Consider the following 922,746-nt stretch of genomic DNA (forward strand, 5'->3'; position numbering starts at 1 on the left):
GATAGCCTCTATTAGAGGGTAGGCCCGCCAGGTACCGAATTAATATCGATCCACGATCTAGCTTCCGTGCGGGTGATATCCTCTGTAAAACTGAATATTAAGGGCTCGGTTCTCTATAAAAAATTTACGTGATTAGCAGTGTTAAAATTGTGTGCCCGTTGAGCTGAACGATGCTCTTTGGCTCATAGCAAGACCGTCACTGATAGATCAAGAATCTTACTGCTGTCGCAGTCGATTGAGGGGATCTCTTCGCTCAAGATCGTCATGTTTGACGAACTCCAGCCCCATGGCTTGGTTGAGTTTATACCAGAAGTAAGCCTGTCTGGGTTGCACTCGTCGTTCAGGGGCTGGTACGAACTTTGTCTTTGCCAACTTTGATATTTACTGAATTAACCAAGTGGTTTTCCAGCTGTTTCCTTAACCATCATCAACCCTGCCAGCGTAAAGCATAGGCAAAACATCACATAGATTGCTGGCGCGTTGTTGTTTTCGGTCAATCCAATGAGCCCCGTTGCAAAAAACTGAGCAAACCCTCCGAATATCGATACCCCCAAGCAATAAACAGTTGATAGCCCGGTAGCGCGAATCGTACGCGGGAATAGTTCAGTAATCATCACAACCGTAGGCACAATGATGAATACCAACAGTATGGAACTCAGTACCGAAACTGTTAGCAGCGTCCCTAAGGTCGGATATTGGTTCATTAGCATAAAAGAAGGATAGATTAGTACCATCATCGGGATGCTGCCCAACACAATAGTGCGTCGGCGACCGATACGATCACTGAGCCGGCCGACCCAAATTGACAGGCATATCTGGACCAGCGCGCCTAGACAAGAGGCCCCGGTACCCATCGCCAGGGGTAAATGCAGCACAGTAACGGTGTAGCTGGTCATGTAATCCAGAACGGTATAGGCAGAGGCAGTGCTGCCAATCACCAGCATCACTCCGGCCAACAGCATGCGTCGATAACGGGTAAATATCAGGCGAATACCGGGTACTGCTGCGTCAGCCTGCGGCAAAGCAACAGCGGTTTCCTCAAGATGGCGACGAATATAAATCCCAACAGGTATCACTAGGATGCCAAGTAAAAATGGTAGGCGCCAACCCCAACTCTCCAGAGCTTCAACCGGCAGAAAAACGCTAAGGGCCAAAGCAACTAGGGCGCCGAGAAGGAAGCTCAAAGCTTGGCTAAATAACTGCCAGCTAGCATAAAAGCCACGATTGTGATCGTCGGCGTACTCCATCAGCATCGCCGTGGAGGCACCTACTTCGCCGCCGATAGCAAATCCCTGTATCAGTCGCGCCAGCACAATCATGATGGGAGCAGCAACACCGATTTGAGCAAAGGTGGGAGTAACAGCAAACATGAACGCTCCCAACGCCATTAGCATCAATGTTAAAATCATAGCTGGTTTTCGACCGACCCGATCAGCATAGGAGCCAAGTATCAGGCCGCCAATCGGACGCATAACAAAACCAACTCCGAAGGTGGCTAGAGCTAGCAACAATTGGCCAAGGGTATCTTCTACCGGGAAAAACTGACGACCAATTAATGTGGCAAAAAAACTGTAGACAGTGAAATCATAAAACTCAAGACCAGAGCCAATCGTGATTGCGGCAATCGCGCGCGCGCGGACCGGGTGCCGGGCACTAACATAAACAGCGGATTCAGTACCAACTGATCGGGGGATAGACACGGACATAGGATGAGCTCCTAGCAGTAGTGGGTAGAGTTAAACTTGGTGAAAATCAGACTAAGAAGCTTTCAACCAAACGTACCCAGTAGCTGGCGCCGATTCCCAGGCAGCTATCGTTAAAGTCATAGCCAGGGTTATGCACCATGCATTCACCCTGCCCATCACCATTGCCCATGAATAAGTAACTGCCAGGGCAATGTTGTAGCATCACAGCAAAGTCCTCGCTTCCTGCAATCGGCGCCATATCGGGAATTAGCCCTTCCTCCCCCAGCCAATCAACGGCCACTTGACGAGCGAAGGCCGTGCTGTCGATATCGTTGATTAGAGGCGGAAAGTGCTCGCCGTCGTGAACCTCGACACTGGCACTCGCGCCGAAACTCGCTGCTTGAGATTGCGCAACGGTGATAATACGACTGATCAATTGATCGCGTACTTCCAACTTCAGTGCACGTACGCTCAATTGCAGCACTGCATGATCGGGGATGACATTGGGCGCGTCACCTGCATGGAACGAACCAACTGTGACCACTGCGGTGTCGAGTGGATCGACATTGCGCGACACGATGCTCTGCAACGCCATCACGATGGCCGCACCGGCCAGTACCGGATCAGTTGCCTTGTGCGGAATACCACCGTGCCCCCCGACACCTTCGATGCGAATGGTCACGGTATCGCTTGACGCTAGGAACGGGCCGGCTCGGAAGCCGAACTTTCCCGCAGGCAGCCCGGGCATATTGTGCATCGCGAACAATGCATCGCAAGGAAACAGCTCCAGTAACCCGTCATTCAGCATTCGCTGGGCGCCGCCATCACCTTCTTCGGCTGGTTGAAAGATCACCACCAGCGAACCATCAAACTGTCGGCTACTAGCTAAATATTTCGCTGCTGCCAAAAGCATCGCAGTATGACCATCGTGACCACACGCATGCATCACGCCTTCGTGGCGGCTGGAATATGGCAATCCAGTCTGTTCTAAGATAGGTAGCGCATCCATATCGGCACGCAAGCCAATCATCTTACGACCTTTGCCATGACTCAAACATCCCACGACACCCGTTTCTCCAAGGCCGCGCCGCACCTCAAAGCCCCACTCATGCAGCTTACTCGCTACCAAATCAGACGTTGCAAACTCCTTGAAGCCCAACTCCGGATTGGAATGGATATGTCTGCGCAGTGCTATCATCTCGTCTTCAATCGCGCGGATTCCGGGTAGCACGGGCTGATAGGTCATCTTCTTCACCATATTATTGTCAATAGTTGCCGTAATAGGCAGTTAATGGCGTGTTGACTCGCATTCTCAGGCGGTCAAGGGCTCCTTCATGAGCGTATTCAATATGTACGCATTTCGGCAGTCTCAAAAAATGGTTGCTGAAAACCTATGGTTTACACCTAGAATACAAATTCGGAAGTAGCATACGAGCTGTTGCCTAACTTATTACGGCATAGCAGCAGCTTGCCGACAGAGGTAAAAATCGTATGACTGTAAACTCTAATTGTGGAAGCAAGGATAGGGGCGATCGATGAAACTGAATCAGTTACGCGCACTGGTGATGACCGCCGACTGTGGAAGCATCCGTGCGGCCGCGCGTAAGCTAGCGGTATCTCAGACGGCAGTGGCCAAGGCACTGCGAGAATTAGAGGAGCATTTACAACTACCGTTATTGGTTCGAAATGCCAGTGGTGTAGTGTTAACTCGTTACGGTCAATCACTACTGCAGCATGCTCGGCAGATGCTTTGTCAACTTGAGCGCGCGCGCCTAGAGCTTTCGCACCTGAGCAACAAAGCCGAAGGTCAATTGCGCCTGGGGATCTCGCCTTGGATGGGCCTGACCCTTCTTCCCGAAGTTGTCACCCTGTTCCGCGAACGGATGCCAAGAGTGCGCTTGGAAATCTTCGAGGGGTTGATGGCCGTGGCGTTGCCCCGACTGCGCGACGGTACGATGGAGTTTGCAGTTGGCTTGGTCTCTGCATCGCTACCACGTCCGGAATTTGTTAGCGACCCTTTGTTTGCCTACCAGATGAGTGTGGTCGCCCGTCACGATCATCCTCTGCGAGCCAGCCGTTCCATCCATGAACTTCTCGAGCAGGATTGGGTTGTCAACTACCCGGACGCAAGCCATGATGTTCTGATGACTGAAATATTCTGGCAACATGGCGCGCATATCGATGTTCAGCGGATTCAAAGAGTGCAATCGGTCCAACTAACGCTATCATTAGTTGCGCAGACCGATATGCTCAGCTACTTTCCACGACCAATACTCACCGTCCCGATGTTTAGCGATCGAGTTCAATGTCTGGAGTTGATCGAGACCAATGAGAAAGATATCATCGGAATCGTTACCCCACGCAACGCCCAGCTGGGTGTGGCAGCGCAGTGCTTCGTCGACTGCCTGACACAGGTGATTCGCCGGCGTGCCCGCTCGGCGAATATGGAGGATGTCCGGCTTTTTGATACGCTGGACCTATTGATCTAAGTATATGCACTGCATACCGTGATACGGTGTTCCTTTAGTTAACTGACCAGGTTTTAGATGTAACAAGTGCTACTAAATACAACCCCATCCCGAATATTCCGTGCCCCACGAACTGAATCACTCGAATATAAGTGGAGTTTGGCATGTTCGCACTTGCAACTCCCCCCCCCATTGCCGGAGACATCAAGAACCAGCCAGCCAAAATTGTGACAAAGCCGACGATAAGGGCAGGAAATAAAGTAGGACGGCGGGCCCAGTCCATACCCCAGATTGCGATCAGTATAGCTGCATAAATAATCCCAATCAGATAATGCATTGTCCAGCCAACCGCATTTTCCGCCGGCATCTCAGCCGCCGCGCTAATGTCGATATGGATGAATTGACCTTTCGTCATGTAGCTAAACCATCTGCCTGGCATAGCCCAATTTGGATTAGGTAGCGCCAAGATAAATGCAACTAGCCTTCCCCATATATCGTAAATAGCAGTGGCACCAACCCCAATTGCAATGCTACGTAACATAAACTCAATCATTTATCGCTCCCCTTTAATTTTGACTACTTCCACGCCACAAATAAATAAAACCAACTAGTACAAGTTTATCGATAGCAGTCTCCAGCAACTTAATTATGGCATGGGAGCCACGGCCAAACCTGCAATCGTCCATTCAGCCAGGTCGCTGTCTAAGCGACGTGCCCTGAATCCAAACGCCTGCAGCGCCGCCACTGCCTCAAAGGACAGGATGCAATGAGCGCCGCGGCAGTAGGCAATGATTTCTCGACCTGATTCAAACTTACCAAGATGGGTTTGAAGGTCACTCAGAGGTATGTTTATAGCTCCTGCGATGTGGCCAGTCGCATACTCGTTTTCGGGCCGTACATCTATCACGGTAACCAAGCCTTCACGCAGCCTTGCTACAAGTTCATCTCGGGAAATTGGCTCCAGGAGTTCCTGTGCACGCAAATAATCAGAACGCAGCTGACCAATAATTGACGCATGCCGCTCACGTACGGCGCGCAAGACCGTTACCAGCGCGCTGTATTCCGTAATGCTGCTGAGACTGTAAAAAATCTGCTTACCACGGCGCTCCGGATCGACGAAACCGCTGCGGCGCAGGATCTGCAAATGCCGGGATGTATTAGACATCGTTAGACCTGTTCGCCTGGCCAGCTCATCCACACTCAAAGGGCCGCCTCGCAGTAGTTCTAGCAGTTGCAATCGATGCGCATGTGCAAGCGCATTCGCGCATTCGGCCAAGGCACCTGTGTCAGAAAATGTAGAATACAATGTTAATACCCTTGATCATTTGCGCATTTGATTGATTGTATAAACATCTCTCAAGAAATACAAGGTGGGGTGCCTTCATATTGCTCCATTCGTCGATCGCGTCCGTCCGAGCGTTATTTTGACAAAGACAAACATTTCCGTCCCCCAAAAAACCGAGGTGTTATCTGTAATTGAACTTCGGACTCTTATAAAACTTGTCCTCTTCAAACCTACTCGCGCACTGTGACGTCTTGATGGCTGAGTGGTTTACAGTCACTAGAGAGAATGTTGGTATGACACCTTTTATTTGCTAATGTGCCCGAGAAGATGAGTTGGTTGCTAGAAAGTAATTAACTTAATATTTGCTCTGTGCCTGCGATTAAATAGCTGAAAAATATGCTGAAACTAACGAATTGTGAATGGCTTGCCATGTGCAACTCACCGAGCGCTATCCTATCGTGATGCGCAGAGTGTCCGTTTAAATCCAGGAGTAGCCGTTTATACTACCCAAACGAGGCCTCCCAATAAGTGTATCAACAGACCGTGATCGGCGGGAGCAGTGTGCGTCACGCATCCGAGCGTATAACACTTTCTTGGCGTACAACCTTGCCGAAATCCGTAGAGGCATTCTAGGTCTATGCAATGAAAACAGTCCATCGGCCAAATCCTTGGCGTCATCCGAGCCGTCGCCGAGCAAATCACTCTACTGGCACTGAACGCTGCGATCGAATTGGCGCGGGCGGGTGAACAAGGACATAGTTCTGCGTTAGTGGGAGAGGAAGTCCGCGGTCTGGCCCTGCGAACTCAGGCCGCCACCCTGCAATTTGAAGGTCTGATAACTGGCTTCAAAGATATAGTCCGCCACTGCACATTACGAACAAACGACTGCTGTAATGACAGCCGGCACACCGTCGAAGTGACCAGGAGGCGTTGGCGGTCTTTGCCGAAATCGCCACTGAGGTGAACACAATTAAACGGATGAGTCTAAGTATAGCGAGTGCCACTCAGGAGCAGAGTCGCCAATCGACTGATACCCGTTAGGCAAAATCCTCTATCCCTATCTACGTAAGCAAGATTTGATATGAGTTTAGATCAGCCCTCAACATCGCCCCTAAAGGTTGGGATTCGGGTGGGCTTTTTCGTTGCGATCAGAGTATGTCATTCGGCTTGCCGTGGGCCATGCCCCGTCCATCGTTTGAAAGCCCTCCGAAAATTATGGGCATCACTGAAACCTACTTCATAGGCCACTTCGTCAATAGTCATACGCGGGTTGTTTAGTAATATGAGCGCGCGATTCATGCGGATCTGATCCAGTATATTTTGGTAAGACTGCCCTTGGTCTGCCAAGCGTCGTCGTAAGGTTCTGTCACTCATGCACAACTGTGCTGCGACAGCCGCGAGGGCTGGCGTCTGGCGAAGATCACGACGGATGATTCGTTCTATAGATTCGATAAACTCATCCTCCGTCGATTGGTGGGCAATGGTCATTTGTAGAAACGCCAAGGCCTGACGATGACTGAGTGGATCGTAAGTGGCAATCCTCTTGTCAGCCCAACGTGCTTCACAGGTAAACAGGTTTTCCTTCTGCTCATAGCGTATAGGACATCTAAATACCTGATCATAATGAGCTGCGTAGGGAGGTTTCGAGTAATTTAAATTGATAGAGGTAGGGTTGAAGGTATCTCCCACCAGAGCACGCACCAAGTTCAGAAAAATACCGAAGGTTTCTTCGATCAGAAATGTTTGGATATCAGGTTCGTGGAACATACTATTTGCACGAATCGACATGTATTTTTCGCTATCGACTCGGTCAAGTTGCAGAAGAGTACCAGCATGACTCTGCATTTTTAGGCCTAGGTTAATTGCTTCATCGAGTGTCGGACTGGTAAGCATTGCGTATCCCACTAGTCCAATTGAACCGATGGTTTCATTGGTTCCTATATCAAGCCCCAATCCGCGATCTCGACCCTTGGTCAATTCCAAGGCCCGTCGAATCATTGACGCGGCTTGACGAAATGAAACGCGACAGTCTGGATTTGAAAGGTCACTGGTATCGAACCCTAACCCCATGCATAAGCGCGTCGGATCAATACCAAAATCCTTGCTCATTCCGGTAAGGCAGCGCAAAAGATAAACATGCAAATTTGCTGTTGTATAACGAGCAGAACCATCCATCAAGCTTTCCCTTTATTTTTCTGTTTCTAAAGTCTTAGCGGTGTTTTGTCCAAATATCTACGACTTTTTGCGTCGTCTTGGTCAAGCTAAAAACAACAGGTCAGCTTCCCCGGTTGCTCGTTTTTTTGACTCGCGCTGTGGCGCCTAGTGGCCATTCCAGCCCCATTTCCGTTCCTGTATACCCTCAACAGGCTTAGCGTCGTAGCCTTAGTATTGATTCACCACGTTCCATAACAGAAACCTGCTTGACAGGTCTTCTAGAGAAAATAGCCATGTAGTCAAAGACCTCTGTTTGCGTTCGTATCGCTAGTATTAGCCGGTTAACTGCCTCAGTGGGCTTGCTCTGGCCTGCGACGATGAATCCAAACCTGTTCCGTTCGATGCCAAAGCTACCAGCGTGATACCAGTGGATAAAGCTCTCGCGCAAATTTACGACAACCAGTTGCAAAGCTTGTCATGCCAATCCTGCCTCCGGTGCGCCGCTGGTAGGCGATGCCAAGGCTTGGGCGCCTAGGATGCCCAAGGTGTCGACACTCTGCTGGATCATTAAAGGCTATAAGAGCATGCCGCCGATGGGGCTTTACGTGCAGTGCTTGGAAGAATAGTTCTTGGCGCTGACTGCTTTCATGTCCAGTAAAAAATTCCAATAACACCACTGGGGGTAATTTGTATGACTATGGGTCTTTCACGACGTCAGCTGTTTCAGCGTGCTGCTGTGGCGGATGTCTTCGTAGCTGTGATCGATGCTGACCCGAAATGACTCTCGGCTGTCCGTTTGAGCGACAGGGAAGCCTTTGGTCTCGTTTTATGCTTACCGCGTAGAACTTACGTGAACAGCACAATAAGAACCGAAATGGTAAGGAGATTCAAATGGACATGCCTTCGCTGAAGGAGGAGGTAAGTGAGCAAGAGTGGCAGCTGCGATGCGATTTGGCGGCATGCTATCGATTGGTTGCTTTGTATGGTTGGACGGATCTGGTGTTCACTCACATTAGTGCTCGTGTCCCGGGGCCAGATCACCATTTCTTGATCAATCCCTATGGGCTTCTTTTTGAAGAAGTCACGGCTTCTTCCTTGGTGCTGGTAGATCAGGAGGGCAACCAGGTTCGTGAGTCTGGATTTAATGTGAATCGCGCGGGTTTTGTGATCCACAGCGCCGTTCATGCCCTGCGTACCGACGTTCAGTGCGTGCTGCATACTCACACTCGGGCAGGTGTGGCTGTCAGTGCCCAGCGGGCAGGCCTGCTGGCCGTGTCGCAGCAGGCTTCGTTCGTGCTCACCGGCCTCGGCTATCACGATTACGAAGGCGTTGCTCTGCATGACGACGAGAAGCCGCGACTTCAGGACGATCTGGGACTGCACAGTTTCCTGATGTTGCGCAACCATGGGCTGCTCACTGTCGGCCGAACCATCGCAGACGCATTTCTGGCGATGTACATGTTTGAAAGCGCGTGCCAGATCCAGGTTTCTGCCCAGGCAGGTGGCGATTTGCTCTCGATTGATCCGCAGATTCTTAAGGGCGTGGCTGACGCGGCCCGTGTGCAAACTGAGGGGTTGGGTGGCGCCTTTGTCTGGCCGGCACTGTTGCGCAAGCTTGATCGTCTGGATACCAGCTACAAGAACTAATTTGCTCTTTTGCATGAAGTGCAATTCAAACAGCCGGACTTACGTCCGGAGAATTATATCCATTCCTCCCGACCGTCCTCGGCTGGGAACATCTCATATTGGAGTTTCAAGATGGAATACCTCACTGAAGTCACCGAAAAGTTCAAATCATCTATCACCAGCGGTCCTACTCCTGGTAGCAGTCTGAAAGTCAATCTCAAGGATATAGGGTTCATTTCCGTTTCGGGTACGACCGTGACGAACGATGATATCGACGCCGACACGACCATTGTCATTTCGCGCAAGGATTTCGAAAGCTTAGTCGCTGGTAAGTTGAACGCGCCAGTGGCGTTCATGCAGGGTAAAATCAAGATCAAGGGCGATCCGGGCGCTGCATTACAATGGCTGCCGGTGTTTCAGCGAGGTTGATGGTTGATAGTTAGCCGAAGCTATGACGATTGTTATCGTCATGGCTTGCGAGCGGGTCAGCTCAGTAAAGGTGGAAAGCTGCAGCTTCAATAGTTAGCGTCATGACGATCGAGTGGATTGCATTGAGTCCTCCCTGGCTTTCGTCATATCGAGGGGGAAGTCCTTGTCAAGGGCTTCCCTTTTTGGAGTTTAAAGGGGAGCTTCTGCTCGCCTTGCCTGTAAAGCCTGCTTGCCAATTTGTTCCATGGTGTCGAACAGATTGCGCATTTTCTTCGGGTCGGTGCCCAGCATTCTAATCGCGCGGGCTTGTTCGGGTGGCATAAACACTTCTACGGCTTTTTTCTTGATGGCCTTGAACAGTGTTTCGGCGACGAACTCGGGTGTGACCGAGTCGGTAGCAAAGGCAAATGACGAGGCGTCATCTTGTGCTTCCTGTTCCAGCATCGGGGTTTCCGTTGAGGTTGGGTGAAGGATGGTGAAGTTCACAGGCCCGTGACGTTCCTCCAGAGCGAGCGCATGGTGAAAAGCTCGCAGCGCCTGTTTCGAAGCTCCATAACTGGCGATGCCGGGGAACGGCATGAATGCAGTCATGCTGCATACCGTCACGATGTGGCCGTGGCCTTGCTCGGTAAAATGCTTAAGTGTCGCCAGGGTGCCGGTGAGGGGGCCCATGAAGTTGGTGTTGAGTGTCCGCTGGTGTTGTTCCAGAGAGACGTCCCGGGCGTAACCGGGGCAAACGATGGCCGCATTGTTGATGAGAATGTCGAGCTGACCAAACTGCTTAAGGGTTGCGTCGATAGCTTGCTCCCATTGTTTAGCCGAACAGATATCCAGCCCAATGGCGCGGGCCTTTTCACCTAGAGAGGTGGCTAACGCGCTGGCCCCTTTAAGGTTGATGTCCGCCAGCATCACGCTGTAGCCCAATGAAATTGCATGTTTTGCACTTGCGGCGCCAATACCGCTGGCGGCGCCGGTCAGCAAGATAACCTGTGGTTTTTTATTCTTCATAGTGTTGTTCCTGTCGCTACCACAAGTGGATAGATCAGTTGGAGGGGAATGAAGCGGGTTGTCCGAATTTGCAGATCGGGACGCCTTGAACGTCGATGTAGCAAGAGAGCAATGTCCCTGCTTGTTCCTGGTCGTCTACTTCCACCGTGAGTGAAGTGACGAAAAGGGTACGGCCATCGATACCGCCGAAACAGGGCATGGTGGTGCCGATCACGGGCATTTGGAGGCTGCGCAGCAATTCGCCCTGAGGAGAAATCTGGTTGATCATTCCTCGGTAAATTCCCGCGCTCCAGTAGTTTCCTTCAATATCCACCGTGCCACCGTCAGGCCAACCGGTTTGCTCGTAGTCGAGTGAGATCAGCACCCGAGGATTTGAAATCTCGCCACTGACGGGGTTGAAGTCATAAGCGTTTATCGCAGCGCTGATACCGTCGGTGTGATAGAGCGTTCGGTGATCCGGGCTCCAGGCCAATCCGTTTGAGACGAACAGGTTGTCCATTACCAGAGTGGACTGGCCGTCGGGCGTCACACGGTAGAGCGCACCTGTGGTGTTGATGCTGTTCTGGTCCATGCTGCCGACCCAGAAGCAGCCGTCGGGACCAACCTTGCCATCGTTAAGGCGATTGTCCGGACGGTCGGGTTCCGGATTGACCAGGAACTGAAGCTCATGGGTCTTCGGATCGAATAGATGCACACCAGACTTGAGGCCCGCGATGATCCGGTTATCGTGGGTCAGACCGATGCAACCAATCGGAGAGGGCATATCAAAGCGCGTTAGTTCGTGGGTAATCGGATCGAAACTGAAAAGAGCCGGTGCATCGATATCGACGAACCACAGCACTTGACGTGCGACGTCCCAGAGCGGGCTTTCTCCCAATTTGAAAGGCACATCGGTGCAGACGGTAATCGAGGGTTCTATGGTGTTCACGGATCAATCTTCCTGATGGAGTAAGAGAGTGGATCAGCCGGGTATTTTTTGAGTCAGTGCGTGTGTCTCCTGGGTACTGCTGCCGCGCAGTGACAGCCAGACAAAGGGCAGCGCAAGTGCGATACCCAGGCCTAGTCCGTAGGAGAACGGGACGCCACCAAATTGAGCGAAGAGCGATCCGGCCACTGCGGTGCCGACACCGGCACCGACGAACGTCACGACAACACCCCATGCTACAAGTGAGCCATCGGGATCGACTTCGGAAAGCAGCCCCGTCATGAACGGAATGATCACGAAGAAAGAGCAGTTGAGCGCCAGCTGGCTCAGGAAATACGCCCAGCCGTCGGTGACGCGAAAGAACCAGATAATCGAACCTATCAAGCCTAGCTGTGCGAGCCAGATGATTGCCAGTCGATGCGTGTGACTGACGCGCAGTGAAGGGATGATTGCGCCGGCGAATCCCAGCAGAGAGGACACCGACAGTAGGATGCCAATCATGGAGGGCGAAAGCCCTACGTGGTTTCCAACGATGCCCGAGACCGCCCATTGGGACGCCTGAATGCCATAGACTAATCCAGTGACTGTCCATATGGTCAGCACCAGGCGAATCGGCACGCGTTTGCAAGAGCGAGATTGAACCGATTGACTGGTAAACCGGTCAATTCCTCGGATCGCAGGAGCCGCCAGCACTGCGACGCCGAGTAGAAGCAGGAACAGCCAGCGCCCCAACCAGCTCTCAGGCAGATACGAAATGGCCACCAGAATGCTGCCGTTGATAGCCCCCGCGAGCAGATTGATTTTGCCCCAGAGTTGGTCGGCCGAGACACGCTGGGAGATGCCAGCAGCGACGATGACGAACAGAATGCCTTCGCAAATACCAGTCAAACCGCGGGCAAGACCAATAGCTGTGATGGTTGTGGCCAGTGCGCTAAGAGTTTGACCGCAGATGGTCCCGACGAGGGCAATCAGAGTGTAACTGCGCGCCGCTCGGGCAATCCAGCGCGGCATAAAGGCACAACTGAGGGCCACCCCGAGTATTTCCACGCCGGCAATTTGCGTTGCGATGCTCTCGTCGAGCTGAAATTGCAACATGACAGCGGCGACCAGGAAGGGTGTTAAAACAAGCCCGCTCGTGGCCAGAGAGTAGGCGAGGGCCAGTCTTATAACCTCACTTGAACTTAGCTCAGGACGCATGGATGGCGTTGCAGCTAGAGCTGATTTCATCGATTCACCTTGCTTGTTGTAATGGGTGGACGTATTACTTTCCGAGCATCAGGCGTGTGATGAAACGGGTCATTTTTCCGTAGGGGGCCGCGATGCGGTGGGACATGTTGAAACGACTCAGTTTGAATACGCCGCGGGCATGGGACATCTGCACGAAGCCATCGTAGCCGTGATAGGCCCCTGTGCCGCTTTCGCCTACTCCCCCGAATGGCAAATCCTCCTGCGTGGCATGCAGCATCGTCCCATTGATGGTCACGCCGCCGGAACGGGTTTGGTCAAGAACCTGTTCAATAGCCTCCCCTTTATGAGAGAAGCAGTAGAGCGCTAATGGCTTGGGCCGATCGTTAATCAGTTCAATGGCCTCATCAAGAGTGTCATAACCGATAACTGGCAGGATTGGTCCGAAGATTTCCTCGCGCATGACGGTGGTTTCCAAAGAGACGTTGGTCAGGATCGTTGGCGGAATCTTTCGCTCCTGAGCCGCACCCTCATTGCTCAGTTGCCAGACCTTGGCGCCCAAAAACGAGGCTTGCTCGATCATGTCATCCAGACGCTCGTAGTGGCGTAGGGAAATGATCGAGGTGTAGTCCTTGTTGGTACTGATGCTCGGATATAGCGTTTTGGCCGCGTCGAGCAAGGCCGCTGCGAATGTCTCGGTCAGGTCGTTGGGAACCAGTACGTAGTCCGGAGCAACGCATGTTTGGCCGGCGTTGAAGAATTTGCCAATGGCGATAATCCTCGCGGCTTTCTTCAAGGAGTAATCGCGACAGAACACGACTGGCGATTTTCCCCCTAGCTCGAGAGTGACAGGGGTTAAGTTGAGTGCGGCAGCAGCCATCACCTGACGGCCGATCCTTGTCGAACCGGTGAACAGCAAATGATCGAAGGGTAAAGTGCTCAAGTGCGCGGCTACTTCTGGACCTCCCGTAACGACGGCGACCAGGTCCTCGGGAAAGCTCGCCCTTACCAGGTCTCTCAATAGGTCCGCAGTGCGGGGCGTAAGTTCAGCCGGTTTGATAATGACGCGGTTGCCTGCCGCCAACGCTTCGATTAGCGGGACCAACGTCAGCGTCAGGGGGTAGTTCCAGGGTGCCATGATGCCGACGACCCCCAGAGGCTGATAGACAACCTCGGCACTCGCAGGTTTGAAGGCGATGCCAACCTTGCGTTTGTGTGGTCGCATCCACGCTTTGAGATGAGCCCGCACATACTTGATGCTGTTCAGGATGGGCATGAGTTCGCCCAGTTCGGTTTCGCTGAACGACCGGTTGCCGAAGTCCATGGAGATCGTTTCCAGAAACCTCTGACGGTTGCTCTTGACCATCTGCTCCAATTTATTAAGCGCGTTAATACGTTGCTTGTAGGAGGGCGCGCCATTGACACGCACGGCTTCTTGCTGAGCGTTGAAGATTGACTGCAGTTCGTTGGCTGGGTCGAGTAATGTTGTAACTGAATTTGCGGGCTGGTTCATTATTATTTTCCGGTGGCGAATCGCAATCTGGATATGCGACTGGAGTTACGGGACTGGCTGCTCAGATCAGAAGAAACACTTTCTCTCGCCTCTGTAGGTGCGTACCTTGTCGATGACCTTGCCGTCTTGAATGAGCAATAGTTCATTGAAGCGCTCACAGAGTTCGCCAGCCTTGGCATGGCGAAACAGAATGGGCTCGCCAATCAAAGGCGCAGTCTCCAATGAGTGGCGCACCGGCGTCTGTACCTCGCCGGCGGATTCGTTGTCGATCAAGCTGCAACCTGCGGGTAACCACGGCAGAGGTACGCGATTTTTGCCAAACGGTCCGGAGGCGATGTAGCCACCTCCCGAACAGGTCACGACGCCGGCTTTCGGGACACGAGTGATGGGTAGGGCAAAGCCTGCGGCGGGTAGTACCTTGAACGCTTTGTAGTGGTCAAACAGCGTCGGAGCATAGAGTCCAGAGCCGGCGGCCAACTCGGTTATCGATGCGTCCTCACGGGTACTTTCGAAACTGCCGGTGCCGCCTCCGTTGACGAAACGCAGTACATGTCCGTCCTTTTTCAAGGCCGCAACAACGGCCTGGCGACGGGTATTGACTTCACGGATCGACTTGCTCTTTAGGTAGCGAATCACTGCATTCTTGATGGCTTCTCCCGGGACATCGTCCATCAGCCCTGCGATTTGTCCCTCATACCCCATGAGCCCTTCCAATACGACACCTTGGCACTTGGCTATTTCCCGAGCCACTGCGAGTGCGGTTGGTACGTCGTGAACCGGGGAGCGATGCACGCCAAAGTAGACGCCCGGAAAAGCTGAAGACATGTCCAGGTCAATGGCCAGTGGAATGACAACTTCCTCTTCCTGCGCGATATGGTTGATCTTAATCACCTGTTCGACGCTATCGACCATTAGCGTTATGGATCGACCCTCTCGTATCTGTGTAGCAGCCGCTCTAATTTCGGTCGGCTCTACACTAGGGTAGGCCACCACAATGTCGTCGAACCCCTCGCTTGCCAGCCAGGCTGCCTCTCCCACCGAATAACACAAAAGACCCTGCATGAACGGTCCTGCCGACAAGATTCGGCGAATGACTTCAACTGAGCGCACTGACTTGGTGACCAGTCGTATTGGCAGGTTGCCTGCACGTAATCGCAGTTGTTCAAGGTTGGTGGCGAAATGATCGAGATCGATAAACGCTGCCGGTAGCCGATGATGGGTCAGCGCCTCTCTGTAATAGAGGTAGTCGTGTGTTGGTGTTTCAAGGCGTGCTGTTGTTTTTGTGTCTACACGGCTCATGGGGCTTTCTCTGCATGATCATAGGATAAAGACGGGGAATACTTCGCCGTAGTGGAGGAAGGATAGAAGGGGCGGGTAACAGCCACCAAGGGTAAAGGAGGCCGTTCTAGGGGTCAGAACAGGCCAGCTAGGTCGATGTTTGGATGGCCGAAACTGACCCGAAACTGGCCTGCGGACCTATGCGAGCATTGTCGATTCTGCTCCTACACTCGAAACCGGCACAGTTCCACAACAAGAAGAAAGGTGAAGTCATGCGCTACGCGTTGATTACGGGAGCATCAGGTGGAATTGGCGCCGAGCTCGCCAAGTTGTTTGCTCGTGACGGAATTGGCTTGGTGTTATGTTCCAGTCCGCGCAGTCGTGACAAGCTCCTGGCTCTGGTTGCCGAGCTGAGGCGGCTATACCCCATTGAGGCTTATGGTTTCTGTGAGGATCTCTCCTTGCCGGGGGCTGCTGACCGCCTGATTGGGCAAGTGGAAGAGCTAGAACTGCCTATCGAGTACCTGGTCAATAACGCGGGTGCCGGCATTGTAGGACTGGCTTATCAAGACTACGATCCAAGCCAACTGACCGCGATGCTGCAACTCAATATAGTCACACTGTCGCAACTTACATTGCATTACGTGAGGCCAATGATTGAGCGAGGTCACGGTCGCATACTCAATCTTAGTTCCTCTGCCGGGTATGTGGTTCCTCATGGTTTGGAGGCTGCTTATGCGGCTTCGAAGGCCTACGTCATTAGTGTTTCCGAATCCTTGTCCCATGATCTGCGAAGTACTGGTGTTACCTGTACCCATCTCGCACCTGGGCCTACGCGAACCAACTTCTTTGCTTCCGCAGGGCTGGTAGATGAACGGCGTATGGCCAAGCTAGGCTACAGCCAGCCGGACGAAATTGCTCTGATCGGCTACCGAGCTATGCAAGCGGGCCGAACTATGGTCATGCCAGGCATCAGCAATAACATTGTGACTTGGTTGGCACGTATTTCACCGTCGAGAACAGTGACCGGGAAAATTTCCGCGTATGTGGTTTCTCGTGAGCTGGGTTAAATTGTGTAATTGTGTGGAAAATAGAATCAAAATTTTGGCAGGTTATACCTGTATGCTCATGTCGTGATTTTTATAAAGACTTTGAGATTGGTCGTATAGGCAAACCTGGAAACACTCGCACTCACCCTGAGAGATGAGGCGAATAGAAGAATAAGAAAACCTGCCGCGGAGCGATATCCGAATGAATAAAAATTATAGAAAAGCTGGTCGGATGTGTGTACAAGTAAACGTCGGTCAGGCGTTGGTTAGTTTGTTGTCGACGACGTTGATAATACCTAGCGCCGGGGCCGTAGAGTTCAGTTTTCTAGATCACGAGCTCAAAGGTACGCTGGATACGACCGTCTCTTATGGGACGTCGTGGCGAGTTCAGAGTCGGGACAAGCAAAACGACGAGTTTAACGGTAATGATGGTAATCGAAACTTTGATACCGGACTTGTCTCGGAAGTTTACAAGCTGACTTCAGAGATGGGGGCTACGTATCAAAATTATGGTGTTTTTATTCGTGGGACTGCATTTTACGATAGTCAAATTATGGATAAGCGTACCGACTACTACAATAATTCGGCCGTGGCTGAGCCTAGTCAGAACTATCCCAAGGATGACAGTTTTACTGACGAGGCTCGTCGTGATGCAGGCCGGGGTGCGCAAATTCTCGATGCCTATGTCTATGGTAAATGGGATCTCATGGATCACCCTCTCTCGGTTCGGATGGGTAAGCAAGTGTTCAACTGGGGGGAAAGTATGTTCTATCGAGGAGGGGTGAACACGACCAATCCCTTGGATGTGACAAAATTTCGATTACCTGGTTCTCAACTCAAGGAGGTTCTGGTGCCGGTGGGCGCTCTGAGTTTCAATCTGGGACTTACCGATAATTTGTCCATGGAAGCTTTCTATCAAGTGGACTGGAAGGAAAGTTCGTTGGACCCAGTGGGAACCTACTACTCCACGACAGATTTATTCGGCAAGGGGGGAAAGCAGGCCTATGTAAACGTCCCGGAACTGTCTCCTGCCTTCATCGCTTACCAAAATATTGCCGCTGCGGTTCCAGGCGCCCGTCTTGGTGTAGGTCCTTATGGTCCCAACAGCTTCATGGATCCATCGACCGGTACCTTCAAGGTGGCCAATATTGGCAAAGATGAAAAGGCCCGCGACAGCGGTCAGTTTGGAATTAACCTGCATTACATCGCGCCAGATTTGAACTACACTGATTTTGGTTTGTATTTTATTAATTACCACACTAAGGAGCCGCTTGAGTCCGTCGGGTTTGGTAACTATCAAGGGGTTGATTTATCAACGTTGTCGGCGTTGGTAGGTGGTGGCGCAGGTGCCGTGGCGACTATGGACTTGGTGGGTAATGCGGTTGTTCGTCGTGCATATGTCGAAGATGTGAGGATGTACGGTTTCAGCTTTAACACGACGTTAGGCAGTGCCTCCGTGTTTGGTGAGCTAGCCTATCGACCAAACTTACCAATCAGCATTAGCGCCACCAATGATCTGCTGGGCGACATTCTTGGCCAAGGGGTCTCTGGATCCACGAATATTTATGATGCTTCTATTGCGGGCGCTCAAGCCTGTGCTCAAGTTGCCGGTAAAGAGCTTTGTCGAAGCGGAACGTTGAAAAATTTCGAACGAGTGGAGTCTTTTAATGCTTCGTTAGGGACAATTTACAACTTTGGTCCCGCACTCGGCTTTGATTCGCTGGTTGGCATTGCGGAGCTGGCTGCTGAGAGTCTTCATGGGAGTAGTTTAACGTACACAGCGTTTACGCCAACGGCAGAAAAAAGAAAATTCGCCGGCTCGCCGGATTTGCCTAATGACCCTATTAGTCGTGATTCTTATGGTTATACGCTGGTGGCAACGGGTACTTGGAACGATGTCTATGCCGGAGTCAATCTTTCGCCGTATATTGTTTATTCAAATGATTTTAAAGGTAACTCCGATCTTACGGGAAATTTTATGGAGGGGCGGGAGGCTTATACTCTTGGTGTAAAAGCAGACTATAGAGGGAGCTTGGAAGCCGAGCTTCTATATACAGCTTTTTATGGCGCAGGCCAGAGTAATACCTTGCGCGATCGTGATAATGTGAGCTTCAACGTAAAATACTCTTTCTGAAGAATTTTCATATGCTGATTCCGGAGATTTATAATGTCTAAAGTAGCGTCCCTTCTAAGTGTGGCTATGCTGCTCGGTTTATGTTCGATTGCGGTACAAGCCAGTGTCTCTGTTCAAGAAGCCCAGGAATTAGGCACTGTTTTGACACCGCTGGGCGGGGAAAAATCCGGTAATGCTGATGGCAGCATTCCTGCCTGGACTGGCGGGCTGGTAAAACCACCGACTCCCTACAAATCGGGAGATCACTATATTGACCCCTTCCCGGAAGACAAACCACTGTTCACCATTACTGCAACAAATTTAGAACACTACAAAGATAAGCTTACAGCTGGTCAGGTTGCGTTGTTCAAGGCCTATCCCGACAGTTATCAGATGCCGGTTTATCAGACCCGACGTACGGCTGCGGCACCGCAGTGGGTTTACGATAATACGCTAAAGAATGCGACTAGCGCGAAACTGCTGGAGGGCGGGAATGGGTTTTCCGATGCGTTTGGAGGTATTCCATTCCCTATACCAAAGAGCGGCGTGGAGGCTGTCTGGAATCATCTCGCGCGCTATCGTGGAACGCATCTGGTGCAACCACTAAACGAGGCAACGGTACAGGCTGAAGGAAGCTATACAATGTACCGTTACAAACAAGAGGTAATGTTTAACTATTACGATCCCACATCCAATTTTGCGCAACTACAAAACGTTATGTTTCATTACTTCAGCGAAGCATTGAGTCCCGCGCGAATTGCGGGTGGGGTTAACCTAGTTTACGAGACCATGGATCAGGTGCGTGAGCCACGTCTAGCCTGGGCTTATGAGGCAGGTACTCGTCGAGTACGGCGTGCTCCGACATTGGCCTATGATACTCCAGGTGATACCGAAGGCGTGATGACGCTTGATAGTAAAGATATGTTCAACGGATCACCGGATCGTTATGACTGGAAATTACAAGGAAAAAAAGAAATATATATACCTTATAATAACTATAAAATTACCGCTGCTGGTGTGGCTTACAAAGAGCTGTTGGAACCTGGACATTTGAATCCGAAATTTACGCGTAACGAATTGCACCGTGTATGGAAAGTGGAGGGGACGTTGAAGTCCGGGGCGCGGCATCTATACTCCAAACGCACGCTATATTTTGATGAGGACAGCTGGCAGATTGTCCTAGCTGATCAGTACGACAGTCGTGGAGAATTGTGGAGAGTATCCATAGCTTATTTGATAAACTATTATAATCTACCCACTATCTGGTCGGCTGTTGACGTTTTTCACGATCTGCAGTCTCGTCGTTATGTTGCGCACAAGCTCGATAGTGAAGAACCTAGCGCCATTGATTTTGATCAGCCAAACCCGTCGAGTGATTACTTTAATCCTGCTGAGTTACGGCGGCGCGGCACGCGTTGACGTTGATTTGCTAAGTTGTCGGCGCCGGAAGAGCTATATTTCGTGGATCCACGGTTAGTTTTAAGTGGTAGCGAAAATGAGCGCGGATTTTTGCTGCTTATAATATTGCCGTATATCGAGAACTGATTTTTTGGCTTGGGTGAGGGTGTTGGATATAAATAATTCATACGCTTGTTGACTGATCATGCTGTTGAACGAAAATCTCCTGTTGACTACTCGGTAGGAGAGAATTTATAGCGCGTGAGCTATGGCTGCATTCACGGGAGTGCGTACTTCGAGCACTATCACAGTTTTGCCCCACAGGCTTCTATTTTGATTGAGAATGAGCTTGTTGTTACACTTTGAATTGCTTCGATAGTTAGGGTGGTTCAAGGGCTAATCTATCGAATGGCGAATTCAGCATAAGGCCCTTGTACCACTCGGCGTTCGACTATTAAAGGTGACAGAACACTGGTCGAAGAATGAACCCAAAGCGTCACCTCAAATGATGATAATAGTCCGGCTTACAAAGCGGACAGCAACAATGAGTTGTATTGTATGCCCGGCAAGACTTTGTCTATCATCATCAAACGGTCCCGTACCTGACTCAGCAGGTCCCGTATCTGTTATGCAAGTGATGCAGGCCGAGATTCACCATTCACAGTCTCAGCTATTGCCGGTTCATCCCATAGTCCAGATAATCACAGTTAGGTCGTGCCATCCCGCGCTTTTCCTTGAGCAATCGTTCGACGCTACCCATCGCTCGTTCGCCTCACGATATCTGGTACTTAGATGTTTATGTAATCGGCGTAGCGCACGAAGCTATGCCCTGCCGTGTCAGTTCTTGGTCCAGTTCGTTGAGCAGGATGTGCAACAGCAACGGTGACGGCGGACCGTCTTGCGATATCCCATCTAGTTGTAGATTAGTGTTCCCGCTCGACATCACTCCGGTCACAAAGTCGCGACGGGTCTATATGGCAGCGTTCCTTGTAAGTATGGTCGGTCGTGCCTCTATCTGTTTTCTTTTAGGCGGGCTTGCATTTAGTCCTGGGTTTCCTTAAGGTTTTCGGGCGTCCCCGAATTTCTTGTTGTAGCTAACATCTACTGTTGTCGGGTGGCGGTGGATTTTAACTCCAATATCCAGTGCGGCGACTGAAATGAACTAGTTTATGTACATCGTGCATGTTTGGTAAAAAAAACCGCTCAAGATGAGCGGCTAAAGGAGCGTTGATAACCAAAGGAGTTGTGACTATCAACGTTAAGGGCTTTCAGTTTTTTCGTAATCTTGTTCGTTAAATTGATTGCTTGAAATGAGTTTTTTGATCTGTCGTACACCCATGGAGTTGATGATCAAAGTTGAGTAATGGACGAATTTTGTATGATGAAAGCAAGTGGTTTCCTGGTTTAGGGGGGGGATGGGGCTAATATATTCGCTGGTTTTTTAAATCCGGTCGGTCGATGCAGGTTGCATAAGAAGTTGTGATAAATTTCCTGGCTGCGCAGGTATTTTGTCCAATGCTCGATGTCCATATGCCTAATGCATGCGCACCTCTTGTTTCGATTACGTCTTGTGATTCATCTTGAGATCGGGAGTTGGCTCTTTGATCCGAGCGCCATCACCAAGAATGGCTAATGTAACAAGCGTTATGATCCACAAGGCAGGAAACTCCCAGCCACCGTTTGGGTTGGTGAAAAGGAATCCGGCAGAGCCATGAACAGATATGATTGAGCCAAGTAGAGTTGCTGTGCCTGCGAGTGCCGCAACTCGGGTCCGGAAACCTACAACAAGAGCGATAGCTACAGAAAGTTCCCATGCAATTGTTAAGTAGGCAAAGGCGGGCGGCAAACCCAACGAGGTGAAAAATTGAGCTGTGCCTGCCGGCGTGAATATAAAGAGTTTGACTCCCGCGTGAGCCAGAAAGAGAGCACCTAGTGTTAGCCTTAATATAAGTGCGGCATAATTCTCGATGCGGTTATTGATCATGAGTTTGTCTCCTGGTTTTAATTGGATAAGGGGCAGGTGCCAGTGCCCAAGGCGTGTTGCGTATAGGAGAATACAGGGTGCGGACTTTCTAAGAAATTATACAATTTAGTTTGTGTTGTTCGAAAGATTAGATGGAGTTGAGGTTTCTGTTTGCTAGCCCGGTTTCGATCAGTTCTGTCAGTGACTGGGTCGTTAAGCTAAAGCTTTCAGTTAGATCGACAGCGGAGCACGGCGATTTATGCCTCCCGAGTCGAACGATGGGTGGTACTTCTCCCGTTGTGCCGAATATTCACTAGGACTAAGCTTTGTTACTAACTTAATTATTGGGTAATCTGAGTAACTATGAACGCACTTACGCTCGATCAGTTTGCGGTTTTTATCGCTGTTGTTGACGAGGGCAGCTTTGCAGCAGCCGCCCGACGGATGAATCGAGCTCAATCCGCAATCACCTATGCCATTCAAAAACTTGAGGAGCAGAGCAGTCTGCCGTTGTTTGATCGTTCAGCCTATCGGCCGACGCTAACGAAAGCAGGGCACGCTATGCTTCCAAGAGCTAGACGAATTCTGGAGGATTTAACCGATTGGCGCCTTATGGCACGTGGTATGTCTTCGGGGGTGGAGGCCAAAATAACGTTAGTTTTAGTGTCGTACACTCCTGCCTCGCTTCTCGGGCAGGTGCTCAATGACTTTAAAGCGGCGTATCCTTACGTCGAAGTCCAGCTTTTAACAGTTCCTTTCAATACAGCAACTCAATTTTTGCGAGATGGTCGGGCTGAACTCGGCTTGCTAATCGAGCATGAGCCCTTCGCTGCGGAGTTTGAGCGAGACCTATGCGGGTGGATTGATCTAGTCGCAGTTGTTGCGCCAAGCCACCCCCTGGCCTTACTTGATGACGCGTTCGACGCTTCGCTGTTTAAGGAGTACACGCAAATAGTTCTGAGTAACTTTCCGGATTCGGATATCGGTAGAGACTATGGCGTCCAAGCAGTCAATCGGTGGAGAGTCACGGATCTCCATACCAAGCGCGATTTGATTCTTGCCGGAGTGGGGTGGGGGTCGATGCCAAAATCCAGAATTGAAGATGATTTAAAGGCTGGACATCTTGTGGAGTTAAGACCTGATCGTTGGCAGGGGGCGAACAAAATGCCTGGTTTTGCTTTGGTGGTTGCTCATAAGAAAGACGCCTTTTTGGGGCCGGCTGGACGGTGGCTTTTTAATCGATTTTCTTTAGGTTGTTCTGATCCAGAATGCTCGAATTAAGATGAAATTTGTAAGCTCTGTAATGCGGTACAAATGGAGCTGGGTTCATACGGTGCGGCAATTTTAAAAAAGTTGCTGCGTTCCGTGCAGCAATGCGAATTTTGATTTCTAGTTCAATCCAGGCTCGACAATATGGTTACGCTCCGTGCTGGGCTTCGAGTTCCATTCAACCATCGCTTCGATTTTTTTTGACAGGTGTGTAGCGGCTAATACTGCTAAGTCTACATTTCATAGTACGGTCTATGATTTCGCTCAGCGGGTGTGGCAGGCCATGATACATGGCGATTGTGGTTGTACTGTGCATGATTTCTTTCGCCTAAGCTCGTGAGGCGCTCAGGATGACAAACCAAATAGATAGTATTTCGATATTCTAAGTAGTGAGTCTGAGTATGGGATGACATTACTGATCCGCGGTCGGCCCACAAGACTGTGATACTCCGTTCTTCGTTTGTTCAATAATCTTACCTCAGCCTTGTAGTTGTAATCATTCCGAATCATATCAGGACAGTAAAGCTGGCTATGTATCCTACTACCTGTATCATTGAGCAATGACATTTCGCTAGACCCTCCGAGGAAGAGCATAGACGGGGTTACATGGCAAAGCAGCATCATTTTAGTGATGCGGCTTTGGGTGTGGATTAGTAATACGGTGCGACCAGTCTCTTTCCTTTTCCACGCCAACCGTCGACATGTTTTTGAGGAATAGCAGAATAAGCGACAACCCTGGCACCGAAGGTACAAGTACTGCTAGTACATGGAAAGCACTAGGTTAACTCTATCAAATTTCATGCATAAGATAATTAATAATAAATTTTTAATTTGTGCCAGCATTTAATATGGATGCGGCTATGCGTAGACGTTTACGAAGCTCAACCATCGCTAAGTGTTTTGAAACCAACATGACCTAACTTTAGGAGGCATGAATTGCCCACCGTCCCCACAATTTATGTGGCGAGGAGGGAGGCTATTGCAATGTCGTCTTTGGATATTTCAGGTAGTTGTTTTTTTTGTTCATTTTTGTTGATAGTATGAAGTTTTTTATCTATCGAAAAGTTGGCGGCAATGTGGAGCTGGCTAGGAGGGATTCCTATTTGGTTCCTGTATCTTGCTGGAATTGTGGATGTTAAGGGTGGTATGGGAATATTACTTCCGTCGCTTACTAAAATTCAGCCTTGTCTGGTTCCTATTGCTGCACTGGGCTATGTATTGTTGCAGTTTCCGCAATAATTTTCACTTCTCACGCGGTGAGCTAAACGCTACATCATTAAACTTCGTGCTTTGGCCATGTTGATCTTTATTCTCTGGGGAACGGGGGAAAATTACCTATCCAGTCCCGAGGATAAGAAGTGATCACGCTTGGAGCTCTAAGGCCGAAAAACTATCCGACGGCACTGGTCGCGGAGTCCTTGGCAGCTGTGTTCTAATAATTTACAACATTTCACTATCTATGACGGTAGGCGCTTATGCGACACGGTCAGCATTGCCGGCTTCGGTTTCGCGTTTCAAACGTGTTGCGAACCTCCATGTCCTAAAGCTCCAAGATCGCATATCCTCTCACTAATTATCACATCACATACGCTAGTTGGGAGTCGTATGCGCTACTTTTGCACGTACAGATATATGTGAGAGAGTTGGGTGTATAACCACTCACTACGGTGCCGTCGAACTAGATGTTTCATTGAGTATTTCGGGAAAACTCTTCCTAAGGTAACTTATCCATGTTCTTATCTTTGCGTCCAAATGTTCTCGCGGTTGATAAAGCGCATAAATATTAATAGACTGTAGTTTGTATTCGCTGAGAACGCGAATTAAGGTGCCATCTTGTAGGCCTTGCTGGGCTGAATAAATTGGCAAAATACCTACCCCCATCCCGCACTGTATTGCCCTCAACATCGCATCGCCATGATTAACTGTCAATGGTGAGTTTCTTATTTCGACTGCTTCTTCACCGCTGAGTCCGGTAAAAATCCATGAGTCGAGTGTCATTACTCTGCTCAGAATTCGCAGGCATTGGTGATGCGTCAAATCTTGGAGTGATGTGGGTAGGCTATGCTCCTCTATATAAAGAGGAGAAGCGCAGAGAACTCCGTAGGTCTCCCCAATTTGCTCCCACACCATATCTGAGCTTTGTGGCTCAGTTGCTAAGACTACGGAAACATCAAAACCTTCTTCCACGAGATCAGGTACACGATTGGCCATCGTCATTTCGAAGTTGACACCGGGATATAATTTCCGGTAGCCAGCAATAGCTTTTACGATGTAATGCAGGCCGACTCCTGTCATCGAATGCACACGCAATTTACCAACGGGTTGGGCAATCATGTCACTCGCTTCTGCTGCTGCCAATTCGAGAGACAGGAAAATGTGTTCACAACGCGAAAGATATCGTTGACCCGCTTCGGTCAGGGCAATTTGCCTAGTTGTGCGGTTGAGGAGTCGTGTCTGTAAATGCGCTTCGAGGGTTGCAATGGCCCTCGACACATATGAGTTTGTGCAGCCGAGCCGTTTGGCAGCACAGCTGAAGCTGCCTGTTTCAGCCACGCAGACAAACGCGCGCATGGTTTGCAGAGTATCCATTTGGAGCCTTATCGCTTGTGGTGAGCAACGATTCTACCTGCCAAAGGAAAACGGATTATTGCAATTTAGTACGTAATGAAACCCAAGCCAGCGGTCTTATCACGAGCCACTCTGCTTGCCATGATACACAGCTCCGTTCTGGGGTTACCTCGAACACCACTATATCCTCCAGGACTTCTACCGTGTTGCGACACTTCGTTAACGGCCTGGCGTTTCTCTGTTCTGTGGCCTTTTTCACCTTGCTCACAGGTTGTATTGGATCGCATGGCATTTCCCCGCAGGAAAGACTTGTAGGTGATAGTGAGTTGATACTGGATGCAGCCATTGAATCTGCCAACAAGGACGCAGCTTGGCCGTCGGCTCAATGGTGGAGCGCCTATGCTGATCCTCAGCTCAATCATTGGGTCAGTCTAGCGCTGGAAAATAGTCCAACACTAGGTCAGGCTGCGGCTAGAGTGCGCATGGCGTTGTCTCAGGCGGGCCTGGCGGTCGCAAATGAATCTCCGCAATTGAGCGCCCATGCGTCGCTTCTTCGTCGTAAGTGGCCTACGGATAAGCACTACGGTGCTGGAGACCTTGCCGATACCACCACATGGGATAACAACACTGATCTGGGTTTTAGCTATGCCTTTGATTTCTGGGGACGTAACCGCAGTGAGTCCGAGCGGTTCACGGATCTAGCATATATGTCCGCAGCTGAGGCGCAAATGGTCCAGCTTGAGTTGGTTAGCAATATTGTCCGAGTGTACATCCAGCTATCTTTACAATACGCGGAGTTGGATATCGCTAAATCGACGCTTCAACAGCAGCAGGAAATATTATCTATCGCCAAACGTCGATTCGCTGGCGGCTTGGGCCCGAGGTTGGAAATAGTCGAAGCGCAGATGGCTTTGCCGGAAACTGAGCGAAAAATTGAAGCAATTGATCAAGGTATTGTTTTGACTCGTAATCAGATCGCAGCATTGGCCGGGAAGGGCCCCGGGGCAGGCTCGGTAATTAAGCGGCCAGCGCTGTCGTTAGGCGTTTCCACGGCATTGCCAACCGCAGTTCCCCTGGAGCTTGTAGGGCATCGACCCGATGTTGTGGCTGCACGCTGGAAAATTGCAGCACAGGCCAAGGGTATGGATGTAGCACGGGCCGACTTTTATCCCAATGTGGACTTGGTTGCGACCTTAGGATTCAGTGCCGTTGGCGGAGGGGTGCTGGAGTATCTGACTAAAAGCAAGTTCAACTACAACGCAGGGCCAGCAATTTCGTTACCAATTTTTGACGCAGGAAGACGCCGCCAGCAATACGGCTATCAAACTGCGACCTATGATGCTGCAGTGGATGAGTACAATCAGACAATTGTCAATGCATTGAAAGGCATTTCGGATCAACTTATCCGTTTTAATTCATTGAGCAATCAACATCAACATGCACTAAAGGCGGTGGAGTACGCAGAGGCAGCCTTCAGCATCTCGACGAAAGCATTTCGGGGCGGACTGACTGGCTATCTAAATGTATTAAATGCACAGAGCAAAATGTTTCAGCAGCGCATTGAGTTGCGGCGTGTGGAGGCTGGTTTATTAAAAACACAGGCTGATCTTGTCGTTGCGTTAGGGGGGGGAGTTCCGATTGATCAGTATCCGATGAACTCTCGGGTAAGGTACATTGAAACTGCGAAGCATGAGCGTAGCTATTAACATGTTTAAAAAAAATGGCACGCAAGCATCTATCGATGTTTTTTGTAGAGCATTCTTTGAATGGGCAAGAACTGATGGTGTGGTTTGGGTTTATATCGCTAAACTGTTGATTGCCGCATTTTTGACGCTGTGGTTATCCTATGTTTTCGAACTTGCGCAGCCCAGCATTGCGGTGATTACAGTTTTTATTGTAATGCAGCCACAAAGCGGGCAAGTATTTGCGAAAAGTTTTTATCGCATGCTTGGCAGTGTAATAGGGCTTGCAGTAATGCTTGTGTTAATTGCGTTGTTCTCACAGGAGAGAGTTCTATTTTTAATGGTGGTTGCGCTCTGGGTAGGCCTTTGCACTGCCGGTGCGGCGCGATATCGAGACTTCCGCTCTTATGCGTGTGTTCTTGCAGGGTATAGTGCGACTCAAATCGGCCTCCCTGCGGTGCTACAACCACAAGACGCTTTTATGTTGGCGGTCTGGCGATTGCTTGAGATTTTCTTGGCCATTGTATGCTCCGGCGTCGTTAGCGCGGTCATACTACCGCAGACATCTGCCGCCGCGATGCGTAATGCGCTTTATCTACGCTTTGGTGAGTTCACACAATTTGTTCTCGATAATCTTGGTGGAGGAGTGGAAAAGCACTTTGAGGCCGCCAATATAAACTTTGTTTCCCAGGCGATAGGTTTGGAGGCATTGCGCAGCGCCACCTGGTTCGAAGATCCACATATGCGCCTCCGCGCGGGACGTCTTGCACGCGCAAACAGTGAGTTCATGGGGGTTACGACACGTTATCACGCGTTGCATCAGGTGCTAGTCAGGTTTGGGCGTAAAGGTGAGTATGCCGCTTTGGATGCATTGACGCCGTGCCTAGAACTCCTAAAAGAGCTTCTGATGCCTTGGGCGGGTAAGCCGCTCACCGATATCGACGCGGAGGTGTTAGCGCGAGAACTGATTGCACACCAAGACGCATTGAGGGAAATAATCAGGAGTGCGCGAGTGGGACTTCAGATGAATGGTTCAAGCCGTACTATTCAGATGGATTTCGAAACAGCGGGAGAGCTGCTCTATCGGCTCGTGACTGATTTACATAACTACCTTTTGACGCATGCGTCGCTGGCGGATCACCACCATGAGCGTGAAAACTGGAGATTTGGTTTTTCATCGAAAGCCAATCTGGTCGGTGCTTTGGTAGCGGGTGCGCGCACCGCAATCATGATCCTTGTTCTAGGCACCGTTTGGATCGAGACGGCTTGGCCTAGCGGTAGTACTTTCGTTCTGGTGGCCACTGCAATTGCCGCAATGTTATCTGCCACCCCGAACCCAGCAAAGCAAGCCAGGCAGATGGCAGTTGGCACCTTTTGCGGCGCGATCTTAGGCTGTATTGAGATGTTTTTTGTTTTTCCGCATCTGGATGGCTTTCCCTTGCTGTGCTTGGCGCTCGCCCCCGTATACATCGCCGGTGGATATCTTACGGTGAAACCTCCTTATGCGGGCTATGGGATGGGGTTGCTGATTTTCTTTTCGTTCGGTGCGGTACCCGCCAACCTGACCGTTTACGATCCTAGCAATTTGATTAACCAATATATCGCGTTAGTTCTCTCGCAGACAGCCGCTGCGCTATTTGCAGCAATCCTATTACCACCAACAAGTGCCTGGCTATGGCGTCGCCTGGAGCAAGATTTGCGCATGAGAGTTACCCGAGCCATGACCAGTAAACTGGTGGGGCTTAGTGAGCGTTTTGAGAGCTCTACTCGTGACTTGATGAATCAGGCTTATGGAGTCTCAGCCACGCACCCCAAAGTGCAAAGATCCTTGTTGCGCTGGATGTTCCTGGTACTTGAGGTCGGTCATGGAATCATTGAATTGCGGGAGGAACAATCACGGCTGCCAGATCTGGCCTGTTACGCGCCAACAGCACCTTGGCGACAAGCTGTCAGGGGAATGGGTATGGCATTGGCCGAACTATTCCGCCACCCTAGTGTAGCTCTCCGCGAAAACACGCTTGAAGCAGTTGAATACGCTATTGCCACGACTGTCGAAGCCATGGGGGCGTTTGAACATCACTTTGAATATTCACCCCTTCGTCGAATCACCAGCTATTTGCATTTCATTCGAAGCAGCTTGCTTGACCCAGAGTCACCGCTCGCTGATGAAACTTTCGCAACAGTTGGGAATTAATATGATTCTTTTTGATGAGCTGCCGCGTGAACTGGCATTTCAAGGTGTATATTTTCCAACGCTTACCCTGCTCGCTGCGGTAGCAGCGGTTATATGTTGGACGTTGGACCGATTATTCGCGGCGATGGGCATATATAATTTTTCTTGGCATCCAGCTCTCTTTCGGGTCTCGTTATACGTCTGTCTGTTCGGTAGTTTGTCCCTTATGGTTTATAATTGAAGATAAAATATGAAATTAAAACCGTTACTTGGTCTGCTTGCCACGCTGGCTATTGCTTGCGCTGCCGTAATGATCGGTCGTGCTCTCTGGTTTAATTACATGGAAAAGCCTTGGACTCGTGATGGGCGAGTGCGCGCAAATATCGTGAATGTCGCAGCAGAAGTGGCCGGCGTGATTACTCGTGTTCCGATTACGGACAATCAGTTGGTAAAAAAAGGAGATGTACTCCTAGAGATAGATCCGAAACATTATGCAATTTTATTGGAACAGGCAGAGGCGTTGGCTGCTTCGCGTAGGGCCACGATGGAAATGCGCAATCTCAATGCCAAGCGCCGCGCAGCAATGGATGACGATGTGGTTTCCAGAGAAAGTCTGGATGATGCGAGGAATACAGCAGCAGCAGCTCAAGCTGCTTATCGCGAGTCATTGGCCGCGGTAGCAGCAGCGAGGCTGAATGTAGAGCGCACTCGTGTATTGGCTCCTGTAGATGGTTATGTCACCAACCTCGATGTGCACGAAGGTGACTATTCGCAGGTGGGGGTTGCTCAAGTTGCGGTGGTTGATAAAAATTCCTTCTGGGTATACGGGTATTTTGAAGAAACCAAGCTGCCGCGGATTAGCATTGGAGACGAGGCTGAAATGCAGCTAATGAGTGGGGAGCGTATGAGTGGACATGTCGTTAGCATCGCGCGGGCGATTTACGATCGTGATAATCCGCAGAGCCAGCAACTCATCGCGGACGTCAACCCGACATTCAACTGGGTGCGTCTTGCGCAGCGTGTCCCCGTACGTATTCATATTGATTTCATCCCAACAGGAATGCTTTTATCGGCGGGGACCACTACGACGGTCGTCGTCAAGCCGAAAACCAGTCTAACTGATCAAGCTCAATAAGATTCAACCACGCATGTCTGGAGAGGGAACGGGTTCTATATGTATGAGTTTTTAACAGTACCTTCACGGAGCGGATGTCATTCGAGTGATAGTTATGCGAATAATTCGGGCCGGTAACTATTAATTGTTTCTCTATGAAGGATCGGCTTTACTTAGTTTAGTGTGATGTCATGACTAATAGTATTGGCATTCGGCCAAAAAACATGGTAGTGAATGAGTCGAAAAGTTTTAAAAAATAGCTGTTCTATAAGTCGGAGCGATTCCTGGCGTCGAGCTCTTCTGAATTTTCTCAATAATAAAGTTGCTGTAGGTCAGGTTTCTACCATCGACATATAATAGTCATGGAGATAATTAAAGTCGAAGGTGTACTTCACTACGCTCGGCTAAATAAGCCCAATTTCAGTTGTTGAATATATGTCCTAATCTGGTAATTAAAAATAGTGGTATTTCAATAGATCGTTCTCCTGAGATGGTCGCTCAACGCCTAATCTCTCTATCGTAGAGTTGATTAGATAAGGACGTGCCCTGCATGACTGAGGGTTGACTAAAAACGGAGGGGATTTATCCGTAGATAAGTTGGCAGAATACAATGGGCAGACGCTAGGCGCGTCTCCTGCCTCGTTGTGTACCTAGCGGATCTCAGCACAGCTCGGATCCGTATGACCCCATTTGTTTTGTAGGTGCGTTAGTCTCAATACTATAACTCTGTTTATCGGCCAGTTTACTGCTGCGCTATAAATGTAAAAAAAACCCAGCGTGTGACGGCTGGGTAAAAAATGGAAACGTAGACCAAATCTGAGAGGAGCTAGCCTACGCAATTGATTCTATGAGACAACTGTGAAAAAAGCCACAATTAAAAAGCCCTGACTTTATATTTGCTAACGATAGAAGTAAAAAGTGGCGTGCTTTTTTATTTACTGAGCGAGTGATCAGATGAGGTTGAAAGCATAGCTTGCAAACAAGTGTTTGATTCTTATGGAAACTGACTGTAATCACCATAAAATTTACCTTCTTGCAGTTCTTTTATCATGCAATCAGTCGTCTCGGTGAGTTTCGCTTATCAGATCATTTGCATGGCTTATGAAACCGTCTGACTGTACTGCTGTAAGGTTTCACCGAGAACCGAGTATGCGCTGATTACCAAGGCCTTTGATGACGTTGATTCTGCGTGAATGATCGGTGACATCATTGGCCGCATGGACATGGCGCTCGATAACAATCTATTCGACGTGATCGACCGGACATTAGCAACAACCTTGTGGCGGTTTTAGCAAGGGCACCATTATTATCCTCTGGTGTGTTGTTCAGCGGAATATTCAGCGCCAGCATAATTCTTTAGCGGCGGCGAAGGAAGTGGGGAGTATGCATGTCAGTTATGGCGATAACGTATTCGTCTGGCTCAACGATGATTTTATGCATGGTGGCGTGTCGGTTGTTGATGTATTGAAAGTGGTGGCTTCAAATTTTATGCTAAGTCATTTCTACCAAAAACATATTAGTTGACGGATGGTAAAGTGTTCAATATTTGGGTTGGCGAAGCCCCGCCGAGCTTGATAGTCTTTGTCACGATATAGGTGAAGTAACGCTCAATCGCCAAGTCTTCCAGCAGTAACTGGTCGATAAAGCGTTGGTACTGGTCGATGTCGGCTGCGCGGATCATCGCGATATAGTCCACGCCGCCGCCGGTGGCGTAGCAGAACTCGACTTCGGGGGCGTCGCTCATGCGTTGTTCGAAGCGGCGCATGTCTTGGGCGGTGTGCCGGGCGAGGGTGATTTCCACCAGCAGTTGCTGGCTCTTGAACACCTGGTTCCAGTCGATCACGGCGCGATAGCCCTTGACCAGGCCGGCGCTTTCCAGCTTACGTACGCGCTCCCAGGCGGGGGTCACCGAGAGGTTAATGGCTTCGGCCAGGCTCGACTTGGTGATTCGCCCGTCCTCGGAGAGGATGCGCAAGATTTTCAGGTCATAACGGTCAAGCTTGTGCATCGGGAGCGGACTCGGCAGGCGGGCGGGTAAGTATCAGGCTATCAGCTTAACCAGGGGTGAGGGAGCCTTGCTCCCTCACCACATTTAAAGCATCAGCCCAACACTTCCCCGGCCACCTGGTCGATCGCGCCCTTGGTGATGTCGACAATCAGGTCTGCCTCGGCCTTGGTCAGGATCAGCGGCGGTGCAAAGCCAAGAATGTCGCCATGGGGCATGGCCCGGGCGATCATGCCGCGCTCCAGGCAGGCGGCCGACACTTTCGGGCCGACCTTCAATGCCGCATCAAACGGCGTGCGTTGCTCGCGGTCGGCCATGAATTCCACGGCGGCGAGCATGCCGTCACCGCGCACTTCGCCCACCAGCGGATGGCCTTCGAGGGTTTCCCGCAGGCGACGATTCAGGTAGCTGCCGACTTCGTCCGCGTTGGCGGTGAGGTTTTCCCGTTCCAGGATATCCAGGTTGGCCAATGCCGCCGCCGCGCAGATCGGGTGCCCGGAGTAGGTCCAGCCATGTCCCATGGCGCCTTCATGGGTCGAGGCTTTTTCAATCACGTCCCACACCTTCTCACCGATGATCACCGCCGACAGCGGTGCATACGCACTGGTCAGGCCCTTGGCGGTGGTGATCAGGTCCGGGCGCATGCCGTAGCGCTGGCTGCCCATTTTCGAACCAAGGCGGCCGAAGGCGCAGACCACTTCATCGGCGATCAACAGCACGTCGTACTTGTTGAGTACCGCCTGGATCGCCGCCCAGTAACCGGCCGGTGGCACCACGATGCCGCCGGTGCCCATCACCGGTTCGCCAATGAAGGCGGCGACGGTGTCGGGGCCTTCGGCGAGGATCATTTTTTCCAGCTCGTCGGCGCAGTAACGCACGAATGCCGCCTCGTCCATGCCCGCCGGCGCCTTGCGGTACCAGTGGGGGCAAACGGTGTGCTGGATGCCATGTTCCGGCAGGTCGAAATGCTGGTGAAACGCTGCCAGGCCCGTAAGGCTGCCGGTCATGATGCCCGAACCGTGGTAGCCGCGATCACGGGAGATGATTTTCTTCTTCTGTGGGCGGCCCAGCACGTTGTTGTAGTAACGCACCAGCTTGATCTGGGTTTCGTTGGCGTCGGAGCCGGACAGGCCGTAATAGACCTTTTTCATGCCCTCGGGCGCCCAGTCCATGATACGGCTCGACAGCTCGATGATCGCCTCGGTCGAGTGGCCGACGTAGGTGTGGTAGTAGGCCAGTTCCTTGGCTTGCTTGTAGATCGCATCGGCGACTTCGGTGCGGCCGTAGCCGATGTTCACGCAGTACAGGCCGGCAAACGCATCGATGAATTCACGGCCTTCATGGTCGCGAATACGGATGCCCGATGCGCTCTGGATGATGCGGCCCTTGAGCGCGCCGCTGGCGTGGTCATGGGCGTGGGTGGATGGGTGCATGAAGTGCGCGCGGTCTTGTTCGAACAGGCTTTCGAGTGCTTGGCTCATGGTTGCTCTCCTTGGAATTGGCCTTGGTGATGCAGGCAAAAATATTTGGTTTCGACAAAGGCTTCGAAGCCCTCGGCGCCGCCTTCACGGCCCAGGCCCGAGGCTTTCATGCCGCCGAAGGGAATCGGGTGGCCGGTGAATTTCACTCCGTTGACGGCGACCATGGCGTGGTCGAGGCGGCGGATCAGTGGGTAGATCAGGTCCAGGCGGTTGGAACAAATGTAGGCGGCCAGGCCGTATTCGGTGTCGTTGGCCATCTCGATGGCCTGTTCAATCGAGTCGAACGGCATCACCCCGGCGATCGGCGCGAAGTTTTCTTCGCGGTAGATGCGCATCTGCGGGGTCACATCGGCGAGTACCGTGGGCTGGTAAAACAGGCCGCCCAGTGCATGGGCTTCGCCGCCCACCAGACGGTTTGCGCCCAGCTCCAGGGCATCGGCCACACGCTCGGCGGTGACGTCGAAGGCGGCCTGGTGCATCAGCGGGCCGATATCGACGTTTTGCTCCTGGCCGCCGATCAACGCCGGGCCGACCCGCAGCTCCCGCACGGCGGCGGCGAAACGGCTGAGGAATTCGGGATAGACCGAGCGCTCCACCATGATCCGGTTGGCGGCGCAGCAGTCCTGGCCGGTGGTTTGGAATTTGGCCTCCACTGCGACTTTCACGGCGTGCTCAAGGTGGGCATCGGCGCAGACAATAAACGGCGCATTGCCCCCCAGTTCCAGCGAGACCTTCTTCACGTCCTGTGCCGCCGCCTGCAACACCAGCTTGCCGACCCGGGTCGAGCCGGTGAAGCTCACCGAGCGCACGCGGCTGTCCTGCACCAGGGTTTGCATGGCCATCTGCGGTTCGCCCAGCACTACGTTGAACACCCCCGGCGGGAAGCCGGCTTCCTCGGCCAGTTGCGCCAGGGCCAGGGCCGAGTAGGGGGTTTCATGGGCGGGCTTGACCACCACCGTGCAACCGGCGGCGAGGGCGGCAGCGGCCTTGCGGGTGATCATCGCCGAGGGGAAATTCCACGGGGTCAGCAGGGCGCACACGCCCACGGGTTCCTTGAGGGTGCCCAGGTGCGCACCGGGGATATGGCTGGGAATGTTCTGGCCGTACAGGCGCCGGGCTTCTTCGGCGAACCACGGAATGAAGCTTGCGGCATAGGCGATTTCGCCGCGGGCTTCGGCAAGCGGTTTGCCCTGTTCCTGGCTGAGGATGCGGGCGAGGTCTTCCTGGTGTTCGAGGATCAGGGCCGCCCAGCGCCGCAGGATCGTGGCGCGGGCATCGAGGCTCTGTTCACGCCAGGCGGGGAAGGCGCGGTGTGCGGCGTCGATGGCGGCGACAATCTGGGGTTTTTCCAGCATCGGCACATGGCCGATCAGTTGCTGGTTCGCCGGGTTGTGCACGGCCATGGTGCTGGCACTGGCGCTGTGGACCCAATGGCCGTCGACGTAGCACAGGGCCTTGAACAGCAGTGGGTGTTTGTAGGTCATCGGGTTCACTCCGGTTCGTCTGAGTGGGAGTAATGCTAGGGCAGGGGCGCGTGCGGGATTGGTGGTTTGGTGGGGGTGGGGCAGTGGGTTTTTTCTGATTGCTGGCGGCAAAACAGGTTTTTTTGCGGCGGGTGAAAATCAACTGTGGGAGCTGGCTTGCCTGCGATGGCAACGGTGAATTCAACATCGTTATCGCAGGCAAGCCAGCTCCCACATTGAATGGGTGCTACTTCGCGGTTTTTGCGGTGGTTATCCAGCCGTCAAAGGTCGCTTTGTTTTCTTTCATCCAGTCCTCCGCCAGCTTGCGAATATTGCGTTCGCTGGAGCCGTCGGCGCTGATGGTTTTTTCCCAATAACTCCAGGTCGCCTGGGAGAACGTCATCTGCTCCACCAGCTTCTTGATCGCCGGATTCGCCGCGATGAACTGCTTGTTGCCGATCGCGTACCAGTTCCACGCCGCCATCGCCATGCGGCACGGATCGGCCCCGCCGGCACACCCGGCAACCCCGGGCGTGAGTGCCGACGTGGTGCTCGGCACATTGCCCGGCAACGCATCAAACGGCGTCGGCAACCACACCACGTCCTTGCCCGGCACCATGGTGTTGGTCATCCACGACGGTGCCCACGCATAGAAAAACACCGGCTCGCCACGTTTGAGGCGGGCGACGTTTTCGAACATCAGCGCTTCGTACTTGCCGCGAACCGGATTCACCGTGTCCTTGAGGCCGAATTTGTCGAGCTGGTAATCCACCACATCACCACAGCCCCAACCCGGGTCACAACTGATCAGGTTGGCCTTGCCGTCCTTGCCGAACAGCCCGGCGATTTTCGGGTCCTTCATTTGCTCCAGGCTGGTGATGCCGTACGCATCGGCGGTTTTCTTGTCGATCATGTAGCCGTTGTAGCCGGCGCCGGTAATGAAGCCTGCGCCCACCACTTCGGTGCGGTCCTTCACCTTGTCAAAGCTGGGTTGCAGCATCGGCAAGGTCACGTCCATCGACAAATCCAGGTCGCCCTGGGCGGCGGCGGGGAAGAACAGCGTGGTGTTCACGGTGCTCAACTTGCTTGCATAGCCCAGGCGCTTGGTGGCCTCGATCGCGATTTTGGTCAGTACGTAGTTGCCGCCGGTGCTCTCCGATTGCACGAAGCGGATGGTCTTGCCGGTGCCGGGTAAATCCTCGGCCCACACCTGCGTACTTGCCAGGTACAACACTGCTGCAAATCCAAGCAAGGCTTTGAATGGATGCATCATGATTTCCTCTTTTTTTTCTCGTTATGGTCAGGGTTGGCAGTCAACAACGGGCATTCATGATTTCTTGTATTTTTATGCGTTTACCGGGTTCGGATTCAGCAGGCGCTTGAACAGCGACTTGCGTTTGCGCACCGTCGGCTGCGCCAGGTTCTGGGTGATGCGGTCGAGCATCATCGCCAGCAGCACAATGGCAATCCCACCCACCGCCGCGCGGCCCACGTCCATCCGCCCCAGGCCTTGCAGCACCACCAGGCCCAGGCCTTCGGCGCCGATCATCGCCACCACCACCGACATCACCATGGCCGTGAGCACGGTCTGGTTGAGGCCGCCGAGGATGGTCGGGATCGCCAGGGGCAGCTGGATTTCCCAGAGCAACTGGCGCTTGTCGGCACCAAAGGCATGGCCGGCTTCCACCAGTTCGGTGTCGACCATGCGGATGCCCAGGTAGGTAAAGCGAATCAGCGGCGGGCAGGCAGAGATCACCACCGCCACTTCACCCGACACGGTGCCGACGCCAAACAGCATCACCACCGGCACCAGGTACACGAAGGTCGGCGTGGTTTGCATGATGTCGAGAATCGGCCGCATCACGCCCCACACCCGCTCACTGCGGGCGCACCAGATGCCCACCGGGATGCCCACCACCATGCAGATCACAATCGCCGTGGTGATCAGCGACAAGGTGGTCATGGCCTCGTCCCACACTCCCAGCGCGGCGATCACCACCAGGGCCACGGCGCTGAACACCGCCACTCCCAGGCTCGCGGCGCGATAGGCAATCACGAACATCAGCAGCACCATGACCGGGAACGGGATCGCATGGATCACCGTGTCACTTAAGCCCAGCAAATGCTCCACCGGCCAGCGGATCGCCTGGAACATCGGCCGCAGATGAATCCCCAGCCACTCCACGCCCTGGCTGATCCATTGGTCTACGGGCAGAACCGCGAGGTCTTCTGAACTAAGCATGCTGTGCAACCTCCGCAGCGGCAGGGCGCGGGGCCGGGACGCTGGCTATGCAATCAAGAATGTGCGCGCTGTTGAGCGTGCCGACGAACAGCCCGTCGCCATCCACCACCGCCACCGGCAGGCCCGGCTTGAGCAGGCGTGCGGCTTCCACCAGCTTGGCGTTGGCCGGTACGCTGACGAACTGGCTCGACAACTGTTGCAGTGCGTCGGCGCCGCCGCCCACCGCCAGTAGCGCCGCCGAGTCCAGCACGCCGACGGCCTTGCCACTGGTGCTGAGCACAAAGGCTGCCGCGCTGTCATTGCCCACCACCCGGGTGTCGCCCTGTACCAGCAGCGTGTGTGCCTGCTCCATGATCGAGCGCGCGTCGAATAACCGCGAACGGTCCACCTCCCGGGTGAACGCCGCGACGTAATCGCTGCCCGGGTCCATCACGATTTCCTGGGGCGTGCCCTCGCGCACCACTTGGCCGTCGGCCATGATCGCGATGCGTGTGCCCAGCTTCAGGGCTTCCTGGAAGTCGTGGGTGATGAACAGGATGGTTTTTTTCAGGGTGCGTTGCAGGCGCAGCAACTCGTCCTGCATCTCGGTGCGGATCAGCGGGTCGAGGGCGCTGAAGGCTTCGTCCATGATCAGCACATCGGCGTCGGTGGCCAGTGCACGGGCCAGGCCGACGCGCTGGCGCATGCCACCGGACAGTTCGTGGGGCTGGTGATCGGCCCACTTGGCCAGGCCCACGATGGCCAGCACTTCCAGGGCGCGTTTGCGCCGCTCCGCCGCCGAGACACCCCGCAGCTTGAGGCCGAACTCGGTGTTCTCGATCACGGTCTTGTTCGGCAGCAGGGCGAAGTGCTGGAACACCATGGAGATGCGTGTGCGGCGCACTTCCCGCAACTGGTTTTCGTCGAGGGTCACCAGGTCTTCGCCGTCCAGCAGGATCTTGCCCGCGGTCGGTTCGTTGAGGCGGTTGATGCAACGCGCCAGGGTGGATTTGCCCGAGCCCGAGAGGCCCATGATCATGTAGATCGCGCCGCTTGGAATCGACAGCGATACGTTGTTGAGGCCGACCACGGTGGCGGTCTCGGCCAGGATCCGGTCTTTGCTGGCCCCGGCGGTCAAGAGCTGCATGGCTCTGTCGGGCGTGGAGGAGAAGACCTTGTAGAGGTTCTCAATCTTTAGTCGTTCGCTCACCAATTGCCTCCAATTGTTGTTTTGCTATCTGCGGAAAACTTCATCAATAGAAATTTTTGGGCTACTGGCAGTTAAAAATCTTCGAGCTATGACGACGCAAGGTGCAGTCGCAAAAATTTCTTGTTGGGGTGCCTGGGCACTTACAGCATGAGCGGTGTGGCGAGTGCAAGGGTTGGGCGTCAACCGGTCGTGGTATCCGATGGAACCATGCTTTCCCGGGCTTTGCGGGCCACGCGAAACGCCTCCACACCCGCTGGCACACCGCAGTACACCGCGATCTGCACCAGGGCGGCACGCAGTTCGTCGTCCGTCAGGCCGTTGCGAATGGCGCCGCAAAAATGCGTGCCGAATTCGTCCATGCGCCCCAGTGCCGCGAGCATGCCGAGGTTGAGCAGGCTGCGTTGCTTGAGGTCCAGGCTGTCGTCGGTCCAGACCATGCCCCAGCAGTACTCGTTGAGCACCGCCTGGAAGGGCCGGGAAAAGTCGTCGGCGCGGCCCAGGGCCTGGTCGACGTAGCGATCGCCGAGGACCTGGCGGCGAACGCTTTCGCCTTGGGCCTGCAATGATTTATCCATGATGGGTCTCCGAATCGGTTAGAAAATCGCGTATCAGGGCGGCCACCCGTTGCGGCGCCTCGATCAGAATGCAATGGCGCAGCCCCGGCAGAATCTGCAATTGCGAGCCCTCGATGCGCGCATGCATGAACGCGGCCATGCGCGGGTTGGAGCCGGCATCGTCGGCACCGGTGGCAATCAGGGTGGGGCAGTGGATCCGTGACAGTTGCTCGCCGAAATCCGACTCGGCGAGGATGCGATACGCCGCGGCATAACAGCCGGGGTCATTCTCGGCATTCAGTTGGCGCAGGCGGGTGACGGCCTCGGGATGGCGTGCCTGAAAGTCCTCGGTCAGCCAGCGCGACAACGACGCCTCGTAGTGGGCCACGGGCTCCCCGGCCTGCAAGGCGGCAAGCCGCGCCTGCACCCGCTCGCGCTCCTCGGCGTTACGCCCGGCCACGGTCGACAGCAGCACCAACCGACGCACCCGCGCCGGGTGCGTCAGGGCCATGCGCTGGGCGATCAACCCGCCCAACGAGAACCCGGCCAGGTCGAACTGCTTGAAACCCACGTGATCCGCCAGGGCCAGCGCCTCACCCACCAAGTGATCAATCTCGTAACGCCCGGGTGTACGCGACGACTGGCCGTGGCCGCGCAGGTCGAAGGTCAGCACGGTGAATTGCTCTTGCAAGCCGGCCACTGTCTCGGCCCACGCCTCAAGGCTGGAGCCCACGCCATGGATGCACACCAGCGGGCGCGGCCCATGCCCGTCCAGGCGGTAGTTGAGCGTGACGTTGGCCACGCTGAAACGTTGTGCCTGGCCCATCACGCGCTGACCTTGTCGCGTTGTTTGGCGCGTTCGCGCTCGGCGAAGAACGGCATCACTTCATCGATGAACAGGCGCAGGGTCTGCTTCTGCAGTTCGAACGGCAGGTTGAAGGTCAGGCCCAGGCAATACTGGTCGACACCGGCGGCTTCGTAGTCGAGCAGCTTTTCGATGATCTCCTCGGGGGTGCCGAACATCAGGTTGCGTCGCAGGTTTTCCGGGTTGTAGTTGTCTTTGCCGCGCACGCTTTCAAACGGCACCGGCTCCGGGAAGCCGTTGTGCACGGTGCCGATGTTCTGCATCAGGTTTTCGAAGGCGCGGCCAAAGTCCATGCTGTGCTTGACCGGCAGTTCCCAGTCGTTGGCATTGGCGTACACGCAGGTGCGGCGCTGCATCATGAAGCGCGGGCGCGGCACGTGGGGGTTGTCGGCCACGGCCTTGTTGAACTTCTCGCTGAGCACTGCGATTTCGGCCGCCGGCAGCGAGAGCGGGGTGGACAGGATGTTCGCGCCAATGCTCACCGCCCAATCGAAGGTGCCCGGGTCCCGTGCGGCCACCCAGATCGGTGGATGGCCTTTTTGCAATGGCTTGGGCACCGCAGCGGTCTGCGGGAATTTCCAGTAGTGGCCGTCGTGGGCGTAGTCGCCGGTCCAGAGCTTTTGCACCGCGGGCACCAGTTCCTTCATGTAGCCCACGCCTTCCTGCTGTTGCAGGCCGGGGGTCATGCGGTCGAATTCGTACTGGTAGGAACCGCGGGCAATCCCGAACTCCAGGCGACCTTGGGTCAGGTGATCACACAGCGCGGCTTCGCCCGCCAGGCGGATCGGATGCCAATAGGCCGCGGCGAGGGTCGCGGTGCCCAGGCGAATGCGTTCGGTGTGCTGGCCGAGCCAGGTCAGGGTCTGGAAGGGGTTGGGCGCGATGGTGCATTCCAGGGTGTGGTGCTCGGAGGTCCACAGGGTTTCAAAGCCGCCGGCATCGGCGATCTTTGCCAGCTCCAGCAGGTTGGCCATGACGGTCTGCATCGGCACGTCCGGCGAGAAGCGTTCCATGCTCAGGGATACGGCGAATTTCATAAGGTGCTCCTTGAATAATCAGCGCAGGCGAATGACGAAGGGGTCCTGCATTTCGCCGGAATAATCGATGACCACGTTCTTGGCCCGGGAAAACTCGCGCATCACGTCAAAGCCGCCGCGACGGCCATAACCGCTGTGTTTGAAACCGCCATTGGCGGACATGTAGGCCGAGCTGCGGTAGGTGTTGATCCACACCGTGCCGGCATCGATGCGGTTGGCAAAACGCAGGGCGCGATCGATGTTCTGGGTCCAGATGCCCGAGGCCAGGCCGTAGTGGGTGTCGTTGGCCAGGTTGAGCATTTGCTCTTCGGTGGTGAAGGGCATCACGCCCACTACCGGGCCGAACAGTTCATCGCGCATGAACGGCATGTCGTTGGTGGCGTCGGCCATCACCGTGGGTTCGAAGTACCAGCCTTCAGACAGATTCGCGGCGTTCGGGCGCTTGCCGCCGACCGCAATCTGCGCACCCTGTCTGGCGCCGCTGGCGATGTAGCCTTCGAGCTTTTGCAGTTGGGCTTGCAGGGCCAGCGGGCCGATGTCGGTGTGTTCTTCCATCGGGTGGCCGACGGTGATCTGTTGGGTGCGGGCCACCAGGGCCTCGACGAATTTGTCGTAGATCGGCGCCTCGACAAAGCAGCGCGAACCGGCCACGCAACTTTGCCCGGCGGCGGCGAAGATCCCGGAGACCACGCCGTTCACGGCCTTCTCGATATCGACATCGGCAAACACCACGTGGGGCGACTTGCCGCCCAATTCCATCTGGCACGGCACCAGGTTGTTGGCGGCGTTGCCGGCGATGCGTCGGCCGGTGTCGGTGCTGCCGGTGAACACGTATTTGGCGATGTCCGGGTGGCGGGTCAACGCATCGCCGGTGACGGCGCCGTTGCCGGTGACCACGTTGACCACACCCGCCGGAAAGCCGGCTTCGATGATCAATTCGGCCAGTGCAAGTGTGGAGGCGCTGGCGTGTTCCGACGGTTTGATCACCACGGTGTTGCCGATGGCCAGGCACGGCGCGAGGGTGCCGGTGAGCAGCATCAAGGGCGAGTTCCACGGGGTGATCATGCCGACCACGCCCAACGGTTCCCGGCTGCTGTAGTTGAGCTGGTTGAGCTTGTTGACCGGGATCACCTCGCCTTGCAGCTTGTCGGCCATGCCCGCGAAGTAGATGTAGGCGTCGGGCAGGGCGCTCATCTGGGCGCGCATTTCCCGCAGCAGCTTGCCGTTGTCGCGGGTTTCCAGCAGCGCCAGTTCTTCGGCGTGCTCGGCCACAAGCTGGGCCAGGCGATACAACAGTTTGCCCCGTGCGGTGGGCGTCATATTGCGCCACTGCGGGTCGTTGAAGGTCTTGTGGGCGGAAGCGACGGCGCGGGCGACGTCACCGGCATCGGCCTGGGCGAACTGGTACCAGGACCGGCCGGTGGTGGGGTCGAAACTGTCGACGTAGGTGTCGCTGACGGGCGCAACGAAGCGGCCGTCGATAAACAGGTTGAGGCGGTTGCCCTCAAGGGCGCTGACCGTGGTTTTCATGCAGGAGTCCTGTGGGTACGTGTCAAAGGGGCGCGTTTTCGAGCATCGCGATGCGGCCGCTGGCGGCGGAGCCGGTGTAGATGCCGAACTGCTGGTTCTGGCGCTCGCGGGCATAGCGGCGCACCACCGAGCGCAGTTCGTTGACCGGCATCTGTTCGATGGGCAACGCGTCCAGCGGGAAGACGCGCAGGGTGTCGGGCAGCTCGGCGTCGAACGGGCCGAGTTGGGCGCGGTAGATCAGGTAGCCGGGGTCGGTGTCGTCGACATCGAAGGCCGAGTACAGGAAGGTCGATTCCTGTTCCACCGGCAGCGAGCTGTTACCGGCGTCGATAAAACCTTTGCGTTTGCCGGCCACCGGCAGCGTCCAGCCGCCATTGCCATCGGCGCGGAACAGGATCCCGCCGTCGGCTTCGATCAGGTAGCCGATGATCATCTTGTGGGAGTCCAGCCAGCTGGCCGGCAGCGGGTCCTGGATGTTGGCGTAGCGGCCCCGGCAGAAACACAGCGGCAGCTTGGGGCTGGTGCCGAAGGCGCGCACCTGGCCGATCAGCACCAGGTGGTCGCCGGCTTCGATGCGCTGGTGCACGCTGCAGTCGAACCAGGTCAGGCTGTCGGTGAGGATCGGCGCGCCGGTGTGCACGGTGTCGTGGTTGACGGTGTGGAACTTGTCCGGCGACTTGGAGGCAAAGGTGCCGGAGACGTCGACCTGGCCTTCATGCAGCAGGTTGACGGCGAACTGTTCGGTGTTGGCGAACGCGGTGTAGCTGGCGGCGGACTTGCCCACGCACACCAGCAGCAGCGGCGGGTCGAGAGACACCGAGGTGAACGAATTGGCGGTCATGCCGCGTGGGTTGCCGTCGGCGTCATGGGTGGTGATGACGGTGACGCCGGTGACGAAGGTGCCGAAGGCCTGGCGCAAGGCGCCCGGATCGACGGCTGCAACGTTGGCGCTGATCACGGTGCTCGGCATCGGGGTACTCCTTTGTTCTTGTGGTGTTAAGCAAGCCTACGAGGAAGGGGACCCGTGGGCTTGCGTCGATTAGGAGGAACATGGATGAAAGTTTTGCTCGGATTGGCAGCGAGGCGTCAGTCCTTAGGCAGTTCCGCTTCCATCTCCGCCATATCCTGGTAGCGATCAGCAATCCGTGGGTGCGCACGGGAGCCGTCGCTGGCGCCGATAGCGATCAGCACTTCGTCGGGGCCCGGCGCATCGGCGATCTGGAAGTTGGCGGTGAGAAAGTGTGAGCGCTTGCCGGTTTCGCTCTTGTGCACCATCGGCAGCGAGAGCAGGGCGCCGGGGGCGTTACGGGTGTTGGTGAAGCTCAGGTAGGCGGTGCCTTCCACGGCTTCGCGAAACAGGTTGCCGAAGCGCAGGGTGTGGATCAGGCCCGAGGCGTGCTCGATTTCACCGTTGACCCCCACCGCCGCGGCCTTGCCGAAGGCTTCGACCTTGCCGCCGGGCATCAGGGAGATCAGGCGGCGGGTCATTTCATAACCCAGGCCCGGGGCCAGGCGCAGGATTTCCGGGCGCAGGTTTTCAACGAAGCCCTGGCCGGCCCAAGGGTTTTTCAACACCGCGGCAACCACGATCAGGGTGATGGGTTTGCCGGCGTCCTTGCCGCCTTCGATATGGGTTTCTTCGATAAAGGTGCAGTACTTCCTGACGCCCAGATTTTCCAGATTCATGATGACTCGTCGCCCTTGTGGCTGTTGGTTGTGGCCTTAGGCTAGGAGCATTGGCCAACAGCGTCTTCCGTGATTTCGGAGTGCAAATCCACTGGACATTGCTCTGAACCGGCGCAAGTATTAGGCGGGCCTGGCAGGCAACGTGGCTGCCGTGACTTCCATGTTCGGGTGAGCGCCTTGAATCGAGAAATGCAGATACTGTCGTTGCGGGATGTGGCCAGTCAGATCAACTCCGGCGGTGACTTGCAGTCGATGCTGCACCAACTGGTGTACGCCAGTTGCCGCCACACCCACTGGACCATGAGCTCGATCATGGCCATCGACATGGACGCCGGCTTCGGCCACGTCATCGCCCGCCACGACCCGACCCTGGTGCAGCGCCCGCTGGTGGATTGCTGGGAGCTGTCGTCCAGCCCGGTGATGACCGCCCTGCAACGCAACGAGGCGGTATTCATCCGCGACGTGCGCGAATGCGAGTACCCCGGCTACCGCCGCGAATCCCTGGAGCGCGATTACCGCACGGTGATGGTGATGCCGATGAACTGCACCGACTTCGATGGCCGGCCCATGGTGCTCAGCGTGATTTCCCGCACGCTGATGGACGTGTCGGAAGAAGACCGGGTGTTCCTCGGCATGATCATCCACCTGGGCGCCATCGCGGTGGAGCGCCAGCGCCAGCTGGAAGCCGAGCGCCGCGCCGCCGAGCGTATGCAGCAGGCCTTGAAGGTGCACACCACGATGCTGGAACACGTGCTGAGCGGCGGCTCGGTGGCGTCGTTATCGTTGATGGTGGGTGACCAGTTACCCAACCCGGTGATCGCCGTGGACTTCACCGCCAACCAGGTGGTGGCGGGGCGCTCGCCGGACACTGCGCTGTTTGATGACAACGCCTGGCAGGCTGCGGTCGCCGGGGTGCTCAGCGTGCAGATCACCAAGGCCGCCCAGGAAAGCTTGCGCAGTGCCCTGCGCAATACGGTCAACCTGTTCCTTGACGATGGCCAGCGCCAGTTTACGTTGCGAGCGCAGATCGAACCGTTGATGGTCGACCACGAACTGGTGGGCGCGCTGGTGTTGTTCCCGGTGGCGGCACCGGTCAACGAGCTGGATTTGCTGATGCTGGAAAGCGCCAAGTTCGCCTTGAGCGTGCAGATGATGCGCAGCTTTATCCGCTTCCGTTTTGAAACCCGCACCCAGACCGAGTTGCTGTTCGAAGTGCTCGAAGGCCGCTGGCGCGATGCCGATGACATCCAGCAACGGGCCCAACGCCTGGGCATCAGCTTCAGCACGCCACAGCAGATGATCATCATCGACTACGGCGCCAAGGCCCGGGAGGCGAAGAATCTGCACCACAACGTCGCGCGTATCCTGCAACGGGCGGGGATGCAGGCCACGGTGATCATCGTCGACAACCGCCTGGTGTGCATGGTGCCGGCGCAAGGCGAGCGCTTGAGCAAGATCAAGCGGCAGATCGCGGATGACCTGGCGCACTACCTGGGCGCCGAGCCGATCCTGCTGGCCAGCGGCGTGTGCCGGGTGCTGGCGGATTATCCGGCTGCGTGGGAACGCTGCTGCCGTCTAATCGACATAGCCCATTCCTTAGGCCGCAGCGGACCGATTTCCGACCAGGACTTCGGCCCCATTCCGATCTTCGTCGCAGCAGTGGGGGGGGAGGATATCCGCACCTTCGTCAACGAAAGCGTCGGTGCCATGTTGGAACATGATCGCAAACACCAGACACCGTATCTGGAAACCCTCACCGCGTACCTGCGTGAAAACTGCCGCAGCCAGGCGTGTGCGGACGCGATGGGCGTGCACGTGACCACGCTACGGTATCGATTGGCGCGAATTCAAGAGCTGTTTGACATCGATTTCGAGACGCCCGAGCGGCGGTTTGCAACCGAGTTGGCGATTTATTTGCAACGGGTGTTGGATAGCTAAGGACGACATAGTGCTGCCAGCAGGACTAACTGGTTGGTGATCTTAAGGCGGTTATCGATGGTCTTCTACGGATGACTTCGATATCGGATTGGGGTATACGGTGTCTAACTTGGCGCATTGAAATTTATTCCCGCTTAGACTGCGTTCGGCAAAAAACTGAATGCCCCGACTTGCCGCCGGGGTTTGCACGAACTCTACTCCATTACGAGCCCGAGAACAGCCATTGCCAGTGCGGCTGTGCTCTCGCCGGCCACAAAAGACCGCGTCTTGCTTGGTTGCGCGCTGGGGGGGGGGCAGTGCAACAATCTGGGTGAAGTTGAGTGGGCTGTCTATAGCGCTTCGCAAATCGCTCACCGTCGGTGGCAGGTTGCGGGGTCGATCAGAATCGGTCACGCGCTGTTAAATAGGAACGTTGCCTGCCAGGCGCATTATAAGCGGTTTGCACGATGACGCGAATGTTCAACATTAATGCCGTTTCGACATGAACGTTTAGACGGCACTAATGTAGCTCTGCCATATAAGCCATGAGACGCTGCAAAGATATATATTGCGGCAGGGCAGTATGGCTATTGCTAGCCAGGAGCTTACGACGATCGGATGTGAGACATCAGATCTTTGCCAATTACTGCAGACGCACACAGCACACCGCCGACAAGGGCGCCAATGACCCCATCAGTCGCTACGTCCTGTCCAGTGAGATAGAGCCCCTTGATAAGGGTGTGCGCCCGCAGCCAATGTTGTCTGAAACGCTGGGGGGACGATTCGATTCCCATGAACCCGCCATGCTCACGTTTGGCAAACGTCTCGTAACTCAATGGCGTGGATACTTCAAAGTAATCCAGTGCTTCCCGAGCCTGGGGAACGTGGCGAAAGAGTTCGGCCAGCAACCGTTTGCCGATCTGCTCTTTGAGTGCAAGGTAATCATCGCCGCGCTTCATCCAGCGGGTGTCCTCCCACTGTTTAAAATGTTTATAGTCCGTGTAAGCATACATCTCGACAGTGGCCTTGTTGGGGAACTCTTCATGCCAGGAAGCGTCCTTGGCGGACGGGAAGGTGATGAAGTACCAGGGGAAGGGGGCGTTGAAGTCTTTTCGGTGCGCTTCCAAGTTGGCCTGGAAATCGTTTGTCGCGTGTGACCAGATGTTCGCCGGCGTGAAGCCGATTTCTTCTGCTGATCGATTGAAACCGATATTGATGCCGACCACGGCATACGTCTCGATGACATTTTCCAGGAGTCGGTCAAGACCGGCATCCTGGCTGACCTGTTGTGGCAGCAGTCGAGAAAAAGTGTTCCGTACACCTGCGTTGCTGACGATCACCGGGCAGCGTATCTCGTCTCCGGAGCTGAGACGAACACCTTGGGCAATCCCATCTTCAACGAGTATTTCGGTGACCTCGGCGCCGTACAAGAGCGTCCCACCCGCGCGCTCGATGAGCGGCGCCATCAATCTGGAAAATGTCATTCCGCCCCCCACGGGATAGAAGGCGCCATTGAGATAATGTTTGGCCAGCATGCAGTGCATCGCGAACGAACTTCTGGTGGGTTCCAGACTGTAATCGCCATAGTTGGCACAGATAACCGCAATCAGCTCTGGGTCGGTAATCAGCTCGGAAAGGACGTCGAGCGTGAGGCGGTCCGAGTAGCTGTGGAAAGTGGCACACATTGCGTCGTAAACGGAGTCCGTTGCGTTGATTGACATTGCCTTCTGGGCAAAGTAGCCAGCTGAACTTTTGGCAACCTTGACGACCAGGTTTATGTATTGGTCGATGCCATCTGCTTCGTGGGGGAAATGCTCCTTGAGCAAATTGCTGTATGCCTCTGGCCCGGTGGGTATTTCATAATAGCGATCACCGATTGCCATACGGTTGAAAACGTTCGGCATGGGTTTCCATTCCAGGCCACCGCCGGTGACATAGTTAAAAAGCTTCCAGCCAGCAGACTGTTTTGAGCCCACATCCCCGATGTAGTGCATGCCTACGACGCAGCGCGGCTCCATCCCGTTTGAGCATTACCGGGCGACTTTGCAGATTATGGGCGATGACTATCAATGTGAAGTTGTCTTTACAGCCCGATACGAGCCGATCGGGGTCTCCGAAGAGCAGGCCCAACGCATGCTCAGCAAGATCTATCAGGCCCTGATCAAGGTAGCCAGAACCGATCTTTTATCGTCGTAGAGGAGTCACCCATGGCAACGCTCAATTACCTTACCCAGATTCACTTTGATCATGGCGCTATCAAGCATCTGGCCAAGGGGATGCAACGACTGCAGATGCAGCGCCCTTTGATTGTCAGTGGTCCCAACCTGGCGGTGCAAACTTTGCGTGAGCAGTTGCCAGATAACGTGCCGTTCGTGCTTTTCAGTGAGGTGCCGTCGAACCCAACCGAGTCGGCGGTGTTGCAGGCGCTGGAGGTTTATCGCGTTGCTGATTGTGACAGCATTATCTGTATCGGTGGAGGATCACCGATGGACCTGGGCAAGGCGGTCGCTTTGTTGGCGCGTCAGCCCGGCCCTCTGGCCCAATACGCTGCCACACAAGGCGGCAGGGGCAAGATTCGCGATGTAGCTCCCCTGATTGCCATCCCCACCACGGCGGGTACGGGCTCGGAGGCGAGCGTGGCCAGCGTCATCATCTGTGAGGACGGTCGCAAGCTGACCTTCGTCAGTGATTTACTCTTACCTCGCCTGGCTATCTGCGACCCACAGTTGACGCTTGGGCTTCCGGCTGGGCTGACCGCAGCCACGGGTATGGATGCCGTCACCCACTGTATCGAGGCCGTGCTCTCGCCCATCATCAATCCGCCGGCGGAAGCGGTCGGTCTTGATGGGCTGGAGCGGGCAATCGGTGAGGGGAACCTACTGCGTGCGGTGCGTGACGGTCAGGATGCAGATGCTCGCTGGCACATGATGATGGCTTCTTCCGAAGGGGCGTTGTCGTTTATCAAAGGCCTCGGCGCAGTGCACGCGATGAGTCACGCCGTTGGGCGTATTCACGAACTCAACCTGCATCACGGCACGCTGAACGCTGTGATATTGCCGGCCATTTTACGTTTCAATCATGCCCATGCAGGCGACAAGTACATGCGACTTAGGCGGGCCATGGGGCTGGCTCCCAACACCGATCTCGCAGACTTCATCAGCGATCTCAACCAAAGCCTTGGACTACCTATCAATCTCAAGCAAATGGGCGTCAGCGATGTCCACCTGGACGGTTTGACCGACCACGCCATGGCCGATCTAAACACCACGACGAACCCCAGAAAACCCGGTGTGCAAGACTACCAACAGCTGTTTCTAGAAGTGCTGGGCTGAACCTTGATCAAAGAGTTGAGCGGTAAAGGAGAGTACCAAGATGCTTGGTTTGATGATGGATAAACCCCTATTGGTCGGTAGCTTTCTTGAGCATGCCGAGCGCTTTCACCCCGAGCAGGAGGTTGTCAGTCGGTTGAGCGATGGCACACTCGTCTATCAGCGGTATAGAGAACTCGCACGACGCACCCGGAAATTGGCCAATGCGCTATGGGCGCTAGGTGTTAAACCTGGTGATCGGGTAGCGACGCTGGCTTGGAATACCCATCGCCATCTAGGGCTTTATTATGCCTGTGCGGGTAGCGGCGTCGTTTGTCACACCATCAACCCGCGTCTGCATACAGAACAGCTGACGTACATTATTGAACATGCTGAAGACTCGCTGTTGTTCTTTGATATTGACTTGGAACCCTTGGTCGAAAAGCTTGTAGGCGTGAGGGCCGGGTTGATGCACTGGGTTACTTTGGGCACCGAGACCGACCTGTCCAGGGCCATGCCCGTGGGCTGTATGTCCTATGAAGAACTGCTGGATGCCCAGAGTGATGGGCTGGTTTGGCCGGAGCTGGATGAGCGAATGGCTTGTTCGTTATGCTACACGTCGGGCACTACAGGTAATCCCAAAGGCGTGCTCTACAGTCACCGATCTAGCGTTCTGCATGCGCTCGTCGCGGCGCTTCCAGATTGCGCGGCATTGTCGGCGCGTTCCGTGGTGATCCCCATGGTGCCTATGTTCCACGTCAATGTCGGGGGGGGCCGTACGCAGCGTTGCTAACCGGTGCCAGATTGGTCATGCCAGGCAATGGTTTAGACGGTTCGAGCCTTTGCACATTGTTGGAAAAAGAGAAAGTGACGTTTGCATTTGGCGTGCCCACCATTTGGCAGAGCGTACTGAACCATCTGGACGAGCGCCAACTAAGGCTCAATGATCTGCGCGAAGTTTTCATCGGTGGATCTGCCCTGGATAAGTCGCTGCTGCAACGCTTCGAGACCGTGGGCGTCACCGTGGTACACGCCTGGGGCATGACCGAGTTGAGTCCTATCGGCGTAGTGAACAAGCCCTTGCCGGACTCAGGGAGCCAAGGTGATGAGGATTTGTTGCAGGAGAAACTCAAGCAAGGTCGAGGCATACGGGCGTGGATTGGCGTATTGTCGACGATAGCGAGCAAACGCTGCCCTGGGATGGCACCAGCGTCGGACATCTTCAGGTTCGCGGTCATTGGGCTGCCAGTCAGTATTTCAGACAGGATGAGACCGTCTGTACCACCGATGGCTGGTTTTCAACGGGGGACATTGCTCACACGGACAGGCGCGGGTTTCTAAAACTCACCGATCGTTCGAAAGATGCGATCAAGTCTGGCGGTGAGTGGATCAGTTCTCTGGAATTGGAGCTGGCGGCCCAGAGCCATGCAGCCGTAGCTCAAGCGGCCGTCATCGCCATACCCGATGTCAAATGGACTGAGCGCCCGCTGCTGATTCTGACGCTCAAGGAAGGCTGCACCATTGATCTTGATACAATTTGCAAGCACCTGCAGAGTTATGTCCCTAATTGGTGGTTGCCGGATCGTCTTGAAGTGATTGAAGAGATGCCGCTGGGAGCGACAGGCAAGATTCATAAGCAGTCCTTGCGCGAGCGATTTCTTTGAAGCAAGTGAGGGCAGGTTTCGATGATCCTCGAGACCTGAGGGATTTCTCAGTGTCTGCTTTTGGGGTTGGCGAATGGATTGGCGACAGAAGCGTAGTTACTCCGGAGTACGCTATCTCCTTGAGACGGCGAGAGAAAACGAACTGCCCATCGAGCACTGCCTTTTAGGAAGTGCAATTGAAGTGGCTGAGTTGGCCAGATCCGATGGCACTATCGAAGCCTGGCAGGAGCTTGCCGTTATTCGAAACCTGACTCAGCGGATCGGACGGCCCGGACTCGGCTTCGTCGCGGGGCGTCAGTACCATCTGACCTCGTTAGGGTTACTTGGCTTCACGATGCTTGCAAGCGAAACACTGTTGAGTGCATTGGTGGCGCTTGATCGCTTTCAATCGCTGGCCTTGACCATTTGCCCGGTCAAGACCACGCCTGACCCGCGTGGTTTATGGGTGATTTTTGATGATTTGGTATTACCCCGTGATGCCAGTTGCTTTGTCGTGGAGCGTGGCCTTAGTGCTGTTATACACATCACGTGCGAACTGATGCAGAGAGAGGTCGTGCCGTTGAGCATTCAAGTTCGCTACGACAGGCCGGGGGGAAGGCTGTCGGGTTACCAGGGGTTGCCTGTCCCGGTAACCTTCAGTAGTGACCATAACGGCGTTTTATTTACCCATGCGGACCTGAAATGTGTGCTGCCTCAGGCCAATCATGCAGCGCGCTTTCAGGGGGAAGTACTGTGTGGTCGTTTGATTGATCAGGCGGAGCTGACGCCCGAGAACCTGCCAACCACACGGCGGGTGCAGATGGTTCTAATTGAGCATGCGGCTTCACTGTTGACGGGTAAGGAGGTCGCTCGTCTTTTAGGGGTGTCCGAGAGAACTTTACATCGACGTCTGGTCGATGAGGGGCAGAGTTTCAGGTTGCTCAACGACCAAGTCAAAATGCGCATTGCTAAACGACTGTTGAGCGAATCGAAAATGGACCTTCAGCACACCGCAGAATCCATAGGTTATGCAGATGCAGCCAGTTTTTGCCGAGCATTTCAACGCTGGACGGGAAAAACCCCCGGCCGCTGGAAAAGGTCTGTATGAGGACATAGAGCCATAGGACTGTTGGGGATTCGCTGTCGCACGCGTTACTCTATCGCCCGAAGTTGTATCATCTGTTGGGGTCAGAATTGTCCAAGCACGATCAGAAAGCGTTAATTCTCAACGAAGCGCGTTCGCTGTTCCTCGAGACAGGGGAGAAAGGATTGTCGATGCGTAAACTCGCCACCTCGATTGGGGTGACGCCTGCGGCCATCTATTGGCATTTTAAAAACAAGGAGGAACTGCTCGGCGAGATATTTTTGGAGGGTGTAGAAACGTTCTCCCGATATATGAGTAAATCCCTCATGGGCGATAACCCTTTACATCGGTTACAGCTGTGTTCCGAGGCTTTTCTGGCATTCGGCATGGAGCAACCCAGCCACTACGGAATTTTTTTTCTAAGTCACAAGCCGCAGGTGAGCGAAGACATTCTGAGGCAACTTTCACAACTACGTCGAGGGACATTCCAGATTTTGCTCGATCGTGTTCGCGAGTGCCATAACGTCGGTCTGTTCAGACAAGATATCAATATTGAACGCGCTGCCATGATGCTGCTCAGCTCCTGCCAAGGTATGATGACTATGTATCGACATGGCCAGCTCGGGGGGAGTGAGGAGAATTTTGTTCAGATTTATCGAAATACCTATCAGTTGGCTGAAACTTTGCTACTTGCGCGGTGAGTCAGTAATGGGCTGCGGGATTGACTCAAATTTTTCTTTAATTGATGGAGTAGACACAGGTCCCATGTGTCCTGTGTACCAGATTTCAATTTCGCTGTTTTCGAGAACTTTCATAATGTCTCGATCATTGCTCTTCAAATCGCACATAAAAAAATGTCTGGCTGGTTTGGTTTTATTGAGCAGTTCGCCGCGAATAACGTCTCCGACAAAAGCCTTATCATTCATGAGCACCACGAGGGAGCCAGGGGTATGACTTGGCATCGACAAAATCTGCCCTTTCATGCCGATCTCAGTCAAATCGAACCCTCCCTTGACCCATATGTCGGCCGAAACCGGAGGGTATGACTCTTGCTGAATGGACGGCTTAAGAAAGTTTGCAAGCAAGTTGGTAGGACAAAGCGAAGCATTCTTCCCGGAAGCCAGCATATTTTGATCGTCCCGGCCAGCGATTAGAGTGGTGCCAAAGTGTTCCTTGAAATAGCGGGCCCCTCCTGCATGATCCGTATGTCCATGGGTAATAACCAGATAGTCAATGCTGCGCGGATCAATTCCCTCGGCCCTCATAGCCGATACGAACGTTGGTTCGTCACCGTGCTTGCCTGAGTCAATCATTAGGCGTTTACCATAAGCATCTATAATATGAATATTGGCAAGGGATACGGTAAATGTCTTCACGTCGCTTTGATCGGCCGACTTTTGAGGGGCGCTGCTACATCCTCCAAACGTCAGTGCCAGTGCCATAGCGCCCACGGGACTAATGACGCTGTATGGGAATTTAACGATTCTGTTCATGGCGTTCTCTCTAGCCTTCTAATGCGGTTTATAGATCGCCTTCGAGATTTTTTTTCAGGTTTTTCAGCGCTGTTTCAGACATCTTGTTCATGCCGCCTTTCATAGTGATGATGTATTTTTCCAGTGAGTACTCAAGGGTTCTCTGAAAAAGGGTGCCGTTTCCGGTCTTTTTCAGCCTGTAATTGATGGTTCCATCTATGAGCGGAGAGGTAAATACCGTTTTGAGTTCGTTGGGAGGTGAAGCGATCACTACCTCATAGTTCATCTCCGTTTCTTGGCCATAGATGCGGATTTTCTCTGAGAACTTATCACCTTTCATAAGTGGTTTTAGGGTTTCAGAACGAGCGCTGATGGATGCAGGATGCCATTCATGCCAACGATCCGGTTGAGCTACATAGCTATAAGCTTTTTCTATGGGGGCTTCGATGAAGATTTCATTGGAGTTTTGGTCCGCGCTGGCAGCACCGTAAAATACTTGAAAAAATGAAGCCAGGGCTGCCAGTTTTTTCAGTTTTTTGTTATTCATATCGAACCCTATTCAGCTGATTTAAATGCTCACTCCGGTGTCATATTAAATGGCTTTCTTGAGTATTTCATTGATGTGTTATGACGAATTTTGATAGTTTTTGCCACGAAAAGTGCCAGATGAGGTCTGTAGTGCCCGAGTTTTAGGCCCTCGCTATTTGATACTAAAAATCATAAGCTGGTCGAAAATCAGTTCCTTCTTGCCTTTAATTTATGGCTCTTTCATTAACAGGCCGTTGAAAAATTCAGCCCTATCTCCCCCCCAACCCGCCAAGTTTGAGATTTTTCAGCCGCTCAGACTTGGCGCTGCCCTTTATCCCGCCTCAATCAGCAGGTGTTTTTCCAGTTCCAGCGCAAATATTCGCCTTTGGGCGATTTCTAGGCGCACCTCGCCTAAACATGCGACCCACGCCACCAGCCTGACAAGCTCCCCAAACGGATCAAGTTGTACACCGAAAAGCCCAGCAGCAACTGGGCGCTGAGCTTTTCACGGCCGATCAGTTTGGTCTTGCGCAGACCGCCCACGGTCTTTAACCAACTAAATCCTTCCTCGATTCTTTTTCGTATTTTCATGCTGACGCCATAGCCCGGATGACGGGTCGTGCGTCCATCGATTGCGCTCTTGATGGCCTTCCTCGAGACATGCGGCGTCACCTTCAAATCACGTGCCATCTGGACAAAAAATTTCTGGTCGTAGCTTTTGTCCGCACCCACTGTGCTGCCAGGTTTGGCCGTGCGTTCAAGCATTTTCAAGGCGGCACCCACTTCGGCATGTCCATTGAACTCGGTGCATTCCACATCCACGATCAACCCATTGCGGTTTTCCATCAGGGTGTGGGCCATATGGGCCAGGCGACTGCCATCAGCCGGGCTCTTGCGAGCCAGCCGAGCCTGGGGATCAGTGGTCGAGTGATGAGTCGCGTTGCCGCGCTTTTCACCTTTGAAGTCCAGGTAGTTGTTACGTGGACCACTCTCTGGTGGCTCATCGTCCGGCTTCTCGCCGCCGTCCTTTTTGACGAAGGATTTATGCGAAGCCCAGGCATCGATCAGCGTGCCGTCCACACTGAAATGCTCATCGCTGGCGTACTGCGACCACTGGGCCAACGACTTGATACGCTGAAAGAACAGACGCGCAATGTCCTGGTTAAACAGGCGATCGCGGTTCTGACTGAAGGTCGAGTGATCCCACACTCGCTCGTCCATCGACAGGCCGACGAACCAGCGAAAAAGCAGATTGAAATCGAGTTGCTCGACCAGTTGCCGCTCGGAGCGCACGGTGTAAATCACCTGCAGCAACGAAGCTCGCAGCAGCCGCTCTGGTGGAATCGAGGCGCGTCCCAGCGAGGAATACAAAACCTCGAAATCAGAATCCATCGATACCAGGATCGTATCAACCAACTCGCGCAGCGGGCGTAGCGGGTGATCCTTGGGGATCCGCTGTTCCAGCGTCGTGTAGCTGAACAGGTCGTTTTGCTTGAGATCGGGTCCACGCATCGGCTCGGTCTTCCGCTGACATTGAGGAACATGGCGGGTAGTTTGCCAGAGCCCAATTCGGTCCGGTCTTTTTCAACGGCCTGTTAAGGGCGCTTAGCTCGCATACAGCTGCCTCTCGCACATACGCATCAACCGTTTTCGCACCATCTATAGATTCGACGAAGCGAAGAAGGTAGTCTGTTAAGTGATGGTTTTCGATAAGACATGAACGCGCACCTTCGTATAGCCAAACTGGTACCTGATCATGTGAAACGGTCCCGTTACGTCGGCAGGGGTGTGAGAACATCCTCAAGTAAGCATACGGATCATGCCCGTTGAGCTACGCCGATTGGACAAACTCATGATCTCCGCCGCACGTTTGCCGCGGCGTAACGACCCCCGTGAACATCCAGTTCGAGCGCCCAAGAACCCGCGGCCGGATCTGATTGTCGGGTAGCCCCGCGTCCACCCCCCTAAGAACCGGGCATGCGAGTTTCCCCGCATAAAATGTGGCTGAGCACATTTTATGCGGTAGTTCCACGTGTACGAATCTGTGTGGGGGCGGCAGGTAACTGCCGTCCCTACCGCGACGCAAAGTTGAAGTTGATGCGACTCTGGACTCGCGACCTGCGGTGGAATCTGATCGTTCTATCAGCACCATGCGTGTATATTTTGCTAGCTCGGACCGCGAAATCGGACGACTGACGCCTGTTAGCAGATGTCTTTTTCTGTTCCAATACTGCATAAGGTGTCGAGTAGATACTCACGATTAGTTAGTGGCTGTCCATTATTGCTAGAACCATCGGTATGGAATCAGTGGGCTGTGTATTCGGACGAAGCGGCTCAACAATGTGCGTAATGCGATCGTTTCGGGCACTCCCAGTTGCCGCATCATCTCCTCTTCCACTACAACGCTTTCCTTCTCCATCTGCTCGACCATGGTTCGGCCTTCTGCAGTCAGATAAATACGTGTGTGATCTCTATTGAGCAACGGGCCGGACTCTTCCAGATCTTCTTCAATTCTGATCAACGCCCTTGCTGCCAGATCATCAATGGATTCAGGGCCTACGGAGCGACCGGAGTAGGTTGCTAGCGTACTCAGTTCACGGTAAGTACGACCTTCACGGGCGCCCAGTGCACTTAGGATGAGGTGTTCGATATCGTTCAGCTCCAGCGCCCGAGCCTGCTCACGTACCTTGGCATAGAAATGTAGGTAAGCGCTGGCCAACAGATACCCCAGCGGACTCGTCTCGCTCACATTACGCGGATCTTCTCCAGGAGGTGGCAGGACTGTCTGAGCCGTGCTGGTGGCGATGGCATAGTTACCGCTTTGAAACACGAGAGGGGGCGTACCACTCTGTTCGAACTTTACGACCTCACCCACCAAAATAATGTGGTCACCCCCATCGAAGATATTGGCGGTACGGCACTCCAGTCGTGTCGTGCAGCCCGAGAGCAGCGGTGCAGCACCGTAGCCATCCTCGTAGATGACGCCGTCGAATTTTTCAGCCCCTGTGGTGCTCCGGGCAAATCTTGAAGACAGGTCCCCCTGGTCATGCGCGAGGATATGTACCGCCCAATGACTGGCCTCTTCAAAGACTGGCAAGCTTTGCGATTTACGTGCGAGACTCCACAACACCATCGGCGGGTCCAGGGATACTGAGTTGAAGCTGTTAGCGGTAACGCCGACCGGAGATCCATCGTTCCCCCGAGCTGTGACTATCGTCACCCCCGTGGTGAATGTTCCTAGAGCCTGGCGAAACCCCTTGATATCAAGAGGCGGTGAGGTGTTCGGTTGTTGGTTTAGTTCATTGCGCTGTGCATTGTCGATCATGTCTCGGTTCCTCTGGTGATAAAGCAAATTCAGTGGAATGAATTGTGTTATGCCTGAGGGCTAATCGCATGATCTGTATGGACGATAACTCGCTTTGTAAAGGCATTAACTTTGTCACTTTTGTAGTTCTTTGGGGCACTTTGAATCACATGGACGACCACGCACCGGTTGCCATTTATGTGCCATCAAGGTGGTTATTCAGATGTACACGGTTGGTATGAAAGTAGAGTCCGTTGATGCGTTATATAAGGAGAAAAAAGCCCCCGAAGTGGAGGCAGGATGACGCGGGTTACATGATGTTTTTTACTGCTCAGACAATCAGGCCTCGCTCGCGAGCCATATCCAGGGCAAGGTCTTCAATCATGTCTTCCTGGCCGCCGACGGTCTTGCGCCGACCCAGTTCGAGCAGGATTTCATAGGACGGTACGCCGTATTTGCTAGCAGCACGTTTGGCGAATAGCAGGAAGGAGGAGTAAACGCCGGCGTACCCCAGCATCAGCGAGTCACGGTCAACCCGGACAATATGCTCCATCATCGGGAATACCCGCTCCTCGGCGACATCGGCGAGTTTGAAGACATCGACCCCGGTGATGATGCCCATGCGATCGCACACAGCGTTGAAAACTTCCAGAGGTGTGTTGCCGGCACCGGCGCCGAGGCCTGCGGCAGAACCATCGATGCGACTCGCTCCTGCTTCGATCGCCGCAAGCGAGTTGGCGATGCCCATGCCCAGATTGTGATGGCCATGGAAACCCAATTCGGTTTGCGGATCGAGCGCCTGGCGGACAGCATCGATACGAACGCGAACATCCTCTGGAAGCATGTAACCGGCGGAGTCGGTTACGTACAAACAGTTAGCCCCATAGCTCTCCATCAGCTTGGCCTGTTTCACCAGGCTTTCGGCATCGAGCATATGGGCCATCATCAAAAAACCGACGGTATCCATACCCAGCTTACGGCCGTACTGAATGTGTTGCTCGGATACGTCGGCTTCGGTGCAATGCGTCGCGACTCGGATCGTGTGGACACCGCATTCATAGGCCATCTGCAGATGGTCGACAGTTCCGATGCCGGGCAACAGCAGGGCTGAGACCTTGGCTTGCCTCATCTTTGGAATCACAGCCCGAAGGTATTCCTCGTCGCTGTGCGCCGGAAAGCCGTAGTTGACAGAAGTGCCTCCCAGACCGTCGCCGTGTGTTACCTCGATCAGTTGTACACCGGCGTCATCCAAGCCTGTGGCAACGTCGATCATTTCCTTGAGCGTGATCTGGTGGCGTTTGGGGTGCATGCCGTCGCGCAATGACATGTCATGCAGTTTGATTTCCTTGCCGCGTAAGTCGGTCATGGCATTTTCTCTTCAAGAAGGGTTAAGACTTCAGCATGTGTTGGGCGAACATTTCGGCAGTGCGAGCAGCCGCAGCCGTCATAATGTCCAGGTTGCCGGCGTACTTGGGCAAGTAGTCGCCGAGGCCTTCCACCTCCATGAAGATCGAGACTCGGTTGCCATCAAACACCGGTCCATTTTTCAGGATGTAGCCGGGCACGTACTTCTGCACTTCCTTGATCATGGCGTGCACCGATCGTGTGATCGCGTCACGGTCAGGCTCGGTTTCGGTCAGGCAATGGATGGTGTCGCGCATGATCAGAGGTGGTTCGGCAGGGTTGATCACGATGATTGCCTTGCCTTCCTTCGCTCCCCCGATCTTGACCACAGCACCAGCAGTTGTACGGGTGAACTCATCGATGTTCTTGCGTGTCCCCGGGCCGACCGAGCGTGAAGAGACTGTCGCGACGATCTCGCCGTAGCTCACCGGCTGCACGCGCGACACCGCGTTGACCATGGGAATGGTTGCTTGCCCGCCACAGGTCACCATGTTGACGTTCATGATCTGCTTGCCAAGGTGTTCGGCCAGATTGACCGCCGGTACGCAGTAAGGACCGATGGCGGCGGGGGTCAGGTCAATCATCAACACGCCCAGTTCATTGAGCTTTCGCGAGTTCTCGGCGTGGACGTAGGCTGAAGTAGCGTCGAAGGCAATCTGGATGTTGTCGGCCTTGATGTGGGGTAGCAACCCATCAACGCCCTCGGCGGTGGTCTTGAGCCCCATCTCCTGAGCGCGCTTCAAACCATCGGAGTTGGGGTCGATGCCCACCATCCAGACCGGTTCCAGTACGTCGCTGCGTTGCAGCTTGTAAAGCAGGTCGGTGCCGATGTTGCCGGGACCGATCAAGGCACATCTGATTTTGCGTGTCATGGCCAGTTATCTCGCGTGATTGAAAGGCAGGTTTATTCGGTGAAGCGAATCGAGGCGCAGCCAATGCCGCTGATGCTCAGTTCAAAGTGGTCACCGGGCTGCACGGGCACCAGTGGCACCAATGATCCGGAGAGGATGATTTCACCGGCGCGCAGGGGCATGCCGAACGCTCCCAGCGTGTTGGCCAGCCAGGCAACAGCCTCCGCGGGGTGGCCCTGCACAGCAGAGCCCAGTCCGCTGGAGTGCAGTTCACCATTGCGTTTCATATCCAGGCGGACATTGGCGAGGTCGAGATCGGTAGGGTCGATCCGGTGTTGGCCCAGGACGAAGACACCGCAGGAAGCGTTGTCAGCGATGGTGTCCTGGATCGCGATCTTCCAGTCCTTGATGCGTGAGTCGACGATCTCGAAACACGCCACCACGGACTTTGTGGCGCGCAGTACATCTTCCCGGGTAATGCCTGGGCCCAGCAGTTCATCCTTGAGGATGAACGCGATCTCGCCTTCAGCACGGGGCTGGATCAGATTGGCCTGCTTGATGCTGATGCAGGCACCATCTTCGAACTGCATCCGATCGGTGAGAAAGCCGAAATCGGGTTGGTGAACACCGAGCATGTCCTGGACTGGCTTGCTGGTGACGCCAATCTTTTTACCGATCACGATCTCGCCATCGGCCTCGCGCCGTTCCAGGATCTGGAGCGAGATGCGGTAGGCGCCCTCAATGCTCAGGTCGTCACTGAAGGTCAGGGGCTCGATCGTTACCCCCTCGCGAAGTGCGCGGTACAAGCGCTCGGCGAGGGGATGCAACTCAGCGATGGATTGGGTATGGGCTACAGATTTAACTTCAGGTGGCATTCGACTGTCCTCTTGTCTGACTCAGTCGAATCATGCCGCAAGCGAGCCAAGTCGCCCTGATCAGCTTGGATTACATTTTGAGTTTTCCCTGGAAGAAAGGCACCGATTTTCAGTGCTCGCAAACCCAGGCGTCGTGCCACGGTTTTCCCTGGCCTTAATCTGTATTGACGAGGCGCGGCGCGGCGCGCGGGTTCAAGATCAGACGAAATGAATGGGGAATAGCGGGTGAACAGCCAATCCAGCGCACACAGGCCAATTGAACTGACGACGCCGCAGCGAACACGCGCGATGTGTGGGGTGTATGCCGTACTGTTCTTGCTGGGCCTTGAAACCACCATCGGTGGCAGCATCCTTCCACTGGCTGCCCATGAGCTCAATGGCCTTGAGCGCTTTCCGCTGACGGGCACCTTGCAGATGCTGGCCTCGGCCTGCGCAACGCCCATCACTGCGCGGCTGGGGGACATGTATGGTCGCAAGCGCCTGCTGCAAGGGGCGATTGCTTTGCTCTGCCTGGCGGGTGTCGGCAGTGGAATGGCCTTGACGATGGAGCACTTGCTGGCGATGCGCGTGCTCAATGGCTTCGCGCTCGGCATGATGGCCGCCACCGCCTTTGCCGTGCCTGCCGATGTTTTTCCCGATCCTGTGCAGCGTGTCCGGTGGCAAAGTGTCAGCGGTGTTATGTTTGCCTTGTCGAGCAGTATTGGTCCCTTGTTGGGCGCGATGTTCAGCGACGCGTTTGGCTGGCGCTCGGCGCTGTTCGTGGTCCCGGTAGTCGGTCTACCGGTACTGATGATCCTGGGTTTTCTTCCTGCCAACCGACCTGTGCATCTGCAGACTCAGCGGTTCGATGCGCTCGGCGGCGGCCTGTTATGTGTCTTTATCGTGTCTTCACTCATGGCCTTGCAAGAGCATCTTGCGGATGTGCAATCTATCGCATCGTTCGTCGGTTGGTGGGTGCTGTGCGGGCTTGCGCTGATGATCCTCTGGCGGCATCAGCAACGGGTGACGCAACCCATCATGGCACTTGAGATCCTGCGCAACCGGGCGGCGCGGCAAATCATTGTCTCCACGTTGCTCAGTGGTGCCGTGCTGTTCATTCTGTTTTTCTACAGCCCGACGCTGCTGCATGAAGTCGTTGGTTTGAGCCTGGTCGAAGCCGGAGTGGCGATGATTCCCATGCTGGTCGGCATGCCGGTGGGCAGCATACTCAACGGCCTGCTGTTTCGCCGCCAGCGTCGACCGCAACGGTTGATGGCAATGGGCGCGTTGTTGCTGCTTGCAGGATGTGCGCTTCTCTATCTGTTGAACCCGCAAAGCTCATCGGCCTACATCTTCACCAGCTTCGGCTTATGTGGCCTGGGGTTGGGTGTGATTAACCAGAACCAGATGTTGTTCATGCAGATGGCCGCGCCTGTGCAGCATGTCGGCGCTGCCACGGGACTGATTTCAACCGCACGCACCTATGGCGGAGCACTGGGCAGTGCGCTGCTGGGGTTGGCGCTGGGGGTGAGCAGCATGGGTCAGGCGCTCAGCGTGGGCCTGCTCTTCTCGGTCATGGCGTCGGCGTTGCTGATTGCGCTGAGCCTGAAACTGCACAAGTAGTGCTGATGTTTCGGTTCGCCACGACTCTCAGTGCCATCTGAAAATCTCGTGCAGAAACGAGTCAGACAGAGGCCGGCGTTTCGATGTCGCCTGGACCAAAGTAAGCACGCATCGATTTGATAAGCCCTTCCTCGGTAAAGGTCATGACGTCGATGACATTGACCCGCACCTCACCTTGAGGTGTCTTCATCACTGCCTGGAAGGCCATGGCGGCTGCATCGCCGTGAGAGGCGCGGATGGGGGCTGAAAGGCTCAGCACGGAACCGAAATTCATGGCGGTGCGGTAGAACGCCTCGATCTGCGTTTTTCCGGCCTTGGCGGGCGTGCCGTAAGGGTCTTCCACAGTAGCGTCGTCGCTGTACAGCGCGACAACGGCGTTCAAGTCGTTGCGGTTGAAGGCATCGATATAAGACTGCAGGGCGTTCTTCATCTGTGCTTCGGTAGGCATAAGGACTCCGTTATTAACCGGCTACTGAGGGGATAGGTTGCTGCATGTTCAGGGCGAGGTGCGCAAAGTCCGTCCCCGTGAGCCAAGCAGAGGTCTCCCAGAGCCATGTGCTCATCTCGGGAGCCAAAGCACTGGCTGCAACATGGGCCGGGCCGGGCGGACCTTTCATTTCGCCAAAACCGCGCGGACCATAGAACCCGCCCGGTTCAATGGGGTGGGCAGTGGCACCATACAACAAGGGTAGGGCGCCCTGCGCGGCGTCCTGGCCGAACAACGGCATGACGACCGACAGCGTCAGACTCACCAGATGGTCCTTCCAGTGCAGCGTGCCCTGTCGGTTACGGTTGGCGCCGATGTTGGTACGGGCCACCCCCGGGTGAACGGCCACGCTGGTCAGCGCGACGCCTGCCTGATCGGCACGACGCTGTAACTCTCGGGCGAATATCAGGTTGGCCAGTTTGGTCTGGTTATAGGCGCGCTGGGCTTCGTAATTCGATTCAAGGTGCAGGTCGTCGCGATCGAACCAACCTTGTTTGTGCATCAGGCTGGAGGTGGTGACGACGCGGGGCGCAGAGGCGGCCAGCAGCAGCGGTAACAGGCGAGCAGTCAGGGCAAAGTGGCCGAGGTGGCCGATGCCAAAGGTCAACTCATGACCGTCCGCCGTGGTGCGCCGTGTGCTCAGCGGTTGGATGCCGGCATTGTTGAGCAGGATGTCCAGGGGCAAGTCCTGTGCAAGCAACAGATCGCTGAACTGCTCGATGGCTTGCAGGTTGCCAAGGTCCAGGGAGGCGAACTCCACGTTGGCGTCTGCGCGCAGGTCTCGAATACGCTGGACTGCGGCCGTGCCGCCCGCCTGATCCCGGTCGACGATCAGCACCTGGGCGCCCGCCAATGCCAGGGCACGCGCAGCTTCGTAACCAATGCCACTGGCCGCCCCGGTGACCAGTGCGCGTTTACCCGCGAGGTTGAGAATCCTTGACTCAGCCCAGTCACTCATTTTTTGTTCTCCGTGTGGTTGGTGTGAGGCATGAAGAAAGACATCAAGCCCGCAAGGGCCAGTAACCCAGCCGTGCAGCCGAGTGCCAGAGCATAAGAACCGCGTTCAGCGATCAAGCCAATCAGGATGGGCCCAATGACCATGCCCAGGTCGGCTGACATTTGATAGCTGGCGATCACGGTGCCGCCACGGCCATCGGCGACATCACCCGCAGTCGCCGCGGCGGATGTTGCACAGAAGGCGGTGCCGAGACCCATGAAAGCCATCCCGGCGAGATAAGTCGACAACGACTCGCCGATCACAATGGTCAGAAAGCTGCACAGCACCAGCGCCAGGCCCAACATCAGGGTCGCTTTCCTGCCCCAGGTATCGACCAGTTGCCCGGACTTGGGCAAAAGCAGCGTCTGTGCCAGCGCACCGACCGTCAGGCCGATGCCAATCCACTTGGCGGGCTGTTGCAAGATCACCAGCAGAAACAGCGGCAGAATCGAAACCCTGACGCCATAGACGGCAAAGCCAATCGCGAAGTTGCTGGCGAGGGCAGCGCGGTAGGAGGGCAAACGCAGCGCCTGGGCAACACTCACCGGCGACTTGCCGGTGGTCAATTGTGCTGACCGTTGGTGACGCAGGTGTCGAAGCAGCAGCATTGCAACGACACACGCGGCACCGGCGCCCGCGCCGTAGATGAAAAACGGCAAGCGTACCGACATGCCCACGAACAGGCTGCCAATCGCCGGGCCTGTGACGGTTCCCACGTAATAGGCCCCCATGAACAGGCCCGAGGCCCGCCCTCGGTGACTGGCCTGAGTGGTGCGCAGCATCAGGTTCATGGCCGAGATGCTGTAGAAGATCGAGCCGACACCGCACAGCCCGCGAAACACCAGCAGCTCACTGGCTGAGGTGGCCATCCCAGCGCCAATACTGCTGAGTGCCAGCAGCGCCAACCCCCCGCAGAGCAGGCGATATTCGCCCAGTCGGTTCACCAGCCGTCCTCCCGGCCAAGCCATCAGAAGCCGGGCGAAGGGAAAGGACGCGATGATCATGCCAATCATCGTGCTCCCCACGCCCAATGACTGACCAAAGACCGGTATCGCGGGGGACTGGATACCAAAGCCAACGGCGGAGATGAAGCTGATGACACACAGGCAGCGCACCTCTAGGGAAATGCCACTCAACCAGCCCATGCTGGAAGGACTTGAGCGCATATCAGCGGCCATGGAAGGTAGGAGATCGCTTTTCCACGAATGCGCTGGCCGCTTCCTTGTGGTCGTTGCTGAGGAACGTTGCCGCCTCCAGGTGCAGCCCCGTCTCCATCACCAATTGGCTGCGATGGGTGAGGATTTTGTTCAGCGTACGTTTGGTGCCCTGCAAGGCAAGCGGGGGCAGGGCGGCCATGCGTTGGGCAATGGTGAAGGCCTGAGCTTGTAGTTCATCCGCCGGCACCGCACGCAGGGCCAGTCCCAGACGAGCAGCCTCGACCCCATTGAGGCGTTCGCCGGTCATCAGGTAGTACTTGGCGGCGCCCAAAGGCATCGCCAACGGCCAGGCGAGTGCGCCACCATCACCGGCCACCAGACCTATGGGAACGTGGGTGTCGGCGATCTGAGCGTCCTCGGCCATGATCACCACATCGCACATCAGCGCCAGGGTTGCACCGAGCCCCATCGCATAGCCCTGGACGGCTGCCACCATCGGCTGTGGCACTGCCACAAAGAGCTCGATGAGACGGGCGGCGCTCTCGGTGACCAGAGCGAGGTCTTCATAGGGCGTGCGTTCGACCTGTGACGAGTCGGCAAAGGCTTTGACATCCCCTCCGACGCAGAAGGCGCGCCCGGCGCCCCTGAGCACCACGGCCCGCACTTGGGTGTCGCGGCGCAGATCCGCCAGAATGGCTTCCAGCCCTTCGTGCATGTCATCGCCTATCGCATTCAGGCGATCCGGGCGGTTGAGGGTCAGGGTCAGCACACACTCCTGTTGTTCGGCGAGTATGCTGCGAAAGCGTCCGTAATCGGGCATGAGAAACTCCTTGGTCTTATTCGGTTCGAGGTTCAGCGTCGGTTGAGTTTTTCTTGCATCGCGGTGCGGGCTTGGGCGCGCTCAGGGCTGAGCAGGGCCAGGTTTTGCATCGTCACCTCGGCCTCCAGTTGCTCGGCCAGGCTGTGCCGTGTGGCGTGATTCAACAGCCGCTTGGTCAGGCCGACGGCGAGTCCGGGCTTGGCCGCCAGCTCTGCGGCTATCTGTAGGGCGCGATCGAGTAACTGTTGCGGTTCCAGAATTTCACTGACCAGCCCCCAGGCGTGCGCTTCCTCCACGCCAAGGCGACGGTTGCTGCTCAGCCAGGCGAACGCTCTGGCGTAGCCCAGCAGCCGAGTGATGTACCAACTGCCGCCGGCATCGGGCACCAGCCCGATGTCGACGAAGGCCGGCACGAATTTGGCGTGGGTCGAGGCAATACGAATATCGGCGGCACAGGCCAGCGACAGACCCGCCCCGGCGGCGGCACCGTTGACGGCGGCAATCACCGGCTTGTCCAGCGACGCCATGGCCAGCGTGTGGGCGTTGAAGGTATGGCGTAGCGTGTTGTGGCCCGCCTCTTCGGGGTTGTGCACGGTATTGAGGTCAGCCCCGGCGCAGAAGCCCCGACCATTGCCGGTGAGCACTACCGCGCGTATGTCCGCGTGGCTTGCTTCGTGCCAGGAGTCAGAGAGCTCACGGTGCAGCTCGCTGTTGAAAGCATTCAGCGAGTCCGGACGATTGAGCGTGATCACCAGCGTCGAGCCCTGTCGCTCTCGCAGTACGACACTCATAGCGTGGCCTGCGTGCCGAGAATGGCGGTGACCTGGCTGGAAAATTGACCGCCATTGCCGTGGGCCAGGGCGAGTTCAACGTTGCTCTGTTGCCTGAGTCCCGCCTCACCGCGCAGTTGGCGCACCGCTTCGATGATCGCGAAAATCCCATACATGCCAGGGTGGCAATAAGACAGGCCGCCACCGTTGGTGTTGACCGCCAGAGCTCCGCCCGGGGCGATGCGGCCATCGCTGACGAAGGCACCGCCTTCGCCCTTGGCACAGAACCCCAGGTCCTCCAGGAACATGATGGTATTGATGGTGAACGCGTCGTAGAGCTGCACGACATCAATGTCGCCCGGCTTGACGCCGGCCATCGCATAAGCGCGGGCCGAGGACTCGGTGGCGATCGTCGTGGTCAGGTCCGGCATCTGCGAGATGGCTCGGTGCGAATGGGCCTCACCGGCGCCCAGCACGTACACCGGCGGCCTGGCGAGATCCCGAGCGCGGTCGGCACGGGTCATCACCATGGCACCGCCGCCGTCGGTGACCAGACAGCAATCGCGCACACTCAAGGGGCTGCAGACCTGCTTGCTGTTCAGCACATCGTCGATGCTCAGCTCGCCCTTGTCGTGACAGAAGGCGACCGGGTTCAACAGTGCCCAGGTCCGTGCGGCCACGGCCACCTGCGCCAACTGTTCGCGTGTTGTGCCGTATTGGTGCATGTGGCGTACGGTGGCCAGCGCGTATCCGGAGACCGGATGGCGAGGCCTGTATGGCGCTTCGTAATTGGGCCTTTCTATCAGGCCACCGGGTGAGAGTTTGCGATGACCATCCGCACGCGGTGTGCTGCCGTAAACAATCAGGGCGGTATCACACAGACCCGCTTGAAGTGCGACCGCTGCGTGCAGCAGATACGACACGAACGAACTACCGCCAATATTGCCGCTATCGCTGTAGCGGGGACGAATACCCAGGTACTCGCCCAGATCAAGGTTGGGCATGAAGCGTCCGGTCACGCAGCCGAAAAGACCGTCGACATCCTGCATGCCCAGGCCCGCGTCAGACAGGGCGCGGACGGCGGCCTGGGCGGCGAGCTCGATCGAATAGCGTTCTGGCCCGACATCGCCCAGATCGGACTCGGCGATGCCAACGACAGCGGCAGCACCGCGCAAATGATGGGCACTCATGCGACGACTCCTTCGATCAGTTCGAACACTACACGAGGCTCTTGCCCCGCCAGTTTCTCGACCCGTGCCTTGACGCGCGCCCCGATGGAAGGCGCCTCGCAATTGACGACGGTGCTCATCATACGAAACCCCTCGTCCAGGTCGACCAGCACGAGGTTGTAGTTCTGCTCTTTGTCATAGATGACGCTGGACGAATAGAGCGTGCCCAGCCGCTGGCTGTCACGCAGCACCAACTGCACCGAGCCACAGGCCGGGCAGCAGGGCCGCAGGTAGAACACTGCGCGCTGGCAGCCACTGCAGTGCTGGTAAACCAGCGCGTCGCGGGCCAAACCTTCCAGGTAGCGTTGATAGGGCGCGCGCTCGTGAATATCAGTCATGAGTGATCTCCCAGGTGTCGTGATAGGTCGCCATGGCATTGGCCACCAGAACATCCTGACGTTGTCCGTTAGCCGACTCGCGCCGTACCAGCAATTGGCAGCTCACCTGCATACCTCCTGCGGTTATGGGCTCAACCGCGATGACAGATCCGCTGAGGATCAGCGTATCCCCGGGCCATACCTGGGAGACGTAGCGCACTGAGTATTTGCGCAAGGCACTCAGGCCAAGCCACGACGTTGCGTAAGCAGAGAGAATGCCGGCCGTGAGCAAGCCGTGGGCAAACACGCTGCGATAGCCAGCTTTTTGCGCAAACGTTTCGTCATGGTGGATGGGATTAAAGTCCCCTCCGGCACCGGCGTAGCGGACGATGTCGGTGCGGGTGATCGGCCCGACAATTCGTTCGGGGGCCTCGTTACCTTTTTGAAAACGCTGAGAAACACGATTGGCGATGCTATTCATGTGGGCAAGACCTCGTAATCGCTCGCTACCGGAAGAGGGGGCATTTCAATGATGGTGCTGCGGGCTATCAATGCCAGCTGCTCGTGCTCATCGAAAAAGCTCATCTCCTTCACAATCAACGTCATCAAACCCTTCTTGCCTTGTTTCTGGCTGACATCTGAAATGACTGTGCGAACAGTGAACGTTTCGCCCTCCAGCAAAGGACGCAGGTATTCCCATTCGTTCCCGCCTGCCAACACGCGTGCGAGGTTGAGATTGAGCGGATTGCCTTCTGTTTCGGGTTGCCAGTGCGCAATCACCGAACTGAATGTGGGCGCCGCAGGTAGGGCGGCGAAGCCCTGTTGCCTTGCCGCATGGCGGTCGAAGTAGCAGGGTTGCGTGCAGTGCACGGCCTTGGCGAATTCGACGAGCTTGCCTTCTTCGACCTTGAATCGAAAAGACGGGAACTGATAGCCGATAAGAGATTGGTCTGCCATTGCATGCACTTCCTTAGTGACCGGTTGCCGAGGTGTCGGCAAGAACCACCAGGGCGTCGGCAGCGAACGCAAGACCGGCATCGACCCTGATCGGGTTGACGTCGATTTCCACGACTTCCTCCAACTCCAGGGCCAGGTTGCCAATGCCCATCATGATGGCGGCGACCTGATCCTGTTCCTGATCCGACAGACCGCGACGGCCCTGGATCAAACGCCCGTCCAGCAGTTGAGCGAGCGCCGAGCGGGCGGTTTCCCGGTTGAAAGGAGGGCGCAGCAGGGCGGTTTCCGCCAATTGCTCCACCAGCACGCCGCCCAGACCGATAGCGACCATCGGGCCAAATATCGGATCGCGCTGCAGGCCACACGTCAGTTCCATGCGCGCAGGTACCATTTGCTGGACCAACACGCCGTCCAGCGTGGCGTGCGGCGCGCGCAGCCGGACCTCCGCTAGCATCTCGCGGTAACCCTCGCGTACGGCCGCATCACCCTGCAAGCCGAGGCGAATGGCGCCCACATCGGACTTGTGAGGCAACTGATAAGACATGACCTTGAGCACCACTTTACCGCCGACTTGCCGTGCTGCGGCCACTGCATCGTCCTCGCTGTGAACCCATTCTTCTCGGGTCAACGGAATGCCGTACTCCGCAAATAGACGTTTGCCTTGTGCTTCCATCAGGACCCGTTCATCGGCAGGCAGTTGCAGGTGCCGGCGAGCACGCTGTGCCCGAGCCGGGTCAATGAGACTGCTATCCGGCTCGCTCAGCGGCTTGCGCGTAGAGTGGCGATACAGCGCCGCGAGAGATCTGGCGACGCGTTGTGGATCGGTATAGGTGGGGACACCGGCCTGCTTCAACGGCTCGACCAGATCGGTGGAAAGCACAGCTAACGGCTTGTCGATGCGCTGATAGAACGCGGCGAGGTCTTCTGCGGCGCTGATGGCGCGTGCCCAGGTGACGGTGGTGATCATGTCGACCGAAGGGCTCTGGGCGATCAGGTTCTGCAACAATCCAATGGCCTCCGGGCGTACGGCGGCAGTGGTGTCAATGGGGTTCGCCACGCTGCCAAAGAACGGTGTGTGCAGGACGTTGAGCATGTCGGTCTGCTCGTTATCCGGAAAGGTCGGAACGTCCAGCCCGCTCATCCCGGCTTCGTCGGCCAATAGGACTCCGGCACCACCGGACGCCGTCACGATTGCCAGACGGTTACCCCTGGCGCGGCGGCCATCCTGGAAAATCATTCCGAGGTCGAGCATCTCCTCCATGCTATTGGCGACGATTACGCCGTACTGCTGGCAGACCGCATCGAATACATCGACGGCACCGACCACTGAAGCGGTATGACTCATTGCCGCCTTGGCGGCGGCTTCCGAACGGCCCGCTTTGAGAATCACCAGGGGTTTGTCGAGGGCATGAGCGCGACGGGCCGCCTCGATGAATATGTGTGGATCGCGCAGTGTTTCGCTGAACGCCAGCAGGACGCGAACTTCTGGGCGCTCGACCAGATAGCGCAGCACCCCGGCAATATTCACATCCAGTTCATTGCCCGTGCTGACGAACCAGCCCAGACGCAGACCGGTCAATAAACCCTTGGTCGTCAGGTAGGAACCGAAACCGCCGCTTTGTGACACCAGGGCCACGCCGCCCCCGGGTGGCAGGGGTTCATCGGGTGTCAGGGCAAAGTTCGCCATTACACCGCCGCTGATGTTCAAGTAGCCGATGCAGTTGGGGCCGATCACTCGGATACCCGCCGCCTTGGCCATGTCGGTAACCCGTTGCTGCAAGGCGATGCCCTCGGCACCGGCTTCGGCGAAGCCGGAAGAGAGCAGGACCACGCCGCCGACGCCTATGCTGGCGGCCTGCTCCATCACACCTTCAACGGCATGACTGGCCACGGCGATGACCACCAGATCGACTGTCTGCGGCATATCGTGAAGGCTGGCGTAGGCGCGGGCGCCCTGGACCTCGGTGTCCTTGGGGTGAATCGGATAGAGCGCGCCGGTAAAGCTTCGCTTGAGATTGGCAAAGACCAGCCCCCCAATGCTGTTCAAGTTGTTGGACGCTCCCACCATGGCGATCGAGCGAGGAGACAGCAAGCGATCAAGATCGGGTGTGGCCGTATCTGGTCGGTTCATTGTTATTGTCCTGTCATTTACGAATCAAAGTCGCCGGTGCTCAACGCACCATCATTGAACCGCCATCCACGGACAGCACTTGTCCCGTCATGTACGAGGACTCTTCGCTGGCCAGATAGAGGAAGGTCGGGGCGATCTCGGTCGTCTCGGCCGAGCGGCGTAGTGGATGCTGTTTGAGCGCGGCTTCTCGGGCATCAGCGAACTTGGGATCGGTCATGATCGCTTTGGTCATCTCGGTGGCCGCCGCAGGCGCGACGGCATTGACCAGAATGTTGTGCTTACCCAGTTCACGGGCGGCGGTGCGCATCATGCCGAGCATCGCCGACTTGGCGGCGGCGTAATTGATCTGGCCGATCGAGCCGTTTTGGGCGGTGGAAGAGCTGGCGAAGATGATGCGGCCCCAGCGGCGTTCGATCATGTTGTGGACGACCGCCTGCAACCAATAGAACGAGCCGTGAAGGTGAACGTCGATCACCTGCTTCCACTCGGTGTCAGTCATCTTGTGCAGCATGGCCGGGCGAGTGATGCCGGCATTGTTCACCAGAATGTCGATGGGGCCGAGGCTGGCCTTGATGGCCGCCGCTGCTGCATCGACTTCGCTGCGACTGGAAATATCGCAGCGGACAAACAAGGCGGTGCCACCTTCGGCGTTGATCTGTGCGGCCGCAGCCTCGCCGGCCGCGATATTGATATCGACGATAGCGACCTTGGCGCCTTCCTTGGCGTAGAGGTTAGCAATGGCCTGGCCGATACCTTGTGAGGCACCTGTGACAACGGCGACACGATTGTTCAAACGCATGATGATTCTCCCAAGGGGTCAGCGGGGCATGTCGAGCATGCGGGCGAGGATGTTTTTCTGGATCTGCGAGGAGCCCCCGTAGACGCTGACCGGACGCGAAGTGAAGTACTCGGCCAACCAGCCAGGGGCACTGCCTGTCAGGGCGTCGGCACCCAGTACATCCAGGGCGACGTGCATGGTGTATTGCGCCGCCCTGGACCACAGTAGCTTGCCCACTGAACCTTCCGGCCCTGGGTCTCGACCCGCCAGGCGTGACGACAATTGTTGGGCGACGTTGAGGCTCAAGGCTTCGATGTCGACATGGGCGCGGGCCAGTTTCATGCGAGTGCTGGCAGTGCTTATCAGACCCTTTTCATGAGCGATCTGCTCAAGCTCACGTAACTGGCGACGCAGTACTGAAATGGAGCCGGTGTCCGATGCGCCGCGCTCGTAAGCCACGGTGGTCATCGCGATGCGCCAGCCTGCGCCGGGGTCGCCGATGCGTTGTGTCTGCGGGATCAGTACATCGTCGAAGAACACTTCGGCGGTTTCCGGTTCGCCACTGTGCAGAACAATCGGGTTCACGGTGATGCCGGGGGCATTGAGCGGGGTGAGCAGGCAGGAGATTCCCTTGTGCTTGGCCGCGCTGCTGTCGGTTCGGGCCAGCAGCAGACACCAGTCGGCTTGCAAGGCACCACTGGTCCACATTTTTTGGCCATTGACCCGATAGGTGTCGCCGTCCAGGTCGGCGCGAGTGCGCAGGGACGCCAGATCTGAGCCGGCGCCCGGCTCGCTGAAGCCCTGGCACCACTGCACTTCACCGCTCAGGAGCGTGGGCAAAAACTGCAGCTTTTGCTCTTCGGTGCCGTAGGTGAAAATCGCTCGCCCAAGGTAATTCACCATGCCTGGCAGACGGGGTGCATCGGCACGCCCTGCCTCGTCATTGAGGATGGCATCGAAGGTGGGCGACAGGCCCTGACCGCCATACTCTTTGGGCCAGTTCAAACCGATGTAGCCGTCGGCATAGAGCGCCTTGTGCCAGCTCTTGGTCAACGCCCGCAGGCCTTGAGGGTCGGTGATTTCGCGCCAGTTGGCGGGGATGTTGTGCTTGAACCATTCGCGTAGCTCAAGACGGAATTTGGCCTCTTCGGCGCTATCTCGGTAATCCATTTACTGTGCTCCCAGGCGGGCATCGGCAATTCGCTGCAATTGATAGGATTCGTCACCCAACAGGCGGGCATTGAGCAGGGCGCGACGGGTATAGACGTGGGCGATGTGCTCCCAGGTTTGGCCTATCCCGCCGTAAACCTGCATAACGGTTTCGGTGACCGGCAGGGCGACCGACGCGGCATAGGCTTTGGCAGTACGCGCGGCGAGCAATGCCTGATCCGCATCCAGCTGATCGACTGCCCAGGCGGCATAACAGTTGATGCTGTGGGCGGCCTGCGCCTGGACCAGCATCTCGGCGCACAAGTGCTGAATGGCCTGGAACGTCCCGATCAGTGCGTCGTACTGGACACGCTCCCGGGTGTAAGCCACCGCACCGGCCTGCGCGCCACTGATGACGCCGACGATGTCGGCAGACACGGCCACCAGCGCCAACGCCAGCCAGCGCTTGAGCTGTTCTTGGCTCAGCGGTGTGCCGATGGGCTGAGGGGGGAGGGTGGTTGCGCGGCGGTGCAACAGTAGGCGGGTTAGGTCGGCCGCGTCATGGCCGGGCTCGAAGCCCTGATCCAGGCTGACGCGTACTACTTGGCCATTGATCAGCCCGAGGGCGTAATGCGCACCCTCGACATCCCACGCGACCGCGCCGGCTTCGTCGGGTGCGGCGAGGCGTTCAAGTGAGCGATCCAGCAGAAGGCCATAGCGGGTTTCGCCAGCCGCCAGCTCTTCGAGCAGTTCGTCCGGGGTGCCCGCCAGGGCCAGTAATTCGCCGGCCAGCACGGCAGACGTGAAGGGTTGTGGCGTCAGGGTTTCTCCCAGCGCCTGGGCGGCGATCATCACCTCCACACCCGACGCCAGCGCAATGCCTTCATCGCGCATGCGCAGCCCCAGCAGACCGACTTCTGCCAGCATCTTCCAGCCGAGTTCACGATCTTTTGTTTTCAGATCATGGGGGTTAGCGATGCCGATCGATTGGGCCAGGCGCTTGGCCGTGGTTTCGAACATCTGTTGTTCTTCGTTGAATAAGGCGAGCACAGGAGGCTCCTCCACTATTAAGGGGCTGGAACGATTACGGGGAAATCGTGGTATTTCGCCGGCGGCGGCCTGGTACTGGCGCCCAGTGTTCGAGCGCCAGCAGGGGCGGTTTGTCGCCTGCCGACGACACAATCAGTGTTCAGGCATGGGCTTTTTGGGCGCTCGCCGGTGTGATCTGAGGCTGGCCGTTTCGGGCGATGTGGTTGGCGGCGCGGTAGCCGAAAGTCAGGGCCGGGCCGAGTGTTCCACCGGCGCCGGGGTAAGACTGGGCCGTCACGGCGCCGGAGGCATTGCCGATGGCGTAGAGTCCGGGAATCGGGTTGCCTTCCAGATCCAGTACGTTGGCATCGCTGTCCACTTTCAAACCGCCTTTGGTGCCCAGGTCACCCAGGTCAACCCGGATGGCGTAGTAAGGCGCTTTATCAAGTGCACCCAGACTCGGGTTGGGTTGGTGGCGTGGGTCACAGTAAAAGAGGTCGAAGCTGTAGTGCCCGCGATTGAAGTCCAGGTCGATGCCCGTTTTGGCGTAGCCATTGAACGTCTGAACCGTGTCGTCCAGCACCTCAGGGGCGATGCCAATTTTGCTGGCCAGTACGCTGAGTGAATCCGCGCGGTAAAGCACGGTGTCCCACCACTCAGGCGGCAGGCTGGAGTCGGGCATGATCGAGCCGGGCATGATGCGCCCGAGGATGTTTTTCCTGCGGTAATTGGCATCGAAGACAAACCAGCAGGGGACATTGGCGCCGGTGTCGGCGTTATCCCTGAGCATCTCGTGGCCGAAGTCGTTATAGGACATGGCTTCGTTGGCAAAGCGCTTGCCGAGCCGGTTGACGCACAGACTATGGGCGTAACTGCGTTCGATGAAGAGTGCGCTGCGCATGTTTACATTAGGTGTGTCTGCTGCCGGAATGCGCACCGTCGGTGCCCACCAGGCTTCGTGCGTGAACTCGGTGTCTGCGCCAATACTTTCTCCAGCCAGGAGTGCATCACCGGTGTTGTTGTGCATGGGCGTGACACTCCACTCTGCTTGAGTTGGCGCTTTCAGGAGGCTGGTACGCAACGTCTGGTTCTGTTCAAAGCCGCCGGAAGCGACAATCACCCCGTGGCTGGCGAGAATGGAGAATTCGTTGCCGTCGCGGGAGGCAACGACGCCGGTCACGACACCGTTCTCAACGATAAAGCGCTCTAGGCGGGTGTTCAGCAGGATGGGAACCTGACGTGTTTTCAGTCCGATGCGTAAGCCTGCGATCAGGGCGTTACCCATGGTTACCCGGCGATCACGGCGTGTCTTGAGACGCCAGGCAACGTCCGACCAGTAGTTCCAGATTAGTGAAAATATTTTGCGTTTCCAGCCCTTGGCCCGAGCACCGAGCAGTTGCCCGTCGTAATAATCCAGTGCAATGCGACCAAACAGTTTTGCGCCCATGTCGGCTTCGCGCAGGGCGAAAAAATCATCGCCTAAAATGCCTGCGTCTACAGGCTCGACGAACATCGTTCGCCCCGTGTCCGACGCGCCCGGTAGTAGTTGGCAGTAGTCCGAGTAACCCTGCACCGCGTTGTATTTGACGCCTACTTGCTGGTGCATGTACTCGACCATCTCTGGTGCCGAATCGAGGTAGGCCAGCAGCTTTTCATCCGACACCAGACCGCGTGTACAGGCTTTGAAATAGGTCAGAGCTTCTTCGATCGAGTCCTGATGACGGATGTCCCTGTTGTTGGGGATCCAGATACCGCCGCCAGACAGTGCGGAGGTGCCGCCGTAGCGATCACTCTTTTCGATAACGACGACATGCATCCCCAGGTCGTGAGCCCGATTGGCTGCGAGCAAAGCGCCCGCGCCAGAGCCAACCACCAGCACGGCGCATTTTTTATTTTCGGTAAATACCTTCATGGGCACGCGATCTCCGTAATCAAGCACGGTGTTTGATGCCGTGCTTTTTCTTGTTTTCGGAAGTGAAAGGCTGAACAGGTTTCGCTGTCAGGCGCTCTTGCCATAGCTTCACCGCGAACGGGCGAGTCGAGCATGCCCAGAATTGATTAGGTGGCGATTAGTGTTGGAAACGGGGGAGAGGTCGCAGCGAGTGCTTGAAGTTGGCTAATCAATATAGGGCATGCCGGCAGGGTGCTTTGTGCTGAAACTAACCGTGACGTCGAGGAGTGGGGATCTGCCAGCCCTAGCCTGTCACCAGGACAAGCTGAACAACAATAAAACCAGACTTGGACTTGCGGAGAGCAACATGCACAAGAAGAAGAGTACTGCAGCCCATAGCGGTTACAGGTTTCTGGTACCGGTGTTATTGGCCGGTGCGATGGTGAGTCCATTGGCTCAGGCCATTTCTATCAATACCGGCAACCCTGAATTGCAAATCAACTGGACCACCGAATTCCGTTTGGGAATGGGCTGGCGTACGGAAAGTATTGCCAAGGACATTGGTAATGATCCCACTAACCATCAGTCAGACTATTTCGCCAGGAATGGCGATATGTGGAAGCGTCGTCTCGATGTGCTGACTGAGATGGACCTGATTTACAGGGACGATTATGGCGCGCGGATCAGCGCCACAGGCTGGTACGACAACGCTTACGACGATCATGACCTCAAGAGTAATCCCGATTTACGCGGCATCTCTGCCTACGCAGACGGCAAGCTGTCGCGCTCGGCCCAGCGTTATTACAACGGGCCGTCCGGCGAGATTCTCGATGCGTTTGTCTTCGGCACCTTCAATCTGGGCGATACCCCGATTTCAGCCAAGCTTGGGCAGCACTCCCTTGTCTGGGGTGTGGCTCAGATCAACTCCACGGATGCGATTTCCTGGAGCCAGCAGCCCAGCAACTTGCAAAAAGGCGCGGAAACGCCGGGTGCATCGCCCAAGGAATTGGCCATGCCTCTGCCTCAGATTTCTTTCCAGAGCCAACTGAACGATACGTTTTCCCTGGCGGGCTATTACCACTTTGACTGGAAGCCAAACCGGCCCAGTGAAGGCGGCACGTTCATGGGCGGACCTGACTTTCTCTACGCAGGCGACGGGCGAATTTTTGCAGGCGCGTTTCCAGGCCTGGGTAATTTCTACATCAACCAGGGCGAGGTCATCGAACCCCGGGACAAACAGCGTGGCAACTTCGGCGTGCAGCTCAATATGACGCCGCAGTGGTACGCCGGGACCATCGGGCTGGTGTATCGGCGCTTTGATGAAATGCAGCCCTGGCCTGTCAACTTCGCGGTTGATCCTGCCGACCCCATCACCGGGCTTCGCTTCCATCAGGTCTATAACCGTGGCGTTGATCTGTTTGGTGCCTTTACCAACTTCAACTGGCAGGAAATCAGCTGGGGCGCGGAGGTTTCCTACCGTCGCGGTACCGCGCTGGACAGCACGGGCGGCCCGATACTCAGTGGCAACCTCGACGGTGCAACCGGTAATACCGTGCATGCGCTATTGAATGCCCAGGCCGCGCTGCCGACCTTGCCGCTGTACGACACAGGCATCGTGCTGGCCGAACTCGGTTACACCTACCTGGATAAGGTCACCCATAACGAACAAGTCTTCAGCCAGTGTGAAGACGCCAAAGATGGTCCAGGTTGCGGAACCCGCAATGCCAGCAGCCTCTCGCTGGTGCTCATGCCGACATGGCTTCAGGTACTTCCCGGGGTGGATCTGACCGGGAACCTGACCGTGGCCGGTTACGGCCTGCACGGTAACTCGGCGGTCCTGATGGGTTCGGCTGAGCGTTCGTACGCCTGGTCAACGGGAGTCACGGCCGACATCAACATGAAATACAAGGTCGGCCTGCTCTACTCGGATGCTGGCGATGTTGAAGACCGCGTGGGCGCGATGGGCAGCACGGATCGCGGACGCGTCACCCTGACTTTCCAAACCAGCCTGTAAAGGTGCCCTTCAGGCTCGGCGTCTGCCGGGCCGTGGAGACGCTTGTCTGCATGCAGAGCTCTAGACGGAGATACACGATGAAAAAGACTCAATTGACACTGACATTAGCCCTGGCTTTGTCGATGTCGGCTTCTGCCTTGGCAGCGGTTTCAGCTGATGAGGCTGCACAACTGGGCGGTGACAAACTGACCGAATTCGGCGCCGAGAAGGCCGGGAACGCCGATGGCAGCATTCCGGCGTGGAAACCGGACTGGAAGGGGCCGGCCATGCCGGAAAATGGCGGGATTTACCCCGACCCGTTTCCTGACGAAAAACCGCTGTTCACCATTACTGGCGCGAACGTTGCGCAGTATGGCGACAAGGTCAGTACGGGGACCCGTGAACTGTTGAAGCGCTGGCCGGATTACAAGCTCGAAGTCTATAAAACCCACCGTGTGGTGGATTTTCCCGATTGGCTGAAGGCGGCCACGGTCAAAAATGCGACCCGCACCAAAAGCACCTTCGACGGCGAGGATCTGGAGGGGGCCATGGGGGGCTACCCGTTCCCGATCCCGAAAACCGGCAGTGAGGTGGTCTGGAACCACAACCTGCGCTACTACGGGCCGGCTTACCGTTCACGTTTCTCGGGTTACATGGTCGACTCCGCGGGCAACCGCATCGTGACCCATGACATTGATAACTACACCGACTCGCCTTACCACGACAATCCGGACGAGGAGCAGTCGTTTTACCAGCGTCGGTTCAGTACCTATGTCGGCCCGGCGCGGAGCGTGGGAGACAAGTCGCTCACCTATATGGTGATGCATGCGAAAAAAGACGGTAACAGCAAGCAGTGGCTCTATACCCAGGGGCAGCGGCGCGTCCGCCAGGTGCCCGAGTTCGGCTATGACAGCCCCATGACAACCGCCGGTGGGGTTTACTTCTTTGATGAGCTGGGGATGTGGGAAGGGCAGCTGGACCGCTACGACTTCAAGTTGGTCGGCAAGAAAGAGGTCTATATCCCCTATAACAATTACAAATTCCTGATGCATACCTCGGCTGACGACGCTTATGGCAAGCAATTCGCCAACCCTGAAAAAATGCGTTGGGAATTGCACCGCACCTGGGTGGTGGAAGCGACCCTCAAACCCGGCATGCGCCACGCGCAAAGCAAGAAAGTGTTCTATGTCGATGAGGACAGTTGGTCGATAGTGTTGTATGAGGGTTATGACCAGGCCGGCAAGTTGATGCGTACCTCTCAGGGGCTCGTAACTTACGACTGGAACACCAAGTCCGTGCCCAATACGCCGATGGTCATTTATGACCTGGTGAAGGGGCAGTACGCCACCTCCATGCATATGGCCGGTGGTACTGGCTACGTACGTGTACCCCGTTGGCCCAACGGTAAGCTGACCCCGGATTCCATGGCCGGTAGCGGCATACGTTAACGCAGCTGTTGCCTGATAGAACGAGAACCCGGCGGTGCCTGCACCGTCGGGTTCTCCTTCGTCTGAAGAGGAAGTAAGAGGCTGCCCACGCTGCGCGGGCCGTCGGCACTTCTGGGATCAGGTGCAAGGCCTGTCTCATAACCTTTTGGCCGTTGTGTGCCGATCTAATCAAGATTAGGCATGCCGAGAATCAACGAGCAGCGGACACTGAGTTGGCGACCTCAGCCTGAACGCCATCATGGCCCGGCGCGTAACTGCAACCCTCTGAAAAACAACAACAGCAGACTCGATCTTGCGGAGAGAAAAAGTGCAAAGGGAGCCTTCATGCCTAGCCTGATGTTTATGAAAAAGTCACGTGCATTGCTGTTCGCAGGTGCCTTGTTGGCGACTCCTGCCGCCGTCAACGCCAATTCCTTTGTCGATCCGCTCGACTTGCCTGTCGCCGGTGTACACCAGGCTGATCACAAACCCATGCGAGATATCGCCAAGGCCGGCAAGCGCCTGGTGGCGGCAGGGGACAACGGGGTCATCATTTTCTCTGATGATCAGGGGGCGACCTGGGCCCAGGCCAAAGTGCCTGTCAGCGTCGATTTGAATGCGGTGTATTTCGCTGACGATCAACGCGGCTGGGCTGTCGGGCACGGCGCCGTCATTTTGCGCAGCCTGGATGCGGGGACGACCTGGACAAAGCAGCTGGACGGACGTGGCCTGGAAGCGATTGTTGTCGATTACTTCAAAAGCAAATCCGGACTTGATGAGCAAAGTGCCGAAAATTATCTGACAGCCATTCTCAACATGACGCGCCCGGGCCCCGGGCAGTTTTTCATGGGCGTCTGGTTCGATACCCGGGGCAATGGTTTTGCAGTGGGCCCCTTTGGTTTGATCATGGCCAGCCACGACAGCGGTGAATCCTGGCAGCCCTGGAACACGCAAATCGACAACAACGATCTGTTTCACCTGACGTCAATTCGCGGAGTGGATGGGGCGCTTTTCATCACCGGTGAACGTGGTCGGGTATGGCGCCAGGACCCGTTAACCCAAAGCTTTGTGGCGAGTGAGACGGGCTATCAAGGCACGCTGTTTGGCCTGGCCGGTGACAAGGGAAATCTACTGGCTTACGGCTTGAAGGGGCATGTGTTTCGCAGTGTTGACGGTGCACAGACCTGGACGGCGGTGGGCAGTGACTTTAAAGGCAGTGTGACCGCAGGGGCTGCGCTGGAGGGGCGCGGTTTTGTACTGGTGAGCCAGTCCGCTCAGGCCGCGATCAGCCATAACGGGGGCGCAACCTTCACGCCACTCGAGGTCAAGCAACCGACCTTGTTCACCGGCGTGGTGGGTTTGTCGGCCGAGCGACTGGCGTTGGTTGGATTGAACGGCGTGACGATTATGGAGACCCCATAGCGCTTTGGTTGTACTGGTTGAGCACTACTGAGCCTGGGTGAGAGGAATAATAAGATGACCACCTCCGTGGAAAACAATGCAACACCTGTTCTTGAAGATCGGCAGCAGTTTGATGTCCGCTCTGGCAACTTCATTGAGCGTCTGATTTTCAATAACCGGCTTCTCTTTATTCTGTTGAGTACGGTCTTGACCGTGTTTTTGGGATACAAGGCGACGCAGCTACACGTCAACGCAAGCTTTGAACGGATGATGCCGAACTCTCACGAGTTCATTCGCAACTATCTGGACAATAAGGCAGACCTGGTCGCGCTGGGCAACTCCGTGCGGATCATGGTGGAAAATCCTCATGGCACTATCTATGACCCCGCCTATTTACAGGCGCTTCAGGAGATCAATGACAAGGTCAACCTGGCCCCAGGCGTTGATCGGGCCTGGATGCGGTCGCTGTGGATGCCGGGGGTACGCTGGAGTGAAATCAGTGAAGCCGGGATGGAGGGCGGTTCGGTCATGCCCAACGGCTACGACGGTTCACCGGCAAAACTCCAGGAGCTGCAGCTCAATGTCATGCGGGCGAACCTGGTCGGCGATCTGGTTTCCCTGGACATGCGCTCTTCGGTGATCCTGGTGCCGCTGATGGATAAGGACCCGGTCACCGGCGCACCCCTGAATTACCAGGAGTTCGCAGACTTTCTGGAACAGGACATTCGTGGCCAGTACGAAGTGCCCGGGCCTGACGGCCAGATAAAGGTGCGCGTGCACATCATCGGGTTCGCCAAGCTGATCGGCGACCTGATTTCCGGCTTGACCCAGGTGATGGGCTTCTTTGCCATCTCGGCTGCCATCGCTGCCGTCATTATCTTTGGCTACACGCGTTGCATTCGCAGCACCTTGCTGCTGCTAGTCGCTTCGCTGAGCAGTGTGGTCTGGTTGCTCGGCCTGATGCAGATGCTGGGCTACGAAATCGATCCCTACTCGATTCTGGTGCCGTTTCTCATCTTCGCGATTGGCATGTCCCATGGCGCGCAAAAGATGAACGGCATCATGCAGGACATCGGTCGAGGTACTCACAAATACGTGGCGGCCCGGTACACGTTTCGTCGCCTGTTTGTCGCCGGGCTCTCGGCCCTGCTGGCCAATGTGTTCGGCTTTGCGGTGCTGATGATCATTGATATTCCGGTTATCCGCGATCTGGCGATCACCACCAGCATTGGTGTCTGCGTCCTGATTTTCACCCAGTTGATCATGGTTCCGGTGATGCTCTCTTACCTGGGTGTCAGCCGATCGGCCGCGCGCCGCAGCGTTCGCAACGAAGCCGAGTTGGCGGCAGGCAGTCAACACAATTCGTTCTTCAAGGCGGTCGGTACGCTGCTGGTCAAGTGCACAAGCCCTTCGTATGCCCGCGTGTTGGTGGTGTTGGCACTGGCGGTGGGCGTGGGGGCCTTTATGGTGCGCAGTGACTTGCAGATCGGTGATCTGGATGCCGGCGCCCCGGAGCTTCGCCCAGGCTCCCGGTATAACCAGGACGTGATGTTTTTCAATCAGAGCTTCGGCCGTTCGACCGATCAGTTCGCCGTCATCGTCAAGACCAAACCGGGTGCCTGCTCCACCTTTGAAACCTTGACCGAGATTGATCGCTTGACCGAGATGCTTCGTGATGTGCCGGGTGTGCAGTCCGTTGCCAGCCTGTCCAGTTCGGTGCGGTTCATCAACTCCAGCTACGGCGAGGCAAATCCGAAGTGGATGAGCATCCCGCGTCAGGATGAAGTGTCCGCACAGGCTTCCCAGTACGCGGCCTTGCAATCACCTGAACTGAGTAATTTCAGTTGCTCCATTTCCCCCGTGATCGCTTACCTGGCCGACCACCGCGCCGATACGCTCAATGGGGTGGTCAGTGCTGTTCAAGCGTTTGCGGCACAACATGACAACGAAGACCGGCAGTTTCTTCTGGCGGCAGGCCCGGCAGGGATTGAGGCCGCGACCAACCTGGTGGTGGCCGACGCTAACCTGACCGTCCTGCTGTTGCTCTACGCCTCGGTCGTGGTGCTGTGCCTGATTTCTTTCCGCAGCTGGAGGGCCGTGGTGGTGGCCCTGGTGCCGCTGGTCATTACCTCGCTGCTCTGCGAAGCCTTGATGGTGTACATGGGCATCGGGGTCAAAGTCGCCACGCTGCCGGTTATTGCATTGGGTGTGGGGGCGGGTGTCGACTACGCGCTGTACTTGCTGAGTGTTCAACTGACCCTGCAACGCCGTGGCGCCAGCCTGGAAGAGGCTTACAGCGGAGCCTTGATGTTTACCGGCAAAGTCGTCGCGCTGGTTGGCCTGACGCTCGCCACCGGGGTGTTGACCTGGGTGTTCTCGCCTATCAAGTTCCAGGCCGACATGGGGATTCTGCTCACGTTCATGTTCCTCTGGAACATGATTGGCTCGCTGGTCTTGATCCCGGCGCTGTCCCACTTCTTGTTACGCGGGGAGACGCGTCCCCACACCGCGACGGATGACTCGACCGTGGTGACGGGCAGCGATGATCAGATCAGGGGCTTAAGCCCATCGTCCAAACGCAGTGATCTGGCGGCAACCGCCGGGAGTGTTTAAATACTCGGAGTGCGGGGAGGGGAGAGCAGGCTGATTTTTGCTTTCACTCCAGCTTTGCGAGGCGCCTGATAATGATTCAATTCTAATAATAAGGATTTAAACCATGACCTTTGCAGCTCGTTTTCAGAATAAAAAGATCATCGTCACCGGCGGTGCGTCCGGTATTGGGCAGGCGGCGGTTATTCGCCTGGTGGCTGAAGGCGGAACCGTGCTCGCTCTCGACCGCAACGCCGAAGGACTGGCGCAAACTCTGGAGCTGGCCAATGCAGCGGCAGACTACGGTGGGCTTGCGTTGTCGAAGCAGGTTTCGGTCACCCATGAGCAAGAAGTGCGAGAAGCCCTGCACCATTTTGTGCAAGAGCAGGGGCAGTTGGACGTGCTGATTAATATGGCCGGCATCCTGCGCTCCAGCCATACCACCGACACGTCATTCGACGCGTTCATGGAGCTGGTCCAGATCAACCTGGGTGGCACATTCTTGTGCTGTCGCGAGGCCCTGCCTTATCTGCTGCAAAGCAAGGGCAACATCGTCAATGCCGCCTCAACGTCTGCATTCTTTGGGCATGCATACATGGCCGCTTATTCGGCGAGCAAGGGGGGGGTGGCCGCATTGACCCAAGCCTTGTCCCGCGAATACCTGAACCGTGGCGTGCGGGTCAACGCTATTGCCCCCGGCGGGATCGGGACACCGATGGTCGCCGCTCAAGCCCATGGTTTCCCCGAGGGCGTTGACTTCAGTCTGTACGCACACCTCTCCCGTCCAGACCGCCAATTGGGTGAACCTCAGGAAGTGGCGTCGGTGATCGCGATGCTGGCCTCTGAGGATGGGGCGTTCGTGAACGGTGCGGTACTGCGCATTGATGGCGGAACCCACGGCTGAGGGAGTGATGAACATGACGACTGCTGATATCGGAAGGGGTTCTCCTTTTTCCCCTCTCACATTGGGACCTATCACCCTGCGTAACCGGTTTATCAAGGCCGGTGCTAACGAGGGGATGACACCTGACGGGATGCCGACCCAGGCTTTGGTCAAGCACCATCGCGACGTCGCGGCCGGCGGTGTGGGCATGACCACCGTCGCTTATGGGGCCGTGTCGCCGGATGGGCGAACGTTCCGGCACCAGTTCCACATGTCACGTGAGGTGTTGCCGCATTTGCGGGTGTTGACTGACGCGGTGCATGCCGAAGGTGCAGCCGCTTGTCTGCAAATCACCCATGGCGGCTCTTTCACCATGCTGCGTCCGGAAAAGGGCTATCCCCGAACGGCCTCATCGGGTATCAACGCTTTCGGGATGCTCCAGGGCATTTGGTTTCAGCGAGCCATGACCGACTTGGACATGCAGCGGGTCGCTGAAGAATTTGCCCGGGCCGCCGTTCTGGCCAGGGAGGCGGGTTTTGACGCTGTTGAAATCCACATGGGACATGGCTATTTGCTCAACCAATTTCTGTCGCCGTTGAGCAATCATCGTCGTGATGAATATGGCGGCAGTACGCAGAACCGAAGCCGCTTCCCAGCCATGGTGCTACGGCGAGTCAAGGACGCGGTAGGCGCGCGCCTGGCGGTGGGGTGCAAGATCAATCAGACCGATGCGAAGCAGGGTGGGATCGATGCCGAGCAAGCTTCAGTGACGGCAAAGATTCTGGAGCACGATGGCGCTGACATTCTGACCTTGAGTGGCGGGCACAACATGCATAGCCCTTGGGCGTTGTTTGGCAGCCCTATGCCATTGGAAGATATGAAAGCCCACGCCCGGGGGCTCGCGCGTATAGGGCCTTGGGCCTTGGGCCTGCAGCAGCCCAAGGACCTGGCATTCCATGAGCTGTATTTTCTGGAGCATGCCCGCCAGATTCGTCAGGCTGTGCGTATGCCTCTTGCACTGGTCGGCGGCGTGAAATCAATGGCGGCAGCCCAGCAAGTGATTGATGAGGGGTTCGACAGTATTGCGCTGGCAAGAGCCCTTATTCATGACCCGGATTTCGTCAACAAGCTGGCGAGCGGCGCGCTGATCCGCTCGGGTTGTACCAGTTGCAACCGTTGTGTGATGGGTATCTACGATCCCAACGGAGTGCGTTGTGTGTTCAATGAACCTAATGATCCGGCACTCAGTAAGGCGTTGGCGGCGGATTGACCAAATGATGAGATAAGCGTAATCACTCGCCTACGGATAACGATAATAAAAAGAGGTGGTTTCATGCAGGCAATGAAGAAGTCATGCGCGGGAAGTTCACTAAAACCGAACTTGTCCGCTGTGCTTAACACCCGACCTAGTACGGTTCTTCGGCCAGGCCAACCGGAGATTCTCGCCCACGATACCGAACAGGTAGTCGCTCTTGGATGCGTCGATCAGAGCCGGGTGATGCTGTCCATCTATCAGAGCCTCCTCTCCAGTGAGCCCTGGCGGGATACCGCCTGCCACCTTGCCGCTTACATGGACGCTTCGGCGATCATTGTGATCAGGCCTTCAACCAGTACGGACCTGGGTTTTCTGGTATGTCACCCTCGCAACCCGGAAATCGAGCATGCCTACCGAGCGCATTACTGGACGATCGATCCCTTTGTTGAGTTGCCCATTGATCAGGTCGTCACCATCGATGAATATCTGGGCGCAAGCACCTGGCTGAACTCTGAGTTCTACAAGCGTTTCATCGGTGAAGGCGGCGTTCGTCACGGGCTGGGTGTCAACATTGTGTCCCGCAACGGCACCGTCTGCCGCGTACGGATGTATCGTCTGCCTGATCAGCCGCCTTTTACCGACGCGGATAAATCGCGGTTACGTGAGTTGCTCCCGCATTTCGGGCAAGCACTGAGTCTGGCGGCGCACCTGGAGCGTCACGAGACACAAAGCGAGCTGTATGAAGACGCGCTCAGTCGGCTCCACATCGGGGCGATTGTGCTGGATGAGGACAAGCATTTACTGCGCTGCAATCAAGTGGCCCAGACGATGCTGAATGAAGAGGACGGCCTCAAGCTGGTGGCAGGAGGACTGGAAGCGCACTACAAGACTGAGCGAAGCCTATTGCATGATTTGATTGCTTCAGCGGGTACGGCGGCTCAGGTGATGTCTATCTCCCGGCCCTCGGGCAAGCGCAAGTTCGGGCTGGTCGCCCGGAGCATTCCACTGCGTGCGGAGTCGGAAGGTAAGTGCCGGCCCGCGTGGGTCGTCTTCATCTGCGACCCGGATGCTCAGACCACCGCGCCTCGCGAGATCTTGCGTCAGGTGTTCGACTTCACACCCTCCGAAGCCACGTTGACCATGGAGTTGGCCAAAGGGCTTGCCCTGGATGAAGCCGCCGAATTGTTGGGCATTCGCCTCAACACGGCCCGTACGCATTTGCGTTCAATCTTCAGCAAGGCGGGCGTCACGCGGCAAGCCGAACTGGTCAGGATTGTTCTCAATGGCGTCATCGGCCTTTCCAGCCTGAGCCCCAACGACTAGCGCATTGCCAGTAGTCAGGGGAGGAGATGCCTCCAGGCATCCTTCTCTGTTCGAACGCTTCCTGCCATATGGCGCGGGAAGCGAATTAACAGCCATCCGTACAGACGATCCAGCACCGGCGCGCAGAGGCTTGTGGTGATCACCCCACGGCACCGTTGGCGCGGCCCAAACGTGTCGATCATTCAAGACGTGTGTTCCCGATCAGGCTGACGCTTGAGCCGGTTTTTTCCTCGTCGAGGGCGCGATCGTCAGCCGTACTTCCTTAGGCCGATACGTTCTTCCTTTTCTCTGCATTCTGGCTCCACACCTAATCTATGTTGAGCATGCAGGGCCCTTAGCGAAGCCTCATATTCAGGACATAACAACACGTGGAGAACGGTTATGTCCTTGCAATCTGCTGTCTTATCTTCGCCCATCCCGGTTGGCAACTTTCTTGAAGTGCAAGATACCTATCGTCTGCATTACCACGAAATAGGCCAGGCGAATGCTGATCGCCCTTCCTTGCTCTTTCTGCATGGCAGTGGCCCCGGCGCCAGCGGCTACAGCAACTTCCATCTGAACTATCGGTACTTCGCCGAGCAGGGCTATCACGTTCTGGTCCCTGATTACCTGGGTTACGGCTTGTCTGATAAGCCTGACGATATTGAATACACCTCGACTCTGCACGTGGAGGTACTGCGCGAATTTCTGCAGAAAAAGAATGTGACGCGCGTGGTGTTGGTGGGCAATTCGCTGGGTGGATCCATCGCCTTCCAGTTCGGGCTCACTTATCCCGAGCAGGTGGCCAAACTCGTGGTCATGGGGCCCGGTGGTGTCGAGGCGCCAGAACTGTGGGCGGGGCAGATGAGTGGTTTGCGGTGCATGGGGGCATTTATCCAGGGGCGCAAGACTGACAAGGGGTCTTTCAGGGAGCTGCTGCATCACATTGTGGCGTCGCCCGAGATGATTACCGATGAGTTGATTGATACGCGTCTTCCGGTCTGGCTTGAGCAACCGATGGCGGTCTTCAGCACCATGAAAGTCGAGGTGTTCGCTGAGCGCCTGGCAGAACTGAAGATGCCCGTGTTGTGTCTGTGGGGGCAGAAGGACAACTTCCTGCCGGTTCGTCACGCCCTGGTCGTTGCAGGGTTGGTGGGCAACGCACGGGTGATCATTTCAACCGGCTCCGGGCACTGGTTCATGCTCGAAGAGCCTGACTACTTCAATCAGGAAGTACTGAGTTTTCTCGGCTGAGCAGAGGGGCGCTTGCCGTTCGGATGTATCGATGGCGAGCACCAGGTGGAGTGTGGCTCCGTTGTCATTGCAAGAGTTAAGGCTATGTCTAAATCCCTTTATCACCGGCTTCGGGTTGAGTACGTCATCGAGGAAACGCACGACAGCAAGTCGATCGTGTTTGCCGAGCCCAGTGACAATCGAGCGTTCACCTATAAACCCGGGCAGTTTCTGACGCTACGGGTTCCAACACAGAGCAAGACCATTGCGCGTTGTTACTCACTGGCGAGCTCGCCTGTGGCTGATGGAGCGCTGAAGGTTACCGTCAAACGAGTGCAGGACGGTCTGGGCTCCAACTGGCTATGCGACAACGTGCGCGCTGGCGATGAGCTGGAAGTTCTGGCGCCGGCAGGGGTGTTTTGTCCCGCTTCATTGGACGTGGATTTTCTACTGTTTGCCGGTGGTAGCGGCATTACGCCGGTCATGTCGATCCTCAAGTCGAGCCTGCTACAAGGCAGCGGTCGTATGTTTCTGTTTTATGCCAATCGCGACGAGCAGTCGGTGATTTTTCGCGATGAGCTGTTGCAACTGGCCCAGGCCTATCCACGACGGCTCACCGTCATGCATTGGCTAGAGTCGGTGCAAGGGCGTCCGACCTTGGAGCAATTGGGCAGCCTCTGTGCCGAGCACATTGATTCCCATGCCTTTGTGTGTGGCCCGGGTCCATTCATGGATGCGGTGGAGCAGGCGCTGATTTATCTGAAGGTGGATCGGTCGCGCATCCACGTTGAGCGTTTCGTGTCCTTGAACAGCGACCCCGGAGTGCTGGTGGACGTGCCTGACGACACCGCGCACGACAACCCCAGGATTGAGCTCAACGCTGAGCTCGACGGCGTCACTCACACGCTGTCCTGGGCACCAGGCGTTGATCTTCTGGACGCCTTGCTGGGGGCAGGCGTGATGGCGCCTTTTTCCTGTCGTGAAGGCCGTTGCAGCGCCTGCATGTGCCGAGTCAGCGAAGGCGAGGTGAGCATGCGTCACAACGAAGTCCTGGGTATTGAAGACCTTGCTCAAGGTTGGGTGCTGGCCTGCCAGGCGCGCGCAATCAGTGACAAGGTTTCGATCAGTTTTGACGGATGAATGTCGCCGGCGATTATCGCCTGCGCATGCCCCACGTTCTGAACAACAAAAAAGCCTAAAAGGGGATGGAGATGAGCATTAATCAACTGGCATATGTGGTGGTCGAATCCACCGATGTCGAGAAATGGCGACACTTTGGTACGCAGGTTGTTGGCTTGGCCGAATTGCCGGCAGAGGATGGCGCGATCTATCTGAAAGCCGATGGTCGTCACTATCGAATCCTGGTCATTCCAGGCACTCGCGACGGGCTCTATGCCTCGGGCTGGGAAACCACGTCCCAGGAGCAGTTCGTAGGTGTCAAGGAGACCGTTGAAAAGGCTGGTGTCGAGATCATCGAGTCGTCGGCACTGGATCGCGCGTTGCGCAAAGTGACCGGGCTGTTTTCCTTTGTCGACCCGTCCGGGAACCGACAGGAAGTGATGTGGGGGCCGATCTCCGACTTCGCACCTTTCCTGTCGCCGGTCGGGGTAGAGCGCTTTGTCACCGGTAATATGGGCATGGGGCATGTGGTGCTGCCGTCGATGAATTTCGACGCCTCATTTCAGTTCTGGCGTGAGGTCTGCGGCTTCGGACTCTCCGACATTCTGCATGCCCAACTGTCTCCCGAGCATCGTGCACGTATTCATTTCATGCACTGCAATCCTCGTCAGCATAGCCTTGCCCTCGCGGAAATTCCTCAACCTAGCGGTTGCGTCCACATCATGTTGGAAGTCCCCGGTCTGGACGACGTGGGGCGAGCGCTTGACCGCGTCGCCGCGCACAAGGTGCCTCTGGCAAGCAGCCTTGGCCGTCATGTTAACGACGATATGGTCTCGTTCTATGTCTGGACTCCCGGTGGTTTTGCCCTCGAGTTCGGTTGCGGTGGCCTGGTCAAGGATTGGGAGAACAATCATTCGGTTTTCGAAACTACCCGTGGCAGCCATTGGGGGCATCACTGGTCCCCGCCGCCCGGACAGTAGGCCGCTCTCCCCACCCTGAGGAGCAGAGCACCGACGAGTGCCTTGCAGAACATTGGTTTCACTATTTCGGAAGATAAAAACCATGCAAACAGTCGAAATGAAACAGCCTGTTCTGGACATTCCAGACGGCGAAGAGCTGATCAGCCGCGCACGCGCCATGATTCCCATGCTGCGCCAACGGGCCAAGCTGGGTGATGAGCACAGAAACCTGCCGCAGGAAACCATCAATGATATAGAGGCGGCCGGCCTGTTCCGCATCCTTCAGCCCAAGCGCTACGGTGGCTATGAGCTAAGCCCTAAGGTTTTTTACGATGTGGTCATGGCGCTCGCCGAGGGTGATATGTCCGTCGGCTGGGTCTATTCGGTCGTCGCGGTGCATGCCTGGCAGATGGCGCTGTTCGATGATCGGGCCGCTCAGGATGTGTGGGGCAAGGACTCTTCGACCCGGATCTCCTCTTCCTACATGCCGACCGGTCGCGCAACGCCGGTCGAAGGTGGCTTCATGTTCAGTGGGCGCTGGGGTTACTCCAGCGGTTGCGACCATTGCGAGTGGGTGTTTCTGGGCGGCCTGGTGCAGCAACCTGAAGGCCAACCGATGGATGCCCGGACTTGGTTGATTCCACGCAAGGACTACGAAATCGTCGATACTTGGCATACCGCTGGCCTCAAAGGCACTGGCAGCAAGGACATCGTCATTAACGATGTGTTCGTTCCTGAGTATCGCACCCACAAAATGTTCGACGGTTTTACTTGCAATAGTCCAGGTAACCAGTGGAACACCTCGCCGCTCTACCGGATGCCTTTCGGTCAGGTCTTCAGTCGGGCCGTTTCCACTGCCGCCATTGGGGCGTTGCGCGGCATGCTCGACTGCTTCCTGGAAACCGCCAAGGTGCGAGTCAATGTCGTGGGTATCAAAACCAACGAAGATCCCACGGCTCAATTGATCATTGCCGAAGCGAGCAATGCGATCGATGAGTTGTCCCTTGTGCTCAAGCGCAACTTCGATGCGCTGGAAGGTTACGCCGAGCGCGGGGAAGTTCCGCCCATTGAAGAGCGCGTGAAGTACCGCTTCCAGGCGAGCTTTCCGCCTGAACGAGTCTCGTACCTGGCGTCTCGTTTGTTCAAGGCGGCGGGGGGCGCGGCGGTGTTCACGAACAACCCGTATGGCCGGTTTCTGGCGGACATCAATGTGGGCCGCCAGCATGCGGCAAACCAGTTCCAAATGTTTGGTGTCAACTGGGCGAAGGTGCAGATGGGCCAGCAGAGCCAGGATTTCTTCCTTTAATGCGTCAGGCCGTCGGCGTTTACCCGACGGCCTTATGGTGACCAGGACTGGAGGTGCACATGTCCGTTGCTTATCTCGCGAAGGGTGCTCAGAAGCTCAAAATTGTCCGAACCGATGAGGGACAAGTCTCGGGGTATCTGCAGTGCTCGGTTTGCCTGGATTTTGGTGCGCAAGAACATCTCGTTCTTGAGGAAACGCTGCTGGATGTGCCGATTGGCTATGTCCTCAATCCACAGAACGGTGTGTTTCTGGCCGACGAAGTTCAACGCGCTATGCGTCTGGGTATCGCCCATTGGCTCTCGCAAGTAATGACTCTTGAACGCGTCAGCGCTAGAAAAAGCATTCAAGAGCAGGGACCCAGGCAAGTCTCATTTTGCCTGCCGATTCATGATGGCAGCGACTGTGAGCTACATGTCGAAGTTGACACCAATACGCCGGCCGATCGCGTTGATCAAGCGGCCTTGGAGTGGGTAAAGGGCTGGATTGCACAACAGCAACGGCAACGGCAGCCACTGGACGCCGAACTGCTGGAGGTGATCGGGCAAATCAAACTGGTTGATGCACCTCATTTACGCCGCGGCCTTGCCCTGATGAACCCGTCCGCAAGTTTCACTTGAAGCTCTATGACGGTGCGCCCGTCAGTTTTCTGAAAAAAACAAAAATAGAATGGAGGTTTGTATGAGTAATCTGGCCAATAATCTGGATGATAAAGCCCACGTCATCGTCAGCGACCTGAGTGAACGCTTTGCTCGTGGTTGGCACTGCCTGGGGCTGAGCGATCAGTTCAGAGACGGAAAACCACATACCCTTGAAGCATTTGGTACCCAATTGGTGGTTTTCGAGGGTGAGCACAGCAAAAAACTCAATGTACTCAATGCGTTCTGCCCGCACTTGGGTGGCCACCTGGGTGAAGGAACCATCAAGGGCGACAACATTGCCTGTCCGTTCCATGACTGGCGCTGGGCAGGGGATGGAAAGTGCGCCGGGATCCCGTATGCCAGGCGTGTTCCGCCTCGTGCTCGCACGCAGAGCTTCATCACCTGTGAAGAGAACCGGCAACTGTTTGTCTGGCACGACCCCGAGGGCAATCCTCCTCCGGCGGATGTGATCATTCCTCGGTTGGAAGGGGCCTTCAGCGATGAATGGACCGACTGGTCCTGGACCACTGAAACCGTCGGCACCAACAGCCGGGAATTGGTCGACAATCTGGTGGACGTCGCGCACTTTTTCTATATCCATGGGTACGGTAAAGGTGGGGCGAGTTCCTATTTCAAGAACGTTTTCGAGGGCAACTTTGCAACGCAGTATCTGGAGACCGGCCCGCAAATCGAACAGCCTCCCTACCAGAAAGATGCGACTTATACCGGCGATATTGCTGATCTGGCCTGCATGTCACGCGGTGAGACGACCTACCACGGCCCGTCTTACCTAGTCTCGCGGCTGATGGTTAACTTTACCGGTGACGACCCTATCGAAAGCTATGAAATCCTGGCTCACTACCCGATCGATGCAAACAGTTTTGCCTTGCACATGGGTTTCATTACTCGTAACCGTGCTGATCTGAATGCCGAGCAAAATGCGGCCCGCGCCGCGATGGTGACTGAGGTTTTTCGCATCGGCACGCTGCAGGACGTGGCCATCTGGAAAACCAAGACGCGCATCGACAACCCTCTGTTGTGCGACAGCGATGGTCCGCTCTATCAACTGCGCCGTTGGTACCAGCAGTTCTTTGTTGATGTGGCAGATATCAAACCCGAGATGGTTAACCGCTTTGAAGCAGAAACCGATACCCGCCATGCGTTGCCTGTTTGGGAGCAGCAAGCGGCAGAGAAAATCGCCCAGGAAGCCAGGGAAGCAGCCGCCAAGCCTGATGCCTGACCTAAGTTGAGGTGTTGCGTCGCTCCCCGGGCGACGTTACACCGACTCTGTGCACACTCATCTCGTTTCTTTGACCTGCAACTCAGTCGCTGGATCAGCTTTGCACCGATGGATGTTTTTAAGGTACGGGGTGTCTGTGTATGGGAAGCAGTCAGAGGCCATACAGCTTCCAGGAGGTTCAGCATGTCATATGAGTTCGGGCCGGATTCACCCCAATGGTTCAGCAACGTCGAGTCGCCGGAGCGCGTCGAGAATGTGCAGGCGGTTGAGTGGGATTTCACCACTGATTTTGCGGTGGTTGGCTATGGTGGTGCGGGAGTGAGTGCGGCACTTCAGGCCGCCGAAAGGGGGCTGCAGGTGCTCGCGGTGGACGCGTTTTCGGGGGGAGGAGCCACGGCCATGAACGGCGGTATTTTCTACGCCGGTGGCGGAACGAGCGTCCAGCGCCAGGCAGGGGTAGAGGATACGGTAGAGGAGATGTACAAATACCTGCGCATCGAGACTCAGAATGTTGTCAGTGCGCAGACACTCCAGCGGTTCTGCGCGGGCAGTTCAGCCGATCTGGACTGGCTGGCCGGTCATGGTGTTCGGTTCGATAGCACCTACTACCCGAAGAAAACCTTTTATCCGCCCGCCGGAAGTTTTCTGTACCATTCGGACAGCGCGTTGGCAGCCACGCACGCGGCTATCGCCAAGCCTGCGGCGCGGGGCCACAAGTATTGGCATGAGCCGTCCAATCAATCGGTTGGATTCGGCATTCACTTGACTGAGCCCTTGCAGGCGCGAGCAGCGGCGCTGGGGGTTGAGTTCTGGCCACGGACTGAAGCCCGTCGACTGATCGTATCGACGGGCGGGGATGTATTGGGCGTTTCAGTGATCCGCATCCCACCGGACTCACCCGAGGCCGTGACATACGCTCAGGCCCAGGAGAAAGCACGGAAAATTCTGCAAAGACTACCGACATCAATGCCCGGTTTCGCGCGGCTTGAGCGCAAGGCTCAAGTGTTCTGGCGCCAGGCAGAAGCGCTGCAGCGCGAGCATGGAAAGCACTATCGAGTCCGCGCGTATCGTGGGGTATGCCTGAGCGCGGGTGGGTTCGTCTGGAACCGTCAGATGGTCGAAAGTCATGCGCCCAAGTACGTCACTAGCATGGCCATGGGGTCTCCGGGCGGTGACAACGGCAGTGGCATACGCCTGGGACAGAGTGTCGGCGGGGTGGCGGGCCTGATGGAGCGAATGAGCAGTTGGCGATTCATCAATCCGCCCTCGCAGTGGCCCAAAGGCATCCTGATCAACGCCAGCGCTATGTTAACGAAGAGCTATATGGCGCGGCCATTGGTTTGGCCATGAACGAACATCAGTCCGGTGAAGGCTACATACTTCTGGATCGCGCACTTTATAGCGGTTCCTGGCGGGAAGTGGTGCTCGATAACCTGTTCCCGTTCATGCGTATTTCGCTGGTGCTCGCTTTACTCTTCCAGGTCCGCAAGGGCAAAACCCTGGGGGCATTGGCGAGAAAAATGAAGATCCCCGAGGCGACCATGATGGAAACCGTAGCCCGCTACAACCGGGGGGTGGATGGACTGGAAGCCGATGAGTTTGGCAAGAGTCGCTCTGAGTGCCACGCCCTGCGAGAAGGCCCTTTCTATGCGGTGGATGTTTCGTCATCCAGCAAGATGTTTCCCTGTCCGACAATGACGGTGGGAGGTCTCCGTGTGAATGAGCAAAGCGGGCAGGTTTTACGTGCCGATAGTTCCCCGATTGGTGGTCTCTATGCAGCAGGTAGAACTGCGATTGGCTTGCCATCGAACTTATATGTCAGCGGGCTTTCCGCTGCAGATTGTGTTTTTTCCGGGCGCCGGGCAGCGTTGCACGCGAGCCGGTAGTTTTGAATACCTCGACGATATGCTGCTGGGTAGTACCCGAACATTTCTTTTACGCAGGCAGCAGGCAATTTACCTGAACACCGTCGTGGGTGTGTTCCATTAACTCAGTCCAATAGGGGCTGTCCAAAAAGCTAGCTTAGAGGAAGCGATGAAGGTACTTGTTTCTATAAAGCGTGTAGTCGATTACAACGTGAAAGTTCGCGTCAAGGCGGATAATTCCGGCGTCGACCTCGCTAACATCAAGATGTCGATGAACCCGTTCTGCGAAATCGCCGTGGAAGAAGCCGTATGCCTGAAAGAGAAAGGCGTTGCGACTGAAATCGTCGTCGTTTCCATCGGTCTGACCACTGCCCAGGAGCAACTGCGTACTGCGCTGGCTCTGGGTACTGATCGCGCCATCCTCGTCGAATCCGCTGAAGAGCTGACTTCCCTGGCCGTTGCCAAGTTGTTGAAAGCTGTTGTCGACAAGGAACAGCCTCAGTTGGTGATCCTCGGCAAACAAGCCATCGACAGCGACAACAACCAGACGGGCCAGATGCTGGCGGCGCTGACCGGTTACGGCCAGGGGACTTTCGCCTCCAAGGTCGAAGTCAGCGGCGACAGCGTTTCCGTGACCCGCGAAATCGACGGCGGTGCGCAGACGGTTTCCTTGAAGCTGCCGGCCATCGTCACCACCGACCTGCGTTTGAACGAGCCGCGCTACGCGTCTCTGCCAAACATCATGAAAGCCAAGAAGAAGCCTCTCGAAGTGCTGACTCCGGACGCTTTGGGCGTTTCCACCGCCTCCACCAACAAGACCGTCAAAGTCGAAGCGCCGGCAGCACGCAGCGCGGGTATCAAGGTCAAGTCGGTGGCTGAACTGGTCGAGAAACTGAAAAACGAAGCGAAGGTGATCTGATCATGACTATTCTCGTAATCGCCGAACACGATAACAAGGTGCTGGCCCCGGCCATCCTGAATACCGTGGCCGCTGCCGCCAAAATCGGTGGCGACATCCACGTGCTGGTTGCAGGCCAGGGCTCTGGCACCGTGGTTGAAGCCGCTGCAAAAGTCGCTGGCGTGAGCAAAGTACTGCTGGCCGACAACGCCGCTTACGCTCACCAGTTGCCGGAAAATGTCGCGCCACTCGTTGCAGAATTTGGCGCTGGCTACAGCCACATCCTGGCTGCCGCAACCTCCAACGGCAAAAACATCCTGCCGCGCGTCGCTGCGCAGTTGGACGTTGATCAGATCTCCGAGATCGTTTCGGTCGAAAGCGCCGACACCTTCAAGCGTCCGATCTATGCCGGTAACGCTATCGCTACCGTACAGTCCACTGCCTCGGTAAAAGTCATCACCGTGCGTGGCACCGGTTTCGACCCGGTAGCAGCAGAAGGTGGTTCGGCGGCGGTTGAAGCAGTTGCGGCTGCTCACCACGCTGGCACTTCCAGCTTCGTCGGCGAAGAACTGGCCAAGTCCGATCGTCCGGAACTGACCGCTGCCAAAATCGTCGTTTCCGGCGGTCGCGGCATGCAGAACGGCGACAACTTCAAGCACCTGTACGCCCTGGCCGACAAGCTGGGCGCTGCCGTCGGTGCTTCCCGCGCCGCGGTCGACGCAGGTTTTGTACCCAACGACATGCAGGTCGGCCAGACCGGCAAGATCGTTGCTCCACAGATGTACATCGCCGTCGGTATCTCCGGAGCGATCCAGCACCTGGCCGGCATGAAAGACTCCAAGGTGATCGTTGCGATCAATAAGGACGAAGAAGCGCCGATCTTCCAGGTGGCTGATGACGGTTTGGTTGCGGACTTGTTCGCAGCCATCCCTGAGCTTCAGATACAGGTCTAATCGGATTTCAAAGTAACCGTGTGGATTGGACTTCGTAGTCCAGCAGAGACTGTGGCATGCGCTCCTGAGCGGGCCGCTGAATAACAAAGGTGGCGAGACGAGTGAGTCGCGTGCCCTGAGAGCGCCTTTTGAGGAAAACTGTACGTGTGTGGCCATCACGGCAAAATACTGATGGAAAGCAAGCATGTAAAAAAGCACTTTGCAGATGATTGTTGATGAACGGGAAATTGTTAAGGAGCTTGGTCTTTTTGTTAGGATGATTGATGGAAAAAGTTGGGACTAGATCGGAGGTGTTTCGAGAATGATGTAGTGTTTGATTACGGTGACGGCCACGATCAGTTTGGAATTGCCTTTTAAGTGGCCACGATGCGCCGTTATATTGATTTTTGCGGGTCTATCCGGCACTTGATCGGTTCCATAATGGTAAAAGTGGAGAGCAAAAAAATGACAAACATACACCTATGTTCAAGCTTGCCATCAACATGCCAACGATCCTGTTGGTACAGTGTTTTATTCCAATGGTGAGTATGTCGACCGCTGGGAGCATCGCACTGAAAGTGGGCGCGCTGTGCGCCGTAGCGTGACCTAGTACTGCACTTCGGCGATCCGCCGATTCTTCAACTGGAGCTCTGATCTTTATTTACACCGTGATGGTATGGATAGCAGGTACTGCACATCCATGTGTAACCTGAGGCTGCAGAAGGGGATCGCGAATTCAGCCTTGCAAGTAGATTTGCAGACTCAATGAAAGAAACCGATATGGTGCTGCAGTGCAGCCTCTGCACTTCAGTCGACATTCCGCAAACAGCGCTTGTACTAACTGATCCGCGTTCGCGAACGGCTTGACACGAGCGCGTCGAGCCGCGACTGCAGAATCATCCGCCGTCAAATGCCCTTCACCACATAGTCGCTGGTCAGCGATTTGCTACGGGCCTTTAAGGCCCAAGGCGTTCAGGTGTTCAGCAAACAATGCCAGTGCCTAGGCCTGCTTAAGATAGGCCGCACTCATTATATTGAGTCATCTAATCTATTTGGATGAGAATGTTTACAACATTCGCCGATACGATTTCCACTCAATTATCAGAGGAGTTGAATATGGGTCGGTTGAATGGACGCGTCGCTATTATTACCGGTGGCGGTGAGGGGTTGGGCTGGGAATTGCGCGCCGTTTCGCCCGGGAGGGAGCTACCCTAGTGATTGCCCAGCGAAAGATTGAGGTGGGGGAGTGTGTCGCGCAATCACTTCGTGAAGAGTTCGGTGTGCGTGCACAATTCCTGACGATAGATGTGTGTATTAAGGAGCAAGTAGAGCGACTTATCGCAGATACAGTCAGTCGCTTCGGCGCGATAGATATCCTGGTTAATAACGCTGGCGGTGGAATTGCTCCTAAGTCACTAGCAGAAACTTCCGATGCGGATGTAGCTTATGGCATGGATCTCAATTTTTGGTCGTCCTACTGGGCAATGCAGGCGTCTTTTCCACATATGCAGGAGCGTGGGTGGGGACGCATCGTCAATTTTGGTTCACTGAATGGCGTAAACGCCCACATGCACACGGTTCCTTACAACATAGGCAAGGAAGCTGTACGCGCACTCACGCGCACCGCAGCCGTCGAGTGGGGTCAGTTTGGCATTTGCTGTAACGTGATTTGTCCCGCAGCACGTACTGCTGCGTACGATGAGTTCGAGCGCACCTGGCCAGAAGCTGCTGGGGCCATAACCCGACAGGTCCCGAACAGGCGCATGGGTGACCCTGAGAGGGATATTGGGGGGGGCCTTGTTTCTGGCTAGCGATGATGCAGCACACGTAAACGGCATGACTATCCATGCAGACGGCGGGTCGCACGTCAATGGCGTGGCTTGGCGTCCCGATGGAGACTGATTTTTAAGGTTCTTCACGGAGTTCCGGAAAACACAGAAACAAAAACGCCGATTTGATTGATGATGTTTGTGCGAGCACTTCAGTAGAGTCCGGCATATGAGTTCCCGTTTAATTACCCCACAGATGAACGCCGGGAAGACTGTCTAGACATAACCATTTCTTCCAGTATTTCCCGGATAAGCCTATTGATTCCCGATTCCCCGTGATAGTGGGCGCGTTTGATGTTTACGATGGTGAACTGATCAGCGTCGTGCGCCGTTACAGTCACTGAAAGGCTGCCCTCGGGATTGAACGCACAACTAACTGCACAGTTAGGAAGGCGAGCGGAAAGGGCTGTTTCAATCTCCACTTTGGTTAGCGTGTCCATGAGTTCACCGGATTAAAAGCCTAAAGACGACAAGGTTAGTTCAGAATACCGCTGCGTAAATACTGGCAAGGTAATGGCGTTCCGGGACGTTCCTTTGGGTGTAGCTGTTCATGGTTACAATAGATTCCTAAGAAACACCCTCCGTTGGCTGAAGAGCGAAACGTGATGGCCGATGTGCGAGGCAAAGCCTTTGGCCGTGAGTGTGAACACGTATCACGGTTCGAGGTGCGGCCCCATCAGATCCTCGAACCACTCGATGAATGCCCCGAGCCGACGCGTTCTCTGGCGACGGTGCGGATACAGCAAGGACACCTGCATCGGCGCGGCACGGAACTCGGACATGACCTCGATCAGTTCCCCGCTGTCCAACAGGTGTTTCACGTCGAAGCGGGGTATCTGGATCAAGCCGAGCCCGGCACGGCAGCAGGCGATGTAGCTCTCGGCATTGTTGACAACTACCCGGCTGGGTACGTTACTGGTCTGCTCCTGCCCGTCGGCCGGAGCGTGCTCCCAGGGTAATTCCCGCCCCGTGGTGGGAGAGGCGTAGCCAACCGCCCAGTGCCCGGCGACCAGGTCCCTCGGCTGCTGCGGCACGCCGTGTTCATGCAGGTAGGCTTTGCTGGCGCAGTTGATCAAGGCGATAGCGCCCAGCGGTCGCACCGCCAGGCTGCTGTCCGACAGTGTGCCCACGCGTACCGCGCAGTCGACGCCCTCCTGCACCAGGTCGATGGCGCGATCGGTAGAGCCGAGTGTCAACTGCAGTTGAGGATAGCGCCGCAGCAGACCCGGCAACGCCGGCGCGATGAGGCGTCGCGCAATGCGGCTGGGCGCATCGATCCTGAGTTGGCCAACCACTTGGCGCTGGCTGCTCTGGAACAGTTGCTCGACGTCCTCGGCGTCCGCCAGCAATGGGCGCAAGCGCTCGAGCAGTTGTGTGCCATCCGCTGTCAGATGGACCCGGCGCGTCGTGCGGTTCAACAGGCGGACGCCGATCTTCTCCTCGAGTTGCTGGATCGCTGCGGAAACGCTGGCGCGAGGCAGCTCCAGCGCATGGGCGGCCTTGATGAAACTGCCCATTTCGGCGACCCGCACGAAGACGCGGTACTGATCGAGTTTGTCCATGTGCATTCAACCCTGGGAGTGGTGCCAAGCCCGGACGCGGAGTCGGCGTTCGTGGGACGGTAGGATGATCACCCCGCGAATCCTCCCTGATCCAGAAAGATTTGCTCTGTCGGCGTAGTCTGGCGCAACAGTAGCGGATTACGGTGCGGAAAACGGCCGAAACGCCGAATGATGTCGCGATGGCCTTCGGCATGGGAGCGGGCGCTCGGCCCCAGCCGGGTATTGAGTGCCACGGACAGATGCTGGTCAGCGAGGTCTTCCGAATGTGCAAAGGGCAGGCAGAAGAACAAACGCAGTTCCGGATCAACGGCGTCCATGTGCCGCTGTGAATGGGCGATACGTGCGAAGTGCCGCGCCAGTGGGTCGGTCGCGTACATGTGGCCAGTGCCGCGGAAAGCATTTCGCGGGAATTGGTCGAGCAGGATCATCAGCGCCAGCGCACTTTCCGGCTCACCGATCCAGTGGTCGACCTCGCGCCGGGCCGCCGCCAGGTGCAGGTCGAAAAAGCGTTCGCGAAAGTGCTGATCCAAGGCCGGGTCCTTATCAAACCATCGAGCCGAGCCGACTTCCTGCCAGAATTGGACCACGTCGGTCGCGCGTTCACCGGTATCCAGCAGCAGCTCGGAGTGTGGAGACGATGTAGTCGCCATCGCATCAGCCCCTCGGTTGCGCATTGCCCTGAATCAGGGATTTGCCGGCATAGATGCCCCCCGACACCTCCAAGGCCAAGCGCTCGGCGTCGGTATGGCGTATCTGCGCGGCGAGTGCTTCGGACGCCTCGGGCGTGGCGCCGAGCGCCATCGAGGTTTCGCGGCCAAAAGCCATGGCCGATTCGAAGGTGACGCGGACCTGGTAGTCCACATCGGCCTTGATTAGCTCGATGGCGTGTTCGCGGTCGTGAGCGCGCGCAAGCACCCGGGCATGTGGGAACGCCGCCTTGGCATGTTCGACGATCCGCGTGACGGCCCGCGCATCGTCCACGCACACCAGGATGGCTCGGGCATGGTGCGCGCCAGCGGCATGCAACACATCGACGCGCGTGCCGTCGCCGTAGTGCACCTTGAAACCGAAGTCACCGGCATCCCGCGCCACTTGGGGGTCATGGTCGATGATGGAAATGTCGGCCCCCCAGCGCCAACACATGCTGGCTCACGATCTGAGCGAAGCGACCGAAACCAACGATGAGCACACTGCTAGCCAGTGCGTTGGGTGTCTGCGCGCCCTCCATGGAAACCCCGGTTCTCGGCCCCCAACGCCGGTGTGCGATCACCGCCAGCGGGGTCAGCGCCATGGACAGTACGATAATCGCCGTCGTGTTGGCATTGACGGTCGGGTCGATCACGCGGCTGGTCAGCGCGGCGGCGAAGAGCACAAAGGCGAACTCGCCGCCCTGGGCCATTAGCACGGCGCGGTCCAGGGCCTTGGCGTGCGAGCTTTTTGCCAACCGTGCCATGCCGTAGATGCTTGCGCCCTTGATCAGCATCATCGCCAGCACGCCCGTCACGATGATGGGCCAGTTACGCCCCACCGCGGTCAGGTCCAGCGACATGCCCATGCCGAGAAAGAACAGGCCCAGCAGCAAGCCGCGAAAAGGTTCGATGTCCGCCTCGAGCTGGTGGCGAAACGTCGATTCGGACAGCAGCACGCCAGCCAGAAAGGCACCCATGGCCATGGACAGTCCACCCAGTTGCATGAGCAATGCCGCGCCCAGCACCACGAGCAGGGCGGCAGCGGTCATCACCTCACGGGCTTTGGCGTTGGCGAGGATGCGAAATAACGGGTTGAGCAGCCAGATACCCGCCGCAACCAGTGCGGCCAGCGCGCCGGCCGCCGGCGAGGCTGGGTCGAGGGGCGCAATGAACGCCACCAGCGCCAGCAGCGCCAGCAGCAGCACGATCAGTAGGTCCTCGAACAGCAGAAAGGCCACTATTTTCTGGCCGCGCGGGGCCGCGATGTCACCACGCTCGCCCAACAGTTGCATGACGATAGCGGTAGAGGTGAGTACAAAACCCATACCGCTGACGAAGGACACCGCCGGCGAGAAACCGAAAGCCACACCCACTCCGGTCAGCAGCAGGCCACAGACCAGGATCTGCAAACTGCCCAGGCCGAAGATGTCGCGCCGAATGCTCCACAGATGGGAGGGCCGCATTTCCAGGCCGATGATGAAAAGGAACATCACCACCCCGAGTTCGGCAGTGTGCAAGATGGTTTGCGGATCGCTGAAAAGCCCCAGCCCGAAAGGGCCGATTGCCAGGCCCGCCGCCAGATAGCCCAGCACCGAGCCCAGGCCCAGACGCTTGAACAATGGCACGGCGACCACTGCCGCACCCAGCAAGGTCACGAACTTGGTCAGGTCGCCCGCACTGCCTTCGATCGACATGTCATGTTCCCCAAAGTCAGGTGCGTGCGAACTGCCAGGCCGCAATTGCGGCCGTGATGGCAGGCAGCGCAAAGACCAGCAGCAGGATCGGAAACTCCTCGCGTGCGCTGTAGCCGGCATGGCTGACGCCCACCCACATGTTCACACCCGCCAACAGCAGCCACACCGGCACAAATGCCTTGGCCGCCAGCGCCATGCCTAAGGCGCTCGCCCCCCAGAGCCAGCCGAACAGGACGAAGACGCCCAAAAGAACCAACCCACCGCTTATAACCATCAGCACATGCATTTCGATTTTCCTCGTCTGTTGATGGGCTTCAATCCGGTCGTCTTCTCCCTCAATCCGTCAGTTGATCGGCGAAATAATGCCGCCATTGATGAAGCTGGTAGTGCCCGTTATCCAGCGGCTTCCGGCGAGACAAGGAACAGGCCGAGTGGCTTACTTGGTGGTGTAGCCGCCGTTGATGAGAATTGTCTGGCCGGTAATCCACCAACCGTCGCTCACCAGGTGGCGAATGAAGGGCACCACATCCTCGATGTCGGTCAGGCCGGTTTTGCTCGACGGCGAGAGCGCCGCAGCCGTCTTGTGGTACGCCACGGCATCGGCGCCTTCGGCCGGGTAGAAGAATGGCGTATCCATTGGGCCGGGGCCGACCGCGGTCACCGAAATGCCGCGCGCGCCCAACTCTTTGGATGCTGCGCGGGTGTAGTGCTCGACCGGTGCCTTGGTGCCGGCATAGGCCGCGTAGAACGGTGTGAACGCGCCCAGCAGCGAGGTGACCACGGTGCAGATCTTACCGTTGTCGTTCAGGTGCTTGCCGGCTTCCTTGAGAAAGAAGAAGGCGGCCTTGGAGTTTACCGCAGTCATCTCGTCATATTCGGCCTCAGTGATCTCGGCCATGGGTTTCTTTAGCACCTTGCCGACGGTGTTGATGGCGATGTCCGGTTTGCCTACAGAGTTGATCGCGTCGGCAAACAGTTTCTCGACGGCACCCGCTGTGGTGAGATCAGCCTGCAACGCCACGGCTTGCGCGCCGCTGGCCTGAATGGCTGCGACGGTCGCCTCGGCATCGGCCTTGGAGGAAGCGCTGTTGTAATGAATGGCGATGGCCTTGGCGCCTTGCGTGGTGAGGTCGCGGGCGATCAGGCCGCCAAGGTTCTTGGCTCCGCCGGCGATCAGTACTACCTTGCCCTTGATGGAATGGTCTGCCATGGGAAATCTCCTGCACGGGTGTAAGGAGTTTCAGCATAGGCGCCCGTATGCGCTGGATAAATCAGGTTTGACTGGATGGATTATCCATAAAATCTGTCTAATTCTAAGATCGTTCAGACATTGCCGTAGAGTGCAATTGGTATCGTCAGCGCAATGAGACATTGCCTGTGATTGGGACATTTGCACTGTCCGTCGTGGCCAGTACATTCTTCATTCGCTTGAGATGACGAAGCAGTTCTGACCAAAACCCTGCCAAGGGTGAGCACTGAGATGAGCCTTCATGTGCTCGTCTATAAACCTCAAACGAACATGAGCATCTTGGGTATCGCAGGACCGATGGAGGCAATCAGGGCTTGAATCCAGCCGCTTGCTCGCCCGTGAGTAGCCGTTTGGGCCACTGACGCGGCCCAAACGGCATTACGAACGTCTATGTAGCTGACTAAGGTAATTCGCGCTTCCACCCACGGATTCCACAGGCAACCCTCGCGACTCACCGTTTCGACGAATTTTGCGCGTTTTCACAAAGCCTGGACCCAAAGCAGACCCACCGAACTGCATGGGCGTCCTTTTCCTAAGCAAGGAGCCGTAGCTCGCTGCGCTTAGCCATTCCGTGTGCGGGTCTTGCTCTCCAGGTAGTGTTCGCCCCAGGATTTCATCGCTTCCAGTGTCGGAGTCAGTGTGTTTCCGAGCGCCGTCAGCGTGTACTCCACCCGTGGAGGCACTTCGGCAAATACTTCACGGCTGACAATGCCGCTTGCCTCAAGCTCGCGCAGCTGTAACGTCAACGAGCGCTGCGTGACCCCGCCGATCAGCTTTTTCAGTTCGCCGAAACGCTTGGTTCCGCTCAGCAGGTAGTGAATGATCAACGGCTTCCATTTGCCGCCCGCGATGTGGACGGTGATTTCGACTGTGCATCGGTATTGATCGAGCTTGTCACGCGCCATGACGCTGCCTCAGTTCAGATAGAAAATCAATAGTATACTTTTTACCCTTATACATAAAGAGTGTGCCTACTTGTAAAAAATATACTGGATTTCGATAATGGTGCCTTACACAAGCATGCCTTCCACGTCGGAGAACAAAGCCATGAAAGCCGCTTTTTACGAGCGTCAAGGCCCTGCACATGAGGTGCTTTGCGTCGCCGAAATCCCTGATCCCCATCCCGGCCCCGGAGAAGTCCGAGTGCGGGTGCACGTGTCGGGACTGAACCCAACTGACCTCAAGGCCCGCACCGGGTTCTCCTCCACGATGCCGTTCTCGCGAATCATTCCGCACCAGGACGGCGCAGGCGTCATTGACGCCGTGGGCGATCCGAAAGAGGCTAGTCGGGTAGGTCAGCGGGTATGGATCTATGAAGCGCAGTACGGCAGGCCGACAGGAACCGCGGCCGACTATGTCGTGGTGCCGTCGGCGCAGGCTGTGCCACTGTCTGATAACGTATCTTTCGAGGTCGGCGCATCACTCGGCATCCCGGCCTTGACTGCTCATCGTTGTCTGTTCGCCGATGGCGACATCCGGAGCAGGAATGTACTGGTGCAAGGCGGAGCGGGCGTGGTCGGCACTGCTGCCATCCTCCTGGCAAAGTGGGCGGGCGCGTGGGTAGCGGCCACCGTCAGGAATGAAGAGCAGGCCGCCGTCGCTCGGGCGGCGGGGGCAGATCTGGTGTTGGACCGTCTAAATGAAGATGTTGCCGCGGTAGTCAAGGCGCGCACGGGCAACAGGGGTGCGGACCGCATCGTCGACGTTAACGTGAAGGCGAACCTGGATATAGACCTTGCATGCGTGGCGCCTGGGGGTGTCATCAGTGCCTACGGGATGACGCATGCCACCGATGCGCTCACCTTGCCGCTGTTAAGCGCGATGGTGCATGGATGCGTGCTGCGCTTCGTGTTTATCTATTCGGTACCCGTGGCGGCGAAAATTGACGCGATTAGGGACATCAACGCCTGCCTGGCCAGTGGCAACTATGCGCCCCATATCGGGATGAGTGTGCCGCTGGAGAGGATCGCCGACGCGCACCTCGCTCTTGAATCGGCATCCGTTATGGGCAAGGTACTCGTCGCTTTGTGAGCGAGGTCGGTCACAAAGCCGACATTGCTAAGCGTCCGCTAATAGCCCAGAGTTTGTAAAAACACGATCGCAGCCCGCCCTAACGGGCTAGGTGACGGTCATACGTTCTCATTATCCGATCGGGTAAACGAATACCGATCGATATCAGACCTAAGCTGCCAACCTTGGCTGTGCCAATAGTTAGCAGCTGTTAAATTGGTCTTGAAAACGTCGAGATTACATTTAAGTATTCCGTGTATCTCAAGACTCGAAAGACACCGTGCTACCATCGCATTTGCTATGACTTGCCGCCGATACTGAGAAAGGACAACCAAATGCTGCAAATATCCTGCTCACAAGGGGCGCTGGGGGCAGACGCAAACAGAGCATGCTGACTTCCCGCTGCATGCGCAAAAGTTAGAGAAAGGGAGGAATGAAGACGTCGAGGATAGCTCGGCTAGCGTGGGCCTTCGGCTCTCAGCTTGGCCAAGCCTTGTTTGATGTATCCAACGATCTTACCGATCGTGTGAAGCGCGCCACGGACGTAATCGCCAGTATCCTTTCCCTTTTGATGCTCTTCTCTCAGAGTCAATTTCATCACGGCGACCTCTAAGGTAAGTTGGTTTTGGTGCAGCCGCTCAAGGACATCAGAAAGTGAATATTCAGTGGGCATTGTTTCGGCTCACCTACACAGCCCATACCGCCTTATGTCGCGCTGGCACTGGTATTAATGCGCAGAGTGTAGGGGGGGGGCGCCTACTGTTGCTTACCCCTCGTACGGTCGAAAACTACCTAGGGCCGGAAATCCTCGACAGAGGGTGGACCTTTGAGTCGCTGGCCTTCACTTTGGCCGACGGTATTGAGACCATCATCGCCAAGAGCGATTTCATCCGTATGGCGTTCGTGCATCGGTATGGCGGTATTTGGGTGGACGCTGGTACTTGGCTCCTGCGCGACCCGACCGAGGCGATCTTCCCGATGGGTGAGCGCCTAGCTGCATTGGTGCAGTGAGTGCCTGTTCGCCTCCCGTGACTAGCTATCGCTGAGTGTGAAGTCATCTTAAGGGCTAAGATCAGCGAAAAGCTTCGAAAAACATCAAATCTCCGCTAAAAATTACTCCAGTAAGTGTGCATTTATTCAATTTGTTACAAGGTCGATAATAAACCTTGAAATTTTGGATCCATCGTCCATGATAATGGCACTTCAACATGTCAAGGAGTATGCGATGTCATCTACAGCAATCAAGATCGAAGAGTCGACCCAGTCGACAATTCGCCATAGCCTGGCGAAGGTGCAGAGTACCAATCCGGCAATCCAACGCCTGCGTTCGCGCGTGTTGACTGAGTCGGACGCCAGCCAAGTCATCACCAGTTATGATCGTTTGCATCACCGCCATAACCGTTCGTGAGTCGTCTGCATGGACGCCGCTAAGTTTTCGTCGTTTTTGGTAAAAGTGGCCTCGCGATGCAACCTTGATTGCGATTACTGCTATGTCTACCACCACGCGGATCAGAGTTGGCGCTCCATGCCCAAATTTCTCTCCGCTGATCACCGCCAGGCATTTGCCCGACAACTCGCGGAGTACGTACTTCAGACTAATCTGAAACACTGTACAGTCATTTTCCATGGTGGTGAGCCCTTGTTGGCAGGTGCTCAATCGCTAGCGGATTTTGCGCAACTTCTGCGTGAGGCCTGTACCATTTCTGTTGATGTCAGCCTGCAGACGAATGGTCTGTTGTTGACTTACGAGGCACTGGGCATCCTTGAGAAAGCTGACATCGGTGTGTCGCTCAGTCTCGATGGGCCCAAGTCTGCTAATGACAAACATCGTCTGACCCGAAAGGGGCGTTCGAGTTTTGAGCAGACGGAGCAGGCACTCAAGCGTCTGCAGCAGTATCCGTCGATCTTCGCGGGTGTCATTGCTGTGGTGGACGCTTCGATAAGCGCGAATGAGCTGTTTGAATATTTTGATCAATTCAGCATTCCGCGTTTGGATTTCCTGTTACCCGACGCCCACTGGCTTCGCCCGCCTCCAGGACGAAACCAAGACCCAGGTCTGTACGAGAATTGGCTGGTCAATGCATTTGATGTCTGGTTCGACCAATATGCGCACATTCCACTGAGAACCTTTGAGGCTCTGCTCGATGTCAGTGCAGGGCTGCCCTCAGGTACTGATGCATTTGGCTTTGGAGACGTGAGCTTGTTGTCGATTGAGACTGATGGCAGCTATCACGATCTGGACGTTCTGAAAGTTACCCAGGATGGAGCAACCAAGCTCGGAGGAACAGTGTCAGATACGTCCATTGCTGAGGTGGCTCTTTCACCTTCCATCGAGCAGCATCGGCGTTATTTGCGCAAGGATGGTCTGTCAGCCACTTGCCAGTCATGTGCAATCGTAGAAGTCTGTGGTGGCGGCTCACTTCCTCATCGCTTCGATGAGAATGGCTTTAGTAATCCAACGGTGTACTGCAACGAAATGAAGCGGTTGGTCTCGCACATCAACAATCGATTGAAGGAGCATCTTTCTTCCGATTTGTTTGAAGAGCCCACAGTGTCGCTTCCTGACTCATTCGACTTGACCCGTTTCGAATTGGCCGAGACCTCCCGATCTCACTTGGATTGGCTGTGTTGCGGTGCCCGAGAGGAGGCGGTTGGGCGTCTGCACGAGGCGTTGAGTTTGTTCGCGCAGGACAATCGAGCCACGCAGCTTAAATCAATGGATGGTGCCACCTTTGAGTCTGTGGCAGTTCATCCAGGTGCCATAGCATGGTCGAGTGCGGTAGTGGCTCAGAACCGAGGGCACACCTTATTAGCAGTGGACGGTCAGCCCGTTGCAGTTAGCCCGGTCTATCTGGATCTGTTGCTTACACTGGCTGGTGAGAAAAAGGATGGTGCTGACCTTGATGTTGGTCGTGATGACCGTTGGCTGAGGGCGCCATTCGGAGACGCTATTTTCTTCGAAGGCGATGAGCTTGTGGATGCCGGGCGAGAACTTGTTGAGTGTGCCATGGCGATCGTTAAAGCTTGGCGTCCAGAGCTCGCGGCCGAGATATTGGCAGCATGCAGTGCTGTTCAATTTGTTCGTGATCCCACCGCAGATCCAAAAAAAATCGTATCGTTCAGTGACAATTCCGTTCCAGGCGCACTCTACGTGTCGATTTCTCAAGGTGAGGGATTGATTGATCCGTACGATTTGGCGGACTCATTGATCCATGAACATCGCCACCAAAAACTCTATCTTCTGGAGCGATACGCGCCGACTGTCGAGCGTACATCTGCCCAAGTCGTGTCTCCTTGGAGAGAGGACTTGCGACCACCCTCTGGGTTGCTCCATGCAGTCTTCGTTTTTGTAGAGCTCAAGCGTTTCTGGATTTATGTGCGTGACCACGGGCCAGTGAGCCTCAGCTCGCGCGCGGTAAACCAAATCGAAGACACCGATCTGCACCTGAAGCAGGCATTCGTCACGCTGAAAGAGTGTCCATTGACGCAGGTCGGGCTGAGCCTTGTTGACATATTGAACCGCGCCGCCCAGGAAGGGACAGAGTCCTATGAGTCTGCCGATCACCATTCCACTTTCCCGACTGTCACTTGACCCACAACAAAGACATGCTCAGCTTCGGGACTATTTCTGCGATAAAGATGCAATAGCCAGTCAGGCCGGCGACCTTTGGAGTTTGGAGCTGGGATGGTCGGATGATCCGTATCGCTACATCGACCCTCTGCTCAACGATGGCCTTGCATGGTGGGGCGATGATTTGCGTTGTCAGGATATGGCTGTCGCTCGTAAACGCAGGGGGCGGGTGCTGCTGTCGTTGAATGATACATGGACACTGGAAAGCTGGAGCGAGTGGTTGGCCAGGAATCCGCAACATTCCGAACTTACCGTCCTTCATGTCGATGACCATAAAGATCTAGGTGCGCCTCGACTCTTTGAACATGCTGACGGTTGGATCGATCCAATCGAAAAACAGGTCGTCAATTTGCTTCAGCCCAGCACGGTAGCGAGAGCGATCATGAGTGGCGCTTTGGGGATGGGTAGTTTTTTGACACCCTTTCTTCACTACGCTCCTGCAACAGATGTGCGGCATCTTTGCCAAGGCCCCAAATGCATCGGTACGCATGATTCGATGATTAATCTGGAACTGCTGGCAGATACGTTGCTGAGTCCCGGTGAGAATCGTCCTGCGGTTTCGCTTATTCCGGTTGAGAAAGGAGTGGGGCGCGGGCGTTATCGATTCACTGATGATCTCGACGCTTGGCTTGAGGGGCTAGAAGGGAATGACGCAGCCATCTTGCTTCACATTGACATGGACTACTTCTGCAATAGGTATGACGGCGACAGTGATTCGGTTGAGCATCCGTGTCCTTTGAACTGCCCGTTACCGGATGTGTTGAATCGTATTGATGAGTTAATCCAGGCATTGCAACGGCACGGCCTGGTGGATCGTATTGCAGATATCGTGATTGCGTTTTCTCCAGGTTTCTTCCCAGCGGAGTTCTGGGCTCAAAGTTGCGATCGGCTACTTCTCGGCTTGGGAGAGTCGCCATGGCTCGATCGTTGAGCGGTACGAAGGCGAAAGTAGCCAAGCGGCAGACGCGTAACCCTCCTGCAGGAAAAGCCAAATCAAAGTTGGGCCCTGTCTGCGCAGATGCTATCGAGTTGGTAAAAATCCCGGGTTCGCGTGAGCGAGGTGGTGGGCCGGGAGGAGAGGCTTGGATCATATTGGCCAATGGCAAGAGGGCAGGTGCCGCTTACATCAATATCGTCGATGATCCGATCCGTGGCCTTCATGCATCCTTTCACGTATTTCTGAACAGGCCCAGTCAGGGCCGTCAGATTGGTCGCATTGCCTACCTGCGTTGCTGTGCACTCAGTCAACACGATGTCATTTACGCGCATATGCGCAAATCCAATACATCATCGCGCAAGGCGGCTGAGCATGCTGGTTTTGTCGATGCGACAGGGCCTGATGACTCTCAGCTTGTGTTGGTATGGCACAGGCCGGCCGCCGATAGGAACGAGGAAGCTGTGGTCGGCTCGGATGACGACGGTTTAACCGTTCGCAATGAAACTCCATCGCAATGTCATGACGTCGGTCGTCAATTGGTTGGTCAGTCCACGGATCAGGCAGGCGGCATAGTTGAGAACCCTATGAGTTCGATCGAGTTGGATTTTGACGAAAAGAATGAAGACGTGCTCGTTTGGGGCGGCCAGGTGGTCATGTCGCGTACCGAAGAGGAGTACTTCAGGGCCTTGTTTTTTCGACTTGCCTACCTCAATCCAGCAACCGTGCTGGAAATTGGTTTCGGGCTAGGCATCTCGGCCAGTCTCATACAGGAGCATATGAAGCCTACCCGGCACGATATTGTTGAGATCGAAAAGGCCGTCTACCAAGACCTGGAGCGTTTTGCTGAGGCAAATCCGTCTGTGCATCCCCACTGCGGAGATTGGAAGCAGCTCACCATTGATCAACGGTACGACTTCATATTTTTTGATCCGTTTGATTACTCTCCAAATAAGCAGGGAGCTGAAGGGGAGCGCAGTGATACGGCGAGGCGGATGAAGCTTCTCCTGAATCCTGGAGGCGCTCTGTGTCACCCGCACTTTGGCGATGGCGACGTACCTGATCTGCCGGGTTTCACAACGGTCATCGTCGAGCGCCTAAAGGTGCCGCCTATTAGAATGGCCGATGAAACGTCTTGCGAAGATGTGGCCATAGTTTTTCATCAGCCAGAAGATTTTCGGACTGAAGCATAATGGGGTAGGCGAAGGGCGCCCAAACGTTGTCTTTAGACGTGAGGTGTTATCGTTGACTTAGCGTCCGCTGTCGGTAATCGACAGAGCCTGTTCTATTCCGATCAGGCTCTGCGGACTGCGTTAAATGTATCGTGCTAAACCAACTTGTTGGTAGTCTTCGTCTGGGGAGGGGGCGAGTACTCGTCTATCCGGGCGATGACTCAGCTATTAGAGGATTCCGAACTTACCAATCACCACCTCGACAATCGCTGCAGACCTTCCAAGAAGCGTTGAAGGTAGGATTGGCTGCCCAAGGCAAATCCAGCGGCTAACAGGGGTGCCTTGTACTCGTCCGTCGAGTACTCATGGATAAAGCGGTTGATAGTCTCTGAGTGCCAAGTGAGACGTCCCATTGCGATTTGCCGGAACTGGTTTTTCTCAATCATGTCATTGAGCACATCTTCGTTAACACCACGCTGTTGGATGAAACGCAAAAGGCACAGAAATTCGAATCGCTCGTAGAGAAGCACCGGGTCATGTACTCCGGCAAAGCTCTGAGCCCAACGAGTGGACAGTACGCTCGCCAACCTATCGCTCAGAGGAGTTTTGGCATTTGTCTGACCTTCGAATCCTCTCCAATGTTGAAGCAAACCAGTACCATCCTCAACGTAAAACGGTGATAGCTCCTCTCCCATGACACTTGGTATCTCGCGCCTGTTCATCAGTGCAGAGCCAAGGAGTTTATACAATTCATCCAGGCGTCCGGCGCGGGTAAGTCCCATGCCATAGCCATACATGATCAAAGCGGCTGGGTAGCTCTTCAACGCCAGCCAGTGGGTGTAGCCGGACTGTTCCTTTTGTGCTTCGGCGTAAAGCCCTTTGATAGCGTCCAACACCAAATTTGATTCATTCCCGGTACCCCAGCTTCCCAGCACAGTGCAAAGCCTTGCTAGCGGCTCGATGGATGCCTCAAACAATAGAACCCAGTCATTGAACGATTGGGATCTGCGATCTTCACGAGATTCGAAAATCGGTGCCAAGTGGGCGATGGCTTGATGAGTTTGAGTTGCCACCAAATCGTCCAACTGAATCCTGTGCTCGGGTTTGGCAATAAAGCGCTTTGCCATCGCGATGGTGAGTTCGATTCCCAGGGGGTTGGCTTGGCGCGACTGCTGAATGGTCTCAAGCTTCACATTCAGTCCGTCAAAAAAAATGTCTGCGTCAGCACTTCTCACCACGGATGCGCGGCGGTGCGCTACCAACTCCTCCCCGCGCTCGGACAGCCGACCACGTGCCAGCCAAAAGGTGGGGTAGCGCCGAGATGGAGCCCGAAGAAGCGCAGTTCTCAATGCGTGATCCCATTCGCCCGACCACCCAGCGACTATCAACCCAAACTCATCGATGATGCGGTCAAGGAGGGTGTTGAATTCGGAGGGGTACCCACTCAGCTCTACGTCTGTGTTGAGAATCCTCGCGTCTTTGTAATCGCCATGAACCTTGAAAATGTAGCATTGTGTGTGGGTAAGCGGTTCAGCTCCAACCAACGTATCGACTGAAGTGACCACCGTTGGCTCAATCCCAAGATCGCGTAAGGCGTTCTCCATCAATCTGTCAAAGTTGGTGGTGATGATGACGCGCACGTGGCCGGACTTAACCATGGCGGCGATCGCGTGATGCGCTCGTGTAGGCACCTTTAGGCCATCCTCCAGTTCCTGCTCGTTGGGCTCGAGGAAACCTTGAATAATCGCTCGTCGCTCCGTTTGTGTACTGGCCAGAGTCTCCAGCAGTGATGAGTAATTGGGTTGTTGCCCTGTCTGACCTACGTACCAGGAGAGCCAGTCCTCTTGTTCGCCCGCGCCCGAGGCAATGCCTGCCCGCTTGACCAGCTCCATCGTGATTTCCCAGCCCGTGGGTATCCCGGCAGAACGAGAAACCCCAGATCCAAGCAGCACTGCATATACACCCTTGTTCTCATACATGGAGAATGCAAGCTGGGTCGTGGGATCGCTAGCAATGGTAGTCATGCAGTAGTCCTTGAGATCGTGGAAGGTATCCGAATGTCATGATGCGGAAACGATGTCCTTTGCCGAGATTAGTGTAATGGATGGCGGTTGCTTGGCGTGGTCGTGGACGCCGATCAAAAGCCCCTTTTTTCACAACAGCGGTTTCGTTCGCTGAGAGGGCAAGGGAAAGGAGATGGCTGCAGTGACACGACACGTCAGCCAGACGGTATGATCGCTATGCTTCTACGACAGAGGGGCGCGCAGGCATTTAATGGGGGATTTCTATGAAGGTGTTCGTCAGCTCCGTTGTTCGCGATTTTGAGCAATATCGTGCTGCAGCCAAAAAGGCAGTTTCACTGCTTGGCCATACTCCAGTGATGTGCGAGGACTTTGGCGCAAGACCTTATTCCTCCCAAGAGGCATGCATGACGGAGGTCGATCAGGCGGATATCGTGGTGCTCATCCTCGGGGCAGAATTCGGATATCAAACAAGCAGCGGGGAATCGGTGACCCAGCAGGAGTTCCGTCGAGCAAAAGCTGGTGGTAAGCCAATTCTGGCATTTCTGCAAGAGCTGCCAGTTGAGGGGAAGCAGCAAGATTTTCGCTGGGAAGTATCCGACTACGTTGATGGCCTGTTCCGGGTGACCTTTACCAATGAGCAGGAGCTGTCGGACGGCATTGTCCGTGCGCTCAGCCAGATGGCTGTCAGCCGTGAAGCCATTTCTGAGCAAGACTTCGTTCGTGAGCTTCAGCAGCGACCAAACGACAGTCGGTGGGGTATCCGGAGTGATGAAACGCGCCTGGAGCTCGCTTTCCTGCCGCAGCCTAAGCTGGCAGGTAGTCTGCGCGCGGCCCATATGCGGCACGAGGCGTTTTTCTTGAAGCTTTGCCAGGCAGGATTGGGTGAGCTCAAGGCAGGCTACGATGATTTTGACAACGCTGATCTGACGGGGCTGGATACCAAAGGTCTTGTGTGGAGACATCATGATAGTGGAATGAGTTGGTTGTCGATCTCCCTGACCAACCCATCATCGGCCGGCAATTCCTTCGCCTCGTACTACATTTCTCCATCTCATGTTAGGGCGGCGGCACTTGCAGCATTTGAGCTGCTAAGCGAGGGGAAAGGTGGATGGCTCCAACTCGGACTGTATGGCGTGGCCTATAAAGTGTTTGCTGAGCCTCCGGCGGGTTCGGTCACTAGCATGTCGATGCCACACCGTTCAGAGCAGAGCCTGGAGGCGCGCCAATTGATGATTCCCGCCTCTACTGGCGCTTACAGCCGCTGGCTCGATGACGTAATGTTCCGCTTTGCGCGAAAGCTATCAACGTAGTCTTGTTCGATGTTTGCCTTGTGAGGTCGCGCTTTAATCGCTAACCCCTTGGGATCAAGGGCGCCACATAGGAGGACGGTTTTGGACGTGCAGACACACATATTGAGATTGGTGCAGGGACTAGAAGGCCCACTCTCGGCCAAATACGGTGGCGACACCTTCTAAGTCGGCCTGCAAAAAATCGGCGGCGATGATGCCTGGATGCGCGTCAATGGCACTAGCGGCAGTATCCTGCGAACGACAGCTACAACTTCAGCTACGACAACGCCAAGGAAGTATCCGGCAGATGCGCTACGACCTCAGCTTCGCTGCCGTCGGCGTGCCGGGCCTGACGCTGATGAACCCCTACATCAGCCATGACAACGTGCACACCGCCACGGTCAACGATGGCAAGGAATGGGGCCGTGAGACCGAGCTGGCTTACACCGTGCAGAGCGGTTCGCTGAAAAGCCTCAACGTGAAATGGCGCAATGCGTTGATTCGTCGGGACGTCAGCACCAATGAGTTTGATGAAAACCGGATTTTTATTAATAATCTCCTGTCTTTGTTATAAAGTGTCTTTAGCTCGCGCTCTACACGATGTATAAGCTGCGGCCGGACGGATAGGTTGTGATCGGTTTTACAGTTTTCGATATGAGGGGAGCAAAATAATTCCTTCTGCGGGGTCAATCTGGCATATTTGACTAAATTTTTTAATCTCATTGTGGGATATGTAAGGGGGGGGAACTCATGGTGGTATTATTCTGAAGCTGTCAGAGGTCAGCCCGCCTAGATCGCACAAGAGACGTCCGTAGATTGAGCCAGGTTGGCATTAAAAAATAAAGCTGCCGAAACTAGATTTTATTTTTTATCTGCTGTTCTCTTTAGACGTGTCGGGAGATAAGCATTAAAGTTCAAAGTTTGGTTATTTCGGCAGCCCGTAGCGATCGCGTGATATGCTCAAAATATTTGCAATGTCGTTAATTGCAGATCATATAGAATTTTTTGACCGGGCGAACGGTGCGCCAGATGCACTGAGTCCCTCCGGGCATTACAAAAATGTCCCGTTCCTTGAACACATGACTTCCTCCATCCCTATAGGTTAACTCAACCTCACCTGCTAGAATAACGCAAAGTTCAAACTGGTCGGTTCGAAGATTTATTTCCAATGATTCCGGCGCTGATTGCCAATATCCGCTAACTAAGCTTCCACCAGCATGATCAAAATAGGACGCGATCTCTTGGTTTGAGAGGTTGTTAAAAATATCTGGGTCGAAGCGAATGGGTTGAACAGTCATACGTATAATCCCTTGGGCAATTGATGAGAAGGTTGGAATTAGATGTCTTTGAGAAGCCGCAAAGCATCAAAAATAGCTGCGTGCACATTTCTAGAGGATATCGCATCACCAACGCGATAAAGATCGAATTTACCTTCTGGTATTTCCGTTTGTTGGGGTAAGCCAGACAAAAGTTTATCGTATGAAATCATGCCCTTATTCCGAGATAAAGGCTTTAGCTCATAATAGAGGTCATCAAGAGGGACGGTTCCATGATTGACGATGACCTGGTCGACTATGCGCGTCGAAGTAATCTCTCCGTAATCACTTGAAACTTCCGCTCTCAAATTAATGCCTTCTCGATGAACGGACTTAAGCTTGTAAGTGACGGTGAACACCGCTCCGTATTTCTGCAAGGACCGAACATACGGGACTAGATTCATTGCCATGACCTCTGGAGAAAATGATCTGTCGGGCGTCATGATCTCTACCTGTGAGCCTTGAGTTGCAATCAGTTCTGCCGCTTGTAACGCCGCATGATCTCCAGCATCATCAAATATTAGTACATTGTTGCCCGGCTTCACTTGTCCGGAAATGATGTCCCACGTTGAAGTGACTAATTCATTACCCTCAAGCAGGATCTCAGTATTTGGAAGTCCTCCAGTGGCCACAATGACTACGTCAGGTTTTGCAGCTGTAACGATTTCGACTTCAGCCCAGGTATTGAAGTGAAAAATCACACCACGCGCAGTGCATTCAGCCATTCTCCAGTCAATGATACTTATCATCTCGCGTCGTCTTTCAGAAAGCGACGCTAGTCCTAGCTGCCCACCTGGTTGATCGGCCACTTCGAAAACGACCACTTCGTGACCGCGCTCAGCGGCAACCCGTGCGGCTTCCAGCCCCCCAGGGCCTGTACCGATAACTACAACCTTTTTTCGGATAGAAGCCTTGTTGATTGTATGTGGCATCGTTGTCTCACGCCCCGTTGAAGGGTTGTGAATACAGTACGCCGCACCGCCTTGATAGATTCTATCCAGGCAATAGTTAGCACCTACGCATGGGCGTATCGACTCTTCTCGCCCTTCAATAATTTTTCTCACGATATGGGGGTCAGCCATATGCGCGCGCGTCATACCTACCATATCTACCTTTCCTGACGATATCGCATAACGGGCGGTAGCAACGTCTTGTATCTTCGCGGCGTGAAATGTCGGAAAGTTAGTAAGTGACTTGATCTCCCCCGCGAAATCTAGATGTGGTGCGCTTGGCATTCCTTGTATGGGGATCACGTCCGTCAATCCTGCGTCAGTATCAATATGTCCGCGGACGACGTTTAAAAAATCCACCATACCGCTTTCTTTAAGGTATTGAGAGATTTTCATTCCCTCAGGCGCGGAGATGCCGCCATCTAACATTTCGTCGCCAGAGTAGCGAACTCCTACTATAAATTCGTTCCCGACACGGTTGCGGATTGCCCTCAATACATCCATCGCGAAACGCATTCGATTTTCGAAGCTGCCACCATACTGGTTGTCGAGGTCGTTAGTGATTGGAGACCAAAACTGGTCTATGAGGTGCCCGTAAGCGATCAACTCGATGCCGTCCAGACCTGCGGCTTTCATTCGTTCAGCAGCATCGGCATAGTCTTTGACTATCCGTTCAATGTCCCAATCTTCAGCTCTTTTGGGGAAAGCTCGATGCGCTTGCTCTCGTTTGTGGGAGGCTGAGACCACAGGCAGCCAGTCACCGATGTCCCAGCGAGTGCGCCTTCCAGCATGGGTCAATTGAATCATTACCGCTGCGCCGGCTTCATGGCACGCGTCAGTAAGCTCACTCATCCAGCGAACGACCTCGTCTTTGTATACGAGGATGTTGCCTACCCCAGCGGCGCTATCTGGGGCTACCGTAGCAGACCCAGCGGTCATGGTAAGCGCCAACCCCGCCTTAGCGCGTTCGACGTGATATGCCCTGTACAGGGCTTTTGGCATGCCATCCTCAGTATACGAAGGTTCATGCGACGAGGTCATGATCCGGTTACGAAGCGTTAAATGCTTGAGCTGGTAAGGTTGGAGGAGCGGATCGATGGACATTATGGCATTCTCATTGGCTGTACAGGAGCTATGTTCTGGCAATGTACACCTGTGTACGGAGGATAGTCAACGATGACCATGCAGGCGTCGTCGATGTCGTTAATTTAGGGGAATGAGTAAAAATGAAAGCTAATTCGGACCAGGCGTCCCGGGGCTCTGCCGATATCTGGCTAGACGCAGCCTATGAAACTCTCACTGAAAGCGGGGTTGAGGCCGTTCGCATAATGCCGCTGGCCAAGAAACTTAATATTTCGCGCACCAGTTTCTACTGGTTTTTTGAGGACAGGGAGTCTCTATTAGAAGCGCTGGTGCAGAGATGGCGAGAAAAAAATACGGGAAACATAGTAAAAAAAACCGAGGCCTATGCTGAAACTATCGTTGAAGCTGTTCTGAATATATTCGACTGCTGGCTAGACAAGAACCTATTTGATTCAGAGTTTGAGTTTGCTATTCGGAGCTGGGGACTGCAGTCCCCTGAGATCATGGATGAGATCTTGGCGGCGGATGAACTGCGCATCCAGGCCATCGCCAACATGTTTATCTCATTTGGCTATGACGCGGTCGAAGCGGATGTACGGGCTCGGTGCATATACTGTGCGCAAATTGGTTATATCTCGATGAAAACTAATGAGGATATTGTTGTAAGATTTAAGCGAATTCCAGATTATTTAAAAATATTCGTTGGGCGAGTGGCTGAATCTAGAGAGCTTGATAGATTCTATTCAAGGCATGGGTATCAAGCTAGTTCGTCAGGAGCGTTTGAAAAAACCAAAAGTGTTATTCCGGAACCTAGCCCGGTAAGCAGTTAAGGTCGGTATGTCAAGATATGAAAAGGTGCGCATGATGTGTTGGGCCATTCATTTTGATTGCCGCTCGTAATCCGCCTTTGCTCCCGGAGACCCGTTGTTCGAGGTGAAGCTCGTTCGCCGGGTGGCCCTACAACGAGTATGGCTAAATCTAGACGATGAGGGCGTTTTGGCCATCACAGCACTTCAAAACTGTGACTAGATCCGTCTGAAAATCGACATAGCAACCGGTAATCTATGGGTCTTGACACGGCCGGCCTTTAAATTGTACACTGGTGTACATTGCGGTATCCTGTATCTCGGAAGGGTTATTGTTTTTTTAAGCCGTTCTAGTAAGTTTCTTCTGATTTATACGTTCGGGTCATCGGGTGTCTTTTATCAGGCGTAACATTTCATAAATAGAGCTTTAGAGCTTTGGTTGAGATCAGACTTTTGATTTCAAGCTGCCAAAGGCTGGCTGGGGCTCGCTTTAGCAATCGCATTGCGATTGACCTAAACTACGATGTTGTTCGGGTGATAAGTGAGGTCAAAATGTCTCATTCTGGTGGATGCGAGCACAAGGAAAAGGCAATCGGTTTAAGCAAAGAATACCTTATAAAGACCGCCACAGCTCAACTGCGCCGTAAAACCCTTGCAGCTTTGAGTGTCAGAAATCTCGCAGCATCTTGCTCGGTCCCTCCAAGCGCATTTTACTATTACTTCCAATCCAAACAGGATCTCGTCGCAGAATGTATGGCGCACTACGCGGAGGGCTTTCTAGGTGAATTACGAGTATCAAAATGTCCTATCGGCGCTCAGGGCATCCGTAATTTTGCACATTTGCTCCATAGCGGACTAATCAATAATGAGTTGTGCTTGGGCATGATCTTGTCTGCCCAGTGCTACGAACTGGCTGAGGAAATAAACTCAGAGATTGTTATTTTTAATAATGACTGCATGTCGTACTTGGAAAGAATGTGGGTGTATGGCTTGAAAGATGGAAGTATAGCCTCGGCGCTATGTAAGTCTTCAGCTGCTCAATTAATTTTTACATCGTTGGGTGGCATGCTCGTTTCCTCAAGATTGTATTCTGATGGTGCTCAAAGATTTAGCTATGCATCTGAGGTGCTTTTTGATTCTATCGGCGTTACTCAAACACATTAAAAAGTCACTGAGAGACGTCGGTATCGGTCACCAACGCAACCTTCCAGTTCGGCACGCCGCGATTAAAGGGACCTTCAATGCAAGTCTGGAGTGAAAAAGCGGCTACCGCGTGTGGATTGTTCGCCATTTTGCTGTGGAGCACAGCGGCGGGATTGATCAGGAGTGTTAGCGAGGATTTCGGGCCGGAGGGCGGTGCGGCACTGCTTTATTCGCTGGGCGCTGTGTTGCTGATGGTGTTCCTCGGCCGTCCTCGCCTGCGCAGCGCTTCTTGGGGCTATCTGTTGTCGGGTAGCATTTTGTTTGCGACCTATGAAGTATGCCTATCGCTTGCACTTGGTTATGCGACCAGTCGCTCTCAGGCTATCGAGCTTAGCGTGGTGAATTATCTTTGGCCCAGCCTAACAATTCTGATCTCAATCATCATGGCGCGCCAGCGGGTGGGCTGGACTATCGTGCCTGGCACCGCGCTCGCGTTGTTCGGGATTTTGTGGGTGGTCAGCGGGGAAGGTCTTTCCCGGATCAGCATTCTGTTCAACGTGACATCTAACCCACTGAGCTACGGCCTTGTGTTGACCTGTGCCGTCACTTTCGCTGTGTACTGCAACATTACCCGGCGGTATGCCGGTGGCCAGAATCTAGTGACCTTTTTTTTCATAGTGACAGCGCTGCTCCTCTGGTTGAAGTACATTCTGGGCAGCGAGATGCTTGCGGAATTCACCCTGCGCAGCAGCGTGGAACTAGCCGTCGCTGGAGCAGCCATGGCCGGCGGTTACGCGCTGTGGAACATTGGCATCACCCGGGGGAACCTCACCACGATTGCCAGCGCTTCGTATTGTGCCCCCGTCTTGTCGTCAGCGTTCGCGGCGGTATGGTTGGGCACACAACTGAGCTTGCAGTTCTGGCAAGGAGCGGTGCTGGTCACCATCGGGTCATTGCTTTGCTGGCACGCAACCCGTCCCGTTGCCGTCGCATAGGTATGTATCCCTTTCCTGCCAACTATCAAAAGTGTAAAGGAAGGATCCGAGAATGGATGCCCCAGATCAATTGAATCTAGCGAGCCTCGCGGGCCTTTATGGCGAGCGGATGTCGACGAGCTTGACGTTCTTGATGATGTTGATCGGCTTGGTCGCCCAGGTCAGCTCTTTGTCGATCTCGATGGGTACACTGGTCGCCCCCATGATTTTCGTTAGCGCGGCGGCAAGGTACGCGCGCTTGCGAATTTGATCGCGAGTGAGAATGCGGGCTGATCGTTTTTTCGAGCCTTTTACTGGTGGTAGGCGGATGCCCCAACGACACCTATGGATGCCTGGGCGGTCGTTTGTCGCCAAAATGTCCGACCAACATTGGAAGTCGGCTGTGAGCAAGATTAGCCAGCGCCGCGTTTGGGCCACACCACGTGGCCTAATGGCTGCGTCAGGTGGTGTGTCGATGTGAGGTCATCGTGACATATTGTCAATATTTCCGGGCAGGTGGGGGGCAACGATTGCAAACAGCCCAGCGTTTAAGGATTGACTCCGGGTTGATGAGTGCCCTGCCCAGATAATGATCGATGACGGGGCCGGGACGGTGGCGAGTTAGACTGGCGAGCAAAGGGGATGGCTAGGTCGACGTCATTACGGTATTAGCCCGTCGAGAGCTGCTGTGTCATCAGCCGTAAGTTCAGTTATGGTTGAATGATGCCTGGCGTGCCTAGCCTAGAGAATCCGCAAACGGCAAACCGCTCCCATGCAGGCTACGGTGATCTCTTGTCCACGGCTTCGAACTCCAGTAAAACCGCAAAGGACTACATCAACCGGCGATAGCCTTGGTTTTTATCGATATCGCCGGACTGCATAGGTGCGCTCTATAGCTATTGCCGAATCAATCAAGCCACCGAGGACTTTTTCATCGATTGGGAGGGAAGAGGGTTCGATAGGTCATGCCCAAGCAAGGCCCGATACAGTTCACCATCGCCCAATACGCCTAGAACGGTATTCGCTTGGTCCTGCACGATCAGTGGATAGCCCGTTTCGTATCGAATCTGCAGGGCATCGCGCATGGTGGTGTCCGCTGGAATTACAGTGACTTGACGCAGCAGGGTTTCGGTTCGCCTGGCCGGACTCCATTGCTGAGCTTGCATGACAATGTCGCCCCGTCGAATGCTGGTCAAACCACTGGAATGGTTCACGACCATCCAGAGATTTTGAACGGTATCCAGGCAGTACGCTTCGCGTTCGAAAATGCACTGGTTCAGCGGGGTCATCAAGCTTTTTGCACGCAGCACATTTAATGGGTTGGTATGGGCGACGAAGTTACGAACGTAGTCATCAGCAGGATGCAATACGATCTCTTCTGGTTTGCTGTATTGAATGATCTTGCCGTCTTTCATGATGGCGATGCGTGTGCCTAGCTTCAATGCTTCGTCCAAGTCATGACTGACGAACACAATGGTTTTGTGCAGCTTACGTTGCAGATCAAGCAGCTCGTCCTGAAGGCCCTGGCGAATTAGTGGGTCGAGCGCCGAGAATGGTTCGTCCATCAACAGGATATCGGCATCCATCGCCAAGGCGCGGGCCAAGCCGACCCGTTGCTGCATGCCGCCGGACAGTTCATCGGGCTTCTTGTGGCGCCATTGGGTCAACCCGACCAACTCAAGCTTCTCATCCACCAGCTTGCGTCGTTCCTTCTCGGGGCGTCCCTGCATTTCCAGGCCGAAGCTGATGTTCTCGCGTACCGTCAGCCAAGGCATAAGGGCGAATTTCTGGAACACCATGGCGATGCGCTTGGTGCGCATCATCTTCAGATCGGCAGGGGAGCAGGAGGCAATGTCAATCTGCCGGCCTTCGTGTTCGACGAACAACTTGCCGCGACTCACGGTGTTCAAACCATTGATGCAGCGCAGCAGGCTGGATTTGCCGGAACCTGAAAGGCCCATCAGTACGCAGATCTCACCTTTATTGATCTCCAGGTTGGCCTTCTCCACACCTACAATCAAACCGGTTTTCTGGAGTATGTCTGGACGGGAAAAGCCTTGGTCCAGCAATTCCAGGGCAAGTTTTGGGCGGGAGGAGAAGATGACGTCGACATCTTCAAAACGGATGATGCTCATGCGTCACCTCTTTTAACGGTTTCACGTTGTTTGCAGATGCGGTCAAGGGTGATCGCCAACAGCACGATCGCCAGGCCTGCTTCGAAGCCCATGGCTATATCCGCGGTGTTTAGGGCGTTGACGACCGGTTTGCCTAAGCCGTCAGCGCCAACCAGTGCGGCGATGACCGCCATAGACAGCGACAGCATGATGCATTGGGTGACGCCGGCAGCAATGCTAGGCATGGCATGTGGTAGTTCGATGCGCGCGAGCAGTTGACGGCGGGAACAGCCAAAGGCCTTGCCGGCATCCATCAACTCTTCTGGCACATCGCAGATCCCCAAGTAGGTGAGGCGGATGGGCGCGGCAATGGCGAACACTACCGTTGAGATCAACCCAGGGACCACACCCAGACCGAAAAGGGTCAGGGTCGGGATCAGATAGACGAAGGTGGGCACGGTCTGCATCAGGTCGAGGACTGGCCGCAGGACGGTGTAGAACCAAGGACGATGTGCCGCGATGATGCCCAGTGGTACGCCGACGATCACGCACACTAGCGTGGCAAGTGTCACTTGCGCCAGGGTCTCCATGGTCTCTTGCCAGTAGCCAAGATTGAATATCAACAAAAACGAGAAGGCGACGAAGAGCGTTAGGCTGACTTTGCGTTGGATGTAATAAGCGAGAAGGGCGAATATCACGATTAAGGCCCAGGGGTTGAACCAGCACAGTGCGTTAGTAAAAACAGTGATGATTCCGGCCAGCGAAAGCGATATGGAATCGAATACGCTTGCGCCATGCTGAGTCAACCATTCGACATACTGGGCAATGTATTTGCCCAATGGAAGTTTCTCTTGTGTAAACCACATATCACTCATCCGACTGATGGAAGAAATACCTGGCGAACACAACCGCCCGGGCACAGCACTGTAGGGCTGAGTCAGCCACGCGATGTGCTTGGAAGTTAGTGGTCGCTTGGCGACGCCAAGTTACTTGGCGAGTGTTTGATTTATATCTGGCAGGATCATCTATTGCCTCTCTTCAACCGGTTGTATTTGTACGCCAAAGTCTCCGAAAGCAAAAAGCGATGCTGCGATCAACGAACATCAGCAGCAGCCACCAAAATTTCGATAGTCCATGAGTAATAATTGTAAATCCCGTCAAGCGAAGGTGGCGTCTAGGGGGATGATGCCCGCATCGGACACCTAAGTCAACTTAATGTACTTCGGTGTACATTCAGGCATCGTCGGCGTACATTGGATTCCCAAAGCTATGTTCTTTGAGAAGGGTGAAGCGAGATGTCCCAGGTAGGGAAGGCACGAGGTAAGGCCAAGGACGCGGTTCGTGGTGGGATACGGAAGGGATCGCTGGAGGCCGGGGTATCCCATACCGCTCGGCATATGTCGCACTCAAAACGCCCGGGCTTGCCACGTACCAGCCTCGACTGGCTCTTCGAGGATCGCGAACAACTGAGGTTCGGCTACACCGGAGATGAGCTCGGGGTTTTCCTCCCCTTGACGGACGCTCTCGAGGGTGTCGCCAATGAGCAATGAGGCCCTGGGAATCATTGGTGGAACCGGGCGGTTGGGCGGTGCGATCGCCAGGGCCGTGCTGGTCAAGGCACTGCTGTCAGCGGGCAACCTGGTCATTTCCAACCGTTCGGGTAGGCATCCGTTGGCGCAACAAGGTGCCTATCTTGTTGCGGATAACCAGGACCTGGTGGATCGCAGCGACGTAGTGATCCTTGCGATTCGCCCTGAGCATTTCGCTAGCCTGAACATCGACGCGACTGGCAAAACGGTTATCTCGCTGATGGCTGGGATCAGCGCCAAGACTACTATGGTGCAAACATCGGCCTTGGCAGTCGTGCGTGCGATGCCCAACGCAGCGGTGGAAATCGAGCAGTCTTTTACGCCTTGGCATTGTTCTGGAGAGATAGAGACAACTACGAGAAGCCTCGTGCAGCGCTTATTCGAATGCGTGGGTACGGCAGTTGAAGTTCAGGAAGAGGACTTCATTGATTACCTCTCGGCGCTCTCGGGCACTGGTCCGGCCTTCCCTGCCTTGCTCATGACAGCGCTGGCCAATCAGGCGATGGCTGCTGGAATTCCCTCTGACATAGCGCAGCTTGCCGCGAAGAGTGTCGTGGTAAATAGCAGCCAGCTGCTAGCCAGACAGGACGCTCAACAGATAATCGACACCTTGGTGGCATATCGGGGGGTGACGGCCGCCGCTTTGCAGGCGATGACCCATAGTCATTTCGAAGAACAGATCGGCAGGGCTTTGTATGAAGGTGCGGCGGTTGCCCGCAAGGGGCTCCAAACGTGATAAGCCGAAGCCCCTTTCGAGGAGTTTCGTTGAGTATCGTATTTATTCAACCTCGAAGCAGCGTAGGCATTTTCAATCCAGCCGCGCGGGCTTGACAGGCCGTCGCAAATGCCATCGTCGGCGAATGCGATTGCATGGAAGGAACGGACCTCAGAGCGGTTCTATGCTTCGAAATTCACGATGACGCGCTCCAGATCAACAAGTCCGGCCGCCTTTAGGAGTTCCGCAGGCGTCACGTAGTCTTGATGATTCATTTAATGCCCATTTTTCCGTCTTTTTCTTGACCCATTGGGAGGCTTCATGGCGATGGGAAGGTGATACCACCTGAATCCAGTCTGCCTTGTCCCAGCGAGTACATCAGCCCAGGCGGGTCAGTTGAATCATCACCGCTGCGCCATAGGCGCTTCTTCTTGTAGGTCTGCAGCAGAGGATCGCTGGATGAGTGTTGAGCTCCTGAGATAGAACATTATTGTTGACTTGACACCGATGAACTGGCAAAAATCAGCAATGTCATTAATTGAGTACATTGATGTACATTGTTCTGGCGTGAGAGTGAGACAAAAATTAACATCCATTCGAAATGGCGGGCCGGCTTGTCCGGTCGGTCAATCCATCGATCCAAGAGTGCGAGGGGACTATGAAAGTGCTAGTTGCGGTAAAGCGCGCCATCGACCCGAATGTGAAAGTCCGGGTGAAGGCTGACGGTTCAGACGTTGAGCTCAATGGCGTAAAGATGGCCTTGAACCCCTTCTGTGAGATCGCAGTGGAGGAAGCGATTCGCCTGAAGGAAGTGGGCCTGGCGTCCGAGGTGGTGGTGGTCTCGGTGGGTACCTCCGCCGCTCAGGAACAGCTACGCATGGCGTTGGCGCTTGGTGCGGATCGAGCACTGCTGGTGGAAACGAGCGCGGTGCTTGAGCCGCTTAACGTCGCCAAGTACCTGAGCAAAGTGATCGATAACGAAAAACCGCAATTGATCCTGTTCGGCAAGCAGGCGATCGACCAGGAGAACAACCAGGTCGGGCAAATGGTGGCGCAGTTGATAGGAAGTGCTCAGGCGACCTATGCGTCAGCGGTCAATTATGTCGACGAGCAATGGGTCGTCGAGCGCGAGGTTGACGGTGGCAGCCAAGTAGTCGCCCTCACAGCGCCTGCTGTGGTGACTTGCGATTTGCGCCTGAACCAACCGCGCTACGCCTCGTTGCCGAACATCATGAAAGCCAAGAAAAAACCGCTTGAAATCATTGCCGCTGACACCTTGGGCGCGAGCGTGAAGGAACACGCTCGTCTATTAGGGGTAGTCCCGCCTGCGGTGCGCAAAGCGGGGATCAACGTCGGTTCGGTGGCCGAGCTGGTGGATAAATTGAAGAACGTTGCGGGGGTGATTTGATGCGCACATTGGTGATCGCCGAGCACAGCGCCGGTCAGCTGACAGCAGGTACGTGGAGTGCCGTGACCGCCGCCATGGCATTGGGTGCAGAGACGGACTTGCTGGTGGTGGGCGGGGCGGACGCATCGGCAGTGGCGCAACAAGCGGCGCTGACCCAGGGCCTCGACCGGGTGCTGCTCGCACAAGGGGCGATGTTCCAAAATACCCTGGCTGAAAATGTCCAACCGCTGATCACTTCACTGGTGGCCAAGGGGTATACGCACGTCGTTGCCGACGCCAGCAGCATGGGCCGCAATGTGCTGCCACGGATCGCGGCCAGCTTGGATGTCGGCATGCTGTCCGACGTCACCCGGATCGTCTCGACGGACACGTTCCAGCGGCCCATTTATGCTGGCAATGCCATCGCCACGGTGCAGTCCCTCGATCCGATCAAGTTGCTCACGGTCCGCGCCTCGGCGTTCGCCCAGGCCTTGTCCCATGAGCATCGCTGCGAAGTGGTGGCGGTGGAGGGCGGGCAAAGCGCAAGCAATGTGCGCTTCGTGAGCGAACAACTTACGGCCAGCGAAAGGCCCGACCTGTCGAGCGCCCGCGTCGTCGTGTCCGGCGGCCGCGGGATGCAGAGTAAAGAGAGTTTCGCCTTGATCGAGCGTGTGGCAGACAAGCTCGGCGGTGCCGTGGGTGCGTCGCGCGCAGCAGTGGATTCCGGTTTTGCCCCCAACGATCTGCAGGTCGGGCAGACGGGAAAAGTCGTGGCGCCCGAGCTCTATATCGCCGCGGGTATCAGTGGGGCTATACAACATTTGGCGGGCATGAGTGGTTCGAAAGTCATTGTCGCGATCAACCAGGACGCTGAGGCGCCGATTGCCCAGGTCGCAGATTACATGCTGGTGGCGGACTTGTTCGAGGCATTGCCGGCACTCGAAATGGCCTTGTGAGTGAACGGGACATTTTCATTCAGACTGATACATAACGTCTAATCATACTCGCCCAAGTCGGAGGAGGAGCGAACTATCTGAATATATTAAATGTTTTTTAATAACTAAAGCTTATCCATGCATTACTGAAAAACCCTCGAGTAGGCCATGTCGTTTGCTTTCATAAGAGGGACTTAATTCTTCTGCTGCCCTGCCAATAACCATTAATACAGTACGCGGAGATGCACCATGATGACGTTATCCAGTAAAACTTGTATCGGCTGGCTTGCAAGCTTGGCAATGGCCTCTTGCAGCCTAATGGCTCACGCCGAGGAACCCGCGCCCATCCGTATCGGTTGGGTCAACTGGTCGGACACGGCAATTGCTGTAAGGCTGGCAGATACAGCACTGCGAGATCACCTGAAACAACCGGTAAAATTGGTGCTCGCCGATGTCGGCATTCAGTTCCAGGCAATGGCTAACGGCAATATCGACCTGATCCCGATGGTTTGGTTGCCGAACACGCACAAGTCGTTCTATGACAAATACAAAGACAAGCTCGAAGACCTCGGCGTGTTGTATGAAGGGCGGATTGGCATGGCGGTGCCAACTTCTGTTCCGATCAGTGAGCTCGCCAGTATCGAGGACCTTAACAAGCCTGAAGTGCGGGAAAAACTCGCCGGCAAAATCCTGACTTCAGAAGTGGGTAATGGCCAATATAAGCTGACGGAAAAGGCCATTAAAGAATACAAACTCGATGGCTATAAGATGGTCGCCTCTTCAGAGTCTGGAATGCTGAGTGAGATGGATCGCAACCTCAAGCGTGAGAAATGGTCTTTGATCAACGCCTGGAGCCCACACTGGATGTTCGCCAAGTGGCCGCTGCGCTACCTGGAGGATCCGAAGCAAGTTTATGGTGGTTCTGAGCAAATCCACGCGGTTGCACGCAAAGGTTTCAGCGCGGAGCATCCCGACGTTGCCCAGTTTTTCGCCAACTTCAAGATTCCCCCAGCTGACCTTGAAAAGTTGATGGCCGATGCGCGTGACAGTTCGCCAGAAAAAGTCGTTGCAGAATATTATGCAGCCAACAAGCCTCGCTTCGATGCCATGTTTGGCGGTCAATCGGCCTCCGTAACAGCAGGGAAATAATGAGCTCTGCTTTTCGATAGCTTTACAATTGGCGCCCTTGACGAAGAGTGAGGGCGCCTGCTGTATCAATGAGCGAGTTCTATCAGCAGATTGGTATCGCGCGAACGCTTGCGGTGAAGTCCCGGAGAGGAAGGCATTGTCGTCAACCCTTCTTCTATATTCATGCTATGAGAACAACGCAAGTTCTACAGTTGGCGCTGTGGAGTTTGATTCATTAATTCTGCGCCATCATTCAGAGGCTGAGCTATGTCCGTAACAACACTGGGTATTAAACTGGATGGGGTAACGCGCGCCAGGCTTGGGGTGGTGTCGAAAAAGTTGGATCGCACCCCCCATTGGTTTATGAAGAAAGCGATTCTGGCGCTTATTGAAAAGGTTGAGGCCGGGGCCGGCATTGAAGTGCTCGTTCCGGTCGAGGCGTTGGCACAAGATACGATGCGCCATAGCATCGCACGGCGGCACGCAGTTAATTGACTATAATTCTTGATTGAGAGGTCCATTGCACGAAATTCTCAGGGCTGTAGTCAATACGTTCTCGATCTCTCATGAAATCCATCAGTTCTATGACGAGCTTCCGGAGCTTTTGCTGTCTGAAGACGCTTGGTCTAAGCGATTCGGGCAGTTTTCCAAGCTTAAGCGCAACGCTTCTGTGGGAAGTGAACTGGCCCAAGCGGCGTTTTTCAAGGTAGTTGTCGCGTCAACCGTTTTGCTATGCCGCTTTTTTCTCGGTCTGCTGTTCCCGATCCGGGTTCAGCAGCACCGTTCCTATCGGCTCCCAGTTGCGTGTTTGTCCTGACCACCGTTCAGGTCTTTTCCAACGCTCTCGCTCATACAGCTCATGCCGGAGCGCCAGGATCTGATGATCTTGCCCACTATGGCGCTCCGATGGGGTGACGAAGCGGATCCGGCTGTGCCTGTGTTCGTTGTTGTACCAACGCATAAAATCCCTCACCCAAGTCCGTGCAGCGTCCAAGCTGGCAAAGCCTTCTAATGGCCATTGCGGGCAGTATTTCAGTGTTCTAAACAGCGATTCCGAGTACGAATTGTCATTGCTTACGCGCGGTCGACCGCGAGAAGGCGTGATCCCCAACTCATACATTTTGCTTAGCAGCGTCACCGATTTCATCGGCGCGCCATTATCGGAGTGCAGCACTAACGGCTTACGCAGGCACTTCTCGTTGATCACGCTGCGTTGCAGCAGCGCAGCCGCTTTTTCACCACTTTCTTCCGCATAAACTTCCCAGCCCACCGCCTTGCGGCTGTAAATATCCTCGATCAAATACAGGTAGAAATACTTACCGCGTATCGGCGATGGCAGATACGTGATGTCCCACGACCACACCTGGTTGGGCTTCTGAGCCACGTGCGTTGTCGGCATTACAACCCGTCGAGGTCGTCGGCTACGGCCTCTGTGGTGCTGTTGGCCGGCTGCTCGCAAGACCCGGTAAAACGTGGCTTCCGACGCCAGATACCGTCCTTCGTCTGCCAGGCGGGGGACGATTTGGCTTGGCGGCAAATGGGCATACGCCGGGCTGTTGCACAGGGCTACGATAGCTTGGCGCTCAATTTCGCTTAGCGCATTGCGTGGCTTAGGCCGCAAGGTGGTCGTGCGCGCATCAGCTTGCAGCTCTTGCTGCAGGGTCCAACGCTGCAAGGTTCTGAGTGATAGCCCGACTTCTTGGCATGCCCGCACTCGTCGGGCTCCCGCTACGATGGCTTCGATCAACCAGCCCACCAACAATTGCCGTTCCGGCAAAGAGGTCAGTTGTCCTCGCCGTCGGTCCCCCAGTAATCGTTGAGCTTTTTTCGCAGCACTAGCAACGCTGCGGTTTCGGCCAGTGCAGCATCTTTACGGCGCAATTCACGTTCCAGCTCCTGAATGCGTTTCTTGTCTTTGCGCGTCTGCTCATGGTCAGCCATTTTTTGGGCCTGCACCGCCTCTTGACCGCTGATACAGGCTTGACGCCAGGCGTTGAGCTGCTCTGGGTACAGACCGTTTTGACGGCAGAATTCGCTTAACTCAAGCTGAGTCAGGCTGGCCGTTTCAAGAACGGCGGCAAACCGGGCTTCAGCAGACCATTTATCAGAGAGCGGTATGTCTTCTGGCACGTTACTTCCTTGAAGGCTGGCCATCTTGCGCCAGGTGTACATCGATACATCGCTGACCCCTTCACGCCGACAAACTTCGGCCACGGTGAGGTTCAGTGGGGGAAGCAACATCTTGAGCAATGCGGCTTTACGTTCGCGTGAATAGTACGTCACAACCTGTCTCTTTCCGCCCTCGGTGTGCTTTTGGGGGGAAATCCGGAGAGGCGACAACTATCCTGACACCGGGGGCAAGTGCGAGATTCGTTGCGTTGCTTTATTTTGCGAGAGGCGAGGGCCGACGTTCGGCTAACCGAGCTACTAGTAGAGAAACGGCTTCACATCGGTGTGGTGTTTCATGGCTCTTCGGTGACGGTGAACGTCATGATGTCAAATGAGTGCGACGTTGCCAGTTATCTACTATGTGTCGTAGCGAACCTCATTATCAAAGGTGAAATCGTTAAGCTGAAAATTTGTCCGGATTGTCGTTGCCCATTTATTGATAACACTCGTAACTCGAGCAAATGCTGGTGTGGGATGACTAAAGGGGCCGCATGATCGAGCTTGCGGAACGATCGCGAAGGTTAGGGCTTTACGCAGCAGAAAAGCGGCGGCTAAACAAGCTTAGGGCACGCAGCATCAGTCGTGGAGATTGTGTCTTTTCCAATTGGGGAGGCATGCGTGAGGTTTGCGATGCTGTTGCTTCCGACCACACGGATCTCTGACTCCAAGACATCGGGGATGGACTGAAGATTTTCCTGCGCCTGGCGATTCAGAATGACGCTCGTGATCGGGCTGTCGAGGGCAATTCTGCCCTTACCGTTGCAAGTGATGAGATCGTCCAATGCTTCCAGATCGGCGGATGAGGCATTCGATAGCAGATCGGAAACGGCCCATCTTGTGGAACAACAACATCCATGTTTCCCCCTGGAGGTGTTTCCATTTTCAGTGATGGAGATCTGGAAGCGTTGATTCCGCTGCTGCCGTCCTTCACTCAGTCTGCGGATGCCCTTCCGGATCGGGCGGGTCTGTATTTCGCTTCCACCCGCTTTTTAGTCAAGGACGATCGATGTGTCCTGTCTCAAGGCGATAGCGTGGCAGAGGCCCATCCCGATGAGGCTTTAACAGTGTTCATGACTGCATCAGGGAGATCAGCATGACTTTGCAAGGCTACTTCAGCCAGCGAAGGGAAGGGAGTGACAGGTGTCCTTATCCAAGAAATTAGTGAACTGTCCAGACTGGACGCTTGCCGTCCGACTGGCTATGGGTAGAAAGGAAATGGTACAGCCCGGAATCCCCGCCTGCTTGACCCTTGATACTCCCCAAAAACGAGTCCAGAATTGAGTCTTTTCCTGCTCCGGCAAGAAAAGAAACCCCTTAGATTTCAACGAGTCGGACGCCAGATACGAGTCTCGTTTCCCGCTCCAAACATAGCGCTACAGAGTTCCACTGAATTCTGTCAGCGATCGAAACAAGGACCTTCGGGTCCTTTTTTCGTTCCGGCGGGAACCACTGACATCCAGCACCGTCCAGTGCTTTTAAGTCCCGATTTAAGTCCCGAATGAGGATCTTGGATTTGGATATGCACTGAATCGGTTTTTTGCTGGAGCAGCTTGGATAGCGAGACGAGCATCCGCTCCTGACTCTGTTCAGGCGCTCGCTATGGCACTCTCGGATACGACCGTTCGGCAAGCCCGAATCACCGGCAATGACTACACGCTAGGCGACACGGATGGGCTTGCGCTCAACGTGACGGCCCGCGGCGGGAAAATCTGGCGTTTCAATACTGCTGGGCGGGCGTACAGAAGCGTATGTCTCTCGGTAGTTATCCGCAAATCAGCCTCAAAGAAGCCCGTGCGCGACGTGATGAGGCGCGCCTTGGTCGCCCAAGGCATCAATCCCTATGAGCACCGTAAACAGCAGCGTCGTGCTGTTCGTTTTGCGGCAGAGCAGGCCTTCGAGGCCGTGTTCAATCAATGGGTGGAGTTCCGCAGGCTGAGCCTGAAGGAAGGGCGCCAGAGCACGCTCTCGCAAATCCTGAGAATCTTCAATAAGGACGTGCTGCCCACACTGGGCGGGCGGTCTATCTACGATATCAATCGTCACGATCTGCTGGATTTGCTGAGCAGGATCGAACAGCGCAAGGCCTTAACGACAGCTGAAAAGTGTCGGGCCTGGTTAAATCAATTGTTCCCCTATGCGTTGGTAAAAATCGAGCATAGGCTGGAGATGTCTACGATGCTGGGGGCAGTCCAATGAGCTTGCAAAGTGTCTAGAGAGTCCGTGGCGATTCACATCGGTCAAACTTTGAAGTGACTGACAAGTTGCTGTAACTGTACCCCCAGGCGCGCGAGTTCGATACTGGAGGCCGCTGTCTCCTCACTAGCTGAGGCGGTCTGCTCAGACACGTCGCGTACACTCAAAATGCTGCGGCTTATTTCCTCCGCCACCGAACTTTGTTGTACTGCGGCGGCAGCAATCTGTTGGTTCATGGCTTGAATCCCGGAAACCGTCTGAGTGATGCTAGCTAAAGATGCGCCTGCTTTACCTGCCAACGCCACAGTGCTATCGGTTAGTTCGCGGCTGCTCTGCATAATACTGGACACCTGACGTGTTCCACCTTGCAAGCCTGCCACCAAGCTTTCTATTTCCTCAGTGGACTGCTGAGTACGCTGAGCCAGTCCTCGTACTTCGTCAGCGACCACTGCAAAACCGCGCCCTGCCTCACCTGCGCGAGCAGCCTCAATGGCCGCGTTAAGGGCCAATAAATTAGTTTGCTCAGCCACCGCCTTGATCACGTCCATGATCTTGACGATGCGCCCACTTTCTTGTTCAAGCTTATTCATAGCTTCCGCTGAACGCCCGACTTCGCTGGACAAACGCTCAATCTGGGCGATGGCTTCCGCGACTACTTTGTCACCAGCGCGCGCCTGAGCATCGGCCTCTGATGCGGCAACGGAAGCTTGTTCCGCATTCCGCGCAACTTCATGCACAGTGGCCGACATTTCGTGCATCGCAGTAGCCACTTGGTCGGTCTCGGTTTTCTGGCTATTGACCCCAGCGCTGGTCTGCTCAGTGACAGCTGAAAGCTCTTCCGCTGCACTGGCGATCTGGGTGACTCCATCGCGGATACCACCGATCAGATCGCGCAAGGTACGACCCATGCGCTGAATACCTTGTTGCAGCACACCCAGTTCGTCTCTACGGGTCACGACCATGTTTTGCGTGAGATCGCCCGCTGCAATGCAATCGACCACAGCCAGAGTCTCCTGCAATGGGCGGGTAATCTGGCGGGTGATTATCAGAGCTGCAAGAAGCCCCAATAACATTGCCAAAGCAGTGCAACTCAACTGCAGCGTGCGGGCCTGAGCACTATCTGTTTCAAGGGCGGCCAGCTGTCTGGCATACATTTCATCAGTCAGACGGGTGATGGCCTCTCCGAAATTGACAGTGTCCTGCACGGAGTGGTCGATAGCCCCATTACTGGCTGTAAAATCCTGCACTGAGCGGCGGTAAGCCATCAGAGCGGTTTCCAGTTGCCTGATAGGATCGGCATAGGCGGCACCAAAGGTGTTGTTGAGGGTTTCAATGCCCTTGAGCGCACTATCAAGCTGGCGGGCGGCGGCTTGTTCCGTAGTGCTGTTGGGATTGCCGGTGTAGCCACGAACTTCATAACGCACCAGCGCGACATCCTCTTTGGCCTTGAGGATGACTTTGTATAACTCATAACGGCGCTGATCAGAGACTGGCATTGCTTCTACGTCATTGATGAGCTTGGCAATCAGCGCGGCGCCTTTGACCGCATTGGTGGCCATTTCCTTACGGGTGGCCGCACTATTGCGATAGGCCTCGCGCATCGTATTAATTGCCATTTGATACTGAGTGGTGGCTTGGTTGATCAGCGCAAGACTTTGCAAGTTTTCAGGTAGCTGCAGTTCTTTTGCGAGGCTTTTTTGCTTGGCGACAAACAGTTCCAGCGCATCCTGGATCAATGCACCTTGTTGCTCGTCACCCTTGTCCACCTGATACTGAAAACGGGCCCTCCGTAGATGATCAAGACGGTTGCCGAGTTCGGTGATGCCGGCCATTCGATTACTACGGTCAATCATTTTTCCCAAGCTGAACCAGCTGGTCGCGGCAAGGATGGCGGTTAGAAGGAGTACAACAGCAAAGCCCAAGGCCAGCTTGAGCATGACGCTGATATTCGCGAGCCAAGAGTTCATAGCGTTCCTTTGGTAATCAGCCGTGACCGATGAAAACTGGCGCGGTCATCTGAGAAGGGGGGGGAGGTATAATCAATATTGATATGGATGATTGGATGAATATAGCACAGTGATGGCTCGGTGCCATCACAAGCTTTTAATGATTTCGACGATACGTGTCAGAATGGCGACAGCTAGAAAAATGAATCGCCCAGGATTCTCTAGACACCTTGCAAAAAGTTATACAAGGTGCTCGATTTCGTAAAAGGGTGGTGGCCGGCCTATGCAAGTCGGCATGCAATCCTACCGATCAATCACTACGCTCCACCCTGAAGCCTCTCTAGGTGGTTTTGACATCTGCCGCACTCAGGAGAAAGTCCGGTTAGCGCATTGCTTTCAAGACAAGACGGTTGCAGAGGTCGCATACGCCGTCATGAACAGTGAGAGGCAACTATTGTGGGTGGGTTTTTCCAACATTGAGGTCTGAATGACGAACCTTGCAAGCCGTGAAGAGCTAATCACATGGCGAACCTTAAGGTCTTCTCATGCACAGTTATGCGCGCTTAGATATCCAGACAAATTTTGCCGAAATGCTTGTTGGTTTCCTGATACTTGAACGCTTCGACAATCTCGTTCAAAGGGAAATGACGATCAATAATCGGACGCATACCATTAGCATTGATGGCTCGGATCATGTCTTGCTGCTGGCTGCGGCTGCCCACCAATACACCCTGCAGACGTACTTGCTTGATCAGTGCGGGTACAAAATTCATTGCACCGCTTACGCCACTCAGTATCCCGATGATGGAGATGTGACCAGCAACCCGAGTTGCAACCATCGATTGCTCGAGAGTCGCGGGGCCGCCGACTTCTATGATGTGATCAACACCACGGCCACCCGTTAGAGCGCGTGCAGTTTCACCCCAGTTAAGGTCTTTGCGGTAATTGATCACATGATCAGCGCCTAGTCCTTTCAGACGTTCAAGTTTTTCGTCGCTTGAAGAGGTAGCAATGACGGTAGCGCCGGCCAATTTAGCGAACTGCAGAGCGAAAATTGAAACGCCGCCAGTGCCTTGGACGAGCACGGTGTCGCCCGGCTTGAGTGAGTCATCGGCCATCAGGGCGCGCCATGCAGTAAGGCCGGCAGTGGTGAGCGTGGACGCTTCAGCATGGCTGTATCCGATAGGCGCGAGAGTGAACGATGTGGCTTTGGCCGTCACTTGCTCACGAGCGTAGCCGTCAATGCCATCACCTGGCACGCTAACAAAACCCTCAACCAGTGGCGCACCATTGATCCACTCAGGGAAGAATGTACTAACGACCGAGTCACCCACCTTGAATTCAGTGACATCTTCGCCGACAGCAATGACTTCACCTGCGCCGTCGGCCATGGGGATGCGTTTTTCACTAGGCCCCCACATACCGCTGACCACCGCGAAGTCGTGGTAGTTGAGCGAGTTGGCGTGAAGGCGCACTGTGATTTCGCCGCGCGCTGCGGCCCGTACTTCGCTACTGCCAACCACAACCTTTTCATAACCGCCACCGGGTTGGACGAAGATAGTTTTACTGCTCATAGGGGATTCCTTGTGTTTTCTAATTACGCGAAATTACGACCGTTCGGCAAGCCTGAATCACCGGCAATGACTACACGATAGGCGACACGGATGGGCTTGCGCTCAACGTGACGGCCCGCGGCGGGAAAATCTGGCGTTTCAATACTGCTGGGCGGGCGTGCAGAAGCGTATGTCTCTCGGTAGTTATCCGCAAATCAGCCTCAAAGAAGCCCGTGCGCGACGTGATGAGGCGCGCGTCTTGGTCGCCCAAGGCATCAATCCCTATGAGCACCGTAAACAGCAGCGTCGTGCTGTTCGTTTTGCGGCAGAGCAGGCCTTCGAGGCCGTGTTCAATCAATGGGTGGAGTTCCGCAGGCTGAGCCTGAAGGAGGGGCGCCAGAGCACGCTCTCGCAAATCTTGAGAATCTTCAATAAAAACGTCCTGCCCATACTGGGTGGATGGTCTATCTACGACATCAATCGTCGCGATCTGCTGGATTTGCTGAGCAGGATCGAACAGCGCAAGGCCTTATCGACAGCTGAAAAGTGTCGGACCTGGTTTAATCAATTGTTCCGCTATGCGTTGGTAAAAATCGAGGGGCTAGAACACAATCCGGCTTCAGGCCTGGATGTGGTTGCACTTCGCAAACCTCCTGTTACTCACAATCCATTTCTCCGTATGGAGGAGTCCCCGGCCTTGATGGCTGCTCTTCGAAACTACGGTGGCGCCAACCAAACTCGGCTTGGCCTTCGGTTGTTGCTGCTGACCGGTGTCCGCACGGGCGAGTTGCGGCTGGCGACACCCGACCAGTTCGATTTGGAGAAGCGCTTGTGGATCATACCGGCGGAAGTGGTGAAACAACTCCAGCTAGCGATGTGCAAGCCAGGTAAGCAGATCCAAAACGTACCGCCTTATATCGTGCCACTGTCGGTGCAGGCGCTGGAGATAGTGCGCCATTTGTTGGACCAGGTTGTCCCCGCGCAGCGCTACTTATTTGCGCATCGAAGCGACCTGAGCAAGCGCATCAGTGAGAACACTCTGAATGGCGCGCTACTGTGTCGATGCGAATGTGCTGGAGACGTCGGGTACTCGGATCGGCATGCCGATCGCTGTTGGACTGGTCAGCGACACGGGTTGCGATCCGGTCGAGACGGGCAATTTGGCCTCGGTCCTGCCTTTTCAGCAGGGTGGGCCGTGTTGGCGAGCGCACCTTACTGCTCCCCAATTGCGTCGTCGTCTGAGTCTGTCTGACGCATAACCCATCACCATTTTGCCGAGTGTCCCGACGTGTGGTGATGGGCGATCAGGTGACCGGGACTGCCACGTGACCTAGCGAAAAAGCTCGCAGGTTCCCCTGCGCGCTTCATTTCCTGATTAGTAAGCCTAGGTAAGTGTCCTTCGACGGCCGACACAGGGTTCTGGATATCCTCGGTAGGCGTTCTAACTTACTCCGTCTACGACAAACCCTCGATAGACTGCACCCTTGAGCCTGTGTCCAACGATGGACTGATACGCATCGCCGTGATACCAGGCCTTGGCTTCGTCGAATGTCGGGAAGGAGAAAAGTACAACGCCTTCTGGTAATTCCCCTTCAAACGCCTCAATCCGTTGATAGGCTGAAAGCATCGTGGACTGCAGGCCGGCAAGAGCAATGGTGGCTTTTTGTGCATATATATCAAGCTCATGCTGATCGAGCGTTTTCTCTCGGATGAAGATTACATAAGCAGTCATGATCTGTCCCGTTAGCTATCGTTGACTGGGTCATCACATCAGTGGCTGATAACGACCTTGCCAAAGACGTCACGTGTCATGAGTTTTTCATACGCCCGCTTGGCGTCCCCAAACTCAAAACGACTGTCGATTACAGGGCTGATTCCATGTGCGGCGATGCCTGCGATCAAATCTTCCAGATCTTGTCGATTGCCCAGGGCGATAGGCTGGTATCGCGCCTGGCTCATGAACATGGACATGAAGTCGACGCTGCCTTCCAAGCCCGCGAGTACCCCAACCATCGAAACCTGGCCACCCACCGCAATGGCTTTGACCGACTCCTGGAAAGTGCCTGAGCCACCCACCTCAACGATGCGATTGACGCCATTGCCGTTGGTAAGCGCCCGGACCTGCTGCGACCATGCGGGATGGGTTTTGTAGTTGATGATGTCGGCTACGCCCAACAGCTTGAGCTGTTCGGACTTCTCATCGCTGGATGTCGTGGCAATGACGCGCGCGCCCAGCGCTTTTGCAAACTGGATGGCGAACAATGAGACGCCTCCCGTTCCCTGTGTCAGTACCGTGTCGCCTGCGCTTACTCCTTTGACCGCAGACCACGCAGTGACCGCAGCACAAGGTAGGGTAGCGGCCTCTTCAAAGCTCAGACTGCCAGGAATGTGTGCCAGAGCGTTTTCTGATGTGACGCGGTAATCTGCCAGCCAGCCGTCGACATCATATGAATACTGGGAATACTTTCCGGTGAACGGCCCGTCAATCCATTCAGGGAAGAATGAGTTCACGACTCGATCCCCAGTGACGAAGCGAGTCACTCCCTCGCCAACGGCGATCACCTCACCTGCACCATCGGAAAGAGGGATGGTGCCCGATGGTACGGGCGCTGTGTAGTGTCCTTGCAGAATGAGGATGTCTCGGAAATTCAACGAGGAGGCGCGTACGCGGACGACGACTTCGCCTGAGGCCGGAGTCGGAATCGCTATGGCACCGTTGACAAGGCCATCGAGCCCGCCAAATTTTTCGAGGTGATAGGCGCGGTTTTGTTTGGTTTCAGCATTCATGAAGCAGTCCTTTCTAGGGGGTTGATACATTATTTTCCCCTTGAATGCCGTGGTTGATAATCCACTGCCACCTACTCATACTGTTTAGATGAACTACACAATCGGACGCGGTGAGTTAGATGGGGTTCTCGTGTTCTTGGCGGTCGCCGAGGCGCGCGGCTTCCGGGCGGCTGCGCGCCGCCTTGGCATTACGCCATCAGCTGTTAGTCAGGCGATACGCACATTCGAACAGCGAGTGGGAGTGCCACTGCTGGCACGAACTACCAGAAGCGTCGGACTGACTGAGGCTGGAGCAAGACTGCTGCTTCAAGTGCGGCCTGCTGCTCAGCAGGTACTTCTGGGAATTGAGTCCGCGCGTAACTTCGGTGAGTCTGTAACCGGGCTGCTTCGAATCAGTGTTCCCAGGCCAAGTGTTCCTATGCTGACAGAACGCTTCGTGCCTGGGTTCCTTAGCGCGAACCCGGGAATACAGCTTGAATTTGTCGGTGATGATCACCTGGTGGACATCATTGATGAAGGTTGCGATGCCGGAGTACGACCGCGTTCATATGTACACGCTGATATGGTTGCGGTACCTCTGACCGCTGAGGAACCCAGCATTGTGGTCGGCTCACCGTCCCTGATCGCGCGCTATGCGCGGCCTCTGCTACCTGATGATATCTTGGGCCTGCCGTGCATCACCTATCGGCAGGCGGGTATTGTGCTGGACAGCTGGACATTCAGCGTCTCGGGCGAAAGACACGTAGTGCGCGTCCGTGGTCCGTTGATACTGGATGACGTGGCCGCTTGTATTCACGCCGCGGAGCGAGGGGTCGGATTGTTCATGCTTCCGCGATCTCTCGTTGCGCGCCATATCCACGCTGGAACACTTGAAGTCTTACTCGAAAGCTTCTCGGTGACCTTTCCCGGATTGGCGCTTTATTATCCCAGTCGGCGAAATGTGCTGCCCAAACTTCGTGCATTCATCGACTATGTTTTAGTCAGCAGACCTTGATAAGGGCATTGCAGTTTGAATCGCTCCGGGTTTTCTAGACACTCCCCAAGCTCGCCGTGCAGCGCTTTTCAAACTCTACCGGGACAGTTAATTGTTGAAATCATGACGCATTTTTCATGCTCGCAGCGGGAGCGATTTGGCTCGGCATAACGCCGAGCCTATAGAAAAGGCCTAAGCGATTTTCACATTCATCGTGATTCTGGCAGTGAAAACTTTCACGCCACCCTCGTCGAAGATATCAACCGGAACGAACTTGTCGCCGCCGGTTTTCCAGTCAATACCGCTGCCATCAGCTACAGCTCGAATGCTCGATTTTGCTTTCGCGAGATATTCAACGGTCATGCCTTTCGGAATCCATTTGGCGCCTGAAGGAATCGAAGCGTCAGTCATCATTCCGCCCGCGAGCTCGGCTGCGTTGCACAGGGCTATCGCGTGCACAGATGCCAGATGGTTGGTGATTTCCTTGCGAAACGGCACGTTAACGACTGCATGGCCTGGGCTGAGCTCTGAAATCTCAGGGGCGATCGTGCTGAAGTAAGGTGCCATTTGGCAGGCCATATTGCTGAACGCGGCGGGGCCTACGCTATTGAACATACTTAGAGCTTGACTCATGAGATACCCTCGCGGTTGGTTGCAGAATAATATTCTGTAACGGAATAATGTTCTGTGTTTATGGAGGCTGTCAAGCCAAGCTTTCTTTACGGTGCGTTCACCCTATAGACTCCGCTTCATTTGGCGTTTCCCCTCATGCATTCAACTGATCTGATCGAGCGTATCTATCCGGGAAGGCGTAGCGAGCTCAAGCGCACAATCCTGCGCCGAGCACTTGCCTGCTTTAACGAGGTAGGCATCGAAGCCACAAACATCGAAACCATTCGGGCTCAATGCGAAACGAGCGTAGGCGCTATCTATCATCACTTCGGCAGTAAAGAGGGACTGGTGGCCGCTCTTTTTTTCGCTGCGCTAGAAGATCAGGCAGCGCTCCGAGATAGCTATTTGCAAAAAGCACAGACGGCTCAAGCGGGTGTAGCGGCTCTGATCTATAGCTACGCTGAATGGGTCGATGAACAACCGGATTGGGCTCGCTTTGTTTTCCAAAGTCGCTACGCCGTCTCAAGTGGGCCTTTCAACGGTGAATTGCTTGAACGCAATAAACAACGCAACAGGCAGTTGCTGGACTGGATGAGTGTCGAGGGCCGCAAGGAACAGTTCAGTCATCTTCCTGTAGAACTCTTACCGTCACTCATCATCGGCGCGACAGAAAGCTATTCGCGTGCCTGGCTTTCCGGGAGGGTCGAAAAAAGCCCGAAGCAGTATCAGGACTTTCTCGCGAAGGCTGCTTGGAATTCGATTACGCAAATTGACTAGATAGCTAACTGACTTTTGAGTAAGCGTTGGAGGTTCTGAATCAGCTGGCTTTCAAGGCGCAGGAGGCACGTCGCACATCACCTCGGCTGCAGTGAATCGCTCAGGTTTAAACCGCCCCATCACCTTTGCGGGTGCTGTTAGCTTTTCGGCCACGTGGATTTGGATTTACGGGGACGCTTTTCCCGTACTCGCTCCACCAGGTGGCGAGTGCCGCCATCGTCGGCCCGAGCGCACTCGCCTTGGCTGTCATCTCATATTCGACGCGCGGTGGTACTTCCGCGAAGACTGTTCGCGAGATCCGGCCATCGTTTTCAAGCTCTCGGAGTTGCGCCGTCAGCATGTGTTGTGTGATACCGCTAATCGCAAACGCACAAGCGGAGTTGGGCTATTCAGCCTCCCACCTTGTGCCTTTGATGATCGTGGTCAAAGTACTGGGTCCTGCCACGATTCTCTGGCGCTTTAACGTGGCGCTCAGTGATCTGGCTTATGTCGGCATGTTTTATCATCTGCTGCTCTCCGCCCTAGCACACCTGGGTGTTCGCAAACCCAAAGGTTTTCTCCCGGCAGTCGTAGCACTCATCCTCTTGGCCGCCTCCTTCATGACACAAAACGCTGTTCGCGATAAAAGACGCCTTGGCGTGTCTTGTGTTTTTTATGCGATGTTCACCGATGCAACCGGCTCCCGCGTGGCAGAGCGTGCAGCCAGGAAGGCAAGCACAGCCGCCACGCCCAGCAATGCGGCGCTCAACTCGAAGGTTGCGCGATAGCCGCTCAAGTCAAACACCAGCCCGCCAACGGTTGCACCCGAGGCAATGGCCAGTTGAATGATCGCCACCATTAAGCCGCCTCCCGCTTCAGCAGCCTCTGGCAATGTTCTGGCCAGCCATGTCCACCATCCCACTGGAGCCGCCGTTGCAACCAGTCCCCAGAGACCCAGCAAGACAGTGGTGGTGGTCGCCGAACTGCCGAATGAAACGAGCGCCAGTGCGATCACCGCCATCAATATCGGAATGACGATGAGGGTGCGATGCAGGCCATTTTTCAAGAAGGCTTCAATCAGGAAGGTTCCCGCGAGCCCAGCCAGACCCAAGACGAGCAACATCAGCGATAGCGTGGAAACACTGACGTGCGTGACCGTTTCAAGGAACGGGCGCAGGTAGGTAAACAGCATAAACTGCCCCATGAAAAAGACACTGACCGCCACCATGCCTAACGCGACCGGTAGGCTTTTCATCAACTTGAAGACATTCCCAGTGCCCGAACCACTTTGTGACTTCATCGCCGGAAGGCTAAATAGAAGCCAGGCAGAGGCGATCACCGCGACCGGAATAACGCACAAAAATGCACCGCGCCAGCCGATCAACGCGCCAAGGAAACTGCCCAGCGGCGCTGCAATCACTGTTGCCAGAGCGTTGCCGCCGTTGACGATTGCCATGGCGCGAGTGATCTGGTCTTCAGGCACCAGGCGCATGGCGGTTGCGGCCGACAGCGACCAGAAGCCACCTATCGCTACCCCGATCAACGCGCGACCGATCATGAACACCCAGTAATTCGGCGCGAAAGCGACCACTGTTCCCGAAATGATCATCAGCACAGTCAGTGACAGCAGCAGAGGTTTGCGGTCGACCCGCGCCGCCACCGAAGCGATCAGAAGGCTGGTGAACAGCGCAAACAGCCCAGAGACAGAAATGCCCTGGCCCGCTTGCCCCTCGGTGATATGCAAGTCGGCGGCAATCGGCGTCAGCAGGCTGACGGGCATGAATTCCGATGCCACCAGCACGAAGGCTGCAAGCGACATGGCTAATACCGCGCCCCACGATTGTTCAGCTTTCCGGGGGGCGTGGAGGGAGTGGTTGCTCATTGATTGAATCCTGTCATGCGCGAAGCGTTGCGGCCCCGTAAATGAGGCCGCGCGAGAGAACCGGTGCCCGGCCAGGGGCACCGGCCATTTACTTCAGGTTGCTTTTGAAGAACGAAGTCAACTTAGCGAATGGAATGAGGTTGACCCGGTCGTAAAGATCCACATGTCCGGCATCTGGAATGATCAGCAGTTCTTTGGGTTCGGCAGCGCGTTTGTAGGCGTCTTCACTGAACTCGAGCGAGTGTGCCTTGGCACCAGCAATGAACAGCAGTGGGCGAGGGGAGATCGAATCTATGTCGTTAAACGGATAGAAGTTCATGAACTTCACGTTGCTGGTCAGTGTAGGCATGGTGGTGGTCTGCGCCGATGCGCCGGCAGGCGTAACCTCGCCACGCGGGGTGCGGTAGAAATCGTAGAACTCGTCACCCACGGCGTTACCGGTCAGCTTCAGCGGCGTGCCGCTGGTATAACGGATTTGACCACCCTGAAACTCTATATCACGCTGCTGCGCCGCTTCGCGAATGATCTGCTGACGTTGTTCCGACGTTACGCCATGCTTGAGGCCGTTACGATTGGCTGCGCCCATGTCGTACATGCTGACGGTGGCGATCGCCTTGAGGCGCGGATCAATCTTGGCCGCGCTGATGGCGAAGCTGCCGCTGCCACAGATGCCAATGACACCAATACGCTCGTGATCAACAATGGATTGAGTGCCGAGAAAGTCCACGGCGGCACTGAAGTCTTCGGCATAGATATCAGGCGAGACCGCTTGGCGAGGTGTGCCCGCACTTTCGCCCCAGAAGGACAAGTCCAGCGACAGCGTGACAAATCCCTGCTCGGCCATTTTGGTGGCGTAGAGGTTTGCGCTTTGCTCCTTTACCGCGCCCATGGGGTGGCCAACGATGATGGCGGCGTTTTTCGTTTTCGGGTCGAGGTCTTTCGGGGTGAACAAGTTGCCCGCGACTTTCATTCCGTATTGATTGTTGAAGGTGACCTTTTCCACCGTCACTTTGTCGCTTTTGTAGAAGTTGTCTGCACCGTTTGACATATCGGCTCCCATCGAAGAGAAAGAGGTAACAAGTAGCCCGAGGGCGAGAAAAATACCTTTCACTGGATCATCCTTTCGGTTGAGTCGTTACCGGCTGGAGTCTTTCGACTAGCCAACCAATGTGGCGTTGTCGATCACAAAGCGATACTTGACGTCACCCTTGAGCATCCGTTCGTAGGCGTTGTTGATCTGATCGGCTCGAACCAGTTCGATGTCGGCGACGATGTTGTGCTCGGCACAGAAATCCAGCATCTCCTGTGTTTCAGGGATGCCGCCGATCATCGAGCCGGCAATGGTTCGGCGCTTCATGATCAGGTTGAACACGTTGGGTGATGGATGCGGGGAGGCGGGGGCACCGACCAGCGTCAGCGCTCCGTCGCGCTTGAGCAACACCAGAAACGCATCCAGATCGTGGGGCGCTGCGACGGTATTGAGGATGAAGTCGAAGCTCTTGGTATGCGCGGCCATCTCCTCAGCGTTGCGCGATACCACCACTTCGTCCGCGCCCAATTCCTTTGCCGCTTCGCGCTTGGATTCCGATGTGGTGAATGCCACGACATGGGCGCCCATCGCATGGGCCAGTTTGATGCCCATGTGGCCTAGCCCACCAATACCGACCACGCCGACTTTCTTACCCGGCCCGACGTTCCAGTGGCGCAGCGGCGAATACGTGGTGATGCCCGCGCACAGCAGCGGTGCGACGGCGGCCAGTTGTTGCTCGGGATGGCGGATGCGCAGGACGTAACGCTCATGCACCACAACGTTTTGTGAGTAGCCGCCGAGCGTCCAGCCAGGAGCGTCTGGGGTAGGAAAGTTGTAGGTTCCGATCATGCCGTCGCAATAGTTTTCCAGGCCGGATTCACAGTCGTCACAGTGTTTACAGCTGTCGACGATGCAACCGACACCGACCAGATCGCCGACTTTGAATTCCGCTACATGGGCGCCGACCGCCGATACGCGGCCGACAATTTCGTGTCCCGGTACGCAGGGGAACTGCGTGCCTGCCCATTCGGCACGCACCTGATGCAAGTCCGAATGGCAGATACCGCAGAAGGCGATGTCGATCTGAACGTCATGGGTGGCGGGGGAACGGCGACTGATCTGCAAAGGCTCAAGGGGTTTGTCGCCCGCATGAGCACCATAGGCTTGTACAAGCATGGGAGAGTCCTCGATGGTGTGTCGGATGAACATTTTCCCGCTCTGCCCTGACTGCAAACAGTGCATTGCGCTGGATTACTTGCCTGATTCTATGAGTCTGCGTTCTTTTGCAGGACGGTTGCGCGCGGGCGAGTTAGAGTTCAGCGAAGAGGTACGAGACGAACATGATGCCCCCACACGAAACCCCCACATCGCCCCAAGAGGCGCTCGTCCAGGTCATTGGCTCGCGGGTCTTGAAACCCGGTGACTACGCAACATCGATTGCGGGTCTCGGCTTCTTTAGGCGCGAACACCCGTCGCCGCCTGTTGTTTGCATGGTCGAACCGAGCATCATTCTTGTCGCCCAAGGCGAGAAACAGCTGTGGGTAGGCGGTGAGGGTTATCCGTATGACACCTCGCGTTTTCTGGTCACCTCACTGGATTTGCCGGCCAACTCGGAGGTGCTCAAGGCGAGCCCGGAGCAACCGTGCCTGGGCCTGACGTTCAAGCTCGATTTGCGCATGCTGGCAGAGCTGATAGCGCAGAGTGATCTGCCGCCCACCCGTGAACGCTCGGCCGCGAAAGGGGTAGGCATCGGTTCAGTGACCGCAGCCATGCTGGCGCCGTTCGAGCGCTTGTTGGCGCTGCTCGATGAGCCGGAAGCTATTCCTGTTCTCGCCCCCTTGATCCAGCGTGAAATTCACTACCGTCTCTTGAAAAGTGATCAGGCTGGCCGGCTTCGACAGATAACTTCTGTCGATGGCCAAGGTTATCGGATCGCGAAAGCCATCGATTGGTTGAAGTTGAATTACACTTCGGCGCTTAGAGTCGATGAGCTAGCGGCCCGTGTACAGATGAGCACGCCAACCTTCCACCACCACTTCCGCCAACTCACCGCAATGAGCCCCTTGCAGTATCAAAAATGGCTGAGGCTGAACGAGGCAAGGCGATTGATGCTCAATGAACACCAAGACGTATCCAGTGCGGCTTTCAAGGTTGGATATGAAAGCCCCTCCCAGTTCAGCCGCGAATACAGTCGATTCTTTGGTGTTGCGCCTAAACGAGATATCGCAGTGTTACGAAAGGGCAGGCTAGCGACATTGTGAGGTCTTCTTGGCGAATCAGATCCGAGCAAGGGTCCGATTCACCAGCCGCTGCTCGGGTGGCGATAGGGTACGTCCCGCCAGTTGCACGATGGCGCACTCGATACACATGTCCGATGGCGAAAGTTCGGGATGTAACAGGCGCGCAAGTTTACTAGGCCGCCATTACGGGCGTCATGATCCAGCCAAGAGTTTCAGGTGAACAGGAGGTTGTCGCCACACAACGTCAGGTCGCGTAGCAACGACGGGTTGTCAAAGGTCAGTTCCCACCAGTATCGCCTGATTCTGTTTCATGATGAACATCGCGCGCAGGCGCGGGGCGAGAGACTTGTCGAGCATCACGAAGGACCAGGCATAGCCCGGCACCTGCGTCGGTGAACGGGGGGAGTCTGCTGGAGTAGTGGATGTTCCGGCCGGCGGTAGAGGGCGGCGGGCCGGGCCAGCAGAACCAATTGGGTGTATACCCGTTACTGGCTGCCTCCTTGCAGCCAGTAACAAAGGGTTGTTACTACGTATTGTTCAAGAGGGTTCCCGAGCAAAGTCGCAGTAAGTTAGGTGGGATATCTCGATCCTATCCGCAACGAGTTTTTCATCGAGCTCAAACCCGCTGCCTGAAAGCCCTGGGTAGCGATTACTTGAGCGTGACGTCGAGCATCGGCGGGATGTAACCGTAGTCGTACTCGGCAACCACGAACGTCTGCTGCCCTTTGATCTTGATCCCCACCGTCGGTGCTTCGGTGCCGCCGATACGAATCTGCGTGCCGGTTTCGTCGGTCGGTACGCTGTCGATAAATGAGGTCACCAGGCCGTTGGGCATCACGCAGTGCGAGTAGGTCTGGAACGGCTGGGAAGACGGATTTCCCAGTACCAGGCCGGAACCGTTCAAGGGTACGTAAGGACCGAACAGCGAATCTGCGACAAACCCGTACACACCGTCTGGCCCGGTCACCCCATCGGCATAGGTAAAGGTGTGGCTGATGGTGAACAGGTAGTACTTGCCGTCCTGGAACACGAAGTGCGGGCGTTCGGTCTGATCGTTGACGCCTACCGCGGTCAGCAGCGGCGGCAGCATTTCCCAGTCGTCTCCGTCTTCGTCACGGGCTACGGCGATACCGACACAGGCGGTCTGGAAGCGCGAGTTGCCGACGTCTTCATAACCCGGCGGCACATCACCGACTTCTGCATCACCGACCTTGTGCGAGCCGCGCTCGCCGGCCACGTTGCCCTCGAACAGCATGTACAGCTTGCCATCCTTCGGGTCGCGGAACGGCCATGGATCACGGAAACCCCAGAAGGCGTTTTGCGCTTCGGTCTGGTACATCTTGCCGTCGGCCTCGAACAGCGGCTTGACCTTCTCGAAGCCGACCAGGCTGACGCCATGCTCGGTGGTCACCACACGGCCACGCACCTTGACGATGGTCGCGCCCGGCGTGACCGCGGTGTAGTACAGGTCCACTTCGCCTTGCTCGTTCAACAGAATCGGCGTGCCGGCCCATTCGCGAACGGTCGGCGAAACCCCTTCAGCCATCACTCGGCCGCCGAGTTCCCAGTTCTTGCCGGTGCGGGAGAACCAGTAGTACATCTTTGCCCGGCCATGGCGATCGTTCCAGTCGCGGGTGATGTCGTAGTTACCGTTCTGGTCGAGGTATTGCGGGTCGTTCGGGTGACGATCCGCAGTCAGGGTGAAGATCACTGACCAGCCATCGACAGAGGTGATGTTGCCGTCGATATCACGCAGCGGCATGGTGTCCCAGATAAACACCTCGTCGCTCAGTACCGGGAAGTTCGCACTGACCAGTGGCTGGGTGGTAGTGGGGTCGTCCGCGCGGACTTTCAGCGCATCGGCTCGGGTCCACAGGCTGGGTTGATGGGGTGTTTTGCCAAATTTCTCAGTGTTGCTTTTCATAGGGAAAAACCTCGTCCATGAATGGATTCAAATAAATACTGATCAAAAAACACTGTATTTATATACAGTCATTTAACTGTAAAAGACTCCTCCCTTCGGGTCAAGGGAAAAAATGCATTTATGCATAATTGAGTTTTTTGTTGAAGCTGATACGTTTCAGCTTGTGATGTTTCTAGAGGTTTGTTCTCGGACCGATCAGCGACGTTACCTGCATGATGCTGGGTAGACGCAGGTGGTCAAATCGATCAACGCTGTCGAACCTTGCAAAGAGTTTTGGTGCGATGGCATGGACGTAGCCCTGCGTCTTCAACGCCTGCATCACTATCAGTAGGAGTCAGGCAATGAACGGTGCAATCGATGCGCGGGCATGTCATCGAGAGGCTCAACCGGCATTAATACTTGCAAGTTAGGGGCTGCGGATTGTGGGTTAAGTCAGTCGAATTAATTTCGCGGCTGTTTCGAAAGCCGACAGCAACGATGCTACCGAGCCAATCAAGCTGATCAGGTTGCCTGGGATCGGGTACATCACCCCAAGGGGTTAATACCGATACAAAGTCGACTCACCGGAGGTACGGACGAAAATTTGGATGAACTGATGGCGATCTCATCCCAGGCCTAGGTCCGTGAAAGCTACCAAAGCGGAGCTGGTCGGCCGGTCCGTGGCGCCGACGTTTCCCGCTCCAAACATAGCGCTACAGAGTTCCACTGAATTCTGTCAGCGATCGAAACAAGGACCTCCGGGTCCTTTTTTCGTTCCGGCGGGAACCACTGACATCCAGCACCGTCCAGTGCTTTTAAGTCCTGAATTGTTGGCGCCGAGCGTTCTCCACCGCTCAAGCCCGGTGACTCGGCGAAGCCCTGAACGCTTCCACCGTCAGCGGGCGGCGCCGTGTCGTACCACTTCTATGCAAAAGGCCTGTTCGTAGGGCGGTACGTTGCATTCGACAATATCAGTGGCGGCGACTTGCAGGTGTATACCGACAATGTCGGCCCGGATCGGCTGCTGACGGACATGCCGGTCGACCAGTACCGCCGTATGGACCCGACGAGCCCCCAGTTGTGCCAGATATGCACAAGTGCGCAGGAGGGAATGGCCTTCGAAGAGCACATCATCGACCACCAGAAACGTGGTATTGGCCAGATCCAACCTGCCCAGGGCCGGGTTTTCGGTCAATTGCGTGTAGGTATGCAGCACTTGCAGGTCGTCGGCGTAGCGCTTGACCTGCAGCGGGTAAACAGGGAGTTCCGGCCGGCCGGTCTGACGCGCAATGTACTCGCGCAACCTTTGAGCCAGGGGCAGGCCCCTGCGCTCGATGCCTATCAGTGCCGCATGCGTCGGTGGCAGAAGGGTGGCGGCCTTGCGCGCCATCGTCTGCAACACAACATCCAGCTCATCACCGTCATACAGGCGCAACCGTTGACTTGCCACTAGGATCGTCATTGCTTTCTCCTGCTCGGGAAACATGGGGTCATGCGGTGCCGGCTACGGCAGCAGGCGTATGCCATGAGATACGTGTGCAATCGGCGAGTCTGAACTCCTGAGGCGCCGCACCCTTGCGAGTGCATGTTGGGTCAATGTAGACCGGCTGACCCTGGCAGGATTGATATTGATCAATCGCGATCAATCCAACGCCCGATCCTTTCAACCGACGCGAATCTGCGGTGGCGCCAGAGGTGTGGGCACAAGCTGCCGCGAGTGAATGTATTGCGTGCCCGGGCACTTGATATAAATCAACGCCAAGGCCGCATCGACGGAGGATTCTGAGTTCATAAAGAAGGTGCTCGGTTCGGCGGTGAACACGACAGTTGTCCGCCATTGCGGGCAATGACAAACGTGCAAGCCCATGGAGTCCGATCATGAGCCAGTATCAACGGTTATTGCTGATCATCAACCCGGCGCTGCGCCGGTCTCAAGCCATGAACCATGCTGCCGCTCTGGCCAAGGTCAGCGGTGCCAGCCTGCACATTGCTGCCTTGATCCCGACCTGGAACCTGTTGTCGCTGCTCGAAGAGGGTGACCGGGAAAAAGCTCGCGAAAATTATCTGCAAGATCATCGCGATTGGCTCAAATACCAGGCAGCTCATCTGCGTGATAGTCATAAAGGTATCGAAGTGACGGCTGAAGCGAAGTGGGCCGACGACCTGCAGCAGGAGATTCTCGATTACGTCGCAGAAATGCAGCCAGACCTGCTGATCAAGCAGGTGCAGCGCGAACCGGCACTCAAGCGTGCATTCATCACCCCGCTGGATTGGCGTTTACTGCGTCACTGTCCGATACCGGTCTATCTGCTCAGCGAAGACGACCTGCCCTTGCCGCGCAAGATCGTGGCGGCGGTCGACGCCTCCAATACCCTTGCCCAGGACAACGAGCTCAATGAACGGATCATCCAGCAGGCTTCCAGTCTCGCCATCCAGTGTCAGGCCGAGTTGCACTTGCTGTATGCCTGCGACATTTCCATGGTGTACCTGGGCGATATGGGCGGCGGGGGCCTGACAATTTCGGACCTTGGCAGGCAGTTGCGCAAAGGTCATGAAAAGTCATTCCTCGAACTGGCCGACCGTTATGGCGTGCCTGCCGACCGGCGGCATTTCATTGAAGGACAGCCTGTCGCGGTGCTCCATGCGTTCACCGATGAGCAGCATATGGATGTGATTGTGATGGGCAAGGTCCAGTCCCACGGACTGGACAAGCTGCTGGGCAGCACCACCGAACATCTCCTGTATCAGGTGTCCTGCAGCATTCTGGCTATCTAGCGCGGCGAGGGCCGCCTATTCCGAAATCACAGGCGTGATCGTCGGAGGAGGTCCTCGTGATCCTTAGTCCCTCATTGCAAACCCTCTTGCCAAACCGCGTCGAGGCCGGTCGACGACTGGTGGAACCCTTGCTCAAATACGCCAACGGGTCTGACGTCATCATTCTCGCGTTGCCCCGGGGCGTTGAACGGAACGCCGATTTGCGTTTGCCGACCAACACCCGCGCCTTGCTCGTTTTCGTACACGGCAGCGGTAGTGGCCGTTTGAGCCCGCGTAATCAATACATGGCCGATGTACTGACCCATCAGGGCTTGGGTTCGCTGTTGTTTGACCTGCTCACGGAAACGGAGCAGCGCCTGGATAACTTGAGGCGTATCAGGATTCTGACGCACGCTCGTTTTATCAATCTCTTCAGGCGTGTATGCCGATGAAGAAATTTTATTCCCGGCGATCACTTCCTCGTGATTTTCCAAGCAAGCGCCGCTTTTGTTTTTCCAGGAAGAACATCACTTCGAGCTTCAGATTATCGGGGTCGAGGAAATAAACCGCATAGTAGCCCTCGCCATAATCCGGATAGTCAGCGGGTGCGTCGACAATCGTAACCGCCTGATCCAGCAGGAACGCATAGAGCGCATCGACGTCCTCGCGCGCGGCAACCTCGAACGCATAGTGGTGATAGCCCACATCGCCGGTCCGGTGCTTGTGTTTGCGCCCCTGGGCATCGGCTTCGGTGATCCAGAACAGGGTTTCGCCATTGGTCCAACCAATAACCCGGTCGAACTCCCACTCTATGGTGAATCCCAAGAAACCGAGTACCTGATCGTAGAACGCCCTGGAGCGGTCCAGATCACTGACACGAATAGCCAAGTGGTCTATCCCGATGACGTTCATCCTGTCAGGTCTCCTCGATTTCGGTTTCTTGGGACAAAGAGCGCTGTTGAACTCAGAACGGGGCGTCGATATCGACCACGACAATGAGCTTGTGGTTGACGAACTCCTTGAGCCCGAGCCCGATCAGCTCGCGGCCGTACCCCGAGCGGCGCACGCCACCGAAAGGCAGGTCGGCTTCGACCTTGGTCGGATGGTTGACGAACACCATGCCGGTGGAGATTTTCTTCGCGACTTCTGCGCCATGCGCCGTGTCCGAGGTGAATACCGAACCGCCGAGGCCGAACGGCGAGTCGTTGGCGATACGTACTGCATCGTCTTCATCCTTGGCGCGGAACACCATGGACACCGGGCCAAAGAACTCCCAGTAGCGAGCGGGGTTGTCTTCGGCGACATCGGTCAGGATCGTCGGCTGCACGAATGCCCCATCGACAGGCACGGGCGGCCCGACTTCTTCGGCCTTGGCGCCAAGCTTCACGGCTTCGAGGATCTTTTGCTTGACCTCATTGGCCGCGCTTTGCGAGGAGAGCGGTGCCAGGGTCGTCTTCGCATCGAAGGGATCGCCGGCCACCAACTCCGCGACGCCCTTGCGATAGAGCGCGAGGAAGTCGTCATAGACCGCATCGACCACGATCATGCGCTTGGAGGACACGCAGACCTGCCCGGCATTCCAATGCCGGCCGAACACCGCCCATTTGCTCGTTTTCGCCAGGTCCGCGTCGGCCAGCACGACGAAGGCGTCGGCGCCGCCGAGTTCCAGGGTGGATTTTTTCAGCGCTTTGCCCGCTTGCGACGCAACCACTGCACCGGCGCCTTCCGAGCCGGTCAAGGCAACGCCCTGCACGCGGGCATCGTTGATGATCAGCTCGATCTGCGAACGCGTGGCGTACAGATTACGGAAGGCGCCGTCAGGCAGGCCGGCATCCTTCATCAACTTTTGAAAGCCAGCGGCGCTTTGCGGCACATTCGCTGCGTGTTTGAGAAGCACGGTATTACCGGCAGAAAGCTGCGGCGCCAGAATGCGGGCGATCTGGTAATAAGGGAAGTTCCACGGCTCGATCGCCAGCAGCACGCCGAGCGGTTCGCAGACGAGAACCGCCTCGCCCTCGGCAGGGTCGAGGACCGGGAGTTTCTCCGGCTTGAGCAAGGTTTCGGCATTGCGCACATAGTATTCGAAGATTTTTGCCGACAGCTCGACCTCGGCTTTCGCCTCGGCAAACAGCTTGCCCATCTCCAGCGTCAGTACCCTGGCAAAGGCGTCGCTGTCCTTGCGCAGGATATCGGCCGCATTCTGCAGGATGCGCGCACGTTCGGCGAAAGATGTGTCCTTCCACGCCAGGAAAGCCTCATGGGCCTTGCCGATGGCCGCGGTGACTTCTGCATCGGTCGCATCGGGAAAGGTTTGCAGTGTCTCGCCCGTATAGGGATTGATTGTTGCGTATGCCATGTAAAAGCTACTCCAGAACCGTTTCGACTAAATGGCCAACCCGCCGCTGAGTGCATATGCCGGGCCTGCCGAAGGTACACGAGGAACAGGTTTCAAACATGGAGCCAAAGGTCGCAGGCCCACCCAGACCCGAGAGATCGGGGAGCTCACTTGACGTTCAGGGCGGCGGCGACGGTCACTGAAAGCGGCCACGATGATCTGCCGATCAGCGTCTCCTGTTGATCTTTGTCATAGAAAGGCAAAGAAGAGGCGTCCTTGCGCGGGTTGCCTGACTAATAGGCATCCCCCTTTTGCGCGACTTGTGCCATAAGACCGGTAGCGTTGGCGACCCGATGGCGCAGCAATAGCATCCATTGACTCCCCGACCCTGGGGCCGGGTGGCGGGCATTGCGCCAGACTTCGGAGCGCTGGAAGGGTGGTGCTGTACTGCTTTGGCATTTGTTGGGCCCGCTGTAACGCAAGCTCACTCACGGATACAAGGAGATAAGCATGAAAGCTGCTGTTGTTGCCCAAGGGCAACGCGTGAATGTGATCGAAAAAACATTACGGCCTCTGAAACATGGTGAGGCTCTCCTTAAAATGCAGTGCTGCGGGGTCTGCCATACCGACCTGCACGTCAAGAACGGCGATTTCGGTGATAAAACCGGGGTGATCCTAGGCCATGAAGGCATCGGTATCGTGCAGCAGGTAGGACCAGGCGTCACCTCTCTGAAGCCCGGTGACCGTGCCAGCGTAGCCTGGTTCTTCCAGGGCTGTGGGCACTGTGAATACTGCAACAGCGGCAACGAGACACTCTGCCGCAACGTAAAAAACTCCGGTTACACCGTGGATGGCGCAATGGCCGAAGAGTGCATTGTCGTCGCCGACTACTCGGTGAAAGTGCCTGATGGGCTTGATTCTGCGGCGGCGAGCAGCGTGACCTGTGCTGGCGTAACGACCTATAAAGCTGTGAAGGTTTCCAATATCCGCCCTGGGCAATGGATTGCGATCTACGGGCTGGGCGGCCTGGGGAATCTGGCGTTGCAGTACGCAAAAAATGTATTCAACGCCCGAGTGATCGCCGTGGACATCAACGATGATCAACTGCAGTTCGCCAGGGAAATGGGCGCTGACCTGGTCATCAACTCCCGCAACGAGGATGCCGCAAAAGTTATCCAGGAGAAGGTCGGCGGAGCTCACGCGGCTGTCGTGACGGCCGTCGCCAAGGTCGCGTTCAACTCTGCGGTGGATGCCCTGCGTGCCGGTGGGCGCCTGGTCGCAGTTGGGCTTCCGCCTGAAGCCATGAGCCTCGATATTCCTCGGTTGGTGCTTGACGGGATCGAGGTGGTCGGCTCACTGGTCGGTACTCGACAAGACCTCGTAGAAGCCTTCGAGTTTGCCGCGCAAGGCAAGGTGGTGCCGAAGGTAACATTGCGTCCGATCGAAGATATCAATGAGATCTTCGATGAAATGCAGCAAGGGAAAATCAAAGGCCGCATGGTGATTGATTTGAGTCATTGACGGGCCATTGGCAGTCGCTCGGGCGGCTGCCAATACCGTTGGCTCCTCGCGACGAGAAGCGCAGCCGATCGCTTTTGCCGACAGTTTCTGGATGGTTTTCTCACTTGCATCGCTAGATATTGAGGCGAGGTTGATGATAGGTTCTGCGTCCAAAACCATCCTGCGCGGGAGATAACCGATGTTTGGCGTGACCGACTATGGCGCTTTCATCATCGCCTTTATCATCGTCCTGGCCATTCCTGGCCCCGGCAATTTTGCCCTCATCACGGCGACCGGCAAAGGTGGGATAAAAGCGGGTTTGGCCGCGACGTGCGGAGTGATACTCGGTGACCAGGTGCTCTTATGGCTGGCGGTCGCTGGCGTCGCAACCCTGCTGGCCGCGTATCCGGCAGCGTTCCATCTCATTCAATGGTTGGGTGCGTCGTACTTGGCGTGGCTGGGCCTGCGAATGTTGTTTAGTCAGGCTGGGGCCGCGCCGCGCAAGAGCCGGATGGATAACGGCCATTTCCTGCGTCAGACCATGATGATCACGTTGCTCAACCCCAAGGCGATCATCTTCTACATGGCCTTTTTCCCGTTGTTTGTCGATCCGGTGAAGCATCAGGGCATAGTGACATTCGCGTTCATGGCCGCGACCGTAGCGGTGGTGACGTTCCTCTATGGTTTGATAGCCGTCCTATTGACCCACAAGCTCGCTCAGCGCATGCGGGCCAACCCGCGCATCGCCAATCTGCTGGAGCGCTTGGCCGGCGTTTGCCTGCTGGGGTTCGGCGTCAAGCTGGTCGCCATGCGCTGAACACGAGCCGTTGGTTTACCCTGGCAGTGATGCCGACGTTGCCCGCTGGGTGCTACGGTGATGGCTTTCTAGCAACCCATTCGAGATGTCCCTATGAAACCCAATCCGACAATCGATAACGTATTACGCGTCGCGTTGGTTACAGGGTCCACTTCCGGTATCGGCGCAGCCATTGCACGTGCACTAAGCCGGGCAGGCTATGCAGTGGTGCTCCATTCGCGAAACTCTGCGGATACGGGACGCGCTATGGTTGCCGAAATGAAGCAGGCTATTTACGTGCAAGCTGATCTTGCTTTTGAAGCTGACAGGGTCAGGCTTGTTAATGAGGCGATCGCCGCGTGGGGGCAGCTCGACGTATTGGTCAATAACGCTGGTATTAGCAGAGTCATCCCGCACGGCGACCTTGCCTCGGCCAACTCGACGGTGTGGCACGAACTTAACGAGGTTAATGTCGTGGCGCCGTTCCACCTAGTCGCATTGGCCGAGTCGGCATTGCGCGATGCCGCCTGTTACCGTCGAGCAGGTTGCGTCGTAAACATCAGTTCGCATGCCGGTATCCGTCCTAAGGGCGCATCTATTCCCTATGCGGTAAGCAAAGCTGCGCTTAATCACATGACCCGCTTGCTCGCGGTATCGCTGGGGCCAGAAATTCGCGTAAACGCTGTGGCGCCTGGCTTGGTCGACACGCCGCTGACCGCAGAGTGGACAGAGGCCCAAGAGTTGTGGCGAACTCGCGCCCCTATGCGCAGGGCCGCTAGCCCAGACGACATCGCAAACGCTGTTGTAATGCTGGTCGAGTCGGACTACTTGACCGGCGAGATACTCCTCTCAGACGGCGGGTTGAATCTGACCTAGGTTTAGCGTGCTCCGGTATCTGGAGATGGTTGCAGGCGTTCCGCTTGCGCCTCGTTGACGGTGCCGATGTGTATTATTCCGAGGTATCAGGCCTCGGAAAGCTGAAACCGATAACCGACCCCATACAACGATTCGATGGGCGTTTCCCCTGGGCACGCCTGTTCCAGCTTGCGTCGCAGGTTGCGGATATGGCTGTCCACCGTGCGGTCGGTGACCACGCGGTGGTCGGAGTAGATCTTGTCGAGCAGTTGGTCACGGGAAAATACCCGCCCGGCGGAACGTGCAAAGGTGCTGAGCAGTCGCAGTTCCAGGGGGGTGAGGTCCAGGGCGATGCCGTCTATCGAGGCGCGATACTGCGCTTCGTCGATCAGCAGGCGCGGCGCCGAGCTGGTCAGCAGTTGGGGCCCGCGGCGCAGGATGGCCTTGACCCGGGCCACCACCTCCCGGGGGCTGAAAGGCTTGCAGATGTAGTCGTCGGCCCCCAGGTCCAGGCCCAGCAGGCGGTCCACCTCTTCGACGCGGGCGGTGATCATGATGATCGGCACGGCGCTGAAACCGCGCAGGTCCTGGCAGATTTGCATGCCGTCGCGCCCGGGCAGCATCAGGTCGAGCAGGATCAGGCGCGGTGTTTGCGCACGCACGGTCGGCACCACCTGCAAGCCGTTGTCCAGGCACACGGTCGAGTAGCCTGCCGCGACCAGATAATCCTGCATCAAGGCGGCCAGCTTCGGTTCATCTTCGACAATCAGGATCGGGCTTTTGTCGGTCATGGTTCAGATATCCCGTGGCAAGCGCAGGGTCAGCCAAAGGCCGCCGAGAGGCGAGTGAGCGGCGCTGAGGCTGCCGCCGTGGGCGAGGGCGATGTTGTGACAAATCGCCAAGCCCAGACCGGCACCGCCACTGGCACGGTTGCGCGATGATTCGCCGCGATAGAAGCGCTCGAACAGGCGCGGCAGTTGCTCGGCCGAAACCCCCGGGCCGGAGTCGATGAAGTCGATGCACACATTCGCGCGATCGACGACGGCGCGGATGCGGATGAGCCCGTTCGGGTCGGTGTAGCGCACGGCATTTTCCAGCAGGTTGGAAAACAATTGCTGCAGGCGGCTGGCGTCGGCCAACAATTCCAGGGGCTGCGACGGCAGCTCCAGTTCGACGCGCAGATGCCGGTCGTTCAAGCGTTCCTGAAACATCGACACGCTGGCTTGCAGCAGTTGATCGAGTCTGCACGCGCTCTTGCGGTAGGTCAGTGCGCCCACATCCGCCAGGGACAGTTCATACAGGTCATCCACCAGTTTGCTGAGCATGCTGACCTCACCTTGCAAGGACTTCATCGACCCTTGGTTCAGGGTGCGAACGCCATCCTCGATGGCCTCCAGCTCACCGCGCAACACCGACAGCGGGGTGCGCAACTCGTGGGAGACATCGGCCATGAACTCGCGCCGCATCTGTTCATTGCGCTCCAGGGTGTAGGCGAGTTGGTTGAAGTCCCGCGCCAATTGGCCCACTTCGTCATTGGAGGCCACGGCCACCCGGCTGCCGTAGTCGCCGCTTGCCAGGCGGTGGGTCGCCGCCGCCACCTTTTTCACTGGCTCCAACAGCGTGCGGGCGATCCACCAGGCAATCAGCATCGCCAGCAACAGCGAAAAGGCGCCCATCACCAGGCTGGTGCGTAACTGGTATTGCTGGAACCGTTCGCCGCCGGCTTCGGTCACGCTCTGGAACGGGGTCACGGCCAGCCAGCCAACGGTTTTATCGGCCACCACAATCGCGCGCAACAACGCATCGTTGCCGATATCCGGGTAGCCGTTCACGCGTTTTTTGTGTTCATCCAGCAAGGCGATGCGAAACAGCGCGCCTGTCAGGTCCGACGCCATGGGCGTGCGCAAATCGTTCTTCGCCGGATCTTCGCCGACCTCGGGCCGCATGATGTCGAACCAGCGATCCGACCGGTTGCGCAGGAACTCCCAATTGCCTTCGCGCGCATAGGCGCTGGCCAGGCGCGGCAGCACGGGGGCCATGCGCTCCAGCGCCTGCTCATTGAGATAGCCGAGAAAGCCCCGCCCGAAACTCCAGCTCGTCGCCACCCCCATGCTCAGGATGACCAGCAGCACGCCGGCCAGTACCGCAATAAACAGTTTGGTGGAGATACTCAACTTCATGGAGGTGGGCCGTTAAGAATGGATTGGGCCATTTAGGCCCTGGCGAAGAAAAGATTCAACCCGGCCGGGCAATCTTCAATTTTCCTGCACATTTGCCTTGCACGATGGCGCTGACTCAAGCCATCCCGTCTTGTAGAGGCCGCTATGTCGACGAAAATCTTCGCCAAATACCTGGTAACCGCCGCGGTTTGCCTGTCCTTGTTCATTCTGGTCCTGCTGGGCGGTTGCTCCGGCGGCGAGCCGGCACCTCAAGCGATCACTCCCAAAGTCTCGGTGATCAGCATAAAACCCCAGAGCCAAGTGCTGACCACCGAGTTGGCGGGGCGTACCCAAGCCTTCATGGTGGCGCAGATTCGCCCGCAAGTCGGCGGTATCGTCCAGCGGCGGCTGTTTGTCGAGGGGGCGGATGTCAAGGCCGGCCAAGCGCTCTACCAATTGGATGCGGCGTCCTATACCGCCGCCCTGGCGCAGTCCGAGGCGAGCCTGGCCAAGTACCGCGCCACCCTTAAATCGGCGCAGGCCACCGCCAGGCGCGACGCCGAATTGGTGAAGATCAATGCCATCAGTCAGCAAACTAACGAAGACGCTCAGGCCACCTTGCTGACGGCCGCCGCCGACGTGCAAGTCGCCGAGGCTGAAGTCCAAACCGCCCGCATCAACCTGGCTTACACGCGCATCACCTCGCCGGTCAGCGGGCGCATTGAAACATCCACGGTGACCCCGGGCGCGCTGGTGGTGGCCAATCAGGACAGCGCATTGACCACCGTGCAGCAACTCGATCCGATCTACGTGGACGTTACCCAATCGACCACCGAACTGCTGCGCCTCAAGCGTGACCTGGCCAGCGGCGTGTTGCAGTCCAATGGCAACGGCGAGGCGCGCATCAGCCTGAAGCTGGACGATGGCACCACCTACAACCAGGCGGGGCGGCTCAAGGTCAGCGGGGTGAGTGTCAACGAGGGCACGGGCACCGTCACCCTGCGTGCCGAATTCGCCAACCCGGACCACCTGCTGCTGCCGGGCATGTATGTCCGCGCGGTGCTGGAACAGGCGCGCGATGACCAGGCCATTCTGATCCCGCAAAAAGCGGTGAACCGCAGCGCCAGCGGGGTGACCACTGCGTTGCTGGTGGTCGACGGCAAGGTTGAACAGCGTGAGCTGACCATCGATCGCGCGGTGGGCAATCAGTGGTGGATCATCGCGGGCCTGAAGGCGGGTGATCAGTTGGTCGTCGAAGGCGGACAAAAAGTCCGTGCCGGCGCCGCCGTCCAGGTGCAGGACGCCAATGCTCAGGCGGCCACGCCGTCCACCCCTGTGAAGGAGGGTTAAGCGTGGCGCAGTTTTTTATTGATCGACCGATTTTCGCCTGGGTCATCGCCATCGTGATCATGCTCGGCGGCAGCCTGTCCATCAGCCAGTTGCCGTTGGAGCAATACCCCGACATCGCGCCGCCCACGGTGAAGATTTCCGCGACCTACACCGGGGCCTCGGCCAAGACCGTGGAAGACTCGGTGACTCAGGTCATCGAACAGCAGATGAAAGGCCTGGATAACCTGACCTACATGTCGGCCAACAGCAGTTCGGCGGGCAGCGCCAGCATCAGCTTGACCTTTACTGCCGGCACCGACCCGGATGTGGCCCAGATGCAGGTGCAGAACAAGCTGCAACAAGCCGAGTCGAGACTGCCGCAATCGGTACAAAGCGAAGGCCTGACCGTGACCAAGGGCGGCTCGGACTTCCTGATGATTGTCGCCCTGGCATCGGATGACCCCAGCGTTACCGGGACTCAGATCGGCGACTACATTTCCACCACCTTGCTCGACTCCATCAGCCGCATAGACGGCGTCGGCGATGTGCAGACTCTGGGATCAGGCTATGCCATGCGTATCTGGCTGGACCCGGCCCTGTTGGAAAAATACGCGCTGATGCCTTCGGACGTCAGCAGTGCCCTGGAGGCGCAGAACACCGAAGTCTCCGCCGGGCAGCTGGGGGCTTTGCCGGCGATCAAGGGGCAGCAGTTGAACGCCACGATCAGCGCCCGCAGCAAACTGCAGACCGTCGAAGAGTTTCGCAACGTGGTGGTCAAGTCCAGCAGCGACGGTGCCGTGGTGTTGCTGGGCGATATCGCGACCTTGGAGCTGGGCAGCGAAAGCTACGACATCAGCAGCGCCCTCAACGGCAAGCCCGCCGCGGCCATGGGCGTGCAACTGGCGGCAGGTGCGAATGCGCTGAGCGTCGGCAAGGCGGTCAAGGCCAAGCTCAAAGAGATGGAGCCGTTCTACCCGACTGAAATGCAGCTTAAAAACGTGATTGCCTACGACACCACGCCGTTTGTCAGCCTGTCCATCGAGGAAGTGGTCAAGGCCTTGGGCGAGGCCATCGTGCTGGTGGTGTTGATCATGTTCCTGTTCCTGCAAAACCTGCGCGCGACGCTGATCCCGGCGATTACCGTACCGGTGGTGCTGCTGGGCACGTTCGGCGTGTTGGCGATGTTTGGCTATTCGATCAACACCTTGACGATGTTTGCCATGGTCCTGGCGATCGGCTTGCTGGTGGACGACGCCATCGTGGTGGTGGAAAACGTTGAGCGGCTGATGGGCGAGGGGCTATCGCCCGTGGCGGCCACGCGTCAATCGATGCGTGAAATCAGCAGCGCACTGGTCGGCATCACGCTGGTGCTGAGCGCGGTGTTTATCCCCATGGCGTTTTTCGGCGGTTCCACCGGGATTATCTATCGGCAGTTCTCGGTGACCATTGTTTCGGCGATGGTCCTGTCGGTGCTGGTGGCGATGACCCTGACCCCGGCGCTCTGCGCTTCGTTGCTCAAAACGCGTGATGGCCGCGGGCATGGTGCTCAGCACGGGTTCTTTGGCTGGTTCAACCGCACCTTTGAACGTGCCAGCGCCGGTTACGAGCGCTGGGTGGGCGTGGTGTTGCGGCGTTGGGGGCGCAGCCTGTTGCTCTATGGCGCGGTGCTGGTGGTCATGGCGGTGGGGTACATGAGCCTGCCCACGTCGTTTCTGCCGGACGAAGATCAGGGGATCCTCATGGCACAGATCCAGTTGCCAGTCGGGGCGACGGACAGCCGCACGCAAGCTGTGATCAAGCAGTTCGAGGACTACATCCTGAAACAGCCCGAAGTCGAAGCGATGATCAGCATCAGCGGGCTGGGCATGGGGGGGAACAGCCAGAACACCGCGCGCGCGTTTATCCGTCTCAAGGACTGGGACGAACGCGGTGGGCCCGGTCAGGGGGCGGCGGCCATTGCCCAACGGGCGACCATGGCGCTCTCCAGCATCGGCGATGCCGACGCTTTCGTCATGCAACCACCGACGGTGCGCGGCCTGGGCCAGAGCTCGGGGTTCGACCTGCAACTCAAGGACCTCGCCGGCCTGGGCCATGATGCGCTGGTGGCGGCCCGCGAACAGTTCCTTGAGCTGGCCAGAAAAGACCCGCGCTTGCTGGGCGTTCGCAGCAACGGTCTGGACGATGCGCCGCAGCTCAAGGTCAGCATCGACGACCGCAAGGCCGGAGCCCTGAGCCTGAGTACCAGCGACATCAACACCACCTTGTCGACGGCGTTGGGCGGTACGTATGTGAATGACTTTCTCAACCAGGGCCGGGTGAAAAAAGTCTACGTGCAGGGCCAGGCATCCGCGCGCATGCAGGCCGCGGACCTTGATCATTGGTTCGTGCGCAACAGCAGCAATGAAATGGTGCCGTTCTCATCGTTTGCCAGCAGCACCTGGAGTTACGGCTCGCCCTTGCTGGAACGCTATAACGGGAACGCCTCCCTGGAAATCGTCGGTGACCCCGCGCCAGGCGTGAGCTCCGGCGACGCGATGGACGCGGTGGAAGCCATCGTCCGGCAATTGCCCCAGGGCATCGGCTACGAATGGACCGGGCAGTCCTATCAGTTGCGGCTATCCGGCTCCCAGGCTCCGTTGCTCTATGCACTCTCCGTATTGTTTGTGTTCCTGTGCCTGGCCGCGCTCTACGAGAGTTGGTCGGTGCCGTTTTCGGTGATTCTGGTGGTCCCCCTGGGGGTGATCGGTGCAGTGCTGGCGACCCGTGTCGCCGGGTTGAGCAACGACGTGTATTTCCAGGTGGGGCTGTTGACCACCGTGGGCCTGGCCGCGAAAAACGCGATCCTGATCGTGGAGTTCGCCAAGCACCTGCAAGAGCAGGGCAACAGCCTGATCGATGCGACGCTGATCGCGGTGCGCCAACGCCTGCGGCCGATCCTGATGACGTCCCTAGCCTTCATGTTCGGCGTGTTGCCGCTGGCCTTGAGTAGCGGCGCAGGCTCCGCCGGGCGTCAGGCCATCGGTACAGGCGTGCTGGGCGGTATGTTCAGCGCCACGGTGCTGGGGATCTTCTTTGTACCGCTGTTTTTTGTGCTGATCCGCCGCCGTTTCGGCAGCGAGCGCAGTACTCGTCAATCTGCCCCGACAGGTGATGCATGATCAAGTCACATTGGCCTTTGCTGGCCGCCATGGTCCTGGGTGGCTGCGTCAACCTGGCACCCCAGTATGAGCGGCCGGAAGCGCCTGTTTCCGCGCAATGGCTGCCGACCGCCAGCCTGCCGAAAGGGCAGGCGGGGGCCGATGTCAAATGGCAGCAGTTCTTTACCGACAGCCGCCTGGCACAGTTGCAGGCGTTGGCGCTGGCCAATAACCGCGACTTGCGCCTGGCCAGCCTGAATGTCGAAAAGGCCCAGGCGCAGTACCGCATCAAGCGCGCGGACCTGTTTCCCACCATCGATGCCAGCGTCAGCGGCACCCACAGCCGCACGCCAGGGTCGTTGTCCAGCACCGGCACGGCGGCCACCACTCACGATTACAGTGCGCAATTGGGCTTGAGCAGTTATGAACTGGACGTGTTTGGCCGGCTACGCAACCTGCGGGATGAGGCGCTGGAAGACTACCTGGCGCTGACGGAAACCCGACGCAGTACGCAAATCAGCCTGGTGGCCGAAGTGGCCACCGCCTGGCTGACCCTGGCCGCCGACAACGAACGGCTGCTGCTGGCCCAGCAAACCCTGACCAGCCAGTTGGCCACCTACGACCTGACCCAGCGCAGCTATGCCCTGGGCGGCTCCTCCGCGCTGTCCGTGGCGCAAGCCCAGACCACGGTCGAGTCGGCGCGTGGTGACGTGGCGTCCTACGAGAGCCAGATTCTGCAGGACCGCAATGCCTTGCGCCTGTTGGTCGGCAGCGACCTTCCCGAGGCACTCTTGCCGGGCACGCACCTGGCGTCGGCGGCGGTGCTGGTGGACATACCGGCGGGCCTGCCGTCGAGCCTCTTGCAACAACGCCCGGACGTGCTGTCGGCGGAACACACGCTCAAGTCGGCGAACATCGACATCGGCGCGGCCCGTGCGGCGTTTTACCCCAGCATCAGCCTGACCGCCAACGCCGGCTCGTCCAGCTCGGCATTGGCCGGCCTGTTCAAATCCGGCAGCGGTGCCTGGACCTTTGCCCCGAGCATCAGCGTGCCGATTTTCGACGCCGGGAGTAACCGCGCGACCCTGGATTCGGCCAAGGTCGAGCGCGACATCCAGATACAGACTTATCAGCAGACCCTGCAGACCGCGTTCCGCGAAGTGGCCGACGCGCTGGCCGTGCGCAGCACCCTGGATCGCCGGATCGCCGCGCAACAGGCGCTGACCGACGCCAGCCGCAAGAGCTTCGAACTCTCGGATGCCTTGTACCGGGGCGGGTCGCAAAGCTACCTGGAAGCCCTGGATGCACAACGCTCGCTCTACAGCGCCCAGCAGGACCTGATCACCCTGCGTCTGACCGAGCAGAGTAACCGCATCACGTTGTACAAAGTGTTGGGAGGCGGTTGGAATTAATGGCCCTGTCTCTTGCACACACAATCGCCGCGATGGAACGGCTGGCGCGCGTCAAATCGGCTGACTTCATTCAATGGGAAATCAACATGCGTGCATCTCGTTCCACTTTAAGCCGTTGCGCTCAGGTACTGACCTGCGCCAGTTTCATAACGCTTTCAGCCCTTTGCCAGGCGGATTCCGACAAGGACCCGTGGGAGCGTATCAACCGACCCATTTTCTCATTCAATGACACGCTGGATACCTACGCACTGAAACCCCTTGCCCAGGGTTATCAATTTGTCACCCCGCGCATTGCGCAAGACGGCGTGCATAATTTTTTCAACAATCTGGGGGAGGTCAAGAACCTGGCGAACAACTTACTTCAAGCCAAGTTCTATAGCGCCGGGGTTGATACGAGCCGCTTCTTACTCAACAGCACCATTGGCCTGGCAGGATTGGTCGATGTCGCGACGCCCATGGGGCTGCAGCGCAATGACGAAGATTTCGGTCAAACCCTCGGTTACTGGGGGGTAGGTAGTGGTCCTTATCTTGTGCTGCCACTCTTGGGGCCCAGCACACTTCGCGATGCGCCGGCCATCTTTCCCGATATCTACGCCAACCCGGTTCGTTACATCGGCGACGTTCCGACGCGTAATAGCCTGTACGGCCTGGGCATGATCGACGGACGCGCTCAATATATAAAATCTGAAAAGCTCATCACCGGGGATAAATACAACTTCATTCGAAGCGTTTATCTGCAACACCGGGAGTTCAAGATCAATGATGGAAACGTAAAGGACGACTTTTGATCCGCGCGGTTCGACCTCGGGATCAAGTTACCCGTTGACACCATCCGGATGCGCCGCCCATCGAAGCCCAGGCACTGATGGCCGGCGCGGCCGTGGAATACAGGCTGGAGTGCTCGCGGCCCTCAAACAATATCGTCGATCAGGATATGAGGCTGCCCGCGACTGCACTGTTCAATGCGCGCCTGGACCTTGTACACAGTGCGCAGCATCTGTTCTGTAATGACCTCACGGCTCGCGCCACTGCCTTGTGCGGTACCGTCGGCAATGACCAGCACCTGATCGGCAAAACGTAACGCCTGGTTCAGGTCATGGATGGCGATGAACACAATGACCCGACGCCGGCGGGCCAATGCCTGCATGAAGTCCAACACCTGGACCTGGCGGTGCATGTCGAGGGCGCTGGTGGGTTCGTCCATCAACAGGATCTCCGGCTCGCGCACCAAGGTCTGCGCGATGGACACGAGCTGTTGCTGCCCGCCGCTGAGTTCGCCGAGGTTGCGAAAGGACAGGCCGGTGATCCCCAGCGCCTGCAATATCTCGTCGACCAGCGTCAGCTCATCATCGTGGACGACCCAGCCGGGCGACAGTTGTTTACGTGCCAGAAGCACTGATTCGTACACCGTCAATCGAGCGCTGCCGTTCAAGCCCTGCGGCATGTAGCTGATGCCCCGCACGCCCTTTTTCGAGCCCTGCAGAATCACCCGGCCGGGGCCGTCGATCAAGCCTGCCATGCGCTTGAACAGGGTGGACTTGCCGGCGGCATTGGGGCCGACCACCGCGACCACTTGGCCACCCATAAATGCGCCGGTCGTGACACCGCTGATGATCGTGCGCTGACCATAGCGGGCACCAAGGTTCTCCAGCTGGATCGTCACCATGAGTTTTTCTTCCCGCTGAGAATCAGAGATATGAAGAACGGCACGCCGATCAACGATGTGACCACGCCGATCGGAAAGATCGCGCCCGGAATCAGGGTCTTACTGACCACCGAACTGACGGACAGAATCAGTGCGCCGGTCAGCAGCGACGCCGGCAGGAAGAACCGCTGGTCTTCACCAATCAACATCCGCGCAATGTGCGGGCCGACCAGCCCGATAAAGCCGATGGTGCCGACGAAGGCCACGGGAAACGCGGCGAGCAGGCTGACCATGATCAACGTCTGAAAGCGCAGGCTGCGCACGTTGATACCGAAACTGGCGGCCTTGTCATCGCCCAGCCTCAGGGCTGTGAGGGCCCAGGCGCGCCTGGCGAAAATCGGCAGGGTGACCACGATCACCAGGCAGATCACTCCGAGTTTGGGCCAGGTGGCTTTGGTCAGGCTGCCCATGGTCCAGAACACCACGGCCGCCACGGCTTGCTCGGTGGCAAAAAACTGCACCAGGGCCAACAACGCGTTGAACGTGAACACCAGGGCAATGCCCAGCAGCACGATGGTTTCAGCGGTGACGCCGCGGCGCATGCTCAGGAAGTGGATCAGCAAGGCAGAGAGCATGGCCATGACGAACGCGTTCACCGGCACCATGTACTGTGCCGCCAATGGGAACAGGGCCACGCCAAACGCCAGGCCCATGGCCGCGCCGAAGCTGGCGGCGGCAGAAATGCCCAGGGTGAAGGGGCTGGCCAGCGGGTTGTTGAGGATGGTCTGCATCTGCGCACCCGCCAGTGATAATGCCGCGCCCACGGCAACCGCCATCAGGGCGACAGGCAGGCGGATATCCCACATCACCACGCGTACCTGCGCCGAAGCGTCGTCCGGTGAAAACAGTGCGCCGAGTACTTCGCGCAGGCTGTAACTCGCCGGGCCCAGGGCCAGGTCAAGCAGGACACTGCAGAGCAGCAGCGTCATCAGCCCGGCGAGGATCAGCCGCTTGCGCAGCACCAGGCGACGGTAGGTCTCGCGCTGCACCACCAGGGTGTCGCTCGGTGCGCTCATGGCTTGACCTCGGGGGTGCGCAAGCTGACGAAATAGCCCGGCTCGTAAGGTACCGGCAGAAACCGCTCGTGCAGCTCGCGAAAGGAGGCCTCGGGGTCCAGGTCGGCAAACAGCGTGGGATGAAACCATTTGGCCAATTGCTGGATGGCCACGAACTGGTAAGGGCTGTTGTAGAACTGATGCCAGATCGCATGAAAGGCCTGGTTGTCCTGCGCCTTGATCTCTGCGTAGGCTGGCCGTTGGGTGTACCAGGCCAGTTTGTGCCGGGCTTGCGTCATGTCGGCGCCCGGGCCGACGCCGACCCAATGGCCGCCAGGGGCGAACGCCTCCCAGTTGGCGCTGGTGACTACCACCTGCGCCGGGTTGGCGACGATGACCTGTTCGGGATTCAACTGGCCGAAGGTGCTGGGGATAATGCCTCTGGCGATATTGTTGCCACCGGCCATGTCGACAAAAAGCCCGAAGTTTTCGTTGCCGAAGCTCAGGCAGCAATCGTCCGTGTAACCGCCGATGCGTTCGATAAACACCGCGGGGCGCACAGGCTGCTGCGCCGCGATCACGTCGGTCACCCGGTGGATCTGCCGGTTGCGAAAATCAATGAAAGCCTCGGCACGCGCTTCTTTGCCCAACAGCCGGCCGAACAGGCGCATGGTCGGCTCGGTGTTCTGCATCGGTTGATTGCGAAAGTCGACGTACACCACCGGTATGCCCAGGGCATCGAGCTTCTCGATATAGCGCGCATCCTCGGTGGCATGCTGCGCCTCGATGTTGAGGATGATCACGTCGGGGTGTTGGGCGATCGCTTGTTCGATGTCGAAGGTCCCGTCTTCAAAGCCGCCAAAGGTGGGAATCCTGGCAATGGCGGGAAATTTGCGCAGGTAGGCTCCGTAGGTGTCCGGGTCCGACTGGATCAGATCCTTGCGCCAGCCGACGATGCGTTCGATGGGGTTTTGCGTATCCAGGGCGGCGACCAGGTACAGCTGGCGACCCTCCCCGAGAATCATCCGCCTGACCGGCAGATGGACCTTGACCTCGCGGCCGAGCAGGTCGGTGACGGTACTGCGCGCGGTATCCGCCTCGGCGGCGGGGGCGGGCAGTGAAGCCCCGAGCAAGCCAGCCACTAACAGCGCCGCGAAGGCGTGGCTGCGTCGAACGATGGTAACCATGGTTAAAGCCTTTGCAGGTGTCAGAAGTCGACCGTGGCCGAGAGTAAAAGCGTGCGTGGCGAGCCCTGGGAAAACGCTCCATAAGAGGCGACACCCGACCAGTACTCGCGATCGAACAGGTTTTGCACCGTGGCGCGGAACGTTGTCGGCCGCTGTGCGATACGCGTGGTGTAACGTGCGCCGAGGTCGATGCGGGTCCAGGGATCCAGTTGTTGGCTGTTGGCCTGGTTGACGTACTGGCGGGCGGTATAGATCGCGCCACTGGTGAACGTCAGCCCCTCGACCCAGGGGATGTCCCATTCGGCCCAGAGGTTGGCTTGTACATCCGGCACGCCGACCGGAGTGTTGCCCCGGTTGGCGGCAATGCCGGTTTTGGTCAACTGCGCATCCAGCAGCGTCACGCCCCCGAGCAGGCGCGCGCCTGGGGCGACCTCGCCAAACAGGTTCAGCTCGATGCCCCGATTGCGCTGTTCGCCTTGCACCGAAAACGTCCCGCCCGACAACTCGCCACTGGGCTTCTTGATCTGGAACAGCGCCAGGGTCGCCATGAACGTGCCGTAGTCGAGCTTGACCCCGATCTCCTGCTGCCGGGAAACGTAAGGGGCGAAGATCTGGCCTGCATTGGCGGCGTTGGCCGGGGCGACGTCGCCCTTGCTCAGGCCCTCAATGTAGTTGTAGTAGAGCGACACATGGTCCCAGGGTTTGACCACCACCCCGAACAGCGGCGTGGTCTTGCCTCCGTCATACGACGTGCTCAGCGTACCGGAGGCGTTGTAGTTGCTCGACTCAATATGCTGTCTGCGCAGGCCGAAGGTGACCTGCAGGCGTTGCTCGAGCACCGACAGGGTGTCGGCGATGGCGATGCCGGATAATTGCGTCGCGGAGACCTTTGGCGTATCCGGCTCGGCAATCGAGGGCTTGGGCTGATCGATCGGGTGGTAGATGTTCGACAGGATGACCGCGCCGGATGTGATGCCGCGGGACAACTCGTCGCGATAACGCGAGACTTGCAGGGCCGTGACGTGGCCGACCGGCCCGGTGTCGACGCGTAGGCGCGTGCCCGCATCGACGGTGTAGCGCTGCACGTTGAACTTGTAATAGCCGGGTGTCGAGGCGGTGTCGCCGGCGGCGTTGAGGAGGGTTGGGGTCTGGTCGGACATGCGCGCGACAGCCGACCTGCCGCCACCGGCATGGGCGAAGACGGTCAAGGCGTCGGTGAGGTCGTATTCACCGCTGAGCAACGCGGATTTATCACGGGTTTCGGACCAGCCCCAGTCTTGGCTCACATTGGTCCGCCCATTGGCGGCGGAAGGCATCTCCACGCCCGTGTCGATCAGGAACGGTCGAGATGCCGCGTCGAACTTTTCTTGCTGGGAGATCAGGTCCAGGCTGCCTCGCAGGCGATCGCCCCGGTAGTCCAGGGACACGGCGCCGAGCCCGACGGCGCGCGATTGGTCGTCGATCACGGTGTTGCCTTGCTGGACGCTGGCGTTGACCCGCACCCCCCATCGGCGTTCCTCGCCAAAGCGCCGGCTGATGTCGATATGGTTCCCCAGTTGCGCATCCTGGGCGTAACTGGCGGTGAACCGCGTCAAGTCTTCATCCAGGGAGCGCTTGGGCACCACATTGATCACCCCGCCGACGGCACTGTTGGGCGACATGCCGTAGAGCAGTGCGCTCGGGCCTTTGACGACCTCGATGCGTTCGGCGTATTCGGTGAACACCCGATAGTTGGAGGCCACGCCATAGACACCGTCGAAGGCCAGCTCACCGAGGTTGCCTTCGCCGACCGGAAACCCACGGATAAAAAAAGAATCGACAATCCCGCCGGTCTGCCCGGTGGCGCGGACCGACGAATCGCGCTCCAGCACGTCGCCCACGGTCGTTGCCTGTTGATCCTTGATCAGCGATGAGGTGTAAGTGCTGACGCTGAAGGGGGCGTCCATTACATCGGTATTACCCAGCATGCCCAGGCGTCCTCCCGCGGCCACCTGGCCCCCCGGATACACCGGGGGCAAGGTCTCGGCCGGCTGGTCGTGGCCACTGATCGTGGTCTGCGCCAGGGTGACCCTGCGGAGCGCCAAGGTGTAGCTGCCGTCGTTGCGCAGCAGCATGTCCAGGCCACTGCCGGCCAGCAAATGCGCGACTGCCGCCTGGGTCGAGTAATTTCCAGAAAGCCTTGGGCTGATCAACCCTTCAGTGATCGACGGCTCGAAGGACAAGGCAATGCCTGCTTCCACGGCAAAGCTCGACAAGGTTGCGCCGAGCGGTCCGGGGGCAAGGTTGTACGCGCGCACGGTCACTGAATCCAGCTGCACCGGCGCGTCCGCCCGGGCCAAAGGGCAGGCCGCACCGATCAGGGTCAGGCTGAGCAACGCGCTGCGAATGACCGGCATCAATGGGGGGCCCTGTGGCGAGAGGAAGTGGCTGTTCCTTCATTGCCAGTTGAGATCAAAAAAAGTATCAGCCTGGCAACGCTTTTTTTTTGCGAGGTTTGCCTTCGCGGCGTCAGGCGGGCGACAGCGTGACCCAATACCCGTTCAAATGGCCGGTGGCGAGCACCGGGTAGGTTTGCACCAGCATGTTCAAGGTGCGTTGGGTATCGCTGATCGGGAAGGCACCGGAGACGCGCAGGTCGGCAATGGCCGGATCACAGCGCACAAAACCACGACGATAACGCGCCAGCTCGGCAACGAAATCCGCCAGGCGCATCTTGTCCGCCATCAGCATGCCCTGGGCCCAGGCACCGACGTAGCGACCGGCGGCAGTCAGCGCTCCAAAGGTCTGTGAGGAAAAGTCGGTGCGCTGCCCGGCGTTGACGATCAGCGGCGCGGTTTGGCGGTTTTCGGCCAGTTCCACTTTCACTGCGCCTTCCAGTACGGCGAGCTGGGTACGCGGGCCCAGTTCACGCACGGTAAAGCGCGTGCCCAGGGCCTGCATGCGGCCCTGTCGGGTGACGACGAGGAAGGGGCGGGGGACGGAAGCGGTATCCGGTGCGGTCTGCACCAGTATTTCGCCTTCGCGCAGATGGATGAGCCGCTGTTGGCCATCAAACAGCACATCCATGGCGGTGTCGGTATTCAACGTGATGCGTGAGCCATCGGCCAGGGTCAATTCGCGTTGTTGGCCCACGGCCGTGCGGTAGTCGGACGACCATCGGCCTGACTCCACCAGCTTCCAGCTGCCCCAACCCGCCGGTATCACCGCCAGCAGCAGGGCCAATTTACCCAGGGCGGCACGCCGCTCCGGATTGCTTGGCCGATCCAGCGCCGACATCGCCAGGGAAGAGGGCAAACCGCCCAGCTTGCTTTGCAGCAATTGCGCCCGCGACCACGCGCGATCGCGCTCGGGGCTGCTGACCTTCCAGCGCTCCCACTCGGCACGCTCGCTGTCGCTCAACCCGTTGTCGCTCAAACGCATCAGCCATTCGGCGGCTTCTTCAAGCACGTCGGGATTCAGCGGTGGCTCTCTGCGCAGCGCGCGCATCTATTCGACCATCATCATGCAGTGCAGGAACGCTTGTTTCATGTAGCGTTTGACGGTGATCAGCGAGACGTCCAGTTGCTTGGCGATGTCGTCGTATTTCAGCCCGTTGATCTGCGACAGCAGGAACGCCCGCTTCACCAGCGGCGGCAGGGCATCGAGCATGGCGTCGATTTCGTGCAGGGTTTCCAGCACCATGAAGTGCGATTCAGGCGACGGCACATCCTGCGCGGGCGCATTGGCGAGTGCCTCCAGGTAGGCGCGCTCCAGCGCCTTGCGCTGGTACCAGTTGATCAGGATGCCCTTGGCCACGCAGCTCAAGTAGGCGCGAGGCTGCTCGATTACCGTGACCTGTGAAGCCAGGATGCGAGTGAAGGTGTCCTGCGCCAGATCCGCCGCATCCATGGCGTTGCCCAGTTTTCTTTTCAGCGTCGCGTACAGCCAGCTGTGATGCCCGCTGTACAGGGCCTCAATCGCGCGCAGGTGACTCGGGTTGTTCGCGGAGTGGGTTTGGCTCATGGCGCGGGCGTGCATCTAATTGAGAAGTATTCCCAATGCTAGTTGACAAGATGCTTGAAAAGCAAGGGGGGATCAGTGCCCCGCGATCGGTGCGATCCCCTGTGCTGGCGCGTCCTTCATCGCCAGGCACCTGGTTCAATCCCGACCCGCGACTTGGTGGGGTTGCTTGCCCGCGGGCCAGTAACGCAGAGCGACGATCAGCACCAGCGCCAGCGCATACGCCAGGCAAACGAATAGATACGTGTAGGGCAGGCCATACGCTTGGCTGAGCAAGCCGCCGATGCAGATACCGGCAATCGAGGCAAACTGCGCGGTGCTTTGCGCGATACCCAGTACATAGCCCTGTCGGGCGCTGTCGGCGGTGGTCGAGATCAGGGCCATCAGCACTGGCGTCGTGGCGCCCAGCAGTACTCCCCAGACGAAGTAGGCCAGGATAAACACCACGGGGTTGCGGGTAATGCCCGCCACGGCGGTCAGCGCGATGCAACCGATCACCACGTAAGTGATGCGCTGCAGCGTCTGGCGTAGAGAGCGCTGCTCGAAGTAGCGCGACCATGCCGTCGCCGAAAGAATGAAGCCCAGGGCCAATAGCCCGTAGCACAGGCCGACCACTGAGTGGCTGACATCGAATGTGGAACTGACGTAAAGCGAGAACGAAGTCTGGGGCAGCATTCGCGCCAACAGCAGAATCCCCATGATGCCCAACAGCGACAGCAGGGGCGAGCCACGCCAGCCGGCGCCGCTGGCCTGGGCGGGGGCAGAGGTGTTTACCAGCGTGGTTTTTTCCACGGGGGGGACGTCCGGCAGTGTCATGGCGGCGATCACCGTGCAGGCGGCGCATAACACCGAGGCCACGATATTGATCCAGAAAAACGTCGCGTAATCGAGAATCAGGCCGCCGAGCACGGCGCCCAGCAACGAGCCGACGTTGGTCGATATCTGCAGAATCGCGAACAGCCGGGCCCGGCGCGACGGGCTTTCGATACTCACGCCGTAGGCCTGCGCCGGGGCAATGTAGCCCGCGAAGGCACCCTGCAGGAAACGCAGGGCCAGGATCGCCCAGATGTCGCTGAAAAACGCCAGGCCGAGCTGGGTCAAGGACAACCCGGCGAGCGCGCGGATCATCATCAACTTGTGCCCGTATCGATCGCCGATACGGCCCCAGAACGCACTGGTCAGCATGATGCCCAGCATCGGTCCCACGTACACAGCGATGCTGGCGAAACTGAAAAGCGCCTCCGAAGAGGCCAGCTCGCGCAGGTGTACGGGCCAGAATGGCCCGCTCATTTCCATCGCGCCCATGGAGACCAGTTGGATCGCGAACAAAAGATAAACAAGGGTTCTGACACTTGAACCCTGAATGACACCTGCATGGGACATGAGACGGCCTCGGCGGATGAACCCGGTAAAAAAACAGGGAGGGATGATACTTTTTCGCAAGTCGGCTGGCATTAGGAGTGATTCCCATTTTCCTACGTTGAAAGGATCCTCTCGTCATGCCCGTTATCTGTCGTCCCTATGGTGAACGTGTGTTAACCCTCGCGATTCGGAGCGCCATGCTGAATGTCGTCTTGGTCGCATGCAGCGCCAATGCCTCGGCGGCTACGCCACAGCCCGCAGCGGGCGACGCGTCAACGCCTGACAGCGCGCAGAGCCTGATCCTCGACACCACCACCATCGACGCCCGCGAGGCTGGCCCCACGGCATTGCCGCCGGTACTGGCCGGCGGGCAGGTCGCCCGTGGCGCGCGCCTGGGGATGATGGGCAACAAGGATGTGATGGACGCCCCGTTCAGTGTGACCAGCTACACCGCCAAAACCCTGGCCGACCTGCAGACAGTGACGGCGGCCGACGCCCTGGAGCGCGATCCTTCGGTGCGGTCCACGGGGCAGACGGGCGGTATCGTCGATTCGTTTTTCATCCGTGGGTTTGCCATCGGCGAAGGCAACCTTGGCGAGTTGGCCTATGACGGCGTGTACGGTGTGGCGCCGAACTACCGGACGTTCACCGACTACGCCGAACGCATCGAGGTGCTCAAGGGGCCCGGTGCGCTGATGTACGGTGTCTCGCCGAACAGCGGCGTTGGCGGCGTCATCAACATCGTGCCGAAGCGGGCGCTGGATGAAGACCTGACGCGCTTTACCGGCAGTTACGCATCGGACTCCCAAGTGGGCGGCCACTTGGACATCAGCCGGCGCTTTGGTGAAGAAAACCAGTTTGGCCTGCGCTTCAACGGCAGCCTCCAGGGCGGCGACACCGCCGTCGATAATCAGAAGCGCGAGGTGGATATCGGGGCCATTGCCTTGGATTATCGCGGCGAGCGGTTGCGCCTGAACCTTGACTACATCAGCCAGAAAGAAAACTTTGACGGCGCCTCGCGCCCCTTCACCGTCGCAACGGGCGTCGACGTGCCATCTGCCGCCAATGGCCGCACCAGCCTGCCGCAAAAATGGGGTTGGTCGGACACCAAGGAACAGTCGGCACTGCTCGGCGGCGAGTATGACTTGAGCGATGCGCTGACCGTGTTCGCCCATGCCGGCGGGGGCAAGTCGGATGTGAAGCGCCTGTCCGACCAGGTGCCCAGGATCCTCAACGACGCCGGCGATACCAGCAATATCCCGGGTTATTACAAGTTCAACGTCGACCGTTCGACCGCCGATGTGGGCCTTCGCGGGCTGTTCGCCACCGGGCCGGTGACGCACATGACCACGCTGATGGCGACCCGTTACCGGGACGAACTGTCCCGAGGCATCACCAATGGTAAGGAGATCCGCTCCAACATCTATCACCCGGTGGATACGCCCAAGCAATACCTCGACGCCCCCAAAGTGCTGCGCATTTCGGAGACGGAACTGTCCGGCGTCGCACTGACGGACACCCTGGGCATGCTGGACGACCGCCTCCAACTGACCCTCGGCCTGCGCCGGCAAGCGATCGAGTCGCGTAACTACAATGCCGCCGGGGCTGTCAGCTCCCGCAACAAAGACACTGCCACGACGCCGTTGCTGGGCGTCGTGGTCAAGCCCTGGGATGACGTGTCTTTGTATTACAACTATGTCGAAGGCTTGAGCAAGGGCGATACCGCCCCAGGCACCGCGAACAACGGCGGCCAGACATTCGCCCCTTATGTGTCCAAACAGCACGAGCTCGGCGTGAAGTATGAACACCACACGTTCATCACGAGCGTGGCGTTGTTCCAGATCGAAAAACCCAGCGGCGAGCTGGGTGCCAACAATGTGTATTCCGTGCAATCGGAGCAACGCAACCGTGGCGTGGAAGTGAGCCTGTACGGGGAAGTCGCGCCGGGCACGCGCTTGATGGGGGGCGTGACGTTCCTCGACGGCGAGTTGACGAAGTCCGCCACCGCAGCCAACCGGGGCAACAAACCGGTCGGCGTACCCGACATCCAGGCCAACCTCTGGGCCGAATGGGATACCCCATGGCTGGAAGGCTTTACCTTGACCGGCGGCGCGATCTACACCGACAGCCAATACGTCAACCAGGCCAACACCCAGGAACTGGACGCCTGGACTCGCATCGATGCGGGCGCGCGTTATGCCACGAAGATAGAAGGGCGACCTACGACGTTCCGCGCCACCGTGCAGAACGTATTCGACCGTGAGTACTGGTCGGGCGTCGCCTCCTACGGCGCCTTTTCCCCGGGATCTCCGCGCACCTTGCAGTTGTCGGCCACGGTTGATTTCTGAGGTCGGTGTGGAGTGTGCTTTTCATGACGGCGAATGTGCCGCGCACCGCCGGCGACCGGCTCGATGCAGCGATAGCGGAGTGAGTATTATCGAGTAAAAAGTTTTATTGACTAAAGATAAATATCGGGTAATGATTTCTGCGCATCTGCTCTCATGCAGAGTCATCTCCAGGGTCATCTCCCGATGAGTCATAAAAACCCGTCTTTTCTTGCGACGCTTTACGTCGAGGCCACTGAATCGTCGTCGACCACTTGCGCGGCCCCTTTGCTGATGCATGGCTTTCCCGCCGAGCCGGAACACCGAGTCACGTGGCACAACTGGATGCGTCCGCCCTTCAGCCAGTGGGGGTTCCGCAACCTGGCGCGCTTGCGCCCCACCATCGACGTACCGGCGGGCCCAGGGCCGGTCGGTACGCTCAAGCAGGCTCCCAATGCGCTGGACCAGCTGTGTTTCGACAGTGAGTGTGGGCTGAGCATCAGCGTTATCGACCACCTCGAGGCCAGCCAGACCGACGCCTTTTTGGTGATGCAGGGCGACACGGTATTGTTCGAGCGCTACTTCAACGGTCAGCAGGCCTGCGACCGGCACATCATGTTTTCGGTGACCAAGTCGCTGATCGGCACCCTTGGCGAACAGCTGGTTTCCAGTGGCGTGCTTGAGCCCGGGTTACCCGTCGCGTACTACGTGCCCGAACTGGTGGGCAGCGCGTTTGGCGATGCGACGGTGCGCCAGTTGTTCGATATGGCGGTGGGCATCGACTACAGCGAGGTGTACGACGATCCCAACTCGGAGAGCTCGCAGTACGGTTACGCCTGCGGGTTTCAACCGGCACCGGCGCAATACGCCCAATTCGAGTCGTTGTACCAGTACCTGCCATCCCTCAAAAAGCGCGCCAGCCACGGTGGCTTTTTCCATTATGTGACCGCGACCACCGAAGCCTTGGCTTGGGTCATGGAGCGCGCCTCGGGCAAGGCCTGCAGTCAGTTGTTGGCAGAAATCTGGAGCCGGCTGGGCTGTGATCGCGACGGCTATTTCATGGCTGATCCCTGGGGACGTAACGTCGCCGGGGCGGGTTTCAGTGCGACGTTAAGAGACATGGCGCGCTTCGGCCGTCTGCTGGCCAACGATGGCTGTCACGAGGGGGTTGAGCTGCTGTCGCCCGAGACCGTGGCACGTATCGCCGCCGGCGGGGATCCGGTGATCTACGCGCAAAATGCCGAGTTCTCCGGCTGGACACCGGGTGCCTCCTATCGAAGCCAGTGGTACGTGTTCAACGATCACAGCCAGGCCCTGATGGCCGGTGGCATCCACGGCCAGTACCTGTTCATCGACAAGCCCTCCGGCGTCGTGATCGTCAAGCAATCGTCGCTGACCGATGCGGTCGGCCCGTTCGATGCCGATAGCGTGCGAATGCTGCGCGCTATCAGCGCTCACCTGAGTCACTGACACACCCCGAAAAATAAGAGTCTTGCGTTCTATTCACCTGGCTTTGCCATGTGTTGGCGGCGCTTTGCGTCGCCATTGACTGCCCTGTAACAACAATAATCACACAGGAGCTTCTTATGGTTTTCATCAAGCGTTTCTCTCGAGCGCTCATCGCGGTCGGCTTACCCTTGACCACCCACGTCGCGTTGGCGGGCTACACCTTTGAGGACGGCGATCTCAAGGGCGAAGTCAACCTCACCGCGGGGGGCGCGACGCTATCGACCCGCGGCGTCAACTTCGGCAGCGGCCGGGTCGATGCGCGCAACGGTAAAAATGGCGGCACCAAGATCGACTGGCAAGAGTTCTACGTAAAGCCCGGGGTCAAACTCGAGTATGCGTTGCAACCCGATTTCAGCTTGCTGGCCGGCGGTTCCCTGGTCGCGGCAAGCACGTTCGGTGACGGCGATGCGGGCGGCTTTACCCGCAGTTCCGACGGCAAGGTTGCCGCTGAAGAACTGTACGGCGGGTTCCGCGCCGGTGAGTGGAAGTTCACGGCTGGCCGCCAGAACTACATGGTCGGTACGGGGTTCATCGTCATGGACGGCAACCTGGACCAGCTCAAGGACGGCGCCTACTGGCTGGGCCCTCGAACCGCCTTCAAGGATTCGGCGATCCTGGCCTGGGAACATGGCGCCTTGAAGTCTCAGGCATTCACCCTGCGCACCGACGATGACCTGGGTGATTTCCGCATGACCGGCGTCAACCTCGATTACAACCTCGACGACCAAGTGACCCTGGGTGCCATGGCCATGCGGGTCAACGCCCTGGGGCCCAAAGGCAGCACGCTGCCTCGTCGTCGCGACGGCATGCAGGTGTACAACCTGCGGGCGCTCAATGCCAAGGTGCCCGGCGTACCGGCGCTGACTCTGAATGCGGAGTACGCGTTGGAGCGCGGTAGCGGCGAGGGGGTCGATTACGATGCCAACGCCTGGTACGGCCAGGCCGACTATGCCTTCAGCACGTTGCCGTTGACGCCTGTCATCGGTTATCGCTACGCGAGCTTTTCCGGTGATGACAACCTCAGCGATAACCGCCAGAAAGCCTGGGACCCGTTGAGCAAGGGCTTCGTCGACTGGAGTACGTGGCTCGTCGGCGACGTGGTCGGCAACTACCTGCTGTTCAACAGCAACGAAAATGTCCAACAGTTCTCGCTCAAGACCCACCTCAACGAGACCCTGACCCTCGGCGCCATTCACTACCAGTTCTGGCTCGATGAGAAAAACTACATGGGCGCGGCGGTCCGCGATCGGCGCTTTGCCGATGAGAGCGTGATATTCCTCGACTGGACGCCCACGCCGTCGTTCTATACGTCGCTGTCCTATAACTGGGTCAAACCACTGGCCGCCGCCAAGCAGGTGTTCGGTGACGACCAGACCTTCAGTGCGTTGGAACTGTATTTCACCTATCGCTATTAAGTGCCGCGAGCCTTTGCGGCCGCGCTGGAGTGTTTTTATCATGAACAGTTTTTTGCGTAATACCCTGCTGGGCACAGTCGCTTCGTTGTTGATCAGCGGTTTTTGCCTGGCCGAAGAACGAACCGTAAGGATCTACAACTGGATCGAATACCTGCCGCCGGAAGTGCTCAAGAGCTTCCAGGAAGAGACCGGAATCCGCCCGATCTACGATGTATTCGACAGCGCCGAAACCATGGAGTCCAAGCTGCTGACGGGAAACTCCGGGTATGACGTGGTATTCCCGGGCACCGCCAACCTGGGGCATCTGATCACCGCCGGTGCCGTCCAACCGTTGGACCGCGGGCAGTTGCCGAACTGGCAGCACCTGGACCCCGAGTTCATGAAATCCCTGGAAGCGGTGGGGGACACCGGCAACCGCTACGCCGTGCCTTACCTATGGGGCACCACGTTGATCGGTTACAACGTCGACAAGGTGCGCAAAGCCCTGGGCGCCGACGTGCAGATGAACAGCTGGGACATCATCTTCAAGGAAGAAAACCTCGCCAAGCTCGCCAGTTGTGGCGTGGGTTTCCTCGACGCCGGCAACGAGATCCTGCCGATTGCCTTGCACTACAAGGGCCTCGACCCCAATAGCCAGAAGCGTGAGGACTATGTGCAAGCCCAGGCCGTGATGATGAAGATTCGCCCTTACGTCACTTACTTCAACTCGTCGCGCTACGGCATGGACCTGGCCAACGGTGATATCTGTGTGGGCGTGGGCTGGTCCGGCGGTGTCGCATTGGCCACGCGACTGGCAGATGCCGCCGGCAAGGGCGTCAAGGTCGAGATGGCACTGCCCAAGGAAGGCGCGCCGATGTGGGCGGACGTGATGATGATCCCGGCCAATGCGCCCGATACTGCAGAGGCCCATGCGTTCATCAATTACATCCTGCGCCCGGACGTGATTGCGCGCATCAGCAACAAGATCGGCTACCCCAACCCGAACAAGGACGCTACTGCGCTGGTCGACGCCAGCATCCGCAACGACCCCAACATGTATGTGCCGGAGGAAGCGCGCAAGACCCTGTTCGCCCTGGAGCCGATCCCGGCCGCCGTGGAGCGCATCCGTACCCGCACCTGGACCGCCATCAAGAGCAACCGCTGATCAGGATGGCCTGACCCCGCAATGGGTCAGGCCTGCATGCCGTAAAACAGCAACTCGGTGATACGCCTGACCTGGGTAGAGTGCGCGTCGATATCCGGGTGTTCCTGGTTCACCAGTCGGAACAGTTGCAGGTGCGAATAGTCGTTCAACAGGAACGCGGCCAATTCCACATCGAGCTGCGGACGCAGCTTGCCAGCCCGTTGCAATTCCCGCAGCAATTCGCTGATTTCGGCCCTGAGCGCATCGTTCATGGCCCGATAGCCTGCCGGCAGTTCATTGTTGCCACCGAAGAGAATCAGCGGCAGCAGTTCACGCCACAGGCTGGGGTGCATGACTTCCAACGCATAGCCGGTAAGAAGGCGTTCCAGGTGGCAGAGCGCCTCGACCGGGTCGTCTATTTCGTGGATCCGGCTGCGGGTGTCGATGATCGCGCGTTGATCGGCGTGGTGCAGGATTTCCAGGATGATTTCCTGCTTGTTGCCGAAGTACTTGAACACCGTCGGCGGCGACACCCCGGCCTGGCTGGCGATCTGTTCGATGGTGGTGTTCTGGAAACCCTGGCGTTCAAACAGTTCGATCGCGGCCTTGCTGATGGCTTGCCGGCGTTCGGCTTTCTGACGTTCACGCAGTCCGCTCACAGGAGATCCTTGTCACGAGTAAAAAGAGGGGCGCTTGTCGCCCCGGTATCCCTGCAAAATACTTAATTGGGTAAAGCTTTTAAAGCACTAATTGCCATTCAAGGGGTTTGCCGCTGATGCTTCTTCAGCCTGTAGGCAAATTGAGCGCGGCTGAGCCCCACGAGCCTGGCGGCGGCGGCCAGGTTGCCGGCGTTTTGTTGCAGCGCTTCATTGATCAGGCGCGATTCAAGGCCGTCGATGGAAAACCCCTGGTCCAACTGGCCAAGGGTGTCCAGCAGTGCAGGGCGGGGCGCTGTGGTGGTTAGCTGCGGCCCGCTGTTTGACAGGCTGCCGTGGTCGTCCAGGCCATAGGGATCGGCGGGCATCGGCTCGTTGCGAAACAGGTGCACCAGGTCAATCGCTTGGCCTTCGTCACTGGCGATCAGGCCGCGTTCGATCAGGTTTTGCAGCTCGCGCACATTGCCCGCGAAGTCATAGCGCAGCAAAACCTTCAGGGCGCGCATGGTCAGGCCCGCCGGCGTTCGCGCGTATTCCTGGCAGAAGCGCGTGAGGAATGCGTTGATCAGCAGCGGGATGTCGTCCCTGCGTTCGCGTAGCGGTGGCAGGGCGATGGGGTAGACATTCAGCCGGTAGAACAGGTCTTCACGAAACGTACCGTCAGCCACGGCTTTACGCAGGTCGATATTGGTGGCGGCGACCACGCGCACATCCACCTTGATACCGCGCACGCCGCCGACCCGTTCGATTTCCCGTTCCTGCAAGGCCCGCAGCAACTTGCTCTGCCCGCCCAGGCTGAGGCTGGTGATTTCATCCAGGAACAGCGTGCCGCCCTGGGCTCGTTCGAAACGTCCAGGGCGCGAGTGCGTCGCGCCGGTATAGGCACCGCGTTCGACACCGAAGAGTTCGGCCTCGATCAGGTTATCCGGAATGGCGGCGCAATTGAGCGCCACGAACGGGCCGTCATGGCGGTGACTGAGCTGGTGCAACTGGCGCGCAAACATCTCCTTGCCCACCCCGGACTCACCGCTGATCAACACCGTTGCCGGGGTCAGCGCGACGCGTTGCAGGGCTTGTGTCGCGGCGTTGAACGCGGCGCTGGCGCCCACCAGCGTTTGCGGCGGGTTGGCCCTGGCGCTGCGGCTCACCGGGTGCTCGGGCGTGGGCGCGAGCGTGGTGCTGGTGACGGCCTGGGACACATTCAGGTAGCGCAGGTCCTGCTCGACGTCACCCCATTGCTCGGCCGTCTTGCCGATCACCCGACAGCTGCGGTGGCCCATGCCACGGCATTCCACTTCGCGGAAAATCACCATTTGCCCGAACAGGCCACTGACGAAACCGATGGCATAGCCGGTTTCAGTCCAGCACACCGGGTCCTGGCCGATGCCGTAGGCGCGCACATGCTCATCGGCCTCGCAGGAGTGGTGCCAGAGGAACTCACCTTCATAGAACCCCGAATCGGCATCGAACTTGAAGTGCAGCGGCTCGACCTTGGTCATGCCCTCCAGGGTGTGCAGGTGTGTCCCGGCGCGAAACACCGCGGCGGCATCGGCCTGTGGCCAGCGCTCGCGTATCAACCGCGCATCCCGCGCGCCGGAGGCATAACCGGTGCGGGTGAACAGGCCGCGCGCCTGCTCCAGGCCCAGGCGCTCGATGACCTCCCCGCGCAGGGCGCCGAACGACGAACTGTGCAGCAACAACATGCGTTGATCGTTGAGCCAGATACGCCCGTCTTCGGGAGAAAAAAACAGGCAGTCGGTCAGTTCCGCCGGCGTGGGCGAGCTGCCGGCGCTGAGTTGGCGGCTGTCGCCGCGCGGATGGAAGGCCGCGTTGGCCACCCGGTCGTCGGGCAGCGCACTGGGGGGATTAGTCATTGTTATGCCCCTGCAAAGCGAGTGAACGATATGAGTAACTGCTCAGATAGTTATTAAACATAACCTTATCAATTGAACAAGTGGCAGGGCCCCGGTTCTTGCAGGCAACCGCTCGGTGGGGGGTGAGCGCAGCGCGGCGGGCTGCGACCCAGAGCCCTCGACGCGTTACGTCAGCAGCTTTGCGCGCAAGCGGCACAGCCTTTGCTCAAGGCTTGATGCGGCGTTTGCACCCTGTGCAGGCGATGACAATTACAAGAACTCGGAGTTGCCATGTCAGTGTCTGAAACCACTCACTTTCTACAGCGGGCCATTGCGTCCGAATGCCTGTTCAACGGCGATTGGATACCCGCCTCGGGGTCCGTGATCCCAGTGATCGAACCCGCCACCGGCGAACCCCTGATGCGCTGCGCCATGGCCACCCCGGCCGACATCGCCATCGCCTGCCGCAACGCGGCCCTGGCGCAGCCGGCATGGGCTGCATTCGGCCCTCGGGAGCGCGCCGAGGTGTTTCGCAAGGCGGCGGACCTGGCTCAGCAGTCCTTCGCGGAACTGGCGCTGTATGTCGCGCGGGAAACCGGCGGCGCATTGTTCAAGGGTGAACACGAAGTGCGCGAAGCGATAGTGCTGCTGCATCAGGCGGCGGGGCTGTTGTCCCAACCGCACGGGGTGGTGCTGCCCAGTGAAGCCGGGCGCCTGTCCTATGCGCGGCGTCAGCCCCATGGCGTGGTCGGAGTGATTTCGCCGTTCAATTTTCCGCTGATCCTGTCGCTGCGCTCGGTGGCGCCGGCGCTGGCGGCGGGCAATGCGGTGGTGCTCAAGCCCGACCCGCAGACGCCGGTCAGCGGTGGTTTTCTCATCGCCCGGCTGTTCGAAGAGGCGGGCTTGCCCAAGGGCCTGCTGCAGGTGTTGCCCGGCGCTGCGCCGGAGGGGGAGGCGCTGTGCCGCGATCCGAATGTGCGGATGATTGCGTTCACCGGATCCACGGCGGCGGGGCGCAAAGTCGCCGAAGTGGCGGGGCGACACCTGAAAAAAGTCGCGCTGGAACTGGGTGGCAAAAACCCGCTGATCATTCTCGAAGACGCCGACCTCGACCTGGCCGCGAGCAATGCCGCCTGGGGCGCCTGGATGCACCAGGGGCAGATCTGCATGGCGACCGGCTTGATTCTCGCCCATGAATCCATCGCCGAACGCCTCACGCGCAAGTTGGTGGACAAGGCCCGGGCGTTGACGGTGGGCAATGCCGCCCGGGGTGAGGCCGCGCTCGGCCCATTGATCAACCAACGGCAATTGCAGCGCGTACACGCAATCGTCAGCGACAGCCTGCAAGCGGGCGCGCGGTTGGAGGCGGGCGGCGAATATGACCGGTTGTTCTACCAGCCCACCGTGCTCAGTGGCGTGCGTCCGGGTATGCGCGCGTTTGAGGATGAAATCTTCGGCCCGGTGGCCACGGTGGTCAGCTTCGCCACGGACGAGGAGGCCATCGAACTGGCCAACCGCACCGAGTACGGCCTGTCGGCCGCCATCATCTCGCCGTCGGTCGGGCGCGCCATGGCCATCGGCGAGCGGCTTGACTGCGGCCTGCTGCATATCAACGACCAGACCGTGGCCGACGAATGCATCAACCCGTTCGGCGGGCGCGGCGCCTCCGGTAATGGCGGCAGCGTGGGCGGGCCGGCCGACTGGGACGAGTACAGCCAGTGGCAGTGGGTCACGCTGAAAAATACACCGCCTGCCTATCCGTTCTGAGCCCTGGCTCATCGGTTTGATCCACCCATGCCTATACAAAAACAAGAGGGCTTGAACATGAACCTGCAGAACAAAACCTTGATCGTCACTGGCGTCGCTTCCGGCATTGGCGCCGAGCTGGCGCGGCTTGCGCGCTTCCAGGGGGCCACGGTGATCGGCGTTGATCGCCATGCACCGCAACTGACCCTGGATAGCTTCGTCCAGGCTGACCTGGGCGACCCTGCCAGCATCGATGCGCTGGTGGCACGCCTGCCGGCGCGCATCGATGGGCTGTGCAACATTGCCGGCGTGCCCGGTACGGCGCCCTTGCAAGCGGTGGCCACGGTCAATTACCTGGGGCTGCGGCACCTGACCCAATCGCTGCTGCCACGCATGCCGGCGGGCGGCAGCATCGTCAATGTCGCCTCGGTCCTCGGTGCGCAATGGCCGCAACGGCTGGAGCGGCACAAGGCCCTGGCCGCGACGCCAAGCTTCGAGGCAGGGCAGCAGTGGCTGGCGGCCAACCCGGTGGAGCAGGACAACTGTTATCAGTACTTCAAGGAAGCGCTGATCGTGTGGAGCTTCCAGCAATCCCAGGGCTGGTTTCGCGATCACTCGGTACGCATCAACTGCGTCGCGCCGGGGCCGGTGTTTACCCCGATTCTCGGCGATTTCGTCAGCATGCTCGGGCCGGAACGGGTGGCCGCAGACAGCCAGCGCATGACCCGGCCAGCCCTGGCCGATGAGGTGGCGGCGGTGATTGCCTTCCTCTGCTCGGACGCCGCGCGCTGGGTCAACGGGGTCAATCTGCCGGTGGACGGTGGCTTGGCCGCGACCTACGTGTAGCGCTTGCAGCGGCGCTAAACCCCGGCGCGGCGCCTTCGCGCCGGGGGTCTTGAACAACAACAAAAATACAGGACATCCAAGATGCTCAAGCCTATCTTGCGGACGGTTGCGGCCATGCCTTTTGTCGCACTGTCATCGATTGCACACGCTTACGACCTGCCCGGGCTCAACCTCGGCAGCACCAGTTTCTACGACGGCTCACCGGCCCCGGCCGGCCCTGGCTGGTACCTGGAGGAATACCTGACGTACTCCCGAGCCAGCCGCTTCAATGACGCCAACGGTCACAAGCTGGCGTTGCCCAAGCAGGACCTGGACGTGGTGGCGCCCACCACGCAGATCATCTACCTCGGGCAACCCCTGGCCAATGGTGCGATGCCGGGACTCACCCTGATCAATACCTCCCTGGTCCACGCAGATGTCGACGATGGCTTGAACAATGCGGCGCTGAGTTCTCGCGCCGGGTTTGGTGATGTGACTGTGGGGCCCTTCCTGCAACTGCCGACCCTGAGCCGCGCGGATGGCAGCCCGTTGTTGACCCAACGTGTCGAAGCCGATATCTCGGTGCCGGTGGGGGCCTATGACCGCAAGCGCTCGATCAACCCAGGCAGCAACTTCTGGTCATTCAACCCGTATTATGCGGCAACGTACTGGTTCAGCCCGAAGTGGTCGGCGAGCGGGCGTTTCATGTACCTGTGGAATGGCAAGAATGATGAGCCGCAGGCCGGTTTTGGGGATGTTTCCGATACCCAGGCCGGCCAGGCGTTGCATGCCAACCTGACCGTGCAATATGCCTTGAACCAGCAACTGAGCGTGGGGGTGAACGGCTACTGGTTGAAGCAGATCACCGACACCCAGGTGGACGGGCACGCCGTGAGCGGGCGCCGGGAGAAGGTCTGGGCCATGGGCCCAGGCCTGTTATACGCCTTCAACAAGGAGAACGTGCTATCGGTGAACGCCTACTTTGAACAGCAGGCTGAGAACCGCACCGAGGGCAACAAACTGGTGCTCAATTGGCTGCACAAGTTCTAGGCTTTGGTGTGCCCGGCCGCTTCCGGGGTGGACAGGTTCAGTGGCGCCTTACGCACCATGACGGTGATGATGGCCAGCGCCGCGATCGCCAACCCGGGGGAGGTCGCCAGCAGGACGCCTGTGGTGCCCGCACCTGCGGCGAGCAGTTGTCCCGCCGCCAGCGGTCCGGCCACCGAGCCCAGCCGGCCGATGGCCACGGCCGCACCGACGCCGGTGGCGCGCACCGCCGTTGGATAGGAGGGCGGTGCCGACGCATAGAGCACCAACTGCGCGGCCATGACGAACAAGCCCGCGGCGAAACCGGCGATGGCCATGGGCACGATGCCCACCGACAGCCCGACCCCGGCCAGGGCCGCGAGCAACCCGGCATACACGAACAGCACCACTCTGAGGGCATTGCAGCGGTCCAGCAGGACACCGCCGAGCAGCGAGCCAAGGGCGCCGCCGATGTTGAACAGCATCTGCACCATGCCCGCCTGGGGTTTGCTGAAGCCTTGTTCGAGCAACAACGACGGCAGCCAGTTGAGCAGCATGTACATCACGGTCAGGGTGAAGAAGTAGCTGAGCCACAAGGCCAGCGTGGTGCCTGCGCGCCCTTCGCCGAACAGCGCCTGGCGAGTGGAGGGGCGGGCACTGAGGGTATTGTCGAGCTGTTGGCGAAAGGCATTGGACTCGGGCAGCAGCAGGATCATCAACGGCACGGCCAGCAAGGGCGCCAGGCCGCCGATGATAAAGGTGGTCTGCCAGTGCTCACTGGAAAACATCGCCACCACCGCCGCCAATGCGCCGCCCAACGGCACGCCGCAGTACATCACGCTGATGGCGGTGCCCCGGCTGCGTTCGCTGACCGCTTCGGCGCACAGCGCGATCAGGTTGGGCAGCGCGGCACCCAGCCCGAGGCCGGTCAGAAAGCGCACCAACAGCAGGCTCGAGTAGCTTTCGACAAACGCGGTGCAAAGCGAGAACAGCCCGAACAGCAGCACGGCGATCACCAGGATTTTCTTGCGCCCGATTCGGTCGGCGACCCAGCCGCCGAAGAACGCCCCCGGCAGCAGGCCAATGATCCCGACGCTGAACACCCAACCGAGCATCTTCGGGTCCAGGGCAAAACTCTGGCGCAACCCCGCGGCGGCGGTTCCGGCGGCTTGCAGATCGAACCCTTCGATCAGCGCAACGATAAAGCACAACGCGATAGTCAGCGTCGAACGACGCGATGGACTGTCCATGGGCAAACCTCATTGTTGTTGTTTTTGTTGTGGTGGCGAGCGCAAGTGGCTGCTACTGATTAAGATAACAAAGATAACTAAAAAATGAATGGCGTATTAAAAATGCTAAAAACAGTAAATAAGTGCTTTAAATTCATGGTGTTGTGATGCGTGTCAGTGTTCATCATAAAAATAGATAGCTTTATTAATGTTCGATTATCGGTCAGTTGCTGTTGACGAGTGCCGTCGGCTGTTTCCATTCTCTGTTGGCGAAGCCGAACGGGCCGAGCGTGTGCCACCCCCAAAAACAACAACAAAAAATGGACAACGAACATGCCAAAACTCCCGATGGAGGACGCCGTTGCAGTGGCGTCCGTCTCCTGTGTGTCGAACCGCAAGCCAGGCCTGGTCATGGCGTTGCTGGCCTTGAGCGTGTTGCCCTCCCAGCTGTGGGCGGCCGGCTTTATCGACGACAGCCACGGCACCTTGACCCTGCGCAATTACTATCTGGATCGCGACTACAAGGACGACGGTGCAAAGACCGCTGCGCGAGAATGGGCCCAGGCGTTCATCCTCAACCTGGAATCGGGGTACACCCCGGGCCCGCTGGGCTTTGGCCTGGATGTGCGCGGGTTGATGGGGGTCAAGCTCGATTCTTCGCCGGACCGCAGCGGCACCGAGTTGTTGCCGGTGTCGGCCAGCGACAAGCGTGCCGCCGATGAGTACTCGCGCCTGGCGCCGACCGCCAAGATGCGGTTTGCCCAAACCACCGTGAAGACCGGTGACGTGTCGATCTTCCTGCCGTTCGCCTTTGCCAGCCCGTCGCGCCTGCTGCCGCAAACCTTTCGCGGCACCACCTTGAGCTCCAAGGACATCGACGGCCTGACCTTCAATACCGGCTATATCGACCGCATCAACAAACGCGACTCCACCAGCTACCAGGCCATGACCATCGCCTCGCCCAACCGGCGTTTCAACGCCACCGCCACCACCTCGCACCTGGCTTACGTCGGCGGTGACTACCAGGTCAACAAAGACCTCAGCCTGCGCGCCTATCACTCGCAGATAGCCGACCTCTACCAGCAGGACACCCTGGCGTTGCTGCACAATCTGCCCGTGGGCGATGGCGTGCTCACCAGCGACCTGCGCAGTTTCTTCAGTCGCGAGGACGGCAGCGCCAAGGCGGGGAACGTGGATAACCGCAACCTCTCGGCGTTGTTTGGCTACCGCCTGGGCGGTCACAAATTCAGCCTGGGCTACATGCATTCCAGTGGGGAGACGGCCACGCCCTATATCTCCGGGACGGAGCTGATGGGCATGAGCGAACTGACCATGAGTTCGGACTTTCTCAACGCCAAGGAGCGCACCTGGCAGGCGATCTACGACTACGACTTCGCGGCTTCCGGTTTACCGGGCCTGAAGGGCCGGCTGCGTTACGTGCGCGGCGATAACATCGAGCTGGCGGCATTCAACGCCGAGGATCGCAAGGAGCGCGAGTTCCAGATGGAGCTGGGCTACGTGATCCAGAGCGGCCCGCTGAAGAACGTCGGGCTGCTGGCGCGCAAGTCGATCTATCGCAATGACTTCCCGGCTGGCGCGGCATTTCGCGATGAAAACCAGACCCGTTTCCTGGTGCTCTACACCGTGGCGCTCTGGTAAGCCGTCAGTCCTGATACACCTTCTTCAGCAAGCGCAGCAGCTCTGCACGTTCCTCAGCGTCCAGGGCTGCGGTGGAGTCCAGGTCACTCTGGACGGCGATCTCTTTGAGCGCCTTGAGCAGAGTTTCGCCGGTCTTGCTGAGGAAGATCCCATAGGAGCGCTTGTCTGGTTTGCAGCGCACACGCACGGCGAGGGCGCGGCTTTCCAGCTTGTTCAGCAACGGCACCACCTGGGGCGGCTCAATCGCCAGCGCGCGAGCCAGGTCGGTCTGCATCAGGCCGGGATTCTGCTCGATGATCGCCAGGGCCGAGAACTGAGCGGGGCGCAGGTCGTGCTCGGCAAGCCGACCGATCAGGTTCTGGAACAGCTTGAGCTGCGCACGCCGTATGGCGTAACCAATCAGGTCGTCCAGGGCCGAATCCAGCGGCGCACGCCCCTCGGTGGTGTCGGGCAGGGCCAGGTTGGCGTCGGCGATGTTGGAAGGCTTGGCCATTGACAGTGCAATCCTCAGAAGGTGGAGGTTAAGAAAGCTATCTAGTTTGCCGAGGTTCGCGAGCCATGGCTATGCCGGCTTTTCATAACGCCCGAGCGGCTTAGGTTTTACAAGGGGAAAATATTGGTTATCAAGGTTAATAGTTAATTGACATAACTATATTTGCGGTTTAATTTCGAATCATCTTCCAACCAAGAACAAGAGCGTACCGTCATGAGCAATTACGAAGGCCGTTGGACCACCGTCAAGGTTGAAATCGAGGAAGGCATTGCCTGGGTCATTCTCAATCGCCCGGAAAAACGCAACGCCATGAGCCCGACCCTGAACCGCGAAATGATCGACGTCCTGGAAACCCTGGAGCAGGACCCCGCCGCCGGCGTGCTGGTACTGACCGGTGCCGGTGAAGCCTGGACCGCCGGCATGGACCTCAAGGAATACTTTCGCGAAGTGGATGCCGGCCCGGAAATCCTCCAGGAGAAAATCCGCCGCGAAGCCTCGCAATGGCAATGGAAACTGCTGCGCATGTACGCCAAGCCCACCATCGCCATGGTCAATGGCTGGTGCTTCGGCGGCGGCTTCAGCCCATTGGTGGCGTGCGACCTGGCGATCTGCGCCGACGAAGCCACCTTCGGCCTCTCGGAAATCAACTGGGGCATCCCACCGGGCAACCTGGTGAGCAAGGCCATGGCCGACACCGTGGGCCATCGTCAATCGCTGTACTACATCATGACCGGCAAGACCTTCGGCGGGCAGAAGGCCGCCGAGATGGGCCTGGTCAACGAAAGCGTACCGCTGGCGCAACTGCGCGAAGTGACCATCGAACTGGCGCGCAACCTGCTGGAGAAAAACCCGGTGGTGCTGCGGGCGGCCAAGCATGGCTTCAAGCGTTGCCGCGAACTGACCTGGGAGCAGAACGAGGATTACCTCTACGCCAAGCTCGATCAGTCGCGCCTGCTCGACACCGAAGGCGGCCGCGAGCAGGGCATGAAGCAGTTCCTCGACGACAAGAGCATCAAGCCCGGCCTGCAGACGTACAAACGCTGAGGCTAGTCGGCGAATGGCGGGCGCATCCCGCTGTTCGCCGCCTCACCCTGGCGCTACTGTGACATCGCTTGAATGCATTCCCCATAAAGACAATAAAGAGGAATCACCATGCTGGACGTGCCCCTGTTGATCGGCGGCCGGTCGTGCCCCGCCCGTGACGGTCGAACCTTCGAGCGTCGCAACCCGGTGACCGGTGAAGTGGTTTCGCGGGTTGCCGCCGCGACCCTGGACGATGCCGACGCCGCCGTGGCCGCAGCCCAGGCGGCGTTCCCCGGCTGGGCCGCGCTGGCGCCGAACGAACGCCGCACCCGGTTGCTCAAGGCGGCCGAGCACTTGCAGGCGCGCAGCGCCGAATTCATTGCCGCCGCCGGCGAAACCGGCGCCATGGCCAACTGGTATGGCTTCAACGTGCGCCTGGCCGCCAACATGCTGCGTGAAGCGGCGTCGATGACCACCCAGATCACCGGTGAAGTGATTCCCTCCGATGTGCCCGGCAGTTTCGCCATGGCCCTGCGTCAGCCGTGCGGCGTGGTGCTGGGGATTGCGCCGTGGAATGCCCCGGTCATCCTCGCCACCCGCGCCATCGCCATGCCGCTGGCCTGCGGCAATACCGTGGTGCTCAAGGCTTCTGAGTTAAGCCCGGCAGTGCATCGCCTGATTGGCCAGGTCTTGCAGGATGCCGGGCTGGGCGATGGCGTGGTCAACGTCATCAGCAACGCACCGGCCGATGCCGCCGCGATTGTCGAGCGCCTGATCGCCAACCCGGCGGTGCGCCGGGTCAACTTCACCGGCTCGACCCATGTCGGGCGGATTGTCGGCGAACTCTCGGCGCGTCACCTCAAGCCGGCCTTGCTGGAACTGGGCGGCAAGGCGCCGCTCCTGGTGCTCGACGACGCCGACCTGGATGCGGCGGTTGCCGCGGCAGCGTTTGGTGCCTACTTCAACCAGGGGCAGATTTGCATGTCCACCGAGCGCCTGATTGTCGATGCCAAGGTCGCCGATGCGTTTATCGCCAAGCTGACCGCCAAGGTCGCCAGCCTGCGCGCCGGTGACCCCGCGGCGGCGGAGTCGGTCTTGGGTTCCCTGGTGGATGCCAGCGCCGGCACACGCATCAAGGCCCTGATCGACGATGCGCTGGACAAGGGCGCACGGCTGGTCGCGGGCGGCCAGTTGGAGGGCAGCATCCTGCAGCCGACCCTGATCGATGGCGTCACCGAGAACATGCGCTTGTACCGCGAAGAATCCTTCGGCCCGGTGGCGGTGTTGCTGCGCGGTGACGGTGATGAAGCACTGCTGCGCCTGGCCAACGACTCCGAGTTCGGCCTGTCGGCGGCGATCTTCAGCCGCGACACCGGGCGTGCGCTGGCGCTGGCGCAGCGGGTGGAGTCGGGCATTTGCCACATCAACGGGCCGACCGTGCATGACGAGGCGCAGATGCCCTTTGGCGGGGTCAAGTCCAGCGGTTACGGCAGCTTTGGCGGCAAGGCGTCGATTGAACACTTCACGCAATTGCGCTGGGTGACCTTGCAGAACGGGCCGCGGCATTACCCGATCTGAGCAGGCGTCGCGACATAACAATAACAAGGCGGCTGTGATCCGCCTTGCTGGAGGACACCCTTGTGAGTTCCGAATTCAGACCGCAACCCCAGCCCGCACCGCGCTACCGCGAGGTCTCCATCGGCCACGCCCCGGTGGCGGTCACTGAAGAGCAGGGCGTGCTGCATATGCGTTCCCTGGAGCCATTGGCCGAGTTGCCGGCGCGCTTGCTCGATCGTCTGGTGCATTGGGCCCGGGTGCGTCCCGAGCAGACCTTCATTGCCGCACGCCAGGCCGATGGTGACTGGCGTCGCGTCAGCTACGCGCAGATGCTTGAGAGCGTGCGGGCGATTGCCCAGGCCTTGCTGAGTTACGGCCTGTCGGCAGACAAGCCGCTGGCGTTGCTGTCGGGCAACGACATCGAGCATCTGCAACTGGCCCTCGGCGCGATGTACGCCGGTATCCCTTACTGCCCGGTGTCGCCGGCGTATTCGTTGTTGTCCCAGGACTTCGCCAAGCTGCGGCATGTATGCGACCTGCTGCAGCCGGGGTTGGTGTTCGTCAGCGATGCGGCGGCCTACCAGCGCGCGATCGACGCGGTATTGCCGGCCGAGACGCCGCTGATCTGCGTGCGCGGCCATGTGCCGGGACGCACCCAGGTCAGCTTCGCGAGCCTGCTGCAAACCCCGGGCGGCAGTGCGGCCGATCAGGCGTTCAATGTCACCGGCCCGGACAGCATCGCCAAGTTTCTTTTCACCTCGGGCTCGACCAAATTGCCCAAGGCGGTGATCACCACGCAACGCATGCTCTGCGCCAACCAGCAGATGCTGTTGCAGACGTTTCCGGTGTTCGGCGAAGAGCCGCCGGTGCTGGTGGACTGGTTGCCGTGGAATCACACCTTCGGCGGCAGCCACAACGTCGGCATCGTGCTCTACAACGGCGGCACCTTTTACCTCGACGCTGGCAAGCCCACGGCCCAGGGGTTTGCCGAGACCCTGCGCAACCTCAAGGAGGTGTCGCCCACGGCCTATCTGACGGTGCCCAAGGGTTGGGAAGAGTTGGTCAGCGCCCTGGAGCAGGATGCCGAGTTGCGCGAGTGCTTTTTTGCGCGAATGAAATTGTTTTTCTTCGCTGCCGCGGGCCTGTCGCAAAGTGTCTGGGACCGCCTCGACCGGGTGGCCGAACAGCACTGCGGAGAACGCATCCGCATGATGGCCGGGCTGGGCATGACCGAAGCCGCGCCATCCTGCACCTTCACCACTGGGCCGTTGTCCATGGCCGGCTATATCGGTTTGCCCGCGCCGGGCTGCGAGGTGCGCCTGGTGCCGGTGGACGGCAAGTTCGAAGGGCGCTTCCGCGGGCCGCACATCATGCCGGGGTACTGGCGGGCGCCGGAACAAACCGCCGAGGTGTTCGACCCGCACGGCTTCTATTGTTCGGGGGACGCGATCAAGCTCGCCGACCCGAATCGGCCGCAACTGGGGCTGATGTTCGACGGGCGCATCGCCGAGGATTTCAAACTGTCCTCCGGGGTGTTTGTCAGCGTCGGGCCGTTGCGTAATCGCGCGGTGCTGGAAGGCTCGCCGTATGTGCAGGACCTGGTGATTGCCGCGCCGGACCGCGAATGCCTGGGCGCCCTGGTCTTCCCCAGGCTCTACGAATGCCGCCGGCTGGCGGGCTTGAACGCCGACGCGAGCGACGCCGACGTACTCGCCAGCGCGCCGGTGCGCCAATGGTTCGGCGACTGGTTGCAGCGCCTCAATCGCGATGCCACCGGCAATGCCAGCCGTTTGGAATGGATTGCCTTGCTCGACGAGCCGGCGTCTATCGACCGTGGGGAAATTACCGACAAGGGGTCGATCAACCAGCGTGCGGTACTGCAATGGCGCGCGGCCAAGGTCGAGGCGCTGTATCGCGGTGAAGATGCTGCGATCCTGCGTGCCGAGCCCAAGCCTTGAGCGGCGTGGGGCAGTATTCGGCGTTTGCCGACGTGGCGATTTACGAGGCGCTACGCACGCCGTGGGTCGACCTCGGTGGCGCCTTGTCCCTGGTCTCGCCCATCGACCTGGGGATCAAGGTCGGCCGTGAAGTCCTGGCCCGTGCCGGTATCGACCCGCTGGCGGTGGACAGCGTGCTGGCCGGCTCCATGGCCCAGGCCAGCTTCGATGCCTATTTGCTGCCGCGGCATGTCGGGTTGTACAGCGGCGTGGCGCAATCGGTTCCGGCGCTGGGGGTGCAGCGCATCTGCGCCACGGGTTTCGAGTTGTTGCGCCAGGCCGCTGAGCAACTGCGCGACGAGGTGCAACTGGCCTTGTGCGTGGCCAGTGAGTCGATGTCCCGCAACCCGATTGCGGCCTACACCCACCGGGATGGGTTTCGTCTCGGTGGCGAGGTGCAATTCAAGGATTTTCTCTGGGAAGCCCTATACGACCCGGCCCCGGGGCTGGACATGATCGCCACCGCCGACCACCTGGCGCGCCGCCATGGCCTGAGCCGCGAGGCCGTGGACCGTTACGCCTGCGCGAGCCATCAGCGTGCGTTGCAGGCGCAGCGTGACGGTGCGTGGGCTGAAGAGATCGTGACGGTCGATAACCAAGTGTTCGAGCTGGAGGGGTATCAGCCGCGTGGCATCAGCCTGGCGCGCCGCGCCGCTGCCGTCACCCAGGACAGCCACCCACGGCCCACCGACCTTGCGGCCCTGGCGCGCTTGCGCGCCGTGCATGCCAATGGCGTGCAAACCGCTGGCAACAGCTGCGCGGTGGTCGATGGTGCAGCGGCAGCCCTGGTCGGGCGCGCCTCGGCCTGCCCGCGTGTGCCCCTGGCCCGGCTGCTGGCCAGCGCGGTGGTCGGTGTGGCGCCGGAGTTCATGGGCATCGGTCCGGCGCCGGCGATCCGCTTGCTGCTGCATCGCAGCGGGTTGAGCCTGGATGACATCGGCCGTTTCGAGATCAACGAAGCGCAGGCGGCCCAGGTATTGGCGGTGGCCCAGGAACTGGAGTTGGACAGCACCCGGCTCAACGTCCAGGGCGGTTCGCTGGCGGTGGGGCATCCATTGGCCGCCACCGGCCTGCGCTTGGTCATGACGCTGGCCGGGCAATTACGCCGGCACAACCTGCGCTACGGGATTGCCGCTGCCTGCGTCGGCGGTGGGCAGGGCATGGCGTTGTTGATCGAGAACCCGGCCTATCGCGGTTGAGCGTTCAACGGTGTAACTCCTTTTTATTCGATGAGGTTTGCCATGTGGAGCTATCAGGCGCCGCTGCGCGATATGCAATTTGTGCTTGAACATTGGCTGCAAGCCCCCCAGGCGTGGAGCCATGTTCCGGCGTTCGAAGCGCTGGACATGTCTCTCGCCGTTCAAGTGTTGGAGGAAGCGGCGCGCTTCAGCCAGGGGGTGCTGGCGCCCCTGAACAGTAGCGGCGATCGTCAAGGCTGTCGCTGGAACGCCGGCCAGGTCAGCACGCCGGACGGTTTCGCCGAGGCCTATCGCGCCTATGTCGACGGTGGCTGGCCGGCCTTGGCGTGCGCTGAAGGGCAGGGCGGCCAGGGGTTGCCGCAACTGCTCGACGCGGCGCTGCAAGAGATGCTCTACGCCAGCAACCACGCGTGGGCCATGTACACCGGGATCGCCCACGGCGCCTACCTCTGCCTCAAGACCCACGCCGCGCCCTGGTTGCAGGCGCGTTACTTGCCCGAGATCATCAGTGGGCATGCCTTGCCCACCATGTGCCTGACCGAGCCCCAGGCCGGCAGCGATGTCGGGTTGCTGCGCTGTCGCGCGACCCCCGAGGGCGATGGCCGTTATCGCCTGCAGGGCAACAAGTTGTTTATCTCCGGCGGCGAGCACGACCTCACGCCCAATATCCTGCACCTGGTACTGGCGCGCCTGCCCGATGCGCCGCCGGGCAGTCGCGGCCTTTCACTGTTCCTGGTGCCCAAGCGACTGGACGACGGCCAGGCCAACGCTGTGCATTGCGACGGCATTGAACACAAGATGGGCATCAAGGGCAGCGCCACGTGCTCGCTGGTGTTCGACGGCGCCCTAGGCTGGCTGATCGGCGACGCCAACCGCGGCCTGGCGGCGATGTTCGTGATGATGAACTCGGCGCGCCTGCATGTCGGCCTGCAAGGCCTGGGGCATGTCGAGGCGGCTTGGCAGAACGCTGCGCAATACGCCGCCGAGCGCGTGCAAATGCGTGCGCCGTCGAGGCCGCAAGGGGTATCGGCCCAAGCGGCTGACCCTATCCGTTATCACCCGGCGATGCGCCGCGTGTTGCTGGAGTTGCGCACGGCCAGCGAGGGGATGCGGGCCATCGGTTATTGGGCCGCGCATTTGCTCGATCAGGCCGAGCATGACCCGGACCCGCAAGCGCGAGCGTGCGCCGGTCAACTGGCGCAGTTGCTGACGCCGATCATCAAGGCGTTTTTCACCGAGCAGGGTTTCCGTCAGGCGAGCAATGCCTTGCAGGTCTTCGGCGGTTACGGCTACGTCGCCGAGTTCGCCATCGAGCAAACGCTGCGCGACAGTCGCATCGCGATGATCTATGAGGGCAGCAACGAGATCCAGGCCAATGACCTGCTGCTGCGCAAGGTGCTGGGCGATGAGGGGCGAGCCTTCGACTTGCTGCTGGCAGTGCTGCGCACCGAGGCCGGGCAGGGCGGCCAATGCGCCGCGTGTGCAGGTTTCGCCTACGCGCTGGGCAGCCTGTGTGACGCGCTGGCCCGTGTGGTCGAGGCCATACGTGAACGGGCGCTGGAAGACAGCGAGTACCCCTATCGGGCCGCGCCGGACTTTCTCCAGTTATGCGGCGTGGCCCTGCTGGCCCTGGCATGGGCGCGGGCCGCTCGGGTTTCCCGGGCATTGCCCGAGGACGATCCGTTGCGCGCCGCCAAGCTGCAAAGCGCCGGGTTCTTTTTCGATTACCTGCCGTCCCGGTTGGCGCAGCACCTGGGCGCGATAGACGCGGCACGCGCGGCGTTGGCGTTCGTCTGACGCGGTCGGATGCTTGCGGTACTACTTGCGGTACTACTAGCGGTACTATGGCGACCCACGTTTTCTGGAAGTTGCCTGGATGAGTAAACCCGGTCAATTGGTGCTGGTTGCACTGCGCAAGATGATCGCCTGCGGCGAGTTGGCGGCGGGCGAGCGGCTGATGGAGATTCCCACGGCGCAACTGTTCGGTGTGTCACGCATGCCCGTGCGTATGGCGTTCCGTACCCTTGAGCAGGAAGGGCTGCTGGTGCCGTTTGGCGGGCGTGGGTATCAGGTGCGTTCGGTCAGCCCGGACGACATTGCCGGCGCCGTCGAAGTGCGTGGCGTGCTCGAGGGCCTGGCTGCGCGTCAAACCGCCGAGCGCGGGTTGTCCGCCGCGGCGCGTGCCACGCTCGAGCGCTGCCTGGTGGAAGGCGATCAACTGTTCGACAAAGGGTACGTGACCGAGGACGACCTTGAGGTCTATCACGACCTGAACATGCGCTTTCACCGCGTCATTGTGGAAGGCAGCCACAACCCGGCGATCGCCGACGCACTGGCACGCAATGATCACCTGCCGTTCGCATCGGTCACCGCGCTGGCGGTGGATCGCGACGACATGGTCCGCGAATACCGGCGTTTCAACTATGCCCACATGCAACATCACTCGGTCTTCGATGCCCTGGTCAATCGCCAGGGCGCGCGGGCCGAAGCGATCATGCGCGAGCACGCCAACGCGACCTTGCGCTATGCCGAGATCTTCGGTTCCGCGACCGCCAACGCGCGGATGAAGGTCATTTTGCCCACGGCGTGACGCCTTTCAGAGATCGAGCACCAGCAGCGGGGTTTTCGCGCGCGAGCAGCAGGGGGTGAACTGGTCGTTCAGCGCTTGTTCCTGCTCGGTGAGGAACAGGTCGCGGTGCTCCGGTATGCCTTCGAGCACGCGGGTCAGGCAGGTTCCGCAAATCCCTTGTTCGCACGACACGGCAATCTCGATACCGTGGCTTTCCAGGACCTGGACCACGCTCCGGTCGGCGGGCACATCGAAGACCTGGCCGCTGCTGGCGAGCTTCACCGAAAACCCTGCGTCGAGGCTGCTGTCCAGCGGCGCCGCAGCGAAGTATTCGCGGTGCAGGCATTCCTCCTGCCAGCCCTGGGCCCGAGCGCTGTCGAGCACATGCTGCATGAAACCGCCGGGGCCGCACACATACAGGTGGACGTTGGCGTCGGGCGCCGCCAGCACCTGGGCGGTGTTCATTGCCGTATGGGGCTGCTCGTCGAAATGCAGGAACACGCGTTCGGCGAACGATGAGTCCTTGAGGCGTTGCACAAAGGCGGCGCGTTCACTGGCGCGGGCGCAATAATGCAGTTCGAAGTCAGCCCCGACATGGGCCAGGCGCTCGGCCATGCACAGGATCGGGGTGATGCCGATGCCGCCGGCGAACAGCAGACTGCGTCGGGCTTCGTGCGCCAGCGGGAACAGGTTGCGCGGTTCGCTGATCTGCAGGCGGGCGCCCTTCTGTATGTGTTCGTGCAAGCAGCGGGAGCCGCCACGGGAGGCCGGGTCGTTGAGCACGCCGATCAGGTAGCGATGCCGTTCTTCCGGGTGATTGCACAGGGAATACTGACGGACCACGCCGTCGGGCAGGTGCACGTCGATATGCGCGCCAGCGCTGAAGGCCGGCAGCGCCTGGCCATCGACACGGGCCAATTCAAAGCTGCAAATGTCCTGGGCTTCGTTGTTGCGGGATACCACCACCACATCGATCATGTTCAGTCCTCGTAGCGTTAGCGCGCGGTTCAGGCGCGGGTCGTGGTGATCAGTTGCGGCGCGAGGGCGCGCTCCTTGGCGATCAGCCGTTCGAGGACCTTGCGTGACTGCACGCCACCGGCATCGATATTGAGCTTGAGCAGATTGCGCGTCGGGTGGGCCAGCAGGTTCTGTTGCTGGCGTTCAAGCATCTCCAGGTCTTCGCTGAAAATCTTGCCCTGGCCTTCGCGAATGCTGGCGGTCAGTGCCTGGTCCTGAGGATTGAAGTTGCGCGCCATGCCCCAGAAGTACCAGATCGATGTCTCGGTTTGCGGGGTGATGAAGTCCACCACGATGCTCGCGGCCTTGTGCTCGGGCGCGGCGTGGTAGCCGCCCTTGCCGGCGTGGGCCACGCCGACTTCGATCAGCACATGGCTGGGCGGGGTGAAGCGGCAGATCTGCCAGCGGTCCACCGGCACGTCATCGGCGAGGTTATTGCCACGCAGGGCCATGCGCCAGAACGGCGGGGCCATGATGTTTTCCATGTGGCGGGCGGTGACGACTTCATCGCCTTCGACCGTGGTCACGGGCGGCGCTTCGTCGATTTCCTTCTGGCCGATGCTGGAGGCGTGGACGTAGGTTTCGTGGGTCAGGTCCATCAGGTTGTCGATCATCAGGCGGTAGTCGCACTGGATGTCAAACAGACCGCCGCCATAGGCCCACTGGTCGCTCACGGCCCATTCCAAGTGGTGGATCAACGCCGGGTCGGCCAGGGCCTGATCGCCGGGCCACACCCAGATGAAACCGTAGCGTTCCACCGCGGCGAAGGTCTTGTTACAGGGAAACCCGCGCACCCGCTGCCCGGGCATTTCGACGGTCTTGCCATCGTCCCCCATGACCAGGCCATGGTAGCCGCAGACCAGCTTACCGTTCTCCACATAGCCCAACGAGAGCGGCGCGCCGCGGTGCGGACAGAAGTCCTCGACAGCCACGACGGCGCCTTCCAGCCCGCGATAAAACACCATTTTTTCCCCGCAGATCTGCCGACCCAGCGGCTTTTGCGCGATTTCATCGGGGGTGCAGGCGACATACCACGTGTTCTTGGGGTACATGGTGACTCTCCAGGCGAGTGATTGTTCTTATTTAATGGATCCATTAAATGAAGTGCGTCACTTGGAGTCAACCTGTGGTTCGGCAGTGTCGAGATTTATTTGGGCGATTATCGATCAGTTTTTATTTACTGGATCCATAATGCGCGCTTGCCTGGTTGCCACGCCGTGCGGCCCGAGCACCTCGTCGCTCTCGCTGGACAACGCCGGCATGACGGCGCGGAGCGTTTGCAGGGTCCTGGGCGCAGGCTCACTCGGTGTTTGTCGCCATCAGAAAGTTGCGCACTTCACCGGTGATATGGCTTTTGCTGCCTTGTTCGAGGATGCCGACGGTTCGCTGCTCCACCGCACCCGGCAACGCCAGGACACGCAGCTGTGGGTCGTGTTGCCAGTCGAAGTTTCTGAGCAGCGGAATAATCGCGATGCCGACGCGTTGTCGGACTAGTTCCGCGATGCCGATGATTGAGTTCAGTTCAAGGATCTGCTTGGGCTCGATCGCTTCCCGTCGGAAAAAGCGCTCCACTTTTCGGCCCACGGCGGTGGTTCTGTCGTAGCGAATGAACGGCTGTGTCCTGAGCAGTTCAATGGCATCGTCGGTGCCCTGCGAGTGGGTTGCGCTGACCAACAACACCAGCGGTTCTTCGTACAACCTTGTCCAGCTCAAACCTTTGAAGTCCTGGCGTGTGGCCTCGATCAAGAGCGCGGCATCCAGTTCTCCGGTGAGAACCCGGTGCGCCAGTTCGTCCGAGCGCGCGGTCACCAGGGTGACGGACACCTTGGGATAAACCTCCTTGAGCCTGACCAGGCAGTTGGCGAGCAAGCCCATTGCCGAGGTGATCCCGCCGATCGTCACATCGCCTTCCATCGTGAGGTCAGTATCGTCGCCGGCGACCATGGCCGCGTAATCGTCGACCAGCTTCTTGGCTTTGGGCAGCAACAGCAGGCCTTCACGGTTGAGCTTGACCTGACGCTGGCTGCGATCGAACAGAGGGCGCCGGATCTCATCCTCGAGCGCACGCATTTGTTGCCCGACGGCGGCATTGGTCAGGGACACTCGATCTGCTGCGGCAGCAAAACTGCCGTATTGCGCGACGGCAATGAAGGTTTTCAGAAAACGGATGGTACTCATTGGGTGTTTCCGACGGGTTCAGTGTCAGGGATGGTAAAGGGTTTGTTTATGTTGGATAAAGGTAATTTAGATTTTCTTTCGTCTGGCGCGGCAGAATACTGGACGCTGTTCTGGAAGCAGCGATGACCCTATGAAAAGCCAGTCGAATGAAGCAATCAATCCCGCCGCCGATGCAGTGGCGAGCCAAGCCGCCAAGAGTGTTTATCACCTCGGCGCCACGACGGTGTACTCGCACACTGCCGATAGCCGTTTTGCCTACACGCTGTATGTACCCGCCTCGATTGAGGACCCTGAGCGCCCGGTCGACCTCGTGGTGTCGTTGCACGGCTCAACCCGGGCCATGGAAATCTACCGCAATGGCTTCGCCGAATTTGGTCGTTGGAACGATTGTGTGATTCTGTCGCCACTGTTTCCGGTGGGGGTGCTGGGAGATGGCAACGGCGACGGTTACAAGCAATTGGTGGAAGGCGATATCCGTTACGACCAAGTCCTGCTGGACATGGTCGCCAGCGTCGGCCAGAAGTACAACCGCCGCTTCGATACGTTCGCCCTGTTTGGTTACTCCGGTGGCGGACAGTTCAGCCACCGGTTTTGTTACCTGCACCCCGAGAAGCTGTGGGCCGCCTCGATCGGTGCGCCAGGCTCGGTGACCTTGCTGGACCCCAAGCAGAATTGGTGGGTCGGTGTGCGCGACTTCGAGACCCGGTTTGCCAAGCCGCTGGACCTCGACGCCCTGCGCCAGGTGCCGATTCATATGGTGGTGGGCGAGGCCGACCTCGAAACCTGGGAAATCACTCACCGCGAAGGCGGCAAACATTACATGCCCGGCGCCAATAGCGCCGGTTGCACGCGGCCTGAACGGCTGGCGGCACTCAAGGCGAGTTTCGAGGCTCAGGGGGTCAAGGTGCGTTTCGATGTGCTGCCCAATGTGGCTCATCAGGGGATCAAGGCGATGCCGGCCGCCCAGGACTTTTTCGCCGAGGTGCTGCGAGTTCGTCGCGGCCGGCGTTGATCGATACCGCTGTAAAGAGGTGCAAGGGGCGCAATTGACGTCCCTGATGATTGCGTTGGTATCTGACAAAAGTACGCGCGATCGGTTGCTATAAAAATAATCACGACCTACCCATTCCGTTCCCGGCCCTGCCCATGGCTTAGTCCATCGACCGGAAAATTTTGTTCAAGGAGTCTTTCTCCCATGCATCACTACGTCAAAAAAGCCCTGTATTTCGGCGTGCCGACCCTCAGCCTGTGCCTTGCCGCCCTTACTCTGCAAGCCGGCGAACCGAGCCTGATCAAGGTTGGCTTCAACGGTGATATCCGCAGCACTGAACCTGGGGTCAATCGCGATGAAAACTCCGATGCGTTCATCATGCACATCGTCGAAGGTTTGGTGGCCTACCGCGAAGATGCGTCAGTCGGGCCGATGCTGGCTAAAGACGTCACGATCTCGGACGACGGGCTCACCTATACCTTCACCCTGCGTGAAGGGGTCAAGTTCCAGAACGGCAAGCCCCTGACCGCCGAGGACGTGAAGTGGACCTGGCAGCACTACCTCGACCCGAAAACCCAATGGCGCTGCCTGCCGGAGTTTGATGGGCGCGGGGTCTCGAAAATCCTCGACATCTCGGTTCCGGAACCGCTCAAGGTGGTGTTCCGCATCGATAAGCCCAACGGCGTGCTGCTGGCGACCATGTCCCGGCCCGACTGTGGCGGCAGCGGCATTGTGCATCCCGATTCGGTCGCGGCCGATGGCACCTGGATCGCGCCGATTGGCACCGGTCCGTTCACCCTCGGTCAGTGGAAGCAAGGCCAGTACGTCGAGTTGAACCGCTTCAAGGACTACACCCCGCGCGCCGAAGCGAAGCCAGACGGCTTTACCGGGAACAAGCAAGCGTTCGTTGACCGCGTGCGGTTTGTAGTCATCCCGGACGCCGCCTCGGCCAAGGCCGCACTGCTTTCCGGCGGTGTCGACGTACTGCCGGACGTGACCGCAATGGATGAGGCGGAGTTGAAAAATGTCCCCGGCATGCAGGTACGCACCAGCCCGGTGATGACGCTCGGCGGGCTGCTGTTCCAGACCCGTGACCCGTTGCTCGGCGACGTGCGTATTCGCCGCGCCGTGGCGCTGTCGCTGGACTATTCGCAGATGGTCGCAACGCTTTCCAATGGCCTGTCCACCGTCAACAACTCGATCATTCCGACCACCAGCGCGTATTACGACGCGACGGCGCATACGGGTTACCCCTACGACCTCGACGAGGCCCGGCGCCTGCTCAAAGCGGCGGGTTACCACGGCCAGCCGATCAAGCTGATCGTCAACAAGCGCTACCCGCAGATGTTCGACATGGGCGTCTTGAGCCAGGCAATGCTCCAGGCTGTCGGGGTGAATATCGTGCTCGAAACCCTGGAGTGGGGCGCCCAACTGGAGCGCTATCAGAGCGGCAACTTCCAGATGATGGCGTTCTCGTATTCGCCACGCTTTGACGCGGCGCTGAGCTATGAGTCGGTGACGGGGAACAAAGACAAGGAACCGCGCAAAGTCTGGGACAACCCCAAGGCACTGGTGTTGTTGCGTGAAGCCCAGAGCGAGTCCGTCGCGCCAAAACGTCAAGCGCTGTTCGATCAATTGCACACGCTGATGCTGGCCGATGTGCCAATGGTGATGATTTACAACGGCACCAGTATCGGTGTCGTAAAAGCCGGCATCGAGGGCTATCGCTCCTGGCCGATCTCTAAACCGCGCCTGTGGGGCGTGTCGCTGGCGGCAACATCAAAGTAGGGCGTTCCCATGTTTCGATTCATATTGCATCGGCTGGGGATGGCTGTGCCCACCCTGTTGCTGATATCGGTGATGGTGTTTGCACTGATCCGCTTCATCCCCGGTGACCCTGCATTGTTGATGCTGGGCGACATGGCGGATGCCCAGAGCCTGGCACAAATGCGCAGTTCGCTGGGGCTGGATCACTCGGTGGTGACCCAATACCTGATCTGGATAAAGTCAGTGCTCAGCGGTGACTTGGGGTTCTCCATCAGCACGCGACAAGCCGTATTGCCGCTGTTGCTCGAGCGCTTCAGTGTCAGCGCGACGATTGTACTGGTAGCGGTTGCGCTGGCCACGCTGATTGCCGTGCCGGTGGGCCTGTTTGCCGCCTGGAAGCAGAACAGCGCCATGGACCTGGGGCTGGTGGCCGGCGCGACGTTGTTGTTGTCGATTCCCAGCTTCTGGCTCGGCCTGCTGCTGCTGTACGCCTTCGGGATCAAGCTGGGCTGGCTGCCGGTGGTGGGTTACGTGACGTTTGCGGATGATCCGCTCAAGGCGATCACCTATCTTGTGCTGCCGATTGTCACCCTGACCCTGGTGGAGTTTGGCGCCATCGCCCGCATGGCCAGGGCCAGCACGATTGAAGTGCTGCGCCTGGACTATATCGCCCATGCCCGCGCCAAAGGCTTGTCCGAAGGTGCGGTGCTGTGGCGCCATGCCTTGCGCAACGCCTTTGCGCCGACCTGGACGTTGGTGGGCTTGATCCTGGGCAACCTGCTCGGCGGCATTGCGGTGCTGGAAACGGTGTTCACATTGCCGGGTGTCGGGCGCCTGATGGTGGACTCGATCTTCGCCCGGGACTATCCGGTGTTGCAGGGCTGCTTGCTGCTGATTACCTGTATCTACGTGCTCGTCAACCTGTGTGTCGACCTGCTGTATCCGCTCTTCGACCCGAGGGTGAAGTTATGAGTGCCAAGCGAACGCTGCCAGCTGAGCCGGCGCGGAGTGTCGCGGCGCCGGCCCGACGCGCCTGGCGTTACCCGCCACTCAACGCCCTGATCGGCGGGGGCTTGTTACTGGTCCTGATCGGCATGGCCTTGCTCGGCCTGGTCTGGACGCCCTACGAACCGTTGCGCCTGGACTTGCTCGCGCGGTTCCAGGCGCCGAGTGCGGCGCACTGGCTGGGCACCGATGAGTTCGGTCGCGATGCCTTGAGCCGGATGATGATGGGGGCGCGCACCAGCCTGTGGATCAGCCTGCTGTCGGTGAGTTTCGCAGTGGTGGCCGGAACGCTGATCGGCATGCTGGCCGGTTACCTGCGCGGCTGGACCGACCGGGTGCTGATGATGCTCAACGACGCCTTGCTGGCATTCCCCGGGATCCTCATGGCCCTGGGGATCATGGCGATCATCGGCGCCAGCCAGTACGGCATCGTTCTGGCCTTGGGGATCGCCTATACGCCGTCGGTGGTGCGGGTGGTGCGCGGCAGTGTGTTGTCGCTGCGCGAACTGGAGTTTGTCGAAGCCTCGCGAGTGATCGGCAACTCCGAGTTCTACACCATGCTGCGGCACATTGCGCCCAATTGCCTGGCACCGTTGTGTGTGTTGGCCACCAGCATGTTCGGTTGGGCCTTGCTCTCGGAAAGCGCCTTGAGCTTCCTCGGGCTGGGTGTACCGCCACCGGCGGCCACTTGGGGCAGCATGTTGGCGGCCAGCCGGCCTTATATCGCATCGGCTGCCTGGCTCGGGATCTTCCCCGGCCTCTTCATCAGCCTGGCACTGCTTGCCATCAACCTGTTCGGCGATGCCCTGCGCGATCGTCTCGACCCGCGCATGAGGAAATGATCATGACTGTTCCTACTGCCTTGCTGTCTGTGCAGCACCTGAAAATCCGTGCGGGCGTGCAAGGCCAACTGGCCGTCGACGACCTGAGCTTCACAATGGCCCCGGGCGAAATCGTCGCCCTGGTGGGCGAGTCGGGCAGCGGCAAAACCATGGCCGCACGCGCAGCGATTGGCTTGCTGCCGGCGCCGATGCAGGTGTGTGGCGGACGTATCGAGTTCAAAGGCGTAGCGCTCGACAGCCGCGACGCTCCTGCGATGCGGCGGGTGCGTGGCGCGCAGATCGGCATGGTCTTCCAGGAGCCGATGGTCTCGCTCAACCCATCGTTGACCATCGGCCGGCAAATGAGTGAGGCCCTCAAGTTGCACACCGACCTGGACGCGGCCGAAATCCGTCGGCGTTGCCTGCAGATGCTGCAACGCATCGGCATCAAGGACGCCGAGCGCTGCCTGGCGTCATACCCGCACCAGTTTTCCGGCGGTATGCGCCAGCGCATCATGCTGGCCTCGGTGATGCTGCTGCGTCCTGCGTTGTTGATCGCCGATGAGCCAACCACGGCCCTGGACTGTCTGGCGCAGTTGGACGTCATCGAGCTGATGCTGGAGCTGACCCGCGAGCAGGGCACGGCGATTCTGTTCATCAGCCATGACTTGTCGCTGGTTGCGCGTTATGCCCACAAGGTAGTGGTCATGCGCAACGGCAAAGCGGTCGAGCAGGGCGGCATCCAGGAGATTCTGCTGGCACCGCGCGCCGACTACACCCGTCAGTTGCTGGAGGCCTTGCCCAGCCGCGGCGTGCTGGCGCCATTGCCGCCCGCCAACGGGCCGTTGCTCGAAGTCCGAGGCGTGTGCATCGAGCACCCGGGGCCGCGTTCGTTCTGGGGCAAAAGCCTTCCAAAACGCGTGGTGCATGGGGTGGACCTGAGCATCGCGCCTGGCGAAACCCTGGCCCTGGTTGGCGGCAGCGGGTCTGGCAAGACTACCTTGGGGCGGGCGGTGGTGGGGTTGGTCAACCCCTGCGCCGGGGCTATCCGCTTCAAGGGCGTGGACATCCTCAAGGCCGCGAACCGCGTACACCGGTTGCAGTGCCAGATGATTTTCCAGGACCCGTATTCCTCCCTCGATCCGCGCATGAAAATTGGCCAGATTCTGGCTGAGCCCCTGCGCCACGAGCCGGGCATGAGCCCCGCGCAACGTCGGCAGCGTGTCGCCGAAACGCTGGTGGATGTCGGGCTTGCCGAACACTTCGTCGAACGCTTTGCCCACCAATTATCCGGTGGGCAGCGTCAGCGCGTGGCAATCGGGCGGGCACTGGTGCGACGTCCGCAGTTGGTGATTGCCGACGAGCCGATTTCGGCACTGGACATGACCATTCAGAAACAGATTCTGGAGCTGTTCGAACGCTTGCAGAAACAGTACGGCTTTGCCTGCCTGTTCATTTCCCATGACCTGGCGGCGGTAGAGCGTATCGCCCATCGCGTTGCCGTGATGAACCAGGGCGAAGTGGTCGAGATCGGCGACCGCGACGCGATTTTCGACACGCCGCAACACCCTTACACCCAGCAGTTGTTGGCTGCCGCCAGCCCGCTGGAACGACTGGCTGGCGGAGGCTATCGCATCCGCACGCGCTAGGCATTGCTTCACCCAGGACCTGAACGCTGTCCCGCCTCGCGTCAATCGCCGATTGACGTGACGGGCAACGCCATGCCCGAAGAAAACAAAAACATCACCCAACCCCCGTACTGCCAGGAGCCAGCACCATGAAAAACACCATCACCCATGTCGTCACCGGAGCAGGTCTGATCGGCGCCGGTTTACTGCCTGCGTTCGCTCAGGCGGATTTTATCAAGGACAGTCGTGCGTCACTGGAACTGAAAAACTACTACTTCAACCGCGACTACCGCGAAGGCACGGGCCAGTCCCAGCGCGCGGAATGGGCGCAGGGCTTTTTGCTTAACCTGCAGTCGGGTTTCACCGAAGGCACCGTCGGCTTTGGCCTCGACGCCGTCGGCATGCTCGGCTTGAAACTCGACTCGAGCCCCGACCGTTCCGGTTCAGGCCTGCTGTCGCGCAACAGTGAGCCAGAACCGGGCAAACCCAGCTACGCCCGGCGCGCGCACGACGAGTACTCCAAGTTTGGCGTGACCGGCAAGGCGCGCTTTGCCCAGAGCGAGTTGCGGGTCGGCTATATGGTCCCGGACCTGCCGACATTGCAACCCAACCTCAGTCGCTTGTTCCCGCAAAGCTTCAGCGGTACCGCGTTGACCTCCAAAGACCTCAGCGGGCTGACGATCAGTCTCGGCCAGTTGGACAAGGTCAAGCAGCGTGACTCGACCGACTACGAGGACATGGGCCTGACCAGCCAGTCCGGGGCCTACAAAAGTTCGGCCAAAAGTGACCGGTTTCGTTACGCCGGCGCGGATTACAAGCTCGGCGCGAGCACCTTGGCCAGCTACCAGTGGGCGCAACTTGATGGCCTGTACAAACAGCAATACCTGGGTCTGAAAAACAGCTTCGGCCTCGGGCCCGGGACGGTGAAAACCGACATCCGTTACTTTGATGCCAGCCAGGATGGCGCGGGGTTGGCGGGCAAGGTGGATAACCAGGCGCTGAGCACGCGCATCGGCTACAGCCTGGAGGGCCACAGCCTCAGTGGCGGCTATCAGGCGCAATACGGCACGACGCCGTTTACTTACGTCGACGGCACTAACACCTACCTGTTCACCGAATACCAATTGAGTAACTTCTCCCAGACCGGGGAGCGCACCTGGCATGCCCGCTATGACTACGACTTCGCCGCGCTGGGGGTGCCCGGGCTTCTGTTTTCGACGCGCTATGCCAATGGTGACAACGCCAAAGTCAAAGGCTTCCAGGGCGAGGGCCGCGAGTGGGAACGCGACTTCAGCCTCGGCTATGTGGTGCAGAGCGGGCGCCTGAAAAACGTCTCGCTGCGTTGGCAGAACGCGAGTGCGAAAAGCAACTACACCCGTGACACCAACGAAAACCGCCTGATCCTGGGCTACACCCTGGCGCTCTGGTAGGCGTCGATGCCATGCACTGCCGTAGGCGCCGGCTTGCCGGTGCCTACAACCGATCTGCGTTGTGCTGTGCGGATTGAGGTTTTTTCATCACCGATCATCAAGGAGCGCCCATGAGCGATCTTTCCGGCAACACCCCTACGCCCCAGGCCGCCTCGGCGTTTTGGGCGCCGTTCACACCGATGCGCCAGTTTCAAAAGCAGCCGATGATGTTCGCCAGCGCCGAGGGCATGCATTACACCACCACCGATGGCCGCCGCATTCTGGATGCCATGGCCGGTCTGTGGTGTGTGAATGCGGGTCACGGCCAGGCCCGAATTGTCGAGGCGATTCGCGAATCGGCCGGGCGCCTGGACTTCGTATCCTCATTCAAAATGAGCCATCCCCACGCGCTGGAAATGGCTGAGCGCTTGATCGCGATTGCCCCGGCCGGCATCGAGCAGGTGTTCTTCACCAACTCCGGTTCCGAAGCGGTCGACACCGCGCTGAAGATTGCCCGGGCCTACCATCAGGCGCGTGGCGATTGCCGCAGGACCAAGTTCATCGGGCGTGCCAAGGGCTATCACGGCATGGGGTTCGGCGGCCTTTCGGTGTCTGGGCTGGGGCGTCAGAAGCGCGATTTCGGGCCATTGCTGGGGGAGGTCTCGCACCTGCCCTTGCCGTATGACGCGAGCATGCGCTTTACCGCGGGCCAACCGGCCACCGGCGTCGAATACGCCGATGCGCTGACGCAACTGTTGGAAGTGCAAGACCCGAGCACGGTGGCGGCGGTGATCGTCGAGCCGGTCACCGGTTCCGGCGGTGTCTATCCGCCGCCACAGGGGTATTTGCAGCGGCTGCGCGACATCTGTACTCGGCACGGCGTGCTGCTGATCTTCGACGAAGTGATCACCGGGTTCGGTCGTGTCGGCGCAAGCTTCGCCGCGCAGGCATTCGGCGTCACTCCGGACCTGATCACCACCGCCAAGGGCCTCACCAACGGCGCGGTGCCGATGGGCGGCGTGCTCGTCAGCGGGCGGGTCTATGAAGCCTTTATGGCCGGCCCGGAGAACGCTATCGAATTGATGCATGGCTACACCTATTCCGCCCATCCGCTGGCCTGTGCGGCCGGCCTGGCGACGCTGCGGGTGCATGAGGAATTGGGGATCAACCAGCACGTGCTGGCGGTCAGCGATCTCTGGCAAGCGGCCGCGTTGTCGCTCAAAGGCGTCGGGCCGGTGGTGGATGTCCGCGCGATTGGCTTGCTGTGTGCTGTCGAGCTGCAAGCGTTGCCAGCCGCGCCGGGTGTCAGGGGCGCGCAAGTGGCGCAGTGGTGTTTCGATCACGGCGTGCTGGTACGGGGCTCGGGTGACACCATCGTGATCTCGCCGCCGCTGATTATTTCCCCGGAACACATCGCGCAGGTATTCGAAACCTTGCGCGAAGCGTTATGCCAGGTTGCGTGATTGAGTCGAGGAGCGGTTATGACGGATCTATTGGATTTTTACATCGACGGGGCCTGGGTCAGGCCCGATAGCCAGGTGATCGAAGCCGTGATCGATCCGTCCAGCGAGCAGGTGGTTGCGCGGATCATCCTGGGCAACGAACGCGACGTGAACCGTGCGGTGGCGGCGGCCAAAGCGGCATTCGCGAGTTTCTCCGCGACCACGCCCGAGCAGCGTATCGAACTGCTCGAGAGGATCATCGACGGCTATCAGCGGCGCAGTGAGGCGTTGGCTCTTGCGGTGCATCAGGAAATGGGCGCGCCGCTGTCACTCGCCAGAACGGCCCATGTACCGGCGGGGCTGGGTCATCTGGTGCGGGCCCTGGAGGTGTTGAAGCACTACCCGTTCGAAACAATGCTGGGAAGCTCGCGGGTGATGCGTGAGCCGATTGGCGTGTGTGGCCTGATCACCCCCTGGAATTGGCCGCTCAACCAGCTCACCTGCAAAGTCGCCCCGGCGCTGGCCGTCGGCTGCACGGTGGTGCTCAAGCCCAGTGAGCGCGCGCCGCTGTCGGCGCTGATTTTTGCCGAGATTCTGCACGAGGCCGGCGTGCCCCAGGGGGTGTTCAACGTGGTCAATGGCGACGGTCCGGGTGTCGGCACGGCGCTGTCGCAGCATGCCGATATCGACATGATCTCGTTCACCGGCTCGACGCGGGCGGGTATCGCGGTGGCCAAGGCGGCGGCGGATACGGTCAAGCGAGTCGCCCAGGAACTGGGCGGCAAGTCGGCCAATATCCTGCTCGACGATGCCGATCTGCCCAGCGCGGTGCGCCATGGGGTGTTGGGTTGCATGCGCAACAGCGGCCAGTCGTGCAATGCACCGACCCGCATGTTGGTGCCGCGGGCGTTGCATGCCCAGGTGGTCGCAATCGCCTGCGAGGTGGCGGCCCAGGTGTGTTTCGATGATAGCCGGCCCGCCACGGCCATCGGGCCGGTGGCCAACGCCATGCAGTTCAATCGGGTCCAGCAGTTGATCGAGCAGGCGCTGTGCGAAGGCGCGTTGCTGGTGGCCGGTGGAACAGGGCGTCCAGACGGCGTGACGACAGGGTTCTACGTCAAACCGACGATTTTTGCCGATGTCGAGCCGCACATGAGCATCGCTCGCGAAGAAGTGTTCGGCCCGGTCCTGGCGATCATTCCGTATGACAGCGAGGAGCAGGCGGTGCGGATCGCCAACGACAGCGTGTACGGGCTGTCGGGGTACGTCACCTCGTCGGACCGCGAACGCGCCAGGGCTATCGCTCGACAGTTGCGTACCGGCATGGTCCATCTCAATGGTTGCAAGGCCGACCAGGACGCGCCTTTTGGCGGCTACAAACAGTCCGGAAACGGGCGGGAATGGGGGGTGTTCGGGTTTGAGGAATACCTGGAGACAAAGTCAGTGTTTGGCTATTAGAAAGGAACAGGTAGGGGCGGCCCGATGAGCACCTGGCCGCGACGCGGGGTAACCCGGCCCGAGGCCGGGTTTGTGTTGCTCCAGAAGGCCTATGCGACGGCCACATTTGAACGATCCGCCCAGCCCAGGTGAATCACTGGGCGGTCATTCACCATAGCTTCCAGGTGTAATCGACATTCACCCGTAGCTCATTGTCATCCCGATGGCTGGCCTGGGCGGCGAAATCATTGCGGTACCATGCGTTGCGCACGCGCAGATTCAGGCCTTTAAGGGGTGTGCTCTGAAGCACATAGTTCAGTTCGATATCTTTTTCGCTTTCCTTCAGGTTGCTGCCGCCCAGTTTGGGTAACTCAATATTGTCGCCGCTGACGTAACGCAGCATGCCATTGAGCCCGGGCAAGCCCAGCGCGGCAAAGTTGTAGTCATAGCGCACCTGCCAACTGCGCTCCTTGGGGTTGAGGAACTCCGAGCTCAGCGTGCCTTCGGTGATGACCAACGGCTCGGTGCCGAACAGGTAAGGCATGGCGGTCTTGCCGGTCAGTTGCATGTAGCCGGCGCCGAATTTGTGCGCGCCCAGGCTGTACGTCAGCATCAGGGCGGCGTTGCGATTGTCCACGGGGCCGGCCTTGGCGGCACCGTTTTCACCGGTGACGAACAGGCGCACGTCGCTTTTCAGGCGGCCGGGGCCCATCGGGCGATTGTCGACGAAACCGTAGAAATCCTTGCGATAAAGGTCAGCCAGTTCGGCGTGGTAGTACTTGAGCGTCAGTTGCGGCGACCAGGCATAGTCGCCGCCGAGGAAGGTAAAACGGTCGGATTCGGCGGCGCCATTGAAGCGGCCGTTGGGCGAGGCTACCGACATTTTCTGGTAGTGGGTGGCGTCGCGCAGGTTGATGCGGTCGAGCCAGCCGACGTGCAGGGTCAGGTTGTCGATCTCCTGGGACTTGAGGTACGTGCCGCGGAAGGTCTGCGGCAGCAGGCGGGTAGGGCTGGCGAAGGCGATTGGCAGAAACGTGCTGATGGTCCCCAGTTGCAACTCGCTCTTCGAGGCCCGGGCCTTGGCGGTCAGGCCCAGCTCCGAATATTCGCTGGCCGGTTCACGGGTCTGGTGGTTGTACGGTAGCAGGCCGGTGCCCGTGCGTGCGGGCGAGGAGTCCAGACGTGCGCCCAGCAAACCCTGGGCGTCCAGGCCGAAGCCGACAGGCCCTTCGGTATAGCCCGAGCGCATGTTGAGAATGAAGCCCTGCGCCCACTCGCGGGCAGCCGCCTGCGGCGTGGCGTTCACGTAATTGCGATCGAAGTAATAGTTGCGTATCACCAGATCGGCCTGGCTGTCGTCGACAAAACCGGCGGCGCAGGCCTGGTCTACGAAAAAAACGCAGGTGCAGGCGCTGACGCCCCGAAAGAAGTTCCTGAGCATGGCAGTGTTCACTTTTATTGTTGTAGGGGTAAGCCCCGCGCCATCGTGGCGCGGAAGGTGAGTACGGATTGGCGCTCAGTCAGCCGGGCAGCGGTTGCGGCGTACCGACAGGTAAAACATCGCCAGCGCGGCGATGACAATGCCGGGTGCCGAGGCCATCATCACGCCCGTGGTGCCCGTGCCCAGTGCGAGCATCTTGCCGGCCACCAACGGGCCGCTCATCGCACCCAACCGGCCAATGGCGACGGCGCTGCCGACGCCCGTGGCGCGAATTGACGGACGATAGAAATGCGGGGCCAACGCATACAGCACGCATTGCCCGCCCGTGGCGAAGAACCCGGCGACGAAGCCGGCCGCCAGCATGCTGTGCCATTGGGTGGCCATGCCCAGCGCAGTCAGTGACGCGAGGATGCCGAGGTAAATCAGCGCCGACAACGCCCAGGCCGGCAGGCGATCCATGACCCAGCCCAGCAACAACGTGCCTGCCGCCGCGCCAAATTGCAGCGCGAGCATCACCCAACTGGCTTGAGAACCGCTGAAGCCTTGGCCGACCAACAGGCTCGGCAGCCAGTTGATCAGGATGTAAACCACCATGAGCGTAAAGAAGTAGCTGACCCAGATCATCACGGTCGGCCATGCCGCGCCCCCGCGGAACAGCCCGCTGGCCACACTGATCGGCGCGGCGTCGCGCACGTTGCGAAACGCCGCGGATTCCGGCAGATAAACCCCCAGCAGCGGCACGATCAGCAACGGCACGATACCGCCGACGTAGAACACCACTTGCCAGCCGCCGGCCAGTTGCGCAATGCCAATGCTGGCCGCCAGCGCCGCGCCCAGGGGCACGCCGCAATACATCAGGCTCACGGCGCTGCCACGCAGGCGTGGGCCAGCCACTTCACTGGTCAGCGCGATCAGGTTAGGCAGTGCCGCGCCCAGGCCGACGCCTGTGAGGCAGCGCGCAACCAGCAGGCTGTTGAAGTCCCAGGCCATGGTCGTGACCAGCGAGAACAATCCGAATAGGGCCACCGAGGCCATCAACACCCGTTTGCGGCCAATGCGATCAGCCAGCAAACCGCCGAGAAACGCTCCGGGCAGCAGGCCGAAAATGCCGGCGCTGAAGACCCAGCCCATGTGTAGTTTGTCCAGTTGGAACGCTGCCGCCATGCCTTGGGCGGCGATGCCCGAGGCTTGCAGGTCGAGGCCTTCCATCAGGGCGACGAGGAAGCACAGACCGATGGTCCGCGCCATGTACAACGGTGTCAGCACGTTTAGCGATGTCATGGGAAATACCCGTTTTATTGTTGTAATGGGCACAGCAAAACCGTCCGGCCGCTGCGTGGGCGACCGGACGGGGGATGCACGGTTCAGCGTTTGAGCAGGTCCAGCGCGACGTCGACGATCATGTCTTCCTGGCCACCGACCATCCGGCGTTTGCCCAGCTCGACGAGGATGTCCACGGTCTTCAAACCGTACTTGGCCGCAGCGATTTCGGCATGGCGCAGGAAGCTCGAATAGACCCCGGCATACCCCAGCGCCAGCGACTCGCGGTCGACCCGCACCGGCCGGTCCTGCAACGGCCGCACGATGTCGTCCGCTGCGTCCATCAAGGTGTAGAGGTCGGTGCCGTGGTTCCAGCCCAGGCGTTCGGCGGCGGCGATGAACACTTCCAGCGGCGCGTTGCCGGCCCCGGCGCCCATGCCGGCGAGGCTGGCGTCGATGCGGTCGCAGCCTTCCTCGACCGCGGTGATCGAGTTGGCCACGCCGAGCGAGAGGTTGTGGTGGGCGTGCATGCCGGTTTCGGTTTCCGGCTTGAGCACGGCCTTGAACGCACGGAAGCGATCGCGGATGTCCTGCATGTTCATCGCGCCGCCGGAGTCGGCCATGTACACGCAGGTGGCGCCGTAGCTTTCCATCAGCTTGGCCTGGGCGGCGAGCTGCTCGGCCGGGATCATGTGGCTCATCATCAGGAAGCCGACGGTGTCCATGCCCAGTTCGCGGGCGTATTCGATGTGCTGTCTGGAGACGTCGGCCTCGGTGCAATGGGTGGCGATCCGTACCACGCGGGCACCGGCGTTGTAGGCCGCCTTGAGGTCATGCACGGTGCCGATGCCGGGCAGCAACAGCGTGGTGATCTTGGCGTGGCTGATCACGTCGGCGGCGGCTTCGATCCATTCCAGGTCGGTGTGCGCCGCGAAGCCATAGTTGAAGCTCGAGCCTTGCAGGCCGTCGCCGTGGGCGACTTCGATCGAGTCGACCTTGGCCTTGTCCAGGGCACGGGCGATGTCCTGCACGTTCTGCAGCGAATACTGATGACGCACCGCATGGCTGCCGTCGCGCAGGGTTACGTCGGAGATGTAGATTTTCTTACCGTTCATGTCGCTCTCCTCAGGCCTGTTGCATCGACTGCGCCATGCGCTCGGCGGTGGCCAAGGCTGCGGAGGTCATGATGTCGAGGTTGCCAGCGTAGGCCGGCAGGTAATGGGCGGCGCCTTCGACTTCGAGGAACACCGAGGTTTTCAGGCCGGAGAATTTGCCCAGGCCGGGGATGTTCAGCGGCGCATCTGCCGGAATCACGTCGAACTGCACGTTTTGCTTGAGGCGATAGCCCGGCACATAAGCCTGCACGGCCGCCGCCATTTCGACGATAGAGGCTTCGACCAGCGCCTGATCCGCCGCTTCGGACAGCACGAACACCGTGTCGCGCATGATCAACGGCGGCTCGGCCGGGTTCATCACGATGATCGCCTTGCCCTTGGCCGCGCCGCCGATCACTTCGATGGCCTTGGAGGTGGTTTCGGTGAATTCGTCGATGTTGGCGCGGGTGCCGGGCCCGGCGGATTTACTCGCGATCGAGGCGACGATCTCGGCGTAATGCACCTTGGCCACGCGCGACACCGCGGCGACCATCGGAATGGTCGCCTGGCCGCCGCAGGTGACCATGTTGACGTTGAGCTGATCGAGGTTCTGCTCCAGGTTCACCACCGGCACGCAGTACGGGCCGATGGCTGCCGGCGTCAGGTCGATCAGGCGGATGCCGGGCTTGATCGTGCGCAGGAACGCATCGTTCTGCACATGCGCGCCGGCCGAGGTGGCATCGAAGACGAAATCGATGTGCTGGAACACGTCCATGCGGGTCAGGCCTTCGACGCCTTCGTGGGTGGTAGCCACGCCCATGCGCTGGGCGCGGGCGAGGCCGTCGGAGGCCGGGTCGATGCCGACCATGACCGCCATTTCCAGGTGTTTGGCGTTGCGCAGGATCTTGATCATCAGGTCGGTGCCGATGTTGCCGGAACCGATGATGGCGACTTTGAGTTTATTCATTGTTATTGCCTCATATGCACGCAAGTCGCCGATTACTCGGCGCGACTGTCTACCGAGAAGTTCACGCCGACCCGGCCGATGCCGTCGATCTCGGCCTCGAACCGATCACCGGCAGCGACCGCCACCATCGGCCCCAGCGCGCCGGTGAGAATGATGTCGCCGGCGCGCAGCGGATCGCCCAGGCGCGCCATGGCGCAGGCCAGCCAGACCGCCGCATTGAGCGGGTGACCAAGGCATTCGGCGCCACTGCCGCTGGACACTTCTTCAGCGTTGCGGGTCATCCGCATGCTGGCCTGGCGCAGGTCGAGCCCATCGAGACGTCGAGCCGGGCCGCCGAGTACGAAGCAGCCGCTGGACGCGTTGTCAGCCACGGTATCGACGAAGCGGATGTTCCAGCCCTGGATGCGACTGCCGACGATTTCCAGGGCCGGCACGACCCAGCCGGTGGCCGCCATCACGTCGGCGAATGTGGTGTCGGCGCGGGGCAGGTCGCGTTCGAGGATCAGCGCGATTTCAGCCTCGATCTTCGGTTGCAGTACGCGGCCGCTCGGCACGGTGGCGTTGTCGCCGTAGCACATGTCGGCAAACAGGGTGCCGAAGTCCGGCTGGTCCACGCCCAACTGGGCCTGGACCTTGGGGTTGGTCAGGCCGATCTTGCGCCCGACCACGCGGCGCCCGTTGGCCACGCCGTGGTCGACGTTGAGGCGCTGGATGGCATACGCGGCGGCGGCGTTGTCTGCACCGATCCGCTCGCGCAGCGGCCCGATGGCTTCGCCGTGGTCTTCGGCCTGGCGCAGGTCGGCGGCGAGTTGTTGCAGGGTGTCTTGAGTCAGCGTCATGTCAGCCTCGATGATCAGTGGGTCAGGAAGTCCAGGACCATGCGGTTGAACTTCTCGGCGTGTTCCCACTGCGCCCAGTGGCCGCAACGGTTGAACACGTGCAACTGTGCCCGGGGCAGGCCGGCCAGCAGGCGCAAGCCGGTGTCCATCGGCACGAAGCGGTCCTCGCGGCCCCAGACGAGCAGGGTGTCGGCGCTGATTTCGTGCAGGCGGTGGCTGAAATCCGGAAATTGCTTGGGGTTGAGCGTGCTGCTCTTGACGAAGTTGTCCAGGTGATCGCGGCGCGACAGGATGTTGTCCAGGCGGGTCTGGAACAGCTCGTCGGTGAGGCCGCTGGCGTCGAAAACGAAGACATTCATCATCTTCTTCAGGTTCTCGATGGTCGGGTCGCGGTACAGCGCGCCGATCAGCTTGATGCCTTCGGTGGGCTGCGGCACGAAGGCACTCGGGCCGCCGGTGCCGCCGCCCATCAGGATCAGCTTGCCGATCCGCTCAGGGTATTCCAGGGCGAAGGCGACGGTGCTGTGGGCCCCCATCGAATTGCCGATGATGTGCACGCGCTCCAGCCCCAGCACATCGAGCAGGCCCTTGAGCGCTTGGGCATTGAGGTTCGAGCGCGAGCCTTCGCTGACGATCGTGTCGCTTTTGCTCCAGCCGGGGCAATCCATCAGGATCACGCGAAAACCGGCATTCACCAGCGGCTCGATATTGCGATTGAAGTTGGCCCAGCCGCTCGCGCCCGGCCCGGAGCCGTGCAGCATGACCACGGTGGCGGCGCCTTCGCCAAGGTCGTTGTAGTGCAGTTGCAGGTCCAGGTCGCCTTCCTTGATACGGGCAAAGCGGCTGGTGGAGGCTTCACTGAAAGCAGTGGCAGTCATGGCAGTGTTCCTTGAATTCATGGGTGAGGGGGCAGCGGCTGTGCGCCAAGCGCACCGAAACCTGCGATCCACTCGGGAATCGGGCGGTAGTAGCGGCCTTCGGTCTGATACGGGCCGAAGGCACTCAGGGCAGCGAAGGCGGCGACCCAGGTTTTGACTTCGTGGGTCGACTTGCCGGCCAGCGCCGACAACGCGTCATTGCCCAAGCTGTCGAGGTCGCGCATGCGGCCCTGTTCGAGGCTGTCGAGAAACTGCTGATCCCAGGCCGGGTTCAGCGGGTGCAGGCTGTTCGGGTCTTCGACGAAAGCGCGGGCGGCTTGAATCACCCGGTTCTGGCGGGCCTGTCGTTCATCGGCGGGGAGCTGACGCCCGCTGCCCATCAGACGGTCTGCCATGCGTGCGTCGACCTTGGCCAGTTCCGGTACCGGTGGCTGATGGGACAAGCCACCGGAAGCGAGGAACAGCACACGTTTATCCAGCGCTTTGGCCCATTGGCCGATCGCTTCACCCAGCAGTCGGGCGCGTTTGAAACTCGGCAGCGGTACGGCCACCGAGTTGATAAACACCGGAATCACCGGGCAGCGCTGCAAGCCGCCGAGCAACAGTTCCAACGGTTGCGCGAACCCATGGTCGACCTGCATGCGATACGACACCGCGGCATCGACACCGGCATCCAGCACCGCCTGGGCGCAGGATTCGGCCAGCGCTTTGGGCACGTCGAGCGGGCCGGCGGCGGTGTCGAAATCGCCAATCGCGTGGGCCGCCATGCCGATGCAAAAGGCCGGCATCACGTCGTAGAAAAAGCCGTTGTAATGGTCGGGAGCGAACAGCACCACCAGCTGCGGGTCGAAGCGGGCGATGCGCTCGCGCGCGGCGTCGATCACGCCGTCGACTTCAGCCAACACATGCGGCGCCGGATCGACGTAGCCCATCAACGGCGTATGAGACAAACAATGCACAAAGGCGCTCATGTCACGCGACCTTGCTGACAACAGCGTTCGCCGAGGTCGGTGGCACGGCTTTGAGCGCCCGGGCCAGGTCATCGCAGGCCTGGCCGACGGTTTGCGGGATGGCCAGGCCGGCGAGGAAGCGGTCCGGACGCACCAGGGCGATAGACGAGGTGCCGAGCGCGAACCATTCTTTCAAGCGCCCGCTGCTGTCACCCACGCGGATCACGTCTTGGCCGGCATCGCTCGGTACTCGGAGCTGGACGTCCGGCAACACTTGGATGAAGCGCGTGCCCAGGGCTTTCCAATGGGCGATTTGCGTGGCCGACAGGCCCCAGGTTGGATCGCAGCCCCAGGCGATGATCGCAAAGTTGTCGCCAATCACTTCGTCCAGCAGCACGGTGGTGCCGGCGTCGGTCAAGACCTTTGGCTGAATGAACATCTTGCCCACCGGCGAGCCTTTTGCAGTCGGCACGATCAACGCGCCCCGGGTGTATTGCGGCATCGGTTTGAAGCGCATTTCCACGAAGTAACGCTTGACCGGCGGCAGGTAGTTGAGCAGCCACGACACCCCATCGCGCAGGGTGCCTTGCCAGCGTTTCGGCGGCGCCAATACGTGGCCGGCGAGTACGGAGAGGTTGATCATCGCCTTGGCGTGGTCGCGGCGTTCCTGTTCGTAGCTGTCGAGCAGGCTGTCGGCGGCCAGGCCCTTGATCACCAGCGCGAGTTTCCACGCCAGGTTCAAGGCATCGCGCATGCCGCTGTTGTAACCCTGGCCTTGCCATACCGGCATGATGTGCGCGGCATCGCCGGCCAGCAGCACCCGGCCCTGGCGGAACCGCCCGGCCAGACGCGCGTTATGGGTATAGACGCGGCTGCGGATCAGCTCGATGCGGTCGGGGTTGGGCAAGACTTTGCTCAGCAGCTTGCGCAGGTTCTCGGGCTTGCTCAGCTCGGTCTCGGTTTCGCCGGGCATCACCATGAACTCGAAACGACGCACGCCGTGGGGCAGGGCGGCGGACACGTAAGGACGCACCGGGTCGCAGCACAGATAGACATGGGGCGTGGCCAGCGGGTCGTTGGCGATGTCGACCACGATCCACTGATTGGGCGCGGTCTTGCCTTCGAAACTGATGTCCAGGCTGCGCCGCACCAGGCTGTTGCCACCGTCGCAACCGATCAGGTAACGGGCATTCAGGCGTTCGCTGCGGCCATGCTGATCCTTGAGGTTGAGCACCACCGCGCTGTCGCTTTGTTCAAAGCTGTCTAGCTCGCGACTGAACAGCACCTTGACGTTGCTGAAGCGCTGCAGGCCGTCGAACAGCACGCGGTCGGCCAAAGGTTGAATGAACGCGTTGCGGCGGGACCAGCCGAACTCGTCGGTTTTCGGTTGGATATCGGCAAAGCAGCGACCCTTGGGGGTCAGGAAACGCATGGCGTGCCAGGGCGTGGTATGCGGCAGCACCTTGTCCGCCAGACCGACGGCCTGGAACGTGCGCAGGCTTTCATCGTCCAGGCCGATGGCGCGGGGGTAGTCGATCAGGGTGTCGAGCTTTTCCACCAAGGTGACGTTTACGCCACGTTGCCCCAGGTAATTGGCGATCATCAAGCCGACAGGGCCGGCGCCGACGATGGCAACGTCGGCGGTCAGCTCCAATGTGGAAGGAGCGGGTGCAAGACTCATGGGTATCTCCGTACAGCGTTTTTGGATTTCTTGTGGGGCGCAGTATGGAAATCACGAGGCTGGTGGACAACGAAAACCCCTGCTAGTGTGCACCAGGTGCACAGTGTTGATTTGAAACGATAATGGAGCGTCCATGAGCGAAACAGAATACAAAACCGTTCGTGGGCTGATGCGGGGTTTGGCGCTGATCAATGGCTTGAATCGTTTCGATGGCGGGGCCAGCACGGCGCAGTTGGCCGAGCAAAGCGGGCTGCACCGGACCACGGTTCGCCGGCTGCTGGAGACCTTGCAGGCCGAGGGTTATGTACGCCGCAGCGAGTCGGATGACAGCTATCGCCTGACGCTGAAAGTCCGCGAACTGAGCGAGGGGTTTCGCGACGAGCAATGGATTTCGTCGATTGCCGCACCGCTGCTGGGCGAGCTGCTGCAACAAGTGGTCTGGCCCACCGACCTGTGTACGCTGGACGGCGACGCCATGGTGATACGCGAGACCACGCATCGCTTCAGTCGCCTGTCGTTTCACCGCTCCATGGTCGGCCGGCGTTTACCCTTGCTCATGACCGCCATCGGGCGCGCGTACTTCGCGTTCTGCCCGCCGGCCGAGCGCGAAGAGCTGATCGAGTTGTTGATCAGCCGCGACGATGAACAGTCGGCGCTGGCGGCGGATCGCGGCTTTGTCGATCGGTTGGTCGAGCACACCCTCGGCAAGGGCTACGGCGAAAACAATTCCCACTGGGGTCTTGAGCGCAAAATCGCCGCGATTGCGATTCCGATCAGGCACGAGGAGCGGGTGATGGGCTGCCTGAATCTGGTCTACATCGCCAAGGCGATGTCAGTTGAGGAAGCCGCCCGCCGCTATCTGCCGGCCATGCAGGGCGTGGTGGAAAAAATCAGAACGCAATTGGCGGAGTGCTGATGCTTGGTTGGGTGGGGCTCTAATCGGCCGGCGAGGCTTTTTCCGCCGCCTCATTGATCAGCACCATACTCTGCGGCGATGACAGCGCCACGCCGAGTTCGCGCAGGCGCCCGAGGACGGTGAACAGCAGGTCGCTGCGGGCTGTCCCCACCGAGCGCGGGCTGTTGACGTAACCGCTGACGCCGATGACCAATCCGTTGGCGGTCAGGTCCTTGAACGTCACTGACGGCGCCGGCGTGTCCAGCACGTCTTCGTGTTCGGTGAATGCCGTCAACAGCAGCTCGCGGATCTGCAGCACATCGGTTTCCAGCGGCAGGGTCAGGGTGATGCCGACCACGCCCAGCGCATTGCCCATGGTCACGTTGCGCACGTTCTGGGTGATGAACTGCGAGTTGGGCACGATCACCGTTGAGCGATCGGACATCTGGATTTCCGTGGCGCGCACGTTGATGCGGCGGATATCGCCTTCGACGCCCGCGAGGCTGACCCAATCGCCGACTTTGACCGGGCGTTCGGTGAGCAGGATCAGGCCGGAGATGAAGTTCTGCACGATCGCCTGCAGGCCGAAACCGATGCCCACCGACAGCGCACTGACCACCCAGGTCAAGTTGGTCAGGCTGATATTCAGCGTGGACATCACCACCACCGCGACCAGCACGAAGCCGATGTAACCCACCAGGGTCACCAGCGAGGCGCGCATGCCGGCGTCCATGTTGGTTTCCGGCAGCAGCCGTTCGCCGAGCCAGTTCTTGAGCACGCGCACGCCGAACAGGCCGATCGCGAGCAGGACAAGGGCCAGCAGAATATCGCCGGGCGCGATGTTCAGGTTGCCCAGCGGCTTGCTGCCCAGGTCGAGTTGCGTCAGCCCCGCCAGCAGCTCGCCCGGGCTGGAGCCGGAGGGCAGGAACGCCAACAGCACCGCGGTGAACATCAGCAGGGTGCGGCCCACGCCCGCGAGTATCGTGCTGGCCTGTGCCTGGTGGCGTTCGGACAGGCCCAGGGCCGAGCCGAGCGCCAGGCCGCCAGGCTGTTTCGGCGAGAGCAGGGTCTCGCAGAGGTCGCCGAAGCAGGCGATCAGCAGATAAGCCGTCGCCGCGACCACGCTCATCCACAGCAGTTTGACGGTGAGGAAGTAAGCCAGGGTCAGGTAGCCGCTCAACAGCGCCAGCAGGGCGATCCCGATCCAGGTCCCGGCGACAAACGGAATCAGCCCGGCGATGCCGCTCATGCGTTCAAGCGCGTATCGGCGGCGGGTGCGGCGGTAACGCAGCAGGCCGAAGAAGAACACCAGCGCGATGGCCAGCGCGGTCAGGCCGTTCACCGCCGCGGTCAGTGCCAGGCTGCTGGCGATGACGCTGTTGATGCGTTCCTGGGTGCCGATCAGCATCAAGGCCAGGCCCATCAGCACGGGGAAGGGGGCCAGGGCGACGGCGATCTGGTCGGGGATCTGGGGCAGGCGCCAGGACGGATGCGCGCGCATCAACAGGGCGCGACCGAGGCCGACAATGAAGGCGCAGAACACCACCAGGGTCTGCAATTGATCGAGCAGCGTGAGCATATCGGCGCTGGGCACGGTGTCGCGTAGCACGCCCCAGCGCAGCAGCGTGGCGGCCAGGCTGATGGTCAGCACGGTGGCCAGCCCCACCGCCAGCGCCAGGGCACTGCGACGCAGGCGGCCTTCGGGGATCCAGCGCACCGTCAGGCGGACCAGCGTGTGCTCCAACACACGTCGTCCCGTCACCCAGACCAGCAGCGCACTGAACAGCATGCTCACGAAAAACCAGCGGTTTCCCGGCGCCACGGCGGTGTCCGTCACGCTGCGGACATCGGCGTACAGGCCGCGTAAACGGCTGAGATCGTCGTCGGTCGGGCGGATGATGTTGGACCAGAACACCACGCTGATCGGGCTCGCCGAGCGGGTGCTGATCTGTGAGTCGAAGAGGCTGCGGCGCAGGCTGAAGATCTGCGCGGCCATGTCGCTGGCGGATTGGCTCAGGCTGCTGGCCTGGCGCTGCTCGTTGAGCAGGGTGTTCTTCTGCCGGGTCAATGCGCTGCGTTGTTGGGTCAGGCTGGGAGGCTCATTGACCTGTACCGGGCCAAGCACGTTGAGCTGGTCATCCAGGTGTTCAAGATCGAGGATTTGTTTGGCGGCCAGGGTGTCGGCCTGTTTTTGCACCTGCAAGGCGGCCTGGCGCAAGGTCGAGAGCAGGTCGTCGTTGGCGCTGCCCGTGACTTTCTGGCGGATCAGGTCGAGTTGGTCGTTGAGGTCTTGCACACTGGCGTCTTCAGCCAGCAGCGGCACACTGCGCGGGTCGCTGATCGGCGAAGGCGCAGCCTGCGCGAGGCTGGGCAACGTAGCGCACAGCATCAGCAGGGCGAACAGCCCGGTGAAAAAACGGCTCGTGGTGACTCGATGCATGCGCCTTGCCCTTTGACGGTTACCCAAATACCTAAGCGTCACCACTCTATGAGGCGAAGGCAAGCCATTCGTGCGAATTTTTTGGGGAGGCACGGCGGCAACGATGCGCGTGGTCAGGCGGCGGCACAAGATTGTTTAAACCTTCTGCCTCAGCGCTATGTCGATAGCTGGACATACTTCGCCAACTGAGGCAACGCCAATGATAGGAGTCGTGATACCCGCCCATAATGAAGAGCGGCAGATCAGCGAGTGCCTCGCTTCTGTGCGGCTCGCCAGTGAACATCCCGCGCTTGACGGCCGCCCGGTTGAGATACTCGTGGTTCTGGATGACTGCTCCGACCGCACCGACGCGTTGGCGGCGGCCCACGGTGCGGCGACACTCGACGTGCGTTTTCAGAATGTGGGCAAGGCCAGAGCCGTCGGCGCCGAGACGTTGCTCAAGCGCGGCGTGCAGTGGCTTGCCTTCACGGATGCAGACACGCGGGTTCCCCAGGATTGGCTGGTGCGCCAGCTCGGGTTTGGCGCTGATGCGGTGTGCGGCACCGTCGAGGTCGACAGCTGGAACGAGCACGGCGAACGGGTGCGTGCGCAATACCTGGAGCGCTATCGATTCATCGAAAACCACCGCCACATCCATGGGGCAAACCTTGGGTTGAGTGCCGAGGCCTATCGCACCGCCGGTGGGTTTCAGCACCTGGCCGCCGATGAAGACGTCCGCCTGGTGGCCGACCTTGAACGGACCGGCGCACGGATCGCCTGGACGGCCACCATTCCGGTGATTACCAGCGCGCGTCGGGACTACAAGTGCCAGGGCGGGTTTGGCGAATACCTGGCTTCGCTGATCCCGCCATCCGCTCACGCCGAAGCCGATTCCCCCTGCACCTGAGCCCCGTGCGTGGGTTGCCTGGAAGCGATTGACGGAAAATACGCTAAAGTCCATTATGGATTTATAAGTACAAAAAAACCTGCCTGACTTTTTCTTCAATCTTGCCAAATCGACAATAACTTGCGAGACCACGACCATGAAGAAACGCTCCCTCATCACCGCCCTGGCCCTGAGCCTGTTCGCTTGCGGCCACGCCCTGGCCGCCGAGAAAACCCTGCGCATCGGCATCGAGGCGGCTTACCCGCCGTTCGCATCGAAGACCCAGGAAGGCACAATCGTCGGGTTCGACTATGACATCGGCAACGCCTTGTGCGCGCAGATGAAAGTCAAGTGTGTGTGGGTCGAAGGCGAGTTCGATGGGCTGATTCCTTCGCTGAAAGTGAAGAAAATCGACATGGCCTTGTCGTCCATGACCATCAACGAAGACCGCAAGAAGTCGGTGGATTTCACCCACAAGTATTACTTCACCTCATCGCGCCTGGTGATGAAGGACGGCGCGGTGGTGGACGACCAGTACACCAGCCTCAAAGGCAAGACCGTCGGCGTGCAGCGGGCCACCACCACCGACCGGTATGCCACCGAGGTGTTCGAACCCAAGGGCATCAACGTCAAGCGCTACAGCAATAACGAAGAAATCTACATGGACCTGGCGGCGGGGCGCCTGGATGCGATCTTTGCCGACACCATCCCCCTGAGTGACTTCCTGTCGCTGCCGCGAGGCCAGGGTTATGCGTTTGTCGGGCCGGAGCTCAAAGACCCGAAATACGTGGGCGAGGGCGCCGGCATTGCGGTGCGCAAGGGCAATAGCGCGTTGGTCAGTGAGTTGAATGCGGCCATCGACGGCATCCGCGCCAATGGCGAGTACCAGAAGATTTCCGCGCAGTACTTCAAGTCCGATATCTACGGCGACTGATGCTGAATATGCACTTGAAAACGCTGTAGGTCAGTGTGAGAGCTGTCGAGCCCTGGCAAGCCCGCTCTCACATTTGATCGCGGCTGCCGGCTTCAGCCCTTCAGTTCCTTCAAGTGCTTGTAGACCGTTGCCCGCCCCATGCCCAACACATTGGCCACGTAGTTCGAGGCGCTCTTGCCCTTGAACGCACCTTCGGCGTGCAGCGCCAGCACCAGCTCGCGCTTGTGGTCGCGGGTCAGCAGGTTCAGGCTCAACTGGCGTTCGCGCAGCCAGGCGTGCAAGAAGGTGTTGATCCGTTCCTGCCAGTCATCGCGAAACAGTGAGTCCGGTTGCGGGATCAGCTTGCTGGGTGACAGAAACAGGTCCAGCGCCGCCTTGGCGTTTTCGAACAGCGAGATATTCAGGTTGATGCACAGCACGGCCAGCGGGCGACCCTTGTGGTCGCGCAGCACGGTGCTCAGGCTGCGGATTTTCTGGCCGTCCCAGTTGAGCTTTTCGTAGGGGCCGATATTCACTTCGCGGATGTCGTCGCTCAGCATGTCTTCCAGCGCCGAATCGTCACCGATGGCCCGTTTCGACAGGTTGTTGGCGATGTAGTCGACCTTTTGCGTGCGCAGGTCGTGCAGCACCACTTCGGCGTGGGGGAAGAACAACGTGGCGATCGCATCGGCGATCGCACGGAAGTTCTGCAGGACCTTGTCTTGTTCAGCGGTGTTCATCAATGCGGCTCCAGGCGTTCGGGGGAGAGCATACCAGCGTCCAGGCCGAACCGCGCCAGTGGCTCCGGTAGCGCCGCGCCGCGCACCAAGGCCGCGCTGGCCTGGCCCATCGCGGGCGAGGTCTGGATGCCATACCCGCCCTGTGCCGCCACCCAGAACAGCCCGGCCACCCGCGGATCGAAGCCGGACAGCAAATCACCGTCGTGGACAAAACTGCGCAGGCCGGCCCAGGTGCGGGTCGGGCGGCGGATGGTCAGGGTGGTGGCTTCTTCGATCTGGTGGATCCCCATGGCGATGTCCAGTTCTTCGGGCTGGATGTCCTGGGGTTCCACCGGGTCGGCGTTGGCCGGCGAACCGAGGAACATGCCGGCATCGGGTTTCATGTAGAACGCTTCGTCGAGTGCCACCAGCATCGGCCAGGCGTGGCTGTCCACGCCTTCGGGGCCGGCGAAGATGAACGCCGAACGACGCTTGGGTTGCAGTCCGACGGACGCGGCGCCGGCCAGCCCGCCGATATGGTCGGCCCACGCGCCGGCAGCGTTGATGATGATCGGCGCGGTGCAGGTTTCATGCTGGGTTTGTACGTGCCACAGGCCGTCGGCAGTGCGGCTCAGACCCAGCACGTGGCTGTCGGTCCGCACTTCGCCGTGGTTGCGGCGGATGCCGCGCAGGTAGCCTTGGTGCAGGGCGTCGGTGTCGATGTCGCTGGCGGTCGGGTCGTAGATCGCCCCGTGGACTTTGTCGCGCCGCAGGATCGGCAAGCGTGCACAGGCTTCGTCGGCACTCAGTCGTTCGACCTGCGACACGGTGGCCTTGGCGCTGAGGTATTGCTTGTCCAGCTCGGCAGGGTCGCCGCTGAAGTCCACAGTCATCTCGCCCCGGGGCGTGAGCAGCGGGTGTTCGCAGAAACCGGCGGGCGGGTTGTCGAAAAACGCCCGGCTGGCCAGGGTCAGTGCGCGCACTTGCGGGGTGCCGTAGGCGGCGCTGTAGAGCGCGGCCGAACGCCCGGTCGAGTGATAGCCGGGGTGGGCCTCACGCTCCAGCACCAGTACCTTGCCGTGGGGCGACAGCCAGAAACCCGTGGACGCGCCGGCAATCCCGCCGCCAATGATGATGAAGTCTGCGTGGCTCATGAACATCTCCTGAAGGTGGGGTTAGCGCTGCAGCTGGTACAGCGCGTTAGCCAGTGCAATGTCTTCCAGCCCCAGCCCGATGGACCGGAAAAACACCGGGCGCTGGTAGTCCGGGCGCTGTGCCATGTCACTGAGTAGCTCGGGCAGGTCGCCCATCACCGCGCGTTTGTCCCAGCCGTGCTGTTCGCTGGCGATCAGCATTTCGCCGGCCGCGTCCGGAGTGGTCTGGCGATAGTCGCAGAATACCTGCATCGCGTTAAGGCTGTGAGGCGGCACTTCATGGGCGCGGGGCGCATTGGTGCTGATCGAAGTGATCAGCGCCGGTTTGCTCAGGTGCGCCGGGTCGAGCACCGGGCCGGCCGACGAGGTACACAGCATGATCACGTCGGCATCCGCCACGGCCGCCGCGCAGCTGTCGGCGATGCTCAGGCGCGGGTCGAGGCCGGTGAGCTGCGCGAGGGTCGCGGGGCTGGCGCTGGCCAGGCTCGGTGAAAACAGGCTGATGTGCTGCCAGTCCCGCAGGTTTTGCACGTAGCGCAAGTGCGCCTGGGCGACCTTGCCGCTGCCGATGATCGCCAGGCGCCGGGCCGCCAATGGCGCCAGGGCGTCCACCGCGAGGGCCGTGGTGGCGGCGGTGCGTGCGGTGGTCAGTTCATGGGCATCGCACAGCAGCAACGGTTGGCCGCTGTGCATCGACATCAACAGCGTCCAGGCCGTCACCAATGGCCCTTGCTCCCCTACGATGTACGGCGAAGTCTTGACCCCGTACACGCCGTCCTCGGCCAGCACGCCCAGGTAGTTGATGAAGTCGCCGGCGCCCTTCGGAAACGCCACTAACTGTTGCGGCGGTTGCACCGCCAGCCCGGCGGCGAGGTCGCGGAACAGCTTGTGCAGGATCTGGGGCACGTCGATCTGAGCGAGTAACTCGCGCGCTTGGGCCTGCTGGATGACATGGGGCGTGCTGGACATGGGGAACTCCGCTGTAAACTAATTTGTCCATTATGGACTTTTAGTCGTTGCGAGCAATATCCCGGCGAAAAAAATACGTTCAAGCCAGCAGCCCCCACATCTATGTAGGTCACCTGTTCGCCACGCCTCAAGTACGTTTCGGCACCACCCCTGTTGCCACCCGGACGTTCGACCATGCTGACCCGCTGCATCTTCCCCCTCGTGTTACTGCTGTTGCCTTGCCTTACCGGCCACACCCACGCCAGAGACCTGGCCGAGGGACTGAACGATGACAGCGCCTCCCTGGCGCTGCAGAACCACGACCAGCGTTACGCGCTGTGGTCCGGTATCGGTTTGTTGAAAAATGCGATCGGCCAAACCTGCAACGCGGTGCTGCTGGACACCCGCAACCGCCAGAGCAAGGCCGTCGGCCCGGCGTATGTCTTGACCAGTGGGCATTGCGTGTACTTCAGCTTCGGCACGGCCCATGTCAACCAAGCCATCGAGGCGAGCATCACGTTCAATTATTTCCACGACACGCCGGCGCAACAGCGCACGTTTCGCATTAAAACGGCGCACTGGACCAGCATGGTCGGCACTGATCTGGCAGTGCTCGAACTGGATACCTCACTTGCCGGGCTGATCACCGACGGCATCATGCCGCTCAAGCTCGCCACCCATCAAAGTACTGGGGAACGTGAGGTCGTGAATGTTGGTTCGCCGAGCGGGTTTCGCCAGAAGGGCTTGCGTATGAGTGCCTGCAAGGAAACCGCGACCAACAGCTTTGTCGAGCATCCCGGGGTGTTTCCCGGCGCCCTGAAAAACCGCTGCAATGACCTGCAGTACGGCAGTTCCGGCAGCCCGATGCTGGACCGGCATACCAATGAAGTCACCGGCATTGTCAGCAAAGTCGCGGCGGTCATTAAAAAAGACATCCTCAACAACTGCCAGAACGTCTCGGCGTGTGAAGCGGCCAAGTTCAACTACAGCTATCCCGCCAACGACCTGCACCGTTGTTTTGTCGAGGGCCAATTCTCGAACGATACGCCTGCTTGCCAGCTCAAAGCCGTCGATATCCACCTTGAGGAACCCTGGAAGCTCAACCCCTATGTGCATATGCAACTGGGCGAGTTCGGGCAGAGTGTGCAGCCCACCTGGAACATCAGGTTCTCGATCCAGGACCCGTTCTATCGCTTCAAGGCTGTGCGCAACGTCAATGAATGCAGGCTGCCCAATGGCTATCAACGTGCCATTGCGTCAACCCAGGGCTACATCAATCAGGCCATCGGCCCGGCGCTGGGGGCGTATGTGCTGTGCATCATCGGCGTTCAAACCCCCGACGAGCCGTTGACGCCGGCCTTGCTGCACAATGCGTTCACCCACTCGGTGTTCTTGACCGACCCGGCGCCGGTCCCGCGCATCGGCCTGAACTACAGCGTCAACTGGGACGACCCGCAAACCGCCTTCAGCCACCATTACTTCTATGTGGACACCTCGGCGGAAGCTGCCTGCCGTGACAATGACGACGTCCGCTACATCCTCGCCACGGGCGGAACGAGTTACCCGCTCTCGCAACTGCCCGTCACCCTGTGCAGCTTTGCGCGTAACCCGGCGGGGCAACCTTCGGCGGTACGCACGGATGTGATCGAGCGATCCGCCTACCTGCCGCCCACCCAAACGCGCCAGCCGGCAGCGTCTCAGCGATGAGGCGGTCAACCTGTGACACGAAAGCCTCCGGAGAGTTTTTCTTTCAGATAACCCACCAATGCACTTACGGACTTGGGCACATGGGGCGAGTAGGGCCGTATCAAGTAAATCTCATCGGCAAACGCGCCCTTGAGCGTCCAGCCCTTGAGCACCTGCACCAGCGTGCCGCCGGCCAGCGCCGCATGGGCGCTGAAATCCGGGAGCAGGGCGATGCCCAGGTGATTGAGCGCCGAGTCGCGCAAGGCTTCGCTGTTGTTGGTCGAGAAGCTTCCGGCGATCGGCACGGTGACCCGTTCGAGGGTTTTGCCGCCGCGCTCGAAGGTCCAGGCGGGCTGCTCGGTGCCGCGCGGGTAGTAGAGGCAGTTATGCGCGCTGAGCTCGCCGGGGCTGCGCGGCTCGCCGTGGCGTTGCAGGTAGTCGCGGGTGGCGACCAGCACCGAGGTGGTGTCGCACAGCTTCCATGCGACGTGGGTTTCCGGCACCTGAAAACCGTGGCGCACCGCCAGGTCGTAGCCTTCGGCGGCCAGTGAACTCAAGGCATCCGACACCTCCAACTGGACCCGCACCTGCGGGTACAGTTGCAGGAAGGCCGACAGGTGCGGCACCAGTTGCTGCCGGGCGAACGCGACCGGCGCGGTCAAGCGCACCAGGCCGCGGATTTCCCCGGCGGCGTCGCGCACTGAAGAAAAACTGCGGGCGATCTGTTCGTAGGCGCTGCGCACGTCCCGCGTCAGTGACTGCCCGGCGTCGGTCAGGCGCACGCTGCGGGTGGTGCGGGTGACCAGGCGCGTGCCGGTGGCTTTTTCCAGGTCGCTGATGCGCTGGCTGACCGCCGACTTGCTCACCCCCAGGCGCGCAGCGGCGGCGGTGTAGGTGCCGTGTTCTTCCAGCACCGAGAGCCAGTGAATGTGGGTCCACAGCCCTTCGATCTCAGACTTTTCCATGGGGTTATTGTTCGCCTATAAGGACAATAAGTTCTGGATTCTGCTCTGGTTAGGAACAAATCGAAAGCCTATCGTGTGTCCCAACGCTACCCATCTGGGACCTACTGCCATGACCAGCACCATCGAGCACTACATCAACGACCAGCGCGTGAGCCGCAATGATCGCTATCAGGACGTCTACAATCCGGCCACCGGCGCCGTGACCGGGCGCGTCGCCCTGGCCAGCCGCCAGACCGTCGGCGAAGCCGTCGCCGCTGCCCAAGCCGCCTTCGCCAGTTGGGCCGATACCCCGCCGATCCGCCGCGCCCGCGTATTGTTCGAATACCTGCACCTGCTGCGCGCACGCAAGGACGACCTGGCGCGCATCATCGTCGCCGAACACGGCAAGGTGTTTACCGATGCCCAGGGCGAAGTCGACCGTGGCATCGACATCCTCGAATTCGCCTGCGGCATTCCCAACCTGCTCAAGGGCGAACACTCCGACCAGGTCTCGCGAGGCATGGATAACTGGACGATGCGCCAGCCCCTGGGCGTGGTCGCTGGCGTCACGCCGTTCAACTTCCCGGTGATGGTGCCGATGTGGATGTACCCGATCGCCATCGCGGCGGGCAACACCTTCATCCTCAAGCCCAGCCCGACCGACCCGAGCGCCGCGCTGTTCATGGCTGAGCTTTTGCGTGAAGCCGGTTTGCCCAGCGGCGTGTTCAACGTGGTGCAGGGCGACAAGGAAGCGGTGGACGCGCTGATCGAACACCCGGACGTCAAGGCCGTGAGCTTTGTCGGCTCCACGCCGATCGCCCAATACATCTACGAAACCGGCGCGCGCCACGGCAAGCGCGTGCAGGGCCTGGGCGGCGCGAAAAACCACATGGTGGTGATGCCCGACGCCGACATCGAACGCACCGTCGACGCGCTGATGGGCGCCGCCTATGGCAGTGCCGGCGAACGCTGCATGGCCATCTCCGTGGCGGTGCTGGTGGGCGATGTGGGTGACAAAGTCATCGCCGCCCTGACCGAGCGGGCCAAGCAGCTGCGCATCACCGATGGCCGCGACCTCAAGGCCGAAATGGGCCCGATCGTCTCGCGCGCCGCACTGGAGCGCATCAGCGGCTATATCGAACAAGGCGTCCAGGCCGGCGCGCAACTGCTGCTCGACGGCCGCGATTACGTGCCGACCGAACCCGGCCTGGAAAACGGCTTCTGGCTCGGCGCGACCTTGTTCGACCATGTGACTCAAGAGATGAGCATCTACCGCGAAGAAATCTTCGGCCCAGTGCTGGCCTGCGTGCGCGTGAATGATTTTGCCGAAGCGGTGAAACTGGTCAACGACCACGAATTCGGCAACGGCGTCAGCTGCTTCACCCGCGACGGCAACATCGCCCGCGAATTCGCACGGCGTATCGAAGTGGGCATGGTCGGCATCAACGTACCGATCCCGGTGCCGATGGCCTGGCACGGCTTTGGCGGCTGGAAGAAAAGCCTGTTCGGCGATATGCATGCCTACGGCACCGAGGGCGTGCGCTTCTACACCAAGCAGAAGTCGATCATGCAGCGTTGGTCGGAGAGCATTGAGCAGGGTGCGGAGTTTGCGATGCCCGTCTCCAAATGACAGCCTAAGGAACACAGAGAAACCCATGTGGCAGGGGGCTTGCCCCCGATGGCGGAGTGGCAGTCACTGCATGAGTGCCTGAACCACCGCTATCGGGAGCAAGCTCCCTCCCACATTTTTTGTGCGTGGTCAGGCAGTGGTCTTCGTGGGCCTGAGGCATTCGATGGAGCGGTCAACCGTGGTTTTGGCGATTTCCAGCAAATGCCACACCGCGAGGATCTTCGCCCGCTCCGGTTTCTCCAGCAGCTCCCCGCAATCCAGCGCCGTCGCCGAAGCGCTGTCCAGCAGACTGGCGGTGTAGAGCAGGGCGTCTTCGAAGCTCAGGTCTTCGTTGACGGCGTGGAAACCTTGGGTGGGCAGGTAATGGTCGATGGCGCGGTTGAAGGCAGCGCGGTCTTTGGTGGGATCGATGGGTGGGTCGGGTAGGGCTTTGGTCATGGTGAAACTCCTGTCTGATCAAGGAGACGGCACTCTTCGCGACTAAACGAAGGTGGCGGCTGTACGCAGGTTAGTCGACCGGTCAGAACAGGAACCCGGCGCGCCCGAAGGCGCCCTGCGCACAGCCACCATTGAGCTTCATGGGACCATGCGCCTGTTCTGAATCCGGGCGACTAAACCCGATCACTGATTTGGCAGTGACGGACCGCAGACTAGCCATCGATTCCAACAGGCACAAGGCGGCGCAGATTGTCTAGGAAACGTCCTGCAATTTAAAGCGACCCGGCTTGCTGGCCCTTTAAAAACCATGACCAGATGCCACTAACTCCAATGAAATGCGGTCCATGTGGGAGGGGGCTTGCCCCCGATGACGGAGTGGCAGTCACTGCATGAGTGCCTGAACCACCGCTATCGGGAGCAAGCTCCCTCCCACATTTTTTGTCCGTGGTCAGGCAGTGGTCTTCGTGGGCCTGAGGCATTCGATGGAGCGGTCAACCGTGGTTTTGGCGATTTCCAGCAAATGCCACACCGCGAGGATCTTCGCCCGCTCCGGTTTCTCCAGCAGCTCCCCGCAATCCAGCGCCGTCGCCGAAGCGCTGTCCAGCAGACTGGCGGTGTAGAGCAGGGCGTCTTCGAAGCTCAGGTCTTCGTTGACGGCGTGGAAACCTTGGGTGGGCAGGTAATGGTCGATGGCGCGGTTGAAGGCAGCGCGGTCTTTGGTGGGATCGATGGGTGGGTCGGGTAGGACTTTATTCATGGTGTAACTCCGAATTTTGAGTAAGGAGCCGAACCGGTCGCGACTAAACGAAGGTGGCGGCTGTACGCAGGTTAGTCGACCGGCCAAAATCGGAAACTCCGGCGCACCCAAAGGCGCCCTGCGCACAGCCACCATAAACTGCATGGACCATTGCGCCGAATTTGGAGTCCGGGCGACTAAACCCGATCACTGATGAGCAGTGACGGACCGCAGACTAGCCATCGATTCCAACAGGCACAAGGCGGCGCAGATTGTCTAGGAAACGTCCTGCAATTTAAAGCGACCCGACTTGCTGGCCCTTTAAAAACCATGACCAAATGCCACTAACTCCAATGAAATGCGGTCCATGTGGGAGGGAGCAAGCTCCCTCCCACATGGGAGAGTGGGGTTTATCGCCGACCCGCCCGCGTACTCACATCCACCCACACCGCCAGCACCAAAATGCTGCCCTTCACAATCATCTGCCAGTAACTGTCCACATCCAGCATCGACATGCCGTTATCCAGGCTGGTAATCACCAGCGCCCCGAGCAGCGCGCCATACACCGTGCCCGAGCCGCCGCGCATGGAGGTACCGCCGATAAAGCAGGCGGCGATGGCGTCGAGTTCGCCCATGTTGCCCGCCGACGGTGAACCGGCGGCGAGGCGTGCGGTGTTGACCAGGCCGGCGAGGGCGCACATCACGCCCATGATGCCGAAGATCCACAGTTTGACGGCCTGCACGTTGATGCCCGACAGGCGCGTGGCTTCCATGTTGCTGCCCACCGCATACACGCGGCGGCCGAATACGGTCTGGCTGGTGACGTAGCTGAACACGCCGAGCAACACCAGCAACAGCAGCACCGGCACCGGGATGCCGTCGTAGCTGTTGAGGATGGTGACGAACCCGGCCAGCACCGCGCCGATCACCGCCACGCGCAGCACGTCGCGAGTCAATGAGTGTGAGGCCAAGCCATGCAGTGCACGGTTGCGCCGTTGTTTCCAGGTCAAAAACAGGGTCAGGGCAAACAGCAAAATCCCGAGGCCGATGCCCACCGCATGCGGCAGATAGCCCTGGCCCACGTACACCAGCGACGGCGACACCGGCGCGATGGTGGTGCCGCCGGTGATGCCCAGCAGAATCCCGCGAAACGCCAGCATGCCGCCCAAACCGACGATAAACGACGGGATGCGCAGGTACGCGGTCATGTAGCCGTTGGCCAAACCGATCATCAACCCGCACAGCGCCACCAGGCTCAGGTTGGCCAGCAGCGGCAGGTGATAGACCACGTCCAGAATCGCCGCGAGCCCGCCCAACAAGCCGAGCATCGAGCCCACCGACAAATCGATCTCGCCGCTGATGATCACCAGCACCATGCCGCAGGCCAGAATCCCGGTGATCGACATCTGCCGCAGCAGGTTGGACAGGTTGCGCGGGGTGAGGAAGCCGCCCTCGGTCTGCCAGCTGAAAAACAGCCAGATGAACGCCACGGCGATCACCAACGCGAGCATTTTGTAGCGGGTAAACAGCTGTTTGAGCTGATTCATCTAAGCGGTCTTCCGATCATTATTATTTTGGCTGAGCGCAGCGGCGAGGACCTGTTCCTGGGTGAGGCCTTCGTTGATGAAATCCCCACGCAACTGGCCGTCGCCGATCACCAGCACGCGGTTGGACACGCCGAGCACCTCGGCCAGTTCCGAGGAGACCATGATGATCGCCACGCCTTCGGCCGCCAGCGCGCCCATCAGTTTGTAAATCTCATACTTGGCGCCCACATCCACCCCGCGCGTGGGCTCGTCGAGGATCAGCACCTTGGGCTTGGCCATGAGCATTTTCGCCAGCACGGCCTTTTGCTGATTGCCGCCGGACAGGCTGGTGATCGGCAAAAACGGGCTGGCGGTCTTGAGATGCATGCGCGCGATCTGCCGGTCGATGCTGCCCAGTTCGGCCTCGGCGTCGATGCGCGTCAGGTGCGCGTAGGTGTCGAGTACCGCCAGGGTGATGTTCTGGCCCACGCCCAGGTCGGGAATGATGCCCTGGCGCTTGCGGTCCTCGGGCACCATGCACAGCCCGGCGCGGATCGATTTGAGCGGCGTGCGCGTGTCGATCAGTTGGCCATCGAGCCAGACTTCGGCGCTGTAGCGGCCGGGGTAGGCGCCGAACAAGGCCGAGGCCAGCTCCGTGCGCCCGGCGCCGACCAGCCCGGCAATGCCGAGGATTTCCCCGCGCCTGAGTACGAAGGAGATGTCGTCCACGCGTTTGCGCTTGGGGTTGTCGACGTCGTAGCAGGTGACATGGCGCGCTTCGAACATCACCTCACCGATCTCATGCGGCTCGGTGGGGTAGAGGTTGCTCATTTCGCGCCCGACCATCTGCGTGATGATCCGGGGGATATCCATGTCGGCCATGGCGCTGGTCGCGATGTGCTGGCCGTCGCGGATCACCGTGATGGTGTCGCACACCGCCGCCACTTCATCGAGCTTGTGGGAGATGTACACGCAGGCCACGCCCTTGGCCTTGAGGCCCTTGATGATCTCCAGCAGCACCTCGATTTCCGAGCGGGTCAGGGCCGAGGAGGGCTCGTCGAGGATCAGCAGGCGCGCCTGTTTATTCAGGGCCTTGGCGATTTCCACCAGTTGCTGGTAGCCGCCGCCATACTGCGACACCGGCAGCGCGACGTTCATGTCCGGCACCTTCAGCTCGCGCATCAACGCTTCGGCGCGGTGCAGCATCGCCGGGTAGTTCATGCGCCCGCCGGGCAGGGTCAGCTCGTGGCCCATGAAGATGTTCTCGGCCACCGACAGGTCCGGCACCAGGGTCAGTTCCTGGTGAATGATGACGATGCCGGCCGCCTCGGTTTCGCTGATCGACTGGGCCCTGAGTGGCTGGCCATCCCAGAGGATTTCGCCGTCCCAGGTGCCATGGGGATAGACCGCCGACAGCACCTTCATCAAGGTGGATTTACCGGCACCGTTCTCGCCGCACAGGCCGACACATTCCCCCGGCCGTACCTTGATATCGATGCCGTTGAGCGCGTTGACACCGCCAAAGCGTTTGACGATGCCGTTCATTTGCAGCAGGTAGTGCGACATGGCGATGGCTCACACAAAAGGCCGAAGAAACGCGGTTTCCCGTAGGAGCGAGCTTGCTCGCGAAGAACCCCCAGGCAACGCGCACATCCAGGATGCCCGCGTCATCGTTGACGTTTTTCGCGGGCAAGCCCGCTCCTACAGGCCGATCTGCTCTTTGGTGTAGAAGCCGTCCTTCTCCAACAGGTCGATATTCGCCTTGGTCAGCGGGGTCGGGGTGAGCAGGATGGTGTCGACTTTCTTGCTGCCGTTGTCGTATTGCGAGCTGTAGGTGGGCTTCTCGTTGCGCGCCAGTTGCACCGAGAGCTTGGCGGCTTCGGTGGCGATCAGTTTGAGCGGCTTGTACACGGTCATGGTCTGGGTGCCGTCGATCACGCGCTTGACGGCGGCGAGGTCGGCGTCTTGCCCGGAGATCGGCACCTTGCCCGCCAGTTTCTGCGCGGCCAGGGCCTGGATCGCACCGCCGGCGGTGGCGTCGTTGGAGGCGACGATGGCATCGATCTTATTGTTGTTTCGGGTCAGGGCGTTTTCGACGATGCTCAGGGCTTCGGTCGGGTTCCATTCCTTGACCCACTGCTGGCCGACAATCTTGATGTCGCCCTTGTCGATGGCCGGTTGCAGCACCTTCATCTGGCCTTCGCGCAGGACCTTGGCATTGTTGTCGGTGGGCGCGCCGCCGAGCAGGAAATAGTTGCCCTTGGGCGCCGCCTGCAGCACGCCATTGGCCTGCATCTCGCCGACCTTTTCGTTATCGAAGGAGATGTAGGCGTCGATATCCGCGTTGAGGATCAGGCGGTCATACGACACCACCTTGATCCCGGCCTTCTTGGCTTCGGCGATGGCGTTGGTCAGCACGGTGGCGTTGAACGGCACGATCACGATCACGTCGACGCCGCGGGAGATCAGGTTTTCGATCTGGGAAATCTGCTTTTGCTCGTTGGCATCGGCCGACTGCACAAACACCTTGGCATCGAGTTTTTCCGCCGCCGCGACGAAGTAGTCACGGTCGCGGGACCAGCGTTCCAGGCGCAGGTCGTCGATGGAAAAACCGATTTTCGGATGGGCCGGATCGGCCATGACCGGCAGGGCGAGCAGGGCCAGGGCAGAGGCGAGCAGGGTGCGTTTAAATGACTTCATGGTGGTGCGTCCTTTTATTGTTGTTGGAAAGACACAGCGTGATGCGGGTAGAACTGTAGAGCGTCCCTCGACGCTCTGTGCGTAGATTTGTCGCGCAAATGTCACCGCCGCCCCCTGTGTAGGAGCGAGCTTGCTCGCGAAAATCGCGAACTCGACACGTTTATCCAGGCATCACGCGTCATCGTTGACGTTTTTCGCGAGCAAGCTCGCTCCTACGCAGAGGGCTGCGTGATCAGGTGTAGATAAACCGATTCACGATGCCCTCCAGCATCTCCTGCCGACCACTCACGGCCTGCGGGTTGAGTTCGTGGGCAAACGCATGTTCGGCCAGGGATTCCAGGCTGAATTCGCCGGCCAGTACCGCCTGGCCCAACGGTTGCTGCCAGCCGGCATAGCGCTGGTCCTTGAACTGCTGCAACCGATCGTTCTGCACCATCGCCGCCGCGCGTTCCAGCGCCAGGGCGAGCACATCCATGGCGGCGACGTGGCCGTGGAACAGGTCGATCTCGTCCAGGCTCTGGCGGCGCACCTTGGAATCGAAGTTGTAGCCGCCATTCTTGAAGCCGCCGGCCTTGAGGATTTCATACGTCGCGAGGGTCATCTCCTCGACGCTGTTGGGGAACTGGTCGGTGTCCCAGCCGTTCTGCGGGTCGCCGCGGTTGGCGTCGATGCTGCCGAAAATCCCGAGGGACACGGCGGTGGCGATCTCATGATGAAAGCTGTGCCCGGCCAGGGTCGCGTGGTTGGCCTCGATATTCACCTTGATCTCGTGTTCCAGGCCGTACTCATGCAGGAAGCCGAACACCGTGGCGCTGTCGTAATCGTATTGGTGCTTGGTCGGCTCCTGGGGCTTGGGTTCGATCAGCAGGTCGCCCTTGAAGCCGATCTTGTGCTTGTGCTCCACCACCATGTGCATAAAGCGCCCGAGCTGTTCGCGCTCGCGCTTGAGGTCGGTATTGAGCAGGGTTTCGTAACCTTCGCGGCCGCCCCACAGCACATAATTGGCGCCCTTGAGCCGCAGCGTGGCGTTCATCGCGCTGCACACCTGGGCGGCGGCGTAGGCGAACACCTCCGGGTCCGGGTTACTCGCGGCGCCGGCGGCAAAGCGCGGGTTGCTGAAGCAATTGGCGGTGCCCCACAGCAGTTTGACGCCGGTCTGTTCCTGGTGGCGTTCGAGGTGATCGACCATCTGCGCGAAGTGGTTGCGGTACTCCTTGAGCGAGCTGCCTTCCGGCGCCACGTCGGTGTCGTGAAAACTGTAGTAGTCGATGCCCAGCTTGGAGAAAAACTCAAAGGCCGCCTCGGCCTTGCCGATCGCCACTTCCATCGGCTCGCCGCTGCGCTGCCACGGGCGCTTGAAGGTGCCCATGCCAAACATATCCGCGCCGGGCCAGACGAAGGTGTGCCAATAACAGGCGGCCATGCGCAGGTGTTCGCGCATCGGTTTGCCGAGGATCAGTTTGTTGGCGTCGTAGTGGCGAAAGGCGAGGGGGGCGTCGCTGGCGGGGCCTTCGAAGCGAACCTTCTCGACACCGGGGAAGTACGTCATGGCGTGTTCCTTATTGTTCTTGGCGGTGTCTGGATACTAGCAACGGCACTGGGCCCGGCGATTATGAAAATCGTCAAGGTGTAGTGCGATTTTGAGTGGCGGGGTCTAACCTGTGGCGACCGGCCTCAGGACAAAAACAATGAAAACCCTACCGCCCGTCCACCGCATTGCCTTGCTGTTCAACGGCAGCAAAATCTATGACCGCGGCATCATCACCGGCATCGGCAATTACCTGAGCAGCACCCGCGCGTCCTGGGATTTGTTCCTGGAGGAAGATTTTTTGTGCCGCCTCAAAGGCATCGAGCGCTGGCAGGGCGACGGCATCATTGCCGACTTCGACGACCCGCTGATCGGCGAGGCACTGGCCGATATCAAGCTGCCGGTGGTGGCGGTGGGCGGTTCCTATGAGGATGCGCGTGCCTACCCCAGGGGCATCCCCTACGTGGCCACCGACAACCATGCGCTGATGAAGCTGGCGTATGAGCATTTGATCGAGGCCGGACTGACCCGGTTTGCCTGTTTCAGCCTGCCGCCAGCCCAGGCCAATCGCTGGGCCCAGGAGCGCGAAAAGGCCTTCAAGCGCCTGCTGCAACGTGATGGTTTGCCGGTGGAGGTGTACCGCGGCCTGGGCACCAGCGCGCCGTTGTGGGACAGCGCGGTGGAGCAGCAGATCGCCTGGCTGCAAAGCCTGCCCAAGCCCATCGGCATCATCGCCGTCACCGACGCCCGCGCCCGGCAATTGCTGCAGGCCTGCCTCACTGCCGGTATCGCCGTGCCGGAGGAGGTGGCGCTGATCGGCATCGACAACGACCCGCTGACCCGCACCCTCACGCGGGTGCCGCTGAGTTCGGTGATTCAGGGCACGGAAACCATGGGCCGCACGGCCGCTGCGCTGCTGCATCAGATGCTGCACGGCAAACCCTGCACCGGCACGCAGATCCTGGTGCCACCGGATGCAATCAATGTGCAGGCTTCCAGCTTGCATCAGCCGTTGGGCAATCCGTATGTGATGCAGGCGCTGCTGTTCATCCGCCAGTACGCCTGCCAGGGCATCAAGACCGCCCAGGTCGCGGCGTATGTCGGTGTATCGCGCTCATCCCTGGAATCGCACTTTCGCAAGACACGCGGGTGCAGCGTGCATGACGAGATCCTGCGCTTCAAACTCGCCGCCGCCGCCAAAGGCCTGGAAAACCACGCCCTGGCGATTGCCGATGTGGCGCAGCAGTGCGGCTTCAAGTCGGCGCAGTACCTGCATACGGTGTTTCGCCGTGAGTTTGGCTGTACGCCGCGGGAGTACCAGCAAGGCGCGGCCTAGAAAAAAGCCGCTTGCTCCGTGAAGAGGCAAGCGGCTTGGTCATTCACCGATCAACGAAACGCTGGCACGACCTGCTCGATAAACAGCGCCAGGGACTTTTTCTTCTCGGCATGGGGCAGGCTGTTGTCGCACCAGAAGCTGAACTCATCCACGCCCAGTTCCTGGTAGTACTTGATGCGCGGGATGATTTCTGCGGCGGTGCCGATCATCGCGGTCTTGTGCAGGCTGTCCAGCTCGAACTCCGGGCGGCCGGCGAATTTTTCTTCCGGGCTTGGCGCCAGGAAGCCATTGACCGGTACTTCCTTGTTGCCGAACCAGGCATCGAAGGTGCGATAGAACTTGGAGATCGCCTTGGCCCCGACTTTCCAGCCTTCCGGGTCGTCGGCAGCGTGTACGTGGGTGTGGCGCAGCACCATCAATTGCGGGCGCGGCACGCCGGGGTTGTTGTCGAGGGCGGTCTGGAATTTGTTTTTCAGGTCCAGGACTTCTTCGTCGCCCTTCATCAGCGGCGTGACCATCACGTTGCAGCCGTTGGCCACTGCGAAGTTGTGGGAGTCCGGGTCGCGGGCGGCGATCCACATCGGCGGGTTGGGCTTCTGTACGGGCTTGGGCACGCTGGTGGAGGTGGGGAATTTCCAGATGTCGCCGTCGTGGGCGTAGTCGCCTTGCCACAACGCGCGCACCACCGGGACCATTTCGCGCAGCGCCTGGCCGCCGCTGGAAGCGGGCATGCCGCCGGCCATGCGGTCGAACTCGACCTGGTAGGCGCCACGGGCCAGGCCGACTTCCATGCGGCCGTTGCTGATCACGTCGAGCAAGGCGCATTCACCCGCCACCCGCAGCGGGTGCCAGAACGGCGCGATGATGGTGCCGGCGCCCAGGTGAATGGTGGTGGTCTTGGCCGCGAGGTAAGCCAGCAACGGCATCGGGCTTGGCGAGATGGTGTATTCCATGGCGTGGTGTTCGCCAATCCATACGGTGCTGAAGCCACCGGCTTCGGCCATCAGGGTCAATTCGGTCAAGTCTTCGAACAACTGGCGGTGGCTGATGCTCTCGTCCCAACGTTCCATGTGTACGAACAGGGAAAACTTCATGACGCGTACCTCGGATCTATTGTGATCGGCCTGTCGACCGCGGGCCCTTAAGTGCTCTCGCCGTTGTAACGCTTGCCGGGGATAACGGCTGTTCGGCGGATTGATTGTTGGTATACCATAATATGGAATATCCACAAAACTTTTCTCTCCAACGATTACACTCCCACCTCACAAGGAAGGCGAGCCCGATGAACATAAAACAAAAACTGATCCTGGCCTTTGCGGTGATTGCCAGCCTACCGGTGATTCTGGTGGCTGTGCTGATCATCCTCAACGTGCATGAGGTTCTTCACCGAGCCGACCATGATCGCGTGGTCTCACGCCACTGGGAGGGGCTGACACCCCGCAATCAAACTGTGGGAGGGGGCTTGCCCCCGATGGCGGAGGAACAGCCAGCTTATCTGTAGCTGACCCACCGCCATCGGGGGCAAGCCCCCTCCCACAAAGTTTTGTGTGTGGCTTAAGCCGGCATGGGCAATGCGCCCATCTTGCCGTGGCAATACACCAGTGGCGCGGCGTTCTGCCGGGGCACGATGAGGTTCTTCACCGAGCCGACCATGATCGCGTGGTCTCACGCCACTGGGAGGGGCTGACACCCCGCAATCAAACTGTGGGAGGGGGCTTGCCCCCGATGGCGGAGGAACAGCCAGCTTATCTGTAGCTGACCCACCGCCATCGGGGGCAAGCCCCCTCCCACAAAGTTTTGTGTGTGGCTTAAGCCGGCATGGGCAATGCGCCCATCTTGCCGTGGCAATACACCAGTGGCGCGGCGTTCTGCTGGGGCACGATGAGGTTCTTCACCGAGCCGACCATGATCGCGTGGTCGCCGCCTTCGTACTCGCGCCACAGCTCGCATTCGATCACCGCCGTGGCATTCGCCAGGATCGGATTGCCCCGCTCGCTGAGCGTCCATTCGAGGCCTTGGGCCTTGTCTTTGCCCTTGCGCGCAAAGGCATACGCTTCGGTTTGCTGGCCGCCGGAGAGCACATGGATGGCAAAGCGTTTGTTCTTGATCAACACCGGGTATGAGTCGGAGCTGTAGTTGGGGCAGAACAGCACCAGCGCCGGGTCCATCGACAACGAACTGAAAGCACTGGCGGTCAGCCCGACGATTTGCCCGTCGTCATCGAGCGTGGTGATCACGGTGACCCCAGACGGAAACGAACCCATCACTTGTTTGTAGATAGCGGCATCGATCATGGGACGGTCCTCGGCGGTGGAGCGGTTTTTATAGGTTTGTAGGTATTATGGTATACCGTAATATAAGGCATGCAACTGCTTTTTCAAGCGCCCGATGAACGTCAATTCTTGGTCTTGTAACCAATAAATACTGGGGTAAAGGCGATAGATAGCTATTGGCCATGCGGCACATTAGCCGATCAGATTAGCGCCAGAGCTACGGATCAGTCGTGTGAAAAACTGGGGGGCGTGTGGCGCTGTCGAGCGTGATCCTCATCGGTTGCTGCCTGGCGACGCGTCAGCACACGCAGTCGGTCAGGGCGGGGCGGTTGGGGTATACCGACTGAACAGGTTTTTCTGGCGAGAGCGCGGCGTTAATCCTGGCTTACCGCATCATCGTTAACGACCCTCGCGGGCAAGCTCCGCTCCTACGGCGACGGAGTCATCTGTAGGAGCGAGCTTGCTCGCGAAAAACCCGAGAGCGCCACGTTGACCCCGGCTTACCGCGTCATCGTTAACGATCCTCGCGGGCAAGCTCCGCTCCTACGGCGACGGGGTCATCTGTAGGAGCGAGCTTGCTCGCGAAAAACCCGAGAGCGCCGCGTTGACCCTGGTTTTACGCGCGATCGGCAAGCCCCACCCCGCCAAACTCCTCCAACGCATCCCGCAACGCGCCGTCGAAGTAGTCCTTCGAGGCGCGGTCCCAGAGGATGTGGAACGCCGGCGCGTCCACGCTTCCCGAGTGGATGACGATCACATTGATCCGCGCCGCCGCCGTCTGCGCCACCGCCCCCGGCTTGAACGCCGGAAAACTGAGATCGACGCCGCACAGCTTGGCCATCACCTGGGCAATCACCGTGCCGCTGAGCAGCACGCAAGCATGACTGTCCTGGCGCGGCAGCAGGTAGTGGGCGCGGTGGTCGAGTTCCCAGCGCGCTTCTTCATCGGCGATGCGCTGGCCTTGATCCGCCGGGCTGCCCAGCAGCAGGTATTCGTTCTGTGACAGGCGCGCCACCCAGCTGCCGTCCGCCTGCGCGGTCGCTCGGTTGGGCGCGTCGGGCAGGGTGAAGCCGCGGGCCGTGAGGTACTCGGCGCTGTGTGCGCCGCGAAAGCCGACCCGGGGCAGGTCGGTCTGGTCGATCAGGCGGCAGGGCGGCGTGAGCAATTCGTGGGCTTTCAGACTGGTCATGGCTTAACCCTCCTGGCGTTGGTTGGTGGGGTCGAAGAACGGTAGCTGCACCACTTCGGCCTGGACGACGATGCCGCCTTCGACGCGAATCGGAATGCATTGCCCCGGTGTGCTCTGGTCGATCCCGGCGTAGGCCAGGCCGATGATCCGGCCCAGGCTGGCGGAGTATTCACAGGAGGTGACGTTGCCGCTGATGTCCGGGCCGTTGAGCACCAGGTGGCCTTCCAGCGGCTGCACGCTGCCCTTGGGCAAGCTGAAGCCGACCAGTTTGCGTTTCAGCGGCTGGGCTTCGAGGATGTCCACCGAGCGGCGGCCGACGAAGAACGGCTTGTTGCGGCTGACCGCCCAGCCCATGTCGATTTCCGCCGGGTGGGTCATGCCGTCGGTGTCCTGGCTGATGATCACGTGGCCTTTTTCCAGGCGCAGCAGGCGCTGGGTTTCGACGCCGAAGGGGCGAATGTCGAAGGCTTTGCCGGCGGCCATCAACGCATCCCACAATGCCAGGCCATGACGTGCGGCAACGTGGATTTCATAACCCAGTTCGCCGACGAAACCGACCCGCAGCAGCCGCGCCTTGATCCCGGCCACCGTGCCCTGGCGCACGCCCAGGTAAGGGAAGGCCTCGGCGCTCAGGTCGAGGTCGCTGCACAGTTGTTCCAGCACCTTGCGCGAATCCGGCCCGGCCACGTTCACCGCACAGATCGCGGCGGTGACGTTGGCCACATCCACGTCCAGGCGCCATTGCGCGTTCCACTTGAGCATCTGCTGGTAGATGCGGTCGACGCCGCTGGTGGTGGCGGTGACGTAGAAGTGCTTGTCGGCCAGCCGCGCGCACACGCCGTCGTCGATCACCACCCCGTGTTCATTGGTCATCAGCGCATAACGCGAACGGCCCACCGGCTGCTTGAGAAACGCGAAGGTGTACATCCGGTTGAGCAGTTCGGCGGCATCCGGGCCGCGCACGTCCAGGCCGCCGAGGGTGGACACATCGATCAGCCCGACCTTGTTGCGCACATGCAGGGCTTCGGCCTGCATGCACGCGTCGCGGTCCTCGGCCTTGCCGTAATAGGCCGGGCGCTGCCAGATGCCGGCGGGCATCATCTTCGCCCCGGCCTGCAGGTGCCGCGCATGCATCGGCGTTTGCCGGTAGGGGTCGAAGGCGCGCCCGGCGACGTGGGCGAGTTTTTCCGCCACGAACGGCGGCCGTGCGGTGGTGACCCCGGTTTCGCTGATATTGCGCTGGGTCGCCCAGGCCACCAGGCGCGCGGTCGGCAACGCCGAGTGGCGGCCCTGGGACGGGCCCATGCCGACGGTGGAGTAGCGTTTCACCAACTGCACATCGCGGTAGCCGATGCGGGTGGCGTTGACGATATCCGCCACTTGCAGGTCTTCGTCGAAGTCGACGAAATCCTTGCCCTTGGGGTGCGGGAAGATCGGCCAGTTGAAGTTGACCGGGGCTTCGCTGCGCAGCGGGGTACGCGCTGCGGCAGGGCTCAAGCCGAGGGCGAAGGCGATGTCGTGGGCGGCGTTGCTCGCGTCCGCCAGCACATTGTCCAGTTGGTGCCGACCGTGGACCGAACCGGCCACATTCAGGTTATGCGGCAGGCCGCTGAGGCTGAACTCTGCACGCGAGTCCTCATAGGCCAATTTGCCGCCGGCCTGGCACAGCAGTTGGTACACCGGCATATAGCCGGCCGACATGCACAGCAGGTCGCAGTCGATCACCTGCCCCTTGTCGCTGACCTGGCCCTGAGCGGTGATCTGGCGCACATCGACACCCTTCACATGGCGCAGGCCTTTTTCATGCAAGGCCTCGAACACCGTGCTGTTAGTCAGGCAACGGATCTTGCGCTGCGCCAGCGCGCCGGCCAGGGCCTGGTCGGCGGGGGCGTGGCGCAGGTCGATCAGGGCGGCGACGTCCACGCCCTGGTCATGCAGGTCGAGGGCAGCGAGGTAACCGTCATCGTTGCCGGTGAGCACCACCGCGCGTTTGCCGGGCTTGACGGCGTAGAGCTTGATCAGGCGTTGCGCGGCACTGGTCAGCATCACCCCCGGCAGGTCGTTGTTGCGAAAGATCACCGGCTGGTCGAACGAGCCGCTGCACACCAGGCACTGCTGCGCGCGCACCTTGTACAGGCGCTTGCCCTGGATCACCGGCAGGTAGTTGTCGGTGAACCAGGCGTTGCAGGTGGCCTCGGTGAGCACCTGGATATTCGCGTGTTGTTGCACCGCGCCGAGCAATTTGTGGCGCAGGTTGTCGGCGCGGGTGCCGGCGATATCGAAGCGCGCATAAGTGAGCGAACCGCCGAGGATCGGCTGCTGCTCGATCAGCAGCACCTTCGCCCCGGCATTCGCGGCGGTCAGCGCCGCCTGCAAGCCGGCGGGGCCGGCGCCGATGACGGCGAGGTCGGTGAACAGGTAGGCCTTGTCGTAGTACTCGGGCTGGAAGTTCAGGTCGAGCACGCCCAGGCCGGCTTTTTTACGGATGATCGGCTCCCACACTTTCCACATGCCCTTGGGCTTGTAGAACGAGCGGTAGTAGAAACCCACCGGCATGAATTTGGAGAACTTGCCCATATAGGCATCGCGGTCGTGGTCCAGCGTGCCGTTGACGTTCTGCGCGGTCACCGCCAGGCCGTTGCTCAGCGCGTGGGCATCGGCCAGCACGTTGGGTTCCTGGGGCAATTGCACCAGGCTGTTGGCGTCCTGGCCGGCCATGCTCAGCGGCCCGCGTGGGCGGTGGTATTTGAACGAGCGCGACATCAGAAAGCGCCCGTTGGCGAGCAGGGCGCTGGCGATGCTGTCGCCCTGCAGGCCCTGGTAGGGGTGCCCGTCGAAACTGAAATCGAGTGGCTGATCGCGTTGGATCAGCAGGCCCATGGGGGCGGGGAGGCGGTTCATCCGGCGATCTCCTGGGGGGTGTTGAAGTCGACGCGGTGGGTGAACAGTTCCTTGGGATCGAAGGTGCGCAGGATCTCGTCGGTGACGGTGTGGCGCTCGGCGAGGAACCAGTAGCTGGACGGCGTGTGCATCCACCATTCACGCACTACACCGGCGAGGTTGTCGGTGTTGAACACGTAGTCGGCCCATTCGGCGTCGCTGCAGTTGACCGGATCGGGCATGGGCTTGAACTCGCCGCCGTAGGTGAACTCGCTGATATTGCGCGGCCCGTTGAGCGGGCACATCATGATTTTCATAGTCCGCTCTCCATCAGTGACTGGCCGCCGTGGCGCCCATCTCATTGACTTGCTGGAAGGTCGAGAAACGTTCGAGGCCAAAGGGTTTGATCAGCTCCGGCACCTTGCCGCCGCTGGCGACCAACTCGGCCATGGTCTTGCCGCAGATCGGCGTGGCCTTGAAACCCCAGGTGCCCCAACCGGCGTCGAGGTAGTAATTCTTCACCGGCGACAGGCCCATGATCGGGCTGTAGTCCGGGGTCATGTCGGTGATCCCGGCCCACTGGCGCATCAACTTGGCGTTGGCCAGGAACGGGAACATCTCGATGGCATGGGCCAGCAGGCTTTCCTTGAGGTCCAGGGTCGAGCGTGTGTTGAACAGCGGGTAGGGGTCGGAACCGCCGCCGAACACCACTTCGCCGCGACTGGTTTGCTGCACGTAGCAGTGCAGGGCCGAGGAACTCACCAGCGGGTCGAGGAACGGCTTGAACGGCTGGGTGACCATGGCCTGCAGCGGGAAGGTCTGGATCGGCGAGCGGATGCCGGCCTTGGCCATCAACAGTGAGCTGTGCCCGGCAATCGCCTGCACCGCGCAGCCGCACCGGATGGTGCCGCGATTGGTTTTCACCGCGGTGATGGCGCCGTTTTCAATGATCAGGTCTTGCACTTCGGTGAGCTGATGGATTTCCACGCCGCGCTTGGCCGCCTGCTTGGCGTAGCCCCAGGCCACGGCATCGTGGCGCGCGGTGGCGCCGTCGATGTGCCAGAGCCCGGCGAGCACCGGCAGGTGGCCGGGGTCGAGGTTGAGGCTGGGCACCAGTTCGCGGATCTGCTGGCGGTCGATCATCTCGGTGCGCCCGCCGAAGTGCTTGTTGACCTCGGCGCGCTGGCGAAACGAACGCACGGTGGCGTCGGTGTGGGCCAGGGTCAGTTGGCCGCGCTCGGAATACATGATGTTGAAATCGAATTCGTTGGACAGCGCCTGGAACATCTTCACTGACTCGGCGTAGAAACGCACCCCTTCGCTGGTCAGGTAGTTGGAGCGGATCACCGCTGTGTTACGCGCGGTGTTGCCGCCGCCCAGATAGGACTTTTCCAGCACGGCAATGTTGCTGATGCCGTGGTACTTAGCCAGGTAGTAGGCGGTCGCCAGGCCGTGGCCGCCGGCGCCGATGATCACCACGTCGTAACTCGACTTGAGTTCTTTGGGCGGCGGCAGATCCACCTCCACCGGGTACTCCGAACTCAGCCCGTATTTCAATAGATTGAATGGCATACGGCCTCCGATTGGCTGCGTAGGGCGTGATGTTGCGCAAGGGCGGCGGTCACGGTGTTTTTCATCAGGAAGGCAATGGTCATCGGGCCGACACCGCCGGGGACCGGGGTGATGGCGGCGACGTGGGGCAGGGCGGCGTCGAAGTCGACATCGCCCACCAGGCGGCTGCGGCCGTCGTCATCGATACGGTTGATGCCGACGTCGATCACCACCGCGCCGGGTTTGAGCCAACTGGCATCGATCAAGCGTGGGCGGCCCACGGCGGCGATCACGATGTCGGCCTGGCGGCACAGGGCCTGGGCGTTGTGGCTGCGCGAATGCAGCACCGTCACCGAGCAATCGGCCTTGAGCAGCAGCGCCGCCATGGGCTTGCCGACGATGTTCGAGCGGCCGACCACCACCGCGTGTTTACCGCGCAGGTCGCCACAGGTTTGCTCCAGCAGGTACAGGCAACCGCTGGGAGTGCAGGGCGTGAGCACGGCGCGCCCCTGGCTGAGGCCACCGACGTTCTGGCTGTGGAAACCGTCGACGTCCTTCTGCGGCGCGATGGCTTCCAGGGCGCGCAGTTCGTCCATCTGCTTGGGCAGCGGCAATTGCAGGAGAATGCCGTGGATCGCCGGGTCGGCATTCAACTGGGCGATCAGGATCAACAGTTGTTCGGTGCTGGTGTCGCTGGGCAGCCGATGCTCCACGGAGCGGATGCCCACTTCTTCGGCGCGCAGGATCTTGTTGCGCACATACACCTGGCTGGCGGCGTCGTTGCCCACCAGGATCACCGCCAGGGCCGGTTGAATGGCTTGCTCGTGCAGGCGCGCCACGTCTTCGCGCACTTGCAGCAGTACCCGTGCGGCGGCGGCTTTGCCGTCGATCAGTTTGGGCGCGCTCACCGGAACACCACCGTTCTGTCCTGGTTGAGGAACACCCGATGCTCCAGGTGGTACTTGACCGCCTTGGACAGGGCCACGGTTTCGGTGTCGCGGCCGATGGCGACGAGGTCGTCGGGCTTGTACACGTGGTCCACGCGCTGCACTTCCTGCTCGATGATCGGGCCCTCATCCAGGTCGCTGGTCACATAATGCGCGGTGGCGCCGATCAACTTCACGCCACGCTGATAGGCCTGGTGATAGGGCTTGGCGCCTTTGAAACCGGGCAGGAACGAATGGTGGATATTGATCGCGCGCCCCGACAGTTGCCGGCACAGGTCGTCGGAGAGGATCTGCATGTAGCGCGCCAACACCACCAGTTCGGTGCGGGTGTCGTCGACGATCTTCATCAGCTCGGCTTCCTGCGCGGCCTTGGTGTCCTTGGTCACGGGCAGGTAGATAAAGCGGATGCCCTCGCGCTCGGCCATGGGCCGCAGGTCGAGGTGGTTGGAGACGATGGCGGTGATGGTCATGTCCATCTCGCCCTTGTGGTAGCGGTAGAGCAGGTCGGTGAGGCAGTGGTCGAACTTGCTCACCATCAGCAGCACGCGCATCGGCTCGCGGGTGTCGTACAGCGCCCACTGCATGTCGAAGGCCTGGGCGACGTCGGCGAAACCGGCACGGATCTGTTCCAGGTCGCCGGCGTGCCCATCGTTGAAACGGAACACGGCACGCATGAAGAAGCGACCGCTGAAGTCATCATCGAACTGCGCCATCTCCCCGATGTAGCACGCGTTGTCCGCCAGGTACGTGGTGACGGCAGCGACAATGCCGGACACCGCGGGACAAGTGACCTTGATGATGAAATGGTTTTTTTCGTGTTGCATGACACGTCCTCGGGATGATGGCGGCAGCTCATCGCATAGCGAAAAAACGTCAGAGGACAGCAGGCTCATTCCGTGAGCGCATTTTCTTGTGAGGAATAAAATATTCCTGAAGTGGCTTTATAGGGGAATGGACGCAGGGCGTCTAGGGGTTTTGGGAAAGTTTTTTAACTGAGGGGAATTTTTATCGGGGAGGACGGCGTCGAACGCGGTCAAAAATGTGGGAGGGGGCTTGCCCCCGATGAGGGGGGTCAGTGAAAGATGCATTCACTGACACTCCCTCATCGGGGGCAAGCCCCCTCCCACAATTGGATCTCTGTGCTTCAGGTGTATCGCGAGTCCGGATTATTCTTTGTCGTTGCCGTAGTTCATGATCGACAGCAGGCGAATCGGCACCCGCACCAATTCTTCCGGCCCATGGGGAATCTCGCCCTCGAACGTCAGGCTGTCGCCGGCTTCCATCCGATACAGCTGATTCCCATGCCGATAAATCAGCTCCCCTTCCAACAAGTGCAGAAACTCGGTCCCAGGGTGGGCAAAGGTCGGGAACTCCTCGCTGGCGTCGTCCATGCTGACCATGTACGCCTCGAAGCTCTTCTTCGGCCCCCGGGTATGGTTGAGCAGATGGTAGGTATGCCCCTTTTCCGTCCCGCGGCGCACCACTTCCATGCCTTGGTCGGCCTTGACCAGCAAGGCACTGCCGTCCTGTTGATCGTATTCGGCGAACAATTTCGACAACGGCAGCCCAAGCACATCGCACAGGCGGCTGAGGGTGTCGAGGCTGGTGGAGACCTGGGCGTTTTCGATCTTGCTCAACATGCCCTGGCTGATATCGGCAATCTTCGCCACGTCGGACAGCTTCAGGTCCTGGGCCTGGCGCTGGCGTTTGATCTGCAAACCCAGGTATTGCTCCAGCTTGAGGCGGGGGGCGGTTTCGGTGGACATAGTCATCAGATCCTGCACGCTTTCCGTTCAGTAATATTAGTTTCGCACTAGGAAAGTGCAAGCCGCGGCGCTTGGCGGCCGTGCCCAGGCACGTATTCCCACGGGGAAAACAATTTTCCCATATATACAGCACAAAAGCGCTTTCACCGGCACTTCAATCGGCCGCTCGCGAATCTGGCAAGGGTATTGCATTCCTGTGGAGAAACTAACTTTCTTTTTAGGAATAAAAAGACAGTCCAGGCCCACCCACACGGTTTTGCCTTTCGCGAGGAGTGACACGCAATGTTGCCAGCAGAAACCCAGCGCATCATCGACAAGTACGGCATCAAGTACGTGCTTGCGCAGTTTGTGGATATACACGGTGCGGCCAAGACCAAGTCGGTGCCGATTTGCGGGCTCAAGACGGTGGCCGAAGAGGGCGCCGGGTTTGCCGGGTTTGCCATCAGCGGCATGGGCATGGAACCCCACGGCCCGGACTTCATGGCGCGGGGTGACCTGTCCACGCTGACCCCGGTGCCCTGGCAGCCGGGTTACGGGCGCGTGGTGTGCGTCGGGCATGTCGACGGCAAGCCCCATCCCTTTGATAGCCGCTACGTGCTGCAGCAGCAGGTGCAGCGCCTGCAGGACAAGGGCTGGACGCTGAACACGGGCCTGGAACCCGAATTCAACCTGATGCGCCGCGACGAGCAGGGCAAGCTGCAACTGGTCGACCCCAGCGACAACCTCGACAAGCCCTGCTACGACTACAAGGGCCTGTCGCGCTCGCGGGTATTCCTGGAGCGCCTGACCGAAGCCTTGCAGGCGGTGGATTTCGAGGTCTATCAGATCGACCACGAAGACGCCAACGGCCAGTTCGAGATCAACTACACCTACAGCGACGCCCTGACCTCGGCCGACCGTTTCACCTTCTTCCGCATGGCCGCCGGCGAGATCGCCAATGACCTGGGCATGATCTGTTCCTTCATGCCCAAGCCCGACCCGAAACGCGCCGGCAACGGCATGCACTTTCATCTGTCGATCAGCAGCGCCGAGAACAAGAACCTGTTCCACGACGCCAGCGACCCGAGCGGCATGGGCCTGTCGAAGCTGGCCTATCACTTCGCCGCCGGCCTGCTCGCCCATGGCCCGGCGCTGTGTGCGTTCGCCGCGCCCACCGTCAACTCCTACAAGCGCCTGGTGGTGGGCCACTCGCTGTCCGGCGCCACCTGGGCCCCGGCCTTTATCGCGTTTGGCGCCAACAACCGTTCGGCCATGGTGCGCGTGCCTTACGGCCGCCTGGAGTTCCGCCTGCCGGATGCCGGCTGCAACCCTTACCTGGTCAGCGCCGCAATCATCGCGGCGGGCCTGGACGGTATCGATCGCCAGTTGGAAATCGACCACGTCTGCAATGAAAACCTCTACAGCCTGAGCCTGGAGCAGATCGCCGAGCGCGGCATCAAGACCTTGCCGCAATCCCTCAAGGAAGCCTGCGACGCGCTGGAAGCCGACCCGCTGTTCGCCGAGGTGCTCGGCCCGCAGATCGTGGGTGAGTTCATCAAACTCAAGCGCATGGAGTGGGTGGAATACAGCCGCCATGTGAGCGACTGGGAAGTCCAGCGCTATACCGAATTTTTCTGACACCGTGTGACGGAGACTTGATATGTGTGGAATCGTAGGTCTGTACCTGAAAAACCCCCGGCTGGAACCCCAACTCGGCCAGCTGTTTGAACCGATGTTGCAGGCCATGACCGACCGTGGCCCGGACAGTGCGGGCTTTGCCATCTACGGTGATGAAGTCGCTGACGGCTGGGTCAAGCTGACCCTGCAAGCGACCACCGAGGCCTTCGACTGGAAAGCCCTGATGGGCGAGCTGGAAGGGCGGCTGGGCTGTTCGCTGGACTGGTTTCAGAACGCCAGCGCCGCCGTGTTGAAGGTCCACGCCGACGAAGCCCCGGTACGCCTGGCCCTGGCCGAACTGGCGCCGAGCGTGCGCGTCATGAGCGCCGGGCAGAGCATCGAGATCCTCAAGGGCATGGGCCTGCCCCAGGAGATTTCCCAGCGCTTCGGCCTGGCGAGCATGCAGGGTAGCCACATCATCGGCCACACCCGCATGGCCACCGAAAGCGCGGTGACCATGGAAGGCAGCCACCCGTTTTCCACCGGTGCCGACCTGTGCCTGGTGCATAACGGTTCGCTGTCGAACCACTTCCGCCTGCGCCAGGAACTCAAGCGCGAAGGCATCCATTTCGAAACCGACAACGACACCGAAGTCGCCGCCGGCTACCTGACCTGGCGCCTGCAACAGGGCGACTCGCTCAAAGACGCGCTGGACCACGCCCTGGAAGACCTCGACGGCTTCTTCACCTTCGCCATCGGCACGCGCAACGGTTTTGCGGTGATCCGCGATCCGATCGCGTGCAAGCCGGCGATCCTCGCCGAGACCGATGACTACGTCGCCATGGCCTCCGAGTACCAGGCGCTGTCGAGCCTGCCAGGCATCGAGAATGCCCGCATCTGGGAGCCCGCACCGGCCACTTTGTACATCTGGGAACGCCAGTCAGCTTAAGGAGCGCACACATGAAAACCATCGACCTTTCCACCGCGACCGTGCGTGACCTCAACCAGGCGCTGCACGCCCAGGCCATCGACAACGAGTGGCGCGTCACCCACTCCAACGGCAAGCACAACCTTGCGGTGGGGGTGAATCAGGCGGTGTCCATCGATATCGAAGGCCACGCCGGCTACTACTGCGCGGGCATGAACCAACAGGCGTCGATCACCGTACACGGCAACGTCGGCGTGGGCTGCGCCGAGAACATGATGTCTGGTTCTGTGCGCGTCAAAGGCAGCGCGTCCCAGGCGGCCGGGGCCACGGCCCATGGCGGCTTGCTGGTGATCGAAGGCGACGCGGGGGCGCGTTGCGGGATTTCCATGAAAGGCATCGACATCGTGGTCGGCGGCAGCATCGGCCACATGAGCTGCTTCATGGGCCAGGCCGGGCGTCTGGTCGTCTGCGGCGATGCCGGCGATGCGCTGGGCGATTCGCTGTACGAGACCCACATCTATGTGAAGGGCTCGGTCGAGTCGCTGGGCTCCGATTGCGTCGAAAAAGAGATGCGCAGCGAGCACCTGCAAGAGCTGCAGGAGCTGCTCGATCGCGCCGGTTTCGCCCACCACGCGGCGGATTTCAAGCGCTACGGCTCGGCCCGCCAGCTGTACAACTTCAAAGTCGATAACGCCTCCGCGTACTGAACCAGGAGCTACACCATGAGTGAAAAAACCCCTCCAGTGTTGCGCGAGTCGGCCACCTTCGACCGCCTGACCATCCAGGAAATCCAGCGTGCCGCCGAAACCGGCATCTACGACATTCGCGGCGGCGGTACCAAGCGCAAGTTGCCGCACTTCGATGACTTGCTGCTGCTGGGCGCCAGCGTGTCGCGTTACCCGCTGGAAGGCTATCGCGAGAAGTGCGGCACCGATGTGATCCTCGGCAACCGCTTCGCCAAGAAGCCGATCCACCTGAAGATCCCGGTGACCATCGCCGGCATGAGTTTCGGTGCGTTGTCGGCCAACGCCAAGGAAGCCCTGGGCCGTGGCGCGAGCATCGCCGGCACCAGCACCACCACCGGTGACGGCGGCATGACCCCGGAAGAGCGCGGCCAGTCGCGGCACCTGGTGTACCAGTACCTGCCGTCGCGCTACGGCATGAACCCCGATGACCTGCGCAAGGCCGACGCCATCGAGATCGTCCTCGGCCAGGGCGCCAAGCCCGGCGGTGGCGGCATGTTGCTGGGCATGAAGGTCACCGAACGCGTGGCCGGCATGCGTACCTTGCCGATCGGCGTGGACCAGCGCAGCGCCTGCCGCCACCCGGACTGGACCGGTCCGGACGACCTGGCGATCAAGATTGCCGAGTTGCGCGAAATCACCGATTGGGAAAAACCGATCTACGTGAAAATCGGCGCCAGCCGGCCGTATTACGACGTGAAGCTGGCGGTCAAGGCCGGTGCCGATGTGATCGTACTCGACGGCATGCAGGGTGGCACCGCGGCGACCCAGGAAGTGTTTATCGAACACGTCGGCATCCCGATTTTGTCGGCGATCCCGCAAGCGGTACAGGCTTTGCAAGAGATGGGCATGCACCGCAAGGTCCAGTTGATTGTGTCGGGCGGGATTCGCAACGGCGCCGATGTGGCCAAGGCCATGGCGATGGGCGCGGATGCGGTGGCCATCGGCACGGCGGCGTTGATTGCCCTGGGCGACAACCACCCACGACTGGACGCGGAACTGAAAAAGATCGGCTCGGCCGCCGGCTTCTACGACGACTGGCAGAACGGCCGCGACCCGGCCGGCATCACCACCCAGGACCCGGAGCTGTCGAAACGCCTGGACCCGGTGGAAGGCGGGCGTCGTTTGGCCAACTACCTGCGGGTGATGGTGTTGGAAGCCCAGACCATGGCCCGTGCGTGCGGCAAGTCGCACCTGCACAACCTCGACCCCGAGGACCTGGTGGCGCTGACGGTGGAGTCGGCCGCCATGGCCCGGGTGCCGTTGGCGGGGACCCGTTGGATACCGGGTTCCGGTTACTGAGTGACGAGCCGGCTTGCCGGCTGCTACGGCGTTCCACCCCTGTAGGAGCGAGCCTGCTCGCGAAGGTCGTTAACGATAACGCGGGCATCCTGGATGACCGCGTTGCCTGGACGTTTTTCGCGAGCAAGAACTAGGCGTCCCCCTCGCTCCTACATGCATCTCCCCTATCTTTTGCAGGAGCTTTGAACATGATCAATCGTCTTCTCGGCAAATCCCTCTTCGGCTTATTGGCCGCCTGTGCCTTCGCCCCCTTGGCGCAGGCCGCCGATGCGCCCACCTTGAACACCGGCAGCACCGCCTGGATGGTCACCGCCGCGGTGCTGGTGCTGTTCATGTGCCTGCCGGGGCTCGCGCTGTTCTACGGCGGGCTGGTCCGGGCGAAAAACATGCTCTCGCTGTTCACCCAGTGTTTTGGCGTCGCCGGGCTGGTGGGCGTGCTGTGGGTGATCTACGGCTACAGCATGGTGGTGGACACCACGGGCATGGTCGAAGGGCAGGTGACCTTCAACAGTTTTGTCGGCGGCCTGAGCCGCGCGTTCCTGGCGGGCATGACCCCCGAGAGCCTGGTGGGGGATATTCCGGAAGGCGTGTTCGTGACCTTCCAGATGACCTTCGCGATCATCACCCCGGCGCTGATCGCTGGCGCCTTCGCCGAACGCATGAAGTTCTCGGCGGCGCTGCTGTTCATGGCCATCTGGTTCACCCTGGTGTATGCCCCGGTGGCGCATATGGTCTGGGGCGGTTCGGGGGCCTTGATGCATAACTGGGGCGTGCTCGACTTTGCCGGCGGCACCGCCGTACACATCAACGCCGGTGTGGCCGCGCTCGCCGCATGCCTGATCCTCGGCAAGCGCAAGGGCTACCAGAACACGCCGATGCCCGCGCATAACCTGAGCCTGACCATGGCCGGTGCGGCGATGCTCTGGGTCGGCTGGTTCGGCTTCAATATCGGCTCCGGCGGCGGCCTCAACGGCACCTCGGGGATTGTCATGCTCAACACCCAACTGGGCGCGTGTGCGGGGATTCTCGGCTGGATGTTCACCGAGTGGTTCAAGGTCGGCAAACCCAGCGCCCTGGGCCTGGCCAGCGGTGCATTGGCCGGTCTGGTGGGGATCACCCCGGCGTGCGCCTATGTCGGCGTCGGCGGCGCGTTGGCCATCGGCTTGCTGTGCGGGGTGTTCTGCTACTTGAGCGTGACCGTGTTGAAGCGGCGCTTCGGCTACGACGACAGCCTCGACGTATTCGGCCTGCACGGCATCGGCGGCATGATCGGCGCGGTGCTCACCGGGGTGTTCTGCGTGCCGTCCATGGGCGGCCTGGTGGAAGGCGTGACCATGGGCGGCCAAGTCGTCGCCCAGATCAAGGGGGTGTTGCTGACCACGGTGTACTGCTTCGTGGTCAGCTGGATCATCCTCAAGGTGGTCAATGCCCTGGTCGGCCTGCGTGCCCATGAGTCGGTGGAAGAAATGGGCCTGGACCTGGCCGAGCACAACGAGCGCGCCTACAACCACTAACGGCCCACTGTAGGAGCGAGCTTGCTCGCGAAGATCGTTAACGATAACGCGGGCATCCTGGATGACCGCGTTGCCTGGACGTTTTTCGCGAGCAAGCTCGCTCCTACAGGTACAGCGCCTGCGCTCGGGGCAGGGCTTTGCGTTGCAACTGGCTCGCCACTAGGGTGTTTTTCAGCCTGCGTGCCCATGAGTCGGGACCTGGCCGCCTACAACCCCTGAGAACCCTGTAGGAGCGAGCTTGCTCGCGAAGGTCGTTAACGATAATGCGGGCATCCTGGATGACCGCGTTGCCTGGGCGTTTTTCGCGAGCAAGCTCGCTCCTACAGGTACAGCGCCAGCGCTCGGGGCAGGGCTTTGCGCTGCAACTGGCTCGCCACCAGGGTGTTCTTCAGCCTGCGAGCCCATGAGTCGGGACCTGGCCGCCTACAACCCCTGAGAACCCTGTAGGAGCGAGCTTGCTCGCGAAGGTCGTTAACGATAACGCGGGCATCCTGGATGGCCGCGTTGCCTGGACGTTTTTCGCGAGCAAGCTCGCTCCTACAGGTACAGCGCCAGCGCTCGGGGCAGGGCTTTGCGTTGCAACTGGCTCGCCACCAGGGTTGCGTGCCCATGAGTCGGGACCTGGCCGCCTACAACCCCTGAGAACCCTGTAGGAGCGAGCTTGCTCGCGAAGATCGTTAACGATAACGCGGGCACCCTGGATGACCGCGTTGTCTGGACGGTTTTCGCGAGCAAGCTCGCTCCTACAGGTACAGCGCCAGCGCTCGGGGCAGGGCTTTGCGTTGCAACTGGCTCGCCACCAGGGTTGCGTGCCCATGCGTCGGGACCTAGCCGCCTACAACCCCTGAGAACCCTGTAGGAGCGAGCTTGCTCGCGAAGGTCGTTAACGATAACGCGGGCATCCTGGATGACCGCGTTGCCTGGGCGTTTTTCGCGAGCAAGCTCGCTCCTACAGGTGCGGCGCCAGCGCTCGGGGCAGGGCTTTGCGTTGCAACTGGCTCGCCACCAGGGTGTTCTTCAGCCTGCGTGCCCATGAGTCGGGACCTGGCCGCCTACAACCCCTGAGAACCCTGTAGGAGCGAGCTTGCTCGCGAAGGTCGTTAACGATAACGCGGGCATCCTGGATGACCGCGTTGCCTGGGCGTTTTTCGCGAGCAAGCTCGCTCCTACAGGTGCGGCGCCAGCGCTCGGGGCAGGGCTTTGCGTTGTAACTGGCTCGCCACCAGGGTGTTTTTCAGCAGGTAGGCAATCGTCATCGGCCCCACACCACCCGGCACCGGCGTAATCGCGCTGGCCACGGTGCGTGCGCTGGCGTAGTCCACATCGCCCACCAACCGCGTACCGGTCTCGGTGCTGATGCGGTTGATCCCCACATCGATCACCACCGCGCCAGGCTTGAGCCAGCTGGCATCGATCAACTGCGGCCGGCCGACCGCGGCGACGACGATATCGGCCAAGCGGCACAATGCCTGAGCATCGACGCTGCGCGAATGCACCACGGTGACCGAGCAGTTGGCCTGCAACAGCAGGGTCGCCATCGGTTTGCCGACGATGTTCGAGCGGCCAATCACCACCGCGTGCAAGCCACTCAAATCGCCGCAGGTTTCATGCAGCAGGCGCATGCAGCCGCTGGGCGTGCAAGGCGTGAGCACCTCGATGCCTTGCACCAGGCCGCCGACGTTCTCACGGTGGAAACCGTCCACGTCCTTGATCGGGTCAATCGCATGGATCACGGCCGCCTCGTCGATATGCGCCGGCAACGGCAACTGCACCAGCACGCCGTTGACCGAAGGGTCGGCGTTCAACTGGGCCAGCAGGTCGAGCACTTGCGCCTGGCTGGCGTCATCCGGCAGCCGGTATTCAAGGGAGCGAATCCCGACTTCCTTGGCCCGCAGCAGTTTGTTGCGCACATACACTTCGCTGGCCGGATCGTCGCCCACCAGCACGACAGCCAGGGCCGGGAAGATTTTTTGCGCGGCAAGCAGCAGGACCTCTTCGCGAACCTCGTCGAGAACCTGGGCAGAAATGGCCTTGCCGTCGATATCGCGGGCAAGGGAAGGGAGAGTGCTGGTCAAAAGCGTCACCGTTGTCTGGAGAAATAGGGGCGCTGAGGGATAAATCCCTCAGCAATAGGCAGCCCAGGGCATTCAGGCTACCAGTTGATGGCAGGCATACACCACCAGCACACCGGCGATCAGTGTGGCGTAGGGCAGCCAGCCGGCGCGGCGTTGGCCGTCATCGGCCTGGATATACAAGTCACTGAGCATGGCCGCGGGGAAGCGACCTTTGTCCTGCACATAGTGGCGGTAGCAGAACACCGGCAGGATCAACAGCGCCAGCAGCAAGCCGGTGACCAGCGTGCCTGCGCCCCAGATATCCGCACCCAGGCCCATGCACGCCAGGTTGACGAAGCTCAGCACGCCGCCGGCCGCCAGCAGCACGGTGGGGGCTTTGTACGGGCGCACCCAGTCGGGGCGGTCGAGGCGGTGGATCCAGCCGGCGTTGAGGTTGAGGAAGTTGAAAATGATGTAGCTGACGTTGGACGCCGCCAGCACGAACACATAGTCCGACATCAGCAACAACAGCAGGTTGAACGACAGGTCGGTCCACATCGCCGCCGTGGGCGCACCGTGTTCGTTGGTGCGCCCCAGGTATTTGGGCAGCCAGCCGTCCACCGACGCCTGATACAGGGTGCGCGACGAGCCGGACATCGAAGTCATGATCGCCAGCAACGTGGCGAGCACCAGCATGATCAGCACGATATTGGCGACCACCTTGCCGCCGCCGATGCTGTCGGCCATCACCTGGCCAACGCCCATGCCGCTGTAGATCGCCGGCGACAGCAGGCCGCTGTACACCGCCGGAGTCACTACCGCGCCGCTGGCGTCGAGCACCGCCGGGGTCACCAGTTGGCCCAGCCCCAGGCTGCCTTGAAACGCCAGCGGCACCAGGGTGAACACCAGGATGCACAGCAGGCCGGCGTAGAAGATCGCCTTGAAGGTGTCACGCTTGGGGTCCTTGAACTCGCGGGTGTAGCACACCGCCGTTTCGAACCCGTAGGTGGACCACGCGGCCATGAACAGCCCGCCGGCCATCAGCGACCAGCCGGATATATCCCACGGGCCGTCGATGACTTGCCCGGCTGCGTCATGGGCCAGCGGGTACAGCGGCAGGAAGTTGGCCTGGGTCGCGTCCCCGGTGAACAACGGCACCACGCCCACCAGCAACAGCGGGATCAGCGAGGTGACCCCGAGCACCAGCGTCAGGCGCGCCGAGCGCAGGATGCCGCCATGCTGCACGGCAAACACCGTGAGCAGAATCAACAGGCCAATGGCGAACGTCGCGTTGATGCGCAACGACAGGCCGCTCTTGACCCAACCCAGGTCAAGCAGGGTCAGTTGCCAGGTGTTGATCAGCGCATCGGCGGGAAACAGCGCGGTGAGGATATACCCCGCCGCCAGCCCCGAGCCGATGGACAGCACGGGCGACCAGGCCAGCCAGTTGCACCACACCGACACCGGCGCGATCAACTTGCTGTAGCGCACCCAGGCCACCGCGCCGTACACCGAGGCGCCGCCGGACTTGTGCGGGAACAGCCCGGCGATCTCGGCATAGGTGAAGGCCTGGATAAACCCGAACAGGATCGACACGATCCACACGATCCAGGCCGGTTTGCCCACCGTGGCGGCAATCGCGCCGATGGAGAACAGCACCAGCGCGGGCACGCCACTGGCGACCCAGAATGCACCGCGCCAATCGATCTTGCGGTGCAGGCTGCCCACTGAGCTGGCAGCCTGCGGTACAGCCTCGAACGTCGTCGCTTCCATCTTCGTATTCCCATGTCTGAGTAGCGGTTAAGAAGGGCAATCAAAGTGGGCAGTCAAAGTGGGGTGGCACACATCGGTATCGGGACGATCAGCTACGCACGCGGCTCTTGTCCGGGTCATAGAAAATCGCTGCGCTGACCGTGGCGCTGATGCGCTTCTGTAGGCCATCGACTTTGCCAATCTCAAGCAGGGTGCCGGGCTCGGCGCAGCTCACGTCGACCCGGCACAGCGCGATATTGCTGGCCAGCAACGGTGAGCGGCAGGCGCTGGTGATGACGCCGACCTGGGCGCGGCCGTGGTACACCGGGTCGCCGTGGTGGGCCGCCTCGTTGCCGCCGAGGTGCAGGCCGACCAGCTTGTGGCTGGGATGGGCGCTGCGCCGCAACAGGGCGTCGCGGCCGATAAAATCATCGGTCTTGCTCTTGAGTGGCACGCTGAAGCCGATGCCGGCCTCGAACGGGTCGGTCTGGTCGCTGAACTCGTAGCCGGCAAAAATCAGCCCGGCTTCGATGCGCAACAGGTCCAGCGCTTCCAGGCCGAGGGGCACCAGGCCCAAGGGTTGGCCGAGTTGCCAGATGCGGTCCCACACCCGTTCGGCGTCTTCGGGCTGGCACCACACCTCAAAGCCCAGTTCGCCGGTGTAGCCGGTGCGCGAAATCATCAACGGGCAGCCCTCGAAACCGTCCAGCCGGCCGACCAGGAAGCGGAACCAGCCGAGACTGTCCACACTCGGTTGGGTGGGCGGCGTCCAGACCATCTGCTTGAGCAGCTCGCGGCTGAGCGGCCCTTGCACCGCCAGGTTGTGAATCTGCTCGCTGGCAGACTTGACCCACACCTTCATCCCCAGTTTGTGGGCCTGCTCGCGCAGCCACACACCGGCGTAGTCTTCGCCGCAGATCCAGCGGAAGTTGTCCGGGCCCAGGCGCAGCAGGGTGCCGTCGTCGAGCATGCCGCCGTGTTCGTGGCACATCGCCGAATAGACCACTTGGCCCACCGCCAGGCGCCGCACGTCGCGGGTCAGGCAGTATTGCAACAGGGCTTCGGCGTCGGGGCCGATGATCTCGAATTTGCGCAGGGCGGTCAGGTCCATCACGGCCACGCGTTCGCGGCAGCCGAGGTATTCCTCGGTGGCGCCATAACCGTCGTAGCGCAACGGCAGCCACCAGTTGCGGTAGTCGATGAAGCTGCCGGTGAGGGCGCTGGTGCGTGAGTGGAACGCGGTCTCACGGGTCAGTATCGGGTCGGCATCGGCCGTGGTTCGAGTGCTCATGGCGATGGAAAAACGCTCCTTCTCGCGGTAGATACGGACATGGATATCGGTCGGGTTCCAGCCATTGGCCGGGTCGATGTCATCCGGGCACGAGGTACTGCCGCACACCAGCTCGGTCATGGCCCGCAGCAGTACGTAGTCGCCGGGCCGCGACCAGGGCTCATCCAGGGTCATCTGCTGGTGTGCATCAATGCCGGTGTTGAAGAAGAAATTGATCGCCGGCCAGCCGTTGCGCGCCTGCACGCCGTAGGGCGCGAGTACGCGGCTGAGGTTGTCGCTGCAGTTGTCGTGCCCGAAATAGCCATGGGATTCGTAGTAGCGCGCCGCGCAGGCCAGGGCGAAGGCGTCGTGGCGCCCGACGGTGTCCTGCACCACCTCCAGCATCGGCTGCATCCGGCGGTCGAAAAACTTCGAGAACAGCCCCGGCGCCGGGTAGGCGCTGCCGTTCAGCGTGCGCGTCACGGTCTGGTCGAGGTCCAGCTCCACGCCGCGATCCAGGGCGCGGCGGTCGAGGGCGACGAAGTCCGAACACTGGCGGCCGGCGACGTCCAGCACCTGCACGTACTGGCCCTTGGCGACGCTGTAGCCGTGGGCCGTGCCCGCGCGCACGGTGAACTCGTCCAGCACCTCGCCCAATGGCTCGGGCAGGGCGGGCACCAGCAGGGGCGACGGGTTGGCCCGTGTCACCAGCAGGCGCAGTTCGCTGGGCCGGTATTGCCGGTCGACGGCGGTGGGCCCGGCGGGAGCGGCGACGATCACCAGCAGGCGGTCATGGGCGACAAACTGCCGAGTGTGACCGGGCGGGCTGGCGTCGTCCCACAGCGCGGCGGCGAGGGGCAATGCCTGCGCGTCGATGCCGCGCCGCTTGAGCGCCTGGCCGACACGCGGTGGCACGCGGCAGGCGCTCGAGCCGCTCAGCCCCCAGCTCGCCAGGGCGCTGCGGCCGCTGGCGTCGAGGGCCAGCAGTTCGCAGATTTGCCGGCCTTCGAGGTCGATCACTTGCAGGCCGTCGCCGGGCTGCAGGTCGACCAGCGTCACACCGCCGGCGGCCACGCGGTAGCGTTCGAGGTTCGGCGCCCGGGCAAACAGCCCGGGTTCTCGCGGGTGGGAAACACGCGGAGCATTCATCATGGGCACCCGCTCAGCCGACTGATTTGATGGGCGTCACGGGCTCGCCCAGGTACGCCGCCATCGAGTCGTCCAGGGCCAGCAGCCACGGGGTGTGGTGCGGCGGCGACTGGGTGCCGGTCATCAGCGAGCGGTAGGACTTGTCGCGATAGCCCATGATGTTTTCGGCCTTGTCGTGCTTCCAGTGCAGAAAGGTCTCGTTGACGGCGGCGATGTCGAAATCCGGGTAGTCGGTGGCGTCCACCAGGTGCTGGATGTAGGCGCCCTGGAACTCGAACATCTGCTGGTTGGTTTCCAGAGTCAGTTCCCGTGCCTGCCATTGCTGGCTGTCGGCGATCATCGCGGCCTGACTGGGCAATGGGATACGCCCCAGGATCACATCGCGGGCATACCAGGCCTGGGCGTCGAACATGTTGAACGAGTACCACTGGTCCTGCATGCCGAGGTAGATCAGCCGCGGGTTGGGTTCCCAGAACACGCCCTTGTAGAGGTTCATCGGCCACAGGCGGTTGTCGGTCCTGAGGCTCAGCTCATCCGGCAGGAACGGGAAGTGGTGCTTGTAGCCGGTACACAGGATCACCGCGTCGATGTGCTTGCTGCTGCCATCGGCAAAGAACGCACGGTTGTTTTCCAGGCGTTGCAGCAGCGGCTTTTCTTCCCAGTTGTCCGGCCACGCATAGCCCATGGGCGTGGTGCGGTAACAGCTGGTGATGCTGCGCGCGCCATATTTGTAGCATTGCGAGCCGATGTCCTCGGCCGAATAGCTGCTGCCGATGATCAGCAGGTCCTTGTCCTTGAATTCCAGCGCCTCGCGAAAGTCATGGGCATGCAGGATGCGCCCGGCGAACTGCTCGAAGCCTTCGAAGTACGGCACCTTGGGCGTGGAGAAGTGGCCGCAGGCGTTGATCACGTAGTCGAATTCTTCACAGGTCAAGGTGTCGTGGGTGTAGTCGTGGGCGTACACGGTGAAGCGCTGGGTCTGTTCGTCGAAGGTGACCTGGCGCACCACATTGTTGAAGCGGATGTAGTCGCGCACGCCGGCCTTTTCCACCCGGCCCTTGATGTAGTCCCACAACACTTCGCGGGGCGGATAGGAGGCGATGGGCCGGCCGAAATGTTCTTCAAAGGTGTAATCGGCGAACTCCAGGCATTCCTTGGGGCCGTTGGACCACAGGTAGCGGTACATGCTGCCATGCACCGGCTCGCCGTTTTCGTCCAGGCCGGTGCGCCAGGTGTAGTTCCACATGCCGCCCCAGTCCTGCTGTTTCTCGAAGCACACCAGTTCGGGAATGGCGGCGCCCTTGTCGCGGGCCGACTGGAAGGCGCGAAGTTGTGCCAGGCCGCATGGGCCGGCGCCGATGATTGCTACACGTAGAGTCATGAGCGTGCCTCCTGAAGGGTTTCAGCGAAAGATCACTGTCTTGTCGTGGTTGATGAACACCCGGTGTTCCAGGTGGTATTTCAGGGCTTTGGAAAGGGCGACGGTTTCGGTGTCGCGGCCGATGGCGACCAGTGAATCGGGCAAGTGCGTATGGTCGACGCGCTGGATTTCCTGCTCGATGATCGGGCCCTCGTCGAGGTCGCTGGTGACGTAGTGGGCGGTGGCGCCGATCAGCTTCACCCCCCGGTCATAGGCCTGGTGATACGGCTTGGCGCCCTTGAAACCGGGCAGGAACGAGTGGTGGATGTTGATCGCCCGCCCCGACAGTTGCTGGCACAGGCCGTCGGACAGGATCTGCATGTAGCGCGCGAGCACTACCAGATCGGTCTGGGTGTCTTCGACGATACGCATCAGTTCGGCTTCCTGGCCGGCCTTGGTGTCCTTGGTGATGGGCAGGTAGATGAAGCGGATGCCCTCACGCTCGGCCATCGCCCGCAGGTCCAGGTGGTTGGAGACCACGGCGGTGATGGTCATGTCCATTTCGCCTTTGCGGTGGCGGTAGAGCAGGTCGGTGAGGCAATGGTCGAACTTGCTGACCATCAGCAGCACGCGGGTTGGCTGGCGTGAGCTGAACAACTGCCACTGCATGTCGAAGCCGCCGGCGAGCTCGCCCAGGCCTTTGCGCAGGTCGCCGATATCACCGCTGACGCCCTTGTTGAAGCGGAACACCGCGCGCATGAAAAACTGCCCGGTGAACTCGTCGTCGAATTGCGCCAACTCGCTGATGTAGCACTGCTGCCGGGCCAGGCAGGCGCTGATCGCGGCGACGATCCCGGACGCCGCCGGGCAGGTGATCTTGAGAATGTAATGTTCGCTTGAGGCGTCCATCGAAGGCTCCTGAATGCGGTGAAGGAAGGCTCAGCCCTTGGCCGTGCGCTTGGTTTTTTGCGGGTCGTCGAAGGGCAGGGCGTGGGTGGTGGCGGCGCCTTCGAAGCTGCCGCGCACCTGCAGCGCGATGCCGGGTACGGCGCAGGCGACGCTCATGCGCGCGATGGCCATCGAGCGTTTGCTCAGGCGCGAATACATGCCGCAGGTGATCACGCCGACTTGCTGGTTGCCCTGCCACAAGGTGTCGCCAGCCTCGGCCGGGCGCACGCCGTCGAGCAGCACGCCGGTGATCTTGAAGCGCTCCTGGCCGCGCAGGCGCAGGTGTTCCTCGGCGCCTCGGAACGCTTGTTTGCCGGGCGAAACCGTGAAGTCCAGGCCCATCTCCCACAGGGTGTCGCCGGCCTTCTGGTCGGCGAAGGGGTACATCTGCGAGTTGTCGTAGGGGAAAAACATCAGCGAGCTTTCCACTCGCAGCCAGTCCAGGGCGGTGAAGGCGCAGGGAATGATTCCCAGGCTCGCGCCCTGTTCGAGGATGCTGTCCCACAGGAACGGGGCGTCGGCGGCCTTGCAGAAAATTTCGTAGCCGCGCTCGCCGGTGTAGCCGGTGCGGGAGATCATCACCGGGCGCTCGAACAGGCGCGTTTGCAGGTGATGGAAGTACGGCAGCTGGCGGATGCCAAGCACGTGCTCGGCGAGAAAATCCACCGCCAGCGGGCCTTGCAGCGACAGGTCGTGCAGATCGTCGTCGAACAGCACCGCCACTTGCCGGCCCTGGGCCGAGCGCACCAGCATTTCATGCCCGGTGCCGGCGCCATGCACGACCATGAACGCATTGGGCCCGGTGCGGTAGACGATGCAGTCATCGACGAATTTGCCGTCCTCGTCGAGCATCGACGCATACACCGATTTGCCGGGATAGAGCTTGGCGATGTCGCGGGTGGTGGCCCACTGCAACAGGCTTTCGGCGTGCGGGCCGACGTAGTGGACTTTTTTCAGGCCCGATACATCCATCAGGCCGGCGCGGGTGCGGATCGCTTCGTGGTGGTCGGCCAGCGCGCTGCGGTAGGTCCAGGCGGTGCCCATGCCGTTCCAGTCTTCGAGGTTCGAGCCGAGCGCGCGGTGCCGCTCGGCCAATGCAGAAATACGCCAGGAGTGGGTCATGTGAGATTCCTTGCTGTGAAAAGGAGCACCGGGAAAAGGTTCAGGCGAGTGGATCGAACTGGCGCAGCCACTCGACCAGGGTCTGTCGATAGCGGGTCATGCCCTTGTAGTCGGCGATGGCATCGGGCAGGTCGCGCAGCACGCGGTGCAGGCGGCAGCCCCAGCCGGGGTGGCTGACCAGTTCGTCCAGGCTGATCAGGTAGGTGCGAATGCTGAACATCACTGCGTTGCTGCGCGGCAGGCGCGCCATCACTTGCAGTTCGACCCGCAGATGCACCTGTTGCCCGACGTTCTGCGCGGTGATCCGGCCGCGGTCGGCGCCCCATTGATGGAAGGTTTCCGGCGATGAATCCAGGCGCGGGTTGATGGTCAGGGTCCAGTTCAGGCGCCGGACCGGCTGGCCGGCCTGCAGGTTGAGCAGGTACTTCAGCGCGCGCTCGAACACGCCCATCTGGTGGGCCATGGGCACCGGTGCATGCCACTGCTTGAAACTCATCCCGGCATCGAACGCCAGTGACCAGTCGGCCGGGCTGGTGACCAGGCCGGCGTCCATGTACAGGTCGCCGTCGCGCTGGTCGAGCAGGGCGAAATCCCCTTGCACCTGGCGGCCGATGTATTCCAGCGGTGCGCAGGGCAGGCTGGCGGCATCGCCGAAGATGAACGGTTGATCGATCTGCAGCAGGTGGTTGCGCCAGTGCCAGCGGTCGCCGTCACGCGCCAGGCTGAACCACTGCGGGTAGTCGACGGCGAGGTTTTCCATGAGCATTTGCAGCGCATCCCAGGCCGCCGCTTGCATGTGCGGCATCACCAGGTAGCGGCGCGGGTCGTTGTCCAGGATCAGGGCACGTTCGGCCATTTCCGAGCGGTAGTGCTCGTCGATGTCGAAGGCGTGCTCGTAGACGGAACCCGGGTCGCGGGAGGTGGCCGGTTCGATGTTCACCGAGTACAAGTAGCTGTCCTCGATAAACGGGAACGGGAAGCGACGGATCGCCGCCGGGCTGTTGCGAAAGCTGAAATCGTCGCGATAGCTCAGCACAGGGCTCGATTGCAGGGGCATGGCACTCACTCCTATAGGTCCAGCGAAACGCAGGGGCCGCTGCCGCGTGAGACGCAGGGCATCAGAAATTCGGCCTGCTCGGCCGGGCTGAGGAAACTGTCGCGGTGTTCGATGGCGCCGCCTTGATGGCGCGTGATGCACTGGCCGCAGACCCCGCCACGGCACAGGTTGGGCACTTGCAACCCCGCGTGCTCCAAGGCTTCGAGCAGGCTCTGCTCGGCCTCCACGCGCAGGGTGCGGCCACTGCGCAGCAGTTGCAGGTCGAACGGCTGGCCCGGTTGCGCGCCTTTGAACGCCTCGGCATGCAGCCGATTGCGCGGCCAACCGAGGCGATCGGCGTGTTGCTCGACCGCCTCGATCAAGGGTTGCGGGCCACAGGTGTAGACGTGGCTGCCCAGCGGCCGGTTGGCGAGGATGCGGCTCAGGTCCGGGCGGCGGTCGTAGGCGTGCAGGCGCGGGCCGAGGCGCTGTTGCAATTCATCGAGGTAGGCATCGCTGAGGCCTGGCCGGAACAGGTAATGCAGTTCGAAGTCGGCCTGCTGTTGTTCCATCGTGGCGATATAGGCCATGAACGGCGTGATACCGATGCCGGCGGCGATCAGGATGTGCCGGTGTGCGGTGCCATGGGGCGCGAACAGATTGGCCGGCGGCGAAATCCGCAAGGTGTCGCCGACCTGCACCTGGCGATGCAAGTACTGCGAACCGCCGCGAGACGCGTCCTGCAGGCGCACGGCGATGCGGTAGTGGCGCGTGTGCGCCGGGTCGCTGGTCAGCGAGTAGGCGTTACGCACCGTGCCCTCGGCCAGCGGCAGATGCACCTGTACGTGGCTGCCGGGCGAGAAAGCGGGCAGGGCGCCGTCGCAGGCGGTCAGGGTGAACTCGCGCACCACGGGGGTGAGCATTCTGGCCGCACTGACCTGAACCTTGAGGGCGGCGCTCATGGCTGGAACCCCGCGTAGGGCTGGTCGGGGTTGATGCACACGCCGAGGTAAGCCCCCAGGCGCCGGGAAAAGTGTGCGCGCACTTCCAGCCCGACGTTGCAGCCGATGCAGTTCAACACCGGCTCTGGGCCTGCGGTCTGGGTCAGCCCGCAATGGGCGCAATACACCTGGCGCAGGCCGGGCATCGTGCAGGTCACGCTGATCTCGTCGTCTTCCAGGCCGGCGGCGCGGGCCTCGGCGTGAATGCGCCAGACAAAGGCCTCATCGCCCAACAGGTAGAGCCGACAACCCACGGTTGCGCTGGCCAATGCCTGTTGTAAACGCCGGCTGAAGTCGGGTTGTTCGCCGCTCAGCAGCAAAGGCTTGTGCAGGTCGGCGGCAACCGCCATGCCGGCGGTTGCCGATTGCATCACCACGATGGGGCGGTTGTGGGTGTGCGTCATGCGGGCTCTCCAAGGTGCGTTTTGTTTCCTGTTGGGAGAGATACTTTCCTATGAGGAAAATCTTCTCAATCTGGAAAAAGGGCTATGCCTTTGGAGATAAGCCTTGTCGCACTGGCGTTCGGGGCATGGAAGTTGCTGGTCTTGCACTAATGCTCAGCAACCGGACGGGGAGTTATCGAAGAGTGCGAACGCGACCGAAGAGCTGGCCGCTCTGGTTGGGGCCTGTGCGCCCCGAACAGGCGCGCAGCGTGCGCAGGCTGTTGGCCGGGTTGCCCCTGCACGCTGACGGTGCCTTGTCGGGTTTTCTGGACCGTTTCGACGCACTGCTGCCCGCCGCCAGGCTCAACCTGATCCTGGGCGGCGAAGACCTGGGCCCGACGCGACGTGGCTTGATCGAGGGCTGCCAGAACGTGGCGCGCTGCCCCTGGCGCGACGCGAGTGCGATGGACACGCCCCAGGCCTGCGGCCCTTGCCGGCAACGCGGGGTACACCGATTGGTGTGCGCCTTGCCCGAGGGTGAAAAAGGCGCGTTACTGCTCGACACCCCCCGACGGGCCGGTGCCAGTTGGCGCCAGTTGCTGGAGGAAGCAGCGCAAGCCGTGGCGGTCAGCGTGCGTCTGCGCAGCGACAACCGTGAGCAGCAGCGCAGGCAGGCAACGTCGCGCCACGGCGCGCTGGCCCGTGAGCTGCACGATTCGGTGGCGCAACAGTTGGGTTACCTGGCGTTCCAGGCCCACGGCTTGCAGTCACAGCTGGGCGCGCCTGCCCTGCAGGACCTGTGCGCCGGCCTCAGCCAGTTGCAACGCCAGGTGCGCGAGCTGATCACCAGCGCACGCCTGACCATGGACGGACGCTCGCTGCGCCAGGCCCTGGCCGACTCCGTCGCGGAGTTTTCGCGGCGTTGCATCATCGTGTTCGAGTTGGATAACCGCCTGGCCGACGACGCCCTGGGTCCGGAAACCGAATTGCAGATCCTGCAGATCGTTCGCGAGGCCCTGGCCAATGCGGTGCGCCATTCCCACGCGCGGCATGTGCGTATCGAACTGCGCCAGACCCAGGACGGCGATGCCTCGGTGTCGGTGGAGGACGATGGCATCGGCTTGAGCCCGGCTTGCGATGAGCATAACCATTTCGGCCTGGCGATTATCCGCGAGCGCGCCGCCAGCATCGGCGCGCGGCTGAGCATTGAAGCGATCCGCCCGCACGGCGTGCGCGTGCATCTTGGCCTGCGCCGCCACCACGACCTGCCACACGGGAGTCTCGATGGACTGCACGACCTTATTACTGATCGATGATCACCCACTGTTTCGCAAAGGCCTGGCGCAACTGTTCGATGCCAGCGACGACTTTGAAGTGGTGGGGCAGGCGGCCAGTGGCCGGGAGGGCATCAACCTGGCCGTGAGCCTGACGCCGCAGCAGGTGTTGCTGGATCTGCACATGCCTGGCCTCAGCGGCCTGCAGGTGCTGGACGAACTGCGCCAATTGCGCCTGGACTGCCAGGTGGTGGTGCTCACCGCTTCGATGGACCGCGCCGAACTGCTCAGCGCCCTGCGCCTGGGCGCCAGCGGTTATGTGCTCAAGGAAACCGAGCCCGAGGCGTTGCTGGCGTATATGCGCAACTGCCACAAGGGCGCGATCATGCTCGACTCAACCCTGATCGCCTTGCTCGCCGACCCGGCCGAGCCCAGGTCACACGGTGAGACGCCGGGCGGTGAAAACCTCACCGAACGCGAAGGCCAGACCCTGGCGCTGATCGCCGCCGGCATGAGCAATAAACAGATCGGCAGGGAGCTGGGGATCAGCGACGGCACGGTGAAAATCTATGTGCGCAGCCTGTTGCAGAAACTCAACCTGCATTCGCGCCTGGAGCTGGCGGCCCGGGTACACAGCGGCGCCTTGCTCAAACACGAGGAGCGTCACTAGATGAGGGAAAGCTCTGACGCTTGGGTGCAGACATCGCCCGCGCACCTGATGGATTGTTTTCCCGCCGCCTTGCTGCACCTGCGCGACAACGGCCAGATCGCCCACTTCAACCTGGCCTGGGCCGAGTTGATGGGCGCGCCGGGCGCGGAACGCAACGTCGTCGACTACGTCCACCAGGAAGACCGCCCGCTGTGGCGCCAGGCCTTGCATGAGCTACGCCGGCGTCCCGAGACCTCGTTCAACCAACGCCTGCGCTTCGTGCATCCGTGCGGCGAGCTGCGCTGGTTCGAGGTCAGTCTCAAGCGCGGCCCGCAGGGCTTCTACTTGGTAGCCGGAGATATCACCGCGCACAAGCGCCGCGAAATCGCCCTGCAGGCCAGCCAACGCAGCAGCATGAGCTTGCTCGACAGCATGCCTGGGCTGATCTATCGCGGCCGTAACAACCGCGACTGGACCATGGAATTCGTCAGTGCCGGCTGCCTGCAATTGACCGGCTACCCCGCCGAGCGGTTGGTGGACAACCATGAGTTCACCTACAACAGCCTGATCCTCGCCGAGGATGCCGACTACGTATGGCGCGAGGTGCAATATGCGTTGTCGCGCCAGGAACCGTTCGAACTCAATTACCAGATTCGTTGCGCCGACCAGTCGATCAAGCACGTATGGGAGAAGGGCGTGGGGATCTATGCCGATACCTGCGAGGTGCTGGGCATCGAGGGCGCGATTTTCGAGCGCAGAGTTTTGTAGGAGCCGGCTTGCCGGCGATGGTCGTCAACGATGACGGGGGAAGCCTGGATGCCCGCGGTGGCTGTGGGTTTTTCGCTGGCAAGCCAGCTCCTACAGTGGGGGTATAACCCTGTAGGAGCTGGCTTGCCGGCGAGGGTCGTCAACGATGACGCGGCAAGCCTGGATGCCTGCGGTGGCTGTGGTTTTTTCGCTGGCAAGCCAGCTCCTACCGTGAGGGCATAACCCTGTAGGAGCCGGCTTGCCGGCGAGGGTCGTTAACGATGACGGGGGAAGCCTGGATGCCCGCGGTGGTTGTGGGTTTTTCGCTGGCAAGCCAGCTCCTACCGTGGGGGCATAACCCTGTAGGAGCCGGCTTGCCGGCGATGGTCGTCAACGATGACGCGGGACGCCTGGATGCACGCGGCGGCTGTGGGTTTTTCGCTGGCAAGCCAGCTCCTACCGTGGGGGTATAACCCTGTAGGAGCCGGCTTGCCGGCGATGGTCGTTAACGATGACGCGGGACGCCTGGATGCCCGCGGTGGCTGTGGTTTTTTCGCTGGCAAGCCAGCTCCTACAGGGGATGGTTCAGCGATGGTCGTCAACGATGACGCGGGAAGCCTGGATGCCCGCGGCGGTTGTGGGTTTTTCGCTGGCAAGCCAGCTCCTACAGGGGATGGTTCAGCTTTTTGTTTGGCTTAATGGGCGCCGGCGGCCTTGTTCAGATCGCTTTCGGCCCATTCGGTGTACACACAGGCATCCGCCGTGGCCCAGCGCACGCGCACCGGGTCGCCGGCCTTGAGCGGCATGCCGGCGGCGGACAATGCCTTGACCGTCATCGAGGTGCCGCCCAGGGTTTTCACGCTGCAGGTCTGGCTTTCACCGAGAAACAGCACTTCGCCGACGATGGCCGACACTTCGTTCCAGCCTGCGGCCAATGGTTGCCCGGCGGCCTGTTCGACGCTCAGCGCGAGGGCTTTTTCCGGGCGCACCATCAGCAGCACGTCCTGCTCGCTGCGCAGGCCGCCGGTCAGGCGGATCGACAGGGATTGGCCTTCGAACGACGCCGCCGCGTTGCCCTGGGCCTTGAGCTTGAGGAAGTTGGAGTTGCCCAGGAATGAGGCGACAAACGCATTCGGCGGGTTCTGGTACAGGTCGAAACCGCTGCCCAGGCCGACGATCTTGCCGTGGCTGAAAATCGCGATGCGCTGGGACAGGCGCATGGCTTCTTCCTGGTCGTGGGTCACGTAGACAATGGTGATGCCCAGGCGCCGATGCAACTGGCGCAGCTCGTCCTGCAAGTCCTCACGCAGCTTCTTGTCGAGGGCGCCGAGCGGTTCGTCCATCAGCAGGATACGCGGCTCGTACACCAGCGCCCGGGCGATGGCGACGCGCTGTTGCTGGCCGCCAGACAGTTGCGACGGGCGGCGATGGGCGAACTGTTCCAGTTGCACCAGCTTGAGCATGGCGTCGACGCGCTTCTCGCGCTCGGCACTGGCCAGTTTGCGGATCGCCAGGGGGAAGGCGATGTTGTCGCGTACCGACAGGTGCGGGAACAGCGAGTAACGTTGGAACACCATGCCGATGTCGCGCTTGTGCGGCGGTACGTTGACCAGCGATTGGCCGCTCACCAGGATCTCGCCGCTGCTCGGCGTTTCAAAGCCGGCGAGCATCGACAGGGTGGTGCTTTTGCCCGAGCCGCTGGAGCCGAGGAAGGTGAGGAACTCGCCGTCCTTGATGTCCAGCGAGATGTTGTCCACGGCGGCGAATTCGCCATAGAACTTGTTCAGGTTGCGCAGGCTGACCAGGGGTTGGCCAGGGTTCTGCGCGGCATCTTGGATCACTGCACTCATGTTCTGCTCCTGGGCGCTCAAGCGCGGGTTTCTGTGCGCCGGCGAACGGCGGCGGCGATGACCATGACCAGCACCGAGAGGCCGATCAGCAGCGTCGAGGCGACGGCGATCACGGGGGTCAGGTCCTGACGCAGGGTGGTCCACATTTTCACGGGAAGGGTTTGCAGGGTCGGGCTGGCCATCATCACGCTGAGCACCACTTCGTCCCATGACACGAGAAAGGCGAACAGCGCACCGGCCACCATCCCCGGGCGAATCGCCGGGAAGGTCACCTTGAACACCGCCTGCAGGCGCGACGCGCCGCAGATCACCGCGGCGTCTTCAATCGACTGATCGAACAGTTTCAGCGAGTTGATGATCGAGATGATGGTGAACGGCAACGCGACAATCACGTGGCTGACCACAAAGGCGAACATCGTGCCGGTGTAGCCGAGCTTGAGGAACAGCGCGTACACCGCCACGGCGATGATCACCAGTGGCACGATCATCGGCAGGGTGAACAGGCCATAGAGCAGTTCGCGGCCGGGGAAACGCCCGCGCACCAGGGCAAATGCGGTGGGCAGGCCCAGCGCCACGGCGAACACCGTGGTCAGCACGGCGACCTTGAGGCTGGCCAGCGCCGCGTTCATCCAGTCGGCGTTGGAGAAGAACTGGCCGTACCATTTCAGCGTCCAGCCCGGTGGCGGGAACACCAGCCATTGCGACGAGCCGAACGACAGCAGCACGATAAACACGATCGGCAGCAGCAGGAACAGCCCAATCAAACCGGTGGTGGCGTAGAGGCCCAGACGCATCCTGCGGCTCATGGCGTTCGGAGTCAGCAGCATGACGGCTTACCTCGCATGGCTGGCGCCAACCGGGGATTCCGGCTGAAGCTTCAGGTAGAAGTAGAACAGCACCAGCGTGATGAAGATCAGCAACGCGGCACCGGCACTGGCCAGGCCCCAATTGAGGAACGACTGCACCTGCTGGATGATGAACTCGGGCAGCATCATGTTCTGCGCACCGCCGAGCAGCGCCGGGGTGACGTAGTAACCGAGGGACATCACAAACACCATCAGCCCGCCGGAAAACAACCCCGGCCGGCACAGCGGCAGGAACACCCGGAAGAAGTTGGTCCACGGGCTCGCGCCGCAGATGGAGCCAGCCTGCAGGATCATCGGGTCGATGGCCTGCATGGTCGCCTGCAACGGCAGCACGATGAACGGGATCATGATGTAGCTCATGCCGATCACCACGCCCGTCAGGTTGTGCACCATCTCCAGGGGCACATCGATGATGCCCATGGCCAGCAGCGCCTTGTTGATCACCCCCGAGGCTTGCAGCAGCACCAGCCAGGAATAGGTGCGGGCCAGCAGGCTGGTCCACATCGACAGCAGCACGATATTCAGCATCCAGCGGCCCCAGCCGCGTGGCACCAGGGTAATCGCCCAGGCCAGCGGGAAGCCCAGCAACAGGCTGAACAGGGTCACCAGGCCCGCCACCGAAAAGGTGTTGAGCAGCACGCGGGCGTAGGCCGAGTTGGCGAACAGCTGTTCATAGTTGCCCAGGCCCGGCACGGGCTCCAGCACGCCGCGCAGCAACAGCCCGATCAGCGGTGCGAGGAAGAACAGGCCGAGGAACAGCAGGGCCGGGATCAGGTTGCCCGCCCCGCGCCAGCGCTGGGCCAGGGGCGGCGATACGGCTTTGCTGCAAACCGCGCCGGCAGCGCCGAGGGCGCTCCCGGTCGGTGTGGTTGCCGTCATTTTCATTTGACTAGCCATTCATTCCACCGTGTCGCAATGGCCGGACCGTTCTTGGCCCAGTAGGCGAAATCGAGGGTGATCTGGTCCTTGGCATACGCCGTCGGCAGGTTGGGCGCCAGGACTGAATCCAGGCGCTGCACGCTGTCGATATTCACCGGTGCATAAGCGGTCAGGTTGGAGAAATCGGCCTGGCCCTTGGCGCTGCTGGCACTGGCCAGGAACTTCATCGCGGCGGCTTTGTTTTTGGTGCCCTTGGGCACGACGAGGATGTCGGCCATGACCAGGTTCTGCTTCCAGCTGACGCCCACCGGTGCGCCATCTTCCTGCAGGGCGTGGATGCGACCGTTCCAGAACTGGCCCATGCTGACTTCACCGGAGGCCAGCAGTTGCTGCGATTGCGCGCCGCCGCCCCACCAGACGATGTCTTTTTTGATGGTGTCGAGTTTCTTGAAGGCGCGGTCCAGGTCCAGGGGGTAGAGCTTGTCGGCGGGTACGCCGTCGGCGAGCAGGGCCAGTTCGAGCACGCCAGGGCTTGGCCATTTGTAGAGGGCGCGTTTGCCGGGGTAGGTCTTGGTGTCGAACAGCGCGGTCCAATCCTGGGGCTTGGCGGCGCCGAGTTTGCTTTCGTTGTAGCCGAGCACGAAGGAGAAGAAGAACGAACCGACGCCATGGTCGGAGACGAAGCGCGGGTCGATCTTGTCGCGCTGGATCACCGAGAAGTCCAGGGGTTCGAGCAGGCCTTCGGCGGCGGCGCGCAAGGCGAAGTCGGCCTCTACGTCTACCACGTCCCACTGCACGTTGCCGCTTTCGACCATGGCCTTGAGCTTGCCGTAGTCGGTCGGGCCGTCTTGCACCACGGTGATGCCGCTGGCCTTGCTGAAAGGGTCGGCCCACGCCTGCTTCTGCGCATCCTGGGTGCTACCGCCCCAGCTCACGAAATTCACGCTTTCGGCCGCCAGGGCCGCGTGAGTGACCGTAGCCAATAAACCCGCGAACAGCACTGCGGTTGCACGTTTGTTCAACACCATTTTCACGCCCTCATTTGTTGTGTTTTTGAGCGGGCTTGGTAATGCCCGCCTATCGGGAGCAGTAGGTCCATCGGAGCCTCTAATCGAGGCCCAAAAGGCGACCGTGCCAAGGGCTGTTATTGGTGCTGTCCCTGGCGGGCGCACTTGGCGAAAGCGTTCGGTCTATGGAATATCATATTATGGTATTCCAAACTTTGTGCAAGCATTTTGCCTTACCGGTTATCCGTCACTCGGTGAAGGGAATGCTCTCGACCACCTCCAGGTCGTAGCCAGTCAGCCCGGCGTATTTCAGGGGCGGGCCGAGGTGACGCAGCTTGCCGACGCCCAGGTCCTGCAATATCTGCGCCCCGGTGCCGACTTCCGAATAAATCCGCGACTGCGAACGGTTGAACTGGCGCGGCGCCTGGGTCAGTTGCGGTACGCGCTCCAGCAGCGCCTGGGACGATTCATGATTGGCCAGCACCACCACCACGCCACGACCTTCGGCCGCGACGCGTTGCAGGGCGGCCCACAGCGTCCAGTTGGACGGACCGCTGTAGTCGGCACCGACCAGGTCGCGCAGCGGGTCGATCACATGCACGCGCACCAGCGTAGGTTCATCGCGGCGCAACGGGCCCATCACCATGGCCATGTGTACGCCACCGTCGATGCGGTCTTCAAAGGTGATCAGGCGGAACGTGCCATGCACCGTGGGCAGGTCGCGTTCGCCAATGCGCGCCACGGTGCGTTCGGTGCTGAGGCGGTAGTGAATCAGGTCGGCGATAGTGCCGATCTTGATCCCGTGCTTGCGCGCGAAGATCTCCAGCTCAGGTCGGCGGGCCATGGTGCCATCGTCGTTCATCACTTCGACGATCACCGAGGCTGGCGTATGCCCGGCCAGGCGTGCCAGGTCACAGCCGGCTTCGGTGTGGCCGGCGCGGGTCAGCACGCCGCCGTCTTTGGCGCGCAACGGAAAGATGTGCCCAGGCTGCACGATATCGGCCGGCCCGGCATTCACATCCACGGCTGCCGCCACCGTGCGTGCGCGGTCGGCGGCAGAGATACCGGTGGTCACACCGCTGGCCGCTTCGATGGACACGGTAAACGCGGTGCTGAACGCGCTGCCATTGCTCGGTACCATCTGCTCAAGGCCCAGGCGCTGGCAGTGTTCGTCGGTGAGGGTCAGGCAGATCAGACCACGGGCTTCACGGGCCATGAAACTGATAGCCTCGGCACTGCAGCACGCCGCAGGCAGCAGCAGGTCGCCTTCGTTTTCCCGGTCTTCGTCGTCTACCAGGAGCACCATCTTGCCTTGGCGGTAGTCTTCGATGATGTCTGCGATGCTGTTGAAGGACATGTTGGGTGCTCGATTTGTTGGTTGTATGTATTATGGTATACCACAAAAACCAAGCAAGAGGATGTCGCGATGAAGGCCTACTGGATTGCCCATGTAGATGTGTCCGATGCAGAGCAGTACACGCAGTACACCCAACGCGCGCCGGCGGCGTTTGCGCAGTTTGGCGGGCGGTTTCTGGCCAGGGGCGGGCGCAGCGAAGCGATGGAAGGCGGGCCGGCGCGGCAGCGTAATGTGGTGATTGAGTTCGATAGCTATGAGCAGGCGGTGGCGTGTTACGAATCTGCCGAGTATCAGGCGGCGAAGGCCCACCGTGAGGGGGTAGGGCAGGCGCAGATCATCATCGTGGAAGGCCTGGCGCCTTAGGTATATCAATCCAAGTATTGTTCCCAATGTGGGAGGGGGCTTGCCCCCGATGGCAGTGGTTCAGTCACCTCATTCAGTGGCTGACACACCGCTATCGGGGGCAAGCCCCCTCCCACATTGGGTTCGGTGGTGTGGAATAGGATGCGTTGCAGCGCCCTGGTTTCGACGATGAGCAGGGCTGATTCACGCGCTTCAAACTGTGGGAGGGGGCTTGCCCCCGATAACGGTGTGTCAGCCAACGACGATGTTGAATATGCCACTGCCATCGGGAGCAAGCCCCCTCCCACATTTGAACCGAGTTCAGCTTGAGGATCAGCGGATGAAGTGGATCTTGCCGCTGTCGTCATTCCCGATGTAGATGCCATACACCCCGGCCTGGCGTTCCTCGATGTAGCGTTCGAGGATCTGCCGGATCGCCGGGTAGTAGATGCTGTCCCAGGGAATGTCCTCGGGCGCGAAGAATTGATAGTCGAGGGTCTCCGGCCCGAACTGGCCGGTGATCTCCAGCGCGATGGCGCGGAAGATGATGTACACCTCGCTGATCTTCGGCACGCTGAAGATCGAGTAGGGCGAGACGATCTCGGCGCGCACGCCGCTTTCTTCCCAGACTTCGCGCAACGCGGCCTGTTCGGTGGTCTCGCCACCTTCCATGAAACCGGCCGGCAGGGTCCAGGTGCCGGGGCGCGGTGGGATCGCCCGTTGGCACAGCAGGTACTTGCCGTCCTGCTCGATGATGCAGCCGGCGATGATCTTGGGATTGATGTAGTGGATATAGCCGCAACCGCGGCACATCAGGCGCTCATGCGTATCACCCGGTGGCAGCTGGTGACCGAGGTCACTGCCGCCGCATTTGGGGCAAAAGCTTGGCCTGAACACGGTCAGTGACCTATACGCGGTTCTTTGAGGGCGATGGGCAGGATGATTTCGGGGATCTTGCCGGTCTCTTCCTGTTTGCGCTTGAGGTAATCCAGGGCCACGGCCGCCGCGGCGCGCACGTGATCGACGCAGGCCTGGTGGGCGGCGAGTGGGTCGCCACTCTTGATCGCCTGGACCATGCGTTCCATTTCCTGATTGCTGGTGCCGCGACGGTTTTCCTGGGACACCGACGTGGCGCGCAGGTAGCTGATGCGCGCCTGCAACTGACGCAACTGGGTGGCGGCCACGCGGTTGCCGGAGCCTTCGAGCAACACGTCGTAGAACCCCTGTACCGAATCGATGACCTGTTGCAGTTCGCCGTCCTTGAGGGCCTTGCGGTTTTCCTCCAGGGCTTTTTCCAGGGCCTTGATGTCCTTGGCCTTGGCGCGCAGGGTGAACAACTGCACGATCAAACCTTCGAGCACGCAGCGCAGTTCATAGATGTCGACGGCATCGGCCAGGGTGATGATCGCCACCTGGGGGCCCTTGGCATCGGCGAATTCCACCAGGCCTTCGGACTCCAAGTGACGCAAGGCTTCGCGCACCGAGGTACGGCTGACGCCGAGGCGGTCGCACAGGTCGCGTTCCACCAGGCGATCACCCGGCAGCAGCTGGAAGTTCATGATGGCGCTGCGCAGTTTCTCCAGCACGATTTCGCGCAGGGTGACCGGGTTGTGATTGACCTTGAAGCTGTCGTCGAGGGGCAGGCGTTTCATGGGGGCTGCTCTGAATGGGGCGGTTAACGGGAGGCCTCGGCATCGGCTTCGGCGAAGGCTTCCCGGGCCAGCCGGAAGCTGTCCACGGCGGCGGGAACCCCGCAATAGATGCCGACCTGAAGCAGAATTTCGCGTATTTGTTCACGACTCAGGCCGTTACGCAAGGCGCCGCGCACATGCAGCTTGAGCTCGTGAGGCCGATTGAGGGCCGAAATCATTGCCAAGTTTATCATGCTGCGTTCTTTAAGCGACAAACCCTCCCGGCCCCACACATGGCCCCAGCAGTATTCGGTGACCATCTCTTGCAAGGGGCGGGTGAAGTCGTCGGCGTTCTCGATCGAGCGCTGCACATAGGCTTCGCCCAGCACCTGGGTGCGGATCTTCAGGCCCTGCTCATACTTTTCGTTGCTCATTGCACACAGCTCCTCAAGCCAGGGTGGGCAGCGGGCCCAGCTTGCCTTTGTGATAGATCATCGGCGTGACCGGTTGCTCGGGCAGGATCAGGTTCTTCACGGCGCCGACGATGATCGCGTGATCGCCGCCGTCGTATTCGCGCCACAGCTCGCACTCGATGATCGCCGTGGCCCTGGCCAGCAGCGGGTTGCCCAATTCGCTCAGGTGCCACTCGATGCCCTTGGCTTTTTCCTTGCCTTTGCTGGCGAAGGCATAGGCTTCGGCGGTCTGGTCGGCGGACAGCAAGTGGATCGCAAAGCGCTTGCTGTCACGCAGGATCGGGTAGGTGTCCGACGCATAGTTGGGGCAGAACAGCACCAGGGCCGGGTCGATCGACAGCGCGCTGAACGCGCTGGCGGTGATGCCGACGATGCCGCCATCCGGGTCGAGGGTGGTGACCACCGTGACCCCGGACGGGAACGAGCTCATGACGTCTTTGTAAATGCCGGGTTCGATCATGGTTGTGGACTCTTAACGCATCACAAAAGGATCAGGCATGGGCGCCTGGGAGAGGTTGATCCACACCGTCTTCAGCTCGGTGTAGGCCAGCACCGAATCGATGCCGCTTTCGCGTCCGTAGCCACTGTTCTTGAAGCCGCCGATGGGCGCCATGGCCGACACCGCGCGGTAGGTGTTGACCCAGATGATCCCCGAGCGCACATCGCGCGCCAGGCGGTGGGCGCGCCCGAGGTCGCGGGTCCAGATACCGGCAGCGAGGCCGAACTGCGAGTCGTTGGCGATGGCCAGTGCTTCGGCTTCGTCCTTGAAACGGATGACCGAGGCTACCGGCCCGAATACTTCCTCTTGCATGATCTTCATCGAGTTGCGGTCGCACTCGAACAGCGTCGGCTCATAGAACCAGCCTTCGCCAAGGTTCTGCGGGCGCTTGCCGCCGGTGCGCAGGCGTGCCCCTTCGGCGATGGCGTCCGCCACCAGGCCTTCGACCACGGCCAGTTGCTGCGCGGTGGCCATGGGGCCCATTTCGCTGGCGTCGTCTTGCGGGTTGCCGATGCGGATGCGTTGGGCGCGCGCTACCAGGCGCTCGACGAATTCGTCGTAGATAGCGTCCTGCACCAGCAGGCGCGAACCGGAGACGCAACTCTGCCCGGACGCCGCGTAGATGCCGGCGATTGCACCATTGATGGCGCTGTCGAGGTCGGCGTCGGCAAAAATGATATTCGGCGACTTGCCGCCCAGTTCCAGGGAGAGTTTGGCGAAGTTCTCCGCGCTGCTGCGCACCACATGCCTTGCCGTGGCCGCGCCGCCGGTAAAGGCGATCTTGCGCACCAGCGGGTGGCGGGTGAGGGCGGCGCCGGTGCTGGGGCCAAAGCCTGTGACCACGTTGACCACGCCCGCTGGAATGCCGGCTTCGAGGGCCAGGCGCGCCAGTTCCAGGACGGTCGCCGAGGCATGTTCCGACGGCTTGATCACGATGGTATTGCCCGCCGCCAGGGCCGGCGCGAGTTTGATCGCGGTCAGGTACAGCGGGCTGTTCCACGGAATGATCGCAGCGACTACGCCCATGGCTTCATGCACGGTGTAGGCGAACAGGTCGGGCTTGTCCAACGGCAGGGTGCCGCCTTCGAGCTTGTCGGCCAGGCCGGCGGTATAGTGGAAAAACTCCGGCAGGTAGCTGACCTGGCCACGGGTTTCGCGGATCAGCTTGCCGTTGTCGCGGCTTTCCAGCTGGGCCAGGTGTTCCTTGTTCGCGGCGATCAGGTCACCCAGGCGGCGCAGCAGTTTGCCCCGCGCGGTGGCGGTGAGGCCGCGCCAGGCCGGGCTGTCGAAGGCGCTTTGCGCGGCCTGCACGGCGCGCTCCACGTCGGCTTCGTCGGCGTCGGGCAATTGCGCCCAGGGTTCGGCCAGGGCCGGGTTGAGGCTGTCGAAGGTCTTGCCGGAGAGGGCATCGACCCATTCACCGCCGATGCACATCTGGAAGCGTGCGAGTGTCATGCAACGATCCCCTTGATTGGAGTGTTTTGGGCGTACACCGTGTCGAGGAACCCCAGCAGCAACTGGTTGACCAGGCGCGGCGATTCTACCGGCATCATATGCCGTTGCTCGGCCAGCACCGCAACGCTGGCGCCGGGAATGCGATCGGCCAGTTGCCGGGCCATTTCCGGGGTCGAGCCAGGGTCGAGTTCGCCGGTGGCGACCAGGGTCGGTGCGCGCAACCCCGGGAGGTCGTCGGCACGGTACATGTCCTGGGTCGCAAACAGTTCATAGGTGGTCAGGTAACCCTGGGGGTCGTTGCCCGCCAGGGTTTCACGCAGCGCGGCGATCTGCGCCGGGTTGGCCGCCTGGTATTCACGGCTGAACCAGCGCGACAGTGCGGCTTCGGCATTCGCGTCGGGGCCGTGTTCGGCGGCCTGGGCAGTACGTGCGATGACCCCGGCACGCTGTTCAGGGCTGCGGTTGAACACACTGTTGAGCACCACCAGGCCCTTCAGGCGCTCGGGGTAATGCAAGGCAAACGCCCGCGCGACCAGGCCGCCCATGGAAAACCCGATCACCGTGGCCTGGGGCAGTTGCAGGTGGTCGAGCAGTTCCAGCAACTGGTCGGCATAGCCGAGCAGCGGGGTGTCGGCGGCCGGGCGCGGGCTGGCGCCATGGCCGAGCATGTCATAGGTGATCACGCGGTAGTTCGTGGCCAGGCCAACGACTTGCCCGCCCCACATTTCTTTATTCAGGCCCACGCCGTGGATCAAAACCACAGGCTGGCCTTGGCCGGTCGCCAGATAACTGGTGCCAGCCGGGGTGCGTTCAGCGGTGAGCCGAATCATGGAGCGCTCCTGCATGCTTTTTGTTGGGGTGGCCGGTCTTGCTTACTGGGCTTTTTCAGCCGCCAGCTCTTCCAGGTCGATATAACGGTTGCCGATGCGCGGATGCAGGCGGCCGCCATCGGCGCAACCCAGGACCACGACGATTTCGTCGGCACGCGGCGCATCTTCGATCTGCATCTCCAGGGTGATGTAGTGCGAACGCAGGCCTTCGTCGTCCTTGTGCATCATCGGGATCTGGATCGACGTGCCCGGGCCGCCGCGCTTGTTGGTAAAACTCAGGTAGCTCTTGGCCTTGACCGCCTCACGGTAGTGGTTGCCGAAGCGCAGGGTGTGGATGATCGCGCTGGCATGTTCGATCTCGCCGTCGGCACCGACCACTGCGGCCTTGCCGTAGGCCTCGATTTTTTCCGCGCCGCCGATGATGCCCACCAGGCGCTCGACCATCAGCGCGCCGAGGTCGGAGCAATTGGCACGGATCTCAGGTTTGAGGTCTTCGACGAAACCGCGACCCAGCCAAGGGTTTTTCAGCACCACGGCCAGGCCGACCATGGTCACGGGAGTGTCCGCGGCTTTACCGCCTTCGATAAAGGTTTCTTCTACGTAGCTGACGATCTTGCGGATTTCGAAACTCATGGGCTGCTCCGTCTGATGTGAGAGGTCTGCGTATGATGGTATACCATAATACGAGAATCGCAATAGACGTCAGCACGTTCGAATGATCGGCGGTTGCACGCCAGCCTTATCCGCGGATGCGGACAGTGACGCCGAGGTCGGCGGGAGGTATTGGCGTGTTGATGCACCTCAAGGCGACCGGTTGCGCGGTCGGGCTCAAGGTAGAGGCTGGCGTGGGGTAAGCAGCAGAGGCGGTGAGTGGCTCACCGCCTTGCATTGGCGGGGGTTAGAACTTGAAGCGGCCGACCAGGCCTTTGAGCTGCCCGGAGATATCCGTCAAACGGCCAGAGCCGGTCTGCGCCGAGTGGGCAAAGTCTTCCACCAGTTGGGCATCGGCGTGGATTTGCGCGATGTGCTGGTTGATCTGTTCGGCGACCTGGTGCTGTTCCTCGGCGGCGGTGGCGATCTGGGTGTTCTGGTCGCGGATCGAGTCCACCGAGCCTTGGATCTTGTCGAAGCTGTCGCGGGCCTGCTGGATGCGTTCCACACTGGTTTGCGACACCTGCAGGCTGCCCTGCATCTGCAGAGTGACTTCCTGGGTGCGGCGTGCGAGGTTGCCGAGCAGGCTGTCGATCTCGCCGGTGGAGTCGGCGGTGCGGCGGGCCAGGGCGCGCACTTCGTCGGCGACCACCGCGAAGCCGCGGCCCTGGTCACCGGCGCGCGCGGCTTCAATCGCCGCGTTGAGCGCCAGCAGGTTGGTCTGCTCGGCAATCGAGCGGATCGTGTCGAGGATGGTGTTGATGTTTTTGCTGTCCTGCTCCAACTGCTGCATGGTCTGGGTCGACTTTTGCAGGTCTTCGCTCAGTTTGAGCACGCTGCCGGTGGCTTCGCCGATATGCTGCTGGCCGTCGTGTACCTCGCGGTAGCCTGCGTCGGCGCTGGACGCGGCGGCGCTGCAGGAGCGGGCGACTTCGTTGGCGGTGGCCACCATTTCGTTGAATGCGGTACTCACCAGCTCCACGGCTTCACGTTGGCGACCGGCGGCCTGGTTCAGGTTGTTGGCCACTTCGCGGGTGTCGGCGGCGGCGCTTTGCAGGTCGGAGGATGCGCTGCCGATGCGCTGTACCAACTGGGCGATCATGCCCAGGAACTGGTTGAACCAGCCGGCCAGGCTGGCGGTTTCGTCCTTGCCTTGCACCTTGAGTTGGCGGGTGAGGTCGCCTTCACCTTCGGCGATTTCTTGCAGGCCGTCGGCGACCCCGCGAATCGGGCGCACGATCATGCTGGCGAAGCTCGCGCCGACAATCGCGAAGACCACGGCGAGTACCGCTGCGATGGCTGCGATCAGCCAGGTCAGGCGGGTGGCGTCGGCCATGACTTCGTCGCGCTTGATCAAGCCGATAAAGCGCCAGCCCAGGTCTTTGGAGCTGACCACGTTGGCCATGTAGGCCACCCCATCAATATCCACTCGGGTCACGCCGTCGCCGCGCTTGGCCAGTTCGGCGTAGTTGGCGCCAAGTTCGGCCATCGGCTTGAAGTTGTGCTTGGCGTCGCTGGGGTCCACCAGCACGTTGCCGTTGGCTTCCACCAGCATCAGGTAGCCGCTGTCGCCCAGCTTGATGTTGCGTACCAGTTCGGTGAGCTGCTTGAGCGAGACGTCCAGGCCGACCACGCCGAGCAGGGTGCCGCTGGCGTCGACCACGGTGTGGACCGTGCCGATCAGCACCACATCGTCCGGCGCCCAGTAATAGGCCCCGGTCCGCACGGTGGTGCCCGGAGCGGCCACGGCGGCTTTGTACCAGGGGCGTACACGCGGGTCGTAGTTGTTCAGTTTGGTGTCGTCAGGCCAGCTCGCATAACCGCCGTCGCTCAGGCCCAGGGACAGGTAGGCGGTGCTTGGATGGCTTTTGGCGAACTGCTCGAATATCGCCAGCAGCTCTTTATTCGTTGGTGTCAGTGGGATTTGTGCGGCGTCGGCACCGGCGTAGTTCTTCAGCTCCTTGGCCGCGACAACGCGAGGGTCTTTGGCCACGTACTCGACGTTCTGGCTGATGCCGTCGAAGAACTGCTTCATGCCGTTATCGATCTGACGGATCTCGCGGCCGCTGCTGTCGAGGAAATTGGCCACAGCCGCCTCGCGCAGGTTCAGCACCACCAGCACCGCCACCAGGATAACCGGCACGCACGCGATGGCCGCAAACGCCCAGGTCAGCTTTTGCTTGATATTCATGACTTCTCCCGCGGGTATTTATAGTTTTGGCAAGGGGAAAACAGTAGCGTCGCATGTATTGTTATGAGGGGTGCGCCCATGCGTACCCCTTATATCGACCGTCGGGGCACGCACTTGAGGCCGTGGAGGCGTTCAGCCGATACGGTTGCCGCCCAGCGCATCGCGCTGCATCGACTGCAGGTTGTTCTCGATGGTTTCGCAGATGGTTTCCATCTGGATCTGATGTTCGCTGGAATGAAACGGGCTTTGCAGGTCGGTGCCGATGCGCTCGATGGCCAGCAGCATGAAGCCCACCACCGTGGAGGCCAGCGGGGTGAACCAGCCCAGGGATTCGACCAGGCCCACCGGCACGATCAGGCAGAACAACGAAATGAACAGGCGCGGGAAGTACACGTAAGGGTAGGGCAGCGGGGTATTGGCGATGCGTTCCATGCCGCCCTGGGCGTTGGACAAATCCACCAGCGTCGACTCCAGCCGCGCCAGGCGGATGCTGTCCAGGTGCCCGGCCTTGTATTCCCTGGCCAACAGCGCCGCCGAGCCGGTGAGGATGTCATTGGCGAAATTGTTGGTGGCGCCGTTGCGCGCAAATTCCTCGGCCGGGATAAATGCCCGCACCTCGTCCGGGCACGGCCGGCCCTTGAGATGGGCGGCCAGGCAGTTCACATAGGCCACATGGCGGCGCAACAGGGTGGCCTTTACCGGGTTCACGTCGTTGCCGAGGTCATCCAATAGCGTCAGCACCTGCCGCGCGAAACTGCGCGAATTGTTGACCATCGCGCCCCATAAGGTGCGCGCTTCCCACCAGCGGTTGTAGGCGCTGCTGTTACGAAAACTGATCAGCACCACCAGCGCTGAACCGAGCAAGGTCAGCGGCATCAGCGGCAGGTTGATCTTGGTGGTGAGAAACAGCATGAAGTCCACGGTGACGGCGACGTCCCACAGCAACAGCCAGAACAGGGCCCAACCGACATAACCCATGGTTTTGATGATCAGGCGGTATTTTTTGACGATGGCGGCTTTCAAACGGAGACCTCGCGGCGAGCGGTAAGCAACAGTGCCTAAGCTCGGACGTTGGTTTGCCGTGAAAGGTTCGGTGAAGGAGGGCGGTACACCGGATCAAATCAATGATTGCGCCCGTCGAGCTGGGTAGAGAGCAAGGACCACCACCATGCTATGCTCGAAAAGCTAACAGAGGGATTCCAAATGACGAGTACAACCGATGTCAGTATTGCCAGCAAAGTGCGCAGGCTGGCTAAAGCGCATCATGTCACCGCTGAACGTGACAGCATCAGCCGAATGGCGGTTGCCATCACCGGACTGGCTGGTGATGCGGTCGAATTGGATGGTGTGGAACAGTTATTGGTCAACCTTAAGCGCAAGGGTATTTTGAGCAAGTCGGAAACCCTTGCACTTCAAGGCAGTTATCTTCAGGAGAAGCGCCGCGCCAAGAAGAAACTCAGCGCATGAGTTTTGATCCTTTCGGAGATTTTGATACCGCTGGATATCTTCAAAACGCGTTACAGCTTAAAGATCCTATGGAGGTCAAGGAGTCCGAGCATCTGTCCTTTGAGTTGAGCGTGGAAGATGCGCTGGGTTATTTGGCCAAGAAAAAACCGATTGATTACAAGTCGGTCCTCAAAGTACACGAAATCTTGTTTTCTGATTTCTATCACTGGGCGGGTAAAGATCGAAATGATCTGGTGCCGCATCTTGCCGTATTCAAGGGTTCCCACGACGATCCTTGGCATACTGTCTTTGAACATCCTGGCTCGATCAAGCGCTCCATTGACTATGCGCTTGAACTGGCGTCGAACAAGAAGCGCTTCAGAGAGCGTCCTGGCGATGTGATGGGGCAACTAGCATTTGCGCACCCTTTTCTTGATGGTAATGGGCGCACGATTCTGCTTGTTTTCATGGAGCTTTGTTATCGCGCCAAGTTCGCCATTGAGTGGTCGAAAACGAACAAGGACGATTATCTTCGGGCACTTAGCGAAGAGCTCAGGACGCCGTTCAAGGGGCATCTGAATAATTACTTGAAACCCTTTGTCGTCGATATTGCCCACCGTGATGAATGGCCGGGGATGATAGGTGGTATCAAGGGATTGGATGGCCTGGATAAAGAAGGGATAACTTACGAAAATCTGGACGATCCTGAGGTTCAACAGATCTACAAAACCTATCGAGCACAACTGATCGATACGCCCCCGTCCGCAAAATAGAGCAGTGACGTAATACGCTCGGATCGCTGTCCTGATCCTATCGTTTACCGCTGAGCCAGAACACTCGCCAGCAACCCGGGAAAACGCGCCTCAAGCACATCCGCGCGCAACGAATTCAGATGCGCGGTGCCGGCGCTGCGGGTGTGGACCAGCCCGGCATCGCGCAGCACGCGGAAGTGGTGGGACATGCTGGATTTCGGCCGTCCGCCGTCCAGTTCGCCGCAGGTGGCCTCGGGCACGTCGGCCAGGTAGCGGATGATTTCCAGGCGCACCGGGTCGCTCAAGGCGTAGAGCACGCGTTCGAGTGTCAGGTCTTGCAGGGCGGGGTGTTTGAAGGCTCGCATAAAACAAATGATAACAGGGCTGGTGTTGAATACCATAGTTCGAATACCATCGAACTATCGAATCAATCACTCGCTCCTGGAGGTGCCTGATGGCTGCCTTGTTTGAACCCTACAAACTCAAAGACGTGACCTTGCGCAACCGCATTGCGATCCCGCCGATGTGCCAGTACATGGCCAACGACGGCATCGTCAACGACTGGCACCACGTTCACCTGGCCAGCATGGCCCGTGGCGGCGCCGGTTTGCTGGTGGTCGAAGCCACCGCGGTGTCCCCTGAAGGCCGTATCACTCCTGGTTGTGCGGGTATCTGGAGCGATGCCCACGCCCAGGCGTTCGTGCCGATGGTCAAGGCCATCAAGGCTGCTGGCGCGGTGCCAGGCATTCAGATCGCCCACGCCGGCCGCAAGGCCAGTGCCAACCGCCCATGGGAAGGCGACGACCATATCCCCGCTTCCGATGCGCGCAGCTGGGAAACCATTGCGCCTTCGGCCATTGCGTTCGGCGCCAACCTGCCTAACGTGCCGCGCGCCATGACCCTGGACGACATCGCCCGCGTGCGCCAGGACTTCGTCGACGCCGCCCGCCGTGCCCGCGACGCCGGTTTTGAATGGATCGAACTGCACTTCGCCCACGGCTACCTGGGCCAGAGCTTTTTCTCCGAACATTCCAACCAGCGCACCGACGCCTACGGCGGCAGCTTCGACAATCGCAGCCGTTTCCTCCTGGAAACCCTGGCCGCGGTGCGCGAAGTCTGGCCGGAAAACCTGCCGTTGACCGCGCGTTTCGGCGTGATCGAATACGACGGCCGTGACGAGCAGACGCTGACCGAATCCATCGAACTGGCCCGTCGCTTCAAGGCCGGTGGCCTCGACCTGCTGAGCGTCAGCGTCGGCTTCACCATTGCTGACACCCAGATCCCGTGGGGCCCGGCGTTCCTGGGGCCGATCGCTGAGCGCGTGCGTCGCGAAGCCGGTATCCCGGTCACTTCGGCCTGGGGGTTTGGCACGCCGCAATTGGCGGAAGGTGCGTTGCAGGCCGGGCAGGTGGATTTGGTCTCGGTGGGGCGCGCGCATCTGGCTGATCCGCATTGGGCGTACTTTGCCGCCAAGGAACTGGGGGTAGAGAACGCCTCCTGGACCTTGCCTGCGCCGTATGCCTATTGGTTGGAACGCTATCGCTGAGGCGGCCGCTCAGCCCGACCTGTGGGAGATGTCACACCGATGCCGGCAGGCCCGCCGCCATCGAAGCCTCGCTAAAGCTCGACATCTCCCACATTTGATCTCCCGGGCTGACAGAAAGTGTTCTTGCGCCCCTGCCTTGCGGGTGCCGTCGAGCCTCACGGTTGTCGAGCGAGGGTGGGGCTTATAACGGCGTCAGCACATTCATCACCGTATCCAGCGCCACCCGCGTGTCGTCCAGTTGCACCAGCGAGGCATGCCGGGCGCCGAGGGCGTCGCGGTTCTGGATCGCGGTGAGGATCGCTTTGTGCCGGGGCAGGCTCAGGCCCTGGATATCCGGGCGGCGGTTGGTGATGTTGATCGACTCGCGCAGCGGCAGCGACAGCATGTTGCACATATACGCCAGCAGGTCGTTGCGCGTGGCGTCGGCAATCGCACGGTGGAAGTCCAGGTCGGCCTGTAGCAGCGCGTCGTGGGTCTGCGCGGTTTCCATGCCGAGGTAGGCTTTTTCGATGGTGGCGATGTCTTCAGCGGTCGCGGTGGTCGCGGCCATGGCGGCGATTTCCGGTTCGAGGATGCGCCGCACGCCGGCCAGGGTGTTGAAGAACTCGCTATGGGGGGTGGACTGCATCAACCAGGACAGTACGTCCGGGTCGAGCAGGTGCCACTTCACCCGCGGCCGCACCACCGCGCCTACCCGTGGCTTGGAATACACCAGGCCCTTGGCGCTGAGCACCCGGGTCGCCTCGCGCAATACCGAGCGGCTGACCTTGTACTCCTCACACAGCGTGGCCTCCATGGGCAGTCGTTCTTCTGGCTTGAAGCGACCGGAAACGATGTGCATGCCCAAGTCCTGGACGATCTGGGCATGCATGCTCTTGCGCGGCTTGGACGGCTGGTGATCCATAACGACAGGGATGCTCTGGCTAAATAGGCGGCATCATAGCATCCCAATTAGTGGGAATGACGTGGGACTTCGGCCCCGCGGCAACCCACCAGGAAATCGAAGTCGCAGCCCTGGTCCGCCTGCAGCACATGGTCGATGTACAGCTGGCGATAGCCGCCGACGATCAGCTTCTGCGGTGGTTTCAGGTCAGCCATGCGCGCCGCCAGCTCGGCGTCGGGGATGTCCAGGTGCAAGCGCCCGTTGGCGCAGTCGAGTTCGATCCAGTCGCCTTCGCGCACCGCGGCCAACGGCCCGCCGGCAGCGGCTTCCGGTGCGACGTGCAAGACCACCGTGCCATACGCCGTGCCGCTCATGCGCGCATCGGAAATCCGCACCATGTCGGTCACGCCCTGGGCCAGCAGCTTGGCGGGCAGGCCCATGTTGCCGACTTCGGCCATGCCCGGATAACCCTTGGGCCCGCAGTTTTTCATGACCAGGATCGAGTGGGCGTCCACCTCCAGTTCCGGGTCGTTGATGCGCGCCTTGTACATGTCGAAATCCTCGAACACCACGGCGCGGCCACGGTGCTGCATCAGCTCCGCGCTGGCGGCCGACGGCTTGAGCACCGCGCCCAGCGGGGCCAGGTTGCCGCGCAGCACACAGATGCCGCCGTCGGCGCGGATCGGGTTGTCGAGGGTGCGGATCACTTCGTCCTGGCCGTAGATCGGCGAGTCCTTGGTGTTCTCGCCCAGCGACTTGCCGTTGACGGTCAAGGCGTTCGGGTGCGGGATCAGGTTGGCTTCACCGAGCCGGCGCAGCACCGCCGGCAGGCCACCGGCGTAGTAGAACTCTTCCATCAAGAAACGCCCGGACGGTTGCAGGTCGACGATGGTCGGCATGCCGCGCCCGATGCGCGTCCAGTCGTCCAGGTCCAGCTCCACGCCGATGCGCCCGGCGATGGCTTTGAGGTGGATCACTGCATTGGTCGAACCGCCGATGGCCGCGTTCACGCGGATCGCGTTTTCGAAGGCTTCCTTGGTGAGGATCTTCGACAGCTTCAAGTCTTCGCGCACCATCTCCACCGCACGCATGCCGGACATATGCGCCAGCACATAACGCCGTGCATCCACCGCCGGGATCGCCGCGTTGTGGGGCAGGGAGGTGCCGAGTGCCTCGGCCATGCAGGCCATGGTCGACGCGGTGCCCATGGTGTTGCAGGTGCCCGCCGAACGCGACATGCCGCCCTCGGCCGCGAGGAAGTCATCCAGGCTGATGGTGCCGGCCTTGACCTGTTCGCTGAGCTGCCACACCACCGTGCCCGAGCCGATGTCCTGGCCCTTGTGCTTGCCGTTGAGCATCGGCCCGCCGGTGACCACGATGGCCGGCACGTCGCAACTGGCGGCGCCCATCAGCAGCGCCGGGGTGGTTTTGTCGCAGCCGGTCAGCAATACCACGCCGTCGATGGGGTTGCCGCGAATCGCTTCTTCCACGTCCATGCTCGCCAGGTTGCGCGTGAGCATGGCGGTAGGGCGCAGGTTCGATTCGCCATTGGAGAACACCGGGAATTCCACGGGGAAGCCGCCGGCCTCGATCACGCCGCGTTTGACGTGCTCGGCGATCTGGCGGAAATGCGCGTTGCACGGCGTCAATTCCGACCAGGTGTTGCAGATACCGATGATCGGTTTGCCATGGAACTGATGGTCGGCGATGCCCTGGTTCTTCATCCAGCTGCGGTACATGAAGCCGTTCTTGTCGGCGGTACCGAACCACTGGGCGGAGCGTAGGCCGGGCTTTTTATCAGGCATGATGGTTTCTCTTATTGTATGACTATATGTTCTATGCGTGCTTAAACATAAGCGCAAAATCGAAGCTTTGGAAGAGTTGTTTTGCAAATAGTCCTACTATATAGTCTGGCTTAACTGAGGTATGGCCCTGGCGGATTTTCGCGAGAGGCGTCCCCCGAGCTTCTATAAAAACAACAATCGGAGATCGACCCCCATGAGCCAGGAACTGCGGCTTATACGGCGCATCACGCTGAAACTGATTCCCTTCCTCATCCTGCTGTACCTGATCGCCTACGTGGACCGCTCCGCCGTGGGCTTCGCCAAGCTGCACATGGGCGCCGACGTCGGCATCGGTGATGCGGCCTACGGTTTGGGCGCGGGTCTGTTCTTCATTGGCTATTTCCTGTTCGAGATCCCCAGCAACCTGATGCTCGATCGCTTCGGCGCGCGGCGCTGGTTCGCGCGCATCATGCTCACCTGGGGCGCCATCACCATCGGCATGGCGTTCGTGCAGGGGCCACACAGTTTCTATGTGATGCGCTTTCTGCTCGGCGCGGCGGAGGCGGGGTTCTTTCCCGGCGTTCTGTACTACATCACTCAGTGGTTCCCGGTGCGCCATCGCGGCAAGATCCTCGGGCTGTTCATCCTCTCCCAGCCGATCGCGATGATGATCACCGGCCCCGTGTCCGGCGGCCTGCTGGGCATGGACGGCGTCCTCGGCCTGCACGGCTGGCAATGGCTGTTCATCGTCATCGGCACCCCGGCGCTCCTGCTCACCTGGCCGGTGCTGCGCTACCTGCCGGACGGCCCCAAGCAGGTCAACTGGATGAGCGAGGACGAAAAAACCTGGCTCACCGGCGAACTGGCCAAGGACCTGCAAGCCTACGGCCAGACCCGCCACGGCAATCCACTGCACGCCCTCAAGGACAAGCGCGTGTTGCTGCTGGCGCTGTTCTACCTGCCGGTGACCCTGAGCATCTACGGCCTGGGCCTGTGGTTGCCGACCCTGATCAAGCAGTTCGGCGGCACGGACCTGGTTACCGGCTTTGTGTCGGCGGTGCCGTATATCTTCGGCATCGTCGGGCTGTTGATCATCCCGCGTAGTTCCGACCGTTTGAACGACCGCTACGGCCACCTGGCGGTGCTCTATGTACTGGGTGCAATCGGCCTGTTCTGCAGTGCCTGGCTGAGTGTGCCGGTGCTGCAAATGGCCGCGCTGTGCCTGGCGGCGTTCGCACTGTTTTCCTGCACGGCGGTGTTCTGGACCCTGCCGGGGCGGTTTTTCGCCGGCGCCAGTGCGGCAGCGGGCATTGCGTTGATCAACTCGGTGGGCAACCTCGGCGGCTATATCGGCCCGTTCGTGATCGGCGCGCTCAAGGAATACACCGGCAACCTGGCTTCGGGCTTGTACTTTTTGTCCCTGGTGATGGTGTTCGGGCTGGTCTTGACCGGCGTGGTCTACCGCGTGCTGGAGCGCAAGCATGTGCTGCCTGCCGAGCAATTTGCCGCCAGTGCCCGTGGCGCCACACGTACTTAATCGAGGAGAAGTTTCATGCGTTTAGTTCAGTTCGAGGTGTCCAACGGCGAGCGCCGGGTCGGCGTGGTGGAGGGCAGCCAGGTGCGCGAAGTGCTCAGCGCCCACAGTGTGCGCGAGTTGGCGCTGGCCGCGATCGAAGCCGGCGTGGGCCTGGTGCAGCAGGTGCAGAGCCTCGGCCTGGGCGACAGTCATCATTACGCCGAGCTGCTGGCCGACCTGAAGATCCTGCCACCGCTGGACCACCCGGACCCGGCCCATATGCTGATCAGCGGCACCGGCCTGACCCACCTGGGCAGCGCGTCGGCGCGGGACAAGATGCACCAGCAGGCCGGTGACGACAGCGCGTTGACCGACACCATGCGTATCTTCAAGTGGGGCGTGGAAGGCGGCAAACCGGCGGCCGGCCAGGCGGGCGTGCAGCCGGAGTGGTTCTACAAGGGCGACGGCAGCATCGTGGTGCGCCCCGGCGCGGCATTCCCGGTGCCGCCCTTTGCCGAAGACGCCGGCGAAGAGCCGGAGATCGGCGGGCTGTATGTGATCGGCCACGACCGCAAGCCCTATCGCCTGGGTTTCGCGGTGGGCAACGAGTTCTCCGACCACGTGATGGAACGCAAGAACTACCTGTACCTGGCCCATTCCAAACTGCGCAGTTGCAGCTACGGCCCGGAGTTGCGCGTGGGCGAGTTGCCCCGGCATCTTGCGGGCACCAGCCGCATCCTGCGCAACGGCGAGGCGATCTGGCAGAACGAGTTCCTCAGTGGCGAGGCCAATATGTGCCACAGTCTGGAAAACCTTGAGTACCACCACTTCAAGTACAGCCAGTTCCTCAAACCCGGCGATGTACACATTCATTTCTTCGGCACCGCCACCCTGTCATTCGCCGACGGTATACGTACCCAACCGGGCGATGTGTTCGAGATCAGCCAGGCCGAGTTCGGCGCGCCGCTGGTCAATCGTGTCGGCAGTGCCGATGCAGCCTTCGAACCCGGCGACGTCATCACCCTTTAAAGGAGAGCCACATGCCTCAGTTCCTTGGTCACAACTACATCGGCGGCCAGCGCAGCGCCAACGGCAGCCTCAAGCTGCAGAGCGTCGATGCGGCGACCGGCGAAGCCTTGCCCCAGGATTTCTACCAGGCGACCCCGCAGGAAGTCGACGCCGCCGCCAAGGCCGCGGCAGCGGCTTACCCGGCGTACCGCGCCTTGAGTGCGTCGCGCCGCGCGCAGTTCCTTGACGCGATCGCCGATGAGCTGGACGCGCTGGGCGATGCCTTCGTCGAACTGGTCTGCCGTGAAACCGCGCTGCCCGCTGCGCGTATCAAAGGCGAGCGCGGCCGCACCAGCGGGCAGATGCGGCTGTTCGCCACGGTGTTGCGTCGCGGCGATTTCTACGGCGCGCGCATCGACAAGGCACTGCCGGATCGCCAGCCGCTGCCACGCCCGGACCTGCGCCAGTACCGCATCGGCCTGGGCCCGGTTGCGGTGTTTGGCGCGAGCAACTTCCCCCTGGCGTTTTCCACGGCGGGCGGGGATACCGCCGCCGCGCTGGCGGCCGGCTGCCCGGTGGTGTTCAAGGCCCACAGTGGGCATATGGCCACGGCCGAGCGCGTCGCCGATGCGATCATTCGCGCGGCCGAGACCACCGAGATGCCGGCGGGCGTGTTCAACATGATCTTTGGTGGCGGCGTCGGTGAAGCGCTGGTCAAGCACCCGGCGATCCAGGCAGTCGGCTTTACCGGCTCGCTCAAGGGCGGGCGCGCCCTGTGCGACATGGCGGCGGCGCGTCCGCAGCCGATCCCGGTATTCGCCGAGATGTCGAGCATCAACCCGGTCATCGTGTTGCCCCAGGCCCTGCAGGCGCGGGCCGAAACCGTGGCACGCGAGCTGACTGCCTCGGTGGTGCAAGGCTGCGGCCAGTTCTGTACCAACCCCGGTCTGGTGATCGGCCTCGCGTCGCCGGCCTTCAGCGCGTTCACCCAGCAGGTCGCGCAACTGATCGGCGATCAGCCGGCGCAGACCATGCTCAATGCCGGCACCTTGAGCAGCTATGACAAGGGCCTGCAAAAACTGCTGGCGCACCCCGGCATCCAACACCTGGCCGGTCAGGCTCAAGCCGGGCATCAGGCGCGGCCGCAGTTGTTCAAGGCCGATGTCAGCCTGCTGATCGACGGCGATGAAGTGCTGCAAGAGGAAGTGTTCGGCCCCACCACGGTGTTCGTTGAAGTCGCCGACCAGGCCCAGCTCAGCGCCGCCTTGCATGGCCTGCACGGCCAGCTCACGGCGACGATCATCGGCGAGCCGGCCGACCTGCAACAGTTCGCCGAACTCACGCCGCTGCTGGAGCAGAAAGTCGGGCGTATCCTGCTCAACGGTTACCCGACCGGCGTGGAAGTCTGCGATGCGATGGTGCATGGCGGGCCGTACCCGGCGACGTCGGATGCGCGTGGCACCTCGGTCGGCAGCCTGGCCATCGACCGCTTCCTGCGCCCGGTGTGTTTCCAGAACTACCCGGACAGCCTGCTGCCCGACGCGTTGAAAAACGCCAACCCGTTGCGTATCCAGCGCCTGGTGGATGGCACACCGTCACGCGACTCGCTGTAACGCGCACCTGAGAACAATAACAATCCAGGAGGCAACATGTCGTTTCACGCCGTCAGCGCACACCGTGCGCAACTGGGGGAGGGCCCGTTCTGGGACGTGCCCACCCAGGCCCTGTATTGGGTCGACATCGCTGGCAAACAGGCGCTGCGCCTGCTGGACGGGCAGTTGCAGGCCTGGCGGTTGCCGGAGCATGTGTCCGCGTTTATCCCGTGTGAACGCGGCGATGCGCTGGTGACCTTGAGCAGCGGCGTCTACCGATTGGACCTGGCGAGCGCCGCCTTGAGCCTGTTCTGCGTGGCCGACCCGCACGCGGGCAACCGTGGCAATGAAGCGCGCTGCGACGCCCAGGGCCGCCTGTGGCTGGGCACCATGCAGAACAACATCGGCGAGCACGGCGAAGACCTGCCCGTTACACGACGTTCCGGCGGGCTGTTTCGTGTGGATGCCGATGCGCGGGTCACGCCGTTGCTGCACGGCCTGGGTATTCCCAACACCTTGCTGTGGAGCGACGACGGCCGCCAGGTGCATTTCGGCGACAGCCTCGACGGCACGCTGTATCGGCATGCGATCCAAGCGAACGGCCAACTCGACCCCGCCCAGCCCTGGTTCGGCCCGCATGGGCGCGGCGGGCCGGACGGGTCGGCGATGGACAGTCAGGGCTACATCTGGAACGCGCGCTGGAACGGCAGTTGCCTGCTGCGCCTGACGCCGGACGGTGAAGTCGATCGCATCGTCGAACTGCCCGTCAGCCGCCCCACCAGTTGCGTGTTCGGCGGGCCCGACCTCACCACCCTGTACATCACCAGCGCCGCCAGCCCCTTGGATCACCCCTTGGACGGTGCGGTGTTGGCCATGGAGGTCGATGTGCCCGGCAAACCGTGTCACCGCTTTGCCGGCTAAACGCTATACCGCTTTACCCCTGTAGGAGCGAGCTTGCTCGCGAAAAACGTTAACGATGACGCGCGCATCCTGAATGCACGCGGCGTTCTCAGGCTTTTCGCGAGCAAGCTCGCTCCTACAAAAAAAAGAAAACAACAATAAGGAGTCAACCGTATGAATCGTCGTCGTGCTATCCGTTCCTTGTGCTGCGCCGCTGTGGCGGTCTCGGCCATCAGCTTGAGTGGGCTGTCGCTGGCCGCCGAACCCGTAAAAATCGGCTTCCTGGTCAAACAAGCCGAAGAACCCTGGTTCCAGACCGAATGGGCCTTCGCCGAAAAAGCCGGCAAGGAACATGGTTTCACTGTGATCAAGATCGCCGTGCCCGACGGCGAGAAGACGCTCTCGGCCATCGACAGCCTGGCCGCCAACGGCGCCAAGGGCTTTGTGATCTGCCCGCCGGACGTGTCCCTCGGCCCGGCCATTGTCGCCAAGGCCAAGGTCAACGGCTTGAAAGTCATGGCCGTGGATGATCGCTTCGTCGACGCCAAGGGCAATTTCATGGAAGACGTGCCGTACCTGGGCATGGCCGCGTTCGAAGTCGGCCAGAAGCAAGGCGCGGCAATGGCCGCCGAGGCGAAGAAACGTGGTTGGGATTGGAAGGACACCTACGCGGTGATCAACACCTTCAACGAGCTCGACACCGGTAAAAAACGCACCGATGGTTCGATCAAATCCCTCGAAGAAGCCGGCATCCCCAAAGACCATATCCTCACCGCCGCGCTCAAGACCCTCGACGTGCCCGGCAGCATGGACGCCACCAACTCGGCGCTGGTCAAGCTGCCCAGCGGCGCGAAGAACCTGATCATCGGCGGCATGAACGACAACACCGTGCTCGGCGGCGTGCGCGCCACCGAAAGCGCCGGCTTCAAAGCCGCCAACGTGATCGGCATCGGCATCAACGGCACCGACGCCATCGGCGAGTTGAAGAAAGCCAACAGCGGTTTCTTCGGTTCGATGCTGCCCAGCCCGCATATCGAGGGCTACAACACCGCGCTGATGATGTACGAGTGGGTCACCACCGGTAAGGAACCGCCGAAGTACACCGCGATGGACGAAGTGACGCTGATCACCCGCGCCAACTTCCAGGAAGAACTGACCAAGATCGGGCTGTGGAAATGACCGCAGCGGCACTGCGCTTTGACGGCATCGGCAAAACCTTCCCCGGGGTCAAGGCGCTGGACAACATCAGTTTCACTGCCCACCCGGGGCAGGTACACGCGTTGATGGGCGAGAACGGCGCGGGCAAGTCGACGCTGCTGAAGATCCTCGGCGGCGCCTACATCCCGAGCAGCGGCAGCGTGCAGATCGGCGCGCAGACCATGGCCTTCAAATGCGCGGCCGACAGCATTGCCAGCGGCGTCGCGGTGATCCACCAGGAGCTGCATCTGGTGCCGGAAATGAGCGTCGCCGAGAACCTGTTCCTCGGGCATTTACCGGCGCGTTTCGGCGTGGTCAACCGCGGCCAGTTGCGCCAGCGGGCGCTGGCGTGCCTCAAGGGCCTGGCCGATGAAATCGACCCGCAGAAAAAGCTTGGGCGCCTGTCCCTGGGCCAGCGCCAACTGGTGGAAATCGCCAAGGCGCTGTCGCGTGGCGCGCATGTGATTGCCTTCGATGAACCGACCAGCAGCCTGTCGGCTCGCGAGATCGACCGGCTGATGGCGATCATCACGCGCCTGCGCGACGAGGGCAAAGTGGTGCTGTACGTGTCCCATCGCATGGAAGAAGTGTTCCGCATTTGCGACGCGGTCACGGTGTTCAAGGACGGCCGCTACGTGCGTACCTTCGACGACATGCGTGCGCTGAGTCACGACCAGTTGGTCACCTGCATGGTCGGTCGCGATATCCAGGACATTTACGACTATCGGCCGCGCGAGCACGGCGAGGTGGCGCTCAAGGTCGACGGTTTGCTCGGCCCGGGCTTGCGTGAACCGGTCAGCTTTGAGGTGCGCAAGGGCGAGATCCTCGGCCTGTTCGGCTTGGTCGGCGCCGGGCGCACCGAGCTGTTTCGCCTGCTCAGCGGCTTGCAGCGCGCCACGGCGGGGCAGTTGGAACTGTGCGGGCAAGCGCTGCAATTGCGCTCGCCGCGCGACGCCATTGCCGCCGGCGTGCTGCTGTGCCCGGAGGACCGCAAGAAGGAAGGCATCATCCCGCTGGGCAGCGTGGCGGAGAACATCAACATCAGCGCACGCGGCGCCCATTCCCGGTTCGGCTGGCTGCTGCGCGAGGGCTGGGAGCAGGGCAACGCCGAGCAGCAAATCCGCGGGATGAAGGTCAAGACGCCGAGCGCCGCGCAGAAAATCATGTACCTGTCCGGCGGCAATCAGCAGAAGGCCATTCTCGGCCGCTGGCTGTCGATGCCGATGAAGGTGCTGCTGCTGGACGAGCCGACGCGGGGCATCGACATCGGCGCCAAGTCGGAGATCTACCAGATCATCCATGACCTGGCGGCCAGCGGTATCGCGGTGATTGTGGTGTCCAGCGACTTGATGGAGGTGATGGGGGTTTCCGATCGCATTCTGGTGCTGTGTGAAGGCGCTTTGCGCGGCGAACAACGGCGCGAACACGCCACTGAATCCAACTTGCTGCAACTGGCCTTGCCGCGTGGCCTGGCGAACTGAGAGACGACTATGACAACCCAACACAACGCGTTGCCGACGGCACGCAAACCCTTGGACCTGCGCGCGCTGCTCGACAACTGGGCGATGCTGCTCGCGGCGCTGGCGATTTTCCTGCTGTGTGCCTTGCTGATCGACAACTTCCTCTCGCCGCTGAACATGCGCGGGCTGGGCCTGGCGATTTCCACCGTGGGCATCGCCGCCTGCACCATGCTGTTCTGCCTGGCGTCGGGGCACTTCGACTTGTCGGTGGGCTCGGTGATCGCCTGCGCCGGGGTGGTGGCCGCGATTGTGATGCGCGACACCGACAGCGTCATGCTGGGCATCGGCGCGGCGCTGCTGATGGGCCTGATTGTCGGGCTGATCAACGGCATCGTCATCGCCAAGCTGCGGGTCAATGCACTGATCACCACCTTGGCGACCATGCAGATCGTACGCGGCCTGGCCTATATCTTTGCCGACGGCAAGGCGGTGGGGGTGTCCCAGGATCAGTTCTTCGTGTTCGGCAACGGCCAGTTATTGGGCGTGCCGGTGCCGATCCTGATCACCATCGTCTGCTTCCTGTTCTTCGGCTGGCTGCTCAACTACACCACCTACGGGCGCAACACCATGGCCATCGGCGGCAACCCGGAAGCCGCGCTGTTGGCCGGGGTCAACGTGGACCGCACGAAGATCCTGATCTTTGCCGTGCATGGCCTGATCGGTGCGTTGGCCGGGGTGATCCTCGCGTCACGCATGACCTCGGGCCAGCCGATGATCGGCCAGGGCTTCGAGCTGACGGTGATTTCCGCCTGTGTGCTGGGCGGGGTATCGCTCAGCGGCGGCATCGGCATGATCCGCCATGTGATCGCCGGGGTGCTGATCCTGGCGATCATCGAGAACGCAATGAACCTGAAGAACATCGACACCTTCTACCAGTACGTGATCCGCGGCTCGATCCTGCTGCTGGCGGTGGTGATCGACCGCATGAAACAACGCTGAGCCCCTTCCTCGGCATTAGCGGAAGAACTCGCCGGGAGTGGCGTCGAATTGCTGGCGAAACGCGTTGATAAACGCCGACGTGGATTCATACCCGCACGCCAACGCCACATCCGTCACCCGCTCGCCTTGCTCCAGGGCGGGCAGGGCGCCGAGCAGGCGCAAGCGCTGGCGCCAGGCGCGGAAGGTCAGCCCGGTGTCACGCAAAAACAGGCGGCTGAGGGTCTTCTCGCTGACCCCCAGCTTGCGGCTCCAATCCCCCAGCGTGGTGGGTTGCTCCGGGTGCAGCTCCAAACTGCGATAGATCTGCCGCAAGCGCGGGTCGAGGGGCAACGGCAGCATCAAATCCACCTGGGGCGCCGCCGCCAGTTGGTCCAGCACCACCTGGGCCAGCCTGCCGTCCGGGCCCTCTTCGGCATATTCCACCGGCAGTTCGCTGAAGCGGCGGATCAACTCGCGCAACAAACTGCTCACCTCCAACACCTGGCAACGTTCGTCCGCCCAGGCGGTGACGCTGCAATCCAGGTACAGGCTGCGCATCTCCGTGTGCGGCGAGCTGTAGACCCGGTGCGGCATGCCCGCCGGAATCCACACCGCGCGCTGCGGCGGCGCGACGAAGCGGCCGACGCTGGTCTGGATCTCCAGCACCCCAGAAATTGCGTAGGACAACTGCACCCACGGATGGCTGTGCCGACGGGTCAGGGCGCGGTTGGGCAAGGATTCGGTGCGTCCGTACACCGGGCGTGGCAGGCTGGAAAGCCCGGGCACGCTGCGGCGGACGGTCTTGTCATGTCCTTTAGGCGGCATTTACTGGCTCATTGGCGTTAGTCGGTAATAAAGCGTTACGTTAGAGTCGCGATGACGTTCTTGGCAACCCCGGAAGATCCTGCTTATGACTCGCCCGCGTTTTCTGCCCGACAATTTCACCCTGACCCTGATTGCCACCGTGCTCCTTGCGTCCTTGCTGCCCGCCAGCGGCCAGACCGCCGTGGCTTTCGGCTGGGTGACCAACCTGGCCATCGCGCTGTTGTTTTTCCTGCACGGCGCCAAGCTGTCACGCCAGGCCATCGTCGCCGGGGCCGGGCACTGGCGCCTGCACCTGCTGGTGTTCAGCCTGACTTTTGTGCTGTTCCCGCTGCTGGGCCTGGCGCTCAAACCGCTGTTGTCGCCGCTGATCGGCAAAGACCTGTACATGGGCATGCTCTATCTGTGCGCGTTGCCGGCCACGGTGCAGTCGGCGATTGCCTTTACGTCCCTGGCGCGCGGCAATATCCCGGCGGCGATCTGCAGCGCGGCGGCGTCGAGCCTGTTCGGGATCTTCCTCACGCCGTTGTTGGTGACGCTGTTGCTGAATGTCCACGGCGAGATCGGTTCGACCGTCGACGCCATCCTGAAAATCAGCGTGCAACTGCTGTTGCCGTTCATCGCCGGGCAGATCGCCCGCCGCTGGATCGGCGAGTGGGTCGGCCGCAACAAGGCCTGGCTGAAGTTCGTCGACCAGGGCTCGATCCTGTTGGTGGTCTACGGCGCGTTCAGCGAAGCGGTCATCCAAGGCATCTGGCAGCAGATTCCGCTGTGGGAGCTGGGCGGCCTGGTGGTGGCCTGCTGCGTGTTGCTCGCCCTGGTATTGCTGGCGTCCACGCTGCTGGGCAAGGCTTTCGGCTTTAATCAGGAGGACCGCATCACCATCCTGTTCTGCGGTTCGAAGAAAAGCCTGGCGACCGGGGTGCCGATGGCCCAGGTGCTGTTCGCCGGGGCGACCATGGGTGTGTTGATCCTGCCGTTGATGCTGTTTCACCAGATCCAGTTGATGGTGTGTGCGGCCTTGGCGCAACGTTATGCGCAGCGCCAGGAAAGCATTCCGGAACTGATGGGGCAGGTGGATCCGTGATCGGTCTATCAGACATTTCTTAAAGCGACGAAAGGCCTAAAGCCTGCGTCAAAACGGACGACTCACTTCTTGTCAACCCAAGAAGGAGCGTCGACATGAACGTTATACGTTTGTCACTGGTTACAGGCTTCCTCGCTGTATGGACGGGGACGTGCATGGCGGCGCCGCAGGGTGGCGTCGTCCGATTCTACGGCAGTATCGTCGAGCCGGGCTGCACCACGGCGGCGGCGAGCGGCTCGATAATGGACTTGAAAGGCTGCCCGCAGGCCAGTCGCGGCAACCAGCTCGCGGTGCAGCCGGTCCGCAGCGTCAAGGCGGTGGGCGCGCCCAACGCCTATGTGCGGTTGATGGCCGACACCCCCAACGGACGTTATTACGACCAGCAGTATGTCCTGGTGGACGCCTTCGATAAGCCCATTCAGACGGGTAGCTACTTGATCACCCTGACCTCGCCCTGATCGATCCGCAGGCGATTTGCCCCGGATGAGCGTCAACAGCCGCCCGAGAAACCTATAGAATGCTCGGCGGCGGCGCTTGTCCTGGGTGGCCGTTTGATCATCGTCAGAGTGCCGCGCCCTTCAATGAGCCTTTCAACCGCAACGCCCCGTGCCAACTGGCAACCGGTCATCGCCCTCGCGCTGGCCGCCTTTGTGTTCAATACCACCGAATTTGTGCCCGTCGGCCTGCTCAGCGCCATCGGCGCCAGCTTCGACATGCCCATTGCCAGCGTCGGCCTGATGCTCACCATCTATGCCTGGATCGTGTCGCTGACCTCGCTGCCGGTGATGCTGCTGACGCGCAACATCGAACGGCGCAAGCTGCTGATCGTGTTGTTCGGCCTGTTCATCGCCAGTCATATCCTCTCCAGCGTCGCCACCAGCTTCGGCCTGCTGATGGTCAGCCGGATCGGCATCGCCTTGTCCCATGCGCTGTTCTGGTCGATTACCGCGTCCCTCGCGGTACGCCTGGCGCCGGCCGGCAAACAGGTGCAAGCCCTCGGCCTGTTGGCCACCGGCACGTCGCTGGCGATGGTGTTGGGCATTCCCCTGGGCCGCCTGCTGGGCGAAGCGATGGGCTGGCGCACCACGTTCCTGGTGATTGCGGCCTTCGCCGCCGGCCTGGTGTTCTGGCTGGCGCGCACCTTGCCGCTGTTGCCGAGCCAGAACTCAGGCTCCCTGCGCAGCCTGCCGCTGCTGTTCAAGCGCCCGGCGCTGGTGGCGCTGTACGTGCTCACCGCCATGGTGGTCACCGCGCAATTCACCGCCTACAGCTATATCGAACCGTTTGTCGAACGTGTCGCCGGCCTGAGCGGTAACGTCGTGACCCTGTTCCTGCTGGTGTTCGGCGGCGCGGGCATCATCGGCTCGCTGTTGTTCAGCCTGGTACACCGCTTCAACCCGCATCTGTTCGTGGTCGGCGCGGTGTTCCTGCTGGGCGCGTGCCTGGCACTGATGCTGCCGTTGAGTGGGGCCGAATCCTACCTCGTCGGCCTGAGCGTGTTCTGGGGCATGGCGATCATGGGATTCGGCCTGGCCATGCAGTCCAAGGTCCTGGTGCTCGCCCCGGACGCCACCGACGTGGCCATGGCGATGTTCTCCGGCATCTACAACATCGGCATCGGCGGCGGCGCGTTGCTGGGCAGTTGGGTCGGCAGCCACTTCGGCTTCGCCTGGATCGGCGCGGCGGGCGGGTTGCTGGCGGCGCTGGCGTTGATCGGTTATTGCCTGGCGATCCGACGGTTCGGCCAGGGTGTCGCGCGCGACTGAAATCAGACAAGTCTTACAGGGCACTTTGATGCCTGTTGCTACCGTCTCCCAGGACCTCCCACATCCTGTGGTGACGGCGATCACCACGCCCTTCGATCAGGGCCGTGGTGTTTGAAAAGCAATGGAGTCGATTGTGCAAAAGCGTTTGACCGCAGAGTTTGCAGGTACCTTCTGGTTGACGTTCGGCGGGTGTGGCAGTGCCATCCTGGCGGCGGCATTCCCGGCGCTGGGGATCGGGTTTCTGGGGGTGTCCCTGGCGTTCGGGCTCACCGTGCTGACCATGGCCTACGCGGTGGGCGGTGTTTCAGGCGGGCATTTCAACCCGGCGGTGACCATCGGCCTATGGGCCGGGCGCCGCGTTCCCTGCGCCGATGTGCTGCCTTACATCGCCGCCCAGGTCGCGGGTGCGATTGCCGCCGCCGCCGCGCTGTATGTAATTGCCAGCGGGCAGCCGGGTTTTGAAACCGGTGGTTTTGCCGCCAACGGCTATGGCCCGCTGAGCCCCGGCCAGTTCGACATGAAGGCGGCGTTGCTGGCCGAACTGATCGCTACGTTCTTCTTTGTCCTGATCATCATGCGCGTGACCGCACCGGGCGCGGTTGCCGGCTTTGCGCCGATTGCCATCGGCCTGGCGCTGACTTTGATTCACCTGATCCTGATCCCCGTGACCAACACCTCGGTCAACCCGGCGCGCAGCACCGGGCCGGCGTTGTTCGCCGGGGTCGAGTACCTCGCGCAACTCTGGGCGTTCTGGCTGGCGCCGATTGCCGGCGGGGTGTTGGGGGCGTTGGCGGCGCGCGGGTGGGAGGCGCGCAGCCCGGCTTGAATCGAAAAAGGGGGGAATCAAGCGCATTCCCCCTGCATCACGTCCAGGTCTGCACGTCCTGTGCATCCACCACCTTGAAGAACGCATCCGCGATCTTCTGCTGCTCAGCCAACTGATCGATCGTCCCCGGTTACAGGTGCGTTTTCTCCCATTTCCCGGCCTGTACCCACTGCGCGTACACCCCCGATAAATACTGTTCCGATCTGAGCTTAGGGGGCTTTTTGTGCGTTTCGAGGCATCGGGCATAACCATAGAATTATATGGTTCTTTCATAATTGTCGCTGATTAATATAATCAAGTTGTAGTTTTGTCGCGAGTGCCCTGCATGACGCAAGGCGCGCAATCTACCTAGCGAACACAATCATGGGAGTTTTTGCATGGCCGCTTTCGATCCTTTAACCCGCCGCCGCCTCCTGGGCATGGCCGGTATTACCCTGGCCAGCCCCTTGCTGCTGTCGCTGCCCCGCCTGGGCTTCGCCGCCGACGAGCACGCCGCGCACCACACGCCCCAGGAGCCCGCCGGCACCGGTGAGTTCATCCGCCTGGATGCGCCTCGCGCGCTGAAACTGGCGGTCAACCTGAATGCCGTGTGCCTGGCCCCGGTGGTGATCGCCCACGGTCAAGGTTTCTTCAAACAACACAACCTGGATGTGGAACTGGTCAACTTCGGCAATTCCACCGAGGTGCTGCTGGAAGCCATCGCCACCGGCAAGGCCGACGCCGGTGTGGGCATGGCGCTGCGTTGGCTCAAGGCCCTGGAGCAGGGCTTCGACGTCAAGCTGACCGCCGGCACTCATGGTGGCTGCCTGCGTTTGCTCAGTGCGGCGAACGGCGGCGTAAGCACACTCGAAGCCCTCAAGGGCAAGGCGATCGGCGTGACGGACATGGCCAGCCCGGACCGCAATTTCTTCTCGATCCTGCTCAAGAAGCACGGCATCGACCCGGTGCGCGACGTCGAATGGCGCCTGTACCCGGCCGACCTGCTCGGCACCGCCCTGGAGCGCGGCGAGGTGCAGGCGGTCAGCGGCAGCGACCCGTTCATGTATCGCCTGATCAAATCCGGCGTGGCGCGGGAACTGTCCACCAACCTGGTGGAGGCCTACGCCAACCTCAGCTGCTGCGTGGTCGGTGTCACCGGCAAGCTGGTGCGCGAAGACAAGCGGGTGGTCGCAGCGCTGACCCAGGCGATCCTCGAAGCTCATGACTATTCCGTGCAACACCCCGAGGTCGTCGCCAAGGGTTTCCAGGCCTATGCGTTGAACACCTCCACCGAAGAAGTCCAGGCGATCCTCCACGACCACACTCACGGCCACCATGCGGTCGGCGCCGCGCTGACCGCGGAAATCACCACCTACGTCACCGACCTGAAAACCGTGGAAGTGATCAGCCAGGGCACCGACCCGCTGGCGTTCGCCAAGGAGATCACCGCCGATGTCTTCAGTTGACGCGACCACCCTCAACCCACCCGTGGCGTTCAAGATCGGGTGGCCGGGCCTGGCGGTGGTCGGCACCTGGTTGGCCGTGGCGCTGCTGATCAGCTACTGGCCCAATGCGACGCGCGACTGGCCGATGACCCAAGGTTTGGCCCATCTCTGCGTGGGCGTGGCGGCGGTGTTCGGGGTGTCGAGTGTGGCCGGACGCCGGTTCGCCAGGCTCGGCCTGCGCCTGCGCGGAGCCGCGTCATGGCTGATCGCTTTACCGCTGCTGTTGGGCATTTGGGAGCTGCTCACGGCGAAACTCGCGCTGCTGCCGGTGCCGTTCTTCGCGCCGCCCCAGGCCCTGCTCGCGGTGTATGTCGAAGACTACGCGCGCCTGGCCGACAGCCTGCTGCATTCGGCGTTGCTGCTCGGTGCGGGCGTGGCGTTGGGCGCGGCGACCGGGTTTATCGCCGGCGTGGCCATCGGTTGGTCGACGCGTATCGGCTATTGGCTGCATCCGGTGCTGCGCATCCTCGGCCCGGTGCCGTCGACGGCGCTGTTGCCGTTGTGCTTTTTCCTGTTCCCCAGCAGTTGGAGCGCCAGCGTCTTCCTGATCGCCCTGGCCACTTGGTTTCCGGTCACGGTGCTGACCTGGTCCGGCGTGGCCAGTGTCGATAAAGCCTATTACGACGTGGCGCGCACCCTTGGTGCAAAACAGCCTTTCCTGATCTTCAAGGTGGCGATTCCCGCCGCCTTGCCCCATGTGTTCGTCGGCCTGTTCATGGGCCTCGGCGCCTCGTTTTCGACCCTGGTGGTGGCGGAAATGATGGGCGTGAAATCCGGCATCGGCTGGTACCTGCAATGGGCCCAGGGGTGGGCGGCCTACGCGAATATGTATGCAGCGTTGTTAATCATGGCGCTGGCCTGCTCGGGGTTGATCAGCGGCTTGTTCCGGCTGCGCGACCACTTGCTGGCCTGGCAGAAAGGAGCGATGAAATGGTAGCCCTGGCAACCGCAGTAGAAGCCGCGGCGGGATTGGCGCTGCGCATCGAAAACCTGAGCCACGGGTTTGCCTTGGACGGTGAGCATCTGCCGGTGTTGCAGCGGGTTTCGCTGGACGTGGCAGCGGGGGAGTTCGTTGCCTTGCTCGGGCCTTCGGGGTGCGGCAAGTCCACCTTGCTGCGTCTGGTCGCTGGGCTGGAACCGGCGGATTCCGGGCGCTTGCTCGCCGATGGTGAGCCGATCAGCGGCCCGGACCCGAGCCGCGTGGTGGTGTTCCAGGACCCGACCTTGTATCCGTGGCGCCGCGTGTGGGACAACGTCGCCCTCGGCCTCGAAGCCCAGGGCCTGCTCAAGACCCATGCCGCCAAAGTCGATGAAGCCTTGGAAAAAGTCGGCCTCAGCCAATTCGCCCGCGCCTTCCCTCGGCAACTGTCCGGCGGCATGGCGCAGCGGGTTGCGCTGGCCCGTGCGCTGGTGAACCAGCCGCGCCTGCTGATCCTCGACGAGCCCTTGGGCAAACTCGATTGCCTGACCCGCATCACCATGCAAAAGGAGCTGATCGACCTGTGGCAACGCCAGGGCTACACGGCGTTGCTGGTGACCCACGATGTGGAAGAAGCCTTGCTCCTGGCCAACCGCGTGATCGTGTTCAGCGACCGCCCGGCGACCCTGCAGGCGCAATTGACCATCGAGCGGCCATACCCCCGGCACCGCGACGATCCTTATCTGGTGGACCTGCGCCGGCAGATACTTGGCTTGCTGGGGTTGGGGGAGAACTGGTAGGTATGACTTGATCAGTCTGAGCAGCGCCTGGCGACTCAATCTATAAAGCTGTCGATGACAAGGGCCGGTATCTGCATTGGGACGAGTTTCGTCGATATCCAGCGCCGGGTCTCAAGAAAGAGGCCGCATGGGCAGCTATCAAGATGTCCCGGGCTTGCGCGAGTAAGACCCTGGAGCTTCGCAGCGAGTGCGGCAGTGCGTTTTTTTTGTGCATCACTGACTTTTGTGAGGCGGTTGTTCACGGCGTCGAGTCGTTGACCTCCAGCTTGGGCGGGGCAGTGGCGTCTTCTCCCCAATACCGCGATAACACTCGGTATCTGGTGGACTCCTATATCCAGCGCGCAGTTGGAAGGCGCCGCGACGACTCGTAAAATCGCCAAGGACATGTTGGCCAAGGCGCGCATGCCTCAAGACGATGATGAGCGGATGATCCTCAATCCTGTTCCTCGCCTCGCAACTGCACGCTCATTGCCTCGCAACTCTGCGCCCAGTCGCTCAGCCACTGCGGCAGGGGCGGCGATGTTTCGGCCAGCCCCAGCTCCCGCAGGAAATCCGCCGGGGGCAGGGTGCCCTTGGCTGAGCGGAACAGCCCGCGCATCACCACCACGCCGACCACCCGACCCTTGCTGACGAAACGGTGCTCCATCAGGCTCCACTTGTGGTCCCAGCCGAGTATGCGGGTGTGTACCTCGAACACTTCGAACACCTTGAGTTCGCGGCGGAACTTGCCCCAGGTATCGCCCACGATCGGCAGCGCCTTGTTGCGCAGGGCCACGCGAAAAGCGCCAGTGCGCAAGACAAAATCCATCCGTGCAACGTCCGCCAGGGTGAAGTAGCGGCCATTGGTGACATGCCGGTTGAGATCCAGGTCCAGCGGCCATACCCGCATGCGTACCACGGTGGTGGCCAGGCCATGGGCAGGCTTGCGCCAGGGGCGACGGCAGAGCATGTAGAGCAATCGAAACCAGAGATTCATAAAGACGCCACAGAGTTGAACAGTGGCAGCACTGTAAGGGCGCCAAATCGGCTAAGGTAGGTGCGCAAATGACTTATTTAATGCGAAAAGCGCAAAAAGGTCCGTGAATGCACATTACCTTGCTCCTGGCCGATCACTGCTCCGCCGCCAGCGCCACCCTGGCCCTGGAAATGCTCAGCGCCGCCAACCTGTTTGCCGACCATCCGCCCTTCGAGATCGTGGTCGCGTCCCTCGACGGCCAGGCCGTGAATGCCTGGGGCGGGCAGCGTCTGCAAGTGGCCTGTTCGACCGCGCAGATCGCACAGACCGACCTGGTGTTGATCCCCGGCTTTCTCTTCACCTTGAAAGAGGCTTTGCCGACGTTTGCCGCCTTCGGCCCCTGGCTGCGCGAACAGCATGGGCGCGGCGCCGTGCTGGCGTCGATGTGTACCGCCGCCTTTCTGTTGGCGGAAACCGGTGTACTGCAAGGCTTGCGCGCCACCACCCACTGGGCGTTTGCCGAGCTTTTCCGGCGACGCTACGCAGACGTAAGCCTCGATGACGCGCAGATGCTCTGCGAAGAAAACCGCGTGATCACCTGTGGTGGCGCCAGTGCGGCAATGGACTTGATGCTCCACCTGATCCGCCGCTTCGGCTCGCCGGAACTGGCTCACACCTGTGGCAAATACCTGCTGATCGACACGGTGCGGACGGTGCAGTCGGTGTACGCGATGTGGTCGTTGCCCAAGAGCCACGGCGACGCGCAGATACTGCGCGTGCAGCATTGGCTGGAGCAGCACTGCGCCGAGGCGCTGGTGATTGACGAGGTGGCCCGGCACTTTGGTTTTGGGGTGCGCAATTTCAAGCGACGTTTCAAGGATGCCACCGGCTATACACCGATCGCTTATGTGCAGACCCTGCGCCTGGAGCGCGCCAAGCAGATGCTGGAGTCGACGCGCATGACCCTCGAAAGCATCACCTATGCGGTGGGCTACGAAGACAGCAACTCGTTCCGGCGCCTGTTCCAGCAGCGGGTGGGGATGCTGCCGGCAGCGTATCGCAAGCGATTTCAGGCCAGTACCCGATAAGCAGGCGAAAAAAAACCGGCTGATCAGGCCGGTTTGGGGTGCCGCGCACACAGCGCGGGGTCAAGCGTTGTTGCCCTGCAGGCGATCTGCACCGCCTTCGGCCAGGCCACGTTCCTGCAGACGATCCGCACCGCCTTCAGCCAGGCCACGTTCCTGCAGACGATCTGCACCGCCTTCAGCCAGGCCACGTTCCTGCAGACGATCTGCACCGCCTTCGGCCAGGCCACGTTCCTGCAGACGATCTGCACCGCCTTCGGCCAGACCACGTTCTTGCAAGCGATCCGCACCGCCTTCAGCGACGCGACGTTCCAGCAGGCGTTCAGCACCGCCTTCGGCGACACGGTTGCCTTGCAGACGCTCGGCACCGCCTTCGGCGACGCGGTTTTCGTTGAGGCGATCAGCGCCGCCTTCAGCGACGACTGGGTGGGCAAAAGCGTTTGCAGCAAGTACCGAGAAAGCGAGGCTAAGCAAGAGTTGGCGTTTCATGAGAGTGTGCTCCGAGTGTTTGATTAGGGTGTTGCCTGGTGTGGGTTTGATGTTACGCGTTGGTATTTTTAAGAGAACTTCATTGGGCTGATGGTGACTATCGACGCCAGCGATAGCCCGCGTCGGCGGGCTATCGTGCAGCCGTCATGGCATCTGCGGCAGTTCCAGAGGGCGCAGGTCAAATACCAGCACCTCGGCATCGTCACCGTGGCTCAGGCGGATCTGGCGCTCATCGCGCACGCGGGCTCCGTCGCCTTCCTGCAGGCGTTGGCCGTTGATCTCGACGCTGCCGCGGGCCACATGGATGTACACGTGGCGGTCCGGCGCCAGGTCCAGGCTTGCGCTTTCGTCAGCGTTGAATAGCCCGGCATAGACCCGTGCATCCTGGCGCACGTGAAGGGAGCCTTCGGCGCCATCCGGCGAGATGATCAACTGCAAGCGTCCACGTTTCTGCGCTGCGCTGAAGTGCTCCTGCTGATAGCGTGGCTCGGCGCCGGAGACATTCGGCACGATCCAGATCTGCAGGAAATGCACGCCACGGCTCTGGCTATGGTTGAACTCGCTGTGGGCCACGCCGCTGCCGGCGCTCATCAGTTGCACATCGCCGGGGCGGATCACCGAGCCGGTGCCCAGGGTGTCCTTGTGTTCCAGGGCGCCTTCGAGCACATAGGAGAAAATCTCCATGTCGCGGTGCGGGTGCTGGCCGAAGCCACGGCCTGCGGCGACGCGGTCATCGTTGATCACCAGCAGGTCGGAAAAACCCTGTTCGGCGGGGTTCCAGTAGTTGGCGAACGAGAAGGTGTGGAACGACTTCAACCAACCGTGATTGGCGGCGCCGCGGTCGGAGGCTTTGCGAAGGGTCAGCATGGTGGTGTCCTCAAGTCAGAGCGGGCTGCGAAATGCAGGGCGCTTGCGTTGAGAAGAAGGTTACTGGTTACTGGAATATTCATTAAGAAGCTGATATCTGAATAACTGTCTCATTGAGGTTGACAGTTGCGGACGTGGCATAATACCCGCTGCCTTCCTTTCTGATGGACGTCTCCCTCTATGAACACCGTGGCCATGGCGCTGTTTCCGGACTTCCTCCTGCTCGACATGGCCGGGCCGCTTGAAGTGTTTTCGATTGCCAACCGCTACCTGCCGGCGGCGCAGCACTATCGGATCCTGATCGTTGGCACCGAGCCCGGCCCGCTGCGTGCGTCCAATGGCGTGGTCGTGCAGCCCGACCTGCTGCTGGCCCAGGCGCACGAGGCCTATGACCTGCTGCTGGTGCCCGGTGGTCCCGGTGCCTATAACGAATGCCACCCCGACCTGTTGCCCTGGCTCCAGGCCGCTGCTCCACGCGCGCGGCGCTTCGGCTCGATCTGCACCGGTGCCTTTGTGCTGGGGTATGCCGGGTTGCTCGACGGCCACCGCGTGACCACCCACTGGCATTACACCGAGCGGCTGATCAAGGCCTTCCCTCAGGCCGTTGTCGAAACCGACCGCATCTACCTGCAGGACGGCCGCCTGATCACGTCCGGCGGGGTGACGGCGGGCATCGACCTGGCGCTGTCGGTTGTCGCCCAGGACCACGGCAAGCAGGTCGCGGTGGACGTGGCCAAAGTGCTGCTGGTGGTGATGAAGCGCCAGGGCGGGCAGGCCCAGTTCAGCCCGATGACCGCCGCCGTGGCGCCCCAGGAAACCGCGATCACGCGGGTGCAGAGCCATGTGCTGGCGCATCTGGACCAGCCGTTCACCATCGAATCCATGGCGGCACTCGCCGGCATGAGTGCGCGGCACTTTGCGCGGTTGTTCGCCAAAGAGGTGCAGATGACGCCGATGGCCTTCCTGCAGGGCGCGCGCATCGACCGCGCCCGGCACCTGCTGGAAACCACCGACCTGCCGCTCAAGACCGTGGCCTTTCACGCAGGCTTCGGCAGCGTGCGGCATATGCGCTTTCTGTTCAGTGAAAAACTCGGCCTCAACCCCACCCAATACCGACAGCAGTTCAGTTAACGACAGGATGTCCGTCTCGCGCACCCGATTGTCCGTATCGCTCCCCGTGCCAGCATTGTCCTGTTACAACGAGCTGGCAAGATAACGGCAGGCCCATGGAAGAAGGATGCGCGGACGCCCAAGCTCGGGTGTTTCAGCGCTTTTACGCAGATGAACAACGACCATGCGATGCGCTTTGGCCCTTACACCTTTCATCGCCAGCAGCGCCTGGTCAGCAAGGCGGGCATGCCCGTGCCGTTGGGCGGGCGCGCGCTGGACATCCTGGCGGTGCTGCTCGAAACGCCCGGGCAATTTGTCAGCAAAGACACCCTGATCGCCCGCGTCTGGCCGTGCAGCGTGGTGGAAGAGAACAACCTGCGGGTGCATATCGCCGCCCTGCGCCGTGCATTGGACGGTCGTCGCTACATTCTCAATGAACCCCAACGCGGCTATTGCCTGGTTGCGCCGCTGCAGGAGGCCGCTGGGAACGCGGCACCGCGGCACAACCTGGCGACCCGGCTCAGCCCGCTGATCGGTCGCGACGAACTGGTGGGGACGCTGGTCCGACGCCTGTCGGGGCAACGCCTGATGACCCTCACCGGAGGCGCTGGCGTCGGCAAGAGCAGCCTGGCCCTGGCGTTGGCCGAGCGTGTGTTGCCGCGTTATCGCGACGGCGTGTGGTGGCTGGATCTGGCCGGTGTCGATACGCCCACGGCAATGCTGCGCCAGTTGGCCGAGACCCTCGGGCTCGACGCGGCCGACAGTGCCGCGGCGCTCTTCCGTCAATTGGCCTCGCGCCAGTTATTGCTGGTGCTCGATGGCGCCGACGTGTTGCTCGGCGCCTGCCGTCATCTGGTGCGCGCGCTGCAGGCCAGCGCGCCTGGGGTGACGCTGTTGTTGAGCAGCCGCGAAGCCTTGCGGGTGCCCGGCGAGTGGGTGCAGCGCGTGCCTCGCCTGGCGCTGCCGATGCCATCCGCCTGGGGCAGCGTCGAGCAGGCGATGGCCTACTCGGCGGTGCAGGTGTTCGTCGCGCGCGTGCGCGCCAGTCAGCAAGGGTTTGCCCTGCGGCCCCAGGACTTGCCGGCGCTGCGCGATATCTGCCGCCGGCTCGACGGTATTCCGTTGGCCCTCGAACTGGCGGCGGCCCAGGTCGATGCTCTCGGCGTGCAGGGCTTGCAGGTGCAATTGCGCAGCGGCCTGCAAGTGCTGGCGCGCGGTCGGCGCACGGCGCTGGAACGCCACCGATCCCTGGCGGCGGCCCTGGACTGGTCATACGAGCGCCTGAGCCTGCCGGAGCGCTGGCTGTTCCTGCAACTGGGCCTGTTCAAGATGGCGGTGAGCTTGCCCGTCCTGGGGCAGTTGATCGCCGGCACCGAGCTGGCTCACGCCGACCTGCCATACCTGCTGCGGCGACTGGTCGACATCTCGCTGCTGAGCGTGGAGCCCGGCCTCGGTCCCGAGCGTTACCGCCTGCTCAACAGCGTGCGCAGCTACGCCCTGGCGCAACTGCGCGACCCGCTGCAAGTGGCGCGTCTGCAGCAAGGGTATGGGCATTATCTGGGGGCGTTTTCAGGCCGGCCGTTTGTCCTGCAACTCGTCGAGCAGGCGGCGCACGCCGATTAGGTCCTGGGTGGCGAACCCTTCGCTGAATCGCCCGTAGACCGAGTCCAGCAACTCGCGTGCCGCTTGCCGGCGGTCTTGGCGCTGCCACAGCCGCGCCAGCGCGGTCGCACTGCGTAACTCCCAGGCCAGGGCGCCTTGCTGGTGCGCCAGGCCGAGTGCCTCGAGCAACAGCGCTTCTGCCGGGATGTCGTCACTGTGCTCGGCGCGCACCCGCAGGATTTCTGCCGTACACCAGCCGGCCGCGCCGCTTTTGGCGCGTTCGAACATCGCCGCGTCCACCGCGCCCGCATTGAAGGTCACCAGGGTATCCGCGATCAGGCCGAGCCCGGGCATGGCTTGCGTCGGCGCTGCGCCCGCGTAGTGTCGGGCCCAGGTATGAAACAGCTGCACCGAGTGCTTTTGCGCTTGTTGCAACAACAGTTCCTGCAGCGAATGGGTCGCGGCCGCGTCGCCGTTGTAGCGGGCGATGACCACCCCGGCCAGGGCCAGGGTGTAGCAGATCGAGGTGCCGTGGTTGATCTGCAGCGCCAGTTCCAGGGCCTGGTTCGCGGTGCGCCAGGCCCGCTCCGGGAACCCCCGCAGCCACAGGATGCGAGCGAGGATCGTCAGCGAGGCCACGCCCTGGTCGTACTGCACGCCGAAGCCATGGGTGAACCGGTTCAGATGGCCGCTGTGGGCCATGCGCTGGATCACCTGTTCGGCATTTTGCAGGGCCAATGCCTGGTGACCGGCAAAGTGCTGGGCCAGTACCCGCAGGCGCTGGGCGCTGAGGTCGAGCAAGGGGTCGGCCTGGGGGCCGAGTTGATCGAAGTGCAGGCTTTGCGCAAGTGCCTGGCGATAATTGCCGCAACACAGGTTGACCGCCATATGGCCCGACACCGCACGCAACTGGCCGCTCAAGTCGTTGTTCGCTTCGGCCAGGCGCCGCGCGTAGGCAAAGGCGTCAATGGTCTGCGGCGTACCGCCCTGGGTGTGATACGAAAAACTGCCCAGCGCCAGTTGCAACGCCATGTGCAAGTGCGGGTTCGGCGCGGGCGATTGCGCCAGCCGTGCGAGCGCCTTGCCCACGTACAGCCCGTGTTCCCCCAGCAATGACAGCTCCTGCCACAACGGCATCGCGCTGACCGTCAGGCGAATACCCAACAGGTGCGTGCCCTGGTCGCCCAGGCCCCAATCCAGTGCGGCGCGGATGTCTTCGCGCAGGGGCGCGTAGCGGTCGATCCAGGGCTGCGTCGCGGTCAGTTCCCAATCGTCCCGGGCCTGTTCCATCAAGGCCAGGCAGCGTGCGGCGTGGCGCTCGCGGGTGGTGTCGAGTTCAGCGGCCACGCTGAGCTTTTCCAGGGCGTAGGTGCGGGTGATGTCCAGCAGGCGGTAGACCATCTCGTCATCGCCGGGCTCGACATTGAGCAAGGACTTGGCCACCAGTTGGGTGATCGAACCCAGCACCTCGGCCGGTGCGATCTGTTCCCCAGCGATCACCGCCGCCGCGCTGGCCAGGCTGAAGCCGCCGCGAAACACCGCCAGGCGGCGCAGGCAGATCTGTTCGCAGGGCGCGAGCAGGTCGAAACTCCAGTCCAGCGTGGCGCGCAGCGTCTGTTGACGGGGCAGGGCACTGCGGCGGCCACGGGTCAGCAGGCGAAAGTTGTCTTCCATCTGCACCAGCAGGCCTTGCAGGCCGAAACGTTCAATCTGCGCCGCCACCAGTTCAATGGCCAGCGGGATACCGTCGAGGCGCTGGCAGATATCGATCGCCAACGGCAGTTCGGCTTCGCTGAGCGCGAAGCTGTCCTGATGGGACATGGCGCGCTCGATCAACAGTTGCAGGGCCGGATAGCCCAGCGCCTGGGCACGGTTGCCGGTGGCGGGCGGGCAGGCCAGCGGCTCCAGGCGCTGCACGTATTCACCCTCGGCGCGCAGTGCTTCACGGCTGGTGGCGAGGATGTGAACGTTGGGGGCGTGGCGCAGCAGGGTTTCGCTGATCAGGGCGATGTCATCGAGCAGGTGTTCGCAGTTGTCGATCACCAACAGCAACTGGCGCGTGTGGAGACTGCGCGCGAGGGTCAACAGCGGCGCGTGTTCGTCGGGGGTGAGGTCGAGCAGGGCGGCGAGGTTGGGCAGGATCATCGACGGCGCGCTGAGGGGGGCGAGGTCGAGCAGGCGAATGCCGTCGCGGTAATGCCCGATCAGCAGCTCAGCGACACGCAGCGCGACCGTGGTCTTACCGATGCCTCCCGCGCCGGTCAGGGTGATAAAGCGTTGTTGCGGCAATTGCTGCACCAGCGCATCGATCAGCGCCTGGCGGCCGATCATCCGCGTGCTGCGCAGCGGCAGGTTATGGGCCTGGCTTTGCGCACTGCCGTCGGTTGGAAGGGTCATCGGTTCGATGCTCAGTGGCGCAACAAAACTGTAACCGCGCTGGGCCACGGTGACGATATAGCGCTGCCCGGCCTGGCCATCGCCCAGGGCCTTGCGCAACGCCGCCATATGCACGCGCAGGTTGCCGTCTTCGACCACGCTTTTGGGCCAGACCCGCGCGATCAGTTCCTGCTTGCTCACCACATTGCCGGCCTGTTCCAGCAGGATCAGCAGGATGTCCACTGCCCGCCGTCCCAGGCGCAACGGCCGGCCAGCCTCCAGCACCAGGCGTTGGCGCGGGTGTATCCGATACGGGCCGAAGTGTACGGCCTGTTCGCTGAGGTCGTTCATGCCAGCGCGAGCTCTGAAAAAAGGGTTCGCCCAGCATATTCCACGCTTGCGCTGACCACTAGGCGGCAATCGCCTGCTTGCGACGCAATTGGTGATTACGCCAGGTCATCGGGTTGACGCCTTCGCTGCGCGTGAACATATGGCAGAAGTGTGCCTGGTCGCAGAAACCACATTCCAGGCTGATTTGCGTCAGGCTCAAGGACGTACCGGTGATCAACTCCTTGGCGCGCTGGATGCGCTGTTGGCGAATCCATTCCTGCGGCGACAGCCCGGTGGTGCATTTGAAGGCGCGGGAGAAGTGGCTGCGCGACAGTGCGCAGGCCTGGGCCAGGTCGGCAATCGCCAGGCTTTCGCCGAGGTTGGCGAGGATCAGTTGCTTGGCGATACGCTCGCGCCGGGGGCAGAGGCCGCCGGTCGCGCAGAAGCTTGGAGCACCGTGCTCAAGTCGGGCCATGACGAAATATCCGCAGTCGATGGGAGCGTTCCCGGTGAATGGATGCAGTGTAGACGGCCTCATTCTTGGTGCCGTGCCGTCCGACTGACGAGTTAATCGTTGTTAATTTCGCCAGTTGTTGGCGTGGAAAAGACAGCACAGGTGTGCAATCGCGCTCGCCGCGCCGCGTGCTTAGCTGGTGCTCTGTCAACTGTTTGGGGACCGCCATGAACCGCAACGACCTGCGCCGCGTCGACATGAACCTGCTGGTGATTTTCGAAGCGCTGATGTTCGAGAAGAACCTGACCCGGGTCGCCGAAAAACTGTTTATGGGCCAACCGGCGGTGAGCGCGGCCTTGGGCCGTTTACGCGATTTGTTCGACGACCCGTTGCTGCTGCGCAATGGGCGCGGCATGGAGCCCACACCACGCGCAATGGCAATACTCAAGGAGCTGCAACCGGCCATGGACACCATCTCGAGCGCGGTCAGCCGCGCCAAGGATTTCGACCCTTCCACCAGCTGTGCGGTGTTCCGCATCGGCCTGTCCGATGACGCCGAATTCGGCCTGTTCCCGCCGTTGCTCAGCCAACTGCGCGACGAGGCACCGGGGATCGTGGTGGTGGTGCGCCGCGCCAATTACCTGTTGATGTCGTCGCTGCTGGCCAGTGGCGAGATCACCGTGGGAGTCAGCTACACCACGGATCTGCCGGCCAATGCCAAGCGCAAGAAACTGCGCGACATTCCGTGCAAGGTGCTGCGCGGCGATGGCGGCACCGCACCGCTGAGCCTGGACGAATACTGTGAACGGCCGCATGCCATGGTGTCGTTCTCGGGGGACTTGAGCGGCAATATCGACCTCGACCTGGCGCGCATCGGCCGGGCGCGCCGGGTGGTGCTGGCGGTGCCGCAATTCAGTGGCTTGCGGGCGTTACTGGCGGGCACGCAGATCATCGCGACCGTGCCGGACTACGCAGCGTGCGCCTTGACCGAAGGCACCACGTTGCGCGCGCAGGACCCACCGTTTGCGATCGACGCCGCAGAGCTGTCGATGGTGTGGAGCGGGGTGCATGACAACGACCCGGCGGAGCGCTGGTTGAGGAGCCGGATCAGCGCGCACATGTCCAACTTCCCCGCGTAGGCGGCCCGGCAAGTCACCGCGCCAAACAGCACAAACATCCAATTCCGAATCGCCCGTCGCCGCCAAACTCGTCTCATCGCTCAGCTCTCCAGGGGGAAGAACACACCATGGACCCAACACCTGAAACCGGTTCCGACGAAGTCGTCACCCTGATTGTCAAACACCGGATCAAATCCGGCAGCGAGGCCAACTACGAAGCGTGGCTACGCCGCATAGTACGCATCGCCGGCGAACGCCCGGGCCACCTCGGCGTCGACGTCGTGCGCGGTAAACACGACGGCCTGTCGCTGTTCACCTGCGTGTTGCGCTACCGCTCCACCGACGACCTGCAACGCTGGCTCGACTCCCCCGAGCGCAAAACCCTGATCGAAGAAGCCGCGCCGATGCTGGCCGACGGCGACCACACCGAAATCGGTGCGGTCAACGAGTTCTGGTTCACCCCCCAAGCCGACAGCGTCGCCAAACCGCCGCGCTGGAAACAGGCCGTGGTCACTCTGTGCGTGATCCTGCCGCTGACCCTGCTGGTACCGATCGTGTGGGGCCCGATATTGCGCCTGCACCCGTTCCTGTCCAACTACGTGGTCGCCACCTTCCTGATCACCCTGACCATCGTGTTGCTGGTGGTGTACCTGCTGATGCCGGCGGCTACCCGCCTGTTCGCTCCCTGGCTTGAAGCCTCTGTAAAGGAAACCCTATGAACGCCGATCTGATTTTGTTCAATGGCCAGTTCCACACCGTGGACCGTGAAAACCCACGCGCCACCGCCGTCGCCATTCGCCAGGGGCGCTTCGTGGCCGTGGGCACCGATGGCGAGGCCATGGCCCTGCGCGGCAGCGGCACCCAGGTCATCGACCTCAAGGGCCGCACGGTGATCCCCGGCCTCAACGACTCGCACCTGCACCTGATCCGTGGCGGCTTGAACTACAACCTCGAACTGCGCTGGGAAGGCGTGCCGTCCCTGGCCGATGCCTTGCGCATGCTCAAGGATCAGGCCGATCGCACCCCGACGCCGCAATGGGTGCGCGTGGTCGGTGGCTGGAACGAATTCCAGTTCGCCGAAAAGCGCATGCCGACCCTGGACGAGCTCAACCAGGCGGCGCCGGACACGCCGGTGTTCGTGCTGCACCTGTACGACCGCGCCTTGCTCAACCGCGCCGCCCTGCGCGTGGCCGGCTACACCAAGGACACCCCGAACCCGCCGGGCGGCGAGATCGTGCGTGACAGCAACGGCAACCCCACCGGCATGCTGGTGGCGCGGCCCAACGCAATGATTCTCTACGCGACCCTGGCCAAGGGCCCGAAACTGCCGTTGGAATACCAGGTCAACTCGACCCGCCAGTTCATGCGCGAACTCAATCGCCTTGGCCTGACCAGTGCGATCGATGCCGGCGGCGGCTTCCAGAACTACCCCGATGACTACGCGGTGATCGAGCAACTGGCCAAGGATGAACAACTGACGGTACGTATCGCCTACAACCTGTTCACGCAGAAGCCCAAGGAAGAACTCAGCGACTTCAAGCACTGGACCGGCAGCGTCACCCTGCATCAGGGCGACGACTACCTGCGCCACAACGGCGCCGGCGAGATGCTGGTGTTCTCCGCCGCCGACTTCGAAGACTTCCTCGAACCGCGCCCCGACCTGCCGCTGAGCATGGAGCAGGAACTGGAGCCGGTGGTGCGCCACCTGGTCGAGCAGCGCTGGCCGTTCCGCCTGCACGCCACCTACAACGAATCGATCTCGCGCATGCTCGACGTGTTCGAGAAGGTCAACCGCGACATCCCGTTCAATGGCCTGCCGTGGTTCTTCGACCACGCCGAAACCATCACCCCGCACAACATCGAGCGTGTGCGCGCCCTCGGCGGCGGGATTGCGATCCAGGACCGCATGGCGTTCCAGGGTGAGTACTTTGTCGAGCGCTACGGCGCCAAGGCCGCCGAAGCCACGCCGCCGATCAAACGCATGCTCGCCGAAGGTGTACCGGTCGGCGCGGGCACCGACGCCACGCGGGTGTCGAGCTACAACCCGTGGACCTCGCTGTACTGGATGGTCAGCGGCCGCACCGTGGGTGGCCTGGAGCTGCACGCCGAAGGCCTGCCGCGCCTGACCGCGCTGGAGCTGTTCACCCACGGCAGCGCCTGGTTCTCGTCCGAGCAGGGCAAGAAGGGCCAGATCAAGGTCGGCCAGTTGGCGGACGTCGCCGCGCTGTCGGCGGATTTTTTCAGCGTCGATGAAGAGGCCATCAAGTGGATCGAGTCGGTGCTGACCGTGGTCGGCGGCAAGGTGGTGTATGGCGCCGGCGACTTCGAAGATTTCGCACCACCGCGCGTGCCGGTGCTGCCGGACTGGTCGCCGGTGGTCAAGGTGCCGGGGCACTGGCGTCCCGCTTCGCCGCTGCAGGCGCAGGCTCACCACTGCAGTGGCCCGTGTGGCGTGCATGCTCATGGCCATGAGAAAGCGCGTCTTTCCAACGTGCCGGTCAGCGACTTCCAGGGCTTCTGGGGTGCGTTTGGCTGCTCGTGCTTTGCGTTCTGATACCTAAACCCACAAAGGAGTTAACCCATGACTTACAAGCGCTTGAACAAAGATGACGCCGTGGTGCTGATGGTGGATCACCAGACCGGCCTGATCTCCCTGGTGCAGGATTTCTCCCCCAACGAATTCAAGAACAACGTGCTGGCCCTGGCCGACGTGGCGAAGTTCTTCAACCTGCCGACCATCCTCACCACCAGCTTTGAAAGCGGCCCCAACGGCCCGCTGGTGCCCGAGCTCAAAGCACTGTTCCCGGACGCGCCGTACATCCCGCGCCCTGGCCAGATCAACGCCTGGGACAACGAAGACTTCGTCAAGGCGGTGAAGGCCACCGGCCGCAAGCAGATCATCATTGCCGGTGTGGTGACGGATGTGTGCGTAGCGTTCCCGACCCTGTGCGCTCTCTCCGAAGGCTTTGAGGTGTTCGTGGTCACCGACGCTTCCGGCACCTTCAACGAAACCGTGCAACAGGCTGCCTGGGCTCGTATGACCGCAGCCGGCGCGCAACTGGTGAACTGGTTCTCCGTGGCCTGCGAGCTGCAGGTTGACTGGCGCAACGACATGGAAGGCCTGGCCAACCTGCTGTCGCCGCGCATTCCCAACTACCGTAACCTGATGAACAGCTACTCGGCGTTCACCACCAAGTAACCCGACCTCGGGAATCTCGGTAATCCCCTGTGGGAGGGGGCAAGCCCCCTCCCACTTTTGATTGTGTTGGCACATTAGGTTTGTGGTGCAGCACCTGACAGGCTATAAATCAGCAAAATGTCCACCGAGACGCGACAATGAATCCCTTCGAAGACATGCGCCTGTTTTGCCAGGTCATGGAATCCGGCAGTTTCACCGCCGCCGCCGAGCAATTGGGGCTGTCCAAGCAATTCGTCAGCCGCCGCCTGATCCAACTCGAAGACCGCCTCGGCGTGCGCCTGCTCAACCGCTCGACCCGCCGCCTGGATGTCACGCCCCTGGGGCAGAGTTACTACGAATCGGCCTTGCGCCTGCTCAGCGAAGTCGAGCAAGTGGAGCAGGGCATCGCCGGGCAGAACAGCGAACCGCGCGGCACCATTCGCCTGAGTGCGCCGTTGTCATTTGCCATGGCCCATCTGGGTTGCCTGCTGCCGCTGTTTTTGCAGCGCTATCCGCAGGTGTCGGTGGAAGTCGATCTGAGCGACCGCCCGGTGGACTTGATCGGCGAAGGCTACGATCTGGTGTTGCGCATCGGCATCCTCGAAGACTCTACCCTGATCGCCCGGCGTATCGCCAGCGTGCAGCGTGTGTACTGCGCCAGCCCCGAGTACCTTGCGTTGCGTGGCACACCGCAGAAACCCGACGACCTGACCGACCACGATTGCCTACCCTACGGCCACGGCCGCCAGGTGCAATGGCGGTTCCAGAGCAAAGGCAAGCCGCAGTCGCTGAACGTCAGCGGGCGCATGCGCGTCAATAATGGCGAGTTGCTGCGCGACGCCGCCATCGCCGGGTTGGGCGTCACCTACCTGCCGACCTTTATCGTCGCCGATGCCTTGGCGGACGGGCGCCTGGTGACGCTGTTGCAAGACTTCGCCCCCGAGGCCCTGACGCTGTCGGCGGTGTACCCGCAGCACCGGCAGAGTTCGAGGCCGGTGCAGGCGCTGGTGGAGTTCCTGCGCGAGCGCCTGGCTAACGGCTGTTGAACAGCTGACGGATCAGGTTCGGCGTGGTGCCTGTCCAGCGCTTGAACGAACGCCGGAAGTTCGCCGCATCGTTGAAGTTCAGGTACGCGGCCACTTCATCGTTGCTGAACCCCTTGACCTGATACAGGTGCAACGCGACGTGCTTGCGCACCCGATCCACCTGCTGCTGAAAGCCGGTGTCGTGCTTGTGCAGTTTGCGCTTGAGGGTCGCCGGGCTCATGGCGAACGCCTGGGCCGCCTGTTCCAGGCTGGGCGGCTGGCGCACCTGTTCGCGCAGGTAGTCGTAGAGGCAATCGAGAAAACTGTCGGCAAAACCGAGCTGTTCGATCTGCTCGCGGGCCTGCTGGCGCGCGACTTGGCCGGCGGTGGCCGACGCGCCGGGCCAGGCCATGACCAGGTATTCGCGCGGGATGCACATCATGTCCAGCGGGCGCGCGAAGCGCGTGTGTTCGCCCAGGTGAACCCAGTATTGTTCGACGTAATGCGGCTCGCCATGGCTGAAGCTGCATTGCCACGGCAGGCGCTGGCCGCTGAGCCAGCGGCTCATGGCGACCAGCGAGGTCATGCTGGCTTCCAGCAGGAACCGCCAGTGTTCGCCGGCGCCGCAGCTGTCCCGCCAGTACAGGTAGGCATGGTGTTCATCCCGCTCCAATTGCAGCGTCACCAGCGGGCTGAGCAGCACCTGTTGCTGGATCAGGATCTCCAGCGCCTGATCCAGATTCTGCGCGTGGCCCAGGGCATGGCTGGCGGCGCCGTAATAGCCGGGCAGCAGGCGTTGGCCAAACAGGAAGCTGCTCTCATCGGCTGCGAGCAGGCGCCGGCTGTTGCCGATCAATCCGAGAAACTGCTGCGGGCTCAGTTGTGCTGTACCGGCGAGGATGTCCTCGTGGAACAGCCCGGTGCCGCGCAACAGGCGATGGCTGTCGATGTCGCGGGACAAGGCCAGGTCGATCAACGCGGCGGGTTGGTAATGCCCTGGGATGAAGCGGCTGTCGGCCTCATACCAACGGGTTTTTACGGCCATCTCAGGCGCTTTTCGCAAGCGGTTGTTTGGCCCGGGCGAGCGTCAGGTTCAGGCGCTTGAGCAAGTCCTGGGGCGGCTCGTCCAGGGCCATCACCACGGCCGTGCTCGCCGCCAGTTGCAGGCGCTCGCCGTGTTGTCGCGTCTTGTGCGCCAGGCTGCGCACCGCTTGCTCCAACTCCAGCGCCAACGCCTGGGCCTGGCGCTCGCCGGTGTTGGGCAACACCACCACAAAGCGGTCGCCGGCCAGGCGGCAGAGTAAGTCCTGGCGGCGCAGATTGAGCAGTAGCACATGGCTGAGGGCCTGCAATACCGCATCGCCCTCGGCGTGGCCGTAGGCCTGGTTGATCGCGGTGAAATTGTCCAGGTCCAGGGCCAGCAGCGACAGCGGTTGTTGCTGGTCGCGGCTGTCTTGCAGGCTGTCGGCCAGTTGGCGCTTGAGGTAATCGGCGCCGCCCAGAGGCGTGAGTGTGTCGAACAGCCGGTGCTCGCGAAACAGCCGCTCGCGTTTTTCCATTTGCGCGCTGATCGCCAGTTGTTCGCGGTGCCAGTGGTAGATACCCAGGGTCAGCAGGATCATGCCCACCGGCATCGGCCCGGACTCCAGCCAGTGATCCCAGGTGATGCTGGCGGGCAGGCGAATGAATTCGTCGAGGCTGTCTATCCACCAGGAGAAAAAGATGCACGACAGGCCCAGTGCCAGGTAATTGGTGACGCGCCCGGCGGGGCGGCTTTTCAGCACCAGGCCCAGCCATACCAGGGCGAGCAGGGCGGAGCCGCCTTCGCCGATGATATCCAGCCATACCCACTCGCTGACGCTTTTGAGCTCGCCGCAGGCCAGGTGCAGGATCAGCCCCAGATTGGCCGCGAGCAGCAGCAGGGCGAGTTTCCAGCGGTGGGGTTTGAGCACGCAAAACATGGCCGCGAGTCCTCTGGCGAATGAGCGATGGGCGCCAGCACAGCAGATGGATGTGACGATTGGATGACGCTGGGGGAGGGTCGAATCAGCTCACCCCACACGTGATGAAAACCAACGGTGGGAGGGGGCTTGCCCCGATTGCGGTGTGCCAGATGGCTTATCTATTGACTGACCCACCGCTATCGGGGGCAAGCCCCCTCCCACCGTTGACCTCCAGAGGTCATTTCGGCTCATTCCACGTTGAGAACCAGGCAAAACTCCCGGTTTACGGGCCTTGCGGCCAACCCCTGTCACAGAACCGTCATCCCCCGGCCCTAGCGTGCCCTCCCAGTTGCCGGGCCTCTTGCCTGGCGCCAACGGACTCTTGGGGAGGACTTCATGTACAAGCGCACCGGGCTCGTCAGCTTTACGCTCACCGCCTTGGCCCTGGCGATGGCCAGCGAGCGGCTCCAGGCCGCCGACGCCACCCACACCGAGCACGTCGATGTGGTCGGCCAGGCGGCCGCCATCGACCAGGCGCTCAAGGAGCAGCGCTCCTCCGACAGCATCAAGAGCGTGGTGCATGCCGACGGCGTGGCGCAGTTGCCGGATGAAAACGTTGCCGAAGCCGCGCAGCGCCTGCCCGGCATCAGCGTCGAGCGCGACCAGGGTGAAGGGCGGTTCGTCAGCGTGCGCGGCCTCGGCCCGGACCTCAACAGCGTGACCATCAACGGCACCCTGGTGCCGTCGCCCGAAAGCGAACGTCGCGCCGTGGCCCTCGATGTGCTGCCCTCCGAGCTGGTGCAGTCGCTGTCGGTGATCAAGACCCTGACCCCGGACATGGACGCCAACTCCCTCGGCGGCACCGTCGATGTGAAGAGCCTGTCGGCGTTCGATCACAAAGGCCTGTTCTACACCGGCAGCACCGAGGCCAGCTACGACAAGAATACGCGCCAGACCAGCCCGAAATTCTCCGGCGCGGCGAGCAACCGCTTCAGCCTCGGCGATGGTATCGACAACTTTGGCGTCGCCGCGGCCCTGAGCTGGCAGAAGCGCGACTTCGGCTCGGACAACGTCGAAACCGGCGGCGCCTGGGACTTCAGCCAGGGGGCCAAACTCAACAAGTTCGAACAGCGTGACTACGACATCAGCCGCGAACGCGCTGGCGGTGGCCTGAACTTCGACTACAAGCCCGATGACCTCAGCAGCTACTACCTGCGCACCCTCTACAGCCGCTACACCGACACCGAGACCCGCAACGCCGCCAGCCTCGAATTTGCCGACCCCCAGGCCCCTGGCGAGCTGGGTGTGGCCGAGGGCAAGCGCAAGTTGAAGAACCGTGAGGAAACCCAGGAAATCCAGTCCTACGTGTTCGGCGGCGAACGCATGCTCGGCCTGTGGACCCTCAGCGGCCAGGCCGGCTACAGCCAATCCAGCGAAGACAGCCCGGCGCATATCGCCGGCGCCACCTTCGATGGCGGCGACTTTGCCGACAGCGGCTTCTACGACAAAGACAAACCGCGTCCGATCGTCGGCGCCGGCTTCTACGACGCGAGCAACTTCACCCTGGACAAGGTCGACTGGGAAAAACAGAACACCCAAGACACCGAGAAAAACCTGCGCCTGGACCTGGCCCGCGACTACGACCTGAGCGGCTACGCGTCCCAGGTCAAGTTCGGCGGCAAGGTCAGCCGTCGGCACAAGGACAACGACCTGGAAGCCTGGGTCTACAAGAACTTCGACGACCTGGGCTTCACCGACGAACAACTCAACCTCACCCGGTTCCAGAAGGGCAGCGTCGACTACCGTCTCGGCAATTACGGCCCGGGTATCAGCGCGGGGAGTATCAAGCAGCTGATCGGCAGCCTCAACCGTGATGACTTCTATGACGAGACCGAATCCCGGGTCAACGACTTCACCATCCGCGAGGACATCAACGCCGGCTACCTGATGAACACCATCGACATCGACGACTGGCGTTTCATCGCGGGCATGCGCTACGAAGGCACCGAGTTCGAAGCCAAAGGCACCGGCGCCACCGACGGCCAGTTCAGCGCCACCGAGACCAAACGGCGTTATCACCATTGGTTGCCGGGCCTGCATGCGCGTTACCAGATCGACAAGAACACCCAGGTGCGCGCGGCCTGGACCAAGTCCGTGGTGCGCCCGACCTTTGGCCAACTGGCGCCGGGGTTCGTGATCGACGATGACGAAGCCACCTTCGGCAACCCGGACCTCAAGCCCCTGGAGTCGAGCAACCTCGACCTGGGCATCGAGCACTTCATGGGCCGCGCCGGCACTGTGTCGGCGTTCGTGTTCTACAAAGACATCAAGCACTTTGTCTACAACACCGACGTGGCCGGCACCGGCGCCTGGACCAACTTCGCCGAGGCCCACACCTACGCCAACGGCGACAGCGCCAAGCTCTACGGCCTGGAACTGGCCTATTCACAAAAGTTCGACTGGCTGCCCGCGCCGTGGAACGGCCTGTTGGTCGGTGCCAACACCACGTTCAGCCGCTCCAGCGCCGATATCGAAGGCTTCGACGCGGCCAGCGGCGGCAACCGCACACGCAACATCAGCTTGCCCAACCAGTCGGACACTGTCGGCAACCTGATGCTCGGCTGGGAAAACGACAAGCTCAGCCTGCGCGTGTCGGCCAACTACAAATCGGCCTACCTGTATGAGTTGGCCTCGATCAACGACAAGGCCCACGACCTGCACGTCGACGCACAGACTTTTGTCGACTTCAGCGCACGCTACTCGCTGACCAAGAACCTGCAAGTCAGCTTCGAGGCGCAGAACCTCACCGACGAGTCGTACTTCGTCTACACCGGCCACCGCAGCTACAACGGCCAGTACGAAGAGTACGGCCCGACCTACAAGCTCGGCCTGACCTTCACCCATTTCTAACCACCACCTCGACCCGAGTGTGGGAGGGGACTTGCTCCCGATAGCGGTGTGTCAGTCGCCGGATTTATCAGCCGAACCACTGCCATCGGGAGCAAACCCCCTCCCACATGGGTTGTTCATCGTTTTCGAAGGATTTGCCTGTTCATGAGATTTTCCAAGCTATACCTGCTGATGGCCCTGGCCACCTGCGGCCATGCGCTGGCCGCCGACCTGGCCCTGACGCGTTGGGCGCCGAACCTGAACGCCGAGGCGCTGGCCTTCCTGCCCAACGGCCCCGAACGCCTGGCCGCCAGCACCCGCGACGGCCTGTTGCTGCTCGACGAAAAAGGCGCCGAACTGGCGCGTTTCAAGGGCAACTTCAGCAGCCTCGACAGCCGTGCCGCCGGTGCCCAGGTGCTGGTGGCGACCCTGGATAACCAACGCCAGCAGGCCATGCTGATCAGCCTGGATAGCGCCGGCAAACGCTGGGGCGCGCCGCTGTACCTGCCGACCCGCGACTATCCGGTCAACGGCGTGTGCCTGTATCGCGACTCGGCGGCCAACCTGTTTGTGTTCCTGGTGGGCGAAGAGGGCAAGGGCGAGCAATGGCTGGTGGGCAATGGCCCGACGTTGCTGGCCCGACCCCAGCGTGTGCGCGGCGTGCCGCTGCCGCCGTCGGCGCAGTTCTGCCAGGTGGACGATGCGACCCATCAACTGGTGGTGAACGAAGAAAACGTCGGCTGGTGGGCCTACCCGGCGCACCCGGAAGCCGAGGTGAAACGCACCCCGGTGGCGCTGTTCGACAATCCCGGGCGCGCCGCCGGGGCCATGGCGCTGGTGCCGGGTGGGCTGGTCGCGCTTGATCCGAAGACCGCGCAACTGCAGCTGTTCCAGCAGGACGGCGAGCGCTGGGTGGCCCAGCCGAGCCTGCACCTGCCGGGTGTGAAGGAGGCGGAAAACCTGGCAATCAAAGGCCGGCAACTGTTGCTGCGCGACGACGACAGCGGCAACCTCTATCAGGCCGAGTTGACGTGGCAGGCTACGCCCGTCGCGCCGCTGCCGGTGCTGCCGGAAGTCGCCGCCCAGCGCCAGACCGACCCGGTCGGGCGCCAAGGCGATGCGGCGGACGACCCGGCGATCTGGATTCACCCGCAACGACCGGCGCAGAGCCGCGTGCTCGGCACCAACAAAAAACAAGGCCTGCTGGCCTACGACCTCGACGGCAAGCTGTTGCAGGAGCTGGCGGTGGGGCGCCTGAACAACGTCGATGTCCGCCCCAACTTCAAGCTCGGCCAACAGACCGTCGACCTCGCCGTGGCGAGCAATCGCGATCACAACAGTCTGAGCCTGTTCAGCATCGACCGTCAGAGCGGCGAGTTGCGCGAAGCCGGCGAAGTGCCGACGCCGCTCAAGGAAATCTACGGCATCTGTCTGTTCCAGCCGGCCAGCGGTGAACTGTACGCGATCGCCAACGGCAAGGACGGCACCTTCCTGCAATACCGCTTGAGCGCGCCGGCTGGCCGCGTGCAGGGCGAGTTGGTGCGCCAGTTCAAGGTCGACAGCCAACCCGAAGGCTGCGTCGCCGATGACCAGCGTCAGCGCCTGTTCATCGGTGAAGAAGATGTCGGCGTCTGGGCGGTGGACGCCCGAGCCGATCAGCCGGCGACGTTGACCAGCGTGATCAAGGTCGGCGCGCAACTGCACGCGGATGTCGAGGGCCTGGCGCTGTACCAGAGCGGCGCGCGCGATTACCTGGTGATCTCCAGCCAAGGCAATGACAGCTACCTGGTGGTGGATGCCGAACCGCCGTTCGCCGCCCACGGCGCCTTTCGCGTCGGTTTGAACGCTGAGGCCGGGGTCGATGGGGCGTCGGAAACCGATGGCCTCGAAGTCACCGCCGTCAACCTCGGCGGGCCGTGGAGCCAAGGCATGCTGGTGGTGCAGGACGGGCGCAAGCGCATGCCCGAGCAAACCCAGAACTTCAAGTTCGTGCCTTGGCGCGATGTGACCCGCGCGCTGAAGTTGCCGTAAGCCGTCATCACCCGGTCATCACTTTTTAATCGAATAGGAGTTCACCACCATGCACGCGACGATGGAACATATGACGATCTGGGGGTTGATCAGCGACGCCAGCCTGTTGGTCAAGGCGGTGATGGTCACGCTGCTGTTGGCGTCCTTGCTCAGTTGGTACTTGATTCTCCAGCGCGGCAGTGTGCTGCGGCGCCTGGAGCGCCAGTTGAACGGGTTTGTGCCGCGCTTTCGCGCGGCTCCAGACCTGCAGGCGCTGTACCGCGACACCGTGCAGGCGGGCGAGGGCGGCGTGGCGCCGATCTTTATCGCCGGGGTCGAGGAATACCAGCACCTGCACAGCCACGATCCGGCGGTGCTCGAAGGGGTGGAGCGCGCCTTGCAGGTGGCGATCACCGCGCAGGAAATCGAGTTGGAAAAGGGCCTGCAGTTTCTCGCCACCGTGGGTTCGGTCAGCCCGTACATCGGCCTGTTCGGCACGGTGTGGGGCATCATGAATTCCTTTCTCGGCTTGTCCCAGGTGCAACAGGCCACGCTGTCCACGGTGGCGCCGGGCATCGCCGAAGCCTTGATCGCCACGGCCATCGGCCTGTTTGCCGCCATCCCGGCGGTGATCGCCTACAACCGCTTTTCGGCGCGCAGCCAGACGCTGCTCACCCGCTACTACGCCTTCGGCAATGAACTGCAAGTGCGCCTGCATCGCAGTCTGAGCGGCATGCCGACCCACCTGGCCACGGCCGCCTGAACAGGAGCAAGCCCATGTTAACCAGGCCGCAACGCAAGCACGGGCCCAAGGCCGAGATGAACGTGGTGCCGTATATCGATGTGATGCTGGTGCTGTTGGTGATCTTTATGGTCACCGCACCGATGCTGACCCAGGGCGTGAAAATCGACCTGCCCAAGGTCGCCGCCGAGGCGCTGGCCACCGACACCCGCCAGCAGATCCTCACGTTGTCGGTAAAGGCCGACGGCAGTTACTACTGGAACCTCGGCGACGAGCTGGACACGCAGCACCAGACCGACAGCGCCGTGAGCCTGGAGGACATGGGCGCCAAGGTCATGCAAGTGGTGGCGGCGCGCAGTGACACCCAGGTCTATATCCGCGCTGACGAAGACGCCGGGTATGGGCGCGTGGTCGCGGCGATGGCGGTGTTGCAAAAGGGCGGCGTCAGCCACCTGGGGCTGGTGACCGAGGCCCCGCAATGACGGCGATGATCATGCACAGTCCGAGCCTGGTGATGGCGCCTCGGGATTGCAGCGGGTGGTGGCGCAAAGGCTTGGCGGCGAGCCTGGCCGTTGCGCTGCATGTGGGTGTGGTGGCCGGGCTGATGTTGGGCTGGTCACCGCAGAAGCCGATGGTGCAAGCGCCGCAGGTGATGCATACGCAACTGGTGATGCTGCCGCCGGCCCCGGCCCCCGTGGCTGAACCGCTGCCTGAAGCGCTGGCGGTGGCGCCGCCACCGCCGGAGCCCGTGGCGGTGCCGACGCCGGTGAAACCCACCCTCGACCCGCAGATCCAGGCGCAAAAACTGGAGAAAGCGGCCCTGGCGCGTAAGCGCGTCGAGCAAAAGCGCCTTGAACAGCAACAGGAACGCCAGGCCACCGAACAGCACAACCGCGAGCTGGAGCAACAACGGCTGAACCAGGCGCGGCTGGCCGCTGAAACCGCGCGGGTTGCCACACCTGCTCCAGCCCCGGCGTTCGACAGTCGCCAATACTTGCCGCTGAGCAAAGAAGCACCGCAGTACCCCGAACGCGCCCTGGACAAAAACATCGAAGGCGATTGCTCGGTGGAGTACACCGTCAACTCCCTGGGCCGCGTGGAAAACCCCAAGGTGCTGGACGGCTGTCATCCGCTGTTTATCCGGCCTTCATTGGCGGCGGCGAATACCTTCCGCTACCAGCCGAGGATCGTTGACGGCAAGGCGGTAGCGGTGCCGGCGGTGCGCAATACCTTTCACTACCGCATCAAATGAGATTGGCCAGCCGACACAAGGCCCCTGCCACATTTTTTAACCGAGTCAGGCGTTGGCCGAGCGCACCTCAGACGAGGAAGCTCAGGGTGGTGCTCTTGCTCATGTGCGTTCCTTCTGCCGTTGGGCGAAGGCCGCCTTGCCGACGCCTTGCAGCACGGCATCGTTCTGCGGGGTGTGGACGCGGCTGCACAACACGTCGCGGTAGTGGCGCTGCAGCGAGCTGTGGCGGGACAGACCGGGGTTGCCCGAGGCTTCGATCGCCAGCTCCACGGCGCGGATCGCGTTGCCGGTCACCAGGTACTTCAACTGCGCCGCATTGCCGGCCGGGGTATGCCCTTCGGCGGCGGCGTCGAGCAGGCTGCGGTTGGCAAACAGCAGGGTGTCGATATGCCCGACGGTTTCCTGGAAACGCGGCAATGTCGCCAGCGCGGCGCCGAGGTTGGACGGCTGGCGCGTTTGCAGCCAGTTCACCAGCCAATCGCGCGCGGCCTGGGCCACGGCGTCATACACCGACGACAGCAGCACTGACATCCACAGCAACCCCTCGGCATCCAGTTCCGGCTGCGGTGCGCTCCAGGGGCTGACGCTGACGGCGTGGTCGAGCGGCACCAGCACGTTGTCGAACACCACGTCATGGCTACAGGTAGCGCGCATGCCCAGGTGGTCCCAGCTGTCGATGATGCTTATGCCGGGGCTGTTTTTGGGGACCAGCCAGGCGCCTACCAGCGGGTCGGCATCGTCACTGCGCGCCCACACGCTGAACCAGCTCAGGCCGTGGCTGCCGGTGGAGTAGAGCTTGCGCCCGCTGATGCGCCAGCCTTCAGGGCAGCGCACTGCGGTGGTCGCCGGCAGGCCGCCGCGGGCGGGGGTGCCGAGGTCCGGCTCGACGCGCAGCGCGTTGATCAACGCACCGTGGCGTACCGCGTCTTCGGCGACTTTTACACGCAGGTGCGCGGGCCAGGTTTTGCTGTCTTGCAGGCGCGTGTGTTGCAGGTACTGCATCACCAGGATCAGCGCGGTAGAGGGGTCGCCCTTGGCAATCGCGCTGATGGCTTTGCGTGCCTGGGCCAGGCTGGCGCCGCCACCACCGAGGGCCTTGGGCACGGTGAGGGCGAGCAGGCCGTGTTCATGCAGCCGTTTGAAGTTGGCGTGGGGGAAGGCGCCGCTCTCGTCGAAAAGCTGAGCGCTGCCGGCCAGTTCGGCGCTGAGACGGTCGAGCAGGGCGTCGAAGTTGGCGACTTCCACGGCGCGCAAGGACGGTGGCGAGGATGACGTCATGATGCGTGAACTCGGTCAGAAATCGGGGCGCGGGCTGGCTCCCCGATGTGGAGGGATTTGCTCATGCCAATGCCTCCTGCTGTGCTTCGACCTCGGCGGCGACGCTGTAGCGGTTGGCCGGTACGTCCAGGCCGAGGTTGTCGCGCAGGGTCTGGCCGCTGTATTCGCTGCGGAACAGGCCGCGCTGTTGCAGCAATGGCACCACCCGTTCGGTGAAGTATTGCAAGCCATCGGGCAGCACCGAATTGACGATGAAACCATCGCTGGCGCCGGTCTCGAACCAAGTCTGGATCGTATCGGCGACGTGCTCCGGGGTGCCGACAAAATCACGCTTGGGCCGCGAGAAATGCAAGGCCACTTCGCGCAGGGTCAGGCCTTTGTCCCGGGCCAGTTGCTTGATGTGGTCGGAGCCGCCTTTCTGGCTGTTGGAACCCAGTTCGCCCAACTCGGGGAACGGTTCGTCCAGCGGGTACTGGCTGAAGTCGTGGTCGTTGAACGGGCGACCGAGGGCGACAATCGCATCTTCCACGGTTACCAGGTCCACTGCCTGCTGATAGCGGCGTTCCACTTCGGCGGCGTCGCGGCCGACAATCGGGCGGATACCCGGCAGGATCGACAGGCTGTCGGCGTCGCGGCCGAAGCCTGTGGCGCGGCGTTTGAGGTCTTGGGTGTAGGCCAGGCCGTCTTCGATGCTGTCGACATGCACAAAGATCGCATCAGCATGCTCGGCGGCGAAGTTGCGCCCGTCCTCCGAGGTGCCCGCCTGGAAAATCGCCGGCTGGCCCTGGCGCGAACGGGCGATGTTGAGTGGGCCTTTCACCGAGAAAAACTCGCCCTGGTGATTCAGCGTGTGCAGCTTGTGCGGGGTGAAGAACTCACCGCTTTGCTTGTTGTAGGCAAAGGCGTCGTCCTCCCAGGAGTCCCACAACCCCTTGACCACATTCAGGTGTTCCCTGGCGATGCGATAGCGCACCGCATGTGGCGGGTGCTCGGCCTTGCCGAAGTTATCGGCGGTGCCGCTCAGCCACGAGGTGACCACGTTCCAGCCGGCGCGGCCGCCGCTGATGTGGTCCAGCGAGGCGAACTGGCGTGCGACCTGGTAGGGCTCGGTGTAGCTGACGGTGACGGTGGCGACCAGGCCAATATGCGTGGTCAACGCGGCCAGGGCCGAGAGGATGGTCAGCGGTTCGAACCGGTTGAGGTAATGCGGGCTGGATTTGGCATGGATGTGCAGGCTGTCGGCGATGAACACGAAGTCGAACTTGGCGGTTTCGGCCAGTTCAGTCTGCTGTTTGTAGAACGCAAAATTCGTACTGGCATTCGGTTGCGCCTGTGGGTGGCGCCATTCGCCCCAGCCGTGGCCGACACCGTGGACCATGGCACCGAGTTTCAATTGACGTGGCTTGCTCATGTTCTGCTCCTGTTAACGCGATGCTTGGTTTTGGGGGGCACGCTTGGCGTTAAAGCTCTTGTCGAAACCCTGCGACACGTCGATGTGCCGGGGCAGCAGGCCTTCTTGTTGGTAGGTGTCGGCGGTCGCTTGCAGGCCGCTGATCACGGCGTCGTCAATCAGCACCGGGGTCAGGTGGGTTTCTTTGGCCACGGCCACATGCACAGCCAGCGGCAGCCCGGTGATTTTGCTCTGGGCGGCGGCGTACTCGTTGGGGTGCGTATTGGCCCAGGCGTAGGCGCGGTCGACGCGTGCGACAAAGTCGTCGAGCTGCGCGCGTTTTTCGCTGATGGCCTGGCTGGTTGCCGCGAGGTACAGGTGGTTGCTCAACAGCGTGTTGCCGCTGGCCACGATCCGCGCCTGGCTTTGTGAGGTGACCACAGTGGTGTAGGGGTCCCAGGTCGACCAGGCATCGGCGCTGCCATTGTCCAGCACCAGGCGCGATTCGCTGGGCAGCAGGAAAATGAACTGCACGTCCTGGGTGGTCAGGCCGGCGCTGGCCAGGGCCTTGATCGCCAGGTAATGCCCGATGGAGCCACGGCCTGTCACGATGCGCTTGCCTTTTAGGTCCGCCACGGTCTTGATGGGCGAGTCCTTCGGCACCAGCAGGGCGGTGGTGCTACGCCCGTCGGCGTGGATGATGCTGACCACCTTGAGCGCCGCACCGGCACCGAGGGCGAACACATACGGTGCATCGCCCAACGCACCGATATCCACGGCGCCGGCATTCAAGGCTTCACCCAGCGGCGAGGCGGACGGGAATTCCGCCCACTGGATTTCATAGGGCACATTCTTGGCTTCGCCGGAGACTTCCAGCAGCGCCTTGATCGTCGATTTCTGATTGGCCACCCGCAGCGGTTGCAGGTCGGCGGCATGGGCGCCGGTGCTCAGGCCGAAGGCCAGCGCGGTGCCCAGGAACAGGCGTTTGAACGGGGAGGCAAAGACCATGGGATGCAGGCTCCAGGCAGATCAAGAAAGGGTTCGGCTACCTCCGCCTGGAGAAGGGGTCGGTGAGGGGTTAACGTTATTCCCATAAAAACCTGCTGTGAAGTTCTTTTTGGTTATATGTTAATTATTAAAATAACTGATTATTTTATTTGTGATTATTCCCTATATGCATTTAGTTTGGGTGCTGATTCGGAGCATTCCTACGAGCGCATCGGAAAGTCTCACCTGAGCAAGGCAACCACCGCGTGATTTGATCCGGGTCCTTTCGGACACGGATCGTTGCGCATGACTGACACGCCTTGGGCCGCCCGCGAGGGCGATGCGCTTCTGCACAGTTCCATGCTGGCCGACGTTTTAGGCGGAGTTCTGGAGATTGCCGCCAATGTGGCCGTGACCGCATTGGCGACAGCGGCGGTGGTTGCGGCGACGGGTTTGACCGTGGCGACTGGCGGCCTCGGCTGCGTTGTACTCGGCGCCGTGGTGGGTGCGGTGGTCGGCGTCGGCATGAGCAAATCCGGCGCGGACAAAGGCCTCTCACGATTATGTGAGTCTTTCGCCAATGCCCTGTTTCCTCCCGTCATCGACGCGTTTATCAGCAGCGGTTCGCCCAACGTATTCATCAACGGCAAACCCGCGGCGCGGGCGGCTGGCAAGATCTCGGATGTAATCGCGGCGCCAGAGGGTGAGCCTACTTATCTGGATATCGCTGAAGGCTTTTTCTCTCAGCTATGGCGCCCGACAGTCGCTACGCCAGCCTTGGGCGCCGTGCCTTGTCCTGGCGATAAAGTCGACTGCGATAAACACCCGCCGATGCCAGAGCAGTACATGGCCGAGGGTTCCAGTCGCGTATTTATCAACGGCCAGCCCGCCGTGCGCAGTGGGGATCGCAGCACCTGCGAGGCCAAGGTTGGGACGGCGCAGGTTTCGCCGAATGTAATCATCGGCGGCGCCCCGGTCGTCGTCCGCGAAATCCGCAGCGGCAAGACGCCCGGTGTCGGGCTGGCGGTGACGGCGCTGCTGACCTTGCGCGGCGGTGGCGCGAAGTTTTTCAGCAAGCTGCCGTGCATGGCGGTGAGCGGGCTGGTGTCGTGGGGCAGCAGCCAGGTGAGCAATGCCATTACCTCGGCGGTCGCCGGTTCGCCCAACCCGGTACACAGTGCCACGGGCGCGAAAATTCTCGACGGTGAAGACGACTTGGACTTCACCCTGCCTGGCCTGTTGCCGATCGAGTGGCAGCGCTACTACAGCAGTCGGGACGAACGCCGCGATGGCCTGTTCGGCGCCGGTTGGAGTGTGATCTACGAGGTTTTCGTCGAAATGCAGGGGCTTGCTGAGTGCGGCGAGCGCCTGATCTACACCGACGAGCAGGCCCGGCAGATTGACATGGGCGTCATCCCCCTGGGCGGTGCGGTGTTCAGCGCGGGCGAAGGCCTGAGCGTGCGGCGCCATGCCAACGGGCAGGTGCTGATTGAAAGCGTCGACGGTATTTATCGGCTGTTCGAACCAACGCCAGGCAACCCGTTGCACCTGCGGCTGAGCCAGTTGGGGGACCGCAATGACAACCGCATCCTCCTCGACTACGACGCCCAAGGTCGCCTGAGTCAGTTACACGATTCCTTCAATGATGTACGAATTGAACTCGGCTACAAACTCGGCCGAGTCGAGCAGATTGAACGGTTGTTCCCGGATCACAGCCGCGAAGTGTTAGTCAGCTACCACTACGATGCCGCTGGCGACCTGACCGAAGTTTGCGATGCTGCCGGGCATCTACAGCGCCGCTTTGCCTACGACAGCGGCCAGCGCATGGTCGAGCACCAACGGCCCACCGGACTGCGTTGCTATTACCAGTGGGCCTGTGTGGAAGACGCCGAATGGCGCGTGGTCCGACACTGGACCGACGAAGGCGATGACTACCAGTTCGACTATGACCTACACGCTGGGATCACGCAGATTACCGATGGTTTGCAACGGGTCAGCACCCGTCGGTGGAATGCCCAGTACCAGATCACCGAGTACACCGACAACCTCGGCCAAACCTGGCAATTCGACTGGAATGACCAGCGCCAGTTGCTCGGCGCCACCGACCCTCAGGGCGGTCAGTGGACGTTCGGTTACGACGAGTCCGGCAACCTGTGCGAGACGCAAGATCCGCTGGGGCGTATCGAATCCACCGTGTGGCTGGAGCATTGGTCGCTGCCATTGGTGGAAACCGATGCCGCCGGACAGGTTTGGCAATACCGGTACGACCCGCGTGGCAACTGCGTCAGCGAAATCGATCCCCTTGGTCAGACCACGCGCTATCGATACGACCGTTTCGGCCAAGCAGTGGAAATCACCGACGCCACCGGCAAGAGCCAAACCTTGCGTTGGAATTCGTTCGGGCAACTGGTCGAGCACATTGACTGCTCGGGTTACCCCACGCGCTTCAGCTATGACGAGCGAGGCTATTTGCAGGTCATCACCGACGCCCTCGGCGAACGCACTCAATTCAGCTATGACGCCAACGGGCGTTTGCTCAGCAGCCAACTGCCGGACGGACGCATTGAGCGCTATCAGCGCGATGTCAGCGGTCAGTTGGTGGGCTACACCGACCCGGCCGGGCACACCACGCTCTACCAGCACAACCGTCGTGGCCAGGTACGCCAGCGCACCGACGCCCATGGACGACAGGTGCAATTCGGCTATGACAGCTACGGGCGGCTGCAAGCGCTGGTCAACGAGAACGGCGAAAGCTATCGGTTCGCGTGGGATGCCGGGGATCGGCTGATCCAACAACAAGACCTCGACGGCAGCGCCAAGCGCTACACCTACGACCGGCTGGATAACATCACGGCAGTGACCGCCGCTGCGGCGCCTTATGGCAATGGCTTGGCGATAGTTCCCGAGGAGCCACCGGCCCCCATCATTCATCGGCTGGAGCGCGATGCGGTTGGCCGATTGATTGCCAAGACCACCGACGATGGCCGCACCGACTACAGCTACGATGCAGTGGACCAGCTAACCGCCGTCACCTTCAGCGACTTGCAGGGCAATACCCAGGCTCTTGGTTTCGCTTACGACGCCCTTGGCCAGTTGCTTGCCGAACAAAGTTCAGCGGGCAATCTGCACCATCACTACGACGAACTCGGCAACCTGATCCAAACCCAACTGCCCGACGGCCGCTGGCTCAATCGCCTGTACTACGGCAGCGGCCACCTGCACCAGATCAACCTCGACGGCCAGGTCATCAGCGACTTCGAACGCGACCGCCTGCACCGCGAAGTGCTGCGCACCCAAGGCCAACTCAGCACCCGCAGCGAATACGACCGCAGCGGCCGCCTGCGCGCACGCCAGCGCCGCCACGCCAGCCAGCCCTCGTTGATGCCAGCGGCCACGCAAAAACACTTCGAGTACGACCCCGCCGACAACCTGATCGGCAAACTCGACCAGCAACCCGCCGCGCAACATCGCCAACTGCTGCACTACGACGCCACCGGCCGCATCATCGCCAGCCAGGACAACCTGCGCGGCCAGCGCGAAACCTTCGCCTACGACGCCGCCGCCAACCTGCTCGACGGCCCGCAAACCTCTGGCGGCTTGGTGCGCCATAACCGATTGCTGACCTATCAGGACAAGCGTTACCGCTACGACGGCTTTGGCCGACTGATCGAAAAACGCAGCGCCGCACGGGGTTTGCAGCGCTTTGCCTACGACGCTGAACACCGCTTGATCGAAGTACGCAGCCAGAAGAACGGGCGCGAAACGCTGGTGAACATGACCTACGACCCGCTCGGTCGACGCATCACCAAAACCGAACACGACAGCCGGGGTTATGCGCTGGGAGAAACCCGGTTCACTTGGGATGGTCTGCGTCTGTTGCAGGAGCATCGGCACAGTCAAACCAGCCTGTATCTCTATGAGGACGATGGCTATACGCCGCTGGCCCGGGTTGATGGCGTGGGCGAACACCAGAGCGTGCGCTATTACCACAACGACTTGAGCGGCTTGCCGGAACAGTTGACTGAAACCGACGGGCACAACGTCTGGCGCGCGATTTATCGGGTGTGGGGCAACGCGCTGGAGGAGGTGCGCGAAGCGTATTTTATTGAAGAGCAGAACCTGCGATTTCAGGGGCAGTATCTGGATCGGGAGACGGGGCTGCACTACAACACGTTCAGGTTTTATGACCCGGATGTGGGGCGGTTTACGACGCCGGATCCGATTGGGTTGGAAGGAGGCCTCAATCTTTACCAATACGCGCCAAACCCAATTGGATGGGCCGATCCATGGGGCTGGGCGTATGCAGGGGTGGACTTTACTGGCGGCAGTGACCTCTTCCCAACCACAGGCTCACAACGAAATATCGTTACCATCAAGATGCAAGGCCGCAGAACGCGAGATTTCACCCAAGCCTTCAAAGAGGCAGGCATTCCCAAAAGCGCTGCAACGGGCTACACCTGGCACCATGTTGATGACTTCAACCCCAAAACGGGTACAACGACCATGCAGTTGGTCAAAACCTCTGCCCATGAAGCCTCGTTCCCGCATGGCGGATCGGTCACGCAGTTCGAAAAACACTTCAAGGTTAACTACGACAAAGGCGAAGCAGTCCTTGCGGCCTCCAAAAAGGGTTGGCTGGCGAACAAAATCCCCAAAAACAAACTCAAACCTGGGCGCTGCTCATGATTGGAGATAACGATGATCGAAAACAAATTCTCAAGTAGTAGCTCAGCTATCACCGCAGCAGACTTGGACCACTTGGAGTCTGCTATCGGCAAGACGCTGCCGCCGCCCTTCCGAAATCACTACCTCAAATACAACGGCGGCACCCCTGAACGAACTTATTGGCAAGATGAAGACTTTGAAGAGCCCGTAGAAGTGTCCGTTTTCAAGCCGATTTCGGATGGCGAATCCACGGTGCTATCCACTTATCAGTTAATGCTGGAAAAAAAGGTTATTCCTGCACACCTCCTACCTTTCGCGAACGATTGGGGCGGCAACTTTTTTTGCCTGAATCTCGATACCGGGACAGTCAGTTATTTCACAACTGATACGTTTGATAGCGACCTCAGCTCTGAAGAAAACCATGCTGAATCCGAAAAACCCATTTGCTCAAATTTCCTCAGATTCGTTCAGGGGCTGATTGATGAGGAAGATGTCGACGAGGAATAAGTACAACTACAGGTTCTCTCAAAAAACCGTTCCACCTAGCGGGATCATAGCAGGCGCTCGTGTTCTGCCTCTGAGGGCCCCCGCCCAACGGCCGCTGGCTCAATCGCCTCTACTACGGCAGCCGCCGCGCCCCACCGGCCAGCCCTGGCAACTGCCGCCGACCCACCAAAAGAACTTCGAATACGACCCGGCCGACAACCTGATCGGCCGCCGGGAAGGGAGCCAGCACCAGTTACTGCATTACGACGCGACCGCTCGAATCATCGCCAGCGAGGACAACGTACAAGGCCAGCGCGAAACCTTTGCCTACGACGCCGCCGCCAACCTACTCGACGGTCCGCAAGTAAGGGGCGGATGGGTACGGCATAACAAACTGCTGACCTATCAGGACAAGCGTTACCGCTATGACGGCTTTGGCCGACTGATCGAAAAACGCAGCGCCGCACGGGGTTTGCAACATTTTGCCTACGACGCTGAACACCGCTTGATCGAAGTACGCAGCCAGAAGAACGGGCGCGAAACGCTGGTGAAAATGACCTATGCACACGCAGCCCGCGCTGATGGCAGACTCAGATCACATAAAACCCATGTGTCCCATCCCGAGCCAATTGCTCCACCAGTCCAAACTCCCAATCCAGATAGGCCTGCATGGCTTCCTTGGGATTGTCGGTGCCTTCATATGGCCGGCGGTAGCGGTCGATGCGCGGCGAGGCCAGGCGGGTTTCACCTGCTTCCAGCGGCAGTTGGGCGGCGATCCAGCCGGCGGTGCCGTCTTGCAACAGGAACACGTGTTTGCCGGTGAGGGCTTCGACTTCGGCCACGGCCAGGTGTGCCAGTTGGCTGCTGCCGCAGGTCAGGACGTAGCGCTCGGCGTTCGGCACCTTGGCCAGGGCTTGCGGCAGTTGCGCGCGCAGGGCCCACCAGGCGCCGGGGATGTGGCGCTTGACGTAGTTGGCGCTGGCGGTGAAGTCCAGCACTACAGTGTCGCCATGGGCCTGCCACTCGGCCAGGGTCTGCGGGCTGATCAGTTCGGCCTGGGGCGCGGCGGGCACCGGGGCGACCCAGGCGCCGGTTTCACTGAAGTGTGCCGGTTGCAGGTCATCCAGCACATGCACTTCCCAGCCCAGTTGGGCCAGCCAGGACGCAGACATATTCGCCCGCACACCGTCGTCATCGGCCAGCACCAATCGCGCACCGCGCACGCTGGCGACATGGTCGGTTTCCTGGACCAGTTGGCCGCCCGGGGTGGAACGGGCGCCGGGCAGGTGGCCGGTGTCGAATTCTTCCGGGGTGCGTACATCGAACAGGTAGGTGGTGCGCGTCGTGTCCTGTTGCCAGCGTTGCAGGTCGGCCAGGCTTGCGCGGCCGACGCGGGCCCGGTCGGCCACTCGGCGCGCATCCTGGGCGGCGAGCTGGCGATGGGCTTCGCCGGTCGGCGCAAAGCGGCGCGACTGGCCGTGGGCGAGTGTCTGCCCGGCCAGGGTCCAGCCGATGGTGCCATTGCGCAGGGCCGACACGGGGTTGGCCACGCCAGCATTGATCAGCGACTGGGTGCCGATAATGCTACGGGTGCGCCCGGCGCAGTTGACGATGATGCGGGTGGCCGGGTCCGGCGCCAGCTGACGGGCGCGCAACACCAGCTCGGCGCCGGGCACGCTGATGCCGGTGGGGATGCTCATGGTCTGGTATTCGTCGAAGCGGCGGGCGTCGAGCACCACCACATCGGCCTGGCTGTCGAGCAGGGCCTGCACCTCTTCGGCAGCCAGGGACGGCGTGTGGCGTTCACTCTCCACCAACTCGCCGAAGGCCTTGCTCGGCACGTTGACGTCGATAAATAGCTCGCCACCGGCGTTGCGCCAACCGTCCAGGCCGCCCTCCAACAGGCTGACCGCGGTGTAGCCCAGCGCAACCAGGCGCTCGGCGGCGCGGCTGGCGAGCCCTTCGCCGTTGTCGTAGACCGTCACCTGGGTATCGCGCCGCGGGATGCGCGAGTACACCTCCAGTTCCATCTTGGACAGCGGGATGTTCGCGGCGAACAGCGGGTGGGATTCGGCAAACGGCGCTTCTTCGCGCACGTCCACCAGGGCGACTTCTTCGCGGTCCAACAGGGCCTGGCGAATCTGGGCAAAGCTGCGGTGCGATACGGTGCTCATAGGGCAGGGCTCTTTTCTTTGGACAAGTCCCAGATGTTCGGGAGAAAGGCGTTGGAATAACCGGAGATAAACAGCTTCTCGCTGCCGTCAGGCTGGTACACCGCGCGGCGCACGGCACCGATATTGGCGCCGTACACATGAATGCTGATCGACACCTGATCGGGGTGAGCATTGCTGACCTGATGGATATCGCCGACCTTGGGCGACACGGCCTCGACCTGGCCCGGCACCAGTTGGATCGGCTGGCCCGCGGCGACCAGGCGCCCGTCGGTGGCGCGCGCGAAGCCTTGGGAGAATTCCGAACCGCGCAGCATGCCGATCAGGCCCCAGACCCGATGGTCATGAATCGGCGTGCTTTGCCCCGGCCCCCATACGAAACTGACGATGCTGAAACGCTGGCGCGAATCGACATGCAGCAAAAATTGCTGGTAGCGCTCGGGGTCGGGTTGGGCGTATTCGTCGGGGAGCCAGTCGTCATGGCTGACCAGTTGCGCGAGCAGCTTGCCGCCACGGTGCAACAGGTCGCCTTCGCGTGGATTAGCGTCGATCAATTCCGCCAGGGCGCCTATGAAGGCCCTGAGTCTTTCGGGGTGCTTGGCCTGGGTCATGACACTTCCATCGGCTACTGTTGATCGGCTTATCTAAGCATAATGTTTGTAGTTAATATGCTATTTTTTAATGATTAGCTTATAGCTGAAGGTGATTTAGAACCGCTCTGCATCGTGTTAGGTGTTATCGAACGCAGCCCGGGCTATCCAGAAAACGTGCCTGCAACTATGCTTCGCACACATCTTAATGACTGTTTTCTATGTGCGGCCCAAATGAAAATTGACGATATCGATGCTTTTGTCGAAGTGATTCGGTGCCAGTCCATCAGCCATGCCGCCGAGTCGTTGCAACTGACCCAGCCGGCCATCACCCGCCGTGTGCAGAACTTCGAGCAGGCGTTGGGCGTGGAGCTGTTCGACCGCAACACCAAGCCCCTCAAGCCTACGCTGATCGGCACGCGCGTCTATGAGCAGTGCCGGCTGATCCTGCGCGAGATGGATGCCCTGCGCGAACTGGTGGCCACCGATGCGCCGCCCACCGGGCTGTTGCGCCTCGGTGTGCCGCAAACCATCGGCGACGTGGTGCTACTCGATGCGCTCAAGCACCTGCGCACCGAATACCCTGACCTGCGCGCCCAGGTCGCCACCGGCTGGGGCAGCCAATTGGTCGGCAAGATCGAACGCGGCGAGCTGGATGCGGCGGCGGCGTTGTTCCCGGCCGGCAAGATCTTCCCGGACAACGTGGTGGGTGAATCCATCGGCAAGATGGAGTTGGTGGTGGTCTGCGCCAAGGCACAGTTGCCGAAGAAACCGTGCAAGCTGGCCGATGTGTACCAGAACGGCTGGATCCTCAACCCGGACGGCTGCGGCTTCCGTGCCGGCTTGCAACGCACCTTGTCCGATCAGGGCCTGGCGTTGCGGGTGAACCTGGAAACCTTCGGCACCGAGCTGCAACTGGGCCTGGTGGCGGACGGCCTGGGCCTGGGCCTGGTGCCGCGCCCGTTGCTGGAGCGTAGCGCCCACCGCGAGCAACTGGCAGTGATGCCGCTCAAGGACTTCAAGCCGGTGATGAACCTGTGGCTGATCTACCCGCACTTCCTCGGTAACCTGCAAGGGCCGGTGGATGCGTTCGGCAAGTGGGTGGCGGACGCCTTGCACAAGATCCGCAACGCCGCTTGACCCCTGTGGGCGTGTAGGGGCGCGGGCGGCAAGGGCTTTAACCTGACCTTAGATAACGTTGTGTTTTCCCTGGGCCTGAGGTCTGATGGGCGCGGAAAATTGCTGGGTCAGGTGGGTCACTCATGCGCGAAGAACTCGCACACTATGGCGGTATTACCGTCATGATTCCGGCCGCGCTGGTCATCGCTGTGTGGCTGCGCTATTCGTCGCCGCGGGCGCTCAAGGGATGGCTCATCACCGTCGCTTGCACTTATTCAATCGTGGCGTTCAGCAAGTTGCTGTTCAAGGGCTGGGGCGTTTCGTTTCAACACCTTGATATTGCCGTGCTCAGTGGCCACGCCATGAACACATGCCTGGTGGTCACCGTGGCAATGAGTTTGGTGGCGCGCCAGTTCAACCCGGCCTTGCGCTGGCCCGCGGCGCTCGCCGGATTGATCGCCACCGGTTGGTTCAGTGCTTATTGTGTCGCGCCGTACATCCACCCTCTGAACGAGGCGCTGGCGGGCGGGTTATTGGGCGCGGTGGCCGCGCTGACGTTCTTGTGGCGAATAGATGTCGCGCAGGTCAATGTGTCGCCATCGCTGATCGGCGCTGGGGCAGTGGTCGTGTTATTGAGTGCGCTGGTGCCCAAGTACAACGCCGAGAACCTGCTTAACCATGTCGCCGTCAGCGTCTCCGGGGCGTCACGCGCCCATCAGGAGCCCGCGTGGCGCGTCGGCTCCGGGCCGATCAAGGCGCAATGAGTGGAGGCGTGTCTTGAACGGGCATACCGATTGATGGGCGTCCCTCGGTGTTGAAGATGTTCGCCAGTAGCTCGTCGGTCTTGGTTTGCATGAAATGGCGGTCGCCACGGCTCTCTACGCACAGGCAGACGGACAGGGCATTACTGACTTGCAACTTGAAGCGCCAGTCGGCGAAGACCATGGACAGCCCGGAACCGGATTCGTCGAAGTCTAAAGAGTTGCTGGCATATAACATGTGCATTCGCTCAACCACCGTTGTCGAGTTGTCGACATTGACATGAATGTTTCCCGAAGACGGGAACAGGCCAATACGCTCTACCAGTAACTTTGAACTTTTCATGGCCGTGCCTCGTTGCTGTACTCGGTGGGCACTTTATTATGAAGAGGCGCAAAAGTAAGGGAATGTTATTTTTAGTCGGTCAATAGGCAATTATGTTATTTATTGTCCGGCTGAAGAGATGGTCGAAACTTATTGCCTGTGAACATAATTGCCTGGCTTGTTTCAGGGTGCTATTGGCTGGCGTTGATGTTATTTATTCTTTGCTTTGGCTCATGAGTACTTTGCGGCGCGTGGGAGATGGCGGTGTTTAATAAGATTTTGATTGTGTGTGTCGGCAATATTTGTCGCAGCCCCATGGCGGAAAATCTACTGCGTGCCGCACTTGCTTCCAGCGATATACAGGTGAGTTCGGCGGGGTTGGCGGCGCTGCATCAACACCCGCTGGAAGCCACGGCTTCGCGGGTACTGGAAGAACACGGGCATGCTTTTCAGCCCCACCAGGCACGGCAATTGACGAGCGGGGCGGTGAGTGAAGCGGACCTGATTCTTGTGATGGAACAGTGGCAGATCGAGGAGGTGCTCAAACTCGCGCCGGTGGCTCGGGGTAAAGTATTCCTGCTGGGCAAGTGGCAGTGCAATAGAGAAATCAAAGACCCTTACCGCCAAGGCAAACCGGCATTTCTACAAGCGTATGGCTTGATTGAGGAAGCGACGGATGCGTGGGCGCAGTTGTTGGCGGGTTGAGGTTGTTTGAATGTTATTTAAGGTCGGACATGATCGCTTGAACCCTCTATTGGAATATTGGGAAAGTGACTCGTGAGTTGAGCGTCAAGTGTTGAGAAGATTGTGTTGTCAGGCTCTAGTGAGCGTTTGTGTGTCGAGTATAGCCGTTGTACGTGCATGGAGCCGGGCGTCTTGCACCCTGTGCCATTCCTAGACTATCTGTAAGAAAAAGAACTGACTTATGCAATCAGTAACTGCGGTAACTTCACACCATTCGGATGACACTGATTTAGACTTTATGGCGCTGGTGGGTACTCTACTGGATCATAAATGGCTGATCGGTGGAATCAGTATTGCCTTTATGGCCCTAGGCGCGGCCTATTCGGTATTGACGCCGCCGATCTATCAAGCGACCGCGTTAGTTCAGGTCGAACCGAAGAAGGGCGACATGCTGGGCTTCTCGGATGTCGGCAGCCTGCTCGGTAAAGAATCGCCGACGGTGACCGAAATCGAACTCATCCGCTCGCGGATCACCATCGGGACCGCCGTCGATAACCTGAACCTGGACCTTGACGTCAAACCCAAGCGTTTTCCATTGCTGGGGGGCTTTGTTGCCCGTCGTTTCAAGCCCACCGAACAGGAGGCAGTGGCTGCACCGTGGTTGGGGTTGAGCAGCTTCGCCTGGGGTGGTGAGGAGCTGAAGTTTTCCGAGCTGCGCCTTCCCGCCAAACTGCTGGGCCAGGAGCTGACGTTGACCGCCGGCAATGGCGGCAGCTTCACGCTGTCGGACCAGGACGAGGCTGTTTTGCTTGAGGGCCAAGTGGGGCGCGCCTACGACAGCAATGGCATCAAGCTGCGTGTCGAACAGCTTCGGGCCAACCCCGGCACCACTTTCAGCGTGGTCCGTTCACCGCGCCTGAGCACCATTTTGCGCTATCAGAAATTGCTGGATGTGGCTGAACGCGGCAAGGAATCGGGGATTATCGGGCTGGCCCTGGAAAGCCCGCGACCTGCCGACGCGATTCAAGTGCTCAATGAGGTCGCACGCATCTATGTGCGGCAAAACATTGACCGCACCTCGGCAGAAGCCGCGCAAAGCCTGGCGTTTCTCAAGGGCCAGTTGCCGCAAGTGCGCAAGGATGTCGAGCAGGCGGAAGCGGCGTTGAATCAATTTCAGATCCGCAACAAGACCATCGATATCAGCCTGGAAGCGAAAGCCATCCTGGATCAGATCGTCGCGTTGGATGCCAGCATCTCCGAACTCAAGATGCAGCAGGCGGAAATAGAGCGCAAGTTCACCCCTCAGCATCCCGTGTACCGGGCGTTACTGACTCAATTGGCAGAGCTGACCGAGCGCCAGAATGAGTTGGCCAAGAAGGTCGAGAGCCTGCCCACCACCCAGCAGGAGCTGCTGAGCCTGACCCGCGATTTGAAGGTCAGCACCGAGATCTACACGCTGCTGCTGAACAAGTATCAAGAGTTGGACGTGATGCGCGCCGGCACCGTGGGCAATGTGCGGCTCATCGATACCGCCGATGTCGATTTGCGAAGCCCGGTCAGGCCGCAGAAAGCGCTGATCATCGTGATTGCCACACTGCTCGGTGCCTTCGTCGCGATCGCATTGGTGATGTTCCGCAAAGCGCTCAACCGCGGTGTTACCAACCCGAATGACCTGGAAAAGCTCGGCTTGCCGGTCTATGCCGCGATCCCGTTCAGCACGATACAAAAAGAACTGGATCAAAAAATCCTTCGTAAAGACCAGCTCGGTGGCGCACGACTGTTGGCCATGACTCACCCCTCGGACCCAGCGATCGAAGGCTTGCGCAGCCTGCGTACCAGCTTGCATTTCGCCATGCTGGAAGCCGCTAACAATCGCCTGATGATCTCTGGGCCGAGCCCGCAGGTCGGCAAGACCTTTGTGTCGGCGAACCTGGCGGCGGTGGTTGCTCATTCAGGGCAGCGGGTGTTGTTGGTCGACGTGGACATGCGCAAAGGCTATTTGCACAAGGTCTTCGGCGTATCGGTTGAAAACGGCTTGTCTGACGTGCTGGCCAAAAACTGTGAACTCACGGCAGCCATCCACCACACGGCCGTGGACAACCTCCACTTCCTCGGGCGAGGGCAAGTACCGCCGAACCCCTCTGAACTATTGATGCACGCCAATTTCAGCGCGTTCCTCGAACAGGTCAGCGCGCTGTATGACCTGGTGATTCTGGATACCCCGCCGTTTCTCGCGGTGACGGACGCAACCATCGTGGGGCGTCAGTCGGGCACCAACCTGATCGTGGCTCGCTTCGAGGTGAACTCCGTGCGTGAAGTGGAGTTGACGATGCGTCGCTATCAGCAAAGTGGCATCGAGCTCAAAGGCGCGATTTTCAATGGCATCGAAAAACGCTCATCCGCCAAATACGGCTATGGCGCCTACAGCTATTACAACTACGACTACAAGTCAGACAGCGTTTGATCTTGCGCTACCGGCAATCGACGTCCAACGAGCAGCCTTTTTACCACTGGCCGCAGGTTCAAAGAGAAACGCTATGAAAGTTACAGTTTTTGGCATCGGTTATGTCGGCCTGGTCCAGGCCGCGGTACTTGCTGACGTCGGTCACGACGTGCTTTGCATCGACATCGACGTTTCGAAGGTCGAACGTCTCAATCAGGGGCATATTCCGATCTATGAACCTGGCCTGGAGGCCCTGGTCAGGGACAACCATGCTGCCGGTCGCCTGAACTTCACCGCCGATGGCGTGGCCGCGGTCAAGCATGGCGAAGTGCAGTTTATCGCCGTGGGTACGCCTCCCGACGAAGACGGTTCTGCGGACCTCAAGTACGTGCTGGCGGTGGCTGAAACCATCGGTCTGCATATGGACGCGGCGCTGACGATCATCGACAAATCCACCGTCCCGGTGGGCACGGCCGATAAGGTCAGCGCGCGTATTGCGGCCATGCTGGCTCAGCGCGACCGCAGTGATTTGAGCTTCGAGGTGGTGTCCAACCCGGAGTTTCTCAAGGAAGGCTGTGCGGTTGCCGATTGCACACGGCCGGACCGCATTGTCATCGGCACGGCCAGTCCACAGGCCGAAGCGGTCATGCGCGAGCTGTATGCGCCGTTCAATCGCAATCACGACCGAATCATCGTGATGGATGTACGCAGCGCCGAGCTGACGAAGTACGCAGCCAACTGCCTGCTCGCCACCAAGATCAGTTTCATGAACGAGATGGCCAACCTGGCCGAGCGCTTGGGCGCCGATATCGAGATGGTTCGCCAGGGGATCGGCTCCGATCCGCGCATCGGCTATCAGTTTCTTTACGCGGGCGTCGGTTACGGCGGCTCGTGCTTCCCCAAAGATGTCCAGGCGTTGATCCAGACCGCCGACGGCATCGACTTCGATGCCACGCTGCTCAAGGCCGTGGAACGGCGTAATGCCGAACAGAAACAGACCCTGTTCAACAAGCTTTCCAGTCGCTTCAACGGCGAGCTGGCGGGTAAGACCTTTGCGCTCTGGGGGCTGAGTTTCAAACCCAACACCGATGACATGCGCGAAGCACCCAGCCGGGTGCTGATGGAGGCCTTGTGGCGCGCGGGCGCCAAGGTGCAGGCCTATGACCCGGAAGCCATGGAAGAAACCCAGCGCATTTATGGCGACCGCGACGACTTGCGCTTGTGCGGCACCCAGGAGGCAGCCCTCAAAGGTGCGGATGCATTGATGATCGTCACCGAGTGGCAGGCATTCAAGGCGCCGGATTTCAACGTGATCAAACGGCAACTCAAACAGCCGTTGATTTTTGACGGACGCAACCTGTTCGACCCCGGCAGCGTGCTGAAGAAAGGCATTGAGTACATTTCCATTGGGCGACCTCTCAATACGGTATAGGTCCTCCCATGAGTGTGCTTAAAAGAGTCGTCAACGGCATTGGCGCCAACTCGTTTGGTCAGGTGGTCAATCTGCTGATCCAACTGGTGAGTGTCCCGGTCCTGATCGCCAGTTGGGGGTTTGGCGCCTACAGCGAATGGGTCGTGCTGTCCGCGATCCCCACCTACCTGGCGTTATCCGACCTGGGGGTAACCACCGCCGCCTCGAGCAAGGTGGTGATATGGCATGAGCGAGGCCGGTTGAAGGTTGCCAGTGCGGTCTACAGCACCAGCTTTGCGTTTTTACTGTTGGTGGGGGTTAGCGTGTTATTGCTGGCTGTTGGCTCTCTGGCGTTTTTCGACCTGTTCAGCCTGCTCAATCTCAAGTCCATCCGGAGCGGCGATGGGGTGTTGATCCTCTCGGCGTTGACGGGGTATTCGTTGCTGTGCCTGCTGACCAACATGGTTTCGATACGTTACCGCGCATCCAAGGCGCTGCCTTTGTCGTCCTTCATCATGAATGTGATCAGGATGCTGGAATGGTCGGCCGCCTTACTGTGCGCGTATCTCACCCATAGCCTGGTTGCCACCAGCCTGGCGCTGTTGATCGTCCGTTCGAGCGGAATTGTGGTCAAGAATCTGCTGGCCGATCGGCTGGGCATCAGCTTGCGCTTCGATCCTTCGGTGGTCGGGAAGCGGGCGTTTATCACCTTGATCAGACCCTCGCTGGCGTCTTTGGCCTTTCCGATCGGGCTGGCGCTGAATGTTCAAGGGCTGACGATTTTGTTGTCGATACTGCTGTCACCGGCCCATGCCGCGATATTCGGTCTTTACCGAACGATCTCAAGGGTGTTGGTGCAGTTTTCCACGGTGGTGAATCAGTCGATCTGGCCGGAAATCTCTTATGCATTCTCCGTCGGTGACAACCAGTTGGTCAGGAAAATGATTCGTTATGCGCTGAGGTTTTCACTGCCCATTGCCTGTGTGATGGGTGCGCTGATCGTGGTATTCGGCGGGTCGATATTCGATGTCTGGTCGGGCAGAAAGGCGGATTACTCGGCAACCGTCATGCTGGTACTGATTGTCGGCGCACTGACGCATGTGGCGTGGCAGGTGTACTGGGTGGCCATGATGGCAACCGCTTCCTACTCGGCGTTTGCCGTGGTGTTCATGTTGGTGTCGATGGTCAGTGTGCTCGCGGTTTTTTGCCTGGCTCAAGACTTCGGACTGCTGGGTGTCTGTTATGTGCTGGTGGCCACGGAAGGGGTGTTGTTCTGCTTTGCCAAACGCGGGTTTTATCGTCTTGAACAGAGGATGGCCCGTGTTAATTAATTACCTGTTCCAGCACCGGCTGAAGGTGAGCCCGTTCAAGCTCGTCGGGTTGAAATACCTGGCCAAGCGCGCGCTGCTGCTCAGCCGATTGCTCCAGGCCAACCACCGCCAGTGCCGGCTGCGCCGACAGGGCGCGACCATCGGTGCGCTGGTGATGATCAACGATGCGGAGTTTGAAGGCGCCGTCGGCCGTTTCAGCATCGGCGCGGGCAGTTTTATCGGCAAGCGCACGTTTATCCAATTGCACGCCCCCGTGAAGGTTGGCGGGCATGTTGCGATCAATGACGGTGTGCGAATCCTGACGGGCACGCACGGCGTGGACGATCCCGCTTGGCGGTTGAAGGTCGCGCCGGTGGTGATTGGCGATTACGCGTGGATTGCCACGGGCGCGATCATCTTGCCGGGGGTGACCATCGGTGAAGGCGCCGTGGTCGGTGCGGGCAGTGTCGTTGCCCGCGATGTAGCGCCTTTCACGATCGTCGCGGGTAACCCGGCGGTCGCGATCAAACGTCGCGCCGAGTGCGCGTTCACCTACAGCCCGGTCAGGTCGAGTGCCGTGGTTGAAGCCTGGATGGGTAAATAAGATGATCCTGGTCGCTCATCCGGTGGGTAATCAAAACGTTCGCGCGCTGTTGGGTGCGTTGAATCAACGGCGCTTGCTGCATTCGTTCCATAGCTCGCTGGCGTTGCATAAAGACTCTTGGCTTTGCCGTCTTCCGGTCGTCGGCAAAGAGTGCCTGCGGCGCACGTTCGACATGGTCGACGGTGCGTTGCTGCACAGCTACCCGCGCTACGATGTGCCTCGCGTGCTCTGTGACAAGTTGAAGTGGTACAGCCTTACGCAGCGCAACATCGGGATGTTCTGCCCGGAAAATGTGTACGAACACATTGATCGGGCCAGCGCGCAGTTCTTGTACAACACCGCGTGCAAACCCAGCCAAGTGTACGGTTATGACGGCAAGTGCAAGGCCCTGTTCACCGCCGCCAAGGCGGTTGGCGGGATCACGCTCAATTATGAGGCGGCCTTCGGCTCCATTTCCTACGCGTGCGGGATGCTGGACCATGAGCGTGAAGCGAACCCCGCGTGGCGGGCGAGCATTCCCAACCTCAGCGAAACCACCATCCGCAAGCAGACCGCCGAACTGGCGTTGGCGGATCGGATCATCGTGGCCAGCACGTTTGCCAAACGCACCCTGGGTGAATCCGGCATCGCCCACCACAAAGTTGCGGTGACCCCCTATGGCGCACCCGCACCGATGGTCCACAAAGAGGTGAATGTCCGGGCCGGGGGGCCGCTCAGAGTGATTTTTGTCGGTGCGCTGACCCAGCAGAAGGGCATCTCGTATTTTTTCGAGGCGCTGAAGATCGCGTCGGGCAGCGTTGCTCTGGATGTCACCGTCATCGGTGCCGACTATGCCAATGGGCGTAACCAGGCGCTCAATAGCGAGCTGAAGAAGTATCGCTGGCTCAGCTCGGCGCCCCACGATCAGGTCATCCGCCAATTGCTGGCGGCCGACGTGCTGGTCTTGCCTTCACTCGCCGAAGCGTTCGGCCTGGTGGTGGGCGAGGCACTGTCCACGGGGACGGCGGTCATCGTTTCGCAGAATTGTGGCGCGGCGGATTTGATCATCGACGGTTTCAACGGGTATGTGGTGCCGATCCGTTCCGCCGAGGCCATTGCTGCCCGTCTGGTCGAGCTGGCCGATGACAGTGAAAAACTCAGTGCGCTGAAGCACAACGCGGTGTTCTCGGCAGGTAGGACGACCTGGGACACCTACGCCAAGGAGGTGCTGGATGCAATCCTTGGCCAACCCTGAGCTGTCCAGCCTGAAGGAGCGTTACAGAAAGCGCGTGGTCAGTGCGTTTGTCCTGATCTATCTGTTCATTTTGTTTGAAGGGGTTTTGCGCAAGTGGCTGCTGCCGGGCCTGAGCTCGGCCATCTATTTCATCAAGGATCCGATCGTTCTCTATATCTATTGGTACGCGTTCAGGTTCGGCTTTTTTTCCAAGAACCTGCTGTCGGCGTACTTCGTCATGTTGTTGGTGGTGTTCTTTGTTCTGGTCTCCGCATTTTTGTTGAGCAGCCCTGAAGGGCTGGTCATCTACGGCTATGGCGTCAGGAACTACTTGCTGTATTTCCCCCTGATATTCGTTGCCGGAAAAACCCTGCAGTTGGCCGATGTCTACCGTTTTGCCCGGATCACGCTGTTTGCGGCGATTCCCATCAGCGTGCTGGTGGTCATGCAGTATTCGTCCGGGCCGCAAGCCTTCGTCAATAAAGGCATTGGGGACGATGACTTCATTTTCATGATCGCCGACGGGGTTGTCCGGCCGTATGGGACGTTCACGTTCACCGCCGGGCACGTTGTTTACGTGTCTGCCTGCTTTGCTTTCCTGGTGGCGGCGATTTTCGACCGGGCCTTGTTCCGCGCAGTGTTTGCCGGGCGATACCTGTTGTTCCCGGTGTCGGCCATCTCGGTGGCGGTGATGTGTTTCTTGACCGGATCGCGGGCCATCTATGCGTATGCCGCCATCGTGCTGTTGGCGGCCTTGATGGTCGCCTTGATCAAGAAATCGCAAAGAAACCTGTTGTCGCTGTTTTTCCTGGTGGCGGCACTGTTTGTCAGCCTGCTGATTTTCATGTCGTCCGACAGTTACCAGATTCTCGTCGAACGCAACCGGAGTGCCGTCGCCAGTGAAGGTTCGCCGGTGACCCGGGCATTCTCCAGTCTGTATGCGTTCACTCGCGTGATCGACGATGCACCGCTCTGGGGACACGGCATCGGCTCGGGTACGAATGCCGCCTCGGCGATATTGCGCGCGGGGCGCGAGCAAGGCGCGGGTTTTTTGCTGGCCGAAGATGAATGGTCGCGGATCATCCTGGAACTGGGCCTTCCCATCGGGGCGCTCTTTATCCTGTTCAGGATCTTCTTGCTGATCTGGTTACTGCTCAAAGCCTATAAAGCGCTGATCAGGCAGGGCACCGGCGTTCCATTGCTGCTGTGCGGTTTCCTGGCGCCGATTTTATTCAATGGGGTCATGACCATGCAGGGCACGTTCCTGGCCTTTGGCGTGTTCTACGCCTGCCTGATTCTTGCCGCTTGCAAGAAGACTTGAATCAATTCAACGGATGAGCGGACAGCACTTGAAGTTATTAAGAATCATCTCTTCGGTTAAACCGGAAAAGGGCGGCCCCATCAACGCTGCCCGTGAAATCGACAAGATTCTCCAGCAGAACGGGCATCTCGTGGATGTCTTGACGCTGGATGCGGACTTCGCCGTCGACTACCCGGGAACCGTTCACTTCATGGGGCCGAGCCTGTTTGGGTATGGCGTAAACGCCAGGATCCGCCAATGGCTGGAACAACACGCCAGTGACTACGATTTTTTTATCGTCAACGGTTTGTGGCAGTACCACGGGTTTATTGCGCGCCAGGTCCTGCACAAGTTGGGGCGGCCTTACATCGTTTATACCCATGGCATGCTCGACCCCTGGTTCAAGCACGCATATCCGCTCAAGCATTTGAAGAAATGGCTGTACTGGCCATGGGGTGAATACCGCGTATTGAGGGATGCCCAGCGCGTGGTGTTTACCAGTGAAGAAGAGAAAATCCGTGCGCGCGAGTCATTTTGGCTGTACCGCGCCAAAGAGACGGTCACCGCCTATGGCACCTCCAGCCCGCCGGCGGGCGGTGCAGCGCTGGCGCAGCGCTTTGTTGATGAGCATCCGGTGTTGAAGGGCAAACGGGTGCTGTTGTTCCTGAGCCGCATCCACGAAAAAAAGGGCTGCGACCACCTGCTGCAAGCCTTTGCCCAAGTGGCTGGCGAAGACGAACGCTTGCACCTGGTCATGGCCGGGCCCGATCAAGGCGGCTGGGTGCAGGCGCTGCAGGCGCAGGCCGTGGAACTGGGGATCGCCGACCGCGTGACGTGGCCGGGCATGTTGCAGGGCGCCGCGAAATGGGGCGCCTTTTACGCCGCCGAGGTGTTTTGCCTGCCGTCCCATCAGGAGAATTTCGGCGTGGTCGTGGCGGAGGCGCTGGCCTGCGGCAAACCGGTGCTGATCAGCAACAAGGTCAACATCTGGCGCGAAATCGAAGCCGACGCGGTTGGCTTTGTGAGCGACGACACGGTACTGGGCGCCGTGCATAACCTGCGTCGTTGGTTGCGGCTCGACCCGCAGCAGTATGCGGACATGTCCGGGCGCGCCCGCCGCTGTTTTACCGAGCGCTTTCATATCCAACGCGGCGCGCAGCGTTTGCTGGAGATCGTGCGGGAGTGCCTTGCATGATTCTCCAAGGCAATGATCCGTATCGCGCCGCTTCATTTTCATTGTCCCATCGGTTGCGGCGGCAGCTGTGGAACACGGTCTATGTGCTGCTATTCCGTACCAGCCCGCGTCCCTTTCATGGGTGGAGGGCGTTTCTGTTGAGGCTGTTCGGCGCGCGCCTGGGCAAGGGTGTGCATGTTTATCCGCGGGCCAAAGTGTGGGCGCCGTGGAATCTCGAGCTGGGTGACCATGTCGGCATTGCCGATGACACCAATATTTACAACATGGCGCTGATTTCTATCGGGCGTTACAGCGTGATTTCCCAGGGCGCGCATTTGTGCGGCGGGTCGCATGACTACAACAGTCGCAACTTTCAACTCTACGCCAAACCGATCGTGCTCGGAGAGCACGTATGGGTGTGTGCCGATGCCTTTATCACGCTGGGCGTGTGTATTGCCGATGGCGTCGTCGTGGGCGCCCGCGCGCTCGTCATCAAAAACATCGCGCAAGCGTGGACCGTGCATGCCGGGCATCCGACCCGGCTTATCGGCCAGCGTACCCAGCATCTGCAAGAGCCTGCACCACGACAAGGGAGTCAAGCCTGATGACCGCACCGCATAACCTGCCTCACCTGCACGGTGGCTGACATGAAACGCGAAACCGTCAGTGTGATCATCCTCACCTACAACGAAAGCCTGCATATCGCCCGCGCGATCGAGTCGGTGCGCGCCTTCAGCGACGAAGTGCTGGTGGTCGACTCGTTCTCCAGCGACGACACCTGCGAGATCGCCCGGCGCCACGGCGCCCTGGTGGTGCAGCACGCGTTCGTCAACCAGGCCAAGCAGTTCCAGTGGGCGCTGGATAATTTGCCGATCACCGGTAACTGGACGATGCGCCTGGATGCCGATGAAATCATCGAGGCCGACCTGGCGGCGCAGATCAACACGCGGCTGCCGGCGCTGGACCAGGGCATCACCGGCATCAACTTCAAGCGCAAGCATATTTTCATGGGCCGTTGGGTGCGCCATGGCGGCCGCTACCCGTTGAAGATGCTGCGGCTGTGGCGCACGGGGCAGGGGCGCATCGAAGATCGCTGGATGGACGAGCACATCTCGGTGGCCGAGGGTCGCACCATCACCCTGGAGGGCGGGTTTGCCGATCACAACCTGCACGACTTGACGTTCTTCACCCACAAGCACAACCAGTACGCGACCCGTGAAGCGATTGAGATCATCAACTCGCGCCTGGGGTTGTTTGCGGTGCGCCATGAATTGAATGAGGGCCACAGTTCGTTCCAGGCCAAGCTCAAGCGCCTGGTTAAAAACCGGGTGTATAACCGCGTGCCGTTTACCTTGAGTTCGACGGCGTACTTCCTCTGGCGCTACATCGTTCAACTGGGTTTTCTCGATGGCCGCAGCGGCCTGGTTTATCACTTGCTGCAAGGTTACTGGTACCGCTTTCTGGTGGGCGCCAAGGTGCTTGAACTGGAAACCGCGATCGCTCACTTAGACGATAAGGACTCAATCGTCCGCGAACTTTCAAAGTTGACCGGACATAACTTGACGCTGCCCATACCGAAATAACTGACCGTTTTTAACAAACACCCAAGTTCGGGTGTCGGCCTTCGCTCGCCTATTATTTGGGAGATTGACATGAAAAAAGTCGCGCTTATTACCGGGATTACCGGGCAGGATGGTTCTTACCTGGCGGAACTGTTGCTGGAAAAAGGCTACGTCGTGCATGGCTTGAAACGCCGCTCTTCGTCGTTCAATACCCAGCGCATCGATCACATTTACCAAGACCCCCAAGCCCTGCATAAAAACCTGATCCTGCATTATGGCGACCTGGCGGACTCGTCCAACCTGACGCGCATCATCCAGCAGATCCAGCCGGACGAGATCTATAACCTCGGCGCCCAATCCCATGTGGCCGTCAGCTTCGATTCGCCGGAATACACCGCCGACGTAGACGCCCTCGGCACCTTGCGCATCCTCGAGGCCATCCGTCTGCTCGGCCTGGAAAAGAAGACCCGCTTCTACCAGGCCTCCACGTCCGAGTTGTACGGGCTGGTGCAGGAAACCCCGCAAAAGGAAACCACGCCGTTCTATCCGCGCTCGCCCTATGCCGTGGCCAAGCTGTATGCCTACTGGATCACCGTGAATTTCCGCGAAGCCTACGGGCTGTATGCCTGCAACGGCATCCTGTTCAACCACGAGTCGCCCCGTCGTGGCGAAACCTTCGTCACCCGCAAGATCACCCGCGCCTTGACCAACATCGCCCTGGGCCTGGAGCAATGCCTGTACATGGGCAATATGGACGCCTTGCGCGACTGGGGCCATGCCAAGGACTACGTTCGCATGCAGTGGATGATGCTGCAGCAGGACAGCCCCGAAGACTTCGTGATTGCCACCGGGGTGCAGTATTCGGTGCGCGATTTCATTCGCTGGTCGGCGGCGGAACTGGGGCTGCGCTTGCGCTTTGTCGGCGAGGGCGTGGAGGAAGTCGGGGTGGTCGAGCACATCGACGGCGACCTGGCGCCCGGCATGCTGGTGGGTGACGTGATTGTGCGGGTGGACCCGCGCTACTTCCGCCCGGCGGAAGTCGAGACGCTGCTGGGCGACCCGTCCAAGGCCAAGCAGAAGCTGGGCTGGGTGCCGGAAATCAGCGCCCAGCAGATGTGTGCGGAGATGGTCCGCGAAGACCTGCAAATCGCGCGGCGCCATGCGTTGCTGCGCCTGCACGGCCACGATGCGCCGATTGCCGTGGAGAACTGAGCATGGCACGTGATCTGAACGCACGGATCTTTGTCGCCGGCCATCGCGGTATGGTCGGCTCGGCCATCGTGCGCCGCCTCTGGGCCTTGGGCTATACCCAGATCCTCACCGCCGGCCGCGATCGACTGGACCTGTTGGACCCCGCGGCCGTGCACGCGTATTTCGCCGAACAACGGGTCGACCAGGTGTACCTGGCGGCGGCCAGGGTCGGTGGGATTCACGCCAACGCCACGTACCCCGCCGATTTCATCTACCAGAACCTGATGATCCAGGCCAATGTGATCCACGCCGCCCACACTCATGGGGTGTTCAAGTTGTTGTTCCTCGGATCGTCGTGCATCTACCCGGTGCTCGCCGCCCAGCCGATGACCGAGCAAGCGCTGCTTGCCGGCTCGCTGGAACCGACCAACGAACCCTACGCCGTGGCCAAGATCGCCGGCATCAAGTTGTGCGAAAGCTACAACCGCCAGCACGGGCGCGATTACCGCAGTGTGATGCCGACCAACCTGTACGGCCCGGGTGACAACTACCACCCGCACAACAGCCATGTGATCGCCGGCTTGCTGCGCCGTTTTCATGAGGCGGTACAGCGCGGTGACGAAGAAGTGCTGATCTGGGGCAGCGGCGCGCCACGGCGCGAGTTCCTGCATGTGGATGACATGGCGGCCGCCAGCGTGCATGTGATGGAACTCAGCCAGGAGGGCTATGGCGAACACACCGAGCCCATGCGTTCCCACGTCAACGTCGGCACCGGCGTGGATTGCACCATCCGCGAACTGGCCGAGGCGCTGGCCCGGGTCACGGGCTTCAAGGGCCGTTTGCGGTTCGATACCAGCAAACCCGACGGTGCGCCGCGCAAGTTGCTCGATGTCAGCCGTATCAACGCCCTCGGCTGGGAAGCCTACGTGCCGTTGGAGGAGGGGCTGCGCGATGCCTACAACGCGTATCTCGCGGCCCTCGAACAGCCTCGGGGCCATTAATGAAGATCCTTTTGTATGGCATCAACTACAGCCCCGAGCTGACCGGCATCGGCAAGTACAGCGGTGAACAGGCGCGCTGGCTCGCCAGCAAGGGCCACGCGGTGCGGGTAGTCACGGCGCCGCCGTATTACCCGCAATGGCAGGTCGGCGAGGGCTACTCGGCGTGGCGTTTTCGCACCGAACAGGTCGACGGCGTGACGGTGGTGCGCTGCCCGTTGTACGTGCCGCGCAAGCCCACGGCGCTGAAGCGCTTGCTGCACCTGATCAGCTTTTCCGCCAGTTCGTGCCTGGCGGTATTGGCGCAACTGCGCTGGAAGCCGGACCTGGTCATCCTGGTGGTGCCGACCTTGTTCTGCGCGCCCCAGGCCTTGTTGTTGGCCAGGCTGTGTGGCGCCAAGTCCGTGCTGCATATCCAGGATTATGAAGTCGATGCGATGTTCGGCCTGGGCCTGGGCGGCAGCCCGTTACTGCGGCGACTCGCGTGGGGCGTGGAGCGCGGCTTGCTGCGGCGCTTTGACCGGGTCTCGACGATATCCAGCGGCATGCTGGAGAAGGCGGCCGGCAAAGGCGTCGAGGCGCAGCGCCTGCTGTTCTTTCCCAACTGGTCGGAGACCGAGCGTTTCCTCGATGTACCGCGCAACAGCGGGCTGCTGGAACGGCTCGGCGTGCCGGCGGGAAAGCGGGTGCTGTTGTACTCGGGCAACATCGGCGAGAAGCAGGGGCTCGAACTGATCCTCGATGCCGCCCAGGCTCACGTCCATCGGCCGGAGCTGGTGTTTCTGATCGTCGGCCAGGGCGCGGGCCAGGCCCGCCTGCTGCAGCGCGCACACAGCGAGGGCCTGCATAACGTGGTCTTCGCCCCGTTGCAGGCGTATGAAGACTTGCCTGCGCTGCTGGCCTCGGCGGACGTCCACCTGGTGATCCAGAAACGCGGCGCGGCGGATTCGGTATTGCCCTCCAAGTTGACCAATATTCTGGCCGTCGGCGGCAATGCAATCATCACCGCCGACCCCGACACCACCCTTGGCCGGCTGTGCGACGAGCATCCGGGCATTGCCGTGCGGGTCGAACCCGAATCGGTCAGCGCCCTGAATGCAGGGATCGAGCGGGTGCTGGCATTGCCTGTGCGCAACAGGGTGGCGTTGAACTACGCCGCGGATTTTCTCGATAAAGAGCGTGTCCTCCAACGCTTTATGGCACAGGTCTGACGCTTATGTGGCTTGATTTACCGACCTTCAATACGGTCGTGACGTCGACGCCGTTGGTGGCCATCGACTTGATCGTGAGAAAACCCAACGGCGATACGTTGCTGGGCTTGCGGATCAACCGGCCGGCCTATGGCTTCTGGTTCGTCCCCGGCGGGCGCATCCAGAAAAACGAAACCCTGGACGACGCCTTCCGCCGCCTGACCCACGAAGAACTCGGCCACACCTTCGAACGCGCCGATGCGCAGCTGCTGGGTGTGTTCGAGCACTTCTACGACGACAGCGTCTTCGCCAACGCCGGGAACGGCCCGGACACCCACTACGTGGTGCTGGGTTATTGCCTGACCCTTGCCGAGAATCAGGTCCTGGAACCGCCCACCGAGCAGCATCGGCACTACCGCTGGTGGCCGCTGGATGAGCTGCGCTACAGCCCACGTGTACACGAGAACACCCGTGCCTATTTCTGACCCTCTATCGAAGGACGCGTTCATGTTATTACCGGTGATCTTGGCGGGCGGTTCGGGTTCGCGCCTGTGGCCGCTCTCGCGGCAACTGAACCCCAAACAGTTCTTGCGCCTGACCCATAAAAGCCTGTCGATGTTGCAGCAGACCATCGGCCGTCTGGAGGGCGCGGATGTCGCCTTGCCGCAAGTGCTCTGCAATGAGCAGCACCGTTTTCTGGTGGCCGAACAATTGCGTCAATTGGGCATGGAGCAGGCGAGCATCCTGCTCGAACCCATGGGGCGCAATACCGCGCCGGCGATTGCGCTGGCGGCCTGCAAGGCGCTCGACGAGTCCCGCGACCCGATCCTGCTGGTGCTGGCGGCGGATCATCTGATTGAAGATGTTCCTGCGTTTCATGCCAGCCTCGCGGTGGCGCTGCCGCTGGCCGAGGCCGGCAAGCTGGTGACGTTCGGCATCACGCCGACCAGCGCGCACACCGGGTACGGCTATATCGAGCAGGGCGAGGCGGTGGGCGAGGGCGGGTATGCGGTGAAGCGTTTCGTCGAGAAGCCGGATGCCGCCACCGCTGCCGACTACGTGGCGCGGGGCGATCATTACTGGAACAGCGGCATGTTCATGTTCCGTGCCAGCCGTTACCTGGACGCCTTGGCACGCTTGCAGCCGGCGATTCTCACGGCCTGCCGCGCGGCGTTGGCCGCGGGTAGCCAGGATCAGTTGTTCACCCGGGTCGATGAGGCGCTATTCGCCGCCTGCCCGGACGACTCCATCGACTATGCGGTGATGGAAAAAACCAGCGACGCGATCATGGTGCCGTTGCAGGCCGGTTGGAGTGATATCGGTTCCTGGTCGGCGTTATGGGAAGCCAGCGAGAAAACCGACGGCGGCAACGTGCTGCAGGGCGATGTGCTGCAACTGGATACCCGCGATACCTACGTGAACGCCGACAGCCGCCTGGTCGCCACGGTGGGCGTGCAGGACCTGATCATCGTCGAAACCAAGGACGCGGTGCTGGTGGCGCACAAGGACCAGGTGCAGCAGGTCAAGGGCATTGTCGACCAACTCAAGCGCGACGGGCGTCATGAGCACCTCAACCATCGTGAGGTCTACCGGCCCTGGGGCATGTATGACGCCATCGACAGCGGCCACCGCTACCAGGTCAAACGCATCACCGTGAAGCCCGGCGCCAAGCTGTCGGTGCAGATGCATCATCACCGTGCGGAGCACTGGATCGTGGTCAGCGGTACGGCCAAGGTCACCAATGGCGAACAGACGTACCTGGTTTCGGAGAACCAATCGACCTACATCCCCATTGGCCAGGTGCATGCCTTGGAGAACCCTGGCGTGATTGCGCTGGAATTGATCGAAGTGCAGTCGGGTTCTTATCTGGGCGAGGACGATATTGTGCGTTTCGAAGACAAGTACGGCCGGGCCTGAGGTTTTCCGACAATTAATAACATTTGCTCCGATGTTAAACCGCCAGCCTTGTTAGTTTCGCGGCCTCAACGTGTTGATACACGGGGGCTGGCTTCGAGAAATGTTATTTTCGAACGAATACGTTCAACTTTCCGGGTAATGTCCGGGCTGGTGCGTTGTTTACTTGAGTGGCACTATCAAGGTGTATTTCAGCGGCACCCGCTCGTTTGCTAAATGCTCACTATCGATAAGGAGTCTGATATGAGAAAACAACTGGCTATTATTGTGCTCAGTCTCTTGAGTACTTCTGCCATGGCTGCCGAGTTGCCGCTTGGCCTGAGTACCGCGGTGGTCGGCTCTGTGACGGTGGGGGAAACCCTGCTGGTCGGCGCGGCCCTGGTCGCGGGCGTCGCCGCCGCGTCCAGCAGCGGTGGCAGCGCCAATGGAGGCACCACCACAGGCACCACTGGCACCACGGGTACCACCGGTACCGGCAACTAACAGAACGCCTTCCGCTTTATAAGACTGCTTGGAAACCCCTCCCAAGTAGTCTTTTTTTCTTGTCGTTTATCGCGAGTGTCTTAGCACTATGATGCGTATTTTTTCTGTGGCGGTCGTGGCCTCCGCATTGTTACAAGGCTGCATGTTTGCGCCCGGTCAATATATGGACACCGAGGCAATGACCAAGGAGGGCGGTGCTGAAAGCAGTCGCGTGGAGTTGATCCCGATTACTCCAAAGTTGCTGGCCATGGACGCGGCGACTCAAGTCTCTTATGCGCTTCCCAAAGAACTGCTCGATTATAAACCCGGGCCCTATTTGATCGGCCCAAATGATGCGTTGTACATCACGGTCTGGGACCATCCGGAATTGACTGCGCCTTCCGGTCCGCAGCAGCAAATCGATGCCAACGGGCGCCTGGTCAACCCCGACGGCAACCTGTTCTACCCCTACGTGGGCGAAGTGGTTGCCAAGGGCCGCACCCTCGCGGCGCTGCGCAGTGAAATCACCGATAAGCTCCGTCAGTACATCGACAGCCCCCAGGTGGATATCAGCGTGCTGCGTTTTGCCAGCCAGCGAGTGGTGATCACCGGGGCAGTGCTCAAGGCTGGGCCTGTACCGATCACCACCACCCCGATGAGCGTCATGGAGGCCATCGGTGCTTCCGGTGTCGATCCGATCAATGCCGACCTCTCGAACCTCACGCTGACCCGCGGCGGCAAGCGCTACACACTCGACCTGGACACGTTCAATCTCAACCCGTCGCGCTTGAACGATATCTACCTCAAGGACGGTGACCAGTTGTACCTGCCCTACAACGACCGCAAGCGCATCTATGTGATGGGCGAGGTCATGCAGCCCCGCGCATTGAGTTTCAAGACACGCAGCATGAACCTCACGGATGTGTTGGGCTCGGTGGGTGGCATCAACCAGAACACCTCGAACGCCGATGCGATCTACGTGATCCGCGGCGCACAGAATCTGGACACGCAACCGGCCAAGGTCTTCCATCTGCAAGCCGGCTCCCCGGCAGCCATGGCCCTGGCCACGCGCTTCGATGTGCAGCCCCAGGACGTGGTGTTCGTCGGCCCCGCCAATATCACCCGCTGGAACCGGGTCATCAGTCAGTTGATACCTTCCGCCTCGATCATCGGCACCGGTGCTTCCACCCAAAACAACCTGAGCGAAGCCAACAGCCGATAAGGGTGGAACCTGCGTGAACAGTGTGAAAACCGGTATTTACGTGTGCCTTGCGTGGCTGTTGTGCGGCTGCAATCCACTGATGCAGGCCTCGCTCGATACCTTCAAGGCGGCCGTCGTCGGGCCTGCGCCATTGGTGCTGAGCCAGGCCCAGGTGGACGCCGTGCCGTTTCCCCAGATCAAAGTGACCACGGTGTCCAGCGAAGGCGTGATGGCGTTGATTCGTCAGCGCGACGACCTGCAGTTCTGGGTCGCCTCCGGCAAACAGGTGCTATTGATGCGCGATGGCCTGGTGGTGCGTACCGTTGGCCTCGGCACTGATCTGGATGGCACGCGCTGGCAAGGGCAGTCGCCGTTCCAGCAGGGGCTGCACCGCGTGCCGGACGGCTACCGCAGCAGCCGGCAGATCGACCTGGTGGATGGCTATCGCGTCGGCATCACCGTCACCAGCCGCCTGACCCGCGAGGGCATGGAGACGCTCGAGATCCTCGACAAGCCTTACACCTTGTTGCGCGTCGATGAGGACATCGAAGCCGAGGCCCTGGGGTTTCGTGCGCGCAACCGTTATTGGGTCGACCCCACTGACGGCTTCATTGTGCAAAGCGAACAGCACCTCAGCCCGCGCCTCACGTTGAAAATCACCCAACTGCAACCCGCCCGCAAGGAGGCCCGATGACCGCCCGCAAACGATGGGCGCTGGCGCTGTTGTGGAGTTGTGCCAGTGCATGCCACGCCGCCCTGACGGTGAGCGGCCAAGTCCTGCACCCCGGGCCGATCGCCCTGCCGCCCGAGGCGCGCTTGCTCGACGCGATCATCGCGTCACAACCGGATGCCCAGGGCTATTGGCTGGCGGCGGCCTGGCTGCACCAGCCATTGATCGAGCCCCAGGCCCGGCTCAAAGCCGGTGTGCTGTTTGACCTGGATACGTTGCGCCAGGCTGCCTTGGCCGCCGGGTACGACAGCCGGGCCGACTTGGCGGCGCGCGTTTACCGACAGGTGCAGGCCTTGCCGGTGACCGGCCGGCAACGCGCGATGCTGGACCCGGTGGCGGTGGAGGTCGGTTTTGCGCCCAACCTGCGGGTCAGCGACGGTGATCGACTGATCTACCCGCCCAGGCCGGCAGGTGTGCGCGTCCTGGGCGCGGTCGCGCAGCCTTGCACCCTGGTGTTCCAACCGATGCGGGCGGCACGCGATTACCTCGACGAATGCCCGGCGGTGGCGGGGGCCGATGTCGACTATCTGTGGCTGATCCAGCCCGACGGCCTGGTCACGCGCCTGGGCATTGCCCCCTGGAACCGCGAGACGGCGGCCGCGCCTGCACCGGGCAGCACGCTGCTGGTGCCGCTGCGCAGCGACGACCTGGAACCGCCCACCCCTGAGCTGAACCAACAACTGGCCGAGTTTCTTGCCACCCAACCCCTGGCTGAGGTCACGCCTTGAAATTATGTATTGCAGCCGTGCTGCTGGTGCCCTGTGGCGTCGCGCACGGCGATCCGCGTTACACCCAGAGTGATTTTGGCGGGGTCGGGCTGTTGCAAACCCCGACCGCACGCATGGCCCCGGCCGGCGAACTCAGCGTCAATGCCAACCGCACCGAACCTTACAGTCGCTACAGTTTTTCCGCGCAACCGCTGGACTGGCTCGAAGGCACCTTTCGCTACACCGCCATCACCAACCGCCCCTATGGCCCCGAATCGTTCAGTGGCAGCCAGAGCTACAAGGACAAGGCCGTCGACGCCAAAGTGCGTCTCTACGAGGAAAGCCACTGGTTGCCCCAGGTCGCGCTGGGGATGCTCGACCTGGGCGGCACCGGGCTGTTTTCCAGCGAGTACCTGGTGGCCAACAAGCGTTATGGCGAATTCGATTTCAGTGCGGGCATCGCCTGGGGTTACCTGGGCAGCCGGGGCGATTTCGGCAACCCGCTGGGCGCGCTGAGTGATCGCTTCAACGAGCGGCCCACCGCCGAAGGTTCCGGCAATTTCTCCAACGGTTACTTCCGCGGCCGGCCCGCGCTGTTTGGCGGCGTCGCCTACCAGACACCCTGGGCGCCGTTGAGCCTCAAGCTGGAATACGAGGGCAACGACTACCAGAACGAGCCTCGAAACAACCATCTGCGCCAGGACTCGCCGGTCAACCTCGGGCTGGTTTACAAGGTGGCCGACTCCGTCGACCTGAGTGCCGCGTGGGAGCGCGGCAACACGGCGATGTTCGGTATCACCCTGCACACCAATTTCGTCAGCCGCAAGGCGCCGGTCAAAACCTACGACCCGCCGGCCCCCAAGCTGCCCGCCCAGGCGCCGAGCGTCGCGATGGATCAAGTGGATTGGGCCGCGGTGTCCAAGCGTTTGCAGGACAATGCCGGCTATAACGTGCAGCGGATTGCCCAGCGCGGCCCTGAGTTATTGGTGTATGGCGAGCAGCAGCGCTATTTCTACAGCGCCAAGGCCGTGGGGCGCGCCAGCCGTATCCTGGACGAAAGCGTCAATGACCAGATCAGCTGGTTCACCCTGGTGAGCGAGCGGTACGCCATGCCGATCGAAGAAACCAGCGTGCCCCGCGAGACGTTCCGCGAGGTGGTCAGCCAACGCGAGTCCCTGCAGACCCTGCATCGCCAGACCGAAGTCAACCCGCCCAGCGCCCCGGCGCAAACGCTGCTTTACACCCAAGCGCCCAAGCCCCTGAGCTACGGCGTCGGGCTGGGTTACAAGCAGAACGTCGGCGGGCCGGATGGCCTGCTGTATCAGATTTCCGCCGACCTCGACGCCGAATACCGCTTCACCCGCAACACCTGGTGGAGCGGCCTGCTCAGCGTCAACCTGCTGAACAACTACGATGGCTTCACCTACGACGCGCCCAGCGGCTTGCCGCGCGTGCGTACCGATCTGCGCAAGTACATGACCAGCTCTGACGTGACCGTGCCGACGTTCCAGCTCAACCATGCGGTGCGACTGGATCAGGACCTGTATGGCATGGTCTACGGCGGGTTGCTGGAATCGATGTACGCCGGTGTCGGCAGTGAGGTGCTGTACCGGCCGATGGGCCAGCGCTGGGCCTTGGGCGCCGACCTGAACTACGTGCGCCAGCGCGGGTTCGAACAGGACTTCAGCCTGCGCGACTACCGCACGGTCACGGGGCATATCACCGGCTACACCGACTTGCCGTTCAACACACAGGGTGCGCTGAGTGTCGGTCGCTACCTGGCCCGGGACTGGGGCGCCACCCTGGACTTGTCGCGCGAGTTCAACAATGGCGTGCGGGTTGGCGCCTGGGTCACCCGCACCACCGCGTCAAAAGAAGCCTTTGGCGAAGGCAGCTTCGACAAAGGCCTTTACCTGTCAATTCCCTTTGATGAGTTGATGAGCCTGTCGACGATGCGCCGCGCCAATCTGGTGTGGGCACCGCTGACCCGCGATGGCGGCGCGCGCCTCAATCGCGCGTATTCGCTGCATACGATGACCGATGGCCGCGACAGTGATCTGTTCTATCGGAACTTCGAGAAGATCACTGAATAGACAAGGAAAGGGGGACGTGAAGTCCCCCTTTGTTTGCCTCAGTAAATGTCTTTGGACAGCAGTGTGAACGGCGTTTTCAGCAGGATCTTGATGTCCAGCCACAGTGACCAGGTGTTGATGTAGCGCAGGTCGATGTCGACGCGCTTTTGCATCTTCTCCAGGGTCTCGGTCTCGCCCCGGCACCCGTTGATCTGTGCCAGCCCCGTGATACCGGGCTTGATACGGTGGCGCGCCATGTACGCGTGAATCTTCCCCGAGTAGTAGTCGTTGTGCGCAACCGCATGGGGCCTTGGACCGACCAGGGCCATGTGCCCTTGCAGCACGTTGAACAACTGCGGCAGTTCATCGATGGACGTGCGGCGCATGAAACGCCCCACGGGGGTGATGCGTGAATCGTGGCGGCTGGCCTGGCGTACTTCGTGGTCGTCATGCACGCGCATCGAGCGGAACTTCCAGACCTTGATCACCTGACCGTTCCAGCCGTGACGGTCCTGCTTGAAGATCACCGGACCGGGGGAGGTCAGTTTGATCAGCACGGCGAACAGCAACAGCAGCGGGCTCAGCAGGATGAGCGCGAGCAAGGCCACGCTTTTGTCCAGCAGCGACTTGCTCAGTGCGGCGGTCGGACGGCTGGTCAGCGGGCTTTCATTGAGGAAAATCGCCGGCAGGCCGTCCACCTCGGCCACGCAGTGATTGAGCAGCAGCATGTTGTTGAGGTCGGGGACCCAGATGACGTCGACGCTGATCTCCAGCAGGTTGATGTACAGCGCCTCGATATGGGTGGCTTCCTGCAGCGAATGGGTGATGTACAGCCTGCGGATGCCGTGCTGCCGGATCAACTGCGGGAGGTCCGGCAGCTCGCCGAGTATCTGCGATTGCACGCCCGGGGCTGCAGTCGCCGTGGCGCCGACGAGGCCGACCAACGGTGAGCGTTTTTGCCGGGAAAGTGTTTTCGCCAGGTCGGCAGCAAGTTTACCGGTACCCACGATCAGCGATTTATGTCGCTCGTGAAGTTGCCCGTGGTAATAGCGGGAAAGACTGTGGATCGGGATGTAACAGAGCGCCAGCACGGCATAACTAATCGCCGCCCATAGTAGCAGGATTTCGATGGGGAACAACGCGTTAGCATTGCAAGCAATACCCACCGCAACCAGTATCAGCAGGGTAAGTAACCAACCCATGAAGAGTCGGCCCAGTCCCACCGCGTAATCATCTTTCTTGCTGTAGACGTCACATAACATATAGGCCGGGATCGAGGCCAATATGCTAAAGGCAGCCAATACCCGGTAGGGATATTCCAGCTGGCCAGTCTTTAAAATAACCAATGCAAATAACAGTGTGACGACCAAACTTGACGCCAGCGTCCACTGCCCCCAAAAGGTCAGACCTTTGGGTGTTAGGTTACGATGCATTCTCCGGTTATTCAGCATACTACTGCTCCCAGTGGTGACCACTCATGGTGGCAGGCTTAAGCGAGGCGTGGCATTGAAACAGCCAAATAGACAGGCACGCGTAGGCGCGCACAGATTGATATTAATCAACGGCAGGGGGCAGTAGCTGACGAGTTATAACAGGCACATAGCGATAGTTAAGTGGCTGTTGGGTGAGACGGATTGTTATAAAAAGGCAGAGAGTGGAGCGTGATCAACGCCAAGATTAACGACTCTGGAATTATTATATTTTTTTTCAGCGAAGCTGCTGGGCGAGTTCCAGGGGGTTTTTTATCCTCTGGGTCAAGCAATAGCCCCGATTTCTCACCGAACGGAACAAACGCTCGCCATCGTTGACGCGCTTGAATTTTTCCTGAAGTCGGCTGAGGCACATTTCCAGGCCGCGATACAACTCCGGTTCGCGACCAATATTGCGAATAAGTTCTTCTTTACTCACCACGCGTTCTTCATGGTGTAACATTTTTTTGATAAGTGCTGACTCGATCGTGGTCAAGGAAATGCGTAAACCACCCTTGACCAACATTCGGTCATGTTGTGTAAAGGTCCAGTAGTCGGGTGCCTGTAGCGGAGGTTTTTCGGTGAGGGTCGCCAGCGCTTTTTGAGGCCTGTCGGTGCTGTGGAGTTGAACGTTTAGTTCCAGTTTATTGTAGGGTTGCAATGTTTTGTAAATGGCCGGCGTTGATGCGTTATTGGCGCTGTCGGGTTTTTCGATCGTTGAATTGTTAGTGTAGTGCGAATTGAAATACTGGTTGCCAAACAATGGCGTGCTGGTTGCCTGGGTTTCTGCTGTCTTGGTTCGCGGCGGGCAAGCTATATCGCCATAGAGTAACTCCGCATGCGACGCAAAGTCGGGCAGCGGAATAAAGGTGGGCGTAGCGGTGGATAGGTGTTTTTTGAGTGAGCTCATAGTGGTTACCATGATCCTATGGGTTGAGTGTTATACATTTTCGGCCGGCGAGTAATAACCGCCCTGAAAGTAATTGAAAGGCAAACGCTTAGCGAGTGTTGCACTGTCAGAGAATTCAACTTTGTCTGCAATGAATGAGGCTCGGCTGGTGCTTATCAGCTCTAACATGCGGTCGTAGAGCCGGTCGAACAGATCTGAGCGTATATTCAGGCTGAGTCTCAGGAGCACATCCGGAAATGGCATTTTTATATAGTCATAGAGTTTCAGTTCGATCAATAGGTCGGCCTGCTTTGTATCCAGAGTGTAGTTATTGTAGGCAAGCTTGATACTGCTGCGGTCTTTGAGGTTATACAGTTGGCGCACCATCGCGCGGCGTTCTGTGGGGCCGGGAAGTGCGTCCAAGGGGTTTTCTATAGTGATAACGAGTTGCTGCTTATAGCTTTCCAAGACATGCGCTACCTGGATAAGTTCCTTGAGCGTGTCGTCGGACATAAGCGCTGATTGCTCGATGCGTAGAAATTTATGAGTCACCGGCTGTGCAGAAGCAAGTGGTAAATGGCTGAAATCGGCAGTCATGCGTGGGTCGATGCGCGACAGGGCGTCACGGTAGGCGCATTTAAGTTGAGCGCGATACAAAGGCTGCGAATGCTCTGGGAGATTGAGCAGATTATGTGCGCTGGTTACGCGAATCTCATTGCCCCAAAGTGCGCAACTGCGCTCAACTATCGCTTGTCTGAAGAGCTTGGGTTGGGCTATTGTGACAGGCGATATTTTCTCGTTATTCACGATGCTATCTCTCCTGGGTTGGGTGCAAATACTGGGCGGAAATAATCCCACGGCTCAACTTGTAACCGTAGCCACGGATGTTCTGAATGATATTTTCGCCATAGCGCGCCTTGATTTTGCTGCGCAGGCGGCTGATGGATTTTTCCAGGGCTCGGGAGTCGTAGAATTTGGTGTTGAGCCCCATAACATTGGCAATTTCATCGTGACTGAGCAGTCGGTTATAGATCAGTGCCTCGAGAACTTTCATTTCGATGAAGGAAATCTCAAGTTTCTGACCGTTGCCGTAAATGCACATCCGGTCCTGATCGAGAATAAGTTTGCAGCAGTCCAAGCGATACGTTTCATTGAGAAACGCCTCGACTAAACTCAACTTTTCTTCAGGGGAGGTTTCGGTGACTTTTAGGCAGTAGTCCGCGCCGGCCAAATAATATTTGGTTTTACTTTGAGTAGAGGCGAACGTGATGAAGACAACTATCAGGCCAGTCGGGTTTTTATGCCTGGTTTTTTTTATGATGTCCAGGGTTTGACTGCTGGCAGAAGGCGTGTCGATTTCTATGACGATGGCGCGATAATCGGCGTGATCTTCATGATGACCGACTAGTTGGCCGTAGCTGCGTGTATCGACTTTTAAATCATTCGGTACAGTGCGAACTATAAGTGCTCTGAAATCCTCAGTTTTAGACGTAGTCCGTGCAATAGCGAGGACGTTGGAAAAATGCATCACCTACTCCCTTTTCTGGCATGCAAGGCCGACAGTTCAATCGCTGCTAGCGTTAGATACTAATCGAATTGATTCCGCCAAAACGTGACAAATTTTAACATTCGTAGCTTTATTCTAAAGGCTGCAGCGGGGTGCGAGGGAGGTGTTGCGGGTGCGGCGTTTGCATGGGTGTACACATATGCTAGTGCAGATTGTTAGTGTGCGATAAGTATCTTAGGTCAATTGGTTTTTAGGCCAATGGCGATTTAATTTTTTCTATAAATGAGGCCAGGTGAGGGGGCGACTAATTGCCTTAAACCGCCAGGAATTTGCCACCGACGCCTGCCGGGTGCTGTCGATTCTGCGCTTTACCTGCGCGGTCCTCCCGGACCCGACGACGGCTTAAGCTAATTCTAAAAAGGTATTTATTACCGTTTTTTAAGATCGTTTAGCTTGGTCGCTCCCCCAAGACGTTCATGGAGTGAGCCGCCGATGCTGCAATCAATCACCGCCTTGCCGCTGCTGGACCTGTCGCTGCTCGATGGCAGCCCGGCGCAGCGCAGCGCGTTTCTCGATGAGCTGCGTTTTGCCGCGCGGCATGTCGGCTTCTTCTACCTCACCGGTCACGGTATCGCCCCGGCATTGCTGGCCGAGGTGCAGCAGCAGGCGCGGGCTTTTTTCGCCTTGCCCGAGGCAGACAAGCTGGCGGTCGGGATGATCAACTCTCCGCACTTTCGCGGCTATAACCGCGCGGCCTCGGAAATCACCCGGGGCCAGCCGGACCTGCGTGAGCAGTTCGACGTTGGTGCCGAGCGCGAACCCTTGGCCGTCGCGCAACACCCCGCGGCCTGGGCGCGCCTGCAAGGCCCCAATCAATGGCCGGCGGCGCTGCCCGAGTTCAAACCTCGGGTGTTGGCCTGGCAGCACGCAATGACCCGGATGTCGTTGCGCCTGCTGCGCGCGTTCGCCCAGGCCTTGTCCCTGCCCGAAAATGCGTTCGACGCGCTGTACGGCGACAAGCCCAACGAACATATCAAGCTGATCCGCTACCCCGGTCGCCACGCCGGGCAGAGTCGCCAGGGCGTTGGCGCGCACAAGGACTCCGGCTTCCTGAGTTTCCTGCTGCAAGACCAGCAGGCCGGTTTGCAGGTGGAAGTGGAGGAGGGGCGCTGGATCGACGCCGCGCCGCGGCCCGACACGCTGGTGGTGAATATCGGCGAATTGCTCGAGCTGGCCAGTAACGGCTATCTGCGCGCCACGGTCCACCGCGTGGTGTCGCCGCCGGTGGGCCGCGAGCGCGTGTCCCTGGCGTTTTTCCTCGGCGCGCAGCTGGATGCGGTGGTGCCGGTGTACCCGCTGGCGCCCGAACTGCTGCGCGATGCCCACGGCCCCACCAGCGACCCGCGCAACCCGTTGCTGCGCGACGTCGGCTGGAACTACCTCAAGGGCCGCCTGCGTTCCCACCCAGATGTGGCCCAGCGTTTCTACGCCGACGCCACACTGCCCCATGCACTGTCCGCCTGATCAGGAGATCACTCTGTTGAAGACCTTCACACTAACCCTGGCGGCCTTGCTGAGCGCTTTCAATGTGGCGGCCGCCGATGCCTTGCGCGTCGCCGCCGACCCGATTCCCCATGCGCAAATCCTCGAATACGTGCAGAAGCTCGACCCGGACCTGAAGCTGAACATCATCGAGATCCCCAGCGGCGTGAACTCCAATGAGTTGCTGGCCCATGGCGATGTCGACGCCAATTACTTCCAGCACCTGCCGTACCTCAAGGCCCAGGAACAGGCGCTCGGCCAGACGTTCGCGGTAGCCGCCACCGTGCATATCGAACCGTTGGGGATCTATTCGCACCGCCACACCCGCTTCGACCAGGTGCCGGACAAAGGCACCGTCGCCGTGCCGAATAACGTCACCAACCTCAGCCGCGCCCTGTACCTGTTGCAAGCCAATGGCCTGATCACCCTCAAGCCGGGCTTCAACGATGCGTCCAAGGACCAGGCCACCCCCAAGGATATCGCCGAGAACCCCAAGCACCTGAAGATCCTGGAAATCGAATCGCCGCAGATTCCCCGGGCGCTGGAGGATGTCGACCTGGCAGTGATCAATGGCAACTTCGCTCTGGAAGCCGGGCTGCAACCGGCCAAGGATGCGCTGGGGCTGGAGAAGGCTCAGGGCAACCCTTACGCAAATATTCTGGTGACCACGCCCAAACTGGCGCAGGACCCGCGCATCCAGCAACTGGCCAAAGACCTGCGCTCGCCGGCGGTGGCCAAGTTCATCAGCGAGAAATATGCCGGTTCGGTGATCCCGGTGGCGCTCGAATGATCGTCGTCGAGGGGGTCAGCAAAACCTACGCCGACGGCCAGCCGGCGGCGCTGGACAACGTGTCGTTGCAGATCGCCGATGGTTCGATCTTCGGCATCGTCGGCCGCAGCGGCGCCGGTAAAAGCACGTTGCTGCGCTGCCTTAATCTGTTGGAGCGGCCGACGTCCGGGCGCATCCTCATGGATGGCCAGGACCTGACCCGGTTAACCGGCAAGGCGCTGCGCCAGCAACGCCAGCGCATCGGCATGATCTTCCAGGGGTTCAACCTGCTGCACTCGCGCAACGTGGCGGATAACGTCGCGGTGCCGTTGGAGATTGCCGGGGTGCCCAAGGCCGAGCGCGTCGCGCGGGTGGCGCAGTTGCTGGCGTTGGTTGGCTTGAGCGACAAGGCGGCGGCGTTTCCGTCGCAACTCTCCGGTGGGCAGAAGCAGCGTGTCGGCATCGCTCGCGCACTGGCCGCGCGCCCGGCGTATTTATTGTCGGATGAAGCCACCAGCGCCCTGGACCCGGAAACCACCGCTTCGATCCTGGCGCTGTTGCGCGATATCAACCGGCAACTGGGGGTGACCATCGTGTTGATCACCCATGAGCTGGACGTGGTAAAGGCGATCTGCGACAGCGCGGTTTCCCTGGCGGCGGGGCGCGTGGTGGAAAGCGGCACGCTGCTGCAACTGCAGGCCGACCCGTCCTCGCGCCTGGGCCGTGCGCTGGCGCCCAACCTGCAGGTGGTGAGGGCGGGATGAAAACCGACTGGAATGAAGTTCTCCAACTGCTGCTCAACGCCACCGGCGAAACCCTGTACATGGTGCTGCTGGCGGGGCTGTTCACCTTGTTGATCGGCCTGCCATTGGGCGTGCTGCTGTTTATCAGCCGCGCGGGTGGGCTGTTCCCGCTGCCAAGGCTCAACCGTGCGTTGGGTGCGGTGATCAACCTCGGGCGTTCGCTACCGTTTGTGGTGATGCTGATCGCGCTGATTCCGCTGACCCGCCTGATTGTCGGCACCACCCTGGGCAGCACGGCGGCGGTGGTGCCGATCACCATCGGTGCTTTTCCGTTTTTCGCACGCATCGTCGAGACCGCCCTGGATGACGTGGACAAGGGCCGCATCGAGGCAATCGTGGCCATGGGCGGCGATATCCGCCATGTGATTTTCAAGGTGCTGCTGCCCGAAGCCTTGCCGGCGCTGGTGGCCGGGGTCACGTTGACCCTGGTGATGCTGATCGGCTTTTCCTCCATGGCCGGGGTGATCGGCGGCGGTGGGTTGGGCGACTTGGCGATTCGCTACGGCTACCAGCGTTTCAACAACCAGATCATGGTGGTGACGGTGGTGGTGTTGGTGGTGCTCGTGCAGGGCGTGCAAAGCCTGGGCGATCGCTGCGTCAGGTCGTTGGCGCATCGCCGATGAGCCTTCATGTCGATAGTGATCGCGGCTCGCGCACAGCCTTGAGCAACAGCGTTTCGAAGGCTTGTTGCACCCCGGGCCCGTCACTGTGGGCCACATTGAAGCGCATCGAATCAGGCAGCGCCGGGTCGTAACCGAACAATGCCCCCGGTGCCAGCACCATGTTCTGCTTCAACGCCTCCTGGGCCAACTGTTCGCCGTTCACCCCCGGCGGCAGGCGGGCCCAGATGAACATGCCGCCTTCATACGCCATCGGCAATTGACAGCCGCAGCGCTTGAGCCATTGTTCGACACGCGCACCGGCTTCCAGCAAGCGCTGCACCATGCGCTTGCGGTGCCGGGCGTAACTGCCTTCGCTGAGCATGCGGTAGACGATCTGCTCGAACAGCTCCGAGGTCACGCCGCCGCTCATCAACTTCATATGGGTCAGGTTGGCCGCCAGTTGCGGCGCGGCCACCACGTAGCTGACGCGGGTGTTGGCGCTGAGGATTTTCGAGAAGCCCGACAGGTAGGTGACCTGGTCCAGGCCGGCGATGGTGGCCAGGCGCGGCGGCGGGTTGGGATGCAGGTCGCCGTAGAGGTCATCCTCGACGATATGGCAGTGGTACTGGCGGGTCAGTTGCAGCAGACGAAACGCCTGGCTGGGGCTGAAAGAGTGCCCGGTGGGGTTATGCAACACACTGGTGGTGAGGTACAGGCTGGGGCGATGTTCGGCCAGCAACTGTTCGAGGGCGTCGAAATCGAAGCCATCCGGGCGCCGCTCGATCGTCACCACCTTGACCCCGTGCAGGGCCAGGTTGGCGTGGAAGTTGAAGTAGCAGGGCGCGTCGAGCAGCACCGTGTCGCCGGGGCGGGCGAGCAAGCGCATGAGCATGTCCAGGCCTTGCAGGGTGTTGGGCGTGGTGATGATTTGCTCCACCGGCACCGACAACCCTTCGGCATGCAGTTTGTGTTGCAATGCCTGGCGCAACGGCAGGAACCCGGCCGGCGTGCCCATCCCGGCAAGGCGCAGCGACGGCGCGCGCACCACGCTACGCATGGCTTGGCGAAGCGCCTCGCTGTTCAGCCACTCCTCCGGCAAATGCCCGCCACCGGGGCGCAGATCTCCATTGACGGTGACCAGCGGCCGGCGTAACACGCTGAGCAAGTCCTGGGGCAACAGGTCGACCCAGCTCGTCGAGGCGGCGCGGATGATGTCTGTTGTCACAAAGTGGCCAAGGCCCTGGCTCGAGGTCAACAGGTTGCGCCCGCGCAGGCGGTCCAGCGCTTCATTGAGGGTGAACTTGCTCACGCCCAGGGTCTGGGTCAGTTCACGCACCGACGGCAACTTGCTGCCGGGCGCCCATTCGCCGTTCTCGATGGCCTGGCTGAACGCCTCGACGATCTGTTGCACCTTGGGTGGGCCAGCCCGAAAGGCGATGGCGGATACAAACATGCGGCTTCCTTGTCTTTGCTGGTGGTTTTACCGGTGAAGTAGGGCCGGATTAGGCCTTACTTTACCTGCCCTGCGCAATGCCGCGGCCCTAGACTGCCGGCTATCCGGCCACTTTCCGGCTGTCTTCCCAAGGTCCAAGGCTATGACAAGCGCGTTGACGCTCTCTTCGTTTCTCTACTTTCTGCTGTTTTGCGCCACCGTGACGTTCAGCCCCGGCCCCATGACCTTGCTGCTGCTGAGCCTGGGCTTGAAGGACGGCCTGCGCGGCTCGATCCCGGCGCAGCTCGGCGCCAGTGTGTCGTACCTGGTCTCTATCCTGATCTTTGCCGTGGGTTTCTCGGAGTTGATCAAAGGCAACCTCGCCATCACCCAGGGTATCCAGATGGTCGGCGTCGCCTACATTCTCTACCTGGCCTACAAACAGTGGACCGGCAGCGGCGTGTCCATCGATGGGGGCGTTGCCGTGGAAGGCGCACGCAGTCTGTTCGGCAAGGGCTTGCTGACCGGGTTTTCCAACCCCAAGGCGATCATTATGTTCAGCGCCGTGTTCCCACAATTCGCCGGGGCCGGGGAGCACAACTCGATGGCGGACATCGCTATCCTCGGGCTGACCTTTCTGGTGCTGCAGTTCGCCAGTGGCTGCCTGTATGGCTATTTTGGCCAGCGCATCAAGCCGGTACTGGAAAACCCCCGGCGGCGGGTCTGGTTGCAACGGATCACGGCATTGTTGTTGCTGGGCGTCGCCGGGATGCTGGCCCGGGGCTTTTCCCACTGACGGCGCTGAGCTTACAAGGGGTAGTGGCGATATGCTGTTGCCCTGATAGACTCCAGGCACCTACCCAGGATCGCACCTCACCATGCCAGCCGCCGGAGGAAATGGAGTTCCGCTCGCTACCCGCTTGTACAAAACCCGCACGTTGGGGCTGACACTTGGCTTTGCCTGCGTGGCCTTTGGCATGTCTGCGTTGAACCCACCGCTTTGGGTGTGGGCGTTGATGCTGATCAACGGCTTTGTCTGGCCGCACCTGGCTTATCAATGGGCACGCCGCAGCGCCAACACATTGCGTTGCGAGCGCCACAACCTGCTGTTCGATTCGTTTTGCGGTGGCTTCTGGGTCGGTGCCATGCACTTCAACCCACTGCCCAGCGTCACCACGTTGTCGATGATGACCATGAACAATGTGGCCATCGGTGGTCCCCGTTTCATGCTGGCGGGCTGGGTGGCGCAGGCGTTGGGCGTCGGCGTGTCGCTGCTGATCTTCACCCCGGCCTTCATCGGCATGACCAGCCAGGCGCAGTTGTATGCCTGTTTACCGATCCTGGTGCTGTATCCGCTGGCCCTGGGCTGGATTTGCTATCGCCAGGCGGTGTCCCTGGCCGGGCACAAGCGTGAGCTGCTGGCCCTGAGTCGCACCGACAGCTTGTCCGGCCTGCTCAACCATGGCGCGTGGAAGGGCCATCTGGACATCGAGTTCCAGCGCTGCCACGGCGGGCAGCAGGGCGCGGTGATTGCCCTGATCGACATCGATCATTTCAAAGTGATCAACGACACCTACGGCCATGTCACCGGCGATCTCGTCCTGCGCCAGCTCAGTAAAGTGCTGCGCCAGAACCTGCGCGCCACCGACCTGGCCGGACGCTACGGCGGTGACGAGTTCTGCGTGATCCTGCCGGACGTGCCGCTCAACCGCGCCACGCAAGTGATGGATACCCTGCGCGATCGCTTCAATGCGCTGGCCTATGCCCAGGACCCGACCCTGCGTGTCAGCTTGAGCATCGGCCTGGCGCCTTATCGGGTCGGGCATAGCGATTCGACCAGTTGGCTCAACGATGCCGACCAGGCGTTATATGACGCCAAGAGCAGCGGGCGCAATCGGGTCAGCGCGGTGCAGGGGCCTTGGTTGAGGTCGGTCTAGTGGGACGGCGTCCCCAGCCAGCAAAAACAAACTGAGGACGTGCTGATTGTCCTATGCATAGAACGAACAACGCCGCGTTTGCCGGCTAGTCCCCAAGGCCCTTGGGACTTATGGTGTAGGCACTTTGGAGGTACACCATGAAAAAACTCATCGGCATCTACACCAGCCCCCGCGCCCACTGGGTCGGCGACGGTTTTCCGGTACGCACGCTGTTTTCCTACGACACCCTGGGCAAGCACATCAGCCCCTTCCTGTTGTTGGACCACGCGGGCCCGGCCGATTTCACCCCGACCACACAACGTCGCGGCGTCGGCCAGCACCCGCATCGCGGCTTTGAAACCGTGACCATCGTCTACGACGGCGAAGTCGAGCACCGCGACTCCACCGGGGCTGGCGGCACGATCGGCCCCGGCGACGTGCAATGGATGACCGCCGCCAAGGGCATCCTCCACGAAGAGTTCCACTCCGAAGCCTTCGCCCGTAGCGGCGGGGTGCTGGAGATGGTGCAACTGTGGGTCAACCTGCCTGCCAAGGACAAAATGGCCGACGCCGGTTATCAGACGATTGTCGACGGCGATATTCCGCTGCTGCCGCTGGCCAATGAGGCTGGCCAGCTGCGCCTGATTGCCGGTGAGTTCGCAGGCACCAAAGGCCCGGCGCGCACCTTCACGCCGATCGACGTGTGGGACCTGCGCCTCAACGCCGGCAAGGCGCTGACCCTGGACCTGCACGCCGGGCGCAACACCGCGCTGGTGATCCTGCGCGGCACGGTGCTGGTCAATGGCGAAGAAATCGCGCGCCAGGGGCAATTGGCACTGTTTGAGCGCGACGGCACGCAACTGTCGCTGGAATCCAGCGACGACGCCAGGGTGCTGTTGCTCAGTGGCGAACCGATCGACGAGCCTATCGTCGGGCATGGTCCGTTTGTGATGAATACTGAGCAGGAGATTCATCAGGCGTTTGCTGATTTCCACTCCGGTCATTTCGGGCAGATGCAGCACTGAAAGGCTGACGCCAAGCCTAATGTGGGAGCGGGCAAGCCCCCACATGCGTAATTGCATGGACTTGACCCGTGAGGCCGAGAGTGGTCGTTATGCTGTAAACGTTCGGCGGCGATCATGAGTTCGAACCGGCAGACTCTTCTTTGCGGACATGATCCGTATGCTTCCTTGGAATATGCTTACAAGCCTGCCGACGCAACTTTCTATTTTCCGGCTTCTTGGTCAGCTTCGAGAATCAAGCTCGGGGATGGGCCGCGAGCCTTTGCGAACCACCACAGGGCAAATGCCCCAAGAATAGTCGTTAACACGGCCAAAATCAGGATTACGGTCTGGGTGCCCAAGGGCGCAGCTAACAAAGCCACCAGTAAACCTGCCAGAGGCTGGGACATGTTGTTCAGCAGCGTGATCACACCTACCGTCTTGCCGAAGTCCTGAGGCGGTATCACCTGCTGCCGGATAGTGCGTATGTAGACGTTGAACATTTTGTCGAAGCCTGCGATCAACAGGAAACCCAGCACATAGCCGAGCAGACTCGGACTCAGGGCGCTGATGAATGCCCCCGTTGCGATCATCGAATATCCGACACCCCCGAGGACCCGCAGAGGCAACACCACCCGAGCGAGAAGAAACAGGATCACGATTGTTGTCACCGCACCCGCCGCCTGAAGCCCTGCATAGCTATCCTTGCCGGCGCTGTACTGGCCGATCACCATGGCCGCCGAAGTTGCCAAGGTGACACCAACGATCAGGTTGACGCCTATCGCCAGAATGATGATTTTTTTCAATTCCGCCAGGCTACGGATATGCCCAAAAGCGATCCTCAAGGGCTGCAGCCAGATGTCTTGATGCTGCTCGAACACGTCCAGCGTCATACGGCTAAGACGTTGCCACGCCAGCATGCTCAGGTCTGCCAGCAGGAACAATCCGGCGATCCAAAGCACCACCCAGTGCCAAGCCCAAACCTCAAGCATCAGTGCCGCCACCAGAGGCCCGAGGACCAGTCCCGCCTGGTCGGCGATCTGGGAGTAGGACAACGTCTTGGTGTAGCTGTAGTGCTGGAAGATATGCGGCATCAGCACTTCGCGAGCCATGATGCCTTGAGTGGTCAGCACCCCGCACAGTGCCGACAGCACCACTATCCAACCGATGCCACCAAAGATTCCGTAGAGCACCACCCCCAACACACAGAGCCATGCCCGGTAGATCTGACTGATATGCAGGATCTTAATAGGCGGGTACTTGTCGCACAGCGCGCCGCACAGCGGGAACGCGAGAAATCGCGGCAGCGATTCGACGAAAAACGCTAGCCCTGCCCATGAAGCGCTGTTGGTGGTCTGGAACACCACCAGCGGCACAATAAACAACAGGATCTGATCCGCCAGCCTCGATAGAAAGAGCGAGATAAAAAAGGCGAGGTAATCCTTACGCATAGGGAACTCCTTTGTGTAAGCGACGTGGCATAGCGGTCTGAAGAAACATCAGTATGAGTTTACAAGGTGTCTAGATAATCCGGCGCGCTGCAAACGCCTGGTCAGTGCTGATGCAATCAGGTGGTCAGATACGGTGCAATTTCCCACCCGCATTTTGCTCCGCGCTATACCCCCACATCCCCATTTCATGCGATCTTCTCGGCATTCACCCTGGAGTCGCCTGGATGCCCTCATTTATCGCTGATCACCCCATGTTGTGCGCCCTGGCGCTGATCTTTATCGACATCGGTGTGTGGCGCTTGATTTCCGCTGAGCTGGCCAATTGGAAGCTGGCGGCGCGGTTGGTGATTTTTGCGGTGTTCAGCGCCGTGTTGTTCAACGACGGCATGAACCCGATGCTCGTCGCGCCGTATGCCGACAACACCGCGCTGCACCTGGCCGCCACTGCGTTGCAGATCGGTTGGTGGCTGTTCGCGGCGCGGACCCTGACGGTGTTGCTCGGCGCGGTGATGATGCAGCGCGTGGGCCACACCGGTCGGCTGTTGCAGGACCTGCTGGGCGCGGTGATTTTCCTGATTGCGATCATCGCCGCCATGGCCTACGTGCTCGACCTGCCGGTCAAGGGCGTGCTCGCCACCTCCGGTGCGGTGGCGATCATCGTCGGCCTGGCGCTGCAAAGCACCCTCAGCGATGTGTTTTCCGGGATCGTGCTCAACACCACCAAGCCGTACCAGCTCGATGACTGGATTTCCATCGACGGCACCGAGGGGCGCGTCACCGATATCGATTGGCGCGCTACGCGGTTGCAGACCTCCCAGGGCAGCATGGCGGTGATCCCCAATTCGTTGGCGGCCAAGGCCAAGATCGTCAACTTTTCGCGCCCGGCGGATATGTTCGGCCTGTCGGTCAGCCTGCAAGTCAGCCCCCACGCCCGCCCGCAAACCGTGATCGAGGCGCTGGAGCGGGCGATGCAAGGGTGCCGGCCGCTGCTGGCCAAACCGGCGCCGAGCGTGGCGTTCAAAACCTCGGCCAGCGACGGCGTGGAGTATGAAATCAGCGGCTTTGTGCCGTCGATGCCGCTCAAGCGCGAAGTGCGCAACCAACTGTACGACCTGGCTTTCCGGCACTTGCAGGCGGCGGGCGTCGGTTTGCTGTCTGCCACCGAAAGCAGCGCGCCGCCGGCGCTGTCGGGGGCGCGGGCGTTGCTGGAGCGCTCGTCGATTTTCTCCACCCTGCGCCAGGAAGAGAAAGACACCTTCAGCCAGAACATGACCCTGCACAGCTACCGTGCCGGCGCGGTGATCCTGCCGGCGGGGGAGGTCAGCGATCATTTGTTTATCGTCGAATCCGGCGTGGTCTCGGTGATGCTGGACAAGGCTGGGCACATGTTCGAAGCCGGGCGCATGGGGCCGGGGGAGGTGATCGGCGAGGCTGGGATCTTGTCCGACGAGGCCACGCTGGCGGACTTTCGCGCCAAGACCTTCTGCACCCTCTATCGCATCGAGAAGGAATACCTCAAGCCGTGCCTGGATGCGCGGCATGACATCGGCGAAGCGATGAAAGCGCTGCTGGATTTCCGCATACATGCGGCGCAGACCCTGACCCAGGAAGCACCGGTGGTGCCGGTGAAGAAGGGGTTCCTGCAGTGGTTGCGCAAGCGCCGGCTGTAGTGCGATCAGGGTGCCGGGGCGAGGCGGCAACGCTCGTCGAAATCCTCGGCCAACTGCGCCAGCGTCACATCCCCCAGCCGCGCCAGTAACAGTGCCTGGGCCTGGTCGAACGCGTCGCTCAGTGCCGCGTTCACTGCCTGTTCCACCAGGCATTGCGGGTGGTCGGTGGACAGGCCAATGGCGAATATCGACGGCGTGCCCAAGGCATTGTGGATATCCAGCAAGGTGATTTCACTCAAGGGTTTGCCCAGGGTCCAGCCGCCCTGATGACCTTTTTCCGAGCGGACATAGCCTTTTTCCTTGAGCAGCCCCAGTGTGCGCCGCACCACCACCGGGTTGGTGCCGAGCATCTGCGCGATGGTCTCCGAGGTGGCGCGCGCTTCATGGCGGTCCATATGGATCAGCACGTGCAGCATGCGCGAGAGGCGGGTGTCGTTTCTCATCAAAAAACCTCAAGTCGATTCGGTCGAAAGTATCCTTCGTAACCCAAAAAGTTGCGAGACACTTGACGTGCTATTTTTACGTAACTTATGGTGTGTCGTGAAAGCGCGCGGATAACCGCGCGCACCTGACAAGGGGCACTTTCATGATGCATGACGTCATTATCGTGGGCGGCAGCTATGCCGGCTTGTCCGCCGGCCTGCAATTGGCGCGGGCGCGACGCAAGGTTCTGGTGATCGACGCGGGGCAGCGGCGCAATCGATTTGCCGCCACCGCCCATGGCTTTCTCGGCCAGGACGGCCAGGCGCCGGACGTCATTGCCGCCGAAGGTCGCAGCCAACTGATGGAGTATCCGAGCGTCACCTGGGTGCAGGACAGCGTATTACAGGCGGCTACGGCGCCGGGCGGTTTCAGGGTGCACACGCAATACAACGGCGGATTCGAGGGGCGACGCCTGATCCTCGCCACCGGGGTGGTGGACGAATTGCCCGCCCTCGAAGGCTTGGCGGAACGCTGGGGCAAGCACGTGTTTCATTGCCCTTACTGCCACGGCTATGAGCTGGATCAAGGCCGCATCGGTGTGTTGGCCACCTCGCCGCTGGCGATGCACCATGCGCTGATGTTGCCGGACTGGGGCACCACCACCTTGTTCACCAACGGCGTGTTCACCCCGGATGCCGAGCAACAGGCGCAGTTGGATCGGCGCGGGGTCCGCGTGGAGCGCACGGCGGTGACACGGATCAGCGGTGAGCGCGTGGCTCTGGAACTGGCTGATGGCCGCGTGATTCAGCTGGACGGCGTATTCACGATGTCCCGCACTCGCCTCAGTCCCTTGGCCGAGCAGTTGGGCTGTGTGCTGGCCGACGGCCCCACCGGCCCGTACCTGCACACCAACGAAACTCGCCAGACCTCCGTGGCTGGCGTGTTTGCCGGTGGCGATGCGTCCCTTGCCGCCGGTTCCGTGGCGCTGGCGGTGGCCGAGGGCGTGCGCGCCGGGGTGGGCGCGCACGTTTCGTTGATCCACGGTTGAGGCTGGCCGGGATCGGCGCTCAGCGCACCAGGCACGGGCGCTTGTTATCGAAACTCCAACCGGGGATCAGAAACTGCATGGCCACGCTGTCATTGCGCGCACCCAGGCCCATGCCTTTGTAGAGTTCGTGGGCCTGGGCCACCGCGTCCATGTCGATCTCGACGCCCAGCCCCGGCTTGGTCGGCACCTGGATATGACCGTCGACAATCTGCAACGGCGCCTTGGTCAGGCGCTGGCCGTCCTGCCAGATCCAATGGGTGTCGATCGCGGTGATGTCGCCCGGTGCGGCGGCGGCCACCTGGGTGAACATCGCCAGGGAAATATCGAAGTGATTGTTGGAATGCGAGCCCCAGGTCAGGCCCCATTCATGGCACATCTGCGCCACGCGCACCGAGCCTTGCATCGTCCAGAAGTGCGGGTCGGCGAGGGGAATGTCCACCGATTGCAGCTGGATCGCGTGGCCCATTTCGCGCCAGTCGGTGGCGATCATATTGGTGGCGGTGGGCAGGCCGGTGGCGCGGCGGAATTCAGCCATGACTTCGCGGCCCGAATAGCCGTTTTCCGCGCCGCACGGGTCTTCGGCGTAGGCCAATACGTGATGCTGGTCGCGGCACAGGGCGATGGCTTCCTTGAGTGACCAGGCGCCGTTCGGGTCCAGGGTGATGCGTGCGTCGGGGAAGCGCTCGGCGAGGGCCGTGACCGCTTCGATTTCTTCGGCGCCGCGCAACACGCCGCCCTTGAGCTTGAAGTCGTTGAAGCCGTACTTGGCCTGGGCGGCTTCGGCCAGGCGCACGATGGCGTCCGGGGTCAGGGCCGGTTCATGGCGCAGGCGGCACCAATCGTCACCATCGGCTTCGCTGCGGTAGGCCAGGTCGGTCTGCTGGCGGTCGCCGATGTAGAACAGGTAGCCGAGCATCTTCACCGCGTCGCGCTGCTGGCCTTCGCCGAGCAGGGCGGCCACCGGCACTTCAAGGAACTGGCCGAGCAGATCGAGCAGCGCCGCTTCCATCGCGGTGACGGCGTGGATGGTGATGCGCAGGTCGAACGTCTGCAGGCCACGGCCGCCGCTGTCGCGGGCGGCAAAGGTGCGGCGCATGGCATTGAGAATGCTCTGGTACGCGCCGATCGGCTTGCCGATCACCAGGCTGCGCGCGTCTTCCAGGGTTTCGCGGATGCGTTCGCCGCCCGGTACTTCGCCCACGCCGATGTGCCCGGCGCTGTCCTTGAGAATCACGATATTGCGCGTGAAAAACGGCCCGTGGGCGCCGCTGAGGTTGAGCAGCATGCTGTCGTGGCCGGCCACCGGGATCACTTGCAGGTGGGTGACGATGGGGGCATGGCTGGCGTGGTGCTGGTGTTCTGTATTCATCAAAACGCTTCCTTATTTGCTCAGGACGGGGGCGGGGTGCAGCACGCTCGGGCTCTGGGCGCCGGGCCGGGTCTTGGCGAAGAACACCAGGATCGCCGCGAGGATCGAGGTGCCGGCCAGCCCATACAAACCACCCTGGATCGACCCGGTGGTCTGCTCCAGAAAGCCGAAGGTGGTGGGCGCGACAAACCCGCCGAGGTTGCCGATGGAGTTGATCAGCGCGATCACCGCCGCGGCGATGCGCGCATCGAGGTAGCCCTGGGGGATCGGCCAGAACAGCGACGATGCCGACTTGAACCCGATCGCCGCAAAACAGATGGCGACAAAGGCAAAGATCGGCCCGCCGGTGGTGGAGAAAAACATTCCCGCCGCGGCAATCAACAGCGCCGTGGCCACCCACGCCTGTTGGTGCTTGTACTTGCCGGCCAGGGCCGCGAACGAATACATGGCGATGATCGAAATCAGCCAGGGAATGGAATTGTAGAAACCCACCTGGATGTCACTCAGGTCGCCCATCTTCTTGATGATGCTCGGCAGCCAGAACGTGGCGGCGTAGATGGTCAGTTGGATGCAGAAATACAGGGCGCAGAACAGCATGATCTGGCGGTCCTTGAGCAGTGTGCCCAGGCTCGGCTTGACCGTCGTGGCGGCGTCACGCTCGCGTTGTTCGCGCTCGATCTCGCCCACCAGCGCGTCCTGTTCGGCGCCGCTGAGCCACTTGGCGTCATGGGGTTTGGAGTCGAGCCAGAACCACACGAAAAAGCACAACAACACCGAGGCCATGCCTTCGATGATGTACATCCATTGCCAGCCGTGCAGGCCCAGCCCGCTGATTTGCAGCAGCACGCCGGACAGCGGGCCGGAGATCAGCGAGGCCAGGGCCGAGCCGCTGAGGAAGATCGCAATCGCCTTGCCGCGTTCCACCCCGGGCAGCCAGCGGGTGAAGTAGTAGATCACCCCCGGAAAGAACCCGGCCTCGGCCACGCCCAGCAGAAAACGCAGGATATAGAAGTGGGTTTCGTTCTGGATAAAGGCCATCAGCGTCGCGGTGATGCCCCAGGTGAACATGATGCGGGTCAGCCAGATACGCGCGCCGACTTTTTGCAGCAGCAGGTTGGAGGGCACTTCGAACAACGCATAGCCGATGAAGAACAAGCCGGCGCCGAAACCGTAAGCGGCCGCGCCGATGCCCAGGTCGTGTTCCATGTGGGTGCGGACAAAGCCGATGTTGACGCGGTCGATGTAGTTGACGATGAACATGATCACGAACAGTGGCAGCACATGCTGCTTCACCTTCTTGATCGCGCGGGCCAGGACGGGGTCGAGGGCAGGCGCAGCTGTCGCAGGGTTGGAAGAGGTCACGGGGTAGAACTCCCACGGATTATTGTTGTGCGGGGATGGGTTCAGGGCTGCCGGGGGTGCCTGGCAACTTGATAGACATCATACAACTGCTTTTTTCCGCGTCGCAACGTAAATTTTGGCTATTTGAGTACGCGACAGGGCTGGTAATCCTATTTTACAGGCGCTATGGCGCATGAAATCAATCACGCCGATGCAATCGCAGGCAAGCCGGCTTCCATGAAAACGCGGCGCAGTTGTGGCGGAATTTGTTTGTTGTCATACAAGTAGGTGGTGCAAGGGGATGTTAGTATTGACCGGGCCCAACCGATGGAATGACCGATGCACAACCACACCCCCCGCAAGCGCTCCCAGGGCCTGGCCCATGACATCGTGACCACGCTGACCCAGCGCATTCTCCTCGGCCAACTGGCGCCGGGCGAGAAGCTGCCCTCCGAGTCGGCTATCGTCGGCGAGTACGGTGTCAGTCGCACGGTGGTGCGTGAGGCGCTGTCGAAGTTGCAGGCGGCAGGGCTGGTGGAAACCCGGCACGGGGTGGGCACCTTTGTGCTGGCGCGGGACCAGCGCCAGGGCCTGCACCTGAACCACGACACCGCGGTCAGCGTGCGCGGCATCCTCGAGTTGCGCCTGGGCCTGGAAACCCAGGCCGCCGCCCTGGCCGCGTTGCGCCGCAGCGAGGTGCAGTTGCAGCACATGCGCGAGGCCCTCGATGACTACCAGGCCTCGCTGGCCAACAACGACAGCAGCGTCGAACCCGACGTGCGCTTCCATCAGTTGATTGCCCAGGCCACCGGCAACACCTACTTCACCGATGTGATCCAGCACCTGGGCAACTCGGTGATCCCGCGCACGCGCATCAACGCCGAAGAGCGCGGCAATACCGACCTGATGAAACTGGGCCAGTTGGCCAACCTGGAACACGAGGCGATCCTCAACGCCATCCGCCGCCAGGACCCCGACGCCGCCCGCGCCGCCATGTTGTTGCACCTGAGCAACAGCCTGGAACGCATGACCGGCGAGTAGCAGGGGCATTTTCTTCAATACCCGGCTCGCCGGGGTGTTTACCGTGGCCCCTGTTCATCACCACAACAGGGAACCGCAATGAGCTTGATCCTTTCCATGGCCGCCTTCGCGTTGGCCACCTCCATCACACCGGGCCCGGTGAATGTGGTCGCCCTCAGTTCGGGCGCGCGCTTCGGTTTTGTCGCCAGCCAGAAACACGTGTTCGGCGCCGCCACCGGCTTCACGCTATTGCTGGTGCTGATCGGCCTGGGGCTGCATGAAGTGCTGCTGCGCTGGCCCATTCTGACCCAGTTGATCCAGTGGGGCGGGGTCGCCTTCCTGCTGTACATGGCCTGGAAACTTGCGGTGGACGATGGCCGGCTGGACGCCGAAGGCACCGCAACGGCGCCGTCGATGCTCTACGGCGCGATCATGCAATGGCTGAACCCCAAAGCCTGGCTGGCCTGCGTGGCGGGGATGGGGTTGTTTGTCGCGGATGGCGACGCCCGGCAAGTGTGGCTGTTTGCGGCGCTCTACCTGGTGATCTGCTACCTGTCGGTAGCCTGCTGGGCCTACGCCGGCACGTTTTTGCGCCGTTACCTCGGCAACGCGCAGGGTGTGCGGGTGTTCAACCGTTCGATGGCCGCGTTGCTGGTGGCCAGTGTGGGTTATTTGCTGATGGCTTGAGCAAGTCGCGGTACTGCCCCGGCGTGGCGGCGAAGTGCAGCTTGAAGGTGCGCTGGAAGTGCGCCTGGTCGGCAAAGCCGGCGGCCAGGGCGACGTCGGCGATCAGTTCGCCGTTGCGCAATTGGGTGCGGGCGAACTGGATGCGCCGGTTCACCAGAAACGCATGGGGCGTCAAGCCGTAATACTGCTTGAAGGCGCGGATCAGATAAGACGGCGACAGCTCGGCCGCCAGGCAGATGTCTTCGAGTTTCAAGGCCTGGGTGCAGTGTTCGCGGATGTACTCGGCGGCGCGTTCCAGTTTGTGATTGACCTCCCGCACCGGCGTGTTCGAAGGGTTCAGGCGCTGCTGCACCTCGCTGAAATAACTCACCAGCATGCTCTGTTTTTGCAGGAGTTCGGCGTGCTCATCCAACAGCGTCCGGTACAGCTCGATCAGGCCGTTGTACAGCACCGGGTCGCGGGTATAGGGCGTATTGAACGGTCGATAACCCTGGTCGGTGCTGAAGCCCAACTGGTATTGCAGGTCCGTCAGCCAGGGCGTGTCGAGGTAGAGCATGTGATACGACCAGGGTTGGTCGTGGATCGGGTTGCACGCATGCACATCGCCGGGGTTCATCAGCACCACCGTGCCGGCGCTGATCTGGAAGGTGTCCGCGCCGTAGTGGTAATAGCTGCGCCCGGTGGTGATCGCGCCGATGGAGAAATGCTCGTGGGCGTGGCGGGTGTAGGTGACCTTGCACCCATCGGCGATGGTCCGCGCTTCGATGAACGGCAAGCGCTCGTCGCGCCAGAAGCGCGGCGCTTGCGCGGGGTGAGTGGCGGTGTTCAGCGACATGGCGGCGGCTCCATCCCTCGGGAGATCGAGGGAGGATCATTGCACAGACTGCCGGGGACGTCAGCCTAGAAGTCCCATTTAGTCGCCAGTTGCAGGCTGCGCGGTTCGCCGTAGAAGCCGGTGCCGAAGTTGCCCAGGCCCGTGTAGTACTTTTTATCGAACAGGTTCTTCACGTTCAGCGTGGTGCTCAGGTGCTCGTTGAAGCGGTAGCGGGCCATCAGGTCGACCAGGTAGTAACTGTCCTGGGTGATGCGTGCGTTCTGGCCGAAGTTGAGCGTGTCGTTCGGGTCGGGTTGGAACACGTTGCCGAAGAACTCGCTCTGCCAATTCACGCCGCCGCCCACGGTGACATGCTCCAGCGCGCCGGGCAGGCGATAGCTACTGAACAGGCGCACCACCTGCTGCGGCGTGGTGGTTTGCAGCACCGAGCTGTACACATAACCGTTGTTGGCATCGCGGGTGTGCTGGTAGGTATAGCCGGCCGAGATGTTCCAGCCGTCCAGCACTTCACCCGACAGTTGCGCCTCGAAGCCCTTGGTGGTGGCGCCGGCAATCGGGCGGTACACCGAATCGCTCTCAAAGCCCGACACGTACTCGGCGACATTGTCCTGCTCGATGCGGAACGCGGCAAAACTGGCATTCAGGCGGCCGTCGTAGAACGCTGCCTTGAGCCCGGCTTCATAGGTGGCGCCTTCGATCGGGTCGAGCAGTTTGCGGTCGGCGTCCTTGCTGCTTTGCGGGCGGTAGATCTGGGTGTAGCTGGTGTACACCGACCAGGTGTCGTTGAGGTCGTAGACGATCCCGGCATACGGCGTGACCACGCCGCTCTGGCGGTAGGTGGTGCGGTTGTCGGCCTTGGTCGGGTCATAGAAATCGGTGGTGTCGGTGCCGCTGAACGTGCTGACGCGCGTGCCGAGGATCACTGACAAATCGTCCGTGGGTTTCAAGCGCGTGGCCAGGTAGGCGCCGGTCTGGCGTTGCACGATATCGTTCTGGCCGCTGCGCGGGATATCCGGTTTGGCGTACTCGCCATGCCAGTCGAAAATGCTGCCGCCCACGGCGGGGTAAATCGAACCGTAGACCGGCACGTCCTGCTTCGAGCGGGTGGCCATAAAGCCCATGATCAGCTCGTGCTCGCGGCCAAACAGGTTGAACGGCCCGCTGAGATTGACGTCCAGGGTGTTCTGTAACTGGTCGCCCTTGTACTTGCCCATGAACATGTACATACCGTCGCCGCTGACCGGGTCCGGGTTGCCGCCGCTGGCGGAGGCGAGCAGGGTGTCGTGCTGACTGCGCTTGCGGTCGAGGCTGACCTTGAGCGACCAGTCGTTCGCCAACTGCTGTTGCACCGAGGCGAACAGCGTCTGGTTCTGGAAGTCGCGGCGGCTCCAGTCGGCCGCCGGGTTGAACGAGCGCGAGAAGTGCGTGCGCGAGCCGTCGCTGAAGAACATCGGGAAACCGGTCCAGCTGGCGCCACGGGAGCGGGTGTCTTGCTGGTCGATACCGAAGGTCAGCAGGGTGTCGGGCGTAAGGTCCGCTTCAAGGATGCCGTAGCCGATGTCCTTGGTGTGCTGGTAGTGATCGAGATACGACTGGCGGTCCTGATACACGCCGACAAAGCGTCCGCGCAGATTGCCCGACTCGGTCAAGGGGCCGGAAATATCGCCTTCGGTGCGGTAGTTGTCCCAGGAGCCGAAGGTCTGGGTGACCGAGGCCTTGAATTCCCGCGTGGGCTTTTTGCGGATCAGGTTGACCGTGGCCGACGGGTCGCCGGAACCGCTGAGCAGGCCGGCCGAGCCCTTGATGATTTCCAGGTGGTCGTACACTGCCATGTCGGTGCTGGTGGTGCCGTAGTCGTACACGCCGTCATAGGTGGCGTTGACGCCGTCGTACTGGAAATTGGTGATCGGCAGGCCACGGCTGGAGAACTCCCAGCGTTCGCTGTCGTAGTTCTGCACGCTCACGCCGGGGGCGCGGCGCAGGGTGTCGGCGATGCTGTTGGAGCCCTGATCGTCCATCTGCTGGCGGGTGATCACCGTGACCGACTGCGGGGTGTCGCGCATCGACAGCGGCAGGCCGGTGGCCGAGGCCATGACACCGGTAGTGTAGGCATGGGTGTCTTCGGTGATAGCGCCCAGGCCCTGGCCGGAAATCGTCGTGGCGCCCAGCTCCAGCGCGCCGCTGTGGGCGGGGATCAGCTCCAGCACGTAACCGTTGTTGCCTTGGGGCAGCGCCTGCAAACCGCTGCCCTGCAACAGGCGCTGCAAACCGCCGGTCGGGGTGTAGCTGCCGTTCAGGCCGGGGCTGGTTTTACCGGCGGCGAGGCTGTTATGGCCGGCGATGAACATTCCGGACTGTTCGGCGAAGCTGTTCAGCACGGCGACCAGGGCGCCGCCCGCGATGCGATAACTGCGCGCGGCTTCCTGGGTCGAGGTCGGCTCGGCGGCGTACAGCGTCGGTGCGCCGAGGCAAAGCAGGGAGGTGGCCAGCGCCAGTGGGCGCAGCGCGAAGCGAGCAGGTTGCGGCATGGAGGTGTCCCTTTGGATCAAGTCGATCGGCGAGTTGAAAGCGTCTGCAGGGTTAACCGAACGAGTGTCGAAAAAGGGAACTGGCGGGTGAAGTTTTTTACTGCGGCCCCACGCTGACCCACCACGGCATCGGCCGCTCGACCCGAATCGGCAGCGCGGCTTGCAGCAGGTGCAGGGCCTGGTCGCTGTCCTTGAGCGGGAACGAACCCATCACCGGCAACTGCGCCACGGCCGGGTCGCAGCCCAGGTGGCCGGGGCTATAGCGGTTGAGTTCGGCGATCAACTCGCCGAGCGGCAGGTTGTCCGCCAGCAGCACGCCACGGCTCCAGGCTTCACGGGCCGGGGAGGCGACGCTGGCGGTGTTGAAGTGGTTGCGGGTAAACGTCAGCTGTTGGCCGGTGTCGACAATCCGTGGGTGCGGGTTGAGCGTACTGACCCGCACCCGGCCCTCGAACACCGTGAGCTGGGTATGTTCATCACCTTGCACCACGCTGAAGCGCGTGCCCAGCGCCTGCAGCCGGCCTTGTTCGGTGTCCACCAGGAACGGACGGTTGGGGTCCTTGGCGGTGTCGATCAACACTTCGCCAAAGCGCAGGCGCAGCAAGCGTTGCGCGGCATCGAAGCGCACATCCAGCGCGCTCAGTGCGTTCAACCACACATGGCTGCCATCGGTCAGCAGCGCGTCGCGGGTCTCGCCGTTGGCGGTCGCATAGTCGGCACTCCAGCCGCCTGCCAGGCGGGGCAGGGGGCTGTGGCGCCAGGTGCCCCAGGCCAGTGTCGAGCCGACACCCAGCACCAGCAGGGTCTTGAGCGTCTGGCGCCGCGAGCTGCGCAAGGCCCGGCTGGCGCCATGGGGTTGCTCCAGCAACGGCGCAAAACGCTGGCTGACGCGCTGCACGTACTGCCAGGCCGCCAGGTGCTCGGGGCTTTGCGCAACCCAGGTTTGCCAGCGCAACTGTTCGAGCGCACCGCCTGGGGCCTGCAGGCGCACGTACCAGTGCGCAGCCTGCTCCAGGCTGGCGTGGCTGAGCTGGCCGGGGCGGCTCATTGCACCAGCATCCCGTCGAGTTCGGCTTCCAGAATCGCGCAGTGCAGCAGGGCCTGGGCCATGTACTTCTTGACCATGCGCTCGCACACGCCGAGCTGTACGGCGATCTGCTTGTAGGGCAGGCCGTGCAAGTGCGCGAGTAAAAAGGCCTCGCTGACCTTCTTCGGCAGGCGCGCGAGCATCGTGTCCACTTCGTAGAGGGTTTCGACGATGATCGCCCGCTGCTCCGGCGACGGCTGCCGCGCTTCCGGGCGCTCGGCCAGGGTTTGCAGCCAGGCGCGTTCCAGTTGGCGGCGGCGCCAGTGGTCGATGCACAAGCCACGGGCGATGGTGGCCAGGTAGGAGCGTTGGCCGACGTGATCGGTTTCGGCCAACGGGCGGCCGAGGATGCGGATAAACGTGTCGTGGGCCAGGTCGGCGGCATCCCAGCGGTCGTTCAGGCGCCGCCGCAGCAGGCCGAGCAGCCAGCTGTGGTGGGTGCCATAGAGGTGGGTGAAGGAGGTCGACACACTATCCATCCAGCGCAAAGGCTTTGGCGTAAATAAGAATTGGTCGCGATTAAACCAAAGCGTCGGGTTGTGCGCAAATGATATTGGTTTGCTTTTGGGAGGCTGTATCGATGGATTGAAGAAATCAGCTCGAGCATCAAGAACCTGGATACCCAGGCCATCATCTATTCACTCGTCGGTACCGGCACGTTGATCTCCAACGAGTGAACGCCTGAATCTCACAGCTGTTTCGACAGAAACACCCGGCTGTTGCCCTCGGGTTCACAGGCGATTTCGCCAAACCGTACCCAGCCGTTTTTCTCATAGAACCCCGGCGCCTGGAAGCTGATGGTGTAGAGCACGGCATTGCGACAACCGCGGCGTCGGGCTTCGTCTTCGAAGGCGCGCAGCAATCGGCTACCGATGCCGGAACCGCGCAGGGTCTCGGGCAAGTGGAAGAGGTCGAGGAAGGCCATGCCGAATGCGTTCCGGCCGGTGATGCCGCCGAGCACCTGCTGGGTGTGCGGGTCTTTGACCAGCACGCTCAGCGGGCGCCGGTCATGGTAGCCGGTGGCTTGTTCGTTGAACGCCGCCAGGCCGTTGCCGAGGATGCGTTCGGCGTCGGGGTTGGGCTGGTCGCTGATTTCAATGAGAGGAGGCTGCATCGCGCTGGATTCCTTGTGGCCCGTTGTCCGACAAGCGTCTAGACAGTTCTTTATACGATTGAGTGTGGGCGTGATCAGGGTTTTTCGACCAATAAAGCGCGTACCTCCTCTTCCTGCAACTGCTTTTCCCTGGCTTCCTGGCGCGCCTGCTCCTCGGCGCGTTGCTTGGCCTCCCGGCGGAACTGGTCGACGGATAAGTTTCGGAGGTGCTCGATGTCCTGCGCAGTGGCACCGAATGCAACCGGCACCATGGCCATCAACGGGGCTGCGATCAAAGAGGAGGTCAACAAGCGGCTGATACGTGCCCTGGACATCAAAGCAGTCCGAGTCAATTCGTGGTGCCTTGTTGGACGCTGCAACAGGGATAAGCTCCCAGGGTGGCTATTAAAAGGCCATCACCATCTCATGCCACGCCATCCCGCCATGATCCGACGCCGACGGCTGCACATAGCGGTAGCCCAGGCGCGTGTACAACGCCACATGGCGGTCCTTGCACATCAAGTGAATCGTCTGCTTGCCCAGCGCGCGCATGCGCTGCACAAACTCGCGCATCAACGCGGTGGAATAGCCCTTGCCCTGGTGCGCCGGGGCGACCACCACCGACATGATCACCACATTCGGCGCCTCGGCCGCATGGCCGACCAACTCCTTGAACGCCTCATCCGACATCACCACCTTGTGGGCGCAGCCGCTGTTGATGAAGCCCAGCACCTCGCCATCTGCCTCCAGGATCAAAAAGCCTTGCGGGTATTGGGCAATGCGCGTGGCGATCTTTTCCAGGGTCGCGGCTTCGTCGCCTTCGTAGGCAGTGGTTTCGATATCGAAGCAATGGGCGGCGTCGCTGGGGAGGGCGTTGCGAAAGGAGAGGGCGGGCATGCGGTTTCCTCGGGGGGGTAAGTGAAAGGCCACATGATAGCGGGGTGTCAATAGCGCCGCCATTGTGGCCTCTGGGTCGACGAGGATGTTCGGCCAGCGTGGTTTAACGGGGCCAAGTGACGGGGCTTGATGACCGAGCCACTTCTGGAGGCCGGACTCGGTCAACTGTGGGAGCTGTCGAGCCCCAGCGAGGCTGCGATGGCGGCGGCACAAACACCATCAAATCCACTTCACTCGCCAACTTCCAGTTCACCAGAAACCAGAAAACCCGCCAAAGCGGGTTTCCTCAGCACTTACATCACCTCAACTCACCGCAGGCGAATCAAACCCACGCCGCTCCATCACCGTAAACACATCCGCCACGTCCTGGACCATGATCCGGGCGGTATTGGCGACGGTATTGATGTCGTGCTCGGCGTAGTCGGACACTTTGGAACAGGCCATCAGGTGCAGGTAGGCGAGCGCGGCATTGAGGCGCTCGCTGGCGCAGGCGTGCAACTCGCTGAGCGGGGCGTCGCTGTCGATCAGCAGGACCGGGTAGTCGGTTGCGGTTTGGGACATCGGGGTGAAGCGGCGGGGCGGATTTTGATTGGTCATGAGGTTCGATTCTATTTGGCTAAAAAGAATCACCACCTTGCTGCTGCGAAACAGATTGGGTGGCAACTGTGCGCGGGTTCGCAGACCAGGAAGAATCACCCCCGGCAGACCCGAAGGTCTCCCACGCACAGCCGCCATAAACGAGGCGCAGACGGACGCCGCCTGAGGGTCTGATGACTGTGCAGGTTGATTCTATTGTGTAGGGCTGCGAAACCCTGTCGCCGACCAATGCCAGCGACGGGGCGAACTATAAGGTGCGGTTAATCGAGGCGCAACCGACAGGCTGTTTCAAACTCCACCCACCAGCGTCCCTTCCGCCATCCGCCGCTTATACGCACTGTCCCGACTCGCCAACCAGAAATACAACGGCGACGTCACCACCAACCCCACCACCCACGACAAATCCGCGCCGTTGATGTGCTGCGAAATCGGCCCCACGTACAGCGGTGTGTTCATGAACGGAATCTGCACCGCGATCCCCACCGCATAGGCCAGCAGCGCCTGGGGGTTGTAGCGCCCGTAGATCCCGCCGTCCACGCGGAAGATCGATGCAATGTCGTACTTGCCTTTATGGATCGCATAGAAGTCGATCAGGTTGATCGCCGTCCACGGCACCAGTACCACCAGCAGCACCAGGACCATGTCGACGAAGTGGCCGATAAAGTCTTTCGAGGCAAATACCGCGGCCACCGAACAGGCCGCGAGTACGATGATCGAGATCACGGCGCGGCTTTTCGCGGTGGGGATCCAGCGGTAGGCGAAGGTCTGCACCAGGGTGATGATCGACAGCACCGCGCCGTACAGGTTGAGGGCGTTGTGGCTGATCACGCTGAGCAAGAACAGCACCAGCATCAATGGGCCGATGGCGCCGGTGGCGAGTTTGACCGCGTCCATGGTGTCCATGCCCACCGGGGTGGCGAGCACCGCGACGGCGCCGAAGATGAACGACAGGCTCGAACCCAGCGCCGAGCCCAGGTAGGTGGTCCAGAAGGTCGACGCGACGGGTACGTCGGCCGGCAGGTAGCGCGAATAGTCGGAGACGTAGGGCGCGAATGCGATCTGCCACAGCGCCGCCAGGGACACGGTGGCCAGCCAGCCGGAGAGGTTGAAGCTGCCGCGGGTCAGAAAGTCGCTGGTCTGTATATGGCTGAAGATGTAGCCGAAACCCAGCACGATCCCCGCGCCCAGCACCCAGGTGCCGATGCGGTTGAGTACGTGGATGAAACGGTAGCCGATGATGCCGATGATCCCGGAACCGATGGCGCCGATCACGATGCCCACCGGCACGGGCACGCTGTCGACCACACCGTGCAGGGATTTACCGGCCAGCACGATGTTGGAGGCGAAGAAGCCGATGTACATCACCCCGGCGATCACCACCACCAGCAACGCGCCGAGGGAGCCGAATTGTGCGCGGCTCTGGATCATTTGCGGGATGCCCATCTGCGGGCCCTGGGCCGAGTGCAATGCCATCAGCACGCCGCCGACCAGGTGGCCGACGAGGATGGCGACGATGCCCCAGATCAGATTGAGATGGAACAGTTGCACGCCCAGCGCACCCGTGACGATCGGCAACGGCGCGATGTTGCCGCCGAACCACAGGGTGAACAGGTCTCTTACCTTTCCGTGGCGATCTTCCGGGGGCACGTATCCAATCGTGTGTTTTTCGATAAGCGGGGCGCTGGATGTTGCAGTGGTAACCATGACGAGCTCCAAGGCAAGGTGAGTACGTTGACGTACTTCGCTGTACGCCGCTCAGCGGCGCTTTGTTGTTGGAGCGATCATCTGCAATGGGGGCGGGGAGGTAAATTAGTAAGTTTGTTGCTATAGACCTTAAAAAAAGTATCTCGCGTGGCCACGCGCTCCGGTATGTTGCCCGCTTGTGTCCTGGGGCGAAGTCCCACATTTGCGGAGGGCCCGATGGCTGCCTATAACCTGCGCCAGCTCAGATATTTCGTCACCACGGCCGAGTGCGGCAGCGTCGCCGAGGCGTCGCGCAAGCTGTATATCGCGCAACCGTCGGTGTCCACCGCGATCAAGCAACTGGAAGACAGCTTTGGCGTGCAGTTGTTTATCCGCCATCACGCCCAGGGCGTGTCGCTCACCCCCAGCGGCGCGCGCTTTTATCGCAAGGCGCTGGAGCTGCTGCGGGTGGCCCACGAGTTCGAGCAGAATGCCCTGGCCGACAATGACGTGGTGGCGGGGCAGATCGATATCGGCTGCTTTGAAACCGTCGCGCCGCTGTACCTGCCGCGTTTGATCGCCGGTTTCAAGGCGCGCTGGCCGGGGGTGGAAATCCGCATGCGCGATGGCGAGCAGCAGGAGTTGGTGCAGGCGCTGACGGCCGGCAGTATCGACGTGGCGATGCTGTTCGAGCATGACCTGGGCGCGACCATCGAGACCACGCCGTTGATGCCGCCGCAGCAGCCGTATGCGCTGTTGCCGGCCGATCACCGCTTTGCGCAGCAGGCCAAGGTGTCGCTGGCGGACCTGGTGCTGGAGCCGATGATCCTGCTGGATGTACTGCCGAGCCGCACGTACTTCGTGAGCATCTTTGAAGAGCGCGGCTTGACGCCGAACATCGTGTTCAGCTCGCCGTCGATCGAGATGGTGCGGGGCATGGTGGGGCGCGGGTTTGGCTTTTCGATTCTGGTGACCAGGCCGTTTACCGAGTACACCTATGACGGCCAGAAAGTCGTGTGCCTGCCGCTGGCGGAAACCGTCACCGGCTCGGGCTTGTCGGCCGTGTGGTTGCGCCGCGCACCGTTGACCAAGCCGGTGCAGTTGTTCGTCGATTACTGCCGCGAGGAACTGGCGCGTTTGCTCGCCTGATCGGCGCGCTCAAGCCTGGGCCAACAACGCATCGGCCCGGCTGTCCTGGGTCACGCAGGCGTCAACTCTGATCGGCGCTGGGATTACTCCTCGGGCCCGACATTCCGGATGTTCAGTTGCTTCAACCGTGCGTCGAGTTGTGTGCCGAAGTTGTTGACCGCCTTCAAGTGCCCTGGGCTGTAAGTGTCATCCGGACGGTCCGGGCGGAAGTGGACGGACAGCGGCACCACGTTGCCCGGCGGGTTCAAGTTGTTATCGAGGTAGGGCTTGCCGTGGCTCGGGTTCAGATCCTTGATGCCGTTAGCTTCTGCCACGTCAAAAAAGACATCCAGCGTGCGGTATGCATCCTCTTCTCTTACGCCCATGCGTATGCTTTCCCTGTCAGGTACACCCGCTTCGGGGCGCTGACGCAACTCTTCAGGCGGCGCAGCGTTGAGCGGGTTGTTCAACGGCGAGTGCGGTGGAATTCCTATCATGGTCAATACTCAAAGGCTGTTGAAGTGAAAACGGCTATTAGCCGTTTTCCTATGTGGGCCGCCTTCAAGTACGGTTCCATCAGCTGCGGGTAGCGATTGATGCAGGGTATGTCGCCGGCACAGCCGAGGGCCGTCAACGCAGCGCGTTCAGCATGCTGTGCAACATCTGATCGCACTGTGCCAACTGCGCCACACTCACAAACTCGTCCGGCTTATGCCCCTGGTCCATGCTGCCGGGCCCGCACACCACCGTGGGAATGCCCACCGCGTCGAACAACCCGCCCTCGGTGCCGAACGCTACCGTGCCAAACGCCCGCGAGCCACAAAATGCCGCGATCAACTCGGCCGCCTCGCTCTGCTGATCGGTCATCAGCCCCGGATACGCCGACAGCTCGGTAAAGCGAATCGCACTCTGCGCGCTCACCGCCTGCATGCGCGGCAATACCTGCTGCTCGGCGTAGGCGCGCAATTCATCCGCCACCGCTTGCGGGGCCTGACCCGGCAGTGCGCGGACCTCAAAATCAAACCGGCAGTCGGCGGGCACGATGTTCAACGCCTTGCCCCCGCCAATCACCCCGGTTTGCACCGTACTGAACGGCGGATCAAAGCGCGCATCCTGCTTATCGCGCAGCCGTTGGCCGATGCGTCCCAGTTCGCCGATCAATTCGGCGGCATGCTCGATCGCATTCACGCCATGGGGCGCATACGCCGAATGACAGGCCGCGCCATGCACATCGCAGCGCATCGCCAGCTTGCCTTTATGGCCGAGCACCGGTTTGAGTTCGGTCGGTTCACCGATGATGCACAGCATCGGCTTCACCGGCCGCTGCGCCAGCACGCTGAGCAACGAGCGCACGCCCAGGCAACCGACTTCTTCGTCGTAGGAGAGGGCGATATGCACCGGCCGGCGCAACGTCGCCGCGACCAGCGCCGGCACCAGGGCCAGCACACAGGCGATGTAGCCCTTCATGTCCGCAGTGCCCCGGCCGAACAGCCGGCCGTCGCGTTCGGTCAGTTCAAACGGCGGCACGCTCCACGGTTGCCCATCCACCGGCACGACATCGGTATGCCCGGACAGCACAATCCCGGGCACCTCCACCGGGCCGACGCTGGCAAACAGGTTGGCCTTGGTGCGGGCCTCGTTGTAGATCAGTTCGCTGGCCACGCCGTGACTCGCCAGGTAATCGCGCACAAAGGCGATCAACTGCAGGTTGGACTCGCGGCTGGTGGTATCGAACCCCACCAGCGTCTGCAGCAATGCGCGGCTGCGGCTCATCGCTCGTCCCCGGCGACGCCATAGCCGGGCGCGTGGTCGGGGGCCAGGGCGCGGTCGATGTAGGCCTGCACTTGTGGGCGATAGGCATCCCACAGCGTGTGCAGTTGACCGATCGGGTTGGCGTCGGCCCAATCCACCCGCAGGTCGATGATCGGCCAGGTCAGTTCGCCCACCACCTGCAACGCGGCCGAATGCACCGGGCCGGCTTCGCCACCGGCGGCGATGGCGGCATGCATCGCGGCCAAGAGTCGCTCGGCCAGTTGGCCTTCGCCTTGCTCGAAGGCCTGGACCATCGCCTCGATCACTGCGCGGTCGGCGAGCATATTGCCGGCCGCGACGCACTGTTCGCCCGACACCGCGTGGTGCTTGCCGAGGGTTTGGCTGCCGCTGAAATGCACGCTGCGGCCCAGGTGATCGATCGCGGTCAGTTGGCGGTATTGGCTGTAGCCGTTGCGGGTCAGCGCCTGGTCGATTGCGGCGGCGGGGGCCAGGCCTTGTTCCAGCAGGTCGAGCACGTCCGGGCCGAGGGCCGGCAGCGTGATGTTCTGGGTCGCGACCGCACCGACACCCGGCCGCAGCCAGGGGCAGCGTGCGCCGACGGCTATGCTCGAAGAGCTGATGGCGATACCCAGTTGGCCGGTGTCGGCGCAGCGGCCGACGATTGAAAAGGTCATGTACGGCTCCTTACTCGGGAATCACGGCGATCACATCGATTTCCATCAGCCACTGCGGCTGGCCCAGGGCCGATACCACCAGCCCGGTGGAAATCGGGAACACGCCCTTGAGCCATTTGCCGACTTCCTGGTACACCGGCTCGCGGTAGCGCGGGTCGATCAGGTAGGTGGTGGTCTTGACGATATGGCTGAGGTCGCTGCCGGCTTCTTCCAGCAGTTGCTTGACGTTGCGCATGGCCTGCTCGGCCTGGGCACGCGGGTCGCCGAGGCCCACCAGGTTGCCGTCGAAATCGCTGCCGACCTGGCCGCGCACATACACGGTGTTGCCGGCGCGCACGGCCTGGCACAGGTCGTTGTCCAGGCTCTGGTTGGGGTAGGTTTGTTTAGTGTTGAACATGCGGATGCGCGTGTGGGTAGGCATCAAAAAACTCCGGGAAAGATGATCAGGCGCTGACAGGGGACGGGCGCACGAGCGGGGCCGCGACGCGATATTCGAGGTACTGACGCTGGGTGGCGATATGGTCGGCGAGGTATTTGGCGTCATGCCACACGCCCCAGATAAACGACGAGCCACGGCGCGACTGCCAGGGCAAGCCGAGGAAGTAGATGCCGGCTTCGCTGGACACGCCGCGCTGGTGCTGCGGCTTGCCGGCGGCGTCGAACGCATCGACCTTCAGCCAGCGGTAATCCACGGCAAAGCCGGTGGCCCAGATGATCGAGGTGATGCCGGCGCGGGCCAGGTCCAGTTGCAGGATCGGCTGTTTCACGCACTCGGCATCGGCGAAGACGCGCCGGGCTTCGGGCTCCACGGGCAGGTCGAGGCCGTTGCGTTCGATATACGCATCCGCCGCGTCCAGCAGGGCCAGGTAGTTTTCGTCGCCGCGTGCGAGGTTCTCCAGCAGGGTGGGTTGGAAGGTGGCCACGCCGCCATGGAAAGACTCGGTGGGCCCGACCAGGGTCATGCCGCGCAGGGCCAACTCACGGAAGTCGATGGTCTTGCCGCCGTGGGCGCCGCTCACGGCAATGGTCACGTGTTCGCGGCCGGGCTTGATCGCGGCCTGGTCCCATTCGCCCAGTACACCGAGCCACCAGCAGAAATCACGCTGGCGATAGGCGCGCGGCGGGCGGTCGTGGGCGCCGACCGACAGGTACACCTGACGGCCGCTGCGCTGCAGTTCATCGGCGATCTGCACCCCCGACGAGCCGGCGCCCACCACCAGCACCGCGCCTTGGGGCAGTTGGCCGGGGTTGCGATAGTCGGCGGAATGGATCTGATGCAGTGCCGTGTCTGTCGGCGCGATCGCCGGGATCACCGGCGTCTGGAACGGCCCGGTCGCCGCCACCACGCGGTTGGCTTCGATCACGCCGTCGCTGGTGTGTACGGTAAAACCGGGGCGGCCGACATTGCGCAGCACCGAGGTGACTTCCACGCCGGTGCGGATCGGCGCATTGAACTGGCGTGCATAGGCTTCGAAGTAATCCGCCACGCGCTCTTTCGGCGCGAAGGCATCCGGGGCGAGCCCCTCGAAGGCGAGGCCGGGAAAGCGGTCGTGCCAGGCCGGCCCGTTGGCCACCAACGAATCCCAGCGGCCGCTGCGCCAGCGCTCGGCGATCCGGCTGCGTTCCAGCACCAGGTGCGGCACGCCGTGCTTGCTCAAATGCTCGCTCATGGCCACGCCGGCCTGGCCGGCGCCTACCACCAGGGTGTCTGTTTGGGTGATTGCTTGCGTCATGTGTCTGTCCTTGCGTAATGCAGTTGGATTCAGCTTGGGCATGACTTCAAGGTAGGGGGCGGGCGGTTTTTAATAAAATATTATTAAGCTGGGAAGTGAGCATAAATATCGGATGCAAAGGGCCTCGGCAGGCGATGGCAAGGCGATGCTGGATCACCTCGAAGCGCTGGCGAGGACGCTCAGGATCGAGGAGTTGGTGCTGGATGCGAGGTTGAATGCGGCCACCCGTTACCGGCGGTGCGGGTAGGTGGGGCACGATGAGGCGATTCACCACTCGCCGTCGGGGTTGCAGTGGGCGTGTATCCCAAAAAAGCCGGCGATCTGTGTCTGTCGCGCAGCACTCCAGGTGGTTAGGGTCGGTTCACGTTAACTGACGACCGAGCCCACCATGGAACTCACTGCTGTCCCGTTTGGCATCACCGACTGGTCCACCCTCGAACCCGAGCTTCATCCAGGCATCACCGGCAGTGCCTGGTGGCGCACTGGCCACTTCGGCACCACCCGTGTACGCATGGTCGAATACACCCCCGGCTACCTGGCCGATCACTGGTGCTGGCGTGGGCATGTGCTGCTGTGCCTCGAAGGCGAGCTGCACACGGAACTGGAAGATGGCCGTCAATTCACGCTGACGGCCGGGATGAGTTATCAGGTGGGAAACAACATGGAAGGGCATCGCTCCTCGACGCGGGTTGGCGCCAAGCTGTTCATCGTGGATTGAACCGGCGCCAGCCCATCAATGCATCTTGCCAGGGGCCATGCCATCCAACCCGCGGGCAGCGGCCTTGACCTCGACGGTCTGCCGCTCGCCCTTGGCGTTTTCCACGGTCAAGGTCAGCGGCACCTGGTCGCCTTCCTTGATCTGCCCGGTCAGGCCCATCAGCATCACGTGATAACCGTCCGGGTCGAGCTTGACCGGGGTGCCTGCGGGCAGGGTGATCGAGTCCACCGGGCCCATTCGCATCACATCGTCCTTCATGCTCATTTCATGGATCTGCACGTCCTTGGCCACCGGCGAGGCGACGCGCAGCAGTTTGCTGTCGCTGTCGGCCGTCACGGTCATGAACGCGCCACTGGATGGCTGGCCCGGCACCGTGGCGCGCACCCACGCGTCGCTGACCTGGACCTGGGCGCTGGCGTGCGCGGCGAGGCCCAGCAGGGACAGGCCGATCAGGGTGCGCTTGAGGTGTTGAACGGCAGTCATTAGCAGACCTCCATGACGGTGAGCAGGTCTTCTGCACACTCTTTAGCGTTAAGGGATGCCGACAGGCCCAGGCGCAGGTTGCCGCGGGTGTCGAACACGAAACTGGTGGCGGTGTGGGACAGGGTGTAGGTGTCGCCGGCGGGGACCTTTTCATAAAAGATCCCGAATTCCTTGGCGGCCACGGCGATCTCTTCCGGGGTGCCATACAGCGCTTCGAAGCTGGGGTCGAAGGCCTTGACGTAGCGGTCGAGGATCTCTGGCGTGTCGCGCTCGGGGTCGAGGGTGATAAAGATCACCTGCATGATCTCGCCGTCGCGGCCCATCAGTTTCTTGGCCTGGGCGGCGCGGGCGAGGGTGGTCGGGCACACGGCCGGGCACTGGGTGAAGCCGAAAAACACCACCGGCATCAGGCCACGGTACGAACTCAAGGTGACGGTTTCACCCTGGGTATTCTTGAGCTTGAAGGTGCGGCCCATGATCTTGTCGCTCAAGTCCTTGCCGTACTTGAAATTCAACTTGGGGCTGTTGTCACAACCGGCCAGCAGGCCCAGACCCAACAGGCCCATGCCGGTCAGGACCTTGCGGCGGGTGAATAACGTACTCATCAACTGTGCATCCTGTGAAGCGCCTGCCTTGCTCTGGATCTATACGCCAGGCGTTGAAAAGGAGTAAACGCGGAGGGCGCCAAGTCTACCAACCCTGGCCGATGCGCGTAATCTGCGACGTTCTGCCACAGGGGCGCGCCGCGCTTCATCCCTGCGGGGCTTCGATGGTAGAGTCGCCGCCATGAAACTGCGCCGCTCGGACCGTTCGCTGATCGCCTGGACCCTGTACTTCTGTGTCCTGCTGAACCTGTTCGTGTGCGGTTTGGGCCATGGCCAGATGCTCGGCCAGCAGCTCAATGGTGTCGGTGGCGCGTTCTGTTCGGTGGACAGCAACCAGGCGCCACTTTCCGACAAAGGGTTGGGTAGCACGGCTTCCAGCGATATCTCGAACTACTTTGCCTGCCCGCTGTGCGCTGCCGCGAGCGTGGCCATCGTGTACCTGATCGGCCTGGCCTGGCTGCTGGGCCTCGGCCAGACCCCACGACCGGCCCATGAACGGCGCAACAAGGCGCCGCCGCGTTATTCCTGGCCCTCGGCCAACCCCCGCGCATCCCCCGCATTCTGACGTGTGCCTTGGGCTTCCTGTGATCAGGAGGCGTTTTATCGTCACGACTGTGAGTGCGTTTTATGAAGCCTCTATTGCCTGCCGGCGCCAGCCGCCTGGTCAGCAAGGCGGCGCGCCGCCTGCACACGGAGCCGGCGCGGCCGGAATACCCGAGCAATTCGCGTAGCTTCGTGCATCTGGATGCACGCCTATTGCCCTATTGGCACACCTTGTTCGACATCTGCCCGGCGCTGCTCAAGCTCGACCCGCCCGAGGGCTTGAACCTGTTTCGCAGCTTCATGACCTGGGCCTACCACAACCAGCTGGCGCAGGACTGGACCTGGCACCTGAACATCGGCCGTTGGCTGCTGGTCTCGCCGTACCGCGCGCAGATCGACGATGAACCGATCGACGCGTTCATGGCCGCGGCGGCGGCGCGGTGGGTCGATACCGATGACAGCCAGGCCCAGGGTGTGGTCCTGGCCTGGCAGGGTTCGGAAGTCTTCGATTGGAAGGGCAGCGCGTTTGCGCTTGATGAACAGCCGCCGTTGCCGCCTCCCGCCTGGGACTTCGCCTGGTGCCCGCTGACCCGGCGTGGCGGTTTCAGCGCTTGGTTGCCGGTGCCGTGAAGTGCCCGCCGCCGGCGCCCCGTGGAGGCTTGCACGCCCCGGCGAGGCTCGCGGGCTCCGGCGATTGTTACAAAAAGTGAAAAACTGAATGACGGTTTTAGCGACTATTTCCCGGCCGCCCAACGCTATACCGTGCGCGCACCCGTTAGATGCAGCACCACCCGACTGACAAAGAACAGGGTTGGGCTGTGACGGGTCGCCTCAATTACTTTCAGGAGCCTTCATGAACCACAAGACTTGCATGGCGCTCGCCGTCTCCCTGGGCGCCGCGCAGCAGGTGGCTGCGTCGGGTTTTATCGACGACAGCAAAGCCAGCCTCGACCTGCGCAATTTCTACTACAACCAGGACACCCGAAACGCCAAAGCCCCTACGGATAAGGAGTGGGGCCAGGCGTTCATGTTCAACTACCAGTCCGGTTTCACCGAGGGACTGGTCGGTTTTGGTCTGGACCTGCAAGCCATGTATGGCCTGCGCCTGGACGCCTCGGGGCGCGCGGGCAAGGCTGGTGAAGACAACACCCCCGGCAGTGTTTTCCCGTTGTCCGATGGCAAGGCCGCCAACGACTTCAGCAAGACCGGCGCCACCGGCAAGATGCGTATCTCCCAGACTCAGTTCAAAGCCGGCACGCTGATGCCCAAGCTGCCCGTGCTGACGACTGAAGACGGCCGGCTGTTGCCGCAGACGTTCCGTGGCTATCAAGTGGACTCCAAGGACCTGCAGGGCTTCAACCTGATCGCCGGTAAAATCGAGCAGGTACTGGACCGTAACTCCAGTAACGGCCAGGGCATGTCCATTGTCGGTGCGAATGATCCGGTCAAGGGTAAGTCCAGCAACCAGTTCTACTACGGTGGGGTGGATTATGCCGTCAGCAAGCAACTGCAACTGCAGTACTACTACGCCAACCTGGAGAATTTTTACCAGCAGCACTTCTTGGGCCTGATCCACAACTGGCAGTTGCCGGTGGGGCAGTTCAAGACTGACCTGCGCTATTTCTACAGCACCGCCGACGGCAAGAACGCCAGCGCCGCCGGGCGTGGCGAAGGCTATGTCAGCTCGGGGTATTACGGTGCGGGCGTCAACGCCGGCAAGGTCGACAACCGCCTGTGGAGTGCGCTGTTCACTTACGGCCTGTACGGGCATTCGCTGAGTCTCGGTTATCAGAAGACCACCGGTGAAAGTGACTTTCCGCATATCAACCAGGGGCAGGGTCGTTCGCTGTACCTGATCACCAACTCCCAGTCGCTGAAGTTCGTCAATGCCGGGGAACAGGCCACGGTAGGCAGCTACGCCTACGACTTCAGCAGCCTTGGCCTTCCGGGCCTGCGCTCGAGCGTGACCTACATCCGCGGCAGCCACATCCAGACGGCAGGTCGCGACAACAGCGAGTGGGAGCGCGACCTGCGTGTCGATTACGTGATCCCCTCGGGCACGTTCAAGGGCCTGGGCCTGACCTGGCGCGGTGCGGTGTGGCGCGGTAACGACACGGCCGACAAGGACGAGACGCGACTGATCGTCAGCTACAGCATCCCACTGCTGTAAGCCGCACTCTCGCAACGCTTGATCGGTATCAAGGCCACGCGTTGCGCCAGGCCGCACACTGAAGTCCCAACGGCCGGTCCCCTTGAGAGGCCACCATGCTTTACCCCGTGTTTTTAGTGGCTCACCTGTTCGCCGCGCTGATCTTCATCGGCACGGTGTTTTTCGAGGTGCTGATCCTGGGGCACCTGCACCGGCAATTGCCGGCGCGGGTGATGGTGTTGGTGGAGCAGGGCGTCGGCCAGCGTGCCCGGGTATTGATGCCGTGGGTGTTGCTGGTACTGTTCGGCGCGGGCCTGGGCATGGTCTGGCTGCGTTACCTGCCGGTGCTGGCTGCGCCGTCGGCCTCGGCTTTCGGCACCTTGCTGACCCTCAAGCTGATCCTGGCGGCCAGCGTGCTCCTGCATTTTCTGCTGACCATGGCGCGCATGCGCTGGGGCTCGGTGAGTGCGCGTTATGTCCGCTGGGTGCATCTGAGCCTGTTCGCGCACATGGTCGCCATTGTGCTGCTGGCCAAGGGCATGTTTTACCTGAACTGGTAGACGGGCGGGGCTGCGACCTTGATGCACATCAAGGCGTGTGGCCCAAGCGCACCGGACAATGCACCACCGCCGCCCGAACCGGAGTCCGTCATGCGTACCCTTCTTCATCCCGCTCGCTTTCGTCACGATCAAGGCGTGTTGGACTTGGCTTGCCAAACGGACACCCGTCGCTTCCATGCCGGTGTCGGCTCCCTTGACCTGTTGCGCGCCTTGCGCAACAGCCGCCAGTGCCAGCGGCCCTTGGCATTGAACCTGCACTGGCCGGCGGGCGACGTTGGCGCTGAGTATTTGCACAGCCTCACCCAGGAAATCCAACTGATCGGCTGCCAACTCGGCGGCCGCCAGCCGGTCGATCACTTTCACCTGCGCGGCACCACACCGGCGTTCGCCCAGGTGCAGCAGTTGATGGCGCAGTTGCACGAGCGCTTCAATTTTCTCGACCACGACCGGGGTGACTACTGCGTCGACCTCGACCCCGGGCACACGGACTGGGCCACCATGGGCCTGCTGCGCGAACAAGGTTTCAACCATGCAAGCATCGGCGTGCCGGACGCCAACCGCGAGGGGCCGCTGTGCCAGGCGCGGTATCAGGACCCGGCGCCGATCGAATCGCTGGTGGATGCGGCCCGCACCTTCGGGTTTCGCTCGGTGAACATCGACCTCGGCTACGGCCATGCCTGGCAGACCCCGGCCAGTATCGAGCTGAAACTGGCCAGCCTGATCGCCCTGGAGCCGGATCGCTTGCAGGTATTCGATTACGCCCATGCGCCTGTGCGCTATCAATCCCAACAACCCCAGGCGTTCAGCAGCGAGGCGGATAAGAGCGCGATGCGCCGTATTTGCTTCCAGCTCCTGGCCGCGGCGGGCTATCACTACATCGGCCTGGGGCAGTTCGCCCGTGCCGACGACGACCTCAAGCAAGCCCAGGAACGCGGGCGCCTGAGCCGTAACTGCGAAGGCTTCACCCTGCACGGTTACTGCGACCACATCGGTTTCGGCGTGGGCGCCATCAGCCAGATCGACACGTTGTGCGCGCAGAACACGGCCGATGCCCGCGAGTACCGTGAGCAATTGGGCAATGGTCAGCTCGCCACATGCCGGGGCTGGTTCCGCGAAACCTCTGACCCGGTGCGCCTGCACGTGGCCGAACGCCTGGCCTGTGACCTGGAGCTGGATGTGCAGGCGGTGGAACGGCGCTACGGCCTGGTGTTCGCACGCTATTTCGCCTACCTCTGGCCGTTGCTGGAAGCGCTGCACCGCGACGGTCTGATCGAGTTGTCCCCGACGTTCATCTGGTTGCTGCCCGCCGGCCTGCCACAGGTGGACGGTATTTGCGCATTGTTTGAACGTGCCGTGCTCGCCACCCCGGTCAGCGCCAACGACGAGGTGATCGACACATGAGTGCTTTTGAATTCGACCGTGCCCTGGTCCACAAATACGACCGACCGGGGCCACGCTATACCTCGTACCCGACCGCGCCGCAGTTCAACAGCGCCTTTGCCCTGGATGACTATCACCAGGCGGTCCGCGCCAGCCATGAGGTGGCCGCGCCCAAGGCGTTGTCGGTGTACATCCACATCCCGTTTTGCCAGAGCCTTTGCTATTACTGCGGTTGCCACAAGATCATCACCCGCAAGACCCATCGGGCCGTGGAGTACCTGGCGTATCTCAAGCGTGAGATCCAGATGCAGGCGGCGCTGTTCGAGCGTTCCCGGCGCCTGACCCAGTTGCACCTGGGCGGCGGTACGCCGACCTATCTGGACGACGCGCAATTGGCCGAGCTGATGGCCTGCCTGGCCGAACACTTCACCCTGGATGACAGCGACGCCCATGAGTTCTCCATCGAGGTCGACCCGCGCACCATCAGCGTTGAGCGGATCAACACGTTGCGCGGCCTGGGCTTCAATCGCCTGAGCTTCGGCGTGCAGGACTTCGACCCCGACGTGCAGGCGGCGGTCAATCGTGTGCAAAGCGAAGCGCAGATTCTGCAACTGGTGGCCGCAGCGCGTGAGGCGCGCTTCAAGTCGGTGAGCGTCGACTTGATCTATGGCCTGCCGCTGCAAACCGTGGACAGCTTCGACGTGACCTTGAGCAAGCTGATCGCCCTGCGCCCTGATCGGGTGGCGGCCTACAGCTACGCACACCTGCCGAGCCAGATCCGCGCCCAGCGCATGATCCGCCCCGAAGACATGCCGCCGCCGGCGCGCAAGCTGGAACTGCTGGAACTGACCATCCGCCGCCTGACCGAGGCCGGTTACGTCTACATCGGCATGGACCACTTCGCCTTGCCCGACGACGAGCTGGCGCTGGCCCGTGCCAACGGTACCTTGCAGCGCAACTTCCAGGGCTATTCGACCCACGCCGACTGCGACCTGATCGGCCTCGGCGTGTCGGCCATCGGCAAAGTCGGTGACAGCTACAGCCAGAGCGTCAAGGAACTGTCCCAGTACTACGCCCGACTCGACGCGGGGATGCTGCCGGTGCAGCGCGGCTATCGGCTCAACCCGGATGACGTACTGCGCCGCGAGGTGATCAATGGCCTGATGTGTGATGGTCGAGTCGACTTCCCACAGATCGAGGCCACCCATGGCGTGCGCTTCAACGACTATTTCGCCGAGGCACTGCTGCAATTGGACGAGCAGGTGGCGGACGGGTTATTGCTGATCCAGGCCGATGCGCTGCAACTGTTACCCAAGGGCCAACTGATGGTGCGCAGCGTGGCGATGGCCTTTGACGCCTACCTGGGCGGCGCGCACAAAGGCCAGTTTTCCCGCACGGTTTAAGCGAAGAGGCCTGTATCCGCTGTGGGAGCTGTTGATCGCCATGTCCGCCCGCAGCGCGGTCCCACATTTGATCGTGGTTGTTTTTGAATACTGGGCTAGTCGGCAAAACTGCGATCGAAGAAATAAATCTTCCCAGGCTTCAAGTTCTCCATCGTCGCCTGGGGCCTGCCGCCTTCGCCTTGTTTCTTGCGCCCCGTTTCCCGCAAATACTCCTGCTCAGTCAGCTTCAGCAAACGCTGGCGAATGCTGGTCTTCAACACCGGCCGCGCGAGCACCAGTGAGAAGATCGCCGTCGCTTCCGGTGCGCTGAATTCCTGGCCCAGGAACATCAGCGGCAAGCTGCTGTACAGCGACTTGGACAGTAACCGCTCCTGCACGGCGGCCACGATGGCGTTGTGATCGAACGGCAACTTGATGCGGCCGTCGGCTACCGCATCCAGCGAAAACCAGCCTTGATGCTCGCCCAGCGTCACCTCATCCGCGATGATCGCCAGGTAGAAAGTGGACGACGACCAGCAACGCGGGTCGCGGAACGCGTCGCCCACCGTACCCACTTGCTCGCTCCACACCAGGTCGAGGCCGACTTTGTCACTCGCGCGCAGGCGCTCCACGGCATCCGTGAGGCTCAGGTCCTGCACGTCGCCATTCACCACCATACCCGGCAGGGCCCAATGCCCGGCGAAGGGTTCGGCGTCGCGCTTGTTCAGCAGCAGCTTCAGTTCTCCTGCCGCGCGGCAGTAGAACAGCACGCACAGGTCGACGGTGTGGAGGTAGGCGCTAAGTGGCATGTGCAGTCCTTCTAAACAGCGGGGGGCACAGTCTAACGGATCGAACAAATATGTCATGTACTGACTAAAGCCTAGATAAACAAATCTTTCTTGCAATGAAAGTACATGACGTGTACTTTTGTTTTCAGGCCACAGGAGACCCGCCATGACCCTCTCGAAACATGCCATCGCTTCATTCGACGTCGACGCCCAGAAGAGCTTTACGCCGCTGTGCCCCAACGAATTGCCAGTGGCCGAAGGGGACCTCATCGGTGCCGAACTCAACTACATGGCCAGCCTCGCGGGCTACCGTGTCGGCAGCAAGGACGCCCACACTCCGCATGCGCCGTGGGTGGTCAAGCAACACAGCGAGATGCTGCAACCCACCGGCCTGGCTCACGCCGATGTCACCTGGGTCAGCCACTGCGTGCCGGGCACCGAGGGCTTCACCCTGCTCGACGAACTGCCCACCCCGTATGACTACGATTACTTCATCTGGAAAGGTGTCGAACCCGACCTGCACCCTTACGGCGCCTGCTACCACGACCTGCACGACAAGCTGTCCACGGGCGTGATCGAGTACCTCAAGGCCCAGGGCGTAAGCCGCGTGATCGTCGGCGGCCTGGCCCTCGACTACTGCGTCAAGACCACCGCGTTGCAACTGCTCAAGGCCGGCCTGGAAGTGGTGCTGCACCTGCCGGCGTGCCGCGGTATTACGCAGGAGGGCGGCGTACAGGCCGTCAACGAGTTGCTCAAGGCCGGTGCCGGCATCAGCCGCACCCGCGAAGAACTGGCCGCGATGGCCACGCGTTAAGGAGATACGCCATGGAAAGTGCCTACGACTACGAAACCCCGGTGATCCAGGGTTTGCTCGACACCGACTACTACACCTTCACCATGATGCAGGCTGTGTTGCACCAGCATCCGAATGTCGACGTCGAGTACAACTTCATCGTCCGTTCCAAGGAAAAACTGGGCCACTTGATCCCGCAACTGCGCGATGAACTGGAAAAACTCGCCGGCCTGCAGATGCGCGAAGGCGAGCTGCGCTTTCTGTTCAACCCACGCTTTCGCGAATACCTCACGCCGGATTACGAGCGCTTCCTCGGCCTGTTCCGCTTCAACCTGCGCTATATCCACGTCAGCGAAGTCGACGGCCAACTGAACATCCGCGTCGTCGGCCCGATGTTGCACTGCATCATGTTCGAACAGCCGGTATTGGCGCTGGTCAGCGAGCTGCGCAACCGTGACAAATACCCCGATGTGAGCCTGGAGGACGTCACCCGCAAGCTCTACCAGAAATTCGACTGGCTGGAGAAAAACCTCAGCCGCGACGAACTTGCCGACCTGCGCGTCTCCGACTTTTCCACGCGCCGGCGCCTGTCGTTCAAGACCCAGCGCGAAGTGGTGGACATCATGCGCCGCGACTTCCCCGGCCAGTTCGTCGGCACCAGCAACGCGCACCTGGCCTACGCGTTCGACCTGCCGCTGATCGGCACCATGGCCCACCAATGGTTGATGGTGCACCAGCAACTGGGCCGCCTGCGCGAAAGCCAGAACGCCGCCCTGGAAAACTGGGTACGTGAATACCGCGGCCGCCTGGGTATCGCCCTGACCGACTGCATCAGCACGGACTTCTTCCTGAAGGACTTCGACCTGTACTTCGCCAAGCTCTACGACGGCCTGCGCCAGGACTCCGGCGACCCTATCGTCTGGGCCGATAAAGTCCTGGCCCGCTACAAACAACTGGGTATCGACCCGATGACCAAGGACCTGATGTTCTCCGACGGCCTGAACTTCGAGAAATGCCTGCCGATCCTGCGCCATGTGCGCGGCAAGGCCAGGTTCGGCTTCGGCATGGGCACCAGCCTGGCCTGCGATGTGGAAGGCGTCGAGCCGCTGAGCATCGTGATGAAACTGGTGCGGGTACACGGTGAGCCGGTGGTGAAATTCTCGGATGACCCGATCAAGAATGTCTGCGAAGACGCTTCGTTTTTGCGGTACGCAACGCAAGTATTCAACGTCGGCCGCGTGGAGGTGTGACATGCAAACCCAGGACCGTATTGCCCTGGAACTGAATATCAACCGCTCGTTGGTCAAGGGGGGAGCGCCCCGGGAGATCCAACGGCGTATCGACTTCATCAAAACCACCCTGCGCCATTCCGGTTGCAAGGCTCTGGTGCTGGGCATCAGCGGCGGCGTCGATTCGCTGACGGCCGGGCGCCTCTGCCAACTGGCGGTAGAGCAACTGCGCAGCGAAGACTACGCCGCAGGCTTTATCGCCCTGCGCTTGCCCTACAAAACCCAGGCCGACGAAAGCGACGCCCAGGCCTCCCTGGCCTTCATCACCCCCGACCACATCGACACCCTCAACATCGCCGCCAGCGTCGACGGCCTGATGGCCTGCCTCACCGCCACCGAAGCCAGCGCCGCACAGGTCGACTTCATCAAAGGCAACGTCAAGGCCCGCACCCGCATGATCGCGCAGTACGCGATGGCCAACCTGCACAACGGCCTGGTGGTCGGCACCGACCACGGCGCCGAAGCATTGATGGGGTTTTTCACCAAGTTCGGCGACGGCGCGTGCGACCTGGCCCCGTTGTCGGGCCTGACCAAGACCCAGGTGCGCCTGCTGGCTGATGCCCTCGGTGCCCCGGCGAATCTTGTGCACAAACAACCTACCGCCGACCTCGAAGAGCTGGCACCGGGCAAGCTGGATGAGCAGGCATACGGCTGCACTTATGAAGAGATCGACGCCTACCTGATGGGTGAGCCGGTGGGCGAACGGGTGCGAACGATTGTGGAGCAAGCCTATCTGAAGACCGCCCACAAACGCGCGCTACCCATCGCACCTCGGTAGGCGCCGAGCAGGCGGATGAAACGCTACCGCTCAATCGACCGACTCCACCGCGCATTCCACTCCGGCCGCGCCTGGTTCACCTGGTCCCAATCAATCGAAATCGCCGTCTGCAAATAACCCTGCATCGCCTCCACTCGGGCGCGGGTCTTGTCGCTGGTGGGCGTGGTCGGGTTTGACGGGATCTGATCACCTTCCTCCAGCGCCGGCGCCTGGGCTTCGGCGGTCAGCAGGAAGGCCGCGAGTTTCTGCGCCAGTTCCGGTTGGTCGTTGCGTGCGATCACGCATTCGGCCACGTTCAGCACCACGGCGCCTTCCTTGGGTTGCGCGTATTCCATCGGCACGCCGAGCAGTTTCTGGGTGGCGACCTGGGTCGGGGTGAGGGGGAAGATTGCCGCTTCGTCGGTTTGCACCATCTCGGAGATTTTCGCGGAGCTGGCGATGTACTCCAGCACGTTGGGGCCGACGGTTTTGGGCCAGGCCTTGAAGCCCGGTTCCACGTTGGTCTCTGAGCCACCCTGGAGGCGGTTGAACATCAGGAAACCGTGCAGGCCGAAGGTCGATGAGGCCAGGGACTGGAACACCACTTTGTCCTTGAAGCGCGGGTCGGCCAGGTCCATCCACGAGGTCGGTGCAGCCCAGCCTTTCTCTTTGAACAGCCTGGCGTTGTAGCCCAGGCCGGTGACGCCGAGGGTCACGGCCACGGCTTGGTCCTTGATTTTCGCCTTGGCCGGGATCTGCTCCAGGGTCGGGCTCGGCGCCAGTTTGTCGCACAGGCCCATGGAGATGGCGCGGTACATGATGCCGTCGTCGAGGAACATCACATGCATCTGCGGGTTGTCTTTGTTGGCCTGGACCTTGGCGAGGATGTCCGACGACGTGCCGGGCACGATCACCACCTTGACGTTATTGGCCTTTTCGAACGCGGGCAGCACCTTGTCGGCATACACCCGTTCCATGGTGCCGCCGTTCATGCCCAGGTACAGCGTCGGGGCCGCATGGGCGGTGGAGGCGAGCAGAGCGAGGGACAAGCAGGACAGCGCAATACGAGTATTCATGGATGTTTTTCCTCTCAGGCTTGGAAACGACGGATGGAAAACGCTTCGATGGGTTGCCGGCTGGCCCCTGTGCAGACGATCTCTGCCAGGGCTTCACCGACCGCCGGGCCCAGCTGGAACCCTGCGCCGGCAAAGCCGAAACCGTGGAGCAGGCCAGGCTGGGTGCTGCTGGGGCCGATCACCGGTTCATGATCGGGTAGGTAACCTTCGGTGCCGCTCCAGGTGCGAATCGCCTGGGCACCCTTGAGAAACGGGTACAGCTCGCCGGCATGGCGCAGAATCTCCAGCACCGCCGCTTGCCCGGGCCGCGCCTGCCGGGGGCCAAGCGCAAAACCGCGACCGCCGCCGAGGATGCAATTGCCCCGGGCCACCTGGCGCGCATAAATCCCGCCGCCTTCGACACCGGTGCTGACGTTCATCACCACGGCCAGCGGCTCGGTGACCAGCATGGCCGGGTGCGCAGACGTCATGGGGACCGGCTCGCCGAATTGCGCGGCGACGGTCCCTGCCCAGGCGCCGGCGCAATTGAGCAGCCATGGTGCCTGCAGGTGCAGGCCGTTGGCGCAATCCACCTGGAACTGGCGGCTGTCATGTTCGATGCGGATCACCTCGGCCTGCTCGTAGACACACGCGCCAAGGCGTTGCGCGGCACGGGCGAAGGCGGGGGATACCAGGCGCGGGTTGGCATGGCCATCTTCGGGGCATAACGACGCACCCACTGCGATATCCCCGACCCACGGAAAACGTGCGCGCAGTTCGGCGTAATCGAGCAACTGCAAGCTCAGGTCAAAGCCCCGCGTGTGTTCGGCATACGCCTGCAACGCGGCAAAATCCCCATGACTGCGCGCCAGTTTCAAATGCCCGGAGCGCACGTATTCGCCATCGATACCGATCAAGCCGGGCAGGTCGGCCCACAATTGATGGGCGCGCTGCGACAACGGCAACTGATGCAACGGCCGTCCCTGGCGCCGCACGCCGCCATAGTTCACGCCACTGGAGTGCGAGCCGCAGAAGTCCCGTTCCACCAACGCCACACGCTGACCTTTGTGCGCCAGCATCAAGGCCGCCGACGCACCGACAATCCCGCCGCCGAGGACGATGACGTCGATCATGGCTGCACCTCCACGCCAAACGGTAGCGGCTTGATCGGGGCCTGGCCGCGCAAACGCCCGACGTCTTCTATCCCGCGACCGCTGCGCTCGGCGACGATTTCAGCCGCCGCCAGCCCGCACATGCGCCCCTGGCAGCGGCCCATGCCCACCCGGCAATGGGCCTTGACCCGATTGATTTCCCAATGACCGTCATCCACCACGGTGCGGATATCGCCAACCCGGATTTCTTCACAGCGACACAGCATCAAGTCGTCCGGCGCCTGCGCGGCCCAGTCTGCCGGGAAGGGAAACGCCGTCTCCAGGCCCTGGCGAAAGCGCTGGATGCGCGCCAATTGCCGCTCAAGCAGGGCCGGGCGCTGATGATCGATCGCGACGCCTGCATCCGCCAGCACCGCCAACGCCGCCCGCTCACCGGCCATCTGCGCGGCATCGGCACCCATGATCCCGGCACCGTCGCCCGCCAGGTACACACCGTCGACGCTGCTGCGCCCGGCACAGTCCCGTTGCGGCAGCCACGCACGGTTCAAGGCATTCCAGGCAAATTCACAACCGAGCAGGTCCGCCAACTGCGTTTCGCTGCGCAGCGCATGGGCGAAGGCCACGGCGTCGCAGGCCAGGGTGTGCTTGCGCCAACGTATGCCGCTGACCCGTTGTTCACCGTCGATCTGCTGCAGCGTCACGCCCTGATGCACGGGAACGCCATGGGCCGTGAGCCAGGCGCGGTAATACAAGCCCTTGGCCAAGGTCGCCGGTTGTCCGAGCAGCGCCGGCAAGGCGCGGCATTGGGCGCTGAACGGCGCGCTGTCGAGCACGGCGACCACATCGGCGCCGGCCTTGGCGTATTGATACGCCACCAGATACAGCAACGGCCCGCTGCCACAAAACGCCACGCGTTCGCCGATGGCGCAACCTTGGTACTTCAAGGCGATTTGCGCCGCACCCAGGCTGTAGACACCGGGCAAGGTCCAGCCCGGCACCGGCAGGATACGGTCGGTGGCGCCGGTGGCGACGATGATTCGCGAATACTCGACGCTGGCTGCGTGACCATTGTTCAACAGGTCCAGGCGCCGATCCTCGGCATTCCACACCAGGGTTTCGGGCCGGTAGTCGATCAGCGGCGCCAGTTCATCCAGGGTGCGATGCACGGCCTCGGCCTTACCCGCCTCAAATCCGTATATTTGCCTGGCGGTGCGTTGGAAGCCTAGGGGTTGGCGGCGATAGATCTGCCCGCCGCCGCGCAGGCTTTCGTCCACCAGGCACGGCGTTACGCCGTGGTCGAACAGGGTGCGCGCGGCACTGATTCCTGCCGGGCCTGCGCCCACGATCACCACCGGCTTCATAGCTGGCGCCCCGGGTCGCGGCTGATCGCCTGGCCTTCTTCCAGCAGGGTCGAACAGGCGCGCACGCGTTGTCCGTCCGCCAGGCGCACCCAGCAGTCCTGGCAGGCGCCCATCAAGCAAAACCCGGCGCGGCGTTCGGCACTGAAATCGCTGCCGCGCAGGTGCTCGGCGCAGGTCAGTACCGCCGTCAGCAGGGTGTCGCCGAGCAAGCCTGTGGCCGGTTGCCCGTCGAGGGTAAACGCCAGGGCAGGGCGTGCGGTTTCGGTCAATCGTTTGAACAAGGCCATCAATGTTTTCCCACCAGCACGCGATCCAGGCCGTAGACCCGGTCGAGCACAATCATGGCCGCCGCCGTGAGGGCAATCACCAGCGCCGACACTGCCGCCATCATCGGGTCGATGGATTCGGTGGCGTACACGTACATACGCACCGGCAAGGTTTGCGTGGCCGGCGAGCTGACGAAGATCGATAAGGTCACTTCGTCGAAACTGTTGATGAAGGCCAGCAACCAGCCGCCGGCCACGCCGGGCAGGATCATCGGCAACGTCACCAGGCGAAACAGCGTGAAGCGTCCGGCACCGAGCGATTCGGCCGCCTGCTCGGCACTGCGATCGACCCCGATCGCTGCCGCCAATACCAGGCGCAGCACATAGGGCGTGATGATCACCACGTGCGCCAGCATCAGCCAGGTGAAGCTGCCGTTGACGCCCATCAAGGCGAACAACCGCAGCATCGCCACCCCCAACACCAGGTGCGGGATGATGATCGGCGACAGGAACAACGCACTGAAGAAGTTACGTCCCGGGAACTGATACCGGCTGATTGCAAGCGCCGCCGGCACTGCAATCAGCGTCGCCAGGGTTGCAGCGGTAAATGCCAGGATCAGGCTGTTGTAGAACGCCTGGATAAAGTCGGCACGCTCGAACACCGCGCGAAACCAGCGCAGGGAGAAGCCCGACGTGGGCAGGCTCAAGGTATTTTCCGGGGTGAAGGCCACCAGGCACACCACCACCAGCGGCGCCATCATGAACACCACCACCAGGCCGTGGAAGCCAAGGGCCAAAGGACCGTTTCTGGACATGCGCTTAAACCCCCAGGGACTTTTTGTAGCGGCCTTCGACCATGCGGTTCCAGCTCAGCATGATCAGCAGATTGACCAACAGCAGGACCACCGCGATGGTCGCGCCCATGGGCCAGTTGAGTTCCGAGAGGTACTGGTCGTACACCACGGTGGCGACCATTTTCAGGCGCCGCCCACCAAGCAGGCCGGGGATCGCAAAGGAGCTGGCGGCCAGGCCGAACACGATCAGGGTGCCGGACAGCACGCCCGGCATTACCTGGGGCAACACGATCTTGCGCATCACCGTGGCCTGGCTCGCGCCCAGCGACAAAGCCGCCTGTTCGGCCGAGGGGTCGAGCTTTTGCAGGGAGGTCCACACTGGAATGATCATGAACGGCAGCATCACGTGTACCAGCGCAATGATCACCGCGAACGGCGTGTACAACAGCTTCACCGGGCGCCCGCCCAATGCCTGGATCACCTGGTTGACCAGCCCGTCGGCGCCGAGCAGCAGGCTCCAGCCGAACGCTCGCACCACCACCGAAATCAACAACGGCGTGAGGATCAGGATCAGGAAGATCGAGCGCCACGGCGTACCCATGCGGCTGAGGATGTAGGCTTCGGGCACGCCAATCACCACGCAGAGCAGCGTCACTAGCGCGCTGATCCAGAAGGTGCGCCAGAAGATTTCGTAGAAGTACGCGTCGCTGAACAACGCCAGGTAATGAGCCAAGGTCCACTCATCGGCCTTAACCCCCACTTGGTAGTCGAACACGTTGAACGACAGCACCAGGGTCAGGCCCAGCGGCAGAATCAGCAGCCCGGCGAACAGCAGCAACGCCGGCAGCGAGAGTAGATAGCCGCGACTCATGGGTGCACCTCATCCGCCGTCAGCACCCGCAGCAAGTCGGCTTGCCAGTCCAGGCCGACTGCCGCGCCGCTACCCAGCGGCGCGCTGCCGTCGTTGCTGCGCACCACGGTGATTTCGCCCAGCGCGGTATGGATTCGGTACAGCCACTGGCTGCCGAAGAAGTAGCGGTCGAGCACCTGGCCTTGCAGGCGACCTTCGCTTGCGCCCACCAGCTGGATTTTTTCCGGGCGCAGGCTCAAGACCAGTTCGCCGTCACCCGCGGCGTGGCGCACCTGCGGGATGCCGCGTGCGTCGTAATCGCCGGCCAGCAGGTTAGCCTTGCCGACGAAGTCCGAGATAAAGCGCGTCCGCGGGTGTTCATACAGCTTGTAGGGCACGTCGATCTGCGTCACGCGCCCGGCCTGCATCACCACCACACGGTCGCTGATGGACAGCGCCTCGGCCTGGTCATGAGTGACCATCAGGGTGGTGATGCCCACCGCGTGCTGGATGCGGCGGATTTCAAACTGCATCTCTTCGCGCAGGTTCGCGTCGAGGTTGGACAGCGGCTCATCCAGCAACAATACCGGCGGCTCAATCACCAGCGCGCGCGCCAGGGCCACGCGTTGGCGCTGGCCGCCGGACAATTCCCGGGGGTAACGGTCGGCGTGGGGGGCCAGGCGCACCAGCTCCAGCACGGTCTTGACCTTGGCGGCGATCTCGGCGGCCGGCACTTTGCGCATCTTCAGGCCGAAGGCGATGTTGTCGCGCACGGTCATGTGCGGGAACAGCGCATAGCTTTGGAACACCACGCCCAGGCCACGGCTGGCGGGCTTGGCGTGGGTGATGTCGCGACCGTCGAGCAGGATCTGCCCAGCGCTCACGTCGACGAAGCCGGCGATCATTTGCAGGGTGGTGGTCTTGCCGCAGCCCGAGGGGCCGAGCAGGGAAACGAACTCGCCTTTTTCCACCGCAAGGTCAGTGGCGACCACCGCGTCGACGGCGCCGTAGCGTTTGCTCAAGGCGTTGAGTTGGAGAAATGCCATGTCTGCGTTCCACCTTTTTTGAGTCGCGTCGAAACGCGCTTTTTTGTTTTGGGCAGATGCGAAAAGGGTGTTGCGGGTGCGTTGGCGCTCGATCTTGAGTCGGCTGCCGGTTGTTGTTCATTTCGCCCCTGTGGACGCAGATTAGGACGAAGACTAGGATGGGCGAAAGATGGAATTTCACTGAATGGAGTGTTTTTTTCAGTTTTATTCACTGACAAGAATTATTGATGAGATAACACGTTATGAATTCTACTGAGCGGAATGAAAATACCAAGGAAGTGGGTGCGGGCGGCGTGTCTCGCTTGTTCGCATTGCTGCGTACCTTGGGCGGCGTGCCCGACGGCGGCGAACGCGTGACCCAGCTCGCACAACAGGTCGGCCTGTCCCAACCCACCACCCACCGCCTGCTGCGCAGCCTGATGGATGAAGGTATGGTCGAGCAGGACGCGCGCAGCAAACGCTATCGCCTGAGCCTGGAGTTCTTCGCTCTGGCGGCGAACGCGGGCAAGACCGGCAACCTGCGCGACCTGGTAAGGCCGAGCATGCTGCGCCTCAGTGCGTCCCTGGGGGATTCATTGTTTTTGCTGGCGCGCAGCGGCTTTGATGCGATTTGCCTGGACCGCAGCGAAGGCCCGTACCCGATTCGTACTTTCACGGGTGATATCGGCGGGCGCGTGGCATTGGGCGTGGGGCAGGGCAGCCTGGCGATCCTGGCCTTTTTGCCGGAGGAAGAGCGCGAGACGGTGATCCGCTACAACTTGCCAAGGCTCAAGGATTTTCACCTGTATGACGAGGTGCTGTTGCGTTCGGAAGTGGAGAACGTGCGCAATCTGGGTTATGCGGCGCGCAATACCGGCGTGCTGGAAGGCATGGCGGGATTGGCGGTGCCGATCCTGAACCGGGACGGCCATGCGGTGGCAGCATTGAGCGTGGCGACCATCAGTGACCGGTTGGGGCCGAGTCGCCTGCCGATGGTGGTGGAGTTGCTCAAGCGCGAAGCGGCGGCGATCGGGCCCCGGATCAATCCGTTTGATCCGACGCTGCGCCGGCCCTCACAGACCTTTGGTGGGTAGGTCATCCAGATACCGAGACCTGCAGCGCGCCAGCTCCAGAGCGTAGCGTCCAAGCCCCTTGACGCACATCCGTTTTCGGCAGCAAGAATCGGAGTGCGGGTACATTTCGAACACCCTTACGGTGAGACTCCAAACTTAGAGGCGTTCACCATGGCTTCCGTATAGTTGGCCTTTTCCCCTTAACTACTGCAACAACTTTTTTACGGCGGCGGGCTTATTTGTTTAGCGGTGTGGTTCGTTCTCAGCAAGAGCCAACCGAAGCAAGAACCCGCACCTGCCTCGGATTGATCCAACCACTCAACTGCCCTCGACGATTTGTCATCTGATGGGCGGGTGACTACGTAAGTGAATACCATGTCTTGGTTTTGCGCCGTCCGCTGGATGACTTGGCCGGGCGGACGCACTTCTTGAGTTTGACTTATGTACCGGGCTCTTTATTGTCTAAAAAACGATGCCTTTTCATCCGGTACATTTCATTATCCGAGTAGGTGAGCAGTGTGTCGGCATCCTTGCCGTCCTCGGGATAATAGGCAACGCCGATACTGCACGACGGCATCTTGAGTGCGCCGAATTCAGGCGGTAGTGGCGCAGCCATGACGTCGTGAATCTGTTCTAACTTTTTGGAAATGGCGTCTCTCGACTGGATATCGGTCAACAGCACCGTAAATTCATCGCCGCCCATCCGGGCCACGGTATCCGTCTCACGTATGCAGCTTTCTAGACGTCGGGCAATCATGCAAAGAATACGATCCCCCGCGGCGTGGCCATGGACGTCATTGATACTCTTGAAGTCATTGATATCCAGAAACAGCAAAGCCAACTGACTATTGTGACGGTGCGCGACGTGCAGGGCAGATTTCAGTCGATCACTGAAAATCGAGCGGTTGGTTAGTTTTGTCAGCGGATCATGATGCGCGAGGAAACGTAACTCCTCCTCGGCCTGAGTCAAAGCCGTCACGTTGCGTGCGACGCCAATCCTTGCACCAACCTCTTCCGACCAGAATGCCGCCCACAGGATGTACACGACGCCTCCATCCTTACGGATGTAACGGTTGCGGAAATCGAAGTGGAATTGACCATTCATGACGCGGGCAATCGAGTCCCGTGTGCTAGCCAGGTCTTCAGGATGCATATAGCGGGTGATAGGGGTGCCGTTCAGCTCGTCAGGACGGTAACCCAGCAGGGCCTCACAGGCATCACTCACAAAAACAATGTGGTCGTCTCTATCAACCACAAACACTGTATCCAACATCAGATGGATCAGTTTGGGGTAGAGCGCTTGTAGGTCAACGGCCATAAGTCATGGGGCATATCCGATTCATAGAGCGCGATCATAGCCTGATCGATAAGGCCTGCGGCGAGTAATCTTACCGGCAAGTATGGGAGCACGTATGCCAGGCGAATACGACCTCATGCCACTCTTGCTTGGTGCGATGGTGTCTGCCTAAACGCGGAAGCTGTTTGCCCTGGATTTATCCGCCTTGGTGCGAGCCAAGCTCAGTCAGCAGACGATTGACCGCCGCGCTTGATTCTTCCATTTCGCTTGCGGCGCGCAGTACAGCGCTCCAGTCATTTTCAATGATTGCCCTCATAAAAAGTATGGAAACGCTTCACCGGATGAGCTATCGTTTTTTTGACATCGTATTGCCACTATTCAAATAACAGGCTGATGCCATTTGCAGGAGTGCTGGTAGTGAATGAAAGCTCTTCTCAAATAGGCTTGCGTCAGTGGATCTGGCGGGCGTTCATGCAGAGTGCATTAATCCCGTTGGTCCTGGTGGAGACGATTCTGATTGCTTGTTACCTGCTGACCAATCAGGCGATCCGTGTATCGCAACTCGATTATTTGGAACGCAGTGCAATTGAAAGCCTTGGCGCAACTGCCGACCAGAACACCCGAATCATTCAAGATCAATTAACCCACATCGCCGATGTCACTCAGCTATTTGCGGATATGACGGCTAACTCACTGCGTGCCGCTTCAACACCCTTGAGTGAAACATTAAGCACTTCTGCTGATGGGGCTCTTTACAGTGGAAAAGACCTGGGCGGAGCGGCGTCGTTCTACTCGTCGGTCACACCTGTCGCGCAACAGAACCTGGGTAAAGTGCAGAAGTTGTCCAGCCTCGACCCATTGATGCGTGCGATCAAAGATCATGAACCGATGGTCGCCAGTGTCTATTTCAATACGTGGGACAGTTACAACCGGATTTATCCGTGGATTCGTGCCGATGAACAATATCCGCATGATATGCAGATACCCGGTTATAACTTTTATTATCTGGCCGATGCCGAACATAACCCGCAGCGAGGGGTTCGCTGGACTGACGTCTACCTCGACCCGGCGGGTCATGGCTTGATGATGTCCGCGATCGCGCCTGTTTATGAGCGCAACTTTCTCGAAGGCGTGGTCGGGCTGGATATCACCGTGGGCGATCTGCTGAAAGAAATTTCCACGCTTAAGGTGCCGTGGGGCGGGTACTTGATGCTCGTCGGCGCGGACATGAAGATCATGGTGTTACCGCCCGAAGCCGAACATGACTTTGAAAAAGGCAACTGGAGTGGTTCGGGGGCAAAGGCCACGAATGAAGGCGCGGTCAACCTTGCGGGTTCAAATCTGATCGACGCGGTGGACCCTCGGGAGTTGGCGGCCGCTGTCGCGCGCAATAGTCGTGGCAGCGCCGAAATCGTGCTCAACGGGCGCACCCATCTGGTCGCATGGGCCGAAGTGAAGCCGGCGGGCTGGCGATTGCTGGCGGTCGCCGATGAAGAGGACGTCATGGCGGCCACGAACAGCTTGGCGCTCCATTACCGCAACATCGGCTATTTGATGATTGCCGGCCTGGTGATGTTTTACCTCGCGTTCTTCAGTTACATGTGGATTCGTGCGCGCAAATTGAGCCATAGCCTGCGGCGGCCGATCCGCGATATCAGAGACATGCTGCAGCAAATTGGCAACGGCCAGTGGCTCCCGCAGCGCGCGCGTTCGAGCATTCGTGAGCTGGATGAAATGGCGGGCAACGTGCTGTCAATGGGCGCCCAACTGTCATCCAGTGAAGCACGGCGCAACGCGGCGCAGAACCGCCTCAATCTTGTCGTTGAAAGCATCACCGCCGGGCTCTGGGAATACCGCCTGGATACTGATCGCCTGTCGTTGAGCGAAGCGTTCTGCACCCGTTTCGGGGTGCCGGCGTGCCAACTGGAGCGCTTCTGTTTTTACGATCACGTCGACCCCGAAGATGTGCAGGCGCTTGATCGGGCGTTCAACGCGTTGCGCACCGGCACCGCATCGGTGATCGACCTGGAGTTACGTTTATTGCGGCCTGATGGCTCGCCGATCTGGTTTTTGTGTCGTGGACGCCTGATCGAATCTCTCGATGCGCGCATGCGTTTATCCGCAGGTACGTTTGTCGATATCGACACGCTTAAACAGGTTGAAGAGGATCTGCGTCGCCGTACCCTTGAAGCGCAAGGGGCGAGCAAGGCGAAGTCGCGTTTTATCTCCAGCATGAGCCACGAATTACGCACACCGCTGAATTCGATTCATGGATTCGCCCAGTTATTGCGCCTGCAAGTGGCCGATGGGCAGGAGGAGGCCAAATCCCTTGATGAGATCCTGGGCGCCAGCCAGCACTTGGCTCACCTGGTCGACGATTTGCTCGACTGGTCGAGCCTGCAGGCGGAGGCGCCGCGCTTGCAGATGCGTGTCCTGGAGGTCGACGGACTGATGCGCGAATGTGCCGAAATGGTCCGTTCCCAGGCCAAGGCTGCGGGTCTTGACCTTGAGTTGCAGTCGACGAGCCCCGCGCTGAGTGTGCTGGCCGATGCCAGGCGCCTGCGCCAGATCCTGCTGAACCTGCTGTCCAACGCCATCAAGTACAACCGCCCTCACGGTCGCTTGTTCATGGGGGCTGAACTCCATGGCAAGGAGCGCGTGCGGGTGTTTGTCGAAGATGGCGGTGCAGGTATTTCCGCAGCCCTGCAAGGCGCGCTGTTCGAGCCGTTCCAGCGTTTGGGCCAGGAAAACACCGCAATCCAAGGCACCGGTATCGGCCTTGCGTTGTGCCGAGAACTCGCCACGTTGATGAACGGCAGCATGGGGCTCATCAGCGAAACGGGCGTCGGCAGTCGCTTTTGGGTCGATCTGCCCCAAGGCATCGCGGCAACCAAGGTCCATAAGCGCTTGCTCTCGCTGTGTTTCGTGGGGCAGGACGACGAGACGCTGCGCTGTCTTGAAGACACGTTGACGGGCATGGTGGACCTGCGCCACGGAACGCTTGCGCAGTGTCTGGAGCAGGTACGGCGCGACACGGCGCCGGACGTCATGCTGATTGACTGTGACTTACTGGGAAATGACTTGACCGATGCGCTGTCGCGGTTACGACGTTTGCCAGGTGGCGATCAAATCCTTCTTATTCTGCTGTGTACATCACCACACCTGCTCGCGACGTTGGGGTGTGAGTTTCAAGCAGTGCTTAAACAACCGCTGGAACCCAATGAGCTACGCGAACTCATACGCGCGATGATGCAAGTGGAGAAACCGAATGTTCAGTGATATCCCCGCCGATACCCGAATTGTGATTATCGATGATGTGGCTGCGAACCTGCGCTTGCTGGAGTCCAGCCTGAAAGCCTTTGGTTTGCGCAACGTCTTGAGTTTCGCCGACTCGGCCAGCGGGCTGGTTTGGCTCAAAGAGCAACCGTGGGATCTGCTGCTATTGGATCTGGATATGCCCGCGCCCGATGGGTTTGAGATTCTGCGCCAACTCAGCGATCGCAATCGCTCAAGGTCTCCCGTGATTATCTTGACGGCATTGAGCGAGCCGCAAAGCCGGCGTCTCGGCCTTGAACTGGGGGCCAACGATTATCTGACCAAACCGTTGGATTTGCCCGAGCTGCTATTGCGCATACGCAACGCTCTGCGCTTGTCCCATGCCACCCGCCAACTGCAAGACCTGAACAGCGAGTTGGAGCAAAGGGTGTTTGAGCGCACCGCTCAGTTGCAGGAAAGTTATTGCGCCATGATCCGCGCATTGAGTCGTGCGGCCTGCTATCGCGATGATGAAACGGGCGCCCATGTATTGCGCATTGGCGAAACCGCGGCCTTGATGGCCGAAGCAATCGGTATGCCGCAGAGGTGGTGCGAGCTGATTCGATTGGCGGCGCCGATGCATGACTTGGGGAAAATCGGCATTCCTGATCGGATCTTGCACAAGGAAGGCCCATTAACCGTGCCGGAACGCCAGCAGATGATGGAGCATCCGCGCATCGGCCATGCAATCCTGCAAGATGCACACGCCACGGACCTGACCGATATGGCCGCGGACATTGCCTATGGTCACCATGAAAAATGGGACGGCAGCGGCTATCCGCAAGGGCTTGCCGGAAAGGACATTCCGCTGTCGGCAAGGATTGTCGCGTTGTGTGATGTCTATGACGCGTTGCGTATGGAACGTCCCTATAAGCGGGCCTGGAGCCCTGAGCGGGCGCAGGCCTATATTCTTGAACAATCGGGCGTGCATTTTGATCCGGAGCTGGTGACGGTGATGCGCCGCTGTTTCGGCCCGGTTGAACAACTCATCGAGGATGACGCCGAACTGGCTGGCGTACACAAGCAACGACAAGCCGATGCGGGCACTGGCCAGCCCCCACATTAAAACGTCGCCAACATGGGCGCCCGGCTCGGGCTCATCGCGGCCAAGGCCACCGACGTCGCCGCCGTGCGCGTCTCCACCCCCAACTTCACATACACATGTTCCAGGTGCTTGTTCACCGTCCGCGGGCTCAGCCCCAAGATATCGCCGATGTCCCGATTGGTCTTGCCGCACGCCACCCAGCGCAGCACCTCGACCTCGCGCTCGGTCAGTTGAAAGCGTGCCGACAACAGCTTGTGCGCCGGCTCATCCTCCAGGGTCAACACACTCGGTTGCGTCGCCGCCCGCGCCGACAGCAGGATGCGCGAGGTGCGTAAATGCGCCGCCACCCGCGCCAGCACCTCGTCGGTCTGGATCGGCTTGGTCACGTAGTCGCTGCCGCCCACTTCAAAGCCTTGCACTACATGCTTGCTGTCAGTCAGCCCGGTCATGAACACCACCGGGATGTCCGCGCTGGCAGGTAACGCCTTGAGCCGGCGGCAGGTCTCGAAACCGTCCAGGCCCGGCATCATCGCGTCCAGCAGGATCAGGTCCGGGCGCCGGCGTTGCACGCGGTTCAGCGCGCTGAGCCCGTCGAGCGCCACCAGCACCATGTAGCCGGCGTCGTCGAGGGCGTCGGAGAGCATGGCCAGGTTGTCCGGGGTGTCGTCGACGATCAGTACCACGCCGGGTTCAGTGCTACGGGTGAGTACATTCATCTTCGGCCTCCTTGAGGGTTCGGTTGAGTTCATCCAGGCGGAAACCCTTGAGCAACCCGCGCACTTTGCTGATGAACGGTGCAGCGTCCGGGCGGTGTTCGAGGATCGTGTCGAGTTTTTCGTGCAGGCCCCGCACGTAGCCGATCGCGCTGAGTTCGGCGAGCACGGCGAGGTCGTCGGCGCTCGGCAGCACGCTGGGCGGTGGCGGCGCGACGAAGGTTTTGGTGCGCCGCAGCCATTGCAGGCCGAGGTGTTGTTGCAGGCGTCCGAGCAGTTCCGGGGTACGCACCGGCTTGGCCAGGTAGTCGTTGCAGGCGGCGGCGATGCTGCGCTCGCGGTCGTCGGTAAAGGCGTTGGCCGAGATCACGATGATCGGCGCGGTGGACAGCGCATTGCGGCGGATCAGCCGGCTGGTTTCCAGGCCGTCCAGGGTCGGCATCGACAGGTCCATCAGGATCAGGTCCGGCGCTAGCAGCGCGACCTGGCGAATCGCATCCTGGCCGTTGCTCGCCTGGATCACCTCAAAGCCCAGAGGCGTGAGCATGCCGCTGAGCACCTTGCGGTGGTCCACATGGTCGTCCACCACCAGAATGCGCCGGCGTGCGCCGTGGTAGCCGATGATGTCGTGTTCCACATGCACCACCGCCTGCGGCGCGCGCACCTGGGACAGGAACAGGCGCACCTGGAAACAGGTGCCCTTGTCCAGCTCGCTGGTAACGCGTAGCTCGCCGCCCATCAGCGCGGTGAGCATGCGCGTGATGGTCAGTCCCAGGCCTACGCCTTTGTCCTGGCGCATCAGGTCGCCGCGCTCGAACGGCTGGAAGATCCGCTCGATCTGCCCGGGGTCGATGCCGATGCCGGTGTCGATGATTTCAAAGTTGGCGGTCTCGCGCATGTAGCTGACCCGCAGGCACACTTCGCCGCTGTCGGTGAAGTTCACCGCATTGCCGAGCAGGTTGATCAGGATCTGGCGCACGCGTTTTTCATCACCGCGCACCACGGCGGGGATCTTGCCGACGCAGTCCAGGCGAAAGCGCAGGCCCTTGTCCTGGGCTTGGGGGGTGAACATCTGCTCCAGGTCGTGGATCAGTTCGGGGAAGGGGATTTCGGTGAGTTCCAGGCGCAATTTGCCGGCCTCGATCTTGGCCACGTCGAGCAGGCCGTCGATCAATGACAGCAAGTGCGAGCCGCTGCGCAGGATGGTCGCCAGTGCGTCCTGGTGCTGCTCGGGCATGGCGCTGTCGCGCTGCAGGATCTGGGTGAAACCGAGGATGCTGTTCAGCGGTGTGCGCAGCTCGTGGGACAGCCCGGTGACGTAGCGGCTCTTGGCGGCGTTGGCGGCTTCCGAGGCTTCCTTGGCCTGTTGCAGGGCCTGGTCGGTGAGGCTGTGGGCGTCGATTTCCTGCATCAGCAGCAGGGTCTGGCGGTCGGATTCCTGCTGGGCGACGCGGCGGCTTTCGCGGGTCAGCACCACCCACCAGGCGAGCACGGCGGCCAGCACCGACAGGGTCAGGAATGCTTTGAAGAACGCCTGGTACAAGGTCTCGGAATGCGGCAAACCCTGGGCCGCCTGCACGTAGATCAAGGCCAGGGCGCCGGCGAGCAGCAGCACCAGCACCGATAACAGCCCCAGGTAATGGGCCAGCCGTGTATGCAGGCGCGGCATCAGGCTGTTGGGCAGCAACCGGCGCAGCACGCCTTCGAACTGGCTGACCAGCCGCGCATGGGGTTTGCAACGGTCGCCGCAGCGCGCATCCAATGAGCAACACAACGAACAGATGGGCGTGCTGTAGGCCGGGCAGAACGCCATGTCCGCCGTCTCGAACGGGTTGCTGCACAGCCCGCAGACCGCATGGGTGGCGGGTGCCACCGGGTGAATCAATTGGGCGTCGCTGGTGCGTGCGATGTAGTACTTGCCCTGGGTCATCCAGGCCAACAGCGGCGCCATCACCAGCGCCGTGCCGAGGGCGACGAAGGGCGGCGCGGCCTGGGCCAGGGCGCCAAACAGGCCGAAGTGGGCGAGGATCGACAGTAGCGAGGCAATCAGCATCGAGCCGACACCCACCGGATTGATGTCGTAGAGGTGCGCGCGCTTGAACTCGATGTGTTTGGGCGACAGTCCCAGGGGCTTGTTGATCACCAGGTCGGCGACCAATGTACCGATCCAGGCAATCGCAATATTCGCGTACAGCCCCAGCACCTGATCGATCACATCGAACACGCCCAGCTCCATCAGCATCAACGCAATGGCCACGTTGAACACCAGCCACACCACGCGCCCGGGGTGACTGTGGGTGACGCGGGCGAAGAAGTTCGACCAGGCCAGGGAGCCGGCGTAGGCGTTGGTCAGGTTGATCTTCATCTGCGAGATGAACACGAACAGCACCATGGCGCCGAGGGCCCACTCCGGCGAGCTGAACACATAACGGAAGGCGACCAGGTACATCTGGGTCGGCTCGGCGGCGCGTTCCATGGGGATTTCATGTTGCAGGGCAAGGAACGCCAGGAACGCGCCGCCAAACATCTTCAACGCGCCGGGGATAATCCAGCCGGGGCCGGAGCAGAGCAGGGCGGCCCACCAGCGCTTGCGGTTGGCGGCGGTCTTTTCCGGGAGAAAGCGCAGGTAGTCCACTTGCTCGCCGATCTGCGTCACCAGCGACAGCGCCACGGTACAGGCGGCGCAGAACGCCAGCAGGTTGAAACCGCCGCCGTCGCCGCTGCGCCCGACAAAGCTGGTCCAGTCGCTGAACGCGTCGGGGTTTTTCCACCACACGAAGCCATAGGGCAACACCAGCAAAAACAGCCACAGCGGTTGGGTCCACAGTTGCAGGCGACTGATCAGCGTGACGCCGTAGGCCACCAGCGGAATCACCAGCAGCGAGCAGATCACATAGGCGAAGGCCAGCGGGATATGAAAATACAACTCCAGTGCCAGCGCCATGATCGCCGCTTCCAGGGCGAAGAACAGGAAGGTGAAGCTGGCGTAGATCAGCGAGGTGATGGTTGAACCGATATAGCCGAAGCCGGCGCCACGGGTCAGCAAGTCCATGTCCACGCCATAGCGGGCGGCGTAATAGCTGATGGGCAGTCCGGTGAGGAAGATCACCAGGCTGATGGCCAGGATCGCCCAGAAGGTGTTGGTGAAGCCGTAACTCAGCACCAAGACGCCGCCGATCGCCTCCAGCGCCAGGAACGACACCGCGCCCAGGGCGGTGTTGGCGATGCGCAGCTCCGACCACTTGCGAAAGGATTTGGGGGTGTAGCGCAGGGCGTAGTCTTCCATGGTCTCGTCGGCGACCCAGGAATTGTAGTCGCGGCGGATCTTGACGATGCGCTGGGTGCCGGGAGGGGATTGCACGATGGTGAGGCTCCGCAGAGTGGACGAAGGGAGTGAGCAAGTTCCATGCCCTCGACTGCGTTGGGAGCCAGATGTGGGAGGGAGCTTGCTCCCGATGACGCTGTGTCAGTCGCTAATCAGTTGACTGACACAGCGCCATCGGGAGCAAGCTCCCTCCCACATTGGTCAGCGGTGGCTGGGCGGACGCGATCCTGCCCTGCATTGGTGCGCAACGGCATACGTCAAATGACGTACTGCGTTACGTCAGGCTGCGTATACCCGCGCTGGCCCGCTGCCGCCATGCTGGAGCCCTCATTGCAGAGGAGTCGCCCCATGGAACCACGATTGATCCGCTCCAAACCGTTGTTGGCCCTGTCGTTGCTGGCGGCCGCGCTGTTCAGCCAGGGCGTGCTGGCCGACAACGAAGGCCTGGCCGTGACGCCGACCGAAGTCACCGTCGGCCAGTTGCACTCGGCCACCGGCACCATGGCTATCTCCGAGACCGGCTCGATCCAGGCCGAACGCCTGGCCATCGAGCAAATCAACGCCTCGGGCGGGATTCTGGGACGCCAGATCAAAGTGATCCAGGAGGACGGCGCCTCCGACTGGCCGACCTTCGCCGAAAAGGCCAAGAAGCTGTTGGTCAACGACAAAGTCGCCGCCGTGTTCGGCTGCTGGACCTCGGCCTCGCGTAAAGCCGTGCTGCCGATCTTCGAGAAAGAAAACGGCCTGCTCTACTACCCGACCTTCTACGAAGGCCTGGAACAGTCGAAAAACGTGATCTACACCGGGCAGGAAGCCACCCAACAGATCCTCGCCAGCCTGGATTGGATCGCCAAGACCAAAGGCGCCAAGACCTTCTACCTGGTCGGCTCCGATTACATCTGGCCGCGCACGTCGATGAAGATCGCGCGCAAGCACATTGAGAACGTACTGCACGGCACCGTGGTCGGCGAAGACTACTACCCGCTGGGCAACACCCAGTTCGGTTCGCTGATCAACAAGGTCAAGCTGAAAAAGCCTGACGTGGTCTTCGCCGCCGTGGTGGGCGGTTCCAACGTGGCGTTCTACAAACAGCTCAACGCGGCGGGCGTGAATGCGTCCAAGCAAACCCTGTTGACCCTGTCGGTGACCGAAGACGAACTGCTCGGCATCGGCGGCGAAAACATGGCCGGCTTCTATGCCTCGATGAAGTACTTCCAGAGCCTGGACAACCCGAACAACAAAGCCTTCGTCGAAGCCTTCAAGGCCAAGTACGGCAAGGATGCGGTGATCGGCGACGTGACCCAGGCGGCTTACCTCGGCCCATGGCTGTGGAAAGCGGCGGTGGAGAAGGCCGGCAGTTTCGACGTGGATAAAGTCGTCGCCGCCTCCCCGGGCATCGAACTGAAAACTGCGCCCGAAGGCTACGTGAAGATTCACGAGAACCACCACCTGTGGAGCAAGTCGCGCATCGGTGAAGTGCAGCCCAACGGCCAGTTCAAGGTGATCTACGAGTCGGATCTGATCGAACCGAACCCGTTTCCAAAGGGTTACCAATAAGCTTCAAGCACACCGATTCAAATGTGGGAGGGGGCTTGCCCCCTCCCACATAGAGCAAAAGCACATCGCATTCCAACTATCACCTCCCGCTCTCAGGAGACCATCATCATGGAATGGCTATCGGAATTTGGAGCCATCGCGGCGATGCAGGGGTTCAACGGCTTGTCCGTGTTCTGCGTGCTGTTGCTGATGGCGTTGGGGCTGGCGATCATTTTCGGCCAGATGGGCGTGATCAACATGGCCCACGGAGAATTCCTGACCATCGGCGCCTACACCACCTACGTGTGTTCCAGCCTCACCGCGCACTTTGCGCCGAGTTTTCAACCCTATTACTTCTTCTTCGCCATTGCCCTGTCGTTCCTCGTTGCCGGCGCGGTGGGCTGGTTGGTGGAATGGGCGATGATCAGCCGCTTGTACAAGCGGCCGCTGGATACCTTGCTGGCAACCTGGGGCCTGTCCCTGGTGATGCAGCAAACCTTCCGCTCGGTGTTCGGCGCCCGGGAGGTCAGCGCCGAGCCGCCGGCCTGGCTGATGGGCTCGGTGAACTTCACCGACGCGATTGAAATCCCGCGTAACGGCCTGTTCATGATGGCCCTGACCGTGCTGCTGACGGCGGCGATCTTCCTGATGCTGTACCGCTCGCGTTGGGGCCTGCAGGTGCGTGCGACGGTGCAGAATCGCCTGATGAGCCGCGCGGTGGGCATCAATACGCGCAAGGTCGACCGCATGACCTTCGCCCTCGGCTGCGGCGTGGCCGGGGTGGCCGGTGCGGCGTTCACCACCATCGGTTCCACCGGGCCGACGGCGGGTTCGCAGTACATCGTCGACACCTTTCTGGTGGTGGTGTTCGGCGGTGCGCAAAGCCTGTTCGGCACCATTGCCTCGGCGTTCGTGATCGCCCAGACGCAATCGCTGTCGGAGTTTTTCCTCAGTGGCTCGATGGCCAAGGTGCTGACCTTGTCCTCGGTGATTCTGATCCTGATGCTGCGCCCGCAAGGGTTGTTCTCCATCAAAGTGCGCAAGTAGAGGCGAGCAGATGAAGGCTTTAGACAAGCTGCTGGGCGGCCAGCAAAACCTGATCGGCATCGCGCTGCTGGCGCTGCTGATTCTCGTGGTGTTCCCCCTGACCCTGGATGCGTTCCGGCTGAACATGGTCGGCAAGTACCTGACCTACGCGTTTGTCGCGGTCGGGCTGGTGCTGTGCTGGGGCTATGGCGGCATTCTCAGCCTGGGGCAGGGCGTGTTCTTCGGCGTCGGCGGCTACTGCATGGCGATGTTCCTCAAGCTGGAAGCGTCCGACCCGGAAAGTACCAAGATCCAGTCCACGCCGGGCATCCCGGACTTCATGGATTGGAACCAGATCACCGAACTGCCCTGGTTGTGGCAACCGTTTCACAGTTTCAGCTTTACCCTGGTGGCGGTGATTGCGGTGCCGGTGCTGCTCGCATTCATTATCGGCATGGCCTTGTTCAAGCGGCGCGTGGGCGATGTGTACTTCTCCATCGTCACGCAGGCGATTGCGCTGATTCTCACCGTGCTGATCGTCGGCCAGCAAGGGCTGACCGGCGGCGTCAATGGCATCACCGACCTCAAGACCCTGCTCGGCTGGGACCTGCGCACCGACAGCGCGAAGCTGATCCTGTACTTCATCAACGCCGGCTTGCTGTTCGGTTGCATTTTCATCGGCCGCTTCATCCTCGCGTCCAAGCTTGGCCGGTTGTTGATGGCGATGCGCGACAAGGAGGAGCGCGTGCGCTTTTCCGGGTATGACGTGGCCAGCTTCAAGATCTTCGTGTTCTGCGTGGCCGCGGCGTTCTCGGCGATTGGCGGGGCCATGTTCGCGTTGCAGGTGGGCTTTATGTCGCCGTCGTTCGTGGGCATCGTGCCGTCGATCGAGATGGTGATCTTTGCCGCCGTGGGCGGGCGCATGTCGCTGCTCGGCGCGGTGTACGGCGCGCTGCTGGTGAACTATGGCAAGACCTACTTTTCCGAGTCCTTTCCCGAGCTGTGGCTGTACCTGATGGGCGGGCTGTTCATCGCCGTGGTCATGTACTTCCCCAATGGCCTGGCCGGCTTGTGGGACAGCCATGGTCGGCAGGCATTGGCCCGGCTGCTGCGCCGTCAACCACCAGTGAAAGCCGTGGCGCCGCTGGTCAAGCCCAAGACTGAAAGCAAAATCCTGGAGACCCAGCCATGACCGCCGTCGGCTTTGAAATGAACAAACCGGTGCTGGCCATCGAAGGTCTCACCGTGTCATTCGACGGCTTCAAGGCGGTCGACAACCTCAACCTGTATATCGACCGCAATGAAGTGCGCGTGGTCATCGGCCCCAACGGTGCCGGCAAGACCACGGTGCTCGACCTGATCTGCGGCAAGACCCGCGCCACCAGCGGCAGCATCCAGTTCGACGGCCAGGAACTGACCACGATGCGCGAATACAACATCGTGCGCGCCGGGGTCGGGCGCAAGTTCCAGAACCCGTCGATCTACGAAAACCTCACGGTGTTCGAGAACCTCGAGATGTCCTATCCGGCCGGGCGCAAGGTCTGGGGTGCGCTGTTTTTCAAGCGCAATGCCCAGGTGATCGCACGGGTGGAAGAGGTGGCGCGGGAGATCTTCCTTGGCGATTTGCTGCAACAACAGGCGGACTTGCTGTCCCACGGGCAAAAGCAGTGGCTGGAGATCGGCATGCTGTTGATGCAGGACCCCGAGCTGCTGATGCTCGACGAACCGGTGGCCGGCATGAGCGTCAACGAACGCGCGCAAACCGCCGAGCTGCTCAACCGCATCAGCCAGGGCCGCTCGGTGCTGGTGATCGAGCACGACATGGAGTTTGTCAAAAGCATCGCCCACAAGGTCACGGTGCTGCACCAGGGCAAGGTACTCGCCGAGGGCAGCATGGAGTCGGTGCAAAGTAATCCGAAAGTCATCGAAGTGTATTTGGGCCACTGAGGAGTCCGGCATGTTCAAGATCGACCAGTTGTCCTGTGGCTACGGGCAGAGCCAGATCCTCCACGACCTGGACCTGAACGTGGCCAAGCGCGAGATCGTCGCGGTGATGGGCCGCAACGGCATGGGCAAGACCACGTTGTTCAAGAGCTTGATGGGCATCCTGCCGCAGTGGAAAGGCCAGGTCAGCGTGGACGGGCACGATGTGTCGGCGCTGGAAACCCATGAACGGGTTGAACGCGGGATTGCCTACGTCCCCCAGGGCCGTATGATCTTTCCGAGCATGACGGTGCTGGAAAACATCCAGACCGGCCTGCCGGCCTCGGCGCGGGGCAAGGTGCCGGAGGACTTGTACGCGCTGTTCCCGGTGCTCTACGACATGCAGTCGCGCAAGGGCGGCAACCTCTCCGGCGGCCAGCAACAGCAACTGGCGATTGCGCGGGCGCTGGCGACCAACCCCAAGGTGCTGCTGCTGGATGAACCGACGGAGGGCATCCAGCCGTCGATCATCAAGGATATTGCCCGCACGCTGAAGGAGATTCGCAACTTAAGGGACCTGACCATCGTGGTCTCGGAGCAGGTGCTGTCGTTCACCCTGGAAATCGCCGACCGCTTTTTGGTGATCGAAAAGGGCCGATTCGTGATCGAAGAAACCCGGGACCGGGTGGACGAGGCAACCATCAGCCGCTACCTGTCCGTCTAGCCGCTACCGATTGTAGGAGCCGGCTTGCCGGCGAAAAACGCCCAGGCGCCGGGTTCATCCTGGCGACGCGCGTCATCGTTAACGACCTTCGCTGGCAAGCCAGCTCCTACAGAAAAGCACACCTGCGAACCTGCCGGCGAAAAACGCCCAGGCGCTACGTTCATCCTGGCGACGTGCGTCATCGTTAACGACCTTCGCTGGCAAGCCAGCTCCTACAGAAACGCAGGGCTGCGAACCCACCTGTAGGAGCCGGCTTGCCGGCGAAAAACGCCCAGGCGCTGCGTTCATCCTGGCGATGCGCGTCATCGTTAACGACCTTCGCTGGCAAGCCAGCTCCTACAGAAAAGCAGGGCTGCGAACCCACCTGTAGGCGCCGGCTTGCCGGCGAAAAACGCCCAGGCACCGCGTTCATCCTGGCGATGCGCGTCATCGTTAACGACCTTCGCTGGCAAGCCAGCTCCTACAGAAACGCAGGGCTGCGAACCCACCTGTAGGAGCCGGCTTGCCGGCGAAAAACGCCCAGGCGCCGCGTTCATCCTGGCGACGCGCGTCATCGTTAACGACCTTCGCTGGCAAGCCAGCTCCTACAGAAACGCAGGGCTGCGAACCCACCTGTAGGAGCCGGCTTGCCGGCGAAAAACGCCCAGGCACCGCGTTCATCCTGGCGACGCGCGTCATTGTTAACGACCTTCGCTGGCAAGCCAGCTCCTACAGAAACGCAGGGCTGCGAACCCACCTGTAGGAGCCGGCTTGCCGGCGAAAAACGTTCAGGCGCCGCGTTCATCCTGGCGATGCGCGTCATCGTTAACGACCTTCGCTGGCAAGCCGGCTCCTACATTTTTGTTTGGGTTTCACTCTCTGGCAGAGCCATACGTCATCCAACGTATTTCCCGTTTTACCTCGCTCCACGAGACTGGTTTCAACGCCACAAGCCATCCGTCCAGGAGCCAGTCCATGACCGAAACGCTGATCAAAGTCGACCTCAACCAACCCGTCACCGAAAACGAGCAGATCCACAACCGTTGGCACCCGGATATTCCAATGGCCTGCTGGGTCAAGCCGGGCGATGACTTCATCCTCGAAACCTACGACTGGACCGCCGGGGCGATCAAGAACAACGACGACGCCAGCGACGTGCGCGATGTGGACCTGTCCACCGTGCATTACCTGTCCGGCCCGGTGGGTGTACACGGCGCCGAGCCGGGCGATTTGCTGGTGGTGGACCTGCTCGACATCGGCGCCAAGGCCGATTCGCAGTGGGGCTTCAACGGCTTTTTCTCGCGGCAGAACGGCGGTGGCTTTCTCACCGATCACTTCCCCAGTGCGCAAAAGGCGATCTGGGATTTCAAGGGCATGTTCACCAGCTCGCGGCACATTCCAGGGGTGAACTTCGCCGGCCTGATCCACCCTGGCCTGATCGGCTGCCTGCCGGACCCGGTGATGCTTGCCGACTGGAACCGTCGCGAACAGGAACTGATCGACACCAACCCGACCCGTGTCCCGCCGCTGGCCAACGCGCCGCTGGCCGCCACCGCGCACATGGGCAAGCTCAAGGGCCAGGCCCGCGACGATGCCGCCGCCACCGGCGCGCGCACCGTGCCGCCGCGTGAGCATGGCGGTAACTGCGATATCAAGGATTTGTCCCGCGGCTCGAAGATCTTCTTCCCGGTCTATGTCAAGGGCGCCGGGCTGTCGGTGGGCGACTTGCACTTCAGCCAGGGCGACGGCGAAATCACCTTTTGCGGCGCCATCGAAATGGCCGGCTGGGTGCATATGAAGGTCGAGCTGATCAAGGGCGGCATGGCCAAGTACGGGATCAAGAACCCGGTGTTCAAGCCGAGCCCGATCACGCCGAACTACAAGAATTACCTGATCTTCGAAGGCATCTCGGTGGACGAGCAGGGCCAGCAGCACTACCTGGACGTCAACATCGCCTACCGCCAGGCGTGCCTGAATGCGATCAACTACCTGACCAAGTTCGGCTACTCACCGGCCCAGGGCTATGCGCTGCTCGGCTCGGCACCGGTACAAGGGCATATCAGCGGCGTGGTGGATATTCCGAATGCGTGCGCGACCTTGTGGCTGCCTACGGAAATCTTCGAGTTCGACATCAACCCCAACGCCAACGGCCCCACCAAGTTCCTCGACGGCAGCGTCGACCTGCCCATCGCACCGGACCTGTAGCCATGCCGACCTACGAATACGCCTGCGAGGCGTGCGGCACGTTCACGATGTTGCGGCCGATCGCCCAGCGCAACGAACCCAGCCAGTGCCCGTACTGCGCCGGGCCAGGAGGGCCGTTGCAGGTGTCGGCCCCGGCCTTGCAGTTGCTGTCGACCAACCAGCGCAAGGCCATCGCCGGCAACGAGCGCAGCGCCAACGCGCCGCAAACGGTCGGCGAGTACCAGGAAAACCGTCGCCATCCGGCCGGTTGCAGCTGCTGCGGCACCAGCAAAAAGGTGCTGCCGAGCAAGGCCAACCCGCTGGGCCTCAAGACCAAGACCGGTCCACGGCCGTGGATGATCAGTCACTAGACCAGGAGCATTGCAATGCGTCATGGCGATATTTCCAGCAGCCCGGACACCGTCGGTGTCGCGGTGGTGAACTACAAGATGCCGCGCCTGCACAACAAGGCTGAGGTCATCGAGAACGCGAAGAAGATTGCCGAGATGATCCTCGGCATGAAGCAGGGCCTGCCGGGCATGGACCTGGTGGTGTTCCCGGAATACAGCACCATGGGCATCATGTACGACCACGACGAGATGATGGCCACCGCCGCAAGCATCCCCGGCGAAGAAACCGCGATCTTCTCCACCGCCTGTCGCCAGGCCAACACCTGGGGCGTGTTTTCCCTGACCGGCGAACGCCATGAAGAGCATCCGCACAAGGCGCCCTATAACACCCTGGTGCTGATCAATAACCTCGGCGAGATCGTGCAGCGTTATCGCAAGTGCATTCCCTGGTGCCCCATCGAAGGCTGGTACCCGGGCGACCGCACCTACGTCTGCGATGGGCCCAAAGGCATGCAGATCAGCCTGATCATCTGCGATGACGGCAACTATCCGGAGATCTGGCGCGATTGCGCGATGAAGGGCGCCGAGTTGATCGTGCGCTGCCAGGGCTATATGTACCCGGCCAAGGAGCAGCAGGTGCTGATGTCCAAGAGCATGGCCTGGGCCAATAACTGCTACGTGGCGGTGGCCAACGCCGCCGGGTTCGATGGTGTGTATTCGTACTTCGGTCACTCGGCGATCATCGGTTTTGACGGGCGCACGCTAGGCGAATGCGGCGAAGAGGAGATGGGCATCCAGTACGCCCAGCTATCGGTGTCGCAGATCCGCGATGCGCGCGCCAATGACCAGTCGCAGAACCACCTGTTCAAGCTGCTGCACCGCGGCTACACCGGTATGCATGCTTCGGGCGATGGCGACAAAGGCGTGGCCGATTGCCCGTTCGAGTTCTACCGCACCTGGGTGCTCGATGCGCAAAAAGCCCAGGAGAACGTGGAGAAAATCACCCGCGGCACCGTGGGCGTCGCCGCCTGCCCGGTCGGGCAATTGCCCCATGACGGCCACGGAAAAACCGCGAGGTAACGCATACGCTGGGTAGTTCTGCGCAATAAGACTTGCAGTCTGAAAATTCCCCTCTAATATAACCCGGGTAAAACAAATACTACCCGGGTATAAATCATGGATTCTCAACATCCCCCTCGTTGCACCGCTTTCGTTCACCACCGACGTGTGGCGGACGGTCCCTATGCCCACGTTGCCCAGGCGTTGGCAGACCTTGATCTGCCGGCCGGCAGCTTCCTGGTATTCGACGATGCCACCGGCACCCAGGTCGATTACCCTTGGCCCCCGGGTTATGCACCCGAGCTGCCCGCGCCCGCAGAGGCACCAGATGAGCCGCCGACGTCCCCTGCGGTCGGGCGCCCCAAGCTGGGCGTGGTCGCCCGCGAAGTGACTTTGCTACCGCGCCATTGGGAGTGGTTGAGCCAGCAGCGTGGCGGTGCGTCGGCCGCGTTGCGACGGTTGGTGGATGAAGCGCGCAATGCCCATGCCAGTCGTGATCAAATGCGCCAGGCCAAAGAGGCCAGCTATCGCTTCATGAGCGCCATCGGCGGTGACCTGCCGGGTTTCGAAGAGGCTTCGCGGGCGCTGTTTGCCCACAACGCCGCAGACTTTTCCAACAAGATCGCGCTCTGGCCGGTGGACGTGCAGACGTACCTGGCCTGGCTGTCGCGCAACGCTTTCACTGCCTGATCATCATCCAGGGACTCGAACTACCATGGAAGTGACCCAACAACGCCCGCTATGGCAGATCTACCTGGTCTTCCTCGCACCGATGGTGCTGTCCAACTTTCTGCAGAGCTTTACCGGCACGCTCAATGGCATCTATGTCGGGCAAATGCTCGGTACCCAGGCGTTGGCGGCGGTGTCGGGGATGTTCCCCATCGTGTTTTTCTTTATCGCCCTGGTGATCGGCCTGGGGGCGGGGGCCTCGGTGTTGATCGGCCAGGCCTGGGGAGCCCGGGAAACCTCGATGGTCAAGGCGATCACCGGCGCCACCCTGACCCTTGGCGCGCTGGTGGGTTTGGTGGCAGCGGTGCTTGGCAGCCTGTTTGCGCGTCCGGCGTTACTGGCGCTGGGCACGCCGCTGGATGTGCTGGATGACGCGGTAGGTTATGCCCAGGTGATGATGCTGATCATGCCGCTGTTGTTGGTGTTTATCCTTTACACCCAACTGCTGCGCGGCGTCAGCGACACGATTTCGCCGCTGCTGGCGCTGATGGTCTCGACATTCGTCGGTCTGCTGCTGACGCCGGCGCTGATCCGCGGCTGGATCGGCCTGCCGCCCATGGGCATCCAGAGTGCGGTGTATGCCGGCCTGGTGGGTAACGCCGCGGCGATGCTGTTTCTGGTGCTGCGCCTGCGGCATAAAAACCACGTGATGGCGCCGGACCGCGCATTGCTCGCGGCCTTGCGGCTGGACCGGGTGATTCTCGGCAAAGTCCTGCGCATCGGGCTGCCCACCGGGCTACAGATGGTGGTGCTGTCATTATCCGAATTGGTCATCCTGGCCTTGGTCAACAACCACGGTTCCCAGGCAACGGCGGCCTATGGCGCGGTGACGCAGATCGTCAACTACGTGCAGTTTCCGGCGCTGTCGATTGCCATCACCGCCTCGATCCTCGGCGCCCAGGCCATCGGTGCCGGGCGCCTGGAACGGATCGGGCCGATCCTGCGCACCGGGTTGCTGATCAATACCTGCCTGACCGGCGGCCTGATCCTGCTCGGCTACCTGTTGTCGCCCTGGTTGCTCGGCCTGTTCATCACCGACGACGCCGCGCGGATCAAGGCCGAACACCTGCTGCATATCATGCTGTGGAGCATCCTGGTGTTCGGCTTCCAGGCCGTGATAGGCGGGATCATGCGCGCCAGCGGCGTGGTGCTGATCCCGGTGGCGATTTCGATCTTCTGTGTGCTCGGCGTGGAATTGCCGGTGGCCTACCTGCTCAATGCGCGGTACGGCCTGGAAGGGGTGTGGATGGCGTTTCCGGTGACGTACCTGGCGATGCTCGGCTTGCAGACCGCGTATTACCGGTTGGTGTGGCGGCATAAACAGATCACACGGCTGGTGTGATAAAAGGTTGCGCAAATCAAGGAAAGAAGGCGTTTCAATCATGGCAAACCCCTACGCCGAGTTGTTCCAGGCGCCCGGCGCCCGGGCGTTCGTACTGGCCGGTATGCTCGCGCGCATGCCCATCTCCATGACCGGCATCGGCTTGATCACCATGCTCTCGCAGGTGCATGGCGGCTACGGCCTGGCCGGCTCGGTGGCGGCGGTGTTTGCCTTGGCTACGGCATTTTGCGCGCCGCAGGTATCGCGGCTGGTTGACCGCTACAGCCAGGGCAGGGTACTGCCGATCGCCGCGCTGATCGGCGGCGGTGCGTTGTTGTTGCTGTTGCTGTGTACGCGTTTGCAGGCGCCGAACTGGGCGTTGTTCGTGTTCGCCGCGCTGGCCGGTTGCATGCCCAACATGTCAGCCATGGTCCGGGCGCGCTGGACTGAGCTGTACCGCGGCCAGCCCAAGCTCCAGACCGCGTTTGCCCTGGAGTCGGTGCTCGATGAGGTGTGCTTTATCATCGGCCCGCCGATTTCGGTGGGGTTGTGCGTGGTGCTGTTTCCCGAGGCCGGGCCTTTGCTGGCGGCGTTGCTGTTGGCGGTCGGTGTCACGGTGTTCGTGATGCAACGCCAGACCGAGCCGCCCGTGCATGAGCGCCATGATCATCACGGGCGCTGGCTGATCGCTTCGCCCTCGGTGTTGATCCTGATGATCCTGCTGCTGGCCATGGGCGTGATTGTCGGGGTGGTGGATGTGGTCAGCGTCGCTTTCGCCCAGCACCAGGGCCAACCGGCGGCGGCGAGCATTGTGTTGTCGGTGTATGCCATCGGTTCGTGCCTGGCGGGGTTGGCGTTCGGTACGTTGAAACTCAAGGCGCCGTTGCCCCGGCAGTTCCTGTGCTGTGGTGTCGCCACGGCGCTGACCACCTTGCCGTTGCTGCTGGTCACCAACATCCCCGGCCTGGCCGTGGCGATCTTCATTTCCGGGCTGTTCTTCGCCCCGACCCTGATCGTGTCCATGGCCCTGGTGGAGCGGATCGTGCCACCGAGCCGCTTGACCGAAGGCATGACCTGGCTGATCACCGGCCTGAGCATCGGCGTGGCCATCGGCGCCGCCAGCTCCGGCTGGATGATCGACCACTTCGGCGCGGCCAGCGGGTTCTGGGTGGCGCTGGCGGCGGGGGCGGTGGTGTTGGGTTCGGCGGTGTTGGGGTATCGGCGGCTGGGATAGTCAGCCGATCGCGGGGGTGGGTTTGGCGCAGTGATGTAGCAGGAACTCACTCAGCGCTTGGCGTGTCAGGTCGTTCAGGGTCACCTTCTTGCGTGTAGCTTCCAGGGCTGCGGCCAGATGAAGGTCATGCCCGACCCGCACGTTGAATGAACCCTTGCATGGTTTTTCCGGTGTTTGCCCAAGGGCCAGGCAGGTGGCGAGATAGTCGTCCACCGCCTCACGAAATGCCGCATCCAGTTCGGCGACGGTTTTCCCTTCGTAGCTCACCAGCGCCTTGATAAACAGGATCTTGCCGAACAGGCAGTTGTCTTCGAGGCTGGCTTCGATGGAGCCGATGTAGCCTTGGTGTTTCAATTGGTTGTTCACTGAATCAGTTCTCCTGATTTCAATTGTTCGATGATCTGGCGCCGAATGTAGTGTTTCAGTTCATTGCCGGGGTGAGGCTTGTGCAAGGTGATCATTGCACTGGGGTCGCCGATGTCGAACTTGACGCGGCTTCCCGCCCCTTCAATCTGTGTGTAGCCAAGACGACGCAGCAGCGTGACGAGCTCGGGCCAGGTAAATGCCATTTGCTCGTTGAGCAGTTTGGCGAGCAGCTTTTCATTTTTGGACACGGCGTTCCCTGCGTGTAACTAAATGTAGTTGCAAAAAGTGGTGTCCGTCAATGCTAGCTCGGGTTCCTCTGTCGTTCCTGGGATTGATGTAACCCTTGATGACACCTCGCTCCGCGCCGCCATCCCCCCGCTAATTTTTCCCTCTCCGGTTCGTTTTATAGGGACGACGTGCCTTTGTGCTTCCCGCCTATTGCTCCGGACTCCAAGAAATGAATGCTGAAGACTCCTTGAAACTTGCTCGCCGGTTTATCGGGTTGCCCCTGGAAAAACGCCAGCTGTTCCTCCAGGCGTTGCAGAAGGAAGGGGTGGATTTTTCGCGGTTTCCGATTCCTGCCGGGGTGGATGTGGAGGACCGCGATGCGCTGTCCTACGCACAGCAACGCATGTGGTTTCTCTGGCAGTTGGACCCGGCCAGCGGCGCCTACAACCTGCCGGGCGCCGTGCGACTCAAGGGCGCGTTGAACCTTGGCGCGATGCAGCAGGCGTTCGCCAGCCTGGTCGAGCGTCATGAAACCCTGCGCACGGTGTTCCAGCGCCAGGCCGACGAGCGCCTGGCGCAGGTGGCGGCACAGCCGGCGCTGGCGATCGAGCAGCACGACCTGAGCGACCTGGCCCCCGCCGAGCGCGAGCAGGCCGTCAACGCCGCGGCCACCCGCCAGTCGCTGCTGCCGTTCGATCTGGAGCACGGTCCGCTGCTGCGCGTGCAGCTGTTGAAACTCGACGAGCAGGAACACGTGCTGCTGCTGACCCTGCACCACATCGTCTCCGATGGCTGGTCGATGAACGTCTTGATCGACGAGTTCATCCGTTTCTACGACGCGCATGAGCGCAACGAGGCGCCGCAACTGCCGGCGCTGCCGATCCAGTACAGCGACTATGCCCTGTGGCAACGCCGCTGGCTGGAAGCGGGGGAGCAGGCGCGTCAGCTGGAATACTGGCAAGCGCGGCTGGGTGATGAGCATCCGGTTCTGGAATTGCCCAGCGACCGCCCACGCCCGGCCATGCCCAGCTACAGGGGCACGCGCCACACCTTCGCGATCGATCCGGATCTGGCCGCGCAACTGCGCAGCTGCGCGCAAACACACAACGTCACGCTGTTCATGCTGCTGCTCGGTGCGTTCAATGTGCTGCTGCATCGCTACACCGGCCAGGGCGACATCCGCGTCGGCGTGCCGATCGCCAACCGCAACCGGACCGAAGTCGAAGGGCTGATCGGTTTCTTCGTCAACACCCAAGTGCTGCGCACCGAACTGACCGGGCAAACCCGCGTCAGCGAGCTGCTGCACGCCATCAAGGAGCACGCCCTGGGCGCCCAGGCCCATCAGGACTTGCCCTTCGAACGCCTGGTGGAAGCGCTGAACGTCGAGCGCAGCCTGAGCCATACGCCGTTGTTCCAGGTGATGTACAACCACCAGCCGGTGTTGGCCGACATCGCCTCGATCCGCACGGCCTCCGGCCTGGAGCTGGCCGCGGTGGAGTGGCAGGGCCGCACCACCCAGTTCGACCTGACCCTCGACACCTACGAACAGTCCGGCACCCTGCATGCCGCGCTGACCTACGCCAACGACCTGTTCGACGCGCCATCCATCGCACGCATGGCGCGGCACTGGATCAGCCTGTTGCAGGCCATGGTCGCCGATGGCGAGCAGCGCGTCGGTGAGTTGCCGATGCTCGCCGCCGATGAGCAGCAGGTCCTGGTGAGCGCCTGGAACCAGACCGCGCAGGCCTATCCGAGCGAGCGCGGCATTCATCAGTTGATCGAAGACCAGGTGCGCGCCACGCCGGAGGCGCCGGCGCTGGTGTTCGGTGCGACCACGCTGACCTACGCCCAGCTCGACGCCCGCGCCAACCAGCTGGCCCATGCCTTGCGCGAACAGGGGGTTGGCCCCGATGCCTTGGTGGGTCTTTGCATCGAGCGCTCGATCGAAATGGTGGTCGGCCTGCTGGGGATTCTCAAAGCCGGCGCTGCCTATGTCCCGCTCGACCCCGAATATCCCCCGGAACGCCTGGCCTACATGATCGAAGACAGCGGCATCCAGCTGCTGCTCAGCCAGCAAAGCCTGCTGCCGTCGCTGTCGGTCGCGGCTGTCCAGGTGATTGCCCTGGACGCGCCCGCGCTGTGGCTCGACGGCTACAGCTGCGAAGCGCCCACCGTGGCGATTCACGGGCTGAACCTCGCGTATGTGATCTACACCTCCGGTTCCACCGGCCAACCCAAGGGCGCCGGCAACAGCCATCGCGCGCTGGTCAACCGCCTGTGCTGGATGCAACAGGCCTACACGCTGGAGGCCAGCGATGCGGTGCTGCAGAAAACCCCGTTCAGCTTCGACGTGTCGGTGTGGGAGTTCTTCTGGCCGTTCATGACCGGTGCGCGCCTGGTGGTCGCGGCCCCTGGCGAACACCGCGAGCCGGCGCGCCTGATTGCGACCATTGGCCGACACGCGATCACCACCGTGCATTTCGTGCCATCGATGCTCCAGGCGTTTATCCATGAGCCGGGCGTGCAGGCCTGCACTGGCCTCAAGCGCATCGTCTGCAGCGGCGAAGCCTTGCCGTTGGATGCACAGAGCCAAGTGTTCGCCAAACTGCCACAGGCCGCTCTGTTCAACCTCTATGGCCCGACCGAAGCGGCCATCGACGTGACCCACTGGAGCTGTGTCGATGAAGGCGCCGACAGCGTGCCCATCGGCCGTCCGATCGCCAACCTCCACACCTACGTGCTCGACGCCCAGCTCAACCCGGTGCCGGCCGGCGTCTCCGGCGAGCTCTACCTGGGAGGCAGCGGCCTGGCGCGCAGTTACCACCGGCGTGCGGCCCTGACCGCCGAGCGTTTCGTGCCCAGCCCGTTCGCTGACGGCGCACGTGTGTACCGCACTGGCGACCGCGTGCGCCAGCGGGCCGACGGCGTGATCGAGTACCTCGGCCGTCTCGATCATCAGGTCAAACTGCGCGGCCTGCGCATCGAACTGGGCGAAATCGAGACGCGCCTGCTGCAGCATCCCGGCGTGCGTGAGGCGGTGGTGCTGGTGCAGGGCGGCAAGCAACTGGTGGCCTACCTGGTGTTGGAAGGCGAAGCGCCCACCGACCTCAAGGCGTGGCTGCTCGGCAGCCTGCCGGAGTACATGGTGCCGACCCATATGCTGCACCTGGACCAATTGCCGGTGACCGCCAATGGCAAGCTGGATCGCAAAGCGCTGCCAGTGCCGGACGCCGCCGCGCAGCAGGCCTATAGCGCCCCGCAAAGCCCCGTGCAGCAGGCGCTGGCCGCAATCTGGGGCGATGTGCTCGGCATCCCGCAGGTCGGCCTGGACGACAATTTTTTCGAGCTGGGCGGTGATTCGATCATCTCCATCCAAGTGGTCAGCCGCGCGCGCCAGGCAGGCATTCGCCTCAGCCCGCGCGACCTGTTCCAGTACCAGAGCGTGCGCAGCCTGGCGTTGGTGGCGACCTTCGAGCAGGCCGCGAGCATCGACCAGGGCCCGGTCAGCGGTGAGGTGATGCTGACCCCGGTGCAGCAGAGCTTCTTCGCCCAGGCCATCCCGGTGCGCGAGCATTGGAACCAGTCGTTGCTGTTGATCCCGCGTGAAGCCCTGGAGCCTGCGCGTCTCGACGCGGCCTTGACCCAGGTGATCAATCATCACGACGCTTTGCGCCTGCGTTTTGTCGAGCAGGCCGAAGGCTGGCAGCAAACCCATGCCGCGCCGATCGCCGCGCCCGGATTGTGGCAATCCCACGCCAGCGACGACACAGAACTGGCCGCACTCTGCGAGGCGGCCCAGCGCAGCCTCGATCTTGAACAAGGCCCGCTGCTGCGCGCCGCCCTGGTGAGCATGGCCGACGGTACCCAGCGCCTGTTGCTGGTGGTCCATCACCTGGTGGTGGACGGCGTGTCCTGGCGCATCCTGCTCGAAGACCTGCAACAGGCTTACGGCGCTGCGCCGCTGCCGGCCAAGACCTGCGCCTACCAAGTGTGGGCCCGGCAGTTGCAGGCCCATGCACAGACCCTCAACGCGCAACTGGCGTACTGGCAGGCGCAGACGGCCGACGCCGATTTGCCTTGCGACAACCCGCAAGGCGGCCTGCAAAATCGCCTGGGCGCCAAGCTGGAAATCCGCCTTGACGCCGAACACACCCGTCAACTGCTGCAAGACGCCCCGGCCGCCTATCGCACCCAGGTCAACGACCTGCTGCTGAGCGCATTGGTGCGGGTGATCTGCCGGTGGAGCGGCCAGACGGCTGCGCTGATCCAGCTGGAAGGCCATGGCCGTGAAGACCTGTTCGACAATGTCGACCTGAGCCGTACCGTCGGTTGGTTCACCAGCCTGTTCCCGCTGCGCCTGCAGGCCGAGGGCGGGTTGGCGGATGCGATCAAGTCGGTCAAGGAGCAACTGCGGGGCGTGCCCGATAAAGGCATCGGCTACGGCCTGTTGCGTTACCTCGGCACACCGGACGCCCGCGAAGCCCTATCAAGCCTTGCCGCGCCGCGCGTTACCTTCAACTACCTGGGCCAGTTCGATCGCCAGTTCAACGAATCGGCACTGTTCGTACCCGCCACTGGCGGCAGCGGCCAGGCCCAGGACCCCGAAGCGCCGCTGGCCAACTGGTTGACGCTGGAAGGGCAGGTGTACGGTGGGGAATTGACCCTGCAGTGGGGCTTCAGCCGTGAGATGTTCGAGGCTGCGACAATCCAGCGCCTGGCGGATGACTATGCGGCGGAACTCAAGGCCCTGATCGTGCATTGTAGTGCCACGCCGGCAGGGCAGGTCACCCCGTCGGACTTCCCGCTGGCGCGTCTGACCCAGCGCCAGTTGGATGGGCTGCCCGTCGCGGGACCGGCCATTGCCGATCTCTACCCGCTGTCGCCGATGCAGCAGGGCATGCTGTTCCACAGCCTGTACGAGCCCGAGGCCCAGGCCTATATCAACCAGTTGCGCCTGGACATCGGCGGCCTCGATCTTTTGGCGTTCGGTCGCGCCTGGCAGGCCGCGCTGCAGCGGCATGACATCCTGCGCAGCAGCTTCCACTGGCTGGGCCTGGACAGTGCCCATCAGTTGATCCAGCGGCAGGTCGACTTGCCGTTGCAAGTCATCGAAGACCCCGACGCCGACGTCGAGGCCCTCGCCGCAGCCGAGCGCGACAAGGGCTTCGCGCTCGACGCGGCGCCGCTGTTTCGCCTGTTGCTGGTACGCGGTGCCGGCGCGACCTGGCAGTTGATTTTCACCAGCCACCACATCCTGATGGATGGCTGGAGCAACGCCCAGTTGCTGGGCGAAGTCATCGCCCACTATGCCGGCCATACCGTGCCGGCACCGCAGGGACAGTTCCGCGACTACCTGGGTTGGCTGCAGCAGCAAGGGTCGGGCGAAGCCTTCTGGAAAGCCACGCTGGCGCCGTTGCAAGCGCCCACCTTGCTGGCGGAGGCGCTGCGCGTGCCGGCCCACGCCACAGGGATGGCCGACCATCAGGTGGTGCTCGACAGCGACTTCACCCAAGCGCTCGGCGAGTTTGCCCGCCGCCAGAAAATCACCCTCAACACCTTGCTGCAAGGGGCGTGGAGCCTGTTGCTGCAGCGCTACACCGGCCAGGATTGCGTGGCGTTCGGTGCCACCGTCGCCGGGCGTTCGGCGCCGCTGCCGGGGATCGAGCAGCAACTGGGCCTGTTTATCAACACCTTGCCGCTCGTCAGCGTGGCCGCGCCGGCCCAATCGGCCGCGTGCTGGCTCAGCGAGCTGCAAGCGCTGAACCTGAGCCTGCGCGATCACGAACATGTGCCGCTCTACGACATCCAGGGCTGGGCGGGCCAGCAGGGCGCGTTGTTCGACACCTTGCTGGTCTTCGAAAACTTCCCGGTGGCCGAAGCCCTGAAACAGGGCGCGCCCGCAGGCCTGACCTTCGGCCGCCTGCACAACCATGAACGCACCCACTACCCGCTGACCCTGGGGATTGAGCTGGGGGCCAGCCTGCGCCTGGAATGGAGCTACGACCGCACGCGTTTCAGTGCCGATCAGGTCGCGCGATTGAGCGCCAACCTGCAGCACCTGCTGGTGCAACTGCTCGCCGATGCGCAGGCGCCGCTCGGCAACTTGCGCCTGCTCGACCCCACCACGCAGCGCGACATGCTCGCCCTGGGCCGGGCACCCGGCGCGGCCCTACGTGAGCTGCACGTGCATCAACGCATTGCCGCCCAGGCCGCCGCCACCCCGGATGCGCTGGCGGTGCAGGCCGGCGAAGCGCGCTTGAGCTATGCCCAGCTCAACGACCACGCCAACCGCCTGGCCCATCGCCTGCTGGCGCTGGGCGTGGGGCCTGGGCAGCGCGTGGGCCTGGCCTGCCGACGTGGCCCGCAGTTGATCGTCAGTCTGCTGGCGGTGCTTAAAAGCGGCGCCGCCTATGTGCCGTTGGACCCGAAATACCCCAACGAACGCCTGGCCTACATGCTGGCGGACAGTCGTGTGGACCTGCTGCTCAGCGAAACCGGGCTGCTCGCCGACCTGCCGCTGCCGCAAGGTCTGATCCGTGTGGACTTCAGCGCATCCGGCGCTGAGTTGGCCGCTTACCCGCGCGCCAATCCGCCCAGCCACATGGGCGCCGCCGACCTGGCCTACGTGATCTACACCTCCGGCTCCACCGGCCAACCCAAGGGCGTGGCCATCGATCACGCCGCCCTCGGCCAGTTCTGCGACAGCGCCGCGGTCTACAGCCGGCTGTGTGCAGCGGACCGTGTACTGCAGTTCGCCACGTTCAGCTTCGACGGCTTTGTCGAGCAGTGCTACCCGCCGCTGTGTGTGGGCGCTGCGTTGATCATGCGTGGCGATGAACTGTGGGACGCCGGGCAACTGGCGCGGGAAATCGTCGAGCAGGGCGTGACCCTCGCTGACTTGCCGGCGGCGTACTGGTACCTGCTGGCCAAGGAATGTGCGGTCGAACACCGCGCCCTGGGCAATCTGCGCCAGGTGCATGTGGGCGGCGAAGCCATGTCGGTGGAAGGCCTGCGCGCCTGGCACGCCGCCGGCCTGGGCCACGTGCGGCTGGTCAACACCTATGGGCCGACCGAGGCCACGGTGGTGTCCAGCGTGCATGACTGCCAGTTGCTGGATGCCAGTGACGCGTTCGGCGTGCCCATCGGCCAGGCCATCGAAGGCCGTTCGCTGTATGTGCTCGACAGTGCGTTCGAGCTGTTGGCCACCGAGGGCGTCGGCGAGCTGTGCATCGGTGCCGAGTACGGCCTGGCCCAGGGCTATTTCGACCGCCCGGCGCTGACGGCCGAGCGCTTCCTGCCGGACCCGTTTTCCGCCGTGCCGGGGGCGCGGCTCTACCGCAGTGGCGACCTGGCCCGTTACAACCAGGCCGGTGCGTTGGAGTATGTCGGGCGCATCGATCATCAGGTGAAGATTCGCGGTTTCCGTATCGAAATCGGCGAAATCGAGGCCAGCCTGCAAGGCTTGCCGCAGGTGCGTGAGGCGGCAGTCATCGCGCAGCCGGGCGCCGTGGGTGCGCAATTGGTGGCCTACGTGGTGCCGACCCAGGGCCAGCGCCTGGACACCCAGGCGCTGGCGGCGACCTTGCACCGTGTGTTGCCCGACTACATGGTGCCGGCGCAGTGGGTGGTGCTCGATGCCTTGCCGTTGAACAACAACGGCAAGCTGGACCGCCGCGCACTGCCGGCACCGGACCTGAACCAGCCCCGACAGGCCCACCGCGCACCGCACAGCCCGCTGGCGATCCGGTTGGCAGCGATCTGGCAAGCGGTGTTGCAGGTCGAGCGCGTGGGGCTCGATGACCATTTCTTCGAGCGCGGCGGCCATTCGTTGCTGGCCACCCAGGTGATCTCCCGCGTGCGCCATGACCTCAAGCTGGAAGTGCCGTTGCGCGCGCTGTTCGAGCAGCCGACGCTGGAGGCCTTCGCGGCCGCGTGCGCCGGCGTGCAGGGCGACACTGCACCGACGCTGCAGGCGGCCGGGCGTGACCGGCCGCTGGCGTTGTCGTTCGCCCAGGAGCGCCAATGGTTCCTCTGGCAACTGGACCCGACCAGCGCCGCCTATCACGTCCCCGCCGCACTGCACCTGCGCGGCCCGTTGGATATCGCTGCGCTGGAACACGCTTTCCACGCCCTGGTGCAGCGCCATGAACCGCTGCGCACCACCTTCGTGGAGGAGGGCGAGCAGACCTGGCAGGTGATCCACCCCCACCTGGCGATTGCACTGGCGCATCAGCACATCGCCGCAGCCGCGATCGAAGCGACGGTGGCGCAGGAGATCCAGCGCCCGTTCGACCTAGTCAACGGCCCGCTGATGCGCGTCACGTTGCTGCACGTCGAAGCGGAGCACCACGTGCTGGTAATCACCCAGCACCACATCATCTCCGATGGTGGGTCGATGCAGGTGATGGTCGACGAACTGCTGGCCCTGTATCAGGGCCAGGTGCCGTTGCCGGCGTTGCCGCTGCACTATGCCGACTATGCCCTGTGGCAACGCGAGTGGATGGCCGCCGGAGAGAAACAGCGCCAACTCGATTATTGGTGCGCCCGCCTGGGCAGCGAACATCCGCTGCTGGAGCTGCCCCTGGACCACCCGCGTCCGGCGCTGCAAAGCCATCGCGGCGCGCGCCGACAACTGCATCTGGACGCCGCGCTGGTCGCCGAACTCAAGGCCCTTGCCCAGCGTCAGGACGTGACCCTGTTCATGCTGCTGCTCGCCGCATTCCAGACCTTGCTGTTTCGCTACAGCGGCCAGTCCGCGATCCGTGTCGGGGTGCCGATCGCCAACCGCAATCGCCTGGAAACCGAGCGGCTGATCGGCTTCTTCGTCAACACCCAGGTGCTGCAGGCCGAGCTGCATGGGCAGATGGGCTTCGACCGCTTGCTGGCCCAGGTCAAGCAACGTGCGGTGGAGGCCCAGGCCCATCAGGACTTGCCCTTCGAACAACTGGTGGAAGCGCTGCAACCGGAACGCAGCCTCAGCCATAACCCGTTGTTCCAAGTGATGTTCAATCACCAGGACAACCTGCGCGCCGGCCCGCTGCAGTTGCCTGGCCTGGACCTGCAACCGGTGGATTGGACCGGCCACAGCACCCAGTTCGACCTCAACCTGGAAACCGAGGAGTCGGCCGATGGCCTCTGGGCTGCGTTGACCTACGCCACCGACCTGTTCGAACCGGCGACCATCGAGCGCCTGGCCGAGCATTGGCAGAACCTGCTGCGCGCCGTGGTGCGCGATGCCTCCCAACCCCTGGACGAGCTGGCGCTGCTCAGCGCGGCGCAGTGGCGGCAGATGCTCGAAGCGTGGAACCACACGGCCTTCGATTACCCCCGCGAGCGCTGTGTGCATCAGCTGTTCGAAGCGCAGGCCCTGGCCCAGCCCGACGCCATCGCTGTGCAATTCAACGACGACGCCTTGAGTTATGCCGAACTCAACCGCCGCGCCAATCGCCTGGCCCATCGCCTGATCGCGGCGGGTGTCGGCCCGGACGTGCTGGTGGCGGTGCATGTGGAGCGTTCCCTGGACATGGCGGTCGGCCTGCTGGCGACCCTCAAGGCCGGTGGCGCCTACGTGCCGCTCGACCCGCAGTTCCCGGCGGAGCGCCTGGCGTTCATGCTCGAAGACAGCCGCGCCCGGGTGCTGCTGACCCAGCCAGCGCTGATCGGCCGACTGGCGCAACCGCAAGGCCTGCACGTGCTGCTGGTCGATGACAGCGACGCTGGCGAACACAACCCGCAAGTGGACGTCAGCCCGGAACACCTGGCCTACGTGATCTACACCTCCGGCTCCACCGGCCAGCCCAAGGGCGTGATGGTGCGCCACCGCGGGCTGTGCAGCTTCACCTGCGGCATGGCCGCCAGCCTGGATATCGGCCGGGAGGCGCGGGTGCTGTCGCTGACCACGTTCTCGTTCGACATCTTCGCCCTGGAGCTGTACGTGCCGCTGACGGTTGGCGCCACGGTGCTGCTGAGCGACCAGGCCCTGGCCCTCGACCCGGAGGCGATTATCGACCTGGCGCACCACCAGCGCGCCAATGTGCTGCAAGCCACGCCGTCAACCTGGCGCATGCTGCTGGACAGCCCGCGTGCCGAGCGGCTGCATGGCATCAAGGCACTGTGCGGCGGCGAAGCGCTGCCGGCCGACCTGGCCCAGCGTCTGCTCGATCTGCAAGGCCCGGTGTGGAACCTGTATGGCCCCACGGAAACCACCATCTGGTCGGCGGCCCATCGGCTGTTGGCGCCGCAGCCTTTTGTCGGGCGGCCGATTGCCAATACCGCGTTGTTCATCCTCAACGCCGGGCTCAGCCCATGCCCGTTGGGCGCGGCCGGTGAGCTGCTGATCGGCGGTGTCGGCCTGGCGCGCGGTTACCATGCACGGCCGGCGCTCACCGCCGAACGCTTCGTGCCCAACCCTTATGGCGCACCGGGCGAACGCCTGTACCGTACCGGTGACCTGGCGCGCTACCGCGACCACGGCGTGGTGGAGTACATCGGCCGGGTCGACCAGCAGGTCAAGGTGCGCGGGTTCCGTATCGAACTGGGCGAAATCGAAGCCTGCCTGCGCGAACACCCCGGCGTGCGCGAAGCCGTGGTGCTGGCCGACAACGACCGCTTGATCGCCTATCTGGTGACCTCCGCCCCACAGACGCCGCAGGTCTACCAAGCCGCCTTGCGCGAGCGTTTGCCGGACTACATGGTGCCGGCGTACCTGATGTGCCTCGACAGCCTGCCCTTGACCCCCAACGGCAAGCTCGACCGCAAGGCTCTGCCCAGCGTGGACGCCAGCCTGTTGCTCAAAGGCCATGTCGCCCCCGTCACACTGCGCCAACAGCAGGTGGCGGCGATCTGGGCCGAGGTGCTGGGCGTACCTCATGTCGGCCTCGACGACCACTTCTTCGAGCTGGGCGGGCATTCGCTGCTGGCCACCCGCGTGGTGTCGCGGGTCCGCCAGGCGCTGACGCTGGAAGTGGCGCTCAAGACCCTGTTCGAACACCCGGCGCTGGGTGACTTCGTCGCGGCGCTGGGCGAGGAGGGCGTGGTCGCACCGGCGATGCTCAAGGCCGACCGCACCCAACCGTTGCCACTGTCCTATGCCCAGGAACGCCAATGGTTCCTCTGGCAACTCGACCCGCACAGCGCCGCGTACCACATCCCCAGCGCCCTGCGCCTGAAAGGCACGCTGGACCTGGCCGCGCTGCAACGCAGTTTCGACACCTTGCTGGCGCGCCACGAAAGCCTGCGCACCCATCTGTATCAGGACGCCAGCGGCACACGGCAAGTGATTGAAGAATCGGGCCTGATCGACGTCGACCAGGCCGACAGCGACGAAGCCGGGCTCAAGGCGCAGGTCGCTGCCGAGGTCGCGCGTCCGTTCGACCTGCTGCGCGGGCCGTTGCTGCGGGTCACGTTGCTGCGCCTGGCTGAGGATGACCACGTGCTGGTGCTGGTGCAGCACCATATCGTCTCGGATGGCTGGTCGATGCAACTGATGGTCGAAGAACTGGTGCAGCTCTACGCCGCGTTCAGCCAGGGAACCACGCCGCACCTGCCGGCCTTGCCGATCCAGTACGCCGACTACGCCCTGTGGCAGCGTCAATGGATGGAGGCCGGTGAGACCGCGCGTCAACTGGCTTACTGGCGTGAGCAACTGGGCGGTGTGCAACCGGTGCTGGAATTGCCGGTCGACTACCCGCGCCCAGCGCTGCAAAGCCACCGTGGCGCGCGCCTGGGTATTGAGCTGGCGGCGCCGTTGCTCGCCGGTTTGCGCAGCCTGGCACAGCGCACCGGGGTGACGTTGCCGATGGTGTTGCTGGCGTCGTACCAGGCCTTGCTGCACCGCTACAGCGGTCAGGAGGACGTGCGCGTCGGCGTGCCGATTGCCAACCGCAATCGCCTGGAAACCGAAGGGTTGATCGGCTTCTTCGTCAACACCCAGGTGCTCAAGGCCGATATCCACGGGCAGATGAGCGTCGAGCACTTGCTGCACCAGACGCGTCAACGCTCCCTTGAGGCCCAGGCCCATCAGGACCTGCCGTTCGAGCAGTTGGTGGAGGCCTTGCAGCCCGAGCGCAGCCTGAGCCTGAGCCCGCTGTTCCAGGTGTTGTTCAACCACCGCGTGACGTCGGTCGATAGCCATTGGCAGCGCCTCACCGAGCTTGACGTCGAGGTCCTGAGTTGGGATGAAGGCGTCGCCCAGTTCGACCTGGCGCTGGACGTCGAGGAAAGCCAGACGCTGTTGCGTGCGTCCCTGAGCTACGCCACCGACCTGTTCGCCCCGGCGACCATCGCACGCATGGCCGGCCACTGGCAGAACCTGTTGCAGGCGATGGTCGCCGATCCGCAGCAGACCCTCGGCCAGTTGAACCTGCTGGACGGGGATGAACAGCGGCACATCCTGCAGTTGTGGAATCAATCCGACGCCGGCTTCCCGGCCCAGCGCCTGGTACATGAATTGGTCGCCGAGCGTGCGCGGGAAAACCCGCAGGCGATCGCGATCAAGTTCGACACGCAAACCCTGACTTACGGCGAGCTGGACCGCCAGGCCAACCAGTTGGCCCACGCGTTGATCGCCCGGGGTGTCGGCCCGGAAGTGCGCGTGGCGATTGCCATGCCGCGCAGTGCGGAGATCATGGTGGCGTTCCTTGCGGTGCTGAAAGCTGGCGGCGTGTATGTGCCGCTGGACGTCGAATACCCGCGTGATCGCCTGCTGTACATGATGCAGGACAGCCGCGCCAAGCTGCTGTTGACCCATACCGCCGTGCAGCAGCAACTGCCGATTGCCGAAGGCCTGGATACGCTGGCCATCGACCGCACCGAAGCCTGGAGCGGCTTCAGCGACACTGCGCCGTCGGTTGATCTCGACGGCGACAACCTCGCCTACGTGATCTACACCTCCGGCTCCACCGGCATGCCCAAGGGCGTGGCGGTGGCCCACGGTCCGCTGGTGGCGCATATCATCGCCACCGGCGAACGCTACGAAACCGGCCCGGCCGATTGCGAATTGCACTTCATGTCTTTCGCCTTCGACGGCTCCCACGAAGGCTGGATGCACCCGCTGATCAACGGCGCGAGCGTGCTGATCCGCGATGACAGCCTGTGGCTGCCGGAATACACCTACGCGCAAATGCACCGTCACAACGTGACCATGGCCGTGTTCCCGCCGGTGTACCTGCAACAGTTGGCCGAGCATGCCGAGCGCGACGGTAATCCGCCGAAGGTGCGCGTGTATTGCTTTGGCGGTGACGCGGTGGCGCAAGCGAGCTACGACCTGGCCTGGCGTGCACTGAAACCCACTTATCTGTTCAACGGCTACGGCCCGACCGAAACCGTGGTCACGCCGTTGCTGTGGAAAGCACGCAAGGGCGATCCCTGCGGCGCCGTGTATGCACCGATCGGCACGCTGTTGGGCAACCGCAGCGGCTACATCCTCGACGCCCAACTCAACCTGCAACCCATCGGCGTCGCTGGCGAGCTGTACTTGGGCGGCGAGGGCGTGGCGCGCGGTTATCTGGAACGTCCGGCACTCACCGCCGAACGCTTCGTCCCCGACCCGTTCGGCAAACCCGGCAGCCGCGTGTACCGCAGCGGCGACCTGACCCGTGGCCGCCCGGATGGCGTGGTGGATTACCTCGGCCGTGTCGACCACCAGGTGAAAATCCGCGGTTTCCGTATCGAGCTGGGCGAGATCGAAGCGCGGCTGCGCGAGCAGGACAACGTCGGCGAAACCGTGGTGGTGGCTCAGGAAGGCCCGACCGGCAAGCAACTGGTGGCCTACGTGGTACCGGCAGATGCCAGCCTGGCCAACCACGCCGAGTGGCGCGACACCCTGCGCCGCGCCCTGAAAACCCGCCTGCCGGATTACATGGTGCCCGCGCACTTCATGTTCCTGGCGCAAATGCCGCTCACCCCCAACGGCAAACTCGACCGCAAGGGCCTGCCCGAGCCGGACGCGAGCCTGATGCAACAGGCCTACGTCGCCCCCGAAACCGAGCTGGAACAGCAGATCGCCGCGATCTGGGCCGAGGTGCTGCGCCTGCCGCACGTGGGCCTGAACGACAACTTCTTCGAGGTCGGCGGCCACTCGTTGCTGGCGATCCAGATCACCTCGCGGGTCCAGGCCGAATTGGGCCTGGAAGTGCCGCTGGTGGAAGTGTTTCAGACCGAAACCCTGCGCGCCTACGTGCAGGCCGCTGCCACCTTCCGCGCCGGCAGCGCGCAAGATTTCGACGACCTTCGTGACTTTTTGAGCGAACTAGAGGCGATTTGACCCATGCGTTCCAACCCTAATATCGATCTGGTTTCGCGCTTTCTTCGCCTGCCGCTGGAACAGCGCCAGCAGTTTTACCAGCGCCTGCAAAGCCGTGGCATGAGCTTCGCCCAACTGCCGATTGCCTCGATCCGCGAGGATGGCCAACGCCTGCCGCTGTCCTATGCCCAGGAGCGCCAGTGGTTCCTGTGGCAGTTGGACCCGGACAGCGCCACCTACCACATCCCCGGCGCATTGCGCTTGCAGGGGCGCCTGGACCTGGCGGCGTTGCAGCGCAGCTTCGACAGCCTGCTGGCGCGCCACGAAAGCCTGCGCACCCGGCTGATCCAGGACGGTGAGCAGCTGTTGCAAACCATCGAGCCCGAGGCGCGTGTCGAGATCCGGCAGGAGGTTGTTCACGAGGCGCAACTGATGGCGCGGGTCGAAGCCGAGGTCGCCCGCCCGTTCGATCTGCAACAAGGGCCGCTGTTGCGCGTGACCCTGTTGCAACTGACGGAAGATGAGCATGTGCTGGTGATGGTGCAGCACCACATCGTTTCCGATGGCTGGTCGATGCAAGTGATGGTCCAGGAACTGGTGCAGTTGTATGCCGCCTACAGTCAGGGCCAGGACCTTAGCCTGCCGGGCCTGCCGATCCAGTACGCCGACTACGCGCTGTGGCAACGCAACTGGATGGAGGCCGGGGAGAGGGCCCGCCAGTTGGCGTACTGGCAGGACCTGCTGGGCGGTGAGCAACCCGTGCTGGAATTGCCCCTTGATCACCCGCGCCCCGCGCAGCAAAGCCATCGCGGCGCGAGCCTGCAGGTGCAGCTGCCGGCGGACCTGGTGGCGGGCCTCAAGCGCCTGGCGCAGCAAGAAGGTGTGACGCCGTTCATGCTCCTGCTGGCGTCGTTCCAGACCCTGCTGTTTCGCTACAGCGGCCAAGCGGATATTCGCATCGGCGTACCGAATGCCAACCGCAACCGCGTCGAAACCGAGCGGCTGATTGGCTTTTTCGTCAACACCCAGGTGCTCAAGGCCGACCTCGACGGGCAGATGACGTTTGCCGAACTGTTGCAGCAGACCAAGCGTCGTTCCCTGGAAGCCCAGGCGCACCAGGACCTGCCGTTCGAACAGTTGGTGGTGGCGTTGCAGCCCGAACGCAGCCTGAGCCACAACCCGTTGTTCCAGGTGATGTTCAACCACCAGACCGACACCCAGGCCAGCGGTGACGGCCAGCACCTGCCCGGCCTGCGCGTGACAGAACTGGACTGGGACAACCGGACCACCCATTTCGACTTGAGCCTGGACACCCATGAATCCGCTGAAGGCCTGTGGGCCGAGCTGACCTACGCCACCGACTTGTTCGAGGCGGCGACCATCGAGCGCTTTGCGCAACATTGGCAAAACCTGCTCCAGGCGCTGGTGAGTGCGCCGCGCAGCCGTCTTAGCGCGCTGCCGATGCTCGACCGTGCGCAGCAGCAGACGATGCTCCAGGATTGGAACGCGCCGGCCAGCGTCGCCGTCGCACAAGCCGTACACCACCGGTTCGAGGCCCAGGCCCGCCAGCATCCTGAACGCCAGGCGCTGGCCCTGGATGACCAGACGCTCAGCTATGGCGAACTGAACCGCCAGGCCAATCGTCTGGCGCACTACCTGATCGACCAGGGGATCGGCCCGGACGGCCTGGTCGGTATCGCCGTCGAGCGTTCCTTTGCCATGGTGGTCAGCCTGTTGGCGGTGCTCAAGGCGGGCGGTGCCTACGTGCCGCTTGACCCTGAGTATCCGCGCGAGCGCCTGGTGCATATGCTCGAGGACAGTGGCGTGCGCCTGGTGTTGACTCAGTCTCACCTGCGTGAGCGCCTGCCGTTGGCCGGGTCGTTGACCTGCCTGGATATCGACCTGGCCCACGCGACGTTGGCGCCGTATGCCGAACACGCTCCGGCGCTCGACGTCGAGCCGCAGAGCCTGGCCTACGTGATCTACACCTCGGGCTCCACCGGCAAACCCAAGGGCGTTGCCATCAGCCACGCGGCGCTGAGTGAGTTCGCCGGCATCGCGGCCGACTACTCGCGCCTGGTCGCGCAGGATCGGGTGCTGCAGTTCGCCACCTTGAACTTCGACGGCTTCGTCGAGCAGCTGTACCCGGCGCTGACCCTGGGCGCCACCGTGGTGTTGCGCGGCCCGCAGTTGTGGGACGGCGCCGACCTGTACCGGCAGATCATCGATCAGGGCATCACCCTGGCCGACTTGCCGACGGCTTACTGGAAACTGTTCCTGCACGATTGCCTGGCGGCGGGCCCACGGTCTTACGGGGCCTTGCGCCAGGTGCATATCGGCGGCGAAGCCATGCCCCTGGACGGCCCGGCGATGTGGCGCCGGGCCGGGCTGGGGCATGTGCGGCTGCTCAACACCTACGGGCCCACCGAGGCCACGGTGGTGTCCAGCGTGCTCGATTGCAGCGCCGACGATGGGGCGGTCGGCGGCAGCGCCAGCCCGATTGGCCGCGCGTTGCCGGGGCGGGCGTTGTATGTGCTGGACGGCGACCTCAACCTGTTGCCGGTCGGCGCCGTGGGCGAACTCTACATCGCCAGTGCCAGCGGCTTGGCGCGTGCTTACCTGCAACGCCCGGGCCTGACCGCCGAGCGCTTTGTCGCCGATCCGTTCGGCGGCCTGGGCGAGCGTCTTTATCGCACCGGCGACGTGGCGCGTTATCGCGCCGACGGGGTGATCGAATACGTCGGCCGCGTCGATCACCAGGTGAAGATCCGTGGGTTCCGTATCGAGCTGGGTGAAATCGAGGCGCTGCTGCTGGCCCAGGATGACGTCCGTGAGGCTTTCGTGCTGGCCGCCGACAATCAGTTGGTGGCCTATCTGGTGGCGACGCAGCCATTGTCCGAGCCGGAGCAGGTGGGCGCCGCCGAACAGCTCAAGGCCACTTTGCGCGAGCAACTGCCCGATTACATGGTGCCGGCGCACCTGATCTTCCTCGAGCGCATGCCCTTGAACCCCAACGGCAAGCTCGACCGCCAGGCCTTGCCGACACCCGTCGGCGGCTCGGCACAGCAGGCATGGTTGGCACCGGTCACGCCGCTGCAGCAACAGATCGCGGCGATCTGGGCCGATATCCTTGGCGTCGAGCGTGTCGGCCTGGCCCATCATTTCTTTGAACTGGGCGGGCATTCCCTGCTGGCCATGCAAGTGGTCTCGCGCATTCGCCAGGCCCTGGACCTGGAAGTCCCGCTCAAGACGCTGTTCGAGCAGCCGCGCCTGGCAGGCTTTGTCGCTGCCTTGACGACCTCCGATCCCGCCGCCCCGAAAGCCCCGGCCCTACTGCCGGCCGGGCGCGACCAGCCGTTGCCGCTGTCGTATGCCCAGGAGCGCCAGTGGTTTCTCTGGCAGTTGGAGCCGCACAGCGCGGCGTACCACATCCCCAGCGCGCTGCGCCTGAAAGGCCAGCTTGACCGCGCGGCGTTGCAGCGCAGTTTCGACGCCTTGCTGGCCCGTCATGAAAGCCTGCGCACCTCCCTGCGCCAGGAGCGCGAGCGCACGGTTCAAGTGATTGAACCGCAGGTGTCGTTGCCCATCGCGTGCGCCGATGTCGATGAAGCTGCGCTGAAGGCCCGCGTAGAAGCCGAGATCGCCCAGCCCTTCGACCTGCAACAAGGGCCGTTGCTGCGTGTCTGCCTGCTGCGCCTGGCCGCCGATGAGCATGTGCTGGTGCTGGTGCAGCATCACATCGTCTCCGATGGCTGGTCGATGCAACTGATGGTCGAGGAACTGGTGCAGCACTACGCGGCTTACAGCCAGGGTCAGACCCTGGCATTGCCGGCGCTGCCGCTCCAGTACGCCGATTACGCCGTGTGGCAGCGCCGTTGGATGGAGGCGGGCGAGAAGGATCGCCAACTGAGCTACTGGCGCGACCGGCTCGGCGGTGAGCAGAGCGTGTTGGAGCTGCCGTTCGACCACCCGCGCCCGGCGGTGCAAAGCCACCGTGGCGCACGCCTGCCGATCGAACTGGCGCCCGCGCTCGCCCACGACCTCAAGGTCCTGGCCCAGCAACAGGGCGTGACCCTGTTCATGCTGTTGCTGGCTTCGTTCCAGACCTTGCTGCACCGCTACAGCGGCCAGGAAGACATCCGCGTCGGCGTGCCGATCGCCAACCGCAACCGCAGTGAAACCGAGCGCCTGATCGGCTTCTTCGTCAACACCCAGGTGCTCAAGGCCGACATTCACGGGCAGATGAGCGTCGCGCAAGTGGTGCAGCAGACCCGGCAACGGGCGCTGGAGGCGCAGGCCCACCAGGACTTGCCGTTCGAACAATTGGTAGAGGCGTTGCAACCCGAGCGCAGCCTGAGCCACAACCCGTTGTTCCAAGTGATGTTCAACCACCAGACCGACGTCGGCCAGGCCCAGGTCCAGCACCAATTGCCGACGCTGCGGGTAGAAGGGCTGGAGTGGGAAAGCCGGACCGCGCATTTCGATCTGGACCTGGATATTCAAGAGTCCACCGAAGGTATCTGGGCCACATTGGGGTATGCCCAGGACCTGTTCGAAGCGTCGACCGTGCAACGTATGGCGCGGCATTGGCAGAACCTGTTGCAGGCGATGGTCGCCGATCCGCAGCAGACCCTCGGCCAGTTGAACCTGTTGGACGGGGATGAACAGCGGCACATCCTGCAGTTGTGGAATCAATCCGACGCCGGCTTCCCGGCCCAGCGCCTGGTACATGAATTGGTCGCCGAGCGTGCGCGGGAAAACCCGCAGGCGATCGCGATCAAGTTCGACACACAAACCCTGACCTACGGCGCGCTGGATCGCCAGGCCAACCAGTTGGCCCACGCGTTGATCGCCCGTGGTGTTGGCCCGGAAGTGCGCGTGGCGATTGCCATGCCGCGCAGTGCCGAGATCATGGTGGCGTTCCTCGCGGTGCTTAAAGCTGGCGGCGTTTACGTGCCGCTGGACGTCGAATACCCGCGTGATCGCCTGCTGTACATGATGCAGGACAGCCGCGCCAAGCTGCTGTTGACCCATACCGCCGTGCAGCAGCAACTGCCGATTGCCGAAGGCCTGGATACGCTCGCCATCGACCGCACCGAAACCTGGAGCGGCTTCAGCGACACTGCGCCGTCGGTTGATCTCGACGGCGACAACCTCGCCTACGTGATCTACACCTCCGGCTCCACCGGCATGCCCAAGGGCGTGGCGGTGGCCCACGGTCCGCTGGTGGCGCATATCATCGCCACCGGCGAACGCTACGAAACCGGCCCGGCCGATTGCGAATTGCACTTCATGTCCTTCGCTTTCGACGGCTCCCACGAAGGCTGGATGCACCCGCTGATCAACGGCGCCAGCGTGCTGATCCGCGATGACAGCCTGTGGCTGCCGGAATACACCTACGCGCAAATGCACCGTCACCACGTGACCATGGCCGTGTTCCCACCGGTGTACCTGCAACAGTTGGCCGAGCACGCCGAGCGCGACGGTAATCCGCCGAAGGTGCGCGTGTATTGCTTTGGCGGTGACGCGGTGGCGCAAGCGAGCTACGACCTGGCCTGGCGTGCGCTGAAACCCACTTATCTGTTCAACGGCTACGGCCCGACCGAAACCGTGGTCACGCCGTTGCTGTGGAAAGCACGCAAGGGCGATCCCTGCGGCGCCGTGTATGCACCGATCGGCACGCTGTTGGGCAACCGCAGCGGCTACATCCTCGACGCCCAACTCAACCTGCAACCCATCGGCGTCGCTGGCGAGCTGTACCTGGGCGGTGAGGGCGTGGCGCGCGGTTATCTGGAACGCCCGGCACTCACCGCCGAACGCTTCGTCCCCGACCCGTTCGGCAAACCCGGCAGCCGCGTGTACCGCAGCGGCGACCTGACCCGTGGCCGCCCGGATGGCGTGGTGGATTACCTCGGCCGTGTCGACCACCAGGTGAAGATCCGCGGTTTCCGTATCGAACTGGGCGAGATCGAAGCGCGGCTGCGCGAGCAGGACAGCGTCGGCGAAACCGTGGTGGTGGCCCAGGAAGGCCCGAACGGTAAGCAGTTGGTGGCCTATGTGGTGCCACTGGATCCGGTGCTGATGGACGATGCGGTGGCCCAGGCCACCTGCCGTGAAAACCTGCGCCGCGCCCTGAAAACCCGCCTGCCGGACTACATGGTGCCCTCGCACCTGATGTTCCTGGAGCGCATGCCGCTCACCCCCAATGGCAAGCTCGATCGCAAGGGCCTGCCGCGTCCTGATGTGAGCCAGATGCAGCAGGTGTATGTGGCGCCACAGAGCGAGCTGGAGCAGGACGTGGCGGCGATCTGGGGTGAAATCCTGGGCCTGGAACGGGTTGGCCTGGCCGACCACTTCTTTGAATCGGGGGGGCACTCGTTGCTGGCGATGCAGGTCATCTCCCGTCTGCGCCAGTTGCTGGGCCGGGAAGTTCCCCTCAGGACCCTGTTTGAACACCCGCGGTTGCAGGGTTTTGTCGAGACGCTGCAGCGTTCGGCAGCCGAGACGGACAGTGCGCCGGCGATTCTGCCCGTCAGCCGCCAGCAGCCGTTGGCATTGTCTTATGCCCAGGAGCGCCAGTGGTTCCTCTGGCAACTGGACCCCCAGAGCGCCGCGTACCACATCCCCAGCACCCTGCGCCTGCGTGGCTGGCTGGACCAGGCCGCGCTGCAACGCAGTTTCGAAACGCTGGTGGCGCGCCATGAAAGCCTGCGCACCCAGGTGTACCAGGACGCAGGCCGCGCCCGGCAAATGATCCGTGATGCGGGTGCCGTAGAGATCTTGCATGCCGACGCCGACGAAGCGGATGTGCAGCGCCTGGTGCAAGCCGAGATCGCGCGACCGTTTGACCTGCAACAAGGCCCGCTGCTGCGGGTGACCCTGCTGCGCCTGGCTGACGACGAACACGTGCTGGTGCTGGTGCAGCATCACATCGTCTCCGATGGCTGGTCGATGCAGGTGATGGTCGACGAGCTGGTGCAACTGTACGCGGCCTACAGCCAAGGCCAGGACCTGCAACTGCCGGCGCTGCCGATTCAATACGCCGACTATGCGCAGTGGCAGCGCGACTGGATGGCGGGCGGCGAGCGCGAGCGCCAATTGGCTTACTGGCAAACGCTGCTGGGCGGTGAACAGCCGGTGCTGGAACTGCCCGCCGAGCGGCCGCGACCTTCGGTGCAGAGCTATCGCGGGGCGAGCCTGGATGTCGTCCTGGACCCGGCGCTGGTGACGGGGCTCAAGGCCCTGGCGCAGCGTGAGGGGCTCACGTTATTCATGGTACTGCTGGCGTCGTTCCAGACCCTGTTGCACCGTTACAGCGGCCAGCAGGATATTCGCGTCGGTGTGCCGATCGCCAACCGCAGCCGGGTCGAAACCGAGCGGCTGGTGGGGTTCTTCGTCAATACCCAGGTGCTCAAGGCCGATATCGATGCTCAACTGACCGTCACCCAATTGTTGCAGCAGGCCAAGCGGCGGGCCCTGGATGCCCAGAGCCATCAGGACCTGCCCTTCGAGCAATTGGTCGAGGCGCTGCAACCCGAGCGCAGCCTGAGCCATAACCCGTTGTTCCAGGTGTTGTTCAATCACCAGAGCGAAGCGCGCCTGGCCAACAGCGGCCAGCAGCTTGCCGACCTGAGGGTTGAAGGGTTGGAGTGGGGCACGCAGACCGCGCAGTTCGACTTGAGCCTGGACACCCAGGAGACCGCCGAAGGGCTGTGGGCGACCCTGACCTACGCCACTGATCTGTTCGACGCCGCGACACCCAAGCGCATGGCCCGCCATTGGCAGAACCTGTTGCAGGGCATGCTCGGCGATCCGAATCAGCGGGTCACCCAGTTGCCGATGCTGGAGCGTCTGGAGCAGCAGGTGATGGTCGAGCAGTGGAACGACACGGCGCAGGATTACCCGTTGCAGCAGAGCGTGCAGCAGTTGATCGAAGCGCAAGCCGAACGCACGCCGGATGCCCAGGCATTGCTGTTTGATTGCGAAGTGCTCACTTACGCCCAACTGAATGCTCGTGCCAACCGCCTGGCGCACCGCCTGATACAGGCCGGTGTCGGGCCAGACCTGCTGGTGGGCGTGGCGATGGAGCGCTCGGTGGAGATGGTGGTGGCGCTTCTGGCCGTGCTCAAGGCTGGCGGCGCCTATGTGCCGCTGGACCCGGAATACCCGCGCGAGCGCCTGGCCTACATGCTGCAGGACAGTGGGGTGCAACTGCTGTTGACGCAGGCGCATCTGGTGGCGTCGTTGCCCATCGGTGACTGCGTACAGTGCCTGGTGGTGGAGCAGGGTGACAGCTGGCTGGCAGGGTTTGCCACCTTCAATCCCGAGGTCACCGTCGAGGCCGAAAACCTCGCTTATGTCATCTACACCTCCGGTTCCACCGGGCAGCCGAAGGGCGCCGGTAACCGCCACTGTGCATTGACCAACCGATTGCTGTGGATGCAGCAAGCGTATGCACTGGATGCCAGTGATACGGTGCTGCAAAAGACGCCGTTCAGTTTTGACGTGTCGGTCTGGGAGTTCTTCTGGCCGTTGATGAGCGGCGCACGGTTGGTCATGGCGGCTCCGGGTGATCATCGGGAGCCGTCGCGCCTGGTGACGTTGATCAATCGACACCAGGTCACCACTTTGCACTTCGTGCCCTCGATGTTGCAGGCGTTCCTCCAGGACTCGCAGGCCGGCAGTTGCCAGGGCCTGCAACGCATCATTTGCAGCGGCGAAGCCCTGCCGGTGGACGCCCAGCAACAGGTGTTCGCCAAACTGCCCAAGGCCGGGCTGTTCAACCTGTACGGCCCGACCGAGGCGGCCATTGATGTGACCCATTGGACGTGTGTCGATGAAAACCGCGACAGCGTGCCGATTGGCCAGCCGATCGCCAACCTGCGCACCCATGTGCTGGATACGCAGTTGCAGCCGGTTGCGGCGGGTGTTGCCGGTGAGTTGTACCTGGGCGGGGTCGGGCTGGCGCGCAGTTACCATCGCCGTCCTGGCCTGACCGCCGAGCGCTTTGTGCCGTGCCCGTTCCAGCCTGGCGCGCGGTTGTATCGTACCGGGGACCGGGTCCGTCAGCGCATGGATGGCGTGATTGAATACCTGGGGCGCCTGGATCATCAGGTCAAATTGCGTGGTTTGCGGATCGAGCTGGGCGAAATCGAAGCGCGCCTGCTGGAGCATCCGCAGGTGCGTGAAGCATCGGTGCAAGTGCAGGATGGCAAGCATCTGGTGGGCTACCTGGTGTTGCACGACCCGGCCGCCGCCTGGCGTGATGCCCTGAGTCATCACTTGCTGGCGCATTTGCCCGACTACATGGTGCCTGCGCAATGGGTCGTGCTGGACCGCATGCCCTTGAGCCCCAACGGCAAGTTAGACCGCAAGGCCCTGCCGGCACCGGACGCCAGCGTGCATCAGCGGCACTTCGTTGCGCCGAGCAACCCGCTGGAGCACACCGTTGTGCTCGCCTGGCGCGAGGTCCTGGGCCTTGAACAGGTGGGGGTGGAGGACAACTTCTTCGAGCTGGGCGGGCACTCGTTGCTGGTGTTGATGCTCAAGGAGCGTATCCGCAAGGCTACCGGCGTCGAGCTTTCGGTGAGTCAGCTGATGCTCAACCCGACGGTTGCGGGGCAGGTGGCCTGTGTTAATGGTCAGGCCGGCAACTCGTTGATCGTCAGGTTGAACAGCCAGACCCGTGGCACACCGTTGTACCTGTTTCACCCCAGCTATGGTTCGGTGCATTGCTACAAGGCCATTGCCCTGGCGTTGCGCGAGCAGCGGCCGGTAATGGGCGTGATCTGCCGGGCGTTGGCCGAGGAGGGCAGTGAAGTGCCGGCCTGGCACGAGATGGTCGAGGACTACACCGCGCAATTGTTGACGGCGCAGCCGGAGGGGGCCTTCCGTCTGGCGGGCTGGTCCCTGGGCGGCAACCTGGCGATGGAAGTTGCCCATGGCCTGGAGCAGGCTGGGCGGGAAGTGGAGTGCGTGGGCTGGATCGACGCATCGCCACCCCAGTGGGTCAAGCCTTTCTGGGACACGGCGGTGATGGTCGATGAGCGCGAAATATCCGCCAATGACCGGCGCGTGGAATTGTTGGGCGCGATGTTCCCTGAGTTCACGGCGCAGATCCATGCCAAGTGGTCGGGCCAGCAGGCCACGGTTGACGGCGACGATGAGCAATGGGCCGGGTTCAACCAGTGGGCCGGGGATGTGCTGGGTGAGCGCTTCCATGAACTCAAGGAAGAGTTGCTCAGCGGCCATGAGGCGCAAATCTCGTGGGAGGTCGACCGCATGCTGGGGCAGCGCCTGCATGATGCCGATTTCAAGGCGATCAAGGCGCCGATCAGTTGCTGGTGGGCGACCTTGAGCCGCACGGGTGTGCATCATCGGTTGATTGAGGCGAGCATGCTGGAGGTCGCCGGCCAGTCCCGGATTGAACGTTCGGTGCTGATCGAGACCAGTCACGATCGGTTGATCGACAACGCCGCGTTCGTGCGCAGCTTCGCCGACGCGATGGCGTAACACCGGGCCTGAACGAACAAGCCCCCGGCCACTGATGGTGACCGGGGGCTTTTTCGTGGGGTGGGGTTCAACGACCGGCCTCTGCAAAAACGCCCCGGGCAAATGAATGCACGGGGCGTTAGGGTTGGAGCCCTCAGTAGCCGCCAGGGCGGCTACGAGCAGGCCTTAGAAGTCCCAGCGGGTGCTGAGCATGAAGTTGCGTGGCTCGCCGTAGGCGGCAGAGTTATAGAAGCCGATGTTGGTGTAGTAGGTCTTATCGAAGATGTTGTTGACGTTCAACGTTGCCGACACGTTCTTGGTGAACTGGTAGCGGGTCATCAGGTCCACCAGCCAGTAGGACTCCTGGGAAAACTCCTCGTAGCCGCCTTTCGGGCTGTTGTAGATGTCCTGCCAGCCAACACTCTGCCAGCGAGCGCCGCCGCCGACGGTCAGCTTGTCGAGGTTGCCCTTGAACTTGTACGAGGTGTAGACGCTGACCTGATCTTCCGGCTCGAAGGTCGAGATCTTGATGTCGTTGTCGTCGCGCACAACCTTGTGGGTATAGCCACCCTGGAGCTGCCAGCCCGGTGCCAGTTCGCCCGACATTTCGACTTCGTAACCCTTGGTCACGGCCTTGGTGCCCTTGAACGCGTAGTTCGACGGTGTCGGCGTGCGGTTGTTGTATTCGTCGTCGGACACGGAACGGTTGGTTTCGTGGATCTCGAAGTAGGCGGCGCTGGCGTTTACACGACCGTCCAGGAAGTCTGCCTTGACGCCCAGTTCCCAGTTCTGGCCTTCATCCGGCTCGACCAGCTTGTTGTTGCGGTCGCGGTTGTAGCTTTCCTGCGGCATGAAGATATCGGTATAGCTGGCGTAGACCGAGTACGTGTCGTTCAGGTCGTAGACCACACCGGCATACGGCACGAACCGTCCGGTTTCCTTGTAGGTCGGGTTGTTGCCGGTGACGGTGTAGTCGACCACGCGGCCGCCGAGCAGCAGCTTGAGGTCGTCGGCGAGGTTCAGGCGGGTGGTCATGTACGCGCCGGTCTGGCGCACGGTGTCGTCGATCTTCGACTGCGGTGTGCCCCAATCCGGTTCGGTCGCGTTGCCGTGCCAGTTGTGGAAATTCACCAGGTTGGGGGCGAGGTTCCAGTAGCCATTGCCGTTCCACTCGGAAGAACTGATGGAGCCGCCGAGGACCAACTCATGCTCGCGGCCACCCAGGCTGAACGGGCCGCTCACATATAGGTCGGCGGAGTCGCTGACGGTTTCGCCGGTGTACTTGCCCGATGTCAGCTGCGAAGTGCCGTCCAGGTTGGGAGTGCTGCCCTGGATCGAGCCCATCTTCGCGTGGTAGCCGTTGATCTTGTGGTCCAGTTGCAGCTTGGTGACCCAGCCATCGCCGAGGTCGTGCTCGACTATGGCGAATAGGGTGCGGGTGTACTGCTCCCAGCTGCTCCAGTCGGCGGCGTTGTTGAACGAGCGCTTCACGTTGTTGCGATTACCCTGGGCGTCGATCAGCGGGAAGCTGCCGGACCAGGACGAGCCTTTTGGCAGGCTGTCCTGGTAGTCGCCACCCACGGTCAGCATGGTGTCCGGGGACAGGTCGAATTCCATGATGCCGTAGTAGACCGGGCTTTGGCGCTCATAGCGGTCCATGAAGGAATGCTTGTCCTGGTAAGCCGCCACCGCCCGACCCCGGACATTCCCGGTTTCGGTCAGCGGGCCGCTCACATCCAGCTCGCTGCGGTAGTTGTCCCAGGAGCCGGCGCCCACGCTGGCGTGGCCCTGGAACTCTGCGGTGGGCTTTTTGCGCACAAGGTTGATGGTCGCACCCAGGGAGCCTGCGCCAGTGAGCAGGCCGGTGGCGCCCTTGAGTACTTCGACCCGGTCATAGATCGCCATGTCGCTCAGGGTGTTACCCGCCGAATAGGCCACGTTGCGCGCAGTGGACGGAATGCCGTCGTACTGGAAGTTGTTGATGGAGAAACCACGGGCGTAGTAGTTGCTGCGCTCGGTATCGAAGGCCGAGACGGTGATGCCCGGCGTGTGGCGCATCACGTCGTCAACGTTGTTCAGGCCGAAGTCGTCCATGTGCTGGCGGGTGATGACGGTCACCGACTGCGGCGTCTCCTTGGGCGTCAGCACCAGGCGGGTCGAGGTGGCGATGTAGCCTGGGGTATAGGAACCGGTGTTTTCGGTCACGTTGCCCAGTTGGTTGGCGGTCACCTGGGTCGGGCTCAGTTCCAGCCCGGCGGAGGTACCGGCGGCGGTGACGGTCAGCGAATTGCCATTGAGGCTGTGGGTGGTCGACGTTCCTGACAGCAGGGTATTGATCGCCTGTTGCGGGTCCAGTTTGCCTTTGACGGCGGTGCTGTTCTTGCCTTGCACGTCGGTCGGGCTGTAGAGCACCTGCATGTTGGCCTGATGACCGAAGGCCTGCAGCGCGCTCCCCAGCGGCTGCGCGGGAATGTCCAACTCGATCTCTTGTGCCTGCACATAGCCGGCCACCGGCAGTGATATGGCCAGGGCCAGGGCGTTCGGCAGGAGGTTGATGTTCAGGGCCCGACGCATGGATAGCGCTTTGCTCAGTGGGCTGAGACCGAGTCGTGCTGGCATGGGTGTTTTCTCTTCTATGTTTTAAGTGGGCAATTATAGGTGTTTATTGAGTCTGGTTCTCATTACCACTAGTGAGACGTTCCTATCCCGGGAAACCGGAAAAGAAAATTCACGCCGGCGTCAGTTCGTGCACGACCTGGCCGGCGCGCAGGCGCACCAATTGGTCGGCGATATCGAAATAGCGGTCGTCGTGACTGATCACGATGATGGTCTTGCCCAGGCGCTTGAGGTCCGGCAGCAGCTCGGTATAGAAGATCCGGCGGAAGGCCGGGTCCTGGTCGGCGGCCCACTCGTCGAACACCAGCACCGGGCGTTCTTCCAGCCAGGCGTTGACCAGCGCCAGGCGCTTGCGTTGGCCGGTGGACAGATCGGTGGTGCTGAACACGCCATCCTTGACGCTGACCTTGTGGGCGATCTCCAGGCGTTCCAGGTATTTTGTCGCGCTGTCGAGTGACTGGGCGGCGCTGCCCTGGACCAGGTCATCGAACAGGTAGTAATCGGCAAACACCGTGGTGAACAGCTGGCGATAGTCGTCGCGCTCGGGGTCGCTCACGGCGTTGCCATTGAGCAGGATTTCCCCGGCCTGCGGCGGGTACAGCCCCAGCAGCAGCTTGATCAGGGTGGTCTTGCCGCTGCCGTTTTCGCCGACGATGAACACGATATCGCCCTGGGCGATGTTCAGGTCGATCGGCCCCAGGTGGAACGGTTCGCTGCCTGCCACTGCCGGCGGGCTGTAGCGCACACCGCGCAATTCCAGGCTGTTGACCACCGGTTGCGGGGCTTCGCTGTCATCCATCAGCAGGTGCGGTTCCGGCGAGGAGAAGCGCTGTGACAGCTCACTGATACGACCAAATGCAATCTTCGCCTTGCCCACCACCGGCAGGTAGCCGAGCAGGTGTTCCAGCGGGCCTTTCATGTACAGCAGCACCAGGACGAAACCGGTGATCACGCTAGGGTCGGGGTTGGGGTTATAGGCCTGCATCGCCAGGGCCAAGCCGATCACCACGAAGAACAACATCGAGCCAAAGGTCTTGGCAAGGATGTAGATGTTCACGGAACGCACCTGGATGTCGGCGATGCGGTCCGCGGTTTCCTGAATGCGCTGGGTGTTCATGCGAAAGCGCCGGGGCCGGTGCATGCGCAGTTCCTTGGCGCCGGAGGCAATGGCGTTGTAGTAACGCTGCAGCTCATCCTCGTGGCTGCGCGCCAGGTCGAAGCCCTGGATGCCTTTGCCGCCGGCGATGAACTGCACGGCACTGCCGATCACGATGGCGACCACCATCATCAGGAACATCGGTACCGACAGGTAGGCCAGGTAGCCCAGGCAACCCAGGGTCACTGTGGCCGCAATGGCCAGCGGTGTGAACGCGAAGGAGAAATCGCTGATGGTGTCGACGTCGTGGGTCAGTACCGGGATCAGCCGGTGGGAGCGATAACCCTCGATCTGCCCGATCGGCGCCGACAGCACCTTTTCGCCGAGGTCCTTGCGCAGGGCGGCAATGATCCGTTGGCCGACGTAATTGGTGCCGATATCGGAAATGATCGAACTGACCAGCGCCAGCACACACAGCGCAGCAAACGTCAGAATCACCCCCTGGGTCATCCCGGCGGCGGAGTGCAGCGCATTATTGATAGTCGCCAGCAGCAGCGTGATGGCCAGGCCACCGGCCATGCCCAGGGCGACGGAGACGCTCACGATGGCGCGAAAGGGCCTGAGCAATGCGAGCAAACCGCTGAAGGCGCCGCGCTTGGGGTCGGTCATAGGTACTTCCCGGAAAGTGAATGGAGGGGGCTGGGCACACAGACCCTTACCCATGACAAACGAAGCGTCGGCGCGAGTATTTAGCGCGGCGTGCCCGGCGGTGGCGGTGGCGGATAAATTGCCCGCTGCCTGGTTCGTTCTTGTTGGGTAGGCGCACGCGTAGGGTCGCGTGCCGGATCTATCCAGTGAGAGCGAACCAATGACGAAAAAGAACCTGGTGTATGTGTGGTCCCTGAGAAATGCCGCCGCCGACAAGGCCGGGCAGCCAGTGGCCTATAAGGACCACGAGCGCTACATGAAGTCGGTGCTGGAGTTTCTGGTGGGCTCGCTCAACGATACGTCGCTGGGCGAGGCCTATAACCTGGTGGGCGTGGTGTATGACGACGACGAGCAAAACCCGCGTGACCGGCAATTGGTCGCCGACTATGGCTTTGCCTATGCGCCGGGCCGCCAGTGGCTGTACCCGGCGGACCTGCGGGTGCAGGGGCGTCTGGTCAACGATTTGCTGCTGAGCGTGCCGTCCACCTACCGCCGCCTGCCGCGTGGCAGCGCGCAACACATCGCCGGCAAGCAGGACTTCGAACGCCGCCTGCACGACACGCTGGTGGAGCTGAAGGCCGATATCGTGGTGCTGGACGGCCTGCTGGTGATCCTCGATGAGCTGGTGCGCCCGGGTGCGCCATTTGCGCGGCGGATCATGAACATTCACCCGGGCATTACCCGTATCGAATCGCCCTACGAGCGCCGGGGCGCCTACGCCACCTGGAACGCCTTGTACGGTGCCCGTGGCCAGGCGGTGGTGGATTGGACGACCAAGGAGACGCAGCCGTGCGAGCCGCTGTACCTGACCGGTGCGTCGTTCCACTACGTGGACAACGGCATCGACTCCGGAGAAGTGTTCCACGACGTGCTCAAGACCGAGATTTCCCCGGACGACACCATCCTCGAATTGCGCTGGAACAACTTCAACAACAGCCTGTTTCCGGCGTTGCATGAAGGTTTGGAACGGTTGGCTCAGCAGGGCTGACGCACGCCCCCTGTAGGAGCGGGCTTGCCCGCGAAAATCGCCAACGATAACGCGTTTATCCTGGATAAACGCGGCGTACTCGGGGGCTTCGCGAGCAAGCTCGCTCCTACAGTGGGTGCAGTGGGTGCAGCGGGTGCAGCGGATGCAGTGGGTGCAGTAGGTGCAGTAGGTGCAGTGAGGGGATTTGTTGTTACAGGTCGCGCACTACCCGAAAACCGATCCAGTCCCCGCGTGTCTGCGGGTAGATGTTGTTGCGATTGCCCGAGCGCGAGAACACTGGCGCTTCGCCCCAGTCATTGCCACGGATCTGGTAGCTCTCGCAGTTCGGTTCCACCCAGGCGCTGCCGTCGGTCGGTGCGCCGATGTAGTTGGGGTGTTCGCAGTCGGCCACGCGCTCGTAGACGTTGCCGTGCATGTCGTACATGCCGAATGCGTTCGGCGGGTAGCTGCCGGCCGGCGAGGAAAAACTGTAGCCATCCGCCGGACCGTAAGTGTTGGCATGTTCGGCAATGCTGTAACCCTTGCCTTCGTCGAACGGAAACGGGAAGGGCCCGCTGGAGCCGGCGCGCGCGGCGTATTCGCGCTGGGCTTCGCTGACCATGTGGTACGGCTGCCCGGTCTTTTTCGACAGCCAGGCCACGTAGTGTTTGATGTCGTCCATGTCCATGCACACTGCCGGCTGACGCGGGCTCTGGGGGTAGCGCGGCTTGCTGGCGATGCATTCGCGGCCGGGGCGGGTGTCGCCGTCGGCGATCTTGACCCCGGTCTGGCGGATATAGCTGTCCCACTCGCCAGCGGTGATCTGGAAGCGGCTCATGGCGAACGGCTTGGCGAAGGTCACGGCATGCATCGGGCCTTCGTCCGGCTCGCGGCCGACCTCATCGTCGGGCGTGCCCATGGTGAAAGTGCCGGCGGGCAGCACCACCATTTCCGGGCAGTCCTTGCAGTCCTTGAATACTTTGCCGGGTTGCGGCGTGGCGGCCTCGGCCAGGTTGGGCAGCAGCGCTGCGCACAGGGCGGTGAGGGCCAAAGCGGTCAGGGGGGCGGATGGCGTCATGTGGGCCTCTCGTTCAAAGGGCAAAGGGCGTGCGTCGCCACCGCTGGCTCAGCACGGTCATGTTGTGCTCACGGGCTTACGTCGAGGGTGATGAGCGGTTGGCCAAGGGCCTGGCGGCTTTTTGTACCTGGTCCCACACCCGCAGAAAGTTGCCGCCCCACAGCTTGGCGATGTCGGCTTCGGAGTAGCCGCGCTGGATCAGCTCGGCGGTGACGTTGCGGATTTCGCCGACGTTGTTCCAGCCGTCGATACCGCCGCCGTCGTTGAAGTCCGACGCCAGGCCGACATGGTCGATGCCGATCTTGCGCACGGTGTAGTCGATGGCATCGCCCAGGTCCTTGAGGGTGGCCTTGGGTTCGTCATCGAGGATCGCGTACAGCGCGCTGGCGTACTCGCCGAACGTGTGCTCGGGCCAGGCGGCGATGATTGCGTCGCCCGGCATCAGGGCCACGGCCAGGTTGGGCAGGGGTGGCAGGTCGAAGCGGGCGCGCAGGCTGTTGAGCTTGTCCTGGGTCGGCTGGCTCAGCGGGCGCAGGTAGGCGGAGAAGGCCACGATCTGTACCACGCCGCCGCTGCGCTTGATCAGTTGCAGTTCCTTGTCGCTGAGGTTGCGCGGGATATCCACCGCCGCGCGCGGCGCCGAGTGGGAGGCCACCAGCGGCGTGCGGCTCAACTGCGCAACCTGTTCCAGGGCCTTGGTCGACATTTGCGACACATCGATGATCACCCCCAGGTCATTGAGGCGGTGTACCGCTTGCTGGCCGATGTCCGAGAGGCCGTCGAGAGCGTCGGTGGAGTCATTGAAAAATGGCAGTGGCCGCGACGAGTCGGACCAGGCGTTATTGCCGATATAGCTGAAGCCGAACATACGCATGCCGCGTGCTGTCCACAGGTCCAGCTGGTTCAGGTCGCTGCCCAGCGGGTAGGCGTTGAGCATGCTGATAAAGATCGCGAATTTGCCTTCGCCATGCAGGCGCCGGAAGTCATCCGGGGTGTAGGCGATGCCCACTTCGTTGGGGAAGTCGCGCACCATGCCGGAGATGATTTTGTAGCGCACTTCCTGCTCGTGGCGGGCTTCCTCGACAAAGCCGTCGCTGGGCCTGTGGGGAGCATTGGCGCCGTTCCAGATTTCCGGCCAGCCGAAAACCGTCAGCGCCGCCCCGGACAATCGCCCGCGACGCGCCTTGGCCAGGTCGAACTGGCCGCCGCCGTCGTGGTCGGCCTCATTGCCGGCGGTGCCGAAATCCAGCGGTACGGTGATATGGCTGTCGAACGACAACAGGCGCTCCTGCAGGTCATTGGCCTGCTTGATCACCGCCAGCGGGTAGCCGGCATTGCCTCGGAACCAGTGATCCCAGGCCAGGAAACCGGCCCCGGCGCCGATGACCAATGCCAGTGGCAGGCCGATAAACAGCGCCTTTTTCGAACGTGGTTTTGTCATTGCCGTCTCAGTCAGTTGAGGCCTTTGCTATCTGGGAAGAACGAGCGATGAGCGCGGAAATTTAGGCCTCGGCGACGGCGCGGTAAATTTCCCGCGCGAGTAAACGTTCTAGCTCTGATAACGCCGTTTCCTAAGGTAGACAATGACGATCTCTCGACGTGGGTTCATCGCAGGCCTGGCGCTGACTGGTGCCGCCGTGCCGGCGGCCTTATATGCCCATCGCGAGTGGACGCGTGAAGAATTCCCCATCACTCCCGGCGAAGCCACGGTGGATCTTGCCGATACCGCCGGCCAGCACCTGGCGAACACATTGCGCGGGGTGTGGAACCTGCGCCTTGAAGGCCGCGATGCCGGCCTCAAGGGTTTGCCCGCGCAGGGCCTGGCGTTGCTTCTCGATGTCGCGCCGCGTGGGCGAGGCCTGCGTGGTTATCTCGACACGGCCGAGCACCTGCGCGGCGATGGCGAACCCCGTTATCGCGTGTTGGGTGACTTGCTCACGGGCGAGGGCACCGAGCTCTATTGGCGGCTGATCGACCGTGATGCAGCCGACGGCGCGCCGGCCTATGAATTCAGCATGACCGTCGATGAAGTCTGGGGCGTCTTCGGCAACGCCGGCAGCGGCACCCTCAGCGGGCGGATCCTCGACCTCGACCGCCCCCTGGCGCTGACCGCGCCGGATAATCGCTTTGTTGCCCACAAACAGCCGTTTCCCGAAGCCCGCCAACGCATCGGTCTCAACCCTTCGCTGCTGGCCTGGCTGATTTCCCCCGAGCACCGCCTGTTCCACCAACTGTGGCACGCCACGCGCGACCAATGGCACAAGCTCTCCGAGGAAAAACGCGACGCCTTGCGTGGCATCGGCTGGCAGCCCGGCCCACGGGGCAAGGAGCGCGACGCGCGGGGCAAGCTCAAGGATCGCAACGGCTCGGGCATCGACTTCTTCTTCATGCATCGGCATATGCTCGGCACCGCACGTGCGATGCAAGACTTGCCGTCGTGGTCCGCCTTCCCCGAACCGCAACCGGCCCTGGAACGTGATCGCCTGGGCTTCCTGCGCTACTTCGACAACCATGACGGCTTTGCCCTGCCACCCACTTGGCTGGCGCCGGACGACGGTGACTACACCCAATGGGTCAGCGATATCAAAGCCGCCGAGACCTACCACAGCAACTTCCAGGTCTGGGAATCCCAATACCGCGACCCGCGATACCTGGCCAAATTGACCCTGGGCCAGCTCGGCTCCGAAATGGAACTGGGCCTGCATGACTGGCTGCACATGCGCTGGGCCTCGGTGCCCCGCGACCCCTCCAACGGCGCCCCCGTGCCCTTCGCCCGCGACCCGGCAGACTTTGCCGCGCGTTGGTATGCACCCGAAAACGACTTTCTTGGCGATCCGTTTTCCTCCCACGTCAACCCGGTGTTCTGGCACTTCCATGGCTGGATCGACGACCGTATCGAAGACTGGTTCCGCGCCCATGAGCGCTTCCATCCCGGCCAGGTCAGCCGCCTGGAGGTCAACGGCGTGGCATGGTTCGCGCCGGGGCGGTGGGTTGAAGTCGGCGACCCGTGGCTGGGCCCGGATACCCATGGCTGCAGCACCACGCCAGGCTTGCAGAGGGGGCGTTCGATGGAGATGGACCCAGAGATCATGAAGCTCGCCCTGCGAATTACGTTTGCTGCGCAAGACGAAGCGCTGCAGGGTTTGTTCAAACGGGTGCCGAAGCGGCCATGGTATGCGCGGCATTTGAAGGTCAAGGTGCGCGAGGTGTAGGCGTTTTTTGCTGGAGTTCGATGTTTATGATGTAAAGCTGAGACGGAGATGGTTTATCTTCTGGTCGGCACGTGGGTGTTTTTTATAGGTTTTAGTACTATAAACAATGGAAGATATTGAAAGAAATTTATATGGGTTTGTATATTTCTACTGATCTTTTATTGGGCGCCGGCACGGTTAAGAAATATCCGACAGTGAGATCCCTGTCTGTGGTTTAAATCTTCAATAATCTTTGCAAGAAAGATAATCTTTGTGCTTTGTGGGAAATATCCCTGATGCGCAATGGAAAGTTCCCGTCCGTGATCCGGGGGCTGGTAAGTTCCGGCAGTGATACTTCATTCTAGTGAGCAAGCGGACGCCATGTGCCATGTAGCGCTTTGGTTTCCGGAAAGGGAATTTAAGTTGATTGAATTCCGGTTTTAATTTCCATCTGACCGCAGATCAATGCTGTTGGATAACTCACGGAATGAAACGATGACGCTAAGCAGCTTTCAAAATGAAGTGCCCAAGGCCAGGGTTAATATCAAGCTCGACCTGCATACCGGCGGTGCGCAGAAAAAGGTTGAGTTACCTTTGAAACTGATGGTGCTGGGTGACTACAGTAACGGTAAAGAACAGCGTCCGCTCTCCGAGCGCGGCAAGGTTGATATCAATAAGAACAACTTTGACAGCGTCCTGGGCGAGTTCTCGCCGGGTCTGAAACTGGCTGTCGACAACACCTTGGACGACGATGCGTCCGACACCGCTGTCGAACTGAGTTTCCGGTGCATGAAGGACTTCGAGCCTGAGCAGGTCGCACGGCAGATTCCACAACTGCGTGCGTTATTGGCGATGCGCAACCTGTTGCGTGATCTGAAATCGAATCTGCTGGACAACGTGACCTTCCGCCATGAGTTGGAGCGCATCCTCAAGGATGACGCGCTCAGTGACGAACTGCGCGCTGAGTTGGCTGCCTTGGCGCCTGAAGAAGAGCGTTAATTCATAGCGGTAATTTAAAAGGGAAGTTAAATCATGTCCTTAGAACATTCCAACGTGCAAGCGCGCGGCGCTACAGTGTTGTCTGAAGAGTCTGCGGGTGTTTATGCTGCGCTGTTTAACAAGATCAATTTAAGTCCTGTTGCTGAATTGGCCGGTATTGATATCTTCCAGAACTCGGATGCGCTGTCCGAGGTGTCCGCCGATGAGCGGGTGACGGCAGCGGTCAGTGTGTTTTTAAAGTTGCTTAAGCAATCGCCGCAAAAAATCGAGCGTTTGGATAAAGTCCTGTTGGATGAGCATATTGCTTCGTTGGACCGGCAGATTGGCCGTCAACTCGATGCGGTCATGCACCATCCGGACTTCCAGCGCGTCGAGTCAACCTGGCGCGGTGTGAAATCGCTGATTGATCAGACGGATTTCCGTCAGAACGTTCGCATAGAACTATTGGATGTCAGCAAGGACCATCTGGTGCAAGACTTCGAGGACGCGCCTGAAATTGCCCAGAGCGGCTTGTACCTGCATACCTACACGCAGGAGTACGACACACCGGGGGGCGAGCCGATTGCGGCGGCTATTTCAAACTACGAATTCGATCGCAGGCCTCAGGACATCGCGCTGCTGCGCAATATTTCCAAAGTCGCCGCCGCCGCCCACATGCCGTTTGTGGGGGCTGTAGGCCCAGCGTTCTTCGGCAAGGAAACCATGGAGGAGGTGGCCGCGATCAAGGACATCGGCAACTATTTTGATCGTGCCGAATACATCAAGTGGAAGTCATTCCGTGACAGTGACGACGCGCGTTACATCGGCCTGACCATGCCGCGGGTCCTGGGGCGCTTGCCCTACGGGCCCGACACCGTTCCCGTGCGCAGCTTCAATTACGTCGAGAATGTCAAAGGGCCGGATCACCACAAGTACCTGTGGACCAACGCATCGTTTGCCTTTGCCGCGAACATGGTCAAAAGCTTCATCAGCAACGGTTGGTGCGTGCAGATACGTGGGCCGCAGTCGGGTGGTGCGGTCACTGAACTGCCTATCCATTTGTATGACTTGGGCACCGGCAATCAGGTCAAGATTCCTTCCGAAGTGATGATTCCGGAAACCCGTGAGTTCGAGTTCGCCAACCTCGGTTTCATTCCGCTCTCGTACTACAAGAACCGCGACTATGCGTGTTTCTTCTCGGCCAACTCCGCGCAAAAGCCGGCGCTGTACGACACGGCCGACGCCACCGCGAACAGTCGAATCAACGCACGCCTGCCTTACATTTTTCTGCTGTCACGCATTGCTCACTATCTGAAGCTGATCCAGCGCGAAAACATTGGCACCACCAAGGACCGGCGTTTGCTGGAGCTGGAGTTGAACAAGTGGATCGGCGGGCTGGTCACCGAGATGACTGATCCGGGCGATGACTTGCAGGCCTCACACCCGCTGCGGGAGGCGAAGGTCACGGTGGAAGACATCGAGGACAACCCCGGTTTCTTCCGCGTCAAGTTGTATGCCGTGCCGCACTTCCAGGTCGAGGGTATGGACGTGAACTTGTCACTGGTTTCGCAGATGCCCAAGGCCAAAGCCTGATTCAGTCGTAGGGAAACGATGCCATGAATATCGATCGCCCTCTGTGGGCCGCCGGGGCGTTGCTGTCGCCGCAACAATTCCAGCAACAGGCGCGCTGGGAGGCTTGGACCAACGAACAACTCGCGCACCTGGCCCTGGCGCACCCCTGGGGTGTCCAGGCGGTAGGGTTCGACCTGGATGCATTACGGCTGGGTAAGCTCAAGGCGACTCAGTTGCGGGTCCGCATGCCCGATGGCACCTGGATCGACACCGAGCAGGTCGACCGCCTGCCTCCGGCCTTGGAGCTGGCGCAGTTGCTGGCCGACGAAGATCAGGACGCGTTATTGCACTTGGCCTTGCCCCTGGAACAGGCGAATGGCGACAACTGCCTGTTCGACGGTGGCAGGGCCGATCGGCCCACACGCTATCGCCAGTCTTGGCGCGACGTACAGGATATGTATGCTGATGAGGTGCAGTCGATAGGCGTGCTGGAGCATGCACTGAGCCTGCGCCTGCAGCGCGACGATAATGCGGACTACATGACGTGTCCGCTCGCGCGCCTGGTGCGCGACGGGCAGGGCGCCTGGAGCCTCGACTCGGGCTATGTGCCGCCGTTGCTGAGCTTCGCCGCGCACCCGGGGTTGCTGAACCAGTTGGACAACCTGTTGACGCAATTGTCCGCCAAGCGGCAACGGCTCATGGGCATGCGGCGGGAAAGCAATCAGCGCATGGCCGACTTTGCCGTCGCCGACGTGTCGCTGTTCTGGCTGCTCAATGCGTTGAATACCTACCAGCCGGTATTGGCCGATCTTCGGGAGTTTCCCGCGCGCCACCCCGAGCAGGTCTACCAGCAACTGATCAAGCTCGCCGGTGGCCTGCTCACGTTTTCGCTGGAACACGACGTGGACAAAATCCCCGCTTACCGGCACACCTCGTTGGAGGCAGTGTTCCCGCCGCTGATGCACACCCTGTCGCTGTTGTTGGAGGCCAGTCTGCCGTCGCGGGTCATTGCTTTGAGCCTGGAGGTGCAGGGGACCAATCGTTGGCAAGTCACGCTGAATGACCCGCGTTTGCGCGAGCGTGAGGGGGCCGATTTCTATCTGTCGGTGCGCAGTCGGCTACCGGCGGCGCAGGTGCAGGACCAGTTCCCGCGCCTGTGCAAGATAGGTACGCCGGATGAGGTCGATTATCTGATCAACGCGGCGCTCGACGGGGTGCCGTTGCAGTCCCTCAGCCATGTGCCGGCGGCGATTCCATTGCGCCTGGAAAATCAGTACTTCGCGCTGGATCTCGGGCATTCCAAGGGGCAGGCGGTGCTGGACGAAGGGGTCTGTGCTTTCTACGTTCCCAGCAGCTTGGTCGACGTCAAGCTGGAACTGTTTGCGGTGCTGCGCTCATGAAACCGACGCCTTCCAACGAGCAAGCCGCAGCAGCGGTGGATATCGATGCGCTGTTACAGGACACCTACCTATTGGTGGTCGAGTTGCGCCAGGGCGCCTCGGTGCAACCTGGCCGGGAGTTGGGCCAGCTTTGTATCGAACAGGTTGAGCAAGCTCGGCAGCACCTTGAACGGGCGGGCCTGAGTCAGCGCAACATCGACCACATCAGTCATGCTCAATGCGCGCTACTCGACGAAACGGTGCTGACCTGCGCTGACGCAGATGCCCGCGCTGCCTGGGCCAGCGAACCGCTGCAGGCCAAGTTCTTCAATCGTCATCAGGCCGGTGAGTTTCTGTACGAGGCCATGCGTGACGTGTTGAGCGAACCCGCGCCGGACCGGCATGTGTTGACGGTATTTCAGCGCGTATTGATGTTGGGTTTTCGCGGGCGCTATCGTGATTTGAGCGACCCCGGACGCGAGCAACTATTGGCTGCTCTCAACGCACAGGTGGCGCCGTTCAAGGTCAGCCAACACATGCCGACGCAGGTGGTCGGTGGCGAACTCAGCGCGGGTTTTGGCTGGCTGCGCTCGCCCTTGATTCATCTGCTGACAGTGGCCCTGTTGCTGGTTGCGACGTGGTGGGGATTGGATCATCTGCTGAGCGATGCGATTGCCTCGCTCTTGCCTGATCAGGGGTAAGTGCGGATGACCTTCAATCTGCATCGCATCCTTTACCTGTGGGCCGGTGTCCTCGTCCTCGCGTTGCTGCTCATCATTCCGCTGGCGATGTGGGCGCGTGTGCTCGGCGTGCTGATCGCGGTGTGCTGTGTGACATGGGCCTGGGTATCGCTGCGCCTGCGCGCCGAGCGGCAGCGTGGGTCGGTGAGGTTGGCCGAGGGCATGGTGCTGCCCGCTGCGGGGTTTCGTCAGCCGGTGGTGCTGGTCTGCGGTGATGGCCTGGATGGGCTGTTCGGCGGGGTTGCCGCCGGGCAGTTGGCCCTGCGGGTGACCGAGCAAGGGTGCTACGTGCGCGTACCGAGCCTGGAGCAACTGCCGGCTATCACCGATCACCTTCTGGCCTTGCGTCCTGGCTGGGCCGGGCAACTGGGCGTGATGTTCAGCGTCAGCCCCGGCGCGCAGAGTGATGGGGCGATACTCGCCGGTCAGATGCGCGCCTTCAGTCATCAACTGGCCTTGGCCCGCAAACGCGGGGTTGCGCTGCCGCTGTTGCTGGTGAGCTACCTGCAAACCCTGCAGGACGAGGCGCCCTGGTTCTGTTGGGGCAGCGGGCAGGCCGAGGTCCGTGTGTGTGATGCGGGTGCTTGCGTCAGCCTGGATGACTGGCAACAGCAACCCGCTGACTCGCCCAGGCAGGCCGCTCGGATGCACGCCAGCATTCAACTGAACAGCGCTGTGGCCTGGCTTCACGAAGCGGTACTGCCGCACCTTGTCATGCGTAGCGCTTCTGGCCTGGCGGCGATCTGCGCAGTTACGTGGGTGCCGGCATTGGCGCATGCCGTGAACGGGAACCTGTGGCAGCAATGGTTACGCAGCAAAGTGGCGCTGGCGGATCACAGGGCGGTTGTGGCCGATGCTGTGTTGCCGTTCCCGGACCCTTTGCTCAACCTGCTGCCGCTCGGCCCGCTGCGTTCCCCGATGCAACGCGCGAGCGTTGTTGCGCTGTGGTTGTTCGCCGTCGCCGGTGTTGTCGCACTTGCCAGTTCGGCGTGGCAGAACGCCCTGTTGCTGCGCCAAGTCAGTGATGACCTGCGACGTTATTCGGCGATCCCGCAACCGACCCAGCGTAATCAGCGCGAGTTTCTTGGGCGTGAAAATGCCGTGGGCGTGTTGCGCCAGGACGCCCAGCGTCTGGACGCGTACTACCGGCACGGTGCGCCCCCGGCATTCGGCCTGGGCCTGTATCGCGGCGAACGCCTGCGCGCTGCGCTGCTGGCGGTACTGGCTGCTCACGTTGAGCCGCCACCGGCCGCATCGCCTGCGCGGGCTGCCAGCCCGGTGCGGTTGGACAGCCTGTCGCTGTTCGCCAGCGGCAGTGCCCAGCTCAAGGCGGATTCAGCCAAGATCCTGATCAATGCGCTGGTCGATATCAAGGCCCAGCCCGGCTGGCTGATCGTGATCTCGGGGCATACCGATGCCACTGGCGACCCCGAGAACAACCTTCGACTGTCCCGCGCCCGCGCCGCTGCCGTGCACGACTGGATGCAACGCATGGGCGGCATTCCCGACAGCTGCTTTGCTGTGCAGGGTTTCGGCGCCAGCCAGCCGATTGCCGGTAACGACACCGAGGCGGGGCGTGCAGCCAACCGCCGCGTTGATATCCGTCTGGTGCCTGAGGCGGGGGCCTGCGCGCTTCCCGTTGCAAGCCCGGACAGGCAACCCCCGGTCGCATTCCGCGACATTTAAATCTACGAGAAAAAGGAGCTTCACATGGCAATTCCCGTTTACCTCTGGCTGCAAGACGACGGCGGCGCAACTATCAAGGGTTCGGTGAACGTGCAACAACGCGAGGGCAGCATCGAGGTGGTTGCCCAGGATCACAGTCTGTACATCCCCACCGACAACAACACCGGGAAATTGACCGGTACGCGGGTTCACACCCCGTTTCTGTTTTCCAAGGAAATCGATGCCTCCAGCCCCTATCTCTACAAGGCGGTCACCACCGGGCAAACCCTCAAGAGTGCCGAGTTCAAGTGGTACCGCATCGATGATGCGGGGCAGGAGGTCGAGTACTTCATCACCAAACTCGAAGAGGTCAAGGTCGTGAAAGTCGCGCCGAAAATGCACGACGTCAAAGACCCCAGCAAAGAGAAGCACAACCACCTCGAGCAGGTGGAGTTGCGTTACGAGAAGGTTACCTGGACCTACAAGGACGGCAACATCATCCACTCCGATTCGTGGAATGAACGCCAAAGCGCTTGATACGCCCGGAGCAGCAGGTGGGTCTTTGCCTGCTGGCTTCCGGTGTGCTGGGTTGAGCGTCCGTTCGCGGGCGTTCAGCCAAACACATCGAGTTTCCGGCCCGCGACTGGCGTTAACGATCGCGTACCACCATCACCGAACAAGGATGTAGCCGTATGGCCCAGAATTCCACGCGCTTGCTTCGTCGTCTCAACCCTTACTGCGCCCAGGCGTTGAGTGCAGCGGCCACGCTGTGCCAAAGCCGTGCCCACGCGCAGATTACCGTCGAACACTGGCTACTCAAGTTGCTGGGGCAAGGTGAAGGCGACCTGACCGTGATCGCACGTCGCTATGAGTGGAATATGGAGACGTTGTGGTATGGCTTGCTGGAGCACATCGATCGTCTGCCGCGTAGCGTGCAGAGCAAGCCGCAGCTGTCGGCGCCATTGCAGCAACTGATCAAAAATGCCTGGTTACGTGCCTCATTGGACGAGCACAACGACAGCCTGCGTTCCGTACATCTGCTGAGCGCGTTGATGGAGACGCCCAACCTGCTGGCGTGCGAAGCCGTATGGCCTTTGCTCAGTCTCAGTGAGGCGCAGTTGCAGCGGCTGCTGGTGTTGTTGGACCAAACCTCCGAAGAGCGCCCCGCGGTGCAGACGTCAGTGATCGCGGTGCCTTCAAGTGAACTCGCCATACTCCCGCCCAGCGTGTCGAAAGACGATGCGTTAGCGGCGCTGCTGGACAGGTTTACCCAGGACCTGACCGCCAAGGCCGCGCAAGGGAAGATCGACCCGGTGTTCGGCCGCGATGATGAAATCCGTCAGGTCATCGACATCCTCAGCCGTCGGCGCAAAAACAATCCGATCCTGGTGGGCGAGCCTGGTGTCGGCAAAACGGCGCTGGTCGAAGGCCTGGCGTTGAGCATTGCCCAAGGCAAGGTGCCGGACAGTCTCAAAACAGTCAGTGTGCGTACCCTTGACCTGGGATTGTTGCAAGCCGGCGCTGGCGTCAAGGGCGAGTTCGAACAACGCCTGAAAAACGTGATCGACGCTGTACAGCAGTGCGAACAACCGGTGCTGTTGTTTATCGATGAGGCCCATACCCTGGTCGGGGCCGGCAACCAGGCCGGCGGCGCCGATGCGGCCAACCTGCTCAAGCCCGCTCTGGCCCGTGGCGAGTTGCGCACCATCGCCGCGACCACCTGGAGTGAATACAAGCAGTATTTCGAGCGTGATGCCGCTTTGGAAAGACGCTTTCAAATGGTCAAGGTCGAGGAACCGGACGACGCGAATGCTTGCCTGATGTTACGCGGGCTCAAGGCGCGCTACGCCAGCCATCACGGTGTGCATATCCAGGATGCGGCAGTGCAGGCGGCGGTCAGCCTGTCGAGGCGCTACCTGACGGGGCGCCAGTTGCCGGACAAAGCCGTCGACCTGCTGGACACCGCCAGCGCCCGCGTGTGCATGAGCCTGGACTGCGAACCGCAGGCGTTGCGCCGTCTGAGTGCCCTGCAAGTGGCCCTGGAACTGGAGGGCCAAGCGCTGGAGCAGGATCAGCGGCTTGGCGGCCACAGCGTGGATGAGCGTCTGGCGACGATTGCCGCGCAACACGCCGATCTGCAACGTCAACACGCCGATCTGGAACAGCAATACCGCCAAGAACTCGATCTGGCCCAACAACTGATTGCTGCGCGCCAGGCGCAGCCACCGCAGCGGGATACCTGTGCACAGTTGCAACGGCAGTTGAGTGACATTCAAGGCAGCCAGCCACTGCTGTCTTTGGATGTCGACGCACGTAGCGTGGCGCAAGTCATCGCCGACTGGACCGGCGTGCCGCTGGGCAGCTTACTCAAGGACGAGCAGGCCAATCTGCTGCTGCTCGAACAGCAATTGCAAGCGCGCGTGATCGGCCAGGCTCCGGCCTTGAGTGCCTTGGCTCAGCGCCTGCGTGCGGCCAAAACCGGGCTCACCGATGAGAAGGCGCCGTTGGGCGTGTTCCTGCTGGTCGGCACCAGCGGCGTAGGCAAGACCGAAACGGCGCTGGCCTTGGCCGACAGCCTGTTCGGCGGCGAAAAATCGCTGATCACCCTCAACTTTTCCGAGTACCAGGAAGCCCACACAGTCAGTCAACTCAAAGGCTCGCCACCCGGCTACGTCGGCTACGGCCGGGGCGGTGTATTGACCGAAGCCGTGCGCCAGCGGCCCTACAGCGTTGTGTTGCTCGACGAGGTGGAAAAGGCGCATCGCGATGTGCTTAACCTGTTCTACCAAGTCTTCGATCGTGGGTTTATGCGCGATGGCGAAGGGCGCGAGATCGACTTCCGTAACACGGTCATTCTGATGACCTCCAACCTCGGCAGCGATCTACTGCACACCAGCGTGCAGGAACACCCGGAGATACCGGACAGCGTGCTGCATGAACGACTGCGTCCGATCCTGCGCGAACACTTTCAGCCAGCGTTGCTGGCGCGCTTTCAAACCCTGATCTATCGCCCGCTGCGAGCCGACGCACTCAAATGCATTGTTGCGATCAAGCTGGCCCAGGTCGCCAAGCGCCTGCAGCGTCATTACGGCCTGGATTGCCGGATCGACGACACCCTGAACGACGCCTTGGTTGCTGCCTGCCTGCTACCGGATTCGGGCGCACGCAACATCGACAGCTTGCTTAACGAGCAGCTCCTGCCGGTCCTCAGTCAACAACTGTTGGCGCGTCGAGCGGCGCAACTGCGCACCCACGGCGTGAGCTTGGGCTATAGCGAAGATGAAGGGATCAGTCTGCATTTCAGCGATGTTCAAGACACGGCGCAGGCCGTCGCCCTGGAGGTGTGAACGTGCTGAGCGGATTGCAGGCTTTCTTCGACCACAGCCGGCACACCTTGAGTGTGCACAACATCGAAGCCCGTCTCGACGTGTTGGCCTTTGACGGCCATGAACACCTGAGCCAACCCTTCACCTATCGCGTGGAATTCACCAGCACCGAACGTGACCTCGCCGCCGAAACCCTGCTTGGCCAGGACGCCCGTTTCAGCCTGCACGCCGCCCCGCAAAAACCACCGGCCTCAGGCTTCAGCGCGCCCGCGGTCAAACCGCTGCGCACCTTGCACGGTGTGGTCACCGGCTTCAAGCGTCAGTCCGGCTCGAACGACCAGGCCCGTTATGAAATCACTCTGCAGCCGCGCCTGGCCCTGCTCGGCCAAGGCAGACAATTTCGCATCTACCAGCATCAATCCGTGCCGCAGATCGTCGAAAGCATCCTGCGCAGCCGCCACGACTTTGAAGGCCAGGATTTTCTGTTCAGCCTGAAACGCGACTACCCCAGGCGCGAGCAGGTCATGCAATACGGCGAGAGCGACCTGGCCTTCATTGACCGCCTGCTCGCCGACGTCGGCATCTGGTACCGCTTCACCAGCGACGAACGCCTGGGTATCGATGTGGTCGAGTTCTGCGACGATCAGCGCCTCTACCAGTTCGACATCGCGCTGCCGTATCGCCCGCAATCCGGGTTGGGCAGCAGCGGGCAGGACGCGGTGTGGCACCTGCAATCGAACCACCGGGTGGTCGAACAACAGGTGCATATCCGCACCTACCACCCCCGCGACGCCGGCGCCCACCTGAGCGGCGAGATCGACCAGAGCCGCGGCGCCACTGGCACCTACGGCGAGGCCTACCACTACGCCGAACCCTACACGACCCTCGGCGACCGGCTGGATCAGGACGAAGACCTGCTCAGTGAAAGCGGCTACTTCTACGCACGCCTGCGCCATGAGCGTTACCTCAACGCCCAGACCCAACTCAGCGGCATCACCAGCAGCGCCACGTTGGCGCCGGGGCAGGTGCTGCACATCTCCGGCGGCGCGCCCGAAGCCTTCACACCGGGCGCGGTGATCACCGGCCTGACCACCACCGCCGCCCGCGATAGCAGCTTGGTCGCGACCTTCCAGGCCATACCCTATTCAGACACCGTGTGCTTTCGCCCCGCACTGCAGCCCAAACCCCAAATCGCCGGCACCGTCCCGGCCCGCGTCACCAGCCCACAGGCCAACGACCCCTACGGCCACATCGACCTCGAAGGGCGCTACCGGGTCAACTTCCTGTTCGACCGCGACACCTGGAAACCCGGCGAAGAAAGCCTATGGCTACGCCTGGCCCGCCCCTACGCCGGAGATACCCACGGCCTGCACCTGCCGTTGATTCCCGGCACCGAAGTGGCGATTGCCTTTGAACAAGGCGACCCGGACCGGCCCTACATCGCGCACGCGTTGCACGATAGCCAGCATGTCGATCATGTGACCTTGCGTAACTACAAACGCAACGTGCTGCGTACCCCGGCGAATAACAAGCTGCGGATGGATGACACGCGGGGGCGGGAGCATATCAAGGTCAGTACTGAGTATGGAGGTAAGAGCCAGCTGAACCTGGGGCATTTGGTGGATGGTCAGCGTAAAAAACGTGGGGAAGGGTTTGAGCTACGTACAGATGCTTGGGGGAGTATTCGTGCAGGCAAAGGGTTGTTCATCAGTGCGGATATACAGGCCAAGGCTTCTGGTGATGTGCTCACCATGGCGCCAGCCACCGATCTGGTCGCGGGAGCCACACAACAAATCGCTGACTGGCAGGCAATCGCCCAGTCTCATCGCAGTCGCAAACCCGCCATTGATGGTCTGCAACAGTTCCAGGACAACGCCAAAGACCTGAACGCCTCGGCCATCCTACTCAGTGCGCCCAAGGGCATTGGTGCGGTAACCCCTGAAAGCCTGCTGCTCAAAAGCGGCGAGGCGATGTATGTGCAAAGCAACGATGAGATCAACCTGGCAGCCGCTCAACGGCTGTCCGTCCATGCGAATCAGGCCATTTCCCTGCTTGCCCAGCAGGAAGGCATGCGCCTGGTGTCCGGCAAGGGGCCGCTGGAAATCGAATCCCACAACGACGTGTTGAATCTGATTGCCCAGCAAGACATCACCCTGCAGACCGTACAGGGGCATCTGCAACTGACGGCTAAAAACGGCATCACCTTGGCGTGTGGTGGCGGGTATATCCGCATCACACCCGGCGGCGCTATCGACATCCACACCCCGGGCAAGCTCAACCTTAAAGGCCAACACGTCTGGGAAACCACGACCAGCCAGCGCTTTCCTTTGCGTGAGTTGCCGCAGTCGGTGTGCAAGGCGTGCCTGGAAAAGGCTCGGAAAAATGCGGTCGGTTTACTTATGCGCGAAGGTTGATGGGGAATATGAAGATGGCAACACCAACGGAATGGCAAGATCAGATCGAGCAGGTATGTGCCAGCCTGGGTCTACTACAGGTCGACTTGCTGCTCGACCAATCGGATTGGAACAACTGTGCTGTACCCGCGCTGAAGACGTTGAGGCCTGAAGTCCCGTGGTTTTCATTATTTAGCGGTACTCCGGAAGAGAACTTGCTGGATCAGGCACCGCTGTTAATGCGTCTTGATTTGGCACATTGGCAACACAAAGCCTGGCTGGAAGAACTGATGATCCACTGCGCCACCGATGCTCGCTTGCTGGTGGTGATCTCACCGTTATCGTTCAAGTCATTGAGTCATGCACTGCAAGCCCTGTCGCAAATGAAGTGGGGTGGGGAGTCTGGTTTGTTGCGTTATTACGACCCACGAATCTTTCCCTTGTTGATGTCTTCGATCCTGACAGACGTCCAGCGCGTCGAATACTTAAAAGTTGCGTGCTACTGGGGTTGGCTGGATCGGGATGATCAGTCGCAGTGGATAGAGGGTATTGCGCAGCCGCAGAAAAATACTATCGCAATACCGACCTGGATCGACCTTGATGATCAGCAATGTGAACTGATTGGTTGTATCAGTGATGCACAGAAACTGCTGGATGGTGGGAACTTTAATTACTTGGAAACCAGCCAGGAACAGCGTTTCGCTACTTTGTATTCGGTCACCGTACAGGCTAGTCAGGAAAACTACTTTGGGAGTTTGACTGAGTGCGTAAAGAGGAAATCATGAGCTATGAAGGCGTATCGACTGTTCGACGTGCCCGCAAGATCGGGAAATTATTTAAAAAATTGCTTTGAGAGAGTTTGCCATGTTCAGCATGCTGGTAGGTTTTTTTTTGTTCGATACCGTGATGTTGTGTAACGATCATCAAAATAAAGTTATCAGAGATTATTAGTGTGTCGGATATCTGCGTGATGAAAACTTCCTGGCTGTGTGTAGGGTTGATGAGCTTGGCGTATAAGCCTGATGCTGTTTGAGAGGGGGTGTTATGAGGTTTATAGTTTGGAAAGAGCTATTTAAATGTTTATCTGTTTTTTTGGGCTTGATGTTGTTCGGGTGTTCCTCCGCGGATAGTCAGATGGTGGGAGGAAATATACAAGCGATTAACCATACTACGGGGGCTATCAACTGGCTCTCGGTGAATGGTTATCGGGCAGACGGAGGAGGTGGGCGGTCGTGTTGCATTATTATGCCAGTTGTATGGAGGCCTGGTTTGAAAGCCACGATCGAGTGGGAGGTTGATCCTGATCCGTATGCATATTCAAAGTGGCCTCCTCTAGGTACTGATGGATACCGATTGTCCCAAGCTAAGCATAGAGAAAATTACCAGCGTAACAGAGTAGTAGTGGATATTCCGCAGTGGTTTGGTACGGAGTCCTGCGATCTTAAGGTCCATTTCTTAACTTGTAATCAGGTGGAGGTGACTACTTCATGTTGGGCTCATGGCTCATCAAATTATCCGATTAAAGTTCCTAAGGGTCTACAGGAGCCAGTTGTATGTCCGAAATGAAAAAAATTTCAAAGGCAGCTGTTTGGGCGCCGCCAGGGTTCCCCTCGGAAGGGCGTCTGCCTTGTGATATCACCCAGGTGGTTGCTAATTATGAGATGCAGACCGCAGAGGAAAATCGATTTCGTCAACTGGTCAATCGTAATGGGCGGAAGCAGTATTTTGAGTGTTGCCATAGCCTCCATATTAGTCTGTTTTTCGACGGTACTAATAATAACGATAATAACGACACCAAGAAAAAACACCCCAGCAATGTTGCCAAGCTCTTTCATGCTGCCCTGAGAGGCGAAGCTGCAGAAAAAAATGGCTATTTCTCTTATTACATGCCGGGAGTTGGAACCGCTTTTCCGGAGATAGGTGAGTTGGACTACAGCGAGGGTGGATTGAAATATGCAACGGGTGGTGAAGATCGAATCAACTGGGCGCTGGTTTCTTTGGCACATGCTCTGAAGTCAGCTTTGGCCGATCAGGATGTGTCTAACGCTGAAAGGAAGCGTGCCGTCGAGGCCATGAGCAACTGGAAAGCACCACTGATGAGCGGCCTGGGTCTGGGCAATCGACGGCGAACGATGAGCCAGTTGCTCGAGCCCTTGCAGGCGCGAGTAGAGTTGGCCAAGCCCCGCGTACTGGCGGTCAAATTGTATGTGTACGGTTTCTCGCGCGGAGCGGCAGAAGCACGCACTTTTGTCACTTGGCTAAGCCAGTTGTTCGATACACCGACGGGGGCCGAACAGCCCTTGCAATGTCTGATTGGCTTGCCGGTAAGTGTCGAATTTCTCGGGTTACTGGACACCGTTGCTTCGGTGGGCATCGCCCATGCGGCACCTTTTTTCGCCGGGCATATGGATTGGGCCGATGATACCCAACTCATCCCGGATGCCCAGCGTTTTCCTGGCCTGGTCAAGTGTTGCCGACATTTTGTCGCAGGCTTCGAGCAGCGCTCGTGTTTCCCGCTCGACTCGATCCGTAACGAGGATGGCCAATACCCGGACAACACCTATGAAGTGGTGTATCCCGGTGTGCATTCCGATGTTGGCGGCGGTTATCCGCAAAACGACCAAGGTAAGGCCCGCGGCGGTACTCAGGAATTGGTTTCGCAGGTCGTTTTGCATGACCTTTATGCAGCTGCCTTCGCTGCTGGTGCCCCCCTGCAGGTGCCGGAATTAGTATTGCCAAAAACATTGCAGTTAGAGAAGTCGTGGCGCGTTATGTCGGAGGCTAACATCACGGAGTTTGATATAGATCGTTTGGTATCCGAACGCTTCAACGCCTGGCGCAAAACCCTACCCGGCATCAACGCCGACGAACCCACCCATGACTCCCCTTGGCTCTACCAGCCACTGCGGCTGAATGCGCCCGTGGAAGACGTACTGGCCGATCAACTGGGCTGGATCACCGGTTGGCGCATAGGCCGGTTTGCCAATGATCGCGACGGCGGTAACGACAGCTACAAACATCAGCCTTTTTTCAGTCAGGCCAGGGAAACTACGACTTATCAGGCCAGTGAGGAGCGCAAGGCTTACGACCAACATAAAAAAAATCTCGCGAACCTGCGGCTGAAAACCCCCGAAGCTGCGACGAACTACCCCGGCCCGCCGATCTATGAGCCGCAGGTCGACCAGACCCAGCTCAGCCAGGCCGCTGCCGAATTCAAGAGCGACTACCTCGGGCAGAAGCGTGAGCAAAGCAGCCTGGCAGGCACTATCACCGACGTGTTGTTGCGCGACGCGATATATCTGCTCAATTCCGATGATGAGACCCAGGATCACGCCGCCATCAAGGCGGCGGGTGAGCAGCGCTGCAAGCTACTGTTTCGGGACGCTCGCGGCACCCCCAGCGCAGACCCGCAAATGGCGTTGCTGGTAGCGTTGTTCGATGATCAGATTCACGACTCGCGGGCCTGGTTCATGCACGACGCCTTGAAAACGCGGGAAATGTGGGCGGGTTATTTCTTTTACCGCATGACTTATTTCGGCAACGACAACAGTCGGTATCTTTCGCCGGTGGTGGTAGCCGGCCGAGTGTTGGGTGTGGCGATGATAGCCGGGGCGACGGTATACGGTATCAAGCGAAAAGGCGTGGCGGGAGGGCTGGGTGGATTGGCCGTCGGCATCGGTGGGGCGACCATCGGTTATCAGGTCATCGACAAGGCGCGGGGCGTGGCGTTGCCGTTCTTGGCGGGTGCCGAGAAGCTCCTGCAACCGACCGCTCACGTGGGGCAGGTGGCGGCCGAGCTAAAGCGCCAGATCGCGCTGGACGATTATCGGCAACGGATTGAGCGGACCAGCGCCATGTTGCGCGAGGCGGGCAGTCTTTTCGAACTTGAGCGCGAGGTGGTTTGATGCTGCCTCTCGTACGCATGGGCGACCCACTGCACCCGTTTGGCGGTGAGGTGTTGTCGGGGCATTACAAATCCTTCGGCAAACCAGTGGCCTGCGTGGATGATCAAGTTCGCTGCAACCTGCATGGCATTACGCACATTATCGAAGGCGCTTCGGGTTCAACCATGGACGGCAAGCCTGTGGCGCTGCACGGCCATCGTTGCGCGTGTGGTTGCCAGTTGGTCAGCACCCTGCCGGCCACTTCAATGGTGGTTGCGCCATGAACCGTCCGCCTGAGTACCCCGACGTTATCGAACCGGGCGAGCCGCGTTGGCGCAGTTGGTGGTTGGGGTTGGCACTGCCGTGGGGAGTGCAGTCGGCCGTTTTGCTGATGCTGTGGCCCCAGGAGCAACCGCGCCTGGAATGGTGGCTGTGGAGTGCGGTGCTGCCGCTGTGCTGGGCGCTGATCCTGGCGGTGCGTGTGTTGGTGTGGCAGATCGAGCTGTTCAACCACAAGGTGTATCTGCGCGCGCTGGAGGTCGCCATGCAGGCTTGGTGGCAACGGCGCTCGCTGGGTTTACCGGTGCAGGATGTGTTGTTGCTCGGCCCGGCGGGTGACATGCAAGAAGACTACCTGAACTTGATGACAAGCGTCTCGCCACCCTTGGCGATACCCGGCGCTACACAGCCCATGTTGCGTTGCCCACTGTCGCTGAGCTTGATCAGCGAGCGTGAACCTGCACTGGCACGGCATCTCACCCGTTTAACCTTGGCCCTCCCGGGGTTGTCCGAGTGCTGGCCACAGCTGCGGGCAATTGCCTGGGTGGGGGATGAGAGCGGCCAGGCTGCTTTCGTTGAGGCGTTGGTCCGGGCGGGAGTGGTGTTGCCCGAGGCCCGTTTGCTGCTACAGAACCTGACTGATTTGGATGACCTGATCGATACCTTCCATCGCGATTGCCGTGGCGAGGACGACTGGTTGTTGTGCGCCGGCGTAGCGTCGGTGGCAAGTGCCGAAGAGGGCGAGCTGGGGGGTGAAGCGGGTTTCTTCTGGCGAGTGAGCTGGCAGGGGCGGCAGTTGGTGCATCGCGGTGAATACCTTGCAAGCCAGTCGCCCGTCGAGCTGTGTGCACAGATGCAGCGTTACGCCGGACTGCAATCTGCGCCGACCACCTGCCTGGCACTGGATCGAGCCAGCCAGGCTGCGTTTGTAGAGGGCGGCTGGTCGGCGGTCGAACATCAACTGGCCGGGCAATGGGGCGTGCTGGCGCACCTGGCGCCGTTTATCGGGATGTCCCTGGCATTGCTGCAAGCGGGGGCGGCGGGTCAGCCCTGTGGTTGGCTGAGCCAGGATGGAAACCAACGATTGGCGATTGGAGTGGCGGTGCCTTATGGCAACAGTTAAGGACGTGGGTAAGGGCTCGTTGGTTCGTGTGGGGTTGGGCTATCTGCTGATCATGACGCTGCTGGTACTGCTCGGTGGTCTGTTGTATGGCTTGTGCAGCGGCTATCTGGGCTGGCCGAAAATGCCGCTCAAGCAATTGCTGCTGTGGGGGCTGGGGGTGTGGTTCGCGCTCTGCTGGTTCTGCCCGGTCATTTTGCTGGCCTGGGATCGTCTGGCGCTTCGCCAGGCACAGCAGGTCGTGAGGGCGGTCACCGAAACGCCGAACTCGCGATTGAACCGGGAACCCGCATCGCCAGATGCGGTAAAAGTGCGCGAGCACCTACGCGAGCACTACGGCCTCTTCTGGCGCCACAAAACCCGCCTGCTGCTCATCATCGGCGAACCCGCCGAAATCGAAGCCATCGCCCCCACCCTGGCCGCTCACCAATGGCTCGAAGGCCAAGGCACCGTCCTGCTGTGGGGCGGTAGTGCGCAGGCCGCGCTGGATCAGTCTTTCCTCAAGCAATGGAGCGGCCTCAGCCGCTGGCGTGCGCTGGACGGAGTCGTCTGGGCGCTGAACGAAACCCAGGCCGCCGACGATGTCGCGATGGGCAAAGGTGTACGCCAGGTGCAGCGCCTTGCCCGTGACTTGCGCTGGCAGTTGCCGTTATCCCTCTGGCAGGTCTGCGGCAGTGCATGGGCGCAGGACACGCGCAAAGCGCAGCCGGTGGGCTGTCAGTTGCCCGCACGCTTCTCGGCGGCGGCATTGGACGCCGCGCTGAATCGTTTGCTGGAGCCTTTGCGTCGCGCGGGTTTGGCGCAGATGAACGCGGTGATGAAGGATGATTTTCTGCTGCGTTTGTCGCGAGATTTAAAGGGCGAGGGCATTGATCGTTGGCGTCACACCTTGGCGCACCTGGCCGGCGAATTTGCCCGTGGCGTGCCGTTGCGGGGGGTGTGGTTCAGCCTGCCGGTACAGCGCTCGCCGCATGATCAACAACAGGCGTGGTCGGTGGCCCCGGTGTGGCACGGTGTACTCGGCGATAACGCCCGTGGCCGCCGGCTGGGCTGGAGCGTGCCGCGAGTTGGCTACGCGTTGGCTTTCGGCCTAGCCATGCTGTGGAGCGCAGGACTGCTGCTGTCATTCATCAGCAACCGCACGCAGATCGCCCAGTTACACAGCTCGTTGTCGACCTTGCAACGCGCATCACAAGGCGACGAACAGCTCCTGGCCCTCCATGAACTGGTCCGCGAATTGGCGCGCCTGGATGATCGCGTTCAAGGCGGCGCTCCGTGGTATCAGCGCTTCGGCCTGAATCAAAACCCAGCGCTGCTTGAAACCGTGTGGCCGCGCTACGTCGAAGCCAACAACCGCCTGATCCGCGACCCGGCCGTCGCCGCTTTACGCCAACAGCTCACGGCCCTGGTCAAGCTGGCCCCGGACAATCCCGAGCGCGCCGAACGCGCCCGTGCTGCCTACGACCAGCTCAAGGCCTACCTGATGATGGCGCGTCCGGCAAAAGCCGACGCCAGTCTGCTGGTGAAAACCCTCGGCGAAGTCGAGCCTTCACGCGCGGGCCTCTGGCAAGCCCTGGGCCCCACTCTGTGGCAGTTTTACGCTGAACACCTGGCCGCCAATCCAACTTGGCGCATCGACACCGACGCGCGGCTGGTCGCGCAAGTCCGGCAGGTCCTGCTCGGCCAACTGGGTCAGCGCAATGCCGAAGCCAATCTGTACCAACAACTGCTCGATGACGCCGCCCATCACTACCCGGCCCTGGGCCTGCCGCAACTGGTCGGCGACACCGACGCCCAGGCCCTGTTCACCACCGAGGCCAGCGTGCCCGGCGTGTTCACCCGCCAGGCCTGGGAAGGCTCGGTGCGCCACGCCATCGATGCGATCGCCGAGGCGCGCCGCGAGGAAATCGATTGGGTGCTCAGCGACCAACCCGCCGACGTCGACACCCGCCTGAGTCCTGAGCAACTGCGCGCCCGCCTCACCGAACGCTACTTCCAGGACTACGCCAGCGCCTGGCAGGATCTGCTCAACAGCCTGCGCTGGCAGCAGGCCGCGAGTCTCGATGAGTCAATCGACCAATTGACGCTGATGAGCGACGTGCGCCAATCGCCCTTGATCGCGCTGCTGAACAGCGTGGCCTACCAGGCGCAGGCGGGCAGCCGCCCCCAGGCCCTGGCCGACTCGCTGGTGCAGTCTGCGCAAAAGCTGATCGGGCCGGACAAGGCCGCCGCGATCGAGCCGTTGGCCCAGGCCGCCACGGGGCCGCTGGCGGCGACCTTCGGCCCGTTATTGGCGCTGCTGGACAAGTCCAACACGGACGGCCTCAGTCTCCCGGCCTTCCTCACCCGCGTGACACGGGTGCGTTTGAAACTGCAGCAGATCAGCACCGCGCCCGACCCGCTGGAAATGACCCAGGCCCTGGCACAACGCGTGTTTCAAGGCCGCAGCATCGACCTCACCGACACCCAATCCTATGGCGCCCTGCTGGCCGCCAGCCTGGGCGCGGAGTGGGGCGGGGCGGCGCAGACGCTGTTCGTGCAGCCGCTGGAACAGGCCTGGCAACGCGTGTTGCAACCCTCCGCCGCCGGCCTCAACAGCCACTGGCAGCGCTCGATCGTCAGCCATTGGAACGCCGCCTTCGCCAGCCGTTACCCGTTTGCCGCCACCACCAGCGATGCGTCGTTGCCGATGTTGGGGCAGATGATCCGCGCGGACTCCGGGCGCATCGCACAGTTTTTACAGCAGCAATTGAGCGGCGTGCTGCGCAAGGAAGGTAGCCGTTGGGTAGCCGATCCGCGCCACAGCCAGGGCCTGCGTTTCAACCCGCAGTTTCTTAGCGCGATCAATCAACTGAGCGAACTGGCCGATGTGCTCTACACCGACGGCGGCATGGGGCTGAGCTTTGAACTGCAAGGCAAACCCGTGCGCGACGTGGTGCAAACCACCTTCATCCTCAACGGCGACCGGCACCAGTACTTCAACCAGAAAGAAAGCTGGCAGCGTTTCAACTGGCCGGGGCGCAGCGACTATCCCGGCGTGAGCCTCAGCTGGACCAGCGTGCATGCCGGCGAGCGGCTATTTGGCGACTACCCCGGCACTTGGGGCCTGATCCGCCTGCTGGAAAACGCCCAGGTCACGCCACTGGACGACGGCAACAGCCGCTACCGCCTGGCCCTCAAGGCGCCCGACGGCCTGAACCTGACGTGGCACCTGCGCACCGAACTGGATGCGGGGCCGCTGGCGTTGCTCAAGCTGCGTGATTTCAGGTTGCCGCAACAGATATTTCTCAATGAGGGCTGAGCCTTCGAGTCGGTGAGACCGCTCCTTGCAGGTCAGGGAGTGCCCGGTACATTCGGCCAAAGATCCGCCACCAGAAACAACCGCTCGGCTTCCTCCCACTCCTCGCCGTTCTGAACCAGTCGCACCAGCAACTGAGCCGGTGCCATCGGTGCCAGGTCCGCCAGCCATTCCAGCATCTGTTCTTCGCTCCACACCGCTTCTGCCTGGTAATGCGCTGGCGCCAGCCACGCATGTCGGGGCAAGGGCTGCCAGCGGCCGGGCGCGCTGGCGCTGACAAAGTCCCGCCAATCACGCTGATGCAGCCAGCGCCCACGCAAATGCTGCGGGTGAGCGCCATAGGGCGGTTCAGCCTGGCCAGGCCAGGGGTAAAGCAAATAGCCGCCGAGCCACAAGTGGGCATCGAACTGCGCGATGCCCAGCGCGGCCAACACCTCGCGGCTCTCCGGTCGTGCCGAAATCGGCAACTGATGCTGGGCCAGGTGCGCCAGCTTGCGATCCAGCCGATCATGACAGCCCGGCCCCAGCCACTGCGCGGTGTCCTGGCCATTGCCGTCCTGCGGGCCGAGGTAGAGTTTGATCGCCAGTTCCAGGTGATGCACGCCCTCGCGGTCGCGCAGCAACATGTCCAGTTCGCCCAGGGTATGCCCGGCGCGGCGGATCGGCAGGTTGGCTGCCAGCAGTTCCACGCCCGGCGCATGCTGCACGGCGAACTGCCACAGGCGTTCGTAGTAGAGGCCCAGGCGTCGGGTGCGCGCCAGGTTCAGCCAATGCTGTAGGGGGCTGCTGTCCTGGTCCAATTGCCGCAGCCAGTGTTCGAGACGGTCGGGCGCCTGTACCCAGTCGCTGCCGGCCAGCGGATGGCGTTGCGGCCACGGCGTTTGCGCGAGCATCGGCGGGGCGAGCATCACCCACGCCAGGTCGCGCACCTCGGGATGGCGCAGTTGGCGGGGCAGGTTGTGCAAGTCGGGGAACACGGTCATGGTCCGAGCATAGCCTTTTACACAGGGGAGGGTGGCTGAGAAGCGTTGTCATCAAGGCTTCACGGCGACAAAGGATTTTGCCTGACGCGGCCTTTCGCCCATAATCGTTCTTTTTTGCCACACCCCAATCCCGCAGGAGCCCCATGGAGCAATTTCGCAATATCGGCATTATCGGTCGCCTGGGCAGTACCCAGGTGTTGGACACCGTCCGCCGGCTGAAAAAGTTTCTGCTCGAGCGCCACCTGCATGTGATCCTCGAAGACACCATCGCCGAAATCCTCCCGGGCCATGGCCTGCAAACCTCGTCGCGCAAGATGCTCGGTGAAGTCTGTGACATGGTGATTGTGGTCGGAGGCGACGGCAGCCTGCTGGGCGCCGCCCGGGCGCTCGCGCGGCATAACGTGCCGGTGCTGGGGATCAACCGTGGCAGCCTGGGGTTCCTGACCGATATTCGTCCCGATGAGCTGGAAGTCGAAGTGGCCAAGGTGCTCGACGGCCATTACCTGGTGGAGAACCGCTTCCTGCTGCAAGCTGAAGTGCGCCGCCACGGCGAAGCCATCGGCCAGGGCGACGCCCTCAACGATGTCGTGCTGCACCCCGGCAAATCCACGCGGATGATCGAATTCGAGCTGTATATCGACGGCCAATTCGTGTGCAGTCAAAAGGCCGATGGCCTGATCGTCGCCACGCCCACCGGCTCCACCGCTTATGCGCTGTCGGCGGGCGGCCCGATCATGCACCCCAAGCTCGACGCCATTGTGATCGTGCCGATGTACCCCCATATGTTGTCCAGCCGGCCGATTGTGGTCGATGGCAACAGTGAGCTGAAAATCGTGGTTTCCAAAGACATGCAGATTTACCCGCAAGTCTCCTGCGACGGGCAGAACCATTTCACCTGCGCCCCCGGTGACACCATCACCGTGAGTAAAAAGGCGCAGAAGCTGCGGCTGATCCACCCGCTGGACCACAATTACTATGAAGTGTGCCGCACCAAGTTGGGCTGGGGCAGCCGCTTGGGGGGTGGAGGCGACTGATGCTCGATCCCGCGCGTAGCTACGACCTGATTGGTGATGTGCATGGTTGCGCCCACACCCTTGAGCACCTGCTCGACCAGTTGGGCTACCACAAGCACGCTGGCACCTGGCGCCACCCGTCGCGCATGGCGGTGTTCCTCGGCGATATCATCGACCGTGGCCCGCGGATTCGCGAGGCGCTGCACATTGTCCACGACATGACCGAGGCCGGGCAGGCGCTGTGCATCATGGGCAACCACGAGTTCAACGCCCTGGGCTGGGCCACGCCCGCGCCACCGGGCAGCGGCAAGCAGTTCGTGCGCGAGCACACCCCGCGGCATGAGCGCTTGATCCACGAGACCCTGACCCAATTCGAGGATCACCCGGCCGATTGGCACGACTTCCTCGGCTGGTTCTATGACATGCCGCTGTTCGTCGACGCCGGGCGTTTCCGTGTGGTGCATGCGTGCTGGGATGACGGGTTTATCCAGCCGCTGCGCGCGACTTTTCCCGATGGCTGTATCGATCAGCATTTCCTGCAGGCCGCCGCCGTGCCGGGCAGCTTCGCCTGCAATGCCTTTGATCGCCTGTTGCGCGGCACCGACATGCGTCTGCCGGACGGTTTGACCCTGACCGGCGGCGACGGCCTGACACGCTCGTTCTTCCGCACCAAGTTCTGGGAAGAGGACCCGAAAACCTACGGCGACATCGTGTTCCAGCCCGACGCATTGCCGGAGCCCGTGGCGCGCACACCGTTGTCGTCTTCTGAAAAAAACTCCCTGCTGCGCTACGGCGTCGACGAGCCTGTGCTGTTCGTCGGGCATTACTGGCGCAGCGGCAAACCGGCGCCGATCCGTCCGAACCTGGCCTGCCTGGACTACAGCGCGGTGCTGTACGGCAAGCTGGTGGCGTACCGACTGGATCAGGAAACCCGCCTCGATCCGCATAAATTCGTATGGGTCGACGTTGAGCGCCCCGAGGTGATTACATGAGTGCCGTGCCCGTATTACGCTTGCCGCTGAGCGTCGACCTGGGCGGTTTCGTCAAACTGCTGCAACGCATGCAGGTGCCCCATCGCGTCAGTGAAGAAGCGGGCGAGCAGGTGTTGTGGGTGCCCGAGACCATCAGCGACGACGTGCGCGTCTTGTATCAACGTTTTCCGGCCGGCGATCCGGACCAGCAACTGGATATTCCGGAGCAGGCGGCGGTCACGCGCCCGGGGTTTGTTCAGCAAGTGCGCCATAGCCCGGTGACAGCGCTGGTGCTGCTGGCGAGCCTGATCGTCGGCGCGGTGACCTTGCTCGGTGAAAACCTGCAAGCGATGAGCTGGCTGACCTTCCTGCCGTTCCGGGTGATGGGTGAGTACATCCAGTTCACGCCGCTGGCCGACACCTTGGCCTCGGGCCAGTGGTGGCGGCTGGTCACGCCGATGCTGATCCACTTCGGCATCCTGCACCTGGCCATGAATGGCATGTGGTACTGGGAGCTGGGGCGGCGTATTGAAGCGCGCCAGGGCAGTATCAACCTGCTGGGGCTGACGCTGTTATTCAGCCTGGCCTCCAATTTTGCTCAATACCTGTATGGCGGCGCCGGCCTGTTTGGTGGCTTGTCCGGCGTCTTGTATGGGCTGCTGGGGCATTGCTGGATCTATCAACTCATCTCGCCCAACCCGGCTTATCGCCTGCCCCGTGGGGTGCTGGTGATGATGCTGGTGTGGTTGGTGCTGTGCCTGTCGGGGCTGGTCTCGATGATCGGTTTCGGCGAAATCGCCAATGCCGCCCATGTCGGCGGCCTGGTCATCGGTTGCCTGACCGGCTTGTTGGGCGGTTTATACAGTCGTCGCAAATCCACTATTCGTTAAGGAAGAGCCTGAATGTCCTCTTTTGCTGAAATGATCGAAAACATCACCCCGGACATCTACCGGAGCCTCAAGCTCGCCGTGGAAATCGGCAAATGGTCTGATGGCCGCAAGCTCACCGCCGAGCAGCGGGAGCTGTCGCTGCAAGCGATGATCGCCTGGGAGATCCAGAACCTGCCGGAAGACCAGCGCACCGGCTACATGGGAACGCAGGAGTGTGAATCGAAGTCGACCACGGTGCCGAACATCCTGTTCAAGTCGGACGCGATCCATTGATTGAAATCGGTCGCGGTGCAGTCAGCAAAATGTCGGCGCAACTCGGTGAGCCGACCGTTCAATATGCGTTTCGTCTGGGCGATACCGAGGTGCCGGTCAACCCGTTGATCGGTACCCATGTGCGCCTGGAGTACCTGGGTGCGATCCATTGCAGCCATTGCGGCCGCAAGACCAAGACCAGCTTCAGCCAGGGTTATTGCTACCCGTGCATGACCAAGCTGGCTCAGTGCGACCTGTGCATCATGAGTCCCGAGCGTTGTCATTACGCCGCCGGCACCTGCCGTGATCCGGCGTGGGGCGAGCAGTTCTGCATGACCGACCATGTGGTCTACCTGGCCAATTCGTCGGGGATCAAGGTCGGCATCACCCGCGCCACCCAATTGCCCACGCGTTGGCTCGACCAGGGCGCCAGCCAGGCGCTGCCGATCGTGCGGGTGTCCACGCGCCAGCAGTCCGGTTTCGTCGAAGACCTGTTCCGCAGCCAGGTCGCCGACAAGACCAACTGGCGGGCCTTGCTCAAGGGCGATGCACAATCGGTTGACCTCAAGCAGGTGCGCGATGAGTTGTTCGCGTCTTGCGCCGAGGGCTTGGCGAGTTTGCAGGAACGCTTTGGCCTACAAGCCATCCAAACGATTACCGACATCGAACCGATCGAAATCCGTTACCCGATCGAGCAGTATCCGACCAAGATCGTCAGCTTCAACCTGGACAAGAACCCGATTGCCGAAGGCACGCTGCTGGGGATCAAGGGCCAATACCTGATCTTCGACACCGGGGTCATCAATATTCGCAAGTACACGGCCTACCAGCTCGCCGTGCATCAGTAAAAGGATGCCACCCATGCGTACCGAACAACCGAAGATGATTTACCTGAAGGACTATCAGGCGCCGGACTACCTGATCGACGAGACGCACCTGACCTTCGAGTTGTTCGAGGACCACAGCCTGGTCCACGCGCAACTGGTGATGCGCCGTAACCCCGCACGTGGCGCCGGCTTGCCGCCGCTGGTGCTGGACGGTCAGCAGCTCGAACTGTTGAGCGTGAACCTGGCTGACCGGGAATTGACGGACGCTGACTACCAGTTGACCGACAGCCACCTGACCGTGCAACCCACGAGTGAGACCTTCACCCTCGACACCAGCGTCAAGATCCACCCCGAAACCAACACGGCCCTCGAAGGCTTGTACAAGTCCGGCGGCATGTTCTGCACCCAGTGCGAGGCCGAAGGGTTCCGCAAGATCACTTACTACCTCGACCGTCCGGATGTGATGAGTACCTTCACCACCACCGTGATCGCCGAGCAACACAGTTACCCGGTGCTGCTGTCCAACGGCAACCCGATTGCCAGCGGTCCTGGCGAAGACGGCCGCCACTGGGCGACCTGGGAAGACCCATTCAAGAAGCCGGCGTACCTGTTCGCGCTGGTGGCCGGTGATTTGTGGTGTGTCGAAGACCGCTTCACCACCATGACCAACCGTTCCGTGGCGCTGCGTATCTATGTCGAGCCGGAAAATATCGACAAGTGCCAGCACGCCATGACCAGCCTGAAAAAATCCATGCGCTGGGATGAAGAAACCTACGGCCGCGAGTACGACCTCGACATCTTCATGATCGTCGCGGTCAACGACTTCAACATGGGTGCCATGGAGAACAAGGGCCTCAACATCTTCAACTCCAGCGCCGTGCTGGCCCGCGCCGAAACCGCCACCGACGCCGCGCATCAGCGGGTCGAGGCTATCGTCGCGCATGAATACTTCCACAACTGGTCGGGCAACCGCGTGACCTGCCGCGACTGGTTCCAACTGTCGCTCAAGGAAGGCTTCACCGTGTTCCGCGACTCGGGCTTCTCTGCGGACATGAACTCGGCCACGGTCAAGCGCATTCAGGATGTGGCGTACCTGCGCACTCACCAGTTCGCCGAAGACGCCGGCCCCATGGCCCACGCCGTGCGCCCGGAAAGTTTTATCGAGATCTCCAACTTCTACACCCTGACCGTGTACGAAAAGGGCTCGGAAGTGGTCGGTATGATCCACACCTTGCTCGGCGCCGAAGGCTTCCGCAAAGGCAGCGACCTCTATTTCGAGCGTCATGACGGTCAGGCCGTGACCTGCGACGACTTCATCAAGGCCATGGAAGACGCCAACGGTGCCGACCTCAGCCAGTTCAAGCGCTGGTACAGTCAGGCCGGTACGCCGCGCTTGGCGGTGAGTGATTCCTACGACGCTGCGGCCAAAACCTACAGCCTGACTTTCCGCCAAAGCTGCCCGGAAACCCCGGACAAAGTGGAAAAGCTGCCGTTCGTGATTCCAGTGGCATTGGGCCTGCTGGACGGCAAGGGTGCTGCTGTCGCGTTGCGCCTGGCCGGTGAGGCAAGTGCTGCCGGCACGTCCCGCGTGATTTCGGTGACCGAGGCCGAGCAGACCTTTACCTTCGTCGATATCAACGAACAGCCGCTGCCTTCGCTGCTGCGCGGTTTCTCGGCGCCGGTGAAACTGAGCTTTGCGTACACCCGTGATCAGTTGATGTTCCTGATGCAGCACGACAGCGACGGGTTCAATCGCTGGGATGCCGGCCAGCAACTGTCGGTGCAGGTGTTGCAGGAGCTGATCGGCCAGTACCAGGCGGGTCAGCCGCTGAAGCTGGATCAGCGCCTGATCGACGCTCTGCGCACGGTATTGAGCGACGAAAGCCTGGACCAGGCGATGGTCGCCGAAATGCTCTCGTTGCCGGGTGAGGCCTACCTGACGGAAATCAGCGAAGTGGCCGACGTCGACGCCATTCATGCCGCCCGTGAATTCGCCCGCAAGCAACTGGCCGACCAGTTGTTCGACGGCTTGTGGCTGCGCTACCAGGCCAACCGCGAACTCTCCAAGCAAACCCCGTATGTAGCGGCTGCCGAGCACTTTGCCCGGCGTGCCTTGCAGAACATTGCGCTGTCGTACCTGATGCTCAGCGGCAAGCCGCAAGTGCTGGCGGCGACGTTGGACCAGTTCGACACCAGCGACAACATGACTGAACGCCTGACCGCGTTGGCGGTGTTGGTGAATTCGCCGTTCGAGGCGGAAAAAGCCAAGGCCTTGGCGGTGTTTGCCGAGAACTTCAAGGACAACCCGCTGGTCATGGACCAGTGGTTCAGCGTGCAGGCCGGCAGCGTGTTGCCGGGCGGGCTGGCGCGGGTCAAGGCGTTGATGGAACATCCGGCGTTCACCATCAAGAACCCGAACAAAGTGCGTGCACTGGTGGGCGCGTTTGCCGGGCAGAACCTGATCAACTTCCACGCCGCGGACGGCTCGGGCTATCGTTTCCTGGCGGACCTGGTGATTCAGTTGAACGGCTTCAACCCGCAGATCGCCTCGCGCCAATTGGCGCCGTTGACCCGCTGGCGCAAATACGACAGCGCGCGGCAGGCGCTGATGAAGGCGGAACTGGAACGTATTCGAGCTTCCGGTGAGCTGTCGAGCGATGTGTTCGAGGTGGTCAGCAAGAGCCTTGCGTAAACCATGCAATTAAAAAAAACGGCCGACAGGCCGTTTTTTTTCGTCCCGGATAATCGGCGGCCGAGCGGCTGCTGACATTTTCTGACAGGGTGCTCTGATAAGCTGTGCCACTTTCTTTTTTTGATGGGCTCAACGTGTCGCGTACCACTCGTCTACTGACTTTGCTCCAGGCTCTGCGGGGCAAGAAGCGTCCGGTGACCGCTGCCGTACTGGCGGCGCAGTTGGAGGTGTCCGAGCGCACGCTGTATCGCGACATCGCCGAATTGACCGCGCTGGGCGCGCCTATTTTTGGCGAGGCCGGAGTTGGGTATGTGTTGCGCAGCGGGCTGTTTTTACCGCCCTTGATGCTCAATGCCGAGGAAACCGAAGCCATCGTGCTTGGTCTGCGCTATGTGGATCAGCGTGGCGACGATGTCTTGAGCCATGCCGCGGCCAACGCCTTGGCAAAAATTGCCGACGTGCTGGACCCCGCCGCCCAGGAAGCGTTACGCAACCCGACGCTGCTACCTGGCCCGCCAGGGTTCGGCTACCCGGAAAACCGCGTACCGCTCAATGTGTTTCGCGAAGCCATTCGCAACCAGGCCAAGCTGCACATCGATTACGCCGACGCGAGCCAGACCCAGAGCCAGCGGCTGATCTGGCCCCTGGCGCTGGGTTTTCTCAATGAGGTGCGGGTGATCGTAGCCTGGTGCGAACTGCGTGACGCGTATCGCACCTTTCGCACCGATCGCGTGGCTGCCGCTGAGTCCCGCGGCGAGCGCTATCCGGGGCGCCGCAGTGATTGGTTGCGGGGCTGGCGCAAGTTGATGGAGCAGCAGCATTCCTCGCCGTTCACTCCTGACAAAAACTGACACAGCCCTGGTTTAGCATGGCGTCATAAATCATCACAAAGGAGCTGTGCCATGTCCCACGCTGATCTGGCCCCGGCCATCGCCGCCTACATTGCGGCAACCAATGCCTGCGACACTTCGGCCGTCGCCCATTGTTTTGCTGACGACGCCAACGTGTTCGATGAGGGCGCGCATCAGGTCGGCACCGCCGCCATCGCACGTTGGATGGAAGACACCGCGCAGCGTTATCAGCCCAGGGTCGAAGTGCTCAACGTGCAGCATCGCACCGGCAAGGTATTGGTCAGCAATGTGGTTTCCGGCAACTTCCCCGGCAGCCCGCTGGAGCTGCGCTACACCTTTCGCTTGAACGAACAGGGCAAGATTTCACGGTTGGATATCTCCTTGTAAGTCATAATGGCGCGCATGACTTTCGACTCGCCGCTCGCCGCTTATCAATACGCCACCACCCAACTGGGCTTCGTCGCCGACGATGCCCAGCGCCGTGCGGTGGATGCCCTGCAGACCTGCCACCAAGCCTTGCACCAGGGGCGCTCGCCGATTCTCGGGGTTTACCTCTGGGGCCCGGTGGGCCGGGGTAAAACCTGGCTGATGGACCAGTTTTACCTGAGCCTGCGCGTGCCTGCGCGGCGCCAGCATTTCCATCACTTCATGGGTTGGGTACACCAGCGTTCGTTCCAGCTCACCGGCACCCATGACCCGTTGCAAGCGCTCGCCCGTGAGCTGGCCCAAGAGGTGCGTGTGCTGTGTTTTGACGAGTTGTTCGTCAGTGACATCGGTGATGCTATTATCCTTGGCCGTTTGTTCCAGGTGATGTTCGAAGAAGGCGTGGTGATGGTCTGCACCTCCAATCAACCGCCCGAACAGCTTTACGCCGGTGGCTTCAATCGCGAGCGTTTCCTGCCGGGCATTGCGGCGATCAAGCAGCACATGCACGTGGTGGCGGTGGACGGTGGTGAAGACCATCGCTTGCACCCGGGTGTCGGCGTGCAACGTTATTGGGTCGATCAGCCGGATGCGCTGGCGGCGGTGTTCGAGCAATTGAGCGAAGGCCAAGCGGTGCGCCATGGCCCGATCAGTGTCGGTCATCGCTGCATCGTGGCGGTGCAGGCCAGCGACACGGTGTTGTGGTGCCGGTATGCCGACCTGTGCGAGCAACCTTTGGCAGCGATGGATTTCATGCTGCTGTGTGATCGTTTCAAGGCGATCCTGTTGGGTGAGGTCCCCAACCTGAGTGCACAAAAGCGACCGGGACGGATTGCCCGAGGCACCGAGGACGGTGTCCAGCGAGTAGCGGCCGGTGATCGCGAATTGCCCGAGTTGTCAGTACACGATGACAGCGTGCGGCGCTTTATCGCTCTGGTGGATGAATGCTACGACCGCAAGGTGCCGCTGTTCATCGAGGCTAAAGTGCCGTTGGAAAGCCTCTACACCGAAGGCTATCTGGAATTCCCTTTCCGACGAACCTTGAGTCGCTTGCAGGAAATGCAATTGCAGCGCTTTGGGGGGTAGGAAAAAGCCTGGTGCAAGTCCTATGGCTGCTTTTGATGTGGGTAACCTTCGCGCCTTCTGGCAGCTATTTGTAGTTAATCTCCTTCATCTAGCGCCTGCTCCACGCTTACAATCGTCCTCCTCAAAGGGAACTGATTCCCTTGTTTGTCGTTATCGAGGACGGAAATGGATACCCCTGAAATCCTGGTGCTGCAAGCCAGCTACACCAATCCTGTGCATGCCGAGGCCATTGCCCTGCTGCTCAATCATTACGCTGAAGACCCAATGGGGGGCGGCCACAGCCTGCCCGCCGACCTGTTGCAACAACTGCCGGCTGAACTGGCCAAGCGCCCGCATGCGTTCAGTGTCCTGGCATTCGTGGGCGGCGAGCCTGCGGGATTGGTCAATTGCTTTGAAGGGTTTTCCACCTTCGCCTGTCGTCCGTTGGTCAATGTCCACGATGTCGCCGTGATGAATCGGTTCCGGGGCCTGGGGCTGAGCCAGAAAATGCTGCAGAAGGTCGAGGAAATCGCCCGTCAGCGTGGCTGCTGCAAGATCACCCTGGAAGTGCTCGAGGGCAATGCTGTGGCGCAGTCGGCGTACCGCAAGTTCGGTTTTGACGACTCGGTATTTGATCCGGCCCATGGGCGTATGTTGTTCTGGAACAAACCACTGTAATAAGGCACAGGCAAAAAAAGGCGCCATTGAATGGCGCCAAGTTAACCTTTGCCAACAGAGCGGATTGGCACAGGGTGATGCGAGTTAAATAAAAGTTAACTTAACTTTTAGGTTGTGCCTCGGTGCTGGATTGATCAGCTGTGTCGCGCTTTAAAGTTTTACCGTCAGCGGAGGCAGTTTGTTCATTGCTGCCGTGGAATTTCTGCTGCGTGAAGGTGAAGTTATTGTAGAACTCCTTCGAGCGCTCCGAGCCGCCTTCTGCAAAAGCCGCCGCGGAAGTCAGGGTCAGCAGGCCGGCAAGCATAAAAATCGAGGGTTTCATCAAGGTGTTCCCATTCAGTGTGGTCGGTATCCGCTCGGTCCTTGATCAGATTCATGGGGCGATTGTGCGGGCAGCTTATTAAGTGGGTATTAACGTGGGGAACTCCCGAAGTTAACAATGTTGTTAACTTCGGTGGAGGGTGGTTAGAGTTTCCAGTCGAGTGCCAAGGTTATCGAGCGCGGGTCGCCCCAGTACACGCCATTATAAAAGCCGACGCGTTCATAATATTTTTCATCGAATAGATTATTGACATTAACCGAAGCCGAAACATGCTCGTCGAACTGGTAGCGCGACATCAGGTTGACCACGGTATAGGCCTGTTGGGTGATCTTGGTGGATTCGGTGAGCAGGTAACCCTCTTGGTCCCGGCCGCCGATCGGCCGCTCGGCGAAGTCGTAGAAGTCGCTCTGCCAGTTCACCGCGCCGCCCACCGTCAACCCGCGCCATTCGCCCGGTAAACGATAGGCTGTCGACACCTTCAGCATATTCATCGGCTGGCCAGTGTTGTTGCGTTGTTTATCGCCGTTGAGCGAATGGGTGTAGGTGTAGCCCGCCGTGAGGTTCCAGTCCGGCATGACTTCGCCGGACACCTCCACTTCAAAGCCCTGCACCTTGTTGCCCTTGCCACCGGATTTGTAGAACTGCTCGCGGGTGATCGGGTCCGGCGGGGCCGCATTGTCGAGTTCGGCGACGTTATCCTGGGTGCTCCAGAAATACGCGGTGGCCAGGTTCAAACGTTCGTTGAGCAGGCTGCCCTTGAGGCCGATTTCGTAGTTACTGCCGACCACTGGTTCGAGGTACTGCTTGCTGGCGTTGCGCTCGTCCTGCGGGTTGAAGATGTCCGTGTAGCTGGCGTACACCGTGTATTCCGGCGTCAGGTCGTAGAGCAGGCCCGCGTAAGGTGTCCACATGTCTGTGTGGGTCTGGCTGGATTTGCTTGAGGCGGTCAATTGATTGTCGAGGTTGTACGTGGGCGAGGCGCTTTCGATTTCCCAGCTGCCATAGCGGCTGCCCAGTACCGCATGCAGCGTGTCGGTCAAGCTCAAGCGTGTGGCGAGGTAGCCGGCCTTTTGTTTTTTGCTGCTGTGTTCGCCCTTGAGGCCGGTGGTGCGGTCGGGGAATTTGCCGATGCCGCCCATGTGTTTCCAGTCTTCGATGGTCTCGTAGCCTTGGGGCGTTGAAAAACGTTGGAAGGGTGACGTGTCGCGCTGCTCGGATTCGCCATAACCCAGCATCAACGCATGCTCGCGCCCCAACAGCGCGTAGGTGCCCGCCAGGTTGAAGTCGACCACATCCATTTTCGAGGTGCCGACCATCTGGTTGGTCCAGGCCGTCATGCCGCTGCCATCGGCATTCGGAAAACCGGCGCCGCCGTAATACACCTTGCCGTCGGTATCGCTTTGCCGATGGGTGTAGGCGGCTTTCAGGCGCCAGTCCGTCGCCAGTGTGTGATCGATGGAGGCGAAGGTGGTCTTGTCCTTCAGGGGCCAGGAGCTCCAGTCGGCCGCGAGGTTGGCCGAGCGCGACAGGCGGGCCTTGCTGCCGTCGCTGTTCCAGTAGGGCAGGGTGCCCCAGGAGCTGCCTTGCACGTGCTTGTTCTGGTAGTCGAAGCCGACGGCTACCACGGTGTCGTCCGTCAGGTCGGCCTCCAGAATGCCGTAGCCGACTTCCCGTTGCAGCGCGTAGTTGTCGCGAAAGGATTGGCTGTCACGGTAAGCCATCACCGTGCGCCCGCGCAGCCGTCCGTCAAACGCCAGCGGGCCGCCCACATCCAGGTAGCTGTAGTAGTTGTCATGGCTGGCGCCGCTGACGCCGGTCTTGGCTTGCCATTGCGCGGTCGGGCGCTTGCGGATCATGTTGACGGTCGCCGAGGGGTCGCCGGCACCGGTCGTCAGGCCGGTGGCGCCGCGTACTACTTCGATACGGTCGTAGATGATGGTGTCCGAGTCGGACTTCATGCGCCCGAACGTATTGAGCATGCCGTCCACCTGGAAGTTATTGATCGAATAACCCCTGGAGGAATACCCGGCCCGGTCCGAATCCAGATGCTGGACCGTCACGCCGGTGGTCTGGCGCAAAGCGTCGGTCAGGGTATTGAGATTGAAATCGTCCATCTGTTGGCGGGTGACCACCGAAATGGATTGAGGCGTTTCCTTGATCGACAGGTTCAGCCGGGTGGCGGTACTCATCGAGCCGGTGGTATAGGCCCCGGTGTGCTCGGTATTGGCGCCCAGGCCTTCGGCGCTGATGTGGGTGCTGCCCAGCTCCAGCGCGGTGGCGGGTGTCTGTTCGGGGTCGGTTTCAGCCAGCAGTTCCGGGCTCAGCGCCAGGCTGAACAGGCCGAGGGTAACGGTCATGGAACGGGTAAAGGGCGCGAACATCGCGGAAGACTCCTTGTCGTCTTTGCGGCCTTCTCAATATGAAAAGGCCTTGGCTCAAAGACGAAAGGAGGTGTGGAACTTTAGGTGTAAACGAGAATGATTGTTATCGTTCTGTTACAAGGCGGTATTTACTTGAGCACCACGTCGGCGTTTTCGGCCGTCTTCGGTTTGATCAGGCTAAAGTCGATCAGCGCTTTCTGCTGGCGCTCATAGGGGTTGCCGATCAACAACGGGCGCGGTTTGAAGCTGTCGCTGACCAGGCTTTTGCTGTGGTCCAGCTCATCGAAATTCAGGCCGGCCAAGTCGGCCCAGGTGTGGATCAGCTGCGAGCTGCTGTAGGGCCGTTGCAGGTCGCCGGCAAATTTCCAGTCGTGGGTTTCGCGCCACTTCGGTGAGGCGTAGGCCATGAACGGGATGGTGTACATCGGCGCCGTCGGCTTGCCTTCGTTGCGGCCCAGGGTGGTGTGGCCGGCGGAGTCGAATACGTCTTCACCGTGGTCCGACAGGTACAGCAGGAAACCGTTGGGGTCGGTCTTGGCGTAGTCCTTGATCAGGCTCGACACCACGAAGTCGTTGTACAGCACCGCGTTGTCGTAGCTGTTGTAGATCGGCAACTGGGCATCGGTGATAGCGTCCGGAACACCCTGGCGATCGGTGAACTTCTCGAAGGTTGGCGGATAGCGGTACTGGTAGCTCATGTGCGTGCCCAGCAGGTGGACCACGATGAGCTTGCGCTCGGCGGGGTCGGTCAGGGCCTTGGCGAAGGGCGCCAGCACGTCACCGTCGTATTGGCGGGCGTTCTGGTTGCGGTTGTTGTTCAGGTAGACCTGCTCGTCGGCCTGTTCGGAAAAGGTCGTGAGCATGGTGTTGCGCTTGGTCATGGTCTGCTGGTTGGTGATCCAGAAGGTCTTGTAACCGGCCTGTTTCATCACGCTGACAATCGACGGCGTCTTGAGGTACAGGTCCGGGTTCTCTTCGTCGGCGAAGGTCAGCACCTGTTGCAGCGCTTCAATGGTGTAGGGGCGCGGGGTGATGACGTTGTCGAACACGGCCAACTGGTCACGCAGCTTGTCCAGCTCCGGCGTGGTATTGCGCGGGTAGCCATAGAGGCTCATGCGTTGGCGGTTGGTGGACTCGCCGATCACCAGCACCAGGGTCGAAGGCTGGCCGGCCATGCTGTCCTTGAGGTTTTTCAACGGCGGGATCTGGCTGGCGCTGGTCAGCATGCCTTGCATGTTGTCCAGTTGCTCGGTGTAGCGGCGGTAGGCGACGATCATCTGCCACGGCACAGCCGGCTCGATGCGGGTTTCGAAGCGGTCGATGGCCAGTTCCATGGTTTCGCTCGTGGCGATCTGCTTGACCAACGGGTAGCCGACGACGGCCAGCACAATGGCTACCGCTGCCAGTATCGACTGGCCGCGCGGCAGGTAAACCGGGCGCAAGCGCGTCCACAGGAAGATGGCGAAGGCGGTGTGGGCAATGAATGCCAGCACGATCCACCAGGCGAAATATTGGGTGGCGTATTCGCCCGCTTCAGAAATGTTCGACTCGAACATGATGAAGATGACGCTCTGGGAGAATTCCTGCTGATAGATGAAGAAATAACCCAGGCTGGCCATGGAGCAAGCCCACAGCACCACTCCGATCAAGGCGGCCAGCAGGCGAGTACGGCGCGGGAATAACAACATCGGCGCCAACCACAGCGCACTCATGAAGAAGGCTTGGCGAAAGCCACTGAAACCGGAAGTGCCGGTCAGTTGAATCAGCAGTTGGGTAATACCCGAGAAGTACCAGAAGAACAGGAACAGCCAACCCAGGCCGGCCCAATCAAAACCTTTCGCAGACGTAGTGCTGCGTTTGAACATCGCCATCCAGCGCTCCAACCCGATAATTTTTCAGCTGACGCGCAGGGACGCACGCAGCAGAGGCCGCCCTTGTGTAAGGCGGCCCTTCGGGCGCGAGTATCGTGAAGGAGATGTGAAAACTTTGTGAGTTTTTTGTAGGAGTTACCTTACAAAACCGCTCAGCAGAGGGCGGGCTGTGTGCTGGAAGGCTGATCCAGCTGGCCTTGCAGGTGCGAGCGCAGGCGCAAGACTTCCTGTTGCAGTTGGTCGCGTTCGGCCTTCAATTGGCGCAACTCGTCGCGACGGATGCTGACGTAGAGGGTCTGTGGCGGGCGGGTCATCTGTGCTGTGCTCATTGCTTACCTCGCAAATAGCCGGTAGATCGCGGTGCCAGAACGCATGATTGGAGGTTCTGGGCATCAGTCGGAAGCAATTCTGGATTCTTTTATGTATCAAGGGAACTTTTTTATTTTTGGCGGTCGTGTGACTTTTGCGGCGGTAATGGTGAAATGCTGGCTACTTTTTCTCATGAAACTATACCGATCCGCTCTGAACTAACCCTCATTAGCCTCATTGCGCTATAAACTATGTCACACATTTTTTAGTAGTTAGGAGCATCAGCACATGCAACTGGGGATTATTGGACTAGGCCGCATGGGCGGTAACATTGCGCGGCGCCTGATGCTCAATGGGCATACCACCGTTGTTTACGACCGTAACGAAGCATTTGTCAAAGGCCTGAGCGAAGAGGGCGCCACCGGCGTTGCCGATTTGAAGGCGCTGGTCGCCGGGCTGCAGAAGCCCCGCGCTGTGTGGGTGATGTTGCCGGCAGGCGACCCCACCGAAAACACCATCAATGAACTGAGCGACCTGCTGGACCACGGTGACGTGATCATCGACGGCGGCAACACCAACTACAAGGACGACGTGCGTCGTGCCAAGGCCCTGTCGGAAAAAGGCCTGCACTACGTCGACGTCGGCACCTCGGGCGGCGTCTGGGGCCTGGAGCGTGGCTACTGCATGATGATCGGCGGCGACGCCGCGACCGTGCAGCGCCTTGATCCGATCTTCGCCAGCCTGGCGCCGGGCCTGGGTTCCATCCCGCGTACCAAGGACCGCTCGGCCGCCGCAGACCCCCGCGCCGAGCACGGTTACATTCATGCCGGCCCTGCAGGTTCGGGGCACTTCGTGAAGATGATTCACAACGGTATCGAGTACGGGATGATGCAGGCGTTTGCCGAAGGCTTTGACATCCTCAAGACCAAAAACTCGGAAAACCTCGCCGAAGACCAACGTTTCGACCTGAATGTTGCCGATATCGCCGAAGTCTGGCGTCGTGGCAGCGTGGTGTCGTCCTGGCTGCTGGACCTGACCGCCGACGCCCTGGCCACCGACCCGAAACTCGAGGGCTACTCCGGCTCGGTTGCCGACAGCGGCGAAGGCCGTTGGACCATCGAAGCCGCCATGGAACAAGCCGTGCCGGTGCCGGTGCTGTCCACGTCGTTGTTTGCGCGTTTCCGCTCGCGCCAGCAGAGCACCTACGGTGACAAGATGTTGTCTGCCATGCGCTTTGGCTTCGGTGGTCACGTGGAGACGTCCAAAAAATGACCGCCAACGGCAAGAAACCCAAGGCCGAACCCGCTCCTCCCACCACGCTGTTTCTGTTTGGTGCCCATGGCGACCTGGTCAAGCGCCTGCTTATGCCGGCGCTGTACAACCTGAGTCGTGACGGGCTGCTGGGCGAGGGCCTGCGCATTGTCGGCGTTGATCACAACGCCATCAGCGATGCCGACTTTGCCAAGAAACTCGAGGACTTCATTCGCACCGAAGCCGCGAGCAAGGTCAAGGGCAATGCCGACAACGCACTGGACCCACAGCTGTGGGCGCAGTTGGCCAAAGGTATCAGCTACGTCGAGGGTGATTTCCTCGACGACAGCACCTACGCGGACATCGCCGAAAAAATCGCCGACAGCGGCACCGGCAATGCGGTGTTCTACCTGGCCACCGCGCCGCGCTTCTTCAGTGACGTGGTGCAGCGCCTGGGCAGTGCCGGTTTGTTGACGGAGAGCGACGATCACTTCCGCCGCGTGGTGATCGAAAAGCCGTTCGGTTCCGACCTGGCCACCGCCGAAGCCTTGAACGCCTGTTTGCTCAAGGTGATGAGCGAGAAGCAGATCTATCGCATCGACCATTACCTGGGCAAAGAAACGGTACAGAACATCCTGATCAGCCGCTTCTCCAACGTGCTGTTCGAGGCGTTCTGGAACAACCATTACATCGACCACGTACAGATCACCGCCGCCGAAACCGTCGGCGTGGAAACCCGGGGCAATTTCTTCGAAAAAACCGGCACCCTGCGTGACATGGTGCCCAATCACCTGTTCCAGCTGCTGGCAATGGTCGCCATGGAACCGCCAGCGGCGTTTGGCGCCGACGCTGTGAGGGGTGAAAAGGCCAAGGTGATCGGTGCCGTGCGCCCTTGGTCCGCAGAGGATGCGCGGGCCAATTCGGTGCGTGGCCAGTACAGCGCCGGAGAGATTGGTGGCAAGCCGGTTCCCGGTTATCGCGACGAAGCCAACGTCGCGCCCGACAGCAGCACCGAAACGTTTGTCGCCCTGAAAGTGATGATCGACAACTGGCGCTGGGTGGGTGTGCCGTTCTACCTGCGCACCGGCAAACGCATGAGCATTCGCGATACCGAGATCGTGATCTGCTTCAAGCCGGCGCCTTATGCGCAGTTCCGCGACACCGAAGTGAATGAGCTGCGGCCCACGTTCCTCAAGATCCAGATCCAGCCCAACGAAGGCATGTGGTTCGACCTGCTGGCGAAAAGGCCTGGGCCGACCTTGGACATGGCCAACATTGAGTTGGGGTTTGCCTACGAAGACTTCTTCGAAATGCAGCCGTCGACGGGTTACGAAACCTTGATCTACGACTGCATGACCGGCGACCAGACCCTGTTCCAGCGCGCCGACAACATCGAAAACGGCTGGCGTGCGGTGCAGCCGTTTCTCGATGCGTGGAAGGAAGACGACGGGATCCAGGCCTACAAGGCCGGTGAAGATGGTCCGGCGGCGGCCGATGCGTTGCTGGCCCGCGATGGCCGTGCCTGGCACTCGCTCGGATGAGTGATACTGCGAAGCATCCCATCCGGTTTGTGTTGAGTGATATGGACGGCACTTTGTTGCGCCCGGATCACACCCCGACCCAACGCACCCTTTCAACGGTTCGCGCCTTGCGTGAAGCCGGCGTGTTATTCAGCCTGGCCAGCGGGCGTCCGCCCAAGGCCATGATGCACATGGTCGAAGCGTTTGGCATCGACGTGCCGGTGGCGGGTTTCAATGGCGGCACACTGGTCAACCCTGACGGCAGCGTGCTGGTCGCGCACCGACTGCCGGCGGAGGCGGCGCTGGTGGCATTGGCGCTGTTTTCCGGCGAGCCGGACGTGGAAGTCTGGCTGTTTGCCGATGGTGAATGGCTGCGGCGCGATCCGCCTGGGCCCATGGTGGCGGTTGAAACCGCTGGCCTGGGTTATGGGCCGCTGGTGGTGGAGAGTTTTGAACCGTACCTGGATCGGGTCGACAAGATCGTCGCCGCCAGTCGCAACACGCAATTATTGATGGAGCTGGAAGCGCAATTGCAGCCCAAGGTGCAGGGCTTGGCCCAGGTCTCGCGTTCGCAACCGATCTACCTGGATGTGACCGCCATGAAAGCCAACAAAGGCGAGGCCTTGAAAGCCTTGGCCGCGCACCTCGGAGTGCCGTTGGCACAGACCGCAGTGATCGGCGATGGTGGCAACGACCCGGCAATGTTTCATGTGGCCGGATTGTCGATTGCCATGGGCCAGGCTGAAGAGCCCGTCAAGCGCCAGGCCGATGTGGTCACCGGCAGCAATCTCGAAGACGGTGCGGCACAAGCGATCGAGCGGTTTATTCTCAAGGTGCCACAAAAAGTGTTCGATACGCCAAGTTAGACCATCGGCGTTTAATACTGAACTTGCGAGCCCTGTCCTTTACAACACAGTGCTCGCAAGTTGCAGTTTCGGATTACTTCGGCATGGCCCAGGACTGCAACTGGTAGCCATCTTTATCGAGCTCGGCGCGCGCCTGCAACAACAAATCTTCCAGTTGTGCCGGGTCGGTATACGCGCTCGACGACAGTTGTTTAGTGCCGATGCGGGTATTGGTGCGGTCGATGACGCTCAGGCTGAGGGCACCGTTGCCATCGTGCCAGGCCACGCACTGGAAGGGTTGGAAAGCACGGTCTGCGATCAAAAGAGCTTCGTTGATGCGGAGCGGGGCGTTCATGTGGGTCTTCTCTCTAAATGCCCAATCAAGTGAGTGCCGTCGGCTGGGCTGACCGTGCGGCGAGTTACTTGTACTGATGCGCGATGGCGGGGTACGGGTCACATGTTAGAGCAACAATTTTCAACTTTCCGTGATTGGCGTCATGTAAGCGGCTGTTTTGAAAGCTGAATACGCGATTCGGCAGGTACAACTTTTTTGCTGGGATGTGACGGTCGAGTGGCTTTTTGCCAAGACATATAGCAAAACGATACAAGGCAACTGTCAAGATTTTGATACTGTAATTGCCGGGCGTCACAAACCTTTGTTTATAAATAACTTTAGCAATTCTGGCGCCAAGGAATAGTCATGATTGTTACACCTGTGCAGCGCCGCTTGCTCGTGGTCGACCCCTGTGATGACTGCTATGAGTTGTTACCGGGTTTGCGTGCGGCGGGGTGGGAGGTGGACAGTTGTTCGTTGGCGGCCGTGGGGGAGCGATCCTGCGATGTCGGCTTGCTGCGCTTGCAGCCGTATCACCTGGAGCGGCCCGAAGCCGTCAAGGAACTGATCAGCCGCAGCGGCGCCGAGTGGATCGCGGTGCTCACCCAAGAGGTGTTGCGCTTGCAGAACGTCGGCGATTTTGTCTGCGAATGGTTTTTTGACTTCCATACCTTGCCGTTCGATGTGTCCAGGGTGCAGGTCACCCTCGGCCGCGCCTTTGGCATGGCACGGCTGCGGGGCAAGGGCTACACCGCGGTGGACGAGCCCGAACATGAACTGCTGGGCGACAGCCGACCGATCCGCGAGCTGCGCAAGTTATTGTCCAAATTGGCGCCCACCGAGTCCCCGGTCCTGATCCGCGGCGACAGCGGCACCGGCAAAGAGCTGGTGGCCAAAACCCTGCACCGCCAATCCCAGCGCCATGCCAAGCCATTTGTCGCGATCAACTGCGGCGCGATCCCGGAACACCTGATCCAATCCGAACTGTTTGGCCACGAAAAGGGCGCGTTTACCGGCGCCCACCAGCGTAAGGTCGGGCGGATCGAAGCGGCCAATGGCGGCACGTTGTTTCTTGATGAGATCGGCGATTTGCCGATGGAGCTGCAGGCCAACCTGCTGCGATTCCTGCAGGAAAAACAGATCGAACGCGTCGGCGGCAGCCAGCCGATCCCGGTGGATGTGCGAGTGCTGGCGGCGACCCACGTCGACCTGGAAGCGGCCGTTGCGAAGGGTACGTTTCGTGAAGACTTGTATTACCGTTTGAATGTGCTGCAAGTGGTCACGGCGCCGTTGCGCGAGCGCCACGGTGACGTCGCCATGCTGGCCAACCACTTTGCGCGCTTCTACAGCCAGGAAACCGGGCGCCGCCCCCGCAGCTTCAGCGAAGACGCCCTGGTGGCCATGGGGCACCACCCTTGGCCGGGCAATGTGCGTGAGCTGGCCAACCGCGTGCGCCGAGGCCTGGTGCTGGCCGAAGGGCGGCAAATCGAAGCCGTTGATCTGGGTTTGCAGAGTCAGCAGGCAATTTCGTCGCCGATGGCTACACTGGAAGACTATAAACACCGCGCCGAACGCCAGGCGCTGTGCGATGTGCTCAACCGGCACAGCGACAACCTGAGTGTCGCGGCCCGTGTGCTGGGGATTTCCCGGCCGACGTTCTACCGGTTGTTGCACAAACACCAGATCCGCTAGGGCGGGTAAACCGAAAAGCCCCGCAACGACCCTTATCGTTGCGGGGCTTTTCCCTGTGCGCGGTTTAGAAGTAGTACGGGAATTTCAGGCTGAAGGTGAAGTCCGGCGCATCATCCGTCATGCCAATGGCCAGGTTCGGCACGATCGTCAGGTTATCCGACGCCGCGATGGTCATGCCCACGTTGAAGTAACCGGCGTTGGCGTCGCTGGAGACCACCGATTGCCAATCTCCGCCGTCTGGCTTGAGCTTGCTCTTGCGTTGGACCAGGTCGGAAACCGAGAACGACATACTCATCTTCTCGTTGAGGGCGAAGGCGACACCGACGCCGAACTGGAAGCTGTCACCCAGGCGGACTTTGCCGCCGACCTTCTGATTCACGTCACTGCTGATATCGTCAAACGAGTCCTCGAAGTTATGGGTATAGGAGAGCGAGCCAAACAACACCGCCGGGTCGAACGTCTTGACCAGGGAAATGCCCGGCGTGACCGACCAGACGCCATTGCCGGTGGGCAGGCTTTCCGGTACGTAGAGGTTGTCGTTGGTGGTTTGCTTGACCAGTTTGATGCCAAACGGCTCTTTACCCGTTGGCGCCTTGACCCGCACCGACACGACTGCATCCGGCAAGTTGGCGGTTTCGTCGAGGAACTTGTAAGCGACACCGAAGTTGACATCGCCGATGGTCGGGTCGCGGGTCACTGACGCTTCCGACGTGGCCTGGGCATTGTTGCCGGCACCGCCGGATTGGTAGGTGGACTCGCGGTAGACCACTGGCACGTTGACGTCGAATTGCCAGCGGTTATCGACGTTGTAGCGTCCGGTCAGGTCCAGCGTCCAGTTATCCGCCTTGATTCGGTCAAGGTTGATATTACCCAGGAAAATCGAGTCCAGAGCGAGGAAACCGTTGACGGTCAACTGACGGGCGTCGTAGCGCGCATAAGTTATGCCGGTTTCGAAGCTGAATTTGCCGTTGCCAAAGAAGCCGCTGGCTTCGTTGTAAAGGTTGCTGACGCTTTGCGCAGGCGCCGAGTCATCCTTAAGCGACTGTCCATAGGAACTGCCGCCGCCACCCGCTCCCCCGGAGGCGGCTGCCGCGCCTGTACCTGCGACGGTGGTCCCACCTTTTTTGAAGTCCGACGGGGATTTTGCCAGACGTTTGGGCGCTGGAGTCGCCGGCTGGTCTTCGACCTGGCGCACCCGCTGTTCCAGCACCGCCAGGGCCTTTTGCTGCACGTCGTAACGCTGTTTGAGTTCCAAGAGTTCTTGTTTGAGCGTCTCGATATCGGCGTCCGGCGCGGCATACAACATGGACGCAGGTAAGAGCGTACTTAAACAAACAACCGCACGTAATGATAGCGATCGATGCATGAAATAAGCCGTCCTTTTTTAATGCGTAAAGTGTCGAGGCTCAGCGTAGTTCAATATCCGAGAGTGCGTAGGCCTTTGAGTTGGTCAAGATTGCAGTTCAGCGCGCCATTGTTCAGGCTGTTGCCCATGACAATGTTGAGCTGGGTCATATTGTTGACAAAATTCGTGTTGCCGGTAAGCACCGTACCTTGCAGTACATTGCCAGCACCGATCTGTTGAAGGCTGTTGCCCTGGTTGTTATTGGCCTGAATGACCATTTGCAAGCCACCGTTCCTGGCCGAAACGGCAACATCGCCTGCCGCACTGCTGCCGGTGACCACGCCTCCGGCGACCAGCACCTGGCCTGATTGCACCAGGTTGCCCGGTGCGAGGCCGTTTTCGGTGACGTTGATGCCGACATTGTTGTAAGCGGTGTTGCCATCGCCGGCCGCACGCACGCTTTGGGTCACGCCTTGGCCGCTGCCCAGGCCCGCGCCGCCGACTACCGAACCGGTGCCTGTGGTCTGGTTGGTGCCCGTGCCTTTGACGCCGACGGTCTGTACGTAAAACTGCGGGGTGATGGTCGTCTTGTCGATCTGCATGCTGGCTTTGCCGGTGATCGAGTCACCCACCGAGTTGGTCCAGGTGCTGCTCATGACGATGCCGAAGCTGATGATCCGCCCCGGCATCACATAACGACCACGCAACTCGGCCATTTCCGAGTCTTTCAGTTCGATAGGCTTGAACCCCGATGAAGCATAAGCGGGCATTGAGGCTGCCAGACACAAGACCGTCAGCCAACGGGAAGTGTTCATCTCTCGCTCCTGGAGCTTCCTGCCCCTAATGGCGCTTCTTAGAAGAAGTCGCTTTGGATAAAACCGAAGTCCATCAGCTCGGCATCGCCCACGGGTCTGAATTCATTCAGTTTGTTCTTGGCACTGAGAGGGGTAGGCGGGTCAAGCAGGACATTGGCCTTGTCATAACCTTCGCCCAACACCGCAAATACGATGCCATTCCAACCCTTGACGAAATCGTCGCGCGAATAGCGTTTGTGGCCCAGCACCGGGTCGCCGATGTATACCCAGTCCTTGTCTGCGCGTTGCATCACCACGAAGTGCTTGTAGCCGCGGATTTCCAGCAGCACCACCACAGGGATCTTCACGGTCACCAGAGTGTCTGGTGCGATCTTGTAGCCCCGGGCACGCATGCCGATGCTTTCGAGATAGCGCTTCATGTCCAGCATGGAAAAACCCTGGGTGCGTACCAGGTTCTGGTCGGCGTTGACCAGCATGCCTTTGATGATGTGTTCTTCGTCGACGTCCAGCCAGTAGGCTTGACGCAGGATGGTGGCAAGTGCCGCAGCACCGCAGCTGAAATCGGTTTTCTGTTCCACCAGGTTGGCGAACCGACGCTCACGGATACTCTCGACCTTTTTATAGATGACTGCACCGCCGGGCATGGCGGAGATCGCCATCGTGCCTGCCCATGTTGGGCCGGTGAGCAACATCAGGAGGGTGAGGGTCGCGAGGCGCATGATCGAATGACCTGTTGGACACTGGAAATTAAAAAGGGCCTTGTTGCCAAGGCCCCGTTGGATCAGAAGCGAACGCCGCTGGCGCAGCTGCTGCAACCCTGACCGATGGACAGGCTGTTGCTGCTTTGGTTGCCCAAGCCCGACTGCAGGTTTACGCCTACGTTGCCGGAGTTGCTGTTAACCGAGTTGTCGAGGCTCGAGTTGTTGGACACATACTGAGGTTTGCCGCCATAGCCATGGCCATAACCGTGGCTGGTAGCCGCAGTGTTCAGGTAGCTGTTGCCGAGCGAGTTTTGCTCGGTGTTGGCCGCTGCCGCGATATTTTTGCCGTCAGCGGTAGTGATTGCCATGTTGTTTTTACCCTGGTTGCCTTGACCGGCCTGGCCGTTGTAACCCAGGTTGCCAGAGTTGCTGTTAAGCGAGTTGTCCAGGGAGGCGTTGTTTTGCGTGCCTTTGTTGGAGTAGGTGTTCAGCAAGCTGTTTTGATTGACATCGACCACGGCGAATACCGACGCGAAGTCGCCTTTGGCGCTGGAGATGGCAGCAGAGTTGTCTGCTTGGTTGCCACTGCCAGCCTGGACGTTGACCCCAGTGTTACCACTGTTGCTGTTTACCGAGCCATCGGCCGAAGCGTTGTTTTCGGTTTTGGTGTCGTCGAACTTGTTGCCAGCGCTATTTTGTACGTCTGTCACAACAGCGGCCACAACCCCGGTAGGTTGAGGGGCCGGATGCCAGCCACCACCATTTGCTTGTGCAGCAGCAGCCATCAGCGCGGCCAGAGCGAAAACCATTGGTTTCAGAGCCATTTGAGGTTTCATGGTGTTTCTCCTTGCTTCTAATTTAGTTGGTTAAGTGTTGGTACGGTCTAGCGAGTACTACCAAGCATTTACTTGATAGTGATGCCCAGGGTGTTAGCCACTCGGTTCCCCACCCCTGCACTCTGGTTCACCTGAATCACTCCTCGGCTGCCTGTGAAGGCCTGGTCGCTTGTGACGACCTGGCGACTGCCAGTGGTAGGGGTGAACCCTGAGTCGGTTGCCAGCGTCGTCGTGTTCTGCTGCAACAGGACGCTGTCGTCGATGCTTTGCGGGCCAGGGTTGATGCTGACCCGCACGGCATTGATTGATTGGTTATTCGCCCCGGCTGTCTGGTTGATGCCCAGCATGCCGTTGCCATTGGTAAAAGAGGTTCCTGCGATCGCGGCCTTGGCGTTCAGCGACGGGTCGACCTTGCCGTTCAGGTTTTGGATATTGACGGTGGTGGCTTGTCCACCCAGTGTGATGGCACGGTTGTTGGCTGTTTGCTGTTGGATGCCGGCCGACTGGTTGATCGAGAAGTTGCCGTTGTAGTTTTTTCCGCTGTTGTTGATCACCGCGGAGTCGTCTGCCCATGCAGTGGCGCTGCTCAGCAGGGCGAGGATCAGAAGAGTGCGATTCATTACTTGCCCCCCATCATGTTGCCAATGTTGTTCAGGGGGGCCATGCCGCGCTGGATCGAGTTGCTGATCTGGCCGCCCATGCTGCTGCCCGCGCCGTGGCCGGCCGTTGCACCGGTACCCAGTGTCGACATGCTGCTTTGCGTGGAGGTCACGCCAGACAAGTTCCCCGCAGTCTGTATGGAACGGGCGATGCTCGAGCCACTGCTGATGCCGCCGATATCCAAATCGCTGAGTTCACTTGAGGTGGCACTGTTGATTTCTCTGCTGGGATTGGCGTTGGCGGTGGTGGGGTAGGGGTCCGGACCGAACGATGCGCGACCGTACATATGACCTTGCACTTCACGCCCGGTCACGATGACACCGTCGGCAGCAAAGCTCGGAACGCTGACGCCGATGCTGAGTACACAGCTGACCAGCAGTACATTCATCGAACCTTGAGTGAGTGTGATCACGGCGGCATTCCTTTTTCGTTGCGCTGACCCTAAACAGCGCTGTAAGGAATAGAGCAGAAGGCGTGCCGCTTTTGTTTTGTTGTTGTTAATCAGATAGATATGAAACATAGCAGGCTAAGTGATGGCCATGCTGTTTCAGCGCTGATACACCGCGCCGATGCCAGCCCGATGGCCGGCCCGCAGGTCATGCTTTCGGGAGGTTGTATCAGTGATGTAACACTGCGTATGACAAAACGATGAAGCCGCGCTGTCAGGGCCGCTCAGAGGAGGAGGGTGTTTCAGAAATGGACACTGCGGGCGCAATCAGGCCCGCAGGGACAGGCAGAAGCTTCAGCCCTTGGGCGCTTTACGTGGGATGGAGTTGAGGACGGGATTGCCATCCTGGTTCTGGGTCAGGTAGACCGGCAAAACCTTGGGCAGGGAGGGGACGAGGTTGTTGACCTCGCTGATGTTATAGATGCCGCCGATGCGGATCGTTCCGGTGCCGATATCGGCCAGCATCACGGGTTTGTTCAGGTAGCGGTTGATCAATGGTAACGCGTCGGCCAGGGCCAGGTTGTCCAGGACCAATTTGCCCTGGCGCCAGGCGAGGGCGCTGTCGTTGGGGTTGATCGGGCGCACGCTTGGGGTGGCATCGCCTGGTTGATAGCTGGCTTGCATGCCTGGAGTCAGCGGCACGCTGCCGTGTGCCGGGTCGCTGGAAATCTGCACCGAGCCTTCGAGCAGCATCACCCGCACCTGATTTTCGTATTTCCACACGTTGAATTGGGTGCCGGTCACGCGCACCTGTCCTTCACCGGCCTTGACGACAAACGGATGGGTGCTGTCATGGCTGACCTTGAAAAACGCCTCGCCCTTGCTCAGTGTGACCCGGCGCTGGTCCTTGTAATCGGCGTAGACCAGTTCGGTGCCCAGGTTGAGCTCAACCTGGCTGCCATCGGCCAGGGTGACCTGGCGCAGGCCATTGCTGGCTTCGAACCGTTCATAGGCAGTCGGCAACCAGCCCGCTTCCCAGCCGGTGAACGCCGCCAGGGGCAGCGCGGCCAAGCACACTGCGGCAGCCACCGCGTAATCGCGCAGCCGGCGACGCGGTCTGAACGGCGCTACGAGCGGCGCATGGCGTGGCAAGTGATCGGCCACGTCCCAGATTTCCAGCATCGCCGCGTATTCGAAGGCATGCAGCGGATGAGCATCGTGCCATTGTTGAAAGGCCTGTCGTTCGTCCGCCGTGCAATCACTTGCATGCAAGCGCATGCACCAATGCGCGGCGGCGTCGGTGATGGCGTCATATTCGGCTTCTAAAGCAGACTTTTCGGTCATTAATTCATCCTGATTTCCCACATTCTAACCTCCCGAGACCGGGGGCGAGAACAGCCTTCATGGCAATTGCGCATCAATTGAACTTTTATTCTCGTTGGGGCACGCCCAAACAGGCTGGTGATGGAGTCGCGACACACCGTAATGGACGGCGAAGCGCGTCAGGCAGTAGATAACTCAAGCGCCCGTTGACAGCAGGCACGGGAGGCGTTGTTTAATCGTCGGTCTGGATTCTTGTTGTCTCTTCCAATTACAAAATCGGAGCTACAGATGTCTGCCCAGTCCCCGAGAGTTGACGATTCTTCAGCGTTCATCGGTTTCAACGACCTGGTGGGGTTGCTGCACGCGGTGTTTGTGAAGCACGGCACGTCGCCGCAAGTGGCGCAGATCCTCGCGCACAATTGCGCCAGCGCCGAGCGCGACGGCGCCCACAGCCATGGCATCTTTCGGATGCCCGGATATATCAGCACGCTGGAGAGCGGCTGGGTCGATGGCAAGGCCACGCCGGTGGTCACGGATGTCGCTTCCGGCTTCGTGCGGGTCGACGCCGCGAATGGCTTCGCCCAACCGGCGTTGGCGGCGGCCCGTGCGTTGCTGGTGGACAAGGCCCGCAGCGCCGGTATTGCGTTGCTGGCGATACACAATTCCCATCACTTCGCCGCGCTGTGGCCGGATGTCGAACCCTTCGCCGAGCAAGGCCTGGTGGCGCTGAGCGTGGTCAACAGCATGACCTGCGTGGTGCCCCATGGCGCCGATCGCCCGCTGTTCGGCACCAACCCGATCGCGTTTGCTGCGCCACGGGCGGACGGCGCGCCGATTGTGTTCGACCTGGCCACCAGCGCCATCGCCCATGGTGACGTGCAGATTGCTGCGCGCAACGGCGAGCGCCTGCCGCCGGGCATGGGCGTCGACAGCCTGGGCCAGCCGACCCAGGACCCCAAGGCCATCCTCGAAGGCGGTGCGTTGTTGCCGTTCGGCGGGCACAAGGGCTCGGCGCTGTCGATGATGGTCGAGTTGCTGGCCGCGGCCCTGACCGGCGGCAACTTCTCGTTTGAGTTCAACTGGGCCGATCACCCTGGCGCCCGCACGCCGTGGACCGGCCAGTTGTTGATCCTGATCGACCCGAGCAAAACCGCCGGGCAAAACTTCGCCGAGCGCAGCCAGGAACTGGTGCGGCAGATGCACGCGGTGGGGTTGCGGCGGTTGCCGGGGGATCGACGTCATCGCACGCGGGCGAAGTCGTTGGCGGCAGGCATTGAAGTGGACGCGCAGGCGTTGAATCAACTACGTGAGTGGGCCGTCTGAAAACCCGCGTAGCCGCTACCTCGCCAGGGTTCGGCAGTGGCTACGCAAGGCCTACAGTATTAGTTGCGACGACCGAGCAGCAGGCCGACCACCAGGCCAAAGCCTGCCGAGATCGCCACGGTCTGCCACGGGTGACCGCCGATGTAGGTTTCGGTGGCATCCACCACCGGCTTGCTGCGCTCGCGCACATTGGACACCGAGTCGAGCGCTTGCTTGAGCTTGATAGCGACCTGCTCGCGCAGCGTTTCGCCTTCTTCGCCGACCAGGGAAGCACTGTTTTTGAGCAGTTTGTCCGACTCTTCGATCAGTGCAGTCAGTTCGCTGAACGCTTGATCCTTGATTTGATCTTCGACGACTTGGGCGGCAGATTTACGGGCCATTGTGTGACTCCTTGCAGGTAAATGTGACAGTGAACAATGGAGTGTCGGGCGGCGGCAAAAGTTGCAGTTTTTTGCCGGCCGGCGTGGGTATGCGAAATCCGAATCAGGAAACTTAGACCTACAGTGTAAGATGTCACCTATTTGTGCAGCAGGAAATTCAACATGAGCTTCAATCTCGCCAACAAGACCCTCGCCGAACGCGCCGAGCTGGAAGATGAAAAGTCCCGTCTCTACGACCTGTGGCAAAGCAACCTGGGCAAGGCCAAGGGCGAAGCCGCGCGCCTGTTCGGCGAGCGCGCCAAACGCAAGGGCAAGTGGGCCGAATGGGTTCGCGCGGAACTCGACGGCATGTCGCCGCCGGAGTTCTCCAACATGGTGCGCAGCGAAGTCAACAAGCTGATGGCGGCGGCGAAGTAAAGCTGGCGACAATCGCCTCGCGCACTTTCAGCAACATCGGATCAAGCTGAGCCTGGGTGCGCCAGCCCAGTTCCACCGGGTAGCGCGGCAGCGCCAGCGGGCACGGCAGAACCTGCAAGCCGGTCATGCCGGCGATGGCTTCGGCGGCGTGCCCGGGAATGGTCGCCACCGCCTGGCTGCCCTTGAGCAGAAACGGCAACGCGGCGAAGTGGCTGGTGGAGGCACATACCTGGCGGCTCAGCCCTTGTGCCGCCAGCCCTTCATCGGTGATCCCGATAAAACCGCCGGATGACACCAGCACATGCTCGCGGCTAACGAACGCGTGCAGGTCGATGCATTGCTGGCCTGGCGCCAGGCTGTGCGGGTCGACCAGGCAGCGGTAATCACCTTCTCCCAGCACCTGCCGGCTTAGGCGGCGTTCGGCAAAGCCGCCGGCGGTAATCGCCAGGTCGAGGCTGCGGTCGAGCAGGGCGGCGGCGACGATCTGGCTGTGTGTCTGACGGAAAATCACACGCAATTTCGGCAACCGCTGGGCAATTTCCGCCATCAGGCGGCGGCCGTAGGCAATCTCGAAGTCGTCGGATAAACCCAGCACCACGGAGCGTCCCTGATACTGCTGGGTGTCCGGGTGGGTCATTGCCAGGCTCTGTCGGCAGCGGTCCAACGCCTCACTGATCACCGGCTTCAACTGGTTGGCCCGCAAGGTCGGCGCCAGGCCACGGCCGGTTCGCACGAACAGTTGGTCGCCATACACCTCGCGCAAACGCCGCAGGCCCGCGCTGATCGCCGATTGGGTGACGCCCAGGCGCAACGCTGCGCGGCTGGCGCTGGATTCGTCGTGCAGGGCTTCGAAGGTTTTCAGCAGGTTGAGGTCGACTTGGGTGATATTTATCTGGCTCATATCATTCAGCACTGAGGTGGGCTTTATTCATGATCCGGGCTGGCTGGAGAATGGGCAACCCCTCATTGTTCGGAGTGATCCTGATGCCTGTTTCTATTGTGGCCGCCTTGCAAATCGGTTCCTTGCCCGGCGGCAAGGCCGACACCCTGGCGCAAATCCTGGCGTATGAAGAGCCGATCCTGCGCAGTGGCGCGCAATTGGTGGTGATGCCCGAGGCGCTGCTGGGCGGTTATCCCAAAGGCGAAGGCTTCGGCACGCAACTCGGTTATCGCCTGCCCGAAGGTCGCGAAGCCTTTGCGCGATATTTTGCCAACGCCATCGACGTGCCCGGCGCCGAAACCGAAGCGTTGGCCGGTTTGTCGGCGCGAACCGGTGCCAGCCTGGTCCTGGGCGTGATCGAGCGCAGCGCCAGCACCTTGTATTGCACCATGCTGTATTTCGAGCCGGCGCACGGCCTGGTGGCCAAGCACCGCAAGCTGATGCCCACCGGCACCGAGCGGCTGATCTGGGGCAAGGGCGATGGTTCCACACTGCCGGTGATCGACGCGGCGGTCGGGCGCATCGGCGGCGCGGTGTGCTGGGAAAACATGATGCCCCTGCTGCGAACGGCGATGTACGCCAAGGGCGTGCAGGTGTGGTGTGCGCCCACGGTGGATGAGCGCGAGATGTGGCAGGTGAGCATGCGCCACATTGCCCACGAGAGCCGCTGTTTTGTGGTCAGTGCGTGCCAGGTGCAGGCATCGCCCGCGGCGCTGGGCGTTGAGGTGGCCAACTGGCCTTCAGATCGTCCGTTGATTGCAGGCGGCAGTGTGATTGTCGGCCCCATGGGCGACATCCTGGCTGGGCCGCTGCTGGGTGAGGCCGGGCTCTTGAGCGCGCAGATCAATACCGACGATCTGGTGCGCGCACGGTATGACTATGACGTGGTGGGGCATTACGCCCGGCCGGATGTTTTCGAGCTGGTGGTCGATGAGCGGGCCAAGCCGGGCGTGCGCTACATCACGGACTGAGTGCGGTAAAACAGGTGGGAGTCAGCCCACTCCCACCGGTTGATGTCTATCGCTTGAAAGAGCGGCGATTCAGCCACTCTTCACGGGTCATTTCCCAGATGTCCCGTGGAAAAATGCCCTCGACAAACTCACCTTCGTCGGCGCGCTTTGCAGGCGGATCGCCCAATGCCATTCCTCGCCCCGGGCCATGGCGGGCAACGCGATGTGTTCCAGGTAGTGACGCGCGCCGTCAGCCGGGTAGGGCCACGGCACCAGGGCATTGAGATAACGCACCACTTCCCAATGGGGGAACTGTTGCTGGATGCCCTCGGCATCGTCGAGCGTCAGCGGGCGCAGAATCAGGCGTTGGGTGACCAAGGTCGGTTGCATGGGGGGTTACCAAGTGGCGGTATTCGGCAGGTCCAGTGTTCCACGATCGACAAACCGCATGGTGCCGAACAGCCCGCCGGCCAATTTGCCGCGCAATACGTAGGGCAGGTTGTTCAAACTCTGGGTCTGGCTCAGGCCGAGGGTTTGCCGCAACACGGAAAACGCTGAAACGCTGACCGGCACCATCAGAACCGTCTCGGAAAAGCGTGGGATGCTTCCGCGCTGATCACTCACCCCCGACGCCAGCGGCCGGCCATTGACCTCCAGGTCCAGGGCCACGCCGTTGTAGTCGATCGCCGTTTCATTGGGGTTCTGCACCCGCAGCTTCACGGCGAAGCGCACTTCCAGGTCCTGGCTTTGCAGCGGCTCGATGCCCACCACGTTGATAGTGACCGGGTCGCGATTGGGGAACAGGGCGCAAGCGCTCAAGGTCAGCAGCAGTATCGATAGAACCATGAGCTTGCGCATACGAAGGTGCTCCTAGTGCGTGACGTCCGGGTCTTGCATCACTTTGAGGGTTGAGGACTCCGGATCAAATTCATCTTCTTCCAGCTCTAAGAACTCTTCCGGCAGGAAAATGTTCAGCAGGATTGCACAGAACGCGCCTACGGTGATCGGCGATTCGAAGATGTTGTGCAGCGCCTTGGGCAGGTCGCGCAACACTTCCGGCACGGCGGCGACACCCAGGCCCATGCCCAGGGAGATCGCCACGATCAGCATATTGCGGCGGTGCAGACCGGCTTCGGCGAGGATCTTGATCCCCGCCACGGCGACGGTGCCGAACATGATCAGCGTCGCGCCCCCCAATACCGGCTTGGGCATCAGTTGCAGCACCGCGCCGATCATCGGGAACAGCCCCAGCAGCACCAGCAGCCCGGCAATGAAGTACGCCACATAACGGCTGGCTACGCCGGTGAGTTGGATCACGCCGTTGTTCTGGGCGAACGTCACCATCGGCAGGCTGTTGAAGGTCGCGGCCATCGCCGAGTTGAGGCCGTCCGCCAGCAGGCCGGACTTGATGCGCTTGATGTACAGCGGGCCCTTGACCGGCTGTTGGGAAATCATCGAGTTGGCCGTCAGATCACCGGCGGCCTCCAGGGGCGAAATCAGGAAGATCACCGCCACCGGGATAAACGCCACCCAGTCGAACGAGAAGCCGTACTTGAACGGCACCGGCACGCTGATCAACGGCACCTGGGGCAAGGCCGCCATATCCACACGGCCCAGCCACCAGGCCACGATGAAGCCCAGGGTCAGGCCGATCACGATCGAACCCAGGCGCAGGAACGGGTTGTTGAAGCGGTTGAGTACCACGATGGTGAGCAGCACCAGCGCGGCCAGCCCCATATTGCTCGCGGCGCCGAGGTTGTCGGCGCCGAAGCCACCGGCCATGTCGGTGACCGCCACCTTGATCAGCGACAGGCCCATCAGGGTAATGATGGTGCCGGTCACCACCGGGGTGATCAGCTTGCGCAACTTGCCGATGAACTGGCTGAGCACGACTTCGATAAACGCCGCGAAAAAACAGATGCCGAAGATCGTCGAGAGAATCTCATCGGTGCCGCCACCCCGGGCCTTGACCATGAACCCGGCACTGAGAATCACGCTGATAAACGAAAAACTGGTGCCCTGCAGGCACAACAACCCCGAACCGATCGGGCCGAACGTGCGCGCCTGCACAAAAGTGCCGAGCCCCGACACGAACAAGGCCATGCTCACCAGGTACGGCACCTCGCTTTCCAGGCCCAGCACGCCGCCGACGATCAGCGTAGGGGTGATGATGCCGACAAAGCTCGCCAACACATGCTGCAAGGCGGCAAACATTGCGGCAGAGAAGTGCGGACGGTCTTCCAGGCCATAGATCAGGTCGGATTTATAGCGCGGGCGCGGGGCTTGAGCGTCAGACAAAATGCGGGCTCTGGACAGAAAATGGAGGCGCAGGATGCCAGAAACCGGAGATCGTCAGAAGTGTAAAAAAATATTTATGGAGGCCCTGCGAAAACCGCTGGGCCTGCCGATATCTTTTATAGGCCCACCCAACAATGACAACAAGTGGTGACCAAGGTCAGAGCAGCGTGTTGACGCCAGCTGATCATTCCGCTGCAGGGATGCGCGCAGACACTCCTTCTTGAGAATACCTCTATGTCTCTTCGTCATCTGAATATTGCCCCTCGAGCGTCTCTCGGTTTCGCATTCATTGCGTTGTTGGTGGTTGTATTGGGAGTGTTTGCAGTCAACCGCATGACGCTGATCCGTCAGGCGTCGGTGGATATGAGCAGCAACCAACTGCCCAGCGTGGCCTACTTGGGCAGCCTCACGGAAAATGTGTTGCGCATGCGTATCTTGTCGTTCCGCGTATTGGTCAACCGTGAACCGGCCGCGTTGCAAGAGGCGCAAACGCGCATCGCCGCGCTGATTGACAAGGTCAGAGCCGCCCAGGCCGGTTACTCAGCGTTACCTTCCGTGCCAGAGGAAGCGGCCCTGTACAAGACGTTTGTCGGCACCTTGGACAACTACCTGACGGCCCAGGCCGAGATGCTGGCCCTGTCCCAGCAAAACAAGGTCGATGAGATGCGCGCCTTGATCAATACCCGGATCAAGAACGGCACCGATCAGATGGGCGAGCAGTTGAACAAGCTGATCGCCCTCAACTCCGCTGGCGCCAAGCAGGCCAACGAGCAGGCCGGACGCAGCTATGACAGCGCGATCAGCGGGATCGTGGTGGTGGCCGTGGCCGCCGCCTTGCTCACGGTACTGTTGGCCTGGTTGCTGACCCGCAGCATCGTCACGCCGCTGCGCAAAGCCGTGGAAGTGGCGCAAACCATTGCCGGCGGCGACTTGAGCAAAGTCATTGAAGACGATGGCAAGGATGAACCGGCGCGTTTGATCAGTGCGTTGTCGGCCATGCAAACCAACTTGCGCCAGACCATCCAGCACATCGCCGGTTCGGCCACGCAATTGGCCTCGGCGGCGGAAGAGTTGAGCGCCGTGACCGAAGAAGCCTCCAAAGGCTTGCAGCAACAAAACAACGAAATCGACCAGGCCGCCACGGCCGTCAATGAGATGACCGCTGCCGTGGAAGAGGTGGCGCGGAACGCCGTGTCCACCTCCGAAGCCTCCACGCAGTCCAACCAGGCGGCACGGGAAGGCCGCGACCGGGTGGTTGAGACCGTCGGCGCGATCCAGACCATGACCCAGGATGTGCAAAACACCTCGTTGCTGATCGAAGGTCTGGCCACTCAGGGGCGCGACATCGGCAAGGTCCTCGACGTGATCCGGGCGATTGCCGAGCAGACCAACCTGCTGGCGCTCAACGCGGCGATCGAAGCCGCCCGCGCCGGTGAAGCCGGGCGCGGCTTCGCGGTGGTGGCCGACGAGGTGCGGGCCCTGGCCCATCGCACCGCGCAGTCGACCCAGGAAATCGAGAAAATGGTCGCCGGTATCCAGAACGGCACCGGTGAAGCGGTGCAATCCATGCAACAGAGCAACCAGCGCACCCATAACACCCTGGAAATGGCCCGCGCGGCCGGCGTGGCACTGGAGCAGATCACCCAGTCGATCAGCCTGATCAACGAGCGCAACCTGGTGATCGCCAGCGCCTCGGAAGAACAGGCCCAGGTGTCCCGTGAAGTAGACCGCAACCTGGTCAACATCCGGGACCTGGCGACCCAGTCGGCGGCGGGCGCCAACCAGACCAGCGCGGCCAGCCATGAGCTGTCGCGCCTGGCGGTGGATTTGAATGCGATGGTGGCCAGGTTCGTTATCTGAGCCACTTTGCAGTGCAATCCCAATGTGGGAGGGAGCTTGCTCCCGATAGCAATGGGTCAGTCAACTCATCTACTGACTGATCCAGCGCCATCGGGAGCAAGCTCCCTCCCACATTTGCTCTATGTTGTGTCAGAAGCTATTGCATCCAGGCGCTTGGATTCACCAGGTTTTTCGGCTTCTGACCGGCGAGCGCCGCGAGCAGATTATCCACCGCGCACTCGGCCATCGCTTCCCGCGTCTCATGGGTCGCCGAGCCGATATGCGGCGTGGCCACCACATTGTTCAAGCGCAGCAACGGCGAGTCGTGGGGCAGCGGCTCGCGCTCGAACACATCCAGCCCCGCCGCGCGAATCGTGCGCTGCTGCAAGGCCTCGACCAGCGCGGCTTCATCCACCACCTTGCCGCGGGAGATATTGATAAAGATCGTCTCCGGGCCCATCAGGGCGAATTCTTGCGCGCCGATCAACCGCTCGGTTTCGGCGGTGAGCGGCAGTGTCAGGCAGACGAAGTCCGCTTGTTGCAGCAAGTCGTTCAGGCGACGGTACTGCGCGCCGAACCGTTCTTCCACCAGTGGCTTGGGCGAGTGACTGTGGTAGAGCACCGGCATGCCGAAGCCGAAATGCCCGCGCTGGGCCAGCGCTTCACCAATGCGGCCCATGCCGATGATGCCCAGGGTCTTGCCATGCACGTCGCTGCCGAAATGCGCCGGGCCGATGTTCTTGTGCCACTGGCCGGCACGCACCATATCGGCCAGTTCGACCACCCGGCGTGCGGTGGCGAGGATCAGCGCGAAGCCGGTGTCGGCGGTGGTTTCGGTCAGCACATCGGGCGTGTTGCTGAGCAGGATGCCGCGCCGGGTCAGGTACTCGATGTCGTAGTTGTCGACGCCGACGGACACGCTGGCCACCGCCTCCAGTTGCGGTGCCAGGTCCAGCAACGCGGCGTCCAGGCGCAGGCTCGCGCCCAGCAACCCATGGGCGCCGGGGAGGGCGTCGCGCAGTTTGGCCAGGCCGGGCGGGTCGAGCGCGTCGATCAGCGTGACCTCGGCGTGCTCATGCAGCCGGGCCATCAGCGGCGCGGAGAGTTTTTTGTACAGAACGACAGACTTTTTCATCAGGTCTTCACCTTTAATTCGAGGGACTGCAACGGCGCGCGCTCGCGGTCGCTGGCGCCGGGCTTGAGGAACATCGTCAGCACCACCGAGACCATCAACGCGCCGCTCATCAGCAGGTAAGAGGCGCCGGGGGAACCGGTGCTGCTATTGAGGTAACCCACCAGGTACGAACCGCCGAACGAACCGAGCGCGCCCATGCTGTTGATCAACGCCATGGCGCCGCCGGCGACGTTGGCCGGCAGGATCTCCGGGACAATCGCGAAAAACGGTCCATAGGGCGCATACATGCACGCGCCGGCAATCACCAGCAGGGTGTAGGACCACCAGAAATGTTCGGCGCCGAGCACGTAGGACGCATAGAAAGCGATAGAGGCGATCAACAACGGCGGCCACACAAACCGCTTACGTTTTTGCAGCTTATCCGAACCCCACGACACCACCAGCATGCCGATCACCGCAGCGAGGTACGGCAGCGCCGACAACCAGCCGGCCTCGACCATGTCCATCTGCAAGCCGGCCTTGAGGATCGACGGCAGCCACAGCACAAAGCCGTACACGCCGATGCTCCAGCAGAAGAACTGCAGCGCAAGGATGATCACCTTGGGCGAGCGAAACGCTTCGGCGTAGTTCTTCACCGCTTTGATCCCCACCTGTTCGGCGGCGAGGGCGGTTTCCAGCTGGTGCTTTTCGCTGTCGCTCAACCACTGGGCATCCTTGGGCCGCTCATCGGCCAGGCGCCACCAGATAAACGCCCACAGCACCGCCGGCAGGCCTTCGACGATGAACATCCAACGCCAGCTGAAATGCTGCACCAGGTAGCCGGACACCACCGACATCCACAGCATGGTCACCGGGTTGCCGAGGATCAGGAACGTATTGGCCCGCGAGCGTTCGGCACGGGTGAACCAGTGGCACAGGTACACCAGCATCGCCGGCATCACCGCCGCTTCGACCACGCCGAGCATGAAGCGAATGGCGACCAGCATGTAGGCGTTGGACACCACGCCGGTCAGGGTGGCCAGGCCGCCCCAGAGGATCAGGCTGACGAAAATCAACTTCTTCACGCTGCGCTTTTGCGCGTAGATCGCGCCCGGCACCTGGAAGAAAAAGTAACCGAGGAAGAACAGTGCGCCGAGCAGGGACGACATGCCGGGTGTGATCATCAGGTCTTCAGCCATGCCGCTGGCGGCGGCGAAACCGTAGTTGGCGCGGTCCAGGTACGCCAGGCTGTAGGTGATAAAGACGATGGGCATGATGTACCACCAACGGCGGGTGGCGAGTTTCAAGGTATCCATGGGGTTGCTCCTGAGCTTGTTGTAGTTGTGGCAACAGGGAGTGGGTCAAGCAACGGATCGGGTCGGCAGCTCCGTGCGTGTGGGTAAGCCTTCCATATCGCCGCGGCTCTGCACGGCACGGCTGCCGATCCAGTTGCCGCGGTGTACCGCCTCGGGGAAGCTGAGGTTTTCCAGCAGGGCGCTGATCATGCCGACGGCAAAGCCATCACCGGCGCCGACGGTGTCGACCACTTTGTCCACGCTCACGGCGGCGACAAAGCCTTGGTCCAGTTGGGTGCGGTAATACGCGCCGTCCGGGCCGAGCTTGATGGCCACGGCTTCGGCGCCCTGGTCCAGGTAAAACGCGGCGATGTCCGCCGGGTCGTCGAAACCGGTAAGCAGGCGACCTTCGCTCAAGCCCGGCAAGACCCAATCGGCCAAGCCTGCGAGGGCGTTGATCTCGCGGATCATCTGCTGCTGGCTGGGCCACAGCGCCGGGCGCAGGTTCGGGTCGAACGACACGCTGCGCCCGCTCTTGCGCATTTGCGTCATCAGCTCGCGGGACAACTCGCCGGTGGCCTTGGACAAGGCCGGCGGGATGCCGGTGGCGTGCAGGTGGCGCGCCTGCAGCAGCGCCGGGCTGATGGCTGCGATGGATAAATGGCTGGCCGCCGAGCCCTTGCGGAAGTACTCGACCTGGGGATCATCGCCGGCTTCTTCGCGGGACTTGAGCTGAAAACCGGTGGGGTGCAGCGGGTCGACCGCCACGTGCCGGCAATCCAGGCCTTGTTGCTTGAGCGTGTCGAGCACAAAGCGGCCCAGGGAGTCGTTGCCCACCCGGCTCAGCCAGGCGACGTTGAAGCCCAGGCGCGACAGGCCGATGGCGACATTGCTGTCGGCCCCGGCGATGCGTTTGTGGAAGTGGCCCACCTGGGCCAGGTCGCCGCTCTGTTCGGCGACAAACATCGCCATGGTTTCGCCGAACGACAGGATATCGATCTCAGACATGGGCGTACTCCGCACGGGGTTGGCCAAGCAGGGCGAGGGTGGCGACCTGCCGGGCGGTGACTTCGACCAGGTCGTCGCCTTGCAGCGGGAATTCCACTGCCCGGGTAATACCTTGAGTCATGTGGCCCAGCAGTTGTTCCCACAGATGCAGGTCGGTGGCGCCGGGCGGCAGTGCCACCAGCTTGCCGTCCGCGCGACGCGCCACGGCCTTGCAGTGCAGGTAGTCGACATGCCGGCCGAGCAGGCGCGCGGCGGTGAGCGCGGACTGGTCCTGCCAGTGCCAGTTACCGATATCGAACGTCATCTTCACCGGCAGGCCAATGCGCTCGACTTCGCTGAAGAAACGTTGCAGCGGTTCGATGCGGCCGCCATGCAGGGTCTGGTCGTTTTCCACCAGCAACTTGACCGGGTGGCGGTTGAGCAGGGCGTGCAGGCTGTGCAGGTCGTTGGTGTCGGTGAAGTAGCCGAGGGAGACTTTCAGCCAGCGCGCACCAAAGGCCTGGGCGCGATCAAGGGTGGCGGCGAGCTCGGCATTCGGCTGGGCGCGGCCGGCGACCCACAGTTCCAGCGGCGAAGAGAACACGCACTCCAGGCCTTGTTCGGCCGCCGCCCGGGCCAGTTGTGCCGGTTGTTCAATGGTCAGCAGCTCTTCGCGCCACTCGATGCGCCGGGCACCGGCCGCCGCCAGCAGGGCGACAAAACTCAATTGGCCCTGCTGGCGGACGAGGTCGGCGCCGTAGCTGGAAAGGCTGATGGAGACGGGGTATTCATGCATGATTGTGTACCTCTGAAACCGGTTTCATTTTTATGCGCAACCTATTGAATTGACGCCCGCGAGGGCTCGACAGCGGCTACGAGGTGGGTTGGGTGGAACCGCGAACGATCAGTTCGGGCAGGAAATCCAGGGTGCGGGCCGGCGCCGTATCGCCGCGCAGGCGCTTGAGCAGGCAGTCGAAGGCACTCGCGCCAATCGCCTGCGTCGGTTGGGCGAGGGCGGTGATGCCGGTGCCCACCAGCGGGTACCAGTCCAGGTCATCCAGGGCGATCAGGCCGACGTCCGCGAACAGGTCGCACTCCAGCGCCTTGAGCGCGCGGGTGCAAGCGAGGGCGGCGATGCCGTTGGCGCAGAACACGGCTTTGGCGCCGGGCTTGGCCAGAAAGGCGCGCAGGCGCTTTTCCAGCGCGCCGTCCAGTTCCAGCACCGTGCCGCTCAACGCCGGGCGGCGGGCAATCTCGGCGGTGAAACTGTCAAGGCGCTCCAGGCGCGAACTGGTGCCATCGGTGGCCTCGCTGACCAGCACTATCTCGCGATAGCCCTGTTGCTCAAGGTGTTCCAGCGCCATGCGTACCGCGGCCGGGTTATCCAAACCCACCAGGTCGCTGCGCAACGGTGCGACCTTGCGATCCACCAGCACCAGGGGCATTTCCCGTTGCAGTTCCAGCAGTTGTTCGAGGTGGTGGCCGAGGGTGTTCACGATCAGCCCTTCGATGTTGTACGAGCGTAGCGCCGCCAGGTGCTGGCGTTCCTGCTCGTCATCGCGGTCGGTGTTGCACACCACCAGGCTGTAGCCGTGCTGGCGGCAGGCGGTTTCGACACCGTGCATCACGGCAATGGAATAGGGGTTGCGGATATCGGCCACCAGCATACCGATCAGGCGCGTGCGCCCGCGTTTCAAGCCACGGGCCATCTGGTTGGGGCGATAGCCGAGTTCGGCGATGGCGTGCTCGATGCGCAGGGCGATGGCATCGGAGAGCAGGGCGCGGTCGTCGCCGATGAAGCGCGACACGCTGGCTTTGGACACGCCGGCGCGCTGGGCGACGTCGAGCATGGTCACGCGGCTGCGCTGGGCGGCGGAAAATGAGGTCACGGTAGAACCTTTCTTATTGGAATTGAGGCAACAGTACCTCTTGCACTGAAACCGGTTTCAGAAAACACCAGCCGATCGGTTTCGTCAAGATTATTTTGGCCAGGCCGAGCCGCCGTTAGAAGCCTCCAAACCGACGAATGGCGTCTCTACCTGTTAGTTCTGACAGTATCGGCCGTGGACGGAGCGTTGTTCAATAACCCCGACAGTGCCCCATCAAGCACGGCGAGCGGCCAGTGCGATTGCACGTGGAATCTATCTGAGTGGCGGGAGGTTTCTATGGGTACCAGCAGTCAACCAAACACGAACGGGCGTTCGGGCTCGGGGGGCATTCTGGTGCTTGATGCGCCAACAGTGCGCGACGTATTACCGGATGGTTTGCTCCCGGCTCAATTCAATTTTTCCGATCTACGGCTTTTGATTGAAACGCCTTGGGCGGTTTTACCCGATACCGATAGATCCCAGTATGTGATTTTCGAGTGGCATGTCCGGGGTGCCAGGCCCGTTGATACACCTCCCCATGAATTGCGCGGGCCGCTGACAGATGCTGATTTCCCTTTAGCGCTGACGATTCCCCAGGCTTTCCTCTTGAGCAGCGCTATCGTGGATCTCAGGTTTCGAATTCATCACACCACACCGGATAGCCCGAGCTTCGACAACTCGGAGTTCGTGACGATCAGAATCGACCGAGATGCCCCGGGTGGTGGCGCGCTGCTGCCACCGGCTATTTTCCCGATCGATCCGATCACCGAGGCTTACCTCATCGCCAATCCCTTGGTGCCGATGGAAATCCCGCAGGGCTATCTGGGGCGTGAGGTGGGTGATGAAGTGTTGTTGTATTTTTCTGATATGAACGCACTACCAACGGGCATGCCCACCCTGATTTCATTGCCGCTGGCCAACGATAGCGGCCCGATCATCGTTGACGTGCCCAGCGAGGTGTTCCGCAGGTATCCAGGGGCGCTGTGGCTTTTTTGCTTTTATCGTTTGAAGGACCGTGCCGGTAATGTGAACCCGTTGTTTTCACAGGTGGCCCAGGTCGGGCTTCGCACTGACCTTCCCCCCGTCACTTATCCTCGGCCTCGCTTTCCCCAGTCGGAATCTCATCCCAACCGCTACATGACGTGCAGTACCCAGCCGCCGATATGGTTCGGGGTCGAGGTTCTCATTGATCCAGATGCGAACATTCTTCATGGCGATTTGATCACGCTGAGGTTCCAGGGTTACGACAGGTACCCGGATCTCGATCCAAATCCCGACATCGTGGAGACCCTCGACCACTATTGGGACGAGGCGGAGGATGCCGCGGGCTATGTCTTCTGGATTCGGGATGTCGAGCGCCTGATCCGGCCATTGAAAAAAAATGCCGGTGGCGAGGCAAGCTACATGGTGTCCAGAGGAGGCGCCATCGTGGGCCGCTCAGCTTCCAGGGTCGTGCAGTTCGATCGTGTGGTGCCTGTTTCGCCACCACCGCCCAGCCCTGTTTATTGCTGGATTGACGGCAACGGCCCAGAGCCTTAGGCCCGATTATCTCGCACCCTCGGCGCCGGCCTGAACCGAAAGGTCCGGTGACGTCCTGACGGCAGTTTTTGAAGTGAACGTAGTTGGTCGAAAGTCATTCGGCTGGCGAGAGTGTGTCCCGGTTTCAGTCTCCTGGCAGTAACTCAAACGACTGAACGAGCGATTAGGGCCCGACCCTGTGCGCGGTGCCTATTTAAAACAGCAAGGAGAGACTGAAATGAGTGGAAAAAAAAGTTCGCCTACTGCATCTGCACCTTTGGTTCTCAATGCACCCACGATTAGCGAGGCGCTGGATGATGCGACCGGCCTTATTCCAGTGAGCGTCGCATCTGTGGGCATTACCCTCCAATTGAACACAGGGAACGTTACGAGGGGCAACGATTGGATGAGCGTCGAAATTCGCGACATCACGGTGACTCCGCCTACTTGGACTACCTTCGTGGCACCTTATCAAATCAACCTGCCCACGCCGGTTCCTCCGACCATCAGCAGGTTTGTGCCTGCGCCAGTACCTGAGTTTCGACATGGTTTTTATGAACTCAGAAATATTCAGTACCGTAATAACGGTGGCGTGCCGGGCCCTTCCCTCGATACCTCCAACCCAGGCGCGTTCCGGGTCGATACCATTGCGCCTTATGCCATAGAGACGTCACGTGAACAGCCGACTGTTCCAGTCTTCAACAATGTGCCGCCCGGTACAGTGATCAACGATGCGTTCCTGATAGCTGAAGGCGGCCTGGAGATTGGCATCCCCGCGAACACCTATGGCCCACAACCTGGGCGATATGAAGCGGGAGATAGGATTAACGTGTACTTCAGTCCGGTAATGGACCCGCGACCCGAGTATTTGGTGAGTGGTGACGGCATACCGATGCTGCCTATAGGCGGCACATTCTTCCTACCCAGGGCGCAGATTATTCTGAGTGGGCTGTACTATATTTTCTACACCATCACGGATCGGGCGGGTAACACCAGTCGCCCTTCGTTCAATGATTTTCGCACCGTCGCGTTGCTGGACGATCCCGTGCCGTTGCCGCTCTTCCTGCCATTGGCGCCGGCCCCGCGGGACGGCAGCACCGATGATCTGCTCGATATTCCGGATTTTGTACAAGGTATTGAAACGCACATTGAAGAGTATCTTGATCACGCTATAGGACTGGACAAGTTCGAGGTGCAATGGCAAGCACAGCCTTTTGGCCCGCAAACCACCGAGCTCAGGGCTTTTCCGGTGGTTTTCAATAATATGAATGCGGCGATCAAGGCTGCCTATACCCAGGCGCTTGGCCCACAGACGGTGAGTGTGCGCTACCGTATCGACCGAAATGGCGTGTTTTTCGAATCTCCCGATAAGACCGTGCGACTTGACTTGTCGGTGGAAGGACCGGTTTTACCAGGCACCCTGGAACCCGGCGATGTGAACCCCGCGCTGAACCTGGCGCAAGTGTATGGTGCGGTTTCAGATGAACTGAATACCCTGCGCATTGGCGATGCGGATCAACCCGTCAGGATTGTGATTCCACTCTGGGACATTGCTGCGTTGCCCCATGCCGAAAATAGGTTTTTCTTGTTCTGGGGACTTTCAAAAGAGCGGGTAGGGCCCTTTCCCCTCAGCACGACAACGCCCGGCGCCGACGCGACGTTCAACATCCCCTGGGAGGTAGTCGCCCGGCATGGCAATGGCATGCAGCCTGTCAGTTACGTTGTCACCGGCCCTGGCACCACTAACGAAAACCCGTCGGGCGTTACCCAGGTCAACGTGATCGATGCGGTGACCGTGGTACTGCCGGCTGCCGAATTCTTGCATCTTGATGCCAACGACGAGTGGAGCTGCCAATCCCTGCAAACTCGTGGGCCCGGTTCTCCGCCGACTTATTATGCCGAGGTGTTCATTCCAGCCGACCCGAGATTGGTGGCGGGTAACAGCGTGACGGTAACCGTTACTATCTCCTGCGAGGCCTTTGGTTTTCCACCGGGTCCATTCACGCAAGACTTTACCTATCCTTCGTTGCGCCCAGAGGATGTGACTAATGGCTTTAATGTCGAGATCCCTTATCGTCCATTCTTGACACAGTCTGTTCTTGGGCCTTGTGAAGTCACCTACAGCACGATTGTAAATACAGGGGCAACCGGTCACAGCGAGTTGGCCGAGGTGTACACAGTATTTTCCAACCCGGACACATACTGTGATGGGATGCAAATCGTCAGACCTTGACGCCGCTCCAAGTAGGGTCTCCCAAAGGGAAGCATGGCTTCCCTTTGGGCGCATTAGGCATTGCGAATTGTCCTCTCCAGGCGAGCATTCTTGTGCGCCTTATCCAGCACTTCTAGCCCTTGTGAGCATCACAGCTCGTTCAGATTAATCCTACAGTCATAGTTATGTTCGCTGCGTAATCTCTGCGCCGTACAGGTAAGGCTCCATTCCGAGGGAACGAGCCAAACCGTTTCAAAGGCTCTACCTCAGAGAGAGAACCCTATGTCTGTGTTAACTAACTTCGAGCTCAAACCACTGAGCAAGATGATGAAAGTTCCAACTATTACTTTTCTTATGTTTACGGCTGTTCAAACTACCGCACAAGCGGGCCAACTGATTGGCGAGTCAAAAACCATTCAGGCCAATGAACTGCAAAATGACTGGCAACTGGATCTGAAGTCCGAGTTGACCGTCAACGGCGCCCGCACACACCATATTCTGGTCAACGATTCGGCACTGATTGTAAACGCTGGCAGCCGGATCGATGACATCCGTGCCACCCAGGGTTCTTCCGTGAGCCTGAACGGTGCCACCGTCGATTCAAACCATACGGTGTTCGGTGCGGTGCGACTGGATGATAGCGATGCGCTCATTCGCGACAGCAGCATCACCAGCCATACCACGGTAGGCCTGCAAGCCTTCCAGAGCCACGACTCCGACAAGGGGGGCGTTGCCACGGTGTTTAACAGCACCATCAGCGGCCTCCTCGGCGGGGCAATCACAACTGGCAACAGCGAGCTGCACTTCAGTCAAAATACCTTGGTCGAAGGCACCGGCGCCGACAGTTTTGGCGTGTTTGTCGACGGCGCAACGGTCACTGCCAGCCAAAGCAGCATCGTGGGTGGTAAGAACGGTGTGTTGTTCACCGATGACTATGATAACGGTAGCGTTGGCAAACTGATCCTGGACAACTCCAGCGTTGAAGGTCGCAGCGGTTCCGCCCTCGTGGTCAATGGCGAGTACGGTTCGACCCCGGAAGTTGAAATTGATGTGCGCAATGGCTCCACGTTGACTGGCGGCAACGGCACGTTGCTGGAAGTCAACGGCAATGCCATGGCCACTATGAATGTCGACAACAGCCGATTGAACGGGAATGTCATCGTAGAAACGGGCAGTACGGCGCATTTGAACCTGCAGAACAACGCCGGCCTGACCGGTCAATTGCAGAATGTCACCAGCCTGAACGTCGGCGACCGGTCTTTCTGGGAGTTGACAGGCCACAGTCAAGTCGGCGCCTTGAGCCTGGCGGGCGGCACGGTTAAGTTCGGCCATACCGACGCGTTCTATCAGTTGGACCTGGACAGCCTCGACGGTAACGGCACCTTTGTCATGGGCACCGATTTCGCGCGTGGTATCACGGACTTCCTGAACATCGAGGGCGAAGCTAAAGGCAACCACCATCTGTTGCTCGCGGCGAGCGGCGCAGAGCCAGTCAACCCCGATGGTATTCGTATCGTTCACACGGGCGGCGGTGACGCACACTTCTCGCTGGTGGGCGACATGGTTGACGTTGGCGCTTATTCCTACGCCCTGAAAAAAGAAGGCACCGACTGGTTCCTCGACCCGAACAACCGTGTGATCAGCCCAGGCACTCGCTCGGTACTGGCGCTGTTCAACACCGCACCGACCGTGTGGTACGGCGAGGCGACTTCGCTGCGGACTCGCATGGGTGAGTTGCGTTTCGAGCCGGGTCAGGCGGGGCTGTGGGTTCGCGGTTACGGGAATAAGTACGAAGTGTCTGACAGTACTGGTGTTGGCTACAGCCAGAACCAGCAGGGCTTCACCCTGGGTGCCGACACGCCGTTGGCTGACAGCCAGTGGATGGTGGGGGTGATGGCTGGTCATAGCAGCTCGGACTTGAACCTCAAACGCGGTACTTCCGGTAACGTGAAGAGCTACTACCTGGGGGCTTACGCGACTTGGCTGGAAGAGGAAAGCGGGCTGTATTTCGATGCGGTCGCCAAGGTCAACCGGTTCCAGAATGAGTCCAAGGTCGGGCTGAGTGACGGCACCTCGTCCAAGGGCAAGTACAACAACACCGGTGGCGGTTTGTCGGCAGAGTTCGGTCGCAACATCAAGCTGGACGACGGCTTCTTTGTCGAGCCGTATGCCCAGGTCTCCACCGTGGTGATTCAGGGGGCCAATTACAACCTGGACAACGGCTTGCAAGCCAAGGGTGAGCGAACCCGTTCGATCATGGCCAAGGCCGGCGCGACGGTAGGGCGCGACATCCAACTCGACAGTGGCAGCGTGGTGCAGCCTTACCTGCGGGCGGCGATGGTGCATGAGTTTGCCAACAACAATAAGGTCTCGGTGAACAACAATGTGTTCAACAACGACCTGTCCGGTTCTCGTGCTGAATTCGGCGCGGGTGTTGCGGTGAAACTGTCGCAAAACCTGCAGCTGCATGCTGACCTCGAGCACAGCAGCGGCGGCAAGGTCGAACAGCCTTGGGGCGCCAACGTAGGTGTTCGTTACACTTGGTAAATGCGAGACATACAACAACGCCCGTGTCGAAAGATACGGGCGTTTTTTTTGGTATATTCCATCAACTGGTCAGGTCGAAATCGACCTCCAGAATATGCGGGTTTCCGTTCACATCTTCATCGGTAGTTGCACGCAGCGAACCTTTGATTTTAATGACGCCCGCGGCCAGTCCCTCAATGATCAATGTGCCTTCAATGCCACTCACCGTATAATGCGCCGTGGGAGACTTCACCGAATACCAAACTTGGACGCTGGTATTCTGCTGTTCTTCCAGTTTGATTACCTGGCCGACACGAAGAGTATCCGGCACCTGAATAAATAGTTCTTTTACGGTCACTGAGTTATCGGCGTGGCGTCCAGTGATTCTGTAGACCGCCTGTTCGAAGTCATGTGCCAGGGTCTGGGTCTGAAAGACCACGGTTGACAAATCGATGCGCGCATGGAAAGTGCCAGATGCAAGGTATCGTTTGGGACGCAATGCCTTTTGTTGTTCGGGGGTTAAAGTTTGCGCTTGTGCGGTCATGATCGCTTCTCCATCACTGATGATTGTGCGAGTCACAGAGACATCGATGGCTCTGTCTGAGCCATGTAATAGCAGAGTACCTGCGCTGTAAACTGTCAGAAGTAACAGTATACGGCGGGTGCGACTTATGCGTGATCATGAGGCTGATTTGCCGGCGTGCTTGATGTTATTAGGGGGTGCCCTGAAACGGAGATTCTTGTCAGGTATGAGTATCTAAATAGGTCTTTTTTAATTCGGTTTTGTACTAACGTAAGTTGGCATGGGCACCGTCAGACAATTACGCTCAGCCAGGTCGCAGTCAATAGCAATAGCGCCATATATTGGTTGAAGCGTGTCATTGCACGAGGCGACGTGAAAACACGGCTTGTTCCAGCGCCCAGTAACGCCCAGACGCCGAGGCATGGAAGCGATATCAGGAAAAACACCAGGGAAAGACACACCACCTGGCTCTGGCGTTCCGCACCGTTGCCGGCAAACACGCTGACCACCGCCAACGCCATCATCCAGGTCTTGGGGTTGATCAATTGCAGGCTGGCCGCGCCGGTCAAGCCGAGACGCTTAGGTGTTGATTGCGCGTCCAAGGCCTGGGGGCGCGAGTTGAAAATCTGCCAGGCCAGGTAGCTCAACCACGCGACACCGGCCCATTGCATGGCCGTTTGCACCTTGGGCAGTTGCACCAGGGACTGGCCGACGCCCGAGCCGACCAGCAACACAATCCCCGCCGCGCCAGTGCAGGCCCCCAGGATGATCGGCAGGGCCGCTTTGAAGCCATAGCGCGCGCTGTTGCTCAGCACCAGGATGTTGGTGGGGCCGGGAGTAATGGCTGCGACGAAGGCAAACAGCATAAAAGGCAGCAAGCTGGACAACATGGCGGTGGACTCCGGTAAACCCATTGATGGAGTCGATCTTGACCAGCGTTCATATCACCTGTCTGGAAGATTTGAGCAGCGCTTGCGGTAGGCGGCGGGCGTCAGGCCATAAGCGCGCACGAACCAGCGGCCTAGGTGGCTCTGATCGGCAAAACCCAGGGCGGTCGCCACATCGGCCGGTTGTTCACCTTTGGCCAGCAAGTGCCGCGCGCGGGCCAGGCGCAGTTGCACCAGATAAGCATGGGGCGGCAGGCCAAACGCGCTCTTGAACGCACGGGTCAGGCGGAAGCGGTCGACGCCGCAGGCCAGCGCCAGCGCGTCCATGCCTACATCGTGATGCAGGTGGGCATGCAGGTATTCCCGGGCTTTGTGGGCGACCAGCGGCAGGCGTGGGTCGTCACGGTAACGGCTGCGCCAGTGGAGCTGGCCGGTGAGGCGTTCGAGCAACTGGTCCATGGCCCGTTGTCGCACGATGCGCAATTCGCTACTGTGCAGGGTGCGAAAGGCTTGGCTGGTGGCAAGGGCCAGGCGTGGGTCGTTGGTCAAGGTCGCGGCAAAACTCAGCTGGCTGTTGACGGGAGCCTCTTCGAAGACCGCGCTCACTTCCCGCGTCAACCACTGCGGGTCGAGGTAGAGCATGTGGTAGGTAAAACCGTCGGCCGTGGGCGCGTCGCCGTCATGCAACTCGCCGGGTTCCACCAGGAACACCTGGCCGGGCACGCTGTTGTGGCGCGTGCGGCGGCAGTTGAATTGCTGCACGCCTTGTTCGGTCACGCCGATCAGGTAGCTGTCGTGCCAATGGGGATCGTAGGCATGGCCTTCGAAATGCGCGCGCAGGGTCTCGATGCCGGTGTCGGCGTCCTGGGACAGATCGATCCAATTGTGCGCGGCCATCACAACACCGAGGCGGAATAGACGATGCTATCTAGCGCCCATCGAGTCGTGGGCGTCTAGAAGGTTTGTGCGGCGTCAATTGAACAGTCCCGCGGCAATATTGATCGAAAAGCCGAGGATCGCCGTGTTGAACAGAAACCCGATCAGCGATTGTCCCAGTACCACCTTGCGCATGCTGCGGGTGGCAACGCCCACGTCCGACGTTTGCACGGCGACGCCGATGGTGAAGGAAAAGTACAGGAAGTCCCAATAGTTGGGGGTCAACAACCCCTCGGCAAAGCGCAGCGCCGGCTCTTTGCCGGCCCAGGTGTAATAGAGCCGGGCGTAGTGAACGCTGAAGATCACCCCGATCAACAACCATGAGCCGATGACCGTCAGGCCGGTAAAACCGTAGTGCAACAGCCGCTCGGCGGTGCTCAGGTCCTTGCTGCCGACCAGTTCGAAGGTGATGGTGGCCAGGCTGGCGATGGCTGCGATGCACACCGTGAACAGCACCAGGCCGGCGTTTTCATCCTCGATCTCGGCGATGCGTTTGACGTCTTCGGCCTTGGCGCGGATGGTCAGCCACAGCATCAGCACCAGGTAGATCCAGACGCCGGCATTCCAGCCGATCAGGATTTTGCTCACGAGTGTATCGGCGGGTACCAGGATGCCAACGGCAAGGCCCAGGACGGCGGCGCAAGAGAGGCGAGGGTGGGTGCGGGCGAGGAAGGGCATGGGTGCTCACAACAAGGGCGGTTGTGAGCACCATAGCGCATTTTTGCGCGGGTTATGGACGCTTGCGCACCAGCTTCATGACGACCACAAAGAACACCGGCACAAACACCACCGCCAGCGTCGCAGTGATCATCCCGCCGATCACCCCCGTACCGATCGCTTGCTGGCTCGCCGAACTGGCGCCGGTGGCAATCGCCAGGGGCACCACGCCGAGGATGAACGCCAGCGAGGTCATGATGATCGGCCGCAAGCGCAGCCGCGCGGCCTTCAAGGTTGCGTCGAGCAAGTCTTCGCCCTGCTCGTACAGGTCCTTGGCGAACTCGATGATCAGGATCGCGTTCTTCGCCGACAGGCCGATGATGGTGATCAGCCCGACCTTGAAGAACACATCGTTGGGCATGCCGCGCAAGGTCACGGCCAACACCGCGCCGAGCACGCCCAGCGGCACCACCAGCAGCACCGACGTCGGGATCGACCAGCTTTCATACAGGGCGGCCAGGCACAGGAACACAATCAGCAGCGACAGGCCCAGCAACAGCGGCGCCTGGGAGCCGGACAGGCGTTCCTGCAACGACAGGCCGGTCCATTCCTGGCCCAGGCCCGCCGGCAGTTGGTTGACCAGGCGCTGGATTTCTTCCATCGCCTCGCCCGTGCTGTGCCCCGGTGCCGCTTCACCGGAAATGGCGATGGCCGGGTAGCCGTTGTAACGGGTCAACTGCGTCGGCCCCTGGGTCCACTTGGCTACGACGAACGCGGACAGCGGCACCATCTCGCCGGCCTTGTTGCGCACGTTGATCTTCAACAGATCCGCGACCTGGCTGCGTTGGTCGCCTTCGGCCTGCACCACCACGCGCTGCATGCGGCCCTGGTTGGGGAAGTCATTGACGTAGGTCGAACCGATGGCCGACGACAGTACATTGCCCACATCGGCGAAGGACACGCCCAGCGCGTTGGCCTGCTTGCGGTCGACCTGCAGTTGCACTTGCGGCGCTTCGGCCAGGGCGCTTTCACGCACGTTGGCCAGGATCGGGCTTTTTCCCGCAGCGTCCAGCAGTTCGGTACGCGCCGCCATCAACGCCGCGTGGCCGACGCCGCCACGGTCCTGCAGGCGGAACTCGAAACCGCTGCTGGTGCCGAGGCCGTCCACCGGTGGAGGCAGGATCGCATAGGCAATCGCGTCTTTCAGTTCGGTGAACGCCATGTTGGCGCGGTCGGCAATCGCGGCGGCCGAATCGTCGCTGCTGCGTTGCGACCAATCCTTGAGCGTGGTGAACGCCAGCGCCGCGTTCTGCCCGGAGCCGGAGAAACTGAAGCCCATGATCATGGTGGTGTCGCCAACCCCGGGCTCTTCGGCGTTGTGCGCTTCGATCTGTTCGGCCACCTGCACCGTGCGGTTCTTGCTCGCGCCCGGCGGCAACTGGATATCGATGATGGTGTAACCCTGGTCTTCCACCGGCAGGAACGAGGAGGGCAGGCGACTGAACATCAGCCCCAGGCCCACCAGCAGCACCAGGTAGATCAACAGGTAACGGCCGCTGCGCTTGAGGGCATACGCCACCCAGCCTTCGTAGCGGTCGGTGAGCCGTTCGAAACGCCGGTTGAACCAGCCGAAGAACCCGCCCTTGGCGTGGTGCTCATCCTTGGCGATCGGCTTGAGCAGGGTCGCGCAAAGTGCCGGGGTCAAGGTCAGGGCGAGGAACGCCGAGAACAGGATCGAGGTGGCCATCGACAGCGAAAACTGCTGGTAGATCACCCCCACCGAGCCTGGCATGAATGCCATCGGCAGAAACACCGCCACCAGCACCAACGTAATGCCGATGATGGCCCCGGTGATCTGGCCCATGGCCTTGCGCGTGGCCTCTTTGGGCGACAGGCCCTCGCTGACCATGATCCGCTCGACGTTCTCCACCACCACGATCGCATCGTCCACCAGGATACCGATGGCCAGCACCATGCCGAACATGGTCAGCACGTTGATCGAGAACCCGAGCAACAGCATGGTGGCGAAGGTGCCCATCAACGCAATCGGCACCACCAGGGTCGGGATCAGCGTGTAGCGCACGTTCTGCAGGAACAGGAACATCACCGCGAACACCAGCGCCATCGCTTCGAGCAGGGTGTAGACCACCTTGGTGATCGAGACTTTGACGAACGGCGAGGTGTCATACGGGATCTTGTATTCGACATTGGCCGGGAAGTAGCGCGACAGCTCATCCATCTTCGCCCGCACCATGTTCGCGGTGCTCAGCGCATTGGCGCCCGGCGACAGTTGCACACTGACGGCGGTGGACGGCTTGCCGTTCAGGCGTGTGGAGAACTGGTATTCCTGGCTGCCGACTTCCACCCGTGCCACATCGCCGATACGCACGGTGGAACCGTCGGGGTTGGCCTTGAGTACGATGTCGGCGAACTCGGCCGGCGTGGACAACTGGCCCTTGACCAGGATCGCCGCGGTGATTTCCTGGGTCTTGGTGCCCGGCAAGTCGCCGATGCTGCCGGCGGAAACCTGGGCGTTCTGCGCGCTGATCGCGGCATTCACGTCGGCCGGGGTCAGGTTGAAAGCGATCAGCTTCTGCGGGTCGATCCACACCCGCATGGCCCGCTCGGCGCCATACAGCTGGGCCTTGCCCACCCCGTCGAGGCGCTTGAGCTCGTTCATCACGTTGCGCGCCAGGTAGTCGCTGAGCGCCACGTCATCGAGCTTGCCGTCGCTGGAGGTCAGGGTCACCAGCAGCAGGAAGCCGGCAGAGACTTTCTCCACCTGTAAACCCTGCTGGGTCACCGCCTGGGGCAAGCGCGATTCCACGGCCTTGAGGCGGTTCTGCACATCGACCTGGGCCATCTCCGGGTTGGTGCCCGGCTGGAAAGTCGCGGTGATGGTGGCCGAGCCGAGGCTGCTCTGGGATTCGAAATACAGCAGGTGATCGGCGCCATTGAGCTCTTGCTCGATCAGGCTGACCACGCTTTCATCCAGGGTCTGCGCCGAAGCGCCGGGGTACACCGCGTAGATCTCGACTTTCGGCGGTGCGACGTTGGGGTACTGGGCCACCGGCAACTGCGGGATGGCGAGCGCGCCGGCCAGCAGGATAAACAGGGCGACCACCCAGGCGAAGATCGGGCGGTCAATAAAGAACTGCGGCATGGTCAAAGATCCTTATTGGCCGGAAGCCTGGGCGGGCGGCGGCGGGCTGTCATCCACTTGAACTTTTTCACCGGGACGCGCGTGTTGCACGCCCTCGACGACGATGCGGTCACCGGCCTTGAGCCCGGCGCTGACGACCCAGCGGTCATCGATCACCGCGCCCAATTCCACCGGTTGCAAACTCACGGTTTGTTCGGCGTCCAACAACAGCACCATCGGGATGCCGGCGCTGTCGCGGGTGATCGCGCGTTGCGGCACGCTGATGCCTTGGCGGTCGACCGCCTGCTCCAGGCGCACGCGCACGAAACTGCCGGGCAGCAGGTCGAGGTCCGGGTTGGGGAACTCGCTGCGCAGGATGATCTGCCCGGTGCCGGGGTCGACGCTGATCTCGGCGAAGAGCAATTTGCCCGGCAGCGGATACAGGCTGCCGTCGTCCTGGATCAGCGTGGCCTTGGCCTGGTCCTGGCCGACTTGTTTCAGGCTGCCGGCGCGGAAGGCGCGGCGCAGCTCGTTCAACTCACGGGTGGACTGGGTCAGGTCGGCGTGGATCGGGTCCAATTGCTGGATGATCGCCAGCGGCGTGGCCTCGTTCTGGCCGACCAGCGCGCCTTCGGTCACCAGCGCACGCCCGATGCGCCCGGAAATCGGCGCGGTGACGGTGGCGTAGCCCAGGTTCAGTTTGGCCCGTTCGACGGCGGCCTTGTTCGCGGCGACCTCGGCGTTGGTCTGGCGCAGGGCTGCGCGGGCGTTGTCGTAGTCCTGGCCGCTGATGGCGTTGCCTTCGACCAACTGGCTGTAGCGCTGTTCTTGCAGGCGCGCCTGGAACGCATTGGCCTCGGCCTTGCTCAGGTTGGCCTGAGCACTGTCCAGGTCGGCCTTGAACGGTGCCGGGTCAATGCGAAACAGCACGTCGCCCTGTTTCACGTCGTGGCCTTCCTTGAACACCCGCTGCATCACCACCCCGGCGACCCGCGCGCGCACTTCGGCAATGCGCGGCGCGGCAATGCGCCCGCTCAGTTCACTGCTGATGGACAGGGGTTTGGCCTCGAGGGTTTCGATGCGGACTGTGGCCAGGGGCATTTCCGGTGCTTCGGCGGACGACTCGTCACACGCACTCAGGGCGAGTGTCAGGGCCAGCAAGCAAAACGGCGCAAACAGATTCTTCGACATGCTCTTATCCCAATATTGACTGGTGCATCCTAATGTCGCCGGCACTGCGCTGCTGTGAAGCTGTGTAGGTCGTCTGTGAAGAAATGTAAGGTGCAGCCCACGTTCGGCCGCGGGCGTATATCCTTGCACAACCTTGCAAACACTGAAGATCAAATGTGGCAGGGAGCAAGTCCCCTCCCACATGGGATTTGTGTAAGACCCATAACTGCATTATTTGGAAACACCATGCCCAACATCCTCCTGGTCGAAGACGACGCCGCGCTCTCCGAGCTGATTGCCAGCTACCTGGAGCGCAATGGCTACCACGTCAGCGTGCTCAGCCGGGGCGACCATGTTCGCGAACGCGCGCGGCTCAACCCGCCGGACCTGGTGATCCTCGACCTGATGCTGCCCGGCCTCGACGGTCTGCAGGTGTGCCGTTTGCTGCGCGCCGATTCGGCGGGCCTGCCGATCCTGATGCTGACCGCCCGCGATGACAGCCACGACCAGGTGCTGGGCCTGGAAATGGGCGCCGACGACTACGTCACCAAACCCTGCGAGCCCCGCGTGCTGCTGGCCCGGGTCCGCACGCTGTTGCGCCGCAGCAGCTTGTCCGAACCGCAGGTGGCCAACGACCAGATCGTCATCGGCAACCTGTGTATCGACCTGTCGGAACGCACCGCGACCTGGCGCGAACAGGCGGTGGAGTTGTCCAGCGGCGAATACAACCTGCTGGTGGTGCTGGCGCGGCATGCCGGTGAAGTGCTCAGCCGCGACCAGATCCTGCAACGCCTGCGCGGGATCGAGTTCAACGGCACCGACCGCTCGGTGGACGTGGCCATCTCCAAGCTGCGCCGCAAGTTCGACGACCACGCCGGGGAAGCGCGCAAGATCAAGACGGTGTGGGGCAAAGGCTATCTGTTCAGCCGATCCGAGTGGGAATGCTGAGTCATGTTTCGTGTGCTGCTGCGTCTCTATCTGATCACGATCGTCACCTACAGCGCGGCGATCTTCCTGATTCCCAAGTTGGTGATCCAGGTGTTCGAGCACCGCTACGTGGACTACAACGTCGAACAGTCCCGCGGCCTGCAGAAACTCATCGTCAAGCAATACCAGCGGGCGCCGGTGGAGCGCTGGTCCCAGGTCACCGAGCAACTGGGCCGTGACTTCGCGCCGCTCAAGGTTGAACTGCTGTTGCACCAGGACGCGCGCTACACCCCCGAAGAAGAGCAGCTGCTGGCCCAAGGCAAGCCGGTTATCCGCCTGGGCGAGTGGGGGTGGATGGCCGAGGTCAGCTCACCGATCAACCCGCAGTTTGCGGTCAAGCTGACGATCCCGCCGGACTCGCTGGACATGAACCTGCTGTACTGGTCGATGAACGTACTGATCGGTGCCGCGCTGCTCGCCTGCCTACTGGTATGGCTGCGCCCGCACTGGCGCGACCTGGAGCGCCTGAAAAGCACTGCCACGCAGTTGGGCAAGGGGAATTTTGGCGAACGCACGCGCATTCCGCCAAGTTCCAATATCGGCAGCCTGGCGACGGTGTTCGACACCATGGCCGACGATATCGAACACCTGTTGAACCAGCAGCGTGACTTGCTCAACGCGGTCTCCCACGAACTGCGCACCCCCCTGACACGCCTGGATTTCGGCCTGGCCCTGGCGTTGTCCGAAGACCTGCCCCAGGCCAGCCGCGAGCGCCTGCAAAGCCTGGTGGCGCATATCCGTGAGCTGGATGAGCTGGTGTTGGAGTTGCTTTCCTACAGCCGCCTGCAAAACCCTGCGCAGTTACCGGAGCGGGTCGAGGTGGTGCTCGACGAGTTTGTCGACAGCGTGCTGGGCAGCGTCGACGACGAACTGGAGCACCCCGAGATTGTGATCGACGTGGCGCTCGACTGCAGTGTCGAGCGCTTCAGCCTCGACCCGCGCCTGACCGCCCGCGCCCTGCAAAACCTGCTGCGCAATGCCACGCGCTACTGCGACAAACGCATCCAGGTGGGGGTCAAGGTATGTCCCACGGGCTGCGAAATCTGCGTGGACGATGATGGCATCGGTATTCCGCCGGACCAGCGCGAACGTATCTTCGAGCCGTTCTATCGCCTGGACCGCAGCCGCGACCGCTCCACCGGCGGGTTTGGCCTGGGCCTAGCGATCAGCCGACGCGCCCTCGAAGCCCAGGGCGGCACCCTGACCGCGCAGGCTTCACCGCTCGGCGGTGCGCGGTTTCGTGTGTGGTTGCCGAGTGTGACGGATTAGAAAAACCGGGTGGGAAGGCGCACACTGTGTCCCCGCTTTACCCGAGGAGAGATTGGCAATGACCGGTGTTCACACGTCTGCGCAACAGGGTTTTTCGACCCAGGCCGTCACTTACGCCCAGGGCCGACCGAACTATCCGCGGCAACTCACGGGCTGGCTGGCTGACGTACTGCGCATCGACGCGCAGTCGACGGTGATCGACCTGGGCGCCGGCACCGGCAAGTTCACGCGCCTGCTGAACGCCCTGGCGCCGACGCTGATTGCCGTCGAACCCGTGCAGGCGATGGCTGCGCAATTGGCCAGGTTGTTGCCGGATGTGCGCTTGGTCAACGGCACCGCTGAATCCATCCCCCTGGCGTCCGCCTGCGCCGATGCGCTGGTCTGCGCCCAGTCCTTCCACTGGTTCTCCACCCAGGCCGCGTTGGCGGAAATTCATCGCGTGCTCAAGCCCGACGGGCGTCTGGGGCTGGTGTGGAATGTGCGGGATGAATCGGTGGACTGGGTGGCAGCGATCACCGCGATCATCACGCCTTACGAGGGCGATACGCCGCGCTTTCACAGCGGAAAATGGCGCGAGGCGTTCACCGGCGAGTATTTTTCCGCCCCCGAGATGACCTGTTTTCCCTACAACCACGTCGGCAGTCCGCAGGAAGTGATCATGGATCGCTTCCTCTCCGTCAGCTTTATCGCGGCACTGCCCGCCGCTGAAAAAGCCGAGGTCACCGCGCAATTACGCAACCTGATCGCCACTCACCCGGCGTTGAAAGGCCGCGATACCGTGGCCTTTCCCTATCAGACCCAGGCCTACGTTTGCCAGCGACTGACGTAAAAGGCATAAAGTCAGATCATATTGATATAAGTGGTTATAAGAAAAATCGCTATCCTGCGGCCAGAATTTTACAAGGCCGCAGGTAGCTGTGATGGATGTGGGTAACGTTGGTTTCGTAGTTGCAGGCCTGATCGTTGGTTTTATCGTCGGCATGACCGGTGTCGGCGGGGGCTCCTTGATGACCCCGATCCTGCTGTGGTTCGGCATTAACCCGGCCACCGCCGTGGGCACCGACTTGTTGTACGCCGCCATCACCAAGTCCGGTGGGGTGCTGGTGCATGGCAAAAACAAGAATATCGACTGGACCATCACCGGCTGGCTCACCCTGGGCAGCGTGCCCGCGGTGCTGCTGACCCTGTGGTTCCTCGCCAGCCTGCACACCGACCCCAGCGCGATGAACGCGGTGATCAAACAGGCGCTCGGCGTGGTGTTGCTGCTGACCGCCCTGGCGATTCTGTTCAAGCATCGCCTGTTGGCCTTCGCCCAGCGCCATGCCGGCGACGATTACCACATGCACCCGCGCAACCTGAACGCGCTGACGGTGGTCACGGGGGCGGTCCTCGGCGCCATGGTGGCACTGACCTCCATCGGCGCCGGAGCCCTCGGCACCGTGGCGCTGTTTATCCTTTACCCGTTCCTCGCCACGCGGCGCCTGGTCGGCACCGAGATCGCCCACGCCGTACCCCTGACGCTGGTAGCGGGCCTGGGCCACGCCGGCATGGGCAATATGGATTGGCACCTGCTGGGCTTTTTGCTGATGGGATCGCTGCCGGGTATCTACATCGGTAGCCACATGGCCGGTAAAGTCCCGGACGGCGTGCTGCGCCCGTGTCTGGCGATCATGTTGATGAGCATCGGTTATAAGCTGGCTTTCTAAGGTACGCGGTCGCGTATTGCCGCTGCTCACCGCCTCGATCAAGCCGGCGGCTTGAACAGCACCACCGCCGCGCGCAATTTGTTGTTGCCGAACCGGCACATGCGCTCGAACTCCGCGTGGCTGACCGGCAGGTGCTGGCAGTCCAGGGGCTGGCGGTGCTGGCTGTGGTCCACATCCGGGTCGTGCAGGTAGACAAAGTCGTCGTCGCAGTCGGTGACCATCACCCAGTGCGGCGACTTGGAGCGGGTCAGCCGATAGCTGCTGATCAGCACCAACGGCTGCCCGCCGTCGCGCAGTACCCTGGGCAGATCCAGCGCGCCGCCGAGCACTTGCTCGACCGTGCTGGTGGCCAACTCTTCCTCGAAGGCGTCATGCACTAAACGCATGACGTCCTTTTTATGCTGATCGCGCACGCCGTCGAGAAACAACGGCCCGCGTACATTCACCTGCATCCGCACACGAAAGCCCCGACGCCAGGCGGCCAGCGCCAGGCCTTGAGGGCTGCAACCGCCATGGCCGGCGGTCATGAACACGGTGGTCGCTTCACGCCAGATTTGCAGTTCTTCGCGGCGTGTGGCGACGCGCTCCGCCACCAACGCGCCCATGGCCATCAGCAGGCAGGCGGCGCCACAGGTGAAGTCGGTGGTTTGCGGGTAATACGGCACACGCTCCACGCGCGCGTCCTGGTGCTGGACGATGCGTTTTTCCAGGCGCAGGGCCGGGGCGTGGTCTTCGTAGTAATCGTTGATCAGCGCAAAGCGCCGGTAGCCGTTGCGTTCATACAGGGCGAGGGCGCCGGGGTTGTCGCTGCGCACTTCGAGGCGCAGGTACGCACAGTCGTGCTCCACCGCGCAGGCCTCGATGCGACTCAGCAACTGCTTGCCCAGGCCGAGGCCGCGCGCGTGTTCGGCGATGGCAATCGAGTACAGCCGCGCCAGGGACGTGCCGCGATGGAACAACACCAGCGCATACCCGAGCAATTGGCCGTCCTGTTCAGCCACCAGCAACTCGCCATGGGCGCGGCTGATCATCCAGTGAAAACTGCGCGGCGACAGTCGATCGGTGGTGAAACAGTGCTGTTCCAGTGCCACCAATGTCGGCACATCGCTGGGGGTTGCAACGCGAAAGAAAAGAGCCATATGACCGCCGTAAAAGTTGCGTAATGAAACGGGACTTCTCTAAAAGATCGTGCTTAATAGAAAAGGTCGAGTTCTCTAAAGCGGATCAAATATTATGTCGGCGGTACAAAGTCATTGGCGTGAAGTATCCGAGCAAACAGTCGCGGCGACAATAACTTCCAAAGGTTATTTTTCTGCTCCGCCCAGAGGCACGAGCCAAGTGGTGATCATTGTCGAACGCAAGGAAGACTGGGCCTCCTACTTCCCCAGCGAAGACATCGTCACGGCCCAGGAATATCTCGAACAAACCCGTGAAAGCGAGACCGGCAAGCGTGTGCAGGTGATCAACCTGTGTCGCGGCTACAAGTACCTGGGGCACGGTTACTACTGCTCACTGTTGGCCGAGGCTCGCGGGCACAAGGTGATTCCATCGGTGCGGACCATCAGTGAACTGACCAAGAAGTCACTGTACGGGCTGGCCCTGGACGACCTGGATAAAACCCTCGATAAAGCCTTGAGTCATCATCTTTACAGCAATACCGAAGGCTTTACGCTGGCACTTTATTTTGGTCGAACCAATATAGAGCCGTTGCAGGAGTTGGCCCGCCAACTGTTTGAAGCGTTCCCGTGCCCGATCTTGTTAGTTGAGTTCAAAAAGAATAACGGCTGGCATATCGAAGGGGTCAAGTCTGGCATCTTGCACAAGTTGCGCGATGACCAGGAAGACCAATTCGCCCACGCCCTCGACAACTTCAGCCGCAAGATCTGGCGTCAGCCGCGCTCACGCCGATTGGCCCGCTATGACCTGGCGATCCTGCATGATCCCCAGGAGCAATTGCCGCCGTCCAACGCCAGGGCCCTGGAAAATTTCATCAGGGTCGGCAAGGGTTTGGGTATCGATGTGGAGCTGATCGAGCGCAAGGACTACGCGCGCCTGGCCGAATACGACGCCTTGTTGATCCGCGAGACCACCAGCGTCGACAACCATACCTACCGTTTCGCCAAGAAAGCCGAAAGCGAAGGCCTGGTGGTGATGGACGACCCCGCGTCGATCCTGCGCTGTACCAACAAGGTCTACCTCACCGACCTGCTCAACAGCCATCAACTGGGCATGCCGGCCACCGAGATTCTCTACAAGGAACGACCGGAAGACTTCGAACGGGTCGGCGAACGCCTCGGCTTCCCCCTGGTGCTGAAAATCCCCGACGGCTGTTTCTCCCGCGGGGTGATCAAGGTCGAAAGCCAGGAAGCGTTGCTCAAGGCCACCGCCGAACTGTTCGAGCATTCGGTGCTGCTGTTGGCCCAGGAGTTTTTCTACACCGAGTACGACTGGCGCATTGGCGTACTCAACCGCAAGCCGATCTTTGCCTGCCAATACTTCATGTCCAAAGGCCATTGGCAGATCTACAACCACAAGGCCATCGGCGCGGACATCAACGGCGAATGCCGCACCCTGGCGGTCCACGAGGCGCCCAAGGCCGTGGTGGAGCTGGCGGTGAAGACCGCCAACCTGATCGGCGACGGCCTCTACGGCGTGGACCTCAAGCAATCGGGCGACAAGGTGGTAGTGATCGAGGTCAACGACAACCCCAACCTGGATGCCGGTATCGAAGATGCCTACTTGCAGGACGACTTGTATGGCCTGGTGCTGGAGGAATTCGTCCGACGCCTGGAGTTGAAGCGTCAGGGCCAGGTCTGGTGAGTCGCGATGATCCAGCGCTTTGAATTGATCGATGGAAAGTTGCGCAGCGGGGACAGTGACGAGGCCCCGATCATGTTGTTCAGCAACCCTGACCATGCCGAGCGCAACTGGCTGCTTGAGCACCACAAACTGGACGAGCATGCCCTGGCCTCGGCGCTCGACCCGGATGAAGTCTCACGCATCGAATTTCACCCCGACAACCTGTTTCTGATCTGGAAGCGGCCGGAGAACTACTCCGGCGGGGGCACCCTGGTGTTTGAGGTGTCGTCCTGCGGCCTGCTGTTTTCACCTGGCCGGCTGTTGGTGATCGCCACCGATGAAACCCCGCTGTCCGGGCTCGGCGCCCGTCGCCCATTGCACACACCGCTGGATGTGCTGCTCGACCTGCTGCTCAACAACATTCACCACTACCTCGGCCACCTCAAAGTGATCAAGCTGGTCGCGCGGGAGCTGCAGCAACAGTTCAACGCGTCCATGAGCAACCATCATCTGATGCAGATGTTCAACCTCAGCGAAAGCCTGATCTATTACATCAACGCGCTGCACAGCAATGGCGCCGTGCTGTCGCGGCTGCGCAACCACGGCGAGAAGGAGCATTTCAGCGCCGAGATTCTCGGCCTGATCGACGACCTGATCATCGAGAACCACCAGTGCTACAAACAGGCCGAGATCTATTCCAACGTGTTCTCCGGGCTGATCGACGCGCGCGGCAACCTGATGAACAACAGCATGAACAACCTGTTGCGCAAGCTGACGTTGATCAACGTGGTGTTTCTGCCGCTCAACCTGATCGCCAGCATTGGCGGCATGTCGGAGTTCAGCATGATGACGGCGGGTACGCCGTGGTGGGTGTCGTACCCGCTGTTTTTGTTGGCGATGGGCTTGGGCGCGGGGTTGATGGTGCTGGGGCTCAAGCGGATTGCAGGCGGCGCGAATGGGAGGTGACCCCCCATCCCTGGGGGGGCCGGCTCAGGACGTGGCTTGCAGGGTCAGCACCTCGAACCCGTCCGCCGTCACCGCCACGGTGTGTTCCCACTGGGCCGACAGGCTGTTGTCCTTGGTCACCACCGTCCAGCCGTCCTTCAGGCTGCGCACCTTGGCGCTGCCCTGGTTCAGCATTGGCTCGACGGTAAACACCATGCCTTCGCGCAGCTCCAGCCCGGTGCCGGGGCGACCGAAGTGCAGGATCTGGGGGTCTTCATGCATCTGCCGGCCGATGCCGTGGCCGCAGTATTCGCGTACCACGCTGTAACCATTGGCCTGCGCATGGTGCTGGATCGCATGGCCGATGTCGCCCAGGCGGGCGCCGGGCTTGACCTGGCGGATACCGGCCCACATCGCCTCGAAGGTCATCTCCACCAGGCGGCGTGCCTTCGGCGAGACGGCACCGATCATGTACATCTTGCTCGAGTCGGCGATAAAGCCGCCTTTTTCCAGGGTGATGTCGATGTTGACGATGTCGCCGTCCTTGAGGACTTGCGTGGCGCTGGGCATGCCGTGGCACACCACTTCGTTGACCGAGGTGTTGATGGAGAAGGGGTAGTCGTATTGCCCGAGGCTCGCCGGGCGGGCTTTGAGCTCGTGGCGGATGAAGGCTTCGACGGCGCTGTCCAGCTCCAGGGTGGAGCGTCCGGCGGCGACAAAACCGTCGAGCATGCTGAACACCTGGGCCAGCAGGCGCCCGGATTCGCGCATCACGGCGAGTTGTGCGGCGGTTTTGATCATCAGCTGCGCCCCCGGATCAGGTCCGGCTTGTCCAGCAACAGCTTGTTGATCAGCTCGTTGTAGGGCAAATGCGGGTTGAGTTCGGCGAGCAGGCCGATCTTGATCCAGAACTCGGCCTGGGCGTTGATGGAACGGTCCATGGCCGCACTGGCCAGGCGTAGTTGTTCATGCAGTTGGTCGGTGATCTTGACGATGCCCATGTGCTTCACTGTGTCAGATGAATATACGGATCGTATACGTTTCGTATATCCATCGTAAAGCCCCGTCAGCGAAATGGCCCCTTGCCATTGACTTGACCGGCCACCGCCGGGTAATTTCGTGACATGACATTTCAAACCCTGCGTTGCCAGCCAATTATTATTACCGCCATTCCTCATTTGGCGGGATAGCGCTCGGCTGCACCCAAACCCGCCCTAGAGGCGGGTTTTGTTTTTCCGTCTCCAGGTGCCCTTACCCAAGCCAGGAGACTCCCATGAGCACTTGCCCCGTCCCATCTACCGCTGTCTCGGGACTGCTTGAGCACTACGTCAAAAAGATCCTCGCCGCGCCGGTCTACGATTTGGCCGTGCGAACCCCATTGCAGGTCGCCCCGGCGCTGTCGCTGTTGCTCGACAACCAGGTGTTGCTCAAGCGCGAAGATCTGCAACCGACCTTTTCCTTCAAGATCCGTGGCGCCTACAACAAGCTGATGCAACTCAGCGCCGAGCAGAAGGCCTGCGGCGTGATCACCGCATCGGCCGGCAACCATGCGCAAGGCGTAGCGCTGGCGGCGCGGGAATTGGGGATCAAGGCCACGATCGTCATGCCGTGCAGCACGCCGGAGTTGAAGGTGCTGGGTGTGCGCTCGCGAGGGGCGCAAGCGGTGCTGCACGGTGAGAGCTTTCCGTTTGCCCTGGCCCATGCGTTGCAACTGGCCGAAGCCTGTGGTTGTACGTTTGTCTCGCCGTTCGACGATCCGGACGTGATCGCTGGCCAAGGCACGGTGGGCATGGAAATCCTGCGCCAGCAGCAGGGCGCGCTGGACGCGATCTTCGTGCCGGTGGGCGGTGGCGGCCTGATCGGCGGGATCGCCGCCTACGTCAAGTACCTGCGGCCCGAGGTACGCATCGTCGGCGTCGAAGCCGAAGGTTCGAGTTGCCTGTTGGCAGCCTTGCGCGCCGGTGAGCGTGTGGTGCTGCCCAGTGTGGACGGGTTTGCCGATGGCACGGCGGTGGCACAGATCGGCGCCTATGGCTTTGAGATCTGCCGGGATTGGGTGGATGACGTCATCACGGTCAGCAACGATGAACTGTGCAGTGCCATCAAGCTGATCTACGACGATACGCGTTCCATCGTCGAGCCGTCCGGCGCCTTGGCTGTGGCGGGCATTCGCCGCTATGTGGGGCAACACCGCGTGCGCGGGCAGACGCTGGTGGCGGTCAACTCAGGGGCCAATATCAACTTTGATAGTTTGCGACATGTTGCTGAAAGAGCCGCAGCACACAGTGCCGGTTAACGCAAAGTCCAGGGTTAAACGTTTAATCGAAGCTGTTCGGCGATGATGTTCGTCGAGTGAATTTGAGTTGAACAAAGTTATACAAGACTGGGTACTGCTTATGAGGAAAGGTTACAACGAGAACGGATTTTGCCGAGTAGGCTTATTGATTGTAAACGTCTTCCAGGGCTGGCAGGACGTGGCGGGCGAGTGCCTGCAAGACTTATAACAATCGATTGGCCGTCTCAAGAAAGGAGAGGTTGACCATGCTTTCGGAATTAGAACTTCGCAGTATCATTGAAGGAAGTTTCCTGCCTAAACGGTGTGAATGCACCAAAGCTGAAGATGCCTCGTTGACGATCAAGGTCTATGACGATCGCGACCGTGACCGGGTGGATCTGGAAGTCAAAGGCATCAATGCTGACAAACTCGACAGCAGTCGAGCCATTTGCAACCTGATCACCGGGTTGCGCGAAGACCTCAAGCAATCGCAGGGGCCTGCACTGCAAAGAGCAGCAGGGCGCGGCCACTACTAGATAGCGAGCGTTGCTTTCACCGATCTGCGGGCCTGGTAAATACCAGGCCCGATGCTGTTGCTACCCGTCAATCCATGCTGAACGCCGCAGCCTGTGATCGTTTGTTCACCCCAACTGTTGCCGATAGGGCAGGTCCGGGCCCGTTTTGCCGCAGGTCATGGCGGCCGCACGGATCGCAAAGCCCAGCATCGCGTCGATCTGGGCGCGGGTCAGTTGCTGCAGGCCCTCGACCGAATCCAGTTGCTGCTCGGTCAGCCAGGCAATCAACGCCGCCTGGAAGGTGTCCCCGGCACCCACGGTATCGGCCATCACCACCTTCACCGCCGGTTGCGACCAGTGTCCGTGCTGGCGGCTGAACACGCTGGCGCCGTTACCGCCGCGAGTGAGGAAGACCAACTGGCAGCGGTGTTGCAACCAGCCCTCAAGCACGCTTTCCGGCGATTGGTCGGGGTAGAGCAGGTGCAGGTCTTCATCGCTGACCTTGATCAGGTCGGCGTACTTGACCAGTTCGGCCACGCGCTCGCGCCACAGCTGGATATCCGGTTGCGGGTTGAGCCGCACGTTGGGGTCGAGGCTGATCAAGCGCTTGCCGCTTTCGCGCTGGACCAGGGCCAGCAGGGTGTCGCCAATCGGTTGCACCACCAGGGAGAACGAACCTACATGCAGCCCGCGAACCTCATCGCCCAGGGTTGGCAGGTGTGCGCGCGTCAATTGGCGGTCGGCGCAGCCTTCGCCGCGAAAGCTGTATTGCGGGGAGCCATCGGCGCCCACGGCGACCATCGCCAGGGTGGTCGGCGCGGCGAATTCCACCAGGAACTGCGGGTTGACGCCTTCGTCCCTGAGCACCTGCAACAAGCGCTGCCCGAGGAAGTCGGTGGACACGCCGCCGAACAGCGCGGCCTCGATGCCGAGCCGGCGTAAACCGACGGCGACGTTGAACGGCGAACCACCGGCAATCGCCTTGTAATTGAGTTTGGAGGCTTGCCCGCTGGGATCGTCCTCGCTGAAAAAATCAAACAGCGCTTCACCGCACACCAGATACATAGTCGTTCGCTCTTAAAGGGTTGCCACGTGCTGCTGATAGCGCTCGTAGGCGTGTTGATAGGCGCTGACATTGTCGGCCACCGGCAGGGTCCGGCTGGCCGGGTCGACGCTCACGCATTTTTCGCACAGGCTGGCCAGGGACTCGCCGGACTGGCTCCACGCCGCCTGGATCGCCGCGCCCAGGGCCGCCGCTTCGCTTTGTTCGGTGCAGATCACTTCGGTGTGCATGATATCGGCAACCATCTGCCGCCACACCGGGCTTTTCGAGCCGCCGCCGATCAGGCGGATGCTCTGGCTGTGCAGGCCGGTCTGGCGCAACAGATCAAGGCCGTAACGCAAGCCGAAGGTGGTGCCCTCGACCACCGCGCGACACAGGTTGGCGCGGGTCAGGTTGGTCATGGTCAAGCCATGCAGGCTGCCGGTGGCGTGGGGCAGGGCGGGCACGCGTTCGCCATTGAGGAACGGCAGCATGCTCACGCCGTCGGCACCGATCGGCGCCTGCTCGACCAGGGCGTTGAAGGCGTCGAGGTCGAGGTCGAACAGTTCGCGAATCACCCCGGTCGCGTTGGTCAGGTTCATCGTGCAGATCAACGGCAACCAGCCGCCGCTGGAGGAACAGAAGGTCGCGACCGACGCCTGGGGGCTGACGTTGGGCTGGTCGGCGAAGGCATACACGGTGCCCGATGAACCCAGGCTCATGGTGATCACGCCGGGGGCGATATTGCCGGTGCCGATGGCGCCCATCATGTTGTCGCCGCCGCCGCTGGACACGATGGCGTCGGGGTTGATGCCCAGGCGTTCGGCGATGGCCGGCAGGATCGTGCCGACGGCTTGGTCGGCTTCGATCAGCGTCGGCAAGGCAGCCTGCAGGCGGCCGCTGGGGTCGATGTGCTGGAGCAGCGCCACGTCCCAGGTACGGCTGCGCACGTTGAAGTAGCCGGTGCCCGAGGCATCGCCGTATTCCGCGACGGCGCGGCCGGTGAGCCAGTAGTTGAGGTAGTCGTGGGGCAGCAGGATATGCGCGATGCGCGCGAACACCTCGGGGTGCTGCTCGCGGGTCCACAGCAGTTTGGACACGGTGTAACCCGGCGCGATCGCGACGCCGAGACGCTCCAGCGAAGCGCTTTCGCCCCCCAGGTATTGCAACAGGCGCTCGTTTTCGGCGGCGGTTTCGGTGTCGCACCATAGCTTGGCCGGGCGCAGCACCTGGCCGCTGTCATCGAGCAACACCAGGCCGTGTTGCTGGCCGGACACGCCGATGCCGAGGATATCCTGGCCGTCCACGCCGGCCTGTTGCAGGGCGCGGTGGGTGGCTTCGGTAAAGGCGTCCAGCCACTCCTGGGTGTGCTGCTCGCGCCGGCCGTTGGCGCCGCTGATCAGTGTGTGTGCCGCGGCGCCCAGGCCCAGCACCTTGCCGCTGGAGGCGTCGAGGACGATGGCTTTGGTGCCTTGGGTGCCGCAGTCGATGCCGAGGAACAGGTTTTGCTGGGTCATGAGGGTTTGCTCAGCATTGTTGTTGGATTGTAAATGCGCTTCAAATGTGGGAGGGGGCTTGCCCCTGATGGCGGTGTTTCAGTGTAAATGTTCTTTACTGACCCACCGCTATCGGGGGCAAGCCCCCTCCCACAGGTTTAAACCGGTTTCTTCAGGAGTTGCTGCAGTGTTTTTGTGACGCCGTTGTCGCGCAGGCTCGCATAGCACCGCTCGAACGCTGCCACAAACTCAGCCGACTTGGGAATAGCTGTGCCGAAAATCTCCTCCACGCCGAGCAGGCGCTGACTGATCCGCGCATCGTCACTCACCAGGCCCTGGCAAAACTCGGCACGCGGGTCGGGAATTTTGTAGACCGCGCCAGTCTCGTCGACACCCTTGAGGTACAACGCCCACGCGGCCACCACCAACGCTGCGCGCTCGGTCTCACGCCCATCGGCAATCAGGCGGTTGATCGTTGGCACGGTGAACTTGGGAAATTTCGACGAGCCATCGGAACACACGCGCTCCAACTGGTCGGCAATCGCCTGGTTGGAGAAGCGGTCGACCAGGGTCTGCTTGTACTGCGTGAGGTCGATGCCCGGCACCGGCGCCAGGTTCGGCGTGACGTCCAGGTCCATGTAGGCGCGCATGTACGCGACGAACAACGGGTCATTCATGGTCTCGTGAACGAACCGATACCCCTTGAGAAACCCCAGGTAAGTCAGGGCCAGGTGGCTGCCGTTGAGCAGGCCGATCTTCATTTCCTCATAGGGCGTCACGTCGTCGGTGAACTGCACGCCGACCTTTTCCCAGGCCGGGCGGCCGTTGACGAAGCGGTCTTCCAGCACCCATTGCACAAACGGCTCGCACACCACCGGCCAGGCATCGTCGATGCCGTGCTCATCGTGCAATTGCAGGCGATGCGCGGTACTGGTCATCGGCGTGATGCGGTCGACCATGGCGTTGGGGAACGTCACGTTGGCCTGGATCCAGTCATGCAGTTCGGCGTCGTGCAGGGCGGCGAAGGCCAGCAGGGCCTTGCGCGTGACGGCGCCGTTGTGCGGCAGGTTATCGCAGGACATCACGGTAAATGCCGGGGTGCCGGCGGCGCGACGTTGGGTCAGTGCGGCGCAGATAAAGCCGAACACGGTTTTCGGCGCCTGCGGGTGTGCCAGGTCGTGCTGGATCTGCGGCAGGTGGGCCATGAACTCGCCGTTGCTGTCGTCGATGCAGTAGCCGCCTTCGGTGATGGTCAGCGAGACGATGCGGATGTGCGGGCTGGCCAGTTTGTCGATCAGCCCCTGGGCGCCGTCCTCGGCCAGCAGCATGTCGCTGATCGAGCCGATCACGCGCACTTCGGTGTCGTCGCTGTCGCCCAGTTCATACAGGGTGAACAGGTAGTCCTGGCCGGCCAGGTCGTCGCGGGCCTTGCGGTCCTCGCTGCGCAGGCCGATGCCGCAAATGCTCCAGTCCAGACCCTCGCCGGTATTCATCAGCGCATCGGTGTAATACGCCTGGTGCGCGCGGTGGAAACCGCCGACGCCGATATGGGCGATGCCCTGGCGGGTATCGGCAATGGCGTAGGTCGGGATTTTCACTTCCGGCGCCAATTGGGTGAGGTTGTGTTTATTCAGTTTCATCATAACTCTCGCGAAATCAGGCGGCGGCGCGCAGTGGGCGGGTGACGGCCACGCCGTCGGTGTCGAACAGGTGGCAGTGCGCCGGGTCCAGGTGCAGGTGCAGCGTCTCGCCATACTGGCTGGCCATGTCGCCGCGAATCCGCATGGTCAGCGGCTCGCCGTTGGCGGTGATGACGTGGCAGAAGGTGTCGCTGCCCAGGCGCTCGCCGACGTCGGCGGTGACGGTCAGGCCGGCCTGGCCCGGCGCGGCGATCTCCAGGTGTTCCGGGCGAATGCCCAGGGTCACCGCGCTGCCCACGCTCAAGGTGGCGCCGCTCAGCGGCAGGCTGATCAGGCTGCCGGCGTCCAGTTGCACGTCGCAGCCCTGGCCCTCGACCCGCGTGACCTTGCCCTTGAGGAAGCCCATTTTCGGCGTGCCGAGAAAGCCCGCGACAAACAGGTTGGCCGGCTGGTGATACAGCTCCAGTGGCGAGCCGACCTGCTCGATGCGGCCGCTGTTGAGCACCACCACTTTGTCGGCCAGGGTCATGGCTTCGACCTGATCGTGGGTCACATAGATCATGGTTGCTTGCAGCTCTTTATGCAGGCGCGCCAGTTCCAGGCGCATCTGCACGCGCAGCGCGGCGTCGAGGTTGGACAGCGGTTCGTCGAACAGGAAGATCTTCGGGTTGCGCACAATCGCCCGGCCGATCGCCACGCGCTGGCGTTGGCCGCCGGACAGCTGCTTGGGCTTGCGCTCCAGCAGCGGGCCCAGTTCGAGGATGCGCGCCGCTTCGCTGACTTTGCTCTCTACCAGCTTTTTGTCGACGCCGGCCAGGTCGAGGGCAAACGACATGTTCTTGCGCACGCTCATGTGCGGGTACAGCGCGTAGGTCTGGAACACCATCGCCAGGTCGCGCTTGGCCGGGGTGACTTCGGTGATGTCGCGGCCATCAAGCTCAATGGTGCCTTCGCTGACTTCTTCCAGGCCGGCGATCAGCCGCAGCAGCGTGGATTTACCGCAACCCGACGGGCCGACGAAGACCACGAACTCCTTGTCGTTCACTTCCAGGTCGATGCCCTTGATGATGGAAAAGCCTTCGAAGCCTTTTTGCAGATTCTTGATTTTCAGGTTGGCCATGGGATGGGCCTCCGCTTCTGAATTCGTTTTTGTTAGAGAGAAGCCGTTATTTCACGGCGCCGAAGGACAACCCGCGCACCAGCTGTTTCTGGCTGATCCAGCCAAAAATCAGGATCGGCGCGCAGGCCAGGGTCGACACGGCCGACAATTTGGCCCAGAACAAGCCTTCGGGGCTGGAGTAGGAGGCGATCAGCGCGGTCAGCGGCGCGGCAGTCGACGAGGTCAGGTTCAGCGACCAGAACGCCTCGTTCCAGCACAGGATCAGCGACAGCAGCACCGTGGACGCCAGCCCGCCCTTGGCAATCGGCAGCAGCACGCGGACCATTTCCTGCCACAGGGTGGCGCCGTCCAGGCGGGCGGCTTCGAGGATGTCTTTGGGGATGTCCTTGAAGTAGGTGTAAACCATCCACACCACGATCGGCAGGTTGATCAGGGTGTAGATGATGATCAGCGCGATACGCGTATCCAGCAGGCCAAAGCTCTTGGCCAGCAGGTAGATCGGCATCAATACGCCCACCGGTGGCAGCATCTTGGTCGACAGCATCCACAGCAGGGTGCCCTTGGTGCGTTGGGTCTCGTAGAACGCCATGGAGTAGGCCGCCGGCACCGAGATCAGCAGGCACAAGGCGGTGGCGCTGAACGAAATCAGCACCGAGTTCCACGCGTAGCTGAAGTAGTTGCTGCGTTCGTTGATGTGCAGGTAGTTCTCCAGCGTCGGCGTGAAGATGAACTGCGGCGGCGTGGCGAACGCGTCGATCTCGGTCTTGAAGCTGGTCAGCACCATCCAGAAGATCGGGAAGAAGATCAGGATCGCGATGGCCCAGGCCAGGGTGCCGAGCAGCAGGCTTTGCAGGCGGCGGGATTGTTGAAGCGTCATGGCGCGGCCCTCAAGGCTTGTCAGTCAGGTTTTTGCCGATCATCCGCACCAGGATGATCGCCGCGATGTTGGCGATGACCACGGCAATCAAGCCGCCGGCCGAGGCCATGCCCACGTCGAACTGCACCAGCGCCTGGTTGTAGATCAGGTAGGCGAGGTTGGTCGAGGCGTAGCCGGGGCCGCCGTTGGTGGTGGTGAAGATTTCGGCGAACACCGAGAGCAGGAAGATCGTTTCGATCATCACCACCACGGCAATCGGGCGCGCCAGGTGGGGCAGGGTCAGGTGCCAGAAGATCGCGATGGCGCCGGCGCCGTCCAGGCGTGCGGCTTCCTTTTGTTCCTGGTCGAGGGACTGCATGGCGGTCATCAGCAGCAGGATCGCGAAGGGCAGCCATTGCCACGAGACGATGATGATGATCGACAGCAGTGGGTAATGCGCCAGCCAATCCACCGGCTGCGCGCCGAACAGCTTCCACACGGCGGCGAGAATCCCCGACACCGGGTGGAAAATCAGGTTCTTCCAGATCAGCGCACCGACGGTGGGCATGATGAAGAACGGCGAGATCAACAACACCCGCACCAGGCCGCGGCCGAAGAACTCACTGGCCTCCAGCAGGGCGCTGATCAATACGCCGAACACCACGCTGATCAGCAGCACGCTGCCCACCAGCAACAGGGTATTGGTGGCGCCGGGCAGGAAGCCCGAATCGGTGATGAAGTAGGTGAAGTTCTCCAGCCCCACGAACTGGTTTTCGCCGGGGTAGAGCAGGTTGTAGCGGATCAGCGAAAAGTACAGGGTCATGCCCAGCGGCACGATCATCCACAGTAGCAGCAAGGCTACCGAGGGGCTGACGAGAAACCAGCCGGGGTTGGCCAGGCGGCTTTTGCGTGTTGTATTCATGGTGATCAAGACCGATTAGAGGCAGGTGCGCAAAACTCCTGTAGGAGCGAGCTTGCTCGCGAAGGTATTTCAGGCGCATGTCGGCGTCGGATGTACCTTTTTCGCGAGCAAGCTCGCTCCTACAGAATCGGGGGTTACTTGGGATAACCGGCCCGCTTCATTTCACGCTCGGTGGTGGTCTGCGCGGCGCTCAAGGCTTGATCCACGGTTTGCTGACCGGTCAGCGCACCCGAGAAGAACTTGCCGACCTGTGTACCGATCGCCTGGAACTCAGGAATGGTCACCAGTTGGATACCGATATACGGCACCGGCTTGAGCGTCGGTTGGGTCGGGTCGGCGACTTTCAGCGATTCCAGGGTGACCTTGGCGAACGGCGCGGCCTGCATGTACGCGTCGCTGTAGGTCGACTTGCGCGTCCCTGGTGGGACGTTGGCGATGCCGTCGGTCTTGGCAACCAGGGCGCCGTATTCCTTGGAAGTCGCCCAACTGGTGAACAGCTTGGCGGCGTCCTTGGCTTTGGAGCTGGTCGGGATCGCCAGGCTCCAGGAGTACAGCCACGAGGTGCCTTTGTCAGTCTTCTCGTGGGGGGCGAAGGTGAAGCCGACGTGGTCCGCCACCTTGCTTTGGGTCTTGTCGGTGACGAACGAGCCGGCCACGCTGGCGTCGACCCAGATCGCGCACTTGCCGCTGTTGAACAGGGCGAGGTTTTCGTTGAAACCGTTGCTCGAAGCGCCCGGCGGGCCGGATTTCTTCATGTTGTCGACGTAGAAGTTCAGCGCGTCCTTCCATTCGGGGCCATTGAATTCAGGCTGCCATTTTTCGTCGAACCAGCGCGCGCCATAGCCGTTGGCCAGGGTGGTGATCAGCGCCATGTTTTCACCCCAACCGGCTTTGCCACGCAGGCACAGGCCGTATTGTTCTTTGGTTTTGTCGGTGAGTTTTGCTGCGTATTCGCCGATCTGCGTCCAGGTCGGGTGCTCGGGCATGCTCAGCCCGGCGTCCTTGAACAGGTCGGTGCGGTAATAGGTGATCGAACTTTCGGCATAGAACGGTAGGGCGTACAGCGAACCCTTGACGGACAAACCGTCACGCACAGAAGGGAACACATCGTCGAGGTCGTAGGACGCCGGTAGGTCCTTCATCGGTTCCAGCCAGCCCTTGGCGCCCCAGAGTGCGGCTTCGTACATGCCGATGGTCAACACGTCGAACTGCCCGCCCTGGGTGGCGATGTCGGTGGTCAAGCGTTGGCGCAGGACGTTTTCTTCGAGCACCACCCAATTCAACTTGATGTCCGGGTGCTCGGCCTCGAAGGTCTTCGAGAGCTTTTGCATGCGGATCATGTCGCTGTTGTTGACGGTGGCAATGGTCAGGGTTTGCGCGCCAAGGCTGACGGCGCTGAGGGTCATGCATGCCGTCATGCAAGAACAGGCAAGCAGTGTTTTTGCTGTGAACTTCATCGCGCACTCCTTTTCTGCGCCCAGGGGCTGCAGAAGGACAGTTATTGTTGTTGTGTCTTCCCACGCGGAGCCAGGAAGAGTGTGCGTTGATTACAGCCCTCAAATGGGGGGTGTGACAAATCCTTGGGCGCACTGGGACTGATACTTTTTTGTACTCGCTCACCAAAAGCCGAAACGATTAAGCCAGGTTCTGTTCGGTGAGCCGCTGCACCGCCAGGCGCCGGTAGTGGGAAGGCGTCATGCCTTTAAGTTGCTGGAAGCGGCGATTGAAGTTGGAAATGTTGTTGAACCCCGACTCGAAGCACACATCGGTGACGGCCTTGTCGCCATCGGCCAGCAGTTCGCAGGACTTGCTGATGCGCAGGCGATTGACGAATTCGATAAACGTGCGCCCGGTGGCCTGCTTGAACACCCGCGAGAAATACGTCGGTTTCATCCCCAGGTAATCGGCCACTTCCTCCAGTGACAACTCCCGTGCGTAATGCGCAAAGATGTAGTCCACCGCCCGGTTGGTGCGGTCGATGCTGTGTTCGTCGGCCAGTTGCGGCGTGGTCACGCCGGACAGCAGTTGGTAATCCTCACACGCGCTCAACACGTCCAGCAGGATAAAGAAGTGCCCCAGGCGCGCCATGCCCTGGGCGTCCTCGATGCGTTGCATGAGTGTCATGGCCTGGGCGATGGTCTTCTTGCAGCGAAACTCGATGCCGGACTGCGCCCGCTCCAGTAGCGGCGCGAGGGTCTTGAGCTCAGTAAAAATGTGACTGCCGTTCTCAAGCAGCTCATCGGTGAAATTCACCAGCATGTCGCGCTTGGGCACCACTTCGTCTTCCTCGACCTGGCTGATCCAGTTGTGAGGCAGGTTGGGGCCGGTAAGGAACAGGCTTTCCGGGTAGAAGTTGCCGATGTAGTCGCCGATGAACACCTTGCCGGAACTGGCGACGATCAGGTGCAACTCGTATTCCTTATGGAAATGCCAGCGCACCAACGGGCAAGGGAAACCGTGCTGGCGATAGATGATGGACAGACCGTTGTGATCGTCCATCAGCTCGTAGGAAGGGTCGGTGATTCGCGTTGCTCGGGTCATGCTGCCGTCGCTTTATTGTGGTTGTGCTTCGCAATAATGCCCCCTTGTGTGCTGTCGCTGCCAGCGGCAAGTTGGTTGGAGCATCCCTGAAGGCCGTTTTGGGTTATCGGCGACTTAATATATTTCACTGGCCTGTGCTATTAACAAAAGCGTTTACGAGCAGGCGTCGTGCTAATCGAGAGGGCATGGTCGCTAGGAGCAAAGAAGCGTTTTATCTGAAACAGAACACGAACAAGGAGTTGGTTATGATTCGTGATGCACTGCCCAAGGACGCGAAGAGCATTGCTGATGTTCATGTCAGTAGCTGGCAACACGCTTATGCGAATCTGATGCCGGCTGATTTTTTGGCCTCGCTGACTGCGACATTGCCAAAAAGGGAGGCTTATTGGGCTCAGGCAATCGAAAGCAAAGACTCTGACGTTTTAGTTTCAGAGGTGGATGGAAACGTTGTCGGTTGGATTTCAGTGGGCCGTTGCCGTGATGAAGACAAGCCCGCAGCGGAGTCGGGAGAGGTCATGGCTATCTATATTTTGGCAGAGTATTGGGGTAAAGGAATCGGTGCCAAATTGTGGGAGTCAGGTTTAAACCGTTTGTTTGATCAAGGTTATAAAAATATTACCTTATGGGTTTTATCTGCAAACGAAAGAGCTGTTCGCTTTTATCAGGGGCTCGGCGGAAGAGAAGAGCCTGGCAGCCGTCGCACGCTGGTCCGTGGTGGCGTGTCGCTGGATGAGGTGAGGTATGTTTGGGGCCGTTAAGGTTTAGGGATGCCCCGAGTGGCGTGCCGCGCAGCGGCGGCACGTCGAAGTTACGATATTCACGCTTCCTGATGCGCTAAAGGTTACGGTTTTTTGCCTCGATCCACTGCGACATGTATTGCGTACTTTTGTGGGCATGGTGGCGCAGCATGCCGCCGGTGAAATTATTTCGGCGGTGGGCGGCGAGGTCGTTGCGGCACTGCTCCAGGCATTCCACCAACGCGGGGCCGTGGATGTTTTGGTCATACCGGCGGGCCAGGAGTTGGCGCCCGTGCTCCTGGGCCTGGGTCCAGCGTTCGCGGTCTTGGTAAAGGCTCACGGCGGCATCGGCCAACGCCATGGCGCTGTGGGCGATTGCCCCCGGCCACGGTTGCTCGTCGCCCATGGCTTCGGCGCCGACCGGTGTGGTGATATTCGGCGTGCCGCAGAGCATGGCATCCACCAGCTTGCCCTTGATCCCCGCACCGAAGCGCAACGGCGCCAGGCAGATGCGCGCCGCTGTCATCACTTGCAGGGCATCCTCGGCCCAGTTCATCACATGAAACCCCTGGGCCGCGTTGTGTAGGGCCGTCGCCTTGGGCGGGGTGTAGGCACCATAGATATGCAGTTGGGCGCCTGGCAGTTGCTGGCGGATCAACGGCCACACACTGTTCTTCATCCAGAGCACGGCATCCCAGTTCGGCGCGTGACGGAAGTTGCCGATGCTGAGGAAGTGCGCGCGCTCGTCAAAGGGGGCGAATGCTTCGGTTGGCGGTTCGAGCATCAATGGGCACCAGTGGAGCAGGGCGGCGGGCACCTTGAAGTGTTCGGTGAGCAGGCGGATTTCCACGTCGGAGATCATCAGGCTGATGTCGCAGCGATAGATGGCCGCGATCTCGCGCTTGGCCAGGTCGGTGTCGGCCATGCGCTGGAACTCGTCTTCCAGGCCCGGTGCGAACAAGGCGCTGAAGTCATCGTTGCCCGGTTGCGCCTTGAGGTCGTCCTTGAGCCGCTGCTGGCGTGCGTCGCGCAGGCTTTGCAGGTCGGAGGTTTCCAGCACCCGCAACGCTGCGGGGCAGTGCTTCTCGACGCGCCAGCCGAACTGTTCTTCCATCATGAAGCGGTCGAACAGCACGATGTCCGGGGCCAGTTCGCGGATAAAGTCGTCGAAACTGCTGTTATTGAGTTCGATGGCGCACTCGGTGATACCGAGTGCCGGCAGGTCGGCTTTGTGCTCGCCGATGGTCGCCGGGCTGCTGAAGGTAATATCCCAACCTTGTGTAAGAAAAGTTTCGAGAATCTGCATCATATGCCCGCCGGCAGCCGAGGAGCGCGGTTCCGGCCAGACATAACCAATGACCAGGACTTTGGTGGCGGGCTGATTCATCAACAACAGATTCCTTGAGCGGGGACGAAAACCGCGCAATTAAACCACAACCGCCCGCGTGCCCGGCGAGACATGACAATTTGTGTCTGGCGGTAGGTCGCCACGGCACTTTGTGGTTAACTTCCGCCTCTCGAATTCGTTTAACCAAACCCAGCATAAGGATTCCGTTCATGGCTCAAGTCACCCTTCGTGGTAACCCCGTCCAAGTTGAAGGCGAACTGCCGCAAACCGGCTCCAAGGCGCCAGACTTCACCCTGACCGCCGGCGATCTGTCGGACGTGACCCTGGCCACCTTCGCCGGCAAGCGCAAAGTGCTGAACATCTTCCCAAGCGTCGACACCCCGACCTGTGCCACGTCGGTACGCACGTTCAACGCCCAGGCCGACAAAGTGGCCAACACCGTGGTGCTGTGCATCTCCTCCGACCTGCCGTTTGCCCAGAAGCGTTTTTGCGGCACCGAAGGCCTGGACAACGTGCAGAGCCTGTCGGACTTCCGCAACGCTGATTTCGCCGTTGACTACGGCGTTTCGATTGCTGACGGCCCGCTCCGGGCTCTGACCGCCCGTGCCGTCGTTGTGCTGGATGAAAACGACAATGTGCTGCACAGCGAACTGGTCCCTGAAATCGGCCAAGAGCCAAACTACGAAGCAGCCCTGGCTGTTTTGAAGTAACTGTTTCTGCGCATTACTGTCGTTATGCAGTAACACTGCGCGGTACATAATTGCGGCCTGGCCTAGTCCAGGCCGTTTTTATTTGCTGGTCAGATGTTTAGCGAAATAGCCGGTGGACTAAGCTCAAAAGTTAAAAGTTGTAAGCCCAAGGTAAATAGCCGGTAAAGGCGCTTTTCTTAACGCGCCCCAGTGCTTATCTTTCAGCCTCCCAAAGAAGAAGCCCTCGCGCCCAATGGTTGATCACTCCATGCAATCCTCCCCCCGCAACTCCCGTCGCTGGCTGTTCGGCCTGCTCGTGCTGCTGGTTATCGCCGGCCTGTGCTGGAAATTCTGGCCCACCGGCGCGCCCCATCCAGAAGCGCCAGCCGGCCGCACCGGTAAAACGGGCATGGCGCGCCCTGGTTTCGGCGGCTCCACCGGCCCGGTGCCGGTGCGCGTGGCGCCGGCGGTGCTGGGGGAGTTCCCGGTGTACTACAAGGCATTGGGGACGGTCACCGCGCTCAACACTATTAATGTACGCAGCCGGGTGGGCGGCGAGTTGGTGAAGATCGCCTTTGAAGAAGGGCAGATGGTCAAGGCCGGCGACCTGCTGGCGGAAATCGACCCGCGCAGTTACCAGAACGCCTTGCTCCAGGCCCAGGGCACGCTGATGCAGAACCAGGCCCAGTTGAAAAACGCCCAGGTCGATGTCGAGCGTTATCGCGGCTTGTATGCCCAGGACAGTATCGCCAAGCAAACCCTGGACACCGCCGAAGCGCTGGTCCTGCAATACCAAGGCACGGTCAAGACCAACCAGGGCGCGGTCGACGACGCCAAGCTCAACCTCGAATTCACCAAGATCCGCGCGCCGATCACCGGGCGCGTCGGCCTGCGTCAGCTCGACGTCGGTAACCTGGTGGCCGCCAACGACACCACGGCGCTGGCGGTGATCACTCAGACCCAGCCGATCAGCGTGGCCTTCACTCTGCCGGAGAACAGCCTGGAAACCGTGCTCGCCCGTTACCACGCCGGCAACAAGCTGCCGGTGGAAGCCTGGGACCGCGGCGACGCCAAGCGCCAAGCCACCGGCGTGCTGCAGAGCCTGGATAACCAGATCGACGTCACCACCGGCACCTTGAAGTTCAAGGCGCGCTTCGATAACAAAGACCAGGCGCTGTTCCCCAATCAGTTCGTCAACGTGCATCTGCTCGCCGACACCCTGCACAACGTCGTACTGGCACCGTCCGCCGCCATCCAGTTCGGCAACGCCGGCACCTTTGTCTACAAGCTCGACGGCGACAAGAAGGTCAAGGTCCAGCCCCTGGTGGTCGGCGATAGCGACGGCGACAACACCGTGATCAAGCAAGGCCTGGTCGCCGGCGATCGCGTGGTGCTGGAAGGCACCGACCGCCTGAAGGACGGCAGTGAAGTCGAAGTGGTCAACGACAGCAGCCAAGTCCCGACCACGCCGACCGAGCACCTGCAAGGCAAGCCCGCGGCCAAAGGGGAGACCGGCGCTGACGCCGGCAAGGCGCAAAAGGTCGGTTCATGAACCTGTCGCGGCTGTTTATCCTTCGCCCGGTCGCTACCACGCTGAGCATGCTGGCGATTGTCCTGGCAGGGATCATCTCGTACCGCTTGTTGCCGGTCTCGGCCTTGCCCCAGGTGGACTACCCGACCATCCGGGTGATGACCCTGTACCCCGGCGCCAGCCCGGATGTGATGACCAGCGCAGTCACCGCGCCCCTGGAGCGCCAGTTCGGGCAAATGCCCGGCTTGACCCAGATGGCCTCCACCAGCTCCGGCGGGGCCTCGGTGCTGACCCTGCGCTTCAACCTCGACATCAATATGGATGTCGCCGAGCAACAGGTGCAGGCCGCGATCAACGCCGCGACCAACCTGCTGCCCAAGGACTTGCCGGCGCCGCCGGTGTACAACAAGGTCAACCCGGCGGATACCCCGGTGCTGACCCTGGCGATTACCTCCAAGACCATGCTGCTGCCCAAGCTCAATGACCTGGTCGACACACGCATGGCGCAGAAGATCGCGCAGATCAGCGGCGTCGGCATGGTCAGCATTGCCGGTGGCCAGCGCCAGGCCGTGCGTATCAAGGTCAACCCCGAGGCCCTGGCGGCCAACGGCTTGAACCTGTCGGATGTACGCACGCTGATTACCGCGTCCAACGTCAACCAGCCCAAGGGCAACTTCGACGGGCCGACCCGCGTGTCGATGCTCGACGCCAACGACCAACTGGTGTCGCCGCAGCAATACGCCGAACTGATCCTGGCCTACAAAAATGGCGCGCCGCTGCGTCTGAAGGACGTCGCGCAGATCGTCGACGGCGCCGAAAACGAACGCCTCGCCGCCTGGGCCAACGAAAACCAGGCCGTGCTGCTGAATATCCAGCGCCAGCCCGGTGCCAACGTGATCGAGGTAGTCGACCGTATCAAGGCCCTGCTGCCGAGCATCACCGATAACCTGCCGGCCGGCCTGGATGTGACGGTGCTGACCGACCGTACCCAGACCATCCGCGCCTCGGTCACCGACGTGCAGCACGAATTGCTGATCGCGATTGCCCTGGTGGTGATGGTGACCTTCCTGTTCCTGCGCCGCGTCAGCGCGACGATCATCCCGTCGATCGCTGTGCCACTGTCACTGGTGGGCACCTTTGGCGTGATGTACCTGGCGGGTTTCTCGATCAACAACCTGACGCTGATGGCCCTGACCATCGCCACTGGCTTCGTGGTCGACGATGCGATCGTGATGCTGGAGAACATCTCGCGTTATATCGAGGAAGGTGAAACCCCGCTGGCCGCCGCGCTCAAGGGCGCCAAACAGATCGGCTTCACCCTGATTTCCCTGACCCTGTCGCTGATCGCCGTATTGATTCCGTTGCTGTTCATGGGCGATGTGGTCGGGCGCCTGTTCCGCGAGTTCGCCATCACCCTGGCGGTGGCGATCCTGATTTCCCTGGTGGTGTCCCTGACCCTGACGCCGATGATGTGCGCGCGCCTGCTCAAGCGTGAGCCCGAGGAAGCAGAACAGAGCCGTTTCTACAAGGCCAGTGGCGCCTGGATCGATTGGTTGATCGCGGCCTACGGGCGCAAGTTGCAGTGGGTGCTCAAGCACCAGCCGCTGACGTTGCTGGTGGCCATCGCCACCCTGGGCCTCACCGTGGTGCTGTACCTGGTGGTGCCCAAGGGCTTTTTCCCGGTGCAGGACACCGGGGTGATCCAGGGTATTTCCGAGGCGCCGCAGTCGATTTCCTTCGCGGCCATGAGCCAGCGCCAGCAGGAGCTGGCGAAGATCATCCTGGCCGACCCGGCGGTGGAAAGCCTGTCGTCCTACATCGGTGTGGATGGCGACAACGCCACCCTCAACAGCGGTCGCTTGCTGATCAACCTCAAGGCCCATGGGCAGCGGAACTTGAGCGCGGCCCAGGTGATCACCCGCCTGCAGCCGGAAATCGACAAACTGGTGGGCATCCGCCTGTACATGCAGCCGGTGCAGGATCTGACCATCGAAGACCGCGTCAGCCGCACCCAGTACCAGTTCAGCATGTCGTCACCCGATGCCGAACTGCTGGCGTTGTGGAGTGAAAAGCTGGTCCATGCCTTGAGCCAGTTGCCGCAGCTCACCGACGTCGCCAGCGACCTGCAGGACAAGGGCCTGCAGGTGTACCTGGTGATCGACCGCGATGCGGCCTCGCGCCTGGGCGTCAACGTGTCGACCATCACCGATGCGCTGTACGACGCCTTCGGTCAGCGGCAGATTTCCACCATCTACACCCAGGCCAGCCAATACCGCGTGGTGTTGCAGGCCCAGTCGGGCGAGACCCTGGGGCCGGATGCGCTGAACCAGATCCACGTCAAGACCACCGACGGCGGCCAGGTGCGGCTGTCGAGCCTGGCCCATGTGGAACAGCGCCAGGCGCAGTTGGCGATTGCGCATATCGGCCAGTTCCCTGCGGTGATGATGTCGTTCAACCTGGCCCCTGGCGTCGCACTGGGCAAGGGCGTGGAGTTGATCAACCAGACCCAGAAAGACATCGGCATGCCGGTCGGCGTGCAGACCCAGTTCCAGGGCGCGGCCCAGGCGTTCGAAGCCTCGCTGTCGAGCACCTTGCTGCTGATCCTGGCGGCGGTGGTCACCATGTACATCGTGCTCGGCGTGCTCTACGAGAGCTACATCCACCCGGTCACCATCCTCTCGACCCTGCCTTCGGCGGCGGTGGGGGCGTTGCTGGCGTTGCTGCTCAGCGGCAATGACCTGGGCATGATCGCGATCATCGGCATCATTTTGCTGATCGGTATCGTCAAGAAGAACGCGATCATGATGATCGACTTCGCCCTCGACGCCGAACGCAACCAGGGCCTTGACCCGCAGACTGCGATCTATCAGGCGGCGCTGTTGCGCTTCCGGCCGATCCTGATGACCACCCTGGCCGCGCTGTTCGGCGCGGTGCCGTTGATGCTGGCCACCGGTTCCGGTGCTGAGCTGCGTCAACCCCTGGGCCTGGTGATGGTCGGCGGTTTGCTGGTGAGCCAGGTATTGACCCTGTTCACCACGCCGGTGATCTACCTGTACTTCGATCGCCTGGGGCGGCGCTGGCGCAAAGAGCCGCAACGCCTGGAGCCGGTTGAGTCATGAACCTGTCCGGACCTTTCATTCGCCGCCCGGTCGCGACCATGCTGTTGAGCCTGGCGATCATGTTGCTGGGCGGTGTCAGCTTCAATCTGCTGCCGGTGTCGCCGCTGCCGCAGATCGACTTCCCGGTGATCGTGGTGTCGGCCAGCCTGCCCGGCGCCAGCCCCGAGGTGATGGCGTCCACCGTGGCCACGCCGCTGGAGCGCTCGTTCGGCGCGATTGCCGGTATTACCACCATGAGCAGTTCGTCGAGCCAGGGTTCGACCCGGGTGATCCTGGCGTTCGATTCCGACCGTGATATCAACGGCGCGGCGCGGGAAGTGCAGGCGGCGATCAACGCTTCGCGCAACCTGCTGCCCAGCGGTATGCGCAGCATGCCGACCTACAAGAAGATCAACCCGTCGCAGGCGCCGATCATGGTGCTGTCGCTGACCTCGGACGTATTGCAGAAGGGCCAGCTGTACGACCTGGCGTCGACCATCCTGTCGCAAAGCCTGTCCCAGGTGCCGGGCGTGGGTGAAGTGCAGATCGGCGGCAGTTCCCTGCCGGCGGTGCGGATCGAACTCGAACCCAAGGCCCTCGACCAGTACGGCGTGGCCCTCGACGATGTGCGCAACACCATCGCCAATGCCAACCAGCGTCGGCCCAAGGGTTCCCTGGAAGACGCCGAGCGCAACTGGCAGATCCAGGCCAACGACCAGCTGGAAAAAGCCAAGGACTATGAACCGCTGCTGATCCGCTACCAGAACGGCGCGGCCCTGCGCCTGGGCGATGTGGCGAAGATCAGCGACGGTGTGGAAGACCGCTACAACAGCGGCTTCTTCAACAACGATTCGGCGGTGCTGCTGGTGATCAACCGCCAGTCCGGTGCCAACATCATTGAGACCGTCCGGCAGATCAAGGCGCAGTTGCCGGCATTGCAGGCGGTGCTGCCGTCCAGCGTCAAGCTGAGCCTGGCGATGGATCGCTCGCCGGTGATCACCGCCACCCTGCACGAGGCCGAGATGACCTTGCTGATTGCCGTAGGGCTGGTGATCCTGGTGGTCTACCTGTTCCTCGGTAACTTCCGTGCGTCGCTGATTCCAACCCTGGCGGTGCCGGTGTCGCTGGTCGGCACCTTCGCGGTGATGTATCTGTTCGGTTTCTCGCTGAACAACTTCTCGCTGATGGCGCTGATCCTCGCCACCGGCCTGGTGGTGGACGATGCCATCGTGGTGCTGGAGAACATTTCCCGGCATATCGACGAGGGCGTGCCGCCGATGAAGGCGGCGTACCTGGGCGCCAAGGAAGTCGGCTTTACCTTGCTGTCGATGAACGTGTCGCTGGTGGCGGTGTTCCTGTCCATCCTGTTCATGGGCGGGATCGTCACCAGCCTGTTCCGTGAGTTTTCCATCACCTTGTCGGCGGCGATCATCGTGTCGCTGGTGGTCTCGCTGACCCTCACGCCGATGCTCTGCGCGCGTTGGCTCAAGCCTCATATCAAAGGCCAACTGACCGGTTTGCAGCGTTGGAGCCAGAAGGTCAACGACCGCATGGTCTCGGCCTACGCCACCAGCCTGGACTGGGTGCTGCGCCATCGGCGCCTGACCTTGCTCAGCCTGCTGATCACGGTGGGGGTGAATATCGCGCTGTATGTGGTGGTGCCGAAAACCTTCATGCCCCAGCAGGACACCGGGCAATTGATCGGCTTTGTGCGCGGCGACGATGGGCTGTCGTTCAGCGTGATGCAGCCGAAGATGGAGATTTTCCGCAAGGCCGTGTTGCAAGACCCGGCGGTGCTCAGCGTGGCCGGTTTCATCGGCGGCAACAGCGGCACCAACAACGCGGTGATGCTGGTTCGACTCAAGCCCATCAGCGAACGCAAGGTCTCCGCCCAGGCGGTGATCGAGCGTCTGCGCAAGAACGTGCCCCTGGTGCCGGGCGGGCGGCTGTTCCTGATGGCTGACCAGGACCTGCAATTCGGTGGCGGGCGTGACCAGACCAGTGCGCAGTATTCCTACATCCTGCAAAGCGGTGATCTGTCTGCACTGCGCCTGTGGTACCCGAAGGTCGTGGCCGCACTGCGTGCGTTACCCGAACTCACCGCCATCGACGCCCGCGAAGGCCGGGGCGCGGCCCAGGTGACGCTGGTCGTCGACCGCGACCAGGCCAAGCGCCTGGGTATCGACATGAACATGGTCACTGCGGTGCTGAACAACGCCTACAGCCAGCGGCAGATCTCCACGATCTATGACAGCCTCAACCAGTATCAGGTGGTGATGGAGGTCAACCCGAAATACGCCCAGGACCCGATCACCCTGAACCAGATGCAGGTGATCACCTCCACGGGCGCGCGGGTGCCGTTGTCGACCATTGCCCATTATGAGAACAGCCTGGCGGACGACCGGGTCAGCCATGAAGGCCAGTTCGCCTCGGAAAACATCGCCTTCGACATAGCGCCCGGCGTGACGGTGGAGCAGGGCACTGCGGCCATCGAGCGGGCGATTGCCAAGGTGGGCTTGCCGGAGGACGTCATCGCCAAGATGGCCGGCACCGCCGATGCCTTTGCGGCGACCCAGAAGGGCCAGCCGTTCATGATCCTCGGCGCGCTGGTGGCGGTGTACCTGGTGTTGGGTATTCTGTATGAAAGTTATATCCACCCGCTGACGATCCTCTCGACCTTGCCGTCGGCCGGCGTCGGAGCCTTGCTCTCCATCTACCTGCTGGGCGGCGAGTTCAGCCTGATCTCCTTGCTCGGCTTGTTCCTGTTGATCGGGGTGGTGAAGAAAAACGCGATCCTGATGATCGACCTGGCGCTGCAACTGGAGCGCAATGATGGCCTGAGCCCGCTGGATTCGATTCGCAGCGCCTGCCTGTTGCGTCTGCGGCCGATCCTGATGACCACGCTGGCGGCGATCCTCGGTGCCTTGCCGTTGTTGCTCGGCAGGGCCGAAGGCGCGGAAATGCGCCAGCCCCTGGGCCTGACCATTATCGGCGGGCTGGTCTTCAGCCAGATCCTGACCCTTTACACCACCCCGGTGGTTTACCTTTATCTCGACCGCGCGCGCCATCGTTTCAACGCTTGGCGCGGCGTGCGTACCGATGCTGCCCTGGACACTGCGCTATGACCGATTCAATTTTCGCCACATTGGCCATGCCCCGTGGTTCCCGCGTCGCCAGCCTGGTGCTCTGCGGGGTGTTGCTCAGCGCTTGCGCCGTCGGCCCCGACTACACGCGCCCGGAGGTCATCGAACCGGCGCAGTTCAAGCAAGCCCAGGGCTGGCGCCAGGCCACGCCGAGCGATGCGCTGGCCCGTGGCGCCTGGTGGGAGCTGTACGGCGACCGTCAGCTCAATGACCTCGTGGTCCGGCTGAACAACGCCAACCAGACCGTCGCCCAGGCCGAAGCGCGCTTCCGCCAGGCCCAGGCGCTGGTGCGCAGTTCCCGTGGGGCGTTTTACCCGACGGTGGACCTGAGCGTCGGGAAAACCCGCGCCAGCCAGGGCACCGGCAGCAGCAACGCCAGCCTCAGCAGTTCCAGCAGCGGCATCCGCGACACCCTCAACGCGCAGTTGGGCGTGAGCTGGGAAGCCGATGTCTGGGGCAAGTTGCGCCGGGGCCTGGAAGCCAAAGAGGCCAGCGCCGAAGCCAGCTCGGCGGACCTGGCCGCGATGCGCTTGAGCCAGCAGTCGGAGTTGGTGCAAAGCTACCTGCAACTGCGCGTCATGGATGAGCAGACCCGGTTGCTGCAAGCCACGCTGGACACCTACCAGCGCTCCCTGCAAATGACCGAAAACCAATACCGCGCCGGCGTCTCCGGCAAGGAAGCCGTGGCCCAGGCGCAAACCCAGCTCAAGTCCACCCAGGCCAGCCTGATCGACCTGATCTGGCAGCGTGCCCAGCTGGAAAACGCCATCGCCGTGTTGATCGGCGAGGCGCCGGCCAACTTCAACCTGGCCGTGAGCAAGGACATCCCGGCCTTGCCGCAGATTCCGGTGAGCCTGCCCTCGCAATTGCTTGAACGGCGCCCGGACATCGCCTCGGCCGAACGCTCGGTGATCGCCGCCAACGCCAATATCGGCGTGGCCAAGGCCGCCTATTACCCGGACCTGAGCCTGAGCCTGGCTGGCGGTTATTCCAGCAGCACCTATTCAGACTGGATCAGCCTGCCGAACCGCTTCTGGTCGGTCGGGCCGAAACTGGCGATGACCCTGTTCGACGGCGGCCAGCGCTCGGCGGAAGTCGACCGCACCGTGGCCAGTTACGATGAAACCGTGGCCAAGTACCGCCAGACCGTGCTGGATGGTTTCCGCGAAGTGGAAAACTACATGGTCCAGCTCAAGGTGCTGGAAGACGAAGCCGTGGTCAGCAACGAAGCCCTGGAGGCCGCTCGCGAATCGCTGCGCCTGACCCAGAACCAATACAAAGCGGGGCTGATCGCTTACCTGGATGTGGTTACCGTGCAGGCAACGGCGCTGAGTAACGAACGCACCGTGCTGACCTTGCTGCAGACGCGATTGGTGGCCAGCGTGCAACTGATCGCCGCGTTGGGCGGTGGTTGGGATGGGCAGACTCAAGTGGCGGAAAAGGAGTGAAGTCCGGGCCTTTTTGAATGGGCAGATTGACCTCAAAATGCCGGTGCTGGTCCTATTATAATTAATCGCCTGTTCAATAATTATTCTCGCTACAATCCGCGGCTTTGCCACCCGGGGCGGGTGTTTACAACCCGTCGCTCTCGAGAAGTTCCATGCTCATCGGTAGTTATTCTCCCTCTCTGGTCGTGATCTCCCTGTTCGTCGCGGTGCTTGCTTCCTACACCGCGCTCGACCTCTCCGGTCGCATCGCCACGGCCAAGGGTCGCGCCATCTACTTGTGGATGCTGGGCGGGGCATTGGCCATGGGCGTGGGCGTGTGGTCCATGCACTTTATCGGCATGTTGGCGCTCAGGCTGCCGTTCGCCCTGGGTTTTGACCTGGACATTACCGCGTTGTCGCTGTTGATCGCGGTGTTGTCCTGCGGCTTTGCCTTGTGGCTGGTCAGCCAGCAGCGCCTGCCTATGTGGCAACTGGGGTTTGGCGCGCTGATCATGGGCGCCGGCATCAGCAGCATGCATTACACCGGCATGGCCGCGATGCGGATGCTGCCGGGCATCGATTACGACCCCGCGTTGTTTGGCGCCTCGTTGCTGATCGCGGTGGCGGCGTCTGGCGCGGCACTGTGGATCGCCTTCAATCTGCGGCGCAACACGCCTTATGTGCGTCTGGCGCGCGGTGGCGCCGCCGTGGTGATGGGCGTGGCCATCGTCGGCATGCACTACACCGGCATGGCGGCGGCGCGTTTTGCCGACGACAGTTTCTGCGGCGCCGCGCTGACCGGCTTGAGCGGCAAGGGCCTGGATAACCTGGTGTTGGTCACCAGCCTGGCCGTGCTGGTTATCGCGCTGCTCACGTCGTTGCTCGACGCGCGCCTGGAGGCGCGTACCGCGGTGCTGGCCGACTCGCTGACGTTGGCCAATCAGGAACTGACCCACCTGGCCCTGCACGACACCCTGACCGGCCTGCCCAATCGCACCCTGCTCGCCGACCGGATTCAGCAAGCCATGCAGGCGGTGAAAGAGCAGGGCGGTTGCCTGGCCCTGATGTTTATCGACCTGGACGGCTTCAAGCCGGTCAATGATGCCTTCGGCCATCACATGGGCGACCAGTTGTTGCGCGAAGTCAGTCAGCGCCTGCGTGAAGATCTGCGCAGCCAGGACACCCTGGCGCGCATCGGCGGTGATGAGTTTGTGCTGCTGGTGCAACTGACGCAGCCCAATGATGCCCTGGGCCTTGCCGAACGCCAGGTGGTGCTGATCAATCGCGCGTTCCAGGTGGCCGAACACGTGCTGAAAATTTCAGCCAGCGTCGGTATCGCGATGTTCCCGGGCAATGGCAGTACGCCCCAGGAACTGCTGATGAACGCCGACGCCGCGATGTACCACGCCAAGGGCATGGGCAAGAATGGCTACAGCTTCTTCGATGTGTCGATGAACTCTAACGCGCGCAAGCAACTGCAGTTGTTGCAGGACTTGCGCAACGCAGTCGAGCAGCAGCAGTTCCGCTTGTACTACCAGCCCAAGTTCGACGCCGTCAGCGGTGCCCCGATAGGCGCCGAAGCCTTGCTGCGCTGGGAGCATCCGCAAGAGGGCTTGTTGCTGCCGGCGGCCTTTATCGAGCTGGCGGAAAAGACCGGGCTGATCATTCCGATTGGCGAGTGGGTGCTCGACGAAGCCTGCCGTCAGATGCGCGTGTGGTACGCCCAGGGTTATGAAGACTGGCGAATCGCGGTGAACCTGTCGGCGTTGCAGTTTTGCCACGCCGGCCTGGTCAAAAGTGTCGCCACCGCGTTGGATCGCCACCAGTTGCCGGCCAACAGCCTGACGCTGGAGATTACCGAAACCACCGCCATGAGCGATGCCGATGCGAGCATGACGGTGTTGCAGCAGCTGTCGGAAATGGGGGTCGATCTGTCCATTGATGACTTCGGCACCGGCTATTCCAGCCTGATGTACCTCAAGCGCCTGCCGGCCAACGAACTGAAGATCGACCGTGGCTTTGTGCGAGACCTGGAACATGACGTCGACGACGCCGCCATCGTCTCGGCCATCGTCGCCCTGGGCCAGGCCCTTGGGCTGCGGATTGTCGCCGAAGGGGTGGAAACCGATGTCCAGCAGAGCTTCCTCACCCGTCTGGGGTGCAACGCGTTGCAGGGCTATTTGCTCGGGCATCCGTTACCGGCGGATGGCTTCATGGCCGACATCCTGCGGGCACAAGCAGCGCTGGCGCCTGACAAGCAGCGTGCTTGACGGGTATTCTTGGGGCCAACTCTAAACATTTGGTTGATTCAGGAGAGCGTAGGCATGGACAAAGTCCTCATCATCACCGGGGGCGGTCGTGGGATTGGCGCCGCGACGGCATTGCTGGCGGCTCGCCAGGGCTATCGCATTTGCATCAACTTCCAGTCGGACGAAGAGGCCGCTCATCGCGTGCTCGACCAGGTCCGCGCGCTGGGTGCCCAGGCCATTGCGGTGCGCGCCGATGTGAGCATCGAGGATGAGGTGATCGCGCTGTTCCATCGTGTTGACAACGAGTTGGGGCGGGTGACGGCACTGGTCAACAATGCCGGCACCGTGGGGCATAAATCCCGTGTTGATGAAATGTCCGAGTTCCGCATCCTGAAGATCATGAAGACCAACGTGCTCGGCCCGATTCTGTGCGCCAAGCACGCGGTGCTGCGTATGTCGCCCCGGCATGGTGGGCAGGGCGGCAGCATCGTCAATGTGTCGTCGGTGGCGGCGCGCCTCGGTTCGCCGGGTGAATATGTCGACTACGCCGCCTCCAAGGGCGCGCTGGACAGCTTTACCATCGGGCTGTCGAAGGAAGTGGCGGGCGAGGGCATTCGTGTCAACGCGGTGCGCCCCGGCTATATCTACACCGACTTCCATGCCCTGAGCGGTGATCCGGACCGGGTCAGCAAGCTGGAGTCCGGGATTCCCATGGCCCGTGGCGGCCGGCCGGACGAGGTGGCGGAGGCGATTGTCTGGTTGTTGTCGGACAAGGCGTCCTATGCCACCGGGACGTTCGTCGACCTGGGCGGCGGTCGTTGAGGCCCTCGGCCTTCAGCTCGGCAGATGGCGCAGCACTTCATAGCCTTTAAAGGAAAACGCCTTGAGCCGGCTGGCTTCGGAGTTATCCAGGGTGCTGTAGCCGTCGTTGAAGAACCCATCGATACGCCCGTTGCGGGCATGGCTGCCATTCAAGGTGCGGTCGTCAAGGTTGTCGAGAAACTGCAGCACTTTTTCCAGGTTGTAAGCCGCGTCAGCACGCGCATCCGGGTCTGCGTTGGATGGGGTCCAGTCACCGACCTGCTGCTTAAGATCATCAGCGATCGCGTAACTGTCGCGGCCTTGCAGGAAGTGCGTCATGACCGGGCTCTGGTCGATGATCTGCTGTGCCGAGCGCAGGTCGCCGGCCGGTCGGTCCAGCGGAGCGTACATCTCGCGAACCTGCTTTTGTTCGACGGCACGCATGTAGTTGGGCGGGATGGGCAGGTGTGCAAGCCTTGGGGGGACAGAAACGCTCATAGGAAACCTCTGGTTCGAACCAGGAATAGTGAGTGTCCTGTGTGGTACGTGCGTCGATCTGGTTCCGCGTCAAAACGAGCGCACAATGCGTCCCAACGTCTCCATCGCTTTTTCCGATGCTTCCGACCACGGGCTGCCGTAGTTCAAGCGGATACAGTTCCTGAAACGCTGGGTCGCCGAAAAAATCGGCCCCGGCGCGATGCTGATGCCCTGGGCCAAGGCCATCTGGAACAACTTCAATGAGTCCGTCTGCTCCGGCAATTCCAGCCAGAGGAAATACCCGCCGGCCGGCTGGCTGACCCGCGTCTGCGCCGGAAAATACCGGGCGATGGCCGCAAGCATGGCGCTTTGCTGTTCTTCCAGGGCGTAGCGCAATTTGCGCAAGTGCCGGTCATAGCCGCCATGTTGCAGGTAGTCGGCAATCGCCGCCTGGGCGGGCATCGACGGGCACAACGAGGTCATCAGCTTCAAACGCTCGACCTTCTGCGCATAGCGCCCGGCCGCCACCCAGCCAATGCGATAACCCGGTGCGAGGCTCTTGGCGAAGGAGCCGCAGTGCATCACCAGGCCCTCGGTGTCGAAGGCCTTGGCGGGTTTCGGTGCCTGTTGTCCGTAGTACAACTCTGCGTAGACGTCGTCCTCGATCAACGGCACCTGATGGCGGCGCAGCAGCTCCACCAATTCCTGTTTCTTCGCTTCCGGCAGCGTGGCGCCCATGGGGTTCTGGAAACTGGTCATGGTCCAACAGGCTTTGATCGGGTAGCGCTCCAGGCTTTGCGCCAGGGCGTTGAGGTCGATGCCGTCACGCGGATGCACGGGGATTTCCACCGCTTTGAGTTTCAGGCGTTCGAGCACTTGCAGGCAGGCATAAAACGCCGGTGCTTCAATGGCCACCAGATCGCCCGGCTCGGTGACGGCCTGCAGGCACAGGTTCAGGGCTTCGAGGGCGCCGTTGGTGATCAGCAGCTCTTCCATCGGCAACATCAGGCCGCCGACCATATAACGCAGGGCAATCTGCCGGCGCAGTTGCGGGTTGCCCGGCGACATGTCGGTGACCACCAGGCGCGGGTCCATCTCACGGGCGGCGCTGGCCAGGGAGCGGGCCAGGCGGGGCAGCGGGAACAGCATCGGGCTGGGGAAGGCCGAGCCGAACGGCACGGTATTCGGGTCTTTGATGGACTCGAGCACCGAGAACACCAATTCGCTCACATCGACTTCGGTGGATTCATGCACGTGTTCACTCACCACCGGTTCGGAGAACGGGCTGGGCGCATGGGTGTTGACGAAGTAGCCGGAACGCGGTCGTGCCCGGATCAGGCCGCGGCGTTCCAGCAGGTAGTACGCCTGGAACACCGTGGACGGGCTGACGCCGTAGGTCTGGCTGGCATAGCGCACCGAAGGCACTCGCTGGCCAGGGCCGAGCACGCCGGAGCGGATCAGTTCTGCGATGTCGTCGGCGAATTTTTCGTAGCGTTTCATGGTAGCCAAATTATTCTTCTCAAGATGTACGCAGGGCGAAATGTGGCCGCCGGCTGAGCGGCTGCCACATTTGATCTCTTATGCTGGCCAACCCTCAGCGGTTCAACGGTGCCACGAAACGGCTGTCGGCAGCGCTGTAGACCCATGGTTCGTCGACGTCGGTGACCTTGAAGCGCAGGATCTGCGAACTGCTCGCCGGCTTGTCCGCCAGCAACGCCACCGACACCGGCACGTCGCTGATTTCCCCCGGGGCCAGGCTGATCTGGGTCTTGCCTTGCAGCTGGAAGCCTTCGCCATCCACCAGTTCCAGGCGGTAGTCCTGGGGTTGCTGGGTCTTGTTGATGACCTTGAGGCTGTAGATGTTTTCGATCAGGCCCTGGCTGTTTTCGCGGAACATGCCGCGGTCCTTGGTCACGTCCAGCGACACCATCGGCCGCTGCACCAGTGCCACGACCAACGCCGCGATCATCACCAGCAGCACCGCACTGTAGCCGATCAGGCGTGGCCTGAGCAGGTGGGTCTTGCCGCCTTGCAGTTGATGTTCGCTGGTGTAGCTCACCAGGCCGCGGGCGTAGCCCATTTTGTCCATGATCGAGTCGCAGGCATCGATGCACGCCGCGCAGCCGATGCATTCCATTTGCAGGCCGTCGCGGATATCGATGCCGGTGGGGCACACTTGCACGCACAATTGGCAATCGATGCAGTCGCCGAGGCCGACGTCCGCCGGTTTGGCTTCACGCTTGCGCGGGCCGCGGTGTTCGCCACGGGCCGCATCGTAGGAGATGGTCAGCGTGTCTTTGTCGAACATCACGCTCTGGAACCGCGCATACGGGCACATATGCATGCACACCGCTTCGCGCAGCCAGCCGGCGTTGAGGTAAGTGGCGGCGGTGAAAAACACCACCCAGAACAGGCTCACGCCGCCCATCTGCCAGGTCAGCAGTTCGCTGGCCAGCGGGCGAATGGGTGTGAAGTAACCGACAAAGGTCAACCCGGTCAGCACGCTGATACTCAGCCACAGCGTATGTTTGGCCGAGCGCCGTGCCAGTTTGTTCAGGCTCCAGGGTGCCGCTTGCAGCTTGATACGCTGGTTGCGCTCGCCTTCGGTGACTTTTTCGCACCACATGAACAGCCAGGTGAACGAGCTTTGCGGGCAGGTGTAGCCGCACCACACCCGGCCGGCGAACACGGTGATCGCAAACAGGCCGAAGGCGCAGATGATCAACAGCGCCGACAGCAGGATGAAGTCCTGCGGCCAGAACGTGGCGCCGAATATGTGGAACTTGCTTTCGGCCAAGTCCCACAGTACGGCCTGGCGCCCGCCCCAGTTCAGCCACACCGTGCCGAAAAACGCCAGGAACAGAAAGCCTGCACCAGCCACGCGCAAGGTGCGGTACAGGCCGGTGAAGCTACGGGTATGGATCTGGTTATCGCTGGATTTGGCCGTCACCTTCTTCGGGTGCGCAGGCTCGTGGATTTCCACGGTTCGGACGGGGATCATTTCGCTCATGGTCGTTTGCTCATCAGCCTCCATCAGGCCGGTGAACTATGCTCGTCGTGCTGTTTGCATAACAGACTCAGGTGTGGCGATAAAAAGCGGATCAGATGCGCTGCAAAGGCCCTGCTGCGACAATGTGCTGCACCCCGTGGCGCCTGGGGCGCAGCTCGATTCAGCGTGTGCTGATACAGATCAATCAAATCACCGAATCACTGTCGCTGGCCTTCAGGTGTTTGCGCCCATCCTGGGCGCCGGCGACGGTCAGCGCGTCGGCCTCGACCTCGGTGATGTAGATCCGGTCGTCGTTCAGCGCCACAAAAGACATGGATTTTTCGCTGTCGGTACTGACGGTGACCTGGGACGCCGGCAGGCTTTGTTCCTGGCCGTTGTCATCGACCGTGAAGTAGCAGATCTGGTTTTCGATACGTACAGGCATGGTGAACTCCTTGTCATCGTCTGGTGATGGTGAGGGGATAGCATTGGGCTGAGGGTTCCTCCACCCGCACGGGCGGGTCTTGCGGCGGTTCCTCCTCAGGAGGCGCAGCCGGTTCGGTGGGCGGCAGGGTCGGCTTGTCGATATTCGGATCGGGCGTTTGCGCGGGAATCGGGATATTCATCGGTGTGGCCTCCTTTGTGCTTTGCTCTATCGGTGGACAGCCGCCCGGGGGAATTGATTCCCCCCGTCGATGGCGGCACATCCACCTGAACTTTTCACCCGGCCCCGGGCTCGGACCTTATGTGGCCCTGCTCAGGGAGAGCGGTGCCGTATCAGAATTCGGATCAAGCAAAGAGCGTCCACAGGGCGTAAGGGGAAGATGCTCGATGACTGCTGAAACACTGACTCCAGACGATTGTGTATTGCCGCTGTCCCAGGCGTTATTGCTGCCTCGCATAGCGATTGAAAGCACCATGCCGGTGATCGACGGCGGCGAATTTGCGGTCAAGGCCGTGGTGGGCCAACGCATCAATGTCACCAGCAAGGTGTTCGCCGACGGCCACGACACGCTTGCGGTGCTGATCCGCTGGCGCGCCTTGCACGATGAAAGCTGGCACAGCGAGGTCATGGCCGATATCGGCAACGACGGTTGGGAGGGCGCGTTTACCGTCACCGCCCAAGGGCCCCATGAATATTGCATCGAAGCCTGGATCGATACCTTTGCCAGCTTCTGCTACGAACTGCGCAAGAAACATGAGGCTGGCGTGCCGGTCAGCCTTGAGTTGCAGGAAGGCCGCAGCCTGGTGCTGCTGGCCGCCGAGCGCAGTGACAGTGAGCTGCGCGAGCGCCTGATGCGCTTGCACCACGAGCTCTCCGGCCTGCTGGAAACCGAGCAGGTTGCGCTGTTCCTGCACGAAGACAGTGCGTACCTGATGACCCGGGCTGATCACCGCGCCTATTTGAGCATCAGTCCCGCGTACCCGCTCGACGTGGAGCGCGAGCGTGCGCAGTTTGCCAGTTGGTATGAGCTGTTTCCGCGCTCTATCACCGACCATCCAGCGCGTCACGGTACGTTCCTCGACGTGCATTCGCGGCTGTCGATGATCCATGACATGGGGTTCGACGTGCTGTACTTCCCGCCGATCCACCCCATCGGCCGCAGCCACCGTAAAGGCAAAAACAATGCCTTGAGGGCCGAGCAGCACGATCCGGGCAGCCCCTACGCGATCGGCAGCGAGGAGGGCGGCCATGACGCGATTCATCCGCAACTGGGCAGCCGCGACGATTTTCGGCGCCTGGTCAAGGCCGCCGCCGACCATGGCCTGGAAGTCGCCCTGGACTTCGCCATTCAGTGCTCCCAGGACCACCCGTGGCTCAAGCAGCACCCGGGCTGGTTCAACTGGCGCCCGGACGGCACGATCAAATACGCGGAAAACCCGCCGAAAAAGTACCAGGACATCGTCAACGTCGATTTCTACGCCGCCGATGCGATCCCCAGCCTGTGGACCGAACTGCGTGACATCGTGCTCGCTTGGGTCGAGGAGGGCGTGAAGACATTCCGCGTCGATAACCCTCACACCAAGCCGCTGCCATTCTGGCAATGGCTGATCAGCGATGTGCGGTCCAAGTACCCGGAGGTGATCTTCCTCGCCGAAGCATTCACCACACCGGCGATGATGGCGCGCCTGGGCAAGGTCGGTTACTCCCAGAGCTACACCTATTTCACCTGGCGCAACACCAAGGCCGAGCTGAGCGAGTACCTGGCGCAATTGAACGAGTCGCCCTGGCGCGAGTGCTACCGGCCGAACTTCTTCGTCAACACCCCGGACATCAACCCCGCTTTCCTGCATGAGTCCGGGCGCCCGGGTTTCTTGATCCGCGCCGCGCTGGCGAGCATGGGCTCGGGGTTGTGGGGCATGTATTCCGGCTTCGAACTGTGCGAAGCCGCGCCGGTGCCGGGCAAGGAAGAGTACCAGGACTCGGAAAAATACGAGATCCGCCCGCGGGACTTCACCGCACCCGGCAACATCATCGCCGAGATCGCCCAACTCAACCGCATCCGCCGGCAAAACCCGGCATTGCACACGCATCTGGGGCTGACGCTCTACAACGCCTGGAACGAGAACATCCTGTACTTCGGCAAGCGCAGCGAAGACGGCAGCAATTTCATCCTGGTGGCGGTCAACCTCGACCCATTCAATGCCCAGGAAGCGCAATTCGAATTGCCGCTGTGGGAGCTGGGCCTGCCGGACGACGCCCACACCCAGGGCGAAGATTTGATGAACGGCCATCGCTGGACGTGGTACGGCAAGACCCAATGGATGCGGCTGGAGCCGCAGATGCCGTTCGGGATCTGGCGCATTACCACGTACTAAGGATCGACATGTGGGCGGGGGCTAGCTCCCGAAAGCGCTATGCCAGCCAATGGATCAAGTGACTGTCCTGCCGCTATCGGGCGCAAGCCCCCCGCACATCGACCCGCTTCAGTCCGCAAGAATCCTCGAGTTTTCAGGAGTTTCCAATGGCGAAGAAACCCAAGGCTGCCACCTTTATCAAAGACCCGCTGTGGTACAAGGACGCGGTGATCTATCAGGTTCACGTCAAATCCTATTTCGACTCCAATAACGACGGCATCGGTGACTTTCCCGGGCTGATCGCCAAACTCGACTACATCGCCGACCTCGGTGTGAACACCATCTGGCTCCTGCCGTTCTACCCCTCGCCACGTCGCGACGACGGTTATGACATCGCCGAGTACCGCGGCGTGCACAGCGACTACGGGACCATGGCCGACGCCCGGCGCTTTATCGCCGAAGCCCACCAGCGCGGGCTGCGGGTGATCACCGAACTGGTGATCAACCACACCTCCGACCAGCACCCGTGGTTTCAGCGCGCACGCAAGGCCAAGCCCGGTTCGGCGGCGCGGGACTTCTACGTGTGGTCCGACGACGATCAGAAGTACGACGGTACGCGCGTCATCTTCCTCGATACCGAGAAGTCCAACTGGACCTGGGACCCGGTGGCCGGCCAGTACTTCTGGCACCGTTTCTATTCGCACCAGCCCGACCTCAACTTCGACAATCCGCAAGTGATGAAAGCCGTGCTGTCGGTGATGCGCTTCTGGCTCGACATGGGCATCGACGGCCTGCGCCTGGACGCGATCCCGTACCTGATCGAGCGCGACGGCACCAACAACGAAAACCTGCCGGAGACCCACGACGTCCTCAAGCAGATCCGCGCCGAGATCGACGCTCATTACCCCGACCGCATGCTGCTGGCCGAAGCCAACCAGTGGCCGGAAGACACGCAGATGTACTTCGGTGACAAAAAGGGCGACGACGGCGATGAATGCCACATGGCCTTTCACTTCCCGCTGATGCCGCGCATGTACATGGCGTTGGCCCAGGAGGACCGTTTCCCGATCACCGACATCCTGCGCCAGACCCCGGAAATCCCGGCCAATTGCCAATGGGCGATCTTCCTGCGCAACCACGATGAACTGACCCTGGAAATGGTCACCGACAAAGAACGCGACTACCTGTGGAACTACTACGCCGCCGACCGTCGCGCGCGGATCAACCTGGGCATTCGCCGGCGCCTGGCGCCGCTGATGGAGCGTGACCGGCGTCGCGTCGAACTGCTCAACAGCCTGCTGTTGTCGATGCCGGGCACGCCGACCCTGTATTACGGCGATGAAATCGGCATGGGCGACAACATCTACCTGGGCGACCGCGACGGCGTGCGAACGCCGATGCAGTGGTCCATCGACCGCAACGGCGGCTTTTCCCGCGCCGACCCGGCCAGCCTGGTGCTGCCGCCGATCATGGACGCGCAATACGGCTATCAGTCGGTCAACGTCGAAACCCAGGCCCAGGACCCGCATTCGCTGCTCAACTGGACCCGCCGCATGCTCGCGGTGCGCAAGCAGTCCAAGGCCTTCGGCCGCGGCAGCTTGAAGATGCTCTCGCCGAGCAACCGGCGCATCCTCGCGTATACCCGCGAATTCACCGGGGACGACGGCCGCACCGAGATCATCCTGTGCGTGGCCAACGTCTCGCGCAGCGCCCAGGCGGCCGAGTTGGACCTCTCGGCCTTCGCCGGCATGGTGCCGGTGGAGATGCTCGGCGGTAATGCGTTCCCGCCCATCGGCCAGTTGAATTTCCTGCTGACCCTGGCGCCGTATGGCTTCTATTGGTTCGTGCTGGCGGCGGAAAACCAGATGCCCAGCTGGCATGTGGAACCGGTGCAAAGCATGCCGGACTTCACCACCCTGGTTCTGAAAAAACGCATGGAGGAGCTGCTCGACGCACCGTGTCGCGCCGTCCTGGAGCACACCTCGCTGCCGGCCTGGCTGCCCAAGCGCCGCTGGTTCGCCGGCAAGGACACGGCCATCGACAGCGTGCATATCGCTTACGGCGTGCGGTTCGGCGACCTGCAGCACCCGGTGCTGCTCAGCGAAATCGAGGTGAGCGCCGGGGGGCAGGTCAGCCGTTACCAGTTGCCGTTCGGCTTTCTCGGCGAAGACCAGTTCACCAGCGCCTTGCCGCAACAACTGGCCCTGGCCCGTGTGCGGCGCGTGCGTCAGGTGGGGTTGGTGACCGATGCGTTCAGCCTGGAACACTTTATCCGCGCGGTGATCCAGGCCTTGCAGGCCGGCACCGTGTTGAACAGCAGCGAGGGCGAGCTGCGCTTTGAAGCCACGCCGCAACTGGCCAGGCTGCCGCTGACCGATGAGTCGCCCGTGCGCTACCTGGCTGCCGAGCAGTCCAACAGCTCGGTGGTGGTGGGCGAGAGCCTGGTGCTCAAGTTGATCCGCAAGGTCAGCGCCGGGGTCCATCCGGAGCTGGAGATGAGCGCCTACCTGACCGCAGCCGGTTACCCGAACATTTCGCCGTTGCTCGGTTCGATGATTCGGCGTGACGGCCAGGGCCAGGACAACCTGTTGATGATTGCCCAGGGCTACCTGAGCAACCAGGGCGACGCCTGGGGCTGGACCCAGAACAACCTGGAGCGCGCGATCCGCGACGAACAGGCCGAAGCGATGTCCGAACAGGAGCAGCATTACAACGCCTTGGGCGAGCTGGCCGACTTTGCCGCTTTGCTCGGGCAGCGCCTGGGTGAAATGCACGGCGTGCTGGCGGCGCCGACGGCCAACCCAGACTTCCAAGCCGAAGTCACCACCGCCAAGGATGCCGAGGCCTGGGCCAAGGACATTGCGGCGCAGATCGAGCGCGCCCTGCAATTGCTCAAACTGCATCAAAACCAATTGAACCCGGCCGATCAGGCGCGGGTCAGTGAATTGTTGGAGCAGAAAAAAGCCATCGGCGCTCAGGTCCGGGCGTTGGCGCAGGCCACGTTGGGCGGCTTGCGCATTCGCGTCCACGGTGACTTGCACCTGGGCCAGGTGCTGGTAGTGAAAGGCGACGCTTACCTGATCGACTTTGAAGGGGAACCGGCGCGGCCGCTGCACGAACGGCGCGGCAAGCACAGCCCCTATAAAGACGTCAGCGGCGTGCTGCGTTCGTTTGATTACGCGGCGGCCATGGCCCTGAATGTGCAAGGTGTGGACCACTCACCCGCAGCGGACGCGGCGCGCCAGCGTGTGACCGAGCGCTACCTGATTGAGGCGCGTCTGGCATTTATCAAGGCTTATCACGCGGCGACGGCTACACTGGCGCATGACTGGCAGGATGCCAAAGGCCAGGACGCAGCGCTGACCTTGTTCAGCCTGGAAAAGGCCGCGTATGAAGTGGCTTATGAAGCGGAAAACCGCCCGACCTGGCTGCCGGTGCCCTTGCAGGGTTTGCACGGTTTGCTCAGCGGGCTCATACCTGGATCGAAATCTGTACGCGGTGGGGAGACGTCATGAGTTTTACGAATAAAGAACCGCTGCAGCCGAAACTGACAGCAATGCCGGCGTCCAACGACGTCGAAGCGCTGGTGCGCGCCGAACACCATGATCCGTTCTCGATTCTCGGGCCCCATGATGACGAGCAGGGCGGCCAGTTTGTCCGTGCGTTCCTGCCGGAGGCCTTGAGCGTCCAACTGCTGAGTCGCGACACTGGCGAGCCGATCGGCAGCCTCGACGCGACCCAGGTGCCGGGTCTGTTTATCGGGCATTTCAGCAGTCGCCAGGCCTACCTGTTGAAGATCCAATGGGCCGGTGGCGAACAGATCACCGAAGACCCTTACAGTTTCCAGCAACTGCTGCTGGGGGAAATGGACCTGTACCTGTTTGCCGAAGGCAATCACCGTGACCTCAGCAGTTGCCTGGGCGCCCAGTTGACCACGGTCGATGGCGTGCAGGGCGTGCGGTTCGCCGTGTGGGCACCGAACGCCCGGCGCGTGTCGGTGGTCGGTGACTTCAATATTTGGGACGGCCGCCGCCACCCGATGCGCCTGCGCCATCCGGCTGGTGTGTGGGAGATCTTTATCCCACGCTTGCAAGCGGGCGCGGCCTACAAATACGAGATTCTCGGGGCCCACGGCATTTTGCCGCTCAAGGCCGACCCGATGGCCCTGGCCACCCAGATGCCGCCCGACACGGCATCGAAAGTCGCGTCGCCGTTGCAGGTCGACTGGCAGGATCACACGTGGATGCAGGCGCGTGCGCAAAAGCAGAAGCCCACGGCGCCGCTGTCGATTTATGAGTTGCACCTGGGCTCCTGGCAGTGCGAACTGGACGAGGCCGGAGAGGTTTCGCGCCAGTACGGCTGGGGTGAACTGGCCGAGCGGCTGATTCCGTATGTGCAACAGCTGGGCTTTACCCATATCGAGCTGATGCCGATCATGGAACACCCGTTCGGCGGTTCCTGGGGCTATCAAGCGTTGTCCCAGTTCGCGCCGACTGCGCGCTTCGGTTCGCCGCAGGCATTCGCCGAGTTCGTCAATGCCTGTCACCAGGCCGACATCGGCGTGATCCTCGACTGGGTGCCGGCGCATTTTCCCACCGATGCCCACGGCCTCGCGCAATTCGATGGCACGGCGTTGTACGAATACGCCAACCCGCTGGAAGGCTTCCACCAGGATTGGGACACGCTGATCTACAACCTGGGTCGCACCGAAGTACATGGCTTTATGCTGGCCTCGGCGCTGCATTGGCTCAAACACTTCCACGTCGATGGCCTGCGCGTCGATGCCGTGGCCTCGATGCTGTATCGCGACTATTCGCGCAAGGCCGGCGAATGGGTGCCCAACCGCCATGGCGGCCGCGAGAACCTCGAAGCCATCGACTTCCTGCGGCACTTGAACGACGTGGTCGCCCTCGAAGCCCCCGGCGCGCTGGTGATCGCCGAAGAATCCACGGCCTGGCCGGGCGTCAGCCAGCCAACCCAACAGGGCGGCCTGGGCTTCAACTACAAGTGGAACATGGGCTGGATGAACGATTCCCTGCATTACATCCAGCAAGACCCGGTGTACCGCGCCCACCATCACAATGAACTGAGTTTTGGCCTGGTGTATGCCTGGTCCGAGCGTTTCATCCTGCCGATCTCCCACGATGAAGTGGTCCACGGCAAGCACTCGCTGATCGACAAGATGCCCGGCGACCGCTGGCAGAAATTCGCCAACCTACGCGCCTACCTGAGTTTCATGTGGACGCACCCGGGCAAGAAGCTGCTGTTCATGGGCTGCGAGTTCGGCCAATGGCGCGAGTGGAACCACGACCAGCAACTGGACTGGTACCTGCTGCAATACCCCGAACACCGTGGGGTGCAGAAGCTGGTGAGTGACTTGAATCGCCTGTACCGCGAGGAACCGGCCCTGTATGAACAGGACGACGCGCCCCAGGGCTTCCAGTGGCTGATCGGCGACGATGCGATCAACAGCGTCTACGCCTGGCTGCGCTGGAGCAAGGACGGCAGGCCGGTGCTGGTGGTGGCCAACTTCACCCCGGTGCCGCGTGAAGCCTACAAGGTCGGCGTACCGTTCGCCGGGCGTTGGAGCGAGGTGATCAACAGCGATGCGGACACGTATGCCGGTTCGAATTATGGCAATGGCGGAGGGGTCTTCACCGAGGATGAACCGCATCATGGTCAACCGGTATCGCTGTCGTTGAATCTGCCGCCATTGGGCGTGCTGATTTTGCGTCCGCAAGACAGTTAACGGCGCCAAGGTGCTGGCGTCTATTGTCCGCGCTAGTGGCAGGGTGCCACAATGGCACCTTTGTCGCGGCAGTTGAATCAGGCGGTTTTCATGAATGGCCTTGGGCATGAGCAAGACCAGGATTGCGTTATTGAGGGGCAGGTGCGAACCGACCGTTTGCATCAGCTGTTTCGTCAGTCATTTGCCGCCATTTTCGGCAGTTATTTCGCGGCGGCGATGCTTTGCTGGCTGTGTTGGGACCGTTTTGACCACCAGGTCATGCAGGTATGGCTGGCGGTGCTGGCGGCGTCATCGCTGCTGCGGGTGAAAATGTTCCTCGAGTGGTTTCGCAGCCCCCACAGCGAGCGCACGCCGGAACGCTGGGAGCGCCGTTACTGGCTCACCTTGATACTGTCCGCGAGCATCTGGGGCGCCGGCGCCTTTGCCGTAATGCCCAGCGACGACCGGATGTCCCAAGTACTGGTGATGTTGTTTACCGTGGGCATGTCCGTCAGCGCTGTCTCGTGCTATTCGGCCTATCGCTACATGACCATGGTGTCCATGGGCCTGGTGTTGCTGCCGTGTACGCTGTGGCTGCTGTTTCAGCCGTCATCGATGCAGGTCGGCGTGGCGATTGCGGTGCTGGTGTTTTCCTCGTTTGTGGTCAGTGCCACGCGCAAGTTGTCCGGCGCCCTGGAAAAAGCCTTCCGCCTGACCAGGCAGATGGAACGCGCCCACACTATTTCCGCGCGCGCCGCACAGACCGATGAACTCACCGGGCTGATGAACCGTCGCGCGTTTTTCGAACATGCACAATTGCTGTACGCGCAGTGCCGCCTCAACCGGCAGCCGCTGTGTGCGTTAATGATCGACATGGACCACTTCAAGGAAATCAACGATACCTACGGCCATCAGGCCGGCGACCAGGTATTGCGGCAGATCGGCGGAGTGATCACCGCGTCGTTTCGCCAGGCCGATGTGTACGGTCGCCTGGGGGGCGAGGAGTTTGCGGTGTTGCTGCCCAATACCTCGCTGGAAACCGCCCGGGGTATCGCTGAGCAGTTGATCAAGGCCATCTCCTGCATGGCTTCCGAACCTGTGCAGGGCATGACCGCCAGTCTCGGCGTGGCGTCGACCTGCACCTTGGATGGCGACCTGCACGCGTTGATGAACACCGCCGACAAGGCGCTGTACCGCGCCAAGGCCCTCGGCCGCAATCAAGTGGTCGTGGCGGAGTAGGGCTCAGTCCTTGAACATGGCCTTGGCCAGCACCCGCGCCACCTGGTCGGCGGAGTAGGGCTTGGCGAGAAACTCGAACCCTTCGTAGCCGCTTTCCGCGAGTTCTTCGCTGTAGCCGGAGGTGAGCACCACCGGCAGGTCGGCGCGACGTTGGCGCAGGAGCTTGGCCATCGCCACGCCGGTCATGCCCGGCATCACCACGTCGGAGAAAATCGCGTCGAAAGCCGCAGCATCCGGACCGGCCAGCGCCAGCGCCTGTTCGGCATCGGTCGCCCAGGTGGTCTGGTAACCGAGGTCCTGGAGGATCTGGTTGGCGAAACGGCCTACGTCCAGGTTGTCTTCCACGATCAGGATGTTGCGCAGGCTCGTGTCGTGGGGCGGTGCCGGGTCACTAGGGGAGGGCTCGTGGCGGGCGTCCTCCGGCTCGACCTCGGGCAGGTACAGGGTAAACACCGTGCCCTGGCCAAGACAGCTGGCCACGTCGACATTGCCATCGGACTGCTTGGCGAAGCCGAACACCTGTGACAACCCCAGGCCCGTGCCTTTGCCCACGGCCTTGGTGGTAAAGAACGGCTCGAAAATGCGCTCGAACGTTTCCCCCGGAATGCCGCTGCCGGTGTCGGCCAGGGCCACCGTGACAAACGGCTGGCAGGCTTGGGCATCGCCCCGGATGCGCGGCATCGCGTCCACCGTGCCCACGCGCAGGGTCAGGGTGCCCTGGCCGTCCATGGCATCGCGGGCGTTGAGTGCGATATTGATCAGCGCGGTTTCGAACTGGCTCGAGTCGACCCGGACATGGCACGGCCGCTCGGGCAATTGAACCTGCACATGAATGCGCGCACCGGTGACACTCTCGAGCATCTCGCCAATGTCCTTGACCCGCTGCGCCACATCGAAGACTTCCGGGTTCAGCGGTTGGCGGCGCGCGAACGCAAGCAACTGGCTGGTCAACTTGCTGGCGCGCTCGACGGTGTCGGATACCGCGCGCATGTAGCGTTGGCGCCGTTCTTCGGGCAGCCCGGGCTGACGCAAAAAGTCCACCGACGAACGAATGATGGTCAGCAGGTTGTTGAAGTCATGGGCCACGCCGCCGGTCAATTGGCCGATGGCTTCGAGTTTCTGCGATTGACGCAACGCCGCTTCGGCCTGGGCCAGCGCAGCGGTGCGTTCTTCCACACGCTGCTCGAGGGTGGCGTTCAATTCGGTAAAGGCCGCCAACCCTTCGCGCACGGCGGCATCGGCGCGCACCCGTTCGATGTGCGCCCAGGACCGCTCGGTGACTTCGGCCAACAGTGCCAGGTCATACGGCGACCAGGTCCGCTCTGCTGTGCAGTGAACCGCCATCAAGGCCGTAAGGCGACCGTGTTTGATCAGTGGTATGCAGATCGTGGCGGTGATGCCCAGGGCCTGGAACGCCGCGGCTTCCTGCGCGGGCAGTTCGAGCCGGTTGTTGCCGATCACCAGCGGCTCACCGGCCCGCAGGCACTTGACCGCGGTCTGCCCGAAGGCCTGCAGGCGGTAGTGGCCGACGATGCTGGGCGAGCCGGGAGCCGTCCAGTTGTCACGGATGGTGAAGCCGTCTTCATCGGCGTCCATATCGGCGTAGGCGCAGATGGACACTTGCAGGTGCTGCGCCAGCAGGTGCGTGGTGGCGGTCATGATGGCTTCGGCATCGGTGGCATTGGCGACCGTGCTGCCGATGGTATCCAGCACCGCAAGGCGGCGCGAAAGGAACACCGTGGCGGTGGTTTCGGTCACGGTGTCGAGCATGCCGACGACGTGGCCCCGCGGGTCGCGGATCGGGCTATAGCAGAACGTGAAGTACGCTTGTTCCGGCGCCGCGCCGCGTTCGATCACCAGCGGGAAGTTTTCGATATAGGTCGCATGGCCTTGGAAAGCCGCGTCGGCGATGGGGCTGATGTCGTCCCAGACCTCGCTCCAGATCTCGCTGAACGGACGCCCCAGGGCATAGGGTTTATTGCCCAGTATCGGAATGAACGCGTCGTTATAGAGGGTCGTCAATTGAGGCCCCCACACGATGGCTTGGGGGAAACTTGAAGCAAAGCACAGCGCCACGGTGGTCTTGAGCACATCCGGCCAGTGTTCCGGCGGACCCAGGGGCGTACTGGCCCAGTCGTGCTGGCGTACCCGCTCGGCCATGTCGCTGCTGCTTTGCAGCCAATTCATCATCGGGTGAACACCTTGTTTGCCACGGTCTGTTTGGATGCCTGATGCGTCAGGCCAATAAGCAACAGACAGAAATGATTGCTGCCGGTTCAGCGCAATTATCCATGAGATGGCACTTTGATGCTTCACCCGCTGGGATAGATCTCATCGCGGGTGTTCACTTACTGTTGTGTTCCGAACACCGCTGTCCAATAAATGCCTGCATCGCTCTTCGGGTCCATCGCGTAGGCGGCGCCCACTTCACGGAATTGCGGGTTCATCAGGTTGGCGCAATGGCCGGGGCTGGCGAGCCAGCCGTCCACCACTTTGCGCGGGGTGTCGAGGCCGGCCGCGATGTTTTCGCCGATGTTCTTCGCGCTGTACCCGGCCAGCTCGGCACGGTCGCCCGGGGTGCGGCCGTCGTGGTCCAGATGGTCGAAGAAATTGCCGTTGGCCATGTTGCGTGTGTGGCTGTTGGCGGCACTGGCCAAGGTGTCGTTCCACGACAGTGGCGTGGTCGCGGTGAACGCCTGGGGACCGCATTGGCGCGGTTGTGTGCGGGCGGCGTTGATCAGGTTCAGCAATTGCCTGCCTTCGGTCTGCCAATCGCCCAGGCCGCTGGACAGCAGTGGGCGGGCGAGCACGATGCGCCAGTCCTGGCCGCTGTTGCTCACGCCGATGTCGACGAATTGCGGATCCAGCACCACGCGGCAGAAACTCTCGCGCACGGCTTTCATGGCCGCCTGGGCATCCTTGGGCCCGGACAGGCTGATTGCCTGCACGTTGACCATCGGGTACGCCGCGCGGGCCAGGGCCTGCTGCAAGTCGCCGACATTACTGGCCGGCAGCACCAGGCGTGTATCGCTGGCCAGCGGTGGCAGTTCCTGGGAACCTTGGTCGCCGCAGCGTTGCACCTGGCTGCGGTAAGCGTTGATCTGTTGCACCAACTGACTTTCTTCATTCGCCATCGCGCTGGCGCAGAACACCAGGCTGGCGGCCAGCGTCGTCAGACCCATCATCAATGACAGCACGCGCATGGACGTTACCCTTGAACTTGAAAGTGCCCATGATGCGCGATGTAGGGGCGTCCATGCACCCGTTGGTCCGAACTTTTTTCCTCGGGTTTTGAATGCCGGATGTTCACGGCCCTGGTCATACAAGGCAAACGCCACCACCCGCCGCGCCGGCATGGCGAGGCTGATCAACCCGTCATGAGCGAGGATATTCGGCTCACGCCAGCTGACGCGCGGGCTGCCGCCGCCATGCCATGGCGCTGGCGAGCAGGATCAAAGCGAATGCCGCGGTAAAGGTTGCGTGCAGACCGTCAGCCACGGATTGCGGTGTGGCGTGGGTGACATCGGGAGTGGTCCAGGCAAACATCGCGCCCAATGCCGACGCACCGAAAATCAGCCCCAGGTTGCGTGACAGGTTCAGCAGGCCTGAGATCGTGCCTCGGCGTGCCGCATCGGCTTCGCTCATCACCGCAGTGTTGTTGGCGGCCTGGAACAGGCTGTAGCCCGCCGTCAGCGTAATCAGTGAGGCAAGATAAGTGACCAGCCCGGACGCCAGGCACAGCGACAGGGCGCCACTGCCGCAGACAGCCAGTCCCACGAGTGTCATGACGTGGCTGCCAAAGCGTTCGCTCAGACGACCGGCCGGAATGCCGGTGAGCGCCGCGACACCAGGGCCGACGGCCATTGCCAGGCCCATCCCGGCCGGATCGAGCCCAAGCCCTCGGGACAAGTAGAACGGCCCGACGACAAAGGTGGCCATGATCACCGCCGACACCAACGCGCTCATCACCAGGCCGGCGCGCAACGAGGTCGACTGCAATGAGCGCCAAATGCCGGTGTCGCTGGCCAGTGGCGCGGGTGGCTGATCCACCGGCAAGTAGCGCCAGGCGAGGGCGGCCGCGAGCAAGCCCAGCGGCATCCCCACCAGAAACAGCGCGCGCCACCCCCACACACTGAGCAACAGGCCGCCCACGCCGGGGCCCATGGCGGTACCGACGGCTGACATCGTGCCGAGCAAGCCCATGACACGCGCAATGCGCGCTTGGGGGACGGTGTCGCCGACCATCGCTAACGTCATCGCCATCATGATCGCCGCGCCCAAACCTTGCAGGCTGCGCGCTGCAATCAGCCACCGCAGGCCAGGCGCGACACCGCATAGCCCGCCGGCCAAGGCGAACAGCAGCAAGCCAGCGATCAACAGCCGCCGTCGCCCCAGCCGATCGCCCAGGCGCCCGGCATTGACGATGACTGCCGTGATCGCCAGCAGGTAGGTGAGCACCACCCATTGCGTCGCGTGAAAGGATGCATTGAAGGCCTGCGCGAGGCTGGGCAGGCCGACATTGGCGATGCTGGTGCCAAGGGCGGCCAGCAACATGGACAGGCACAGGCTGACAAGACCGCCACGGGAAGAGGTATGCATGGAAGATTCCTTGAATGAACGCAACTGTCGCAAATCTACGGCGTGGCCTAACATGGCGGAAGACGCATGAGTTGCACTAAATATCTGCATATGACGCCTGCCATGGAGCGCTGATGCCTGATCTCAATTTGCTAATCACCCTGGATGTATTGCTCGCCGAAGGCAGTGTCGCCCGTGCGGCCAAGCGCCTGCGGTTGAGCCCTTCGGCCATGAGCCGGGCGTTGGCGCGCTTGCGTGCGACCACCGGCGACCCGTTGCTGGTCCGCGCTGGCCGCGGCCTGGTGCCGACGCCCCGGGCGTTGGCACTGCGCGAACAGGTCAGCCAACTGGTGCAGGGCGCCCAGGCGGTGTTGCGCCCGGCACAGGCGCTGGAGATGGCCCACGTGGTCCGCACCTTCACCCTGCGAACCAGCGAGGAGTTTGTCGAAGGCTTCGGTTCGGCGTTGCTCGCCCGTCTCGCCGAGGACGCCCCCGGCGTGCGCCTGCGCTTCGTCAGCAAGACCGACAAGGACACTGCGCAACTGCGCGAAGGCAGCGTCGACCTGGACATCGGCGTGGTCGACCCCACGGCCAGCCCTGAAGTGCTGACCCAGGCGCTGTTTCGCGATCGCCTGATCGGCGTGGTGCGCAGCGGCCATCCCCTGAGCCAAGGCGAGATCAGCGCTGCACGGTTTGCCGAGGGCCGACACCTTTACGTATCGCGGCGCGGCCAGGACCGCGGCCAGATCGACGACGTCCTCGAAGCCCAGGGCCTGACGCGGCAGATCGGCAGCATCGTCGCGAGTTTTTCCAGCGCCATCGCCCTGGCACGCAACACCGACCTGATTGCCTCGGTGCCCGAGCGCTATACCCCAGACCGGCGCGACCTGTTCTGTTTTGCGCTGCCGGTGGCGTTACCCGCGTTTACCGTGGCAATGCTCTGGCACCCACGGTTGGACGCCGATCTGGCCCATCGTTGGTTGCGCGGGTGTTTGCGCGAGGTGTGCGGACGATGACAGTGCGGCCCGTCCCCGGGGCGATGTGCATGCGAGCCGCCAGGCGTGCAGAGCGTGGCGGGTATGCCTATCGATCCCGAACCTGCTGCAACAGGTACAATCCCACCTGCCTTGACGCGAAACCCCAGGAATTTGCATGTTCAGCCTTACCCGCTACACCACGCCGTGCCCCGAACCGGTCAACAGCCAGATCCTGCAGATGGTGGTCGACAACCTCACCGACATCAGCAGCGTCGCGCTGCCGCCGAGTAACCTGCTCTACAACATTTACCAATATGCCATCGGCTTTGAGGTGCATTTGTACCTGCAGGCGCTGGACGGGTCGAAGGGGATCGCGGTCGAACTGATCGTCGCGACGTCTGCGCAAGACCCGGAAAAAGTCATTGGGTTTTTGCTGTACTTGCCGGTCAAGGACGACCCAGAAGCCTGCGGTGTGGCGTTCATGGCCGTACAGGCAGGCAACCGGCGCCAGGGCGTGGCGCGGGGCATGATGCAAGAGGTGCTGGCACGTTACCCTCACGCCGAACTGGCCTGCGCCGTGGACAAAGTGCCGGCCTTCGCGGCGATGGGCTTTCAGGTGCGCGGCGCCCGCGGCACGCAGGTGCTGATGAACACCCGCGCCTACGCCACCGATGGCTTGATGGGCGTGCTGGATGTGGCCGCTATCTATAGCTCATTGGAAGTGCGGCAGATTCATACCTACCTGCTGCAAAAACATGGCAAGCGCGCCATGGTAGATGCCGAGAAGCAACGTGACCGGCACCTGGATCAACTGGCGCACAAGGTCCGCTTGTTTGTGCAGGAGCGAGGCTGAAAAACGCCTCTCAACGGGCGCTGCGCGCCCCGCGATTGACCATTGCCAGAATGGTCGCCAGCAACTCCTGTTGCGCCTCTTCACGGCTGAGCTCACCGCTGGCCGCCGCATGAGACAAGGCCTCCGCCGCCCCGAGCATGGCCCGCAGCCCTGCCTGGGACACGCTGCCGCCCGGCGCGAAGGGGGCCATGACGTCGCGGCACTTATCGAGAAAGAGTGCTTCGTACTTGCGCTTGAGGCTTTCCAACTCCGGTGAGCTGCTCAGCGCCGCGATCACCCCCGGAATTTCCCGGCCCTGCAACAACACGCAGTCGACATAGGATGAGGCGATCACCCACGCGCGATCTTCCAGGGTCGGGCTGCTGGCTTCGAGGGCGTCGGCAAGCACCTGATTCTGGCGCCCATCGAAATCCTCGTACAACGCCGCCAGCAACCCCGCGCGGGTAACGAAATGGTCATAGACCACCGGCTTGGTCACGCCCGCTCGTTCCGCCAGGTGGCCGAGGGTCAGGGCTTCGGTGCCTTCTTCACGCACCAGTTGCCAGGCCACGTCCAACAATTGGCGCAGACGATCTTCACGCGACAGGCGACGACGCGGGGCAGGGGATTCACTGCTTGACATGCTTATATACCAAAAGTAACTTACCAAAGGTAACTTAAGCCCAGCATAAACCCAATGGGAGTCACTGTCATGCACGCACTGATCGTTGTAGCTCATCACGACCCGCAATCCCTCACCCACAGCCTCGCCGCGCAAGTCGCCGCCGGGCTGAGCGCGTCTGGCCATACGTTCGAAATCGCCGACCTTGCCGCCGAAGGCTTCGACCCGCGCTACAACGCTGCCGACCAGCGCGTACATCGCACCCGCGCCGAACCGCCGGCTGACGTCGCCGCCGAACAAGCCCGCATCGACCGCGCCGACGCCCTGGTCTTGGTGTTCCCCATTTACTGGTGGTCGCTGCCAGGCCTGCTCAAGGGGTGGATCGACCGCGTGTTCGTCAACGGCTGGGCGATCGACTACGGCCCCGACACTCCGGTGGTGAAGAAACTGCGGCACTTGCAGGTTCACCTGCTGGCCCTCGGTGCTGCCGATCAAAGCGCGTTTGAGCGCCATGGTTATGCCAAGGCCATGCACACGCAGATCGATTACGGGATCTTCGATTACTGTGGCGCGCAGGTGCTGACGTCAGCGTTGCTGCTGGAGTCGGAAAGCGGCCAGGTGCAGGTGCATCTGGATCACGCCAAGGCAGTGGGCCAGGGTCTGTTCGAAACCGAGACGGTCGCCGGATGATTTCGTTGCGAGCAGGGAACCAGAAGCCGTTGGACAACCAATCAAGGCGTTCACAATCACTGGAGATTTGATAATGACTTCAATTTCTGCTGCATCTGGATCCGCACCGATTGCTCCTCCCATTGACACATCCCAGGGAAAACCCACGCAAGATCAAGTGAGACAAGAGCAGGAAAACAATGCGAACCAAGACAGTCCGTATCCAAATCTATCGAATGGCGACCTGCAAAACTTGACCTTTGACCAACACAATACGCTCGATAAATATCCCAATATGAACTTTCAGCAAGTGGTGGATGCACATGGGAAAGAGTTTCCAAATATATCGCCTAGAGAAGTTCAAGATTTGAACTCCGAGCAAGTGGACAGGCTTATCAAGTATCCCACTATGACTTACCGGGACGTGCTTAATGGGCATGGCGTGAAAGGCGGCGATAATTTCATCTGGTAACTACGTTAGTTGCGGCACGCCTCAGGCCTGGAGCAGCAGCTTGGTGGCGATGCACTGAAAGGACCGACTAGAGTCCAAGCAGGTCATGTGCATCCAGCAGCCGGTAGGCAATCTCCGGTCGTTTCTCCAGGCCTCGGCGAATCGCCGCCGGGATCGATTGCCGGGTCTTGCGGCACAGGCCGGGCAGTTCGTCGATGACGATCTGAATCCCGCGCATGCTCTTGACCTCGGTGTGCCCCGGCGCGACCTGCACGCGGATACCCAATAGCGCGTACATGCGCTGCTGCATGTGTTCGAGGTCTTGCAGGCTTTGCAGGTCTTCCAGGCGTTCGATCAGGCGTTTTTCTTCCTGGCGCGTCAGGTTGAGGATGCGCAGGTCGGCGCCTGGGGTTTGCAGCAGCTGTTCGCGGTCACAGACACAGGCGCCGGGCGGGCAGGGTTGGCGAATGTTCATGATCAAGCCCTCCCCATCTCGACGCCGCGGACTCAGTAGCGCAGGGCGACACCCAGGCTGCCCAGTGCCTTCCAGTAGTCAGGATAGGTCTTGGCCACGCAGTCCGGGTCCTGAATACGAATACCCGAGACCTTCAGCCCGGCCAGGGCGAAACACATGGCGATGCGGTGATCGGCGTGGGTGTCGATCAGTGCAGTGCAGGCCGTGCCTGCCAGTGCCGGATCGCTGGCCACCAGCAGGTCATCGCCTTCGATGCGGGCCAGGCCTGGGCGGATCTGGTTGAGGCCGTCGTGCAGCGCCTGCACGCGGTCACATTCCTTGACCCGCAGGTTGGCCAGTTCGGTGAAGCGCACCGGGCTGTTGTTGAATGCGGCCAGTACGGCAAGCGTCGGGATCGCGTCCTGCATTTGCGAACCCACCACTGTGGCCTGCATGTTCGGGAACTGTGCGATCAGCGCCTGGGCCTTGGCGTCCGGCTGGGTAAAGTCGTGTGCGGCGACGCCGATATCGATGTGCCCGCCAGTCAGCACTTCAGCCGCCCACAGGTAGGTGGCGGCGGAGGCGTCCGGTTCGATCAGGTAGTCATGGGCGGTGTAGCCGCTGGGAGCGACGCGCCAGGTGGTGTCGTCGACCACCTCGACCTGCGCGCCGAATGCACGCATGCAGTCGAGGGTCAGGTCCACATAGCCGCGGGCGCCGATGTCCTTGCCGGTCAGCGCCACTTCAATCGGCGCTGCGCCGCAGGCCGCGAGCATCAGCAAGGCCGATACGTATTGGCTGGACAGACCGCCGTCGATCTCAAAGCGCTTGGCCTGGACCTTGCCCACGCCATGCACGGTAACCGGCGGGCAACCGGTCGGGCTGTCGACCTGGATGCCGTTCTGGCCGAGGGTGGCGAGCAGCGGGCCGATCGGGCGTTTGCGCATGTAGTCGTCGCCGTCCAGCACCACGGTGCCTTGCACGGTGGCGACGGCGGCGGTGAGAAAACGCATCGCGGTGCCGGCATTGCCGAGGAACAGCGGCTGCGCAGGCAATTGCAGCTGGCCTTGGCCCGTGACCACGAAGGTGGTGTCGTCCGGCTCGTCGATGATCACGCCCATCTGGCGCAGGGCCACCGACATGTGCCGGGTGTCATCGCTCTTCAATGCGCCGCTGAGGCGGCTGGTGCCCTTGGCCAGGGCGGCGAGCAACAGCGCGCGGTTGGTAATGGATTTGGAGCCGGGGGGCGCGACCTTGCCATTGAGGGGGAAAGTGGGCGGTGTAACGGTCACGGTTTTCTGCGAACTCAAGGTACAAGGCTCCTGATTCAAGGCAAGGTGGCACGGAGTGGCCGACGGGCGGACCCGAATAATCGGGCATAGACGTCACGCTTGTCGAGGCTTAGCGCTGGGCGAGCGAGTAATCATGCAGCGCCCGCGCCGCCGGTTCGATCTCGCTGACGCGCTGCTGATGCGCCTGTACATCGAGGTCCGCCGGCAGTTCGAAGTTGTCCTGTTCGGCGCACCAGGAGATTTTCTCCAGCAGTGCGGCCTGTTCGGCGGGCAGTTCAGGCCAGTTGCCGATAGCGGCGCCACGGATATAGCCAAAGCACCATTCTTCGGCGAGGGTCAGGGTCTGGCCCTGATGCTCCGTGTCGTCGAAGCGCGCCCGGAAACCTTTGGCGTCGGTGGCCAGTTGGGCGGCGCGGGCGTTCATGTGGCGAACGCACAGTTCGAGGAACTGCTTGGCTTCTTCGGCACTTTCCCACTGCGGGTTCTGCCCGCCCCAGATCGCCGGGAACCACTCGGCGATATCCACCGGTGCCGGGCTGGACACCAGTGCGCAGAAGTAACCATCGAGTTCGGCGAGGTTCAGCACCGAGTGGTCGTCACCGTACTTGAGCAGGGTTTCTTCGATCAGGTCGAAATCGGCGGGGGCCAGAGGTTGGGTGAGCATGGGGCGTATCCTTTAAACGTCGAGCGCCGCTGCGGCAGCGGCTTAAAGCGCGAAGGATGGCGCCTGAGGCGGTTTTTATCCAGCCTTTTCCAAGGCCGACGGCCCGTCCCGGATGAATTTTAGCAGTCCCGTTTTTGGCTGATGCGCCGTGGCTCACCCTTGTTATAGTTCGGCTCTTATTACTCGCCAGTCAGGGATCACTGCCATGTCCGAATACCAAGCCTTCGTCGTCGAGCTCATTGGCAGCGTTGCCCATGTGCAGATCAACCGCCCGGAAAAGATCAACGCCATGAACGCGGCGTTCTGGACCGAGATCATCGATATCTTCCGCTGGGTCGACGACACCGACGCCGTGCGCGCCGTGGTGCTCAGCGGTGCCGGCAAACATTTTTCGTCCGGCATCGACCTGATGATGCTGGCCTCGGTGGCCAATGATTTTGGCAAGGACGTGGGCCGTAATGCACGCCTGTTGCGGCGCAAGATCCTCGAACTGCAAGCCTCGTTCAACGCCGTCGACACCTGCCGCAAGCCGGTGTTGGCCGCGATCCAGGGCTACTGCATCGGCGGTGCCATCGACCTGATCAGCGCCTGCGACATGCGTTACGCCGCCGAGGATGCGCAGTTTTCCATCAAGGAAATCGACATCGGCATGGCGGCCGACGTCGGCACCCTGCAGCGCCTGCCGCGCATCATCGGCGATGGCATGCTGCGCGAGCTGGCCTACACCGGTCGCCAGTTCGGCGCCGAGGAAGCGCGCAGCATCGGCCTGGTCAATCGCGTGTATCCCGATCAGGAAAGCCTGTTGGCCGGCGTACTGGACATCGCCCGGGAAATCGCCGCCAAATCGCCGATTGCCGTGACCGGCACCAAGGCCATGATCAGCTACATGCGTGACCATACAGTCAATGACGGTCTGGAATACGTTGCCACCTGGAACGCGGCTATGTTGCAATCCAACGACTTGCGCGTGGCCATCGCGGCCCATATGAGCAAGCAGAAACCCGAATTCGTGGATTGACTGATATGACCCCAGGCTGGATTACCACCACACTGCTGGACAACCAAACCCCCGGCGGCTGGGCCGTCGCGCGCAGCCGCGAGGGTTTTTTACACGACACCAATGGCGCGCTGTTCCCGCGGGAATGGCTCAAGCGCCAGGACCTGGCGGTGTTCGCCGAACACGGTATCGGCCATCTTGACGGCGAGCCGGTGTACCTGCTCGAACTCAATGCCGCCAGCGACGTGCCTGGATGCAGTTGGCAAGGCCTGCGCGGCTTCATGCTGCAAGGCGATCACCGGCTGTACAAAGTGCTGGCCTATGCCGCGCAGATCGGCACCTGGGCGCGGGAACACCGTTTTTGTGGCAGTTGCGGCCAGGCCATGGTCCAGGTGCCTCGGGAGCGGGCGATGTTCTGCGAGGCTTGTGACCTGCGCAGCTACCCGCGCATCTCGCCGAGCATGATTGTGCTGGTGACCCGTGGCGACGAGATCCTGCTGGCGCGGTCGCCGCGCTTTGTCCCCGGGGTCTACAGCACGCTGGCGGGGTTTGCCGAGCCGGGTGAGTCGGCCGAAGACTGCCTGATCCGCGAAGTTCACGAAGAAGTGCAGCTGGAAGTCCGCAATATCCAGTACGTGGGCAGCCAGTGCTGGCCGTTTCCCCATTCGATGATGCTGGGCTTCCATGCCGAGTACGCCGGTGGCGATATCGTGCCCCAGGCCGATGAGATCGAGGACGCGCAGTGGTTCAACATCCACGACTTGCCGCCGTTGCCGGCGTCACGCTCGATTGCGCGTTACCTGATCGACCTCTACGTGGCCCGCCGCTTAGGCCACGCTGAACCAGTGCTGCCAGGCTAGGCGCACCGTCAGGCCGAGGACCACGGTGATAAACACCGGGCGAATGAATTTGGCGCCGCCGCTGATTGCGCTGCGTGCGCCAAAGAACGCGCCCACCATCACCGACACGCCCATGGCCAGCCCGACGATCCAGTCCACCGAACCGTTGATGATAAACACCGACAGCGCTGCCGCGTTGCTGACGAAGTTCATGCTGCGCGCCACGCCGCTGGCTTTGACCAGGTCGATGGGGTGCAGCAGCATCGTGCTCACCGTCCAGAACGCGCCGGTGCCGGGGCCGGCCACGCCGTCGTAGAAGCCCAGGCCGAAGCCTTGGGTGGCCTGCCATTTCTTCTTGATCGGTGCGTCGCCCTCCAGCGGCGCCTTGGGCGTGCCGCCGAACAACAGGTACAGGCCGCAACCGAAGACGATCACCGGGAGCATCTTGTTCAGGGTTTCGGCGGGCAGGTAGTGGGCGACGATGGCGCCGGCCAGGGCGCCGATAAACGTACCGACGATGGCATGTACCCACTGGCGCGGGTGAAACAGCTTGCGTCGGTAAAAGGTGAAACTGGCGGTGGCCGAGCCGAAGGTGGAGCTGAGTTTGTTGGTGCCCAGTACCAAATGGGGCGGCATGCCGGCGGTGAGCAGGGCCGGGGTGGTGAGCAAGCCGCCACCGCCGGCGATGGCGTCGATGAAGCCGGCGATGAACGCAACGACGGCCAGGATGGCGAGGGTAGTGAGGTCTACGCTGAGTTCGAAGGGCATGGGCAGGGCTTATGGTTGGCAGGGCGCTATGCGAAAGGCGGCCATCTTACCTGCCCGGTGTACGCAAATCCAAATGTGGGAGGACGCAAGCCTCCTCCCACATTCAAACGGTGCCGGCCTGGCTATTTGTGGGTGCCCAGCCACTCCAGCGCGGTGCGCCAGATGCAGATCCCGAGGAAGTACGCCGACATCAGCGACCACAACCCAAACGTCCACGGGTTGGTGTTCGGGTAATCCACCACCATCAAGAAGCTGCACAGCAACCAGAGCGTGGTCACCGCGATGTTGATCGGCATGAACCGCTTGACCCGGAACGGGTGCAGGAACTTCATCGGCGTCACGGTCAGCAGCGCCAGGCCAATCACCGTGAGCAACGTCACCCACGCGTCGGGCTGGATGATATACACGCAGAGGGCTACCACGTTCCAGGCGGCAGGGAAGCCGACGAAGTAGTTGTCCTTGCTTTTCATGTTCACGTTGCAGAAGCAGAACAGCGACGACACCAGGATCACCGACACCGTGAACAGGTGGGTAAAGTCCGGCAGGTCGATATAGCGGTAGATAAACAGTGCCGGGATAAACACATAGGTCAGGTAATCGATCACCAGGTCCAGCACCGAGCCGTCAAAGCTGGGCAGTACCGTGCTGACATTCACGCGGCGGGCCAGGGAACCGTCGACGCCATCGACCACCAGTGCCAGGCCCAGCCACAGCAGGCACGCCTTGGGTGAGTTCTCCAGCAAGGCCAGCGTGGCCAGGAAGGCCAACACCACTCCGGTGGCAGTGAAGCCGTGGGCGCCCCAGGCTTTCAGTCTGGCTACATGCAGGGTCGATATCACGGGCGGTTCTCCAAAGGGTGAAACGGGGCAGCCGACGCTGTGGCAGCGTCGAGTCTGGCCAGGGGATGCAGGTATCGACCGGGAAGGGGAGGATAAGGTTCACCACCCCGGTGATTGCTTAGCGTAGCAAGCGTCGGACGTTTCGGCATCAGCCTTGGAGGAACACCAAGGCTTTCAAGCCGCTTTGCCGATCGATATCCGGGAATTCCGGCGGGTTTTCCAGCCGCTCGACAAAGCGCAGGCCCGGTGCTTCGCGGGTCACGCCGTCGATCAGGAAGTCCTCGCCGAACGCCGGGTCATTCATGCACGCCAGCACCGTGCCTTGTGGCGTGAGCAAATCCGGCAGGCGGCGCAGCACGCGCTGGTAATCCTTGGTCAGCAGGAAACTGCCTTTCTGGAAGGACGGCGGGTCGATGATCACCAGATCATAAGGGCCGCTGTGGATGACCTTGGCCCAGGACTTGAACAAGTCGTGGCCAAGAAAGGTAACGCGGCTCAGGTCATGCCCATTCAGGCGATGGTTGTCGCGACCCCGGCTGAGGGCGCCGCGGGCCATGTCCAGGTTCACCACATGCTCGGCGCCGCCCTCGATGGCCGCCACGGAAAACCCGCAGGTGTAGGCGAACAGGTTGAGTACCCGCAGCCCCTTGGACTGTTCGCGCACCCAGTTGCGGCCATAGCGCATGTCGAGAAACAGCCCGCTGTTCTGTTTTTTACCGAGGTCGATCAGGTAGCGCAGGCCGCCTTCGGTAATCGCCAGCTCATCGATCGCATCGCCCACCAGCCATTCGGTGGTGTTTTGCGGCAGGTAGCGGTGCTGCAGGGCTACCGTGTGGGCGCCGGACTGCGCCCATTCGAACTGAACCAGCAGTTGTTTCAGCGCGTCCAGGTGCGCCGCCTCCGGCTCCTTGAACAGCGCGACCAGCACCACGCCCTGCAGCCAGTCCACGGTCAGTTGCTCCAGGCCCGGCCAGCAACGGCCGCGCCCGTGGAACAGGCGCCGGGTTTCGGTCGGTGGCGTGGCCAGGGCGGTCAGCAGGTGGGCGTGCAGTGTGGCGAGGGCGTCGGGGTTCATCGTTGAGCGTCGTTCGTTGAGCGGGCGGCATTTTAAACACAATGGTGAGGTTTCGGGGGGTTAGAGCACAACGTGCTGGGAAACGTCTGATTGGCAGCGATTCATGCTCAAAATACGCTTTGGTACGCCTGACATCAGGCAAAAAATCCTCAGTCATCGACATAAACTGGAAAAAAAGCCTGGAGGTGCCCATGAACGGTTTTGCGAGCGCAGTGAATCACACCACAACGGATCAGCTCGCCGGTGATCAAATCGAGCAGGACGAGTGGCGCGACGCCCTGGCCTCGCTGGTGGCCAACGCCGGCCCCGCGCGGGCGCGGCAGATCCTCGACGTGCTGGCCCGTGAAGGCGGCGCCCCGCACATCGACTGGAAACCCCGTCACGGCACTCCGTATATCAATAGCATCAGCGTCGAGCAGCAGCCGGCGTTTCCCGGCGACCTGGCCACCGAAGAGCGCCTGGCCTCGCTGGTGCGCTGGAACGCCCTGGCCATGGTGGTGCGCGCCAACCAGGCGTATGGCGAGCTCGGCGGTCATATCGCCAGCTACGCCAGCGCGGCGGATTTGTTCGAAGTGGGCTTCAATCACTTTTTCCGTGCCCGCCACGAGGGCTTTGGCGGCGACCTGGTGTTCTACCAGCCGCATTCCGCGCCGGGCATTTATGCGCGGGCGTTCCTGGAGGGGCGCCTGAGCGAGCAGGACCTGGCGCACTACCGGCAGGAAATCGGCGGGGCCAAGGTCGGCGCGCGCGGTTTGTCGAGTTACCCGCACCCTTGGTTGATGCCGGACTTCTGGCAATTTCCCACCGGCTCCATGGGCATCGGCCCGATCAGCTCGATTTTCCAGGCGCGCTTTATGCGCTACCTGCAGCACCGCGGCTTGCAGGACACCACCGAGCGCCACGTCTGGGGCGTATTCGGCGACGGCGAAATGGACGAGCCGGAAAGCATGTCGGCCCTGACCCTGGCCGCCCGCGAAGGCCTGGACAACCTGACCTGGGTGGTCAACTGCAACCTGCAACGCCTCGACGGCCCGGTGCGTGGCAATGGGCGGATCATCGATGAACTGGAGGCGTTGTTCGGCGGCGCTGGCTGGAACGTGATCAAGCTGGTGTGGGGCTCGGACTGGGACGCCTTGCTCGCCAAGGACAGCGACGGCGCCCTGGTCAATACGCTGTCGCAGACCGTGGACGGGCAGTTCCAGACCTTCGCCGCCAAGGACGGCGCCTACAACCGCGAGCACTTCTTCGGCCAGAGCGCGTCCCTGGCCAAGCTGGTCGAGGGCATGAGCGACGAACAGATCGACCGCCTCAAGCGCGGCGGCCACGACATGGTCAAGATCCACGCCGCCTACCACGCGGCGCGGCGGGTCAAGGGCAAGCCCACGGTGATCCTGGCCCAGACCAAAAAAGGCTTCGGCATGGGCGAAGCCGGGCAGGGCAAGATGACCACCCACCAGCAGAAGAAACTCGATCGCGAGGCGCTGATCGCCTTCCGCAATCGTTTCCAGTTGCCGCTGACGGATGAGCAGACCGAGTCGTTGAGTTTCTTCAAACCGGCCGCTGACAGCCTGGAGTTGCGCTATCTGCATCAACGGCGCAACGCCCTGGGCGGCTATGTGCCCAGTCGCTGCCAGGCCGCCGCGCCGGTCAGTGTGCCGCCTCTGGCCGGTTACGCCGGCTTTGCCACGGCTGCCGCGGGTAAGGAGATGTCCACCACCATGGCCTTCGTGCGTATGCTCACCAACCTGCTCAAGGACAAGCACCTGGGGCCACGCATCGTGCCAATCGTCGCCGACGAGGCGCGTACCTTCGGCATGGCCAACCTGTTCAAGCAGATCGGCATCTACTCCAGCGTCGGCCAACGCTACGAGCCGGAAGATATCGGCTCGATCCTCAGCTACCGCGAAGCCACCGACGGGCAGATCCTCGAAGAGGGCATCAGCGAAGCCAGCGCCATCAGCTCCTGGGTCGCGGCGGCCACCAGCTATTCGGTGCATGGCCTGCGCATGTTGCCGTTCTACATCTATTACTCGATGTTCGGCTTTCAGCGCGTGGGCGACCTGATCTGGGCCGCCGCCGACCAGCGCGCCCGTGGCTTCCTGCTGGGCGCCACTGCCGGCCGCACCACCCTCGGCGGCGAGGGCCTGCAGCATCAGGACGGCAGCAGCCACCTGAGCGCCGCCGGCGTCCCCAACTGCCGTGCCTACGACCCGGCGTTCGCCGGGGAGTTTGCGGTGATCCTCGACCACGGCATGCGCCAGATGCTGGAGCATGATGTCGACGAGTTCTACTACGTGACCCTGATGAACGAAAACTACCCGCAGCCGAGCCTGCCCGAGGGGGTGGAAGCGGCGATCATCAAAGGTATGTACCGCTTGCAGGGCGCGCCTGACGCCCAGGTGCGCCTGCTCGGTTCGGGTACGCTGGTGCGTGAAGCCCAGGCGGCTGCGCAGCTATTGGCGGACGATTGGCAGGTGGCGAGTGAGGTCTACAGCGTGACCAGCTTCAGCGAACTGGCACGGCAGGCGCGGGAGGTGGAGCGTTGGAATCGCTTGCATCCGCAGGCGATCCAGCGCGTCAGTCATGTGAATGATTGCCTGCCCAAGGGCGCCCCGGTGGTTGCGGTGTCGGACTACGTGCGGGCGGTGCCGCAGATGATTGCTTCGTATCTGGATTCCCCCTACACCGTGCTCGGCACCGACGGCTTCGGTCGCAGTGATACGCGGGCGGCGTTGCGGGATTTTTTTGAGGTGGATCGCCATCACCTCGTGCTGGCCGCGCTGACGGCATTGGCGGAGCAGGGCAGTCTGGATCGGCAGGTATGCCAGCAGGCGATTGAACGCTATGGCTTCCAGGCGGAGCGTGCAGCGTCCTGGATCTAAATGTGGGAGGGGGCTTGCCCCCGATTGCGCCGGGTCAGTGCGCCATAAGCTGACTGACACACTGCTATCGGGAGCAAGCCCCCTCCCACATTTAGAGCGTGGCGATCAGGGCTGGCCCAAAGGCCTCTTTCAAGAACACGGGGGCGATATACCGCTGGTAATGCGCCTCGGACAGCAGGAAAAACTCGCGATCAATTCCATCGCGCAAATCCGCCAGGCTGTGCTCGCGAAATTCCGGCAGCAACACCAGGCCATAGGCGTCCAGCCTGGTAATCACCCGCGCACCCCGGGCAATCAACTGGTAGGCCCAGCAGTACGGCGACTGGTGCGGCATAAAGCGAATCTTGCGGCTTTCCAGTTGCTGGCGCAGGCGCTGTGGGTCGAACACGTCCAGCTTGGAGGCCATCACCTGCACCAGCAGTTGCTCAAGGCGCAGCCACACCGCCTGTTTTTCCTCGGCGTTGTAGCCATTCCACTGGATGACTTCATGGTGATAACGCTTGCAGCCGCGGCAGACCAGATCACCGTAAACGGTGGAGCACAGGCCGACGCAGGGGGTCTTGATGGTTTGATTGGGCATAAAAAAACATCGACAGGTGAAACAACACGGCCCCTGAAGGGGCCGTTTTTTCAATCAATCCCAGCTCAACGCACCGCCAGTCTGGTACTCGATCACACGGGTCTCAAAGAAATTCTTCTCTTTCTTCAAGTCCATGATCTCGCTCATCCATGGGAACGGGTTAGTCGTCCCTGGATACTCTTCCTTCAAACCGATCTGCGACAGACGACGGTTAGCGATGAACTTGAGGTAGTCCTCCATCATCGCCGCGTTCATGCCGAGTACACCGCGTGGCATGGTGTCGCGCGCGTATTCGATCTCCAGCTGGGTCCCTTGCAGGATCATCTGGGTCGCTTCTTCCTTCATCTCGGCGTCCCACAGGTGTGGGTTTTCGATTTTGATCTGGTTGATCACGTCGATGCCGAAGTTCAGGTGCATCGACTCGTCGCGCAGGATGTACTGGAACTGCTCGGCCACGCCGGTCATTTTGTTGCGGCGGCCCATGGAGAGGATCTGGGTGAAGCCGCAATAGAAGAAGATGCCTTCCAATACGCAGTAGTAGGCGACCAGGTTGCGCAGCAGTTCTTTGTCGGTGTCGACGGTGCCGGTTTCGAATTTCGGGTCGGAGATGGAGCGCGTGTATTTCAGGCCCCAGGCGGCTTTTTTCGCGACCGATGGGATCTCGTGGTACATGTTGAAGATTTCGCCTTCATCCATGGCCAGCGATTCGATGCAGTACTGGTAGGCGTGGGTGTGGATCGCCTCTTCGAAGGCCTGGCGCAGGATGTACTGGCGGCACTCCGGGTTGGTGATCAGGCGGTACACGGCCAGGACCAGGTTGTTGGCGACCAGCGAGTCGGCGGTGGAGAAGAAGCCGAGGTTGCGCATGACGATGCGGCGTTCGTCGTCGGTCAGGCCTTCGGGGTTTTTCCACAGCGCGATGTCGGCGGTCATGTTGACCTCTTGCGGCATCCAGTGGTTGGCGCAGCCGTCGAGGTATTTCTGCCAGGCCCAGTCGTACTTGAAGGGCACGAGCTGGTTGAGGTCGGCGCGGCAGTTGATCATGCGCTTTTCGTCGACAGCGACGCGGGCGGAGGCGCCTTCGAGTTCGGCGAGGCCTTCGGCGATGTCGAGTTTGTCGAGGGCAGCCTTGGCGCGAATGATCGCGGCGGAGTCGTTGGCGGTGACGGCGCGGGCTTCGATGGCGGCAGCAGCGCCGGCACCGTCGAGGCGGTCCATGTTGGCTTCGGTGGCGTGGCCGGCGTTGGCGCCTCTGATCACCGCTGCACCGGTGTCTTCGTTGTCGACTTCATCCCAACTCAGCATTGAAATACTCCTTCCTGGTCTGTGCTGACGGTGTGTGAACCCGTCCAAAAATAAGTGATTTGCAGGCTTCAAGGCATTGAAATACTGCGCATAGTGTGGTCAGCATTTTACGAGTTCGCACACTATGTAGTGGTTGTTTGTTGGCGTGGGCACACTATATGGGGTGTGATCAGCATGGTCAACGGACAACGTGTGCGGTTTTAGGTCGCTGCCAGGCACACCTGTGGTGGCAAAGCCTGGGTTCACTGGCCTTTGATGCCCGTATGAACGCCCCGTTGAAAAGAACGTGGTGTCTCGCCGCGATATTAATTAGAATTAATCTCATTTGAGACTCAATCGCGCTGCGCAGGTTGCTTGCCATGAATGATGCTGTTGTCCCTTCGCACGCCGCCGAACCGACGTTGTCGAGCCTGTATCGCGACCATCGCAGTTGGCTGGAAAGCTGGCTGCGGCGGCGCCTGGGCAATGCCTGGGATGCGGCTGACCTGAGCCAGGACACTTTCGTGCGGGTGCTCGCCAGTGCGCAGCCGCTCGCGCAGATGCAGGAACCGCGGGCCTATCTGGTGACGGTGGGCAAGCGCCTGCTGGTCAATTTTCATCAGCGTCGCAGCCTTGAGCAGGCTTATCTGACGGCTCTTGGTAACCTGCCGCCAGCCTGCGTGCCATCTCCCGAGCAGCGCTGGCTGGTGTTGGAAACCCTGCAAGCCCTGGATGAATTGCTCGACGGCTTGCCTGCACTGGTGCGCCGGGCGTTTCTTTGGAGTCAGCTGGAGGGCCTGGGCTATCGAGAGATTGCCGAGCGGCTTGAGGTGTCGGAGCGCACGGTCAAGCGTTACATGGCGCAAGCCTATGAACATTGCCTGCTGGTGGACCTGTGAACCGTGAGGTTGCGCGAGCGGCCGCGCAATGGCTTGCGCTGCTGGAATCGGGGGCGGCCACTGAACGCGATCATGCCGCGTTGCAGCACTGGCGCGACAGTCATCCGCAGCACGAACACACCTGGCAGAAAGCCCAGGCCCTGCGCCAGCGCTTCAGCGCGCTGCCCCAGGCGTTGGCGATGGCCAGCCTCGACCGCCCGCAAGTGGGGCGGCGGGCGTTGCTCAAGCGTGCGTTGGGCGTGGCGGCGCTGGTGCCGACGGCCTGGTTGATCAGTCGCCAGTTACCTATAGATAGTTGGCGCGCCGACCTGCACACCGCCACCGGCGAGCGCAGGCGCCTGCCGTTGGCCGAGGGCGGCAGCCTGCAACTGAACACCGCCACGGCCGTGGATGTGGACCCGGCGCAACGGCGCATCACGCTGGTGGACGGCGAACTGGCGCTGAACGTGCCGGGCGCACACGCGATGACGCTACGCACGCGCTACGGCGAAGTGCGGGTCAGTCAGGCCGAGGTGTGCGTGCGCCAACTGGCCGCCGGCTGCCGGGTGTCGGTGCTCAAGGGCCGCGTGCAGGTGCGCGACGTGAACGGGCAACTGGCGACGTTGCAGGACGGCCAGCAAGCGCCATTAAGCGCCGGCGGGCTCGGTGCGCGGGTGCCGTTCGATGTGTTGCAACTGGGCTGGCGCGACGGCGTGCTGACCGCACAGAACCAGGCGCTGGGGGATTTTCTGCGCGAGCTGGCGCGCTATCGCCCAGGCGTGTTGCGCTGGGCGCCGAACCTGGAGACGTTGCGGGTGACGGGCAGTTTTCGCCTGGATGACACCGACCGCATCCTCAGCCTGCTGGCCTCGAGTCTAGGGTTCGAGGTGCAGGCGCGGACGCGGTATTGGGTCACACTCACTTGAAGACACTGGCGATCAAAAATGTGGCAGTTGTTTTGTTTTGTTTCGTTTCGACGGAAGGTTTCAGACACTGGGGCCCAGCAGGCTGACGGCTTCGCGTGGTTGCAAGGCCGGCCCACGCATGTTTACGTGGTTTCGAGCGGAGAAAGCTGTAGCGGGGAGGGCAAGCTGTTGATCGACTGTTGGCGGTGAAACAGCCTTTATATACCCGTATGGAATAAATAAATAGTTATATATTCCTTTTAATGTTTTTGTGGGTGGCGCACTTTGAGGCTCTGCACATTCGTGCAGATCGACCTAACAGCCAGAAGGAAAGCCGACATGACCATTAAAGCGATCAACGTGCGTAATCAGTTCAAGGGCGTGATCAAGGAGATTCTGCTGGGGGAAGTGGTGTCGGAAATCGACGTGCAGACCGCGTCCGGCATCGTTACTTCAGTGATCACCACGCGCTCGGTGCGTGACCTGGAGTTGAAGGTGGGCAGTGAAGTGATTGCCTTTGTGAAATCGACTGAAGTTTCCATCGCCAAACTCTAAAGACTTGCGTAATTCACTGTAGGCGCCCGCTTGCCGGCGATGGCGGCGCTGTTGACGCCGAGGCTCTGGTCGCCGGCGTTCTGGCTGGCAACGACGCCGCAGAGGGACTCGAAGTCCTGGCTGAGTTGAGCCTGTCGGAGTATTCAAAGGGTGCATGGTTTTTATGAGCGTTGGTGCAGGGCATAAAATAAGATAAATGCCTGGAACTAAGTAAGGGGGCGCTGCCGGTAGTCAAACAGTTTGGGAGTGTCGTTGTGGGTTTCGACCTTCTTACTGTTGGCGCTGTTTTTGAGCCGCGTATGGAGCTGCGTACCGATCTTGGGTGGAAGGGGGCAAGGGCATTGGTCGCGCGTATTCTTTAGTGTTTGAGTTTCAGGCGTTCAGTCGAAATATATTGTTATCAAACGATAATGACGGTAAGCAGATAAGTCTGACAGTTGAATGCTTTTTGCTTTGCAAGTGTTTTCCGATCAAGGCATTCATCTATACAGGGAGGTTAAGTCGATAATATCATACTAACGACCCCCTATAAAGAAGATGGAGCGGACAAAGTAGCCGCGATACGCGGGGCACGTCGTTAACTTCAAGACGAATACGATCTCGATAAAAACCCAGGAATCAAATACGGAAGGGGTGAAGAAAATCGCGCATTTCCAATCTTTTTCCAATGTGACTACGGTTGAACGACTGCAAAGTTTTATCCAGGGTGATGATGAGAACCATATGTTCACGCTCAACGGTCAACTCTGGCTGGCGTGTTTCGCCCACCGGTGATTTATCCGTTGATACGAGCGGCGATATGCCGTGGAATAGCCGCGCACTTGTCTTCAATAATGCCTTTTCCAGCGATACGGAGGATGATCGGGCACGACCAATGTTCATCACCAACGACGGTGTGACTATGGTGATAAATGCGCCACGCCAAGCGGGCTCATCCATCCGGACTGTGCAGGTGAGCAGCGTGAAGGTTGAAACTGGTAACCCTCAAACCTGACGCACGCCCAAGGGTGGGCCAACACCATCGAACGACTGGCCCCGGGAAGGGGCCAGTCAGTTTTAACGGGTGAGCAAGCTGCGTTCCATCCGCTGCAGACCCTCTTCCAGCAACGCCCGCGGGCAGCCGAAGTTCAGGCGCACGAACTGCTGGCAGTCATCGCCGAATTCGATCCCCGCGCTCAAACCGACCTTGGCCTGTTCCAGGAAGAACTGCTGCGGGTCGTCCAGGCCCAGGGCGCTGCAATCCAGCCACGCCAGAAAGGTGCCTTGAGGCGCATGCATGACCACGCCGGGCAGGCGGGTTTTTACCGCGTCGAGCAGGTAGTCGCGGTTGGCCTGCAGGTACTGCAGCAACGCCTCGAGCCAGTCGCTGCATTGGCTGTAGGCCGCGCGGGTGGCTTCCAGGCCCAGGGGGCTGACGCTGTCGACCATGCCGCAACGCGCCTGGTTGAAGCGCTCGCGCATCTCGGCGTTTTGCACTACGGCAAAACAGGTCTTCAGGCCGGCCACGTTGTAGGCCTTGCTCGCGGACATCAGCGTGATGGTGCGCTGGGCGATTTCCGGGCTGAGGCTGGCGGTGGGGATGTGGCGACGGCCGTCGAAGCACAGCTCGGCGTGGATTTCATCGCTGATGATCAGCGCGCCCTGTTCCAGGCAGGCATTGGCCACTGCGAGCAGTTCTTCGCGGGGGAAGACTTTGCCCACCGGGTTGTGCGGGTTGCTCAGCAATAATGCGCCGGCCCCTGTCAGCGCCTGGCGCAGCAGCGGCATCGGCGTGATGTACTGCGCGTTGACCAGCTTGAACGGCACTTCGATGCGCGGCAGGTTCCAGTTTCCGGGCGCCAGGCGAATCGGCCGATAGTTGGGGGTTTGCAGCACCACCGCTTGGCCGGGCTGCACGAAGGCATGCAGCGCCATATTGAAACCGGGTTCTACCCCAGGCAGAAACAGCAATTCGTCCGGCTGCACGCGCCAGGCGTATTTGGCCCACAGGTCGGCAACGATGGCCGCGCGCACGTCCGGGCCGGCCACGCTGTAGCCGAGAATCTGCTGGTCGAGGCGCTGGTGCAGGGCTTGAAGCACGGCGGGTGGCGCGGCGATGTCCATGTCGGCGATCCACATCGGCAACACGTCGGGCGGGTAACGGTTCCACTTGGTGCTGCCGGTGCCGAGGCGGGGGTGGATCGTGTCGAAATCAAAGCTCATGGGGAGGCTCGTGTCGGAGAGTCAGGTGAAGAATGGCGCCGATTCTAGCGCCATTGGCCGTCGAGGCCAGCGCTGAATCGTTCCGTGACCGACAGGTTCTGTCATAAAAACGCCACTGCGCTGGGGATTGCATCCAAGTCGGGCTATTTTGGTGCATCTCAATCACCCGAGTAGCCAAGGATGAAATACCAACCCTTCAGCCGTACTTTGATTGCCACTGCGCTGGTATTGACGGTCAGCGGTGTGCAAGCCGCCTCCCAGGCCCCGGTGGCCGGTGAAAATGGCATGGTGGTAACGGCCCAGCATCTGGCCACGCATGTCGGTGTGGATGTACTCAAGGCCGGCGGCAACGCGGTGGATGCCGCCGTGGCCGTGGGCTACGCGTTGGCAGTGGTGTACCCGGCGGCGGGTAACCTGGGCGGCGGCGGCTTCATGACCGTGCAACTGGCCGACGGGCGCAAGACCTTCCTCGACTTCCGCGAAAAAGCCCCGCTGGCCGCCACCGCCGATATGTACCTGGACAAGGCCGGCAACGTCGTCGAAGGCCTGAGCGCCAAGGGCCACCTGGCCGTCGGCGTCCCCGGCACCGTGTCCGGCATGGAGCTGGCCCTGAGCAAATACGGCACCCTCAAGCGCGCCCAGGTGATTGCCCCGGCGATCAAGCTGGCGGAAAACGGCTTCGCGCTGGAGCAGGGTGATATCGACCTGCTGCACACCGCCACCGGCGAGTTCGAAAAAGACAAGGACCTGCGCGCAATCTTCCTGCACAACGGCCAGCCGTTGCAGGTCGGCCAGAAGCTGGTGCAGAAAGACCTGGCCAAGACCCTCAAGGAAATCTCCGCCAAGGGCAGCGACGGTTTCTATAAAGGCTGGGTCGCCAAGGCGTTGGTGGATTCCAGCCAGGCCGGCAAGGGCATCATCACCCAGGCCGACCTCGACAAATACAAGACCCGTGAACTGGCGCCCATCGAATGCGACTACCGGGGCTACCACGTGGTCTCGGCACCGCCGCCGAGCTCCGGTGGCGTGGTGATCTGCCAGATCATGAACATCCTTGAAGGCTACCCGATGGCCGACCTGGGCTACCACTCGGCCCAGGGCCTGCATTACCAGATCGAAGCCATGCGCCACGCGTATGTGGACCGCAACAGCTACCTCGGCGATCCGGACTTCGTCAAGAACCCGATCGAACACCTGCTGGACAAAAACTACGCGACGAAACTGCGGGACGCCATCGAGCCGAACAAGGCCGGCGATTCCCAGGCGATCAAACCGGGCGTAGCGCCCCATGAAGGCAACAACACCACCCACTATTCCATCGTCGACAAGTGGGGCAACGCGGTCTCGGTGACCTACACCCTCAATGACTGGTTCGGTGCCGGCGTGATGGCGAGCAAGACCGGGGTGATCCTCAACGATGAAATGGACGATTTCACCGTCAAGGTCGGCGTGCCGAACATGTACGGCCTGGTCCAGGGTGAAGCCAACGCCATCGCACCAGGCAAGGCGCCGCTGTCGTCGATGAGCCCGACCATTGTGACCAAGGATGGCAAGGCGGTGATGGTGGTCGGCACGCCGGGCGGCAGTCGCATCATTACCGCGACCTTGCTGACGATTCTCAACGTCATCGATTACAAAATGAACATTCAAGAGGCCGTGGACGCGCCGCGTTTCCACCAGCAGTGGATGCCGGACACCACCAACCTCGAGACCTTCGCGGTCAGCCCGGATACGCAGAAGATCCTTGAGAGCTGGGGTCACAAGTTTGCCGGGCCACAGGATGCCAACCACTTGGCGGCGATCCTGGTGGGCGCGCCATCCCTGGACGGCAAGCCGGTCGGCAACAACCGTTTCTATGGGGCCAACGACCCGCGTCGCAATACCGGCCTGTCCCTGGGCTACTAAGCGCTGCCACTCACTGTAGGAGCGAGCTTGCTCGCGAAGAGCGTCAACGATAACGCGGGCATTCTGGATTAACGCGGTGTTCTTGCGTTTTTCGCGAGCAAGCTCGCTCCTACAGTATCTGTTTGACGGCTGCGAAGGCTTTGGCGCGGCGTTCTTCCCAATTTCCCCTGATCACCACCAGGGCCTGTCGATGTTGCTGCATCCAATCCAGGCTGTGCTGGAAAAACGCCTGGCGGTCGGCCAGTTCCGGCTGGCAACGCTGGCCGTCGGCGGTCCATTCCACGTCGTCGGGGGACAGCAGCAGGTGCAGGTCGTAGTGGCGGGCCAGCAGTTCGTCGTCAAGCCATGTCGGATAGTCGCCGAACAGGGTCTGGCTCCAGAGCCTGTTGGTCAGCAGGTGCGTGTCGAGGATCAGCAGCGCAGGGCGCTCGGCGCGGGCGGTATCTTCCCAGGCCAGTTGTCCGCGGGCGATGGCCGGGATGTCGGCCAGCGTGGTGTCGCGCTGATGGTGGTCGATGAAGTGCCGCACGTACTCGCCCACCATCAGCCCGCCGAACTGCGTTTGCAACTGCGCGGCCAACCAGCTTTTACCGCTGGATTCGGGGCCGGCCAGGACCACCACCTTCATGCGCGCAACGCCGGGTCGGCGCGCCATTCGCGCCAGCCTTGCACGGCGATCGCGGTGAACAGCGCATAGAGCGCGGCGGTGAGGTAGAGGCCTTTATAGAGGAACAACCCGACGAAAATCACATCCACGGCAATCCACAATGGCCAGCACTGCACGCGCTTTTGCGCCATCCACATCTGCGCCACCAGGCTGAAACCGGTGAGGGCGGCGTCGAGCCAGGGTTGGGCGGCGTCGGTCCAGTGAGCCATGGCGGCGCCGAGCAACAGGCTGCCGACCGCGCCGATAGCCAGGCTGGTAAGGATCGCGGACCAGCCCAGGCTGGTGACTTGGCGACCTGGCTTGATGTCCCCGGCGCGTCGGGTCCACTGCCACCAGCCATAGACTTGCAAAGCGGCGTAGACCACCTGCAACAGCATGTCGGAATAGAGTTTCACGTCGTAGAACACCCAGGTGTAGAGCAGCACCATCACCAGACCGATGGGCCAGCACCAGGGGTTTTGTTTGACCGTCAGCCAGACAGCGATCACCCCCAGCGCGGCGGCGAACAGTTCAAGCCCGGACATGGTGGTTCCTTGGGAGAGAGGGAAAGGGCGGGGATTGTAACCAATCTTCAAAACACAGGAAGGCAAATGTGGGAGGGAGCTTGCCCCCTCCCACAGTTTGAGTGGCGTCAGACTTTGAATTGACGCAGCAGGCCGTCGAGCTGCTCGCTCAACCCGCGCAAGTGTGCGCTGGCCACGCTGGACTGTTCGGCCGCCACTGCCGTGTTGTGGGACAACCCGGCGGCCTGGGTCACGTTCTGGTTGATGTCCTCGACCACGTGGGCCTGTTGCAGGGTGGCGCTGGCGATCGAGGCATTCAGGCCATTGAGGTTGCGCAGGGCCTGGCCGATGGCGGTGAGGCTGGCCCCGGCCTGGCCGGCCTGTTCGATGGTCAGTTGCGACGCGCTGTGGCTGTCGCTGATGACCTTGACGGCCGCTTCCGAGTGACCTTGCAGACGCTCGATCATGACCTGGATTTCAGCAGTGGATTTCTGCGTGCGTTGGGCCAGCAGCCGCACTTCGTCCGCCACCACCGCAAACCCGCGGCCTTGCTCACCGGCACGCGCGGCTTCGATGGCGGCGTTGAGGGCGAGCAGGTTGGTCTGGTCAGCGATGGAGCGGATCACTTCGAGCACGCCACCGATCTGCGTGCTTTCGCTCGACAGGGTGCGAATCACTTCCACGGCCTGGCTGATGGTGGTGGACAGTTGGTCGATCTGCTGCAAGCTGCTGTCGATGTTCACTTGGCCTTGCTCGGCCTGGGCCTGGGCATCGCGCATTTCGCTGGCGGCGTGCTCGGCATTCTTGGCCACGTCCTGCACGCCGTAGGTGACTTCATTGACCGCGGTGGCCACCAGTTCCATCTGTTGCGACTGTTGCTGGCTGCGGTCGTGGGCCTGGCTGGCGTTGTTGCCCAGCTCAGTGGAGGACTGGCCCAGCGCATTGGCGCACATCTGCAACTGGCCGACGACGTGGCGCAGCTTGGCGGTGAAGCTGTTGAAGTGCTGGGACAGTTGAGTGACTTCGTCACGGCCATGGGTGTCGAGGCTGCGCGTCAGGTCGCTCTCGCCGCTGGCGATATTGGCCATGGCATTCACGGCGGCCTGCAGCGGGCGCACGATGCTGCGCACAATCAACGAGACCAGCAGGGCCATGACCACGGCGATGCCCAGGCCGACACCCGAGGCTTTCCACACTTGCGCGTTGAATTCGGCTTGCACGTCATCCACATACACGCCGGAGCCGATGATCCAGCCCCACGGTTCGAACAACTGGATATACGAGGTTTTTTCTATCGGCGTATCGGCACCCGGCTTCGGCCAGCGGTAATTGACGATACCGGCACCCTTGGCCTTGGCCAGGCTCACGAACTCGTTGAATATTGCAAAGCCGTCCGGGTCGCGAATCGACGAGAGGTTCTGGCCATCGAGCTTGGGGTTGGCCGGGTGCATGATCATCACCGGCGTCAGGTCGTTGATCCAGAAATATTCGTCTTTGTTATAGCGCAGGCCGCGCACCGCGCTCAGGGCTTGTTTTTGTGCCGCTTCACGGGGCATGACGCCGCTGGTTTCGAGGCTGTGATAAAACGTCAGGATTCCACTGGCGGTCTGTACGACGTGTCGGGTCTGCAGGCTTTTGGCTTCATAGAGGTCGTCATGGATCTGTTTGAGCATCAGCAAACCCAGGGCCAACAGCATCAACACGGCAACTACCAGGATCAACCAGAGACGGCGGCTGATCGACATATTGCGTAAACTGTTCATCGTCCTGTCACTCCGTGCTTTTTATAATTGTCGGCGCTGCATCGACTTTTACGCCTTGTCTGATAGGCTTTCGGCCTGAAATCGAAAAACCTGAGTACTGCCTGATTTTTCACGGAATTTTTGCAGACCGGCGTTGATTATCAGCACCGGGCCTTTTTGTGCGCTCGTCGTCAGTGAACCATTAAAAAGACTAACGAGGCTTGTCTTAGAACAAGACCTTTGGGGGACGTATGGATTTGTGGACCGCCGCACAGGCGTTGATACTCGGCGTGGTAGAAGGGCTGACGGAGTTTTTGCCGATCTCCAGTACCGGCCACCAGATTATCGTCGCCGATTTGCTCGACTTTGGTGGCGAACGCGCCATGGCGTTCAACATCATCATTCAGCTCGGTGCGATTCTGGCGGTGGTCTGGGAGTTTCGCCGCAAGATCCTCGACGTGGTGACCGGTTTGCCGACCCAGCGCAATGCGCAGCGCTTTACCGTCAACCTGCTGATCGCATTCCTGCCGGCCGTGGTGCTGGGGGTGATTTTCGCCGACCTGATTCACCATTACCTGTTCAACCCGATCACCGTCGCCACGGCGTTGGTGGTGGGCGGCATCGTGATGTTGTGGGCCGAGCGGCGCGAGCATGAAGTGCATGCCGAGAGCGTCGATGAGATCAGCTGGAAGGACGCGCTCAAGGTCGGTTTTGCCCAGTGCTTGGCGATGATCCCGGGCACCTCGCGCTCGGGCTCGACCATTATCGGCGGCCTGCTGTTCGGCCTGTCGCGCAAGACCGCCACCGAGTTTTCGTTCTTTCTGGCCATGCCGACCATGGTCGGTGCGGCGGTGTATTCGGGCTACAAGTACCGCGACCTGTTCCAGCCGGCTGACCTGCCGGTGTTCGCCATCGGGTTTGTCACCTCGTTCATCTTCGCGATGATTGCGGTCAAGGGCCTGCTCAAGTTCATCGCCAGCCATAGCTATGCGGCATTTGCCTGGTATCGGATTGCATTCGGCTTGCTGATCCTGGCGACCTGGCAGTTTGGCTGGATCGATTGGTCCGCGGCCAAGGCATGATGATTCAGCACCCACGCCTGAAGGCGCTGATCTTTGCGCTGTTGTGCGCGGCGCCGTTATTGGGCTCGGTATTGGTGTGGCATCGCGGCGAGACCGTGCTGCCGCTGGCGGCCTATGGCGTGGTCAGCGTGATCGCGTTTTTGCTGTACTGGAGCGACAAGCACAAGGCGCGCACCGACGCTCGGCGCATTCCCGAAAACATCCTGCACGCCGTCGAGCTGGCGGGCGGATGGCCGGGGGCGCTGATTGCCCAGCAGGTGTTCCGGCACAAGACGCGCAAGGTCTCGTATCAGGTGCTGTTCTGGGCAATCGTGCTGTTGCATCAGGTGTTCTGGCTTGACCAGTTGTTCCTCAGCGGCACGCTGGGGTCAGTCCTCTAGCAACAACCCGACCTGCGTGCGCTTGGGCAACTTGCTCACCACCAACTGGTGAGAGCGCTGCAACAGGCCACGCAACTCCTCGGTGCCCAGCGGGTAGGGCGTGTTCATGATGATCCACTGCGCGCGCGCCAGGTACGGCGCCGGGTGGATGCCCGGGCGGTCCACATGGCCGAGGAACAGTTCCTTGTCGACCTTGAACGCCAACGAGTCACCCCGCAGGTTCTGCAAGGCGAACATCTTGTTGCCGGCAATCGAAAACACTCGCACGCCACCCCATTTATAGTCTTCCCGCGCGCCGGGCAGGCTCAGGCAGAAGTGCGCGACTTGTTCTTCGGTCATGCTCATAACAGGCGGTCTCCACAGCTTTTAAAGCCTTCTTCCAGATAATCGATCCACGCGCGAATCGCCGGCAGCACGCCACGGCGATGCGGGTACACGGCCTGCAACCAGCCCCCCGGCAGCGACCATTGCGGCAGCAGTTGCACCAGTTGGCCGCTGGCCAGTTCCTCTTCGCAATACATCATCGGCAGCACGGTGAAGCCCAGGCCCTTGAGTGCGCTGGCTTTGCGCACGATGAAATCATCGATGCCCAGGCGGGCTTCCATCACCAGGTCTTCGGCGTTGCCTTGGGGGTCGAGCAGGCGCAGGTGGACCATGCGGTCGGCTTCCAGGGCGCCGAGCACCGGCAATTGCTTGAGGTCGTCGAGGTTGTCGACCTGTCGGCCGCGCATGAAGTCCGGGCTGGCGACCAGCAGCGTCTGGGCCTGGCGCAGGCGCTTGGTGACCAGCAGCGGGTCTTCATCGCCGAGCTCGCGCACACGCAGCGCTACGTCAATGCCTTCGGCCACCAGGTCGACGCGGCGGTTGACCAGGGTCATTTCCAGCTGCACCTGGGGGTGGGCGGCGAGAAACCCGGCGACCAGCTCTGGCAGGATGTGCTGGGCCATGCCCACCGGGCAACTGACCCGCAGCCGCCCGCGGGGTTCGCTGGACATGCTGGCCACGGCCTCGTCGGCCATTTCCGCTTCCAGCAGCATCGCCTGGCAATGGCGCAGGTAACGCTCGCCGACGGCGGTCAGGGTCAGTTGCCGGGTGGTGCGCTGCAGCAGACGCGCGCCAAGGCGTTCTTCCAGCTCGGCGATCCGCCGCGACAGGCGTGACTTGGGAATCCCCAGCAGGCGCCCGGCCGCCGCGAAGCCGCCGGCTTCCACGACTTTGGCGAAATAGTAGAGGTCATTGAGGTCTTGCATGCTCGGCCTATTGTCCTGTCAGTAGGACGAACTATCGCATTTCAACTACCTTATCGGCTATTGGTTTCATGCGTAGGCTTAACACCATCTGATTCGCACCGCTGATCTTATTTGGAGCTTACCCATGAAACTGTTGCACATCGATTCCAGCATCCTCGGCGACAACTCGGCTTCGCGCCAGCTCAGTGCCGGCGTGGTCAAGGCCTGGCAAGCGGCCGAGCCGGGTGTGGAAGTGACTTACCGTGACCTGGCCAGCGAAGCTATCAACCACTTCTCCGGCGCCACCCTGGCTGCGCTGGGTACGCCGGCCGAACTGCGCGACGCCGCGCAGCAGCACGAAGCCGACCTCAGCGCGTCGACCCTGGCTGAGTTCCTCGCCGCCGACGCCGTGGTGCTGGGCGCGCCGATGTACAACTTCACCATCCCGTCCCAGCTCAAGGCCTGGATCGACCGCATTGCAGTGGCCGGCCAGACCTTCCGCTACACCGAAGCCGGCCCGGAAGGCCTGTGCGGCAACAAGAAAGTCATCATCGTCTCCACGTCCGGCGGCCTGCATGTTGGCCAGGCAACCGGCGTGGCCCACGAGGAATACTTGAAAGTCATGCTGGGCTTCCTCGGCATCACCGACATCGAATTCGTCCGCGCCCAGGGCCTGGCGTATGGCGATGAGTTCCGCAGCAAGTCCCTGAGCGACGCCAACGCTGTCATCAACGAACAATTGTTCGTCGCCGCGTAAGGCTTGTGTAAATTTCGCTGTTGCTCGGTTTCAATCTGAAGCCGGGCGCCTAAACTCTGTATTCTGCTCGCCTGAACGCGACCGGAGTACGGAGTTTTTTCGTTGGCCCGCTGTTTTTACTTTGGCCCAGGTTATGCACGCATGGGTTTATCACTCGGTGCGAGTACCTTGAACCATGGACATCTTGAATAGACATGCCGGTTATCGCGCAGCAAAGGTGGACATCCTCATGATGCGTCTTTGTGCTGTTTTGGTTCTTTCCCTGCTTGGCGGCCTGGTTTCAGTGCACGCCGCGCCTGCACCGCACCCGCATTGGAGTGTGGGCTTCCACCGCATGAGTTTTCTCGACCCGCTGGATCTGCAGCCGATGAATGCCATCGCGTTCTATCCGTCCACCGACGTTGAGCACACCACCCGGGTGGGTGGGTATCACGTGGCCGCCACGGAAGATTCGAAGATCGCTATCGGCCGTTTCCCGATGCTGATGCTGTCCCACGGCAACACAGGGACGCCGCTGGCCCTGCATGACCTGGCGACCTCCCTGGCGCGCAAGGGCTTTGTAGTCGTGGCGGTGCTGCACCCCGGCGACAACTACAAGGATCACAGCCGCCTGGGCACGTTGAGCAACCTGTATGGGCGGCCGATCCAGATTTCCGAAGCGATCACCGCGACCCTGGGCGACCCGATGCTGTCACCGTTCGTCAACGTCGACCAAGTGGGTGTCATCGGCTACTCGGCCGGTGGCGAAACCGCGTTGATCCTGGCGGGCGCCAAGCCCGATTTCGACCGCCTGCGCCGCTATTGCCAGGAGCGTCCGGAAGACCGCGACGCCTGCACCACCAAAGGCGAGCTGGTGGTGGACCGTGATGACCTGCAGCCACAAGCCGACCCACGTATTCACGCGTTGATGTTGATGGCGCCGCTGAGCTTGATGTTCGGTCGCCACACCCTGGCCGACGTCCACGTGCCGGTGCTGCTCTATAGCGGTGATGGCGACAAGCTGGTGGCGGTGGACAAGAATGCCGCCGCCCTGGCGCGCAAGCTGCCCGAACCGCCGGACTTCAAATTGCTGGCCGGGGCCGGGCATTTCGTGTTCATGGCGCCCTGCGACAGCGATCAACTGGCGCTGATGCCGGCGATCTGCACCGATGCCGATGGCGTCGACCGCGAAGGCATTCACCGCGATCTGACCTCCGAAGCCGGGCGCTTTTTCGCTCACACCCTCGGGCGATCCACCCGTGCCGGCCTGCAGACGGCGGATCAGTAAGCGCGACGTTTGAGCAGCACGGTCACGCCCAAGGCGCTGAGCGACAGCAGTGCGGCGCAGAAGAAGATCCAGCCGTAGCCGAGGTTCAACGCCACCGCCCCCATCAAGGGCCCGGCAATCGCCAGGGCCAGGTCGAAAAACACGGCGTAGGCACTCAGCCCCGCGCCACGGCTGCTGTTGGGCACCTGCTTGATCGCTTCCACGCCCAGCGCCGGGTACACCAGCGACAAGCCGAAGCCAGTCAGCCCTGCACCGATCAATGCCACGCAGGTAGACGGCGCGAGCCACAACAGCGTCAGGCCCAGGGTCTCGATGATCATGCACCCAATCGCCGCGCGGAAGCCGCCAAAGCGGCTGATGGCCGAGATAAACACCAGGCGCGAAACGATGAAACACACGCCAAATACCGTCAAGCAATAGGCCGCGCCTGCCCAGCCGCGATTGAGGTAGTACAGGGTGATAAAGGTGGTCAGGGTGCCGTAGCCGATGGACGCCAGGCACAGGCTGGCGCCAAACGGGGCGATACGCCCGAACACCGCCCAGAACGGCAGGCGCTCGCCGCGGACCACCGGCACTGACGGTTTATTGCGGATCAGCACCAGGCCCAGCGCCGCCAGCACCGACAGGGCGATGCCAAGGCTGTTGTAGCCGTATTCGGCGACCATTACCACGCCCAGCGGCGCGCCAATCGCGATGGCGCCGTAGGACGCAATGCCGTTCCAGGAAATCGAGCGCCCCGTATGCTCGGCGCCGACCTTGCCCATGCACCAACTGATGGTGCCCACGCCAATCAGGCCCTGGGCCACGCCGAGCAACAAACGAGCGACGATCAGGATGCCCAGGCTCAACAGCGGCAGGCTTTGCAGCAGTGTTGCCAGCAGCGTCAGCCCGCCGCTGGCCAGGATGCCGCCCAGGCCGAGCACGATTGCACGTTTGGTGCCCACGCTATCGGACATCCGCCCGGCCATGGGGCGGCTGAGCAGGGTGGCGAGGTATTGCGAACCGATTGTCAGCCCGGCCACCACCGCACTGAAACCCAGTTGCTCGTGTACGTAGCCTGGGATCACCGCGATCGGCAGGCCGATGCAGATAAAGGCAATAAAGGTGTAGAAGACGATGGAGACGATCTGCAGGGTGATCGACAGTGAACTCGGGGCGGCGGCAGACATGAGCACTCGTTCGCGGGCGGGCGGTGAGGGCATCATCGCAAGGGCTCGGGGGAAAAGAAAGCACCCTAACTATCAACCCGGCTGGCCGACAGATACAAAAAAGCCCCGTCGCAGTGGACGGGGCTTTTTCTTGTCGCTAACAGCTGATCGCAGTGCTTAGAAGACCACGCCTTGGCTGCGCAGGTAGTCATCATAGGTGCCGCTGAAGTCGATCACGCCGTTGGCGCTCAACTCGATGATGCGGGTGGCCAGGGACGATACGAACTCACGGTCGTGGCTGACGAAGATCAGCGTGCCCGGGTAGTTTTCCAGCGCCAGGTTCAGCGCTTCGATGGATTCCATGTCCAAGTGGTTGGTCGGTTCGTCCATGATCAGCACGTTGGGCTTTTGCAGGATCAGCTTGCCGAACAGCATGCGGCCTTGTTCGCCACCGGAGATGACCTTGACCGACTTGAGGATCTCGTCGTTGGAAAACAGCATGCGCCCCAGGGTGCCGCGGATCACTTGCTCGCCCTGTGTCCACTGGCCCATCCAGTCGAACAGGCTCATGTCGTCTTCGAAGTCGTGGGCGTGGTCCTGGGCGTAGTAGCCCAGTTCGGCGGCGTCGGTCCACTTGATGCTGCCGGCATCCGGGGTCAGTTCGTTGACCAGGGTACGCAGCAGGGTGGTCTTGCCGATACCGTTCGGGCCGATGATCGCCACGCGCTCGCCGGCTTCAACCTGAAAGCTGAAGTCCTTGAACAGCGGCTTGCCGTCGAAGCCTTTGGCCATGCGATCGACGATGACCGCCTGGCGGTGCAGCTTTTTGGTTTGTTCGAAACGGATGAACGGGCTCACACGGCTCGAAGGCTTGACCTCGGCCAGCTGGATCTTGTCGATCGCCTTGGCACGGGAAGTGGCCTGCTTGGCTTTCGAGGCGTTGGCCGAGAAGCGGCTGACGAAGGATTGCAGTTCGGAGATCTGCGCTTTTTTCTTGGCGTTGTCCGACAGCAGTTGCTCGCGGGACTGGGTCGCCACGGTCATGTACTCGTCGTAGTTGCCCGGGAACAGGCGCAACTCGCCGTAGTCCAGGTCAGCCATGTGGGTACATACGCTGTTCAGGAAGTGACGGTCGTGAGAGATGATGATCATCAGGCTGGAGCGCTGGGTCAGGATGTTTTCCAGCCAGCGGATGGTGTTGATGTCCAAGTGGTTGGTCGGTTCGTCGAGCAACAGCACTTCAGGGTCGGAGAACAGCGCCTGGGCCAGCAATACGCGCAGTTTCCAGCCGGGGGACACTTCGCTCATCGGGCCGAAGTGCTGTTCCAGGGGAATACCCAGGCCCAGCAGCAGTTCACCGGCGCGGGATTCGGCGGTGTAGCCGTCCATCTCGGCGAACTCGGTTTCCAGCTCGGCCACGGCCATGCCGTCGTCTTCGCTCATTTCCGGCAGCGAGTAGATACGATCGCGCTCGGCCTTGACCTTCCACAGTTCTTCGTGACCCATGATCACGGTGTCGAGCACGGTGAATTCTTCGTAGGCGAACTGGTCCTGGCGCAGTTTACCCAGGCGCACATTCGGTTCCAGCATGACCTGGCCACCGGACGGGTCCAGGTCGCCACCGAGGATTTTCATGAAGGTCGACTTGCCGCAACCGTTGGCACCGATCAAACCATAACGGTTACCGGCGCCGAATTTGACCGAGACATTCTCGAAGAGCGGCTTGGCGCCGAACTGCATGGTGATGTTAGCTGTGGAGATCAATTACTTTACCTATCAATAGCTTAGGGTGCGCTTATTTGAGCTGGGACCAATTTGGGACCAATCTGGAGCTCTTCCGATTCGCTCCAGTCCGAGCTTGGGTTGATCCAACGCGCATAAGTCGAGAGCAGCATCTGCGCACGATGGCCGAGCTGCTGGGAAATGAAGGCGGGGTTCATGCCAGACATACTGCATATTGTCGCATAGGTGTGACGACAGTTGTATGGCGGTCGACGACGGATGTTCAATGCTTTCGGTGTTGGAACCCACTACGGTGCAGGTCGGTCGTCTGCTTCACGCTCTGCGAGTGCGTCGATGGCGGGAAAAGCCAACGGCGTTTCACGCACCGTCCAAGCAGATATCCGTGCGCTTCGCGTATTTGAGGGGGAGGGCGCCGTGAGGGTAGGGCTGGGGCTCCGTTCGTACAGCGATTGTTTACAGATTCACACGCAAAAATTACTTATTAATACAGTTCCTGTTCCAGCAAAACTTGATACTGCACAGGCTTAAAGCCCTGGCAGGTTATCCAAAAGGGCAATGTCATTTTGGTAAGACAGGAACCATGTCCATGCATCTCCCTCGTATCCTCATTAGTGTCAGTTTGTCCACTGTGTTGCTTGGACTGATCGGTTGCGCACCGACGGCGATAGTGGGGCCCGCCGCCAACACCGTGCGCGTCACTCATAACGAACCTGGCGCCGAGTGCCAGTTCTTGGGAGATGTTACGGGTAGTCAGGGCGACTTTCTGTTTGGCAGCATCACTGGGAACGCGAACCTGGAAACTGGAGCCCGTAACGATCTGAAAAATAAAGCCGCAGCGATGGGGGGCAATCGGGTTTATCTGCTCACTGAGCGAGCGGGCCAAACCGGTTCGGACAAGCGATTGGAGCAAACCAACGTAACCCTTTCAGGAAACGTTTATCGCTGCCCTTGACGGTGAGCCTGGTCGGTTGCCACGCCTAAGTTGAGGGAGATCAGTAATTATCGGTCGGATAAAAGCTCCAGTCGGAACCGCAACTTGTTGGCTGGACGAAATGCGGATCGCTCAATTGCTGCCGCATAAGTGAATCCACGTTTAACCACGCGTAGTCGATAGAACAGAGTCGTATGGCTGGCTAAACCAGCGACTTTTGAATTTGATGATCAAATGTCTCTAGAAAGTCGTGCATGCTGAGTTCTCCGAGATCTACGGTTTTAGCGCCGCCGGCCGCGATAAAGGTTATGTCAGTGATACCCAGGACGTTCAGGATCAGTTTCAAATAGTGGGTCGCAATGTCACGGTCTTTAATCGGCGAGTCGTCGGTATATACACCTCCCGAGGCGAGCAGCACTGTTGCTTTTTTACCGGTCACCAGTCCTTTGCCATCAACGCCCAGGGTCAGGCCTTTACGCACCACATGATCGACCCAGGCCTTGAGTGCCGCAGGGACGTTATAGTTGTAGACGGGTGTTGAAATAACCAAGTGATCGGTTTCCAGCAACTCGGCCGTAAGTTCATCGGATAGTTGCAACACCGCTTTCATTTCAGGCGAATGTTGGGGGGCGGGGGTGAAGTAAGCCTGTAACCAGGGGGCTGTCATGAAGGTCAGCGGGGTGTCCGTTAGATCCCGTATTTAGGCAACGCAGGCCGATGGTTGTTGAATGACCTGACCCGTCGTCTGTGCCTGTGAGGGTACGAAGATGACCGAGGTCGGCGGTTTGGTGACCTGGGCCGGGAGATAAGTTCGGCCGCAGGCGAGGGTTTCATCTGACAGGCAATTGGCTTATTTTCCGTAGCTCACTGTAACCGACTTTCTGGAGACGCAATGGACATGCCCTCAGCCCAACAGGCGATTGCCAGTAACAAGGACGCCTGGGACGAATCCGCCCGGCTGCACAAAGACACGGATACCTGGAGGACGCTGCTGGCCTCGGTCGCCGAACCGGATTTTTCGTGCCTGGACCCGACTCTCACCGCCTTGTTGCAAGATGTCGGTGTTGCCGGCAAAGACGTGGTGCAGCTGTGTTGCAATAACGGCCGCGAAAGCTTGTCGTTATTCGGCCTGGGCGCACGCACGGTCGTCGGCGTGGACCAATCCCGTGCCTTTCTCGATCAGGCTCGGGAACTCGCGGCGCTCTCACCCTACAGCCCGGAACTCATCGAAACCGATATCCACCATTTGCCCGAGCGCTTGCACGCACGCTTCGATATCGCCCTGGTGACCATCGGCGTATTGGGCTGGATGCCGGATGTGGCGCGGTTCATGCGCCAGGTCGCCACAACGCTGAAGCCCGGCGGCACTCTGGTGATGTACGAAACCCACCCGTTCCTGGAAGTGTTCGACCCGCTGGCAGCCAATCCGCTGCTGCCTGCCAGTTCGTACTTCCAGCGTGAGCCTTTTGTGCTGCAAGAGTCGATCGTCTATGAAGGGCAGAGCGCAGTCGCGGGGCCGACGTCCTACTGGTTTGTACACACGCTGGGCAGTGTGGTCAGCGCAGCGATTGCGGCGCGGTTGCAGATCGCTCATCTGCAAGAGTACCCGCATTCAAATCGCGAAGAACTCTACGACCAGTACGAGGATCAGGCGGCCCAGTTGCCGCTGTGTTTTACCCTGACGGCGACCAAGCGCCTGCCCTGAGCTGTTTTGCGCGTAAAAAAAGCCCGCCGGGGGAGGCGGGCTAAGGGATTCACTGGAGTAGGTAGGCTTCACCCTATAGACCGGAAGGTGAATGCCTTGTGAAAATCCTGTCGCAAGTTCAGATGGGCGCGGGGCTCAGGATCGACGCACGAATGTACGCATTGTCTGCCCGGGGCCGGTGCTGAATACACACGGTCGCGGCATGCCTTCATCCGCCGCGATGAATACGAACTCGTCTCCTTCCAGGCGGTAGCTGGCCGGCAGCAGCTTGCCCGCGTCATCCCCCATGGCATCGATCCAGGTGATGCTTTTGGGATGGGTGGTGCTGTCCAGGAAGAATCGGCCGGCCAGTAGTCGTTTGCCATCAACGGTGAGCACTTCAAAGTGGTCGTCGGTAATGGTGGTGATTGCACCGGGGGCGCTGTGGGCGTCGGGTGGGTTGAGCACGCCGCTGTCTTCGAGCGAGACCTGCTGCCATGTGCCCTGTAGGGCTTGGTAGTCCGAGTCGGAAATGGATGTCATACAAATTCCTTTTTGTTGAGGCGCATAGCACTGAATAGCGCGACCGAACGGTCAGAAAAAGCCGGGTATATACAGGTTTATCTGTAGGAAGCTTCGTGTTATCAGGCTTTTATCGCGATTTTTTCGAGTGAGAGCAGCTATTTAACAAACTTTTGACTACTCTTGTGACAAGAATATTCCTACTTGATGAACGCCAGTGGCAATGATCGCTTGAATGAAGGGAAACAAACTTTAATAGCGTGGGATTTTTCGGCTGACTGAGTGGTCAGATAGCGATTGGTTAGCCTGCTCTGTGGGCTTCAGGGCGTTGTCCCTGATTCTTTACTGGGGTATTCAGGTTTTTGACGGTGGTGGCCGTTTAGTATCATTTTTAAGGTGCTTTCATTTTGAATCGAACTTCCCCGCATACTGTTTCTAGCTCTTCAGATGAAATCGACCTGCTTGAACTGTTTCACTCGATTTGGCAGCAAAAAAAACTGGTAGTGGGGTGTACGATTCTGGCGGGCGTGCTCGGCGTCGGTTATGCCTTCCTGGCGCCGCGGACATATGAGGTCAGCAGTGTCTTGCGCCCGGCGGCGATCAATGAACTGGATGCATTGAACCGTTCCGAAGTCTACAAGTTGCCACCGGCCGATGCGTTGTCGAAGGTGGGCGCGCAGTTGGACTCTTATGAGGCGAGGCTGGGCTTTTTCAGATCCCATGAGCAATTGTTCACTGCGTTCCAGAAGCCTGGGCAAAGCCTGGAGCAGAGTTTTGAAGACTTCAACCGCAACTCGGTCAACTTGATTCTGCCGGACCCGAAAAAGTCAGACTCGTTGAGCAGTTATATCCGCCTGGAGTTGCAGTACCCGAACGATGTGGACGGTGTGGCGATTCTGAACGGCTTTGTCGACTACGCCATTGCGGCGGAGCGCGAACAAGTCGGTGCGGACCTCAAGGTGATCGTCAACAACCGCCTGAATGAACTCAAAGGCAAGATCGACGCTGCGCGCGCCAACTACGATACCGATAAGGAATCGAAGATCGCCAAGCTGTTGGAAGATGACCGACTCAAGCGCGCCCAGTTGCAAGATGAACTCAGTGCCCTGCGCCTGCAGATGAAAATGGAGCGTACCAACCGCCTGGCAGAGCTGTCGGAAGCCATTGCCATCGCCAAGTCCATGGGTATCAAAACGCCGACCACGCCATCGTCCATGGCGGATGCCGCACGAGGCGGTTCGAGCCAGGTGATGCGTACCGAGGTCAACAACCAGAAGATCCCGCTTTACTTCCTCGGCACCGAGGCCCTGGAGGCCGAGCGCGTTGCGCTACAACAGCGGACCAGCGACGACTTTACCAACCCTCGCGTCGCCGAGATCGGCAAGGAGTTGCAACTGCTGGAGGTCAACCGTGAGGTTGAAGTGCTGCGCAAGCGTGGGAATGAAGACATCTTCCTGCAGGATGTTGAACCGCTTCGTGCTGAAGTTGCGCGCTTGCGTAACCTCAACATCGACATGAGCAACCTCAAGCTGGTCACCGTCGACCGCCGCGCCCAGGAGCCACTGGCGCCGATCAAACCGAAAAAAGCCCTGGTGATCGCCTTGAGCCTGGTCGCGGGGTTGATCCTCGGCTTGTTCGTCGCACTGGTCCGCCATTTTGTGCTGACCCGGCGCGAAACCGTGCCTTATTCGAGCTTGGAAGACGGGCGCTTTTCCCGGCGTGAGCGCAAGGATGATCAGCCGCTGCCGTAACGTTTAATGCGCAAGGGCTTGTCCCATGACAAGCCCCCGTGCCCCCTCCAATTACAATCAGTGGACAGCTTTTCACAATTCTTAGTTAACCTTTAGTTACAAATTGTGGCTAAATATCGGGCGATGGTTATGAACCGAAGGGCTATCCGCCGGTCGTGCCGCCTATATGTGAATTGTGATTTCATGTGCTGCTATCCAACCTCGGCCGTCGTGGGCCCGCAGGAGCAGCCTGTTTTCTCCTGACTTGTGACGAAATCCATTGAAACTCATTATTGTTTTCCTCTACGTTGCCTCTATTGCGTATGTCCACCTGCGTGGCCGGGTGCGGCATAAACTGAGACGCCAGCTCAGCGATCACTCTACGTTCCTGGCGCCGATCAACTGCTTTCTCTACTTGTTCTCCAAGCTACCCAGCCGACCGTATCTCTCACCCAGCGACTTCCCGGACCTGAGCCCACTGCAGGAGCATTGGGAAGAAATCCGCCAGGAAGCCCATACCCTGATGCAGGCGGGCGCGATCAAGCGTTCGGACCAATACGACGACGTTGGTTTCAACTCGTTCTTCAAGTCGGGTTGGAAGCGCTTCTACCTGAAATGGTATGGCGACAGCCACCCCTCGGCGATGAAGCTGTGCCCGCGCACCACCGAGTTGCTGCAGAGCATCGGCTCGGTCAAGGCCGCGATGTTCGCCGAGTTGCCGCCGGGCTCCAAGCTGGTGCGCCACCGCGACCCTTACGCCGGTTCCTATCGCTACCACTTGGGCCTGGATACCCCCAACGATCCGGGGTGCTACATCAATGTGGACGGCGAGAACTACTCCTGGCGCGACGGCGAACCGGTGATGTTCGACGAGACCTATATCCACTACGCAGAAAACGCCACCCAGAAGAACCGCATCATTCTGTTCTGTGACGTCGAGCGGCCGATGAAGTACCGCTGGGCGGCCGCGTTCAACCGCTGGTTCAGCCGCACGGTGATGGCCGCCGCCGGCGCGCCGAACGACGCGGGCGACAAGACCGGCGGCCTGAACCGTGCGTTTAGCCGCTTGTACAAAATCCGCCTGCGCGGCAAGGAACTCAAGAAGCGTAACCGCACGCGCTACTACCTGGAAAAGTGGGCGATCTTCGCGGTGCTTGCGCTGATCTTCATCCTGATCTGAATCTCGACGTGGCGCGACTCACTGCGGTGGCGTCGCGCCCAACGTATCCCACATCTGTTTGCTGAGCCTCTGCCTGTTGGCATAACCCGCCCACGGGTCGCCCTTCAAACCCTGCAACCGCTGTTGCAGGTTGGCGACCGTCCACTGCTGGGCACCGCGCAACCCCTTCAACTCCTCGCGACTGACCGGCACCGACACCGGCAGGCCGGGGCGTGCGCGCACTGAATAGGCCGCCACCGTACTGGCACCGCGCGCGTTACGCAGGTAATCGATGAAGATCTTGCCCTGTCGATTCTTCAGCCCGGAGGTGGCGGTGAAGCGTTCCGGCAGGCGTTGGGTCATGAACTGGGCGATCGCTTTGGCGAAGGCTTTCACGGTGGCCCAATCATCGCGGCGCGCCAGCGGGATCATCAGGTGCAGGCCTTTGCCGCCGCTGGTCTTGACGAAGGCTTGCAGGCCCAACTCGTCGAGCACCGACAAGGTCAACTGCGCCGCCTCCAGCATGGCTTTCCACGGCAAGGCCGGATCGGGGTCGAGGTCGAGGACGAACAGGTCCGGGGTTTCGATCTTGTCCGAGGTGGCACCCCAGGTGTGCAGTTCGACGGTACCCATCTGCACCGCACCGATCAGGCCGGCGAGGCTGTCGATCTGCATCAGGCGCGCATGGTCAGGGTCCAGGCGCTGGTCCAGTTGCTTGATATGGGGAATCGCCAGGTGCTCCGAGTGCTTCTGGAAAAACTGCTCGCCGTCGATGCCCTCCGGCGCCCTCAGCAAGGAAACGGGGCGGTGACGCAGGAAGGGCAGCAGCCATTCGCTGATGCTCTGGTAAAACTGCGCCAGTTGCAGCTTGCGGGTGCCGCTGGCGAGATCGATGACGCGCTCGGCATGGGTGATCTGCACACCGGCGAGGGTGACCGACGCGGCGGTCTTTTGCGGCGCGGGCGTGGGCCTGGCGTTCGCCACGCAGGCACCGCTGAGCACGCTTTGCGGCTGGGCTTCGGTGATGTCGTAGTCGCTGGTCGGGCGGGCGTGCCGGTCGTTTTCCTTGATCAGCAGCCACCGTTCCTTGTCGCCGCTGCCTTTGAGGTGGGTGCGTACCAAGACCCAATCGCCTGAGAGTTTTTCGCCGGCCAGGGTGAATTCCAGTTTGCCGGCGGCGTAGGCGGTTTGTGGATCGTCGTGGGGGTGCCAAATGCCACGGTCCCAGACGATCACATCGCCGGCGCCGTATTGGCCGGCCGGAATGCTGCCTTCGAAACTGCCGTAGCTCAAGGGGTGGTCTTCGACTTGCACCGCCAGGCGTTTCTGGCTGGGGTCGAGGCTGGGGCCCTTGGGCACCGCCCAGCTCTTGAGCACGCCATCGAGCTCAAGGCGCAAGTCGTAGTGCAGATTGCGTGCGTCGTGCTTCTGGATCACGAACGTCAGCGCCGATGCATTGCGCTGCGCGCCCGACGCGGCGCCGGAAGGTTCGGCGGTGATCTTGAAGTCGCGTTTGCGGTTGTATTCGCTCAGGGGCTTTGCCATATCGTGCTCCCTACCTTGGTCGGCTCAAGAGGCCTTTTCGCTGGCTTTTTACACACCTTGCACCCGTGCGATCGCGGGCGTGGAAGTTGCGGTGTGCGGATGCTCGGACAGAACGTGTTACATCTGATGAGAAACTATTTAGTTACCAAAGGCGAACCCAAAGCGTAGCGTGGTATCGAAAGCACGTACTCCTCGTCCCAAGAGGCTTTGTCATGATCACCTGTGTGCGACATCTTGCAGCGTTGGCGCTAGGCCTGGCACTTTGCGCCAGTGCCCAGGCGCAAAACCTGCCCGGCAGCAATGACGCCAACAATAGCCCGATCCACCGGGCCAATCCCAACAGTATGCAGGGCACCCAGCCCAATGCACCGGCGATTCGGGGCATCCAGACCGGGCCGACCACGCGCACGCCGACCCTGGAAAACGGCGGCATCGGCAATCGCTATCCGCAACGCCAGGCTGCGCCCAGCCGCCCGGCGACGGAAATCAAAGCCCCCACGGTTGACGCCAACGGCAATCGCCGGCCTTGAGCGCCGGTAAGGACCCCGTCTTATGTCTCTACGCAAAACCCTGCTTGCCGCATGTTGCGCAAGCGCCTTATTGCCGCTGACAACGCTGTATGCCGCCGAAGCCCAGCAGTTTCCCAGCGAACAAGGCAGCATCAGCGCCACGCCGATCGCCAAAGGCCTGGATCATCCGTGGGCCGTGGCGTTTTTACCGGACAAACAGGGCTACCTCGTCACCGAACGTCCCGGCCACCTGCGGGTCGTCAGCCTGGATGGCAAATTGTCGGCGCCGCTGACCGGCGTGCCTGAGGTCTGGGCCAAGGGCCAGGGTGGTTTGCTCGATGTGGTGCTGTCGCCGGACTTCAAGCAGGACCGCCTGGTGTACTTGTCATATGCCGAAGGCGGCGGCAAGGGCGGCACAGCCGGCACTGCGGTCGGTCGCGGGCGGTTGGCGGATGACCTGAGCGGTTTGCGCGACTTCAAGGTGATCCTGCGCCAGGAGCCCAAGCTCTCCACCGGCAATCATTTCGGCTCGCGCCTGGCCTTTGACCGCGACGGCTACCTGTTCGTCACCCTGGGTGAAAACAACGACCGGCCCACCGCCCAGGACCTGGACAAGCTGCAAGGCAAGGTGGTGCGGATCTACCCGGACGGCCGCGTGCCGGATGACAACCCCTTTGTCGGGCAGCCGGGCGTGCGCCCCGAAATCTGGTCCTACGGCCAGCGCAATCCGCAGGGCCTGGCGTTGAACCCGTGGAACGGCACGCTCTGGGAAAACGAGCACGGGCCGCGTGGCGGAGATGAAATCAACATCATCGAACGCGGCAAGAACTACGGCTGGCCCATGGCGACTCATGGCATCAACTATTCGCTGACACCGATCCCCGAGGCCAAGGGCAAGGTGGTGGACGGTACTGTGGCGCCGCACCATGTGTGGGAGAAATCCCCAGCGATCAGTGGCATGGCATTCTACGATGCCGACCGCTTCCAGGCATGGCAGCACAATCTGTTCATTGGCGCACTGGCCAGCCAGGAGCTGATTCGCCTGCAGTTCGACGGCGACAAGGCGATCCATGAAGAGCGCTTGCTCGGCGGCTTGAATGCGCGGATTCGCGACGTGCGGCAAGGGCCGGATGGCTTTTTGTATGTATTGACCGATGAGGATGATGGGGTGTTGTACCGAGTGGGTCTGAACCAGGATTGAGCAATAAGCCGCAAGCTTCACGCTTGCGGCTACAGGCTAGAGTCCCAACTCCGACAGCCCCGGATGATCGTCCGGACGCCGTCCCAACGGCCAATGGAACTTGCGCTCGCTGTCCTTGATCGGCATGTCGTTGATGCAGGCAAAACGGTTGGCCATCAGGCCGTGCTGGTCAAATTCCCAGTTTTCGTTGCCGTAGGAACGGAACCAGTTACCCGAGTCGTCGTGCCACTCATAGGCATAGCGCACCGCGATACGGTTATCGCTGAACGCCCACAACTCCTTGATCAACCGGTAATCCAACTCCTTGGCCCATTTGCGGCTGAGGAAGTCTTTGGCTTGTTCGCGGTTGTAGGCGAATTCAGCGCGGTTACGCCACTTGGTGTCCAGGGTGTAGGCCAGGGACACCCGATGCGGGTCGCGGGAGTTCCAGCCGTCTTCGGCCAGGCGGACTTTTTCGATGGCCGACTCGCGGGTAAACGGCGGCAGGGGTGGGCGGGTTTCTGCAGGGGATGACATTGGGCGGCTCCTTAAAACAATAAGGGTTGATCGAAAGTTGCGATGCCTGTGGGGTTAAAGCCCCAATAACGTTCGTGCCATGGATTGCGCCGTATCCGCCGCGGTGGCATCGCCCGTCACCAGGGCCACGGTAATGGCGCCATCGATCAGGATCAGCAGTTGCGCGGCCTGCCGTTGCGGCTCGGGCGTGCCATGGGCTTGACACAGTTCGAGCAGGTACTCGAAGAGTTTGTGTTTATGCGCCTTCGCCAGCAGGCGTACCGGGGCTTGCGGGTCGCCGGTTTCGCCGCTGGTGTTGATGAATGCGCAGCCGCGAAAGTCCGCCGAACCGAACCAGGCCTTGAGCGCGTCGAACACGGCGAGCAGGCGCTCGCCGCTGTCTTCACGGCGTTCCACCTCGGCCCGCAGCCAGTGCATCCAGCGCGCGTCGCGACGTTGCAGGGCCGCGATCACCAGTTCGTCCTTATTGGCGAAATAGCGGTAGATGCTCTTTCGGGAGACACCGGCGGTTTTCACCAGGAAGTCCATGCCAGTGGCGGCGATGCCGTGGCGATAGATCAGCTTCTCGGTGACGTCGAGGATAATGTCGCGGGTAATATCGTTCATGTGTCATACAGTAGAACGATCGTTCTTCTTTCGCAACAAGGTTTTTCACTGACTGGCAACGAGACCTGAGCACCCCCATGGTGTAAGCTCTGGGCCTCTTCGGATTCGACCCATTGCGAGCCTTATGCCGTCGTTCTTCAAACGTTCCCTGTTGCCCAAACTGCGCGCTTTCCCACTCTCCATCGAGGCGATTGAGGTGCTGTCCGGCGCCGCTGCGTTTCGTCGTTGCCTGCTGGAGAAAATTTCCCAGGCTACCCAACGCATCTATATCGTCGCGCTGTACTTGCAGCAGGACGAGGCGGGGCAGGAGATCTACGACGCCTTGCACGCCGCCAAAGCCGCACGCCCGGAGCTGGACATCGTGGTGCTGGTCGATTGGCTGCGCGCCCAGCGCGGGCTGATCGGCGCCGGTAAACAGCCGGGCAACAGCGCCTGGTACCAGGCCATGACCCAAAGCCATGCCACCGAGGTGCCGGTCTACGGCGTGCCGGTGCAGACCCGCGAACTGTTCGGCGTGTTGCACCTCAAGGGCTTTGTGATCGACGACAGCGTGCTGTACAGCGGCGCCAGCCTGAACAACGTGTATTTGCACAAATTCGACAAGTACCGTTTCGACCGTTACCACCTGATCCACAGCGCACCGCTGGCGGATTCGATGCAACACCTGGTGGAGCACGGGCTGATGGCATCCAAGGCCGTGCATCGCCTCGACTTGCCCAACCCGCCGACGACCCGCAGCTTGCGCAACGATATCGGCGACCTGCGCAGCCGCCTCAAGCACGCGGCCTACGACACCACCAGCGGCCAGTTGCCCAACGGCCACCTGTCTGTCAGCCCCTTGCTCGGCGTCGGTAAGAACAACCCCCTGAGCCGGGTGATCCTCGAACTGATCGCCAGCGCCCAGCATCAACTGACCATTTGCACGCCATACTTCAACCTGCCGCTGCCGGTGACCCGGGAAATCAACCGCGCCCTGGCGCGCGGGGTGAAGATCGACATCATCGTCGGCGACAAGACCGCCAACGACTTCTACATTTCGCCCAGCGAGCCGTTCAAGGTGATCGCGGCCTTGCCGTACCTCTACGAAATCAGCCTGCGCCGCTTTGCCAAGCGCCATCAGCCGATGATCGACAGCGGCCAGTTGAACCTGCACCTGTGGCGCGACGGCGACAACACCTACCACCTCAAAGGCATGTGGGTCGACCAGCGTTATACGTTGCTGACCGGCAACAACCTCAACCCACGCGCGTTCCGCCTTGACCTGGAAAACGCCTTGCTGATCGATGACCCCAAGAGCGAGTGGCTGGAACCCCGGCGCACCGAGCTGGCGCAGATTTTCCAGCACACCACGCGCATCGAAGGTTATCAGCAGTTGCAGACCCTGGTGGATTACCCGCAGGCAGTCGGCAAGTTCCTGCGCCGCGTCAGCCGCGTGCGGATCGAGCGGTTGCTGTATCGCATTCTGTAACGCGGGCATCGCGCAACGAACTCTCTTGCTGCCCTCAAAGCCTTGAGAGTTCGCCTACACGCAGCGCTGGCCCAGGCGGGTATGTTTTCTCTCGACAGTTCTTAAGGACAAGAACTCTTGCCATTCACTGGTAGAGAGGAACTAGAAATGTCGCCCGTCTCCCCAATCCTTCATGCCCGTTCGCCAATTCCGCTGGCGCTGAGCGCCGCGCCGGCGCCGATTGGCAGCATCATCCCCGAAACCGTTGTGCGCAACCGGCGCGCGGCGCCATCCGATCTACCGGCCAGCGCGGCGCCGCCATGGACCTTGCGGCCAGCGCCGGCCACGTCGGCGGAGGCCGATCATCAGTTACACACGGCGTTGAGCACCTCGGCCCTGCGTCAGTTAGCAGACTCGAGCGTCCAGATTCCCCATGGCGCCACGATTCGTCCAGGCTTCGAGGCGCTGCGCAGTGCCTTCAATACCGCCGAGATGCGGGCCTGGGTCGCCAGCAAAGGGATGGCCCTGGATACCGTCGTGGTCAAACCCGACTCGGTCAGTGGTTGGGTCGTCGACAGTGGGGTAGCGACACAAAAGACCTTCACCTTGAACGACACCTCGGGATGGTGGCAGGTCAGCGCCAGGCTGCGCGCCGCCGCTGCCGCCCTGGATGTGGCCGGCAACGGGCTTGCGTATGTGCATCCCGAGAGCGAAGGCTTGTCTCGCAACGCGGTGTTGCAGGGGTATGGTATTCCCCCGCCGCACACCGCCGACGAACTGCAGACTGTGCGCCAGGCACTCTCGACGGCGGACTGGTCTGCCTTGTCGCCGGAGGTCAAGGGGCGCCTGGAGCAGCGCAACCTGAGGGCTAGAAAAGTCATCGACGTGATGGACGAGCGCGTGCATCTGGCGGGCACCTTGAGTGAGCGCGTGCGGCACCTCTCCGATGAAGACGAGGTGCTGCTGGCCGGCGTGCAAACGCCGATCAGCCGCACCTCGTCGCTGGCGATTGACGGCGCCGAGCAGGCAGCGGTCAGCGAGGTGCTGGCGTCCCATGGGTTGTCGGTGCCGAAGACGGCGCGGGAGGTGCGCAATATCCTGCGCTGGCTCGACGCTGCGCTGCCGCCAGCGCCGGCGCTGGGGGACTATACGCAGTTGATCGCGCGTCAGTGGGCCCCTGGCGTCTTGTCCGACGCCGACAAACGCTTCGTGGCGGAGTTGAGCGATGACGATACTCCTGGCAACAAGCCTGCGGTGAACCTGCTGCGTGTCCTGGATATCCGCGGGGTGCTTGCTCTCAACAGCGCAGGCACCTTGCGCGCCGACGCTGATCGCTTCCTCGAGCAGGTCCTGAGCAGCCCCGTGGCGTTGAACTGGGGCAGGGCCGTGGCGCGTAATCGCCAGTTCCAGGGCGCGTCCGGCAGCGATCAACTCTCGACGCTCGAAGCCAAGCAGTGGGTGCTGGCGGCCATCATGCTGCAAATCGATCCCGACGCACCGGGGCGCCCCGGGACCATTGCCGGCTATGACATCTACCAACCTGCCAACAATGGGCGGACGCTGGCCTCGGTACGCACGGATATCGAAACGCACCTGTGGAAAAAAACCTCACTGGACCCCAAGGTCGCGCCCCTGTTGGCCCACCTGTTTCTGGCCGCTGCCGCCCCTGAGTTTCTGATTCGGGAGGTTCCTTCCACGCTGCGCATGGGGTCTGCGGAATGGGCGGATTTGCGCCTGGGCGTGACCTTTGCCGAACGTCAAGGCGGCGCGGGCAGCTCGCGGGCGATGAGTTACCCGGAAATCATGGCGCTTGCCCGACTGGATGCACGCACTGTGGACGAGGCGGCAGTGCTGGATAACCACGGCGTCGACGTGTTGCTGGACTGGGGCTTGATGCAAGGGGTTTACGCCAAGACCGCCGACGGTCGCTATACACCGCAGCACTACCAGCAGGCCAGTGAAGCCTTTCAGGCCCAGCGCGAGCAACTCCTGCAGGCCCTGATGGCGTTCAAGACGCCGCTGCCGACACGCCGGGACCAGGCGGTCGCGAACCTGCAGAAGGTGTTCCCGGAACTCAGCGGGCCCCAGTTGCAAGCGTTGCAGGTCTACGTTGCGGACCCGGACGAGCGCCGCAACATGAAGGTCTCGGAACCCAAGATCCGTTCGCTGATCGAGACCTATATGACCGGCGACCTGGTCAGGGATCGCTGGATGCTGCTGGAGGCTGACACTCCCGGCGCCACTGGCGCTGCAAGAACGCCCTTTTCAAACGCACGCCCAAGTCGCACCGAACAAGCCGCCATCGTCAAAAACGTGCGTGCCCTGAATGCCAGGATCAAGCGTTTGCCCAGCCTGCTGGGGCAAGTGGTGAGCGAAGTCGACGGCTACCTGGCGAGCCTCAAGCAAGGCTTGGGCATTACCACCAAGCGCATGATCGCCAACTTGCCCCTGGCTGATCGCCAGGCCCTGGAGTATGGCGCCGTCGAGCTGTTTACCCTGCGCGAACAGATCGACGGGGTGCCCACGCTGGACCAGACATCCGCGCAAGTCGAAGCGCGACGAGGGCGCAAAGGCACGCTGATCCGCTGTGACTACAACGGGCAGATCAGCTACTTTGAAGTGTTCCCGGCCAAGATGATGATCGTTAAGCGCACGGACTTACCCGAGCAACTGGTGCTGGGCGGCACCCTCGAAGAGACGCAGCGCACCTACGGACGTTGGGCGCCCTCGACGGTCCTGTTGCAGAACGGCGCAGTGGAGCCGTTCGACTTCACCGCCTACACCTCCGATGCCTTGCCGCGATCGGACGTTTCGTCCGCCGGCATCATTATCGATAAGCTCGGTGATACCTTGCCGGCCGCTCCCGCGGCTGCGAATGGCCGCGTGAGCGCGGCGGTGCCCAACAGCTTTGCATCGCCCCGCAGCCAAGCGATTGTCGACCGGATCCTGCAGGGCAATTTCATTCATCACCGCGACAGTGTGCTCAAGTATGCCCAGGGCCAATTACCCCTTGAGCAACAACGAGAAGTGTCGCAACGCAACGACAGTATTTTGCTGAGCATGATTCCGTTTGTCGGGGCCATCGTGGACCTGGCCAAGGGCAATATCATCGAGGGTACGCGGGGCTTGTTGATCGATACGGCCGGTGCGTTTCTAGGTGGCGCGGGAACGGCGGTGCGCTCGTTGGTCAAATCCACCAAGGTCGTCGCGCCTTTTGGCGCCAAGGCATTCCGCGTGCTGGAAAAGGGCGTGAGCGTGGTCAGCGCGTTTTTGAATCCGGTAGATGGCGCTGCCGATCTGTTGGTCAACAGTGCCAAAGGCGTGCTCGCCTTGCCTCGCGCGTTGAACAGCGCGCCCAACGTGTCGGCGTTCGCGAACATGCTCGCGGCGCAGGAAAAGTTGCGCACATTCTTCGGCGTACACGCGGCAATAGATCGCGCGGTGGCAACGCACAATGGGCACCATCAAGGCGTGCCCATTCGAGCGGTGCAGATGGGCGCGCATTGGTATGCGGCCAATCCTGAAAGCGGCTTGCCGGTCGGTACGCCGTTGGAAGGGTACCGACCGTTGAGCGAGACCTAGAGGGCTCAGTTCAAACCCAGTTTGCCGCGCAGGGTCGACAGGTCTTCAGCCAGGGTATTGACCGGGCCGACCAAGGCTTTGCGGTCGTTTTCCTTGACCTTGTCGTAGGTCTGGAAACCGCCGTCCGCCGTCTTGTACTTGGCCAGGATCGTGTCCACGCTGGCGAAGTTCTTGTCGACCTTGGCCAGGAAGGCCGTGTCCTGTTTCTCGATCTGGCCGCGGAACAGGTCGACGATTTTCTTCGCGCCGTCGATGTTGCCCTGGAAGTCATACAGGTCGGTGTGGCTGTAGCGGTCTTCCTCGCCGGAGATCTTGGTGGCGGCGACTTCTTCGAGCAGGGCTGCGGCGCCGCCCACGACTTTCTCCGGCGGGAAGGTCAGGCCGGCCACGCGCGTCTGCAGGTCCTTGACGTTGTTGTTCAGGCCGTCGGCCAAGGCGTCGAGGCCGTGGGTGGTGTTTTCGGCGAACAGGCTGTACTCGATACGGTGAAAGCCGGTGAAGTCGTCGGCTTTCACGCCTTTTTCGTGGTCGTCGACCCGCGAGTCGATGGCCGCGTCGAGGTCGCTGAACAGCTCGGCGATCGGTTCGATGGCCTCATAATGCACGCGGGTCGGCGCATAAAGCTGCTTGGCGGTGGCCAGGTCGCCTTTTTTCACCGCGTCGGTGAACGCCTGGGTCTGGGTCGCCAGCTCAGCGATTTGTTCGGTGACGTAGATCTTGTAGTCCGACACCGGGCCTACCAGGTCCAGCGGCGCCGTGGCGGCGAAGGCCGCCAGAGGTGAGAGGGTGATTAACAGCGAGAGCGCGAGAGTCGACTTGTTCATGGGACGGTTTCCGCTTTAAGTGTTGGCAGGGGGTTGAACGTGCGTTGCAGCAAGTAGCGTGCGCCCGATGAAATCCTTCGGTCCCGTTGCCCCCGGCAAGGTGAAGAAATACCCGCCGCCGACTGGCTTGAGGTACTCCTCCAGGGGCTCGCCGTTGAGCCGGGTTTGTACGCTGATAAAACCTTTTTCCAGGTCGGCCTGGTAGCAGATGAACAGCAGCCCCATGTCCAGCTGACCGTTTTTGTTGACGCCGTTGGAGTAGTTGAATGGCCGGCGCAGGATCAGGTTGGCCTGGGTCTGCGGCGTGCGCGGGTTGGCCAGGCGGATATGGGCATCGAGCTTGGTCAGCTTGCCTTGCGGGTCTTTGCTGTAATCGGGCACTTGGGCTTCGTGCTGGCCACCCATGGGCGCGCCGGTGGGCTTGATGCGGCCGATGATGCTTTCCTGTTCCTGCAGCGGCGTGCGGTCCCAACGCTCGACAAAATTGCGAATGATCCGCACCGCCTGGTAGCTGCCATTGGCCGCCCAGGCCGGTTCGTCACTGCCGGGCTGCACCCAGACCACTTGGTCCATGGTCTTGGCATCGTTGGAATTCGGGTTGGCCGAACCGTCACGAAAGCCCAGGAAGTTGCGCGCACTCTGCGCAGGCTCGCCGGGGCGGGCGGGCGCCTGCGGCGGCACGCTGCCTTCCTGCTTCCAGCGCACCAGCAGCAGGTCGGGCAGGTTCTTCACGATGTCGCGCAGGGCGTGGATATTGGTGTCCGGGGTGTTGGAGCAAAATTGCAGGCTCAGGTCGCCGTGGCACTGCGCCGCTTCCAACGCATCGTTGGGGAAACCGACCATGCGGATCAGGCGCTTGGGTTTGGCTGCGCTGAGGCCGAAACGCTCATCGAACAGCGATTCGCCGACCGATACGGTGATGGTCAGGTTATCCGGCGTAACCACCGGGCCGAGGATGCCCGAATCGGTGGGCGGCAGTTTCGGGTCGACCTGCGGCACGCTGCCGCCGGTCATCAGGAAGCTGATGCGCTCGTTGAGGGTGCGGAACAGCCGCTCCAAGTCGTCGCGATCACCAGCCAGGACATCGAAGGCCACCAGCATGCCGCAGGCCGGGCGCGGGGTGACGATGCCGCTTTGGTGCTTGCCGAAAAAATCGTGATGGTCCTGGGTCTTGTCGCTGCGCGGAGCGGTGGTCACTTGCTCGGCGGCAGCAGCCATGGCCGGGCAGCTCAAGGTGCTGCCGGCAAGCGCGGCACCGGTGGCGGCCATGCCCAGCAGGACGCGACGGCGTTGAAGGTCTAACGGTGGTAAATCACTCATGTATGCGGTCGTCTTCACTGTAGGCCGGAGAGGCCAAGGGCGGGGTCGATTCCATCGAGTGCGGCGGCCAGTACCTTGGCCTTGTCGGCGATCTGCTTGCGCTGATCGGCGGTAACACGGTCGTAGCGGCTGAACTGGCCGTCGACTTTCAAACCATCGAGCGCCGTCTCGAACGCGGCGAGGGCCGTGTCGATGTTCGGCAACAGGTCGGCGGCGGACTTGCTCAGCAGCGGACGCATCAGGTCCACCACCTTGCGCGCGGCATCCAGGTTGGCGGCGAAACCGTTCAGGTCGATATGGCTGTAGCGCTCTTCTTCGCCACTGACGGCGCGCACGTCGGCCAGGCTATTGAGGTTGCGCACCACGATGCTCACCAGTTGTTCCGGTGGCAGCGACTGCGCCAGCAACTGTTGTTTGAGGGTGCCGACGTCGCTCACCAGGCGCTGCGCCAGCGGGGCCAGGCCATCGAGGCTGCGTTGCTGGAACAGGCCGTATTCGAGGCGGTGGAAGCCGCTGAAGGCTGGGTCCTGCTCGCGTTTTTCGAAATAATCGGCGCGGGCGTTGATCGCGTTGTCCAGTTGCGCCAGGCGTTGCGACGCCGCGGCGAGACGCTGATAAGCCTCGCGGGCCGGCACATACAGCGCCTGAGCCTGGGCCAGGTCACCGGCGTCGATCGCTTGTTGCAAGGCGGTCGTGGCCTTGATCAGAGCGCTGGCCTGGCTGCTCAGGTACACCCGGAATTCCGACAACGGCCCGATAAACGCCACCATCGACGGCTTGGCCTTGGCTTGGGCGTCGGATGCCGCCGTCGGCGTTACGTGCAAGGTGCCGCGCGGGTTGCTTAACAGGCCGCAGGTAATTGCATAGTCGCCGGGCAACAGATTGGCATTGATCACCTGGCTCAGGCCCGGCGCGATGTTTTCGCGTTCTTCGACCACCAGCACGCCGTCGAGGATCTCCCATTCCACCGCGCGGTCGGAGCGGTTGATGATGCGAAAACTCGCGCGCCCGGCCGCAACGGTCAGTGCGTTGGGTTCGCAGGCGTGGCCGTGAATGGTCACGACGGTTTCATCTTGGTGGGTCTGGCGCTTGGTCGCTGCCAGCTGCGAGGCATAGTAGAACAGGCCGCCGGCGGCGATCATCACGATCGCCGAGCCGGCTACCGCCCAGCGCAGGGCGCGTGGCGGCGAGGCCGGTTGAGGAGTTGGGTTGGACAAGGGACGGTCCTTACGGGTGAGAAACGGAAGAGGGCGCGGCGACCGGCTTGGCGGGTGCCGCGGGCAGGAAGAACATCGCCAGGGCCACCACCAGGTAGATCAGGTAGGCCCCCAGCGTGCTGACGGTCGGCGCATCCTGATAGCCGAACATCCCGGCGAGTACCGAGCCCACCGGGCCATCCATCGGCAACGTCGCGCTGACATCGAACAGCACGCTTTGCAGGTGGTTCCACATGCCGGCTTCATGCAGGGCCTGCACGGAGTTGGCGAGGATGCCGGCGGCCACCACCAGGATGAACAGGCCGGTCCAGCGGAAAAACGCGCCGAGGTTCAGGCGCATGCTGCCGCTGTAGATCAGGAACCCGACGATGATCGCCAGCACCAGGCCGAGCAGGGCACCCAGCGGTGCGCCGGGGCCTTCACTCTGCTGGAACACCGCCAACAGGAAGAACACGGTTTCCAGGCCTTCACGGGCCACGGCGAAAAACACCATCAGGATCAGCGCGGTGACTTGGTGGCGCGAGCCGGCCAGGGCATGGTCGAGGGATTGGTGCAGCGAATGTTTGATCGAGCGTGCGACCTTGCGCATCCAGAACACCATGGAACTGAGAATGCCCACGGCGACCAGGCCGACCACGCCTTCGAACAATTCCTGCTGCTTTTGCGGAAATTCGGCACTCATCAGTTCCAGGCCGCCACCGACCAGCAAGGCCAGGGCCGCGGCGAGGAAGACACCGACCCACACGGCGGGCATCCACTGGCCACGGCCGGTCTGTTGCAAGTAACTGGCGATGATGCCAACGATCAATGCGGCTTCAATGCCTTCGCGCAACATGATGAGAAAGGGAACAAGCATTCGACACCGCAGGGAAACTGGATAGGAAGCTAAGTTGTAACATAATGATACTCATTGCCAAACAAGAAACATTGACCTTTACTGAACGGCGGCTGAACGGTGGTGGCAAAGCTCAAGCGCCCTTATGATGCACCCCACCTTTTGTGCCGTTGGATTGCCCCACACCCATGTCGGAAAAAGACACCATCTCCATCCATCTTGTGCGCGAAGCCCTGTTGCAGAGCTGCGCGTCGGAGGCAGCGAGCGTTGAGGCCTTGAGCAAGGCGGGCATTGCTCCCGAGCTGCTGTTGCAGCCTGGTGCACGTGTCTCGGCCACGACCTACGCTCGGTTGTGGCGCCTGCTGGCGCGGCGCCTGGACGATGAGTTTTTTGGCATGGACCCGCGCCCGCTCAAGTCCGGCAGCCTGGCGTTTCTGTGCCGCGTGGCCATGGCACAACCGACGGTGGCGGCCGGGCTGGAAACCGGCTTGGCGTTCCTGTCATTGATGCTCGAGCATCTGCCTGCCCAATTGGTGCGCCAGCAAAGCCTGGCGGAAATCGTGCTGCTCGAAACCGAGCCCGAGCCACGCCGGGCGTTCAGCTATTTCACTTATTGGATGATCGTCCACGGCGTCGCCTGTTGGCTCGCGGGGCGGCGTATACCGATCCTGGCCATCGAACTGCGCTGCCCACAACCGGATTTTTGTGACGATTACCGGGTGATGTTCTCCGACAACCTGCGTTTCGACCGGCCGCGCACGCGCATGATCTTCTCCGCCGATTGCCTCGACCTACCGATCAAGCGCAGCGCCGAAGAACTCAAGCGTTTCCTTGGCCACGCACCGGCCAATATCCTGGTCAAATACCGCGACCCCGACAGCCTGGCCACGCGCATCAAGCACGACCTGCGCCAGATGCCGCCCGACACCTGGCCGGAAACCGACGGCCTGGCTGCCAACCTGTGCATCTCCGCCTCGACCCTGCGCCGCCGCTTGGCGGAAGAGGGGCAAACGTATCAGGGGCTCAAGGACAGCGTGCGCAAAGAGTTGGCGATTGTCTGGCTGGCCGAACCGCAGATCAGCTTTGCCGAAATTGCCACGCGATTGGGATTTGCCGATGCCAGTTCGTTCTACAAGGCGTTTCGTAAATGGGTCGGGTCGAATCCGGGGCATTATCGTAGTTTGATTTTGAACGAGACAAATCGCCTGTGATGGAGTGAGTGTACGGGATAAAGAGCCAAACTCAGGCACGCTCCTCTATCGAGAGATCACTGCGGGAAGAATTAACAAAAAATGCCAGTGCATTGATTGCATGATTGGCAGCGAACATGCCTTGAACATATTCGGGGATGCCTTGTGACCACTTCACGTTGGGATGGCTTTCAAAAAATGAAAGGTAATCGTCCAGCTTTCGTTAAATAAGGCGATTGCCTTGTATTTTACGTCAGTTTCAGCTTGCTGGCCGTTGGTATCAAAAGCACCCAGGCCAGATATGAACATATGAAACGCCTCGCCATCAATTACGTCGTTTTCATAAAACCGTCTGCCGACTTTTTTAGTTCGTTGGTGGTGATCGATGTCATGTCGTAGTCTTTCAAAAATGCTTTCAGATCATCAATCGACTCTTGTTTTCGAAGCTTCAACGTGTCCGAAGCTTTTGATTCTTCCGTTATCGTGAATGTATTGACAACCTGTTCCGGGTTCTTTATCTGGAACGGGTTAGACGCTTTGGTGTACCTCATTTGTTTCGCAGTCAATAAAACGGCCATAGTGAAATCCTCCATTAGTCGAAACGTACACTTTTATATCGGGCCACTCTTGTACCTACTTTAAAAAGTGCCGTGACCGAATGGGCCGTGGGGCAAAGAATTGGCTGGAGGCGACCAATCCAAGGAGATTTTTACATCAGAAGGCGCTGATGGCTTTCGTGCCCGTTGCATTACTGTGGTCATGTTATTTAACGAAAACAGTCTGTTGGAATAGATGCGAGGAAGTGTCTGACAGCGATTAGCTTGAGAGGGGTAGTCCATTTCCCAAATTGATCTACCGCGTGCAAATCCACCGGCTAAATCCGCGACAACGCTTGAGCCGTTAATTAGATTACGACGCCATCTTCATTCAATCAGGAATGCACGTATGGCAAGCAATACGCCCACATCAACCGGCTCCCTTCGCCCACTGCTGCTGAGAGGTTTTTAATGTCTCAGCCCTATGCGTTCATTAATGATTGGCAACAAACCTCAGTTGAACTCAAGGCAAGATTGCGCTTGAGCCAGCACGCCGAAGCCAAGTTCGACAGGCTCAATACCCATATTCGAAACGTTGTGGTGCTGCCGGGGCAGTTGGTCATCATCGGTGATGACTCCACGGCGTTGTGCAAGCCGGAAGAGCATCTGCTGATGCAATCCGCCTGGCGTATCCGCCATAACGTGATGGCCGAAGGGGGCGACGCCTTTGCCCTGCAAAACTACGATTTGTTGCAGAAACTGCTCGGCTACACGTCGCTCGGTATCGGCACGGCGGGGGATGCTTGGAATCGCCACTTGAAGGCGATCGTCAAAACCCTGGAAGAAATCGATGCCCTGCATAAACAGGCGTTGCGCCGAGGCGGTGGCGCAGAGCGGGATGAGTTTTTGGCGCGTCGCCAAACGCTGTTCAAAAAACTGGAAGCACAATTGCGCGGGTTTGCCCGTTACGGCACGGGTTTGCGTAATGAAGGCTCGATCAAGAAAATGCTCGGTATTTCCACCAAGAGTTATCTGCATACCGGGGAGATCAGTCGATATGCCGAGAGGATTTCGCGGATTTCCAGGGTGGCGAAAGTGCTCAAGGCTGGGACGCCGTTGGGGATTGCTTTGAGCGCTGCGTCCACTGGGCTGGAGATCAAGGAAGCCTGTTCCACGGGGAGGGAGGAGCAGTGTACGAAGGCTAAGTATGTGGAGGTGGGGAAGCTGGCAGGAGGCGTTTCATTAGGCGCTGCCGGAGGGTTGATTGGATCGAGTTTGTGTCTTGCCGTACTGGTACCAACAACGGGTCCAGGTTCGCTGGCTTGTCTATTAATCGGTGGCGCGGCGGGCGGCGTCGCAGGAGGCGCGCTTGGCAGTAGGGGTGGGGAATTAGTGGGTGAAAAGCTCTATGAATATTAACGATTTCCTAAGTTCTCATATCATTTTCTGGTTTGAAATAGCGTTGTGTATTTCACTCGGCGTTGCCTTGCTGATCTATGTTTTTCTGGCCTATCGGCGTTTGGAATACATGGAGCGCCTTCTGAATAAATGCAGTTTCGTTGTGTTTCACGCCCAGTTTTGGGGCAACTCACCGCGAGGGAGAATGATGCGATTCGGCGCGGTCGCAGTAGCAGTATTGCTGCCAAAGCGGAACTTAAAACGTGGTGTCATTGACTGGCAGCAAGTCCAGGAATTTCCTCGCTGTCTGAAAAACTTGTTCCGTGGTATCTATTTCGTCATCGTCGTTGTCTTTATGTACGGCATCGTTTTTTGGCTGCATAAATGAAACAATGTTCAGTAGGACTATTTTTTTCAGTTGAGGAGCCAAAAAAAGCATCGTGACTGAATGGAGTGCGGGGCAAAAACTGGCTGGTTGCGACCAACCAAAGAAACTCTTTACATCATCTGGTGCTGCTGGTATTTCGCGTCAGTTACGTTGCCGCAGTCATATTGTTTAACGAAATTATTCCATTGGAATAGCTATTAGGAAGTGTCTGGCAGCTATTGGTAGGCGAGGGGAAGTCCATTTCCAAAGTTGATCGACGATGCGCGAATTTATCTGGTAAATCCGCGACAACGCTTGAGCCGTTAATTAGATTACGACGCCATCTTCATTCAATCAGGAATGCATGCATTGCAAGCAACAGGCTCACATCAACCGGTTCCCTTCGCCCACTGCGGCTGAGAGGTTTTTAATGTCTCAGCCCTACGCGTTTATCAATGATTGGCAACAAACCTCAGTTGAACTCAAGGCAAGATTGCGCTTGAGCCAGCACGCCGAAGCTAAGTTCGACATGCTCAATACCCATATCCGGAACGTTGTGGTGCTGCCGGGGCAGTTGGTCATCATCGGTGATGACTCCACGGCGTTGTGCAAGCCGGAAGAGCATCTGCTGATGCAATCCGCCTGGCGTATCCGCCATAGCGTGATGGCCGAAGGGGGCGACGCCTTTGCCCTGCAAAACTACGATTTGTTGCAGAAACTGCTCGGCTACACGTCGCTCGGTATCGGCACGGCGGGAGATGCGTGGAATCACCACTTGAAGGCGATCGTCAAAACCCTGGAAGAAATCGATGCCCTGCATAAACAGGCGTTGCGCCGAGGCGGTGGCGCAGCGCGGGAGGAGTTTTTGGCGCGTCGCCAAACCCTGTTCAAAAAACTGGAAGCACAACTGCGCGGGTTTGCCCGTTACGGCACGGGTTTGCGTAATGAAGGCTCGATCAAGAAAATGCTCGGTATTTCCACCAAGAGTTATTTGCATACTGGAGAGATCAGCCGGTATGCCGAGAGGATTGCGCGGATTTCCAGGGTGGCGAAAGTGCTCAAGGCTGGGACGCCGTTGGGGATTGCTTTGAGCGCTGCGTCCACTGGGCTGGAGATCAAGGAAGCCTGTTCCACGGGGAGGGAGGAGCAGTGTACGAAGGCTAAGTATGTGGAAACGAGTAGGTTAGTAGGCGGGGTTGCTGGTGGTTTAGTGGGGGGCTATGCGGCGGCCACGTTATGTTTCGTTGTGTTGGGGCCCACTACAGGACCGCTATCATTAAGTTGTTTGTTGATCGGCGGCGGGACCGTAGGCGCTGTCATGGGCAGTCGTGGAGGGGATCTGGGCGAGCATTTAGGAGAGAAACTATATGAGTATTGATTGTTTTATTTATCATCCGCTGAAGCTCTGGTTTGATTTGACTCTGTTTTTTTTGGTCTTCATCGCCTTTGTGGTTTTGATATACCTGGCTTATCGAAGACTCGACGAAATGGAATATCTTCTAAACAAATGCAGTCTTATCACACCCAATCAACGTGTTTGGGGTAATTCGATTCGAGGAAGAATGATTCGACTATCTGCCGTCACCGCAGCGGTTGTTCTACCAAAGTGGAACGTAAAACGAGGTGCAGTGGATTGGCAGCAGGTACAAGCCTTTCCTCGTAACCTCAAGCGATTGCTTCAGGGAACCCTGCTTGTTGGAGTGCTTTTTCTAATGAGCGCCACCGCTGACATCTTGTATAAGTGGCTACATCAGTAACTGCGACACAAAAAAAAGCCCCATGACCAAACGGACCACGGGGCTAAAAATTGGCTGGATGCGACCAACCAAAGGAGCTCTTTACATCACTTGGCCGTAGCGACCACCGTATCCGGCTGCCAACCGCCACCCAGCGCCTTGTAGATCGCAACAATCCCGCGATACAGATCAACCTCGGCCTGGGCCTGGGAGTCTTCGGCGGCCAGGCGTTCGCGTTGTGCGTCGAGCAGCACGAGGAAGTCCACGGTGCCTTCGCGGTAGCGGATCGCGGCGAGGTCGGCGGCGGCGCGGCTGGATTCGCTTTGGCGGATCAGCGAGACCAGGCGTTGCTGACGCTTGCCGTAGTCGCTGAAGGCGTTCTCGGATTCTTCCAACGCCAGCAACACTTGCTGCTCGTAGTTGGCCAGGGCGCCATCGGCCTCGGCATCGGCGCCGCGCAGGCGCGCACGCACGCTGCCCAGGTCAAACGCGGCCCAGGTGATGCTCGGGCCGAGGGCCCAGGCATTCGCCGCGGATGAACCGATCTGCGAACCGCGCCCGGCGGTGAAGCCGAGGAAGCCGCTGAGGCTGACCCGTGGGAACAGGTCGGCCTTGGCCACGCCGATGCGCGCGGTGGCGGATGCCAGTTTGCGTTCGGCACTCAGAATGTCCGGGCGCCGTTGCAGCAGTAGCCCTGGATCGCCGATCGGCAGCGCCTTGGCAATCGCCGGCAAGTCTTTCGGGCTCAGGTCCACGCTCAGCTTGTCGGGGCGCTGGCCGAGGAGGGTGGCGATGCGGTTGCGCTCGCGCACTTGTTCGGCCTGCAGTTGCGGCACGCTGGCTTCCACCGCCGCGAGGCGCGCGTCGGCACGTTCCACGTCGAGTTGGTCGCCCACGCCGGCATCGCGCAGGCTGACGGTGATGGTGCGCGACTCCTGTTGGTTCTTCAGGTTGTCCAGGGCGATGCGTTCACGCAGTTGCGCGCCGCGCAGTTGACCGTAGGCGTCCACCAGTTCGGCAATCAGCGTGACTTGCAGCTGGTACAAGTCGGCTTCGGCCGCTTGCTGGTCGGCGTCGGTGGCTTCCAGGTTGCGCTGGATGCGGCCGAACAGGTCCAGCTCCCAGGCCATGTCCAGGCCCAGGTCATAACGCTCGCTGTTGACGCGCTTGGTGGTCTGGCCAGGGATTTGCCCCTTGGCCAGGTCACTGCTGGCGCGGCTGGTGATGGTCGGCATCGCGTCGTTGCTGGCGTCATCGCGGATCGCCCGTGCGGCCCGCAGGCGGGCAAACGCCACACGCAGGTCGCGGTTACCGCTCAGCGACTGGGTCACCAACTGGTTCAGAGTCGGGTCGTCGAACTGCTGCCACCAGATGCCTTCGAATTTCCCGTGGTCGTATTTTTTGGCATCGGCGGCAGCCGTGATATTGGCCGCCTCCGGGGTCTGGGTTGTGTAGTCCGGGCCCACGGCACAGGCGCTCAGCGCCAGGACCAGCAAGCTCGGCAGAAAGACTTTCACACTCATTGCTGTGTCTCCAGCTTCAAGGCCTTAGCCACTTTGCGCGCGTCCTGGCGCTCCACATAGCGACGGATCAGTACGTAGAACACTGGTGTCAGCAACAGCCCGAAGAAGGTCACCCCGATCATCCCGGAGAACACCGCCACGCCCATGGCATGCCGCATCTCGGCACCGGCACCGCTGGACAGCACCAGGGGCACCACACCCATGATGAAGGCGAACGAGGTCATCAGGATCGGCCGCAGCCGCAGACGGCAGGCTTCCAGCACCGCGGCGAGCGGGTCGAGGCCTTCCTGCTGTTTATCCTTGGCGAACTCGACGATCAGAATCGCGTTCTTACAGGCCAGGCCCACCAGCACGATCAGGCCGATCTGGGTGAAGATGTTGTTGTCGCCGCCCGAGATGATCACCCCGGTGATGGCCGACAGCAGCGTCATCGGTACGATCAGGATCACCGCCAGCGGCAGGCTCCAGCTTTCGTATTGGGCGGCCAGTACCAGGAACGCCAGCAGCACACAGAGCGGGAACACGAACAGCGCGGTGTTGCCCGAGAGGATTTGCTGATACGTCAGGTCGGTCCACTCGTAGGTCATGCCGTTGGGCAGTTCATCCTTCAGCAGTTTTTCAATCGCGGCCTGGGCCTGGCCGGAGCTGTAGCCCGGTGCAGCGTTGCCGTTGATTTCCGCGGTGATGAAGCCGTTGTAGTGCATTACGCGGTCCGGGCCGGAGGTGTCGCTGACCTTGATGAAGGTCGCCAGCGGGATCATCTCGCCTTTGTTGTTACGCACTTTCAGCTGGCCGATCTGGTCTTCATCCAGGCGGAACTGCTGTTCAGCCTGCACGTTGACCTGGTAGGTGCGGCCGAAGCGGTTGAAGTCGTTGGCATACAACGAACCCAGGTAGATCTGCAGGGTGTCGAAGATGTCGCTGATCGCCACGCCGTGGGTCTTGGCCTTTTCGCGGTCGATGGCGGCATCGACCTGGGGCACGTTGACCGTGTAGCTGGTGAACAGGCCGAACAGCTCCGGCGTGGTGCGGCTCTTGGTGATGACGTTCTGCACTTCTTTGTACAGCTCTTCGTAACCCAGGTTGCCACGGTCTTCGATCTGCAGGCGGAACCCGCCGATGGTGCCCAGGCCCTGTACCGGCGGCGGTGGGAAGATCGCCATGTAGGCTTCCTGGATGTCGCTGTACTTGCCGTTCAGCGCACCGGCAATCGCACCGGCGGACATGCTCGGGTCTTTACGCTCGTCGAACGGTTTGAGGGTCACGAACACGATGCCGCTGTTCGGGCTGTTGGTGAACCCGTTGATCGACAGGCCCGGGAAGGCCACGGCGCTTTCCACGCCCGGCTGTTTCAGGGCGATGTCGGACATGCGCTTGATCACGTCTTCGGTGCGATCCAGGCTCGCGGCGTCCGGCAATTGGGCGAAGGCCACCAGGTATTGCTTGTCCTGGGCCGGTACGAAACCGGTCGGGGTGTGGGCAAACCCGAACCACGTCAGCACCATCAGGCCGGCGTACAGGAACAGCGCGATGCCGCTGCCGCGGATCACCCGGCGCACGGTGCCGACGTAACCATGGCTGGCTTTTTCGAAGAAGCGGTTGAACGGCCGGAACAACCAGCCCCCCAACAGCTTGTCGAGCACCTTGGAGAAGCGATCCTTCGGCGCGTCATGGCTGCGCAGCAACACGGCAGCCAGGGCAGGGGACAAGGTCAGCGAGTTGAAGGCCGAGATCACCGTCGAAATCGCAATGGTCAAGGCGAACTGCTTGTAGAACTGCCCGGTCAAGCCGCTGATGAAGGCTGCGGGAATGAACACGGCGCACAGCACCAGTGCCGTGGCGATGATCGGCCCGGTCACTTCGCTCATGGCCTTTTCAGTCGCCTGGAACGGTTCCAGCCCCAGCTCGATGTTGCGCTCGACGTTCTCCACCACCACGATGGCGTCATCCACCACGATGCCGATGGCGAGTACCAGGCCGAACAAGGACAGTGCGTTGAGCGAGAAGCCGAACAGGTGCATCACCGCAAACGTACCGATCAGCGAGACCGGCACCGCCACCAACGGAATGATCGAGGCGCGCCAGGTCTGCAGGAACAGGATCACCACCAGCACCACGAGGATCAGCGCTTCGAACAGGGTATGCACCACCGCCTCGATGGAGCCGCGCACGAAGATGGTCGGGTCGTAGACGATGCTGAAGTCCATGCCTTCGGGGAAGCTCTTCTTCAGCTCCGCCATTTTGTCGCGCACTTCGTTGGAGATCTGGATCGCGTTCGAGCCTGGGCGCTGGAAGATCGGGATCGCCACGGCCGGCTGGTTGTTGAGCAACGAACGCAGGGCGTATTGGCTCGAACCCAGCTCGACCCGCGCGATGTCTTTGAGGCGCGTGATTTCACCGTTATCGCCGGCGCGAATGATGATGTTCTCGAACTCTTCTTCCGTGACCAGGCGGCCCTGGGTGTTCACCGACAACTGGAAGCTGGTGGCATTCGGTGCAGGCGGCGCACCCAGCGCACCGGCGGCCACTTGACGGTTCTGCTCGCGAATCGCGGTCACCACATCGGTGGCGGTCAGGTTGCGCGAAGCGGTCTTGTTCGGGTCCAGCCAGACGCGCAGGGAATAGTCGCCCATGCCGAACAGCTGCACATCACCCACGCCGCCCAGGCGCGCCAACTCGTCCTTGATGTTGAGCAAGGCGTAGTTGGACAGGTAAAGCATGTCGTAACGCTGATCCGGGGAGGTCAAATGCACCACCATGGTCAGGTCGGGGGAGGCCTTGTCCACGGTGATACCGATGCGCGTCACTTCCTCGGGCAGCTTGGGTTGCGTGCGCGTCACACGGTTTTGCACCTGCACCTGCGCGTTGTCCAGGTCGGTGCCCAGGGCGAAGGTGATGGTCAGGGTCAGTTTGCCGTCGGCGGTCGACTGCGAGGACATGTACAGCATGTTCTCGACGCCGGTGATCGCCTGTTCCAGCGGCGCGGCGACGGTTTCGCCGATGACTTTGGGGTTGGCGCCAGGGAAGTTGGCACGCACCACCACGGTCGGCGGCACCACTTCCGGGTATTCGCTGATCGGCAGTTGGAACAGCGAGATCGCGCCAGCGATCAGGATCAACAGCGAGAGCACCGCTGCGAAGATCGGCCGCGAAATGAAGAACTTGGAAAAATTCATCTTGAGTCGTATCCCTTAACCGCGTGGAGTCGCGACGGCTGCGAGCTTGGGCGCGGTTTTTGCCGGCGCCACTTGCTCCAGGTTGCTGGCTTCAAGCGCTTGTCGTTGTTGGGCCAAGGCGGCGAGGGTTTCCTTGCTGGCCATCGGGATGGTTTCCGGGGCGACCGGCGCGCCCGGGCGCACACGCTGCAGGCCCTTGACGATAATGGTGTCGTCCTTGTTCAGGCCGCTGCGCACGATGCGTAAACCTTCGATCTTTGGCCCCAGTTCCACCGAGCGGTAGGCCGGCTTGTCGCCTTCCATCACCAGCACGAACTTCTTGCCCAGGTCGGTGCCGACCGCTTCATCGTTGATCAGCACGGCGGAGTAAGTGCCGCTGCCGACCAGTTTCAGGCGGGCGTACAAGCCAGGGGTGTATTCGCCTTTGCTGTTGTCGAATACCGCGCGGCCACGGATGGTGCCGGTGGCCGGGTTGACCTGGTTGTCGACGAAGTTCATCTGGCCCAGGTGCGGGTTGCCGGTTTCATTCGACAGGCCCAGGTACACCGGGGTGGTCGCGCCACGGCGACCCTGGCGGGCGAGTTCGGTGTACTTGAGGTACACGCGCTCATCGGCGTCGAAGTAGGCGTAGACCTTGTCGGTGGAGACCACGCTGGTCAGCGCGGTGACGTCGGCGGTGACCAGGTTGCCAGCGGTGATCTCGGCACGGCTGACACGGCCGCTGATCGGCGCGATGACGCGGGTGAAGCTCAGGTTCAGCTTGGCCAGGTCCAACTGCGCCTGGATGCCGGCGACAGCGGCGCGGGCTTCCTGGGCGGCGGTGGTGCGCGAGTCGGCCAGTTCGGCGGAGATCGCGTTGCTCTGACGCAGGCGTTCGCCCCGTTGCGCTTCGTTATCGCTGCGGGTGGCGGCGGCTTTGGTCTGTTGCAGTTGGGCTTCGAGGCGGCGCACCTCGGCCTGGAACGGGCGTGGGTCGATCTGGAACAGCAGGTCGCCTTTCTTCACGAGGGCGCCTTCGGTGAAGGCCACCTGATCGATCTGGCCGGACACCCGTGGACGGATCTGCACGGTTTCCGGTGCTTCCAGGCGTCCGGTGAATTCGTCCCACTCGTTGACCGGTTGCTCAAGCACCTTGGCCACGCTGATTTTTGCAGGAGGCATGGCGGCCGCTTGTTCCGGGGTTTTGCCGCACGCGCTCATCACCGCCACGGCCAGAATCGCCAGGGGCAAGCGTAAGTGTTTGAGTGTCTGTTCCATGAGGTGTATCCGCCAATGTATTTGAGATGGGCGGATCATGCGCGGGGAGCTGCTAGGTCACGAATCGAATGAAGCAAAGATAACTATCATTCGGAATGATATAAGCGCGGAGTGAGCCCTCTAGTCTGCGGGTTTCATTAGGCAGCTATCAATATGCTTGATGACAAAGGCATGTTGCGCGCGCTGCAAGGAACGCCGCAATGCCTACCTGGCACTGTCGCTCGCCAGCTGCGCAACGATGCGTTCTATCAACATTCTCACCCGTCTGGGCTGAATGCGCGTGGGCGGGTAGACGATGTTCAGCGCTGTGCGGCCCAGGTCGTAATCCTCGAGCACCTCGACCAAGCGGCCGGCGTCGAGATCGGCACGCACGTCCCACACCGATTTCAAGCAAATTCCGTGGCCGGCCAGGCACCATTGGCGGACCAGCGCGCCGTCGTTCGCCACGCGGCGGCCACGCACCATGATCCGGTGGGTCTGCCCGTGCTGCGTGAACGCCCACTCCCGCGAAATATTGACGCCGAAGCGCATCACCAGGCACTCGTGCGCGGCCAGGTCCTCGGGGTGTTGCGGGGTGCCGTGGCGCGCCAGGTACAGCGGTGATGCACACACCACTCGGCGGTTTTCGCCAATCAGACGGGCATGCAGGGTGCTGTCGGCCAGCGCGCCGAAGCGCACGGCGAAGTCGATCCCCTGGCCGACGGGGTCGACATAGCCATCGCTGAGGTTCAGGTCGATACTGACCTGCGGGTGCTCCTGCATGAACTGCGCAAGGATCGGCTCGATGTATTGGCGACCGAAGTCTTGCGGGGCGCTGAGGCGGATCGGCCCGCAAAGGGTGTCGGCGCCCAGGCGAATGCTGGTGTGCAACTCGTCGGCGTCTGCCAACAGGCGATGCGCGCCATCGACCAGCAGGCGGCCTTCATCCGTGAGGTTGATCGCGCGGGTGGTGCGCTTGAGCAGGCTGGCGCCGTAAAAACTCTCCAGCTGCGCCAGCCGTTCCGACACCGAGGCCGGCGATAAGCCCAGTTCCCTGCCGGCGGCAGACAGCCCGCCTTTCTCGACGATCAGCAAAAACAGCTCAAGGTTCTTCAGCAGCATTATTCGGTTTTTCCGAAAGTGATTTTTGATTTCAGCTCAATTATCAAAATAAACCTAAAGGACTAGCGTTGCATCCGTGTTTATTCAACGGAGTTACCGTCATGTCATCTGTGAACCTGCAACGGCGTACCTTCCTGGCCCAGGCGGGCGCGGGCGCCGCGGTGTTGACCGCCGGATCGCTGCTCGGCAGCGCCAACGCGAGCGCGGCGCAGGCCGGGCAGAGTGGGGCGGCACCGGCTGCGCGCCAGGCCAAGGGTGGTTTCTGGCCCGGCGACACACGGCTTGTGGTCTCGATCTCGATGCAGTTCGAGGCCGGTGGGCAACCGCTGAAGGGCACCGACAGCCCGTTTCCCAAAGTGGACTTCCCCGACAGCGTGCCCGCTGACCCGGCCACCAATACCTGGTTCGCCTATGGCTACCGCGAAGGCATTCCCAGGCTGCTCGACCTCTGGGACCGGCATGGGGTGAAGGTCACCAGCCACATGATCGGCGATGCGGTGAAGCGGCATCCGCAGTTGGCCCGGGAAATCGTCGCGCGCGGACACGAGGCGGCGGGCCATGGCCCGCGCTGGAGTTCGCAATTTGCCATGAGCCGCGATGAAGAACGCACGTTCCTGCGCCAGGCCGCGAGCATGGTGCAGGACGTCACCGGCCAGCCGGTCAGCGGCTACAACTGCAATTGGCTGCGCCGTGGCCCCAACACCCTGGCGCTGCTGCAAGAGCTTGGCTACGTCTATCACATCGACGATGTGAGTCGCGATGAGCCGTTTATCGAGCAGGTCAACGGCCAGGATTTCGTGGTGGTTCCGTACACCTTGCGCAACAACGACATCGTCTTGATCGAAGGCCGCAACTACTCACCGTCGCAGTTCCTGGAACAGGTGAAGCTGGACTTCGACCAGCTGTACGAAGAGGCCGGCAGCCGGCGCCGCATGATGTCGATCAGCGCCCACGATCGCATCAGCGGTACGCCGCAAATGGTCCGGGTCTGGGATGAGTTTTTGCGCTATGCCAACCGCCACCCCGGCGTGGCCTTCATGCGCAAGGACGCTATCGCGCAGTACACCCTTAAAAGCCCGCTTAGCCTGCGCGAACACGAGACCCTCTGAGCCCATCACCCAAGGAGATTTTTCAATGAAACCCTCACCTATAGCGCGCGTTTGCCTCATCGCCACACTCTTGACCTCGACCTTTTCCGGCGCCGTCCTGGCGGCCAGCACTGAACTGGTCAAGCCGGGTGTGCTGGTGGTGGACAAGAGCCTCCCGCCTGCGCAACTGGCGCTCATGGAAACCGCCGCCCGCCGTTATGACACCTTCTGGGACACCGGCGACGAAAGCCTGGCCCGTGAGGTGCTGGCCGCAGATTTCATCGACAAAACCCCACCGGCCGGACGTAAACAAGGCCCCGAAGGCCCGTTGCTCGCCTCCCGGGCGTTTCGTGAAGCGGTGCCGGACCTGCGTTGCGAGGTCGAACACATGCTCATCGCCGGCGACCGCGTGGTGGTTCACCTGCATTTTCGCGGGCACTTCACCGGCACCTTCGGCCAGCTCAAGGGCGGTGGGCAGCCCGTGGACTTTATCGCCACCGATATCTATCAGATCGACAACGGCAAGATCGCCGCCAACTGGCACATCGAAGACAACCTCACCTTGATGAAACAGTTGGGTGCCCTGTAATCCTTGAGAGGCATCGCGTGCCTGACACTTCGGGCCAGGTCGAAGCATGGCGGGGTGGCAATTTTTTACAATTGCGGCTTCTATTAGCAGCGGTGCTGCCACGCGAGGAAACCTCATGACTGCGTCCATCGATCCCGGCCTGCTGGCTATCTATGAAGCCTGGCACGCCAGCGTCTGTGCCGGCGACCTGGCCGCGACGGCGGCGTTGTATGCCGAGCAGGCGGTGTTCGAAACGCCGCTGGTGCTGGCGATCTACCCCGACCACGGCAGCGGCGTGCTGGTCGGCCGGGAGACGATCCAGCGGTTCATGGAGGACAGCAAGCGCCGCTTTCCCAATGACCTGGCTGAGTGGTATCGCAGCGATAAAGCCTTCATCAACGGCCGCAACCTGACGTGGGAATACCCGCGCAAGACGCCGAAGGGGGAGCAGGTCGACCTGATGGAAATGATGGAGATAGAAAACGGCTTGATCACCTGCCACCGCGTGTATTGGGGCTGGTATGGCGTGCGCTTGCTGGCGCCAGTGCTGGCGAAGGCGCAAGCGCTGTGAACCCGCGTGCGGCGGTTGCGATCATTGGTGGGTCTGTGACCGGTGTTGCGGCGTTTATCCAACTGGTGCGCGCCGGCAACGCCAAGCGTATCGACATCATCGATCCCGAGGGGCTGGCGGACTCGATTGCCTTCGGCGTCTGCGAGGACGTGCTGTTATGCAATACCTCGGTGCAGACCCTGTCGATACTGGACGATGAACCGCACGACTTTCAGCGTTACCTCCAGGCGCAGGGCATCGACGTCGGCGAAGACGCGTTTGTGCCACGGACCTGGGTGGCGGGCTATCTCAAGCAACGCTATGCCGAGTACCGCGATGTGGCCGAGGTCCGGGGCATTGCGCATCGGATCGTGCGGGCGACGGTGCGGCATATCCAGCCGGTCGCTCGCGGCGACTATCGCCTGGTGCTGGATGACGGCGGCGACCTGCGCGCCTGTGCCGTGCTGGTCTGCACCGGCAGTGCCGCGCCGTTCGTGCCGCCGCTGGTCAGCCCGCATGCCGGTGCGCCGGGCATTTTCTCCACGCCATACCCGGCCAAGGCCTGGCTGGACAGCCTGGATAAACCGTCACGGGTCTTGGTGCTGGGCAGTCGCCTGTCGGCGGTCGACAGTGTGTTGCTGCTCTGCGGCGCAGGGCACCAGGTGCTGATGGCGTCGCCTTCCGGGCGTTTGCCGGGCGTGCGTACCGCCACCCCCCGGCGTGGCGCGGTGGCCCTGGATGAAGCGCGATTCGCCCGGCTGGACCTGGAAAACCCCAAGCTGTACTGGCACTTGCTGCGCATCGTTGCGCGGGCGACCAAGGCGATCAATGGCCGCTCGCTGCGCGAACAAGTCGATCGCAGCGCGGAGCCCATCCAGCGCCTGCGCGGCGAAGTCGCCTTGGCCCGACGGGGCGCGACGGACTGGCAGAACCTGTTGGTGCAGTGCATGGACCTGGCCGACGGGAAGTTGCGCGCGGCGCCGCCCTCGGTGCGCGTGGCGGCGCTGCAAAACTGCTGGGAAGCGGTCGGGCGTTACCTGTTCGCGGTGCCGTTGCAGACCGCAACCACGCTGCTGCGCCTGATCGACGAAGGGCGCCTGCAACTGGCCGCGCACTTGCCGACACAGCTTGAGTGGCAAGGTCAATGGCGGGTCCACGATGCCCAGGGGCGTATCGAGGCGGTGGATGCGGTGGTGTGCGCCAGCGGTTTTCATAAACAGTTTTTCCATGCCTCGCGCAACGGCCTTGAGCTGCAGGTGCCGCCGGCAACGCCGTGTACGCCGCCTTATGTGTCAGCGCAGTTGCAGGTCAGCCTGCCCGGCGCCGAAGCGCCGGAAGACATCTGGCTGCTGGGCATGGCCTCGTACCTGGCGGCGCCGATGGTCAATTCGGTGTACCAATCGGTGCGCCAGGCCCGCGAGGTGGTGATGCTGCTCGCCGAGCACCCTTCATTCATGGACAAACACGCAACCGAGGCAGTGGCATGAAAGTGTATGGCGACAGAGGTTCGAGCAATACCCGGCGCGTACTGACGACCGCCGCTTACCTGGGGCTTGAGGTCGAATTCGTCTTCCTCGACCTGTTCAGTGGCGAAAACCGCACGCCGGAGTACCTGGCGCTCAACCCCAACGGCACGATCCCGACCTTGGTCGACGGCGACGTGGTGCTGTTCGAAGCCTCGGCGATCATGATTTACCTGGCGGAACGGGCCGGCTCGTCATTGCTGCCCGCGGGCAATGCCAAGTACGAAACGCTCAAATGGATGTTCTGGGCCGCCGAGCATTTTCGTCGCGGGCCCACGGTGCTGATCGAGCAGCGGTTCATGGACCGCCTCAAAGGCCGCGCCGAGAACCCGACCCTGGTGGCCGAAGCGCTGCAGGCGATCCACCGCTACACGGCGGTGCTCGACGGGCACTTGCGCACCCGGCGCTTTGTGGTGGGCGACGCGTTGAGCCTGGCGGACATCGACCTGGCGGCCCCGCTGAGTCATATCCCGCGGACCCAGGCGCCGTTTCTGGAGTATCCCCATGTGGCGGCCTGGTACGCACGGATCAATGCGCTGCTCGCCTGGCAGCAGAGCGGGGTGGCCCAGGAGCGCCGCATCGCCGAAATCGAGCGCTTGTTCAGCTCGCAACAGGTGCCGGCATAAGGGTTTTCCTGGCCGGGGTCACGGCATGCAGCGGTGCTTCGAGATGGCGCAGGTGCTCAATCCCCAGATGCAGCTTGAATGCCCGCCAGCCCGAGCCGGTCACATGTACCGCGCGCGAGCCGGCGGTTCGGCGCAGCCAACCCAACTGGCAAAAAGTCTCCAGCAGGTGGGTGCCGAGCGGCCCGGCGATGTGATGTTGCCGTTCGGTCCAATCCAGGCAGCGGCGGGCCTGGAGGTGGTCGTGCAAGCATGGCTCGCCGGCCTGCGGGTTGAGTGACTGCAGCCACTCGGTACCACGCCGGGTGAGCACGTATTCGCGCTCGTCGCTTTCAAGGAGAAAACCCTGCTCCAGCATGCCTTGGGTCACCGCTACGCCGACCTGGCCGGCCAGGTGGTCGTAGCAGCAACGGGCAAAACGCAATTCATGGGCCGAACGGTTGGGCAGGCTACGCCACGAACTGGTTTGCGGTGCGACCGCCGCCAGGCTTTCCAGCACATGGGACACATCGGGGCCGGCCAATTGATAGAAGCGGTTGCGGCCCTTGATCTCCACGGTGAGCAAGCCGCCGTCGAGCAGCTTCGCCAGGTGCGAACTGGCCGTCTGCGGCGTCACGCCAGCGGCATCGGCCAAGGCGCTGGCAGACATCGAACTGCCATCTGCCAGGGTGATCAGGATCACTGCGCGCACGGGTTCGGCGATCAGGTAGGCGATGGATGAGATTTTTGGCTGGGTCATTCCGTCGAACTCCGTGCTGTGCCAGGTGAAATCGGATTTCAGGATGACATAAACATAAACACTTCGACACAGCTCGAAGCGTTTATCCCAGAAAGCTGCATATAGTCGAGCCGCCCCCTTAAAGGACGCTCGCGGTCATGACCTCCAACACCCGCTACCAACGACAAGTACTGATTGCGACGAGTCTGAGCTATGTGGTCGTTATCCTCGACACTTCGATTGTCAACGTGGCAGTGGAATCGATTTCCCGCACCTTTGGCTCGGGTATCACCGGGCTGCAGTGGGTGATCAACGCATATACCCTGACCTTCGCCAGCCTGCTGCTGACGGGCGGCCTGCTGGGCGATCGTTTCGGCGCGAAGAAAATCTACGCCGTCGGCCTCGGCCTGTTTGCCCTGGCCTCGGCGTTGTGCGGCCTGGCCACCGACCTGCCGGAGTTGGTCGGTGCGCGGGTCCTGCAGGGGCTGGGCGCCGCGTTGCTGGTGCCGTGTTCCTTGATGTTGATCAACAGCGCTTACCCGCAGACCCACCAGCGCGCCGGCGCCATTGGCGTGTGGGCCGGGTGCGGCGGCATCGCCATGGCGGCCGGACCGCTGGTGGGCGGCGTACTGATCGAGCTGTTCGGCTGGCGCAGCATCTTCTTGATCAACGTGCCGATCGCCCTGGTGGGCGTGTGGCTGACCTCGCGCATCCCGTCTTCGGCACCGTTGGCGCCAAACCGGCACTTGGACGTCACCGGGCAAGTCGCCGCGATTATCGCGCTGGCGACCTCGGTGGCGGTGCTGATTGAAGGGGCGAAGCTGGGGTGGAACTCCGAATGGGTGTACGCCTGCGTGTTCGTGGCCTGTATCGCCTGGTGCGTGTTCTTTGTGACCGAAAGCCGCCACAAGGACCCGATGCTGCCGCTGCAGTATTTCCGCAACCCGGTGTTCTCGGGGGCGACGCTGCTGTCGCTGGCGTCGGCCCTGGTGTTCTATGGCCTGTTTTTCCTGCTCAGCGTGTACTTCCAGAGCGAGCGTGGCTGGTCGCCGCTGGACACCGGGCTGGCTTTCCTGCCACTGACCGCCATGGTCACCCTGGGCAGCTTCACCTGCGGCCGGCTGACCCGTGCGTATGGCGCGCGCGCCGTGCTGTGTGCGGGGTTCGGCCTGTACACCGTGGGGTTTATCGGCCTGTTCGCCCTGGCCAGTGACGCACCGTACTGGCGTATCGCAGTGTGCTACCCGGCCGTGGGGTTCGGTGCCGGGATCATCACCCCGGCCGCCACCTCCGTGCTGATGAGCGTGGTCGACCGCGCCAAGGCCGGGGTGGCGGCGGGCACACTCAATGCCAGCCGCCAAAGCGGCTCCGCCTTCGGCGTGGCGATCTTCGGCGCCTTGCTCACCTCGATTCAGCCCCTGGGCGATGCCATCGACGTCGCCGTCAGCGTCGCCATCGGTTTGTCGTTGCTCGCCATGCTGATGGCCGCCCTGGTGTTGAAAGCGCCGGCGGCGCAACCCGTGGAAAGTTGATGGGCCTGCACCTGTAAAGGCGATTGCCCGGCACGTTTTCGTGACATTCGCGAGGCGTCGCTGCACCTGAAAAACATCATCAATAGGGATAATGATCATGAATCTGCGTTCTGCACCTGCAGTTGTCGATATGGCGGGGATCGGCATCGGTCCGGCCAACCTTAGCCTGGCGGCGCTGGCCCAGCCCAAACCGAGCATTAGCGCCGCGTTCTTCGAGCGCAGCAGCGAATTTCAATGGCATGCGGGGATGATGGTGCCCGAGGCCAAACTGCAGGTGCATTACCTCAAGGACCTGGTCAGCCTGGTGGACCCGTCCAACCCGCTGTCATTCCTCGCTTACCTGGCGCAGAAAAAACAGCTGCTCAGTTTTATCAACGCGCATTTCGAGCAGGTGCTGCGCCGCGAGTTCAACCAGTACTACCGCTGGGCGTGCAGCCAGCTGCCGAATCTGCATTTCAACAGCGAAGTGCGTTCGGTGACGTTCGATAACGGCCTGTTCCTGCTCCAGGGCGATACCTGGGCGCAACCGGCGCGCCACCTGGTGTTGGGCACCGGGCAGCAACCGTCGATCCCGGCGTGTGCGCAGGCGCATCTGGGCGATACGCTGTTTCACTCCTCGCAGTACATGACCCGCAAGCGCAGCTTCAAAGACCAGCGCGTGGTGGTGATCGGTGGCGGCCAGACCGGGGCCGAAATCATCCAGCACCTGCTGTCCGACACCGCCGCCTTGCCCGCCAGCGTGACCTGGGTCTCGCGGCGCTGGAATTTTTCGCCGCTGGATGAGTCGCCGTTTACCAACGAGCTCTACACCCCGCAGTACAGCGACCACTTTTTCGCTCAGCCCGAGGCCGTGCGCCGGCCATTGCTGGTCGAGCAGAAACTGGCGAGCGACGGCATTTCCCAAGCGTTGTTGCAGTCGATTTATCGCCGCCTGTACGAGCTCAAGCACGTCTTGCAGCACCCCTGTCACATTCGCCTGCTGCCCGGGCGCGAGTTGACCGCGATTCAGCAGCGCCCCCATCACTGGAGCCTGTCGATGGCGCACGGGCACAGCCAGGTGCAGGAGGAACTGAGTGCCGACACCGCGGTGCTGTGTACAGGCTATGCCTACCAGATGCCGGCGTGCCTGGCGGCGCTCGAATCACGGATTACCCGATGCAACGGCGAGTATGTCTTCAACGATGACTATTCCGTCGCCTGGGATGGGCCGCAGGGCTCGGCCATCTATGTGCAAAACGCCGCGCGCAGCCAGAAAGGCATCGCCGACCCGAACCTGGGCCTGATCCCCTGGCGTTGCGCGAACATCATCAACAGCGTCAGCGGGCAAGCCCTGTACGACTTGGATGAGCCCGAGGCGTTCGTCCAATGGGGCGCCAACGAAGTATTCGACGAGGTCGGCGATGCGCGTTTCGATCGCCTGACCGCTCTCGCCAACTAGACCCAGGAGCCCGGTCATGGAACCCATCACACTTGCCCCCAACGGCAATGCCCCGGTGATTCGAGAAACCGAGGAGCCCGTGGCGCCGGAAGGCGTGCGCCTGTACCTGCACCACTTTGCCGGCAAACTGGCCAATGCGCCGATCCAGTCATCGCGTTTCACTCTCGAGCCACACAGCGCGACGGACGAAGACAAGCACGCCGTGAACGAAATCTGGTTTATCAGCGGCGGGGAACTGGACGTCTTCTACGACGGCACCTGGCACGCGGTCAGAAATGGCGAAAGCCTGTATTTCGCGCCCTGGCGGCCGCATTTCGCGCGCAACAACGGCACGACCCAGGTCCAGGTGTTTTCGGTGTGGTGGGCATGAGCATGGAGCAGCACTTCGACCTGGTGATTGTCGGCGGCGGCATTATCGGTGCCTGGGCGTTGCATCATGCGACGCAACGCTATCCCCACTGGCAGATTCTGCTGATCGACCGCTACCGCATCGGCGACGGGGCCACCGCCCATTCGGCGGGTGTGCTGCTGGCCACCGGCCGCTCGCCGCGTGAACGGCGCCTGGCCGGGGAGAGCGCCGAGCTGTATCGGGCCCTGCGTGATCGCCTGGGCATCCGCACCACCCAGGCGCCGGTGTACTGGCTGGCCGAACGCAGCTTTAGCGCAGACATCGAGCAGGCCCTGGTCGATGCGCCGGTTCAGCCCGCCGACTTGTGCGTGGCGGACCTGGGCCCACGCCTGGGTGCCTCACTCAACGTTGGCGCGAACGAAAGCCTGTTGCGTGGCGGCACCGCCGAAAGCTATGAGCCACCGCTGGTGGCGCGGTTGCTGATCGGCCACAGCCTGGCCAGTGCCCATGTGCGCTGCATCGAAGGCGTGGGCGTGCAGCAGATCGATGCGCTGGGCAGCGGCACGCGCATCACCCTGGCCGACGGCGCCACGCTGCGCGCCCGCCGCACCCTGGTTGCCACGGGGCCGTGGGTCAGCGAGCCGCCGTTCGACGCGCTTGCCGCGCGCCATGGGCTGCGGGTGAAGAAGGTGGTGGCCCTGCATATCGACGGCGTACCGCCGAGCAACGCCGCGGCGCTGTTCTTGCCGCAATCCGACGCTTACCTGATGCCATTGGCGGCGCGTAACCAGTGGTTGTTCAGCTTCCGGTGCGATGAATGGGACGTTGCGCCGCGCAAACATGCACTGGAAATCAACCGCCACGATGTGCAGGTGGCCACCCGCACGCTGGCGCACTACCTGCCCGAGCTGGTAGCCCGCTGTCGCGGCGGCCGGGTGTTCTGCGACAGCTACAGCCCCGGCGGAGAGTCGCAGGTGAGCTTCGACGCCGGGCAGAACCTGGTGTTTGCCGGCGCCGGCAGCGGCGCCGGTTTCCGCCTGGCACCGGGCATTGCCCGCGAAGCCGTGGACCTGCTCGTCGCCCAGTGGCCCGATGCGCCCGCTACCGCCAAACCCACCCTTTCTACTGTTTCGATGGATTGAAAAGATGACCGCTATCGCCGCGCAAACCTTCTTCCTGATGCCCATCCCGCCGACTCCGAACGGCAGGCTGCACCTGGGGCATATCGCCGGGCCGTACTTGCGCATGGACATGCTGGGGCGCTACCTGCGCAGCCAGGGCCATCGTGTCGACGTGGTCTCGGCGGTCGACGGCTTCGACTCCTATGTGCTGTGGAAGGCCCTGCAAGAGCAGCGCACGCCCGAAGCCGTGGTGCGCGACTATCACGGGCAAATCGCCCATGACCTGCGCGCGCTGGATGTCGAGGTGGATGACTTCCTCGATCTGGTGCAAGGCCCCTATGCGCAGCAGCATGCGCGCAATGCCCAGCGCACGGTGGAGCGCCTGGTGGCGCTCGGGGTGACGCAAAGCGTGGTCGAACGCGTGCTGTATTGCCCGGACACCCGGCGCTACATGGCGGGGGCCTGGCTGCTGGGGCAATGCCCGTATTGCCGGGCGGGGGCGGGCGGCTATTTTTGCGAAGCCTGCGGCGCACTGTTTCGCCCGGAAGCCATGCTTGACCCGCAACCGCGCATGGGCGACAGCCCCCTGCACTGGGTTGAGGTCGAAAGCCTGTTTCTGACCGTCGCCCACCCCGAGCAGTTGCTGCAGCGCATGGCGACCTCCGGTGCGCCGGCGTCGATCGTCGAGGTGATTGCGCGCTTCCTGGAACGGGAAAACGGCCGGGTGCGGCTGACCGCGCCGGGCGAATGGGGCGTTGCCTGGAGCCCGGACCGCTTCGGCAACCCGCGCGTGCTGTTCGAATCGGGCTGGGAGTATGCGCTGACCTGCGCCGACCGATCCCAGGAACAGGCGCCCGAGCACGGCCATGCCATGCTGCGCAGCAGCGAGGTGACGACGCTGGTCAGTTTTGGCATCGACAACGCGGTGCTGCTGTTGGCCGGCAGTGTCGCGGTGATGGATGCGTTGCAGGATCACCGCTCATTCGATTACGTGTTGACCAATTACTTCTACAACCTGCAAGGCGCGAAGTTTTCCACCAGCCGCCTGCATGTGGTGTGGGCCGCCGATATCGTCGAAAAGACCCCGGCGACCAGCGACGCGGTGCGTTACTTCCTGAGCCGCGAAAGCCCCGAACAGGGCGAAACCAACTTCGCCGTGGAGGAGTTTGTCGAGGTGGTCAATGTGGACCTGGCCGGTGCGCTCGACGGTCGCATCGACCTGGCGCTGGCCGCCCTCGATCACACGCGGCCGCAGTCCATCGCCCCGGCGCTGTGGCCGGCCCTGGAGCTGGCCGTTACGCGGTTGGGGCAGGCCTTCCGGTTGGACGCGGTGTCGGTGCGCGAAGCCTGGGACGTGCTGCATCAATGGATGCAACGCCCCGACCTGGACGTCACGCAGCCCGCCCACGCCTACCTGTGGCTCAAGGGCCTGGCGTACCTGGCCGCGCCGATCATGCCGCGCCTGGCCGAGTACCTGTGGCAGCGCCTGGGGCATGACGGTTTGCCGCTGATCCAGGCGCTGCACGCTGCCTCGCAGCCACGTCCGCAGACCTCGGCGCGCCCGCGCTTTGCGCCGCTGTCGCCGGCCGCATTGGCGCCGTGCCTGCCGGCCAGCGTGGTGCTTGCCGGGGCCACCAGCGATGCATGAATACGCCGACGTTATCGTGATCGGCGCCGGCACCACCGGCACCGCCGCAGCCTGGCACCTGGCGCGGGCCGGGGCGTCGGTCAGGCTGCTCGATAAAGGCGCGATTGCCAGCGGTTCGTCGGGCGCATCGCCGGGGATCGTGCGGGCTTACTATGCCGACCCCGCCCTCAGCTACCTGGCGACGCAAGGTGTGCGGGCCTATCGCGAGTGGCCGCAGCACTATCCCGGCGCATGCGGCTACCAGCGCACGGGGTTCCTGACCGGTATTGCCGGGCACGCGCAAGCGACCACCCAGGCCAATGTCGCGCGTCTGCGGGCAGCGGGCGCGCCGCTTGAATGGCTCTGCCCCGAGCAGATACGGGAACGGGTGCCGGACCTGTACACCGATGGCCTGGCGGGCGCGGTCTACGAACCGGACGCCGGTTATTGCGACCCGCGTCTTACCGCGCGCAGCTTTGCCGCCGGTGCGAGCGCCCTGGGCGCGGTGATCGAAGAGGGCCGGGCGGCGCGGCGGATTGTGCGCCAGGCCGGCCGCGTCATCGGCGTGCAGACCGACTGCGGGTTTATCGCCAGCAGCCATGTGATCAACGCCGCCGGGCCGTGGGCCGCCGCACTGGCCGCCGAGTGCGGCGCGCCGCTGCCGATTCACGCCACACGGCAATGCGTGGGCATTCTCGAGGTCTGCGGCGCGGATAAGCCGATGCCGGGCTACTGCGACCGCGACGTCGGCTTCTACCTGCGCCCGGATCGCCCCGGCAGCTACGTGATCGGCGCGCTGGGCGGCGCCGAAGGGGCGCCCATCGACCCGGATGCCTTCGACGGCACCTTCAGCGACACTCAGGTGTTGGCCTACCGTGACCGCGCCGCGCAACGCGTGCAACGTCTACTGGGCGCACAGCCGATCGGGCGCCGCGTGTCGTTCTTCGACGACACGCCGGACGGTAATCCGCTGCTCGGCCCGGACCCGCGCGTGCCGGGGTTGATGGTCGCGGCAGGGTTGAGCGGGCATGGTTTCAAGTTCGCGCCGTTGTTCGGACAGGCGATCGCGCAGTGGGTGTTGACGGGGGAGATGTCGGCGGCGATGGCGCCGTTTGCGCTGCAGCGGTTTATCGGCTGACGGGACGTGCTCAGGCTGTTGGTGGGGCAACAGCAGTTCAATAAACTGTGCGATCGCGCAGGCTTAGGTTCTGCGTAAGGTGCTGAATTTAAAGGCTTATGGGTTTGGCATGAATTGTGTTGTCAGTCGATAGGCACTGACCCGACAACGGGAGGGATAACCCCCACTTTTCAAAAGAAACCACACCCATGCACAACACCTTGCAACGCACGTTTATTGCCGGCCTGCTGGCAATCGGCACCTTGGGCGGGCTGCTGCCGGCCGCGGCCCAGGCGGCCAATGATCAACAGTTCATCCCGCTGGCGACCTACCGGGTCGGCGCCTACGCCTCCAGCGGCATCCCGTGGTGGGCGGGGGAGATCGACTACTTCCGCTATATCAATGAGGTCGAAGGCGGCGTGAACGGGGTCAAACTGGTCTGGCAAGAGTGCGAGACCGAGTGGAAGACCGACCGTATCATCGAATGCTACGAACGCTACAAGGCCGGCCTCGACGGCGCGCCGACCGGCTTCTTCTTCACCCACAGCACGCCGGCGTCCTATGCGCTGATGGACCGCGCCGCCGTCGACCATATCCCGCTGATCGACGGTGCCGGCGGGCGTACCGAATCGACCGATGGCCGCGTGTTCCCTTACGCCTTCCCGCTGTTGCTCAACTACTACGGCCAGGCGTCGGTGGGGATCAACTACATCGCCCAGCGCGAAGGCGGCCTGGACAAACTCAAGGGCAAGAAGATCGTCACGGTCTACCACGACTCCGCCTATGGCCGCGAAACCCAGGCGGCGATGCAATTGCTCGCGCAAAAGTACGGTTTCGAGAATATCCAGATCCCGGTGGCGGACCCCGGCAACGAGCAGTCGACCCAATGGCGGCAGGTCCGTCAGATCAACCCGGACTGGGTGTTCCTGCGCACCTGGGGCGTGTCCACCCCGGTCGGCATCAAGACCGCCGTGCGTTTTGGCATCCCGGTGGACCGCCTGATCGGAGACGTGTGGGCCGGCTCCGAAGCCGATGTGATCCCCGCGGGCACCGCCGCCAAAGGCTACCAGGCGCTGGCGCCGTTCCCCGGTGGCGACAGCTTCGAGATCCACCGCAAACTCAAGCAGTTCATCCTGGACCCGGGCAAGAGCAACCTCAAAGACCCGAGTTACTTCGGCAAGGTCTACTACAACATCGGCCTGATCAACGCGGCCATTGCAGTCGAAGCCTTGCGCACCGGCCAGGCCAAGTTCGGCAATCGTGGGCTGAACGGTGAGGAAACGCGCTGGGCGTTCGAGCATTTGGACATCGACGCCGCTCGCATCAAGGCGTTGGGTCTCGAAGGCTTGCTCGCGCCGTTGAAACTGTCCTGCGCCGACCACGAAGGCGGCGGTTCAGCCCGGGTGCAGCAGTGGGACGGGCAAAAATGGGTGCTGGTGACCGACTGGGTCCAGGCCGACCGCGCCACCTTGCGCCCGTTGATCGAGGCCAAGTCTGCCGCGTATGCCCAGGAGAAGGGCATCGCGGCGCGCGACTGCGCGGCCGAGTAAGCCTCAATGCAAAACACCCCGGAAAGCCGGGGTGTTTCGCAACGGGTTAACCTATTGAGGCTTTACCAGAGCGCCAAGGTGTAATCGATGTTCACCCGCAGTTCGTTGTCATCGCGAAACGAAGCGGTAGGGGCGAAGTCATTGCGGTACCAGGCATGGCGCAAGCGGAACGCGACGTTCTTGAAGGTGCCGCTCTGCACCACGTAAGACAGCTCTATGTCTTTTTCGCTCTCGCTGCGATCACTGCCGCCCAATGCACTCGGTAGTTCGATATGGCTGGCGTCCAGATACCGCAGCATGCCCTTGAGCCCGGGAACCGCCAGGGCGGCGAAGTCATAGTCGTAGCGGACCTGCCAGGTGCGTTCCTTGGGGTTGAGGAACTCGCTGCTCAAGGCGCCTTCACTGACCACCATCGGTTCTGAACCGGCGATGTAGGGCATTGCCGTGTCACCGCTCAGTTGCATGTAACCGAGCCCGAGGCTGTGGGCGCCCAGGCTGTAGGTGCTCATCACGCCGAAGGTGCGGTTGTCGACCTTGCCCGCTTTGGCGGGGCCGTCCTCGCCACTGATGTGGTAGCGCACATCGGTTTTCACCCGCCCCGGGCCCAGTGGGCGATTGTCGATAAACCCGACGAAGTCCTGGCGATAAATGTCCGCAAGTTCCGCGTGGTAGTACTTGAGTGTGAGAGCGTCGGACCATTTGTAGTCGCCGCCGGCAAAGCTGAAGCTGTCCGATTCGGCCGCACCGTTGAAGCGCCGGTTGGGCGAGGCCAGGGTGATCTTCTGGTAGTTGGTCGAATCGCGCTGGTTCATGCGGTCGAGCCAGCCGGCATTGAGCGTCAGGTTGTCGATGTCCTGGGACTTGAGCTGGGCGCCGCGAAAGGTCTGTGGCAGCAGGCGCGTCGGGCTGGCAAACAGGATGGGCAGGTTCGGCGCGAGCGTGCCGCCCTGCAGTTCGGTTTTCGATACCTTGACCTTGCCGGTCAGCCCCAGTTCTGAATAGCTGTCGTTCGGCTGGCGAGTGACCGGGTTGTACGACAGCAGGCCGGTGCCGGTGCGATCGGGGCTGGAGTCGAGTTTCAAACCGAGCAGGCCTTGGGCATCCAGGCCAAACCCCACGGTGCCAGGGGTATAACCGGAAGTGAAGCGCAGGATGAAGCCCTGCGCCCATTCACGGGTGGCCGATTGCGCCGAGTCGCCTTTGTAGTCGCGGTCGAAGTAGTAGTTGCGTGAGGTCAGCGTGGCCTTGCTGTCTTCGATAAAACCCTGGGCCAGCAGCGCGGGGCTGATGCTGCACAGCGTACCGAGGGCGAGGGTGGTGTGAACCCGTTTCAGAGTACTCATGGACGTTGCCTTTTTATTATTGTTGTCGGGGTTATTCAGGGGCATGCAAGAGGACCCACTGTTGATCCTGCACCGTCACCAGTGCGCGAGCGCGCTGGTCGTGGCCGAAGTGGTCGGTGGCGCTCAGGTTGTACACGCCGTGGGTGCCGACCACGTTGCGGGTCTGCTCTAGCTGGTCGCGCAGTTGCTCGCGAAACGCTGGCGTGCCCGGTGTGCTGCCTTTGAGCGCGGCCGGCACGGCGGCCTCCACCAGGCGCATGGCGTCGTACAGGTAGGCGCCGAATGGCGACAGGCTGTTGGCGCCGTACTGGGCCTGGTAATCCTGCGCGTATTGGCTGGCGATGGCTTTGGACGGGTGGCTGGCCGGCAGTTTGTCCCACACCACCACGGGCCCCACGGGCAGGATCGCGCCGTTCAAGGCTTTGTCGCCGATGCGCAGGAACGCGCTGTTGGCCGCACCATGGGTGTGGTAAATGGTGCCCTTGTAACCCAGGCGCCGCAGTTCGGTGTGGGGCAGGGCCGCGGGTGTGCCGGTGGCGCCGATCAATACCGCATCGGGCTTGCTGCTCATGACCTTCAGGGCCTGGCCGCTGACCGACGAGTCGGTGCGGTTGAAGCGCTCGTCTCGCACCAATTGGATGCCTGCCGCCGGCGCCATCTCGCTCAGCACTTTGTGCCAGTCCTCGCCCCACACATCGTTGTAGCCGATGTACGCCAGGGTTTTTACGCCGGCTTTTTGCATGTGCTCGATCAGCGCCTCAGCCATCAAGGTGTTGGTCTGGGCGACGGTGAAAATCCAGGTCTGTTCGCCACTTGCCGGGGCGAATGGGGCCAGGGCGATCTGCGCGGTCTTGCTCTCCTTGGCGATTTGCGCCACGGCCGCCGAGGTGGGCACGGTGGTGGAGCCGATCAACAGGTCGACACGGTTTTCGCTCACCAGTTTGCGCGCGTTCTTGGCGGCGGCCGTGCTGTCGCTACCGTCGTCCAGTACCACGTATTTCACCGCCTGGCCGGCAATTTCCTTGGGCAACAGGGCCACGGTATTGCGCTCGGGAATACCCAGCGAGGCACCGGGGCCGGTGGTGGAGAGAATCACGCCGACGGTCATGTCCGCCTGTGCGGCGGCAGACAGTGAGGCCAGCAACAGCAAGGGAAAAATCGATCTCATACACGCTCCTGATATTTTTTTTATGGTGTGGCAAAGGCTGTGGCAGGGCGCTACGTGCCGGTAGCGCTGGTGACCTCCATGGCGGCTGGGGTGGGTGGGCGGCCCAGGTAGATTTCGGCCACCTGGGGGTTGTTGGCCAAGGCTTGGGCGCTGCCTTCAAGCACGATTTCCCCGACTTCGAGCACGTAGCCGTAGTCGGAAATCTTCAGCGCGGCGCGGGCGTTTTGCTCGACCAGCAGGATCGACACGCCGCTCTGGCGCAGGGTCTCGAAGATCGTGAAGATTTCGCCGATCACCCGCGGGGCCAGGCCCAGGCTGGGTTCGTCGAGCATCAGCAAGCGCGGCTTGGCCATCAGCGCGCGGCCGATGGCAAGCATCTGGCGCTCGCCGCCCGACAGGGTGCAGGCCGGCTGACTGCGCCGTTCGTACATGCGCGGGAACAGGCCGAAAACTTCGTCGAGGGTCTTCTGGTGGTCGCGAAAGCCACGCCGATGACGGCTGAAGGCCCCCAGGCGCAGGTTGTCCTCGACGCTCATCAGGCCGAACAGTTCGCGGCTTTCCGGCACCAGCGCCATGCCCTTGTCGATGCGCTGGGCGACGTCGTGGTGCGCCAGCAGCGGCTGGCCGGCGTAACTCACCTGGCCCTGTGCTGGCAGCAGGCCGATCAGCGCCGCCATCAAGGTGGTCTTGCCGGCGCCGTTGGGGCCGATCAGGCTGACGATCTGGCCTTCCTCCAGGCTCAGATTGAGTTGGCGTACCGCTTCGACCTTGCCGTGGCTGATCGTCAGGTTGCGTACATCCAGCAGGCGACTCATTCGACACCTCCAAGGTAGGCGGCAAGCACCGCAGGGTTTTGCTGTATCTGCAGCGGCGTGCCACCGGCCAGGCGCTGGCCGAATTCCATCACCACGATCTGGTCGGCCAGGCCCATGACGAACTCCATGTCGTGCTCCACCAGCAGCACGCCCAGGCCTTCGCTGCGCAGTTGTTCGAGCAGGTGGGCGAGTGCCTGCTTTTCGCCATGGCGCAGCCCGGCGGCGGGTTCGTCGAGCAACAGCAACAGGGGATCGCTGCACAGCGCCCGGGCAATTTCGACGATGCGCTGCTGGCCCAACGGCAGGCTGCCGGCGGGGGTGTGCAGGGCGGCGCCCAGGCCCACGCGCTCGATCTGGCGCCGGGCTTCGGCCAGCAGGGCGGCTTCCTCTTCGCGCTCCAGATGCAGCATCGAGCGCAGCAGCCCGGCTTTGCCCCGGGCATGGGCGCCGAGGGCGACGTTTTCCAGGACGCTCATGTCCGGCAACAAGCGCACGTGCTGGAAGGTGCGGCTGACGCCCAGTCGGGCGATGGCACGCGGCGACAGGCCGTCGATGCGCTGGCCGAGAAAAACGATCTGGCCGGCATTGGGCGCCAGCACCCCGGACAACAGATTGAACAGGGTCGACTTGCCGGCGCCGTTGGGACCGATCAGCGCGGTGATTTCGGCGCCATTGACGGTCAAGCCCATGTCCTTGTTGGCCACCAGTCCGCCAAACTGCTTGAGCAGACCTTCTGCGACCATCAACGGCTGCCCGTTGGCGGGCATCGTCCGGCGGGGCAGCGCATGGGCCGGGTGCTCGGGCAGCGGACGGGGTTGTGCCCTCGGGAACAGGCCGCTCAGCAATGGCAACAGGCCGCCACGGGCGTATTGCAGGACCAGGATCACCAGCACGCCGAAGAAAATCATCTCGACGTTGTCGGCGTGTCCGAACAGCTGTGGCAGTACGTCTTGCAGCACCTGTTTGATCAGGGTCAGCAGGGCTGCGCCGAGCAGTGCGCCCCAGAGGCTGGCAACGCCGCCGAGCACGATCATGAACAGGTATTCGATACCCATCACCACCGAGAACGGCGTGGGATTGACCACCCGTTGCAGGTGCGCGTACAGCCAGCCCGACAACGCCGCGAGCAGGGCCGCGATGATGAACACCTGCAAGCGACTGCGCGCCGTGTCGATGCCCATCGCCTCAGCCATGCCGGCGGAATCCTTGAGGGTGCGGATGGCGCGGCCCTGGCGGCTGTGCAGCAGGTTGTCGAGCAGCCACAGGCTGATCGCCAACAGCAGCCCAATCAGCAGGCTGAAGTCGGCCGGGTCGCGGACCTGCCAGCCGAACAGGCTGATATTCGGCAGGTTTTGCAGGCCGCCGAAGCCGCCCAGCCCGGGCAGGTTGCCGAACAGATAGAACAGCGCCAGGCCCCAGGCCAGGGTGCCGATGGGCAGGTAGTGGCCGGCCAGGCGCAGGGTCAACAGGCCCAGGCTGGTGGCAACCCCAAGGGTAATCGCCAGGCCCGCAAGCAAACCGAGCCAGGGCGACAGGCCATATTGGGTGGTCAGCACCGCGCTGGCGTAGGCGCCGATACCGACGAACGCGGCCTGGCCGAACGAGGTCATGCCGCCGATGCCGGTCAGCAGCACCAGGCCCAGGGCGACCAGGCTGTACAGGCCGATGTAATTCAGCAGCGTGACATGGAAGGTCGGCAGCAGCACTGGTGCCAGGCCCGCCAGCAGCAGGGCGAACAGGGGGATCAGTCGACGGATCATCAGTGTTGCTCCTCAAGGTGAGGGTGCTTCAACGAGAGCCACAGCAGTACCGGGATCACCAGGGTGAACACGATCACCTCCTTGTAGGCCGAGGCGCCGAAGTTGGCGAAGCTCTCCAGGACACCGACGAAAAACGCACTGGCGGCGGCAATCGGGTAACTGGCCAGGCCGCCGAAGATCGCAGCGACAAACCCCTTGAGGCTGATCAGAAAGCCCGAGTCGTAGTACAGGGTGGTCAGCGGGCCGATCAGCACGCCGGAAATGGCGCCGATCAACGCCGCCAGGCCGAACGCCGCCTTGCCGGCCAGCTGTGTGGGGATGCCCACCAGTTGCGCGCCCTTGCGATTCAGTGCCGTGGCGCGCAGGGCCTTGCCATACAGGCTGTGGCTGAAGAACGCGTAGAGCAGGCCGATCAGCAGCAGGGCGCTGGCGATCACCAACAGGCTTTGCAGGCCCACCGGCAGCTCACCGAGCATGAACACCGCTTCGGCCAGGGCATCGGTGCGAACCCCTTCTGCGCCGAACATCAGCAAGCTGATACCCACCAGCGTGATGTGTACGGCCACCGATGCAATCAGCAGCAACAGCACCGAGGTCTCGGCCACCCGTTGATACACCAGGCGATACAGCAGCGGCCCCAGCGGCGTGACCAGCGCCAGGGTCAGCAGGATCTGCAACACGGCCGGCAAACCGGCCAGCTCGAAGGTGTCCAGCACCACCCACAGCACCGTCGGCAAGCCCAGGTAGCGTGCCAGCAGGCCGGGCACCCGGCGCGATTGACCACGGCGCAACGCGGCGATGCTGTCCAGTGTGCAGGCGGCCAGCGAGCAGCCGAGCAGCAGCCACAGGGTGCCGGGCATCAGCCCCAGTTGCAGGGTGGCCAGGGTCAGGGCGCTGTAGGTGACGAAGTCGCCCTGGCACACTAGGATGGTGCGCGTCACCGAGAACACCAGCACCAGGGCCAGCGCCACCAAGGCATAAATCGCGCCCGTGGTCAGGCCGTCCTGGGCGAGAAACGCCAGTATCGAGATATCCATAAGCGGCCCTCAGCGAGCGGTAGGAAAGGGAGGCGAAGGTGTGCGCCAGCGGGCGTCGGTCAATGCCGTGCCGGGGTGCTGTCGTCGGGAGGGCGAGGTGTCAAGCGCGCAGGGAGTGGCCGTGCGCAGGGGTGCATGCAAGTGCATAGTGAGGTACCCGTTTTCTATTCTTATTGTCGTGTGGATAAGCCTGAGGGAGCGCCATACACAGCTTTAAAATACACATGTGAATGTGTATGTATAGACTACGCGGGAGAGTGGGCGCTTTGTCAATAGGCGCCGCTGTAACGGTTTGTTTAAAGGCGGGGTTCTGATCTATGTTGTTGTTTTTAGATAAAAAAATAAAATAATCTTTTTCATCTGAAAAGCTCGGCACCCAGTGCGCGTGCTGCTTTGTGATTTTGAAAGATACATTTATGTATTTTTATGAATGCCGACGCAGGTCGGCATCCGGGCTCAGGCGGGGAGGGTGCAGGATTCGGGGATCAGGATGCCGGCCATGCGCTGGCTGCGTTCCAGGCGTTGTTGCGGGGTGTCTTCGCTGTGCAGCAATGACAGGCTGATCTGGTAGGCATAGATCAGGTAGGCGCGGTCCTGGGCATCGCCACTGGGCACGCCGGCCTGGATCAGCAGGCCTTCGATGTAGCTCAGGCGGTGGCTGTCGACTTCGTCGATGGCCTGGCGTGCCTGCTTGTCGCGGCGGGCCCAGCCGCGAATGCCCAGCTCGATCGAGGCGGCGTCCTTGGCGGTCTGCCCGTGGGAGGGCAGTTCGAGCAGGCGATGCAGTTGTTGCAGCGGCGAGCTGTGGGCATTGCGCAGATGCAGAATTACATCTTCGGTGGCGCGTGCGCGCCAGTTGCCGAGGATGCCTTCGAGCAGTTCCCCGCGACTTTTGAAGTGGTAGTAGAAGCTGCCACGGGTGATCTTCAATTCCTTGGCCAGGGTATCGACCCGCACAGCGTCGACGCCGCTGGTAACCAGGACTTCCTGTGCCGCATGAATCCAATCTTCCCGCGTGAGGTTGGTGCGTGATGACATTGTCTAGGGGCCTTGTCCAACAAGCTGGATAAGCGCCAGGGCACAGCAGCGTTCGACGCCCGCCTTGGCAGCGAGCCGCCATTCTAACGCCCGGCGCAACGACGAAGCTATTGCCAGCGCACCGACTGTGGCCCGCGCATGGGGTCTGCATGTGCTCGGATTCTAGAGTACATGTGTGTAGGTTGGCTTTTAGATTATTTGCACAAAGCCACGTTTTTTTAATTGACGCAGGTCAAATCGGTAAATAGCATACAGATACACATCTGTATGTTAAGAATAAGAACCGGAGGCCGACATGAGCGCAAATCCCAAGACTCTGCTTGCAGCAGGGCACCAGACTCACTACCACGAAGCCGGTCAGGGCGAGGCCTTGTTCCTGTTGCATGGTTCGGGCCCCGGTGTATCGGGCTGGGCCAACTGGGCCAATACCGTGCCGGTGTTCGCTGATCGCTGGCGCGTGGTCGTGCCGGACATCGCCGGCTTCGGCTTCACCGAGTTCAAGGACGACGCCAAGTACGACATCAAGCTGTGGGTTAACCATCTGCTCGGCATCATGGATGCCCTGGACATCGAAAAAGCCTCGTTCGTCGGCAATTCGTTTGGCGGCGCGCTGGCCATCGGCCTGGCGGTGTTCGCACCGGAGCGCGTCAACAAGCTGGTGTTGCTCGGCACCCCGGCCGGTGAGTTCGTGCAGACCCCAGGCTTGCGCGGGGCCTGGGAATACGAGCCATCGCTGGACAACATGCGCGAGCTGATGAAGCTGTTCCCCTATGACGTGTCGCTGATTACCGAGGCGATGGTGCAGGCACGTTACGAAGCCAGTGCGCGCCCTGGTGCCCAGCAGGCGCTACGCAAACTGATCCCGCAGCCGGCCGCCGACGGTCCGACCCTGGTCAAGGGTTTTCCCGCGGCCGCGTTAGCCAAGATCGTCGCGCCGACGCTGGTGGTACACGGCCGTGAAGACCGCGTGGTGCCGCCCGAGTGCGGGCTGCTGATCGCCAACAGCATTCCCGATGCCGACCTGCACCTGTTCGGGCGCTGCGGGCACTGGGTGCAGAGCGAGCAGCCGCGCCGCTTTGCCGCGCTGGTCCGCGATTTCCTCAGCGAGTAGGCCGGTATGAGCAGAAACGTTATGGAGCGTGCGCTCTGGCAGCTGTGCGTCGAGCGTGTCGCCAAGGAGCGCTTTCGGCAGGACGCGGTCGGGTTCCTCGGGCGTTTTGCCCTGGAGGAGGCCGAGGTCCGCATGATCGTCGAGTTCGATGTTGCCGGGCTGCAGGCGGCCGGGGTCAACCCGATGCTGACCATGGGCTTCTGGCAGGAGCTTGCCCCTGACCGCAACATGAGCCTCTACAAACAGCGCCTGGGCGCTACCGACGAACACAGCGCGGGATTTTCCGCCGCGCTCAAGGGGTGAACCGATGGGCAAGATAGTAGGCGGCTTCTGGATGCCGCATGACCCGGTAATGTTCGTGGCACCCGACGCGCCGCCGTTGGCGCAACGTGAGGCGGTATGGGCTGCATACGAAGCCTGCGCCGAACGCCTGGCGGCCTTGCAGCCGACCTCGGTGATCATCGTCGGTTGCGACCATTACATTCTGTTCGGCACCCATTGCCTGCCGCGCTATGTGATCGGCACCGGCGATGTGGATGGCCCCATCGATCGCCTGCCGGGCCTGGAACGTGGCGCGGTGCGCAACCATCAAGCGTTGGCCGCGCACATTGTCGAGCACGGCGATGGGCAGGGCGTGGACTGGACCGTGGCGCGCAGTTTTACCGTCGACCATTCCTTTTCCATTCCGCACCAACTGGTGGTCAAGCCGGCCGAGGCCTTGCTCGGGCGTGAGTTGCCGAGCATTCCGGTGTACCTGGCGTGCGGCGTTGACCCGTACATCTCGCTCCAGCGGTCGGCCGACCTCGGCCGGCAGCTGCGGGCGGCCGTCGAAGCGTTCGATGCCGACGAGCGTGTGGTGATTATCGGCAGTGGCGGTATCAGCCACTGGGTCGGCACCGCCGAGATGGGCCGGGTGGCCGAAGACTTCGATCGCGAGATTCTCGCCCTCGGCGTCAATGGCGACCTGCAAGCGCTGTGCGCCTACAGCGACGAAGAGATCCTGCGTCGGGCCGGCAACGGCGCGATGGAAATCCGTAACTTCGCCTGCGCCCTGGCCGCCATCGAGCGCCCGCAGGGCGAAGTGATTGCCTATGAAGCCGTACCCGCCTGGGTCACCGGGCTGGGCTTTGTGCAACTGAGTGTGAGGGCCGAGCATGAGCCGTGTATTACTTTGCCAACGTGATGAGCTGGCGCCAGGGGAGCTGAAGAAGGTTGCCCACCGCGAGGGTGACGCCATCTGCGTCTACAACCTGGGGGGCACGTTCTACGCCACCACCGACATGTGTACCCACGCCACCGCTTCGCTGGCCGAGGGCGACCTGGAAGACGACCTGATTACCTGCCCGGTCCACTGGGGCCAGTTCCATGTGCCCAGCGGCAAAGCGGTGACGTTTCCCTGCGAGCGCCACTTGCGCACCTACAAGGTCATCGTCACCGACCGCGAGGTGTTCGCCGACATCGCCCTGGAGGCTGACGAGGCGCTGGCCGCCGCCAACAGCCCGGTGTGACCGGGCCGCTGTCCAACCGTATTCCTGTGAGTCTGAACCATGGATAACAACAAACACATACCGCTCAGAACCATTGAAAGCACGCCCGCCCTGGGCAACCTCGACCGTATCTGCGACATGGAGGAAGGGCGCCTGTCCGGCAAGGTCTTCTGGGACCCGGCGATCTACGAGCAGGAGCTGGAGAAAATCTTCGCGCGCTGCTGGCTGTTCGTCGCACACGAGTCCCAGTTGCCCAAGTCCGGCGACTACCTGACCACCTCGATGGGTGAAGACGAAGTGCTGGTGGTGCGCCAGAAGGACGCCTCGATCAAGGTCTTCCTCAATGCCTGCCCGCACCGTGGCAACAAGGTGTGCTTTGCCGAGGCCGGCAACGCCCGCGGCTTTATCTGCAACTACCATGGCTGGTCGTTCGGTGCCGATGGCGGCCGGCTGATGGGCATGCACGAGTCCAAATGCTACGAAGAAAGCCAGTTCGACAAGTCCAGGCACGGCCTGCGCGAGGCGCGGGTCGCCAGCTATAAAGGCCTGGTTTTCGCCACGTTTGCCAGCGATGCGCCGACCCTGGAGGAATACCTCGGGCCGATGACCTGGTACATGGACGTGATGCTCGACATGGATGAAGGCGGCAGCGAGTTTCTCGGTGGTTGCATCCGCTCCACCATTGAGTGCAACTGGAAGATCGCCGCCGAGAACTTCGTCGGTGACATCCTGCACGGCGGCTGGACCCACGATTCGGCGGCCAAGGCCATGCTCGGCGGGCCGGTGGCGAATGTCGGCGAGTTGCCCGAGTCGTACTCGGTGAACTGGAATGGCCACGGCTATGAGTTCGCCACCGACGTGGTCGGCAACGCCGCGACCCTGGGCGAGAAAGACATCAACAAATACCTGCACGTGCTGCGTCCCAAGGTGGCGGACCGCCTCGGCGAATTCCGCTCGCGGCTGATCGGGGCGATTTCCTCGTTCACCGTGTTCCCCAACTTTTCCTTTCTGCCGGGGCAAAACACCGTTCGCATCTGGCAGCCGCGCGGCCCGCACAAGATCGAGCTGTTCACCTGGGTGATCGTCAACAAAAACGCCCCGCAGGACATCAAAGACAAGTGGCGGCGCGGCGCGATGATGACGTTCTCGCCCACCGGGGTGTTCGAGATGGACGACGGCGAGAACTGGGAGTACTGCACCAAGAGCAGCCGTGGCGTGGTCACGCGTTATCAGGACCTGTACGTCGGCCTGGGCATGCATACCCGTCTCGAAAACAGCGAGTTGCCCGGCAATGTGTTCAAGGGCCAGCTCAACGAATGTAATGCGCGGGCGTTCTATCAGCGCTGGAAGGACCTGCTGCAGGCTCCGACCTGGGCCGATGTTCCGGACCGCAACGGCACGCTGCGCTGAGGGGGCCAGATGACACACGAACAACAGGACAGCCTCGTTTCAGTCGAGGAAACCCGCCGCGTCGAACAGTTCCTGCTGCGCGAAGCGCGCCTGCTCGACGGCGAATGCTGGGACGCGTGGCTGCACGGTCTCAGCGAAGCCATCCACTACTGGATGCCGGGCATCGAGAACCGGCGCCGCGAGGACAAATCCGGGCCCTATCGCCTGGAACACATGGCCTTCTTCGATGACGGCATGCGCGAACTCAAGCGCCGCGTGGCACGCTTCAAGCAGCCGTCGGCCTGGGCCGAGAACCCGCCGACGCGCAACGTTCACCTGATCAGCAACATCGAAGTGTATGCCGGTCCGGCGCCGGACGAATACCTGGCCTACTCGTGCTTTATCAACGTGCGCAGCCGCGGCCTGGACGAGCATCACCAGATCGCCGGCCGGCGCGAGGATGTACTGCGCCTGGAGGCCGACGGCCTCAAGTTGCTCAAGCGCAAGATCCTGATCCCTAACGCGATGTTGCTGTGCAAGAACATCAACACCTTCCTCTGAGGGCTGGCATATGGCTTGGTTAAAAGGGCAGGTGGCATTGGTCACCGGCGGTACCGGCGGGATTGGCAGCGCCATCGTCCGTCGTTACGTGGCCGAGGGCGCGCGCGTCGCGGTCATGGGCCGCGATGCGGCGCAACTGGCCGCGTTGGCTGACACGCTTGGCGACGCGGTCATCACGATTGAGGGGGATGTGTCGCGGTATCAGGACAATCAGCGTGCGGTGGCGGCGACCCTCGAGGCGTTTGGCAGGCTTGACACCTTCGTCGGCAACGCTGCCGTGTTCGATTATTTCACGCGCCTGGACCGTATTGCCCCGGAAGAGTTCGAGGGCGCCTTCCAGAAACTCTTCGCCACCAACGTGCAGGGTTATCTGCTGGGCGCGCAAGCCTCGATCGAGGCACTGCGCGAAACCCGGGGCAGCATGATCTTTACCCTCTCCAACAGTGCCTTTTATGCCGGCGGCGGTGGCATTCTCTACGTCACCGCCAAGCATGCGTTGGTGGGCATGATTCGCCAACTGGCTTACGAGCTGGCGCCGGACATCCGCGTCAACGGCGTGGCTCCGGGGGCGACCAACACGCCGATGAAAAGCCTGGAAGGCTTGAACAGCCGCAGTGTGCCGCTGAACCAGATCCCGGGCTTCGAAGCCGGTGCGGCGCAGGCGGTGCCGTTGCAACGGATTGCCGAGCCCGAAGACCACACCGGGCACTACGTGCTGTTGGCCTCGCGGGAAAATTCCGGCCTGACTACGGCGAACATCATCCACAGTGATGGCGGCTGGGAGATCCGCAGTGCCGGTGCAGCCAAGCCGCGCAAGGCCTGAGCCAGGCCGACGCCTTGATAACTAGAATAAGAGAGATGCGTGATGACAAGAACAAGCCTGAGTGCACCGCAACAGCAACTCCTGAACCTGTTTGCCGGGCTCAACCTCCCGGTCCTCGCCGCGCCGATGTTCCTGGTGTCGGGGCCGGGCCTGGTGGCCGCCTGCTGCCAGGCCGGCATCGTCGGCAGCCTTCCGGCGCCCAATGCGCGAACGGTCGAGCAATTGCAGGAATGGCTGGAGCAGATCAGCCGCGAGCGTGAGCTGGCGCAGCAACGCGGCGAGCAGTGGGCGCCATGGATGCTCAACATGATCGTACACAGCACCTACGACCGCTTCGACGCTGAGCTTGAGTTGGTGCGCCGTTATCAGCCGCCCATCGTGTCCACAGCCCTGGGTAGCCCCAAGCGCGTCCTTGAAACCGTACACGCTTATGGCGGCGTGGTGATCGCCGACGTGATCAGCCCGGCACTGGCGCGCAAGGCGGTGGCCGCTGGCGTCGATGGCCTGGTCCTGGTGTGCAACGGGGCGGGCGGGCATACCGGCAGCTACAACCCGTTCGCCTTCGTCGCCGAAGTGCGCCAGTTCTGGGACGGCCCTTTGGGCTTGGCCGGGGCGATTTCCAACGGCCGCGACATCCATGCGGCGCAGGTACTGGGCTGCGATTTCTCGCTGGTCGGAACCCGCCTGATTGCCGCCCATGAAAGCCTGGTGGAAGCCGCCTACCGCGACATGCTGGTGGCCTGCTCGCTGGATGACGTGACCACCACCAAGGCGGTCAGCGGCGTGCTTGCCAACTGGATGCGGCCGTCGCTGGAAAAGTCCGGTATCGACCCCAGCGCCGAAAACCGCGCCAGCATCGACTTTTCCGGTGACATCTCCACTGCCAACAAGGCCTGGAAACACGTGTGGTCGGCCGGCCAGGGCGTAGGCCAGATCACCGGCACCTACAGCGTGGCGCAACTGGTGGACGAGTTGCACCAGGGTTATCGCGAAAGCCGCGCACGTCAGTTGTGAGCCATCCAGAACCGTTCAGGAGCAACCCCATGCACCACGAAAACCTTCAGGCCGCCGCCGCTGCGCTGGCCCTGGCGCGGTCGAGCCGCAGCCCTTGCCCACGCATTTCCGAGCGTTTCGACATCCAGTCGTTGCACGACGCCTACGCCGTGCAAGAGATCAACACCCAGGCCGCCCTGGCTGCCGGTCGGCGCCTGAGCGGGCGCAAGATCGGCCTGACGTCCCTGGCGGTACAGCAGCAGTTGGGCGTCGATCAGCCCGATTTCGGCATGCTGTTTGCCGACATGGAATACCGCGATGGCGAGACCATCGACAGCACCCGGCTGATCCAGCCCAAGGTCGAAGGCGAAATCGCCTTCGTCCTGGGGCGCGATCTCCCTCACCCCGATACGACCCTGGGCGAATTGCTGCGCGCCGTCGACCACGTGCTGCCGGCCCTGGAAATCGTCGACTCGGCGATCGAGGACTGGAAGATCACCCTGGTCGATACCGTGGCCGACAACGCTTCATCGGGCCTCTACGTGCTGGGCAAGACCCCTGTGAGCCTGCGCGGCCTGGACCTGGCGCTCGAAGGCATGCTGCTGGAGAAGAACGCGGCCCAGGCGGCCATCGGCGTGGGGGCCGCGTGCATGGGCAACCCGCTGGACGCGGCGCTGTGGCTGGCGCGCACCATGGCCCTGACCGGGCGCCCGTTGCAGGCGGGCGACGTGCTGTTGTCGGGCGCGCTCGGGCCTATGGTGCCGGTGGTGGCGGGCGACAGCGTGCGCTTGCGCCTCACCCGCCTGGGTGAAGTGAGCTGTCGTTTCGGCTGAGGCCGGCAGGCAACAACCCTGCTACCGGGCTGACGACCCGGTGGCGATTACAACAATAAAACGAGTGAGCAGCGGGCTGATGGCCTGCCGTATTCACGAGGGCGTGCAATGTACGATTTTTTCAATGATCCGACCCAATTGGCCCCTGCCAAGGTGCTGTATGAGGCACGAGCCGACGGCAGCTTCGTGCTGAGTTCCCCCGAACCCCTGCAGCCCTATGCGCGCTGTATCGGGCAGTGGCTCGAACACTGGGCCGTGCAGACACCGCAGCGTGCCTACCTGGCCGAGCGGCGCGGCGCCGGCTGGTTCAGCCTGAACTATGCCCAGGTGCGCCAGCGCGTGGGGGCATTGGCCCAGGGCTTGCTCGAGCTGGACTTGCCGGCCGGGCGCCCGCTGCTGATGCTCTCGGAAAACGATCTGGACCAGGCGCTGTTGACCTTGGCGGCGCTGCACGTGGGCATCCCGGTGTCGACGATTTCCGTGGCGTACTCGCGCAACACCGGCAGCGGGTGCAGCAAACTCAAGGCGATTGTCGAGGTGCTCAAGCCGGCGCTGATTTTCGTCAACGACGGCGATGCCTATTGCCGTGCCATCGAGTTGGTCAACCCGGATTGCCCGGTGGTGGCGGCGCGCAACGCCCAGGAAATTCGCGGGGCGCTGGCCTTGCCGCTGTTGTACAAGGCCGAAAGCCCAGCGGTGATGCAAGCGTTTGCACGGCTCGACGGCGACACCCCGGCGCGCTACCTGATGACCTCCGGTTCGACCGGTGCGCCCAAGGCGGTGGTCAATACCCACGGCATGCTCTGCGCCAACCAGCAGGCGATTGCCCAGTGCTGGCGCTTTCTTGAACACGAAGAACTGGTGGTGCTCGACTGGTTGCCCTGGAGCCATGTGTTCGGCGCCAACCACAACTTCAACCTGGTACTGCGCAACGGCGGCACCTTGTACATCGATGACGGTCTGCCGTTGCCGGGGCAAATCGACCGCACCGTGGAAAACCTCAAGTCGGTGCGACCCACCCTGTACTTCAACGTGCCGCGCGGCTACGAGGTCTTGCTGCCGTACCTCGAGCGCGACGAGGTACTGGCGCGCGCCTTGTTCGGGCGCCTGCGCATGCTGTTCTACGCCGCTGCCGCGCTGCCCCAGAGCAGTTGGGGCCGGCTGGCGGCGTGTGCCACCAAGGTCCGCGACACCCCGCTGTTCTTTGCCACCGAGTGGGGCTCGACCGAGACGTCGCCGGTGGTCACCAACGTGCATTTCGCCGCCGACAAGGCCGGCATCATCGGCCTGCCGGTGCCGGGCACGCAGCTCAAGTTCGTGCCCTGCGGCGACAAGCTGGAGATGCGCGTGCGCGGGCCGTCGGTGTTCCCGCGCTACCTGAAGGACCCGGTCAGCAGCCTGGCCGCGTTCGATGAGGAGGGCTTCTACCGCATTGGCGACGCGGGGCGCTTGGTCGACCCGCAGCGGCCGGAGTTGGGGGTGCAGTTCGACGGTCGGGTGACTGAAGACTTCAAACTCAGCAGCGGCACCTGGGTATCGGTGGGCACCCTGCGTCCGCGCCTGGTCAGTGCCTTGGCGCCTTACGTCAGCGATTGCGTGATCTGTGGGCATGATCGCGACGTGATCGGTGCGCTGATCTACCCGAGCCCGGCCCTGCGCGATCTGCTCGGTGCCGCCGGACAACAGATGACCGGCGCACAACTGGCGATGCAGTCCGAGGTGCGCCTGGCCTTGTGTTCGGGGCTGCTGGCGCTGGCCAAGGAATTCCCGGCGTCGTCCCAGCATGCCATGCGCCTGGTGATTCTCGACTCGCCGCCCAGCCTCAACGACGGTGAAATCACCGACAAAGGCTACATCAACCAGCGCATGGCGCTGAGCCTGCGCGCCGAGGCCGTGACGCGGCTGTACGCCGACAGCCTCGAGCCCAGCGTCATCCTCCTCGCTGAAGTCTACGGAGAAGCCGTATGAACCCTGCAAAACTCAAAGTCGCCATCATCGGTTCCGGCAACATCGGCACCGACCTGATGATCAAGATCCTGCGCAACGCCAAACATCTGGAAATGGCGGTCATGGTCGGCATCGACCCGGCCTCCGACGGCCTCGCTCGCGCCCAGCGCATGGGCGTGGCTACCACCCACGAAGGCGTCGAAGGCCTGACCCGCATGGACGTGTTCCAGCACATCGATTTCGTCTTCGATGCCACCTCGGCCGGCGCGCATGTGCAGAACGATGCGTTCCTGCGCGCGATCAAGCCCGGCATCCGCCTGATCGACCTGACGCCGGCAGCCATCGGCCCGTACTGCGTGCCGGTGGTGAACCTGGAGCAGAACCTCGATCAGCTCAACGTCAACATGGTCACCTGCGGCGGCCAGGCGACCATTCCGATGGTCGCCGCGGTGTCGCGCGTGGCCAAGGTGCATTACGCCGAGATCGTCGCCTCGATCGCGAGTAAATCCGCCGGGCCCGGCACCCGCGCCAACATCGACGAATTCACCGAAACCACGTCCAAGGCCATCGAAGTCATCGGCGGCGCGGCCAAGGGCAAGGCGATCATCGTGATGAACCCGGCCGAGCCGCCGTTGATCATGCGCGACACGGTGTTCGTGCTGTCCGAAGCGGCGGATCAGGCGCTGGTCGAAGCCTCTATCGTCGAAATGGCGGCGGCCGTGCAGGCTTATGTGCCGGGCTATCGCCTCAAGCAAAACGTGCAGTTCGACGTGATCCCGGCAGATGCGCCGCTGAACATTCCTGGCCTGGGCAAATTCTCCGGCCTGAAAACCTCGGTGTTCCTCGAAGTCGAAGGCGCCGCCCATTACCTGCCGGCCTACGCTGGCAACCTCGACATCATGACCTCCGCTGCCTTGGCTACCGCCGAGCGCATGGCGCAGTCGATGCAACAGGCCTGAGGAGAGCGACATGAACGGTAAGAAAATCTACATCTCCGACGTGACCCTGCGCGACGGCAGCCATGCGGTGCGTCATCAGTATTCGCTGCAGAACGTGCAGGACATCGCCCGCGCCCTGGACAAGGCCAAGGTCGACTCGATCGAAGTCGCCCACGGCGACGGCCTGCAAGGCTCGAGCTTCAACTATGGCTTCGCGGCGCACACCGACCTGGAATGGATCGAAGCCGCCGCCGACGTGATCAGCCACGCCAAGATCACCACGCTGTTGCTGCCCGGCATCGGCACCGTGCATGACCTCAAGGCGGCGTACAACGCCGGTGCCCGCGTGGTGCGGATCGCCACCCATTGCACCGAGGCCGACGTCTCCAGACAGCACATCGAATACGCCCGCGAACTGGGCATGGACACCGTCGGTTTCCTGATGATGAGCCACATGATCCCGGCCGAGCAGCTCGCCGCCCAGGCCAAGCTGATGGAAAGCTACGGCGCGACCTGCGTGTACATGGCCGACTCCGGCGGCGCGATGAACATGCAGGACATCCGTGATCGCTTCCGAGCGTTCAAGGCCGTGCTCAAGCCGGAAACCGAAACCGGCATGCACGCCCACCACAACCTCTCGCTCGGCGTGGCCAACTCGATCACCGCGGTCGAGGAAGGCTGCGACCGCATCGACGCCAGCCTCGCCGGCATGGGCGCCGGGGCCGGCAACGCGCCGCTGGAAGTGTTCATCGCCGCCGCCGAACGCCTGGGCTGGAACCACGGCACCGACCTCTACACCTTGATGGACGCGGCGGATGACATCGTGCGGCCGTTGCAGGACCGGCCGGTGCGGGTCGACCGCGAATCCCTGGCGCTGGGGTATGCCGGGGTCTATTCGAGCTTCCTGCGCCATGCCGAAATCGCTGCGGCCAAGTACGGTTTGAAGACCGTGGACATCCTCGTCGAGCTGGGCAAACGCCGGATGGTCGGCGGCCAGGAAGACATGATCGTCGACGTCGCGCTGGACCTGCTGGCCGCTGGCAAGCACACACACTGAGGAGGCGCGCATGAGCTATCAACTGCAGATTCTTCCGGTCGGCCTGAGTTGTCCGCTACTGCCTGAACAAACCGTGCTGGACGCGGCGCTGGCCGACGGCCTGATGCTCAAGCACAGCTGCCGCACCGGCACGTGCGGCAGTTGCAAGGGCCAGGTGCTCAGCGGTGAAGTGGAGCACGGCGACAGCCCGCTGGAGGTGCTCAGCGCGGCCGAGCGGGCGCGGGGGTTGGCGCTGTTTTGCTGCGCCACGGCGCGCTCCGACCTGGTGATCGAGGCGCCGGAAGTGACGGCGTTGCGCGGTATCGGCATCCAGCAGATGGGCGTGCGTGTGGCCAGCCTCGACAAGGTCAGCAGTGACGTTGCAGTGCTGCGGCTGACACTCGCCCCGGGCGCCGGGTTTACTTATTTTCCGGGCCAGTACGTGCAGGTGTTGCTCAAGGATGGCAGCCGGCGCAGCTATTCGATGGCCACCCACGCCCCACGGGACAACCAGTTGGAGCTGCACATCCGGCACATGCCCGGCGGGGTGTTCAGCGGGCATGTGTTCAACGCCTTGCAACCCAAGGCCATCCTGCGCATGGAAGGCCCGTTCGGCTCGTTCTACCTGCGCGACAGCGAGCGGCCGATGATCTTCCTGGCCAGCGGCACCGGTTTTGCGCCGATCCAGGCCTTGCTCGAACAGCTGCGCGAACAGGGGCACAACCGGCGTCCGGTTTACCTGTACTGGGGCGGCCGGCGCCGTGAGGATCTGTATCGGCATGAACAGTTGCTGGCCTGGGAGGCCCAGTTGCCGTGGCTGCGCTACACCCCGGTGCTGTCCGATCCTACCCCGGCCTGTGATTGGCAGGGCGCGACCGGCTTCGTCCACCGCCAGGTGCTGAGCGACTTCCAGAGCCTCAAGGGGTTTGAAGTGTATGCCTGTGGCGCGCCGATCGTGGTTGATTCAGCGCGGCGCGACTACGTCGAGTTGCGGCAACTGGAGGCGGCCGACTTCTATGCCGACGCCTTCGTCTAGAGCCTGACCGTGCGCGTTTTTAGCGTGCGTGCCCCCAGGCCAGGTGAATCAGGCGGCTCCCCGAGGCCGCCGGTTTGCTTGCCTGTCCAACAACAAGAATCCTGAGAGGCTTGCGTGCTGAATCTTAGAAAATGGCGCATCACCACGCGTATTGGCGCGTTGGTGGTTGGCCTGGGCGTGTTGATCATTTGTCTGGCCATCTGGCTGGGCCTGTTGCTGCAGCGCTCGTTGCTCGAAGAAAAAATGGCGGGCGTCGACACCGCGCTGAACACCGCCAATTCGATCCTTGCGTACTACGCCGGGCAAGTGGAAAACGGCCACATGAGCCTGGCGTTGGCCCAGCGCCAGGCCGCCGAGGTGGTCGGAACCCTGCGCTACCTGGGCGATAACTATTTGCTGATCCTCGACCTGGATTATCGGATGATCATGCACCCGACGGCGCCGGCGTTGGTGGGCAAGGCACTGGGCGACTTCAAGGACCAGAACGGCAAGCCGTTTTCCCGCCAGTTCGTGGAGGGCGCGCGCGAGCAGGGGCGGGTGTTGGTGGATTACTACTTTCCCCGTGCCAATGGCGCGCCGGCCGAATACAAGCTGTCTGAGGCGCGCCTGTTCAAGCCCTGGGGCTGGGTGGTGGCGAGCGGCATCTACCCCAGCGATGTGCAACGGGTCGTCAACCGCGTGTTGGTGGCGCCGGCATGGATCAGCGCCGTGGTGCTGCTCGGGTTGATGCTGTTTGCCTGGATGATCATCCGCAGCATTACCCGGCCGCTGCGTGAGACGGTCGAGGTGCTGGGGGCCGCGGTCAGCGGGCAAACCGACCTGACGATACGGCTGCCCGCCGTTGGCAATGACGAACTCACGCAACTGTCACGCAGTGTCAACTGCTTGATCCATGCCGCCCATGAAGTCAGTCGAGGCACGGCAGTGGCCAGCGGGCAGGTGTTGCGCCTGAGTGACGACCTCGGCGAGGTCACAGCGGCTACCCAGACCAGCCTCGATCACCAACTGTTGGAAACCGACAGCCTGGTCACCGCCATGAATGAAATGGTCGCCACCGTGCAGGATGTCGCACGCAACGCCGCCGTGGCGGCAGATGCCACGCGGCTGGCCGAAGGGCAGGCCAGCGATGGGCAGCACATCGTTCAGTCGACCATCGACGCTATCCAGCAATTGGTCGAAGCGCTGTTCGGCACCCATGCACTGGTCAAGCAACTGGAGGCTGACTCCAGCCGAGTCGGCAGTGTGCTGGATGTGATCAGCGCGATTGCCGAGCAGACCAACCTGCTGGCGCTCAATGCGGCGATCGAAGCCGCGCGGGCGGGCGAGTATGGGCGGGGGTTTGCGGTGGTCGCCGATGAGGTGCGGACCTTGGCTCAGCGCACGCAGGCCTCCACGGTGGAGATCAAGCAGATCATCGAGCAGGTGCAGTCAGGTGCCCGTGGGGCGCTGGAGCGCATCGTCGCAAACGTCGAAACGGCACGTGTGCCGGTCGAGATCTCGGCGCGGGCGGGCGACGCCTTGAAGCGGATCACCCAGTCGGCCGCGACCGTCAGCGACATGACCTTGCAGATCGCCAGTGCGGCCGAGCAGCAGGCGGTGACGGCAGATGAAATCAGCCGCACCCTGGCGCGCATCCATACGCTGGTGACGGTCAGCGGCGCGTCCAGCGTCAGCACGCGTGATTCCAGCGACGCGTTGCGGCAGTTGGCACGGGTGCTGGAAGGGCAGGTCGAGCAGCTCAGGCTTTGAAGGCGGCTGGTTGCTGCGGATCGCGCATGACCGCGTTTGTCTAAGCCCGCTTGTGCCTGTTGACGGAGGTTCGTCAGGCGTTGCGGGGGGCTCCATGGTCAAAGTCGAGTTGGGCCGGCGTACATGCATGACGGCAGTATCGCTACCCTGGAAGAGGGCTTTCCCGGCTGGACCGATCTCCCTCGTTGAGGCTGCCCCGCGCCGAACGCCACGCTAGCGCTGATTGAGCATGGCCAGCATGCGTGGCGCGATAAAGCGATGGAACGGCGCCACCGGCAGCATATACAGGCGGCCCAGCCAGTTGTGCGGCCGGACCACGGTGGAGAGCACCACCCGGCGCGCCCCTTGCGCGTCGAGTGGCATAAGGTTGATGGCCAGGTACACATCCAGGTGCCGATCCTGGTCGACCAGCAGCACTTCGTCGGGGGTTTGCGACACCAGCGTGAAAATCCCCACTCGGTCGCCGGGCCGATAGTCGGCGTCCGCACGCTCAAGGTCGATGCGTGTCAGCCTGCCGAGGTCTTTGAGGCCAAACACCTGCACCAGTCGATTGCGCAGCGCCATCAATCGGTCGATCCAGACCGGTGTCCGGGCCATCAGCCGCAGCCCATGCCGCAACGCGCTGCGCTCGCGGTCATCGGCGAAGGTGCTCTGGCAATCGATGAAACTGGCGCCCGTGGCATGGCGGGCAATACTTGAGTCGAGCGGGAGAGCGCAGTGGCTGACGCTGGCGTTCATAAGGGGGGTCCGAAGGCCATGTAGGGTGGGTAGGGCGTTGTCATTTTGGGTTCCACGAGGTGCCGGGTTCGCACGAGCGCAGGATCAAGTGGGCCAGAAAGTGCAGGGCATCCTCAAGCTTTTTAATTGCTCAGTGCCGCGCACCAATGAAAAACCCAGGGGATCAGGCGCTTTGTCGGCCCACTGAACGCAAAAAAGGCGCCCGAAGGCGCCAAGGGGTTCACCCTGACCGAGGGAGCCGGGTGAAGCCGTTCACAGCAATGGTCGCGGTGGTAAGGCGCGACGGGAACGGAAGCGGGGCGCGCCGAGTGAAGGTGCGCAGGGGTTCATTTGGGGTGACACACGACGGCCTAGGCCGTCGCGGGCGTGCGTTGCGGCTGCCAGGTTTCGCTGGCGGTCTGGTCCATGGCTTCCTGGATCGCCCGCTTGCGGTTGGCTTCGGCCTTGCGGCTGAAATACCAGACCATGAACGTCATCAGCGACACCGCCATCAGGATCAGGCTGGCCACGGCGTTGATCTCCGGCTTGACCCCCAGGCGCACGGCAGAGAACACCTCCATCGGCAGGGTGGTGGAGCCGGGTCCGGAGACGAAACTGGCGAGCACCAAGTCATCCAGGGACAAGGCGAACGACATCATGCCGCCCGCTGCCAACGACGGCGCGATCATCGGGATGGTGATCAGGAAAAACACCTTGAGTGGCCGCGCGCCGAGGTCCATGGCGGCTTCTTCGATGGACAGGTCCAGCTCGCGCAGGCGTGCCGAGACGACCACCGCGACATACGCGGCGCAGAACGTGGTGTGGGCGATCCAGATCGTCACCAGGCCGCGTTCCATGGGCCAGCCGATCATCTGCGCCATCGCCACGAACAGCAGCAGCAGCGACAGCCCGGTGATCACTTCCGGCATCACCAGGGGCGCGGTCACCAGGCCACCGAACAGGGTCCGGCCCTTGAAGCGGGTGACCCGGGTCAGCACGAACGCGGCCAGGGTGCCCAGGGCCACGGCGGCGACGGCGGTGTAGCAGGCAATCTCCAGGGAACGGGCCACCGAACCCATCAGTTGGGTGTTGTCCAACAGCCCCAGGTACCACTTGAGCGACCAGCCGCCCCAGACCGTCACCAGCTTGGAGGCGTTGAACGAATAGATCACCAGAATCAGCATCGGCAGGTAGATGAACAACAAGCCGAGCACCAGCATCAGGGTCGAAAAACTGAAACGCTTCATGCCCGTGCCTCCATTTCTTTGGCCTGGCTGCGGTTGAACAGCACGATGGGAATAATCAGGATCGCCAGCATCACCACCGCCAGGGCGGACGCCACCGGCCAGTCGCGGTTGTTGAAGAACTCCTGCCACAGCACGCGGCCGATCATCAGGGTCTCCGGGCCGCCCAGCAATTCCGGGATCACGAACTCGCCGACCACCGGAATGAACACCAGCATGCAGCCGGCGACGATGCCGTTCTTGGCCAGCGGCACGGTGATTTTCCAGAAGTTGTTGAAGTTGCTCGAACCCAGGTCCGAGGCGGCTTCCAGCAGGCTCTGGTCGTGCTTGACCAGGTTGGCGTAGAGCGGCAGCACCATGAACGGCAGGTAGGCGTAGACCACGCCGATGTAGACCGCCGTGTTGGTGTTGAGGATTTCAATCGGGCTAGATATCAGGCCGCACCCCATCAGGAACGCATTGAGCAGGCCGTTATTGCTGAGGATGCCCATCCAGGCATAGACGCGGATCAGGATCGCGGTCCAGGTCGGCATCATGATCAGCAGCAGTAATACGTTTTGCATTTCCTTGCGGGTCTTGGAAATCCCATAGGCCATGGGAAAACCGATCAGCAGGCACATCAGCGTGCTGAGCAGGGCGATCTTCAGCGAGCCCAGGTAGGCCGAGATGTACAACTCGTCGGCGCCCAGCAGGCTGTAGTTACCCAGGTTCAGCAGCACCTGGAGTTTCTGGTCGACGAAGCCGTAGATCTGCGAATACGGCGGAATCGAGAGGGTCGCTTCGGAGAAGCTGATCTTCATCACCAGGAAAAACGGCAGCATGAAAAACAGGAACAGCCAGAGGAAGGGAATGCCGATCACCAGCTTGCGACCGCTGGGCAGCACACGGATCAACGCTTGATGGAAAGTGCTCATGGTCGATGTACTCATGCCCGCAGTACCACGCCGCTGTCGTCTTCCCACCACACGTACACAGTGTCGCCCCAGGACGGTCGGGAGCCACGGCGTTCGGCGTTGGCCATGAACGACTGGACGATCTTGCCGCTGGGCAGCTCGACGTAAAACACCGAGTGCCCGCCGAGGTAGGCGATGTCGTGGACCTTGCCGCTGGACCAGTTGTGCGCGCAGGTCGGCATTTGGGTGGTGACCAGCAGCTTTTCCGGGCGGATAGCGTAGGTCACCGACTTGTCTTCCACCGAAGTGGCGATGCCGTAGCCGACGTAGATGTTGCGGTCCAGGTCCGCGCACTTGAGCACCGCATGGCCTTCGGCGTCGTCGACCACCTGGGTGTCGAAGATGTTGACGTTGCCGACGAACTCGCAGACCAGGCGGCTCACCGGCGCTTCGTAAACGTCCACCGGGCTGCCGATCTGGGCGATCCAGCCCAAGTGCATGATGGCGATGCGCTGGGCCATGGTCATGGCTTCTTCCTGGTCGTGGGTCACCATCACGCAGGTCACGCCGACGCGTTCGATGATCTCCACCAGTTCCAGTTGCATCTGCGAGCGCAGCTTTTTATCCAGGGCGCCCATGGGTTCGTCGAGCAGCAGCAATTTCGGGCGTTTGGCCAGGGAGCGGGCGAGGGCCACGCGTTGGCGCTGGCCGCCGGAGAGCTGGTGGGGTTTGCGCCGGGCGTATTGGGTCATGTGGACCAGCTTGAGCATTTCCTCGACCCGCGCCTCGATCTCGCCGGCTGGCAGGCGATCCTGCTTGAGGCCGAAGGCGATGTTCTGGGCCACGGTCATGTGCGGGAACAGGGCATAGGACTGGAACATCATGTTGATCGGCCGCTCATAGGGCGGCATCTCGGTGATGTCCACGCCATCCAGCAGGATGCGGCCTTCGGTGGGCCGTTCGAAACCGGCGAGCATGCGCAGCAGGGTGGATTTGCCCGAACCCGAACCGCCGAGCAGGGCGAAGATCTCGCCCTGGTGGATCTCCAGGGACACATCGTCCACGGCCACGGTTTCGTCGAACTTCTTGGTCACGCGGTCGATCTTCACCAGCACCTTTTGCGGTTGCTGATGACCTTCCAGTGCCTTGCGATAAATGCTGGAGGCGTTTGCCATGTGAAACTCCCAACAGGTCGTCGGGCCAATGCGGCCTGACGTAATAAGGTTGATTGCAAACCTGCACCCTCAGTGCAATGCAGGTTTATTCGGCACCGCCGTCCTGGCTGCCTGGCCTTGCTTGTTGTTGTTCGGGTATTGCCGTTCACGCCGCACGGCAGGCGCACACAGGTGCGCGCGCCGCGTGGGCAGGGCGTGTCAATCGGTAAAACGAGTGCTGGCGGCCCGGTGCGGGCCGCCTGGTGTCAAAGGCGCTGACGCTGCGCGGCACGTTGCCGGCAGGCATCGCCAAAGGCCTGGAAAATACTCAGGTAGGCCGGGTTCGACAGGACCTGCCATTCCGGGTGCCACTGCACGCCAAAGGCAAACGCCTGGCTGTGCTCCACGGAAACGGCTTCGATCAGGCCATCCGGGGCCAGGGCCTCGACCCGCAGGCCGTCACCCAGGCGGTCGATGCCCTGACTGTGGATCGAGTTGACCTGGATCTCGCCGGCCAGGCCCATGGCCTCGAACACGCCGCCGGGCTGGATCGCCACCGGGTGCGCCGGGGCGTACTGGACGTCGAGGCGCGGGTCGTCGGCTTCGCGGTGGTCCATAAAGCCCGGCAGTTCATGCACCTTCTGGTGCAGGCTGCCGCCAAAGGCCACGTTCATTTCCTGGAAACCGCGGCAGATGCCGAGGACTGGCACGCCGGCCGCCACCGCAGCCCGCAACAGGGGCAGGGTGGTGGCGTCGCGTTGCGGGTCATGGGCGGTGCCCGGCGCGCTGGGAGCGCCTTGATAGTGGAAGGGTTCGACATTGGACGGCGAGCCGGTGAACAGCAGGCCGTCGACGTAGTGCAGCAGGTCCTTGATCTCGCAGAGGTCCGCCAGGGAAGGAATGATCACCGGCAGCCCGAGGGCCGCGACGCTGACAGCACGCAAATACTTGTCGCCGCTGACATGGTAGGGGTGCAAGCCAATCTCTTTGACGCACGCTGTAACACCGATCAATGGCTTGAGTGCCATTTTTATCACCTCGAAATTCACGCTGGAACGAGTTTTTCCAGAGCTTATCTCCGTTGATTTTAATTAACAACTTCAATGTAAAAAATACTAAACGCTTGCGAGTGTGTTCGTGTTGATTGGTTGGGTTGGCGCCCAATTTTGGTGCTATAGCTACCAATATAATTAACGAACGGTGCCCGTTCTCGCTATTGACTTCACTTTGGCTTTCGGATTGACTGCTGCCACGAAACAGCTTTGAACATAATAATTAACACATAGGTGCATCATGTCGGTCCCACTGCGTACCGTTCAGCTCAACGAAGCCAACGCCTTTCTGAAAAAACACCCGGAGGTCCTGTACGTCGATCTGCTGATTGCAGACATGAATGGCGTGGTGCGCGGCAAGCGTATCGAACGCACCGCCTTGCATAAGGTGTATGAAAAAGGCATCAACCTCCCCGCGTCGTTGTTTGCCCTGGACATCAATGGCTCCACCGTGGAAAGCACTGGCCTGGGCCTGGATATCGGCGACTCTGACCGCATCTGCTACCCGATCCCCGACACCCTGAGCATCGAGCCCTGGCAGAAGCGTCCCACCGCGCAGCTGTTGATGACCATGCATGAACTCGAGGGCCAGCCGTTCTTCGCCGACCCACGGGAAGTGCTGCGCCAGGTGGTGAGCAAGTTCGACGAATTGGGCCTGACCATTTGTGCCGCGTTCGAGCTGGAGTTCTACCTGATCGACCAGGACAACGTGAACGGCCGTCCGCAAGCGCCGCGCTCGCCAATCTCCGGCAAGCGCCCGCATTCGACCCAGGTCTACCTGATCGATGACCTCGACGAATACGTCGATTGCCTGCAGGACATCCTCGAAGGCGCGAAAGAGCAGGGCATCCCTGCCGACGCCATCGTCAAGGAAAGCGCCCCGGCGCAGTTCGAGGTCAACCTGCACCATGTCAGCGACCCGATCAAAGCCTGCGACTACGCGGTACTGCTCAAGCGCCTGGTGAAAAACATCGCCTACGACCACGAGATGGACACCACCTTTATGGCCAAGCCCTACCCGGGCCAGGCCGGTAATGGCTTGCATGTACACATCTCGATCCTCGACAAACAGGGCAACAACATCTTCGCCAGCGAAGACCCCGAGACCAACGACGCCCTGCGTCACGCCATCGGCGGCGTGCTGGAAACCCTGCCGGCGCAGATGGCGTTTCTCTGCCCGAACGTCAACTCCTACCGCCGCTTCGGTGCGCAGTTCTATGTGCCGAACTCGCCGAGCTGGGGTATCGACAACCGCACCGTGGCCGTGCGCGTGCCGACCGGCGCGGCGGATGCCGTGCGTATCGAGCACCGGGTGGCCGGCGCCGACGCCAACCCTTATCTGCTGATGGCCTCGGTATTGGCCGGTATCCACCACGGCTTGACCAACAAGATCGAGCCGGGGGCGCCGGTCGAAGGCAACTCCTACGAGCAGAACGAGCAGAGCCTGCCCAACAACCTGCGCGACGCCCTGCGCGAGCTGGACGACAGCGAGGTCATGGCCCGGTACATCGACCCGCTGTACATCGACGTGTTTGTCGCGTGCAAGGAAAGCGAACTGGCCGAGTTCGAAAACTCGATCTCCGACCTTGAGTACAACTGGTACCTGCACACGGTCTGACGGCCCTCCCACTTTTTGCGTTGAGCACACCCTATGACCAAGCATCGCAACGACTGGGAGCAGTACTTCCAGTCCCTGAACCTTGAAGGCCGGGCCTTTATCGGCGGCGAATACCGTTGGGCCGCCAGCGGCGAAACCTTTGACAGCATCAGCCCGGTGGACGGGCGTTTTCTGGCCACGGTCGCCAGCACCGATGAGGCCGACGCCGACGCCGCGGTAATCGCTGCACGCCAGGCGTTCGAATCCGGGATCTGGCGCTTGCAGGCCCCGGCGGCGCGCAAGCGCGTGCTGATCCGTTTCGCCGATCTGATCCTCGAACACCAGGAAGAACTGGCGCTCCTGGAAACCCTCGACATGGGCAAGCCGATTGGCGACTCCATGGCCATCGACGTACCGGCCACCGCCAACGCGATCCGCTGGAGCGCCGAGGCCATCGACAAGCTCTACGACGAAGTGGCGCCCACGCCCCACGACCAGTTGGGCCTGATCACCCGCGAACCTTGCGGCGTGGTGGCGGCCATCGTGCCGTGGAACTTCCCGATGATCATGGCCAGTTGGAAGTTCGCGCCGGCCCTGGCGGCGGGTAACTCGTTCATCCTCAAACCTTCGGAAAAGTCGCCGCTGACCGCCATTCGCCTGGCCCAGTTGGCCCTCGAAGCCGGCATTCCCGCAGGCGTGTTCAACGTGCTGCCGGGCTACGGTCACACCGTCGGCAAGGCGCTGGCCTTGCATAGGGATGTGGATGTGCTGGCCTTTACCGGCTCCACCGCGGTGGCCAAGCAACTGCTGGTGTATTCCGGCCAGAGCAATATGAAGCGGGTGTGGCTGGAGGCCGGTGGCAAGAGCCCCAATGTGGTGTTCGCCGATGCCCCGGACTTGCGCGCTGCAGCCGCCGCTGCGGCTGCAGCGATTGCCTTCAACCAGGGCGAAGTCTGCGTGGCCGGGTCGCGCCTGCTGGTGCAACGGTCGATCCGCGAGCCCTTCATTGCGCTGCTGGTGGAGGCGTTCCAGGCCTGGAAGCCGGGGCATCCACTGGACCCGGCGACCAAGGTCGGTGCAGTGGTCGATCAGCGGCAACTGGACAACGTGTTGCGCTACATCGAGATCGGCAAAGAGCAGGGCGCCCAACTCTTGGTTGGCGGCCAGCGCACCCTGCAAGACACCGGTGGCCAGTACGTGGAGCCGACGGTTTTCGACGGCGTGACCAATGCCATGACCATCGCCCGCGAAGAAATCTTCGGCCCGGTGTTGTCGCTGATCAGCTTCGACACCGAAGAAGAAGCGCTGTCGATCGCCAACGACAGCATCTTCGGCCTGGCCGCCGCAGTGTGGACCGCCGACCTCAGCCGCGCCCACCGCTTTGCCCGGGGCCTGCGTGCCGGCAGCGTGTGGGTCAACCAGTACGACGGCGGCGACATGACCGCGCCGTTCGGCGGCTTTAAACAGTCGGGCAATGGCCGCGACAAGTCGCTGCACGCCTTTGACAAGTACACCGAGCTCAAAGCCACCTGGATCAAGCTCTAAGCCCAAATAACAACGGCGATTGCCGGCGCGTGCCGGCCAGTCGCCAGGGAGTCCTAACCATGCAACCCCATGTAAACAGCTATTACGCCGCGACCCGCAACCACACCGGCGACTTCCCTGTGCTTGAAGAGTTGGTCGAGTGTGATGTCTGTGTCATCGGCGCCGGCTACACCGGCCTGTCGTCGGCGCTGTTCCTGGCGGAAGCCGGCTACAGCGTCACCGTGCTCGAAGCGGCCAAGGTCGGCTTTGGCGCCAGCGGGCGCAACGGCGGGCAACTGGTCAATTCCTACAGCCGTGACGTGGATGTCATCGAGCAGCGCTACGGCGAAAAGAGCGCCGAAATCCTCGGCAGCATGATGTTCGAAGGCGCCGAGATCATTCGCCAGCGCATCCAGCACTACGACATTCAGTGCGACTACCGCCCGGGCGGGATCTTCGCCGCATTGAACAAAAAACAGCTCAAGGGCCTGGTCGAACAGAAAAGCAGTTGGGAGCGCTATGGCAACCGCAACCTGCAACTGCTCGACGCCAAAGACATGGCAAACGAAGTGGGCTGTGAAAATTACATCGGCGGCCTGCTGGACAAGCAGGGCGGCCACGTCCATCCGCTGAACCTGGCCCTGGGCGAAGCCAGCGCGATTATCGGCCTGGGCGGCAAGATCTTCGAACAATCGGCGGCCGAGGAAATCACCTACGGCGAACCCAACGTGGTACGCACGGCCAAGGGTGTGGTTCGCGCCAAGTACCTGCTGATCGCCGGCAATGCCTACCTGCCGCAGAATCTCGACCCACGGGTGACGCGCAAAAGCATGCCCTGCGGCTCGCAGATCGTGGTCACCGAGCCGCTGTCGGAGGAAGTGGCACGCAGCCTGATTACCCACAATTACTGCGTCGAAGACTGCAACTACCTGCTCGACTATTACCGTCTGACCGCTGACAACCGCCTGCTGTACGGCGGCGGTGTGGTCTACGGCGCCCGCGAGCCGGACGACATCGAACAACTGATCCGGCCGAAGATCCTCAAGACCTTCCCGCAGTTGAAAAACGTCAAGATCGACTACCGCTGGACCGGCAACTTCCTGCTGACCATGTCGCGCATGCCGCAATTCGGCCGTATCGAAAAGAACGCCTACTACATGCAAGGGTATAGCGGCCACGGCGTCACCTGTTCGCACCTCGCGGGCAAGCTGATCAGCGAAGTGATCCGCGGTGACGCCGAACGCTTCGACGCCTTCGCCTCGCTGCCGCACATGCCGATGTTCGGCGGCCGCACCTTCCAGGCCCCGCTGACGGCCATGGGCGCCGCCTACTACGCCCTGCGCGACCGACTCGGTATTTGACCGGTCAGCCACACACGCGCCGCGAGCCCCCGGCCCACGCCACCTTCGGCCGCGGCCGCGGGCTTGCTTTTTTTGCGCATGCAGGCATATTCAGCAGCGCTACAGCTCCACCCGCAAACGTGATTTAATAGCCGCCTTTCAGGTTTCCGGGTCGGGTAATCGGCGAATTTCGCAACATTGCCTGCCCGCGCTCGCCCCAGCTCCTGCAGCGCTATCGCAACCAATAAACATCACGACACTCACCCCTTATATAAGGCAGCTATGGACACGGGCACCCGACTCAAACTCGTTCGCGAAAGCTACAAACTCTCCCAGCGCGAGCTGGCCCGTCGTAGCGGCGTGACCAACGCCACCATTTCCCTGATCGAACAGAATCGCGTCAGTCCCTCTGTCAGTTCCCTGAAAAAGCTGCTGGAAAGCATCCCCATGTCCCTGGCGGACTTTTTCACCTTCGACCAGCCGCCACGCGAACACCAATACGTCTTCCGCGCCAACGAACAGCCCGACCTGGGTCGCGACGGCCTGCGCCTGCTGCTGGTGGGCGCGCCGATCCCCAGCCGCCAGATGCGCTTTCTGCGCGAGCAGTACGCACCCGGCGCCAGTTCCGGCGAAGAGCCGATCGTGCATGTCGAAGGCGAGGAGTGCGGCCTCGTCACCCGTGGCACCGTCGAACTCACTGTCGATGGCCAGGTCAGCATATTGAACCCAGGGGATGGGTATTACTTCCCCACCACCTTGCCCCACAGGTTCCGCAATATCGGGCAGGATGAGGCGGAAATCATCAGCGCGAATACGCCGGCGAACTTCTAGGCCAGCGCCCGGCGCCTAATCGAGCAGACTAAGCTCCCGGGCCCGGCTCATGGCCTGGATGCGACTGGTGACCTGGAGCTTGGCGTAGAGATTCTTCAAATGCCATTTCACGGTCTCGCTGGAGATGTCCAGGCTGCGGGCGATCTCCTTGTTCGATTGCCCTTGAGCCACCAGCAACAGCGTCTGGCTTTCGCGCTCGCTCAGGGCACAGCCCAGGTCAGGCTCGGTGATGGGCGTCGAGTCCAGCAGGCGTTGTATGTAGTCTTTGAACGGTGCCTTGAGATCCTTGAGGGCGCTGAGCAGGTCCGTCAGCTCGGCGCCGCTGTCGAGTAATGTCTGTTTCATATGTTGGCGGCGTGCGGTATCCAGCACCGGCAGCAACACCTCCATCGCCTGTTTGCCCTGGCCATCGCGCCACAGGCTCAGCGCCCAGTGCGTACGTGCGCGCAAGCCATCGAGGACTTGCCCGCCGCGCTCATCCTCATCCACTTGCAGTGCCCAGGTGCGGGCGGCTTCGCCATGTTTGCCGTCATTGGCCAATACACACGCATGGCTGACTCGATGGTTGCGCTCAAGGGCCTGGTGCAAAGGTGCCTCGGCCCGGTGGTGGCTGCTCAAGTCGGCCAGTTGCTGGAGCAAGTGGCGGGCCTGGGACGGGGCGTTGCTGTGAAGGTGCGCCTGAATCTGTTCGGCCAGCAGCAACCCTTGCAGGCGTGGCCAGCGCCGTAGCGTTGCCAGTTGTTGGGCGTGTTCCAGCAGACGATGCGCCTGGCTGTAGTCGCCTGCGTGTAACGCACTGCGGGCCAGGGCGCGGTAGGCGCTGAACAGGGCATCGAGCGGCGCAATCGCGTCCACCTGACGCAGCCGTGGCTGCAGTTCGCGGTGCAAGGCCTGCCAGTCACCGCGTTCGTACCACAGTTCGGCGAGCAGCGCGGTGAGGGTGGCGCTGCCGCTCGATTGCGCCCCTGTCAGTTGCTCGGCGTGTACCAGGGCCTGGCGGTAATAGTGCTCGCCGCTCTCCAGGTCCGCCTGGCGGACATGGCTCAGGCCCAGAATAAAAGCGCGGTAGACACTGACAAACAGGTTCTCCGAAGGCGTCGCCGGGCATGGCATGTGCCGTTGCACGGCTTGCGCATCCTGATAACGCCCGCGCACCAGATAGTCGTAACTGAGGATGTTGCACACCAGGCCATCGACCCAGCGATCCCCGCTGGGCAACTGCGCCAGTAGCGGTTCCACATGCTCCAGGCCCTGGCTGATGCGTTCGGCGAAGGACTCGTTGATCGCGCAGATCACCTGGCGTTTGATCAGCAGGCGCGGGCTGACGCCGGGCTGTTCCAGCAATGGGTGCAGGTCGAGCAGCAACTGCCGTGATTCGTCGAAACGAAAGTGGTGGGCCAGGGCCCAGCTCAGGTTCAGTTGCAGGTCGATGCGTTGCTCGTCCAGGGGCGACAAGGCGCTCAGCGGCAGGTTTTGCAGCCAGCGCACCAGGGTGTCGATATCGCCTTCTTCGGCGAGGGACTGGGCACCCTTGTCGGCACAGGTGGTGCTGTTGGCCAGTTGTCCGGCGGCCAAGGCATGGCGGATGGCTTCAGCCCAGTATTGATGGGCGGCCAGCCAGTTGCTGGCGCGTTGATGCAGTTGGGCAACATCGGTGTTGCTGGCGGACAGGCGCTGGTGAAGGGTCTCGGCAAACAGCGCGTGGTAGCGGAACCAATGCCCCTGGGGATCGAGGGAGCAAATGAACAGGTTGTGCTGTTCGATGAACCCTAGCATCTGTTCGCCGTCCTCGCGCCCGGTAATGGCGTTGCACAAAGACGCGGTGAAGCGATTGAGGATCGAGGTGTGCAGCAGGAAGCTCTGCACCCGGGGCGGCAGAGGCTCCAGCACCACGTCTTGCAGATAACCACCGATCACCCGCGATCCGCGTTCCAGATGTGCCCAGCGGCGCACCGGGTCACTGCCGGTGGGCGGTGCCAAGGATGCCATCTGGATCCCGGTGATCCAGCCTTCGGTCAGGCTCAGCAGGCGTTGCAGGTCGGCGGTGTCCAGCTTGAGATCGGTGGTGCGGGAAAAATAGCCCGCTGCTTCGTCGAGGTTGAAGCGCAACGCGTTGGCGTCGATTTCCACCAGTTGGTTGCGTGCGCGCAGGCGGCTCAAGGGCAATTGCGCGGCGTTACGGCTGCCAATCAACAGGTGCAGGCAAGCGGGGGCGTGCAGCACCAGTTCCAGCAGGTCTTGCTCTATCAACTGATGGCGGACCAGATGCACATCGTCTAGCACCCAATACAGCGGCTGTTGGCGCAGGTTGAGCTGGTTGATCAAGGCGCGCATAAAGCCTTGTGCGGACGGCTGCAGGTCGCCGGTCAAATCGGCCAAGGCCGGGTCGGCGCTGCGCAGGGCGGCCAGCAGATAACGACGAAAGTATTCGGGACTATCGTCCTGCTCGTCCAGGCTCAACCACGCCACGCTGTGGCCCTGGTCGAGCAGGCACTGGCGCCATTGGCTGAGCAGGGTGGTCTTGCCGAAACCGGCCGCGCCGCACACCAGTGCCAGACTGCGTTCGTGCAATAGGTCGAGTTTTTCCAGCAGGCGCGAGCGGCTCAGCAGGGTGCCGGCCGCGCGGGGCGGGCCGAGCTTGGTGCTGATCAGCGGCAAGCCATGACGGAGGCTGAACGCGCCCTGGCTGTAGGCAGGCAATGTCAGGTGTTCCATGGATGGTCGTCTTGGTGTGGTCGAGTATCGATCATTATTTTTGTAGACCCTCGTTTTGCAAGGTTAATCCCCTCAAGCGGCAATTACCGCCCCCCCATCCGGGTAGTTATGGCATCGGCCAGAGCCTCTTACCGTACCGCCACGCCATCGTCGGTCGCCTGATTCAGGTCATCGACCCCCCTATAAAAAACCAGAGATGAGGGCGAGCCCATGTCGCTTAGCAAGTCAAAACTGCTTCAGGCCTATCGCAAGATGCGCGAGATTCGCGTGTTCGAGGAGCGGCTGCACCAGGAAAACACCACTGGGGATATCCCCGGCTTCATCCACTTGTACAGCGGCGAGGAAGCAATCGCCGTTGGCGTCTGCGAGAACCTGACAGACGCTGACTATATCGGCTCGACTCACCGTGGTCACGGCCACTGCATCGCCAAGGGCTGTGACCTGCACGGCATGATGGCGGAGATCTTTGGCAAGGAGTCGGGCCTGTGCCGGGGTAAGGGCGGCTCCATGCACATTGCCGACCTGAGCAAGGGCATGCTGGGCGCCAACGCCATCGTCGGCGGCGCACCGCCCCTGGCCATTGGCGCCGCACTCACGGCGAAAACCCTGGGCACGCGCAATGTGGCGGTGTCGTTCACCGGCGACGGTGGCTCCAACCAAGGCCTGGTATTTGAAGCCATGAACATGGCCGTGGTGCTCAAGTTGCCAACGGTATTCGTGTTCGAGAACAACGGTTTCGGCGAAGCCACCGGCCACGATTACGCGGTCGGTGGCCGGGATATCGCCAACCGCGCCGCCAGCTTCGGCATGCCTGCGGTGAAGGTCGACGGTACCGACTTCTTTGCCGTCTACGAAGCCGTAGCCGTCGCGGTGGAGCGGGCACGCAATGGTGAAGGCCCGAGTGCCATCGAGGCTGTTGCCCACCGCTGGCACGGGCATTTCGAAGGCGACCCGATGCTGTATCGCGCCGACGGCGAAGTGGAGCGCCTGCGCCGAGACAACGACCCGCTGCAAATTTTCAGTAAGCAAGTCGAGGGGCAAATATCCGCAGAGGAACTGCAAGCCATCGATGACGAGGTCCAGGCCCAGGTCGATGACGCGGTGGCCAAGGCTCGCATCGCCGATTACCCATCGGTGGACAACCTGCTGACCGACGTTTACGTCTCTTACTGAGGATTTGGAATATGGCAATTCGTACTTTTCGTGAAGCAGTCAAAGAAGCCCTGGCCCAGGAGATGGAACTCGATCCGCGCGTCGTGTTGATCGGGGAAGACGTTTGCGGCGGCCAGGCCGGTACCGCCGAGGTCGGCAGCAAGGGCGAAGCCTTCGGTGGCGTGCTGGGGGTGACCAAAGGCTTGTGGACCCAGTTCGGCTCGTCCCGGGTGATCGACACACCGATCACCGAGTCGGCGATCGTCGGCATGGCCGCAGGCGCAGCGGTGACCGGTCTGCGGCCGGTGGCCGAGTTGATGTTCATGGATTTCTTCGGCGTGTGCCACGACATGCTCTACAACCAGGCGGCGAAGTTCCGTTACATGTTCGGCGGCAAGGCCAAGGCCCCGCTGGTGATTCGCGGCATGATTGGCGCCGGGTTCTCCGCGGCCGCCCAGCACTCGCAGTCGCCCTACAACATCTTCGCGACCACCCCGGGCCTCAAGGTGGTGGTGCCGTCCAGCCCTTACGACGTCAAAGGCCTGCTGATTCAGGCGATCCGCGATGACGACCCGGTGGTGTTCTGTGAACACAAGATCCTCTACGACATCAAGGGCGAAGTGCCCGAGCACGCCTACACCATCCCTTTTGGCGTCGCCAACTACACCCGCGAAGGCACCGACGTCACCATCATTGCCCTGGCAGCCATGGTGCACAAAGCCAATGAGGTGGCGGACAAACTGGCGGCTGAAGGGATCTCTGTGGAGGTAGTGGACCCGCGCACCGTGTCGCCGTTGGACGAAGAGGGCATTCTCGAATCCGTGGCCTCTACCGGGCGCGTGGTGATTGTCGACGAGTCGGCCGCGCGCATCGGCTTTGCCCATGACATTGCCGCGCTGATCGTGTCCCAGGCGTTTTACCACCTCAAGGCGCCGATCATCATGGTCACGCCGCCGCACACCCCGGTTCCGTTCTCACCGGTGCTGGAGCAAGCGTGGATCCCTAGCGTACAACGCATTGAAGCCGCCGTTCGCAAAGTGATGGAGGGCTGACCATGAGTGATATCCGCGCAATCGAAGTGCCCAAATGGGGACTGTCGATGGAAGAGGGCACGCTGACTGACTGGCTGATCGAGGAAGGCGACAGCTTCGCCGCGCAGCAGGAAGTCTGCGAGATTGAAACCAGCAAGATTTCCAACGTGATGCAGGCGCCCTTTGCCGGTGTGTTGCGGCGCAAAGTGGCGCAACCGGGGCAAACCATTCCCGTGGGCGGTGTGCTGGGGATTGTCGCCGACGCTTCGGTCAGCGATGCCGAGATCGATGCGTATCTGGCGCAGCGTGGCGTCGCTGAGCCGGCGCCAGTTTCTGAATCTGTACCCGCTGAGACCACGGCACAACCGCTGGTCAAGTTGGCCGCCAGCGCGCCGGCCGCTGCGTCGCAACCGTCGGTCAAGACGCCGGGCGCCTGGCAGGTGCCACAGGCGTTGCTGGGCGCCAGTGACGAAGCGTTGTTCGCCACGCCCCATGCATTGAAACTGGCGGCGCAGCTCAATATCAACCTGAGCCGGGTGCCTGGTTCGGGCCGTGAAGGGCGCATCAGCGTGGCGGATATTGAAGCCGTAGTGCGCGCCGAGGGCGGGCAAGTCGCCAGCCGAGCGGCTGCGCAAAAAGCCAATCAGGCCGCACCTTCGCGCCTCGATGACAGCCAGGTTCTCGCCACACCGGTGGCCCGGCGTCTGGCGCAGCAGTGGGGCATCAACCTCCACGACTGCCGCGTTACAGGCACTCGCGGTCGGGTGTGCAAGGCCGATGTGCTCCAAGCCCGGGGCGCCGATGCGGTGCCACAGGCCCAGGCCGCGCCGACGGTTGATAGTCGCGAGGCGTTTGAAACCCTGCCCATGAACGGCATGCGCAAGGCCATTGCCGCGCGCCTGCAAGCCTCCAAACGTGATGCGCCGCACTTTCGCCTGCATGCGGATTTTGATCTGGAGCGCTTGCTTGCATTGCGCGCTGAGATCAACGCCTCGGTGCCGGGGGTGAAAATCTCGGTCAACGATCTGCTGATCAAGGCTTGCGCCCAGGCGCTGGTCAAGGTGCCCGACGTCAATGTGCAATACGACGACGAGCGCCAGGAAGTACGGCGTTACCGCGATGCAGACATTTCCATTGCCGTGGCGCTGCCCGGTGGCCTGATCACGCCGATCATCCGCCAGGCCAACCGCAAGAGCCTGGCCGAAGTCTCCGGGGAAATGCTCAGCCTGGCGACCAGGGCCAAGGCCGGTACCTTGAAACCCGAGGAGTTCCAGGGTGGCACCTTCAGCATCTCCAACCTGGGCATGCTCGGTGTGCGCCAGTTCGACGCGATTATCAACCCACCCCAAGGGGCAATCCTGGCCATCGGCGCCGGAGAAAAGCGCGTGGTGGCCCATGAAGGACAACCTGCGGTACGCACGCAAATGAGCGTGTCGTTGTCTTGCGACCACCGGGTTATCGACGGTGCGTTGGGGGCGACCTTCCTCAAGGAACTCAAGCGCCTGGTGGAAAACCCCACCCTGATGCTGGTCTAGGAGTTGCCATGAGCGATCAATTTGATGTGCTGATTATCGGCGGTGGCCCTGGCGGATATGTGGCGGCGATTCGTGCCGCGCAACTGGGGCTCAATACCGCCCTGGTGGAAAAACAGCACTTGGGCGGTATCTGCCTGAACTGGGGCTGCATTCCCACCAAGGCCATGCTCAAGGGCGCGGAGGTGGCCCATACCTTGCGGCACCTGGAGGCCTTTGGTTTCAGCGCCGAGAACATTCAGTTCGATATCCAGAAACTGGTGGCCCACAGCCGGGACGTGTCGAAAACGCTCACCGGTGGTATTGCCTATTTGCTCAAGAAAAACGGTGTGACGGTGGTTGACGGCCGTGCCCGCGTGACTGCCAAGGGGCGTGTCAGTGTCACCTCGGCCGAGGGTGAGCGGGCCCTTGGGGCCAAGCACATCATCCTCGCCACCGGCGCCCGGCCGCGCTCGCTGCCGGCGATAGTGCCGGACGGGCAACGCATCTGGAGCTACTTCGAGGCGCTGGTGCCGCAGACCGTACCGGCGTCCTTGCTGATTGTGGGTTCGGGAGCCATTGGCGTGGAGTTTGCCAGCCTCTACCACGACCTGGGCTGCGCCGTGACCCTGGTGGAAGTGGCGCGCCAGATCATGCCGGTCGAAGACCAGGAAGTGGCCAGCCTGGTGCAGCGCGAGTTCGAACAGCGCGGTATCCGGGTGCTGACCCAGGCCACTGTGACCGAAGTATTCAGTGAGGCCGATCAGGCGCGCTGCACCTTGCGCCTGGCCGATGGTCGCGAAGAGGTGCTGGCGGTGGAGCGTGTGCTGCTGGCCGCCGGGATTCAGGCCAACACTGAAGACCTGGGGTTGGAGGCGCTGGGGGTGGAGATTGAGCGCGGGTTTATCAAGACAGACCCCTGGTGCCGCACCAATGTCGCCGGGCTCTACGCCATCGGCGATGTCGCTGGCGCGCCGTGCCTGGCTCACAAAGCCAGCCATGAAGGGGTGTTGTGTGTCGAGAAACTGGCCGGGGTGGACGGGGTTCACCCGCTGGACAAAGCCTTTATTCCGGGGTGCACCTACGCCCGTCCGCAAGTGGCCAGCCTGGGCCTGACAGAAGCGGCGGCCAGGGCCAGCGGCAAGCACCTGAACATTGGCCGATTCGACTATCAGGCCAACGGCAAGGCCCTGGCGTTGGGCGAGGCCAAGGGGTTTGTGAAGACCATTTTCGATGCGGACAGCGGCGAGTTGCTGGGGGCACATATGGTTGGGCCGGAAGTGACCGAGCAGATCCAGGGTTTTGGCATCGCCCATAGCCTGGAGGCGACTGCCCAGGCCTTGAGCCAGGTCATCTTCGCCCACCCGACATTGAGCGAAGCTATGCACGAAGCGGTGTTGGCCGCCAGTGGCAAGGCTCTGCATCAGTAAAAGACAGCGGTTCCGGAGTGTTGGAGCCGCGATTGTTCATCCGCAGAAGGAAGCAGCGATGCAACGTTTTCAGAACAAAGTCGTATTGGTCACCGGCGCCGCAGCCGGCATCGGCGAAGCCACCGCGAGGCGTTTTGCCGATGAGGGTGCGAATGTGGTGTTGGCCGACTGGAACCTTGAAAAAGCCCAAGCGGTGGCCAGCGAGCTACCAGTCGACAAGGTACTGGCGGTGAAGGTCGACGTGTCGAGCATGGCTTCGGTACAGCAGATGATCGACGCAACCATCGAGCGTTTCGGTCGGCTGGATGTGCTGGTCAATAACGCCGGCGTACATATTCCCGGCACCACCCTTGAAACCACGGAAGCCGACTGGCGCAAGATCGCCTCGGTGAACATCGACGGGGTGATTTTCTGCTCGAAGCTGGCGTTGCCGCACCTGATTCAAAGCAAGGGTAATATTGTCAGCACCGCCTCTGTTTCTGGGTTGGGCGGCGACTGGGGCGCGGCGTTCTACTGCGCGAGCAAGGGCGCGGTGGTCAACTTCACCCGGGCCCTGGCGCTGGATCATGGCGCCCAGGGTGTGCGTGCCAACGCGGTATGCCCAAGCCTGACGCGTACGGCAATGACCTGGGATTGGGAACAGTCTATTCGTGACAAATTCAACGAGCGCATCCCGATGCAGCGCGAGGCCTTGCCCAGCGAAGTGGCGGCAGCGATTGCGTTTTTGGCCAGCCCGGATGCGAGTTTCGTCAATGGGGTGAACTTGCCGGTGGATGGGGGCGTGACGGCGTCTGATGGACAGCCGAAGGTGTCCTGAATCGGGCTAGGATTTGCGCCACTGCACAGCACCACGTGCTCTAAGGCGCCCGGGGAGGGCGCCTGGAGTTACCTGGCCATTATCGGTGTGATCTCATGTCGACCCTGCTGTACAGCGCCATCCTGCTGGCGGCTGTGGGCATGAATTTCGGCTGGTCGCTGCGCCGCGCCCGGCGCCATAGCCTCCTGGGAATTTGCTGGCGAGGACGACGAAGCAGACCAGAAAACAATTGAACAGGGCGGCCTCCTCAGAAGGAAAACCCTCGTCTGCTTTTGGCACCGTGCTACCATCGACGCCATGACTTGCAGCAACATAATGTTGCAATGAACTTCAATAATCGGCCTTTCGCTGACTCATGACCTCCCCATTCGACTCGCAATCCGACTTGCCCATGATCCTGGTAGTGGACGATGAGCTGCGTTCGCGCGAATCGTTACGCCGGGTACTCGATCAGGAATTCCAGGTGCTGCTGGCCGAGTCGGCCGGGCAAGCACGCGAACTGCTGGAACAGCATGTGGTCGCGGTGATCCTCTGCGACCAGCGCATGCCCCATGTCAGCGGTATCGAATTTCTCAAGGAAGTGCGCGAGCGCTGGCCGGGGGTGGTCCGCATCGTGCTGTCGGGCTACACCGATTCGGAAGACATCATCGCGGGCGTCAATCAGGCCGGTATCTATCAGTACCTGCTCAAGCCCTGGCTGCCTGAAAACCTGCTCAACACCGTGCGCAATGCGGTCGAGAGCCAATCGTTGCAAAACCATATGCAGCGACTGGACCTGGAACTGCGCGCCGGTACGCCAGCGCTGCGTCGCCGCAGCCGCGAAACCCTGGAGCGGGTACGCGACACCTTCGATTTCTCGCGCATCGTGCGCAGCCCCGGCGGCCCGCTGGATGCGGTCTGTGAGTTGGCCGCCCGGGTCGCCCGCTATGATTTGTCGGTGCTGCTGCTGGGCGAATCGGGCACGGGCAAAGAGTTGCTGGCCCGCGCCATCCATTACGCCAGCCCGCGTGCGAGTAATGCCTTTGTCATGGAGAACTGCGCGGCGCTGCCCGATACCTTGCTGGAGTCCGAGCTGTTCGGGCACAAGCGCGGCGCCTTCACCGGCGCGCATCAGGATCACATCGGGCTGTTCCAGCGTGCCAATGGCGGTACCTTGCTACTCGATGAAATCGGCGACACCTCGCCGGCTTTTCAGGTCAAGTTGTTGCGCGTCTTGCAAGAGGGCGAACTGCGCCCGGTCGGCGCCTCGAGCACGGTACGGGTCGATGTGCGGGTGATCGCGGCGACCCATCGCGATCTGGAGCAGGATGTCGCCACCGGACGTTTTCGCAGCGACCTTTATTACCGGCTGTCCACGGTCAGCCTGGGCTTGCCGCCGTTGCGCGAGCGCACCGCCGACCTGATGCCCATCGCCAAAAAGCTGCTCGACGATGCCCGCCTGGAACTGGACCTGCCAAACCTGCACTTCGCCGACGACGCCCTGGCGAGCCTGATCGGTTACCCATGGCCCGGTAATATTCGCGAGTTGCGCAACGAAATCTACCGCGCCGCTGCGTTGTCGGAAGGCTCGCAAATCGGTGCTCATTCGTTTTCCTGGCGCGTCATGCAGGGCCAGGGACGCAACACCAACGACATACGCCTGTCGCCCCCCACGGGTACGTTGCAAGAACAACTGGACGCTATCGAAGCGACCATACTCAAGGAATCGCTGCTGCGTCACCGCTGGAACAAAACCCATGCGGCCCGTGAACTGGGCTTGTCGCGCGTGGGCCTGCGCCAGAAATTGCGCCGTCTTGGCCTGGAGGAAGCCCGATGAACACCCCATTCCGAGTGCTGTGGCTGCAATCGGGCGGTTGCGGTGGTTGCAACATGTCCTTGCTGTGCGCCGATACCCAGGATTTTTCCGCGATGTGGCGCAGTGCGGGGATTGAGTTGCTCTGGCATCCATCGCTGTCCCTTGAAAGCGGTGATCAGGTGCTGGATATCCTGGAGGACTGCCTGCAAGGTCGCACCCGGCTCGATGCCTTGTGCATCGAAGGCTCATTGCTGCGCGGCCCGCACGGCACCGGGCGCTTTCACATGCTGGCGGGCACCGATGCGCCGATGATCGACTGGGTGCGCAAACTCGCGGCGGTGGCCCAATACACCTTGGGCATCGGCACTTGCGCGGCCTACGGAGGCATCACCGCTGCGGGCAGCAACCCGACCGACGCCTGCGGCCTGCAATTTGACGGTGAGCATCGCGGCGGCCTGCTGGGTGCCGATTATCGGTCGTTGCGCGGCTTGCCGGTGATCAACGTGGCCGGTTGCCCGACGCACCCCGGCTGGGTGACCGACACCTTGATGGCGCTGGCCGCCGGGCTGTTCGCCGAGGCCGATCTGGACGTCATCGGGCGCCCGCGTTTCTACGCCGACCAACTGGTGCATCAGGGCTGCACGCGCAATGAGTTCTACGAATACAAAGCCAGTGCGGAAAAGCCCTCGGACCTGGGCTGCATGATGGAAAACCTCGGCTGCAAAGGCACCCAGGCCCACGGCGACTGCAATACCCGCCTGTGGAACGGCGAGGGCTCGTGTACCCGTGGCGGGTTTGCCTGCATCAACTGCACCGCCCCGGGCTTCGAAGAACCGGGGCACGCGTTTCAGCGCACGCCGAAGCTGGCGGGCATTCCCATCGGTTTGCCCATCGACATGCCCAAGGCCTGGTTCGTCGCCCTGTCGGCGCTGTCCAAGTCAGCCACCCCCAAGCGCGTCAAACAGAATGCGACGTCCGATCACCCGCTGATCGCGCCGTCGGTACGCACCCCCCGCCGTTAGGAGTTTGCATGTCACGTTTGGTGGTCGGCCCATTCAATCGGGTTGAAGGCGATCTGGAAGTACAACTGGACGTGGAAGATGGTCATGTGCGTTCGGCACGGGTCAACGCCACCATGTACCGTGGCTTCGAGCAAATCCTGCTGCAACACGCACCGCTCGATGCGCTGACCTACGCGCCACGCATCTGCGGAATCTGCTCGGTGTCGCAATCGATCGCCGCCGCCCGCGCCCTGGCCGGGCTGGCCGGCGTACAGCCGCCGGACAACGGCCTGCTGGCAATCAACCTGATGGCCGCCACCGAAAACCTCGCCGATCACTTGAGCCATTTCTACCTGTTTTTCATGCCGGATTTCGTGCGCCCGGTGTACGCCGAGCGCCCTTGGTATCCAGACGCGGTGGCGCGCTTTACCCCGCTTCAGGGCAGCCAGCAGCGCCTGGCTATTTCTGCGCGTAAACGCTGGCTGGATTTGATCGGCACACTGGGCGGCAAGTGGCCGCACACCGGCTCGATCCAACCGGGTGGCTCGACCCGCGCCATCGATGCCGCCGAGCGCCTGCGCCTGCTGACCCGCGTTCGCGAGTTCCGGCAGTTTCTGGAAGGCGAGCTGTTCGCCGCGCCGCTGGAGCGTATCAATGGTTTCACCAGCGAAAGCGAGCTCTGGGCATGGCACGCCGAAGCGCTGGGGCAGGGCGATTTCCGTCAATTTCTGCAAATCGCCCTGGACACCGGGCTTGAGCATCTGGGGCCGGGGCCGGGGCTGTATCTTTCCTACGGGGCGTATCCGCGAGCCGACGGCTCGATGGTGTTCCCGCGCGGCCTGTGGAATGGCGTCACCCAGTGTGCACAAGCGCTGGACCTGGACGATATCCGCGAAGACAGCGCGCATGCCTGGCTCGACGACGCTGGCGGCCCGCGCCACCCGGCCGATGGGCAAACCCAGCCGTTGATGGAAAAAACCGACGCGTATACCTGGAACAAAGCCCCGCGCCTGGCCGGCGCGGTGCTGGAAACCGGCGCCATTGCGCGTCAGTTGATTGCCGGCCAAGCGCTGCTGCGCGATGCCGTGGCACGCTGTTCGGCAACGGTTTATACCCGCCTGCTCGCGCGTTTGCTGGAGTTGGCGCAGGTGGTGCCGCTGATGGAAAGCTGGTTGATTGCCCTGCGCCCCGGCGAGCCGTATTACCGCGCCGCAGCATTACCCGACAAAGGCCGCGCGGTCGGCCTGACCGAAGCGGCGCGTGGCGCACTGGGGCATTGGCTGGAGGTGGAGCACGGGAAAATCGCCCGCTACCAGATCATCGCCCCGACCACCTGGAACTTCTCGCCACGCGATGCCCAGGGCCAGCCCGGGGCATTGGAACAAGCCTTGCAGGGTGCTCCCGTGTTACCCGGCGAAAAAAGCCCGGTAGCGGTGCAACATATCGTTCGTTCTTTTGACCCGTGCATGGTTTGCACGGTGCATTGAAAAGGAAATCCCATGGAACGCCTGACCATTTCCCTGGACCGTGGCCTCGCTGAGGAACTGGACGCGCTGATTCGCGACCAGGGTTACCACAACCGTTCCGAGGCCATGCGCGACATTTTGCGGCGGCATATCGAACAGGCGCGTCTGGAGCAAGGCCAGGCGCCGCATTGCGTGGCCAACCTGAGCTTCGTTTACGATCACCATTCGCGCACCCTCACCGAACGGGTGATGGACCTGCAGCACGCGCATCATCACCTGACCATTGCCAGCCAGCATGTGCATCTGGATCACGACAACTGCCTGGAAAGCCTGATGCTCAAGGGCTCGTCCGATGAAGTGCGCGATTTTGCCCATCGCGTGTGCGCCGAACGCGGCGTGCGTCATGGCTCGCTGAACCTGATCCCGGTGGAGCAGGGCGCGAGCCACGAGCAGGCCCACAGTCACCTGCATCTGCACCCTAAAAGCTGACGACCATGGCCCGTAAACCGCCACCCGGCAGCCTCGACGAAGACGCCTGGATCGAAGTCATCGCGAGGATGGACGAGGTCTATTCCAAGCTGGTGCAAGATGAAATCGCCCTGGAAGAGAAGAACGTCGAACTGGAGCAGTCGCAGCAGTTCATCGCCGGGTTACTGTCGTCGATGTCCGACGTGTTGCTGGCCTGCGACCCGCAAGGGCGCATCGAGGAGAGCAACAGCGCGCTGCGCACGCTGGTCGGCCGTGATGAACAGTCATTGTCCGGCAGCCCGGCCTATGTCTTGTTGGCCGACCCCCACAGTGAAACCCAGTTGCGCCAGACCCTCGCCAGCCTGCGCCATCCCAACGCCAGCGCCTCGCTGGAGGTCAACTTCAAGGATGTCAACGGCGCGCCGGTGCCCGTGGACGTCAGTTGCACCGTGCGCAGCACGGGCAATGGACGCTTTATCGGGCACGTGCTGGTGGGGCGACCGCTGGGCGAACTCCAGCACGCGTATCGCCAACTGCACGAGGCCCACGAGGCGCTCAAGCGCACTCAACAGCAACTGTTGCACGCGGAAAAAATGGCCTCGCTGGGGCGCCTGGTGGCTGGTGTCGCCCACGAACTGAACAACCCCATCAGCTTCGTGCTGGCCAACGCGCATGTGCTCGACAGCTATGGCAAACGCCTGCAGCAGTACCTGCAAGCGGTCCACGGCGGCGAGTCGCACGCCGGTCTTCAAGCCTTGCGCCAACAGCTACGCATCGATCCGCTGCTGAGCGATTTGCCGTCGTTGATCGAGGGCAGCATGGAAGGCGCGCAACGCACCGCCGACATCGTCAGCGCCCTGAAGCGCTTCTCGGCGGTGGATCGTGAAGCGCTGGGCGAGGTCGACCTCAATGACGTCATCGAGCGCGCCATCCACTGGGTCTGCCGTGGCGTCGCGCCCGATCTGCAGGTGCATTGGCAGGCCGTTGACACACCGCCGGTGCGCGGCAATGCCGGGCAACTGCTGCAAGTGCTGATGAACCTGATGCAGAACGCCTACGATGCCGCGCAAGCGGCCAACCAGGCCTTGCCGACAGTCTGGATCGAGGTGACCCAGGAGCCGGGCTGGGTCACCCTGCGTTTACGCGACAACGGTGCGGGTATCGCAGAGAAACACCTGAGCCAGGTGTTCGACCCGTTCTTCAGCACCAAGTCCGTGGGCAAAGGCACGGGCCTGGGCCTGTCGATCAGCTACGGCATCATCGAACGCTGTGGCGGTCGGATGGTGGCCGCCAATCACCCCGAGGGCGGTGCGCAGTTCACCGTGACGCTGCCCGAAGCCGGGCCCGCCTGAGCCGATAATCCGGCAGCGGCGCTGGAAGCTCATTGTCCAGTTATCGGCTCGGCTGGACAGTCACTGTCCAGCCGCCATGTTCTGCGAGCGCCCGACCACGCCTGAATGGTACTCGGCACGCAAACTGGCACAGGGTTTGTATGAGGTTTTTTCGTTTCTTCATACTTGAACCCATCTTTCTGGAGTTCGCATGCCCTTGCATCCTGTTTCACCGACTCGTGCGCCTTTGACGTTCAAACATCGCGTCCTGGCCATTTTCGCCGGCCTGGTCGCTGCCAACCTGCTGGCCTGGGCCTGGGCTTTCACGGCCTTCCATGACTATCCGCTGTTGCTCGGCACCGCCTTTCTGGCCTACAGCTTCGGCCTGCGCCATGCCGTGGATGCCGATCACATCGCCGCCATCGACAACGCCACCCGCAAGCTGATCCAGGAAGGCCGGCAGACTGCGAGTGTCGGCCTGTTTTTCTCGCTCGGGCACAGCACCGTGGTGATCCTGGCTTCGCTCGGCATCGCACTGACGGCCACGGCGTTCAAAAGCGAAATCGAAGCCTTTCACGGCCTCGGCGGGCTGATTGGCACCTCGGTGTCTGCCGCCTTCCTGTTGCTGGTGGCGTTGATCAACCTGCTCATCCTGCGCTCGGTGTACCAGGCGTTTGGCCGCGTGCGGCGCGGCGAACGGATCGGCGAGCAAGAAATGAACGCGATACTCACCGGCGGTGGCCCCATCGCCCGACTGTTGCGCCCGCTGTTCCGCCTGATCAGCCGTCCCTGGCACCTGTATCCGCTGGGCCTGCTGTTCGGCCTGGGTTTTGATACCGCCACGGAAATCGGCCTGCTGGGGATCGCTGCGGTGCAAGCCTCGCAGAGCCTGCCGATCTGGTCGATTCTGGTGTTCCCGGCGCTCTTCACGGCCGGCATGGCGCTGGTCGACACCGCCGACAGCGTGATGATGACCGGTGCTTACCACTGGGCACTGGTCAACCCGGCACGCAAGCTCTATTACAACCTGACCATCACGTCCATGTCGGTGTTGGTGGCATTGCTGGTGGGCGGGGTGGAAGTGCTCGGGCTGGTCGCGGCGCGCTGGGATCTGCACGGCGGTGTGTGGGATTTCATCACTGCGCTGACCGACAACTTCGGCATGATCGGCTACCTGATCGTCGGGATATTCATCCTGACCTGGGCCGTTTCCGTGTTGTTCTACCGCTTCAAGGGTTACGACCGCCTGGACGCGACGCTCGCCTGAACCTTCTCTTCCTTTCAGCGCCTGGCGAGGTTCTCTCGCCAGCCACTTGCCAAGCCGGACACATGGTTTCCAGGCTGCATAAATAGTGGAAACAAACATTCCAGTTCGGGTTTGTTACAAGGTGTCTCAATGCGCTCGGTGAAAAAGTAAAAGTCCTTTAAAAACATGTAGATAAATTAATTAGTAAGCAATTTATCTACACCGCGGCGAAATGGCACAGGTCTTGTACTTACCAGATAACTGAACGTCATGGGTTACCCGCATGTTTCCAGCAGCCGTCGCAATCATGCCCAGGCTGCAGCCTCAACACCCCATAGAACTGATGGCCTTTGTAGCCGACGGCATGGCGCCTGACTCACCTGGTCGGGCACAGATTTCCAACACACCGAGTGCAGCCCCCGTTGAAGCACCTTCTCGGGGAGGAGAAATAAAGTAATGGAAACGTTTTACGAGGTGATGCGCAGACAAGGCATCTCGCGCCGCAGCTTTCTCAAATTTTGTTCCTTGACCGCAACGTCGCTGGGGCTGGGCCCGGCATTCATGCCCAAAATCGCCTGGGCCATGGAGAACAAGCCACGCACGCCAGTCCTCTGGCTGCACGGCCTGGAATGCACCTGTTGCTCGGAGTCATTCATCCGCTCCGCGCATCCGCTGGCCAAGGACGTGGTGCTGTCGATGATCTCCCTGGATTACGACGACACCTTGATGGCCGCCGCCGGGCATCAGGCCGAGGCGATCCTTGACGAGGTCATGACCAAGTACAAGGGCAACTACATCCTGGCCGTCGAGGGCAACCCGCCACTGAACCAGGACGGTATGAGTTGCATCATTGGCGGCAAGCCCTTCGTCGAGCAGTTGAAGCGCGTTTCACGCGATGCCAAGGCGATCATTTCCTGGGGCTCCTGCGCCAGTTGGGGCTGCGTACAGGCCGCCAAGCCGAACCCGACCCAGGCCGTGCCGATTCACAAGGTCATCACCGACAAACCGATCATCAAAGTGCCGGGCTGCCCGCCGATCGCCGAAGTCATGACCGGGGTGATCACCTACATGCTGACCTTCGACCGCATTCCTGAGCTGGACCGTCAGGGCCGGCCGAAAATGTTCTACAGCCAGCGCATTCACGACAAGTGCTACCGCCGTCCGAACTTCGACGCCGGTCAGTTCGTCGAGTCCTGGGACGATGACGCGGCGCGCAAGGGCTACTGCCTTTACAAAGTCGGCTGCAAAGGCCCGACCACCTACAACGCCTGCTCGACCGTGCGTTGGAATGGCGGCACCAGCTTCCCGATTCAGTCCGGCCACGGCTGCATCGGTTGTTCGGAGGAGGGGTTCTGGGACAAGGGCTCGTTCTATCAGCACTTGAGCGGCATCAACCAGTTTGGCGTTGAAGCGAACGCGGACGAAATCGGCCTGGTTGCCGGCGTCACCGTCGGCGCAGCGATCACTGCCCATGCCGCCGTCACCGCCCTCAAACGCGCCAGCAACGGCAAAGCGCCCACCACCTCGCCCGACGCCCCAGCGACAAGACAGGAATAAGCACCAATGAGCACCTATTCGACTCAGGGTTTCGACCTCAACAACACAGGCCGACGTATCGTTGTCGACCCTGTGACCCGTATCGAAGGCCACATGCGCGTCGAGGTCAACCTCGATGCCAACAACGTTATCCGCAACGCCGTTTCCACCGGCACCATGTGGCGCGGCCTCGAAGTCATCCTCAAGGGCCGCGACCCACGTGACGCCTGGGCATTCGTGGAGCGCATCTGCGGCGTCTGCACCGGTTGCCACGCGCTGGCCTCGGTGCGCTCGGTAGAGGACGCGCTGGGCATTCGCATCCCGCCGAACGCGCACTTGATTCGCGAGATGATGGCCAAGACCCTGCAAGTCCATGACCACGCCGTGCATTTCTACCACCTGCATGCACTGGACTGGGTGGACGTGGTGTCTGCGCTCAAGGCAGACCCCAAGCGCACCTCGGAATTGCAGCAGACCGTTTCGCCGGCTCACCCGTTGTCTTCGCCGGGTTATTTCCGCGACGTGCAAAACCGTCTGAAGAAGTTCGTCGAAAGCGGTCAGCTCGGGCCGTTCATGAATGGGTACTGGGGCAACCCGGCTTACCAACTGCCGCCTGAAGCCAACCTGATGGCCGTGACCCATTACCTTGAAGCCCTCGACCTGCAGAAAGAGTGGGTGAAGATCCATACCATCTTCGGTGGCAAGAACCCGCACCCCAACTACCTGGTCGGCGGCGTGCCCTGCGCGATCAATATCGATGGCGACCTGGCCGCCGGTGCGCCGTTGAATATGGAACGCCTGAACTTCGTGCGGGCGCGCATCGACGAAGCGCTGACCTTCTGCCGCAACGTGTATGTGCCGGACGTGCTGGCCATTGGCACTATCTACAAGCAAAAAGGCTGGCTGCACGGCGGCGGTCTGTCGGCGACCAACGTGATGGATTATGGCACCTACGCCAAGGTCAATTACGACGACAGCACCAACCAATTGCCGGGCGGGGCGATCCTCAACGGCAACTGGGACGAAATCCTGCCTGTCGACGCGCGCGACCCCGAGCAAGTGCAAGAGTTCGTGACCCACTCCTGGTACAACTACCCGGACAACGACAAGGGCCTGCACCCGTGGGACGGCATCACCGAGCCGAACTACGAGCTGGGCGCCAAGACCAAGGGCACCCGCACCAACATCGAAGAAGTCGACGAAAGCGCCAAATATTCGTGGGTCAAATCGCCGCGCTGGCGCGGTCATGCCATGGAAGTCGGGCCGTTGGCGCGTTACATCCTGGGCTATGCCCATGCCCTCAAAGGCAACCCGCATTGCCAGCGGGTCAAGGAACAACTGGAAGGTTCGCTGCGAGCCGTCAACCTCGACTTGCCAAAAGCCCTGGGCCTGGCAGAAACCAACCTCAGTGCCAAGCAACTGTTGCCCAGCACGATCGGCCGAACGCTGACCCGCGCCCTGGAAGCCGAGTACTGCGCAGAAATGATGGTCGACGACTGGAACGAGTTGATGACCAATATCCGCAACGGCGACCGTGCCACCGCCAACGTCGAAAAATGGGACCCGTCCACCTGGCCTGCCGAGGCCAAAGGGGTCGGCATCGTTGCCGCGCCACGCGGCGCACTCGGCCACTGGATCCGGATCAAGAACGGCAAGATCGAGAACTACCAGTGCGTCGTGCCCAGCACCTGGAACGGCAGCCCGCGTGACGCCAAGGGTCAGATCGGTGCTTTCGAGGCCGCGCTGATGAACACGCCGGTGGCCGTCCCCGATCAGCCCGTGGAAATCCTGCGCACGCTGCATTCCTTCGACCCTTGCATGGCCTGCGCCACCCACGTGATGAGCGAGGACGGCGCGGAGCTGAGCACAGTCAAGGTCAGTTGATCGATTGTTCAACGCTGCATTCGGCAGGCGCCACGGCGCCTGCCCATCCAAAGGTGACGCTATGACTCAACCTACTCAAAGTCCCCTCGACGCGTCGGAATACGTGTACGAGGCGCCCGTGCGCCTGTGGCACTGGATCAATGCCGCCTGCATTGTGGTGCTGGCCATCACCGGCTACTTGATCGGTTCGCCGCTGGCGACCCAACCGGGCGAAGCCAGCGACCATTTCGTGATGGGCTACATCCGCTTTGCGCATTTCAGCGCGGCGTACATTTTCACCATCGCCATGATCGGGCGCGCCTATTGGGCGCTGGTGGGCAATCATCACGCCCGCGAACTGTTCTCGGTGCCGCTGACCAGCAAGGTCTACTGGACCGACATGCTCGCTTGGGTGCGCTACTACCTGTTCATCGGGCCGACGCCAAAACCGATGTTCGGCCACAACCCGCTGTCGCGTTTCGCGATGTTTTTCATCTTCTTGCTGTCCTCGCTGTTCATGATCCTGACCGGCTTCGCGCTGTATGGCGAAGGCGCGCAAATGGGCTCCTGGCAGGAACGCACCTTCGGTTGGGTACTGCCGCTGCTGGGGCAATCCAACAATGTGCATGTCCTGCATCACTTGGGCATGTGGGTGATTGTGCTATTCGTCATGTTCCACATCTATGCCGCCGTGCGCGAAGAAATCAACGGGCGCCTGAGCTTGGTCGGGGCAATGATTTCCGGCTACAAGACCTTTAAAAAATGACCAGATTGGTAGAAACCGCCATGAGTCCTCTCCAACCGACACTGCCGCAGATCACTGTGCTAGGCATCGGCAATCTCCTGTGGGCCGACGAAGGCTTCGGCGTTCGTTGCGTCGAAGCCTTGCAACAGCGTTATGAGTTCGCCGACAACGTGGCGCTGATCGATGGCGGCACGCAAGGCCTGTATTTGATCCAGCATGTCCAGCAAGCCGATTACCTGCTGATTTTCGACGCCGTGGATTACAACCTCGCGCCTGGCGAACTGAAGTTCATCGCCGACGACGATGTCCCCAAATTCCTCGGCATCAAAAAGCTCAGCCTGCACCAGACCGGCTTTCAGGAGGTGCTGATGCTCGCGCAACTGACCGGCCATTACCCGACACGCGTGCTGCTGATCGGTTGCCAGCCGGAAAACATGATGGACTACGGCGGCAGCCTGCGCCCCAGCGTCAGGGCCGCCATGGAAGGTGCGCTGGATGAGGCGCTGCGTGTGCTCGAGGGTTGGGGCGCGGCACCGCACAAGCGCGCTTCGCCACTCGCGGGTGAAGAGGCGGTGACCCTGCCGCACCTCGAACTGCAACGCTACGAAAACGAACGCCCGTCCGAACAGCAAGCCTGCCGGATCGGCGACGAACGCATCCTCGCCAGGCGCGCCTGATATGTGCATCGGATTGCCCATGCAAGTGATCGCGGCCGAGTTGGGCTTCGCCCGCTGCCGCGACCGCCACGGCGAAGAGCGCCGTATCGACCTGTCACTGGTCGGCCCGTGTGCGGTCGGCGACTGGCTGTTGATCTTTCTCGACGCCGCCCGTGAACGCCTCGACGCCCAACGCGCCAGCGAAATCGACTCCACCCTGCGCCTGCTCGAAGCGGCCCTGTTCGGCACGGCCCCGCAGCCCGACAGCGTGCCGGGTTTCAGCCTGCCCTCGGCCATGAACGCCGAGCAACTGGCGGCCTTGTTGGGCCACGCGTCGCCACCCCTTGCGCTTGCCGCGCTCACCCCACCTCAACCGTCAGTCAAGGACCCCACATGAGCGACTCCGCTGTTTTCATGGCGCCCATTCCCGTGACACCCGCCATCCCGGCCTTGATCAGCCGGCTGGTGGAGCAATTCGACGCGACCTGGATCGACGCCGACAACCTCGATGCCTGGCTTGCCGAAGGGGGCGACTGCCTGTTGCTGCTGTGCGGTGACCCGGTACGCCATCCCGAATGCCTGGACGTGGCCGTGGTGTTGCCGGAACTGCGCGTGGAAATCGCGCGCCGCCACCAATTGAGCCTGCGCCTGGGCGTGGTCGGTCGCGCCGATGAAGAAGCCATCGCCGCGCGCTTTGCCGTGCGCCGCTGGCCGTCGCTGGTGTGGCTGCGCGATGCGGGTTACGTCAGCACCTTCAGCGGCATGCTCGACTGGGACGAATACCTGCGCCTGGCGGAAGCTGCCGTGAGCCAAAGCAACGCGCGCATTCCATTGCTTGCCGGTGCCCCAGTCAGCGCCCCCGGAGGTTGCCAATGAACCACGATGCCAATCACCGCGATGCACAAAGCCACGCCGTGGAGTTCGATCCGCTGAACTACATCCCCGTGGTGGATATCGGCCCCGGCTCGCAACCCGACGATGAGGACGTGCTCGAATACATCAGCATGCCTCAGGGCATGTATACCCATAGCATTCCGGTGCTGCCCGAACCTGAAGAGCTTGCGGCGCTGCCCGGTGCGCGGCACGCGTTGCAAGCGTTGCTGCAATGCCTGCGCGACTGCAATAACGGCCTGACCACGCAAAGCGTCGACCTCAGTGGCCTGGAAACAGGCGACCGCAAGCTGCTCGACCAATTGCTGGGCGAAGGCGAGGTCAGCGCGATCATTGCCGCGCAGCCGTCGTTGCGTATCCAGGAATCGATCTTCGCCGGCGTATGGCGCATCTACGGCCAGGGCTACGATCACGTCGAAGTGGGCGCCGCGCCTTCGCAACTGCGCGGCAATGCCCGCGCGGCGGCCCGACCGGCGGATTTCGACTTGTCGTCAGCGTTGCCGCTTGGCGTCATGAACGCCCCGGCGATCCTGACCGAGGTACAAGACCGCAGCCAACACTGGCAACCCGGCGATCAGGTGCATGTCATCAACCTGACCTTGCTGCCGTTGTCCGAACAGGACATCGCCTTCCTCGACGCCTACTTGCCCGCCGGCCCGGTGCGCGCCTTGGCCCGTGGCTATGGCAATTGCCTGATCAGCGCGACCCGGATCCAGAACTGCTGGCGCATCACGTACTTCAACTCACAGGATGCGCAAATCCTCGACACCATCGAAATCACCGACCTGCCGGAAGTGATCTGCGCCGCCCCCGAAGACCTGGCTGACTCACTGGAGCGCTTCGAAGACGTTATCCAGTGGTTCGAAGGGCAGTGAGGTCACGATGAACGAAAAAACCGGCTTCGAAGGCAGCTACGGTGGCGACAACGCCCGGATCAGCGACGCCACCCGCCTGGAATGCAAAATCTGCTGGTGGGTGTATGACCCGCGCGACGGCGACCCGGTCTGGCAGATTGAGCCGGGTACGCCGTTCTCCGCATTGCCGGAACATTGGCGTTGCCCGAATTGCGATGGCGATGCCGAGCAGTTCATGGTGATCGATGAACCTGTCTGAGCGCCAAGACGGCCCGGCGCAGCAGGCACAAACCCTGTGCGCGCACTTCCAGGGCATCGCCGAGACACGCATGCGCGGGTTGCCGTTTCTCAATCAACAGCTGGTGGTCGAGGCGGTGGGCTTCAGCGCGCAAATCGCCGGGGAAAACGCGGCAACCGGGGTGCTGGGTGTTCTGATCAGCCCTTGGTTCATGAACCTGATCTGGCTGCCGGAGAACCGCGACACACTCCTGGCTCAGGGGGCGTCAGGCGAACATCAATTTGGCGGGCAGTGCCTGACCTTCATTGGCGCAGACGGCGAAGGCATCGGTGGTTACGAGAGCTGTTCGCTGTTTTCACCGATGTTTGAATTCGCCGATCAGGACGCGGCCCGGCAAACCGCCGAACAGGTGCTGGCGCTGTTGCGGGATGCGCCCGAACGCGCACCCGAACGCCCGGCCATCAGCCGCCGTGGCTTGCTGTTCGGACGCGTCTCCGGGGGAGCGCAATGACCGCCATGGCAAGCTTGGCGCGGCTCGGCGGCTCATTGCGGGTGCGTCCCGGCCAGCAGCCCGCGATTGTCGGCGGGCGTCCGGCGCTGGCCGCCACCTTGTTGCGCGGCCAGCCGCCACAGACCGCCGCGCACCACTTGCCGTTGCTCTATAGCCTGTGCGGGCAAGCGCACCGCTTGACCGCAGCGTTGGCCGTCAACACCGCACTGCACGGCGAAACCCCCATCGACCCCAACACCCAGCGCATGCTGGAGGCCGAAACCCGCCGCGAGCACGTGCGGCGTATGCTGCTCGAATGGCCGCGGTTGCTGGGTAACCCGTCGGTGCGCCCCGATCTCAGCCAACTGCATGCCTGGGAACACGCCCCGCAACAGGCGATGTCCGCCTGGTTGGGCGAATCGGTGGCGCAATGGCTTGAACGATGGGACGCCGAGCCGTTCAGCGCGCTCGATGAGTGGAGCCAGCGCAGCGATCATTGGCTGGCACACGCCCTGGCCGATTGCCGCGAGGATGCCCACGCCCTGCAACTGCCGGTGCATGCCCTGTCACTGGCCGGCAACACCCAAGCGCTGCAGGTGGTGGCCGCCCAACTGCGAGAGGCCAGCGATTTTGCGTTGCATCCGGTGGCCTTCGGGCTACCCTGTGAGACGGGCAGTTGGACCCGCGCGCGTGAGGCCGACCCACAACGCTACGCCAGCGTCTGGCTGCGTCTGGGCGCGCGCCTCGCCGAACTGGCGCGGCTCTCGCTGCCACGGCCCGCTGGCTTGGCACTCGGCGCATTGGCGTTGGGGCCCGACGAGGCGTTGGCCTGGAGCGAAACGTCGCGCGGCCTGTTGTTGCACCGGGTCTGTCTGGAGCGAATGAATGCCGGTGTGTTGATCCGCGACTATCAGGTCATCGCGCCGACCGAATGGAACCTTCATCCCCACGGCGCGCTGGCCCAGGGTTTGGCGACGATGTCAGCCGGCGATCCGGCCACGCGACGTCGCGCTGAGCTGTTGATCGCGGCTTTCGACCCGTGCATCGGCTTCACCCTCGAGCTAGAAGCAGCATCGAACGAGGACATTATTCATGCATGAAGTGAGTCTGGCGGGCGGCATTCTCAGCGCCGTCGAGGCGGCGGCCAGGCGCGATCCGTTCGTGCGGGTCAGCCGCCTGCGCCTGGAGGCTGGCACGCTGGCCGGCGTTGAAATCGAGGCGCTGCGTTTCGCCCTTGAAGCACTGGCGCCCGGCACCTTGCTGGCCGGCGCGCAAATCGACATTGAACAACCCCCGGGCCAGGCCTGGTGCCTGGATTGCGCCATCAGCGTGCCGCTGATCGAGCGCGGCGCCGGCTGCCCGCAATGCGGCGGCTTTTGGCTGCAACCCACCGGCGGGACTGAATTGCGCATCCTCGACCTGCAGGTCGAGGATCATTAATCGTTTGATTTTGGAGGTACACCATGTGCGTCGTCTGCGGTTGCGGAACCGGACATTCACACGACAAGACCGAAGCTCCGGCCACCGATAGCGATGTGCAGGTCGACGCTACCGGCGACCTGCATTACGGCGCGGGTCAGGCGCGGGTTTCAGTGCCCGGCATGAGCCAGGCCCGCACCATCCGCCTGGAGCAAGACATCCTCGGCGAAAACGACCGGCACGCTGCGCGTAACCGGGAAAACTTCACCGCCCACGGCGTACTGGCCCTCAATCTGGTGTCCAGCCCCGGTTCCGGCAAGACCACCCTGTTGTGCAGCACCCTCATGGCCCTGCGCCAACGCCGCGCCGACTTGCCGCTGGCGGTGATCGAGGGCGATCAGCAAACCCGTCACGACGCCGAGCGCATCCGCGAAACCGGCGTACCCGCGATCCAGATCAACACCGGCAAAGGCTGCCACCTCGATGCCCGGATGATCACCGAAGCCTACAGCCGCCTGCCGCTGCACGACGCGCTGCACGCGGCCGGTCACACGCATCAGCCGTTTGTGCATAGCCACGTTGATCAGCAGCCGCACGCCCACGTACAGACTCAACAGCATCAACACAGCCATCACGCCCATGACGGCGGTGAGCCGGCCGGCATGCTGTTCATCGAGAACGTCGGCAATCTGGTCTGCCCCGCGCTCTGGGATCTGGGCGAGGCGGGCAAAGTGGCGATCCTGTCGGTGACCGAGGGCGAAGACAAACCCCTCAAGTACCCGGACATGTTCGCCGCAGCGCGCCTGATGATCCTCAACAAGATCGACCTGTTGCCGCACCTGGATTTCGACGTGCAGCGCTGCCTGGACTATGCGCGACAGGTCAACCCGCAGATCCAGATCATCCAGCTCAGCGCCCGCGACGGCACCGGGCTGGATGCCTGGCTCGACTGGTTGCTGGCCGGCGCCCCCGCGGTTGACCGACGCGCCGCGCGCATCGCCGAACTGGAAGCTGAACTGGCCCGCCTCAAAGCTCAGGTGGAGGCCCCGCATGCGTAGCGAAAAACTGCCTGGCGCGCAGGTCTGGCCGCCGGTGCTGGCTTGTGGCGCGTGGCTGAAGAACACCGCCTGCCTGTTGCAGGGCGATCAGGTGCTGTGGTCGCCACTCCACGGTGACTTGGGCGACCCGCAAAGCTGCCTGGACCTGGCGGCGTCGTTGAACGCTCTGTTGGCGTGCGCTGAAGTCACGCCGCAAGCCATCGCCCATGACTTGCACCCGGATTTCTATAGCTCGCAACTGGCGGTGACGCTGGCGGAAAAACTCAACGTGCCCGCCGTAGCCGTGCAGCATCACCACGCGCACATTGCCGCGCTGATGGCCGAACATGGCCTCGACGGCCCGGTACTCGGGCTGGCGCTGGACGGCGTGGGCCTTGGCAGCGATGGTGCAGCCTGGGGCGGCGAGTTGCTCTGGGTGGCCAACGATGCCTGGCGCCGACTTGGCTATCTATTGCCGCTGCCGCTGCCCGGTGGCGATGTGGCCGCCCGCGAACCCTGGCGCCTGGCCGCCGCGGCGCTGCACCTGCTGGGGCGCGACGATGAAATCCTCAGGCGGCTCGGGCCGCTGGTCGGCGAACAAAGCGCGAACACTGTCGCGCAGATGCTCGCGCGCAATCTCAACTGCCCGCCGAGCAGTGGCGCCGGCCGTTGGTTCGATGCCGCTGCGGGGATTCTCGGCATCAGCGTGCGTCAACAATTCGAGGCCGAGGCGGCCATTGCCCTGGAGCGTCTGGCCGCTGAATACCTGGCAACCCACGCCGAGCCCGTCATCGACGGCCTGTGGCATCTCCGCGCTGACGGCGTGCTCGATCTGCTCCCGCTGCTGACCCGCCTGTTCGAACTCGCCGACAGCGCACGCAGCGCAGAAGGCGCGGCGCTGTTTCACCTGACGCTGGCCGCCGCTCTCGCTGACTGGGTCGAGCACCAATCCACCACGCTGCCGGTGCTGCTCGGGGGCGGATGCTTCGCCAATCGCCTGCTCAGTGCCCGGCTCACGCAACGATTGAGCGCCAGGGGCTTACCGGTTTTCAGCGCGCAGGCTGTGTCGTGCGGCGATGCCGGGCTGGCCCTGGGTCAAGCCTGGGTTGCCGCGCACTGGCGCGACCCGCAGCGCCAACCCGCTTTGCCATTGAAGGAATCCCAAGCATGTGCCTAGCCATTCCCGCACGCGTGATCGAATTGCGCGCCGGCGATAACGCACTCGTCGACTTGGGCGGTATCCGCAAGGAAATCTCCCTGGCGCTGGTGCCGCAAGCCCAGGTCGACGACTACGTGATCGTCCACGTCGGTTACGCCCTCGGCCTGATCGATCCCGAAGAAGCCCAGCGGACCCTGGCCATGTTCGAAGAGCTGGACCGCCTGCAACCGGAAGCCCTATGAAGTACATCGATGAATACCGCGACGGCGAACTGGCACAACGCATTGCCGAGCGCATCCGCGACGAAGTCCGGCCGGAACGCCAATACCGCTTCATGGAATTCTGTGGCGGCCACACCCATGCGATATCGCGTTACGGCGTGAGCGATTTGCTGCCCGCCAATGTCCGCATGATCCACGGCCCCGGCTGCCCGGTGTGTGTCTTGCCGATTGGGCGTATCGACCTGGCGGTGAAGCTGGCGCTGGAGGACGGAGCGATCCTCTGCAGCTATGGCGACACCCTGCGCGTGCCGGCGTCCGGTGGCCTCTCGCTGCTGCGCGCCAAGGCACAAGGCGCGGATATCCGCATGATCTACTCGCCCAGCGATGCGCTGAAAATCGCCGAGGCCAACCCCGAGCGTGAAGTGGTGTTCCTGGCCATTGGCTTCGAAACCACCACGCCGCCGACCGCCCTGGTGATCCGCGACGCCGCCGCTCGCGGCCTGAAAAACTTCAGCGTGCTGTGCTGCCATGTCCTGACCCCGGCGGCCATCGAGCATATCCTTGCCGCCCCCGGGCAAGATCCGGCGGCGGTGGAGCTGGACGGCTTCGTCGGCCCGGCGCATGTGAGCATCATCATTGGCTCCGAACCCTACGCCGAGTTCGCCCGCCGATACCGCAAGCCGGTGGTGATTGCCGGTTTCGAACCGCTGGACGTGATACAGGCGATTTTGATGCTGGTGCGCCAGGTCAACGACGGGCGCGCCGAGGTCGAAAACGAATTCGTCCGCGCCGTCGGCCGCAATGGCAACAGCGCCGCCCAGACCTTGATGGACGAGATCTTCGAACTGCGTGAGAGCTTCGAATGGCGCGGGCTTGGCGAGGTGCCGTTCAGCGCCTTGCGCATTCGCGCGAAATTCGCCGCCTTCGATGCAGAAAAACGCTTCGACCTGCATTACCGCGCCGTGGCCGATAACAAAGCCTGCGAATGCGGGCCGATCCTGCGCGGCCAGAAAAAGCCCACCGACTGCCGCCTGTTCGGCAGCGTATGCACCCCGGAAAACCCCATGGGCTCGTGCATGGTCTCCAACGAAGGCGCCTGCGCCGCTCATTACGCCTACGGGCGCTATAAAGACATCGAGGTTGTTGCAGTATGACCGGCCGTTCCCCCGTAAAACGCGGTTATGTACGCCCCCTCAATTTTCGCGACGGCGTGGTCGATATGGGCCACGGTGCTGGCGGGCGCGCTTCGGCGCAGTTGATCGAAGAGCTATTTGTCGCCGCCTTCGACAACCCGTGGTTGCGCCAGGGCAACGATGGCGCCGCCTTCAGCCCGGAACTCAAACCCGGCGAACGCATGGTCATGGCCACCGACGCACACGTGGTGTCGCCGCTGTTTTTCCCCGGTGGCGACATTGGCAGCTTGTCTGTGCATGGCACCCTCAACGACGTCGCCATGGGCGGCGCGCGGCCGCTTTATCTCTCAGCCAGCTTCATCATCGAGGAAGGCTTTGCCCTCGCTGACCTCAAGCGCATCGTTGAGTCGATGGGCCGCGCCTCCCGCGATGCCGGGGTGCCGATCATCACCGGCGACACCAAAGTCGTGGAACGCGGCAGTGGCGACGGCGTGTTCATCAGCACCACCGGCATCGGCATTATCCCCAACGGGGTCGACACGGGCGGGCATCGCGCACGCCCCGGCGATGCGATATTGGTGTCCGGCAGCATCGGCGAACACGGTGTGGCGATCATGTCCAAGCGAGAAGGGCTGACGTTCGAGACCGAAATCCTGTCTGACAGTGCGGCGCTGCATGGCTTGGTGGCGCAGATGCTCGCGGTCGCTCCCGGCCTGCGCGTACTGCGCGACCCGACCCGAGGCGGTTTGGCGACCACGCTGAACGAAATTGCCGGTCAGTCCGGAGTCGGCATGCTGTTGGACGAAGCGGCGATTCCCGTGCTGCCGCAGGTTGAAGCCGCCTGCGAACTGTTGGGCCTGGACCCGCTGTACATCGCCAACGAGGGTAAGCTGATCGCAATCTGCGCCGAAGAAGACGCCCAGCCGCTGCTCGACTGTATGCGCCTCAACCCGTTGGGCGAACATGCGGTGCGTATCGGCACGGTCCTTGAAGACGCCCACGGTTTCGTGCAGATGCAGACCCGATTCGGCGGGCGCAGGGTGGTGGACTGGTTGTCGGGCGAACAGCTGCCAAGAATCTGCTGAGGCCCTGAAGCCCTGAGTCAGCAACGAACGGCGGCATCCTCCAGTTGCCGCCATGCGTTCCACAACCCTGCCAAGTCGGCAGGGGGTAAGGCTGACAAACGGCAGGACGGTGAGAGCCCCCTCGGATGTGCAGCCGTCACGCCGCACATCATCCTCTGAGCGGCGTCAACGTTGCTCCAGCAGCATCGGCAGATACATATTTCCGATCACCAGCAACGGTCGCCGGTCCTCCACCAGCGACGAATACAGGGTCAACGAAAACACCCATTCCCCGCCATCCCGCTGCGGATTGGCCTGCTCGCGCCAGGTATCCACCGCCGTTTGCAGATTGCCCGCCGTACTGCTGTCGAGCGTCTGGTTGGGATACAGGTACACCGGCGTTTCCCCGACCAACCCATGGTTCGGTTCGAGTGGGTCGGTGGCCAGCTCGTAGGCATAGGCCACCCCGACGGTGATGCGTAGCCCGCCATTTTCCGCAGCGTCGCCGAACAGGCTGTCGAAGGCCGCCTGCAGGGCTGCGCTGATCGTGGCAGGGGCAGTCGCCAGCGGCACGCGCTGGTCCCAGGCATTGAGTGGGGTGGCCACGCTGGCGGCTTCGACCCGGTCGGTCTGGAACACGAACGCCGGATTGGTCGAGGGCCCGTCGGCACCCAGCAGTTTCTGGTTGCGCTGGACCAGGATCGAGCCCGTCGCGTTCTGCCAGCGGGCGACGTTGAGCCCAGCGAAGACCAGGCTGAAGGTCGGCCACGACGCCGGGACATGGACACCCGGCGCCACCTCGTAACGGGACTCGCTGGCCGAGACGCTTGTGCGCTCCAATTGCACCATCAAGCCCGCTGCGGTCAATGCCCAGACCTGCGGCCATTGCCCGTCGGGACCGACGCCGGCGCTCAGTGCCGTCAAGCCGAGACTGGCGACTTCGCGACTGGTCTGCGGCCCACCCCGGTCGGTGACCCGCGCCTGGAAGCTGAACTGATCGGTGTCCGGGGCCTGCAGGCGCGCATCCGGGCGGCTGTCGACCAGGCGCACGTTCCAGCTGCCGGCGACCGCACGGGCCAGATCGCGCAGCGTATTGGCTGCATTGCTCTGCACCGGCGTCAGGGCGCCGCTTTGCGGCAGGTCGCCGAGGATGTCCCAGAGGCCATCGGCCACGGCGATATAGCGCGCCAACTCGACGAACAGATCCACGTCGCTGACGGCCAGTCGCATCATCGGGTCGGGGCGCAGGTTGTAGCTCAGGGTCAGGCTGACGTCGTCCTGCTCGGCATGCTCGTGGGAGTAGGTGAAGCGGTGGTCCCACCGCGCCAGGCTGGCGAGGCTGACCTCGCTGTCTGCGCGCAGGGTACTGAGGGCGCGGCCGCTGCGCAGGCGCTGGCGCAGTTCGGCGTTCAGCGCGGTGGCACTGGCGCGTTGCTCGACGATCACCGGCAGCGCCGGGAAATCCCGTAGCGCAATCGGCACCGAGACTTCACCCAGGTCGACGCTCAACGCCGCTGGAAGGTCGCTACCGCCCAGCGGCGGGACGAAGGTCAGCCATTGCGACGCGGCATAGCCGTCGGGCAGGCCAGCGCTGGTGATATTGCGCTCCAGGTCGGTGATGCCGAAGGCCATGTTGGCGGTGACCGTGCGGTGGCTGGCGGGATCGGACTCGGTCAGCAGCAGGGTGATGAACGGCGAGAAGTCAGTCAGCCAGCACTTGCCTGCGCTCATGCTCCAGGAGCGTTCCTCGCCGCCGCTGGTGACTTCGATGCCGCCGTACATGTCCGCTGGCAGCAATGCACTGTGCGGGTCTTGCCAGGCCGACGCGACCTCGCGGTTCAGTTGCACCAGGGTCGAGGCACTCCAGGCCCGGGACAGGTTGACGCCCAGTTGCTGTTGCAGGGTGGTGGCCGCAGCCGCCTGGCCGGCGACGGCATCCGGGTCGCTGATTGCCAGGACCGGCTCCAGTCCCTCGGGAATAGCTCCGGCCAGTTGGCGCTTGACCGCCACCAGGTCGCTGAGGGTCTGACGGGTATCCGGGGTACGGTACAGCGCGGCGACGTTGCTGGCGCCGAGGATGCGGTCCATGTCCGAGAGGAAACGCCCGGCCCAGGGCTCCACGTCGATGCCCTGGAAGTCGTGCTGGCTGCTGGCTTGCGACAGCGTGCCGTCGGGCAGCAAAACGTTGAGGCCGACGCCCTGGCGACTGACCAGGCTCTTGTACAGCGGGGTCAGGGCAAAGAAGCGCGGCTGCGGACCCGGAGCACCGGGCACCGTGGTGGCCCCGGCGATGCTCAGGGAGCGGATCCCGGTGTCGCCGAAGTTCACCGCCCACAGATCGCGGCTGTCCTCCAGGGCGCGGCCGGTGGCGATACGCAGGTCGGGCAGGGCCGCACGCATGGCGGCGATAAAGGCATTGAAGGCCAGGCCGCCGCCCTGGTCCTCGGCCGCAGGTACTAGCGGCGCCGGGATCGGGCTGCTGCTGCGCGACACGCCTGCGCTGTTATCGGCGGCGAAGTCCGGGTTGATCAGCGCCGTCGGCCGGCTCAGGGTCAGGCTCACATTGAGCGGGAAGGCCGGCCCCGGATAAGGCCCGCTGGCACCGATCGGCAGGCGGATACGCATCCCGCTTGGCGGTACCAGGGCCGGTGCCGCGGCGGCGAACAACGGTTTGTCGGCGTTCGCCGGGGTTTCGACGATTTCCTGGGCATTGACCTGCACCCCGGCTTCGGCGAAGCGCACGATCAGGCTGTTCAGGCAGTCGTTGGCCTGGGTGACCACGCTGGCCTGGCCTTGCGGGGCATCCAGGCGGATACCGCTGGCGATCAGGTTTGGCGTACCGACGTTGGCCAGGGCGAAGGCTCCGGCGCTGACCCCCAGCAGCCCGACAATCGCCGATGGTGCGGTGGCGCTGGCGAATTGCGCGGGGGCGCAGATCAGCAGGGCGCCCGGGTTCAGCGCCTGGCTATCGTCGCCCATGCCTGCCAGCAGATCCGCCAGGGTCGCCGCAGGCGCCAGTTGTTGCAGCTGGCTCAGGGTGACGGCCAGGCTTTGCCCGCTGGCGGCGGTGGTCAGGCTGTAGGACTGGCCGCCGACACGGATGCTCAGGGTCACGCCACCGGCCACGACCACTGGCATCTCCAGGTTGGCCGTGGCCAGGTCCAGGGTGTTCTGGGCGAAACGCGGGGCGATGGTGTCGAGGCTGTCGCCGCCCTGGATCGTGTAGGGCACCCGCACCTGTGCCGCGTCGCTCGGCCAGCTCACCCGGCCTGGCAGGGCGAAGGCGCCGTCCGCCGGCACCGCGAGATCCGGGTTGGCACCCAGCAGCAGTTCCGCCGGGCAGGCGTGGGCATCGGCGAACTGGTGCAGCGTCTGTGCGCCGTCGGCGCTGATCCCCGCACCGGCGTTGAAGTCGCCCAGATACAACAGCGTGCCCATCTCGAACAGATTGACCGAGCGGGTATTCAGCGCCGCCAGGGCTGCCTGGTCCAGACCGCTGCCGTTGTGCCCCAGGCTGTCGTCGTTGCCCGCGACCCAGACCGTGCTGGAAATCAGCTGGTTGGCCTGGAAGATCGCCGGCAGCGCCTGATGGCTCTGGCCCAGGTCGGTGACGCTGATATTCACCCCGAGGGCGGCGAAGGCGGTGCAGACCTGCGCCAGCGAGCGGATCGGCGCCGGTGCATCGGCCTCGGTCACCGTGACCGACACCTGCTCGGCCTCGGACACCGCGACCGAGAAGGTGATGCCCGGGGTGAGGATGGTCAGGCTGGCGTTATCCCCGGCCAGCAACCCCGGCAGGGTGCCGAGGAGATTGGCCAGGGTCGCCAGGTTGGCGCTGCCGTCGGCGGTATTGCGGGTCAGTGCGGGCGACACCTTGAGTACCGCGCCGCTGCGCAGCGGCAGCTCGCCGTTCTCGCGGGCAGCAAGCAACGCCTCGGCAGTGATGCTCGGCCAGCCGCTGGGGCGGGTGATAGCGGCGATGCTCTGCGCCGTGTCGTTTTCGGCGAACAGCGCATAGGCCGGGACCTTCAGCAGGGCACCGACACCGAACAGGGCCTGCATTGGCACTTGCGCGTTGGCCAGGGCCATTTCCGCGTAGCGCAGGCTGTAGTCCTCGGCCAGCGAGGCGAGGGTGGCATTGGCCGGGGCACGTGCGGCACCCAGGCGCGATGCGCTGGCGCTGAAGGCCTGGGACGCGGCGGCAAAGCGCCACAGCGGTTGCTGGTCGATACCGTGGGCGGCGCTGATGTCGAGGCTGGTTTCCACCGCCGCGCTCAGCGGCTGGCCGAGTTGGTAGTAGGCCTTGGCGTAGGCTTCGGCCTGGCGCTCGGCGGTTTGCGCGGCTGCATCGCCGGGCTGGCTTGGCGACGGCATCACCGTGGCCGGGCGCGCCTCCAGGCTGATGCTCAGGGTCACCTGGGCATCGCTGACGCTGACCGCCCAGGCACTGACCTGCGCCGGCCAGTCACCGACGCCCAGCAATGGATCGGTATAGCCGCTGGGCAGGCTGACCTGGCCCTGGCCAGCGGGGTTGGCGCCGGTCTGGTTGCCGAAGATGTCCTGCAAGTTCAGCTCGACCAGGGCCGAGGGCAGGCTTGTGGCCCAGCCGAAGCCGCGATACGGGTCGTCGTCCGGGCTCGGCAGGCCGAGCACACGCGGCAGTGGCGACGCTGTGGCGAAGCGGTACAGCGGCAGGATCTGCTCATACAGCCAGTACGCATCGGCCTCTTCGGCCAGGCGCTTGTCGCGCAGCACACCGCGACGGATCAGGCGCTCGCGTTTCCACGCCGGGGGCGCGTCCTTGTCCACCGGGGTGGGCGGTGCCGGCATGCCCGAAGCCGCCATGGCGAAGGGCGAATCCTGGCTGGCCGGAATCTGCGTACCGAGCAGGCTGAAGAGTCTGCGGGCCTGCAACTGGGCGGTGCTCTCGGCCTGTTCCGGCGGCGCGTCCAGGGTCAGGTTGAAGCCGACGCTGCCCGCCGGTACCAGGGCCTGCAGAATGGTGTCTTCTTCGTTATGGTCCTCGGCATAGAGGGTGCCGATGGTTGCATCCAGCCCCGGCGCGACCAGCGCGCAGGTATTGAACGGCAACAGGCTGCGGCCCTGCGGCGCGCTGGCCTGCTGGGTGCCGGCGATCACCAGCAGATCGATAGTGGCGACGCCATTGGCATCCAGGGCACTGGCCGGCAGGCCTTTTTCCAGGCCCAGGGTGTAACCGGAGCCACCGACCACGCTGCCTTCCCAGAGCAGGGTGACGAAGCGCTCCAGCTCATTCAGCGACGCGGCCGGGGCCGGATCGCCGTCACGGGCCAGGCTGTGGACCCGACCGAGGGTGACGTCAGGGGCGCGCGGCACGCTTTCCGTGGACAGGTTGGCCTGGATCAGCCAGGTCTGCTCCGGCGTGCCGTCGAGCACGCTGACCCCGGCGGCATTGCCGGCATTCGGCGCCGGCAGGGCCAGTACCTTGACCACCGTGCCGGCGCTTTCGCCGGCCGCCAGCCAGGCGCGTAAAGCCAGCAAGGTCGGACGCTCGGCCTCGTCCACGCCTTGCAGGGCGAACAGGGTCAGGGTGTCGTTGATCTGCTTGATCGCCACGGGGATGCGGCAGGCCCAGGTGGCGCTCTCGACGGCGACCGCATCGCGCCCGGCGCTGGCGCCTTCGGCGGTGGTCAGCAGGTCGTAGGCCACGCTGGAACCGCTCAGGGCCTTGGCGCGCAGATCCGCCGGCAGCGGCCAGAGGGTCGGTTGGGCACCCACGGGCGGGGCGTCCATGCCGGGAATCGGCAGGACCACCGGGGTTTGCAGTTCGATACGCTGGGTCAGGCCGTAGGCTTTCGGCGAGCGTCCGGCCAGGGCCATGGCCGCTGGCGCCTTGACCACCGGCAGGCTCAGGCTGGTGGCCGGGCCCATGGCGATGATCTGCGCGTTGCTGTAGCGGTAGTTCAGGCTCTGCACCACCTCGGTGGGCACCGCCATGCCGACGGGGATCTCGCTGCGGGCGAGGAAGCGGCTGGCTGGCCGGGTGTTGGCAGCGGCGACCGCGCTGTCCACCAGGCTGATCCAACTGCTCTGGACGGTCAGGGTCATGTCCAGCGCGGGTTCGTCGGCCTTGTCCGGCGAGGTGTCCACCGCCAGGTCGAACTGTTGGCCGGTGAGGTCGTAGAGCGGGGTGGGTTGTTGCGGGTCGGCGACCGCATGCCCCTGGGCGTCGGTCACCGGCTTCGGCGCGCGCAGGCCGGCCATCAGCGAGCGCGAGCCCTGGTTGACGATACGCGGCAGGGCTTCGCCGCCGAGCAATTGATCGAGCAGTCGGTCGATGCTGATCACCGGCACCTGGGTCACGTTCAGTACGGTGTCGATGGCGTAGAGGCCGGCGAGATGTTCCAGGCGCACGGCGGCATCGGCAATGCTCAGTCCGTAAGTGTTGGCCAGCAGGGTGAAGCTCAGGCTCTGGTCTTCGCCGACCTTGGCCACGGCATTCGGCACCGGTACCAGGGCCAGGGGCGCGAGGAAGGCGGCCGGGCCGGCCCAGGCGAGGATGTTCGCCCAGGCATACTGCCAGGTGCCCAGCGCCGGGTCGTTGCTGGAAGTCCAGCTGACATCCAGCAGCAAGCGCCGGGCCAGGTCGTCGAGGCTTTCCCCGGCGACGGCATACAGGTCATGGGTGAGCGGCAGCACATAGGTGTGGTCGCCGAGGTCGCTGACGGCACCGAGGAAGGCCTGCCAGTCCGGCGCTTCCGGTGGCGACTGCGTGGGATAGACCTGGACCAGGGCCAGGGTCGCGGCGATACGGTCGAGGGTGTCGCCGGGCTGGGTGATGTAGGCGCTGGTCGGCTCCAGCGCATTGAAGCCCTGGGGCACCCGGAGGGTCTGGCCTGGCGGCAGTTCCTGGCTGTTCAGGCTGAGGTCGTTGCGGCTCAGTTGCGCGATCAGTTCGGCATTGCCGTCGAATACCGCCTGGGCGTACCAGTCCGCCGCGAGCAGGGGTGGCCGGCGATAGCGTACATAGGCCGTGGCGGCGGCCAGCAACGCGTCGGCTGGGCCGTTGTTCCAGGTCCGCAGCGGCAGGTCGAAGGGCATCGCCGGGTCCAGCAGTTCGGCGGATTCGCCGAGGCCGCTGCCGTCTGCCTCGAACAGCAGGCTGCTGCTGGCCAGGTTGAACAGGCTGGCGATGGCGTCCAGGGTTTCGCCGCTGGCGGCCTGGTGAATCAGGGTGCCCAGCTCGACGCTGTGCAGTGCGAAGGCTTCATTGGCGTTGTCCTCGGCCAGCACCTCCGGCGCGATGCCGAGGTTCACCGGCAGGCGGCTGCCCACCGGCGCACTGGCCAACTGACGCTCCAGAGCGGGATTGAGGAATAGCAACTCGGCGCTGCTGGCGCCCAGGGCCTGGGCGACACTTTCGACGGTATCCCCGGCGCGTACCGGGTAGTCGACGGTGGCGCTGGCGAAGCCTGCCGCCAGTTGCGCCAGGGACTGACCCTGGCCGCTGCCGTTGTCGGCGACGCTGAGCGTGGTGCTGGCCAGCAGGTCGCCGGCTTCCTGCACGGCGGCCTTGGCCAACATCAGGCAGTAGTCGCGGAAGATGAAGGTCGGGAAGGACTCGTAAGTCGCCGGATCGTCCAGGGCCGGACGCGGCCCGCTGGCACCGCCCACCGGCAGGTACTGGCCCATGTACTGCGCCAGTTGCCATTCGTACCAGGGACCGACCGGATTGACCTCGGCGAAGTTCAGGGTTCCGCCTGGCGTGCCGCTGCGGGTCAGGCCCGGCGGTAGCGGCGCGACCATGCCGCCGACTTCGGTGACTGCGCCCGGATCGGCACCCAGCAGCAGGTGCAGGTTGGTGGCGAACAGGGTCTCCAGATGGCTCCAGGCAAAGGCCACATCGGCGCTTTGCGGGTCGTCGAGGACGGCGGTGAGCAGGGCCAGTTGGCCGGCGGTGAGCGGATCGGTCTCGGTCCGTGGGCCATCGGGAATGGCGTACAGCGCATAGAGCAACACGGTACGCACCCACAGGTCCGGGGTCAGGCTCGCCGTGTCCTCGGCGCTGGCGGCGAGGGCGTGGTGCAGTGCTGAGCGCCGGGCTTCGGCGCGGGCGGTCGGTGCCTGTGGGTCGACCCCGGAGTTGGCGCAGAGAATGAACGCGGCGCGGTAGTTGGGCGCTGCATCGGCCTGGGCCGGGCCGCTCCAGGACACCGGCAAATCGCCGATGGAGATGCTCGGCAGCAGATAGAGCAGGGCGCTGCGCGGCTGGCCGTCGGGCCACTGGCTGCGGCTCGGGTCCCAGTCCCAATCGCTGCCCTCGACCAGCGCCAGGGCATTGCTCGCGCGCTTGCGCAGCAGCACCTGGTGCAGATGCTGGGCGCTGAGCACCGCTACCCGCTGCGCGCGATTGCGCCGTGCCCGAGGGCCGTAGCCGCCGGACAGGCTGCCGGCCCGTCCCGGCGCGGCCAGTAGGCGGCTGCTCTGGAAGCCCTTGGGGTCGCCGCCCGGCGCGACGATCCATGGCGTCTGCTGCACCGAGCCGAGGGTGAAGGACAGCTCCAGCGAGACATGGAAACTGAAGGATATCTTGATGAACAGGATCTTCACCTTGGCCTCGGCGCGCACCGAGACCTTGAGGGTGAATTCGGTGGGTCGGTAGCACTCGAACAGCGCGCTGACCTGGGCATAGGCCTCAAGGCTGAGCGAGACCTTGATCACCTTGAAGTCCACGTAGCCGTAGACCTTGCCGTGCAGGGCGGCGATGCCCTGGGCGCGGAAATACTGGGCCGACGGCAGCCCGGCACTGGACGGGTTGAACCAGCCGAGCACGCCCTGGAAGATCACCTGCACTTCGACATAGGCACCGCCGCCGAGGATTCCGGCGCGGATCTCCTTGCCCACCCCCACCGCCAGGCCGATGCCCAGTTCCAATACCGGCGAGAACGTACCGTTGCTGATGCGTGGCACCTGGGTTGAGGTGACCCCGTCGAGCAGGCCGAAATAGACCCCGCCGCGACCGATGAAAATATAGGCCTGGACCGAGAACGAACGGCTGAAGTCCTGGTTGTAGGGGAAGCCCAGGTCCACCTTGAAATTGCCGTTGGTGTAGACCTCGATCACCACGGTGCCCAGGGTCAGCGAGGCGATACCGATCTGGAAGGTACGGAAGGCATCGGGCAGGCGCAGCTCGACGCGGAACATGCCGACGTCATCGGAAATCTTCTTGTACAGGATCTCGAAGCGCAGCCCGGCGAGGCTGCCGGCCTTCTCGCCGTTGAGGCCGACCGACAGGCCGTAGAGGATCGGGTCGTTGAACAGGAAACCGAGGTCTACGGTATTGGCCATCAGGCCGATATCCAGGCCGATCAGCCACTGGCTATCGGCGCAGAAGGCGACCCCGCTGCTGCCGGTGCTCGGCAGGTTGCCGGGATTCTCCACCGGCTGCATGAACTGCTTGAGCAGGGCCAGGTTGCCGGCCACGGTGTCCACCGGGTTCTGCAGGCGGATGCGCTGGCCGATACCCAGGTAGCGCAGCTCTACCAGCGAAGATCCGGTGCCCGGCACGGCGGGCGGCGGGTCGTTGACCACATCCCAGGCCAACGCATCGTCGCCGGTATAGGACTTGCCGAGCAGCGAACCTTCGAGAATCAGTTCCACCTTGCCGGCCCCGGCGCGGGTATAGCGCACGCCGATTGCCGAGAGGCTGCCGAAGCCCAGGTCGACCTTGGCCTTGTAGACGAACTCGACCACGTTGTTGGTCGGGTCGAGGGTGAAGACGAAGCTGGACAGCTCGATGCGCTTGAGCACGTCCCACGGCGAGTCGAGGGTAAAGCCCAGGGTCGGCGCAGCCAGGTTGACCAGGTACTCGAGCATGTCGCCCAGGGTGGTGCCGCCCAGTTGCACCGAGACCACCTGGTGGCGCGGGTTGGTGGTGCTGTCCTTGTCGCCGCGCCAGGCGGTAATGGCCTGGACCCAGATCGTATCGACGTAGACCTTGAGCAGGTAGGTCGGCTCGTCGACGCCCACGTCCATGCCCACTTCCACGCCGATGCGGTTGATCGAGAACTCGCCGCTCAGACGCCCCGAGGCCGGCTTGTCCGCCGGCGTGCTGCCGCTTCGGGCGATATCGATGCTGGCTGCTGCCGAGATCTTCAATTCCGTGCCGAACAGGGTCGGGGTCCAGCGCATGGAGATGGTGCCGCCCAGTTCATAGGACTTGTCGCCAGTGGAGAGGCTGACGTCGAGGCGGTCCACCATTAGCACGGGTACCGAGGCCGGAGCCCGGCCGAGGCCGAGGAATTGGGCGACCAGGTCGGTGAGGTTGATGCTGGTGCCCTGGTAGAGCCCGCCGGCGAAGCGCCAACCCTCGGGGGCGTCCGGGTCCTGCACCGGGTAATCGGCGCTGAACACCAGGCGCGGGCTCTCGTAGTCGTCGTTCGCGGCGGCGGGGAAGAACGAGAACACGCCATTCAGGCCGCCGCCGATCTTGCCGTTCTGTGCGGCGATCCAGAAGCCGATTTCCTCCAGGCGCAGGGTGATCACCACCAGGTTGATGTCCCAGCCCTGGTCGGCGCTGGGTGTGTCGTTGTCCGGGTCACCGAATACCACCAGGGTCTCGGCGGAATAATTCTGCAGCAGTGGATCGGCGGCGAACCCCAACTCGCTGACCACGGCGCTTTGCAGGCCTCCCACGGCTGGGCCTGGAGCGCCGAAGAAATAGCTGAAGGCCTGGCCGATGGGAATGTAGTCGCCATTGCGCATCTGGCCCTGGATGTATAACTGCGGCAGGCTGACCGAGACATCGATGTCGACTTTCTTACCGGTATTGGCGTTGTCGCCGAAGCGCAGGGTGCCGAACACCGCGCCGCTGACGGTGCCGGTATAGCGTGTTGCGCCACCGTCGACGCTGATTGCGCCCCAGCCCCAGACCCAGCGAGTACCAACACTGTGCAGGGTGACAAAAGGGACCGGCGGCGACCATTGCTGGTCGGAACCGATGGTCACGCCCAATGCCTGCAATTGCGGGAGCCCCCCACCGGTCGGCGATGTGAAGGTGAGGTCGACCTCGCGAAACTTGAAGGTTTCCAGCAGCGGGAAATTGTCCGGCAGGGGCAGGGCGGGCAGGCCGAAGATGGTGCTCAGTTGCGCCATACCGCGAACGATCGAGGCGTGGGCCGGGTCGAATACGGCGGTCAGGCGCCATTGCGCCCCCACCACCAGCAATGGCGTGGACAGGTTGGCCACCAGCGCCGCGTTGTCGCGGCCCAGGCTGACGGTGCCGACCAGGTTGATGACCGAGAAGCTGGTACGGTTCCACAGTGCTTCATCGAGGTCATCGCGCACCAGCAGTTCCAGGCCGAGATTGCTCAGTGCCAGGCCCGCCGGGCCGCCGCCAGTTGGTGCCGGCGAGCCGACGTTGAGCGCCGGTGAACCGGCGGCCCTGGCCAACAGGTCCATGACCGGTACGTCGCTCCAGGTGGCCGGCATCTTCAAGGTGCCGCTCAAGGCCAGCGGCCATGGGGCGAGCATGTCCAGCGCTGCCGAAAAGGCGTCGTTGGCCGGCAGGCGTCCCGAGAGCGTCAAGCTGGCATCGGTCCGGCTATCAGCCTGGAACACGGGGGCCTCCAGTACCAGTCCTTGCAGGAAAGAGGGCTTCCAGACCACCGAGTCGCCGCCATCGACGGGCTCGCCCTGGGTCTGTGGCAGGCAGTAGGGATTGAAGAAATCCGAGAAGGTCCAGCCCGTCGAGGTGATGGCCAGGCTCAGTTGGAACAGACCGCTGCTAGCGTCGGTCTGGGTATAGAGCAATTGCCCATGGACCGCGAAGCGCATGCCTTGCGGATCGCCGGGCTGGCCGAAATGGCCGCTGGCGCTGAGGGTGACCCGGTCGAGCCCCTGGCTGAGGCTGGCGCTGGATAACAGCCAGGAATCATGGATGCCGAACAGTTCCAGCACACCACGTAGCGGCGCCAGCACGGATTGTGTCGAGGCTTGCCAGAGGTCGATGACGCCGTCGTGGATCGAGGCGTTCAGCGCGGAGTAAACGGTGGCGACAGACATAGATTACCTCGGAGAAAAAACTGGAGCTTCAGCACGACCCATCAGGGACGCGGGGTCAGACGACGCAGGTTGCGCTGTGCATGTGCAGGCGCGCGGGCGGCCCCGTTGGCGGGCGCAGGTGCTGGCGGCGGGCTGGTTCTGGCAACCTCGTCGGCCAGAGGAACGCTGGCGAAGGCCTCGGCGAGCTGCTTGCTGCTCTTGGGCAGGCGGTTGCTGGAAAAACCGATGAAACGGATGTTGCGCTGGTCCACAGAGGATTGCGCAGTCACCTCGTAGCCCCAGTTCATGCCTTCGGCGAACGCGGCGGTCGGGGCCGTCAACTCCTTGGCCGGAGGGAAGCTGAAGTTGCCTTTCTTGGTTTCCCGCCCCCAGTACAGGTTGGTGTAGTAGTTCTGGTCGGTCTGGTAGGTGTAATTGGTATTCAGCGCGCCCTGGGTGTTGGAAAGCGGTACGTCGAAGTAGGTCGAGACCAGGTGATTGGGCTGGACATGTTCATCGGCCCACCAGGGGCCGCGATGGTCGGCGAACGGCAAGAACGCGTTGATGGTGTCCAGGGAGGGATGGTCATGGCTGGTGTCTGCGCTGACGATGATCGTCGCGCCGTAGGTCAGCGAGGCGAAGGTCCTGACCACTTGCGCGGCCTCCTTGCTGATGAGCGCGTTGGACACCTTCAGCCCGAAGGTTGTAGAGCGGCTGCCATGGTGCGGTGCCTGGAGCATGAAAGAATTGGACAGCCAGACTTTGTGTTCGAGGAAATGCCGATTGACGAACTGGAAGGTCGAAAAGGTCGCGTCGCCGAAGATCACCGCGCCGACGTTGAACATCTGCAGGTAGATGCCCAGCGAGGTCGAGTTGGCCAGGTTGCCGTCGGGCTCATCGTAGGCTGCGTAGGCAACATCGACGTCTACTCCCTGTTTGGTATCGGCCATCGGTGTATTGACCGCGATCACATAGGCATTGACGCTCTCGTTGCCCCAGATCGAGTGCCAGTGCTGCGGGTCGCCCGTGGGGAAACTGCTGGTGCCTACGGCGAAGTTCAAGACGTGGGTGCTGGCATCCTCGGTACGCTTGCCCAGTTCGCCCAGCACATTCTTGGTTTTCTTGCCGGCGTACCACTTGTAGCGACCGCTATGGAATACGTGGCCGATCTTCATGTTCGGCAGTTCTTCCAGCAGGCCGCGGATCAGGTTGATGTGGTCGGCATCCTTGTGCGAAAGAAAGACCGCGTCCAGGTAGCCTTCGTCGTCATCGCTGCGCGCGATGATCCGCTGCTTGAGAAACTGGATGGTCGGGCGTCCCGCACGGCGGCGGGTTTTTGTCGAGCCGAGGTCGAAGAGGGCGTTGGCAATGACGTTATCGTCGTCGTCATACCCTTCGAAATAGGTACACATGCCCTGGCCGACATCCAGGCAGTAAAGGCGTTGTTTGCTCATGGGCAGCGTCCCTTGCTGTTGATTTTCAGATAACCGGCGGCGTGCGCCGTCCGGAACGCGCCAGGCGCTTGCTGTCCGGCGTTCGCCGGGCCACCTGGCGCGGTGCCGGGGCGGCAAGCACGGCTTGCTGTTTCTTCTTGTCCTCATCCTTGAGGTAGGCCGCGTACCACCCCAACGAAGTCTTCGGGCTGCCGGGAGCGCCGAACAGCATCAGGTCGGCATTGCCCGGCGGGAAGCTCCAGGCCAGCACCGACAGGGCGAAGCGGCGCATGCGCAGCAGGTAGTTGAGGCGGTTGTCGCTGTCGCGCCAGGTTTCGAAGAGGAAGGTGCGAAAGCCCAGCTTGAGCACGCCCTGCAACGGCAGGCTGCCATTGATGGCATTGGACATGCCCAGCTTGATCCCGAAGTAGACCGGTGGGTCGCCGGCCACCGGCTCCGGGCCCCAGGCGGCGAGCACGGTGATCTTCAGGCCGATGGCGCCGCTGAGGGCGCCGAGGGTGCCCATGTCCAGGGCCAGGCTGAGGCCGAACCAGGGCGCCGCCAGGGGTTGCTGGTCCAGGGGCGCGCCGATGGAGGTGAAACCGAGGCTTTCCGGGGTGGCCCCTTGCGGCGGCTGGCCGACGGGGGCCAGGTCGGGGGCGGCGACCAGGCCGTCGAGGCGCAACGGAAAGTTCTCCACCAACGAGGCCGGACGCGCCAGTGAGGCGCCGGGGCCGGTGTTGAAACCGACCCCGGCCTCGCCGGAGGTGAAGCGTTGCTGCGACGGATCCTCCATGGCAAAGGACATGGCCACCACCAGCCCTTGAAAACTCAGGTAGCCGTTGACCGCGTCGCCGGGGCCATAGCCGAACAGGTCGAACTCGGGAATCTCGACGAAGGCCAGACGCCCCGCCAGCACGAAGTTGGCGGTGAGTAGGCCGTCCACCGGGGCGGCGGCGGTCTCCAGCCGGCAGTCGCGGATATCGATGGAGGCCAGGGCCGCGCCATTGCTCTGGAACACGTTGTTGCCCAGCAGGCTGAAGGAATAGCTCGGCTGGCCACCAACACGCTGATAGCTGCCGGTGAGGATCAGGTTGTTGCCACGGGCCCGATCGACCTTGGCCAGCCATGAGGCGAACAGGCGGTTGACCATCAGTTCGGCTTCGGCGGAGAAGTCCACCACCCGCGCATTGTCGAAGCGCACGCGCATGGAGAGGGTCTTGTAGCCGAAGGGGATGGTGGTGGAGGCCACCAGGTCGTCCGGGTCGTTGTAATCGATCAGGCCGAACACGGCGGTCTGGCCCAGGTCGATGATGCCGTTTTGCGGCGTGTACGGGGTCAGCGAGAAGCCGACGTGATGGGCGTAGAAGCGCGAGCGGTCGACCCCGGCGGCCATGAAGCGCAGGGCCGAGGGCATGTCCTGGAAGTCGATCGGCGCATTGAGGAACAGCACGCCGTTCCAGCGCGGGTTGTCCAGCACCTCGTGATAGAACAGCACCAGCGGATCGCTGTCGCCGATATCCGGGTCGAGAACGGCCAGGCGCGCCTTGCTGATCACCGCGTCGAGTGCGGCCTGGGTCGGGGCCAGCGAGCCGTCCGCAGCCTGCGCGACTGCTGGCCAGCACCAGGCGCCGGTGTCCGCTGCGAGGTCGGTGATGGCCCGGCCGCAGTACTTGAACAGCATCAGCGTCGGGGTCAGGGCGTCGTTGCGCCAGGAGCGCGGCGAGAGTTGGAAGGTCCAGCCTTCGATATCGGCGCGCAGTAGGCCCGCCGCCGCTTGCGCCGCGGCCAGGTAGTCGCCGGCGCTGGCCGCCACTGCGGCATCGAACGCGGCTTCGTTGGGGAATTCCGGGTAGCCGAGTGCCTTCAGGGCATTGTTGATCGCCTGGGCCTGGGCGGCCGGGACCCCGGCGGCGAGCAGGCGCGAGACGGCGTTGGCGGCGGTCAGTTGATAGGCCACCGAGCTGCCCTGGTCCATGAAGGTGTCGACGTCGGCCACCACCATGAACAACTGGTTGGATTGCAGCGCGGCCTGGAAGGGCGGCTTGACCTCGGTGAGGATCAACTGCCCGGTATCCGACTGCGGCATGTTGGCGAACAGCACGCCGGCCCATGCCGATTGCGCGGCGTCGAGCACGGCGATCAGGCCGCTGGGGGTAACGCCCAGCGGTGGGGTGTCGGCATTCGCAGCCTCGGCCGGCACGCCGAGGCGCAGGCGTCCGGTGGGCGCGCTGCGCGGTGCTTCCAGTGGCGGCAGGCCGATCAGCTTGCGCCGGATGGGCGCCAGGGCGGTGTCCTCCAGATGGGCGGCCTGGTCGATCGCCTGCGGTGCAATCCGTGCATAGACCCCCATGGGCCAGACCACCGGCGTGCTCTGCTGGCTCGCCTGCAAGGTCGGCAGGGTGGCGGCGTTCATGTTCAGGTAGGAGAGGAAACCCGCCACCGGCACCCTGGCTGCGTTGAACAGCGGCGAGCGCGGCGGCTGTGCTTCGTAGCTGCGGCCACCGCCGCCATCGGACAGCACGGTGGCCCAGGCGGTGGTGCCGAGGTCGCTCAGGGCTGCGCCGTTCGCCTCCTCGCGGGCGGGCGGCAGATAGGCCGCGCCATTGGCCTGGAACAGCAGCAGTGAGGTGCTGTCCTGCGGCAGCACCACGGTCTCGGTACCGGCGACGCCGAGGATCAGGCGTGTGTTGCCATCGCTGCTGTGCGCCTGTTGGGGCGTGCCGAGGTCGAACAGGCCATCCGGCGCCAGGTGCCAGACCAGGTTGGCACTGGCGACATCCGCGGCATCGAACAATGGAGTACGCCCGAAGCTCAGGCGCGCCCCCGGCAGGTCGCCGCTGCTGGCGCGTGGCGTGGCCAGGGTGGTGTGTCCGGTATTGCTCAGTTGGGCAAATCCCAGGGTCGGCACGCTGCCTTGCCCGGTGGCGAAGACCAGCGCACTGCGTTGCGGCAGTTCGGGGTTCAGCGGATCGAAGGCCACGGCCAGGTCGAAGGGCGTGGCGTCCAGTTGGCGGAACAGCGGCATGTCGATCAGGTTGACTTCGCCCACCGGGCTGTCGATATCGGCTTCGCCGTAGCGCAGCATGACGCCGAGACGCTGCATGTCATCGGCCTCCTCGTCGAGGCCATTGCCGGCGCGGATACCGAAGCTCAGGCAACCCAGCTGCGTACCGTTCAAGGGCAGTGGGCATTGGGGTTGGGTTGCGGCATAGACGCCACCCGGGGCGAAGAAGGACAGGCCGGCGCCGTCGAACAGCAGGCTATCGCTGCCGGCGACCAGGCCGCTGCCGCCCTTTATCGCCACCGCGTACTGGCCGAGGCCGAAGCGCATATCGCGCACTACCCGCCAGCCGCCGCTCGGCTCGCCAACGGGCAGCGCGTCGATGCCCTGGGTCTGCCACTGGCTGGCGCTGTCCGCCGGGTTGGCGATCCACAGCAGGCGCAGCCAGCCCTTGGGCGACAGGCGCGGCCACAGTGCGCGCAGGTCAGCGACGAACGTCGCCGGATCGGCGGGTGCGTTCGCGCAGAACAGATAGGCGCCGCCCTGGTCGGCCCAGGTCTGCGCCAGGCTGGCGCTGGCGCCGAGGTCGCTGCCGGGGCTGGCCAGATAGCCTGCCCAATAGTGCTCCAGGCCACTCTCTGCGAGGGTGGAAAGGCGGTAAAGACCCGCCGTGACGTGTTCGAACACCGGTACGCTCATGACGGCTCCCTGTCGCGAGGCGCTGATGGATCAGGGCTGGGTGGTGATAACGGCATCACCCGGCAGCAGTGGTACAGCCAGCGGTGTCCAGCCTGGGGCATAGTTGCCCAGCCCGCTCCAGTCCAGGCGCAACGGCCAGGCGCCGGTGCCCAGGGCTGCGGTTGGGTCCAGCACGGCGGCACCCAGCCCGCGCAGCACCCGCACGCCATGCACCGGCAGCGCCGCAGGCACTGGCATGCGCCCGGCCAAGGCCAGCAGGTTGGCCACGGTGGTGCCCACCGGTACCACCAGCGGCGTGCCGTCGAGGGTGACCCGCAGGCACGCCTTGGGCACCGCGCGACCGCGGAAAAAAGCCACCGGCACGGTGCCGCCGGGCACGTTGCTGGCGCTGTTCAGGGCGGTGAAGCTGGCGGCTGCGGCGAGCGTGAAGTTGTTGGTCGTGGTAGTGATTGCCGGGTCGCTGGCGCTGGCCAGGGCAGACGGCGAGAACAGGCGGTAGAACGGGGCGATGAAAGCCGGGAAATACAGGTCGGCGGCATCGGCGACCCCGCCCATCTGCTGGGTGCTGTCATGGGACGGCGGCGGGTTGACCGAGAGTGCGCCGCCGCTGACCAACTGACCAATAAAGGAATCCCAGCCGGTGCTGATGCTGCCCGAGCTGTCGACGAACTGGCCGACCGGGTAGTCCACCGTCGGCCCGGCGACATAGCCGTTGCTCCACTTCAGGTCCGAGGCGGTCGAAGAGATAGTCTGGAAGGGGCTGGCGGCCACCCGCAGGATCATCCCCGGCCGCAGGTCCACCGAGCCGAGGGTAGCCCCGGTATCGGGGGAGGGGAACGCCAGGCCGAAGCCGTAGTACAGCGATTCCTCGAAGGTCTGCGGCATCACTCGGGCCAGGGCGTCCTGCACGGCGATGATGCCCCACGCAGCTGCACCGGCGCTTTCCAGGGCCTGGAGAAAGGCCACGTAGGCCTTCAGCAGGCCGCTGCGCAGGGGGCTGCTGTCGAAGGTCCAGGGCGAGTCGATGCCGCTGGAGGCGATGGCGAGACTGTAGGGGTAGGTGGCACCCGGGGCCGCCGCCAGGGTGAATGGGCCGTTGCTGATGGGCAGGCCGCTGAGGCTGCCGGTCTTGCCGATCTGCGGCAGGTACAGGGTCAGCGCGGCGGCCGGTGCATTGCCACTGAGGGCGGTGCTCAGGGTTTGCGCCGGGATCAGGTGCGGGAAGCTGGTCGAAGCGGCTTGCGCGGATGGAATGAAGGCGCTGCGGTACAAGGCCGAGGCCTGGTTGGACGGGCCGATATTGGGGGTGCCGAGCACCGGCTGGTTGGCCTGGACCACCACGCTCAGGCTGGCCTCGGCGTTGCTTGGGGTGTAGGCCCAGCTTTGTTCGAGCACCCCGGCGCTGGAGGTGAAGGCCTGGTCCACGCTGGTCGTGCCGGTCACGGTTTTCAGTACCGAAATCCGATAACTCTGCCCCTCACTCACGGCGCTCCAGCGGGCGCTGAGGGTGGCGCCGTCGTAGTCCACCACGACATCCCGCACGGGCGTGGTGGCCAGGGCGAACGGCGCGCTGGCGGGGCCGACGAGGGTGCAGCCATTGACCACACCGGCGCTGCGCAAGGTGACGCGCGCCGGATTGCCGCCGCTGGCCAACTGGGCGGGGGTAAGCGTGGTGCTGGTGCCGCTGAGGTCCAGGTGCTGGCCGCCGGGCAGGCTCAGGCGGTAGCCAGGAGCGCCGCTCAGGACGGCCCAGCTCAGGGTGCCGCTGCCACTTACCGCATCGGTGTCCCAGGTGCTGATCTGCGGGATCGTCAGCGGCACGCCGAGGGCCGTGGTGCTGGTGTTGCGCACCACGCCCGTGGCGGGCGCCAGGCCGACGCTGAGGGTCGCGCCGTCGACGTTGACCGGCAGGGCCAGGCGTGCGGTATTGCCGTTGACGCCGAGGCTGCTGATGGCCGCGCCGTTGAGCAGCAGGCTGACCGTGGTGAGTGCGGGGCTGGTCAGCGACGTCGGGGCTTGCCAGGTGACATCGATACTACCGTTATCGGCGCTGACCACCAGGCTGGTGAAGCTGGCGCTGCCGGTGATGATCGGCAGCAACTGGCCCTCGGCGCCGACGCCGCCGTCGGTGCCGAGGGCGATGATCTGCGCGACCCAGGCCTGGGCGCTGTCCAGTGCGGTGTTCAGGGTGATGCTGCCCGAGGTGGCGCTGGCATCGCTGACCGTCGCGGCAAAACTCTGCCCGCTGGACAAGGACACCGCCTGCAGGGTGTAACCGGTCACGGCCGGGTTGTAGGGCATGACCCAGTCGAGCTTGAGTGCGCTGCCGTTATAGTCGACCGCAGTCAGCACCGGGCGCGTCGAGACGATGGCGGTCAGCGGGCTGACCAGGCCGGCGCCGCTGGCGGTGAGGGCGGTGACCGAGAGCTGGAAGTTCAGGCTGTCGGCCAGGGCGGCGGGCAGGGCCAGGGTGGCGCTGCTGGCATTGCCGCCGGGGACGTCGACGCTGTAGCCGGTGGCGCTGGCCAGGTTGCTGGCGCGCAGGCGGTAACCGACGATTGCGCCGGCATCGCTACCGGTCCAGCGGGCGACGATACAATTGCCGTCGCGGTACAGGTTGGTCTTGCCCAGCACCGGGCGGACCATCGACGTCGGCGGAAAACTCGCAGCGTTGGAGCGAGCACTGGCGCTGTTCTCGCCGACTGCGGCGACGTACACCTGCCACTCCGAGTTGTCGCCCAGGCCGCCGCCGAGCTTGTCGTTGTCGACCACCGCGAAACCGGTCTGGGCGCCGCTGACCGGGATGTTGTAGGTGGTGCCGATACTCTGCGACACCACGACGATTTCATAGCCGGCCGCCGCCTGCGACGAGGGTTGCCATGTCACTCGCAGGCCGAGGCCGTCGTACAGCGCCTCGTCCAGGGTGGGGCGCACGGTGGGCAGGATCACCGGTGCGCTGTTCTGCCCCGAACTGGTGCCCCACTGCGCCTGGACCACCACTTGGTAGGTGACGTCGGTGTTCAGTGGCTGGCTCAGGGGCAGGTTGCCGATCCCGGTGTTCCGGCCCTGGAAGACCGGGCTCTGGTAGGCGACCACGGGAGTGCCGCCGCCCAGCCAGGCCAGCTGGATGATGTAGCCGGTGACGCCAGTGTCGCTCGAGGGGGTCCAGATCACCCGCACGTTGCTGCCGTCGTAGATGGCGGACTGGATAACTGGGTCGTTGCTGTTGTTCTGAACTTGTGCGTGGACGGCCATGCGTGCCTCCGGAAGAAGGGCTGGAAAGAGGAAAGCCGGAATAGAGGGGCGTCAGGGGATGCGCTGGCGCATCCCCGCTGGCGTCACTGGTCGGGGGTATTGTCGAAGTCCTGCAGCCACTCCTTGGGCAGGGTGGCGCGGATTTCGGCGCGGCTGCGCAGTGGCATGCGTTCACCCACCGAGGCCAGCGACTGCTGCATATTGGCGTCGCCGGTGAGCAGGCCGCCGGCGTAGTAAGTGCCTGCGGTCGGGTAGGGTTGGGTCAGCAGGTTATGGACCTTGCCGCTGTACTGCTCCAGGTTCAGTTCGGTGACCATGGCCTTGCCGTCGATGCTGCTCAGTTCATCGCCGACCCGCAGGTAGCGGGCCTGTACCGGCAGGCCGTTGGCAAGGATCATCGGGTGAGTGCGGGTGACCAGGACGTTCTGCCCGCCATCGGTCTTGATCCGGATCATCGGGTGGGGTTCGGTGCCCAGGGTGGTGCCGTACACGTCGTTGGTCTTGCCGTCGGCGCTCTTCACCGACTCGCCGCCCTTACCGGTAAAGGCTTCCACTGGGCGCTTGCTGCCGTCGGCCAGGGTGATCTCGGTGCCCTCGGCCAGGCAACCCTGCATGATGTATAGCGGCGGGATGATATTGACCCCCGGGGTGCCGAGGTAGGTGCGGTCGCTGGTGAAGTTCAGGGTGCCGAATGGCGGCTGCTGGCCCGGGCTGCCGTTGAGCGAGACATAGGCGGTAACCCACAGGTTGGCGGCGGTGCCGTTGTAGTAGTTGATGCAGTTGCCGGTGTTGGGGAAGGCCGAGGCCGGGTAGTTCCACGAGATGGTCTGGTCCTTGGCTGTCCAGTACTGCTGCTCGAGCACGGTGCCCTGCTGGAAGTACACGTTGCAGCCACCGCCGGCGGGGTTCTGGATATAGATCGAGGTAACCCCGGCCGGTGGCGAAACCACGGTGTTGGCGAAAGTGGCCGAGCCCGACAGCGGGAAGACGAAGTTGGTCGGGTGTGCGTCGGCGTTCCAGTAGTCGCATTCCTGCTGGCTGCCGCGGTACCAGCACAATTTGATCGGCGTGGTGTTGGCCTTGGTGTTGGTGCAGGTGGTCTCGTAGGTGCCGGTGCAGTTGCCGTTGTTGCGCACGCAGTAGTTCGGCTGGTTGAGGCAGGCGCCGGTGGGGTTCAGGGTGTCCTGGAAGGTCTGCACGAAGACCACCGGCGGTTCGATCGGACCGGCGTTGGCCGGGTAGTAGTAGAACAGGCCCTTGGCCTGGGTGGTCGGGTTACCGTCCGCAGCGGGCAGCAGGCCGGAGACCTGCACGCGGAAATCCGTGCCCTGGCTGAACTGGCTGCTGGACTGGGTGGCGTAGACCTTGCCGGTTTCCACCTCGTACAGCTCCATGACGATGGACGTGGAGGTGGTCCCGCCTACCACCGAGGAAATCCCCGTGGCCTGGTAACCGGGCTGGGCGGCCGCGAGGGTCGCCTTGGCCTTGTTGGCGCTGGAACCGTTGTCCTGGGAGAAGGTGGCGATGAAGTTGAGGTTCTGGATGCCGTCCGTGGCAGTGGCATTGACTGCCAGTGCGCGGTTGGGGCGGGCGGCGTTTTTCTTCAGCTCGGCGACACCGATGTCCCGGCCCTTTTCCAGGCTGCGGAATAACTGCGGCGAGTTCTCCGGGGTTTTCCCGGCGCGCTTGAAGGTTTCGGTGATGTACCGGTAGTGCAGCGGATTGGCCAGGTCGAGGCGATGCGGGATGCCGGGGCTGACTTCTGCATCCAGGGCCTTGATGTCGGTCAGGGTCTCGGCACTGAGTGCTTTGCTGTCGGGGGTCTTGTAGGCGGCCTGGACCGGAGCGATCGCCACGGGGGCGAGTACGGCCAGAGTGAGAAAAGCGTGACGCACAGCTCGAACGAAATCGCGAGTCGCCATGATGTCTTCCCTGAGGTGGTGGCTAGCGGCTCACTGGCACCCTGTGCCAATCCTTATGAGCGCTGGGTACTCAAAAACATAGTAGGGGGGGTAGGAAATTGCAAATTAATATTTCGGTGGTTTTTAGTGCGCTAAATAAGTTTTTGTTCTGAGTAAACGCCCGTAAATATTGCGTCAGAAGGCTTTTTGTGACCGGCTGGTCAGCCTTGGGGCGGCGGAATTCGAGGCTTATAGCGGGGAGGGTGGCGAAGTCTGGTGAGGCTTTTTGACATCATCTTTGCCGAGGTATTGAGCAGGGGAATCGGAAGTGTTTGCTGAAAAAAACTTCTTCGTCTGTTCCGGTTTCATCGTCGTGAGCCATTTCTAGACGCGTCCATGATTCAACCATCATTGACACCTTGCTTATCAGGTCGGCGTGAAACGTTGGCCAGGGTTCGTCCTTGGAGTGGGTCACATCTTGCCTAGTTGTCTCTGCGAAATGCTCGAACGGTGTCCAAGAATGACTTGAGTAGCGGTGATGGGTCGTCGAATCGATAAATACAGTTCAGGTCAACACCGGCGTTTTCCGGAAGGTCAATCAATGGACGATACACGACCCCGGACAGCGCCAGTACGGTGGCGGACTCCGGTACCAGGCATACGCCGAAATTACTGGCGACCAGCGCCACGCCCGTTATCGTGTCACCTACCTCCTGAGCGACGTTTGGCGTAAAGCCTGCCTGCTGACACAGGCTCATCACCTTGTCGACAAAGCTGGGGCGCGGCCCGGACGGAAAGACGATAAGCGGATAGTCAGCCAATGCTCGAAGCGGGATCGAGGCCCGGTGCGCGAGCGGCGATGTTTCGTTGACCGCCAGCAGCAGCCGTTCGGTCGTGACCACCTCATTGGCGATGTCGTTCGACGGTGAGATGAACCGGTTAAAACCGGCGTCGATCCGCTTCTGCCGCAAGGCTTGAATCTGCGCCTCTTTGTTCATGTTGTGCAGCACCACCTTCACGTCTGGAAACGCGCTGCTGAACGTCAGCAGCAGCTTGGGGATCGTGTCAAGAATGCCCGAGCCGAACACGGCGATATCCAGCCGTCCAAGCTTGCCCTGGCCCGCCCGCTGGGTGCGTTCGGTGGCCTGTTCCACCACTGAGCGAATGTTGCGCGCCTCTTCGAGCAGCAGCTCGCCGGCGGGGGTCAACTCCATCCCGCGGGGTGTGCGGTTGAACAGTTGCACGCCCAGGTCTTCTTCCAGTTGCTGAATCTGGCGGGTCAGCGGTGGCTGGGAAATATGCAGGCGAACGGCCGCGCGGCCGATATTTTTTTCCTCGGCAACGGCGACGAAATAGCGGAGGTGACGAAGGTCCATCAGGCAGGCCTTTTCTGGGGGGATCGGGAGCGCTGCAGGCAATCGCGCGAGCGTTTTTGAGCAGACTACGCGAACCGATCAGCGCCGTGAACGGCCCTCTTAGCCTACCTATAGAAATACCTAAAAGGTATTGCTCCATTGGTTTTATGGTATTGGACGGTAATCCTCGACGGTAATAATTTGTGATTCGAGAGCACATACCAGCAGGCGCCCCACGCGTCTTCGAGGTGTGTGACCCCCCACATAAAAATAACAAGTCGAGGATCTCAACATGCTGTATGGAGCCCGTCTGCCCAAATTTCCCCTCAAGACGACCTTTCTCGCCCTTGCCAGCGCCTGTGCCACGGGACCGGCTCTTGCATTCCAGATTGATGCTGGCAACCCTGACCTGCGTATGTCGTTGGACAACACCGTTAAATACAGTGCGGCCTGGCGTGTCGAAGGCGCCAAAGGCAGCGTGGCGGACAATTCCGTCGGGGTGCAGGCCAACACCAACGATGGCGATCAGAACTTTGGCAAGGGGCTGATCTCCAACCGTTTCGACCTGCTCTCCGAGTTCGACCTGCGCTACAAGCGTAATTATGGGCTGCGCTTGAGTGGCGCGGCCTGGTACGACGATGTCTATAACAAGTCGAACGACAACCCCGGTGCGTTGGACGGCGCGTTGGTCAATTCCAGGTCGGTCAAATACAACCAATTCACCGACGACACCCAGAAACTACACGGTCGCAAGGCCGAACTGCTGGATGCGTTCCTCTATGGCAGTTTTGCCCCCGGCGACATGGGCCTCAATCTCAAGGCCGGGCGTTTTACCCAGTTGTATGGGGAAAGCCTGTTCTTCGGCAGCAATGGCATCGCAGCGGCGCAGACTTCGCTGGACCTGATCAAGGCACTGTCGGTGCCCAACTCCCAATTCAAGGAAATTCTGCGTCCGGTGGGGCAGTTTTCCGGCCAGTTACAGATCACGCCCGATGTGTCGATCGGCGCCTACTATCAACTTGAATGGCGCAAGAGCCGGCTGCCCGGCGCCGGCAGTTATTTCAGCTTTGCCGACTTTGTCGATGAAGGCGGCGAGACACTGATCCTGGGGCCGGGGGTCAGCGCGCGGCGCGGTGATGACATCGATGCCAAAAACTCGGGGCAGGGCGGCCTGCAGTTGAAAGTCAAGTCGGGTGACTTCGAGTACGGCCTTTACGCCGCGCAGTTCCACGACAAGATGCCGCAGTTTTACCTGCACCCGGATACCGGTGTGTACGAGCAGGTCTACGGTGAGGACATTCGTACCGTCGGCTTCAGCGTGAGCACGCTGGTGGGCGAAACCAACGTGGCGGCGGAGATGTCCTTTCGCGACAACATGCCGTTGGTGGCGTCCGGCAACACGGTCATCGTGCCCGAGAGCGCCGGGGCTGATGGCAACAAGCACGCCGCGTTCCCGGTCGGCCGCACCCTGCATATGAACCTCTCGGCCGTTTCGGTGTTGAGTGCAAGCCCGATGTGGGACGCCGCCTCCTTTCTCGGTGAGATCGCCTTCAACCGGCGCCTCAGCATCACGGATAACAAAGACCAACTCGATCCGCTGGCCACCCGTGACGCCACGGCCCTGCAATTCATCTTTTCGCCGGAGTACTTCCAGGTCCTCCCGGGCCTCGACGTGCAACTCCCTGTTGGCTTGAGTTACGGGCTGTCCGGGCGCTCGTCGGTCAACGGGGTGCTGTTTCCTTCCGAGCATGGCGGCAACGTCAGCTTCGGCATCAAAGGCGAGTACCAGAAGACGGTCCAGGCCAGCCTGAACTTCACCCACTACTACGGTCCGGCTGGCTCGATCATCCGCTACGACACCCCTGCGCCCGAGCTCTCCTACAAAAACTTCCACGGTGACCGCGATTTCATTTCGCTGTCGATTCAACGCACGTTTTGAGTTGGACCCCCCTGGTTTAAGGACAATAACAATGCATAAGAAAACAGCGATTTATCTGACCCTCACGGCCTTGATCTTCAGCGCCAACGGTGCGCAGGCAGCGGTCAGCGCCCAAGAGGCCGCGACCTTGAAAACCACCCTGACGCCCATGGGGGGCGAGCGTGCCGGCAACAAGGACGGCAGCATCCCGGCGTGGAGCGCGACCCCGACGATAGCGGCAGCCAGCGACAAAATCGGCGATATTCCCACCAAGGTGTTCGCCAACGAAAAAGTGCTGCTGCAGATCAACGCGCAGAACATGGCGCAATACGCCGACAAGCTCTCGGATGGCACTCAGGCGCTGCTGAAAAAGTATGCGCAGAGCTTTCGCCTCGACGTGTACCCGACCCACCGCACCGGCCTCGCCCCGCAGTTCGTGTACGACAACACCGCGAAAAACGCCACCCAGTGCCAGATCAAGGATGGCGGCAAGTCGATGCAGGGCTGTTACGGCGGTGTGCCGTTCCCGATTCCCAAGGAAGGCGTAGAAGTCATCTGGAACCACTTGCTGCGCGTGGAGAACGAAGCCACCGACGTCGCCAGTTTCAAGAACGTCATTCTGACCGCCGACGGCTCGCGCACCATCGCCACGGAAAACGACCAGTCCAACCAGTACCCGTATTACTACAAGGACGGTTCGCCGGAAAAATGGAACGGCGAGTACTTCCTCCAGCGCTTCAGCACCATCGCGCCGCCCTTCAAGTCGGGTGAATCCCTGGTGTTCCGCGACAGCATCGACGTCAAGCAGTCACGCCAGGCCTGGCAGTACCTGGTCGGGCAGCGTCGGGTCCGGCGCGCGCCCACCGTGGCCTATGACACTCCGGACTTCGTCGCTTCCGGCGCCAACTACTTTGACGAGGTGCTGGGCTTCCTCGGCCATGTGGATCGTTTCGACTGGAAACTGATCGGCAAGCGCGAGATGTATGTGCCGTACAACGACAACGCACTGGTCACCGCTTCGGTGGATGAAGCCTACGGCGCCCATCACCTGAACCCGGACAAACTGCGCTGGGAACTGCATCGGGTCTGGGAAGTGGAAGCCACGGTTGCCAACGGCAAGCGCCACGCGGTGCCCAAGCGCAAGTTCTACATCGACGAAGACTCGTGGATGGTGCTGTTGGTCGATGGCTACGACAGCGAAGGCAAGCTCTGGCGCACCAGCCAGGTGACGCCGTTCGTGTTGCCGCAGGTGCCGATGCTGGCCATGAAACCGGCGAATATCTTCAACTTGCAGGCCAACACCATGAGCTCGACGCAGTCGCTCAACGGCGCGACCTACACGATTGTCCCGCGCCATCCCGAGGCCCATTTCACGGGGGACGCGGTCGCCGCCGAAGGCGTGCGCTAAGGCCGTTGTCTACCTGCAGTTCCGGCATCCGGCGCTTGTTCGGTTGCCGGTTCCTTTGTCATGACTCGCCCCGTCGGCGCCGCGCATAGCGGCGACGTCGCGGGGACGTTTTGAAGTCGAGTACGTACCATGCTCACCCAGAATCTGCTTTTCCGGCGCTCGTTGTCCGCTGTTGTTGTCCTCTTCATCGCCGGGTTGTCGAGCGTTGCCCAGTCTGCCAATACCCCGTCCGTTCCTGATCTGCTGGATCTTCCCGCGTTGGAAAGCCAACGCGCCCAACAGGCACTGCAACTTGCGGTCACCCGTGCCGGCGACCGCCTGGTGGCGGTGGGCGAGCGCGGCATCGTGCGGCTTTCCGATGATCGCGGGCGCACGTGGCGCCAGGCCAGGCACGTGCCGGTGAGTGTGGCGCTGACGGCGGTGGTGTTTGTCTCCGCCACCGAAGGCTGGGCGGTGGGGCACAGCGGTGTGGTGCTGCACAGCGCGGACGGCGGTGAGACATGGACACGCCAGTTGGAGGGCAATCAGGTCGCGCAGATCGTTGTGCAGGACGCCCGTGAACGCGCGGCAGCAGGCGAGGCAGGCGCAGACCAGCAACTGCGTAGCGCCGAAGCGCTGGTTGAGGAAGGCCCGGATAAACCGTTTCTCGATGTGGCGTTCGTGAGCGCCACGCAGGGGTATGTGGTGGGGGCCTATGGACTGGCACTGCAAACACGCGACGGCGGCACCCATTGGCAATCGCTGATGGGACGGGTGCCGAATCCGCGCGGCCGGCACTTGTATCAGGTGCAGGTGCTCGACCAGCAACTGCTCCTGTGTGGCGAACAGGGAGCGCTGTTCCGTTCCACGGATGGCGGGCGCAGCTTCGCCGAAATCCGCACCCCTTACAGCGGTACGTTTTTCGGTGCGCTGCTGCTCGACGGTCACGGCTTGCTCGCCTATGGCCTGCGCGGAAACGCCTGGCGCAGCCTTGACGATGGCCTGACGTGGCAGAAGGCGCAGATCGGCCAGCCGGTGACACTGAGCGCCGGATTGCGCCTGCGCGATGGATCGTTGTTGCTGGCTGACGAAAGCGGTCGCCTGCTGCGCAGTACCGATCATGCCGCCGATTTTGCAACGTTGCCCCTGCACCCCGGTACCGGTATCACCGGTCTGGTGCAAGCGAGTGATGGCGCGTTGATCCTCTCCAGTTCGCGGGGAATGTCGCGAATCGAGCCCGAGGCAATTGAAGCCGGAGTCAAGCCATGAGCCATATGCCGTCCCTGCCCGCCGATGCGGTGATTGCCGATCTGAACAAGTTCGACCAGCGCTCGGGCACCTTCGCCGAACGGCTGCTGTTCAACAACCGTCTGGCGATTACGCTGATCTGCCTGCTGATCACCCTGGTGCTGGGTTACCAGGCCCTGGGGCTTTCGCTGAATGCCGCTTACGAAAAGATGATCCCCACCGGCCATCCGTACATCGCCAATTTCCTGGAAAACCGTAAACAACTGGCCGGGATGGGCAACACCTTGCGCATTGCGGTGGAGGCCAAGGAGGGGTCGATTTTCGACGCCGACTACCTGGACACCGTGCGTCAGCTCAGCGATGAGGTGTTCCTGATTCCCGGCGTCGACCGGCCTTACATGAAGTCGCTGTGGGCCCCGGCGGTGCGCTGGACCGGCGTGACCGAAGACGGCCTGGACGGCGGCCCGGTGATTCCCGACGACTTCGACGGCTCGCCCCAGAGCCTCGAACAGGTGCGTATCAACGTCGAGCGCTCCGGTGAAATCGGGCAGTTGGTGGCGGCCAACTACAAGTCGAGCATTATCCTGGTGCCGCTGCAGGAGAAGATCGCCGAAACCGGCGAACGCATTGATTATCACGCGTTGTCCCAGCGTATCGAGCAACTGCGCGCCAAGTATGAGTCGGACAAAGTCGCCATCCATGTCACCGGCTTTGCCAAGGTCGTGGGGGATCTGATCGACGGTCTGAAGCAGGTGCTGGTGTTCTTTGCCGCCGCCATCGCGATCTGCACCGCGGTGCTGTTCTGGTACACCCGATGCCTGCGCAGCACCTTGCTGGTGGTGTTGTGCTCGATGGTGGCGGTGGTGTGGCTGCTGGGTTTGCTGCCGACGCTGGGGTATGAGTTGGACCCGTACTCGGTATTGGTGCCGTTTCTGGTATTCGCCATCGGCATGAGCCACGGCGCGCAGAAAATGAACGGCATCATGCAGGACATCGGGCGTGGGACCCACCGGCTGGTGGCGGCGCGATACACGTTTCGCCGCTTGTTCCTCGCCGGCATGACTGCATTGCTGGCCGATGCGGTGGGCTTTGCGGTGCTGATGGTGATCGACATCCAGGTCATCCAGGACCTGGCCATCACCGCGAGCATGGGGGTGGCGGTGCTGATTTTCACCAATCTGGTGTTGCTGCCGATCCTGCTGTCGTACACCGGTGTCAGCCCGGCGGCGGCTCAACGCAGCCTGCGGGACGAGCGGCAGGAGCGTGACGACAGGGCGCACAAGAAACACCCGTTCTGGGCGTTCCTCGACCTGTTCACCCGTCGCCCCTGGGCCACGGTCGCCGTGGCGCTCGGGCTGGTCCTGGGGGGCGTGGGCCTGGCGGTGAGCACGCAGTTGAAGATCGGCGACACCGACCCGGGCGCGCCGGAGTTAAGGCCGGACTCGCGCTACAACCGCGACAATGCCTTTATCGTCGCCAACTACGCCGCGAGCAGCGACGTGTACATCGTGATGGTCAAGACCCCGCAATATGCCTGCGCCCACTACAGCACCTTGCACACCGTGGATGCACTGGAGCGCGAGTTGCAGCAACTGCCGGGGGTCGAGACCACCAGTTCGCTCGCCGGGTTGGCCAAGACCGCCAATGCGGGCATGAACGAGGGCAGTCTCAAATGGTTCGAGATGCCGCGCTCCCAGGACATGCTCAATTCGATCATCACCCGCGCGCCCCGGGAAATGTTCAACCAGAACTGCGATCTGCTGACCCTTTACGCCTACCTCAAAGACCACAAGGCCGACACGCTCACCAGTGTGGTCAATACCGTGGAAGCCTTCGCGGCCAAGTACGGCACGGACGACATCCGTATCCTCAATGCCGCCGGGAATGCCGGGGTCGAGGCTGCGACCAACATCGTGGTGAAGAAAGCCAACACGCAGATGTTGTTCCTGGTCTACGCCGCCGTGATCGTACTGGCCTTCATCACGTTCCGCTCATGGCGTGCGGTGGTGTGCGCGGTGCTGCCGCTGATGCTCACCTCCGTGCTGTGCGAGGCGTTGATGGTGGGGCTGAACATCGGCGTCAAAGTCGCCACGCTGCCGGTGATCGCACTGGGCGTGGGCATCGGCGTGGACTACGCGCTGTATGTGATGACGGTGACCCTGACGCACTTGAAAGCGGGCATGACGCTGTCGCAGGCGTATTACAAAGCACTGATTTTCACCGGCAAGGTGGTGGTGCTCACCGGTATCACCCTGGGCATCGCGGTGGCCACATGGGCGTGGTCGCCGATCAAGTTCCAGGCCGATATGGGCATCTTGCTGGCCTTCATGTTCGTCTGGAACATGCTCGGCGCGCTGATTCTACTGCCGGCCCTGGCGCACTTTTTGTTGCGCCCCAAGGCAGCGGTTGCGCACGTCTGAGTGGAATGATTGCCAACGCCGGCGCGGTCCCTCCGCGGAGCGCCGGATAAGCGTCACGTCGGTGAAAAGGACGGAGTTACGATGCTGAGTAAATTGAGCCTGCATCCACGGGATCTGCTCGCGCTGCTGTCGCTCGCGGTTGCCGCGTTCGCCAGCGGAGTCGATGCCCTCGGCTGGCAGGCCGGCTGGTTGCTGGTGATGGTCGTGTCGGGGGTGTGCCTGCTGCACGGGATTGGCCAGCGCGAGCAACGGGTTGTGGCGGCGCTGGCGCATACCCGTGCACTGCTCGACGACCGGCAACGGGTGGCGGGTGGCGCCGTGGATTCAATCGAGCGCCTGCAGGCGGTGCTGCATGACAAGGTGACCGCGGTCAAACGCATGCGCAGCCTGGCCTGCGACCTCACCGTGGCGACCGGCACGCTGGTGTCGGGCTTTACCGAAGCGGTGGCCACGGCGGACCGTCAGTCCGCGATGGCCCGCGACGCCATGGTGGACGTTGAAACCATGGCCGAGCAGGCCCGCGTGACCGCCACCGAAGCGACGGTTCTGGCGGAGGCGAGCAGCAGCGCACGCGACCAGGTCAGCGCCGGTGGCGAGCAGGTGCAACGGGTCGCCGACGATATGCTGGATCTGTCCAACGTCGTGGCCTCGGTGGCCGAAGAGTTCGACTGCGTGCGCGAGCAGGTGGCGCGGGTCGGTGAAATCGTTGCAATCATCCAGAGCATTGCCGGGCAAACCAATCTGTTGGCGCTCAATGCCGCCATCGAGGCGGCGCGTGCCGGTGAGCAGGGGCGCGGTTTCAGCGTGGTCGCCGATGAAGTGCGCAAGCTCGCCGAAAACACCGGTAGCGCCACCCTCAGTGTGGGCGAGATCATTTCCCTGATTGGCCAGAGCATCGACCGCCTTGACCAGCGCCTGGCCCAGACCCGGCAAGGGGCCGCGCAAGGGGTGACGCGTGCCAACCAGGCCTCGGCGGTGTTGAACGGTATTGCCGCCACGTCCCACAGCATGCAGCAGGCGGTGCATGGCATTGCCGAACGCGCCGGCAGCGAGACGCAAACGGCGCGCAAGGTGCTGGCCGACTCCAGCATAGTGGCGCGCCTGGCCGCCGAACTGGACAACAACGTCAACGGTTGCAACGCCGGCCTGCGCGGGCTGATGCTGGGCCTGGTCGACCTCAAAAGCCTGGCCGGTGAAATTGACGTCAGCCGCGATGCACATGCCGCCATGCTGGAGGCTGTCGAAGAAATCCGTGCCCATAACATCATGGTGTTGAATGCCCGCGAAACAGCGCAGATGCTCGCGCATATTCAGCGTATTCACGTGCTGGACCGGGAGATCGATGCCTGGCTCGCGCAGGCGATAACCGAATGCGAGCCGGTTGATGCACGGCGCAGTGACAATCTGTTGGCCGTGCGCAAAGCGCTGGACGCCTACCGGCAGGTGCGTGACGAGTTGCTGGAGGCCGCGCAAAGTGGGAGGCTTGAGCACGCGCTTGAACGCGGTACGCCATTGGTTCGTCAGGCCTACCACGTGGTAAAGGAGGCATGCGCCGCATTAGCCGCTTAGACTCGGCCCATGACGAAGGCACTGGATCGCTTGTAGAACAATAAACGCCAGCGGCGTGGCAAGGGCTCAGGCCTTCCAGTCGACTGGTCCGCGATGGGCTGGGCTTTAGGTATTTACATGGCAGAGCAACCTCTGATTGAGCGCTTCAATCTTCGTTCACGACTGCGCTTCAATGTCGAAACCGGGCAAATCTGGCTCGACGAGAACCGCATGCTCTTGATGCATGCCAAGGCGTTCGGCGCTTTACGCCAGGAACTGATCGAATCCCTTGGGCCCAGCCGCGCCAAAGGGCTGCTGTTTCGGATGGGCTTCGCCGCCGGCCAGCACGATGCCGATCTCGCCCAGAAACTGTTCGGTGAAGGCGACAACTACGACGTATTCAAGATCGGCCCCGAGTTGCACGCGTTCGAGGGTTTGGTGCGCTCGACCATTATAGAGGCCAAGATCGATTGGGAAGACGGCAGCTTTTTTGGCACGGTCAATTGCGATAACTCCTGGGAAGCCGAGTCCCATTTGCAGTTGTTCGGAGTCAGTGCCGAGCCGAGTTGCTGGAACCTGGCCGGCTACGCATCGGGCTATGTCACGCGCTTCTTCAATCGGGTGGTGATCTTCCGCGAAACCCAATGTGTCTGTTGTGGTGCCTCCAGTTGCATGTTGGAAGGACGGCCAATCGAGGCCTGGGGGGATGCGGATTTTTTGCAGCATTGTCTGCGCCCCGAAGATGCGCAAACCACCTTCGAGCAGTTGCAGGAGGAGCTATGGCAACTGCGCGGCTGGCAACGTGAACAGCGCCCGCCGGGCAAGTTGGTGGGCAGCTCGCCGGCCTTTACCGCCGCCTTCAGCCTGCTGAGCAAAGCCGCCAACAGCCCCATCACCGTGTTGCTGCTCGGCGAAACCGGGGTGGGCAAGGAAGTGTTCGCGCGCTGGCTGCACGAAAACAGCGGGCGCGATGAAAAGCCTTTTGTGGCGGTCAATTGTGCCGCCATTCCCAATGACTTGATCGAGTCTGAACTGTTCGGTGTGCAGAAGGGCGCCTATACGGGCGCCCAGGTTTCGCGCCCCGGCAAGTTCGAGCGCGCCGATGGCGGCACGCTGTTTCTCGATGAGTTGGGCGAGCTGTCGCCGGCGGCTCAGGTCAAGTTGCTGCGCGTCCTCCAGACCGGCGAGGTCGAGCGCCTGGGCGATGACAAAGTGCGCAAGGTCAACGTGCGCCTGGTGGCGGCGACCAACGTCAATTTGCAGCAGGCGATTGCCGACGGTCGTTTTCGCGCTGACCTCTACTACCGCCTGGCCACGTACCCCCTGGAGATTCCACCGCTGCGCAAGCGCAAGTCGGATATTCCCGTGCTGGTTGCCGTGCTGCTGGAAAAATACACGCCGCTGTACCACAAGACCATTCAAGGCGTGAGCGATCTGGCCATGCAGGGCCTGATGGCCTACGACTGGCCGGGCAATGTCCGTGAACTGGAAAACCTGGTGGAGCGTGCGGTATTGCTGGTGCCGTCTGGCGGGCACATTGAATTGCAGCATCTTTTCCCTGGCGTGGCGCCGGTGACCGCACAAGGCGCGGTGATAGACCGCGAAGGCAAAGTGGGCAACGCCGACGAGGCCAGGACCGACCAATTGTATGAAACCTTGCTGGTCGACGGTTTCGACCTGCAGGCCCATGAAGCGCGTTTGCTGCAGCTTGCCGTCACACGCGCGCATGGCAACCTGACCCATGCGGCGCGCCTGCTGGGTATCACCCGCCGGCAGTTGGCGTACCGGGTGAAACAGGCATTGGGGGATGACAGCCCGGCCGCGAGCGCCTGACAAAAACGTACAGCCGCCACCCCTTCGGCGCGCCGCTACTGCGCCTTTGCGCTTGCAGTTGTTTTGGCTCGCGAGTGGAGGATGCGGCTGCGCCGTTTTCGCCTTAAAGCACCCTGCGGTGCTTTTTTTTCGCCTGTTTTACTGACCGTCGCGGCCGTTCGTTGGTCGGTGCCCCGGCCTTTGCGCAAGCGCCCTGACGTTTTTGTAAGGCTGGAAGGGGGGATGGACATAAACGTCAGTCCAGGGGCTGGGTCCAGTGTCCGGTTTTTCATGGTAAGTCGTTTTAAATCAATCATTTACCTTTATTGGCATCATCTCTGCAATGCAGGGTTGAGTGTGTGAACCCGGCTCCTGTCCGCCTGCCCAGGCGGTACGGAGCCAACCTCATCCAGCCAATAAAGGAGACAATAAATGGCGATGACAGGTGTATTGCGTCCGGGCCATGCCCAGGTGCGCGTGTTGAACCTTGAAGAAAGCGTTCATTTCTATCGCAATGTGCTGGGGCTGGTCGAGACCGGGCGTGACGATCAGGGACGGGTGTACTTCAAGTGCTGGGATGAGCGCGATCACAACTGCTATGTGATCCGTGAAGCGGACACTGCCGGTATCGACTTCTTCGGCTTCAAGGTACTGGACAAGGCCACCCTGGAGAAGCTCGATGCCGACCTGCAGGCCTACGGGCTGGCCACCACCCGCATCCCCGCCGGTGAGTTGCTGGAAACCGGCGAGCGTGTGCGCTTTGAATTGCCCTCGGGCCATCTGATTGAGCTGTACGCCGAAAAGAGCTGTGTCGGCAACGGTATTCCTGAAGTCAACCCAGCCCCGTGGAATGCGCTGCGCGAGCACGGTATTGCGCCGATTCAGTTGGACCACTGCCTGCTGTACGGTCCCAACATTGCGCAAGTGCAGAAAATCTTCACCGAGGTCCTGGGCTTCTACCTGGTCGAACGCGTCCTCAACCCGGAGGGCGACGGTGACGTCGGCATCTGGCTGTCGTGTTCGCACAAGGTCCATGACATCGCCTTCGTTGAATATCCCGAGAAGGGCAAGCTGCACCACTGTTCGTTCCTGCTCGAGTCCTGGGAGCAGGTGCTGCGTGCCGGCGACATCATGTCCATGAACGAAGTGAACGTCGATATCGGCCCCACCCGCCATGGCGTGACCCGCGGTTGCACCATCTATGCCTGGGACCCCTCCGGTAACCGCTTCGAGACCTTCATGGGCGGCTACCACCCCTATCCGGACTACCAGCCGCTGTCCTGGACCTACGACAACTTCGCCCAGGGCCTGGACTACCCGCAACGCAAGTTGCACGAATCGTTCCTGACCGTCGTGACTTGAGGGCGCTCCCATGAGCTTCCCTGATCAGTCACTCGAGATGCAGCCGGCCGACATGGACACGCGCAAGCGTTACGTGCGTGTCACCGGCAGTCGTGGCAGCCAGTTTGTCGAATTCGACTTTGCCATCGGCGAGCCCGAATTATTCGTGGAAATGATCCTGACGCACGAGGCCTTTGCCGAGTTCTGCCAAGCCAACCAGGCGCGCCCCATGGCGGCGTTGCCTGAGGTCGCAGATGAGGATGAGGACGACGCCCGGCAATGGGACTGGCGTCTGGCGGATGCCACTCAGGTTCGTTTCAAAAACTAATCGTTGTTGACGCTTCACCCTGAGTGAGGCGTTCGTGGGAGTCAGCTATGCACATCGATCTTCGTACGGTCAGCATCCAGCCCTTGCGGCAGACGTTCGACCATTTGGCCCGTCGGTTTGGCGACAAACCTTCCTCGCGGTACCAGGAAGGCAGCTACGACATTCAACCGGTGGAAAACCTGCATTACCGGCCGACCTGGGACCCGGATCAAACCCTCTACGACGCCAGCGTCACCCAAATCGTGATGAGCGACTGGTACGTGTTGAAAGACCCGCGCCAGTTCTATTACAGCACCTACACGCTGGCACGCGCGCGGCAGCAGGAAACCACCGAAGCCAACTTCAACTTCGTGGAAACCCGCGGTCTGGTGGACCTGTTGCCGGACGCACTGCGCCAACGCGTCCTCAACCTGCTGGTGCCGCTGCGCCATGCCGCCTGGGGCGCCAACCTCAACAACACGTTCATCTGCAGCTATGGCTACGGAACGGTGTTCACCCAGCCGTGCATGTACCACGCGATGGATAACCTCGGCATCGCCCAGTACCTGTCGCGCATCGGCCTGCTGCTGGGCGCAACCGAAGCCCTGGACGCCGGCAAGGCGGCCTGGATGGAGGGCGATGCCTGGCAAGGGCTGCGTCGTTACACCGAGGACTGCCTGGTGGTGCGCGATCCGTTCGAGCTGTTTGTCGCGCAGAACGTGGCTTTGGACGGCTTGCTGTACCCGCTGGTGTACCAGGGCATCGTCGACGATCAGTTCGCCGCCGCTGGCGGATCGCTGGTGGCCATGCTCACCCAGTTCATGAGCGACTGGTTCGATGAAACGCGCAAGTGGGTGGACGCGGTGATGAAGGTGGCGGCTGCCGAATCCGAACATAACCGCGCGCTGTTGCAGGCCTGGACAATCCAGTGGCGCGACCGCGCTGCCGCGGCCCTGCTGCCGGTGATCGAGCAAGAGTTTGCCGGCAACGCGGATGAAGTGATGAGCGAGCAACTGGCTGCCTTCCGGGTACGCCTGGATAAAACCGGTGTTGAGGTCTGAGGAGCGGCTATGTCGACTGTATTTATTGCACTGCAAACCAATGAAGAAACCCGCCCGATCATCGAAGCGATCGAGCTGGATAACCCCGAGGCCGTGGTCAACCGCGAGCCGGCCATGGTCAAGATCAACGCCCCGGGCCGCCTGGTCATTCGCCGCGAAAGCATCGAAGCGCAACTGGGCCGCAGCTTCGACATGCAGGAGCTGAACATCAATCTGATCACGCTCTCCGGCAATGTCGACGAAGACGAAGACGCCTTGACCCTGACCTGGGGCAACTAAGCGAGGATATTTGGCATGGACATGAAAACCGTTCACAAAAAGCTCAATGCAAAAGACAAATACCGCCTGCTCACGCGCGACCTCGCCTGGGAGCCGTCGTACCGCACCGAGGAGGAGATTTTCCCCTACATCGCCTATGAAGGCTTGAAGATCCATGACTGGAACAAGTGGGAAGATCCGTTCCGCCTGACCATGGACGCCTACTGGAAATACCAGGCCGAAAAGGAGCGCAAGTTCTACGCCATCATCGACGCCCACGCGCAGAACAATGGCCACCTCAACATCACCGATGCGCGCTACCTGTCGGCGCTGAAAATCTTCCTGCAGGCCATCAGCCCCGGTGAGTATGCCGCGCACAAAGGCTTTGCGCGCGCGGGTCGAGAGTTTCGCGGCGTCGGTACGCAAGTGGCCTGCCAGATGCAGGCCATCGACGAGCTTCGCCATGCGCAGACGCAAATCCACGCCTTGTCCAACTACAACAAGTTCTACAACGGCTTCCATGCCTTTGCCGATCAGCGCGACCGCATCTGGTACACCTCGGTGGCCCGCTCGTTCTTTGACGATGCGATGTCTGCCGGTCCGTTCGAGTTCATGATCGCCATCGGCTTTTCGTTCGAGTACGTACTCACCAACCTGCTGTTTGTGCCGTTCATGTCCGGCGCCGCCTATAACGGCGATATGGCCACGGTCACCTTTGGCTTCTCCGCGCAGTCGGACGAAGCGCGGCACATGACCCTCGGCCTGGAGTGCATCAAGTTCATGCTCGAGCAAGACCCGGCCAACCTGCCGATCGTCCAAGGCTGGATCGACAAGTGGTTCTGGCGCGGCTTCCGCGTGCTGGGCCTGGTCAGCACCATGATGGATTACATGCTGCCCAAGCGCGTGATGTCGTGGCGCGAGGCCTGGGAGATCTACGGCGCCGAGAATGGCGGCGCGCTGTTCAAGGACCTGGCGCGTTACGGTATCCGCCCACCCAAGAGCTGGGACGATGCCGAGGCCAGCATCGACCACATGTCCCACCAGTTCATGCTGGGTCTGTACCAGTGGAGTTTCGGGACCGCGTTCCACGCCTGGATTCCGTCGGATGACGACATGCAGTGGCTGTCCGCCAAGTACCCGACCACGTTCGACAAGTACTACCGCCCGCGCTGGGAGCACATCAAGAAAATGGCGGCGGCCGGCACCCCGTTCAAGAACTACGGCCTGGCCAAATTGTGCCAGTGCTGCCAGTTGCCTACGGTGTTCACCGAGCCGGATGACCCGACCCTGATCTGCCATCGGCAGGTGCAGTACAAGGGCGACAAGTACCACTTCTGCTCCGATCACTGCATGGGCATCTTCAACAACGAGCCGGAAAAATACATCCAGGCCTGGCTGCCGATGCCGGCGCTGTTCCAGGCGCCCACCCATGGTGACCTGGGCGCATGGATGGACTGGGTGTCACTAAAGGACGGCCAGGACAACGGCGACTTCGCCGACTCCCAGGACCGCCGCAACTTCGAGATGTGGCGCGGCATGGCGACGTCCAACCAGTAACCACGTGACAACCCGACGGGCGTGGCCGACGCATTCGGCGGCCACGCCCCGCTAACAAGAATAAGGAGAGCACCATGCCTGTAGTCGCCCGTAAAGAGTACGTGGGCGTTGCCCGTGATCGCGTTGAAAACTTCAATGGCAAGCAGTTGGTGTACGCCAGCTGGGATCACCACTTGCTGTTCGCAGCCCCGTTCCTGCTGTGTCTGACGCCGCAAACCACGTTTGCCCAGTTGCTGGAAACGGCCCTTGCACCTTTGCTGCAGGCCGACCCGGATGCCGCGCTGATCGACTGGCAGCACGTGCAATGGCTCAAGGACAACCAACCCTGGGTGCCCGACCTGGACGCCAGCCTGGTTGCCAACGGCATCGGCCACAAAGACCAGTTGCGCTTCAAGACGCCCGGTCTCAACACCCTATGTGCGACCCACTGAGGGGGCGAGTCATGAGCTATGAATTAACGATCGAGCCGCTGGGTCAAACCATTGCAATCGAAGAAGGCCAAACCATTCTCGACGCCGCGTTGCGCGCCGGTATCTACCTGCCGCATGCCTGCTGCCACGGGCTGTGTGCCACCTGCAAAATCCAGGTGGTCGATGGCGAGATCGAGCATGGCGAAGCCTCCAGCTTTGCCCTGATGGATTTCGAGCGCGAAGAGAAAAAGTGCCTGGCCTGCTGTGCCACCGCCGAAAGTGATTTGGTGATCGAGGCGCAAATCGACGAAGACGACGACGCACAAAACCTGCCGGTGCGTGATTTCGCAGGCACCGTCAGCCGCATTGAAACCCTGACGCCGACCATCAAGGGCGTGTGGATCAAGCTCGACGCGCCCGAAGGCATGCACTTCCAGGCCGGTCAGTACATCAACCTGCAGCTACCCGACGGCATTGGCAGTCGGGCCTTTTCGGTGGCCAACGCACCGGCGCCCGGCAGCGAGATTGAGTTGAACATCCGCATCGTGCCCGGTGGCCGAGGCACTGCGTATGTACACGAGCAATTGCAGGTCGGCGAGCGGGTGGGCATCACCGGTCCGTACGGGCGCTTTTTCGTGAAAAAGTCGGCGCGCCTGCCCGTGATCTTCATGGGCGGCGGCTCGGGGTTGTCGAGCCCGCGCTCGATGATTCTCGATCTGTTGGCGCAAGGTTTTGAGCTGCCGATTACTCTGGTCTACGGTCAACGTAACCGTGACGAGCTGTACTACCACGACGAGTTTCTCGCCATGGCCGAGCAATACCCGAACTTCACCTACGTGCCGGCGTTGTCCCATGAACCTGAAGGCTCATCGTGGCCGGGCTTTCGTGGCTTCGTGCATGAGGCCGCCAAAGCCCACTTCGACAACGACTTCCGCGGACACAAGGCGTACTTGTGCGGCCCGCCGCTGATGATCGACGCCTGTATCAGTACCTTGATGCAGGGACGCTTGTTCGAGCGCGATATCTACATCGAGAAGTTCATCTCGGCGGCGGATGCGCAGCAGGTTCGCAGCCCCCTGTTCAAAGCGATTTGATCCACCGGCCCCGCCCCTCGAACGATGCGAGAGGGGCGGACGAGGCCTGCCGCCCAGCCGTTTTAGACATACCTTAAGGGTATCGAGTGAGGCCAAATAAAGTATTAGTCGGTATTTGCCGGCTTTTCTAGACTCGCACTCAGTGACTCATGCCGGACTGGCCGTGGCAGGTACAGGCGGTCGTCATACGAACAATAACTACGGAGCTCTCATGCGCCAGATCAAGCACTTCATTGCCGGTGAGTTTACCGACGCTGCCAGTGGTGTACGGTTCAACAAACACTCCCCGCTGGACAACAGCGTCATCTGCTCGGTCAGCGAAGCCGGGCGTGGCGAGGTGGATGCGGCCGTCAGCGCCGCGCGCAATGCCCTGCAGGGCGAATGGGGCCGCCTGAGCACCGACCAGCGCGTGGAGCTGCTGTACGGCGTGGCCAACGAAATCACCCGCCGCTTCGATGACTTCGTCGAAGCGGAGATGTCCGACACCGGCCAGCCCGAGCACGTGATGAAGCATGTGTTCATCCCGCGCGGCGCGGCCAACTTCAAAGTGTTCGCCGACGTGATCAAGAACGTCGCCAGTGAGTCGTTCCAAACGGACACCCCCGACGGCCGTGGCGCATTGAACTACACGACGCGCCGGCCCAAGGGCGTGATCGGGGTGGTCTGCCCGTGGAACGCGCCCTTCATGTTGATGACCTGGAAGGTCGGCCCGGCCCTGGCCTGCGGCAATACCGTGGTGGTCAAGCCATCGGAGGAGTCACCGCAGACGGCCACCTTGCTGGGCGAAGTGATGAACACGGTCGGCATTCCCAAGGGGGTGTACAACGTGGTGCATGGCTTCGGTCCCGATTCGGCCGGGGAGTTCGTCACCCGGCATCCGCAGGTCGATGCCATTACCTTTACCGGCGAGACGCGTACCGGCACGGCCATCATGAAAGCCGCTGCCGAAGGCATGCGTGATGTGTCGTTCGAGCTGGGCGGCAAGAACGCTGGCATTGTGTTCGCCGATGCCGACTTCGAAGCGGCAGTGGAGAGCTTCTCCCGTTCGGTGTTCCTCAATACCGGGCAGGTGTGCCTGGGCACTGAGCGGGTGTATATCGAGCGGCCGATCTTCGAGCGTTTCGTGCAGGCGCTGAAGGCCAGGGCCGAGGCGGTGAAGTACGGCCGCCCCGATGATCGTCACGCCAATTACGGCCCGCTGATCAGCCAGGAACACCGGGAAAAAGTCCTGTCGTACTACCGCAAGGCGGTCGAGGAGGGCGCCACCGTCGTGACCGGCGGCGGGGTGCCGCAGATGCCGTCCGACCTGGCAGCTGGCGCCTGGGTGCAACCGACCATCTGGACCGGCTTGCCGGAGAGCGCGACGGTCGTGCAACAGGAAATTTTCGGCCCGTGCTGCCACATCTCTCCCTTCGATAGCGAAGACGACGTGGTCGCCAAGGCCAACGCCACCGAGTACGGCCTGTCGACCACCATCTGGACCAGCAACCTGGCGCGTGCGCACCGCATGGCGGCCCGCATCGACGTGGGCATCACCTGGATCAACAGCTGGTTCCTGCGCGACTTGCGTACGCCGTTCGGCGGTTCCAAACAGTCCGGGATCGGCCGTGAAGGCGGCGTGCATTCGCTGGAGTTCTACACCGAAACCCGCAACGTCTGCGTGAAACTCTGAGGCTCCCCCATGAATCAGCAAACCATCGAGCAGTATGGCGACGAGCTGTATCAGGCGTTCGTGTCCCGTCGCGTCATCGCGCCGTTGCTCAGTCGTGAACCGCAGATCCGCATCGAGGATGCCTACCGCATCCAGGAGCGGTTCATTGCCCGTCGCCTGGCCGCCGGGGAAACCATCGTCGGCAAGAAGATCGGCGCCACCAGCAAGCCCGTGCAGGACTTTCTCGGGGTGTACCAGCCGGACTTCGGCATGCTCACCTCGGGCATGGTGTTTGCCGACGGCGACACCCTCGACCTGGGCCAGATGATCCAGCCCAAGGCCGAGGCGGAACTGGCCTTTGTCCTCAAGCACGACCTCAAGGGCCCGGGCATCACCGCCATGGACGTGATTCGGGCCACGGACTATGTGGTGCCGTGTTTTGAAGTGGTCGATTCACGCATCCGCGACTGGCAAATCAAGATCCAGGACACCGTGGCGGACAACGCCTCCTGTGGTGTGTTTGTGCTGGGCACGACCCAGGGCGATCCGCGCCGGCTGGATATCACCCTGGCCGGCATGGTGCTGGAGAAGAACGGCGAAGTGTTCTCCACCGGCGTCGGCGCCGCCGTGCAAGGCTCGCCCGCCAATGCCGTGGCCTGGCTGGCCAATACGCTGGGTGAACTGGGCATTCCGTTCAAAGCGGGGGAGGTGATCCTCTCCGGCTCGCAGTCGGCGCTGGTGCCGGTGGCGGATGGCGACGAGTTGGTCTGCCGGGTCGGCGGCCTGGGCAGTTGCCGGGTGAAGTTTTCTGGAAGGAGTGCCGTATGAGCCGCGAACTGACGCTGTCCCGCGAAGATATCGTGCGCCTGTGCGAACGGGTCGAAGGCGCACAGACCCGCGCTTATGCCATTCCAAAACTGACCGACGACTACCCGCAGATGACCATCGCCGATGGCTACGCGGTGCAGAACGAACTGCGTCGCCGCTATATCGCCCAGGGGCACAGGCAAGTCGGCTGGAAAGCCGGGCTGACGTCCAAGGCGAAGATGCTGCAAATGGGCGTCAGCGTGCCTTCGATCGGCTTTCTGACCGACCGCATGGCGCGCCCCGAAAGCTCGGCGATCAGCACCTCCGACCTGGTTCATCCACGGGTCGAGTGCGAAGTCGCATTCGTCATGAAGGCCGACCTGCGCGGCCCGGGTTGCACTGCCGCCGATGTGTTGGCCGCGACCGACTATGTACTCCCGGCGGTGGAAATCATCGACTCGCGGTTTTCCGGCTTCAAGTTCGACCTGGCCAGCGTGATTGCGGACAACGGTTCGTCGGCGCGCTTCGTCGGCGGCGGGCGTAGCCGCTATGTCGCGGATCTGGACCTGCCGACCCTGGGTGTGGTGATGGAAAAGAATGGCGAGATCGTGACCATGGGCGCCGCCGCCGCGGTGATGGGGCATCCGGCTGAGGCCATCGCCATGTTGGTGAATATCCTCGCCGAGATGGACGAGTCATTGCCCGCCGGCAGCTTTGTGATGAGCGGCGGCATTACCGAAGCGATCGCGGTGAAGCCCGGCGACAGCATCGTGGCGCGCTTCCAAGAGTTGGGCAGCGTATCGATGCGCTTCGTTGAATAACCACAAGCACCCAGGAGGCAGTCATGCCCATTATTGAAATGCATTTGGCCGAGGGCCGTACTGCCGAGCAAAAGAGCCGTATGGCTGTCGCGGTCACTGAAGCGGTGTGCCTCAGCCTGCAATGCCCCGCGGAAACCGTAAGAATTCTGATCACCGAGCACGCGCGCGACGGGTTTTACGTGGCCGGCCTGGACATGGCCCAGCGCGCCGCCAAGCAGCGGGAGCAGGGCCAATGAAAAAGATCAAATGTGCGCTGATCGGTTCCGGCAACATCGGCACCGACCTGATCTACAAGATCCTGCGCAGCCCGGTGCTTGAACCGGTATGGATGGTGGGCATCGACCCGAACTCCGAAGGGCTGTTGCGGGCCCGCGAAATGGGCTTGAAAACCACCCACGAAGGCGTCGATGGCCTGCTCCCGCACGTGTTGGAGGACGGCATTCAGATCGCTTTTGATGCCACCAGTGCCTATGTGCATGCGGAAAACAGCCGCAAGCTCAATGCCCTGGGCGTGTTGATGATCGACCTGACCCCGGCGGCCATCGGCCCGCTCTGTGTACCGCCGGTGAACCTGCGCGAACACGCCAAGACGCTGCAGATGAACGTCAACATGATCTCCTGCGCGGGGCAGGCCACCATTCCCATCGTTAACGCTGTCTCGCGCATTCAAAGCGTGGCATATGCGGAAATCGTTGCCAGTTTGGCGTCAAAATCGATTGGCCCGGGCACCCGCGCCAACCTGGATGAATTCACCAATACCACTTCGAGCGCCATCGAGAAAATCGGTGGTGCGCGCAAGGGCAAGGCGTTGGCCATCATCAACCCGGCCGAGCCGCCCATGATGATGCGCAACACCATCTATTGCCTGACCGATGAAGAGCCCGATCGTGTGCGCATCCGAGAATCGATCCTGCAAATGATCACCGAAGTGACGAAGTACGTGCCCGGTTATCGCCTGGTCAACGGTCCCATTTTCGACGGCAAGAAAGTCTCGATATTCATGGAGGTGGCCGGCCTGGGTGACTACCTGCCCACCTACGCGGGTAACCTGGACATCATGACCGCGGCCGCCACCCGCACTGCCGAAATGTTTGCCGAGGAAATTCTCGCCGGCACGCTTCACCTTAAAGCCCCGGAGGTCGCGTAATGAGCCAGTCCAACCCTACGAGCCTGCAGGGCCGCAAAGTGATCCTGCATGACATGTGCCTGCGCGATGGCATGCACGCCAAGCGCGAGCAGATCAGCGTGGCGCAAATGGTCAAGGTCGCCACTGCGCTGGACGATGCCGGGGTGCCTTACATTCAGGTCACCCATGGCGGTGGTTTGGGTGGCAATTCGCTGCAGCACGGCTTTGCTCCGCACAGCAACGAGGAATACATCAGCGCGGTAGCTCCGCTGATGAGGCAGGCGAAGATTTCCGTGCTGCTGATTCCGGGGCTGGGCACCATGAAAGAGCTGCAGTCGGCTTACGATTGCGGCGCGCGCAGCGTACACGTCGCCACCCATTGCACTGAGGCGGACACATCGCCGCAGCACATTGCCTACGCGCGAAAGCTGGGTATGGATACCTCCGGGTTCCTGATGATGGCGCACCTCAATGATGCGGCCGGCATCGCCCGGCAGGGCAAGCTGATGGAGTCCTACGGCGCGCAGACGGTGTACGTCACCGACTCGGCCGGCTACATGTTGCCGGAAGACGTGAAGGCCCGGGTCGGGGCGCTGCGCGAGGTGCTGAACCCGGAAACCGAGATCGGCTTCCATGGCCACCACAACCTGGGCATGGGCGTGGCCAACTCGATTGCCGCCATCGAGGCCGGCGCGAGCCGGATCGACGGATCGGTCGCGGGGCTGGGGGCCGGGGCGGGCAATACACCGTTGGAGGTGTTCGCCGCCGTGTGTGAGCGTATGGGGATCGAAACCGGCAGCGACCTGTTCAAGCTGATGGACGTGGCCGAGGACATCATCGTACCGATGATGGAGCACATCGTGCGGGTGGACCGTGAGTCGCTGACCCTTGGCTATGCCGGTGTCTACTCCACCTTCCTGCTGCACGCCAAACGCGCGGGCCTGCAGTTCGGCGTTCCGGCGCGCGACATCCTGGTGGAGCTGGGACGCAAAAAAATGATCGGTGGCCAGGAAGACATGATTCAGGACACCGCCCTCACCATGGCTAAAGAGCGTGGCGTTCTGTTGCCGACGTGATGGCTCGCAGGGGCGTGCGCTGCATGCCCCTGACTCGATGCGAGGGTTGAACATGAATACGCAAAAAGAATTGGCTGTGGTCGTCGGGGCCACGGGGGCGTTTGGCCGGCAGATTGTTGCGCGGTTAAGCGCCAGTCACCTGGATGTGGTCGCCGTGGCGCGCAGTGCTGACGCACTCGACGAACTGGTTGATCGACATCCCGGGTTGATCGCCTGCATGGCCGACATCGCCAGCGATAGCGCGGTGGCGAGCATCCGCGCCGCGCTGGACCGGCCGGTGCGCATGATTGTGCATGGGCCCGGCGTGGCGGTCGTCGGCGGAATTCTCGATGCGCCCACCGCCGCGCTGACGGATGCGGTGAATATCAAGGTCGGCGGGTTGTTGCGCCTGGTGCGGGCGGTGGATGAGCGCCTGGTGAAAGGCTCGCGGTTGGTGGCCATCGGTGGTCACTACGGCTTTGAACCTACGGCCTATGCCGCCGCTGCCGGGGTGGCCAATGCGGCGCTGGTGAATGCCGTGCGCCAACTCAGCCTGGCCTATGGCGAGCGCGGTATTACCGCGCACCTGATCGCTCCAGGACCGGCGGACACCGAGCGCTTGCACCGGGTGGCGGCAGACCGTGCCCGGCAGCGTGGCATCAGTGCCGAGGCGGTGCTGCGCGAGATGTGCGCGGAGTCGTCTATCGGCGCCTTTACCACGCCTGCCCAAGTGGCCTGGGCCGTGAGCCTGTTGCTGGCGCCCGAAGCCGATGCGATGACCGGCTCGTCGCTGATGTTGGATTCCGGGCGGCGTCGCGGCCTGCCGTAAGTGTCCTGCGCATCGACCTGTCAGGTAATAAAACCAAGAATAGCCAGCGAGATTGCCCCTATGCCTGTCGTGAACTTTCACCTTGTGGACGGCCATTGCACTGCCGAGCAAAAAGCGCGCTTGCTCAAGGACGCTTCACAGCTTTACAGCCTGCTGCTGCATTCACCCATTGAACGAGTCAGGGCCTTTATCACGTCGCACGCGACCGCCGAGTGTGCAGTGGGCGGCGAGATGGTTGAGGTCAGTGGTGTGCATGCGCCGTTTTTTGAGTTCATCGTGCTGGAAGGTCGCCCGCTGGATGAACGTCAAGCGTTAATGAGCGGCTTCACCGATCTGCTCAGCGAGCTGCTCGCGGTCGAGCGCAGCCTGATACGCGGTCGCTGCATCCGTGTTGACCCGCAGGATTGGTGCATTGGCGGGCGCGATGCCGCTGAGTTACGCAAACAGGAAATCCTCGACCGTGCAGTGCAAGCAGGCGGTGCCGAATGAACACAGGCGCGCTAGCGGTGGAAGCCGCGCCGAGACGTGAGCGTGCGCGATGAAATACCAGATCGTGATTGAAGATACCGGCGAGCAGTATCCCTGTGATGAGCGTGAGTCCGTTTTGGAAGGCATGGCGCGACTGGGGCGGCGGGGCATTCCCGTCGGTTGCCGGGGTGGCGGTTGCGGGGTGTGCAAGGTACGCATTCTCAGCGGCGAGTATGTCGCCAAGGTGATGAGCCGCGCCCATGTCAGTGCGGCCGAGCTGTCCGATGGAATCGTGTTGGCCTGCCGTGTTTTACCCGGCAGCGACTTATCGGTCGAGGTCACCGGCAAGATGAAAAAGACCATCGCTAATCCGAAATGAACGGTACATTTTTCCCGGCGCTCAATGAACTGATCGAACAGGCCCGTCACGTCCTTTGAACACTACGGTTCCCGTTGGGTGAGGCTGAGACAACCGAACTTCGCCGGGCTGATGCTGATCGTGTCCGCCAAGGGCAGTGGGCAGGCCACCGGCGCCGAGTACTTGATCGGCGTCTGCCTGGCCATGGCTTCGGCCTTTTTCTACGCCGTGGCGGCGGCGATCACCAAGCGCCTCAAGGACTTGCCTTGGGCGCCGATGGGCATCACGTCGAAAGTTTTGATAGGCGCGGTGGCCACCTGGTGTGCCGGGCACGATGACCAGCCCTCGGCCGCACGGTGGAACCCGCCTTGTTTTAACCCGCTGTTAGACGATGGAGCGCTGCGTGTTCTTCATCACCTTCCAGCATGGACTGGAGGATCTCGGGGCCGCTCCGACTCAGGAGCGATATTTTCATAGTTGATCCTTGGTGTTCCGGGCGGGGTTGCGGGTGAGCGAAGGGCCTAACGGGGCGTGCCCAGTTCGCGTATCTCGTCGTAGCGAGCCTGCAGTTCCTGACGCTGTTGCCTGCGTAACTGGCCCTGGGCGTAGCGACGGCGCTCGGTCAGCGTGTCAGGCAGCAAGGGGCGCACGGGGCTGGGGCGCCCAGCGGCGTCGACGGCGACCATGGTGAAGTAGCAACTGTTGGTGTGGCGCACGGTACGCTCATGGATATTCTCGGTCATGACCTTCACGCCGATCTCGAGCGAAGTGCGTCCGGTGTAGTTGACTGACGCCAGGAAGGTGACCAGTTCGCCGACGTGGATCGGCTCCTTGAAAATCACCTGGTCAACCGAAAGGGTGACCACGTAACGGCCTGCATAACGCTTGGCGCAGGCGAACGCCACTTCGTCGAGCATTTTCAACAACGCGCCGCCATGCACGTTGCCGGAGAAGTTGGCTTTGTCGGGGGTCATGAGCACGCTCATGCTCAGTTGGTAGCTGCCAGGTTCCATAGTTTCCTCATCACGGTAGGCATTGTCAGGGGCCCTTGTCGCCATGTAGGTCTGGCGCTTGAGGCTTTGCCTGGGGTGCATGACGTTAACAGCCAGCCGATGGAAGTAGCTATGTAATGAAGTGAAAGAGTGTATTTCGAATAAGTTAATAATTTACCGCAGTGCGTGTGTACTTTAGCGCTAGGTATAATTTAATTTTGTAAAATAAGAGCGGATGATAAAGTGCGCTGAACACAGCGCGCCTGTTATTGGGCTTTATTGTTGCACTATCTGAAATTACTATTTGCGTCGGGTGAAATAATGCGTCGCTATACCACAGTTTTAAGCAGCTTTATGTTGGCATTGATTATTCCGCAATTGACCCAGGCCGCCGTTTTCGGTTGGCAGGAAAAGGCACTGATTCAACCTGAGCAAGGGAGTGTGGAGGTCGAACTTAGTCCCACTTCGCCGAAGTCTTCCATTGAGGTTCATGACCTCGTTCTATTCCAGAAAAATGGCGAGAATTGGGCGCGTTTCAGTGTACCGGTGATGCACGCATTGACGGGCACGACCGATTTGACGCTGGAGAGGAAAGTACTGCGCACCGAAAAAACCAAAAGCGCCTTTGGCAGCACTCAGCATCAGTTGGTGCGGATGTCGCTGTGCCTGGGTGACAAGGTATACGCCGAGGACCTTATGCTGAAAACCCACAGCAAAGGTGGTTCGCCGGTCAAACTGGGGCGTGATGTGCTTGCGCACCTGGGCTTGGTTGATGCGTCGCGATTCGACACCCTCAAGCCTGATTGCAAGCCGTGATACCGCGCCAATCAGGCGTCGGGGGGCCCCGGAGCCTGATTGGCGATGATTTACTGGTTGAGGATCCCGCGATCCCAGTTCTGCTGATTCCTGCGCGCGTCCTGTATGAACGGCGACCACTGGATCAGCTTGAGCACCACCCGGTTCAGCAAGCGGCCTGGTAATGTCAGGGGCCGCTGCACATCCAGGAACAGCACCACGCGCCGCTCGTCAGTGTCGTTCCAGACCTGATGCTTGTAAGTGTCGTCGAATACCAGGCAACTGTCCTGCTGCCAATGGTGGACCTCATCACCCACCTCTATACGACACTGTTCGGCCTGTTGCGGGATGATCAACCCCAGATGTACCCGCAGCAATCCGTTGTAAGGCCCGCGGTGGGGCGGAATGTGCTTGCCGGGGCTGAGAATCGAGAAAAACGCGGTGTACATGCCCGGGATGGCCTCGATGGCCTGGGTCGTTTGTGGGCACTGGGCGCAATTGCCGTCGATCTTGTAGCCATAGCCGTAGAGGAAGAATGTCTTCCAGCGGTCGTCCTGGGTCAGTCTGGCCTGGTCTTTGGATATCTGCTGAAAACTGGGAATGGCATCGCTGTTGCGCAGCACGGCATCGAGCTCGGCGCGAATCACCGCCGACCGGGATTCCAGCTCCCGGGTCCAGGCGAAGATGGCCGGGTCAAAGAACGGCGTGTTACCCACCGTAGAGCAGCGCCGTATCAGATTTTCAAGGCGTTTGATGATCCACAGGCCGATGGCGACGCTGGGACGATGTTTGCGTTTTTTCTTGGGGGTCAAAGCCGTCTTCCTGGTGCTCATGGGAAATATCCTGTCGGTTTCATGTATGAGGTCGTTGTTTCAACAGCTTCCACAGCAGCGGCCAGCAGAACACCAGCGGATAGCGGCGCAACCGTTCCGGCTGTTTGATCGGCTCGCCCCAATGGCGCTCCAGTTTCCAGATGGCGTAATCCACTGCGCCCTTGACGGTAAACAGCGATTTGATCAGACGCACCAGGTTCAATGCCCGGCCCTGAATGCGCCGGGTCCGCCAGTGCCGCGCCTGCCGTCGCTGCTGTTCAGCGGTGCTGTGGTTGATATACAGCTCGTCGGTCATCGACCCGGCAAAGCCAACGCCATCGACCTGAGCGGCCGCGACCAGGAGGGCGGCGAGGTAGCCTTGATTCTGCTGGGTAATCAGTGCCGGGCGGTTGCTGCTTTCGGGCCGCAGTTCGCTGCCGTAGGTAAAGCTCAAAGCGCGGGTCCAGAACGTGTCGCTGTTGAACAAGGGAGCTTGCAGGGAGACCGTTTCGCTGATCATGCGCAAGGCCGCGCGGCACACCGCTCGCTCCACGCGCCGTTGGATGGCGGGCGTGCGGCTGAACACCAGGCGGCTAGGCTGGGCAAAACGCGCCCACAGGTAGCTTTGAAACCAGCTATGGGTGCCTTGTTCAAAGTCGCTCACCGAAAGAATGGCGCACTTGGCGCGCAGGGTTTTGCCGGCGGTATCAGTGGCCGTGAACAGAAACACCGTGGGCGGCAGCAGGGCGTTGGCCCATTGACTGAGCCGGGAGGTGTGGATGTCCTGGTAGTGATCCACCAGGACGTATAGGTCGATCAGCCCCTCATCGGTGGTGCGTGTGCGCAGGCAAGAACCGTAGAACAGGATCGCTGAGATGCCTGCGCCGAACCGCGCCATCAACGCTTCAGTCAGTGCGTGCAGGTCTTGGTCCACCGGGCGCGCCAGTTCACGGCTCACCAACTCGAACAGGGGGAGTGTCGCCGGGTCCCGTTCAATCTCAATCATGGAATGTCCTTACAAGGTGATGAAGCGCACGGGCGGGCTGGCCTTGATTTCCAGTGTTCCGGTCACCGGGAATATCTCGCCGTCCAGTAGGTATTCGTGCAGGTGGTCAATGCTGGCGTGCTGGGCGTTGTGGCTCAGGTAGCCCGGATCCTGGCGCATGGCCGCGCTGGGTCGCCCGCGCAGTACGGCGGGCAAGGCCCGGCACAGGCGGGCAGGGGCCAGGGCAATGGCGGTCAGGCGCATGGGCTGGTGCTCGGCGCCCCAAAATGGCGTGCTGCCCAGCAGCAATTTGTCGAGGGTGGTGGCCAATACCAGCAGCCATGGCGCCTCGCGTGTCGTGCCGTTCACCGTGATTGGGGCGTTGACGGTCGGCAGCAGATGGCTGGCCGTGCGGGAAAACAACGCCAGCAGCATACGCACGAAGGCGGTCAATGGCCCTGCCAGCCCCTTGAGGCCGGTGGGGCGAACCCGTTCATGAAAATAGCGAACGCCGGTGACGATTGAACCCGCGCCAAAGAACAGGCCGCATTGTGCTCGCCGGGTGTGCGAGTCAGACACTTGCAGTACAGCCGTGGGTTTCTCCCGCGCGGTGTGGTCGTCATGGGTCAGCCAGCGCGTCAGTGCCTTGATTGCCCTGAGTGGGCTGCCACGCAACCCGATGGCATTGGCACTCATGTTGGTGGTGCCTGCGGGGACGATGAACACCTTGGGGACTTTCGCCCCCGGGGTTTGCAGCAGGCTGGTGAGCGCCGCCTGCAGCGTGCCATCCCCGCCCACTACGACCAACAAGTCGTTTTCCATCAGCGCCCAGCTGGCGATGGCAGTCTCGACCTCGGCCGGGGTGCACACCTGCGCGACGCGGGCGCGGGGCAATCTATGGATCAGGCGGCACATGCGTGCCTGCTGGCGACGGACGCGGCCGCTGAGGGGGTTGATCAAAACGCCGATGCATCGTGGCTTAGCAATTGAAGGTGGGTTGATGTTCATGACGTTGCCTAGGCGTTTCGGTCGAAGCGATAGACCAGCATCAATGCCGCGCCCAGAATAAACAGCGGTGGCAACAAGGTGGTCAACAGCGGATTCAGGGCAAACAGCAGCCCCAGGTTGACGATGATCTGATTACCCACATAGGTCAGCAGACCGACGACAGCGCCCACCGCCAGGCGGCTGCCCATCCCGGGGTCGCGCTGTTGCACGAAGGTGAAGGGTACCGCCAGCAGGATCATCGCCAGCGTCAGGATCGGCCGGCCGAACTTCTGCCACAGGGCGATGCTGTACTGATCGACCGGTTGATCGGTGGCCTTGAGAAAGTGGATGTAGCGGCTCAACTGCTTGATGGAAAAACTGTCGCTGGGCAGGGTCAGCTCCTTGAGATGAATACTGGAAAAGATCGACGTCCATTGCAGGATATCCAACTCGCGGACCGTTTCTTCGCCGTTGCTCCATTGCTTGAAGTTGACTTGGTTGAGCGTCCAGCTGCCGTCCTGGGATACGCTGGCATTGTCAGCGTGAATGTAACTGGCCAGGGTGTTGTCCGGGTTGTAGTGGAATATCTCGATGCCCATGGGCCGGTTGTGCGCGGCCACGCTGTCGATCCTGGCGATTTCATTGCCGCGCCTGGCCCACAGCGTCCCCTTGGCATTGACTGCCTCATCGGAACTGGTGATGGCGGCGTTGCGCATCTGCAGGCCGCGCTGCTGCAATGGTGAGGCCACCCATTCATCCAGTGCTGCCAGGCCGGCGGTCAGCAGCACGCCTGCGGTGACGGCCGCTAGGGCAATACGCACGATGGACACACCAGCGGCGCGCAGGGCCGTGAGCTCCTGGCTGACCGCCAGTTGGCCCAGGCCGACGATGCCGCCCAACAGGGCGATGAAGGGCCCCAGGTCGATCAGGCGACGGGGCAGCGTCATCAGCACCACCGCCACCGCCTGGGTCCAGCGGTAGCCGCCAGCGCTGACATTGTCGAGTTCGCTGATTAGATCAAAAGTCGTGAACAACGGAATCAGCAGCGCAGCGGCAGCACCGAAACCCACGAACACGTTCCTGACCAGGTAGCGACCCCAAAGGCTCATCGCGAAAACCTCGGCAGCAGCCGCAGGTCACGAGCCATCAAGGCCCCCAGACCAACCAGCATCAGCAGGGGGACCAGCCACAGGCCCGGGATCAGGGGCAGGGCGGTATTGGCTACCAGGGTGCGGCACAGGTTGCCGGCATAGAAGATCACCGTAAACAGGATCGCGATCGGCAGCAGGGTTGAGAACCGGCCTTTGCGTGGTGCGGTCCGGCTCAGCGGCACGGCCAGCAGGGCCATGAGAATGGCATTCAGGCCGCGGCTTTCACGCCATTGCAGTTCGGCTTTGTCCTGGGGCATGGCCGACATGGCCAGCGTCGCGCTGGGGGTGGATTTGCGCTTTGACTCATCGGTCGGTTCCACCGGCTTGAGGTGTAGCAGCAACGCTTTGTAATTCAGTGTGCTGTCCTTGCTGCCGCGATGCTCCAGCGTATAACTGGTGCCCTGTTGCAGGGTCAGCGCCGGCGTCGTGGGGTCGGGATCGGTGATGGTCGCCACGTTGGCGCGCAGCACGCGGCTTTTGCCTTCGGTCGGGTCGTAGATCAGCGCGTCGGTGAGCTGGTTGGTGTCCGGGTCGATGTGCTGGGCCAGGATCATCCGGCCGTTGTCATCGTTGAGGTTGAAGCGTTGGGCCTGCAGGTGACTGACGTCGAGGTCGGAGCGCGATTGCTGTTCCAGTTGATAGGTTTGTGTATAGGCCCAGGGCCGGCCGTAGAACGACAGCGCAGCCACCGCCAGGGCCAGCGGTGTGGCGATGATCAGAATGGCCCGGTAGATACGCAACGGGCTGGCACCGGACGCCAGGATGGCGGTGATTTCCGAGTCGTTGTATAGCCGACCCAGCGCGATGGCCACCGAGGCATACAGCCCGACGGGCAGCAGCATCTCCAGCGCGATCAGCACTTTGTAGAAAACGATGTCGAGGACCACCCCCAGCGCCAGGGTGCCGTTGGCGGCCTCCGTCAGGTAGCGTTCGGCCGAGTAACTGGCGAAAACAAAGGTCAGGAAGCCAACCATCATCGTCACAGGACGGCGTACTTCGGAAATGATGTAGCGCTCAATCGTAAGCATGTACCGCAAGCCTTCAACGCGGCATCAGCCGTGCACAGTAAAAAGAGGAATGAAGCGGGTGAGTCGGTCAGGCCGCAGGGCGCCCGTGGTCCTTGGCCATCTCGCGCAGGGTGCGTTCCACCAGCGCGAAGTCGTTGGCTGAATCCACATCCACCGCCGCTTCCGGGAAGGGCATGACCACAGCGCCCACGCGTGCGCCGAGCACCCGGGAAAGCTGGTTCAGCGCATGCTTGAGGGACAGTTCGCCCAGCAGGTAGCGCACGGTAGCCAGCGGGCCCAGCGCACGGGCCACAACTTGTCGGGGACGCTTGCGCGCTTCTTCCATGCCACGCCAGTACTGCGCCACCTTGGCACCCTGTGGGGTGAGGAAGGCGAACAGGTTGCTGCCGCAATACGGGCCACCCTTGAGCCGGATGGCCGTTCTGGCCGTGCCGGGGAATCGTTGCAGCACTGTCTCCAGGGGCGTCACGGCAACCGCCACGTCACAATCCAGGGCGGCTGCCTGGGTGAGGAAGTAGTCGACCATGTCGCCGCGCAGCAAGGCATGGTCGGCGGTCGTCACCAACAATGGCCAGTGTTGTCGCCTGGCCAGGCCATGGGCGACGCTTGCAGCCGGGGTTGCCTGGGGTTGCAGAAAGCTCAACTGCTCGCTGAGGATCATCGACCGTACATGGAGGTCCTTCTCCAGCAGCGCCAGCGAAGGCCCGATCAACGTTACCCGGCCAACCTGGGCGCTGTCGTGCAAAGCGCCCAGCACACGGTGCAGCATCGGCACCCCTGCGATTGGCGTCAGCGCCTTGCAACCGGCCGAGCCCAGCGCAGCCACCGGGTCGTGGCCATGGCGATCCGCACCCAGCACCAGCGCGTCGAAACGCGGTGGTTCAAATTGCTTTTTCATACAGGCGATACCGTTTGTAGGGGGCGGCACCGATGCGATCCAGAATTGTCCGCATACCGGTGTTGGTTTCCAGGATCCAGGACATTTCCAGTGCTTCGATGTCACGTTTTTCGAACGGCGCCTTCAAGGCTTCGATCAGCAACAGTGCGATGATCGGCCCCATTCGGCTGAACTGGTACTGCTGTCGCACGCCCATCAGCGGTACCCGCGCGGTGCGTACGCCACTGACTTTCAGACGCCACAATAATTTGGCCCAGCCCAATGGCAGTAGGCGCCCATCCAGGTCGGCGATGGCTTCGTTGATGTTGGGCAGGGCAACGATGAAGGCACAGGGCTCACCGTCGACCTCGGCGATATAGATCATGTCTTCGGGCACCAGGAATTTCAGTTGCGCGCCCATCTCGTCGAACTCACGTTCGGTGAACGGTACAAACCCCCAGTTTTTCTGCCAGGCATCGTTGAACACGGCGCGTAGTACCTGCATTTCCCGTGCGAAATGCTTGCGGTCAAGCTGCCGGACGGTGACTCTACCGCGCATGCAGTCCATCAGTGATGTCAGCGCCGGGGTGAAGGACAGGTCGGTGCGTCGCATCCAGTAAGCCAGCAGGTCCATGCCCTTGGCGTAGCCTTGCTGCTCCAGGCGTGCGGCGTAGTAGGGCTTGCCATGCTCCATCAGCGCCGACGGCGGTGTATCGAACCCGTCGACCAGCAGGCCGCTTTCCTGATTGATGTTCAAGCCAAACGGGCCGGTGATTCGGTGGGCGCCCTGTTTGCGCAGCCAGGTCTCCGCCGTATGAGTCAGCAGGCTGAACACTGCCTCGTCATCGATGGCGTCGAGCATGCCGAAATGGCCGGTGTCCATGCCGTGCAGATCACGATGCAGTGAATCCACCTGAGCGGTAATGCGGCCCACCACTTCACCGCCGCGTCGCGCAATCCAGGCCTGCCAGTGAATGTGGTCCGATGCCGGGTTCTTCGCCGACAGATGCTCGATACGTTCCACATGCAGGGGTTGGACCCAGTGGGGATCGTCTGCGTACAAGTGGGAGGGCAGGGAGATGAAGGCTTTTAAACCAGCCTTGTCGCTGACCTGTTCTATGGAAATCATGGCTGACCTAAATCCAACTAACTTCGAGGGGGTGTTAACTTAACTAACGTAACGCGCGGTTGATCACCGCAAATGCGGCGTAAATGAAACCGCTATTAACTAAGTTTGTATATAAAATCTTCATCGCTGTTTCAGATGACGGGTATCTGATAAATGAATAGTCGTTCAGAAAACAACTCCTGTTAATCTTCGCGCCGAATTTGATTCAATCAGAATTTGAACACTGCGCAGGCAACAATCGCTTGCTGGCTGCGGCGCAGATGCGCTGTTTCCTATCTTATTGTCACCTGATAAATGCATCGGCCAAATGAAATGTTGCGGGTGGATTTGCCGTCATGCGATCAGGCCGAAGGTTCTCATCTAATGGCTGTGCTGTATATGTCAGAAACAAGCTCAAATCATTCCATACCCATGCGTCACGCAAACTTTGAAAGTCTGGTAGAAGCATTGGATTATGCCGCCACCGGTCATGCCGGCATGAACTTCTATGACCGACGCAGTCAGTTGGTCAGTTCGTTCGAGTACCGCATGCTGAAACGGCGCGCCCTGATGGGCGCACGTCGCCTGCTCGGTCTGGGGCTGGTGCGGGGCGACCGGGTGGCACTGATCGCCGACACCAATGCCACGTTCGTCGAAGTGTTCTTCGCCTGCCAATACGCGGGGCTGATCCCCGTGCCGTTGCCCATTCCCATGGGGGTTGGCCAGCATTCATCCTACGTGGACAAGCTGCGTGGGTTGCTGAACAGTTGCAGCCCGGCTGCGGTGTGCGGTGGCGAGGAATGGCTGCCGCTGGTGCGAGAGGCCGCTGCCGATATGCCGCCGATGCCCTTGCTCAGTGGTGTCGACATCGACGCGCTGCCAGAGGCCGAGGTCGAATTGCAGGCACCTGGCGCGGACGATGTGGCGTACCTTCAGTACACCTCGGGCAGCACCCGCTTTCCTCGAGGCGTGGTGATTACCCAGCGCGCGGTCATGGCCAACTTGCAGGTTATCAGTCGTGACGGCATCAAGCTGCGCGAAGGCGACCGCTGCGTTTCATGGCTGCCTTTCTATCACGACATGGGCCTGGTGGGGTTCGTCCTCACACCCGTCGCCACTCAACTGTCGGTCGACTACCTGCGCACGCAGGACTTCGCCATGCGCCCCTTGCAATGGTTGAAGCTGATCAGCCGCAATCGTGGCACGGTGTCCGTGGCGCCACCGTTCGGTTACAACCTGTGCCTGCGGCGTTGCAGTGACAAGGACCTGGCCGAGCTTGACCTGAGAAGTTGGCGGGTTGCTGGTGTCGGCGCAGAGCCGGTACCGTTCGAGGCGCTGACGCAATTTGCCGAACGTTTTGCGGCAACAGGTTTCGCGACAGAGGCGTTCATGCCGTGCTTCGGTCTGGCGGAAAGCACCCTGGCGGTCAGCTTTGCCGACACCCCCAAAGGCCTGCGGGCCGATGTGATCGATCGCGATGTACTGGAGCACAGCGGCAAGGCCGTACCGCCCACGTCACGCACACGTGCCGTCAGCACGTTCGTGAACTGCGGGGCGGTCCTGCCCGGGCACCGGCTGGAAATCCGCAACGCCCAGGGTGAGGTGCTCGGCGAGCGCGAGGTGGGGCAGATCTTCATTGCCGGCCCCAGCCTGATGAGTGGCTATTTCCGCGACCCTGACTCGCAACTGCAGGCCTCCCAATGGCTGGGCACCGGCGACCTGGGTTATTTGTTCGAGGGCAATCTACATGTCACCGGCCGCAAGAAAGACCTCATTATCATTCGCGGGCGCAACATCTGGCCTCAGGATATCGAGCACGTGGCCGAGGGCGAGCCTGGCGTGCGGCCGGGCGATGCGATCGCCTTCGTGACGTCGCGCGGTGATGAGTCAGTGGTGGTGATGCAGATCCAGTGCCGGGTGACCTCGCCCGCATCGCGCGAGCACATGGTCCGCTCGCTGTCGGGGCGCATCCAGAGTGAGTTCGGCGTCAGCGTCGACATTCAGTTGGTACCGCCGCAAAGCATTCCGCGTACCTCATCCGGCAAACCGGCACGTGCTGAGGCCAAACGTCGCTACCTGAGCATGCTCGACGCTCTTGCGTTGCCTGCCGCGGCCATCGCCTGATGAGCCTGACCGTGGCAATCACGGGGGCCACCGGCTTTATCGGCCGGCGCATTCTGCTGGCCCTGTTGGCGCGCGGTATCGCCGTGCGTGCGTTGACCCGCCGATCGGTGGCGAGCCTGGACGCCGTGACATGGGTGCGCGGGTCGCTGGAAGATGAGGCATCGCTGGCCAGGCTGGTCAGCGGCGCCAGTGCAGTCATCCATTGTGCTGGCCAGGTGCGTGGTCGCAGCCGCGTAGTGTTTCAGCGCTGTAACGTCGAGGGTACCCAGCGCCTGGTGCAGGCAGCCAAGGCTGCCGGTTGCGAGCGTTTCCTGTTGTTTTCTTCGCTGGCTGCCAGGTACCCGCACCTGTCGTGGTACGCCGAGTCCAAGTTCGATGCCGAAGTCGCTGCCCTCCAGGCGGCCGCCGACATGCCCATCAGCATTTTCCGGCCTACGGCCGTCTATGGGCCAGGCGACAGCGAATTGCAGCCGGTACTGTCGGCACTGCTGCGTGGCTGGCTGCCCCGGCTTGGCCATGCCGATGCACGGCTGTCTTTTCTGCATGTGGAAGACCTGGTCCAGGCCACCCTGCGCTGGCTGGACGTGGAGGCCATTCATGCCGTGCGCTACGAAATCAATGACGGTGCCAAGGATGGCTACGGTTGGAAGCAACTGGCCGCCATGGGGGCGCTGATACGCGGCGGGCCGGTGCGTCTGATCGGTGTTCCCACAGCCTTACTCTTGCAGCTGTCACGCCTGAACCTGGCCTGGCATCGCCTGGCAGGTGGCGAGCCCATGCTGACGCCGAGCAAGGTCAACGAGCTTATCCATCCCGACTGGTCATCCAGCAACCGCCTTATCTCGAAGGACCTGGGCTGGTACCCGGCCATCGAGCTTGAACACGCGTTGCGTGAACGGTTGTTTTGATCCCACTTTCATACAGATATCAGACTCTTTTTATGTTGAAGCGCGAAGTCGTCACCGACTACATCCTGGAATGCCTGAGCGGCTTGACCGCCGACAAGCAACGGCCAGTAGGCCTGCACAGCAACCTGATCGAAGACCTGGGCCTTGAGTCCATCAAGATCATGGATTTGCTGATGATGCTGGAAGACCAGTTCGACCTGTCTATCCCAATCAATATCCTGATCGATGTCAGCACACCCGCCGATCTCACCGACGCACTGATGATCTACCTGGAGGAGCATCATGGGGTTGTATGACAGTTTTTCCCGCCTGGCACAGGAGCGCGAAGCGTTCCAGGACGACGGCCTCAACCCTTTTGGCACCTGCATCGATGAGGTCCATTGCGCCACCCAGGGACGCATCGGCAATCGTCGCGTCATTTTGGCCGGTACCAACAACTACCTGGGCCTGACGTTTGACCCTCAGGCCATTGCCGCCGCCCAGGCTGCCCTGGTCGAGCAGGGCACTGGCACCACCGGTTCGCGCATGGCCAACGGCAGTTACGGCGGGCACGTGGCACTGGAGCAGGAGTTGGCGGCGTTCTTCGAGCGGCCATCCGCCATTGTCTTCTCCACCGGTTATGTCGCCAACCTGGGCATCATCAGCGCCCTGGCGACGCCCAAGGCCGTGGTGCTGCTCGATGCCGATTGCCACGCCAGTATCTACGATGCATGCGCCCTGGGAGGGGCGCAGATCATCCGCTTTCGTCACAACGACGCCGCGGACCTCGAGCGACGCATGGTGCGCCTCGGCGAACAGGCCAAGCATGCGCTGATCATCGTCGAAGGCATCTACAGCATGCTCGGTGACGTGGCTCCGCTGCAGGCAATCGTCGAGATCAAGCGCCGCCTGGGTGGTTACCTGCTGCTGGACGAGGCGCATTCCTTCGGCGTGATGGGCGCGACTGGCCGTGGCCTGGCCCAGGCGCTGGATGTGGAGCAGGACGTCGATATCATCCTCGGGACGTTCAGCAAGAGCCTCGCGGCCATTGGCGGCTTCGCGGTGGGTAATGACCGCGGCATGGAAGTGCTGCGCTATGCCAGTCGTCCTTATATTTTCACCGCCTCGCCGTCGCCATCGGCCATTGCGTCCGTGCGTTCGGCGCTGCAGACCATTGCACAAGCCCCTGAGTTGCGCGAAAAGCTGTGGCAAAACGCCCATCGCCTGTATGACGGCCTGGCAGCATTGGGTTACCAGGTGGGCCCGCATGCCAGTCCGGTGGTGCCGGTGATGATCGGCACCAAGGAGCAGGGCGTGCGCTTCTGGCGAGCGTTGATCGAGCACGGGGTGTACGTGAACCTGGTGCTGCCGCCGGCCGCGCCTGCGGGCATCACGCTGGTGCGGTGCAGTGTCAGCGCGGCCCATTCGGAACAGGAAATCGACGTCATGGTGGAGGCCTTCGCCGCCCTGCGTGACAGCGATATCCTGGAGTCGGTGGCATGAGAATCATCCTGGCATTCGGCAAATCCTACCCCCTTCGCACAATCTTGATGCTGCTCAGTCTGGTGGTCGCCGGTGTGGTGGAGGGCGCGAGCCTGACCACCATGCTGCCCCTGGTGTCGGTCATGCTGGGTGACAGCGGCCACTCAAGCATGGTGGCCGGCCATGTTGCCAGCGTGCTGCACAGTGTAGGGCTGGAGCCCTCCATCACCGTACTGTTGATTATCATCGTGGTCGGCATGTCCTTGACCAGCCTGCTGATTCTGCTGGCCAACCGTCAGGTGGGCTACACCGTGGCACACGTAGCCACGGACCTGCGTGTCGACCTGATCAATGCCACGCTGGGCAGCCGATGGGAGCATTACCTGCGTCAGCCGGGCGGGGCCCTGGCCAACGCCGTGGCCACCGAGGCGTTCCGTGCCTCGACGGCCTACGAGCACGCCGCCAACATGGTGGCCCTGACGATTCAGGCCATTGCCTACGCCATTATTGCCTTCGTGGTGTCCTGGCAGGCCGCCCTGGTGTGTATTGCCCTGGGCCTGACCATTTTACTGGCCTTGCGAGGCCTGGTGAAAACCTCGCGCAAGGCCGGCAAAAGCCAGACCGGGCTGATGCGCGAACTGCTGATCAACCTGAGCGACACCCTGGGTTCGGTCAAACCGCTGAAGGCGATGGCCCGCGAGGACATCGCCGATTCGCTGCTGCGCAGCCAGGCGACCGAGCTCAACATTGCCATGGAAAAGGAAGTCACCAGCCGCGAGACCCTGCGCGCCCTGCAGGAGCCGCTGCTGGCGCTGCTGGCCGCAGGCGGTCTGTACGCCGGTCTGGTGATCTGGAAGCTGCCGATGTCCTCGGTGATGGTGCTGATATTCATGGTCGTGCGCGTGCTTGGGCTGATGCACAAGGCGCAGCAGCGCTATCACCGCATGGTCGGGCAGGAGAGCGCGTTCTGGGCCCTGCGCGAGGCGGTGGAAGAAGCCGAGGCCCAGCGCGAACCCGCCGGCGGCAGCCTCCAGCCAACGTTGGCCCGGAACATTGTGTTCGATCAGGTTTCGTTTACCTACGGCGGCCGACGCGTCCTCGACGAGGCCAGCGTGAGTTTCGAGGTGGGAACCATGACAACGCTGGTTGGCCCGTCGGGCACCGGCAAAACCACGGTTCTTGACCTGCTGTGCGCTTTGCTGGTGGCTCAAGACGGCAGCATCCGCGTGGACGGCCGGGCGTTGGGCGATCTGCAACGGCGCAGTTGGCGCCGGATGATTGGCTACGTGACCCAGGAAACCCTGCTGCTACACGACAGTGTGCTGGCCAACGTCACCCTCGGTGAACCGTCATTGACCGAAGCCGATGCCGAGCATGCGTTGCGTCAGGCCGGCGCCTGGGAATTCGTCCAGGGCCTGGATTACGGCCTGCACACGCGGGTTGGGGAGCGGGGCGGCCAACTGTCCGGTGGTCAGCGCCAGCGGATCATTATCGCCCGCGCGCTCGCGCACCGGCCCCGCCTGCTGATCCTGGACGAGGCCACCAGTGCGCTGGACGCCGAATCCGAAGCCGACATCTGCGCCACGCTCAAGGCGTTGACGCCGAACATCACCATTATCGCCGTGTCGCACCGTCCGCGCCTGATCGAGGTGGCGGACAAGGTTGTCGAGTTGGTCGAGGGTAAATTCAAGGTCGTGACAGGTGGGCATGCGCCGCTGCCGCGTCCTGCTCTGAGCCATGGCACGGGAGGCCGCTGAGATGTCGATGAACCATGAGAACGAACTAGCACCGGTGATCGCCTTTGTAGGCTGCGATGGTGCGGGCAAGACCACTGTTTCCGACGCTATCCTGGCGTGGATGCGCGAGTCCGGACAGGTTGAAAGCTGCCATCTGGGCATCCAATCCAAGGCCTTGGGCGAGAAACTGGTGGGCTTGCCGATGGTGGGGGGCGTACTCAAGCGTCTGATTGCCAAAAACTCGCCGAAAACAGTGTCGCCAGGCGAAGCGTCGCGAACCTCGATCGAGGCGCCGAGTACCCTGGCGGCGGCCGCGATTTTTCTGCTGTCCGTACGGCGTTGGCGGCGCTATCAGAAGATGATGTCGCTGCGACGCCAGGGTGTTGCGGTGATCGCCGATCGCTTTCCGCAAATTGCCGTGGCCAAAATGAAGATCGATGGCCCGGGCCTCAGTGGCGTACCGCATCGCAATGCGCTGGTGCGCTGCCTGGCACGTTGCGAGCGCTTGCTGTACTGCTACATGGTGAGCTATCGCCCTGACGTGGTGATTCGGCTCAATGTCGATCTGGAAACGGCCTACAAGCGCAAACCGGATCACCGCTACGCGTCGTTGGCCACCAAAATCGCGTTGGTGCCGCAGCTGGAATACCAGGGCAGTCCGATCATTGATCTGGACAGTACCCAGCCCCTGGATACCGTCATCGACCAGGCCAAGCATGCCATCAACGCATGCCTGGCCCGCCAGCGCGCCGTGTAATGGCCAGCCGTAGCGCCTTCCGGCGCCTGGCGCCGTTGGTCGCCATCATCGGCCCGGACGGTGCCGGGAAGACCACCACGGCGCACTACCTGTGCTCGGTCATTGCCAATAGCCAATATGCCTACCTGGGGTTGGGCTCCGGGGCGCTGGGGTTGAAGATTCGGCAGTTGCCGTGGATAGGCGCGATGCTGGAGCGGCATCTGTCCGCCAAGGCCAGTCGGGCTCGAACGCCCGGCGAGCGTATTCCCGGGCCTGTCACGGCTGCGGTCATCTACCTGTTCGGCAGGCTGCGCTGGCGTCGTTTCCTGCACATGCTGCACGTGCGCGAGAGCGGGCGGCTGGTGATCTGTGACCGCTACCCGCAGGCGCAGATCGCCGGGCTCAACGATGGCCCTGGCTTGTCGGCCGCCCATGCCACTGGTTGGTTAACCGCGTTGCTGGCCCGGCGTGAGCGCGACCTCTACATCGAGATGGCCCAGATACCGCCCACGCTGGTCATCCGGCTCAATGTGGACGCCCACACGGCCTGGGCGCGCAAGCCCGACCATGACCTAGCCCTGATCGAGCGCAAGGTGGCCGCCACCGCGGCCTTGACGTTCCCCGGGGCGCGGGTGGTCGAGGTCGATGCGGGCTTGCCGCAGGCCCAGGTGCATGCCATTTGCCGTCAGCTCATCGAAACACTGGTCAGTGAGACCCCGGGCTTTTCCTCATCTCTTGAACCGCAGGTTACACGCGTTGAATAAATCTATGCCCCATCTCGGCGCCCAGCCCTTTGCGAATGCCTCTGGCACGCCGCTCCTGCGCCGTTCCAGTGCCCGCTCGCTGGCCGTCATGTACCTGTTTTTCTGGTATTTTTCCGGCCCCCTGCAATGGTTGATCTACCATGCCGATGTCGCCGGCCTTGACGGCTTCTGGCAAGCCAGCGCGGCAAGCCTGCTGTGGCTGATCCCGCCATTGCTGTTTCCGCGCTGGACGCGGCCCATCGTCGGGTTGATAGGGCTGGTGTTGTGGATGTGCTCGCTGACTGCGCTGGCTTACTTCCTGATCTATGGCCAGGAGTTTTCGCAAAGCGCGATCTTTATCATGTTCGAGTCCAACATGAGTGAGTCCAGTGAGTATATTTCCCAGTATTTCTCCTGGTCTAAATTGGCCGTGCTGGTGGCCTATACCGTCATCGCGCTGGGGTTATGGTTCAGGGTTCGCCCCGTTGCGTTCTCGGGGCGTGCCAAGGTGGTGTTGTGCCTGCTGATTGCCTTTGCATCGGTGGGCTACTCAGCCCTCCATGAGTACCGCAAGCGTGGCGACCTGGACATGCGCATCGGTAAGTTTCAGCAGAATCTGCAGTCGGCATCGCCTTGGCAGATGGTCATTGGCTACACGCAGTACCGTCAGCAATTGGCCGATATGGCGAATATGTTCGAGGGCTGGAAAGCCATTGCGCCCTTGCAGCATCAAGTGGATGCCCATGCCGGGCAGCCAGCGACAATGGTGTTGGTTATCGGCGAGTCGACTGATCGCCAGCGCATGAGTCTGTACGGCTACACTCGCCAGACCACGCCACAGCTGGATGCCTTGCGGCCCGAACTCGACGTGTTTGATCAGGTAGTGGCGCCGCGGCCGTATACCATCGAAGTGCTGCAGCAGGTGTTGACTTTTGCCGACCAGGAGCACCCGGACCTGTACCTGACGACACCTTCGTTGATCAGCATGATGAAGCAGGTTGGTTACAAAACGTTCTGGATCACCAATCAGCAGACCATGACCCAGCGCAATACCATGCTCACCACCTTTTCCAAGCAGGCGGACGAGCAGGTCTACCTGAACAACAACCGGAATCAGAATTCCACCAGCCAATACGACGAAGACGTGCTGGAGCCGTTTAGCCAGGTTCTCAAGGACAAGGCGCCGCGAAAGCTGATCGTCGTGCATCTGCTGGGCACCCACATGAACTACCGCTACCGGTTTCCCAGCGGCTACGCGCGGTTCCAGGACAGCGCCGAGGTACCGCGCTATATCACGGACAAGACGCTGCGCAAATACAACGACTATGACAATGCCGTGTTCTACAACGATTACGTGGTCAGCTCGTTGATTGATCGCTTCAAGCGCTCCAACCCGCATGGCTTCCTGGTGTATCTGTCAGATCATGGTGAGTCGGTGTACGACCCGGTGGCCCCGCACATGCTGGGGCGCAATGAAGAGGCGCCGACACGGCCAATGTACACCGTGCCTTTCCTGGTATGGCGCTCGCCGAGCTGGAAAGAGGACAACCCACTCGATCTGCGCGATGCATTACATCGCGAGTGGACCACGTCGCACTTCATCCACACGTGGGCGGATCTGGCAGGGCTGCGCTTCGACACGTTCGAGCCGTGGAAAAGCATCGTCAACCCGGCCTATCAGCGAGGTCAGCTACTGATTGGTGATCCGCGCCAGCCGGCCAAATTGCGTGACTTCAACACGCTGGGCAGCGCACCTTGAGTTGCCGGCTAAGCAGCAGTGGCGGCCAGGTTGCCCATGTGCTGCTCTAGCCGGGTGCGCAACCAGCGCTCGGCCGGGTCGTTGTCAGTCAGGCTCAGCCAGACCATGGACAACTCCTGTGCCGGCACCTCGAACGGGCAGGGTTCGTCGCGCAAATTGCCCCACCCCAGCAACGCCTTCGCCGCGTAGTCGGGGCAGCTCGCCAGCAGATTGGTCGCGTTGAGGGCCGCCGGCAGCGAGCTGAACTGCGGAATCGACAGTACCACCTTGCGGTCGCGGCCGATTTTAGCCAGGCATTCATCGACGATACCGTGGATATTGGCCGTGTAAGAGACTTGAACATGGGGGCGGGTACAGAACTCGTCCAGGGTCAAAGGTGCGTCAGCGTTATCGGCGCGCAGGATGCGTGGTTCGACGCGTCTGAGCAGTTTGCGCTTGGCATTCGCGGGCAGTTCACGGGTCTCGGTGATGCCGACGGTGATGTCGCCGGACGCCAATAGGTCGGGAATGCGCCAATAGTCGGCATGCTGGATGATCACGACCACGTTGGGGGCTTCATCGCGCAGCGCCGCCAGAAAGGGCGGCAGCAGGGCGAATTCGACGTCGTCGGAAAGGCCGATCTTGAAGGTAAGGCAGCTTTCCAGCGGATCGAACTGGTGCGCGAGGCTGAGCGCCGTGGCCATGGCATCCAGCGCTGGCGACAGATGCCGGATGATTTCTTCGGCGCGGCGAGTGGGCTCCATGCGGTGGCCTACTCGAACAAACAGGGGGTCATTGAACAGCGTTCGCAGCCGTCCCAGTGCTGTGCTGACGGTTGGCTGGCCTAAATACATTTTTTCGGCGACGCGGGTGACGTTTTGTTCCTGCATGAGCGCTTCGAAAATGACCATCAGGTTGATGTCGGATTTTCGCAGTTCATTTCGATTCATGGGCGCCTTTCAACTGCCGTGCAAGTTGGCGCATGGCAGTGCCGGGAAAGTTGAGCTAAGAGTGTCTGATGGTCGAGCTAGACGCACTCAGGCCATAGAAAAATATTTCAAATTGTTACGCGGCGCGAAACTTAGCATGTGCTTTTCAGTGGCACCATCGCGCTTTCTGGAATGCCTAGTTACCGTTTTCGCAACAATGGTGAGCGATCGCTGTTACGGAAGCTCTGAAAAAGACTTACTACGTCAACTTTTTGCGGGCAACGCGGATGTGTACCAACGGCGTGCGAGATCGTTAGTTCGTTATAAAATTCGATTTGCCGAACCAACCTCCGCGAACGGCGGCTTAGGTTACGGCAATGTCGACAGCAAGGAAGCAGTGAGTGATGAAGTCGCAATCCCGTGGGACGCTCGAAATGATCTCGGCCATGGTCATCTCCGGCACGGTGGGCTGGTTCGTCATCATGTCGGGGCAGAGCCCGGAGGCCGTGGTGTTCTGGCGTTGCTTGTTCGGCGCGATGGCGATGCTGGTTGCGTGCCTGATCCTCGGGGTGCTGCGCCGCTCCCGGATCAACGCTCGGCAGTTCATTCTGGTATGCCTGGGCGGGGTGGCGCTGATCCTCAACTGGGTGCTGCTGTTCAGTGCCTACAAACATTCCTCTATCGCCATTGCCACGGTGGTCTACCACGTTCAGCCGTTCATGCTGGTCGGTCTGGGGGTGTTGTTTTTCGCTGAACGCCTCAGCGCCGCCAAGGTTGGCTGGCTGCTGTTGGCCTTCGCCGGGCTGATGCTGATCGTGTCCGCCAAGGGCAGTGGGCAGGCCACCGGTGCCGACTACTTGCTCGGCGTCTGCCTGGCCCTGGCTTCGGCCTTCTTCTATGCCGTGGCGGCGGCGATCACCAAGCGCCTCAAGGACCTGCCCGCGCACCTGATCGTACTGATCCAGATGGTGGTAGGCGTGCTGGTCCTGGCCCCGTTCGTGGATTTCAGCAGGGTCGATACGGTCGAGGGCGCCTGGACATATCTGATCATTATCGGCGTGGTCCATACCGGACTCATGTCGACCCTACTGTACAGCGCCATCCAGAAAATCCCCACGGCGCTGGTTGGCGCGCTGTCGTTCATCTATCCGATCGTCGCCATCCTGGTCGACTGGTTTGCCTTCGCCCATCCGCTCAGCACCCTGCAAGTGCTTGGCGCGAGCGCGATCCTGCTGGCGGCGGCGGGCATGAATTTTGGTTGGTCGCTGGGCCGTGCCCCGCGTCAGGAAGCGAACTAGGGCCGGGCGTGACTATCGCCATGTTTGACGGCCGTGGATAGCCAGGATTGACCTGGGTAGTGTTCCAACTCAGCTACCTGTGGCAGGTGTGGCAGGTGCTGTCATATGACCTTGAGGGGTGGCGTACCTTGCTGGTTGAACGAGCTGCCGGCTTGACTATTTCGGCAGGACATATCAGTTATGAACCCGGTAAGCTCCGTTGCCTGCTTTCGTTGTCTTCATTAATCGTTGCCGCTCCGAGCAAAGCCAGCGCAGATCCAACGACTGCGCACGATGAGGGTTTATATGTTCAAGGTTAAAAAAACACGTCCAAAGTTGCACGTTGTTGTGAGGGCATCCCGGGAGCTGGCACTCGCCTTCGCGTTGGGAGGAGTGCCAGTTCTGTTAAATTCAGAGTCGTCAGCACAGTTCAAGGCAATGCTGGACCTTTTACTCGCGGCACCTTTTTTGATGGGCTACTACGCATGGCTGTGTTTAGCATTCGCGGTGGCTGCAATTGTTAAATACAAGTGGAGGTTCATGTCCGTTCGGTATCAGCGTTGGCTCGACGCTGTGCATCTTTTTTTAGGTGACATTGGTGGAAGTTTTTTGACCGCAGGCAGAACGGGTCTAGGAGCGATACTGGGATTTTTGACGGTTTGGCACTGGGTCGAACCGGACTCGTTGAGCGCTGAGAATGTAATTCGTACGCTTGTTATGGTTTTCAGTCTCACTTTACTTAGCGTGATGCTGGCGTTGGGCGAAGAAACTTTGAAAGACCCAAAGCTAGCAGCAGCCAGTAAATAGCTCTTCGAAGATCTGCCGCCAAGGGTGGGGACGACATTCATCATTCAGTTTTGATGATTGTGACAAGCTGCTAAGGATGCTGGCAGCGTAGGTAAATTGGGGCTTTAGGTGTGGTAATTTCTCCGGCATCAGCACAGCACTCGACCCACTCTGCGTCGCCGAATAACTGCATAACTACCGCGGTCACACCGATGCATTTTTGAACGCGAGCTTAAGCACCTCTCATTTTTCTCCATTCCAATTCTATTAATGGGCTTGCAACAGCGATTGCCCAATAAAAATTGATGAGAGACTGAGAATAGGTTGTGGTCAGGCGGCGTGATGTGAAAGCTTGCATGAGGCTCAAAACGCCGAGCTTGACACGGGATAAAAAAACTAACCCCCTGGTACGCAGTGCGAGACAGGTTCCGCCCAAGGCGTGGGGGCTAATCCACTTTGCACAATCAGGCGGTCAGGCGGTCGGTCGCGTAATTTCTTTTTCCGACACAATGACTCTGTTGACCAATCCGTATTCCAATGCTTCCTCAGCATTGAGCCAGAAGTCACGCTCGGTGTCAGCGCTGATTTTTTCTGTCGTTTGTCCGGTGGCTTGGGCGAAGATTTTGTCCAAGCGTTTTTTCATCCTGACAATTTCATTCATATAAATCTCGACATTACTCGCTGGCCCTTGAAAGCCTCCCGACGGTTGATGCAGCAGGAATCGTGTGTTCGGAAGCGAGTAGCGATTTTCTTTCTTGGCAGCGGCGTAAATCAGAGCGCCCGCACTCGCGACGCTGCCGGAGCCAATCATGACCACCGGCGGGGCAATAAAACGAATGGCATCGAAGATCATGTCGCCCGACTCAACATGTCCACCCGGCGAATTGATGAAGACGTAAATAGGATCATCGTTAATGGATGCAAGAATGTGCAGTTGTTGCACAACGTCCTTGGCCATCCGCTCATCCACCACTCCCGTGATGAATACCTTACGAGCCTTGATCGCATACTCCATCAATTTGGCACTGACGGCGCCCTGTTGTTCTTTGTTGTCCTGCTCTTGTTCGTCGGTGTTCATAGCGTCTCCCAGACCTATTCAAAGTTCCATTTTAGGCAAACCATATCCACGGGCGTGCCTTCTGGCCGAAGGGAGCATAAGCAGCTCCCGAATCGTAAACCGTTGAGACTTTAGGCGTTCGGCCGGATGTAAGTCAAAGCCTTTGGCGGCATCTTGCTAGAACCTTGGTGAGCCATCGACCCGACGAAACTCACCGTTAGATCTTCCGAGTTTCAGCCAAGTGCAACACAAAAATGCATCGCGCCGTCACGATGGGCAGCTTCAAAAAAATATGCGAAGCAAGCTTGCAAAGGAAAAATTTGCTTCTAAGCTCGAAATGTTCTTACAGAGACGTGGAAGTTTTTCCTACTCTTCTGACGGATAAAGTCGTACTCAGGATGAGGACGAGCCAAATGCCTGATTGGCATGTTGGCGCATTGCGTGCTTCCACGCCTTGGAGTTTCTTCAAGAGGATACAGGGATGATCCGTAAGCCGTTATCGCCTTATCAGCGCGACATTTGGGTTGCCGCTGCTCAGTTCCCCGAAAGCAATCAGTACACGCTCTTCTGCTACGACCGTCTCGTTGGCGAAGTGGATGAACAGGCTTTGCGTCACGCAATGGCCTCTGTTGCCAGACGCACCGATGCCTTCGGCCTGCGCCTTGGGGAAGAAGACGGTGAACCTTTTCAATGGCTCGCCGCCGAGTTGGATGTCTCGATAACGACCCTTGACCTTACGCATGAATATGATCCCGACGCTGATATCCAGGCCTGGTTGCGCAATGCGTTTGGCTTCAGTTACGCCTTGGACGGCAACCAATTGGCTGACCTGTTCCTGCTTCGAGCAAGTGATTCAACGTATGTCTATGTCCGGGCGCACCATGTTGTATGCGACGCCTGGGGTTTGCAGTACTTCATGGGTCAGGTACGTGATGAATACCTGAGATTGACCGCAAATGCGGTGACGGAAACGCAAACCCAAGCGACATCCTTTTTGGCGGTCATTGAGGCCGACGACTACACGCAATTGGAACCGTACAGGGAAGATCGTGCCTACTTTTCCCAAGTATTGAGTGGGGTCGAGCCCGCCCTGTTCAGCCGCAAGCTGGCTGCTGGCGCGCGGAGTAACGCTCGTTACTCTATCACCCTGGAGCGGCCGCTGCTGGCCACCATCAGAGACCGTGGCGAGTCCCCGTTCCTGTTTCTCAGCGCCGCGATCGCGCTTTATCTGGCCCGTGTGCACCAACGTAATGAGGTCGTGCTCGGGATTCCGGTACTGAACCGTGCTGACCGCAGGGCCAAGGCGGTGGTTGGGCATTTCGCCAATACTTTGCCGTTGCGCGTTGAGATTATTCCAGGCCAACACATCGAGGAGTTTGTTGCGCAATTGCGGCAAGGCATTCGTACGTTGCTGCGCCATCAGCGTGTGCCGCTGGGGGACGTAGCCAAGGGCTCGGCGCCGTTGTTCGATACCACCATTTCCTATATGCGCTGGCCGAAGGCCGTCTCGATCCCTGGCGTAACCTGTGAAACCGTAGCGCAGACCCATGCTCATGATGCACTGGCGATATGGGTGTCGGAGTTCGATGACCATAGTGATGTGCAGGTGGACTTCGAATACGCCTGTGATGTTTTTGATGAAGACTTCACGATGGAAGCGGCCGCGAAGCATGTGGCAGCAATTGCCGCAATGGTGATCTTTGCTTTGTTCGGCCAAATTAAAGCCGTCGCCATCGTGGCACTGGTGGTAATCGGTCTGACCGGTGTTTCGATGAACCCAGCCCTAATTACCCGAGGGGCACGTGTTGGACATAACAACATGCTGGTCAACTCCGTACATACGGCATGCATCATGCTCGGCGTTATGGCCGGCTCGTGGATCGGCGGCTGGGGTATTGCAGCTGGCTTGGGACTACAGGGGGCGCTTTGGGTTGGCGCTGGCCTAGGTGTACTGGCACTATTCTCGCTCCTACCGGAGCTAAGGACACGTGCCTCTCAATCAACGTTTGCGCGATAGAGGCCATTTGGGGCGATTCACTTGGCCAGTAATCAGGAGTGTATGCGTCCGGCCAAGTCATCTACCCAGCCTCGCAAGGCCAAGACATGGTGTGCACTTAAATTTAAGTGGGCACCAGTTCTAGCCTTTTAAGCGGGTATTTCATGCAACCAACACGCCGTTCCTATTCAAAATCCTTCAAGGTCCAGGTCATTCAAGAGTGTGCCCAGCCCGGCGCTTCTATTGCCAACATCGCACTCGGCCATAGCCTCAACGCAAACCTCGTCCACAAATGGATTCGGGTGCACGCGCAGAAAAGCATGGCGCTGCAACCTGCATTTATTCCGTTACCCATGCAGTTGGGCGGAGCAAGTTCGCAAGCTACATCGTCGAATATCTACGTCGAGATCCAGCACCCGCGCGGCACCGTCAAAGTGAACTGGCCAACCGAAAATGCTGCTGCTTGCGCGACCTTTCTTCGAGACCTGCTGCGATCATCCGCATCGACTTCATCTGGCTCGCTACCGAGTCGATGGATATGCGAGCGGGCACCGAAACCGCGTTGGCCAGGGTGATCGCGGTGTTCGGTGCGGCGAAGCCGCACTGTGCTTATCTGTTTGCCAACCGCCGCGCTACTCGCATGAAAGTTCTGGTACATGACGGCTTCGGTGTCTGGCTGGCTGCTCGTCGGTTGAACCAGGGCAAATTCCACTGGCCAAGCATTCGTCATGGAGCTGAAATGCAGTTGGACACCGAGCACATTGGATTTAGACAGGCGGCAGTGGACTTAAATTATCAATAAGTAGTTGTTATAGAAAGGTTTTATGGAGTTTAGTGGAGCTTCATTACAGGCTATCGGGGTCCCCAAAAAACATCTGAATCCGCGACCGCAACCAACGCTCACCGGGATCATTGTCCTGCGAGCCCCGCCATGCCATGTGCAGCTCGAACGAGCGTACCGGCAGTGGCGGATCCTCGGTGCGCAAGCCGCCCGCCGCGGTCAGGGCCTCGGCGGCGTAGTCCGGTACGATGGCGACGATGTCGGTCCCGGCAAGCAGGGTGCCCAGGCCGTTGAATTGCGGCACGGCCAACACCACATGGCGTTTGCGGTCGAGCTTTTCGAGTTCTTCGTCGATAAACCCACTCAAATCCCCGGCAAATGACACCAGCGCATGAGGGCGGGCGCAGAAGTCGTCCAGGCTGAGGGCACCGGGCACGCTGTCGGCGCGTAGCAGTTTCGGTAGGCTGCGGCGCAGTACCTTGCGCTTGGCGTTGGCCGGTAGCTCGGCGGTGTAGCTGACGCCGATGGAGATTTCGCCGGAGGCGAGCAGGCCGGGCATCAGGATGTAATTGACACGGCGCACGACGAGCACGATGCCGGGGGCTTCGGCGCGCAGGCGTTTGAGCAGTTGGGGGAGCAGGGCGAACTCGACGTCGTCCGACAGGCCGATGCGGAACACGGCGGTGCTGGTGGCCGGGTCGAATTCGGCAGCGCGGCTGACGGCGGTGGAAATCGAGTCCAGGGCCGGGGACAGCAGGGCGAAAATTTCCACGGCGCGGGCCGACGGCTCCATGCTGCGCCCGGTACGCACAAACAGCGGGTCATCGAAGAGACCGCGCAGGCGCGACAGTGCCGCGCTGATGGCCGGCTGGCCGAGGAACAATTTCTCGGCGGCACGGGTCACACTGCGCTCATGCATCAAGGTTTCGAATACGATCAAGAGGTTAAGGTCGACACGACGCAGGTCGTTACGGTTCATCTTGTGTCCTGGATGAGTCTGTAAACTTGACGAGAGCGGCCATACATGATCCCTATGATCTCCATGCTCGGAGCATGACCGGCATGAATCTTACGGGGAAAGGCTGGTACTCTGCACCGGCTAATTGAGTTTTCCTACGATAGTTGAGGTCTATTCCTCAGTCGCGGAATCAATGACAGACATGTCGACTATTAACGGCGACCGGTGGTCTTACCCGGAAAGCCCAGATAGAGTTCAGGGCAATAGAGGTTACTTTGACGAGGTTTGCGATGTCCCGCACGATCCGTTTTCACAAGTTTGGTCCGGCTGAGGTGCTCAAGTGCGAAGAGCATGCAGCCGCGCAGCCTGCACCGGGCGAAGTGCAGGTACGAGTCGAGGCAATTGGCATCAGTTGGTATGACATTTTGTGGCGCCAGAACCTGGCGTCTTCCCATGCACGTTTGCCGTCCGGCCTTGGCCACGAGATGGCCGGGGTGGTCGTAGCCCTGGGCGACGGCGTGGATGACTTGGCCGTGGGCGATAAAGTCGCCAGTTTTCCCGCCGAGAGCCCCAATGATTACCCGGTGTATGGCGAACAAATCGTCCTGCCCCGTTCGGCGTTGACCCGTTATCCGGATGTCTTGAGCCCGATCGAAGCCAGCGTGCATTACACGCCGCTGTTGATTGCATATTTTGCATATGTGGACTTGGCGCGGGTCAAACCCGGCCAGTTTGCCTTGGTGACCGACGCTAGCCACTGCGCCGGCCCGTCCTTTGTGCAACTGGGCAAGGCCTTGGGTGTGCGTGTGATTGCCGCGACCAAGGACAGCGCGGAGCGCGAGTACCTGCTGTCCCTCGGGGCGGAAAAGGTCATCGTCACCGAAGAGCAGGACCTGCTCATGCAAATCAACAAGTTCACCGATAATCGCGGCGTTGACGTGGTGTTCGATGGCTTGGGCGGCCCGCAGATGTCGTTACTCGGTGATGTCTTGGCGCCGCGTGGCAGCCTGGTGCTGTATGGCCTGCAAGGTGGCAACCAGACGCCATTCCCGGCCTGTGCGGCGTTCCAGAAGAATATTCAGTTCTTTGTGCATTGCATCGGCAACTTCACCGGCAAACCGGAGCTGGGCATCGCCCAGGACCAAGTGGCATTGCAGCGCGCGTTGCGCGACATCAACCAGATGACCGCCGACCGTGTGCTGGTCCCGCTGAAAACCACTGTGTTTCCATTCAGCCAGTTCGTCGAAGCGCACCGCTACATGGACGAATGCCCGTGCCGTGAGCGCGTCGCATTGCAGGTTGAAGCTGTTTGAGCTGTAGGAGTATTCGCAAATGAATACTCCGGCGTCTGAACGGATGGGGCAAATGCGCCATTTGTCAGGGCTTAACCCTCGCGGCGTTTAAGCCGCCATCAGGGCGCCAGGCCCCGCAAAACACGAGCTTTCCCCCCGATGCCGCGCTGTATTCCAGCGCGGCATCTGTGCGCGCGCGTAATCAACGGCTTGCCCAATTGCCATCTGAACTGGTTTCTTGCGGCGTTCTGTATCTGTTAATCATTATGCCAGTGCCGATAATCGTGACTTCACTCTCATCTCAAGGATTGAGCAATGATTGAATGTCTGACGTTCCGGCCTGATACATATGAAATTAAATTATCGCGATGCTTGCCTGCGAGACAGGGTGCGGCTGTTGGGATAGGTAACTCCAATTTATTGAAGTTTGATTGGTTGAACTGGATCTTTTCTTTATGTCGGATGCATCCTTAGTTTCCTGCTTAAGCCGGTGTAGGGCATTGTCGGAACGGTCCTAGGGTAGCCAGGACGCCCTGGCGCAAGGGTCTCAAGGAGAGGCGGCGCGAAGGGCACACAATTGGCGTTCCCTGTCGAATTGTTACGGCGTGCTAAGGTTTATTTATCGTTACGCCACGCGGTGTGACGACATTCCTACGCATCTAATGGGTCGAGCAAATAACCTCGGCAGTTACTTGGAACTGATATTTCAACTCAGGTAGTAGAACTATGAGCGCAATTCACGAACAAGCCATGAACTATGTTTATCAGCAAGTTCTGCAACGTTTGGTCGGGCACTTCACGCGCGCCGAACGTACTGCACTTCAATTATTGATTCAGCGAATTGTCGTGGCTGCCGGCGGCATGGAACAAGTGGGCGATTACAAAGTGTTGGTTGCCCATGGGGGCGGCGAAGTCAGCAGCTATACCCTGGCACTGCTGCGTGCGGCGCAACTGACTATCGCGGGCCGCGCGCCCAGGACTTTCAACTTGCGTGTGGCGACGCTCCGACATGCCGGCATGACCCAGGCCACGCTGGATAGCCTGCAGCGTGGCTACAGCACACTGTTTTTCCACGACGACCCGCGGGTCGAGTTGCTGATGGTGGAAAACCAGGTAGTGCAGCCGTTCAACCACCAGCGCCCGGCCTCAGGTGCGGGCCGGGAGGTCAGCCAGCGCAATATGCTGATGGTGGGGCACCTGACCTCCGGGGATATTCGCGCGACGTTGTGTAACGATACTTACCTGTCCCTGGGGGATTTCTACCAGCGTGTCACCACCTGGAACGGAGGGGTGCATGCGCTGGTCAGCGGTGATTCACCGCGCAAGCAGAGCCAGTACCTGGCGTGGTTGAAAAAGGCGGCCCAAGCGGCCGGCGTCAGCACTGCGCCGGGCAAGCCGGCCTCGCTCACCGGGTTGTTCGCGCGCATGGAGGAGTGGAGCAACGGCTGTTATCAAGACCTCTATGGCGAGCAATACGTTGCCCACGAGAGCCCCGGCCGGGGTGGGCACCGCCATTTGGCCTACATTGGTATCGCCGACCTGCTTAACAACGTCGATGTTGCTTCAACCCCTCTGCTCAGCGACTTCCTGGGCTACGTCCCCGATCCGTTTGGTTTTCACTTCAGTCATCCGGCCTACCCCAACCCGCTGCTGATGGCTCACCTGCGCGGGGTGCAGGCCCAGTGCCTGCGCGAGCTGTCCTACGAGGACGGCGTGGCGGGTTTTCTGCGCCAGGCGATGGACTACCTGTGTCACCGGCAAATTCCTGAACATTTGATCGCAGAGGCCTGCGGTGGGGAAGGGCGTGAGCAGTCGACGGCCTACGCCCAAGAGTTCTTTGGCCTGGAGGAGGCCCAATTGACCTGTTTGCTGTTCTCGCCCTTCATCCATCATGGTGAGCGGTTGGAGGGTTACCTGCGTCAATGCCATCCCGGCATGCTGGTGGCACTCCCCGAGTTGCACAAGGTGCTCCAGGGCAAGCCGGCAGCCGACATGCTGCAGCAATGGGCGATCGACACCAGCGGCTTGCCGCTGCCTCTGCTCCAGCACCTTTACCGCAAGCGCCCGCTGGCGGTTGAACAGGGCGCCGATGCGCGCAAGCGCCGGGCCGCACGCCTGCAGACCAACGCCGAGGCGCGGGCGTTTCAGTTGTTCGGGCGCTAGGCGGGTGCGTCGGTGTGTGCGTCCAGGTAGACAGTCATGAACCTGCGAGGTGAGCGGCAGGCGGATTTCGCCTACCAGGCGGTGTACCGCTACATGATCAACCTGATCAACGAAGTCAGCCTGGACATGCCCGTCAAACTGCCTTCTTTGCGGCAGTTGGCGACGCGCCTGAATGTGTCGATCTCGACGATTCAATACGCGTACTCCCTGCTGGAAAAGGAAGGGCGGGTGTATTCGGTGGCCAAATCGGGTTATTTCGCCTGGCCCGTGGCAGCCAATCCGCTGATGGCGGCGGGCGCCGATCTGTTGGAGCGCCTGTATGCGGCGGCGCGGCGGCCCGGAATGGTGGTACTCAGCGGCGATGAACCGGCGCTGCTGGGAGCGCTGGACGGCGCATTGCTGATGCTCGAACGCCAACTGGTGCGCCGCCACCCACGCCAGTTGCAACCCTGGTCGCAGCCTTGCGGCGTCTGGGAGCTGCGCGCGGCGTTGGCGGCGCGTTACACCTCATCGCCGACCCGCTGCTGGCAGGCCGATGACGTCTACATCGGTGCCGATCTGCGCGGTGTATTGGAAATACTCATTGATGTACTGGGTCTCAAGGGCGCCGCGGTATTGGTCGAGTCTCCCTGCGACTGGTTAATACTGCGCCTGCTGCAGGCTGCCGGCGTGCGCGTCATTGAGTTGCCCTGGCAGGTCGACGGTCGTCTGGACCTGGCGCGGCTCGAACACCTGTTGCGCCATGAACCCGTCCACTTGGTGCTGCTGTCGTCGGTGGTGGGCATGCCGTCGGGCAACGTCATGCTCAACTATGAGCGCTTGCGGGTGGCTCAGTTGCTCGAAGAATATGGCTGCTGGCTGCTGGAGAATGACACCTTTGGCGAGTTGGGTTTTGCGCAGAACCACACGGCGCTGCGCAACCAGGTCAACCCCGAACGGCTGATTGTATTTTCGTCGTTCGAAAAAGTACTCGGCCCGGAAGCACCGTTCGGCTATGTACTGTCACGCCACCTGAGCAGTGAGCTGCAGCGCCAGTTCCTGCTGCGTTCGTTTCGCCTGTCGTCGATCCGTCAACGCGCGATTGCCCACCTGTATCAAAGCGGGCGGCTGGACCAGCACCTGCAGACATTGCGCCAGCGCCTGCGTGAGCAGGCCGACGCCATGAGCCAGCGCCTGGATCAGCGCCTGGCAGGGCGGGTGACTTACCGCATGCCGCTGGCCGGGGCGAGTTTCTGGCTGCACGCGTCGGCGCCGGTGGACATGCGCCAGGTGTTCCAGCGCCTGCTGGCGCAACAGGTGGTGATTGCCCCGGGGGAATTGTTCAGCCTCAGTGGCTTGCATCATCAGCAACTACGGCTGAGCCATGCGTTCAACGGGCACCCGAACCTGGACGCGGCATTGGATGCGCTGGCGCAGGCCTTGTTGCAGGCGCAGAGCGCCTAGCGTGTGAAAAATCTCTTGCTGGCGTGGGATCTATAACATCGCGCGGCAGTCCAACTCTCAGTAAACTGTCATTTTTTCCGAATCCTTCTTTCCGAGGTTTATGCATGACAATCAGTCCTTTTGCGGGCAAACCGGCGCCAGCCCAGTTGCTGGTAGATATCCCGCGACTGGTTACGGCCTATTACACCGGTCAGCCTGATGCAGCGATCTCCACCCAGCGCGTCGCGTTCGGGACTTCCGGGCACCGGGGCAGCTCGTTCGAACTGAGCTTCAACGAATGGCATGTGCTCGCCATCAGCCAGGCCATCTGCCTGTACCGCGAAGCCCAAGGTATCGACGGGCCGTTGTTCGTCGGCCTCGACACCCATGCATTGTCGACGCCTGCGGGGGCCAGCGCGCTGGAAGTCCTGGCGGCCAACGGTGTGCATGTGATGCTCGCCGAGGGCGATGAATACACGCCGACCCCGGCCATTTCCCACGCCATCATCTGCTATAACCGCGGTCGCACCAGCGGCCTGGCCGACGGCATTGTCATCACGCCGTCCCACAACCCGCCGCAAAGCGGCGGCTACAAGTACAACCCGCCCAACGGCGGTCCGGCCGATACCCACGTCACCAAATGGATCGAGGCCAAGGCCAACGAGCTGCTGGCCAATCGGCTGGCCGGGGTCAAACGCATCACCCACGCCCAAGCGCTCAAAGCCGACACCACCCATCGCCATGACTACCTCAACAGCTACGTGGCCGACCTGATCAATGTGATCGACATGGACGCCATTCGCAGCGCCGACCTGCGTTTGGGCGTCGATCCGCTGGGCGGCGCCGGGGTGCGCTACTGGTCGGCGATTGCCGAGCACTACCGCTTGAACCTGGACGTGGTCAACACCGAAGTCGATCCGACCTTCCGCTTCATGAGCGTCGACTGGGATGGCCAGATCCGCATGGACCCGTCGTCCAGCTACGCCATGCAGGGCTTGATCGGACTCAAGGAACGTTTCGACGTGGCCTTCGCCTGCGACCCGGACCACGATCGCCACGGCATCGTCACCCCGTCCGGCGGCCTGTTGGCGCCGAACAATTACCTGGCCGTGTCCATCGACTACCTGTTCCAGAACCGTCCCGGCTGGCGCGCCGATGCGGCCGTGGGCAAGACCGTGGTCAGCAGCGGCTTGATCGATCGCGTCGCGGCGCGCATCGGACGGCGCCTGTATGAAGTGCCGGTCGGCTTCAAGTGGTTTGCCGACGGTCTGTTCGACGGTTCGCTGGGTTTTGGCGGTGAGGAAAGCGCCGGCGCTTCGTTCCTGCGCAAGGACGGCACCGTGTGGAGCACCGACAAGGACGGTTTGATCCCGGCGTTGCTCGCGGCAGAAATGACCTCGCGCAAAGGCCAGGACCCCAGCCAGATCTACCGTGGCCTGACCGACGCTTTGGGCGAACCGTTCGCGATTCGCGTCGACGCCAAGGCCACCCCGGCGCAGAAGGCGTTGCTGGGCAAACTGTCGCCGGAGCAGGTGACGTCCACCGAACTGGCCGGGGAGCGCATCCAGCAGATCCTCAGCCATGCGCCGGGCAACAACCAGGCGATCGGCGGTTTGAAAGTCATGACCGAAAACGGCTGGTTCGCCGCACGGCCATCGGGCACCGAGGACATCTACAAGATCTACGCCGAGAGCTTCATCGGTGAAGATCACCTCAAGCAACTGGTGCAAGAGGCGCAGGTACTGGTTGACGGTGCAATCAGCGCTGGCTGACACGCCTCAGTCAATGGAGGCGCGGGTCAGCCTGCGCCTACATTTCGCCTCGAGATCAGGCCAGGTCGACCAGCACGATCTCGCTGTCTTCTATCGCGGTCACGCGCAACAGCTGTTCATCTTCCACCGCGACACCGTCTCGCGCGTGCGCGCGCAAGCCATTGACCTCAATCACCCCCGTCGCCGGCACCAGGTAGGCGCGACGCCCGCTGTCCAGGCGGTATTCGGCAGTTTCCCCGGCTTTCAGGTTGGCCGCCACCAGGCGCGCATCCGCACGAATGCGCAGGCTCTCGCTGTCACCGGCCTTGCCGCTGGCCAGGGTCACGAACCCTTCGCGGTCACCTTTCGGAAACGGCTTGGCGCCCCATGACGGCGGCAGGCCGGCTTCGTTGGGGATGATCCAGATCTGGAAAATCTTGGTGGGGGTGGCTTCCAGGTTGTATTCGCTGTGGGCAATCCCGGTGCCGGCGCTCATGACCTGCACGTCACCCGCCTCGGTGCGGCCCTTGTTGCCGAGGTTGTCGGCATGGCTGATGGCGCCTTCGCGTACATAGGTGATGATTTCCATGTCGCGATGCGGGTGCTGGGGAAACCCGGTGCCGGGCTCGATGATGTCGTCGTTCCAGACCCGCAGGTTGCCCCAGTGCATGCGCTGGGGATCGTGGTACTCAGCGAATGAAAAGTGATGATGGGCGTCAAGCCAGCCATGATGGGCGCCGCCCAGGGCGGTGAAAGGTCGTAATTCGAGCATGATCGTCTCCAGTTGATGGGGTCATCATCCAACAGTGCATGATCGATAAAAAGCGTAAAAAATGCCTTATTCCTATCGATCAATTGGATTGGTTTCGGATGCTTTGACTTTCACTTCATCGCCTAACTGCATGACGGCAAAGCAATTGGCTGGAACTGCGCGGCGATTCCGGCGACCATGGCGCACTCGTCAACACCCAGCTCATCGCAGGAGTCCGCGTGCCGCAACAACAGCCTGATCTGCCCCCTGAATTGCGCCCCCTGGCCGAAATGCCATGGTTGAAACGGCTCGCCGCCCGCTTGTTCGGGCATGGCTTGACCCGCTTGCGCGCGCAACACCGGTTCTCTTGGCTGCATGGGCAGGCCGACGGTTTTCGCAGTGGGCACGAGGCGGGTGTGGAGTACGGCTATCGCGAGGGCAAGGCCGACGGCATCGAAGAAGGCCGGCAGGTCCTGCTGATTCGCGACTTCCGCCCGGAAGAACACCGTGCGCCGGGGGTGGATGACAACCTGTTCGATGATTGGCGGCTGCCCCTCACGGCCGATCTGAAAAAACGCATCAAGGCCGATGTGGCACGCTTGCTGCCGGCTCACGCGCAGCCCAGCGCCGCCCAATGGAAGATGATCTTCAGCGACACGCCGTCCACCTCGGTGATCGCCGGTGCCGGTGCGGGCAAATCCACCTCGCTGGTGTTGCGTATCCTGCTGCTCACCCATTACCTGGGTTTCGAGCTGAGCTCGATGACCGTGGTGACGTTCACCCGTGAGTCGCGCAAGGACTTCATCAACAAGCTCATGGAAGTGCTCAGCTTATGGGGGCAACCTCTTGATATCAAAGAAGCCCAGGCCGTGGTTCGGACCTTTCACTCGCGCATCCTGCCGATGGTGCGCAGCCTGCCGGGCTTCGAGCGGCTGCAGGCGTTCGAGAACCTCAGTGCGGGCTTCGAGGACGCAGACAGCAACCCGTTCGACCTGCGCCTCAACGAGGCGCAACGCCAGCAGATGAACGCCTGCTACCACCGGCTGTACGGCCAGCACGCGCGCTTTCGCGAACTGATTGCACCGCTGGCGCGCCATGGTTTGCAGCTCAAGGAGCTGGAGCGTGATCACCCGGACGTGCAGAAGCGCATGGCCGTGACAGAACTGGCCGCCAAGCGCGATGAAGAGCTGTGTGACGTGATTGAAGACCTGTGGTTTCGCGCGGGCGCCTGGCCGATCAAAGGCATCGAGCCGAGTCGCCAGACCGTGGAGATCAATGGCGCGCAATTCCATTGCCATGGCTATATTCCCGAGCTGGATGCCTGGGTCGTGCTGGGCTTCGATTCGCGGGAAAACGCCCAGCTCAGCCGCCCCAATGCCAAGCTGTCGGTGCGTGCGGAATGGGCGGTAAAGCGCACCCTGTTTCAAGCATTCTGCCGTAAACCTTTGATATGGATCGATAGTTACGAGTCGTCAAAGCGTCTTTTAAGCAGCCTGGCCGGTGACGCCAGTGCGGGGCCGGGGTTCGATTACAAGGTCAAAGGCGAGCTGGCGTCGGCGCCGTTGCTGGACTGTTTTGTCATGGCCGCAGGTTTCATCGAGAACCTCGGTCTGGACGTGCCCAGTGCCGTGGGCCAGATGAGTTTCGCCAAAGACGATCCGGACCGCTGCTTCTTTGAGGCCTTGAGCATTTTCTGGAAAGCTCTGGAAGATCATCTGCTCGACCAGTCGCCGCCGATCATGACCTACAACCGCATGTTCTCGCTGTTTGGCGAAAACACCCCGGAAAACCTCAAGTTGCTCAGCGACCCCCTGTTGCGGCCGCTGTCACACCTGATGATCGACGAGTTCCAGGACGTCTCGCCGCAGATCGTCTCCTGGCTGCGCGCCAGCCTGCGTGAAATCCGCAGCCGTGGGCCAGTCATGCATGTAGGACGCGGCGCCCAGCATTCGTCACTGCTGTGCGTAGGGGATGACTGGCAGTCGATCTATGGCTGGCGCGGCAGTTCGCCGAAGTACTTCATGCAGTTCAACCAGGAATTCCCGGCACCGAGTACCACCCGCGTCATGCTCGGCGAGAACTATCGCAGCCATCAGCACATCATCGATGCCGCCGAACACATTGTGCGCGCCGCGCCGGCGATCCCCGGCAAGAAGGCCAAGGCCAGCGGCATACCCAAGGCGTTGGTGCCCGTTACGGTACTGGAACGCGACGATGCGGCCTTGGGCCGGCGCCTGCAGGAGCACTATCAAAAGGGCGATTCGGTGTTAATGCTGTATCGAAAAAGTAGCGATAAGTTATTGATTAATGAACATATTCAATCTGTAGTTAATGTGGATTCTAACTTGCCGTCCGCGGCGCGCAGGCTCAAGCAATTGACCTATCACAGCGCCAAAGGCCTGCAGGCGGATGCGGTGTTCCTGCTTGGGGATTGCCAGCATGTCACCCGTTCGCCGTACAAGAACCAGGTGTACCGCATGGCGGGCCTGGGCAAGGCCGGCGACGCCGAACCCTACGACAACGCGCAAAAAGACGAAGTGCTGCGCCTGGCGTATGTCGGCATTACCCGCGCGGTCAGCCATTGCTACTGGTATGTGGAAAAACCCGAAGGCCAGGCCGTGAATGTGCCGAAGGCCTCGGAGCGGGTCGACGCCAGGAAAGCGTTCTTTGACGATCAGCGCTAAGCACTGCCTGGCACAGGCCCTATGTAGGGGCTTGCCCGCAATAGCGGTGCATCAGTCGATAGACCGCTCGACTGGCGCACCGCTGGTCGTGTTCAAGCCCTTAACAAATGCGGCGGCACAAAACACTCCAGCTCCGCTTCCACCGCTTCGATGATGCGCTCTACATCGGTAGCATTCATCACGGTGGCGCAGGGGATGCCAGCGATGGCGATCAGCGTCTCGCCGCTGGCGCGGTCGAACAGACGCGCGACCATACTGCCGGGAGCGTCCATGCTCCCTTCGAAGCCCATGGGATGGAAATGCCAGCGCATCAGCTGGCAGGCGTTGGGGAATGTCACTTTGTTCATGTTGCCCACCTTGTTCATTGAGCGCTTCCTTTAGCTCGCGGCAGGGGGCCATGACCGTCACTGGTCACAGCGAGTGAGAGTGTAAAAATAGCATTCGTTCATAAATGCAAGGGCAGTTTTTTCACCCCGTTCGGCGGTTCTTTTCCTATAGCTTGACGTGTGTCATGTCTTGCTAAAGGCTGGGCAAAAGGCCATTAGTCAGAAGTTGCCGTCGGCCATTGATGGCAGCGCTGAAATTCGGCAACCTCCACCTTTTACCCGTCGTAGAGCCATGCATGCCCCACACCGCCGCGGACGATGATTGCCAGCACACCCACGCCACGCGCGAGCTAGTGACGCGCCACCACCTGTGCTGGCGTCATCGCGACCTGGATGGCGTGATGTCTTACTACCATCCGCACATCCAGTACCACGACTTCTTCCAGAACCGCGTCGTCGGCTACGCCGAGCTGCGCGAGTACCTGCAAGCCAGCATGCCGCGCGGGCCCGACGAGGCCATCGAGCACATGGACCGCATTCGCGCCGATGGCGACACCGCGTTCATCCAGTACCGCATCACCCTGCGCGGCGGGCAGGGCCTGGTGTCGTTCCGTACCAGTGAGGCCATCACCGTGCGCGACGGGCTGATCTGGCGGGTCAACGAATATGCGTCACTGGTGCATGAGCACAGCCCCCAAACCACGCGCCCGAGCGTCAGCCGCCTGGGCCTGTCGCCCCAGCAACTGGGGCATATGGCCAACGACCTGCAGCACTACTTTCAGCAGCAACAACCCTACCTGGACCCGGAGCTGGACCTGCAGCGGGTTGCCAAGGAGTGCGGTTACAGTCGCAATCAGATTTCCTACTTGCTCAATCAAGTCCTCGGGCAAACCTTCTATCGCTATGTCAATCAGGCTCGGCTCGTGCATTTGCTGGCTGCGCTGGATAAAGCCAGGCCGCCCATACGCGTGGACGACTTGGCCTATGCGGCGGGGTTCAATTCGTTATCGGCGTTTTATAGCGCTTTTCGCCAGCACACCGGCCTGACGCCGAAGGCTTACATTAAAGAGCGCTTTGAGGGCGAGTCGGCTAGATCAACTGGCAATAAAAAAGATGTGGGTTAAACCTGTCATGTTCGACAGGTTTTTCATTCGCGGATTCGTAGTGTAATGCCCAGGCATCTTTTCTTTCAGTTGGAGTGTCGCTATGTCTAAGCACAATAAATCCGCCCACCCGAACGGTCCAGAGAGTGAAGGCCGCATGGACGGAATCATTAACATCGACGGAACGGATCACACCTTTCAAGCGGACCGTGTGTATATGGATGAGCAAGACGGTGCGCTGAGGTTTTTCGGTGCCCGAACCGTTGACGAGAACCCGGATAAATTCGAAGCGGTTCAAGTGCAACTCACACCGCCCACCATTTCGACGGGTACATACCCGGTGGGCGGGGAGAGTGTTAAAGATGTTATTTACGTCGACCATCAAACCGGTAACAGCTATACAGCTCACAAAGGCGAGGTGTCGCTCACCAGGAGCATCCCCCTTAAACGGTTATTCGGGGTAGTGAGTTGTGAGTTCAGTGTTGACGGTCGAACGACTATCGTAAACGTCCAGTACGCCTTCAAGGGGTAGAATAAATAGTCGGCCCCGCAGCCTCTGCCCGCGTCGGTTAGCGCCAATCATTCGGCGTTGACGGGGCAGCAGGTCGCGCCAACATTTCCCTGCGTGCACGCGCGCAAGACAGCCCCTGACATCCCGCTCTAGGATCCAGCCTATCGAAACGAGGTAGGGGAACCTGGCATGCCGGCATGGCGCACTATCAGTTTATGGATGGACCAGTTGGACGACCCGCTGCTGGCGCGGCCGTCTCTGGAGCACGACCTGGACGTCAACGTGGCCATCATCGGCGCCGGTTACACCGGTCTGTGGACCGCGTATTACCTCAAACGCCAGGCGCCCGAGCTGAACATTGCCATCATCGAGGCGCAAACCGCCGGTTTCGGCGCGTCCGGGCGCAATGGCGGCTGGTTGATGGGCAACCTGTTGGGGGAAGACCGTTTACTCGCCGGCCTCACGCCCGAGCAGCGGCGTGCTTCGTTTGACCTGCTGCACGGCATTCCCGACGAAGTGGCGCAGGTGCTGGCCCGCGAAGGCATCGACTGCGACTACCGCAAGGGCGGCGCCCTGTACTGCGCCGCGCGTTACCCCGAGCAGGAAAGCAGCCTGCGCCTTTATCTGGACAAGCTCTACGCCCAAGGCCTCACCGAGGCCGACTACCGCTGGCTGAGCCCGCAACAACTGGCTGAGCAACTGCGAATCGCCAAGCCCTTTGGCGCGGTTTATGCGCCCCATGTGGCGACGATCAACCCAGCCAAGTTGGTCCGCGGCCTGGCGCGGGTGGTGGAACGCATGGGCGTCAAGATCTACGAAAACTCGCCCGTCACCCATTGGCAGTCCGGCCGCCTGCGCACTGCAAAGGCCGGCGTGCGTGCCGCCTGGGTGGTGCCGGCCGTGGAGGGCTACGCGACCACCTTGGCGCCGTTGGGTCGCTACCAACTGCCGGTGCAAAGCCTGATCGTCGCCACCGAGCCATTACCCGCCAGCACCTGGGACGAAATCGGCCTGAGGCATGGCCAGGCCTTCGGCGAAAGCAGCCGCCAGGTCACCTATGGCCAGCGCTCGGCCGACAACCGTCTGGTGTTCGGTGCCCGTGGCGGTTATCAGTTTGCTGGCAAATTGCGCCACGACTTCGATTTGACCGACAGCGAAGTGGCGCTGCGTCGCTACCTGTTCGGCGAGCTGTTCCCACAGTTGAAAAACGTGCGGATTACCCACTCCTGGGGCGGCAACCTTGGCATGTCGCGCCAGTTCCGACCGCACATGCTCTGCCATCGCGCCACCGGCATCGCGCTGTCCGGCGGCTACGGCGGGGAGGGCGTCGGTGCCACCAACCTGGGCGGTCGCACCCTGGCCGACCTGATCCTGGGCCAGGAGACGCCGTTGACCCATCAACCCTGGGTGATCCGCGAGCGTGGCCTGGAGGCGCTCAAGGCCTGGGAGCCGGAGCCGTGCCGCTGGCTGGGCTACAACGCGATCATTCGCAGTTTTGTCCATGAGGACCAGGTATTGGCCAACCCCAATACCGCGCCCTGGCGCCGCAAGTTGGCGATCGGCGTGGCCGGGTTCATGGAAAGTTTCATGCACTGAGCCGTTCCACTCACACAGGTAGCCCCATGAGCATCACTCAATTCAAAGACGCGCTGAATGCCCACCTGCCGGATTCGTCACCGGTCGCCGTGCCCCTGGGCGAGCCGATCGCCGTGGCGTCAAGCTTGAGCGTCGAGCGCAGCGACGGCGTCGAAACCGGTATCTGGGCCTGTACCCCCGGCCGCTGGCGCCGGCAGATCAAAGCCCAGGAGTTTTGCCACTTTATCCAGGGTCGCTGCACCTTCACCCCTGACGACGGTGAAATCGTCCACCTACAAGCCGGCGATGCACTGATGTTGCCGGCCAACAGCAGCGGAACCTGGGATATCCAGGAAACCGTGCGCAAGACCTATGTATTGATCCTGTAACGCTTTGATCCTTGATCGCCTGCCATAAAAACAGCCCTAAAACCGCCAGGAAATCGAACCATGAAAGCCATTGCCCTGTTGCCCTTGATGTTGGTGGCCGCTATCAGTCAGGCCGCCGAGACGGTGAAGATCTACAACTGGTCGAGCTACATTGCGCCGGACACCACGAAGAACTTCCAGAAACAAACCGGCATCGGTTTCAGCTATGACGTGTACGACAGCAACGAAACCCTCGATGGCAAGTTGATGACCGGTAACTCCGGCTATGACGTGGTGTTCCCCTCCAACCACTTCATGGCGCGGCAGATCCAGGGCGGCGCCCTGAAGAAGCTCGACAAGAGCCAATTGCCCAACTGGAAGAACCTCAACCCGGTGCTGCTCAAGGCCCTGGAAAACAACGACCCGGGCAACGCCCACGGCTTCCCGTACCTGTGGGGCAGCACCGGCATCGGCTACAACGTCGACAAGGTCAAGGCGGTGCTGGGCGATAACGCGCCTGTGAATTCCTGGGACCTGATCTTCAAGCCCGAATACATGCAAAAGCTCAGCAAATGCGGGGTGGCCATCCTCGACAATGGCCCGGAATTGTTGCCGATCGCTCTGAATTACCTGGGGCTGCCACCCCACAGCAAGAAGCCGGAGGACTACAAGAAAGCCGAGGCGCTGCTGATGAAAGTTCGCCCCTACGTGGCGTACTTTCATTCCTCGAAATACACCGGCGACCTGGCCAATGGCGACATCTGCGTGGCCGTCGGTTTCTCCGGCGACGTGCTGCAAGCCGAAAGCCGCGCCAAGGAAGCCAAGAATGGCGTGAACATCGGCTATCAGATCCCCAAGGAAGGCGCCGCGATCTGGTTCGACATGGTGGCCATGCCCGCCGACGCCCCGGATGAAAAGGCCGGGTATGCCTTCATGAACTACTTGCTGGAGCCCCAAGTGATGGCCGACATCACCAACTCCGTTCATTACGCCAACGGCAACAGTGCGGCGGACAGCCTGGTGGACCCGGCAATCAAGGCCGATACCAAGATCTACCCAAGCGCGGAAATGATGGGCAAGTTGTTCGCGCTGGAAGCGATGCCGCTGAATATCGACCGGGTTCGCACGCGGGTGTGGAACACCATTCGTACCGGGCGCTGAAGAACTGATGTGGGAGGACGCAAACCCCCTCCCACATTTGGTAATTGAGGAAGTATTCGCTCTGGCGGAAAGGGTCCGGCGCCACTTTGTCGGTGATTCTGTATTGCATCAGTGGCCGGTTGAGTCCGGCGTATCAGAAACTGTAAGGAGTGGTTATGCGCGCACGTCAATTGGGCATCACGTTGGGGTTGGGCACGCCCGGCGCGTTGAATGCCATCACCGATGTTCCCGGCGTCCGGGTCGGCCACAGCACGCTCAAGACCCGCGTCGACGGTAAACAGGTGTGTACCGGCGTCACAGTGGTCCAGCCGCGTGCCGGCGAGGCGCGGCAGCAGCCGTGCTTTGCCGGGTATCACGTGCTCAACGGCAATGGCGACGCCACGGGCCTGGAGTGGATCAGCGAAGCAGGGCTGTTGACCACGCCATTGGCGATCACCAACACCCACAGCCTCGGCATTGTGCGCGACACCCTGATTGCCCTGGAGCGCGAGCGTCTGGCGGACCCGGCCGTGTACTGGTGCATGCCGGTGGTGATGGAAACCTACGACGGCCTGCTGAACGATATCTGGGGCCAGCACGTCAAGCCTGCGCATGTGCGCGAGGCGCTGGAGCACGCCGAAAGTGGTCCGGTACAGGAAGGTGCAGTGGGCGGCGGCACCGGGATGATCTGCCATGAATTCAAGGGCGGCATCGGCACCGCGTCGCGCCGGTTGCCGGCGGAGCAGGGCGGCTGGACGGTCGGCGTGCTGGTGCAGGCCAACCATGGCAAGCGCCAGGAACTGCGGGTTGACGGCTACCCGGTGGGCCGGCAGTTGATGACGATCCCATCGCCGTTCGCCGAGCGGGGCACGCCGGGCATGGGCTCGATCGTGGTGATCCTGGCCACCGACGCGCCGTTGCTGCCCCATCAATGCCGGCGCCTGGCGCAACGCGCGTCCATCGGCATTGCGCGCACCGGCGGCGGCACCGAGGATTCCAGCGGCGACCTGTTCCTGGCCTTCGCCACCGGCAATCAGGCGCTGCCCCCGGCGGACTATGGGCGCAAGGACCTGGCGTTCAGCAGCGCGGTGCAGATGGTCAATAACGATCATATGTCCCCGTTGTTCCTCGCCGCGGCGGAGGCAGTGGAGGAGGCGATCGTCAACGCCATGCTGGCCGGTGAGAGCATGACCACCGACGACGGGGTGCGGGTGCCGGGTCTGGACGGCGAAACCCTGTTGCAGGCATTGCGCGAGACGGGCTGGAACAGCTGCCGATAATCCGGTGTATTTATAAAGATGCTGGCTCTTTAATGCGGCGAATGACACCGTGACAATATATTGGATCCATCTAAACAAGTGCGCCGCTCAAGTTGAGCGGCTTTACCGCTATTTAATATTTAAATAACGGCTCGGCGGTTTTTGTCGGACAAAAGCAACTAACCCCCTACAAACATTGCACGCGACTTGCTTAAGTTGCCGGCTTGTCGGTTTTCACTGCGTAAATAGATGTAGACGAAAGATTTCAAGTTGTGTCAGTTTCGTGACGCCTTCAAAAGAGGCGAGTGATAGGACGATCTCGCCAGCGGGGTTCCTATCGACCCAAGACTGATGCACTTGCACACAAGGAAGTACGTTTATGTCAAAAGTAAAAGACCAGGCTATTGTGTCTGCCGCGCAAGCCAGCACTGCGTATACGCAAATCGATAGTTTCAGCCATCTGTACGACCGTGGCGGCAACCTCACGATCAATGGCAAACCCTCCTATTCCGTTGACCAGGCCGCCACCCAGCTGCTGCGCGACGGCGCCGCGTACCGGGACGTCGACGGCAACGGCAAGATCGACCTGACCTACACCTTTCTGACCTCGGCCTCCTCGAGCACGCTGAACAAGCATGGTATCTCGGGCTTCAGCCAGTTCAACAGCCAGCAGAAAGCCCAGGCCGCACTGGCCATGCAGTCCTGGTCGGATGTCGCCAACGTTGCCTTCACCGAGAAGGCCAGCGGCGGCGATGGGCATATGACCTTCGGCAACTACAGCGGCGGCCAGGACGGCGCGGCGGCCTTCGCCTACCTGCCCGGCACCGGCGCGGGCTACGACGGCACCTCGTGGTACCTGACCAACAGCAGCTACACACCCAACAAGACCCCGGACCTGAACAACTACGGCCGGCAGACCCTGACCCACGAGATCGGTCATACCCTGGGCCTGGCTCACCCCGGCGACTACAACGCCGGGAACGGCAACCCGACCTACAACGACGCGACCTATGGACAGGACACGCGCGGCTACAGCCTCATGAGTTACTGGAGCGAGAGCAACACCAACCAGAACTTCAGCAAGGGCGGGGTCGAGGCCTATGCCTCCGGGCCGTTGATCGACGATATCGCGGCGATCCAGAAGCTTTACGGCGCGAACTACGCCACCCGCGCTGGCGACACCACCTACGGCTTCAACTCCAACACCGGGCGTGATTTCCTCAGCGCCACCGCCAATGCCGACAAGCTGGTGTTTTCGGTCTGGGACGGCGGCGGCAACGACACCCTGGATTTTTCCGGTTTCACCCAGAACCAGAAGATCAACCTCAATGAGACCTCGTTCTCCGACGTTGGCGGCCTGGTGGGCAACGTGTCCATCGCCAAGGGCGTCACCGTGGAAAACGCCTTCGGCGGCGCGGGCAACGATCTGATCATCGGCAACACTGCCGCCAACCTGATCAAGGGCGGGGCCGGCAACGACCTCATCTACGGCGCTGGCGGTGCGGACCAACTGTGGGGCGGCGCCGGCAACGACACCTTTGTGTTCGGTGCCAGTTCCGATTCCAAGCCAGGTGCGGCGGACAAGATCTTTGACTTCACCAGCGGCGCCGACAAGATCGACCTGAGCGGCATCACCAAAGGTGCGGGCCTGAGCTTCGTCAACGCGTTCACCGGGCATGCCGGCGACGCAGTATTGAGCTATGCCTCGGGCACCCACCTGGGTACCTTGGCCGTGGACTTCTCCGGGCACGGCGTGGCGGATTTCCTCGTCACCACCGTGGGCCAGGCAGCGGTCAGCGACATCGTGGCCTGATGCACCGGCGCGGCGTTGTGGCGCCGCGCTTCCAGGAGGGGCATACACATGCCGCGTTTTGTGCATTTGATCGCCTGTGTCCTACAGGTGTTGTTCGTGTCGGCAGGAGCCCATGCAATGGCTAGCAGTCTCGTTTTACCCACCACCGCGCAGTTGGCCGGACATTGGCAACTGCACCGACAGGATCAGGTCTGTGCCCTGGATTTGCTGGAGCAAGCCACCGCCGTGGGGGGCGATGTGGCCTGCGTCGAGCAATGGCTGGGAGACAAACCCCTGACATGGTCGCCGACGCCGGACGGGATCTGGTTGATGAATGCCGAAGGTTCCGGGATTACCCACTTGAATCGTCAGCGCGACGGTGAATACCAGGCGCGCACGCCATCTGGCGAAATCGTGACATTGCAACGAATACCTTAGTTTTTAGTTATAACGCTATAACTCGAATTTAATAGTTGGCCGCCGCTTATTCAGGGGCTGGGGCAACTATTGCCGGTCATTGGGTTCAAGGAAGATCAAACACCATGGCGAAGCCCCCTGTTGTTGCGCCTTTATTCAAGGCGCTGGGTGAATATAAAAGTATTTTGATCAGCGTTGGCTGTTTCACTGCATTAATTAACCTGCTGATGCTGGTGCCATCCATTTATATGCTGCAAGTGTATGACCGCGTGCTGTCCTCCCAGAATGAAACCACTCTGGTGATGTTGACGCTGATGGTCGTCGGTTTCTTCGCCTTTATCGGCAGCCTGGAAGTCATCCGCAGTTTTATCGTGATCCGCATCGGCAGCCAGTTGGAACGGCGCTTCAACTTGCGCGTGTATAAAGCTGCCTTCGAACGCAACCTGCAACGCGGCCAGGGGCATGCCGGGCAGTCCCTGGCAGATTTGACCCATCTGCGCCAGTTCATCACCGGGCCGGCGCTGTTCGCGTTTTTTGATGCGCCGTGGTTTCCGATCTATCTGTTGGTGATTTTCCTGTTCAACGTGTGGCTGGGCGTGCTGGCCACGGCGGGGGCCTTGCTGCTGATCGGCCTGGCCTGCCTCAATGAATACCTGACCAACAAGCCCCTGGCTGAGGCTGGCGGTTACTCCCAGCAATCCAGCCAACTGGCCACCAGCCATTTGCACAACGCCGAAACCATCCAGGCCATGGGCATGCTCGGCGCATTGCGCCAGCGCTGGTTTGCCGTGCATTCGCAGTTCCTGGGCTTGCAGAACGCGGCCAGCGACACCGGCTCGGTGATCACCGCCCTGAGCAAATCCCTGCGCCTGTGCCTGCAATCGTTGGTGCTCGGCCTGGGCGCATTCTTGGTGATCAAGGGCGAGATGACCGCCGGGATGATGATCGCCGGTTCGATCCTGATGGGGCGGGTGCTCAGCCCGATCGACCAGTTGATTGCCGTGTGGAAGCAGTGGAGTTCGGCCAAGCTGGCCTATCAGCGGCTTGACCAACTGCTGCGCGAATTTGCGCCGGACGTCGAGCCGATGGCCTTGCCCGCCCCCAAGGGCCAGGTGAGTTTCGAGCAGGTCAGCGCCGGCCCGCCGGGTCGACGCCTGGCGACGCTGCATCAGGTCAGTTTCCACCTGGGCGCCGGCGAGGTGCTGGGGGTGCTGGGCGCGTCGGGGTCCGGCAAGTCCACGCTGGCGCGGGTGCTGGTGGGCGTATGGCCAACCCTGGCCGGCACCGTGCGCCTGGATGGCGCGGATATCCATCGCTGGGACCGTGACGATCTTGGCCCGCACATCGGTTACCTGCCCCAGGACATCGAACTGTTCAGCGGCAGCATCGCCGACAACATTGCGCGCTTTCGCGATGCCGACCCGGCGCAGGTGGTCCAGGCGGCGCAACAGGCCGGCGTGCATGAATTGATTCTGCGCCTGCCGCAAGGCTACGACACCGTGTTGGGCGACAACGGCGGCGGCCTGTCCGGCGGCCAGAAGCAACGGGTGGCCCTGGCGCGTGCGCTGTATGGCGGGCCGCGGCTGGTCGTGCTGGACGAACCCAACTCCAACCTCGACACCGTCGGTGAAGCCGCGCTGGCCAGCGCCATCGTGCAGTTGAAGGCCCAGGGCAGCAGCGTGATTCTCGTCACCCACCGCTCTTCGGCCCTGGCCCAGGCCGACAAGTTGCTGGTGCTCAACGAAGGCCACCTGCAAGCGTTTGGGCCGAGCCAGGACGTGCTGCGCGCGTTGTCCGGCCAGCAGGCGGCGACGCAGGAAAAAACCGGCGTCAGTTTCAGTCGTCAGTATCAAACCGCAAGGAATCCAGGCGCATGAGCATGCTCACTGTGGAACAACGCGACGCCGCTTTTTTCGTGCGTCTGGGCTGGTGGCTGACGGTGGTCGGCGCCGGTGGGTTTTTCCTCTGGGCCAGCTTGGCGCCGCTGGACCAGGGCATTCCGGTGCAGGGCACCGTGGTGGTCTCGGGCAAGCGCAAGGCCGTGCAGACCTTCAGCCCCGGTGTGGTCAGCCGCATCCTGGTGCGCGAAGGTGAGACGGTCAAACAGGGCCAGCCGCTGTTTCGTCTCGACCAGACCCAGAACCAGGCCGATGTGCAATCGCTGCAAGCGCAGTACCGCCTGGCCTGGGCCAGTGTGGCGCGCTGGCAGAGCGAGCGCGACAATCGCGCGGCCATCGTGTTTCCCGCCGAACTCAGCACCGCCCCGGACCCTGCGCTGGCCTTGGTGCTCGAAGGCCAGCGCCAACTGTTCAGCAGCCGCCGCGAAGCCTTTGCCCGTGAACAGGCGGGGATTCGCGCGAATATCGACGGCGCCACGGCGCAGCTCAATGGCATGCGCCGCGCACGCAGCGACCTGAGCGCCCAGGCTCAATCCCTGCGCGATCAACTGAGCAATCTGCAGCCCCTGGCCGACAATGGCTACATCCCGCGCAACCGCTTGATGGAGTACCAGCGCCAGTTGTCCCAGGTGCAACAGGACCTGGCGCAGAACACCGGCGAAAGCGGCCGAGTGGAGCAGGGCATCCTCGAATCGCGGCTCAAACTGCAGCAGCACAGCGACGAATACCAGAAGGAAGTGCGCAGCCAACTGGCCGACGCGCAACTGCGCAGCCTGACCCTGGAGCAGCAGCTCACGTCCGCCGGGTTCGACCTGCAACACAGCGAAATCAACGCGCCGGCCGATGGCATTGCGGTCAACCTCGGCGTCCACACCGAAGGCGCGGTGGTGCGTGCCGGGGAGACCTTGCTGGAGATCGTGCCACAGGGCACGCGGCTGGAAGTCGAGGGGCATTTGCCGGTCCACCTGGTGGACAAGGTCGGCACCCACCTGCCGGTCGACATCCTGTTCACCGCGTTCAACCAGAGCCGTACCCCGCGTGTGCCGGGACAGGTCAGCCTGATTTCCGCCGACCAACTGCTCGACGAAAAAACCGGCGCGCCGTACTACGTGCTGCGCACCAGCGTCAGCGAGGCCGCGCTGGAAACACTCCACGGCCTGGTGATCAAGCCGGGCATGCCCGCCGAGATGTTCGTGCGTACCGGCGAGCGCTCGTTGCTCAATTACCTGTTCAAGCCGCTGCTCGACCGCGCCGGCTCTGCGTTGACCGAGGAATGAACATGAAACCGCTGTTCATTGCCGTGCTGTTGAGCTGTGCGCCTGCCCAGGCCGCCATGGGCCCGTTCGATGTGTACGAGCAGGCTCTGCGCAACGATCCGGTGTTCCTTGGCGCGCTCAAGGAACGCGACGCCGGCCTGGAAAACCGCACCATCGGCCGCGCCGGGTTGCTGCCGCGGCTGTCCTACAACTACAACAAGGGGCGCAATAATTCCGAAGCCCACCTGCCTGACGGGCGTGGCGGCAGCTATCGCGACGCGCGCAATTACAACAGCTACGGCTCGACCTTCAGCCTGCAGCAGCCGCTGTTCGACTACGAAGCCTATGCCAACTACCGCAAGGGCGTGGCCCAGGCGCTGTTTGCCGATGAAAGTTTTCGCGACAAGAGCCAGGCGCTGTTGGTGCGGGTGTTGAGCTATTACACCCAAGCGTTGTTCGCCCAAGACCAGATCGAGATCGCCCGCGCCAAGAAAAACGCCTTCGAGCAGCAGTTTCAGCAGAACCAGCACCTGTTCCAGCAGGGCGAGGGCACGCGCACCGACATCCTTGAAGCTGAATCGCGCTATGAGCTGGCCACGGCCGAAGAAATCCAGGCGCTGGATGAACAGGACGCCTCGTTAAGAGCGTTGGGCGCGCTGATCGGCGTGCAGAGCGTCAACATCCACGACCTCGCGCCGCTCAATCAGCGCTTCGCCGCCTTCAGCCTGACGCCGGCCAACTACGACACCTGGCACGCGCTGGCGATCAGCAACAACCCGACGCTGGCCTCGCAACGCCAGGCCCTGGAAGTGGCGCATTATGAAGTGGAGCGCAACCGTGCCGGGCACTTGCCGAAGATCACCGCGTATGCCAGTTCGCGCCAGCAGGAATCCGACAGCGGCAACACCTACAACCAGCGCTACGACACCAACACCATCGGCGTCGAAGTCAGCCTGCCGTTGTATGCCGGTGGCGCTGTCTCCGCCTCTACGCGCCAGGCCAGCCGCGCCATGGAGCAGGCCGAATACGAGCTGGAAGGCAAGACCCGCGAAACCCTGATCGAACTGCGTCGCCAGTTCAGCGCCTGCCTGTCGGGCGTGAGCAAGCTGCGCGCCTACCAGAAAGCCCTGACCTCGGCCGAGGCGCTGGTGGTGTCGACCCGGCAAAGCATCCTCGGCGGCGAGCGGGTCAACCTCGATGCGCTCAACGCCGAGCAGCAGCTCTACAGCACCCGGCGCGACCTGGCCCAGGCGCGTTACGACTACCTGATGGCCTGGACCAAATTGCACTACTACGCCGGCAACCTGCGCGATACCGACCTGGCGCAAGTCGATGAGGCCTTTGGGCCGGTGGGCAAGCAGCCGTAGCAGCACCTGGGACGTCATTGCGCTTTCTCGACAACTCCAACAACAGAGAGGCACTACCGATGGGAATCTTTGATTATAAAAACCTTGGCACCGAGGGTTCCAAGGCGCTGTTCGCCGATGCAATGGCGATCACGCTGTATACCTACCACAACCTGGATAACGGCTTTGCGGTGGGCTATCAGCACCACGGCTTGGGCGTTGGCCTGCCGGCGACGCTGGTCGGTGCATTGCTCGGCGGTGCCGACTCCCAAGGCGTGATTCCCGGTATCCCGTGGAATCCCGATTCGGAAAAGGCCGCCCTGGAAGCACTGCAACACGCCGGATGGACGCCGCTCAGCGCGAGCACCCTGGGTTACGCTGGCAAGGTCGACGCCCGGGGCACGTTTTTCGGTGAAAAGGCTGGCTACACCACCGCGCAGGCCGAAGTGCTGGGCAAGTACGATGACGCCGGTCGACTGCTCGAAATCGGCATCGGCTTTCGCGGCACGTCGGGGCCGCGGGAAAGCCTGATCAGCGATTCCATCGGTGATCTGCTCAGCGATCTGCTCGCCGCCCTGGGCCCCAGGGATTACGCGAAGAACTACGCCGGCGAAGCCTTCGGCGGTTTGCTCAAGGCGGTTGCCGAGTATGCCGGTGCCCATGGCCTGAGCGGTTCCGACGTGCTGGTCAGCGGCCACAGCCTCGGCGGGCTGGCGGTCAACAGCCTGGCGGAGTTGAGCGACCAGCGATGGTCGGGGTTCTACAAGGACGCCAACTATGTGGCCTACGCGTCGCCGACCCAGAGCGCCGGCGACAAGGTGTTGAACATCGGCTATGAAAACGACCCGGTATTCCGGGCGCTGGACGGTTCATCCTTCAACCTGTCGTCCCTGGGCGTGCATGACAAACCCCATGAATCGACCACCGACAACATCGTCAGCTTCAACGATCACTACGCCTCGACGCTGTGGAACGTGCTGCCGTTCTCCATTGCCAACCTGCCGACCTGGGTGTCGCATTTGCCCAGCGGCTATGGCGACGGCATGACCCGCGTGCTCGAATCCGGGTTCTACGACCAGATGAGCCGGGACTCGACGGTGATCGTCGCCAACCTGTCCGACCCGGCGCGGGCTACCACCTGGGTGCAGGACCTCAACCGCAATGCCGAGCCGCACAAGGGCAACACCTTCATCATCGGCAGTGACGGTAATGACCTGATCCAGGGCGGCAAGGGCGCGGACTTCATCGAAGGCGGCAAGGGCAACGACACCCTTCGCGACAACAGTGGCCATAACACCTTTCTGTTCAGCGGGCCGTTTGGCCAGGATCGGGTGATCGGCTATCAATCGAGCGACAAACTGGTGTTCACGGATGTGCAGGGCAGCCTGGATTATCGCGAGCACGCCAAGGCGGTGGGCGGCGATACGGTGATCAGTTTTGGCGCGGACTCGGTGACGCTGGTGGGGGTGAGCAACTGGTCGGGGGAGGGTGTCGTGATCGGTTGAAACCGCGTTGGCACGCGGTTCAAAGGGTGGGAGCAAGCGGGCTCCCACATGTTTGATGAGGGATGCAGGGCGGGATCAGTCTTCCTTGCGAACCGTGGCCACATCATCGGCCCTGACGCGGATGCGCTTGCCGGCGATGTCGGTGAATTCATAGAAGCCGTCGGCGGTCTTGGTCTTCGGCGTGTCTTTGGTTAAATACTGCGTGCCGTTCTGCAATGTCACTACGGTTTGCGTCGCGCAACCGGCCAATACCAGAAAAGTGAGTGCAACCAGTGGCAGACCCAAATTCTTCATGTTCATAACCCTTACCTTAACCCTGAAAAGTCCCGCGGCCTGAGGCTGCGGGCCATAAATGTTACGCCATCAATTCCCCTATCTGATCACTTTTACGCAAAAAGTTGCGTGCGCCATTTATCTATTACCGATTGCAACAACGCGTCAGCGGCGGCACTCTGTATGCATAACCAGTATTTAATCGCTGCGGACCATGCCCGAAACCCTCGAAAACCCCCTGTATTACCTGCATAACTTCCGTCAGGTGCTGGATTGGCTGGCACAACGCTATGCCGATCTGCTCGATGCTGAAGAAGCGCATTTCATTCAGCAATTCGACAGGTTGCCGCAGGCGTCCCAGGCATTACTGGTACGTCTGGTGATGCGCAAGGGCGTGCATTTTCGAGCGGGCAAGCTCAATTACCCGGAGATCGGCTGCGCTCATGCGGCAGCGCGCCCGCTGAAGGCTTTGGGTTGGGTGGATGATCAGTGCCTGCTGGGCTTTGACGAACTGTTCGGGTTGCTGCAAAAGGGCGAGTTGCTGGGCGTGTTCCAGCCGTGGATCGAGCAGCCCAAGGGCAAAAAGGCCGATTGGCTCGAGCAACTGGCGCCGCAGTTCGATGAGCGTCGCTGCTTTGCCCACTGGTGCCCCGAGCTGGATGACGTGCTCTACAGCGTCACTGTGATGGACTTGTGTGATCGCTTGCGCTTGATGTTCTTCGGCAACCTGCATCAGGACTGGTCGGAGTTCGTGCTGGCGGACCTGGGCATCTATACCTACGAAAAAGTCGAGTTTTGCGCGCAGTCCCGTGGTTTGCGCAGCCGCGATGACGTGCTGGGGTTTCTGTTCCTGCATCAGTGCCAGCAAGCCTTTGAGTCCGCGCAGGCGCTGGACAGCGTGCTGGCGCAGATCGCTACGTTGCAGACCGACAACCCCTGGCTGGAAAAACGCCGGGCCAAGCTGTTGTTCCAGGTCGGCCAGTCTTGCGAGCGCAGTGCCGAGTTGGCGTTGGCCGAGCAGATCTACCGGGCCTGTGCTTATCCCGGCGCGCGCGCACGCTTGATTCGCGTGCTGGAGCGCCAGGAAGACTACGCCCAGGCCATGGCCCTGGCATGTGCCGCCCACGAGGCCCCGGAAAGCCCCGCCGAGCAGCAACACCTGCTGCGAGTGTTGCCGCGCCTGCGGCGCAAGCTGGGCGCGCCAGCCGTGCCCAAGACCAAGCCTCGGGACGTCACGCGCCTGGACCTGGCGCTGCCCCCGCCGCCGCCCTCGATGGCGGTGGAGTATTGCGTGCAGGCCCATCTGAGCGAGCCCGATGCGCCGGTGTACTACGTCGAAAACGGCCTGATCAATTCGCTGTTCGGCCTGCTGTGCTGGGAGGCGATCTTCGCGCCGCTGCCGGGGGCATTTTTCCACCCGTTCCAGCGCGGGCCGGCGGATTTGCACAGCGAAGACTTCCATCAGCGTCGTGCGTCACTGTTTGCCGCCTGTCTCGAGCAACTGCAGGATGACCGCTACAAACACACCATCCGCCAACGGTACGTGGACAAGTGGGGCATCCAGTCACCCTTTGTCTTCTGGAACCTGCTCAGTGAAGAACTGTTGGAGCAGGCCTTGGCATGCTTGCCCGCCGAACACTTGCGTTGCTGGTTCGAGCGGCTGCTACTGGATATTCGCGCCAACCGCGCGGGTATGCCGGACCTGATCCAGTTCTGGCCCGCGCAGAAAACCTACCGCATGATCGAAGTCAAAGGCCCCGGCGATCGCCTGCAAGACAACCAACTGCGCTGGCTGGAGTTCTGTGGCGAGTACCAGATGCCGGTCACCGTCTGCTATGTGCGCTGGGCGCAGTCCGCTTGAGCTACACCGTGGCGGTGCGCGCACTGTGTGAGTTCACGGCCAAGGTCGGCGACCTCGACCTGCGTTTTACCCCATCGCCCAGCGCCCAGGAAGGCATCGCCGGCCATCGCACGGTCGCCTCGCGGCGCAGCGCGCACTACCAGAACGAAGTGGCCCTGGAAGGCGAGTACGAGGAACTCAAGGTGCGGGGCAGGGCGGACGGCTACGACCCGGACAGCAACCGCCTCGAAGAGGTGAAGACCTATCGCGGCGACCTTGACGCCCAGCCCGCCAACCATCGGCAATTGCATTGGGCCCAGGTCAAGGTCTACGGCTGGTTGATGTGCCAGAAGCTCGGGCTTGCGCACATCGATTTGGCGCTGGTGTATTTCGATATCGTCGGCGAGGGCGAAACCTCGCTGAACCAGCGCTTTGCGGCCGCCGATCTGCAATGTTTCTTCAACCGGCAATGCGCGTTGTTTCTCGGTTGGGCCCGCCAGGAGATGCAGCACCGCGACGCCCGCAACCGCGCCGCACAGGCCCTGGCGTTCCCCCACAGCGCCTTTCGCCCCGGCCAGCGCAACCTCGCAGAGTCGGTGTACAAGGCCGTCAGCACCGGCCGCTGCCTGATGGCCCAGGCGCCCACCGGCATCGGCAAAACCGTCGGCACGATCTTCCCCATGCTCAAGGCCATAGGGCCCCAGCAACTGGACAAGGTGTTGTTCCTCACCGCCAAGACCCCGGGCCGCAAGCTGGCCCTCGACGCCGCGCAAGTGCTGTATGCCAGCAGTCCCGAACTGCCGCTGCGCGTGCTGGAGCTGGTGGCGCGGGACAAGGCCTGCGAACACCTGGACAAGGCCTGCCACGGCGAATCCTGCCCGCTGGCCAAGGGTTTCTACGACCGCTTGCCCGCCGCGCGTATCGCGGCCGCCAAGGTGCGCCTGCTCGACCAACGCAACTTGCGCGAGGTCGCCCTGGAGCACGGCCTCTGTCCGTATTACCTGAGCCAGGAAATGGCGCGCTGGAGCGACCTGGTGGTCGCCGACTACAACTACTATTTCGACTTTGGCGCGCTGTTGTTCGGGCTGGCCCAACTCAACCAATGGCGCGTCGCGGTGCTGGTGGACGAAGCCCATAACCTGGTGGAGCGCGCACGATCGATGTACAGCGCCAGCCTTGATCAGTACACCCTCAAGACCGTGCGCGATACGGCGCCGGAGCCGTTGAAGAAACCCTTGCAGCGCTTGAATCGTGAGTGGAACGCGTTGCACAAGGACCAACTCGCGCCGTATCAGGCCTACGCGGCCAGACCCGACAAAATGCTCCAGGCCCTGAGCCTTTGCGCCAGCGCCATGGGCGACTATTTCAACGACCACCCCGAAGCACTCAATGGCGATCTGCAGGCGTTCTATTTTGAGGCACTGCAATTTGCCAAGGTCGCCGAGCTGTTCAACGAACATTTCATCTTTGATATCAGCCTGCGTCAGTTGCGCGGCAAGCGCAGCAGTTCCACCTTGTGCCTGCGCAATGTGGTGCCCGCCGAATTCATCCGCCCGCGATTGACGGCGGCGCGCAGCAGCGTGTTGTTTTCCGCCACACTCAGCCCGCGCCATTACTACGCCGACCTGCTGGGCCTGCCGGCGGACACTGCCTGGGTCGACGTGGAATCACCGTTCAATGCCGCGCAGTTGCGGGTGCGGATTGTCGATGAGGTCTCCACCCGGTTCGTGCATCGCCAGACCTCGCTGGAGCCCATCGTTGAATTGATTGCCGAGCAGTTCGCTCACCAACCGGGTAATTACCTGGCGTTCTTCAGCAGTTTCGATTATCTGCAACAAGTGGCGCTGTTACTCGCCGAGCGACACCCGCACATCGCACTGTGGCAGCAGTCACGCGGCATGGCCGAAGCCGAGCGCCGGGCGTTTCTCGAACAGTTCACCGAACACAGCCAGGGCGTCGGTTTTGCGGTGCTGGGCGGCGCGTTTGGCGAAGGCATCGACCTGCCCGGTGCGCGCTTGATCGGCGCGTTCATCGCAACCCTGGGGCTGCCGCAACTGAACCCGATCAATGAACAGATGAAGCAGCGCATGGGCGCGATCTTCGGCTCCGGCCACGACTACACCTACTTGTACCCGGGCATTCAGAAAGTCGTGCAGGCGGCGGGGCGGGTGATCCGCAGCCAGCAGGACCAAGGCGTGGTGATGTTGATCGATGACCGGTTCGGCGAAGCGCGGGTGCGGCAGCTGTTGCCTCGGTGGTGGGCGATAGCGACTAAAGCGTGACGCCGCTCAATTGCGCGCTCAATGCCCAGAGCCGCTCGGCTTGCTCCGGATCGATGGCCCATGCGCGGACGCCGGAGCGTTTGGTGTCGTCCTGAGAGAGCACGGCAACCTCACAATCTTCGCAGTACAGGCCGCCCATACCCTCCAGTAAAGGGCTGACGCCACACCACAGCATCGTCGCTGCGCCTTGTTCGGGACGTTTGTAATGTTTGGCAGGACGGATGTTCCCTGAATCGTCCAGTGCTCCAATCAACGCCAGGTCGTCCCTGTCAAGGTAGCGAACCAGGTCCGTGAGGATCTCCCCGGGATGCACGGAAAATGCGCGCACGCCGTGTGCTTTACCGCGTTGATCCAGCGCCACGGCAAACAGCGCGTTGGCCGTCTTTGATTGGCCGTAGGCGGCCCACTTGTCGTAAGGGCGTCGCTCAAACTGTGGGTCGTCGAAATGAATAGGGCTCAACCGGTGGCCTAGCGACGATACCGACACTACCCGCGCACCGTCGGCTTCGCACAAGGCCGGCCACAGGCGGGCGGTCAGTTGAAAGTGGCCCAGATGATTGGTGGCGAACTGCGCTTCCACACCCTTGCCGTTGCGTTGCAGTGGCGTGGCCATGATTCCGGCGCTATTGATCAACAGGTGTAATGCCCGCCCGGACGCCAGGAAATTGCGTGCAAAGCAGTCGATGGACGCCGAGTCGAGTAAATCCAGGTTGCCCCGCTCAACCCCGGCTATGCCATCGAGGTTGCGTTCGGCCTTGAGCGGGTCCCGTGCAGGCACGATGACCTGCGCACCTGCGGCTGCCAACACGCGCACGGCTTCCAGGCCAATGCCTGAATAACCACCGGTGACGATGGCAGTCATACCGTGCAAATCTTTACCCGCCAACGCTTGCATAGCGGTTGTCGTGCCGTCGAATCCACTCTCGATAGGGCGTTGTTTATTGATCATAGGGAATTCTCCATGGGGAGCCGCTATGTTCTCCCCTGGATGCCGGACGCGAAACACCATAAAGTCCGTATTTCTGTCGCGATCGTCCGGAGTTTTTTTATGGATACCCTGTCTGACGTGGTGGCGCTGTTAAAGAGTCATCGGTCCTATTTCGCCGGCCTCAAGGCTGGCGGTGATTGGGCCCTGGATTTTCCACCGCCGGAGGGCATCAAGTTCAATGCCGTGGTGGAGGGAAAGTGTTGGCTGGAAGTCGAGGGCATGCCCGTACCGATGCCCCTGAGCGAGGGTGATTGCTTTTTGTTGACGCAGAACCGTCCCTGGAGGTTGTCCAGCAACCTTGCACTGGAGGGCGTTGACGCGCGCGCGGTGTATCGTGACGCCGTGGGGGGGATCGCTCGCCTGGGTGAGACTGTGGATCTGTTCCTGATAGGCGGGCGCTTTAGCTACGGTGACGACGCCCGTCTATTGCTGGAGGGGTTGCCGCCGGTGGTGCGTATCAGTGCGAGGTCCGAGCAGGCCAGCGTGTTGCGCTGGTGTCTGGATCGCCTGGCTCGGGAATATGCCAGCCCGATGCAAGGCGCGGCGTTGATGACCGAGCATCTGGCGCAAATGATGTTGGTGCAGATCCTGCGCCTCTATCAGTCATCCATGGGCGCCACTACCACCGGTTGGTTGGCGGCGTTGAACGATCCGCGGTTGGCGCCGGTACTGCAGCAAATACACGCCGCGCCGGCACGCCGCTGGACCTTGAGCGACATGGCCGGTGTCGCGAGCCAGTCCCGTTCGACTTTTGCCCTGCACTTCAAGCAGCGGGTCGGAATGGCGCCCCAGGAGTATCTGACGCGCTGGCGCATGCACCTGGCGTTACAGGCCTTGAACACGTCTGCCAGGAGTGTTTCCTGTATCGGCCAGTCACTCGGGTATCAGTCGGACAGCGCGTTCAGCAGTGCCTTCAAGCGCCTGATGAACTGCTCCCCGCGGGAATACCGCGAGCGAAAGCACGCGCCCCTCGGTGTCTAAACCACCTCCAGGTACGAGCGGTGAATCGCCCGCGCCAATTCGCGTACCGTGTCGATGAATTCCGTCAGGCGGCTGTGCAAGCCTGCTTCGAGGATTTCGTCGATCCCGGTATAGCGCAGCCGCGCTTCGAACTCGGCGGCCAAGCGCTGCGCGGTGCGCCCATAACTGCCTGGCAAGTCCGCCAGAATGTGGCTCAGTTCCTCGATACAGGCATGCAACGAACGCGGCACATCACTGCGCAACAGCAGCAACTCCGAGACCGAGCGTGCATTCAGCGCATTCGGATACAGCTCCGTGTACGCCTCGAATGACGACAGGGCGCGGAGCAGGGCGCTCCACTGGTAATAACCGCGCGCCGACAAGTCGCTGACTTCCTCCGATTCCTCGCCGAACATCTCGTAGCGCGCATCCAGCAGGCGCAAGGTGTTGTCGGCGCGCTCGACGAAGGTGCCCAGGCGAATGAACCGGTAGGCGTCATTGCGCATGATGGTGCCGGACGTCGCCCCGCGAAACAGGTGCGAACGCTGTTTGACCCAATCGCAGAAGTGGCTGATGCCATGGCGCGCCAGCCCGCCGGCGGCGATGCTGCGCATTTCCAGCCAGGTGGCGTTGAGGTTTTCCCACATGTCGGCGGTGATGCGCCCGCGCACGGCATGGGCGTTGCCCCGCGCGGCGCGCAGGCAGTTGTAGATGCTGGCCGGGTTTTCTTCGTCGAGGGCGAAGAAGTGCAGCATGCGCTCGGCATCCAGTTGGCCGTGGCGCTCCAGGTAGCTGTCCAGGGTGCCGCTGCTGAGCAGCGACATCGCCAGTTCGTCCAGGCCATCGCTGCGCCCGGCCTGGGGCATCAATGACAGCGAATAACTGACCTCGAGCATGCGCGCCAGGTTCTCGGCACGCTCCAGGTAACGGGACATCCAGTACAGGTCTGCGGCGGTTCTACTCAACATACTCAGCCCTCCACCACCCAGGTGTCCTTGGTTCCGCCGCCTTGCGACGAGTTGACGATCAACGACCCTTCGCGCAACGCCACGCGCGTGAGGCCACCGGGTACCAGGCGCGTCTCCTTGCCCGACAGCACGAACGGGCGCAGGTCGATATGCCGGGGGGCGATGCCGTTTTCGACAAATGTCGGGCAGGTGGACAGGCTCAGGGTCGGTTGGGCGATATAGGCGTGGGGACGCGCCTTGATGCGTTGGCGGAAGTCCTCGATCTCAGCCGCCGTGGAAGCGGGGCCGACCAACATGCCGTAGCCGCCGGAGCCCTGGGTTTCCTTGACCACCAGTTCCGGCAGGTGGGCCAGCACATGGGACAGCTCATCCGGCTTGCGGCACTGAAACGTCGGCACGTTTTGCAGGACCGGTTCTTCGTCCAGGTAGAAGCGGATCATTTCCGGCACGTAGGGGTAGATCGACTTGTCGTCCGCGACGCCGGTGCCGATGGCGTTGGCCAGCACCACGTTGCCGGCGCAGTAGGCCGCGACCAGGCCGGGCACGCCGAGCATCGATTCCGGGTTGAACGCCAGCGGGTCGAGGAACGCGTCGTCGATACGGCGGTAGATCACGTCCACGGCCTTGGGGCCGTCGGTGGTACGCATGAACACCTTGAGATCCTGCACGAACAGGTCGGCGCCTTCCACCAACTCCACGCCCATTTCCCGGGCCAGGAACGCATGCTCGAAAAATGCGCTGTTAAAGCGCCCCGGCGTCAGCACCACCACATTGGGGTTGTCCAGACGGCTGGCGCTTTTCAGGGTTTTGAGCAGCAGGTTGGGGTAGTGGTCCACTGGCGCGATGCGCTGTTTGGCGAACACTTCGGGGAACAGGCGCATCATCATCTTGCGGTCTTCGAGCATATAGCTCACACCGCTGGGCGTGCGCAGGTTGTCTTCGAGCACGTAGTAGGTGCCGTCGCCATCGCGCACCAGGTCCACCCCGGAAATATGCGAGTAGATGTCGCGGTGCAGGTCGAGGCCGACCATCGCCTTCTGGTAACCCTCGTTGCCCAGCACCTGGTCCGCCGGAACGATCCCGGCCTTGATGATGCGCTGGTCGTGGTAGATATCGGCAAGGAACATGTTCAGCGCAGTGACGCGCTGGATACAGCCACGCTCGATGATGCTCCATTCACTGGCAGGGATGCTGCGCGGGATGATGTCGAAGGGGATCAGGCGTTCGGTGTCCTGCTCGTCGCCATACAAGGTGAAGGTGATCCCGGCGCGGTGGAACAACAGGTCGGCTTCGCGGCGACGCTGGTCCAGCAGTTCTGGCGGCGTATTGGCCAGCCAGCGGGAGAATTCCTGATAGTGCGCGCGGCATACACCGTGTGCGTCATTCATTTCATCAAAGAAAGATCGAGCCATTCCAGTACCTTGTCAGTGCCGAGGGAAGCGCGGGGGGCACTGCCGCTTTGAAAAACGCATTTTTTATGAGCCCGTGGCGCAGGGTGCCATCGGGCCAGGTCCTTACTTTCTTATGGGGTCGGCTCTGGGTCAGGGGGTAACGAATGCTCCTGTATCCGGGCATGACGGGTGAACGATGAATGGACTAAGCAATGCCTGTGCCGAAACCGGCAAAGCGTCTCTATTCCCTTGTGGCGAGCGCGTTTGCTCGCCACAAGGGAACGGCGCGCGCACTACAACAGTGCATACGCGAACTTGAACGTCTCTGAATGCCCGGCCAGGGATTCATCGGAACTTTAACGACCCGCGCAGGGCCTCATCTTGACGCAGGCCGCGTTCTTCAAAAGAGCTACGCTATGTCAAGGCGATCAGAGGAGACGGTCATGTCAAAAGATTCGGAAGAAGACCTCAACGACCCCGGCAACGAAGACCCGGGGTCGTTGATGGATGATGCAGAAGTGCCGCTCAAGGAACCGGATGACGCGGCGGACCCTGGCAGCGGTGAACATCAAGACTGATTGTTCATACCTTGCCAGCGTTGGCCGGCTGCCGGTATGAGCATTAGTTGATCATGTTCCTATCCAGGAGTGTTCGGCGCCAATCTTTATCTGGAGTTGGTGAAGAAGTGATAGGTAGTGCTCCTTCATCTTTTTTATCTGATTACCCAGCAGGTCCGGCGGAGTAATACCCTTGCTCGCATAATATTGGCGCGCTTCACGTTCAATATCGACTATCGGTCCGGATGAGACCAGCTTACCGTCGACAATTTTCGATTCTTTAGCCAACCCATCGAGGCCCAGATGGTACATGTCAGGTCTTTTTGACTGGAGCACGTCATCAAACATTGTTGGGCCTACCGTCTTGAAAATCTTACTTTCGTAGGTGCGAAATTCAGAGGTGTATTGGATTTCCCCTCCGGGCCCTCTGGTGACGGTGGGGCGGTTGCTTTCAAAGTAAGCTTTGTTAGCGGAAAATCGCTTGTTCATCTCCGCGATCATATCGTTAATAACCGGATTGCCAGGCTGTGTCGCAAAGTTACTGGTGTTGTAGAAGGGTTTGTAGTCCGTAATAGTATGGGCGACGGGTCTGTTAAGCAGAATGTCGCTGGAGCCCGCCTTCAATGCGGTAGCGCCAATATTGACTGGAATCGCATCATCGGTGTCGAGGTAAATGCCTCCGTATTTATTCATCAGTGGGTAACGGGCGACATCCGAAGTGGCGGCGAGATTTTTACCTTGCCCCTGTCGAAAATAGTTGTACATTTCAGTGTCTTTCAATTGTTTGAAAAAATCGTCCTCGTGCAGATTCATGACGCTTAGGCCAGGCGCTTGAGTGTGCAATTTGCTTTTGATTTTTTCGAACATCGCCGGGCTGTCCGCATCTACATGGATAATGGATTTATACCCAGGTGCATTGGCAGAGTTGTTGGCGATGTTTTCTATCAGGTTCGGCGGAATGTCACTGCCGGCCCAAAAATAGTGAATCTGTTTGGGGATAGGATGAGCATCTTTTGGAACCCGTAAAATTGTCGGAGGGGAAACATCAACGTATTTAAACGCGCGGGCATCGACTTTTTTTGCGTGTTTAAACTCACTAAACGTTCCCCGTTGCCATTTTCCTTTGCCACCCCTCCAGAAGTAGTCCTGGTCTTGGGCACCGCTTGCTGGTTTGAGGTTGCTGGATTTCCACGTACCGGCATAGATGTTGAAGGTGACATCATGTTCTACGCCCTTGTGGTTCAGCGAATAGGGGCGTGTCGGGTTTCCCGTCAGGTGGATATCGTCCAGCGGGATTAAGTAGGTATTTTCTCCGGGGTTCCAGGGGTTGCCGCCCGCGCCCCCCAGGAGGCGGTCGGTTCTGGAGAGCGGTTCCCATCCGGAAAGCCCCAGATCCCTGACCGGTAGGTCAGGCCCAGTGCGCGCCGGATGCCGGATAACTCGCTGGCCATCCTTGAGGTGTGACTCATAAAACTTATCATCGATTTTTACATATTCTTTTTTACTGCGACCCACGTACACATTGGACTGTAAGCCTTTTGTCGATAACTCTTGGGGCGCAATGTACTTGACCTCATAGCCCAACAAATCGGCGTCCATCGACCTCACGTCACCATTGGCCGCGACCCGGCTCGGTTTGAAATCTGTCAGCGGCGGGCCGAAGGCACGTTTATTGATCGCGTCGTAGCGATGCCAATTACCTTGAAACAAAACCACGTTACCTTCGACCGTCTCTTGCCCCACGCTGAATGTGCCGGTTGCTGCCACGCCGTGCTGCTGACTGGCGGTCTTCACCACATCATTACTGCCGATCGAGTGCAGGCTATTGGGGTCATTCAACCTCGGCGTGTCAACGCTGAAATTGTCCAACGGCCTGCCGTATGCCTGCTTCGCGAGCGGATCGTAGGCGTACCACTTATTGGTCGCCTCATCGAATTTGCCCAGCGCTTTGCTTTCGCGTGTGCCATTAGCTGTTTTGAGTGTGCCTTCGGCGACATCGGTTTTTTTCGCCAATTCAAGTAGATCGACACCTCGGTAAGAGCCGCGCAGATGTTTGACCCCCTTGATCGCTGTGCTGACGCCTCGATGCAGGCCGTTCGCCACGCCACGAACCAGGTCGGCAACCCCGTCCAATGGATTGAGTGCGCCCACGGTCGCGCGCCCTATAATCTTGGCGACCTGACCAACCTTGGCAACTGTCGATGCGCCGGCCGCCGCGACTTTCGCGCCTTTTGCCGCGGCTCCCAAGCCGACGGCGAAACCAAAGATATCGAAGGCAAGATCGACAACGCCCCCACCAACATTGCCGTTGGTAAAATTAACAATGGCTGACCGTAACGGGATCAGGTTGAGCGCGATCTCCTCAACGGTCTCATGCAGCGGTACTTCAGAGTCAAAGGTGGTTCTGCCCTTGGCGTACTTCTCCACCGCAGGCAAGTTGATATCCTCTACCAATGCATCAACGATGTATTGGGTTCTAGCGCTACTGAAACTATTGGGTGCGCCTTGTGCATCTTTGTTTTCATGGGTTATCCCCGCTGCATAGTGACCTGCGGGTTTTACCTCATCAAAACGTTTGCCTGCTTTTATAGAATGAACCGTCGGCTCATAGTCCCGATAAGTCTTGTCCGGCAGCTTGGTCACCGTCCCTTTTAGTCGGTCGATTTCGTAGCTCATGCGCTGGCCATTGCGCTCGGTCTCGACCAGCAGAACACCGTCTGAAACACGCCTGGGCTGATCGGCGCGGTGGAACGACATTTCTTTGCGGATTGTTATTTTGCCAAACTCCAGATTCTGCCGATCCTCCAGCGGCTGTTTCGAAATAAGGTGCTTGAGCTGCGCGGCGGTCGTTTTTTTGACGGCACTGGAGTAATCCGAGAACGTCTCGTTGAATATCTCCGTCGGGCGCGGTAGTTCGTTAAGCCGTTCCAGCACATCGCTAATGCTGAACCCGTCCGAGGAGGACACCCATGCGCTGGGACGACCGTCCGGCCGCAGAGTGACGCCGCCAAATGTCAGTAGGTTCACGAAACCACGGCCCGCTTCCCCCCAATTATCCGCTGAGTCCGGTGCGCCTTTGAGTCCTCGACCATCGATATACATGTCCAGTATCGAATAAGGCCCGGGGAAGTGCCGGTTGGAAGGCTGCAGGGTGATAGTTTTTTCTTCGAACAGTTCCGGGTCGACGTGAGGCAGCGCTACTTTTAACTGTTCCAGCGCAATGCCCCTCGTCGTCGGCATTTGCCCGATGTGCGTTTGCGCAGCCTCTCTCAACTCTCGAATCTGCGCGCTGTAGGCCTCGCGGGCAGTCGTCATTGAGGCATCCGTCGACGGGTAATCCATACCGTTGGCAACGCTCCAGTGTTTGATTGCGTCGGTCTGGGCGACATATTCGACAGTGCGTTCGTCGTCAGAGATCGGCGCAACGCTGGCTTCGAGCATAACGTCGGCGTAGCTCATCGACGCCGTGTTTCCTGGCGCTTTCGCTTCGATTCGGGCAACCGCCGTGGCAAGACTGACCCAGCTGTGGGTGCCCACGACGACGCCTTCCGGGATGTCCTTGATCAGGAATTCCGGTGCCCGGCTGGCCAGTAACAGGTGAGCCTGAATCGTGGCTTTTTCCGGGGATGAGGCTTTGCCTTTGGCGACCAGGTGATCCTCCAGCTCCTTGACAACCGTCGACGGTGATTTGCCCGAGTTCTCCGCCGAGACCAGCCGATAGCCTTCAATTTGACCGGGGGCTTGGTGATCGACGTCGTCGCCAGAGACGCTGGCGCTTTCGCTGTTCAGGGCCGTGAGCAGCCAGTCAGAAGCACTGCCTTTGACACCCCGCGCCTCGAACGCAGTTTGAATGGCCTCACCCAGCGCCTTGCCTCTGGGCGATGTGATCCAGGTATCGATCAGCCGTCGCGGGTTACTCTGTTCCGCCGCGGAAATTGTCCTGCCGCTCAGCAGGTAGTCCAGGACATTTTTTGACGGTCCTAAGTCAATATCGCCAATTTTGCCCGTACCAATATCTGCCTTCAGCTGTTGCAGGTCTCCCTGATCCAGCGGCACAGGCCAAGCCAGCGCTCCGCCGAGGTTACCGTGTGCCGGCATCTTGGGCGCCGGGGTTGAGAGGGCGGTTGCGAGGTTCTCCAGCTGTTCGTGATGGGTGGGAATATGCCAGCCATGATCTTCCAGGAATTGCACGAGGCTGACCCTGTTCGATTGGCTAGCACTGATGGGTTGGTAGGTGCTCGGGGAAGACAGAGAGAGCGTCCGCTTCTTCAATTCGCCCGGGATTTGCTCGGGATTGCGGATGTCCACGGACTTTGCCAGGTGCCGCAGCTCGTTGATGGCCTCATGCCGATTCAGCACATCGCCCACCGTGGCTTCCTGTTTTTGGAGCGCGTCCGCGCTACGCGATTCAATCAAGCCTGCCGCGCTGCTCGGGTCGAGAGGTGAAAAACCTTGGTCCCGGTCGAGCTCTTCAGCGCGCCTGCGCATCGCCGGCCCTGTAAGGTCTTGCCGCTCTTGATAAAACCGCCCCACCATAAACCAAGGTGCGGATTCACTGAGATCACTTGCCGGCGGCGTGAAGGCCGTATCCTCGTGGCCCGCGTTGATCACACGCGCGGCCTGGAGGATGGGGCCGCTGATCGCGCCCCAGCGCCTGTCGTCTTGCCCGACGGTATGCAGTTTCTGCTCGGGATCAACCGAAGGCTTGAGCTTGAAGGTGATCGTTCCCGATTCCGGTTTGAGTGTTATCGACTCAGCATTAATACCTTTGTCACGCATCCACTGAACGACGTCAGGTGATCGAAAGGCGGCACGCAACTGCCCCCACCACCGACCGAATGAGGAATCGGCAGGTATCGGGCGGATGTTGATATTGCTCTCGCGATTGGCCGCCAGCAGCAACGCGGTACTGTATTCGGCCGCCAATGCGCGATCGCCTTCGGTACGAGCGTCGCCTGCCGACTCGGTGGGGGCCGGGGCTTCGCGTTTGTGTCTGGCGAGTGGCAGGTGGGATAGGGCGAATGGCTGGGGTTGTGCGGTGATGTGCGTGGAAACACTGGTCATGAGGTCTGTCGCCTGAGGTTACGAGATGACGCCAGGGGGGCAGTGCCCGTGGCATTAACCGTGTGTAGCGACAGAAGCGGTCTTGATTCCTTCATTCAGCCAAAACACCGTTACCTGGTATTGCGCAGTGCCAGGCGCAGGTGCGGTTCACCCTGCTTACAGGCGTTCGCGCAACAGACGTTTTCGGTTCGGTATGAATACACTCGAACGAGTGTATGGAAGGCAAGGGCGGCGCGCCGCCCTTTTACCGTGCAGTGCTACTCAGAGCTTCACGCTGCTGATCACTTGGGTAGCGTCATCCGGATTGGTGACGGTGTGGAAGCCCAACGCGTTAGTCAGCTCACGCAACGGGGTGTTGCTCGCTTCATCCACGGTGTACATCGACGTGAAGCCGTTTTTTTTCGCCGCGGTCATCAGGTGTTGCATCAAAATGTGCCCAAGTCCCAGGTGCTGCCAAGGGTCCGCCACGGTGACCGCGCATTCGCATTCGTGCTCTTTGGCCGCGGCATAGCGCGCAACGCCGATTTCGATCAGTTTGCCGTTGTCATGTACCAGGGCAATAAACGCCACGCGTTGCTGATTGTCGACGTCCATCAATTGATCGAGCAGGGTCTTGCCGGGCTCGTTGATTTCGCCGAGGAAGCGCGCGTGCCGGGACTCGCGAGACAAGCTCTTGATGAAGTTATATTCGCGGTCCCGGTCTTCGATTCTCAACGCGCGCACCAGCACATGGCGGCCGTCATTGAGCTTATCGATCCAGTGCGGTTCCGGGCTTGTTTTATAGGCGATGGCGGCTTGTCTGTTGTGCTCTTCGACGGTAAGCATGGTGTGAGCTCCGAGGTTTGGGGGCGACAGGAGCGGCCCCCTGTTGCTTCGGTTCTACGCCTTTGCCGACAGATAAAGCTGATTTGGATCAGATGAGGCCCTGTTACTCGGGACCATGCCGATGACAGCCGGATATGAACGTCTTGAGTTTCGCCAGGTCGAGAATCTCGACATTGCGTGCGCTGATATGCACCAGGCCCAGTTTGCGTAACTGCGCAATGCTGCGGCACACCGTCTCCAGGCGCAGGCCCAGATAAGAGCCGATTTCTTCTCGTCGCATGCGTAATATAAAAGATCGCGATGAATAACCACGCGTACTCATACGCATTGATATATTCAATACAAATGCACAAAGCCGCTCATCGGCGTTCATATTACCCATCTGCAATAACATGCCGTGATCACGCACAATTTCGCGGCTCATGATTTTGTTCAAGTTATGTTGCAACGACGGTATTTGACCGGCCAGTCGCTCCAGTTGGTTGAAGTGCAGAGGGCACACTTCGCTGTCTTCCAGCGCAATCGCGTTGCAGGCATGGGCATCGGCACTGATGGCGTCGAGGCCGAGCATTTCCCCGGCCATCTGGAACCCGGTGACTTGCTCGCGACCATCCATGGACAGTATGCAGGTCTTGAAGAATCCGGTACGCACGGCGTAAAGCGAGCGTAACGGATCAGCGGTGCGATACAGCGAAGCACCTTTTTTGACTTTGACGCGTTGTGGAATCAATGTGTCCAGGCGACCCACTTCGATCTCGGTCAAACCCAGGGGTAAACACAACTCTAAAACGCTGCAGCTCGCGCAGGTTGTTTTTAAATGTTGGACTTGTACAAGAACTGGAGTTGACTTCATCACAAAAGCCTCTTGCACACACACATATATATTCCCCCTACTTAACATCCAAATATTGGAGAAAGATAGGTGCATGTTTCATATATTTGACCGCTGATCGCTTTCGAGTGTGATGAGTCTCGTTATGCCCCCTCAATGAATGCCTTTGACATGCCCTCGCTGCGAGTGTGCAGCGAGGGTGTGCATACGATCACCGCGCTCAGTCGAGCACTTCCGGTTTAACCATCCACACGCTGCAAGGCATTTTGTACAGCAGCATTTCGGCGGTACTGCCGAGCAGGCGCGATAGGCCGCGATGACCGACCCGGCCCATGACGATCACATCGACGTTGTAGGCATCGGCATAGCTGGACAGCACTTTCGCCGGGTTACCCAAGATCATATGGCGCTGCGCCGGCGGAATACCGTTGCGCGCGGCCAAGTCATTGAAGGCCTGCCCCTGTTCGTCGAACAGCCGTTTGGCGGCCACCGAAGAGAAGAACCCGGCACCGCTGCCGAGTCCATACTCCTGAGCCCCGAGATCGGAAAGGTCATGGGCATAAATTACCTCGACCTCGGCATCGCAGGCTGTCGCCAGTTTGACGGCTTCATGCAGGATGCGGTCGTTAAGGCTGTCGTAGTGCTCGTCGTGATGGAACGGGTCGACGGCCGCCACGATCTTGCGCGGTAACGCATGGGGCGCACCGCTGACAAAATGCAATGGCACCGGGCATTCGCGAATCAGGTGGACGTCCAGCGGCGTAAACAACAAGCGCGACAACAGGGACTCATGCTCCAGCGCCTTGATCACCACGGCCATGGGCTCTTCCTTAAGACGAATCAGAATCTCCTGCAGCGGGCGCTCCACCCACGCCACTTCGGTGGTGACGGTCAGGCCGAGGTTGCGCAAGGGCCTGGCCTGATCCTCCAGCCACTGGTGATGGCGCTCTACATAGCCAATTCGCATCTGTTCCAGCGCCTGCTCGTTGACCAGGCCGGCGGTAGCCAGGCCTTCCAGGTAATCGAAGGCGAGGATGTGCAGCGCGGCGCCTTCAGCCTTGGCCAGGGCGGCGGCCCGGTCGAAGGCGGGGCTGTGTTCCATCAGTGGCGAAACCAGCAGTAAGAAACGTGCTTGAGCAGACATGGGCAATCTCCCTTGGGTAACCAGCATATAGCATCGGGCAATGATACTTACTCTAGATCATGGCGCCGGGCGCCGGCGCCGGTTTGACTTGCATCAAGTCGCCTTGAGCCAGGGCACGCTCAACGACATCCGGCCGGGTGTCTCGATCAATCAGAGGATTGTTGATAATGATCAACCCCTGTGTTGTCATCGCGGTGCAGTCTGGATGTCATTCAGGCTTTTCCAGACGCAGGAGGTCACGCCGTGGCAACCATGAAAGCAGCTGTCTTCGTTGAAAAAAACCGCATCGTCCTCGACGACAAACCCATCCCCGAAGTCGGCCCGCTGGATGCGTTGGTGCGTATCACCACCACGACCATCTGCGGCACCGACGTGCATATCCTGCGCGGTGAGTACCCGGTGGCCAAAGGGCTGACCGTGGGCCACGAACCGGTGGGCGTGATCGAGCGGCTGGGCTCCCAGGTGCGTGGTTTCGTTGAGGGGCAGCGGGTGATCGCCGGCGCCATCACGCCCAGCGGGCAGAGTTATGCCTGCCTGTGCGGCTGCGGCTCCCAGGACGGCCCCGACACCCGGCATGGCTTTCGCGCGGCCGGCGGCTGGAAGTTCGGCAATACCATCGACGGCTGCCAGGCCGAATACGTACTGGTCCCCGATGCGCTGGCCAACCTGTGCCCGATCCCCGATGGGCTGAGCGACGAACAAGTGCTCATGTGCCCGGACATCATGTCCACCGGCTTTTCCGGCGCCGAGCGCGGTGAGGTGACCATCGGCGACACCGTCGCGGTCTTCGCCCTCGGGCCGATCGGCCTGTGCGCGGTGGCGGGCGCCCGGCTCAAAGGCGCGTCGATGATCATCGGTGTCGATGGCGTCAGCGAGCGCATGAACGTCGCCCGCAGCCTGGGCGCCACCCATATCGTCGACTTCAAGAAAGGCAATGTGGTCGAGCAGATCATGACCATCACCGACGGCCGTGGGGTCGATGTGGCGATCGAGGCCCTGGGCACCCAGGGTACGTTCGAGTCGGCATTGCGCGTGCTGCGTCCGGGAGGGCGGGTCTCCAGCCTGGGGGTCTATTCCAGCGACCTGCACATTCCCTACGACGCGTTCAGCGCGGGCTTGGGGGATTACAGCATCGTGTCGACCCTGTGCCCTGGCGGCAAGGAACGCATGCGCCGTTTGCTCGCCGTGGTGGCCAGCGGCGGGGTGGATCTGTCGCCCCTGGTGACGCACCGTTTCAAGCTCGACGATATCGAGGCCGCCTATGAGCTGTTTGCCCATCAGCGCGACGGTGTCATGAAGGTCGCGATCACCCCCTGAAGGCGCCTGTAAATGACGCAAACCCTCGGGCTGGCCGGTGCCGCCGCGGCGCTGGGCATCGGCATGCTGATCGGCCTTGAGCGCGAACGCCACAAGGGCCAGGGCGAGTTGCGCGCGTTTGCCGGTTTGCGCACCTATTCGATTACCGCGTTATTGGGCTACGTCTCGCAGCAAGTCGGCGGTGGCCTGTTGCTGGGCCTGATCGCCGGGTGTCTGGCTGTGATCGTCAGTACCGCTTACTGGAAGAGCCGGGACAACGACCCTGGGATCACCAGTGAAGTGGCGTTGCTCACGGTGCTGCTGCTGGGCGCCTGGTGTGGGGTCGCTCCCGAACTGGCCACGGCCGTCGGCGTGGTGGTGGCCGGCCTGCTGGCCTATCGCGACAAGTTGCACAACTTTGCTCGCAGTCAATTGACCGATGTGGAAATGCGCGACGGCCTGTTGCTGCTGGTCGTTGCGCTGGTGGTCCTGCCGTTGGCGCCGGATCGCTTTATCGGCCCCTACGGCGCGCTGAACCCGCGCACTATCTGCACGTTGACGGTGTTGCTGATGGCGGTCGGCGCGGTGGGGCACGTGGCGGTACGCGCGCTGGGGCCACGTTATGGCTACGTCGTGAGCGCCATTGCTTCGGGGTTCGCCTCCAGTACCGTGACCGTTGCCGCCATGGGCCAGATGGTCGCCAAAGAGCCGGAGCACCTGCGCATCCTCGCGGCGGCGGCCATTTTCTCGAATATTGCGACGGTGGCCCAGGCGGCTCTGATCCTCGGCACCGTGGAGCCGGCGCTGCTGTCGCAGATGGCCTGGCCGCTGCTCGCCGGGTTTGCCACCACCGCGTTGTACGGTGTGTGCCTGATGTGGCACGCGCCGACGGCGGCGGCCAGCCAAACCATCAAGGTGGGCGGCGCATTCGACCTCAAGCTGGCGCTGATCATGGTCGTGACCCTGACCGGCATTACCTTCTTGTCGTCGCTGATGCTCCATCACTTCGGCCAGGTCGGCGTGATATTGACTGCCACCCTGAGTGGCTTTGCCGATGCCCACGCGTCCATCGCCTCGATCGCGGCCCTGGCCACCAGCGGCCAGCTGTCCCTGGAGGCCGCGTCCATCCCGGTGTTGCTCGCGGTCAGTTGCAACGCGCTGAGCAAGTGCGTGGTGGCCGGGGTCAGCGGCGGTCGTTACTTCGCGGTGTATGTGATCGTCGGCCAGGTCTTGCTGGTCGGCGCGATGTGGCTGGTCACATGGGCCGGCTGATGCTCCGTCAGGCAGGGATTTCCAGGGTCGCCCGCAGGCCGCCGGCCGCCAGGTTTTCCAGGCTGACCTGGCCGCCCAGGCGTTGGGCGATGGTTTGTACGATGGTCAGGCCCAGGCCTGCGCCCTGGGCATTGCCACGGCTGTAGAAGCGTTCGAACAGGCGCTCGCGCTGGTTTTCGTCGATGCCAGGGCCCTGATCGTCGACGGTAAGGGCAAAACGCATGGCGTTCTTGCGCAAGCCCACGGTGATCACCCCGTGTTCCGGGGAGAAATTCGCGGCGTTGGTCACCAGGTTGGTCAGGGCGATATTGATCGCGGCGGCGTCGGTATTCACCGGGCACGGGCCATCCTCGGCGTCGAATACCAGCTCAAGGCCTTTGCTCAACAGCCATGGGGTCAACTGAATCAGGGTTTCGCGCACCGTTGTCGCCAGGTCGATGGCCTGTACCGGCGGTTGCCCGGCGCTGGGCTCCAGGCGCGCCATGGTCAGCAATTGGTTGACCAGTCGGCTGGTGCGGTCGACGCCGGCGATCAGAAAGGCCAGGGACTCGCGCCGTTCGGTTTCTGTGCCGGCTTCCAGCAGGTTCTGGGCATGCACGCGCAATACCGCCAATGGTGTACGCATTTCATGGGCCGCATCGGCAATGAAGCGCCGTTCGCGGCCGAGCATTTCCTGGATCTGCGCGAGCATGCGGTTGAGCGCCGCCTGCATCGGCTCAAGCTCCGTGGGCAGCGGCGTCAGTTGCATCGGTTCGAGCGAGCCCGAATGCCGCGCACGCAGGGTGGCGGCCATGTCGGCCAGGGGCTTGAGGCCCCAGCCGATCGCCAGCCAGACCATCGCCGCGAGAATCAGGCTGCCCAGCACGTTGGGCCACAAGGTATGCCGCACGATGCGTTGCACCAGGTCGGCGCGCACGTCGTCGCGCTCGCCCACCCAGATCCGCAGGCCGTTGTCCTTGTCCTTGAGCACGAAGCCGCGCCATTGACGGCCGTTCAGGTCTTCGACGTTGCTGAAGCCCGGCTGGGTGGGCGCGGGGACAAATGACGGGGCGCTGGCGGTGAACACCAGCAGTTCGCCCTTGGGGTTCCAGACCTGGAAGGCGACTTTGCTTTCGTAGGGGTGCCCATCCACCTTGGGCATCGCTTCGCCCAAGGCTTTGTTGAATGCGCGGTACAGGTCTTCCTGGTCCTGGCTGGCAAGCGGCATGCTCATCACGCCCTGGAGCAGGCGGGCGTTCTGCGCCAGTTGCGCGTCATAGACTTCGGCGATTTCGTGGTTGCTGTCATGCAGGTTGAGCGCGCTGATCAGCAGCAGACCGGCGAGCAGCAGGCCGATGATCAGGGTCAGGGTTCTCCGTCGTATAGAAGTCATCCGCGCTCCTCAACCAGATAGCCGACGCCGCGAACGGTGCGGATCAGCTCGCTGGAGAACTTCTTGCGCAGGTGATGGATATGCACTTCCAGGGTGTTGCTTTCAGCTTCTTCGTTCCAGCCGTAGAGCAACTGCATCAACTGGTCGCGGGTCATGACGCGGCCCGGTGGCGACAGCAGTTCGTGCAGTAGTTGGTATTCTTTGGGGGTGAGCAGCACCGGTTCGCCGTGGTAGCTGACCTGTTGCGTGCTCGGGTCCAGGCAGATGCCCGCGTGTTCGATCATCACCCGTGCGCGCCCGGCGCTGCGGCGCAGCAACGCACGCAGGCGCGCCTTGAGTTCGGCCAGGTCGAAGGGCTTGATCAGGTAATCGTCGGCGCCGGCGTCCAGCCCGGCGATCCGGTCTTCGGTGGCATCCCGTGCCGTGAGGATCAGTACTGGCAGGTTCGAGCCGCTGTCGCGCAAGCGGCGCAGCACCTCCAGCCCATCCATGCGCGGCAGCCCGAGATCGAGCACCGCCACGTCAAAGGTTTCGCTGAGCAGTGCATGTAATGCACTGCTGCCATCTTTGAGCCAATCAACGGTGTAGCCTTCCCGCACCAGCGCCTGGTGAATACCTTCACCCAATGCTTCGTCATCCTCGATCAGTAATAGGCGCACGCGGACTCCCGTCAGTTGAGTTTTTTGTTGATGTCGGCCAGCACGCTTTCGATCTCTTTGCGCCGCCCGGCATCGGCGGTTTCCCGGCCCGGCCGTGGAGCGGCCAGCAGGGCTTTTTGCAGGGCCTCGCGGGCTTCGCTGTAGCGTTTTTGCCGGTACAGGTGATCCCCCCAGAAATACAGACTATCTATGCCCGTCGGGTTCAGTTGCAAGGCCTGTTTGAGTAACTGGTCAGCCTTGTCGGCATCGCCGAAGCCGATCGGCCAGCCGGGAACCCGATCATACAATGCGGCGAGGCTGGTATAGGCCGAGCCTTGCAGGGCCTTGGGGTCGAGGGCGAGGGCTTTTTCCAGGTCGACCTTGGCCGCCTTGACCTTGCTCAACGCGCCAAGCCCGCCCTGGGCACCGGCCCAGCTGCTGCTGACGATGCCGGACCAGATCCAGGCCTCGGCTGCTTGAGGGCGCGCCTGGGTGAAGGCTGTCGCCTGGGCGGCGAGTTGCTCAAAGGCCTTGGTGCGCTGTTCCTCGGGCAAGTTGTATTGAATATGGGCCCAGCGTGTCTGGATCTCGGTCAGGCGTTGCTGGTCGGCGCTGTCCAGCGCCCAGGTGAGTGGGCTCAGGGCGGTGAGCAGCAGCGCGGCGAAGAGGCGTTTCATGGGTTCAGATCCTTTTTCACGGGTTTATCGCTGAGGCGGCGGACCAGCGGCAGTTGTTTGCGCAAGCCTCGGTCGACCAGGTTCGGCAGCAGGCTGTTGAGGCGCACAAAAAAGCGCTCCGGCCAGCCCAGGTAAAGGTCGCGGCGGTCGTTGGCAATCGCTTTGATCACGGCGGCGGCCACGCTGTGCGGGTCGTCGACGTTGGATTTGAGCGCATCGTTCAAGGCCTGCGCCGCAGGGCTGTTCATGCGCGTGTGGGTGGCACGCGGCGCGACGTACAACACGCCGACCCGCGTATCGGCCAGTTCCCGGCGCAGGGCTTCGGAAAACCCGCGCAAGGCGAACTTGGTCGCGCAGTAGGTGGCATAACCGGGGTAACCGATGGAGCCGTAAGTGGAGCCGACGTTCACCACCATCGCGCTCGCGGCTTGCTTGAGCATGGGCAGCAGCAGCTTGGTCAGGCAGATCGGCGCGGTGATGTTCAACGCGAGCATGCCGTTGATCTCGTTTTCGTCGAGCTGTTCCAGCATGGCGAAGTGGTTGATCCCGGCTGCGTTGATCAGCAGGTTGACGCCGCCGATGGCTTGCGCGGCGGCCAGCACCTTGCGCCGGTCGTTGAGGAAGGTCAGGTCGGCGCCGACCCAGCACAGTTGTTCCGGGTATTGCGCCAACAAGGCTTCCAGCGGTTCGCGATGACGCGCCACGGCCAGCACATGCGCGCCACTGGCGCACAGTGCGGTGGCAATCGCCAGGCCAATGCCACCGCTGGCGCCGGTCAGCACCACACGGGCTTCAGACAGGCGCATGGGGAGCCTCCCCGCTACGCGGCAGGTTGCGGAACATGTCGGTGTACAGCGCGTACACGACTTTGGAGGCGCGGATCACGGCGGCCTGGTCTTCGGGGTCGTCCAGGCTGTTCATCAAGCGGCGGTACGTTTCCATGTGCCCGATGTCCAGGGCACCGTGGGAGCTCAGGTAGCTGAACGCCGTCTCCGGCAGTTGCAGATGATCGCGGATGCTGCCGGCGGCGTGGGTGGCCAGGGCGATGCTGGTGCCTTCCAGCACATTGACCATGCCGAACAGGCCGACCGGGTTGTCACGGGCGATCAGGTCGTAGAGGTAGCTGACCATCAACTCGATGGGCAAGCCCGGGCGTCCGTCACGTACCGCGTCGCGGTCGCCGCCACAGGCCTCGATGTCATCGAGCACCCATTGTTCATGGCCATATTCATCCTCGATGTAGTCGCTGACTGCCTTGCGCAACCACTCCAGGCGCGAGGGCAGGCGCGCACCGCAGGCCATCATCAACGGCACGGTGTGGCGCACGTGGTAGTAGGCCTGGGCGAGGAATTCACGGTAGCTCTCCAGGCTGACCTTGCCTTCCAGTGCATCACGGATGATCGGCAGGCTGAACAGGGCCTGGCGTTCTTGTTGGGTAGCGTCTTGCAGGGTGTCGAAAAAGTTCACGATGAAGTTTCCTCGTTGAGTGCAGGGGCAAGTTGGGATTGATAACGCGCGACGATGGCGTCACGCCGTGGCCGGCCATTGGCGGTGAGCAAGCCGTTGGCGGCGGTGAACGGTTCTTCCAGGCGCGTCCAGCAATGCACCTGTGCGTAGTCGGGCAGGCCGCTGTTGGCCAGGGCCACGGCGGCGGCCAGTTGGGCGTCGGTGCAGTCGGCGCGATGAGGCCACAGCAGCGCGTGGTTCTGCGGCAGGGCTTCGCCGTAGACGAAGGCCTGGGCGATGGCGCCGCCCTGGGTCAGTTCGGCCTCGACCCAGTCCGGGTTGACGTTGCGCCCGTAACTGGTGACGAACTGATGCTTCTTGCGGCCTTTGAGGTAGAGAAAACCGTCGTCGTCGAACGCGCCCAGATCACCGCTGGGCCACCATTGTGCGGGCTGTTCGGGCTGGCCCAGATAGCCGAGCAAGGTCGAGCCCTTGATCAGCACCTCGTTGTCTTCGGCGAGGCGGATCTCCACATGGGGCAGCGGCTGGCCAACGCTGCCGGCGCGCTGGGCGCCGGGCCGGTTGAGACACACCACCGAGGCGCATTCCGACAGGCCATAACCTTCGAACACCGGCACGCCCAAGTGCTGCGCGCGCAGCAGCAAGGCCTTGGAGACCCGCGCACCGCCCACCGCGGCAAAGCGCAGGCCTTGCGGGTTGAAGGCTTTCTGCTCGGCGGCGATGACCAGCATCAGTAGCAACTGCGGAACCAGGATCAGGCTGTGGGGTTGGCGCACCGCCAGGCAACCGAGCAATTGCGCGGCGTCCACCGCGCTGGCGCCCTGGATGCCCAGGCTCTTCTGGCTGGGCAGGCTCAAGGTGGCGCCGGCATACAGCGCGGCGTAGCACCCCAGGTTCTCGAGCAGGATGGCAAGCGGCAATAATGACAGGTGATGGCGCGGGTCGCTGGCATGGCTGGCCTGGTACAACTCGCGGGCCACCCGCAGTACGCTGTCGGCGCTCAGGCACACGCCTTTGGGCGTGCCGGTGGTGCCGGAGGTAAAGGTCACCTTGGCCGTGCCCAGGGGCATTGAAGGGCGGCCGTCGAACGCGCGGCGCCAGAAGTCGCCGGTTTTGCGGTAACCGCCAGCGTGCAATTCGGCGTCCAGGTAGGGCTCGGCGATCACGCGCTCGGCGTGGCTCTGTTCCAGGCAGTGGGCGCGCTGGGTCGGGCTGAAGAACGGCGGCAGGGTCAGGCAGGTCAAGCCTTCGAACAGGATCGCCAGGTCCCACAGCATGGCCTCGATGCCATTGTCCAGGGCCAGCGCCACCACCTTCACGCCTTCATCGCGCAGGCGTTCCTGTCGAGCGGTCACCTCGGCGAACAGCGCGGTGTAATCCATCTTCAAGGTGTCACCCCACAGGGCGACGGCGCCGTCATTGCGTTCGGCATAGCCGCGAAGAACAGCGTGGAAACGGCGGGTTTCAGGCGACATGGCAGGCATCCTCAATCGTGGTCGGCAACCCCAGGCGCGAGAACAGGCCCATGTTGCGCAGATGGATGAAGCCGGCGCGGATATTGCCGACATGCACCCAGGGTTGGCTTTCGTAATAACTGCCCCAGTGATGGCGCTCATCGCCCAGGCGCTGCGGGTCGGCGGCGCACAGGGTGACGGGCTTCAGGCCGAGGCGATGGAAACTGTTGACCAGGCCGATATTGCCGGTGAATGCCACCCACTCCAGGCCGGCCATGGCCAGCAACCAGGTGATGGCGATGATGCTCAGGCGCGCACTGCCGGTGTCGCTGGCGGCCAGGTTGCCGACTTCGGCGATGGCCCCGCGGTCTACCGGTTGCGCGGCGGCGGCGCTGATCAGCGGCTCGATCGGATGGTCGAGGTAGCGCTCCAGGAACAACGGCTCGTCGCTCGCCAGGCGCACCCCGGCGACGGCGCAGAGTTCACCGTTGGCCTGGCTGACGCCAAACAGCTGCGGCATGAAATGACGGATATCGGCACCGTGGGCAATCCGAAAGCGCTGCTGGATGAAGGCTTCGAAGGCCGGGCGTTGGGGGTCTTGAGGCAGTGCTCGGGAAAGGCACAGCGATGCGCTGTCGGCTTGGCCGAATAGCAGGGGCAGGGGAATCTTCCAATCGATACCGGGCATTGGCGTTATGCCTCCCAAGTGAAGTTGGGAGAAGTATCAAAGGCATTTCTTAACGAAGTCTGAAGGTGGCGAAAATGATCGTTTCAGCGATCTTCAGATTGTCTTAAGACTAGCCGGGCAGGGTGACCGCGACTTTATCAAGGCCGGGTTCGGCCCCAACCCCTGCACAAGGTGCCTTTTCTATGAGCGAAAACCTGATGACAGCGCGCTATTCAAGGCTGTCGATGATTCTGCACTGGTTGATGCTGGCGTTGTTTGTCGGCGTGTACGGTTGCATCGAAATCAAAGGTCTGTTGCCCCGCGGGCACGCACTCAAGGGGCTGTTCCTCGGCGCCCATGCGCTGTTCGGTATCGGGATTTTCCTGCTGGTCTGGCTGCGCCTGCTCGGGCGCCTGACGCCGCGCCCACCGATCGTGCCGCGCCCGCCGGCCTGGCAGACGGGCATGTCGCACCTGATGCACCTGGCGTTGTACGGCCTGATGATCGTCACGCCGCTGCTGGCCTGGCTGATGCTCAACGCCGCAGGCAAACCGGTGCCGTATTTCGAGTTTTCCTTGCCGACCCTGGTCGCAGCGGACCCGGACCTGGCCAGGCAGTTCAAGCACTGGCATGAATGGTTGGGCAGCGCCGGTTACTGGCTGATCGGCCTGCACGCCGCCGCCGGTTTGTTCCACCACTATTGGGTGCGGGACAACACCTTGCTGCGCATGCTGCCAAAACGTTAAGAACGCTGAGGTTGCGGTTAAGTCGCTTGATGAAACGTTTCATCAAGCGACAAGCGGGCTACGCAAGCGCTTGCGTAAGCAAATCTATCTGATTAGAGTCGGTGGTGATCGGCTCTGATCCAAGGAGCGCGAATACAAAAATAATAAATTCAGGAGCTCAGTCATGAGCCTCGAACCCTTGCTTGAAATGCAGGGCATCAGCAAAACCTTCAACGGTTTGCGCGTGCTCAAGAATGTCAGCCTGAAAGTCTACCCCGGCGAAATCCACGCCTTGATGGGGGAGAACGGCGCCGGCAAATCCACCCTGATGAAAATCCTCTCCGGCGCTTACCAGGCCGACCCGGGCGGCACCATCCGCATCGCCGGCCAGCCTGTCGCCACGTTCGATCCCGCCACTGCCAAAGCCCTCGGCATCGCCGTGATCTATCAAGAACTGAGCCTGTGCCCGAACCTGAGCGTGGCCGAGAACATCTACCTGGGCCGCGAACTGCGTCGTGGCTGGACCATCGACCGCCAGGGCATGCAGGCCGGTTGCGTGGAGGTGCTGCAGCGCCTGGGTGCCGAGTTCACCGCGGCGACGCGGGTCAGCAGCCTGTCGATTGCCGAACGCCAATTGGTGGAAATCGCCCGCGCCCTGCATGCCCACGCCAAGATCCTGGTCATGGACGAGCCCACCACGCCGCTCTCATCGCGCGAGACCGACCGCCTGTTCGCGCTGATCAAACAGCTGCGCAGCCAGGGCCTGGCGATCATCTATATCAGCCATCGCATGGCCGAGATCTACGAATTGTCGGACCGGGTTTCGGTGCTGCGCGACGGCCAGTACATCGGCGAACTGACCCGCGACGCGCTGTCGGCCGAGGTATTGGTGAAGATGATGGTCGGCCGCGACCTCTCCGGTTTCTACAAGAAGGAACACGCGGCCTATGACCCTGGCGCGGTGGTGATGCGCGTGCGCGACATGGCCGATGGCAAACGCGTGCGCAACTGCAGCTTCGACCTGCATGCCGGCGAAGTGCTGGGCATCGCCGGCCTGGTGGGGGCAGGGCGCACCGAACTGGCGCGGCTGATCTTCGGCGCCGACCTGCGCACCGGCGGCACCCTGGAAGTGGTGGGCAAGACCGTCACCCAACTGCGCACCCCGGCCGACGCGATCCGCGCCGGCGTGGTGTACCTCACCGAAGACCGCAAGGCCCAGGGCCTGTTCCTGGACATGAGCGTGGCCGACAACATCAATGTCTGCGCCTGTGTGCCGGACGCCCATGCCGGTGGCGTGCTCAATCGACGGCATGCCGCGCAACGCTCGCAGGATGCGATCAAGTCGCTGTCGATTCGCGTGGCGTCGGGCAAGGTCAACGTCGGCGCGTTGTCCGGCGGCAATCAGCAAAAGGTCTTGTTGGCGCGGCTGCTGGAGGTCAAGCCGCATGTGCTGATCCTCGACGAACCCACGCGCGGCGTGGACATCGGCTCCAAATCCGAGATCTACCGCATCATCAATCAACTGGCGCAGGCCGGTGTAGGCGTCGTGGTGATTTCCAGCGAGTTGCCGGAAATCATCGGCACCTGCGACCGCGTGCTGATCATGCGCGAAGGCCAGTTGGTGGCCGAAGTCGGCGGGGCTTCGGGCCACGTCATTTCCCAGGAACGTATTATTGACCTCGCCACCGGTGGCGATCAGGTGGCTGCCCATGGCTGATTCGAACAACACAATGACCCTCCCGCCAATCGGCAAGGCCGAGCGGCTCAGGGAACTGATGCGCAGCGTCGGCATGCTGCCGGTGCTGGTCCTGCTGCTGGTGGGCTTTGCCCTGGCCAGCGAAAACTTCCTGACGGTGCAGAACCTGTCGATCATCACGCAACAGGCCTCGGTCAACGTCGTGCTGGCGGCGGGCATGACCTTTGTGATCCTCACTGCCGGCATCGACCTGTCCGTCGGTGCGATCCTCGCAGCGTCCGCCGTGGTGGCGTTGCAGGCCTCGATGTCGCCGCAGTTCGGCATGTTCGGGATTGCCGCCGGGATTGGCTTTGGCCTGTTGCTGGGCCTGGTCAACGGTGGGTTGATCGCGTTCATGCGCTTGCCGCCGTTTATCGTCACCCTCGGCGCGCTGACCGCCATGCGCGGCCTGGCGCGTTTGCTGGCCGACGACAAGACCGTGTTCAACCCCGACCTGCCGTTTGCCTTTATCGGCAATGACTCGATCCTCGGCGTGCCGTGGTTGGTGGTGATCGCGGTCGCGGTGGTGGCGTTGTCGTGGTTCATCCTGCGGCGCACGGTGATGGGCGTGCAGATCTATTCGGTGGGCGGCAACCCGGAAGCGGCGCGGCTTTCCGGGATCAAGGTGTGGAAGGTGCTGCTGTTCGTCTACGCGATGTCCGGTGCGTTGGCCGGGCTTGGCGCGGTGATGAGTGCTTCACGCCTGTTCGCCGCCAATGGCCTGCAACTGGGGCAATCCTACGAGCTGGATGCGATCGCCGCGGTGATCCTCGGCGGCACCAGCTTTACCGGCGGCGTCGGCACCATCGGCGGCACGCTGATCGGCGCACTGATCATTGCGGTACTGACCAATGGCCTGGTGCTGCTGGGCGTCTCGGATATCTGGCAGTACATCATCAAGGGCATCGTGATCATCGGCGCGGTCGCGCTGGATCGCTATCGCCAGTCCGGTGCGCGGACCTGAGTTCACTCCTACAACAATCACAAGAGAGACCCACATGAACCTAAAACACATCTTTCCCGTCATTGCCTTGGCTGCCCTGATGTCCCAAGCCGTGGAAGCGCGTGAATTGAAAGCCCTGGGCATCAGCATGGGCTCGCTGGGCAACCCGTATTTCGTGACCCTGGCCGACGGCGCCACGGCCCGCGCCAAGGAGCTGAACCCGGGCGTCAAGGTCACGTCGGTGTCGGCCGACTATGACTTGAGCAAGCAGTTTTCGCAGATCGACAACTTCATCTCGTCCAAGGTCGACCTGATTCTGATCAACGCCGTCGACCCCTCCGCCATGGCCTCGGCGATCAAGAAAGCCCGTGACGCCGGTATCGTCGTGGTGGCGGTGGACGTGGACGCCAAGGGGGTCAACGCGACCGTCCAGACCGACAACGTCGAAGCCGGCAAACTGGCCTGCCAATTCCTGGTGGACAAGCTCGCGGGTAAAGGCAACGTGATTATCCAGAACGGCCCGCAAGTGACTGCCGTGACCGACCGCGTCAAAGGTTGCAAGGCCGCCTTGGCCGCTGCGCCGCAAATCAAGGTGCTGTCCGATGACCAGGACGGCAAGGGCTCGCGTGAAGGCGGTCTGAACGTGATGCAGGGCTACCTCACGCGTTTTGCGAAAATCGACGGTCTGTTCGCGATCAACGACCCCCAGGCCATCGGCAGCGACCTGGCGGCCAAGCAGCTCAAACGCAGCGGTATCATCATCACCTCGGTAGATGGCGCACCGGATATCGAGAATGCGCTGAAGACCGACACCCAGATCCAGGCGTCCTCCAGCCAGGACCCATGGGCCATGGCGCAGACGGCGGTGAACATCGGCAATGACCTTCTCAACGACAAAGCGCCGGCCGAAACGGTTACGCTGCTCACGCCCAAACTGATCACCCGCGACAACGTCGCGACGTACAGCGGCTGGTCGAGTAAACACTGAGTCATTGAGGGGGGACAGCGCCGTGGTCACCATGGATGACGTCGCAAGCAGAGCGGGGGTGTCGACGTCAACGGTGTCCCATGTGTTGAACGGCACCCGCAAGGTCAGCCCGGCCACGGTGCAAGCGGTGCAGCGCGCGATCCAGGAACTGGGTTATATCCCCAACACCCTGGCGCGTTCGCTGGCGCGTTCGAGCACCAACACCATCGGCGTGGCGATCTCGGCGCTGTCCAATCATTACTTCAGCGAAACCGTACACGCGATCGAAACCGAATGCGCCAAGCACGGCTACATGATGCTGTTCGTCGATACCCACGACGACCCGGAGCAGGAGCTGCGGGTGGTCACGGCGCTGCATCACCGGCGCGTCGACGGCATTGTATTGGCGCCCTCGAACGGCTCGCTGGCCCTGGAGTATCTACGGGCCAGCGAGATTCCGGCGGTGCTGGTGGACCGGATGATGAGTGAACAATTCGATCAGGTCGGGGTGGCGAATACCCAGCCCACCCAGGCGCTGATTGCCCACCTGATCGCCCATGGGCATCGCCGAATCGGCTTCATCGCCGGGCGCCCGGGGTTCAGCACCACGGATGAACGGGTGGCCGGTTACCGCGCGGCATTGGCGGCCGCGGGGCTGGCGTTCGATCCGCAACTGCTGGTCAACGGCGGCTCCAACACCGAACCGGCACGCCAGGCCACGGTGCAGTTACTGGGCCTGGCCGCGCCACCGACCGCGATCATGGCCGGCAACAACCTGATGACCCTCGGCGCCATGCAGGCCTTGCGCGATGCACATATCGAAGTGCCGGCGCAGATGGCGCTGGTGGGCTTCGATGATTTTGATTGGGCGGATTTCTTTGTGCCGCGCCTGACGTTGATCGCCCAGCCGGTCCAGGCGCTCGGCGCTCGTGCGGTCAACCTGTTACTGCAACGCATGGCCGTACCCGATGCGCCGACCCGCAGTGTGCGTCTGGAGCCGACCCTGCAAATACGTAACTCTTGTGGCTGTGATTGATTGGAATGACACGCGTATGAACACTGCTGTTTCCCTCGGCATCGACCTGGGCACCTCGGAACTCAAAGCCATCCTGATGGACGCCAGCGGCGCGGTGCTGGCTCAGGCCGGCGTGCGCTTGAGCGTCTCGCGCCGGCACCCCGGCTGGTCCGAACAGGCGCCGCAAGACTGGTGGCAAGCCTGTTTGCAGGCGCTGGATGTGTTGCGCGCTCATGAATCGTTTGCCCGTGTGGCGTGCATCGGCCTGTCTGGGCAAATGCACGGCGCGGTATTGCTGGGGGATGACGATCGCGTGTTATACCCGGCGATTCTGTGGGACGACTCGCGCGCGGTGGCCGAAGCGGCACAGCTTGGGCCAGGGTTTGCCGATGTCACCGGCAGCTTGCCCATGGCCGGCTTGACCGCGCCGAAACTGCTCTGGCTGCAACGGCATGAGCCCGAGGTGTTCAAGGCCATCGATTGCGTGTTGTCGCCCAAGGATTACCTGCGCCTGCGCTTGAGCGGGGAGCGCGTCAGCGAGATGTCCGATGCGGCCGGAACACTGTGGCTGGACGTGGCCAATCGTCAATGGTTCAGCCCCATGCTGCGGGCCACCGGCCTGGCGCCGGAACAAATGCCCAGGCTGGTGGAGGGCGGTGCGGCAAGCGCGTGTCTGACCGCCCGCGAGCTGGGTTTGCGCGTCGAGGTGGTGATTGCCGGCGGCGGTGGCGACAACCCGGTTGCGGCGGTCGGCATCGGCGCGATCAATGCCGGCGACGGTTTCATCACGCTGGGCACCAGCGCGGCGATTGTCGCGATCACCGACCATGCGGCGGGCAACCCGGCCAGCGCGGTACACAGCTTCTGCCATGCGCTGCCCGACCGTTGGTACACCATGGGCGCGATGCTGGCCGGCGCCAGTTGTTTGCGCTGGGTCACGCGCCTGACGGGCATGCCGGATGAACAGGCGCTGTTGGATCAGGTCCAGGCCCAGTTGCCCATCGGCCAATCGGTGCCGCTGGATACGCCGTTGTTCCTGCCGTACCTGGCCGGCGAACGCACCCCGCATAACGACCCTTTATTACGCGGCGGCTTTATGAACCTGGGCCACGACTGCACCCCGGCGATGCTGGGGTATGCGGTGATGGAAGGCGTGGGTTTTGGCCTGCTCGACGCGTTGCGCGCGGTGCAATCGAGCGGCGCCGACGTCACCGCCTGTGCGCTGGTGGGTGGCGGCGCGCGCAGTGAGTATTGGGCGCAGTTACTGGCCAACATCCTGCAGCGGGAAATCTTCACGCTGCACGGCAGTGAACTGAGCGCGTGCATCGGCGCGGCGAAGTTGGGCTTTTTGGCCATCGGGCAGGGCGCGGCGTTGCTCGCGGCGGGCATGCCGGTCAAGGCGCGGTATGTACCGGACGTGGCGCAACAGCCGGTGCTGGAGGCGCGTTATCGCAAGTTTCAGGGGCTGTTGGGCGCGGCCAAGGCTCTGCACGGCTGACTTGATCCGGCCCTGTGGGAGGGAGCTTGCTCTCGATAGCGGAGTGTCAGTCACTGCATAAGTGCCTGAACCACTGCTATCCCCACCTAAGGTTTGTCGGCGTTAGTCCGTCAGCGGTGGCAGGCGCCGCTTCACTGGGGTTTTCTTGACGATGGCGGTGTTGGTTTCGGCATAGACGTTGAGCCGATCCAGCAGACTGTCGAGGTGGTCCATGGTGCGTACATGCAGGCGTGCGATGAAGCAGTCCTCGCCGGTGACTTTGTCGCATTCGGTGAATTCGGGGATGGCCTGGATCTGCCGCTCCACTTCCTGCAATTGGCCGGGCAGGGGACGGATACGCACGATGGCTTGCAGCAGGTAGCCGAAGTGTTTGGGGTCGATGTCGACCGTGTAATGGGTCAGCACGCCGCGCTCTTCCAGGCGGCGCAGGCGTTCGCCGACGCTGGGCGAGGACAGGCCGGTGATGCCGGCCAGGGCCTTGAGGGACAGCCGGGAGTCGTCCATCAAAGCGCCGATCAGTTGTTGGTCGATGGTGTCGATCATGGTGTGCGCCTAATAAATAAAGGTCATTGAGGCTTTTCGCCTTTTTTAGGCGCTGGAGCCGCGGCGAACCAGCTTGCCATAATTGAGCCTCACTTGAGGAGTCTCAATCATGGACACATCCATCCGTCGCGGGTCGTGGGAAATGGTCGCCGCCATGCTGATCTCGGGCACCATTGGCTGGTTTGTACTGGTGTCGGGCGTATCGGTGCTCGAAGTGGTGTTCTGGCGCTGCGTGATCGGGGCGCTGACATTATTGCTGGTGTGCGCGCTGCTCGGGTATCTGCGCCGGGACTTGCTCAGTTGGGCCGGGCTCGGCCTGGCGATGCTCAGCGGAGTGGCCATTGTCGGCAACTGGTTGCTGCTGTTCGAATCGTATTCCCGCGCGTCCATCGCCATCAGCACTGCGGTGTACAACGTGCAGCCGTTCATGTTGGTGATGCTGGCGGCGCTGTTTCTCGGTGAAAAGCTCAGCGTGCCGAAGCTGGCGTGGCTGAGTGTGGCGTTCCTCGGGATGCTGGCGATTGTCAGCGCCCATGGCAATCAGCCAACCGGCGACGATTACCTGGCCGGTATCGCCCTGGCCCTCGGCGCGGCGTTTCTGTATGCGCTTGCCGCGCTGATCATCAAGCGCCTGAAGGCAGTACCGCCGCATTTGATCGCGCTGATCCAGGTTACGACCGGTGCGTTGTTACTGGCACCGCTGGTGCCGTGGCACAGTCTGCCGGTGGCGCACAACGCCTGGGCGGCCTTGTTGACGCTCGGGGTGGTACACACCGGTTTGATGTATGTGTTGCTGTACGGGGCGATCCAGAAGTTGCCGACGGCCATCACCGGCGCGTTGTCGTTTATCTACCCGATTGCGGCGATTCTGGTCGACTGGATTGCCTTTGGGCATCGCCTGGGTTGGCTGCAATGGCTGGGCGTCGCCGCGATTCTGTTGGCTGCCGCCGGTTTGCAAAGGGGCTGGTGGTGGCGCCCCAAAGCTGTGGTGCAAGTGCAGTGATCGAGAGCGAGCGCGCCGTTGCAGCGCGCCCGCGGTTCGATCAATGCGGCGCGCGCGGGATGGTCTTGAGCAGATCGTCCGGGCTGATGTAGCCGACCACGCTGCCTGGCTGCGGCAACCCGAGGATGTGCCCCTTGATCTTGCCCACCACATGCATTTCGCATGGCTTGCAGTCGAATTTCAGGGTCAGCACTTCATCGCCATGGATCAACTGCATCGGCGCAACCTTGGTCTTCACCCCCGTCACGCCCTTGGCCTGTTTGGGGCAGAGGTTGAACGAGAAACGCAGGCAGTGCTTGGTGATCATCACCGGCACTTCACCGGTTTCTTCGTGGGCTTCGAAGGCCGCGTCGATCAGTTTCACGCCGTGGCGATGGTAGAAATCCCGGGCCTTCTGGTTATACACGTTGGCCAGGAACGACAGGTGCGCTTCCGGGTACACCGGCGGCGGGCTGGTTTCGGCCTTGCGCCCACCACGCGGGTGAGCGTCGATGCGCGCCGCTGTCAGCGCTTCGATCACTTCACGGCGCGCGGCCTTGAGCTGCGAGTTGGGGATGAAGAATGCCTGCGGCGCATCCAGCTCGATGGCGGTGGCGTGGTATTCGGTGGTGCCCAGTTGGCCGAGCAGGTCACGCAGGGTGTCCAGCGCCTGTTCCGGCTTGTTGGCCGCGCCGAACGGGCCGGGCAGGGCGACGCTGGCGGTGATGCCTTCTTCGCTGGTGGCGTTCAGTTCCAGGCGATCTTCGCGCAGTCGGGCGACCCACGACAGGCCGATCCGGCGCTCGGCGGAGGTTTTGAGCAGCGCCTGTTGCCAGTTGTGGTCGAGGTTGCGGTTCAGCGGGTGGTTGGGGCGCAACTGATGCAGGCCGGCCGGCATTTCGTTCGGCTCGACGCGATAGCGGTAGCGCTTCTCGCCGTCTTCCTCGAACTCGCCCTTGGCCTCGGCGATATTGGCGCGAAAACCCACCACTTCACGCTTGACCAGCACATTCAGGCCGTCGCCGTTGGACAGCGGCTCATGGGTGATCACTTGCAGGTCGCGTTTGCCGGCTTTTTCCACCACGCCCACCGGCAGACCGGTGAAGGTCGGGGTGTCGAAGGCGCCGATGTCGATCTTGCGGTCGCTGACGAAATAGTCGGTGCTGCCCCGGTGGAAGGTCTTTTCCGGGTCGGGCAGGAAGAAATGCGCGGTCCGGCCGCTGGAAGCGCGGGCCAGGTCGGGGCGGTCTTCGAGGATCTCGTCGAGGCGCTGGCGGTAATAGGCGGTGATGTTCTTCACATAGCCCATGTCCTTGTAGCGCCCTTCGATCTTGAACGAGCGCACACCGGCATCGACCAGGGCGCGCAGGTTGGCGCTCTGGTTGTTGTCTTTCATCGACAGCAGGTGCTTTTCAAAGGCGACGACGCGGCCTTGATCGTCTTTGAGGGTGTACGGCAGGCGGCACGCCTGGGAACAGTCGCCGCGGTTGGCGCTGCGGCCGTTCTGCGCGTGGGAGATATTGCACTGCCCGGAGAACGCCACGCACAGGGCGCCGTGGATGAAGAACTCGATGGCGGCATCGGTTTCATCGGCAATGGCGCGGATTTCCTGCAGGTTCAGCTCGCGGGCCAATACCAGTTGCGAGAAGCCGGCCTGGTCGAGAAATTTGGCGCGGCCCAGGGTGCGGATGTCGGTCTGGGTACTGGCGTGCAGCTCGATCGGCGGGATATCCAGCTCCATCACGCCCAGGTCTTGCACGATCAACGCGTCGACGCCAGCGTCGTAGAGCTGATGGATCAGCTTGCGCGCCGGTTCCAGTTCGTTGTCATGCAAGATGGTGTTGAGGGTGGTGAAGACGCGGGCGTGGTAGCGCCGGGCGAATTCGACCAACTGCGCGATATCGCTGACCTCGTTGCAGGCGTTGTGGCGGGCGCCGAAGCTTGGGCCGCCGATGTAGATGGCGTCGGCGCCATGCAGGATGGCCTCGCGCGCGATGGCGACATCGCGGGCAGGGCTGAGCAATTCCAGGTGATGCTTGGGCAAGGACATAGTTTTTTTAGTCAGGCTTGTCACGGTCGAGGCGCGCATTGTAGCCGTGAAACGCCTGACCGGCACCTACCGCAGGGCCGCCGGCGGGCTTGGCCTGCAAGGTGCCAGGCCAATGACGGGTGTTTCAATCGACGCGGGTTCAGGCCTTGGCGGCCATCGCAGTGACTTCCACGCGCATGCCTTCCACCGCCAGGGCCGCCACGCCAACTGCGGCACGTACCGGCCACGGCTTGGCGAAGAAGCGCTTGTAGACCTCGTTGAACGCCGCGCGGTCGGCCATGTCGGTCAGGTAGATGGTCAGGTGCATCACCCGGTCCATGGAACTGCCGGCGCGTTCAAGGGCAACTTTCAGGGCTTGCAGCGTGCATTCGCTTTGCGCGGTGATGTCGCCCAGTTCCAGGCTGCCGTCGGCGCGGGTCGGGATCTGGGTGGAGACCAGGATGCCGTTGAAGCCGATCACGTCGGAGGAAATCGAGTCGGCATCCGGATCAGGGGTGAAGGACAGGTCGTGGTTGGCCATGACGTTCTCTTGGCAGGGAAAAGGGCCGCCAATTTAAACACAGGGGGGGCGCGAGGATCAGTACTCTTCGGCGTTGCAGGCGTGGCGAGCGGCAAGTATTTGACGTCAAATGATATTTATTTTTCATCGGTCAAGTCCGGTATTTATTGGCCGATAGCGCAGGAGATAACCCCCGATTCCACGCACGGCTGAGGCTACGTCATGTTCAATCACACACTAAAAACAGAACTGGCGGCCAGGAAGGCCGAAGTCACCGAATATCAAGGATTGATCGCTGCGCTTGAACGCTCCATGGCCGTGGTCGAATTCGACCTCAATGGCAAGGTGTTGCGCGCCAATGACAACTTTATGAAAACCCTGGGTTACAGCAGCGCTCAATTGGCCGGCAAGACCCACCGTGATTTTTGCCCGTCGGCGCTGACCAGCAGCCCTGCCTATGCCGAGTTCTGGCAGGAACTCAGGGCCGGCAAGTTCGTCTCGGGCACATTCAAACGCGTGGACGCCCACGGCAAGATCATCTGGCTGGAGGCCAGCTACAACCCGGTGCTGGATGAGCGTGGCCAGGTCGTGAAAGTGGTCAAGTACGCCCTCGACGTCACGCGCAAAGTGGAGCAGGAGGCGGCGACCCGCAGCAAGCTGGCTGCGCTGGACCGGGCGATGGCGGTGATAGAGTTCGACTTGAACGGGCAAGTGCTCGATGCCAACGAGAATTTCCTCGCGGTCATGGGGTATTCACTGACGGAACTCAAAGGCAAACATCACCGTATGTTTTGCGAACCGACCCAGGTCAACAGCCCTGAGTACGCCGACTTCTGGCGGCGCTTGAACAATGGTGAATTCTTCACCGGGCAATTCAAGCGTATCGGCAAGCACGGCCGCGTGGTGTGGCTGGAAGCGAGTTACAACCCGGTGTATGACGGCGACGGCAAGCTGATCAAAATCGTCAAGTTCGCCAGCGACATCAGCGAGCGCGTCGAGAAGTTCGAGGAGGATTCACGCGGTGCTTCCCGCGCTTACCATATCTCCTCGGAAACCGAGCGATTCGCCGAACATGGCACCCAGGTGATCCACGAAACCGCCAGTGAAATGCGCCGCATTGCCGAAAACATCGGCGCCTCGGCACGTCTGGTGGGGCAACTGGGCGATCGTTCCGAGCAGATCACTGCGATCGTCAATACCATTCGCGGTATTGCCGACCAGACCAACCTGCTGGCGCTCAACGCCGCCATCGAGGCCGCGCGCGCGGGCGATCAGGGCCGTGGTTTTGCGGTGGTGGCCGATGAGGTCAGGCAACTGGCGGGGCGTACCAGCCGTTCGACTGCCGAGATTGCCGAGATGATCGGCCTGATTCTGTCGGAAACCCGTGACGCGGTCGCCAGCATGAGCGCGACCCAGGAAGGCGCGCAACGTGGCGTCAGCCTGGCCGACCAGGCGGGTTCGGTGATTCTGCAGATCCGCACCAGCACCAGCGATGCGGTGCAAGCCGTGAGCATGTTTGCGTCAAAGCTGGATGAGTCGGAGGTGGTTCCGAAAACCGCTGTCGGCTGGGTCGGCTAGACGCGCACCCGGGGTCAGTCTCACTCCTCTACATCCATGAACTCTTTGGCCCAGGCCACGTAGCTCTCCGGCAGGGTGTAGGTGTGAGTAAGCTCGGTGGCACTGAGGTTCGAGGTGCTGTGGGTGAGCTGACGTTGGGCGCGCAGGCTGTCGTAGGTGGCCTTGATCGCCGCGAAGTAGGCGCCGTGGCCGGCCACCACGATGCGTACTCCCAGGCTTGCCAGGCGCTGGCTGTCATTGAGTTTCGGGTTGCCGTAGGTCACCAGCATCAAGGGCACCGTGAGTTGTTGCGCAATCTGCTCAAGGTGCTCGAAGTCGCTGACACCCACCATGCAGATCCCATCGGCACCGGCTTTTTCATAGGCCAGGGTGCGTTCGATCACGGCCTCGGTCGGCAACACCTTCGCGTTAGTGCGGGCGATGATGGACAGCTCGGGGTCGACCCGTGCTTCAAGGGCGGCCCTGACTTTGCCGATGCCTTCCTCGATGGAAATCAGATCGGTCGATTTGCGCCCGAACTGCGCCGGCAACAGCGTGTCTTCAATCGTCAGTGCCGCTACGCCTGCGCGCTCCAGCTCCGCGACGGTCCGCATGACATTCAGGGCATTGCCATAGCCGTGGTCGGCATCGGCAATCACCGGCAACTGCGCAACGCGGCCGATCCGGGTGGCCTGTTCAGCGAACTCACTCAAGGTGATCAACGCAAAATCGGGTGCCGCCAGTACCTGCAGCGAAGCGACCGAGCCCCCCAGAATGCCGACTTCGAAGCCCAGGTCGGCGGCGATACGCGCCGACATCGGGTCGAACACAGAGGCCGTCTCAACGCACAGTGGCGTAGCAAGCAGTTCACGGAAATTACGACGCAGGGCTGAGTGGGACACTTTGGGCATGATCTTTCCTGGTTCTGGTCATTGTCGACTGACGATCAATGCCTATTCATAGTCGTCAGAGATTACCACGCCACAAAACCCAGGATTATGACGTTTGAGAATGGGCTATGCCCACCGCACATACGGTGGGCGCGAGGTGTGCGCCGTTCAGTCGGCAGGCTGGCTAAGCAGGTTGAAATGACAGGCGCTGCCACCGCGTCGTTTAGCCTGGTACATCGCGTCGTCGGCCCGTGCGAGCAGTTGCTCGACGCTTGCCCCGTCCCATGGATACAGGCTGATGCCGACGCTGATGTGTGTGTTCAGGCGGTGGGCATCGATCATGAACGGCTGGTTGATCGCGCCGATCAATTTATCGGCCAACACCTCGACCTGCCTGGCGTGGTCCATGCCGGTCACCAGGATCGCAAACTCGTCGCCGCTCAAACGGCCGACGACATCGGACCTGCGCACCGACTGGCTGAGGCGTTCGGCCACCGCCACCAGCAACTTGTCGCCGCACGCATGCCCATGGGTGTCGTTGACCGCTTTGAAACGGTCCAGGTCGATAAACATCAACGCCAGCGGCTGTTGCTGCTGGGTGGCATGACTCATCGCTTGATTGAGCAGGCTCAGAAACAGGCTGCGGTTGGGCAAGCCGGTCAGTCCGTCATGGAACGCCAGTTGTTGCATGCGCGCACGTTCTTCGTCCATCACCTTGAAGTTGTGCAGGATCGCGATGAAGTGCGTGACCACGCCCTGCGGGTCGAGCACCGGGGTAATGACCTGATTGATCGTACAGTTGGAGCCGTCCTTGCGGCGCTCGACCATCTCGCCCTGCCAGGTCAGGCCCGCCATGATGGTCATCCACAGCTCTCGATAGAACGTGGTGGTTTGCCGTCCCGACGACAAAAGGTGCGGGGTTTTACCGACCAGCTCCAGCTTCGAATAGCCACTCAACAGGCTGAACGCTCGGTTGATCCACACAATGCAACCCGATCTCTCGGTGATCAGCACCGGGTTTGTCGCCGCGTCCAACGCCCTCACCAACACTTGCTGCTCATCTTCGATCATGGTGCCCTCCGACGGAGCCGGTGACGCTGCAAGTCTTGATGCAGGCTAGGGGCAAGGGGCCCGGCGGCTGTTGATGAAAATCAACTTTTGCGGGCACCAACTGATAAAGATCAAGTAGCCGCTGAGCCGGAACGCTCAATCTGAAGGCCTATCCACCGAATCAGATGGCCGCGTGCCGAGGTGCCCCCATGTTGCAGACTCAGCGTTTACTGTTGATTGCCCCTTCGTCCATGACCCGCACACCGGCGTTCGATCGTGCAGCTGCCTTGGCGCGCGCGATGCAGTTGCCGTTGCATATCGTGGCATTCGACTATTTGCAGGCCCTGGCGATCGCCGGGCTGTTCGCGCCCGAACAGATCAATCGGGCCCGGGAAGGGTACCTGGACACCCATCGCCACTGGCTCGCCGAGCAGGCCGAGGTGATGCGCCAGCGCGGGGTCGAGGTCACCAGCGAAGTAGTCTGGGTGCATCATCCTTATGAGGAAATCCTGCATTTCGTCAACGAGATGTCGCTGGCCCTGATCATCAAGGATGCCGAGGAAGAGCCAGCGTTGAAACGGGTGTTCTTCACCCCGCTGGATTGGCAACTGCTGCGCGACTGCCCGGTGCCGGTGCATCTGGTCACCGACTCGCGCCACCCGTTGCCACGCAAGGTGCTGGCGATTGTCGATGTGTTGCGCAGCGAGGAGCAGGACCAGATCTTCAACGACCAGATTGTTGAAGCGGCGGTCAAGCTGGCCGCGCAATGCCAGGCCCAGCTCGAGTTGCTGCATGTGTACGACTGGGCCGCGGTGTATGCCAAGGACATGGGCTTCGGCGCGGTGCCCCTGGCCGCCGGGCTCTATGAGTCGTTGAATGAAGCCCAGCATGAGGCGTTTGCCGCGTTGGCCGAGCGCCAGGGGATTCCCGTCGAGCATCGGCACTTTATCGAGGGCACGCCGCTCTTCAACATTTGCGACTTTGCCCGCGATCACCAGATCGACATCATCGTCATGGGCACCGTGCAGCACTGGGGCTTGAACAAGCTGTTGGGCACTACCGCCGAAAGCCTGTTGCACCACGCGCCGTGCAGCATGTGGGCGATCAAACCGACGCGCAGTTGATGAAGGATTGAACCTGGCGCCAGGACCAACCGGTGCCCGACGAGGTGCGAAATGAGCCAATATCAACGTCTGTTGCTGATCACCGACCGTTCGTTGTATCACTCCCCGGCGCTGCTGCGCGCGGTGGCCCTGGCCAAGGCCAGCGGCGCGGCGCTCGATATCAGGGCGTTTATCGAACCTGCGCCGATCATTCATTTGTGGGAAGAACACGTCGATGAGTCGGCTTTTCAGGACTACCTGCACCGCTATCGCGATTGGCTGATCGACGAAGTCCAGCGCCTGGGCGGTAACGGGCTGAAGGTGACGGTTGAATTGCTCTTCACCACCCACCCTGTGCTGGAGATCCTGCGCACGATCGCCGATCTGAACCCGGACCTGGTGATCAAGGACGTGAAGCTGGAGCCGGTTCTCAAGCGCATATTCATCACCCCGCTCGATTGCCACCTGCTGCGCGAGTGCCCGACACCCCTGCATCTGGTGAGCCAGGCGCGCTACGGTTTGCCCCATCGCGTGGTGGCGGCCGTCGATCCGTTCGAGCCCGGCACGCAGATCAGCGGTCTGAACGACACCATCATTCAGTGCGCCTACTCCATGGCCCTGCAATGCGATGCGCCGCTGCATCTGTTGTACGCCTATGACCTGTCACCGGCATTCAACGGTGATGCGCCGATGGCCATGGGCGGTTGGAACGTGGACTTCGCCGAAGAGCTGCGCCAGTCGTTGCACCAGGCGTTCGTGACCTTGGCCGACCGTTATGGCGTACCGCCGGAAAGACGGCACTTTGTCATGGGCCAGCCAGTGCCGGTGATTCAGGAGTTTGTCGAGCAATTCCAGGCCGACGTGGTGGTCATGGGGACTGCTCACCGGGTCGGGCTCGACCGACTGATCGGCAGCAACACCGAACGGGCGCTGTATTCGGTGCCGGGCAGCATTTTAGCGATCCGCCAGCCGGGAAACGACGTCAAGGGCTAGCCCGGGCTCTGATCCTTTATTGACAAAGGTCAGAGGCAGGGCGGGCCCACGCCGGATACTGAAAATGTGCGTTGTTGATTTCTTACCGCGATGAATCGAGGGGAAACACCATGAACCGCTACCTGTCCGTTTCACTGTTGGCGCTGGTATTGGCAACGTCCGCCGGGTGCAGTCAACATGTCAAGGAGCTTGAGGCTCGCCTGGACTCCGCGGAAAACAATGCCGCCACGGCGCGCCTGCGCGCTGACGAAGCCTACCTCAAGGCGGAGCAGGCGATGGCGCTGGCCAACCAGGCCCAGCGCACCGCTGACGAAGCCAACGAAAGAGCGATCCATATGCTGACCAGCGCGACCCGCAAATAGCCGCTGCTGCGTGTTATGGGGTCAGCACGATCGCGCCGTTGAACTGCCCGCTGCGCAGGTGCGCGAGTGCCTGATTGGCGTCTTCCAGGGCGAAGCGGGTGATGTCGCAGTGGACCGGCGTGTGCTGCACGGTTTGAAAAAACGCTGTGCCGTCCTGTCGGGTCAGGTTCGCCACTGAACGCACGCTGCGCTCGCCCCATAGCAGTCGATAGGGGAAGGCCGGAATATCGCTCATGTGAATCCCGGCGCAAATCACACAGCCGCCCTTGACGGTGGCGGCCAATGCCAGCGGTACAAGCGCTCCGACCGGGGCGAATATCAGGCTGGCATCCAGCAGGTGCGGCGGCAGTTGGTCCGAAGGCCCGGCCCACACGGCGCCCAATGAGCGTGCATAGGCCTGGCCTGCGCTGTCACCCGGGCGGGTGAACGCGTACACCTGTTGCCCGCGGCCCAGCGCCACCTGGATCGCCAGATGGGCGGCCGCACCGAAGCCGTAAAGCCCCAGGTGGGCAGCGTCCGCGGCCATTTGCAAGGCGCGAAAGCCGATCAGGCCGGCACACAACAGGGGCGCGGCTTGAACGTCCGACAGTGTGTCGGGAATCGGCAGGCAGAAGCGTTCGTCCGCCACCGTGTATTCAGCGTAGCCGCCGTCCAGATTGCAGCCGGTGAACAGCGCCTGATCGCAGAGGTTTTCCCGGCCCGATCGACAGAAGGCGCACTCGCCGCAGGTCCAGCCGAGCCACGGCACCCCGACGCGGCGGCCGATCCAGTCAGCCCCGACCGTGGCGCCCACGGCCGTCACTTCACCGACGATTTCATGGCCTGGCACCCGTGGCAGTTGCGCTTGCGGCAACTCGCCGTCGACCAGGTGCAGGTCGGTACGGCACACGCCACAGGCCAGGACCTTGATCAACAGCTGCCCGCTTCCGGGTGTCGGGATCGGGCGCTGCTCCAGTTGCAGCGGCTGGCCGGGGGTGTGCAGAACCATCGCACGCATGACGAATCTCCAGGTGTTCGGGCGGTAATGCTAGATCGGTCGGCGGCAGCCCGCGACCAGACGCTTGAGACCTTCCAGGTCCAGGATCGTGACGTTGCGGCCGACGATCTGCGCCAACCCCTGGTCGCGCAGGTGCGCGATGCCGCGGCAGATGGTTTCCAGGCGCAAGCCCAGGTAGGAGCCGATTTCCTCACGGCGCATTTTCAGCACAAAGTGCCTGGCCGAATACCCGCGGGAGCTGAAGCGTTGCGACAGGTTCAGCAGGAACGCGGCCAGGCGTTCATCCGAGCTCATGTTGCCCATCAGCATCAGCAGGGTGTGATCCTGCACGATTTCACGGCTCAGCAGACGCGTGAGGTTGTGCTGCAGCGACGGAAGGTTGCGCGCCAGGCTCTCCAGATGGGCGAAGTGGATGGGGCAGACCTCACTGTCCTCAAGGGCGACCGCCGTGCAGGCGTGTGCATCGTCACTGATGGCGTCCAGGCCGAGCATATCGCCGGAGAGTTGAAAGCCGGTCACTTGTTCACGGCCATCGACAGACACGATGCCGGTCTTGAACGAGCCGGTGCGAACCGTATACAGCGAACGCAAGGGATCGCCGGTACGGAATAAAGCTGCGCCTTTTTTGACCTTGAAGCGTTGCACCACCAACGCATCCAAGTGGGACACGTCAGGACTATCGAGACCGATCGGCAAGCTGCATGCCGACACGCCGCAACCGGAACATGCCGTTTTGGGGGGGATTACCGGTCTGGGGCAGGAGGTGTGCGGTAGCACCGTCGAGCGACCGACTAAACGCAGGTGATGGGCATTCATGCATGCGCTCCGTCCAGGCATGTGCCTGAGTGATAGAGAGAACGAGGAAAATGCGCTTCTTCGACTTTTGCTCAATATCCCGAGTTCCTGTTTCAATTGAGCTTCAGCGCCGGCTTTAAGACTTGATATACATCAAGCCTCGCGCAGTTGAGGCACCCAGAATCGACGAACGACAATCCACGGGTCGAGCCTTGACGGAGGGGTGTATGAGCGATTTTTTGAGTGCAGAGGAGCTGGAAGGGCTGGACGCGTATTGGCGGGCGTCCAATTACCTGGCGGTCGGGCAGATCTACCTCAAGAGCAACCCGTTGTTAAAGACACCCTTGACCCTGGCGCACATCAAACCGCGCCTGTTGGGGCATTGGGGCACCACGCCGGGGCTGAATCTGCTCTATACGCACCTCAATCGGCTGATCAACCAGTACGACTTGAACATGCTCTTTGTCGCCGGCCCCGGGCATGGCGGGCCGGCGGTGGTCGCGCAGACCTACCTGGAAGGCACCTACACCGAGTGTTATCCCTCGGTGGAGCGCAATGCCAATGGCCTGCTGCGGCTGTTTCGGCAGTTTTCCTGGCCCTATGGGATTTCCAGCCACGTTTCGGCGCAAATCCCAGGCTCGATCCATGAAGGCGGCGAGCTGGGTTACTGCCTGGCGCACGCCTACGGCGCGGTCTTCGATAACCCGGACCTGATCGTCGCCTGCGTGATCGGCGACGGCGAGGCCGAAACCGGCCCGCTGGCCGCCAGCTGGCACTCCAACAAATTCATCAACCCCGCGCGCGATGGGGCAGTGCTGCCGATCCTGCACCTCAACGGCTACAAGATCGCCAACCCCACGGTCCTGTCCAGGATCAGCGAAGATGAACTGTCGGCGCTGTTGTACGGCTATGGTTACGATGCGTACTTCGTCGAAGGCGATGACCCGGCGCAGGTGCATCAGGAGCTTGCCCGCACCCTTCACACCATGCTGCTGAAAATCCGCGAGATTCAGCACGCGGCACGCCAGCCCCGGCGCGCCGAGACGCCGGAGCGCCAGCTGTGGCCGGTGCTGGTATTGCGCACGCCCAAAGGCTGGACCGGGCCGAAATTTGTCGATGGCTGTCGGGTCGAAGGCACCTGGCGCGCCCACCAAGTGCCGTTGGCCAACTTTCAGGCGCCAGGGCATGTGCAGCAGCTGGCGGAATGGCTGAACAGCTACCGCCCCGACGAACTGTTCGATGCCGACGGCGCCTTGCTCCCGGAAATCGCCGCGCTGGCGCCCACCGGGCACCGCCGCATGAGCGCCAACCCGCACGCCAACGGCGGGCTGGTATTACGCACGCTCGACTTGCCACGCTTTACCGACTACGCGGTAGCCCTGCCGGCCCCCGGTTGCCTGCGTGCCGAGGCGACCCGGGTATTGGGCAGCTTTTTGCGCGACGTGATGAAAAACGCACAGGGCGCCGCCAACTTCCGCCTGTTCGGCCCGGATGAAACCGCCTCCAATCGCCTGGACGCCGTGTACGAGGTCAGCGCCAAGGCGTGGATGGACCCGTTGGAGGCCGACGACGTGAACCTGGCGGCGGATGGCCGGGTCATGGAGATTCTCAGCGAACACGTGTGTGAGGGCTGGCTCGAAGGCTACCTGCTCACCGGGCGTCATGGCCTGCTGTCGTGTTACGAAGCGTTCATCCATATCGTCGATTCGATGGTCAACCAGCATGCCAAGTGGCTGAAAACTGCGGCCGGCGTGCCCTGGCGCAAGCCGCTGGCGTCGCTCAACTTGCTGCTGACGTCCCATGTCTGGCGCCAGGACCACAACGGGTTTTCTCATCAAGACCCCGGCTTCATCGACCTGGTGGCGAACAAGAAGTCCGACGTGGCGCGCATCTACCTGCCGCCGGATGCCAACTGCCTGCTGTCGGTGGCGGATCACTGCCTGCGCAGCCGCAATTACATCAATGTCATCGTGGTGGGCAAGCAGCCGGAGTGGCAGTGGCTGGATATCGACGCGGCCGTGCGCCATTGCCTGGCAGGCATCGGCCGCTGGGACTGGGCCTGCCGCGATGATCAGGAGCCGGACGTGGTCATGGCTTGCGCCGGCGACGTACCGACCCTGGAAACTCTGGCCGCCGTGACATTGCTGCGCGAATACGTGCCGGATCTGCGGGTCAGGGTCATCAATGTGGTGGACCTGATGGTGCTGCAGTCGTCATCGCAGCATCCCCATGGCCTGGCGGATGCCGCCTTCGATGAGTTGTTCACCACCGACAAACCGGTGATCTTTGCCTTCCACGGCTACCCGGCGCTGGTGCATCGGCTGTTGTACAAACGCACCAATCACGACAACTTCCATGTGCGCGGCTTCATCGAGGAGGGCGCCACCACCACCCCGTTCGATATGGCGGTGATCAACAACCTGGATCGCTACCGGTTGGCGTTGGACGTCATCGAGCGCGTGCCCCGGCTGCACGAGCAACGCCACACCGCGCAGGCGCGCTACTGGGCGATGATGGAGAAACACAAGCTGTACCTGATCGAACACGGCGAAGACCTGCCCGAGGTGCTGAACTGGCAATGGACCCCGGCCGGCTAGGGGCTACTTGTTCTTCCAGTACTTCTGCATTTCCAGGAACAGAAAGGACGCCGTCCACGTGATCAGCACCAGACCGGTCAGCGCTTGCAGGCCGGTCAGGAACTTGATGTGGCCCATGGGGGTGATGTCGCCGAAACCGATGGTGGTGTAGGTCGTGAAGGAAAAGTACACGCAGTCCATGAACGAGCCATCGAACTGGCCCGACAGGCTGCCCCACTCGCCGTCGCGTGTCATCAGGTAATAGACCAGGGCGAAGCACCAGACTTCGATCGCGTGGGCGAGCAGGGCACCGAATACTCCGATGACCATCCTGAAGCGGCTCCAGACCTTGAGCCGCGGCAACCAGTCGTTCAGGCGCAACAGGCATTCGTAATGAATGATCACGGCGATGATGACCACCAGCGTATTAATCAGCGTGACGGCCAGCATGGCGAGCCTCAGTGCGTGGTTTCAGGGCGACGCTCAACCTGCGGCGACCGGCACGGGTTTCATCGGCAGCAGCGCGGGGAAGTCCTCTGGGGTCAGGCTTTCCTTTTCCATCAACAGGTGCGCGCCGGCCTCCAGGTCGGCGCGATGCGCCTGGAGTAGGCTCTTGGCGCGGGCGTAGGCCTCGTCGAGCAGGCCGCGTATACACAGGTCGACTTCCCTGGCGGTCTGTTCCGAATAATCTTTCTGCCCCGTACTCTGCATCTGTTCACCCAGGTAGGTCATGTTTTGTCGCTCCAGCACCGACTGCCCCAGTTCGGCGCTCATGCCGAAGCGGGTCACCAACTGCCGCGCGATATCGGTCGCACGGGCCAGGTCATCGGCGGCCCCGGTGGACGTCTGAGCATATATCAGAAATTCGGCGGCGCGGCCGGCCATCAGCACGACGATGCGGTCTTTGAGCATCTGGTAACTGATCAGGAAGTGGTCCTCCGTCGGGCGCTGCAGCGTGTAGCCCAACGAGCCAATGGCGCGCGGCACGATGGACACCTTGTGTACCGGGTCCATGGCCGGCAGGTGGCTCGCCGCCAGTGCATGGCCCATCTCGTGGTACGCCACCACCTGGCGTTCTTCGGGGCGCAGCACGCTGCTCTTGCGTTCGATGCCCGCGATCAGGCGTTCCACGGCCGCGGTGAAGTCGTCCAGGCCGACCGTGTCGGCGCCACGGCGGGTGGCGACAATCGCCGCTTCGTTGACCAGGTTCGCCAGGTCGGCGCCGGTGAAACCGGTGGTGATGTCGGCAATGCGCTCGCTGTCGAGGGCCTTGTCCACGGTGATTTTCTGCAGGTGGACCTTGAGAATCGCCTGCCGCCCCTTGCGGTCAGGGCGATCGATCAACACCTGGCGGTCGATCCGGCCGGCACGCAGCAGCGCCGGGTCGAGAATCTCCGGGCGATTGGTTGCGGCGAGCAGCACCACGCCCTCGCGGGGATCGAAGCCGTCCAGTTCGGCCAGGAGCTGGTTGAGGGTCTGTTCCTTTTCGTCATTGCCGCCCATTACACCGACGCCACGCATCTTGCCCAGGGCATCCAGTTCATCGATGAAGATGATGCACGGCGCCGCTTGGCGCGCCTGTTCGAACAGATCGTGGACCCGCGCGGCGCCGACGCCGACGAACATCTCGACGAATTCCGAGCCCGAGATCGAGAAAAACGGCACCCCGGCTTCGCCAGCGATGGCTTTGGCCACCAGGGTCTTGCCGGTGCCCGGCGGACCGACCAGCAGCGTGCCTTTGGGAATATGCGCGCCCAGCCGTGCGTACTTGGCCTTGTCCTTGAGGAACGAGACGATCTCCACCAGTTCGGCCTTGGCTTCGTCGATGCCGGCGACATCCGCGAAGGTGATCCCGGTGTCGCGCTGGACAAACACCTTGGCCCGGGACTTGCCGATGTTCATCAGCCCGCCCAGGCCCTGTTTTTCCGCGACGCCGCGAAACAAAAAGTGCCAAACCACCATGATCAGCATAAAAGGCAGCAGCCAACCCAGCAGGCCGCTTAAAAAGGTATTGTCAGTGACCCCGGTGAAGCTCGCGCCCGACTGCGCCAGGCTGGTGGCCAACGTCGGGTCGACCCGCACCGTCGTGAACAGGTTATGGCCGTCGATCGGCACTTGCAGCTTGCCGCTGATCTGGTCTTTTTCGACCTGCAGGTCGCTGACTTTCTGCTCGTTCAGCAACTGCAGAAACTGACTGTACGGGATGCTTTGCACCACGCGGTGTTCCGTCCATAGAAACTGCACAACGGTGAACACGACAAACGCGGTCAAAAAGTAAGACAGGTTCCACTGATGGTTCTTTTTCATGACCTTGACTCAAAAAAGGGCACGCAAGGCAGACACAAACGTTGGATGCCCCAGTCGGCGCACTGGAGCATGCATCACCTCAGGCGAGCAGCAGGTGATCTTCCACCCGCGTGACGCCCGGCACCGACCAGGCCGCCCGTTCTACGAGCTTGCGCTCGCGCCACAGGTGAACCTTGCCGTCGAGCCGGACCACATCACCGTCGACCCTGACGTGAATGTCCTTGGCGTCCACTTCAGCATTGCGTTTGAGCGCATCTTCGATGCGTTTGCGGATATCGACGATGTCTACCCGCGGGCTCAGGGTCAGCCGATTATCCACTCCAAGCACGCCGGACAGCTTGCGCACCGCCTTCTCTACGGTTTCCTTCTGGTACTGCCAGTCGACTTGGCCTTCGAGGGTGATCCAACCGTTCTGAACGATGACCTTAACCGCATTCGCCGGTACGTCGGCGCTCCAGTTGATGATGCTCAGGGCGCGGGAGGCGATGGTGTCGTCCGCGGTTCCGGCGCCTTTGTGCAGGCGCACCTGGATCTCCTCGGCGACTGCGCGCACGCCTTTGATGCCTTTTACCGCGCGCTCGGCGCAGACCTTCTGTTCATAGCTACTGACATGTCCGGTGAGCGTGACAACGCCGTTTTCCACGGCAACACCGATGCTGGCTGCATCGATCTGCGGTTGGAATTCAAGCTCTTCCATAATGGCTTTGCGCAAACTCAAGTCGCTCATGATGGTGTCCTCAATCGAATTCGTGGCTGATGACGGGCCGAGAGTGGCCAGTCACTGGTTTCTACGCTCGAACCACGGAAAATCATTGAGCTATATCAACAAGGCCTGAGTGATTCACTCATTGTTTGAAAGCCAGCCATTAGTTGACAAAGATCAGAGCGCGGGCCCTATGGCGCCAGATACTTGACCGACGGTTTTCAGTCACAACAACAGGGCACCACGCTACTCGCTAGGACGTCGGGTTGCAGTCAGGTGATTACATGCGCCCAGGCCGAGGTATCTAATGCTGCCACTCAAACGTATTTTATTGATTGCACCCTCGGAGATGACACGCACCCCGGCCTTTGACCGGGCTCAGGCACTGGCCATTGCAACCGGCGCGTTGTTGCACATTGTGGCGTTTGATTATGTCGCATCGCTGGAGGTGGCCGGCCTGTTTGACCATGACGCGATGGCCCGGGCCAGGGAAGGCTACCTGCAGGTCCATCGCCACTGGTTGGAGCAGCAAGTGCGCTTTCAACGGCGTGCGGGGCTGGCGGTCAGCTGTGAAGTGGTGTGGGCCAAACCCAACCTGGCGCACGTGCTGGCGTATGTGAACGACTTTCACGCCGACCTGGTGATCAAGGACGTCCAGCATGTCTCGGCCCTTGACCGGACCTTCCATCAACCCCTGGATTGGCTGTTGTTGCGCGATTGTCCGGCCTGCCTGCACCTGGTCACCGACGCCAGGCACCCCAAACCGTTGAAAGTACTCGCGGCCATTGACCTGTCGCACCTCGAAGAACTCACATACGGGCTGAACGAGCGCGTGCTCGAACTGGCTTCGACATTGGCGCATGTGTGTGATGCCCATCTGCACCTGCTCAATGTCAGCAACTGGTCGGTGGTGGGCGATACCCCCACGAGCGTGCCGACCCAAAGCCTGGATAGCAGTTTGGGCGAGGCGGTCAATGACGCGCAGGTGGAAGCCTTCGATGTGCTCGCCGAACGCTATGGGGTCGAGCAGGGACGCCAACATGTGCTGACCGGCATTCCGCACAAAGTGATCAGCTTGTTCGCCCGGCGCAATGCATTCGACGTGGTGGTGCTTGGCACGGTCTATCGCGACAAGCTTGACCGGCTGATCGGCAGCACCGCCGAGAGTGTGCTGAACCGCACCTCCTGCAGTTTGATGATCGTCAAGCCATCACCCTGGGTTGACTGAAACCACCGATTCCATGAGACCTCAAGGACATAGCCATGCGTATGACATTTCTCGGGGCGGCCGGTACGGTCACCGGCAGCAAGTACTTGCTGGAGCATCGCGACCTGCACGTACTGATCGATTGCGGCCTGTTCCAGGGCTATAAGCAATTGCGCCTGCACAACTGGGACACGTTCCAGCTGCCGGTTCAAGACCTGCACGCCATCGTGTTGACCCACGCCCACCTGGACCACAGCGGCTACCTGCCGGTACTGGTGCGCAACGGCTATCGCGGGCCGGTGTATGCCACGCCGGCCACCTGCGAGCTGGCGAAAATCCTCCTGCGCGACAGTGGCCGCCTGCAGGAAGAAGAGGCCGAATTCGCCAACCGGCATGGTTTCTCCAAGCATGACCCGGCGCTGCCGCTCTATACCGAACAGGACGCCGAGCGCGCGTTGAAGCTGCTGCGGCCGATCGAGCTGCACCACCGGGTCGCGATCGCGCCGGGCTTGACCATCCTGCTGCGTGACGCCGGGCATATTCTTGGCGCGGCGACGGTCGAAGTCGTCGCCGATGGCGTCACGCTGGTGTGTTCCGGCGACCTGGGGCGGCCAAACGATCCCCTGATGTTCGCCCCGGAAACCATCGAGCAGACCGATTACCTGCTGGTGGAATCCACCTACGGCGATCGTCGACACCCCGCTGAGCCTCCCGAACAGCAACTGGCGGACGTGATCAACCGCACGGCGCTGCGGCGCGGCATCACCCTGGTGCCGTCGTTTGCGGTGGGGCGCGCGCAACTGCTGATGTATCACCTGTATCGACTCAAACAACAGCACGCGATCCCGGACCTGCCGATCTACCTCAACAGCCCGATGGCCACCGAGGTCACCCGCCTGTACCAGCGTTTTCGCTCTGAGCATCGGCTGTCGCTGGAGGACTGCCAGGGCATGTGCGATGGCACGCACTTTGTGTGTTCCGTGCAACAGTCGATTGACCTGGACCAGCAGCGCACCCCCGCGATCATCATTGCCGCCAGTGGCATGGCCACCGGTGGGCGGGTGCTGCACCACCTCAAGGCGCTGGCGCCCAACCCGCTCAACACCCTGTTGGTGCCAGGCTTTCAGGCCGGCGGCACACGTGGCGCGCAGATTGTCGCGGGTGTGCCGTCGGTGCGTATCCACGGTCAGGACGTGCCGATCAACGCCGAGGTGGTGCCGATGCAAACCCTGTCCGCACACGCCGATGCCGATGAAATCATGCAGTGGCTGCGCGGCTTCAAGCGTGCGCCGAAACACACCTACGTCGTACACGGCGAGCCGAACGCCTCGGACGTGCTGCGGCGGCGCATCAGCCAGGAACTGGGCTGGTCGGTGTCGGTGCCGGAGTATCGGGACAGTGTCGAACTGCCGGCGGTCGCGCAGCCTTTGCCGGTCTAGCGCCAAAAAAACGCGCCTGAATCACCGCTCCCGCGCCAAGGATGGGTACTTTCCGACCTGCTGAAAAACATCGCAACCGGATACGCTTTGGCTGATTGAGACTTTTGAAAAACTCTGGAGCTTTTTTATGAATACCGATGAAAAGCTTAGGCAACAGGTGATCGAAGAACTGAATTGGGACCTGGCACTTAAAGCCGATCAGATTTTGGTTCAAGTGTCCGATGGCATCGTCACGCTTTCCGGCAATGTCGCCAGTCACGCCGAGCGCTGGCACGCGGAACAGGCGGTCGCACATGTCGCCGGTGTCGTGGATCTGCTCAACCAGATCGATGTCGTGCTGCCTTCCAGTCATGTGCGGACTGACAGCGATCTCGTCGCGGCCGCCGTTTCCGCATTGCAATGGAATACCTCGCTGGCGGACCACCGCGTCAAAGTCAGCGTGACCGATGGCTGGCTGGTGCTCAGCGGAGAAGTGGATTCTGAGCATCAGCGCCAGACGGCCGGCTACGCAGTGCGCTATCTGCAAGGGATCAAGGGGATCAGTAACGATATCGTCGTCAAGGCCCACGCCTCTGCGCAAACCATCAAGACCGATATCGAATCAGCGTTTCGCCGCAAGGCGATCATCGACGCCCACGCTATCGACGTGCGTGTGGAGGGCGGGGAAGTCACGCTCTCGGGGGTTGTCGGATCGCTCCCGGAGCGGGATATGGCGCGGTTGACGGCATCGGGCACTGCGGGTGTGCAGAAGGTTGTCGACAATCTGATGGTATCGCCCAGCGGCCTTGAATCGCCGGGTTCGACATAACCTTCCGCGATCATCCGCCGATGAGCCCGTTGCGTTTGTCATTGGCAGCCGCCGAGAGTGTTTTTTCGCCGGCCGCCAGGGCGATGCGGGCGAGTTCGGGAATCGACCTGGCTTCGGTCCTGCTCATGATCGACGCTCGGTGCTTTTCCACTGTCCGTTGACTGATCCCCAGGTTGGCAGCGATGTTTTTGCTCGGATGACCGTCCAGCACCATCGCCAGAATCTGGCGCTGCCGTGCGGTGAGGTGGTTGATATGGTCAATCGCAGCCTTGCGAAGGACCTGGGAACTCTCGGTTGCGACTTGGCTGGCCAACGCTTTCTTCACGCTGGTTAACAGCTGCTGATAACGAAACGGCTTTTCAATGAAGTCGCATACCCCAGCCTTCATCGCATCGACGACATCGGCAACGCGACTGTTGCAACTGATCATCAGAACGGGCAACTCGTCGCCCTGTGCTTTAAGACGGGCCACCGTCTCAAGCCCGCTGATGCCCGAGCGGCGCGCATCAATGATCAGGCAGCCCGGTTGGTCAGCGGTATAACTGTCGAGAAACTGCTCGGCAGCGCCGTAGTCGCGCACCAGGTAACCTTCCGACTCCAATAGCGTGCGCAAGTCGCTGCGCAGCGCGGCGTCGTCGTCCACCACGTAAATGACGGGTTGGCGCGACGGAGGCATGGCGTGAACAGCGTGTACTTCGGCGTGTGTACTCAATGCACTGGCGAGGGTGACGCGCAGCAGGTTCAGGCTCACCGGTTTGCGAAGGAGCATGCAGTCGGCGGTCAGGGCGGACTGGGAAACCTGCTTTTTCGTCTCGGCGGTCAATATGACCGCGGGTGTGGTTCGGCTGAATTGATCGCGAATCTTTTGCACCAGTTGGACACCGTCCGAGGACCGCTCGAGCACGTGCTCGGTCAAGATCAGGTCCGGTTGAATGCCCGATCGCGCGATCCATTCCAACGCGGCGACGCTATCGCGCACCGCTGCCGTTCGATAGCCCAGCGCCCCCAAACCGCAACTGAGCATATCGCCTAGCAGGGCGTCCGGTTCCACGATCAACAGCAGGCACGTGCGAGCCATGCCCAGCGCTCGAGCGTTCTGTTGCCTGCGCGCGCCGGGCTGAACGACTGACGGCGATAACGGCGCGCTGATGGAAATCAGCGTCGCGCGTTCGTCAGCGGTTTTGACCTGTAGCTGTAAACCCAGCATCGCGCTGAGTTCCGCTATCGAGCGAAGGGCAGGCTTGCCACAGGCACCCGGCAGCGAAGCCTCATAGACAGGCATCGACACGATACGCAAGGCGTCGTCGCGGCTTTTGCAGCCCGCGAACCACAGCTCGATGCTCAGCCACTCCGCGTGGCGCCTGCAGCCCAGTGTCAGGCGTAGCGTACTGGTACTGTCCATGATGTTGGCAAGCAGACCGCTCAAGAGTTGCCTGAGGCAATCGGGAAGGCTCCTGACCCACGACGAACACGGCACGATCCGCAGGTTGCGGCGCTGGGCGGCGGCCAACGGCAAAAAGTCTTGAGCCAATGCCTTGAAGAGGGTCTGTATGGGGAAATCCACCGCTGCGTGGCGATCATAGTCTGTCGCGGGGGCGGGTTGGTCGAGCCCGAATCGACTCAACAATTTCTCCAGCGTGGCATCCAATTGTTCAAGCACCCTGCGCGCCGGTGTCGCGGGGTCGAATTCACAGGCCTCAAGCTGCCCGACGATGAGTGAAACCAATTGCGCGGTCTGGCGAAGTTTCTGATCGATGCCGCCCAGCCGTTCAGCGGGGAGGGGACAGTAGGCCGATGCCGGGCCTGATGCCTGACGTGGCAACACCTCTTCCGACATGGATTGCTTGACTTGCATGATTACCCCTCCTGGCAAGACGCAAAGTCGTATTGCCTGATGCGCAATCCTATGCAGTTTGTAAGGCGGCTTAATTGATCTATGTAAGTATTTACCGAGCCCCGACGGTTCTAAACCGCTCGGTTGATCGCGAGCGAGCAGGCCGTTCACGCTGAGCGCCTTGTTCAGGCCGCCTTTCGGTTCACATCACCGCGCTTTGCGCCAACGAAGTGCGCCGAAGGCACCGTTAGAGTGCCCGCTCTTCAGGCTCTGGCCTGGGCTCAAGAGGGGAGACGTAAGTAGTTTCCGACGCTAGCCAGCTGAATGCATTCAGGCCAACGTAATGCCGGTTCGTGGGGACGGCGGCTGAAGGTAGCCGGTTGACGTTGGTTAACTCAATCTCATGGGAAGGCAACCGTTATGGCTTATACAACGATCAATCCATACAACGGCGAGTTGCTCGCACAATTCGATACGCTGACGGCTGAGCAACTGGAGCACAAACTGGCGGCTGCGGCGCAGTGCTATGCGACGTGGAAACACACAACGTATGCCCAGCGCGCCTCGATCATCGCGAAGGCCGGTGAATTGATGCATCAGCGCTTCGATGCCCTGGCCCGTAAGATCACGCTGGAAATGGGCAAGCGCATCGACGAGGCCCGAGGCGAAGTCAAATTCAGCGCCGATATCATGGCGTACTACGCCAAGAACGCGGAACGCTTCCTGGCCCCGCAAGCGCTGGAGCCGAGCCAAGGCGAGGCGCACATGGAGAGCAGTCCCATCGGCGTTATCTTTGGGGTCGAACCGTGGAACTTTCCGTTCTATCAGTTGGCTCGCGTGGCCGGTCCGCATTTGATGGCAGGCAACGTGCTGGTGATCAAGCATGCCGGTTGCGTGCCTCAATGCGCGATGGCCTTCGAGCAAATCCTGCTCGAAGCCGGCGCGCCTGCCGGGCTGTATACCAACCTGTCGATCTCCCATGAGCAGTCCAGACAGGTGGTCGATGACCCGCGTGTTCGCGGGGTTGCACTGACCGGCAGTGTCGCCGCGGGCCGCAGCCTGGCGGCCTGGGCCGGGCAGAACCTGAAACCGTCCTCCATGGAGCTGGGCGGCAGCGACGCATTCATTGTGCTGGAAGACGCCGACCTGGAGCTGGCCGTCAAATGGGCGATCTGGGGGCGGATGTACAACTGCGGGCAGACCTGTTGCGCGGCAAAACGCTTCATTGTCGTGGATAAGGTCGCCGATGCGTTCCTGAAGGGCTTTCAGGCCGGGCTCGCGGCGCTGAAACCCGGCGATCCCATGGACGAAGCGACGACCCTGGGCCCGCTGTCTTCGGAAGCGGCATTGGTGCAGTTGCTCGGGCAGGTTCGCACGGCGACCGATCACGGAGCGAAGGTTCTGCTCGGGGGCACACGTATCGATCGCCCCGGCGCCTTTATGACGCCGACCATTCTCACTGACATCGCCCCTGAAAACCCGGCGTTCCGGGATGAGTTCTTCGGCCCGGTGGCGCTGTTTTTCCGCGTCAAGGACGAAGACGCCGCGATCGCCCTGGCCAACGACTCCGACTTCGGCCTGGGCGGCTCGGTGTTCACACGTGACCTGGACAGGGGGCGTCGTGTGGCAAGTCGCGTCGAGACCGGGATGATGTTCATCAACAACATCAGTTGGAGCGATGCCGAGTTGCCCTTTGGCGGCATCAAGGACTCCGGCTATGGCCGCGAGTTGGGCGACATGGGTATCCAGCAGTTCGTGAATAAAAAACTGGTGCGTTACGTGTTGGCTCAGGCGCCGGTCTGAAGCCTTGTCCTGTTTACATTCCGGGTGCCCGGCCATGCGCGGGTGCCTTCAACGGAGCGCGCGATGTACGTCAATGTGGCTGTGCTGAAAGAAACCCACCCGCACGAACGACGTGTGGCCCTCGTGCCTGGCCTCTGCGCGAAGTTATGCGCGCTGGGGGCAAGGCTTCATATGCAGACGGGGGCGGGTGAAGCGAGTTTTTTGCCGGACGCTGCTTATTCGGATGTGCTGTTCGTGTCCAGCGGCGGACAGTGGCTGCATGAGGCCGATGTGCTTCTCGCGGTGCAGGCGCCTTCGCTGGAAGTCGTAGGCAAGATGAAGCCCGGGTCGGTACTCCTGTGTTTTGTGTATGCGCAGAAGAATCCGGCCTTGGTGCAACGTTTACTGGAGCGCCAAATCACGTGTTTTGCCATGGAGCGCCTGCCGCGCATCACGCGGGCCCAGTCGATGGATGCACTGTCCAGTCAATCGGCGTTGTCTGGGTACTATGCGGTCCAACTGGGCTCGGTGCAGATGTCTCGCATCCTGCCAAAAGTCACCACCGCGGCGGGTATCGTGGGGCCGGCGCGGGTATTGGTCCTGGGGTTGGGCGTGGCGGGGCTGGAGGCGATCGCGACTGCCCATCGTCTGGGCGCGGTGGTGGAGGGCTACGACGTGCGCCCGGAAACCGCGGAACAGGCGCGGTCCCTGGGGGCCGAGTTTGTCGATGTCGGGGTCGATGCGCGAGGCAAGGGCGGCTATGCACGGGAGCTGAGTGAGGCAGAGAAAACCCAAGTCGCTCAAGTGCTGACGGAGCATATCCAACAGGCGGACCTGGTCATTACCACGGCGGCAGTGCCGGGGCGGCCGTCCCCGCGCCTGATCAGTGCCGCACAGCTTGCCGGGATGAAACCTGGCGCGGTGATCGTCGATCTTGGCGCCGAAGGCGGCGGCAACTGCGAAGGCTGCGTGCCTGGACAGACCGTCACGATCGGTCGGGTAACCCTGATGGCGCCGTTGAATCTGCCCTCATCCTTGAGCCAAGACGCCAGCCTGCTGTATGCGAAAAACCAGTTCAACCTGTTGGCGCTGATGTTGAAGAACAACGTCATCAGCATCGACTGGGACGATCAGATTCTGGCGCAAACGGTACTCACCCATGCCGGCAAACTCATGCATTCGCTGAACCCGGCGGATGCCGCAACCCAGGAGAAGACCTCATGAACAGTGTTGGCTTCGTCGGGCTTTATATCTTCATGCTCGCCGCGTTCGCCGGCTGGGTCATCATCGGGCGGGTCCCGGCGATTCTGCACACGCCGTTGATGTCGGGCTCGAATTTTATCCATGGCATCGTGGTGATCGGCGGGCTTATCGGCCTGCTCGATGCGGCGAGCGTGGCCGAACAGGCGGCTGGTTTTGTCGCGGTGTTGCTGGGCGCGGGGAATGCCGCGGGCGGGTACGCCGTCACGGGCCGGATGCTGGCGATGTTCCAGACCAGCGCGCCGGAACCCAAGCGGCGCAAAGCTCATCACTCTGCCACCCGGAAGCCTGAAAAGGTTTGAGGTTTGACCATGTTGATTATGACGTCGCAGTGGCTGATAGGGCTGGTGTATTTCTTCGCCGCTTTTCTACTGATTTTCGGGTTGTGGCGCATGTCTTCGCCGGTCACGGCGGCCGGTGGCATTCATGTCGCCGGTTGGGGCATGGCGGCCGCCGTTATCGTGAGTTTTCTCTACGTATTTTCGGTGAGTGAGGCGGCCCGGCCACATTTGCCTGTCAACGTCAGCCTGGCGCTCGTCGCGCTGCTGCTGGGCGGTGGCGCAGCGTGGTGGAGCGGGCGCAAGGCGGCCATGACCGCCATGCCGCAGATGGTCGCGATATACAACGGCATGGGCGGGGGCGCCGCCGCCGCGATCGCCGCCATGGAGTTGTTCGGGGGCCGAGTGTTCGACCTTTCGGCATTGGCCGGCACCTTGTTTGGCGCGTTGATCGGTGCGATTTCGTTATCCGGCTCCTTGATTGCCTGGGCCAAGTTGGATGGCCGCATCAACAAGCCGCTGCACATGAAAGGCCTGCAACTGATCAACGCCTTGCTGATGCTGGTGACGCTGTGCGTAGGCGCTTGGCTGATGGTGGTCATGCACGCCGAACACGGTTCGTTGAACGGCGTGCTGTGGTTGATCGGTGTGTTCTTCGGCTGCGCGCTGTTGTTTGGTGTGCTGATGACATTGCCCATCGGCGGTGCCGACATGCCGGTGGTCATCTCCATCTACAATGCCTTCACCGGCCTGGCGGTCGGCCTGGAAGGGTTTGTGTTGCAGGTTCCGGCCATGATGATCGCCGGCATGCTGGTCGGCGCCGCGGGTGTGCTGCTCACATTGCTGATGGCCAAGGCCATGAATCGCACGGTCGCGCATGTGCTGTTTGCCCGATTTGGCGGCCAACCCGTGCGCAAAGGCGCGGCGATCGTGGGTGAGCTCAAGCCGACGGCGGCGAGTGATGCCGGCGTCGCCATGCGGTACGCCAATAAAGTCATCATCGTGCCCGGTTATGGCCTGGCCGTGGCGCAGGGCCAACAAAAGCTCTATGAGTTCGTGAAGTTGTTACAGGCCCACGGCGTGCTTGTGCGATTCGCGGTCCACCCGGTGGCGGGGCGTATGCCGGGACAAATGGACGTGCTACTGGCAGAGGCCGGTGTGCCTTACGACCTGATCTTCCAGTTGGACGACATCAACACCGATTTCGCCGACACCGATGTGGTGTTGGTGATCGGAGCAAACGACGTGGTCAACCCCGCCGCGCGCAGCGACAAAGCCTCGCCCATCTACGGCATGCCGATCCTGGATGTGGACAAGGCTCATCATGTGTACGTGGTCAAGCGCGGGGAGGGCAAGGGCTATGCTGGTATTCAGAACCAGCTGTTTTATGCGGAAAACTGCAACATGGTGTACGGCGATGCACAGGCCGTCCTGGTCAAGATGATCGAGGCGGTCAGAGGCTTGGGGTAACCAAGCGGGGCGACGTCACCGCGCAGGCGGTGAGTGACTTCAGTAGCGATCGAGAGTGTGAAAAGCATGAACACGTTGAGCCCCGACCTCGATAACGGCGCGCGCCAGGCGGCCTTGCTGACGGTGCGCCAGATGGCGGAAGCCGACCGGCTTTCGGTGGTTGCCGGCGTGTCGTCTTTCGAGTTGATGAGCAATGCCGGCGCGGCGGTGGCACGCGAAATCCAGCGGCGCTGGACACCCCGGCCGCTGCTGGTGCTCTGCGGGCCGGGCAACAACGGCGGCGATGGTTTTGTCTGCGCGTACCGGCTTGCGCAAGCGGGCTGGCCAGTGCGGGTGGCGATGTGGGGCAGTCGCGCCGCGCTGAAAGGCGAAGCCGGGCAACATGCACAGCGCTGGCCGGGCGAGGTGCAAGCCCTGAGCCCCGCGGTGCTTGAAGGGGCCGAGCTGATTGTCGACGCGGTATTCGGCGCCGGTCTCGCCCGTGCGCTGGAGGGGCAGGTGTTGGACACCCTGGCTGCGGCTGGCCGTGGCACGGTGCCGATTGTCGCGGTCGATACGCCCAGCGGAGTGATGGGCGATACTGGTGAGTCGTTGGGCGCCGTGGCGGCGGTGCTGACGGTGACGTTTTTTCGCAAAAAGCCGGGGCATCTGCTGTTACCGGGGCGCGACCTGTGTGGCGAAGTGATTGTGGCCGAGATTGGCACGCCCGAAGCGGTGCTCGACGCCATCGTCCCCCAGGCATTTGAGAATCACCCTGGGTTGTGGCTGCCCGATTTACCGCGAGCCGGTCTCGATACCGTCGCGGGGCACCCACCGGTCGTTGCGGCGGATGCCACGCAGGTGCTGACCCTTCACGAGAGCGAATTTCGGCGGATGTTCGACTTCGTCGGCGACAAACTGACCCGCACTCGAGCCGCTGCCCAGCACGGCTCGGCTGTGGTTGTGCATCGCGGCAGTGACACGGTGATTGCCTGCCCCGATGGCCGCGCCGTGATCCATTGCAGTGTGCCCTCGGCCGCCACCGGCGAGCTGTTGGGCGGCATTATTCGGTGGCTGCGGACCCAGGGCATGCCGGCCTTTCCGGCTGCGGCAGCGGGCGTGTGGTTGCATGATGTGGCCGCTGCCGAATTCGGCCCAGGGTTACTGGCCAAAGACGTGCCGAATCTTTTACCTGGGTTATTGCGTCGACTGTACGGCTGATTGTCCGTGGACATGTCGGCGAGTGGTGTATTGCACGTCAAATGTCCGATTTGAAACGTGGATGGGCGTGCGTTTGATATTTATCAAGTACGCTTTGCCGGAAAAGCGCAGTTTAACCCGCAGAGGCTTCAGGTCATCGTCGTGTATCCAACAGAGCAGGCCGGGCTTTTTTCGGTTTTAACCTGATAGGCGCTCATGCCCAATCCATCGACCTGACGAACAATCAAAAAGAAAGATGAAGCCACTCTTGAAGTACCTTGCCCCTCGAAAAGGTTATATACGAAGGTATTCAACTAATGGCCTCTCACTGCGGTGTTGCAGTATCTGAGCTCCAATACAAAAAGTTTAACTTTGCCGGCTATGAATTGGCCGGTGATCTGCGATTGCCGCGAGGCGCCGAAAGCCTGGTCGTTCTCGTCCATGCCAGTGGCGGCGGTCATTCGAACCCGCGTAACCATTTTATCGCGGAGTACCTGGCGCGCCACGGGATGGGCACCTTGGTGATCGACCTGCTGACAAGGACAGAGCAGCGCTGGGATAACCTGACCGGTGTGCTGCGTTTTGATATTGCATTGCTCGCCGATCGACTGGTCAAGGTCATCGACGCGATCGCCCGAGACGCTGAATTACGCCGTCTTGCCATGGGCTTGTTCGGTGCCAGTACGGGCGCCGCCGCCGTGCTGGTCGCCGCGGCTCACGTGGGCGGTGTGCGGGCGGTGGTCTGTCGAGGCGGGCGCACCGATCTGGCCGCCCAGGCGTTGTGCGAGGTCAAAGCGCCGACGTTGCAAGTGGTGGGCGCGGAAGACCCGATGATCCTGCGCTTGAATGTGCGGACCAGTCGGGCGTTGCACTGCACGCAAAGCCTGGAGGTCGTCAAAGGCGCGACGCACCTTTTCAAAGAGCCGGGCACACTGGCGGACGTAGCCAGGCTGACCGGCGATTGGTTCGAAAAGTACCTGCACAAGGAACCTTTGCCCAGCGAGCCGCTGCCCGGAATCAATGGCAAGGTTTCATCTTCTTAGCGCGGGCCTGTACAGCCCAACCCGTCATGGAGCGAACATGCATTTCTTAGCCTTGGCGGTCGACTATGACGGAACCATTGCCGAAAACGGCAATGTTCCCGAACACGTCTGTACAGCGCTTGCCAGCCTCAAGGCCAGCGGTCGCAAGTTGCTGTTGATTACCGGCAGGGAGTTGCAGGCGCTCAAGCATCATTTTACCCAGCTCGATCTGTTTGACCTGGTGGTCGTGGAGAATGGCGCGCTCCTGTACGACCCGCGCACTGACACCGAGGAACTCATCGCCGATTCGGCCTCGACCGCACTGGTGGAGCGCCTGCGCGACAAAGGGGTTTCATCCTTGTCCGTCGGCAGGTCCGTTATCGCTACCTGGCATCCGTTCGAGGACGCGGTGATCAGCTCGATTCGCGAGCTGGGCCTGGAGCTGCAGATGACGTTCAACAAGGACGCGATCATGGTCCTGCCAACGGGGGTGAACAAGGCCTCGGGGCTGAGTGCCGCGTTGCTGAGGCTGGGCATCTGCGAACTGAACGTGGTCGGCGTGGGCGACGCCGAAAATGACCACGCGTTTCTCGCGATCTGCGGTTGTGCGGCGGCGGTGAACAACGCGATCGACTCAATCAAGGCCCGTGCGGACATCTGCCTGAGCCAGGATCACGGGCGCGGGGTCTGCGAGCTGATAGACATGCTGCTGCAAAAGGACGCCGCGCTGGTGCCGGTCGAGCGTATCGGCGTGCAACTGGGGCGAACCGCCGATGCACGCAAGGTGTGGTTGCCGCCGGAATCGGTGCTGCTGGTGATCGGCAATTCAGGCTCCGGCAAGTCGAGCTACGTGACCTGGCTGACAGAACGCATGGTCGAGGCCCACCAGGGCTTCTGCATCATTGATCCGGAAGGCGACTATCTGTCGCTGGACGGTGCGGTCACGGTCGGTGGCCTGACCACTCCGCCGACAACCGAAGAGTCGCTGCATCACCTGTTACAGGCACGGCTTAACGTGGTGGTGAGCACCCTGGCCCTGGACCCAGCCGCCCGCGTGCAGTTGTTCGGCGAATTACTGCCGTTTATCCAGCAGCTACGCAGCAGCACCGGCCGCCCGTACTGGATGGTCGTGGACGAGGCCCACTACATGCTGCCCCATTGCGCTGCGTGGCCTCCGGGGTTTCTGGCGAATATGGGGGCGATCATCGTTGCCCTGGACTTCGATCAGGTCTGCCCGTCGCTGCTGGACGCGGTAGACGTGCTGGTGACCCTGGGCAGCACCGCCCGCGAACTGGTCCAACGCTACGCCCAGCATACGCAGCGACGCTGCCCCGAATTCCCGGCGCGCTCATCCGCGCCCGACTATTTCTGTCTGTGGGACGTTCGTCATGGCGGCGACGTGGTGCTGATGGCGCAGCAGCAACCCGAGCAGAAACATCATCGCCACAGCGGCAAGTATGCGGTCGGGGATGTGGGCGCCTGGCATGCATTCTACTTTCCCAGCCTTGACCAGCGCGCCTCGAACCTTGCGGAGTTTTTGTCTTCGCTTGCGCGCCTGGACGATCCCGCGTTCCGCCAACACCGCGAGGCCGGGGACTTTTCCAACTGGTTTCGCGAGGTGATCCGCGACGACGTGCTGGCCAACGAAACCCGTCTGCTTGAAAACGATGCGTCTGTACCGCTGCGGGATGCCCAGGAACAGATCGCGCACCTGGTGCAATCGCGCTATCACTTGGAACCGCAGTGAATGGTCGGGCGGCGTGCGCGTCTACAGTTCCAGCTCGTGAACGATGCGATCAAAATCCCGGCCCAGATAGGCCGAGGTAAAACCCGATTGCTTGTACAAGCCATGAATCGGGTAATCGGTCGACAGGTCCGTCGAGCACATTTTGCGAAACCCCTCACGCTTGGCGGCATCGATCAGATGCCCCAGCAATAAACGGCCCAGGCCCCTGCGCAGCCACGGGTCGGCGACGGCGACCGCGCAATCGCACTGTTCGTCCTGATCGGTGGCACGCCGGTAGCGGCTGACACCGATTACCTGCAACTCGCCGTCATGGTGGATCAAGGCCAGGTAGCCGCGGCTGATCTGCGCCGACTCGCTCAGCAGTGTATCGATTGCGCTCGCATCGACATGGGTCACCGCGCCCAAAAACCGGAAGCGCAACGACAGCGGCGACAACCGCTGGAAAAAATGCAGCAGGCCCAGGTGATCGTGCGTCGACAACGGACGGATAAGCACATGCGTTCCGTCGTGCAGTTTTTCCAGCCAATGCTCGGCGGGCGAGGTTTTATCCATCTCGGCAATCAGAGCAGCGGTGTGTTGATTAGCTAGCATGGGGGGCTCCAGCGCACAGTGGGGTCGAAGAACGGCCCTGTTCACACTGAGGGGGATGCGCGGCAGGCGTATTGATCAAGGTCAGAAAGCGTGATGCGGACTAACAGACCGTCCAGGGGCAGGTTGACCTGGATCAAACGGCCCCGCGCAGGCCGCGCCAGAATCGGACTCTCTGCTGATTCGCTCAGGGGCACGGCATGCCTGTCAAACCGCCCACTGCTGGTTTCATCGATCCGGCTGTACCTGAAGAGGAACAGCATTACAGCCGTTCCGCGCTGTGGCTGACGTGGCTGCTCGGCGCCGCGATGTTTGCGACAGTGGTCGGCGTGGCGCTGCAATTCACCGACGTCGAATCCTTCACACGCTTGCTGACCCAGGCAGAGCCGCTGTGGCTGGTCGGCGCCCTGGCGTTGCAAGTCCTGACGTATATGGCGCAAGGGCAGGTCTTTCGGGTGGTGCTCAGGGCCGGGACGCAGCCGCTTTCACTCTGGGAGGCAGGCAAACTCAGCGTGATGAAGCTGTTTGTCGATCAGGCCCTGCCGTCCTCCGGCATCAGCGGCGCCTTTGCGGTCGTGGCCTCCTTCGTCCGCCTCGGGTTCGCAAAACCGCTGGTGCTGGCGAGCCTGGTGCTGGATTTGTCCGGGTATTTCCTGGCCTATGCAGTGTCGGTCGGCGTGGCGTTACCGGTGGTGATCTTCCAGGGCCATGCCACGCCTGCGGTGGTGACGGCGTGCCTGGTGTTCGTTGCCGTCAGCCTGTTGCTGGCAGTGGTCACGCCAAGGCTGGCCGGCAATCGGCGCCTGGTCGCGCATTTGCCGGGGCGACATTTTCCGATTGTCGCCAGAATCGCGTCATTGCTCACCGGGGCCGACAAGCAACTGGTGCGTAGCCAAGGGTTACTCTGGCGCATTACCTTGCTGGAATTGGTGATCATTGTGCTCGACAGCGCCACATTGTGGGTGCTGGTGCGCGCGCTGGGTGTGTCCGCGCCGCCGTTGGGGCTGTTTGCCGGTTTTATGCTGGCCAGCGTGCTGCGCAGTATCGGCATTGTGCCGGGCGGGCTCGGCGCCTTTGAAGCGGCGGCGGTGGTCACGCTGCATTGGGTGGGGGTGAACATTGCGGTGGCGCTTTCCGCCACGTTGTTATTCCGCGGGCTGACGTTCTGGTTGCCGATGCTGCCCGGCCTCTGGTTGGCCCATCGTGAGTGGCGATCCAACGTCAAGCCGCCCACCCGCGTGGCAACCGGCGACTATTGGAGCCCGCCAGTCAGCCAGGTGTTCAGCAGCCTGCACAGCACGCCGCAGGGCTTGAGCGAGGCCGACGCCAATGCGCGGGTGCGCAGCGCGCCGGCCACGCCCAAAGACCGACCGCGCGGCCTGGCCCGGCTGGTGCTGGAGCAAATGCGGACGCCCTTGGTGCTGATCCTGATCGTGGGTGCGCTGGTCGCCGTGGTGGTGGGGGACTGGCTGGATGCGGCGATTGTCGGCTGCATCGTGCTGATCAGCGCGGTTCTCAGCGCCTGGTATGAAAATCGCGCCAGTACGGCGGTGGAGCAACTGCGCAGCAAGATCGCGCTGCGCGCCACGGTGCGGCGCGACGGCAAGGCCGTGGACATCGCCGCCAGCGAGGTGGTGCCGGGGGATATCCTGATACTCAGCGCCGGCAGCCTGATCGCGGCCGATGGCCGGATCCTGCAGGCGCTCGATTGCTTCATCGGTGAAGGCCTGCTGACCGGCGAAACCTTCCCGGTGGAAAAATTGCCGGGCGACTGCGCCGCCGATGTCACGCTCGGGCAGCGGCATAATTGCGTGTTCATGGGCACCTCGGTGCGCAGCGGCACCGCCGAGGTGCTGGTCACGCGCTACGCCTCGGACAGTGAAATCGGGCGCATTGCCAAGACCCTGACGCTGCGCCCGCCCGAGACGGAGTTCGAGCGCGGCCTGCGTCGCTTCGGCAGCTTGCTGTTGCGGGTGATGCTGGTGATCACGATTGTGGTGTTCGGCATCAATATCCTGCTGCATCGTCCTGCGCTCGACACCCTGTTGTTTGCCATCGCGTTGTCCATCGGGCTGTCGCCGGAACTGTTGCCGGCGATCCTGAGCATCACGCTGGCCAAAGGCGCGCAACGCATGGCCGCCAAAGGGGTCATCGTGCGTCACCTCAATGCGATTGAAAACCTCGGGGCGATGGACATCCTGTGTACCGACAAGACCGGTACGCTGACCCGCGGCGTCGTCGTGCTGGACGGCGCCATGGATCTGGCGGGCAATGCCGATGCCACGATCCTGCAACTGGCGGTGTTCAACTCCAGCCTGCAGACCGGCATGCGCAACGCCATGGACGATGCGATCACCCTGGCCGGCAAAACCCTGGCGCCATGCCCCGGCGCGAGCAAGCTCGATGAAGTGCCGTATGACTTCGTGCGCAAGCGCCTGAGCGTGGTGGTCGCGAATGCGCCTGAGGCCGCCCGGCTGATGGTGACCAAGGGGGCGCTGGACAATGTGCTTGAGGTTTGCACACAGGTGCGCCGCGGCGAACAGTTGCTGGCGCTGAGCGACACCGAGCGGGCCGCCATCGCGCAGCGTTTCGCCGACTGGAGCGAGCAGGGCTTCAGGGTTTTGGGCCTGGCCACGCGGGTCTTGCCGGACCAGCCGCACTACGGCCGGGATGAAGAAAAGGCCATGACCTTCCGCGGTTTTCTGTTGTTCTTCGACCCGCCGGAGCCGGGGGTGAAAGACACCCTCGCCAACCTCGAGCGCCTGGGTGTGCAAGTCAAGATCATCAGTGGCGACAGCCATCTGGTCGCCCGCCATGTCGGCATGGCCGTGGGTCTGCCCGTAGAGCGCATCATCACCGGCGCCGAGCTGGCGGCCATGAAAGACGAAGCATTGATGCACCTGGCGCCACTGACGACGCTCTTTGCCGAGGTCGACCCCAACCAGAAAGAACGCATCATCCGCGCCCTGCAGAAGACCGGGCACGTTGTCGGCTATATGGGCGATGGCATCAACGATGCCCCGGCGCTGCAAGTCGCCGATATCGGGATCTCGGTGGATAACGCCGCCGACGTGGCCAAGCAGGCCGCGGACTTCGTGTTGCTGGAGCACAACCTCGACGTGTTGCGCGAAGGCATCGAAGAGGGCCGGCATACCTTTGCCAATACCTTGAAGTACATTTCCATCGTCTCCAGCGCCAATTTCGGCAACATGATCAGCATGGCCCTGGCTTCGTTGGTATTGCCGTTCCTGCCGATGCTGGCCAAGCAGATACTGCTCAACAACTTCCTGTCTGATATCCCCTCCATGGGGATCGCCAGCGACAACGTCGACCGCGAATGGGAAAACACCCCGCACCGCTGGAATATCAGGGAAATCCGCAACTTCATGGTGGTGTTCGGGCTGGTCAGTTCGCTGTTCGATGTGCTCACGTTCGCGGCCCTGTACCTGCTGGCGGAAAAGGGCCCGGAAGTGTTTCGCAGCGGCTGGTTCGTCGAATCGCTGCTGACCCAACTGCTGACGATCTTCATCGTGCGAACCTACCGCCCGTTCTACCAAAGCCGCCCGGCCACACTGCTGTTGCTCAGCGCCGCGGCCATCGGCCTGCTGGCCGTCGGGCTACCTTACAGCCCGATCGCGTCCTGGTTCGGCCTGGTGCCCTTGCCACTGCCGATCCTGCTGACAGTGCTGGCAATCAGCCTGGCCTACATGGGCGCGGCGGAATGGGTCAAGCGGCTCTTTTACCGTCGCCAGCGGTTGAGCCGCGCTCGCGCTGCGCCGTAGCGGGGCGTGAGGGGTTACTCGTTACGTGCCCACGTGACGTTCACGCCGTACTGACTATCGCCGTAGCGGTACTGCGCCTTGCCTTTGAATGCGCCTTCCAGTGCATGCGCCAGGCGATTGGCCAGATGAATGCCGGTGGTGGTCACCATCAGGTCGTCCGCCACCTCCGTCACGCGCATGATGCGCTCCAGCGCATGCTCGGCCATTTCGGTTTTTTCGGTGTTTTCGATCAGGTGGATGATTTCATCATGGTGCTTTTGCAAGAAGCCGCCCGATAGCATCAGGGTGCCGGCCGGCATGTTGTCCGCGATGCGGCGGCAGGCCGGGCAGGTGACGGTTTGGGCGTCATGCACCACCGCGTTTTCAGGTCGGTTCCAGGTCCAGTTCCCGGCCTGATACACCGCGTCGCACTGCGGGCACACCGCCGAACCTTCAACCCGCGGCAAGCAATAGGGATCATGGGGCGGCGTTTTGAACAGCTTGTTTTTCTGACTCTGCTGATACTTGTCCATGGTGTTTCTCCTGACGCATCGAGAGGGGCAAACCCGCGTGTTGACGATCGGGTGGATTTCACAGGTTGATTTGGACGCTGTTTCCGCCCGAGCGGGTTGATTTTTGTCAACTCGCAGAGCGCCCGGCGACCGCCGGTGTAAGCGTCGCGGCGGGCGTCGGCAAGGGGTGTGAGTTTGTTGATAAAAGTCAACCTCGCCGCAGGCACTTCAGAGAAGCATGCAAGTTCCGTCGACGTGAGAGGAGAGCACCCTGATGGCTCACAGTAAAATCGTGTTTCGCGCGGCTGCCCGCGAGAAGATCCTCAGCGGCGCCACCCAATTGGCGGACGCGGTGCGCGTGACGCTGGGGCCGAAGTCCAAGTCGGTGTTGATGCAGAACAAGTGGGGCAACCCGACGGTCTGCAATGACGGCGTCACGATTGCCAAACGCATTGACCTGCAGGACCCCGAGGAGAACCTCGGCGCGCAAATGCTGCGCCAGGCCGCGGAACGCACGGGTGACGCGGTCGGCGACGGGACCAGCACGTCAACGGTGCTGGCCCATGCGATCCTGGCCGACGGCATCCGCAACGTGGTCGCGGGGGCCAGCGCGATCGATCTCAAGCGCGGCCTGGATCGGGGCCTGCAGCTGGTCGTCGAGTCGCTGGCGGCGCAGTCCCGTCCCGTCAGCACGCCCAAGGAAAAAGCCCAGGTGGCGACGCTGTCGGCGCATAACGACGCGGTCATCGGTCAACTGGTGGCCGACGCGCTGGAGAAGGTCGGCGTTGAAGGCGTGGTCAGCGTCGAAGAGTCCAAGACCACCGAAACGGTGGTCGAGGTCATGGAGGGCATGCGTTTTGACCGGGGTTATGTCTCACCTTATTTCGTCACCGACACCGAGAAAATGCAGGTCGAACTCGACGATGCCTGCCTGCTGCTCTGTGACCACAAGATCGGCGCACTCAAAGACTTGCTGCCGTTGTTGGAACAGGTCGCCAAAAGCGGTCAGCCCCTGGTGTTGATCGCAGATGACATCGAAGGCGAAGCGTTGACCACGCTGGTGGTCAACCACATCCGCGGCGTGCTCAAGGCCGTGGCGATCAAGGCCCCGGGCTTTGGCGACCGGCGCAAGGACATGCTGCAGGACATGGCCGTATTGACCGGCGCCACGGTGGTCTCCAACGAACTGGGGATCAGCCTCGAACAGGTCGACCTGCAGCAGTTGGGGCGGGCCCATCGGGTGGTGGTGTCGAAGGACAGCACTTCGCTGATCGGCGGCGCCGGTACACGCGCAGCGATCGACGCACGCCTGCAGCAGATCCGCGGGCAAATGGCGGCTACCACCAGCGATTACGACCGTGAAAAGCTGCAGGAGCGGCTGGCCAGGCTGTCCGGCGGCGTCGCGGTGATCCGGGTCGGCGCGCCGTCCGAAGCCGAAATGAAAGCGCGCAAGGACGCCCTGGATGACGCGATCTCGGCGACCCGCGCGGCGATCACCGAAGGGATTGTCCCCGGCGGCGGCCTCGCGCTGCTTAAAGCTGTGCCGCTGATCGCCGCCGAGGAAGCCCGGCAGGAGGGCGATGTCCGCACCGGCCTGCAGATACTGCGTCGGGCATTGGAAGCACCGGCGCGGCGCATTGCGGAAAACTCTGCGGTGGACGCCGGCGTGGTCGTTGCGCGCATGCTGGCGGAGCCGGGCAACATTGGCTTTGATGCGTCCGCCAATACCTATGTCGACATGTACGAAGCCGGCATCATCGATCCGACCAAAGTCGTGCGTATTGCCCTGGAAAATGCAGTTTCCGTCGCCAGTATCCTGCTGCTGACCGAAGCGACCATTACCGATATCCCAGAAAAAGAACCGCCAGCCCAACCGTCGTTCCCTGAAGGTTGAGCGCCTGCTCGCGCCTTGCTTCGATTTGAATCGCCCTGATGGAGGCATGCACCCATGAACGTAACCAAGGCAATCGCCGGCCGGCGCTCGACACGTGACTACACGCCAGAACCGCTCGATGAAAAACTCATTTGTCGCTTGATCGATGCCGCCGCCCAGGCGCCCAGCGCGATGAACCAACAACCGTGGACGTTCACGGTGATCCGCGACCAGGCGCTGCTGGAGCGGGTTTCCCGCGAAGCCAGGGCCTGGATGCTCGCCACCACGCCCGCCGGAACGCACTCCAGCCACTTCCAAGCGTTGCTCAGCGAGGACAGTTTTCAGATTTTCTACCACGCGCCGGTCCTGGTGCTGATCTCGGGCAACGCGCCCAATCAGTGGATTGTCGAAGACTGTGCCCTGGCGGCCGAGAACCTGATGCTCGCGGCGTATGCCGAGGGGCTCGGGACGTGCTGGATCGGTTTCGCCCAGGGCTTTCTGAATACGCCGCAGGGTAAGCAGGCGCTCGGCCTGCCCGCCGAGTGGATGCCCGTGGCACCGATTATCGTGGGGCACCCGAAGTCTGTGCCCGCGCCCATCGTGCATAAGACCCCAGAGATCCATTGGATAGGCTGATGCCCCAGGCAGGGCTACCGTTGATCCAGCGGTTGACCGGTGTCTCGGTTTTCTGACGTGGATCAGATCGCCCGCCAGGCGGGCTCCTATGCTCGGATTGAACCCACGACGTTGAGATGAGCTGAAATGAACAAGCCACGCTTGCTTGGCCAGTGCTTGCTGATCGCGGCAAGTGTTCTGCTGTTACCGTCCACCGGCGCATTTGCCAACCCCGCGATGCCAGGGTTAGGGCTAGGGCCAGGGCAGGGCGGTATGTTCCGTCACGCCTCGAATTTCGATTGGGTCAAGCATACGCAGCAGACCCTGGAAGAACTCAAGGGCAAGCTCAGTCTCAAGCCGGAGCAAATGCCCGCCTGGGAAACCTGGGCCGCAGGCGTCATCGCAGACGCCAATCAGCAAGTGGAAAACGACAACCCAGCCGCTACTGACAAGGCAAATGCCAGACAAGCGCTGAAGGACGAAACAACACCGCAGAGAATGGCCAAAGGCATAGAGCGCCTGCGCACGCAAACCAGCTGGATGCAGGCGCAACTGGTCCGTCTGGGCGCGGCTCAGGCACGCACCCAAACCTTCTACGATGCCCTCGATGCCCAGCAAAAAACCATCTTCGATCTGTTCTGGACGGTGATGCATCACCGCATCGCCGATCAGGACGGTTGGCGAATGCCCATGCACATGCCCATGCACATGGCATGGCCGCAAGGGTGCGGCGGGCTCAACCCGACCAGCCAACCGTAATGCTATTCGCGAGCCTCCTGGGTAAACATCATGAACAGTGACTCAGTAAAACAGTGCGTGCTGACAGGGTTCATCCTGCTGGCTGCCGCCGTTGCATTGCCGGCGCATGCCGGGCCGCATGGCGGTGGGCACGGGGGCGGGCCGGGCTGGTGGGGGTTTGGCTTCGGCCTGGGACTGGGTTGGGAAGCCGCGCGCATCGCCACGCCGTATTACTACCCGACGTATCCGGTTTATTACTATCCCGCCCCGACTTACTACTACCCGGCCAGCCCGCCGACGGTGGTGGTCGAGCCTCAGCCCGTCACGGCCGCGCCATCGGCCTGGTACTACTGCGATTCCGCCAAGGGCTATTACCCGAGCGTACGCCAGTGTCCTGAGGGATGGCGCATGGTTCCCGCGACGCCGCCGCCTGGCCCCATCCGTTAAGACCCCGGACGCGTGGGCTGTTTTTCATTCCTCCCTGGAGCCAGATCATGAGCCAATACCAGTGTTTGTTACTGATCATCAATCCCGCCCTGCGTGACTCCCCGGCAATCGGCCATGCTGCCGCCCTGGCCAAGGCCAGCGGCGCGAGCCTGCATATTGTCGCGCTGGCAGCACCGTTGGATATCTTGTTGCTACTGGCCGAGAACGTGCGTGAAAAGGCCCGGGCCAGCTACCTCGAGGACCACCGCGACTGGCTGAACGCCCAAACCAAGAACCTCCACGCCCTGGGGCTCAACGTGACCGCCCAGGTGACCTGGGCCACCAACCTCAAGCAAGACATCCTGGATTACGTCACCGAGACGCAGCCCGATCTGTTGATCAAACAGGTTCAGCAAGAGTCCGCGTTCAAGCGCGCGTTCTTCACCCCGCTGGACTGGCAGTTGCTGCGCGAGTGTCCGATTCCGGTCTATCTGGTCGGCGGTGGTGGGCATGCCTTGCCGCGCATCGTCGTGGCAGCGGTTGACGTGTCGAATGTTCAACCGGCCAACAGCGCGTTGAACCAGCGCATCATTGAGCAGGCCACCAGCCTGGCGCTGCAATGCGATGCCGAGCTGCACCTGCTGTATGCCTGCGACATGTCGACGATCTACATGGCTGACATGGGCGGTATGGCCCTGTCCAATCTCAGTAAGGACCTGGCGAGCAAGGAGGAAAAAACCTTCCTCGAACTGGCGCGAGACTATGGCGTGCCTTCCGATCGTCATCACTTCGTTTTGGGCAATCCGGTTGCGGTGTTGAGTCAATTCGCCAAGGAACACCAGGTGGATGTGATCGTGATGGGCCGGGTCCAGTATCACGGCATCGAGAAGCTGCTGGGCAGTACCACCGAACACATTCTCTATCAGGTGCCTTGCGGCGTACTGGCGGTCTAGCGCGGCAAAGGCGGTGTGCAATGAAACCACAGATGAGGTGACCCATGAGTTATAGCCCTTCGCTGCAAACGCTCTGGCAGGATCGGTCGGTGGCCGGCCAAAGCCTGGTGGAGCCGTTGCTCAGATACGCCCGCCGCCCCGACGTGATCATCCTGGCCTTGCCGCGTGGCGGCGTCCCGGTGGCGTATGAGGTGGCCACGGCCCTGCAGGTGCGCCTGGATCTGATAGTGGTACGCAAGCTCGGCATGCCGTCCCAGCCCGAATTCGCCATGGGCGCCATCGCCAGTGGCGGTATCCAGATCCGCAATGAAGAGGTGCTGCGGGCTCATTCGATTGATCAAGACAGTTATGACGCGGTGGTCACCCGCGAAACTCGCGAGTTATCGCGCCGTGAGCAGGTTTACCGGGGCACGCGGGCGCCGCTGCAGTTGAAGGATCAGGTGGTCATCCTGATCGATGACGGCCTGGCCACAGGGGCTTCGATGCTCGCCGCGATCCAGGCGGTGCAGGTGCAGGCCCCGGCGCGGATCGTCGTGGCGGTGCCGGTCGCGCCGCTGGATACGGTGGAAACCCTGCGCTGCATCGTCAATGAAGTGATCTGCCCGCTGATTCCTGAGCGGATGATGTCCATCGGTTACTGGTACTCGAACTTCCCCCAGACCACCGATGCAGAGGTCATTGAGTTATTGCAGCGGGCCTGGCAACGCGAATCGACTGAAGCGCACCCGCTGTAGATGCGTCGCGCCAGGTGAGCCTTACACACCAAACGGAAAGGTTTCGTCTTCCGCTTCCAGCTCCTCGTTTTTGGGCAGTGCCAGGGCCTTTACCGCCTGCGTCTGCTCGAACCAGAGCATGGCGTCGAACTGTTCGGCCAGTACCGCTTCGAAGTAGTGGCTGTCGCGTTCGGTTGTGGGCCGGTAAATCACGCCAATCGCGCGTTCCAGCAGGGTGGCGGACAACACCGTGCGCAGCTCGGCGCGCTGCGGGTCGCGCCAGTCGGTCAACGACGCCGGCACGCCGGCTTCGAGGAACTGATGCTCCCAACTGTCGGGACGGGAAGGCCGCACCGCCTTGATGAGCATCTCGGCGTCCCAATCGTCGGCCGCCGCCACGTGGCCACGGTCGGTGCTCATGCCGATCAGCACGGCGTCGCGCCCATAGGCACTGCGGCACAGCTGGCCGATGTTGAACTGGCCCTTCCAGCCCATCTCCGTGGCCGCGGCATTGCCGATATGCGAGTTGTGCGCCCAGACCACCACTTTGGCCTGCGGGCCCCGGTGTTCCAGCAGGGCGCGCAGGGTGTCGAACATGTGGCGGTCACGCAGGTTCCACGACGCGGTCGAGCCGCGATAGACGGCGCGGTAGTACTGTTCCGCCGCACGCACCACGCGGGCGTTTTGCGTGGCGTTGAAAAACCCTTCGTCATCCTGGATGAGCCCGGCCAATTGCTTGGCCAGCATCACGTTGAGTTGTTCGACCACCTGCGGTTCACAGGGCATCAGGCCATTGCGTTCGACGAAATGACCGTACAAGGCCGGGTCATCCTGCCAGGGCGTCAGGCAGCCGTAGCGCCGCCGTGCTTCCTGGGCCAGTTGCGGGTCGACGCTGTCCAGATAGTGCAGCACCTCATGGATCGAGTTGCGCATGCTGTAAACGTCGAGGCCACGGAACTCCACGCGGTCTGCACTGGCGCGTTGATGGTTGTAGCGGTGCAGCCAGTGGGCAAAGGCTTTGACCTCGGCGTTGCGCCACATCCAGGTCGGGAAGCGGCTGAAGATATGGCGTTTCCAGGCCGACGGGGCCAGCCCTCGGACGTACTTGTCGACATGCTCTGCATCGGGCCAGTCGGCCTCAACGGCGACGATGGAGAAGCCATGCCGCTCAATCAAGCGTTGCGTGATGGCGGCCCGGGCGCGATAGAAATCGCTGGTGCCGTGGCTGGCTTCGCCGATCAGCACCACCCGCGCATCCGCGTAGCGATCGAACATTTCGCCGAACGCCGCAGAATCGAACGCCGGCAGAGGCTCGGCAAATTGGCGCAGGACCGCCGCGATGGCGGCTCTATCGACCTGCCGAGACGCGCCATAGTGTTTATCCAGCATGCGTTGGGCGGGTGTGCTCACGGCCGTCGTCCCGTTCAGTGTTTATCTATTCCTACACCCTGACTCAGGTGAATCATTGAGTTTTGTCAATAAAGCCTGCACGGCCTTGAGCCAAGGTGGCTGAACCCGTTACGCGCCGGCTACCGACGCTGCTCATGGAGGCTTGTGATATGAGGTGCTCTATCAATCGATCACACCTGACGCTTGCCCTCTGTGTGGTGGCCCTTGTGGGCTGTACCGACACCCGCGACCGGGCATCGCAAAAAACCGCATCCATGCCCGCGCTGGCCTTGGTAAACGACGTGTGTTCGCTGTGCCACGGGCTGACGGGGGAGTCGGTATCGCCGTTGTTTCCCAAATTGGCCGGCCAGCAAAAAGACTACCTGAAGCAGCAGTTGACGGATTTCAAAAACCATACGCGCATGGATAAAGCCTCGACTCAATACATGTGGGGCTTTACCCATTTGACCGAATCGCAGATCACTGAACTGGCGGACTACTATTCAAAACAGCCGGCCATGCAGGCTGAAGCCGAAACGCCTGACGCGCGGGGCGAATTGATCTTTCGCCACGGCGTGCCGGAATCCGGCATCGCTCAGTGCAGCGCCTGTCATGGCGCCGAGGGCCGGGGCCATGGCCAGACCCCACGCGTGGCAGGCCAGCATGCCGCCTACATGGTTCGCCAGATCCAGGTGTTTCAACAGGCCGACCTGCGTGAGCGCGGTGACCTGACGAGCCAGATTGCGCACACACTGTCGGACGCCGATGCCGAGGCGGTCGCGCATTACATGGCCAGGCTGGGGCCATGAAGCTCACGGCCGTACCGCAGGCGCCCAGCGCGCCGACCTCGACGGTCAAGCGCTCGCGGGCGGTGAGTAATGAGGACATTGCCGCGGTGTTTGACGATATCGCCGACCTGCTCGAAATCGATGACGCCAACCCGTTTCGCATCCGCGCTTATCGGGTTGCTGCGCGCACGCTGAGGGCGCTGACGGTCGAGTTGGCGCCGCTCATCGCACGTGGGGAAGCCTTGCCGAAACTGCCGGGTATCGGCGTCGATCTGACGGCCAAGATCAGTGAAATCGCCAGCACCGGTGATTGTGCGCTACGGCAACGCCTGCGCTCGACATTGCCGCCTGGGCTGGTTGAACTGCTGTCCATCGCCGGCCTCGGCCCCAAACGCATCAAACACCTGTATCACGGCCTGGGGATCGAAACCGCCCAGCAACTGTGCGAGGCCGCCGAGCAGGGCCACATCCGCCACGTGCCCGGTTTTGGCGAAAGGCTTGAGGCGCGCTTATTGAGCGCCGCGCAGAAGGGGCTCGGAAAGGATCGCCGGTTGCCGCTGGGCGTTGTCGAGCCCGTGGCGCTGCAGTTGATCGAGTATCTGCATCAACTGCCCGGGGTCGAGGACGCGAGGCTGGCCGGCAGCCTGCGGCGCATGCGCGATACCGTGGGCGACATCGACATCCTGGTGGCAGCAGAGCCCGCAGTGGCGGTCACTGCACACCTGATCAAGCACCCGGAGGTGTCCACCGTATTGGTCAAAGGCCGCACGCGGGCCAGTGTCGTACTGGACTCCGGCCTGCAAGTCGACGTGCGGGTGGTCAAACCCGCGG

765 protein-coding genes and 20 pseudogenes (1 of these 785 only partly in view) are annotated in these 922,746 nt (G+C 61.2%); 440 read left to right on the forward strand and 345 right to left on the reverse strand.

Features of this window, described 5'->3' with window-relative positions; translation table 11 throughout:
- Positions 1-169: 169 nt before the first annotated feature.
- Positions 170-347: pseudogene (locus PverR02_RS33100) on the forward strand (TraI domain-containing protein); the annotation flags it as partial.
- 42 nt (positions 348-389) lie between these two features.
- Here the strand turns inward: PverR02_RS33100 and PverR02_RS11445 are convergent.
- On the reverse strand, positions 390-1,706 hold the full coding sequence (locus tag PverR02_RS11445) for an MFS transporter (protein WP_079443373.1): 1,317 nt from the start codon (positions 1,704-1,706) through the stop codon (positions 390-392).
- Between the two features lie 46 nt (positions 1,707-1,752).
- Positions 1,753-2,931, reverse strand: coding sequence for a M20 aminoacylase family protein (locus tag PverR02_RS11450; RefSeq protein WP_079445001.1), 1,179 nt, complete (start codon positions 2,929-2,931; stop codon positions 1,753-1,755).
- Between the two features lie 289 nt (positions 2,932-3,220).
- On the opposite strand from PverR02_RS11450, the gene PverR02_RS11455 reads away from it, so the two are divergent.
- Positions 3,221-4,174 (forward strand): LysR family transcriptional regulator, encoded by a 954-nt coding sequence (locus PverR02_RS11455; RefSeq protein ID WP_079443374.1) that lies wholly within the window; start codon positions 3,221-3,223, stop codon positions 4,172-4,174.
- A gap of 34 nt (positions 4,175-4,208) precedes the next feature.
- On the opposite strand, the gene PverR02_RS11460 is transcribed toward PverR02_RS11455, so the two are convergent.
- Together PverR02_RS11460 and PverR02_RS11465 are read right to left on the reverse strand one after the other, a co-directional pair.
- The gene (locus PverR02_RS11460; protein ID WP_227778833.1) at positions 4,209-4,706 is read right to left on the reverse strand and encodes a DUF2938 family protein; all 498 of its coding nucleotides are present in this window, start codon (positions 4,704-4,706) and stop codon (positions 4,209-4,211) included.
- Positions 4,707-4,799: 93 nt separating this feature from the next.
- Positions 4,800-5,459 carry a metalloregulator ArsR/SmtB family transcription factor gene (locus PverR02_RS11465; protein ID WP_079443375.1) on the reverse strand — a complete coding sequence of 220 codons (660 nt, stop codon included), beginning with the start codon at positions 5,457-5,459 and terminating at the stop codon, positions 4,800-4,802.
- Positions 5,460-6,087: 628 nt separating this feature from the next.
- On the opposite strand from PverR02_RS11465, the pseudogene PverR02_RS33240 reads away from it, so the two are divergent.
- Positions 6,088-6,282 (forward strand): annotated as a pseudogene (locus PverR02_RS33240) (methyl-accepting chemotaxis protein); the annotation flags it as partial.
- A 314-nt stretch (positions 6,283-6,596) separates the two neighbouring features.
- Here the strand turns inward: PverR02_RS33240 and PverR02_RS11475 are convergent.
- The gene (locus PverR02_RS11475) at positions 6,597-7,613 is read right to left on the reverse strand and encodes an AraC family transcriptional regulator (RefSeq protein WP_079443377.1); all 1,017 of its coding nucleotides are present in this window, start codon (positions 7,611-7,613) and stop codon (positions 6,597-6,599) included.
- 482 nt (positions 7,614-8,095) lie between these two features.
- Here PverR02_RS11475 and PverR02_RS32945 point away from each other — a divergent pair, with 482 nt between their 5' ends.
- From PverR02_RS32945 to PverR02_RS11490, 3 genes are all read left to right on the forward strand, one after another.
- Entirely contained in the window at positions 8,096-8,218 is a 123-nt protein-coding gene (locus PverR02_RS32945; RefSeq protein ID WP_321572497.1) for a hypothetical protein, read from the forward strand.
- Positions 8,219-8,483: 265 nt separating this feature from the next.
- Entirely contained in the window at positions 8,484-9,239 is a 756-nt protein-coding gene (locus tag PverR02_RS11485) for a class II aldolase/adducin family protein (protein WP_079443378.1), read from the forward strand.
- A gap of 111 nt (positions 9,240-9,350) precedes the next feature.
- Positions 9,351-9,647, forward strand: coding sequence for an SCP2 sterol-binding domain-containing protein (locus PverR02_RS11490; RefSeq protein ID WP_079443379.1), 297 nt, complete (start codon positions 9,351-9,353; stop codon positions 9,645-9,647).
- A 189-nt stretch (positions 9,648-9,836) separates the two neighbouring features.
- Here the strand turns inward: PverR02_RS11490 and PverR02_RS11495 are convergent, their stop codons facing one another.
- The 5 genes from PverR02_RS11495 to PverR02_RS11515 form a co-directional block, all read right to left on the reverse strand.
- Complete coding sequence (locus PverR02_RS11495) at positions 9,837-10,655, reverse strand: SDR family NAD(P)-dependent oxidoreductase (RefSeq protein ID WP_079443380.1); 819 nt, start codon at positions 10,653-10,655, stop codon at positions 9,837-9,839.
- 34 nt (positions 10,656-10,689) lie between these two features.
- Positions 10,690-11,583: an SMP-30/gluconolactonase/LRE family protein gene (locus PverR02_RS11500; protein WP_227778835.1), complete on the reverse strand. Its 894-nt coding sequence runs from the start codon at positions 11,581-11,583 to the stop codon at positions 10,690-10,692.
- Between the two features lie 33 nt (positions 11,584-11,616).
- Positions 11,617-12,807: an MFS transporter gene (locus PverR02_RS11505; RefSeq protein WP_079443381.1), complete on the reverse strand. Its 1,191-nt coding sequence runs from the start codon at positions 12,805-12,807 to the stop codon at positions 11,617-11,619.
- 34 nt (positions 12,808-12,841) lie between these two features.
- A complete protein-coding gene (locus tag PverR02_RS11510) occupies positions 12,842-14,278 on the reverse strand; it encodes a coniferyl aldehyde dehydrogenase (RefSeq protein ID WP_079443382.1) in 1,437 nt (478 codons plus the stop codon).
- 66 nt (positions 14,279-14,344) lie between these two features.
- On the reverse strand, positions 14,345-15,577 hold the full coding sequence (locus tag PverR02_RS11515) for an amino acid deaminase/aldolase (RefSeq protein ID WP_079443383.1): 1,233 nt from the start codon (positions 15,575-15,577) through the stop codon (positions 14,345-14,347).
- Positions 15,578-15,720: 143 nt separating this feature from the next.
- Between PverR02_RS11515 and PverR02_RS11520 the strand changes: the two genes are divergently transcribed.
- The 3 genes from PverR02_RS11520 (at position 15,721) to PverR02_RS11530 (ending at position 20,137) form a co-directional block, all read left to right on the forward strand.
- Positions 15,721-16,626, forward strand: a complete 906-nt coding sequence (locus PverR02_RS11520; protein ID WP_227778837.1) for an SDR family NAD(P)-dependent oxidoreductase — start codon at positions 15,721-15,723, stop codon at positions 16,624-16,626.
- Positions 16,627-16,837: 211 nt separating this feature from the next.
- Positions 16,838-18,739, forward strand: a complete 1,902-nt coding sequence (locus tag PverR02_RS11525; RefSeq protein WP_079443384.1) for a DUF1302 domain-containing protein — start codon at positions 16,838-16,840, stop codon at positions 18,737-18,739.
- A 33-nt stretch (positions 18,740-18,772) separates the two neighbouring features.
- A complete protein-coding gene (locus PverR02_RS11530; RefSeq protein ID WP_079443385.1) occupies positions 18,773-20,137 on the forward strand; it encodes a DUF1329 domain-containing protein in 1,365 nt (454 codons plus the stop codon).
- Between the two features lie 1,540 nt (positions 20,138-21,677).
- Here PverR02_RS11530 and PverR02_RS11535 read toward each other — a convergent pair.
- Positions 21,678-22,100 (reverse strand): DoxX family protein, encoded by a 423-nt coding sequence (locus PverR02_RS11535; RefSeq protein ID WP_079443386.1) that lies wholly within the window; start codon positions 22,098-22,100, stop codon positions 21,678-21,680.
- Positions 22,101-22,442: 342 nt separating this feature from the next.
- Between PverR02_RS11535 and PverR02_RS11540 the strand changes: the two genes are divergently transcribed.
- Together PverR02_RS11540 and PverR02_RS11545 are read left to right on the forward strand one after the other, a co-directional pair.
- Positions 22,443-23,360, forward strand: a complete 918-nt coding sequence (locus tag PverR02_RS11540; RefSeq protein WP_079443387.1) for a LysR family transcriptional regulator — start codon at positions 22,443-22,445, stop codon at positions 23,358-23,360.
- A gap of 1,044 nt (positions 23,361-24,404) precedes the next feature.
- Complete coding sequence (locus PverR02_RS11545) at positions 24,405-24,587, forward strand: DoxX family protein (protein ID WP_321572498.1); 183 nt, start codon at positions 24,405-24,407, stop codon at positions 24,585-24,587.
- 423 nt (positions 24,588-25,010) lie between these two features.
- Here PverR02_RS11545 and PverR02_RS11550 read toward each other — a convergent pair whose 3' ends face one another.
- Positions 25,011-25,937, reverse strand: coding sequence for a LysR family transcriptional regulator (locus PverR02_RS11550; RefSeq protein WP_079443389.1), 927 nt, complete (start codon positions 25,935-25,937; stop codon positions 25,011-25,013).
- Positions 25,938-26,119: 182 nt separating this feature from the next.
- Here PverR02_RS11550 and PverR02_RS11555 point away from each other — a divergent pair, with 182 nt between their 5' ends.
- Genes PverR02_RS11555 through PverR02_RS11570 form a run of 4 tightly spaced genes read left to right on the forward strand, consistent with a single transcriptional unit; the run spans position 26,120 to position 30,906 of the window.
- Positions 26,120-27,622: an efflux transporter outer membrane subunit gene (locus PverR02_RS11555; RefSeq protein WP_079443390.1), complete on the forward strand. Its 1,503-nt coding sequence runs from the start codon at positions 26,120-26,122 to the stop codon at positions 27,620-27,622.
- A gap of 1 nt (position 27,623) precedes the next feature.
- Positions 27,624-29,792 (forward strand): FUSC family protein, encoded by a 2,169-nt coding sequence (locus tag PverR02_RS11560; protein WP_079443391.1) that lies wholly within the window; start codon positions 27,624-27,626, stop codon positions 29,790-29,792.
- A gap of 19 nt (positions 29,793-29,811) precedes the next feature.
- The gene (locus PverR02_RS11565; RefSeq protein WP_079445005.1) at positions 29,812-30,012 is read left to right on the forward strand and encodes a DUF1656 domain-containing protein; all 201 of its coding nucleotides are present in this window, start codon (positions 29,812-29,814) and stop codon (positions 30,010-30,012) included.
- A 9-nt stretch (positions 30,013-30,021) separates the two neighbouring features.
- On the forward strand, positions 30,022-30,906 hold the full coding sequence (locus PverR02_RS11570; protein WP_079443392.1) for an efflux RND transporter periplasmic adaptor subunit: 885 nt from the start codon (positions 30,022-30,024) through the stop codon (positions 30,904-30,906).
- 1,495 nt (positions 30,907-32,401) lie between these two features.
- Here PverR02_RS11570 and PverR02_RS11575 read toward each other — a convergent pair.
- From PverR02_RS11575 to PverR02_RS11630, 12 genes are all read right to left on the reverse strand, one after another.
- Positions 32,402-32,893 carry an Lrp/AsnC family transcriptional regulator gene (locus PverR02_RS11575; RefSeq protein WP_079443393.1) on the reverse strand — a complete coding sequence of 164 codons (492 nt, stop codon included), beginning with the start codon at positions 32,891-32,893 and terminating at the stop codon, positions 32,402-32,404.
- Between the two features lie 92 nt (positions 32,894-32,985).
- Positions 32,986-34,371 (reverse strand): aspartate aminotransferase family protein, encoded by a 1,386-nt coding sequence (locus tag PverR02_RS11580; RefSeq protein WP_079443394.1) that lies wholly within the window; start codon positions 34,369-34,371, stop codon positions 32,986-32,988.
- Complete coding sequence (locus tag PverR02_RS11585) at positions 34,368-35,855, reverse strand: NAD-dependent succinate-semialdehyde dehydrogenase (RefSeq protein ID WP_079443395.1); 1,488 nt, start codon at positions 35,853-35,855, stop codon at positions 34,368-34,370. The genes PverR02_RS11580 and PverR02_RS11585 overlap by 4 nt, the downstream gene beginning before the upstream one ends.
- 226 nt (positions 35,856-36,081) lie before the next feature.
- Positions 36,082-37,107 carry a glycine betaine/L-proline ABC transporter substrate-binding protein ProX gene (gene proX, locus PverR02_RS11590; RefSeq protein WP_079443396.1) on the reverse strand — a complete coding sequence of 342 codons (1,026 nt, stop codon included), beginning with the start codon at positions 37,105-37,107 and terminating at the stop codon, positions 36,082-36,084.
- 72 nt (positions 37,108-37,179) lie between these two features.
- On the reverse strand, positions 37,180-38,076 hold the full coding sequence (locus PverR02_RS11595; RefSeq protein WP_079443397.1) for an ABC transporter permease: 897 nt from the start codon (positions 38,074-38,076) through the stop codon (positions 37,180-37,182).
- A complete protein-coding gene (locus PverR02_RS11600) occupies positions 38,069-39,265 on the reverse strand; it encodes a quaternary amine ABC transporter ATP-binding protein (protein WP_174630468.1) in 1,197 nt (398 codons plus the stop codon). Before PverR02_RS11600 ends, PverR02_RS11595 begins: the two co-directional genes overlap by 8 nt.
- A gap of 179 nt (positions 39,266-39,444) precedes the next feature.
- The gene (locus tag PverR02_RS11605) at positions 39,445-39,840 is read right to left on the reverse strand and encodes a carboxymuconolactone decarboxylase family protein (RefSeq protein WP_079443399.1); all 396 of its coding nucleotides are present in this window, start codon (positions 39,838-39,840) and stop codon (positions 39,445-39,447) included.
- Positions 39,833-40,645 carry an alpha/beta fold hydrolase gene (locus PverR02_RS11610; protein ID WP_079443400.1) on the reverse strand — a complete coding sequence of 271 codons (813 nt, stop codon included), beginning with the start codon at positions 40,643-40,645 and terminating at the stop codon, positions 39,833-39,835. The genes PverR02_RS11605 and PverR02_RS11610 overlap by 8 nt, the downstream gene beginning before the upstream one ends.
- Positions 40,645-41,721: an LLM class flavin-dependent oxidoreductase gene (locus PverR02_RS11615; RefSeq protein ID WP_079443401.1), complete on the reverse strand. Its 1,077-nt coding sequence runs from the start codon at positions 41,719-41,721 to the stop codon at positions 40,645-40,647. The genes PverR02_RS11610 and PverR02_RS11615 overlap by 1 nt, the downstream gene beginning before the upstream one ends.
- Before the next feature lie 18 nt (positions 41,722-41,739).
- A complete protein-coding gene (locus tag PverR02_RS11620; protein WP_079443402.1) occupies positions 41,740-43,251 on the reverse strand; it encodes an aldehyde dehydrogenase in 1,512 nt (503 codons plus the stop codon).
- Between the two features lie 22 nt (positions 43,252-43,273).
- Entirely contained in the window at positions 43,274-44,221 is a 948-nt protein-coding gene (locus PverR02_RS11625) for a flavin reductase family protein (protein ID WP_079443403.1), read from the reverse strand.
- Between the two features lie 116 nt (positions 44,222-44,337).
- Positions 44,338-44,937, reverse strand: a complete 600-nt coding sequence (locus PverR02_RS11630) for an amino acid synthesis family protein (protein ID WP_079443404.1) — start codon at positions 44,935-44,937, stop codon at positions 44,338-44,340.
- A 189-nt stretch (positions 44,938-45,126) separates the two neighbouring features.
- On the opposite strand from PverR02_RS11630, the gene PverR02_RS11635 reads away from it, so the two are divergent.
- The gene (locus PverR02_RS11635; RefSeq protein ID WP_079443405.1) at positions 45,127-46,875 is read left to right on the forward strand and encodes a helix-turn-helix domain-containing protein; all 1,749 of its coding nucleotides are present in this window, start codon (positions 45,127-45,129) and stop codon (positions 46,873-46,875) included.
- A 584-nt stretch (positions 46,876-47,459) separates the two neighbouring features.
- Here PverR02_RS11635 and PverR02_RS11640 read toward each other — a convergent pair.
- The gene (locus PverR02_RS11640; protein WP_079443406.1) at positions 47,460-48,848 is read right to left on the reverse strand and encodes a phytoene desaturase family protein; all 1,389 of its coding nucleotides are present in this window, start codon (positions 48,846-48,848) and stop codon (positions 47,460-47,462) included.
- Here PverR02_RS11640 and PverR02_RS11645 point away from each other — a divergent pair.
- From PverR02_RS11645 to PverR02_RS32875, 7 genes and pseudogenes are all read left to right on the forward strand, one after another.
- Positions 48,847-49,050, forward strand: a complete 204-nt coding sequence (locus tag PverR02_RS11645; RefSeq protein WP_079443407.1) for an SRPBCC family protein — start codon at positions 48,847-48,849, stop codon at positions 49,048-49,050. The two genes, PverR02_RS11640 and PverR02_RS11645, sit on opposite strands and share 2 nt — an antisense overlap.
- 11 nt (positions 49,051-49,061) lie before the next feature.
- Positions 49,062-50,186: an iron-containing alcohol dehydrogenase gene (locus PverR02_RS11650; protein WP_079443408.1), complete on the forward strand. Its 1,125-nt coding sequence runs from the start codon at positions 49,062-49,064 to the stop codon at positions 50,184-50,186.
- Positions 50,187-50,226: 40 nt separating this feature from the next.
- On the forward strand, positions 50,227-50,955 hold the full coding sequence (locus PverR02_RS32865) for an AMP-binding protein (RefSeq protein ID WP_265332174.1): 729 nt from the start codon (positions 50,227-50,229) through the stop codon (positions 50,953-50,955).
- Positions 50,956-50,972: 17 nt separating this feature from the next.
- Positions 50,973-51,200: pseudogene (locus PverR02_RS33105) on the forward strand (AMP-binding protein); the annotation flags it as partial.
- A gap of 116 nt (positions 51,201-51,316) precedes the next feature.
- A complete protein-coding gene (locus PverR02_RS32870) occupies positions 51,317-51,826 on the forward strand; it encodes an AMP-binding enzyme (protein ID WP_265332175.1) in 510 nt (169 codons plus the stop codon).
- A gap of 73 nt (positions 51,827-51,899) precedes the next feature.
- Positions 51,900-52,913: an AraC family transcriptional regulator gene (locus PverR02_RS11660; protein ID WP_079443409.1), complete on the forward strand. Its 1,014-nt coding sequence runs from the start codon at positions 51,900-51,902 to the stop codon at positions 52,911-52,913.
- An 86-nt stretch (positions 52,914-52,999) separates the two neighbouring features.
- A complete protein-coding gene (locus PverR02_RS32875; protein ID WP_152031997.1) occupies positions 53,000-53,590 on the forward strand; it encodes a TetR/AcrR family transcriptional regulator in 591 nt (196 codons plus the stop codon).
- Here PverR02_RS32875 and PverR02_RS11670 read toward each other — a convergent pair.
- The 7 genes from PverR02_RS11670 to PverR02_RS11700 all read right to left on the reverse strand — a co-directional run bounded on the left by PverR02_RS11670 (position 53,576) and on the right by PverR02_RS11700 (position 61,323).
- On the reverse strand, positions 53,576-54,382 hold the full coding sequence (locus PverR02_RS11670) for an MBL fold metallo-hydrolase (RefSeq protein WP_079443411.1): 807 nt from the start codon (positions 54,380-54,382) through the stop codon (positions 53,576-53,578). The two genes, PverR02_RS32875 and PverR02_RS11670, sit on opposite strands and share 15 nt — an antisense overlap.
- Before the next feature lie 28 nt (positions 54,383-54,410).
- Complete coding sequence (locus PverR02_RS11675; RefSeq protein WP_079443412.1) at positions 54,411-54,908, reverse strand: SRPBCC family protein; 498 nt, start codon at positions 54,906-54,908, stop codon at positions 54,411-54,413.
- Positions 54,909-55,300: 392 nt separating this feature from the next.
- Complete coding sequence (locus tag PverR02_RS11680; RefSeq protein WP_079443413.1) at positions 55,301-56,401, reverse strand: IS5 family transposase; 1,101 nt, start codon at positions 56,399-56,401, stop codon at positions 55,301-55,303.
- Positions 56,402-57,173: 772 nt separating this feature from the next.
- A complete protein-coding gene (locus tag PverR02_RS11685; protein ID WP_079443414.1) occupies positions 57,174-58,214 on the reverse strand; it encodes a flavin reductase family protein in 1,041 nt (346 codons plus the stop codon).
- Positions 58,215-58,524: 310 nt separating this feature from the next.
- Positions 58,525-59,559, reverse strand: coding sequence for a 4-hydroxy-2-oxovalerate aldolase (dmpG, locus tag PverR02_RS11690; protein WP_079443415.1), 1,035 nt, complete (start codon positions 59,557-59,559; stop codon positions 58,525-58,527).
- A 22-nt stretch (positions 59,560-59,581) separates the two neighbouring features.
- Positions 59,582-60,469: an acetaldehyde dehydrogenase (acetylating) gene (locus tag PverR02_RS11695; protein ID WP_079443416.1), complete on the reverse strand. Its 888-nt coding sequence runs from the start codon at positions 60,467-60,469 to the stop codon at positions 59,582-59,584.
- Between the two features lie 32 nt (positions 60,470-60,501).
- A complete protein-coding gene (locus PverR02_RS11700) occupies positions 60,502-61,323 on the reverse strand; it encodes a fumarylacetoacetate hydrolase family protein (protein WP_079443417.1) in 822 nt (273 codons plus the stop codon).
- 288 nt (positions 61,324-61,611) lie between these two features.
- On the opposite strand from PverR02_RS11700, the gene PverR02_RS11705 reads away from it, so the two are divergent.
- Complete coding sequence (locus tag PverR02_RS11705; RefSeq protein WP_079443418.1) at positions 61,612-62,925, forward strand: MFS transporter; 1,314 nt, start codon at positions 61,612-61,614, stop codon at positions 62,923-62,925.
- 61 nt (positions 62,926-62,986) lie between these two features.
- On the opposite strand, the gene PverR02_RS11710 is transcribed toward PverR02_RS11705, so the two are convergent.
- From PverR02_RS11710 to PverR02_RS11775, 14 genes are all read right to left on the reverse strand, one after another.
- Entirely contained in the window at positions 62,987-63,373 is a 387-nt protein-coding gene (locus tag PverR02_RS11710; protein WP_079443419.1) for a nuclear transport factor 2 family protein, read from the reverse strand.
- A 13-nt stretch (positions 63,374-63,386) separates the two neighbouring features.
- A complete protein-coding gene (locus tag PverR02_RS11715; RefSeq protein ID WP_079443420.1) occupies positions 63,387-64,370 on the reverse strand; it encodes an SDR family oxidoreductase in 984 nt (327 codons plus the stop codon).
- Positions 64,367-65,554 carry an MFS transporter gene (locus PverR02_RS11720; RefSeq protein ID WP_161493718.1) on the reverse strand — a complete coding sequence of 396 codons (1,188 nt, stop codon included), beginning with the start codon at positions 65,552-65,554 and terminating at the stop codon, positions 64,367-64,369. Before PverR02_RS11720 ends, PverR02_RS11715 begins: the two co-directional genes overlap by 4 nt.
- A gap of 22 nt (positions 65,555-65,576) precedes the next feature.
- Positions 65,577-66,386 carry an enoyl-CoA hydratase/isomerase family protein gene (locus PverR02_RS11725; protein WP_079443422.1) on the reverse strand — a complete coding sequence of 270 codons (810 nt, stop codon included), beginning with the start codon at positions 66,384-66,386 and terminating at the stop codon, positions 65,577-65,579.
- A gap of 32 nt (positions 66,387-66,418) precedes the next feature.
- Positions 66,419-67,177 carry an enoyl-CoA hydratase/isomerase family protein gene (locus tag PverR02_RS11730; RefSeq protein ID WP_079443423.1) on the reverse strand — a complete coding sequence of 253 codons (759 nt, stop codon included), beginning with the start codon at positions 67,175-67,177 and terminating at the stop codon, positions 66,419-66,421.
- The gene (locus PverR02_RS11735) at positions 67,174-68,346 is read right to left on the reverse strand and encodes an acetyl-CoA acetyltransferase (RefSeq protein ID WP_079443424.1); all 1,173 of its coding nucleotides are present in this window, start codon (positions 68,344-68,346) and stop codon (positions 67,174-67,176) included. Before PverR02_RS11735 ends, PverR02_RS11730 begins: the two co-directional genes overlap by 4 nt.
- Complete coding sequence (locus PverR02_RS11740; RefSeq protein ID WP_227778844.1) at positions 68,343-68,723, reverse strand: Zn-ribbon domain-containing OB-fold protein; 381 nt, start codon at positions 68,721-68,723, stop codon at positions 68,343-68,345. The genes PverR02_RS11735 and PverR02_RS11740 overlap by 4 nt, the downstream gene beginning before the upstream one ends.
- Positions 68,716-69,183, reverse strand: a complete 468-nt coding sequence (locus tag PverR02_RS11745; protein ID WP_079443426.1) for a MaoC/PaaZ C-terminal domain-containing protein — start codon at positions 69,181-69,183, stop codon at positions 68,716-68,718. Before PverR02_RS11745 ends, PverR02_RS11740 begins: the two co-directional genes overlap by 8 nt.
- On the reverse strand, positions 69,180-69,659 hold the full coding sequence (locus PverR02_RS11750; protein ID WP_161493719.1) for an FAS1-like dehydratase domain-containing protein: 480 nt from the start codon (positions 69,657-69,659) through the stop codon (positions 69,180-69,182). The genes PverR02_RS11745 and PverR02_RS11750 overlap by 4 nt, the downstream gene beginning before the upstream one ends.
- 13 nt (positions 69,660-69,672) lie before the next feature.
- Positions 69,673-71,790, reverse strand: a complete 2,118-nt coding sequence (locus tag PverR02_RS11755; RefSeq protein ID WP_079443428.1) for an acetate--CoA ligase family protein — start codon at positions 71,788-71,790, stop codon at positions 69,673-69,675.
- A 40-nt stretch (positions 71,791-71,830) separates the two neighbouring features.
- Positions 71,831-72,589 carry an SDR family NAD(P)-dependent oxidoreductase gene (locus tag PverR02_RS11760; protein ID WP_079443429.1) on the reverse strand — a complete coding sequence of 253 codons (759 nt, stop codon included), beginning with the start codon at positions 72,587-72,589 and terminating at the stop codon, positions 71,831-71,833.
- Positions 72,590-72,607: 18 nt separating this feature from the next.
- Positions 72,608-73,738: an acyl-CoA dehydrogenase family protein gene (locus PverR02_RS11765; RefSeq protein WP_079443430.1), complete on the reverse strand. Its 1,131-nt coding sequence runs from the start codon at positions 73,736-73,738 to the stop codon at positions 72,608-72,610.
- Complete coding sequence (locus tag PverR02_RS11770; RefSeq protein ID WP_079443431.1) at positions 73,739-74,767, reverse strand: acyl-CoA dehydrogenase; 1,029 nt, start codon at positions 74,765-74,767, stop codon at positions 73,739-73,741.
- A gap of 139 nt (positions 74,768-74,906) precedes the next feature.
- Positions 74,907-76,658, reverse strand: a complete 1,752-nt coding sequence (locus tag PverR02_RS11775) for an FAD-binding protein (RefSeq protein ID WP_079443432.1) — start codon at positions 76,656-76,658, stop codon at positions 74,907-74,909.
- Between the two features lie 346 nt (positions 76,659-77,004).
- Here PverR02_RS11775 and PverR02_RS11780 point away from each other — a divergent pair, with 346 nt between their 5' ends.
- The 18 genes from PverR02_RS11780 (at position 77,005) to PverR02_RS11865 (ending at position 99,488) form a co-directional block, all read left to right on the forward strand.
- A complete protein-coding gene (locus PverR02_RS11780) occupies positions 77,005-78,651 on the forward strand; it encodes a DUF1302 domain-containing protein (protein WP_161493720.1) in 1,647 nt (548 codons plus the stop codon).
- A 77-nt stretch (positions 78,652-78,728) separates the two neighbouring features.
- Positions 78,729-80,078, forward strand: coding sequence for a DUF1329 domain-containing protein (locus PverR02_RS11785; protein WP_161493721.1), 1,350 nt, complete (start codon positions 78,729-78,731; stop codon positions 80,076-80,078).
- Between the two features lie 180 nt (positions 80,079-80,258).
- On the forward strand, positions 80,259-81,479 hold the full coding sequence (locus PverR02_RS11790) for a WD40/YVTN/BNR-like repeat-containing protein (protein WP_152031998.1): 1,221 nt from the start codon (positions 80,259-80,261) through the stop codon (positions 81,477-81,479).
- 54 nt (positions 81,480-81,533) lie between these two features.
- Entirely contained in the window at positions 81,534-84,071 is a 2,538-nt protein-coding gene (locus PverR02_RS11795) for an efflux RND transporter permease subunit (RefSeq protein WP_079443436.1), read from the forward strand.
- Between the two features lie 103 nt (positions 84,072-84,174).
- Positions 84,175-84,951, forward strand: a complete 777-nt coding sequence (locus PverR02_RS11800; RefSeq protein WP_079443437.1) for an SDR family NAD(P)-dependent oxidoreductase — start codon at positions 84,175-84,177, stop codon at positions 84,949-84,951.
- 13 nt (positions 84,952-84,964) lie between these two features.
- Positions 84,965-86,200, forward strand: coding sequence for an NADH:flavin oxidoreductase (locus PverR02_RS11805; protein WP_079445006.1), 1,236 nt, complete (start codon positions 84,965-84,967; stop codon positions 86,198-86,200).
- A gap of 228 nt (positions 86,201-86,428) precedes the next feature.
- Positions 86,429-87,508: a helix-turn-helix transcriptional regulator gene (locus PverR02_RS11810; RefSeq protein ID WP_079443438.1), complete on the forward strand. Its 1,080-nt coding sequence runs from the start codon at positions 86,429-86,431 to the stop codon at positions 87,506-87,508.
- 381 nt (positions 87,509-87,889) lie between these two features.
- Positions 87,890-88,741, forward strand: a complete 852-nt coding sequence (locus PverR02_RS11815; RefSeq protein WP_079443439.1) for an alpha/beta fold hydrolase — start codon at positions 87,890-87,892, stop codon at positions 88,739-88,741.
- Between the two features lie 84 nt (positions 88,742-88,825).
- Positions 88,826-89,860 (forward strand): ferredoxin--NADP reductase, encoded by a 1,035-nt coding sequence (locus tag PverR02_RS11820; RefSeq protein WP_079443440.1) that lies wholly within the window; start codon positions 88,826-88,828, stop codon positions 89,858-89,860.
- 71 nt (positions 89,861-89,931) lie between these two features.
- Positions 89,932-90,819, forward strand: coding sequence for a VOC family protein (locus PverR02_RS11825; protein ID WP_079443441.1), 888 nt, complete (start codon positions 89,932-89,934; stop codon positions 90,817-90,819).
- 82 nt (positions 90,820-90,901) lie between these two features.
- Positions 90,902-92,104 carry a flavin-dependent monooxygenase gene (locus tag PverR02_RS11830; RefSeq protein WP_079443442.1) on the forward strand — a complete coding sequence of 401 codons (1,203 nt, stop codon included), beginning with the start codon at positions 90,902-90,904 and terminating at the stop codon, positions 92,102-92,104.
- A gap of 59 nt (positions 92,105-92,163) precedes the next feature.
- Positions 92,164-92,721 (forward strand): hypothetical protein, encoded by a 558-nt coding sequence (locus PverR02_RS31780; RefSeq protein WP_152031999.1) that lies wholly within the window; start codon positions 92,164-92,166, stop codon positions 92,719-92,721.
- 61 nt (positions 92,722-92,782) lie between these two features.
- Positions 92,783-93,982, forward strand: a complete 1,200-nt coding sequence (locus PverR02_RS11840) for a Rieske 2Fe-2S domain-containing protein (protein ID WP_079443444.1) — start codon at positions 92,783-92,785, stop codon at positions 93,980-93,982.
- Between the two features lie 183 nt (positions 93,983-94,165).
- Positions 94,166-95,332 carry an FAD-dependent oxidoreductase gene (locus PverR02_RS11845; protein ID WP_161493722.1) on the forward strand — a complete coding sequence of 389 codons (1,167 nt, stop codon included), beginning with the start codon at positions 94,166-94,168 and terminating at the stop codon, positions 95,330-95,332.
- Positions 95,329-95,868, forward strand: coding sequence for an FAD-binding protein (locus tag PverR02_RS32880; protein WP_079443446.1), 540 nt, complete (start codon positions 95,329-95,331; stop codon positions 95,866-95,868). Before PverR02_RS11845 ends, PverR02_RS32880 begins: the two co-directional genes overlap by 4 nt.
- A gap of 148 nt (positions 95,869-96,016) precedes the next feature.
- The gene (locus PverR02_RS11855) at positions 96,017-96,766 is read left to right on the forward strand and encodes an electron transfer flavoprotein subunit beta/FixA family protein (protein ID WP_079443447.1); all 750 of its coding nucleotides are present in this window, start codon (positions 96,017-96,019) and stop codon (positions 96,764-96,766) included.
- 2 nt (positions 96,767-96,768) lie between these two features.
- Positions 96,769-97,698 (forward strand): electron transfer flavoprotein subunit alpha/FixB family protein, encoded by a 930-nt coding sequence (locus tag PverR02_RS11860; protein WP_079443448.1) that lies wholly within the window; start codon positions 96,769-96,771, stop codon positions 97,696-97,698.
- 1,151 nt (positions 97,699-98,849) lie between these two features.
- A complete protein-coding gene (locus PverR02_RS11865) occupies positions 98,850-99,488 on the forward strand; it encodes an SDR family NAD(P)-dependent oxidoreductase (RefSeq protein WP_321572499.1) in 639 nt (212 codons plus the stop codon).
- 203 nt (positions 99,489-99,691) lie between these two features.
- Here the strand turns inward: PverR02_RS11865 and PverR02_RS32560 are convergent, their stop codons facing one another.
- The 7 genes and pseudogenes from PverR02_RS32560 to PverR02_RS11900 form a co-directional block, all read right to left on the reverse strand.
- Positions 99,692-99,946 carry a hypothetical protein gene (locus tag PverR02_RS32560; protein WP_079443449.1) on the reverse strand — a complete coding sequence of 85 codons (255 nt, stop codon included), beginning with the start codon at positions 99,944-99,946 and terminating at the stop codon, positions 99,692-99,694.
- Positions 99,947-100,159: 213 nt separating this feature from the next.
- Complete coding sequence (locus tag PverR02_RS11875) at positions 100,160-101,068, reverse strand: LysR family transcriptional regulator (RefSeq protein ID WP_079443450.1); 909 nt, start codon at positions 101,066-101,068, stop codon at positions 100,160-100,162.
- 68 nt (positions 101,069-101,136) lie between these two features.
- A complete protein-coding gene (locus PverR02_RS11880) occupies positions 101,137-101,718 on the reverse strand; it encodes a DUF924 family protein (RefSeq protein WP_079445007.1) in 582 nt (193 codons plus the stop codon).
- Positions 101,719-101,722: 4 nt separating this feature from the next.
- Positions 101,723-103,451: pseudogene (locus tag PverR02_RS11885) on the reverse strand (monovalent cation:proton antiporter-2 (CPA2) family protein).
- A 16-nt stretch (positions 103,452-103,467) separates the two neighbouring features.
- Positions 103,468-103,737: a hypothetical protein gene (locus PverR02_RS11890; RefSeq protein WP_079443451.1), complete on the reverse strand. Its 270-nt coding sequence runs from the start codon at positions 103,735-103,737 to the stop codon at positions 103,468-103,470.
- Between the two features lie 150 nt (positions 103,738-103,887).
- Complete coding sequence (locus PverR02_RS11895; RefSeq protein WP_079443452.1) at positions 103,888-104,661, reverse strand: SDR family oxidoreductase; 774 nt, start codon at positions 104,659-104,661, stop codon at positions 103,888-103,890.
- A 599-nt stretch (positions 104,662-105,260) separates the two neighbouring features.
- Complete coding sequence (locus PverR02_RS11900; RefSeq protein WP_079443453.1) at positions 105,261-105,605, reverse strand: winged helix-turn-helix transcriptional regulator; 345 nt, start codon at positions 105,603-105,605, stop codon at positions 105,261-105,263.
- Between the two features lie 142 nt (positions 105,606-105,747).
- Between PverR02_RS11900 and PverR02_RS11905 the strand changes: the two genes are divergently transcribed.
- On the forward strand, positions 105,748-106,731 hold the full coding sequence (locus PverR02_RS11905; protein ID WP_167379483.1) for an NADPH:quinone reductase: 984 nt from the start codon (positions 105,748-105,750) through the stop codon (positions 106,729-106,731).
- Between the two features lie 98 nt (positions 106,732-106,829).
- Here the strand turns inward: PverR02_RS11905 and PverR02_RS32565 are convergent.
- Positions 106,830-107,060: pseudogene (locus PverR02_RS32565) on the reverse strand (GNAT family N-acetyltransferase); the annotation flags it as partial.
- Between the two features lie 107 nt (positions 107,061-107,167).
- Positions 107,168-107,383, reverse strand: coding sequence for a hypothetical protein (locus PverR02_RS11915; RefSeq protein ID WP_079443455.1), 216 nt, complete (start codon positions 107,381-107,383; stop codon positions 107,168-107,170).
- On the opposite strand from PverR02_RS11915, the gene PverR02_RS11920 reads away from it, so the two are divergent.
- From PverR02_RS11920 to PverR02_RS11940, 5 genes are all read left to right on the forward strand, one after another.
- Positions 107,365-107,721, forward strand: coding sequence for a capsular polysaccharide synthesis protein (locus tag PverR02_RS11920; protein ID WP_227778846.1), 357 nt, complete (start codon positions 107,365-107,367; stop codon positions 107,719-107,721). The genes PverR02_RS11915 and PverR02_RS11920 overlap by 19 nt on opposite strands.
- A gap of 214 nt (positions 107,722-107,935) precedes the next feature.
- Positions 107,936-108,118 carry a YhhA family cyclophane-containing RiPP gene (gene yhhA / locus PverR02_RS11925; RefSeq protein WP_079443457.1) on the forward strand — a complete coding sequence of 61 codons (183 nt, stop codon included), beginning with the start codon at positions 107,936-107,938 and terminating at the stop codon, positions 108,116-108,118.
- 9 nt (positions 108,119-108,127) lie between these two features.
- Positions 108,128-110,302, forward strand: coding sequence for a cyclophane-forming radical SAM/SPASM peptide maturase YhhB (gene yhhB, locus PverR02_RS11930; protein ID WP_079443458.1), 2,175 nt, complete (start codon positions 108,128-108,130; stop codon positions 110,300-110,302).
- Entirely contained in the window at positions 110,259-111,272 is a 1,014-nt protein-coding gene (locus PverR02_RS11935) for a hypothetical protein (protein WP_079443459.1), read from the forward strand. The genes yhhB and PverR02_RS11935 overlap by 44 nt, the downstream gene beginning before the upstream one ends.
- Positions 111,257-112,468: a class I SAM-dependent methyltransferase gene (locus PverR02_RS11940; RefSeq protein WP_079443460.1), complete on the forward strand. Its 1,212-nt coding sequence runs from the start codon at positions 111,257-111,259 to the stop codon at positions 112,466-112,468. The genes PverR02_RS11935 and PverR02_RS11940 overlap by 16 nt, the downstream gene beginning before the upstream one ends.
- Before the next feature lie 230 nt (positions 112,469-112,698).
- Here the strand turns inward: PverR02_RS11940 and PverR02_RS11945 are convergent, their stop codons facing one another.
- Positions 112,699-114,471, reverse strand: coding sequence for an SIR2 family protein (locus PverR02_RS11945; RefSeq protein WP_079443461.1), 1,773 nt, complete (start codon positions 114,469-114,471; stop codon positions 112,699-112,701).
- Between the two features lie 263 nt (positions 114,472-114,734).
- Between PverR02_RS11945 and PverR02_RS11950 the strand changes: the two genes are divergently transcribed.
- Together PverR02_RS11950 and PverR02_RS11955 are read left to right on the forward strand one after the other, a co-directional pair.
- Positions 114,735-115,781 (forward strand): DUF4062 domain-containing protein, encoded by a 1,047-nt coding sequence (locus tag PverR02_RS11950; protein ID WP_079443462.1) that lies wholly within the window; start codon positions 114,735-114,737, stop codon positions 115,779-115,781.
- Between the two features lie 132 nt (positions 115,782-115,913).
- Positions 115,914-116,334, forward strand: a pseudogene (locus tag PverR02_RS11955) (OprD family outer membrane porin); the annotation flags it as partial.
- Between the two features lie 406 nt (positions 116,335-116,740).
- On the opposite strand, the gene PverR02_RS11960 reads toward PverR02_RS11955, so the two are convergent.
- Together PverR02_RS11960 and PverR02_RS11965 are read right to left on the reverse strand one after the other, a co-directional pair.
- Entirely contained in the window at positions 116,741-117,058 is a 318-nt protein-coding gene (locus tag PverR02_RS11960) for a cupin domain-containing protein (RefSeq protein WP_079443463.1), read from the reverse strand.
- 38 nt (positions 117,059-117,096) lie between these two features.
- Entirely contained in the window at positions 117,097-119,130 is a 2,034-nt protein-coding gene (locus PverR02_RS11965; RefSeq protein ID WP_079443464.1) for an NADH:flavin oxidoreductase, read from the reverse strand.
- A 122-nt stretch (positions 119,131-119,252) separates the two neighbouring features.
- Here PverR02_RS11965 and PverR02_RS11970 point away from each other — a divergent pair, with 122 nt between their 5' ends.
- The 3 genes from PverR02_RS11970 (at position 119,253) to yddG (ending at position 122,053) form a co-directional block, all read left to right on the forward strand.
- Positions 119,253-119,939 (forward strand): TetR/AcrR family transcriptional regulator, encoded by a 687-nt coding sequence (locus PverR02_RS11970; protein WP_079443465.1) that lies wholly within the window; start codon positions 119,253-119,255, stop codon positions 119,937-119,939.
- A 411-nt stretch (positions 119,940-120,350) separates the two neighbouring features.
- A complete protein-coding gene (locus PverR02_RS11975; RefSeq protein WP_079443466.1) occupies positions 120,351-121,079 on the forward strand; it encodes a TetR/AcrR family transcriptional regulator in 729 nt (242 codons plus the stop codon).
- Between the two features lie 77 nt (positions 121,080-121,156).
- Positions 121,157-122,053, forward strand: a complete 897-nt coding sequence (yddG, locus tag PverR02_RS11980) for an aromatic amino acid DMT transporter YddG (RefSeq protein ID WP_079443467.1) — start codon at positions 121,157-121,159, stop codon at positions 122,051-122,053.
- An 890-nt stretch (positions 122,054-122,943) separates the two neighbouring features.
- Here yddG and choV read toward each other — a convergent pair.
- Together choV and choW are read right to left on the reverse strand one after the other, a co-directional pair.
- Positions 122,944-124,167, reverse strand: coding sequence for a choline ABC transporter ATP-binding protein (gene choV / locus PverR02_RS11990; RefSeq protein WP_079443469.1), 1,224 nt, complete (start codon positions 124,165-124,167; stop codon positions 122,944-122,946).
- The gene (gene choW, locus PverR02_RS11995; protein ID WP_079443470.1) at positions 124,164-125,012 is read right to left on the reverse strand and encodes a choline ABC transporter permease subunit; all 849 of its coding nucleotides are present in this window, start codon (positions 125,010-125,012) and stop codon (positions 124,164-124,166) included. Before choW ends, choV begins: the two co-directional genes overlap by 4 nt.
- Before the next feature lie 673 nt (positions 125,013-125,685).
- Between choW and PverR02_RS12005 the strand changes: the two genes are divergently transcribed.
- The 5 genes from PverR02_RS12005 to PverR02_RS12025 all read left to right on the forward strand — a co-directional run bounded on the left by PverR02_RS12005 (position 125,686) and on the right by PverR02_RS12025 (position 130,395).
- Positions 125,686-126,471 carry a pyrroline-5-carboxylate reductase family protein gene (locus tag PverR02_RS12005; protein WP_079443472.1) on the forward strand — a complete coding sequence of 262 codons (786 nt, stop codon included), beginning with the start codon at positions 125,686-125,688 and terminating at the stop codon, positions 126,469-126,471.
- A 637-nt stretch (positions 126,472-127,108) separates the two neighbouring features.
- Positions 127,109-127,858, forward strand: coding sequence for an electron transfer flavoprotein subunit beta/FixA family protein (locus PverR02_RS12010; protein ID WP_079443473.1), 750 nt, complete (start codon positions 127,109-127,111; stop codon positions 127,856-127,858).
- Positions 127,858-128,793 (forward strand): electron transfer flavoprotein subunit alpha/FixB family protein, encoded by a 936-nt coding sequence (locus tag PverR02_RS12015; protein WP_079443474.1) that lies wholly within the window; start codon positions 127,858-127,860, stop codon positions 128,791-128,793. Before PverR02_RS12010 ends, PverR02_RS12015 begins: the two co-directional genes overlap by 1 nt.
- 228 nt (positions 128,794-129,021) lie before the next feature.
- Entirely contained in the window at positions 129,022-129,921 is a 900-nt protein-coding gene (locus PverR02_RS12020) for a glycine betaine ABC transporter substrate-binding protein (protein ID WP_079443475.1), read from the forward strand.
- Positions 129,922-130,167: 246 nt separating this feature from the next.
- Positions 130,168-130,395 carry a hypothetical protein gene (locus tag PverR02_RS12025; RefSeq protein WP_079443476.1) on the forward strand — a complete coding sequence of 76 codons (228 nt, stop codon included), beginning with the start codon at positions 130,168-130,170 and terminating at the stop codon, positions 130,393-130,395.
- Positions 130,396-130,630: 235 nt separating this feature from the next.
- Here the strand turns inward: PverR02_RS12025 and PverR02_RS12030 are convergent.
- A protein-coding gene (locus tag PverR02_RS12030; protein WP_152032000.1) for an IS3 family transposase occupies positions 130,631-132,183 on the reverse strand; the annotation gives its coding sequence in 2 pieces (ribosomal slippage) (positions 130,631-131,721 and positions 131,721-132,183; 1,554 coding nt in all).
- A gap of 1,485 nt (positions 132,184-133,668) precedes the next feature.
- Between PverR02_RS12030 and PverR02_RS12045 the strand changes: the two genes are divergently transcribed.
- Positions 133,669-134,265 (forward strand): tyrosine-type recombinase/integrase, encoded by a 597-nt coding sequence (locus PverR02_RS12045; protein ID WP_456154015.1) that lies wholly within the window; start codon positions 133,669-133,671, stop codon positions 134,263-134,265.
- A 41-nt stretch (positions 134,266-134,306) separates the two neighbouring features.
- Here the strand turns inward: PverR02_RS12045 and PverR02_RS12050 are convergent, their stop codons facing one another.
- Both PverR02_RS12050 and PverR02_RS12060 read right to left on the reverse strand, forming a co-directional pair.
- Complete coding sequence (locus PverR02_RS12050; protein ID WP_057005552.1) at positions 134,307-136,229, reverse strand: methyl-accepting chemotaxis protein; 1,923 nt, start codon at positions 136,227-136,229, stop codon at positions 134,307-134,309.
- A gap of 542 nt (positions 136,230-136,771) precedes the next feature.
- Positions 136,772-137,782 carry a zinc-dependent alcohol dehydrogenase family protein gene (locus tag PverR02_RS12060; RefSeq protein ID WP_046383999.1) on the reverse strand — a complete coding sequence of 337 codons (1,011 nt, stop codon included), beginning with the start codon at positions 137,780-137,782 and terminating at the stop codon, positions 136,772-136,774.
- A 56-nt stretch (positions 137,783-137,838) separates the two neighbouring features.
- Between PverR02_RS12060 and PverR02_RS12065 the strand changes: the two are divergent.
- A pseudogene (locus PverR02_RS12065) lies at positions 137,839-138,905 on the forward strand (tyrosine-type recombinase/integrase); the annotation flags it as partial.
- A gap of 297 nt (positions 138,906-139,202) precedes the next feature.
- Here PverR02_RS12065 and PverR02_RS12075 read toward each other — a convergent pair.
- Complete coding sequence (locus tag PverR02_RS12075; protein WP_046383998.1) at positions 139,203-139,493, reverse strand: DUF1330 domain-containing protein; 291 nt, start codon at positions 139,491-139,493, stop codon at positions 139,203-139,205.
- Positions 139,494-139,531: 38 nt separating this feature from the next.
- Complete coding sequence (locus PverR02_RS12080) at positions 139,532-140,548, reverse strand: zinc-dependent alcohol dehydrogenase family protein (protein ID WP_046383997.1); 1,017 nt, start codon at positions 140,546-140,548, stop codon at positions 139,532-139,534.
- 88 nt (positions 140,549-140,636) lie between these two features.
- Between PverR02_RS12080 and PverR02_RS12085 the strand changes: the two genes are divergently transcribed.
- Positions 140,637-141,542, forward strand: coding sequence for a LysR family transcriptional regulator (locus PverR02_RS12085; RefSeq protein WP_079443481.1), 906 nt, complete (start codon positions 140,637-140,639; stop codon positions 141,540-141,542).
- Between the two features lie 171 nt (positions 141,543-141,713).
- On the opposite strand, the gene PverR02_RS12090 is transcribed toward PverR02_RS12085, so the two are convergent.
- On the reverse strand, positions 141,714-142,154 hold the full coding sequence (locus tag PverR02_RS12090) for a hotdog fold domain-containing protein (RefSeq protein WP_057005557.1): 441 nt from the start codon (positions 142,152-142,154) through the stop codon (positions 141,714-141,716).
- Between the two features lie 135 nt (positions 142,155-142,289).
- On the opposite strand from PverR02_RS12090, the gene PverR02_RS12095 reads away from it, so the two are divergent.
- Positions 142,290-142,910, forward strand: coding sequence for a TetR/AcrR family transcriptional regulator (locus PverR02_RS12095; protein WP_046383995.1), 621 nt, complete (start codon positions 142,290-142,292; stop codon positions 142,908-142,910).
- Positions 142,911-143,016: 106 nt separating this feature from the next.
- Here PverR02_RS12095 and PverR02_RS12100 read toward each other — a convergent pair.
- The 4 genes and pseudogenes from PverR02_RS12100 to PverR02_RS12120 form a co-directional block, all read right to left on the reverse strand.
- Positions 143,017-143,274: pseudogene (locus tag PverR02_RS12100) on the reverse strand (winged helix-turn-helix transcriptional regulator); the annotation flags it as partial.
- A gap of 288 nt (positions 143,275-143,562) precedes the next feature.
- Positions 143,563-144,771: an MFS transporter gene (locus tag PverR02_RS12110; RefSeq protein ID WP_046383994.1), complete on the reverse strand. Its 1,209-nt coding sequence runs from the start codon at positions 144,769-144,771 to the stop codon at positions 143,563-143,565.
- Between the two features lie 88 nt (positions 144,772-144,859).
- Entirely contained in the window at positions 144,860-145,882 is a 1,023-nt protein-coding gene (locus PverR02_RS12115) for an alpha/beta hydrolase (protein ID WP_079443482.1), read from the reverse strand.
- A 45-nt stretch (positions 145,883-145,927) separates the two neighbouring features.
- The gene (locus PverR02_RS12120; RefSeq protein ID WP_079443483.1) at positions 145,928-146,977 is read right to left on the reverse strand and encodes an NAD(P)-dependent alcohol dehydrogenase; all 1,050 of its coding nucleotides are present in this window, start codon (positions 146,975-146,977) and stop codon (positions 145,928-145,930) included.
- Between the two features lie 164 nt (positions 146,978-147,141).
- Between PverR02_RS12120 and PverR02_RS12125 the strand changes: the two genes are divergently transcribed.
- On the forward strand, positions 147,142-148,062 hold the full coding sequence (locus PverR02_RS12125; protein ID WP_046383991.1) for an AraC family transcriptional regulator: 921 nt from the start codon (positions 147,142-147,144) through the stop codon (positions 148,060-148,062).
- A 628-nt stretch (positions 148,063-148,690) separates the two neighbouring features.
- On the opposite strand, the gene PverR02_RS12130 is transcribed toward PverR02_RS12125, so the two are convergent.
- Positions 148,691-149,965 (reverse strand): glycoside hydrolase family 68 protein, encoded by a 1,275-nt coding sequence (locus PverR02_RS12130; RefSeq protein ID WP_079443484.1) that lies wholly within the window; start codon positions 149,963-149,965, stop codon positions 148,691-148,693.
- An 874-nt stretch (positions 149,966-150,839) separates the two neighbouring features.
- Entirely contained in the window at positions 150,840-151,406 is a 567-nt protein-coding gene (locus tag PverR02_RS12135; RefSeq protein ID WP_079443485.1) for a phosphoribosyltransferase family protein, read from the reverse strand.
- Positions 151,407-151,822: 416 nt separating this feature from the next.
- Between PverR02_RS12135 and PverR02_RS12140 the strand changes: the two genes are divergently transcribed.
- Both PverR02_RS12140 and PverR02_RS33110 read left to right on the forward strand, forming a co-directional pair.
- Positions 151,823-152,719 (forward strand): universal stress protein, encoded by an 897-nt coding sequence (locus PverR02_RS12140; protein WP_079443486.1) that lies wholly within the window; start codon positions 151,823-151,825, stop codon positions 152,717-152,719.
- A 56-nt stretch (positions 152,720-152,775) separates the two neighbouring features.
- Positions 152,776-153,087 (forward strand): annotated as a pseudogene (locus PverR02_RS33110) (hypothetical protein); the annotation flags it as partial.
- A gap of 70 nt (positions 153,088-153,157) precedes the next feature.
- Here the strand turns inward: PverR02_RS33110 and PverR02_RS12150 are convergent.
- Complete coding sequence (locus PverR02_RS12150) at positions 153,158-153,610, reverse strand: VOC family protein (RefSeq protein ID WP_017847958.1); 453 nt, start codon at positions 153,608-153,610, stop codon at positions 153,158-153,160.
- A 52-nt stretch (positions 153,611-153,662) separates the two neighbouring features.
- Positions 153,663-155,054, reverse strand: coding sequence for an NAD-dependent succinate-semialdehyde dehydrogenase (locus PverR02_RS12155; protein WP_046383987.1), 1,392 nt, complete (start codon positions 155,052-155,054; stop codon positions 153,663-153,665).
- Between the two features lie 489 nt (positions 155,055-155,543).
- Here PverR02_RS12155 and adhP point away from each other — a divergent pair, with 489 nt between their 5' ends.
- The 3 genes from adhP to PverR02_RS12170 all read left to right on the forward strand — a co-directional run bounded on the left by adhP (position 155,544) and on the right by PverR02_RS12170 (position 158,205).
- Positions 155,544-156,554 carry an alcohol dehydrogenase AdhP gene (adhP, locus tag PverR02_RS12160; RefSeq protein ID WP_017847956.1) on the forward strand — a complete coding sequence of 337 codons (1,011 nt, stop codon included), beginning with the start codon at positions 155,544-155,546 and terminating at the stop codon, positions 156,552-156,554.
- A 178-nt stretch (positions 156,555-156,732) separates the two neighbouring features.
- The gene (locus PverR02_RS12165; protein WP_046383985.1) at positions 156,733-157,350 is read left to right on the forward strand and encodes a LysE family transporter; all 618 of its coding nucleotides are present in this window, start codon (positions 156,733-156,735) and stop codon (positions 157,348-157,350) included.
- A gap of 93 nt (positions 157,351-157,443) precedes the next feature.
- Positions 157,444-158,205 carry an SDR family NAD(P)-dependent oxidoreductase gene (locus tag PverR02_RS12170; RefSeq protein ID WP_079443487.1) on the forward strand — a complete coding sequence of 254 codons (762 nt, stop codon included), beginning with the start codon at positions 157,444-157,446 and terminating at the stop codon, positions 158,203-158,205.
- 86 nt (positions 158,206-158,291) lie between these two features.
- On the opposite strand, the gene PverR02_RS12175 is transcribed toward PverR02_RS12170, so the two are convergent.
- Both PverR02_RS12175 and baeS read right to left on the reverse strand, forming a co-directional pair.
- Positions 158,292-158,975, reverse strand: a complete 684-nt coding sequence (locus tag PverR02_RS12175) for a response regulator (RefSeq protein WP_046383983.1) — start codon at positions 158,973-158,975, stop codon at positions 158,292-158,294.
- Positions 158,976-158,978: 3 nt separating this feature from the next.
- Positions 158,979-160,364, reverse strand: a complete 1,386-nt coding sequence (baeS, locus tag PverR02_RS12180; protein ID WP_046383982.1) for a sensor histidine kinase efflux regulator BaeS — start codon at positions 160,362-160,364, stop codon at positions 158,979-158,981.
- Positions 160,365-160,508: 144 nt separating this feature from the next.
- On the opposite strand from baeS, the gene PverR02_RS12185 reads away from it, so the two are divergent.
- From PverR02_RS12185 to PverR02_RS12200, 4 genes are all read left to right on the forward strand, one after another.
- Positions 160,509-161,693, forward strand: a complete 1,185-nt coding sequence (locus PverR02_RS12185; protein WP_079443488.1) for an efflux RND transporter periplasmic adaptor subunit — start codon at positions 160,509-160,511, stop codon at positions 161,691-161,693.
- A gap of 2 nt (positions 161,694-161,695) precedes the next feature.
- The gene (locus PverR02_RS12190) at positions 161,696-164,830 is read left to right on the forward strand and encodes an efflux RND transporter permease subunit (protein ID WP_057005567.1); all 3,135 of its coding nucleotides are present in this window, start codon (positions 161,696-161,698) and stop codon (positions 164,828-164,830) included.
- Entirely contained in the window at positions 164,827-166,221 is a 1,395-nt protein-coding gene (locus PverR02_RS12195) for an efflux transporter outer membrane subunit (RefSeq protein WP_046383979.1), read from the forward strand. Before PverR02_RS12190 ends, PverR02_RS12195 begins: the two co-directional genes overlap by 4 nt.
- An 86-nt stretch (positions 166,222-166,307) precedes the next feature.
- Positions 166,308-167,009, forward strand: a complete 702-nt coding sequence (locus PverR02_RS12200) for an MlaA family lipoprotein (protein WP_046385321.1) — start codon at positions 166,308-166,310, stop codon at positions 167,007-167,009.
- A 122-nt stretch (positions 167,010-167,131) separates the two neighbouring features.
- Here the strand turns inward: PverR02_RS12200 and PverR02_RS12205 are convergent, their stop codons facing one another.
- The 7 genes from PverR02_RS12205 to PverR02_RS12235 all read right to left on the reverse strand — a co-directional run bounded on the left by PverR02_RS12205 (position 167,132) and on the right by PverR02_RS12235 (position 175,490).
- On the reverse strand, positions 167,132-167,887 hold the full coding sequence (locus PverR02_RS12205; protein WP_017847952.1) for an ABC transporter ATP-binding protein: 756 nt from the start codon (positions 167,885-167,887) through the stop codon (positions 167,132-167,134).
- Positions 167,881-168,942, reverse strand: a complete 1,062-nt coding sequence (locus PverR02_RS12210) for a FecCD family ABC transporter permease (RefSeq protein ID WP_046383977.1) — start codon at positions 168,940-168,942, stop codon at positions 167,881-167,883. The genes PverR02_RS12205 and PverR02_RS12210 overlap by 7 nt, the downstream gene beginning before the upstream one ends.
- Positions 168,939-170,108, reverse strand: a complete 1,170-nt coding sequence (locus PverR02_RS12215; RefSeq protein ID WP_079443489.1) for an ABC transporter substrate-binding protein — start codon at positions 170,106-170,108, stop codon at positions 168,939-168,941. Before PverR02_RS12215 ends, PverR02_RS12210 begins: the two co-directional genes overlap by 4 nt.
- Before the next feature lie 20 nt (positions 170,109-170,128).
- Positions 170,129-172,504 (reverse strand): TonB-dependent receptor, encoded by a 2,376-nt coding sequence (locus PverR02_RS12220; RefSeq protein WP_079443490.1) that lies wholly within the window; start codon positions 172,502-172,504, stop codon positions 170,129-170,131.
- Between the two features lie 112 nt (positions 172,505-172,616).
- The gene (locus tag PverR02_RS12225; RefSeq protein WP_079443491.1) at positions 172,617-173,594 is read right to left on the reverse strand and encodes a FecR domain-containing protein; all 978 of its coding nucleotides are present in this window, start codon (positions 173,592-173,594) and stop codon (positions 172,617-172,619) included.
- On the reverse strand, positions 173,595-174,110 hold the full coding sequence (locus PverR02_RS12230; protein ID WP_079445008.1) for a sigma-70 family RNA polymerase sigma factor: 516 nt from the start codon (positions 174,108-174,110) through the stop codon (positions 173,595-173,597). It abuts the gene before it with no gap.
- A gap of 135 nt (positions 174,111-174,245) precedes the next feature.
- Complete coding sequence (locus tag PverR02_RS12235; RefSeq protein WP_079443492.1) at positions 174,246-175,490, reverse strand: MFS transporter; 1,245 nt, start codon at positions 175,488-175,490, stop codon at positions 174,246-174,248.
- Between the two features lie 116 nt (positions 175,491-175,606).
- Here PverR02_RS12235 and PverR02_RS12240 point away from each other — a divergent pair, with 116 nt between their 5' ends.
- From PverR02_RS12240 to PverR02_RS12255, 4 genes are all read left to right on the forward strand, one after another.
- Entirely contained in the window at positions 175,607-177,817 is a 2,211-nt protein-coding gene (locus tag PverR02_RS12240; protein ID WP_079443493.1) for a TonB-dependent receptor, read from the forward strand.
- 183 nt (positions 177,818-178,000) lie between these two features.
- Positions 178,001-179,263: a serine hydrolase domain-containing protein gene (locus tag PverR02_RS12245; protein WP_079443494.1), complete on the forward strand. Its 1,263-nt coding sequence runs from the start codon at positions 178,001-178,003 to the stop codon at positions 179,261-179,263.
- Positions 179,264-179,379: 116 nt separating this feature from the next.
- Positions 179,380-180,717, forward strand: a complete 1,338-nt coding sequence (locus PverR02_RS12250; RefSeq protein ID WP_046383971.1) for an alginate export family protein — start codon at positions 179,380-179,382, stop codon at positions 180,715-180,717.
- 40 nt (positions 180,718-180,757) lie between these two features.
- Entirely contained in the window at positions 180,758-181,861 is a 1,104-nt protein-coding gene (locus PverR02_RS12255) for a polyamine ABC transporter substrate-binding protein (protein WP_079443495.1), read from the forward strand.
- Between the two features lie 26 nt (positions 181,862-181,887).
- Here PverR02_RS12255 and PverR02_RS12260 read toward each other — a convergent pair whose 3' ends face one another.
- A complete protein-coding gene (locus PverR02_RS12260) occupies positions 181,888-182,499 on the reverse strand; it encodes a TetR/AcrR family transcriptional regulator (RefSeq protein WP_017847941.1) in 612 nt (203 codons plus the stop codon).
- Positions 182,500-182,597: 98 nt separating this feature from the next.
- The gene (locus PverR02_RS12265) at positions 182,598-184,370 is read right to left on the reverse strand and encodes a sigma-54-dependent Fis family transcriptional regulator (protein ID WP_079443496.1); all 1,773 of its coding nucleotides are present in this window, start codon (positions 184,368-184,370) and stop codon (positions 182,598-182,600) included.
- A 270-nt stretch (positions 184,371-184,640) separates the two neighbouring features.
- On the opposite strand from PverR02_RS12265, the gene PverR02_RS12270 reads away from it, so the two are divergent.
- The 3 genes from PverR02_RS12270 to PverR02_RS12280 all read left to right on the forward strand — a co-directional run bounded on the left by PverR02_RS12270 (position 184,641) and on the right by PverR02_RS12280 (position 187,970).
- Positions 184,641-186,116 carry a benzaldehyde dehydrogenase gene (locus tag PverR02_RS12270; protein ID WP_046483790.1) on the forward strand — a complete coding sequence of 492 codons (1,476 nt, stop codon included), beginning with the start codon at positions 184,641-184,643 and terminating at the stop codon, positions 186,114-186,116.
- A 57-nt stretch (positions 186,117-186,173) separates the two neighbouring features.
- Positions 186,174-186,941: a coniferyl-alcohol dehydrogenase gene (locus tag PverR02_RS12275; RefSeq protein WP_057005578.1), complete on the forward strand. Its 768-nt coding sequence runs from the start codon at positions 186,174-186,176 to the stop codon at positions 186,939-186,941.
- A gap of 81 nt (positions 186,942-187,022) precedes the next feature.
- Positions 187,023-187,970, forward strand: a complete 948-nt coding sequence (locus tag PverR02_RS12280; protein ID WP_079443497.1) for a SphA family protein — start codon at positions 187,023-187,025, stop codon at positions 187,968-187,970.
- Here the strand turns inward: PverR02_RS12280 and mhpT (PverR02_RS12285) are convergent.
- Entirely contained in the window at positions 187,967-189,196 is a 1,230-nt protein-coding gene (gene mhpT / locus PverR02_RS12285; protein WP_017847936.1) for a 3-(3-hydroxy-phenyl)propionate transporter MhpT, read from the reverse strand. The two genes, PverR02_RS12280 and mhpT (PverR02_RS12285), sit on opposite strands and share 4 nt — an antisense overlap.
- Positions 189,197-189,508: 312 nt before the next feature.
- Here mhpT (PverR02_RS12285) and PverR02_RS12295 point away from each other — a divergent pair, with 312 nt between their 5' ends.
- The gene (locus PverR02_RS12295) at positions 189,509-190,834 is read left to right on the forward strand and encodes an OprD family porin (protein WP_057005581.1); all 1,326 of its coding nucleotides are present in this window, start codon (positions 189,509-189,511) and stop codon (positions 190,832-190,834) included.
- Between the two features lie 4 nt (positions 190,835-190,838).
- Here the strand turns inward: PverR02_RS12295 and PverR02_RS12300 are convergent, their stop codons facing one another.
- Positions 190,839-191,327 carry a MarR family winged helix-turn-helix transcriptional regulator gene (locus tag PverR02_RS12300; protein WP_046383963.1) on the reverse strand — a complete coding sequence of 163 codons (489 nt, stop codon included), beginning with the start codon at positions 191,325-191,327 and terminating at the stop codon, positions 190,839-190,841.
- A gap of 213 nt (positions 191,328-191,540) precedes the next feature.
- Here PverR02_RS12300 and PverR02_RS12305 point away from each other — a divergent pair, with 213 nt between their 5' ends.
- From PverR02_RS12305 to PverR02_RS12330, 6 genes are all read left to right on the forward strand, one after another.
- Positions 191,541-192,371 (forward strand): p-hydroxycinnamoyl CoA hydratase/lyase, encoded by an 831-nt coding sequence (locus tag PverR02_RS12305; protein ID WP_046483783.1) that lies wholly within the window; start codon positions 191,541-191,543, stop codon positions 192,369-192,371.
- Positions 192,372-192,479: 108 nt separating this feature from the next.
- Positions 192,480-193,928: an aldehyde dehydrogenase gene (locus tag PverR02_RS12310; RefSeq protein WP_079443498.1), complete on the forward strand. Its 1,449-nt coding sequence runs from the start codon at positions 192,480-192,482 to the stop codon at positions 193,926-193,928.
- A 62-nt stretch (positions 193,929-193,990) separates the two neighbouring features.
- A complete protein-coding gene (locus PverR02_RS12315; protein ID WP_079443499.1) occupies positions 193,991-195,865 on the forward strand; it encodes a feruloyl-CoA synthase in 1,875 nt (624 codons plus the stop codon).
- A complete protein-coding gene (locus tag PverR02_RS12320) occupies positions 195,862-197,103 on the forward strand; it encodes a thiolase family protein (protein ID WP_079443500.1) in 1,242 nt (413 codons plus the stop codon). Before PverR02_RS12315 ends, PverR02_RS12320 begins: the two co-directional genes overlap by 4 nt.
- 42 nt (positions 197,104-197,145) lie before the next feature.
- A complete protein-coding gene (locus tag PverR02_RS12325) occupies positions 197,146-198,900 on the forward strand; it encodes an acyl-CoA dehydrogenase family protein (protein ID WP_079443501.1) in 1,755 nt (584 codons plus the stop codon).
- A 79-nt stretch (positions 198,901-198,979) separates the two neighbouring features.
- On the forward strand, positions 198,980-199,693 hold the full coding sequence (locus tag PverR02_RS12330) for a GntR family transcriptional regulator (protein WP_079443502.1): 714 nt from the start codon (positions 198,980-198,982) through the stop codon (positions 199,691-199,693).
- Between the two features lie 6 nt (positions 199,694-199,699).
- On the opposite strand, the gene PverR02_RS12335 is transcribed toward PverR02_RS12330, so the two are convergent.
- The 3 genes from PverR02_RS12335 to PverR02_RS12345 form a co-directional block, all read right to left on the reverse strand.
- Complete coding sequence (locus PverR02_RS12335) at positions 199,700-200,650, reverse strand: PDR/VanB family oxidoreductase (RefSeq protein ID WP_046383957.1); 951 nt, start codon at positions 200,648-200,650, stop codon at positions 199,700-199,702.
- A gap of 29 nt (positions 200,651-200,679) precedes the next feature.
- Positions 200,680-201,741: an aromatic ring-hydroxylating oxygenase subunit alpha gene (locus PverR02_RS12340; protein WP_046483772.1), complete on the reverse strand. Its 1,062-nt coding sequence runs from the start codon at positions 201,739-201,741 to the stop codon at positions 200,680-200,682.
- Positions 201,742-201,988: 247 nt separating this feature from the next.
- Positions 201,989-202,867 carry a LysR family transcriptional regulator gene (locus tag PverR02_RS12345; RefSeq protein ID WP_079443503.1) on the reverse strand — a complete coding sequence of 293 codons (879 nt, stop codon included), beginning with the start codon at positions 202,865-202,867 and terminating at the stop codon, positions 201,989-201,991.
- A 130-nt stretch (positions 202,868-202,997) separates the two neighbouring features.
- On the opposite strand from PverR02_RS12345, the gene PverR02_RS12350 reads away from it, so the two are divergent.
- The 8 genes from PverR02_RS12350 (at position 202,998) to PverR02_RS12385 (ending at position 213,388) form a co-directional block, all read left to right on the forward strand.
- A complete protein-coding gene (locus PverR02_RS12350) occupies positions 202,998-203,879 on the forward strand; it encodes a hydrolase (protein ID WP_046383954.1) in 882 nt (293 codons plus the stop codon).
- A gap of 183 nt (positions 203,880-204,062) precedes the next feature.
- Entirely contained in the window at positions 204,063-205,646 is a 1,584-nt protein-coding gene (locus tag PverR02_RS12355; protein ID WP_046383953.1) for an ABC transporter substrate-binding protein, read from the forward strand.
- Positions 205,647-205,655: 9 nt separating this feature from the next.
- Positions 205,656-206,597: an ABC transporter permease gene (locus tag PverR02_RS12360; RefSeq protein WP_046383952.1), complete on the forward strand. Its 942-nt coding sequence runs from the start codon at positions 205,656-205,658 to the stop codon at positions 206,595-206,597.
- Positions 206,594-207,472 carry an ABC transporter permease gene (locus tag PverR02_RS12365; RefSeq protein ID WP_046383951.1) on the forward strand — a complete coding sequence of 293 codons (879 nt, stop codon included), beginning with the start codon at positions 206,594-206,596 and terminating at the stop codon, positions 207,470-207,472. The genes PverR02_RS12360 and PverR02_RS12365 overlap by 4 nt, the downstream gene beginning before the upstream one ends.
- Positions 207,473-207,474: 2 nt before the next feature.
- Positions 207,475-209,100, forward strand: a complete 1,626-nt coding sequence (locus PverR02_RS12370; protein WP_079443504.1) for an ABC transporter ATP-binding protein — start codon at positions 207,475-207,477, stop codon at positions 209,098-209,100.
- A 128-nt stretch (positions 209,101-209,228) separates the two neighbouring features.
- Positions 209,229-210,509 (forward strand): OprD family porin, encoded by a 1,281-nt coding sequence (locus tag PverR02_RS12375; RefSeq protein WP_046383949.1) that lies wholly within the window; start codon positions 209,229-209,231, stop codon positions 210,507-210,509.
- A gap of 110 nt (positions 210,510-210,619) precedes the next feature.
- Positions 210,620-211,951 carry an aminotransferase class III-fold pyridoxal phosphate-dependent enzyme gene (locus PverR02_RS12380; RefSeq protein ID WP_046383948.1) on the forward strand — a complete coding sequence of 444 codons (1,332 nt, stop codon included), beginning with the start codon at positions 210,620-210,622 and terminating at the stop codon, positions 211,949-211,951.
- A gap of 18 nt (positions 211,952-211,969) precedes the next feature.
- A complete protein-coding gene (locus PverR02_RS12385) occupies positions 211,970-213,388 on the forward strand; it encodes an aldehyde dehydrogenase family protein (RefSeq protein WP_079443505.1) in 1,419 nt (472 codons plus the stop codon).
- A 148-nt stretch (positions 213,389-213,536) separates the two neighbouring features.
- On the opposite strand, the gene PverR02_RS12390 is transcribed toward PverR02_RS12385, so the two are convergent.
- From PverR02_RS12390 to PverR02_RS12425, 8 genes are all read right to left on the reverse strand, one after another.
- The gene (locus PverR02_RS12390; protein ID WP_079443506.1) at positions 213,537-214,808 is read right to left on the reverse strand and encodes an OprD family porin; all 1,272 of its coding nucleotides are present in this window, start codon (positions 214,806-214,808) and stop codon (positions 213,537-213,539) included.
- A 75-nt stretch (positions 214,809-214,883) separates the two neighbouring features.
- Positions 214,884-216,089, reverse strand: a complete 1,206-nt coding sequence (mhpT, locus tag PverR02_RS12395; protein WP_079443507.1) for a 3-(3-hydroxy-phenyl)propionate transporter MhpT — start codon at positions 216,087-216,089, stop codon at positions 214,884-214,886.
- Between the two features lie 83 nt (positions 216,090-216,172).
- Positions 216,173-217,183 carry a 4-hydroxy-2-oxovalerate aldolase gene (dmpG, locus tag PverR02_RS12400; protein ID WP_017847923.1) on the reverse strand — a complete coding sequence of 337 codons (1,011 nt, stop codon included), beginning with the start codon at positions 217,181-217,183 and terminating at the stop codon, positions 216,173-216,175.
- Between the two features lie 10 nt (positions 217,184-217,193).
- Positions 217,194-218,129 (reverse strand): acetaldehyde dehydrogenase (acetylating), encoded by a 936-nt coding sequence (locus PverR02_RS12405; RefSeq protein WP_079443508.1) that lies wholly within the window; start codon positions 218,127-218,129, stop codon positions 217,194-217,196.
- 32 nt (positions 218,130-218,161) lie between these two features.
- Positions 218,162-218,968: a 2-keto-4-pentenoate hydratase gene (gene mhpD, locus PverR02_RS12410; RefSeq protein ID WP_079443509.1), complete on the reverse strand. Its 807-nt coding sequence runs from the start codon at positions 218,966-218,968 to the stop codon at positions 218,162-218,164.
- Between the two features lie 14 nt (positions 218,969-218,982).
- Positions 218,983-219,846, reverse strand: coding sequence for an alpha/beta fold hydrolase (locus tag PverR02_RS12415; RefSeq protein ID WP_079443510.1), 864 nt, complete (start codon positions 219,844-219,846; stop codon positions 218,983-218,985).
- 17 nt (positions 219,847-219,863) lie between these two features.
- The gene (gene mhpB, locus PverR02_RS12420; RefSeq protein ID WP_079443511.1) at positions 219,864-220,817 is read right to left on the reverse strand and encodes a 3-carboxyethylcatechol 2,3-dioxygenase; all 954 of its coding nucleotides are present in this window, start codon (positions 220,815-220,817) and stop codon (positions 219,864-219,866) included.
- Between the two features lies 1 nt (position 220,818).
- Positions 220,819-222,477: a bifunctional 3-(3-hydroxy-phenyl)propionate/3-hydroxycinnamic acid hydroxylase gene (locus PverR02_RS12425; RefSeq protein ID WP_057005927.1), complete on the reverse strand. Its 1,659-nt coding sequence runs from the start codon at positions 222,475-222,477 to the stop codon at positions 220,819-220,821.
- Positions 222,478-222,610: 133 nt separating this feature from the next.
- Here PverR02_RS12425 and PverR02_RS12430 point away from each other — a divergent pair, with 133 nt between their 5' ends.
- Positions 222,611-223,393, forward strand: a complete 783-nt coding sequence (locus tag PverR02_RS12430) for a DNA-binding transcriptional regulator (RefSeq protein ID WP_017847917.1) — start codon at positions 222,611-222,613, stop codon at positions 223,391-223,393.
- 19 nt (positions 223,394-223,412) lie between these two features.
- Here the strand turns inward: PverR02_RS12430 and PverR02_RS12435 are convergent, their stop codons facing one another.
- Positions 223,413-225,812: a DUF3772 domain-containing protein gene (locus PverR02_RS12435; protein ID WP_079443512.1), complete on the reverse strand. Its 2,400-nt coding sequence runs from the start codon at positions 225,810-225,812 to the stop codon at positions 223,413-223,415.
- A 199-nt stretch (positions 225,813-226,011) separates the two neighbouring features.
- On the opposite strand from PverR02_RS12435, the gene PverR02_RS12440 reads away from it, so the two are divergent.
- Together PverR02_RS12440 and PverR02_RS12445 are read left to right on the forward strand one after the other, a co-directional pair.
- Entirely contained in the window at positions 226,012-226,698 is a 687-nt protein-coding gene (locus tag PverR02_RS12440; RefSeq protein WP_046383938.1) for a glycosyltransferase, read from the forward strand.
- 136 nt (positions 226,699-226,834) lie between these two features.
- Positions 226,835-227,611: an ABC transporter substrate-binding protein gene (locus tag PverR02_RS12445; protein WP_079443513.1), complete on the forward strand. Its 777-nt coding sequence runs from the start codon at positions 226,835-226,837 to the stop codon at positions 227,609-227,611.
- 92 nt (positions 227,612-227,703) lie between these two features.
- On the opposite strand, the gene PverR02_RS12450 is transcribed toward PverR02_RS12445, so the two are convergent.
- Genes PverR02_RS12450 through PverR02_RS12460 form a run of 3 tightly spaced genes read right to left on the reverse strand, consistent with a single transcriptional unit; the run spans position 227,704 to position 230,432 of the window.
- Positions 227,704-228,330 (reverse strand): helix-turn-helix transcriptional regulator, encoded by a 627-nt coding sequence (locus PverR02_RS12450; RefSeq protein WP_017847913.1) that lies wholly within the window; start codon positions 228,328-228,330, stop codon positions 227,704-227,706.
- Positions 228,330-229,463 (reverse strand): NAD(P)/FAD-dependent oxidoreductase, encoded by a 1,134-nt coding sequence (locus PverR02_RS12455; RefSeq protein ID WP_046383936.1) that lies wholly within the window; start codon positions 229,461-229,463, stop codon positions 228,330-228,332. Before PverR02_RS12455 ends, PverR02_RS12450 begins: the two co-directional genes overlap by 1 nt.
- Before the next feature lie 21 nt (positions 229,464-229,484).
- Positions 229,485-230,432 (reverse strand): ornithine cyclodeaminase family protein, encoded by a 948-nt coding sequence (locus PverR02_RS12460; protein WP_017847911.1) that lies wholly within the window; start codon positions 230,430-230,432, stop codon positions 229,485-229,487.
- 174 nt (positions 230,433-230,606) lie between these two features.
- On the opposite strand from PverR02_RS12460, the gene PverR02_RS12465 reads away from it, so the two are divergent.
- Positions 230,607-232,118, forward strand: a complete 1,512-nt coding sequence (locus PverR02_RS12465; protein WP_079443514.1) for a trypsin-like serine peptidase — start codon at positions 230,607-230,609, stop codon at positions 232,116-232,118.
- A gap of 5 nt (positions 232,119-232,123) precedes the next feature.
- On the opposite strand, the gene PverR02_RS12470 is transcribed toward PverR02_RS12465, so the two are convergent.
- Positions 232,124-233,062, reverse strand: coding sequence for a LysR family transcriptional regulator (locus PverR02_RS12470; protein WP_079443515.1), 939 nt, complete (start codon positions 233,060-233,062; stop codon positions 232,124-232,126).
- A 109-nt stretch (positions 233,063-233,171) separates the two neighbouring features.
- On the opposite strand from PverR02_RS12470, the gene PverR02_RS12475 reads away from it, so the two are divergent.
- Positions 233,172-234,671 (forward strand): CoA-acylating methylmalonate-semialdehyde dehydrogenase, encoded by a 1,500-nt coding sequence (locus PverR02_RS12475; RefSeq protein WP_079443516.1) that lies wholly within the window; start codon positions 233,172-233,174, stop codon positions 234,669-234,671.
- A 129-nt stretch (positions 234,672-234,800) separates the two neighbouring features.
- On the opposite strand, the gene PverR02_RS12480 is transcribed toward PverR02_RS12475, so the two are convergent.
- The 6 genes from PverR02_RS12480 to xylA form a co-directional block, all read right to left on the reverse strand.
- Complete coding sequence (locus tag PverR02_RS12480) at positions 234,801-235,109, reverse strand: DUF6124 family protein (protein ID WP_017847906.1); 309 nt, start codon at positions 235,107-235,109, stop codon at positions 234,801-234,803.
- A gap of 448 nt (positions 235,110-235,557) precedes the next feature.
- Entirely contained in the window at positions 235,558-235,866 is a 309-nt protein-coding gene (locus PverR02_RS12485) for a DUF6124 family protein (protein ID WP_079443517.1), read from the reverse strand.
- A gap of 389 nt (positions 235,867-236,255) precedes the next feature.
- Complete coding sequence (locus PverR02_RS12490; protein WP_057005910.1) at positions 236,256-237,392, reverse strand: sugar ABC transporter permease; 1,137 nt, start codon at positions 237,390-237,392, stop codon at positions 236,256-236,258.
- Positions 237,393-238,937: a D-xylose ABC transporter ATP-binding protein gene (xylG, locus tag PverR02_RS12495; protein WP_079443518.1), complete on the reverse strand. Its 1,545-nt coding sequence runs from the start codon at positions 238,935-238,937 to the stop codon at positions 237,393-237,395. It abuts the gene before it with no gap.
- Positions 238,938-239,072: 135 nt separating this feature from the next.
- The gene (gene xylF, locus PverR02_RS12500) at positions 239,073-240,071 is read right to left on the reverse strand and encodes a D-xylose ABC transporter substrate-binding protein (RefSeq protein ID WP_017847900.1); all 999 of its coding nucleotides are present in this window, start codon (positions 240,069-240,071) and stop codon (positions 239,073-239,075) included.
- A 232-nt stretch (positions 240,072-240,303) separates the two neighbouring features.
- A complete protein-coding gene (gene xylA / locus PverR02_RS12505; protein ID WP_017847899.1) occupies positions 240,304-241,620 on the reverse strand; it encodes a xylose isomerase in 1,317 nt (438 codons plus the stop codon).
- 139 nt (positions 241,621-241,759) lie between these two features.
- Between xylA and PverR02_RS12510 the strand changes: the two genes are divergently transcribed.
- On the forward strand, positions 241,760-242,935 hold the full coding sequence (locus tag PverR02_RS12510; protein ID WP_046383927.1) for a XylR family transcriptional regulator: 1,176 nt from the start codon (positions 241,760-241,762) through the stop codon (positions 242,933-242,935).
- Positions 242,936-242,985: 50 nt separating this feature from the next.
- On the opposite strand, the gene PverR02_RS12515 is transcribed toward PverR02_RS12510, so the two are convergent.
- Positions 242,986-244,029: an LLM class flavin-dependent oxidoreductase gene (locus tag PverR02_RS12515; RefSeq protein ID WP_046383926.1), complete on the reverse strand. Its 1,044-nt coding sequence runs from the start codon at positions 244,027-244,029 to the stop codon at positions 242,986-242,988.
- 188 nt (positions 244,030-244,217) lie between these two features.
- On the opposite strand from PverR02_RS12515, the gene PverR02_RS12520 reads away from it, so the two are divergent.
- Positions 244,218-244,436, forward strand: a complete 219-nt coding sequence (locus PverR02_RS12520; RefSeq protein WP_046383925.1) for a hypothetical protein — start codon at positions 244,218-244,220, stop codon at positions 244,434-244,436.
- Between the two features lie 53 nt (positions 244,437-244,489).
- Here PverR02_RS12520 and PverR02_RS12525 read toward each other — a convergent pair.
- The 9 genes and pseudogenes from PverR02_RS12525 to PverR02_RS12565 all read right to left on the reverse strand — a co-directional run.
- A pseudogene (locus PverR02_RS12525) lies at positions 244,490-244,600 on the reverse strand (flavin reductase family protein); the annotation flags it as partial.
- Between the two features lie 143 nt (positions 244,601-244,743).
- Complete coding sequence (locus tag PverR02_RS12530) at positions 244,744-245,229, reverse strand: flavin reductase family protein (RefSeq protein WP_057005908.1); 486 nt, start codon at positions 245,227-245,229, stop codon at positions 244,744-244,746.
- Positions 245,230-245,824: 595 nt separating this feature from the next.
- A complete protein-coding gene (locus PverR02_RS12535; protein ID WP_079443519.1) occupies positions 245,825-246,397 on the reverse strand; it encodes a sarcosine oxidase subunit gamma in 573 nt (190 codons plus the stop codon).
- 3 nt (positions 246,398-246,400) lie between these two features.
- The gene (locus PverR02_RS12540) at positions 246,401-249,298 is read right to left on the reverse strand and encodes a 2Fe-2S iron-sulfur cluster-binding protein (RefSeq protein ID WP_079443520.1); all 2,898 of its coding nucleotides are present in this window, start codon (positions 249,296-249,298) and stop codon (positions 246,401-246,403) included.
- Entirely contained in the window at positions 249,295-249,594 is a 300-nt protein-coding gene (locus tag PverR02_RS12545) for a sarcosine oxidase subunit delta (RefSeq protein WP_057005905.1), read from the reverse strand. The genes PverR02_RS12540 and PverR02_RS12545 overlap by 4 nt, the downstream gene beginning before the upstream one ends.
- 13 nt (positions 249,595-249,607) lie before the next feature.
- A complete protein-coding gene (locus PverR02_RS12550; protein ID WP_046383920.1) occupies positions 249,608-250,849 on the reverse strand; it encodes an FAD-dependent oxidoreductase in 1,242 nt (413 codons plus the stop codon).
- The gene (gene folD, locus PverR02_RS12555) at positions 250,831-251,736 is read right to left on the reverse strand and encodes a bifunctional methylenetetrahydrofolate dehydrogenase/methenyltetrahydrofolate cyclohydrolase FolD (RefSeq protein WP_079443521.1); all 906 of its coding nucleotides are present in this window, start codon (positions 251,734-251,736) and stop codon (positions 250,831-250,833) included. The genes PverR02_RS12550 and folD (PverR02_RS12555) overlap by 19 nt, the downstream gene beginning before the upstream one ends.
- The gene (gene purU, locus PverR02_RS12560; protein WP_046383918.1) at positions 251,733-252,599 is read right to left on the reverse strand and encodes a formyltetrahydrofolate deformylase; all 867 of its coding nucleotides are present in this window, start codon (positions 252,597-252,599) and stop codon (positions 251,733-251,735) included. Before purU (PverR02_RS12560) ends, folD (PverR02_RS12555) begins: the two co-directional genes overlap by 4 nt.
- 342 nt (positions 252,600-252,941) lie before the next feature.
- Entirely contained in the window at positions 252,942-253,541 is a 600-nt protein-coding gene (locus PverR02_RS12565) for a helix-turn-helix domain-containing protein (protein WP_046383917.1), read from the reverse strand.
- Between the two features lie 282 nt (positions 253,542-253,823).
- On the opposite strand from PverR02_RS12565, the gene glnT reads away from it, so the two are divergent.
- The 5 genes from glnT to PverR02_RS12590 all read left to right on the forward strand — a co-directional run bounded on the left by glnT (position 253,824) and on the right by PverR02_RS12590 (position 259,624).
- Complete coding sequence (glnT, locus tag PverR02_RS12570; RefSeq protein WP_057005902.1) at positions 253,824-255,158, forward strand: type III glutamate--ammonia ligase; 1,335 nt, start codon at positions 253,824-253,826, stop codon at positions 255,156-255,158.
- Between the two features lie 22 nt (positions 255,159-255,180).
- Positions 255,181-256,086 (forward strand): class II glutamine amidotransferase, encoded by a 906-nt coding sequence (locus tag PverR02_RS12575; protein ID WP_046383915.1) that lies wholly within the window; start codon positions 255,181-255,183, stop codon positions 256,084-256,086.
- Between the two features lie 11 nt (positions 256,087-256,097).
- On the forward strand, positions 256,098-256,772 hold the full coding sequence (locus PverR02_RS12580; RefSeq protein ID WP_079443522.1) for a GltB/FmdC/FwdC-like GXGXG domain-containing protein: 675 nt from the start codon (positions 256,098-256,100) through the stop codon (positions 256,770-256,772).
- 15 nt (positions 256,773-256,787) lie between these two features.
- Entirely contained in the window at positions 256,788-258,110 is a 1,323-nt protein-coding gene (locus tag PverR02_RS12585) for an FMN-binding glutamate synthase family protein (protein WP_046383913.1), read from the forward strand.
- 188 nt (positions 258,111-258,298) lie between these two features.
- On the forward strand, positions 258,299-259,624 hold the full coding sequence (locus PverR02_RS12590) for an ammonium transporter (protein WP_046383912.1): 1,326 nt from the start codon (positions 258,299-258,301) through the stop codon (positions 259,622-259,624).
- A 1,166-nt stretch (positions 259,625-260,790) separates the two neighbouring features.
- On the opposite strand, the gene folD (PverR02_RS12610) is transcribed toward PverR02_RS12590, so the two are convergent.
- The 9 genes from folD (PverR02_RS12610) to PverR02_RS12650 form a co-directional block, all read right to left on the reverse strand.
- A complete protein-coding gene (gene folD, locus PverR02_RS12610; RefSeq protein ID WP_079443526.1) occupies positions 260,791-261,708 on the reverse strand; it encodes a bifunctional methylenetetrahydrofolate dehydrogenase/methenyltetrahydrofolate cyclohydrolase FolD in 918 nt (305 codons plus the stop codon).
- A gap of 63 nt (positions 261,709-261,771) precedes the next feature.
- The gene (locus PverR02_RS12615; RefSeq protein WP_079443527.1) at positions 261,772-263,451 is read right to left on the reverse strand and encodes an APC family permease; all 1,680 of its coding nucleotides are present in this window, start codon (positions 263,449-263,451) and stop codon (positions 261,772-261,774) included.
- Between the two features lie 88 nt (positions 263,452-263,539).
- A complete protein-coding gene (locus PverR02_RS12620; RefSeq protein ID WP_079445009.1) occupies positions 263,540-265,849 on the reverse strand; it encodes a DUF1989 domain-containing protein in 2,310 nt (769 codons plus the stop codon).
- A 13-nt stretch (positions 265,850-265,862) separates the two neighbouring features.
- Positions 265,863-267,230, reverse strand: coding sequence for an NAD(P)-binding domain-containing protein (locus PverR02_RS12625; protein ID WP_046383909.1), 1,368 nt, complete (start codon positions 267,228-267,230; stop codon positions 265,863-265,865).
- A gap of 21 nt (positions 267,231-267,251) precedes the next feature.
- A complete protein-coding gene (gene purU, locus PverR02_RS12630; RefSeq protein WP_046383908.1) occupies positions 267,252-268,118 on the reverse strand; it encodes a formyltetrahydrofolate deformylase in 867 nt (288 codons plus the stop codon).
- Between the two features lie 30 nt (positions 268,119-268,148).
- Entirely contained in the window at positions 268,149-269,279 is a 1,131-nt protein-coding gene (locus PverR02_RS12635) for an aminomethyltransferase family protein (protein WP_079443529.1), read from the reverse strand.
- Positions 269,280-269,319: 40 nt separating this feature from the next.
- Positions 269,320-270,336: a heme-dependent oxidative N-demethylase family protein gene (locus PverR02_RS12640; RefSeq protein ID WP_079443530.1), complete on the reverse strand. Its 1,017-nt coding sequence runs from the start codon at positions 270,334-270,336 to the stop codon at positions 269,320-269,322.
- 11 nt (positions 270,337-270,347) lie between these two features.
- The gene (locus tag PverR02_RS12645; protein WP_079443532.1) at positions 270,348-271,277 is read right to left on the reverse strand and encodes a PDR/VanB family oxidoreductase; all 930 of its coding nucleotides are present in this window, start codon (positions 271,275-271,277) and stop codon (positions 270,348-270,350) included.
- A complete protein-coding gene (locus tag PverR02_RS12650) occupies positions 271,274-271,720 on the reverse strand; it encodes a dimethylamine monooxygenase subunit DmmA family protein (protein ID WP_046383904.1) in 447 nt (148 codons plus the stop codon). Before PverR02_RS12650 ends, PverR02_RS12645 begins: the two co-directional genes overlap by 4 nt.
- Positions 271,721-271,902: 182 nt before the next feature.
- Between PverR02_RS12650 and PverR02_RS12655 the strand changes: the two genes are divergently transcribed.
- The 3 genes from PverR02_RS12655 to PverR02_RS12665 are packed head-to-tail and all read left to right on the forward strand — an operon-like array spanning position 271,903 to position 274,390.
- Positions 271,903-273,015, forward strand: a complete 1,113-nt coding sequence (locus PverR02_RS12655) for an ATP-binding protein (protein ID WP_227778849.1) — start codon at positions 271,903-271,905, stop codon at positions 273,013-273,015.
- On the forward strand, positions 272,984-273,643 hold the full coding sequence (locus PverR02_RS12660; RefSeq protein ID WP_079443533.1) for a response regulator: 660 nt from the start codon (positions 272,984-272,986) through the stop codon (positions 273,641-273,643). Before PverR02_RS12655 ends, PverR02_RS12660 begins: the two co-directional genes overlap by 32 nt.
- Positions 273,644-274,390 (forward strand): PAS domain-containing protein, encoded by a 747-nt coding sequence (locus PverR02_RS12665; RefSeq protein WP_057006014.1) that lies wholly within the window; start codon positions 273,644-273,646, stop codon positions 274,388-274,390.
- Between the two features lie 674 nt (positions 274,391-275,064).
- Here the strand turns inward: PverR02_RS12665 and PverR02_RS12685 are convergent.
- From PverR02_RS12685 to ribBA, 5 genes are all read right to left on the reverse strand, one after another.
- A complete protein-coding gene (locus tag PverR02_RS12685) occupies positions 275,065-276,219 on the reverse strand; it encodes an ABC transporter ATP-binding protein (protein ID WP_079443539.1) in 1,155 nt (384 codons plus the stop codon).
- Positions 276,220-276,236: 17 nt separating this feature from the next.
- Complete coding sequence (locus PverR02_RS12690) at positions 276,237-277,046, reverse strand: ABC transporter permease (RefSeq protein ID WP_079443540.1); 810 nt, start codon at positions 277,044-277,046, stop codon at positions 276,237-276,239.
- 6 nt (positions 277,047-277,052) lie between these two features.
- Positions 277,053-277,970 (reverse strand): ABC transporter permease, encoded by a 918-nt coding sequence (locus PverR02_RS12695; protein ID WP_046383897.1) that lies wholly within the window; start codon positions 277,968-277,970, stop codon positions 277,053-277,055.
- On the reverse strand, positions 277,967-278,992 hold the full coding sequence (locus PverR02_RS12700; RefSeq protein ID WP_046383896.1) for an ABC transporter substrate-binding protein: 1,026 nt from the start codon (positions 278,990-278,992) through the stop codon (positions 277,967-277,969). The genes PverR02_RS12695 and PverR02_RS12700 overlap by 4 nt, the downstream gene beginning before the upstream one ends.
- Positions 278,993-279,218: 226 nt before the next feature.
- Positions 279,219-280,328 (reverse strand): bifunctional 3,4-dihydroxy-2-butanone-4-phosphate synthase/GTP cyclohydrolase II, encoded by a 1,110-nt coding sequence (gene ribBA / locus PverR02_RS12705; RefSeq protein ID WP_079443541.1) that lies wholly within the window; start codon positions 280,326-280,328, stop codon positions 279,219-279,221.
- 69 nt (positions 280,329-280,397) lie between these two features.
- Between ribBA and PverR02_RS12710 the strand changes: the two genes are divergently transcribed.
- Positions 280,398-280,691, forward strand: a complete 294-nt coding sequence (locus tag PverR02_RS12710) for a DUF1330 domain-containing protein (protein WP_046383894.1) — start codon at positions 280,398-280,400, stop codon at positions 280,689-280,691.
- Positions 280,692-281,003: 312 nt separating this feature from the next.
- Here PverR02_RS12710 and PverR02_RS12715 read toward each other — a convergent pair whose 3' ends face one another.
- From PverR02_RS12715 to PverR02_RS12755, 10 genes and pseudogenes are all read right to left on the reverse strand, one after another.
- Positions 281,004-281,567: an NUDIX hydrolase gene (locus PverR02_RS12715; protein ID WP_046383893.1), complete on the reverse strand. Its 564-nt coding sequence runs from the start codon at positions 281,565-281,567 to the stop codon at positions 281,004-281,006.
- Positions 281,568-281,569: 2 nt separating this feature from the next.
- On the reverse strand, positions 281,570-282,322 hold the full coding sequence (locus PverR02_RS12720) for a GntR family transcriptional regulator (protein WP_079443542.1): 753 nt from the start codon (positions 282,320-282,322) through the stop codon (positions 281,570-281,572).
- 23 nt (positions 282,323-282,345) lie between these two features.
- Positions 282,346-282,735 (reverse strand): carboxymuconolactone decarboxylase family protein, encoded by a 390-nt coding sequence (locus PverR02_RS12725; protein ID WP_046383892.1) that lies wholly within the window; start codon positions 282,733-282,735, stop codon positions 282,346-282,348.
- A 13-nt stretch (positions 282,736-282,748) separates the two neighbouring features.
- Positions 282,749-283,234 carry a flavin reductase family protein gene (locus PverR02_RS12730; RefSeq protein ID WP_079443543.1) on the reverse strand — a complete coding sequence of 162 codons (486 nt, stop codon included), beginning with the start codon at positions 283,232-283,234 and terminating at the stop codon, positions 282,749-282,751.
- 12 nt (positions 283,235-283,246) lie between these two features.
- On the reverse strand, positions 283,247-284,728 hold the full coding sequence (locus PverR02_RS12735; RefSeq protein WP_046383891.1) for an aldehyde dehydrogenase: 1,482 nt from the start codon (positions 284,726-284,728) through the stop codon (positions 283,247-283,249).
- Complete coding sequence (locus PverR02_RS12740; RefSeq protein ID WP_046383890.1) at positions 284,725-285,558, reverse strand: alpha/beta fold hydrolase; 834 nt, start codon at positions 285,556-285,558, stop codon at positions 284,725-284,727. Before PverR02_RS12740 ends, PverR02_RS12735 begins: the two co-directional genes overlap by 4 nt.
- Before the next feature lie 42 nt (positions 285,559-285,600).
- Positions 285,601-286,191 carry an amino acid synthesis family protein gene (locus PverR02_RS12745; RefSeq protein ID WP_046383889.1) on the reverse strand — a complete coding sequence of 197 codons (591 nt, stop codon included), beginning with the start codon at positions 286,189-286,191 and terminating at the stop codon, positions 285,601-285,603.
- 265 nt (positions 286,192-286,456) lie between these two features.
- Positions 286,457-286,999: pseudogene (locus tag PverR02_RS33115) on the reverse strand (methyl-accepting chemotaxis protein); the annotation flags it as partial.
- A gap of 318 nt (positions 287,000-287,317) precedes the next feature.
- A pseudogene (locus tag PverR02_RS33120) lies at positions 287,318-288,400 on the reverse strand (HAMP domain-containing protein); the annotation flags it as partial.
- A 132-nt stretch (positions 288,401-288,532) separates the two neighbouring features.
- Positions 288,533-289,423, reverse strand: coding sequence for a bestrophin family protein (locus PverR02_RS12755; protein WP_017847896.1), 891 nt, complete (start codon positions 289,421-289,423; stop codon positions 288,533-288,535).
- Between the two features lie 180 nt (positions 289,424-289,603).
- On the opposite strand from PverR02_RS12755, the gene PverR02_RS12760 reads away from it, so the two are divergent.
- On the forward strand, positions 289,604-289,867 hold the full coding sequence (locus PverR02_RS12760; protein WP_017847895.1) for a hypothetical protein: 264 nt from the start codon (positions 289,604-289,606) through the stop codon (positions 289,865-289,867).
- On the forward strand, positions 289,864-290,619 hold the full coding sequence (locus PverR02_RS12765; RefSeq protein WP_079443545.1) for a Fic/DOC family protein: 756 nt from the start codon (positions 289,864-289,866) through the stop codon (positions 290,617-290,619). Before PverR02_RS12760 ends, PverR02_RS12765 begins: the two co-directional genes overlap by 4 nt.
- 44 nt (positions 290,620-290,663) lie before the next feature.
- Here the strand turns inward: PverR02_RS12765 and PverR02_RS12770 are convergent, their stop codons facing one another.
- Positions 290,664-290,963, reverse strand: a complete 300-nt coding sequence (locus PverR02_RS12770) for an ArsR/SmtB family transcription factor (RefSeq protein WP_079445011.1) — start codon at positions 290,961-290,963, stop codon at positions 290,664-290,666.
- A gap of 89 nt (positions 290,964-291,052) precedes the next feature.
- Between PverR02_RS12770 and PverR02_RS12775 the strand changes: the two genes are divergently transcribed.
- Positions 291,053-292,144 (forward strand): NADH:flavin oxidoreductase/NADH oxidase, encoded by a 1,092-nt coding sequence (locus PverR02_RS12775; protein WP_046383887.1) that lies wholly within the window; start codon positions 291,053-291,055, stop codon positions 292,142-292,144.
- 181 nt (positions 292,145-292,325) lie between these two features.
- On the opposite strand, the gene PverR02_RS12780 is transcribed toward PverR02_RS12775, so the two are convergent.
- Together PverR02_RS12780 and PverR02_RS12785 are read right to left on the reverse strand one after the other, a co-directional pair.
- Complete coding sequence (locus PverR02_RS12780) at positions 292,326-293,048, reverse strand: FadR/GntR family transcriptional regulator (protein WP_017847891.1); 723 nt, start codon at positions 293,046-293,048, stop codon at positions 292,326-292,328.
- A gap of 47 nt (positions 293,049-293,095) precedes the next feature.
- Positions 293,096-294,832, reverse strand: a complete 1,737-nt coding sequence (locus PverR02_RS12785) for an IlvD/Edd family dehydratase (RefSeq protein ID WP_017847890.1) — start codon at positions 294,830-294,832, stop codon at positions 293,096-293,098.
- A 193-nt stretch (positions 294,833-295,025) separates the two neighbouring features.
- On the opposite strand from PverR02_RS12785, the gene PverR02_RS12790 reads away from it, so the two are divergent.
- The 7 genes from PverR02_RS12790 to araH all read left to right on the forward strand — a co-directional run bounded on the left by PverR02_RS12790 (position 295,026) and on the right by araH (position 303,483).
- Positions 295,026-296,348 carry an MFS transporter gene (locus PverR02_RS12790; RefSeq protein ID WP_017847889.1) on the forward strand — a complete coding sequence of 441 codons (1,323 nt, stop codon included), beginning with the start codon at positions 295,026-295,028 and terminating at the stop codon, positions 296,346-296,348.
- 15 nt (positions 296,349-296,363) lie between these two features.
- Positions 296,364-297,356 carry an AraD1 family protein gene (gene araD1, locus PverR02_RS12795; protein WP_079443547.1) on the forward strand — a complete coding sequence of 331 codons (993 nt, stop codon included), beginning with the start codon at positions 296,364-296,366 and terminating at the stop codon, positions 297,354-297,356.
- A gap of 11 nt (positions 297,357-297,367) precedes the next feature.
- Positions 297,368-298,948, forward strand: a complete 1,581-nt coding sequence (locus PverR02_RS12800) for an aldehyde dehydrogenase (NADP(+)) (protein ID WP_057006023.1) — start codon at positions 297,368-297,370, stop codon at positions 298,946-298,948.
- A 36-nt stretch (positions 298,949-298,984) separates the two neighbouring features.
- Positions 298,985-299,848 (forward strand): SMP-30/gluconolactonase/LRE family protein, encoded by an 864-nt coding sequence (locus PverR02_RS12805; RefSeq protein ID WP_046383883.1) that lies wholly within the window; start codon positions 298,985-298,987, stop codon positions 299,846-299,848.
- Between the two features lie 153 nt (positions 299,849-300,001).
- A complete protein-coding gene (locus tag PverR02_RS12810) occupies positions 300,002-301,006 on the forward strand; it encodes a substrate-binding domain-containing protein (RefSeq protein WP_079443548.1) in 1,005 nt (334 codons plus the stop codon).
- Entirely contained in the window at positions 301,003-302,505 is a 1,503-nt protein-coding gene (gene araG / locus PverR02_RS12815) for an L-arabinose ABC transporter ATP-binding protein AraG (RefSeq protein ID WP_079443549.1), read from the forward strand. The genes PverR02_RS12810 and araG overlap by 4 nt, the downstream gene beginning before the upstream one ends.
- A 9-nt stretch (positions 302,506-302,514) precedes the next feature.
- The gene (araH, locus tag PverR02_RS12820; protein ID WP_046383881.1) at positions 302,515-303,483 is read left to right on the forward strand and encodes an L-arabinose ABC transporter permease AraH; all 969 of its coding nucleotides are present in this window, start codon (positions 302,515-302,517) and stop codon (positions 303,481-303,483) included.
- A gap of 15 nt (positions 303,484-303,498) precedes the next feature.
- On the opposite strand, the gene PverR02_RS12825 is transcribed toward araH, so the two are convergent.
- Complete coding sequence (locus tag PverR02_RS12825) at positions 303,499-304,287, reverse strand: AraC family transcriptional regulator (protein WP_079443550.1); 789 nt, start codon at positions 304,285-304,287, stop codon at positions 303,499-303,501.
- A gap of 85 nt (positions 304,288-304,372) precedes the next feature.
- On the opposite strand from PverR02_RS12825, the gene PverR02_RS12830 reads away from it, so the two are divergent.
- The 7 genes from PverR02_RS12830 (at position 304,373) to PverR02_RS12860 (ending at position 311,166) form a co-directional block, all read left to right on the forward strand.
- Positions 304,373-305,371 carry a bile acid:sodium symporter family protein gene (locus PverR02_RS12830; RefSeq protein ID WP_079443552.1) on the forward strand — a complete coding sequence of 333 codons (999 nt, stop codon included), beginning with the start codon at positions 304,373-304,375 and terminating at the stop codon, positions 305,369-305,371.
- Positions 305,372-305,466: 95 nt separating this feature from the next.
- A complete protein-coding gene (locus PverR02_RS12835; RefSeq protein WP_046383878.1) occupies positions 305,467-305,829 on the forward strand; it encodes a hypothetical protein in 363 nt (120 codons plus the stop codon).
- Between the two features lie 123 nt (positions 305,830-305,952).
- Positions 305,953-307,137 (forward strand): sugar transporter, encoded by a 1,185-nt coding sequence (locus PverR02_RS12840; RefSeq protein WP_046488537.1) that lies wholly within the window; start codon positions 305,953-305,955, stop codon positions 307,135-307,137.
- A 121-nt stretch (positions 307,138-307,258) separates the two neighbouring features.
- Positions 307,259-307,963, forward strand: coding sequence for an aquaporin Z (aqpZ, locus tag PverR02_RS12845; protein ID WP_079443553.1), 705 nt, complete (start codon positions 307,259-307,261; stop codon positions 307,961-307,963).
- Positions 307,964-308,340: 377 nt separating this feature from the next.
- Positions 308,341-309,408 (forward strand): ABC transporter substrate-binding protein, encoded by a 1,068-nt coding sequence (locus PverR02_RS12850; protein WP_079443554.1) that lies wholly within the window; start codon positions 308,341-308,343, stop codon positions 309,406-309,408.
- Positions 309,395-310,384, forward strand: a complete 990-nt coding sequence (locus PverR02_RS12855; RefSeq protein WP_079443555.1) for an ABC transporter permease — start codon at positions 309,395-309,397, stop codon at positions 310,382-310,384. Before PverR02_RS12850 ends, PverR02_RS12855 begins: the two co-directional genes overlap by 14 nt.
- Positions 310,378-311,166 (forward strand): ABC transporter ATP-binding protein, encoded by a 789-nt coding sequence (locus PverR02_RS12860; RefSeq protein ID WP_046383873.1) that lies wholly within the window; start codon positions 310,378-310,380, stop codon positions 311,164-311,166. Before PverR02_RS12855 ends, PverR02_RS12860 begins: the two co-directional genes overlap by 7 nt.
- Before the next feature lie 433 nt (positions 311,167-311,599).
- Here the strand turns inward: PverR02_RS12860 and PverR02_RS12870 are convergent, their stop codons facing one another.
- Positions 311,600-312,142 (reverse strand): acyl-CoA thioesterase, encoded by a 543-nt coding sequence (locus PverR02_RS12870; protein WP_079443558.1) that lies wholly within the window; start codon positions 312,140-312,142, stop codon positions 311,600-311,602.
- Between the two features lie 107 nt (positions 312,143-312,249).
- Between PverR02_RS12870 and PverR02_RS12875 the strand changes: the two genes are divergently transcribed.
- Positions 312,250-313,209, forward strand: a complete 960-nt coding sequence (locus PverR02_RS12875; RefSeq protein ID WP_057004844.1) for a GlxA family transcriptional regulator — start codon at positions 312,250-312,252, stop codon at positions 313,207-313,209.
- 60 nt (positions 313,210-313,269) lie between these two features.
- Here the strand turns inward: PverR02_RS12875 and PverR02_RS12880 are convergent, their stop codons facing one another.
- On the reverse strand, positions 313,270-313,695 hold the full coding sequence (locus PverR02_RS12880; RefSeq protein ID WP_079443559.1) for a hypothetical protein: 426 nt from the start codon (positions 313,693-313,695) through the stop codon (positions 313,270-313,272).
- Between the two features lie 144 nt (positions 313,696-313,839).
- Complete coding sequence (locus PverR02_RS12885) at positions 313,840-314,562, reverse strand: pirin family protein (RefSeq protein WP_046383868.1); 723 nt, start codon at positions 314,560-314,562, stop codon at positions 313,840-313,842.
- Positions 314,563-314,742: 180 nt separating this feature from the next.
- On the opposite strand from PverR02_RS12885, the gene PverR02_RS12890 reads away from it, so the two are divergent.
- Positions 314,743-315,693 carry a GlxA family transcriptional regulator gene (locus PverR02_RS12890; protein ID WP_046383867.1) on the forward strand — a complete coding sequence of 317 codons (951 nt, stop codon included), beginning with the start codon at positions 314,743-314,745 and terminating at the stop codon, positions 315,691-315,693.
- Between the two features lie 150 nt (positions 315,694-315,843).
- Positions 315,844-317,295 (forward strand): winged helix-turn-helix domain-containing protein, encoded by a 1,452-nt coding sequence (locus PverR02_RS12895; RefSeq protein WP_057004842.1) that lies wholly within the window; start codon positions 315,844-315,846, stop codon positions 317,293-317,295.
- Here PverR02_RS12895 and PverR02_RS12900 read toward each other — a convergent pair.
- Together PverR02_RS12900 and PverR02_RS12905 are read right to left on the reverse strand one after the other, a co-directional pair.
- The gene (locus PverR02_RS12900; protein WP_079443560.1) at positions 317,242-320,001 is read right to left on the reverse strand and encodes an ATP-binding protein; all 2,760 of its coding nucleotides are present in this window, start codon (positions 319,999-320,001) and stop codon (positions 317,242-317,244) included. The genes PverR02_RS12895 and PverR02_RS12900 overlap by 54 nt on opposite strands.
- Before the next feature lie 58 nt (positions 320,002-320,059).
- A complete protein-coding gene (locus PverR02_RS12905; protein WP_046383864.1) occupies positions 320,060-320,455 on the reverse strand; it encodes a helix-turn-helix domain-containing protein in 396 nt (131 codons plus the stop codon).
- Between the two features lie 206 nt (positions 320,456-320,661).
- Between PverR02_RS12905 and PverR02_RS12910 the strand changes: the two genes are divergently transcribed.
- The 5 genes from PverR02_RS12910 to PverR02_RS12930 all read left to right on the forward strand — a co-directional run bounded on the left by PverR02_RS12910 (position 320,662) and on the right by PverR02_RS12930 (position 325,776).
- Positions 320,662-321,573: a LysR substrate-binding domain-containing protein gene (locus tag PverR02_RS12910; protein ID WP_079443561.1), complete on the forward strand. Its 912-nt coding sequence runs from the start codon at positions 320,662-320,664 to the stop codon at positions 321,571-321,573.
- Between the two features lie 107 nt (positions 321,574-321,680).
- Positions 321,681-322,271, forward strand: coding sequence for an antibiotic biosynthesis monooxygenase (locus PverR02_RS12915; RefSeq protein ID WP_079443562.1), 591 nt, complete (start codon positions 321,681-321,683; stop codon positions 322,269-322,271).
- Positions 322,268-324,106, forward strand: coding sequence for an amidohydrolase (locus PverR02_RS12920; RefSeq protein ID WP_079443563.1), 1,839 nt, complete (start codon positions 322,268-322,270; stop codon positions 324,104-324,106). The genes PverR02_RS12915 and PverR02_RS12920 overlap by 4 nt, the downstream gene beginning before the upstream one ends.
- Positions 324,107-324,133: 27 nt before the next feature.
- A complete protein-coding gene (gene ycaC / locus PverR02_RS12925; RefSeq protein WP_046383860.1) occupies positions 324,134-324,751 on the forward strand; it encodes an isochorismate family cysteine hydrolase YcaC in 618 nt (205 codons plus the stop codon).
- Positions 324,752-324,888: 137 nt separating this feature from the next.
- Positions 324,889-325,776, forward strand: coding sequence for a LysR family transcriptional regulator (locus PverR02_RS12930; RefSeq protein ID WP_046488517.1), 888 nt, complete (start codon positions 324,889-324,891; stop codon positions 325,774-325,776).
- Here PverR02_RS12930 and PverR02_RS12935 read toward each other — a convergent pair.
- Complete coding sequence (locus PverR02_RS12935; protein ID WP_046383858.1) at positions 325,763-326,800, reverse strand: AraC family transcriptional regulator; 1,038 nt, start codon at positions 326,798-326,800, stop codon at positions 325,763-325,765. The genes PverR02_RS12930 and PverR02_RS12935 overlap by 14 nt on opposite strands.
- 1 nt (position 326,801) lies before the next feature.
- The gene (locus tag PverR02_RS12940) at positions 326,802-327,716 is read right to left on the reverse strand and encodes a GGDEF domain-containing protein (protein WP_046383857.1); all 915 of its coding nucleotides are present in this window, start codon (positions 327,714-327,716) and stop codon (positions 326,802-326,804) included.
- 378 nt (positions 327,717-328,094) lie between these two features.
- Here PverR02_RS12940 and PverR02_RS12945 point away from each other — a divergent pair, with 378 nt between their 5' ends.
- The 5 genes from PverR02_RS12945 to PverR02_RS12965 all read left to right on the forward strand — a co-directional run bounded on the left by PverR02_RS12945 (position 328,095) and on the right by PverR02_RS12965 (position 334,591).
- Positions 328,095-330,608, forward strand: coding sequence for a TonB-dependent receptor (locus PverR02_RS12945; protein ID WP_046383856.1), 2,514 nt, complete (start codon positions 328,095-328,097; stop codon positions 330,606-330,608).
- A 144-nt stretch (positions 330,609-330,752) separates the two neighbouring features.
- Entirely contained in the window at positions 330,753-332,618 is a 1,866-nt protein-coding gene (locus PverR02_RS12950; protein ID WP_079443565.1) for a phytase, read from the forward strand.
- 49 nt (positions 332,619-332,667) lie between these two features.
- Positions 332,668-333,360 (forward strand): protein TolQ, encoded by a 693-nt coding sequence (gene tolQ, locus PverR02_RS12955; RefSeq protein ID WP_079443566.1) that lies wholly within the window; start codon positions 332,668-332,670, stop codon positions 333,358-333,360.
- Positions 333,361-333,374: 14 nt separating this feature from the next.
- Complete coding sequence (gene tolR, locus PverR02_RS12960; RefSeq protein ID WP_046383853.1) at positions 333,375-333,821, forward strand: protein TolR; 447 nt, start codon at positions 333,375-333,377, stop codon at positions 333,819-333,821.
- Entirely contained in the window at positions 333,818-334,591 is a 774-nt protein-coding gene (locus tag PverR02_RS12965) for an energy transducer TonB (RefSeq protein ID WP_046383852.1), read from the forward strand. Before tolR ends, PverR02_RS12965 begins: the two co-directional genes overlap by 4 nt.
- 99 nt (positions 334,592-334,690) lie before the next feature.
- Here the strand turns inward: PverR02_RS12965 and PverR02_RS12970 are convergent, their stop codons facing one another.
- From PverR02_RS12970 to PverR02_RS12980, 3 genes are all read right to left on the reverse strand, one after another.
- Positions 334,691-335,869: an acyl-CoA dehydrogenase family protein gene (locus tag PverR02_RS12970; protein ID WP_079443567.1), complete on the reverse strand. Its 1,179-nt coding sequence runs from the start codon at positions 335,867-335,869 to the stop codon at positions 334,691-334,693.
- 61 nt (positions 335,870-335,930) lie between these two features.
- A complete protein-coding gene (locus PverR02_RS12975; RefSeq protein WP_046383850.1) occupies positions 335,931-337,280 on the reverse strand; it encodes an LLM class flavin-dependent oxidoreductase in 1,350 nt (449 codons plus the stop codon).
- A gap of 12 nt (positions 337,281-337,292) precedes the next feature.
- On the reverse strand, positions 337,293-338,267 hold the full coding sequence (locus PverR02_RS12980) for an ABC transporter substrate-binding protein (RefSeq protein ID WP_046383849.1): 975 nt from the start codon (positions 338,265-338,267) through the stop codon (positions 337,293-337,295).
- Positions 338,268-338,552: 285 nt separating this feature from the next.
- Between PverR02_RS12980 and PverR02_RS12985 the strand changes: the two genes are divergently transcribed.
- From PverR02_RS12985 to PverR02_RS12995, 3 genes and pseudogenes are all read left to right on the forward strand, one after another.
- Entirely contained in the window at positions 338,553-342,932 is a 4,380-nt protein-coding gene (locus tag PverR02_RS12985; RefSeq protein ID WP_079443568.1) for an RHS repeat-associated core domain-containing protein, read from the forward strand.
- Positions 342,933-342,944: 12 nt separating this feature from the next.
- Positions 342,945-343,418: an SMI1/KNR4 family protein gene (locus PverR02_RS12990; protein WP_079443569.1), complete on the forward strand. Its 474-nt coding sequence runs from the start codon at positions 342,945-342,947 to the stop codon at positions 343,416-343,418.
- A gap of 127 nt (positions 343,419-343,545) precedes the next feature.
- Positions 343,546-343,959: pseudogene (locus PverR02_RS12995) on the forward strand (hypothetical protein); the annotation flags it as partial.
- A gap of 28 nt (positions 343,960-343,987) precedes the next feature.
- Here PverR02_RS12995 and PverR02_RS13000 read toward each other — a convergent pair.
- A complete protein-coding gene (locus PverR02_RS13000) occupies positions 343,988-345,571 on the reverse strand; it encodes a rhodanese-related sulfurtransferase (protein ID WP_079443571.1) in 1,584 nt (527 codons plus the stop codon).
- A complete protein-coding gene (locus PverR02_RS13005) occupies positions 345,568-346,179 on the reverse strand; it encodes a cysteine dioxygenase family protein (protein ID WP_079443572.1) in 612 nt (203 codons plus the stop codon). The genes PverR02_RS13000 and PverR02_RS13005 overlap by 4 nt, the downstream gene beginning before the upstream one ends.
- 213 nt (positions 346,180-346,392) lie before the next feature.
- Here PverR02_RS13005 and PverR02_RS13010 point away from each other — a divergent pair, with 213 nt between their 5' ends.
- A complete protein-coding gene (locus PverR02_RS13010) occupies positions 346,393-347,298 on the forward strand; it encodes a LysR family transcriptional regulator (RefSeq protein ID WP_046383844.1) in 906 nt (301 codons plus the stop codon).
- A 122-nt stretch (positions 347,299-347,420) separates the two neighbouring features.
- Positions 347,421-348,041, forward strand: coding sequence for a hypothetical protein (locus tag PverR02_RS13015; RefSeq protein ID WP_046383843.1), 621 nt, complete (start codon positions 347,421-347,423; stop codon positions 348,039-348,041).
- Here the strand turns inward: PverR02_RS13015 and PverR02_RS13020 are convergent.
- Positions 348,028-348,381: a phosphomannomutase gene (locus PverR02_RS13020; RefSeq protein ID WP_227778852.1), complete on the reverse strand. Its 354-nt coding sequence runs from the start codon at positions 348,379-348,381 to the stop codon at positions 348,028-348,030. The genes PverR02_RS13015 and PverR02_RS13020 overlap by 14 nt on opposite strands.
- Positions 348,382-348,624: 243 nt before the next feature.
- On the opposite strand from PverR02_RS13020, the gene PverR02_RS13025 reads away from it, so the two are divergent.
- The 20 genes from PverR02_RS13025 (at position 348,625) to PverR02_RS13120 (ending at position 370,547) form a co-directional block, all read left to right on the forward strand.
- Entirely contained in the window at positions 348,625-349,065 is a 441-nt protein-coding gene (locus PverR02_RS13025; protein ID WP_169850583.1) for a low molecular weight protein-tyrosine-phosphatase, read from the forward strand.
- Between the two features lie 220 nt (positions 349,066-349,285).
- A complete protein-coding gene (locus tag PverR02_RS13030) occupies positions 349,286-351,508 on the forward strand; it encodes a polysaccharide biosynthesis tyrosine autokinase (protein ID WP_079443573.1) in 2,223 nt (740 codons plus the stop codon).
- Positions 351,509-351,581: 73 nt separating this feature from the next.
- Positions 351,582-352,919, forward strand: a complete 1,338-nt coding sequence (locus PverR02_RS13035; RefSeq protein ID WP_079443574.1) for a UDP-glucose dehydrogenase family protein — start codon at positions 351,582-351,584, stop codon at positions 352,917-352,919.
- A 62-nt stretch (positions 352,920-352,981) separates the two neighbouring features.
- Positions 352,982-354,229, forward strand: a complete 1,248-nt coding sequence (locus tag PverR02_RS13040) for a polysaccharide biosynthesis protein (RefSeq protein WP_227778854.1) — start codon at positions 352,982-352,984, stop codon at positions 354,227-354,229.
- On the forward strand, positions 354,219-354,812 hold the full coding sequence (locus tag PverR02_RS32950; RefSeq protein WP_269432655.1) for an acyltransferase: 594 nt from the start codon (positions 354,219-354,221) through the stop codon (positions 354,810-354,812). Before PverR02_RS13040 ends, PverR02_RS32950 begins: the two co-directional genes overlap by 11 nt.
- 1 nt (position 354,813) lies before the next feature.
- Entirely contained in the window at positions 354,814-356,046 is a 1,233-nt protein-coding gene (locus PverR02_RS13050; RefSeq protein ID WP_079443575.1) for a glycosyltransferase family 4 protein, read from the forward strand.
- On the forward strand, positions 356,024-357,346 hold the full coding sequence (locus PverR02_RS13055; protein ID WP_046383837.1) for an O-antigen ligase family protein: 1,323 nt from the start codon (positions 356,024-356,026) through the stop codon (positions 357,344-357,346). The genes PverR02_RS13050 and PverR02_RS13055 overlap by 23 nt, the downstream gene beginning before the upstream one ends.
- 28 nt (positions 357,347-357,374) lie before the next feature.
- Positions 357,375-358,520: a glycosyltransferase gene (locus PverR02_RS13060; RefSeq protein ID WP_046385314.1), complete on the forward strand. Its 1,146-nt coding sequence runs from the start codon at positions 357,375-357,377 to the stop codon at positions 358,518-358,520.
- The gene (locus PverR02_RS13065; protein WP_046383836.1) at positions 358,517-359,104 is read left to right on the forward strand and encodes an LbetaH domain-containing protein; all 588 of its coding nucleotides are present in this window, start codon (positions 358,517-358,519) and stop codon (positions 359,102-359,104) included. Before PverR02_RS13060 ends, PverR02_RS13065 begins: the two co-directional genes overlap by 4 nt.
- Before the next feature lie 42 nt (positions 359,105-359,146).
- Positions 359,147-360,082, forward strand: coding sequence for a glycosyltransferase family 2 protein (locus PverR02_RS13070; protein WP_079443576.1), 936 nt, complete (start codon positions 359,147-359,149; stop codon positions 360,080-360,082).
- Between the two features lie 69 nt (positions 360,083-360,151).
- Positions 360,152-361,273, forward strand: a complete 1,122-nt coding sequence (gene gmd / locus PverR02_RS13075; protein WP_046383834.1) for a GDP-mannose 4,6-dehydratase — start codon at positions 360,152-360,154, stop codon at positions 361,271-361,273.
- A 2-nt stretch (positions 361,274-361,275) separates the two neighbouring features.
- A complete protein-coding gene (gene fcl, locus PverR02_RS13080; RefSeq protein WP_079443577.1) occupies positions 361,276-362,253 on the forward strand; it encodes a GDP-L-fucose synthase in 978 nt (325 codons plus the stop codon).
- Positions 362,253-363,461, forward strand: coding sequence for a glycosyltransferase WbuB (locus tag PverR02_RS13085; RefSeq protein WP_046383832.1), 1,209 nt, complete (start codon positions 362,253-362,255; stop codon positions 363,459-363,461). Before fcl ends, PverR02_RS13085 begins: the two co-directional genes overlap by 1 nt.
- 5 nt (positions 363,462-363,466) lie before the next feature.
- Positions 363,467-363,925 (forward strand): GDP-mannose mannosyl hydrolase, encoded by a 459-nt coding sequence (locus PverR02_RS13090; RefSeq protein WP_046383831.1) that lies wholly within the window; start codon positions 363,467-363,469, stop codon positions 363,923-363,925.
- Positions 363,926-363,947: 22 nt separating this feature from the next.
- Complete coding sequence (locus PverR02_RS13095) at positions 363,948-365,357, forward strand: mannose-1-phosphate guanylyltransferase/mannose-6-phosphate isomerase (RefSeq protein WP_079443578.1); 1,410 nt, start codon at positions 363,948-363,950, stop codon at positions 365,355-365,357.
- A gap of 240 nt (positions 365,358-365,597) precedes the next feature.
- Entirely contained in the window at positions 365,598-365,837 is a 240-nt protein-coding gene (locus PverR02_RS13100; RefSeq protein ID WP_046383829.1) for a hypothetical protein, read from the forward strand.
- A gap of 88 nt (positions 365,838-365,925) precedes the next feature.
- Entirely contained in the window at positions 365,926-367,038 is a 1,113-nt protein-coding gene (locus tag PverR02_RS13105) for a polysaccharide biosynthesis/export family protein (protein ID WP_079443579.1), read from the forward strand.
- Between the two features lie 13 nt (positions 367,039-367,051).
- Positions 367,052-367,711, forward strand: a complete 660-nt coding sequence (locus tag PverR02_RS13110; RefSeq protein WP_046383827.1) for a YjbF family lipoprotein — start codon at positions 367,052-367,054, stop codon at positions 367,709-367,711.
- On the forward strand, positions 367,708-368,475 hold the full coding sequence (locus PverR02_RS13115) for a capsule biosynthesis GfcC family protein (protein WP_046383826.1): 768 nt from the start codon (positions 367,708-367,710) through the stop codon (positions 368,473-368,475). Before PverR02_RS13110 ends, PverR02_RS13115 begins: the two co-directional genes overlap by 4 nt.
- Positions 368,472-370,547, forward strand: a complete 2,076-nt coding sequence (locus PverR02_RS13120; RefSeq protein ID WP_079443580.1) for a YjbH domain-containing protein — start codon at positions 368,472-368,474, stop codon at positions 370,545-370,547. Before PverR02_RS13115 ends, PverR02_RS13120 begins: the two co-directional genes overlap by 4 nt.
- Positions 370,548-370,585: 38 nt before the next feature.
- On the opposite strand, the gene PverR02_RS13125 is transcribed toward PverR02_RS13120, so the two are convergent.
- From PverR02_RS13125 to PverR02_RS13140, 4 genes are all read right to left on the reverse strand, one after another.
- Entirely contained in the window at positions 370,586-371,977 is a 1,392-nt protein-coding gene (locus PverR02_RS13125) for an undecaprenyl-phosphate glucose phosphotransferase (RefSeq protein WP_046383824.1), read from the reverse strand.
- Between the two features lie 256 nt (positions 371,978-372,233).
- Complete coding sequence (locus PverR02_RS13130; protein ID WP_079443581.1) at positions 372,234-372,905, reverse strand: winged helix-turn-helix domain-containing protein; 672 nt, start codon at positions 372,903-372,905, stop codon at positions 372,234-372,236.
- Between the two features lie 30 nt (positions 372,906-372,935).
- Positions 372,936-373,691: a YuxH family protein gene (locus PverR02_RS13135; RefSeq protein WP_079443582.1), complete on the reverse strand. Its 756-nt coding sequence runs from the start codon at positions 373,689-373,691 to the stop codon at positions 372,936-372,938.
- A 4-nt stretch (positions 373,692-373,695) separates the two neighbouring features.
- Positions 373,696-374,412: a winged helix-turn-helix domain-containing protein gene (locus tag PverR02_RS13140; RefSeq protein ID WP_046383821.1), complete on the reverse strand. Its 717-nt coding sequence runs from the start codon at positions 374,410-374,412 to the stop codon at positions 373,696-373,698.
- Between the two features lie 471 nt (positions 374,413-374,883).
- Here PverR02_RS13140 and PverR02_RS13145 point away from each other — a divergent pair, with 471 nt between their 5' ends.
- Genes PverR02_RS13145 through PverR02_RS13160 form a run of 4 tightly spaced genes read left to right on the forward strand, consistent with a single transcriptional unit; the run spans position 374,884 to position 378,128 of the window.
- Positions 374,884-375,915 carry an isopenicillin N synthase family dioxygenase gene (locus PverR02_RS13145; RefSeq protein ID WP_079443583.1) on the forward strand — a complete coding sequence of 344 codons (1,032 nt, stop codon included), beginning with the start codon at positions 374,884-374,886 and terminating at the stop codon, positions 375,913-375,915.
- A 13-nt stretch (positions 375,916-375,928) separates the two neighbouring features.
- Positions 375,929-376,723: a MetQ/NlpA family ABC transporter substrate-binding protein gene (locus tag PverR02_RS13150; protein ID WP_057004850.1), complete on the forward strand. Its 795-nt coding sequence runs from the start codon at positions 375,929-375,931 to the stop codon at positions 376,721-376,723.
- Complete coding sequence (locus PverR02_RS13155) at positions 376,720-377,466, forward strand: methionine ABC transporter ATP-binding protein (protein WP_079443584.1); 747 nt, start codon at positions 376,720-376,722, stop codon at positions 377,464-377,466. Before PverR02_RS13150 ends, PverR02_RS13155 begins: the two co-directional genes overlap by 4 nt.
- Positions 377,463-378,128, forward strand: coding sequence for a methionine ABC transporter permease (locus tag PverR02_RS13160; protein WP_046488453.1), 666 nt, complete (start codon positions 377,463-377,465; stop codon positions 378,126-378,128). Before PverR02_RS13155 ends, PverR02_RS13160 begins: the two co-directional genes overlap by 4 nt.
- Before the next feature lie 4 nt (positions 378,129-378,132).
- Here the strand turns inward: PverR02_RS13160 and PverR02_RS13165 are convergent, their stop codons facing one another.
- A complete protein-coding gene (locus PverR02_RS13165; protein ID WP_079443585.1) occupies positions 378,133-379,560 on the reverse strand; it encodes an aminotransferase-like domain-containing protein in 1,428 nt (475 codons plus the stop codon).
- A gap of 142 nt (positions 379,561-379,702) precedes the next feature.
- Between PverR02_RS13165 and PverR02_RS13170 the strand changes: the two genes are divergently transcribed.
- From PverR02_RS13170 to PverR02_RS13180, 3 genes are all read left to right on the forward strand, one after another.
- Positions 379,703-380,335: a LysE family translocator gene (locus tag PverR02_RS13170; protein WP_079443586.1), complete on the forward strand. Its 633-nt coding sequence runs from the start codon at positions 379,703-379,705 to the stop codon at positions 380,333-380,335.
- 82 nt (positions 380,336-380,417) lie between these two features.
- The gene (locus PverR02_RS13175) at positions 380,418-381,476 is read left to right on the forward strand and encodes a diguanylate cyclase (RefSeq protein ID WP_079443587.1); all 1,059 of its coding nucleotides are present in this window, start codon (positions 380,418-380,420) and stop codon (positions 381,474-381,476) included.
- A 137-nt stretch (positions 381,477-381,613) separates the two neighbouring features.
- Positions 381,614-382,480 (forward strand): pirin family protein, encoded by an 867-nt coding sequence (locus PverR02_RS13180; protein WP_079443588.1) that lies wholly within the window; start codon positions 381,614-381,616, stop codon positions 382,478-382,480.
- A gap of 200 nt (positions 382,481-382,680) precedes the next feature.
- On the opposite strand, the gene PverR02_RS13185 is transcribed toward PverR02_RS13180, so the two are convergent.
- Positions 382,681-383,907 carry an MFS transporter gene (locus tag PverR02_RS13185; RefSeq protein WP_079443589.1) on the reverse strand — a complete coding sequence of 409 codons (1,227 nt, stop codon included), beginning with the start codon at positions 383,905-383,907 and terminating at the stop codon, positions 382,681-382,683.
- A 224-nt stretch (positions 383,908-384,131) separates the two neighbouring features.
- On the opposite strand from PverR02_RS13185, the gene PverR02_RS13190 reads away from it, so the two are divergent.
- The gene (locus tag PverR02_RS13190) at positions 384,132-385,577 is read left to right on the forward strand and encodes a mechanosensitive ion channel family protein (RefSeq protein ID WP_046383813.1); all 1,446 of its coding nucleotides are present in this window, start codon (positions 384,132-384,134) and stop codon (positions 385,575-385,577) included.
- Positions 385,578-385,582: 5 nt separating this feature from the next.
- On the opposite strand, the gene PverR02_RS13195 is transcribed toward PverR02_RS13190, so the two are convergent.
- A complete protein-coding gene (locus tag PverR02_RS13195; protein WP_046383812.1) occupies positions 385,583-386,020 on the reverse strand; it encodes an Rrf2 family transcriptional regulator in 438 nt (145 codons plus the stop codon).
- Between the two features lie 143 nt (positions 386,021-386,163).
- Between PverR02_RS13195 and PverR02_RS13200 the strand changes: the two genes are divergently transcribed.
- Positions 386,164-387,048, forward strand: coding sequence for an NAD(P)/FAD-dependent oxidoreductase (locus PverR02_RS13200; RefSeq protein WP_057004808.1), 885 nt, complete (start codon positions 386,164-386,166; stop codon positions 387,046-387,048).
- A gap of 19 nt (positions 387,049-387,067) precedes the next feature.
- Here the strand turns inward: PverR02_RS13200 and gudD are convergent, their stop codons facing one another.
- Both gudD and PverR02_RS13210 read right to left on the reverse strand, forming a co-directional pair.
- Positions 387,068-388,417: a glucarate dehydratase gene (gudD, locus tag PverR02_RS13205; protein WP_079443590.1), complete on the reverse strand. Its 1,350-nt coding sequence runs from the start codon at positions 388,415-388,417 to the stop codon at positions 387,068-387,070.
- A 12-nt stretch (positions 388,418-388,429) separates the two neighbouring features.
- Entirely contained in the window at positions 388,430-389,779 is a 1,350-nt protein-coding gene (locus PverR02_RS13210; RefSeq protein WP_079443591.1) for an MFS transporter, read from the reverse strand.
- A 318-nt stretch (positions 389,780-390,097) separates the two neighbouring features.
- On the opposite strand from PverR02_RS13210, the gene PverR02_RS13215 reads away from it, so the two are divergent.
- Entirely contained in the window at positions 390,098-390,799 is a 702-nt protein-coding gene (locus tag PverR02_RS13215; RefSeq protein WP_079443592.1) for a FadR/GntR family transcriptional regulator, read from the forward strand.
- A 78-nt stretch (positions 390,800-390,877) separates the two neighbouring features.
- Positions 390,878-391,465: a LysE family translocator gene (locus tag PverR02_RS13220; protein ID WP_046383807.1), complete on the forward strand. Its 588-nt coding sequence runs from the start codon at positions 390,878-390,880 to the stop codon at positions 391,463-391,465.
- On the opposite strand, the gene PverR02_RS13225 is transcribed toward PverR02_RS13220, so the two are convergent.
- The 9 genes from PverR02_RS13225 to PverR02_RS13265 form a co-directional block, all read right to left on the reverse strand.
- Positions 391,407-392,300 carry an AraC family transcriptional regulator gene (locus tag PverR02_RS13225; RefSeq protein ID WP_079443593.1) on the reverse strand — a complete coding sequence of 298 codons (894 nt, stop codon included), beginning with the start codon at positions 392,298-392,300 and terminating at the stop codon, positions 391,407-391,409. The genes PverR02_RS13220 and PverR02_RS13225 overlap by 59 nt on opposite strands.
- Positions 392,301-392,365: 65 nt before the next feature.
- The gene (locus PverR02_RS13230) at positions 392,366-394,828 is read right to left on the reverse strand and encodes a TonB-dependent siderophore receptor (RefSeq protein WP_079443594.1); all 2,463 of its coding nucleotides are present in this window, start codon (positions 394,826-394,828) and stop codon (positions 392,366-392,368) included.
- Between the two features lie 97 nt (positions 394,829-394,925).
- Positions 394,926-395,876: a FecR domain-containing protein gene (locus PverR02_RS13235; RefSeq protein ID WP_079443595.1), complete on the reverse strand. Its 951-nt coding sequence runs from the start codon at positions 395,874-395,876 to the stop codon at positions 394,926-394,928.
- On the reverse strand, positions 395,873-396,394 hold the full coding sequence (locus PverR02_RS13240; RefSeq protein WP_046488431.1) for a sigma-70 family RNA polymerase sigma factor: 522 nt from the start codon (positions 396,392-396,394) through the stop codon (positions 395,873-395,875). The genes PverR02_RS13235 and PverR02_RS13240 overlap by 4 nt, the downstream gene beginning before the upstream one ends.
- 209 nt (positions 396,395-396,603) lie before the next feature.
- Entirely contained in the window at positions 396,604-397,029 is a 426-nt protein-coding gene (locus PverR02_RS13245) for a GNAT family N-acetyltransferase (protein WP_079443596.1), read from the reverse strand.
- Between the two features lie 74 nt (positions 397,030-397,103).
- Positions 397,104-397,343: a hypothetical protein gene (locus PverR02_RS13250; protein ID WP_046383801.1), complete on the reverse strand. Its 240-nt coding sequence runs from the start codon at positions 397,341-397,343 to the stop codon at positions 397,104-397,106.
- A 70-nt stretch (positions 397,344-397,413) separates the two neighbouring features.
- The gene (locus PverR02_RS13255) at positions 397,414-397,905 is read right to left on the reverse strand and encodes a GNAT family N-acetyltransferase (RefSeq protein ID WP_079443597.1); all 492 of its coding nucleotides are present in this window, start codon (positions 397,903-397,905) and stop codon (positions 397,414-397,416) included.
- 303 nt (positions 397,906-398,208) lie between these two features.
- Positions 398,209-398,502, reverse strand: coding sequence for a hypothetical protein (locus PverR02_RS13260; RefSeq protein ID WP_046383799.1), 294 nt, complete (start codon positions 398,500-398,502; stop codon positions 398,209-398,211).
- A gap of 288 nt (positions 398,503-398,790) precedes the next feature.
- Positions 398,791-400,206: a purine-cytosine permease family protein gene (locus tag PverR02_RS13265; RefSeq protein ID WP_046488423.1), complete on the reverse strand. Its 1,416-nt coding sequence runs from the start codon at positions 400,204-400,206 to the stop codon at positions 398,791-398,793.
- Positions 400,207-400,422: 216 nt separating this feature from the next.
- Between PverR02_RS13265 and PverR02_RS13270 the strand changes: the two genes are divergently transcribed.
- Positions 400,423-401,334, forward strand: a complete 912-nt coding sequence (locus PverR02_RS13270) for a LysR substrate-binding domain-containing protein (RefSeq protein WP_046383797.1) — start codon at positions 400,423-400,425, stop codon at positions 401,332-401,334.
- Between the two features lie 83 nt (positions 401,335-401,417).
- Here the strand turns inward: PverR02_RS13270 and PverR02_RS13275 are convergent, their stop codons facing one another.
- From PverR02_RS13275 to PverR02_RS13295, 5 genes are all read right to left on the reverse strand, one after another.
- Positions 401,418-401,810 (reverse strand): hypothetical protein, encoded by a 393-nt coding sequence (locus PverR02_RS13275; protein ID WP_152032005.1) that lies wholly within the window; start codon positions 401,808-401,810, stop codon positions 401,418-401,420.
- Between the two features lie 133 nt (positions 401,811-401,943).
- Positions 401,944-403,086, reverse strand: a complete 1,143-nt coding sequence (argE, locus tag PverR02_RS13280; protein WP_079443599.1) for an acetylornithine deacetylase — start codon at positions 403,084-403,086, stop codon at positions 401,944-401,946.
- Positions 403,083-403,760, reverse strand: a complete 678-nt coding sequence (locus tag PverR02_RS13285; RefSeq protein ID WP_079443600.1) for a DUF1028 domain-containing protein — start codon at positions 403,758-403,760, stop codon at positions 403,083-403,085. The genes argE and PverR02_RS13285 overlap by 4 nt, the downstream gene beginning before the upstream one ends.
- Positions 403,761-403,770: 10 nt before the next feature.
- Complete coding sequence (locus PverR02_RS13290; RefSeq protein ID WP_046383793.1) at positions 403,771-404,181, reverse strand: RidA family protein; 411 nt, start codon at positions 404,179-404,181, stop codon at positions 403,771-403,773.
- A gap of 22 nt (positions 404,182-404,203) precedes the next feature.
- Entirely contained in the window at positions 404,204-405,535 is a 1,332-nt protein-coding gene (locus tag PverR02_RS13295) for a flavin-containing monooxygenase (RefSeq protein ID WP_370737531.1), read from the reverse strand.
- 88 nt (positions 405,536-405,623) lie between these two features.
- Between PverR02_RS13295 and PverR02_RS32585 the strand changes: the two are divergent.
- Both PverR02_RS32585 and PverR02_RS13305 read left to right on the forward strand, forming a co-directional pair.
- Positions 405,624-405,863 (forward strand): annotated as a pseudogene (locus PverR02_RS32585) (GNAT family N-acetyltransferase); the annotation flags it as partial.
- 18 nt (positions 405,864-405,881) lie between these two features.
- Positions 405,882-406,211 carry a DHCW motif cupin fold protein gene (locus PverR02_RS13305; protein ID WP_046383791.1) on the forward strand — a complete coding sequence of 110 codons (330 nt, stop codon included), beginning with the start codon at positions 405,882-405,884 and terminating at the stop codon, positions 406,209-406,211.
- A gap of 15 nt (positions 406,212-406,226) precedes the next feature.
- Here the strand turns inward: PverR02_RS13305 and PverR02_RS13310 are convergent, their stop codons facing one another.
- Both PverR02_RS13310 and PverR02_RS13315 read right to left on the reverse strand, forming a co-directional pair.
- Positions 406,227-406,694, reverse strand: a complete 468-nt coding sequence (locus tag PverR02_RS13310) for a copper chaperone PCu(A)C (protein ID WP_046383790.1) — start codon at positions 406,692-406,694, stop codon at positions 406,227-406,229.
- Positions 406,694-407,299 (reverse strand): SCO family protein, encoded by a 606-nt coding sequence (locus tag PverR02_RS13315; protein WP_046383789.1) that lies wholly within the window; start codon positions 407,297-407,299, stop codon positions 406,694-406,696. The genes PverR02_RS13310 and PverR02_RS13315 overlap by 1 nt, the downstream gene beginning before the upstream one ends.
- A 181-nt stretch (positions 407,300-407,480) precedes the next feature.
- Here PverR02_RS13315 and PverR02_RS13320 point away from each other — a divergent pair, with 181 nt between their 5' ends.
- From PverR02_RS13320 to hemN, 6 genes are all read left to right on the forward strand, one after another.
- On the forward strand, positions 407,481-407,864 hold the full coding sequence (locus tag PverR02_RS13320; protein ID WP_079443601.1) for a DUF2946 domain-containing protein: 384 nt from the start codon (positions 407,481-407,483) through the stop codon (positions 407,862-407,864).
- A 62-nt stretch (positions 407,865-407,926) separates the two neighbouring features.
- Positions 407,927-408,472, forward strand: a complete 546-nt coding sequence (locus tag PverR02_RS13325) for a putative natural product biosynthesis protein (protein ID WP_079443602.1) — start codon at positions 407,927-407,929, stop codon at positions 408,470-408,472.
- A gap of 223 nt (positions 408,473-408,695) precedes the next feature.
- On the forward strand, positions 408,696-410,012 hold the full coding sequence (locus PverR02_RS13330) for an OprD family porin (RefSeq protein WP_079443603.1): 1,317 nt from the start codon (positions 408,696-408,698) through the stop codon (positions 410,010-410,012).
- Positions 410,013-410,107: 95 nt separating this feature from the next.
- A complete protein-coding gene (locus PverR02_RS13335; RefSeq protein WP_046383785.1) occupies positions 410,108-410,551 on the forward strand; it encodes a CopD family copper resistance protein in 444 nt (147 codons plus the stop codon).
- Positions 410,552-410,641: 90 nt separating this feature from the next.
- Positions 410,642-411,952, forward strand: coding sequence for an oxygen-independent coproporphyrinogen III oxidase (locus PverR02_RS13340; protein ID WP_046488404.1), 1,311 nt, complete (start codon positions 410,642-410,644; stop codon positions 411,950-411,952).
- Positions 411,949-413,334 carry an oxygen-independent coproporphyrinogen III oxidase gene (hemN, locus tag PverR02_RS13345; protein WP_046383783.1) on the forward strand — a complete coding sequence of 462 codons (1,386 nt, stop codon included), beginning with the start codon at positions 411,949-411,951 and terminating at the stop codon, positions 413,332-413,334. Before PverR02_RS13340 ends, hemN begins: the two co-directional genes overlap by 4 nt.
- 95 nt (positions 413,335-413,429) lie before the next feature.
- Here hemN and PverR02_RS13350 read toward each other — a convergent pair whose 3' ends face one another.
- A complete protein-coding gene (locus tag PverR02_RS13350; protein ID WP_079443604.1) occupies positions 413,430-414,122 on the reverse strand; it encodes an NUDIX hydrolase in 693 nt (230 codons plus the stop codon).
- 145 nt (positions 414,123-414,267) lie between these two features.
- On the opposite strand from PverR02_RS13350, the gene PverR02_RS13355 reads away from it, so the two are divergent.
- The 3 genes from PverR02_RS13355 to nadE are packed head-to-tail and all read left to right on the forward strand — an operon-like array spanning position 414,268 to position 416,961.
- The gene (locus PverR02_RS13355; RefSeq protein ID WP_046488398.1) at positions 414,268-414,915 is read left to right on the forward strand and encodes a nicotinamidase; all 648 of its coding nucleotides are present in this window, start codon (positions 414,268-414,270) and stop codon (positions 414,913-414,915) included.
- A gap of 11 nt (positions 414,916-414,926) precedes the next feature.
- Positions 414,927-416,144 carry a nicotinate phosphoribosyltransferase gene (gene pncB, locus PverR02_RS13360; protein ID WP_079443605.1) on the forward strand — a complete coding sequence of 406 codons (1,218 nt, stop codon included), beginning with the start codon at positions 414,927-414,929 and terminating at the stop codon, positions 416,142-416,144.
- A gap of 1 nt (position 416,145) precedes the next feature.
- Complete coding sequence (nadE, locus tag PverR02_RS13365) at positions 416,146-416,961, forward strand: ammonia-dependent NAD(+) synthetase (protein ID WP_079443606.1); 816 nt, start codon at positions 416,146-416,148, stop codon at positions 416,959-416,961.
- 23 nt (positions 416,962-416,984) lie between these two features.
- Here the strand turns inward: nadE and PverR02_RS13370 are convergent, their stop codons facing one another.
- Genes PverR02_RS13370 through PverR02_RS13400 form a run of 7 tightly spaced genes read right to left on the reverse strand, consistent with a single transcriptional unit; the run spans position 416,985 to position 423,424 of the window.
- Positions 416,985-418,016: an ABC transporter substrate-binding protein gene (locus PverR02_RS13370; RefSeq protein ID WP_079443607.1), complete on the reverse strand. Its 1,032-nt coding sequence runs from the start codon at positions 418,014-418,016 to the stop codon at positions 416,985-416,987.
- Positions 418,017-418,030: 14 nt separating this feature from the next.
- Positions 418,031-419,128, reverse strand: coding sequence for an NAD(P)/FAD-dependent oxidoreductase (locus PverR02_RS13375; protein WP_079443608.1), 1,098 nt, complete (start codon positions 419,126-419,128; stop codon positions 418,031-418,033).
- Entirely contained in the window at positions 419,125-420,468 is a 1,344-nt protein-coding gene (locus tag PverR02_RS13380; RefSeq protein WP_079443609.1) for an FAD/NAD(P)-dependent oxidoreductase, read from the reverse strand. Before PverR02_RS13380 ends, PverR02_RS13375 begins: the two co-directional genes overlap by 4 nt.
- On the reverse strand, positions 420,465-420,755 hold the full coding sequence (locus PverR02_RS13385; RefSeq protein ID WP_046383765.1) for a (2Fe-2S)-binding protein: 291 nt from the start codon (positions 420,753-420,755) through the stop codon (positions 420,465-420,467). The genes PverR02_RS13380 and PverR02_RS13385 overlap by 4 nt, the downstream gene beginning before the upstream one ends.
- Complete coding sequence (locus PverR02_RS13390; protein WP_079443610.1) at positions 420,755-421,549, reverse strand: ABC transporter permease; 795 nt, start codon at positions 421,547-421,549, stop codon at positions 420,755-420,757. The genes PverR02_RS13385 and PverR02_RS13390 overlap by 1 nt, the downstream gene beginning before the upstream one ends.
- 4 nt (positions 421,550-421,553) lie before the next feature.
- Positions 421,554-422,399, reverse strand: a complete 846-nt coding sequence (locus PverR02_RS13395; protein WP_046383763.1) for an ABC transporter permease — start codon at positions 422,397-422,399, stop codon at positions 421,554-421,556.
- On the reverse strand, positions 422,396-423,424 hold the full coding sequence (locus PverR02_RS13400; protein ID WP_079443611.1) for an ABC transporter ATP-binding protein: 1,029 nt from the start codon (positions 423,422-423,424) through the stop codon (positions 422,396-422,398). Before PverR02_RS13400 ends, PverR02_RS13395 begins: the two co-directional genes overlap by 4 nt.
- Positions 423,425-423,666: 242 nt before the next feature.
- Between PverR02_RS13400 and PverR02_RS13405 the strand changes: the two genes are divergently transcribed.
- Positions 423,667-424,497: an IclR family transcriptional regulator gene (locus tag PverR02_RS13405; protein WP_046383761.1), complete on the forward strand. Its 831-nt coding sequence runs from the start codon at positions 423,667-423,669 to the stop codon at positions 424,495-424,497.
- A gap of 418 nt (positions 424,498-424,915) precedes the next feature.
- Here the strand turns inward: PverR02_RS13405 and PverR02_RS13410 are convergent, their stop codons facing one another.
- On the reverse strand, positions 424,916-425,794 hold the full coding sequence (locus tag PverR02_RS13410) for a GGDEF domain-containing protein (protein WP_057004789.1): 879 nt from the start codon (positions 425,792-425,794) through the stop codon (positions 424,916-424,918).
- Between the two features lie 396 nt (positions 425,795-426,190).
- Here PverR02_RS13410 and PverR02_RS13415 point away from each other — a divergent pair, with 396 nt between their 5' ends.
- Both PverR02_RS13415 and PverR02_RS13420 read left to right on the forward strand, forming a co-directional pair.
- Positions 426,191-429,052 carry an ATP-binding protein gene (locus PverR02_RS13415; protein ID WP_321572494.1) on the forward strand — a complete coding sequence of 954 codons (2,862 nt, stop codon included), beginning with the start codon at positions 426,191-426,193 and terminating at the stop codon, positions 429,050-429,052.
- Positions 429,042-430,154: an HD domain-containing phosphohydrolase gene (locus tag PverR02_RS13420; RefSeq protein ID WP_079443613.1), complete on the forward strand. Its 1,113-nt coding sequence runs from the start codon at positions 429,042-429,044 to the stop codon at positions 430,152-430,154. The genes PverR02_RS13415 and PverR02_RS13420 overlap by 11 nt, the downstream gene beginning before the upstream one ends.
- Here PverR02_RS13420 and PverR02_RS13425 read toward each other — a convergent pair.
- Together PverR02_RS13425 and PverR02_RS13430 are read right to left on the reverse strand one after the other, a co-directional pair.
- Positions 430,151-430,849 carry a response regulator gene (locus PverR02_RS13425; RefSeq protein WP_079443614.1) on the reverse strand — a complete coding sequence of 233 codons (699 nt, stop codon included), beginning with the start codon at positions 430,847-430,849 and terminating at the stop codon, positions 430,151-430,153. The two genes, PverR02_RS13420 and PverR02_RS13425, sit on opposite strands and share 4 nt — an antisense overlap.
- Positions 430,830-434,207: an ATP-binding protein gene (locus PverR02_RS13430; protein ID WP_079443615.1), complete on the reverse strand. Its 3,378-nt coding sequence runs from the start codon at positions 434,205-434,207 to the stop codon at positions 430,830-430,832. The genes PverR02_RS13425 and PverR02_RS13430 overlap by 20 nt, the downstream gene beginning before the upstream one ends.
- Positions 434,208-434,519: 312 nt before the next feature.
- Between PverR02_RS13430 and urtA the strand changes: the two genes are divergently transcribed.
- From urtA to PverR02_RS13485, 11 genes are all read left to right on the forward strand, one after another.
- Positions 434,520-435,728, forward strand: a complete 1,209-nt coding sequence (urtA, locus tag PverR02_RS13435; RefSeq protein WP_024074866.1) for an urea ABC transporter substrate-binding protein — start codon at positions 434,520-434,522, stop codon at positions 435,726-435,728.
- A 108-nt stretch (positions 435,729-435,836) separates the two neighbouring features.
- A complete protein-coding gene (urtB, locus tag PverR02_RS13440; protein WP_010564283.1) occupies positions 435,837-436,754 on the forward strand; it encodes an urea ABC transporter permease subunit UrtB in 918 nt (305 codons plus the stop codon).
- A 10-nt stretch (positions 436,755-436,764) separates the two neighbouring features.
- Positions 436,765-437,925 carry an urea ABC transporter permease subunit UrtC gene (urtC, locus tag PverR02_RS13445; protein WP_079443616.1) on the forward strand — a complete coding sequence of 387 codons (1,161 nt, stop codon included), beginning with the start codon at positions 436,765-436,767 and terminating at the stop codon, positions 437,923-437,925.
- Positions 437,922-438,680: an urea ABC transporter ATP-binding protein UrtD gene (urtD, locus tag PverR02_RS13450; protein ID WP_079443617.1), complete on the forward strand. Its 759-nt coding sequence runs from the start codon at positions 437,922-437,924 to the stop codon at positions 438,678-438,680. The genes urtC and urtD overlap by 4 nt, the downstream gene beginning before the upstream one ends.
- Before the next feature lie 10 nt (positions 438,681-438,690).
- Positions 438,691-439,380 carry an urea ABC transporter ATP-binding subunit UrtE gene (gene urtE / locus PverR02_RS13455; RefSeq protein WP_046383753.1) on the forward strand — a complete coding sequence of 230 codons (690 nt, stop codon included), beginning with the start codon at positions 438,691-438,693 and terminating at the stop codon, positions 439,378-439,380.
- 954 nt (positions 439,381-440,334) lie between these two features.
- On the forward strand, positions 440,335-441,564 hold the full coding sequence (fmdA, locus tag PverR02_RS13460; protein WP_046383752.1) for a formamidase: 1,230 nt from the start codon (positions 440,335-440,337) through the stop codon (positions 441,562-441,564).
- Positions 441,565-441,566: 2 nt separating this feature from the next.
- Complete coding sequence (locus tag PverR02_RS13465; RefSeq protein WP_046383751.1) at positions 441,567-441,914, forward strand: FmdB family zinc ribbon protein; 348 nt, start codon at positions 441,567-441,569, stop codon at positions 441,912-441,914.
- A 15-nt stretch (positions 441,915-441,929) separates the two neighbouring features.
- The gene (locus PverR02_RS13470; protein WP_079443618.1) at positions 441,930-442,973 is read left to right on the forward strand and encodes an aliphatic amidase; all 1,044 of its coding nucleotides are present in this window, start codon (positions 441,930-441,932) and stop codon (positions 442,971-442,973) included.
- A gap of 96 nt (positions 442,974-443,069) precedes the next feature.
- A complete protein-coding gene (locus tag PverR02_RS13475) occupies positions 443,070-443,642 on the forward strand; it encodes a DUF2239 family protein (protein ID WP_057004783.1) in 573 nt (190 codons plus the stop codon).
- 25 nt (positions 443,643-443,667) lie between these two features.
- Positions 443,668-445,023, forward strand: a complete 1,356-nt coding sequence (locus PverR02_RS13480) for an MATE family efflux transporter (RefSeq protein WP_046488356.1) — start codon at positions 443,668-443,670, stop codon at positions 445,021-445,023.
- Positions 445,024-445,063: 40 nt separating this feature from the next.
- Positions 445,064-446,236: an MFS transporter gene (locus PverR02_RS13485; RefSeq protein ID WP_046383747.1), complete on the forward strand. Its 1,173-nt coding sequence runs from the start codon at positions 445,064-445,066 to the stop codon at positions 446,234-446,236.
- Here PverR02_RS13485 and PverR02_RS13490 read toward each other — a convergent pair whose 3' ends face one another.
- Complete coding sequence (locus PverR02_RS13490; RefSeq protein WP_046488352.1) at positions 446,237-446,602, reverse strand: type II toxin-antitoxin system HicB family antitoxin; 366 nt, start codon at positions 446,600-446,602, stop codon at positions 446,237-446,239. It lies immediately after the preceding gene.
- Complete coding sequence (locus tag PverR02_RS13495) at positions 446,599-446,850, reverse strand: type II toxin-antitoxin system HicA family toxin (RefSeq protein WP_027607491.1); 252 nt, start codon at positions 446,848-446,850, stop codon at positions 446,599-446,601. The genes PverR02_RS13490 and PverR02_RS13495 overlap by 4 nt, the downstream gene beginning before the upstream one ends.
- A gap of 209 nt (positions 446,851-447,059) precedes the next feature.
- Between PverR02_RS13495 and PverR02_RS13500 the strand changes: the two genes are divergently transcribed.
- Both PverR02_RS13500 and PverR02_RS13505 read left to right on the forward strand, forming a co-directional pair.
- Complete coding sequence (locus PverR02_RS13500; RefSeq protein WP_079443619.1) at positions 447,060-461,093, forward strand: non-ribosomal peptide synthase/polyketide synthase; 14,034 nt, start codon at positions 447,060-447,062, stop codon at positions 461,091-461,093.
- 3 nt (positions 461,094-461,096) lie between these two features.
- A complete protein-coding gene (locus tag PverR02_RS13505) occupies positions 461,097-471,584 on the forward strand; it encodes a non-ribosomal peptide synthetase (RefSeq protein WP_079443620.1) in 10,488 nt (3,495 codons plus the stop codon).
- 165 nt (positions 471,585-471,749) lie between these two features.
- Here PverR02_RS13505 and PverR02_RS13510 read toward each other — a convergent pair whose 3' ends face one another.
- Both PverR02_RS13510 and PverR02_RS13515 read right to left on the reverse strand, forming a co-directional pair.
- Positions 471,750-474,182, reverse strand: a complete 2,433-nt coding sequence (locus PverR02_RS13510) for a TonB-dependent siderophore receptor (RefSeq protein ID WP_193791661.1) — start codon at positions 474,180-474,182, stop codon at positions 471,750-471,752.
- A 109-nt stretch (positions 474,183-474,291) separates the two neighbouring features.
- Positions 474,292-475,944, reverse strand: a complete 1,653-nt coding sequence (locus PverR02_RS13515; protein ID WP_079443621.1) for a cyclic peptide export ABC transporter — start codon at positions 475,942-475,944, stop codon at positions 474,292-474,294.
- A 199-nt stretch (positions 475,945-476,143) separates the two neighbouring features.
- Between PverR02_RS13515 and PverR02_RS13520 the strand changes: the two genes are divergently transcribed.
- Positions 476,144-476,971 (forward strand): N(5)-hydroxyornithine transformylase PvdF, encoded by an 828-nt coding sequence (locus PverR02_RS13520; RefSeq protein ID WP_079443622.1) that lies wholly within the window; start codon positions 476,144-476,146, stop codon positions 476,969-476,971.
- Positions 476,972-477,161: 190 nt separating this feature from the next.
- Here PverR02_RS13520 and pvdO read toward each other — a convergent pair whose 3' ends face one another.
- Positions 477,162-478,028, reverse strand: coding sequence for a dihydropyoverdine dehydrogenase (gene pvdO, locus PverR02_RS13525; protein ID WP_046487059.1), 867 nt, complete (start codon positions 478,026-478,028; stop codon positions 477,162-477,164).
- A gap of 76 nt (positions 478,029-478,104) precedes the next feature.
- The gene (gene pvdM, locus PverR02_RS13530; RefSeq protein WP_079443623.1) at positions 478,105-479,469 is read right to left on the reverse strand and encodes a pyoverdine-tailoring dipeptidase-like protein PvdM; all 1,365 of its coding nucleotides are present in this window, start codon (positions 479,467-479,469) and stop codon (positions 478,105-478,107) included.
- A gap of 142 nt (positions 479,470-479,611) precedes the next feature.
- Here pvdM and pvdP point away from each other — a divergent pair, with 142 nt between their 5' ends.
- From pvdP to PverR02_RS13605, 15 genes are all read left to right on the forward strand, one after another.
- Complete coding sequence (gene pvdP / locus PverR02_RS13535; RefSeq protein WP_079443624.1) at positions 479,612-481,240, forward strand: pyoverdine maturation tyrosinase PvdP; 1,629 nt, start codon at positions 479,612-479,614, stop codon at positions 481,238-481,240.
- Between the two features lie 474 nt (positions 481,241-481,714).
- Positions 481,715-482,218, forward strand: a complete 504-nt coding sequence (gene tssB, locus PverR02_RS13540; protein WP_046383738.1) for a type VI secretion system contractile sheath small subunit — start codon at positions 481,715-481,717, stop codon at positions 482,216-482,218.
- A 33-nt stretch (positions 482,219-482,251) separates the two neighbouring features.
- On the forward strand, positions 482,252-483,790 hold the full coding sequence (tssC, locus tag PverR02_RS13545; RefSeq protein ID WP_046487050.1) for a type VI secretion system contractile sheath large subunit: 1,539 nt from the start codon (positions 482,252-482,254) through the stop codon (positions 483,788-483,790).
- A 23-nt stretch (positions 483,791-483,813) separates the two neighbouring features.
- A complete protein-coding gene (tssK, locus tag PverR02_RS13550) occupies positions 483,814-485,169 on the forward strand; it encodes a type VI secretion system baseplate subunit TssK (protein WP_079443625.1) in 1,356 nt (451 codons plus the stop codon).
- Positions 485,166-485,849 carry a type VI secretion system protein TssL, short form gene (gene tssL / locus PverR02_RS13555; protein ID WP_057004771.1) on the forward strand — a complete coding sequence of 228 codons (684 nt, stop codon included), beginning with the start codon at positions 485,166-485,168 and terminating at the stop codon, positions 485,847-485,849. The genes tssK and tssL overlap by 4 nt, the downstream gene beginning before the upstream one ends.
- A gap of 6 nt (positions 485,850-485,855) precedes the next feature.
- Positions 485,856-487,574, forward strand: a complete 1,719-nt coding sequence (locus tag PverR02_RS13560; protein ID WP_152032008.1) for an OmpA family protein — start codon at positions 485,856-485,858, stop codon at positions 487,572-487,574.
- A gap of 24 nt (positions 487,575-487,598) precedes the next feature.
- Positions 487,599-488,090 (forward strand): Hcp family type VI secretion system effector, encoded by a 492-nt coding sequence (locus PverR02_RS13565; RefSeq protein WP_046383733.1) that lies wholly within the window; start codon positions 487,599-487,601, stop codon positions 488,088-488,090.
- A gap of 155 nt (positions 488,091-488,245) precedes the next feature.
- A complete protein-coding gene (gene tssH / locus PverR02_RS13570; RefSeq protein ID WP_079443627.1) occupies positions 488,246-490,900 on the forward strand; it encodes a type VI secretion system ATPase TssH in 2,655 nt (884 codons plus the stop codon).
- A 2-nt stretch (positions 490,901-490,902) separates the two neighbouring features.
- The gene (locus tag PverR02_RS13575) at positions 490,903-493,293 is read left to right on the forward strand and encodes a type VI secretion system Vgr family protein (protein WP_079443628.1); all 2,391 of its coding nucleotides are present in this window, start codon (positions 490,903-490,905) and stop codon (positions 493,291-493,293) included.
- An 8-nt stretch (positions 493,294-493,301) separates the two neighbouring features.
- Positions 493,302-494,057, forward strand: coding sequence for a DUF4123 domain-containing protein (locus PverR02_RS13580; protein ID WP_079445012.1), 756 nt, complete (start codon positions 493,302-493,304; stop codon positions 494,055-494,057).
- Positions 494,058-494,316: 259 nt separating this feature from the next.
- On the forward strand, positions 494,317-494,838 hold the full coding sequence (locus tag PverR02_RS13585; RefSeq protein WP_079443629.1) for a DUF3304 domain-containing protein: 522 nt from the start codon (positions 494,317-494,319) through the stop codon (positions 494,836-494,838).
- Positions 494,826-497,177: a T6SS phospholipase effector Tle1-like catalytic domain-containing protein gene (locus PverR02_RS13590; protein ID WP_079443630.1), complete on the forward strand. Its 2,352-nt coding sequence runs from the start codon at positions 494,826-494,828 to the stop codon at positions 497,175-497,177. The genes PverR02_RS13585 and PverR02_RS13590 overlap by 13 nt, the downstream gene beginning before the upstream one ends.
- Positions 497,177-497,440 carry a PAAR domain-containing protein gene (locus tag PverR02_RS13595; protein ID WP_079443631.1) on the forward strand — a complete coding sequence of 88 codons (264 nt, stop codon included), beginning with the start codon at positions 497,177-497,179 and terminating at the stop codon, positions 497,438-497,440. Before PverR02_RS13590 ends, PverR02_RS13595 begins: the two co-directional genes overlap by 1 nt.
- A 107-nt stretch (positions 497,441-497,547) precedes the next feature.
- Positions 497,548-498,558: a hypothetical protein gene (locus tag PverR02_RS13600; protein ID WP_057006127.1), complete on the forward strand. Its 1,011-nt coding sequence runs from the start codon at positions 497,548-497,550 to the stop codon at positions 498,556-498,558.
- A complete protein-coding gene (locus PverR02_RS13605) occupies positions 498,545-501,856 on the forward strand; it encodes an ImcF-related family protein (protein WP_079443632.1) in 3,312 nt (1,103 codons plus the stop codon). Before PverR02_RS13600 ends, PverR02_RS13605 begins: the two co-directional genes overlap by 14 nt.
- Before the next feature lie 32 nt (positions 501,857-501,888).
- On the opposite strand, the gene PverR02_RS13610 is transcribed toward PverR02_RS13605, so the two are convergent.
- Entirely contained in the window at positions 501,889-502,836 is a 948-nt protein-coding gene (locus tag PverR02_RS13610; RefSeq protein ID WP_079443633.1) for a DUF1853 family protein, read from the reverse strand.
- 143 nt (positions 502,837-502,979) lie between these two features.
- On the opposite strand from PverR02_RS13610, the gene PverR02_RS13615 reads away from it, so the two are divergent.
- The 10 genes from PverR02_RS13615 (at position 502,980) to PverR02_RS13660 (ending at position 512,498) form a co-directional block, all read left to right on the forward strand.
- Positions 502,980-503,870 carry an NAD(+) kinase gene (locus PverR02_RS13615; RefSeq protein ID WP_003217892.1) on the forward strand — a complete coding sequence of 297 codons (891 nt, stop codon included), beginning with the start codon at positions 502,980-502,982 and terminating at the stop codon, positions 503,868-503,870.
- On the forward strand, positions 503,870-504,841 hold the full coding sequence (locus PverR02_RS13620) for a metallophosphoesterase (protein WP_046383153.1): 972 nt from the start codon (positions 503,870-503,872) through the stop codon (positions 504,839-504,841). Before PverR02_RS13615 ends, PverR02_RS13620 begins: the two co-directional genes overlap by 1 nt.
- Entirely contained in the window at positions 504,838-505,710 is an 873-nt protein-coding gene (locus PverR02_RS13625; RefSeq protein ID WP_079443634.1) for a rhomboid family intramembrane serine protease, read from the forward strand. Before PverR02_RS13620 ends, PverR02_RS13625 begins: the two co-directional genes overlap by 4 nt.
- Before the next feature lie 12 nt (positions 505,711-505,722).
- Positions 505,723-505,983, forward strand: coding sequence for a YeaC family protein (locus PverR02_RS13630; protein ID WP_017848373.1), 261 nt, complete (start codon positions 505,723-505,725; stop codon positions 505,981-505,983).
- Positions 505,980-506,810, forward strand: a complete 831-nt coding sequence (locus PverR02_RS13635; RefSeq protein WP_079443635.1) for a DUF2797 domain-containing protein — start codon at positions 505,980-505,982, stop codon at positions 506,808-506,810. Before PverR02_RS13630 ends, PverR02_RS13635 begins: the two co-directional genes overlap by 4 nt.
- Positions 506,811-506,823: 13 nt before the next feature.
- Complete coding sequence (gene pepN, locus PverR02_RS13640) at positions 506,824-509,481, forward strand: aminopeptidase N (protein ID WP_057005227.1); 2,658 nt, start codon at positions 506,824-506,826, stop codon at positions 509,479-509,481.
- Between the two features lie 134 nt (positions 509,482-509,615).
- Positions 509,616-510,332, forward strand: a complete 717-nt coding sequence (locus PverR02_RS13645; RefSeq protein WP_026140198.1) for a helix-turn-helix transcriptional regulator — start codon at positions 509,616-509,618, stop codon at positions 510,330-510,332.
- Positions 510,333-510,383: 51 nt separating this feature from the next.
- Positions 510,384-510,719 carry a nuclear transport factor 2 family protein gene (locus PverR02_RS13650; RefSeq protein ID WP_017848377.1) on the forward strand — a complete coding sequence of 112 codons (336 nt, stop codon included), beginning with the start codon at positions 510,384-510,386 and terminating at the stop codon, positions 510,717-510,719.
- 15 nt (positions 510,720-510,734) lie between these two features.
- Positions 510,735-511,841 (forward strand): cell division protein ZapE, encoded by a 1,107-nt coding sequence (gene zapE, locus PverR02_RS13655; protein WP_057005263.1) that lies wholly within the window; start codon positions 510,735-510,737, stop codon positions 511,839-511,841.
- A 165-nt stretch (positions 511,842-512,006) separates the two neighbouring features.
- Entirely contained in the window at positions 512,007-512,498 is a 492-nt protein-coding gene (locus tag PverR02_RS13660) for a GNAT family N-acetyltransferase (RefSeq protein ID WP_017848379.1), read from the forward strand.
- 100 nt (positions 512,499-512,598) lie between these two features.
- Here the strand turns inward: PverR02_RS13660 and PverR02_RS13665 are convergent, their stop codons facing one another.
- The 4 genes from PverR02_RS13665 to PverR02_RS32205 form a co-directional block, all read right to left on the reverse strand.
- Positions 512,599-512,820 (reverse strand): hypothetical protein, encoded by a 222-nt coding sequence (locus PverR02_RS13665; RefSeq protein ID WP_046383157.1) that lies wholly within the window; start codon positions 512,818-512,820, stop codon positions 512,599-512,601.
- 143 nt (positions 512,821-512,963) lie between these two features.
- Positions 512,964-515,201, reverse strand: coding sequence for a TonB-dependent siderophore receptor (locus tag PverR02_RS13670; RefSeq protein WP_046383158.1), 2,238 nt, complete (start codon positions 515,199-515,201; stop codon positions 512,964-512,966).
- 128 nt (positions 515,202-515,329) lie between these two features.
- Positions 515,330-517,072, reverse strand: coding sequence for a phosphoethanolamine transferase CptA (locus tag PverR02_RS13675; RefSeq protein ID WP_079443636.1), 1,743 nt, complete (start codon positions 517,070-517,072; stop codon positions 515,330-515,332).
- A gap of 152 nt (positions 517,073-517,224) precedes the next feature.
- Positions 517,225-517,401 carry a DUF6026 family protein gene (locus PverR02_RS32205; RefSeq protein ID WP_155678519.1) on the reverse strand — a complete coding sequence of 59 codons (177 nt, stop codon included), beginning with the start codon at positions 517,399-517,401 and terminating at the stop codon, positions 517,225-517,227.
- 268 nt (positions 517,402-517,669) lie between these two features.
- On the opposite strand from PverR02_RS32205, the gene gnd reads away from it, so the two are divergent.
- From gnd to PverR02_RS13690, 3 genes are read left to right on the forward strand one after another with little or no spacing between them, the layout of a single operon-like run.
- Positions 517,670-518,653, forward strand: a complete 984-nt coding sequence (gnd, locus tag PverR02_RS13680) for a phosphogluconate dehydrogenase (NAD(+)-dependent, decarboxylating) (protein ID WP_017848384.1) — start codon at positions 517,670-517,672, stop codon at positions 518,651-518,653.
- Positions 518,650-520,173, forward strand: coding sequence for a glucose-6-phosphate dehydrogenase (gene zwf / locus PverR02_RS13685; protein WP_046483711.1), 1,524 nt, complete (start codon positions 518,650-518,652; stop codon positions 520,171-520,173). The genes gnd and zwf overlap by 4 nt, the downstream gene beginning before the upstream one ends.
- A complete protein-coding gene (locus PverR02_RS13690; RefSeq protein ID WP_079443637.1) occupies positions 520,170-521,018 on the forward strand; it encodes a Cof-type HAD-IIB family hydrolase in 849 nt (282 codons plus the stop codon). The genes zwf and PverR02_RS13690 overlap by 4 nt, the downstream gene beginning before the upstream one ends.
- A gap of 73 nt (positions 521,019-521,091) precedes the next feature.
- Here the strand turns inward: PverR02_RS13690 and PverR02_RS13695 are convergent, their stop codons facing one another.
- Entirely contained in the window at positions 521,092-521,352 is a 261-nt protein-coding gene (locus PverR02_RS13695) for a hypothetical protein (RefSeq protein WP_017848387.1), read from the reverse strand.
- A gap of 345 nt (positions 521,353-521,697) precedes the next feature.
- Here PverR02_RS13695 and PverR02_RS13700 point away from each other — a divergent pair, with 345 nt between their 5' ends.
- Positions 521,698-523,023: a sigma-54 dependent transcriptional regulator gene (locus PverR02_RS13700; protein WP_079443638.1), complete on the forward strand. Its 1,326-nt coding sequence runs from the start codon at positions 521,698-521,700 to the stop codon at positions 523,021-523,023.
- Positions 523,024-523,087: 64 nt separating this feature from the next.
- On the opposite strand, the gene PverR02_RS13705 is transcribed toward PverR02_RS13700, so the two are convergent.
- From PverR02_RS13705 to PverR02_RS13735, 7 genes are all read right to left on the reverse strand, one after another.
- A complete protein-coding gene (locus PverR02_RS13705) occupies positions 523,088-524,389 on the reverse strand; it encodes a hypothetical protein (RefSeq protein ID WP_026140201.1) in 1,302 nt (433 codons plus the stop codon).
- A 50-nt stretch (positions 524,390-524,439) separates the two neighbouring features.
- Positions 524,440-525,183 (reverse strand): hypothetical protein, encoded by a 744-nt coding sequence (locus tag PverR02_RS13710; RefSeq protein WP_046383163.1) that lies wholly within the window; start codon positions 525,181-525,183, stop codon positions 524,440-524,442.
- A gap of 38 nt (positions 525,184-525,221) precedes the next feature.
- The gene (locus tag PverR02_RS13715; protein ID WP_017848391.1) at positions 525,222-525,902 is read right to left on the reverse strand and encodes a C39 family peptidase; all 681 of its coding nucleotides are present in this window, start codon (positions 525,900-525,902) and stop codon (positions 525,222-525,224) included.
- Positions 525,903-525,964: 62 nt separating this feature from the next.
- A complete protein-coding gene (locus tag PverR02_RS13720) occupies positions 525,965-526,720 on the reverse strand; it encodes a hypothetical protein (RefSeq protein WP_079443639.1) in 756 nt (251 codons plus the stop codon).
- Between the two features lie 68 nt (positions 526,721-526,788).
- Positions 526,789-527,340: an adhesin gene (locus PverR02_RS13725; protein WP_079443640.1), complete on the reverse strand. Its 552-nt coding sequence runs from the start codon at positions 527,338-527,340 to the stop codon at positions 526,789-526,791.
- Positions 527,340-527,792, reverse strand: a complete 453-nt coding sequence (locus tag PverR02_RS13730) for a hypothetical protein (protein ID WP_026140202.1) — start codon at positions 527,790-527,792, stop codon at positions 527,340-527,342. The genes PverR02_RS13725 and PverR02_RS13730 overlap by 1 nt, the downstream gene beginning before the upstream one ends.
- A 330-nt stretch (positions 527,793-528,122) precedes the next feature.
- The gene (locus tag PverR02_RS13735; protein WP_046383165.1) at positions 528,123-529,112 is read right to left on the reverse strand and encodes a FecR family protein; all 990 of its coding nucleotides are present in this window, start codon (positions 529,110-529,112) and stop codon (positions 528,123-528,125) included.
- A 267-nt stretch (positions 529,113-529,379) separates the two neighbouring features.
- Here PverR02_RS13735 and PverR02_RS13740 point away from each other — a divergent pair, with 267 nt between their 5' ends.
- Positions 529,380-530,414: an Ldh family oxidoreductase gene (locus PverR02_RS13740; protein WP_057005237.1), complete on the forward strand. Its 1,035-nt coding sequence runs from the start codon at positions 529,380-529,382 to the stop codon at positions 530,412-530,414.
- Positions 530,415-530,473: 59 nt separating this feature from the next.
- Here PverR02_RS13740 and PverR02_RS13745 read toward each other — a convergent pair whose 3' ends face one another.
- Entirely contained in the window at positions 530,474-530,794 is a 321-nt protein-coding gene (locus PverR02_RS13745; protein ID WP_017848397.1) for a DUF883 family protein, read from the reverse strand.
- Positions 530,795-530,956: 162 nt separating this feature from the next.
- On the opposite strand from PverR02_RS13745, the gene PverR02_RS13750 reads away from it, so the two are divergent.
- Positions 530,957-531,211: a hypothetical protein gene (locus tag PverR02_RS13750; RefSeq protein WP_017848398.1), complete on the forward strand. Its 255-nt coding sequence runs from the start codon at positions 530,957-530,959 to the stop codon at positions 531,209-531,211.
- Here PverR02_RS13750 and PverR02_RS13755 read toward each other — a convergent pair.
- Entirely contained in the window at positions 531,183-532,112 is a 930-nt protein-coding gene (locus PverR02_RS13755; protein WP_079443641.1) for a LysR family transcriptional regulator, read from the reverse strand. The two genes, PverR02_RS13750 and PverR02_RS13755, sit on opposite strands and share 29 nt — an antisense overlap.
- Positions 532,113-532,195: 83 nt before the next feature.
- Here PverR02_RS13755 and PverR02_RS13760 point away from each other — a divergent pair, with 83 nt between their 5' ends.
- Positions 532,196-533,122 carry a carbon-nitrogen hydrolase family protein gene (locus PverR02_RS13760; protein WP_026140204.1) on the forward strand — a complete coding sequence of 309 codons (927 nt, stop codon included), beginning with the start codon at positions 532,196-532,198 and terminating at the stop codon, positions 533,120-533,122.
- 138 nt (positions 533,123-533,260) lie between these two features.
- On the opposite strand, the pseudogene PverR02_RS13765 reads toward PverR02_RS13760, so the two are convergent.
- From PverR02_RS13765 to PverR02_RS13775, 3 genes and pseudogenes are all read right to left on the reverse strand, one after another.
- Positions 533,261-533,491 (reverse strand): annotated as a pseudogene (locus tag PverR02_RS13765) (GNAT family N-acetyltransferase); the annotation flags it as partial.
- A gap of 6 nt (positions 533,492-533,497) precedes the next feature.
- Positions 533,498-533,959 (reverse strand): LEA type 2 family protein, encoded by a 462-nt coding sequence (locus PverR02_RS13770; protein WP_017848402.1) that lies wholly within the window; start codon positions 533,957-533,959, stop codon positions 533,498-533,500.
- Positions 533,960-533,971: 12 nt separating this feature from the next.
- Positions 533,972-535,399, reverse strand: coding sequence for a nucleobase:cation symporter-2 family protein (locus tag PverR02_RS13775; protein WP_046383168.1), 1,428 nt, complete (start codon positions 535,397-535,399; stop codon positions 533,972-533,974).
- 234 nt (positions 535,400-535,633) lie between these two features.
- On the opposite strand from PverR02_RS13775, the gene PverR02_RS13780 reads away from it, so the two are divergent.
- Positions 535,634-537,259: a methyl-accepting chemotaxis protein gene (locus tag PverR02_RS13780; RefSeq protein ID WP_046383169.1), complete on the forward strand. Its 1,626-nt coding sequence runs from the start codon at positions 535,634-535,636 to the stop codon at positions 537,257-537,259.
- Between the two features lie 136 nt (positions 537,260-537,395).
- On the opposite strand, the gene PverR02_RS13785 is transcribed toward PverR02_RS13780, so the two are convergent.
- The 5 genes from PverR02_RS13785 to PverR02_RS13805 all read right to left on the reverse strand — a co-directional run bounded on the left by PverR02_RS13785 (position 537,396) and on the right by PverR02_RS13805 (position 542,523).
- Positions 537,396-538,373 (reverse strand): NAD(P)-dependent oxidoreductase, encoded by a 978-nt coding sequence (locus PverR02_RS13785; RefSeq protein ID WP_079443642.1) that lies wholly within the window; start codon positions 538,371-538,373, stop codon positions 537,396-537,398.
- Positions 538,373-539,668, reverse strand: a complete 1,296-nt coding sequence (locus PverR02_RS13790) for an MFS transporter (protein ID WP_017848406.1) — start codon at positions 539,666-539,668, stop codon at positions 538,373-538,375. The genes PverR02_RS13785 and PverR02_RS13790 overlap by 1 nt, the downstream gene beginning before the upstream one ends.
- Positions 539,669-539,713: 45 nt before the next feature.
- Positions 539,714-540,655: a sugar kinase gene (locus PverR02_RS13795; RefSeq protein ID WP_079443643.1), complete on the reverse strand. Its 942-nt coding sequence runs from the start codon at positions 540,653-540,655 to the stop codon at positions 539,714-539,716.
- Positions 540,648-541,430, reverse strand: coding sequence for a sugar phosphate isomerase/epimerase family protein (locus PverR02_RS13800; RefSeq protein WP_079443644.1), 783 nt, complete (start codon positions 541,428-541,430; stop codon positions 540,648-540,650). The genes PverR02_RS13795 and PverR02_RS13800 overlap by 8 nt, the downstream gene beginning before the upstream one ends.
- A gap of 76 nt (positions 541,431-541,506) precedes the next feature.
- Positions 541,507-542,523 carry a LacI family DNA-binding transcriptional regulator gene (locus PverR02_RS13805; RefSeq protein WP_079443645.1) on the reverse strand — a complete coding sequence of 339 codons (1,017 nt, stop codon included), beginning with the start codon at positions 542,521-542,523 and terminating at the stop codon, positions 541,507-541,509.
- Between the two features lie 276 nt (positions 542,524-542,799).
- Between PverR02_RS13805 and PverR02_RS13810 the strand changes: the two genes are divergently transcribed.
- The 3 genes from PverR02_RS13810 to PverR02_RS13820 all read left to right on the forward strand — a co-directional run bounded on the left by PverR02_RS13810 (position 542,800) and on the right by PverR02_RS13820 (position 548,779).
- On the forward strand, positions 542,800-544,041 hold the full coding sequence (locus PverR02_RS13810; protein WP_079443646.1) for a hypothetical protein: 1,242 nt from the start codon (positions 542,800-542,802) through the stop codon (positions 544,039-544,041).
- 217 nt (positions 544,042-544,258) lie between these two features.
- Complete coding sequence (locus PverR02_RS13815) at positions 544,259-546,253, forward strand: hypothetical protein (protein ID WP_079443647.1); 1,995 nt, start codon at positions 544,259-544,261, stop codon at positions 546,251-546,253.
- 261 nt (positions 546,254-546,514) lie between these two features.
- The gene (locus PverR02_RS13820; RefSeq protein ID WP_079443648.1) at positions 546,515-548,779 is read left to right on the forward strand and encodes an autotransporter outer membrane beta-barrel domain-containing protein; all 2,265 of its coding nucleotides are present in this window, start codon (positions 546,515-546,517) and stop codon (positions 548,777-548,779) included.
- Between the two features lie 61 nt (positions 548,780-548,840).
- On the opposite strand, the gene PverR02_RS13825 is transcribed toward PverR02_RS13820, so the two are convergent.
- The 6 genes from PverR02_RS13825 to PverR02_RS13850 form a co-directional block, all read right to left on the reverse strand.
- Positions 548,841-549,302 carry a hypothetical protein gene (locus tag PverR02_RS13825; protein WP_046383177.1) on the reverse strand — a complete coding sequence of 154 codons (462 nt, stop codon included), beginning with the start codon at positions 549,300-549,302 and terminating at the stop codon, positions 548,841-548,843.
- 269 nt (positions 549,303-549,571) lie between these two features.
- Positions 549,572-550,171, reverse strand: a complete 600-nt coding sequence (locus PverR02_RS13830) for a LysE family translocator (RefSeq protein WP_046383178.1) — start codon at positions 550,169-550,171, stop codon at positions 549,572-549,574.
- A gap of 54 nt (positions 550,172-550,225) precedes the next feature.
- Positions 550,226-551,065 (reverse strand): AraC family transcriptional regulator, encoded by an 840-nt coding sequence (locus PverR02_RS13835; protein WP_079443649.1) that lies wholly within the window; start codon positions 551,063-551,065, stop codon positions 550,226-550,228.
- A 75-nt stretch (positions 551,066-551,140) separates the two neighbouring features.
- The gene (locus PverR02_RS13840; protein ID WP_017848412.1) at positions 551,141-551,782 is read right to left on the reverse strand and encodes a DUF1345 domain-containing protein; all 642 of its coding nucleotides are present in this window, start codon (positions 551,780-551,782) and stop codon (positions 551,141-551,143) included.
- A gap of 52 nt (positions 551,783-551,834) precedes the next feature.
- Positions 551,835-554,924 (reverse strand): efflux RND transporter permease subunit, encoded by a 3,090-nt coding sequence (locus PverR02_RS13845; protein WP_079443650.1) that lies wholly within the window; start codon positions 554,922-554,924, stop codon positions 551,835-551,837.
- Between the two features lie 12 nt (positions 554,925-554,936).
- Positions 554,937-556,094: an efflux RND transporter periplasmic adaptor subunit gene (locus PverR02_RS13850; protein ID WP_046383181.1), complete on the reverse strand. Its 1,158-nt coding sequence runs from the start codon at positions 556,092-556,094 to the stop codon at positions 554,937-554,939.
- 225 nt (positions 556,095-556,319) lie between these two features.
- On the opposite strand from PverR02_RS13850, the gene PverR02_RS13855 reads away from it, so the two are divergent.
- The 4 genes from PverR02_RS13855 (at position 556,320) to PverR02_RS13870 (ending at position 560,035) form a co-directional block, all read left to right on the forward strand.
- On the forward strand, positions 556,320-557,021 hold the full coding sequence (locus PverR02_RS13855) for a response regulator transcription factor (RefSeq protein WP_017848415.1): 702 nt from the start codon (positions 556,320-556,322) through the stop codon (positions 557,019-557,021).
- 3 nt (positions 557,022-557,024) lie between these two features.
- Positions 557,025-558,329: an ATP-binding protein gene (locus tag PverR02_RS13860; RefSeq protein WP_046383182.1), complete on the forward strand. Its 1,305-nt coding sequence runs from the start codon at positions 557,025-557,027 to the stop codon at positions 558,327-558,329.
- A 58-nt stretch (positions 558,330-558,387) separates the two neighbouring features.
- On the forward strand, positions 558,388-559,158 hold the full coding sequence (locus tag PverR02_RS13865; RefSeq protein ID WP_017848417.1) for a class I SAM-dependent methyltransferase: 771 nt from the start codon (positions 558,388-558,390) through the stop codon (positions 559,156-559,158).
- A 91-nt stretch (positions 559,159-559,249) separates the two neighbouring features.
- Positions 559,250-560,035: a sulfite exporter TauE/SafE family protein gene (locus PverR02_RS13870; protein WP_079443651.1), complete on the forward strand. Its 786-nt coding sequence runs from the start codon at positions 559,250-559,252 to the stop codon at positions 560,033-560,035.
- A gap of 38 nt (positions 560,036-560,073) precedes the next feature.
- On the opposite strand, the gene PverR02_RS13875 is transcribed toward PverR02_RS13870, so the two are convergent.
- Complete coding sequence (locus tag PverR02_RS13875) at positions 560,074-561,174, reverse strand: peptidase C39 family protein (RefSeq protein ID WP_079443652.1); 1,101 nt, start codon at positions 561,172-561,174, stop codon at positions 560,074-560,076.
- A gap of 94 nt (positions 561,175-561,268) precedes the next feature.
- Here PverR02_RS13875 and PverR02_RS13880 point away from each other — a divergent pair, with 94 nt between their 5' ends.
- Positions 561,269-562,855: a RimK family protein gene (locus PverR02_RS13880; protein WP_079443653.1), complete on the forward strand. Its 1,587-nt coding sequence runs from the start codon at positions 561,269-561,271 to the stop codon at positions 562,853-562,855.
- A gap of 6 nt (positions 562,856-562,861) precedes the next feature.
- A complete protein-coding gene (locus PverR02_RS13885; RefSeq protein WP_046383186.1) occupies positions 562,862-563,800 on the forward strand; it encodes a magnesium transporter CorA family protein in 939 nt (312 codons plus the stop codon).
- Positions 563,801-563,824: 24 nt separating this feature from the next.
- Here the strand turns inward: PverR02_RS13885 and map are convergent, their stop codons facing one another.
- Together map and PverR02_RS13895 are read right to left on the reverse strand one after the other, a co-directional pair.
- On the reverse strand, positions 563,825-564,580 hold the full coding sequence (gene map, locus PverR02_RS13890) for a type I methionyl aminopeptidase (RefSeq protein WP_079443654.1): 756 nt from the start codon (positions 564,578-564,580) through the stop codon (positions 563,825-563,827).
- Positions 564,580-564,780, reverse strand: a complete 201-nt coding sequence (locus PverR02_RS13895) for a ParD-like family protein (protein ID WP_003190946.1) — start codon at positions 564,778-564,780, stop codon at positions 564,580-564,582. The genes map and PverR02_RS13895 overlap by 1 nt, the downstream gene beginning before the upstream one ends.
- Before the next feature lie 272 nt (positions 564,781-565,052).
- Here PverR02_RS13895 and ilvA point away from each other — a divergent pair, with 272 nt between their 5' ends.
- Positions 565,053-566,075: a threonine ammonia-lyase, biosynthetic gene (ilvA, locus tag PverR02_RS13900; protein WP_079443655.1), complete on the forward strand. Its 1,023-nt coding sequence runs from the start codon at positions 565,053-565,055 to the stop codon at positions 566,073-566,075.
- A 245-nt stretch (positions 566,076-566,320) separates the two neighbouring features.
- A complete protein-coding gene (locus PverR02_RS13905) occupies positions 566,321-566,590 on the forward strand; it encodes a DUF1652 domain-containing protein (protein ID WP_017848424.1) in 270 nt (89 codons plus the stop codon).
- Positions 566,591-566,695: 105 nt separating this feature from the next.
- Here PverR02_RS13905 and PverR02_RS13910 read toward each other — a convergent pair whose 3' ends face one another.
- The 8 genes from PverR02_RS13910 to PverR02_RS13945 all read right to left on the reverse strand — a co-directional run bounded on the left by PverR02_RS13910 (position 566,696) and on the right by PverR02_RS13945 (position 576,186).
- On the reverse strand, positions 566,696-567,634 hold the full coding sequence (locus PverR02_RS13910) for a carbohydrate kinase family protein (protein WP_046383188.1): 939 nt from the start codon (positions 567,632-567,634) through the stop codon (positions 566,696-566,698).
- A gap of 12 nt (positions 567,635-567,646) precedes the next feature.
- The gene (gene xylB, locus PverR02_RS13915) at positions 567,647-569,128 is read right to left on the reverse strand and encodes a xylulokinase (protein WP_046383189.1); all 1,482 of its coding nucleotides are present in this window, start codon (positions 569,126-569,128) and stop codon (positions 567,647-567,649) included.
- 137 nt (positions 569,129-569,265) lie between these two features.
- Positions 569,266-570,747 (reverse strand): mannitol dehydrogenase family protein, encoded by a 1,482-nt coding sequence (locus PverR02_RS13920; RefSeq protein WP_079443656.1) that lies wholly within the window; start codon positions 570,745-570,747, stop codon positions 569,266-569,268.
- 16 nt (positions 570,748-570,763) lie between these two features.
- The gene (locus PverR02_RS13925) at positions 570,764-571,867 is read right to left on the reverse strand and encodes an ABC transporter ATP-binding protein (RefSeq protein ID WP_046383191.1); all 1,104 of its coding nucleotides are present in this window, start codon (positions 571,865-571,867) and stop codon (positions 570,764-570,766) included.
- A 46-nt stretch (positions 571,868-571,913) separates the two neighbouring features.
- Positions 571,914-572,744, reverse strand: a complete 831-nt coding sequence (locus PverR02_RS13930) for a carbohydrate ABC transporter permease (RefSeq protein WP_012723930.1) — start codon at positions 572,742-572,744, stop codon at positions 571,914-571,916.
- A 10-nt stretch (positions 572,745-572,754) separates the two neighbouring features.
- Positions 572,755-573,645, reverse strand: a complete 891-nt coding sequence (locus PverR02_RS13935) for a carbohydrate ABC transporter permease (RefSeq protein ID WP_046385260.1) — start codon at positions 573,643-573,645, stop codon at positions 572,755-572,757.
- A gap of 134 nt (positions 573,646-573,779) precedes the next feature.
- Complete coding sequence (locus tag PverR02_RS13940) at positions 573,780-575,102, reverse strand: ABC transporter substrate-binding protein (RefSeq protein WP_046383192.1); 1,323 nt, start codon at positions 575,100-575,102, stop codon at positions 573,780-573,782.
- 178 nt (positions 575,103-575,280) lie between these two features.
- Complete coding sequence (locus PverR02_RS13945; RefSeq protein WP_017848432.1) at positions 575,281-576,186, reverse strand: AraC family transcriptional regulator; 906 nt, start codon at positions 576,184-576,186, stop codon at positions 575,281-575,283.
- 245 nt (positions 576,187-576,431) lie between these two features.
- Here PverR02_RS13945 and PverR02_RS13950 point away from each other — a divergent pair, with 245 nt between their 5' ends.
- On the forward strand, positions 576,432-576,944 hold the full coding sequence (locus PverR02_RS13950) for a GNAT family N-acetyltransferase (protein ID WP_046385261.1): 513 nt from the start codon (positions 576,432-576,434) through the stop codon (positions 576,942-576,944).
- 76 nt (positions 576,945-577,020) lie between these two features.
- Here PverR02_RS13950 and PverR02_RS13955 read toward each other — a convergent pair whose 3' ends face one another.
- A complete protein-coding gene (locus PverR02_RS13955) occupies positions 577,021-578,310 on the reverse strand; it encodes a glycosyltransferase (RefSeq protein ID WP_079443657.1) in 1,290 nt (429 codons plus the stop codon).
- 170 nt (positions 578,311-578,480) lie between these two features.
- Between PverR02_RS13955 and tpx the strand changes: the two genes are divergently transcribed.
- The 7 genes from tpx (at position 578,481) to PverR02_RS13990 (ending at position 591,230) form a co-directional block, all read left to right on the forward strand.
- Positions 578,481-578,981 carry a thiol peroxidase gene (gene tpx / locus PverR02_RS13960; protein WP_017848435.1) on the forward strand — a complete coding sequence of 167 codons (501 nt, stop codon included), beginning with the start codon at positions 578,481-578,483 and terminating at the stop codon, positions 578,979-578,981.
- 232 nt (positions 578,982-579,213) lie between these two features.
- The gene (locus tag PverR02_RS13965) at positions 579,214-580,512 is read left to right on the forward strand and encodes an MdtA/MuxA family multidrug efflux RND transporter periplasmic adaptor subunit (RefSeq protein ID WP_046383194.1); all 1,299 of its coding nucleotides are present in this window, start codon (positions 579,214-579,216) and stop codon (positions 580,510-580,512) included.
- Entirely contained in the window at positions 580,509-583,610 is a 3,102-nt protein-coding gene (locus PverR02_RS13970; protein WP_046483653.1) for an MdtB/MuxB family multidrug efflux RND transporter permease subunit, read from the forward strand. Before PverR02_RS13965 ends, PverR02_RS13970 begins: the two co-directional genes overlap by 4 nt.
- Positions 583,607-586,714: an efflux RND transporter permease subunit gene (locus PverR02_RS13975; protein ID WP_046383196.1), complete on the forward strand. Its 3,108-nt coding sequence runs from the start codon at positions 583,607-583,609 to the stop codon at positions 586,712-586,714. Before PverR02_RS13970 ends, PverR02_RS13975 begins: the two co-directional genes overlap by 4 nt.
- Positions 586,711-588,180: an efflux transporter outer membrane subunit gene (locus tag PverR02_RS13980; RefSeq protein WP_017848439.1), complete on the forward strand. Its 1,470-nt coding sequence runs from the start codon at positions 586,711-586,713 to the stop codon at positions 588,178-588,180. Before PverR02_RS13975 ends, PverR02_RS13980 begins: the two co-directional genes overlap by 4 nt.
- A gap of 152 nt (positions 588,181-588,332) precedes the next feature.
- Positions 588,333-590,429 carry a putative bifunctional diguanylate cyclase/phosphodiesterase gene (locus tag PverR02_RS13985; RefSeq protein WP_079443658.1) on the forward strand — a complete coding sequence of 699 codons (2,097 nt, stop codon included), beginning with the start codon at positions 588,333-588,335 and terminating at the stop codon, positions 590,427-590,429.
- 54 nt (positions 590,430-590,483) lie between these two features.
- A complete protein-coding gene (locus PverR02_RS13990; RefSeq protein WP_046383198.1) occupies positions 590,484-591,230 on the forward strand; it encodes an SDR family oxidoreductase in 747 nt (248 codons plus the stop codon).
- Positions 591,231-591,242: 12 nt separating this feature from the next.
- Here PverR02_RS13990 and PverR02_RS13995 read toward each other — a convergent pair whose 3' ends face one another.
- The 5 genes from PverR02_RS13995 to PverR02_RS32295 all read right to left on the reverse strand — a co-directional run bounded on the left by PverR02_RS13995 (position 591,243) and on the right by PverR02_RS32295 (position 595,301).
- The gene (locus PverR02_RS13995; protein ID WP_227778857.1) at positions 591,243-591,707 is read right to left on the reverse strand and encodes a hypothetical protein; all 465 of its coding nucleotides are present in this window, start codon (positions 591,705-591,707) and stop codon (positions 591,243-591,245) included.
- A gap of 69 nt (positions 591,708-591,776) precedes the next feature.
- Entirely contained in the window at positions 591,777-593,186 is a 1,410-nt protein-coding gene (mapR, locus tag PverR02_RS14000) for a GntR family transcriptional regulator MpaR (RefSeq protein WP_017848443.1), read from the reverse strand.
- A 94-nt stretch (positions 593,187-593,280) separates the two neighbouring features.
- Positions 593,281-594,696: a cytochrome c oxidase accessory protein CcoG gene (gene ccoG / locus PverR02_RS14005; protein ID WP_046383199.1), complete on the reverse strand. Its 1,416-nt coding sequence runs from the start codon at positions 594,694-594,696 to the stop codon at positions 593,281-593,283.
- Positions 594,697-594,880: 184 nt separating this feature from the next.
- Positions 594,881-595,120, reverse strand: coding sequence for a DUF3203 family protein (locus tag PverR02_RS14010; RefSeq protein WP_017848445.1), 240 nt, complete (start codon positions 595,118-595,120; stop codon positions 594,881-594,883).
- A 13-nt stretch (positions 595,121-595,133) separates the two neighbouring features.
- The gene (locus PverR02_RS32295; RefSeq protein WP_164887046.1) at positions 595,134-595,301 is read right to left on the reverse strand and encodes a hypothetical protein; all 168 of its coding nucleotides are present in this window, start codon (positions 595,299-595,301) and stop codon (positions 595,134-595,136) included.
- A 205-nt stretch (positions 595,302-595,506) separates the two neighbouring features.
- Here PverR02_RS32295 and PverR02_RS14015 point away from each other — a divergent pair, with 205 nt between their 5' ends.
- From PverR02_RS14015 to PverR02_RS14030, 4 genes are all read left to right on the forward strand, one after another.
- Positions 595,507-597,495, forward strand: coding sequence for an alpha-1,4-glucan--maltose-1-phosphate maltosyltransferase (locus PverR02_RS14015; RefSeq protein WP_046383200.1), 1,989 nt, complete (start codon positions 595,507-595,509; stop codon positions 597,493-597,495).
- Positions 597,496-597,641: 146 nt separating this feature from the next.
- On the forward strand, positions 597,642-600,989 hold the full coding sequence (treS, locus tag PverR02_RS14020; RefSeq protein WP_046383201.1) for a maltose alpha-D-glucosyltransferase: 3,348 nt from the start codon (positions 597,642-597,644) through the stop codon (positions 600,987-600,989).
- The gene (gene glgB / locus PverR02_RS14025) at positions 600,986-603,223 is read left to right on the forward strand and encodes a 1,4-alpha-glucan branching protein GlgB (protein ID WP_046383202.1); all 2,238 of its coding nucleotides are present in this window, start codon (positions 600,986-600,988) and stop codon (positions 603,221-603,223) included. The genes treS and glgB overlap by 4 nt, the downstream gene beginning before the upstream one ends.
- A 51-nt stretch (positions 603,224-603,274) precedes the next feature.
- Positions 603,275-604,441, forward strand: a complete 1,167-nt coding sequence (locus PverR02_RS14030) for a GGDEF domain-containing protein (protein ID WP_079443659.1) — start codon at positions 603,275-603,277, stop codon at positions 604,439-604,441.
- A 3-nt stretch (positions 604,442-604,444) separates the two neighbouring features.
- Here the strand turns inward: PverR02_RS14030 and PverR02_RS14035 are convergent, their stop codons facing one another.
- From PverR02_RS14035 to PverR02_RS14045, 3 genes are all read right to left on the reverse strand, one after another.
- Positions 604,445-606,631, reverse strand: a complete 2,187-nt coding sequence (locus PverR02_RS14035) for a GAF domain-containing protein (protein ID WP_079443660.1) — start codon at positions 606,629-606,631, stop codon at positions 604,445-604,447.
- 158 nt (positions 606,632-606,789) lie between these two features.
- Entirely contained in the window at positions 606,790-607,644 is an 855-nt protein-coding gene (locus PverR02_RS14040) for a CAP domain-containing protein (protein WP_017848452.1), read from the reverse strand.
- Between the two features lie 193 nt (positions 607,645-607,837).
- Positions 607,838-609,040 (reverse strand): MFS transporter, encoded by a 1,203-nt coding sequence (locus tag PverR02_RS14045; RefSeq protein WP_079443661.1) that lies wholly within the window; start codon positions 609,038-609,040, stop codon positions 607,838-607,840.
- Positions 609,041-609,153: 113 nt separating this feature from the next.
- Between PverR02_RS14045 and PverR02_RS14050 the strand changes: the two genes are divergently transcribed.
- Both PverR02_RS14050 and PverR02_RS14055 read left to right on the forward strand, forming a co-directional pair.
- Positions 609,154-610,035, forward strand: coding sequence for a LysR family transcriptional regulator (locus PverR02_RS14050; protein ID WP_046383206.1), 882 nt, complete (start codon positions 609,154-609,156; stop codon positions 610,033-610,035).
- A 136-nt stretch (positions 610,036-610,171) separates the two neighbouring features.
- The gene (locus PverR02_RS14055) at positions 610,172-610,849 is read left to right on the forward strand and encodes a GNAT family N-acetyltransferase (RefSeq protein ID WP_079443662.1); all 678 of its coding nucleotides are present in this window, start codon (positions 610,172-610,174) and stop codon (positions 610,847-610,849) included.
- A 10-nt stretch (positions 610,850-610,859) separates the two neighbouring features.
- On the opposite strand, the gene PverR02_RS14060 is transcribed toward PverR02_RS14055, so the two are convergent.
- On the reverse strand, positions 610,860-611,471 hold the full coding sequence (locus PverR02_RS14060) for a TetR/AcrR family transcriptional regulator (protein ID WP_017848456.1): 612 nt from the start codon (positions 611,469-611,471) through the stop codon (positions 610,860-610,862).
- Between the two features lie 69 nt (positions 611,472-611,540).
- On the opposite strand from PverR02_RS14060, the gene PverR02_RS14065 reads away from it, so the two are divergent.
- Positions 611,541-612,140, forward strand: a complete 600-nt coding sequence (locus PverR02_RS14065; protein ID WP_017848457.1) for an NAD(P)H-dependent oxidoreductase — start codon at positions 611,541-611,543, stop codon at positions 612,138-612,140.
- A gap of 73 nt (positions 612,141-612,213) precedes the next feature.
- Entirely contained in the window at positions 612,214-612,591 is a 378-nt protein-coding gene (locus PverR02_RS14070; protein ID WP_079443663.1) for a hypothetical protein, read from the forward strand.
- 67 nt (positions 612,592-612,658) lie between these two features.
- Here PverR02_RS14070 and PverR02_RS14075 read toward each other — a convergent pair whose 3' ends face one another.
- From PverR02_RS14075 to PverR02_RS14085, 3 genes are all read right to left on the reverse strand, one after another.
- On the reverse strand, positions 612,659-613,045 hold the full coding sequence (locus PverR02_RS14075) for a hypothetical protein (RefSeq protein ID WP_046383210.1): 387 nt from the start codon (positions 613,043-613,045) through the stop codon (positions 612,659-612,661).
- A gap of 32 nt (positions 613,046-613,077) precedes the next feature.
- Entirely contained in the window at positions 613,078-614,334 is a 1,257-nt protein-coding gene (gene aroA / locus PverR02_RS14080) for a 3-phosphoshikimate 1-carboxyvinyltransferase (protein ID WP_017848460.1), read from the reverse strand.
- Between the two features lie 91 nt (positions 614,335-614,425).
- Positions 614,426-614,980 (reverse strand): UPF0149 family protein, encoded by a 555-nt coding sequence (locus tag PverR02_RS14085; RefSeq protein ID WP_017848461.1) that lies wholly within the window; start codon positions 614,978-614,980, stop codon positions 614,426-614,428.
- Between the two features lie 205 nt (positions 614,981-615,185).
- Between PverR02_RS14085 and PverR02_RS14090 the strand changes: the two genes are divergently transcribed.
- Complete coding sequence (locus PverR02_RS14090) at positions 615,186-615,998, forward strand: crotonase/enoyl-CoA hydratase family protein (protein ID WP_017848462.1); 813 nt, start codon at positions 615,186-615,188, stop codon at positions 615,996-615,998.
- A gap of 5 nt (positions 615,999-616,003) precedes the next feature.
- Entirely contained in the window at positions 616,004-616,837 is an 834-nt protein-coding gene (gene nudC, locus PverR02_RS14095) for an NAD(+) diphosphatase (protein WP_017848463.1), read from the forward strand.
- On the opposite strand, the gene PverR02_RS14100 is transcribed toward nudC, so the two are convergent.
- The 3 genes from PverR02_RS14100 to PverR02_RS14110 form a co-directional block, all read right to left on the reverse strand.
- Positions 616,805-617,584 (reverse strand): TSUP family transporter, encoded by a 780-nt coding sequence (locus PverR02_RS14100; RefSeq protein ID WP_046383211.1) that lies wholly within the window; start codon positions 617,582-617,584, stop codon positions 616,805-616,807. The genes nudC and PverR02_RS14100 overlap by 33 nt on opposite strands.
- A gap of 122 nt (positions 617,585-617,706) precedes the next feature.
- Positions 617,707-618,423, reverse strand: coding sequence for a phosphatidylcholine synthase (gene pcsA, locus PverR02_RS14105; protein WP_017848465.1), 717 nt, complete (start codon positions 618,421-618,423; stop codon positions 617,707-617,709).
- Between the two features lie 148 nt (positions 618,424-618,571).
- A complete protein-coding gene (locus tag PverR02_RS14110; protein ID WP_079443664.1) occupies positions 618,572-619,498 on the reverse strand; it encodes a class I SAM-dependent methyltransferase in 927 nt (308 codons plus the stop codon).
- 191 nt (positions 619,499-619,689) lie between these two features.
- Here PverR02_RS14110 and mdeB point away from each other — a divergent pair, with 191 nt between their 5' ends.
- Entirely contained in the window at positions 619,690-622,380 is a 2,691-nt protein-coding gene (gene mdeB, locus PverR02_RS14115; protein WP_079443665.1) for an alpha-ketoglutarate dehydrogenase, read from the forward strand.
- A 91-nt stretch (positions 622,381-622,471) separates the two neighbouring features.
- Here the strand turns inward: mdeB and PverR02_RS14120 are convergent, their stop codons facing one another.
- Positions 622,472-622,960: a DUF1289 domain-containing protein gene (locus PverR02_RS14120; protein ID WP_017848468.1), complete on the reverse strand. Its 489-nt coding sequence runs from the start codon at positions 622,958-622,960 to the stop codon at positions 622,472-622,474.
- A gap of 54 nt (positions 622,961-623,014) precedes the next feature.
- Positions 623,015-624,265 (reverse strand): ribonucleotide-diphosphate reductase subunit beta, encoded by a 1,251-nt coding sequence (locus tag PverR02_RS14125; protein ID WP_079443666.1) that lies wholly within the window; start codon positions 624,263-624,265, stop codon positions 623,015-623,017.
- 359 nt (positions 624,266-624,624) lie between these two features.
- On the opposite strand from PverR02_RS14125, the gene PverR02_RS14130 reads away from it, so the two are divergent.
- From PverR02_RS14130 to PverR02_RS14140, 3 genes are all read left to right on the forward strand, one after another.
- Complete coding sequence (locus tag PverR02_RS14130) at positions 624,625-625,143, forward strand: sigma-70 family RNA polymerase sigma factor (RefSeq protein WP_017847246.1); 519 nt, start codon at positions 624,625-624,627, stop codon at positions 625,141-625,143.
- The gene (locus PverR02_RS14135; RefSeq protein ID WP_079443667.1) at positions 625,140-626,048 is read left to right on the forward strand and encodes a FecR domain-containing protein; all 909 of its coding nucleotides are present in this window, start codon (positions 625,140-625,142) and stop codon (positions 626,046-626,048) included. Before PverR02_RS14130 ends, PverR02_RS14135 begins: the two co-directional genes overlap by 4 nt.
- Positions 626,049-626,366: 318 nt before the next feature.
- Positions 626,367-626,582 (forward strand): TOBE domain-containing protein, encoded by a 216-nt coding sequence (locus PverR02_RS14140; protein WP_003173733.1) that lies wholly within the window; start codon positions 626,367-626,369, stop codon positions 626,580-626,582.
- Between the two features lie 618 nt (positions 626,583-627,200).
- On the opposite strand, the gene PverR02_RS31830 is transcribed toward PverR02_RS14140, so the two are convergent.
- Together PverR02_RS31830 and PverR02_RS14145 are read right to left on the reverse strand one after the other, a co-directional pair.
- Complete coding sequence (locus PverR02_RS31830) at positions 627,201-627,521, reverse strand: hypothetical protein (RefSeq protein WP_152032010.1); 321 nt, start codon at positions 627,519-627,521, stop codon at positions 627,201-627,203.
- Positions 627,522-627,638: 117 nt separating this feature from the next.
- Positions 627,639-628,784, reverse strand: a complete 1,146-nt coding sequence (locus tag PverR02_RS14145) for a MalY/PatB family protein (protein ID WP_046383215.1) — start codon at positions 628,782-628,784, stop codon at positions 627,639-627,641.
- Between the two features lie 180 nt (positions 628,785-628,964).
- On the opposite strand from PverR02_RS14145, the gene ggt reads away from it, so the two are divergent.
- A complete protein-coding gene (gene ggt / locus PverR02_RS14150; RefSeq protein ID WP_017847249.1) occupies positions 628,965-630,689 on the forward strand; it encodes a gamma-glutamyltransferase in 1,725 nt (574 codons plus the stop codon).
- Between the two features lie 109 nt (positions 630,690-630,798).
- On the opposite strand, the gene PverR02_RS14155 is transcribed toward ggt, so the two are convergent.
- The 3 genes from PverR02_RS14155 to PverR02_RS14165 all read right to left on the reverse strand — a co-directional run bounded on the left by PverR02_RS14155 (position 630,799) and on the right by PverR02_RS14165 (position 633,622).
- Positions 630,799-631,317, reverse strand: a complete 519-nt coding sequence (locus PverR02_RS14155) for an AAA family ATPase (RefSeq protein WP_079445013.1) — start codon at positions 631,315-631,317, stop codon at positions 630,799-630,801.
- Positions 631,314-631,880, reverse strand: a complete 567-nt coding sequence (gene pnuC, locus PverR02_RS14160; protein WP_046383216.1) for a nicotinamide riboside transporter PnuC — start codon at positions 631,878-631,880, stop codon at positions 631,314-631,316. Before pnuC ends, PverR02_RS14155 begins: the two co-directional genes overlap by 4 nt.
- Before the next feature lie 107 nt (positions 631,881-631,987).
- Complete coding sequence (locus tag PverR02_RS14165; RefSeq protein WP_079443668.1) at positions 631,988-633,622, reverse strand: methyl-accepting chemotaxis protein; 1,635 nt, start codon at positions 633,620-633,622, stop codon at positions 631,988-631,990.
- 230 nt (positions 633,623-633,852) lie between these two features.
- Between PverR02_RS14165 and PverR02_RS14170 the strand changes: the two genes are divergently transcribed.
- Positions 633,853-634,683 (forward strand): undecaprenyl-diphosphate phosphatase, encoded by an 831-nt coding sequence (locus PverR02_RS14170; protein WP_046383218.1) that lies wholly within the window; start codon positions 633,853-633,855, stop codon positions 634,681-634,683.
- Positions 634,680-635,063, forward strand: a complete 384-nt coding sequence (locus tag PverR02_RS14175) for a DUF1294 domain-containing protein (RefSeq protein WP_017847254.1) — start codon at positions 634,680-634,682, stop codon at positions 635,061-635,063. Before PverR02_RS14170 ends, PverR02_RS14175 begins: the two co-directional genes overlap by 4 nt.
- On the opposite strand, the gene PverR02_RS14180 is transcribed toward PverR02_RS14175, so the two are convergent.
- Both PverR02_RS14180 and PverR02_RS14185 read right to left on the reverse strand, forming a co-directional pair.
- Complete coding sequence (locus PverR02_RS14180) at positions 635,052-635,408, reverse strand: MmcQ/YjbR family DNA-binding protein (RefSeq protein WP_046383220.1); 357 nt, start codon at positions 635,406-635,408, stop codon at positions 635,052-635,054. The genes PverR02_RS14175 and PverR02_RS14180 overlap by 12 nt on opposite strands.
- Entirely contained in the window at positions 635,405-636,313 is a 909-nt protein-coding gene (locus PverR02_RS14185; protein ID WP_017847256.1) for a LysR substrate-binding domain-containing protein, read from the reverse strand. Before PverR02_RS14185 ends, PverR02_RS14180 begins: the two co-directional genes overlap by 4 nt.
- Before the next feature lie 124 nt (positions 636,314-636,437).
- Here PverR02_RS14185 and PverR02_RS14190 point away from each other — a divergent pair, with 124 nt between their 5' ends.
- Entirely contained in the window at positions 636,438-637,049 is a 612-nt protein-coding gene (locus PverR02_RS14190) for an FMN-dependent NADH-azoreductase (protein WP_079443669.1), read from the forward strand.
- A 229-nt stretch (positions 637,050-637,278) separates the two neighbouring features.
- Positions 637,279-638,316, forward strand: a complete 1,038-nt coding sequence (locus tag PverR02_RS14195; protein ID WP_026140063.1) for an alpha/beta hydrolase family protein — start codon at positions 637,279-637,281, stop codon at positions 638,314-638,316.
- On the opposite strand, the gene PverR02_RS14200 is transcribed toward PverR02_RS14195, so the two are convergent.
- The 3 genes and pseudogenes from PverR02_RS14200 to PverR02_RS32590 form a co-directional block, all read right to left on the reverse strand.
- On the reverse strand, positions 638,310-639,485 hold the full coding sequence (locus PverR02_RS14200) for an MFS transporter (RefSeq protein WP_079443670.1): 1,176 nt from the start codon (positions 639,483-639,485) through the stop codon (positions 638,310-638,312). The genes PverR02_RS14195 and PverR02_RS14200 overlap by 7 nt on opposite strands.
- A gap of 156 nt (positions 639,486-639,641) precedes the next feature.
- Complete coding sequence (locus PverR02_RS14205) at positions 639,642-641,228, reverse strand: ABC-F family ATPase (RefSeq protein WP_026140064.1); 1,587 nt, start codon at positions 641,226-641,228, stop codon at positions 639,642-639,644.
- Positions 641,229-641,248: 20 nt separating this feature from the next.
- Positions 641,249-641,553 (reverse strand): annotated as a pseudogene (locus PverR02_RS32590) (site-specific integrase); the annotation flags it as partial.
- Between the two features lie 234 nt (positions 641,554-641,787).
- On the opposite strand from PverR02_RS32590, the gene PverR02_RS14215 reads away from it, so the two are divergent.
- On the forward strand, positions 641,788-642,159 hold the full coding sequence (locus PverR02_RS14215; protein ID WP_199918374.1) for a DUF4156 domain-containing protein: 372 nt from the start codon (positions 641,788-641,790) through the stop codon (positions 642,157-642,159).
- 181 nt (positions 642,160-642,340) lie between these two features.
- Here the strand turns inward: PverR02_RS14215 and PverR02_RS14220 are convergent, their stop codons facing one another.
- Positions 642,341-642,838: an FMN-dependent NADH-azoreductase gene (locus PverR02_RS14220; RefSeq protein ID WP_227778893.1), complete on the reverse strand. Its 498-nt coding sequence runs from the start codon at positions 642,836-642,838 to the stop codon at positions 642,341-642,343.
- A gap of 192 nt (positions 642,839-643,030) precedes the next feature.
- Between PverR02_RS14220 and PverR02_RS14225 the strand changes: the two genes are divergently transcribed.
- A complete protein-coding gene (locus tag PverR02_RS14225; RefSeq protein ID WP_079443672.1) occupies positions 643,031-643,843 on the forward strand; it encodes a class I SAM-dependent methyltransferase in 813 nt (270 codons plus the stop codon).
- Between the two features lie 135 nt (positions 643,844-643,978).
- Here PverR02_RS14225 and PverR02_RS14230 read toward each other — a convergent pair whose 3' ends face one another.
- Positions 643,979-644,365, reverse strand: a complete 387-nt coding sequence (locus tag PverR02_RS14230) for a TIGR03067 domain-containing protein (RefSeq protein WP_079443673.1) — start codon at positions 644,363-644,365, stop codon at positions 643,979-643,981.
- Between the two features lie 386 nt (positions 644,366-644,751).
- On the opposite strand from PverR02_RS14230, the gene PverR02_RS14235 reads away from it, so the two are divergent.
- Together PverR02_RS14235 and lpxO are read left to right on the forward strand one after the other, a co-directional pair.
- Positions 644,752-646,095, forward strand: a complete 1,344-nt coding sequence (locus PverR02_RS14235; protein WP_046383228.1) for an LPS O-antigen chain length determinant protein WzzB — start codon at positions 644,752-644,754, stop codon at positions 646,093-646,095.
- 259 nt (positions 646,096-646,354) lie between these two features.
- A complete protein-coding gene (lpxO, locus tag PverR02_RS14240) occupies positions 646,355-647,254 on the forward strand; it encodes a lipid A hydroxylase LpxO (RefSeq protein ID WP_017847265.1) in 900 nt (299 codons plus the stop codon).
- An 18-nt stretch (positions 647,255-647,272) separates the two neighbouring features.
- Here lpxO and ligD read toward each other — a convergent pair whose 3' ends face one another.
- Positions 647,273-648,778 (reverse strand): DNA ligase D, encoded by a 1,506-nt coding sequence (ligD, locus tag PverR02_RS14245; RefSeq protein WP_079443674.1) that lies wholly within the window; start codon positions 648,776-648,778, stop codon positions 647,273-647,275.
- Between the two features lie 212 nt (positions 648,779-648,990).
- Between ligD and PverR02_RS14250 the strand changes: the two genes are divergently transcribed.
- Positions 648,991-649,308, forward strand: a complete 318-nt coding sequence (locus PverR02_RS14250) for a hypothetical protein (protein WP_057005536.1) — start codon at positions 648,991-648,993, stop codon at positions 649,306-649,308.
- Positions 649,309-649,330: 22 nt separating this feature from the next.
- Complete coding sequence (locus PverR02_RS14255) at positions 649,331-650,488, forward strand: PQQ-dependent sugar dehydrogenase (protein WP_079443675.1); 1,158 nt, start codon at positions 649,331-649,333, stop codon at positions 650,486-650,488.
- Between the two features lie 36 nt (positions 650,489-650,524).
- Here the strand turns inward: PverR02_RS14255 and PverR02_RS14260 are convergent, their stop codons facing one another.
- Together PverR02_RS14260 and PverR02_RS14265 are read right to left on the reverse strand one after the other, a co-directional pair.
- A complete protein-coding gene (locus tag PverR02_RS14260) occupies positions 650,525-651,004 on the reverse strand; it encodes a nuclear transport factor 2 family protein (RefSeq protein WP_046383231.1) in 480 nt (159 codons plus the stop codon).
- Between the two features lie 54 nt (positions 651,005-651,058).
- On the reverse strand, positions 651,059-651,610 hold the full coding sequence (locus PverR02_RS14265) for a TetR/AcrR family transcriptional regulator (RefSeq protein WP_017847270.1): 552 nt from the start codon (positions 651,608-651,610) through the stop codon (positions 651,059-651,061).
- Between the two features lie 124 nt (positions 651,611-651,734).
- Between PverR02_RS14265 and pssA the strand changes: the two genes are divergently transcribed.
- Entirely contained in the window at positions 651,735-653,078 is a 1,344-nt protein-coding gene (gene pssA / locus PverR02_RS14270) for a CDP-diacylglycerol--serine O-phosphatidyltransferase (RefSeq protein ID WP_046383232.1), read from the forward strand.
- A 147-nt stretch (positions 653,079-653,225) separates the two neighbouring features.
- The gene (locus PverR02_RS14275; protein WP_079443676.1) at positions 653,226-656,639 is read left to right on the forward strand and encodes a hypothetical protein; all 3,414 of its coding nucleotides are present in this window, start codon (positions 653,226-653,228) and stop codon (positions 656,637-656,639) included.
- A gap of 5 nt (positions 656,640-656,644) precedes the next feature.
- Here PverR02_RS14275 and efeO (PverR02_RS14280) read toward each other — a convergent pair whose 3' ends face one another.
- Genes efeO (PverR02_RS14280) through efeU form a run of 4 tightly spaced genes read right to left on the reverse strand, consistent with a single transcriptional unit; the run spans position 656,645 to position 660,856 of the window.
- Positions 656,645-657,463 (reverse strand): iron uptake system protein EfeO, encoded by an 819-nt coding sequence (efeO, locus tag PverR02_RS14280; protein WP_017847273.1) that lies wholly within the window; start codon positions 657,461-657,463, stop codon positions 656,645-656,647.
- 15 nt (positions 657,464-657,478) lie between these two features.
- The gene (efeB, locus tag PverR02_RS14285) at positions 657,479-658,783 is read right to left on the reverse strand and encodes an iron uptake transporter deferrochelatase/peroxidase subunit (protein WP_026140066.1); all 1,305 of its coding nucleotides are present in this window, start codon (positions 658,781-658,783) and stop codon (positions 657,479-657,481) included.
- Positions 658,784-658,797: 14 nt separating this feature from the next.
- Positions 658,798-660,000 (reverse strand): iron uptake system protein EfeO, encoded by a 1,203-nt coding sequence (efeO, locus tag PverR02_RS14290; RefSeq protein ID WP_079443677.1) that lies wholly within the window; start codon positions 659,998-660,000, stop codon positions 658,798-658,800.
- Between the two features lie 10 nt (positions 660,001-660,010).
- Entirely contained in the window at positions 660,011-660,856 is an 846-nt protein-coding gene (gene efeU / locus PverR02_RS14295; protein WP_079443678.1) for an iron uptake transporter permease EfeU, read from the reverse strand.
- Positions 660,857-661,023: 167 nt separating this feature from the next.
- Between efeU and PverR02_RS14300 the strand changes: the two genes are divergently transcribed.
- The gene (locus PverR02_RS14300; RefSeq protein WP_079443679.1) at positions 661,024-662,046 is read left to right on the forward strand and encodes an AraC family transcriptional regulator; all 1,023 of its coding nucleotides are present in this window, start codon (positions 661,024-661,026) and stop codon (positions 662,044-662,046) included.
- Positions 662,047-662,354: 308 nt separating this feature from the next.
- Here PverR02_RS14300 and PverR02_RS32595 read toward each other — a convergent pair whose 3' ends face one another.
- Positions 662,355-662,603, reverse strand: coding sequence for a hypothetical protein (locus PverR02_RS32595; RefSeq protein WP_227778860.1), 249 nt, complete (start codon positions 662,601-662,603; stop codon positions 662,355-662,357).
- A gap of 429 nt (positions 662,604-663,032) precedes the next feature.
- On the opposite strand from PverR02_RS32595, the gene PverR02_RS14310 reads away from it, so the two are divergent.
- The 4 genes from PverR02_RS14310 to PverR02_RS14325 all read left to right on the forward strand — a co-directional run bounded on the left by PverR02_RS14310 (position 663,033) and on the right by PverR02_RS14325 (position 666,083).
- On the forward strand, positions 663,033-663,980 hold the full coding sequence (locus PverR02_RS14310; protein ID WP_079443680.1) for a hypothetical protein: 948 nt from the start codon (positions 663,033-663,035) through the stop codon (positions 663,978-663,980).
- Positions 663,970-664,347: a hypothetical protein gene (locus tag PverR02_RS14315; RefSeq protein WP_079443681.1), complete on the forward strand. Its 378-nt coding sequence runs from the start codon at positions 663,970-663,972 to the stop codon at positions 664,345-664,347. Before PverR02_RS14310 ends, PverR02_RS14315 begins: the two co-directional genes overlap by 11 nt.
- Positions 664,348-664,756: 409 nt before the next feature.
- Complete coding sequence (locus PverR02_RS14320) at positions 664,757-665,704, forward strand: hypothetical protein (protein ID WP_079445014.1); 948 nt, start codon at positions 664,757-664,759, stop codon at positions 665,702-665,704.
- Positions 665,694-666,083: a hypothetical protein gene (locus PverR02_RS14325; RefSeq protein ID WP_079443682.1), complete on the forward strand. Its 390-nt coding sequence runs from the start codon at positions 665,694-665,696 to the stop codon at positions 666,081-666,083. The genes PverR02_RS14320 and PverR02_RS14325 overlap by 11 nt, the downstream gene beginning before the upstream one ends.
- A gap of 86 nt (positions 666,084-666,169) precedes the next feature.
- Here the strand turns inward: PverR02_RS14325 and PverR02_RS14330 are convergent, their stop codons facing one another.
- From PverR02_RS14330 to PverR02_RS14345, 4 genes are all read right to left on the reverse strand, one after another.
- The gene (locus tag PverR02_RS14330) at positions 666,170-667,585 is read right to left on the reverse strand and encodes an efflux transporter outer membrane subunit (protein WP_046383236.1); all 1,416 of its coding nucleotides are present in this window, start codon (positions 667,583-667,585) and stop codon (positions 666,170-666,172) included.
- Complete coding sequence (locus PverR02_RS14335; protein WP_079443683.1) at positions 667,582-670,761, reverse strand: efflux RND transporter permease subunit; 3,180 nt, start codon at positions 670,759-670,761, stop codon at positions 667,582-667,584. Before PverR02_RS14335 ends, PverR02_RS14330 begins: the two co-directional genes overlap by 4 nt.
- A 15-nt stretch (positions 670,762-670,776) precedes the next feature.
- On the reverse strand, positions 670,777-672,018 hold the full coding sequence (gene mexE / locus PverR02_RS14340; protein ID WP_079443684.1) for a multidrug efflux RND transporter periplasmic adaptor subunit MexE: 1,242 nt from the start codon (positions 672,016-672,018) through the stop codon (positions 670,777-670,779).
- Positions 672,019-672,222: 204 nt separating this feature from the next.
- Complete coding sequence (locus tag PverR02_RS14345; RefSeq protein WP_046383239.1) at positions 672,223-673,119, reverse strand: LysR family transcriptional regulator; 897 nt, start codon at positions 673,117-673,119, stop codon at positions 672,223-672,225.
- 101 nt (positions 673,120-673,220) lie between these two features.
- On the opposite strand from PverR02_RS14345, the gene PverR02_RS14350 reads away from it, so the two are divergent.
- The 5 genes from PverR02_RS14350 to PverR02_RS14370 all read left to right on the forward strand — a co-directional run bounded on the left by PverR02_RS14350 (position 673,221) and on the right by PverR02_RS14370 (position 677,474).
- Positions 673,221-674,228 (forward strand): polysaccharide deacetylase family protein, encoded by a 1,008-nt coding sequence (locus PverR02_RS14350; RefSeq protein ID WP_046383240.1) that lies wholly within the window; start codon positions 673,221-673,223, stop codon positions 674,226-674,228.
- Positions 674,229-674,253: 25 nt separating this feature from the next.
- Entirely contained in the window at positions 674,254-674,796 is a 543-nt protein-coding gene (locus tag PverR02_RS14355; protein WP_079443685.1) for an ester cyclase, read from the forward strand.
- A gap of 115 nt (positions 674,797-674,911) precedes the next feature.
- Entirely contained in the window at positions 674,912-675,346 is a 435-nt protein-coding gene (locus PverR02_RS14360) for a nuclear transport factor 2 family protein (protein WP_079443686.1), read from the forward strand.
- Entirely contained in the window at positions 675,343-676,812 is a 1,470-nt protein-coding gene (locus PverR02_RS14365) for an FAD/NAD(P)-binding protein (protein ID WP_079443687.1), read from the forward strand. The genes PverR02_RS14360 and PverR02_RS14365 overlap by 4 nt, the downstream gene beginning before the upstream one ends.
- Positions 676,809-677,474 carry a glutathione S-transferase family protein gene (locus PverR02_RS14370; RefSeq protein ID WP_017847290.1) on the forward strand — a complete coding sequence of 222 codons (666 nt, stop codon included), beginning with the start codon at positions 676,809-676,811 and terminating at the stop codon, positions 677,472-677,474. Before PverR02_RS14365 ends, PverR02_RS14370 begins: the two co-directional genes overlap by 4 nt.
- Here PverR02_RS14370 and PverR02_RS14375 read toward each other — a convergent pair.
- Positions 677,449-678,210, reverse strand: coding sequence for an ArsR/SmtB family transcription factor (locus tag PverR02_RS14375; protein ID WP_046383244.1), 762 nt, complete (start codon positions 678,208-678,210; stop codon positions 677,449-677,451). The two genes, PverR02_RS14370 and PverR02_RS14375, sit on opposite strands and share 26 nt — an antisense overlap.
- A 137-nt stretch (positions 678,211-678,347) precedes the next feature.
- On the opposite strand from PverR02_RS14375, the gene PverR02_RS14380 reads away from it, so the two are divergent.
- The 7 genes from PverR02_RS14380 to PverR02_RS14410 all read left to right on the forward strand — a co-directional run bounded on the left by PverR02_RS14380 (position 678,348) and on the right by PverR02_RS14410 (position 686,923).
- Positions 678,348-679,721, forward strand: a complete 1,374-nt coding sequence (locus PverR02_RS14380) for an MFS transporter (RefSeq protein WP_046383245.1) — start codon at positions 678,348-678,350, stop codon at positions 679,719-679,721.
- A gap of 97 nt (positions 679,722-679,818) precedes the next feature.
- Positions 679,819-681,159 carry a lysine N(6)-hydroxylase/L-ornithine N(5)-oxygenase family protein gene (locus tag PverR02_RS14385; protein ID WP_126586751.1) on the forward strand — a complete coding sequence of 447 codons (1,341 nt, stop codon included), beginning with the start codon at positions 679,819-679,821 and terminating at the stop codon, positions 681,157-681,159.
- Between the two features lie 16 nt (positions 681,160-681,175).
- Entirely contained in the window at positions 681,176-681,529 is a 354-nt protein-coding gene (locus PverR02_RS14390) for a cupin domain-containing protein (protein WP_046383247.1), read from the forward strand.
- Positions 681,526-682,650: an NAD(P)/FAD-dependent oxidoreductase gene (locus PverR02_RS14395; protein WP_227778861.1), complete on the forward strand. Its 1,125-nt coding sequence runs from the start codon at positions 681,526-681,528 to the stop codon at positions 682,648-682,650. Before PverR02_RS14390 ends, PverR02_RS14395 begins: the two co-directional genes overlap by 4 nt.
- Positions 682,651-682,654: 4 nt before the next feature.
- Positions 682,655-684,277, forward strand: coding sequence for a methionine--tRNA ligase (locus PverR02_RS14400; RefSeq protein WP_079443689.1), 1,623 nt, complete (start codon positions 682,655-682,657; stop codon positions 684,275-684,277).
- Entirely contained in the window at positions 684,270-685,394 is a 1,125-nt protein-coding gene (locus PverR02_RS14405) for an NAD(P)/FAD-dependent oxidoreductase (protein ID WP_057005525.1), read from the forward strand. The genes PverR02_RS14400 and PverR02_RS14405 overlap by 8 nt, the downstream gene beginning before the upstream one ends.
- Before the next feature lie 188 nt (positions 685,395-685,582).
- A complete protein-coding gene (locus PverR02_RS14410) occupies positions 685,583-686,923 on the forward strand; it encodes an ABC transporter substrate-binding protein (protein ID WP_057005524.1) in 1,341 nt (446 codons plus the stop codon).
- A gap of 62 nt (positions 686,924-686,985) precedes the next feature.
- Here PverR02_RS14410 and PverR02_RS14415 read toward each other — a convergent pair whose 3' ends face one another.
- From PverR02_RS14415 to PverR02_RS14440, 6 genes are all read right to left on the reverse strand, one after another.
- The gene (locus PverR02_RS14415) at positions 686,986-688,266 is read right to left on the reverse strand and encodes an OprD family porin (protein WP_046383250.1); all 1,281 of its coding nucleotides are present in this window, start codon (positions 688,264-688,266) and stop codon (positions 686,986-686,988) included.
- A 31-nt stretch (positions 688,267-688,297) separates the two neighbouring features.
- Positions 688,298-689,434, reverse strand: a complete 1,137-nt coding sequence (locus tag PverR02_RS14420) for an ABC transporter substrate-binding protein (RefSeq protein ID WP_046486463.1) — start codon at positions 689,432-689,434, stop codon at positions 688,298-688,300.
- A 50-nt stretch (positions 689,435-689,484) separates the two neighbouring features.
- Positions 689,485-690,240, reverse strand: a complete 756-nt coding sequence (locus PverR02_RS14425; RefSeq protein WP_227778895.1) for an ABC transporter ATP-binding protein — start codon at positions 690,238-690,240, stop codon at positions 689,485-689,487.
- 5 nt (positions 690,241-690,245) lie between these two features.
- Entirely contained in the window at positions 690,246-692,009 is a 1,764-nt protein-coding gene (locus tag PverR02_RS14430) for a branched-chain amino acid ABC transporter ATP-binding protein/permease (protein WP_079443690.1), read from the reverse strand.
- Complete coding sequence (locus PverR02_RS14435) at positions 692,009-693,046, reverse strand: branched-chain amino acid ABC transporter permease (RefSeq protein ID WP_079443691.1); 1,038 nt, start codon at positions 693,044-693,046, stop codon at positions 692,009-692,011. The genes PverR02_RS14430 and PverR02_RS14435 overlap by 1 nt, the downstream gene beginning before the upstream one ends.
- A gap of 456 nt (positions 693,047-693,502) precedes the next feature.
- Positions 693,503-694,084 carry a TetR/AcrR family transcriptional regulator gene (locus tag PverR02_RS14440; protein WP_017847303.1) on the reverse strand — a complete coding sequence of 194 codons (582 nt, stop codon included), beginning with the start codon at positions 694,082-694,084 and terminating at the stop codon, positions 693,503-693,505.
- Between the two features lie 295 nt (positions 694,085-694,379).
- On the opposite strand from PverR02_RS14440, the gene PverR02_RS14445 reads away from it, so the two are divergent.
- From PverR02_RS14445 to PverR02_RS14510, 14 genes are all read left to right on the forward strand, one after another.
- Complete coding sequence (locus PverR02_RS14445; protein WP_017847304.1) at positions 694,380-695,195, forward strand: alpha/beta fold hydrolase; 816 nt, start codon at positions 694,380-694,382, stop codon at positions 695,193-695,195.
- A gap of 6 nt (positions 695,196-695,201) precedes the next feature.
- Positions 695,202-695,498: an extradiol ring-cleavage dioxygenase gene (locus PverR02_RS14450; protein WP_032804499.1), complete on the forward strand. Its 297-nt coding sequence runs from the start codon at positions 695,202-695,204 to the stop codon at positions 695,496-695,498.
- A 4-nt stretch (positions 695,499-695,502) separates the two neighbouring features.
- Positions 695,503-696,378, forward strand: a complete 876-nt coding sequence (locus tag PverR02_RS14455) for a DODA-type extradiol aromatic ring-opening family dioxygenase (RefSeq protein WP_046383254.1) — start codon at positions 695,503-695,505, stop codon at positions 696,376-696,378.
- Positions 696,350-696,703, forward strand: a complete 354-nt coding sequence (locus PverR02_RS14460) for a non-heme iron oxygenase ferredoxin subunit (protein WP_017847307.1) — start codon at positions 696,350-696,352, stop codon at positions 696,701-696,703. The genes PverR02_RS14455 and PverR02_RS14460 overlap by 29 nt, the downstream gene beginning before the upstream one ends.
- A 39-nt stretch (positions 696,704-696,742) precedes the next feature.
- Positions 696,743-698,092: an SRPBCC family protein gene (locus PverR02_RS14465; protein WP_017847308.1), complete on the forward strand. Its 1,350-nt coding sequence runs from the start codon at positions 696,743-696,745 to the stop codon at positions 698,090-698,092.
- 9 nt (positions 698,093-698,101) lie between these two features.
- A complete protein-coding gene (locus PverR02_RS14470; RefSeq protein WP_079443692.1) occupies positions 698,102-698,632 on the forward strand; it encodes a 3-phenylpropionate/cinnamic acid dioxygenase subunit beta in 531 nt (176 codons plus the stop codon).
- A gap of 10 nt (positions 698,633-698,642) precedes the next feature.
- Positions 698,643-699,455: a 3-(cis-5,6-dihydroxycyclohexa-1,3-dien-1-yl)propanoate dehydrogenase gene (gene hcaB, locus PverR02_RS14475; RefSeq protein ID WP_017847310.1), complete on the forward strand. Its 813-nt coding sequence runs from the start codon at positions 698,643-698,645 to the stop codon at positions 699,453-699,455.
- Between the two features lie 42 nt (positions 699,456-699,497).
- A complete protein-coding gene (locus PverR02_RS14480; RefSeq protein WP_079443693.1) occupies positions 699,498-700,469 on the forward strand; it encodes an NAD(P)H-dependent flavin oxidoreductase in 972 nt (323 codons plus the stop codon).
- A gap of 29 nt (positions 700,470-700,498) precedes the next feature.
- Positions 700,499-701,281, forward strand: a complete 783-nt coding sequence (locus PverR02_RS14485) for a 2-keto-4-pentenoate hydratase (protein ID WP_017847312.1) — start codon at positions 700,499-700,501, stop codon at positions 701,279-701,281.
- Between the two features lie 108 nt (positions 701,282-701,389).
- A complete protein-coding gene (locus PverR02_RS14490; protein ID WP_079443694.1) occupies positions 701,390-703,249 on the forward strand; it encodes a feruloyl-CoA synthase in 1,860 nt (619 codons plus the stop codon).
- A complete protein-coding gene (locus PverR02_RS14495) occupies positions 703,246-704,187 on the forward strand; it encodes an acetaldehyde dehydrogenase (acetylating) (protein ID WP_079443695.1) in 942 nt (313 codons plus the stop codon). The genes PverR02_RS14490 and PverR02_RS14495 overlap by 4 nt, the downstream gene beginning before the upstream one ends.
- A gap of 10 nt (positions 704,188-704,197) precedes the next feature.
- A complete protein-coding gene (dmpG, locus tag PverR02_RS14500) occupies positions 704,198-705,223 on the forward strand; it encodes a 4-hydroxy-2-oxovalerate aldolase (RefSeq protein ID WP_079443696.1) in 1,026 nt (341 codons plus the stop codon).
- A 10-nt stretch (positions 705,224-705,233) separates the two neighbouring features.
- The gene (locus tag PverR02_RS14505) at positions 705,234-706,238 is read left to right on the forward strand and encodes a CDP-6-deoxy-delta-3,4-glucoseen reductase (protein WP_079443697.1); all 1,005 of its coding nucleotides are present in this window, start codon (positions 705,234-705,236) and stop codon (positions 706,236-706,238) included.
- 114 nt (positions 706,239-706,352) lie between these two features.
- On the forward strand, positions 706,353-707,987 hold the full coding sequence (locus PverR02_RS14510) for a methyl-accepting chemotaxis protein (RefSeq protein WP_046486945.1): 1,635 nt from the start codon (positions 706,353-706,355) through the stop codon (positions 707,985-707,987).
- Positions 707,988-708,200: 213 nt separating this feature from the next.
- Here PverR02_RS14510 and PverR02_RS14515 read toward each other — a convergent pair whose 3' ends face one another.
- The 5 genes from PverR02_RS14515 to PverR02_RS14535 all read right to left on the reverse strand — a co-directional run bounded on the left by PverR02_RS14515 (position 708,201) and on the right by PverR02_RS14535 (position 713,023).
- Complete coding sequence (locus PverR02_RS14515; RefSeq protein ID WP_057004031.1) at positions 708,201-708,725, reverse strand: DUF2867 domain-containing protein; 525 nt, start codon at positions 708,723-708,725, stop codon at positions 708,201-708,203.
- Between the two features lie 350 nt (positions 708,726-709,075).
- The gene (locus PverR02_RS14520) at positions 709,076-709,951 is read right to left on the reverse strand and encodes an ABC transporter permease subunit (RefSeq protein ID WP_046383265.1); all 876 of its coding nucleotides are present in this window, start codon (positions 709,949-709,951) and stop codon (positions 709,076-709,078) included.
- A complete protein-coding gene (locus tag PverR02_RS14525) occupies positions 709,948-710,829 on the reverse strand; it encodes an ABC transporter permease subunit (protein ID WP_167379495.1) in 882 nt (293 codons plus the stop codon). The genes PverR02_RS14520 and PverR02_RS14525 overlap by 4 nt, the downstream gene beginning before the upstream one ends.
- A 44-nt stretch (positions 710,830-710,873) precedes the next feature.
- Complete coding sequence (locus PverR02_RS14530; protein ID WP_046383267.1) at positions 710,874-712,016, reverse strand: ABC transporter ATP-binding protein; 1,143 nt, start codon at positions 712,014-712,016, stop codon at positions 710,874-710,876.
- A 245-nt stretch (positions 712,017-712,261) separates the two neighbouring features.
- Entirely contained in the window at positions 712,262-713,023 is a 762-nt protein-coding gene (locus PverR02_RS14535) for a gamma-glutamyl-gamma-aminobutyrate hydrolase family protein (protein WP_017845580.1), read from the reverse strand.
- 265 nt (positions 713,024-713,288) lie between these two features.
- Between PverR02_RS14535 and PverR02_RS14540 the strand changes: the two genes are divergently transcribed.
- The 4 genes from PverR02_RS14540 to PverR02_RS14555 all read left to right on the forward strand — a co-directional run bounded on the left by PverR02_RS14540 (position 713,289) and on the right by PverR02_RS14555 (position 718,339).
- Positions 713,289-714,665 carry a glutamine synthetase family protein gene (locus tag PverR02_RS14540; protein ID WP_017845581.1) on the forward strand — a complete coding sequence of 459 codons (1,377 nt, stop codon included), beginning with the start codon at positions 713,289-713,291 and terminating at the stop codon, positions 714,663-714,665.
- Positions 714,666-714,698: 33 nt separating this feature from the next.
- The gene (locus tag PverR02_RS14545) at positions 714,699-716,189 is read left to right on the forward strand and encodes an aldehyde dehydrogenase (protein ID WP_079443699.1); all 1,491 of its coding nucleotides are present in this window, start codon (positions 714,699-714,701) and stop codon (positions 716,187-716,189) included.
- 59 nt (positions 716,190-716,248) lie between these two features.
- Entirely contained in the window at positions 716,249-717,529 is a 1,281-nt protein-coding gene (locus PverR02_RS14550; RefSeq protein ID WP_046383269.1) for an NAD(P)/FAD-dependent oxidoreductase, read from the forward strand.
- Between the two features lie 261 nt (positions 717,530-717,790).
- The gene (locus tag PverR02_RS14555) at positions 717,791-718,339 is read left to right on the forward strand and encodes a cupin domain-containing protein (RefSeq protein WP_010563061.1); all 549 of its coding nucleotides are present in this window, start codon (positions 717,791-717,793) and stop codon (positions 718,337-718,339) included.
- A gap of 15 nt (positions 718,340-718,354) precedes the next feature.
- On the opposite strand, the gene PverR02_RS32955 is transcribed toward PverR02_RS14555, so the two are convergent.
- Positions 718,355-721,054, reverse strand: coding sequence for a LuxR C-terminal-related transcriptional regulator (locus PverR02_RS32955; RefSeq protein ID WP_079443700.1), 2,700 nt, complete (start codon positions 721,052-721,054; stop codon positions 718,355-718,357).
- A 210-nt stretch (positions 721,055-721,264) separates the two neighbouring features.
- Between PverR02_RS32955 and PverR02_RS14565 the strand changes: the two genes are divergently transcribed.
- The 28 genes from PverR02_RS14565 to hypE all read left to right on the forward strand — a co-directional run bounded on the left by PverR02_RS14565 (position 721,265) and on the right by hypE (position 747,629).
- Positions 721,265-722,227, forward strand: a complete 963-nt coding sequence (locus PverR02_RS14565; protein ID WP_046383271.1) for a thiamine pyrophosphate-dependent dehydrogenase E1 component subunit alpha — start codon at positions 721,265-721,267, stop codon at positions 722,225-722,227.
- Between the two features lie 11 nt (positions 722,228-722,238).
- Positions 722,239-723,258 carry an alpha-ketoacid dehydrogenase subunit beta gene (locus tag PverR02_RS14570; RefSeq protein ID WP_046383272.1) on the forward strand — a complete coding sequence of 340 codons (1,020 nt, stop codon included), beginning with the start codon at positions 722,239-722,241 and terminating at the stop codon, positions 723,256-723,258.
- Positions 723,259-723,260: 2 nt separating this feature from the next.
- On the forward strand, positions 723,261-724,772 hold the full coding sequence (locus PverR02_RS14575; protein ID WP_079443701.1) for a 2-oxo acid dehydrogenase subunit E2: 1,512 nt from the start codon (positions 723,261-723,263) through the stop codon (positions 724,770-724,772).
- 8 nt (positions 724,773-724,780) lie between these two features.
- The gene (gene lpdA / locus PverR02_RS14580) at positions 724,781-726,178 is read left to right on the forward strand and encodes a dihydrolipoyl dehydrogenase (protein ID WP_079443702.1); all 1,398 of its coding nucleotides are present in this window, start codon (positions 724,781-724,783) and stop codon (positions 726,176-726,178) included.
- Between the two features lie 58 nt (positions 726,179-726,236).
- On the forward strand, positions 726,237-726,995 hold the full coding sequence (locus PverR02_RS14585) for an SDR family NAD(P)-dependent oxidoreductase (protein WP_046487322.1): 759 nt from the start codon (positions 726,237-726,239) through the stop codon (positions 726,993-726,995).
- Positions 726,996-727,090: 95 nt separating this feature from the next.
- Positions 727,091-727,228 (forward strand): hypothetical protein, encoded by a 138-nt coding sequence (locus PverR02_RS32610; protein WP_164886992.1) that lies wholly within the window; start codon positions 727,091-727,093, stop codon positions 727,226-727,228.
- A gap of 158 nt (positions 727,229-727,386) precedes the next feature.
- Complete coding sequence (locus tag PverR02_RS14590) at positions 727,387-728,811, forward strand: sigma-54-dependent transcriptional regulator (RefSeq protein ID WP_226926216.1); 1,425 nt, start codon at positions 727,387-727,389, stop codon at positions 728,809-728,811.
- Positions 728,808-729,812 (forward strand): NADH-quinone oxidoreductase subunit B family protein, encoded by a 1,005-nt coding sequence (locus PverR02_RS14595; protein WP_046484070.1) that lies wholly within the window; start codon positions 728,808-728,810, stop codon positions 729,810-729,812. The genes PverR02_RS14590 and PverR02_RS14595 overlap by 4 nt, the downstream gene beginning before the upstream one ends.
- Before the next feature lie 8 nt (positions 729,813-729,820).
- Positions 729,821-731,278 (forward strand): nickel-dependent hydrogenase large subunit, encoded by a 1,458-nt coding sequence (locus tag PverR02_RS14600; RefSeq protein WP_079443703.1) that lies wholly within the window; start codon positions 729,821-729,823, stop codon positions 731,276-731,278.
- 12 nt (positions 731,279-731,290) lie between these two features.
- On the forward strand, positions 731,291-731,746 hold the full coding sequence (gene nikR, locus PverR02_RS14605) for a nickel-responsive transcriptional regulator NikR (RefSeq protein ID WP_046383278.1): 456 nt from the start codon (positions 731,291-731,293) through the stop codon (positions 731,744-731,746).
- A 5-nt stretch (positions 731,747-731,751) separates the two neighbouring features.
- Complete coding sequence (locus PverR02_RS14610; RefSeq protein ID WP_046383279.1) at positions 731,752-733,077, forward strand: PAS domain-containing sensor histidine kinase; 1,326 nt, start codon at positions 731,752-731,754, stop codon at positions 733,075-733,077.
- 190 nt (positions 733,078-733,267) lie between these two features.
- Positions 733,268-734,323 (forward strand): HoxN/HupN/NixA family nickel/cobalt transporter, encoded by a 1,056-nt coding sequence (locus tag PverR02_RS14615; RefSeq protein ID WP_079443704.1) that lies wholly within the window; start codon positions 733,268-733,270, stop codon positions 734,321-734,323.
- 435 nt (positions 734,324-734,758) lie between these two features.
- The gene (locus tag PverR02_RS14620; RefSeq protein WP_017845590.1) at positions 734,759-735,859 is read left to right on the forward strand and encodes a hydrogenase small subunit; all 1,101 of its coding nucleotides are present in this window, start codon (positions 734,759-734,761) and stop codon (positions 735,857-735,859) included.
- A 6-nt stretch (positions 735,860-735,865) separates the two neighbouring features.
- Entirely contained in the window at positions 735,866-737,722 is a 1,857-nt protein-coding gene (locus PverR02_RS14625; RefSeq protein WP_017845591.1) for a nickel-dependent hydrogenase large subunit, read from the forward strand.
- Positions 737,723-737,783: 61 nt separating this feature from the next.
- The gene (cybH, locus tag PverR02_RS14630) at positions 737,784-738,467 is read left to right on the forward strand and encodes a Ni/Fe-hydrogenase, b-type cytochrome subunit (protein WP_046383281.1); all 684 of its coding nucleotides are present in this window, start codon (positions 737,784-737,786) and stop codon (positions 738,465-738,467) included.
- Between the two features lie 20 nt (positions 738,468-738,487).
- Positions 738,488-739,123 carry a HyaD/HybD family hydrogenase maturation endopeptidase gene (locus tag PverR02_RS14635; RefSeq protein WP_046484246.1) on the forward strand — a complete coding sequence of 212 codons (636 nt, stop codon included), beginning with the start codon at positions 738,488-738,490 and terminating at the stop codon, positions 739,121-739,123.
- Between the two features lies 1 nt (position 739,124).
- Positions 739,125-739,499, forward strand: a complete 375-nt coding sequence (locus tag PverR02_RS14640) for a HypC/HybG/HupF family hydrogenase formation chaperone (RefSeq protein ID WP_079443705.1) — start codon at positions 739,125-739,127, stop codon at positions 739,497-739,499.
- Positions 739,496-739,978 (forward strand): thioredoxin domain-containing protein, encoded by a 483-nt coding sequence (locus PverR02_RS14645; protein WP_017845595.1) that lies wholly within the window; start codon positions 739,496-739,498, stop codon positions 739,976-739,978. The genes PverR02_RS14640 and PverR02_RS14645 overlap by 4 nt, the downstream gene beginning before the upstream one ends.
- Positions 739,975-740,868, forward strand: a complete 894-nt coding sequence (locus tag PverR02_RS14650) for a hydrogenase expression/formation protein (protein ID WP_052743351.1) — start codon at positions 739,975-739,977, stop codon at positions 740,866-740,868. Before PverR02_RS14645 ends, PverR02_RS14650 begins: the two co-directional genes overlap by 4 nt.
- Positions 740,869-740,875: 7 nt before the next feature.
- Positions 740,876-741,106, forward strand: a complete 231-nt coding sequence (locus PverR02_RS14655) for a rubredoxin (protein ID WP_017845597.1) — start codon at positions 740,876-740,878, stop codon at positions 741,104-741,106.
- Positions 741,093-741,596, forward strand: a complete 504-nt coding sequence (hybE, locus tag PverR02_RS14660) for a [NiFe]-hydrogenase assembly chaperone HybE (protein ID WP_079443706.1) — start codon at positions 741,093-741,095, stop codon at positions 741,594-741,596. Before PverR02_RS14655 ends, hybE begins: the two co-directional genes overlap by 14 nt.
- On the forward strand, positions 741,593-742,675 hold the full coding sequence (locus tag PverR02_RS14665) for a HoxV (protein WP_079443707.1): 1,083 nt from the start codon (positions 741,593-741,595) through the stop codon (positions 742,673-742,675). The genes hybE and PverR02_RS14665 overlap by 4 nt, the downstream gene beginning before the upstream one ends.
- Positions 742,668-743,015, forward strand: a complete 348-nt coding sequence (locus PverR02_RS14670; protein WP_017845600.1) for a hydrogenase maturation nickel metallochaperone HypA/HybF — start codon at positions 742,668-742,670, stop codon at positions 743,013-743,015. The genes PverR02_RS14665 and PverR02_RS14670 overlap by 8 nt, the downstream gene beginning before the upstream one ends.
- A 23-nt stretch (positions 743,016-743,038) precedes the next feature.
- Positions 743,039-744,052 carry a hydrogenase nickel incorporation protein HypB gene (hypB, locus tag PverR02_RS14675; RefSeq protein WP_079443708.1) on the forward strand — a complete coding sequence of 338 codons (1,014 nt, stop codon included), beginning with the start codon at positions 743,039-743,041 and terminating at the stop codon, positions 744,050-744,052.
- Positions 744,045-745,208, forward strand: a complete 1,164-nt coding sequence (locus PverR02_RS14680; protein ID WP_079443709.1) for a Kae1-like domain-containing protein — start codon at positions 744,045-744,047, stop codon at positions 745,206-745,208. The genes hypB and PverR02_RS14680 overlap by 8 nt, the downstream gene beginning before the upstream one ends.
- On the forward strand, positions 745,199-745,432 hold the full coding sequence (locus tag PverR02_RS14685; RefSeq protein WP_017845603.1) for a HypC/HybG/HupF family hydrogenase formation chaperone: 234 nt from the start codon (positions 745,199-745,201) through the stop codon (positions 745,430-745,432). Before PverR02_RS14680 ends, PverR02_RS14685 begins: the two co-directional genes overlap by 10 nt.
- Complete coding sequence (hypD, locus tag PverR02_RS14690) at positions 745,429-746,565, forward strand: hydrogenase formation protein HypD (protein WP_079443710.1); 1,137 nt, start codon at positions 745,429-745,431, stop codon at positions 746,563-746,565. The genes PverR02_RS14685 and hypD overlap by 4 nt, the downstream gene beginning before the upstream one ends.
- Positions 746,562-747,629, forward strand: coding sequence for a hydrogenase expression/formation protein HypE (gene hypE, locus PverR02_RS14695; protein ID WP_046484092.1), 1,068 nt, complete (start codon positions 746,562-746,564; stop codon positions 747,627-747,629). Before hypD ends, hypE begins: the two co-directional genes overlap by 4 nt.
- A 165-nt stretch (positions 747,630-747,794) precedes the next feature.
- Here the strand turns inward: hypE and PverR02_RS14700 are convergent, their stop codons facing one another.
- From PverR02_RS14700 to PverR02_RS14725, 6 genes are all read right to left on the reverse strand, one after another.
- Complete coding sequence (locus PverR02_RS14700) at positions 747,795-759,650, reverse strand: lytic transglycosylase domain-containing protein (protein ID WP_079443711.1); 11,856 nt, start codon at positions 759,648-759,650, stop codon at positions 747,795-747,797.
- A gap of 41 nt (positions 759,651-759,691) precedes the next feature.
- Positions 759,692-761,083 carry a ComEC/Rec2 family competence protein gene (locus PverR02_RS14705; protein WP_079443712.1) on the reverse strand — a complete coding sequence of 464 codons (1,392 nt, stop codon included), beginning with the start codon at positions 761,081-761,083 and terminating at the stop codon, positions 759,692-759,694.
- A gap of 25 nt (positions 761,084-761,108) precedes the next feature.
- On the reverse strand, positions 761,109-764,765 hold the full coding sequence (locus PverR02_RS14710) for a hemagglutinin protein (protein ID WP_079443713.1): 3,657 nt from the start codon (positions 764,763-764,765) through the stop codon (positions 761,109-761,111).
- A 30-nt stretch (positions 764,766-764,795) separates the two neighbouring features.
- Complete coding sequence (locus PverR02_RS14715) at positions 764,796-768,020, reverse strand: hypothetical protein (protein ID WP_079443714.1); 3,225 nt, start codon at positions 768,018-768,020, stop codon at positions 764,796-764,798.
- Positions 768,021-768,103: 83 nt separating this feature from the next.
- Complete coding sequence (locus PverR02_RS14720) at positions 768,104-769,942, reverse strand: Hint domain-containing protein (protein WP_079443715.1); 1,839 nt, start codon at positions 769,940-769,942, stop codon at positions 768,104-768,106.
- 461 nt (positions 769,943-770,403) lie between these two features.
- Complete coding sequence (locus tag PverR02_RS14725; protein ID WP_017845611.1) at positions 770,404-771,297, reverse strand: LysR substrate-binding domain-containing protein; 894 nt, start codon at positions 771,295-771,297, stop codon at positions 770,404-770,406.
- Between the two features lie 271 nt (positions 771,298-771,568).
- Here PverR02_RS14725 and PverR02_RS14730 point away from each other — a divergent pair, with 271 nt between their 5' ends.
- The 23 genes from PverR02_RS14730 (at position 771,569) to PverR02_RS32615 (ending at position 795,229) form a co-directional block, all read left to right on the forward strand.
- On the forward strand, positions 771,569-773,215 hold the full coding sequence (locus tag PverR02_RS14730) for a DUF1302 domain-containing protein (protein ID WP_017845612.1): 1,647 nt from the start codon (positions 771,569-771,571) through the stop codon (positions 773,213-773,215).
- 31 nt (positions 773,216-773,246) lie between these two features.
- Complete coding sequence (locus PverR02_RS14735; protein WP_079443716.1) at positions 773,247-774,602, forward strand: DUF1329 domain-containing protein; 1,356 nt, start codon at positions 773,247-773,249, stop codon at positions 774,600-774,602.
- 129 nt (positions 774,603-774,731) lie between these two features.
- On the forward strand, positions 774,732-775,850 hold the full coding sequence (locus PverR02_RS14740; RefSeq protein ID WP_079443717.1) for a WD40/YVTN/BNR-like repeat-containing protein: 1,119 nt from the start codon (positions 774,732-774,734) through the stop codon (positions 775,848-775,850).
- On the forward strand, positions 775,847-778,249 hold the full coding sequence (locus tag PverR02_RS14745; RefSeq protein WP_079443718.1) for an efflux RND transporter permease subunit: 2,403 nt from the start codon (positions 775,847-775,849) through the stop codon (positions 778,247-778,249). Before PverR02_RS14740 ends, PverR02_RS14745 begins: the two co-directional genes overlap by 4 nt.
- 621 nt (positions 778,250-778,870) lie before the next feature.
- On the forward strand, positions 778,871-779,818 hold the full coding sequence (locus PverR02_RS33125; protein ID WP_407691841.1) for a methyl-accepting chemotaxis protein: 948 nt from the start codon (positions 778,871-778,873) through the stop codon (positions 779,816-779,818).
- Positions 779,819-779,935: 117 nt separating this feature from the next.
- The gene (locus PverR02_RS14755) at positions 779,936-781,630 is read left to right on the forward strand and encodes a sigma-54-dependent Fis family transcriptional regulator (RefSeq protein ID WP_017845617.1); all 1,695 of its coding nucleotides are present in this window, start codon (positions 779,936-779,938) and stop codon (positions 781,628-781,630) included.
- A gap of 411 nt (positions 781,631-782,041) precedes the next feature.
- Positions 782,042-782,971, forward strand: a complete 930-nt coding sequence (locus tag PverR02_RS14760; RefSeq protein ID WP_017845618.1) for a catechol 2,3-dioxygenase — start codon at positions 782,042-782,044, stop codon at positions 782,969-782,971.
- Between the two features lie 10 nt (positions 782,972-782,981).
- Positions 782,982-783,278, forward strand: a complete 297-nt coding sequence (locus tag PverR02_RS14765; protein ID WP_079443720.1) for a phenol hydroxylase subunit — start codon at positions 782,982-782,984, stop codon at positions 783,276-783,278.
- Between the two features lie 47 nt (positions 783,279-783,325).
- Positions 783,326-784,318 carry an aromatic/alkene monooxygenase hydroxylase subunit beta gene (locus PverR02_RS14770; RefSeq protein WP_017845620.1) on the forward strand — a complete coding sequence of 331 codons (993 nt, stop codon included), beginning with the start codon at positions 783,326-783,328 and terminating at the stop codon, positions 784,316-784,318.
- 9 nt (positions 784,319-784,327) lie between these two features.
- The gene (locus tag PverR02_RS14775) at positions 784,328-784,597 is read left to right on the forward strand and encodes an MmoB/DmpM family protein (protein ID WP_017845621.1); all 270 of its coding nucleotides are present in this window, start codon (positions 784,328-784,330) and stop codon (positions 784,595-784,597) included.
- Between the two features lie 15 nt (positions 784,598-784,612).
- A complete protein-coding gene (locus PverR02_RS14780; RefSeq protein ID WP_017845622.1) occupies positions 784,613-786,133 on the forward strand; it encodes a YHS domain-containing protein in 1,521 nt (506 codons plus the stop codon).
- A 74-nt stretch (positions 786,134-786,207) separates the two neighbouring features.
- Positions 786,208-786,564 (forward strand): phenol hydroxylase subunit P4, encoded by a 357-nt coding sequence (locus tag PverR02_RS14785; protein ID WP_046484115.1) that lies wholly within the window; start codon positions 786,208-786,210, stop codon positions 786,562-786,564.
- Between the two features lie 11 nt (positions 786,565-786,575).
- Complete coding sequence (locus PverR02_RS14790) at positions 786,576-787,637, forward strand: NADH:ubiquinone reductase (Na(+)-transporting) subunit F (RefSeq protein WP_017845624.1); 1,062 nt, start codon at positions 786,576-786,578, stop codon at positions 787,635-787,637.
- 211 nt (positions 787,638-787,848) lie between these two features.
- A complete protein-coding gene (locus PverR02_RS14795; RefSeq protein ID WP_079443721.1) occupies positions 787,849-789,309 on the forward strand; it encodes a 2-hydroxymuconic semialdehyde dehydrogenase in 1,461 nt (486 codons plus the stop codon).
- A 9-nt stretch (positions 789,310-789,318) separates the two neighbouring features.
- A complete protein-coding gene (gene dmpE, locus PverR02_RS14800; RefSeq protein WP_017845626.1) occupies positions 789,319-790,116 on the forward strand; it encodes a 2-oxopent-4-enoate hydratase in 798 nt (265 codons plus the stop codon).
- Entirely contained in the window at positions 790,113-790,916 is an 804-nt protein-coding gene (gene dmpH, locus PverR02_RS14805) for a 2-oxo-3-hexenedioate decarboxylase (RefSeq protein WP_046484119.1), read from the forward strand. The genes dmpE and dmpH overlap by 4 nt, the downstream gene beginning before the upstream one ends.
- Positions 790,917-790,939: 23 nt before the next feature.
- Positions 790,940-791,152 (forward strand): tautomerase family protein, encoded by a 213-nt coding sequence (locus tag PverR02_RS14810; protein ID WP_010567288.1) that lies wholly within the window; start codon positions 790,940-790,942, stop codon positions 791,150-791,152.
- Positions 791,149-792,063, forward strand: a complete 915-nt coding sequence (locus tag PverR02_RS14815; protein WP_017845628.1) for an acetaldehyde dehydrogenase (acetylating) — start codon at positions 791,149-791,151, stop codon at positions 792,061-792,063. The genes PverR02_RS14810 and PverR02_RS14815 overlap by 4 nt, the downstream gene beginning before the upstream one ends.
- Positions 792,063-793,118: a 4-hydroxy-2-oxovalerate aldolase gene (gene dmpG, locus PverR02_RS14820; RefSeq protein ID WP_079443722.1), complete on the forward strand. Its 1,056-nt coding sequence runs from the start codon at positions 792,063-792,065 to the stop codon at positions 793,116-793,118. Before PverR02_RS14815 ends, dmpG (PverR02_RS14820) begins: the two co-directional genes overlap by 1 nt.
- Before the next feature lie 52 nt (positions 793,119-793,170).
- The gene (locus tag PverR02_RS14825; protein ID WP_079443723.1) at positions 793,171-793,926 is read left to right on the forward strand and encodes an SDR family oxidoreductase; all 756 of its coding nucleotides are present in this window, start codon (positions 793,171-793,173) and stop codon (positions 793,924-793,926) included.
- A gap of 60 nt (positions 793,927-793,986) precedes the next feature.
- The gene (locus PverR02_RS14830) at positions 793,987-794,415 is read left to right on the forward strand and encodes a tautomerase family protein (RefSeq protein WP_046484124.1); all 429 of its coding nucleotides are present in this window, start codon (positions 793,987-793,989) and stop codon (positions 794,413-794,415) included.
- A 49-nt stretch (positions 794,416-794,464) separates the two neighbouring features.
- Complete coding sequence (locus PverR02_RS14835; RefSeq protein WP_079443724.1) at positions 794,465-794,773, forward strand: 2Fe-2S iron-sulfur cluster-binding protein; 309 nt, start codon at positions 794,465-794,467, stop codon at positions 794,771-794,773.
- A 78-nt stretch (positions 794,774-794,851) separates the two neighbouring features.
- On the forward strand, positions 794,852-795,229 hold the full coding sequence (locus PverR02_RS32615) for a hypothetical protein (RefSeq protein WP_227778864.1): 378 nt from the start codon (positions 794,852-794,854) through the stop codon (positions 795,227-795,229).
- 44 nt (positions 795,230-795,273) lie between these two features.
- Here PverR02_RS32615 and PverR02_RS14840 read toward each other — a convergent pair whose 3' ends face one another.
- Positions 795,274-795,765, reverse strand: coding sequence for an acyl-CoA thioesterase (locus PverR02_RS14840; protein WP_017845634.1), 492 nt, complete (start codon positions 795,763-795,765; stop codon positions 795,274-795,276).
- 300 nt (positions 795,766-796,065) lie between these two features.
- Here PverR02_RS14840 and PverR02_RS14845 point away from each other — a divergent pair, with 300 nt between their 5' ends.
- A complete protein-coding gene (locus PverR02_RS14845) occupies positions 796,066-796,560 on the forward strand; it encodes a putative ATP-dependent zinc protease (RefSeq protein ID WP_026139856.1) in 495 nt (164 codons plus the stop codon).
- A 50-nt stretch (positions 796,561-796,610) separates the two neighbouring features.
- Here PverR02_RS14845 and PverR02_RS14850 read toward each other — a convergent pair whose 3' ends face one another.
- The 7 genes from PverR02_RS14850 to PverR02_RS14880 form a co-directional block, all read right to left on the reverse strand.
- Entirely contained in the window at positions 796,611-797,372 is a 762-nt protein-coding gene (locus tag PverR02_RS14850) for an aspartyl/asparaginyl beta-hydroxylase domain-containing protein (RefSeq protein WP_079443725.1), read from the reverse strand.
- 19 nt (positions 797,373-797,391) lie between these two features.
- A complete protein-coding gene (locus PverR02_RS14855; protein ID WP_079443726.1) occupies positions 797,392-798,357 on the reverse strand; it encodes a hypothetical protein in 966 nt (321 codons plus the stop codon).
- A gap of 9 nt (positions 798,358-798,366) precedes the next feature.
- Entirely contained in the window at positions 798,367-799,296 is a 930-nt protein-coding gene (locus PverR02_RS14860) for a diacylglycerol/lipid kinase family protein (protein WP_161493724.1), read from the reverse strand.
- Positions 799,297-799,352: 56 nt separating this feature from the next.
- On the reverse strand, positions 799,353-800,432 hold the full coding sequence (gene lptG, locus PverR02_RS14865; RefSeq protein WP_079443728.1) for an LPS export ABC transporter permease LptG: 1,080 nt from the start codon (positions 800,430-800,432) through the stop codon (positions 799,353-799,355).
- Complete coding sequence (lptF, locus tag PverR02_RS14870; RefSeq protein WP_017845640.1) at positions 800,429-801,502, reverse strand: LPS export ABC transporter permease LptF; 1,074 nt, start codon at positions 801,500-801,502, stop codon at positions 800,429-800,431. Before lptF ends, lptG begins: the two co-directional genes overlap by 4 nt.
- Before the next feature lie 67 nt (positions 801,503-801,569).
- Positions 801,570-802,400, reverse strand: coding sequence for a nucleotidyltransferase family protein (locus PverR02_RS14875; protein ID WP_046383321.1), 831 nt, complete (start codon positions 802,398-802,400; stop codon positions 801,570-801,572).
- Positions 802,384-803,508: an N-acetyltransferase gene (locus tag PverR02_RS14880; RefSeq protein ID WP_079443729.1), complete on the reverse strand. Its 1,125-nt coding sequence runs from the start codon at positions 803,506-803,508 to the stop codon at positions 802,384-802,386. The genes PverR02_RS14875 and PverR02_RS14880 overlap by 17 nt, the downstream gene beginning before the upstream one ends.
- 378 nt (positions 803,509-803,886) lie before the next feature.
- On the opposite strand from PverR02_RS14880, the gene PverR02_RS14885 reads away from it, so the two are divergent.
- From PverR02_RS14885 to cptA, 8 genes are read left to right on the forward strand one after another with little or no spacing between them, the layout of a single operon-like run.
- Positions 803,887-805,611 carry a fatty acyl-AMP ligase gene (locus PverR02_RS14885; RefSeq protein WP_227778866.1) on the forward strand — a complete coding sequence of 575 codons (1,725 nt, stop codon included), beginning with the start codon at positions 803,887-803,889 and terminating at the stop codon, positions 805,609-805,611.
- Positions 805,611-806,519, forward strand: a complete 909-nt coding sequence (locus PverR02_RS14890) for an NAD-dependent epimerase/dehydratase family protein (protein ID WP_079443730.1) — start codon at positions 805,611-805,613, stop codon at positions 806,517-806,519. Before PverR02_RS14885 ends, PverR02_RS14890 begins: the two co-directional genes overlap by 1 nt.
- A gap of 32 nt (positions 806,520-806,551) precedes the next feature.
- The gene (locus PverR02_RS14895; RefSeq protein ID WP_017845645.1) at positions 806,552-806,815 is read left to right on the forward strand and encodes an acyl carrier protein; all 264 of its coding nucleotides are present in this window, start codon (positions 806,552-806,554) and stop codon (positions 806,813-806,815) included.
- Positions 806,802-808,001 (forward strand): serine palmitoyltransferase, encoded by a 1,200-nt coding sequence (gene spt, locus PverR02_RS14900; protein ID WP_079443731.1) that lies wholly within the window; start codon positions 806,802-806,804, stop codon positions 807,999-808,001. The genes PverR02_RS14895 and spt overlap by 14 nt, the downstream gene beginning before the upstream one ends.
- Positions 807,998-809,737, forward strand: coding sequence for an ABC transporter ATP-binding protein (locus tag PverR02_RS14905; RefSeq protein WP_017845647.1), 1,740 nt, complete (start codon positions 807,998-808,000; stop codon positions 809,735-809,737). The genes spt and PverR02_RS14905 overlap by 4 nt, the downstream gene beginning before the upstream one ends.
- Position 809,738: 1 nt before the next feature.
- On the forward strand, positions 809,739-810,473 hold the full coding sequence (locus PverR02_RS32620; protein ID WP_026139859.1) for a nucleoside/nucleotide kinase family protein: 735 nt from the start codon (positions 809,739-809,741) through the stop codon (positions 810,471-810,473).
- Positions 810,473-811,216: a nucleoside/nucleotide kinase family protein gene (locus PverR02_RS14915; RefSeq protein WP_017845649.1), complete on the forward strand. Its 744-nt coding sequence runs from the start codon at positions 810,473-810,475 to the stop codon at positions 811,214-811,216. Before PverR02_RS32620 ends, PverR02_RS14915 begins: the two co-directional genes overlap by 1 nt.
- Before the next feature lie 4 nt (positions 811,217-811,220).
- Positions 811,221-812,954, forward strand: coding sequence for a phosphoethanolamine transferase CptA (gene cptA, locus PverR02_RS14920; protein ID WP_017845650.1), 1,734 nt, complete (start codon positions 811,221-811,223; stop codon positions 812,952-812,954).
- Positions 812,955-812,962: 8 nt separating this feature from the next.
- On the opposite strand, the gene PverR02_RS14925 is transcribed toward cptA, so the two are convergent.
- Positions 812,963-813,883: a LysR substrate-binding domain-containing protein gene (locus PverR02_RS14925; RefSeq protein WP_017845651.1), complete on the reverse strand. Its 921-nt coding sequence runs from the start codon at positions 813,881-813,883 to the stop codon at positions 812,963-812,965.
- Between the two features lie 383 nt (positions 813,884-814,266).
- Here PverR02_RS14925 and PverR02_RS14930 point away from each other — a divergent pair, with 383 nt between their 5' ends.
- Positions 814,267-815,160, forward strand: a complete 894-nt coding sequence (locus tag PverR02_RS14930; protein ID WP_079443732.1) for a DMT family transporter — start codon at positions 814,267-814,269, stop codon at positions 815,158-815,160.
- A 285-nt stretch (positions 815,161-815,445) separates the two neighbouring features.
- Positions 815,446-815,946, forward strand: coding sequence for a hypothetical protein (locus tag PverR02_RS14935; RefSeq protein ID WP_079443733.1), 501 nt, complete (start codon positions 815,446-815,448; stop codon positions 815,944-815,946).
- 451 nt (positions 815,947-816,397) lie between these two features.
- On the opposite strand, the gene PverR02_RS14940 is transcribed toward PverR02_RS14935, so the two are convergent.
- The gene (locus tag PverR02_RS14940; protein WP_046383328.1) at positions 816,398-817,003 is read right to left on the reverse strand and encodes an ATP-dependent Clp protease proteolytic subunit; all 606 of its coding nucleotides are present in this window, start codon (positions 817,001-817,003) and stop codon (positions 816,398-816,400) included.
- Positions 817,004-817,463: 460 nt separating this feature from the next.
- On the opposite strand from PverR02_RS14940, the pseudogene PverR02_RS14945 reads away from it, so the two are divergent.
- The 4 genes and pseudogenes from PverR02_RS14945 to tnpB all read left to right on the forward strand — a co-directional run.
- A pseudogene (locus PverR02_RS14945) lies at positions 817,464-818,666 on the forward strand (condensation domain-containing protein); the annotation flags it as partial.
- Positions 818,655-818,999 (forward strand): annotated as a pseudogene (locus tag PverR02_RS32625) (MFS transporter); the annotation flags it as partial. The pseudogenes PverR02_RS14945 and PverR02_RS32625, both read left to right, overlap by 12 nt.
- A gap of 143 nt (positions 819,000-819,142) precedes the next feature.
- Positions 819,143-819,553 carry an IS66-like element accessory protein TnpA gene (tnpA, locus tag PverR02_RS33130; protein ID WP_407691835.1) on the forward strand — a complete coding sequence of 137 codons (411 nt, stop codon included), beginning with the start codon at positions 819,143-819,145 and terminating at the stop codon, positions 819,551-819,553.
- The gene (tnpB, locus tag PverR02_RS32635; RefSeq protein ID WP_407691836.1) at positions 819,442-819,780 is read left to right on the forward strand and encodes an IS66 family insertion sequence element accessory protein TnpB; all 339 of its coding nucleotides are present in this window, start codon (positions 819,442-819,444) and stop codon (positions 819,778-819,780) included. The genes tnpA and tnpB overlap by 112 nt, the downstream gene beginning before the upstream one ends.
- Positions 819,781-819,823: 43 nt before the next feature.
- Here tnpB and PverR02_RS14960 read toward each other — a convergent pair whose 3' ends face one another.
- A complete protein-coding gene (locus tag PverR02_RS14960) occupies positions 819,824-820,738 on the reverse strand; it encodes a LysR substrate-binding domain-containing protein (RefSeq protein WP_079443735.1) in 915 nt (304 codons plus the stop codon).
- A gap of 269 nt (positions 820,739-821,007) precedes the next feature.
- Between PverR02_RS14960 and PverR02_RS14965 the strand changes: the two genes are divergently transcribed.
- The 4 genes from PverR02_RS14965 (at position 821,008) to pgm (ending at position 827,366) form a co-directional block, all read left to right on the forward strand.
- The gene (locus tag PverR02_RS14965) at positions 821,008-822,030 is read left to right on the forward strand and encodes a zinc-dependent alcohol dehydrogenase family protein (RefSeq protein WP_017845697.1); all 1,023 of its coding nucleotides are present in this window, start codon (positions 821,008-821,010) and stop codon (positions 822,028-822,030) included.
- A 705-nt stretch (positions 822,031-822,735) separates the two neighbouring features.
- Entirely contained in the window at positions 822,736-824,172 is a 1,437-nt protein-coding gene (locus PverR02_RS14970) for a hypothetical protein (RefSeq protein WP_079443736.1), read from the forward strand.
- A 36-nt stretch (positions 824,173-824,208) separates the two neighbouring features.
- Positions 824,209-825,615: an aminotransferase-like domain-containing protein gene (locus tag PverR02_RS14975; protein WP_046383337.1), complete on the forward strand. Its 1,407-nt coding sequence runs from the start codon at positions 824,209-824,211 to the stop codon at positions 825,613-825,615.
- A 104-nt stretch (positions 825,616-825,719) separates the two neighbouring features.
- The gene (gene pgm, locus PverR02_RS14980) at positions 825,720-827,366 is read left to right on the forward strand and encodes a phosphoglucomutase (alpha-D-glucose-1,6-bisphosphate-dependent) (protein WP_046484153.1); all 1,647 of its coding nucleotides are present in this window, start codon (positions 825,720-825,722) and stop codon (positions 827,364-827,366) included.
- A 55-nt stretch (positions 827,367-827,421) separates the two neighbouring features.
- On the opposite strand, the gene PverR02_RS14985 is transcribed toward pgm, so the two are convergent.
- Positions 827,422-828,117 carry a pirin family protein gene (locus PverR02_RS14985; RefSeq protein WP_079443737.1) on the reverse strand — a complete coding sequence of 232 codons (696 nt, stop codon included), beginning with the start codon at positions 828,115-828,117 and terminating at the stop codon, positions 827,422-827,424.
- A 218-nt stretch (positions 828,118-828,335) separates the two neighbouring features.
- Here PverR02_RS14985 and PverR02_RS14990 point away from each other — a divergent pair, with 218 nt between their 5' ends.
- Entirely contained in the window at positions 828,336-830,780 is a 2,445-nt protein-coding gene (locus tag PverR02_RS14990) for a UvrD-helicase domain-containing protein (protein ID WP_079443738.1), read from the forward strand.
- 92 nt (positions 830,781-830,872) lie between these two features.
- On the opposite strand, the gene PverR02_RS14995 is transcribed toward PverR02_RS14990, so the two are convergent.
- Entirely contained in the window at positions 830,873-831,145 is a 273-nt protein-coding gene (locus tag PverR02_RS14995; RefSeq protein WP_017845703.1) for a DUF1652 domain-containing protein, read from the reverse strand.
- Between the two features lie 257 nt (positions 831,146-831,402).
- On the opposite strand from PverR02_RS14995, the gene PverR02_RS15000 reads away from it, so the two are divergent.
- From PverR02_RS15000 to PverR02_RS15055, 12 genes are all read left to right on the forward strand, one after another.
- Positions 831,403-832,230, forward strand: coding sequence for a helix-turn-helix transcriptional regulator (locus tag PverR02_RS15000; protein WP_079443739.1), 828 nt, complete (start codon positions 831,403-831,405; stop codon positions 832,228-832,230).
- A gap of 82 nt (positions 832,231-832,312) precedes the next feature.
- Positions 832,313-832,741, forward strand: a complete 429-nt coding sequence (locus tag PverR02_RS15005) for a hypothetical protein (RefSeq protein ID WP_079443740.1) — start codon at positions 832,313-832,315, stop codon at positions 832,739-832,741.
- A 168-nt stretch (positions 832,742-832,909) separates the two neighbouring features.
- The gene (locus tag PverR02_RS15010) at positions 832,910-834,316 is read left to right on the forward strand and encodes an NAD(P)/FAD-dependent oxidoreductase (protein ID WP_079443741.1); all 1,407 of its coding nucleotides are present in this window, start codon (positions 832,910-832,912) and stop codon (positions 834,314-834,316) included.
- Between the two features lie 26 nt (positions 834,317-834,342).
- Positions 834,343-834,684, forward strand: coding sequence for a cupin domain-containing protein (locus PverR02_RS15015; protein WP_017845707.1), 342 nt, complete (start codon positions 834,343-834,345; stop codon positions 834,682-834,684).
- Positions 834,685-834,744: 60 nt separating this feature from the next.
- On the forward strand, positions 834,745-835,824 hold the full coding sequence (locus PverR02_RS15020) for a polyamine ABC transporter substrate-binding protein (RefSeq protein WP_017845708.1): 1,080 nt from the start codon (positions 834,745-834,747) through the stop codon (positions 835,822-835,824).
- Between the two features lie 155 nt (positions 835,825-835,979).
- A complete protein-coding gene (locus PverR02_RS15025) occupies positions 835,980-837,083 on the forward strand; it encodes a DmpA family aminopeptidase (protein ID WP_079443742.1) in 1,104 nt (367 codons plus the stop codon).
- Between the two features lie 358 nt (positions 837,084-837,441).
- The gene (locus PverR02_RS15030) at positions 837,442-838,875 is read left to right on the forward strand and encodes a serralysin family metalloprotease (RefSeq protein WP_057004058.1); all 1,434 of its coding nucleotides are present in this window, start codon (positions 837,442-837,444) and stop codon (positions 838,873-838,875) included.
- Positions 838,876-838,923: 48 nt separating this feature from the next.
- Positions 838,924-839,292, forward strand: coding sequence for a protease inhibitor Inh/omp19 family protein (locus PverR02_RS15035; RefSeq protein WP_079443743.1), 369 nt, complete (start codon positions 838,924-838,926; stop codon positions 839,290-839,292).
- A gap of 104 nt (positions 839,293-839,396) precedes the next feature.
- Entirely contained in the window at positions 839,397-841,148 is a 1,752-nt protein-coding gene (locus PverR02_RS15040) for a type I secretion system permease/ATPase (RefSeq protein WP_057004059.1), read from the forward strand.
- Complete coding sequence (locus PverR02_RS15045) at positions 841,145-842,446, forward strand: HlyD family type I secretion periplasmic adaptor subunit (RefSeq protein ID WP_017845715.1); 1,302 nt, start codon at positions 841,145-841,147, stop codon at positions 842,444-842,446. Before PverR02_RS15040 ends, PverR02_RS15045 begins: the two co-directional genes overlap by 4 nt.
- A 2-nt stretch (positions 842,447-842,448) precedes the next feature.
- Entirely contained in the window at positions 842,449-843,792 is a 1,344-nt protein-coding gene (locus PverR02_RS15050; protein WP_079443744.1) for a TolC family outer membrane protein, read from the forward strand.
- 59 nt (positions 843,793-843,851) lie between these two features.
- Positions 843,852-845,276 carry a polyurethane esterase gene (locus PverR02_RS15055; protein ID WP_046383350.1) on the forward strand — a complete coding sequence of 475 codons (1,425 nt, stop codon included), beginning with the start codon at positions 843,852-843,854 and terminating at the stop codon, positions 845,274-845,276.
- Positions 845,277-845,351: 75 nt separating this feature from the next.
- Here PverR02_RS15055 and PverR02_RS15060 read toward each other — a convergent pair whose 3' ends face one another.
- Entirely contained in the window at positions 845,352-845,576 is a 225-nt protein-coding gene (locus PverR02_RS15060) for a YgdI/YgdR family lipoprotein (RefSeq protein WP_017845718.1), read from the reverse strand.
- A gap of 187 nt (positions 845,577-845,763) precedes the next feature.
- Here PverR02_RS15060 and PverR02_RS15065 point away from each other — a divergent pair, with 187 nt between their 5' ends.
- Positions 845,764-847,410, forward strand: a complete 1,647-nt coding sequence (locus PverR02_RS15065; RefSeq protein WP_079443745.1) for a VRR-NUC domain-containing protein — start codon at positions 845,764-845,766, stop codon at positions 847,408-847,410.
- Positions 847,407-849,671, forward strand: a complete 2,265-nt coding sequence (locus tag PverR02_RS15070; protein WP_079443746.1) for an ATP-dependent DNA helicase — start codon at positions 847,407-847,409, stop codon at positions 849,669-849,671. The genes PverR02_RS15065 and PverR02_RS15070 overlap by 4 nt, the downstream gene beginning before the upstream one ends.
- Here PverR02_RS15070 and PverR02_RS15075 read toward each other — a convergent pair.
- Complete coding sequence (locus PverR02_RS15075) at positions 849,661-850,620, reverse strand: oxidoreductase (protein WP_079443747.1); 960 nt, start codon at positions 850,618-850,620, stop codon at positions 849,661-849,663. The two genes, PverR02_RS15070 and PverR02_RS15075, sit on opposite strands and share 11 nt — an antisense overlap.
- Before the next feature lie 99 nt (positions 850,621-850,719).
- Between PverR02_RS15075 and PverR02_RS15080 the strand changes: the two genes are divergently transcribed.
- A complete protein-coding gene (locus PverR02_RS15080; RefSeq protein ID WP_046383354.1) occupies positions 850,720-851,640 on the forward strand; it encodes an AraC family transcriptional regulator in 921 nt (306 codons plus the stop codon).
- On the opposite strand, the gene PverR02_RS15085 is transcribed toward PverR02_RS15080, so the two are convergent.
- Together PverR02_RS15085 and PverR02_RS15090 are read right to left on the reverse strand one after the other, a co-directional pair.
- Positions 851,637-852,587 (reverse strand): alpha-E domain-containing protein, encoded by a 951-nt coding sequence (locus PverR02_RS15085; RefSeq protein WP_017845722.1) that lies wholly within the window; start codon positions 852,585-852,587, stop codon positions 851,637-851,639. The two genes, PverR02_RS15080 and PverR02_RS15085, sit on opposite strands and share 4 nt — an antisense overlap.
- A gap of 2 nt (positions 852,588-852,589) precedes the next feature.
- Positions 852,590-853,999 (reverse strand): circularly permuted type 2 ATP-grasp protein, encoded by a 1,410-nt coding sequence (locus tag PverR02_RS15090; RefSeq protein WP_026139870.1) that lies wholly within the window; start codon positions 853,997-853,999, stop codon positions 852,590-852,592.
- Between the two features lie 422 nt (positions 854,000-854,421).
- Between PverR02_RS15090 and PverR02_RS32890 the strand changes: the two genes are divergently transcribed.
- On the forward strand, positions 854,422-854,556 hold the full coding sequence (locus PverR02_RS32890) for a hypothetical protein (RefSeq protein ID WP_256350977.1): 135 nt from the start codon (positions 854,422-854,424) through the stop codon (positions 854,554-854,556).
- Positions 854,557-854,607: 51 nt separating this feature from the next.
- On the opposite strand, the gene PverR02_RS15095 is transcribed toward PverR02_RS32890, so the two are convergent.
- The 4 genes from PverR02_RS15095 to PverR02_RS15110 all read right to left on the reverse strand — a co-directional run bounded on the left by PverR02_RS15095 (position 854,608) and on the right by PverR02_RS15110 (position 862,400).
- Positions 854,608-859,599, reverse strand: coding sequence for a glycosyltransferase family 32 protein (locus tag PverR02_RS15095; RefSeq protein ID WP_079443748.1), 4,992 nt, complete (start codon positions 859,597-859,599; stop codon positions 854,608-854,610).
- Between the two features lie 261 nt (positions 859,600-859,860).
- Positions 859,861-860,424, reverse strand: a complete 564-nt coding sequence (locus PverR02_RS15100) for a GNAT family N-acetyltransferase (RefSeq protein WP_079443749.1) — start codon at positions 860,422-860,424, stop codon at positions 859,861-859,863.
- Positions 860,425-860,527: 103 nt separating this feature from the next.
- Positions 860,528-861,277, reverse strand: coding sequence for a helix-turn-helix domain-containing protein (locus PverR02_RS15105; protein WP_032804245.1), 750 nt, complete (start codon positions 861,275-861,277; stop codon positions 860,528-860,530).
- A 199-nt stretch (positions 861,278-861,476) separates the two neighbouring features.
- A complete protein-coding gene (locus PverR02_RS15110) occupies positions 861,477-862,400 on the reverse strand; it encodes a universal stress protein (RefSeq protein WP_017845728.1) in 924 nt (307 codons plus the stop codon).
- A 243-nt stretch (positions 862,401-862,643) separates the two neighbouring features.
- Here PverR02_RS15110 and PverR02_RS15115 point away from each other — a divergent pair, with 243 nt between their 5' ends.
- Positions 862,644-863,717 (forward strand): NAD(P)-dependent alcohol dehydrogenase, encoded by a 1,074-nt coding sequence (locus PverR02_RS15115; RefSeq protein ID WP_152032013.1) that lies wholly within the window; start codon positions 862,644-862,646, stop codon positions 863,715-863,717.
- 12 nt (positions 863,718-863,729) lie between these two features.
- Positions 863,730-864,968, forward strand: a complete 1,239-nt coding sequence (locus PverR02_RS15120) for an MgtC/SapB family protein (protein WP_079443751.1) — start codon at positions 863,730-863,732, stop codon at positions 864,966-864,968.
- A gap of 7 nt (positions 864,969-864,975) precedes the next feature.
- On the opposite strand, the gene PverR02_RS15125 is transcribed toward PverR02_RS15120, so the two are convergent.
- From PverR02_RS15125 to PverR02_RS15155, 7 genes are read right to left on the reverse strand one after another with little or no spacing between them, the layout of a single operon-like run.
- On the reverse strand, positions 864,976-866,340 hold the full coding sequence (locus tag PverR02_RS15125) for a sensor histidine kinase (protein ID WP_079443752.1): 1,365 nt from the start codon (positions 866,338-866,340) through the stop codon (positions 864,976-864,978).
- Complete coding sequence (locus tag PverR02_RS15130; protein WP_017845733.1) at positions 866,337-866,999, reverse strand: response regulator; 663 nt, start codon at positions 866,997-866,999, stop codon at positions 866,337-866,339. The genes PverR02_RS15125 and PverR02_RS15130 overlap by 4 nt, the downstream gene beginning before the upstream one ends.
- A gap of 11 nt (positions 867,000-867,010) precedes the next feature.
- Complete coding sequence (locus tag PverR02_RS15135; RefSeq protein ID WP_017845734.1) at positions 867,011-867,655, reverse strand: tetratricopeptide repeat protein; 645 nt, start codon at positions 867,653-867,655, stop codon at positions 867,011-867,013.
- On the reverse strand, positions 867,652-868,461 hold the full coding sequence (locus PverR02_RS15140) for an SDR family oxidoreductase (RefSeq protein WP_046383363.1): 810 nt from the start codon (positions 868,459-868,461) through the stop codon (positions 867,652-867,654). The genes PverR02_RS15135 and PverR02_RS15140 overlap by 4 nt, the downstream gene beginning before the upstream one ends.
- On the reverse strand, positions 868,448-869,122 hold the full coding sequence (locus PverR02_RS15145) for a TenA family transcriptional regulator (protein WP_046383364.1): 675 nt from the start codon (positions 869,120-869,122) through the stop codon (positions 868,448-868,450). The genes PverR02_RS15140 and PverR02_RS15145 overlap by 14 nt, the downstream gene beginning before the upstream one ends.
- Entirely contained in the window at positions 869,119-870,597 is a 1,479-nt protein-coding gene (locus PverR02_RS15150; RefSeq protein WP_079443753.1) for an AMP-binding protein, read from the reverse strand. Before PverR02_RS15150 ends, PverR02_RS15145 begins: the two co-directional genes overlap by 4 nt.
- Entirely contained in the window at positions 870,587-871,264 is a 678-nt protein-coding gene (locus tag PverR02_RS15155; protein ID WP_046383366.1) for a thermostable hemolysin, read from the reverse strand. The genes PverR02_RS15150 and PverR02_RS15155 overlap by 11 nt, the downstream gene beginning before the upstream one ends.
- Before the next feature lie 182 nt (positions 871,265-871,446).
- Between PverR02_RS15155 and PverR02_RS15160 the strand changes: the two genes are divergently transcribed.
- The 6 genes from PverR02_RS15160 to xylB (PverR02_RS15185) all read left to right on the forward strand — a co-directional run bounded on the left by PverR02_RS15160 (position 871,447) and on the right by xylB (PverR02_RS15185) (position 878,126).
- On the forward strand, positions 871,447-871,989 hold the full coding sequence (locus tag PverR02_RS15160; protein WP_017845739.1) for a cytochrome b: 543 nt from the start codon (positions 871,447-871,449) through the stop codon (positions 871,987-871,989).
- 163 nt (positions 871,990-872,152) lie between these two features.
- Entirely contained in the window at positions 872,153-873,685 is a 1,533-nt protein-coding gene (locus tag PverR02_RS15165) for a sugar ABC transporter ATP-binding protein (protein ID WP_079443754.1), read from the forward strand.
- Between the two features lie 13 nt (positions 873,686-873,698).
- On the forward strand, positions 873,699-874,667 hold the full coding sequence (locus PverR02_RS15170) for an ABC transporter permease subunit (protein ID WP_086005473.1): 969 nt from the start codon (positions 873,699-873,701) through the stop codon (positions 874,665-874,667).
- Between the two features lie 34 nt (positions 874,668-874,701).
- On the forward strand, positions 874,702-875,634 hold the full coding sequence (locus PverR02_RS15175) for an ABC transporter substrate-binding protein (RefSeq protein ID WP_057004076.1): 933 nt from the start codon (positions 874,702-874,704) through the stop codon (positions 875,632-875,634).
- A gap of 22 nt (positions 875,635-875,656) precedes the next feature.
- Positions 875,657-876,649 carry a LacI family DNA-binding transcriptional regulator gene (locus PverR02_RS15180; RefSeq protein WP_026139873.1) on the forward strand — a complete coding sequence of 331 codons (993 nt, stop codon included), beginning with the start codon at positions 875,657-875,659 and terminating at the stop codon, positions 876,647-876,649.
- Between the two features lie 16 nt (positions 876,650-876,665).
- On the forward strand, positions 876,666-878,126 hold the full coding sequence (gene xylB, locus PverR02_RS15185; RefSeq protein ID WP_079443755.1) for a xylulokinase: 1,461 nt from the start codon (positions 876,666-876,668) through the stop codon (positions 878,124-878,126).
- 102 nt (positions 878,127-878,228) lie between these two features.
- Here xylB (PverR02_RS15185) and PverR02_RS15190 read toward each other — a convergent pair whose 3' ends face one another.
- Positions 878,229-878,669: an Lrp/AsnC family transcriptional regulator gene (locus PverR02_RS15190; protein ID WP_017845744.1), complete on the reverse strand. Its 441-nt coding sequence runs from the start codon at positions 878,667-878,669 to the stop codon at positions 878,229-878,231.
- Positions 878,670-878,778: 109 nt separating this feature from the next.
- On the opposite strand from PverR02_RS15190, the gene PverR02_RS15195 reads away from it, so the two are divergent.
- Positions 878,779-879,672, forward strand: coding sequence for a DMT family transporter (locus tag PverR02_RS15195; protein WP_057004079.1), 894 nt, complete (start codon positions 878,779-878,781; stop codon positions 879,670-879,672).
- Positions 879,673-879,712: 40 nt separating this feature from the next.
- Here the strand turns inward: PverR02_RS15195 and PverR02_RS15200 are convergent, their stop codons facing one another.
- Both PverR02_RS15200 and PverR02_RS15205 read right to left on the reverse strand, forming a co-directional pair.
- The gene (locus PverR02_RS15200) at positions 879,713-881,701 is read right to left on the reverse strand and encodes a peptidase U32 family protein (RefSeq protein WP_079443756.1); all 1,989 of its coding nucleotides are present in this window, start codon (positions 881,699-881,701) and stop codon (positions 879,713-879,715) included.
- Between the two features lie 139 nt (positions 881,702-881,840).
- Positions 881,841-882,221, reverse strand: coding sequence for a RidA family protein (locus PverR02_RS15205; RefSeq protein WP_046383374.1), 381 nt, complete (start codon positions 882,219-882,221; stop codon positions 881,841-881,843).
- Between the two features lie 201 nt (positions 882,222-882,422).
- Here PverR02_RS15205 and PverR02_RS33135 point away from each other — a divergent pair.
- Positions 882,423-883,190, forward strand: a pseudogene (locus PverR02_RS33135) (PAS domain-containing protein); the annotation flags it as partial.
- A 111-nt stretch (positions 883,191-883,301) separates the two neighbouring features.
- Positions 883,302-883,778, forward strand: a pseudogene (locus PverR02_RS33140) (methyl-accepting chemotaxis protein); the annotation flags it as partial.
- 20 nt (positions 883,779-883,798) lie between these two features.
- Here PverR02_RS33140 and PverR02_RS15215 read toward each other — a convergent pair.
- Both PverR02_RS15215 and PverR02_RS15220 read right to left on the reverse strand, forming a co-directional pair.
- Positions 883,799-884,668 (reverse strand): isocitrate lyase/PEP mutase family protein, encoded by an 870-nt coding sequence (locus PverR02_RS15215; RefSeq protein ID WP_046383376.1) that lies wholly within the window; start codon positions 884,666-884,668, stop codon positions 883,799-883,801.
- A 147-nt stretch (positions 884,669-884,815) separates the two neighbouring features.
- Complete coding sequence (locus PverR02_RS15220) at positions 884,816-885,718, reverse strand: GGDEF domain-containing protein (protein ID WP_017845750.1); 903 nt, start codon at positions 885,716-885,718, stop codon at positions 884,816-884,818.
- A gap of 188 nt (positions 885,719-885,906) precedes the next feature.
- Between PverR02_RS15220 and PverR02_RS15225 the strand changes: the two genes are divergently transcribed.
- The 3 genes from PverR02_RS15225 to PverR02_RS15235 all read left to right on the forward strand — a co-directional run bounded on the left by PverR02_RS15225 (position 885,907) and on the right by PverR02_RS15235 (position 888,155).
- The gene (locus tag PverR02_RS15225) at positions 885,907-886,821 is read left to right on the forward strand and encodes a universal stress protein (protein ID WP_017845751.1); all 915 of its coding nucleotides are present in this window, start codon (positions 885,907-885,909) and stop codon (positions 886,819-886,821) included.
- Positions 886,822-886,872: 51 nt separating this feature from the next.
- Positions 886,873-887,793 carry a universal stress protein gene (locus tag PverR02_RS15230; protein WP_046383377.1) on the forward strand — a complete coding sequence of 307 codons (921 nt, stop codon included), beginning with the start codon at positions 886,873-886,875 and terminating at the stop codon, positions 887,791-887,793.
- A 110-nt stretch (positions 887,794-887,903) separates the two neighbouring features.
- Positions 887,904-888,155, forward strand: a complete 252-nt coding sequence (locus PverR02_RS15235; RefSeq protein WP_017845753.1) for an Lpp/OprI family alanine-zipper lipoprotein — start codon at positions 887,904-887,906, stop codon at positions 888,153-888,155.
- Positions 888,156-888,168: 13 nt separating this feature from the next.
- On the opposite strand, the gene PverR02_RS15240 is transcribed toward PverR02_RS15235, so the two are convergent.
- Positions 888,169-889,152 (reverse strand): zinc-dependent alcohol dehydrogenase family protein, encoded by a 984-nt coding sequence (locus tag PverR02_RS15240; RefSeq protein ID WP_079443758.1) that lies wholly within the window; start codon positions 889,150-889,152, stop codon positions 888,169-888,171.
- Between the two features lie 30 nt (positions 889,153-889,182).
- Entirely contained in the window at positions 889,183-889,812 is a 630-nt protein-coding gene (locus PverR02_RS15245) for a helix-turn-helix domain-containing protein (protein ID WP_017845755.1), read from the reverse strand.
- Positions 889,813-890,174: 362 nt separating this feature from the next.
- Between PverR02_RS15245 and PverR02_RS15250 the strand changes: the two genes are divergently transcribed.
- Positions 890,175-892,544 carry a phosphoketolase family protein gene (locus PverR02_RS15250; RefSeq protein WP_079443760.1) on the forward strand — a complete coding sequence of 790 codons (2,370 nt, stop codon included), beginning with the start codon at positions 890,175-890,177 and terminating at the stop codon, positions 892,542-892,544.
- Positions 892,545-892,547: 3 nt separating this feature from the next.
- Here PverR02_RS15250 and PverR02_RS15255 read toward each other — a convergent pair whose 3' ends face one another.
- The 3 genes from PverR02_RS15255 to PverR02_RS15265 all read right to left on the reverse strand — a co-directional run bounded on the left by PverR02_RS15255 (position 892,548) and on the right by PverR02_RS15265 (position 895,557).
- Entirely contained in the window at positions 892,548-892,973 is a 426-nt protein-coding gene (locus PverR02_RS15255; RefSeq protein WP_079443761.1) for a potassium channel family protein, read from the reverse strand.
- 33 nt (positions 892,974-893,006) lie between these two features.
- Positions 893,007-894,830 carry an ATP-dependent zinc metalloprotease FtsH gene (gene ftsH / locus PverR02_RS15260; protein WP_079443762.1) on the reverse strand — a complete coding sequence of 608 codons (1,824 nt, stop codon included), beginning with the start codon at positions 894,828-894,830 and terminating at the stop codon, positions 893,007-893,009.
- Positions 894,831-894,909: 79 nt separating this feature from the next.
- Complete coding sequence (locus PverR02_RS15265) at positions 894,910-895,557, reverse strand: BON domain-containing protein (protein WP_017845759.1); 648 nt, start codon at positions 895,555-895,557, stop codon at positions 894,910-894,912.
- A gap of 283 nt (positions 895,558-895,840) precedes the next feature.
- Here PverR02_RS15265 and PverR02_RS15270 point away from each other — a divergent pair, with 283 nt between their 5' ends.
- The 3 genes from PverR02_RS15270 to PverR02_RS15280 all read left to right on the forward strand — a co-directional run bounded on the left by PverR02_RS15270 (position 895,841) and on the right by PverR02_RS15280 (position 898,987).
- Positions 895,841-896,761 (forward strand): universal stress protein, encoded by a 921-nt coding sequence (locus PverR02_RS15270; protein ID WP_079443763.1) that lies wholly within the window; start codon positions 895,841-895,843, stop codon positions 896,759-896,761.
- A 35-nt stretch (positions 896,762-896,796) separates the two neighbouring features.
- Positions 896,797-898,179, forward strand: a complete 1,383-nt coding sequence (locus PverR02_RS15275; RefSeq protein WP_046383383.1) for an MBL fold metallo-hydrolase RNA specificity domain-containing protein — start codon at positions 896,797-896,799, stop codon at positions 898,177-898,179.
- Positions 898,180-898,306: 127 nt separating this feature from the next.
- Positions 898,307-898,987 carry a BON domain-containing protein gene (locus tag PverR02_RS15280; RefSeq protein WP_017845762.1) on the forward strand — a complete coding sequence of 227 codons (681 nt, stop codon included), beginning with the start codon at positions 898,307-898,309 and terminating at the stop codon, positions 898,985-898,987.
- 10 nt (positions 898,988-898,997) lie between these two features.
- Here the strand turns inward: PverR02_RS15280 and PverR02_RS15285 are convergent, their stop codons facing one another.
- Entirely contained in the window at positions 898,998-900,842 is a 1,845-nt protein-coding gene (locus PverR02_RS15285; RefSeq protein ID WP_079443764.1) for a response regulator, read from the reverse strand.
- A 399-nt stretch (positions 900,843-901,241) separates the two neighbouring features.
- On the opposite strand from PverR02_RS15285, the gene PverR02_RS15290 reads away from it, so the two are divergent.
- From PverR02_RS15290 to PverR02_RS15320, 7 genes are all read left to right on the forward strand, one after another.
- Positions 901,242-902,624: an NAD-dependent succinate-semialdehyde dehydrogenase gene (locus tag PverR02_RS15290; protein ID WP_017845764.1), complete on the forward strand. Its 1,383-nt coding sequence runs from the start codon at positions 901,242-901,244 to the stop codon at positions 902,622-902,624.
- A gap of 63 nt (positions 902,625-902,687) precedes the next feature.
- Positions 902,688-903,827 (forward strand): NAD(P) transhydrogenase subunit alpha, encoded by a 1,140-nt coding sequence (locus PverR02_RS15295; protein ID WP_046383386.1) that lies wholly within the window; start codon positions 902,688-902,690, stop codon positions 903,825-903,827.
- Positions 903,824-904,165, forward strand: coding sequence for an NAD(P) transhydrogenase subunit alpha (locus PverR02_RS15300; RefSeq protein ID WP_017845766.1), 342 nt, complete (start codon positions 903,824-903,826; stop codon positions 904,163-904,165). Before PverR02_RS15295 ends, PverR02_RS15300 begins: the two co-directional genes overlap by 4 nt.
- Before the next feature lie 9 nt (positions 904,166-904,174).
- Entirely contained in the window at positions 904,175-905,611 is a 1,437-nt protein-coding gene (locus PverR02_RS15305) for an NAD(P)(+) transhydrogenase (Re/Si-specific) subunit beta (protein WP_017845767.1), read from the forward strand.
- Between the two features lie 66 nt (positions 905,612-905,677).
- On the forward strand, positions 905,678-906,811 hold the full coding sequence (locus tag PverR02_RS15310) for an NAD(P)H-hydrate epimerase (RefSeq protein WP_079443765.1): 1,134 nt from the start codon (positions 905,678-905,680) through the stop codon (positions 906,809-906,811).
- Positions 906,812-907,107: 296 nt separating this feature from the next.
- Entirely contained in the window at positions 907,108-907,833 is a 726-nt protein-coding gene (locus tag PverR02_RS15315; protein ID WP_046383389.1) for a dienelactone hydrolase family protein, read from the forward strand.
- Between the two features lie 37 nt (positions 907,834-907,870).
- Positions 907,871-909,559, forward strand: coding sequence for an HAD family hydrolase (locus PverR02_RS15320; protein WP_079443766.1), 1,689 nt, complete (start codon positions 907,871-907,873; stop codon positions 909,557-909,559).
- 21 nt (positions 909,560-909,580) lie between these two features.
- Here PverR02_RS15320 and PverR02_RS15325 read toward each other — a convergent pair whose 3' ends face one another.
- Positions 909,581-910,150, reverse strand: coding sequence for a GNAT family N-acetyltransferase (locus PverR02_RS15325; protein WP_079443767.1), 570 nt, complete (start codon positions 910,148-910,150; stop codon positions 909,581-909,583).
- Positions 910,151-910,347: 197 nt separating this feature from the next.
- Between PverR02_RS15325 and mgtA the strand changes: the two genes are divergently transcribed.
- Positions 910,348-913,929 carry a magnesium-translocating P-type ATPase gene (gene mgtA, locus PverR02_RS15330; RefSeq protein ID WP_079443768.1) on the forward strand — a complete coding sequence of 1,194 codons (3,582 nt, stop codon included), beginning with the start codon at positions 910,348-910,350 and terminating at the stop codon, positions 913,927-913,929.
- A 14-nt stretch (positions 913,930-913,943) separates the two neighbouring features.
- Here mgtA and PverR02_RS15335 read toward each other — a convergent pair whose 3' ends face one another.
- The gene (locus PverR02_RS15335; RefSeq protein ID WP_017845773.1) at positions 913,944-914,441 is read right to left on the reverse strand and encodes a BCAM0308 family protein; all 498 of its coding nucleotides are present in this window, start codon (positions 914,439-914,441) and stop codon (positions 913,944-913,946) included.
- 253 nt (positions 914,442-914,694) lie between these two features.
- Here PverR02_RS15335 and groL point away from each other — a divergent pair, with 253 nt between their 5' ends.
- From groL to PverR02_RS15365, 6 genes are all read left to right on the forward strand, one after another.
- Positions 914,695-916,314, forward strand: coding sequence for a chaperonin GroEL (groL, locus tag PverR02_RS15340; protein ID WP_057004093.1), 1,620 nt, complete (start codon positions 914,695-914,697; stop codon positions 916,312-916,314).
- A gap of 54 nt (positions 916,315-916,368) precedes the next feature.
- Complete coding sequence (locus tag PverR02_RS15345; protein ID WP_057004094.1) at positions 916,369-916,929, forward strand: nitroreductase family protein; 561 nt, start codon at positions 916,369-916,371, stop codon at positions 916,927-916,929.
- 126 nt (positions 916,930-917,055) lie between these two features.
- A complete protein-coding gene (locus PverR02_RS15350) occupies positions 917,056-917,667 on the forward strand; it encodes a Spy/CpxP family protein refolding chaperone (RefSeq protein ID WP_079443769.1) in 612 nt (203 codons plus the stop codon).
- A 30-nt stretch (positions 917,668-917,697) separates the two neighbouring features.
- Positions 917,698-918,093, forward strand: a complete 396-nt coding sequence (locus PverR02_RS15355) for a hypothetical protein (protein WP_174630477.1) — start codon at positions 917,698-917,700, stop codon at positions 918,091-918,093.
- Positions 918,094-918,140: 47 nt separating this feature from the next.
- Positions 918,141-919,025 (forward strand): universal stress protein, encoded by an 885-nt coding sequence (locus tag PverR02_RS15360; RefSeq protein ID WP_017845778.1) that lies wholly within the window; start codon positions 918,141-918,143, stop codon positions 919,023-919,025.
- Positions 919,026-919,069: 44 nt separating this feature from the next.
- Positions 919,070-919,759 carry a phosphoribosyltransferase gene (locus PverR02_RS15365; protein WP_079443771.1) on the forward strand — a complete coding sequence of 230 codons (690 nt, stop codon included), beginning with the start codon at positions 919,070-919,072 and terminating at the stop codon, positions 919,757-919,759.
- A gap of 21 nt (positions 919,760-919,780) precedes the next feature.
- Here PverR02_RS15365 and PverR02_RS15370 read toward each other — a convergent pair whose 3' ends face one another.
- Entirely contained in the window at positions 919,781-921,127 is a 1,347-nt protein-coding gene (locus PverR02_RS15370; protein WP_079443772.1) for an erythromycin esterase family protein, read from the reverse strand.
- A gap of 275 nt (positions 921,128-921,402) precedes the next feature.
- Here PverR02_RS15370 and PverR02_RS15375 point away from each other — a divergent pair, with 275 nt between their 5' ends.
- Both PverR02_RS15375 and polX read left to right on the forward strand, forming a co-directional pair.
- On the forward strand, positions 921,403-921,936 hold the full coding sequence (locus tag PverR02_RS15375) for a c-type cytochrome (protein WP_167379485.1): 534 nt from the start codon (positions 921,403-921,405) through the stop codon (positions 921,934-921,936).
- Positions 921,933-922,746: the start of a DNA polymerase/3'-5' exonuclease PolX gene (gene polX, locus PverR02_RS15380; RefSeq protein WP_079443774.1), read on the forward strand. Its footprint extends 974 nt past the window's final position; only the first 814 of its 1,788 coding nucleotides appear in the window; it begins with the start codon at positions 921,933-921,935; its stop codon lies beyond the right edge, outside the window. Before PverR02_RS15375 ends, polX begins: the two co-directional genes overlap by 4 nt.

It is taken from the genome of Pseudomonas veronii, from assembly GCF_002028325.1.
Taxonomy (GTDB): domain Bacteria; phylum Pseudomonadota; class Gammaproteobacteria; order Pseudomonadales; family Pseudomonadaceae; genus Aquipseudomonas; species Aquipseudomonas veronii.

Excerpts from the sequence above, each read along its gene's own strand:
- PverR02_RS11445 (WP_079443373.1), bottom strand. The coding sequence starts at position 1,706 with ATGTCCGTGTCTATCCCCCGATCAGTTGGTACTGAATCCGCTGTTTAT.
- PverR02_RS11450 (WP_079445001.1), bottom strand. The coding sequence starts at position 2,931 with ATGACCTATCAGCCCGTGCTACCCGGAATCCGCGCGATTGAAGACGAG.
- PverR02_RS11455 (WP_079443374.1), top strand. The coding sequence starts at position 3,221 with ATGAAACTGAATCAGTTACGCGCACTGGTGATGACCGCCGACTGTGGA.
- PverR02_RS11460 (WP_227778833.1), bottom strand. The coding sequence starts at position 4,706 with ATGATTGAGTTTATGTTACGTAGCATTGCAATTGGGGTTGGTGCCACT.
- PverR02_RS11475 (WP_079443377.1), bottom strand. The coding sequence starts at position 7,613 with ATGGATGGTTCTGCTCGTTATACAACAGCAAATTTGCATGTTTATCTT.
- PverR02_RS11485 (WP_079443378.1), top strand. The coding sequence starts at position 8,484 with ATGGACATGCCTTCGCTGAAGGAGGAGGTAAGTGAGCAAGAGTGGCAG.
- PverR02_RS11490 (WP_079443379.1), top strand. The coding sequence starts at position 9,351 with ATGGAATACCTCACTGAAGTCACCGAAAAGTTCAAATCATCTATCACC.
- PverR02_RS11495 (WP_079443380.1), bottom strand. The coding sequence starts at position 10,655 with ATGAAGAATAAAAAACCACAGGTTATCTTGCTGACCGGCGCCGCCAGC.
- PverR02_RS11505 (WP_079443381.1), bottom strand. The coding sequence starts at position 12,807 with ATGAAATCAGCTCTAGCTGCAACGCCATCCATGCGTCCTGAGCTAAGT.
- PverR02_RS11510 (WP_079443382.1), bottom strand. The coding sequence starts at position 14,278 with ATGAACCAGCCCGCAAATTCAGTTACAACATTACTCGACCCAGCCAAC.
- PverR02_RS11515 (WP_079443383.1), bottom strand. The coding sequence starts at position 15,577 with ATGAGCCGTGTAGACACAAAAACAACAGCACGCCTTGAAACACCAACA.
- PverR02_RS11520 (WP_227778837.1), top strand. The coding sequence starts at position 15,721 with ATGGCCGAAACTGACCCGAAACTGGCCTGCGGACCTATGCGAGCATTG.
- PverR02_RS11525 (WP_079443384.1), top strand. The coding sequence starts at position 16,838 with ATGTGTGTACAAGTAAACGTCGGTCAGGCGTTGGTTAGTTTGTTGTCG.
- PverR02_RS11530 (WP_079443385.1), top strand. The coding sequence starts at position 18,773 with ATGTCTAAAGTAGCGTCCCTTCTAAGTGTGGCTATGCTGCTCGGTTTA.
- PverR02_RS11535 (WP_079443386.1), bottom strand. The coding sequence starts at position 22,100 with ATGATCAATAACCGCATCGAGAATTATGCCGCACTTATATTAAGGCTA.
- PverR02_RS11540 (WP_079443387.1), top strand. The coding sequence starts at position 22,443 with ATGAACGCACTTACGCTCGATCAGTTTGCGGTTTTTATCGCTGTTGTT.
- PverR02_RS11550 (WP_079443389.1), bottom strand. The coding sequence starts at position 25,937 with ATGGATACTCTGCAAACCATGCGCGCGTTTGTCTGCGTGGCTGAAACA.
- PverR02_RS11560 (WP_079443391.1), top strand. The coding sequence starts at position 27,624 with ATGTTTAAAAAAAATGGCACGCAAGCATCTATCGATGTTTTTTGTAGA.
- PverR02_RS11570 (WP_079443392.1), top strand. The coding sequence starts at position 30,022 with ATGAAATTAAAACCGTTACTTGGTCTGCTTGCCACGCTGGCTATTGCT.
- PverR02_RS11575 (WP_079443393.1), bottom strand. The coding sequence starts at position 32,893 with ATGCACAAGCTTGACCGTTATGACCTGAAAATCTTGCGCATCCTCTCC.
- PverR02_RS11580 (WP_079443394.1), bottom strand. The coding sequence starts at position 34,371 with ATGAGCCAAGCACTCGAAAGCCTGTTCGAACAAGACCGCGCGCACTTC.
- PverR02_RS11585 (WP_079443395.1), bottom strand. The coding sequence starts at position 35,855 with ATGACCTACAAACACCCACTGCTGTTCAAGGCCCTGTGCTACGTCGAC.
- proX (WP_079443396.1), bottom strand. The coding sequence starts at position 37,107 with ATGATGCATCCATTCAAAGCCTTGCTTGGATTTGCAGCAGTGTTGTAC.
- PverR02_RS11595 (WP_079443397.1), bottom strand. The coding sequence starts at position 38,076 with ATGCTTAGTTCAGAAGACCTCGCGGTTCTGCCCGTAGACCAATGGATC.
- PverR02_RS11605 (WP_079443399.1), bottom strand. The coding sequence starts at position 39,840 with ATGGATAAATCATTGCAGGCCCAAGGCGAAAGCGTTCGCCGCCAGGTC.
- PverR02_RS11610 (WP_079443400.1), bottom strand. The coding sequence starts at position 40,645 with ATGGGCCAGGCACAACGTTTCAGCGTGGCCAACGTCACGCTCAACTAC.
- PverR02_RS11615 (WP_079443401.1), bottom strand. The coding sequence starts at position 41,721 with ATGAAATTCGCCGTATCCCTGAGCATGGAACGCTTCTCGCCGGACGTG.
- PverR02_RS11620 (WP_079443402.1), bottom strand. The coding sequence starts at position 43,251 with ATGAAAACCACGGTCAGCGCCCTTGAGGGCAACCGCCTCAACCTGTTT.
- PverR02_RS11625 (WP_079443403.1), bottom strand. The coding sequence starts at position 44,221 with ATGCCGAGCACCGTGATCAGCGCCAACGTTGCAGCCGTCGATCCGGGC.
- PverR02_RS11630 (WP_079443404.1), bottom strand. The coding sequence starts at position 44,937 with ATGAATCTGGAAAATCTGGGCGTCAGGAAGTACTGCACCTTTATCGAA.
- PverR02_RS11635 (WP_079443405.1), top strand. The coding sequence starts at position 45,127 with ATGCAGATACTGTCGTTGCGGGATGTGGCCAGTCAGATCAACTCCGGC.
- PverR02_RS11645 (WP_079443407.1), top strand. The coding sequence starts at position 48,847 with ATGCCTACGACGCAGCGCGGCTCCATCCCGTTTGAGCATTACCGGGCG.
- PverR02_RS11640 (WP_079443406.1), bottom strand. The coding sequence starts at position 48,848 with ATGCACTACATCGGGGATGTGGGCTCAAAACAGTCTGCTGGCTGGAAG.
- PverR02_RS11650 (WP_079443408.1), top strand. The coding sequence starts at position 49,062 with ATGGCAACGCTCAATTACCTTACCCAGATTCACTTTGATCATGGCGCT.
- PverR02_RS32865 (WP_265332174.1), top strand. The coding sequence starts at position 50,227 with ATGCTTGGTTTGATGATGGATAAACCCCTATTGGTCGGTAGCTTTCTT.
- PverR02_RS11660 (WP_079443409.1), top strand. The coding sequence starts at position 51,900 with ATGGATTGGCGACAGAAGCGTAGTTACTCCGGAGTACGCTATCTCCTT.
- PverR02_RS11670 (WP_079443411.1), bottom strand. The coding sequence starts at position 54,382 with ATGAACAGAATCGTTAAATTCCCATACAGCGTCATTAGTCCCGTGGGC.
- PverR02_RS11675 (WP_079443412.1), bottom strand. The coding sequence starts at position 54,908 with ATGAATAACAAAAAACTGAAAAAACTGGCAGCCCTGGCTTCATTTTTT.
- PverR02_RS11680 (WP_079443413.1), bottom strand. The coding sequence starts at position 56,401 with ATGCGTGGACCCGATCTCAAGCAAAACGACCTGTTCAGCTACACGACG.
- PverR02_RS11685 (WP_079443414.1), bottom strand. The coding sequence starts at position 58,214 with ATGATCGACAATGCACAGCGCAATGAACTAAACCAACAACCGAACACC.
- dmpG (WP_079443415.1), bottom strand. The coding sequence starts at position 59,559 with ATGACCGACTTACGCGGCAAGGAAATCAAACTGCATGACATGTCATTG.
- PverR02_RS11695 (WP_079443416.1), bottom strand. The coding sequence starts at position 60,469 with ATGACACGCAAAATCAGATGTGCCTTGATCGGTCCCGGCAACATCGGC.
- PverR02_RS11700 (WP_079443417.1), bottom strand. The coding sequence starts at position 61,323 with ATGCCACCTGAAGTTAAATCTGTAGCCCATACCCAATCCATCGCTGAG.
- PverR02_RS11705 (WP_079443418.1), top strand. The coding sequence starts at position 61,612 with ATGTGTGGGGTGTATGCCGTACTGTTCTTGCTGGGCCTTGAAACCACC.
- PverR02_RS11710 (WP_079443419.1), bottom strand. The coding sequence starts at position 63,373 with ATGCCTACCGAAGCACAGATGAAGAACGCCCTGCAGTCTTATATCGAT.
- PverR02_RS11715 (WP_079443420.1), bottom strand. The coding sequence starts at position 64,370 with ATGAGTGACTGGGCTGAGTCAAGGATTCTCAACCTCGCGGGTAAACGC.
- PverR02_RS11720 (WP_161493718.1), bottom strand. The coding sequence starts at position 65,554 with ATGGGCTGGTTGAGTGGCATTTCCCTAGAGGTGCGCTGCCTGTGTGTC.
- PverR02_RS11725 (WP_079443422.1), bottom strand. The coding sequence starts at position 66,386 with ATGCCCGATTACGGACGCTTTCGCAGCATACTCGCCGAACAACAGGAG.
- PverR02_RS11730 (WP_079443423.1), bottom strand. The coding sequence starts at position 67,177 with ATGAGTGTCGTACTGCGAGAGCGACAGGGCTCGACGCTGGTGATCACG.
- PverR02_RS11735 (WP_079443424.1), bottom strand. The coding sequence starts at position 68,346 with ATGAGTGCCCATCATTTGCGCGGTGCTGCCGCTGTCGTTGGCATCGCC.
- PverR02_RS11740 (WP_227778844.1), bottom strand. The coding sequence starts at position 68,723 with ATGACTGATATTCACGAGCGCGCGCCCTATCAACGCTACCTGGAAGGT.
- PverR02_RS11745 (WP_079443426.1), bottom strand. The coding sequence starts at position 69,183 with ATGAATAGCATCGCCAATCGTGTTTCTCAGCGTTTTCAAAAAGGTAAC.
- PverR02_RS11750 (WP_161493719.1), bottom strand. The coding sequence starts at position 69,659 with ATGGCAGACCAATCTCTTATCGGCTATCAGTTCCCGTCTTTTCGATTC.
- PverR02_RS11755 (WP_079443428.1), bottom strand. The coding sequence starts at position 71,790 with ATGAACCGACCAGATACGGCCACACCCGATCTTGATCGCTTGCTGTCT.
- PverR02_RS11760 (WP_079443429.1), bottom strand. The coding sequence starts at position 72,589 with ATGCGTTTGAACAATCGTGTCGCCGTTGTCACAGGTGCCTCACAAGGT.
- PverR02_RS11765 (WP_079443430.1), bottom strand. The coding sequence starts at position 73,738 with ATGGATTACCGAGATAGCGCCGAAGAGGCCAAATTCCGTCTTGAGCTA.
- PverR02_RS11775 (WP_079443432.1), bottom strand. The coding sequence starts at position 76,658 with ATGAAGGTATTTACCGAAAATAAAAAATGCGCCGTGCTGGTGGTTGGC.
- PverR02_RS11780 (WP_161493720.1), top strand. The coding sequence starts at position 77,005 with ATGCACAAGAAGAAGAGTACTGCAGCCCATAGCGGTTACAGGTTTCTG.
- PverR02_RS11785 (WP_161493721.1), top strand. The coding sequence starts at position 78,729 with ATGAAAAAGACTCAATTGACACTGACATTAGCCCTGGCTTTGTCGATG.
- PverR02_RS11790 (WP_152031998.1), top strand. The coding sequence starts at position 80,259 with ATGCCGAGAATCAACGAGCAGCGGACACTGAGTTGGCGACCTCAGCCT.
- PverR02_RS11795 (WP_079443436.1), top strand. The coding sequence starts at position 81,534 with ATGACCACCTCCGTGGAAAACAATGCAACACCTGTTCTTGAAGATCGG.
- PverR02_RS11800 (WP_079443437.1), top strand. The coding sequence starts at position 84,175 with ATGACCTTTGCAGCTCGTTTTCAGAATAAAAAGATCATCGTCACCGGC.
- PverR02_RS11805 (WP_079445006.1), top strand. The coding sequence starts at position 84,965 with ATGACGACTGCTGATATCGGAAGGGGTTCTCCTTTTTCCCCTCTCACA.
- PverR02_RS11810 (WP_079443438.1), top strand. The coding sequence starts at position 86,429 with ATGCTGTCCATCTATCAGAGCCTCCTCTCCAGTGAGCCCTGGCGGGAT.
- PverR02_RS11815 (WP_079443439.1), top strand. The coding sequence starts at position 87,890 with ATGTCCTTGCAATCTGCTGTCTTATCTTCGCCCATCCCGGTTGGCAAC.
- PverR02_RS11820 (WP_079443440.1), top strand. The coding sequence starts at position 88,826 with ATGTCTAAATCCCTTTATCACCGGCTTCGGGTTGAGTACGTCATCGAG.
- PverR02_RS11825 (WP_079443441.1), top strand. The coding sequence starts at position 89,932 with ATGAGCATTAATCAACTGGCATATGTGGTGGTCGAATCCACCGATGTC.
- PverR02_RS11830 (WP_079443442.1), top strand. The coding sequence starts at position 90,902 with ATGCAAACAGTCGAAATGAAACAGCCTGTTCTGGACATTCCAGACGGC.
- PverR02_RS31780 (WP_152031999.1), top strand. The coding sequence starts at position 92,164 with ATGTCCGTTGCTTATCTCGCGAAGGGTGCTCAGAAGCTCAAAATTGTC.
- PverR02_RS11840 (WP_079443444.1), top strand. The coding sequence starts at position 92,783 with ATGAGTAATCTGGCCAATAATCTGGATGATAAAGCCCACGTCATCGTC.
- PverR02_RS11845 (WP_161493722.1), top strand. The coding sequence starts at position 94,166 with ATGTCATATGAGTTCGGGCCGGATTCACCCCAATGGTTCAGCAACGTC.
- PverR02_RS32880 (WP_079443446.1), top strand. The coding sequence starts at position 95,329 with ATGAACGAACATCAGTCCGGTGAAGGCTACATACTTCTGGATCGCGCA.
- PverR02_RS11855 (WP_079443447.1), top strand. The coding sequence starts at position 96,017 with ATGAAGGTACTTGTTTCTATAAAGCGTGTAGTCGATTACAACGTGAAA.
- PverR02_RS11860 (WP_079443448.1), top strand. The coding sequence starts at position 96,769 with ATGACTATTCTCGTAATCGCCGAACACGATAACAAGGTGCTGGCCCCG.
- PverR02_RS32560 (WP_079443449.1), bottom strand. The coding sequence starts at position 99,946 with ATGGACACGCTAACCAAAGTGGAGATTGAAACAGCCCTTTCCGCTCGC.
- PverR02_RS11875 (WP_079443450.1), bottom strand. The coding sequence starts at position 101,068 with ATGGACAAACTCGATCAGTACCGCGTCTTCGTGCGGGTCGCCGAAATG.
- PverR02_RS11880 (WP_079445007.1), bottom strand. The coding sequence starts at position 101,718 with ATGGCGACTACATCGTCTCCACACTCCGAGCTGCTGCTGGATACCGGT.
- PverR02_RS11890 (WP_079443451.1), bottom strand. The coding sequence starts at position 103,737 with ATGCATGTGCTGATGGTTATAAGCGGTGGGTTGGTTCTTTTGGGCGTC.
- PverR02_RS11895 (WP_079443452.1), bottom strand. The coding sequence starts at position 104,661 with ATGGCAGACCATTCCATCAAGGGCAAGGTAGTACTGATCGCCGGCGGA.
- PverR02_RS11900 (WP_079443453.1), bottom strand. The coding sequence starts at position 105,605 with ATGGCGCGTGACAAGCTCGATCAATACCGATGCACAGTCGAAATCACC.
- PverR02_RS11905 (WP_167379483.1), top strand. The coding sequence starts at position 105,748 with ATGAAAGCCGCTTTTTACGAGCGTCAAGGCCCTGCACATGAGGTGCTT.
- PverR02_RS11915 (WP_079443455.1), bottom strand. The coding sequence starts at position 107,383 with ATGCCCACTGAATATTCACTTTCTGATGTCCTTGAGCGGCTGCACCAA.
- yhhA (WP_079443457.1), top strand. The coding sequence starts at position 107,936 with ATGTCATCTACAGCAATCAAGATCGAAGAGTCGACCCAGTCGACAATT.
- yhhB (WP_079443458.1), top strand. The coding sequence starts at position 108,128 with ATGGACGCCGCTAAGTTTTCGTCGTTTTTGGTAAAAGTGGCCTCGCGA.
- PverR02_RS11935 (WP_079443459.1), top strand. The coding sequence starts at position 110,259 with ATGAGTCTGCCGATCACCATTCCACTTTCCCGACTGTCACTTGACCCA.
- PverR02_RS11940 (WP_079443460.1), top strand. The coding sequence starts at position 111,257 with ATGGCTCGATCGTTGAGCGGTACGAAGGCGAAAGTAGCCAAGCGGCAG.
- PverR02_RS11945 (WP_079443461.1), bottom strand. The coding sequence starts at position 114,471 with ATGACTACCATTGCTAGCGATCCCACGACCCAGCTTGCATTCTCCATG.
- PverR02_RS11950 (WP_079443462.1), top strand. The coding sequence starts at position 114,735 with ATGAAGGTGTTCGTCAGCTCCGTTGTTCGCGATTTTGAGCAATATCGT.
- PverR02_RS11960 (WP_079443463.1), bottom strand. The coding sequence starts at position 117,058 with ATGACTGTTCAACCCATTCGCTTCGACCCAGATATTTTTAACAACCTC.
- PverR02_RS11965 (WP_079443464.1), bottom strand. The coding sequence starts at position 119,130 with ATGTCCATCGATCCGCTCCTCCAACCTTACCAGCTCAAGCATTTAACG.
- PverR02_RS11970 (WP_079443465.1), top strand. The coding sequence starts at position 119,253 with ATGAAAGCTAATTCGGACCAGGCGTCCCGGGGCTCTGCCGATATCTGG.
- yddG (WP_079443467.1), top strand. The coding sequence starts at position 121,157 with ATGCAAGTCTGGAGTGAAAAAGCGGCTACCGCGTGTGGATTGTTCGCC.
- choV (WP_079443469.1), bottom strand. The coding sequence starts at position 124,167 with ATGAGCATCATCCGTTTTGAAGATGTCGACGTCATCTTCTCCTCCCGC.
- choW (WP_079443470.1), bottom strand. The coding sequence starts at position 125,012 with ATGTGGTTTACACAAGAGAAACTTCCATTGGGCAAATACATTGCCCAG.
- PverR02_RS12005 (WP_079443472.1), top strand. The coding sequence starts at position 125,686 with ATGAGCAATGAGGCCCTGGGAATCATTGGTGGAACCGGGCGGTTGGGC.
- PverR02_RS12010 (WP_079443473.1), top strand. The coding sequence starts at position 127,109 with ATGAAAGTGCTAGTTGCGGTAAAGCGCGCCATCGACCCGAATGTGAAA.
- PverR02_RS12015 (WP_079443474.1), top strand. The coding sequence starts at position 127,858 with ATGCGCACATTGGTGATCGCCGAGCACAGCGCCGGTCAGCTGACAGCA.
- PverR02_RS12020 (WP_079443475.1), top strand. The coding sequence starts at position 129,022 with ATGATGACGTTATCCAGTAAAACTTGTATCGGCTGGCTTGCAAGCTTG.
- PverR02_RS12025 (WP_079443476.1), top strand. The coding sequence starts at position 130,168 with ATGTCCGTAACAACACTGGGTATTAAACTGGATGGGGTAACGCGCGCC.
- PverR02_RS12045 (WP_456154015.1), top strand. The coding sequence starts at position 133,669 with ATGGCACTCTCGGATACGACCGTTCGGCAAGCCCGAATCACCGGCAAT.
- PverR02_RS12050 (WP_057005552.1), bottom strand. The coding sequence starts at position 136,229 with ATGAACTCTTGGCTCGCGAATATCAGCGTCATGCTCAAGCTGGCCTTG.
- PverR02_RS12060 (WP_046383999.1), bottom strand. The coding sequence starts at position 137,782 with ATGAGCAGTAAAACTATCTTCGTCCAACCCGGTGGCGGTTATGAAAAG.
- PverR02_RS12075 (WP_046383998.1), bottom strand. The coding sequence starts at position 139,493 with ATGACTGCTTATGTAATCTTCATCCGAGAGAAAACGCTCGATCAGCAT.
- PverR02_RS12080 (WP_046383997.1), bottom strand. The coding sequence starts at position 140,548 with ATGAATGCTGAAACCAAACAAAACCGCGCCTATCACCTCGAAAAATTT.
- PverR02_RS12085 (WP_079443481.1), top strand. The coding sequence starts at position 140,637 with ATGAACTACACAATCGGACGCGGTGAGTTAGATGGGGTTCTCGTGTTC.
- PverR02_RS12090 (WP_057005557.1), bottom strand. The coding sequence starts at position 142,154 with ATGAGTCAAGCTCTAAGTATGTTCAATAGCGTAGGCCCCGCCGCGTTC.
- PverR02_RS12095 (WP_046383995.1), top strand. The coding sequence starts at position 142,290 with ATGCATTCAACTGATCTGATCGAGCGTATCTATCCGGGAAGGCGTAGC.
- PverR02_RS12110 (WP_046383994.1), bottom strand. The coding sequence starts at position 144,771 with ATGAGCAACCACTCCCTCCACGCCCCCCGGAAAGCTGAACAATCGTGG.
- PverR02_RS12120 (WP_079443483.1), bottom strand. The coding sequence starts at position 146,977 with ATGCTTGTACAAGCCTATGGTGCTCATGCGGGCGACAAACCCCTTGAG.
- PverR02_RS12125 (WP_046383991.1), top strand. The coding sequence starts at position 147,142 with ATGATGCCCCCACACGAAACCCCCACATCGCCCCAAGAGGCGCTCGTC.
- PverR02_RS12130 (WP_079443484.1), bottom strand. The coding sequence starts at position 149,965 with ATGAAAAGCAACACTGAGAAATTTGGCAAAACACCCCATCAACCCAGC.
- PverR02_RS12135 (WP_079443485.1), bottom strand. The coding sequence starts at position 151,406 with ATGACGATCCTAGTGGCAAGTCAACGGTTGCGCCTGTATGACGGTGAT.
- PverR02_RS12140 (WP_079443486.1), top strand. The coding sequence starts at position 151,823 with ATGAGCCAGTATCAACGGTTATTGCTGATCATCAACCCGGCGCTGCGC.
- PverR02_RS12150 (WP_017847958.1), bottom strand. The coding sequence starts at position 153,610 with ATGAACGTCATCGGGATAGACCACTTGGCTATTCGTGTCAGTGATCTG.
- PverR02_RS12155 (WP_046383987.1), bottom strand. The coding sequence starts at position 155,054 with ATGGCATACGCAACAATCAATCCCTATACGGGCGAGACACTGCAAACC.
- adhP (WP_017847956.1), top strand. The coding sequence starts at position 155,544 with ATGAAAGCTGCTGTTGTTGCCCAAGGGCAACGCGTGAATGTGATCGAA.
- PverR02_RS12165 (WP_046383985.1), top strand. The coding sequence starts at position 156,733 with ATGTTTGGCGTGACCGACTATGGCGCTTTCATCATCGCCTTTATCATC.
- PverR02_RS12170 (WP_079443487.1), top strand. The coding sequence starts at position 157,444 with ATGAAACCCAATCCGACAATCGATAACGTATTACGCGTCGCGTTGGTT.
- PverR02_RS12175 (WP_046383983.1), bottom strand. The coding sequence starts at position 158,975 with ATGACCGACAAAAGCCCGATCCTGATTGTCGAAGATGAACCGAAGCTG.
- baeS (WP_046383982.1), bottom strand. The coding sequence starts at position 160,364 with ATGAAGTTGAGTATCTCCACCAAACTGTTTATTGCGGTACTGGCCGGC.
- PverR02_RS12185 (WP_079443488.1), top strand. The coding sequence starts at position 160,509 with ATGTCGACGAAAATCTTCGCCAAATACCTGGTAACCGCCGCGGTTTGC.
- PverR02_RS12195 (WP_046383979.1), top strand. The coding sequence starts at position 164,827 with ATGATCAAGTCACATTGGCCTTTGCTGGCCGCCATGGTCCTGGGTGGC.
- PverR02_RS12200 (WP_046385321.1), top strand. The coding sequence starts at position 166,308 with ATGCGTGCATCTCGTTCCACTTTAAGCCGTTGCGCTCAGGTACTGACC.
- PverR02_RS12205 (WP_017847952.1), bottom strand. The coding sequence starts at position 167,887 with ATGGTGACGATCCAGCTGGAGAACCTTGGTGCCCGCTATGGTCAGCGC.
- PverR02_RS12210 (WP_046383977.1), bottom strand. The coding sequence starts at position 168,942 with ATGAGCGCACCGAGCGACACCCTGGTGGTGCAGCGCGAGACCTACCGT.
- PverR02_RS12215 (WP_079443489.1), bottom strand. The coding sequence starts at position 170,108 with ATGGTTACCATCGTTCGACGCAGCCACGCCTTCGCGGCGCTGTTAGTG.
- PverR02_RS12220 (WP_079443490.1), bottom strand. The coding sequence starts at position 172,504 with ATGCCGGTCATTCGCAGCGCGTTGCTCAGCCTGACCCTGATCGGTGCG.
- PverR02_RS12225 (WP_079443491.1), bottom strand. The coding sequence starts at position 173,594 with ATGCGCGCGCTGCGCAGAGAGCCACCGCTGAATCCCGACGTGCTTGAA.
- PverR02_RS12230 (WP_079445008.1), bottom strand. The coding sequence starts at position 174,110 with ATGAGCCAAACCCACTCCGCGAACAACCCGAGTCACCTGCGCGCGATT.
- PverR02_RS12235 (WP_079443492.1), bottom strand. The coding sequence starts at position 175,490 with ATGTCCCATGCAGGTGTCATTCAGGGTTCAAGTGTCAGAACCCTTGTT.
- PverR02_RS12240 (WP_079443493.1), top strand. The coding sequence starts at position 175,607 with ATGCCCGTTATCTGTCGTCCCTATGGTGAACGTGTGTTAACCCTCGCG.
- PverR02_RS12245 (WP_079443494.1), top strand. The coding sequence starts at position 178,001 with ATGAGTCATAAAAACCCGTCTTTTCTTGCGACGCTTTACGTCGAGGCC.
- PverR02_RS12250 (WP_046383971.1), top strand. The coding sequence starts at position 179,380 with ATGGTTTTCATCAAGCGTTTCTCTCGAGCGCTCATCGCGGTCGGCTTA.
- PverR02_RS12255 (WP_079443495.1), top strand. The coding sequence starts at position 180,758 with ATGAACAGTTTTTTGCGTAATACCCTGCTGGGCACAGTCGCTTCGTTG.
- PverR02_RS12265 (WP_079443496.1), bottom strand. The coding sequence starts at position 184,370 with ATGACTAATCCCCCCAGTGCGCTGCCCGACGACCGGGTGGCCAACGCG.
- PverR02_RS12270 (WP_046483790.1), top strand. The coding sequence starts at position 184,641 with ATGTCAGTGTCTGAAACCACTCACTTTCTACAGCGGGCCATTGCGTCC.
- PverR02_RS12275 (WP_057005578.1), top strand. The coding sequence starts at position 186,174 with ATGAACCTGCAGAACAAAACCTTGATCGTCACTGGCGTCGCTTCCGGC.
- PverR02_RS12280 (WP_079443497.1), top strand. The coding sequence starts at position 187,023 with ATGCTCAAGCCTATCTTGCGGACGGTTGCGGCCATGCCTTTTGTCGCA.
- mhpT (WP_017847936.1), bottom strand. The coding sequence starts at position 189,196 with ATGGACAGTCCATCGCGTCGTTCGACGCTGACTATCGCGTTGTGCTTT.
- PverR02_RS12295 (WP_057005581.1), top strand. The coding sequence starts at position 189,509 with ATGCCAAAACTCCCGATGGAGGACGCCGTTGCAGTGGCGTCCGTCTCC.
- PverR02_RS12300 (WP_046383963.1), bottom strand. The coding sequence starts at position 191,327 with ATGGCCAAGCCTTCCAACATCGCCGACGCCAACCTGGCCCTGCCCGAC.
- PverR02_RS12305 (WP_046483783.1), top strand. The coding sequence starts at position 191,541 with ATGAGCAATTACGAAGGCCGTTGGACCACCGTCAAGGTTGAAATCGAG.
- PverR02_RS12310 (WP_079443498.1), top strand. The coding sequence starts at position 192,480 with ATGCTGGACGTGCCCCTGTTGATCGGCGGCCGGTCGTGCCCCGCCCGT.
- PverR02_RS12325 (WP_079443501.1), top strand. The coding sequence starts at position 197,146 with ATGTGGAGCTATCAGGCGCCGCTGCGCGATATGCAATTTGTGCTTGAA.
- PverR02_RS12330 (WP_079443502.1), top strand. The coding sequence starts at position 198,980 with ATGAGTAAACCCGGTCAATTGGTGCTGGTTGCACTGCGCAAGATGATC.
- PverR02_RS12335 (WP_046383957.1), bottom strand. The coding sequence starts at position 200,650 with ATGATCGATGTGGTGGTGGTATCCCGCAACAACGAAGCCCAGGACATT.
- PverR02_RS12340 (WP_046483772.1), bottom strand. The coding sequence starts at position 201,741 with ATGTACCCCAAGAACACGTGGTATGTCGCCTGCACCCCCGATGAAATC.
- PverR02_RS12345 (WP_079443503.1), bottom strand. The coding sequence starts at position 202,867 with ATGAGTACCATCCGTTTTCTGAAAACCTTCATTGCCGTCGCGCAATAC.
- PverR02_RS12350 (WP_046383954.1), top strand. The coding sequence starts at position 202,998 with ATGAAAAGCCAGTCGAATGAAGCAATCAATCCCGCCGCCGATGCAGTG.
- PverR02_RS12355 (WP_046383953.1), top strand. The coding sequence starts at position 204,063 with ATGCATCACTACGTCAAAAAAGCCCTGTATTTCGGCGTGCCGACCCTC.
- PverR02_RS12360 (WP_046383952.1), top strand. The coding sequence starts at position 205,656 with ATGTTTCGATTCATATTGCATCGGCTGGGGATGGCTGTGCCCACCCTG.
- PverR02_RS12365 (WP_046383951.1), top strand. The coding sequence starts at position 206,594 with ATGAGTGCCAAGCGAACGCTGCCAGCTGAGCCGGCGCGGAGTGTCGCG.
- PverR02_RS12370 (WP_079443504.1), top strand. The coding sequence starts at position 207,475 with ATGACTGTTCCTACTGCCTTGCTGTCTGTGCAGCACCTGAAAATCCGT.
- PverR02_RS12375 (WP_046383949.1), top strand. The coding sequence starts at position 209,229 with ATGAAAAACACCATCACCCATGTCGTCACCGGAGCAGGTCTGATCGGC.
- PverR02_RS12380 (WP_046383948.1), top strand. The coding sequence starts at position 210,620 with ATGAGCGATCTTTCCGGCAACACCCCTACGCCCCAGGCCGCCTCGGCG.
- PverR02_RS12385 (WP_079443505.1), top strand. The coding sequence starts at position 211,970 with ATGACGGATCTATTGGATTTTTACATCGACGGGGCCTGGGTCAGGCCC.
- PverR02_RS12390 (WP_079443506.1), bottom strand. The coding sequence starts at position 214,808 with ATGCTCAGGAACTTCTTTCGGGGCGTCAGCGCCTGCACCTGCGTTTTT.
- mhpT (WP_079443507.1), bottom strand. The coding sequence starts at position 216,089 with ATGACATCGCTAAACGTGCTGACACCGTTGTACATGGCGCGGACCATC.
- dmpG (WP_017847923.1), bottom strand. The coding sequence starts at position 217,183 with ATGAACGGTAAGAAAATCTACATCTCCGACGTAACCCTGCGCGACGGC.
- PverR02_RS12405 (WP_079443508.1), bottom strand. The coding sequence starts at position 218,129 with ATGAATAAACTCAAAGTCGCCATCATCGGTTCCGGCAACATCGGCACC.
- mhpD (WP_079443509.1), bottom strand. The coding sequence starts at position 218,968 with ATGACGCTGACTCAAGACACCCTGCAACAACTCGCCGCCGACCTGCGC.
- PverR02_RS12415 (WP_079443510.1), bottom strand. The coding sequence starts at position 219,846 with ATGACTGCCACTGCTTTCAGTGAAGCCTCCACCAGCCGCTTTGCCCGT.
- mhpB (WP_079443511.1), bottom strand. The coding sequence starts at position 220,817 with ATGAGCGCCTTTGTGCATTGTTTGTCTCATACGCCGTTGATGGGCTAC.
- PverR02_RS12425 (WP_057005927.1), bottom strand. The coding sequence starts at position 222,477 with ATGAGTCTTGCACCCGCTCCTTCCACATTGGAGCTGACCGCCGACGTT.
- PverR02_RS12430 (WP_017847917.1), top strand. The coding sequence starts at position 222,611 with ATGAGCGAAACAGAATACAAAACCGTTCGTGGGCTGATGCGGGGTTTG.
- PverR02_RS12435 (WP_079443512.1), bottom strand. The coding sequence starts at position 225,812 with ATGCATCGAGTCACCACGAGCCGTTTTTTCACCGGGCTGTTCGCCCTG.
- PverR02_RS12440 (WP_046383938.1), top strand. The coding sequence starts at position 226,012 with ATGATAGGAGTCGTGATACCCGCCCATAATGAAGAGCGGCAGATCAGC.
- PverR02_RS12445 (WP_079443513.1), top strand. The coding sequence starts at position 226,835 with ATGAAGAAACGCTCCCTCATCACCGCCCTGGCCCTGAGCCTGTTCGCT.
- PverR02_RS12450 (WP_017847913.1), bottom strand. The coding sequence starts at position 228,330 with ATGAACACCGCTGAACAAGACAAGGTCCTGCAGAACTTCCGTGCGATC.
- PverR02_RS12455 (WP_046383936.1), bottom strand. The coding sequence starts at position 229,463 with ATGAGCCACGCAGACTTCATCATCATTGGCGGCGGGATTGCCGGCGCG.
- PverR02_RS12460 (WP_017847911.1), bottom strand. The coding sequence starts at position 230,432 with ATGTCCAGCACGCCCCATGTCATCCAGCAGGCCCAAGCGCGCGAGTTA.
- PverR02_RS12465 (WP_079443514.1), top strand. The coding sequence starts at position 230,607 with ATGCTGACCCGCTGCATCTTCCCCCTCGTGTTACTGCTGTTGCCTTGC.
- PverR02_RS12470 (WP_079443515.1), bottom strand. The coding sequence starts at position 233,062 with ATGGAAAAGTCTGAGATCGAAGGGCTGTGGACCCACATTCACTGGCTC.
- PverR02_RS12475 (WP_079443516.1), top strand. The coding sequence starts at position 233,172 with ATGACCAGCACCATCGAGCACTACATCAACGACCAGCGCGTGAGCCGC.
- PverR02_RS12480 (WP_017847906.1), bottom strand. The coding sequence starts at position 235,109 with ATGACCAAAGCCCTACCCGACCCACCCATCGATCCCACCAAAGACCGC.
- PverR02_RS12485 (WP_079443517.1), bottom strand. The coding sequence starts at position 235,866 with ATGAATAAAGTCCTACCCGACCCACCCATCGATCCCACCAAAGACCGC.
- PverR02_RS12490 (WP_057005910.1), bottom strand. The coding sequence starts at position 237,392 with ATGAATCAGCTCAAACAGCTGTTTACCCGCTACAAAATGCTCGCGTTG.
- xylG (WP_079443518.1), bottom strand. The coding sequence starts at position 238,937 with ATGTCGCACTACCTGCTGCAAATGAACGGCATCGTCAAACGCTTTGGC.
- xylF (WP_017847900.1), bottom strand. The coding sequence starts at position 240,071 with ATGAAGTCATTTAAACGCACCCTGCTCGCCTCTGCCCTGGCCCTGCTC.
- xylA (WP_017847899.1), bottom strand. The coding sequence starts at position 241,620 with ATGACGTACTTCCCCGGTGTCGAGAAGGTTCGCTTCGAAGGCCCCGCC.
- PverR02_RS12510 (WP_046383927.1), top strand. The coding sequence starts at position 241,760 with ATGAAAACCCTACCGCCCGTCCACCGCATTGCCTTGCTGTTCAACGGC.
- PverR02_RS12515 (WP_046383926.1), bottom strand. The coding sequence starts at position 244,029 with ATGAAGTTTTCCCTGTTCGTACACATGGAACGTTGGGACGAGAGCATC.
- PverR02_RS12520 (WP_046383925.1), top strand. The coding sequence starts at position 244,218 with ATGAACATAAAACAAAAACTGATCCTGGCCTTTGCGGTGATTGCCAGC.
- PverR02_RS12530 (WP_057005908.1), bottom strand. The coding sequence starts at position 245,229 with ATGATCGATGCCGCTATCTACAAACAAGTGATGGGTTCGTTTCCGTCT.
- PverR02_RS12535 (WP_079443519.1), bottom strand. The coding sequence starts at position 246,397 with ATGACCAGTCTGAAAGCCCACGAATTGCTCACGCCGCCCTGCCGCCTG.
- PverR02_RS12540 (WP_079443520.1), bottom strand. The coding sequence starts at position 249,298 with ATGAACCGCCTCCCCGCCCCCATGGGCCTGCTGATCCAACGCGATCAG.
- PverR02_RS12545 (WP_057005905.1), bottom strand. The coding sequence starts at position 249,594 with ATGAAAATCATGATGTGCCCGCTCAACGGGCCGCGCAATATCAGCGAG.
- PverR02_RS12550 (WP_046383920.1), bottom strand. The coding sequence starts at position 250,849 with ATGCCATTCAATCTATTGAAATACGGGCTGAGTTCGGAGTACCCGGTG.
- purU (WP_046383918.1), bottom strand. The coding sequence starts at position 252,599 with ATGCAACACGAAAAAAACCATTTCATCATCAAGGTCACTTGTCCCGCG.
- PverR02_RS12565 (WP_046383917.1), bottom strand. The coding sequence starts at position 253,541 with ATGTCCACCGAAACCGCCCCCCGCCTCAAGCTGGAGCAATACCTGGGT.
- glnT (WP_057005902.1), top strand. The coding sequence starts at position 253,824 with ATGTTGCCAGCAGAAACCCAGCGCATCATCGACAAGTACGGCATCAAG.
- PverR02_RS12575 (WP_046383915.1), top strand. The coding sequence starts at position 255,181 with ATGTGTGGAATCGTAGGTCTGTACCTGAAAAACCCCCGGCTGGAACCC.
- PverR02_RS12580 (WP_079443522.1), top strand. The coding sequence starts at position 256,098 with ATGAAAACCATCGACCTTTCCACCGCGACCGTGCGTGACCTCAACCAG.
- PverR02_RS12585 (WP_046383913.1), top strand. The coding sequence starts at position 256,788 with ATGAGTGAAAAAACCCCTCCAGTGTTGCGCGAGTCGGCCACCTTCGAC.
- PverR02_RS12590 (WP_046383912.1), top strand. The coding sequence starts at position 258,299 with ATGATCAATCGTCTTCTCGGCAAATCCCTCTTCGGCTTATTGGCCGCC.
- PverR02_RS12615 (WP_079443527.1), bottom strand. The coding sequence starts at position 263,451 with ATGGAAGCGACGACGTTCGAGGCTGTACCGCAGGCTGCCAGCTCAGTG.
- PverR02_RS12620 (WP_079445009.1), bottom strand. The coding sequence starts at position 265,849 with ATGAATGCTCCGCGTGTTTCCCACCCGCGAGAACCCGGGCTGTTTGCC.
- PverR02_RS12625 (WP_046383909.1), bottom strand. The coding sequence starts at position 267,230 with ATGACTCTACGTGTAGCAATCATCGGCGCCGGCCCATGCGGCCTGGCA.
- purU (WP_046383908.1), bottom strand. The coding sequence starts at position 268,118 with ATGGACGCCTCAAGCGAACATTACATTCTCAAGATCACCTGCCCGGCG.
- PverR02_RS12635 (WP_079443529.1), bottom strand. The coding sequence starts at position 269,279 with ATGACCCACTCCTGGCGTATTTCTGCATTGGCCGAGCGGCACCGCGCG.
- PverR02_RS12640 (WP_079443530.1), bottom strand. The coding sequence starts at position 270,336 with ATGCCCCTGCAATCGAGCCCTGTGCTGAGCTATCGCGACGATTTCAGC.
- PverR02_RS12645 (WP_079443532.1), bottom strand. The coding sequence starts at position 271,277 with ATGAGCGCCGCCCTCAAGGTTCAGGTCAGTGCGGCCAGAATGCTCACC.
- PverR02_RS12650 (WP_046383904.1), bottom strand. The coding sequence starts at position 271,720 with ATGACGCACACCCACAACCGCCCCATCGTGGTGATGCAATCGGCAACC.
- PverR02_RS12660 (WP_079443533.1), top strand. The coding sequence starts at position 272,984 with ATGGACTGCACGACCTTATTACTGATCGATGATCACCCACTGTTTCGC.
- PverR02_RS12665 (WP_057006014.1), top strand. The coding sequence starts at position 273,644 with ATGAGGGAAAGCTCTGACGCTTGGGTGCAGACATCGCCCGCGCACCTG.
- PverR02_RS12685 (WP_079443539.1), bottom strand. The coding sequence starts at position 276,219 with ATGAGTGCAGTGATCCAAGATGCCGCGCAGAACCCTGGCCAACCCCTG.
- PverR02_RS12690 (WP_079443540.1), bottom strand. The coding sequence starts at position 277,046 with ATGCTGCTGACTCCGAACGCCATGAGCCGCAGGATGCGTCTGGGCCTC.
- PverR02_RS12695 (WP_046383897.1), bottom strand. The coding sequence starts at position 277,970 with ATGAAAATGACGGCAACCACACCGACCGGGAGCGCCCTCGGCGCTGCC.
- PverR02_RS12700 (WP_046383896.1), bottom strand. The coding sequence starts at position 278,992 with ATGGTGTTGAACAAACGTGCAACCGCAGTGCTGTTCGCGGGTTTATTG.
- ribBA (WP_079443541.1), bottom strand. The coding sequence starts at position 280,328 with ATGTCCTTCAACAGCATCGCAGACATCATCGAAGACTACCGCCAAGGC.
- PverR02_RS12710 (WP_046383894.1), top strand. The coding sequence starts at position 280,398 with ATGAAGGCCTACTGGATTGCCCATGTAGATGTGTCCGATGCAGAGCAG.
- PverR02_RS12720 (WP_079443542.1), bottom strand. The coding sequence starts at position 282,322 with ATGAAACGCCTGCCCCTCGACGACAGCTTCAAGGTCAATCACAACCCG.
- PverR02_RS12725 (WP_046383892.1), bottom strand. The coding sequence starts at position 282,735 with ATGAGCAACGAAAAGTATGAGCAGGGCCTGAAGATCCGCACCCAGGTG.
- PverR02_RS12730 (WP_079443543.1), bottom strand. The coding sequence starts at position 283,234 with ATGATCGAACCCGGCATTTACAAAGACGTCATGAGCTCGTTCCCGTCC.
- PverR02_RS12735 (WP_046383891.1), bottom strand. The coding sequence starts at position 284,728 with ATGACACTCGCACGCTTCCAGATGTGCATCGGCGGTGAATGGGTCGAT.
- PverR02_RS12740 (WP_046383890.1), bottom strand. The coding sequence starts at position 285,558 with ATGATTCGGCTCACCGCTGAACGCACCCCGGCTGGCACCAGTTATCTG.
- PverR02_RS12745 (WP_046383889.1), bottom strand. The coding sequence starts at position 286,191 with ATGAGTTTCGAAATCCGCAAGATCGTCAGCTACGTAGAAGAAACCTTT.
- PverR02_RS12760 (WP_017847895.1), top strand. The coding sequence starts at position 289,604 with ATGACGAGTACAACCGATGTCAGTATTGCCAGCAAAGTGCGCAGGCTG.
- PverR02_RS12765 (WP_079443545.1), top strand. The coding sequence starts at position 289,864 with ATGAGTTTTGATCCTTTCGGAGATTTTGATACCGCTGGATATCTTCAA.
- PverR02_RS12770 (WP_079445011.1), bottom strand. The coding sequence starts at position 290,963 with ATGCGAGCCTTCAAACACCCCGCCCTGCAAGACCTGACACTCGAACGC.
- PverR02_RS12775 (WP_046383887.1), top strand. The coding sequence starts at position 291,053 with ATGGCTGCCTTGTTTGAACCCTACAAACTCAAAGACGTGACCTTGCGC.
- PverR02_RS12780 (WP_017847891.1), bottom strand. The coding sequence starts at position 293,048 with ATGGATCACCAGCCGTCCAAGCCGCGCAAGAGCATGCATGCCCAGATC.
- PverR02_RS12785 (WP_017847890.1), bottom strand. The coding sequence starts at position 294,832 with ATGCCTGATAAAAAGCCCGGCCTACGCTCCGCCCAGTGGTTCGGTACC.
- PverR02_RS12790 (WP_017847889.1), top strand. The coding sequence starts at position 295,026 with ATGAGCCAGGAACTGCGGCTTATACGGCGCATCACGCTGAAACTGATT.
- araD1 (WP_079443547.1), top strand. The coding sequence starts at position 296,364 with ATGCGTTTAGTTCAGTTCGAGGTGTCCAACGGCGAGCGCCGGGTCGGC.
- PverR02_RS12800 (WP_057006023.1), top strand. The coding sequence starts at position 297,368 with ATGCCTCAGTTCCTTGGTCACAACTACATCGGCGGCCAGCGCAGCGCC.
- PverR02_RS12805 (WP_046383883.1), top strand. The coding sequence starts at position 298,985 with ATGTCGTTTCACGCCGTCAGCGCACACCGTGCGCAACTGGGGGAGGGC.
- PverR02_RS12810 (WP_079443548.1), top strand. The coding sequence starts at position 300,002 with ATGAATCGTCGTCGTGCTATCCGTTCCTTGTGCTGCGCCGCTGTGGCG.
- araG (WP_079443549.1), top strand. The coding sequence starts at position 301,003 with ATGACCGCAGCGGCACTGCGCTTTGACGGCATCGGCAAAACCTTCCCC.
- araH (WP_046383881.1), top strand. The coding sequence starts at position 302,515 with ATGACAACCCAACACAACGCGTTGCCGACGGCACGCAAACCCTTGGAC.
- PverR02_RS12825 (WP_079443550.1), bottom strand. The coding sequence starts at position 304,287 with ATGCCGCCTAAAGGACATGACAAGACCGTCCGCCGCAGCGTGCCCGGG.
- PverR02_RS12830 (WP_079443552.1), top strand. The coding sequence starts at position 304,373 with ATGACTCGCCCGCGTTTTCTGCCCGACAATTTCACCCTGACCCTGATT.
- PverR02_RS12835 (WP_046383878.1), top strand. The coding sequence starts at position 305,467 with ATGAACGTTATACGTTTGTCACTGGTTACAGGCTTCCTCGCTGTATGG.
- PverR02_RS12840 (WP_046488537.1), top strand. The coding sequence starts at position 305,953 with ATGAGCCTTTCAACCGCAACGCCCCGTGCCAACTGGCAACCGGTCATC.
- aqpZ (WP_079443553.1), top strand. The coding sequence starts at position 307,259 with ATGGAGTCGATTGTGCAAAAGCGTTTGACCGCAGAGTTTGCAGGTACC.
- PverR02_RS12850 (WP_079443554.1), top strand. The coding sequence starts at position 308,341 with ATGGCCGCTTTCGATCCTTTAACCCGCCGCCGCCTCCTGGGCATGGCC.
- PverR02_RS12855 (WP_079443555.1), top strand. The coding sequence starts at position 309,395 with ATGTCTTCAGTTGACGCGACCACCCTCAACCCACCCGTGGCGTTCAAG.
- PverR02_RS12860 (WP_046383873.1), top strand. The coding sequence starts at position 310,378 with ATGGTAGCCCTGGCAACCGCAGTAGAAGCCGCGGCGGGATTGGCGCTG.
- PverR02_RS12870 (WP_079443558.1), bottom strand. The coding sequence starts at position 312,142 with ATGAATCTCTGGTTTCGATTGCTCTACATGCTCTGCCGTCGCCCCTGG.
- PverR02_RS12875 (WP_057004844.1), top strand. The coding sequence starts at position 312,250 with ATGCACATTACCTTGCTCCTGGCCGATCACTGCTCCGCCGCCAGCGCC.
- PverR02_RS12880 (WP_079443559.1), bottom strand. The coding sequence starts at position 313,695 with ATGAAACGCCAACTCTTGCTTAGCCTCGCTTTCTCGGTACTTGCTGCA.
- PverR02_RS12885 (WP_046383868.1), bottom strand. The coding sequence starts at position 314,562 with ATGCTGACCCTTCGCAAAGCCTCCGACCGCGGCGCCGCCAATCACGGT.
- PverR02_RS12890 (WP_046383867.1), top strand. The coding sequence starts at position 314,743 with ATGAACACCGTGGCCATGGCGCTGTTTCCGGACTTCCTCCTGCTCGAC.
- PverR02_RS12895 (WP_057004842.1), top strand. The coding sequence starts at position 315,844 with ATGAACAACGACCATGCGATGCGCTTTGGCCCTTACACCTTTCATCGC.
- PverR02_RS12900 (WP_079443560.1), bottom strand. The coding sequence starts at position 320,001 with ATGAACGACCTCAGCGAACAGGCCGTACACTTCGGCCCGTATCGGATA.
- PverR02_RS12905 (WP_046383864.1), bottom strand. The coding sequence starts at position 320,455 with ATGGCCCGACTTGAGCACGGTGCTCCAAGCTTCTGCGCGACCGGCGGC.
- PverR02_RS12910 (WP_079443561.1), top strand. The coding sequence starts at position 320,662 with ATGAACCGCAACGACCTGCGCCGCGTCGACATGAACCTGCTGGTGATT.
- PverR02_RS12915 (WP_079443562.1), top strand. The coding sequence starts at position 321,681 with ATGGACCCAACACCTGAAACCGGTTCCGACGAAGTCGTCACCCTGATT.
- PverR02_RS12920 (WP_079443563.1), top strand. The coding sequence starts at position 322,268 with ATGAACGCCGATCTGATTTTGTTCAATGGCCAGTTCCACACCGTGGAC.
- ycaC (WP_046383860.1), top strand. The coding sequence starts at position 324,134 with ATGACTTACAAGCGCTTGAACAAAGATGACGCCGTGGTGCTGATGGTG.
- PverR02_RS12930 (WP_046488517.1), top strand. The coding sequence starts at position 324,889 with ATGAATCCCTTCGAAGACATGCGCCTGTTTTGCCAGGTCATGGAATCC.
- PverR02_RS12935 (WP_046383858.1), bottom strand. The coding sequence starts at position 326,800 with ATGGCCGTAAAAACCCGTTGGTATGAGGCCGACAGCCGCTTCATCCCA.
- PverR02_RS12940 (WP_046383857.1), bottom strand. The coding sequence starts at position 327,716 with ATGTTTTGCGTGCTCAAACCCCACCGCTGGAAACTCGCCCTGCTGCTG.
- PverR02_RS12945 (WP_046383856.1), top strand. The coding sequence starts at position 328,095 with ATGTACAAGCGCACCGGGCTCGTCAGCTTTACGCTCACCGCCTTGGCC.
- PverR02_RS12950 (WP_079443565.1), top strand. The coding sequence starts at position 330,753 with ATGAGATTTTCCAAGCTATACCTGCTGATGGCCCTGGCCACCTGCGGC.
- tolQ (WP_079443566.1), top strand. The coding sequence starts at position 332,668 with ATGCACGCGACGATGGAACATATGACGATCTGGGGGTTGATCAGCGAC.
- tolR (WP_046383853.1), top strand. The coding sequence starts at position 333,375 with ATGTTAACCAGGCCGCAACGCAAGCACGGGCCCAAGGCCGAGATGAAC.
- PverR02_RS12965 (WP_046383852.1), top strand. The coding sequence starts at position 333,818 with ATGACGGCGATGATCATGCACAGTCCGAGCCTGGTGATGGCGCCTCGG.
- PverR02_RS12970 (WP_079443567.1), bottom strand. The coding sequence starts at position 335,869 with ATGACGTCATCCTCGCCACCGTCCTTGCGCGCCGTGGAAGTCGCCAAC.
- PverR02_RS12975 (WP_046383850.1), bottom strand. The coding sequence starts at position 337,280 with ATGAGCAAGCCACGTCAATTGAAACTCGGTGCCATGGTCCACGGTGTC.
- PverR02_RS12980 (WP_046383849.1), bottom strand. The coding sequence starts at position 338,267 with ATGGTCTTTGCCTCCCCGTTCAAACGCCTGTTCCTGGGCACCGCGCTG.
- PverR02_RS12985 (WP_079443568.1), top strand. The coding sequence starts at position 338,553 with ATGACTGACACGCCTTGGGCCGCCCGCGAGGGCGATGCGCTTCTGCAC.
- PverR02_RS12990 (WP_079443569.1), top strand. The coding sequence starts at position 342,945 with ATGATCGAAAACAAATTCTCAAGTAGTAGCTCAGCTATCACCGCAGCA.
- PverR02_RS13000 (WP_079443571.1), bottom strand. The coding sequence starts at position 345,571 with ATGAGCACCGTATCGCACCGCAGCTTTGCCCAGATTCGCCAGGCCCTG.
- PverR02_RS13005 (WP_079443572.1), bottom strand. The coding sequence starts at position 346,179 with ATGACCCAGGCCAAGCACCCCGAAAGACTCAGGGCCTTCATAGGCGCC.
- PverR02_RS13010 (WP_046383844.1), top strand. The coding sequence starts at position 346,393 with ATGAAAATTGACGATATCGATGCTTTTGTCGAAGTGATTCGGTGCCAG.
- PverR02_RS13015 (WP_046383843.1), top strand. The coding sequence starts at position 347,421 with ATGCGCGAAGAACTCGCACACTATGGCGGTATTACCGTCATGATTCCG.
- PverR02_RS13020 (WP_227778852.1), bottom strand. The coding sequence starts at position 348,381 with ATGAAAAGTTCAAAGTTACTGGTAGAGCGTATTGGCCTGTTCCCGTCT.
- PverR02_RS13030 (WP_079443573.1), top strand. The coding sequence starts at position 349,286 with ATGCAATCAGTAACTGCGGTAACTTCACACCATTCGGATGACACTGAT.
- PverR02_RS13035 (WP_079443574.1), top strand. The coding sequence starts at position 351,582 with ATGAAAGTTACAGTTTTTGGCATCGGTTATGTCGGCCTGGTCCAGGCC.
- PverR02_RS13050 (WP_079443575.1), top strand. The coding sequence starts at position 354,814 with ATGATCCTGGTCGCTCATCCGGTGGGTAATCAAAACGTTCGCGCGCTG.
- PverR02_RS13055 (WP_046383837.1), top strand. The coding sequence starts at position 356,024 with ATGCAATCCTTGGCCAACCCTGAGCTGTCCAGCCTGAAGGAGCGTTAC.
- PverR02_RS13065 (WP_046383836.1), top strand. The coding sequence starts at position 358,517 with ATGATTCTCCAAGGCAATGATCCGTATCGCGCCGCTTCATTTTCATTG.
- PverR02_RS13070 (WP_079443576.1), top strand. The coding sequence starts at position 359,147 with ATGAAACGCGAAACCGTCAGTGTGATCATCCTCACCTACAACGAAAGC.
- gmd (WP_046383834.1), top strand. The coding sequence starts at position 360,152 with ATGAAAAAAGTCGCGCTTATTACCGGGATTACCGGGCAGGATGGTTCT.
- fcl (WP_079443577.1), top strand. The coding sequence starts at position 361,276 with ATGGCACGTGATCTGAACGCACGGATCTTTGTCGCCGGCCATCGCGGT.
- PverR02_RS13085 (WP_046383832.1), top strand. The coding sequence starts at position 362,253 with ATGAAGATCCTTTTGTATGGCATCAACTACAGCCCCGAGCTGACCGGC.
- PverR02_RS13090 (WP_046383831.1), top strand. The coding sequence starts at position 363,467 with ATGTGGCTTGATTTACCGACCTTCAATACGGTCGTGACGTCGACGCCG.
- PverR02_RS13095 (WP_079443578.1), top strand. The coding sequence starts at position 363,948 with ATGTTATTACCGGTGATCTTGGCGGGCGGTTCGGGTTCGCGCCTGTGG.
- PverR02_RS13100 (WP_046383829.1), top strand. The coding sequence starts at position 365,598 with ATGAGAAAACAACTGGCTATTATTGTGCTCAGTCTCTTGAGTACTTCT.
- PverR02_RS13105 (WP_079443579.1), top strand. The coding sequence starts at position 365,926 with ATGATGCGTATTTTTTCTGTGGCGGTCGTGGCCTCCGCATTGTTACAA.
- PverR02_RS13115 (WP_046383826.1), top strand. The coding sequence starts at position 367,708 with ATGACCGCCCGCAAACGATGGGCGCTGGCGCTGTTGTGGAGTTGTGCC.
- PverR02_RS13125 (WP_046383824.1), bottom strand. The coding sequence starts at position 371,977 with ATGCTGAATAACCGGAGAATGCATCGTAACCTAACACCCAAAGGTCTG.
- PverR02_RS13130 (WP_079443581.1), bottom strand. The coding sequence starts at position 372,905 with ATGAGCTCACTCAAAAAACACCTATCCACCGCTACGCCCACCTTTATT.
- PverR02_RS13140 (WP_046383821.1), bottom strand. The coding sequence starts at position 374,412 with ATGCATTTTTCCAACGTCCTCGCTATTGCACGGACTACGTCTAAAACT.
- PverR02_RS13145 (WP_079443583.1), top strand. The coding sequence starts at position 374,884 with ATGCTGCAATCAATCACCGCCTTGCCGCTGCTGGACCTGTCGCTGCTC.
- PverR02_RS13155 (WP_079443584.1), top strand. The coding sequence starts at position 376,720 with ATGATCGTCGTCGAGGGGGTCAGCAAAACCTACGCCGACGGCCAGCCG.
- PverR02_RS13160 (WP_046488453.1), top strand. The coding sequence starts at position 377,463 with ATGAAAACCGACTGGAATGAAGTTCTCCAACTGCTGCTCAACGCCACC.
- PverR02_RS13165 (WP_079443585.1), bottom strand. The coding sequence starts at position 379,560 with ATGTTTGTATCCGCCATCGCCTTTCGGGCTGGCCCACCCAAGGTGCAA.
- PverR02_RS13170 (WP_079443586.1), top strand. The coding sequence starts at position 379,703 with ATGACAAGCGCGTTGACGCTCTCTTCGTTTCTCTACTTTCTGCTGTTT.
- PverR02_RS13175 (WP_079443587.1), top strand. The coding sequence starts at position 380,418 with ATGCCAGCCGCCGGAGGAAATGGAGTTCCGCTCGCTACCCGCTTGTAC.
- PverR02_RS13180 (WP_079443588.1), top strand. The coding sequence starts at position 381,614 with ATGAAAAAACTCATCGGCATCTACACCAGCCCCCGCGCCCACTGGGTC.
- PverR02_RS13185 (WP_079443589.1), bottom strand. The coding sequence starts at position 383,907 with ATGCGTAAGGATTACCTCGCCTTTTTTATCTCGCTCTTTCTATCGAGG.
- PverR02_RS13190 (WP_046383813.1), top strand. The coding sequence starts at position 384,132 with ATGCCCTCATTTATCGCTGATCACCCCATGTTGTGCGCCCTGGCGCTG.
- PverR02_RS13195 (WP_046383812.1), bottom strand. The coding sequence starts at position 386,020 with ATGAGAAACGACACCCGCCTCTCGCGCATGCTGCACGTGCTGATCCAT.
- PverR02_RS13200 (WP_057004808.1), top strand. The coding sequence starts at position 386,164 with ATGATGCATGACGTCATTATCGTGGGCGGCAGCTATGCCGGCTTGTCC.
- gudD (WP_079443590.1), bottom strand. The coding sequence starts at position 388,417 with ATGAATACAGAACACCAGCACCACGCCAGCCATGCCCCCATCGTCACC.
- PverR02_RS13215 (WP_079443592.1), top strand. The coding sequence starts at position 390,098 with ATGCACAACCACACCCCCCGCAAGCGCTCCCAGGGCCTGGCCCATGAC.
- PverR02_RS13220 (WP_046383807.1), top strand. The coding sequence starts at position 390,878 with ATGAGCTTGATCCTTTCCATGGCCGCCTTCGCGTTGGCCACCTCCATC.
- PverR02_RS13225 (WP_079443593.1), bottom strand. The coding sequence starts at position 392,300 with ATGTCGCTGAACACCGCCACTCACCCCGCGCAAGCGCCGCGCTTCTGG.
- PverR02_RS13230 (WP_079443594.1), bottom strand. The coding sequence starts at position 394,828 with ATGCCGCAACCTGCTCGCTTCGCGCTGCGCCCACTGGCGCTGGCCACC.
- PverR02_RS13235 (WP_079443595.1), bottom strand. The coding sequence starts at position 395,876 with ATGAGCCGCCCCGGCCAGCTCAGCCACGCCAGCCTGGAGCAGGCTGCG.
- PverR02_RS13240 (WP_046488431.1), bottom strand. The coding sequence starts at position 396,394 with ATGGATAGTGTGTCGACCTCCTTCACCCACCTCTATGGCACCCACCAC.
- PverR02_RS13245 (WP_079443596.1), bottom strand. The coding sequence starts at position 397,029 with ATGCAGCCTCCTCTCATTGAAATCAGCGACCAGCCCAACCCCGACGCC.
- PverR02_RS13250 (WP_046383801.1), bottom strand. The coding sequence starts at position 397,343 with ATGTCCAGGGCACGTATCAGCCGCTTGTTGACCTCCTCTTTGATCGCA.
- PverR02_RS13255 (WP_079443597.1), bottom strand. The coding sequence starts at position 397,905 with ATGCCCGCCCTCTCCTTTCGCAACGCCCTCCCCAGCGACGCCGCCCAT.
- PverR02_RS13260 (WP_046383799.1), bottom strand. The coding sequence starts at position 398,502 with ATGACCAATCAAAATCCGCCCCGCCGCTTCACCCCGATGTCCCAAACC.
- PverR02_RS13265 (WP_046488423.1), bottom strand. The coding sequence starts at position 400,206 with ATGGTTACCACTGCAACATCCAGCGCCCCGCTTATCGAAAAACACACG.
- PverR02_RS13270 (WP_046383797.1), top strand. The coding sequence starts at position 400,423 with ATGGCTGCCTATAACCTGCGCCAGCTCAGATATTTCGTCACCACGGCC.
- PverR02_RS13275 (WP_152032005.1), bottom strand. The coding sequence starts at position 401,810 with ATGATAGGAATTCCACCGCACTCGCCGTTGAACAACCCGCTCAACGCT.
- argE (WP_079443599.1), bottom strand. The coding sequence starts at position 403,086 with ATGAGCCGCAGCCGCGCATTGCTGCAGACGCTGGTGGGGTTCGATACC.
- PverR02_RS13285 (WP_079443600.1), bottom strand. The coding sequence starts at position 403,760 with ATGACCTTTTCAATCGTCGGCCGCTGCGCCGACACCGGCCAACTGGGT.
- PverR02_RS13290 (WP_046383793.1), bottom strand. The coding sequence starts at position 404,181 with ATGCCTACCCACACGCGCATCCGCATGTTCAACACTAAACAAACCTAC.
- PverR02_RS13295 (WP_370737531.1), bottom strand. The coding sequence starts at position 405,535 with ATGCCCAAGCTGAATCCAACTGCATTACGCAAGGACAGACACATGACG.
- PverR02_RS13305 (WP_046383791.1), top strand. The coding sequence starts at position 405,882 with ATGGAACTCACTGCTGTCCCGTTTGGCATCACCGACTGGTCCACCCTC.
- PverR02_RS13310 (WP_046383790.1), bottom strand. The coding sequence starts at position 406,694 with ATGACTGCCGTTCAACACCTCAAGCGCACCCTGATCGGCCTGTCCCTG.
- PverR02_RS13315 (WP_046383789.1), bottom strand. The coding sequence starts at position 407,299 with ATGAGTACGTTATTCACCCGCCGCAAGGTCCTGACCGGCATGGGCCTG.
- PverR02_RS13320 (WP_079443601.1), top strand. The coding sequence starts at position 407,481 with ATGAAACTGCGCCGCTCGGACCGTTCGCTGATCGCCTGGACCCTGTAC.
- PverR02_RS13325 (WP_079443602.1), top strand. The coding sequence starts at position 407,927 with ATGAAGCCTCTATTGCCTGCCGGCGCCAGCCGCCTGGTCAGCAAGGCG.
- PverR02_RS13330 (WP_079443603.1), top strand. The coding sequence starts at position 408,696 with ATGAACCACAAGACTTGCATGGCGCTCGCCGTCTCCCTGGGCGCCGCG.
- PverR02_RS13335 (WP_046383785.1), top strand. The coding sequence starts at position 410,108 with ATGCTTTACCCCGTGTTTTTAGTGGCTCACCTGTTCGCCGCGCTGATC.
- PverR02_RS13340 (WP_046488404.1), top strand. The coding sequence starts at position 410,642 with ATGCGTACCCTTCTTCATCCCGCTCGCTTTCGTCACGATCAAGGCGTG.
- hemN (WP_046383783.1), top strand. The coding sequence starts at position 411,949 with ATGAGTGCTTTTGAATTCGACCGTGCCCTGGTCCACAAATACGACCGA.
- PverR02_RS13350 (WP_079443604.1), bottom strand. The coding sequence starts at position 414,122 with ATGCCACTTAGCGCCTACCTCCACACCGTCGACCTGTGCGTGCTGTTC.
- PverR02_RS13355 (WP_046488398.1), top strand. The coding sequence starts at position 414,268 with ATGACCCTCTCGAAACATGCCATCGCTTCATTCGACGTCGACGCCCAG.
- pncB (WP_079443605.1), top strand. The coding sequence starts at position 414,927 with ATGGAAAGTGCCTACGACTACGAAACCCCGGTGATCCAGGGTTTGCTC.
- nadE (WP_079443606.1), top strand. The coding sequence starts at position 416,146 with ATGCAAACCCAGGACCGTATTGCCCTGGAACTGAATATCAACCGCTCG.
- PverR02_RS13370 (WP_079443607.1), bottom strand. The coding sequence starts at position 418,016 with ATGAATACTCGTATTGCGCTGTCCTGCTTGTCCCTCGCTCTGCTCGCC.
- PverR02_RS13375 (WP_079443608.1), bottom strand. The coding sequence starts at position 419,128 with ATGATCGACGTCATCGTCCTCGGCGGCGGGATTGTCGGTGCGTCGGCG.
- PverR02_RS13380 (WP_079443609.1), bottom strand. The coding sequence starts at position 420,468 with ATGAAGCCGGTGGTGATCGTGGGCGCAGGCCCGGCAGGAATCAGTGCC.
- PverR02_RS13385 (WP_046383765.1), bottom strand. The coding sequence starts at position 420,755 with ATGGCCTTGTTCAAACGATTGACCGAAACCGCACGCCCTGCCCTGGCG.
- PverR02_RS13390 (WP_079443610.1), bottom strand. The coding sequence starts at position 421,549 with ATGTCCAGAAACGGTCCTTTGGCCCTTGGCTTCCACGGCCTGGTGGTG.
- PverR02_RS13395 (WP_046383763.1), bottom strand. The coding sequence starts at position 422,399 with ATGAGTCGCGGCTATCTACTCTCGCTGCCGGCGTTGCTGCTGTTCGCC.
- PverR02_RS13400 (WP_079443611.1), bottom strand. The coding sequence starts at position 423,424 with ATGGCATTTCTCCAACTCAACGCCTTGAGCAAACGCTACGGCGCCGTC.
- PverR02_RS13405 (WP_046383761.1), top strand. The coding sequence starts at position 423,667 with ATGAATTCTACTGAGCGGAATGAAAATACCAAGGAAGTGGGTGCGGGC.
- PverR02_RS13410 (WP_057004789.1), bottom strand. The coding sequence starts at position 425,794 with ATGGCCGTTGACCTACAAGCGCTCTACCCCAAACTGATCCATCTGATG.
- PverR02_RS13420 (WP_079443613.1), top strand. The coding sequence starts at position 429,042 with ATGTTCAGTGATATCCCCGCCGATACCCGAATTGTGATTATCGATGAT.
- PverR02_RS13425 (WP_079443614.1), bottom strand. The coding sequence starts at position 430,849 with ATGAATGTACTCACCCGTAGCACTGAACCCGGCGTGGTACTGATCGTC.
- urtA (WP_024074866.1), top strand. The coding sequence starts at position 434,520 with ATGGAACCACGATTGATCCGCTCCAAACCGTTGTTGGCCCTGTCGTTG.
- urtB (WP_010564283.1), top strand. The coding sequence starts at position 435,837 with ATGGAATGGCTATCGGAATTTGGAGCCATCGCGGCGATGCAGGGGTTC.
- urtC (WP_079443616.1), top strand. The coding sequence starts at position 436,765 with ATGAAGGCTTTAGACAAGCTGCTGGGCGGCCAGCAAAACCTGATCGGC.
- urtD (WP_079443617.1), top strand. The coding sequence starts at position 437,922 with ATGACCGCCGTCGGCTTTGAAATGAACAAACCGGTGCTGGCCATCGAA.
- urtE (WP_046383753.1), top strand. The coding sequence starts at position 438,691 with ATGTTCAAGATCGACCAGTTGTCCTGTGGCTACGGGCAGAGCCAGATC.
- fmdA (WP_046383752.1), top strand. The coding sequence starts at position 440,335 with ATGACCGAAACGCTGATCAAAGTCGACCTCAACCAACCCGTCACCGAA.
- PverR02_RS13465 (WP_046383751.1), top strand. The coding sequence starts at position 441,567 with ATGCCGACCTACGAATACGCCTGCGAGGCGTGCGGCACGTTCACGATG.
- PverR02_RS13470 (WP_079443618.1), top strand. The coding sequence starts at position 441,930 with ATGCGTCATGGCGATATTTCCAGCAGCCCGGACACCGTCGGTGTCGCG.
- PverR02_RS13475 (WP_057004783.1), top strand. The coding sequence starts at position 443,070 with ATGGATTCTCAACATCCCCCTCGTTGCACCGCTTTCGTTCACCACCGA.
- PverR02_RS13480 (WP_046488356.1), top strand. The coding sequence starts at position 443,668 with ATGGAAGTGACCCAACAACGCCCGCTATGGCAGATCTACCTGGTCTTC.
- PverR02_RS13485 (WP_046383747.1), top strand. The coding sequence starts at position 445,064 with ATGGCAAACCCCTACGCCGAGTTGTTCCAGGCGCCCGGCGCCCGGGCG.
- PverR02_RS13500 (WP_079443619.1), top strand. The coding sequence starts at position 447,060 with ATGAATGCTGAAGACTCCTTGAAACTTGCTCGCCGGTTTATCGGGTTG.
- PverR02_RS13505 (WP_079443620.1), top strand. The coding sequence starts at position 461,097 with ATGCGTTCCAACCCTAATATCGATCTGGTTTCGCGCTTTCTTCGCCTG.
- PverR02_RS13510 (WP_193791661.1), bottom strand. The coding sequence starts at position 474,182 with ATGCCAGCACGACTCGGTCTCAGCCCACTGAGCAAAGCGCTATCCATG.
- PverR02_RS13515 (WP_079443621.1), bottom strand. The coding sequence starts at position 475,944 with ATGACCGACCCCAAGCGCGGCGCCTTCAGCGGTTTGCTCGCATTGCTC.
- PverR02_RS13520 (WP_079443622.1), top strand. The coding sequence starts at position 476,144 with ATGACGAAAAAGAACCTGGTGTATGTGTGGTCCCTGAGAAATGCCGCC.
- pvdO (WP_046487059.1), bottom strand. The coding sequence starts at position 478,028 with ATGACGCCATCCGCCCCCCTGACCGCTTTGGCCCTCACCGCCCTGTGC.
- pvdM (WP_079443623.1), bottom strand. The coding sequence starts at position 479,469 with ATGACAAAACCACGTTCGAAAAAGGCGCTGTTTATCGGCCTGCCACTG.
- pvdP (WP_079443624.1), top strand. The coding sequence starts at position 479,612 with ATGACGATCTCTCGACGTGGGTTCATCGCAGGCCTGGCGCTGACTGGT.
- tssB (WP_046383738.1), top strand. The coding sequence starts at position 481,715 with ATGACGCTAAGCAGCTTTCAAAATGAAGTGCCCAAGGCCAGGGTTAAT.
- tssC (WP_046487050.1), top strand. The coding sequence starts at position 482,252 with ATGTCCTTAGAACATTCCAACGTGCAAGCGCGCGGCGCTACAGTGTTG.
- tssK (WP_079443625.1), top strand. The coding sequence starts at position 483,814 with ATGAATATCGATCGCCCTCTGTGGGCCGCCGGGGCGTTGCTGTCGCCG.
- tssL (WP_057004771.1), top strand. The coding sequence starts at position 485,166 with ATGAAACCGACGCCTTCCAACGAGCAAGCCGCAGCAGCGGTGGATATC.
- PverR02_RS13560 (WP_152032008.1), top strand. The coding sequence starts at position 485,856 with ATGACCTTCAATCTGCATCGCATCCTTTACCTGTGGGCCGGTGTCCTC.
- PverR02_RS13565 (WP_046383733.1), top strand. The coding sequence starts at position 487,599 with ATGGCAATTCCCGTTTACCTCTGGCTGCAAGACGACGGCGGCGCAACT.
- tssH (WP_079443627.1), top strand. The coding sequence starts at position 488,246 with ATGGCCCAGAATTCCACGCGCTTGCTTCGTCGTCTCAACCCTTACTGC.
- PverR02_RS13580 (WP_079445012.1), top strand. The coding sequence starts at position 493,302 with ATGAAGATGGCAACACCAACGGAATGGCAAGATCAGATCGAGCAGGTA.
- PverR02_RS13585 (WP_079443629.1), top strand. The coding sequence starts at position 494,317 with ATGAGGTTTATAGTTTGGAAAGAGCTATTTAAATGTTTATCTGTTTTT.
- PverR02_RS13590 (WP_079443630.1), top strand. The coding sequence starts at position 494,826 with ATGTCCGAAATGAAAAAAATTTCAAAGGCAGCTGTTTGGGCGCCGCCA.
- PverR02_RS13595 (WP_079443631.1), top strand. The coding sequence starts at position 497,177 with ATGCTGCCTCTCGTACGCATGGGCGACCCACTGCACCCGTTTGGCGGT.
- PverR02_RS13600 (WP_057006127.1), top strand. The coding sequence starts at position 497,548 with ATGCTGTGGCCCCAGGAGCAACCGCGCCTGGAATGGTGGCTGTGGAGT.
- PverR02_RS13605 (WP_079443632.1), top strand. The coding sequence starts at position 498,545 with ATGGCAACAGTTAAGGACGTGGGTAAGGGCTCGTTGGTTCGTGTGGGG.
- PverR02_RS13610 (WP_079443633.1), bottom strand. The coding sequence starts at position 502,836 with ATGACCGTGTTCCCCGACTTGCACAACCTGCCCCGCCAACTGCGCCAT.
- PverR02_RS13615 (WP_003217892.1), top strand. The coding sequence starts at position 502,980 with ATGGAGCAATTTCGCAATATCGGCATTATCGGTCGCCTGGGCAGTACC.
- PverR02_RS13620 (WP_046383153.1), top strand. The coding sequence starts at position 503,870 with ATGCTCGATCCCGCGCGTAGCTACGACCTGATTGGTGATGTGCATGGT.
- PverR02_RS13625 (WP_079443634.1), top strand. The coding sequence starts at position 504,838 with ATGAGTGCCGTGCCCGTATTACGCTTGCCGCTGAGCGTCGACCTGGGC.
- PverR02_RS13630 (WP_017848373.1), top strand. The coding sequence starts at position 505,723 with ATGTCCTCTTTTGCTGAAATGATCGAAAACATCACCCCGGACATCTAC.
- pepN (WP_057005227.1), top strand. The coding sequence starts at position 506,824 with ATGCGTACCGAACAACCGAAGATGATTTACCTGAAGGACTATCAGGCG.
- PverR02_RS13650 (WP_017848377.1), top strand. The coding sequence starts at position 510,384 with ATGTCCCACGCTGATCTGGCCCCGGCCATCGCCGCCTACATTGCGGCA.
- zapE (WP_057005263.1), top strand. The coding sequence starts at position 510,735 with ATGACTTTCGACTCGCCGCTCGCCGCTTATCAATACGCCACCACCCAA.
- PverR02_RS13660 (WP_017848379.1), top strand. The coding sequence starts at position 512,007 with ATGGATACCCCTGAAATCCTGGTGCTGCAAGCCAGCTACACCAATCCT.
- PverR02_RS13665 (WP_046383157.1), bottom strand. The coding sequence starts at position 512,820 with ATGAAACCCTCGATTTTTATGCTTGCCGGCCTGCTGACCCTGACTTCC.
- PverR02_RS13670 (WP_046383158.1), bottom strand. The coding sequence starts at position 515,201 with ATGTTCGCGCCCTTTACCCGTTCCATGACCGTTACCCTCGGCCTGTTC.
- PverR02_RS13675 (WP_079443636.1), bottom strand. The coding sequence starts at position 517,072 with ATGGCGATGTTCAAACGCAGCACTACGTCTGCGAAAGGTTTTGATTGG.
- PverR02_RS32205 (WP_155678519.1), bottom strand. The coding sequence starts at position 517,401 with ATGAGCACAGCACAGATGACCCGCCCGCCACAGACCCTCTACGTCAGC.
- gnd (WP_017848384.1), top strand. The coding sequence starts at position 517,670 with ATGCAACTGGGGATTATTGGACTAGGCCGCATGGGCGGTAACATTGCG.
- zwf (WP_046483711.1), top strand. The coding sequence starts at position 518,650 with ATGACCGCCAACGGCAAGAAACCCAAGGCCGAACCCGCTCCTCCCACC.
- PverR02_RS13690 (WP_079443637.1), top strand. The coding sequence starts at position 520,170 with ATGAGTGATACTGCGAAGCATCCCATCCGGTTTGTGTTGAGTGATATG.
- PverR02_RS13695 (WP_017848387.1), bottom strand. The coding sequence starts at position 521,352 with ATGAACGCCCCGCTCCGCATCAACGAAGCTCTTTTGATCGCAGACCGT.
- PverR02_RS13700 (WP_079443638.1), top strand. The coding sequence starts at position 521,698 with ATGATTGTTACACCTGTGCAGCGCCGCTTGCTCGTGGTCGACCCCTGT.
- PverR02_RS13705 (WP_026140201.1), bottom strand. The coding sequence starts at position 524,389 with ATGCATCGATCGCTATCATTACGTGCGGTTGTTTGTTTAAGTACGCTC.
- PverR02_RS13710 (WP_046383163.1), bottom strand. The coding sequence starts at position 525,183 with ATGAACACTTCCCGTTGGCTGACGGTCTTGTGTCTGGCAGCCTCAATG.
- PverR02_RS13715 (WP_017848391.1), bottom strand. The coding sequence starts at position 525,902 with ATGCGCCTCGCGACCCTCACCCTCCTGATGTTGCTCACCGGCCCAACA.
- PverR02_RS13720 (WP_079443639.1), bottom strand. The coding sequence starts at position 526,720 with ATGAAACCTCAAATGGCTCTGAAACCAATGGTTTTCGCTCTGGCCGCG.
- PverR02_RS13725 (WP_079443640.1), bottom strand. The coding sequence starts at position 527,340 with ATGAATCGCACTCTTCTGATCCTCGCCCTGCTGAGCAGCGCCACTGCA.
- PverR02_RS13735 (WP_046383165.1), bottom strand. The coding sequence starts at position 529,112 with ATGACCGAAAAGTCTGCTTTAGAAGCCGAATATGACGCCATCACCGAC.
- PverR02_RS13740 (WP_057005237.1), top strand. The coding sequence starts at position 529,380 with ATGTCTGCCCAGTCCCCGAGAGTTGACGATTCTTCAGCGTTCATCGGT.
- PverR02_RS13745 (WP_017848397.1), bottom strand. The coding sequence starts at position 530,794 with ATGGCCCGTAAATCTGCCGCCCAAGTCGTCGAAGATCAAATCAAGGAT.
- PverR02_RS13750 (WP_017848398.1), top strand. The coding sequence starts at position 530,957 with ATGAGCTTCAATCTCGCCAACAAGACCCTCGCCGAACGCGCCGAGCTG.
- PverR02_RS13755 (WP_079443641.1), bottom strand. The coding sequence starts at position 532,112 with ATGAGCCAGATAAATATCACCCAAGTCGACCTCAACCTGCTGAAAACC.
- PverR02_RS13760 (WP_026140204.1), top strand. The coding sequence starts at position 532,196 with ATGCCTGTTTCTATTGTGGCCGCCTTGCAAATCGGTTCCTTGCCCGGC.
- PverR02_RS13770 (WP_017848402.1), bottom strand. The coding sequence starts at position 533,959 with ATGCGCAAGCTCATGGTTCTATCGATACTGCTGCTGACCTTGAGCGCT.
- PverR02_RS13780 (WP_046383169.1), top strand. The coding sequence starts at position 535,634 with ATGTCTCTTCGTCATCTGAATATTGCCCCTCGAGCGTCTCTCGGTTTC.
- PverR02_RS13785 (WP_079443642.1), bottom strand. The coding sequence starts at position 538,373 with ATGAAAAAGTCTGTCGTTCTGTACAAAAAACTCTCCGCGCCGCTGATG.
- PverR02_RS13790 (WP_017848406.1), bottom strand. The coding sequence starts at position 539,668 with ATGGATACCTTGAAACTCGCCACCCGCCGTTGGTGGTACATCATGCCC.
- PverR02_RS13795 (WP_079443643.1), bottom strand. The coding sequence starts at position 540,655 with ATGTCTGAGATCGATATCCTGTCGTTCGGCGAAACCATGGCGATGTTT.
- PverR02_RS13800 (WP_079443644.1), bottom strand. The coding sequence starts at position 541,430 with ATGCATGAATACCCCGTCTCCATCAGCCTTTCCAGCTACGGCGCCGAC.
- PverR02_RS13810 (WP_079443646.1), top strand. The coding sequence starts at position 542,800 with ATGGGTACCAGCAGTCAACCAAACACGAACGGGCGTTCGGGCTCGGGG.
- PverR02_RS13815 (WP_079443647.1), top strand. The coding sequence starts at position 544,259 with ATGAGTGGAAAAAAAAGTTCGCCTACTGCATCTGCACCTTTGGTTCTC.
- PverR02_RS13820 (WP_079443648.1), top strand. The coding sequence starts at position 546,515 with ATGTCTGTGTTAACTAACTTCGAGCTCAAACCACTGAGCAAGATGATG.
- PverR02_RS13825 (WP_046383177.1), bottom strand. The coding sequence starts at position 549,302 with ATGACCGCACAAGCGCAAACTTTAACCCCCGAACAACAAAAGGCATTG.
- PverR02_RS13830 (WP_046383178.1), bottom strand. The coding sequence starts at position 550,171 with ATGTTGTCCAGCTTGCTGCCTTTTATGCTGTTTGCCTTCGTCGCAGCC.
- PverR02_RS13835 (WP_079443649.1), bottom strand. The coding sequence starts at position 551,065 with ATGGCCGCGCACAATTGGATCGATCTGTCCCAGGACGCCGACACCGGC.
- PverR02_RS13840 (WP_017848412.1), bottom strand. The coding sequence starts at position 551,782 with ATGCCCTTCCTCGCCCGCACCCACCCTCGCCTCTCTTGCGCCGCCGTC.
- PverR02_RS13845 (WP_079443650.1), bottom strand. The coding sequence starts at position 554,924 with ATGCCGCAGTTCTTTATTGACCGCCCGATCTTCGCCTGGGTGGTCGCC.
- PverR02_RS13850 (WP_046383181.1), bottom strand. The coding sequence starts at position 556,094 with ATGTCGAAGAATCTGTTTGCGCCGTTTTGCTTGCTGGCCCTGACACTC.
- PverR02_RS13855 (WP_017848415.1), top strand. The coding sequence starts at position 556,320 with ATGCCCAACATCCTCCTGGTCGAAGACGACGCCGCGCTCTCCGAGCTG.
- PverR02_RS13860 (WP_046383182.1), top strand. The coding sequence starts at position 557,025 with ATGTTTCGTGTGCTGCTGCGTCTCTATCTGATCACGATCGTCACCTAC.
- PverR02_RS13865 (WP_017848417.1), top strand. The coding sequence starts at position 558,388 with ATGACCGGTGTTCACACGTCTGCGCAACAGGGTTTTTCGACCCAGGCC.
- PverR02_RS13870 (WP_079443651.1), top strand. The coding sequence starts at position 559,250 with ATGGATGTGGGTAACGTTGGTTTCGTAGTTGCAGGCCTGATCGTTGGT.
- PverR02_RS13875 (WP_079443652.1), bottom strand. The coding sequence starts at position 561,174 with ATGGCTCTTTTCTTTCGCGTTGCAACCCCCAGCGATGTGCCGACATTG.
- PverR02_RS13880 (WP_079443653.1), top strand. The coding sequence starts at position 561,269 with ATGTCGGCGGTACAAAGTCATTGGCGTGAAGTATCCGAGCAAACAGTC.
- PverR02_RS13885 (WP_046383186.1), top strand. The coding sequence starts at position 562,862 with ATGATCCAGCGCTTTGAATTGATCGATGGAAAGTTGCGCAGCGGGGAC.
- map (WP_079443654.1), bottom strand. The coding sequence starts at position 564,580 with ATGATCAAAACCGCCGCACAACTCGCCGTGATGCGCGAATCCGGGCGC.
- PverR02_RS13895 (WP_003190946.1), bottom strand. The coding sequence starts at position 564,780 with ATGGGCATCGTCAAGATCACCGACCAACTGCATGAACAACTACGCCTG.
- ilvA (WP_079443655.1), top strand. The coding sequence starts at position 565,053 with ATGAGCACTTGCCCCGTCCCATCTACCGCTGTCTCGGGACTGCTTGAG.
- PverR02_RS13905 (WP_017848424.1), top strand. The coding sequence starts at position 566,321 with ATGCTTTCGGAATTAGAACTTCGCAGTATCATTGAAGGAAGTTTCCTG.
- PverR02_RS13910 (WP_046383188.1), bottom strand. The coding sequence starts at position 567,634 with ATGTATCTGGTGTGCGGTGAAGCGCTGTTTGATTTTTTCAGCGAGGAC.
- xylB (WP_046383189.1), bottom strand. The coding sequence starts at position 569,128 with ATGACCCAGCAAAACCTGTTCCTCGGCATCGACTGCGGCACCCAAGGC.
- PverR02_RS13920 (WP_079443656.1), bottom strand. The coding sequence starts at position 570,747 with ATGAAACTGAATAAACACAACCTCACCCAATTGGCGCCGGAAGTGAAA.
- PverR02_RS13925 (WP_046383191.1), bottom strand. The coding sequence starts at position 571,867 with ATGGCCAACCTGAAAATCAAGAATCTGCAAAAAGGCTTCGAAGGCTTT.
- PverR02_RS13930 (WP_012723930.1), bottom strand. The coding sequence starts at position 572,744 with ATGACGCTTCAACAATCCCGCCGCCTGCAAAGCCTGCTGCTCGGCACC.
- PverR02_RS13935 (WP_046385260.1), bottom strand. The coding sequence starts at position 573,645 with ATGAATACAACACGCAAAAGCCGCCTGGCCAACCCCGGCTGGTTTCTC.
- PverR02_RS13940 (WP_046383192.1), bottom strand. The coding sequence starts at position 575,102 with ATGAAGTTCACAGCAAAAACACTGCTTGCCTGTTCTTGCATGACGGCA.
- PverR02_RS13945 (WP_017848432.1), bottom strand. The coding sequence starts at position 576,186 with ATGACCCGAGCAACGCGAATCACCGACCCTTCCTACGAGCTGATGGAC.
- PverR02_RS13950 (WP_046385261.1), top strand. The coding sequence starts at position 576,432 with ATGATTCGTGATGCACTGCCCAAGGACGCGAAGAGCATTGCTGATGTT.
- PverR02_RS13955 (WP_079443657.1), bottom strand. The coding sequence starts at position 578,310 with ATGAATCAGCCCGCCACCAAAGTCCTGGTCATTGGTTATGTCTGGCCG.
- tpx (WP_017848435.1), top strand. The coding sequence starts at position 578,481 with ATGGCTCAAGTCACCCTTCGTGGTAACCCCGTCCAAGTTGAAGGCGAA.
- PverR02_RS13965 (WP_046383194.1), top strand. The coding sequence starts at position 579,214 with ATGGTTGATCACTCCATGCAATCCTCCCCCCGCAACTCCCGTCGCTGG.
- PverR02_RS13970 (WP_046483653.1), top strand. The coding sequence starts at position 580,509 with ATGAACCTGTCGCGGCTGTTTATCCTTCGCCCGGTCGCTACCACGCTG.
- PverR02_RS13975 (WP_046383196.1), top strand. The coding sequence starts at position 583,607 with ATGAACCTGTCCGGACCTTTCATTCGCCGCCCGGTCGCGACCATGCTG.
- PverR02_RS13980 (WP_017848439.1), top strand. The coding sequence starts at position 586,711 with ATGACCGATTCAATTTTCGCCACATTGGCCATGCCCCGTGGTTCCCGC.
- PverR02_RS13985 (WP_079443658.1), top strand. The coding sequence starts at position 588,333 with ATGCTCATCGGTAGTTATTCTCCCTCTCTGGTCGTGATCTCCCTGTTC.
- PverR02_RS13990 (WP_046383198.1), top strand. The coding sequence starts at position 590,484 with ATGGACAAAGTCCTCATCATCACCGGGGGCGGTCGTGGGATTGGCGCC.
- PverR02_RS13995 (WP_227778857.1), bottom strand. The coding sequence starts at position 591,707 with ATGAGCGTTTCTGTCCCCCCAAGGCTTGCACACCTGCCCATCCCGCCC.
- mapR (WP_017848443.1), bottom strand. The coding sequence starts at position 593,186 with ATGAAACGCTACGAAAAATTCGCCGACGACATCGCAGAACTGATCCGC.
- ccoG (WP_046383199.1), bottom strand. The coding sequence starts at position 594,696 with ATGAGCGAAATGATCCCCGTCCGAACCGTGGAAATCCACGAGCCTGCG.
- PverR02_RS14010 (WP_017848445.1), bottom strand. The coding sequence starts at position 595,120 with ATGCCTGTACGTATCGAAAACCAGATCTGCTACTTCACGGTCGATGAC.
- PverR02_RS32295 (WP_164887046.1), bottom strand. The coding sequence starts at position 595,301 with ATGAATATCCCGATTCCCGCGCAAACGCCCGATCCGAATATCGACAAG.
- PverR02_RS14015 (WP_046383200.1), top strand. The coding sequence starts at position 595,507 with ATGACTGCTGAAACACTGACTCCAGACGATTGTGTATTGCCGCTGTCC.
- treS (WP_046383201.1), top strand. The coding sequence starts at position 597,642 with ATGGCGAAGAAACCCAAGGCTGCCACCTTTATCAAAGACCCGCTGTGG.
- glgB (WP_046383202.1), top strand. The coding sequence starts at position 600,986 with ATGAGTTTTACGAATAAAGAACCGCTGCAGCCGAAACTGACAGCAATG.
- PverR02_RS14030 (WP_079443659.1), top strand. The coding sequence starts at position 603,275 with ATGGCACCTTTGTCGCGGCAGTTGAATCAGGCGGTTTTCATGAATGGC.
- PverR02_RS14035 (WP_079443660.1), bottom strand. The coding sequence starts at position 606,631 with ATGATGAATTGGCTGCAAAGCAGCAGCGACATGGCCGAGCGGGTACGC.
- PverR02_RS14040 (WP_017848452.1), bottom strand. The coding sequence starts at position 607,644 with ATGCGCGTGCTGTCATTGATGATGGGTCTGACGACGCTGGCCGCCAGC.
- PverR02_RS14045 (WP_079443661.1), bottom strand. The coding sequence starts at position 609,040 with ATGCATACCTCTTCCCGTGGCGGTCTTGTCAGCCTGTGCCTGTCCATG.
- PverR02_RS14050 (WP_046383206.1), top strand. The coding sequence starts at position 609,154 with ATGCCTGATCTCAATTTGCTAATCACCCTGGATGTATTGCTCGCCGAA.
- PverR02_RS14055 (WP_079443662.1), top strand. The coding sequence starts at position 610,172 with ATGTTCAGCCTTACCCGCTACACCACGCCGTGCCCCGAACCGGTCAAC.
- PverR02_RS14060 (WP_017848456.1), bottom strand. The coding sequence starts at position 611,471 with ATGTCAAGCAGTGAATCCCCTGCCCCGCGTCGTCGCCTGTCGCGTGAA.
- PverR02_RS14065 (WP_017848457.1), top strand. The coding sequence starts at position 611,541 with ATGCACGCACTGATCGTTGTAGCTCATCACGACCCGCAATCCCTCACC.
- PverR02_RS14070 (WP_079443663.1), top strand. The coding sequence starts at position 612,214 with ATGACTTCAATTTCTGCTGCATCTGGATCCGCACCGATTGCTCCTCCC.
- PverR02_RS14075 (WP_046383210.1), bottom strand. The coding sequence starts at position 613,045 with ATGAACATTCGCCAACCCTGCCCGCCCGGCGCCTGTGTCTGTGACCGC.
- PverR02_RS14085 (WP_017848461.1), bottom strand. The coding sequence starts at position 614,980 with ATGCTCACCCAACCTCTGGCCCCCGCCGATTTCGACCTGATCGAAGAA.
- PverR02_RS14090 (WP_017848462.1), top strand. The coding sequence starts at position 615,186 with ATGTCCGAATACCAAGCCTTCGTCGTCGAGCTCATTGGCAGCGTTGCC.
- nudC (WP_017848463.1), top strand. The coding sequence starts at position 616,004 with ATGACCCCAGGCTGGATTACCACCACACTGCTGGACAACCAAACCCCC.
- PverR02_RS14100 (WP_046383211.1), bottom strand. The coding sequence starts at position 617,584 with ATGCCCTTCGAACTCAGCGTAGACCTCACTACCCTCGCCATCCTGGCC.
- PverR02_RS14110 (WP_079443664.1), bottom strand. The coding sequence starts at position 619,498 with ATGAACCCCGACGCCCTCGCCACACTGCACGCCCACCTGCTGACCGCC.
- mdeB (WP_079443665.1), top strand. The coding sequence starts at position 619,690 with ATGAACGGTTTTGCGAGCGCAGTGAATCACACCACAACGGATCAGCTC.
- PverR02_RS14120 (WP_017848468.1), bottom strand. The coding sequence starts at position 622,960 with ATGCCCAATCAAACCATCAAGACCCCCTGCGTCGGCCTGTGCTCCACC.
- PverR02_RS14125 (WP_079443666.1), bottom strand. The coding sequence starts at position 624,265 with ATGCTGAGTTGGGATGAAGTCGACAACGAAGACACCGGTGCAGCGGTG.
- PverR02_RS14130 (WP_017847246.1), top strand. The coding sequence starts at position 624,625 with ATGAATGATGCTGTTGTCCCTTCGCACGCCGCCGAACCGACGTTGTCG.
- PverR02_RS14140 (WP_003173733.1), top strand. The coding sequence starts at position 626,367 with ATGACCATTAAAGCGATCAACGTGCGTAATCAGTTCAAGGGCGTGATC.
- PverR02_RS31830 (WP_152032010.1), bottom strand. The coding sequence starts at position 627,521 with ATGGATGAGCCCGCTTGGCGTGGCGCATTTATCACCATAGTCACACCG.
- PverR02_RS14145 (WP_046383215.1), bottom strand. The coding sequence starts at position 628,784 with ATGAGCTTTGATTTCGACACGATCCACCCCCGCCTCGGCACCGGCAGC.
- ggt (WP_017847249.1), top strand. The coding sequence starts at position 628,965 with ATGAAATACCAACCCTTCAGCCGTACTTTGATTGCCACTGCGCTGGTA.
- PverR02_RS14155 (WP_079445013.1), bottom strand. The coding sequence starts at position 631,317 with ATGAAGGTGGTGGTCCTGGCCGGCCCCGAATCCAGCGGTAAAAGCTGG.
- pnuC (WP_046383216.1), bottom strand. The coding sequence starts at position 631,880 with ATGTCCGGGCTTGAACTGTTCGCCGCCGCGCTGGGGGTGATCGCTGTC.
- PverR02_RS14165 (WP_079443668.1), bottom strand. The coding sequence starts at position 633,622 with ATGAACAGTTTACGCAATATGTCGATCAGCCGCCGTCTCTGGTTGATC.
- PverR02_RS14170 (WP_046383218.1), top strand. The coding sequence starts at position 633,853 with ATGGATTTGTGGACCGCCGCACAGGCGTTGATACTCGGCGTGGTAGAA.
- PverR02_RS14175 (WP_017847254.1), top strand. The coding sequence starts at position 634,680 with ATGATGATTCAGCACCCACGCCTGAAGGCGCTGATCTTTGCGCTGTTG.
- PverR02_RS14180 (WP_046383220.1), bottom strand. The coding sequence starts at position 635,408 with ATGAGCATGACCGAAGAACAAGTCGCGCACTTCTGCCTGAGCCTGCCC.
- PverR02_RS14185 (WP_017847256.1), bottom strand. The coding sequence starts at position 636,313 with ATGCAAGACCTCAATGACCTCTACTATTTCGCCAAAGTCGTGGAAGCC.
- PverR02_RS14190 (WP_079443669.1), top strand. The coding sequence starts at position 636,438 with ATGAAACTGTTGCACATCGATTCCAGCATCCTCGGCGACAACTCGGCT.
- PverR02_RS14195 (WP_026140063.1), top strand. The coding sequence starts at position 637,279 with ATGATGCGTCTTTGTGCTGTTTTGGTTCTTTCCCTGCTTGGCGGCCTG.
- PverR02_RS14200 (WP_079443670.1), bottom strand. The coding sequence starts at position 639,485 with ATGTCTGCCGCCGCCCCGAGTTCACTGTCGATCACCCTGCAGATCGTC.
- PverR02_RS14215 (WP_199918374.1), top strand. The coding sequence starts at position 641,788 with ATGTCCATGCATCTCCCTCGTATCCTCATTAGTGTCAGTTTGTCCACT.
- PverR02_RS14225 (WP_079443672.1), top strand. The coding sequence starts at position 643,031 with ATGGACATGCCCTCAGCCCAACAGGCGATTGCCAGTAACAAGGACGCC.
- PverR02_RS14230 (WP_079443673.1), bottom strand. The coding sequence starts at position 644,365 with ATGACATCCATTTCCGACTCGGACTACCAAGCCCTACAGGGCACATGG.
- ligD (WP_079443674.1), bottom strand. The coding sequence starts at position 648,778 with ATGGCAAAGCCCCTGAGCGAATACAACCGCAAACGCGACTTCAAGATC.
- PverR02_RS14250 (WP_057005536.1), top strand. The coding sequence starts at position 648,991 with ATGATCACCTGTGTGCGACATCTTGCAGCGTTGGCGCTAGGCCTGGCA.
- PverR02_RS14255 (WP_079443675.1), top strand. The coding sequence starts at position 649,331 with ATGTCTCTACGCAAAACCCTGCTTGCCGCATGTTGCGCAAGCGCCTTA.
- PverR02_RS14260 (WP_046383231.1), bottom strand. The coding sequence starts at position 651,004 with ATGTCATCCCCTGCAGAAACCCGCCCACCCCTGCCGCCGTTTACCCGC.
- PverR02_RS14265 (WP_017847270.1), bottom strand. The coding sequence starts at position 651,610 with ATGAACGATATTACCCGCGACATTATCCTCGACGTCACCGAGAAGCTG.
- pssA (WP_046383232.1), top strand. The coding sequence starts at position 651,735 with ATGCCGTCGTTCTTCAAACGTTCCCTGTTGCCCAAACTGCGCGCTTTC.
- PverR02_RS14275 (WP_079443676.1), top strand. The coding sequence starts at position 653,226 with ATGTCGCCCGTCTCCCCAATCCTTCATGCCCGTTCGCCAATTCCGCTG.
- efeO (WP_017847273.1), bottom strand. The coding sequence starts at position 657,463 with ATGAACAAGTCGACTCTCGCGCTCTCGCTGTTAATCACCCTCTCACCT.
- efeB (WP_026140066.1), bottom strand. The coding sequence starts at position 658,783 with ATGAGTGATTTACCACCGTTAGACCTTCAACGCCGTCGCGTCCTGCTG.
- efeU (WP_079443678.1), bottom strand. The coding sequence starts at position 660,856 with ATGCTTGTTCCCTTTCTCATCATGTTGCGCGAAGGCATTGAAGCCGCA.
- PverR02_RS14300 (WP_079443679.1), top strand. The coding sequence starts at position 661,024 with ATGTCGGAAAAAGACACCATCTCCATCCATCTTGTGCGCGAAGCCCTG.
- PverR02_RS32595 (WP_227778860.1), bottom strand. The coding sequence starts at position 662,603 with ATGGCCGTTTTATTGACTGCGAAACAAATGAGGTACACCAAAGCGTCT.
- PverR02_RS14310 (WP_079443680.1), top strand. The coding sequence starts at position 663,033 with ATGTCTCAGCCCTATGCGTTCATTAATGATTGGCAACAAACCTCAGTT.
- PverR02_RS14315 (WP_079443681.1), top strand. The coding sequence starts at position 663,970 with ATGAATATTAACGATTTCCTAAGTTCTCATATCATTTTCTGGTTTGAA.
- PverR02_RS14320 (WP_079445014.1), top strand. The coding sequence starts at position 664,757 with ATGTCTCAGCCCTACGCGTTTATCAATGATTGGCAACAAACCTCAGTT.
- PverR02_RS14325 (WP_079443682.1), top strand. The coding sequence starts at position 665,694 with ATGAGTATTGATTGTTTTATTTATCATCCGCTGAAGCTCTGGTTTGAT.
- PverR02_RS14330 (WP_046383236.1), bottom strand. The coding sequence starts at position 667,585 with ATGAGTGTGAAAGTCTTTCTGCCGAGCTTGCTGGTCCTGGCGCTGAGC.
- PverR02_RS14335 (WP_079443683.1), bottom strand. The coding sequence starts at position 670,761 with ATGAATTTTTCCAAGTTCTTCATTTCGCGGCCGATCTTCGCAGCGGTG.
- mexE (WP_079443684.1), bottom strand. The coding sequence starts at position 672,018 with ATGGAACAGACACTCAAACACTTACGCTTGCCCCTGGCGATTCTGGCC.
- PverR02_RS14345 (WP_046383239.1), bottom strand. The coding sequence starts at position 673,119 with ATGCTGCTGAAGAACCTTGAGCTGTTTTTGCTGATCGTCGAGAAAGGC.
- PverR02_RS14350 (WP_046383240.1), top strand. The coding sequence starts at position 673,221 with ATGTCATCTGTGAACCTGCAACGGCGTACCTTCCTGGCCCAGGCGGGC.
- PverR02_RS14355 (WP_079443685.1), top strand. The coding sequence starts at position 674,254 with ATGAAACCCTCACCTATAGCGCGCGTTTGCCTCATCGCCACACTCTTG.
- PverR02_RS14360 (WP_079443686.1), top strand. The coding sequence starts at position 674,912 with ATGACTGCGTCCATCGATCCCGGCCTGCTGGCTATCTATGAAGCCTGG.
- PverR02_RS14370 (WP_017847290.1), top strand. The coding sequence starts at position 676,809 with ATGAAAGTGTATGGCGACAGAGGTTCGAGCAATACCCGGCGCGTACTG.
- PverR02_RS14375 (WP_046383244.1), bottom strand. The coding sequence starts at position 678,210 with ATGACCCAGCCAAAAATCTCATCCATCGCCTACCTGATCGCCGAACCC.
- PverR02_RS14380 (WP_046383245.1), top strand. The coding sequence starts at position 678,348 with ATGACCTCCAACACCCGCTACCAACGACAAGTACTGATTGCGACGAGT.
- PverR02_RS14385 (WP_126586751.1), top strand. The coding sequence starts at position 679,819 with ATGAATCTGCGTTCTGCACCTGCAGTTGTCGATATGGCGGGGATCGGC.
- PverR02_RS14390 (WP_046383247.1), top strand. The coding sequence starts at position 681,176 with ATGGAACCCATCACACTTGCCCCCAACGGCAATGCCCCGGTGATTCGA.
- PverR02_RS14395 (WP_227778861.1), top strand. The coding sequence starts at position 681,526 with ATGAGCATGGAGCAGCACTTCGACCTGGTGATTGTCGGCGGCGGCATT.
- PverR02_RS14400 (WP_079443689.1), top strand. The coding sequence starts at position 682,655 with ATGACCGCTATCGCCGCGCAAACCTTCTTCCTGATGCCCATCCCGCCG.
- PverR02_RS14405 (WP_057005525.1), top strand. The coding sequence starts at position 684,270 with ATGCATGAATACGCCGACGTTATCGTGATCGGCGCCGGCACCACCGGC.
- PverR02_RS14410 (WP_057005524.1), top strand. The coding sequence starts at position 685,583 with ATGCACAACACCTTGCAACGCACGTTTATTGCCGGCCTGCTGGCAATC.
- PverR02_RS14415 (WP_046383250.1), bottom strand. The coding sequence starts at position 688,266 with ATGAGTACTCTGAAACGGGTTCACACCACCCTCGCCCTCGGTACGCTG.
- PverR02_RS14420 (WP_046486463.1), bottom strand. The coding sequence starts at position 689,434 with ATGAGATCGATTTTTCCCTTGCTGTTGCTGGCCTCACTGTCTGCCGCC.
- PverR02_RS14430 (WP_079443690.1), bottom strand. The coding sequence starts at position 692,009 with ATGATCCGTCGACTGATCCCCCTGTTCGCCCTGCTGCTGGCGGGCCTG.
- PverR02_RS14435 (WP_079443691.1), bottom strand. The coding sequence starts at position 693,046 with ATGGATATCTCGATACTGGCGTTTCTCGCCCAGGACGGCCTGACCACG.
- PverR02_RS14440 (WP_017847303.1), bottom strand. The coding sequence starts at position 694,084 with ATGTCATCACGCACCAACCTCACGCGGGAAGATTGGATTCATGCGGCA.
- PverR02_RS14445 (WP_017847304.1), top strand. The coding sequence starts at position 694,380 with ATGAGCGCAAATCCCAAGACTCTGCTTGCAGCAGGGCACCAGACTCAC.
- PverR02_RS14450 (WP_032804499.1), top strand. The coding sequence starts at position 695,202 with ATGAGCAGAAACGTTATGGAGCGTGCGCTCTGGCAGCTGTGCGTCGAG.
- PverR02_RS14455 (WP_046383254.1), top strand. The coding sequence starts at position 695,503 with ATGGGCAAGATAGTAGGCGGCTTCTGGATGCCGCATGACCCGGTAATG.
- PverR02_RS14460 (WP_017847307.1), top strand. The coding sequence starts at position 696,350 with ATGAGCCGTGTATTACTTTGCCAACGTGATGAGCTGGCGCCAGGGGAG.
- PverR02_RS14465 (WP_017847308.1), top strand. The coding sequence starts at position 696,743 with ATGGATAACAACAAACACATACCGCTCAGAACCATTGAAAGCACGCCC.
- PverR02_RS14470 (WP_079443692.1), top strand. The coding sequence starts at position 698,102 with ATGACACACGAACAACAGGACAGCCTCGTTTCAGTCGAGGAAACCCGC.
- hcaB (WP_017847310.1), top strand. The coding sequence starts at position 698,643 with ATGGCTTGGTTAAAAGGGCAGGTGGCATTGGTCACCGGCGGTACCGGC.
- PverR02_RS14480 (WP_079443693.1), top strand. The coding sequence starts at position 699,498 with ATGACAAGAACAAGCCTGAGTGCACCGCAACAGCAACTCCTGAACCTG.
- PverR02_RS14485 (WP_017847312.1), top strand. The coding sequence starts at position 700,499 with ATGCACCACGAAAACCTTCAGGCCGCCGCCGCTGCGCTGGCCCTGGCG.
- PverR02_RS14490 (WP_079443694.1), top strand. The coding sequence starts at position 701,390 with ATGTACGATTTTTTCAATGATCCGACCCAATTGGCCCCTGCCAAGGTG.
- PverR02_RS14495 (WP_079443695.1), top strand. The coding sequence starts at position 703,246 with ATGAACCCTGCAAAACTCAAAGTCGCCATCATCGGTTCCGGCAACATC.
- dmpG (WP_079443696.1), top strand. The coding sequence starts at position 704,198 with ATGAACGGTAAGAAAATCTACATCTCCGACGTGACCCTGCGCGACGGC.
- PverR02_RS14505 (WP_079443697.1), top strand. The coding sequence starts at position 705,234 with ATGAGCTATCAACTGCAGATTCTTCCGGTCGGCCTGAGTTGTCCGCTA.
- PverR02_RS14515 (WP_057004031.1), bottom strand. The coding sequence starts at position 708,725 with ATGAACGCCAGCGTCAGCCACTGCGCTCTCCCGCTCGACTCAAGTATT.
- PverR02_RS14520 (WP_046383265.1), bottom strand. The coding sequence starts at position 709,951 with ATGAAGCGTTTCAGTTTTTCGACCCTGATGCTGGTGCTCGGCTTGTTG.
- PverR02_RS14530 (WP_046383267.1), bottom strand. The coding sequence starts at position 712,016 with ATGGCAAACGCCTCCAGCATTTATCGCAAGGCACTGGAAGGTCATCAG.
- PverR02_RS14535 (WP_017845580.1), bottom strand. The coding sequence starts at position 713,023 with ATGGCACTCAAGCCATTGATCGGTGTTACAGCGTGCGTCAAAGAGATT.
- PverR02_RS14540 (WP_017845581.1), top strand. The coding sequence starts at position 713,289 with ATGTCGGTCCCACTGCGTACCGTTCAGCTCAACGAAGCCAACGCCTTT.
- PverR02_RS14545 (WP_079443699.1), top strand. The coding sequence starts at position 714,699 with ATGACCAAGCATCGCAACGACTGGGAGCAGTACTTCCAGTCCCTGAAC.
- PverR02_RS14550 (WP_046383269.1), top strand. The coding sequence starts at position 716,249 with ATGCAACCCCATGTAAACAGCTATTACGCCGCGACCCGCAACCACACC.
- PverR02_RS14555 (WP_010563061.1), top strand. The coding sequence starts at position 717,791 with ATGGACACGGGCACCCGACTCAAACTCGTTCGCGAAAGCTACAAACTC.
- PverR02_RS32955 (WP_079443700.1), bottom strand. The coding sequence starts at position 721,054 with ATGGAACACCTGACATTGCCTGCCTACAGCCAGGGCGCGTTCAGCCTC.
- PverR02_RS14565 (WP_046383271.1), top strand. The coding sequence starts at position 721,265 with ATGTCGCTTAGCAAGTCAAAACTGCTTCAGGCCTATCGCAAGATGCGC.
- PverR02_RS14570 (WP_046383272.1), top strand. The coding sequence starts at position 722,239 with ATGGCAATTCGTACTTTTCGTGAAGCAGTCAAAGAAGCCCTGGCCCAG.
- PverR02_RS14575 (WP_079443701.1), top strand. The coding sequence starts at position 723,261 with ATGAGTGATATCCGCGCAATCGAAGTGCCCAAATGGGGACTGTCGATG.
- lpdA (WP_079443702.1), top strand. The coding sequence starts at position 724,781 with ATGAGCGATCAATTTGATGTGCTGATTATCGGCGGTGGCCCTGGCGGA.
- PverR02_RS14585 (WP_046487322.1), top strand. The coding sequence starts at position 726,237 with ATGCAACGTTTTCAGAACAAAGTCGTATTGGTCACCGGCGCCGCAGCC.
- PverR02_RS32610 (WP_164886992.1), top strand. The coding sequence starts at position 727,091 with ATGTCGACCCTGCTGTACAGCGCCATCCTGCTGGCGGCTGTGGGCATG.
- PverR02_RS14590 (WP_226926216.1), top strand. The coding sequence starts at position 727,387 with ATGATCCTGGTAGTGGACGATGAGCTGCGTTCGCGCGAATCGTTACGC.
- PverR02_RS14595 (WP_046484070.1), top strand. The coding sequence starts at position 728,808 with ATGAACACCCCATTCCGAGTGCTGTGGCTGCAATCGGGCGGTTGCGGT.
- PverR02_RS14600 (WP_079443703.1), top strand. The coding sequence starts at position 729,821 with ATGTCACGTTTGGTGGTCGGCCCATTCAATCGGGTTGAAGGCGATCTG.
- nikR (WP_046383278.1), top strand. The coding sequence starts at position 731,291 with ATGGAACGCCTGACCATTTCCCTGGACCGTGGCCTCGCTGAGGAACTG.
- PverR02_RS14610 (WP_046383279.1), top strand. The coding sequence starts at position 731,752 with ATGGCCCGTAAACCGCCACCCGGCAGCCTCGACGAAGACGCCTGGATC.
- PverR02_RS14615 (WP_079443704.1), top strand. The coding sequence starts at position 733,268 with ATGCCCTTGCATCCTGTTTCACCGACTCGTGCGCCTTTGACGTTCAAA.
- PverR02_RS14620 (WP_017845590.1), top strand. The coding sequence starts at position 734,759 with ATGGAAACGTTTTACGAGGTGATGCGCAGACAAGGCATCTCGCGCCGC.
- PverR02_RS14625 (WP_017845591.1), top strand. The coding sequence starts at position 735,866 with ATGAGCACCTATTCGACTCAGGGTTTCGACCTCAACAACACAGGCCGA.
- cybH (WP_046383281.1), top strand. The coding sequence starts at position 737,784 with ATGACTCAACCTACTCAAAGTCCCCTCGACGCGTCGGAATACGTGTAC.
- PverR02_RS14635 (WP_046484246.1), top strand. The coding sequence starts at position 738,488 with ATGAGTCCTCTCCAACCGACACTGCCGCAGATCACTGTGCTAGGCATC.
- PverR02_RS14640 (WP_079443705.1), top strand. The coding sequence starts at position 739,125 with ATGTGCATCGGATTGCCCATGCAAGTGATCGCGGCCGAGTTGGGCTTC.
- PverR02_RS14645 (WP_017845595.1), top strand. The coding sequence starts at position 739,496 with ATGAGCGACTCCGCTGTTTTCATGGCGCCCATTCCCGTGACACCCGCC.
- PverR02_RS14650 (WP_052743351.1), top strand. The coding sequence starts at position 739,975 with ATGAACCACGATGCCAATCACCGCGATGCACAAAGCCACGCCGTGGAG.
- PverR02_RS14655 (WP_017845597.1), top strand. The coding sequence starts at position 740,876 with ATGAACGAAAAAACCGGCTTCGAAGGCAGCTACGGTGGCGACAACGCC.
- hybE (WP_079443706.1), top strand. The coding sequence starts at position 741,093 with ATGAACCTGTCTGAGCGCCAAGACGGCCCGGCGCAGCAGGCACAAACC.
- PverR02_RS14665 (WP_079443707.1), top strand. The coding sequence starts at position 741,593 with ATGACCGCCATGGCAAGCTTGGCGCGGCTCGGCGGCTCATTGCGGGTG.
- PverR02_RS14670 (WP_017845600.1), top strand. The coding sequence starts at position 742,668 with ATGCATGAAGTGAGTCTGGCGGGCGGCATTCTCAGCGCCGTCGAGGCG.
- hypB (WP_079443708.1), top strand. The coding sequence starts at position 743,039 with ATGTGCGTCGTCTGCGGTTGCGGAACCGGACATTCACACGACAAGACC.
- PverR02_RS14680 (WP_079443709.1), top strand. The coding sequence starts at position 744,045 with ATGCGTAGCGAAAAACTGCCTGGCGCGCAGGTCTGGCCGCCGGTGCTG.
- PverR02_RS14685 (WP_017845603.1), top strand. The coding sequence starts at position 745,199 with ATGTGCCTAGCCATTCCCGCACGCGTGATCGAATTGCGCGCCGGCGAT.
- hypD (WP_079443710.1), top strand. The coding sequence starts at position 745,429 with ATGAAGTACATCGATGAATACCGCGACGGCGAACTGGCACAACGCATT.
- hypE (WP_046484092.1), top strand. The coding sequence starts at position 746,562 with ATGACCGGCCGTTCCCCCGTAAAACGCGGTTATGTACGCCCCCTCAAT.
- PverR02_RS14700 (WP_079443711.1), bottom strand. The coding sequence starts at position 759,650 with ATGTCTGTCGCCACCGTTTACTCCGCGCTGAACGCCTCGATCCACGAC.
- PverR02_RS14705 (WP_079443712.1), bottom strand. The coding sequence starts at position 761,083 with ATGAGCAAACAACGCCTTTACTGCCTGGATGTCGGCCAGGGCATGTGT.
- PverR02_RS14710 (WP_079443713.1), bottom strand. The coding sequence starts at position 764,765 with ATGAGCGTACCGGTGTTCGAACACGTCACGGCGGGTCTTTACCGCCTT.
- PverR02_RS14715 (WP_079443714.1), bottom strand. The coding sequence starts at position 768,020 with ATGGCCGTCCACGCACAAGTTCAGAACAACAGCAACGACCCAGTTATC.
- PverR02_RS14720 (WP_079443715.1), bottom strand. The coding sequence starts at position 769,942 with ATGGCGACTCGCGATTTCGTTCGAGCTGTGCGTCACGCTTTTCTCACT.
- PverR02_RS14725 (WP_017845611.1), bottom strand. The coding sequence starts at position 771,297 with ATGGACCTTCGTCACCTCCGCTATTTCGTCGCCGTTGCCGAGGAAAAA.
- PverR02_RS14730 (WP_017845612.1), top strand. The coding sequence starts at position 771,569 with ATGCTGTATGGAGCCCGTCTGCCCAAATTTCCCCTCAAGACGACCTTT.
- PverR02_RS14735 (WP_079443716.1), top strand. The coding sequence starts at position 773,247 with ATGCATAAGAAAACAGCGATTTATCTGACCCTCACGGCCTTGATCTTC.
- PverR02_RS14740 (WP_079443717.1), top strand. The coding sequence starts at position 774,732 with ATGCTCACCCAGAATCTGCTTTTCCGGCGCTCGTTGTCCGCTGTTGTT.
- PverR02_RS14745 (WP_079443718.1), top strand. The coding sequence starts at position 775,847 with ATGAGCCATATGCCGTCCCTGCCCGCCGATGCGGTGATTGCCGATCTG.
- PverR02_RS33125 (WP_407691841.1), top strand. The coding sequence starts at position 778,871 with ATGCTGGATCTGTCCAACGTCGTGGCCTCGGTGGCCGAAGAGTTCGAC.
- PverR02_RS14755 (WP_017845617.1), top strand. The coding sequence starts at position 779,936 with ATGGCAGAGCAACCTCTGATTGAGCGCTTCAATCTTCGTTCACGACTG.
- PverR02_RS14760 (WP_017845618.1), top strand. The coding sequence starts at position 782,042 with ATGGCGATGACAGGTGTATTGCGTCCGGGCCATGCCCAGGTGCGCGTG.
- PverR02_RS14765 (WP_079443720.1), top strand. The coding sequence starts at position 782,982 with ATGAGCTTCCCTGATCAGTCACTCGAGATGCAGCCGGCCGACATGGAC.
- PverR02_RS14770 (WP_017845620.1), top strand. The coding sequence starts at position 783,326 with ATGCACATCGATCTTCGTACGGTCAGCATCCAGCCCTTGCGGCAGACG.
- PverR02_RS14775 (WP_017845621.1), top strand. The coding sequence starts at position 784,328 with ATGTCGACTGTATTTATTGCACTGCAAACCAATGAAGAAACCCGCCCG.
- PverR02_RS14780 (WP_017845622.1), top strand. The coding sequence starts at position 784,613 with ATGGACATGAAAACCGTTCACAAAAAGCTCAATGCAAAAGACAAATAC.
- PverR02_RS14785 (WP_046484115.1), top strand. The coding sequence starts at position 786,208 with ATGCCTGTAGTCGCCCGTAAAGAGTACGTGGGCGTTGCCCGTGATCGC.
- PverR02_RS14790 (WP_017845624.1), top strand. The coding sequence starts at position 786,576 with ATGAGCTATGAATTAACGATCGAGCCGCTGGGTCAAACCATTGCAATC.
- PverR02_RS14795 (WP_079443721.1), top strand. The coding sequence starts at position 787,849 with ATGCGCCAGATCAAGCACTTCATTGCCGGTGAGTTTACCGACGCTGCC.
- dmpE (WP_017845626.1), top strand. The coding sequence starts at position 789,319 with ATGAATCAGCAAACCATCGAGCAGTATGGCGACGAGCTGTATCAGGCG.
- dmpH (WP_046484119.1), top strand. The coding sequence starts at position 790,113 with ATGAGCCGCGAACTGACGCTGTCCCGCGAAGATATCGTGCGCCTGTGC.
- PverR02_RS14810 (WP_010567288.1), top strand. The coding sequence starts at position 790,940 with ATGCCCATTATTGAAATGCATTTGGCCGAGGGCCGTACTGCCGAGCAA.
- PverR02_RS14815 (WP_017845628.1), top strand. The coding sequence starts at position 791,149 with ATGAAAAAGATCAAATGTGCGCTGATCGGTTCCGGCAACATCGGCACC.
- dmpG (WP_079443722.1), top strand. The coding sequence starts at position 792,063 with ATGAGCCAGTCCAACCCTACGAGCCTGCAGGGCCGCAAAGTGATCCTG.
- PverR02_RS14825 (WP_079443723.1), top strand. The coding sequence starts at position 793,171 with ATGAATACGCAAAAAGAATTGGCTGTGGTCGTCGGGGCCACGGGGGCG.
- PverR02_RS14830 (WP_046484124.1), top strand. The coding sequence starts at position 793,987 with ATGCCTGTCGTGAACTTTCACCTTGTGGACGGCCATTGCACTGCCGAG.
- PverR02_RS14835 (WP_079443724.1), top strand. The coding sequence starts at position 794,465 with ATGAAATACCAGATCGTGATTGAAGATACCGGCGAGCAGTATCCCTGT.
- PverR02_RS14840 (WP_017845634.1), bottom strand. The coding sequence starts at position 795,765 with ATGGAACCTGGCAGCTACCAACTGAGCATGAGCGTGCTCATGACCCCC.
- PverR02_RS14845 (WP_026139856.1), top strand. The coding sequence starts at position 796,066 with ATGCGTCGCTATACCACAGTTTTAAGCAGCTTTATGTTGGCATTGATT.
- PverR02_RS14850 (WP_079443725.1), bottom strand. The coding sequence starts at position 797,372 with ATGAGCACCAGGAAGACGGCTTTGACCCCCAAGAAAAAACGCAAACAT.
- PverR02_RS14855 (WP_079443726.1), bottom strand. The coding sequence starts at position 798,357 with ATGATTGAGATTGAACGGGACCCGGCGACACTCCCCCTGTTCGAGTTG.
- lptG (WP_079443728.1), bottom strand. The coding sequence starts at position 800,432 with ATGAGCCTTTGGGGTCGCTACCTGGTCAGGAACGTGTTCGTGGGTTTC.
- lptF (WP_017845640.1), bottom strand. The coding sequence starts at position 801,502 with ATGCTTACGATTGAGCGCTACATCATTTCCGAAGTACGCCGTCCTGTG.
- PverR02_RS14875 (WP_046383321.1), bottom strand. The coding sequence starts at position 802,400 with ATGAAAAAGCAATTTGAACCACCGCGTTTCGACGCGCTGGTGCTGGGT.
- PverR02_RS14880 (WP_079443729.1), bottom strand. The coding sequence starts at position 803,508 with ATGATTTCCATAGAACAGGTCAGCGACAAGGCTGGTTTAAAAGCCTTC.
- PverR02_RS14885 (WP_227778866.1), top strand. The coding sequence starts at position 803,887 with ATGTCAGAAACAAGCTCAAATCATTCCATACCCATGCGTCACGCAAAC.
- PverR02_RS14890 (WP_079443730.1), top strand. The coding sequence starts at position 805,611 with ATGAGCCTGACCGTGGCAATCACGGGGGCCACCGGCTTTATCGGCCGG.
- PverR02_RS14895 (WP_017845645.1), top strand. The coding sequence starts at position 806,552 with ATGTTGAAGCGCGAAGTCGTCACCGACTACATCCTGGAATGCCTGAGC.
- spt (WP_079443731.1), top strand. The coding sequence starts at position 806,802 with ATGGGGTTGTATGACAGTTTTTCCCGCCTGGCACAGGAGCGCGAAGCG.
- PverR02_RS14905 (WP_017845647.1), top strand. The coding sequence starts at position 807,998 with ATGAGAATCATCCTGGCATTCGGCAAATCCTACCCCCTTCGCACAATC.
- PverR02_RS32620 (WP_026139859.1), top strand. The coding sequence starts at position 809,739 with ATGTCGATGAACCATGAGAACGAACTAGCACCGGTGATCGCCTTTGTA.
- PverR02_RS14915 (WP_017845649.1), top strand. The coding sequence starts at position 810,473 with ATGGCCAGCCGTAGCGCCTTCCGGCGCCTGGCGCCGTTGGTCGCCATC.
- cptA (WP_017845650.1), top strand. The coding sequence starts at position 811,221 with ATGCCCCATCTCGGCGCCCAGCCCTTTGCGAATGCCTCTGGCACGCCG.
- PverR02_RS14925 (WP_017845651.1), bottom strand. The coding sequence starts at position 813,883 with ATGAATCGAAATGAACTGCGAAAATCCGACATCAACCTGATGGTCATT.
- PverR02_RS14930 (WP_079443732.1), top strand. The coding sequence starts at position 814,267 with ATGAAGTCGCAATCCCGTGGGACGCTCGAAATGATCTCGGCCATGGTC.
- PverR02_RS14935 (WP_079443733.1), top strand. The coding sequence starts at position 815,446 with ATGTTCAAGGTTAAAAAAACACGTCCAAAGTTGCACGTTGTTGTGAGG.
- PverR02_RS14940 (WP_046383328.1), bottom strand. The coding sequence starts at position 817,003 with ATGAACACCGACGAACAAGAGCAGGACAACAAAGAACAACAGGGCGCC.
- tnpA (WP_407691835.1), top strand. The coding sequence starts at position 819,143 with ATGCAACCAACACGCCGTTCCTATTCAAAATCCTTCAAGGTCCAGGTC.
- PverR02_RS14960 (WP_079443735.1), bottom strand. The coding sequence starts at position 820,738 with ATGAACCGTAACGACCTGCGTCGTGTCGACCTTAACCTCTTGATCGTA.
- PverR02_RS14965 (WP_017845697.1), top strand. The coding sequence starts at position 821,008 with ATGTCCCGCACGATCCGTTTTCACAAGTTTGGTCCGGCTGAGGTGCTC.
- PverR02_RS14970 (WP_079443736.1), top strand. The coding sequence starts at position 822,736 with ATGAGCGCAATTCACGAACAAGCCATGAACTATGTTTATCAGCAAGTT.
- PverR02_RS14975 (WP_046383337.1), top strand. The coding sequence starts at position 824,209 with ATGAACCTGCGAGGTGAGCGGCAGGCGGATTTCGCCTACCAGGCGGTG.
- pgm (WP_046484153.1), top strand. The coding sequence starts at position 825,720 with ATGACAATCAGTCCTTTTGCGGGCAAACCGGCGCCAGCCCAGTTGCTG.
- PverR02_RS14985 (WP_079443737.1), bottom strand. The coding sequence starts at position 828,117 with ATGCTCGAATTACGACCTTTCACCGCCCTGGGCGGCGCCCATCATGGC.
- PverR02_RS14995 (WP_017845703.1), bottom strand. The coding sequence starts at position 831,145 with ATGAACAAGGTGGGCAACATGAACAAAGTGACATTCCCCAACGCCTGC.
- PverR02_RS15000 (WP_079443739.1), top strand. The coding sequence starts at position 831,403 with ATGCCCCACACCGCCGCGGACGATGATTGCCAGCACACCCACGCCACG.
- PverR02_RS15005 (WP_079443740.1), top strand. The coding sequence starts at position 832,313 with ATGTCTAAGCACAATAAATCCGCCCACCCGAACGGTCCAGAGAGTGAA.
- PverR02_RS15010 (WP_079443741.1), top strand. The coding sequence starts at position 832,910 with ATGCCGGCATGGCGCACTATCAGTTTATGGATGGACCAGTTGGACGAC.
- PverR02_RS15015 (WP_017845707.1), top strand. The coding sequence starts at position 834,343 with ATGAGCATCACTCAATTCAAAGACGCGCTGAATGCCCACCTGCCGGAT.
- PverR02_RS15020 (WP_017845708.1), top strand. The coding sequence starts at position 834,745 with ATGAAAGCCATTGCCCTGTTGCCCTTGATGTTGGTGGCCGCTATCAGT.
- PverR02_RS15025 (WP_079443742.1), top strand. The coding sequence starts at position 835,980 with ATGCGCGCACGTCAATTGGGCATCACGTTGGGGTTGGGCACGCCCGGC.
- PverR02_RS15030 (WP_057004058.1), top strand. The coding sequence starts at position 837,442 with ATGTCAAAAGTAAAAGACCAGGCTATTGTGTCTGCCGCGCAAGCCAGC.
- PverR02_RS15035 (WP_079443743.1), top strand. The coding sequence starts at position 838,924 with ATGCCGCGTTTTGTGCATTTGATCGCCTGTGTCCTACAGGTGTTGTTC.
- PverR02_RS15040 (WP_057004059.1), top strand. The coding sequence starts at position 839,397 with ATGGCGAAGCCCCCTGTTGTTGCGCCTTTATTCAAGGCGCTGGGTGAA.
- PverR02_RS15045 (WP_017845715.1), top strand. The coding sequence starts at position 841,145 with ATGAGCATGCTCACTGTGGAACAACGCGACGCCGCTTTTTTCGTGCGT.
- PverR02_RS15050 (WP_079443744.1), top strand. The coding sequence starts at position 842,449 with ATGAAACCGCTGTTCATTGCCGTGCTGTTGAGCTGTGCGCCTGCCCAG.
- PverR02_RS15055 (WP_046383350.1), top strand. The coding sequence starts at position 843,852 with ATGGGAATCTTTGATTATAAAAACCTTGGCACCGAGGGTTCCAAGGCG.
- PverR02_RS15060 (WP_017845718.1), bottom strand. The coding sequence starts at position 845,576 with ATGAACATGAAGAATTTGGGTCTGCCACTGGTTGCACTCACTTTTCTG.
- PverR02_RS15065 (WP_079443745.1), top strand. The coding sequence starts at position 845,764 with ATGCCCGAAACCCTCGAAAACCCCCTGTATTACCTGCATAACTTCCGT.
- PverR02_RS15075 (WP_079443747.1), bottom strand. The coding sequence starts at position 850,620 with ATGATCAATAAACAACGCCCTATCGAGAGTGGATTCGACGGCACGACA.
- PverR02_RS15080 (WP_046383354.1), top strand. The coding sequence starts at position 850,720 with ATGGATACCCTGTCTGACGTGGTGGCGCTGTTAAAGAGTCATCGGTCC.
- PverR02_RS15085 (WP_017845722.1), bottom strand. The coding sequence starts at position 852,587 with ATGTTGAGTAGAACCGCCGCAGACCTGTACTGGATGTCCCGTTACCTG.
- PverR02_RS15090 (WP_026139870.1), bottom strand. The coding sequence starts at position 853,999 with ATGGCTCGATCTTTCTTTGATGAAATGAATGACGCACACGGTGTATGC.
- PverR02_RS32890 (WP_256350977.1), top strand. The coding sequence starts at position 854,422 with ATGTCAAAAGATTCGGAAGAAGACCTCAACGACCCCGGCAACGAAGAC.
- PverR02_RS15095 (WP_079443748.1), bottom strand. The coding sequence starts at position 859,599 with ATGACCAGTGTTTCCACGCACATCACCGCACAACCCCAGCCATTCGCC.
- PverR02_RS15100 (WP_079443749.1), bottom strand. The coding sequence starts at position 860,424 with ATGCTTACCGTCGAAGAGCACAACAGACAAGCCGCCATCGCCTATAAA.
- PverR02_RS15105 (WP_032804245.1), bottom strand. The coding sequence starts at position 861,277 with ATGAAGTCAACTCCAGTTCTTGTACAAGTCCAACATTTAAAAACAACC.
- PverR02_RS15110 (WP_017845728.1), bottom strand. The coding sequence starts at position 862,400 with ATGTCTGCTCAAGCACGTTTCTTACTGCTGGTTTCGCCACTGATGGAA.
- PverR02_RS15120 (WP_079443751.1), top strand. The coding sequence starts at position 863,730 with ATGACGCAAACCCTCGGGCTGGCCGGTGCCGCCGCGGCGCTGGGCATC.
- PverR02_RS15125 (WP_079443752.1), bottom strand. The coding sequence starts at position 866,340 with ATGACTTCTATACGACGGAGAACCCTGACCCTGATCATCGGCCTGCTG.
- PverR02_RS15135 (WP_017845734.1), bottom strand. The coding sequence starts at position 867,655 with ATGAAACGCCTCTTCGCCGCGCTGCTGCTCACCGCCCTGAGCCCACTC.
- PverR02_RS15140 (WP_046383363.1), bottom strand. The coding sequence starts at position 868,461 with ATGCGCCTGTCTGAAGCCCGTGTGGTGCTGACCGGCGCCAGCGGTGGC.
- PverR02_RS15150 (WP_079443753.1), bottom strand. The coding sequence starts at position 870,597 with ATGTCGCCTGAAACCCGCCGTTTCCACGCTGTTCTTCGCGGCTATGCC.
- PverR02_RS15155 (WP_046383366.1), bottom strand. The coding sequence starts at position 871,264 with ATGCCCGGTATCGATTGGAAGATTCCCCTGCCCCTGCTATTCGGCCAA.
- PverR02_RS15160 (WP_017845739.1), top strand. The coding sequence starts at position 871,447 with ATGAGCGAAAACCTGATGACAGCGCGCTATTCAAGGCTGTCGATGATT.
- PverR02_RS15165 (WP_079443754.1), top strand. The coding sequence starts at position 872,153 with ATGAGCCTCGAACCCTTGCTTGAAATGCAGGGCATCAGCAAAACCTTC.
- PverR02_RS15170 (WP_086005473.1), top strand. The coding sequence starts at position 873,699 with ATGACCCTCCCGCCAATCGGCAAGGCCGAGCGGCTCAGGGAACTGATG.
- PverR02_RS15175 (WP_057004076.1), top strand. The coding sequence starts at position 874,702 with ATGAACCTAAAACACATCTTTCCCGTCATTGCCTTGGCTGCCCTGATG.
- xylB (WP_079443755.1), top strand. The coding sequence starts at position 876,666 with ATGAACACTGCTGTTTCCCTCGGCATCGACCTGGGCACCTCGGAACTC.
- PverR02_RS15190 (WP_017845744.1), bottom strand. The coding sequence starts at position 878,669 with ATGATCGACACCATCGACCAACAACTGATCGGCGCTTTGATGGACGAC.
- PverR02_RS15195 (WP_057004079.1), top strand. The coding sequence starts at position 878,779 with ATGGACACATCCATCCGTCGCGGGTCGTGGGAAATGGTCGCCGCCATG.
- PverR02_RS15200 (WP_079443756.1), bottom strand. The coding sequence starts at position 881,701 with ATGTCCTTGCCCAAGCATCACCTGGAATTGCTCAGCCCTGCCCGCGAT.
- PverR02_RS15205 (WP_046383374.1), bottom strand. The coding sequence starts at position 882,221 with ATGGCCAACCACGACCTGTCCTTCACCCCTGATCCGGATGCCGACTCG.
- PverR02_RS15215 (WP_046383376.1), bottom strand. The coding sequence starts at position 884,668 with ATGCCCAAAGTGTCCCACTCAGCCCTGCGTCGTAATTTCCGTGAACTG.
- PverR02_RS15220 (WP_017845750.1), bottom strand. The coding sequence starts at position 885,718 with ATGATCGAAGATGAGCAGCAAGTGTTGGTGAGGGCGTTGGACGCGGCG.
- PverR02_RS15225 (WP_017845751.1), top strand. The coding sequence starts at position 885,907 with ATGTTGCAGACTCAGCGTTTACTGTTGATTGCCCCTTCGTCCATGACC.
- PverR02_RS15230 (WP_046383377.1), top strand. The coding sequence starts at position 886,873 with ATGAGCCAATATCAACGTCTGTTGCTGATCACCGACCGTTCGTTGTAT.
- PverR02_RS15235 (WP_017845753.1), top strand. The coding sequence starts at position 887,904 with ATGAACCGCTACCTGTCCGTTTCACTGTTGGCGCTGGTATTGGCAACG.
- PverR02_RS15240 (WP_079443758.1), bottom strand. The coding sequence starts at position 889,152 with ATGCGTGCGATGGTTCTGCACACCCCCGGCCAGCCGCTGCAACTGGAG.
- PverR02_RS15250 (WP_079443760.1), top strand. The coding sequence starts at position 890,175 with ATGAGCGATTTTTTGAGTGCAGAGGAGCTGGAAGGGCTGGACGCGTAT.
- PverR02_RS15255 (WP_079443761.1), bottom strand. The coding sequence starts at position 892,973 with ATGCTGGCCGTCACGCTGATTAATACGCTGGTGGTCATCATCGCCGTG.
- ftsH (WP_079443762.1), bottom strand. The coding sequence starts at position 894,830 with ATGAAAAAGAACCATCAGTGGAACCTGTCTTACTTTTTGACCGCGTTT.
- PverR02_RS15265 (WP_017845759.1), bottom strand. The coding sequence starts at position 895,557 with ATGAGCGACTTGAGTTTGCGCAAAGCCATTATGGAAGAGCTTGAATTC.
- PverR02_RS15270 (WP_079443763.1), top strand. The coding sequence starts at position 895,841 with ATGCTGCCACTCAAACGTATTTTATTGATTGCACCCTCGGAGATGACA.
- PverR02_RS15275 (WP_046383383.1), top strand. The coding sequence starts at position 896,797 with ATGCGTATGACATTTCTCGGGGCGGCCGGTACGGTCACCGGCAGCAAG.
- PverR02_RS15280 (WP_017845762.1), top strand. The coding sequence starts at position 898,307 with ATGAATACCGATGAAAAGCTTAGGCAACAGGTGATCGAAGAACTGAAT.
- PverR02_RS15285 (WP_079443764.1), bottom strand. The coding sequence starts at position 900,842 with ATGCAAGTCAAGCAATCCATGTCGGAAGAGGTGTTGCCACGTCAGGCA.
- PverR02_RS15290 (WP_017845764.1), top strand. The coding sequence starts at position 901,242 with ATGGCTTATACAACGATCAATCCATACAACGGCGAGTTGCTCGCACAA.
- PverR02_RS15295 (WP_046383386.1), top strand. The coding sequence starts at position 902,688 with ATGTACGTCAATGTGGCTGTGCTGAAAGAAACCCACCCGCACGAACGA.
- PverR02_RS15300 (WP_017845766.1), top strand. The coding sequence starts at position 903,824 with ATGAACAGTGTTGGCTTCGTCGGGCTTTATATCTTCATGCTCGCCGCG.
- PverR02_RS15305 (WP_017845767.1), top strand. The coding sequence starts at position 904,175 with ATGTTGATTATGACGTCGCAGTGGCTGATAGGGCTGGTGTATTTCTTC.
- PverR02_RS15310 (WP_079443765.1), top strand. The coding sequence starts at position 905,678 with ATGAACACGTTGAGCCCCGACCTCGATAACGGCGCGCGCCAGGCGGCC.
- PverR02_RS15315 (WP_046383389.1), top strand. The coding sequence starts at position 907,108 with ATGGCCTCTCACTGCGGTGTTGCAGTATCTGAGCTCCAATACAAAAAG.
- PverR02_RS15320 (WP_079443766.1), top strand. The coding sequence starts at position 907,871 with ATGCATTTCTTAGCCTTGGCGGTCGACTATGACGGAACCATTGCCGAA.
- PverR02_RS15325 (WP_079443767.1), bottom strand. The coding sequence starts at position 910,150 with ATGCTAGCTAATCAACACACCGCTGCTCTGATTGCCGAGATGGATAAA.
- mgtA (WP_079443768.1), top strand. The coding sequence starts at position 910,348 with ATGCCTGTCAAACCGCCCACTGCTGGTTTCATCGATCCGGCTGTACCT.
- PverR02_RS15335 (WP_017845773.1), bottom strand. The coding sequence starts at position 914,441 with ATGGACAAGTATCAGCAGAGTCAGAAAAACAAGCTGTTCAAAACGCCG.
- groL (WP_057004093.1), top strand. The coding sequence starts at position 914,695 with ATGGCTCACAGTAAAATCGTGTTTCGCGCGGCTGCCCGCGAGAAGATC.
- PverR02_RS15345 (WP_057004094.1), top strand. The coding sequence starts at position 916,369 with ATGAACGTAACCAAGGCAATCGCCGGCCGGCGCTCGACACGTGACTAC.
- PverR02_RS15350 (WP_079443769.1), top strand. The coding sequence starts at position 917,056 with ATGAACAAGCCACGCTTGCTTGGCCAGTGCTTGCTGATCGCGGCAAGT.
- PverR02_RS15355 (WP_174630477.1), top strand. The coding sequence starts at position 917,698 with ATGAACAGTGACTCAGTAAAACAGTGCGTGCTGACAGGGTTCATCCTG.
- PverR02_RS15360 (WP_017845778.1), top strand. The coding sequence starts at position 918,141 with ATGAGCCAATACCAGTGTTTGTTACTGATCATCAATCCCGCCCTGCGT.
- PverR02_RS15365 (WP_079443771.1), top strand. The coding sequence starts at position 919,070 with ATGAGTTATAGCCCTTCGCTGCAAACGCTCTGGCAGGATCGGTCGGTG.
- PverR02_RS15370 (WP_079443772.1), bottom strand. The coding sequence starts at position 921,127 with ATGCTGGATAAACACTATGGCGCGTCTCGGCAGGTCGATAGAGCCGCC.
- PverR02_RS15375 (WP_167379485.1), top strand. The coding sequence starts at position 921,403 with ATGCCCGCGCTGGCCTTGGTAAACGACGTGTGTTCGCTGTGCCACGGG.